Origin of the sequence: Butyricicoccus porcorum, assembly GCF_051246315.1 — a bacterium.
GTDB lineage: Bacteria > Bacillota > Clostridia > Oscillospirales > Butyricicoccaceae > Butyricicoccus_A > Butyricicoccus_A porcorum.
Genome location: NZ_CP178353.1, coordinates 402,985 through 1,325,730, shown reverse-complemented (window position 1 = coordinate 1,325,730; position 922,746 = coordinate 402,985). Strand labels below are relative to the sequence as shown.

The 922,746-nt window shown below is 54.3% G+C and carries 848 protein-coding genes, 33 tRNA genes, 6 rRNA genes, 1 other RNA gene, 13 pseudogenes, 1 CRISPR repeat array, 3 riboswitches and 1 other annotated feature (2 of these 906 cut by a window edge); of the genes and pseudogenes, 452 read left to right on the top strand and 449 right to left on the bottom strand.

All coding sequences use genetic code 11. The features are described from left to right. The 14 genes and pseudogenes from ACLM7Z_RS06370 to ACLM7Z_RS06305 form a co-directional block, all read right to left on the bottom strand. A protein-coding gene (locus ACLM7Z_RS06370) for a zf-HC2 domain-containing protein (protein WP_087018759.1) crosses the window boundary here: on the bottom strand, nucleotides 1–918 show its 5' portion. Its footprint begins 6 nt before the window's first position; 918 of the gene's 924 nt are visible here — the first part of the coding sequence; the start codon lies at nucleotides 916–918; the stop codon falls past the left edge of the window. Further along, on the bottom strand, nucleotides 915–1,400 hold the full coding sequence (locus ACLM7Z_RS06365) for an RNA polymerase sigma factor (protein WP_087018761.1): 486 nt from the start codon (nucleotides 1,398–1,400) through the stop codon (nucleotides 915–917). The genes ACLM7Z_RS06370 and ACLM7Z_RS06365 overlap by 4 nt, the downstream gene beginning before the upstream one ends. Nucleotides 1,401–1,503: 103 nt before the next feature. Continuing rightward, nucleotides 1,504–1,932: a hypothetical protein gene (locus tag ACLM7Z_RS06360; RefSeq protein ID WP_087018763.1), complete on the bottom strand. Its 429-nt coding sequence runs from the start codon at nucleotides 1,930–1,932 to the stop codon at nucleotides 1,504–1,506. A gap of 125 nt (nucleotides 1,933–2,057) precedes the next feature. Further along, nucleotides 2,058–2,396 (bottom strand): annotated as a pseudogene (locus ACLM7Z_RS06355) (LrgB family protein); the annotation flags it as partial. Then, nucleotides 2,386–4,035, bottom strand: coding sequence for a recombinase family protein (locus ACLM7Z_RS06350; protein ID WP_435645705.1), 1,650 nt, complete (start codon nucleotides 4,033–4,035; stop codon nucleotides 2,386–2,388). The pseudogene ACLM7Z_RS06355 and the gene ACLM7Z_RS06350, both read right to left, overlap by 11 nt. 52 nt (nucleotides 4,036–4,087) lie before the next feature. Further along, a complete protein-coding gene (locus ACLM7Z_RS06345; RefSeq protein ID WP_194150805.1) occupies nucleotides 4,088–4,240 on the bottom strand; it encodes a hypothetical protein in 153 nt (50 codons plus the stop codon). A 111-nt stretch (nucleotides 4,241–4,351) separates the two neighbouring features. Further along, entirely contained in the window at nucleotides 4,352–4,708 is a 357-nt protein-coding gene (locus ACLM7Z_RS06340; RefSeq protein WP_435645704.1) for a type II toxin-antitoxin system PemK/MazF family toxin, read from the bottom strand. A gap of 589 nt (nucleotides 4,709–5,297) precedes the next feature. After that, nucleotides 5,298–5,723: an RNA polymerase sigma factor gene (locus ACLM7Z_RS06335; RefSeq protein ID WP_435645703.1), complete on the bottom strand. Its 426-nt coding sequence runs from the start codon at nucleotides 5,721–5,723 to the stop codon at nucleotides 5,298–5,300. Nucleotides 5,724–6,212: 489 nt separating this feature from the next. Further along, complete coding sequence (locus ACLM7Z_RS06330; RefSeq protein ID WP_435645702.1) at nucleotides 6,213–6,374, bottom strand: cysteine-rich KTR domain-containing protein; 162 nt, start codon at nucleotides 6,372–6,374, stop codon at nucleotides 6,213–6,215. A 17-nt stretch (nucleotides 6,375–6,391) separates the two neighbouring features. Further along, nucleotides 6,392–7,096, bottom strand: a complete 705-nt coding sequence (locus tag ACLM7Z_RS06325) for a M15 family metallopeptidase (protein WP_117688266.1) — start codon at nucleotides 7,094–7,096, stop codon at nucleotides 6,392–6,394. Continuing rightward, on the bottom strand, nucleotides 7,097–8,302 hold the full coding sequence (locus tag ACLM7Z_RS06320) for an ABC transporter permease (RefSeq protein WP_117688271.1): 1,206 nt from the start codon (nucleotides 8,300–8,302) through the stop codon (nucleotides 7,097–7,099). It abuts the gene before it with no gap. Further along, entirely contained in the window at nucleotides 8,289–9,176 is an 888-nt protein-coding gene (locus ACLM7Z_RS06315; RefSeq protein ID WP_117688265.1) for an ABC transporter ATP-binding protein, read from the bottom strand. The genes ACLM7Z_RS06320 and ACLM7Z_RS06315 overlap by 14 nt, the downstream gene beginning before the upstream one ends. Continuing rightward, nucleotides 9,160–9,921 (bottom strand): hypothetical protein, encoded by a 762-nt coding sequence (locus ACLM7Z_RS06310; RefSeq protein WP_117688264.1) that lies wholly within the window; start codon nucleotides 9,919–9,921, stop codon nucleotides 9,160–9,162. The genes ACLM7Z_RS06315 and ACLM7Z_RS06310 overlap by 17 nt, the downstream gene beginning before the upstream one ends. Then, nucleotides 9,890–10,435 (bottom strand): RNA polymerase sigma factor, encoded by a 546-nt coding sequence (locus tag ACLM7Z_RS06305; RefSeq protein WP_117688263.1) that lies wholly within the window; start codon nucleotides 10,433–10,435, stop codon nucleotides 9,890–9,892. Before ACLM7Z_RS06305 ends, ACLM7Z_RS06310 begins: the two co-directional genes overlap by 32 nt. 305 nt (nucleotides 10,436–10,740) lie before the next feature. Here ACLM7Z_RS06305 and ACLM7Z_RS06300 point away from each other — a divergent pair, with 305 nt between their 5' ends. Continuing rightward, nucleotides 10,741–11,100 carry a helix-turn-helix transcriptional regulator gene (locus ACLM7Z_RS06300; RefSeq protein WP_015522543.1) on the top strand — a complete coding sequence of 120 codons (360 nt, stop codon included), beginning with the start codon at nucleotides 10,741–10,743 and terminating at the stop codon, nucleotides 11,098–11,100. A 28-nt stretch (nucleotides 11,101–11,128) separates the two neighbouring features. On the opposite strand, the gene ACLM7Z_RS06295 is transcribed toward ACLM7Z_RS06300, so the two are convergent. The 51 genes from ACLM7Z_RS06295 to ACLM7Z_RS06045 all read right to left on the bottom strand — a co-directional run bounded on the left by ACLM7Z_RS06295 (nucleotide 11,129) and on the right by ACLM7Z_RS06045 (nucleotide 66,838). Then, nucleotides 11,129–12,904 carry a lysozyme family protein gene (locus tag ACLM7Z_RS06295; RefSeq protein ID WP_015522542.1) on the bottom strand — a complete coding sequence of 592 codons (1,776 nt, stop codon included), beginning with the start codon at nucleotides 12,902–12,904 and terminating at the stop codon, nucleotides 11,129–11,131. A gap of 33 nt (nucleotides 12,905–12,937) precedes the next feature. Next, nucleotides 12,938–13,711, bottom strand: a complete 774-nt coding sequence (gene srtB / locus ACLM7Z_RS06290) for a class B sortase (RefSeq protein ID WP_015522541.1) — start codon at nucleotides 13,709–13,711, stop codon at nucleotides 12,938–12,940. 65 nt (nucleotides 13,712–13,776) lie between these two features. Beyond that, the gene (locus tag ACLM7Z_RS06285; RefSeq protein WP_015522539.1) at nucleotides 13,777–14,181 is read right to left on the bottom strand and encodes a DUF6075 family protein; all 405 of its coding nucleotides are present in this window, start codon (nucleotides 14,179–14,181) and stop codon (nucleotides 13,777–13,779) included. Between the two features lie 4 nt (nucleotides 14,182–14,185). Further along, the gene (locus ACLM7Z_RS06280; RefSeq protein WP_015522538.1) at nucleotides 14,186–16,519 is read right to left on the bottom strand and encodes a VirB4-like conjugal transfer ATPase, CD1110 family; all 2,334 of its coding nucleotides are present in this window, start codon (nucleotides 16,517–16,519) and stop codon (nucleotides 14,186–14,188) included. Further along, complete coding sequence (locus ACLM7Z_RS06275) at nucleotides 16,503–16,943, bottom strand: PrgI family protein (RefSeq protein WP_117688261.1); 441 nt, start codon at nucleotides 16,941–16,943, stop codon at nucleotides 16,503–16,505. The genes ACLM7Z_RS06280 and ACLM7Z_RS06275 overlap by 17 nt, the downstream gene beginning before the upstream one ends. A gap of 13 nt (nucleotides 16,944–16,956) precedes the next feature. Next, complete coding sequence (locus ACLM7Z_RS06270) at nucleotides 16,957–17,793, bottom strand: hypothetical protein (RefSeq protein ID WP_015522537.1); 837 nt, start codon at nucleotides 17,791–17,793, stop codon at nucleotides 16,957–16,959. Nucleotides 17,794–17,886: 93 nt separating this feature from the next. Then, nucleotides 17,887–18,249, bottom strand: a complete 363-nt coding sequence (locus ACLM7Z_RS06265; RefSeq protein ID WP_435645701.1) for a glutamyl-tRNA amidotransferase — start codon at nucleotides 18,247–18,249, stop codon at nucleotides 17,887–17,889. Between the two features lie 14 nt (nucleotides 18,250–18,263). Next, a complete protein-coding gene (locus tag ACLM7Z_RS06260) occupies nucleotides 18,264–20,057 on the bottom strand; it encodes a VirD4-like conjugal transfer protein, CD1115 family (protein WP_015522535.1) in 1,794 nt (597 codons plus the stop codon). Beyond that, complete coding sequence (locus tag ACLM7Z_RS06255) at nucleotides 20,044–20,241, bottom strand: hypothetical protein (protein WP_015522534.1); 198 nt, start codon at nucleotides 20,239–20,241, stop codon at nucleotides 20,044–20,046. Before ACLM7Z_RS06255 ends, ACLM7Z_RS06260 begins: the two co-directional genes overlap by 14 nt. Before the next feature lie 15 nt (nucleotides 20,242–20,256). Next, nucleotides 20,257–21,120 carry a hypothetical protein gene (locus ACLM7Z_RS06250; RefSeq protein ID WP_015522533.1) on the bottom strand — a complete coding sequence of 288 codons (864 nt, stop codon included), beginning with the start codon at nucleotides 21,118–21,120 and terminating at the stop codon, nucleotides 20,257–20,259. Nucleotides 21,121–21,125: 5 nt separating this feature from the next. Then, nucleotides 21,126–21,938, bottom strand: coding sequence for a PcfB family protein (locus ACLM7Z_RS06245; RefSeq protein ID WP_117733817.1), 813 nt, complete (start codon nucleotides 21,936–21,938; stop codon nucleotides 21,126–21,128). Then, a complete protein-coding gene (locus ACLM7Z_RS06240; protein ID WP_015522531.1) occupies nucleotides 21,880–23,286 on the bottom strand; it encodes a relaxase/mobilization nuclease domain-containing protein in 1,407 nt (468 codons plus the stop codon). The genes ACLM7Z_RS06245 and ACLM7Z_RS06240 overlap by 59 nt, the downstream gene beginning before the upstream one ends. After that, a complete protein-coding gene (locus tag ACLM7Z_RS06235) occupies nucleotides 23,286–23,615 on the bottom strand; it encodes a plasmid mobilization protein (RefSeq protein WP_435645700.1) in 330 nt (109 codons plus the stop codon). Before ACLM7Z_RS06235 ends, ACLM7Z_RS06240 begins: the two co-directional genes overlap by 1 nt. Continuing rightward, entirely contained in the window at nucleotides 23,578–23,727 is a 150-nt protein-coding gene (locus ACLM7Z_RS06230) for a DUF3789 domain-containing protein (RefSeq protein ID WP_117688258.1), read from the bottom strand. Before ACLM7Z_RS06230 ends, ACLM7Z_RS06235 begins: the two co-directional genes overlap by 38 nt. A 108-nt stretch (nucleotides 23,728–23,835) precedes the next feature. Next, nucleotides 23,836–24,129 (bottom strand): hypothetical protein, encoded by a 294-nt coding sequence (locus tag ACLM7Z_RS06225; RefSeq protein ID WP_435645699.1) that lies wholly within the window; start codon nucleotides 24,127–24,129, stop codon nucleotides 23,836–23,838. Nucleotides 24,130–24,203: 74 nt separating this feature from the next. Continuing rightward, on the bottom strand, nucleotides 24,204–25,193 hold the full coding sequence (locus ACLM7Z_RS06220) for a DUF3991 domain-containing protein (protein WP_435645698.1): 990 nt from the start codon (nucleotides 25,191–25,193) through the stop codon (nucleotides 24,204–24,206). An 81-nt stretch (nucleotides 25,194–25,274) separates the two neighbouring features. Further along, a complete protein-coding gene (locus tag ACLM7Z_RS06215; RefSeq protein WP_435645697.1) occupies nucleotides 25,275–26,282 on the bottom strand; it encodes a hypothetical protein in 1,008 nt (335 codons plus the stop codon). A gap of 142 nt (nucleotides 26,283–26,424) precedes the next feature. Beyond that, entirely contained in the window at nucleotides 26,425–27,630 is a 1,206-nt protein-coding gene (locus tag ACLM7Z_RS06210) for a TRADD-N-associated membrane domain-containing protein (RefSeq protein WP_435645696.1), read from the bottom strand. Nucleotides 27,631–27,748: 118 nt separating this feature from the next. Then, nucleotides 27,749–28,078 carry a DUF6664 family protein gene (locus ACLM7Z_RS06205; RefSeq protein ID WP_435645695.1) on the bottom strand — a complete coding sequence of 110 codons (330 nt, stop codon included), beginning with the start codon at nucleotides 28,076–28,078 and terminating at the stop codon, nucleotides 27,749–27,751. A gap of 77 nt (nucleotides 28,079–28,155) precedes the next feature. After that, on the bottom strand, nucleotides 28,156–34,080 hold the full coding sequence (locus tag ACLM7Z_RS06200) for an LPD25 domain-containing protein (protein ID WP_435645761.1): 5,925 nt from the start codon (nucleotides 34,078–34,080) through the stop codon (nucleotides 28,156–28,158). A 656-nt stretch (nucleotides 34,081–34,736) separates the two neighbouring features. Further along, complete coding sequence (locus ACLM7Z_RS06195; protein WP_250797839.1) at nucleotides 34,737–35,090, bottom strand: TnpV protein; 354 nt, start codon at nucleotides 35,088–35,090, stop codon at nucleotides 34,737–34,739. A gap of 885 nt (nucleotides 35,091–35,975) precedes the next feature. Beyond that, nucleotides 35,976–36,182: a hypothetical protein gene (locus tag ACLM7Z_RS06190; protein WP_006857236.1), complete on the bottom strand. Its 207-nt coding sequence runs from the start codon at nucleotides 36,180–36,182 to the stop codon at nucleotides 35,976–35,978. A 14-nt stretch (nucleotides 36,183–36,196) separates the two neighbouring features. Then, nucleotides 36,197–36,892: a hypothetical protein gene (locus tag ACLM7Z_RS06185; RefSeq protein WP_435645694.1), complete on the bottom strand. Its 696-nt coding sequence runs from the start codon at nucleotides 36,890–36,892 to the stop codon at nucleotides 36,197–36,199. Nucleotide 36,893: 1 nt separating this feature from the next. Beyond that, on the bottom strand, nucleotides 36,894–37,496 hold the full coding sequence (locus ACLM7Z_RS06180; RefSeq protein ID WP_435645693.1) for a hypothetical protein: 603 nt from the start codon (nucleotides 37,494–37,496) through the stop codon (nucleotides 36,894–36,896). Nucleotides 37,497–37,624: 128 nt separating this feature from the next. Further along, nucleotides 37,625–37,897, bottom strand: a complete 273-nt coding sequence (locus ACLM7Z_RS06175; RefSeq protein ID WP_435645692.1) for a hypothetical protein — start codon at nucleotides 37,895–37,897, stop codon at nucleotides 37,625–37,627. Nucleotides 37,898–37,907: 10 nt separating this feature from the next. After that, a complete protein-coding gene (locus ACLM7Z_RS06170) occupies nucleotides 37,908–38,210 on the bottom strand; it encodes a hypothetical protein (RefSeq protein ID WP_015522621.1) in 303 nt (100 codons plus the stop codon). Nucleotides 38,211–38,354: 144 nt separating this feature from the next. Beyond that, nucleotides 38,355–42,497, bottom strand: coding sequence for a SpaA isopeptide-forming pilin-related protein (locus ACLM7Z_RS06165; RefSeq protein WP_435645691.1), 4,143 nt, complete (start codon nucleotides 42,495–42,497; stop codon nucleotides 38,355–38,357). A gap of 188 nt (nucleotides 42,498–42,685) precedes the next feature. Continuing rightward, nucleotides 42,686–43,633, bottom strand: a complete 948-nt coding sequence (locus ACLM7Z_RS06160; RefSeq protein ID WP_435645690.1) for a ParB/RepB/Spo0J family partition protein — start codon at nucleotides 43,631–43,633, stop codon at nucleotides 42,686–42,688. Further along, nucleotides 43,587–44,414 (bottom strand): ParA family protein, encoded by an 828-nt coding sequence (locus ACLM7Z_RS06155; protein ID WP_435645689.1) that lies wholly within the window; start codon nucleotides 44,412–44,414, stop codon nucleotides 43,587–43,589. Before ACLM7Z_RS06155 ends, ACLM7Z_RS06160 begins: the two co-directional genes overlap by 47 nt. A 610-nt stretch (nucleotides 44,415–45,024) precedes the next feature. After that, entirely contained in the window at nucleotides 45,025–46,524 is a 1,500-nt protein-coding gene (locus ACLM7Z_RS06150; RefSeq protein WP_435645688.1) for a UvrD-helicase domain-containing protein, read from the bottom strand. Further along, complete coding sequence (locus ACLM7Z_RS06145; protein ID WP_435645687.1) at nucleotides 46,521–48,200, bottom strand: ATP-dependent nuclease; 1,680 nt, start codon at nucleotides 48,198–48,200, stop codon at nucleotides 46,521–46,523. Before ACLM7Z_RS06145 ends, ACLM7Z_RS06150 begins: the two co-directional genes overlap by 4 nt. A 65-nt stretch (nucleotides 48,201–48,265) precedes the next feature. After that, nucleotides 48,266–49,150, bottom strand: a complete 885-nt coding sequence (locus tag ACLM7Z_RS06140; RefSeq protein WP_025580485.1) for a DUF2971 domain-containing protein — start codon at nucleotides 49,148–49,150, stop codon at nucleotides 48,266–48,268. Between the two features lie 98 nt (nucleotides 49,151–49,248). After that, nucleotides 49,249–49,446 (bottom strand): hypothetical protein, encoded by a 198-nt coding sequence (locus ACLM7Z_RS06135; protein WP_243125788.1) that lies wholly within the window; start codon nucleotides 49,444–49,446, stop codon nucleotides 49,249–49,251. Nucleotides 49,447–49,583: 137 nt separating this feature from the next. Then, nucleotides 49,584–49,949: an LrgB family protein gene (locus ACLM7Z_RS06130; RefSeq protein ID WP_435645686.1), complete on the bottom strand. Its 366-nt coding sequence runs from the start codon at nucleotides 49,947–49,949 to the stop codon at nucleotides 49,584–49,586. Next, on the bottom strand, nucleotides 49,942–50,352 hold the full coding sequence (locus ACLM7Z_RS06125; RefSeq protein WP_273350360.1) for a CidA/LrgA family protein: 411 nt from the start codon (nucleotides 50,350–50,352) through the stop codon (nucleotides 49,942–49,944). Before ACLM7Z_RS06125 ends, ACLM7Z_RS06130 begins: the two co-directional genes overlap by 8 nt. Nucleotides 50,353–50,487: 135 nt before the next feature. After that, on the bottom strand, nucleotides 50,488–51,102 hold the full coding sequence (locus ACLM7Z_RS06120) for a YitT family protein (RefSeq protein WP_435645685.1): 615 nt from the start codon (nucleotides 51,100–51,102) through the stop codon (nucleotides 50,488–50,490). Between the two features lie 76 nt (nucleotides 51,103–51,178). Further along, nucleotides 51,179–51,265: transfer RNA gene (locus ACLM7Z_RS06115), tRNA-Leu, on the bottom strand. Between the two features lie 148 nt (nucleotides 51,266–51,413). Next, complete coding sequence (locus ACLM7Z_RS06110) at nucleotides 51,414–52,016, bottom strand: DUF4393 domain-containing protein (RefSeq protein ID WP_165761083.1); 603 nt, start codon at nucleotides 52,014–52,016, stop codon at nucleotides 51,414–51,416. Between the two features lie 239 nt (nucleotides 52,017–52,255). Continuing rightward, nucleotides 52,256–53,638 (bottom strand): TrpB-like pyridoxal phosphate-dependent enzyme, encoded by a 1,383-nt coding sequence (locus ACLM7Z_RS06105; protein ID WP_435645684.1) that lies wholly within the window; start codon nucleotides 53,636–53,638, stop codon nucleotides 52,256–52,258. A 139-nt stretch (nucleotides 53,639–53,777) separates the two neighbouring features. After that, nucleotides 53,778–54,227, bottom strand: coding sequence for a hypothetical protein (locus ACLM7Z_RS06100; RefSeq protein ID WP_133058272.1), 450 nt, complete (start codon nucleotides 54,225–54,227; stop codon nucleotides 53,778–53,780). A gap of 123 nt (nucleotides 54,228–54,350) precedes the next feature. Continuing rightward, nucleotides 54,351–55,862: an IMP dehydrogenase gene (locus ACLM7Z_RS06095; protein ID WP_087018777.1), complete on the bottom strand. Its 1,512-nt coding sequence runs from the start codon at nucleotides 55,860–55,862 to the stop codon at nucleotides 54,351–54,353. Nucleotides 55,863–56,164: 302 nt separating this feature from the next. Beyond that, nucleotides 56,165–57,574, bottom strand: coding sequence for a cysteine--tRNA ligase (cysS, locus tag ACLM7Z_RS06090; protein WP_087018779.1), 1,410 nt, complete (start codon nucleotides 57,572–57,574; stop codon nucleotides 56,165–56,167). Between the two features lie 42 nt (nucleotides 57,575–57,616). Beyond that, complete coding sequence (gene pgsA, locus ACLM7Z_RS06085) at nucleotides 57,617–58,183, bottom strand: CDP-diacylglycerol--glycerol-3-phosphate 3-phosphatidyltransferase (RefSeq protein WP_087018781.1); 567 nt, start codon at nucleotides 58,181–58,183, stop codon at nucleotides 57,617–57,619. Between the two features lie 87 nt (nucleotides 58,184–58,270). Then, the gene (gene rimO, locus ACLM7Z_RS06080) at nucleotides 58,271–59,608 is read right to left on the bottom strand and encodes a 30S ribosomal protein S12 methylthiotransferase RimO (RefSeq protein WP_273349070.1); all 1,338 of its coding nucleotides are present in this window, start codon (nucleotides 59,606–59,608) and stop codon (nucleotides 58,271–58,273) included. A 39-nt stretch (nucleotides 59,609–59,647) separates the two neighbouring features. Continuing rightward, nucleotides 59,648–60,127, bottom strand: a complete 480-nt coding sequence (locus ACLM7Z_RS06075; RefSeq protein WP_087018783.1) for a regulatory protein RecX — start codon at nucleotides 60,125–60,127, stop codon at nucleotides 59,648–59,650. Then, nucleotides 60,127–61,329, bottom strand: coding sequence for a recombinase RecA (recA, locus tag ACLM7Z_RS06070; RefSeq protein ID WP_087018786.1), 1,203 nt, complete (start codon nucleotides 61,327–61,329; stop codon nucleotides 60,127–60,129). The genes ACLM7Z_RS06075 and recA overlap by 1 nt, the downstream gene beginning before the upstream one ends. A gap of 29 nt (nucleotides 61,330–61,358) precedes the next feature. Next, entirely contained in the window at nucleotides 61,359–62,246 is an 888-nt protein-coding gene (gene prmC, locus ACLM7Z_RS06065) for a peptide chain release factor N(5)-glutamine methyltransferase (protein WP_087018789.1), read from the bottom strand. Continuing rightward, nucleotides 62,243–63,193: a DUF1385 domain-containing protein gene (locus tag ACLM7Z_RS06060; protein WP_242969813.1), complete on the bottom strand. Its 951-nt coding sequence runs from the start codon at nucleotides 63,191–63,193 to the stop codon at nucleotides 62,243–62,245. The genes prmC and ACLM7Z_RS06060 overlap by 4 nt, the downstream gene beginning before the upstream one ends. Before the next feature lie 3 nt (nucleotides 63,194–63,196). Further along, nucleotides 63,197–64,765, bottom strand: a complete 1,569-nt coding sequence (locus ACLM7Z_RS06055) for a sensor histidine kinase (protein ID WP_087018791.1) — start codon at nucleotides 64,763–64,765, stop codon at nucleotides 63,197–63,199. Between the two features lie 17 nt (nucleotides 64,766–64,782). Continuing rightward, nucleotides 64,783–65,469 (bottom strand): response regulator transcription factor, encoded by a 687-nt coding sequence (locus tag ACLM7Z_RS06050; RefSeq protein ID WP_087019756.1) that lies wholly within the window; start codon nucleotides 65,467–65,469, stop codon nucleotides 64,783–64,785. A 37-nt stretch (nucleotides 65,470–65,506) separates the two neighbouring features. Then, nucleotides 65,507–66,838, bottom strand: coding sequence for a hypothetical protein (locus ACLM7Z_RS06045; RefSeq protein WP_087018793.1), 1,332 nt, complete (start codon nucleotides 66,836–66,838; stop codon nucleotides 65,507–65,509). Between the two features lie 198 nt (nucleotides 66,839–67,036). On the opposite strand from ACLM7Z_RS06045, the gene ACLM7Z_RS06040 reads away from it, so the two are divergent. Beyond that, a tRNA-Leu gene (locus tag ACLM7Z_RS06040) sits at nucleotides 67,037–67,119 on the top strand. A gap of 77 nt (nucleotides 67,120–67,196) precedes the next feature. After that, nucleotides 67,197–68,063, top strand: coding sequence for a fumarylacetoacetate hydrolase family protein (locus ACLM7Z_RS06035; protein WP_435645683.1), 867 nt, complete (start codon nucleotides 67,197–67,199; stop codon nucleotides 68,061–68,063). A 52-nt stretch (nucleotides 68,064–68,115) separates the two neighbouring features. On the opposite strand, the gene ACLM7Z_RS06030 is transcribed toward ACLM7Z_RS06035, so the two are convergent. The 5 genes from ACLM7Z_RS06030 to ACLM7Z_RS06010 form a co-directional block, all read right to left on the bottom strand. Continuing rightward, nucleotides 68,116–68,871 carry an ABC transporter ATP-binding protein gene (locus ACLM7Z_RS06030; protein WP_087018797.1) on the bottom strand — a complete coding sequence of 252 codons (756 nt, stop codon included), beginning with the start codon at nucleotides 68,869–68,871 and terminating at the stop codon, nucleotides 68,116–68,118. Then, nucleotides 68,871–69,917, bottom strand: coding sequence for an ABC transporter substrate-binding protein (locus ACLM7Z_RS06025; RefSeq protein WP_435645682.1), 1,047 nt, complete (start codon nucleotides 69,915–69,917; stop codon nucleotides 68,871–68,873). Before ACLM7Z_RS06025 ends, ACLM7Z_RS06030 begins: the two co-directional genes overlap by 1 nt. A gap of 12 nt (nucleotides 69,918–69,929) precedes the next feature. Further along, nucleotides 69,930–70,706 (bottom strand): ABC transporter permease, encoded by a 777-nt coding sequence (locus ACLM7Z_RS06020; protein WP_087018801.1) that lies wholly within the window; start codon nucleotides 70,704–70,706, stop codon nucleotides 69,930–69,932. Further along, on the bottom strand, nucleotides 70,672–70,974 hold the full coding sequence (locus tag ACLM7Z_RS06015; protein WP_087018804.1) for a thiamine-binding protein: 303 nt from the start codon (nucleotides 70,972–70,974) through the stop codon (nucleotides 70,672–70,674). The genes ACLM7Z_RS06020 and ACLM7Z_RS06015 overlap by 35 nt, the downstream gene beginning before the upstream one ends. A 72-nt stretch (nucleotides 70,975–71,046) precedes the next feature. After that, nucleotides 71,047–71,156: riboswitch (TPP riboswitch) on the bottom strand. A gap of 42 nt (nucleotides 71,157–71,198) precedes the next feature. Continuing rightward, nucleotides 71,199–71,762: a DUF3793 family protein gene (locus ACLM7Z_RS06010; protein WP_087018806.1), complete on the bottom strand. Its 564-nt coding sequence runs from the start codon at nucleotides 71,760–71,762 to the stop codon at nucleotides 71,199–71,201. 265 nt (nucleotides 71,763–72,027) lie between these two features. Between ACLM7Z_RS06010 and ACLM7Z_RS06005 the strand changes: the two genes are divergently transcribed. After that, nucleotides 72,028–73,470 carry a nicotinate phosphoribosyltransferase gene (locus ACLM7Z_RS06005; protein ID WP_087018808.1) on the top strand — a complete coding sequence of 481 codons (1,443 nt, stop codon included), beginning with the start codon at nucleotides 72,028–72,030 and terminating at the stop codon, nucleotides 73,468–73,470. Nucleotides 73,471–73,530: 60 nt separating this feature from the next. On the opposite strand, the gene ACLM7Z_RS06000 is transcribed toward ACLM7Z_RS06005, so the two are convergent. After that, nucleotides 73,531–74,118, bottom strand: a complete 588-nt coding sequence (locus ACLM7Z_RS06000; protein WP_087018809.1) for an HAD-IB family phosphatase — start codon at nucleotides 74,116–74,118, stop codon at nucleotides 73,531–73,533. 131 nt (nucleotides 74,119–74,249) lie between these two features. Here ACLM7Z_RS06000 and ACLM7Z_RS05995 point away from each other — a divergent pair, with 131 nt between their 5' ends. Beyond that, nucleotides 74,250–74,630, top strand: a complete 381-nt coding sequence (locus ACLM7Z_RS05995; RefSeq protein WP_273349072.1) for an HsmA family protein — start codon at nucleotides 74,250–74,252, stop codon at nucleotides 74,628–74,630. Nucleotides 74,631–74,675: 45 nt separating this feature from the next. Here ACLM7Z_RS05995 and ACLM7Z_RS05990 read toward each other — a convergent pair whose 3' ends face one another. The 3 genes from ACLM7Z_RS05990 to gdhA form a co-directional block, all read right to left on the bottom strand. Continuing rightward, nucleotides 74,676–75,548, bottom strand: a complete 873-nt coding sequence (locus tag ACLM7Z_RS05990; protein ID WP_165761084.1) for a DegV family protein — start codon at nucleotides 75,546–75,548, stop codon at nucleotides 74,676–74,678. Between the two features lie 17 nt (nucleotides 75,549–75,565). Continuing rightward, complete coding sequence (locus tag ACLM7Z_RS05985; protein ID WP_087018815.1) at nucleotides 75,566–75,934, bottom strand: VOC family protein; 369 nt, start codon at nucleotides 75,932–75,934, stop codon at nucleotides 75,566–75,568. Nucleotides 75,935–76,121: 187 nt separating this feature from the next. Beyond that, nucleotides 76,122–77,465, bottom strand: coding sequence for an NADP-specific glutamate dehydrogenase (gdhA, locus tag ACLM7Z_RS05980; protein ID WP_087018817.1), 1,344 nt, complete (start codon nucleotides 77,463–77,465; stop codon nucleotides 76,122–76,124). A 539-nt stretch (nucleotides 77,466–78,004) separates the two neighbouring features. Between gdhA and cls the strand changes: the two genes are divergently transcribed. Beyond that, the gene (gene cls / locus ACLM7Z_RS05975; RefSeq protein WP_165761085.1) at nucleotides 78,005–79,576 is read left to right on the top strand and encodes a cardiolipin synthase; all 1,572 of its coding nucleotides are present in this window, start codon (nucleotides 78,005–78,007) and stop codon (nucleotides 79,574–79,576) included. A 150-nt stretch (nucleotides 79,577–79,726) separates the two neighbouring features. On the opposite strand, the gene ACLM7Z_RS05970 is transcribed toward cls, so the two are convergent. The 6 genes from ACLM7Z_RS05970 to malQ all read right to left on the bottom strand — a co-directional run bounded on the left by ACLM7Z_RS05970 (nucleotide 79,727) and on the right by malQ (nucleotide 84,470). Further along, nucleotides 79,727–80,899, bottom strand: a complete 1,173-nt coding sequence (locus ACLM7Z_RS05970; RefSeq protein WP_087018821.1) for an NAD(P)-dependent malic enzyme — start codon at nucleotides 80,897–80,899, stop codon at nucleotides 79,727–79,729. Between the two features lie 174 nt (nucleotides 80,900–81,073). Further along, entirely contained in the window at nucleotides 81,074–81,331 is a 258-nt protein-coding gene (locus tag ACLM7Z_RS05965; RefSeq protein ID WP_133058273.1) for a hypothetical protein, read from the bottom strand. A gap of 112 nt (nucleotides 81,332–81,443) precedes the next feature. Beyond that, nucleotides 81,444–81,519, bottom strand: a tRNA-Gly gene (locus tag ACLM7Z_RS05960). 180 nt (nucleotides 81,520–81,699) lie between these two features. Next, entirely contained in the window at nucleotides 81,700–82,299 is a 600-nt protein-coding gene (locus ACLM7Z_RS05955; protein WP_273349074.1) for a lactate utilization protein, read from the bottom strand. Between the two features lie 13 nt (nucleotides 82,300–82,312). Then, complete coding sequence (locus ACLM7Z_RS05950) at nucleotides 82,313–82,954, bottom strand: HAD family hydrolase (RefSeq protein ID WP_435645681.1); 642 nt, start codon at nucleotides 82,952–82,954, stop codon at nucleotides 82,313–82,315. A 16-nt stretch (nucleotides 82,955–82,970) separates the two neighbouring features. Further along, nucleotides 82,971–84,470, bottom strand: a complete 1,500-nt coding sequence (gene malQ / locus ACLM7Z_RS05945; RefSeq protein ID WP_087018827.1) for a 4-alpha-glucanotransferase — start codon at nucleotides 84,468–84,470, stop codon at nucleotides 82,971–82,973. Nucleotides 84,471–84,606: 136 nt separating this feature from the next. Here malQ and trmB point away from each other — a divergent pair, with 136 nt between their 5' ends. After that, nucleotides 84,607–85,344, top strand: coding sequence for a tRNA (guanosine(46)-N7)-methyltransferase TrmB (gene trmB / locus ACLM7Z_RS05940; protein WP_087018830.1), 738 nt, complete (start codon nucleotides 84,607–84,609; stop codon nucleotides 85,342–85,344). A 183-nt stretch (nucleotides 85,345–85,527) separates the two neighbouring features. On the opposite strand, the gene ACLM7Z_RS05935 is transcribed toward trmB, so the two are convergent. From ACLM7Z_RS05935 to ACLM7Z_RS05910, 6 genes are all read right to left on the bottom strand, one after another. After that, nucleotides 85,528–85,704, bottom strand: a complete 177-nt coding sequence (locus tag ACLM7Z_RS05935) for a FeoB-associated Cys-rich membrane protein (protein WP_087018832.1) — start codon at nucleotides 85,702–85,704, stop codon at nucleotides 85,528–85,530. 15 nt (nucleotides 85,705–85,719) lie between these two features. Then, complete coding sequence (gene feoB / locus ACLM7Z_RS05930; protein WP_087018834.1) at nucleotides 85,720–87,903, bottom strand: ferrous iron transport protein B; 2,184 nt, start codon at nucleotides 87,901–87,903, stop codon at nucleotides 85,720–85,722. A 77-nt stretch (nucleotides 87,904–87,980) separates the two neighbouring features. Continuing rightward, complete coding sequence (locus ACLM7Z_RS05925; RefSeq protein WP_273349076.1) at nucleotides 87,981–88,202, bottom strand: FeoA family protein; 222 nt, start codon at nucleotides 88,200–88,202, stop codon at nucleotides 87,981–87,983. A 28-nt stretch (nucleotides 88,203–88,230) separates the two neighbouring features. Then, nucleotides 88,231–88,443 (bottom strand): FeoA family protein, encoded by a 213-nt coding sequence (locus ACLM7Z_RS05920; protein ID WP_087018838.1) that lies wholly within the window; start codon nucleotides 88,441–88,443, stop codon nucleotides 88,231–88,233. A 265-nt stretch (nucleotides 88,444–88,708) separates the two neighbouring features. Further along, nucleotides 88,709–89,275 (bottom strand): hypothetical protein, encoded by a 567-nt coding sequence (locus ACLM7Z_RS05915; protein ID WP_087018840.1) that lies wholly within the window; start codon nucleotides 89,273–89,275, stop codon nucleotides 88,709–88,711. 11 nt (nucleotides 89,276–89,286) lie between these two features. Beyond that, a complete protein-coding gene (locus ACLM7Z_RS05910) occupies nucleotides 89,287–89,844 on the bottom strand; it encodes a class I SAM-dependent methyltransferase (RefSeq protein WP_242969814.1) in 558 nt (185 codons plus the stop codon). A 165-nt stretch (nucleotides 89,845–90,009) separates the two neighbouring features. On the opposite strand from ACLM7Z_RS05910, the gene ACLM7Z_RS05905 reads away from it, so the two are divergent. Continuing rightward, nucleotides 90,010–90,630: a CpXC domain-containing protein gene (locus ACLM7Z_RS05905; RefSeq protein WP_087018844.1), complete on the top strand. Its 621-nt coding sequence runs from the start codon at nucleotides 90,010–90,012 to the stop codon at nucleotides 90,628–90,630. A gap of 51 nt (nucleotides 90,631–90,681) precedes the next feature. Here the strand turns inward: ACLM7Z_RS05905 and rplT are convergent, their stop codons facing one another. The 3 genes from rplT to infC are packed head-to-tail and all read right to left on the bottom strand — an operon-like array spanning nucleotide 90,682 to nucleotide 91,932. After that, nucleotides 90,682–91,035 (bottom strand): 50S ribosomal protein L20, encoded by a 354-nt coding sequence (gene rplT, locus ACLM7Z_RS05900; protein WP_087018846.1) that lies wholly within the window; start codon nucleotides 91,033–91,035, stop codon nucleotides 90,682–90,684. 51 nt (nucleotides 91,036–91,086) lie between these two features. Further along, the gene (gene rpmI, locus ACLM7Z_RS05895) at nucleotides 91,087–91,284 is read right to left on the bottom strand and encodes a 50S ribosomal protein L35 (protein ID WP_087018848.1); all 198 of its coding nucleotides are present in this window, start codon (nucleotides 91,282–91,284) and stop codon (nucleotides 91,087–91,089) included. 54 nt (nucleotides 91,285–91,338) lie between these two features. Next, a complete protein-coding gene (gene infC / locus ACLM7Z_RS05890; protein ID WP_087018849.1) occupies nucleotides 91,339–91,932 on the bottom strand; it encodes a translation initiation factor IF-3 in 594 nt (197 codons plus the stop codon). 427 nt (nucleotides 91,933–92,359) lie between these two features. Here infC and ACLM7Z_RS05885 point away from each other — a divergent pair, with 427 nt between their 5' ends. Together ACLM7Z_RS05885 and ssrS are read left to right on the top strand one after the other, a co-directional pair. Beyond that, entirely contained in the window at nucleotides 92,360–92,653 is a 294-nt protein-coding gene (locus ACLM7Z_RS05885; RefSeq protein ID WP_087018851.1) for a DUF1292 domain-containing protein, read from the top strand. Nucleotides 92,654–92,678: 25 nt separating this feature from the next. Continuing rightward, a non-coding RNA gene (ssrS, locus tag ACLM7Z_RS05880) (6S RNA) lies at nucleotides 92,679–92,872 on the top strand. A gap of 506 nt (nucleotides 92,873–93,378) precedes the next feature. Here the strand turns inward: ssrS and ACLM7Z_RS05875 are convergent. From ACLM7Z_RS05875 to ACLM7Z_RS05865, 3 genes are read right to left on the bottom strand one after another with little or no spacing between them, the layout of a single operon-like run. Further along, nucleotides 93,379–93,564, bottom strand: coding sequence for a TipAS antibiotic-recognition domain-containing protein (locus ACLM7Z_RS05875; RefSeq protein WP_407922954.1), 186 nt, complete (start codon nucleotides 93,562–93,564; stop codon nucleotides 93,379–93,381). A gap of 40 nt (nucleotides 93,565–93,604) precedes the next feature. Beyond that, entirely contained in the window at nucleotides 93,605–93,949 is a 345-nt protein-coding gene (locus tag ACLM7Z_RS05870) for a TIGR04076 family protein (RefSeq protein WP_435645760.1), read from the bottom strand. 50 nt (nucleotides 93,950–93,999) lie between these two features. Next, nucleotides 94,000–95,505: a YifB family Mg chelatase-like AAA ATPase gene (locus tag ACLM7Z_RS05865; RefSeq protein WP_087018855.1), complete on the bottom strand. Its 1,506-nt coding sequence runs from the start codon at nucleotides 95,503–95,505 to the stop codon at nucleotides 94,000–94,002. Between the two features lie 407 nt (nucleotides 95,506–95,912). Here ACLM7Z_RS05865 and nifJ point away from each other — a divergent pair, with 407 nt between their 5' ends. Next, nucleotides 95,913–99,461 (top strand): pyruvate:ferredoxin (flavodoxin) oxidoreductase, encoded by a 3,549-nt coding sequence (nifJ, locus tag ACLM7Z_RS05860; protein ID WP_087018857.1) that lies wholly within the window; start codon nucleotides 95,913–95,915, stop codon nucleotides 99,459–99,461. Nucleotides 99,462–99,829: 368 nt separating this feature from the next. Further along, complete coding sequence (locus tag ACLM7Z_RS05855; protein WP_087018859.1) at nucleotides 99,830–100,930, top strand: MGDG synthase family glycosyltransferase; 1,101 nt, start codon at nucleotides 99,830–99,832, stop codon at nucleotides 100,928–100,930. A gap of 96 nt (nucleotides 100,931–101,026) precedes the next feature. Here the strand turns inward: ACLM7Z_RS05855 and ACLM7Z_RS05850 are convergent, their stop codons facing one another. Next, nucleotides 101,027–102,277: an IS110 family transposase gene (locus ACLM7Z_RS05850; RefSeq protein WP_435645680.1), complete on the bottom strand. Its 1,251-nt coding sequence runs from the start codon at nucleotides 102,275–102,277 to the stop codon at nucleotides 101,027–101,029. 273 nt (nucleotides 102,278–102,550) lie between these two features. Between ACLM7Z_RS05850 and ACLM7Z_RS05845 the strand changes: the two genes are divergently transcribed. The 4 genes from ACLM7Z_RS05845 to ACLM7Z_RS05830 all read left to right on the top strand — a co-directional run bounded on the left by ACLM7Z_RS05845 (nucleotide 102,551) and on the right by ACLM7Z_RS05830 (nucleotide 105,288). Then, entirely contained in the window at nucleotides 102,551–102,985 is a 435-nt protein-coding gene (locus ACLM7Z_RS05845; protein WP_087018087.1) for a helix-turn-helix domain-containing protein, read from the top strand. Next, nucleotides 102,888–103,478 carry an IS630 family transposase gene (locus tag ACLM7Z_RS05840; protein WP_435645463.1) on the top strand — a complete coding sequence of 197 codons (591 nt, stop codon included), beginning with the start codon at nucleotides 102,888–102,890 and terminating at the stop codon, nucleotides 103,476–103,478. Before ACLM7Z_RS05845 ends, ACLM7Z_RS05840 begins: the two co-directional genes overlap by 98 nt. A 96-nt stretch (nucleotides 103,479–103,574) precedes the next feature. Further along, nucleotides 103,575–104,258, top strand: a complete 684-nt coding sequence (locus ACLM7Z_RS05835; protein WP_087018861.1) for a polysaccharide deacetylase family protein — start codon at nucleotides 103,575–103,577, stop codon at nucleotides 104,256–104,258. Further along, complete coding sequence (locus tag ACLM7Z_RS05830; RefSeq protein ID WP_435645679.1) at nucleotides 104,248–105,288, top strand: lysylphosphatidylglycerol synthase transmembrane domain-containing protein; 1,041 nt, start codon at nucleotides 104,248–104,250, stop codon at nucleotides 105,286–105,288. The genes ACLM7Z_RS05835 and ACLM7Z_RS05830 overlap by 11 nt, the downstream gene beginning before the upstream one ends. 41 nt (nucleotides 105,289–105,329) lie before the next feature. Here ACLM7Z_RS05830 and ACLM7Z_RS05825 read toward each other — a convergent pair whose 3' ends face one another. The 4 genes from ACLM7Z_RS05825 to ACLM7Z_RS05810 all read right to left on the bottom strand — a co-directional run bounded on the left by ACLM7Z_RS05825 (nucleotide 105,330) and on the right by ACLM7Z_RS05810 (nucleotide 107,949). Continuing rightward, nucleotides 105,330–106,268 carry a 1-phosphofructokinase family hexose kinase gene (locus ACLM7Z_RS05825; protein ID WP_087018865.1) on the bottom strand — a complete coding sequence of 313 codons (939 nt, stop codon included), beginning with the start codon at nucleotides 106,266–106,268 and terminating at the stop codon, nucleotides 105,330–105,332. Between the two features lie 212 nt (nucleotides 106,269–106,480). Then, nucleotides 106,481–106,921, bottom strand: a complete 441-nt coding sequence (locus ACLM7Z_RS05820) for a HEPN domain-containing protein (RefSeq protein ID WP_087018867.1) — start codon at nucleotides 106,919–106,921, stop codon at nucleotides 106,481–106,483. Next, the gene (locus ACLM7Z_RS05815; RefSeq protein ID WP_087018869.1) at nucleotides 106,893–107,204 is read right to left on the bottom strand and encodes a hypothetical protein; all 312 of its coding nucleotides are present in this window, start codon (nucleotides 107,202–107,204) and stop codon (nucleotides 106,893–106,895) included. Before ACLM7Z_RS05815 ends, ACLM7Z_RS05820 begins: the two co-directional genes overlap by 29 nt. Nucleotides 107,205–107,226: 22 nt before the next feature. Then, entirely contained in the window at nucleotides 107,227–107,949 is a 723-nt protein-coding gene (locus ACLM7Z_RS05810) for an acyl-ACP thioesterase domain-containing protein (protein WP_273349569.1), read from the bottom strand. A 157-nt stretch (nucleotides 107,950–108,106) separates the two neighbouring features. On the opposite strand from ACLM7Z_RS05810, the gene ACLM7Z_RS05805 reads away from it, so the two are divergent. Further along, nucleotides 108,107–108,598, top strand: coding sequence for a GNAT family N-acetyltransferase (locus tag ACLM7Z_RS05805; RefSeq protein WP_087018871.1), 492 nt, complete (start codon nucleotides 108,107–108,109; stop codon nucleotides 108,596–108,598). A 48-nt stretch (nucleotides 108,599–108,646) separates the two neighbouring features. Beyond that, nucleotides 108,647–109,966 (top strand): glycoside hydrolase family 10 protein, encoded by a 1,320-nt coding sequence (locus tag ACLM7Z_RS05800; protein WP_435645678.1) that lies wholly within the window; start codon nucleotides 108,647–108,649, stop codon nucleotides 109,964–109,966. A gap of 55 nt (nucleotides 109,967–110,021) precedes the next feature. Here the strand turns inward: ACLM7Z_RS05800 and arcC are convergent, their stop codons facing one another. The 8 genes from arcC to lexA form a co-directional block, all read right to left on the bottom strand. Next, nucleotides 110,022–110,966 (bottom strand): carbamate kinase, encoded by a 945-nt coding sequence (gene arcC, locus ACLM7Z_RS05795; protein ID WP_087018875.1) that lies wholly within the window; start codon nucleotides 110,964–110,966, stop codon nucleotides 110,022–110,024. A gap of 98 nt (nucleotides 110,967–111,064) precedes the next feature. Then, nucleotides 111,065–112,258: a knotted carbamoyltransferase YgeW gene (gene ygeW / locus ACLM7Z_RS05790; RefSeq protein ID WP_087018877.1), complete on the bottom strand. Its 1,194-nt coding sequence runs from the start codon at nucleotides 112,256–112,258 to the stop codon at nucleotides 111,065–111,067. A 21-nt stretch (nucleotides 112,259–112,279) separates the two neighbouring features. Beyond that, nucleotides 112,280–113,599 (bottom strand): YgeY family selenium metabolism-linked hydrolase, encoded by a 1,320-nt coding sequence (locus tag ACLM7Z_RS05785; protein ID WP_435645677.1) that lies wholly within the window; start codon nucleotides 113,597–113,599, stop codon nucleotides 112,280–112,282. A 58-nt stretch (nucleotides 113,600–113,657) separates the two neighbouring features. Beyond that, nucleotides 113,658–114,908 (bottom strand): diaminopropionate ammonia-lyase, encoded by a 1,251-nt coding sequence (gene dpaL, locus ACLM7Z_RS05780; RefSeq protein ID WP_273349576.1) that lies wholly within the window; start codon nucleotides 114,906–114,908, stop codon nucleotides 113,658–113,660. Between the two features lie 157 nt (nucleotides 114,909–115,065). Next, nucleotides 115,066–115,695 carry a helix-turn-helix transcriptional regulator gene (locus tag ACLM7Z_RS05775; RefSeq protein WP_435645676.1) on the bottom strand — a complete coding sequence of 210 codons (630 nt, stop codon included), beginning with the start codon at nucleotides 115,693–115,695 and terminating at the stop codon, nucleotides 115,066–115,068. 431 nt (nucleotides 115,696–116,126) lie between these two features. Then, a complete protein-coding gene (locus ACLM7Z_RS05770; RefSeq protein ID WP_273349321.1) occupies nucleotides 116,127–116,339 on the bottom strand; it encodes a helix-turn-helix transcriptional regulator in 213 nt (70 codons plus the stop codon). A gap of 248 nt (nucleotides 116,340–116,587) precedes the next feature. Beyond that, on the bottom strand, nucleotides 116,588–118,624 hold the full coding sequence (gene recG / locus ACLM7Z_RS05765) for an ATP-dependent DNA helicase RecG (protein ID WP_087018887.1): 2,037 nt from the start codon (nucleotides 118,622–118,624) through the stop codon (nucleotides 116,588–116,590). After that, complete coding sequence (lexA, locus tag ACLM7Z_RS05760; protein ID WP_087018889.1) at nucleotides 118,621–119,220, bottom strand: transcriptional repressor LexA; 600 nt, start codon at nucleotides 119,218–119,220, stop codon at nucleotides 118,621–118,623. Before lexA ends, recG begins: the two co-directional genes overlap by 4 nt. 271 nt (nucleotides 119,221–119,491) lie before the next feature. On the opposite strand from lexA, the gene ACLM7Z_RS05755 reads away from it, so the two are divergent. Genes ACLM7Z_RS05755 through pth form a run of 3 tightly spaced genes read left to right on the top strand, consistent with a single transcriptional unit; the run spans nucleotide 119,492 to nucleotide 122,232 of the window. Next, complete coding sequence (locus ACLM7Z_RS05755) at nucleotides 119,492–119,842, top strand: Asp23/Gls24 family envelope stress response protein (RefSeq protein WP_087018891.1); 351 nt, start codon at nucleotides 119,492–119,494, stop codon at nucleotides 119,840–119,842. Nucleotides 119,843–119,902: 60 nt separating this feature from the next. Further along, nucleotides 119,903–121,561 (top strand): DAK2 domain-containing protein, encoded by a 1,659-nt coding sequence (locus ACLM7Z_RS05750; RefSeq protein WP_330395844.1) that lies wholly within the window; start codon nucleotides 119,903–119,905, stop codon nucleotides 121,559–121,561. Between the two features lie 11 nt (nucleotides 121,562–121,572). Beyond that, nucleotides 121,573–122,232: an aminoacyl-tRNA hydrolase gene (gene pth, locus ACLM7Z_RS05745; RefSeq protein ID WP_435645675.1), complete on the top strand. Its 660-nt coding sequence runs from the start codon at nucleotides 121,573–121,575 to the stop codon at nucleotides 122,230–122,232. Between the two features lie 105 nt (nucleotides 122,233–122,337). Here the strand turns inward: pth and ACLM7Z_RS05740 are convergent, their stop codons facing one another. Together ACLM7Z_RS05740 and pgeF are read right to left on the bottom strand one after the other, a co-directional pair. After that, nucleotides 122,338–123,894: an ABC transporter substrate-binding protein gene (locus tag ACLM7Z_RS05740; RefSeq protein WP_435645674.1), complete on the bottom strand. Its 1,557-nt coding sequence runs from the start codon at nucleotides 123,892–123,894 to the stop codon at nucleotides 122,338–122,340. Beyond that, nucleotides 123,891–124,700 carry a peptidoglycan editing factor PgeF gene (gene pgeF / locus ACLM7Z_RS05735; protein WP_087018901.1) on the bottom strand — a complete coding sequence of 270 codons (810 nt, stop codon included), beginning with the start codon at nucleotides 124,698–124,700 and terminating at the stop codon, nucleotides 123,891–123,893. The genes ACLM7Z_RS05740 and pgeF overlap by 4 nt, the downstream gene beginning before the upstream one ends. 340 nt (nucleotides 124,701–125,040) lie before the next feature. Between pgeF and rny the strand changes: the two genes are divergently transcribed. The 3 genes and pseudogenes from rny to ACLM7Z_RS05720 all read left to right on the top strand — a co-directional run bounded on the left by rny (nucleotide 125,041) and on the right by ACLM7Z_RS05720 (nucleotide 128,037). Next, on the top strand, nucleotides 125,041–126,576 hold the full coding sequence (gene rny / locus ACLM7Z_RS05730) for a ribonuclease Y (RefSeq protein ID WP_087018903.1): 1,536 nt from the start codon (nucleotides 125,041–125,043) through the stop codon (nucleotides 126,574–126,576). Between the two features lie 221 nt (nucleotides 126,577–126,797). Next, nucleotides 126,798–127,415: pseudogene (locus ACLM7Z_RS05725) on the top strand (BglII/BstYI family type II restriction endonuclease); the annotation flags it as partial. Then, the gene (locus ACLM7Z_RS05720; protein ID WP_435645673.1) at nucleotides 127,390–128,037 is read left to right on the top strand and encodes an MT-A70 family methyltransferase; all 648 of its coding nucleotides are present in this window, start codon (nucleotides 127,390–127,392) and stop codon (nucleotides 128,035–128,037) included. The pseudogene ACLM7Z_RS05725 and the gene ACLM7Z_RS05720, both read left to right, overlap by 26 nt. Nucleotides 128,038–128,183: 146 nt before the next feature. Here ACLM7Z_RS05720 and ACLM7Z_RS05715 read toward each other — a convergent pair whose 3' ends face one another. Then, nucleotides 128,184–130,241 (bottom strand): ATP-binding protein, encoded by a 2,058-nt coding sequence (locus tag ACLM7Z_RS05715; protein ID WP_087018907.1) that lies wholly within the window; start codon nucleotides 130,239–130,241, stop codon nucleotides 128,184–128,186. A gap of 289 nt (nucleotides 130,242–130,530) precedes the next feature. Between ACLM7Z_RS05715 and ACLM7Z_RS05710 the strand changes: the two genes are divergently transcribed. From ACLM7Z_RS05710 to ACLM7Z_RS05665, 10 genes are all read left to right on the top strand, one after another. After that, nucleotides 130,531–131,397: an amino acid ABC transporter substrate-binding protein gene (locus ACLM7Z_RS05710; RefSeq protein WP_087018909.1), complete on the top strand. Its 867-nt coding sequence runs from the start codon at nucleotides 130,531–130,533 to the stop codon at nucleotides 131,395–131,397. Nucleotides 131,398–131,526: 129 nt separating this feature from the next. Continuing rightward, a complete protein-coding gene (locus tag ACLM7Z_RS05705; RefSeq protein ID WP_435645672.1) occupies nucleotides 131,527–132,204 on the top strand; it encodes an amino acid ABC transporter permease in 678 nt (225 codons plus the stop codon). An 18-nt stretch (nucleotides 132,205–132,222) separates the two neighbouring features. Then, the gene (locus tag ACLM7Z_RS05700) at nucleotides 132,223–132,984 is read left to right on the top strand and encodes an amino acid ABC transporter ATP-binding protein (RefSeq protein ID WP_435645671.1); all 762 of its coding nucleotides are present in this window, start codon (nucleotides 132,223–132,225) and stop codon (nucleotides 132,982–132,984) included. 292 nt (nucleotides 132,985–133,276) lie between these two features. After that, entirely contained in the window at nucleotides 133,277–134,455 is a 1,179-nt protein-coding gene (locus ACLM7Z_RS05695; protein ID WP_273349331.1) for a 4-hydroxybutyrate dehydrogenase, read from the top strand. 136 nt (nucleotides 134,456–134,591) lie between these two features. Then, on the top strand, nucleotides 134,592–136,043 hold the full coding sequence (locus tag ACLM7Z_RS05690) for a 4-hydroxyphenylacetate 3-hydroxylase family protein (protein ID WP_087018915.1): 1,452 nt from the start codon (nucleotides 134,592–134,594) through the stop codon (nucleotides 136,041–136,043). 125 nt (nucleotides 136,044–136,168) lie between these two features. Further along, a complete protein-coding gene (locus tag ACLM7Z_RS05685; RefSeq protein WP_087018917.1) occupies nucleotides 136,169–136,435 on the top strand; it encodes a hypothetical protein in 267 nt (88 codons plus the stop codon). Between the two features lie 85 nt (nucleotides 136,436–136,520). Beyond that, complete coding sequence (locus ACLM7Z_RS05680) at nucleotides 136,521–138,095, top strand: acyl CoA:acetate/3-ketoacid CoA transferase (RefSeq protein ID WP_087018919.1); 1,575 nt, start codon at nucleotides 136,521–136,523, stop codon at nucleotides 138,093–138,095. A gap of 215 nt (nucleotides 138,096–138,310) precedes the next feature. Then, nucleotides 138,311–139,498 carry an acetyl-CoA C-acetyltransferase gene (locus ACLM7Z_RS05675; RefSeq protein WP_087018921.1) on the top strand — a complete coding sequence of 396 codons (1,188 nt, stop codon included), beginning with the start codon at nucleotides 138,311–138,313 and terminating at the stop codon, nucleotides 139,496–139,498. A gap of 96 nt (nucleotides 139,499–139,594) precedes the next feature. After that, on the top strand, nucleotides 139,595–140,407 hold the full coding sequence (locus tag ACLM7Z_RS05670) for an enoyl-CoA hydratase-related protein (RefSeq protein ID WP_087018923.1): 813 nt from the start codon (nucleotides 139,595–139,597) through the stop codon (nucleotides 140,405–140,407). 48 nt (nucleotides 140,408–140,455) lie between these two features. Then, a complete protein-coding gene (locus tag ACLM7Z_RS05665; protein ID WP_087018925.1) occupies nucleotides 140,456–141,346 on the top strand; it encodes a 3-hydroxyacyl-CoA dehydrogenase family protein in 891 nt (296 codons plus the stop codon). A gap of 427 nt (nucleotides 141,347–141,773) precedes the next feature. On the opposite strand, the gene ACLM7Z_RS05660 is transcribed toward ACLM7Z_RS05665, so the two are convergent. Together ACLM7Z_RS05660 and ACLM7Z_RS05655 are read right to left on the bottom strand one after the other, a co-directional pair. Then, on the bottom strand, nucleotides 141,774–142,274 hold the full coding sequence (locus ACLM7Z_RS05660; protein ID WP_242969827.1) for a nucleoside recognition domain-containing protein: 501 nt from the start codon (nucleotides 142,272–142,274) through the stop codon (nucleotides 141,774–141,776). A 5-nt stretch (nucleotides 142,275–142,279) separates the two neighbouring features. Next, on the bottom strand, nucleotides 142,280–142,867 hold the full coding sequence (locus ACLM7Z_RS05655; RefSeq protein WP_087018929.1) for a hypothetical protein: 588 nt from the start codon (nucleotides 142,865–142,867) through the stop codon (nucleotides 142,280–142,282). Between the two features lie 78 nt (nucleotides 142,868–142,945). Here ACLM7Z_RS05655 and ACLM7Z_RS05650 point away from each other — a divergent pair, with 78 nt between their 5' ends. Beyond that, nucleotides 142,946–143,194, top strand: coding sequence for an AbrB/MazE/SpoVT family DNA-binding domain-containing protein (locus ACLM7Z_RS05650; protein WP_087018931.1), 249 nt, complete (start codon nucleotides 142,946–142,948; stop codon nucleotides 143,192–143,194). Between the two features lie 65 nt (nucleotides 143,195–143,259). Here ACLM7Z_RS05650 and ACLM7Z_RS05645 read toward each other — a convergent pair whose 3' ends face one another. Continuing rightward, nucleotides 143,260–143,523 carry a sporulation transcriptional regulator SpoIIID gene (locus ACLM7Z_RS05645; protein ID WP_087018933.1) on the bottom strand — a complete coding sequence of 88 codons (264 nt, stop codon included), beginning with the start codon at nucleotides 143,521–143,523 and terminating at the stop codon, nucleotides 143,260–143,262. A gap of 189 nt (nucleotides 143,524–143,712) precedes the next feature. Continuing rightward, the gene (locus tag ACLM7Z_RS05640; protein WP_165761090.1) at nucleotides 143,713–145,530 is read right to left on the bottom strand and encodes an S-layer homology domain-containing protein; all 1,818 of its coding nucleotides are present in this window, start codon (nucleotides 145,528–145,530) and stop codon (nucleotides 143,713–143,715) included. A 254-nt stretch (nucleotides 145,531–145,784) separates the two neighbouring features. Between ACLM7Z_RS05640 and trkA the strand changes: the two genes are divergently transcribed. Continuing rightward, complete coding sequence (trkA, locus tag ACLM7Z_RS05635) at nucleotides 145,785–147,173, top strand: Trk system potassium transporter TrkA (protein ID WP_087018937.1); 1,389 nt, start codon at nucleotides 145,785–145,787, stop codon at nucleotides 147,171–147,173. Between the two features lie 9 nt (nucleotides 147,174–147,182). Continuing rightward, nucleotides 147,183–148,655, top strand: coding sequence for a TrkH family potassium uptake protein (locus tag ACLM7Z_RS05630; RefSeq protein WP_087018939.1), 1,473 nt, complete (start codon nucleotides 147,183–147,185; stop codon nucleotides 148,653–148,655). A 59-nt stretch (nucleotides 148,656–148,714) separates the two neighbouring features. Here the strand turns inward: ACLM7Z_RS05630 and ACLM7Z_RS05625 are convergent, their stop codons facing one another. From ACLM7Z_RS05625 to ACLM7Z_RS05615, 3 genes are all read right to left on the bottom strand, one after another. Next, nucleotides 148,715–148,975, bottom strand: coding sequence for a helix-turn-helix domain-containing protein (locus ACLM7Z_RS05625; RefSeq protein WP_087018941.1), 261 nt, complete (start codon nucleotides 148,973–148,975; stop codon nucleotides 148,715–148,717). A 619-nt stretch (nucleotides 148,976–149,594) separates the two neighbouring features. Then, complete coding sequence (locus ACLM7Z_RS05620; protein WP_435645670.1) at nucleotides 149,595–150,167, bottom strand: NAD(P)H-dependent oxidoreductase; 573 nt, start codon at nucleotides 150,165–150,167, stop codon at nucleotides 149,595–149,597. 108 nt (nucleotides 150,168–150,275) lie between these two features. Beyond that, nucleotides 150,276–151,280 carry a Gfo/Idh/MocA family oxidoreductase gene (locus ACLM7Z_RS05615; RefSeq protein ID WP_435645669.1) on the bottom strand — a complete coding sequence of 335 codons (1,005 nt, stop codon included), beginning with the start codon at nucleotides 151,278–151,280 and terminating at the stop codon, nucleotides 150,276–150,278. Nucleotides 151,281–151,618: 338 nt separating this feature from the next. Between ACLM7Z_RS05615 and ACLM7Z_RS05610 the strand changes: the two genes are divergently transcribed. The 5 genes from ACLM7Z_RS05610 (at nucleotide 151,619) to ACLM7Z_RS05590 (ending at nucleotide 157,411) form a co-directional block, all read left to right on the top strand. Then, nucleotides 151,619–153,151 carry a sodium:solute symporter family protein gene (locus ACLM7Z_RS05610; RefSeq protein WP_087018947.1) on the top strand — a complete coding sequence of 511 codons (1,533 nt, stop codon included), beginning with the start codon at nucleotides 151,619–151,621 and terminating at the stop codon, nucleotides 153,149–153,151. 73 nt (nucleotides 153,152–153,224) lie between these two features. After that, nucleotides 153,225–153,467, top strand: a binding site (T-box leader). Nucleotides 153,468–153,520: 53 nt separating this feature from the next. Further along, a complete protein-coding gene (locus ACLM7Z_RS05605) occupies nucleotides 153,521–154,684 on the top strand; it encodes a YkvI family membrane protein (protein WP_242969817.1) in 1,164 nt (387 codons plus the stop codon). Beyond that, nucleotides 154,681–155,766 (top strand): iron-containing alcohol dehydrogenase family protein, encoded by a 1,086-nt coding sequence (locus ACLM7Z_RS05600; protein ID WP_205703618.1) that lies wholly within the window; start codon nucleotides 154,681–154,683, stop codon nucleotides 155,764–155,766. The genes ACLM7Z_RS05605 and ACLM7Z_RS05600 overlap by 4 nt, the downstream gene beginning before the upstream one ends. A gap of 119 nt (nucleotides 155,767–155,885) precedes the next feature. Next, nucleotides 155,886–156,566 (top strand): YczE/YyaS/YitT family protein, encoded by a 681-nt coding sequence (locus tag ACLM7Z_RS05595; RefSeq protein WP_087018951.1) that lies wholly within the window; start codon nucleotides 155,886–155,888, stop codon nucleotides 156,564–156,566. Beyond that, nucleotides 156,563–157,411 (top strand): amidohydrolase family protein, encoded by an 849-nt coding sequence (locus tag ACLM7Z_RS05590; RefSeq protein WP_242969818.1) that lies wholly within the window; start codon nucleotides 156,563–156,565, stop codon nucleotides 157,409–157,411. Before ACLM7Z_RS05595 ends, ACLM7Z_RS05590 begins: the two co-directional genes overlap by 4 nt. A gap of 122 nt (nucleotides 157,412–157,533) precedes the next feature. On the opposite strand, the gene ACLM7Z_RS05585 is transcribed toward ACLM7Z_RS05590, so the two are convergent. The 7 genes from ACLM7Z_RS05585 to spoVG form a co-directional block, all read right to left on the bottom strand. Further along, entirely contained in the window at nucleotides 157,534–158,841 is a 1,308-nt protein-coding gene (locus ACLM7Z_RS05585; protein ID WP_087018953.1) for a phenylacetate--CoA ligase family protein, read from the bottom strand. A gap of 55 nt (nucleotides 158,842–158,896) precedes the next feature. Beyond that, entirely contained in the window at nucleotides 158,897–159,472 is a 576-nt protein-coding gene (locus tag ACLM7Z_RS05580) for an indolepyruvate oxidoreductase subunit beta (RefSeq protein ID WP_205703625.1), read from the bottom strand. Nucleotides 159,473–159,484: 12 nt separating this feature from the next. Next, entirely contained in the window at nucleotides 159,485–161,212 is a 1,728-nt protein-coding gene (iorA, locus tag ACLM7Z_RS05575; protein ID WP_087018957.1) for an indolepyruvate ferredoxin oxidoreductase subunit alpha, read from the bottom strand. Between the two features lie 70 nt (nucleotides 161,213–161,282). Continuing rightward, nucleotides 161,283–161,576, bottom strand: a complete 294-nt coding sequence (locus ACLM7Z_RS05570; protein WP_087018959.1) for a YerC/YecD family TrpR-related protein — start codon at nucleotides 161,574–161,576, stop codon at nucleotides 161,283–161,285. A 210-nt stretch (nucleotides 161,577–161,786) separates the two neighbouring features. Further along, nucleotides 161,787–163,424 carry a class I adenylate-forming enzyme family protein gene (locus ACLM7Z_RS05565; protein ID WP_087018961.1) on the bottom strand — a complete coding sequence of 546 codons (1,638 nt, stop codon included), beginning with the start codon at nucleotides 163,422–163,424 and terminating at the stop codon, nucleotides 161,787–161,789. Between the two features lie 166 nt (nucleotides 163,425–163,590). Then, nucleotides 163,591–164,787 (bottom strand): MGDG synthase family glycosyltransferase, encoded by a 1,197-nt coding sequence (locus tag ACLM7Z_RS05560; RefSeq protein ID WP_087018963.1) that lies wholly within the window; start codon nucleotides 164,785–164,787, stop codon nucleotides 163,591–163,593. Nucleotides 164,788–164,894: 107 nt separating this feature from the next. After that, nucleotides 164,895–165,164, bottom strand: coding sequence for a septation regulator SpoVG (gene spoVG / locus ACLM7Z_RS05555; RefSeq protein ID WP_087018965.1), 270 nt, complete (start codon nucleotides 165,162–165,164; stop codon nucleotides 164,895–164,897). A 167-nt stretch (nucleotides 165,165–165,331) separates the two neighbouring features. On the opposite strand from spoVG, the gene murC reads away from it, so the two are divergent. Together murC and ACLM7Z_RS05545 are read left to right on the top strand one after the other, a co-directional pair. Next, nucleotides 165,332–166,711, top strand: a complete 1,380-nt coding sequence (murC, locus tag ACLM7Z_RS05550; protein ID WP_087018967.1) for a UDP-N-acetylmuramate--L-alanine ligase — start codon at nucleotides 165,332–165,334, stop codon at nucleotides 166,709–166,711. Between the two features lie 135 nt (nucleotides 166,712–166,846). Beyond that, entirely contained in the window at nucleotides 166,847–167,452 is a 606-nt protein-coding gene (locus tag ACLM7Z_RS05545) for an AAA family ATPase (protein WP_087018969.1), read from the top strand. A gap of 87 nt (nucleotides 167,453–167,539) precedes the next feature. On the opposite strand, the gene ACLM7Z_RS05540 is transcribed toward ACLM7Z_RS05545, so the two are convergent. The 32 genes from ACLM7Z_RS05540 to rpiA all read right to left on the bottom strand — a co-directional run bounded on the left by ACLM7Z_RS05540 (nucleotide 167,540) and on the right by rpiA (nucleotide 203,237). Further along, nucleotides 167,540–168,559, bottom strand: a complete 1,020-nt coding sequence (locus ACLM7Z_RS05540) for a rod shape-determining protein (protein WP_435645668.1) — start codon at nucleotides 168,557–168,559, stop codon at nucleotides 167,540–167,542. Between the two features lie 127 nt (nucleotides 168,560–168,686). Further along, nucleotides 168,687–169,328: a ComF family protein gene (locus tag ACLM7Z_RS05535; RefSeq protein ID WP_087018973.1), complete on the bottom strand. Its 642-nt coding sequence runs from the start codon at nucleotides 169,326–169,328 to the stop codon at nucleotides 168,687–168,689. After that, entirely contained in the window at nucleotides 169,325–171,607 is a 2,283-nt protein-coding gene (gene recD2 / locus ACLM7Z_RS05530; RefSeq protein WP_242969819.1) for an SF1B family DNA helicase RecD2, read from the bottom strand. The genes ACLM7Z_RS05535 and recD2 overlap by 4 nt, the downstream gene beginning before the upstream one ends. 100 nt (nucleotides 171,608–171,707) lie before the next feature. After that, on the bottom strand, nucleotides 171,708–172,910 hold the full coding sequence (gene tuf, locus ACLM7Z_RS05525) for an elongation factor Tu (RefSeq protein ID WP_087018977.1): 1,203 nt from the start codon (nucleotides 172,908–172,910) through the stop codon (nucleotides 171,708–171,710). A 91-nt stretch (nucleotides 172,911–173,001) separates the two neighbouring features. Further along, complete coding sequence (gene fusA, locus ACLM7Z_RS05520) at nucleotides 173,002–175,083, bottom strand: elongation factor G (protein ID WP_087018979.1); 2,082 nt, start codon at nucleotides 175,081–175,083, stop codon at nucleotides 173,002–173,004. Between the two features lie 39 nt (nucleotides 175,084–175,122). Then, complete coding sequence (rpsG, locus tag ACLM7Z_RS05515; RefSeq protein ID WP_205703619.1) at nucleotides 175,123–175,593, bottom strand: 30S ribosomal protein S7; 471 nt, start codon at nucleotides 175,591–175,593, stop codon at nucleotides 175,123–175,125. Nucleotides 175,594–175,790: 197 nt separating this feature from the next. Then, nucleotides 175,791–176,210 carry a 30S ribosomal protein S12 gene (gene rpsL, locus ACLM7Z_RS05510; protein ID WP_087018983.1) on the bottom strand — a complete coding sequence of 140 codons (420 nt, stop codon included), beginning with the start codon at nucleotides 176,208–176,210 and terminating at the stop codon, nucleotides 175,791–175,793. A gap of 71 nt (nucleotides 176,211–176,281) precedes the next feature. Continuing rightward, nucleotides 176,282–176,524: a L7Ae/L30e/S12e/Gadd45 family ribosomal protein gene (locus ACLM7Z_RS05505; RefSeq protein ID WP_087018985.1), complete on the bottom strand. Its 243-nt coding sequence runs from the start codon at nucleotides 176,522–176,524 to the stop codon at nucleotides 176,282–176,284. A 214-nt stretch (nucleotides 176,525–176,738) separates the two neighbouring features. Then, nucleotides 176,739–177,134, bottom strand: a complete 396-nt coding sequence (locus tag ACLM7Z_RS05500; RefSeq protein ID WP_087018987.1) for a hypothetical protein — start codon at nucleotides 177,132–177,134, stop codon at nucleotides 176,739–176,741. Between the two features lie 11 nt (nucleotides 177,135–177,145). Continuing rightward, nucleotides 177,146–177,799 (bottom strand): CatA-like O-acetyltransferase, encoded by a 654-nt coding sequence (locus ACLM7Z_RS05495; protein WP_087018989.1) that lies wholly within the window; start codon nucleotides 177,797–177,799, stop codon nucleotides 177,146–177,148. 367 nt (nucleotides 177,800–178,166) lie between these two features. Next, on the bottom strand, nucleotides 178,167–181,697 hold the full coding sequence (rpoC, locus tag ACLM7Z_RS05490) for a DNA-directed RNA polymerase subunit beta' (RefSeq protein WP_087018991.1): 3,531 nt from the start codon (nucleotides 181,695–181,697) through the stop codon (nucleotides 178,167–178,169). 2 nt (nucleotides 181,698–181,699) lie between these two features. After that, complete coding sequence (gene rpoB, locus ACLM7Z_RS05485; RefSeq protein WP_435645667.1) at nucleotides 181,700–185,434, bottom strand: DNA-directed RNA polymerase subunit beta; 3,735 nt, start codon at nucleotides 185,432–185,434, stop codon at nucleotides 181,700–181,702. Between the two features lie 273 nt (nucleotides 185,435–185,707). Next, complete coding sequence (locus ACLM7Z_RS05480; RefSeq protein WP_435645666.1) at nucleotides 185,708–186,382, bottom strand: histidine phosphatase family protein; 675 nt, start codon at nucleotides 186,380–186,382, stop codon at nucleotides 185,708–185,710. A gap of 55 nt (nucleotides 186,383–186,437) precedes the next feature. Further along, a complete protein-coding gene (gene rfbA, locus ACLM7Z_RS05475) occupies nucleotides 186,438–187,295 on the bottom strand; it encodes a glucose-1-phosphate thymidylyltransferase RfbA (RefSeq protein ID WP_087018997.1) in 858 nt (285 codons plus the stop codon). Nucleotides 187,296–187,438: 143 nt separating this feature from the next. Then, nucleotides 187,439–188,383: an AEC family transporter gene (locus tag ACLM7Z_RS05470; protein ID WP_087018999.1), complete on the bottom strand. Its 945-nt coding sequence runs from the start codon at nucleotides 188,381–188,383 to the stop codon at nucleotides 187,439–187,441. Further along, nucleotides 188,376–189,281 carry a DMT family transporter gene (locus ACLM7Z_RS05465; protein ID WP_087019001.1) on the bottom strand — a complete coding sequence of 302 codons (906 nt, stop codon included), beginning with the start codon at nucleotides 189,279–189,281 and terminating at the stop codon, nucleotides 188,376–188,378. Before ACLM7Z_RS05465 ends, ACLM7Z_RS05470 begins: the two co-directional genes overlap by 8 nt. A 425-nt stretch (nucleotides 189,282–189,706) precedes the next feature. Further along, entirely contained in the window at nucleotides 189,707–191,713 is a 2,007-nt protein-coding gene (locus ACLM7Z_RS05460) for a TMEM198/TM7SF3 family protein (protein WP_435645665.1), read from the bottom strand. Between the two features lie 22 nt (nucleotides 191,714–191,735). After that, nucleotides 191,736–192,593 (bottom strand): N-acetylmuramoyl-L-alanine amidase family protein, encoded by an 858-nt coding sequence (locus ACLM7Z_RS05455; protein ID WP_087019005.1) that lies wholly within the window; start codon nucleotides 192,591–192,593, stop codon nucleotides 191,736–191,738. Beyond that, nucleotides 192,584–193,300, bottom strand: coding sequence for a YARHG domain-containing protein (locus ACLM7Z_RS05450; protein ID WP_435645664.1), 717 nt, complete (start codon nucleotides 193,298–193,300; stop codon nucleotides 192,584–192,586). Before ACLM7Z_RS05450 ends, ACLM7Z_RS05455 begins: the two co-directional genes overlap by 10 nt. A gap of 153 nt (nucleotides 193,301–193,453) precedes the next feature. Further along, entirely contained in the window at nucleotides 193,454–193,852 is a 399-nt protein-coding gene (gene atpC / locus ACLM7Z_RS05445; protein ID WP_087019009.1) for an ATP synthase F1 subunit epsilon, read from the bottom strand. Between the two features lie 3 nt (nucleotides 193,853–193,855). Beyond that, complete coding sequence (gene atpD / locus ACLM7Z_RS05440; RefSeq protein ID WP_087019011.1) at nucleotides 193,856–195,253, bottom strand: F0F1 ATP synthase subunit beta; 1,398 nt, start codon at nucleotides 195,251–195,253, stop codon at nucleotides 193,856–193,858. 42 nt (nucleotides 195,254–195,295) lie between these two features. Beyond that, nucleotides 195,296–196,153, bottom strand: coding sequence for an ATP synthase F1 subunit gamma (gene atpG, locus ACLM7Z_RS05435; protein WP_087019013.1), 858 nt, complete (start codon nucleotides 196,151–196,153; stop codon nucleotides 195,296–195,298). 12 nt (nucleotides 196,154–196,165) lie between these two features. Continuing rightward, entirely contained in the window at nucleotides 196,166–197,677 is a 1,512-nt protein-coding gene (gene atpA / locus ACLM7Z_RS05430; protein ID WP_087019015.1) for a F0F1 ATP synthase subunit alpha, read from the bottom strand. Nucleotides 197,678–197,697: 20 nt separating this feature from the next. Further along, nucleotides 197,698–198,237, bottom strand: coding sequence for an ATP synthase F1 subunit delta (gene atpH, locus ACLM7Z_RS05425; RefSeq protein ID WP_087019017.1), 540 nt, complete (start codon nucleotides 198,235–198,237; stop codon nucleotides 197,698–197,700). Beyond that, nucleotides 198,234–198,737, bottom strand: a complete 504-nt coding sequence (gene atpF, locus ACLM7Z_RS05420) for a F0F1 ATP synthase subunit B (protein WP_087019019.1) — start codon at nucleotides 198,735–198,737, stop codon at nucleotides 198,234–198,236. Before atpF ends, atpH begins: the two co-directional genes overlap by 4 nt. A 52-nt stretch (nucleotides 198,738–198,789) precedes the next feature. Further along, on the bottom strand, nucleotides 198,790–199,044 hold the full coding sequence (gene atpE, locus ACLM7Z_RS05415) for an ATP synthase F0 subunit C (protein ID WP_087019021.1): 255 nt from the start codon (nucleotides 199,042–199,044) through the stop codon (nucleotides 198,790–198,792). 127 nt (nucleotides 199,045–199,171) lie between these two features. Beyond that, nucleotides 199,172–199,909, bottom strand: a complete 738-nt coding sequence (locus ACLM7Z_RS05410) for a F0F1 ATP synthase subunit A (RefSeq protein WP_087019023.1) — start codon at nucleotides 199,907–199,909, stop codon at nucleotides 199,172–199,174. Between the two features lie 3 nt (nucleotides 199,910–199,912). Continuing rightward, nucleotides 199,913–200,317 carry an ATP synthase subunit I gene (locus tag ACLM7Z_RS05405; RefSeq protein ID WP_133058274.1) on the bottom strand — a complete coding sequence of 135 codons (405 nt, stop codon included), beginning with the start codon at nucleotides 200,315–200,317 and terminating at the stop codon, nucleotides 199,913–199,915. A 33-nt stretch (nucleotides 200,318–200,350) separates the two neighbouring features. Continuing rightward, entirely contained in the window at nucleotides 200,351–200,596 is a 246-nt protein-coding gene (locus ACLM7Z_RS05400; RefSeq protein WP_435645663.1) for an AtpZ/AtpI family protein, read from the bottom strand. A gap of 311 nt (nucleotides 200,597–200,907) precedes the next feature. Continuing rightward, nucleotides 200,908–201,570, bottom strand: coding sequence for an orotate phosphoribosyltransferase (gene pyrE, locus ACLM7Z_RS05395; protein WP_087019029.1), 663 nt, complete (start codon nucleotides 201,568–201,570; stop codon nucleotides 200,908–200,910). A 79-nt stretch (nucleotides 201,571–201,649) separates the two neighbouring features. Further along, nucleotides 201,650–202,420 carry a MerR family transcriptional regulator gene (locus ACLM7Z_RS05390; protein WP_087019031.1) on the bottom strand — a complete coding sequence of 257 codons (771 nt, stop codon included), beginning with the start codon at nucleotides 202,418–202,420 and terminating at the stop codon, nucleotides 201,650–201,652. 127 nt (nucleotides 202,421–202,547) lie between these two features. Beyond that, a complete protein-coding gene (rpiA, locus tag ACLM7Z_RS05385; RefSeq protein WP_435645662.1) occupies nucleotides 202,548–203,237 on the bottom strand; it encodes a ribose 5-phosphate isomerase A in 690 nt (229 codons plus the stop codon). 193 nt (nucleotides 203,238–203,430) lie between these two features. Here rpiA and ACLM7Z_RS05380 point away from each other — a divergent pair, with 193 nt between their 5' ends. Then, nucleotides 203,431–204,237, top strand: coding sequence for a diacylglycerol/lipid kinase family protein (locus tag ACLM7Z_RS05380; RefSeq protein WP_087019036.1), 807 nt, complete (start codon nucleotides 203,431–203,433; stop codon nucleotides 204,235–204,237). Here the strand turns inward: ACLM7Z_RS05380 and ACLM7Z_RS05375 are convergent. Together ACLM7Z_RS05375 and trxA (ACLM7Z_RS05370) are read right to left on the bottom strand one after the other, a co-directional pair. Further along, nucleotides 204,225–204,410 carry a ferredoxin gene (locus ACLM7Z_RS05375; protein WP_087019038.1) on the bottom strand — a complete coding sequence of 62 codons (186 nt, stop codon included), beginning with the start codon at nucleotides 204,408–204,410 and terminating at the stop codon, nucleotides 204,225–204,227. The two genes, ACLM7Z_RS05380 and ACLM7Z_RS05375, sit on opposite strands and share 13 nt — an antisense overlap. Nucleotides 204,411–204,429: 19 nt before the next feature. Further along, a complete protein-coding gene (gene trxA, locus ACLM7Z_RS05370; RefSeq protein WP_087019041.1) occupies nucleotides 204,430–204,747 on the bottom strand; it encodes a thioredoxin in 318 nt (105 codons plus the stop codon). A 258-nt stretch (nucleotides 204,748–205,005) separates the two neighbouring features. Between trxA (ACLM7Z_RS05370) and ACLM7Z_RS05365 the strand changes: the two genes are divergently transcribed. After that, nucleotides 205,006–206,361: a sodium-dependent transporter gene (locus ACLM7Z_RS05365; protein WP_087019043.1), complete on the top strand. Its 1,356-nt coding sequence runs from the start codon at nucleotides 205,006–205,008 to the stop codon at nucleotides 206,359–206,361. A 731-nt stretch (nucleotides 206,362–207,092) separates the two neighbouring features. Here the strand turns inward: ACLM7Z_RS05365 and ACLM7Z_RS05360 are convergent. Genes ACLM7Z_RS05360 through ACLM7Z_RS05350 form a run of 3 tightly spaced genes read right to left on the bottom strand, consistent with a single transcriptional unit; the run spans nucleotide 207,093 to nucleotide 210,525 of the window. After that, nucleotides 207,093–208,241 carry a CDP-glycerol glycerophosphotransferase family protein gene (locus ACLM7Z_RS05360; RefSeq protein WP_087019046.1) on the bottom strand — a complete coding sequence of 383 codons (1,149 nt, stop codon included), beginning with the start codon at nucleotides 208,239–208,241 and terminating at the stop codon, nucleotides 207,093–207,095. 4 nt (nucleotides 208,242–208,245) lie between these two features. Next, complete coding sequence (locus tag ACLM7Z_RS05355; protein WP_087019048.1) at nucleotides 208,246–209,517, bottom strand: oligosaccharide flippase family protein; 1,272 nt, start codon at nucleotides 209,515–209,517, stop codon at nucleotides 208,246–208,248. A gap of 24 nt (nucleotides 209,518–209,541) precedes the next feature. Continuing rightward, nucleotides 209,542–210,525, bottom strand: a complete 984-nt coding sequence (locus ACLM7Z_RS05350; protein WP_087019050.1) for a glycosyltransferase — start codon at nucleotides 210,523–210,525, stop codon at nucleotides 209,542–209,544. A gap of 162 nt (nucleotides 210,526–210,687) precedes the next feature. Here ACLM7Z_RS05350 and ACLM7Z_RS05345 point away from each other — a divergent pair, with 162 nt between their 5' ends. Continuing rightward, nucleotides 210,688–211,317: a helix-turn-helix domain-containing protein gene (locus ACLM7Z_RS05345; RefSeq protein WP_242969820.1), complete on the top strand. Its 630-nt coding sequence runs from the start codon at nucleotides 210,688–210,690 to the stop codon at nucleotides 211,315–211,317. 319 nt (nucleotides 211,318–211,636) lie between these two features. Here ACLM7Z_RS05345 and ACLM7Z_RS05340 read toward each other — a convergent pair whose 3' ends face one another. Then, nucleotides 211,637–213,997 carry a hypothetical protein gene (locus tag ACLM7Z_RS05340; RefSeq protein WP_273349426.1) on the bottom strand — a complete coding sequence of 787 codons (2,361 nt, stop codon included), beginning with the start codon at nucleotides 213,995–213,997 and terminating at the stop codon, nucleotides 211,637–211,639. Then, nucleotides 213,981–216,095 (bottom strand): efflux RND transporter permease subunit, encoded by a 2,115-nt coding sequence (locus ACLM7Z_RS05335; protein WP_330395845.1) that lies wholly within the window; start codon nucleotides 216,093–216,095, stop codon nucleotides 213,981–213,983. Before ACLM7Z_RS05335 ends, ACLM7Z_RS05340 begins: the two co-directional genes overlap by 17 nt. A 274-nt stretch (nucleotides 216,096–216,369) precedes the next feature. Here ACLM7Z_RS05335 and ACLM7Z_RS05330 point away from each other — a divergent pair, with 274 nt between their 5' ends. The 3 genes from ACLM7Z_RS05330 (at nucleotide 216,370) to ACLM7Z_RS05320 (ending at nucleotide 218,498) form a co-directional block, all read left to right on the top strand. Then, a complete protein-coding gene (locus ACLM7Z_RS05330; protein ID WP_087019058.1) occupies nucleotides 216,370–216,963 on the top strand; it encodes a TetR/AcrR family transcriptional regulator in 594 nt (197 codons plus the stop codon). Next, nucleotides 216,960–217,643 carry an HAD family hydrolase gene (locus ACLM7Z_RS05325; protein WP_087019060.1) on the top strand — a complete coding sequence of 228 codons (684 nt, stop codon included), beginning with the start codon at nucleotides 216,960–216,962 and terminating at the stop codon, nucleotides 217,641–217,643. Before ACLM7Z_RS05330 ends, ACLM7Z_RS05325 begins: the two co-directional genes overlap by 4 nt. A gap of 651 nt (nucleotides 217,644–218,294) precedes the next feature. After that, on the top strand, nucleotides 218,295–218,498 hold the full coding sequence (locus ACLM7Z_RS05320; protein WP_087019064.1) for a hypothetical protein: 204 nt from the start codon (nucleotides 218,295–218,297) through the stop codon (nucleotides 218,496–218,498). 177 nt (nucleotides 218,499–218,675) lie between these two features. Here ACLM7Z_RS05320 and ACLM7Z_RS05315 read toward each other — a convergent pair whose 3' ends face one another. Together ACLM7Z_RS05315 and licT are read right to left on the bottom strand one after the other, a co-directional pair. Beyond that, nucleotides 218,676–220,781 (bottom strand): PTS transporter subunit IIABC, encoded by a 2,106-nt coding sequence (locus ACLM7Z_RS05315; RefSeq protein WP_087019066.1) that lies wholly within the window; start codon nucleotides 220,779–220,781, stop codon nucleotides 218,676–218,678. 171 nt (nucleotides 220,782–220,952) lie between these two features. Further along, nucleotides 220,953–221,792, bottom strand: a complete 840-nt coding sequence (gene licT, locus ACLM7Z_RS05310; protein ID WP_087019068.1) for a BglG family transcription antiterminator LicT — start codon at nucleotides 221,790–221,792, stop codon at nucleotides 220,953–220,955. Nucleotides 221,793–222,163: 371 nt separating this feature from the next. Between licT and ACLM7Z_RS05305 the strand changes: the two genes are divergently transcribed. Continuing rightward, on the top strand, nucleotides 222,164–222,880 hold the full coding sequence (locus ACLM7Z_RS05305; protein WP_087019070.1) for a response regulator transcription factor: 717 nt from the start codon (nucleotides 222,164–222,166) through the stop codon (nucleotides 222,878–222,880). Continuing rightward, the gene (locus tag ACLM7Z_RS05300; protein ID WP_435645661.1) at nucleotides 222,837–225,122 is read left to right on the top strand and encodes a sensor histidine kinase; all 2,286 of its coding nucleotides are present in this window, start codon (nucleotides 222,837–222,839) and stop codon (nucleotides 225,120–225,122) included. The genes ACLM7Z_RS05305 and ACLM7Z_RS05300 overlap by 44 nt, the downstream gene beginning before the upstream one ends. Before the next feature lie 422 nt (nucleotides 225,123–225,544). On the opposite strand, the gene ACLM7Z_RS05295 is transcribed toward ACLM7Z_RS05300, so the two are convergent. Next, complete coding sequence (locus tag ACLM7Z_RS05295; RefSeq protein WP_087019075.1) at nucleotides 225,545–226,309, bottom strand: inositol monophosphatase family protein; 765 nt, start codon at nucleotides 226,307–226,309, stop codon at nucleotides 225,545–225,547. A 178-nt stretch (nucleotides 226,310–226,487) separates the two neighbouring features. Here ACLM7Z_RS05295 and ACLM7Z_RS05290 point away from each other — a divergent pair, with 178 nt between their 5' ends. Next, complete coding sequence (locus ACLM7Z_RS05290) at nucleotides 226,488–227,141, top strand: YczE/YyaS/YitT family protein (protein WP_133058277.1); 654 nt, start codon at nucleotides 226,488–226,490, stop codon at nucleotides 227,139–227,141. A 75-nt stretch (nucleotides 227,142–227,216) separates the two neighbouring features. On the opposite strand, the gene ACLM7Z_RS05285 is transcribed toward ACLM7Z_RS05290, so the two are convergent. The 3 genes from ACLM7Z_RS05285 to argF (ACLM7Z_RS05275) form a co-directional block, all read right to left on the bottom strand. Next, on the bottom strand, nucleotides 227,217–228,059 hold the full coding sequence (locus ACLM7Z_RS05285) for an S-layer homology domain-containing protein (RefSeq protein WP_435645660.1): 843 nt from the start codon (nucleotides 228,057–228,059) through the stop codon (nucleotides 227,217–227,219). Nucleotides 228,060–228,198: 139 nt separating this feature from the next. Beyond that, complete coding sequence (locus ACLM7Z_RS05280) at nucleotides 228,199–228,504, bottom strand: hypothetical protein (protein WP_087019081.1); 306 nt, start codon at nucleotides 228,502–228,504, stop codon at nucleotides 228,199–228,201. A gap of 135 nt (nucleotides 228,505–228,639) precedes the next feature. Continuing rightward, on the bottom strand, nucleotides 228,640–229,623 hold the full coding sequence (argF, locus tag ACLM7Z_RS05275; RefSeq protein WP_087019083.1) for an ornithine carbamoyltransferase: 984 nt from the start codon (nucleotides 229,621–229,623) through the stop codon (nucleotides 228,640–228,642). Between the two features lie 291 nt (nucleotides 229,624–229,914). Here argF (ACLM7Z_RS05275) and ACLM7Z_RS05270 point away from each other — a divergent pair, with 291 nt between their 5' ends. Next, the gene (locus ACLM7Z_RS05270; RefSeq protein ID WP_435645659.1) at nucleotides 229,915–232,497 is read left to right on the top strand and encodes a PEP/pyruvate-binding domain-containing protein; all 2,583 of its coding nucleotides are present in this window, start codon (nucleotides 229,915–229,917) and stop codon (nucleotides 232,495–232,497) included. Nucleotides 232,498–232,596: 99 nt separating this feature from the next. Here the strand turns inward: ACLM7Z_RS05270 and ACLM7Z_RS05265 are convergent, their stop codons facing one another. Both ACLM7Z_RS05265 and ACLM7Z_RS05260 read right to left on the bottom strand, forming a co-directional pair. Continuing rightward, a complete protein-coding gene (locus tag ACLM7Z_RS05265; RefSeq protein ID WP_087019088.1) occupies nucleotides 232,597–233,838 on the bottom strand; it encodes an MFS transporter in 1,242 nt (413 codons plus the stop codon). Continuing rightward, complete coding sequence (locus ACLM7Z_RS05260) at nucleotides 233,831–234,646, bottom strand: zinc dependent phospholipase C family protein (RefSeq protein WP_087019090.1); 816 nt, start codon at nucleotides 234,644–234,646, stop codon at nucleotides 233,831–233,833. Before ACLM7Z_RS05260 ends, ACLM7Z_RS05265 begins: the two co-directional genes overlap by 8 nt. A 230-nt stretch (nucleotides 234,647–234,876) precedes the next feature. Here ACLM7Z_RS05260 and ACLM7Z_RS05255 point away from each other — a divergent pair, with 230 nt between their 5' ends. Then, nucleotides 234,877–235,692, top strand: a complete 816-nt coding sequence (locus ACLM7Z_RS05255; RefSeq protein WP_087019092.1) for a MerR family transcriptional regulator — start codon at nucleotides 234,877–234,879, stop codon at nucleotides 235,690–235,692. Nucleotides 235,693–235,743: 51 nt separating this feature from the next. Here the strand turns inward: ACLM7Z_RS05255 and ACLM7Z_RS05250 are convergent, their stop codons facing one another. Together ACLM7Z_RS05250 and ACLM7Z_RS05245 are read right to left on the bottom strand one after the other, a co-directional pair. Next, a complete protein-coding gene (locus tag ACLM7Z_RS05250) occupies nucleotides 235,744–237,057 on the bottom strand; it encodes an FAD-dependent oxidoreductase (protein ID WP_273349412.1) in 1,314 nt (437 codons plus the stop codon). A gap of 216 nt (nucleotides 237,058–237,273) precedes the next feature. Further along, nucleotides 237,274–237,349: transfer RNA gene (locus ACLM7Z_RS05245), tRNA-Pro, on the bottom strand. A gap of 163 nt (nucleotides 237,350–237,512) precedes the next feature. Between ACLM7Z_RS05245 and ACLM7Z_RS05240 the strand changes: the two genes are divergently transcribed. Then, complete coding sequence (locus ACLM7Z_RS05240; RefSeq protein WP_087019096.1) at nucleotides 237,513–238,904, top strand: glycine--tRNA ligase; 1,392 nt, start codon at nucleotides 237,513–237,515, stop codon at nucleotides 238,902–238,904. 277 nt (nucleotides 238,905–239,181) lie between these two features. Here the strand turns inward: ACLM7Z_RS05240 and ACLM7Z_RS05235 are convergent, their stop codons facing one another. From ACLM7Z_RS05235 to ACLM7Z_RS05225, 3 genes are all read right to left on the bottom strand, one after another. Then, nucleotides 239,182–239,433: a hypothetical protein gene (locus ACLM7Z_RS05235; RefSeq protein ID WP_087019098.1), complete on the bottom strand. Its 252-nt coding sequence runs from the start codon at nucleotides 239,431–239,433 to the stop codon at nucleotides 239,182–239,184. A gap of 98 nt (nucleotides 239,434–239,531) precedes the next feature. Beyond that, entirely contained in the window at nucleotides 239,532–241,232 is a 1,701-nt protein-coding gene (locus tag ACLM7Z_RS05230; protein WP_087019100.1) for a Na/Pi cotransporter family protein, read from the bottom strand. Nucleotides 241,233–241,247: 15 nt separating this feature from the next. Further along, nucleotides 241,248–242,126 carry a substrate-binding domain-containing protein gene (locus ACLM7Z_RS05225; protein WP_435645658.1) on the bottom strand — a complete coding sequence of 293 codons (879 nt, stop codon included), beginning with the start codon at nucleotides 242,124–242,126 and terminating at the stop codon, nucleotides 241,248–241,250. 283 nt (nucleotides 242,127–242,409) lie between these two features. Here ACLM7Z_RS05225 and pepF point away from each other — a divergent pair, with 283 nt between their 5' ends. Beyond that, complete coding sequence (pepF, locus tag ACLM7Z_RS05220; protein ID WP_435645657.1) at nucleotides 242,410–244,209, top strand: oligoendopeptidase F; 1,800 nt, start codon at nucleotides 242,410–242,412, stop codon at nucleotides 244,207–244,209. A 122-nt stretch (nucleotides 244,210–244,331) separates the two neighbouring features. On the opposite strand, the gene ACLM7Z_RS05215 is transcribed toward pepF, so the two are convergent. From ACLM7Z_RS05215 to ACLM7Z_RS05180, 8 genes are all read right to left on the bottom strand, one after another. Further along, nucleotides 244,332–246,122: an S-layer homology domain-containing protein gene (locus ACLM7Z_RS05215; protein WP_435645656.1), complete on the bottom strand. Its 1,791-nt coding sequence runs from the start codon at nucleotides 246,120–246,122 to the stop codon at nucleotides 244,332–244,334. Nucleotides 246,123–246,273: 151 nt separating this feature from the next. Continuing rightward, entirely contained in the window at nucleotides 246,274–247,200 is a 927-nt protein-coding gene (gene argF, locus ACLM7Z_RS05210) for an ornithine carbamoyltransferase (RefSeq protein WP_087019105.1), read from the bottom strand. Nucleotides 247,201–247,294: 94 nt separating this feature from the next. Then, nucleotides 247,295–248,479 (bottom strand): aspartate aminotransferase family protein, encoded by a 1,185-nt coding sequence (locus tag ACLM7Z_RS05205; protein ID WP_087019107.1) that lies wholly within the window; start codon nucleotides 248,477–248,479, stop codon nucleotides 247,295–247,297. Nucleotides 248,480–248,508: 29 nt separating this feature from the next. Continuing rightward, nucleotides 248,509–249,378 (bottom strand): acetylglutamate kinase, encoded by an 870-nt coding sequence (gene argB / locus ACLM7Z_RS05200; protein WP_242969822.1) that lies wholly within the window; start codon nucleotides 249,376–249,378, stop codon nucleotides 248,509–248,511. Between the two features lie 16 nt (nucleotides 249,379–249,394). Beyond that, the gene (argJ, locus tag ACLM7Z_RS05195) at nucleotides 249,395–250,621 is read right to left on the bottom strand and encodes a bifunctional glutamate N-acetyltransferase/amino-acid acetyltransferase ArgJ (protein WP_087019109.1); all 1,227 of its coding nucleotides are present in this window, start codon (nucleotides 250,619–250,621) and stop codon (nucleotides 249,395–249,397) included. A gap of 40 nt (nucleotides 250,622–250,661) precedes the next feature. After that, nucleotides 250,662–251,600, bottom strand: coding sequence for an N-acetyl-gamma-glutamyl-phosphate reductase (gene argC / locus ACLM7Z_RS05190; RefSeq protein WP_087019111.1), 939 nt, complete (start codon nucleotides 251,598–251,600; stop codon nucleotides 250,662–250,664). Nucleotides 251,601–251,615: 15 nt separating this feature from the next. Then, nucleotides 251,616–253,034 (bottom strand): argininosuccinate lyase, encoded by a 1,419-nt coding sequence (gene argH, locus ACLM7Z_RS05185; protein WP_087019113.1) that lies wholly within the window; start codon nucleotides 253,032–253,034, stop codon nucleotides 251,616–251,618. A 154-nt stretch (nucleotides 253,035–253,188) separates the two neighbouring features. Continuing rightward, on the bottom strand, nucleotides 253,189–254,442 hold the full coding sequence (locus ACLM7Z_RS05180) for an argininosuccinate synthase (protein WP_273349310.1): 1,254 nt from the start codon (nucleotides 254,440–254,442) through the stop codon (nucleotides 253,189–253,191). A gap of 432 nt (nucleotides 254,443–254,874) precedes the next feature. Here ACLM7Z_RS05180 and ACLM7Z_RS05175 point away from each other — a divergent pair, with 432 nt between their 5' ends. The 3 genes from ACLM7Z_RS05175 (at nucleotide 254,875) to ACLM7Z_RS05165 (ending at nucleotide 256,479) form a co-directional block, all read left to right on the top strand. Continuing rightward, nucleotides 254,875–255,402: a hypothetical protein gene (locus tag ACLM7Z_RS05175; RefSeq protein ID WP_087019117.1), complete on the top strand. Its 528-nt coding sequence runs from the start codon at nucleotides 254,875–254,877 to the stop codon at nucleotides 255,400–255,402. Between the two features lie 157 nt (nucleotides 255,403–255,559). Further along, nucleotides 255,560–255,832 carry an autorepressor SdpR family transcription factor gene (locus ACLM7Z_RS05170; RefSeq protein WP_087019119.1) on the top strand — a complete coding sequence of 91 codons (273 nt, stop codon included), beginning with the start codon at nucleotides 255,560–255,562 and terminating at the stop codon, nucleotides 255,830–255,832. Continuing rightward, nucleotides 255,829–256,479, top strand: a complete 651-nt coding sequence (locus ACLM7Z_RS05165) for an SdpI family protein (protein ID WP_435645655.1) — start codon at nucleotides 255,829–255,831, stop codon at nucleotides 256,477–256,479. The genes ACLM7Z_RS05170 and ACLM7Z_RS05165 overlap by 4 nt, the downstream gene beginning before the upstream one ends. A 114-nt stretch (nucleotides 256,480–256,593) precedes the next feature. On the opposite strand, the gene ACLM7Z_RS05160 is transcribed toward ACLM7Z_RS05165, so the two are convergent. The 5 genes from ACLM7Z_RS05160 to ACLM7Z_RS05140 form a co-directional block, all read right to left on the bottom strand. Then, a complete protein-coding gene (locus ACLM7Z_RS05160) occupies nucleotides 256,594–257,937 on the bottom strand; it encodes a glucose-6-phosphate isomerase (RefSeq protein WP_087019123.1) in 1,344 nt (447 codons plus the stop codon). Nucleotides 257,938–258,282: 345 nt separating this feature from the next. Next, nucleotides 258,283–259,506, bottom strand: a complete 1,224-nt coding sequence (locus tag ACLM7Z_RS05155) for a M20 metallopeptidase family protein (protein WP_087019125.1) — start codon at nucleotides 259,504–259,506, stop codon at nucleotides 258,283–258,285. A 220-nt stretch (nucleotides 259,507–259,726) separates the two neighbouring features. Next, nucleotides 259,727–259,803: transfer RNA gene (locus tag ACLM7Z_RS05150), tRNA-Arg, on the bottom strand. A 129-nt stretch (nucleotides 259,804–259,932) separates the two neighbouring features. Continuing rightward, nucleotides 259,933–261,429, bottom strand: coding sequence for a glycerol kinase GlpK (gene glpK, locus ACLM7Z_RS05145; protein WP_087019127.1), 1,497 nt, complete (start codon nucleotides 261,427–261,429; stop codon nucleotides 259,933–259,935). 69 nt (nucleotides 261,430–261,498) lie between these two features. Continuing rightward, complete coding sequence (locus tag ACLM7Z_RS05140; protein WP_087019129.1) at nucleotides 261,499–262,749, bottom strand: M16 family metallopeptidase; 1,251 nt, start codon at nucleotides 262,747–262,749, stop codon at nucleotides 261,499–261,501. A gap of 203 nt (nucleotides 262,750–262,952) precedes the next feature. Here ACLM7Z_RS05140 and ACLM7Z_RS05135 point away from each other — a divergent pair, with 203 nt between their 5' ends. Next, nucleotides 262,953–263,336, top strand: coding sequence for a hypothetical protein (locus tag ACLM7Z_RS05135; protein ID WP_087019131.1), 384 nt, complete (start codon nucleotides 262,953–262,955; stop codon nucleotides 263,334–263,336). A 73-nt stretch (nucleotides 263,337–263,409) separates the two neighbouring features. Here ACLM7Z_RS05135 and ACLM7Z_RS05130 read toward each other — a convergent pair whose 3' ends face one another. From ACLM7Z_RS05130 to ACLM7Z_RS05120, 3 genes are all read right to left on the bottom strand, one after another. Then, nucleotides 263,410–265,533, bottom strand: a complete 2,124-nt coding sequence (locus ACLM7Z_RS05130; protein WP_273349304.1) for a polyribonucleotide nucleotidyltransferase — start codon at nucleotides 265,531–265,533, stop codon at nucleotides 263,410–263,412. A gap of 179 nt (nucleotides 265,534–265,712) precedes the next feature. Then, complete coding sequence (rpsO, locus tag ACLM7Z_RS05125; RefSeq protein WP_087019135.1) at nucleotides 265,713–265,979, bottom strand: 30S ribosomal protein S15; 267 nt, start codon at nucleotides 265,977–265,979, stop codon at nucleotides 265,713–265,715. Between the two features lie 464 nt (nucleotides 265,980–266,443). Continuing rightward, the gene (locus tag ACLM7Z_RS05120) at nucleotides 266,444–266,668 is read right to left on the bottom strand and encodes a hypothetical protein (RefSeq protein WP_087019137.1); all 225 of its coding nucleotides are present in this window, start codon (nucleotides 266,666–266,668) and stop codon (nucleotides 266,444–266,446) included. Nucleotides 266,669–266,699: 31 nt separating this feature from the next. Next, a riboswitch (TPP riboswitch) is annotated at nucleotides 266,700–266,817 on the top strand. Between the two features lie 85 nt (nucleotides 266,818–266,902). Between ACLM7Z_RS05120 and thiC the strand changes: the two genes are divergently transcribed. Further along, nucleotides 266,903–268,213 carry a phosphomethylpyrimidine synthase ThiC gene (thiC, locus tag ACLM7Z_RS05115; protein WP_435645654.1) on the top strand — a complete coding sequence of 437 codons (1,311 nt, stop codon included), beginning with the start codon at nucleotides 266,903–266,905 and terminating at the stop codon, nucleotides 268,211–268,213. 64 nt (nucleotides 268,214–268,277) lie between these two features. Here the strand turns inward: thiC and ACLM7Z_RS05110 are convergent, their stop codons facing one another. The 5 genes from ACLM7Z_RS05110 to ACLM7Z_RS05090 all read right to left on the bottom strand — a co-directional run bounded on the left by ACLM7Z_RS05110 (nucleotide 268,278) and on the right by ACLM7Z_RS05090 (nucleotide 273,317). Next, a complete protein-coding gene (locus ACLM7Z_RS05110; protein WP_435645653.1) occupies nucleotides 268,278–268,925 on the bottom strand; it encodes a DUF3267 domain-containing protein in 648 nt (215 codons plus the stop codon). A 355-nt stretch (nucleotides 268,926–269,280) separates the two neighbouring features. Then, entirely contained in the window at nucleotides 269,281–271,008 is a 1,728-nt protein-coding gene (locus tag ACLM7Z_RS05105; protein WP_087019143.1) for a phospho-sugar mutase, read from the bottom strand. Nucleotides 271,009–271,336: 328 nt separating this feature from the next. Then, entirely contained in the window at nucleotides 271,337–271,780 is a 444-nt protein-coding gene (locus ACLM7Z_RS05100) for a Gfo/Idh/MocA family oxidoreductase (RefSeq protein ID WP_435645652.1), read from the bottom strand. Further along, on the bottom strand, nucleotides 271,696–272,361 hold the full coding sequence (locus ACLM7Z_RS05095; RefSeq protein WP_435645651.1) for a Gfo/Idh/MocA family protein: 666 nt from the start codon (nucleotides 272,359–272,361) through the stop codon (nucleotides 271,696–271,698). The genes ACLM7Z_RS05100 and ACLM7Z_RS05095 overlap by 85 nt, the downstream gene beginning before the upstream one ends. Before the next feature lie 113 nt (nucleotides 272,362–272,474). Further along, entirely contained in the window at nucleotides 272,475–273,317 is an 843-nt protein-coding gene (locus ACLM7Z_RS05090) for an AraC family transcriptional regulator (protein WP_087019149.1), read from the bottom strand. A gap of 215 nt (nucleotides 273,318–273,532) precedes the next feature. On the opposite strand from ACLM7Z_RS05090, the gene ACLM7Z_RS05085 reads away from it, so the two are divergent. Continuing rightward, nucleotides 273,533–274,531 carry a Gfo/Idh/MocA family protein gene (locus tag ACLM7Z_RS05085; RefSeq protein ID WP_435645650.1) on the top strand — a complete coding sequence of 333 codons (999 nt, stop codon included), beginning with the start codon at nucleotides 273,533–273,535 and terminating at the stop codon, nucleotides 274,529–274,531. A gap of 112 nt (nucleotides 274,532–274,643) precedes the next feature. On the opposite strand, the gene ACLM7Z_RS05080 is transcribed toward ACLM7Z_RS05085, so the two are convergent. The 9 genes and pseudogenes from ACLM7Z_RS05080 to ACLM7Z_RS05040 all read right to left on the bottom strand — a co-directional run bounded on the left by ACLM7Z_RS05080 (nucleotide 274,644) and on the right by ACLM7Z_RS05040 (nucleotide 284,700). After that, entirely contained in the window at nucleotides 274,644–275,855 is a 1,212-nt protein-coding gene (locus tag ACLM7Z_RS05080; protein ID WP_087019153.1) for a GTP-binding protein, read from the bottom strand. Between the two features lie 216 nt (nucleotides 275,856–276,071). Further along, the gene (locus tag ACLM7Z_RS05075; protein ID WP_273349292.1) at nucleotides 276,072–276,935 is read right to left on the bottom strand and encodes a DegV family protein; all 864 of its coding nucleotides are present in this window, start codon (nucleotides 276,933–276,935) and stop codon (nucleotides 276,072–276,074) included. A 35-nt stretch (nucleotides 276,936–276,970) separates the two neighbouring features. Next, a complete protein-coding gene (locus tag ACLM7Z_RS05070; protein WP_087019158.1) occupies nucleotides 276,971–277,405 on the bottom strand; it encodes a MarR family winged helix-turn-helix transcriptional regulator in 435 nt (144 codons plus the stop codon). A 679-nt stretch (nucleotides 277,406–278,084) separates the two neighbouring features. After that, nucleotides 278,085–278,912, bottom strand: a pseudogene (locus ACLM7Z_RS05065) (PSP1 domain-containing protein); the annotation flags it as partial. 65 nt (nucleotides 278,913–278,977) lie between these two features. Then, nucleotides 278,978–279,964, bottom strand: a complete 987-nt coding sequence (locus ACLM7Z_RS05060) for an ATP-binding protein (RefSeq protein WP_087019163.1) — start codon at nucleotides 279,962–279,964, stop codon at nucleotides 278,978–278,980. Continuing rightward, on the bottom strand, nucleotides 279,951–281,354 hold the full coding sequence (locus ACLM7Z_RS05055; RefSeq protein ID WP_435645649.1) for an aminotransferase class I/II-fold pyridoxal phosphate-dependent enzyme: 1,404 nt from the start codon (nucleotides 281,352–281,354) through the stop codon (nucleotides 279,951–279,953). The genes ACLM7Z_RS05060 and ACLM7Z_RS05055 overlap by 14 nt, the downstream gene beginning before the upstream one ends. Further along, nucleotides 281,347–282,438 carry an alanine racemase gene (gene alr / locus ACLM7Z_RS05050; RefSeq protein ID WP_087019167.1) on the bottom strand — a complete coding sequence of 364 codons (1,092 nt, stop codon included), beginning with the start codon at nucleotides 282,436–282,438 and terminating at the stop codon, nucleotides 281,347–281,349. The genes ACLM7Z_RS05055 and alr overlap by 8 nt, the downstream gene beginning before the upstream one ends. 13 nt (nucleotides 282,439–282,451) lie before the next feature. Then, nucleotides 282,452–283,696, bottom strand: coding sequence for a lipid II:glycine glycyltransferase FemX (locus ACLM7Z_RS05045; protein ID WP_435645648.1), 1,245 nt, complete (start codon nucleotides 283,694–283,696; stop codon nucleotides 282,452–282,454). A 182-nt stretch (nucleotides 283,697–283,878) separates the two neighbouring features. Next, complete coding sequence (locus tag ACLM7Z_RS05040) at nucleotides 283,879–284,700, bottom strand: epoxyqueuosine reductase (RefSeq protein WP_087019171.1); 822 nt, start codon at nucleotides 284,698–284,700, stop codon at nucleotides 283,879–283,881. A gap of 298 nt (nucleotides 284,701–284,998) precedes the next feature. On the opposite strand from ACLM7Z_RS05040, the gene serC reads away from it, so the two are divergent. After that, nucleotides 284,999–286,084, top strand: coding sequence for a 3-phosphoserine/phosphohydroxythreonine transaminase (serC, locus tag ACLM7Z_RS05035; RefSeq protein WP_435645647.1), 1,086 nt, complete (start codon nucleotides 284,999–285,001; stop codon nucleotides 286,082–286,084). Between the two features lie 64 nt (nucleotides 286,085–286,148). Beyond that, complete coding sequence (locus ACLM7Z_RS05030) at nucleotides 286,149–287,315, top strand: phosphoglycerate dehydrogenase (protein WP_087019175.1); 1,167 nt, start codon at nucleotides 286,149–286,151, stop codon at nucleotides 287,313–287,315. A 138-nt stretch (nucleotides 287,316–287,453) separates the two neighbouring features. Here ACLM7Z_RS05030 and ACLM7Z_RS05025 read toward each other — a convergent pair whose 3' ends face one another. After that, nucleotides 287,454–288,179: a GntR family transcriptional regulator gene (locus ACLM7Z_RS05025; RefSeq protein ID WP_273349280.1), complete on the bottom strand. Its 726-nt coding sequence runs from the start codon at nucleotides 288,177–288,179 to the stop codon at nucleotides 287,454–287,456. A 360-nt stretch (nucleotides 288,180–288,539) separates the two neighbouring features. On the opposite strand from ACLM7Z_RS05025, the gene ybaK reads away from it, so the two are divergent. Beyond that, nucleotides 288,540–289,025, top strand: a complete 486-nt coding sequence (ybaK, locus tag ACLM7Z_RS05020; protein WP_273349278.1) for a Cys-tRNA(Pro) deacylase — start codon at nucleotides 288,540–288,542, stop codon at nucleotides 289,023–289,025. A 66-nt stretch (nucleotides 289,026–289,091) separates the two neighbouring features. Here the strand turns inward: ybaK and ACLM7Z_RS05015 are convergent, their stop codons facing one another. Then, nucleotides 289,092–290,387 (bottom strand): D-alanyl-D-alanine carboxypeptidase family protein, encoded by a 1,296-nt coding sequence (locus tag ACLM7Z_RS05015; protein ID WP_435645646.1) that lies wholly within the window; start codon nucleotides 290,385–290,387, stop codon nucleotides 289,092–289,094. A gap of 146 nt (nucleotides 290,388–290,533) precedes the next feature. Between ACLM7Z_RS05015 and ACLM7Z_RS05010 the strand changes: the two genes are divergently transcribed. From ACLM7Z_RS05010 to ACLM7Z_RS04995, 4 genes are all read left to right on the top strand, one after another. Next, the gene (locus ACLM7Z_RS05010; protein ID WP_087019184.1) at nucleotides 290,534–290,800 is read left to right on the top strand and encodes a DUF1294 domain-containing protein; all 267 of its coding nucleotides are present in this window, start codon (nucleotides 290,534–290,536) and stop codon (nucleotides 290,798–290,800) included. Between the two features lie 158 nt (nucleotides 290,801–290,958). Further along, nucleotides 290,959–292,116: a cation diffusion facilitator family transporter gene (locus ACLM7Z_RS05005; RefSeq protein ID WP_435645645.1), complete on the top strand. Its 1,158-nt coding sequence runs from the start codon at nucleotides 290,959–290,961 to the stop codon at nucleotides 292,114–292,116. 74 nt (nucleotides 292,117–292,190) lie between these two features. Further along, on the top strand, nucleotides 292,191–293,459 hold the full coding sequence (locus tag ACLM7Z_RS05000) for a dihydroorotase (protein ID WP_205703620.1): 1,269 nt from the start codon (nucleotides 292,191–292,193) through the stop codon (nucleotides 293,457–293,459). 365 nt (nucleotides 293,460–293,824) lie between these two features. Continuing rightward, a complete protein-coding gene (locus ACLM7Z_RS04995; RefSeq protein ID WP_087019188.1) occupies nucleotides 293,825–295,483 on the top strand; it encodes a solute:sodium symporter family transporter in 1,659 nt (552 codons plus the stop codon). A 152-nt stretch (nucleotides 295,484–295,635) separates the two neighbouring features. On the opposite strand, the gene rlmH is transcribed toward ACLM7Z_RS04995, so the two are convergent. The 17 genes from rlmH to ACLM7Z_RS04910 all read right to left on the bottom strand — a co-directional run bounded on the left by rlmH (nucleotide 295,636) and on the right by ACLM7Z_RS04910 (nucleotide 315,843). After that, nucleotides 295,636–296,118: a 23S rRNA (pseudouridine(1915)-N(3))-methyltransferase RlmH gene (gene rlmH / locus ACLM7Z_RS04990; protein WP_087019190.1), complete on the bottom strand. Its 483-nt coding sequence runs from the start codon at nucleotides 296,116–296,118 to the stop codon at nucleotides 295,636–295,638. Beyond that, nucleotides 296,100–296,906, bottom strand: a complete 807-nt coding sequence (locus tag ACLM7Z_RS04985; RefSeq protein ID WP_165761098.1) for an MBL fold metallo-hydrolase — start codon at nucleotides 296,904–296,906, stop codon at nucleotides 296,100–296,102. The genes rlmH and ACLM7Z_RS04985 overlap by 19 nt, the downstream gene beginning before the upstream one ends. 61 nt (nucleotides 296,907–296,967) lie before the next feature. Further along, nucleotides 296,968–298,236: a UDP-N-acetylglucosamine 1-carboxyvinyltransferase gene (gene murA / locus ACLM7Z_RS04980; RefSeq protein WP_087019196.1), complete on the bottom strand. Its 1,269-nt coding sequence runs from the start codon at nucleotides 298,234–298,236 to the stop codon at nucleotides 296,968–296,970. Nucleotides 298,237–298,466: 230 nt separating this feature from the next. Beyond that, nucleotides 298,467–299,582 carry a hypothetical protein gene (locus ACLM7Z_RS04975; protein ID WP_435645644.1) on the bottom strand — a complete coding sequence of 372 codons (1,116 nt, stop codon included), beginning with the start codon at nucleotides 299,580–299,582 and terminating at the stop codon, nucleotides 298,467–298,469. After that, entirely contained in the window at nucleotides 299,579–301,192 is a 1,614-nt protein-coding gene (locus ACLM7Z_RS04970) for a hypothetical protein (protein WP_087019201.1), read from the bottom strand. Before ACLM7Z_RS04970 ends, ACLM7Z_RS04975 begins: the two co-directional genes overlap by 4 nt. Then, nucleotides 301,189–302,199 carry a hypothetical protein gene (locus ACLM7Z_RS04965; protein ID WP_435645643.1) on the bottom strand — a complete coding sequence of 337 codons (1,011 nt, stop codon included), beginning with the start codon at nucleotides 302,197–302,199 and terminating at the stop codon, nucleotides 301,189–301,191. The genes ACLM7Z_RS04970 and ACLM7Z_RS04965 overlap by 4 nt, the downstream gene beginning before the upstream one ends. Before the next feature lie 49 nt (nucleotides 302,200–302,248). Further along, nucleotides 302,249–302,785 carry an NUDIX hydrolase gene (locus tag ACLM7Z_RS04960; RefSeq protein WP_087019207.1) on the bottom strand — a complete coding sequence of 179 codons (537 nt, stop codon included), beginning with the start codon at nucleotides 302,783–302,785 and terminating at the stop codon, nucleotides 302,249–302,251. A gap of 312 nt (nucleotides 302,786–303,097) precedes the next feature. Then, nucleotides 303,098–304,537, bottom strand: a complete 1,440-nt coding sequence (glgA, locus tag ACLM7Z_RS04955) for a glycogen synthase GlgA (RefSeq protein ID WP_087019210.1) — start codon at nucleotides 304,535–304,537, stop codon at nucleotides 303,098–303,100. A gap of 207 nt (nucleotides 304,538–304,744) precedes the next feature. After that, entirely contained in the window at nucleotides 304,745–305,875 is a 1,131-nt protein-coding gene (glgD, locus tag ACLM7Z_RS04950) for a glucose-1-phosphate adenylyltransferase subunit GlgD (RefSeq protein ID WP_087019212.1), read from the bottom strand. A gap of 11 nt (nucleotides 305,876–305,886) precedes the next feature. Continuing rightward, complete coding sequence (locus ACLM7Z_RS04945) at nucleotides 305,887–307,098, bottom strand: glucose-1-phosphate adenylyltransferase (RefSeq protein ID WP_087019215.1); 1,212 nt, start codon at nucleotides 307,096–307,098, stop codon at nucleotides 305,887–305,889. Nucleotides 307,099–307,237: 139 nt separating this feature from the next. Continuing rightward, nucleotides 307,238–309,118 (bottom strand): 1,4-alpha-glucan branching protein GlgB, encoded by a 1,881-nt coding sequence (glgB, locus tag ACLM7Z_RS04940; RefSeq protein ID WP_435645642.1) that lies wholly within the window; start codon nucleotides 309,116–309,118, stop codon nucleotides 307,238–307,240. A 201-nt stretch (nucleotides 309,119–309,319) separates the two neighbouring features. Next, the gene (locus tag ACLM7Z_RS04935; protein ID WP_435645641.1) at nucleotides 309,320–310,564 is read right to left on the bottom strand and encodes a competence/damage-inducible protein A; all 1,245 of its coding nucleotides are present in this window, start codon (nucleotides 310,562–310,564) and stop codon (nucleotides 309,320–309,322) included. A gap of 198 nt (nucleotides 310,565–310,762) precedes the next feature. Further along, on the bottom strand, nucleotides 310,763–311,341 hold the full coding sequence (locus tag ACLM7Z_RS04930; RefSeq protein ID WP_087019224.1) for a hypothetical protein: 579 nt from the start codon (nucleotides 311,339–311,341) through the stop codon (nucleotides 310,763–310,765). Nucleotides 311,342–311,354: 13 nt separating this feature from the next. Beyond that, nucleotides 311,355–312,257 carry a hypothetical protein gene (locus tag ACLM7Z_RS04925; RefSeq protein ID WP_087019227.1) on the bottom strand — a complete coding sequence of 301 codons (903 nt, stop codon included), beginning with the start codon at nucleotides 312,255–312,257 and terminating at the stop codon, nucleotides 311,355–311,357. Nucleotides 312,258–312,582: 325 nt separating this feature from the next. Next, nucleotides 312,583–313,746 (bottom strand): tRNA uracil 4-sulfurtransferase ThiI, encoded by a 1,164-nt coding sequence (gene thiI, locus ACLM7Z_RS04920; protein WP_087019231.1) that lies wholly within the window; start codon nucleotides 313,744–313,746, stop codon nucleotides 312,583–312,585. Between the two features lie 118 nt (nucleotides 313,747–313,864). Further along, on the bottom strand, nucleotides 313,865–314,173 hold the full coding sequence (locus ACLM7Z_RS04915; RefSeq protein ID WP_435645640.1) for a hypothetical protein: 309 nt from the start codon (nucleotides 314,171–314,173) through the stop codon (nucleotides 313,865–313,867). 542 nt (nucleotides 314,174–314,715) lie between these two features. Next, the gene (locus ACLM7Z_RS04910; protein WP_087019237.1) at nucleotides 314,716–315,843 is read right to left on the bottom strand and encodes a cysteine desulfurase family protein; all 1,128 of its coding nucleotides are present in this window, start codon (nucleotides 315,841–315,843) and stop codon (nucleotides 314,716–314,718) included. A 515-nt stretch (nucleotides 315,844–316,358) separates the two neighbouring features. Here ACLM7Z_RS04910 and ACLM7Z_RS04905 point away from each other — a divergent pair. Then, on the top strand, nucleotides 316,359–316,472 hold the full coding sequence (locus ACLM7Z_RS04905; protein WP_407922957.1) for a hypothetical protein: 114 nt from the start codon (nucleotides 316,359–316,361) through the stop codon (nucleotides 316,470–316,472). Nucleotides 316,473–316,694: 222 nt separating this feature from the next. Here the strand turns inward: ACLM7Z_RS04905 and rpsT are convergent, their stop codons facing one another. After that, nucleotides 316,695–316,958: a 30S ribosomal protein S20 gene (gene rpsT, locus ACLM7Z_RS04900; RefSeq protein WP_087019240.1), complete on the bottom strand. Its 264-nt coding sequence runs from the start codon at nucleotides 316,956–316,958 to the stop codon at nucleotides 316,695–316,697. 155 nt (nucleotides 316,959–317,113) lie between these two features. Here rpsT and gpr point away from each other — a divergent pair, with 155 nt between their 5' ends. The 5 genes from gpr (at nucleotide 317,114) to ACLM7Z_RS04875 (ending at nucleotide 322,992) form a co-directional block, all read left to right on the top strand. Beyond that, a complete protein-coding gene (gpr, locus tag ACLM7Z_RS04895; protein WP_273349256.1) occupies nucleotides 317,114–317,986 on the top strand; it encodes a GPR endopeptidase in 873 nt (290 codons plus the stop codon). A gap of 70 nt (nucleotides 317,987–318,056) precedes the next feature. Next, entirely contained in the window at nucleotides 318,057–319,220 is a 1,164-nt protein-coding gene (gene spoIIP, locus ACLM7Z_RS04890; protein WP_087019246.1) for a stage II sporulation protein P, read from the top strand. Between the two features lie 255 nt (nucleotides 319,221–319,475). Further along, nucleotides 319,476–320,936, top strand: coding sequence for a spore germination protein (locus tag ACLM7Z_RS04885; RefSeq protein ID WP_273349254.1), 1,461 nt, complete (start codon nucleotides 319,476–319,478; stop codon nucleotides 320,934–320,936). Next, entirely contained in the window at nucleotides 320,933–321,934 is a 1,002-nt protein-coding gene (locus ACLM7Z_RS04880; RefSeq protein ID WP_273349252.1) for a Ger(x)C family spore germination C-terminal domain-containing protein, read from the top strand. Before ACLM7Z_RS04885 ends, ACLM7Z_RS04880 begins: the two co-directional genes overlap by 4 nt. Further along, nucleotides 321,931–322,992, top strand: a complete 1,062-nt coding sequence (locus tag ACLM7Z_RS04875; RefSeq protein ID WP_273349250.1) for a GerAB/ArcD/ProY family transporter — start codon at nucleotides 321,931–321,933, stop codon at nucleotides 322,990–322,992. The genes ACLM7Z_RS04880 and ACLM7Z_RS04875 overlap by 4 nt, the downstream gene beginning before the upstream one ends. Before the next feature lie 209 nt (nucleotides 322,993–323,201). On the opposite strand, the gene ACLM7Z_RS04870 is transcribed toward ACLM7Z_RS04875, so the two are convergent. The 3 genes from ACLM7Z_RS04870 to ACLM7Z_RS04860 form a co-directional block, all read right to left on the bottom strand. After that, nucleotides 323,202–323,287: transfer RNA gene (locus tag ACLM7Z_RS04870), tRNA-Leu, on the bottom strand. Between the two features lie 124 nt (nucleotides 323,288–323,411). Next, a tRNA-Leu gene (locus tag ACLM7Z_RS04865) sits at nucleotides 323,412–323,497 on the bottom strand. A gap of 4 nt (nucleotides 323,498–323,501) precedes the next feature. Next, nucleotides 323,502–323,584 (bottom strand) — tRNA-Leu (locus tag ACLM7Z_RS04860). Nucleotides 323,585–323,826: 242 nt separating this feature from the next. Here ACLM7Z_RS04860 and ACLM7Z_RS04855 point away from each other — a divergent pair. Both ACLM7Z_RS04855 and ACLM7Z_RS04850 read left to right on the top strand, forming a co-directional pair. Continuing rightward, nucleotides 323,827–324,252, top strand: coding sequence for an RrF2 family transcriptional regulator (locus ACLM7Z_RS04855; protein ID WP_087019259.1), 426 nt, complete (start codon nucleotides 323,827–323,829; stop codon nucleotides 324,250–324,252). 21 nt (nucleotides 324,253–324,273) lie between these two features. Continuing rightward, complete coding sequence (locus ACLM7Z_RS04850) at nucleotides 324,274–324,816, top strand: NADH peroxidase (RefSeq protein ID WP_087019262.1); 543 nt, start codon at nucleotides 324,274–324,276, stop codon at nucleotides 324,814–324,816. Between the two features lie 765 nt (nucleotides 324,817–325,581). On the opposite strand, the gene ACLM7Z_RS04845 is transcribed toward ACLM7Z_RS04850, so the two are convergent. The 6 genes from ACLM7Z_RS04845 to ACLM7Z_RS04820 all read right to left on the bottom strand — a co-directional run bounded on the left by ACLM7Z_RS04845 (nucleotide 325,582) and on the right by ACLM7Z_RS04820 (nucleotide 331,081). Continuing rightward, a complete protein-coding gene (locus tag ACLM7Z_RS04845; protein ID WP_087019267.1) occupies nucleotides 325,582–326,829 on the bottom strand; it encodes an RCC1 domain-containing protein in 1,248 nt (415 codons plus the stop codon). A 165-nt stretch (nucleotides 326,830–326,994) separates the two neighbouring features. Then, nucleotides 326,995–327,396: a VOC family protein gene (locus ACLM7Z_RS04840; RefSeq protein WP_087019270.1), complete on the bottom strand. Its 402-nt coding sequence runs from the start codon at nucleotides 327,394–327,396 to the stop codon at nucleotides 326,995–326,997. Nucleotides 327,397–327,428: 32 nt separating this feature from the next. Next, the gene (gene gluQRS, locus ACLM7Z_RS04835) at nucleotides 327,429–328,373 is read right to left on the bottom strand and encodes a tRNA glutamyl-Q(34) synthetase GluQRS (protein ID WP_435645639.1); all 945 of its coding nucleotides are present in this window, start codon (nucleotides 328,371–328,373) and stop codon (nucleotides 327,429–327,431) included. Nucleotides 328,374–328,455: 82 nt separating this feature from the next. Then, nucleotides 328,456–328,881, bottom strand: a complete 426-nt coding sequence (locus ACLM7Z_RS04830; protein ID WP_087019276.1) for a NifB/NifX family molybdenum-iron cluster-binding protein — start codon at nucleotides 328,879–328,881, stop codon at nucleotides 328,456–328,458. Nucleotides 328,882–329,044: 163 nt separating this feature from the next. Then, nucleotides 329,045–330,712, bottom strand: a complete 1,668-nt coding sequence (gene ptsP, locus ACLM7Z_RS04825; RefSeq protein WP_273349242.1) for a phosphoenolpyruvate--protein phosphotransferase — start codon at nucleotides 330,710–330,712, stop codon at nucleotides 329,045–329,047. A 111-nt stretch (nucleotides 330,713–330,823) separates the two neighbouring features. After that, on the bottom strand, nucleotides 330,824–331,081 hold the full coding sequence (locus ACLM7Z_RS04820) for an HPr family phosphocarrier protein (protein ID WP_087019281.1): 258 nt from the start codon (nucleotides 331,079–331,081) through the stop codon (nucleotides 330,824–330,826). Between the two features lie 599 nt (nucleotides 331,082–331,680). Here ACLM7Z_RS04820 and ACLM7Z_RS04815 point away from each other — a divergent pair. After that, complete coding sequence (locus ACLM7Z_RS04815) at nucleotides 331,681–332,625, top strand: 4Fe-4S dicluster domain-containing protein (protein ID WP_273349238.1); 945 nt, start codon at nucleotides 331,681–331,683, stop codon at nucleotides 332,623–332,625. 57 nt (nucleotides 332,626–332,682) lie between these two features. Here ACLM7Z_RS04815 and ACLM7Z_RS04810 read toward each other — a convergent pair whose 3' ends face one another. Further along, nucleotides 332,683–333,933, bottom strand: a complete 1,251-nt coding sequence (locus tag ACLM7Z_RS04810; protein ID WP_435645638.1) for a glycoside hydrolase family 3 protein — start codon at nucleotides 333,931–333,933, stop codon at nucleotides 332,683–332,685. 194 nt (nucleotides 333,934–334,127) lie between these two features. Here ACLM7Z_RS04810 and ACLM7Z_RS04805 point away from each other — a divergent pair, with 194 nt between their 5' ends. Next, nucleotides 334,128–334,976, top strand: coding sequence for a Cof-type HAD-IIB family hydrolase (locus ACLM7Z_RS04805; RefSeq protein WP_435645637.1), 849 nt, complete (start codon nucleotides 334,128–334,130; stop codon nucleotides 334,974–334,976). 103 nt (nucleotides 334,977–335,079) lie between these two features. Here ACLM7Z_RS04805 and ACLM7Z_RS04800 read toward each other — a convergent pair whose 3' ends face one another. The 3 genes from ACLM7Z_RS04800 to ACLM7Z_RS04790 all read right to left on the bottom strand — a co-directional run bounded on the left by ACLM7Z_RS04800 (nucleotide 335,080) and on the right by ACLM7Z_RS04790 (nucleotide 336,925). Continuing rightward, the gene (locus ACLM7Z_RS04800) at nucleotides 335,080–335,568 is read right to left on the bottom strand and encodes a DUF5662 family protein (RefSeq protein WP_087019801.1); all 489 of its coding nucleotides are present in this window, start codon (nucleotides 335,566–335,568) and stop codon (nucleotides 335,080–335,082) included. A 106-nt stretch (nucleotides 335,569–335,674) separates the two neighbouring features. Further along, complete coding sequence (locus tag ACLM7Z_RS04795) at nucleotides 335,675–336,004, bottom strand: hypothetical protein (RefSeq protein WP_087019292.1); 330 nt, start codon at nucleotides 336,002–336,004, stop codon at nucleotides 335,675–335,677. A gap of 27 nt (nucleotides 336,005–336,031) precedes the next feature. Further along, nucleotides 336,032–336,925, bottom strand: coding sequence for a DUF445 domain-containing protein (locus ACLM7Z_RS04790; protein ID WP_087019295.1), 894 nt, complete (start codon nucleotides 336,923–336,925; stop codon nucleotides 336,032–336,034). A gap of 479 nt (nucleotides 336,926–337,404) precedes the next feature. On the opposite strand from ACLM7Z_RS04790, the gene glmS reads away from it, so the two are divergent. Further along, the gene (gene glmS / locus ACLM7Z_RS04785) at nucleotides 337,405–339,228 is read left to right on the top strand and encodes a glutamine--fructose-6-phosphate transaminase (isomerizing) (RefSeq protein WP_087019297.1); all 1,824 of its coding nucleotides are present in this window, start codon (nucleotides 337,405–337,407) and stop codon (nucleotides 339,226–339,228) included. A gap of 113 nt (nucleotides 339,229–339,341) precedes the next feature. On the opposite strand, the gene rpe is transcribed toward glmS, so the two are convergent. The 14 genes from rpe to ACLM7Z_RS04715 all read right to left on the bottom strand — a co-directional run bounded on the left by rpe (nucleotide 339,342) and on the right by ACLM7Z_RS04715 (nucleotide 357,221). Then, nucleotides 339,342–340,019 (bottom strand): ribulose-phosphate 3-epimerase, encoded by a 678-nt coding sequence (gene rpe, locus ACLM7Z_RS04780; RefSeq protein ID WP_087019300.1) that lies wholly within the window; start codon nucleotides 340,017–340,019, stop codon nucleotides 339,342–339,344. Nucleotides 340,020–340,378: 359 nt separating this feature from the next. Continuing rightward, complete coding sequence (locus tag ACLM7Z_RS04775) at nucleotides 340,379–344,110, bottom strand: phosphoribosylformylglycinamidine synthase (RefSeq protein WP_087019303.1); 3,732 nt, start codon at nucleotides 344,108–344,110, stop codon at nucleotides 340,379–340,381. 247 nt (nucleotides 344,111–344,357) lie between these two features. Then, nucleotides 344,358–345,830: a S1C family serine protease gene (locus ACLM7Z_RS04770; RefSeq protein WP_435645636.1), complete on the bottom strand. Its 1,473-nt coding sequence runs from the start codon at nucleotides 345,828–345,830 to the stop codon at nucleotides 344,358–344,360. 138 nt (nucleotides 345,831–345,968) lie between these two features. Continuing rightward, complete coding sequence (locus ACLM7Z_RS04765; protein WP_435645635.1) at nucleotides 345,969–347,438, bottom strand: ATP-binding protein; 1,470 nt, start codon at nucleotides 347,436–347,438, stop codon at nucleotides 345,969–345,971. Between the two features lie 3 nt (nucleotides 347,439–347,441). Beyond that, nucleotides 347,442–348,119 (bottom strand): response regulator transcription factor, encoded by a 678-nt coding sequence (locus tag ACLM7Z_RS04760; protein WP_087019311.1) that lies wholly within the window; start codon nucleotides 348,117–348,119, stop codon nucleotides 347,442–347,444. Nucleotides 348,120–348,535: 416 nt separating this feature from the next. Further along, nucleotides 348,536–349,291 (bottom strand): phage minor capsid protein, encoded by a 756-nt coding sequence (locus ACLM7Z_RS04755; RefSeq protein WP_205703621.1) that lies wholly within the window; start codon nucleotides 349,289–349,291, stop codon nucleotides 348,536–348,538. Continuing rightward, complete coding sequence (locus ACLM7Z_RS04750) at nucleotides 349,257–350,540, bottom strand: putative glycoside hydrolase (RefSeq protein ID WP_273350075.1); 1,284 nt, start codon at nucleotides 350,538–350,540, stop codon at nucleotides 349,257–349,259. The genes ACLM7Z_RS04755 and ACLM7Z_RS04750 overlap by 35 nt, the downstream gene beginning before the upstream one ends. Nucleotides 350,541–350,587: 47 nt before the next feature. After that, the gene (locus ACLM7Z_RS04745) at nucleotides 350,588–351,505 is read right to left on the bottom strand and encodes an RnfABCDGE type electron transport complex subunit B (protein ID WP_087019320.1); all 918 of its coding nucleotides are present in this window, start codon (nucleotides 351,503–351,505) and stop codon (nucleotides 350,588–350,590) included. A gap of 34 nt (nucleotides 351,506–351,539) precedes the next feature. Further along, a complete protein-coding gene (gene rsxA, locus ACLM7Z_RS04740) occupies nucleotides 351,540–352,124 on the bottom strand; it encodes an electron transport complex subunit RsxA (RefSeq protein ID WP_087019323.1) in 585 nt (194 codons plus the stop codon). Nucleotides 352,125–352,130: 6 nt separating this feature from the next. Further along, nucleotides 352,131–352,721 carry an RnfABCDGE type electron transport complex subunit E gene (locus ACLM7Z_RS04735; protein ID WP_087019326.1) on the bottom strand — a complete coding sequence of 197 codons (591 nt, stop codon included), beginning with the start codon at nucleotides 352,719–352,721 and terminating at the stop codon, nucleotides 352,131–352,133. A 13-nt stretch (nucleotides 352,722–352,734) separates the two neighbouring features. Next, the gene (locus ACLM7Z_RS04730) at nucleotides 352,735–353,316 is read right to left on the bottom strand and encodes an RnfABCDGE type electron transport complex subunit G (RefSeq protein WP_087019329.1); all 582 of its coding nucleotides are present in this window, start codon (nucleotides 353,314–353,316) and stop codon (nucleotides 352,735–352,737) included. A 3-nt stretch (nucleotides 353,317–353,319) separates the two neighbouring features. Further along, nucleotides 353,320–354,324, bottom strand: coding sequence for an RnfABCDGE type electron transport complex subunit D (locus tag ACLM7Z_RS04725; protein WP_087019331.1), 1,005 nt, complete (start codon nucleotides 354,322–354,324; stop codon nucleotides 353,320–353,322). A gap of 15 nt (nucleotides 354,325–354,339) precedes the next feature. Beyond that, complete coding sequence (gene rsxC, locus ACLM7Z_RS04720) at nucleotides 354,340–355,686, bottom strand: electron transport complex subunit RsxC (protein WP_087019334.1); 1,347 nt, start codon at nucleotides 355,684–355,686, stop codon at nucleotides 354,340–354,342. Between the two features lie 413 nt (nucleotides 355,687–356,099). Beyond that, nucleotides 356,100–357,221 (bottom strand): sensor histidine kinase, encoded by a 1,122-nt coding sequence (locus tag ACLM7Z_RS04715; protein WP_435645634.1) that lies wholly within the window; start codon nucleotides 357,219–357,221, stop codon nucleotides 356,100–356,102. Nucleotides 357,222–357,433: 212 nt separating this feature from the next. Here ACLM7Z_RS04715 and gap point away from each other — a divergent pair, with 212 nt between their 5' ends. Together gap and ACLM7Z_RS04705 are read left to right on the top strand one after the other, a co-directional pair. Further along, entirely contained in the window at nucleotides 357,434–358,462 is a 1,029-nt protein-coding gene (gap, locus tag ACLM7Z_RS04710) for a type I glyceraldehyde-3-phosphate dehydrogenase (protein WP_087019340.1), read from the top strand. Between the two features lie 224 nt (nucleotides 358,463–358,686). Further along, nucleotides 358,687–359,694, top strand: a complete 1,008-nt coding sequence (locus ACLM7Z_RS04705; protein ID WP_435645633.1) for a hypothetical protein — start codon at nucleotides 358,687–358,689, stop codon at nucleotides 359,692–359,694. Nucleotides 359,695–359,797: 103 nt separating this feature from the next. Here the strand turns inward: ACLM7Z_RS04705 and ACLM7Z_RS04700 are convergent. Next, nucleotides 359,798–359,887, bottom strand: a tRNA-Ser gene (locus ACLM7Z_RS04700). 31 nt (nucleotides 359,888–359,918) lie between these two features. Continuing rightward, nucleotides 359,919–360,007: transfer RNA gene (locus tag ACLM7Z_RS04695), tRNA-Ser, on the bottom strand. A 258-nt stretch (nucleotides 360,008–360,265) separates the two neighbouring features. On the opposite strand from ACLM7Z_RS04695, the gene pfkB reads away from it, so the two are divergent. After that, nucleotides 360,266–361,186: a 1-phosphofructokinase gene (gene pfkB / locus ACLM7Z_RS04690; protein ID WP_087019346.1), complete on the top strand. Its 921-nt coding sequence runs from the start codon at nucleotides 360,266–360,268 to the stop codon at nucleotides 361,184–361,186. A gap of 84 nt (nucleotides 361,187–361,270) precedes the next feature. Here pfkB and ACLM7Z_RS04685 read toward each other — a convergent pair whose 3' ends face one another. Genes ACLM7Z_RS04685 through ACLM7Z_RS04675 form a run of 3 tightly spaced genes read right to left on the bottom strand, consistent with a single transcriptional unit; the run spans nucleotide 361,271 to nucleotide 362,363 of the window. Further along, nucleotides 361,271–361,894: a manganese catalase family protein gene (locus tag ACLM7Z_RS04685; RefSeq protein WP_087019349.1), complete on the bottom strand. Its 624-nt coding sequence runs from the start codon at nucleotides 361,892–361,894 to the stop codon at nucleotides 361,271–361,273. A gap of 3 nt (nucleotides 361,895–361,897) precedes the next feature. Beyond that, nucleotides 361,898–362,146 (bottom strand): spore coat protein CotJB, encoded by a 249-nt coding sequence (locus ACLM7Z_RS04680; protein ID WP_165761100.1) that lies wholly within the window; start codon nucleotides 362,144–362,146, stop codon nucleotides 361,898–361,900. Beyond that, complete coding sequence (locus ACLM7Z_RS04675) at nucleotides 362,139–362,363, bottom strand: spore coat associated protein CotJA (protein WP_087019355.1); 225 nt, start codon at nucleotides 362,361–362,363, stop codon at nucleotides 362,139–362,141. Before ACLM7Z_RS04675 ends, ACLM7Z_RS04680 begins: the two co-directional genes overlap by 8 nt. 163 nt (nucleotides 362,364–362,526) lie before the next feature. On the opposite strand from ACLM7Z_RS04675, the gene ACLM7Z_RS04670 reads away from it, so the two are divergent. From ACLM7Z_RS04670 to ACLM7Z_RS04655, 4 genes are all read left to right on the top strand, one after another. Next, nucleotides 362,527–363,534: an SPFH domain-containing protein gene (locus tag ACLM7Z_RS04670; protein ID WP_087019358.1), complete on the top strand. Its 1,008-nt coding sequence runs from the start codon at nucleotides 362,527–362,529 to the stop codon at nucleotides 363,532–363,534. A gap of 9 nt (nucleotides 363,535–363,543) precedes the next feature. After that, nucleotides 363,544–363,744, top strand: coding sequence for a PTS ascorbate transporter subunit IIC (locus tag ACLM7Z_RS04665; protein WP_087019361.1), 201 nt, complete (start codon nucleotides 363,544–363,546; stop codon nucleotides 363,742–363,744). 93 nt (nucleotides 363,745–363,837) lie between these two features. Continuing rightward, nucleotides 363,838–364,149, top strand: coding sequence for a YbjQ family protein (locus ACLM7Z_RS04660; protein WP_087019366.1), 312 nt, complete (start codon nucleotides 363,838–363,840; stop codon nucleotides 364,147–364,149). A 126-nt stretch (nucleotides 364,150–364,275) separates the two neighbouring features. Further along, nucleotides 364,276–364,779 (top strand): HD domain-containing protein, encoded by a 504-nt coding sequence (locus tag ACLM7Z_RS04655; RefSeq protein ID WP_435645632.1) that lies wholly within the window; start codon nucleotides 364,276–364,278, stop codon nucleotides 364,777–364,779. A 4-nt stretch (nucleotides 364,780–364,783) separates the two neighbouring features. Here ACLM7Z_RS04655 and ACLM7Z_RS04650 read toward each other — a convergent pair whose 3' ends face one another. Beyond that, nucleotides 364,784–365,083 (bottom strand): cupin domain-containing protein, encoded by a 300-nt coding sequence (locus ACLM7Z_RS04650; protein ID WP_087019371.1) that lies wholly within the window; start codon nucleotides 365,081–365,083, stop codon nucleotides 364,784–364,786. 44 nt (nucleotides 365,084–365,127) lie between these two features. Between ACLM7Z_RS04650 and ACLM7Z_RS04645 the strand changes: the two genes are divergently transcribed. Next, nucleotides 365,128–365,754 carry a CpXC domain-containing protein gene (locus ACLM7Z_RS04645; RefSeq protein ID WP_087019374.1) on the top strand — a complete coding sequence of 209 codons (627 nt, stop codon included), beginning with the start codon at nucleotides 365,128–365,130 and terminating at the stop codon, nucleotides 365,752–365,754. Between the two features lie 90 nt (nucleotides 365,755–365,844). On the opposite strand, the gene iolG is transcribed toward ACLM7Z_RS04645, so the two are convergent. The 6 genes from iolG to ACLM7Z_RS04615 all read right to left on the bottom strand — a co-directional run bounded on the left by iolG (nucleotide 365,845) and on the right by ACLM7Z_RS04615 (nucleotide 371,727). Then, nucleotides 365,845–366,870 (bottom strand): inositol 2-dehydrogenase, encoded by a 1,026-nt coding sequence (gene iolG / locus ACLM7Z_RS04640; RefSeq protein WP_087019376.1) that lies wholly within the window; start codon nucleotides 366,868–366,870, stop codon nucleotides 365,845–365,847. Nucleotides 366,871–366,980: 110 nt separating this feature from the next. Beyond that, the gene (iolE, locus tag ACLM7Z_RS04635) at nucleotides 366,981–367,880 is read right to left on the bottom strand and encodes a myo-inosose-2 dehydratase (RefSeq protein WP_087019380.1); all 900 of its coding nucleotides are present in this window, start codon (nucleotides 367,878–367,880) and stop codon (nucleotides 366,981–366,983) included. A 321-nt stretch (nucleotides 367,881–368,201) separates the two neighbouring features. Beyond that, complete coding sequence (locus tag ACLM7Z_RS04630) at nucleotides 368,202–369,086, bottom strand: hypothetical protein (protein ID WP_087019383.1); 885 nt, start codon at nucleotides 369,084–369,086, stop codon at nucleotides 368,202–368,204. A gap of 12 nt (nucleotides 369,087–369,098) precedes the next feature. Then, nucleotides 369,099–369,638 carry a papain-like cysteine protease family protein gene (locus ACLM7Z_RS04625; RefSeq protein WP_087019386.1) on the bottom strand — a complete coding sequence of 180 codons (540 nt, stop codon included), beginning with the start codon at nucleotides 369,636–369,638 and terminating at the stop codon, nucleotides 369,099–369,101. A gap of 245 nt (nucleotides 369,639–369,883) precedes the next feature. Then, nucleotides 369,884–370,858 (bottom strand): transketolase family protein, encoded by a 975-nt coding sequence (locus tag ACLM7Z_RS04620; protein ID WP_087019389.1) that lies wholly within the window; start codon nucleotides 370,856–370,858, stop codon nucleotides 369,884–369,886. Between the two features lie 14 nt (nucleotides 370,859–370,872). After that, on the bottom strand, nucleotides 370,873–371,727 hold the full coding sequence (locus ACLM7Z_RS04615) for a transketolase (protein ID WP_087019391.1): 855 nt from the start codon (nucleotides 371,725–371,727) through the stop codon (nucleotides 370,873–370,875). A 491-nt stretch (nucleotides 371,728–372,218) separates the two neighbouring features. Between ACLM7Z_RS04615 and ACLM7Z_RS04610 the strand changes: the two genes are divergently transcribed. Beyond that, nucleotides 372,219–372,974: a DeoR/GlpR family DNA-binding transcription regulator gene (locus tag ACLM7Z_RS04610; RefSeq protein ID WP_087019394.1), complete on the top strand. Its 756-nt coding sequence runs from the start codon at nucleotides 372,219–372,221 to the stop codon at nucleotides 372,972–372,974. Between the two features lie 226 nt (nucleotides 372,975–373,200). Continuing rightward, on the top strand, nucleotides 373,201–373,710 hold the full coding sequence (locus ACLM7Z_RS04605) for a hypothetical protein (protein WP_273350047.1): 510 nt from the start codon (nucleotides 373,201–373,203) through the stop codon (nucleotides 373,708–373,710). Nucleotides 373,711–373,793: 83 nt separating this feature from the next. On the opposite strand, the gene ACLM7Z_RS04600 is transcribed toward ACLM7Z_RS04605, so the two are convergent. Then, nucleotides 373,794–374,165, bottom strand: a complete 372-nt coding sequence (locus ACLM7Z_RS04600) for a winged helix-turn-helix transcriptional regulator (protein WP_087019400.1) — start codon at nucleotides 374,163–374,165, stop codon at nucleotides 373,794–373,796. Between the two features lie 405 nt (nucleotides 374,166–374,570). Between ACLM7Z_RS04600 and ACLM7Z_RS04595 the strand changes: the two genes are divergently transcribed. The 3 genes from ACLM7Z_RS04595 (at nucleotide 374,571) to ACLM7Z_RS04585 (ending at nucleotide 378,575) form a co-directional block, all read left to right on the top strand. Beyond that, nucleotides 374,571–375,386: a 5-deoxy-glucuronate isomerase gene (locus ACLM7Z_RS04595; protein ID WP_087019403.1), complete on the top strand. Its 816-nt coding sequence runs from the start codon at nucleotides 374,571–374,573 to the stop codon at nucleotides 375,384–375,386. Between the two features lie 92 nt (nucleotides 375,387–375,478). After that, nucleotides 375,479–377,446, top strand: coding sequence for a 3D-(3,5/4)-trihydroxycyclohexane-1,2-dione acylhydrolase (decyclizing) (gene iolD, locus ACLM7Z_RS04590; protein WP_087019804.1), 1,968 nt, complete (start codon nucleotides 375,479–375,481; stop codon nucleotides 377,444–377,446). Between the two features lie 208 nt (nucleotides 377,447–377,654). After that, entirely contained in the window at nucleotides 377,655–378,575 is a 921-nt protein-coding gene (locus ACLM7Z_RS04585; RefSeq protein WP_435645631.1) for a polysaccharide deacetylase family protein, read from the top strand. Nucleotides 378,576–378,669: 94 nt separating this feature from the next. Here ACLM7Z_RS04585 and ACLM7Z_RS04580 read toward each other — a convergent pair whose 3' ends face one another. Together ACLM7Z_RS04580 and ACLM7Z_RS04575 are read right to left on the bottom strand one after the other, a co-directional pair. Continuing rightward, entirely contained in the window at nucleotides 378,670–380,331 is a 1,662-nt protein-coding gene (locus ACLM7Z_RS04580) for a solute:sodium symporter family transporter (RefSeq protein WP_435645630.1), read from the bottom strand. 581 nt (nucleotides 380,332–380,912) lie between these two features. Further along, complete coding sequence (locus ACLM7Z_RS04575) at nucleotides 380,913–381,833, bottom strand: sugar phosphate isomerase/epimerase family protein (RefSeq protein WP_087019412.1); 921 nt, start codon at nucleotides 381,831–381,833, stop codon at nucleotides 380,913–380,915. A gap of 189 nt (nucleotides 381,834–382,022) precedes the next feature. On the opposite strand from ACLM7Z_RS04575, the gene ACLM7Z_RS04570 reads away from it, so the two are divergent. Further along, complete coding sequence (locus tag ACLM7Z_RS04570) at nucleotides 382,023–382,892, top strand: helix-turn-helix domain-containing protein (RefSeq protein ID WP_435645629.1); 870 nt, start codon at nucleotides 382,023–382,025, stop codon at nucleotides 382,890–382,892. 83 nt (nucleotides 382,893–382,975) lie between these two features. On the opposite strand, the gene ACLM7Z_RS04565 is transcribed toward ACLM7Z_RS04570, so the two are convergent. Further along, nucleotides 382,976–383,986, bottom strand: a complete 1,011-nt coding sequence (locus tag ACLM7Z_RS04565; RefSeq protein WP_165761101.1) for a Gfo/Idh/MocA family protein — start codon at nucleotides 383,984–383,986, stop codon at nucleotides 382,976–382,978. Between the two features lie 158 nt (nucleotides 383,987–384,144). Then, the gene (locus ACLM7Z_RS04560) at nucleotides 384,145–385,008 is read right to left on the bottom strand and encodes an AraC family transcriptional regulator (RefSeq protein ID WP_087019419.1); all 864 of its coding nucleotides are present in this window, start codon (nucleotides 385,006–385,008) and stop codon (nucleotides 384,145–384,147) included. A 182-nt stretch (nucleotides 385,009–385,190) separates the two neighbouring features. Here ACLM7Z_RS04560 and ACLM7Z_RS04555 point away from each other — a divergent pair, with 182 nt between their 5' ends. Genes ACLM7Z_RS04555 through ACLM7Z_RS04540 form a run of 4 tightly spaced genes read left to right on the top strand, consistent with a single transcriptional unit; the run spans nucleotide 385,191 to nucleotide 389,825 of the window. After that, the gene (locus ACLM7Z_RS04555) at nucleotides 385,191–386,207 is read left to right on the top strand and encodes an ABC transporter ATP-binding protein (RefSeq protein WP_087019422.1); all 1,017 of its coding nucleotides are present in this window, start codon (nucleotides 385,191–385,193) and stop codon (nucleotides 386,205–386,207) included. Then, nucleotides 386,204–386,908 (top strand): ABC transporter permease, encoded by a 705-nt coding sequence (locus ACLM7Z_RS04550; RefSeq protein ID WP_087019425.1) that lies wholly within the window; start codon nucleotides 386,204–386,206, stop codon nucleotides 386,906–386,908. Before ACLM7Z_RS04555 ends, ACLM7Z_RS04550 begins: the two co-directional genes overlap by 4 nt. Before the next feature lie 14 nt (nucleotides 386,909–386,922). Further along, nucleotides 386,923–388,425, top strand: a complete 1,503-nt coding sequence (locus tag ACLM7Z_RS04545; protein WP_087019428.1) for a GldG family protein — start codon at nucleotides 386,923–386,925, stop codon at nucleotides 388,423–388,425. Beyond that, a complete protein-coding gene (locus tag ACLM7Z_RS04540; protein ID WP_087019431.1) occupies nucleotides 388,422–389,825 on the top strand; it encodes a DUF4340 domain-containing protein in 1,404 nt (467 codons plus the stop codon). The genes ACLM7Z_RS04545 and ACLM7Z_RS04540 overlap by 4 nt, the downstream gene beginning before the upstream one ends. Nucleotides 389,826–389,912: 87 nt before the next feature. On the opposite strand, the gene ACLM7Z_RS04535 is transcribed toward ACLM7Z_RS04540, so the two are convergent. From ACLM7Z_RS04535 to ACLM7Z_RS04490, 10 genes are all read right to left on the bottom strand, one after another. After that, complete coding sequence (locus ACLM7Z_RS04535) at nucleotides 389,913–390,875, bottom strand: carbohydrate kinase family protein (RefSeq protein WP_087019433.1); 963 nt, start codon at nucleotides 390,873–390,875, stop codon at nucleotides 389,913–389,915. Between the two features lie 13 nt (nucleotides 390,876–390,888). After that, entirely contained in the window at nucleotides 390,889–392,322 is a 1,434-nt protein-coding gene (locus ACLM7Z_RS04530; RefSeq protein WP_087019436.1) for a glycoside hydrolase family 32 protein, read from the bottom strand. A gap of 22 nt (nucleotides 392,323–392,344) precedes the next feature. Continuing rightward, on the bottom strand, nucleotides 392,345–394,249 hold the full coding sequence (locus tag ACLM7Z_RS04525) for a PTS beta-glucoside transporter subunit IIBCA (RefSeq protein ID WP_087019439.1): 1,905 nt from the start codon (nucleotides 394,247–394,249) through the stop codon (nucleotides 392,345–392,347). 207 nt (nucleotides 394,250–394,456) lie between these two features. Then, nucleotides 394,457–395,437 carry a LacI family DNA-binding transcriptional regulator gene (locus ACLM7Z_RS04520; protein ID WP_087019442.1) on the bottom strand — a complete coding sequence of 327 codons (981 nt, stop codon included), beginning with the start codon at nucleotides 395,435–395,437 and terminating at the stop codon, nucleotides 394,457–394,459. Between the two features lie 33 nt (nucleotides 395,438–395,470). Next, nucleotides 395,471–395,785 carry a hypothetical protein gene (locus ACLM7Z_RS04515; RefSeq protein ID WP_087019446.1) on the bottom strand — a complete coding sequence of 105 codons (315 nt, stop codon included), beginning with the start codon at nucleotides 395,783–395,785 and terminating at the stop codon, nucleotides 395,471–395,473. A gap of 153 nt (nucleotides 395,786–395,938) precedes the next feature. Beyond that, a complete protein-coding gene (locus tag ACLM7Z_RS04510; protein WP_087019449.1) occupies nucleotides 395,939–396,355 on the bottom strand; it encodes a YbjN domain-containing protein in 417 nt (138 codons plus the stop codon). A 39-nt stretch (nucleotides 396,356–396,394) separates the two neighbouring features. Continuing rightward, nucleotides 396,395–397,783, bottom strand: a complete 1,389-nt coding sequence (locus ACLM7Z_RS04505) for an RsmB/NOP family class I SAM-dependent RNA methyltransferase (RefSeq protein ID WP_435645628.1) — start codon at nucleotides 397,781–397,783, stop codon at nucleotides 396,395–396,397. A gap of 7 nt (nucleotides 397,784–397,790) precedes the next feature. Continuing rightward, nucleotides 397,791–397,988: a hypothetical protein gene (locus tag ACLM7Z_RS04500; RefSeq protein ID WP_087019455.1), complete on the bottom strand. Its 198-nt coding sequence runs from the start codon at nucleotides 397,986–397,988 to the stop codon at nucleotides 397,791–397,793. A 4-nt stretch (nucleotides 397,989–397,992) separates the two neighbouring features. Further along, the gene (locus tag ACLM7Z_RS04495) at nucleotides 397,993–399,039 is read right to left on the bottom strand and encodes a phosphodiester glycosidase family protein (protein WP_435645627.1); all 1,047 of its coding nucleotides are present in this window, start codon (nucleotides 399,037–399,039) and stop codon (nucleotides 397,993–397,995) included. Then, a complete protein-coding gene (locus tag ACLM7Z_RS04490) occupies nucleotides 399,036–399,392 on the bottom strand; it encodes a winged helix-turn-helix domain-containing protein (protein ID WP_087019462.1) in 357 nt (118 codons plus the stop codon). Before ACLM7Z_RS04490 ends, ACLM7Z_RS04495 begins: the two co-directional genes overlap by 4 nt. Nucleotides 399,393–399,636: 244 nt before the next feature. Here ACLM7Z_RS04490 and ACLM7Z_RS04485 point away from each other — a divergent pair, with 244 nt between their 5' ends. Further along, nucleotides 399,637–400,443 carry a Cof-type HAD-IIB family hydrolase gene (locus ACLM7Z_RS04485; RefSeq protein ID WP_435645626.1) on the top strand — a complete coding sequence of 269 codons (807 nt, stop codon included), beginning with the start codon at nucleotides 399,637–399,639 and terminating at the stop codon, nucleotides 400,441–400,443. 167 nt (nucleotides 400,444–400,610) lie between these two features. Here ACLM7Z_RS04485 and spoIID read toward each other — a convergent pair whose 3' ends face one another. Next, the gene (gene spoIID, locus ACLM7Z_RS04480) at nucleotides 400,611–401,666 is read right to left on the bottom strand and encodes a stage II sporulation protein D (RefSeq protein ID WP_435645625.1); all 1,056 of its coding nucleotides are present in this window, start codon (nucleotides 401,664–401,666) and stop codon (nucleotides 400,611–400,613) included. Between the two features lie 155 nt (nucleotides 401,667–401,821). Here spoIID and ACLM7Z_RS04475 point away from each other — a divergent pair, with 155 nt between their 5' ends. Beyond that, nucleotides 401,822–403,186 carry a citrate/2-methylcitrate synthase gene (locus ACLM7Z_RS04475; protein ID WP_087019513.1) on the top strand — a complete coding sequence of 455 codons (1,365 nt, stop codon included), beginning with the start codon at nucleotides 401,822–401,824 and terminating at the stop codon, nucleotides 403,184–403,186. Between the two features lie 359 nt (nucleotides 403,187–403,545). Here the strand turns inward: ACLM7Z_RS04475 and ACLM7Z_RS04470 are convergent, their stop codons facing one another. From ACLM7Z_RS04470 to ACLM7Z_RS04415, 12 genes are all read right to left on the bottom strand, one after another. Further along, nucleotides 403,546–404,937 (bottom strand): aminopeptidase, encoded by a 1,392-nt coding sequence (locus ACLM7Z_RS04470; protein ID WP_273349549.1) that lies wholly within the window; start codon nucleotides 404,935–404,937, stop codon nucleotides 403,546–403,548. Between the two features lie 33 nt (nucleotides 404,938–404,970). Further along, on the bottom strand, nucleotides 404,971–405,561 hold the full coding sequence (gene coaE, locus ACLM7Z_RS04465) for a dephospho-CoA kinase (RefSeq protein ID WP_087019522.1): 591 nt from the start codon (nucleotides 405,559–405,561) through the stop codon (nucleotides 404,971–404,973). Continuing rightward, on the bottom strand, nucleotides 405,558–406,601 hold the full coding sequence (locus ACLM7Z_RS04460; protein WP_435645624.1) for an L-threonylcarbamoyladenylate synthase: 1,044 nt from the start codon (nucleotides 406,599–406,601) through the stop codon (nucleotides 405,558–405,560). The genes coaE and ACLM7Z_RS04460 overlap by 4 nt, the downstream gene beginning before the upstream one ends. 177 nt (nucleotides 406,602–406,778) lie before the next feature. Further along, nucleotides 406,779–407,891 carry a peptide chain release factor 1 gene (gene prfA / locus ACLM7Z_RS04455; protein ID WP_087019527.1) on the bottom strand — a complete coding sequence of 371 codons (1,113 nt, stop codon included), beginning with the start codon at nucleotides 407,889–407,891 and terminating at the stop codon, nucleotides 406,779–406,781. Nucleotides 407,892–407,965: 74 nt separating this feature from the next. Continuing rightward, nucleotides 407,966–408,355, bottom strand: coding sequence for a hypothetical protein (locus tag ACLM7Z_RS04450; RefSeq protein WP_087019529.1), 390 nt, complete (start codon nucleotides 408,353–408,355; stop codon nucleotides 407,966–407,968). A 31-nt stretch (nucleotides 408,356–408,386) separates the two neighbouring features. After that, complete coding sequence (locus ACLM7Z_RS04445; protein ID WP_087019532.1) at nucleotides 408,387–409,151, bottom strand: YdcF family protein; 765 nt, start codon at nucleotides 409,149–409,151, stop codon at nucleotides 408,387–408,389. Further along, the gene (locus ACLM7Z_RS04440; protein WP_435645623.1) at nucleotides 409,151–411,037 is read right to left on the bottom strand and encodes an ABC-F family ATP-binding cassette domain-containing protein; all 1,887 of its coding nucleotides are present in this window, start codon (nucleotides 411,035–411,037) and stop codon (nucleotides 409,151–409,153) included. Before ACLM7Z_RS04440 ends, ACLM7Z_RS04445 begins: the two co-directional genes overlap by 1 nt. A 383-nt stretch (nucleotides 411,038–411,420) precedes the next feature. Further along, a complete protein-coding gene (locus tag ACLM7Z_RS04435) occupies nucleotides 411,421–411,939 on the bottom strand; it encodes a peptidylprolyl isomerase (RefSeq protein WP_087019535.1) in 519 nt (172 codons plus the stop codon). Between the two features lie 175 nt (nucleotides 411,940–412,114). After that, nucleotides 412,115–412,306 carry a PspC domain-containing protein gene (locus tag ACLM7Z_RS04430; RefSeq protein ID WP_087019538.1) on the bottom strand — a complete coding sequence of 64 codons (192 nt, stop codon included), beginning with the start codon at nucleotides 412,304–412,306 and terminating at the stop codon, nucleotides 412,115–412,117. Nucleotides 412,307–412,323: 17 nt separating this feature from the next. Then, complete coding sequence (locus tag ACLM7Z_RS04425; RefSeq protein ID WP_435645622.1) at nucleotides 412,324–413,154, bottom strand: DUF4097 family beta strand repeat-containing protein; 831 nt, start codon at nucleotides 413,152–413,154, stop codon at nucleotides 412,324–412,326. Nucleotides 413,155–413,169: 15 nt separating this feature from the next. Beyond that, entirely contained in the window at nucleotides 413,170–413,838 is a 669-nt protein-coding gene (locus ACLM7Z_RS04420; protein ID WP_435645621.1) for a DUF1700 domain-containing protein, read from the bottom strand. Next, nucleotides 413,835–414,152, bottom strand: a complete 318-nt coding sequence (locus ACLM7Z_RS04415; protein ID WP_087019546.1) for a PadR family transcriptional regulator — start codon at nucleotides 414,150–414,152, stop codon at nucleotides 413,835–413,837. Before ACLM7Z_RS04415 ends, ACLM7Z_RS04420 begins: the two co-directional genes overlap by 4 nt. A gap of 590 nt (nucleotides 414,153–414,742) precedes the next feature. Here ACLM7Z_RS04415 and ACLM7Z_RS04410 point away from each other — a divergent pair. Beyond that, a complete protein-coding gene (locus ACLM7Z_RS04410) occupies nucleotides 414,743–415,447 on the top strand; it encodes a ClpP family protease (protein ID WP_087019549.1) in 705 nt (234 codons plus the stop codon). 297 nt (nucleotides 415,448–415,744) lie between these two features. Here the strand turns inward: ACLM7Z_RS04410 and acrA (ACLM7Z_RS04405) are convergent, their stop codons facing one another. The 9 genes from acrA (ACLM7Z_RS04405) to ACLM7Z_RS04365 form a co-directional block, all read right to left on the bottom strand. After that, on the bottom strand, nucleotides 415,745–416,863 hold the full coding sequence (gene acrA / locus ACLM7Z_RS04405) for an acryloyl-CoA reductase electron transfer subunit beta (RefSeq protein WP_087019552.1): 1,119 nt from the start codon (nucleotides 416,861–416,863) through the stop codon (nucleotides 415,745–415,747). 19 nt (nucleotides 416,864–416,882) lie between these two features. Then, nucleotides 416,883–417,683 carry an acryloyl-CoA reductase electron transfer subunit gamma gene (gene acrB / locus ACLM7Z_RS04400; RefSeq protein WP_087019554.1) on the bottom strand — a complete coding sequence of 267 codons (801 nt, stop codon included), beginning with the start codon at nucleotides 417,681–417,683 and terminating at the stop codon, nucleotides 416,883–416,885. Nucleotides 417,684–417,705: 22 nt separating this feature from the next. Continuing rightward, nucleotides 417,706–418,845, bottom strand: coding sequence for an acyl-CoA dehydrogenase (locus ACLM7Z_RS04395; RefSeq protein WP_087019556.1), 1,140 nt, complete (start codon nucleotides 418,843–418,845; stop codon nucleotides 417,706–417,708). Nucleotides 418,846–419,497: 652 nt separating this feature from the next. Then, a complete protein-coding gene (gene acrA, locus ACLM7Z_RS04390) occupies nucleotides 419,498–420,616 on the bottom strand; it encodes an acryloyl-CoA reductase electron transfer subunit beta (protein ID WP_087019552.1) in 1,119 nt (372 codons plus the stop codon). Nucleotides 420,617–420,635: 19 nt separating this feature from the next. Continuing rightward, on the bottom strand, nucleotides 420,636–421,436 hold the full coding sequence (gene acrB, locus ACLM7Z_RS04385; RefSeq protein WP_087019554.1) for an acryloyl-CoA reductase electron transfer subunit gamma: 801 nt from the start codon (nucleotides 421,434–421,436) through the stop codon (nucleotides 420,636–420,638). Nucleotides 421,437–421,458: 22 nt separating this feature from the next. Beyond that, nucleotides 421,459–422,604: an acyl-CoA dehydrogenase gene (locus ACLM7Z_RS04380; protein ID WP_087019559.1), complete on the bottom strand. Its 1,146-nt coding sequence runs from the start codon at nucleotides 422,602–422,604 to the stop codon at nucleotides 421,459–421,461. A gap of 363 nt (nucleotides 422,605–422,967) precedes the next feature. Then, complete coding sequence (locus tag ACLM7Z_RS04375; RefSeq protein ID WP_087019562.1) at nucleotides 422,968–424,869, bottom strand: NAD(+) synthase; 1,902 nt, start codon at nucleotides 424,867–424,869, stop codon at nucleotides 422,968–422,970. 142 nt (nucleotides 424,870–425,011) lie between these two features. Then, nucleotides 425,012–425,284 carry a hypothetical protein gene (locus tag ACLM7Z_RS04370; protein ID WP_087019565.1) on the bottom strand — a complete coding sequence of 91 codons (273 nt, stop codon included), beginning with the start codon at nucleotides 425,282–425,284 and terminating at the stop codon, nucleotides 425,012–425,014. A gap of 152 nt (nucleotides 425,285–425,436) precedes the next feature. Beyond that, nucleotides 425,437–426,885 carry a polysaccharide deacetylase family protein gene (locus ACLM7Z_RS04365; RefSeq protein WP_435645620.1) on the bottom strand — a complete coding sequence of 483 codons (1,449 nt, stop codon included), beginning with the start codon at nucleotides 426,883–426,885 and terminating at the stop codon, nucleotides 425,437–425,439. 381 nt (nucleotides 426,886–427,266) lie between these two features. Here ACLM7Z_RS04365 and ACLM7Z_RS04360 point away from each other — a divergent pair, with 381 nt between their 5' ends. Both ACLM7Z_RS04360 and ACLM7Z_RS04355 read left to right on the top strand, forming a co-directional pair. Next, on the top strand, nucleotides 427,267–427,734 hold the full coding sequence (locus ACLM7Z_RS04360; RefSeq protein ID WP_435645619.1) for a heme-binding protein: 468 nt from the start codon (nucleotides 427,267–427,269) through the stop codon (nucleotides 427,732–427,734). A gap of 188 nt (nucleotides 427,735–427,922) precedes the next feature. Next, nucleotides 427,923–428,594: a hypothetical protein gene (locus tag ACLM7Z_RS04355; RefSeq protein ID WP_273350376.1), complete on the top strand. Its 672-nt coding sequence runs from the start codon at nucleotides 427,923–427,925 to the stop codon at nucleotides 428,592–428,594. Between the two features lie 214 nt (nucleotides 428,595–428,808). Here the strand turns inward: ACLM7Z_RS04355 and ACLM7Z_RS04350 are convergent, their stop codons facing one another. After that, nucleotides 428,809–429,060, bottom strand: a complete 252-nt coding sequence (locus tag ACLM7Z_RS04350; protein WP_242969824.1) for a helix-turn-helix domain-containing protein — start codon at nucleotides 429,058–429,060, stop codon at nucleotides 428,809–428,811. A gap of 198 nt (nucleotides 429,061–429,258) precedes the next feature. Here ACLM7Z_RS04350 and ACLM7Z_RS04345 point away from each other — a divergent pair, with 198 nt between their 5' ends. The 4 genes from ACLM7Z_RS04345 (at nucleotide 429,259) to ACLM7Z_RS04330 (ending at nucleotide 432,949) form a co-directional block, all read left to right on the top strand. Continuing rightward, nucleotides 429,259–430,326, top strand: coding sequence for a hypothetical protein (locus ACLM7Z_RS04345; RefSeq protein WP_273350375.1), 1,068 nt, complete (start codon nucleotides 429,259–429,261; stop codon nucleotides 430,324–430,326). A 15-nt stretch (nucleotides 430,327–430,341) separates the two neighbouring features. Then, on the top strand, nucleotides 430,342–431,076 hold the full coding sequence (locus tag ACLM7Z_RS04340) for a hypothetical protein (protein WP_087019586.1): 735 nt from the start codon (nucleotides 430,342–430,344) through the stop codon (nucleotides 431,074–431,076). A gap of 124 nt (nucleotides 431,077–431,200) precedes the next feature. Further along, nucleotides 431,201–431,599 (top strand): hypothetical protein, encoded by a 399-nt coding sequence (locus ACLM7Z_RS04335; protein ID WP_087019589.1) that lies wholly within the window; start codon nucleotides 431,201–431,203, stop codon nucleotides 431,597–431,599. Next, nucleotides 431,600–432,949 (top strand): peptidoglycan-binding protein, encoded by a 1,350-nt coding sequence (locus tag ACLM7Z_RS04330; RefSeq protein WP_435645618.1) that lies wholly within the window; start codon nucleotides 431,600–431,602, stop codon nucleotides 432,947–432,949. A gap of 54 nt (nucleotides 432,950–433,003) precedes the next feature. Here ACLM7Z_RS04330 and serS read toward each other — a convergent pair whose 3' ends face one another. From serS to rpmH, 12 genes are all read right to left on the bottom strand, one after another. Further along, entirely contained in the window at nucleotides 433,004–434,275 is a 1,272-nt protein-coding gene (gene serS, locus ACLM7Z_RS04325; protein ID WP_087019596.1) for a serine--tRNA ligase, read from the bottom strand. 62 nt (nucleotides 434,276–434,337) lie between these two features. After that, nucleotides 434,338–434,898 carry a hypothetical protein gene (locus tag ACLM7Z_RS04320; protein WP_087019599.1) on the bottom strand — a complete coding sequence of 187 codons (561 nt, stop codon included), beginning with the start codon at nucleotides 434,896–434,898 and terminating at the stop codon, nucleotides 434,338–434,340. A 12-nt stretch (nucleotides 434,899–434,910) separates the two neighbouring features. After that, nucleotides 434,911–435,810: a ParB/RepB/Spo0J family partition protein gene (locus ACLM7Z_RS04315; protein ID WP_087019600.1), complete on the bottom strand. Its 900-nt coding sequence runs from the start codon at nucleotides 435,808–435,810 to the stop codon at nucleotides 434,911–434,913. Between the two features lie 14 nt (nucleotides 435,811–435,824). Further along, nucleotides 435,825–436,586: a ParA family protein gene (locus ACLM7Z_RS04310; protein ID WP_435645617.1), complete on the bottom strand. Its 762-nt coding sequence runs from the start codon at nucleotides 436,584–436,586 to the stop codon at nucleotides 435,825–435,827. A 338-nt stretch (nucleotides 436,587–436,924) separates the two neighbouring features. Further along, a complete protein-coding gene (gene rsmG, locus ACLM7Z_RS04305; RefSeq protein WP_087019606.1) occupies nucleotides 436,925–437,626 on the bottom strand; it encodes a 16S rRNA (guanine(527)-N(7))-methyltransferase RsmG in 702 nt (233 codons plus the stop codon). Next, nucleotides 437,619–439,508: a tRNA uridine-5-carboxymethylaminomethyl(34) synthesis enzyme MnmG gene (gene mnmG, locus ACLM7Z_RS04300; protein WP_435645616.1), complete on the bottom strand. Its 1,890-nt coding sequence runs from the start codon at nucleotides 439,506–439,508 to the stop codon at nucleotides 437,619–437,621. Before mnmG ends, rsmG begins: the two co-directional genes overlap by 8 nt. A 543-nt stretch (nucleotides 439,509–440,051) precedes the next feature. Continuing rightward, nucleotides 440,052–441,419 carry a tRNA uridine-5-carboxymethylaminomethyl(34) synthesis GTPase MnmE gene (mnmE, locus tag ACLM7Z_RS04295; RefSeq protein WP_087019815.1) on the bottom strand — a complete coding sequence of 456 codons (1,368 nt, stop codon included), beginning with the start codon at nucleotides 441,417–441,419 and terminating at the stop codon, nucleotides 440,052–440,054. 65 nt (nucleotides 441,420–441,484) lie between these two features. Continuing rightward, nucleotides 441,485–442,183 carry an RNA-binding cell elongation regulator Jag/EloR gene (gene jag, locus ACLM7Z_RS04290; protein ID WP_087019612.1) on the bottom strand — a complete coding sequence of 233 codons (699 nt, stop codon included), beginning with the start codon at nucleotides 442,181–442,183 and terminating at the stop codon, nucleotides 441,485–441,487. 26 nt (nucleotides 442,184–442,209) lie between these two features. After that, complete coding sequence (gene yidC / locus ACLM7Z_RS04285) at nucleotides 442,210–443,325, bottom strand: membrane protein insertase YidC (protein WP_435645615.1); 1,116 nt, start codon at nucleotides 443,323–443,325, stop codon at nucleotides 442,210–442,212. Between the two features lie 38 nt (nucleotides 443,326–443,363). Next, the gene (yidD, locus tag ACLM7Z_RS04280; protein ID WP_087019618.1) at nucleotides 443,364–443,576 is read right to left on the bottom strand and encodes a membrane protein insertion efficiency factor YidD; all 213 of its coding nucleotides are present in this window, start codon (nucleotides 443,574–443,576) and stop codon (nucleotides 443,364–443,366) included. Then, nucleotides 443,576–443,926 (bottom strand): ribonuclease P protein component, encoded by a 351-nt coding sequence (gene rnpA / locus ACLM7Z_RS04275; RefSeq protein WP_087019621.1) that lies wholly within the window; start codon nucleotides 443,924–443,926, stop codon nucleotides 443,576–443,578. The genes yidD and rnpA overlap by 1 nt, the downstream gene beginning before the upstream one ends. Before the next feature lie 517 nt (nucleotides 443,927–444,443). Then, nucleotides 444,444–444,578 (bottom strand): 50S ribosomal protein L34, encoded by a 135-nt coding sequence (gene rpmH / locus ACLM7Z_RS04270; RefSeq protein WP_087019624.1) that lies wholly within the window; start codon nucleotides 444,576–444,578, stop codon nucleotides 444,444–444,446. 279 nt (nucleotides 444,579–444,857) lie between these two features. Here rpmH and dnaA point away from each other — a divergent pair, with 279 nt between their 5' ends. The 11 genes from dnaA (at nucleotide 444,858) to rsmI (ending at nucleotide 457,225) form a co-directional block, all read left to right on the top strand. Then, nucleotides 444,858–446,144, top strand: a complete 1,287-nt coding sequence (gene dnaA / locus ACLM7Z_RS04265; protein ID WP_087019627.1) for a chromosomal replication initiator protein DnaA — start codon at nucleotides 444,858–444,860, stop codon at nucleotides 446,142–446,144. 376 nt (nucleotides 446,145–446,520) lie between these two features. Then, nucleotides 446,521–447,636: a DNA polymerase III subunit beta gene (dnaN, locus tag ACLM7Z_RS04260; protein WP_435645614.1), complete on the top strand. Its 1,116-nt coding sequence runs from the start codon at nucleotides 446,521–446,523 to the stop codon at nucleotides 447,634–447,636. 462 nt (nucleotides 447,637–448,098) lie between these two features. Continuing rightward, the gene (gene yaaA / locus ACLM7Z_RS04255; protein WP_087019633.1) at nucleotides 448,099–448,308 is read left to right on the top strand and encodes a S4 domain-containing protein YaaA; all 210 of its coding nucleotides are present in this window, start codon (nucleotides 448,099–448,101) and stop codon (nucleotides 448,306–448,308) included. Then, complete coding sequence (gene recF, locus ACLM7Z_RS04250) at nucleotides 448,305–449,417, top strand: DNA replication/repair protein RecF (RefSeq protein WP_087019636.1); 1,113 nt, start codon at nucleotides 448,305–448,307, stop codon at nucleotides 449,415–449,417. The genes yaaA and recF overlap by 4 nt, the downstream gene beginning before the upstream one ends. Nucleotides 449,418–449,721: 304 nt before the next feature. Next, a complete protein-coding gene (gene remB / locus ACLM7Z_RS04245; protein WP_087019639.1) occupies nucleotides 449,722–449,982 on the top strand; it encodes an extracellular matrix regulator RemB in 261 nt (86 codons plus the stop codon). A 153-nt stretch (nucleotides 449,983–450,135) separates the two neighbouring features. Next, nucleotides 450,136–452,088 carry a DNA topoisomerase (ATP-hydrolyzing) subunit B gene (gyrB, locus tag ACLM7Z_RS04240; RefSeq protein ID WP_330395846.1) on the top strand — a complete coding sequence of 651 codons (1,953 nt, stop codon included), beginning with the start codon at nucleotides 450,136–450,138 and terminating at the stop codon, nucleotides 452,086–452,088. 232 nt (nucleotides 452,089–452,320) lie between these two features. Beyond that, complete coding sequence (locus tag ACLM7Z_RS04235; protein WP_087019645.1) at nucleotides 452,321–452,512, top strand: hypothetical protein; 192 nt, start codon at nucleotides 452,321–452,323, stop codon at nucleotides 452,510–452,512. A gap of 4 nt (nucleotides 452,513–452,516) precedes the next feature. Then, the gene (gene gyrA, locus ACLM7Z_RS04230; RefSeq protein ID WP_087019650.1) at nucleotides 452,517–455,084 is read left to right on the top strand and encodes a DNA gyrase subunit A; all 2,568 of its coding nucleotides are present in this window, start codon (nucleotides 452,517–452,519) and stop codon (nucleotides 455,082–455,084) included. Beyond that, nucleotides 455,065–455,517 carry a ribonuclease HI gene (rnhA, locus tag ACLM7Z_RS04225; protein WP_087019653.1) on the top strand — a complete coding sequence of 151 codons (453 nt, stop codon included), beginning with the start codon at nucleotides 455,065–455,067 and terminating at the stop codon, nucleotides 455,515–455,517. The genes gyrA and rnhA overlap by 20 nt, the downstream gene beginning before the upstream one ends. A 135-nt stretch (nucleotides 455,518–455,652) precedes the next feature. Further along, complete coding sequence (locus ACLM7Z_RS04220; protein WP_087019656.1) at nucleotides 455,653–456,375, top strand: tRNA1(Val) (adenine(37)-N6)-methyltransferase; 723 nt, start codon at nucleotides 455,653–455,655, stop codon at nucleotides 456,373–456,375. Nucleotide 456,376: 1 nt separating this feature from the next. Continuing rightward, on the top strand, nucleotides 456,377–457,225 hold the full coding sequence (gene rsmI / locus ACLM7Z_RS04215) for a 16S rRNA (cytidine(1402)-2'-O)-methyltransferase (RefSeq protein ID WP_087019659.1): 849 nt from the start codon (nucleotides 456,377–456,379) through the stop codon (nucleotides 457,223–457,225). Nucleotides 457,226–457,305: 80 nt separating this feature from the next. Here the strand turns inward: rsmI and ACLM7Z_RS04210 are convergent, their stop codons facing one another. The 3 genes from ACLM7Z_RS04210 to ACLM7Z_RS04200 form a co-directional block, all read right to left on the bottom strand. Beyond that, nucleotides 457,306–457,686: a desulfoferrodoxin family protein gene (locus tag ACLM7Z_RS04210; protein WP_087019662.1), complete on the bottom strand. Its 381-nt coding sequence runs from the start codon at nucleotides 457,684–457,686 to the stop codon at nucleotides 457,306–457,308. Between the two features lie 9 nt (nucleotides 457,687–457,695). Then, on the bottom strand, nucleotides 457,696–457,851 hold the full coding sequence (rd, locus tag ACLM7Z_RS04205) for a rubredoxin (protein WP_087019665.1): 156 nt from the start codon (nucleotides 457,849–457,851) through the stop codon (nucleotides 457,696–457,698). Nucleotides 457,852–458,278: 427 nt separating this feature from the next. Beyond that, nucleotides 458,279–458,803, bottom strand: a complete 525-nt coding sequence (locus tag ACLM7Z_RS04200; RefSeq protein WP_165761103.1) for a PaaI family thioesterase — start codon at nucleotides 458,801–458,803, stop codon at nucleotides 458,279–458,281. 171 nt (nucleotides 458,804–458,974) lie between these two features. On the opposite strand from ACLM7Z_RS04200, the gene ACLM7Z_RS04195 reads away from it, so the two are divergent. The 6 genes from ACLM7Z_RS04195 to ACLM7Z_RS04170 all read left to right on the top strand — a co-directional run bounded on the left by ACLM7Z_RS04195 (nucleotide 458,975) and on the right by ACLM7Z_RS04170 (nucleotide 467,080). Further along, on the top strand, nucleotides 458,975–459,103 hold the full coding sequence (locus ACLM7Z_RS04195) for a hypothetical protein (RefSeq protein WP_273349738.1): 129 nt from the start codon (nucleotides 458,975–458,977) through the stop codon (nucleotides 459,101–459,103). A gap of 40 nt (nucleotides 459,104–459,143) precedes the next feature. Further along, nucleotides 459,144–460,349: a cysteine desulfurase NifS gene (gene nifS, locus ACLM7Z_RS04190; RefSeq protein ID WP_087019670.1), complete on the top strand. Its 1,206-nt coding sequence runs from the start codon at nucleotides 459,144–459,146 to the stop codon at nucleotides 460,347–460,349. Nucleotides 460,350–460,393: 44 nt separating this feature from the next. Further along, nucleotides 460,394–460,828 (top strand): Fe-S cluster assembly scaffold protein NifU, encoded by a 435-nt coding sequence (gene nifU, locus ACLM7Z_RS04185; protein WP_087019673.1) that lies wholly within the window; start codon nucleotides 460,394–460,396, stop codon nucleotides 460,826–460,828. Nucleotides 460,829–461,091: 263 nt separating this feature from the next. Next, nucleotides 461,092–464,586: a transcription-repair coupling factor gene (gene mfd, locus ACLM7Z_RS04180; RefSeq protein WP_087019677.1), complete on the top strand. Its 3,495-nt coding sequence runs from the start codon at nucleotides 461,092–461,094 to the stop codon at nucleotides 464,584–464,586. A gap of 196 nt (nucleotides 464,587–464,782) precedes the next feature. Beyond that, the gene (locus tag ACLM7Z_RS04175; protein ID WP_087019680.1) at nucleotides 464,783–466,156 is read left to right on the top strand and encodes a DEAD/DEAH box helicase; all 1,374 of its coding nucleotides are present in this window, start codon (nucleotides 464,783–464,785) and stop codon (nucleotides 466,154–466,156) included. A 192-nt stretch (nucleotides 466,157–466,348) separates the two neighbouring features. Further along, a complete protein-coding gene (locus ACLM7Z_RS04170; RefSeq protein WP_087019683.1) occupies nucleotides 466,349–467,080 on the top strand; it encodes a hypothetical protein in 732 nt (243 codons plus the stop codon). A 63-nt stretch (nucleotides 467,081–467,143) separates the two neighbouring features. Here ACLM7Z_RS04170 and ACLM7Z_RS04165 read toward each other — a convergent pair whose 3' ends face one another. Next, entirely contained in the window at nucleotides 467,144–467,725 is a 582-nt protein-coding gene (locus ACLM7Z_RS04165) for a DUF1836 domain-containing protein (protein WP_087019686.1), read from the bottom strand. A gap of 170 nt (nucleotides 467,726–467,895) precedes the next feature. Here ACLM7Z_RS04165 and trhA point away from each other — a divergent pair, with 170 nt between their 5' ends. Then, nucleotides 467,896–468,579 carry a PAQR family membrane homeostasis protein TrhA gene (trhA, locus tag ACLM7Z_RS04160; RefSeq protein WP_087019689.1) on the top strand — a complete coding sequence of 228 codons (684 nt, stop codon included), beginning with the start codon at nucleotides 467,896–467,898 and terminating at the stop codon, nucleotides 468,577–468,579. A 140-nt stretch (nucleotides 468,580–468,719) separates the two neighbouring features. Here trhA and ACLM7Z_RS04155 read toward each other — a convergent pair whose 3' ends face one another. The 3 genes from ACLM7Z_RS04155 to ACLM7Z_RS04145 form a co-directional block, all read right to left on the bottom strand. Beyond that, nucleotides 468,720–470,222 carry a sensor histidine kinase gene (locus ACLM7Z_RS04155; protein ID WP_087019692.1) on the bottom strand — a complete coding sequence of 501 codons (1,503 nt, stop codon included), beginning with the start codon at nucleotides 470,220–470,222 and terminating at the stop codon, nucleotides 468,720–468,722. Further along, nucleotides 470,219–470,899, bottom strand: a complete 681-nt coding sequence (locus ACLM7Z_RS04150) for a response regulator transcription factor (RefSeq protein ID WP_087019695.1) — start codon at nucleotides 470,897–470,899, stop codon at nucleotides 470,219–470,221. The genes ACLM7Z_RS04155 and ACLM7Z_RS04150 overlap by 4 nt, the downstream gene beginning before the upstream one ends. Before the next feature lie 95 nt (nucleotides 470,900–470,994). Further along, the gene (locus tag ACLM7Z_RS04145; protein WP_273349680.1) at nucleotides 470,995–471,909 is read right to left on the bottom strand and encodes a LysR family transcriptional regulator; all 915 of its coding nucleotides are present in this window, start codon (nucleotides 471,907–471,909) and stop codon (nucleotides 470,995–470,997) included. Between the two features lie 116 nt (nucleotides 471,910–472,025). On the opposite strand from ACLM7Z_RS04145, the gene ACLM7Z_RS04140 reads away from it, so the two are divergent. After that, nucleotides 472,026–472,703, top strand: a complete 678-nt coding sequence (locus ACLM7Z_RS04140; protein ID WP_087019702.1) for a YoaK family protein — start codon at nucleotides 472,026–472,028, stop codon at nucleotides 472,701–472,703. A 56-nt stretch (nucleotides 472,704–472,759) separates the two neighbouring features. On the opposite strand, the gene ACLM7Z_RS04135 is transcribed toward ACLM7Z_RS04140, so the two are convergent. The 3 genes from ACLM7Z_RS04135 to ACLM7Z_RS04125 form a co-directional block, all read right to left on the bottom strand. After that, nucleotides 472,760–474,049, bottom strand: a complete 1,290-nt coding sequence (locus tag ACLM7Z_RS04135) for a glycosyltransferase family 2 protein (protein ID WP_242969825.1) — start codon at nucleotides 474,047–474,049, stop codon at nucleotides 472,760–472,762. A gap of 252 nt (nucleotides 474,050–474,301) precedes the next feature. Then, nucleotides 474,302–475,441, bottom strand: coding sequence for a peptidylprolyl isomerase (locus ACLM7Z_RS04130; RefSeq protein ID WP_165761104.1), 1,140 nt, complete (start codon nucleotides 475,439–475,441; stop codon nucleotides 474,302–474,304). Between the two features lie 212 nt (nucleotides 475,442–475,653). Then, a complete protein-coding gene (locus tag ACLM7Z_RS04125; RefSeq protein WP_273349676.1) occupies nucleotides 475,654–476,502 on the bottom strand; it encodes an AraC family transcriptional regulator in 849 nt (282 codons plus the stop codon). A gap of 288 nt (nucleotides 476,503–476,790) precedes the next feature. Here ACLM7Z_RS04125 and ACLM7Z_RS04120 point away from each other — a divergent pair, with 288 nt between their 5' ends. Continuing rightward, complete coding sequence (locus ACLM7Z_RS04120) at nucleotides 476,791–477,969, top strand: Gfo/Idh/MocA family protein (RefSeq protein WP_087019711.1); 1,179 nt, start codon at nucleotides 476,791–476,793, stop codon at nucleotides 477,967–477,969. 108 nt (nucleotides 477,970–478,077) lie between these two features. On the opposite strand, the gene ACLM7Z_RS04115 is transcribed toward ACLM7Z_RS04120, so the two are convergent. Next, a complete protein-coding gene (locus tag ACLM7Z_RS04115; protein ID WP_273350562.1) occupies nucleotides 478,078–478,281 on the bottom strand; it encodes a hypothetical protein in 204 nt (67 codons plus the stop codon). A gap of 128 nt (nucleotides 478,282–478,409) precedes the next feature. Here ACLM7Z_RS04115 and ACLM7Z_RS04110 point away from each other — a divergent pair, with 128 nt between their 5' ends. From ACLM7Z_RS04110 to ACLM7Z_RS04095, 4 genes are all read left to right on the top strand, one after another. After that, entirely contained in the window at nucleotides 478,410–478,580 is a 171-nt protein-coding gene (locus tag ACLM7Z_RS04110) for an Arc family DNA-binding protein (RefSeq protein WP_108721052.1), read from the top strand. A 380-nt stretch (nucleotides 478,581–478,960) separates the two neighbouring features. Next, nucleotides 478,961–481,576 carry an ATP-dependent chaperone ClpB gene (gene clpB, locus ACLM7Z_RS04105; RefSeq protein ID WP_435645613.1) on the top strand — a complete coding sequence of 872 codons (2,616 nt, stop codon included), beginning with the start codon at nucleotides 478,961–478,963 and terminating at the stop codon, nucleotides 481,574–481,576. Between the two features lie 208 nt (nucleotides 481,577–481,784). Further along, a complete protein-coding gene (locus ACLM7Z_RS04100; protein ID WP_087019720.1) occupies nucleotides 481,785–482,186 on the top strand; it encodes a tetratricopeptide repeat protein in 402 nt (133 codons plus the stop codon). A 111-nt stretch (nucleotides 482,187–482,297) separates the two neighbouring features. Then, nucleotides 482,298–482,543: a hypothetical protein gene (locus tag ACLM7Z_RS04095; protein ID WP_435645612.1), complete on the top strand. Its 246-nt coding sequence runs from the start codon at nucleotides 482,298–482,300 to the stop codon at nucleotides 482,541–482,543. Here ACLM7Z_RS04095 and feoB (ACLM7Z_RS04090) read toward each other — a convergent pair. Together feoB (ACLM7Z_RS04090) and ACLM7Z_RS04085 are read right to left on the bottom strand one after the other, a co-directional pair. Next, the gene (gene feoB / locus ACLM7Z_RS04090) at nucleotides 482,519–484,501 is read right to left on the bottom strand and encodes a ferrous iron transport protein B (protein ID WP_087019723.1); all 1,983 of its coding nucleotides are present in this window, start codon (nucleotides 484,499–484,501) and stop codon (nucleotides 482,519–482,521) included. The genes ACLM7Z_RS04095 and feoB (ACLM7Z_RS04090) overlap by 25 nt on opposite strands. After that, nucleotides 484,498–484,734 (bottom strand): FeoA family protein, encoded by a 237-nt coding sequence (locus tag ACLM7Z_RS04085; RefSeq protein ID WP_087019726.1) that lies wholly within the window; start codon nucleotides 484,732–484,734, stop codon nucleotides 484,498–484,500. Before ACLM7Z_RS04085 ends, feoB (ACLM7Z_RS04090) begins: the two co-directional genes overlap by 4 nt. A 252-nt stretch (nucleotides 484,735–484,986) precedes the next feature. Here ACLM7Z_RS04085 and ACLM7Z_RS04080 point away from each other — a divergent pair, with 252 nt between their 5' ends. Further along, nucleotides 484,987–485,835 (top strand): patatin-like phospholipase family protein, encoded by an 849-nt coding sequence (locus tag ACLM7Z_RS04080; protein WP_087019730.1) that lies wholly within the window; start codon nucleotides 484,987–484,989, stop codon nucleotides 485,833–485,835. Nucleotides 485,836–485,979: 144 nt separating this feature from the next. On the opposite strand, the gene glgB (ACLM7Z_RS04075) is transcribed toward ACLM7Z_RS04080, so the two are convergent. After that, on the bottom strand, nucleotides 485,980–487,815 hold the full coding sequence (gene glgB, locus ACLM7Z_RS04075) for a 1,4-alpha-glucan branching protein GlgB (protein ID WP_273350559.1): 1,836 nt from the start codon (nucleotides 487,813–487,815) through the stop codon (nucleotides 485,980–485,982). 382 nt (nucleotides 487,816–488,197) lie between these two features. Here glgB (ACLM7Z_RS04075) and ACLM7Z_RS04070 point away from each other — a divergent pair, with 382 nt between their 5' ends. The 8 genes from ACLM7Z_RS04070 to rrf (ACLM7Z_RS04035) all read left to right on the top strand — a co-directional run bounded on the left by ACLM7Z_RS04070 (nucleotide 488,198) and on the right by rrf (ACLM7Z_RS04035) (nucleotide 497,452). After that, nucleotides 488,198–490,114, top strand: coding sequence for an Ig-like domain-containing protein (locus ACLM7Z_RS04070; protein WP_435645611.1), 1,917 nt, complete (start codon nucleotides 488,198–488,200; stop codon nucleotides 490,112–490,114). A 182-nt stretch (nucleotides 490,115–490,296) separates the two neighbouring features. Beyond that, nucleotides 490,297–490,977 (top strand): FadR/GntR family transcriptional regulator, encoded by a 681-nt coding sequence (locus ACLM7Z_RS04065; protein WP_087019738.1) that lies wholly within the window; start codon nucleotides 490,297–490,299, stop codon nucleotides 490,975–490,977. A 60-nt stretch (nucleotides 490,978–491,037) separates the two neighbouring features. Then, the gene (locus ACLM7Z_RS04060; protein WP_087019741.1) at nucleotides 491,038–491,592 is read left to right on the top strand and encodes a TIGR01440 family protein; all 555 of its coding nucleotides are present in this window, start codon (nucleotides 491,038–491,040) and stop codon (nucleotides 491,590–491,592) included. Between the two features lie 680 nt (nucleotides 491,593–492,272). Continuing rightward, a 16S ribosomal RNA gene (locus ACLM7Z_RS04055) occupies nucleotides 492,273–493,793 on the top strand. 343 nt (nucleotides 493,794–494,136) lie between these two features. Further along, nucleotides 494,137–496,975: ribosomal RNA gene (locus ACLM7Z_RS04050) — 23S ribosomal RNA — on the top strand. Nucleotides 496,976–497,079: 104 nt separating this feature from the next. Further along, nucleotides 497,080–497,155 (top strand) — tRNA-Lys (locus tag ACLM7Z_RS04045). A 38-nt stretch (nucleotides 497,156–497,193) separates the two neighbouring features. Then, nucleotides 497,194–497,268 (top strand) — tRNA-Glu (locus ACLM7Z_RS04040). A gap of 67 nt (nucleotides 497,269–497,335) precedes the next feature. Continuing rightward, nucleotides 497,336–497,452 (top strand): 5S ribosomal RNA (rrf, locus tag ACLM7Z_RS04035). Together the 16S, 23S and 5S rRNA genes with 2 tRNA genes alongside form the textbook arrangement of a ribosomal RNA operon. Before the next feature lie 375 nt (nucleotides 497,453–497,827). Here the strand turns inward: rrf (ACLM7Z_RS04035) and ACLM7Z_RS04030 are convergent. Continuing rightward, nucleotides 497,828–498,070, bottom strand: coding sequence for a helix-turn-helix domain-containing protein (locus ACLM7Z_RS04030; RefSeq protein ID WP_087016977.1), 243 nt, complete (start codon nucleotides 498,068–498,070; stop codon nucleotides 497,828–497,830). 114 nt (nucleotides 498,071–498,184) lie between these two features. Here ACLM7Z_RS04030 and ACLM7Z_RS04025 point away from each other — a divergent pair, with 114 nt between their 5' ends. Both ACLM7Z_RS04025 and ACLM7Z_RS04020 read left to right on the top strand, forming a co-directional pair. Then, entirely contained in the window at nucleotides 498,185–498,601 is a 417-nt protein-coding gene (locus tag ACLM7Z_RS04025; RefSeq protein WP_435645610.1) for a hypothetical protein, read from the top strand. 238 nt (nucleotides 498,602–498,839) lie between these two features. Further along, nucleotides 498,840–499,679 (top strand): prephenate dehydrogenase, encoded by an 840-nt coding sequence (locus tag ACLM7Z_RS04020; RefSeq protein WP_087016973.1) that lies wholly within the window; start codon nucleotides 498,840–498,842, stop codon nucleotides 499,677–499,679. A 450-nt stretch (nucleotides 499,680–500,129) separates the two neighbouring features. Here ACLM7Z_RS04020 and ACLM7Z_RS04015 read toward each other — a convergent pair whose 3' ends face one another. From ACLM7Z_RS04015 to ACLM7Z_RS04000, 4 genes are all read right to left on the bottom strand, one after another. Continuing rightward, entirely contained in the window at nucleotides 500,130–500,345 is a 216-nt protein-coding gene (locus ACLM7Z_RS04015) for a sigma-70 family RNA polymerase sigma factor (RefSeq protein ID WP_242969757.1), read from the bottom strand. Beyond that, entirely contained in the window at nucleotides 500,260–500,655 is a 396-nt protein-coding gene (locus ACLM7Z_RS04010; protein ID WP_273349635.1) for a hypothetical protein, read from the bottom strand. The genes ACLM7Z_RS04015 and ACLM7Z_RS04010 overlap by 86 nt, the downstream gene beginning before the upstream one ends. Before the next feature lie 315 nt (nucleotides 500,656–500,970). Then, nucleotides 500,971–501,915, bottom strand: coding sequence for a TIGR03943 family putative permease subunit (locus ACLM7Z_RS04005; RefSeq protein WP_087016968.1), 945 nt, complete (start codon nucleotides 501,913–501,915; stop codon nucleotides 500,971–500,973). Between the two features lie 9 nt (nucleotides 501,916–501,924). Beyond that, on the bottom strand, nucleotides 501,925–503,061 hold the full coding sequence (locus tag ACLM7Z_RS04000) for a GTP-binding protein (protein WP_087016965.1): 1,137 nt from the start codon (nucleotides 503,059–503,061) through the stop codon (nucleotides 501,925–501,927). 245 nt (nucleotides 503,062–503,306) lie between these two features. Between ACLM7Z_RS04000 and ACLM7Z_RS03995 the strand changes: the two genes are divergently transcribed. From ACLM7Z_RS03995 to ACLM7Z_RS03975, 5 genes are all read left to right on the top strand, one after another. Then, the gene (locus tag ACLM7Z_RS03995) at nucleotides 503,307–503,906 is read left to right on the top strand and encodes an HdeD family acid-resistance protein (protein ID WP_165761001.1); all 600 of its coding nucleotides are present in this window, start codon (nucleotides 503,307–503,309) and stop codon (nucleotides 503,904–503,906) included. Between the two features lie 26 nt (nucleotides 503,907–503,932). Next, nucleotides 503,933–504,256, top strand: a complete 324-nt coding sequence (locus tag ACLM7Z_RS03990) for an ArsR/SmtB family transcription factor (RefSeq protein ID WP_087017004.1) — start codon at nucleotides 503,933–503,935, stop codon at nucleotides 504,254–504,256. A gap of 100 nt (nucleotides 504,257–504,356) precedes the next feature. Continuing rightward, nucleotides 504,357–504,992, top strand: coding sequence for a hypothetical protein (locus ACLM7Z_RS03985; RefSeq protein WP_087016961.1), 636 nt, complete (start codon nucleotides 504,357–504,359; stop codon nucleotides 504,990–504,992). A gap of 25 nt (nucleotides 504,993–505,017) precedes the next feature. Beyond that, the gene (locus ACLM7Z_RS03980) at nucleotides 505,018–505,224 is read left to right on the top strand and encodes an S-layer homology domain-containing protein (protein WP_407922946.1); all 207 of its coding nucleotides are present in this window, start codon (nucleotides 505,018–505,020) and stop codon (nucleotides 505,222–505,224) included. Between the two features lie 31 nt (nucleotides 505,225–505,255). Further along, nucleotides 505,256–505,708: a S24/S26 family peptidase gene (locus tag ACLM7Z_RS03975; protein WP_242969756.1), complete on the top strand. Its 453-nt coding sequence runs from the start codon at nucleotides 505,256–505,258 to the stop codon at nucleotides 505,706–505,708. A gap of 51 nt (nucleotides 505,709–505,759) precedes the next feature. Here ACLM7Z_RS03975 and ACLM7Z_RS03970 read toward each other — a convergent pair whose 3' ends face one another. The 8 genes from ACLM7Z_RS03970 to ACLM7Z_RS03935 form a co-directional block, all read right to left on the bottom strand. Further along, nucleotides 505,760–506,212: a YjbQ family protein gene (locus ACLM7Z_RS03970; protein WP_087016957.1), complete on the bottom strand. Its 453-nt coding sequence runs from the start codon at nucleotides 506,210–506,212 to the stop codon at nucleotides 505,760–505,762. 26 nt (nucleotides 506,213–506,238) lie between these two features. Continuing rightward, a complete protein-coding gene (locus tag ACLM7Z_RS03965; protein WP_435645609.1) occupies nucleotides 506,239–507,246 on the bottom strand; it encodes an ion transporter in 1,008 nt (335 codons plus the stop codon). Between the two features lie 78 nt (nucleotides 507,247–507,324). Beyond that, nucleotides 507,325–508,299, bottom strand: coding sequence for a phosphate acetyltransferase (pta, locus tag ACLM7Z_RS03960; protein ID WP_087016953.1), 975 nt, complete (start codon nucleotides 508,297–508,299; stop codon nucleotides 507,325–507,327). 250 nt (nucleotides 508,300–508,549) lie between these two features. After that, nucleotides 508,550–509,188, bottom strand: a complete 639-nt coding sequence (locus tag ACLM7Z_RS03955; RefSeq protein WP_165760999.1) for a VanZ family protein — start codon at nucleotides 509,186–509,188, stop codon at nucleotides 508,550–508,552. An 88-nt stretch (nucleotides 509,189–509,276) separates the two neighbouring features. Then, on the bottom strand, nucleotides 509,277–509,837 hold the full coding sequence (locus ACLM7Z_RS03950; RefSeq protein WP_087016949.1) for an RNA 2'-phosphotransferase: 561 nt from the start codon (nucleotides 509,835–509,837) through the stop codon (nucleotides 509,277–509,279). A gap of 24 nt (nucleotides 509,838–509,861) precedes the next feature. After that, a complete protein-coding gene (locus tag ACLM7Z_RS03945) occupies nucleotides 509,862–511,673 on the bottom strand; it encodes an ABC transporter ATP-binding protein (protein WP_435645608.1) in 1,812 nt (603 codons plus the stop codon). A gap of 75 nt (nucleotides 511,674–511,748) precedes the next feature. Next, on the bottom strand, nucleotides 511,749–512,057 hold the full coding sequence (locus ACLM7Z_RS03940; RefSeq protein ID WP_087016947.1) for an AzlD domain-containing protein: 309 nt from the start codon (nucleotides 512,055–512,057) through the stop codon (nucleotides 511,749–511,751). Continuing rightward, nucleotides 512,047–512,772, bottom strand: a complete 726-nt coding sequence (locus tag ACLM7Z_RS03935) for an AzlC family ABC transporter permease (protein WP_087016945.1) — start codon at nucleotides 512,770–512,772, stop codon at nucleotides 512,047–512,049. The genes ACLM7Z_RS03940 and ACLM7Z_RS03935 overlap by 11 nt, the downstream gene beginning before the upstream one ends. 154 nt (nucleotides 512,773–512,926) lie before the next feature. Between ACLM7Z_RS03935 and ACLM7Z_RS03930 the strand changes: the two genes are divergently transcribed. Next, nucleotides 512,927–514,255, top strand: coding sequence for an MATE family efflux transporter (locus ACLM7Z_RS03930; RefSeq protein ID WP_087016943.1), 1,329 nt, complete (start codon nucleotides 512,927–512,929; stop codon nucleotides 514,253–514,255). A gap of 79 nt (nucleotides 514,256–514,334) precedes the next feature. Here ACLM7Z_RS03930 and ACLM7Z_RS03925 read toward each other — a convergent pair whose 3' ends face one another. Both ACLM7Z_RS03925 and ACLM7Z_RS03920 read right to left on the bottom strand, forming a co-directional pair. Further along, the gene (locus ACLM7Z_RS03925; RefSeq protein ID WP_273349617.1) at nucleotides 514,335–515,492 is read right to left on the bottom strand and encodes an MBL fold metallo-hydrolase; all 1,158 of its coding nucleotides are present in this window, start codon (nucleotides 515,490–515,492) and stop codon (nucleotides 514,335–514,337) included. A gap of 134 nt (nucleotides 515,493–515,626) precedes the next feature. After that, nucleotides 515,627–516,112 carry a helix-turn-helix domain-containing protein gene (locus ACLM7Z_RS03920; protein WP_087016939.1) on the bottom strand — a complete coding sequence of 162 codons (486 nt, stop codon included), beginning with the start codon at nucleotides 516,110–516,112 and terminating at the stop codon, nucleotides 515,627–515,629. A gap of 223 nt (nucleotides 516,113–516,335) precedes the next feature. Here ACLM7Z_RS03920 and ACLM7Z_RS03915 point away from each other — a divergent pair, with 223 nt between their 5' ends. The 4 genes from ACLM7Z_RS03915 to ACLM7Z_RS03900 all read left to right on the top strand — a co-directional run bounded on the left by ACLM7Z_RS03915 (nucleotide 516,336) and on the right by ACLM7Z_RS03900 (nucleotide 518,269). Next, a complete protein-coding gene (locus ACLM7Z_RS03915) occupies nucleotides 516,336–517,220 on the top strand; it encodes a ComEC/Rec2 family competence protein (RefSeq protein WP_087016937.1) in 885 nt (294 codons plus the stop codon). After that, nucleotides 517,217–517,432 carry a DUF3006 family protein gene (locus ACLM7Z_RS03910; RefSeq protein ID WP_087016935.1) on the top strand — a complete coding sequence of 72 codons (216 nt, stop codon included), beginning with the start codon at nucleotides 517,217–517,219 and terminating at the stop codon, nucleotides 517,430–517,432. Before ACLM7Z_RS03915 ends, ACLM7Z_RS03910 begins: the two co-directional genes overlap by 4 nt. A gap of 166 nt (nucleotides 517,433–517,598) precedes the next feature. Further along, nucleotides 517,599–517,802 (top strand): helix-turn-helix transcriptional regulator, encoded by a 204-nt coding sequence (locus tag ACLM7Z_RS03905; protein ID WP_087016933.1) that lies wholly within the window; start codon nucleotides 517,599–517,601, stop codon nucleotides 517,800–517,802. Then, nucleotides 517,799–518,269, top strand: coding sequence for a DUF6773 family protein (locus tag ACLM7Z_RS03900; protein ID WP_242969754.1), 471 nt, complete (start codon nucleotides 517,799–517,801; stop codon nucleotides 518,267–518,269). Before ACLM7Z_RS03905 ends, ACLM7Z_RS03900 begins: the two co-directional genes overlap by 4 nt. A 253-nt stretch (nucleotides 518,270–518,522) precedes the next feature. Here the strand turns inward: ACLM7Z_RS03900 and ACLM7Z_RS03895 are convergent, their stop codons facing one another. From ACLM7Z_RS03895 to ACLM7Z_RS03870, 6 genes are all read right to left on the bottom strand, one after another. Then, nucleotides 518,523–519,236 carry a hypothetical protein gene (locus ACLM7Z_RS03895; protein ID WP_087016932.1) on the bottom strand — a complete coding sequence of 238 codons (714 nt, stop codon included), beginning with the start codon at nucleotides 519,234–519,236 and terminating at the stop codon, nucleotides 518,523–518,525. Continuing rightward, a complete protein-coding gene (locus ACLM7Z_RS03890; RefSeq protein WP_087016930.1) occupies nucleotides 519,233–520,009 on the bottom strand; it encodes a hypothetical protein in 777 nt (258 codons plus the stop codon). The genes ACLM7Z_RS03895 and ACLM7Z_RS03890 overlap by 4 nt, the downstream gene beginning before the upstream one ends. A gap of 20 nt (nucleotides 520,010–520,029) precedes the next feature. Continuing rightward, entirely contained in the window at nucleotides 520,030–521,058 is a 1,029-nt protein-coding gene (locus ACLM7Z_RS03885; protein ID WP_087016929.1) for a hypothetical protein, read from the bottom strand. Between the two features lie 18 nt (nucleotides 521,059–521,076). Next, nucleotides 521,077–522,123 (bottom strand): YARHG domain-containing protein, encoded by a 1,047-nt coding sequence (locus tag ACLM7Z_RS03880; RefSeq protein WP_087016927.1) that lies wholly within the window; start codon nucleotides 522,121–522,123, stop codon nucleotides 521,077–521,079. 247 nt (nucleotides 522,124–522,370) lie between these two features. Continuing rightward, nucleotides 522,371–523,405 (bottom strand): sugar ABC transporter substrate-binding protein, encoded by a 1,035-nt coding sequence (locus tag ACLM7Z_RS03875; protein ID WP_435645607.1) that lies wholly within the window; start codon nucleotides 523,403–523,405, stop codon nucleotides 522,371–522,373. Between the two features lie 190 nt (nucleotides 523,406–523,595). Next, entirely contained in the window at nucleotides 523,596–524,339 is a 744-nt protein-coding gene (locus tag ACLM7Z_RS03870) for a tyrosine-protein phosphatase (RefSeq protein ID WP_087016923.1), read from the bottom strand. A 229-nt stretch (nucleotides 524,340–524,568) separates the two neighbouring features. Here ACLM7Z_RS03870 and ACLM7Z_RS03865 point away from each other — a divergent pair, with 229 nt between their 5' ends. From ACLM7Z_RS03865 to ACLM7Z_RS03855, 3 genes are read left to right on the top strand one after another with little or no spacing between them, the layout of a single operon-like run. After that, on the top strand, nucleotides 524,569–526,506 hold the full coding sequence (locus ACLM7Z_RS03865; protein ID WP_273350348.1) for a nucleoside-diphosphate sugar epimerase/dehydratase: 1,938 nt from the start codon (nucleotides 524,569–524,571) through the stop codon (nucleotides 526,504–526,506). 7 nt (nucleotides 526,507–526,513) lie between these two features. Further along, on the top strand, nucleotides 526,514–527,527 hold the full coding sequence (gene galE, locus ACLM7Z_RS03860) for a UDP-glucose 4-epimerase GalE (RefSeq protein WP_087016921.1): 1,014 nt from the start codon (nucleotides 526,514–526,516) through the stop codon (nucleotides 527,525–527,527). Beyond that, entirely contained in the window at nucleotides 527,524–528,429 is a 906-nt protein-coding gene (locus tag ACLM7Z_RS03855; protein ID WP_087016919.1) for an LCP family protein, read from the top strand. Before galE ends, ACLM7Z_RS03855 begins: the two co-directional genes overlap by 4 nt. A gap of 40 nt (nucleotides 528,430–528,469) precedes the next feature. On the opposite strand, the gene ACLM7Z_RS03850 is transcribed toward ACLM7Z_RS03855, so the two are convergent. The 5 genes from ACLM7Z_RS03850 to lepA all read right to left on the bottom strand — a co-directional run bounded on the left by ACLM7Z_RS03850 (nucleotide 528,470) and on the right by lepA (nucleotide 533,969). Further along, entirely contained in the window at nucleotides 528,470–528,829 is a 360-nt protein-coding gene (locus tag ACLM7Z_RS03850; protein ID WP_273350350.1) for a helix-turn-helix transcriptional regulator, read from the bottom strand. Between the two features lie 559 nt (nucleotides 528,830–529,388). Continuing rightward, nucleotides 529,389–530,747, bottom strand: a complete 1,359-nt coding sequence (locus ACLM7Z_RS03845) for a PFL family protein (protein WP_087016914.1) — start codon at nucleotides 530,745–530,747, stop codon at nucleotides 529,389–529,391. A gap of 14 nt (nucleotides 530,748–530,761) precedes the next feature. After that, entirely contained in the window at nucleotides 530,762–531,034 is a 273-nt protein-coding gene (locus tag ACLM7Z_RS03840; RefSeq protein WP_435645606.1) for an ACT domain-containing protein, read from the bottom strand. A gap of 12 nt (nucleotides 531,035–531,046) precedes the next feature. Next, complete coding sequence (gene hemW / locus ACLM7Z_RS03835) at nucleotides 531,047–532,168, bottom strand: radical SAM family heme chaperone HemW (protein ID WP_435645605.1); 1,122 nt, start codon at nucleotides 532,166–532,168, stop codon at nucleotides 531,047–531,049. After that, nucleotides 532,158–533,969, bottom strand: a complete 1,812-nt coding sequence (gene lepA / locus ACLM7Z_RS03830; protein WP_087016908.1) for a translation elongation factor 4 — start codon at nucleotides 533,967–533,969, stop codon at nucleotides 532,158–532,160. Before lepA ends, hemW begins: the two co-directional genes overlap by 11 nt. Before the next feature lie 483 nt (nucleotides 533,970–534,452). Here lepA and hrcA point away from each other — a divergent pair, with 483 nt between their 5' ends. From hrcA to ACLM7Z_RS03805, 5 genes are all read left to right on the top strand, one after another. Then, on the top strand, nucleotides 534,453–535,493 hold the full coding sequence (hrcA, locus tag ACLM7Z_RS03825; RefSeq protein WP_165760998.1) for a heat-inducible transcriptional repressor HrcA: 1,041 nt from the start codon (nucleotides 534,453–534,455) through the stop codon (nucleotides 535,491–535,493). A gap of 37 nt (nucleotides 535,494–535,530) precedes the next feature. Further along, entirely contained in the window at nucleotides 535,531–536,127 is a 597-nt protein-coding gene (grpE, locus tag ACLM7Z_RS03820) for a nucleotide exchange factor GrpE (protein ID WP_087016904.1), read from the top strand. A gap of 44 nt (nucleotides 536,128–536,171) precedes the next feature. Then, entirely contained in the window at nucleotides 536,172–538,022 is a 1,851-nt protein-coding gene (gene dnaK, locus ACLM7Z_RS03815; RefSeq protein WP_087016902.1) for a molecular chaperone DnaK, read from the top strand. A 164-nt stretch (nucleotides 538,023–538,186) separates the two neighbouring features. Beyond that, nucleotides 538,187–539,341, top strand: coding sequence for a molecular chaperone DnaJ (gene dnaJ / locus ACLM7Z_RS03810; RefSeq protein WP_087016901.1), 1,155 nt, complete (start codon nucleotides 538,187–538,189; stop codon nucleotides 539,339–539,341). A gap of 150 nt (nucleotides 539,342–539,491) precedes the next feature. Beyond that, nucleotides 539,492–541,327 carry a CvpA family protein gene (locus tag ACLM7Z_RS03805; RefSeq protein WP_133058239.1) on the top strand — a complete coding sequence of 612 codons (1,836 nt, stop codon included), beginning with the start codon at nucleotides 539,492–539,494 and terminating at the stop codon, nucleotides 541,325–541,327. Nucleotides 541,328–541,390: 63 nt separating this feature from the next. On the opposite strand, the gene ACLM7Z_RS03800 is transcribed toward ACLM7Z_RS03805, so the two are convergent. The 5 genes and pseudogenes from ACLM7Z_RS03800 to ACLM7Z_RS03780 all read right to left on the bottom strand — a co-directional run bounded on the left by ACLM7Z_RS03800 (nucleotide 541,391) and on the right by ACLM7Z_RS03780 (nucleotide 546,256). Further along, nucleotides 541,391–542,482 (bottom strand): ABC transporter substrate-binding protein, encoded by a 1,092-nt coding sequence (locus ACLM7Z_RS03800; RefSeq protein WP_165760996.1) that lies wholly within the window; start codon nucleotides 542,480–542,482, stop codon nucleotides 541,391–541,393. After that, nucleotides 542,479–543,288, bottom strand: coding sequence for an ABC transporter permease (locus ACLM7Z_RS03795; RefSeq protein WP_165760995.1), 810 nt, complete (start codon nucleotides 543,286–543,288; stop codon nucleotides 542,479–542,481). Before ACLM7Z_RS03795 ends, ACLM7Z_RS03800 begins: the two co-directional genes overlap by 4 nt. After that, a complete protein-coding gene (locus ACLM7Z_RS03790; RefSeq protein ID WP_087016897.1) occupies nucleotides 543,285–544,112 on the bottom strand; it encodes an ABC transporter permease in 828 nt (275 codons plus the stop codon). Before ACLM7Z_RS03790 ends, ACLM7Z_RS03795 begins: the two co-directional genes overlap by 4 nt. A 631-nt stretch (nucleotides 544,113–544,743) precedes the next feature. Beyond that, nucleotides 544,744–545,691: pseudogene (locus ACLM7Z_RS03785) on the bottom strand (ABC transporter ATP-binding protein); the annotation flags it as partial. A gap of 31 nt (nucleotides 545,692–545,722) precedes the next feature. Continuing rightward, complete coding sequence (locus ACLM7Z_RS03780; RefSeq protein ID WP_087016893.1) at nucleotides 545,723–546,256, bottom strand: helix-turn-helix domain-containing protein; 534 nt, start codon at nucleotides 546,254–546,256, stop codon at nucleotides 545,723–545,725. A gap of 220 nt (nucleotides 546,257–546,476) precedes the next feature. On the opposite strand from ACLM7Z_RS03780, the gene ACLM7Z_RS03775 reads away from it, so the two are divergent. Beyond that, nucleotides 546,477–547,196: a peptidoglycan DD-metalloendopeptidase family protein gene (locus ACLM7Z_RS03775; RefSeq protein ID WP_435645604.1), complete on the top strand. Its 720-nt coding sequence runs from the start codon at nucleotides 546,477–546,479 to the stop codon at nucleotides 547,194–547,196. 323 nt (nucleotides 547,197–547,519) lie between these two features. Here the strand turns inward: ACLM7Z_RS03775 and ACLM7Z_RS03770 are convergent, their stop codons facing one another. After that, nucleotides 547,520–548,251: an NAD-dependent protein deacylase gene (locus ACLM7Z_RS03770; RefSeq protein ID WP_435645603.1), complete on the bottom strand. Its 732-nt coding sequence runs from the start codon at nucleotides 548,249–548,251 to the stop codon at nucleotides 547,520–547,522. A gap of 32 nt (nucleotides 548,252–548,283) precedes the next feature. After that, nucleotides 548,284–548,805 (bottom strand): nitroreductase family protein, encoded by a 522-nt coding sequence (locus ACLM7Z_RS03765; protein WP_435645602.1) that lies wholly within the window; start codon nucleotides 548,803–548,805, stop codon nucleotides 548,284–548,286. Nucleotides 548,806–549,174: 369 nt separating this feature from the next. Between ACLM7Z_RS03765 and ACLM7Z_RS03760 the strand changes: the two genes are divergently transcribed. The 5 genes from ACLM7Z_RS03760 to ACLM7Z_RS03740 all read left to right on the top strand — a co-directional run bounded on the left by ACLM7Z_RS03760 (nucleotide 549,175) and on the right by ACLM7Z_RS03740 (nucleotide 554,736). Then, nucleotides 549,175–549,792, top strand: coding sequence for a sugar transferase (locus tag ACLM7Z_RS03760; protein ID WP_087016885.1), 618 nt, complete (start codon nucleotides 549,175–549,177; stop codon nucleotides 549,790–549,792). After that, nucleotides 549,789–550,889 carry a glycosyltransferase family 4 protein gene (locus ACLM7Z_RS03755; RefSeq protein ID WP_435645601.1) on the top strand — a complete coding sequence of 367 codons (1,101 nt, stop codon included), beginning with the start codon at nucleotides 549,789–549,791 and terminating at the stop codon, nucleotides 550,887–550,889. The genes ACLM7Z_RS03760 and ACLM7Z_RS03755 overlap by 4 nt, the downstream gene beginning before the upstream one ends. Then, on the top strand, nucleotides 550,886–551,767 hold the full coding sequence (locus ACLM7Z_RS03750) for a metallophosphoesterase (protein WP_087016881.1): 882 nt from the start codon (nucleotides 550,886–550,888) through the stop codon (nucleotides 551,765–551,767). Before ACLM7Z_RS03755 ends, ACLM7Z_RS03750 begins: the two co-directional genes overlap by 4 nt. Before the next feature lie 7 nt (nucleotides 551,768–551,774). After that, nucleotides 551,775–553,022 carry a nucleotidyltransferase domain-containing protein gene (locus tag ACLM7Z_RS03745; protein WP_087016879.1) on the top strand — a complete coding sequence of 416 codons (1,248 nt, stop codon included), beginning with the start codon at nucleotides 551,775–551,777 and terminating at the stop codon, nucleotides 553,020–553,022. Nucleotides 553,023–553,143: 121 nt separating this feature from the next. Beyond that, nucleotides 553,144–554,736 (top strand): glucosyltransferase domain-containing protein, encoded by a 1,593-nt coding sequence (locus ACLM7Z_RS03740; RefSeq protein ID WP_435645600.1) that lies wholly within the window; start codon nucleotides 553,144–553,146, stop codon nucleotides 554,734–554,736. Between the two features lie 93 nt (nucleotides 554,737–554,829). Here the strand turns inward: ACLM7Z_RS03740 and ACLM7Z_RS03735 are convergent. The 10 genes from ACLM7Z_RS03735 to truA all read right to left on the bottom strand — a co-directional run bounded on the left by ACLM7Z_RS03735 (nucleotide 554,830) and on the right by truA (nucleotide 560,994). Continuing rightward, nucleotides 554,830–554,905 (bottom strand) — tRNA-Lys (locus ACLM7Z_RS03735). 3 nt (nucleotides 554,906–554,908) lie between these two features. Continuing rightward, nucleotides 554,909–554,983, bottom strand: a tRNA-Gln gene (locus ACLM7Z_RS03730). A 75-nt stretch (nucleotides 554,984–555,058) separates the two neighbouring features. Beyond that, nucleotides 555,059–555,135: transfer RNA gene (locus ACLM7Z_RS03725), tRNA-His, on the bottom strand. 39 nt (nucleotides 555,136–555,174) lie between these two features. Continuing rightward, nucleotides 555,175–555,251, bottom strand: a tRNA-Arg gene (locus ACLM7Z_RS03720). Between the two features lie 33 nt (nucleotides 555,252–555,284). Further along, nucleotides 555,285–555,358: transfer RNA gene (locus ACLM7Z_RS03715), tRNA-Gly, on the bottom strand. Nucleotides 555,359–555,460: 102 nt separating this feature from the next. Continuing rightward, nucleotides 555,461–555,682, bottom strand: a complete 222-nt coding sequence (locus tag ACLM7Z_RS03710; RefSeq protein ID WP_087016875.1) for a hypothetical protein — start codon at nucleotides 555,680–555,682, stop codon at nucleotides 555,461–555,463. A 90-nt stretch (nucleotides 555,683–555,772) separates the two neighbouring features. Continuing rightward, on the bottom strand, nucleotides 555,773–558,127 hold the full coding sequence (locus tag ACLM7Z_RS03705; protein ID WP_087016873.1) for an ATP-dependent Clp protease ATP-binding subunit: 2,355 nt from the start codon (nucleotides 558,125–558,127) through the stop codon (nucleotides 555,773–555,775). 75 nt (nucleotides 558,128–558,202) lie between these two features. Next, nucleotides 558,203–558,895, bottom strand: a complete 693-nt coding sequence (locus tag ACLM7Z_RS03700) for a CvpA family protein (RefSeq protein ID WP_435645599.1) — start codon at nucleotides 558,893–558,895, stop codon at nucleotides 558,203–558,205. A 45-nt stretch (nucleotides 558,896–558,940) separates the two neighbouring features. After that, complete coding sequence (locus tag ACLM7Z_RS03695) at nucleotides 558,941–560,200, bottom strand: DUF5711 family protein (protein ID WP_273349031.1); 1,260 nt, start codon at nucleotides 560,198–560,200, stop codon at nucleotides 558,941–558,943. Next, the gene (truA, locus tag ACLM7Z_RS03690) at nucleotides 560,197–560,994 is read right to left on the bottom strand and encodes a tRNA pseudouridine(38-40) synthase TruA (protein ID WP_087016867.1); all 798 of its coding nucleotides are present in this window, start codon (nucleotides 560,992–560,994) and stop codon (nucleotides 560,197–560,199) included. Before truA ends, ACLM7Z_RS03695 begins: the two co-directional genes overlap by 4 nt. A gap of 287 nt (nucleotides 560,995–561,281) precedes the next feature. On the opposite strand from truA, the gene ACLM7Z_RS03685 reads away from it, so the two are divergent. Together ACLM7Z_RS03685 and ACLM7Z_RS03680 are read left to right on the top strand one after the other, a co-directional pair. After that, nucleotides 561,282–563,954, top strand: a complete 2,673-nt coding sequence (locus tag ACLM7Z_RS03685) for a DNA translocase FtsK (RefSeq protein WP_108721034.1) — start codon at nucleotides 561,282–561,284, stop codon at nucleotides 563,952–563,954. Between the two features lie 155 nt (nucleotides 563,955–564,109). Beyond that, on the top strand, nucleotides 564,110–564,616 hold the full coding sequence (locus ACLM7Z_RS03680) for a flavin reductase family protein (protein ID WP_087016865.1): 507 nt from the start codon (nucleotides 564,110–564,112) through the stop codon (nucleotides 564,614–564,616). An 89-nt stretch (nucleotides 564,617–564,705) separates the two neighbouring features. Here ACLM7Z_RS03680 and ACLM7Z_RS03675 read toward each other — a convergent pair whose 3' ends face one another. Beyond that, entirely contained in the window at nucleotides 564,706–564,834 is a 129-nt protein-coding gene (locus tag ACLM7Z_RS03675; RefSeq protein ID WP_273349032.1) for a hypothetical protein, read from the bottom strand. Between the two features lie 359 nt (nucleotides 564,835–565,193). Between ACLM7Z_RS03675 and ACLM7Z_RS03670 the strand changes: the two genes are divergently transcribed. The 6 genes from ACLM7Z_RS03670 to ACLM7Z_RS03645 are packed head-to-tail and all read left to right on the top strand — an operon-like array spanning nucleotide 565,194 to nucleotide 571,479. After that, nucleotides 565,194–567,164, top strand: coding sequence for a YgiQ family radical SAM protein (locus tag ACLM7Z_RS03670; protein ID WP_087016863.1), 1,971 nt, complete (start codon nucleotides 565,194–565,196; stop codon nucleotides 567,162–567,164). Between the two features lie 18 nt (nucleotides 567,165–567,182). Beyond that, nucleotides 567,183–568,052, top strand: coding sequence for a class I SAM-dependent methyltransferase (locus ACLM7Z_RS03665; RefSeq protein WP_087016861.1), 870 nt, complete (start codon nucleotides 567,183–567,185; stop codon nucleotides 568,050–568,052). Between the two features lie 58 nt (nucleotides 568,053–568,110). Next, nucleotides 568,111–568,968, top strand: coding sequence for an energy-coupling factor transporter ATPase (locus tag ACLM7Z_RS03660; protein ID WP_087016859.1), 858 nt, complete (start codon nucleotides 568,111–568,113; stop codon nucleotides 568,966–568,968). Further along, nucleotides 568,965–569,849, top strand: coding sequence for an energy-coupling factor transporter ATPase (locus ACLM7Z_RS03655; RefSeq protein ID WP_087016857.1), 885 nt, complete (start codon nucleotides 568,965–568,967; stop codon nucleotides 569,847–569,849). Before ACLM7Z_RS03660 ends, ACLM7Z_RS03655 begins: the two co-directional genes overlap by 4 nt. Further along, nucleotides 569,843–570,646: an energy-coupling factor transporter transmembrane component T family protein gene (locus tag ACLM7Z_RS03650; RefSeq protein WP_087016855.1), complete on the top strand. Its 804-nt coding sequence runs from the start codon at nucleotides 569,843–569,845 to the stop codon at nucleotides 570,644–570,646. Before ACLM7Z_RS03655 ends, ACLM7Z_RS03650 begins: the two co-directional genes overlap by 7 nt. 32 nt (nucleotides 570,647–570,678) lie before the next feature. Then, nucleotides 570,679–571,479: a Cof-type HAD-IIB family hydrolase gene (locus ACLM7Z_RS03645; RefSeq protein WP_087016853.1), complete on the top strand. Its 801-nt coding sequence runs from the start codon at nucleotides 570,679–570,681 to the stop codon at nucleotides 571,477–571,479. Nucleotides 571,480–571,559: 80 nt separating this feature from the next. Here ACLM7Z_RS03645 and ACLM7Z_RS03640 read toward each other — a convergent pair whose 3' ends face one another. Both ACLM7Z_RS03640 and ACLM7Z_RS03635 read right to left on the bottom strand, forming a co-directional pair. Further along, nucleotides 571,560–572,363 carry a hypothetical protein gene (locus tag ACLM7Z_RS03640; RefSeq protein WP_435645598.1) on the bottom strand — a complete coding sequence of 268 codons (804 nt, stop codon included), beginning with the start codon at nucleotides 572,361–572,363 and terminating at the stop codon, nucleotides 571,560–571,562. Between the two features lie 263 nt (nucleotides 572,364–572,626). Continuing rightward, a complete protein-coding gene (locus ACLM7Z_RS03635) occupies nucleotides 572,627–573,463 on the bottom strand; it encodes a helix-turn-helix domain-containing protein (RefSeq protein WP_435645597.1) in 837 nt (278 codons plus the stop codon). A gap of 323 nt (nucleotides 573,464–573,786) precedes the next feature. Between ACLM7Z_RS03635 and ACLM7Z_RS03630 the strand changes: the two genes are divergently transcribed. The 10 genes and pseudogenes from ACLM7Z_RS03630 (at nucleotide 573,787) to ACLM7Z_RS03585 (ending at nucleotide 580,419) form a co-directional block, all read left to right on the top strand. Beyond that, the gene (locus tag ACLM7Z_RS03630) at nucleotides 573,787–575,025 is read left to right on the top strand and encodes a Rossmann-like and DUF2520 domain-containing protein (RefSeq protein ID WP_330395830.1); all 1,239 of its coding nucleotides are present in this window, start codon (nucleotides 573,787–573,789) and stop codon (nucleotides 575,023–575,025) included. Then, nucleotides 575,022–575,849, top strand: a complete 828-nt coding sequence (gene panB, locus ACLM7Z_RS03625) for a 3-methyl-2-oxobutanoate hydroxymethyltransferase (protein WP_087016843.1) — start codon at nucleotides 575,022–575,024, stop codon at nucleotides 575,847–575,849. The genes ACLM7Z_RS03630 and panB overlap by 4 nt, the downstream gene beginning before the upstream one ends. Before the next feature lie 23 nt (nucleotides 575,850–575,872). Further along, complete coding sequence (gene panC, locus ACLM7Z_RS03620) at nucleotides 575,873–576,718, top strand: pantoate--beta-alanine ligase (protein WP_087016841.1); 846 nt, start codon at nucleotides 575,873–575,875, stop codon at nucleotides 576,716–576,718. Nucleotides 576,719–576,734: 16 nt separating this feature from the next. Next, complete coding sequence (gene panD / locus ACLM7Z_RS03615; RefSeq protein ID WP_087016839.1) at nucleotides 576,735–577,133, top strand: aspartate 1-decarboxylase; 399 nt, start codon at nucleotides 576,735–576,737, stop codon at nucleotides 577,131–577,133. A gap of 190 nt (nucleotides 577,134–577,323) precedes the next feature. Continuing rightward, nucleotides 577,324–578,259, top strand: coding sequence for a glycosyltransferase family 2 protein (locus ACLM7Z_RS03610; protein ID WP_087016837.1), 936 nt, complete (start codon nucleotides 577,324–577,326; stop codon nucleotides 578,257–578,259). Further along, a complete protein-coding gene (locus tag ACLM7Z_RS03605; protein ID WP_242969752.1) occupies nucleotides 578,256–578,684 on the top strand; it encodes a GtrA family protein in 429 nt (142 codons plus the stop codon). The genes ACLM7Z_RS03610 and ACLM7Z_RS03605 overlap by 4 nt, the downstream gene beginning before the upstream one ends. Before the next feature lie 181 nt (nucleotides 578,685–578,865). After that, the gene (locus tag ACLM7Z_RS03600; protein WP_087016991.1) at nucleotides 578,866–579,261 is read left to right on the top strand and encodes a pyridoxamine 5'-phosphate oxidase family protein; all 396 of its coding nucleotides are present in this window, start codon (nucleotides 578,866–578,868) and stop codon (nucleotides 579,259–579,261) included. A gap of 90 nt (nucleotides 579,262–579,351) precedes the next feature. Then, nucleotides 579,352–579,492: pseudogene (locus ACLM7Z_RS03595) on the top strand (4Fe-4S binding protein); the annotation flags it as partial. A gap of 124 nt (nucleotides 579,493–579,616) precedes the next feature. Continuing rightward, complete coding sequence (locus ACLM7Z_RS03590) at nucleotides 579,617–580,009, top strand: winged helix-turn-helix transcriptional regulator (protein ID WP_087016835.1); 393 nt, start codon at nucleotides 579,617–579,619, stop codon at nucleotides 580,007–580,009. Next, nucleotides 580,006–580,419 (top strand): GNAT family N-acetyltransferase, encoded by a 414-nt coding sequence (locus ACLM7Z_RS03585; RefSeq protein WP_087016833.1) that lies wholly within the window; start codon nucleotides 580,006–580,008, stop codon nucleotides 580,417–580,419. The genes ACLM7Z_RS03590 and ACLM7Z_RS03585 overlap by 4 nt, the downstream gene beginning before the upstream one ends. A gap of 411 nt (nucleotides 580,420–580,830) precedes the next feature. Here ACLM7Z_RS03585 and ACLM7Z_RS03580 read toward each other — a convergent pair whose 3' ends face one another. Beyond that, nucleotides 580,831–581,583, bottom strand: coding sequence for an SDR family oxidoreductase (locus tag ACLM7Z_RS03580; protein ID WP_273349038.1), 753 nt, complete (start codon nucleotides 581,581–581,583; stop codon nucleotides 580,831–580,833). A 122-nt stretch (nucleotides 581,584–581,705) separates the two neighbouring features. Here ACLM7Z_RS03580 and ACLM7Z_RS03575 point away from each other — a divergent pair, with 122 nt between their 5' ends. Beyond that, nucleotides 581,706–582,539 carry a putative ABC transporter permease gene (locus ACLM7Z_RS03575; RefSeq protein ID WP_087016829.1) on the top strand — a complete coding sequence of 278 codons (834 nt, stop codon included), beginning with the start codon at nucleotides 581,706–581,708 and terminating at the stop codon, nucleotides 582,537–582,539. Nucleotides 582,540–582,602: 63 nt separating this feature from the next. Here the strand turns inward: ACLM7Z_RS03575 and ACLM7Z_RS03570 are convergent, their stop codons facing one another. Together ACLM7Z_RS03570 and ACLM7Z_RS03565 are read right to left on the bottom strand one after the other, a co-directional pair. Then, entirely contained in the window at nucleotides 582,603–584,042 is a 1,440-nt protein-coding gene (locus ACLM7Z_RS03570) for an MATE family efflux transporter (RefSeq protein ID WP_435645596.1), read from the bottom strand. Nucleotides 584,043–584,312: 270 nt separating this feature from the next. After that, on the bottom strand, nucleotides 584,313–586,082 hold the full coding sequence (locus ACLM7Z_RS03565) for an ABC transporter ATP-binding protein (protein ID WP_242969750.1): 1,770 nt from the start codon (nucleotides 586,080–586,082) through the stop codon (nucleotides 584,313–584,315). A 350-nt stretch (nucleotides 586,083–586,432) separates the two neighbouring features. Between ACLM7Z_RS03565 and tenpIN the strand changes: the two genes are divergently transcribed. The 9 genes from tenpIN to ACLM7Z_RS03520 all read left to right on the top strand — a co-directional run bounded on the left by tenpIN (nucleotide 586,433) and on the right by ACLM7Z_RS03520 (nucleotide 600,268). After that, the gene (gene tenpIN / locus ACLM7Z_RS03560; RefSeq protein WP_087016825.1) at nucleotides 586,433–586,921 is read left to right on the top strand and encodes a type III toxin-antitoxin system TenpIN family toxin; all 489 of its coding nucleotides are present in this window, start codon (nucleotides 586,433–586,435) and stop codon (nucleotides 586,919–586,921) included. Nucleotides 586,922–587,163: 242 nt separating this feature from the next. After that, nucleotides 587,164–587,976 (top strand): Mrp/NBP35 family ATP-binding protein, encoded by an 813-nt coding sequence (locus ACLM7Z_RS03555; RefSeq protein ID WP_087016823.1) that lies wholly within the window; start codon nucleotides 587,164–587,166, stop codon nucleotides 587,974–587,976. A 377-nt stretch (nucleotides 587,977–588,353) separates the two neighbouring features. Beyond that, entirely contained in the window at nucleotides 588,354–588,797 is a 444-nt protein-coding gene (locus tag ACLM7Z_RS03550; protein ID WP_087016821.1) for an ACT domain-containing protein, read from the top strand. A gap of 32 nt (nucleotides 588,798–588,829) precedes the next feature. Continuing rightward, nucleotides 588,830–590,044, top strand: coding sequence for a homoserine dehydrogenase (locus tag ACLM7Z_RS03545; RefSeq protein ID WP_435645595.1), 1,215 nt, complete (start codon nucleotides 588,830–588,832; stop codon nucleotides 590,042–590,044). A 7-nt stretch (nucleotides 590,045–590,051) separates the two neighbouring features. Further along, complete coding sequence (thrB, locus tag ACLM7Z_RS03540; RefSeq protein ID WP_273349040.1) at nucleotides 590,052–590,945, top strand: homoserine kinase; 894 nt, start codon at nucleotides 590,052–590,054, stop codon at nucleotides 590,943–590,945. A 112-nt stretch (nucleotides 590,946–591,057) separates the two neighbouring features. Next, on the top strand, nucleotides 591,058–592,263 hold the full coding sequence (locus ACLM7Z_RS03535) for an aspartate kinase (protein WP_087016815.1): 1,206 nt from the start codon (nucleotides 591,058–591,060) through the stop codon (nucleotides 592,261–592,263). A gap of 339 nt (nucleotides 592,264–592,602) precedes the next feature. After that, complete coding sequence (gene rlmB / locus ACLM7Z_RS03530; protein WP_087016811.1) at nucleotides 592,603–593,406, top strand: 23S rRNA (guanosine(2251)-2'-O)-methyltransferase RlmB; 804 nt, start codon at nucleotides 592,603–592,605, stop codon at nucleotides 593,404–593,406. Continuing rightward, nucleotides 593,399–597,922 carry a hypothetical protein gene (locus ACLM7Z_RS03525; protein ID WP_435645594.1) on the top strand — a complete coding sequence of 1,508 codons (4,524 nt, stop codon included), beginning with the start codon at nucleotides 593,399–593,401 and terminating at the stop codon, nucleotides 597,920–597,922. Before rlmB ends, ACLM7Z_RS03525 begins: the two co-directional genes overlap by 8 nt. Before the next feature lie 285 nt (nucleotides 597,923–598,207). After that, nucleotides 598,208–600,268 (top strand): elongation factor G, encoded by a 2,061-nt coding sequence (locus tag ACLM7Z_RS03520; protein ID WP_087016807.1) that lies wholly within the window; start codon nucleotides 598,208–598,210, stop codon nucleotides 600,266–600,268. Between the two features lie 153 nt (nucleotides 600,269–600,421). On the opposite strand, the gene ribH is transcribed toward ACLM7Z_RS03520, so the two are convergent. The 9 genes from ribH to ACLM7Z_RS03475 all read right to left on the bottom strand — a co-directional run bounded on the left by ribH (nucleotide 600,422) and on the right by ACLM7Z_RS03475 (nucleotide 612,085). Continuing rightward, the gene (gene ribH / locus ACLM7Z_RS03515; RefSeq protein WP_087016805.1) at nucleotides 600,422–600,883 is read right to left on the bottom strand and encodes a 6,7-dimethyl-8-ribityllumazine synthase; all 462 of its coding nucleotides are present in this window, start codon (nucleotides 600,881–600,883) and stop codon (nucleotides 600,422–600,424) included. A gap of 35 nt (nucleotides 600,884–600,918) precedes the next feature. Next, on the bottom strand, nucleotides 600,919–602,127 hold the full coding sequence (locus tag ACLM7Z_RS03510) for a bifunctional 3,4-dihydroxy-2-butanone-4-phosphate synthase/GTP cyclohydrolase II (protein WP_087016803.1): 1,209 nt from the start codon (nucleotides 602,125–602,127) through the stop codon (nucleotides 600,919–600,921). A 17-nt stretch (nucleotides 602,128–602,144) separates the two neighbouring features. After that, nucleotides 602,145–602,801 (bottom strand): riboflavin synthase, encoded by a 657-nt coding sequence (locus tag ACLM7Z_RS03505; protein WP_087016801.1) that lies wholly within the window; start codon nucleotides 602,799–602,801, stop codon nucleotides 602,145–602,147. A 4-nt stretch (nucleotides 602,802–602,805) separates the two neighbouring features. Continuing rightward, the gene (gene ribD / locus ACLM7Z_RS03500) at nucleotides 602,806–603,915 is read right to left on the bottom strand and encodes a bifunctional diaminohydroxyphosphoribosylaminopyrimidine deaminase/5-amino-6-(5-phosphoribosylamino)uracil reductase RibD (RefSeq protein ID WP_242969748.1); all 1,110 of its coding nucleotides are present in this window, start codon (nucleotides 603,913–603,915) and stop codon (nucleotides 602,806–602,808) included. Nucleotides 603,916–604,045: 130 nt separating this feature from the next. Further along, nucleotides 604,046–604,174, bottom strand: a riboswitch (FMN riboswitch). A 285-nt stretch (nucleotides 604,175–604,459) separates the two neighbouring features. After that, nucleotides 604,460–607,069, bottom strand: a complete 2,610-nt coding sequence (locus ACLM7Z_RS03495; protein ID WP_435645593.1) for a calcium-translocating P-type ATPase, PMCA-type — start codon at nucleotides 607,067–607,069, stop codon at nucleotides 604,460–604,462. 97 nt (nucleotides 607,070–607,166) lie between these two features. Beyond that, complete coding sequence (locus ACLM7Z_RS03490; protein WP_087016797.1) at nucleotides 607,167–608,318, bottom strand: MFS transporter; 1,152 nt, start codon at nucleotides 608,316–608,318, stop codon at nucleotides 607,167–607,169. Between the two features lie 168 nt (nucleotides 608,319–608,486). Then, a complete protein-coding gene (locus ACLM7Z_RS03485) occupies nucleotides 608,487–610,079 on the bottom strand; it encodes an ABC-F family ATP-binding cassette domain-containing protein (RefSeq protein ID WP_087016795.1) in 1,593 nt (530 codons plus the stop codon). Between the two features lie 205 nt (nucleotides 610,080–610,284). Further along, nucleotides 610,285–611,139, bottom strand: coding sequence for a putative manganese transporter (locus ACLM7Z_RS03480; protein ID WP_273349044.1), 855 nt, complete (start codon nucleotides 611,137–611,139; stop codon nucleotides 610,285–610,287). 301 nt (nucleotides 611,140–611,440) lie between these two features. Further along, entirely contained in the window at nucleotides 611,441–612,085 is a 645-nt protein-coding gene (locus ACLM7Z_RS03475) for an AAA family ATPase (protein ID WP_087016791.1), read from the bottom strand. 380 nt (nucleotides 612,086–612,465) lie between these two features. Here ACLM7Z_RS03475 and ACLM7Z_RS03470 point away from each other — a divergent pair, with 380 nt between their 5' ends. Both ACLM7Z_RS03470 and ACLM7Z_RS03465 read left to right on the top strand, forming a co-directional pair. After that, nucleotides 612,466–613,242, top strand: a complete 777-nt coding sequence (locus ACLM7Z_RS03470; protein WP_435645592.1) for an RICIN domain-containing protein — start codon at nucleotides 612,466–612,468, stop codon at nucleotides 613,240–613,242. A gap of 144 nt (nucleotides 613,243–613,386) precedes the next feature. Then, nucleotides 613,387–614,181: a DUF975 family protein gene (locus ACLM7Z_RS03465; protein WP_435645591.1), complete on the top strand. Its 795-nt coding sequence runs from the start codon at nucleotides 613,387–613,389 to the stop codon at nucleotides 614,179–614,181. 51 nt (nucleotides 614,182–614,232) lie between these two features. On the opposite strand, the gene ACLM7Z_RS03460 is transcribed toward ACLM7Z_RS03465, so the two are convergent. Beyond that, on the bottom strand, nucleotides 614,233–615,144 hold the full coding sequence (locus tag ACLM7Z_RS03460) for an AEC family transporter (RefSeq protein ID WP_435645590.1): 912 nt from the start codon (nucleotides 615,142–615,144) through the stop codon (nucleotides 614,233–614,235). A gap of 215 nt (nucleotides 615,145–615,359) precedes the next feature. On the opposite strand from ACLM7Z_RS03460, the gene ACLM7Z_RS03455 reads away from it, so the two are divergent. The 19 genes and pseudogenes from ACLM7Z_RS03455 to ACLM7Z_RS03365 form a co-directional block, all read left to right on the top strand. Next, the gene (locus ACLM7Z_RS03455; RefSeq protein ID WP_002584990.1) at nucleotides 615,360–615,722 is read left to right on the top strand and encodes a hypothetical protein; all 363 of its coding nucleotides are present in this window, start codon (nucleotides 615,360–615,362) and stop codon (nucleotides 615,720–615,722) included. A 210-nt stretch (nucleotides 615,723–615,932) separates the two neighbouring features. Then, nucleotides 615,933–616,853, top strand: coding sequence for a DUF6017 domain-containing protein (locus ACLM7Z_RS03450; RefSeq protein ID WP_173719132.1), 921 nt, complete (start codon nucleotides 615,933–615,935; stop codon nucleotides 616,851–616,853). Between the two features lie 14 nt (nucleotides 616,854–616,867). Continuing rightward, on the top strand, nucleotides 616,868–617,092 hold the full coding sequence (locus ACLM7Z_RS03445) for a DUF5348 domain-containing protein (protein WP_002584988.1): 225 nt from the start codon (nucleotides 616,868–616,870) through the stop codon (nucleotides 617,090–617,092). A gap of 71 nt (nucleotides 617,093–617,163) precedes the next feature. After that, entirely contained in the window at nucleotides 617,164–617,640 is a 477-nt protein-coding gene (locus ACLM7Z_RS03440; RefSeq protein WP_058351589.1) for a PcfB family protein, read from the top strand. Next, nucleotides 617,637–618,617 (top strand): annotated as a pseudogene (locus ACLM7Z_RS03435) (type IV secretory system conjugative DNA transfer family protein); the annotation flags it as partial. The gene ACLM7Z_RS03440 and the pseudogene ACLM7Z_RS03435, both read left to right, overlap by 4 nt. Before the next feature lie 60 nt (nucleotides 618,618–618,677). Continuing rightward, complete coding sequence (locus ACLM7Z_RS03430) at nucleotides 618,678–620,564, top strand: recombinase family protein (protein WP_340043075.1); 1,887 nt, start codon at nucleotides 618,678–618,680, stop codon at nucleotides 620,562–620,564. Further along, nucleotides 620,561–620,905: a TnpV protein gene (locus tag ACLM7Z_RS03425; protein ID WP_118481866.1), complete on the top strand. Its 345-nt coding sequence runs from the start codon at nucleotides 620,561–620,563 to the stop codon at nucleotides 620,903–620,905. Before ACLM7Z_RS03430 ends, ACLM7Z_RS03425 begins: the two co-directional genes overlap by 4 nt. A gap of 586 nt (nucleotides 620,906–621,491) precedes the next feature. Further along, nucleotides 621,492–622,952 (top strand): Lsa family ABC-F type ribosomal protection protein, encoded by a 1,461-nt coding sequence (locus tag ACLM7Z_RS03420; RefSeq protein ID WP_435645589.1) that lies wholly within the window; start codon nucleotides 621,492–621,494, stop codon nucleotides 622,950–622,952. 437 nt (nucleotides 622,953–623,389) lie between these two features. Then, nucleotides 623,390–623,746: a hypothetical protein gene (locus tag ACLM7Z_RS03415; protein WP_435645788.1), complete on the top strand. Its 357-nt coding sequence runs from the start codon at nucleotides 623,390–623,392 to the stop codon at nucleotides 623,744–623,746. Further along, on the top strand, nucleotides 623,743–624,777 hold the full coding sequence (cfr(E), locus tag ACLM7Z_RS03410; RefSeq protein ID WP_105119688.1) for a 23S rRNA (adenine(2503)-C(8))-methyltransferase Cfr(E): 1,035 nt from the start codon (nucleotides 623,743–623,745) through the stop codon (nucleotides 624,775–624,777). Before ACLM7Z_RS03415 ends, cfr(E) begins: the two co-directional genes overlap by 4 nt. 315 nt (nucleotides 624,778–625,092) lie before the next feature. Then, nucleotides 625,093–625,452 (top strand): DUF3847 domain-containing protein, encoded by a 360-nt coding sequence (locus tag ACLM7Z_RS03405; protein ID WP_118481865.1) that lies wholly within the window; start codon nucleotides 625,093–625,095, stop codon nucleotides 625,450–625,452. Continuing rightward, nucleotides 625,418–626,914, top strand: a complete 1,497-nt coding sequence (mobQ, locus tag ACLM7Z_RS03400; RefSeq protein ID WP_118481864.1) for a MobQ family relaxase — start codon at nucleotides 625,418–625,420, stop codon at nucleotides 626,912–626,914. The genes ACLM7Z_RS03405 and mobQ overlap by 35 nt, the downstream gene beginning before the upstream one ends. Continuing rightward, nucleotides 626,911–628,782: an AAA family ATPase gene (locus tag ACLM7Z_RS03395; RefSeq protein ID WP_194611886.1), complete on the top strand. Its 1,872-nt coding sequence runs from the start codon at nucleotides 626,911–626,913 to the stop codon at nucleotides 628,780–628,782. Before mobQ ends, ACLM7Z_RS03395 begins: the two co-directional genes overlap by 4 nt. 143 nt (nucleotides 628,783–628,925) lie before the next feature. Further along, on the top strand, nucleotides 628,926–629,084 hold the full coding sequence (locus ACLM7Z_RS03390) for a transposon-encoded TnpW family protein (protein ID WP_002596227.1): 159 nt from the start codon (nucleotides 628,926–628,928) through the stop codon (nucleotides 629,082–629,084). A 41-nt stretch (nucleotides 629,085–629,125) separates the two neighbouring features. Next, nucleotides 629,126–629,482: pseudogene (locus ACLM7Z_RS03385) on the top strand (type IV secretory system conjugative DNA transfer family protein); the annotation flags it as partial. Nucleotides 629,483–629,558: 76 nt separating this feature from the next. Further along, nucleotides 629,559–629,897: a transposase gene (locus tag ACLM7Z_RS03380; protein WP_087021933.1), complete on the top strand. Its 339-nt coding sequence runs from the start codon at nucleotides 629,559–629,561 to the stop codon at nucleotides 629,895–629,897. Continuing rightward, on the top strand, nucleotides 629,894–630,802 hold the full coding sequence (locus tag ACLM7Z_RS03375; RefSeq protein WP_435644794.1) for an IS3 family transposase: 909 nt from the start codon (nucleotides 629,894–629,896) through the stop codon (nucleotides 630,800–630,802). Before ACLM7Z_RS03380 ends, ACLM7Z_RS03375 begins: the two co-directional genes overlap by 4 nt. Nucleotides 630,803–630,846: 44 nt before the next feature. After that, nucleotides 630,847–631,320, top strand: a pseudogene (locus tag ACLM7Z_RS03370) (type IV secretory system conjugative DNA transfer family protein); the annotation flags it as partial. A 241-nt stretch (nucleotides 631,321–631,561) separates the two neighbouring features. After that, nucleotides 631,562–631,690, top strand: a pseudogene (locus ACLM7Z_RS03365) (Maff2 family mobile element protein); the annotation flags it as partial. Between the two features lie 154 nt (nucleotides 631,691–631,844). Here ACLM7Z_RS03365 and tet(40) read toward each other — a convergent pair. Further along, a complete protein-coding gene (gene tet(40) / locus ACLM7Z_RS03360) occupies nucleotides 631,845–633,065 on the bottom strand; it encodes a tetracycline efflux MFS transporter Tet(40) (RefSeq protein ID WP_435645588.1) in 1,221 nt (406 codons plus the stop codon). 287 nt (nucleotides 633,066–633,352) lie between these two features. Between tet(40) and ACLM7Z_RS03355 the strand changes: the two are divergent. The 5 genes and pseudogenes from ACLM7Z_RS03355 to ACLM7Z_RS03335 form a co-directional block, all read left to right on the top strand. Then, nucleotides 633,353–633,661: pseudogene (locus ACLM7Z_RS03355) on the top strand (DNA topoisomerase III); the annotation flags it as partial. Between the two features lie 214 nt (nucleotides 633,662–633,875). Then, on the top strand, nucleotides 633,876–636,869 hold the full coding sequence (locus ACLM7Z_RS03350; RefSeq protein ID WP_435645587.1) for an antirestriction protein ArdA: 2,994 nt from the start codon (nucleotides 633,876–633,878) through the stop codon (nucleotides 636,867–636,869). A gap of 4 nt (nucleotides 636,870–636,873) precedes the next feature. After that, complete coding sequence (locus ACLM7Z_RS03345) at nucleotides 636,874–637,827, top strand: hypothetical protein (protein ID WP_070470208.1); 954 nt, start codon at nucleotides 636,874–636,876, stop codon at nucleotides 637,825–637,827. A 2-nt stretch (nucleotides 637,828–637,829) separates the two neighbouring features. Then, nucleotides 637,830–638,036, top strand: coding sequence for a transposon-transfer assisting family protein (locus ACLM7Z_RS03340; protein ID WP_033120026.1), 207 nt, complete (start codon nucleotides 637,830–637,832; stop codon nucleotides 638,034–638,036). Beyond that, nucleotides 638,033–638,398 carry a cysteine-rich VLP domain-containing protein gene (locus ACLM7Z_RS03335; protein ID WP_033120025.1) on the top strand — a complete coding sequence of 122 codons (366 nt, stop codon included), beginning with the start codon at nucleotides 638,033–638,035 and terminating at the stop codon, nucleotides 638,396–638,398. The genes ACLM7Z_RS03340 and ACLM7Z_RS03335 overlap by 4 nt, the downstream gene beginning before the upstream one ends. A gap of 185 nt (nucleotides 638,399–638,583) precedes the next feature. Here ACLM7Z_RS03335 and ACLM7Z_RS03330 read toward each other — a convergent pair whose 3' ends face one another. The 8 genes and pseudogenes from ACLM7Z_RS03330 to ACLM7Z_RS03295 all read right to left on the bottom strand — a co-directional run bounded on the left by ACLM7Z_RS03330 (nucleotide 638,584) and on the right by ACLM7Z_RS03295 (nucleotide 643,387). Further along, the gene (locus tag ACLM7Z_RS03330) at nucleotides 638,584–638,766 is read right to left on the bottom strand and encodes a hypothetical protein (protein WP_033120024.1); all 183 of its coding nucleotides are present in this window, start codon (nucleotides 638,764–638,766) and stop codon (nucleotides 638,584–638,586) included. Between the two features lie 16 nt (nucleotides 638,767–638,782). Beyond that, nucleotides 638,783–639,496, bottom strand: a complete 714-nt coding sequence (locus tag ACLM7Z_RS03325) for a geobacillin-26 family protein (RefSeq protein WP_070470201.1) — start codon at nucleotides 639,494–639,496, stop codon at nucleotides 638,783–638,785. A 300-nt stretch (nucleotides 639,497–639,796) separates the two neighbouring features. Beyond that, nucleotides 639,797–640,711 (bottom strand): annotated as a pseudogene (locus ACLM7Z_RS03320) (relaxase/mobilization nuclease domain-containing protein); the annotation flags it as partial. 40 nt (nucleotides 640,712–640,751) lie between these two features. After that, a complete protein-coding gene (locus ACLM7Z_RS03315; RefSeq protein WP_435644970.1) occupies nucleotides 640,752–641,660 on the bottom strand; it encodes an IS3 family transposase in 909 nt (302 codons plus the stop codon). Then, a complete protein-coding gene (locus ACLM7Z_RS03310) occupies nucleotides 641,657–641,995 on the bottom strand; it encodes a transposase (RefSeq protein WP_087021933.1) in 339 nt (112 codons plus the stop codon). Before ACLM7Z_RS03310 ends, ACLM7Z_RS03315 begins: the two co-directional genes overlap by 4 nt. A gap of 77 nt (nucleotides 641,996–642,072) precedes the next feature. Next, nucleotides 642,073–642,513, bottom strand: a pseudogene (locus ACLM7Z_RS03305) (relaxase/mobilization nuclease domain-containing protein); the annotation flags it as partial. Further along, nucleotides 642,474–642,803: a plasmid mobilization protein gene (locus ACLM7Z_RS03300; protein ID WP_435645586.1), complete on the bottom strand. Its 330-nt coding sequence runs from the start codon at nucleotides 642,801–642,803 to the stop codon at nucleotides 642,474–642,476. The pseudogene ACLM7Z_RS03305 and the gene ACLM7Z_RS03300, both read right to left, overlap by 40 nt. 230 nt (nucleotides 642,804–643,033) lie before the next feature. Next, the gene (locus ACLM7Z_RS03295) at nucleotides 643,034–643,387 is read right to left on the bottom strand and encodes a helix-turn-helix transcriptional regulator (protein WP_070470197.1); all 354 of its coding nucleotides are present in this window, start codon (nucleotides 643,385–643,387) and stop codon (nucleotides 643,034–643,036) included. 238 nt (nucleotides 643,388–643,625) lie between these two features. Between ACLM7Z_RS03295 and rlmN the strand changes: the two genes are divergently transcribed. The 20 genes from rlmN to spoVAE all read left to right on the top strand — a co-directional run bounded on the left by rlmN (nucleotide 643,626) and on the right by spoVAE (nucleotide 663,111). Continuing rightward, nucleotides 643,626–644,609 carry a 23S rRNA (adenine(2503)-C(2))-methyltransferase RlmN gene (gene rlmN / locus ACLM7Z_RS03290; RefSeq protein ID WP_435645585.1) on the top strand — a complete coding sequence of 328 codons (984 nt, stop codon included), beginning with the start codon at nucleotides 643,626–643,628 and terminating at the stop codon, nucleotides 644,607–644,609. Between the two features lie 539 nt (nucleotides 644,610–645,148). Then, nucleotides 645,149–646,072, top strand: a complete 924-nt coding sequence (locus tag ACLM7Z_RS03285; RefSeq protein ID WP_435644858.1) for a transposase — start codon at nucleotides 645,149–645,151, stop codon at nucleotides 646,070–646,072. Further along, nucleotides 646,014–646,559: an IS3 family transposase gene (locus ACLM7Z_RS03280; RefSeq protein WP_435645759.1), complete on the top strand. Its 546-nt coding sequence runs from the start codon at nucleotides 646,014–646,016 to the stop codon at nucleotides 646,557–646,559. Before ACLM7Z_RS03285 ends, ACLM7Z_RS03280 begins: the two co-directional genes overlap by 59 nt. After that, complete coding sequence (locus ACLM7Z_RS03275) at nucleotides 646,556–646,993, top strand: RNA polymerase sigma factor (protein ID WP_435645758.1); 438 nt, start codon at nucleotides 646,556–646,558, stop codon at nucleotides 646,991–646,993. The genes ACLM7Z_RS03280 and ACLM7Z_RS03275 overlap by 4 nt, the downstream gene beginning before the upstream one ends. Further along, nucleotides 646,974–647,231: a helix-turn-helix domain-containing protein gene (locus tag ACLM7Z_RS03270; protein ID WP_033120016.1), complete on the top strand. Its 258-nt coding sequence runs from the start codon at nucleotides 646,974–646,976 to the stop codon at nucleotides 647,229–647,231. Before ACLM7Z_RS03275 ends, ACLM7Z_RS03270 begins: the two co-directional genes overlap by 20 nt. A 427-nt stretch (nucleotides 647,232–647,658) precedes the next feature. Then, nucleotides 647,659–647,895, top strand: a complete 237-nt coding sequence (locus ACLM7Z_RS03265; RefSeq protein ID WP_033120015.1) for a helix-turn-helix domain-containing protein — start codon at nucleotides 647,659–647,661, stop codon at nucleotides 647,893–647,895. A gap of 3 nt (nucleotides 647,896–647,898) precedes the next feature. Continuing rightward, complete coding sequence (locus ACLM7Z_RS03260) at nucleotides 647,899–649,203, top strand: tyrosine-type recombinase/integrase (protein ID WP_033120014.1); 1,305 nt, start codon at nucleotides 647,899–647,901, stop codon at nucleotides 649,201–649,203. Between the two features lie 385 nt (nucleotides 649,204–649,588). After that, nucleotides 649,589–650,230, top strand: a complete 642-nt coding sequence (locus tag ACLM7Z_RS03255) for a DUF1287 domain-containing protein (protein ID WP_242969747.1) — start codon at nucleotides 649,589–649,591, stop codon at nucleotides 650,228–650,230. Between the two features lie 144 nt (nucleotides 650,231–650,374). Continuing rightward, nucleotides 650,375–651,652 (top strand): adenylosuccinate synthase, encoded by a 1,278-nt coding sequence (locus ACLM7Z_RS03250; RefSeq protein ID WP_087016781.1) that lies wholly within the window; start codon nucleotides 650,375–650,377, stop codon nucleotides 651,650–651,652. Nucleotides 651,653–652,344: 692 nt separating this feature from the next. Then, complete coding sequence (locus ACLM7Z_RS03245) at nucleotides 652,345–653,730, top strand: MATE family efflux transporter (protein ID WP_330395829.1); 1,386 nt, start codon at nucleotides 652,345–652,347, stop codon at nucleotides 653,728–653,730. 23 nt (nucleotides 653,731–653,753) lie between these two features. Next, nucleotides 653,754–654,212, top strand: coding sequence for a VanZ family protein (locus ACLM7Z_RS03240; protein ID WP_087016779.1), 459 nt, complete (start codon nucleotides 653,754–653,756; stop codon nucleotides 654,210–654,212). A 61-nt stretch (nucleotides 654,213–654,273) separates the two neighbouring features. Beyond that, a complete protein-coding gene (locus ACLM7Z_RS03235; protein ID WP_165760990.1) occupies nucleotides 654,274–654,438 on the top strand; it encodes a G-protein coupled receptor in 165 nt (54 codons plus the stop codon). A 95-nt stretch (nucleotides 654,439–654,533) separates the two neighbouring features. Further along, the gene (mscL, locus tag ACLM7Z_RS03230; RefSeq protein ID WP_087016985.1) at nucleotides 654,534–654,953 is read left to right on the top strand and encodes a large conductance mechanosensitive channel protein MscL; all 420 of its coding nucleotides are present in this window, start codon (nucleotides 654,534–654,536) and stop codon (nucleotides 654,951–654,953) included. 231 nt (nucleotides 654,954–655,184) lie between these two features. After that, the gene (gene htpG / locus ACLM7Z_RS03225) at nucleotides 655,185–657,107 is read left to right on the top strand and encodes a molecular chaperone HtpG (RefSeq protein ID WP_087016777.1); all 1,923 of its coding nucleotides are present in this window, start codon (nucleotides 655,185–655,187) and stop codon (nucleotides 657,105–657,107) included. A gap of 170 nt (nucleotides 657,108–657,277) precedes the next feature. Continuing rightward, nucleotides 657,278–657,709, top strand: a complete 432-nt coding sequence (locus ACLM7Z_RS03220) for a hypothetical protein (protein WP_273349047.1) — start codon at nucleotides 657,278–657,280, stop codon at nucleotides 657,707–657,709. A gap of 422 nt (nucleotides 657,710–658,131) precedes the next feature. After that, nucleotides 658,132–659,415 (top strand): zinc ribbon domain-containing protein, encoded by a 1,284-nt coding sequence (locus ACLM7Z_RS03215; protein WP_435645584.1) that lies wholly within the window; start codon nucleotides 658,132–658,134, stop codon nucleotides 659,413–659,415. A gap of 291 nt (nucleotides 659,416–659,706) precedes the next feature. Further along, nucleotides 659,707–661,146, top strand: a complete 1,440-nt coding sequence (gene glgA / locus ACLM7Z_RS03210; RefSeq protein WP_087016770.1) for a glycogen synthase GlgA — start codon at nucleotides 659,707–659,709, stop codon at nucleotides 661,144–661,146. 118 nt (nucleotides 661,147–661,264) lie between these two features. Further along, on the top strand, nucleotides 661,265–661,705 hold the full coding sequence (gene spoVAC / locus ACLM7Z_RS03205) for a stage V sporulation protein AC (protein WP_087016768.1): 441 nt from the start codon (nucleotides 661,265–661,267) through the stop codon (nucleotides 661,703–661,705). Nucleotides 661,706–661,718: 13 nt separating this feature from the next. Further along, nucleotides 661,719–662,747: a stage V sporulation protein AD gene (gene spoVAD, locus ACLM7Z_RS03200; protein ID WP_087016766.1), complete on the top strand. Its 1,029-nt coding sequence runs from the start codon at nucleotides 661,719–661,721 to the stop codon at nucleotides 662,745–662,747. 7 nt (nucleotides 662,748–662,754) lie between these two features. Beyond that, entirely contained in the window at nucleotides 662,755–663,111 is a 357-nt protein-coding gene (gene spoVAE / locus ACLM7Z_RS03195; protein ID WP_087016764.1) for a stage V sporulation protein AE, read from the top strand. 304 nt (nucleotides 663,112–663,415) lie between these two features. On the opposite strand, the gene ACLM7Z_RS03190 is transcribed toward spoVAE, so the two are convergent. Continuing rightward, nucleotides 663,416–663,502 (bottom strand): putative holin-like toxin, encoded by an 87-nt coding sequence (locus ACLM7Z_RS03190; protein ID WP_330395832.1) that lies wholly within the window; start codon nucleotides 663,500–663,502, stop codon nucleotides 663,416–663,418. 206 nt (nucleotides 663,503–663,708) lie between these two features. Then, nucleotides 663,709–664,989 (bottom strand): homoserine dehydrogenase, encoded by a 1,281-nt coding sequence (locus ACLM7Z_RS03185; protein WP_087016762.1) that lies wholly within the window; start codon nucleotides 664,987–664,989, stop codon nucleotides 663,709–663,711. Nucleotides 664,990–665,134: 145 nt separating this feature from the next. Between ACLM7Z_RS03185 and ACLM7Z_RS03180 the strand changes: the two genes are divergently transcribed. The 3 genes from ACLM7Z_RS03180 to ACLM7Z_RS03170 all read left to right on the top strand — a co-directional run bounded on the left by ACLM7Z_RS03180 (nucleotide 665,135) and on the right by ACLM7Z_RS03170 (nucleotide 669,969). Then, nucleotides 665,135–665,791: an SGNH/GDSL hydrolase family protein gene (locus ACLM7Z_RS03180; protein WP_165760989.1), complete on the top strand. Its 657-nt coding sequence runs from the start codon at nucleotides 665,135–665,137 to the stop codon at nucleotides 665,789–665,791. A 78-nt stretch (nucleotides 665,792–665,869) separates the two neighbouring features. Next, nucleotides 665,870–666,571, top strand: coding sequence for an ABC transporter ATP-binding protein (locus ACLM7Z_RS03175; protein WP_273349049.1), 702 nt, complete (start codon nucleotides 665,870–665,872; stop codon nucleotides 666,569–666,571). A gap of 5 nt (nucleotides 666,572–666,576) precedes the next feature. Beyond that, nucleotides 666,577–669,969, top strand: coding sequence for an FtsX-like permease family protein (locus tag ACLM7Z_RS03170; RefSeq protein ID WP_435645757.1), 3,393 nt, complete (start codon nucleotides 666,577–666,579; stop codon nucleotides 669,967–669,969). A 225-nt stretch (nucleotides 669,970–670,194) separates the two neighbouring features. Here the strand turns inward: ACLM7Z_RS03170 and ACLM7Z_RS03165 are convergent, their stop codons facing one another. The 4 genes from ACLM7Z_RS03165 to ACLM7Z_RS03150 are packed head-to-tail and all read right to left on the bottom strand — an operon-like array spanning nucleotide 670,195 to nucleotide 673,194. After that, complete coding sequence (locus tag ACLM7Z_RS03165) at nucleotides 670,195–671,124, bottom strand: thiamine pyrophosphate-dependent enzyme (protein WP_087016753.1); 930 nt, start codon at nucleotides 671,122–671,124, stop codon at nucleotides 670,195–670,197. Nucleotides 671,125–671,131: 7 nt separating this feature from the next. Beyond that, complete coding sequence (gene porA, locus ACLM7Z_RS03160; RefSeq protein WP_087016751.1) at nucleotides 671,132–672,313, bottom strand: pyruvate ferredoxin oxidoreductase; 1,182 nt, start codon at nucleotides 672,311–672,313, stop codon at nucleotides 671,132–671,134. Nucleotides 672,314–672,316: 3 nt separating this feature from the next. Next, nucleotides 672,317–672,619, bottom strand: coding sequence for a 4Fe-4S binding protein (locus tag ACLM7Z_RS03155; RefSeq protein ID WP_087016749.1), 303 nt, complete (start codon nucleotides 672,617–672,619; stop codon nucleotides 672,317–672,319). Further along, nucleotides 672,616–673,194 carry a 2-oxoacid:acceptor oxidoreductase family protein gene (locus ACLM7Z_RS03150; protein WP_087016747.1) on the bottom strand — a complete coding sequence of 193 codons (579 nt, stop codon included), beginning with the start codon at nucleotides 673,192–673,194 and terminating at the stop codon, nucleotides 672,616–672,618. Before ACLM7Z_RS03150 ends, ACLM7Z_RS03155 begins: the two co-directional genes overlap by 4 nt. A 554-nt stretch (nucleotides 673,195–673,748) precedes the next feature. Between ACLM7Z_RS03150 and ACLM7Z_RS03145 the strand changes: the two genes are divergently transcribed. The 8 genes from ACLM7Z_RS03145 (at nucleotide 673,749) to ftsH (ending at nucleotide 684,103) form a co-directional block, all read left to right on the top strand. After that, a complete protein-coding gene (locus tag ACLM7Z_RS03145) occupies nucleotides 673,749–675,041 on the top strand; it encodes an AI-2E family transporter (protein ID WP_435645583.1) in 1,293 nt (430 codons plus the stop codon). 9 nt (nucleotides 675,042–675,050) lie between these two features. Then, nucleotides 675,051–676,127 (top strand): acyltransferase family protein, encoded by a 1,077-nt coding sequence (locus ACLM7Z_RS03140; protein ID WP_273349669.1) that lies wholly within the window; start codon nucleotides 675,051–675,053, stop codon nucleotides 676,125–676,127. A 167-nt stretch (nucleotides 676,128–676,294) separates the two neighbouring features. Then, nucleotides 676,295–678,307: a DHH family phosphoesterase gene (locus ACLM7Z_RS03135; protein WP_165760988.1), complete on the top strand. Its 2,013-nt coding sequence runs from the start codon at nucleotides 676,295–676,297 to the stop codon at nucleotides 678,305–678,307. A 28-nt stretch (nucleotides 678,308–678,335) separates the two neighbouring features. Next, nucleotides 678,336–678,785, top strand: coding sequence for a 50S ribosomal protein L9 (rplI, locus tag ACLM7Z_RS03130; RefSeq protein ID WP_435645582.1), 450 nt, complete (start codon nucleotides 678,336–678,338; stop codon nucleotides 678,783–678,785). Nucleotides 678,786–678,812: 27 nt separating this feature from the next. Continuing rightward, entirely contained in the window at nucleotides 678,813–680,147 is a 1,335-nt protein-coding gene (dnaB, locus tag ACLM7Z_RS03125; RefSeq protein ID WP_087016738.1) for a replicative DNA helicase, read from the top strand. Then, nucleotides 680,144–681,469, top strand: coding sequence for a tRNA lysidine(34) synthetase TilS (tilS, locus tag ACLM7Z_RS03120; RefSeq protein ID WP_087016736.1), 1,326 nt, complete (start codon nucleotides 680,144–680,146; stop codon nucleotides 681,467–681,469). The genes dnaB and tilS overlap by 4 nt, the downstream gene beginning before the upstream one ends. Continuing rightward, a complete protein-coding gene (gene hpt, locus ACLM7Z_RS03115) occupies nucleotides 681,466–682,005 on the top strand; it encodes a hypoxanthine phosphoribosyltransferase (RefSeq protein WP_087016734.1) in 540 nt (179 codons plus the stop codon). The genes tilS and hpt overlap by 4 nt, the downstream gene beginning before the upstream one ends. A gap of 55 nt (nucleotides 682,006–682,060) precedes the next feature. Then, nucleotides 682,061–684,103, top strand: coding sequence for an ATP-dependent zinc metalloprotease FtsH (gene ftsH, locus ACLM7Z_RS03110; protein ID WP_087016983.1), 2,043 nt, complete (start codon nucleotides 682,061–682,063; stop codon nucleotides 684,101–684,103). 89 nt (nucleotides 684,104–684,192) lie between these two features. Here ftsH and ACLM7Z_RS03105 read toward each other — a convergent pair whose 3' ends face one another. Beyond that, a complete protein-coding gene (locus ACLM7Z_RS03105; RefSeq protein ID WP_087016732.1) occupies nucleotides 684,193–685,203 on the bottom strand; it encodes a diacylglycerol/lipid kinase family protein in 1,011 nt (336 codons plus the stop codon). Between the two features lie 313 nt (nucleotides 685,204–685,516). On the opposite strand from ACLM7Z_RS03105, the gene ACLM7Z_RS03100 reads away from it, so the two are divergent. The 6 genes and pseudogenes from ACLM7Z_RS03100 (at nucleotide 685,517) to ACLM7Z_RS03075 (ending at nucleotide 689,544) form a co-directional block, all read left to right on the top strand. Then, nucleotides 685,517–685,593, top strand: a tRNA-Arg gene (locus ACLM7Z_RS03100). Between the two features lie 467 nt (nucleotides 685,594–686,060). Beyond that, nucleotides 686,061–686,357, top strand: coding sequence for a transposase (locus ACLM7Z_RS03095; RefSeq protein ID WP_087017840.1), 297 nt, complete (start codon nucleotides 686,061–686,063; stop codon nucleotides 686,355–686,357). An 11-nt stretch (nucleotides 686,358–686,368) separates the two neighbouring features. After that, nucleotides 686,369–687,265, top strand: a pseudogene (locus ACLM7Z_RS03090) (IS3 family transposase); the annotation flags it as partial. 29 nt (nucleotides 687,266–687,294) lie between these two features. After that, nucleotides 687,295–687,519 (top strand): transposase, encoded by a 225-nt coding sequence (locus ACLM7Z_RS03085; protein ID WP_435645581.1) that lies wholly within the window; start codon nucleotides 687,295–687,297, stop codon nucleotides 687,517–687,519. A gap of 867 nt (nucleotides 687,520–688,386) precedes the next feature. Then, nucleotides 688,387–689,124: a hypothetical protein gene (locus tag ACLM7Z_RS03080; protein WP_435645580.1), complete on the top strand. Its 738-nt coding sequence runs from the start codon at nucleotides 688,387–688,389 to the stop codon at nucleotides 689,122–689,124. A gap of 153 nt (nucleotides 689,125–689,277) precedes the next feature. Then, nucleotides 689,278–689,544 (top strand): hypothetical protein, encoded by a 267-nt coding sequence (locus ACLM7Z_RS03075; RefSeq protein WP_435645579.1) that lies wholly within the window; start codon nucleotides 689,278–689,280, stop codon nucleotides 689,542–689,544. A gap of 77 nt (nucleotides 689,545–689,621) precedes the next feature. Here ACLM7Z_RS03075 and ACLM7Z_RS03070 read toward each other — a convergent pair whose 3' ends face one another. From ACLM7Z_RS03070 to ACLM7Z_RS03055, 4 genes are all read right to left on the bottom strand, one after another. Next, nucleotides 689,622–690,770, bottom strand: a complete 1,149-nt coding sequence (locus ACLM7Z_RS03070; protein WP_435645578.1) for a double-cubane-cluster-containing anaerobic reductase — start codon at nucleotides 690,768–690,770, stop codon at nucleotides 689,622–689,624. A gap of 5 nt (nucleotides 690,771–690,775) precedes the next feature. Then, on the bottom strand, nucleotides 690,776–691,543 hold the full coding sequence (locus ACLM7Z_RS03065; RefSeq protein WP_087016701.1) for an acyl-CoA dehydratase activase: 768 nt from the start codon (nucleotides 691,541–691,543) through the stop codon (nucleotides 690,776–690,778). Nucleotides 691,544–692,072: 529 nt separating this feature from the next. Next, a complete protein-coding gene (locus tag ACLM7Z_RS03060; protein ID WP_273350531.1) occupies nucleotides 692,073–693,140 on the bottom strand; it encodes a macro domain-containing protein in 1,068 nt (355 codons plus the stop codon). A 160-nt stretch (nucleotides 693,141–693,300) separates the two neighbouring features. Next, nucleotides 693,301–694,038: a YebC/PmpR family DNA-binding transcriptional regulator gene (locus ACLM7Z_RS03055; protein WP_087016698.1), complete on the bottom strand. Its 738-nt coding sequence runs from the start codon at nucleotides 694,036–694,038 to the stop codon at nucleotides 693,301–693,303. 174 nt (nucleotides 694,039–694,212) lie between these two features. On the opposite strand from ACLM7Z_RS03055, the gene ACLM7Z_RS03050 reads away from it, so the two are divergent. Then, nucleotides 694,213–694,347 (top strand): hypothetical protein, encoded by a 135-nt coding sequence (locus ACLM7Z_RS03050; protein ID WP_435645577.1) that lies wholly within the window; start codon nucleotides 694,213–694,215, stop codon nucleotides 694,345–694,347. Nucleotides 694,348–694,396: 49 nt separating this feature from the next. Here ACLM7Z_RS03050 and ACLM7Z_RS03045 read toward each other — a convergent pair whose 3' ends face one another. Continuing rightward, nucleotides 694,397–694,822, bottom strand: coding sequence for a Mini-ribonuclease 3 (locus ACLM7Z_RS03045; RefSeq protein ID WP_087016696.1), 426 nt, complete (start codon nucleotides 694,820–694,822; stop codon nucleotides 694,397–694,399). Between the two features lie 185 nt (nucleotides 694,823–695,007). Between ACLM7Z_RS03045 and trxA (ACLM7Z_RS03040) the strand changes: the two genes are divergently transcribed. From trxA (ACLM7Z_RS03040) to ACLM7Z_RS03025, 4 genes are all read left to right on the top strand, one after another. Next, nucleotides 695,008–695,337: a thioredoxin gene (gene trxA, locus ACLM7Z_RS03040; RefSeq protein WP_087016694.1), complete on the top strand. Its 330-nt coding sequence runs from the start codon at nucleotides 695,008–695,010 to the stop codon at nucleotides 695,335–695,337. 78 nt (nucleotides 695,338–695,415) lie between these two features. Continuing rightward, on the top strand, nucleotides 695,416–695,940 hold the full coding sequence (locus tag ACLM7Z_RS03035; RefSeq protein ID WP_087016981.1) for a ribonuclease domain-containing protein: 525 nt from the start codon (nucleotides 695,416–695,418) through the stop codon (nucleotides 695,938–695,940). Beyond that, nucleotides 695,937–696,191 (top strand): barstar family protein, encoded by a 255-nt coding sequence (locus tag ACLM7Z_RS03030; protein ID WP_087016692.1) that lies wholly within the window; start codon nucleotides 695,937–695,939, stop codon nucleotides 696,189–696,191. The genes ACLM7Z_RS03035 and ACLM7Z_RS03030 overlap by 4 nt, the downstream gene beginning before the upstream one ends. A gap of 246 nt (nucleotides 696,192–696,437) precedes the next feature. After that, on the top strand, nucleotides 696,438–696,959 hold the full coding sequence (locus tag ACLM7Z_RS03025; protein ID WP_087016690.1) for a CarD family transcriptional regulator: 522 nt from the start codon (nucleotides 696,438–696,440) through the stop codon (nucleotides 696,957–696,959). A gap of 188 nt (nucleotides 696,960–697,147) precedes the next feature. Here ACLM7Z_RS03025 and ACLM7Z_RS03020 read toward each other — a convergent pair whose 3' ends face one another. From ACLM7Z_RS03020 to proB, 3 genes are read right to left on the bottom strand one after another with little or no spacing between them, the layout of a single operon-like run. Further along, nucleotides 697,148–697,750, bottom strand: coding sequence for an inorganic triphosphatase (locus ACLM7Z_RS03020; protein WP_087016688.1), 603 nt, complete (start codon nucleotides 697,748–697,750; stop codon nucleotides 697,148–697,150). Nucleotides 697,751–697,783: 33 nt separating this feature from the next. Next, complete coding sequence (locus tag ACLM7Z_RS03015) at nucleotides 697,784–699,028, bottom strand: glutamate-5-semialdehyde dehydrogenase (RefSeq protein WP_087016686.1); 1,245 nt, start codon at nucleotides 699,026–699,028, stop codon at nucleotides 697,784–697,786. 14 nt (nucleotides 699,029–699,042) lie between these two features. Beyond that, entirely contained in the window at nucleotides 699,043–699,846 is an 804-nt protein-coding gene (gene proB, locus ACLM7Z_RS03010; protein ID WP_087016979.1) for a glutamate 5-kinase, read from the bottom strand. A 287-nt stretch (nucleotides 699,847–700,133) separates the two neighbouring features. Here proB and zapA point away from each other — a divergent pair, with 287 nt between their 5' ends. From zapA to ACLM7Z_RS02790, 44 genes are all read left to right on the top strand, one after another. Further along, on the top strand, nucleotides 700,134–700,844 hold the full coding sequence (gene zapA, locus ACLM7Z_RS03005) for a cell division protein ZapA (RefSeq protein WP_087016684.1): 711 nt from the start codon (nucleotides 700,134–700,136) through the stop codon (nucleotides 700,842–700,844). 14 nt (nucleotides 700,845–700,858) lie between these two features. Next, on the top strand, nucleotides 700,859–702,955 hold the full coding sequence (locus ACLM7Z_RS03000) for a DUF3656 domain-containing U32 family peptidase (protein ID WP_435645576.1): 2,097 nt from the start codon (nucleotides 700,859–700,861) through the stop codon (nucleotides 702,953–702,955). A 5-nt stretch (nucleotides 702,956–702,960) separates the two neighbouring features. Further along, entirely contained in the window at nucleotides 702,961–703,413 is a 453-nt protein-coding gene (dut, locus tag ACLM7Z_RS02995; RefSeq protein ID WP_435645575.1) for a dUTP diphosphatase, read from the top strand. A 16-nt stretch (nucleotides 703,414–703,429) separates the two neighbouring features. Next, on the top strand, nucleotides 703,430–704,032 hold the full coding sequence (locus tag ACLM7Z_RS02990; RefSeq protein WP_435645574.1) for a Maf family protein: 603 nt from the start codon (nucleotides 703,430–703,432) through the stop codon (nucleotides 704,030–704,032). Beyond that, nucleotides 704,033–704,890, top strand: coding sequence for a rod shape-determining protein MreC (gene mreC, locus ACLM7Z_RS02985; protein WP_273350528.1), 858 nt, complete (start codon nucleotides 704,033–704,035; stop codon nucleotides 704,888–704,890). A 12-nt stretch (nucleotides 704,891–704,902) separates the two neighbouring features. Then, nucleotides 704,903–705,433 (top strand): rod shape-determining protein MreD, encoded by a 531-nt coding sequence (gene mreD / locus ACLM7Z_RS02980; RefSeq protein ID WP_087016674.1) that lies wholly within the window; start codon nucleotides 704,903–704,905, stop codon nucleotides 705,431–705,433. A 15-nt stretch (nucleotides 705,434–705,448) separates the two neighbouring features. Next, the gene (locus ACLM7Z_RS02975; RefSeq protein WP_435645573.1) at nucleotides 705,449–707,518 is read left to right on the top strand and encodes a penicillin-binding transpeptidase domain-containing protein; all 2,070 of its coding nucleotides are present in this window, start codon (nucleotides 705,449–705,451) and stop codon (nucleotides 707,516–707,518) included. 142 nt (nucleotides 707,519–707,660) lie between these two features. Continuing rightward, nucleotides 707,661–708,410 (top strand): septum site-determining protein MinD, encoded by a 750-nt coding sequence (minD, locus tag ACLM7Z_RS02970; RefSeq protein ID WP_435645572.1) that lies wholly within the window; start codon nucleotides 707,661–707,663, stop codon nucleotides 708,408–708,410. Between the two features lie 76 nt (nucleotides 708,411–708,486). Then, nucleotides 708,487–708,897, top strand: a complete 411-nt coding sequence (gene mgsA / locus ACLM7Z_RS02965; RefSeq protein ID WP_087016668.1) for a methylglyoxal synthase — start codon at nucleotides 708,487–708,489, stop codon at nucleotides 708,895–708,897. 107 nt (nucleotides 708,898–709,004) lie between these two features. Next, nucleotides 709,005–710,270, top strand: a complete 1,266-nt coding sequence (gene hisS / locus ACLM7Z_RS02960; RefSeq protein ID WP_087016666.1) for a histidine--tRNA ligase — start codon at nucleotides 709,005–709,007, stop codon at nucleotides 710,268–710,270. A gap of 135 nt (nucleotides 710,271–710,405) precedes the next feature. After that, nucleotides 710,406–712,202 carry an aspartate--tRNA ligase gene (aspS, locus tag ACLM7Z_RS02955; protein ID WP_087016664.1) on the top strand — a complete coding sequence of 599 codons (1,797 nt, stop codon included), beginning with the start codon at nucleotides 710,406–710,408 and terminating at the stop codon, nucleotides 712,200–712,202. A gap of 412 nt (nucleotides 712,203–712,614) precedes the next feature. Next, nucleotides 712,615–713,289 (top strand): alpha/beta hydrolase, encoded by a 675-nt coding sequence (locus ACLM7Z_RS02950; protein WP_087016662.1) that lies wholly within the window; start codon nucleotides 712,615–712,617, stop codon nucleotides 713,287–713,289. A gap of 243 nt (nucleotides 713,290–713,532) precedes the next feature. Then, complete coding sequence (locus ACLM7Z_RS02945) at nucleotides 713,533–714,093, top strand: DUF4830 domain-containing protein (RefSeq protein WP_273350421.1); 561 nt, start codon at nucleotides 713,533–713,535, stop codon at nucleotides 714,091–714,093. Between the two features lie 142 nt (nucleotides 714,094–714,235). After that, nucleotides 714,236–714,964 (top strand): pseudouridine synthase, encoded by a 729-nt coding sequence (locus ACLM7Z_RS02940; RefSeq protein WP_087016658.1) that lies wholly within the window; start codon nucleotides 714,236–714,238, stop codon nucleotides 714,962–714,964. 204 nt (nucleotides 714,965–715,168) lie between these two features. Next, entirely contained in the window at nucleotides 715,169–716,266 is a 1,098-nt protein-coding gene (locus tag ACLM7Z_RS02935) for a PucR family transcriptional regulator (protein WP_087016657.1), read from the top strand. Nucleotides 716,267–716,503: 237 nt separating this feature from the next. Beyond that, on the top strand, nucleotides 716,504–717,697 hold the full coding sequence (locus ACLM7Z_RS02930; protein WP_273350420.1) for a S41 family peptidase: 1,194 nt from the start codon (nucleotides 716,504–716,506) through the stop codon (nucleotides 717,695–717,697). A 114-nt stretch (nucleotides 717,698–717,811) separates the two neighbouring features. Beyond that, nucleotides 717,812–718,288 (top strand): transcription elongation factor GreA, encoded by a 477-nt coding sequence (gene greA / locus ACLM7Z_RS02925; protein WP_087016653.1) that lies wholly within the window; start codon nucleotides 717,812–717,814, stop codon nucleotides 718,286–718,288. A gap of 83 nt (nucleotides 718,289–718,371) precedes the next feature. After that, nucleotides 718,372–719,898 (top strand): lysine--tRNA ligase, encoded by a 1,527-nt coding sequence (lysS, locus tag ACLM7Z_RS02920; protein WP_087016651.1) that lies wholly within the window; start codon nucleotides 718,372–718,374, stop codon nucleotides 719,896–719,898. 78 nt (nucleotides 719,899–719,976) lie between these two features. Beyond that, entirely contained in the window at nucleotides 719,977–721,368 is a 1,392-nt protein-coding gene (locus ACLM7Z_RS02915) for a TrkH family potassium uptake protein (RefSeq protein WP_087016649.1), read from the top strand. A gap of 8 nt (nucleotides 721,369–721,376) precedes the next feature. Continuing rightward, on the top strand, nucleotides 721,377–722,027 hold the full coding sequence (locus tag ACLM7Z_RS02910; RefSeq protein WP_087016647.1) for a potassium channel family protein: 651 nt from the start codon (nucleotides 721,377–721,379) through the stop codon (nucleotides 722,025–722,027). After that, nucleotides 722,024–722,818 (top strand): TrmH family RNA methyltransferase, encoded by a 795-nt coding sequence (locus tag ACLM7Z_RS02905; RefSeq protein WP_087016645.1) that lies wholly within the window; start codon nucleotides 722,024–722,026, stop codon nucleotides 722,816–722,818. The genes ACLM7Z_RS02910 and ACLM7Z_RS02905 overlap by 4 nt, the downstream gene beginning before the upstream one ends. After that, on the top strand, nucleotides 722,815–723,993 hold the full coding sequence (dprA, locus tag ACLM7Z_RS02900) for a DNA-processing protein DprA (protein WP_087016643.1): 1,179 nt from the start codon (nucleotides 722,815–722,817) through the stop codon (nucleotides 723,991–723,993). The genes ACLM7Z_RS02905 and dprA overlap by 4 nt, the downstream gene beginning before the upstream one ends. Before the next feature lie 104 nt (nucleotides 723,994–724,097). Next, nucleotides 724,098–726,542 carry a type I DNA topoisomerase gene (gene topA / locus ACLM7Z_RS02895; protein WP_435645571.1) on the top strand — a complete coding sequence of 815 codons (2,445 nt, stop codon included), beginning with the start codon at nucleotides 724,098–724,100 and terminating at the stop codon, nucleotides 726,540–726,542. After that, on the top strand, nucleotides 726,532–727,857 hold the full coding sequence (gene trmFO / locus ACLM7Z_RS02890) for a methylenetetrahydrofolate--tRNA-(uracil(54)-C(5))-methyltransferase (FADH(2)-oxidizing) TrmFO (RefSeq protein ID WP_087016639.1): 1,326 nt from the start codon (nucleotides 726,532–726,534) through the stop codon (nucleotides 727,855–727,857). The genes topA and trmFO overlap by 11 nt, the downstream gene beginning before the upstream one ends. Next, entirely contained in the window at nucleotides 727,854–728,861 is a 1,008-nt protein-coding gene (gene plsX, locus ACLM7Z_RS02885; RefSeq protein WP_087016637.1) for a phosphate acyltransferase PlsX, read from the top strand. Before trmFO ends, plsX begins: the two co-directional genes overlap by 4 nt. A 75-nt stretch (nucleotides 728,862–728,936) precedes the next feature. Next, a complete protein-coding gene (gene acpP / locus ACLM7Z_RS02880) occupies nucleotides 728,937–729,167 on the top strand; it encodes an acyl carrier protein (RefSeq protein WP_087016635.1) in 231 nt (76 codons plus the stop codon). 105 nt (nucleotides 729,168–729,272) lie between these two features. Next, nucleotides 729,273–729,950, top strand: coding sequence for a ribonuclease III (gene rnc / locus ACLM7Z_RS02875; RefSeq protein WP_087016634.1), 678 nt, complete (start codon nucleotides 729,273–729,275; stop codon nucleotides 729,948–729,950). Nucleotide 729,951: 1 nt separating this feature from the next. Next, nucleotides 729,952–730,911: an elongator complex protein 3 gene (locus ACLM7Z_RS02870; RefSeq protein ID WP_087016632.1), complete on the top strand. Its 960-nt coding sequence runs from the start codon at nucleotides 729,952–729,954 to the stop codon at nucleotides 730,909–730,911. A 223-nt stretch (nucleotides 730,912–731,134) separates the two neighbouring features. Next, the gene (gene smc / locus ACLM7Z_RS02865) at nucleotides 731,135–734,710 is read left to right on the top strand and encodes a chromosome segregation protein SMC (RefSeq protein ID WP_435645570.1); all 3,576 of its coding nucleotides are present in this window, start codon (nucleotides 731,135–731,137) and stop codon (nucleotides 734,708–734,710) included. Nucleotides 734,711–735,149: 439 nt separating this feature from the next. Continuing rightward, entirely contained in the window at nucleotides 735,150–736,070 is a 921-nt protein-coding gene (ftsY, locus tag ACLM7Z_RS02860) for a signal recognition particle-docking protein FtsY (protein ID WP_435645569.1), read from the top strand. A 3-nt stretch (nucleotides 736,071–736,073) separates the two neighbouring features. Next, nucleotides 736,074–736,799 (top strand): ribonuclease PH, encoded by a 726-nt coding sequence (gene rph / locus ACLM7Z_RS02855; protein WP_087016625.1) that lies wholly within the window; start codon nucleotides 736,074–736,076, stop codon nucleotides 736,797–736,799. Next, nucleotides 736,796–737,398: an RdgB/HAM1 family non-canonical purine NTP pyrophosphatase gene (gene rdgB, locus ACLM7Z_RS02850; RefSeq protein WP_087016623.1), complete on the top strand. Its 603-nt coding sequence runs from the start codon at nucleotides 736,796–736,798 to the stop codon at nucleotides 737,396–737,398. The genes rph and rdgB overlap by 4 nt, the downstream gene beginning before the upstream one ends. Further along, the gene (locus ACLM7Z_RS02845; RefSeq protein ID WP_087016621.1) at nucleotides 737,399–737,698 is read left to right on the top strand and encodes a YhbY family RNA-binding protein; all 300 of its coding nucleotides are present in this window, start codon (nucleotides 737,399–737,401) and stop codon (nucleotides 737,696–737,698) included. It begins immediately after the preceding gene. A 14-nt stretch (nucleotides 737,699–737,712) separates the two neighbouring features. After that, on the top strand, nucleotides 737,713–738,291 hold the full coding sequence (gene nadD, locus ACLM7Z_RS02840; RefSeq protein ID WP_435645568.1) for a nicotinate (nicotinamide) nucleotide adenylyltransferase: 579 nt from the start codon (nucleotides 737,713–737,715) through the stop codon (nucleotides 738,289–738,291). Between the two features lie 61 nt (nucleotides 738,292–738,352). Next, nucleotides 738,353–738,916, top strand: a complete 564-nt coding sequence (gene yqeK, locus ACLM7Z_RS02835; protein WP_165760984.1) for a bis(5'-nucleosyl)-tetraphosphatase (symmetrical) YqeK — start codon at nucleotides 738,353–738,355, stop codon at nucleotides 738,914–738,916. Between the two features lie 26 nt (nucleotides 738,917–738,942). Continuing rightward, nucleotides 738,943–740,055 (top strand): LCP family protein, encoded by a 1,113-nt coding sequence (locus ACLM7Z_RS02830; protein WP_087016614.1) that lies wholly within the window; start codon nucleotides 738,943–738,945, stop codon nucleotides 740,053–740,055. 43 nt (nucleotides 740,056–740,098) lie between these two features. Next, the gene (gene rsfS / locus ACLM7Z_RS02825) at nucleotides 740,099–740,458 is read left to right on the top strand and encodes a ribosome silencing factor (RefSeq protein ID WP_087016612.1); all 360 of its coding nucleotides are present in this window, start codon (nucleotides 740,099–740,101) and stop codon (nucleotides 740,456–740,458) included. 44 nt (nucleotides 740,459–740,502) lie between these two features. Next, nucleotides 740,503–743,028, top strand: coding sequence for a leucine--tRNA ligase (gene leuS / locus ACLM7Z_RS02820; RefSeq protein WP_087016610.1), 2,526 nt, complete (start codon nucleotides 740,503–740,505; stop codon nucleotides 743,026–743,028). 138 nt (nucleotides 743,029–743,166) lie between these two features. Further along, nucleotides 743,167–743,346 (top strand): 30S ribosomal protein S21, encoded by a 180-nt coding sequence (rpsU, locus tag ACLM7Z_RS02815; RefSeq protein ID WP_087016608.1) that lies wholly within the window; start codon nucleotides 743,167–743,169, stop codon nucleotides 743,344–743,346. Nucleotides 743,347–743,697: 351 nt separating this feature from the next. Then, a complete protein-coding gene (locus tag ACLM7Z_RS02810; RefSeq protein WP_087016604.1) occupies nucleotides 743,698–743,883 on the top strand; it encodes a hypothetical protein in 186 nt (61 codons plus the stop codon). Between the two features lie 126 nt (nucleotides 743,884–744,009). Then, the gene (locus ACLM7Z_RS02805; protein WP_435645567.1) at nucleotides 744,010–744,357 is read left to right on the top strand and encodes a hypothetical protein; all 348 of its coding nucleotides are present in this window, start codon (nucleotides 744,010–744,012) and stop codon (nucleotides 744,355–744,357) included. Between the two features lie 163 nt (nucleotides 744,358–744,520). After that, the gene (locus tag ACLM7Z_RS02800; RefSeq protein WP_087016600.1) at nucleotides 744,521–746,512 is read left to right on the top strand and encodes a DNA gyrase/topoisomerase IV subunit B; all 1,992 of its coding nucleotides are present in this window, start codon (nucleotides 744,521–744,523) and stop codon (nucleotides 746,510–746,512) included. Nucleotides 746,513–747,068: 556 nt separating this feature from the next. Beyond that, a complete protein-coding gene (locus tag ACLM7Z_RS02795) occupies nucleotides 747,069–749,282 on the top strand; it encodes a DNA gyrase subunit A (RefSeq protein ID WP_273350570.1) in 2,214 nt (737 codons plus the stop codon). Between the two features lie 63 nt (nucleotides 749,283–749,345). Beyond that, on the top strand, nucleotides 749,346–749,741 hold the full coding sequence (locus ACLM7Z_RS02790; RefSeq protein WP_273350571.1) for a hypothetical protein: 396 nt from the start codon (nucleotides 749,346–749,348) through the stop codon (nucleotides 749,739–749,741). A 76-nt stretch (nucleotides 749,742–749,817) separates the two neighbouring features. Here ACLM7Z_RS02790 and mnmA read toward each other — a convergent pair whose 3' ends face one another. Next, nucleotides 749,818–750,891, bottom strand: coding sequence for a tRNA 2-thiouridine(34) synthase MnmA (gene mnmA, locus ACLM7Z_RS02785; RefSeq protein WP_273350572.1), 1,074 nt, complete (start codon nucleotides 750,889–750,891; stop codon nucleotides 749,818–749,820). A gap of 139 nt (nucleotides 750,892–751,030) precedes the next feature. Between mnmA and ACLM7Z_RS02780 the strand changes: the two genes are divergently transcribed. From ACLM7Z_RS02780 to ACLM7Z_RS02765, 4 genes are all read left to right on the top strand, one after another. Continuing rightward, nucleotides 751,031–751,897 carry a dipicolinate synthase subunit DpsA gene (locus tag ACLM7Z_RS02780; protein WP_273350573.1) on the top strand — a complete coding sequence of 289 codons (867 nt, stop codon included), beginning with the start codon at nucleotides 751,031–751,033 and terminating at the stop codon, nucleotides 751,895–751,897. Then, nucleotides 751,894–752,463 carry a dipicolinate synthase subunit B gene (locus ACLM7Z_RS02775; protein ID WP_242969745.1) on the top strand — a complete coding sequence of 190 codons (570 nt, stop codon included), beginning with the start codon at nucleotides 751,894–751,896 and terminating at the stop codon, nucleotides 752,461–752,463. Before ACLM7Z_RS02780 ends, ACLM7Z_RS02775 begins: the two co-directional genes overlap by 4 nt. Nucleotides 752,464–752,641: 178 nt before the next feature. Next, complete coding sequence (locus ACLM7Z_RS02770; RefSeq protein ID WP_435645566.1) at nucleotides 752,642–753,367, top strand: MgtC/SapB family protein; 726 nt, start codon at nucleotides 752,642–752,644, stop codon at nucleotides 753,365–753,367. 14 nt (nucleotides 753,368–753,381) lie between these two features. Beyond that, nucleotides 753,382–754,074 (top strand): MgtC/SapB family protein, encoded by a 693-nt coding sequence (locus ACLM7Z_RS02765; RefSeq protein ID WP_087016586.1) that lies wholly within the window; start codon nucleotides 753,382–753,384, stop codon nucleotides 754,072–754,074. A 158-nt stretch (nucleotides 754,075–754,232) separates the two neighbouring features. On the opposite strand, the gene ACLM7Z_RS02760 is transcribed toward ACLM7Z_RS02765, so the two are convergent. Together ACLM7Z_RS02760 and ACLM7Z_RS02755 are read right to left on the bottom strand one after the other, a co-directional pair. Beyond that, nucleotides 754,233–754,309, bottom strand: a tRNA-Met gene (locus tag ACLM7Z_RS02760). 196 nt (nucleotides 754,310–754,505) lie between these two features. After that, entirely contained in the window at nucleotides 754,506–755,039 is a 534-nt protein-coding gene (locus ACLM7Z_RS02755) for a stage V sporulation T C-terminal domain-containing protein (protein ID WP_087016553.1), read from the bottom strand. A 182-nt stretch (nucleotides 755,040–755,221) separates the two neighbouring features. Between ACLM7Z_RS02755 and ACLM7Z_RS02750 the strand changes: the two genes are divergently transcribed. Genes ACLM7Z_RS02750 through ACLM7Z_RS02740 form a run of 3 tightly spaced genes read left to right on the top strand, consistent with a single transcriptional unit; the run spans nucleotide 755,222 to nucleotide 758,243 of the window. Then, nucleotides 755,222–756,604: a glycerophosphodiester phosphodiesterase family protein gene (locus tag ACLM7Z_RS02750; RefSeq protein ID WP_165760981.1), complete on the top strand. Its 1,383-nt coding sequence runs from the start codon at nucleotides 755,222–755,224 to the stop codon at nucleotides 756,602–756,604. Between the two features lie 38 nt (nucleotides 756,605–756,642). Continuing rightward, complete coding sequence (locus tag ACLM7Z_RS02745; protein ID WP_087016549.1) at nucleotides 756,643–758,031, top strand: S-layer homology domain-containing protein; 1,389 nt, start codon at nucleotides 756,643–756,645, stop codon at nucleotides 758,029–758,031. Nucleotides 758,032–758,090: 59 nt separating this feature from the next. Next, complete coding sequence (locus ACLM7Z_RS02740; protein WP_165760980.1) at nucleotides 758,091–758,243, top strand: hypothetical protein; 153 nt, start codon at nucleotides 758,091–758,093, stop codon at nucleotides 758,241–758,243. A gap of 21 nt (nucleotides 758,244–758,264) precedes the next feature. On the opposite strand, the gene ACLM7Z_RS02735 is transcribed toward ACLM7Z_RS02740, so the two are convergent. Both ACLM7Z_RS02735 and ACLM7Z_RS02730 read right to left on the bottom strand, forming a co-directional pair. Next, nucleotides 758,265–758,612, bottom strand: coding sequence for an arsenate reductase family protein (locus ACLM7Z_RS02735; RefSeq protein WP_165761003.1), 348 nt, complete (start codon nucleotides 758,610–758,612; stop codon nucleotides 758,265–758,267). 27 nt (nucleotides 758,613–758,639) lie between these two features. After that, nucleotides 758,640–758,927, bottom strand: a complete 288-nt coding sequence (locus ACLM7Z_RS02730) for a GIY-YIG nuclease family protein (RefSeq protein WP_435645565.1) — start codon at nucleotides 758,925–758,927, stop codon at nucleotides 758,640–758,642. Between the two features lie 380 nt (nucleotides 758,928–759,307). On the opposite strand from ACLM7Z_RS02730, the gene ACLM7Z_RS02725 reads away from it, so the two are divergent. The 5 genes from ACLM7Z_RS02725 to ACLM7Z_RS02705 all read left to right on the top strand — a co-directional run bounded on the left by ACLM7Z_RS02725 (nucleotide 759,308) and on the right by ACLM7Z_RS02705 (nucleotide 764,222). Continuing rightward, nucleotides 759,308–760,702, top strand: a complete 1,395-nt coding sequence (locus tag ACLM7Z_RS02725) for an NCS2 family permease (RefSeq protein WP_435645564.1) — start codon at nucleotides 759,308–759,310, stop codon at nucleotides 760,700–760,702. A gap of 522 nt (nucleotides 760,703–761,224) precedes the next feature. Beyond that, complete coding sequence (locus ACLM7Z_RS02720) at nucleotides 761,225–762,259, top strand: substrate-binding domain-containing protein (protein ID WP_087016543.1); 1,035 nt, start codon at nucleotides 761,225–761,227, stop codon at nucleotides 762,257–762,259. 376 nt (nucleotides 762,260–762,635) lie between these two features. Next, nucleotides 762,636–763,667 (top strand): substrate-binding domain-containing protein, encoded by a 1,032-nt coding sequence (locus tag ACLM7Z_RS02715; protein ID WP_435645563.1) that lies wholly within the window; start codon nucleotides 762,636–762,638, stop codon nucleotides 763,665–763,667. A gap of 126 nt (nucleotides 763,668–763,793) precedes the next feature. Continuing rightward, nucleotides 763,794–763,940, top strand: a complete 147-nt coding sequence (locus tag ACLM7Z_RS02710) for a DUF2812 domain-containing protein (RefSeq protein WP_108721033.1) — start codon at nucleotides 763,794–763,796, stop codon at nucleotides 763,938–763,940. A gap of 12 nt (nucleotides 763,941–763,952) precedes the next feature. Further along, nucleotides 763,953–764,222 carry a hypothetical protein gene (locus ACLM7Z_RS02705; protein ID WP_087016539.1) on the top strand — a complete coding sequence of 90 codons (270 nt, stop codon included), beginning with the start codon at nucleotides 763,953–763,955 and terminating at the stop codon, nucleotides 764,220–764,222. Between the two features lie 14 nt (nucleotides 764,223–764,236). On the opposite strand, the gene ACLM7Z_RS02700 is transcribed toward ACLM7Z_RS02705, so the two are convergent. The 4 genes from ACLM7Z_RS02700 to ACLM7Z_RS02685 form a co-directional block, all read right to left on the bottom strand. Continuing rightward, a complete protein-coding gene (locus ACLM7Z_RS02700; protein ID WP_087016537.1) occupies nucleotides 764,237–764,980 on the bottom strand; it encodes a YwaF family protein in 744 nt (247 codons plus the stop codon). Nucleotides 764,981–765,045: 65 nt separating this feature from the next. Next, a complete protein-coding gene (locus tag ACLM7Z_RS02695; protein ID WP_435645562.1) occupies nucleotides 765,046–765,411 on the bottom strand; it encodes a hypothetical protein in 366 nt (121 codons plus the stop codon). 15 nt (nucleotides 765,412–765,426) lie between these two features. Beyond that, a complete protein-coding gene (locus ACLM7Z_RS02690; protein WP_087016533.1) occupies nucleotides 765,427–765,720 on the bottom strand; it encodes a hypothetical protein in 294 nt (97 codons plus the stop codon). 63 nt (nucleotides 765,721–765,783) lie between these two features. Further along, entirely contained in the window at nucleotides 765,784–766,491 is a 708-nt protein-coding gene (locus tag ACLM7Z_RS02685) for a 5'-methylthioadenosine/adenosylhomocysteine nucleosidase (RefSeq protein ID WP_087016531.1), read from the bottom strand. A gap of 119 nt (nucleotides 766,492–766,610) precedes the next feature. Here ACLM7Z_RS02685 and ACLM7Z_RS02680 point away from each other — a divergent pair, with 119 nt between their 5' ends. The 13 genes from ACLM7Z_RS02680 (at nucleotide 766,611) to ACLM7Z_RS02620 (ending at nucleotide 773,688) form a co-directional block, all read left to right on the top strand. Continuing rightward, nucleotides 766,611–767,072 (top strand): S-ribosylhomocysteine lyase, encoded by a 462-nt coding sequence (locus tag ACLM7Z_RS02680; protein WP_087016529.1) that lies wholly within the window; start codon nucleotides 766,611–766,613, stop codon nucleotides 767,070–767,072. Between the two features lie 588 nt (nucleotides 767,073–767,660). Continuing rightward, a 16S ribosomal RNA gene (locus ACLM7Z_RS02675) occupies nucleotides 767,661–769,183 on the top strand. A gap of 129 nt (nucleotides 769,184–769,312) precedes the next feature. After that, nucleotides 769,313–769,388: transfer RNA gene (locus ACLM7Z_RS02670), tRNA-Ala, on the top strand. Between the two features lie 79 nt (nucleotides 769,389–769,467). Continuing rightward, nucleotides 769,468–769,544, top strand: a tRNA-Ile gene (locus ACLM7Z_RS02665). 258 nt (nucleotides 769,545–769,802) lie between these two features. Continuing rightward, a 23S ribosomal RNA gene (locus tag ACLM7Z_RS02660) occupies nucleotides 769,803–772,642 on the top strand. 104 nt (nucleotides 772,643–772,746) lie between these two features. After that, a tRNA-Lys gene (locus ACLM7Z_RS02655) sits at nucleotides 772,747–772,822 on the top strand. Between the two features lie 38 nt (nucleotides 772,823–772,860). Continuing rightward, nucleotides 772,861–772,935: transfer RNA gene (locus ACLM7Z_RS02650), tRNA-Glu, on the top strand. A 68-nt stretch (nucleotides 772,936–773,003) separates the two neighbouring features. Beyond that, nucleotides 773,004–773,120 (top strand): 5S ribosomal RNA (rrf, locus tag ACLM7Z_RS02645). Nucleotides 773,121–773,155: 35 nt separating this feature from the next. Then, nucleotides 773,156–773,231 (top strand) — tRNA-Asn (locus ACLM7Z_RS02640). Between the two features lie 70 nt (nucleotides 773,232–773,301). Beyond that, nucleotides 773,302–773,378 (top strand) — tRNA-Ile (locus ACLM7Z_RS02635). A gap of 75 nt (nucleotides 773,379–773,453) precedes the next feature. Continuing rightward, a tRNA-Trp gene (locus tag ACLM7Z_RS02630) sits at nucleotides 773,454–773,529 on the top strand. A 4-nt stretch (nucleotides 773,530–773,533) separates the two neighbouring features. Beyond that, nucleotides 773,534–773,610, top strand: a tRNA-Asp gene (locus tag ACLM7Z_RS02625). A 2-nt stretch (nucleotides 773,611–773,612) separates the two neighbouring features. Beyond that, nucleotides 773,613–773,688: transfer RNA gene (locus tag ACLM7Z_RS02620), tRNA-Thr, on the top strand. Between the two features lie 161 nt (nucleotides 773,689–773,849). On the opposite strand, the gene ACLM7Z_RS02615 is transcribed toward ACLM7Z_RS02620, so the two are convergent. After that, on the bottom strand, nucleotides 773,850–774,260 hold the full coding sequence (locus tag ACLM7Z_RS02615) for a hypothetical protein (RefSeq protein WP_435645561.1): 411 nt from the start codon (nucleotides 774,258–774,260) through the stop codon (nucleotides 773,850–773,852). 256 nt (nucleotides 774,261–774,516) lie between these two features. Between ACLM7Z_RS02615 and ACLM7Z_RS02610 the strand changes: the two genes are divergently transcribed. From ACLM7Z_RS02610 to ACLM7Z_RS02530, 17 genes are all read left to right on the top strand, one after another. Next, nucleotides 774,517–774,592: transfer RNA gene (locus ACLM7Z_RS02610), tRNA-Phe, on the top strand. 6 nt (nucleotides 774,593–774,598) lie between these two features. After that, nucleotides 774,599–774,674 (top strand) — tRNA-Gly (locus ACLM7Z_RS02605). A 122-nt stretch (nucleotides 774,675–774,796) separates the two neighbouring features. Further along, nucleotides 774,797–778,159, top strand: coding sequence for a PD-(D/E)XK nuclease family protein (locus tag ACLM7Z_RS02600; protein ID WP_435645560.1), 3,363 nt, complete (start codon nucleotides 774,797–774,799; stop codon nucleotides 778,157–778,159). Then, complete coding sequence (gene addA / locus ACLM7Z_RS02595; RefSeq protein ID WP_435645559.1) at nucleotides 778,149–781,724, top strand: helicase-exonuclease AddAB subunit AddA; 3,576 nt, start codon at nucleotides 778,149–778,151, stop codon at nucleotides 781,722–781,724. Before ACLM7Z_RS02600 ends, addA begins: the two co-directional genes overlap by 11 nt. Before the next feature lie 204 nt (nucleotides 781,725–781,928). Continuing rightward, the gene (gene rpmE, locus ACLM7Z_RS02590; RefSeq protein WP_087022289.1) at nucleotides 781,929–782,132 is read left to right on the top strand and encodes a 50S ribosomal protein L31; all 204 of its coding nucleotides are present in this window, start codon (nucleotides 781,929–781,931) and stop codon (nucleotides 782,130–782,132) included. An 82-nt stretch (nucleotides 782,133–782,214) separates the two neighbouring features. Beyond that, on the top strand, nucleotides 782,215–782,598 hold the full coding sequence (locus ACLM7Z_RS02585; RefSeq protein ID WP_087022286.1) for a C-GCAxxG-C-C family (seleno)protein: 384 nt from the start codon (nucleotides 782,215–782,217) through the stop codon (nucleotides 782,596–782,598). A 166-nt stretch (nucleotides 782,599–782,764) separates the two neighbouring features. Further along, nucleotides 782,765–783,415 carry a YoaK family protein gene (locus tag ACLM7Z_RS02580; protein ID WP_435645558.1) on the top strand — a complete coding sequence of 217 codons (651 nt, stop codon included), beginning with the start codon at nucleotides 782,765–782,767 and terminating at the stop codon, nucleotides 783,413–783,415. 19 nt (nucleotides 783,416–783,434) lie between these two features. Continuing rightward, nucleotides 783,435–784,709 (top strand): GTPase HflX, encoded by a 1,275-nt coding sequence (gene hflX / locus ACLM7Z_RS02575; protein WP_435645557.1) that lies wholly within the window; start codon nucleotides 783,435–783,437, stop codon nucleotides 784,707–784,709. Then, nucleotides 784,702–785,334 carry a YigZ family protein gene (locus ACLM7Z_RS02570; RefSeq protein ID WP_435645556.1) on the top strand — a complete coding sequence of 211 codons (633 nt, stop codon included), beginning with the start codon at nucleotides 784,702–784,704 and terminating at the stop codon, nucleotides 785,332–785,334. The genes hflX and ACLM7Z_RS02570 overlap by 8 nt, the downstream gene beginning before the upstream one ends. Before the next feature lie 126 nt (nucleotides 785,335–785,460). After that, a complete protein-coding gene (locus ACLM7Z_RS02565) occupies nucleotides 785,461–786,462 on the top strand; it encodes a deoxyguanosinetriphosphate triphosphohydrolase (protein ID WP_435645555.1) in 1,002 nt (333 codons plus the stop codon). A gap of 27 nt (nucleotides 786,463–786,489) precedes the next feature. Then, nucleotides 786,490–787,437 (top strand): DNA primase, encoded by a 948-nt coding sequence (dnaG, locus tag ACLM7Z_RS02560; protein ID WP_435645554.1) that lies wholly within the window; start codon nucleotides 786,490–786,492, stop codon nucleotides 787,435–787,437. A gap of 191 nt (nucleotides 787,438–787,628) precedes the next feature. Beyond that, nucleotides 787,629–788,261, top strand: a complete 633-nt coding sequence (locus ACLM7Z_RS02555) for a DnaB-like helicase N-terminal domain-containing protein (protein ID WP_435645553.1) — start codon at nucleotides 787,629–787,631, stop codon at nucleotides 788,259–788,261. A gap of 63 nt (nucleotides 788,262–788,324) precedes the next feature. Then, on the top strand, nucleotides 788,325–789,545 hold the full coding sequence (rpoD, locus tag ACLM7Z_RS02550) for an RNA polymerase sigma factor RpoD (protein WP_242969885.1): 1,221 nt from the start codon (nucleotides 788,325–788,327) through the stop codon (nucleotides 789,543–789,545). A gap of 36 nt (nucleotides 789,546–789,581) precedes the next feature. Next, nucleotides 789,582–790,070, top strand: coding sequence for a deoxycytidylate deaminase (locus ACLM7Z_RS02545; RefSeq protein ID WP_087022626.1), 489 nt, complete (start codon nucleotides 789,582–789,584; stop codon nucleotides 790,068–790,070). Between the two features lie 179 nt (nucleotides 790,071–790,249). Further along, nucleotides 790,250–790,750: a MarR family winged helix-turn-helix transcriptional regulator gene (locus ACLM7Z_RS02540; protein WP_165761197.1), complete on the top strand. Its 501-nt coding sequence runs from the start codon at nucleotides 790,250–790,252 to the stop codon at nucleotides 790,748–790,750. Beyond that, complete coding sequence (locus ACLM7Z_RS02535) at nucleotides 790,750–792,930, top strand: ABC transporter ATP-binding protein (RefSeq protein ID WP_087022259.1); 2,181 nt, start codon at nucleotides 790,750–790,752, stop codon at nucleotides 792,928–792,930. Before ACLM7Z_RS02540 ends, ACLM7Z_RS02535 begins: the two co-directional genes overlap by 1 nt. 17 nt (nucleotides 792,931–792,947) lie before the next feature. Beyond that, a complete protein-coding gene (locus ACLM7Z_RS02530) occupies nucleotides 792,948–794,756 on the top strand; it encodes an ABC transporter ATP-binding protein (RefSeq protein ID WP_087022632.1) in 1,809 nt (602 codons plus the stop codon). Between the two features lie 231 nt (nucleotides 794,757–794,987). Here the strand turns inward: ACLM7Z_RS02530 and folK are convergent, their stop codons facing one another. The 4 genes from folK to ACLM7Z_RS02510 are packed head-to-tail and all read right to left on the bottom strand — an operon-like array spanning nucleotide 794,988 to nucleotide 798,870. Further along, complete coding sequence (gene folK / locus ACLM7Z_RS02525) at nucleotides 794,988–795,803, bottom strand: 2-amino-4-hydroxy-6-hydroxymethyldihydropteridine diphosphokinase (RefSeq protein ID WP_435645552.1); 816 nt, start codon at nucleotides 795,801–795,803, stop codon at nucleotides 794,988–794,990. Further along, nucleotides 795,804–796,622 carry a dihydropteroate synthase gene (folP, locus tag ACLM7Z_RS02520; RefSeq protein ID WP_087022639.1) on the bottom strand — a complete coding sequence of 273 codons (819 nt, stop codon included), beginning with the start codon at nucleotides 796,620–796,622 and terminating at the stop codon, nucleotides 795,804–795,806. Nucleotides 796,623–796,636: 14 nt separating this feature from the next. Then, nucleotides 796,637–797,125, bottom strand: coding sequence for an HD domain-containing protein (locus ACLM7Z_RS02515; RefSeq protein ID WP_435645551.1), 489 nt, complete (start codon nucleotides 797,123–797,125; stop codon nucleotides 796,637–796,639). Continuing rightward, the gene (locus tag ACLM7Z_RS02510) at nucleotides 797,122–798,870 is read right to left on the bottom strand and encodes a dihydrofolate reductase (RefSeq protein ID WP_087022642.1); all 1,749 of its coding nucleotides are present in this window, start codon (nucleotides 798,868–798,870) and stop codon (nucleotides 797,122–797,124) included. The genes ACLM7Z_RS02515 and ACLM7Z_RS02510 overlap by 4 nt, the downstream gene beginning before the upstream one ends. A gap of 229 nt (nucleotides 798,871–799,099) precedes the next feature. On the opposite strand from ACLM7Z_RS02510, the gene ACLM7Z_RS02505 reads away from it, so the two are divergent. The 4 genes from ACLM7Z_RS02505 (at nucleotide 799,100) to ACLM7Z_RS02490 (ending at nucleotide 805,408) form a co-directional block, all read left to right on the top strand. Beyond that, nucleotides 799,100–800,947, top strand: coding sequence for a heavy metal translocating P-type ATPase (locus ACLM7Z_RS02505; protein WP_435645550.1), 1,848 nt, complete (start codon nucleotides 799,100–799,102; stop codon nucleotides 800,945–800,947). Between the two features lie 123 nt (nucleotides 800,948–801,070). Next, nucleotides 801,071–801,943 carry a helix-turn-helix domain-containing protein gene (locus ACLM7Z_RS02500; RefSeq protein WP_273348998.1) on the top strand — a complete coding sequence of 291 codons (873 nt, stop codon included), beginning with the start codon at nucleotides 801,071–801,073 and terminating at the stop codon, nucleotides 801,941–801,943. Between the two features lie 77 nt (nucleotides 801,944–802,020). Then, complete coding sequence (locus ACLM7Z_RS02495) at nucleotides 802,021–802,557, top strand: nitroreductase family protein (RefSeq protein ID WP_087022650.1); 537 nt, start codon at nucleotides 802,021–802,023, stop codon at nucleotides 802,555–802,557. Nucleotides 802,558–802,708: 151 nt separating this feature from the next. Further along, nucleotides 802,709–805,408, top strand: a complete 2,700-nt coding sequence (locus tag ACLM7Z_RS02490; protein ID WP_273348999.1) for an S-layer homology domain-containing protein — start codon at nucleotides 802,709–802,711, stop codon at nucleotides 805,406–805,408. A 46-nt stretch (nucleotides 805,409–805,454) separates the two neighbouring features. Here ACLM7Z_RS02490 and ACLM7Z_RS02485 read toward each other — a convergent pair whose 3' ends face one another. From ACLM7Z_RS02485 to ACLM7Z_RS02470, 4 genes are all read right to left on the bottom strand, one after another. Further along, on the bottom strand, nucleotides 805,455–806,309 hold the full coding sequence (locus ACLM7Z_RS02485; protein ID WP_242969892.1) for a hypothetical protein: 855 nt from the start codon (nucleotides 806,307–806,309) through the stop codon (nucleotides 805,455–805,457). A 15-nt stretch (nucleotides 806,310–806,324) separates the two neighbouring features. Then, complete coding sequence (locus ACLM7Z_RS02480) at nucleotides 806,325–807,419, bottom strand: metallophosphoesterase family protein (protein WP_165761199.1); 1,095 nt, start codon at nucleotides 807,417–807,419, stop codon at nucleotides 806,325–806,327. A 392-nt stretch (nucleotides 807,420–807,811) separates the two neighbouring features. Beyond that, nucleotides 807,812–808,807 carry an ATP-binding protein gene (locus tag ACLM7Z_RS02475; protein ID WP_087022658.1) on the bottom strand — a complete coding sequence of 332 codons (996 nt, stop codon included), beginning with the start codon at nucleotides 808,805–808,807 and terminating at the stop codon, nucleotides 807,812–807,814. Next, complete coding sequence (locus ACLM7Z_RS02470; RefSeq protein WP_435645549.1) at nucleotides 808,797–809,750, bottom strand: DnaD domain protein; 954 nt, start codon at nucleotides 809,748–809,750, stop codon at nucleotides 808,797–808,799. The genes ACLM7Z_RS02475 and ACLM7Z_RS02470 overlap by 11 nt, the downstream gene beginning before the upstream one ends. 279 nt (nucleotides 809,751–810,029) lie before the next feature. Here ACLM7Z_RS02470 and ACLM7Z_RS02465 point away from each other — a divergent pair, with 279 nt between their 5' ends. From ACLM7Z_RS02465 to ACLM7Z_RS02455, 3 genes are all read left to right on the top strand, one after another. Further along, nucleotides 810,030–811,253: a DapH/DapD/GlmU-related protein gene (locus tag ACLM7Z_RS02465; RefSeq protein ID WP_273349001.1), complete on the top strand. Its 1,224-nt coding sequence runs from the start codon at nucleotides 810,030–810,032 to the stop codon at nucleotides 811,251–811,253. A gap of 97 nt (nucleotides 811,254–811,350) precedes the next feature. After that, entirely contained in the window at nucleotides 811,351–812,310 is a 960-nt protein-coding gene (locus ACLM7Z_RS02460) for a ribose-phosphate pyrophosphokinase (RefSeq protein ID WP_273349002.1), read from the top strand. A 69-nt stretch (nucleotides 812,311–812,379) separates the two neighbouring features. Next, nucleotides 812,380–813,171, top strand: a complete 792-nt coding sequence (locus ACLM7Z_RS02455) for a TIGR00282 family metallophosphoesterase (RefSeq protein WP_273349003.1) — start codon at nucleotides 812,380–812,382, stop codon at nucleotides 813,169–813,171. A 57-nt stretch (nucleotides 813,172–813,228) separates the two neighbouring features. Here ACLM7Z_RS02455 and ACLM7Z_RS02450 read toward each other — a convergent pair whose 3' ends face one another. The 4 genes from ACLM7Z_RS02450 to ACLM7Z_RS02435 all read right to left on the bottom strand — a co-directional run bounded on the left by ACLM7Z_RS02450 (nucleotide 813,229) and on the right by ACLM7Z_RS02435 (nucleotide 816,049). After that, a complete protein-coding gene (locus ACLM7Z_RS02450) occupies nucleotides 813,229–814,044 on the bottom strand; it encodes a hypothetical protein (RefSeq protein ID WP_435645548.1) in 816 nt (271 codons plus the stop codon). 128 nt (nucleotides 814,045–814,172) lie between these two features. Next, nucleotides 814,173–814,982: a hypothetical protein gene (locus tag ACLM7Z_RS02445; RefSeq protein WP_087022323.1), complete on the bottom strand. Its 810-nt coding sequence runs from the start codon at nucleotides 814,980–814,982 to the stop codon at nucleotides 814,173–814,175. Further along, nucleotides 814,976–815,680 (bottom strand): ABC transporter ATP-binding protein, encoded by a 705-nt coding sequence (locus tag ACLM7Z_RS02440; protein ID WP_087022669.1) that lies wholly within the window; start codon nucleotides 815,678–815,680, stop codon nucleotides 814,976–814,978. The genes ACLM7Z_RS02445 and ACLM7Z_RS02440 overlap by 7 nt, the downstream gene beginning before the upstream one ends. Nucleotides 815,681–815,683: 3 nt before the next feature. Next, nucleotides 815,684–816,049, bottom strand: a complete 366-nt coding sequence (locus tag ACLM7Z_RS02435; RefSeq protein ID WP_273349006.1) for a GntR family transcriptional regulator — start codon at nucleotides 816,047–816,049, stop codon at nucleotides 815,684–815,686. A 220-nt stretch (nucleotides 816,050–816,269) separates the two neighbouring features. Here ACLM7Z_RS02435 and ACLM7Z_RS02430 point away from each other — a divergent pair, with 220 nt between their 5' ends. The 9 genes from ACLM7Z_RS02430 (at nucleotide 816,270) to ACLM7Z_RS02390 (ending at nucleotide 824,067) form a co-directional block, all read left to right on the top strand. Then, nucleotides 816,270–816,524: a hypothetical protein gene (locus tag ACLM7Z_RS02430; RefSeq protein WP_087022326.1), complete on the top strand. Its 255-nt coding sequence runs from the start codon at nucleotides 816,270–816,272 to the stop codon at nucleotides 816,522–816,524. Further along, on the top strand, nucleotides 816,524–817,828 hold the full coding sequence (locus tag ACLM7Z_RS02425; protein ID WP_087022674.1) for a terminase large subunit domain-containing protein: 1,305 nt from the start codon (nucleotides 816,524–816,526) through the stop codon (nucleotides 817,826–817,828). The genes ACLM7Z_RS02430 and ACLM7Z_RS02425 overlap by 1 nt, the downstream gene beginning before the upstream one ends. Before the next feature lie 18 nt (nucleotides 817,829–817,846). Beyond that, a complete protein-coding gene (locus tag ACLM7Z_RS02420; protein WP_087022336.1) occupies nucleotides 817,847–818,050 on the top strand; it encodes a hypothetical protein in 204 nt (67 codons plus the stop codon). Beyond that, nucleotides 818,037–819,608, top strand: coding sequence for a hypothetical protein (locus ACLM7Z_RS02415; RefSeq protein WP_273349007.1), 1,572 nt, complete (start codon nucleotides 818,037–818,039; stop codon nucleotides 819,606–819,608). Before ACLM7Z_RS02420 ends, ACLM7Z_RS02415 begins: the two co-directional genes overlap by 14 nt. Before the next feature lie 15 nt (nucleotides 819,609–819,623). Beyond that, entirely contained in the window at nucleotides 819,624–820,121 is a 498-nt protein-coding gene (locus tag ACLM7Z_RS02410; protein ID WP_087022342.1) for a hypothetical protein, read from the top strand. Nucleotides 820,122–820,133: 12 nt separating this feature from the next. After that, the gene (locus ACLM7Z_RS02405) at nucleotides 820,134–821,186 is read left to right on the top strand and encodes an FN3 associated domain-containing protein (protein WP_087022345.1); all 1,053 of its coding nucleotides are present in this window, start codon (nucleotides 820,134–820,136) and stop codon (nucleotides 821,184–821,186) included. An 83-nt stretch (nucleotides 821,187–821,269) separates the two neighbouring features. Further along, nucleotides 821,270–821,641, top strand: a complete 372-nt coding sequence (locus ACLM7Z_RS02400; RefSeq protein ID WP_435645547.1) for a hypothetical protein — start codon at nucleotides 821,270–821,272, stop codon at nucleotides 821,639–821,641. Further along, nucleotides 821,638–823,419, top strand: a complete 1,782-nt coding sequence (locus tag ACLM7Z_RS02395; protein WP_273349008.1) for a hypothetical protein — start codon at nucleotides 821,638–821,640, stop codon at nucleotides 823,417–823,419. Before ACLM7Z_RS02400 ends, ACLM7Z_RS02395 begins: the two co-directional genes overlap by 4 nt. A gap of 15 nt (nucleotides 823,420–823,434) precedes the next feature. Beyond that, complete coding sequence (locus ACLM7Z_RS02390; RefSeq protein WP_087022353.1) at nucleotides 823,435–824,067, top strand: hypothetical protein; 633 nt, start codon at nucleotides 823,435–823,437, stop codon at nucleotides 824,065–824,067. A 64-nt stretch (nucleotides 824,068–824,131) separates the two neighbouring features. Here ACLM7Z_RS02390 and ACLM7Z_RS02385 read toward each other — a convergent pair whose 3' ends face one another. From ACLM7Z_RS02385 to ACLM7Z_RS02375, 3 genes are all read right to left on the bottom strand, one after another. Then, nucleotides 824,132–825,337 carry a cation:proton antiporter gene (locus ACLM7Z_RS02385; RefSeq protein ID WP_087022356.1) on the bottom strand — a complete coding sequence of 402 codons (1,206 nt, stop codon included), beginning with the start codon at nucleotides 825,335–825,337 and terminating at the stop codon, nucleotides 824,132–824,134. 67 nt (nucleotides 825,338–825,404) lie between these two features. Continuing rightward, the gene (locus ACLM7Z_RS02380) at nucleotides 825,405–825,821 is read right to left on the bottom strand and encodes a hypothetical protein (RefSeq protein ID WP_435645546.1); all 417 of its coding nucleotides are present in this window, start codon (nucleotides 825,819–825,821) and stop codon (nucleotides 825,405–825,407) included. Further along, nucleotides 825,770–825,940, bottom strand: coding sequence for a DUF362 domain-containing protein (locus ACLM7Z_RS02375; protein WP_087022359.1), 171 nt, complete (start codon nucleotides 825,938–825,940; stop codon nucleotides 825,770–825,772). Before ACLM7Z_RS02375 ends, ACLM7Z_RS02380 begins: the two co-directional genes overlap by 52 nt. A 166-nt stretch (nucleotides 825,941–826,106) precedes the next feature. Between ACLM7Z_RS02375 and ACLM7Z_RS02370 the strand changes: the two genes are divergently transcribed. The 4 genes from ACLM7Z_RS02370 (at nucleotide 826,107) to thrS (ending at nucleotide 833,658) form a co-directional block, all read left to right on the top strand. Next, entirely contained in the window at nucleotides 826,107–828,323 is a 2,217-nt protein-coding gene (locus ACLM7Z_RS02370) for an AAA family ATPase (RefSeq protein WP_435645545.1), read from the top strand. Nucleotides 828,324–828,474: 151 nt separating this feature from the next. Beyond that, complete coding sequence (locus tag ACLM7Z_RS02365; RefSeq protein WP_435645544.1) at nucleotides 828,475–829,812, top strand: sensor histidine kinase; 1,338 nt, start codon at nucleotides 828,475–828,477, stop codon at nucleotides 829,810–829,812. Nucleotides 829,813–829,914: 102 nt separating this feature from the next. Next, nucleotides 829,915–831,282 carry a sodium-dependent transporter gene (locus ACLM7Z_RS02360; protein WP_435645756.1) on the top strand — a complete coding sequence of 456 codons (1,368 nt, stop codon included), beginning with the start codon at nucleotides 829,915–829,917 and terminating at the stop codon, nucleotides 831,280–831,282. A gap of 621 nt (nucleotides 831,283–831,903) precedes the next feature. Continuing rightward, nucleotides 831,904–833,658 (top strand): threonine--tRNA ligase, encoded by a 1,755-nt coding sequence (thrS, locus tag ACLM7Z_RS02355; RefSeq protein ID WP_087022369.1) that lies wholly within the window; start codon nucleotides 831,904–831,906, stop codon nucleotides 833,656–833,658. Nucleotides 833,659–833,660: 2 nt separating this feature from the next. Here thrS and ACLM7Z_RS02350 read toward each other — a convergent pair whose 3' ends face one another. Then, on the bottom strand, nucleotides 833,661–833,969 hold the full coding sequence (locus ACLM7Z_RS02350) for a carboxypeptidase-like regulatory domain-containing protein (protein WP_133058323.1): 309 nt from the start codon (nucleotides 833,967–833,969) through the stop codon (nucleotides 833,661–833,663). Nucleotides 833,970–834,089: 120 nt separating this feature from the next. Here ACLM7Z_RS02350 and ACLM7Z_RS02345 point away from each other — a divergent pair, with 120 nt between their 5' ends. The 7 genes from ACLM7Z_RS02345 (at nucleotide 834,090) to ACLM7Z_RS02315 (ending at nucleotide 840,762) form a co-directional block, all read left to right on the top strand. Then, on the top strand, nucleotides 834,090–835,805 hold the full coding sequence (locus tag ACLM7Z_RS02345) for a proline--tRNA ligase (protein ID WP_087022375.1): 1,716 nt from the start codon (nucleotides 834,090–834,092) through the stop codon (nucleotides 835,803–835,805). 79 nt (nucleotides 835,806–835,884) lie between these two features. After that, the gene (locus tag ACLM7Z_RS02340; RefSeq protein WP_165761189.1) at nucleotides 835,885–836,838 is read left to right on the top strand and encodes a mechanosensitive ion channel family protein; all 954 of its coding nucleotides are present in this window, start codon (nucleotides 835,885–835,887) and stop codon (nucleotides 836,836–836,838) included. Nucleotides 836,839–838,167: 1,329 nt separating this feature from the next. After that, complete coding sequence (locus tag ACLM7Z_RS02335) at nucleotides 838,168–838,305, top strand: hypothetical protein (protein ID WP_165761190.1); 138 nt, start codon at nucleotides 838,168–838,170, stop codon at nucleotides 838,303–838,305. Between the two features lie 44 nt (nucleotides 838,306–838,349). Further along, nucleotides 838,350–838,475 carry a hypothetical protein gene (locus ACLM7Z_RS02330; RefSeq protein WP_273350481.1) on the top strand — a complete coding sequence of 42 codons (126 nt, stop codon included), beginning with the start codon at nucleotides 838,350–838,352 and terminating at the stop codon, nucleotides 838,473–838,475. A gap of 400 nt (nucleotides 838,476–838,875) precedes the next feature. Next, nucleotides 838,876–839,877: a lysostaphin resistance A-like protein gene (locus ACLM7Z_RS02325; protein ID WP_435645543.1), complete on the top strand. Its 1,002-nt coding sequence runs from the start codon at nucleotides 838,876–838,878 to the stop codon at nucleotides 839,875–839,877. A gap of 4 nt (nucleotides 839,878–839,881) precedes the next feature. Next, on the top strand, nucleotides 839,882–840,409 hold the full coding sequence (gene tadA / locus ACLM7Z_RS02320; protein ID WP_087022384.1) for a tRNA adenosine(34) deaminase TadA: 528 nt from the start codon (nucleotides 839,882–839,884) through the stop codon (nucleotides 840,407–840,409). Continuing rightward, the gene (locus tag ACLM7Z_RS02315; RefSeq protein ID WP_435645542.1) at nucleotides 840,406–840,762 is read left to right on the top strand and encodes a DUF6054 family protein; all 357 of its coding nucleotides are present in this window, start codon (nucleotides 840,406–840,408) and stop codon (nucleotides 840,760–840,762) included. Before tadA ends, ACLM7Z_RS02315 begins: the two co-directional genes overlap by 4 nt. A gap of 91 nt (nucleotides 840,763–840,853) precedes the next feature. Here the strand turns inward: ACLM7Z_RS02315 and ACLM7Z_RS02310 are convergent, their stop codons facing one another. From ACLM7Z_RS02310 to ACLM7Z_RS02295, 4 genes are all read right to left on the bottom strand, one after another. Beyond that, nucleotides 840,854–841,156 carry a hypothetical protein gene (locus tag ACLM7Z_RS02310; RefSeq protein WP_087022391.1) on the bottom strand — a complete coding sequence of 101 codons (303 nt, stop codon included), beginning with the start codon at nucleotides 841,154–841,156 and terminating at the stop codon, nucleotides 840,854–840,856. Nucleotides 841,157–841,228: 72 nt separating this feature from the next. Next, nucleotides 841,229–841,462 carry a preprotein translocase subunit SecG gene (gene secG, locus ACLM7Z_RS02305; RefSeq protein WP_087022408.1) on the bottom strand — a complete coding sequence of 78 codons (234 nt, stop codon included), beginning with the start codon at nucleotides 841,460–841,462 and terminating at the stop codon, nucleotides 841,229–841,231. Nucleotides 841,463–841,615: 153 nt separating this feature from the next. Beyond that, nucleotides 841,616–842,143, bottom strand: coding sequence for a hypothetical protein (locus ACLM7Z_RS02300; RefSeq protein WP_087022393.1), 528 nt, complete (start codon nucleotides 842,141–842,143; stop codon nucleotides 841,616–841,618). A gap of 10 nt (nucleotides 842,144–842,153) precedes the next feature. Further along, entirely contained in the window at nucleotides 842,154–843,053 is a 900-nt protein-coding gene (locus ACLM7Z_RS02295; RefSeq protein ID WP_087022396.1) for a nucleotidyltransferase family protein, read from the bottom strand. A gap of 224 nt (nucleotides 843,054–843,277) precedes the next feature. On the opposite strand from ACLM7Z_RS02295, the gene ACLM7Z_RS02290 reads away from it, so the two are divergent. Next, a complete protein-coding gene (locus ACLM7Z_RS02290) occupies nucleotides 843,278–844,504 on the top strand; it encodes an LCP family protein (RefSeq protein ID WP_165761192.1) in 1,227 nt (408 codons plus the stop codon). 73 nt (nucleotides 844,505–844,577) lie between these two features. Here ACLM7Z_RS02290 and rnr read toward each other — a convergent pair whose 3' ends face one another. Continuing rightward, a complete protein-coding gene (gene rnr, locus ACLM7Z_RS02285; RefSeq protein ID WP_087022402.1) occupies nucleotides 844,578–846,728 on the bottom strand; it encodes a ribonuclease R in 2,151 nt (716 codons plus the stop codon). A 1,119-nt stretch (nucleotides 846,729–847,847) separates the two neighbouring features. On the opposite strand from rnr, the gene ACLM7Z_RS02280 reads away from it, so the two are divergent. The 64 genes from ACLM7Z_RS02280 to eno all read left to right on the top strand — a co-directional run bounded on the left by ACLM7Z_RS02280 (nucleotide 847,848) and on the right by eno (nucleotide 896,798). Then, nucleotides 847,848–848,753, top strand: a complete 906-nt coding sequence (locus ACLM7Z_RS02280) for an asparaginase (RefSeq protein ID WP_087022405.1) — start codon at nucleotides 847,848–847,850, stop codon at nucleotides 848,751–848,753. Nucleotides 848,754–848,967: 214 nt separating this feature from the next. Beyond that, the gene (locus tag ACLM7Z_RS02275; protein WP_435645541.1) at nucleotides 848,968–850,047 is read left to right on the top strand and encodes a D-alanine--D-alanine ligase family protein; all 1,080 of its coding nucleotides are present in this window, start codon (nucleotides 848,968–848,970) and stop codon (nucleotides 850,045–850,047) included. Beyond that, entirely contained in the window at nucleotides 850,040–850,858 is an 819-nt protein-coding gene (gene murI / locus ACLM7Z_RS02270) for a glutamate racemase (protein ID WP_087022608.1), read from the top strand. Before ACLM7Z_RS02275 ends, murI begins: the two co-directional genes overlap by 8 nt. Nucleotides 850,859–850,864: 6 nt before the next feature. Beyond that, a complete protein-coding gene (locus ACLM7Z_RS02265; protein WP_087022606.1) occupies nucleotides 850,865–851,326 on the top strand; it encodes a DUF1934 domain-containing protein in 462 nt (153 codons plus the stop codon). 90 nt (nucleotides 851,327–851,416) lie between these two features. Next, the gene (gene argS, locus ACLM7Z_RS02260) at nucleotides 851,417–853,105 is read left to right on the top strand and encodes an arginine--tRNA ligase (protein WP_087022604.1); all 1,689 of its coding nucleotides are present in this window, start codon (nucleotides 851,417–851,419) and stop codon (nucleotides 853,103–853,105) included. A 76-nt stretch (nucleotides 853,106–853,181) separates the two neighbouring features. Beyond that, complete coding sequence (locus ACLM7Z_RS02255; protein ID WP_087022601.1) at nucleotides 853,182–854,174, top strand: hypothetical protein; 993 nt, start codon at nucleotides 853,182–853,184, stop codon at nucleotides 854,172–854,174. 76 nt (nucleotides 854,175–854,250) lie between these two features. Then, nucleotides 854,251–855,216, top strand: a complete 966-nt coding sequence (prmA, locus tag ACLM7Z_RS02250; protein WP_273350484.1) for a 50S ribosomal protein L11 methyltransferase — start codon at nucleotides 854,251–854,253, stop codon at nucleotides 855,214–855,216. A gap of 27 nt (nucleotides 855,217–855,243) precedes the next feature. Then, nucleotides 855,244–856,311, top strand: a complete 1,068-nt coding sequence (locus ACLM7Z_RS02245) for a transglutaminase domain-containing protein (protein WP_435645540.1) — start codon at nucleotides 855,244–855,246, stop codon at nucleotides 856,309–856,311. Nucleotides 856,312–856,461: 150 nt separating this feature from the next. Continuing rightward, nucleotides 856,462–856,538, top strand: a tRNA-Met gene (locus ACLM7Z_RS02240). Nucleotides 856,539–856,542: 4 nt separating this feature from the next. Beyond that, a tRNA-Glu gene (locus ACLM7Z_RS02235) sits at nucleotides 856,543–856,617 on the top strand. Between the two features lie 2 nt (nucleotides 856,618–856,619). Beyond that, nucleotides 856,620–856,695, top strand: a tRNA-Val gene (locus tag ACLM7Z_RS02230). An 89-nt stretch (nucleotides 856,696–856,784) separates the two neighbouring features. Then, nucleotides 856,785–858,107 (top strand): replication-associated recombination protein A, encoded by a 1,323-nt coding sequence (locus ACLM7Z_RS02225; RefSeq protein ID WP_087022592.1) that lies wholly within the window; start codon nucleotides 856,785–856,787, stop codon nucleotides 858,105–858,107. A 154-nt stretch (nucleotides 858,108–858,261) separates the two neighbouring features. Further along, nucleotides 858,262–860,580: a SpoIIE family protein phosphatase gene (locus ACLM7Z_RS02220; RefSeq protein ID WP_165761195.1), complete on the top strand. Its 2,319-nt coding sequence runs from the start codon at nucleotides 858,262–858,264 to the stop codon at nucleotides 860,578–860,580. Between the two features lie 188 nt (nucleotides 860,581–860,768). Next, a complete protein-coding gene (locus tag ACLM7Z_RS02215; RefSeq protein WP_087022586.1) occupies nucleotides 860,769–861,068 on the top strand; it encodes a hypothetical protein in 300 nt (99 codons plus the stop codon). A gap of 12 nt (nucleotides 861,069–861,080) precedes the next feature. Next, nucleotides 861,081–861,578 carry a DedA family protein gene (locus ACLM7Z_RS02210; protein ID WP_087022583.1) on the top strand — a complete coding sequence of 166 codons (498 nt, stop codon included), beginning with the start codon at nucleotides 861,081–861,083 and terminating at the stop codon, nucleotides 861,576–861,578. A 139-nt stretch (nucleotides 861,579–861,717) separates the two neighbouring features. Continuing rightward, nucleotides 861,718–862,695, top strand: a complete 978-nt coding sequence (gene dusB, locus ACLM7Z_RS02205; protein WP_435645539.1) for a tRNA dihydrouridine synthase DusB — start codon at nucleotides 861,718–861,720, stop codon at nucleotides 862,693–862,695. A 1-nt stretch (nucleotide 862,696) separates the two neighbouring features. Then, entirely contained in the window at nucleotides 862,697–863,962 is a 1,266-nt protein-coding gene (locus tag ACLM7Z_RS02200) for a sigma-70 family RNA polymerase sigma factor (RefSeq protein WP_273350564.1), read from the top strand. A 492-nt stretch (nucleotides 863,963–864,454) separates the two neighbouring features. Then, nucleotides 864,455–864,766, top strand: coding sequence for a 30S ribosomal protein S10 (gene rpsJ / locus ACLM7Z_RS02195; RefSeq protein WP_087022573.1), 312 nt, complete (start codon nucleotides 864,455–864,457; stop codon nucleotides 864,764–864,766). An 84-nt stretch (nucleotides 864,767–864,850) separates the two neighbouring features. Next, the gene (gene rplC, locus ACLM7Z_RS02190; RefSeq protein ID WP_087022568.1) at nucleotides 864,851–865,486 is read left to right on the top strand and encodes a 50S ribosomal protein L3; all 636 of its coding nucleotides are present in this window, start codon (nucleotides 864,851–864,853) and stop codon (nucleotides 865,484–865,486) included. 23 nt (nucleotides 865,487–865,509) lie between these two features. Next, on the top strand, nucleotides 865,510–866,133 hold the full coding sequence (rplD, locus tag ACLM7Z_RS02185; RefSeq protein ID WP_087022565.1) for a 50S ribosomal protein L4: 624 nt from the start codon (nucleotides 865,510–865,512) through the stop codon (nucleotides 866,131–866,133). After that, a complete protein-coding gene (rplW, locus tag ACLM7Z_RS02180; RefSeq protein ID WP_435645538.1) occupies nucleotides 866,133–866,426 on the top strand; it encodes a 50S ribosomal protein L23 in 294 nt (97 codons plus the stop codon). The genes rplD and rplW overlap by 1 nt, the downstream gene beginning before the upstream one ends. A gap of 73 nt (nucleotides 866,427–866,499) precedes the next feature. Next, entirely contained in the window at nucleotides 866,500–867,333 is an 834-nt protein-coding gene (gene rplB, locus ACLM7Z_RS02175) for a 50S ribosomal protein L2 (RefSeq protein ID WP_087022559.1), read from the top strand. An 18-nt stretch (nucleotides 867,334–867,351) separates the two neighbouring features. Beyond that, nucleotides 867,352–867,633, top strand: coding sequence for a 30S ribosomal protein S19 (gene rpsS / locus ACLM7Z_RS02170; RefSeq protein WP_087022556.1), 282 nt, complete (start codon nucleotides 867,352–867,354; stop codon nucleotides 867,631–867,633). A gap of 24 nt (nucleotides 867,634–867,657) precedes the next feature. Continuing rightward, a complete protein-coding gene (gene rplV, locus ACLM7Z_RS02165; RefSeq protein ID WP_435645537.1) occupies nucleotides 867,658–867,993 on the top strand; it encodes a 50S ribosomal protein L22 in 336 nt (111 codons plus the stop codon). A gap of 13 nt (nucleotides 867,994–868,006) precedes the next feature. Then, nucleotides 868,007–868,771: a 30S ribosomal protein S3 gene (gene rpsC, locus ACLM7Z_RS02160; RefSeq protein WP_273350248.1), complete on the top strand. Its 765-nt coding sequence runs from the start codon at nucleotides 868,007–868,009 to the stop codon at nucleotides 868,769–868,771. Further along, entirely contained in the window at nucleotides 868,771–869,196 is a 426-nt protein-coding gene (gene rplP / locus ACLM7Z_RS02155) for a 50S ribosomal protein L16 (protein WP_087022547.1), read from the top strand. Before rpsC ends, rplP begins: the two co-directional genes overlap by 1 nt. Then, on the top strand, nucleotides 869,196–869,396 hold the full coding sequence (gene rpmC, locus ACLM7Z_RS02150) for a 50S ribosomal protein L29 (protein WP_087022544.1): 201 nt from the start codon (nucleotides 869,196–869,198) through the stop codon (nucleotides 869,394–869,396). The genes rplP and rpmC overlap by 1 nt, the downstream gene beginning before the upstream one ends. A 15-nt stretch (nucleotides 869,397–869,411) precedes the next feature. Further along, on the top strand, nucleotides 869,412–869,669 hold the full coding sequence (gene rpsQ, locus ACLM7Z_RS02145) for a 30S ribosomal protein S17 (RefSeq protein ID WP_087022541.1): 258 nt from the start codon (nucleotides 869,412–869,414) through the stop codon (nucleotides 869,667–869,669). 12 nt (nucleotides 869,670–869,681) lie between these two features. Continuing rightward, nucleotides 869,682–870,050, top strand: coding sequence for a 50S ribosomal protein L14 (gene rplN / locus ACLM7Z_RS02140; RefSeq protein WP_087022538.1), 369 nt, complete (start codon nucleotides 869,682–869,684; stop codon nucleotides 870,048–870,050). A 15-nt stretch (nucleotides 870,051–870,065) separates the two neighbouring features. Beyond that, nucleotides 870,066–870,383, top strand: coding sequence for a 50S ribosomal protein L24 (rplX, locus tag ACLM7Z_RS02135; protein WP_087022536.1), 318 nt, complete (start codon nucleotides 870,066–870,068; stop codon nucleotides 870,381–870,383). Nucleotides 870,384–870,399: 16 nt separating this feature from the next. Further along, nucleotides 870,400–870,942, top strand: a complete 543-nt coding sequence (gene rplE / locus ACLM7Z_RS02130) for a 50S ribosomal protein L5 (RefSeq protein ID WP_087022533.1) — start codon at nucleotides 870,400–870,402, stop codon at nucleotides 870,940–870,942. A 13-nt stretch (nucleotides 870,943–870,955) separates the two neighbouring features. Further along, on the top strand, nucleotides 870,956–871,141 hold the full coding sequence (locus tag ACLM7Z_RS02125; protein WP_087022530.1) for a type Z 30S ribosomal protein S14: 186 nt from the start codon (nucleotides 870,956–870,958) through the stop codon (nucleotides 871,139–871,141). 172 nt (nucleotides 871,142–871,313) lie between these two features. Then, nucleotides 871,314–871,709 (top strand): 30S ribosomal protein S8, encoded by a 396-nt coding sequence (rpsH, locus tag ACLM7Z_RS02120; RefSeq protein WP_087022524.1) that lies wholly within the window; start codon nucleotides 871,314–871,316, stop codon nucleotides 871,707–871,709. A 13-nt stretch (nucleotides 871,710–871,722) separates the two neighbouring features. Next, a complete protein-coding gene (gene rplF, locus ACLM7Z_RS02115; RefSeq protein ID WP_087022520.1) occupies nucleotides 871,723–872,268 on the top strand; it encodes a 50S ribosomal protein L6 in 546 nt (181 codons plus the stop codon). Between the two features lie 16 nt (nucleotides 872,269–872,284). Continuing rightward, the gene (rplR, locus tag ACLM7Z_RS02110; protein ID WP_087022516.1) at nucleotides 872,285–872,644 is read left to right on the top strand and encodes a 50S ribosomal protein L18; all 360 of its coding nucleotides are present in this window, start codon (nucleotides 872,285–872,287) and stop codon (nucleotides 872,642–872,644) included. Between the two features lie 18 nt (nucleotides 872,645–872,662). Beyond that, a complete protein-coding gene (gene rpsE, locus ACLM7Z_RS02105) occupies nucleotides 872,663–873,160 on the top strand; it encodes a 30S ribosomal protein S5 (protein WP_087022513.1) in 498 nt (165 codons plus the stop codon). Nucleotides 873,161–873,179: 19 nt separating this feature from the next. Further along, entirely contained in the window at nucleotides 873,180–873,362 is a 183-nt protein-coding gene (gene rpmD / locus ACLM7Z_RS02100; protein WP_087022510.1) for a 50S ribosomal protein L30, read from the top strand. 13 nt (nucleotides 873,363–873,375) lie between these two features. Continuing rightward, nucleotides 873,376–873,816: a 50S ribosomal protein L15 gene (rplO, locus tag ACLM7Z_RS02095; RefSeq protein WP_087022507.1), complete on the top strand. Its 441-nt coding sequence runs from the start codon at nucleotides 873,376–873,378 to the stop codon at nucleotides 873,814–873,816. 1 nt (nucleotide 873,817) lies between these two features. Continuing rightward, complete coding sequence (secY, locus tag ACLM7Z_RS02090; RefSeq protein WP_087022504.1) at nucleotides 873,818–875,098, top strand: preprotein translocase subunit SecY; 1,281 nt, start codon at nucleotides 873,818–873,820, stop codon at nucleotides 875,096–875,098. Nucleotides 875,099–875,148: 50 nt separating this feature from the next. After that, nucleotides 875,149–875,784, top strand: coding sequence for an adenylate kinase (locus ACLM7Z_RS02085; protein WP_087022501.1), 636 nt, complete (start codon nucleotides 875,149–875,151; stop codon nucleotides 875,782–875,784). A 5-nt stretch (nucleotides 875,785–875,789) separates the two neighbouring features. Next, complete coding sequence (map, locus tag ACLM7Z_RS02080) at nucleotides 875,790–876,557, top strand: type I methionyl aminopeptidase (protein ID WP_087022499.1); 768 nt, start codon at nucleotides 875,790–875,792, stop codon at nucleotides 876,555–876,557. 139 nt (nucleotides 876,558–876,696) lie between these two features. Then, entirely contained in the window at nucleotides 876,697–876,921 is a 225-nt protein-coding gene (gene infA, locus ACLM7Z_RS02075; protein WP_087022496.1) for a translation initiation factor IF-1, read from the top strand. 79 nt (nucleotides 876,922–877,000) lie between these two features. Then, nucleotides 877,001–877,114 carry a 50S ribosomal protein L36 gene (rpmJ, locus tag ACLM7Z_RS02070; RefSeq protein ID WP_087022493.1) on the top strand — a complete coding sequence of 38 codons (114 nt, stop codon included), beginning with the start codon at nucleotides 877,001–877,003 and terminating at the stop codon, nucleotides 877,112–877,114. A gap of 35 nt (nucleotides 877,115–877,149) precedes the next feature. Next, a complete protein-coding gene (rpsM, locus tag ACLM7Z_RS02065; RefSeq protein ID WP_087022490.1) occupies nucleotides 877,150–877,515 on the top strand; it encodes a 30S ribosomal protein S13 in 366 nt (121 codons plus the stop codon). A gap of 16 nt (nucleotides 877,516–877,531) precedes the next feature. Further along, a complete protein-coding gene (rpsK, locus tag ACLM7Z_RS02060; RefSeq protein WP_087022487.1) occupies nucleotides 877,532–877,933 on the top strand; it encodes a 30S ribosomal protein S11 in 402 nt (133 codons plus the stop codon). An 18-nt stretch (nucleotides 877,934–877,951) separates the two neighbouring features. After that, entirely contained in the window at nucleotides 877,952–878,545 is a 594-nt protein-coding gene (gene rpsD / locus ACLM7Z_RS02055) for a 30S ribosomal protein S4 (protein WP_087022483.1), read from the top strand. A gap of 59 nt (nucleotides 878,546–878,604) precedes the next feature. Next, the gene (locus ACLM7Z_RS02050) at nucleotides 878,605–879,552 is read left to right on the top strand and encodes a DNA-directed RNA polymerase subunit alpha (RefSeq protein WP_087022478.1); all 948 of its coding nucleotides are present in this window, start codon (nucleotides 878,605–878,607) and stop codon (nucleotides 879,550–879,552) included. A gap of 94 nt (nucleotides 879,553–879,646) precedes the next feature. Further along, on the top strand, nucleotides 879,647–879,988 hold the full coding sequence (rplQ, locus tag ACLM7Z_RS02045) for a 50S ribosomal protein L17 (protein ID WP_087022475.1): 342 nt from the start codon (nucleotides 879,647–879,649) through the stop codon (nucleotides 879,986–879,988). 220 nt (nucleotides 879,989–880,208) lie between these two features. Then, nucleotides 880,209–881,633, top strand: a complete 1,425-nt coding sequence (locus ACLM7Z_RS02040) for a lipopolysaccharide biosynthesis protein (RefSeq protein ID WP_087022472.1) — start codon at nucleotides 880,209–880,211, stop codon at nucleotides 881,631–881,633. A 143-nt stretch (nucleotides 881,634–881,776) separates the two neighbouring features. Next, complete coding sequence (gene rimP, locus ACLM7Z_RS02035; protein ID WP_435645536.1) at nucleotides 881,777–882,241, top strand: ribosome maturation factor RimP; 465 nt, start codon at nucleotides 881,777–881,779, stop codon at nucleotides 882,239–882,241. Nucleotides 882,242–882,306: 65 nt separating this feature from the next. Further along, nucleotides 882,307–883,410, top strand: coding sequence for a transcription termination factor NusA (gene nusA / locus ACLM7Z_RS02030; protein WP_087022465.1), 1,104 nt, complete (start codon nucleotides 882,307–882,309; stop codon nucleotides 883,408–883,410). A 16-nt stretch (nucleotides 883,411–883,426) separates the two neighbouring features. After that, nucleotides 883,427–883,702: an RNase P modulator RnpM gene (gene rnpM / locus ACLM7Z_RS02025; RefSeq protein ID WP_273350271.1), complete on the top strand. Its 276-nt coding sequence runs from the start codon at nucleotides 883,427–883,429 to the stop codon at nucleotides 883,700–883,702. Further along, complete coding sequence (locus tag ACLM7Z_RS02020; RefSeq protein ID WP_087022459.1) at nucleotides 883,695–884,159, top strand: L7Ae/L30e/S12e/Gadd45 family ribosomal protein; 465 nt, start codon at nucleotides 883,695–883,697, stop codon at nucleotides 884,157–884,159. Before rnpM ends, ACLM7Z_RS02020 begins: the two co-directional genes overlap by 8 nt. Then, nucleotides 884,156–886,645 carry a translation initiation factor IF-2 gene (infB, locus tag ACLM7Z_RS02015; RefSeq protein WP_087022457.1) on the top strand — a complete coding sequence of 830 codons (2,490 nt, stop codon included), beginning with the start codon at nucleotides 884,156–884,158 and terminating at the stop codon, nucleotides 886,643–886,645. The genes ACLM7Z_RS02020 and infB overlap by 4 nt, the downstream gene beginning before the upstream one ends. A gap of 80 nt (nucleotides 886,646–886,725) precedes the next feature. Further along, entirely contained in the window at nucleotides 886,726–887,079 is a 354-nt protein-coding gene (gene rbfA, locus ACLM7Z_RS02010; RefSeq protein WP_087022454.1) for a 30S ribosome-binding factor RbfA, read from the top strand. Then, the gene (locus ACLM7Z_RS02005) at nucleotides 887,076–888,038 is read left to right on the top strand and encodes a DHH family phosphoesterase (RefSeq protein WP_087022451.1); all 963 of its coding nucleotides are present in this window, start codon (nucleotides 887,076–887,078) and stop codon (nucleotides 888,036–888,038) included. The genes rbfA and ACLM7Z_RS02005 overlap by 4 nt, the downstream gene beginning before the upstream one ends. Continuing rightward, nucleotides 888,019–888,948 carry a tRNA pseudouridine(55) synthase TruB gene (truB, locus tag ACLM7Z_RS02000; protein ID WP_087022448.1) on the top strand — a complete coding sequence of 310 codons (930 nt, stop codon included), beginning with the start codon at nucleotides 888,019–888,021 and terminating at the stop codon, nucleotides 888,946–888,948. Before ACLM7Z_RS02005 ends, truB begins: the two co-directional genes overlap by 20 nt. 37 nt (nucleotides 888,949–888,985) lie before the next feature. Beyond that, nucleotides 888,986–889,897, top strand: a complete 912-nt coding sequence (ribF, locus tag ACLM7Z_RS01995; RefSeq protein ID WP_087022445.1) for a riboflavin biosynthesis protein RibF — start codon at nucleotides 888,986–888,988, stop codon at nucleotides 889,895–889,897. 210 nt (nucleotides 889,898–890,107) lie between these two features. Beyond that, nucleotides 890,108–890,593, top strand: coding sequence for a tRNA (uridine(34)/cytosine(34)/5-carboxymethylaminomethyluridine(34)-2'-O)-methyltransferase TrmL (trmL, locus tag ACLM7Z_RS01990; protein WP_087022442.1), 486 nt, complete (start codon nucleotides 890,108–890,110; stop codon nucleotides 890,591–890,593). A 13-nt stretch (nucleotides 890,594–890,606) separates the two neighbouring features. Beyond that, nucleotides 890,607–891,479 (top strand): DegV family protein, encoded by an 873-nt coding sequence (locus ACLM7Z_RS01985; RefSeq protein ID WP_087022439.1) that lies wholly within the window; start codon nucleotides 890,607–890,609, stop codon nucleotides 891,477–891,479. Nucleotides 891,480–891,640: 161 nt separating this feature from the next. Beyond that, nucleotides 891,641–892,846 (top strand): phosphoglycerate kinase, encoded by a 1,206-nt coding sequence (locus ACLM7Z_RS01980; protein ID WP_087022436.1) that lies wholly within the window; start codon nucleotides 891,641–891,643, stop codon nucleotides 892,844–892,846. 113 nt (nucleotides 892,847–892,959) lie between these two features. Next, entirely contained in the window at nucleotides 892,960–893,730 is a 771-nt protein-coding gene (gene tpiA / locus ACLM7Z_RS01975; protein WP_087022433.1) for a triose-phosphate isomerase, read from the top strand. Between the two features lie 126 nt (nucleotides 893,731–893,856). After that, the gene (gpmI, locus tag ACLM7Z_RS01970; RefSeq protein ID WP_087022429.1) at nucleotides 893,857–895,371 is read left to right on the top strand and encodes a 2,3-bisphosphoglycerate-independent phosphoglycerate mutase; all 1,515 of its coding nucleotides are present in this window, start codon (nucleotides 893,857–893,859) and stop codon (nucleotides 895,369–895,371) included. A gap of 113 nt (nucleotides 895,372–895,484) precedes the next feature. Beyond that, the gene (eno, locus tag ACLM7Z_RS01965) at nucleotides 895,485–896,798 is read left to right on the top strand and encodes a phosphopyruvate hydratase (RefSeq protein WP_273350282.1); all 1,314 of its coding nucleotides are present in this window, start codon (nucleotides 895,485–895,487) and stop codon (nucleotides 896,796–896,798) included. Nucleotides 896,799–896,839: 41 nt separating this feature from the next. On the opposite strand, the gene ACLM7Z_RS01960 is transcribed toward eno, so the two are convergent. Continuing rightward, nucleotides 896,840–897,760 (bottom strand): FUSC family protein, encoded by a 921-nt coding sequence (locus tag ACLM7Z_RS01960; protein WP_435645535.1) that lies wholly within the window; start codon nucleotides 897,758–897,760, stop codon nucleotides 896,840–896,842. Between the two features lie 307 nt (nucleotides 897,761–898,067). On the opposite strand from ACLM7Z_RS01960, the gene ACLM7Z_RS01955 reads away from it, so the two are divergent. From ACLM7Z_RS01955 to ACLM7Z_RS01940, 4 genes are all read left to right on the top strand, one after another. Then, nucleotides 898,068–898,460: a hypothetical protein gene (locus tag ACLM7Z_RS01955; protein WP_087022420.1), complete on the top strand. Its 393-nt coding sequence runs from the start codon at nucleotides 898,068–898,070 to the stop codon at nucleotides 898,458–898,460. A gap of 93 nt (nucleotides 898,461–898,553) precedes the next feature. Next, on the top strand, nucleotides 898,554–899,423 hold the full coding sequence (locus ACLM7Z_RS01950; RefSeq protein ID WP_087022417.1) for a radical SAM protein: 870 nt from the start codon (nucleotides 898,554–898,556) through the stop codon (nucleotides 899,421–899,423). 194 nt (nucleotides 899,424–899,617) lie between these two features. Beyond that, nucleotides 899,618–900,241 carry a zinc dependent phospholipase C family protein gene (locus ACLM7Z_RS01945; protein WP_435645534.1) on the top strand — a complete coding sequence of 208 codons (624 nt, stop codon included), beginning with the start codon at nucleotides 899,618–899,620 and terminating at the stop codon, nucleotides 900,239–900,241. 137 nt (nucleotides 900,242–900,378) lie between these two features. Further along, nucleotides 900,379–901,158: a DUF134 domain-containing protein gene (locus ACLM7Z_RS01940; RefSeq protein ID WP_087022614.1), complete on the top strand. Its 780-nt coding sequence runs from the start codon at nucleotides 900,379–900,381 to the stop codon at nucleotides 901,156–901,158. Nucleotides 901,159–901,204: 46 nt separating this feature from the next. Here ACLM7Z_RS01940 and ACLM7Z_RS01935 read toward each other — a convergent pair whose 3' ends face one another. From ACLM7Z_RS01935 to ssnA, 7 genes are all read right to left on the bottom strand, one after another. Further along, on the bottom strand, nucleotides 901,205–902,845 hold the full coding sequence (locus ACLM7Z_RS01935) for a hypothetical protein (RefSeq protein WP_087022131.1): 1,641 nt from the start codon (nucleotides 902,843–902,845) through the stop codon (nucleotides 901,205–901,207). 25 nt (nucleotides 902,846–902,870) lie between these two features. Then, nucleotides 902,871–905,663, bottom strand: a complete 2,793-nt coding sequence (xdh, locus tag ACLM7Z_RS01930) for a selenium-dependent xanthine dehydrogenase (protein WP_273350140.1) — start codon at nucleotides 905,661–905,663, stop codon at nucleotides 902,871–902,873. Nucleotides 905,664–905,856: 193 nt separating this feature from the next. Beyond that, entirely contained in the window at nucleotides 905,857–907,098 is a 1,242-nt protein-coding gene (thrC, locus tag ACLM7Z_RS01925) for a threonine synthase (RefSeq protein WP_087022125.1), read from the bottom strand. 15 nt (nucleotides 907,099–907,113) lie between these two features. Then, complete coding sequence (locus tag ACLM7Z_RS01920) at nucleotides 907,114–908,589, bottom strand: pyridoxal-phosphate dependent enzyme (protein WP_273350142.1); 1,476 nt, start codon at nucleotides 908,587–908,589, stop codon at nucleotides 907,114–907,116. Nucleotides 908,590–908,728: 139 nt separating this feature from the next. Next, the gene (gene hydA / locus ACLM7Z_RS01915) at nucleotides 908,729–910,105 is read right to left on the bottom strand and encodes a dihydropyrimidinase (protein ID WP_435645533.1); all 1,377 of its coding nucleotides are present in this window, start codon (nucleotides 910,103–910,105) and stop codon (nucleotides 908,729–908,731) included. Nucleotides 910,106–910,202: 97 nt separating this feature from the next. Further along, nucleotides 910,203–911,645 carry a uracil-xanthine permease family protein gene (locus tag ACLM7Z_RS01910; RefSeq protein WP_087022116.1) on the bottom strand — a complete coding sequence of 481 codons (1,443 nt, stop codon included), beginning with the start codon at nucleotides 911,643–911,645 and terminating at the stop codon, nucleotides 910,203–910,205. 397 nt (nucleotides 911,646–912,042) lie between these two features. Beyond that, a complete protein-coding gene (gene ssnA, locus ACLM7Z_RS01905) occupies nucleotides 912,043–913,380 on the bottom strand; it encodes a putative aminohydrolase SsnA (RefSeq protein WP_435645532.1) in 1,338 nt (445 codons plus the stop codon). 330 nt (nucleotides 913,381–913,710) lie between these two features. On the opposite strand from ssnA, the gene ACLM7Z_RS01900 reads away from it, so the two are divergent. The 7 genes from ACLM7Z_RS01900 to csm5 form a co-directional block, all read left to right on the top strand. Next, entirely contained in the window at nucleotides 913,711–914,523 is an 813-nt protein-coding gene (locus ACLM7Z_RS01900; RefSeq protein ID WP_087022110.1) for a helix-turn-helix domain-containing protein, read from the top strand. Nucleotides 914,524–915,491: 968 nt separating this feature from the next. Next, complete coding sequence (csm6, locus tag ACLM7Z_RS01895) at nucleotides 915,492–916,826, top strand: type III-A CRISPR-associated CARF protein Csm6 (RefSeq protein WP_435645531.1); 1,335 nt, start codon at nucleotides 915,492–915,494, stop codon at nucleotides 916,824–916,826. 59 nt (nucleotides 916,827–916,885) lie between these two features. Beyond that, nucleotides 916,886–917,652: a CRISPR direct-repeat array (repeat unit 32 nt; unit sequence TTTTCGTCCCCCGCAGGGGTGTGAGTTGGTTC). A gap of 248 nt (nucleotides 917,653–917,900) precedes the next feature. Next, on the top strand, nucleotides 917,901–920,243 hold the full coding sequence (cas10, locus tag ACLM7Z_RS01890) for a type III-A CRISPR-associated protein Cas10/Csm1 (protein ID WP_435645530.1): 2,343 nt from the start codon (nucleotides 917,901–917,903) through the stop codon (nucleotides 920,241–920,243). Then, nucleotides 920,240–920,743, top strand: a complete 504-nt coding sequence (gene csm2 / locus ACLM7Z_RS01885; RefSeq protein WP_435645529.1) for a type III-A CRISPR-associated protein Csm2 — start codon at nucleotides 920,240–920,242, stop codon at nucleotides 920,741–920,743. Before cas10 ends, csm2 begins: the two co-directional genes overlap by 4 nt. Nucleotides 920,744–920,758: 15 nt before the next feature. Further along, entirely contained in the window at nucleotides 920,759–921,427 is a 669-nt protein-coding gene (csm3, locus tag ACLM7Z_RS01880) for a type III-A CRISPR-associated RAMP protein Csm3 (protein ID WP_435645528.1), read from the top strand. Beyond that, nucleotides 921,408–922,397 (top strand): type III-A CRISPR-associated RAMP protein Csm4, encoded by a 990-nt coding sequence (csm4, locus tag ACLM7Z_RS01875; RefSeq protein WP_087022098.1) that lies wholly within the window; start codon nucleotides 921,408–921,410, stop codon nucleotides 922,395–922,397. Before csm3 ends, csm4 begins: the two co-directional genes overlap by 20 nt. Continuing rightward, nucleotides 922,394–922,746, top strand: the 5' portion of a protein-coding gene (gene csm5 / locus ACLM7Z_RS01870; protein ID WP_087022094.1) for a type III-A CRISPR-associated RAMP protein Csm5. The gene runs 727 nt beyond the window's last position; the window shows 353 of its 1,080 coding nt (coding positions 1–353); it begins with the start codon at nucleotides 922,394–922,396; its stop codon lies off the right edge, out of view. Before csm4 ends, csm5 begins: the two co-directional genes overlap by 4 nt.

The following is a 922,746-nucleotide window of genomic DNA, read 5'->3' as shown; positions in this document are numbered from 1 at the left end:
TTTTTTGCGGGACCGGTACAAAATCAGCCCGATCACCAGACCGAGCAGTGCAGGGACTGTAATAAATAGCACCAGGTACATGCCGCCGAACCACGATCGGAGCGGTGTACACAGCACAGCGGCGGGAAATACCAGCGGAACGAGGTATTTATACCTACTATCCGACCGCCCCGCTGCCAATGAGCTGACCAGTGCGACAACCGGCAGAAGCAGCATCGACAGCACCACCGTGAGCATACCATCGTCGTGCATCGCGGCAAGCAGACAAATCAGCACAATTGTGGTGACGCCTGCCACCCGGATGAGACCTGCTGCCTGTCTGTGCCGCTGTGCCCATGCTGTCCATGTGCTCGCACGCCGTTCACCCTCCGACAATTCTGATCTTCTGATGGCAATGCCGATACCAATCCCAATCAGCGCCGGAACAAGTGCAAAAGCCGTGACATAAAACAGTTCAAAAGAATGAAATATAAAATATATCCCCCCAGCGGTGCCAACAGCAAACAACAGCGGCACAATCCATTTCAACCTGCTGCCCGATCTGCCTGCAAATATGCAGCAGACACAGCTCGCCAGAGGGAGAACCAAATACATAGCAAGCAAGCTATATCCAAATGCATCTGAACCGTCTATGCAGAGGCTCCAGATCAGAAGACCGATACAAATCATTACAAATACTGTTACAGATACAGCAACTGCGGTGTGTCGGTGCAGTTTCCTCCGCAGCTCACGCAGCGGTTCCGCACTGTACACCGGCTTCTTCTCTGCGTCTCCGGCGCGCATTTCCTCCAACTCACGGCGGCAGTCCTCGCACTCTTCCAGATGGTCCTCAACCAGCCTGCGGCTCGCTTCGCTCGCCATATCCTCCACATACAGTGGGAGCAGGTCGCGGATGACCTCACAATCGATGCGTTTCATGATATCCCTCCTGTCTGCTTCTGAATCTTCTGCCGGGCGCGGTGGTAGGTCACACATGCCCAGTGGTCTGTCTTGCCGAACAGTGCGCCGATCTGTGAAAACGACAGCTCGCCGAACACGCGGAGCGTGAATACCTCGCGATACGGTTCGGGAAGCGCATGCAGTGCCTGATGCACGGCAAAGGCACAGTCTTTATCCACCAGCTGCTGTTCGATATCTGTGACATCCGGCATCAAGTCAAAATCCGTTTCATTTCCAGTCACATGCTTCTGTTTTTTCAGGTAGGTAAAGTAACAGTTGCGGGCGATGCGGCACAGCCATACCCGCACATCACAGTCTCCGCGGAAGCTGTCCAGCGACCGCATGGCGCGAAAAAAGGTTTCCTGTGTGATCTCCTCGGCAACCATGTCGCTCGCCGACAGGCCGCGCACATATTTATAGACATCCAGAAAATAGTCCTCATAGATTTGCCCGATGTTCATGCCGCTTCACCTCCCTCTTTGTCTAACAGACTGTCTGGGCAGAAAAATATCACAGAAAAATTTTTCTTTTTTCACAAAAAAAGCAAACCGCAGGGTTTGCCTTTTACTTATAATTCACGAGAATCAGCCCTGCCACACACAGTGCCGCGCCGAACAATTGACGCACACTCATGCCCTCATGGTAACACAGCACGCCGATTACCAGCAGCAGAACGGCAACGGCCAGATTGGCGGTCAGGGATGCGACGCTGATGGCCCAGCCGGTGCGGTACATGTACAGGAAGCCGGCTTCCAGACCGACAACCGCCAGACCGAGCGCGGCACTCGTCCAGTTGAGGCGGGAAAGTCCCTGGGCGAGGCCGCTTCCGCCCGCTGTCGCCAGATACAGCGCAAGCGCCACCGCCGCACTCACCAGATAAGTCACGACCAGCGACAAAAACGGATTGACCTGCGCAGGCGTGCGGTTGGAAATCAAATGATAGGTCGTATTGGACGCGATGACCAGAAGCAGCGGCCAGACTGTCTGCCACATAAACGCCCTCCTTCCGAAAAAAAAGATCTCCCCAGCCTGTGGAGAGATCACATATTCTGTCACAGCTGTTTATCGGGATTCCGCTATCCAGTATACCCGATCAGCCGTCCGTTTGCAAACAGGTTTTACCACAGCATGGCAAACAGCGATGCCGTGCATGCGGTCAGCGTGCCGGAAACCGCAATGGCAAGCGAGCTCATCGCGCCCTCAATCTCGCCCATCTCCATCGCGCGCGCCGTACCGATGGCATGCGCTGCCGTGCCGACGGCAAGCCCCTTTGCCACCGGCTCCTCAATGCGGAACAGGCGGCACACACCGGACACAATCATATTTCCCAAAATGCCGGTCAGAATGATGACAGCGACAGTGATCGTCACAATGCCGCCCAGCTCCTCTGAAATGCCCATGCCGATCGCAGTCGTGATGGACTTCGGCAGCAGTGTCACATACTGCTCATGTGTCAACGGTATTACCTTTTTCCCACAAGAGCCGCCTTACCTCTTGTCCATCACGATATATCGGAAAATTAAACTCTATCGACTTTAAAGGCATCTCTGACTCTCCATTAGGATATATCTGAACTTCTTTTATCAGATAAGTGATAAGGCTTTTCTTTTCCTCGTCACTTATTATATCATAGAGCTTTCCGAAATTCAGCATAAGCTTGTAAATATTGTCCAGAGTGATTGCTTCCATTTCGATAGAACTTCTTCTCAGCTTTGCATCTTCAATCCGTTCTTCCAACTCGACAATCGTATCATACAATCCATCAAGCCTTAATGTCATGTCGTGGATTTTTCTTTCTCTGAAACGAGCATCAATAGGCAGATTATCAATCTCTCGTTCCAGACGGGCTTTATTCAAATCTACTTCTTTCAGCTTGTTCTCATAATTGGCAAGTTCCTTATCAATAGCAGAGGTATCGGTCTGTACGCCAATACGCTTTTCTATCTCTTTTGCAAAATATTTATCACTTACCAGTTCTTTAACAGCTTCAATTACAAGTGGTTCAATGTCTGTTTTTCTAAGCGATGCCTTGTAATCACAATGATGCCCTCGCTCCTGCTTGTTCCTACCGCAGATATAATAGTAAACTTCTTTGTATGTGCCATCTTTATTCGTCCACGCGTGTTTATTCGTATACATTGAGCTTCCACAAATAGGACACTTTAATATTCCCGTCAACAGATGCGACCTGTCCTTACCAATTTTGGACGGCTGCTTAATTCCTGTTGCCATTCGTTTTGTGTGAGCTTTTTGCCATAATTCTTCGCTAACTATTCCTTCGTGTTGTCCATCTTCCAGAATATAATCATCTGTATGAACCTGCTTATATTCATTTTTTGTGCCTTTTACCTTTTCTCGTGTTCTTCTGCCATAAGCAATCTTACCACAATAAACAGGATTATCTAATATCAGCCTTATGAAATGGCTGCTCCATGTTTCTAACGTTCCATTCTGACGAGGTATCTTTTTTATTCCTTGCAGATTAAGATATTTTGCTACTCCGCCAAGCCCTACGTCTGAATTGGCAAACTTATCAAATATAATTCGGATTGCTTCAGCTTCTGTTTCTTCTATTAAGAGCTGATTGTCTTTCAGATAATATCCATACGGAGCAAAACCGCCGTTCCAACCTCCCTGTCTTGCTTTTTCTCTGCGTCCGTTCATTGTCTGTTCAATGATATTTTCTCTTTCAATTTCTGCAACCGCAGATAATACAGAAATTAAAAGTTTTCCGCTTGTCTGTGATGAGTCAATACCTTCCTCAATACAAATAAGATTTATTCCATACGACTGCACAAACTCCAATGAATTTAGAATATCTGCTGCGTTTCTTCCAAATCGTGAAAGTTTATAGACCAGAATATAATCTATCTCCAATCCGTTCTTTATATCGGAAAGCATTTTCTTAAAAGCAGGTCTCCCCTCAATAGTTTTTCCCGATTTACCTGCATCTTCATATATACCAACAATCTCCATTTCCTCTCTGTCAGCAAATCGCTTCAGGCTATTCTTCTGCCCTTCAAGGCTATATCCGTCCACCTGCATTTCAGTACTTACTCTCGGATATAGGACACATTTCTTTCCTTCTCTGTTCATCGTACCACCTCCATAAATTTATAGGGAAATGTGATATGTAAGGCTGCGTAACCTACGCAGCACAATCCAATTCCTGCAAAACAGTCTTTCCGTATTTTTCAACTATCTGCACCATAACATTGATAAAAGAATTGAATGTTTCGGTTTCATCTTTCAACTGTTCGTCTTGCAGTTCTGTATTTTGAATTAACTTTTCATTTCCCATAAACGAATACCTCCGCTAAAGCTAAAACGGCTGTACCTCTAAATTATAGAAATACAGCCGCCATTTTACCAATGTGCAAATCTATCCCTCATACCTGCTTTACACATTTTTTCATATTTTTTTAAGTGCAACACTAATGGCAAGAGCCTTATCAACTCTTGCCATTATGTTATTGGGCATCATTCCCATATACTGTTTTAACCTCTGCTTATCAATCGTCCGTATCTGCTCAAGTAGGATAACAGAGTCCTTGTCAAGCCCTTCATAATTACTTACTGTGGTATGTGTGGGCAACTTTGTTTTTGTGTGTACTCGGCTCGTAATCGCTGCAATAATTACCGTCGGACTGTGCTTGTTTCCTATATCATTGGAAATGATAAGTACAGGTCTTGTGCCGCCTTGTTCTGAACCGATAACTGGATTAAGCTCCGCATAGTAAATGTCGCCACGCTTAATAATTCTTTCCATTGTGTTTGACCTCCCAATATGATTTAGACAGGTGCTTCCTGCCTATGTAGGCAGCCAAACGCAAGGAAGTATTTAAGGTCGGAAGTATCTTAACAATATCTCTGTTCTTATGACCGCCTTTCGTTTGGCTGATATGATAGAAGCATTTCAACTTGTCCTCGACACCCCGAAATGCTATGGGAAGTCGCCAAACGGTCAGCAGCGAACTGACGCCACGGGAGTTCCACCCCAACTGTCGTTCTGACAGAGCCGCCCTCATTGCCTGCGACGGTTTTTTCACGCTCGGACTGTGACTGGACGGGAGTATCATTATCCTCTTTGTGGGTTATGGCGAAATCGGGAGCTGCCCGATATTTTGAGTCGGTAAAGATAGGCTCACCACCTTTCAATCGCTCGCTGCCGCTCGGCAGGTCGTGGCGTACCGCTGCACACGCTTATGCTCATCGCAATCACAAAGAGAAAGTATTTGGCGAATGGGTATTCGGTTGTCAAGGAGCTATCCCGTTTTCGCCACACAAAGGAAAACAGGGTAAGAGGTTTTTGTCCTCTCACCCTGTAGCCCGTGGGAATATTCAATTTTCCCCTCTACTCAAAAAACTTTTTTTAATTTTTCTTTGAGCCTATCCATTCTTCTGTAAACAGCTTTTTCAGTAATATTCAGATACACCGCAATTTCACGTGTTGAATATCCTTGTATCTTCATCAAAGTAATCTGCAATGTAAGCCTGTCCACCTTAATCAAAACTTGATAGAGCTGCTGATTTTCGATGTTATCCAGAAAGTCCTCAACCGTTTTTATTTCGGGTGGTGTTGTATCCTCTGCGATTTCCTCAAGGTATGTACCTGCTTCCTGCATACGCTGATAGTACCGCCTATCAGAATTAAAAATAGCCCAATCGTGAACACGGAGCTGCTCTATGGTGTCCTCGCTGACCCCTAAACTCCGCAACTGTTTTTCCTCGGCTTCTTTCCAGAGCCGCCATTTCTTTTCTTCTCTGGCTTTGTTGTAAGCCATAATGTGTACCTCCAATCTGAATTTTTTTGAGAAAATTCAGATTGAGGTGGGCTACGACATCCAACTCCAGAAGCAGACTTCTCCTGTGTTACGATAAAAAACGACAAACAAAAAGCCGCAAAGGTGCTAAGACCTCTACGGCAATACGCATAATTATCTCTATGATATGGATATGTGACTTCTACTTGGAAAGTAGAAAAGTGCCACGAGCAAGCAAGGCTTTTTTTAATAAGTTATCCTCACTTCTGCGTGACACTATGTAAATAACTGCTGCTTCTGATAAGCAGCGTGGTGGTCGTGCTTGACCAACACATAAAAATCCCTCCAAACCTTAAAACGGGCTTAGAGGGCAGGTAATATATTGTCTGGGCGTGACAAAGTCGCCCACCAAAGCACCGTTTTTTTTATTTGGTGGGCTTGTCCTATCTATGGTTATAAAGAACAGAGCCGATAAACTGTGATTACTCACTTGTTCATCGGCTCTGCGTCTTATGCGTCTGGCTCTACAACTGTTATTTTTTGTTTTGTCACATTGATTACACTTTCTTGTTTACACTTCGGACAGAACAAAGGAAAGTTTATCAACTCTGTATCTTTTCGTATTTTAGTTCGAGTTTTATTTTTGCAAATAGGGCAATACACCCATTCCATATACCTCAACCTCCATTCTATTCCAGCGTATCTATATATTCCTCTAAACACATTCCCTGAGAATATATTTCCAAAGCGGCTTCTTTTCCAACATATCTATAATGCCAAGGTTCGTTTATGACACCAGTTATATCTGTTTTATCTGAGGGGTAACGCTTTATAAAGCCATATTTATGAGCATTTTCCGCAAGCCAGCTATATACATCATCACTTGAACTTTTTGTAGTGTCAGCATTTATATCAACCGCAATTCCTAACTGATGTTCACTGGTTCCAGGAATTGCCACCCATTGCTCTGCAAGTTTTTTCGCTTCGGACTTCGATTTTCCTTCATTTTCATACGCTTCTATCTTTTCGTCCAATAGCTGCTGTTGTTCTTCCTGCGTCCTATATCCCTCTCTGACAAATAAACCATACCCTTGCGCCCTTGCGTCATTAAACATTTCCTGCAATTCTGGATAAATTCTGGAATCTACTTTTTCCCCATTTGATAATTCTGTAAGTTCTACTTTATAATCATCAGGAATATAACTATTGCGATTTACAAGAATCAGATTCCAACCATTATCCTCACTGGCAACATGATGTGTTATGTTATCAAGAGGGAGTAATGTAAAATCTGAATTAAGTACCTTGCCTGCCATCATACACAAGATTATTAAAAACAGCAGGCTAAATAATATTTTCACTTTATAGCTTTTTCGTCTTGTATATCGCTTCATTTATTTTATCTCCGTTTTTTTGTAGACCTTATACAGTATAGGTAGAAGAATCAAGCATATCACGGCATATACAGGAACAATAACGGTTGCTATTGTTGTTACTTTACCTCCCAGTGTTACAAGTCCAGCTTCTTTAATATCCAAATAAATTTCTAATAACTGGTCAGGGAAGAAAGAGCATAATCCCGGTAAAGTAATAATTCTGCTTAAAAACGGAAATGCACATAATATAATAAAGGGTACAATGATTGCAGTTGGTGTAGAACGTGTCAGAGCCGAAGCCAGCATTGCTAACATGGAAGCGAACAATGTGCCAATATAACCACCTGCCACAATCAGCAAATATGCCTGTAAAAATGTCACATTATATGCACTTCTCCATAAATCTAACTGAATCGGACAGTTTGCTCCATCTGTTCCCAACACCGAAAGGACAATAAACGTATATAAAAATACAAAAGCTGCATAGAAAGCTGAAACAATCGTAAGACCCGCCCCTATTTTTGATAGAACACCTTTATTTCTTCCTAATCTGGTTGAAAAGAAAATGGAATCCGCTTTTGTCTGAAATTCGTCTGAAAATATTCCAGACACAAAAAAACCTATCACTAATGCCAAAATCAGTATAAATGTTGATATGTTTTGCAGTAATGCTGACCAACCGTCCATATATTCATAATAAAAAGGTGTATCTAAATTTTCATATTGCTGAATCAGAAAACTTTTTTCTTTTTCTGTAAATGTTTCTTCTCCAGAATCAAGATATTCTTTTAAAGTAGAAATTCTTCTTTCATAGACAGTGCTGGCTTCATCATCAGAAATGTTATCAATGGCAAAATCATTATAATCTCTGTATTCGCTAAACGCATAATTGATAACATCTCTGATTGTTGAAATCCCCTGTTTCTTTGCAAATCTCTTATTTTCTTCCTCAATGCTATCTGATGATGCTTCATTGTTAATACTTCTGTTTTCTTCAAGAACGTTTTGGAAAACGTCCTCCGTCAGGTAGCCTGACCATTCGTTTTTGGCTTCTCTAAGGTTTTTTGCTGCCGAAATACCTGTTAAATGATTCCCGCTTTCGTCAACATACTCAACTCTGTTAATCGTTAAAATACTGGTCGCAATAAGTATCACAAGCAAAACTATAATTGTTATCCTGTTTTTAGTTTTAGAAAACACCTTTTTTATTTCAAATCGCAGCATTTTCATCACCTGCCTTCTCTCCAAAATAATATAAGAATACATCTTCTAACGAAGCTTCTACGCTTTGGGCATTTACAAATGGTTTTTCATGGGAAATAATTCTTAAGATAACACCGTCTGCTTCTGATTTCATATTTGAAATTTTATACTTTTTCATAAAATCAGATACCATGTTCTTTTCCACAAAACATTCCCAGACTGTTTCCGTCATAGAATTTATTATTTCGTCTGCGGTTCCTTTGTGCATAAGTTTTCCGTCTTTCATCAACAAAATTTCATTGGCTATATATTCAATATCAGAAACAATATGTGTGGATAATAATACTAATCTGTCCTCTGAAAGTTCGCTAATCAAATTTCGGAATCTAATTCTTTCATTCGGGTCAAGCCCTGCCGTCGGTTCGTCAAGTATCAGAATCTTCGGGTTGTTCAACATAGCCTGTGCAATTCCTGCCCTGCGCTTCATACCGCCAGATAATTTTTTCATTTTTTTATTTGCTACCTTTGAAAGACCAACCTTAGCAATTAACTCTTTTACACGTTTTTTTGCGACAACAGGACGGATTCCTTTCAAGGCTGCAATATAAAGTAAATAGTCCTCTACGGTAAATTCGGGGTAGAATCCAAATTCCTGCGGCAAATATCCCAACAGTTTACGGTATTCGCTATCCATACTAAAAATATCTTTCCCATTACAATATATGGTTCCGCTCGTAGGCTTTAGTAAGGTACACAGCATTCTCATCAAGGTTGTTTTTCCTGCTCCGTTTACGCCTAAAAGACCATATACACCGTTTGTCATAGTAAGGTCTATATGATTTACAGCCGTAAAATCACCAAATTCTTTTGTTAAACCATCAAGTTCTAATTTCATCAAGTGACACCTCCAAATATTGATTACAGTTCTTTAAAATACGGCATACAGTAAGAATAAGAAAAAGTATTGTTGCTCCCAGTAAAGCTAACCAAACAGGAATAGTTACCATTGTATATACATTTTCATTCAAAACAACAAAAAGCCATACTGCACTCCATATAACGCACAGAATAATAGCAACTGTTTCACTGAATGAATATTTACTGCATAAGATTCCAAAACAGATACCAGAAGTAACACAAAGCGGAAAAAGAAATTGAACAACTAATTCTGACAACCCAATGTTCAACCCTGCCGAAGCGGTTCCTAAAAACAGAGTAATCAAAAAAACATCTGTAACGCCAAATAATAACATGCGCGCTGCATATACTTGTTTAAGCGAATAATATGAGGCTGCTTCGATTTCCATGCACTCACATGACCTGTTTTTCCACAATTCGGGAATAATAAGGATTACAAACAGTGCCGCTGCTACACCCATGCTTCTTTTAATATATATTTCATCATGGATAGAACTTAAGGCAATCCATAACGCTACCAGAAGCATAAATTGAAGAACCCACCATCTTTTTTGTATCACACGAAGCTGTGTCCATAAAAATTCGTGGTAAGAAAGCGTTCGTTCTTGTTCTGCCATAAAAAAGGCATTTTTTGATTTACAGATTGTTTCCTGTATTTTTTCTTCTTTAGATTTGACTTGTACAGATTCCTTATACATTTTCATTCTTTCTTCCAAATTCATCATATTCCTCCTTTCTCAAAACTTCCTCCAACTGAATTTTCGCCTTTCGTAAACGATATTTTACCAGAGGAAGTCCTATTTGTAATGTGTCGGAAATCTCTGTAAGTTTTAACTCTTGAAAATAATAAAGTGTAAGTACTTCACATAATTCAACTGGTAATTGCTTTAAAGCCTGCTCTACCAAAATTTTATTCAGAATATTTTCCATTTGGTTTTCTTCCACTATTTCATTTTCTTCCAGAGGTATCTCCTTTATTTTCTTCAAATAATCTTTACACAGATTGCTGGCTATCGTATATAAGTAATTCAAGGTTTTTCCCCTATAATGATAATCAGATAATTTTGAGAAAAAATGTACAAAGGTTTCCTGTGCCAAATCTTCTGCATACGTTTTATCAGAGCAATGATAATGACAATAGTTTAAAATGTCTTGATAATATTTGTGGACAAATAAATCAAGTGCATCATCATCACCTTGTTTCATTTTTCTGATTAGTAGAAAATCATTTTGCACAAAATCCTCCTTTCCCATTATTAGAAGTTCAAAATCTTTATCCCGTTCTATAATGTATAACGATTGAAACACATAAAAGGATAGTCCAAATCAAAATTTTTATTCTCGAATTATGTGAATGAATTCAAACACGTTTTATTATTATAACTATCTGAGCCCATGTCCTCAACTATATAAATATGAATTTTTATCTCTTGCAATAGGATATTTTATCTCTCATTACAAGAGATTTCGCATCGTTTAATCAGAAGCCGCATCTCTGTAAAATATAAAGGTAAGATTTTCAGAGGATAGGTGGTGAGCTAATGGACGAAAGGAACAATCATTTTGACTTTGATTTCACGCCGATTGGGCAGGCAATTAAAAAAGCCCGTGAAGCCAAAGGGATGACAAGGGAGCAGCTATCTGGCATAATCGGCTATGCTCCCAGACACATTCAATCTATCGAAAACGAGGGGCAGTATCCAAGTATTGAGCTGTTTATCCAGCTTATTACGATGTTCGATGTGTCTGTTGACGAGTACATATTTCCAAATAAAGAAATCGAAAAAAGTTCTGTCCGCAGACGCTTAGACGCACAGCTCAACAAATTAGACGATAAAGAGCTTTCCGTCATAGAAGCAACGGTAAACGGACTATGTAAGGCAAAAGAGCCAGAGGATTAAACCTCTGGTTTTTCTTTTGCCCCTTTTCTTAATAAGCAGGGATACCATAACCATAAATTGAGCTGCTTCCAACACTGTATTGGTTTTGTCTGCAAGCATCTCCTGAGTTACCCTCAACGGTATAAACAACACCGTTCTCACATTTCTCCACAATACCTACATGGTCGGTTTCTCCGTCGTTCTCCCAATCAAAAAAGATGATAGTACCTGCTGTCGGCTCATAGTTTCGGTCTTGCCATTGCCCATTGCCTTTAAACCAATTTGCCCCATCTACGCAGCCTGCAAATTTCGGCACAATGCCGCTGTCCAGATAGCCGCACTGGTCGGCACACCACGATACGAAGCAGGCACACCATTCCACACGCCCGTCAAAGCCGTACCACGACCAATAGGGCTGACCGCCCTCATTACCGAGCTGTGTCAGGGCGACCTCCACGATTGCCTGATTGCCGCCGCTTGTGAACGCCCGTCCATACGGGTAATAGCGTAACACATGGGCGGGATACTGTGTGTCGCCGTAACTTTCCCACCCTAACCGTTGTGCCTGCATGGTGGAAAATTCTACCGCATTTGTATAGGAATAACCGCCGTAGTTGGTTTTCGCCCACGAGATATAGCCGTTTCCAAAATTATAGCCCTGCAAGGCAAGTTTGATATGCTCCATATCAATCGGATTTTCCACTTCCGCAGAGATAAGGGCTGCCTTTAATTCCTGTACGCCGCATTGGATTGAATATTCAGGGTCTTGGATACCATTCGGCTCGTGGGGATAGCGTGTATTAAAACTTCCCTCCGCCGCCTGCATCGGGTCAAGCCCACGCCCGCCGCTTTCCTGCATCATCACCGCCTTGATAAGCTCAACATATTCAGGGATACCGTATTGCTTGGCATATTTCTGTATCAATGGCTCATAGGCTTCCACCTCCGCACTGACAGGCGTATAGGCATTGCTGCCGCCACCACCGCCGAACAGAGAAACGGCACAACCTAAGAGGACAACAATCAAAATTATCACAACAGAAACCCAACCGCCTGCTATCAAAGCAGAGATAAGAGCCTTTGTTCCTGCGATAATCACCTTGACTGCTGCAATCGTGGCTCTGACCGCTGTTTTGGTTGCTTCCGCAGTTGCCTTTGCGGTGGCTTTTGCCGCCTGTGCCGCTTTCTGGGCGGCTTTCGCAGAAGCCTTTGCCGCTTCTTTCGTTGCCTTTGCCGTCTGCTCGGCAGTTTTGATTGTTGCCTTAGAGGTAGCCTGTGCGGTTTTTACACCTCTTTCGGCTGTTTTGACCGAGCCTTTCGCCGTAGACTTTACCGCCTTTTCTGCATTTCGGGCGGTGGTCTTAATGGTTTTCCTGCTTTGCTGACGGGTCTTTATGAGCTGGCTTTTCCCACTCTGGGGCATATCGGGAGCAGCAGAACGGCTTGCAGTTCCGTGACGGATCTGCAAGCCGTGTTGTTCTGACATATTCCTTTCCATTCTCTGCTCGGCGGCTTTGGCAGCCCGCTTTTGCTTGAAATCGGCAATCTTGTCCTTTGTCTTTCCGATATTCTCCTGTGTGGTCTGAATACTTTTCTGACCCTGTTTATTGAATTGGTGTACGCCTTCCTCGGTCACACGCTCGGAAGCACAGGAAACTCTGTCGGCAGCGTACTCGGTGGCAGAGCTTTCGTCCGCATAATACCCTTGTTCCGCTTTATCCTTTGTCTTGGCATAAGCGGATTTCATTCGCTCGGAAGCAACGGCGGCTTTGTCTATGGTCTTTATCGTACCTTTGACCGCATCTCTGGTTTTTATATCTGCCATAGAAGCCCTCCTTTCTTACAAGCTCTGGAGCAGTCAGGCAATCTTTTTTGCTACCACCACAAGCCTGCCGTTCTGTGCGGAATATTCGCAGGTGGAAAGAGTAATGAGTTTGTCACCGTATTTGGCGGTCACGCCCGTATCATACAGGGCAAACTCCTTGCACTTGCTTACATACTCGTCAAAGGCTTTCTCGTCCTCGGCATCTACAAAGTCATAGTAGCGGAAGCCCTCGGAGCTGTACGCAACGGTCTTGAACACGGCTACGATTTCATACTCTGCCTGCTCGGTCAGGGTATCAAACTGAATGCTCTTGTGTTCCTCATAAAAGTCCTTGTCCTTGTAGCTCTCCAACGCCCCGAACATCTTTTGCCCTTTGATGTGGTGTCCGTAAATAATAAGATTATCGCTTGCGGCAAGGTCGCAGTCCTCTTGGATATACGGCACTCCCAAATCGCTGTACGCCTTTTCAAAGTTGTGCTTCAGATAAAAGTTGGGGTCATTGGGTGTCTGCATCACGGGATAATTGACTGTCGTGCCGGCAATAGAAATCCAACCGACCATATCCTCGTTTTGCAAATACAACTCCTTATACTTTGCAAGCACATCTTCGCCCTCGCTGACAGGGGTATCATCGGGAACGCCCTCGGTATCTGGGGTCTGCTCCACCAGCTCGGCTATCTGCTCAAAGGCTTCGGTCTGTTCGTCCACCTGTGCATAGTGGTGATACACCTGAAAGCCGCAAAAAACCGCCGCTGCGAAAAGCAGTACGGCGGCAGCTACACAAATCTGCATCTTATATTTTTTCATTGATTGCTCCTTTCTTTGTTCCTGCCCATTTTATGGGCATAATGGTATGCCCGTAGGGTATTTCGTTATCGAACATTGTCTGTCTGCTGCTTTGGTGTGGGAAGTTCCCTGCAATATTCGGGATACCTGACCTTAATGCCCTCCATAAAATACGGGGCAAACTCGCAGCAGAATAATTCCTCTGGCGTGAAAAACCGTTCCCGTCCTTCCTCCGCATATCCGTTCCAGAGATTGAAAGCAAGGTGGCAGACCTTGACCGTTCCGCTTGTCTGCCAACCGCCGTGCATACCCTCTGGCACAATACAGTCGGTCTTAAAGTCAAACATCTGGTTAATGTTTGCCCTCGTTTCCGATGCAATTCCCATTACATAGAAAAATGCCCTGTGATAGCAGTCGTTGACCCTGCTTTTCATCATATTTTCCAGAAAGAAATCACGGTGAGCCGCACTTTTGAATTTAATATCTGCCATACCTTTACACCTCCCCAAACTTGGTCGTCATCAGCCTGTAAAGCTCTGTGTTGCGTGGAAATTTATTGACAAACGGCACAAGGGAACTGCCGACCTTTAGAAGCCCCTGACCTGCACCCACATTCGTGATATAGCTCATCTGAAGGTCGGAGATATTAAGGAGCTTGGCAAGCTCGATACGGTCAGTCGATGCCTGATTGAGCATAATGATAAACTCACTATTGGCAAGCATCGTCCTTGCCGTATGGCTCTGCAAAAGGTCGTCTACATTCTGCGTGATACCCGTACAGTACGCACCGTACTTACGCACACGCTTCCAGAGGGTAAACAGGAAGTTGGCAGAGTATTCGTGCTGAAAGAGCAGATAAATCTCATCAATGAAAATGAAAGTATTTCTGCCTTTGGCTCTGTTCTGCGTGATACGGTTTAAGATGCTGTCAAGCACCACAAGCATACCGATAGGCTGTAACTGCTTGCCCAAATCCAGAATGTCATAGCAGATAAGACGGCTGTGGGTGTCCACATTGGTATGCTTGGCAAAGGTATTCAGAGAGCCGTCTGTAAACAGCTCGATGGCAAGGGCGATTTCCTTTGCTTCTGGCTCATCCTGTTTCAGAAGTTCCTCACGGAAGTCCTGTAAGGTCGGCGGCGTTCCCTGATAGTTGCCCTGCTGATAGTAGCGGTACACACTTGCCGTGCATCGGTCAATGATGGATTTCTGCTTTGCCCCCAGACTTGCCCCGCCGATGAGCTGCTCACAAAGGGATAAAATAAACTCTGATTTTAAGATGACAGGGTTTGCACCGTCACCGTAATCAGAGTTCATATCCATAGCGTTGATATGGTTTTCACTCGTTGCCGAGATGTGGACGACCTCGCCCTGCATTGCCTTTACAAGCGGCGAATACTCACGCTCTGGGTCTATAATGATAACATCGGCGTTGGGGTCGGTCAGAATGATATTCGTCATTTCCTCCTTTGCCGTAAAGGATTTACCTGCACCAGACACACCGAGGATAAAAGAATTACCATTCAGTAAATGGCGGCGGTTGGCGATAATCATATTTTTGCTGATAACATTCTGTCCATAATACACGCCGTCCTTATGGTAGATTTCCTGCACACGGAACGGAATGAACACCGCAAGGCTCTCCGTTGTCAGGGTACGCAGGGCATCAATCTTCCTTACGCCAAAAGGCAGAGCCGTGTTCAGCCCGTCCATCTGCTGATATTTCAGCACGGCGAACTGGCAGAGATGTTTTCTGGCTGTCGTGAGCAGGGCTTCCGTATCATTGTCAAGCCGCTCTTTGGTATCGGCGGTATGCACCATTGTCAGCACGGCGAACATCATTCTCTGGTCACGGGTCGTCAAATCGTCCAGAAACTCCTTGCTTTCCTTTCGCTGCTGTTCAAGGTCATAGGGAATGACCGCCGAAAAGTTGTTGTTCTGGTTTTGCTTCCTCTGCCAGTTCGTGATATTGGTTTCCACGCCGAGCAGTCGGTTTTCCACCTCACGCACGGCTTCGTCCGTGGGAACGGGTATAACATCAACCGAGAGCATCATATTACGGTTCAGCTCACAAAGCTCCGCCACCATACTGTCCTTGATATAAGCGGCGTATTCCCTGAGAAAAATCACACGCCCGTATCTGTCGCCCATACGGAAGTAGTCCTTTTCAAACTCAAAGGTATCGGGGCAGATGAAGTCCTTAAAATCGTGACCTTTCCGCATCGTCTGTGACATATCAAAACGGAACGCCGTTTCCTCTCCTGTGCGGTAGAAGTCGTGAAAGATACGGAGCTTTTCTTCCGCTTCAAGCTCCGTGCATTTCGAGCCGAGTCTGGAGAAATGGGCGATAAGGTCAGTACCCACACGGGCAAAGTAGTTCCGTGCTTCCTCAATGTTCTTTTTGCAGACCGATACCGTCACATATTTGTCCTGCACAATAGAATTAGCCCCCGTTGCCTTATCAAGCAGCATCTTGTTGTATTCCGTGCGGTACTTATCCAGACCGTCATCGGACATAGGAATAAGAATGGTCTGCTCAAAATCCGCTTTGTTGAGCCTGCGGTTATTGATTGTGATTTTCGTGGTCGCACCGCTGTCGAGAGCGTTGAGAAGCTCCGAATATTCAAGGAACATTGCTTCCTTGTCCTCACGGCTTGCCACGGTATAGTTTATATCCTCAAACTTAAAGGTCTTTGCGTACTTGTTGCTGCCGACAAGGAAAATACCGTCTGCCCAGATAGTCTTTATCGGGATAACGCTCTGCACCGATTTCGGCACAACAAATTTTTCCTTGTCCTGCTTGAACAGATTTCTAAGCGTTTTTAACATCGTCTACCTCCTTACGCTTTTTTGCTTTCTTTGGTTTCTTCTGTGCTTTTGCCCTTTGCTTCTTTGGCACGGCAGGCAAGCCCTTTTCGTGGGCTTCAATGGTCGGCTTCAACGCTTTGTAATAGAGATTGTCAGGCAAAAATACAATCTTTTTCGGCATCAGAAACTCTGACTTTATCCACGCCCAGACAAACTGCTCGGCGGTCATACCGTTGTACTTGATAAAGCCCATAGCCGCAAAGGGGAACGCACCTAAGATGCACACCCAACTGAGCGTTTCCGTTCCAAAGTGCGGGCGAAGCAGAAAGAATAAGCCAACCGCCACGCCGCAGGCAAGGACAGAAAAAATGAACTGCCTGAGTGACAGTCCGAAAAACATACTCTCCGTGTAGTTACGGATTTCTTTATTTATCTTGACTTCCAAAATAGCACCTCCCTTACAAGCCCATCATTTCACGGACAACACGGTCTGCCATTTTGACCGCACCGACCAAGACGAGCATATTGAATACAAGCTCCCCGACATAGCTCCATACCATTGTGACCGCCGCCGCATCGGGATTGACCGCAGGCGGTGTCGCTGCAAAGAGCGAAAAGATGATGCAGGCAAGCACTATGATTGCACCCTCCAAACACACGGCAGCATAAGACTTGATAAAGCTCTTGCCGACGCTCTGGCTCGGCTCTCCTGCAAAGGCAGAAAGAGGAACAGGGGCGATAGCGGTATAAAGGTAGAGTTTGAAAAATCTGCCGTACACCGACATTATCATAATGAAACTGAGTACCGTAATGAACAGACCGCCGATGAGCGTGACCGCCCACAATGGGATACTCTCGAAAAAGCCGCAGTCCTCAACGGCGGTCACGATTTCCGAGGGCAAGACGGTCTGTGTTGCCGTTCCAAAGCCTGCGGCGTTCATTATGGTAGAGATAACGCCCTGCACAATCTTAAACAGAGCCATCATCAGCTCCAGACCATAAGTGACCGCACCTTTGGCAAGGGCAAATCGGATAAAAAGCTTCAATGCGTGTTCGGGTTTCTTCACTTCTGCAAAGTTACCGCAGGTACGCATCACGCCTACGACGAAAAACAGCACGAGCAGGGCAAGCCCGATAGCCTGCAACGCACCGTGGATATTTACAATCACATTCCATATCGTACCGCCCTTGAATTGCTCTGGGGATTGGGTAACGAGCTGCCATATTTCAGCCAACTTCTCATTCCAAGTATTCAGGGCGTTCTCCAAGTTCTGTACGACCCAGTTATCAGACATTCGACCACCTCCTTGTTAAAATTGGGCATATCGGGCAGCCCACGAAGTGATCTGCCCGATATGCTCTGTCTTTTGTCCTCTGGATATGGGGAATTAGCCTGTGATGAGGGTCAAAATCTCCTTTGCAAAGGTAATGACTACGCCACCTGCAAGGGTCAGAAAGCCGTTCGCTCTCTGGGACGGGTCGTGGGATTTGAGGGATAAGCCCACCTGCACGATACCGAAGCCGAGCATAATCATACCGACAGCCCTTACCAGACCGAAGATAAAATCGGAAAGGTTGTTGACGACCTGAATGGGGTCATTGGCAGCAAAGGCGGTCATAGATGTGCCAAGCACCATCGTGAGGGCAAGCACCGCCACGCAGTAGCGGCGGAAACTCGTTCTGACCTTGCCCGTCATGGGCAGCTTTGTGGTTACTTTCTTCTGGGTGTCCTTCTTGTTAAAAAATTTCATAGATAAATCCTCCTTTAGATGTTGAATATTTCTTCTAAGTCCTCATCGGACAGAAGTTCATAGGAAGTGCTGACAGGCATAACGCTTACGGCGTTATCAGGTATTTCGCTGTCAAACACAAGGGTCGCAACCGCCTGTGTCGGCTCGCCGTGAACATAGGGCGGCTGACCTCCGTCAGCAGTCAGTTTTACATTGGGGTGCTTTAAGATGTCATACTTAAAATCCATAACGGGTCGCTCGCCACGCACAAAAAGAAGTGCGTAGCGGTTATCAAGCATACGCACTTCATCTGGGGTCATCAGCTCACGCCCTGACATCTGGTAGTTGGTCGAATAGTTCCCACTTCGTCCAGAGCTTTTCCCGTAGGTGTTGGTATCAATGGTTTCCTTACCTAAAAGCTCGGACACATACTTATGGGTGCTTTGCTCGTTGCCGCCCAGATACAAAAACTCATCGCAGTTGCCCACGATGCTTTCCCATTGCTTTTCAAACAGGGCTTTGAGCTGTGCCAGATTTTGCAGGATGATACTGACCGACACGCCACGGGAACGCATAACCGACAGTATCTTGTCAAAATCGTCTGGCAGGGAAACATTGGCAAACTCGTCCATAATAAAATGGCAATGCACGGGCAGGCTGCCGCCGTACTTGTGGTCTGCCAGATAAAATAATTGCTGAAAGAGCTGCGTGTATAAAATCGACACAAGAAAGTTAAAGCTCGTATCGTTGTCTGGTATCAGGGCGAATAAAGCGACTTTCTTTTCCCCCAGACTTGGCAGGTCAAGCTCATCGGTGGCAGTAAGCCCTGCAAGGCTCTCCAGATTGAATTTTTCAAGCCTTGCGGCAAGGGTTATCTGGATACTCTTTAAGGTCTTAGCCGAGCCTGAATGATAATCCCTGTAATACTTGAGGGCGATATGCTCTGGGTTTACCATCTCCAGACGGTCAAAGAGTTCGTCAAGAGGGCTTATATAGCTGTCATCGTCCTCACGCACTTCGCCTGCCCGTAAAAGCTCCATAACCATCGGGAAGTTTTGTTCCTCTGGCGGTGCTTCATATTTGAGATAGAATACCAATGCCAGAAGCAGCATACTCGCCGCCGTATCCCAGAACGGGTCTTGCGACTGGCTTCCTTTCGGGGTGGTCGCCTTAAAGAGATTGGTCACAAGCCTTTGCACATCGTTGTCGTTCCGAAGATACACAAAGGGGTTGTAACAATGGCTGCGGTGCATATTGATAAGGTCAAGGACACGCACCTCATAACCTTTCTTTTCGAGCAGACCGCCAATGTCACGGACGATTTCGCCCTTTGGGTCAAGCACCACGAAAGAGGTGTTGCATTGCATAGCGTTGGGCTTGCAAAAAAACCTTGTCTTACCTGCACCAGAACCGCCGCAGACCAAAATATTCAAGTTTCGGCGGTGCTTCTTTCCGTCCAAGCCGATACGCACATTTTGCGTGAGCAGTTTGTTCTCGAACGGGTTTTTATCTCGGTACTTCTTGTTGAGAGTACCTGTATTGCCCCATTTTGCCGAGCCGTGTTCCTCCCGCCTGCGGTAGTTCCTGCGTGTGGAGAAATAGATGCCGATGCCCATAGCGTAGGCAAGCAAAAAAATAAGGACAGTCTTTACGCTGTCCTCACACACCGTTATGGAAAACGGGTTATTTACTGCTACGGATAAGCCGCTGACTATCTCCACGATGCCGCCGCTGACATAGGGTGCTGTCAGCAGTGAAAGCCATACAACAGGAACGATGCCGCAGATAGAAAGGATTAAGCCCGTCTTTTGGTCGTTATCGTTCCTCATTGCACCTGCACGGAATGACCCTGACCTTTTTTGTCGGGGCGTTCGCCACCTTGTCAATCAGCTCATCAACAGGGTCGGTGGGGCGTTCCTCCTGCAACTGCCGTGTACGCAAGGTGTTCAAAGCATTGATAACGATATTCTTGTCGTACTTGTCAAGTGCGATGTGGTATCGTTCTTCTTTCATAGGCTGCACCTCCGATTAGCGTTCCTGCTCTTTGTTCTTCGGCGGCTTGTTCTTTTCAAGGCTCTTAAACATATCGCTCTGGATTTCGCCCAGAACATCACGCATCGAGCCAAGCTCGCCTTTGAATACCTGCGTGTCCATTTCCGAAAACTCCCTCGGAAGCCTGTCAAAACTGAAACCTCTGGTGTCCACGCCGTAACGGGTGCTGACCATATAGGCAACGCAGAAGGATTTGAAATCGGAAGCATCACGGCTCTCGTTATGCTTGAAATCGAAAACCGCCGCCGACACTTCCTTTGCCATACTCACAAAGAGCTGTTCCTCCGTAAGCCCTGTCTTAATGAAAATCGTCTGCTGTTTACTGTCATAGTAGGCAGGGATTTCAAGGTCGGCAACGGGAACAAAGGGAACGGGGCTTGCATCAATCATAGCCGATACAAGCTCACGCATCGTTTTCGGCTCTTGTGCCTGCTGCCTGTCCTTTGCCGATGTTTCGGAAATGTCATAGACCACCTTTGCGTTGTAGCCTACCGCTTTCGTGCCGTCATCACGGGTGTACTCCTTGCTTGGCTCAAGGATAACGATTTTCTGTGCGTCCTTGTTCACATAGACACGGCTCTGCTTCCAAGCGTTATAATCTTTGAGCTGTGTCGCATCGGGCATCTGTGCCGATACTAAAACGGCGTTCGCCACCGAGTAGCGGTCAAAACGCCCCTGCACATCAAGATACTGGCGGAAGCTCTCGCCGTCTGCCATCATCTCGGAGCAGGTGTTGTCAATCAGCTCATAGGCTTCCTGCCGCTGTGCCTGCTTCTGGGCAGCCCATTCCGCTTTATCAAAGGGCTTGCTGCCGCCGCTGAATACATCATAAATGCTCATACTGTTTACCTCGTTTCTTTGGATTTTGGTTTTCTTTTCCGCTTCTGGGGCTGTTTATGCTCCGTCTTGCCTGCGGGCGGCTTCTTCGCCCTGTCAGAAGCGGAGCTTTTGTCCAGGGCAGAAGAAGTATCTGCTTCCTGCTCTTTTCGGCTCTCCTTGATTTTCCGCAGTTCCTCTTTGACCGAAGGTTTCTCCTTAGTCATAGTAGCCCCCTCTGCGGATTTCTTTGGCTGCTCTGAGGTAGGCTCGGACAGAGGGGATTTTTCGGTCTTTGCCACCGAGGGGTTTGGGGCATTTTCCTCCTTTTGGATTGGCGTACCCATCAGGGCATCTAAGAGCTTGTCTTTCTCTGCCTTGTCCTGTACGCCGATGTCTGGCTCTGGCTGACCTGCCTTTTCGTCTTTGGCTTTCTCCACATCGGTCACAACAGAAGCCGTTGCTTCCGATGCCAGTTTGAAGCGTTCCGCAATGCGGCTGATTTTCGATGCGTCCTCCGCACGGGCAATCACATCGACCTCCGCATTGGGGTCTTTGTTTTTACGGTCTGCAAGGACACAATAAAGAACGCCGTACTTTTTTGCTTCCTGCGTAAACTTCTTCAGGTCGCTGTTCCTTACGGTAAATACCTTTAACTCCTTGCCAGAACGGAGCATATTCGTAAGCCTTGCCTTGCCCTTTGTTTTCTGTTCTTCTTTGAGAATGGAATACAAAAGGATTGCGATATTCTTCGCACCTGCACCTGTAATTTTGGCAGCGACCTCAAAGCCCTCCAAGCTCATTCGGACGATTTGTTCTGCCGCTTCGCCGCCTGTGTTCATTCGTCATCAGCTCCTTTCCTTGCTGTTCATCTGCCCGTATGGTTGTTAGCTTTTCTTTGAGGGTATCGTTACGGGCTTCGATGCCCCCGCATAGTCTGACCTCCTTCCGTAAGAATTTCATTCTCTCCGTAATTTCCGTAAGCCGAGCCTTGACCGCTTCTTTTTCTTCGCCGCCTGATTTGCGGGATTTGGAATACAGTTCCTTTCGCTGTTCGGTAAGCTCCGACATTTCCGTTTCCAGAGAGCCTTTATATGACAAGAGCTGTTCCACCGTATCAATCCGATTGCGGCAGAGCAGCCTTGTTTCCTGTGATATGGCTTCCATCTTCATCAGGTCATCTTTCAAAAGATAATGAAGCCTTGCATAATTCTGTTTTCTGCTTTTTGGCAGGATACCGAGCCTGTAACAGTAGTGGAGATACAGCCCACGCAAGCCGCCGATTTTTTTCGCATTTTTGAGTGAGCCTTTCACACGGAAAACCTGTACGGTTTTTTGCGGCTCGGCAAATCTGGAAAATTTTACGGCATAGGAATTTTCCCTGATACGCTCCGTAATCCTCTCGTTGGTGTAATCCTCTCCGAGCTTATATAATCGCTTTGGGCGTTCCCAACCTTTGCCGATTATCGTCCAGTATTTGCGGTTGGGGTCAAAGCTCACACGGTAGCCCATCTCTGCCATCTGGCGGTCAAAGTCTTTGAGCGTAAACGATTTGCTGATAGCTTCGTCCACCGCCTGCAGAGCCACATTATCCCTTGTGGGCATACCGTTCTTTTCAGCCTGATACAAAGCATAGGGTTTCTTTTTTCCGCTTGGGTGTTCAATGACAGACAAAGCATACTCCCTGCAAAGCTCATCGGAGCGTTGACGGAGCAGCCGCAGGTTGGCTTTATTATCGTGGTAGTGCTTCCCGTCCAAAAAGGAAACAGAGTTTACGACAAAGTGGTTATGCAGGCACTCGGTATTTAAGTGGGTGGCAACGATGACCTGAAACCTGTCGCCCCACATCTTTTCGGCAAGTTTTACGCCGACCTCGTGGGCAACCTCTGGCGTGACCTCGCCGTGCTTAAAGCTCTGGAAACCGTGATAGCAGACAATCTCGCTTTCATCGTTCCACTCAGCTTTGGCAATCATCATTTCATCTCTGGCGGTGGCAGTATCGCAGTTGACCCCTGTGACGAAAAACCGCTTTTCCGTCTTGTCCTTGTTGGTGGCATACTCCATTACATCGACCAACGCCTGCAAGTCGGCTTCGGTGTATTTGGGGTTGGCGGTCTTTTCTGGGTTTTCGGCATAGTCTATCGGGTGGTCGAGCCTGCCTTTTACATCCCAGATTTCACACACCGCCATTAATATACCTTTCGGGGAAGCAGATACTTTTTACGGACATCAAGCTGAAAATCGTGCCACTTCCTTGCTTCCTCACGGAGCATCGGCGTGTCGATAAAGTTCAGGGCGTTTGCTTTGGCGGCAAGCTGATTGATACGGTTGCCGATGGCAGACAGCTCACGCATTATCCTGTAAAATTCGGGGTCGGGTTTTTCGCAGAGCTGATAGCCCTTTACCATTTCTCTAAGGAACGCTTCTTTTGAGCGACCCGATTTTCGCACAAGCTCATAAAGATACTCGGCTTCTTCCTCGTTAAGACGGAAAAGTATCTGGACGCTTCGCTTTCTCATTTTCCAATCCCTCCTTTTTGGAGAGCCTGTTAATCTGCAAGCAGCACATCAGCACAACACCGACCAGACCGCCGAGCATTGTGCCGATGGTAAAAAACAGAAACTCACTCATTCTTAAAAACTCCTTTCTCATATCGGGGTATTAGGGGCAGCCCCCTAACAAGCGAATTTGGTATCCAAAGACTTTTGGATAATCAAATTCAGTGCTTGGTAAGACATCTCATTCTTCGCAGTCGTCCTCGTACATACACTCACCGCACACGGGGCAGAAGTACGGACAGTCCGAACAATCCTCATTTTCCTGTAGTGTATTCTCGCCCGCAACGTCAAGACCGTCCTCGCTCTGCTCGGTAATATAGGCTTCGCCGCAGACAAAATCATCATCAGTAAAGTCGATAAGGTCTGTGTCGAACAGGATAATTTTTGTTTTTTCCTTTGCCTGTTTGGGGCTTTCTGCATAGACGGAAACGGTCTTTTGATAATGGGCGGTAAGGGTTACATCATACTTTTTCAATGGTTCATTCCTCGCTTTCAGCACTAAATTTTGATTTGGTTTCGGTGTCTTTCTGGTGAGAATCTACTACACAATCAACGGGCATCACTCCTTTCACGCTTGGGCATAGGTCTTGCAATTTCCAGATAGGACAACAAAAAATCGTTGAAGTCCTTGCCGACAGGCGGTGGATCATCAACGATTTTGTAGTCTTTCTGCAACAGTTCTTTCAAAGTAGCGGTACAAAGCCTGCCTACCTTATCATTATCCAGATGCAGAACTATGGTCTTAATTTGTGGATTAGCACTCAAAAAAGTTGTGAGAGCTATGGGGATTTTGCTGTCCTTCATCTCTTTCTTTGGGTGATACACGCCTGAAAGAGAAAGCAGACTTTCCGATTTGTAGTCCTTGCCCTCGCATTTCAGATAAGTGGCATAGGACAGTAAATCAATGGCGGCTTCAAATAAATGCACGGTATCCGTTGGCTCTCTTGCCAGAAGTCGGAACGAATACCGCTTGTCGCTGCCCGATGCGTCCTGCTTGAAAGTGCTACCGAGAGTGCTTCGCAGAGCGGCATATTTCGGTGTTCCGCTTTCATCTTTGCCGATAAAAACAACATTGTGGTAGTTGGCACTCTCATAAAGCGTGCCGTCTGCGATACATTCCTGTATGAGCTGATAGTCAATACCACGCCCGAAAAGATACTGTATCACTCGGTTACAATCCTTATTCTTTAGCGGCAAGAGTAGGACTTTCGGTTCATTTTTCTTGGGAGCAGGGGGTGGCTTCCAGTCCGCCATCGTCTGTCCCGTGAGAATTTCCACGGCTTCCACAAAGTCATATTCCTTGACCTTGATAAGATAATCGAGGGCAGAATAGCCGCCGAAACCTCTCGACCACCAATACCATTTGCCGTTGGAAATCTTTAAGCTGTCGTGTTCTGCGGTACAGTACACATTGCTTGTGCCTTTGACCTTAACGAGATTGCTCGGCTCAAACTCACGCAGATAGGATAACAAATCAATCTGCCGCACCCGTTCAAGCACATCTGGGTCAATCTGCACGTAGGGTCGGTTTGTTCTCAATGGGTAAAATCACCTCCAGAAATAGAAAAGCCGAGGGGCTTTCGTTAAATGAAAACCTCTCGGCTATGTAAATTACCATTATTATTGAGGATTTAATTTATATATAAGATTATTTCTTATATACATTATTTCGACTCCGTTATCAGCTAAATATTGCATCATTCCTCTGACATGCCCCAATTGAAAATGAATTTTTAAAAGATTGGCATCTGCTTTTGCATTTTCAATATATGTATGAGCGGTATATTTTTCTTCGCCATCATATGCGGTATGTTCAACTGGTGCTAACAAAAACTTGTATTCTGATATAGCATTAAAATCATTTGAAAACGATTCATTGATAACGGTATAATTATCCGCCTGTTCTATAATTTGTGTATCCATTGACAGTCTGTCTTGCAGTGCTTCTAAAATCATCGTATAACCAATATATGGACTGTTTTTCCCTTTTACTCTGAAAATTCTTCTATCATTATAGTACAACTCATAAGATACCATATTTCCGTATGGTGGAAATTTAATACCTGTAGATTTTACCGTTTCATCTGTAGAATAAACACTTTTTATCCTCAACCCTTTTGGAAAGACATAGCTAATACAATCAAGCATTTCATCCAATTTAGATTTCATTAAATCAGAAATATCTATCTTTCCTTTTTTTTCTTTCAAATATTCCGCATTAAACAGCATCCAATATCCTTTAATTGAGATGGCAAAAAACAATTCCAATCCATATTTACTCGCATAATCAATTCTTTTTTGGAGATTTCCCATACTAATAGAATACCGTTCTTTGTCAGTATGCTTTATCTCCAACATGAACTTCTTTTCATTCTGTAACTCTACAAGTAAATCGGAGGTTGCCGTCTTTAATAATTGAGATACCCCCTCATCAAATGCAGTAATACTTTTACACACTTCCATAAAAAGAAGAATTAAAATAAATTCATCTTCCTTATTTTTTCCCACCAACCGTCTTTCAATTTCCTGTAACTCCATTCCAAGAGTCGTTGCTAAATTATCTTGCTGCTCTTTATTTAGATATGGCATCATTTGTTGAAATGCCATTATTTTATTAAAATCAGACATATCTTTTCCTCTCAATTGAAAAATCCCACTGAAAATCATATCACATAATTACTAATTATTCCCCATACAACCATGAGGAAACATTAGATACCAACAAATACCACTTTAATATGTTCTTTCTGCAATTAGACACTTTAAAATACTATTTTGAATTGCCTGCTTCCCTATTTTCATTTTCTTGCAATTCGGCTAAATTCATTTGTATTTCACTTCTTATTATTTCTCGTAACATATCATCTTGTACCTCAACTGAACTGAATTTTCCAAGCAAATTTACACTTGATAAAAAACGCTCGTCCTCGTGTAAGGCTTTATGATAGTGATTGAGTTGTGATAACGAATTACGATATACTACCAGTGCTGTTCCTGCAATTAACTCTGTTATAACTCCTCCAATAGCTGGGATAATTGACATCTGAAAACTCAATCTGAATACAATAGGTATCAGTATTGCAACTATCATTAAACCAAATCCAGAAATACACATTATTACAGCTAAAATGAATGATGCTTTAGCCTGCTTTTGACTCCAAGTATAAAACTCTTTAATATCCTCAAGGTTAATCATCATACGCTCTAAAGCATCAATTTCGTTTTTCTTACCTTCATTTCCAGAACTCTTTTTTTCCTCTTGTTTTATTTCTTCTGGAACTATAGCCCGTTTTAATCGTCTTGAATAAGACTCTAATTCTTCTTCATCATCTTCTTGCCATCGTCTTTTCATAATTGATAAATAGCTCGTTAAAAGAGCTACAAAAGCTAACATCACAGAGGCTATTCCGAATGTTATAGTAATAATACTCTCGTCCCCAATACTTCCCATTTGAAAAGGATTTTCCTTAAATAATAGAACAATGAAAAGCATTGCAAACATTTCAATGGCAAGAGTCATAATTATCATAGAAGATGTTCTACTGTTTTTTTCCTTTAGATTGCCCTTTCTTATAATATATTTTCTATGTGTCAACACCTTTTCTATCATCAATTGTGTTTTGCATAAATCTTGCTCAGAATCGGAAATGCAGTCGATATATAATGTTCCTTCTATACATTTAGGAACATCTGCCTTATTCAAAACAACTGGAATTAACACTTTATTTCTATTTTCTCGTACTGACATTTGTGCCAACTGCAACTCCAAATTAAGAGATACACTATCAGAGAATTTTTCATCTATTATCGCTAAAACGACATCTGCACTCTCCATTTTTCGTTTTAGAGCTACATTAATATTTGAACCAATTTCATTTATTGATGGCTTTGAAATAATCTTTGCATTTCTTATGTTGCTTAAAAGTTTTTCTGCAAATGAGATATTATCAAGCGAAGCTAAGATATAAACTTTCATATTCACAATCCTTTCGACCAAACCTTGTATTATATTATAGCATATTACGACATATTTTTCTACCTGTGGCGCTATGCAAAAGACGGCATCAGCTCAACGCCAATGCCGCCGTTCTTGGTTATAAAATTCCTGCCTTTTTGAGATACCCAACGCTGTCATAGCACCCTCTGAAATAGATTGCTTCCTGCTGCATATCGCTGAGCCTGTTCCGAAGCTCCAAAACTTCTATCAAAGCCTTACACTCCTGCTCGGATAAATCGCTCGGCTTTTCCGTATCCAGAGCCTCCATCACTTTTGGATACTCCTTGTAAAGTTCCTCAATTCTTTCCTCTGTGAAACGGTATTCTGGATTTTCTTTGGGTAGCTTTGCGATAACGGAGCTTAGATATTCAGCAAAGATGTTGCTATGCACATCAACAAAGGTTTCAAATCTGAAATTATCAAGCACACCTTTTACCTCCGACATTTACTAATCTACACCTATTATACTTCCCAGAAATCAGCAATACAAATATGCAAACCGCATTATCTCTCCCGACTTGCACATTTTCTTTCGGGCTGTTCTTCTGTCTGCTCTGGCTCGGTATCCATAACGGAAGTATCTTTTTCATTTAGATTCAGCTCAATGTTAAGAGCGTTCAGCCGTTCTGTTTTTTCTTTCAGCTCATCTTCAAAGGCAAAAGGCTTCTTGATTTCCTCCTTTGCGGTTTCAAGCTGTGCGATAGTTTCCGCCTTTTTGGTCTTGGCAGCTTCCAGTCTGGCAGGGAGCTTTGACAGCTCGTTTTCAATTCGGGTCAGATTTCCGAGGGCATCAGCACCTAAATCCACCTTATGCTTTGCCTTTCCGCAGAGGTTCATACAGTAATGGGCATTGACAGTATCATAATAAATCTCCATTCGGAAACCTCGGTAGCTGCCGATTTCGGTAGGTGCGGACATCGGATAGTCCTTGCAGATTGCAAGGAGCATTTCGCCTGCGTCTGCCTTTTCGGTGTAGGTCACGCCTTTTAGGGTCATCGGGCAGAACTTATCCTCGCCCTGCGGCTTGTGTTGCTCGGCAAGAGCTGCATCATTTTCATAGCCTGCAATACGTTCCTCATACTCCTTAATGGTCTGGGGATAGTATTTCAGCACCCTGTCCTCAAGGTCGTAATGCTCGGAAAGATAACTCTGCTTTAACACTCGGAGCTTGGAAACCTGTATATCCAAATCCATCTTTTCCTTAAAACGGGCATCGCCTGTGGCAAGCATTTTAACCTCCGCAAAGGACAGGGCAACCTCGTCCACATCTTCGGCAGAACGGACAGGGCTTTTGCTCGTCATTATCTGGCTGATAAATTTCTGTTTGCTCTCCACCAACTGATAGAGGTAGGCATCAAAAGTTTGCTCAGTCACATAGCGGTAAACCTCCACCTCTGGGAACATATTGCCCTGCCGTTCGATACGCCCCTGCCTTTGTTCAAGGTCGGAAGGACGCCACGGACAATCAAGGTTATGGATTGCAATGAGCCTGTCCTGCACATTCGTACCTGCTCCCATCTTCGGAGTAGAGCCGAACAGCACACGGACTTCGCCGCTTCTGACCTTGCCGAACAACTCTTTTTTCTGTGCATCGGTGGTCGCTTCGTGAATAAAGCGTATCTGCTCCGCAGGAATGCCACGGGCTATCAGCTTCTCCCTCATATCGTCATAAACATTGAAAGTACCGTCATTTTTCGGGGTGGACAGGTCGCAGAACACAAGCTGTGTCGCTTTGGTATCGGCGTGTTCCTCCCAGATACGGTACACATTATCCACGCAGGCATTGACTTTACTGTCTGGGTCATCTGGCAGCATCGGGTCAATCATTCTCTGGTCAAGAGCCAGTTTCCGCCCGTCATTGGTTATCTTGAGCATATTGTCGATGTTCGGTTCGACAAGCCTTGCCCTGACTTTCTCAGCCCGCTTCGCAAGGGAAGCTACCATTTCGGTCTGTATCTCGCTCGGCTTAGTCTTAATATTGTGGTAATTGACCTTTGGCACGGGGAGCTTTAGCATATCGGCGGTCTGTATATCCGCCACCTCACGAAACATCTGCATCAGCTCTGGCAGGTTATAGAACTTGGCAAACCTCGTCTTGGCTCGGTAATTCGTGCCTTCGGGTGCTAATTCCAGAGCTGTAACCGTTTCTCCGAAGGTAGAAGCCCAACTGTCAAAATGCTGCAAACCATTCTGTGCAAGGGTATCATACTGCAAGTACCTCTGAACGGAGTACAGCTCAACCATTGAATTGCTGACAGGCGTACCCGTTGCGAAAACCGTGCCTCGGTTGCCCGTGATTTCGTCCAGATAGCGGCATTTCATAAAGAGGTCGCTTGATTTCTGGGCTTCGGCCTGAGCGATACCGCCCACATTCCGCATCTTGGTGTAGAGGTACAAATTCTTATAAAAATGGCTCTCATCAATGAAAAGCCTGTCAACGCCGAGCTGTTCAAAGTCGATGACCGTATCCTTACGCTTGGTGTCGTTAAGCTTTTCGAGCTTCGTCTTGATTGCCTTTCGGGTTTTCATTAGCTGTTTGACCGTGAACTGCTCGCCTTTGGAAGCCTGCACATCGTCAATGCCACGCTCAATATCATCAAGCTGCTTTTCCAACTGCTCCCTCTGGCGTTCTATGCTCATCGGGATTTTTTCAAACTGCGAATGCCCGATAATGACTGCGTCATAGTCGCCTGTGGCAATCCTGCCGCAGAACTTTTTGCGGTTTCCTTTTTCAAAATCCTGCTTTGTTGTAACAAGGATATTTGCACTCGGATAGAGCCGCAGATACTCGGAAGCCCACTGACCGACAAGATGATTCGGCACAACAAACATAGATTTCTGGCATAAGCCGAGCCGTTTGCTTTCCTGTGCGGCGGCTACCATTTCAAAGGTTTTTCCTGCTCCCACCTTATGGGCAAGGAGCGTATTGCCGCCATAAAGGATATGGGCGATGGCGTTGACTTGATGGGGTCTTAGTGTGATTTCTGGGCTGATACCTCCAAAAGTGATATGGCTTCCGTCATACTCACGGGGTCGCACAGAGTTAAAAGTGTCGTTGTAATAACGGACAAGGCGGTTTCGCCGTTCTGGGTCTTTCCATATCCAATCCTGAAACGCCTGCTTGATGACTTCCTGCTTCGCCTGTGCCGCCGTGGTTTCCTTTGCATTGAACACCGCTTTTTTATTGCCGTGTTCGTCATACACATAATCAAAGATACGGGTGTCACGCAGGTTTAAGGTGTCCTCAATAATACGATAGGCGGAAGCCCTTTTCGTACCATAGGTGCTGTCCGCCTTTACATTCCCCATATCGGAGCTTTTATTCTCTATGAACCAGTCTCCGTTTATCGGGGTGTATCGTACCTTTAATCTGCCTGCGGCATAGCTTGACGGAGTTAAAAGCTCCATCACAAACCGCTGTATATCGTCCTGCGGTATCCAAGTCGCACCCAGACGGACAGAGATTTCCGCCGCCGAGAGGTCTTTGGGAATGACCTTTTTCAAAGCTTCCACATTAACTGCAAGCTCTGGGTCATTCTTCGCAGCAAGCTCCGCAACCGTCAGCTTATTTCGGACATTTCCCGACAGATACTCATCTGCGGCTACATAGGAAACAGGCTCGGAGTTCGGTACTTTGTAGATAACACCTTGTAAATCCTGCACAAGCTCAACCTGCGTTTTGCCTGTGAGCTGCTCCATATAAGGCAAATCAACACGGGCTTTCTCCCCGATAGAGAGGGCAAGGGCTTCACTTGCTGTTTCAACCGAAGTTACTTCTCGGTGGGGCTTGATAGTCCGCTTCGTGAACATATCTGCCTTCCGTTTGAAGTTGCCCTCATCATCAAGCACTTCCAGAGAACATAAAAGGAAGTAGCTCTCGTCTGAAGCAAAAGCAAGATAGTTTCCTCGGCTGTTGATTAGACCGTATTTTGCGGTATAGGCATCATACAGACGGTTGAGGTTTTCCTGCTCGGTGCGTATCATTTCCTCTGGGTAATCTTCGGTCTGATACTCTATGAGCTTACGCACACAGTCACGGATTTGGATAAGTCCCTTAATACGGTTTTCTGCGGTCATCGACACAGAAGCAGGGTGCATACGGTCATTCTCTCGGAAATAAACCCTGCCGTCCACCAGAGTAAAAGAGAAGTTACGCACATTCGGGTCAGCAGGAACGGAAAGCTCCTGCTCATCGGAGATTTCATCAACCCCATTATTAAGCTCTGGGATTTCGCCGTTTATCCTCTGCACTGCGTTGGACAGAAGCTCGTAAAGTGGTATATCCTTACGGGCTTTACAAACAGGCTCAAAAGTACCAAAGCGTGTGCTTTCCATCTTTATTTCGCCCAACACCATTTCGGGGTGTTCGACAAAATATCTGTTCATCGTAACACCGTTTTCGTCCGTATCAAGGTGTACCCAGTCTGGCTCTATATCCATTACTCGGTCACGCTTTTGCAGGATAAGAATATCGCTCGTGACCTCCGTGCCTGCGTTCGCCTTAAAGGTGTTGTCTGGCAGACGGATAGCACCTAAAAGCTCGGCTCTCTGGGCGATATACTTGCGTACCTCTGGGCTTGCTTTATCCATCGTACCCTTTGAGGTGATGAACATCACAACGCCGCCGGCACGGACTTTATCCAGAGCCTTTGCGAAAAAATAGTCGTGTATGAGGAACTTCTGGGCGTTGTATCGGCTGTCATTGACCCTTATCTCCCCAAAAGGCACATTGCCGAGGACTACATCAAAATGGTCGTCTGGGAGATTTGTTTTCTCAAAGCCCTCAATGGCAATGTTCGCTTTTTGGTAGAGCTGCTTTGCAAGCCTGCCTGTGAGAGAGTCGATTTCCACACCGTAGAGCTTGCTGTTTTGCATACTTTCGGGAAGCAGACCAAAGAAATTACCCGTACCGCAGGACGGCTCCAAGATATTGCCCTGTGAAAAACCCAGGCGGTCAAGTGCGTCATACATCGCCTTGATAACAACAGGCGGCGTATAAAAAGCGGTCAGCGTTGACTCCATAGCGGCACGGTATTCCTCTGGGGAAAGGCTGGCATATAGCTCCTTTAGCTCCTCCGCCCACGCCGCATTGTGTTCATCAAATGCCATAGAAAGACCGCCCCAACCGACATACCGAGATAGGACTTCCTGTTCTTCGGGTGTGGCAAGGCGGTTTTCAATTTCAAGCTCGTGCAGCAGATTGATTGCCGCCATATTGTTACGGAACTTTTCTTTTGCCCCGCCGACACCGATGGCGTCATCGGTAATACGGAAATTATGACGGTCAGTAACAGGAACGGCAGGAGCTTCCGTTTTTTCTTCGGGCGGTAATTCGGTTTTTTCCTGTTCCAATAGCTTTTGGATATAGCCGATTTTCTCCACTCGGTTTATCGGAAAACCCACATTGTTCTGGAATGTGATGTCACGCAGGGATACATCGCCGCTGATTTTCCCGATGCTCTCAATGAGATATTCACGGTTATCTATGATGATTTCCCTGCCTATGAGGTCGTCTGTGGCTTGCTCCATATCAACGGCAGGAGTTTCTGAGCCATTCACTTTATCGGCATACGCCTGTGGTTTTTCTTCGGCTTCCTCGGCTGTCCTGTACCAATCATTTTCGGTAGCCATAATCTCATCAAGCAGCCTCTCGTCCTCTGGGGTCAGCTCGGTGTGCTGTTCCAAGAATGGGATAAACTCATCTCTGCCACGGAGCAGGCTTTCTCGGTCATCTCCATATAGCTGTTCGCCCTTTGGCGATAAGGCATAATCGTAAAAATTCTTAATGTGGGCAATTAAATCGCCCTCACCATCGCCAATATCAAACCGCCCTTCATAGTTAAATTCCTCGCCTCCGATAACAGCCTTGATAACAAAATCTGTCTTGTGATACCACCCGATATTTTTATCGCCCTCACGCTCACGGTGCTGTTTCTCGTCCAAAATAGCAAGCAGCTTATTACCCAGAGCAAAGCTCAAATCCGTATAGCGGTCATCAAGCTTTCTGTCATAAAAGGCAGGGTGTTCGGAAAAACCGATAGAAAACTGTATTCCGTCCTGCTTTTTCTCGGACGGTGTTTCTGTCCTCTGTTTCTCGGTTACGACCACTTTCAGATGGTCATTTGCAGGATTTTCCTTTATCTTTTCTTCAAAGTCGGCTCGGCTGTATTCCTGCCCCAAGATAGGGAACTCGGCATTTTGCAGATAGACCTTTTCCTCGGTAATTGTTGCAATCTCATATTTATCCGCACCGATATACACCACATCGCCCTCATTGTAGAGGTAGCGGAGTGGGTGCAGCTCCCTTAATTCCTCAGTAAACTTCCACCCATTACTGCGGCTGAAAACTGAGGTAGTTTTCCATTGTACCTGTGCAAGAAAGTCTATGAGCTGTTGAACAGTTGAGGGGTCGGATAAGTGCTGTTCCATTTGCTCGGCGGTAACATCTGCAAGGTCACTTCGTTCCACAGAGGATAACAGGTCTTTTTCGTACCTGTCCAAGTCTCGGATAAAGTCAGATAGCCGCAAAGCAAGGGTATCCCGTTTATCGGCAGGCGGCAGGTCACGGTGGGTGTCGATAAAACGCTGCCTTGCTATTTTCCTCTGGGTGTCAACCTCATATTGGGGAGCTGACACGCTCTCCAGATAATCGGCATAATGGTCTTTTTCTTTCGGATTGAGATAGCGGTTATCCTTAATCAGCTCACGCAGACGCTTTTCAACCTCTGACCATTTCAACACAAGGTCGTGATTGGTATAAGTGCCGTTTCGGTCAATGGCAAGACCTTTGCTGTCATTCCAAGAGTGACCGCTGAAACCATCTGGGAAGATGTGCGTACCGCCGCCCGTTCCATACTCATTTTTAAGGAACTCGATATTTTTCTGTCTGTCCTCGCCCTTTTGGAATTGGCGGTAGATGCGGTATTTTCCGTCCGCAACGCCACTGCCTTTTTGAAGCACGGAGTCAATATCTTCTTTGGAAATAGAAAAAGCAGAGGATTTTTCGTCCTCTGCTTCGGCTATCATTTCGATTTGTTCATCTACGGTTGGAAGATTGACCCTAACCTCATCATCTTTGGCAACGCTTACTTGTAAATCAGTTCGGTCAGTATCACTTCCTCCGCTTGGCTGCGGATGTTGTTCATCAGTCCGACCCACTGCATCGGTACTTTCTCTTTCAGTTCCTCTGTCACGCCCTGCTCGGCTGATAGCTGCTTCGTCAGAAGCTCCAACCTCTGGAGTGCTGTCTGCTCTACCTCGTGCAGATGCCCGTTCAGCCTGCCCGATGTCAGCAGGTTGAGATAGGTCACTCGCTTGTGCTTCTCCAGATAATCCCTGTGCATCAAAGCGTACCTGCCAAGCGGAAGCTCTGGCTCTGTCGGTAATGTTAGGTCGGGAATAAGATAATCCCCCTGTCTGCTGTAAGTGATTTCGCTCATTGTATTCGCTCCTTTCGGGTTGTTGTCTGCCTTTATCATACTGAGCCTGCGTTCTTTGTGCAAAGGTGCGATTCTGGTCTTTTTCCGCCATTTGCACATTTCGGATAGACTGTGAGATTTCCCGTAACGCCATTTCCGCAATATCGCTTGTGGCAACACCGATGGCGTTTATCGTTGCAGGGGTATTGAAATTTACAATATCCGCAAAATCATCACGGTCAAAAAACTCATTCGTATCCAGACCGCAGCGGCTGATCAGCATAAAAGCAACGCTGTTTGCTGCCAGCCGCCTGTAAATGACTTCTATATTAAAGTCGTCCAGTTCTTCCAAAAAGCTGTCTTTCGTGCAGTCCTTTAACTGAGAAAAATAGTCTTGCAGATTGTCCTCCACGGCGTTCTTTGCCGTTTCCATTAAGGCAGAAGCAAGGTCAGTGCTTTCCACATCTCCAAACCTGTCCGATAGCCTTTCCATAACAGCCTGCTCGTATCGCTCATCCATCTGCCATATCGGAACAGGGTGGCTGCCATAATAGCCCTCGTGGGTGTCGGACACATCAAAATAGTATTTCAGCGTATTCCTGCGACCTTTAGGGTCAAATACGGCAATACCCTTGCTGTCCTTATTGACCCAACGCTTAAACTGCCTGTTCCAAGTTTTGAGCTTCGCAACGGCGACAGCATCGGGGCGTTGGGCGTATATTAAAAGCTGTTCGTCAAAACGGCATTTATAGTTGCAGCAGGCAGAGGACAGAAAGCCCTGCCACGCCTGCGGATTTTTTGCAACCGCAACGCCTGTACGCCGATACATCTCTGTGATTAGCTGATACTTCGCAGCCATTCAACCTACACCTCCTTATCGTTTCTGTTTCAAATATTCCTGTTTACTCACTCCGCACCACCGCCAAGAAAAGAAATGACCTTGTTCGATTTAATGCTCTTTTGCAGGTCATTGATGAGGGTAATATCCGCAACCGTGATGCCCTGCATAGAAAGAATATCGTCCATAGTCATAGCGGCAATCGCTTTTTCATCGGTAAAGCCTGCTTCCAAGACCTTATTCAAGACCTTGACGGCTTTCTGATTAACAGCCATATTCTAAATCCTCCTTATCGTTCTAAATCCTTGTGCTTCGGTGTTTTCTGCGGCGTTTGTTCCGCAGGTTTCGGCTCATAGGTCGCCCCGTTTTTCTGCATACGCTCGGCAAACTCGCAGATGTGGTACAGATTGCTGCCGACTTCGGTATGGTATTCATCAATGAAGCGGCAGGGATACTCCCGTTTCTCTCCCCAAGAAGTCGTGACAATGACCTTTCCGCCGTCGGGGATACGGAACAACTCTTTATATTGAGGGTCAATAAAGCGGATACCTTGTTCTGCTTTCTGGATATGCTTATCAAGCCATTCCTTCACATAACAATAGCAATAAAAATTATAGTCGCCTTTGGTGGGATTGCACCGAAGCAGAAAAGCGTGTTTCTCCGTATCCACACGGAAACCGTACTCAGTACAATAGTTGCCCTTTATCGCACTTTCTGGAAAATGCCTTGCAAACACACTCATATCATAGCGGTTGTGCAAAAGCCCTTTATCCTCCCGAAAAGCATTGATGACCGTATCAAGGTCTGCCTTAAATTCGTCAGATTTCCATTGGGGTCTGGTATCAAACCAAGTGGTGTAAAATCCATAGCCCGTCGTGGCAAAGTCACCACGCAGATGCCCGATAGTGCCTGTCTGCCCCTCAAGCTGCATACTCTGGGTATAGGTGTATTTCTGTTCTGTCGGGGTTAAAGGTCGTATATCCATATCAGCGTTCCACCCGATTTCGTTGCTTTTTCTCTTTTTCCTGCTGTTTTATTTTTGCAAGAGCTTCCTTTGCCCAATCGGGCATACATTCGGGCTTGATTTCGCCAAGCACATCATACCTTTCCCATCTGGCTCTTTCGCCTGTGGCAAGACAAGTTCCGAACACCGCCTGACCTCTGCCGCCTGTTGCTCCGTGTCCACCGTCTGCCAATATAAGCTGATAGGCGGGGTGCTGATATTCATACCGCTTCGGCTCGGAATTGATAACCACCACTTTACCCACGATGTTACGCATACCGTCATCGGGGATACAATGCTCTTTTGTAAGCACGGTCTTATCAAAGGGGAACTTGGATAATTCCTCTTTGGTGTGGTCAATCTGTGACTGCACTCGGTCAACAAAAATCTGCATTGCTTCCAGATAATCGTCCGAAGCAACACCCTCTGTCGGCCACGCTGCTGACAGAGGGTTGTGGTAGTCGCAATAGCAGACCATAAAAGGATGAGGGTCTTTTGTATCAACACCGAACACGACCTCTTTATCTCCGATATAGATGCTCTGGGTAATCTCGTAATTACCGAGCATTCTTTTTTCTTTACTCATTCGGCTGCTCCTTTCTTTCCTTTTTCTCCTTCTGTTTGTCTATAATTTTGCGGATACAGACATCGCAGAAAATAACTGACCCGTCCTTATATCGGGGATAAGGACAGGTCGTGCAGTCATATTTTATTTTATCGCTCACGGTCGTCACCGTTTTTCTGCTTCTGGGCAGGCTGATTATAGGGCATACGGCACTCTGACTGGTATCGTTCATTCAGCTTTTGCCGTGCATCATCAAGCTCATTCGTGTAATAACCCCAGAAATAATTTGAGCCGCCCTTGCAGTACCAACACACATAAGGGTTGGGTGCGTTGGGATTGTGACCGATGACAAGCTCTGTACTCCCGATAGTACAGCTCTCGATGATTTCATAGTTGTGATTGGAGCGTTTTTCTTCGTCCATAAGCACCTCTCTATTCTTTGGCATAACGCCGATAGGCTTTCTCGCCCGTGGCTCTCATTTTTTGCACAGGGCGGCTCCCTGCAAGCTCTGGATACCGTGCCTGCAGCTTGCGGCGTGTCCTGCTGACGCTCTCAAAGCTCGGCAGACCGAGATATTTGTGCTGCGTCATTATCTCTGCAAGCGGCATTGCCCCCGCATCCTTCAGACAGGCATTACAAAGTGCAAGATACAGCACCATATCGTCATTTCTGGCATCTTCATTCTTTTCCAGAACAGCCCTAACTTTCTTTTCAATGGTTTTAAGGTTTCTCATTGTTACCTCCATAAAGGAAAGGGCGGCATTTTCAGCCGCCCAAACCACTTACTTATTCTTTCTGTTACGGATATTCAGCCATACCGACGCACCCACAATGAACACGACAAGCACGATTGCGATAATGGTTTTAGCGTCCATCAATTAGTCCTCCTTTTTCTTCTTTCTGTTCTTATAGCCGACAAATCCGAGAACGCCCCCACCGACAACAGACAGAGCCGCAAGGCTTACCCATAAGCCCAGATTAAAGTCGTCGCCTGTTTTCGGGGTATCCCTGAACTCATTGTGCATCTGCACGATAGTCGTAGTGTCCACCTTGACCGTTGCCTGTTTATCGGCAGGCAGGATATATCCTGCGGAAGCCTTGTCGCTTACTTCGGATACGGTATAGTCGCCAATCCGCAAGCCCTCAATCACGATTTCTCCGTTCTTATCTGTCTTAAAGGTCTGGTCATAGTCCACGCCTGTCACACGGAAAGAGAAGCCCTCCACCTTACCGTCAGAGGAAGTCTTTACGATTTTAAGAGAGCCTTTCTGTACTACATTGATAAAGCCCACACCCGCCTTATTTTCCACGGTGTAGGTCTTGCCGTTCTCCTCGATGGATACGGCATATACATTTTCATCAAGCACAAAGCCTGTCGGAGCTTTGGTTTCCTTTACCAGATATTTGCCGTAGCGGAGTTCACTCATCTGGTATACGCCGCCGTCAAGTTCTTTCATTTCGCCAAGCAGCGTATCGTCCTTATCCAGTTTCCCATCGCCGTTTATATCGGAGTAAACCTCAAATACCGCACCAGACAGCTTGTTGTCGGGATAATCCTCATCAACCTTTGTCAAAGCGATATTGCCCTTAATGAAGTAGTTGACAAGTTCGATTTCCACAACTTCGTCTACCTTGCCGATAGTCACAGCGATTTCTTCCTCGGAGAGTACATATTCCTTCGGGCTTTCGATTTCACGGATTATCCAAGTTCCATACGGCACTTTGGCAAAAGAAAAACTACCATCATCTTTTGATGTGGTAGCTGCAATCGCATTTTCCTTTGTAAACTCGGTAGTTCCTGTCTTGAAGATACCGATAACTGCACCGCCCAGAGCCTTTCCGTCCTCATCAGATTTCTTACCGCTTACAGAGCCGTAAATAATGTCATTTGTGATAGCTTCGCTCTCATTGGCTGTGATGCGGACAGTTTCGTTATCCTGTCCTGCGTATTCAAAAATAACAGGGTATTTTACATCGCTGACAATATATGCGGAATTGGTCGAGATTTCCTGCACATAATAGCTGCCAATCGGCAGGTCGCTGATTGCTTTTCCGTGACCGCTTTCATCAAGGGAAATGACCTCAATCAGACCGTCCGCAGGAATGGTCTTTCCGTCTGCGGCTGTGAGTTCCTCTGCCGCATACAAGCCAAAGGTCACATCAAAGATTTCCCCGTTCTTGCCAATGCCGTAGGAATCATCAATGGCAAGGCTCTTGATGAGGTCGATTTCAACACGCTGTCTTTCATTATAGAAAGAAGTACCCGTTTCCGTTACATCAACATTCTGTCCTGCATACACAAGCTCAACAGTATGGACTTCCTCATTCAGCACCATTCCATACGGAGCAGTGATTTCCTTAACCTCATATTTCCCAAGATACAGTTCTTCGGATTTTGCTGTACCGTCCTTTCCTGTAGTAACGGTATCCACAACCTCGCCCTTGTTTGCTCTGACCGTTCCGTCCAGAGTGACAATATCCTCGGCTGCGGTAATCTCATAGACTGCACCCTCAAGACCGCTGACAGAGAAAATCGGCTGATACAATCCCTTATCGCCTGCCACGGAGCTGAATACTTCACCATACTTTTCTACGGTAATTGTACCTTTCTGTGCCATATTGGAGCGTACTACCTCAATAACGGTAATGCCGCTTTCTTCCTCGGAATTTTCCTGCACCACATCAAAATAAACAGGCTCGGAATTTAAGACATACCCATACGGGGCTTGCACTTCCACAAGGGAATAGCCTTTGCCGTATTCCAGCGTCTGCGGTGTGATAAGGTCGCCGTCTGCCGTAGTATAGAAGGTGTCAATGGTCGTCACTTCGGGATAAGTGAAAGTCATAGTCACAAGGTTTCCATTCGGGTCGTAAATCTGGAAGCCTGCACCTGCATACGGGATTGTATTGCCTGTTTCCGCATCTTTCTTTACGATTTTGATATAGCTCTCAAAGTTAGCGTTATTGATAAGGTAACGGTAGGTCTGACTGTCCTTGCTGATAAACACATCAAAGTCTTTCATCAGCTCACGCCCCTCCCAACCAGAGGTCTGGCGGACGGTATAAATGCCATACGGCATATCCTTTGTCTGGGCAAAACCGTTCTCGTCACAGGTCAGCACATCACGCTCGGTTTCCTTTGCATTTTCATAGCTGCCTGCGGATTTGAGAAACACTTCAAATACCGCACCTTCTTCGGGTGTTTCAATCTGGGTTTCCCCGTTATCCGTATGCTTGATGATTGCGATATTGCCTTTGATGACCTGTTCATTCACAGCGTTTGAGGTACTGTTCAGCTCTACCGTGTAAAGCTCTGGTTCTGCACCTACCTTGTGGATTGCGATATCCAGAAGATACCCCTCGGACGGACTGATTTCACGGACAGTCCAATCATTGTCACAGATATAATACTTGGTCGTAAACTGACCGTTTTCATCAGTCGTGTAGGTGTCAATCAGTTCCTCACCCTTATAGATGCCGTAAACCGCACCTGCAAGGGAAGCATCGCCCTGTGGAGAGCCTGTTTCTGCATCGGTCTTTGTCACAGTCACTTGAAATTTCTTCAATACATTATCGAAGCTGCGTTTTGTGACCTTGTTCCATTCAATCGGAGCTGTCTGGGAAGCAGGAACGACATAGCGCACTGCGGTATCCACTTCCTCAACCACATACGGGGTATCGCCGCTGATAAGGACATTTTCAAACTTAGCCAGACCGTTTTTATCAGTCACGGCATACTCGTCAACAGGCAAGCCGCTTAAAGATGTGCCGTAAAGGTGGAATTTCATTCCCTCCACCAGATTGTCCTCGGAAGTCTTGACGATTTCCAGACTGCCACGCTTCAAAGTGTTGCTGAAGGTCACAGTAGAGGTTTTTCCTCCAATAAGGGTGACGGTCTGGGTTTTCTGCGGCTCATAACGGTCAATGGACTGTTCTGTGACCGTATAAGTGCCAGGGAATAATCCCTCCACGGAAACAGCGCCGTCCTTTCCTGTCTTAACTGTTTTGTTGAAGTTATCTCCTTTGATTGTAAAAGAGATGCCCTCCACAACTCCGTCCTCAGAAGTCTTTTTGAGGGCAATCGTGCCTGTCGGCGTTTCGATATTGATATATGCTGACACAGTATCAGCATTCTCCACACCTGTTACCAAGTCCTGCAAGTTCGGGTCGCCATAGGCAATGAGCTTTGCACTGCTGCTGACCGTCGGCACATTGTTCCTCTTTGCCGTAATGCGGACAGAACCGCTGATAGCTACGGTGGAGCTGATTGTCAACTTATTTCCATACTTTGACACGCTCACATTACTGTCAGAGCTTGCAAAGCTGTAATCGGAAAGGACGCCGTTGCTGTCTGTCAATGAGATGCTGTACTTTCCGTCCTTGTAGGCAAGCTCCTTTGTGATGTCATTCTTACCACCCGACATAAAACTCGGAATGGTGTTATGCTCACGCAGCATCGCAACAATCTGGTCATACACTGCCCTTGCTCCGCTGTTGGCATAATTTGAACCGAAGTGCAGGCTGTAAACTGTAGTGCTTGTCTGGTTATATGAACCTGTGGCTTCACGGCAGCCTGTGACAAACTCCCATACGAGGGTCTGCGTGGCAAGCCATTTTTCATCATCACTTCCCGACAGATTATTTCGGTTGCCCTGATACCCATAGAGCAGGGCAAGTCCAACCGCCTTTTTCTGGTTGGCTGAAAGGGCGTTCCAAGTATCAGAGGAAGCCTTTTTCAAGGTGTTTCCTGTTTTCAGCGGTACTCCCGGCTGAATACAAAACGCATTCTCACCGTCCACAAACATACGGTACTTGTAATTTCCCGTTCCGCCTGCGGTATAGCCGCCTATATTTGCACTGGAATTGTACCTCATCGCATTACCGTTGCTGTCATAGGTGTGGGAAAAGGAAATCGTAGCGATGTCACCCGCAGCAAACGCCGTTGCGGGCATTATAGATAATGCCGTGACCGCAGCCATTACAAAAGCCGCAGCCTTTTTGAATAATTTAGGGATTTTCATAGTTACCTCCTGTAGTTTGGATTGAATATTTTGCCTTACTGACCGAAAAAGCTGCCCGTTATGGACAGCTTAAAGTATTTCTTTTCTCGGATAGTTACTGGCAGTAGTTAGGGGGTGAGGTGTGGAGAGGGGGAAGCAAAAATAATGGCTATCCACTCAAATGGGCAGACCTCGCCCTCGGTGTGTGGCTATCTCTCGTGAGCCTTGTTCCGCTGCAAGTGTCGGTTATAAAACTCCAACGCCTTGACAACAAAATCCGTTTCCTGCCCTCTGGGAACAGTCTTGGGAATGAGCTTGGTTATCCTCTCGTCACGGAAAGCAGGTTTTTCCTTCTGGTTGGGCTTTTCTTCCTCAATAATGGACTGGATAACCTCGGAAGTGAGCTTGCCGTCTTGGTTAAACTTCTTCATTTTAATAGCCTGTGCCAATGACGGGGTAGCATCGTTGTACTCCATTGCTTCAAGCAGGGTGTATTGCTGTTCCTCGGTCAGATAGGAAATCTCAACCGCAGGGCGGAAAGCAATCTGCCTTTCATCTACCATTTGCAGGATTTCGGGAACAAGCTCCGTTAGACGGATATAGCGGCGTATCTGGTCTTTGCTTTCTCCAACAAGTTCTCCTAATTCCTCATCAGAACGCCCTTTTGATAAATTAGTCGCCAATGGCGACGCATTTTCTTTCGGGGGTCTGCCTGCCTGTCGTTTCATAGCTTCCAACCGCATTTTATACGCAAACGCTTTCTCACTCGGCAAAATAACAGAGCGTTGGAGATTACTTTCCACCATAACAATAATGGCTTCGTCACGGGTAAGCTCTTTGACCTCGCATTTCAGCGTTTCAAGTCCTGCAAGTTCACAAGCCTTTTTTCGCCTGTGACCACTGATAAGCTCATACCGTCCGTCCTCTTTTAAGCGAACTGTCGCAGGGGTCATTACACCGTTTCGCTTGATGCTCTCAACAAGCTGCTCCATATCCTCGTCCATTAAAACCTTGAACGGGTGGTCTGGAAACTCGTCAATCTCCGATATGGGAATATCCCTTATCTTAGAGAGCTTTGCTTCCGCACGACTTTCGTCCGTTTGGAAAAGGTCATCGTATGCGGTCAGCTCGATTTTGGTTTCTCTGCTTCTCGCCAATCTCTGCCACCTCCTTTCCGAACTGCTCGTAGGCTGCGGCAACCTTGCCGCTTTTGTCGTAGGCAAAAATACTTTTGCCCTCTGCGGTAGCTTCCACCGCACGGATAGAATGAGGTATCTCGGTATCAAATACCTTGATTTTATGACCGTATGCACTTTTGACCGTTGCCGTAATTTCCTTAGTAATATTGGTACGGGGCATTACCATAGTCATTAAGATACCGTCTATCCGCAGCTTTGGGTTGATTTGCCGCTTGACCATTGATACGGAGCGAAGCAAAAGCTCCAGACCTTTAGCCGAGAGATAGTGGGGCTGTGTCGGGATAATCACGCTGTCAGCCGCCGCCAGAGCATTGATGGTTATCATACCTAAGCTCGGCATACAGTCAATAAGCACATAGTCGTAATTCTTTTTAACCTCATTGACATAGTTTTTCAGCACACGCTCACGGCTCATTGCATTGATTAGCCTTACCTCAAAGCCCGACAGCTCAATGTTTGACGGAAGCAGGTCAACGCCCTCGCTGTGGTAGATAATACCCTGTGAAACATCAAGCGTTTTATCGTCTATGATGTTCTGCATCGCAGTAGAGAGCGTTATGGGAATATCGTCTGGTCTGTTATAACCCAGAGCCATCGTGAGATTTGCCTGTGCATCGGCATCAATCAGCAGGACTTTTTTACCCTGCTGCACCAGACTTACACCCAGATTGACCGCTGTGGTTGTTTTTCCGACACCGCCTTTCTGGTTAGTCAGAGCAATCACTTTGCAATTTGACATAGATGCGTCCTCCTTTCGCATAGATTTAGCCACTTTGTCAAGGTGGCTATGTAAACAGTACCAGAAAACGCAAAAAAGCCGCCTATTCTTAAAATTAATAAGAATAAGCGGCTTCGTAATTTGCCTTAGACATATTCAATTTTCATTCTCTTGGACGGTGCATTTATGACCTTAAAAATAAGCTCGTCAACACAATCCGTATATCTGCCTTGCTGAATAAGCTGATTTTTTAACTCTACAAGGCTATGTATCAAAAGTTTTCTTTCGTGGCTATCCAAATACATATGATTAAATTTCTCTCTCATAAGCACACCTCCATTTCTTTAGCTTCATTATATTTGAAAGCGGGTGAAAGGACAAATCTGCAAAAAGGGGCAAAAAATAAGCGTACCACTATTTCTAATGATACGCTTATCGTATTAACTGCTAATCAAGGTCTATGAATACTCTTACATTGGTATCTCTCCACTGATTTTTTCTTACATACTGTCCGTTAACCTTTCGATAGGCTGCTGCCTGCTCGAAACTAAGCGGCAATTCAAAGGAAAGAGAACTCCTACCTATTCGTAATAGCTGCCTGTATTATTGGTTTATAAATAATCTATTCTGTTCAAAATAAAACGACATCTTCTATATTATGACCGCTTTCAGAAAATATCTTTTGTAAATTATTCTGAAAACAATTCGCATTGTAATTGTTTAACTTAACGATAATCAATTTGCTTTTTGCACGTGTAACCGCTACATAATGGTTGTATATACTCGACATATCAGACAATCGATAATCCTCTGCAAATACAATTACCTGTTCAAACTCCAATCCCTTTGAAGAGTGGAATGTAATTGCGATGTGTTTGTATTTATCCGCTTCAAATGCCACATGAAAACTGGTATCAGAAATTGTTTTGAATAATTTGTTTATGTGATCAGGGCGAGTATCATATCCAAGATATTCAGCCAATGCTGTGACACACGAGCCGAAAGACTGCTCATCATCTATAGTCTCTTCAATTCTTTTGAGTAATCTTTTTACGGTGGATACTGTTTTGCGACTTTCATTTCCTTCAACAGGTATTTCTGAAATTACATCATATGCAGAATACTTTTCAATTATAAGGTATTTAGCAATTGCTGTATAAAGCCACGCTGTATCTGTTGTAATATCAGCAATAGGAGGCTGTGGGATATAAACATACTCTAAACCGTTTGTTGTTAATTCGCTTGCTCCTATTCGTGCGTTATCATTAGAAAACCGCAATAATGCTGACTTTTTATCGGGAACAATATTAGACAATACTTCTGTTGCCCAATTTGCCTTTGTAGGAGAAAGCCACACAATATTATCTATATTTTCCGTAGGATTGTAAAGACTTCTTGTCTCATCACATAATAGATTAGAATAATTCTGTATTTGTTGACAAGAGCGAAAATTATCTCCCATAAATATCTTTTTAAAATTGGGTTTGTTCCAGATGCTTTTAAAAGCCTCTGGATAAGCACCCCTCCATATATAAATCGATTGTTTTTCATCTCCCACAACAAAGGTTTCGATATTCAATTCATCACATAAATACATAAAGAATTTATGCATTGATTTGTCGCAATCTTGATATTCATCGATATATATTTTAAAATATTTTGCTTGAAGATAAAGCCTACAAGCCGAAGAATTTTCTACAATTTCTTGAGCCAAATCAAAAATAAAGTTCCTTTTATTATCTCGATATGAGCAGAGGATACCTTCATTCCTTATTTTTTCAATAGCTTCTTGAAAAGTATCAACTTTAGCTGAATAGTCCGTACTCATGTCCAAATCGAAATCAGCACCATAGACATCCTTCATAAAAGGCTTTATAACTTCCTCAATAACGAAACTGTTATTTGTTCCAATGAAGTGTTGAACTACATCGACAGACAATCTATCCTTTATTTCTTGTGCTGCTTTTATTGTAAAAGTAATTGCAGCAATAACTTTATGTGTATGATTATCATCAATTTCCTTAGCAATTTTATTAACCATTGTATGGGTTTTTCCTGTTCCTGCACTTGCCCTTACTATTAAGTTACCGGGAGTTTCTACTATTTTCTCTTGAATTGGAGATAGTTTCATTCGGCAACCTCCTTCAAACATGCAAAGTTGTAATGATTATAGATTGTTCTGCAATCTGTATCCGAAAGTTTCTCAATCAACTCCACCATATGATAGTGCTTTGCATCTTGTAAATATTTAACAGGATTATCATTATCCAATAAAGCTGATAATCTATCATGCAAAAACTCGTCTAAATCATTTTCTAAATCCACTTTTGATAAGAAAATATGAAAGTCACTTCGTATTTTATCCAAAGTATTTATATTTGAATTATATAAACTCCTCTTGGCAGAAACAGAATTCTCTTGAATTTGTTTAGTAGGCAGACGCTTTTCCCCAATATAATTATTACAGCGTGAAAAGCCTAAAACGCTATATGTACCTTTTCCTGTTACCGCTCTCAAATCATTGTCAGTTTTTACCACATTAAAAATTTCAAGTTCATCCAGGATAGAAAAATATGTTTCAAATCCCACACCATCAACTGGTAAAATATATATTCCATCTACTTCATAAAAAGGATGCACTACTGAAAGGACTTTGCTAAATAGCATATATTCAGATGGTCCTTCAACCAAAAGTACTTTGTTAGCAAAGATTGCTTCTGACAAACAACGGTTTAACATTTTCCTGTTTTTCTCATAAGCATCAGGCACTTTATAAAATGTGCTAATACTATTGATTTTTCGCTCACTATATATTCGAACTAAATTTACATTATCCATTTCATAAAGAACAAAAGGCGAATGAGTTGTTACAAACAAGTATGTGTATTTGCTATCGGTAAAAAGTATTTGTGATAATGCAATCTGCATAGACTTATGAAGATGGTTTTCAGGCTCCTCAATTAAAAACAAATTGATTTTCTTTTCCGCATTTTCATCTGACAGTATGTCGTATATTGAATATGTCAATAACTTTTTCCTACCTTCCCCAGCAGTAGGATATAAATTATCATCATTATCTTGTTTAATATATGGGATGATATTTGAGTACAATCCCTTTACTGCGATTTCGGATTTTATTGAAACAGATATCCCTTCATCATGGAATTTTTGATATTCTGGCGTAAGTTTATCCTCAAATTCTTTAATTCCAGACAGAGAAGCAATATGACCATTCAAATCATCAACTGTATTTTGAATTTTTGCCAGAATATCTTTATCTTCGTCCTTTTCATTTCTGACAAGCTGGCTCACATTCTTTTTAAATAGGGAATACAAATCAACATAAGAGTCAATATAAATGACATTAAATACATAGTCTATTTCATATAGATATCCTCTTTGCTTCATTTCGTAAAGATGATTAATATCGCCACCCCACGATAATATCGGTAGAGCGAGCATTTCTGTTTTGCTATATTCTGCAAAAAGCTTTATATATACCTTATTATGCTCACTTAGCAATGCACCTTTTAGCTGTGCACGGAGTTTTTGACAATCGCTGTCAGCAACATCACTAATATCTATAGTAACAACAATCTCAATTGGTTTATCAAGCTGCTTATTATGAAAATCCGAATCTAAAAGGTTTTGTTTACGAATATCTTTATCAAATACATATCGTAGAGCGTACAAGAAATTTGTTTTCCCCACATCATTTAGACCAAAAAATATGTTTTTATTTGATAAGTCAAGTTCAACATTATCAAAATTTCTAAAATTTTTAATAACTACTTTTTCAAATTTCATATATGTTCTTTCACCATCCATCTTGTTTGTATAATAAGAAAATTATACCATTATTCCATAATTAATCATATGATTTTCTTTGCATTTAGCTCATATGTACTGGGTGATAAAACCATCTGATAAATATCAATACTATTCTTTTTTCCAAATTGAATTATCTCTTCTTTAAAATTCTCAGAGATTTTCGCTCCTAAATAAAACGCTTTTATATTTTCTTTCAAATCCAAGACATATTTTCCATTTGGACATTTCAATTTTTCTGGCATTACTTTATTGAAATTAGCCGTCACAATTCGCCATTCTTTCTCGTACGACCAAACATCGGATTTACGACAAGTCGTCTTATAAATCCATTCTGTATTTTCACTTAACATATCTGCTTTAGAAACAGCATATCTATCCTTTGTATATATTACTGGGTATAAATGTTTATAAAGCATATCACTTTCTTTAAAATCATACTCTATACAAAATCCAGTATGATTCTGAGCATAATGGCTCCACATAAGCATAGAGTCATACACCTCAGATAAACAGACAACTCTTACAGCATCCTTGATTGTACTCATACAATCATTTAATCCATTTTGCAAAATATTCATCCAAGAGTCAGAAAGCCTTCCTCCATGAGCCTGCAAAACTATTTGCATCGCCCTTTCAATATTGTCAGAATAAAGAATTCTATTTTTTTCTTCCTGTTTAAGTGAAAATCTTCTTTCCAAAAGATGTATATATGTTTCTCTATCAAGTACACCTTCCAATGCATCTGACTGAAAGCAAAATTCACAATCATAGGGGTCGTTGAAATAAAGTGGTGATGATGGATATACTAATCCTTCAAAAGCTTCAAACTTCCATTTTTCAATGTTAATTATCCTCTGATGAATATAGCTATAATCATTCAGTTTTTCCGTATTAAATGACCTGTACCTGAATAACGTTCTTCTCATACGTATCCTCTCCCTTTACTCTCGAACAAGCTTTATTATATTACACTAATTATAATAAAGCAGCCGCTTACCCATTCAATAAGCAAGCGGCTTTGTCATTAAATCACCTCAAAATGTTTCAATGCATCCTTTATTGCTTCAACCTTCTCTGGAGTCGGATGCTTCCTCGGCTGTTTCAATTCCTCTACCGCATTAGGAGCATCATACATTGGCAAGCCTAAATCTCTCTTTACCTCTGCGATATATGCGGTATGTACTTTGAAGCCGTATTTAGCTTCTATGTACTCCTTTATCATTTTGTAGGTCACTCGTTCTTTGGGCTTGTAGCTTTCCGCTCTTTTAGCAATATTATCAAGTGGAACTTTTCCCTCACCCTCGCCAAACTCAACTTTTACGTTGATATGTCCGTCTGGCTTTTTGTGGGAAAGCAGTACTACCGTCTCAGCCCGAACAGCACCGACAAAAGCAGAATGCCGCCCATGCTTGCCAGCACGCCCGCAATGCTGCCCAGTGCAATTGCCTTTGCGTTCTGCCTGAGCAGCTTCATCTGGCGGTACAGCGGAATGGCAAGGCAGACGGTGGATGGGGTGAGCAGATAGCTGATGTACTGTGCGCTCTCCTCATAGGCTTTGTAATCGATGCGCAGCGCAAGCAGGACGCCCATCACAACAATGACGGCAATCAGCAGCGGATTGCAGATTGCCCAGCCGAATTTCCGCTTGCACCACAGGCCGAACAGAAATGCCGCGATTGTGAGCAGCACGCCGAAATAGGTACAGCTTGTCAGTACTTCACTCATGGATGGCCTCCCGCTTGCTGTGCCGGATATGCGGCAGTGACGCACGGGCAGCTGCGGCCTTTTCCTGACGGATCACCCACTGTGTCACGATTCCGGTGACCGCCATGACCAGCACTGTCACAGCAATCGTGATAACAGAAACCGCGAACAGCATCGGCCGCAGTGCATCCCATGCATCCATCAGCCCGACTGCCGCCGGAACAAACAGGAGCGGCATAATCTCAATCAGAAAATCTCCCGCCTGCTCCACTTCCTCCAGGCGGACAATGCCGGTCATGAGCGCTGCCAGCATCAGCAGCATGCCGTAAATGCTCGCCGGGATCGGCAGCGGGAGCAGCATCCGAAGCAGCTCCCCGGCAAATGTAATCAGCAGAATCATACCAAACTGCCGCAAAAGTTTCATACTGGTTTCCTCCGTCCAAAGTTGTCCTACCAATTTATAATACTACAAAGAAACGGTAACATCAATTGTTTTGACGGATGTTCCAAAAAGAAAATCTTCCAATTTTTATCAGCTTCTGCATCGATCTTTTTGTTCCTATTTATGGATTTTCTGCAATATTCCGATGATCTGTCCGGAGAGCACTACGGTCAGCACCGAATATGCGATGCGCTGCACCGGAATATAGCTCAGCGACAGCGCGAGCACGGCGATATCAATCAGCAGAAAGACCCACTTGATATCGACATGGGTCACATATGAAACGCTCATCGCCAGCGCATCGTCACCGCTCGCCGCGCCGCCCACACGCACACACAGCCCGGTGCCGATGCCGACAAACAGTGCGCCGATGGCTGCCGCTGTCAGCGGCATATCCGCCAGCTGCGGCCAGAACGGTTCAAAGCGCTCCCAGAAATGGTATGACGCGGAAAAACCGACAGTCGCCACAAATGAATAGACCAGAAAGGTCTGTCCCAGCAGTTTCCACCCTACGGCATAGCACACCAGATTGAGCAGGCCGCCGGACAGCGACGGTGAAATGCCCCACCAGTGCTCCAGAAGCAAGGTCAATCCCAGCACGCCTCCCTCCGTCACACCGGACAGGCTGTGTACCTGATACAGCCCGAATGCAAGAAATGCACTGCTGCACAGGGCAATGACACATGACCTGACTCTGATTTGAGATAACAGAGGCAGCAGCTTTTTTCTCATATGATCTGAACTCCTTTCTGTGGATAGAAAGAAAGAACCCTGACCCGATGCCCCGCATCTGAATCAGAGTTCTATCTGGTGCCGCTGACCGGACTTGAACCGGTACGCTGTTGCCAGCGAGGGATTTTAAGTCCCTTGCGTCTGCCGATTTCGCCACAGCGGCAAATTGACTTATATAGTATACCAACCGCACCCCGTTTTGTCAAGTCGTGCCGCCGGAGAAATCCCGCGAGACTTTTAGAGAAGCGTGCAGAAAACCGCCCCGGTGCCAAACTGAACTGCCCCGGGGCGGATACCGTTTTTGAATGATCTTACGGCAGGCAAATGCGGATAAAACGACTGCCCAGCGCCGTCAACATGATATTTCCCGTACTCAGGCGAATCTGGCCGCCATGGTATTTCGGGAAGCGTTCACGGAATTCCTCAACCGTCTTGTTGATGACCTGTTCAAACAGCATGTAAATGTTTTCATATACATCACTCTGAATCTGGGTGAGTTCCTCCCGTTCCGATCGCATATGTACTTCGATCAGCTGTAATCGAATGAGGTTGTCGATTGTCGCCTGTACGCGCGCATAGTCGCCGTCCTCCGGCAGGAAATCCGTCATGCGGGAGATAACCTTGACCGCGCTCGATTTGATTTCGACCTGACGGGAAGCAAAACCGCCCTCCTTCTTGGTCTTACACAGATAGCAGTTGGCGACGCCCATTGTCACACGGTCGCGCAGCGTGCGCAGGAATGCCAGATCCAGGCTGTCCAGCTGTCCGACAATCGCGACAAACGCGGGATGTACCAGTCCGCGCTTTTTCGGGTTCATGCTCGCTGCCAGCAGATTGGCATAGCCGCTACAGGTCGCCTCATCCGCCCAGATACACTGGATCAGTACAGGTCCTGCAATACTTGGGGTCGGCATACTTGGTTCTTCCGTCATACGCTCTGCAACAAGGGCTGACATCGTCTTTAAAACGCCCTCATTGGGACTGTAGGGTTTTAAATATTCTGTAATCTGCTGCTCAAACAAAAAAACTCACACCCTTTCCTTTTTATATCATATCATCCCCGTAGGCAAATTGCAACGAAAAACGTCCTGTTTTCCGGCTTGGAAAACAGGACGTACGCTAGTTTTTACAAAAAATACACAAAAACTCGGAATTATTCCTGAATACCCGGCAGCTTCGGAATGGTGGCAAAACCGCGCGCCAGATCCTCATCGGTCGGAATATAGTCGGACATGGTCTTTTCGTTGTATGCCTTATAGGCAGCCAGATCGAAATAGCCCGTGCCGGTCAGGTTGAACAGGATGGTCTTCGCCTCGCCGGACTCGCGGCAGCGGATTGCCTCATCAATCGCCACGCGGATGGCATGGGAGGATTCCGGTGCGGGCAGGATGCCCTCGACCTTTGCAAACAGTTCAGCAGCCTCAAAGACAGCGGTCTGCTCAATCGCACGCGCCTCATCGAGGAAGCCGTCATGATACAGCTGAGACAGGATCGGGCTCATGCCGTGATAGCGCAGGCCGCCCGCATGGTTTGCCGACGGGATAAAGCCGCAACCAAGAGTATACATCTTTGCCAGCGGCGTAACCATACCGGTATCACAGAAGTCATATGCAAACTTACCGCGCGTCAGCGACGGGCAGGAGGCCGGCTCAACTGCGATAAAATACGGATTTGCCTTGCCGTTCAGCTTGTCGCCCATGAACGGCGCCATAATGCCGCCGAGGTTGGAGCCGCCGCCTGCACAGCCGATGACGATATCCGGGTATGCGTCTACCTTTTCCATCGCAGCCTTTGCCTCGATGCCGATGATGCTCTGATGAATCAGAACCTGATTGAGCACGCTGCCAAGGACATAGCGATAGCCGTCATGTGTGGTCGCATATTCCACTGCCTCGGAAATTGCCGTACCGAGCGAACCGGTGCTGCCCGGGAAGCGTTCCAGAATCTTTCTGCCGACCTCGGTTGTGTCCGACGGAGACGGGATGATGTCTGCATCATAGGTATGGATGACTTCCTTGCGGTACGGCTTCTGCTCATACGAGCATTTTACCATAAATACCTTGCAGTCGAGACCAAAATACTGGCATGCCATCGACAGCGCAGTACCCCACTGGCCTGCGCCGGTCTCCGTGGTAACGCCCTTGAGTCCCTGCTCCTTGGCATAATATGCCTGTGCAATTGAGGAGTTCAGCTTATGGCTGCCGCTGGTGTTGCCGCCTTCATACTTGTAGTAAATCTTCGCCGGGGTATCCAGCGCCTTCTCCAGATAATACGCACGCATCAGCGGAGACGGACGATACATACGGTAGCGTTCGCGCACCGGCTCCGGGATATCAATAAAGCGGTCCGTCGCATTCAGCTCCTGCTCTGCCAGCTTGGTGCAGAAAATCGGGGACATATCGTCCACTGTGACCGGCTTGAGCGTGCCCGGATGCAGAATCGGGCGATGGTCGGTCTTCATATCCGCGCGGACATTGTACCACTGCTTCGGGATTTCGTCCTCGCTCAAATAAATCTTATACGGATCTTTTGCCATACTATCTCTTCTCCATGCTTCATCTTAGTAGTGCATGAAATCATGCTTCATCTTATTATAAATTGGTGTGTATCAATTGTCAAGCAATGCAGTTGATTCTGTGCGTGCGGCAAATGCCGATGCACAATCTTGCCGCATTCTACTCCATTTCCTTCAAAACAGCGTCCCATATACGATACTGCCGCAGGCAGACCATTGCCAAAACGCCGAGCACGGCATCAAATGCCTTCATAAACAGATGCATATGCCGTACATCCAGCATAGATGCATTGTCTGTCAGGATGGCAATGTCATAGTGCAGCTGCACAGTAACTCCCACTGCGAGCAGGACGATGCCCAGCCACAGCAGCGCTGTACACAAATCAAACGGCTTTTTGAGCTGATCCAGCCAGTGGCGCGCATAGCGCATGGTAAAGGCATTGTACCAGCCCTGTTTCTGATGCAGCCCGGCGGCGTATTCTGTGCCAACCGCACAGCACAAAATCCGGTACAGTGCCGCACGCGCCGACCAGATCGCAAGCAGGCTGAACACTGCAAACAACACCAATTCCCAGAACACTTCGGAACGTATGATCTGTAAAAAATCCATGGCCTGTCCTTTCTCAGAATCCGGCGCGGTCAGCGATCCGATTGACGGGCTGCCGACTTCCCCCAAGCGAAAAAAATCCGGCAGATGCGCACATCTGCCGGATTGATTGTATCAAATTTCCGATTACTTGACAACGTTCGCGGAGGAATCCTTGAGCACAACGTCGTGTGCGCCGCCCTCGACAATGGAGGTCGCAGATACCAGCGTGATCTTTGCCTTTTCCTGCAACTCCGGAATGGTCAGCGCGCCGCAGTTGCACATGGTGGAGCGAACCTTAGACAGTGTCATGCCAACATTGTCCTTCAGCGAACCGGCATACGGAACGTAGGAATCAACGCCTTCCTCAAACGACAGCTTCTTATCGCCGCCCATGTCATAGCGCTGCCAGTTTCTCGCACGTGCAGAGCCTTCGCCCCAGTACTCCTTCATGTAGGAGCCGCCGATGACAACGCGGTTCGTCGGGGACTCGTCGAAGCGGGAGAAATAACGGCCGAGCATCAGGAAGTCTGCGCCCATTGCCAGCGCCAGCGTCATGTGGTAGTCATAAACCAGGCCGCCGTCAGAGCAAATCGGGATATAAATGCCGGTCTGTTCATAGTACTCATCACGGGCAGCAGCAACCTCAATCAGTGCGGTTGCCTGTCCACGGCCAATGCCCTTCTGCTCACGGGTGATGCAGATGGAACCGCCGCCGATGCCGACCTTGATAAAGTCCGCACCGCACTTGGCCAGATACAGGAAGCCCTCGCGGTCAACGACATTGCCCATGCCGACCTTGACGGAATCGCCGTAATTTTCACGGATCCAGTCGAGCGTCAGCTTCTGCCATTCGGTGAAGCCCTCAGAGGAGTCGATGCACAGAACATCTGCGCCCGCCTCGATCAGTGCCGGGACACGCTCTGCGTAGTCGCGGGTATTGATACCTGCGCCGACCATGTAGCGCTTGTGTGCATCCAGCAGTTCGAGTGTATTTTCCTTATGGGAATCGTAGTCCTTGCGGAATACCATGTAAACCAGGTTCTGATTTTCGTCGATAATCGGCAGGGAATTCAGCTTGTGATCCCAAATGATGTTGTTGGCTTCCTTCAGGGAAGTTTCCTTCGGCGCGGTAATCAGCTTTTCAAACGGGGTCATGAACTCGCTGACGCGGGTCGCACGGTCCATGCGGCTGATGCGGTAATCGCGTCCGGTGACAACGCCGAGCAGTTTGCCGTTCGGAGTGCCGTCCTCGGTAACTGCCATGGTGGAATGGCCGGTCTTCTCCTTGAGTGCAAGGACATCCGCCAGTGTCTGCTCCGGCTTGATGTTGGAGTCGCTTACAACAAAGCCCGCCTTGTAGCTCTTGACCTTTGCAACCATCGCTGCTTCGGATTCGATGCTCTGGGAGCCATAGATGAACGACATACCGCCTTCCTTGGCGAGTGCAATCGCCATGGTATCGTTGGATACCGCCTGCATGATAGCGGATACCATCGGGATATTAATGGAGATCGGGCATTCTTCTTCGCCCTTGCGGAATTTAACAATCGGTGTCTTCAGGCTGACATTGGTGGGAATGCATTCTTTCGAGGAATAGCCCGGTACCAGCAGGTACTCGCTGAAGGTACGGGACGGTTCAGAAAAGTAATATGCCATCGTTTTTCGACTCCTTTTCCTAATCTTCAATACTGGATTTTCTTGTAATTAAATTACATTATACTCGCTGGCTGTTCCGATGTAAACAGACTAACTGTCGAAAATTTCGGCAAAACGTCCGCGCTTCATGGTCATTTTTCCGGGTACCTGCTGTGCTTATGCATCTTGTTCCATTTTCATCGATTTTCACGCACGTTTTGGCACTTATTTTTGAATATTTAACCAATTCAGTTATACAATTGTCCTCCATACAAAGACAGCGCCATCCCGAAGGATGGCGCTGCCCAAATACAACTTGCTTGTTATTCCTTATAGCTCCACTGCGTGCCCTGACGGGTATCCTTGATGATAATGCCCTTTTCGTTCAGCAGGTAATCGCGGATGCGGTCAGCCTCTGCGAAATTCTTTGCCTTCTTGGCTGCGGTACGCTGTGCAATCAGATCCTCAATCTCACTGTCAATTGTTTTCTTTTCCAGATGATCGACCAGGCCAAGCACGCCGCACAGCTCCATCATGCGTTCAAAGCATGCCTGAACAAACGCATGGGTGCATGCCGGGTCTTTGACTGCGGTGTTGATCTCACGAACCAGCTCAAAGATTGCCGCAAGTGCATCTGCGGTGTTCAGATCGTCATCCATCGCATCGATGAACTTCTGACGGTACTGGTCAAACGAATCCGCCTTTGCCTGCTCCGCTTCGGTCATCGTGTCGCCGGTCTGATGGTCGAGCAGGAACTGGAGGTTCTCCGCCGCAGTATACAGGCGTGCCAGCGAGTTCTTCGCCATCATCAGCGACTCCTCGGAGTAGTTCAGCGGGCTGCGGTACTGGGCAGACAGCATGAACATGCGGATGGTCTCATAGCCATAGACCTCAGCTGCCTCACGAACCATGAAGAAATTGCCCTTGGACTTGGACATCTTCTCGTTGTCGATGGTCAGGAAGCCGTTGTGCAGCCAGTAGTTGGCAAACGTGCAGCCGTTCGCACACTCGGACTGTGCGATTTCATTCTCATGGTGCGGGAAGATCAGATCCTTGCCGCCGGAGTGAATGTCAATCGTCTTGCCGAGGTACTTATTGACCATGGCAGAGCACTCGATGTGCCAGCCCGGTCTGCCCTGTCCCCACGGGGACTCCCAGCTCGGCTCACCCGGCTTGGCAGCCTTCCAGACAGCGAAGTCCATCGGATCTTCCTTCAGCTCGCCGACGCTGATGCGCGCACCGGCCTGCAACTCATCGAGCGGCTGGTGCGACAGCTTGCCGTATTCCGGGAAGCTCTTGGTGCGGAAATAGACGTCACCGTTCGGTGCGGCATAGGCGTGGCCGTTGTCGACCAGCTTCTTGACGATGTCGATAATTGCATCCATGGTCTCGGTTGCACGCGGATGCACGGTCGCCGGGCGGATACCCAGCCCCTTTGCATCGGTGAAATATTCCTTGATATAACGGTCTGCAATGACATCATAGGTCACGCCTTCGGCATTTGCCTTGTTGATAACCTTGTCATCGATATCGGTAAAATTCTGGACGAACTGAACCTCATAGCCGCGGTACTCAAAGTAGCGGCGCAGGGTATCGAAAATAATAAACGGACGCGCATTGCCGATATGGAAAAAGTTATACACCGTCGGGCCGCAGGAATACATCTTGACCTTTCCCGGCTCAATCGGAACAAATTCTTCCTTTTTGCGTGTCATGGAATTATACAGCTTCATAAAAACGGTCTCCCCTTTGTCTGCCGTTCAGACAGATTTGATTTATTTGGAACGGGTTGCACCCTCCGCAACGATATCCCAGTTGCGGTGCATGTAATCATAGCCGGAATACAGCGTCATCAGCGTCATAACCCAGCCTGCAATGACAACCAGCGCATGTGCCGCGCCGGTCAGATTTCCGCCGGTCACAATGCTGCACAGGAAAATCACAATGACGCCGGCGATCTGGACACAGGTCTTCACCTTGCCCGACCACGCCGCGGCGAGCACGCGGTTTTTTCCCATGGCAACCGTGCGCAGAGAGGTGATAATAAATTCACGCGCGAGGATAATGAAAACCATCCAACCGTACATCAGGCCGCGGTCGACAAAGATCATCATCGCCGCACACACCAGCAGCTTATCCGCCAGCGGGTCGACAAATTTGCCGAAATCAGTCACCTGATTGTATTTGCGCGCGACATAGCCGTCGAGAAAATCGGTGGCACTGCACACGATGAACAGCACCAGTGCAAGGATGTCGAACGTCGTTCCGCCGAGCACCGCGAGCACAAGAAAAATCGGAATCAGCGCAATGCGCGCCAATGTAATTTTATTGGCAAGTGTCATATGTGTTCCTTCCTTACAGAGTATGTTGTGCGGAAACAGGTTCCGCACCGTTTATTATACGTTGTCACCCTTCGGGTGTCAATCGCGTCATTCCATTGTTTCGGTATTTCCGGTCAGATCTGCGCCCTGTGCACCCGTGATACGCACCGGGACAAACTGTCCTTCCTCGACGGAAAAAGCGCTGTCAAACAGCACGCGACCGTCAATATCCGGCGAATCGGCATAGCTTCTGCCATAATACAGACCGGTTTCGCCGTCCCAGCCCTCGCACAGCACTTCGATGAGCTGTCCCTTCATGCGGGCGGCAAAGCGGTCGAGTACATCCGACTGAAGTTCTTCGAGAATCATGCGGCGCTCGTTCTTGGTCTCCTCGTCGATCTGATCCGGCATCTCTGCGGCTTCACTGCCCTCCTCCGGCGAATAACAGAACACACCCGTCCGCTCGATGTTCATCTCGCGCATAAATTCGCACAGCTCCTCAAATTCCTCCTCGGTCTCACCCGGCAGGCCGACAATCAGGCTCGTGCGCAGCACAAGGCCGGGAATGCGCGAGCGCAGCTCGCCAAACAAATCGCGCAGAAATGCACTGTCGCCGCGGCGATGCATCGCTTTCAGAATACGGTTGTTCACATGCTGAATTGGGATGTCAAGATACTTGACAATCTTCGGTTCTGTTGCAATCGTTTCAATCATGTCGTCCGTAATTTCGTCCGGATAGAGATAGTGCAGGCGCACCCAGGTAAAGTCCATGGCACACAGCTCATGCAGCAGGTCGGACAGGCGACGCTCACCGTACAGGTCGGTGCCGTAGCGTGTGATGTCCTGTGCCACGACGATGATTTCACGCACACCGGCTGCTGCCATGGCGCGCGCCTCCTCCAGAATGTCCTCCATCGGGCGCGAACGGAACTTGCCGCGCAGCTTCGGAATCACGCAATAGGCACAGTGGTTGTTGCAGCCTTCCGCAATTTTCAGATAGGCGGAATAGCCCGGCGTAAGCAGGATCCGTCCGCCCTCCATCTCAGCCTCATCGATCTGGCCAAAATTGCGGTATACCGTGCCCGGTGCCTGCATAACTGCGCGCACCGCGTCGACGATGTTGGTATAGCTGCCCGTACCGAGCACCGCATCAATTTCCGGCATCTCCTCGGTAATCTCCTCCGGATAGCGCTGCACCAGACAGCCGGTGACAATCAGCGCCTTGAGCTGCCCGCTCTTTTTCAGCTCTGCGGTCTCCAGAATGGTCTGAATGGCCTCCTGCTTTGCGGATTCGATAAAGCCGCACGTATTGATGACCGCAACATCCGCCTCTGCGACATCATCGACAATGGTAACGCCGGCTTCTGCGAGCTGTGCCAGCATGTGTTCGCTGTCCACAAGATTCTTGGCACAGCCCAGTGAAATCAATCCCAATCGAATTGACATAAGTGTAAATTTCCTCCTCGGTGCGCAGCCCCGCCGCGCTTATTGATCCTCTTCGGCTTCGGTGCGGTATGCCTGCATCGCCGCGCGGATTTGGGAAAAGGTAAACCCGCGCCGCTGCAATGCCGCCATGGCCTTTTCACATTCGCGCCGGTCGGATACATCACCGCGCAGCCGCTTATCCAGCAGCTTCAGCATCGCATCCATCTCCGGCTCAAAATCGCGCAGTGCCTGCGCGATCACATCATCCGGCACGCCGCGCACACGCAGCTCCTGCCGGATGCGCAGCTCACCACACCCCCTGCGCGCATACGAGCGCACCACCAGCTCGGCAAACGCGGCGTCATCCACCGCGCCGAGCACGCGCATGCGCTCTACCGCGTAGCCTGCGGCCTGCTCACAGAACTTCTTTTCCAGCAGCTTTTTCTCCAGCATTGCCGCCGACAGCGGGCGGCGCGCAAGCATCTTTGCCGCGCATTCCGCTGCCTTGCGGTACTGCTCTTCGTCCTGCTGCCCGTCCATTAAATATCGTCCTCGCCGAAGTCATCCGCATCAATGGACACCGCTGCCGAGCGGCGCTGTGCGGGCTTTTCTTCCTCCGGTGCGGACGCGGTTTCTTCCTCTGCATGGGACGCGCCCTCGCTGCGCAGCTGCTTGCGGCGCAGCTCATTGCGCGCGTCACGCTCCTCCTGTGCCTTTTTGCGGCTCTCCTGAATCGCCTGGCGGATCTCCGCCTCCAGATTATCCGCAACCTCCTGATTTTCCGCGAGATATTTCTTCGCGTTGTCGCGGCCCTGGAAGCGCTGCTCACCGATGGTAAACCATGCGCCGCCCTTCTTAATCAGGCCATATTCGACGCCCAGATCGACCAGCTCACCCGTGCGCGAAATACCTTCGCCATACATAATGTCAAACTGCGCCTCACGGAACGGGGGCGCCATCTTATTCTTGACGATTTTCGCGCGCGTATGGCTGCCGATCAGCGTTTCGCCGTCCTTCAGGTGCTCCACGCGGCGCACGTCGATGCGCACCGAAGCATAGAACTTCAGGGCACGGCCACCCGTCGTGACCTCCGGCGAACCATAAATCACGCCGACCTTCTCACGCAGCTGGTTGATAAAGATCGCCACACACTTGGACTTGGAAATGACACCAGCCAGCTTGCGCAGCGCCTGGCTCATCAGGCGCGCATGCAAACCGACAAATGAGTCGCCCATCTCGCCCTCGATTTCGGCACGCGGAACCAGCGCGGCAACCGAGTCGATGACGATGATATCCAACGCACCCGAACGGACAAGCTGTTCCGCAATTTCCAGACCCTGGTCACCGCTGTCCGGCTGAGAGACCAGCAGGCTGTCAACATCGACACCGAGCGCTGCCGCATAGACCGGGTCGAGCGCATGCTCCGCGTCGATGAACGCCGCAATGCCGTCCTTTGCCTGTGCGGATGCAATCGCATGCAGCGCCAGCGTGGTTTTACCGGAGGATTCCGGTCCGTAAATTTCAATGATTCTGCCGCGCGGCAGGCCGCCAATGCCCAGCGCCATATCCAGACCGATGGAACCGGTGGAAATGACCTCCTTATCCAGCGGCTGGGTTTCCTGTCCGAGATACATGACAGCGTTTGCGCCATGCTGTTTTTCAATCTGTGCCAGCGCCTGATCCAGCGCCTTCTTTTTATCCGTCGCTACCACAACCGGTGGCAGCTGTTTTTTCTTTGCCATATATTCTCACTGTCCTCCTGTGAAATCTATTATAAAATCAAAGTGGATGGTGTGTTTTCTCCGTTCTTCGGCGCCGCCGCGCATACAATGCGCGGCACGCCCGCCAGATCACATTGCAGGTGCACACCTGTCCAGCCCGCCGCACGGAACAGCGCCGCGGCCTGTTCGCCCTGCTTCCAGCCGCACTCAGCAAAAAAGCATCCGCCCGGCTTCAACCGAAACGCGGGTCTCTGTGCCATCGCGCGGTAAAAATCCAGCCCATCCTCGCCGCCAAACAGCGCGAGGTGCGGTTCATAGGCATCAACGCTGTGATCCAGCTCGCGCATTTCCTGTGCTGTGATATACGGCGGATTGGTCACGACGAGGTCAAAGTCCCCGTCGATGCTGTCCGGCACAAGTGCATCCGCCTGCACTGCCTGAAAGCGCGGCGCATCCAGCCCATGCAGCGCCGCATTGCCCCGCGTCACTGCAAGTGCGGCTTCCGAGCAGTCAGCAGCGATGACCTGTGCGCGCGGCACCGCGAGCGCAAGTGAGATGCCGATGCAGCCGCTGCCACAGCACAGGTCGAGCACGCGCGGCGCGGGTATGCGCCGTGCCGCCTGCACCGCCGCGTCGCACAGCCATTCGGTATCGCCGCGCGGGATGAGCACACCCGGCGTCACGCGGAACCGATTGCCGTAAAAATCCCATTCTCCGAGCACATAGGCGAGCGGTTCGCCCTGCCTGCGGCGCGCGAGCAGCTGTTCTGCCGCCTGCTCCTCCTCCGCAGAGAGGGGGCGGCGGTTCCAGCCGAAGGTATCACGCGCATCCAGTCCGGCGGCGCGCGCCGTCAGCTCGCGCGCCTCGAGGTCAGATTCCTCCACGCCCATCGCGGTCAGCTGATCCCGCATCTGCCGAAAGCAGTCCCATGCGTTCACCACTTGTCCTCCTGCTTATTTTCCGGGATGACATGCTCGAGCGACACAATGGCGACCTCAATCATGCCGTCGTCCGGCTCAAGCACGGTGATGTGTTGGAGCATCATGCCGGGCCAGCGCAGCGCACGGGAAAGTGCACCGTCATGCCGTCCGGCAAAACGGTTGACCTCATAGCTCAATCCAATGACCACCGGCAGCAGCACGAGCCGCAGCACAAGCTGTACCACACGGCTGTCCGACGTCACGAGTGAAAACACCAGGATACTGATAATCATCACAACAAACAGGAAACTCGTGCCGCAGCGCGGATGCTCCCGCGGCTGCACGCGCACGTTTTCCGTCGTCAGCGGCAGTCCCTTTTCATAGCAGTAGATGGTCTTGTGCTCCGCGCCGTGATAACGGAATGTACGCTTCATGTCGGGAATGAACGACATCAGCCACATATAGCCGATAAAAATGGCGATACGCACAACGCCCTCCAGCAGGTTGACTGCCAGATGCGGTACGCTGTCCGGCAAAAAGCCCACCAAAAATGCGGGCAGCAGGATAAACAGACCAACTGCCAGCACAACGCCCAGTACAATGGAAAAAACGTACAGCGCGTTTTCCACTGCACCCTCGCCAACCTTGTCAATCAGCCATTTCTCAAAGCCGGACGGCTCCTCCTCGTCCTCTTCTTCGAGGAACTGCGAGGAATATTCAATCGCCCGGAATCCGTCCGCAAGCGACTGCACCATCACGAGAAAGCCACGGATGACCGGCCAGCCTGCCGGAGCAAATTTTTCGCGCAGCGGTGTGGTCTCCTCATCCCGGATGGCGAGTGTGCCATCCATCCTGCGCACGACGGTACAGCTTTTGCGCGGGCCCTTCATCATAATGCCCTCAAGAATCGACTGTCCGCCGATGGTTGTCTTATGCACAACCTCCTGTGAATGCTTGCTGTTCAATGCTTACTCCTTGTTGATCTCTGCGACGATGGTTTCGGTCGGTTCGACGCGCTTGGTATCTGTGTTTGCCAGCGGCAGGGAAATCGTGACCGTCGTTCCCTCGCCATAGGTGCTGGCGATGTTCAGCGTGCCGCCGTGCATGCGGACGATCTCATCCGTAACGGCGAGGCCGATGCCGCTGCCGCGCTGCTTGGAGCTGCCCTTATAGAACTTCTCCTTGACAAACGGCAGTTCGTCTTCCTTGATACCGACACCCCAGTCGCGCACCTCGATGCGCACGGTATAGCTGTCGCGCGACAGCTCAATCTGAATTTTGCCGCCGCTCTTGCCGTACTTCGCTGCGTTATCAATGACATTCAAAAATACCTGCTTGAGGCGGTGACGATCACCGCTGACCGGACACATCTGATCGGGAATGTCATATACCAGCTGAATATCTTCCTTTTCCAGCATATTTTCGTACATATAGACCGCTTCATACAGCTCTGCGCCGACGTCGAACAGCTCGACGTTGAGCTTCATGCGGCCGGATTCCAGCCGTGTGAAGTCCAGCAGCTCCTCGACCATCTGGGTCAGACGGCTGCTCTCCTTCTGAATGATGCGCAGACCCATGATGACCTCCTCCGGGTCGGTCGCACCGCCTGCAATCAGCGTGTCGCTCCAACCGCCGATGGCGGTGAGCGGCGTGCGCAGCTCATGGGAAACGGAGGAAATGAAGTCATTTTTCATGCGCTCGGCACGGCTGATTTCCTCCGACATATGGTTGATGGTGTCACACAGGTCGCCGATTTCATCGTCATAGACCTTGTGCAGGCGCATGCCATAGCGTCCCGCAGCAATCTCCTTGGCAATGATGTTAATTTTCATGACCGGTTCGACAATCGACTTGATGAAATACCGGTTGGAAAGCTCGACGGTCAGCGCGAAAAACAGCCCGACCAGCAGGCAGGCCAGCACGATATAGACAATCTGCCGCTGTACCAGCGCCATGGATGAGATACAGCGCACACAGCCGATCAAATTCTGGTTGGAATCGTACAGCGGCGAGGACGCAGACATAACGCGTTCGCCCGATGTCGTATCCTTGCCCATCCAGACGGTTGTCGTGTTGTTTTCCAGGCACTGCGCCACATCCTCTGTACCCGGCGCGCTGCCGGTCTGCGTAAAGGACGAGGACGATGACAGGATATATCCGCCATACGAAACAATCTGAATTTCCAGCTTGTCCTTATCCTCAAAGCCGGTGACAAACGACTGTCCTGCGGACAAAAACTGCTCATAGCTCGAGTTGAGAAAGCGGTTGAGGAATGCCGCCGACTGCGTCGTTCGCGTGACAAGATTCTGCCGCATGTTGTTGTAATAATAGCTTGCCCCTATCATGGTAATGAAAATCGAGGCAATGGCAAGCGCTGCCGTGATGATCGTCATCGAATTCATCGTCCAGCGCCCCTTGAGGCCGCCGCGCGCATGCTGCACGCGGAATTCACGCGGCCCCTCCTGTTGTTTTTTCCCCTTGAATTCCTGCGAAAGATCGGGCAGCTCCCTGGTATCCGCAGTTACCTTTTTATCCATAGATCAATCCTTCTCGGTCAGTCTTTCCACATGTAGCCAAAGCCGCGTACCGTCGTGATGTGCTTCGGGGAAGCCGGATCATCCTCTACCTTGATGCGCAGACGGCGGATGTTGACATCGACAATCTTCAGCTCGCCGGAATAATTCTTGCCCCAAACCGCGCCGAGCAGTTCCTCGCGGTCCATGGCTCGGCCGCGGTTTTCCAGAAACGTCTTCATCAGTGAAAACTCAACCTGTGTCAAATCGACGCGACGGCCATTCTTTTTGAGCTCACGTGCGCGCATATCCAGACAGAATTCACCGCTCTGAATGGTCTCCGACGAGAAGGAATGCAGACCGAGGCGGCGCACCAATGCGTCGACGCGGGCAGTCAGCTCGACGACGGAAAACGGCTTGGTTACATAGTCATCCGCGCCGGTCATCAGACCGGTGACCTTGTCGGACTCCTGTGTGCGGGCAGTCAGCATGATAATGCCGCCCTCATAGCCCTCTGCGCGCAGCGTACGGCAGACATCATAGCCATCGATACCGGGAAGCATGACATCGAGGATGCAGACTGCCACATCCGTATTGTTGTGAAATTTCTCCAGCGCTTCCTCGCCGCTGCCCGCCTGAATGACTTCATAGCCCGCACGTTTGAGGTTGATTACGACAAAGCTGCGGATATTTTCCTCGTCCTCTAAAACCAATACCTTGCGTGTCATCATAATTCTGTCCGATCTCCTTCATCCCTATATATGGTTATTTCCATTCGCCTTGTACCACGCTGAACGCCTCCACAGCTTCGTCCTCCGATATCTGATAGCTGCTGTCGCTGTGACCGAGCTTTGCGGCAAAACAGGTATCCACCGTCGAGCCGAGCGCAATCAGCCCGCCCGATCCGGCAGCGGCCTCGCGGTCCTCGCCGGTGAACACATAAATGGTCAGCAGCGGGTCATTCAGCTGCCCGGGCTGCATAAATGTTGTCTGGCTGACACCCGCCTCACTGGTGGTGGTCGCCGTGACTGCCCCGCGCCATTCCTTTGGCAAGCGGAACGTCCAGCCCTCCGAAAGGCTGTCATAGGTAGTCAGCATCCGCTGTGTCGCGCCGTTCATGCTGTAGCGGTACCAGTCCACCATCCACAATGTCTGGGTCGCATCGCTGTTCTCGTAACCGGGCATCGGCTGTAGCTGCGGCACCTCAATAATGCCGTCGCCGTCGATATCCTGACTGTAGTACAGCGAAACCGAGCGATACGTGGAGGCATTGGCGGACAGTGCCACATTGCGCAGCCTGGTTTTATCCAGCACGTAGATATCGGTCTGCATGCCGTTGTCATTTTCAAATTTGTTGTCGACAAACACCGCCTGATGGCCGTCCTCATCCAGCTTGCCCTGTGTGATATTGGCGACCGTCTGCACATCCTGTGTCGCATCGGTCTGCGAAAGAAGAATCATTTTGTTGTCGGCATAATCATAGACCTGTGCGGTCTTGCGCCCTGCGTCGTCATAGGTGACGGTAAACAGCTCCTCCGAGCCGTCGCTGTCGAGGTCGCTCATCGTATAGCTGGTATACGTCGCATCGAGCACTTCGGTGAGCTTGCCGTCCTGCACGGCGCATACGGTCATGCCCTGCTTGAGGTCGCCCGACAGCGTCCAGGTCAGCACAATGAGCTTTTCCTTCCGCTTGTCACCCGTGCCCTCATCCTTCTCATGGATCTTGAGGAATGACATCGAACCGAGTGCAGAGCCGGGAGCCTCAATGCTGCCGATGGGACGGTATTCACCGTCCTCGAGTTCAAACGCATACACATAAATTTTTCCGCCCGAGCCTTCGCGCAGGAAGGCAATGGCTTCCTTTTCGCTGTCGCCGTCAATGTCCTCGAACGTGACGGTATTGCGGTATTCACCGCCCTGCGGCGACACATACGTCATCGTGTCACCCATGATCTGTTCCAGCTGTTTTTGCAGCAGCATAAAATTTTCCGACGGCCGGGGTGTTTGCAGCAGGTCATCCCCGCTGGAAATCAGCGAACAGCCCGACAGAAGTGCCGCGCACAACACAACAGCAATACATCTTTTGACTGTTTTCATAATCCTACCCATAAGATGCGGGCTGCATCCGGCGTCACCGCCGAACCCCGCCCGCCGTTGTTTTTGCGTCTGTCCTGACAATTTTCTTTATTGTATCACACTTTACGCAGTTTGAACACCACAGACCGAACAAATTTTCACCCCATAGCCTTGACAACAATTTACTGCATATGCTACCATAACCGTATACTGTTTTACGCGGATATGGCGGAATTGGCAGACGCACTGGATTTAGGTTCCAGCGGGCAACCGTGCAGGTTCAAGTCCTGTTATCCGCACCAGGTCGGAGCAAACCGGGCTTTGCTCCGACTTTTTCCTTTTTTCAGATTCTCACATCGCACGGAAAGGAAGATAACCCATGAAGCTGTACACCTACCGAGCCGCGGATGGCGCGGAGCGCCTTGCCGCGGAACTCCACAACAGACTGTATGATCTCGAACAGTTCGGTCTGCATTATGCCGATATGAACGCACTGATTGCCGACAGCGGGGTCTTCCTGCGCACGCAGCTCGACCCCACAGGCAAGCAGCCGTTGGCAGAGCCGGTGACACTGTGCGCCCCTATCCCGCACCCGCAGCAGGATGTGCTGTGCCTCGGCATCAATTACACCGCACATGCGGAAGAGGCCAGCCGGTTCAACGGCGAGGCATTTGGCGGTGAGCGTCCAAAGGCGATTTATTTCAGCAAGCGCGTGCACACAGCCTCCGGCTACGGCGACCCCATCCCGTCCTATCCAGGTCTCGTCGACAGCCTCGACTATGAGTGTGAGCTGGGTGTTATTCTCGGCAAAGACGCCTTCTGCGTACAGCCGGAGCAGGTCGCAGACTATATTTTCGGTTATACCATCGTCAATGATGTATCTGCACGTAATTTACAGACCGCGCACAAACAGTGGTATTTTGGCAAGAGTCTCGACGGTTTTACGCCATGCGGCCCGTGCATCCTGACAGCGGATGAGGTCCCTTTCCCGCCCGCGCTGGATATCCGCTGCACGGTCAACGGCGAGCTGCGGCAGAACAGCAATACCTCATACCTGATTCACGGTATTGCGGAAATTATTTCCGAGCTGTCGCGCGGCATGACGCTATGCACCGGAACCATCATTGCCACCGGCACCCCATCCGGCGTCGGCATGGGCATGCAGCCACCCCGATTCCTCAAACCGGGCGACTCCGTTGTCTGTGAAATCGATGGCATCGGTGCCCTGCACAACACCGTGGAGTAATTTCATCTTTTTGCGCACAAAGCCCCGGCAGCGATTGCTGCCAGGGCTTCCTTTATGCCTGTGATTCGTCCAGTTTTTCCAAAATACGGCGCTTATACGCCAGAAATTCCGGTGTCAGATTAAAATCTACCGCACGCGGCTTCGGCTCTGTGATGACAATTTCCTCAGAAATACGCCCCGGCCTGCCGGTCAGCAGATAAATGCGGTCAGACAGCAGGACTGCCTCGTCGATGTCGTGTGTGATAAACAGCGTCGACAACCGGATGCGCTGCATGACATCCAGATACCAGGTATGCATGGCAGACTTGGTCAGCGTATCCAGCGCAGAAAACGGCTCATCGAGCAGCGCAACGTTGTGCGAAAACATATAGGTGCGCAACAGGGCAGCGCGCTGGCGCATGCCGCCGGACAGCTGTGCCGGATACTTTTTCTGCGTGCCGTCCAGGCCGAATGCCTCAAACAGCTCACCCGCCTGCGCCCGTGCCTCTTTTTTTCCCACGCCGCGCAGCAGCAGCGGCAGTGCCACGTTGTCCTCAATTGTGCGGTATGGCAGCAGCAAATCCTTTTGCAGCATGTAGCTGATGCGTCCCGGCTGGCCGGTAATATCTGTGCCATCCAGAAACACCTGCCCACAGTCCGGCTTCATCAGACCGGAAATGATATTGAACAGCGTTGTCTTGCCTGCACCGCTCACACCGAGAAAACAGACCAGCTCTCCCTCATGCAGCGTGACATGGATGTTGTCCAACACCTGTTTGTCGGCAAACGACTTGCTGACGCCGCGCACCTCCAGTTTGTTCTGTTCCATCAGGACTGCGGCAGGTAATCGTTGGAGAATCCGGTATTCTCCGGAATGTCCGCGGATACCAGATCGTTTTCATTCAGCCAGTTGTAGAACGCATTCCAGCGCTCCGCGTCAAAAATACCCCACTGAGATGCATCAGCAGTGTATTTATCTGCAAGATACTTCTGGCTCTCAACGACAAGCTCCCGATTGGATTTCAGCTCCGGACACTGCTCAAGCAGGATATCCGCAGCCTCCTCCGGGTTCTGCTCGGCATATTCATAGCCCTTTGCCAGCGCAGCAAGGAACGCCTTTGCTGTTTCCGGATCGTTTTTCAGGAAATCATTGTTCGCAATGATGACCGGGGTATAGTAATCAAAGACCGGATTGATGTCAGAAAATGCAAAGTAGTCGGTGTCAAGTCCTGCAACCTTGGTCGCAATGCCGGCCCAGGCATAATACACCCAAATCGCGTCGACCGACTTGCTCTGTAATGCGGACACCTCATCCGTGACGGTGGACGGGATCAGCTCAACCTTGGAGAAATCACCGCCGTCCGTCTCGACGACATTCTTCATCATAGCTTTTTCAATATCCATATCCCAGGTGGCATACTTTTTGCCTTCCAGACCCTTCGGGCGATCCATCCCCTCGCCTGCGCGAGAGATAATACCGGAGGTATTGTGCTGGATGACCGCGGCAACCGCCGTGATTGGCAGTGCGTTGTCACCGATCAATGCAGAAGCCATCGTGTCCTGAAACGACACGCCAAAATCTGCCTTACCCGAGCCGACCAGAACCTCTGCGCCGTCATCAGGCGGCTGTACAACATCGACATCCAGTCCGGCGTCTTCAAAATAACCATTCTGCAACGCGACATACAGACCGGTATGGTTGGTATTCGGCGTCCAGTCGAGCACAAAGGTGACTTTCTTGAGATCCCCAGAAGTGTCTCCGGAGCCCTGTTCCGCAGAACCGTTCTGCGGCGCGCTGCTGCTGCCGCAGGCAGCGAGTCCCAGCGCCATGGCGGACAGAACAACTGCCGCCGTTACTCTTTTCCACAGGTTCATACAAATCCTCACTTAATCGTCGCCGTCCATATTGGAATACGGCATGCATTTCTTTTGCAGCAGGTTGACCAGCGCCATCAGGATCAGACTGATGGCGGAAATCAGGAAAATGACTGCAAACATCTTGTCAAACGCAAACGCCTTTTTGACGCGCGTCATGTATACACCCAGACCGCCGAAGCCGCCCAGCCATTCCGAGATCACCGCACCGACAATCGCATAGGCCGAAGCAATGCGCAGCCCGGAAAAAAACTGCGGCAGCGCAGACGGGCATTTGATATAGCGGAAAATCTGCCATTTGCCCGCGCCCATCGAGCGCAGCAGGTTGATGGAATCCGGGTCAATGCTGCGGAAGCCGTCGAGCAGACCGACTGTCACCGGAAAAAACGTTGCAATGACAATCAAAATGATCTTTGGCGTCATCTCATAGCCAAACCAGAGCACGAGCAGCGGCGCAATTGCCACGGTCGGGATAGTCTGGGAAATAACCAACAGCGGATAAAATGCCCGGTACAGCCAGGAAAACGCATCCATCAGCACCGCAAAGGCAAAGCCGATGGCAACACCGAGTGCAAGACCAAGAAACGCCTCCTCCAGCGTAATGACAGCATTCTCACACAGCAGGCCAAATTCCCCGACAAAGGCGCGAACGACCTGCACCGGAGACGGCAGCATATAACCGGGCACAAGCCCGCTGGCCGAAACCAGCTGCCAGACCGCCAGCAGCAGGACAATCGCAAGTGCGGCAGGCCCCTTACTGCTCGTGATGCTTCGTAACCTTTTTATCAATGGTCAGAATCTCTCCTTCCGGGCGGTACACTACCTTAATGTACGCGGAAACCGACGGCGCACCTGCACGGATGGCAATGTGCTGGCATTCCTTTACAATGTCCATCAGCTGGTCATAGTCCTCACCCTCAATCGTTGTCTCAAACGGGCCGACATAATAATGCAGGCCGGTGCTTTTGATATACGCAATGACTTCATCGACAATACGTACCAGTTCGGTTTCGTTTTCTGCCTCCGGCAGAGTCTGAATTGCAACGCTTGCTTTCATGCTACTTCTTCCTTTCTTTGTTCGCAGCGGTTTACACACAGAAAAAGCGCCTTCACCGGAAACGCGGCGAAGGCGCTGGCAGTTCTGTCACTCCCGCGCTGGCATGATCCAGATCAGGTCAAAGGGTCACGGAACAGTATCCGTTTCTCAGCCCGTCTGTCCGGACTCCCCTGATAGTCATTTAATATAGCACAAATCCTGCCTGTCTGCAACCCCGTGCGCCATTATGCAGCGACAACCAGCTTCATCAGCGGCACACCACGGCGGTACATACGCTTATACACGGCTGTACAGCGCTTATAGACATCGAAAGTCCGCTGCGCCCGGTCTGCATCGCCGTAGCACTTCCAATGCCCGCAGCAGGAATAGTTTTGTCCGCGGTTTTCAATAAATCCAATCACATCATGCAGCGGATAGCCCAGAAATACACCGATTTCATGCGGGAAATCCTCCTGCAGGCACAGGCGGCGCGACAGCTGGCACAGCACGCTCTCTGTCCCCTTCGACAGATCATAGCCGTTTGTGCGTAGAAATTCCGCCGTATCCGCCTGCGCCAGTGTGCGGCAGATCCAGTCCCAGCGGCACACATAAATCAGACATGCATGGGTACGGCGGCAGCGTTTGACCACACGAATGCGGATACCGCTCGCGCGAAGGCGGTTGTCCCACTCCTGCACCGAATGGTACAGCGCCGCATGATCGGGGCAACGGAACAGATTCGCAGGCTTCACTCCTGCCAGCGTCGGCGCGCACTGCTCCACCAGCATTTCTTCCAGCGTTTTATCCATGTCCTTCCCTCCATAATTAGCAAAAGCTAACTCAATTTTCCAAAAAGAGGGGCTGCTTTGACAACCCGCTTGCAGTTAGCCCTTGCTAACTGCCATTATGATACCAAACCAGTCCAGATTTGTCAATCCTTTCTTTTGTCTTTTCCGCTGTGCCTGTAGTTTCCCCTGTCGCCTGTCTTGCTATGTATGCGGACAAATTGATTGTACTGGCAAAATAGGGTATACTGAGTACATCAAACCCAACCGGGAACAGGAAGTGACTGTAATGCAACGAGAAAATCTTTCCATGCTCTGCGATTTTTATGAGCTGACAATGAGCAACGGGTATTTCCTCAACGGCTTTTATAAGCGAAATACCTATTTTGATGTATTTTTCCGCACGGTGCCGGACGGCGGCGGCTTTGCAATTGCGGCCGGACTGGAGCAGATCGTGCACTATATCGAACAGCTGCATTTCGAGGAAGAGGACATTGAATACCTGCGCTCGAAAAAACTGTTTGACGAAAAATTTCTGACCTATCTGCGCGAGTTCAAATTTACCGGTGATATTTACGCTGTGCCGGAGGGCACGCCGGTGTTTCCGAACGAGCCTATCCTGACTGTGCGCGCCCCGGCAATTGAAGCACAGCTGATTGAAACCTTTGTCCTGCTCGCCATCAATCATCAGTCGTTGATTGCTACCAAGGCCAAGCGCATTGTGCGTGCCGCACAGGGTCGTGTTGTGCTGGAATTCGGCTCCCGCCGCGCACAGGGTGCGGACGGCGCAGTCATCGGCGCGCGCGCGGCATACATCGGCGGCTGTGCCGGAACGGCATGCACGCTGACCGACGAGCTGTACGGCGTCCCGGCGGGCGGTACCATGGCACATTCCTGGGTACAGATGTTCGACAGCGAATATGAAGCATTCAAAACATACTGTGAGCTGTATCCGGACAACACAACGCTGCTGGTCGACACCTACAACACACTGAAAAGCGGCGTACCAAACGCCATCCGTGCCTTCAAAGAGATCCTTCTGCCGAAAGGGATCACCAATTTTGCCATCCGTCTGGACTCCGGTGACATCGCCTATCTGTCCCGGCAGGCGCGAAACATGCTGGATGAGGCAGGGCTGTCCTGCTGCAAAATCACCGCGTCCAATGCTCTGGATGAGCACCTGATCCGCGACCTGCTCATGCAGGGTGCCTGTATCGATACCTTTGGTGTCGGCGAGCGCCTGATTACCGCGCGCAGCGCACCGGTCTTCGGCGGCGTGTACAAGCTGGTGGCAATTGAAGCACCAGACGGCACCATTGTGCCGAAAATCAAAGTGAGTGAAAACACCTCCAAGATCACTAACCCGCATTTCAAAAAGCTGTACCGCTTTTTCGACAACGAGAGCGGCAAGGCACTGGCAGATGAACTGTGTATCTATGATGAGGTCATCGACCCGGACACACCGCACACAATTTTCGACCCGAACGCAACCTGGAAAACCAAAACGCTGACCAACTTCACAGCAAAAGAGCTTCAGGTTCCGATTTTCAAAAACGGCAAGCGCGTCTACGAGCTGCCGTCCATCCACGACATTCAGGCGTACTGCACCGAGCAGGTCGGCCTGCTGTGGGATGAGGTGCAGCGCTTTGAAAATCCGCACACCTATTATGTCGACCTGTCCCGCAGGCTGTGGGACATCAAGCGGCTGCTGTTGCAGGACTGCAAGAGCTGATTTCTCCTCTCAACAGCATGTGCCCCGCCGGTTGCCCGGCGGGGCACTTTTTGCATACGATTATTTTTTCTTTTTGCGCTTCTCCCATTCCGCCCACGGAATCAGTTCATCGCCGCGCACAATCCACGCAGTCTGTGCTTCGCGCGCAAGCGGCGTATCCGACAGCGAATCGGAATAGAAGGTTTCAATCTGCGCGTCGCCGAATACCTCGCGGAAGCGGCGCACCTTTTCCTCGCCCCAGCAGTTGACACCGGTGTATTTTCCCGTGTGCGCATCGACGCGCGATGCCATCAGATATTTGATACCCAGCTGTTCACAGGCGGGCTTCAGCAAAAATTCCGGCGATGCGGAAATAATTACATCATCCTCCCGCCAGGTCTTCTCTATGTACCACGGCTTGATGTTGCGGATATGTGTGCGCCAGAATTCCTGCACCACCTGCTCAGAATCACCGATGGCGGTCAGAAAGCGATACATCTGCTGCTTGGCCTTTGTCTTATCCCACAGCTTTGCGCCATACAGGGCAAAGCCACCGATGGTTCCCGGCACGGTGCGCAGCATCAGCGGCTTGTGCCGCAGGCAGTAAAAATAGAAATCTACCGTGCTGTCGCCGTGGTAGATGGTTTGGTCAAAATCATATACGTTCATCCGTCCATCCTCCATGTGTCTTTCTGATTTTATGATACACTGTGCGGTTATACCACGTCAAGAGGCGGTTTGCGATTCGCCGGGAATGTGCTATACTGGAGAAAATCATATCTATTCAGGAGGAACCTGCTATGTCACCCTTGCTGCTTGCAGCTATTCTTTTTATCACGCTGGCACTGATATTCTACACTACCGGTGTCTTTGGCGAACGCCGTTCCGGTACGCTGACCGTGCGCCATGTTGTCATCTTCTGGCTTGGCCTGTGCTGCGATACGACCGGCACGCTGTTGATGTCGCGCATCGCCTCGCAGAATGCGGGCGCGGGAAATCCACTGCACGCCGTCACCGGCACGCTCGCCATTGTGCTCATGCTCATCCATGCGGTCTGGGCGGTTTACACCCTGCGCCGCGGCACAGAACATGCACGTCACATTTTCCACAAATTCAGCCTTGCTGTCTGGCTTGTCTGGCTCATCCCATATGTGCTCGGCATGGTCATCGGCATGGGATAAACGCAAAAAAACAGCCGCAAAGCCTGCGGCTGTTTTTCATCTGGTTCAGTTTCCGCGCTTATCTCCGTAGAAAAACAGCGCAACGGTTCCCGGCCCGGCATGGGCGCCGATGACCGTGTCCAGCATATGGATTTCCACATCCTTCACCTCTGTGTGGCTGAGGATATAGTTTTTCAGGTATTCAGCATCCTCCAGACAGTCACCGTGGCTGATGGTGACCGGATAGCTGCCAATGTTCCGAATATGCGCATTCAGCTGCTTGCAGAGCATGTCGAGCGCACGCCGACGCCCGCGCACCTTTTTGTCCGCGATCAGGCGTCCGTCATCCGACACATACAGAATCGGCTTGATGCCGACCAAAGAGCCCATGACGGCGGATGATTTGGACACACGGCCGCCGCGATGCAGGTACATCAGATCATCCACTGTAAACCAGTGGACAACATGGGTACGGAATTCCTCCACCCATTCGACAAGCTGCTCAGCGGTCATACCCTCCGCCCGGCGCTTCGCCGCTTCACGGACAATCAACGTCTGTCCGCCGGAGGCGGCAAAGGTGTCGACGCAGTACACCCGGTTGGGATATCTGTCCTTCAGTTCGTCGCGCGCCATACAGCCGGACTGGAAGCTGCCACTGAGTGCGGAGGAAAAGCCGATATACACAACATCACGACAGGACTGCAAAATACCTTCAAAAACGCTGGCAAATGCGCCCACAGTCGCCTGGGATGTTGTGATACTTTTTCCCTCGCGCAGCTGCTGATAAAAGGATGAAAAAGGAACGGTTCTGCCGAAATCGTCTTCTACGGTGTCACAGCCCTCCAGTGTAAAGCTGAGCGGAACCGTACAGATATCGTTCTGGAGCAGATAGGACTCTTCAATGTCCAGAACGGAATCCGTGACAATAACGTACCCCATGGTATCCTCCTTCCGCATCATTCTGCCGGAATAATCTCGACCCAGTAGCCATCTGGATCGACGATGAAATAGATGCCCATCGCTGCATTTTCAAAGCAAATGCAGCCCATTTCCTGATGCTTTTCATGTGCCTCTTCAAAATTGTCCGCGCGCAGGGCAAGGTGAATTTCATTTTCACCCAGATTGTATGCCTGCGGATGCTCACGCAGCCAGGTCAGCTCAAGCAGATGCGGCGTCACACCGTCACCCAGATAAACAATGGTAAATGCGCCGTCCGGCCCGTGGATGCGGCGCGTTTCCTTCAGTCCCAGCGCCTCCTGATAGAACGCAATCGAAGCGTCCAGATCCTTTACATTTATGTTATTATGTGCAAATGTAAACTGCATATGCATTCCCTCCCATAAACAAATATCACTGATCGTATCTATTATACGTGGATTTCCGTGCTTTCGCAATGGTCTGTCCCCATTTTTCACAATCTCTCCGCATTTTCCGTCTGTTTGCACAAAGAAAATCCCCTGCGGACGCATCCGCAGGGGACTGTGTATTCAGCTTTCTGTCGGGGGAAATAAATTACATAACACCCTGAGCCTTCATTGCCTCGGCAACCTTCAGGAAGCCTGCAATGTTAGCGCCTGCAACCAGATTGCCCTCGCAGCCATATTCCTTGGCAGCAGCAGCAATGTTGTGGTAAATATCGACCATGATCTGATGCAGCTTGCTGTCGACCTCTTCAAAGGTCCAGGACAGACGCTGGGAGTTCTGGCTCATCTCCAGAGCGGAGGTAGCTACGCCGCCTGCGTTTGCAGCCTTTGCCGGAGCGAACAGAACGTTGTTGCTCTGGAATACAGCGATTGCTTCCGGAGTGGACGGCATGTTTGCGCCTTCGCCGACAGCCTGTACGCCGTTGGCAACCAGAGCCTTTGCATCCTCTTCGTTGATCTCGTTCTGGGTTGCGCACGGCAGAGCGATGTCACACGGAACAGTCCAGATGCCCTTGCCCTCGAAGTACTTCGCAGTCGGAACAGCGTCAACATATTCCTTGATGCGGCCGCGGCGAACTTCCTTGATTTCCTGAACAACCGGCAGGTTGATGCCGTTCTCGTCTACAACGTAGCCGTTGGAGTCAGACAGTGCGATAACCTTTGCGCCCAGCTGGGTAGCCTTCTGGGTAGCGTAAATTGCAACGTTGCCGGAACCGGAGATAACAACCTTCTTGCCCTCGAAGGAAGTGCCATGATCCTTCAGCATTGCGTCAACGAGGTAGCACAGGCCGTAGCCGGTAGCCTCGGTACGAGCGAGGGAACCGCCCCACTGGAGACCCTTACCGGTCAGGACACCAACATACTCATTGCGGATGCGCTTGTACTGGCCAAACATGTAGCCGATTTCACGCGCGCCGGTGCCGATATCGCCAGCCGGTACGTCGGTGTCAGCGCCGATGTGGCGGCACAGCTCGGTCATGAATGCCTGGCAGAAACGCATAACTTCTCCATCGGACTTGCCCTTCGGGTCGAAGTCGGAACCGCCCTTGCCGCCGCCGATCGGCAGGCCGGTCAGGCTGTTCTTGAAGATCTGCTCAAAGCCCAGGAACTTGATGATGGACGCGCAGACAGACGGATGCAGACGGATGCCGCCCTTGTACGGGCCGATTGCGGAATTGAACTGATAACGGAAGCCGCGGTTAACCTGAACCTTGCCGTTGTCATCAACCCATGCAACGCGGAACTGAATGCCGCGCTCCGGCTCAACAATGCGCTCAAATACGCCAGCCTCAACGAGGTCCGGACGGCGCTCTGCGACCGGCTGGAGAGACTCCAGAACTTCATAAACTGCCTGCTGGAACTCCGGCTCACCGGGATTGCGCTTTACAACGGTGTCATAGACACCCTTCAGATAGGTGTTGGTGATTGCCATATTTCATTTTCCTCCATACAAAATGGTTTGTTCACATCTTCGGTAAAAATAATACCACAAGAATGGCAATTTGAAAATACAAAAATTGCAAAATTCATAAATTTTTCTAAATCGCTCTTCTTTTTCCCCTTGTTCTTCCCCTTTTATCGTAAATTTTGCTGAAATTTTAGGGGAACTCCGAGGTTTTGCGCTGGATTGTCCAGTTTTTGCAACGAATTATGCCTGCTATGCTGTTTTTGCACAATTTCCTGCAAAATCTATATTCTACTACTTTTTAGTTATTTAGCCAGACTTTTCGTTCAAAATATATTTCTTTTTTTGTTATGCATCGCGACGAAAAACCGTCTGATTTTGCAGGAATTCTGTTGAAGTGCTGCAAATTGTTTTTTTTATACGGACAACTGTCTTTCTCATGTGTGCACAAAAACGCGTCAAAAACGTACACATGATTGACTTTCCGTTCAAAAATAGGTATCATGTGGACAGTATACAGGCTCTCACACAGTGGAAAAAGACCATCTTTTGGAGGATTCCAATACATGCAAAACCGTAGTTTTCCAAGAAAAGCCAAAAAAGCCAGCCAGAAAGTCAGGCGGTCGGTGTTCAGCTTTCTATTCAATCGTCTGACCATCAGTGCATTGCTGATCCTGCTTCAGCTTGCCCTGGTTGTGTCCGCATTCGTATTTCTACAGGGTCGCATCAAACACCTGTACAACATTCTTCGTGTCATCAGTCTCGTGGTCATCATCTGGCTGATCCGCAAGCCGGATAACCCCGCCTATAAGATATCATGGATTATTATTATCCTCATACTCGCGCCGATTGGCTCTCTGTTCTACCTGTTCTGGGGCAATACGCCGTTTAACCGTGCGCGTCTGATTAAAATTCGTCCGATTGATGTGACACGTATCGAGCCGTCCCATCCCTCCGCGACACATGAGCTGTGTACCCGTCTGCCGCGCCACAGGCGCAACTGCCAGTATCTGCACAGCATTGCAGAAATGCCTGCCTGGAAGGATACTGCTACAGAATATTTCCCGGTCGGTGAATTTATGTTTGAATCCATGTTGTCTGAGCTGAAAAAAGCAAAGCGATTCATCTTCATGGAATTCTTTATCATTGACCGCGGACATATGTGGGATGCAATTCTGGATATTCTGCGAAAAAAAGCCGCAGAAGGCGTCGATGTCCGCGTGATGTACGACGATGTCGGCTGTATCTCCAAGCTGCCGCACAATTACAGCAAGACGCTGGAGAGCATGGGCATTCGTGTGATCCGGTTTAACCGCTTTGTTCCGATGCTCAACACATATTTCAATTATCGCGACCACCGTAAAATCTGTGTCATCGATGGAAATGTCGGATACACCGGCGGCATCAACCTTGCCGATGAATATATCAACGAAAAGGAACGCTTTGGACACTGGAAGGATACCGGCGTCAAGCTGACCGGCAGCGGTGTTGCCAATCTGACCGCGCTGTTTTTACAGCTGTGGGATTTTTCCGTCGGTTCGACCACGGAAAATCTGGAAGATTATCTCCCCACGATTACCGCACCCAGCGACGGTTATGTGCAGGCGTTTGCCGATTCCCCATTGGATGATTACAACGTCAGTGAAACCGTATTCCTGAACATCATCAACAACGCCACACGCAGTGTCTATATCACCAGCCCTTATCTGGCACTGGATAACGAGATGATTACCGCACTGTGCAACGCGGCGGAATCCGGTATCGATGTACGTATTGTCACGCCGGGCATTCCGGATAAAAAATCCGTCTATCTGATTACACGTTCCTATTATGCCCAGCTCATCCGCGCCGGCGTGCGCATCTATGAATATACGCCCGGCTTTATCCACGCAAAAATGATTGTTGCTGACAATGATGTTGCGGTTGTCGGCACCATTAACATGGATTTCCGCAGTTTTTATTTGCATTTCGAGTGCGGTACCGTATTTTATCGCGGCTCTGTTGTCGACAAAGTCCGTTCGGATATTCTGGAAACCATCGAAAAATCCGAAGAAATTGACGCGCACTGGATCAAATCCTATCCATGGATCAAATCCATCGGCGCTTCGCTGCTGTCACTGCTCATTCCGCTGATGTAATCGAAACATCTGGTGCAACAAATTAAACCAAATAAAACCGCGGGATGTACCTTTACGGCGCATCCCGCGGTTGTTCTGTCCGGTTATTCCCAATTATATTTCGTGTGCAGTCAGTTCCTTTGCCTGCTTGCCGGACAGCTGTCTGTTTGTTTAGATTCTTGCAACGCCGCTCTCGCGTGCAGCCTTGGCAACCGCAGTCGCAACCGCATCCCTGACGCGCGGGTCAAATGCCTTCGGCATGATATTCTCCGCACTCAACTCCTCGTCGGAAATCAGATTTGCAATCGCATATGCCGCTGCAATCTTCATATCCTCATTGATATCGGAAGCACGGACATCCAGTGCGCCGCGGAACACACCCGGGAATGCCAGAACATTGTTGATCTGGTTCGGATAATCCGAGCGTCCCGTACCAACGACTGCCGCGCCGCCGCGCTTTGCCTCGTCCGGCATAATCTCCGGAACCGGATTTGCCATGGCAAAGACCATCGGATCCTTTGCCATCGTGCGAACCATGTCCGCAGTCAGTACATTCGGCGCAGACATGCCAAAGAAGATATCTGCACCCGACAGGACATCCGCCAGCGTACCCTGCTTGTTTTCCGGGTTGGTGACAGTCGCCATATATGCCTGTTCCGAATTCATCTGCTCACAGCCTTCATACAGTGCGCCGAACTTATCGCACATGATGACATCCTTCAGACCCATGCTGAGCAGCAGCTTGGTGACCGCAATGGCAGCCGCACCGGCGCCATTGACAACCATCTTGATTTCCGACAGCTTGCGGCCCGTCAGACGGCATGCGTTAATCATTGCCGCTGCACAGCAAATGGCCGTGCCATGCTGGTCATCATGGAAGACCGGAATATCACAGCGTTCCTTCAGTTTGCGTTCAATTTCAAAGCAGCGCGGTGCGGAGATATCCTCCAGATTGATGCCGCCGAACGAACCTGCCAGCAGTGCAACCGTATTGACAAATTCATCGACATCCTTGGTGCGGACGCAGAGCGGGAATGCATCAACGCCACCGAACTCCTTGAACAGGGCACATTTGCCTTCCATAACCGGCATGCCTGCTTCCGGGCCGATATCACCCAGACCAAGAACCGCAGAACCGTCCGTAATAACGGCTACCAGATTGTGTCGGCGGGTATAGACATAGCTCAGATCAATATCCTTTTGGATTTCCAGACAGGGCTGTGCAACGCCGGGGGTGTATGCAATCGACAGATCATCTGCATTTTCCACCTTGCAGCGGGAAACAACTTCAATCTTGCCCTGCCAGTCGCGGTGGGCCTGTAATGCTCTTTCTTTCTGGTCCATGATGTCCTCCATTTTCCGTGTTCGTATTCTCAGATTCTTACATTCTACCACTTCACAGAGGCAAATACAAACTGTATTTTCCCGGTCTGCCCTGTACATGTTATACAAAACAAATGCGTCTGTTATTTGGCTTCTTCTTTGTTACAATTTATTCACAGGATTGTCACAAACTCTTTACCCCTGCGTGGATATTCCTTCATAATTTTTCGATAGAATAGAATTACAGAAAAGCACAGGAAGACAATGTGAAATTCCACTGTCCCGCTGCCATTGTCTTCCGTTCCGCAGTGGGCAGGCTAAAAGCATCTGCTGAAAAGCAGTCTCTATATACTCTCTCTTAACTGTTGTTTTTCCACTTATCTCTTCTTTTTTACCTCTTTTTTCATCCACCTTTTCTACCGCAAAATCTCCAGCTGAGCCGAACAGCTTCACCCTGTTCGGCTCAGCGTCTTTTTATGCAGAAATTTCGCGGCGGGCAGCGCGTTCGTTTCGCATCTCTGTTCCTGCATACGAAAAAAGCAACCGAATCTCTCGGTTGCTTTACTGGAGCGGATGACGAGGCTCGAACTCGCTACCTCCACCTTGGCAAGGTGGCGCTCTACCAGATGAGCTACATCCGCATGTTTTGTTGTTCTGTCCTGACGACGATATTTATTATATCCAATCGGGCGCCTGTTGTCAACAGTTTTTTTCGTTTTTTTCAAAAACATTTCCATTTCCCCAGAGCAAAGAAAAAAGGCCGGCACAGCCTCCCCACTCTGAGGCTGTACCGACCGGACGTAATCAAAAGAAACAGATGGTCAGTAGCCGAGCTCTTCGCCAATCAAAATCAACTCGCAGCGTTCCTGCGACAGCATCGGCCCCTGATGAATGACAATCGCACGACAAATACTGCGCGGGGCATTGCAATGATAACACTTGTCCCCACCGGCTGCCGCACAGGCTGTCATTTTATCCGGATGATCGCCGAACAGACGCATGGCATTCTTTGGCGCAGCTATATTCTGTGCGCGTTCCATGGCAGACGGCAAATCCGGCGTCAGCTTGTTGACACCGCATACAAAATAGACCTCCTTCGGCCCGTACAGCGTCGCGGAGACACGATTGCCTGCGCCGTCAATATTGACCAGCTCGCCGGTCTCCGAAACCGCATTGGCTGAGGTGAGATAAACCTCCGGCGTCTGCATATAGCCGTCGCCCTTCCAGTGCCAGTGCACGTCTGCCTGCTTTCCCAGTGCCTCGTATGCTCCCAGCGCTTCCAGCGTCTTGGAACCGCCGAACGATACTGTTTTGCCCGCAGTCTGTTTGCTTAAGTATGCCACAGCCTGTGCACCATTGTCAAAGTATTTTACACAAAAACCGTGCTGCTCAAACGCCGCCCGGATCCGTTCCAGTTCCATGCAGCATGCCTCCTCACAGCATCATCAGAATCTGAACCGGCAAGTCAGCCAGCAGATCCGCACCGTTATCAATCAGCTCTTCACGGCTTCGGAAACCCCAGGTTACACCGACTGCGGTCAGACCCGCATTGCGCGCCGTATTCATATCCACACCGGAATCACCGATATACAGTACTTCCTCCGGCTTGGCACCCAGCTGTTCCATTATCATGCGGCAGGAGGTCGGATCCGGCTTGCGCGGTATCCCGCTGTGCTCACCAAACACAACGTCTACTTTTCCACGGAAAAAGTGGCGGATCAGCGCCTGTGTCGCAGAATCCAGCTTGTTGGACAGCACACCAACTTTTATGCCGCGCTTGCGCAAAATGGAGAGCAACTCCTGAATGCCGTCATACGGCACGGTCGTGTCATACAGATGCTCCGCATAATATTTCTTGAAGTCCGCCAGCGCCGCATCAATTTCTTCGTCTGACGAGCCGGCAGGCAGACAGCGGCGCATCAGATTGCGCACACCGTTTCCAACAAAGCGCCGAACCTCCTCCGTCGTGCGCGGAGGCAGGTTCCGCAGACGCAGCGCATAATTCGCTGCACCGCGCAGATCGCCCAGTGTATTGAGCAAAGTTCCATCCAAATCAAAGATAATGGTTGTTTTCAAAATAAATTCCTTCTTTTCAGGTACGGGGATTGAGCCGCTTTCCACCGAATGCCGCACGGCGCAGGAATCCGGATACATCCGGGTTGATGGCCTCACGGCGCACACGCCAGCTCCAGTTTCCGCCCAATGTGGACGGTGTATTCATGCGCGCATCCGCGCCGAGCGACAGCACATCCTGCATGGTTGTCATCGCAATGTCCGCCTGCGACGCAAATGCTGTGCGGATTGCACTCCAGCCGAGCGGCTCACGGTCAGAGGTGCGCAGATATTCATATGCAAATTTTCGGTCTGCTTCTGTGCACTTGTCATTGATCTGCTCACAAATTGTCTCTGAGTCATGCGTAGATGTATATCCTACGCAGTTTTTCGGCCAGTTGAATGGAATATGGTCATTGGTTTCATTCGCACGCATGCCGAAAATCATGACACGCATGCCCGGATAACCGGACTTTTTGAGGAACTTGCGCACATCGTCGTCAATGTCGCCCAAATCCTCCGCAATAATCGGCACATCGCCAAGTGCATTGCGGATTGCCTTGAACAGCTTCATGCGCGGGCCCTTGATCCATTTGCCGTTGATTGCAGTTTCCTCACCCGCCGGCACTTCCCAGTAAGCCTGGAACCCACGGAAATGGTCAATGCGGGTGACATCAAACAGCGCCAGATTGCGGCGTACACGCCAGATCCACCATTTGAAGCCATCCTGTTCGATCACCTTCCAGTTGTAGGTCGGATTGCCCCAGAGCTGGCCGGTTGCGGAATAATAATCCGGCGGAACACCTGCAACACCATTTGGCTTCAGGCTGTCAGACAGCTTGAACATCTCCGGGTGCGCCCATACGTCACAGCTGTCCGGAGAAACATAAATCGGAATATCACCGATAATCTGAATGCCCTTTTCATTGGCATAGGCATGCAGCTTCATCCACTGGTCGAAGAACAGATACTGCATGAACACATAAAAATCAATCTCATGCTTGAGTTCAAAGGAATACTTCCGCATGGCTTCGGGTTCCCGATGCTTGATCGCCTCGTCATCCCAGTCCCACAGTGCCTTGTGGTCGAAATGATTCTTGAGCGACATAAACATCGCATAATCTTCCACCCAGTCGCGGTTGTCCCAGCGGAATGCCGCCATCTTGCCGAGCAGCTCCGGTGTCGCGCGGTCAAACGCACGGCGCAGAACAACAAAGCGTGTTTCTGCCAGCGCAGCAAAATCCACTGCATCCGGCGTGGTCTCCGCGTCCGCATCGCGCAGATCCTGCTCGTTCAGCAGGCCCATCTCCGCCAGCGTGTCGAGGTCGATGAAGTACGGATTGCCCGCCGCTGCCGAGAAGCACTGATACGGGCTGTCGCCGAAGCCGGTCTGACCGAGCGGCAGAACCTGCCAATAGGTCTGTCCTGCGTCGTGCAGAAAATCGACGAATCGATACGCATCTTCACCCATTGTGCCGATGCCATATGGAGACGGTAAAGAAGAAATATGCAGCACTACGCCGCTGGAACGCTGAAACATTGTAACACCCAATTCTAATTATTTATTTGCAAACGAATTGCATTTACACGGCGTTTCCGCTATAATCATGACAGATACACCGTTATTTTTCAACATAAAATCAAAAATTTCTGAACAAAAAGAGGAGAGTATCCCCATGCGCATGCGCAAAAAGAAAAATCTGGACACCCGTCTGGCGAACTGCGCCGCCGTCCTGATCTCCGACCCGGAGGCCCACAAAGGCAGCTGGCGCGCCATCTTCGGCAACGATAACCCATTGCATCTGGAAATCGGCTGCGGCAAAGGCCGCTTTATCGTCGAGACCGCCCGCCGCAATCCTGAGGTGAATTATCTCGCCATCGAACGCGAACAGGGCGCACTGGTCATGGCAACCGAAAAGGCTATGGCGCTCGAACTGCCCAACCTGCGTTTTCTCGACTTCGACGCAGCCGGTCTGACGGAAATTTTCGCAGACGGCGAAATCGACCGCATCTATCTGAATTTCTCCGACCCGTGGCCGCCGAACCGCCAGCGCAAACGCCGCCTGACACATTCCAATTTTCTCGCGCTGTACGACTGCGTGCTGTCCAAATACGGTCAGGTTCATTTTAAAACAGACAACCAGCACCTGTTTGAATTCACGCTGGAGGAAATGTGCGGCTACGGCTGGCTGATTCAGAACATCTGTCTCGACCTGCACAACAGTGATTTCGATAACATCATGACGGAATATGAGGAAAAATTCTCAAGCGAAGGCTTCCGCATTTACCGTCTGGAAGCGTGCCGCCGTGACGAGGACACGCTCACGCGCGCGCACACGCCTCCGCGCACCGCCGAACAGCTCAGCCATCCGGCACGCGGTTCCGTCGCGCCCAGTTATCACACATCCCGTTGATTATTGTATCATTTTTACCCAAATTTAGCAAGGATTTTTTGTGCTTTTTGTGTGATACGTCCAGAGCATATACTGTGATGTTGCTCAACGGATGCTTCAGCCTCTGACAGCTCCATAAAAAAGAATCGGTGCGGAGATTGTTCCGCACCGATTCTTTTTTGAAATCATTACAGTATTCAAATTTTACTTATGCACGTGATTGGTATTGGAATGGCAGGCATCTGCCATTCCGCAGCCCCCGCAGGAACCGCCGCAGGAGCAGGAGCTCCCGCCGTTTTTTCTCTTTCGTATTCCCGAAATAACAATGGCAAGGAATACCGCCGCGACCAGCGCGGCAACAAGAAATGTTGCAAGATTCATAGAAAAAACCCTTCTTTAATTCTGTGCCGCAGACGCATGAACTGCCAGCACATTGTCGTTGTACTTATTTCTGCGGAACAGCAGGTACAGCATGCCGATCAGGACAACGATTGCCGCCGCCGTCCAGATGGAGAAACCGCCGCCGGTGAACAGTGTGCCCAGCTGATAGACAACCAGCGAAACCGCATAAGCAAACGCACACATATAACCGATTGCCGCACAGGTCCACTTTGCGTTGTTCATCTCACGCTTGATTGCACCCATTGCCGCAAAGCACGGTGCACACAGAAGATTAAAGATCATGAACGAGAAGGCTGCCAGACCGCTGCCGCCAAAGAACTCCTGTCCGATGACCGTCAGTGCCGCAGAATTGCCCTCTTCGACCAGTTCCATCGCCAGATCTGCATTCGCCATGGAGGACAGGGAGCCGAATACGCCGACAACCTCTTCCTTTGCAACCAGTCCAAGGATGGTGGCAACTGCTGCCTGCCATTCGCCGAAGCCCAGCGGGACAAACAGAACGGCAAGACCCTCACCGATGACATTCAGAATAGACATTTCATCGCCGTCGCCGATATAGTGAAACCCGCCTTCAAAGGTCAGGCTGTTGAGTACCCAGATGATAATGCTCGCTGCAACAATGACCGTGCCGGCACGCTTGATAAAGCTCCAGCCGCGCTCCCAGGTCGCACGCAGAACATTGGAGGCCACCGGCGCATGATAAGCCGGAAGCTCCATGACAAACGGAGCCGGGTCGCCCGCGAACGCCTTTGTCTTTTTCAGAATGATACCGGAGACGATGACCGCAGCGACACCGATGAAATATGCCGCAGTCGCAACCCATGCACTGCCGCCAAATACCGCACCGGAAATCAGACCGACAATCGGCATCTTCGCGCCGCACGGGATAAAGCAGGTGGTCATAATAGTCATCTTACGGTCACGATCCTGCTCAATGGTACGGGATGCCATGACACCCGGCACGCCGCAGCCGGATGCAACCAGCATCGGGATAAAGCTCTTGCCGGACAGGCCAAACTTGCGGAAGATACGGTCCATGATGAAGGCGACGCGGGACATATAACCGCAGTCCTCCAGAATAGACAGCAGCAGGAACAGAATCAGCATCTGCGGTACAAAGCCCAGAACCGCACCGACGCCGCCGACAATGCCGTCCGCTACCAGGCTGGTCAGCCAGTCCGCACAGCCAATGGCTTTCAGACCGGATGTCACACCCGGCACAATCCATTCGCCGAACAACGTATCGTTCATAAATCCAACTGTCCAGTCACCGATGGTGCCGATGGAAATGGTGTAAACCGCCCACATGATAACCGCAAAAATCGGCAGCGCCAGAATGCGGTTGGTCACAATGCGGTCAATCTTGTCCGAGGTGGACAGCTGACCGGTTCTTGCCTTTTTGTAGCATCCCTTCATAAGCGATGCAATGTAAATGTATCTCTCGTTGGTGATGATGCTCTCCGCATCGTCGTCACACTCATCTTCCGCAGCTTTGATGTCCGCCTCGATATGCGCGAGGACATCGGCTGCAATATTCATCTGTTCCAGTACCTTATCGTCGCGCTCAAAAATCTTGATCGCATACCAGCGCTGCTGCTCCTCCGGCATCTCATGCACGGCAGCCTCTTCGATATGGGCAATCGCGTGCTCGACCGCACCGGAGAAAGTATGCATCGGAACTGTCTTTCCGTTTTTCGCCACATCAATGGCAGCCTCTGCTGCCTCCAGAATACCGGTGCCCTTCAGTGCGGAGATCTCAACTACCTTGCAGCCCAGCTCACGGGACAGCTCCGCAATGTTGATCTTATCACCGTTTTTCTGCACGACATCCATCATGTTGACCGCAACAACGACCGGAATGCCCAGCTCGGTCAACTGCGTAGTGAGGTAGAGATTTCGCTCCAGATTCGTGCCGTCGACAATATTCAAAATGGCATCCGGACGCTCACCGATCAGGTAATTTCTCGCAACGACTTCTTCCAACGTGTACGGAGACAGCGAATAAATACCCGGAAGGTCGGTGATGGTAATATCCGCATGTTTCTTTAATTTGCCCTCTTTTTTCTCAACCGTAACGCCCGGCCAGTTGCCGACGTACTGGTTGGAACCGGTCAGCGCATTGAACAGCGTGGTTTTGCCACAGTTCGGGTTGCCGGCTAAGGCGATTCTCAATTCCATAGGTTCATTCCTTTCTGCAAGAGATTAGCGAAAGCTAATCATCCGTCAAAAAATAAAGATCGTCTGAAAACGATCTGTTATTTTACCTCAATCATCTCGGCATCCGCCCTGCGAAGGGACAGCTCATAGCCGCGAACCGTCACTTCAATCGGATCGCCGAGCGGTGCGACCTTGCGCACATGTACCTCAACGCCCTTTGTGATGCCCATATCCATGATGCGGCGCTTGACTGCGCCTTCGCCGTGCAGCTTGACCACGGTGACGGTGTCACCAACCTTTGCCTGCTTCAACGTATTCATACGATGCTCCTTTCTCTGCCCAAAGCCGTCAGATCATGATTTTCTGTGCCATTTCCTTGCTGATGGCGACACGCGCTTCCTTTACATTCACAATGACGTTGCCGCCCATCATCGTGATGACTGTCACGCTTCCGCCTGCGACAAAGCCCAAATTTTCCAAGTGCTTTTTGACGTCCGGCCTTCCGCCTACCTTTTTGATGATATTCTCTTCGCCGACAGACGCGAGTGTCAATGGCATCATGACTCCGCCTCCCTTATGCGTTCTATTTGTTAGTGTATCCTAACACTATGTCAGATTATCTCGCAATTAGCGTTCGCTAACCAACTCGTATCATACATTCTTTCTCCGGCTTTGTCAACCATTTTTTGAAGTTGTTCCCGCCGGATCAATATTTTCGTAATATTCGCGCATTTGTTAGCCTTTGCTAATATCTGTTTTGTGCAGAATAGACAGACACGGAGCATCGCAAAATCGGATGCACCGTGTCAAATTCAAACCGATTCATTCAGTTTTCTTTTCCTGCCTCCGGCAGGACAATGCGCAAGCGCACCGGTTCCTCACTTTCCAGCTGCACGCCGGATGCGAGGTCACAGTACAGCTGGAGAACACCGGACAGCAAATTCATCAGATACAGCGCCTGCGGCATGCGCGATGCCGGGTCGGTCAGCTGCGCCTGATCCAGACAGTCTTCCACCAGCTGGCGGAGTGTCTCATCCCCGCGTGCATAAAACTGTCCAAAAGCCGCCGCACGCTTGAGCGAATACAGAATATATGGCGCTTCCGTCCCCTCCGCCGCTGTCTTCGGCAGGATACTGCGGAACACCTGTGCGCGCACCTGCGGCGCAACCCTGCTGTGCACAGACTCCGGCAGGCGGCTGTCCGGCATCAGATCGTCCAGCAGATACAGCGCCGCACACAGATACTCGACTGCAAGCCGCCGCGTCTGGTCGCTGTTCAGCCCGAGGTCGTGCCGCAGATCCGCGTTGAGAAACAGATTGTCATATTCCGCCAGTGTGACATGTTCAAACAGCCGGCAGTATTCCTCCATCGTCAGATTATTCGCTTCATCCATCTCAAGTCACCTCATGTCGCTTTTGTAATAAACACCGGGATCGGTGGATCACCTGCTCGGTTGGAAAACTGTACCGTCAGCACGGTGTACCGCTCCGGGTCAATCGTCTTCACATATTCCAGCAGCGCATCGCGCTCCTCATAGCCGCTTGCACCGCCGTAATAAATGCTGACACACATCAGCCCGCCGTCGCGCAGCAGCTCCAGCCCCGCTTCAATCGCAACAATCGTGCTGTCCGCATGGGTGAAAATGCTGTGGTCGCCGCCCGGCAGCCAGCCGAGATTGAAAACGATGCAGTCCACGCTGCCCGGTTCGGCATACTGCGCCATATTCGCATGGCTGTCCAGCACGGCGCTGCCGACTTCATCCCAGCCGCTCTCAACCAATCGCTTTGTTGTATTCTCGACTGCCTGCGGCTGGATATCAAATGCCAGCACCCTGCCTGTTTTGCCGGTCAGCCCACAGAGGAATGCCGTATCCCGTCCGTTGCCCGCCGTGGCATCTATGATAAAATCTCCGGGTCGGATAAACTGTTCGAGGTATTTATGCACCAATGTCAAAGTATTCACGATTCGCCTCCCAAATGTAACACCAATGACTGCATTATAGCATATTTTTTGAGAAAAATCCGCACTTTTCCTCCGATTTCACCTGTTTTTTCCCGAAAAGTATGTTACAATACAGATATTAACAGCTTACTCGATGGTTCCCATTGGCGAGGGGAGTGAACTGCCATGTCCAACCGTCATACCATATCCTTTACCTGTCCTGCCTGCCGGCAGGCATTTACCATGACAAAGTGGACCAACATCAGTCCGAACGATGATCCCGCTATCCGAAAACATGTCATGACCGGAGACCTGTTTCATCACACATGCCCACACTGCGGCAACCGCATGATGATCGCCTATAATTGCCTGTATCAGGATCGGCAGAAAAAATTCGCGGTTTCGTTGCAGGCCGACCGCAACCAGCCCGCCGTGACGCCGCTGCTGCCCGGCTACCAGATGCGTCTGGAACACACGCTGTTGTCCTTTGTCGAACGCATCCGTATTTTGGATGCCGGACTGGACGACATGGCGTTCGAGCTGTACCGCATAGTCGTGCTGACACAGGTCAGACGCCAGCATCCGGAGCGTTCAGTCACCTCCCTGCGGTTCGACGCGGTTGAGGGCGACATGATTTTTTTACAGGCGAGCCAGACCGAACAGGTCAAGCTGCCGCTGTCGTCTTACCAGAACATCGCGGACAAGGTAAAAAAGTCCGGCTTCCACCCGAAGGTGTCCGGCTACCTGACCATCCACGGCAAGTGGGTGCAGCAGTCCGGCATTCTGGACGTCCTGAAGAAGCAGTAAAAAATCCCCGTTCCGATCGGAACGGGGATTGCTTTTCGTGTAATCCTGAAATTACAGGGCAGCCTTTGCCTTCTCAACGAGGCCTGCGAAAGCAGCCTGATCGTTGACAGCCAGGTCAGCGAGCATCTTGCGGTTGATGTCGATGCCAGCCTTCTTCAGGCCGTTCATGAAGCGGCTGTAGTTGATGCCGTTTGCCTGAGCAGCAGCGGAGATGCGGGTGATCCACAGTCTGCGGAAATCACGCTTCTTCTGCTTGCGGCCGATGTATGCATAACGCAGGGACTTCATAACGGCTTCGTTCGCCGTGCGGAACAGCTTGGACTTCGCACCGAAGTAGCCCTTGGAAAGCTTCAGAATCTTCTTTCTTCTCTTGCGCGTCATCATTGCGCCCTTAACTCTTGCCATGTTAAAACAATGCCTCCAAATTCAAATCGTAAGTGTTTGTAATCCTGAAAATCAGTCGTACGGCAGCAGGCGCTTAACCTGTGCTACGTTGGTGGAATCAGCGAAGCCTTCCTTTCTGAGGTGTCTCAGACGCTTGGTGGACTTCTTGTTCAGGATATGGCGGCGGCCAACGTGAGCGCGCTTGATCTTGCCATTCTTTGTCATCTTAAAGCGCTTGGATGCGCCGCTGTGAGTCTTGATCTTAGGCATATTGGGTTCTCCTCTCTGGTGTTGCCGCGCCCGGTGCGGGCACGGATCTGTGATTTATGAATCGGACTCTTCCGTTTTGGGAGCCTGCTGCGGCTTGCCGGATTTTCCCTTGCGGCCGCCCTTCTTGGCGTCCTTCTTCGGATTGTCCTTTTTGGGGGCCAGGAACATAATCATCTGGCGGCCCTCCAGCTTGGGGGCTTTCTCCATACTGCCGATTTCCGAGCAGTTTTCGGCGAACCGGTGCAGCAGATCCAGACCGATGGAAGAATGCGTCACTTCACGGCCGCGGAAGCGGACGGAAACCTTGACTTTATTGCCATCCTTGAGGAAACGCTTGGCATGGTTGGCCTTTACGTTGAAATCATTCACGTCGATGCCGGGGCTCAGGCGGATTTCCTTGATCTCCACGACATGCTGGTTTTTCTTCGCTTCCTTTTCGCGCTTCGCCTGTTCAAAGCGGAACTTGCCGTAGTCCATGACGCGGCAAACCGGCGGAACGGCCTGCGGAGCGATTTTAACGAGGTCGAGATTTTTGGACGATGCGGCCTCCTGTGCCTTGGCAATCGGTACGATGCCAACCTGGTTGCCGTCCGCGTCAATCAATCTGACTTCCCTGTCGCGGATCTCCTCGTTGATCTGGTGTTCCATACTGCTAATTGTTAAGCACCTCCAAACGGTAAAAACAATAAAAAACGGACGGAAAGGCACCGTCCGACGCTGCTCCCCGCACATGCGAACAGCAGAAAGCATCTGAACCTCTCAGCCGGAGCGCGAGGTGAGGACGGTGAAGCCCTTCTTTCTTTTGCCCGTATAGTATAGCAAACTCCGGGCACACTGTCAACAGAAAAGTTTGATTCGCACCAATTTTTTGTCTTTCCGCTGTTTCGCCCGCTTTTTGCTTGACAAACCGGGGTTCCGCGTGCTATCCTGCCAGGAAGATTATCCAATATCCCAGACCGGCAGTATCATTTTTCCTGTGATTTTTTTGCGCTTACCTGTTGAAAAGCGCGGCAAAATACGCTATGATATTTATACAAGATAACCAAACCGCCGGTTCGCCAATGGAGGCTGCGCTATGAGCGACGAGTACAAAAACAACTTTGTCGTCCTCACCGATGAGGAAGGCAACGAAAAAGAATTTGAGCACATCGACACCCTGGAGGACGGCGGCACCATGTATATGGCCTTCATCCCTGCCGAGCTGAGTCTCGAGGAGGAGGCCGAAGTCGTTATCCTGAAGATCGTCGAGGAGGACGGCGAGGAGCTTCTCGCAACCGTCGATGACGACGACGAAAACCTGCGTATCTACAACCTCTTTATGGATCGCCTGGAGGACATGTACGAAGCGCCGGAATTCGACGATGACTGACCGATCTTCCTGATATCTTTGTCAACGCGCCCTGCGCGGTTCGACAGTCGCCTTTTTTTAACCCACAGTTAGTTTACGGGACCCCGAAGTATTGTTCCCCCTTCAAGTGCAGGCCTCCCGCCCTGCGGAAGTTGGAAGCACAGCGATTCGGGATAGGGGACCCACCTGCAGAGTTCGTGCAGGTTACTAATCTGGCGACATCGGCCGTGCGGGGTTTCTTTATGCCCCGGAAAAACTGGGTATCCATTCAAATCTTTCACCAATTTTCGCCCCGTTTTGTCATAAATCCCTATATATTTTTCACGAAATTGCCCTTTACATTTGCATCCGTCGGGTGTATAATGTACAAAATAAACAAAGAAAGGAGCGCTGAACCCATGGAAGGCATTCTGAAGATCCGCGACTATCAGCCGCAGCCCGACAAGCCCGATATTGACGACCTCATCTACGGTGACGATCATCATGTTTCCGAAAAGTAAGACCAACTTGTAAGAACATCAGAGATTTCCACGCAGAGAGGCGTGGTTTTTTTTCTACCCAAAACAGCGGCACAGGACAAAAAAACTCCCCGCCGTTTTTATATGATAGATGAAGATAAATCCACGTCATATCGTGGCAGCGCCGCACCTTGTTCCAAAGGTGCGGCGCCTTTTGTTATCCACAGTTTCCACAGAGTTTTGCACAAAGTAGAAACCAGCACACGTAATACTGTACGTATTGTCTGCTCACAGGCTGCGGCAATATGCTGCAATCGCCTGACGGGCAAAGGAAGCCGTCCCCTTTCCGCCCGCATGGTCGATGTTCTCCGTCATGCTCCCGCCTGCGGCATACATCTCACCGAGCGACCGCAGTATTTCCGGCGTGCAGGTGTAGTAGTGCTCTGTGATGAAGGCACGCAGCGTCAGAGTCAAGGCCTTTTTGCAAAATATTCTTGGATACCTGCGGGACAGCTTATCGAACCGGTATATAATCAATTTCTGAAATATTCTCCGTAGCTTCGAGTTTAAAGATAACCGGTCTTAATCCATCATTACAGCTGCATATCGCAACGCCGGGTTTTCTGATCCAATCCCCATAATAAAAAACATCGTTTCCTGCTCCATGTGCCAGGGCAAATACATATTGGTAAATCGCTTTCCATGCTTCGTCACAAAATCCTTCCGGTTTTGCATAATCCGCATAAAATATCTGTCCCGCTCTCATCATTGGGCAGGCAGTCAGTCCGACTGCACCGTATTCCTCCGCCAATTCCTTGTCAAATGTTGTTTTTAGCACAGTTATTTTGACTTTTTTCATCATTTTGTCTCTTTCCTCTCATTCAAATTTTCCTGTCTTCAGGGCATCACTCACCGGAACCGATACTGAATCGCCTCCGCGATGTGCGCAGCAGAGATGTGCTCTTCCCCGGCGAGGTCGGCAATGGTGCGCGCCAGGCGCAGCACGCGGTCATAGCTGCGCGCCGTCATGCCGAGCCGTTCAAATGCCGCATCCATCAGCTTCTGTCCGGCTTCATCCAGTCGGCAAAACTCTGCCAGCTGTGCCGGGCGCATGTCCGCATTGCATGTAACCCCGGTTCCCCGATAGCGCGCCAGCTGGCGCTCCCGCGCCGCGACAACGCGTGCACGGATGTCTGCCGAACACTCCGCAGGCTTGCGCTCAGACAGATCTTTGAGCGGAACCGGACGCACATCCATTTGAATATCAATGCGGTCGAGCAGCGGGCCGGATATTTTTTTGCGGTATTCACGCACCTCATGCGGCGTACAGCGGCACCGCCCGGATGGATGCCCATACCATCCGCACTTGCACGGGTTCATCGCGCAAATCAGCATAAATTTTGCCGGATAGGTCACGCGCCCCGCAGTGCGGACGATGGAAACTGTCCCGTCCTCCAGCGGCTGGCGCAGTACCTCCAGCGCATCCTTGCGGAACTCCGGCAGCTCATCGAGAAACAGTACGCCATTGTGCGCGAGGCTGAGCTCACCGGGCATGGGGAGCCCCATGCCGCCGCCTGCAATGCCTGCGGCGCTCGTCGTATGATGCGGCGACCGGATCGGGCGCAGATCGCTGCGCGCCGCCTTTGCACCTTCCCCGATGACAGAATAGATGCGCACGACATCCAGCTTCTCCTCCGGCGTCATCGGCGGCAGGATGGTGCCGATGCGCTTTGCCATCATACTCTTGCCCGAACCGGGCGTGCCGCACAACAACATGTTATGCCCGCCTGCCGCCGCGATTTCCATCGCGCGCTTGACATTTTCCTGCCCCATGACATCGGAGAAATCGGGCATACCGGCGTGTTCCTCCGGTTTCTCCGGCTTTCCGTCGTAGGGCTGCATGCGGTTTTTCCCCGACAGGTGGTCCAGAATCTCCTGTGTATGCTTTGCCGCATAGATGGTCAGAGCACCCGCAAGCGAGGCTTCTTCCGCATTTTCCTCCGGCACAAACAGGCATGTTTTGCCGGAATCACGCACCGCCATCGCCATCGAAAGCGCACCGCGCACCGGGCGCAGCGCCCCATTCAGGCTCATCTCCCCGATGAACACACAGTCCTCTGGCAGCGGCTCAATCTGTCCGAGTGCGGCCATCAGCCCAAGGAACACCGGCAGATCATATACTGCTCCCTCTTTCTTTCGGTCAGCGGGCGCAAGGTTGACTGTTTTGCGGCAGGGCGGAACCGCAAGCCCCATGCTGCGCGCCGCCGTTGTGACACGCTCCTTTGCTTCGCGTACCGCCGCACCCGGCAGTCCGACGATATCAAACGCCGGCAAACCGTTGGCAACCCCGCACTCTACTGTCACCAGATATCCTTCTATGCCATAAATCCCCGCAGAAAATGCCGTCGCAATCATCGCTGATGCTCCTTTTCTTTCCCAATTTTCCGGTACAATTTGCATCCATTTTACCGCATTCCGACCTGAATGGCAATCATTGCCTGCACTGGTTTCCTGTATTTGGTTCAAATTTATCATAATATTACCAGCACAGCACAATGAATGATATTTTCTGAGTTTTTCCAAGTTTTTTTGTGTCATTTGCGTAAATTCTTTCGGTTTTCTGTTTACAGCCGTATTTTTTTTTGTTAAAATAGACAAGGTTGAAGGGCGTTGCAAACGGCAACCCCCTCTCTGACCCCTTCTGTTTCGCCACAGTCAGCCCACTCCTGATTGTCCCGAAGCGAAAGCAACCGTCTGCGGTTTCGAGCAAAGATCGCATTACGGTTTCGCAGAAAAAAAAATATAGGAGGAACTATTGAATCATGGCAAGAAAAATGAAATCCATGGACGGCAATACCGCCGCTGCTCATGTATCCTATGCGTTTACTGAAGTAGCCGGTATCTATCCGATCACCCCGTCCAGCCCGATGGCCGACAACGTTGACCAGTGGGCTGCTGCCGGCAGAAAGAACATCTTCGGCACCACAGTTAAGGTCGTCGAGATGGAATCCGAGGCCGGTGCCTCCGGTACTGTACACGGCTCTCTGGCAGCCGGTGCACTGACCACCACTTACACCGCATCCCAGGGCCTGCTGCTGATGATCCCGAACATGTACAAGATCGCCGGCGAGCTGCTGCCCTGCGTTTTCCATGTTTCCGCACGTACCGTTGCAACCCATGCGCTGAACATCTTCGGCGACCACTCCGACGTCATGGCATGTCGTCAGACCGGCTTTGCAATGCTGTGTGAAACCAACCCGCAGGAAGTTATGGATCTCTCCGCTGTTGCTCACTGCGCAACCATCGAGAGCCGTGTTCCGTTCATCAACTTCTTCGACGGCTTCCGCACCTCCCACGAGATCCAGAAGATCGCTGTCTGGGATTACGACGACCTGGCTGATATGGTCGACATGGACGCGGTTGCTGCATTCCGCAAGCGCGCGCTGAACCCGGAGCGCCCGGTTATGCGCGGCTCCCACGAAAACGGCGACGTTTTCTTCCAGCATCGTGAGGCCTGCAACAAGTACTACGAGGCTGTTCCGGCAATTGTCGAGAAGTACATGGACAAGGTCAACGAGAAGCTGGGCACCGACTACAAGCTGTTCAACTACTACGGCGCACCGGATGCTGAGCGCATTATCATCGCAATGGGCTCCATCTGCGACGTCGCAGAAGAAGTTATCGATTACCTCACCGCACAGGGAGAGAAGGTCGGCCTCGTCAAGGTTCGCCTGTTCCGTCCGTTCCGCGCGGACAAGCTGATTGAGGCGATTCCGGCAACTGCCAAGAAGATCGCAGTCCTCGACCGCACCAAGGAGCCGGGCTCCCTGGGCGAGCCGCTCTATCAGGACGTTGTCACCGCTCTGGCAAACGCAGGCATCTCTGCTACCATCACCGGCGGCCGCTACGGCCTGGGCTCCAAGGACACGCCTCCGTCCAGCGTATTCGCAGTATACGAAGAGCTGGCAAAGGATGAGCCGAAGAAGCAGTTCACCATCGGCATCTCCGACGACGTTACCTACCTGTCCCTCGACGAGAAGCCGTCCCCGAACACCGCAGCAGAAGGCACCATCGAGTGCAAGTTCTGGGGTCTCGGCGGCGACGGTACCGTTGGTGCGAACAAGAACTCCATCAAGATCATCGGCGACAACACCGACAACTACGTACAGGCTTACTTCCAGTACGACTCCAAGAAGACCGGCGGCGTAACCGTATCTCACCTGCGCTTCGGTGCAAAGCCGATCAAGTCGCCTTACTACATCAACAAGGCTGACTTCGTCGCATGCCACAACCCGTCCTACGTTGTCAAGGGCTACAAGATGGTCAACGACGTTAAGCCGGGCGGCGTATTCCTGATTAACTGCCAGTGGACGCCGGAAGAGCTCAACGAGTACATGCCGGCTGAGGCGAAGCGCTACATCGCCAAGAACAACATCCAGCTGTACACCATCAACGCAATCGACCTGGCAATCCAGATCGGCATGGGCAAGCGCACCAACACCATCCTTCAGTCCGCATTCTTCTCTCTGGCCAAGGTAATGCCGGAAGAGACCGCAATCCAGCTGATGAAGGACGCTGCTACCCATTCCTACCTGAAGAAGGGCCAGGATATCGTAGATATGAACCACAAGGCAATCGAGCTGGGCGCTACCGCTTACGTCAAGATCGACGTACCGGCTGACTGGGCTGACGCTCCGGACGATGCTCCGGCTGCTGCTCCGGAAGGCCGTCCGGCAACCGTCAAGATGGTTACCGAGCTGCTCGATCCGATTGGCCGCATGGACGGCGACTCCCTGCCGGTATCCGCATTCAACGACTATGTTGACGGTACTTACCAGCACGGTGCTTCCGCTTACGAGAAGCGCGGCGTAGCCGTAACCGTTCCGTCCTGGGATGCAGAGAAGTGCGTACAGTGTAACCAGTGCGCATATGTCTGCCCGCATGCTACCATCCGTCCGTTCGCTCTGACCGCCGAAGAGGCTGCTGCTGCTCCGGCTGCTGCCAAGACCGCTCCGATCAAGGCTGGTAAGGGCAAGGACGTTTACACCTTTACGATGGCTGTTTCCCCGCTCGACTGCATGGGCTGTGCTGTCTGCGTCGGCGTCTGCCCGACCAAGGCTATCACCATGGTTCCGCAGCATGAGGAAGCTGCTCAGGCAGAGGTTTGGGATTACATGGTATCCAAGGTTGCTCCGAAGGCCGACATGGCAGACACCAAGACGGTCAAGGGCTCCCAGTTCAAGCAGCCGCTGCTTGAGTTCTCCGGTTCCTGCGCAGGCTGTGCAGAGACCTCGTATGCCCGCCTGATTACCCAGGTTTGCGGCGACAGAATGTATATCTCCAATGCGACCGGTTGTTCCTCCATCTGGGGCGGCCCGGCTGCTACTTCTCCGTACACCGTCAACAAGGAAGGCCACGGTCCGGCATGGGCGAACTCCCTGTTCGAGGACAACGCACAGCACGGTCTCGGCATGTACTACGGCCAGAAGGCAATCCGTGACCGCCTGATCTCCGACGTTGAGCAGATCGCTGCTGACGAGCGCTGCTCCGCTGAGCTGAAGGCTGCCATCGACGCATTCCTGGCTACCAAGGACAACGGCGCTGACAACGAGGCTCCGGCAAAGGCTCTGATCGCTGAGATCGAGAAGGCTGCTTCCTGCGGCTGCCCGCTGATGGCTGACGTTCTGGAAAACAAGGAATACCTGTCCAAGAAGTCCATCTGGATCTTCGGCGGCGACGGTTGGGCTTACGATATCGGCTTTGGCGGTCTGGATCACGTCCTCGCTTCCGGCCAGGATATCAACGTCATGGTATTCGATACCGAAGTTTACTCCAACACCGGCGGCCAGGCTTCCAAGGCTACCAACATCGGTGCTGTCGCTCAGTTCGCAGCTGCCGGTAAGGCAATCGCCAAGAAGTCCCTCGCAGAAATCGCAATGTCCTACGGCTACGTTTACGTTGCTCAGGTTGCGATGGGCGCAAACATGCAGCAGACCCTGAAGGCAATCGCTGAGGCTGAGGCATATCCGGGACCGTCTCTGGTTATCGGCTACGCTCCGTGTGAAATGCACTCCATCAAGGGCGGCATGACCAACTGCCAGTCCGAGATGAAGAAGGCTGTTGACTGCGGTTACTGGAACATGTTCCGCTTCGATCCGCAGCTGAAGGCACAGGGCAAGAACCCGTTCATCCTCGACTCCAAGGAGCCGAAGGAAGGCTATCAGAACTTCCTGATGGGCGAGGCTCGTTACTCCGCTCTGACCCGTTCCTTCCCGGAGCGCGCCAAGGAGCTGTTCGCAGAGTCCGAGAAGGAAGCTGCTGCACGCTATCAGCACCTGCTGGCTCTCCAGAAGATGTACGGCGGCGAATAATCCCGTTCATTTCATTCAATCAAATACCCGTTCCCGGCGGCATTTGCCGCCGGGAACTTTTTTGTCTGATTCTTAAAATTTTCTTACTCCCCTTGCATTTCTTCGTGTATTGTTGTATTATTGTATCAATATCTTAGTACAGTAATTCAGTCAATCTTTCCAAATTCTTTACTGCGGCCTTTCCCGTGCGCTTAACCTCTGTCTGGTATCGTTGCAATCAGATCGGGCAGAGGGTGATTCGCAACCAAGCCGCAACCGCTTCGACAGAATTTCGTAAGATATTTGCGCGGGCTGCCGCAAGAATTGTGCGGTATCCTGATACAAAACAGCGAAGGGAGGGAGTCAGGCAGCCGCGGCTGTCTGACAAAATGATGAAACACATTTTAATTTTAACCGGCCGCTTTGGCATGGGGCACTGCTGCGCAGCGGAAGCCGTTCGTCAGGAGCTTCTGACGGTCAACCCACAGGCGGAGGTGCAGATTGTCGATCTCGTGGACTACCTGTTCCCGCATCTCGGTGGAGCGATTTACCGCACGTTTGCGCACATGGTCAACCATTGCTCCGCCATGTATAATTTCCTGAACCGCGCAGCCGGGCGCTGCGGCATCCTGCCGATGAAAGCAGTCATCGCGCAAAAAATCGACCGTCTGTTGCTGGAATATCATGCGGATATCGTGGTTTCCACGCTCCCGATCTGCTCGCAGTGCATCTCCGCCTACAAGCAGTTGCGCGGCGCGGACATCCCGCTTTACACCTATATCACCGACATCGGCGCACAGGACGAATGGATTGTCCCGCACACCGACGCGTATTTTGTCGGCGCAGCGGAAACAAAGGCGGAACTGATGGAAAAAGGTGTGCCCACCGCTTGCATCCATATTTGCGGCATTCCCGTCCGGCGCGATTTCCTCCATCCATCTGAGGCTGTGCGCACTTCCGGCAGGCAAGCGGAGCTGCTGGTGATGGGTGGCGGTCTGGGGCTGCTCCCATCGTCTGACGCATTTCTGTCCGCGCTCAGCAAAGTGGAAGGTGTCCATCTGACTGTCATCACCGGCAAAAACAAGGTGCTTTACACGCGCCTGCGCGACCAGTATCCCGGCATCACGGTCGTGGGCTACACCGACCGCGTCGCGGATTATATGCGCCGCGCCGACCTGTTACTCACAAAATCCGGCGGCATCACGACGTTTGAAGCAATCCACTGCGGCACGCCGCTGTATATCATCCAGCCATTCCTCATGCAGGAAATCCGCAACGCGCAGTACATCGAACGAGAGGAGCTTGGACGCGTGCTGTGGATACAGCCGGATGACATCGCGCACGACATTCTTTCCCTGCTGCACGATGAGGTACGGCTGTCCGCGATGAAGCGAAACATGTCACAGCTGCGGGACAATCTGGAAGAAATCTGTCCTGCCGCATATTATGGAGAGCCTGCAAATAAAAAGTCAAGCCCAAATTGGACTTGACGAAAGAAAATTTTGCAGGCGGCAGGTAACTGCAAAAGGGCACGACAAAAAGGCCACCGTGAAACCGCTGGCCTGCAATGTCGGGGTGTTTGGCTGTCAGTTGGTCTGGTTTAGACCGGTGGAATCCATATCTACCGGCGGTAGATCGTCCAAGGTGGCGAGGTAATCTCTCACCTTTGCGTAGTACCGCCGCAGGAACTTGTTCGCACCGGCTGTCATGTAGACATAGAAGGGCTTGCCCTCGGCTCGCTTGCGGTCAAGGAACTGGTACACAGGCTCCTCGGCTGGCGAGCATCTGAGATAGATTCCCATGATGTTGAACAGCGTCTTGCGAAGATACGGCGAGCCGCGTTTCGAGGAACGGTTGCTGCGCACATTCTTGTCGCCGGACTGGTTCGGCATAGGGTCAACACTGGCAAACGCGATCAGAGACTTCTTCTGCTCAAAGCGGCGCACATCGCCAATCTCTGCCATCAGCTGGGGCCCCAGAGACTCGCCTACGCCGTATAGTTCCATGACGACTGGGTATTCCGGCAGCAGGGAAGCCAGACGGTTCATCTCGGCGCGGTAGGTCTCCACAGAACGAGAGATACTGGTCAGTTGGTTCGCAGCCTCCTGCACCAGCAGCTTCGTGGTTTCGGACGACGACACCAGCACCACGGCAGACTTGGCGAGGGTGTAAACTTCTTCAGCGTTGCTTTGCTTGAAAATGTAGCCGTGCCGTTTGCACCATTTCCGGTAACGCTCGGAAAAGGCGTTCAGGCTGTGTCTGCGGACGCAGTCCACGTGCCAAAAGGCGTAGGTGAAATCCACCCACTTCTGCGTACCGTCCCTGCGGACCGGGCTGTCAAAGCATTTGCGGATGCCGGGGAAGGACTGTTCCTGTAGGGCGATCAGGTTGTTGGCGGTTGCGGTTTTCTGCTTACTGGCCAGCTGAAACTGGCGGTTCAGCGTTTTCAGGTCATAACGAATCGTATCCATGGGAGTATAATCCCGCAGATCCGCCCAGTTGTCAAGGGCATAGCGGGCAATCTTCACAGCGTCTGCCTTATCGGTCTTGACCCTGCGCAGAGAATTGCCGCCGTACTCCCGGATGAGCAGCGGATTGACCGCGCTGACGTACAGGCCTGCTTCGTGCAGCACATTGGCCACCGGCTCGTAGTAGCGGCCGGTGTGCTCCATGACGACCCGCGTCTCGCCATCAAGCGTCTTGAGCTGCCGGGCAAGATCAAGCAGTGCTTCGGCGCTGTGGCCCACCTCAAACGGAACCTTTACAACCTCGCCAAACGGACGGAGCACGGCCACCGTACTTTTTCTGCTGGAAACATCAATACCTGCTGCGTTCATAAGAATCACTCCCGTTTAGAATTTGCAATGGACAAATGCCATCCTTTTCCCATTGCCGATTCCATCTGTTTGATGACGCGAACGCTCAGGCTCTACCTGCACAAATCGAACGCTGCGAATGAGAGGATGGCTGACTGACTTTCTCACGGACGTGAAAGCCCTTGGAGGCAAAGGTCAGACCATTACCTCTTCATTCTAACAGCTTATAGCAATCCAAATAAATAGTGCACTCTCTTGACAAAGGTATTATGATTAAATCAAGAGGTGATTATTATGTTGCACAACGAAGCCAGAAAATTGTTGATTGAAGCATGGAATAGAACGCATAATGCAAAAGAAGTAGCAGAATGTTTTGGTGTAAATACAAGCACAGTCTACCGTTTGGTAAAGCGGATGAGAGAGACCGGTTCTGTTGAAACGAGGACTTCCCTGCGTGGACGCAAACCTTCTCTGAGCCGGAAAGATATTCAGAATATTGACTGTTTGATCCAGCAACAGCCGGATATTACAATTAATGAGATTATTGATACACTCCAACTCCATGTAAGTGATGAAACGGTACGTAAAACAATTTTGAAGCTTGGATATGTCTATAAAAAGAAGTCTCTGCATGCTTCGGAACAGGAGCGTCCCCGATGTACAGCAAAAACGGAAAAATTGGGAGCAGCTTATACCGGAGAACGCCGCAAACAGCCTGGTATTTCTTGATGAAAGCGGAGTCAACACAAATATGACAAGGCATTATGCCCGTGCCCGGAAAGAAAGACGAGCAATTGACAGCACTCCTGTCAATACGCCGGCCAATACTACTATTTTGTCTTCTGTCCGCATTACCGGAGAGACTGCATATACAATCTATCAAGGTGGAACGACAGCAGAACGTTTTGCGGAATATCTGAGCTCTACTCTTCTGCCAACGCTGTCTGAAACAGATATCATTGTAATGGATAATATGCGTTCTCATCATGCAAAGATTGTAAAAGAGCTATTGGATAGGGCCGGCGTCCGGTATCTGTATCTGCCGCCATACAGTCCCGATCTGAATCCAATTGAGAAGATGTGGTCAAAACTCAAGGCCAATCTCAGAAAGCAGAAGATACGTATTGCAGCACAACTTCCTGAGGCAATTAAGCGGGCATTTTCTACTATTCGCCAATCCGATTGCTTTGGTTGGTTTCGTTCATGTGGCTATGTGCAGTAATTCGTTGGATTGCTATAGGCAACGAGATGTCCCATGCCTATGGCTGGCTGCCATATATCAAGGGGCAAATTTATAGTAACAGGAGGCAACGGTATCATGAAAAAATATGTTCTCGGCGCACTGGGTACGGCAGCACTGTGTTACAGCATTGTTCCGACCTATGGCGGCAAGCTGCTGCACCGATTGCGCCGCCCGGAGCCGGACGACACACTGTATCTGACCTTCGACGACGGTCCTGACCCGGTTTATACACCGCAGCTGCTCGACCTGCTCTCGGAATATGGCATCCACGCGAGCTTTTTCGTTGTCGCACAGTCCGCACAGCGTAACCCCGGCCTGATCGCCCGCATGAAACGCGAAGGACATCTGATCGGGCTGCATTCCCTTCAACACAAAAACGGGATGCTCCAGCCGCCCATCTCGGCATGCCGCGACTTTGTACATGCTGCCTGCATCATGCAGCAGCTCGGCGCACCGGCCTTTTATTACCGCGCGCCGTGGGGACACTGGAATCTCGCCTGCCTCGCAGAGCTGTACAGCTATGGTATGAAGCCGGTGCTGTGGGATGTCATGGCACAGGACTGGCGCGGCGATACAACAGCGAAGGAAATCGCACAAAAGCTGCGCCGCCGCACCTGTGGCGGCAGCATCCTCTGCCTGCACGACGGACGCGGCAAAAATGATGCGCCTGCACGCACCATTGCCGCGCTGCACGACGTCCTGCCCGACTGGCTGGATGCGGGCTTCCGCTTCGATACGGTGGATCACTATGAACACTAAACGCTCTCCCAAGCGCCTGCTGGCGCACATCGCTCTGTTCATCGGGCTGATTGCCCTGACCTTTTTCATCCTGCTGCGCGGGCAGAACCTCTCTGAACTGCTCGCTGTCCTGCGCGGTGTCCGGATGCGCTGGCTTGCGCTCGCCGCAGGCTGCATGTGCGTGTTCCTGCTGTGCGAGGCGGTAAATCTGCGCGGCTGTTTGCAGCTGTTCGGCTGCCGCTGCACGGTGCCGCAGGCAATCCGCTATGCGCTGACCGGCTTTTTTTTCAGTTCGGTCACGCCATCTGCGAGCGGCGGACAGCCCATGCAGCTGTATGCGATGCACCGCGACCGCATTCCGGTCTCACATGGCACGCTCGCACTGCTCACGCAGTTTTCCTCCTTCCAGACGATAACCGTCACCTTCGCGGCCGCCGGATTTGTCCTGCAATACGCGCTTTTGTCGGAAGAAGTGGGTCGCTTTCGCTGGCTGTTCGCACTCGGTGCCGCTGCCAACGTCGTGCTGCTGCTCATCACGCTGACGGCAATTTTTTCCCGACGGCTGTCTCATTCGCTGATCCGCGCGGCTTGCGGCATCCTGCACGCGCTGCACATCAAAAAAGCCGCTGCCATCGAGCAGCAGCTGACAAGCCAGCTCGCACTGTACCAGCGCAGCGCGGCATATCTCCGGCAAAATCGCTCCGCCCTGCTGGGCGTGCTCACAGTGACTGCCGTACAGATTGCGGCGTTTTACAGCATTCCCTATCTGGTATATTTGTCACTCGGACTGCCGCTATGTTCATTCTGGATGGTTCTCTCGCTCCAGGCAGTGCTGCATATATCCGTTTCCTCGCTGCCGCTTCCGGGTGCGGTCGGCGCGAGTGAAGGCGCGTTCCTGCTGCTGTTCCGCTCCGTATTTCCGGCAGCGGCGCTGCACGACGCGATGCTGCTCAGCCGCGGTGTGAGCTTTTACCTGTTCGTCGCGCTCAGCGGCCTGTACATTGCCGTCTGGTCGCTCTTCGGGCAAAAAAAGAACAGCGAACCCGGCTGACATGCAGCCGGTTCGCTGTTTTTTCCTCTGTTTGTTATGTGTTACATGGTATAAACCTTGATGGTTTCATATACCCCGTAGGCTTCCTTCATGGTTGCCATCTGGGTGCCGGGCAGCTTTGCGGATGCCGTGCCCATGGCGACGGCGAACTTGGCAAGCTCCTCGTTAGACATGCCCTGGTTGTACGCATGTGCAATCGCGCCGACCATTGCATCGCCGGAGCCGACCGCACTCTTATCCGCCGGGCCTGCATCTGCCACCATGTACAAAGGTGTTTCATTCGGGAAGACGAAAATCGCGCCGTTCGGGCCGAGCGATGCACAGATTGTCTGTGCGCCCTGCTCCCGCAGCGGCAGGACATGCTCCAGCGCCTCCTCCGGATCATGCGTGCGCGGCAAACCGGTCAGCTTGGCAAGCTCGGTCGTATTCGGCTTGATGAAATCCGGCTTGCACGGCAGGACGCTGCTCAGCGTTGCGCCGTCGCAGTCGACCAGCAGCGGGCAGCCCGCCTTTTTGATAATCTTGATGATTTTGAGATACTGCTTGAGCTTCATTCCGGGCGGGACACGGCCGCACAGAACGAACAGATTGTGTGGATCGAGGTACAGCTTGAGCTTCTCGATAAAGCGCAGATAATCTTCATCTGTCACAACAGTACCCGGTTCATTGAGGTCAGTATGGCTGCCGTCCGGATGAACCAGCTGGGTATTGACACGGGTCTCACCCGCAACGTCGGTGAAATCGTGATGGATGCCGAGCGAAGTCAGGCCGTTTTTCAAGGAACGGCCATTGTTTCCGCCGGTAAAGCCCATTGCCACGCTCTCGCCGCCGAGCGCACGGATCGCTCTGGAGACATTGATGCCGCGTCCGCCAACCTCGACAAAGCTCTGAGAAACGCTGTTTACCGTTCCAAACTCGATGGGTTCGTCGATAATCAGCGTCCGGTCAATCGCTGGGTTCAGCGTTATGGTTATTATCATGGATAAACCCTCCTGCTTTCAGTAAAAAATGGACGCATGGTTTATCAGTGTTGTCCTACATTATATTTTACATAATTTCTGGTGCAATGTAAATGAAAACCTCAAAGATTTTTTGTTTCTTTCTGCTAAGATTGGCAACCGTCCCACAAGAGGCGACATACTCCGGCATCATCCTCCTGAAATCGATTTCTCCCACAATAGTGGTATATTTTTCAAGAAGTGATTTCGTGTGGTTCATCCTCTGTCTGATACAGTTCCTGCCGAATCATGTTGAACATATCCTCTGCCATCGTCAGAATGTTGTACACCTGTGTCTCCGTAATTTCAAACGGGAGGTCGGTTGGATATCGTGTTTCAATATAATAGTTGTTGAGCGCGGCACTCTCATCCAGATAATGAATGAACCGATCGTCACACATTGCCGCCTGCCGGCACAGGAAGGTCAGGTTATGCCCGTCAAAATGGCGCCCGGCGCGAAACAGCAGATAGCCCTTGAGGGCTTTCTCAATCGCCTGCTGGCAATGAAACGCCACTGCCATCGCATCCCCACCCCAGGTGAGCAGGATGCGCGCGCTTTGCAGATCGCTGAGTGCCTTTTCCAGCCATTTGTAATAATACCGGCTGTCAGTGCTCCCCTTTCGTCGTCTCGCCATACAGTATCGTTCCCTTCTTCTCAATTGCAGACGCATAGCTTCCTGCGTCCTTCCGCATGCTGACCCATTCGTCCGTGTTGTACAGCAAAAACTGAACCGGGAATGGCGCATTGACCTCCAGATACAGCTTGCGCAGCAGACTCTTTTTGTCGCACATCACGTCAACGATGATGCACAGGTTTGCCGATCGCATGTCGTGGCCTGCCATCTTTTCGCCGTACAGAATCACACGGCTCGGTCGGCAGTACCGGATTACTGTGTCGAGAACTTCCTTGAAATTCATGCCTGTCTCCCCCCTGTCCGGGTTAAAGTGCGGAAAAGACCACTTCCGACTGTACATTTTCCCTTTCGCCGTCAAACGCCGCCACGCAGAGTGCGCCGTCCGCACCTGTACCGCGTGCCAGCATGAGCTTTGTGCCACAGGTTGTCTCCGAGAGATAATTGACCTGCATCTGTGAAACCCAGCGCGTCTCATCATCCTCCAGTCCGAAGGCATCCGACAGGATATCCACCGCCTTGACGTTGTTCAGATGGTGATTGATATCGATGTCACTGTATCGCACAACACGGTCAAAACACGGCTGCAAATGCTCCGTATGAATCGCCTTGAGCATCTCCGGCTCGCCGACAATCTGATCTTCAAACGAGATATCCAGCGCCTTCGGGCGCAGCAAGCGATGGGTTTCCATGTTGACAATCGCCCACATGGTCACCGCACTGCCGATTACGCCGTCCTGCGCCTCAAATGTAAAATCGCGGTACCACGACGCGCCCTTGATCTGACGCGGCCAGGTAGTCAGGCGCACGGTCTCATACGAATGCAGCGGGCGGGTTAACCGATATTTCAGGCGCGACAGCACCCAGAATCCATTGTGCGCCGCAACCTTTTCGGAAAGTCCCATCTCACCCGCATGACGTGTGGCGAGATCCTGCATAAAATCGATGACAGCGGACGGGCGTGCAATCCCCCGTCCATCAATATGCCCGATATCGAGCGCATATTCCTTAGACATCTGACACTGCGGCATCTGTCTTCTCCTCCCCGGCTGTGTTTTTTTATTACCTTTAGTATACCGCATTTGCGCCGGAAAGAAAAGATTTCTCCGCAAAATCCCCCTGTGTTCTGCGTTGTCGAACGCGGAAAATTGTGATAGACTGATAAACACAGAAAGGATGTGCATCATCATGGAACTGACCTTCCAGCAGGTTACTGACACAGAGATTGAGACACTCGCCGCACTGGCGGATGAAATCTGGCATGAATTTTTCCCCGGCATTATTTCCGACGCGCAGGTGGACTATATGGTTGAAAAATTCCAGTCCGCACCCGCTATGCGGCAGCAGATTGCGGAGGGCTACCGCTATTACCTCGTATATGCCGGCGCGGAGCTCATCGGCTACACCGGCGTACATCCAGAGGAGGAACTGCTGTTCCTGAGCAAGCTGTACCTCAAAAAACAGCACCGCGGCCATGGATATGGACGCAAAATGATCGAATTTGTCGCCGGTCTGGCGCGTGAGCTGGGAAAATCCGGTGTCTATCTGACTGTCAACCGCTACAACGAGAACACCATTGCGGTCTACCATGCAACCGGCTTTGAAACTGTGCGCACGCAGGTCGCTGACATCGGAAACGGCTATGTCATGGATGACTATGTCATGCAGCTTGCGGTATAATCCCACCCCTGTCCCGCGTAGGATAGACCGAGGACAGGAGGGTTGTCTATGAAAAAGCTGTTTGCACTGACAGTGCTGTTTCTCGTGCTCGTCGGCGGCATTGTGTGGTATTCGGACGGTTCCGCTGCACTGGAGCTGCCCAATCTGGAACAACTGACTGCAAAGCGGGAACAGGTGGAAGCGCAGGCCGGCAGTGCCGGGACAGAGGAAACCGGACAGGCTGATACCAAAACGAGTCTGCTCACTTCGCTGACCGAAACACGCGCCGTCTGGGTCGCGACAGCCTATGCCATCGACTACCCGTCCGCACCGACAACGGACGCGGACGAACTCAAAGCGCGCTGCAATGAAATCCTGGACGAAGCCGCAGCGGACGGCTGCAACACCGTGTATTTCCAGGTGCGCCCGGCAGCGGATGCGCTCTATCCATCCGAGCTGTTCCCATGGAGTCGGTATCTGACCGGTACCTGCGGCACAGCGCCGGAGGACGATTTTGACCCATTCGCTTACTGGACGGAACAGGCGCACACGCACGGTATGAAACTGGAAGCGTGGATCAATCCCTACCGCATCTGCGCCGGACAAAACGCGAAATCGGATTTTGACGCTCTGCCGGACACCCATCCCGCAAAGCAGCACCCAGACTGGGTCGTATCGTGCGATGGCGGCTATTACTTTGACCCGGGCATGTCCGAGGTGCGGCAGCTCATCTGCGACGGCGTCGAGGAAATTGTCAGACAGTACGATGTGGACGGCATCCAGTTTGACGATTACTTCTATCCCTCCACCGACTTTGCGGATGGGGAAACCTACGCCGCGAGCAACACGCAGCTGAGCCGCGCTGACTGGCGGCGTGACAACGTCAACCAGCTTGTGCAGGCGGTCGGCGAAACGGTACACAAAAAGGCGAAAAATCCCATCTGTATGTTCGGCATCAGCCCTTCGGGCATCTGGCGCAACAAGGGTGTGAACGCCTTCGGCGGCAGTGATACAAACGGCTATGAGCACTATACATCCTCTTATGCGGACTCGCTCACCTGGATTAAAAATGGCTGGATCGATTACATCTGTCCGCAGATTTACTGGGAAATCGGCGATACTGCCGCGGATTTCGACACGCTCGCGCACTGGTGGGCACAGCAGGTCGAGGGCACAGATGTCCGGCTGATCCTCGGTCTCGCGGCATACAAAATCGGCAGCACGGACTACACCGACACCTGGCGCACGGACGGCTGTGCGGAAATCGCGCGCCAACTCAGCCTTGTGCGCGAAATTGACGGTGTGGACGGCTGTGCCGTATTCAGCTACCGCAATCTGGAACAGACAGACGGGCTGTCCGAAACACTCAAACAGGCTTGGACGCAGTAAAAAACGAACCTCGCGGAGCTTCCGCGAGGTTCGTTTGCGTTTGTTTCCATTTTATCTATTCCATCCGGATTTTCGTGCCGGTGCGTCCCTCCAGCCCATCGCGCGCCTTGTCCAGCAGTGTAATCAGCGCTTCGCGGCCCGGTTTGCTGCTCGCAAACTGCACGGCTGCCTCGACCTTCGGCAGCATGGAGCCGGGAGCAAACTGTCCTTCCTCCATCAGCCGGTATGCCTCATCTACCGTGATGCGGTCGAGATTGCGCTGCTCCGGTTTGCCGAAATTGACAGCGACCTTTTCCACTGCCGTCAGGATGACGAGGGAATCCGCATCCAACTCCTTCGCCAGCAGTGCGGAAACCAGGTCTTTGTCGATAACGGCACTCGCACCGCTCAGATGGTTGCCGTTCTGGAAGACCGGAATCCCGCCGCCGCCACAGCAGATGACCAGCTCGCCGCAGTCTACCAGTGTGCGGATGGCGCCAATTTCCACAATTTCCTTCGGCATCGGGGATGCGACCACGCGTCGATACCCGCGTCCGGCATCTTCCTTTACGATATGCCCGAACCGGCGCGCCTGTTCTTCGGCGACTTCCCGGGTCATGAACTTTCCAATTGGCTTGGACGGGTTGTCAAACGCCGGATCGTCCTTGTCTACACGCACCTGTGTGACAACCGTGGAAACAGGCACACTGGTGATGTTCCGGTTGCGCAGCTCCTCGCGAATCGCATTCTGTAAATCATACCCGATGTACGCCTGGCTCATGGCAACACAAACGGAGAGCGGTGTATTCGGCTGCTCCGGGTCTTCACGCTCGAGCGCATACATCGCCTGGTTAATCATGCCGACCTGTGGGCCGTTTCCATGGGTCACAATGACCTGATAGCCCGCTTCAATCAGATCGACAATCGACTGTGAGGTGTGCTTCGCCGCCGCCATCTGTTCCGGCAGCGTATTGCCGAGGGCATTGCCGCCGAGGGCAATGACAATCTTCTTTCGATCCATGCGCAACATCCCCTTCCTGCTGTAGCATCAGCATATCGAAAGAAAAAAAGCCAATGGGAGCTGCTCCGCCCCCATTGGCACAGTTTTCCGGTAAAAACTCAGCCAAAGACGCGCTTTGTGCCGCGCTCTTCCAGCTTCTTCAGGATTTCCTGCGGGTTCTCAAACTTCGACAGGAAAATCATCGCTGCAATAATATAGGGCTTGAAGGATGCTTCCTTGTACAGCGGCGTGCGATAGCGGTCAAAGACAGACGCATCGACCTCGCCGGTCTCACAGGACACGCCGGAGATATCTGCCGGCAGGCAGTGCAGGTACAGTGCCTTGCCGTCGCGGGTGAGCTTCATCATATCCTCCGTACACGCCCAGTCCTTATGCTCGGCATTCTGCGCGAGCAACTCCTGCTCCAGTGCATCAATGCCCGCCTGATCGCCCTCGGCGTACAGTTTGGTACGCTTTTCCATTGCGGCAAACGGCGCCCAGGACTTCGGATAGACGATATCTGCATCCTTGAATGCCTCTGCCATGTCGTTGGTCTTGGTGAACGAACCGCCGGCCTTTGCAGCATTTGCCTTTGCGACCTCTTCGACCTCCGGCATGACCTCATAGCCCTCCGGATGTGCAAGGACAACGTCCATGCCGAACCGGGTCATCAGACCAATGACGCCCTGCGGGACGGACAGCGGCTTGCCATAAGACGGAGAATATGCCCAGGTCATCGCCAGCTTCTTGCCCTTCAGGTTCTCGACACCGCCGAACGCATGGATGATATGCAGCATATCTGCCATGCACTGCGTCGGGTGATCGATGTCGCACTGGAGGTTGACCAGCGTTGGGCGCTGCTCAAGAATGCCCTCGTCATGGCCTTCTTTTACGGCGTCAACAACATCATGCATGTATTTGTTGCCCTTTCCGATATACATGTCGTCACGGATGCCAATGACGTCCGCCATGAAGGAAATCATATTTGCGGTTTCGCGGACGGTCTCACCGTGTGCAATCTGCGACTTGCCCTCGTCCAGATCCTGTACCTCAAGACCCAGCAGATTGCAGGCAGAAGCAAAGGAGAACCGGGTGCGGGTGGAGTTGTCGCGGAAGAGGGAAATGCCCAGACCGGACTCAAAGACCTTGGTGGAGATGTTGTTCTCTCGCATGTAGCGCAACGCATCAGCAACGGTAAACACCGCTTCAATTTCGTCGTCCGTCTTTTCCCATGTCAGGAAAAAGTCGTTTTCATACATCTCCTTAAAGTTGAGCGCATTCAGCTTGTCGATATAGTCCTGTAACGTCTTCATCGTTCGTTTCTCCTCCGTTTTTTACTTCGTATTTTCGCAGTAAATGGTCGGAAGTGCCGCATAAACCGCTGCGCACTTGACCAGGTCTTCCTTCCAGGTGATCTCATTCGGCGCATGTGCCTGTGCCTCGGCGCCCGGGCCGAAGCCGATGCACGGAATGCCATTGCGTCCCATGATAGTGACGCCATTGGTGGAGAACGTCCACTTGTCGATCAGCGGGCGCGCCTTGCGCTCCGCGTCCACCGTACTGTCACCGCTGCGCTCCTCGCCGTACAAACCGGTGTACGCCTGCTTGAGCGACTGGGTAATCACGTCATTTTCCGGAATCGTCCAGGTCGGGAAATAGCACTCAATCGGGTAGACCAGACCGGTGTAGGACGGGCGGTCGTACTCATACATCGAAACCGTAACCGCATCTCCATACTTTTTGCAGGCCGGCAGATCGCGGATCTCCTGGAGGCAGGATTCCCATGTTTCACCCGCAGTCATGCGGCGGTCGAGCGAAACCGAGCACGAATCCGCAACTGCGCAACGGGACGGAGAGGTAAAGAAAATTTCCGATACGGTGACGGTGCCGCGGGTCAGGAAGCGCGCTTCCTCCCATTGGGGGTTGTATTTCGGATTGAGCATCTTGACCAGACCCTTGATCTCAGTCTCATCCGCATCATCGTTTTCATTGAGCGCGCGCACATCCTGTAAAATATCCGCCATCTTGTAAATCGCGTTGTCGCCGCGCTCCGGTGCGGAGCCGTGGCACGAAACACCGGTGACATCGACGCGGATTTCCATGCGTCCGCGGTGTCCGCGGTAAATGCCGCCGTCGGTCGGTTCCGTGGAGACAACAAATGCCGGACGAACGCCGTCTTCGCGGATGATGTACTGCCAGCACAGACCGTCGCAGTCCTCTTCCTGTACCGTGCCGGTGACGAGCACCGTGTACTGGTCATTCAGCATGCCGAGATCCTTCATAATCTTTGCACCGTAGACGGAGGAGACGATGCCGCCCATCTGGTCGGAGCCGCCGCGTCCGCCGATTTCGGTCTCATTTTCATAGCCTTCATACGGGTCAAATTTCCAGTTTTCCAGGTAGCCGATGCCGACGTTGTCGATATGTGCGTCAAACGCAATCAGCTTTTCGCCGCGGCCCATGTAGCCGAGCACATTGCCCTGCGGGTCAATCTCCACGCGGTCAAACCCAACCGTGCGCATTTCCTCCGCGATGCGGTCAATGTGACCCTTTTCCTGGCAGCTCTCGCCCGGGATTCGGATGAGATCGCGCAGGAACTTCGTCATGTCCTTTTCATATGCCTGTGCTGCCTGCCTGATCTTTTCAAATTCCATGATGAACCTCCCCATATAATTGTTGCATTCCCTATTGTATGTATCAAACAGCCGGTGTTTATCTCGGCTTTCTGACGTCGTCCTCTGCAAACGGTTCGCGGATGCCGTACAAGCCGTCCCAGACCACCTCACGGAAGCGAACCGGATCGGTGTTGCCCTCCGTCGAAACCAGCAGCACCTCGGAATTTTCATCCAGCTTCAGCGCCGCGCGGATGTCCGCATGATTCTCCCGCGCCATCACAACACTGAGGAAGCCCATGGTGACGGAACCGGATTCGCCGGAAATAATCTCCGGATCGCCCGCCATCGGAACGCCGTACACCCGCGTGCCGCGCGCACTCATCCAGTCCGGACAGGAGACAAATGCCGCCGCATGGTTGCGCAGGATATCCCACGCAATCGTATTGCCTTCGCCGCAGGCAAGGCCTGCCATGATGGTGACCATGTCACCGGTGACATTGACCAGCTCACCGGTCGCCTGTTCCGCACTGCGGTACAGGCAATCCGCCGCATTCGCTTCGACCACCACCATGATCGGCGGATTCTCCCGGTAACGGTTGGCAAAATAGCCAATGACCGCACCTGCCAGAGAACCGACGCCCGCCTGAATGATGACATGGGTCGGGCGCTCACAGCCGTCTGCAAGCATCTGCCGGTCTGCCTCGAGTGCGAGCGTGCCGTAGCCCTGCATGATCCACGACGGGATTTCCTCATAGCCGTCCCACGCGGTGTCCTGTACCATGACGCCGTGTTCGGTCTGCGCCGCCTCAGCTGCCGCCATGCGGACACATTCGTCATAGTTCAGTTGTTCAATCGTGACCTCCGCGCCCAGCTTGCGGATGTTCTCCAGCCGGGTCGGTGTTGTGCCCTTCGGCATGCGGACGACAGCCTTCTGCCCCAAACGGTTTGCTGCCCAGGCGACACCGCGGCCATGGTTGCCGTCGGTCGCCGTGAAGAACGTCGCATGTCCGAACTCTTTACGCAGCGCGTCTGATGTCAGCACGCTGTACGGCAGCTCGGAGACATCGCGTCCGGTCTGCTTTGCGATGTAGCGTGCGATGGCAAACGAACCGCCCAGCACCTTGAAGGCATTCAGACCAAAGCGATAGGATTCATCCTTCACGTACAGATTTTTGATTCCCAGATACTGTGCGAGATGCCGGAGGCTGTGCAGCGGCGTGACGCGGTATTCCGGGAAGCTCTTATGGAAATGATTGGCCTTGAGGACATTGTCCGGGCTCATAATCTCCAGGTATCGGTCATCCGTCCCGGGGACATGGTTTTCTGTAAATTTCATTGTTACATCCATGTGATCCAACCTCCGTTCCGCATCGGTCATTCGACCAAATTTCTTATCCCTATCATAGCACACGCACGCGCGATTGCAAGCCTTTTTTCAAAATATTTTTAGGTTTATACAAAAATTTTTAGGGTTGGTTTTTGTGCAGTTTATCCTCCAGTATGCCTTATTTACTGCTTCCGATGTAGCTGTACAGTGTAAACTTGGAAATGCCGAAATAATTCGCCACCCTGTCACCCGAATGGGTAATCAGAAATGCACCGGCGTCGTTGAGGAACTTGATGGCGGCGACTTTATCGTCCTTGTTCATCAGTGCGACCGGCTTGCCGACGAGCGCAACCGACTGCTCCAGCAGCTGGTCGAGCAGCTCGCTGACGTTATGGGAAATCTCTGTCGGGCGCTCGGTTTTTGGCGCAGAGGTCAGGTTTTCCAGCGCATTCTGTGCCGCGAGCAGGGTGGAAATATCAAAATTGATGGCAAAGATATATTCCGGCTTTCCCTCGTCATCCTTGATGTAAATGGTGGAGGATTTGAGCACCTTGCCATCGGTTGTGGTGGTCAGATAACCGGAGCGGTCTTCCGGCACCTCGCCGTCGGTCTTCATTGCCTTGAGCACGACCTCCGACGGGCCATCCCCGACCTTCCGGTTGGATACATGCCCGTTTTCGATGTGGACAATGGACTGGTTCAAATCCTTCGACCGCAGGTCATGAATGACAATCTCACAGTTCGGCCCGAACTGCTGCGCCAGACTGGCTGCGACCTGCTTTAATATCTGTAGTGTTTTCAAAACCACATTCACTCCTGTCTCTTCTCCGCGTGCCCGCCGCGGGCTGCTGCGTCAGATATATGTATTGCCTACAGTGTATCATATTTCCCATTCGATTGTCATATCTTCCGCCAAAATTCCGATGGAGGACATTGATGTTCTTCGTGGAATGTGCTACATTTATGATATTCTAATATCACAGCATTCGGTTTTGTCCAAATAAACCGGAACTACGCGCAGAGATAAAAACACGTCCCGGTAGGTAGTCCGGGAGCGGCGGCAGACCCGCCGTCAGTAACCTGCCTCCTTTGGTTGTCCGTTCTCTGCATCGCCATGCAAAAAAAGGAGGATCTGCAGCGGCAGTTTGAACTGCGGAAGGAAAAACACAGGCAGAAGCACCGCGGTCATTGACCGCACAAAAAAGCCGCCGGAGCATGTGCTCCGGCGGCTTTTTGCCATTACTTTGCTGTTTTGGGATTGTCCGTACGTCCAAGCAGGTAATCGACGGACACACCGTGAAAATCCGCCAGCCGAACCAAAACCGCTGTCGGGATGTCGATGTCTCCCCGTTCATAATTGCTGTAGACGCGCTGACTGCATGACAGGATCTTCCCCATCTCTGCCTGCGTAATATCTTTATCTTCCCTCAGATCGCGTATCCTGTGATACATACTCACGCTCCCCTTCGTGAGATGATGAAATTATTATAAATAAGTAAAATATCCTCTTTTTGGTTTTAGCGGATATTTCGCTAAAAAATAACAAATTTCACCCAACTGTATATCGACCAATGCCACTTTCCGGACAGATTCCCTGTCCAAATCCCCCTCGGCATGCTGGAACAAAATCCGAAGCCCCGTGTCCCCCGACGCCGGACTTCGGATTATTTTCATTTTTCGTTATTTATATCATTCTGCTCTCAGTTAAAGCTCCCTTCTCCGTACTGCGCAAACAGCTTTTCCACCCGTGCCCGCAGTTCAGGCTCGCGCACCAGCTCCGGGTCATCTGCCAGAAGCGCATCCGCTGCGCGCCGCGCCTGCTCCAACACGCGCGTATCTCCCGCCAGGTCTGCCAGCTTCATCGGCGGCAGACCGTGCTGCCGTGTGCCGAAAAAGTCGCCCGCACCGCGCATCTCCAGATCCTTCTGTGCGATGACAAACCCATCGTTGGTATGCACCAGCGTTTTGAGTCGTTCGCGCGCATCCGCGCCGCGGTCAGCGCCGTAAAAGACACAGTAGGACTGCCGCTTTCCGCGTCCCACGCGCCCGCGCAGCTGATGCAGCTGGGACAGGCCAAAACAGTCACCGTCTTCCACAACCATCAGCGTCGCATTCGGCACATTGACGCCGACTTCGATGACGGTTGTAGAAACAAGAATATCAATATTTCCAGCGGCAAAATCCGCCATAATCTGTTCTTTTTCCGCCGCTCTGGTGCGCCCGTGCACGAGTGCGACGCGGCGGTGCGGCAACACACCTGACAGGCGCTCTGCCGCGCTCTCCGCACTGGTGCGCCCACTCTCGCCGTCGCCGACCAGCGGACAGACAACATAGACCTGTCCGCCCTCGGCGCACTGTTTGTCGATAAACCGATCAATCCGCTGGCGCATGGTTTCACCGACGGCATACGTCTTGATTTTCTGCCGTCCGGGCGGCAGCTCATCGATGACGGACACATCCAGATCGCCATACAGAAGCAGCGCAAGCGTGCGCGGAATGGGCGTCGCAGACATGACAAGCAGGTGAACATTTTCCCCCTTCGCCGTCAGCGTCGCGCGCTGATTGACACCGAACCGGTGCTGTTCGTCCACGATTGCCACCGCAAGGTCGTGAAACTGTACCGTATCCCCCAGCACAGCATGTGTGCCGATCACGACAGAAACTTCCCCTGCTTCAATCGCCTGTACGGTTTCACGTTTTTGCTTCGCACCCATCGAGCCGACCAGCAGACCGCACGACACGCCGAGTTTTTGCAGTAGCGGCGCCAGCGTCTGCATATGCTGCTGTGCAAGCAACTCGGTCGGCGCCATCATGACTGCCTGCCGCCCGTTCTTCGCGGCGAGGTAACACAGCGCCGCCGCGACCATGGTTTTGCCGGAACCGACATCACCCTGAATGAGACGGCTGAGCGGCCGACCGGCGGCGATATCCAGCGTGCACGCCTCAATGGCGCGCATCTGTGCCCCGGTCAGTGAAAATGGCAGCGCACGGTAAAACGCATTCAGGCTCAGATCGCGCAGCTGTGCGCCGCTCTTTCCCGACCGCCGCGCGCGCAGAAATCCCATACCGCACGACAGCAGGAAAAATTCTTCAAATACCATGCGGCGGCGCGCCTGCTGTGCCTGCCGCATATCCTGTGGACGGTGGATGCCGGCGAGCGCGTCACGGATGGGCGCAAAGCCCTGTTGCTCCCGAATGGCTTTCGGCAGAAAATCCGGAAGGTCATCCGGCACGGCGGCAAGCGCCGCGTCGGTCACGCGGTACAGGTCGCGCTGGTACAGTCCCGCCGTCAGCGGATACACCGGGAGCACCCGCCCGGTGCGGTCGTCCGCGCCGACCGGCTCGAACTCCGGCGACAGCATGACAAATCCACGCCCCTCCGCCTGTACCTTTCCGTAAAAGGCATATTCTTTTCCGGTCTCCAGCGCAGCCGCCGCATATTTGTGGTTGAAAAAACGCAGTGTCAGTGCGCCGCTCTCATCATACACCGTGCAGCGCGTCACATCCATGCCGCGGCGGATGTGTGCGGTCTGGGGCGGCGTGCCCACGACGGCATGCACACATTGTTTTTCTCCGTCCAGCAGATGTCGGATGGGAGTGATGTGCGTGCGATCCTCATAGCCGCGTGGATAGCACTGTACCGCATCCTCCAGTGTCACAATGCCGAGCCTGCCGAGCAGCTCCGCTTTTTTCGGCCCGATGCCGCGCACAAAGCGCACATTGTCCTGTAGCTTCATACCGGATAACTGCGCACGACCTTGGCGACAACACCCAGAATGCGGGCATAGTCACCCGGAATGGGGTGATAGGCCGGATTTTCCGGCATGAGCCAGATGTGCCCGTCCTCCTTCTCCAGCCGCTTGCAGGTCGCTTCGTCTTCAATCAATGCGACCACAATCTGTCCACGCTGCGCATAATTCTGGCTGCGCACGACAATATAATCTCCGTCGAGAATGCCCGCGCCGATCATGGAGTCGCCCTGAATGCGCAGGGCAAAAAAGTCGCCGTGCCTGCCGTCCAGATCGACATGCAGCACGCCCTCTGCCTCCTCAACCGCGAGGATCGGCATGCCCGCGGTGACGCGTCCGAGAATCGGCACAGCATCTCCACCGGGCGCGCCGCTGCCCGCCAGCGTAATCGCACGCGTCTTATGGTCATCCTTTTCCAGATATCCCAGCTCGCGCAGGTGCTTGAGGTGTGCATGCACCGACGACGGTGAGCGCAGCCCAACCGCCGCCGCAATTTCCCGCACGGACGGGGGATAGCCCTGTTCGGCGGTATAGTCGCGGATAAATGTCAAAATCTGTCTTTGTTTTTCGGAAATTGGCCGCATGATGCCCCATCCTTTCCCATCCGTCATTCCTGAATACTTTTATTTTACCGAATTCCATGCAAAAAAGCAAACAAATGTTTGTTTTTTACGTCAGACAGAAATGCCATTACCGAACACTTCTATTTTATGTGCCGGATAACAGCAACTTCGTCTGGAGCAATCGTAAAATCCTCTTGTCGCAACTGCAAAAATATTATAAAATAAGATTGAATTATTCTGTAAACCATCCCAATCAGGAAATTGGATTCCATTGTATAGAGGAGGAATTGTGATGACGATCAAAGCCGATCTCGGATTTATCAATATCGCGCCGGAAGTGCTGGCGGATATCGCGGGCTATGCGGCGATGAGCTGCTTCGGCGTCAAAGGCATGACCATCCGTTCTGTGTCCGACGGCATTGCACACCTGCTGCGCCGCGAAAACATGTCGCGCGGCGTGCGCATTACCGAAGCGGAGGATGGCGGTGTCAACATCGACCTGCATCTCGCCGTGGAGCACGGTGTCAACATTGCAACGGTCTGCCGCTCCATTATCAGCGAGGTTCGCTATAATGTCGAGAAAATGACCGGTATTGATGTCAAAAACGTCGACGTATATGTCGATGCCATTCGGGCGGACTGAGTGAGCTGTCCATGAACGTGCGTGCATCTGCGCGCCAGCATGTAAAGGAGGGCAATTTCATTGTCGAAACTGATTGACGGACAGCTATTCTGCGCTATGGTCATCGAGGGCGCACTGTCCATTGAAGAAAAAAAAGAAGAAGCAAATGAGCTGAATGTATTCCCGGTTCCGGACGGTGATACCGGAACCAATATGTCGCTGACGATGGCGTCGGCGAAAAATGAGGTATCCAAGCTGGCCGAGCCCGACCTGCCGGCAGCGAGTGCGGCGACGGCATCCGCACTGCTGCGCGGCGCACGCGGCAATTCCGGCGTCATTCTGTCGCTGCTGTTCCGCGGCATGTCCAAGCAGCTGAAAAAGTGCAAGACTGCCAAGGGACAGGATCTTGCACTCGCTCTGCATGAGGGCGTACAGGCGGCGTACAAGGCAGTCATGAAGCCGGCGGAAGGCACCATTCTGACCGTTTCCCGCGTTGCGGCACAGCATGTACTCGAGCTGTGTCAGTCCAACCCGGACATCGACTGCGGCGAGGTTCTGCGCGCCGCCATCGACAAGGGCCATGAGGCACTGGCAGAGACCACGCACCAGAACCCGGTTCTGGAAAAGGCGGGCGTCGTCGATGCAGGCGGCTTCGGCTTCCTGACCATCCTCGAGGGCATGTACGACGCGTATAACGGCATCCACAAGGAGCGCAAAATCGCTGCTGAGCCGGAGCATGCAAAGACCGGTGCGACGTTCTCGGACATCAAGGACGAGGATATCACGTTTACCTACTGCACCGAATTTATCGCAGAGCGCCGCGATAAGTCGCGCAATGTACAGCGCCTGCGCGCGTTCCTCGACAGCATCGGCGACAGCCTTGTTGTTGTTGATGACGACGATATCATCAAGGTTCACGTACACACCGACCGCCCGAACGAGGCGCTCGAAGCAGGTCTGAAGTTCGGCCAGCTGCTCACCGTCAAGATTGAGAACATGCGCCAGCAGCACTCCGCGAAGATCGTCGAGGAAGCTGCCGGTCTGGAAAGCAAGGAGCGCAAAATTGCCGAGCCGGAGAAGAAATACGGCTTTGTCTCGGTTGCCGCAGGCGACGGACTGGTCAGCGTATTCAAGGATCTCGGTGTAGATGAGATGGTACAGGGCGGTCAGACCATGAACCCGTCGACCGACGACATCCTGCACGCCATCGACGCTGTCCCGGCGGAGATTGTCTTTGTCCTGCCGAACAACAAAAACATCATCATGGCGGCAGAGCAGGCCGTTCCGCTGTGTGAGAGCAAGACGGTCGTCATCATTCCGACCAAGAATATCCCGCAGGGCATTTCCGCAATGCTCTCGTTCGACGAATGTGCCGAGCTGGATGAAAACCGTGAGGCCATGCTGGACGCAGCAGCAAATGTCCGTTCCGGACAGGTCACCTATGCCGCACGCAATTCCGATTTCGACGGCAAGAAGATCCGCGAGGGCGAATATCTTTCGCTGTTTGAATCCAAGCTGTGCGCCAACAGCCGCAAGCTGGATGACGCGGTCAAAAAGCTCATCCGCGAAATGACACGCAAGGACTGCTCGTTTATCAACATCATCTATGGCGCCGATATGACCGAAGAAGATGCGGCACGCGTCGAGAAGATGGCACACAAGGAGGCGCCGGACGCGGAAATCACCATCATCAACGGCGGCCAGCCGGTTTATTACTTTATTCTCTCCGCAGAAGGCTGATTCACAAACCCATGTCTATTTTTGATATTTTCGCAAAACTTGAACAGGAAAAGAAATCCAAGTCCCCTGCACAGCCGGTGGAATGGCTGGTTATCGGACTGGGCAATCCCGGAAAGAAATATGAAAACACCCGCCACAACACCGGTTTCCGCGTAATAGACGCGCTGTGTGCCAAGCACGCTGTGCGCTGTGACCGCGCGAAATTCCAGGCGCTGACGGGTGAGGCAGTGCTCGGTGGGAAGCGTGTCCTGCTGGTCAAGCCGCAGACCTTTATGAATCTGTCCGGCGAGGCGGTTCGCGCTGCCGCGGATTTTTACAAAATCCCTCCGGAGCATATTCTGGTCATTTTCGACGATATTTCCCTTCCGGTCGGCACGCTTCGCATTCGTCCGAAGGGCTCTGCCGGCGGACAGAACGGCGTTAAGAACATCATCGAACAGCTTGGTTCCGACCAGTTCCCGCGCATCAAGGTCGGCATCGGTGCAAAGCCGCATCCCGACTATGACCTTGCGGACTGGGTGCTGTCCAACATCAAAGAGGACGAGCTGCCCGACATGAATGACGCGGTGAACCGCGCCGTGCTCGCAGTGTCCGAACTGATTGAAAACGGCGTCCCCTCTGCCACGCAGAAATACAACGGCAAAGCGGCGCAGCCGAAAAACTGCAAATGATTTCCCGGCACAGGCTGTCCCCAGCGGACAGCCTCAGCCTATAGCAAAACCCGGCGGGAGCAGTCCCGCCGGGTTTATTCTGTCAGTCTGTCGTTTGATATGCAATCATGATGCTGACCACGTTTCAATACCATGGAAAATCTGATCCGGCCACGGCGCAAACTGCTTCGGCAGTTCGCTCGCCGACGAAATCAACGTGCGCTCAAAGGCAATTGGAATAAGGGGAGTCTGCTCTGCGAAGCATTCCGCGTATTCTTTGCGCGCGTCTTCTTCTTCGCCCTCTTCATACGACGCGAGACCGTTGATAGCGTCCTCCATATCGCTGTCATAATAGCCGCTGAAATTGCGCTCGCCGTTGCTGGAAATCAGTGACGACAGGTCAAAATCGGCGGTCATCGTGTATTCGCCGTAATACAGCTGAAACGACTCATTGCGCAGCTTGCTCTGGCATTCTTCAAAGGTCAGCGGTTTGACTTCCGTCAGAATACCTGCTTCGGTCAGCGTTTCCGCGTATTGCTGGAGCACGGCGCCCTTTGTGCTGTATTTTTCATTATAAATAATTTCTACTTTAAACTGTCTGCTGCGGCTGATATCCAGAAAACCGTCGTCATTGCGGTCATAAATATCCGCATCCTCGAGCAGTTCAAGTGCTTTTTCCTTGTTGTACTCCGGTGCATCCACATCGTCCGGCACCGGGACAATCGGCAGGCTCGCCGCATCCGCACGTCCGGCAAAGCAGGTCTGTACAATGCTTTCGCGGTCGAGCAGCAGAGACAGTGCTGTGCGCACATCCTCATTGTCATACGGCTCCATGTCACAGTTGACACCGAGATAGTGCAGGCGTGTGGTCGGCACGCTGGCGGTATATTTTCCGCCCTGTGCCGGGGACTGCTCTGCATCCGTCTGCATCAGCATGGACAGCTCGCCGCTGCTCAGCAGGTTTGCCGCGCCGGTGGCATCGGACACCGACACCAGTGTAATCGACTCACAGAAACCGACCTTGCCGCCTGTCCGCTGTTCAAACGGAATCAGGCACTTTTTTCCGTCGCTCGTCACAAGTTGATACGGGCCGGAGCCGTCCGGACACTCGTCCTCGTCCGTACCCTTGCGGAGGATCGGAACGTCGAGCAGGGCTGCAAGATTGGAATTTTCCCGGTACAGGCGAATATGTACCTCATCTCCGCTGTATTTCACCGATGAGATGCAGGAAAGCTGATCCTGATAGATGGAATCCTCACGCAAACGCGCATTGTTGAGCGAAAAGACCACATCTGCCGGTGTAACCTCCTGACCGGAGTGGAATTTTGCGCCGGAACGGAGTTTCAGCGTATAGGCTCGGCTGCCGGTCTGCTCCAGCGAATCACACAGCACCTTTTGCGGCTGGAAATTGTCATCGAGCGCAAACAGGCTCTCAAAACACAGCTGGGCAATCAGCTGGTTTTCCGATGACGTACAGGAAAGCGGGTCAAAGCCGTCATTTTCGTTATATGCGAGGGTAAATGAATCCACTGCCTTTACATTGTCTGCCGCTTGATTGACGATCTGTCCGGCATCCGTTTCGCCGCTGCCGCTGCCCGCGCTGTCCTTGCTGCCACAGCCTGCCAGCCCGGTAAGCAGCAGCGCGCCGGCGAGTGCCGCCGCAATTCCGCGCTTTGCTTTCATGATTGTTCTCCCTCCAGCATGATAATGCCCGCCTGTACGCCGCGCCTGCCGTTGGTTGCGCGGTGTGACCAGAATTCGTCGTGCATGCATTTGGTGCACAGACCGCTGTCTGTCACCTTCTTCACGCCTGCATCCTCCAGGCGCATGCGGTTGATGCCCTGTAAATCGATAAAATATTTCGCACCGCGCCGTTCAATAAACGGCTCGACTGCCTGCCCCATTGTTTCACGCATGGCATCCGGCACATCTGCATCCGTTTCAAAACAGCACGAATGAATGGACGGCCCGATGACCGCTTCGATGTTTTCCGGCTGTGCACCATACTGCTCCTGCATGGTGTGCACGGTTTTGGCCAAAATGCCGTTTGCCGTGCCGCGCCAGCCCGAATGGCACACGCCAATGCTCCGGCTGACCGGGTCATGCAGCAATGTAACAACGCAGTCAGCATAATAGCCGCACAGCGGCACATTCGGCAGGTTCGTGACAATGGCATCCGTCTGCCAGCTCATCGGCTGTCCGAGGCCCATGCCCATCGTGTTCTCATCCACCACACGCACACAGTCGCCATGCACCTGTTTGGTCATGGTCATGCGCTCACGCGGTACGCCGAAATGATCCGCGAGAATCTGATAATTTTTCAGTACGTTTTCACGCTCATCGCCGCGGTTAAAGCCGAGATTGAGCGAAGACAGGTATCCTGTGCTCACACCGCCGAATTTGGTTGTAAACAGATGCGGCGTGGTGATGGTATCACAGGTATAGTAAATCAGGCCGTTTTCCTCACGCCTGTGTATCAACTGATCCATAAATATCCTCCTGTACAGGCAAAAATCGCGATTATCCGCCTGTCGTCCCTATTATACTATGCTTTGTTAAAAAAATATAGTGGGAATATAAAATGACGAGATTGTTAAAAATTTCGATGTTTTTTGTAAGATGTTGACAAAATTGCTTGATTCTTAGAATGCTACTGTTTCCCCTGCACAGATACCCCCTGTTGACAATATTTTGTTTTCCGATTACAATAAGTAATAATGCCTTTGTATGAAAACGTATGCGATCTATCGTTTAACCGCACAGGTATTACCTGAAACTTTCCGAAATTTTTAGAAAAAATCACAAAAACAGGAGGTGTGTATCAGAACAATGGTTGGTATTATAATTGCCGCAATCGTCGGCATACTTGTGGGTGTTATCGCCGGCATCGCCTACCGCAAGAACGTCGCCGAAAAGGAAATCGGCAGCGCGGAGGAAGAAGCCAAGCGTATCATTAACGATTCCATCAAGGCTGCGGAGAGCAAGAAGCGCGAAGCAGTACTGGAAGCGAAAGAAGAAATTCACAAAAGCCGCGCTGATCTCGAGCGTGAAATCAAAGAACGCCGCAGCGAAGTGCAGAAAACCGAACGTCGTCTGACACAGAAAGAGGAGACGCTGGACCGTAAAACGGATGCAGCGGAACAGAAAAATGAGGAACTGACCCGCCGTCTGGCCAAGGTACAGAAGAGTCAGGAGGAAGCGGAACAGTACAAGCAGCAGCAGCTGGAACGTCTGGAAAGCATTTCCGGCCTGACCCGCGAGGAAGCAAAGGATTTCCTTGTCAACTCCATCGAGCAGGAAGCCCAGCACGACGCAGCCATCAAGCTGCGCGACATCCAGCAGCGCACCAGGGACGAAGCCGAGCAGTATGCCCGTGAAATGATTTCGTCCGCCATCCAGCGCTGTGCGGCGGATCATGTGGCAGAAGCTACCGTATCTGTCGTGCCGCTGCCGAACGACGAAATGAAGGGTCGCATCATTGGCCGTGAAGGACGCAACATCCGCACGCTGGAAACGCTGACCGGTGTTGACCTGATTATCGACGATACACCGGAAGCCATTACACTTTCGTGCTTTGATCCGGTTCGCCGCGAAATTGCCCGTCTGACGCTGGAAAAGCTCATCATTGACGGCCGCATCCATCCGGCACGCATTGAAGAGATGGTTGAAAAGAGCCGCCGTGAGGTCGAACAGACCATCAAGCAGGAAGGTGAACGCGCCGTCCTCGAGACCGGTGTGCATGGACTGCATCCGGAGCTGGTCAAGCTGCTCGGCCGCATGCGCTACCGCACAAGCTATGGTCAGAATGTTCTCCAGCATTCCATCGAAGTTTCCCACATCGCCGGCATTCTCGCCGCAGAGCTGGGTGTAGACGCCACACAGGCAAAGCGCGCCGGACTGCTGCACGATATCGGCAAAGCAGTCGACCGCGAAATGGAAGGCTCACACGTTGACATCGGTGTTGACCTCTGCAAGCGATACCGCGAGCACAACGACATTATTCACGCAGTACAGGCGCATCACGGCGACATTGAGCCGAAAACCATTGTTGCTTGTCTGGTACAGGCAGCCGATGCCATTTCCGCTGCCCGTCCGGGTGCGCGCCGCGAGAACCTCGAAGCGTACATTAAGAGACTGGAAAAGCTGGAAGAGATCGCAAATACTACCTCCGGTGTGTCCAGTTCGTATGCCATTCAGGCAGGCCGCGAGATCCGTATCATCGTCAATCCGGAACAGGTTTCCGATTCCAAGATGGTTCTGCTCTCCCGTGAAATTGCCAAGAAAATTGAAACCGAGTTGGAGTACCCCGGTCAGATCAAGATCAATATGATCCGTGAGACCCGTGCCGTCGAGTACGCAAAGTAAAATGTTGAAGGAGTTCTGGAAGCACACCAGAGCTCCTTTTCTGTCCATTTGAAAATGTTGAATTGCAATTCTACTTTTGTTATAATAATTTGAACTACATTGAAGGAGCTCCAAAAATGCATCTGGAAGATTATATTGGTGATGACCTTTTTGATAAATTTGAGTTTTATAACTACAACCACGCCCATGAAATTATTACGTAGGCATTTCCCGAAGAATGGAATGAAATTGTCCACTGCCTGAATAATCTCAATATTTCCACAGAAGATCTGAGAGAATCTGGCGGAAATGAAACCAAAATCCCCAGGAAATTTGATGACATGCTATATCCTTGTGGTTGGAGAGAAATTCGCATTTCCGGTGATTTACATATTAAATTCTATCCCAGACAAGCCGAACAACGTGGTCGTTTCTCGAATATCCCTTTTGAAGAACGCACAACAGAAGGATATATCGACGGACATAATATTGATTTTCTAAAAAATCGCATTGCGTTTGATCTAGAGTGGAATAGCAAGGATCAGACCTTTGATCGTGATCTTCTGGCAATGCGGACATACTATGACTGTAATATTATCAGTGCAGGTATTATTGTAACTCGTTCACAGGATCTCAATGATGTTTTCAAAACAGTCTACGATTTTGACAAGAAATCAAATTTCTGGAAGCCAATTATGCGTAAATATGGAGCAAGTACCACTTGGATTGGCAAACTGTTATACAGGCTGGATTCACGCAGAAATGGCGGATGCCCCATTCTTGCAGTTGGAATCAAAAAAAATTGTATTTCCGATTGGAAGGAGGACTATATAGATGAGCACAATCCAAACAACGTCTGATAATCTTCTTGCTTTTTGCGGCTCAAAAAAATATTCTACAATATATGCAGATCCGCCTTGGCGATTTCAAAACCGAACAGGGAAAGTTGCCCCAGAACACAAACGACTGAACCGTTATGAAACCATGACTTTAAAAGATATCATGGAATTACCCGTTGAGCAGGTTGCAGCTGAAAAGAGCCATTTATATCTCTGGGTTCCGAACGCACTTCTTCCCGATAGTTTAGCAGTAATGCAGGCTTGGGGATTCAAATATAAAGGAAACATAATTTGGGAAAAAGTTCGTAAAGACGGGCAACCAGATGGTCGAGGTGTCGGATTTTATTTCCGAAATGTCACTGAAATTCTTTTGTTTGGGATCCGTGGAGAAAACAATCGAACTCTCGCTCCGGCTCGCTCTCAAGTTAACTTAATCCGAACACAGAAGCGCGAACATTCAAGAAAACCGGATGAAATAATCCCAATCATTGAACAATGTTCACCCGGATCATTCCTCGAGCTCTTTGCCCGCGACGATCGGGAAGGCTGGGATATGTGGGGAAATCAGGCGGATGCAAGCTATGAACCGACCTGGAATACCTACAAAAACCATACCGTAAAACAAACCAATCATCACACTTAATGCTCACTCAGAGAATCTCTGTGGACGTAAATATTCCTCCTCACAGAAATATTCTTTCGTCAGTCAAAATTGAGCTTTATAGCCAAAAAGCGCTGTACCGCGTTCGGTACAGCGCTTTTGCGTTTTGTTCACTTGTTTATTTGCTGTCAGGGTCTGCGGCAGGTCAGCAGAATGACCTGTCGTTCGCGGGCAATTTCGCGCAGCAGCTTCATGCCGCAGGCGGCGCGCTGGTCATCATAGTTGACAAATGGGTCGTCCAGCACAATCGGGACGCTCTCATCTTGATTGTCCAGCAGCACCTTGCACACGGCAAGGCGCAGCGCCAGATACAGCTGGTCGCGTGTGCCGGTGGACAGGCGGAGCTTATCCATTTCCACTGCACTGTTGTCCCGCCGGCAGGTTGCCTCAAAGTTGGTATACAGCTGCATCGCCGTATAGCGGTCGGCAGTCAGGGTTTTCATATACTCCTGTGCCAGTTTGTTGATCTGCGGAGAAACGCGCCCGGTCAGCTCGGCATTGGCACGCACCAGCGATTCCTTCGCCAGCCGGATGGCATCCAGCTGCCAGAGGATACTTTCCTTTTCCTCTTCCAGCCGCTCGCGCAGAGTGCACAGTTCTTCGCGCTTACCGATTTCCTCTGCCTTGCCGCGGCATGCCGCAATCGATTCGTGCAGCGTATTGCATGCCTGACGCGCTTCATCGACTGCGCTTTTTGTTTCGTTCATATGCATACGTGCCTCGCCCTGTGGGCCGGTCGTATCCAGGATATTCAAATAATGCTCTGCCAGGTCGTCATGCTCGCGCTTGCGTGCGAGATAAACGCGCTTTTTCTCGTCGAGCATCTTCATATGCTCCAAAGCACGGGCATCATCTTCTGCCGGAAGCTCCGGTGCGATGCGCTGCATCTGTTCGCGGAAGCTCTCGCGCATTTTTTCCAGATGCTCTGCCGTCTGTGCCTCGCGGCTGATGGCGGACTGCCTGCGGCGCTCCAGCTTGACGCGTTCCTCGTCAAAGTCCATCGGCGGGGAATCGAGAGACTCTGTGCTGCCGACAAACGTGACAATCAGGGCGATGACGGCGCATACAGAGAACAGATATGGCATATATGGTGTCAACGGGCCAAACGGGATGATTTGCAGCAGGCTGACAACCGCCAACACACCGAGTACAACAGCAAGAATCATGGACCAACCGCGGATATGGATATCCGAACGGCTGCGCGAGCTGTTGCTGTAATCGTCCTCTGTCTGGTCGATGTCATCCTTCCATTTCTGATAGTTGGTGGTGACGTCATCCAGCTCTGCTTTTGCGGCGTCATACGCTTCTTGTGCTTCCGTGAACTGCGCAGTAGCGCGCTCCGCGTCTGCCAGCACGCCGAAGGGCGGGAGCTCCGCTTTCAGCTGGGCGAGCCGCTCACGCGACTGCCGTTCCTCGCGCTCTGCCGACTCGCGCTTTGCGACAAAGAGCAGGGTGAAGTCTTCAGTCGCCTGCTGGTGCTCCGCTTCCGCTTCCGCAATGCGCTGCTCGGCCTCGGGCACCTGCGCCTCATAGTTCTGAATCTGTTCGCTCAGGTCGTCCAATCTGCCAATCGACTGGGTGAGCTGTGCGATATCCGCTTCGACCTGTGCATATCGCCCACGGTTTCCCGTGCCGCGCAGGGCATTGCGCCAGTGGTCGAGCTGTGCCACCGCGTTGGAATACATCATGGCGCTGTCACCCGTCGTGGACAGCGCCAGCATGCGGTCACCCAGCTCTCCGGCAGAAAGTGCCTGATCTTGTCCGTCGATCAGAGCGGAGGACTGATAGCCCTCCTCACTCACACCTGTCAAGATGCGTCCGCAGTCCTTTGCAGTCAGCTCAGCGCATTCTTCACCGGTATCGGCATAATGTGCGGAAAACTCCTGCATAGGAGCCGTTCCTTTTCCGGTCTGGCGGCTGATGATGATGCGGCGTCCCTTCCATTCCAGCTCCAGAATGCCGCTCATCGGGTTGCCGTCCGCCGGACGGTATTTCGTCTTGTCCGAAAGCTGGTTTTTTCCGTCACGCCGGCTGGTATTCAGGCCATACAGCATAACGCGCAGGAAATTGCATAATGTCGTTTTACCGCCCTCATTGGGCAGATAGAGCACATTCAGGCCGTCCTCAAAACGGATTTTCTGACCGTCAAGGACACCAAAATGCCCCTGTGCCTGCAAGAATTTCATATCAGTCCCCCTGTTTCCTTTTGAATTTGGGTTTGGACGTTTCTTCTATTATAGCTTCTATTATAGCATAGATTTTTGGTATGACAACCAATTGCTGCGGGCAGATTTCCGTTTTCCCGCGTTTTTTATTGTGCTCTGCTATTGATTTATCCGGTTGAAATGTTAAAATAGTATCATATTATATTCGGAGGGGGCGTATCCGCAGGCTTCGCCCCGGACAGAGGGAATGCAGTTCCTTCTGTGCCATTCCACTATTCTTATCTTATACTGAAAAGAGAGGTACATCATTATGAAATTCAAACGCTTGATGGCTATGGCTGCTGTTGCAGCAATGTCAGTCTGCATGCTCGCAGGCTGTGGCGGCAGCAAGTCTGAAGATACTGCCACCCCGGCTGGCTCCGCCGCAGGTTCCGGTGCAGAAGGCTCCGACCAGTCGCTTCAGTACATCCTCGACAAGGGCGAGCTGGTGCTCGGTCTGGATGACTCCTTCCCGCCGATGGGCTACCGCGACGACAACAACGAGATTGTCGGCTTCGACATCGATGTTGCAACCGCTGTCTGCGAGAAGCTGGGCGTCGATCTTGTTACCCAGCCGGTCGACTGGGATTCCAAGGAAATGGAACTGAATGCCAAGAACATCGACTGCATCTGGAACGGCCTGTCCGTCAGTGAAGAACGCAAGCAGTCCATGAACATGTCCATTCCGTACATGGAAAACCACATGGCGCTGGTTGTCCGTCCGGATGACTCCATCAAGAGTATCGACGATATGGAAGGCAAGGTACTGGCTGTCCAGTCCGGCTCGACCGCAGAGGAGGCTCTCGACTCCGAGGATGGTGCAGCCCTCAAGGATATGGTTGCCAGCGTCAACAGCTTCGACGACAACCTGACCGCTCTGATGGATCTGGATACCAAGGCTTCCGATGCTGTCCTGATGGATGACGTTGTTGCGAACTACCTGATTGAGCAGAACAACAAGGACTATGTCGTTCTGAGCGACTTCCTCTATGCGGAGGATTATGCAATTGCGTTCCGCAAGGGCGATGACGCGCTGACCGAAGCTGTCAACAAAGCGCTGCGCGATCTGAAGGCAGACGGCACGCTGGAAGAAATCTCCACCAAATGGTTCGGTTCCGACAAAACTACGGTAGAATAAGCTGATCGTCTGGGGCTGTCCGCGTTGGACAGCCCCTTTTTACATCCCACTTACCTATTTTTATATTCTGCTTACCTATTTTATTACTTATCTAGTACACCTATTACAATAAGGAGTGACCCCCGCCCCATGGAATTTATCGAAAGCATTACCGGGATGAATGCAGCTGCATTCCTCTCCATGATCCCCAACATGCTGATCGGCTGTTGGGAGGTCATCCAAATTTTCCTGCTGACCGTCCTGTTTGCCGTCCCGCTCGGCTTCCTCGTCGCGCTCGGCCGCACCTCGCGCTTCAAAATTCTGGGCGGCATCATCCGCATTTATCAGTTGATTGTCCGCGGCACGCCGCTCATGCTCCAGCTGATGTTCTGCATGTATGCCCCGTCCTTCCTGTTTGGCCTCACACCGCACCGCTTTGCCGCGTGTATCATCGCGTTTGTCGTCAACTATGCCGCGTATTTCGGCGAGATTTTCCGTTCCGGCATCCAGTCCATCCCACAGGGACAGTATGAAGCCGGCAAGGTGCTCGGCTATACCAAAACACAGGTATTTTTCCATATTGTCCTGCCGCAGGTCATCAAGCGCGTCATTCCGCCGACGGGAAGTGAATTTATGGTTCTGGTCAAGGACACCGCGCTTGCTCAGATCATTGCGCAGCCGCAGCTGTTTGACATTGCCATCAAGACTGCGGCGAAGAATGTTTCCATTACGCCGTACATCGCAGCCGGTATTTTCTACCTGATTATGAGTGCCGTCGTCGAATTCGCGTTCAAAAAGCTCGAGTCCAAGCTGGACTACTACCGTTGACCGCAGGAGGAATCTGTCATGAATCTGATTGAAGCAAACCACATCGAAAAGAGCTTTGGTGAGCTGCAGGTGCTGCGCGATATCTCCATGCACGTGGCACAGGGCGAAGTTGTCGCCATCATCGGCCCGTCAGGCTCCGGAAAATCCACCTTCCTGCGCTGCCTGACCCAGCTGGAGACCGCTGACCGCGGTGAAATCACCATCTGCGGCAAGCAGATGATGCGCACGGAAAATGGCAATGCCGTTTTCGCTGACCCCAAAACACTGCATGAAATCACGCTGTGTGCCGGTCTGGTGTTCCAGAATTTCAATCTGTTCCCACACCGTTCGGTTTTGCAGAACGTCACCGATGCACCGATCCGTGTGCTGGGTATCTCCAAAGCCGAAGCGGAAAAGACCGCCCGCAGCCTGCTGGAAAAGATGAATCTGTCCGATCGCGCAGATTATTATCCCTGTCAGCTGTCCGGCGGACAGCAGCAGCGCGTCGCCATCGCGCGCGCGCTCGCGCTCAATCCACGCGTACTGTTTTTTGACGAGCCGACCTCTGCGCTCGACCCGGAGTTGACCGGTGAAATTCTTCGTGTTATCCGTCAGCTCGCCGAGGAACACATGACCATGGTCGTCGTCACACATGAAATGGCATTCGCCCGCGACGTGTCCGACCGTGTTATCTTTATGGACGGCGGCGTCATCGTCGAGCAGGGCCGTCCGGAGGAAATTTTCGGCGATGCACAGAATGAACGCACCCGTGCTTTCCTCAGCAGTTTTGCACAAAACTAACAGCACATCCCCAGCTTTCTCAACATTTTCCACAATAAATTTTGAAAAAATGATTTACAAAGTTGTGACATTAGTATAAAATGTAAGCAAGTAACCCGGCTCGATTGCACTCCGTTTATTTGTGACAAAATGTCGAGATATTTTTTCTTGTAACTTCATCACTTTTTGTTGAAGTTTCGCTCAACTTTTGGTACAATCATAGGGAAGGTAACGGAATCCATCCGCCGACTTTTGGATAACCAGCCCCAAAAGGCTTCTTATGCAAGAAAATTTTTTATAGGAGATGTTAAATATGGATGCTTTTAGCAAGGCCCTGCAGGCCGACAAGAGAGAAATCATCATCGCGCCGACCATCTACAAATGTGCGAATTTCGCAGAATTCGCAGAGGAATTCAAGCTGAACGAGAGAGACTGCGTTCTGACCAACGAATTCATCTACAAGCCGTTCATGGAAGAGCTGAACCTGCCGTGCAACTTCGTATTCCAGGAGAAGTTCGGTGTTGGCGAGCCGTCTGAGGCTATGATCCAGACCATGTACGACGCTATCCCGTACGATTCCTATGACCGCGTCATTGCTGTCGGCGGCGGCGCTATCATGGACCTGTGCAAACTGCTCGGCTGCAAGCGCCCGGCTTCCATCCACGAGATGTACTTCAAACGTGAGCCGTTCATCCACGAGAAGGAAGTTATCGCAATCCCGACCACCTGCGGCACCGGTTCCGAGGTTACCAACATTTCCGTTGCAATCGTCAAGGACGAGAAGGACGGCGTTCTGACCGGCGGCGAGACCAAGCTGGGCCTGGTTTCCGATGACATGATCCCGAACAAGGTTTGCCTGGTTCCGGATATGCTGAAGACCCTGCCGTACAAGCCGTTCGCTTCTTCCGCAATCGACGCCCTGATCCATGCAACCGAGTCCTTCCTGTCGCCGCATCGTAAGACCATGACCTCTGAGATGTTCTCCATCAAGGCTATGGAGCTGATTCTGGAAGGCTTCCGCCGCATCGGCGAAGACGGCCCGGACGCTCGCTTCGGCTACCTCGAGGAGTTCTCCATCGCTTCTACTTACGCTGGCATCGCTTTCCTGAAGGCTGGCTGCGCTACCGTACACGGCATGTCCTTCCCGCTCGGCGGCACCTACCATGTACCGCATGGTGAGTCCAACTACGCTCTGTTCGGCAAGATCATGGAGATCTACGACGAGATGGACCCGAACGGCGAAATCCTCGAGTTCAAGAAGCTGGTTGCCCGTATCACCGGCTGCGAGGTCGACAACGCAATCGCATACCTCAACGAGCTGCTCGAGAAGGTTCTGCACCTGAAGCCGCTGCGCGAGTACGGCTTCAAGGAATCCGACATCAAGGACTTCCCGGTATCTGTCGAAGCAAACCAGCAGCGCCTGATCACCAACTCCTACATCCAGCCGTGGACCCGTGAGCTGATGGAGCGTGTTTACAGAGAGTGCTACTAATTGCCGGATAACGCAATATCCCAATACCGTTAGCCTGTAAAACGCAGCGGGTATCGTCCGCGGTACTCGCTGCGTTTCTACTTCAAAGGGGTTCGTTCCCCCTGACTAGAGAGACGACTGAGAGAAAGGATTTACGATCACTATGATGACCAAAGAACAGTACATTGAGTCCCTGCGCAAGCTGAATCTCAACCTGTGGATGTTCGGCAAGAAGGTTGAGAATCCGGTAGACGATCCGGTTATCCGTCCTTCCCTGAACTCCTTTGCCGCTACATACGAGGCTGCGGAGGATCCGCAGTATGAAGACCTGATGGTCGCTACCTCCCACATCACCGGCAAGAAGATCAACCGCTTCACCCACATGCATCAGTCCACCGACGACCTGATTAAGAAGGTTAAGATGCAGCGTATGCTCGGTCAGAAGACCGCTGCCTGCTTCCAGCGCTGCGTAGGCATGGACGCAATGAACGCCGTATTCTCCTCCACCTACGAAATCGACGAGGCGTGCGGCACCAAGTACCATGAAAACTTCGTCAAGTTCCTGACCCGCGTACAGGACGAGGACCTCGCAGTTGACGGCGCTATGACCGACGTCAAGGGCGACCGCGGCCTGGCTCCGTCCAAGCAGGCTGACCCGGACCTGTTCCTGCACGTTGTTGAGCGCACCGCTGACGGCGTTTATGTCACCGGCGCAAAGGCGCATCAGACCGGTTTCGTCAACTCCCACGAGGTTCTGGTTATGCCGACCATCTCCATGCGTGAGGGCGACGAGGACTATGCGATTTCCTTCGCAATCCCGACCGATTCCGAGGGCATCACCCTGATCTACGGCCGCCAGTCCTGCGACACCCGCAAGCTGGAGGAGTACAACGATATCGACGTAGGCAACAAGACCTACGGCGGCCACGAAGTCCTGGTTATTTTCGACCATGTATTCGTTCCGAACGATCGCATCTTCCTGAACGGCGAAGTGAAGTTCGCTGGCATGATCGTTGAGCGTTTCGCAGGCTATCATCGTCAGTCCTACGGCGGCTGCAAGGTCGGCGTCGGCGACGTCCTGATCGGTGCTACCGCTCTGGCTGTTGAGATGGCAGGCTGCGCAAAGGCTTCCCATGTCAAGGATAAGCTGATCGAAATGACCCACCTGAACGAGACCCTGTACGCATGTGGCATCGCATGCTCCTCCCAGGGCTCCAAGACCAAGGCAGGCAACTACCTCATCGACCTGCTTCTGGCAAACGTCTGCAAGCAGAACGTCACCCGCTTCCCGTACGACATCGCTCGTCTGGCACAGGATCTGGCAGGCGGCCTGATGGTTACCCAGCCGTCTGAGGCAGATTACCGCAACCCGCAGCTGAAGCCGTACATCGAGAAGTACCTCAAGGGTGTCGCTTCCGTTCCGACCGAGGATCGCATGCGCGTCCTTCGCCTGATCGAGAACCTGACCATGGGTACCGCAGCAGTCGGCTACCTGCCGGAGTCCATGCATGGCGCAGGCTCCCCGCAGGCTCAGCGCATCATGATTGCCCGCCAGTCCAACATGGAGCAGAAGAAGCAGCTTGCTAAGGCAATTGCACGCATCGACTAATTGATTCTGAACAAACGGTGCTGATTTTCTGGCAATAACGTGACAACAGGCACTCATAGAGCAATTCTGTGGGTGCCTGTCTGTCCGTCTGTGCTCCCCCCAAATTCCGAAAATGAGGTTATGTTATGCTTCACTGTACTGTAAAATTCTGCGGCGGCTGCAATCCGCGCTATGACCGCGGCACCGCATACCGCCAAATTTGCAGCCAGCTCGATGGTATCGCGGGCTTCTCGTACCCGGAGGACGGCGTGCATTACGATGTGCTGCTGATCCTGCGCGGCTGCACGGGCTGTTCGTACCTGTACGAGGAAATTTCAGCGGAGCACCGCATCATCTGCACCGAGCAGGCGGAAGCAGATGGTGCCGCGGCTCGCATCGCCGCACTGGCCTGAACAGCATTGTATTTTATTTTCCGCCTGACGTTTTATCACAAAATACTTTTTCTGGATATCAAAACAGAGAGAAAGGATGATACCAATGAGAAAAGTAAAGATTCTGACTCCGGAAGAGGCGGCTCTGCTCATCAACGATGGTGATACCGTCGCAACTTCCGGCTTCGTAAGCTGTGCATGCCCGGAGACTCTGTCCAAGGCTGTTGAAAAGCGTTTCGTAGAGACCGGCCATCCGAAGGACGTTACCCTGTTCTATGCAGCTGGCCAGGGCTGGCGCGGTACCCCGGGCTCCGGCGGCGACCACTTCGCACATGAAGGCATGGTCAAGCGCGTTGTCGGCGGCCACTGGGATCGTGCCCCCGGACTGGGCGCACTCGCTCTTGAGAACAAGATCGAAGCTTATAACCTGCCGCAGGGTGTTATCACCCATATGTACCGCGATATCGCTGCACATAATCTCGGCACCATCACTCATGTCGGCCTGTATACCTTCGCTGACCCGCGCAACGGCGGCGGCAAGCTGAACGACTGCACCAAGGAAGACCTCGTCAAGCTGATCGAGATCGAAGGCCAGGAGCGCCTGCTCTACAAGACCTTCCCGATCGACGTTGTCCTGCTGCGTGCTTCCTACTGCGACGAGCGCGGCAACTGCACCGTACACAGAGAAGTTGGCCCGCTGGACGTCACCGCCATGGCTCAGGCCTGCAAGAACAGCGGCGGTAAGGTTATCGTTCAGGTTGAGAAGATTGTAGCTGCCGGTTCCCTCGATCCGAAGCTGGTCAAGATTCCGGGCATCTACGTTGACGCCGTTGTCATCGGTACCGAAGAGGACAACATGCAGTGCATCGGCGTACCGTACGACGGCTCCGCTGCCGGCGAGTACACCATCCCGCTGGATTCCATCCCGACCATTCCGCTGAATCAGCGCAAGGTTGTTGCGCGCCGTGCTGCTATGGAGCTGCCGAACGATGCAATCGTCAACCTCGGCACCGGTATGCCGGAGCAGATTTCCAATGTTGCGGCTGAAGAAGGTATCGCGGATAAGATGACCCTGACCGTAGAGGCTGGCCCGATCGGCGGCATCCCGCTGGCTGGCCCGCAGTTCGGCGCGTGCTCCAACGCAGAAGCCATTCTGGAGCACAACGTACAGTTCGACTTCTATCAGGGCGGCGGCCTGGATATCGCATTCCTCGGTCTGGCTGAAACCGCTCCGAACGGTGACCTGAACGTATCCAAGTTCGGCACCCGTCTGGCAGGCTGCGGCGGCTTCATCGACATCACCCAGAACGCAAAGAAGGTCTGCTACTGTGGCACCTTCACCGCAAAGGGCCTGAAGGTCAAGGTCGGCGACGGCAAGATCGAAATCGTGCAGGAAGGCGAAAAGAAGAAGTTCGTCAAGGAAGTTGAGCACATCACCTTCTCCGGCATCTATGCGAACAAGGTTCATCAGCCGGTTCTGTACATCACCGAGCGCGCTGTCTTCGAGCTGCGTCCGGAGGGCGTTACCCTGATTGAGATCGCACCGGGCATCGACCTGCAGACCCAGATCCTCGACCAGATGGAATTTGTACCGCAGATCGCTTATCAGGAAGACGGCACCATCAAGCTGATGGACGAGCGTATCTTCCGCGATGAGCCGATGGGCCTCGCAAACGATTGATTGCTGATCAAATAACGCATAACACATGGGTATCTAATTGTTAGTTTTTTAACACTTTCAACTTTTTCACGCTTTTTTTGCGGAAAATACTTGTGAAATATGGCGTTATGATGTACAATAGCAAAGGGTTCAGGGAGAAACACCACTCTATCCTCCCTTATCCTATTGTTATATAACTATCCATTCCTGTAGTGAGAAAAAGGAGAATAGGGCAAATGAATGTGTATATTTGCAGTGCAAAGAGAACCCCGATCGGTTCCTACGGCAAGAGTCTGAAGGATGTTCCGGCTGTTACGCTCGGCGTTACCGCTGCCAAGGCTGCGATTGAGCAGTCCGGCGTTGACGTTGCTGCCATCGATGAGACCATCACCGGCTGCGTCCTCCAGGGCGGTCTGGGTCAGAACATCGGCCGTCAGATCATGGTTGGCGCAGGTCTGCCGATCACCACTCCGGCAATCACCATCAATAAGGTTTGTGCATCCTCCATGCGCGCAATGAGCCTCGCAGCTCAGATCATCAAGTCCGGCGACGACCAGTGCATCATGGCTGGCGGCGCTGAGTCCATGTCCGGTGCACCGTATTATGCAAACAAGGTTCGCTGGGGCGCTCGTATGAACGACATCCAGATGGTCGACCTGATGGTACACGACGGCGTTTGGGATATCTTCAACGGCTACCACATGGGCATCACTGCGGAAAACGTTGCAGAGCAGTACGGCATCACCCGTGAGATGCAGGACGAGCTGGCTTGCGCTTCCCAGGCAAAGGCTGTTGCAGCAATCAAGGCTGGCAAGTTCAAGGACGAGATCGTTCCGGTAGAAGTAAAGCAGAAGAAGAAGACCTTCCTGTTCGACACCGACGAGCATCCGCGTGAGGGCACGACGATGGAGACCCTCGCTGGTCTGCGCCCGGCATTCAAGAAGGACGGCACGGTAACCGCAGGCAACGCTTCCGGCATCAACGATGCAGGCGCTTGCATGATTATCGCTTCTGAGGACTTCGTAAAGGCACACGGCTTGAAGCCGATGGCGAAGATCCGTTCCTACGGTTCTGTCGGCTGCGATCCGTCCATCATGGGCATCGGCCCGATCGAGTCCACCCGTCAGGCACTGTCCCGCGCTGGCCTCACCGTTGCTGATCTCGACCTGATCGAGTCCAACGAAGCATTCGCAGCACAGGCTTGCGCAGTCAACAACACCCTTGGCTTCGACATGGACAAGGTCAATGTAAACGGCGGCGCAATCGCTCTGGGCCATCCGATCGGCGCAGCAGGCTGCCGTATCTCCACCACCCTGCTGTACGAAATGATTAAGCGCGATGCTACCATCGGCCTGGCTACCATGTGCATCGGCGGCGGCATGGGCGAAGCAATCATCCTCGAGCGCGACGAGCTCTGCAAGTAAGCATTATACATTCCACGACATTTTCGAGAGCGGGAAGGCGGAGCATCCGTCTTCCCCTCCTCCCGTGACACAGACATAAAAGGAGATCTTTTACCAATGACTGACGTAAAGGTAGAGAAAAAGGGTAACGTAGCAGTTGTTACCATCGATCATATGCAGGCAATGAACGCCCTGAGCACCGACATGTATGCACAGCTGGAGGAGGCATTCGACTCCGTTGCAGCGATGGAAGACGTTTATGCCGTTGTCCTGACCGGTTCCTCCCGTGTCAACAAGAAGGGCAAGACCGTTCAGTCCTTCGTAGCAGGCGCTGACATCTCCCAGATGTCCACCATGACCGTTGCAGAAGGCAAAGCATTCGGCAACGACTCCAACCGTGTATGCTGGAAGATCGAGAACTTCAAGCGCCCGGTTATCGCTGCAATCAACGGCTTCTGCCTCGGCGGCGGCTGCGAGCTGGCTATGTCCTGCGACATCCGTCTGGCTTCCGCAAACGCTTGCTTCGGTCAGCCTGAGGTTGGTCTGGGCATCACCCCGGGCTGCGGCGGCACCCAGAGACTTGCTCGCCTCGTAGGTCTCGGCAAGGCAAAGGAAATGCTGTACACCGCACGCGGCAACTACACAGCTCAGGACGCAAAGGACATGGGTCTGGTCAACGAAGTATACGAGACCGTTGAAGAGCTGGAAGAGGCTGCTCTCGCTCTGGCACAGGAAATCGCTGCTCAGGCTCCGATCGCAGTCGCTCTGGTCAAGGAAGCTGTCAATGTTGGCATGCAGACCGACCTGAACTCTGCTCTGAAGCTGGAGGGCAACTGCTTTGGCGAATGCTTCGCTACCGAGGATCAGAAGTATGCAATGGCTCATTTCGTAAACAAGAGCCGCGAGCCGAAGGTATTCCAGAACAAGTAATTCGATTCATCACTTGAGACTTGAGATTGAGATAGGAGATTGAGAAACATGAAGGTTACTGTATTTGGTGCCGGCAACATGGGTGCCCGCATTGCTGAAGTTTTCCTGAAGGCTGGCCATGCTGTCACCCTGATTGATATCAAAGAGCAGTTCTGCGAAGGCGGCAAGAAGCGCATCGAGGGCGACCTCGCAGGCGGCGTCAAGAGAGGTAAGATGACCCAGGAGCAGATGGATGCATGCCTGGCTAATCTGACCCTGTCCGTTGACCGCCAGGATGCCGCTGGCTCTGACTTCGTCATGGAAGTTATTCTGGAAAGAATGGATCTCAAGAAGGAGCTTCTGGAAGAGCTCGATTCCATCCTGCCGGAAGACTGCATCATCGGCACCAACACCTCCGCCCTTTCCATCACGGAGATCTCGAACGCTGTTCCGAACCGCTCTGACAAGGTTGTCGGCTGCCACTTCTTCAATCCGGCTCACATCATGAAGCTGGTTGAGGTTACCAAGGGTCTCAAGACCTCTGAGGAGACCTTCAAGAAGGCTTATGACATCATGGCTTCCCTCGGCAAGACCCCGGTACAGGTCAACGAGGGCCCGGGTTTTGTTGTCAACCGCATTCTGATCCCGATGATGAACGAAGCCATCGGCATCTATGCAGACGGCATCGCATCCCCGTCCGACATCGACCTGGCTATGCAGAATGGCGCTGGCATGAAGTCCGGCCCGCTGCACACTGCGGATCTGGTTGGCCATGACATCAACCTCGCAATCATGAACACCCTCTTCACTGAGACCGGCGACCCGAAGTATCGCCCGCATCCGCTGCTGAAGAAGATGGTTCGCGCAGGTTATCTGGGCGTCAAGACCGGCAAGGGCTTCTTCACCTATGATGGCCCGTTCGGCAAGGAAATCCCCGGCGGTGACCTGACGATCAAGTAAAAACAATCGAGTTTGTTTCTGTCCTCCGCAGCTTTTGGCTGCGGAGGATTTTTTATTTATATTTTGCTCCCTGCCGCGCAGATAGATGGCAAAATTTGCCTTTTTCGCTGTGATTCGTTAAATTTTTTAATATCAACTGTTTCATTCGAGACATTTTTTCGGATTTTTGTGCAATTTTTTCGTAATTTTTGCCGCGCAGATATCCATTTTTTTCAAATTTTTTATCCGGAAATTTGAGGTTTTTTCCGGTTTTTCCCTTGTTTTGGCAAAAAAATTGTATATTTTATACATTATTTTGAGTAAATCATTTTCTTTTCTTGTACGATAACAAAAATTTTGCTTTCGAGAGCAGGATCATACATTTTTATATTGAAAATATACCATATTTACGGCATAATATAATTAAAAAATAGGGACTTTTGTCCGATTATCCCAGCCAACGCACACAAACAACAGCAGAAATGAACGCTGTAAGGTCTGCAATAAACGCCGCAGGAATTGCATATCTTGTCCGTTTCAGCTGTAAATGACCGCAGTAAATGCCAATCGTGTACATACTGGTCTCAGAGGCGCCCAGCATGACGGCGGCAACCCGTCCGGCATAGCTGTCCACCCCGCAGGTGCGCATGATTTCCTGTCCGAGCGCCAGCCCGCCGCTGCCGCTGAGCGGCTTGAGCAGCACCAGCGCTGCACAGTCTGCCGGTATCCCGGCGAGCGAAAGCAGCGGCTGCATGGCCTGTCCTGCCAGATCGATAAAGCCCGAAGCGCGCAGCATGGTCACTGCCGTCAGCAGCGCGATCATCGTCGGCAGGATGCTCACTGCCGTGCGCAGGCCGCTCTCCACGCCGCGCAGGAAAACCGGAAACACATCGGTTCCCTTTGCCAGTGCATGCACGCCGACAAAGGCAATCAATGCCGGAACCAACATCGCGTTCACGGCTCACGCTCCTTTCTCAGACGGGCAAACAGCCGCGCCGCCGCAAGCCCCGCTGCCACCGAACAGACGGACGCCCCCCACACGGCCGGCATGATGTCGAACGGCTGCTGTGCCCCCAGCGAGGCACGCACGGCTGCCACTGTCGTTGGAATCAACTGGATGGATGTCGTATTGAGCACGACAAAGGTCAACACCTCATCCGGTGTCCCCCTGCGCCCATACAGGTCATACAGCCTGTCTGCTGCGCGCAGGCCGATCGGCGTAGCTGCATTGCTCAGTCCCAACAGGTTCGCCGTGACGTTCGCAGCGATACATTCCATGGTTTCGCGGTCACGCGACGCGCGGTGGAACAGCAATGAAAGCGGGCGACGAAGCACCGATGTGATTTTTTCACACAAACCGGACTGCTGCATCAGTTCCATGACACCGGACCACAATCCCATGAGTCCGACGATGGACAGACACAGCGTAACCGCCTGGTTTGCGCCACCGGTGACTGCGGCAGATACTTCCGCAGTGCGCCCGGTCACACAGGCCGTTATGCACGCCAGCACCATCAGGCTGACCCACAGATAATTCATCATACTAGTTTCACCCTTTCCCTGCTAACACCGCACTCGTTAGCAGCATAATTTTGTACTTATAATAAGGAAGTGATTGCAATGAAATCTACCGGAATTGTACGAAAAGTTGACGAGCTCGGCCGCATCGTTCTCCCCATTGAGCTTCGCAGGACACTTGATATCGAGGTTAAGGATTCGTTGGAAATTTATGTCGACGGCTCCCAGATTATATTGAAGAAATACGAACCTGCCTGTGTATTCTGCGGCAATGCGAAGGATGTCATAAACTTTAAAGGGAAAAACATCTGCCGCAGCTGCCTGCATGAGCTGATGCACACGGAGGGGTGATTGTGCGCACAAGCGTATGGAAAGACATACGGGAACCGGTATCCGGTTCCCGTATTTTTTTGCGTTCAGGATGCACCGTCGTCCTCTCCGCGGTATTTCCGCCGGGTTGCCATCCCGCCACGGATGTGGCGCTCCTCCTTGTTTCGCATAAGCACCTCATGTGCCTGCGTGTATAATGGTAAATTCAAGTGATACAGTCGTTCTGTGATATCCTTATGAACGGTCGACTTGCTCACGCCGAACCTTGCTGCGGTCTGCCGCACGGTCGCACCAGTCTCTATCATATACTGTGCCAGCATAACGGCCCGTTCTTCCGGCTGTCCCTTCACATATTTCCCCTCCCGACATGACTTTGTGCTTCATGTCTATGTGAGGGCACTGTGTTTTATACATTTTCTGACGCATTGCAGAAAAAAGACGCAGATTTCCATTTTGGAAAAATCTGCGTCTTTTGTGTGTCCGAACTGGAACCGACGTTCGTTCCGGTTCGGATTTTTATACAGCCTGTCTTCCCGCACTCACGTACCGAAGTAGGAAAAATGCATGTAATCCTTCGAGCTGTTGAACGTGCCGCCCCAACGGAAGCCGTATTTGTTGAAGGTCTTGACCACAATGCCATCTGACGGAATGGAATACGGGTCAACACCCGGCTTCCAATACGATCCGACCATTGCTGTTCCATCGTTTTTGCACTGGTAATTTTCATCCGGATTGATATCCAGCGCCGTGCCGAGGCAGTGCTCCGAGCTTGAATTATCTCCGCGCCACGCATAACCGCCAATCGAATAGATCGGGAATTTTTCTCCGCTGGCATAGATTTCCGCAAAAATCTGCTCGATGGTATCGACCAGTGCAATATGAATTTTGAATTTCAGTGTACGCGTATACTTTACGCCCTTGGAATTGATGTCCCATACCTTGACGGTCACCGAAGTCTGGAATTGCTCCGCCTGTGTCTTGCTGGCATATTTGCGTTCTGTTGCCCCGTCACCGAAAATGCGCGCCATACGCTCGTCATACGTTTCGTCGCTGCTGGTCAGTGCCGATCTGCCAGACGGTTCCAGATATTGCATCAGCATAGTCGCTGTTTCCGCACGGGTGGCATTGCCTTTCGGACGGAGCAACAGCTTTCCGTTTTCATTGCTGCCGCTGATAATGCCGCTGCGGATTGCCCAGAGCATCGCATCTTTCGCCCATGCAGATACATTTCCTGCATCGGAAAACCGGATTGTACCGCCGACAAACGGCGCGCCTGCGTCCCGATACAGGAACACGGCAAACTGCTCGCGTGTCACCCGTGCTTCCGGGTCAAATTTTCCATCGCCTGTGCCAGCGGTGACCCCGTTACCGCTCGCCCACTGCACCGCATCATAATACCAAGCATCCGGCGCGACATCCTCGAAGTCCTGTCCGGTTACGGCCTTGTACGTCCCGCACGCCTTTGTATTGGCATACAAGATCTGCACTGCCATCGCGCGGGTCAGCGCATTGTTCGGCATAAACAAGCCTTTATCACCTACCATCAGCTCGTTGTCATAGACGTACTGTACCTTATCGTAAAACCAGTGCTGTCGGGTGACATCGGCAAACAGCTCGTCCACCGGTGCAAGCACTCGGTCGGGATTCCAGCTGCGCCAGCGGATGGTACCGCCATATTGCGTCTTGTTCTGCAGCACAGCATCCCAACCGCTGCCTTCCGCCGGATAATGCACGGTTGCCGTCACATCCTCAAAAATATCATCGCCAAGTGCAGGCGCTGCACCGCGGAAATACAGGCGCTTCAGACTGCCGCAGCCGCTGAATGCTCCCTGTCCAACCGACTGCACGCCTGCCGGAAGGCTGAACTGCTCCAGATCGGTACAGGATGCAAACGCCCAGCTGCCGATGGTTTGCAGCCCGCTGCCGGGCTCTACCGATTTCAGGCTGTAGCACGCATAAAATGCATCTCTGCCAATTGACTTCACGCTGTCCGCAATCGTCACTTCTTCCAGATTTTCACACCAGCTGAACGCATCGTCCGCAATGCTGGTCACGCCATCTGCAACGACAAGCTGTTTGATCGAAGCACAGCTGTCCTGCCAGCCGAATGCACCGTCCGCCATCTCACCTGTGCCGGAAATGGTGAGTGTTCCGGTGTTGTCCAGCTTCCATGTCAGGTTTGTACCACACGCGCCGCCGGAAGCGCCCTTTTCCTGCGTCATCTGCTGTACAAATGCGGGAATCTGCTCGGCCACATTGTCGCTGTACACGGCACTGCTGTCCGCTGCAAACGCAGGCATCGTGCCTGCCAGCAGGAAAACAGCACTCATATACCCTGCCAGTATCCTGTTTTTCATACGATTTCCTCCCTTTTTTGTGCAAAGATACACCTTCATTATACCGGTTTTCCGATAGGCTGACAAGCATTCCCTTTGCTGCCGGCTGCCGCATAAACAGACAGATATCCCCTGTTTCCACACACCGCGGGGAGAAATTTAGCGGTGATTTTGCAGATTACTGATGCTTTTTTTGTCGCGGAGTGGTATAGTATGATTGGATATTATCCTGCATTTTCTCTGCCGAACCGGCAGACAAGGAGGTAACCGGAACCATGCTGAAAAAAAAGGGGCCTGCTGCGCAGGGCCTGAAAATAATTATTGTCGGCTGCGGCAAGGTCGGTTCGACGCTTGTCCAGCAGCTCAGCCGCGAAGGGCACGACATCACCATCATTGACAAAGATGCCGCGGCAATTACCGAGCTTGCCAATCTCTATGATATCATGGGTATCGTCGGCAACGGCGCAAGCTACAGTGTCCAGATCGAGGCCGGTATCAAAAACGCCGATCTGCTCATCGCCGTGACGGATTCGGATGAGCTGAACCTGCTCTGCTGCACGATTGCAAAGCGTGTGGGTGACTGCTCTGCCATTGCGCGCGTGCGCACACCGGATTACAGCCAGGAGGTTGGCTATCTGCGCGACCGTCTCGGCCTCGCCATGATTATCAATCCGGAGCTGGAGGCTGCCCGCGAAGCAGCACGCATTCTGTACCTGCCGACCGCGCTGGAGGTCAACTCATTTGCGCACGGACAGGCGGAGATGATTAAATTTAAAATCCCGGAAGGCAACATCCTCGACGGTATGACCATCGCCTATCTCGGTCAGCACATCACCAATGCCGTGCTGATCTGTGCAATTGAACGCGGTGGAGAGGTTTATATCCCGTCCGGTGATTTCCGTATGGCGGAGGGCGATGTCCTTTCTTTTGTCGCACCGCGCAAAATGACACGCTCCTTTCTCGAAGCAGTCGGCTTCAAGACCAACCGCGTCAAAAATGCCATGATTATCGGCGGCGGCAAGAGTGCCTATTATCTCGCGCAGCAGCTGATCCATATGGGTATTGAGGTCAAAATTATTGAGATCAACCGCGCACGCTGTGAGGAACTGAGCATCCTGCTGCCGAAAGCGATTATCATCAACGGCGACGGCACAGACGAAGAGCTGCTCAAAGAAGAGGGCATCCATTATACGGAATCCTTCGTCGCACTGACTGGCATTGACGAGGAAAATATCTTGCTGACGCTGTACGCCAAGCAGGTCTCCAAGGCAAAGGTCATCACAAAGATCAATCGCATTACATTCAAGGGTGTCATCAATCAGCTCGATCTCGGCAGTGTGGTCTATCCGCGCTTTATCACATCAGAGGCCATCATCGCCTATGTCCGCGCGAAAAAGAATTCCACCAACAGCAACATTGAAACACTGTACCACATGTTTGACTCCCGTGTGGAAGCGATTGAATTCCGTGTGGATCAGCCGTCCGCTGTAACAGACCGCGCGCTCATGAATCTTCCGCTCAAGAAAAATCTCCTTGTGGCGTGCATCAACCGCAATGGCCGCATTCTGATCCCCACCGGACAGGACTGCATCAAAGTCGGCGATACGGTCATGATTGTCACCAAGCACGAGGGGCTTGTAGACATCCGCAATATTCTGGAGTGATGCCGTGCCATGAATAAATCAATGATTCGATATATCCTCGGTTCTGTTCTGAAGATCGAGGGCACCCTTCTCCTGCTCCCCTGCCTGACGGCAGTCATTTATCAGGAGTCCGAGGGCATTTATTTTCTGCTGACCGCAGCACTGTGTGTTGCGCTCGGCATGGCAATGACCTTCCGCAAGCCAAAGACCAGTATTTTCTATCTCAAGGAGGGCTGTATTGCCACCTCGCTGAGCTGGATTTTTCTCAGTCTGTTTGGCTGCCTGCCATTTTATATCAGCGGAGAAATCCCGTCGTTTACCAATGCGCTGTTTGAAACCATTTCCGGCTTTACCACAACCGGTGCAAGCATTCTGGAGGATGTGGAGGCGCTGTCGCACTGTACGCTGCTCTGGCGCAGCTTTACACACTGGATCGGCGGCATGGGCGTGCTGGTGTTCCTGCTGGCCATTATCCCGCTGAGCGGCGGCTCCAACATCAATCTGATGCGCGCGGAAAGCCCCGGCCCGTCAGTCGGCAAGCTGGTGCCGAAAATGCGCTATACCGCCCGCCTGCTGTACGGCATCTATATCGGGCTGACTGTAATAGAAATTGTCCTGCTGCTCGCCGGACATATGCCGCTGTTTGATTCGCTGTGTACTGCCTTCGGCACAGCAGGCACCGGCGGCTTTGGTATCAAAAATGACAGCCTGATCGGCTATTCCTCTTATATTCAATGGGTGGTCACGATCTTTATGGTGCTGTTCGGTGTCAACTTCAATGCCTATTATTTCCTGCTGTTCCGCCAGTTCAAAAAAGCACTCAGCATGGAGGAAGTCCGCTATTACTTCCTGATTATCTTCACCGCAGTCGCCGTCATCGCCTTCAACATCCACAGCATGTGTGCGGGCGCATTCGATGCGATTTCCAAGGCAGCCTTTCAGGTGGCATCTATCATCACGACAACCGGCTTTTCTTCGGCGAATTTCGACCTGTGGCCGCAGACAAGCAAGACAATTCTCGTCCTGCTGATGTTTGTCGGCGCCTGTGCGGGCAGCACCGGCGGCGGCATCAAAGTATCCCGTTTCGTCATCCTGTGTAAGACGGTCGTCAAGGAACTCAGCTCCTATATCCACCCCAAAATCATTCGCAAGGTGAAGGTAGACGGCAAGCCGGTGGAACACGAGGTAGTCCGCGCAACCAATGTGTACTTTATCACGTTTATGATCCTGTTTTCCTTCTCAGTTCTCGCACTTTCGTTTGAAGGCAAGGATCTGGTCACGAACTTCACCGCTGTGGCGGCAACCATCAACAACATTGGCCCGGGTCTCGAGCTGGTCGGCCCGACGCAGAACTTCATGCACTTTACTGTATTTTCCAAATATGTGCTGATGTTCGACATGCTTGCGGGCAGACTGGAGCTGTTCCCGCTGCTCATCCTGTTGCACCCGACCGTGTGGAAGGACATGCTCTCCCAACGCAGGCCAAAAAAATTGGACAGATAAAAACAGAAATGACGTTTTCCGAAAGCATTCTTCCGGAGAACGTCATTTTTTTACTCTTTTTATTGTGCCGCGGCGTCTTTCGGCCGCACATATTCAATCAGTTCGCCCACACCAATGTCAAGATACCAGCACAGCTTACAGATCAGTCCCGCATCCAATCTCTGAAATTCGTCGCGGCAATAGCGGTTGAAATTTGCGCGCGGAATATCCAATGCCTTGCAGACCTGATTTTTAGAAATCCCACGCTCCTTCAAAATCTGCTCAATGCGGAAGGTCAGTTTGCCATAATCGGTATCCAGTGGTAATTCTTCGTGATTCATACTATGTTCCCTCTTTACTTTCCTGAGAACAGTATATATAATAAATGCATATTCCATAATTCATTATTTAACAATTCACTTTACAGTACCTTACTATATAGTGAACTTATATATATATATACGGAAGAACCACAATGAATCAAACATGTGCATTTTTTGGTCATCGGGATATCTGCACGGATATCTGCGTGCCGCTGGAAGTTCAAATTCGCCGCGTGTGACAGAGTTTGGCGTTTCTACCTTTTGGTGCGGCGGCATGGGCGCATTTGACATGTTCGCTGCAAGCGCTGTGAAGCACTTGCAAACAGAATTTCCCCATCTGCGTCTCCTGCTGGTGCTCGCCTATCTTCCTGCGCAGAGTGCAGAAATTCCCGACATATACGATGGATCCCTCTACCCGTAAGGTCTGGAAACCGTCCCCCGACGCTTCGCTATCACGAAAAGAAACCAATGGATGGTAAATCACTGTGATCTGCTTCTCACTTGTGTCAACTGCACCTGCGGAGGGGCATATACAGCCTTTCATTCTGCCATACAGAAGGGAAAACCGGTCATCAATCTCGGCAGTCTCTCCGAATAAAAACAGGCGCGCGGCGGTTCACTCCGCTGCGCGCCCCTGTTATGCCAGCAGCTCCGCTTCTGCCTGTTTCAGAATTGCTTCGGCATCCGCGCCGACAATGTCCAGCCCTTCCGCGCGGAATTCCTGTGTTTGCGCAATGCCGAACAGCCCGGCCAGTGCACGGACATAGTCATATCCGAAATTATTTTCTCCGATGAAGCCGCCTGCCGTCGTGATATAGGTGAGGCGCTTTGCGCGGCACAATCCCTCCGGCGTGCCGTCCACCTGATACCGGAAGGTCAGGCCGACAATACTGACCGCCTCCAGATAGCATTTCAGCGCCGCAGGAAAGCTCATATCCCAATACGGCGCGGCGATGACAATTTCATCCGCCTTGCGGAAATCACGCGCATAGCGGAACATATCATGCTCCAGATGCCCTTCACTGATCAGGCGGTCACGGCGGGCAAGCGAACCGGTATCCAGACCACGCAGCCCTTCTTCCTCCAGAATGGCCTCTTTCACCTCATACGGTTCCTCCCGGCACAGCCGGACAACAAACGCACGCCCCAGGCGGTTGGTACGCGAGGTCTCGCGCCGCACGCACGCATTGACAAACAACAGCTTTTTCAAAATCGTTCCCTCCGATACAGCTTCCTTCCAAATAGTATACCACAAATACGCCGTGCGATACAAAAAGCCGCAGCCTGTTTCCAGACCACGGCAATCTCTTATATTTGGTTACTTCTTTCCGTCGAGATACGCCTGATGCAGCTGCAAGCAGAATTTCAGGCCCATTGTGCCGTCGTGTGCGGTGGCTTCCGGTTTGCGCCCGGTGCGCACGCAGTCGACAAAATCATTCATCTCTGCCTCAAACGCATCGCGCCAGCGCGCAAGGAAACTCTCCTGGCATTCCTCGACATACCCTGCCTCGGTGAACGACGAGACATAGTTTTTGCGCGGCACACTGTTGACGCGAATGGTTCCCTTTGTGCCGACAATTTCACTCTCAACATGACTGCATGTTGCGGTTCTGCCGACCTGAATAAAGGCAGTCGTATTGTTGTCGAACTTTGTCAGCGAGAAGCCGTTGTCGTAGTCGTTGTAATCCGCGAGTTCCGTGCACACATAGGCATCACCGGTCGCATACGACTCCACCGGCTCGCCTTCAAGGAACCAGCGCGCGAGGTCTGCATCATGACTGCCCATCTCGATGAACCACGGAACATAAATGCCCTTTTTAACGCCCTCCAGATGTCCCGGCAGGACAGAAGCCGGGTCGAGTGAAACGCCCTTAAATGCAATCGGCGTGCCAATGACACCTGCCCGAATCTTTTGCTTTGCGTCCGCATAAGACGGGTCAAAGCGGCGCATAAAGCCAACCGTAAAGAACTTGCCTGTATTTTCTGCCGCCGCCTGTTCGATCTCCGCACAGTCTTCCAATGTCTTTGCCAGCGGCTTTTCGCAGAATACATGCTTGTTTGCATGGCAGGCAGCCAGGCATGCCTCCTTGTGTGCATCTGCGCCGGTCGCCACAACAATCGCGTCAATGTCCGGATTTGCCACCATATCTGCGACGTTCGTATAGCCGAGTGGAATATGAAATTCCTCCTGTACGGCCTTTACCTTGCTCTCCGTGCGCGCACACACCGCAAGCACCTCCGCATACGGATTGCGCACAAGGTTTGTCAGATGCATTTTTCCCATCATGCCGATGCCGACAACGCCAAATGTTACCTTTTTCATATTCTTCTTTCATATTCTTCTCTCCTGAATATCCGATTTTCCCGCCTGTTGCGGATGCCAGAAGTGATTGTTTCAATATACCACTTTCTGTAGGTATCGTACTATATTTTCATCGGAAAAGCATTACACATTTGTGCGCAGTTATTACGAAAATATGCTGTCTTTTGAGGCGCCAAAGACGCGCTGTTTTGTAGATGTTGCTGTATCTGTCTGCGTGAAATCAGCTGTTGCGCTTGACTTCATTACTTTTATGTGTTAAAGTATATTTGCTCTGTTACACTTGATAGCCTTATGGCACAGGTGGACAGGCAGTTTCAGAGAAAGAGGGAGGATTTTTTGTGAAGTTACTCGTACTTATCATCTATTTCGCCGTTCTGATCGGCATCGGCCTGTATTGCCGCCGGCATGCAACCGACGTCGATGGCTTTGTCCTCGGCGGACGTTCGGTCGGCCCGTGGCTGACCGCCTTTGCCTATGGCACATCGTATTTTTCTGCCGTCATCTTTGTCGGCTATGCAGGACAGTTTGGCTGGAAATATGGCCTTGCGTCCACCTGGATCGGCATTGGCAATGCGCTCATCGGCTCACTGCTCGCCTGGGTCATCCTCGGACGCCGCACGCGCATCATGACGCAGCACCTGGATTCTGCAACCATGCCGGCATTCTTCGGCACGCGCTTTGACAGCCCGGCACTCAAGGTCGGCGCATCCGTCATTATTTTCATTTTCCTGATTCCGTACACCGCCTCGCTGTACAACGGTCTGTCCCGTCTGTTCGGCATGGCATTCAACATCGATTATACGGTCTGTATCGTCCTCATGGCGATTCTGACTGCCATTTATGTCATTGCGGGCGGCTATATGGCGACCGCAATCAACGATTTTATTCAGGGCATCATCATGCTGGTCGGCATCGTCGCTGTCATTGCCGCAGTTCTGGCGAGCAAGGGCGGCTTTATGGAAGCTGTCCGCGGCCTTGCCGAAATCACCGATGAAACCGCATCCCCCCAGCCGGGTGTCTTCGCATCGTTCTTCGGTCCCGACCCGCTGAATCTGCTCGGTGTCATCATCCTGACCAGTCTCGGCACCTGGGGTCTGCCGCAGATGGTACAGAAATTCTATGCCATCAAGGATGAGGCTGCCATCCAGAAGGGCACCATGATTTCCACCCTGTTCGCACTGGTTGTCTCCGGCGGCTGTTATTTTCTCGGCGGTTTCGGACGGCTGTTCTCCGAACAGATCGACATCGCGGCGGACGGCTATGACGCCGTCATTCCGACCATGCTGTCCAACCTGTCCCCCCTGCTCATCGCGCTGGTTGTCATCCTCGTGCTGTCCGCATCCATGTCTACGCTGTCTTCACTTGTCATGGCATCCAGCTCTACGCTGACCATTGACTTCCTCAAGGGTACGTTCATGAAGAAGATGAACCAGAAGCAGCAGCTGATGTGGATCCGCGCATTTATCTTTGTCTTTATCGCCATTTCGGCTATTATCGCGATTATCCAGTACAAGAGCAACGTCACCTTCATCGCACAGCTGATGGGCATTTCGTGGGGCGCACTCGCAGGTGCCTTCCTCGCGCCGTTCCTGTACGGTCTGTACTGGAAACGCACCTCGAAAGCAGCATGTTGGGTCAGCTTCATCTTTGGCTGTGTCCTGATGGTAGCAAATATGCTGTTCCGTTCGAGTTTCCCGGTTCTGCTCCAGTCCCCGATCAACTGCGGCGCACTGGCCATGATCGCAGGCCTGATTCTCGTTCCGATTGTCAGCCTGTTTACCCCGGCACCCAACCAGCAACTGGTTGAGGAAACCTTCGCCTGCTACAACAAAGACACCGTTGTTCCGCAGAAAACCGCACTCGGCAAATAAAATTCCGCCTTTTCGCTGCAACGCCCTTGCCTTCCCAGCTGTTCTGTGCTAGACTAAAGCTGTTAATCAAACATCCAAACCGATGACTGAGAAGAGTACATATGGCAAAATGGATTCAGAGAACTGCCGGTTGGTGCAAGGCATTCCCGCAGCCATGTCGAATGGACTCAGGAGGGCAAACCGAACGGGAAACCCAGTAGGGGCGACGGAGGACGTCTCCGTTACCAAACGATACACGTAATCGCGTGGAATGAAGTGGGCATAGCGCGCTATGCCAAACCGGGTGGTACCGCAGGAATTCACTCCTGTCCCAGTATTTGGGACAGGAGTTTTTTTATGCCGCTTCTGCCGCGCACAGGAGGTAAGACCATGAAAAATAACCGGACACATGCCCTTGCATGGGGCATCGCCTTCGTCGGCTTCACAACGCAGTTCGGCGGCGGCTTTGCATCAGGCGCACAGATTTACCAGTACTTTATTCATTACGGTATCTGGGGGCTCGTCATGCCGTTTCTCGCACAGTTCCTGATGTCGCTGTTTTACTGGTATGGCATGCGCTATGCCTTCCGCAACAAAACCTATGATTACCGCAGCTTTTCCGACAGTTTTTACGGAAAATTCCGCGTTGTATTCTCCAACCTCTATGAGATCGAATACATTGTCATGATCTGTATGGCGCCCGCCGTCGCCTTTGCCACCGGCGGCGCAACGCTCAACAAGCTGACCGGTCTGCCCTATCTGCTGTGCACGCTGGTCATCGGTATTTTCATCTTCGTTATCACACTGTTCGGCACCGAACTGGTTCGCAAATGCTCCTCTGTGCTGTCCATCCTGATTATTGTCGGACTGCTGCTCGTGCTTGTGCCCAACATCATCGCACAGTGGGACACGATCACGGACTCTGTTCAGCGCATGGCAGCCGGCGCACTCCCGGTCGGCTCACAGCAGAGCGGCAGCTTTGGAAGCGCATTGTGGTCTGCCTGTGTCTATGGAATCTTCCAGATCACTGCCATCGGCCTGATGTATCAGCACACCAGCAAGCTGGAAGAGGAAAAGGATGTCGGCCGTTCGATGATCTACATGTTCCTCGTCGATGCATTTGTCATGGAGCTGGCAGTGGTCGGACTGCTCGCCATTGCCTTCCGTCCGGAGCTGGCGGAATATGACGTTCCAATGCTGCTGCTCGTACAGACCGGTGTTGGTGCAAAAATTCTCACGCCGATTATCTCCATCCTGATTATCCTCGGCGCGGTATCCACCGGTGTCAACATGATTGCTGGCATTGTCACGCGCACCGTCAACCAGCTGGAAAAAAAGCAGGATACCGTTTCCAGCTCGAAGCACCGGCTGTACAGCACGCTCTCCGCACTGGCATTTACACTGCTCGCCTTTGCGGTCGCGCAGTTCGGTTTAATCCCGCTGGTCAAGCGCGGCTATTCGTACATCGGCTACGCGACCATGTTTGTCATCGCCATTCCGTTCATCCTGCATTTTATTGCGGATCACTGTAAGAAGGGAGCTTCTGCCAAATGAAACTGGAGAATTATGAGCTGCATCTCCCGAGCTATTCCATCGGAGATAAAATCTACCGCAACATCGGCCCGGTCTGCTCGTCCTATGGCAAGACTGTCCTTATCATCGGCGGAGAAAAAGCCCTCGCCGCAGCAGAACAGAAAATCCGCGAAGCTGTCGCACAGACGGAACTGGAAATCATCGGCGTGGAGCTGTTCGGTGACGACTGTACCTACCGCAATGTTGAACGCCTGCGTGCACTGCCGGTCTACCGGCAGGCGGACATGGTGTTCGCTGTCGGCGGCGGCAAGGCACTGGATACCAGCAAATGCCTGTGCATTGAAGACGACAAGCCGATTTTCACCTTCCCGACCATCGCATCCAACTGTGCCGCATGTACATCTGTTTCCATCATGTACAACGACGACGGCACATTCCTAAAACCGCATTTCTTCATCCGCCCCGCGATGCACGCCTTTATTGATACGGAAATCATCGCCAAGGCGCCCGCACAGTACATGTGGGCGGGCATGGGTGACACCTATGCGAAATACTATGAAGCGACCATTTCCTCGCGTGACGAGCTTCTGGAGCACTATACGGCACTCGGCGTGAACATCAGCCGCATGTGCCGCGACCCGCTGGTTCGCTTCGGCGCAAAGGCCTTCGCTGACCACAAGCAGGGAATGGTCTCTTATGAGCTGGAGCAGGTCGTACTCGCCATTGTCGTGACGACCGGCATCGCGTCCATTTTCCTGACGCGCGACTTCACGCCGGATTACAACAGCGGCCTTGCGCATGCAGTATTCTATGCGCTCACCGCCTATCCGGTCATCGAACAGCGCCACCTGCACGGCGAAGTCGTCGGCTTTGGCATCCTGATCGCGCTGCTGTGCGATGGGCAGGAGGATGAATTCCAGACCATCTATGCGCTCAACAAAGCGGTCGGGCTGCCCGTCCGGCTGTCAGATATCGAAATTTCCCGCGAACAGTTCGCCGCAATTGAGCCTCAGATCATGCAGATGTCCGACATCCGGCACTATCCATATCCAGTGACGGTGGATATGCTGCGCGCCGCCATCGACCGTCTGGAGCAAATGTAAGCCCTCTTACGCTTTCGTACAAAAAGTGGTATACTGGAGTGTATCCGGTATGCCGCTTTTTTGCCGTATGCCTGTGTTTGATTCATTTATCACCCATCACCAAAGATTCAGGAGTATTCATGCAGAAAAAAGAACTCACCAAACGCTATGTGCTGTTTATCATCAGCCTGTTTTTCGCGGCGCTCGGCGTCGCCATTACCAAAAAGGGAGAACTCGGTGTCTCACCGATTTCCTCCGTCGCCAACGTACTCAGCCTGCGCTTTCCCTCTCTGTCGCTCGGCAACTGGCTGATTTTGTGGAACTGTGTGCTCATCATCGGGCAGATTGTCATTCTGCGCCGGAAATTCCAGTGGATTCAGCTGCTTCAGGTACCGCTGTCCTTCCTGTTCGGCTGGTTTACCGACCTCGGTATGTGGCTGATTTCATGGTTTACCGTCGACGCCTATCCGATGCGCCTGCTGATGGTTGTCATCGGCACAATTGTACTCGGCTTCGGCGTTTCTCTCGCCGTCATTGCGAATGTCATCATGAATTCCGGGGAAGCTTTTGTCAAGGCACTCTCGGATACCATCCATGTGGAATTCGGCAATGTCAAAATCGGCTTTGATATCAGCTGTGTCATTCTCGCAGTGATTTTATCCCTGCTGTTCTTCAATTTTACAATTCAGGGCACACGCGAGGGCACTATTATCGCGGCATGCTGCACCGGACTGGTGGTAAAATTCTTCAGCCGCAGGCTGAAAGCGCCGCTTGATGCCGCACTGACCGGCTGTTCCAATGAGGAGGAACCCATCTCATGATGATTGATTTTCATGCACATACCTTCCCGTCCAAAATCGCGGAGGGTGTGCTGCAAAAGCTCCAAAAGCTGTCGCGTTCCAAGCCCTATACCGACGGCACAACGGACGGGCTGCGCCGTTCGATGGATCGCGCACACATCGATGTTTCCATCCTGCTCCCGGTCATGACCAACACCGGACAGGTGCATAAGCTCAATGAAGCGGCCGCGCGCGCCAATGAGCATTGGCAGGAAACCGGCCTGCTGTCGTTCGGCGGTATGCATCCGGATACGCCGGACTATCGTGCGGAGCTGGCACACGTGCAGGACATGGGACTGCGCGGCATCAAAATCCATCCCGCTTATCAGGATACGGACTTTGATGACATCCGTTTTCTGCGCATCATCGACCGTGCTTCCGAGCTGGGGCTGATTGTCCTGACGCATGCAGGCTGGGACATCGGAATTCCACACCACAACTACTGTACGCCGCAGCAAATCCAACATGTCATGCGCGAGATCGCACCGGACAAGCTGGTACTCGCGCACATGGGCGGCTGGTCGGACTGGAATGCTGTCGAGCAGGAGCTGGCAGGTCTGCCGCTGTATTTCGATACAGCATTTTCCACCGGTGAAATTGTCGCCGCGCCGGGCACGACGCGCACGCCGGAGGAATCACACAATCTGAACCACGCAGCCTTCGCCCGTCTGGTACGCCGCCACGGCACAAAGCGCGTCCTGTTCGCGACCGACAGCCCGTGGAGCGACCAGAAGGAAACGCTGGAGTTTGTCCAAAACGCAGGCTTTTCCGAGGAGGAACTTGCCGATCTTCTGGGAAACAACGCACAAAAGCTGCTCGGCATCTGACGCCTTTCCCGCAAAATAAAAAAACAGCCGGAGCCCTCTGCAAACGAGCAGAGAGCTCCGGCTTCCCCAGAGAAAAAATTTGTCCTGCTGTACCGAGATACAGCGGGACATTTTGTGTTAAATCAGCTCTGGTACAGATTGCGCTTATCGATAACGCGAACCGCCTTGCCCTCACTGCGGGTGATGGTCTTCGGTGCGACCAGCTTGACATCGACGCCAATGCCCAGCATGGATTTCAGGCTGGCAACCAGCTTCTTCTCACGCTGTGCAATCGTGATTTCCAGATCGTCAAACATCTCCTGCGACATCTCAACCTTGACTTCAATCGTATCGCTGTTGTGAACACGGTCAACAATCAGTTCATAGTTTGCCGGATAGCCCTCATTGAGCAGAACGGTCTCAATCTGGGACGGGAATACGTTGACGCCCTTGACAACCATCATGTCATCACTGCGGCCGAGCGGCTTGGACATGCGGATGAACGTGCGTCCGCAGGAACACTGCTCGCGGGTCAGGATCGCAATGTCGCGCGTGCGGTAGCGCAGCAGCGGAAATGCTTCCTTGGTGATGCAGGTGAATACCAGCTCGCCGCGGGAGCCGTCCGGCAGAACTTCGCCCGTTTTCGGATCGATAACCTCTGCAATGAAATGGTCTTCATTGATATGCATGCCGCCCTGCTCCTCGCATTCAAACGAAACGCCCGGGCCGGAAATCTCCGTCAGGCCATAGATATCATACGCCTTAATGCCGAGGTTCTTCTCGATGTCATGGCGCATTTCCTCTGTCCAAGCCTCTGCACCGAAGATACCCGCCTTCAGCTTGATCTTGTCGCGCAGACCGCGCTCGTTGATGCTCTCAGCCAGATATGCCGCATACGACGGGGTGCAGCACAGGATAGTGGAGCCGAGGTCGGTCATAAACTGAATCTGACGATCGGTATTGCCCGAAGACATCGGCAGAGTCAGGCAGCCGACCTTGTGCGAGCCGCCGTTCAGTCCGGGACCGCCGGTGAACAGGCCATAGCCATAGGAGACATGGCAGACATCCTCCTTGGTACCGCCGGCTGCAACGATGGCGCGTGCACAGCACTCTTCCCACAGATCGAGGTCGTGCTGGGTATAGAATGCGACGACACGGCGGCCGGTCGTGCCGCTGGTCGACTGAATGCGCACACAGTCCTCCAGCGGGACTGCCAACAGTCCGTACGGATACTGGTCGCGCAGGTCGTCCTTTGTGATGAACGGCAGCTTATGCAGATCTTCCACACCGTGGATATCATCCGGCGATACGCCTGCGGCATCCATTCTGTCGCGGTAGAACTTCACGTTTTCATAGACATGGTGCACCTGCTTGACCAGGCGTTCGCTCTGCATCTTTTTGATTTCCTCGACCGGCATGGTCTCGATTTCAGGCTGGAAATATTGCTTCATGGGTATCATCCTCTCTCTATCTAAATGGAATACAGCAATTGTTTTAAATTCTATTTTATTCAGCGCGTCCCAGTGCAAAGGCCTTTCTGTTCAGCTCCAGGAACTTCGGCGGGACACAGGCGGTAATGGCATCCTGCCATGCCTGCTCCGGGATATCCTCAAAATAACGCGACAGGCGTCCCATCAGCACAAGGTTGACCGCCTTCGGAGAGCCTGCCTGAACAGCAAGGGAAAGTGCATCCATATCGTCAACCTGTGCGCCCAGTGCGCGCATCTTCTCTACCAGGTCGGCCGGATACTGCGCCGCACCGGTGATAACCGGCATCGGATCGATTTCCTGCGTATTGACGATCACGCGCCCGCCCGGCTTGAGGTATTCCATCCAGCGGGCTGCTTCAAGCTTCTCAAACGAAACGATAAAATCCGCTTCGCCGCGGTCGATAATCGGCGAATAGACAGCATCGCCGAACCGGACATATGTAACCACGCTGCCGCCGCGCTGGCTCATGCCGTGAACCTCGGATACCTTGACGTCATAGCCCTGCTCCAGCAGCAGATGGCCGAGCAGCTTGCTCGCAAGCAGCGAACCCTGACCGCCGACGCCGACAATCATTACATTCTTTGTCATAATTCAGCCACCTCCTCAGGACTTGAGCGCATCGAACGCGCACAGCTGCTGACAGACACCGCAGCCAACACACAGGGTATTGTCAATCACTGCCTTGCCGTTCTTAATGCTGATCGCCGGACAGCCCAGCTTCATGCAGCTGCGGCAGCCGCGGCAAGCATCCGTGTCGACCTTCAGCGGCGGATTGTGCTTGACATATTTGAGCAGCGCGCACGGACGGCGGCTGATGATAACGGACGGCGCGTCCACTGCCAGCTCTTCCTTCACGGCGGTATCAACAGCCTTCAGATCATACGGATCGACAACACGGACGCGGTCAAAGCCCATCGCGCGGCACAGTGCCTCGAGATCAATTTTGCCCGCCGGATCACCCTTGATGTTGTAGCCTGTCGTCGGGTTCTGCTGATGACCGGTCATGCCGGTAATCGAATTGTCCAGAATGATGACGGTGGAATTGCTCTGGTTATAGGCGATGTTGGCAAGGCCGGTCATACCGGAATGCATGAATGTGGAATCGCCGATGACAGCAACCGTCTTGCCCTCAGCTTGTTTGCCAAGTGCCTTGTTGAAGCCATGAATGGAGGAAATCGAAGCGCCCATGCAGAGCGTCATCTCCATGGCGTTCAGCGGCGCCACAGCACCCAGCGTATAACAGCCGATGTCGCCCAGTACGGTGCACTTATTTTTCGCCAGCGTGTAGAACAGGCCGCGGTGCGGACATCCTGCACACATAACCGGCGGACGCGGCGGCATTGTTTCCTCCAGCTTTTTGCTCTCCGGTACCGCAACGCCGAGCTTTTCGGCAATCAGGTTCTGGGAGAATTCGTCCTCCATCGGCAGGACATCCTTGCCGGTGACAGTCAGGCCGAGCTGCTTGCAATGATTTTCAATAATTGGATCCAGCTCCTCGATGACAACCAGCTTGTCCACCTTTGCGGCGAAGTCGAGAATCAGCTTCTCCGGCAGCGGGTTAATCATACCCAGCTTGAGGATGCAGGCGTTGTCGCCAAATACTTCCTTCGCGTACTGATAGCATGTGCTGGAGGTGATGATACCGAGCGCGGTATTCCCCATCTCGACGCGATTGAACTCACAGTCTTCTGCGAACGCGATCAGGTCGCGGGTGCGCTGCTCAACCAGCGGATGACGGCGCTTTGCGTTGCCCGGCATCATGACATACTTTGCGATGTTCTTTTCATACGGCTTTTCCGGCGGCGTCATGCGCTCGCCGGTCTCGACGATGCTCTGAGAATGCGCAACGCGCGTACACATTTTGATAATCACCGGCGTGTCGAACTGCTCGGACAGCTCAAACGCGCGCATGGTAAACGCACGCGCTTCCGCGGAGTCCGACGGTTCCAGCATCGGGATTTTGGAAGCAATCGCATGGTGGCGCGAATCCTGCTCGTTCTGCGAGGAATGCATGCCTGCGTCGTCCGCGACAACGATGACCATACCTGCATTGACGCCCGTATACGAAACGGTGAACAGCGGGTCGGCGGCAACATTCAGGCCGACATGCTTCATGCCGCAGAAGCTGCGCTTGCCTGCCAGACATGCGCCAAATGCAACCTCCATGGCAACCTTTTCATTCGGTGCCCATTCGCAGTACATTTCGTCATATTTTGCGGCCTCTTCTGTGACCTCGGTGCTCGGCGTTCCCGGATAGCTGGAAACCACACTGCATCCTGCTTCATACAGGCCGCGGGCAACCGCCTGATTGCCCAGCATGAGCTGCTTCATAAATAATTCCCTTCCTTTTTTCTATCCATGCCGACGGAAAATCTGATTCCCCGCCGGCACGGCGTTCTGTCTATTCGCTGTCGGAAACCTGCTCGGTGATGCCGCGCAGCACACCCGTCCCGGAGGACAGCATGCGGCTGACCCGGCTGATGGTCGCGCTGCTCGCGCCTGTGCATCCGACAATGTCATTGTAGATTTTGCCCTGTGAGAGCAAAACGGCTACGTCAAAGCGCTGTTCCATCGCCCGCACCTCAGTCGCGGAGCACAGGTCTTCAAAAAAACTGCGGCACTCCTCGACGGTTTTGAGCTTGAGGATATTTTCGTACAAGGCCAGACTCGGCTGTTTGTTGTCCAATTTTGCCATACGGCACTCCTTCCTGTTTACCTCCCCGCGCCGGGGGCGGCAAAATAAACGACGCTTTCAAAAAATAGTTTAACACATTGCCGCACAACAGTAAACTATTTTTTGTGATTTTTCACAAAGAATACCCTGTTTTCCGCCCCTGAATTATCAAAAGCAGCTCCTGTTCCGTACCGCCGGACACAGGAGCCGCATTCGCTTGCGAGATAAAAATTAACCCTGATTTTCCTTTGCGACGAGGTTTTCGACGCTGTACATCTGGCGCAGCTTGGGCTTTTCGATTTTGCCCGTCGGGTTGCGCGGGATATCGTTAAAAATGATCCTGACCGGACGCTTATAGCGCGGCAGCTTGTTGCAGAACTGACGGATTTCTTCCTCCGTACAGGTAAAGCCCTGCTTGATCTCGATGATGGCTGCCGTAATTTCGCCCAGACGCTGATCCGGCATACCAATCACTGCAACATCCTTGATGGACGGATATGCGCGCAGGAAGTCCTCGATCTGTACGGGATAAATATTTTCGCCGCCGCTGATGATGACATCCTTCTTGCGATCCACGAGGAAGATAAAGCCGTCCTCATCCTGCATCGCCATATCACCGGTATACAGCCAGCCGTCGCGCAACACCTCTGCGGTCGCCTTCGGGTCGCGGTAATAACATGTCATAACGCCGGGGCCGCGGACACACAGCTCGCCGACCTCGCCCTGTTTCACCGGCTGATCGTGTTCGTCGACAATCTTTGTCTCCCAGCCAAAGCCCGGTACGCCGATGGCACCGACCTTGTGGATATTCTCCACACCCAGATGAACACAGCCCGGACCGATGGATTCGCTCAGGCCATAGTTGGTATCGTACTGATGATTCGGGAAATATTGCTTCCAGCGGCGGATGAGGGACGGCGGAACCGGCTGTGCGCCGATGTGCATCAGCCGCCACTGATCCAGCTCGTAATCCTCTATTTTAAAATCACCGCGGTCGAGTGCATCCAGAATATCCTGTGCCCACGGCACAAGCAGCCAGACAATGGTACACTTTTCCTTGGACACGGCCTCGAGCACATACTTCGGCTTGGTGCCCTTGAGCAGGACTGCCTTGCCGCCGGAAATCAGACTGCCGAACCAGTGCATTTTCGCGCCCGTATGATACAGCGGCGGGATGCACAGGAAGACATCATCCTTGGTCTGGCCGTGATGCGCCTGCTCGACACGGGCGGAGTGCATCAGGCTTTCATGGTTATGTAAAATCGCCTTCGGGAAGCCGGTCGTACCGGAGGAGAAATAAATGGCAGCGTCATCGTCGTCGCGGATATCAATCAGCGGCGCCTGGCTCGAGCAGTTTGCCGCGAGGGAATTGTAATCCTCTGCGAACATCGGGCAGCCGCCCTCTCCGACATAGAACAGCAGGCGACCCGCGCCCAGCTCATCCGCAATCGGCTCAATGCGCCCGATAAAGTTGCTGCCGAAGACAATGACATCGACCTCCGCCAGCTCAGCACAGTATTTGATTTCATCCGTATCATAGCGGAAATTGAACGGCACGGCCAGCGCGCCTGTCTTGAGCACGCCGAAGTAAATCGGCAGCCACTCGAGGCAGTTCATCAGCAGAATGGCGACCTTATCGCCCTTTTTGACGCCGCGGCTGAGCAACAGATTGGCAAAACGGTTTGCCTTCTCATCGAACACGCGCCAGGTGATTTCACGGCGGTAGCTGGTCGCCGGTGTCGGCTCCATCAGGTCATATTCCTTCCACGTGACGCGGCGAATCTCCTTGATCTCCGGGTTCAGCTCGACCAGTGCAACATCGTCGCCATAGAGCTTGCTGTTTTTCTCCAGTAAATCGGTAATCGGCATGGGTAACTAACCTCTATTCTCTTTATCTGTTCTTTTCTACTTTACTGCGCAACTGTTTTACCAGTAAAAGCAACATATTAAAAGTAACACACTCCCTGTCAAAAGTCAAATGCCTTGCAGGCAGAACGCGGGCGCGCTGATTCCAGTGCGCCCGCGATTGAATTGGTTATGTAGCTGTGTTCAGTGTATCCGGAAGGCTGTCTGCGCCGTCCTGTTGCGGCAGGGCACCGGATTCCCGCTGCTTTACCAGCCCGATGACATAATTGACCAGCTGTTCGGATGCATCCGGATGCCCGATGGCGCGGATGGATTCGCGCACCGTGCGCAGGCGTACCGGATTGTGGAACAGATGGTACAGCGCGTCATCCAACGGAAAGGTCTTGGTCACCAGTGACGCCATGCCGTTGTTGAGCAGGAACTCCACATTGCGTTCCTCCTGTCCCGGAATCGGGTTGACCAGAACCATCGGCACGCCTTTGGCAATTGCCTCGGACACCGTCAGCCCGCCGGGCTTCGTAATAATGCAGTCCGCCGCACTCATGAGCACCTCGACGTTGTCCACAAATCCCATGACCTGTATGGTGCAATCGCCGTCATATTCCTGTGCAAACGCCTTCAGGCGGTTATACGCGCGCTTGTTGTTGCCGCAGACGGCGAGAATCTGACAGCCCAGCCCCAGCTTTGTGATTTGCCGCACCAGCTTGCGGCTGTTGCCATAGCCCATGCTGCCGCCCATGACCAGTACCGTGCGCCGCTCCGGGTCGAGACCCAACTGGGCACAGGCATCTTCTTTGGAAAGATAGCGGTTGAATTTCGGATGAATCGGAATGCCAAGCGGCAGGATGCGTTCCTCCGAAATGCCCCGCTTGACTGCGGTGTGTGTAATCAGCTCACTCGCCGTGACCAGCGCTTCCATGTTCACGACATCCTCCCAGTACGGATGGATACAGTAATCCGTTACGACACCGATGCACGGTGCATCCACCATGTGCCGGTTCTTCATCTCGCTGACCAGATGCGCCGCAAGCACATGCGTGCATACAATAGCATCCGGCTCGAAGTTGTCGACAAAATGCTCAAACTTAAACGCGCCGAGCGTGTTGACAATCTTCACAATGTTCATCTTGTTCAGCTTTTTCCTGTTCTTGGACGTCCTGGTATAAAACAGCCGATATATCTCCGGCGTATATTTGGACGAAAGCAGATATCCCTGTGAAATTGCGGTGCGAACCACCTTGCTGATATATTCATACACATCGACGATCTTTGTCTCTGCACCCCTCTGCTCGAACAGATCCGCCAGCGCCTTTGCCGTGGCATGATGGCCATAGCCTGCTGTAACGGTCAGCAGCAATATTTTCATTATTTCACACTCCTCATGCCCTCTATTCTACCGTATTCCGCAGAGAAGTGCAAACGCTATCTCAGCCGGAAAAAGCCAATTTGTCCGACCGGCTGTGACAGCTTTCGTCATCCATTCCGGCTTTCGACAGTCTGGCGGTACTCCTTCAGCACTGCCTGCTCCAGCTTTTCGCGCATTTCGGAACCTACCGGGTGCACAATATCCCGGTAACGCCCGTCCGGCATGCGGCGCGACGGCATGGCCAGGAACAGCCGCTCCGGCCCGTCGATCACCTTGATGTCATGTACCGCAAACGTGCGGTCAAAGGTCACCGACACCAGTGCGCGCAGGCGTCCTTCCTCATTGAGATGCCGGAACTGAATGTCTGTAATTTCCATTTGTGGTACTCCTTTTACCATATTGTAACCATTTTTCTTGTCTGAACCTATTTATATTCTGAACGATTTGTCATATAATATACGTGGTTTTTCCTAAACCGACCGAAATTTTCCAACAGCATTTGCGCTGTTGAACATCTATTGCTGATTCAGGGAGGCATGTCATTATGTCTGACTTTTCTTTGACGTCCTATGTGACTGACCATAAATCCATCCATCTCGTCGGGATCGGCGGCGTTTCCATGTCCGCACTGGCGGAGCTGCTGCTGCACCTCGGCGCAAAAATCACCGGTTCCGACCGCACCGAGTCTCCCGTTACGGACAAGCTCGAAGCACTTGGCGTGAAGATTACATACGCCCATCTGCCGGAAAATGTAGAAGGTGCTGACCTCGTCATCCGCACCGCCGCCGTCCACGACGACAACCCGGAAATTGCACGCGCACATGAGCTGGGCATCCCGGTCATCGAGCGCGCACAAGCGTGGGGCTCCATCATGCTGGCCTACCGCAACGCAATCTGTGTCTCCGGCACGCATGGCAAGACCACCACGACCTCTATGCTGACACTCATCGGCATGCAGTGCGGCATTGACCCGACTGTTATGGTCGGCAGCAACCTGCCCGCCATCGGCGGCACGCTGCGCATCGGCGCACATGACTGCTTCATTGCGGAATCGTGCGAATACACCAATTCGTTCCTCAGCTTCCACCCGACGGTTGCCGTCGTGCTCAACGTAGACGCCGACCACCTGGATTTCTTTAAGGACATCGATGACATCATCCATTCGTTCCACCGCTTCTGTGAACTCGTACCGGAAACCGGCGCACTGGTTGTCAATGCGGATTCCGCCAATGCAAGGAAGGCCGTTGAGGGCATCGACCGCACCTGCATCACGTTCGGCTCTACGCCGAATGCGGATGTCTATCCGGAAAATATCACCGACCGCCATGGCTATTACAGCTTCGATGTCATGCATAACGGCAAAAAATACACCCATGTCGACCTGTCCGTTCCGGGACGCCACAATATGCTCAATGCGCTGGCTTCCTGCGGCGTCTGTATCTTCCTCGGCCTCGACCCGGAGGCTGCCGCTGCCGGCCTGAACCAGTTCACCGGTTCCGCCCGCCGCTTCCAACTGACCGGTCGTATGGCAAACGGTGCCATGGTCGTCGACGATTATGCACATCATCCAACAGAAATGGAAGCGACACTGCGCACCGCACAGGAAATGGATTACGACCGTATTATCTGCGTCTTTCAACCGCATACCTATTCGCGCACCGTCGCCCTGCTGCCGGAGTTTATCCATGCGCTCGGCCTGTGTGATAAGGCAATTCTCGCAGACATCTATGCCGCACGTGAAAAGAACACCTTCGGCATCAGCTCGAAGGACATCGCGGACGCACTGGACGGCGCCGAATATTACGATTCGTTCGACAAAATCGAAGCGCGCCTGCGCGAAATTGCCCAGCCGGGTGACCTGATCCTGACCATGGGTGCTGGCAATGTCAACGAGATCGGCACTGCCATCGTTGAGGACAAGTAATCTGTAAAGCATTCACAAAATATTCTCATTTTACCGGTCATTTTTTGTTGACTTTCTCCACATTTTGCCGTAAAATACAGGTAATAAAGAAAATGCATCCAGCATAAAATTCCTGTAGGATCGGAGGGAGTCTACATGAAAGCCAATACCATCATCACCATCAGCCGCCAGTATGGCAGCCAGGGCCGCGAGGTCGGGCAGGAACTGGCCAACCGTCTCGGCATCCCCTATTATGACCGCGACCTGATTACCCTTGCTGCAAAGGAGAGCGGCTTCAGCGAAGATCTGTTCGATCAGCTCGACCGCCGCGCAACCAACAGCTTCTTATATTCGCTGACCATGTTCGGCTCCGCCGGCATCAACGGCCTGTCGCTGACTGACCAGCTGTATGTCACCCAGCGCAATATCATCCGCGACCTCGCCGCGAAGGGCTCGTGCGTCTTCGTCGGACGCTGTGCCGATTATATCCTGCGCAAGGAACCGGAAATCTACAATTTCTTCATCAAGGCGCCGATGGAAAAACGCCTCGAGCACGCCAAGGATGACCCCAAGGTTCCCGAAGCGACCAAGGAAACGCTGGAAAAGCTGGACAAGCAGCGCTCCGCGTACTATAATTTCTACACCGGTCAGATCTGGGGCAATGCCGCCAATTATGACATGTGCCTGGATTCCGGCGTACTCGGTGTCAGCAAGGTTGTCGATATGATTCTCGAATACATCGACATCGCGCAGAAAGAATAAGTGCAAACATATCGCAGACCGCCTGCAATCGGTTGATTGCAGGCGGTCTTTTTTGCTGCCGCGATCTCAGACAAAACAGGCAGGGAATCACACGATCCCCTGCCTGCGGCGCGCAATATTGATGGTTCCCTCTTTGCAGTTTTTCAGCCTTCCCAGCACCCGGCTTGTCCCTTCGACCACACACGCCTCCGGGTCATCAGAAGTATGCGCCTCCAGCCCCAACTCCTGCGACAGATAGCTGCCAATGCCGTACAGCCTGGACCCGCCGCCTGCCAGCACCAATCCGGTTTCCGTCAGGTCTCCGACCAGCTCCGGCGGCGTAAGCTCAATCAACCCACAGATGGCGGCGAGAATCTGTTCCGCCTGCTCATGCAGGACAGAGACCAGCTCCCCCGACTGGACGGTTACACAGGCGGGAAGCCCGTCAGAGACGCGCCGGCCGCGCACGGTGAGCCGGCTTTCTTCTTCGCGCGGCAGCACGCCGCCGATCTCACATTTGATGTATTCCGCAGTGGACAGGCCGATATCCAGATTATGTGCATCGCGCAGATAGGCCTGTACCGCATTGTCACAGCTGTCCCCCGCAATGCGGATGGAGACCGCACGCACAACCGCGCCCATGGAAATCACCGCAATATCCGTCGTCCCGCCGCCGATATCCACAACCAGCGTGCCCTTCGGGCTGTGCGGATCAATGCCCGCGCCAGCCGCCGCAGCAACCGGCTGTTCCATCAAATAGACCCGGGACGCGCCCGCCTGGATGCCGGCATCGAGTACCGCTCTCTCCTCCAATTCGGACACCAGCGGCGGGACACAGATGAGCAGATTGGGGCGGAACATGCCGCCGCAGCCCGCGCGTCGGAGCATGGTTCGCGCCATGATTCCGGCAATTTCACAGTCCGTGATGACCCCGCCGCGCACTGGGCGTACGGCAAGCAAATCCTCCGGTGTTCGTCCGAGCATATCCCGTGCCTTCTGTCCGACACTGACAACCTGTCCACTTCTACGGCGCACCGCGACCACCGATGGTTCCCGCAAGACAATTCCCTTTCCCTGCCGGTACAGCAGCACCGACGACGTTCCCAAATCCATGCCAAATGCAAACATCCTGTGTCCCTCCTGTCCATTTTTCGGGTTACACAACAGTATATGCCGGTTTGGACAGCACTGATACACAAGATGCTGCTTTTTTTGCTCGACAGGGTTCGCGCAACGCTGTCGGTATGTACTGATTTTATCGCATGGTCTTCGCCACGGCGAGTGCCCAGACGTGCACGGCACCCATTTCCCGCAAAATGCCCGCACATGTGCTGACCGTTGCCCCCGTCGTCACGATATCATCGACCAGAAGAACGGTCTTTCCGTTGACATCCGCCGAACTGCGCGGAAAAAAAGTCCGGCGGGCATTGTGCCAGCGCTCCTCTGCACGCAGGTCAACCTGCCGACGCGCAAGCACCCGCCTGCGCAGAGTTTCTTCAAATGGTATGTCCCACTGCGCTGCAATGCATTTTGCCAACTCTGCACTCTGATTAAAGCCGCGCCCATGTGCATGTGCCGCGCTGATCGGCACACAGGTCACCAGCTCCGGCCGGGGCATGTGATGCAGCTCCCACGCCTGCGCGGCCAGCTCCGCGAGTGGCTTGCCATATGCATATCGCTGATTAAATTTATAATCCAAAACCGCACGCCGGAATCGTCCCTGATACGGCGCGGCACAGACCAGTCCATCGGTATTCTGCGGCGTCGAACAGTACAGTGCTCGCATATCCTGTCCGATGCGTGCGCGGCAGTCCGGGCACAGCCCATGCTGTTCCTCTGAAATCCGTTCCCCGCACACCATACACTTCGGCGGGTACAACAGTGTCAGCGCCCTCATTCTTCATCCAGTCCCAGTTGTTCCGGCTCCTTTGCACTGCGGATGAGCCGTGCGCGCAGCGCGCTGTAGCGTCGGTTGCGCGTGTTTGTATTGACCATGGTCTCTGTCACCGCCGGGTCTCCGACAAGCACCAGCAGCTTCTTTGCGCGTGTAATCGCCGTGTACAGGATGTTGCGTGTGAGCAGCCGCCTGCCGATGCCGTTGGGCAGTGCGACAATGACCGCGTCAAATTCACTGCCCTGCGACTTGTGCACAGTCATCGCATACGCCAGCTCCAACTCGCTGAGCATGTCAAACGAATAATGCGCCAGCTTGTCGTCGAACTGGATGAGCATGCTCTCCTCCGACAGTGAAATGCCGACGATGCGCCCCACATCGCCATTGAACATGCCGGAACCGACCTCATCCGGGTCATCCTGCTTTTCCCACACGATGTCATAATTGTTGCGCACCTGCATGACGCGGTCACCGAGCCGAAACACCGTATCACCATAGCGTTTTTCCGGCTTGCCAGGCTCCTGTGGATTGAGTGCCTTCTGTAACAGGCTGTTGAGCTGGTGTGTACCCGCCGCCTGTCGGCGCGACGGCGTCAGCACCTGAATCTGATCGGGTGTAAACCCATAATAATCCGGCAGGCGTTTGCGGCACAGTTCCACCACTGTCGCCATGACATCGTCCGCACTGCGCTGCTTCATAATGAAGAAATCGCCGTCACGTCCACCGCTGACCGGCATTTCTCCGTGATTGATCGCGTGCGCATTGCGTACAATGGCGCTCTGCTGTGCCTGACGAAAAATCTCATCCAGCTCGATGGTATGAATGCGCTCCGAGCCAATACAGTCGCGCAGGAAATTGCCCGGGCCGACCGGCGGCAGCTGGTCGGCATCGCCCACCAATATCAGACGCGTTTCCGGCCGCAGCGCTTCGAGCAGCGCCTGCATCAGCACAATGTCGATCATCGACACCTCGTCCAGAATGACAACGTCGCATTCCAATGGATTTTCTTTGTTGCGTGCAAACGCCGCATGCGGGTCGGCACCACGGTAGCCTGCTTCAAGCAGGCGGTGGATGGTCTTCGCCTCGCGCCCACACAGCTCACTCAGCCGCTTTGCCGCACGCCCGGTTGGCGCGGCGAGCACAGTCTCCAGTCCGACAGCATCGAAAAATTCCAGCATACCGCGCACCGTCGTCGTCTTACCGGTGCCCGGGCCGCCGGTCAGGATGACAAGGCCATACCGCGCCGCCCATTCAATTGCCTGCCGCTGCCGCGGCGCATAGGTAATTGCACTGTTTTCCTCCAGCGAGTCCAGCAGCTCACCCACATCAAACTCATATTCATATTCCGAATCAGACAGCTCGGCGAGATAATCCGCGACAAAAACCTCTGCCTCATGCATCGGCTCCAGATAAACTGCATCGCGGCGACAGATGTGTTCACACACCAGATTCCCGGTGTCCTCCAGCTGTGCAAATGCATCGTCCAGCAGCTCTGCCTCCGGCTCAAAGCCGTCCTCATCCTGCAACAACCGGCTGGACGTCGCAAGCAGCTTGTTTTTTGGAATAAAGGTATGCCCATTGGTCAGGTTGAACCGGAGCGTATACAGGATTCCCGCCTTCAGCCGTTCCGGGCTGTCCAGCGCCATGCCCTGTGACAGTGCCAGTGTATCCGCTGCCGTGAAATCCACTTCAAATTCTTCATTGCACAGCAGATACGGGTTTTCCATGATGTGCTCGATGGCAGATTCTTTATATCGCTTATACAGCCGCGCCGCCAGCTGCGGTGGAAGCTCGTTCTCCATCAGGAATTCCATCAGGCGGCGCATGGATGTCTGATGACGGAACTGTTCACCGATCGCCTCCGCTTTGCGCGCTGTGATGCCGCTGATACAGGTCAGGCGTTCCGGTTCGTTCGCCATGACCTCAAATGTTTCCTCACCAAAACAGTCGGCAATCTTGCGCGCGAGCTTCGGGCCGATGCCTTTGACAATACCGGAGGACAGATAGTCCGCAATGCCCTTGACGGTAGCCGGCATGCGGCGTTCAAAATATTCCGTCTGGAACTGCTCGCCATAGGCGGCATGGGTGACCCAGTGCCCGGTCAGCATCAGTTCCTCGCCGAGGCAGATCTGCGGCAGTGTGCCGACCGCCGTCACCTCCTCGCCGTTGTCTGTGACCACGCGGATGACGGCGTATCCGTTGTCTTCATTCTGATAAATCACCGCATCCACCGTGCCGCTGATGCTTTGCAGCTCGTTGTCCATAGTCCTGTCCTCCGTCAAAATTTCTGCCCTCCTATTATAGCACGGAACACGCAAAAAGTCCCGCCCGGATGAACCCGGACGGGACAAAATGTGCGTTATCTCAAAGAGATACGATCAATTATTCGTAGATCTCGGTAACGACGCCGGAACCAACGGTTCTGCCGCCCTCACGGATAGCGAAACGCAGACCCTTCTCGATAGCGATCGGGGTAATCAGCGCAACGTCCATGTCGACGTTATCGCCCGGCATGCACATCTCAACGCCTTCCGGCAGGGAGATAACACCGGTAACGTCGGTGGTACGGAAGTAGAACTGCGGACGGTAGTTGTTGAAGAACGGAGTATGACGACCGCCTTCTTCCTTCTTCAGAACGTATACCTGGCCCTTGAACTTGGTATGCGGATGAATGGAGCCCGGCTTAGCGATAACCTGGCCACGCTCGACCTCGTTCTTCTGGATACCACGCAGCAGGGTGCCGATGTTGTCGCCAGCTTCAGCGTAGTCGAGCAGCTTGCGGAACATCTCGATACCGGTAACAACGGTCTTGCGCGGAGCGTCCATCAGGCCGACGATTTCAACTTCTTCGCCCATCTTGATCTGGCCACGCTCTACACGGCCGGTAGCAACGGTACCACGACCGGTGATGGAGAATACGTCCTCGACCGGCATCAGGAACGGCAGGTCAGACTTACGCTCCGGGGTCGGAATGTATTCGTCGACAGCGTCCATCAGCTCATGGATGCAAGCGTACTCCGGTGCATTCGGATCGGTGGACTCGCACTCCAGAACGCCCAGAGCGGTGCCGCGGATGATCGGAATGTCGTCGCCCGGGAACTCGTAGTCGCTCAGCAGCTCACGGATTTCCATCTCTACGAGATCCAGCAGCTCCTCGTCGTCTACCTGGTCAACCTTGTTCATGAAGACAACGATGTACGGAACGCCTACCTGGCGAGCCAGCAGGATGTGCTCACGGGTCTGCGGCATCGGGCCGTCAGCGGAAGAAACGACCAGGATTGCACCGTCCATCTGAGCAGCGCCGGTGATCATGTTCTTAACGTAGTCGGCATGGCCCGGGCAGTCAACGTGTGCGTAGTGACGATTCTTGGTCTTGTACTCGACGTGAGCGGTGTTGATGGTGATGCCACGCTCCTTCTCTTCCGGAGCCTTATCGATCTCATCATACTTCATAACCTCAGCTTCGCCTTCCAGAGCGAGAACCTTGGTGATTGCAGCGGTAAGGGTGGTCTTGCCGTGGTCGACATGGCCGATGGTGCCAATGTTAACATGAGGCAGGTCTCTTACGTACTTTTCCTTTGCCATTGTTGTTATCCTCCTTTGTATGATAGGGACATAGTCATTACAGACTTATTGTATCTTAATGCCTGCAAAAAAGCAAGCATAACCTTTGGGATTAGCCCTGCTTGTTGCGGCCTGCGATGATCTTCTCCTGAATGGACTTCGGGATCTCCGCGTAGTGGCTCGGCTGCATGACATACTGGCCGCGGCCCTGGGAGCGGGAACGAAGGTCGGTCGCGTAACCGAACATTTCGGACAGCGGAACTGCTGCGGAAATTGCCTGTACAGCACCACGCGGCTCCATGCCCTGAATCTGGCCACGGCGGGAGTTCAGGTCGCCGATAACGTCGCCCATGTATTCCTCCGGAACCATAACGTCGACCTGCATGATCGGCTCGGTCAGAACCGGGTCAGCCTTCTTCATTGCATCCTTGAATGCCATAGAACCGGCAATCTTAAACGCCATTTCAGAGGAGTCGACTTCATGATAGGAGCCATCATACAGGGTAACCTTACAGTCAACAACCGGGTAGCCTGCCAGTACGCCGTTCTGCATAGCGCCCTGGATACCCTGGTTAACCGGCTCGATGTATTCCTTCGGAATCGCACCGCCGACAACCTTGTTGATGAATTCGTAGCCCTTGCCCGGCTCGTTCGGCTCGAGGATGATCTTAACATGACCATACTGGCCCTTACCACCGGACTGACGTGCGTACTTGCACTCAACGTCAGCAGACTTGCGGATGGTCTCCTTGTAGGCTACCTGCGGCTTGCCTACGTTCGCCTCAACCTTGAACTCACGCAGCAGACGGTCGACGATGATCTCCAGATGGAGCTCGCCCATGCCTGCGATGATGGTCTGACCGGTTTCCTCGTCGGTGTAGGTCTTGAAGGTCGGGTCTTCTTCTGCCAGCTTTGCCAGCGCGATGCCCATCTTCTCCTGACCGGCCTTGGTCTTCGGCTCGATGGCAACACGGATAACCGGCTCCGGGAAGTTCATGGACTCCAGGATGATCGGGTGCTTTTCGTCGCACAGCGTGTCACCGGTGGTGGTGTTCTTGAAGCCTACAGCTGCGGCAATGTCGCCGGAGTATACCTTGGTGATATCCTCGCGGTGGTTTGCATGCATCAGCAACAGACGGCCCAGTCTCTCGCGCTTGTCCTTGGTTGCGTTGAGGACAGAGGTGCCTGCGTCAACGGTACCGGAGTATACGCGGATGAAGGACAGACGGCCAACGAACGGGTCGGTGGCAATCTTAAACGCCAGTGCAGAGAACGGAGCCTCGTCATCGGACGGACGCTCGTCCTCCTCGCCGGTATCCGGGTTGATACCCTTGATCGGCGGAATGTCGATCGGAGCCGGCATGTAATCAATAACAGCATCCAGCAGCATCTGAACGCCCTTATTGCGGTAAGCGGTACCGCAGAGTACCGGTACAAGCTCGTTGGCGATGGTTGCCTTGCGGAGTGCGGCCTTGAGCTCCTCAACGGTAATCTCTTCGCCCTCCAGGTACTTCATCATCAGATCGTCGTCGGTCTCCGTGATGGACTCAACCATGGCGTCGTGGTACTCCTGCGCCTTGTCGAGCATGTCAGCCGGGATGTCCTCATCGCGGACGTCCTTGCCGAGGTCATCATAGTAAACCTCTGCGCGCATCGTCATCAGGTCGATGATGCCGACAAAATCGCTCTCGGAACCAATCGGCAGCTGAATCGGAACCGGCTTACACTTCAGACGATCCTTCATCATTTCAACTACGTTGTAGAAGTTTGCGCCCATGATATCCATCTTGTTGACGAATGCCATACGCGGAACCTTGTAGTCGTCAGCCTGATGCCAAACGGTCTCAGACTGCGGCTCGACGCCGCCCTTTGCGCAGAATACGCAAACAGAGCCGTCGAGGACACGCAGGGAACGCTGTACTTCTACGGTAAAGTCAACGTGACCCGGGGTGTCGATGATATTGATACGATGGCCCTTCCAGTGGCAGGTGGTAGCAGCGGACGTAATGGTGATACCGCGCTCCTGCTCCTGAGCCATCCAGTCCATGACAGCGGCGCCTTCGTGCGTCTCACCGATCTTATGCGTACGGCCCGTATAGAACAGGATACGCTCGGTGGTCGTCGTCTTGCCGGCGTCGATATGCGCCATGATACCAATATTTCTGGTTTTTTCCAGTGTAAACTCTCTGGGCATAGTGTTCTCCTTTCGTAAAGCTACCCAATACAGACCAGATTAGAATCTGTAATGTGCAAACGCCTTGTTAGCCTCTGCCATCTTATGGGTGTCTTCACGCTTCTTAACGGCACCGCCCAGGTTGTTCACTGCGTCCATGATTTCGCCTGCGAGTCTCTCAGCCATCGTTCTCTCAGAACGGGCACGGGAGTATTTGGTGATCCAGCGCAGACCCAGGGTCTGGCGTCTCTCCGGGCGAACTTCCATCGGAACCTGGTACGTAGCACCGCCGACACGGCGAGCCTTAACTTCCAGAGACGGCATAATGTTATCCATTGCCTCAGTAAATACTTCTAACGGATCGCGGCCAGTCTTCTCCTTCACGATGTCAAAAGCACCGTAAACAACCTTCTGGGCTACGCCCTTCTTACCGTCGAGCATGATCGAGTTGATCAGCTTGGTAACGAGCTGGGAGCCGTAGAGCGGATCCGGAAGAACTTCTCTCTTGGGAACAAATCCTCTTCTTGGCACGATACTTCCCTCCTTCACAAAAAAATGATTTCATAGGTACTTCAAAAGCCACCCCTGGCTTTTGTCATCGCCTGTCCGAGGAGTCTGAAACAAATCTATTCAAACACGCTCAGGACAAAGCTTGTTCTGCTTTGCTGAACCAAAAGTGTTCAAGTCAAACGCACGGGTTAAGTGTGGGTTTTGATTTGGGCTTTTGTTTACTTGCCCGGCTTCGGACGCTTCGCGCCGTACTTGGAGCGGGCCTGATGGCGGTTTGCAACGCCCTGGGTATCGAGGGAACCGCGGATGATGTGGTAACGAACACCCGGAAGGTCCTTGACACGGCCGCCGCGAACCATAACGACGGAGTGCTCCTGCAGGTTGTGGCCGATGCCCGGGATATAAGCGGAAACTTCCATACCGTTGGTCAGCTTAACACGAGCGACCTTACGCAGTGCGGAGTTCGGCTTTTTCGGGGTCATGGTCTTGACAGTAGTGCAGACGCCTCTCTTCTGCGGGGACGGCTGGCTGGTTGCCTTCTTCTTCAGGGAGTTCAGACCTACCTGAAGAGCCGGAGCGGTAGACTTGTACGCTACTTCCTGTCTGCCCTTGCGAACGAGCTGGTTAAAGGTTGGCATTTAACTGGCACCTCCTTAAATAAGAATGAATAGATTTATTTCAGCGGGAGTTTGTCCCGTTAAAATCGGACTTATTCTGTGACCGCGACAACGGCAGCGCCGACGGCGATGCCGACCGCCTCGCCCAGCTGTTTCATGGACGAAACCCCGGTCACTTCGACATTGTGCTGCTCACACAACGCCCGGATAGGGTCGGTAATCCGCCGCTCTGCGTCCGCGGCAATGAATACCTGCTTTGCGCCGCCGTCACGGATGACTTTCTTAGACTGCTTGACACCGACGACTTTTGCCGCCGAAGACAGCTCTGAGAGCATAACGATACCTCCTTATCGCATACCCGTTTATTTTACCCCATGAACCCCCTGTTGTCAATCTTTTTTTCTTCGATTTTACAAAGCAGAAAACAGCATTCCCTCTCAGCCGGGTTTTATTCATACATTTGCACAAACCGGTAAAATTTTTTTGAAAAGCCGGGGAAACCCGGGCAAAAAAACGCATGCAGGAGGCGTCCTGCATTCCTGCAATGTGTCACCGGAACAGGCCTTTGAGATCGTATAGCAGCCCCTTATCCCACGCCTTGTCATACTTCGCCTGCTTTTCACTCGCCTGATACACTGCATTGTGATATCGCAGATATCCGCCGGACAGAAAGCCGAACGAAAACACGGCCGCCAGCGTAACGGAGATCAGCTGCCTGCGCGCGGCAGGGCGGTCGGCAATCCATTGCCACAGGGCAAAGACTGCATATGCCCCCACCAGTACGATCAGCAGCGGCAGCGCCAGTTCCCCGAAAAACGAGTCGAGTTCCACATCCTTACAGTATTTGCGCAGCATCAGATCGCGGCGCGCAACGGAAACACAAATGACAAGCATAGCTGCGGTCACAGCGGAACAGCCGTATTTCCAGTATTTGTCGTTCTTCATGGTTTTATCCCTCATACCAGCCAGTTTTCCGGATTTTCTGCCAGATTCTCAATATCCCGGAAGGCCTTTGCCGCATGCCAGCCGTCTGCCGCCGCGTGGTTGAGCGAAAGCGAGACCGGCAAAAGCAGTCTCCCATCGCGCGCGTGCCACTTCCCCATCAGGAAAATCGGAAACAGCATTTGTGGCGCAGTATAGGTATCGCAGCCGTGCCCGGTAAAGCTGAGCCATGGCAGCATGGACAGCGATGTAAAATTGTCCGGCCTGCCCGCCTTTGCTTTGACACCCTTCACCCCGGCATATTTTCCCATGTCTTCCGCAGCCTGTGCATAAAACACGCGAAAATCATCGTTCCATTCCGTCCAGATATCGGAAAACGTATGGTCATCCTCATGAAAAATTGTGTACGACGGCACACAGTACTCCCAATAGCCCGGATTGCCGTCAGCATCTGTCGCCATGCGCAGCTCCATTGTGTCATTGACCACGCGCATGACCATCCAAAGCGCCACAGGATAAAATCTGAGCTTTTTCTGTTTCACATGTTGATGCAGTGCGGTGATATCAATCTCATAATTCAGGTTGTAGCGCGTGCGCACAACGTCGGTATAATACCGGAAATGCTCCGCACGCGGCCAGGTTTTACAGTCCAGCGGATGAAACAGCATCGTTCTTCGCCTCCTGCTGACAGTATACCATACCCGCAGGAGATTCGCACGCACTTGTTCGGCCACTGTCTGCGCCAAATCAATCGCACTTGCAGAAATATAAAAGAAATTGAAAAGAAGTTAGGGCGTATCTGAAAAGAAGCATAACAGAAGCATAACAGAAGCATAAAAAAGTATAGGTATAAACAGAAAAACAGACGCTGTGCGCGTTTGCACAGCGTCTGCCTGTATCTCGTTGTACCACAAACCGGAAATCCTCGCCAGCCGGCGGACCGGTATGTCCGCCGGCACGGGTTCGCGCGGGAGCGCGCGGAAAGGTTTTCTTTTGCCTACTTTTCTTTTCCTCAAAAAGAAAAGTACGGTACGGTTAATCCAGATTGTGGATTTCTTCGTAATGGCCGTCGCGGTATTCCTTCAGACCGGAGCCTGCCGGAATCAGCTTACCGATCAGGACGTTCTCCTTCAGGCCGGTCAGCGGGTCAACCTTGCCCTTGATGGCTGCATCGGTCAGGACACGGGTGGTCTCCTGGAAGGATGCGGCAGACAGGAACGAATCGGTTGCCAGTGCCGCCTTAGTGATACCCATCAGTACCGGCGAGTAGGTTGCCAGCTTGAGCTCGGTCTCACCTGCGTCAATGCGCTCCTGAATCTTGTTGTTCTCATCCTCGAACTCGATCAGGCTCATCATTGCGCCCGGCAGCATATCGGTGTCGCCTGCGTCCTCAACCTTGATCTTGTGCATCATCTGGCGGACAATAACCTCAATGTGCTTGTCGTTCAGATCAACGCCCTGCTGACGGTAAACCTTCTGAACTTCCTTAATCAGGTAATCCTGTACCGCGCGCGGGTCGAGAATGCGCAGGATGTCATGCGGGTTGAGCGCACCTTCGTTCAGCTGCTGACCCTGTACAACCTCTTCGCCATCGGAAACACGGATGCCGGAGGACGATGCGAGCTGATAGCTTCTGGTCTCGCCGGTCTTGCTGTTGACAATATTGACCGTCTTGACAGTGGTACGCTTGCTTTCCTCGATGGTGACAATACCGCCGATTTCTGCCAGCGTTGCAACCTTCTTCGGCTTTCTTGCCTCGAACAGTTCTTCAACTCGCGGAAGACCCTGGGTAATATCGGAACCTGCGATACCGCCGGAATGGAAGGTACGCATGGTCAGCTGGGTGCCCGGCTCGCCGATGGACTGTGCCGCAATAATACCGACGGCCTCGCCCATTGCACACGGCGCATCGAACGCCAGGTTGGAACCATAGCAGTGTGCGCAGACGCCCTTGCGTGCGCGGCACTGCAAAACGGTACGAATCTGCACCTTTTTGATGCCTGCATCGACAATGCGCTTTGCATCGTCTTCCGTCATCATGTCGTCCTTGCTCTGGAGCAGCTCGCCCGTTGCCGGATTATACAGGTCTTCGACCAGATAACGGCCTGCCAGACGCTCTGCAAACGGCTCAATGACAGAGTTGCCATCCATAATGTCCTCAACCCAGATGCCGCTGGTCGCGCCGCAGTCTTGCTCACGGATGATGACTTCCTGCGATACGTCAACCATTCGACGGGTCAGGTAACCGGAGTCCGCGGTACGCAGTGCGGTATCCGCCAGACCCTTACGTGCGCCTCGTGCGGAGGTGAAGTACTCCAGTACGGACAGACCCTCACGGAAGTTCGACTTGATCGGAATCTCGATGGTCTTACCGGCTGCGTTCGCCATCAGGCCACGCATGCCTGCCAGCTGACGAATCTGATTGATCGAACCACGGGCACCGGACTGTGCCATCATCGTGATCGGGTTGAAGCGGTCCATGTTGGAGGTCAGCGCCTCGGTAACGTCATTGGTGGTCTTCTCCCACTCGCGGACAACCAGACGGTAACGCTCTTCATCGGTGATAAAGCCGCGCTTATATTTCTTATCGATCATGGCAACCTTCTTCTCGGATGCCGCAATCAGCTCCGGCTTCTCCTTCGGAACGAAGATATCGGAGAACGAAACGGTCAGTGCGCCCTTGGTGGAGTATTTATAACCCATCGACTTGATGGAGTCCAGAACCTCAGCGGTCTTGTTGAAGCCATGGATGCGGATGCAGCGGTCGACAATCTTGCCGAGCTCCTTCTTGCCGCAGGTCTGCATGATCTCCAGCTTGAGCATATCCTGCTTGGTCTTTCTCTCAACAAAGCCCAGATCCTGCGGAATCTTCTGGTTGAAGATCAGGCGGCCGGCGGTCGCATCGACCAGACCGCTGACGATCTCACCGTCGATTTCCTTGGTCATGCGCACCTTGATCGGCGCATGAATTTCAATGACGCCCTCATCATATGCCATGAGTGCCTCATCGGTATTGCGGAATACCTTGCCTGCGCCGCGCTCGGTGTCGCGGTCGATGGTCAGGTAGTACGAACCGAGTACCATATCCTGCGACGGAATGGTGACCGGCTTGCCGTCCTGCGGCTTGAGCAGGTTATTGGCGGACAGCATCAGCAGGCGTGCCTCTGCCTGTGCCTCGACGGACAGCGGCAGATGCACTGCCATCTGGTCGCCGTCGAAGTCCGCGTTAAACGCGGTACAAACCAGCGGATGCAGCTTAATCGCACGACCCTCGACCAGAATGGGCTCGAATGCCTCGATGCCCAGACGGTGCAGCGTCGGTGCACGGTTCAGCATAACCGGATGGCCCTTGATGACGGTTTCCAGTGCGTCCCAAACCTCCGGCTTGCCGCGCTCAACCATCTTCTTGGCCGATTTGATATTGGAAGCCAGACCATCCTGAACCAGACGCTTCATGATAAACGGCTTGAACAGCTCGATTGCCATTTCCTTCGGCAGACCGCACTGATAAATCTTCAGATCCGGGCCTACGACGATAACCGAACGGCCGGAGTAGTCGACACGCTTGCCGAGCAGGTTCTGACGGAAACGTCCCTGCTTTCCCTTCAGCATGTCAGACAGCGACTTGAGCGGGCGGTTGTTCGGGCCGGTGACCGGGCGGCCGCGGCGGCCGTTGTCAATCAGCGCATCGACTGCTTCCTGAAGCATGCGCTTCTCGTTGCGGACGATGATATCCGGCGCACCCAGCTCAAGCAGACGCTTGAGTCGGTTGTTTCGGTTGATGACACGGCGGTACAGATCGTTCAGGTCGGAGGTCGCAAAGCGGCCGCCATCCAGCTGTACCATCGGGCGGATTTCCGGCGGGATGACCGGGACAACATCCATAATCATCCATTCCGGGCGGTTGCCCGACTTGCGGAACGACTCGACAACCTCGAGGCGCTTGATGATGCGCACGCGCTTCTGACCGGTTGCATCGCGCAGCTCGTTCTTCAGCTCCACGCTCAGCTGCTCCAGATCCAGCTCTGCCAGCAGCTTTTTGATTGCTTCCGCGCCCATTCCGGCCTCGAAGTCATCCTCGAACTTCTCCTTCATGTCGCGGTATTCTTTTTCTGTCAGAATCTGCTTCTTAATCAGGCCAGTGCCTTCGCCCGGATCGGTGACGATATAAGCGGCGAAGTACAGAACCTTCTCAAGCAGACGCGGGGACATATCCAGAATCAGACCCATACGGGACGGAATGCCCTTAAAGTACCAGATATGGGAAACCGGAGCGGCCAGCTCGATGTGGCCCATGCGCTCACGGCGTACCTTGGACTTGGTGACCTCGACGCCGCAGCGCTCACAGATCTTGCCCTTATAGCGAACCTTTTTATAGCGTCCGCAGTGGCATTCCCAGTCCTTCTGCGGTCCAAAGATGCGCTCGCAGAACAGGCCGTCGCGCTCCGGCTTGAGGGTGCGGTAGTTGATGGTTTCCGGCTTCTTGACCTCGCCGTAAGACCATTCGCGGATGAGCTCCGGCGAAGCAAGGCCGATTTTGATTGCATTAAACGTATTGTATCCCATGCTTACTCCTCCGTCTCGCTGTAATCATCGTCGCTGCCAAACAGATCGTCGGATACGTCAGATTCCTCGTCCATGAGCGGATGATCGCCGTCCTCGACGTCGGAAATGCCGAAGCCGGAAGCCTCGAACTCCGAATCGCTCGCGGTTGCGCGCTCATGCTGCTCGTAGCTGGTGGTATCGTCGTCGTCGTCCGACAGGATAATTTCCTCGCCGTTCTCGTCGAGAACGCGGATGTCCAGACACAGCGACTGAAGCTCCTTGACCAGAACCTTGAACGATTCCGGTACGCCCGGCTGCGGGATGTTGTGACCCTTGACGATTGCTTCGTAGGTCTTGACACGGCCGACGATATCGTCCGACTTGACGGTCAGAATTTCCTGGAGCGTATAGGCTGCGCCATATGCTTCGAGAGCCCAGACTTCCATCTCGCCGAAGCGCTGGCCGCCGAACTGTGCCTTGCCGCCGAGCGGCTGCTGGGTAACCAGCGAGTACGGGCCGGTGGAACGTGCGTGAATCTTATCGTCGACCAGATGATGCAGCTTGAGGTAATACATATAGCCGACGGTTACTTCGTTGTCAAACTTCTCGCCGGTACGGCCGTCATACAGAACCGACTTGCCGTTCGGGTTCTTGCCGGCTGCGGTCAGCGCGTCTGCAATGTCCTGCTCGTTCGCACCGTCGAATACCGGCGTTGCGATCTTCCAGCCCATGCTCATCGCTGCGTAGCCCAGATGAACCTCCAGTACCTGTCCGATGTTCATTCGGGACGGTACGCCCAGCGGATTGAGGACGATGTCCAGCGGTGTGCCGTCTTCGAGGAACGGCATGTCCTCCTGCGGCAGGATGCGCGAAACGACACCCTTGTTACCATGGCGGCCTGCCATCTTATCGCCGACAGAAATCTTTCTCTTCTGCGCGATGTAGACGCGGACAGTCATGTTGACGCCAGGCGACAGGTCGTCGCCGGCTTCTCTCGTAAATACCTTGACATCGACGACAATGCCTGCCTCGCCGTGCGGTGCACGCAGGGAGGTATCGCGTACCTCGCGCGCCTTCTCGCCGAAGATCGCACGCAGCAGGCGCTCCTCTGCGGTCAGCTCGGTCTCGCCCTTCGGCGTTACCTTGCCGACGAGGATATCGCCGGAATGAATCTCGGCGCCGACGCGGATGATGCCGCGCTCGTCGAGGTCGCGCAGCGCGTCCTCACCGACATTCGGGATATCACGGGTAATTTCTTCCGGTCCCAGCTTGGTGTCGCGGGATTCGGATTCGTATTCTTCAATGTGGATGGAGGTGTATACATCATCACGAACCAGACGCTCGTTCAGCAGGACGGCGTCCTCGTAGTTGTAACCTTCCCAGGTCATGAAGCCGATGAGTGCGTTCTTGCCCAGCGCAACCTCGCCGTTGCAGGTAGACGGGCCGTCCGCCAGCACATCACCCTTCTTGACGCGCTCGCCGAGGTTGACGATCGGGCGCTGGTTGATGCAGGTGGACTGGTTGGAACGCAGGAACTTGGTCAGGTGATAGGTCTTCTCGCCCATCGTGTCATAGTTGACAGTAACATCGCGCGCAGTAACGCGGGTGACGGTGCCGTCGCCCTCCGCCAGCGGAACAATACCGGAGTCAACACATGCCTTGTACTCCATACCGGTGCCGACAGCCGGGGATTCGGTCTTCAGCAGCGGAACGGCCTGGCGCTGCATGTTCGCACCCATCAGAGCACGGTTTGCGTCATCGTGCTCGAGGAACGGGATCATTGCGGTCGCAACGGATACCATCATGCGCGGCGAAACGTCCATCAGATCGACATCCTGACGGTCAACTTCGACGATTTCTTCGCGGCAGCGGCAGGTAATACGCGGATTTGCCAGACGGCCTTCCTCGTCCAGCGGCTCATACGCCTGGCAGACGGTGTACTCGTCCTCAATGTCCGCGGTCATATAGTGAACCTCATCGGTGACACGGCCGGTCTCCTTGTCGATAACACGGTACGGCGCCTCGATAAAGCCAAATTCATTGATGCGTGCATAAGTTGCGAGGTAGGAAATCAGACCGATGTTCGGACCTTCCGGCGTCTCAATCGGGCACATACGACCATAATGGCTGTAGTGTACGTCTCGAACCTCGAACGATGCGCGGTCACGCGACAGACCGCCAGGGCCCAGTGCGGACATACGGCGCTTGTGCGTCAGCTCTGCCAGCGGGTTGGTCTGATCCATGAACTGGGACAGCGGGGAGGAACCGAAGAATTCCTTGATCGCTGCGGTGACCGGGCGAATATTGATGAGCGACTGCGGGGTGACGATGTCAAGATCCTGAATCGTCATGCGCTCACGGATGACGCGCTCCATGCGGGAGAAGCCGATGCGGAACTGGTTCTGCAGCAGCTCGCCGACACAGCGCAGACGGCGGTTGCCCAGATGGTCGATGTCATCGGTCGTGCCGATGTCATGACCGAGGCCCAGCAGGTAGCAGATGGAAGCCAGCATGTCGTCGACGATGATGTGCTTCGGAATCAGATCGTCCTTTGCCGCACGGATGTCGTCAATCAGCTCGTCCTCGGTCTTGCCCTCGGCCTCTGCGTCGTCCAGCAGTTCCTTCAGGACGACAAAGCGAACCTTTTCCTTGATGCCGCACTTTTCCAGCGGGTCGAACGAAACGAAGTCCTTCATATCGACCATGCCATTGCCGAACACCTTGACCTTCGTGCCGTCGTTGGCCTCGATAATCGTACCGTGTACGCCGCGGCGCGCGATGAGCGTTGCCTGCTCGCGGGTGAGGATCGTGCCCTCTTCCGCCAGGATCTCACCGGTCATCGGGTCGGTGACGGTCTCGCACAGCTTGTGGCCGACCAGACGGCGTGCAATGTTCAGCTTCTTGTTGTACTTATAGCGGCCGACCGCAGAAATATCATAGCGGCGGGTGTCAAAGAACAGCGCGTTGAGCAGGCTGCGGGAGGAATCAACCGTGGGAGGCTCGCCCGGACGCAGCTTTTTATAGATTTCGATGAGGGCGTCCTCGACCGTCTTGGACGGATCCTTGTCGAGGGTTGCCAGAATGCGCTCGTCCTCGCCGAACATCTCGATGATCTCCGCGTCGGTCTCAACGCCGATGGCACGGATAAACGAAGTGATCGGGATTTTTCTGTTTTTATCGATGCGGACGTAGAAGACATCATTGCTGTCGGTCTCGTACTCCAGCCAAGCGCCGCGGTACGGGATGACGGTTGCGGACAGCAGCGGCTTGTCGGTCTTATCCAGCGTCATGCCGTAGTAGACGCCCGGAGAACGGACGATCTGGGAGACAATAACGCGCTCCGCGCCGTTGATGATGAACGTGCCGGAATCGGTCATGCGCGGGAAATCGCCCATGAACAGCTCCTGCTCCTTGATCTCGCCGGTTTCCTTGTAGCGCAGGCGCATGCGCACGCGTAGCGGGCAGGCATACGTGGCGTCGCGCGCCTTGCATTCCTCCACGCTGTACTTCGGTTCATCGTCCAGCTTGTAGTCGATGAACGACAGCTCCAGATTGCCGGTGTAGTCGCTGATGGACGCAACGTCGTCGAATACCTCGCGCAGTCCGTCCGTCAGGAACCATTCATACGATTTTTTCTGAACCTCGATGAGGTTCGGCATGTCCAGGATTTCCGGAATCCTGGCAAAGCTCTTTCGGGTGGTACGTCCGTACTTTACGTCATGGACATGGACACCGTTGATTGTTGCCTCGTTTGCCATATTGTACCCATCACTCCGTTTCTCAAGTATTCGATACGCCTGGCCGCGTAGTGATTATTGCTATGCTCTTTCTTGCATCTTGACTGAAAAAATGCTAGAATGTATTTGGACAAAGTTCCATATACTTATGTGGAAACTATTAAATGATAGCATACTTATGCAAATTTGTCAAGCTGACCAAGATTGTAAAACCTCTCCAAATCGGAGAGGTTTTGTTGTTTTTGTTTGTGTTTTTCGACCAAAGAAACGCAATTTGTGCACTTTTCCGTGCGTTTATTCCGCGCGCTTCGCGCCCGGCGCACGCCCCTGCTTCAAAAACGCGGAGCGGAAGCGCAGATCCTCCGGCAGATGCGACTGGTCGTCATAAAATTTTGTTTCAAAATCGTCGTTTTCCCCGTACACTATGCAGGAAATTGAGGCATTGCCCACAATATTCGGCTCCATCTCGTCGAACGGGGTATCGAGGCACGCGAGATACGATTGCAGCGCAAAGCCATGCGACACGATGACGATGGATTTGCCCGCGTTTTCGCGGATCAGCCGATTGACGGTCTCCGTCATGCGCGTGTGAATCTGTCTGGCGCTCTCGCCGCCCGGCGGACAGAACCTTGCCGGATGGTTGCGGAAATTGTCCATCACTTCGGGATACGCCCGCCGGTTTTCCTCATTGGTATGCCCTTCGAGCAGACCACCGTCGATCTCGCGCAAACCGTCCACCAGCACCGGCTGTACCGACAGATGGCGGCACACGCCCTCCGCCGTCTGTCGTGCGCGCGTCAGCGGGCTGCTGTATACCGCATCCACCGGCATGCCGGCAAACCGCTCGCCCAGATAGTACGCCTGCCGCAGACCGGTCTGTCCCAGCGGAATATCCGAGCTGCCTTGAAACCGCCCGCCGACGTTGTTGTCCGTCGTGCCATGGCGGATGAAATAAACCGTTGTTTTCACAAAAAATTCCCTTCTTCCAAAAACAGAGCGGCCAGGCGGCCGCTCTGTATGTGTTTTACAGGCACTGTAAGTACTGTCCGTACAGCGTTTTTCCCAGCTGGATTCCAACTTCGTGCACCTGCTCTGCGGTAATCAGGCCCTTGTTGTAGGCACATTCCTCCGGACAGGCGATGTAGCGCCCGGTGCGCTCCTGTACCTCTCGCACACAGTTTGCCGCTTCGAGCAGGTTCTCCGCCGTGCCCGCATCCTTCCACACAAAGCTGTCGTTCAGCGGAACGACCTTCAGCTGGCCGCGGCGCAGGTATTCCAGATTGACATCGGTAATTTCCAGCTCGCCGCGCGCGGACGGCTTGAGATTCTTCGCAATATCCAGCACATCTGCGTTGTAGAAATACAGCCCCGGAATGATGTAATTGGACTTCGGAAAGCGCGGCTTTTCCTCAATGCTGATGGCATTGCCGTTCTCGTCGAACTCTACCACGCCGAAGGCGCGCGGGTCATCGACATAATAGCCGAACACGGTCGCGCCGTCGTTGTCGTCCACCGCCTGCATGAACTGATATTTCTTGGTTTCATCATAAAAAATATTGTCACCCAGAACCAGGCAGACCGATTCGCCCCGGATGAAATCCTCCGCGACAAGGAAAGCATCCGCAATGCCGCGCGGCACCTTCTGCACCGCATAGGATATATGAATGCCCCACGCACTGCCATCACCGAGCAGGCGCTCAAACGTCTCCTCCTCTCCATCCGGGATAATCACCATAATATCAGTAATCCCCGACTGGATGAGCACAGAAAGCGGATAATAAATCAGCGGTTTATCATAAACCGGAAGCAACGGCTTGCATACGGGCTTTGTCATCGGATACAGCCGCGTCCCCTTGCCTGCCGCAAGAATCAATCCTTTCATATTATCTGTCCCTCCATCACATCAGCTCTGCCCGTCCCCATTTTTCAGGCGCAGAAAGGTCTATTCCTCTATCTTATTCTTATTATACCGATACCGGCGTTGCCCTGTCAAGGAATCCCCTGCCATTTCCGCATAAAACCGCATCAAATCAGCTGCATGACGCGCAAAAGGAAAATCCATCCGGTCAGCGTGACTGAGGAAAGCAGGGTTGTCAGCACGATGATACTGGACGACAGTTCTCCGTCGTTGTCCATATTTTTTGCCATAATATAAGATGTGACGGTTGTCGGCGAACCGAGCATGATGAGCACGGCTACCATCTCTGTGCCGGAAAAGCCGAGGTGCACCGCCAGCGGCAAAAACAGCGCCGGCAGTGCGAGCAGCTTAATCACTGTCGCAGCAATCGTCGGACGAATCTTTGCGAGCGCCTGCGCGCCCTCAAAACCCGCGCCGACCACGAGCAGCGCAATCGGCGTCGCCGTAGACGCCACGCTGTCGATCATCTTGAGCGGAATGGTTGGAATCTCAATGCGCAGCAGCGAGAACGGCAGACCCGCAAAAATGCCGAGGATAATCGGGTTTTTGAGCACATTGATGCACGCGCGCTTGACCGCAGCCCGCCCATGTGCCCCGCCGCCCGCAGAAAATGTCAGGATGACAACGGAGAACACATTAAACAGCGGCACAGCAGAGACAATCATCAGTGGGGTCAGTCCCGCGTCGCCGTAAATATTCTGAACAAACGCGATGCCGAGCACGGCCACACTGCTGCGCGCAGCACCCTGTACAAACGCGCCGACCATCGTCTTGTCCGGCATGAGCTTTGCTGTCAGCAGCCACAGCCCGAGGAACATCACGATGGTCACACCTGCGCAATACAGCACAAAGCTCAGATTGAAATCCTGATACAGGTCGGTCTGTGCAATGTCACGGAACAGCAGCACCGGCAGTGCAACTTTGAACACATATTTGTTGGCAACGGCACAGAATTCCTCCGTGAACATGCCGATCTGTTTTAAAATATAGCCGAGCACCATGACGAGGAAGATCGGCACGGTGGCGTTCAGGCTGAATACAAAACTATCCATTTGCTTCCTCCACAGCCGGACGCCTGCGCGGCGGCAGCTGCAACACCAGAATCGAACTGAGGATCAGTGCCATGCCAAGCACGGTCCAGATGGTAAACGGGTCGCCAAACACAACGACTCCCAGCAGGCTGCCTACCAGCGGTTCAACCGTCGCCAGCACAGCTGCCTGCGACGCGGGCACACCGTCCAGCCCGCCGGTATACAGCAGGAACGGCACAACCGTGCACACCACTGCCAAGCCGAGCCCGACCAGCAGCGTATGTGGCTGAGCCAGCACCTTTTGCGTGCAGTGTGCCGCACTGAACGGCGCAGTTGCAAGTGCCGCAAACACAAACGTATAAAACGAAACGGTCATCGCGCTGTAACGCCGCAGCGCAAATTTTCCAAAGATACTGTACAGCGCGTAAAACAACCCCGAGCCGAGGCCGCACAGCACCGTCATCGGTGCAACTGCCTGCGCCTGTGAAAACACGCCTGTGATGCACGCGCAGCCCGCAATTGTGATGACAATTGCGGCAAGCCGATGTGCCGTCAGACGTTCGCGGAACAGCAGGATGGACAGCAGCAGGACAAACACCGGCGAGGTGTACAGCAGCAATGCCGCCACCGCTACGCTGCTGCGCGAGAGCGTATAAAAATAACACAAATTAAACAGCGCAATGCTGACCATGCCTGTGCCGACAAACATCCAGACATCGCGCAGGCGGATGCGCAGCGCTGACCGGTCGCGCACGGCTACCACAACGCCGAGCGCCGCGGCCGCAAGCAGGTTGCGAAAAAAGACGATCTCCAACGCGGACAGCCCCGCCGCGTTCAGCGCGCGCACAAACAGGGCAATCATGCCCCACAACGCGCCCGCGCCTGCGATCATCCACGCTGATTTTGCTTTCGTATGCATGTCGTTCCTCCTCTGCGGAAACCGCTAAAATTTCCGCCTGTCCAGTATAGCACCGTTGCGCGCCGAATGGGAAGTAAAATCGATTGTTTTCCCAAAAAACTCCTGCCCTTTTGCCAGATACGCCGGAAATCCTGCATTTTCGCGGTTCATTTTACACTTTCCCGGAAACGCACCGAACTTTTTGCACAAAAAATTGCAGTTTTTTTTGGGAGGTTTGCCACTACTCTTTCTCTATCCAGTGTGGTATATTTATAACTGTACTTTTTAGCAGGAGTACCGCATCATCCGCCCTATACAGAGGGCGTGAGTAATATGCCATACAGAGAAGAGAGAAGAAACGAGACGGTTGGGTGAACCGTCTCGTTTCGTTTTTCCGCTATTTTTGCACAAAAAAGCTGTTTCGGATACTGAAACAGCTTTTTTCTTTATTCTTCGGTTTCCTCCGCATCCGCATGGCGGAGCGCAGTATATGCGCGCATTGCGGCATACGTAAGCGCGAGGAATGCGGCCGCACAAAGCGCGTCCAGCACGATTTCCAGCCAGCTGCCGCCCCGCACGATAAGCTGAACTACATCCAATACGCGGCGCACACACAGTACGGCACAGGCAAATGCCGCCGCACGGTAATACCGCAACACATAGCACACAAAGCACAGTGCAAGCGCAAGCTCAACATATCGAATTCCAATTCCGGCGAGTACAAGTACGACAACCGTCAGCAGCGCCGGCCACAACAGGCGTACGGAAAATTCCTTCCGGGGTTTCTCCGGCTCAGACATGTCCGCCGATTCCGTCTGCTCGGTATCGTCAGATACTTCCATCAGCTCATCCGCTGCTTCTGCGGCGATTTCGGGTTCTTCTTCCGGTTCCGCGTCAAAATCCTCTTCCGGTGGTTCCTCTTTGAACATCGGCGGGAACAGCTGCTCCCATATCGCGTCCTCCTCCGAATCCACATCCGAATCCACATCCGATTCCACATCCGATTCCACACGGTTCGCCTGTTCTTCCGATTCCCCGACAGATCCCTCTGCTGTCCGTCCCGTGTGAGCAGGTGCCTCCGGCCGATCTTCCTCAGACGGGAACAGCTGCTCCCACATCATATCCACATCCGGCTCCGCATCGGTTTTTTCCGGCTTTTCCAGCGCACCCAGCGCCTGTTCCAGCGCACGGGTCAGGTCTGCTGTGCTGCTGAGCATCTGCTCTATATCCGCCGCAGCTTCCGGCTCCACGCTGTCTGACTCCGATGCCTGCGGCAGGTCTTCGGTTGATTCCACTGCTACCGGTTCGGTTTCTTCCACTGGCTCGGCTTCTTCTCCCGGCTCGGCTCCCGGACGGAAGATATCGTTCCACATGCCGCGCAGCGGCATCGTGCCCTCCGGCTCCGCATCGGAAGCAGGTGTCTCTACCGGCTGTTCGGACATCCAGGCAAACTGTGCCTGCTGTTCCAGCGGCACATCCTGCTGTTGGTTCAGCACATCCTCCAGGGAGAGCAGTATCGTGCGGTCTTCTGCCATTTCCGGATCATCTGAACTGGACAGCTCTCGCACGGGTTCTTCTTCCCGCGCAATCTCCGGATACAACGGCTCGGTCCCCCTCGCCTGCTCCGGTGTCATCGGCTCCGTCAGGCCGATATGTGCCGCCACGGTCTGAGAAATCGAATCAATTTCATCCGGTTCCTCCTGCGGCAGCTGGCTGAGATCCAGCCCATGTGTGTCGTCGTCCACTCCGTCTTCTTCGGGCGCAGGCGCACGCAAATGAGCATCTCCGCTGTCCTTTGGTTCTGCTGCAACCGTGCGTCCATTCCTCTCGCCGAACGGGAGCACATCCGCACCGCGACCCGTCACAGCCTGCACAGCACAGCCGGCAAGCGTCAGCGCCAGCCCGAGCACAACGGTTGTGAGCCCCTGCGGTCTGGCAAACAGGTCTACCAACACGAATGCGGCAAAAAAGCCGAACACACCGGTGGACAGAATACCCGCCGGGCGCAGGAACAGCACGCCCGTCACGCCGAACAGCACGGCACCGCCTGCCAACACCAGCCAAAATGCCGCCTGTGCATGCTGCGCCACAAATAAGCCGGGCAGATACACGACCGCCGCACCGGCACAGGCACATACTGTAAACACACCGAGCGGATACCAGCAGAAAAATACGACACCGAGCGCAACGCCGAGCACCACGATCGCCAGCACGGTCAGCGTCAGCCCGAGCAGCTCGTTCATCGACGCGCTGAACAGGCTGGTGACACAGATGCCGAGCACCACGCCCAGTGCAACACCGCTCAGCGCGCTGACCGCGCGCAGCAGCCGGTACCCGGCAAAGCAGAACAGCAGGGACAGCAGCAGCAATACGATTTTCACCGGCATGGCGGCATACAATGCCGCCAGCGTCTGTCCCGCAATTCCGATTGCACTGTTAAGGGTAAGATCCATCTCGTTTCAACCTTCTTTTCTGTTATCGTCCGCTTTCCATCCAGCGGCACACGCCGGAAACAATACCCGACGCAATCTGCTGTCGATATTCGTCCGTCGCCAGCAGGGCATCCTCCTGTGCGTTGCTCAGGAACCCCATCTCCAGCAGCACACACGGCACCTCTGACCAGTTAAAGCCGGTCAGGTCGCTGCGCTGCACCAGTCCACGGCTGCGCGCGCCAGTCGCCGCGGTCACCTCTTCGAGAATGATCTCGGCCACCCGCGCACTCGGCTGCTCGATCTCCGGTGTCCCCAGCAGGCTGCCCGCAGGCACCTGCATCGACATGCCGGAAACCGAGGAATCCTCTGAGCCATCCGCATGAATGCGGATGCACAAGTCTGCACCCGCATTGTTTGCAATCTGTGCGCGTTCGATGTTGCTGACCGTTGCTTCATTGGTCTGCCGTGTCATGACAACCTGTGCCCCGCGCTCTTCCAATCCCGCGCGCACCAGCTGTGCAACGGCGAGATTGAGTTCTTCTTCGGTCTGACTGTTGCCCGCAGCACCGCTGACATAGGCCGCCTTGGTCTCCTGCGAAAGCGGAGAAACCCGCTCCTGCCCGGTGGCGTCCGTCACGCCGTGACCGGGGTCAAGACAGATGACAATGCCCGCAAGCGGCTGCGCCTGTTCGCTGGTGTCGGATGCTTCCTCCTCCAGCGGCGGGTCAATCAGCTCACCGGTATCCTCCGCAGCTCCTGCCGCGCTGCCGGAATCCACAGTCTGTCCCGCAGAACCGGAATCCGCACTCCCTGCCGGACTCACGGCGGCTTTGCCGCAGCCATACAGACACCACAGCAGCCCTGCAAGCAGCACAGTCAGAACCCATCGTTTCAGCGCCATCCCTTGCTCTCCTCATACGCAACTATGGTGCTGATATTCGCGCGTTCTATCGAGGACAGACGTGCACGGATCGTCGATTCGGTGCAGGTGCTGTCGCGGTCATACCATGTCTTGGATGCAAAATAGGTCTGCCAGCGCGCCGTGGTAAATGCATAGCCGTGGCGCGCATAAATTTCATTGCGGATGGCCGCAACCGTGTCCTGACTCAGACCACGCAGGTCAGAGGTGGAAATATATTGTGTATCCGTCGGCCACAGGTAGCCCGAGCTGGTCACGCGCGTGTAGTAATCGTTGTCACTCGCTGCGCCGTCACCGTAATAATAATAGTTGGTGGTGACTGTTGTCGCGGCTTGCGTGCTCTCGCCGCTGCTGTCTCCGGTCTCCGTTTTCTCCTGTTCGGAAGCCGTGCTGTCCAAATTGCCGTCTGCCTTGTCCGCATCCGCTGTCTGGGTGTTGCTCTGCCCGCTCTGCTGCTGTGTCTCCCCCACCGCTGCAAGCTGTGCCTCCTGGCTGCTCCGGTTTATCAGCGTAAAGCAGATGATACATGCCACCAACACGACAGTCACGGCTGCAATTGCCGCAATGACAATCGAATTTTTTCCGTGTGCCTGACGCACCGGCTGTGCCTGTCTGGGCGTGGGGGCGCCGCAGGTCGGACAGAAATCTGCATTGTCCGGCAACAATGTGCCGCATTTATTACAGTACATACTCTCTCTCCTTTTTCCGATGTGAAGGTATAGCTATTGGTATTATAGCATGGCATGTCGTATCTGTCACGGATTTCCCGCCATATATCCGCTTTTCCGGCACAAAAACCGGCCGATATCGCGTGGATACCGACCGGTTCTGTCTGACTTTATTTACTTGCCGACATTGATTCTGGTCAATGCACGCTTGAGCTTGGCCTGCGCCAGCTCATATTCACGCTGATCCAGATGCTTCTGCATCAGTTCCTCCGCGCGCTGGCGTGCACGCTCGGCGCGGCTGATGTCAATGTCTTCCGCCCATTCAAACGTAGTCGCAACGAGATTTACCTCGTTGTTCATCACGGACAGCATGCCGCCGATGCAGGCGGCGCGGCGGGTCTCGCCATTGCTGCCGGTCACGCGGCACTCGCCCATGCCGAGCGCAGTCAGGTACGGCGTATGATGTGCCAGAATGCAGACATCGCCGTCAATCGTGCGCGCGATGACGCGCTGCGCCTCGCCGTCAAAATACAGGCCGTCAGCCGTGACAATCCTCAGATGGAATACACTCATGCGTTATTCCCCCTTCTGGGCTTTTTCAACGGCCTCCTCAATGGTACCGACAAACAGGAAAGCGGACTCCGGAATATCGTCGTGCTTGCCCTCAATGATCTCCTTAAAGCCGCGGATGGTCTCCTTCAGCGGGACATATTTGCCCTGCATGCCGGTGAACTGCTCTGCGACGGAGAACGGCTGGGACAGGAAACGCTGAATCTTACGCGCACGCGATACGGTCAGCTTGTCCTCCTCGGACAGCTCGTCCATACCCATGATGGCGATGATATCCTGAAGCTCCTTATAGCGCTGCAAAATCTTCTGTACGTCGCGCGCGACCTGATAGTGCTCCATGCCGACGACTTCCGGCGACAGGATACGGCTGGTGGAATCCAGCGGATCGACTGCCGGGAAAATGCCCTGGGACGAAATGCTTCGATCGAGGACCGTCGTCGCATCCAGATGGGTAAACGTGGTTGCCGGCGCCGGGTCGGTCAGGTCGTCCGCCGGGACATAAACCGCCTGTACCGACGTGATCGAGCCGCGCTTGGTGGATGTAATGCGCTCCTGGAGCGCGCCCATCTCGGTTGCCAGCGTCGGCTGGTAGCCAACGGCGGACGGCATACGGCCGAGCAGCGCGGATACCTCCGAGCCGGCCTGCGTGAAGCGGAAGATGTTGTCGATAAACAGAAGTACGTCCTGACCCTCGCGGTCACGGAAATATTCTGCCATCGTCAGGCCGGACAGGGCGACACGCATACGTGCTCCGGGCGGCTCGTTCATCTGGCCATAAACCAGCGCGGTCTTGTTCAGAACGCCGGACTCGGTCATTTCTCCGTACAGATCGTTGCCCTCACGGGTACGCTCGCCGACGCCTGCGAATACCGAAATACCGCCGTGCTGCTTGGCGACGTTGTTAATCAGTTCCATGATAAGGACGGTCTTGCCGACACCGGCACCGCCGAACAGGCCGATCTTACCACCCTTTGCGTACGGGCAGATCAGGTCGATGACCTTGATGCCGGTTTCGAGGATGGTGGTTGCGCCCTCCTGATCTTCATAGGACGGCGCCGGACGATGAATTTCCCAATACTCTTCTGCCTTGACCGGCTCGCCGTTGTCGATCGGCTCGCCGAGCAGGTTGAACATGCGGCCGAGCGTCACATCGCCGACCGGAACGGAAATGCTCTTGCCGGTGTCGAGCGCCTTCTCGCCGCGGACAAGGCCGTCGGTGGAGCTCATGGCGATGCAGCGCGCGGTGTTGTCGCCGATGTGCTGCGCAACCTCGGCAATCAGCTTGGTACCGTTGTGGTCAATTTCAAGTGCATTGAGAAGATTGGGAAGCTTTCCGTCTGCAAATTTTACATCCAGTACAGGGCCGATAACCTGAGCCACTGTACCAAAATTTTGCTCGTTCATGCACATATCTCCTTCTTGGTTTGGGTAAGGCAGGCGGGGAACTTAGTGCTCCGCACCGGCCACAATTTCGGTAATTTCCTGCGTAATCGCACCCTGACGGGCACGGTTATACTTCAGGCTCAGATCGTCAATCATATCGCTGGCGTTCTGGCTGGCCGCGTCCATCGCCGTGCGGCGGGCCGCCAGTTCAGATGCCCAGGACTGGCTGAGCGCACCGTAGAAAATACCGGAAATATATTCCGGAACGACCGCGTTGAACACGGCTTCCGGGTTCGGTTCATACAGCACCAGGCTCTTCAGGTCATCCTTTGCCTCGCTCTTCTCATACGGAATCGGAAGAATCCGCATCGCCGTCGCGTTCTGCGACAGCATGGAGACAAAGTTTGTATAGACAATATACAGCTCGTCAAACGCGCCCTTACAGAATTCATCTGCGAGGAAGTGTGCCGCCTCAAAGCAATTGCCGACGGTGACATCTTCGACAATGTTGTATTGCTCGGTCAGAATTTCCAGCTTCTTGCGCTGGCAGTACTCCACGGCCTTCTTGCCTACCGGCACAACACACACCGGCTTGCCGTGCGAGGCGATATGCGCCTCAAGCGCTTTGTTGATGTTGCTGTTATAGCCTCCCGCAAGGCCTCTGTCGCCCGCGATTACGATATAGCAGACCTTTTTGATCTCCTCACGCGGCTCGACGAACGGCGAGCGGAAATCGCGCTTGCCGTATGCAATGGTGCTCAGCGTCTCGTGCACGATGTTGAAATACGGCTCCGTGCGCTCAATGCGCTCCTTGGCGCGGTTGAGCTTGGAGGACGCGACGAGCTCCATCGCCTTGGTGATCTGCATGGTGCTCTGCACACTTTTGATGCGCAGCTTAATTTCCTTCATCGAGGCTCCCATGTCTCAGCCCCCTTATCTGGTCTTCAGAAAAGCGGCTTTGACTGTACCGATGGCCTCTTCCAGCTTGGATGTCGTTTCGTCACCCATGGTTCCCTTTTCGCGGATTTCTGCCAAAATATCCGGGTTTGCGTCCAGATATTCGTACAGCTCGCCTTCAAACTCGCTGATGTCGCTGACTGCGATGTCATCGAGGAAATTCTTCGTAACGGCGTAAATGATTGCGACCTGATTTTCAACGGCAATCGGGCAGCTGCGATTCTGCTTGAGCACCTCTACGATGCGTTCGCCCTGTGCCAGACGGCGCTTGGTGTCGGCGTCCAGATCGGAGCCGAACTGTGCGAACGACTGCAGCTCGCGGTACTGCGAATATGCCAGCTTCAGCGTGCCGGCAACCTTCTTCATCGCCTTGATCTGTGCGTCGCCACCGACTCGGCTGACCGAAATACCCGGGTTTACTGCCGGCATGATGCCGGAATGGAACAGCTCGGTCTCAAGGAAGATCTGGCCGTCGGTGATAGAAATGACGTTGGTCGGAATGTAGGCCGAAACGTCGCCCGCCTGCGTCTCGATGATCGGCAGCGCGGTCAGAGAGCCGCCGCCGTATTCCGGAGCCAGACGCGCTGCGCGTTCGAGCAGTCTGGAGTGCAGATAGAATACGTCGCCCGGATACGCCTCACGTCCTGGCGGTCTGCGGATCAGCAGAGACAGTGCGCGGTAAGCGACTGCGTGCTTGGACAGATCGTCATATACGACCAGGACATCCTTACCCTTATTCATGAAATATTCGCCCATAGCGCAGCCGGAATACGGCGCGATATACTGGAGCGGAGACAGCTCGCTGGCTGTCGCGGTGACGACGATGGTGTAATCCATCGCGCCTGCCTTGGTCAGCTCTTCTACCAGCGTTGCAACGGTAGAGTTCTTCTGGCCGATGGCGACATAGATGCAGATGACATCTTTGCCCTTCTGGTTGATGATGGTATCGGTTGCCAGGACGGTTTTACCGGTCTGGCGGTCGCCGATGATAAGCTCACGCTGACCGCGACCGATCGGGATCATGGAGTCGATTGCCTTGATGCCCGTCTGGAGCGGCACGTTTACCTTCTGGCGCTCGATGATGCCCGGAGCCGGAGATTCGATCGGGCGGTTTTCGGTCGCCTCGATCGGGCCCTTGCCGTCGACCGGCTGGCCCAGTGCATTGACAACGCGTCCGATCAGTGCCTCACCGACCGGGACGGAAACTACTTTGCCGGTACGCTTTACGATATCGCCCTCACGAACCCCTTTGTCGGAACCCAGCATTACGATGGATACCGAATTTTCTTCCAGGTTCAGAGCCATGCCGTATTCGCCGTTGGCAAACTCAACCAGTTCGTTTGCCATACATTTTTCCAGACCGGATGCACGCGCGATGCCGTCGCCGATCAGGATGATGCGGCCGGTTTCGCTCTGCTCGATCTTGGTATCATAATTCTTTATCTGTGCCTTAATGACACTGCTGATTTCTTCAGGACGTAACTGCATAGTCTCACCAACTTTCTGCTTTATGCGATCGTGTGCAGCAGACGGCTGCGGATCGCATCCAGTTTATTCTTAACGGTGCCGTCCATCTGAAGCCCCTCCATTTGCAGGCGGATGCCGCCGATGACAGCCGGATCGACCTTTTTCTCCAGATGGATGGTCTTACCGGTCACCTGGCTGAGCTTTTCCACCAGCTGAGCTTCCTGTTTTGCACCGAGCGCGACGGCGGAAACCACCGTCACGGTTTCAATCCCGTTTTCCCAGTTATATTCATTGCGGAACTGTCTGGCCGTGTCGATAAACTCGTGTGCCGTGCCGTTTTCCGCGATGATCTTGAGGAAATTGAGCAGATAAATATGGATCTTCCCGCCGAAGGTCTCATCGACGATGGAAACGCGCTCTTCCTTCGTGAGGTTGGGCGTGTTCATCAGTGTCAGAAACTGCGGGTTCTCCTCGAAAGCCTGCCGAAGGGTGGTTATTTCGTCGAGCATCTGCTCTACGCTTTCACATTCGACTGCCAGATCGTACAGCGTTTTGCCGTATGCTTTTGCAATCTCTGTCATGAAGCCTCACCTACACCCTTGATAAACTCCGAGATCAGCGCTTCGTGATCCTTTGCATCGATCTCACGCTCGACGACCTTGGAGGCAATATCGACGGCAATGCCCGAAATCTCATTTTTGAGCTCGTTCATGGCTTTCTTCTTTTCCTGCTCGATCTGTGCGTCCGCCTTCTCCATCAGGCGGGAAGCCTGGGACTGGGCATCACGGACAATTTCCTCACCGTGAAGCTGCGCCTTGCGGGTCGCGCTCTTGACGATATCGGAAGCCTCCGCCTTTGCGTCGGCGATACGCTTCTCATATTCGTCGCGCAGCGCCTCAGCCTGGGTCTGTGCGGCCTCGGCATCGGCGTAGCTCTTGTCGATCTCCGCCTGGCGGGCGTTCAGGACATTCTGCACGGGCTTGAAAAGAAAGTGTTTGAGCAGCAGGAACAACAGCAGAAGGTTAATCAGCTGTGTAATGATTTCCCACGGGACAATGGAAACTAGATCTAATGTACCCAAATTCGTTCTCCTTTCTCAAAAAATGATTCCGCCTGCGCGGAAATCCCGGCAATTACAGCTTGCCGAGGAAAGGATTGACGAACATCAGGATCAGCGCAACAATCAGGCCATACAGACCGGTGGTCTCTGCCAGTGCACAGCCGAGGATCAGGGTGCTGGTAACCGGGCCCTTTGCTTCCGGCTGACGTCCGATTGCTTCACAGGCCTTGCCTGCTGCATAGCCTTCACCAATACCAGGGCCAACGCCCGCGATCATTGCAAGACCGGCGCCGATTGCAGATGCTGCAAGTACGATTGCTCTTTCCATAATATTTTCCTCCTGAAATTATCTGAATGTTGAATCTCCAAGAAACGGTTTGCCGTCATGCGGCATATGGTTCTCTCCACACATTGCCGCATGCCGCAAAAGCATGTTGAAACGGTGTGTGTGCTCCTCATTCGTCCGATGCAGCGGATGCAACGAACTGCATAGTCAGCATACAGAAGATGTATGGCTGAACGCAGCCGGAGAAGCAGGTAAAATAAACGTTGAGCACAGCGGGAATACCGATTTGCAGAATCGGTATTGCGCTCAGGGATCCTGGCAGCCAGAACAGGACTGCCTTGCTCACCGCGCCGAGTGCCGCATACAGCAGCAGGCCGATGACGTAGCCGGATACGATGTTTGCGAAGTGACGCAGAGCCATGGACACCGGCGTTGCAATCTCACTGATGATGTTCATCGGTGTCATGACAAAAATCGGTTCCGTAAAGCTCTTCAGGTAGCCGCCAAACCCCTTTGTCTTGATTTTGTAGTATGTGATGAGGACAAAGACCACAATACTCCATGCGAGAAACGTGTTCAGGTCATTGGTCGGCGAATATGCACCGGTCAGGCTCATGAACGAGCTGACAACCGACATACTCAGGATTGCGGCAATGAACGGAACAAAATCGTCCCAGCCTTCACCCATGCTGCCTCTGACCAGATTCTGCGCCATCTGAACAGCCATCTCGGCGACCGTCTGGCGTTTGGTCGTTGCATGAACCTTCAGCCCGCGGGTCAGCCAGATACACACGCCCACGATGATAATCATTGCAATCCAGGCATTGACGACAGTCTGCGTCACCGGATAGTTGATCCCGGGAATCGTATAGTATATTTTGGCACCAGCGATGGATATATTATCCATGAATCATTCTTCCTCCTTTCTGCGAAAGATAGGCAGGGTTTTGGCGTAAATGATGAGTTTTGGAAAAAACAGCGGAAGCACAACCGCAACCCAGTTGAAATAGGGCAGCTTGATGCCCACAATCACGACTACCGCCAGCAGGAGCAGCCGTCTGGTATGCGAATTCTGAATGACCAGCTTGGCTTCCTCCGGGGTATCCCGCTGCACCGACTTCTGGACTGCAAGCGCCATCAGGAAAAACTCCAGAATAGCAAACCCGCCGCCCAGCAGGGTTCCAAGCAAAACTGTGTAGTCAAACTTGCCGATAACCGCAAAAAAAATCACCATGATGACGCTCATGACGGTAACACCGATGGCGATATCCCTGCTCTCGTGTTTGACTGCCGGTTCAATCTTGATATTCCTCACCACCAATCACGTTAAAATTCACCTGCGCCGGGCTCATTCCCTGTGCTGTTTCTCTCCGCGCCGTTCAATCATCTTCCACGTCCGCCAGACGTTGACTGCCGCGCCGCCCATGCCGAGCAGCAGCGCAATGACCATGATCCACAGTCCGAGATTCAGCCGGTTCCGAAGCCAGTCCGCCGCATACAGGCAAAGCAGAGGCGGCACAACCACAGAGAGTCCGAGCTGTGTCAGAAGCGCAAGATTCTCCGCACATTCCCGCAGGATCTGATGCTTATCCACCCTGTCCTCACAATCCTTTCCGAAACATGCGCAAAATTTACTCTTCTTCAGGCTGCCTTCATTATATCAACTCATAACCAAAAGTTCAACCGTCTTTTGTACATTTTAGTGTGCACGCGCCCGTCCGTCTGTGAAATTTTTACCAATCTGTACAACTTTCTCCGGCGTTTTGTGCCAGAGAGTGACACATTCTGATGTATTTGATTTTCTGTCTCCTCCCCAATTGTACCCCTCCCCCCGGAAAAGTATGCAAAAGATTACCAAAAAGCGCCGCTCCGGCGGAAACCCGGAGCGGCGCAGGCGCTTGTGAATTAGAAAACACAGTATTTTTCCATATAAGATTCCATCAGCGGGAGGATGGAGGCGTATTCTGCCTGTCCCTGTAAATATTCGTGGATGTCGCGGACATCGATGAGGGAATGCACACGGATGCCAAATTCCTCGCCGACCTCCATGACAGCGGTCTTGCCCGGGGTCTGTCCGACCTCACAACGGTTGACCGAAATAAACATATCCGTCACCTTGACATCGGCCGCGCCGTACAGCACCGGAAGCGTCTCACGGATTGCCGTGCCCGCCGTAATGACGTCCTCAATGATGACAATGCGGTCGCCGTCCGCCGGCTTGTAGCCGACCAGGCTGCCGCCCTCGCCGTGGTCCTTCGCTTCCTTGCGGTTGAAGAAGAACGGCTTGTCAATGCCATAGGTGCGCGCCAGCGCGCCTGCAACCGAGGTCGCCAGCGGGATACCCTTGTATGCCGGGCCGAACATCGCGTCAAAATCTTCCCCGATGGTCTCCTTTACCATAGCGGCATAGAACTCGCCCAGTTTGGACGACTGCAAACCGGTCTTGTAGTTGCCCGTGTTCACAAAATACGGCGTGTTGCGTCCGCTTTTGGTGACAAAGTCGCCGAAACGCAGCACATCCGCGCTCATCATAAATTCAATAAATTCCTTTTTTGCCGGTGTCAGCATGGAAATCAGTCCTTCCTGATTGATGTTGCTTCCAGTATATCAGAAATCCATGGGCAGGACAAGAAAAACCGGCTTACAGTCACTCAAATGCCCCGATTTGATACAGCATGCCCCCTACTGCTACGGCAATGACAGCCAACAGTACCGCACCAAAGGCAAGCAGGCCGCCGATCCTCGCCGGTCTTCTTTCACGTGAGAACAGGATTTTCACCAGGCTGTACAGCATATAGCCCGCGGAAACAATCGCAAATGCTTCCAGCATCAGAAGTGCATTCTTGAACCCGCCCCGAAGCCCGTCTTTCGGCAGGATATAAAATGTATACAAAAACCAGTTCAGCAGCACGTAAAAACCAAACGACACAATCGCGCCCTTGGTATAGGAGCCTTGAATGGAAAATATGCCCCATGTCTTTTCAAAATAATTCTTCTGGTAGTCCTCCAGAATATCCCCCATCACATCACGGAACTTCTTGCCTTGCTGTTCGCGCTGCCGGATCAGTTCATCATATGTATCCACGGAAAGTGTCTCTATGCTTTCCTCCCGCTCCTGCATGATATCACACAGCTCCAGTGAGCCCTGCAATTGTTCCAGCCGTTCCTGTAACGCCTGTTTTGTCTGCTGTACCGCATCCTGTAAAGCCAGTTCACCATTCAATATCGCCTGAATATCCTCGATGGACATATCCAGCCGCCGGAGCAGGATAATCTTCCGCAGGGTCTCCACATCCTCCTCGGAATAATCGCGGTAGTTGTTGCCCTGCCGTTCCGGATGTACAAGGCCCTTGCTCTCATAAAACCGGATATTCGCACGGGCAAGCCCGGTTCTTTCCTCAATCTCCTTGATTTTCATGGCTGTCTCCCTCCTTCCTTTCCCTATCTTACACGTTCAAGCTGGTTTACAGTCAAGCCTTTTCTCCAAATTCCCGGTAAAAAACAGCCGGCAGGGAATCCCACCGGCTGTCAAACGCAATATAGACTTATCTGTTCGGGTTCTGGATGGTCTGGATGCCGTCCGGGCCTGCGGAAATGATGATATCCGTGCGGTTCAGGAAGAAGCCGGTCTCCAGTACGCCGAGGGTACCCTTGAGGAATGCTTCCATTGCGGCATAATCCTTGCCGAACTTGGAGTTGGTGTACTTGGTGTCGAGGATGTAGTTGTGGTTGTTGGTCTCGTAGATCGAGCCATCCTTGTTCATGCGGAGCACCGGCTCAAAGCCTGCCTCCTCCATCTTCTTGACAACATGCTTGTAGCCGAACGGCAGAACCTCTACCGGCAGGCCGAAGTCGCCGATCTCGTCAACCAGCTTGGCGCTGTGGCAGACCCAGATGTTGTACTTTGCGCTGGATGCGACAATCTTCTCACGGAACAGCGCGCCGCCGCCGCCCTTGATGCCGTTGAACTGCGGGTCAACTTCGTCAACACCGTCGATGCAGATATCCAGCACCGGTGCGTCGTTGGTGTCCAGCAGCTCGATGCCGAGGCTCTTTGCCTGCTCCGTGGATGCATCAGACGTGGAAACGCACTTGATGTTCAAGCCTTCCTCTTTGACGCGCTGACCGAGCTTTTCAATCAGATAATATGCCGTAGAACCGGTGCCGATGCCGACCAGCATGCCGTCCTTGACATATTTTGCAGCTTCGTAGCCTGCCATCTGCTTTTCATTCATTTCGCTCACCTCATAAACATTCAATAATTTGTCAAACCAATTCCTGCTTGATTTCTCTTTTCCTATTGTAATACACGCGGCTGCCGGAGTGCAATAGATTTCCTGCTTTTTCTTACACAGAAAAACAACACACTTACCCATTTTTGTGTTATACTGTAACCACAGAGGAGCGCATGAGAGGGGAGGTATCCGCATGGAGCATATTTTTCTGTTATGTGCGGCAAAGCCGCACAGGCAGGCAGACAGCCGACTGGTTGCGCGCATCCGCACAGCAGCCGCGCAAACCGGTGCGCTGTGTCTGATCCGCGAATGCCGCAGGCCGGGCGACATTGCATCCGTCATCTGCCGCGATGCGGCGCGCGGCGGCGCCATGCGGTTTTATGTATGCGGCAGCGACGCAGACCTGTGCGCCGCTGCGCGTGTTGCCTCCGGCTTTTCCAACGCGGAAATCGGCATTATTCCGGATGCACGGGGCTGTGACTTCGCGCACAGCTATCCACATGCCGATTTTTCCAGCCCGCTGGCACAGCTGCGTGCCACGCCGCGGGCTGTCGATATGATCGACTGCAACGGGCAGCGCTTCCTCAGCTCAGTGCGCATCTGTTCGCCCGGCACCCTCAGCCGTGCCGGAGGGCAGCTCTCCCCGCCGGTATCGCTCGCCGCCGCCTGTGATGACGGGTCCTTGCTGACCGGAGCCTTTGTGGTTGCCGCAGTCGGCAACAGCGCCCATTCCGGCAGGAAAACCCTCTTCCGGTACGCCGACCCATCTGACGGACAGCTTGACCTCACGTTGCAGCGCAGCCTTCCGCCGCGCGGTACGGCGGCATTCATCCGCAAGCAATTCCGCCGCCTCACACTGATTCCACATCAACCGCTGTATGTCTGCGGCGACGGACAAAACTTCCGTGCGCTGCGCCTGTCGTTTACCGCAGTGCCCGGCTGTGTGCGTTTCCTGATCCCGGCGGCGCGGACGCATCACCTTCCGATTCAGCTCACATGAATGACCAGAACCGGACAGCCTTCTGCGGCTGCCTGTACGTCCTGCTCTTCCGCCGCATCCGGCTGGCGGATGACCTGTGCCAGTCCGTCTGACGCCATTTCAAACACCGACGGACAGGTTCCGGCACACTGGCCGCAGGCAATACAGCCCGCTCTGTCAATTTCTACCTTCATAACCAGACCCCTCCTCTCATCAAATCTGATCCAGCATGCGCAGGATGGCTTCCTTGCTGTGCACGCCGGTCACGGACGCCGCAGGTTTTCCGCTGCGGAACAGCATCACGGTCGGAATTGAGCTGATGTGGTACAGGCTCGCCAGCTGCGGGTCATGATCAACATTGATTTTACACACCCGCACCGCGTCGGTTTCCGCTGCAATTTCCTCCACAACCGGCTCCAGCTTGCGGCATGGGCCGCACCAGTCCGCCCAGAAATCCACCAGTACCGGTTTTTCGGCGCGCAGCACCTGCTCCTGAAAGCTGTCTGTTGTCACGGCAATCGGCTGATTCATCGCCATTCCTCCTCCGCCCGCCATCCGGCGGGCGGTTTTAGTTTTCCCGTTTTTGCACATGCTATCCATTCGCCCGCCGCAGCACAGGCTTTTTTTCGTTTTTCGCACATTTTCTGTTCCACAAACGCACACCTGTGGTATAATAGACCAAACCCATGCCCAATGCGCCCAGATCTGAGGCAAACCCTGGGGCATGTGAGGAATTTTTACCGCATGGCACACGCCATGCGTACATGAAATTTAGGAGGGAATTTTTTCATGAGTAAAAAACGCAGCAGCTTTTCCAGCCGCATCGGCTTTGTCCTGGCCGCGGCGGGATCTGCCGTCGGTCTCGGCAACCTGTGGCGGTTTCCGTATCTGGCAGCCAAATATGGCGGCGGTACGTTCCTCGTCATTTATCTGATTCTCGTGCTCACCTTCGGCTATTCGCTGATGACGGCAGAGATCACTCTGGGACGCAAAACCCGTCTGAGCGCAGTCGGCGCCTATGGCAAAATCGACAAGCGGTTTAATTTCATCGGCCTGTTGTCCTGCCTCGTGCCGATTATCATCATTCCGTATTACTGCGTCATCGGCGGCTGGATTCTCAAATACCTCGGCGTATTTGTGACAGACGGTGCGAAAACCACAGCGGCAGACAGCTATTTTACCGATTTTATCACCAGCCCGCTTCAGCCTTACGTGCTGATGGTCATCTTCCTGACCATTACGGCAGTGATTGTCTCGTTCGGCGTCAAGCGCGGCGTTGAAAACGCCAGCCGCATCATGATGCCGCTGCTGATCGCGCTCTCTATCGCCATCTCGATTTATTCCATGACCCGTCCGGGCGCATGGGAAGGTGTAAAATATTACCTCACCCCGCATTTCTCCGATGTTTCGCTGAACACACTGCTCGGCGCACTCGGCCAGATGTTTTTCTCCATGTCGCTCGCCATGGGCATTATGATTACCTATGGCTCGTACATGATGGATGATACCGACATTGAAAAGTCGGTCTCTCAGATTGAAATTTTTGACACCGGCATTGCATTCCTTGCCGGCCTGATGATCGTCCCGTCTGTCTTCGCCTTTTCCGGCGGCGACGAGGAGGCACTCAACGCAGGTTCCGGCCTGATGTTCGTCACCATGCCGAAGGTATTCGCAAGCATGGGCTTCGGCACTGTCATCGGCATTGCGTTTTTCGTGCTGGTCTTCTTCGCAGCACTGACGTCGAGCATCTCGCTGTATGAAACCGTCGTCTCGATTTTCTGCGACAAGTTCCATATTTCGCGCAAGCTGTCCTGTGTCGTCACCTATGTCATCTGCCTTGTGCTGGGATTCTTCAGCGCACTGGGCTACGGCACACTGTCGGGCATTGCACCGCTCGGCATGAGCTTCCTCGATTTCTTCGATTTCATTTCCAACAGCATTTTGATGCCGACTGTCGCCTTGCTGACCTGCCTCTTCCTCGGCTGGATTGTGGGACTGGACACGATTTTGGATGAGGTCAAGAAAAATTCGTCCTTCAAGCGCGAGAAGATGTTCCGCGTCATGATGCGCTGGATTGCGCCGATTTTCCTCATTGCAATCCTCATCAGCTCGGTACTCAGCGCGCTCGGCATCATCAGTATCTGACCCCATTTCAGACAGTACAAAAGCCGCTCCGGAAAACCCGAAGCGGCTTTTTGCATATCCTGCCGTGTGTACCCGTTTTGCTCACACGGCGCAGCACCGGACGAATGACGGGGATGGATCCTACGATCCGCATCCGCCCGGCGCGCCCGTGCGAGGAAAACAAAAAAACTGCCGTGCAGGGCTGTGAATGCACGGGGAGCACGCTTCACAGAAACACCCATAAGCAGTAGTCTATGCAGACGGCAGTCTGTATATTCCAAATGCATTGCGGAGCCGTCGCACTGCGCAAAGCGCTACAGGTTTTGCTGTCGGTACAGGCGGTCAGCTTTTCGATAAAAGGGGAGAATGCCCCTAAAAACGCTTGTATCCGGCAGAAAAAAGAGCTACAGGTTTTCCGGCGGCACAAGCGGTCAGCTTTTCGATCAAGGGGAGAGTGCCCCTAAAAATGCTTGTATCCGGCGGGAAAATAGCCTATAATAAGTGTGCGGTGCGGATGATCCGCTGTGTATGGTGTCGTAGTCACCTGCGCAGGCTGTGGGAAGGTTCCAGCTTTCCACAGCTGCCGCATCTTTTTGTTTCCTCATGCCTATTATACATAATCCGGCAGGGAAATGCAAATCTTTTTCACAGCCGCACAAAAGCCGCTTCGGAAAACCCGAAGCGGCTTTTTTCTGTCATTGCCGGAGCGCCAATGCCTCCCTCCGATGAGGCAGGCTGTCTGTCTGTATGATTTACGGGTTTCCCTTCACCCGCTCCAGAATCCAGTCGGCACAGCGGGCAGATGCCTTTCCGTCCACACAGAAGCCCATCTTTTCAAAAAATGCCGCGCAGTCGCGCTGATACTCTGCCTCATCAAATGCCGCAATGTGCTGCATCATTTCCTCATTGGATTTCGCCAGCGGGAACGGTGTGTCATCAATCGGAAAATAGAAATTCCGGTCGTTTTTATAGGCGTCAATATCGGTCGCAAACTGGAAGCACGGACGGCGTGTCAGCGCAAAGTCGAACATCAGCGACGAATAGTCCGTAATCACCGCGTCGCAGGCGGACAACAGAAGCTGCATGTCGTCAAATGCCGTCGCGTCAAAGGTCGTCTTATTATCAAAATGAAGGTCTTTTGCACGCTGCATCACATGCGGGTGCAGGCGCACAAGCGCAATCCATTTTCCGCCGAACCGTTTTTCACAGGCGGCACAGACCGCATGATAATCCAGACTGTATGCATCCAGCGAGCCGTCCGCACGAAAGGTCGGTGCATACATGACCAGATTGCTGCCCTCCGGCAGGTGCAGCGCACGACAGACCTTCTCCTTTGCATCCTTCGGCGGATGCACGAGGATGTCATTGCGCGGTGAGCCGTACTGCTCAACCGGGCCGTCATACCAGAACGATTGCTGATAAATTTTCGTCATGAAGGTACTGTCGGAAATAATCGCATCAATCTGCCGGGAATCACGCTGCGCATAAGCCGCATAGGTCGCATCTTCCTTGCTCAGCGTGTCCGCTACATCGCGCTCAATGCGCTTGAGCGCAAAGCCATGCCAGGTCTGCATATAATACTGCCCGGCTTTCTTGTGACGCGCACCCTTGCGGCAGTTATCCACCCAGACACGCGCCGTGCACAGCTCCCGGATCGCCGCCATGGTGTCATATCTGACCACGCGCACGCCGGACGGCGTGCCTGCTTTTTCCGGGTCATTTGCCAGCCAGACGAGGTCGAGGTCTTCATCCCGCTTGAGCAGCTCATCGGCAACTGCCTTCGGATTGTCCGAATAGCCGCGGCCATAATAGCTGGTGAATACAATTTTATTTTTCTTTACCGGCAGGACGCTGCCCAGCGTCCATGCCAACCCCTTTTGGAGCTTCTTTCCTATGGACATGTGCTCAGTCCTCCTGTTCCACGTGCAGCAGCGCACGGTTTTTCCAGATTACGATAATACGGAACAGCAGGATGGCAATTTCCGCAATCGATACCAGTGCGCCGAGCGTGACCATATTCATATTGTCGGTGAAATACAGCACCAACAGGTTGAACACATGCAGCGCTGAACCAAAGACAACCGAATAATTCGCATATTTTGACAGTCCCATTGCGCTCAGCGTCGGGAAACCGAGGATATAGCTCGGCAGGATGACAATGACAACCGGCAGCATCGCGCGCAGTACCGGTGCCGCATCGCCATAACCCGCGCCAAACACGATTTCACACAGCGGGCGCGCAAATACAAAGACAACCGCACAGCCGCCGATGATAATCGGCATGAAAATCTTCAAAATCTTCCAGACCAGCTTGAAATCCTTGTTTTTGGTCATATACGGATACATACTGTCGGAAATTGGCGACAGACCGTTTTTTGCAGTCGTCACCAGCTTGTCCGCCAGCGTATAATAACCGATGGACGAGCCCGCGGAAATAATACTCAAAATAACCGTATTGCTCGCGGTGTATACGGAGGTTGCAATGCGCGAATAGAAAAATGTGCTCGATCTGCGGAAGCTGTCCCAGATCTCCCGTGCCCGGCATTTGACAAACCGGATATTCATCTGGCGGTACAGATGCAGATATACGCCGAGAAGCGCGGCTGTATTGCCGATAATATTTAAAATCGGGATAATACAATACTGCTCCGGCTGCTTGAGCAGCAGCACAATCATGACAGTGAAAAACGTCTTGATCGCAACCGTCCGCACCGTAATCGCAGTCATCTGCTCCAGTCCACGGTACAGGTAATCCGGAATCATGGAATTGACTGCGGTGGCAATCAAAAACAGCAGATAAAATGTGCGGTCTTCGCGCCACGACGGCAAAATCTGACACAACACAAGCAGCACAATGACCGAACCAATGGTCAGGAAAATTTTGTCGATTGTAACTGCGGTCAAAATCCTGGATACCTTTCCCCTGTCCTCGCGGTTGCGGGAAACATCTTCTGTTGCGCTGAGCAGAAAGCCGAAATCAATGACCAGCTGGAAATATACCATGATTGCCGTCGCAACACCCAGCTTGCCGTAATAGGTCGGGCCGAGCACACGGGTCTCATATGGAACGACAATAAAGCTGAGCAGATACGTCGAAAACTGCATGATATACAGCATGACCGTATTTTTTAACAGCACGCCCTTTTTGGAGCTGAGGGCATTTTTATTGAGCTTCAAAACAGGAAATCCTTTCTTTTTTTCTCAACCGCCAACTCTGTTCTTTGCGCGGAACAGGGTGGCGAGCAGACGGTACCGGCGATGCAGCAGCAGATTGAATGCCAGCTTTTTGGAGCGCGGCAGCTGTGCCACATAGCGGTTTTTTTCAAACCCCGGGAAATATTTGCGCATGTACTGATAAAACTCCTGAAGCAATGGATGCTTCGGGTCGGTCATCAGCACACGGACAGAAGCCGCGAGGAAAATATGATCGATTGCCAAACGGCACAGTTCATCGCGGTAGCGTTCAAACAGCCCGTTCTCGCGGTACCAGCCCAGCAGGTCGTCAAACGCATCCATAATCTCATGGTTGCGGTCGACATTCTTGTTGCGCGTGATGGAATTTTCCCGCACGACATAGTAGTAATACGGCCGATGGACAGAAGCGACACTCTTTGCCTTTGCAAACAGCTTAGTGGTCGTGCGGATGTCCTCATACCACACGCGGCCCGGATACCGAATCCCGGTTTCCAAAAACAGCCGGCGCGCATAAATGCGTGTCCATGCATTCGGCAGGGCAAGCAGCAGCTCCGGCGTATCCGCCAACGTAAACACCCGGTCTTCCGGCAGCGGGTCAATGAACACCTGCGAAGTATCTCCGCCATTGTCCACGCGGAAACCAAAGCTGATGATTTCAGCATGTGTCTCGTCTACTTTTTCAGACAGCTCTGCGAGCATTGTCTCGTCGATATAATCGTCGCTGTCCAGAAAAACCAGATAATCGCCCAGTGCATGTTCCAGGCCGACATTGCGCGCATCACCCAGTCCGCCGTTCGGCTTATGGATGACACGGATTTTTTCCGGCGCCTGCGCCGCAAGCTCATCGCACAGCGCACCGCTGCCATCTGTCGAGCCGTCATCTACCAGAATCATTTCATACTCGTTATTGTTCTGTGCCAGAACCGACCGGACACACTTTTCCAGATAGTCTTTTACATTGTATACGGGGATTACTACACTGAATTTCATACCATTCTCCTCATTTCCCGATATGGGGTTATTATAATCCCTTTATACAGCGTATGCAAGGGAAAGTGCATCGTGCAACCGCCGGTTGCGGATAAATCACCCGCAAATGGTAGCCATGCAACCGTTATTTCTGGTATGATAGAAACAGAAAGAGAGGTGTTGATGATGACGATCTCCGACCGAATCCGTGAGCTGCGCCGCACCCGGGGCATTTCACAGGAAGAGCTCGCCGCACAGATCGGCGTATCCCGCCAGGCGGTGTCCAAATGGGAGAGCGGACAGAGCGTGCCCGACCTCGACCGGGTGATTGCGCTCAGCGATTATTTTGATGTCACAACCGATTATCTGTTAAAGGGCATTCAGCCGTCTGCGCCGCAGGCGGGCAGACAGGCGCCCAACGCATCGGTATTTGCCATCGCCGGGACGGCATTCAATGTCATCGGGCTTGCCGCCGCCTGCGGCATCTGGTACGAGCAGCAGACAGCAACCGCCATTCTTATCGGGCTGATTCTCATGGCAATGGGCTGCATGATTTTTGGCATCGGCATCGTCTGCTCCGCAGAAGCCACCAGACCGGCAGCAAACCACTTGTTCTGGAAGGTCAATATCTGGGTGCTGGCATTCTTGCCGCTGGCTGTCGTATACAACCTCCTGACATACGGGATTCCGGCACCTTATCCGCTGCTGTTCCGGCCAATCTTCCTCTTTTTCCTCTTCTGGCTGGTGTATTTCGCCATCTGCCTGCTGGCGCGGCGGCAGCTCTTGCGAAGTGACCGCACAAACGACGAATAACGTACAAAAAGGAGACATCCGCGGATGTCTCCTTTTTCTTTGTCCATTGTATCCGGCTCGTATATCCAAGCGGCGTTGGGGGGCGGACTGGCGGACGCGTTCGTCCGACATGTCCGCAGTGCGCGGGAGCGCATCGGAACGATTTTCTTTTGCTTCTCCCCGAACTGCTTCCAGCCCGCTTCAAAATCCACTTCTGCGGCGTTGGGGCGGACTGGCGGACGCATTTGTCCGACATGTCCGCGGTGCGCGGGAGCGCACCGGAAAGGTTTTCTTTTGCTTACTTTTCTTTTCCTCAAAAAGAAAAGTAAGAGAGAGAGAGTTAGAATAGACCCTTAATGCGATCCCACAGGGTTTCCTTTTCCGGCTCCTGCTTTGTCGTGTCGTCCTCGTCCTCTGTATTCTGCACTTCTTCGGTACGCATGACATACTTGGTCGTGGTCTCCGTGGCCGACTCCGGTGCGCCGGAATAGCAGGACGCAGACTGTGCAAATTCGCGCTGTTCATCCAGCACCTTGGCTGCCGTGCGCAGGTTGGTCAGCATCTCGTTATCCGTAATCTTGCTGATACCCTCTTCATTGTATTCTACAATGCCGTCATACAGCTCGCCGGAACCGTCCGAAAGCTGGGTACCCGCTTCGTCAAACTGCCGGATGGCATCCTGTACCGTCGCACTTGCGGAGGAAAGCTGCTTCATGCCTGCTGACAGGTCATCTGCGCCGGAGGTCAGCGAATCCGCACCATCTGCCAGCTGGTTCACACCGCCAGTCAGCGTCGGAACCTGACTGTTCAGCTCACCAATGCCGCCAGACAGCTGATTTGCACCGGAAACCAGTGTGCCGGTACCGTCTGCCAACGCCGACGCACCGCCATACAGCGTCTTTGCACCGGAAGCCGCCTGACTGACGCCCTTTGTGTACTGCGCAATCCCGCTGTCAAGCTGAACTGCGCCCTCCTGCAACTGTGCAACCGAGGTTCCGAGCGTCTTTGCCAGCTGTTGCAGACCTGCATCCATCGTGCTATAGCTGGATGCCGCTGTTTCCAGGCCGCTGTTAATTGTACCCAAATTCTCGCTGAGACTGGACATCGAAGAAGAAATCCCACTCTTTACGCTGCCCGCACCGGAGGCAATCTGTCCCGCCGCGCCAGCAAGCTGACCGCAGGCCTGCGCCATCGCGTCGACGGCCTGACGGTTGGTCTCAAACTTGCGCAGAATCTCCGCGCCGCCCTCCATACTCTGGAGTGCGGCAATTTCACTCTCACTCAGCGATTCGCCCGACTTGGCCGACAGTGCGGACAGATTGCTCTCCAACTCGGAGGCACAGGAAGCAATGCTGTCCAAACCATCCATTGCTTCCTGTAATTTACCGGAATTCAGCGCCTGCATGACCTGATTCATGCCGCCGGACAGCTGGTTCAGGCTGCTCTTCATTTTGGACGAACCAGAGAACAACGCCTGTACATCGTCACTTTCCAGCGCCGCACCCAGCTGGTTCAGGCCGTCCGCCAGATCGGACGCACCGGCGGACAGCTTGCCGGAATTGCCGTCAATCGTGCTCAGGCCCCCGGACAGGTCACCCGCACCCGATTTCAGCGACTGTGCACCGCTGTCGACCTGTGCCGCACCGCTTGCCAGCGACTGTGCGCCGTCCGCAAGCTGTCCGACACCATCTGCCAGATCGCCTGCCCCCAGCTTCAGCGTGCGCATGCCGGAAGACAGCTGCTTTGCGCCGTCGGTCAGCAAGCCCGCACCAGAAGTCGCGTCGATAATGCCGTCATGAAATGCGACATAATTGGAGGATAGTTCACCCAGCTTTTCATCCAGCGTATGGCATCCGTCTGCCAGCTGCTCTGCGCCGTCAATCAGCTGCTGTGTTGCGTCCTTCAGGTCATCCAACTGGTCAAACGTATCATCCAGATCAAGGTCTTCTGCATCCAGATCATCCAGATCAGACGCACAGGCGAAATAGATGGACGGCAGTTCGCCGTCAGTCATATCGCATTCAATCTCAACATCGTCCAGCAGCATGTCGGCAACATCGCTCAGGTCATCGGTCAGCAGATCGCCATAGGTCTCCTTCATGCCCGGCATGGCGAGAAATGCAACAATCTGGTTGCTGCTGTCCGTCTGTACCGTGCCGTTTTCCGCCTTGATATTTTTGAAGTGATCCACCGACATGTCCGTGCCGATAACTGTAAAATACGGCATGCAGACGGTATACTTCTTCCCGTCTACCGTGACCGTTTTGGTCTGTTTGTTTTCCAGCGCGATATGAATGACAAGATGCCCGTCCGCACCCTCCAGCTGGGACGGCTCCACCTGCTTGCCATCCAGCGTGTAGGTGATCTTCGCCTGTACCGGCAGCTCTGCTGTGGAGGTACCCTGATAATAGACATCATTGCCCTCGATGTTCCAGGTCAGCTTACTGCCATTCTGCTTCGGCTGTTCCTTGCCTTTGAGATTTACAATATCGTCCAGATTACTGACATCCGCAAAGTTACTCAGCCCCTTATCCGAATGCAGCCAGTCACTCACCGTCTGATGTGCAACCGTGCCGTCCGGCTCGAGCGTTGCAAATACCGTTTCATCCTTGCTGACAGATGCCGCCAGTGCGGGCGATACCATGCCGCACACCATCAGGGCGCTCAGCGCGCCCGCCGTTACTTTATATGCCTTTTTCAATTGGAACACGCTCCTTATTTTGCTTTGCTTTCGCACCGGACGCATTGTCTTCAATCCAGTGCCATGAGGTTTTGCGGATGACCGGCGCAAACAGGACGAGCAGCGCCGGAAGAACAAACAGGATGACGAGCATGGAAATAATCGCGCCGCGGCTGATGAGCAGGCACAGACTGCGGATCAGGTCGATTTTGGAGACAAACGACAGTCCGACGGTCGCGGCAAAAAAGGTCAGGCCGCTTGTGATAATGCTCGGTGCACAGGTCTGCACCGAAATCGCCGCCGCCTCGCGCGGGGCAAGGCCGTTGTTGCGCTCCTCACGATAGCGCGTCGTCATCAGGATCGCATAGTCCACTGTTGCGCCGAGCTGGATCGTACCGAGGACAATGCTTGCGATAAACGGGATGGTGGAACCGGTGAAATATGGCAGGCCGAGGTTTATCATAATTGCGCCCTCAATGGCGAATACCAGAAGCACCGGAACAGAAATCGATTTGAAGGTCAGCAGGATGATAAGGAACACCGCGAGAATCGAGGTGACCGAAGTGGCGCTGAAGTCGTGGTCACTGACAGTAATCAGATCCTTTGTCATGGCTCCCTCACCGGTGATAATGCCATTTTTGTCATAGCGCTTGACAATCTGATCGATGGTATCGACCTGTGCGTTCATCTCATCGTGTCCCGGTTTGTATTCCGTTGTAATCATCATCAGCCGGTGCCCGCCTGCATGGAACAGAGACGCCACATCCTCCGGCACGACGCTCTGCGGGATGCCGCCGCCGATGTATTTTTCATAGCACAGCGTATTCTTGACGCCGTCCACATGGTCGATCTCATCCGCGAGATTCTTCATATCCGCCGAATCCAGCGACTCATCCACAATGACAAAATGGAAGCTCGGCATGCCGAAATCCTCCGACAACCTGTTGGTACCGGCAATGCCGGTCAGTGTCTGCGGCAGACTGTCGGTCAGCGTGTAATAGACATTGGTTAGGCTCTGCGCCCGCCCGAATACGACAAACAGGACAAGAAATATCGCCAGAATCGATTTCGGATGTCCGGTGATAAACTGTCCGGTGCGTTTCAAATTCGGCCAGATAACCGGATGTTTGCTCTTTTCAATGACGCGGTCGAAATAGATGATGAGCGCCGGAAGGATGGTCAGCGTGCTCAGTACGCCGAGCGCGACACCCTTCGCCATAACGATGCCGATATCTGCGCCGAGCGTCAGCGACATCGTACACATCGCGAGGAATCCAGCAATCGTCGTCAACGAGGACGACATGATCGCTGTGCTCGTTTTACAGATGGCAGAGATCATCGCCTCCTCATTCGGCTTCTCCGCTTTCTCATCCTGATACCGGTTCAACAGAAAAATACTGAAGTCCATCGTGACGCCCAGCTGCAAAACGGCCGCAAGCGCCTGTGTGATGTACGAAATCTGCCCGAGAAAGACATTGCTGCCGAAGTTATAGACAATCGGGAAGATCAGACCGAGCAGGAAGATGAACGGCACCACCGTGTTCTCCAGGAACAGAAACAGCACCAGCAGGCTGAACACGACCGCACACAGCACATATTTCGGCAGCTCCTGATTGACCAGCTCCTTGGTGTCCTCCAGAATGGCGGACATGCCGCCGAGGAAACAGCCCTTGCGCATCGTGGATTTGATTTCCGCAATCGCATTCATCGTGCTGTCGGACGCGCTCGATTCATCGAACCGCACCAGCAGCATGGTCGAGTCATTTTTGCCATAAAGGAAATCCTTCGCGTCAGACGGCAGCATTTCCTTCGGAACCGAAACATCCAGGACATCACTCGTCCAGAACACGCTGGAAACGCCATCGATCTGCTCCAGCTCTTCCTTCATGTCCAACAGATCCGCGGTCGGCATACCCTCTACCGTAACCATCGCTGTGGAGGCAATCTGGAAGTCATTCTCAAGATATTGCTCGCCCTCCATCGATTGCAGATCAGACGGCAGATAACTCAGAATATCATAATTGACCCGTGTGTTGATGTATCCGAAAGCGGACAGCACGAGCAGTATACATGCCGTCGCGAGCACAAAGCCGCGGCGTTTTACTACAAAACGAGCCATACGCTCCATACAGAATACGCCCCTTTCTTTGGGAGTTTTCCGGCAGATTTCACCGGTTTTTAACAAAGTGACCATTCGTCACTTTTACAGTACACCCAGTATAGTCCAAAACTGACCAGTGGTCAATATCTATATTGCCGACTTTGCTACCCTTTTCCAACATCGCGTTGTTCATTTCGCAGAATATCAGTTTTCCCACTCGCGTTTCTTGCCAAATCCCGGCGAATGGGCTATACTTGTGGCAATCCGATTGGATACAAAGGGGTGAGACAGCATGAGCGAAAGCATGGAACAGAAAAAGGAAACAAAAAAGAAAAATCTGCTGCACGCCGCGCAGACGCTGTTTCTGGAAAAGGGCGTGTCAAAAACCAGCATCAGCGAGATCGCAGAGCGCGCACAGGTCGCCAAGGGCACCTTCTATCTCTATTTTGCAGACAAGGATGACCTGCTCCAGCAGCTGCTTTACCAGATCAGCTATGACATCATCCGGCAGGCCTATATCTACGCCGAGCAGCGCCGTACCGACGACTTCGCGGAAAATATTATCATCTTCGCGGACTGGATCATCGATTATCTGACAGAGCACACGGATATCCTGCGTCTGATTGAGCGCAACTTCTCATGGCCGATGATCCAGCGCAGCCTGACCGGGCATACGGATGACCCGCTCTGGCGCGCCATCGTCATGCGCCTGCACGACACGCCGCTCGCCGATATCCACAACTCACAGGAGCTGTATGACGTTATCTTTATTATCGTAGAAATGTGCGGCACGGTCTGTTATTCCAGCATCATCGAGGGCCGCCCCGACACGATTGACAACATGAAACCGCTGCTGTACCGCATGATACGGAGATTACTGCGATGAATTCCACAAACCTGCAACACCCGGCACTGGTTTTCGATATGGACGGTGTCATTCTCGATACAGAATCGCTTGTCCGCCGCTGCTGGCACCTGCTGGCGCCGGAATACGGTCTGGATGCAGGCGACCTCGACCAGGTCTTTCTTTCGACCGTAGGCACGACCCGCATGTATACCGGAGAAATCCTGCGCACACATTACGGCGCAGACTTCCCTTCCGAACAATTTAACAGCCATGTCAGCCGCACCTTCCATGCCATCGCGGACACAGATGGCATCCCGGTCAAGCCGGGTGTTCGTGCGCTGCTGGACTGGGCAAAGAACGCCGGCTTCCGCATTGGTCTGGCCTCCTCCACGCGTGAGGTGACCATTCGGCGCGAGCTGGAGCATGCGCAGCTGTACCACTGCTTTGACCACGTGATCGGCGGCGACCGCATCGCACGCAGCAAGCCCTATCCCGACATCTATGAGGCCGCCTGCCGCGCACTCGCTGTCCTGCCTGCGGATGCCTTCGCCATTGAGGACTCCTACAACGGCATCCGTGCCGCAGCCGCGGCAGGCATGCGCCCGGTCATGGTTCCCGACCTGTTGCCTCCGACGGACGAAATGCGCACGCTGTGCCACAGCATTTTCCCCGACCTCGCTGCCTTCCGCAGCTTCCTCGCCCAACAGTTCTCTGCCTGATTTCACATCTTCATCCCGCCGGTTGTTCCGGCGGGATTTTTTATCCGCACCTTCGTTTATATAGCTATTTCTCTATTGTTATACTCTGTTTCAATTTGCACGTTTGTTCAAATTTGCGTTTTCATTCTCTTCCATCCCTTCAAAAAACTCCCATATTATCTGCATGTCCAGCCTGTCGTTTTCCGCACGGAAACACGTGCGTTTTGTCCGCGAGACATGGAGCTTTGTTCGCACCTGTATGAAACAAACATATGAAACATCTTGTTTTTTCATTCCATCGATTTTTCCATCTTTTTTGCAGTAAAATTTCGAGTTTATCTTGAATTTTTATTGATTTTGAAATTTTAAGAAACAATATGCATGATTTATCTGAGAAATTTTTTTAAATTTCTTGCGAAAATTATGAAAAACTTGCACAAAATCACAGATTTTATAAACAAACTTTATCACGCTAAATCGTTTTCGGTTATTTCTGTATAAGATAGTAAAAAACACATGTTTTTCATAGCAATAATTCGGTGAATTTGCGCCGTGACAAACGTAACGAAATGGGATATTATATTAGCGAAGACAGAAAGCCTGGTGCAATGCACCGGTCGACCGTTTTCGGCAAAATATCGGGCCATATGGCTCAGAAAGGAAGCGAGCACGATGGGCATCTTAGGCGAACTCAATCAGATGGTGAAAGCAGGAAGCATGGAACAGTTCCACACATATCTGACCAACGAAAGCAATCTTTCCCGTACAGACGCAGGCACTTCGGCAAACATCGACCTGAATGACCCCCGCACAGCAGGCGCACACAGACGTTCGATGCATCACGACGCGGAAATTTCCATCGCTTCTCACCGTTAATCCGATTCCCCCAATTTTTTTCATACCTATTTCTCTTATCTCTTTTCTCTGTAAAAGCACCACCGCAGTCAGACCGACTGCGGTGGTGCTTTTTGCATGCCAAAAACAGCGAGAGACCGGCAGGTTGCCGGTCTCCCGCTTATAGGGGTTGGGAAAAAAGGGGGGGGCTGTTTTTTATCAGCGAACCGTCAGGATGCGGTCCCCGGTCTTGACATCGCCGGACGGCTGCATCGCAATCTCTGCGAAATCATCCGAGTTGGTGACAATGACCGGTGTAGTCAGCGGATAGCCCGCCTTCTTGATGGCTTCCATGTCAAAGGTACCGATGAGGTCGCCCTTCTTCAGCGTATCGCCCGCCTTGACCTTGATGTCATAGCCCTCACCGTTCAGGCGCACGGTGTCGATGCCGATGTGGATCAACAGCTCGAGATCGCCTGCAACCAGACCGATGGCGTGTTTGGTATCAAAGACATTGGCAACCTCACAGTCGCACGGTGCGACAACCTTGCCCTCTGTCGGTTCAATCGCTGCGCCATCGCCCAGCATGCCTTCCGAGAATACCTCATCCTTGACCTCGCTCAGCGGGATCAGCTTGCCGGTAATCGGCGCACAAAGCGTAACGGCCGGGCCTGCCTTCTTTTCTGCCGGAACGGGTGCTTCCGGAGCCGGTGCCGGTGCCGGAGCTGCCTGCGGGGCAGCGTCGCCGCCATGCTCCAGGAAGTCCTCCAGATTGGATTTGATTACCGTGACGCGCGGTCCATAAATGACCTGTACGCCCTGGCCCTTATGAATGACGCCGGATGCGCCGGTGGATTTCAGAATACCATCGTCAACCTTTGCGGAGTCATGCACCGTCATGCGCAGACGGGTTGCGCAGCAATCGATATCCGAGATGTTTGCACGGCCGCCGAGGCCTGCAACGATCTGTGCAGAAAGCGCATCCGCGCCGCCTGCGCTGTTCTGTGCATCCTTTGCCGCATTGACATCGGCACGGGTGTACAGCTTGTTCTCCGCGTCGCCGCGGCCTGGGGTCTGATAATCAAACTTGGTAATCATGAAGCGGAACAAGAAGTAGTATACGGCGAAGTAAACAACACCGACAACAATAACCCAGATCCAGCTGGTCTTTGCATTGCCCTGCATGATGCCAAACAGCGTCAGGTCGATGATGCCGCCGGAGAACGTCATACCAACTGTGCAGTTGAGGATATGCATCAGCATATAGGAGAGGCCTGCCAGCACACAATGTACGACATACAGCGGCAGTGCGACGAACAGGAACGTAAATTCAATCGGTTCTGTAATACCGGTCAGCATGCCGGTCAGCGCTGCGGACAGCAGCAGGCCGCCGACTTCCTTGCGGTTTTCCGGATTTGCGCAGTGGTACATTGCCAGCGCGCCGCCCGGCAGACCGAAGATCATGAACGGGAACTTGCCGGTCATGAAGCGGCAAGCCTGAGAGGCATAGTGAGTGACGGTCGGATCAGCCAGCTGTGCGAAGAAGATGTTCTGTGCACCCTCTACGACAACGCCGCCGACTTCCATCGTGCCGCCGAGTGCGGTCTGCCAGAACGGCAGATAGAAGACATGGTGCAGGCCGAACGGAATGAGCGCACGCTCAATGAAGCCGTACAGCCAGGTGCCCGCGTAACCGGAGCTGAGTACCAGTGCGCCCAGCGCATAGATGCCGCTCTGGACAATCGGCCAGATGAAATACATAACGATACCGACAACCAGATAGACAACTGCGGAAATAATCGGGACAAAGCGCGTGCCGCCGAAGAAGGACAGCACCTGCGGCAGTTCAATCTTATAGAACTTATTGTGCAGCGCCGCAACACCGAGGCCGACGATAATGCCGCCGAATACGCCCATCTGGAGCGAATTGATGCCGCAGACGGTCGCCGTCGCACCATCCATATTCGGTGCACCGAAGTTTTCGATCATCGCGCTGATGGAGGCATGCATGATGAAGAATGCAATCGCGCCGGCGAGCGCCGCGACTTCCTTCTCCTTTTTCGCCATGCCGATCGCAACGCCGATCGCAAAGATCAACGCCAGATTGTCGAACACGATGGACCCCGCCGCATTCATGACGTTGAGTATGGAATTGGCCACCGTACCCGGGCCAAGGATTCCCATCAGCCCATAGGTTTCCAACATGGTCTCGTTGGTAAACGAGCTGCCGATGCCAAGAAACAGACCGGCTACCGGGAGCAGCGCAATCGGAAGCATGAATGATCTGCCGACACGCTGTAAGACGCCGAAAATCTTGTCTTTCATTTCTTTCTCCTCCTGATAAATTTAATATTGCCAAGCGGATGCCCGCTTTATGCACAAAAAAGACCTTACGCAGGGCAAACAACCCGCCGGATTTCCGGCAGGAGCAAAACGCCCCATCAGCGCAAGGTCTTGCCCAAGCATTTCTGACCGGTCACAAGCTTCCATATTCTGTTATTCTTTGCTTCCGGAAACCCGGCGCAGGTGCACCGTGAGGAACACCATTTCCTCCTCCGAAAGATTGCAGTGAAATTGTTTTTCCAGATACGTCCGGATCCGCTGTGCGCAGATATAATCGCGCGGATAGCGGTCACGGATCATGCGCTGAAACTGCTCATCGTCACCCTCCATGGTCTCCCGCCGCGCGATGCGCTGGCCGAGGAACTTGAGGTGCGTGATAAACCGCCCGTAATCGAGCGAATTTTCATTCAGCGTAATGCCGTAATAGTTGCGGACGGTCTTCAGGATAACCTGAATCATCTCGGTGATCTTGACCATATCCGACATATCGGTGTCCAGCTCAGCGTTGACGATATGCAGCGCCACAAATCCGGCTTCGTCCTCACTCAGCTGTACGTCGAGCCGGTCGTGCACCATTTCAATTGCGTGCTGACCGATTGAAAATTCATTTGGATAGAAATTTTTGATCTCCCACAGCAGGCCGTTTTTGTATTCCAGCCCTTTCGCCTTGCGCTCAATGGCAAAGCTGATATGGTCGGTCAATGTGATGTAGATATTTTCGCTCAGCTTTTTCCCGAGGCGTTGCTGGGCGCATTCGATAATCTCCGTGCAGACGGCGACATGCTCGGTCGGCACATCCTTCACCAGCTCCATGAGCTTGCTCTTGGCTCGTTCATCCCGAAGCGCATAAACCTTCTCAATGGTCGCAGGCGGCACAATGTCGCCCTTTTTCTTGCGGAATCCGATGCCCAGACCGCGCAGAATGACCTCTTGTCCATCCTCCCCGACCGAGCACACAAAATTATTTCCTATGACACGCGCAATGCGATACATGGTATGCTCTCTTTCCCTGTGTTCCCATTTCCCTGTTTTCCAGCTTTCCCTCTGGAATAAAAAAAGACTAGTTGCAAACTTTTCCGCGAGTCTTGCGCAAAGTATGTAATCTAGTCCTGCCTGCTTTACCAGTCACAGCTGTGTTCGTTTATCGTATCTTCAGTATAGCCTGCCCCGCGAGATTTGTCAACGCGGTTTTCAGCGTCTCTCGAGATTTTGTCTGATCTTCCAAATTCATATAAAACAAGTTATGCATTTTTACCATACCATGGTATTTTTTGTTTTCTTCAGAAATTATTAAGATTTCTATGATATCCTTTGAAAGGAAGCTTTTTTATCCTATACCCATAGACAGCAAGGAGGACACACAGATGCTGTACCGTATTCTCGTCTGCGACGACGATCCCGCAATTGCGCGGGCGATTGGCATTTACCTGCGCGCCGCCGGTTACGAGGCGGTCGAAGCACATGATGGTCTGGAGGCGCTGGACATCTGCGCAAAGCAAACCATCCATCTGGTCATCATGGATATCATGATGCCGGGCATGGACGGCATGCGGGCGACCGAGGTGCTGCGTGAAACGCAGAACATCCCGGTTATCATGCTTTCCGCCAAGAGCGAGGATGTCGACAAAATTGACGGCCTGACGGTCGGTGCGGATGACTATGTAACCAAGCCGTTCAACCCGGCGGAGCTGATGGCACGCGTCCGCTCCCAGCTGCGGCGCTATACAGCACTTGGCGGCATGATGGTGCAGGAGCAAAGCCGTGTATATCGCACCGGTGGACTTGTGATCGATGACGCGGCGAAATCTGTCACGGTCGACGGTGAGCCGGTCAGTCTGACGCCGCGCGAATACGGCATTCTCGCTTTCCTGACCAAACATGCCGGGCAGGTGTTCTCCATCTCGCAGATCTATGAGGCGGTGTGGAACGAGACTGCATACAGTCCGGAAAACACCGTTGCTGTTCACATCCGGCGCATCCGGGAAAAAATCGAAATCAACCCAAAAGAGCCGAAATACTTAAAGGTGGTGTGGGGAATTGGCTACAAAATGGAGAAACTTCACCCGAAACTGCTGGGTTAAGGCAGTTGCGGTCATCCTCGTGGTGGCCTCCGCAGGCGTCGCCGCATGGCAGGCGGCTGCTTTCGCAGACTATGTGTACAACGCGCAGGACAACTATCTCGATTCCATGCTCGACGGTCGCATGCTGTTCACGCGGGAGATGCCCGCCAATTATCTGATAGAAAATCAGGATTCCCTGATCTATCAGCTGTACAGCCAGGTACAGCAGGGAAACGAGAGCTATGTCGCCTCCGGGCAGAGTATCGACGAAGTTGAGCTTTGTGAGCAAATTTATAATTTCTACTATGATCTGTATTACAACGAATATGAGGACGAATCGCTTGAGATGCAAACCATACGGCGCACCGTATATCCGGCAGAGGAAGGTTCGTCCAATGCACTGTCCGACGAAAAGATCAACGAACTGGTCACGCTGGCAATGAACTATGAAATCACGCAGGACGGCGGCGATGCAGCAAACTTTCGCGGCTGGCTGGAAATGAATCGCGGAGTTTATGCTGTCTTTCGTCAGAAAATGATTGCCGAACAATTGGACAATGTCCGCGATACCGCCCGGCTGACATCGCTCCTTGAGGGCTACGACTACTATGCGTACTGCAAGGAAACCGATACAACCCTGACCAATCTGGATGTCACAAATGCTGCCGCTGCAAAGAAGCAGCTGACCGCATCCGACTATCCGCTTGTCTGTTCTCTGAACGCAAACGGATTCTTCGACTGGCAGGGACAGCTGTGGGATGACACCGCGCAGCCAATTGAGGATATTTCCAGCTATTACGACCAACCCTTTGGTTCTGGCGATGTGCTGCTCCTCGCGCTCAGGCCGACCACATATGACAGCATGGCTGCACAGTGGGCGACCGCCAGCCGCGTCGTACAGCGCTTCGCAGGCATCATCTGCATCGTTGTACTCGCCGCGCTGCTGGGTTTTGTCCTCCTGTGCTGCGGCGCAGGCCGCAAAACCACAGCCGATGGCATTCATCTGATCGGCTTCGACCGCGTCTGGACAGAAGCGCAGATTGTCCTCGGCACTGCCGCATGGCTCACATGGGTCGGTATCATCTGCGTCCTCATCGACCAGTATGACTCCATTCCGCAGAACATACTGTATCCCATTGTCATTGTCTCGTCCATGCTGCTGGCAGCTGTCACGCTCGGTCTGGTGCTCGCGCAGATCCGCCGCATCAAAGCGCGCAAATGGCTCAACGGATTTCTGTTCTGGCGGTTGTTCAAGAAGTATATCGTGCATGGCGTGCGCTGGCTGGCGCAGCAGTTCGGCAAATCATCCCTGCGTCAGAAAATCGTAATCCTTTCCATTCTGCTCCCGCTGCTCTGTATATTCTGGTTCACTGTCCCGTTTATTATTGCCGGCCTGCTGTACTTCGGCATGCGCGAGGCGGATAGTTTTGAAGCGGTCACAAACGGTGCTCGTGACATCCGCGCCGGAAAGACGGAAACGCACATCAAGCTGGAGTATGGCAGCAGGGAGCTGCATGCGCTCGCCGACGATCTCAATGGCATTTCGGACGGCTTCGGCGACGCAGTCAACACCGCGGTCAAGTCGGAACGGCTCAAAGCCGAGTTGATCTCCAACGTATCGCACGACATCAAAACCCCGCTGACCAGCATCATCACCTACATCGACCTGCTGAAAAAATGCAATCTGACCGATCCGACCGCCCGCGAATATGTGGATGTCCTCGACCAGAAGGCACAGCGCCTGCGCATCCTGACCGGCGACCTGTTCGACGCGTCCAAGGCCTCCAGCGGCGCGATGAAGGTCGAGCTGATGCAGGCTGACTTTGATGCCCTGCTGCGGCAGGCACTCGGCGAACGCTCGGAGCATCTGACAAAGGCAAATCTCGATGTCCGCATCGATTCCAATCCGCCGGTCTATGTCAACGCAGACGGACGGCTGCTATGGCGTATTCTTGACAACCTGCTTTCCAACTGTGCGCGCTATGCGCTGCCCGGAAGCCGCGTTTATATCGCCATCCAGCCGGGTACGGAATTTGCAACCCTGACGATAAAGAACATCAGCGCATCCGAGCTGAACATCTCCTCTGACGAGCTGATGGAACGCTTTACGCGCGGCGACCGTTCGCGTCACACCGAAGGCAGTGGACTGGGCTTGTCAATTGCCAGAAGTCTCGCCGAACTGATGGGTGGCACCTGCCGTGTCGAAATCGACGGCGACCTGTTCAAGGCAATGGTTACCATCCCTGTATGGAAAGAAACATAACGTCATACGGACATGCAAAAAAAGCCGCCGCGGCTGCGCCAAAAGCGCCCGCGGCGGCTTGCCTGTCCCCGATTGACAGGTTTTGTCCAATCTGCTAGAATCGTGCACAGAGACATACCAAAACGGTGGCGGCTGTCCCCTGATTTTTCGATGGGGACAAACTTCTTTCCCCCAAATCTGTAAAGGATCGGGGGTGGATGATGTGAAAAACGTTACGTATTCAGAGCTGTTTCAGTTCTGTACGCTGATTGTATCGATCATCAATCTGGTCATTTTACTTTCCAGATAAAAAAGAAGCAACCGCCTAACCCTTCCAAAGATGGCGATTGCTTCAATCACTTTCTATAAGGGACAGCCGTTGCCGGTATGTCTCTCTTGTTATATTCAGAATAGCACGGATTACCAAACCTGTCAAGCAGACGTTATACACGCAGGAACGACGGATCTGCACCGGTTCCGGTGGCAAGCACAGAGCATGCCTTTGTGAGGTCGATCTCCCCGCCCTCCACACGTGTGACAGAGCCTCCCGCCTCGCGGACAATGAGAGAGCCTGCTGCATAATCCCACGGCTGCAAGCGGAGTTCAAAATACAGCTCCGCGCGTCCCGCTGCAATCGTACACAGATCAATCGCCGCTGACCCGCTGCGGCGAATATCCATGGAACGGTCAAAGCACAGGCGCAGCAGGCGGAATGAATCATCCACCAGTTCTTTGTAATAGGAAGCGGAGCCGAACAGCGTGAGTCCCTGCTGTAACGGTTTCTCGGAGACATGAATCGGCTTTCCGTTGCAGAACGCACCCTTACCGCGCTGTGCATAAAACATCTCATCAAGATATGGGTTATACACCACGCCGATTTCCTGCGTCCCATCGTGCGTCATTGCAACAGAAATCGCACTGCACTTGTAATCCTTGACGAAATTTGTCGTACCGTCAATCGGATCGACAACAAAGGCATCGCCGCGTGCGATCGATTCGTGCACATCTTCTTCTTCCCCGACAAAATGTGCCTGTGGTGCAATCTCCAGCAGCTTGTCACGCAATGCCTCCTGCACAGCTCTGTCATATTTCGTGACCAGATTATTCGACTGTCCATCTTTTATTTCGGCCGCCGCCTGCGTGCGGTCGGCCTGCAAAATCATTTCACCGCACTCACGCACGGCCTGAATGATCTGTTCGAGAATCATATCTGTTCCTTCTTTCGCTTTGATATTTGTATCATACCACGCGGATGGATCGGCTGCAAACCCTTTCCAATTTGGAACATTTCGCAAGATTATTCTATTCTCCACGCGTCCTTTCTGCTACAATGACAACAAAGGGGCAAACATGCCTCTTGTAAAAAGAGAGAGAGGAATGAACTCCATGACAAAAACTGTTTCCTGGGTGCGCCGGATTCCGGTGTATCTTGTCGGCCTGTTTCTGATGACAGTCGGCGTCAATTTATCCGTCCTGTCCGGGCTTGGTGTTTCCCCGATTGACACCATTCCTTATGTTGTCAGCCTGATTTCCGGAAAAAGCCTCGGGCTATGTACTACGCTGGTGTTTTCCGTGTATATCGTATTGCAGATTCTGATTCTGCGCCGCGATTTCCAATGGTTTAACCTGCTCCAGCTCGTTATTTCCACAATTTTCGGTTGGTTTGTCACACTGTCCGGTATGCTGACCAACCTGCTGCCCGCCAATCCGGGCTATCTCATCCAGTTTATCTATATGCTGTGCAGCATTGTTTTTCTCGGCACAGGAATTTTCCTCTATGTCGCAGCTGATATCCTGAATATGCCGGCTGATGCAGTCGCACTGGCACTGGCATTTAAAACCGGCAAGCCGATGTCCACAACAAAAATCTGGTTCGACTGGACAGTTGTAGCACTGACCGTGATCCTGTCGCTTTTCTTCCTGCACAACATCAGCGGTATCCGGGAAGGAACCTTTATCGCCGCATTCGGCGTTGGCATGTGCATCCGATTCTGGGAACGGCATCTGACCGAACCGCTGCATCGATTCTTATTTCCGTAAAGACAGAAAAAATGCTCCCTCCGCAAAGCGGAAGGAGCATCTTTTTTACATCATTGCATCTTGATGCAGTTTGACTTAGTCAGCCCAGTCCTTCAGAGACAGGTACTTAGACAGCATGGTAGCAGCCTCTGCACGGGTTGCATTGCCCTGCGGGTTGAGGTACAGCTCGCCGTTGTCAGCGGAACCGTAGATGATGCCGACCTGGTTTGCCCAGACAATTGCATCCTTAGCCCAGCCCTGAACCTTGTCTGCATCAGCAAATGCCTTCAGCGACCAGTCAGAAACCTTCGGCTTGCCCTCACGAGCGTACAGCATCATAGCGAGCTCTTCGCGGGTAACATTGCCCTTCGGCTGGAAGGTGCCGTCCGGATAGCCTGCAACAACCTTGTTCTGGCTTGCCCAGATAACAGCATCATAGTACCAGGAATCGCTGTTGGTTACGTCGCTGAATACGGATTCACCGGTTACTTCCGGCTTGTACGCCTGTGCATACAGGATCTGTGCAACCATCGCACGGGTCAGCGGGGACTTCGGAGCGAAGGTGGTTGCGCTGGTGCCGTCCATCAGGCCGTAGGAATATACGTACTGTACGTACGGAACGTACCAGGAAACAGCCGGGACATCAGTGAAAATCTCGCTGACCGGCTTGGTGGTCAGCTTCGGCAGTCTTACGGTCTTGGTCTCACCGCAAATTTTGCAGGTATAAACCTTGATGCCGGTGGTCGTCTCAGTCGGCTCAACCGTCACCTTGCCAGCATCCCATGCATGTGCGCCTGCCGCACAGTCAACCGCAGTCTCTACCGTTGTTCCCTGCCCGTCCTGTGCCGGCACGTCTGCCGCCATAGCAGCCGTTGCCAGTACGGAAACCGACATGCAGCCTGCGAGCACAAGGCTCATCAATCTTTTCTGCCATTTCATATTTGCCATTCCTTTCTGCGTGTCGCAAATAATTCCCCATGGGCTTTCCACGGATTGTTCTTGGAATATTATATCATCTTATGATACGAATTGCAATAGCCTTCCTTATTTATCTCTACCCAATATGCTCGCATTTGTGTCATTTTTCCGCATGCTCCGTCTCATATTGCCGCAATGAACCCTCCGTCATGTGTGACAGCGCAGCAATGCGTTCATTCACCATATCCCACAGGCACATCGGCAGATGGTCGCGGTGTCCGCGGTGGATGGTCACACACTCGAAACAGTTTCCATGATGCGGACAGGCCTCCGTACATGGGCAGTGGTCGCCGCTCTCGCGCACCTGCTTCAAAAACTCCATCTTCATCTCATACGCTTCTTGTTTGAAGCCCTGCTGATCCAGCTCATTCTGGCGGATTGCCAGCTCATTTCCGTCAATTTTCATGCTCTCGTCCTCCCGGCATTCTGTTTCTATTTATATCATAGCATTGTGCGCAACTGCCGTCAATCCTTGCTCCTCCCACAGCGCAAAAAAGAGGAGCAGGCATTTGCTCCTGCTCCCCTGTATGTATCACATCATTTACAGCGTTGCCGCCATAACTGCCTTGATGGTGTGCATGCGGTTTTCCGCCTCGTCGAACACAATGGACTGCGGGCCCTCGAAGACCTCATCCGAGACTTCCATTGCATCGCGGCCGAAGCGCTCGCCCATCTCCTTGCCGATGGTGGTTTTGTGGTCGTGGAATGCCGGCAGACAGTGCATGAAGACCGCCTGTTCGCCTGCGTTTTCCATCAACTTGCTGTTAACCTGATACGGTGCCAGCGCGTCAATGCGCTCCTGCCATACCTCAACCGGCTCGCCCATGGATACCCATACATCGGTATACAGGACATCTGCACCGCGCGTTGCTTCCATCGGATCCTCACAGAAGCGCAGCGTCGCGCCGGTTTCAGCGGCAATCGCCTCGCACTGTGCAATCAGCTCAGCATTCGGGAAATATTCCTTCGGCGCACAAGCAGTGAAATTCAGTCCCATCTTTGCACAGCCGACCATCAGTGAATTGCCCATGTTATAGCGCGCATCACCCAGATAGACAAAATTGATGCCTTTCAGACGGCCGAAATGTTCCCGGATGGTGAGGAAGTCCGCCAGAATCTGAGTTGGATGGAATTCATTGGTCAGTCCGTTCCAAACCGGGACTCCTGCATACTTTGCCAGCTCCTCGACAATGTCCTGACCGAAGCCGCGGTATTCAATGCCGTCAAACATGCGGCCGAGCACGCGCGCCGTATCCGCGATGCTCTCCTTCTTGCCGATCTGCGAACCGGACGGGTCGAGATAGGTCACCTGCATGCCGAGGTCATGCGCTGCGACCTCGAAGCTGCACCGCGTGCGGGTGCTGGTCTTTTCAAAAATCAGCGCGATATTTTTTCCGCGCAGCGTGTCATGCGGTACGCCCGCCTTTTTCTTTGCCTTGAGGTCAGCCGCGAGGTCGAGCATTCCCTCGATTTCCTCCGGTGTGAAGTCCAGCAGCTTGAGAAAATTTCTGCCCTTGAGATTCATGTGCGTTCCTCCTGTTATCGTCAGCCGTCCCATGGGACAGCATAGGTATTCTGCAAAACAGTATGGCTCTATTATACCAGAGAAACAGCGGATTGCAAAGCATATGCCATTTGCATAATTTATCCCGCGCATACTTCTTTTTACCCGTATTTTTACCACTTTATCAGCATATTTTGCCTGTTTTTGAAATTTCTTCGTGATAAAATTGCAAGTTTTGCGTATTTCGCTGTTGTCCCGCGCACAGATATGGTACAATTACCGTATCAAATCCCACTGAAATGAGGTGTCAGCATGGCAGCATTTGACCGCATCCTGTCCGGTCTGCCCGGTCTGGACAAAGCGCTCGACAATATCCGTCTGGGCGACAATGTCGTCTGGCGTGTTTCATCGGTCGACGATTTCCGTTTTTTTGTAGAGCCATATGTCAGGCAGGCGCTTGCCGATAAGCGCAACCTGATCTATATCCGTTTTGCCAGCCACGACGAATTGGTGCCCGAACAGGAGGGTGTCACGCGGTACACGCTCGACCCGTCTGAGGGCTTTGAGCCGTTTACTGTCGCCGTGCACAACATCGTGGAGCAGGAAGGCTTTGATGCATTTTATGTGTTTGACTGCCTGTCTGATTTACAGGTCGTATGGGCAGCGGATCTGATGATGGGCAACTTCTTCCGTGTCACCTGCCCATTCCTGTTCCAGCTGGATACGGTTGCATTCTTCCCACTCATCCGCGGACGGCATTCGTTTGACGCGGTTGCGCGCATTCGAGATACAACCCAGCTGCTGCTCGATGCCTATTCCGATGGCGAAACGCGCTATGTCCAGCCGCTCAAGGTGTGGAACCGGTTTTCGTCTACCATGTTCCTGCCGCATCGGTTTGAACCGGACGGCACGCTCATCCCGCTGACCGATGGTGTTGGCATTGGGCGCTTTTATGCCCTGCATGACGAGGAAGAGGAACGCGCTGCCGATCAGAATCTGGACAGCTGGGAGCGGTTTTTCTCACTCGCACGCTTACAGCACGACCAGGGTGTGCTGGATGACGAGGGCTACCGCAACATGTGCCGTTACATGATGACGCGCGACGAGCGCATGGGTGCGCTCATCGGCAAGCATTTCCGCGCACAGGATTACTTCCGCGTGCGCGGGCGCATGATTGGCACGGGCACCATCGGCGGCAAGGCATGCGGCATGCTGCTCGCGCGCCGTCTGGTACGCGCTGCCATGCCGGAGCTGGGCGATACACTCGAACCACACGATTCCTATTACATCGGTTCGGATGTCTTTTATACCTATATCGTCGCCAACGACTGCTGGGATCTGCGTGTGCGGCAGAAAACCGAGCCGGGATACTTTACACTCGCCGCCGAGTTGAAAGAAAAGCTGCTGTCCGGCAGCTTCCCGCCCAAAATCCGTGAACAGTTCCGTGCTATGCTGGAATATTTCGGTCAAAGCCCGATTATTGCACGCTCTTCCAGCCTGCTGGAGGACAGCTTTGGCAATGCGTTTGCCGGAAAGTATGAATCCGTGTTCTGTGTCAACAGCGGCACACCGGAGGAACGGCTGGAACAATTCGAGCAGGCAGTACGCACTGTCTATGCGAGCACGATGGATCCCTCTGCACTGGAATATCGCCGCCGCCGCGGACTGGACACCAAGGACGAACAGATGGCAATTCTTGTCCAGCGTGTTTCCGGCACCAATTACAACGGAAAATTCTTCATGCCGGGGGCAGCCGGTGTCGGTTATTCGCACAGTGCCTATCGCTGGCGCCCGGATATGGACCCGTCCGCAGGCATGCTGCGCATTGTCATGGGTCTCGGCACACGCGCCGTCGACCGCACGGAGGGTGACTATCCCCGCCTCGTCAGTCTCGACCGCCCGGATACGACGACACACACAACCATGGCGCAGAAGCATCGGTTTTCCCAGCACTGTATCGATGTGTTGGATTTCGCAAGCAATTCCCTTGTCACGCGCAAGCTGGAAGAACTGCTTCCCGATCTGCCCGACTGGTACAAATACATTGTATTGGAACACGATTACGAGGCCGAAAGCCGCCTGCGTGAGCGCGGTGCATGGCGCGAGGTATGCTTTGCCACCTGCCAGCACCTGCTTGCCAAAAAAGAGTTCCCTCGGCTGATGCGCCGCATCATGGAAATTTTACAGGCAGAATACGGTGTGCCGGTCGACATCGAGTTCACAGTCAACTGCGACAAAGACGGTGATTTTTCTGTCAACCTGCTGCAATGCCGCCCATTGACCTCCCGCAATGGCAGCCGTACAGTCACTGTCCCACAGCTCCCGCCGGAACGCACTCTGTTCGCGCTGCATGACGCGACCATGGGCCAGTCAACCGAGCTGACCTTTGACTATGTCGTACAGGTCGATCCAAAGGGCTACTACAATTATCCATATGTACAAAAACCTGCTGTTGCACGCGCCGTCGGTGCAGTCAACCGTGCATTCAATGAAACCGATGCAACCCTCATGCTGCTCGCACCGGGGCGCATCGGTACCTCCTCACCGGAGCTCGGTGTGCCGGTTGTCTTCGCGGATATTGCCAATTTTTCTGTCATCTGCGAGGTATCCGACAGTTCAGCGGGCTATATGCCGGAACTGTCCTATGGCAGCCATATGTTCCAGGATCTGGTCGAGGCGGATATCTTCTATGCCGCAGTCTTTGAATCAGAAAAGACCAAACTGTATCAGCCCGGTCTTCTGGCAGACTGTCCGGACATATTCGCAGAATTGTGTCCTGACGCACCCGAAGACCTGCGCGGTCTTGTGCGCGTATACGACGTGCGCGGACGCCATCTGACTCTGTGGTCGGAGATGATGACCGGACAGACCGTATGCGGCGAGAAACCCGAATAACACGTAAAAAAAGCCTCCGGCAGCCGCCGGAGGCTCAGTCTGTCGAAAAAGCCCAGGCTGATAGCCGGGCTTTTGTTATCGTAAAACCATACTTGTATTTTATGCTTCTGTTTCATACGCCACCGCCTTGCGGAACAGTATAATCCCGAGCAGGAACAGCACGACAATCGCGCCGACACCGAGGTTCATGCTGCCGGTCACCTGGGAAATGATGCTGACAACCGCGGTTCCCATAAAGGCCGCACCCTTGCCGCAGATGTCCAGCAGGCCGAAATATTCGCCCGATTTTTCCTGCGGAATGATTTTGGCGAAATACGAGCGGGACAGCGCCTGAATGCCGCCCTGGAACATGCCGACACACACCGCAAGAATCCAGAACTGCACCTGTGAATGCAGAAACATGGCAAACACGGCGATGCCGACATAGGCACAGATGCACACGGTAATCAATTGCTGCGGTTCAATCCGTCCCGACAGCCTGCCAAACAGCAGCGAAAATGGGCAGGCGACAATCTGTGTGACCAGCAATGCGAGCAGCAGGCCGGTCGAATCCAGCCCGAGCGCCGAACCATAAGCCGTTGCCATGTCGATGATTGTATACACGCCATCGATATAAAAAAAGAACGCAAGCAGGAAAAAGAGTACCTGCTTTTCCTGCCGCATGCCGCACAGTGTATGCCACAGACGGGAAAAGCTCATGCGGACGGCATGCGGGCGGCGTTCAACATAATACCGCTGGTGAAAGCTGCGCAGCAGTGGCAGCGTCATACACAGCCACCACACAGCTGTGAGCAGGAATGCCAGTGTCATCGCCATTTCCATCGAAATGCCAAGGCTGTCTGAACCGAGCACTATGCCGAGACAGGCGACAAACGGAATACAGCTGCCGATATAGCCCCATGCATAGCCGCTGGACGATACACGATCCATGCGCTCCGGCTCTGTGATATCAGTGAGCATGGAATCATAGAAAATCAGGCTGACAGCGTAACCGAATTTGGCAACCACAAAAACCACCAGAAACAGCAGCCACTGTTTCATAAAGCCGAGTGCGGCACAGCCCAGCGCGCCCACCGCCATTGCCGCCGCGAACAGCGGTTTTTTCATGCCTTTGATATCAGAAAACGTGCCAAACACCGGGCCGCTCAATGCAACCAGCAGCGTCGCAATCGAGGACGCATACCCCCAATAAGCAAGATATTGTACCGACGACAGCCCACCCTGATCTGCGAGATAATTAAAATAAATCGGCATGATGGTGGAGACCAGCATGACAAATGCCGAATTGCCGACGTCATACATCACCCACTGTTTTTCCAGCCGGGTCAGCGCTTTATCCATCTGTTTTCTCCTCCGGTGACGGGTCAAAGGTGCGGTCAAACAGACTGTCATATGTCCCACGCCCGTGTATGATATCAAAATAGGAGGAAATTGCTTCGACTGCCTTTGGCTGAGCCTGTACATAACGGCGTGCCAGTTCCTCTGTGCTGTCAAAACAAGCGGGATTGGCCCTGTAATTCACGACGAGGTCACACATGCCTCGGTTGCCTGACAACGTGAGGGCAGCATACAGCGCGCCGCGCCCCAGATGGGACGGCTGCGTAAGCAGGTTCAACTCCTGTACCATCGAACGCATGGCCTCATATGCCTGCCTCTGTGTTATACCGGAAAAAAATCGGCTGAGTACGGCGGCATGCGCTTTTGTCGGCTGAAGATGTCCGGTGACACAGTGGCGCACCGGATTATATCCATCGTGTACCATCAGTGCGCGGTCAAATTCCGCTTCAATTTCCGAATGGGAAATGCCGCTGTCCAAAATCTTCCGTGCCACATAGCCATGACACATGGCATCCAACACAAAATGGCACAAAAAACCATACGTATACACAAGCAACGGTCGGAAATCAAATTCCCGTAAAATCCGTTCCCCCGCCTGCGCAAATACTTCCTGTCCGGTCTGATTGTGCATGCTGTTGCCCAGCGCCTTCACTTCATTGGACAAAAACGGACGGTAATAAAACAGCACATCCGGCCCATGCAGCCCGATGTCATACAGCGGGCGATAGGTGTCAATCAGATGCTGCTGCTTCTCTGGCAAACGGTTGTATACGGTACAGCCAAAGCGATAATGTGCATATGTCGTTGGCATACCAGTCTCTCCCCTTTCTCTTCGATTGTCTATAAAGTCTAAAGTCTGTTGTTTCTTTTATTCTATACCTATAGCATAGGGGAAGGCAAACAAATTTACCACCATAGTTATGTTATTTTTTCTTAAAATCTATGTCAGCTTTTTTCAAATCCCTCTTGACTCTGACACTGTGGCAGGCTCTACAATAAAGCTGAGCTCAAACGAATCCGGACATATGTGAGGTACCGACCATGTTAAAAATCGGAGAATTTTCAAAGCTGTCCAGAGTCAGCATTCGCATGCTGCGCCATTACGATGAAATCGACTTGCTCGCGCCTGCCGCCATTGATCCGCATACCGGCTATCGTTACTACAGTGAGGATCAGCTGCCCATTGTCTGTCGAATCACTGCCCTGAAGGATCTTGGCTTCGGTCTGTCCCTGATTGGCGAAATCCTTGCCTGTGGCGAAAACCGGGAACAGATTGACCACTATCTCGCCATCCGGCAAATCGAGCTGGAGCAGCAAGCTGCGGATACCGCACGACGGCTGCGACTTCTGGACACCGCCCGCAGGCGGCTGCAAAAGGAGGAAGCTACTATGTATGATGTCACATTAAAATCCCTGCCTGAACGGCAGGTTGCCTCTGTCCGTATGACAATCCCTTCCTACGATCAGGAAGGCATGCTGTGGAGCATTCTGGTCAGTGAGACTGCATCGCTGCACATTCAGCCGGATGATCCATGCTATTGCAGTGTCATCTTCCATGACGGAGAATACCGTGAATCTGATGTAGATGTTGAAGCACAAAAAACGGTAAAGGGTTCATATCACGACACAGAACATGTCAAATTCAAGATCATGCCGCCCGTGACCTTCGCTTCTGCAACCTATCAAGGGCCGTACAGTGAAATCAATGCGGTCAACGCAGCTGTTGCTGCTTGGGTGCGTGACAACGGCTATATTTACGACGCTCCGGCATTTAATATTTATCATATCAGCCCACACGAAACGCAGAACCCTGAAGAATTTGTCACCGAGATCTGTTATCCGGTCAGAAAACCATAAATCTGCGAGCAGCGGCGGAATCCATCTTCCGCCGCTGCTTTTTATGTGCCGCTATTTTTTTGCCTGTGTTTTCAAATTTCCTGTCGCGGGATTGTCCAGCAAAGTTCCGTCCTCCGCAAAGCGTGATCCATGGCACGGGCAATCCCATGAATGTTCCTGTGCATTCCATTTCAATGCACAACCCATATGCGGACAACGCGGTTTGGAAAGAGTCAGCAGGTTGGCTGTGGCTTCCAGTGCATTGCTCACCAACTGTGGGCGCAGCATGGTTCGTGACGGAGAAAATACCCGCGCATGATCCGACTGCTTTCCCTGTACCATATCGCACAGTAGCATGGCAGCAGTCATAGAGGATGTCATTCCCCATTTGTGAAAGCCAGTTGCCACATACAACCCCGGTGTCGTCCTGCTGTATTGCCCAATATAAGGAATATCGTCCAGCGACATGCAGTCCTGTGCCACCCAGCGGCAGTGTTCCTGTGCATCCGGATAGTGCTTTTGTACAAACCGTTCCAGCTCTGCCCAACCGCCACCCGGTTTTCCGGTACGGTGTCCGCCGCCGCCAAGCAGCAACAACCCGTCCGCATTGCGGAAGGACATTCCACCCTTCGCTTCATCCACATACATGCCATGCACATCCGGTGCTCGTTCCAGTCCCAGTACATAGGAACGGTGCTGATACAGCTTGAGAAAATATGCACCATGCTTATTCAGCATTGGAAAATGTGTCGTTACAATAATGTTTGACGCGGCAATCCCGCCCCGGTTGGTCACAACGGTATGCCCGTCAAACGCACGGGCTGTAGTTTGTTCCCGAATCGGCAGACCGCGTGCAATCTCTGCGGCAAACTTCAGCGGATGGAACTGTGCCTGACCATGCACGCGCACTGCGCCCGCCGTGTCAAACGGCAGCGGCAGCTGATCGGCATATTCCGCACGAAAGCCGATGCGGTGCAGTGCTTCCAGCTCCTGCTCCAGTTTTTTTGGCTGATCTATGGAATATACAAAAGAATCTTTTTCCTCAAAATCACAGTCAATTGTCTGGCACAGCCTGCGGTACTGTGCGAGTGCTGCTTCATTCGCTTCCAGATACATGCGGGTTTTTTCCGAACCAAATCGACGGAGCATTTTGTCATAGATCAGGCCGTGCTGTACGGTCAGCTTTGCCGTTGTATTTCTCGTCACACCACAGCAAATCCGGTCTGCTTCAATGAGCAAACAGTCCACGCCCGCCTGTTTCAGCAAATACGTGCACAACAATCCCGCCATTCCGCCGCCGATAATCAAAACATCGGTTTTGCAGTCGCCGTCAAGCGATTCAAACGGCGGAAGCGCAGCTGTATCTGCCCATATGGAATTTATCATGCCATCACCCCGGCTTAGTATGTGCCGTTATCCAAAAAATGATGTACGAAACGTGGTAGGCGGTTCGCTCGCCTTTCATTTCCGGACAAAGGGCAGACTTCTTTACCCTCCGAGGTTTCCAGGCGCTATCCGAATCGGCATGATTCCCGTGGTAATTGCGGTAAAGAAAAAGAAGTAACCTGCCTGACTTCCCAATCAGACGGGTTACTTCTTGTTTGGTCCGAGTGACAGGATTTGAACCTGCGGCATCCTGCTCCCAAAGCAGGCGCGCTACCATCTGCGCTACACCCGGATGTATGATATTCTGCTGTTTTCCGGCACTGTTTTTCCGGTCTCCCGAACAGTTTCAAATGTCTTGACATTTAATTAGTATACGCTATAATAGGAGCATAGTCAAGTTTTTTTGACTAAATTTCGCGTGCATAAGCCATATGCGCCAGAAGGAGAAATAAAACATGAAAAACACCGAAAAAACGATGGAGAAAATTGTTGCCCTGTGCAAAGGACGCGGTTTTGTCTACAGCGGCTCCGAAATCTACGGAGGTCTTGCCAACACCTGGGATTACGGTCCGCTTGGTGTAGAGTTCAAGAATAATGTCAAAAACGCCTGGAGAAAGAAGTTTATTCAGGAGTCCCCGTGGAATGTCGGTCTGGATTCTGCGATTCTGATGAATCCGATGACCTGGGTTGCTTCCGGTCATGTCGGCGGCTTTTCTGATCCGCTGATGGATTGTAAGGATTGCCATACCCGTCACCGTGCTGACCAGCTGATTGAAGATGCCACTGGTGTAAATCCGGCTGGTTGGAGCAATCAGCAGATGATGGATTTCATCAAAGAAAAGAACATTGCCTGCCCGGACTGCGGTGGACATAACTTTACTGATATCCGTCAGTTCAATCTGATGTTCAAGACCTTCCAGGGTGTTACGGAGAATGCAAAGAGTGAGCTGTTCCTGCGTCCGGAAACCGCGCAGGGTATCTTTGTCAATTTCCAGAACATCCAGCGTACAACCCGCCGCAAGATTCCGTTTGGCGTTGGCCAGGTTGGCAAGTCCTTCCGTAACGAAATCACCCCGGGCAACTTCACGTTCCGTACCCGTGAGTTCGAGCAGATGGAGCTGGAATTCTTCTGCAAGCCGGGCACAGATCTGGAATGGTTTGCATACTGGAAGGATGCCTGCAAGAACTTCCTGCTGTCCCTCGGCATGAAGGAAGAAAACATGCGCCTGCGCGACCATGAGCAGGAAGAGCTGTCGCATTATTCCAATGCAACGACTGATATTGAATTCCTGTTCCCGTTCGGCTGGGGCGAGCTGTGGGGCATTGCTGACCGCACCGACTTCGACCTGACCCAGCATCAGAAGACCTCCGGTGTTTCGATGGAATATTTCGATCAGGAAGACAATACGAAGTATATTCCATATGTCATTGAGCCGTCCCTCGGCGCTGACCGTGTTGCACTGGCATTCCTGTGTGATGCATATGACGAAGAGGTTGTTGGTCAGGACAAGAAGGGCAATGATGATGTTCGTGTTGTCCTGCGCCTGCATCCGGCTCTGGCTCCGTACAAAGCTGCTGTCCTGCCGCTTTCCAAGAAGCTGCATGACCAGGCAATGCCGATCTATCAGGAGCTGGCAAAGTCCTTTAATATTGATTATGATGAAGCTGGTTCTATCGGCAAGCGCTATCGCCGTGAGGATGAAATCGGCACTCCGATGTGCATCACGGTTGACTTTGAGACCGAAACGGACGGCTGTGTCACTATCCGCGACCGCGACACCATGGAGCAGGTTCGTATCCCTGTTGCAGAGGTCAAGGATTACATCGCCAAGAAGTGTGAGTTCTAACTTTCTTTTCTTTTTGAGGAAAAGAAAAGAAAGCAAAAGAAAACCTTTCCCCGCGCTCCCGCGCGAACCCAAGAGCCCGGACAAACACGTCCGGGCTCTGGCTTTGTTTTTCTGTAACACTTACATCCGCTGCTGCTGCGCGAACCTAAAGCCCGGACAAACACGTCCGGGCTCTGGCTTTGTTTTTCTGTAACACTTACATCCGCTGCTGCTGCGCGAACCTAAAGCCCGGACAAACGCGTCCGGGCTCTGGCTTTATCTTCTGTCTCTGTACTGCTTAATCCAGTTTTTCTCCGCAATACGAACAATACTCGGTTCCAAAGCCATGCAAATCCAGTGAATGCCCGCAAAACGGGCAGCGAACTGTAATGACACCAAACACAACACCGCCCAGTGCAAGCACCGCCCCGAGTACAAACATCGGATGAATCGGTTCCGCGCCAGACACTATGCCGGATAACCCAGCGAGAGCGATTCCTGCAATAATGGTTGCCATCATAACCCATCTGCAACGATTCGGATGCTTCATTTTTACCTCCAGATACTGCAAAACCCGGACAAACCATGTCCGGGCTTTGTTCTTTCTGTTTTAATCTGTGTTAATCCGTTTTTAAGTGTCAACGGCTGTTATGCCTTGGCAGGCTCCTTCTCGTGGATAAAGTATTCAATATTCATCTCGCCCGCTACTGCGTCTGCAATGTTCATACAGCTGTTACCCATACGGTTGATACAGTGCATAATATCATTAAACGGCGCAGTGAGGCTTGCCGAACATTCGCCCTTGCTGACACGATCCATATGTGCCTTGCGCATACTGATATCCAGACCGAGCACGGTACCTCTCTCTGCACGCACACGGTTTGCATACTGCGGATCATTTAATTTCAGGCTCTCCAGTACATTGGTATACATGTTTTGAATCATGGATACGCTGTTTTCGATATCCTTTGTGAAGTCTTCAGAATATTGGTAATTCTTTTCCCGTTCATCCTTCAGCGCCTGTACAAGATCGGTAGACAGGGAACTGATACGGCTGACATCGCTGAGGACATACATCAGTCCGGCGGTTTGGGTGGCCTGTTCTTCTGTCAGGACACCGGCAGAGAACATATCTGCCAGATACTCATTGATCTTTGCATCCAGCTTTTCCACAACGGCGGTCTGTTCAAAGACGTGATTCAACTGTTCTTCATTTTCTGTACGGACACATTTCGTCAGCTCGTCCAGTACACCCTTTACCAGATCACTGCACCGCAGGCATTCTCTGGCTACCATTTGCAGCGCGGCAGCCGGCTGGTTAATCAGCTTCTGATCGAGGAAGCGCGGCGCAGCGGCATCCTGTACTTTATCCTTTCCATCCGGAATGATACGGGTGACGATTTTAACCAGCAGCCAGATCAGTGGAATCCAGATAATGGTCATTGTGATGTTAAATGCCGTATGCGCGTTCGCAATCTGACGGGAAATCACTTCAATCTCCGGACCCTTTGGAGAGATCATCTGAATGAGATAGGCGAACGGTTTAATCAGCCAGATAAAGAGCAGGCAGCCGGAAATATTAAATGTACAATGTGCCAGTGCGGTGCGCTTTGCGTCCTTGGACTGGCCGATGCTGGCGAGCAGCGCAGTAATGGTTGTGCCGATGTTGTCACCTAACAGAATCGGGATTGCACCGGTCAGGCCGATGATGCTGGTTACACCGTCCGGCCCCGCCTGCGATGCAAAATTCTGCAATACGGCAATCGTTGCAGAGCTGGACTGAACGACCAAAGTCATCAGTGTACCAACAGCAACGCCCAGAATCGGGATATCTGCTACTCTGCCAATCAGGTCGGTGAAAATCGGGCTGGAAGCCAACGGCTTCATGACATCGCCCATGGTCTCAATGCCGAGGAACAGCAGACCGAAGGCAAAAATAGTCTGACCGATGTTTTTTACCTTCTCTGACTTGCTGACAAAGGAGATAATAAAGCCGATAAAAACGATAACCAGGATATAATCGCTGATTTTAAATGCCAGCAGCTGTGCGGTCATTGTTGTACCGATATTTGCGCCGAGGATAATAGAAATAGCCTGTGGCAGCGTCATCAGCCCTGCACTGACAAAGCCAATTGCCATGACGGTTGTCGCACTGCTGCTCTGAAGGACTGCTGTCGTCAGCGCGCCGGCCAGCACACCCATGACCGGATTTCTGGTCAGCATGGCAAGAATACTCTTCATCTTTTCGCCTGCGGCCTTTTGCAGACATTCACTCATCATGTTCATGCCGAAAATGAAGATCGCAAGTCCGCCCAGCAGTCCGAAAATGATTTCTACTTTTTCGTTCATTTCTGTCTCCTTTTGTTATGAGTTCAGTTCATTCCATACATTGATTTTTCCTGTATAAATCTGTCTGAGCGTGTCCAGCCCGATATCCTGTAACGGATTTTCTGCATTCACAATGACAGCAATTTCATCCTGTGCAATCACCTGATAGTCCAGCAGTTCCTGTTCATAATCCTTCAGGTCTCGCGAAGACATACCCAGATCGCATTGACCCGACATAGCCTGCGTCAGGCCGTCAGTCGAATCGGTCTCCGTAATGGTAATATCCGCATGGGGATTGATCTGTTCATATGCTTCTGCCAGCTCACGCATGAGCGGGGCAACAGAAGTAGAACCGGCAATCGAGATCGTACCTTCCGCCTGATTGGACAGGAATGTATTGGTCTTTGCAACCTGCGTATAGGATTTACCCACAATATCCTGTCCTGCGCTGCGGATGTACGTGAGGAAATCCTCTTCCAGCTCGTTCAGTCCGCCGCAATATGTCAGATAAAAGGAACGGCGGAGTGGATAACTTTTGGCATCCACAGAAGTGCCGTTGACGGTCAGTGCCTTTACCTTGGATGCCCCTGACATAGAGCCACGGGAAATATATCCGATTGCGGCGGCATCGTCCTCAACGGCCTGGATCACTTCCTCTGTATCCTGTGCAATCTGTGCATCTTTTCTTGTCTGATCCGATTGCTGTGCATCTGCGGCATCGCCCTCAAAATCCACAAGCTGTGCAAACGCAGCACGTGTACCCGAGCCGTCCTCTCTGGCAATCACCCGGATGTCGCCCAGCTGATCCAGACCTTCCACCGGCTCACTGTTCTGTGCCGTACCGCTGCCGCATCCGGCAAGTCCGAGCACGGTGCAGACCGCCAGCGCCGCGGCCCACCTGCTTCTTCTTTTCAAGTAGATTCCTCCCACTGTTGTTCCGATTGGTTCAACTTCGTTTCTATTCTTAGTTTATCGCGCGTTTTCCCTACTCTCTACCATGTTTCGGTAAAGCTCATGTTAATTCTTTGTATGGTGCAAGAATCTGTGTTGCTGTTTTCCCTGCACAGTACAGGCACGAAAAAATTTCTGCGGCCGTTCAAAACTGCGGGATTTTTTACATCGTGTTGCTTTTTTCCTGTATCCTGCCGTGGTATACTAATAGCATATTGAATTTATGACACAGGAGGCTGCCTGTCAAATGGAAAAGAAAATCCCTGTCCGCAGCGAAGCGGACCCGAAATACACCTGGGCAATTCATGATGTCTACGCAACGGATGAGCTCTGGACTGCCGATCTGGAAAAGGCGCGCACCTTCCCCCAGCAGATTGCCGCCTATAAGGGCAGGCTGGGCGAGAGCGCACACACGCTGTATGAATTTCTCAGACTGGGCGATGACATGAATGTACTGTTCGATGGTCTGTATGGCTACGCACAGCGCCGGAGCGATGAGGACACCACCAACCCCACCTATCAGGGCATGGCGTCGCAGGCGATGAGTGCCATGGTTGCTGTCGATGCCGCCGGTTCGTTTGAGACGCCAGAACTACTTGCCATCCCGGATGAAACTCTGGATCAGTTTTACCGCGATGAGCCCGGGCTGGAAACCTATCGACTGTATCTGACCCGTGTGCGTGAAAAGCGCGCGCATATCCTGTCCGACGCAGAGGAAAAGCTGCTCGCGGCAGCAGGTGAAATCAGTCAGTCCCCCGACACGATTTACTCGATGTTTGGGGATGCCGACTTAAAGTTCCCGCCCGCTGTGGACAGCGAGGGCAAACCGCATCCCGTCACGCATGGCACCTATATTCCCCTCATGCACAGTCAGGATCGTGTGCTGCGCAAGTCTGCGTTTGAATCGATTTATGGCGTATACAGCTCGTTCCGCAATACAGCAGCGGCAATCCTGACCGCACAGGTCAAACAGCTGAAATTCCACGCTGACGCGCGCAAATATGACTCGACATTACAGGCATCGCTCGACGGCAACCATGTCCCGGTCGAAGTCTATCACAACCTCATCGACGCCGTACACCAGAACATGCAGCCGATGTACCGGTATGTCGCGCTGCGCAAAAAGCTGCTCGGTGTGAATGAACTGCACATGTATGACCTGTACACACCGATTGTCTCCGATGTCGATGTGAACATTCCATATGAAGAGGCGAAGCAGACCGTCTATGACGCGCTTGCGCCGATGGGCGATGCATACCGTGCCATCCTCAAGGAAGGCTATGACAACGGCTGGATTGATGTCTATGAAAATGTCGGCAAGTGCTCCGGTGCGTATTCGGCCGGCCTGCGCGTGCATCCATATGTCCTGCTCAATTATTCGGGCACACTGGACAGCATGTTTACGCTCGCACATGAGATGGGGCATGCCATCCATTCCTATCTGTCCAACCGAACCCAGCCGGTGGTCTACTCCAACTATTCGATTTTTGTCGCAGAGGTTGCTTCCACCTGCAATGAAGCACTGCTCATGCAGCACCTGCTCAAGACAACAACAGACAAACGCCGCCGCGCATATCTCATCAATTACTTCCTCGAACAGTTCCGCACAACACTATACCGTCAGACAATGTTTGCGGAATTTGAGCTGGAAATCAACCGCCGCAACGAACGCGGTGAAAGCCTGACAGCGGCCTCGCTCAACGAACTGTATCATGAGCTGAACTGCCGCTATTTTGGCGACGGCATTGTGATTGATCCGGAAATCGATGTGGAATGGGCGCGCATCCCGCATTTTTACTATGACTACTATGTCTATCAGTATGCAACCGGCTATTCTGCGGCCATCGCGCTCTCGCGCCGTATCCTCAAAGAGGGCGATCCGGCAGTCAAAGACTATATCAACTTCCTGTCCGGCGGCTGCTCCGCTGACCCAATCACGCTGCTGCGCGGTGCAGGTGTCGACATGGCGACTGCTCAGCCGATCAACGAAGCGCTCCAGTTATTTGACGAGCTGATCGACGAGATGGAACAGCTCATGCAGGACTGACAACAGCAATCTCACGATACAACACATGCCGTAACGCATTGTATGAAAAAAGCCCTTCCGGGAAAATTCCCGAAAGGGCTTTTGCATGGAATCGGTTGATTTGTTGTCGTCCGGTTGAGCGGTCAGGCAACCTTGGAAATCATAACCGCAGTTGCGGTGCGGGTTGCCTTGCCGGTCGGCTGCAATTCGTTCTTATTGGTGCCATTCATGACGCCGTCTCTGACAGCCCAGTTCATCGCGGTGAGTGCCCAATCCGAAACTTCGTCGGCATCGGCAAACGAATCGATGTAACCCTCTTCGACATACGGTGCACCCATGTACTTATACAGCATCAGTGCCAGCTGTTCGCGGGTGATGGCATCATTGACGCCGAAACGGGTGTCGGAAACGCCGTGCGCAATATCATTGCTGTCCGCCCACACTACCGCATTGGTGTACCACTGACCTGCCGGGACATCGCTGAAGTGGTTGATGTAGGTCACCTCCGGCTTGCCGGCAATGCTGTACAGAATCTGTGCAAACTGTGCACGTGTCAGCGACGTATTGATTCCGAAGTTGACACAGGTCAGACCGGACATGTAATTCTGCTCATAGACGTACTGAATATACGGCTTGCCCCAGAACTCAGAGCTGGAGGAAGCGGCATCTGCAACGTCATAGAACGGGAGGATCTTCCAGTCGGAAACAACGGACAGCTCCGGGTATTCCAGCCAGTCCACAAAATTCTGGTCATCCATCACATGACCGGACATATTATTCACTCTCTGGAAAAAGTAATCGTAATTGTAGCTGTTCTCGCTGCCGTCGTCCCAGGTGACGTCAACGCCGGTCCAGTACTTGCCATAGCGAAGATTGTTCCACATATGGTTGCCGCTGTCGCTGGTTACAACAGTCGCGGTGATGCCTGCGCGCTGGCAGAGCAGCTGGAACGCGCGGGAATATCCCTCGCAGACCGGACCCTTCACGCTGCTGTTCGAGCTGCTGAGCAGGGCACCGACACACGACCACGGTGCACCGGATACGCTGGTCACATAATTGTTGCTGGAAACCGCATCATGGTTGTAGCTGTTGTTCTCGCACAGCCAGTCGTGGAAGAACATCATCTTGTCATAGGCGCGCGGATAATCTGCCGCCGCATTGACAAGTTCCTTGACCTTGTTTTCCATCTGGGTATTCAGCGTGGTGCGGTCCGACTTCGTCGTGAAGCCCGCCGAATACATTGGGCGGAAATAGATCGTCACAGAAGTTTTGCTGTAGGTGCCACTGATGCCCATATATCCGTTGGAATAGAACATCTCCGGGGTATCATAATCGAGACTCAGATACGTGAGCCATTCCATGTCTCCCATCAGATCTTCATAATTGGACGAATTGATGCCGCTCAGATTGATCGTCACGGCAAATCTCTTCATATTGCTGTCGCTGTTGTCCTTCAGACACTGGCTGTTTGCGCCCTTGCGGACATCCGCTCTGTAGGCATCATACAGCTTTTTCATCGCCTTGCCAACGGCATAGGTCTTGCTGCTGGTCTGAACCACGAGGTTCGACAGCTGCGCGCCATACGAAGAAAACTTCGTTGTCGTGTACTCTGCCTTTTCGGCACGCTCGGTCTGCTCCGGGAGCTCCGCAGAATAGGTCTTGATGCGTTCGGTCGGCTCGATCTCCTGTGTCGGCTCAGACATCTTGTTGCCGGTGCCAATTGTAATTTCAGGCTCAATGATTTCCGTTCCCTCCGGGAGCTGATCCCGCGTCGTAAACGTATATCCCTCGCCGGAAACCTCGTTCAGCAAAGCGGTGATATCCGAACCACCCGCTGCCGTATCATCATCCGGTCCACTGGTTGCAGCTGCCATCGGCATCAGCGAGCACAGCATTGCCGCCGTCAGAAGGAAGGCTGTCAATTTTTTCTTCATGGAATCCCTCTTTTCATAAATATGGTGTTTTCATTGTAACACATGAACAAAGGAAAATCTATGTATCTTTTCAGATTCATGCAATTTTATATATAAAATCCCGGAGCCGGCTGCTGCCTGTCCCGGGATTCTGTCATCCAAACCGGTCAGTTTATTCTCCTGTGTGCCCCATCAGTGCGACCATGACCGCCTTCTGTGCATGCAGACGGTTCTCCGATTCTTCAAAGATTTCATCTGCGTGTTCTTCCAGCACCTCATCCGTGATCTCCTCGCCGCGGTGCGCCGGCATGCAGTGCTGTACCATGACGCCCTCCTTGCAGCAGGCAAGCAGGTCACGGTTGATCTGGAAACCGGCGAAATCAATGCGGCGCTGGGCAGCCTGCCCTTCCTGTCCCATCGACGCCCAGACATCGGTGAACAGAACATCCGCATTTTCCGCCGCCTGATGTACATCGTGCGTTAGCAGGAACTTTGCACCCTTTGCCTTTTCTGCCTCGGTAAATGCCAGCACCTCCGGATGCGGCTCATACCCCTCCGGCGTCGCAATGCTGACATCCATACCCGCTTTCAGGCAGCCGACGATCAGCGAATTGGCCATGTTAAAGCCGTCACCGATGAAGCCCATTTTCAGCCCTTCCAGCTGTGCGAAGTGCTCCCGCACGGTCATCAGATCTGCCAGCACCTGACACGGATGTGCAAAGTCAGTCATGCCGTTGATGACCGGGATGGAACCGTATTCCGCAAGCGATTCCGCTTCGTTCTGCGCGAAGGTACGGATCATGATGCCGTCCAGATAGCGCGACAACACGCGCGCCGTGTCCTGCACCGGCTCACCGCGTCCGATCTGCAAATCGCGATTGGACAGGAACATTGCCTGTCCGCCCAGCTGATACATGCCCGCCTCAAACGAAACGCGCGTGCGCGTCGACGATTTCTGGAAGATCATGCCGAGGCTTTTTCCCTCCAGATGGCGGTGCGGGATGTTGTGCTTTTTTTCGTATTTGAGCTGGTCGGCGAGGTCAAGGATGGATACGATATCCTCCTTCGAGCAGTCGAGCAGCTTGAGAAGATTCTTCATCTGCGTTCACTCCTGTCTGTATTGTTTCAAAAATCTCCCCGAAGAGGGAGCTTTCTGTGACAGAAGCAGCAGCGCCCTCTCGTATATCCGGGGTTTACTTGCAGAATACCTTCTGCATGACAGCCAGCGCCTCGTCCATTTCCTCATAGGAAATCGACAGCGGCGGCAGCAGGCGGATGGCATTGGTTCCGGCAGTCAGCACAAGAACACCTGCATCCATGATTTCCTTAACCAGTGCTGCGCGCGCGTCTGCGTCGACAACGATGCCGAGCATCAGACCCATGCCGCGGACATCCTTTACCTTGTCCGAGCCGAAGCCGAGGATTTTTGCCTTGAGGTATTCGCCCTTTTCCGTGACGGATTTCAGGAATTCCGGCTGCGTGACCTCGGACAGCACCGCATTGGCTGCGGCGCAGATCATCGGCGTGCCGCCGAAGGTCGTCGCGTGCGTGCCCGGGCCGAGCACCGTATCGCAGGTATCTGCCGCCATGACCGCGCCGATCGGTACGCCGCCGCCAAGACCCTTTGCCATCGAAACGACATCCGGCTTGATGCCGTACTGCTGGAAGCAGAACAGCGAGCCGGTGCGGCCGATGCCGGTCTGTACCTCGTCGATGAGCAGCAGCAGGTCGTTCTCACGGCACAGTGCTTCGACCTGATGAACAAAGTCCGGATCGAGCGGCAGCACGCCGCCCTCGCCCTGAATCAGCTCCATCATAATGGCACAGGTGTGACCGTTGACCGCTGCCTTGACCGAGTCGATGTCATTGGCATTTGCATATGCAAAGCCCTCGGTAAACGGGAAGAAATACTGGTGAAATTTGTCCTGTCCGGTCGCCTTCAGCGTTGTAATCGTGCGGCCATGGAACGAATTGTACAGCGTGACGATTTCCGCGCGTCCCTCGCCGTATTTGTCATACGAATATTTGCGGGCGAGCTTAATCATGCCCTCATTGGACTCCGCGCCGGAGTTGGAAAAGAACACCTTGCTCATGCCGGTCTGCGTGCACAGCGTCTTTGCAGCCTGTACCATCGGTTCGGTGGTGAACAGGTTGGAGACATGCATCAGCTTATGTGCCTGCGTGGTGATTGCATCGATGATTTTCTCATTGTTATAGCCAAGGCAGCACACGCCGATGCCGCTGGTCAGGTCGATATAGCGCTTGCCCTCGACATCCCACAGCTGTGCACCGTTGCCGTGGTCGAGTGCAATGTCAAACCGGCCGTAGGTATTCATTACATACTGGTTTTCCTGCTCCTTGAGCTCGTGATATGTCATTGGATTGTTTTCCCCTTTTTTCTTTTGGATCAGTAGAACATCGTGCCGACACCCTGATTGCTGAACAGCTCGATCAGGATCGAATGCTCGACGCGGCCGTCCTGAATATTGGCCTGACGGACACCCTCGCGCACTGCTTCAACACAGCAGTCGACCTTCGGGATCATGCCGCCCGCAATAATGCCATCCTTGATGAGCTTGGGCACAGCGGAGACCTTGACCTCCGGCAGCAGAGTATTCTCATCGTGGCGATCCATCAGCAGACCGCGCACATCGGTCAGCAGGATGAGCTTTTCCGCCTGCAAGGCAACTGCCAGCTTGGCAGCCGCAAGGTCAGCATTGATGTTGTAGTTGGTGTCGTCATCCACACCGAGCGCAACGGTGGAGACAACCGGGATATAGCCGTGCTCAAGCATATCGACAACCGGCTCCGGATTGACCTTGACAATGTTGCCGACATAGCCGTAATCTGTGCCATCGGCATCGATCTTGCGCACAGCCTGGAACAGTCCGCCGTCCATGCCGCTCAGGCCGACGCCCGCGCCGCCCGCATTGCCGAGCAGCGATACAAGATCTTTGTTGACCTTGCCGCACAGCACCATCTGGACAATGTCCATGGTTTCACGGTCTGTATAGCGCAGACCGTTGACAAATTCAGACTGCTTGCCGATTTTCTTGAGCATACCGCTGATCTCCGGGCCGCCGCCGTGTACGACAACGACGCGGACACCGACCAGACTCAGCAGGACAATGTCATGAATAACGGCATCCTTGAGTGTTTCGTTAATCATAGCGTTGCCGCCGTACTTGACAACGACGGTTTTGCCATAATATTTCTGGATATGCGGCAGTGCTTCAATCAGCACCTGCGCGCGCTGGTTTTCCATTTCTTCTGCCATGTGATTTCCTCCGAACTCAGGTACGGTAATCGCCGTTGATCCTGACGTAATCATAGGTCAGATCACAGCCGAATGCAGTGGCCTGATCGTCGCCCTCGTGGATGTCGATATCGATGGAAATTTCCTTCTCCGACAGAACCTTCTTTGCGAGATCTTCATCAAAATCAAGGCCTTCGCCGTGCTCACAGACAGTGACCGCACCTGCTGCGCTGGAAAAGCCGATGGTGACATATTCCGGGCGGAACGGCGCCTTGGAATAGCCCATCGCGCACAGCACACGGCCCCAGTTTGCGTCCTCGCCGAACATGGCAGCCTTGACCAGGCTGGAAGCGATGACAGCCTTCGCCAGGCGTTCCGCATATTCCTCCGCACGGGAGTTTTTGACGGTGCAGCAGATCAGCTTGCTCGCGCCCTCACCGTCCGCTGCCATCTTCTTCGCCAGCGTCAGGCAGACTTCCTCGAGTGCGGCATAAAACGTATGATATGCCTCATCCTTCCAGTCGATCAGCTGATTGCCCGCCATGCCGTTTGCCATGACGACACAGGTATCGTTGGTCGAGGTATCGCCGTCGACCGAAATGCGATTGAACGTGCGTTCCACAACGTCCTGTAACGCGGTGCGCAGCAGCGACGGGTCGATGGCACAGTCCGTCGTGACAAAGCACAGCATGGTGCCCATATTCGGATGAATCATGCCGGAGCCCTTGGCAATGCCGCCCATATGGCAGGTCTTTCCGCCGCAGTCAAACTCAACCGCAGCCGTCTTCTCGACAAGGTCAGTGGTCATGATGGCTCGGTTTGCCTCCACGGACGCCTCCGCGCTGTCAGACAGCTTCGCCGCGAGTGCTTCCATGCTGCCCTCAATGGCTTCGATGTTGAGGCGCTGGCCGATGACGCCGGTCGAGCCGACGAGTACACGGTCTTCCTCAATGCCGGTGACCTTCGCCGCAGCTGCCGCCATGCGGCGTGCATTTTCCATGCCCTCCGGCGCACATGCATTCGCGTTGCCGGAATTGGCGACAATCGCCTGTGCCACACCGTTTTCCAGATGCTCCATGCAGACATAAATCGGAGCTGCCTTGACGCGGTTGTTGGTGAACGTCGCCGCAGTTGCCGCGGGGCATGCGCTGACGATCAGCGCGAGATCATTTTTCTCCTGTGGGCTGCCTGTCTTGACGCCGCAATGTAGTGCGGCTGCCCGGAAGCCCGTTGCGGCGCAAACGCCGCCTTCTATCTTTTTCATATATTCGTTCCTTTCAAACCAATCGAAAAAAGCGTGAATTTCACTTTGTCAGTCCGGTGGTTTCGTCAAACCCGAGCATGAGGTTCATATTCTGAACCGCCGCGCCGGATGCGCCCTTACCGAGATTGTCAAACAGCGCAGTGACAATGGTCTGTTCCTCATGGCCGCAGACGATCAGCTCCAGGCTGTCGCGTCCCGCCATCGTGTCGGAATAAATCACCGGTTCTTCGCCGCCGAACGGCATGACATTGACCATGGTCTGATCCGCATAATAGTCTGCCAGCTTCGCATGAATGTCCTGCGCCGTCGGCGCGCCGGGCAGCAGCCGGTTGTGCAGCATGACGGTGGACGCCATGCCCTTATAAAAGTCGCCGAGAATCGGGACAAACACCGGCGCTGCCGCCAGACCGCATACATGCGTCATCTCCGGCAGATGCTTGTGTTTGAGTGTCAGTCCATAAATGCGATGCGACTCATGGCGCGGGTCGCGGTTCACATCCTCATATTCCGCAATCAGCTTTTTGCCGCCGCCGGAATAGCCGGTCAGCGAAGAGCAGGTCAGCGGATAATCCGGCGGAACGATGCCCAACTTGACCAGCGGATACACCGAGGAGATAAACCCGGAGGCATGGCAGCCGGGATTTGCGACACGCTTTGACGTTGCAATTGCCGCGCGGTGCGCTGCGGACAGCTCCGGGAAACCATAATCCCAGTCGGGATGGGTGCGGTGCGCGGTGGACGCGTCAATAAACCGCGTGTTCGGGTTTTCGCACAGTGCAACCGCCTCGCGTGCCGCCGCATCCGGCAGACACAGAAACACGATATCCGCCGCATTGATGAACTTTTTGCGCTCCTGCGTGTCCTTGCGCTTGTCCTCATCGATGAGGATCAGCTCGATATCCTCACGGGATCCCAGCCGCTCAAAAATCTGCAATCCGGTGGTTCCCTCTTTGCCGTCAATATATACTACAGGTTTCATATCGCAGTCCCCCGATTACGTGCGCAGACGGGTGCGCATTTCCGCCAGCTGTTCCTCGGAATCCGCGAGGAAGGTCTCGATCTTGTTGATCTGGCGGGTCACTTCCTTCGGTGCCGGGCCGCCAATGACCGAACGTCCTTCGACACAGGTCTTGAGGTCGAGCGCGTCGTAGACATCCGGGCCGAACTTGTTGGAAATCGAAGCGAAGTCCTTGAGTGTCATGGTTTCCAGCGTCTCATCCGCACGGATGCAGGTGTTGACGAGGCGTCCGACGATCATGTAGGCATCGCGGAACGGTACGCCCTTCTTAACCAGATAGTCCGCGCAGTCGGTCGCATTGATGAAGCCCTGGCTTGCTGCCTTGCGCATGTTCTTCTTGCGCAGGGTCATCGTGCGGAACATCGGCGCAAATACCTCCAGGCACTGCTTGACGGTATCGATTGCGTCGAATACGCACTCCTTGTCCTCCTGCATATCCTTGTTATAGGCCAGCGGCAGTGCCTTCATCGTGGTCATCAGCGTCATCAGGTCGCCATAGACACGGCCGGTCTTGCCGCGGATCAGCTCACAGACATCCGGGTTTTTCTTCTGCGGCATAATGGACGAACCGGTGGAATAAGCGTCATCCAGCTCGGCAAAACGCCACTCCCACGAGCACCACGAGATGACCTCTTCGGACAGTCTCGACATGTGCATCATCATCATGGACAGGCAGCTCATCAGCTCAATGCAGTAATCGCGGTCGGAAACGCCGTCCAGCGAGTTCTCCGTCACACGTGCAAAGCCCAGCTGGTCGCGGACAAATTCACGGTCAATCGGATAGGTGGTGGAAGCCAGTGCACCGGAGCCGAGCGGCAGCTCATCCATGCGCTCAAAGCAGTCCTCCAGACGGGAAATATCACGGCGCAGCATCTGCGCATACGCCATCATATAATGGCCGAACGTGGTCGGCTGTGCGCGCTGCAAATGCGTATAGCCCGGCATGACGGTGTCGAGGTTTTCCTTTGCCTTTTCGACGAGTACCTTCTCGAAGTCAATGGCAAGCTGCATGATCTCGCAGATTTCCTTCTTGACATACAGGCGCATGTCGAGTGCAACCTGGTCGTTTCTCGAGCGCGCCGTATGCAGGCGCTTGCCGGTATCGCCGATGCGCTGCGTCAGCGCAACCTCGATGTTCATATGAATATCTTCGTATTCCGGATTGAATACGTCAAGATCGTTGTTTTCAATGTCATACAGGATTTCTTTCAGTCCTGCAACAATTTTTTCTGCTTCATGCTCCTCGATAATCCCCTGTCTGCCCAGCATCGTGGCGTGTGCGATGGAGCCTGTGATATCCTCGCGGTACAGGCGTCCGTCAAACTGGATGGAGGAGTTAAAGTCATTTACTACATTGTCGGTTTCCTTCTGGAAACGTCCGGCCCAGAGTTTCATAAGGCGGTCTCCTTTTATCCGGGAATCGGGTTTTCCCGGTCATTTGCTTGCGTATCGAAAAAATGGGCAATGCCCTGAAAAACACACAATGGGCGGACGCGCACGCCCGCCCGATTGTGACAATCGTTCCGATTTTATGGTTGTTTTTTTCGGATTACTCCACGGTCGGGAATTCACGGCCGGTGGTCTTCTTCAGGTTTGCGTCGTTGAGCGCACGCACCTTCAGCGGCAGGCCGAACAGGTTGATGAAGCCCTCGGAATCTGCCTGATTGTATGCATCATCCGCATCGAAGGTTGCCATCGCCTCGGAATGCAGGCTGTACGGAGAGGTGACGGAAGCCGGGATGATGTTGCCCTTGTACAGCTTCAGCTTGACGTCGCCGGTAACCGTCTTCTGGGTCTCGTCGACGAATGCGCTCATCGCCTTGCGCAGCGGGGTGTACCACTGACCGTTGTATACCAGCTCGCCGAACTTCATCGCCAGCTGAGCCTTATAATGTGCGGTCTCCTTGTCGAGGGTGATCTCCTCGAGCTTCTTGTGTGCCGCATACATGATTGCGCCGCCCGGGGTCTCATAGACGCCACGGCTCTTCATGCCGACCAGACGGTTCTCGACCAGGTCGAGCAGACCGATGCCGTTTGCGCCGCCCAGCTCGTTGAGCTTCTTCAGCAGTGCAACAGACTCCATCTCCTCGCCGTCGATTGCGGTCGGAACGCCCTGCTCAAAGTGGATGGTGACATAGGTCGGCTTGTCCGGAGCAGCCTCCGGGGAAACGCCCATCTCAAGGATCTCATCGTACTTCGGCTCGTTTGCCGGGTCCTCCAGGTCGAGGCCCTCGTGGGACAGATGCCAGATATTCTTATCCTTGGAGTAGTTGGTCTCACGGTTGATTTTCAGCGGGATGTTGTGTGCTTCCGCGTAATCGATTTCCTTATCACGGCTGTCCAGCTCCCAGAAGCGCCACGGAGCGAGTACCTGCATCTCCGGTGCGAATGCCTTGATTGCCAGCTCAAAACGTACCTGGTCATTGCCCTTACCGGTGCAGCCGTGTACGATGGTGTCCGCGCCTTCCGCCTTTGCGATTTCGACGAGGCGGCGTGCGATGATCGGACGTGCGAAGGAGGTGCCCAGCAGGTAGCCTTCGTAATCCGCGCCGGCCTTCATGGTCGGGATAATATAATCGTCAACGAATTCCTTGGTCAGATCCATGACATACAGCTTGGAAGCGCCGGTCTTGAGTGCCTTTTCCTCCAGGCCGTCCAGCTCGGTGCCCTGTCCGACGTCACCGGAAACCGCGATGACCTCACAGCCGTAGTTTTCCTTCAGCCACGGGATGAGGACGGAAGTATCCAGACCGCCGGAATATGCCAAAACTGCTTTTTTAATCTTCATATCTTTCGTTGCCATGTTGTATAAGCCTCCATTGAAAAGGGCGGTTTGTTTTGTTAAATCCGCAAAAACCGTGTTTTCGCGTCCCAATCGCCCCTGTTTTTGTCATGTCCCTATTATAATCCCCCTATGCACGGAATGCAAGGAAAATTTGTAATTATTTCTTAAATTGTATATTTATTCATACGATCTATTACTCTTGCGGGACAAATTTCCCATTTTTCTTCCTGCAATGTTTGATTTTGTTTGCAAAGCCGTTACAATATCATGTCAATTCCGTATTTTTTCGCGTTTTCTCTTGCAAATGTGTCGTCTTTGCCGTATGATAACCATAATGCGCGGAGTGATAATTTATTTAAAAATTCCGTGTGATTTTTACAAAATTCCCGTGCATACGCATGCACATTGCATCGCTGTGCTGCGGTTTCCGCACGGCAGAGGAGGCTTGTCATGAAACGATTCCTGTGTATCCTGCTGTCCGCATCGCTGCTGCTGTGCCCAGTTCTGACCGGCTGCGGCGATAAAAAAGAAGACACATCTGAGTCCGCCGGAGCAGAGGCGCTTACTCCGCAGGACAGCGACACCATGCACCTGAACATGCTGTTTACTCTGATCGGCACACCGGATGTCGGTGTCACTGAGCTGCTGGGCGATGGCATCGATCAGAAATACCGCGCGGACGGTTCGCTGAAAATGCGCACATTTGACGGCACCGCCTGCGGCGTCGATATCACCTTTGATGTCTGTTATGATGAACTGGGCGATGTCTCCTCTGTCGATGTGGATTTCCCCTCATCGGTCTCGGAGGAGCAGCTCTCCGCGACAGTCACCGAGCTGACCGGACGCAAGCCGTCCAAGGACGGCAAATGGCAGGCGGAAACCGCCATCATCTCGCTCGCAAAAGCCGACGGGTACATGTGCATGACGCTGGAGCCGTTCTCCGCCGAACCGGACAGCGATGACCCGGTGCAATACTGACCGTTCCTTTGCCGCTTTCCCTTCCGGGAAGCGGCTTCTTTTTTGCCCAAATATTCATTTAGAAATTTGTCTAATTGTCTATTGACACAATCCCGTGCGCATGCTATCTTATATTTAGACAACAATCTAAATATAAGACACACAGGAGGGATGCCGTATGTCCTTTCAACAGACGTTCAAGGCGCTGTCCGACCCGACGCGCCGCGAAATTCTGACGCTATTAAAAGGCGGCCCGATGACAGCGGGTGAGGTCGTCGCACACTTCGACAGCACCGGCGCGACGATCTCCCATCACCTGTCCATCCTGAAGGATGCGGGGCTGGTCGATGCGAGCCGCCGCGGAAAATTCATCTATTACGAGTTAAACCTGTCCGTGCTGGAGGAAATCATGGCATGGATTGCGGAGTTACAGGGAGGAGACCCATCATGAAACGATCCGATTCTGTCAGACTGATTCCGATCTGCCTTCTGGCTCTTGCGCCGCTGCTCGCCGCGCTCATCGCCTACCAATATCTGCCCGCGCGCATTCCGACACACTGGGATGCATCCGGTGTCATCACATACAGTGACCGCTGGTTTATTCTGCCGCTGTCCGCCATCAGCGCAGTTGTCACCGGTCTGATGTTTGTGACGCGACGCATTGATCCGAAACGGGAAAATTACACCCGGTTTTCCGATGCGTACCAGACCTTTATCCTGATCTTCGATGTGTTCATGCTTGCGATCACGCTGTTTGTCATCACCGAATCGGTGCGCCCCGGCACACTGGACGCACAGGTCTTTGTCACGATCCTTGTGGGCATTCTGATTGTCGTCTGCGGCAACCTCATGCCGAAGTTCAAGCACAATTATTTCATCGGCATCCGCACGCCATGGACGCTGGCGAATGAGACCGTCTGGTACCGCACGCATCGTCTGTGCGGTGTGGTATGGGTCATCGGCGGGCTGGTCATTGTGCTGAGTGCATTTCTTCCGGCCAGGGTCTCTCTCCCCGTGCTGCTGACCGCCATTGCCGTTCTTGTCCTCGTCCCGTATATCATGAGCTACGTCTTTTTCCGCCGGGAACAGGGAACCTAACTCACACCAGAAGCAGCAGGGCAATTCGCCCTGCTGCTTTTTCAATCTCGGCACACGCAAAAGCGGCCCACCGGAAATTCCGGTGAGCCGCTCTGTTTGTTCCATTTCAAACGTTTAGCCGTTCATTCTCGCCTCAAGGATCTTCTTCTCCTCTTCAAAGCCCGGCTTGCCGAGCAGAGCGAACATGTTCTTCTTATAGCTCTCAACGCCCGGCTGGTTGAACGGATTGACACCCAGCAGATAGCCGCTCAGGCCGCATGCCTTCTCGAAGAAGTAGCACAGGTAGCCGAAGTGGTATGCATCAGCCTTGTCGACCTCGATGAGGACATTCGGTGCGCCGCCGTCGACATGTGCCAGCAGAGTGCCTGCATATGCCTTGGAGTTGACGAACTGCATGGTCTTGCCTTCCAGATAGTTCAGGCCGTCCAAGTCGCCGTCCATATGGCCGATGGTGACATCAGAGCGCTGCTCCTTGACCCAGACAACCGTCTCAAACAGGTTGCGGGTACCGTCCTGGATAAACTGGCCGATGGAGTGCAGGTCCGTGGAGAATGCTGCGGATACCGGGAAAATGCCCTTCAGATCCTTGCCTTCCGACTCTGCGAACAGCTGCTTGTACCACTCGCCGAACATAACCAGTGCCGGGTCATAGTTGACCAGAATCTCCGTGCCCTTGCCCTTGCGGTACAGGATGTTGCGGATTGCCGCATAGCGGAAGCAGTCGTTGTCCAGCGTGGTGCCGTCAGTAAACGCCTCGCGTGCCTCAGCAGCGCCGCGCATCATCTCAGCGATATCAATGCCGGCAGCGGCGATCGGCAGCAGGCCGACTGCGGACAGAACGGAGAAACGGCCGCCAACGTCGTCCGGTACTACGAAGGTCTCATAGCCCTCTGCATTTGCCAGTTCCTTAAGTGCGCCGCGCGCCTTATCGGTGGTAGCGAAGATGCGATCCTTTGCGCCTTCCTTGCCGTACTTCTTCTCGCACATATCCTTGAAGATGCGGAATGCAATGGCAGGCTCGGTGGTTCTGCCGGACTTGGAAATGACATTGATGCAGAAGTCACGGTCACCGATGATCTTAATAATATCATTCAGCGCGCCGGAGCTGATGTTGTTGCCAAGGAAATATACCTCCGGGATGCCTTCCGGACGGACACTGTTGTACATCTGGCCGAGGCAGAACTCAATTGCCGCACGTGCGCCCAGATACGAGCCGCCGATGCCGATGACGACCAGCACATCACAGGTCTTCTGAATCTTCTTTGCTGCTTCCTGAATGCGTGCGAATTCTTCCTTATCGTAATCGACCGGAAGATTCACCCATCCGAGGAAATCATTGCCCTGCGCAGACTTTTCCAGCAGCATCTTGTTGCAGGTCTGCACCAGCGGGTTCATATACTTCAGCTCGTCTTCGTTCATAAAAGAAGTCAGACCGGTCATTTTCAGTTCCATTGCCATTGTAAACTCCACCTTTTAACGTAAATTTTCTCATATTCTCTTACATGCCGAACCCCTGCATTTCCAAATCCATGCAGGGATTGTTTATAGTATAACACGCCTCTCTTCAAGTTTCCAGTAAAAATTGTGCAAAATTATAATTTTATCCAGTATAACTTATCTGTTTTTGTCATCTTTCCCAACACTTGTGTATACTTCGCCAAAACACACCAAAATTTTACTTATTTCAGTGTATAGTTTCACAATATCTTCCATTTTATATCATATGTAAATTGACTGTCTGCGCGCTGTACAGCAAAAGAGCCTGCCGGAACGGCAGGCTCAAAATCGCTTTCACGCTGAATTTTATCTGTGCTCCTCCAGCCAGCGCAGTGCGGTATAGGCATAAACGGCACTGCCGGCGGAAAGTGCATCTTCGTCAAAACGCACCATCGGGTGATGCTGCGGATAACCGTACCCCTTTTCCGGCTGGCCGGCAGCCAGTGCCAGCATAATAGACGGCACCTCCTGACTGACATAGGCAAAGTCCTCGGAACCTGCGGCACCGGAGGATTTCCCGCCGCCCATCGCACTCAGCTCTGCTGACGAGAACGCCCTGCCCTCGCCCAGCAGTTCCTTGACATAGGTTCCGGCACAGGCCGCAAGGTCTGCATCATTGACCAGCGTCGGGCAGCCGCTGCCAAATACAACCTCCGCCTGTGCGCGGAATGCCGTGGCAACGCCCTGCGTGATCTCCGTCATGCGTTTCTTAATCTTTGTACGCGTCTCCTCGTCAAACGTGCGCAGACTGCCGCCCATGACGACAGCATCCGGGATGACATTCGCAGCCGTACCGGCGTTCATCGTGCCGATGGTCAGCACAGCGCGGTCATCCATCGCCAGCTCCCGCGCCTGAATTTCCTGAAGGGCGATCAGGATATGTGCTGCCGCAGTCAGCGGGTCAACACCCGTGTTCGGCATAGAGCCATGACAGCCCTTGCCCTGTACCTTAATTTCAAAATAATCGGCAGCCGGGGCGCTCACGCCGGGTGGCGAAACGATCACCGTTCCGGCGGCAAACGGCATGCCCGCCATGACATGAATCATCAACGCGGCATCGACATCCGGATTTTTCAGCAGACCCGCTTCGATCATGTCACTGGAGCCCTCGAAGATTTCCTCTGCAGGCTGGAACATCAGCTTGATGGTTCCCTGAATTTCATCCTCATGCTGTTTGAGCAGCCGCGCTGCGCCGAGCAGCATGGCAGTGTGCAAGTCATGCCCACAGGCATGCATCTTTCCGTTGGGGCAGGCAAAATCGACTCCCGACTGCTCCGCAATCGGCAGCGCGTCCATATCGCTGCGCAGCAGGAACACCTTTCCCGGTTTTTTGCCGCCTGCCAATGCGACAAGTCCCGCCTTTCCGCAATCCACAGGCTGATACCCCATATCAGTCAGCTGTTTCCGGACAAATGCAAGCGTATCATGCAGGGCAAAGCCTGTTTCGGCATGCGCATGCAGGTACTGTCTGTCGGACACAATTGTCTGGCGGAGTGCTTCCGCTTCCTGTTTGATCTGTTCTGACGTCATTGTATCTCCTCCATGTATACCAATGCTGTGCCGGCTGGTTTCCTCTTCGCTGCGCACGGCGGCGCAATCCCTTTGTCCTGTATTATACCATAGTTTTTCGGAAAAGAAACGATATCCGGCTTTTTTGCCGTCCAATCTCCGGTTTCTGCGCATCGCAGCCAACATCGTCCAAAACAAAAAAGGAAAAACCGTTGATCTCATTTGAAATCAACGGTTTTTCTGGTACGCCAGAAGGGATTCGAACCCCCGACCTTTTGGTTCGTAGCCAAACACTCTATCCAACTGAGCTACTGGCGCATGTGCAATCTCTTGAGTTTTTCTTGCCATCTCTCGACTGCTTGATTAGTATACCAAGATTTTGCACCCATGTCAACAGTTTTTTCAGGTTTTTTAAAAAAACATTTTCAAAGCCTGTTTTGCGGCTGTTTATTCGGTTTTTGCCCAGCCCAGTGCACGCGAAACTGCCTTATGCCAGCCGGCAAGCAATTCTTCCCGCCGTGCTGTCTCCATCTGCGGTCGGAACGTCCGGTCGGGCACAATCGTGCGGCGAATCTCGTCGCGGTCTGCCCAGCAGCCGACTGCCAGCCCTGCCAGGCAGGCAGCTCCCAATGCCGTTGTCTCCACACAGGCCGGGCGTTCTACCGGCACACCGATGAGGTCTGCCTGAAATTCCATCAGGAAATTGTTGGCACTCGCACCGCCGTCTGCCTTCAGGCTCTGCAATACCAGTCCGGCATCCTTCTGCATGACATCCAGCACATCGGCCGTCTGATACGCCAACGATTCCAGTGCGGCGCGGACGATATGCGCCCGGCTGGTCGCACGTGTCAGGCCGATCAGTGTGCCGCGCGCATAGGGATCCCAATAGGGTGCTCCAAGACCGGTGAATGCCGGGACGAGATACACGCCGCCTGTATCCGCCACACTGCGCGCAATGTCCTCTGATTCAGACGAATGCTCCAGCAGACCGACTTCATCGCGCAGCCATTGAATCGCCGCACCTGCGACAAATACAGAGCCCTCCAGCGCATATTCTACCGTGCCGCCGATGTTCCATGCAATTGTCGTGAGCAGGCCATTGCTGCTGCTGACGGATGTTGTGCCCGTATTCATCAGCAGGAAGCAACCCGTGCCGTAGGTATTTTTTGCCTCGCCCGGCTGCCAGCATGCCTGTCCGAACAGCGCCGCCTGCTGGTCGCCTGCAATGCCTGCAATCGGAATCTCCCGGCCGAGCATGGATGCATCCGCATACGCCACAATGCCGCTCGACGGCACAACCTCCGGCAGCATACACGCCGGAATGTCCAGCTCGCGCAAAATATCTTCATCCCATTGCAGCGTATGAATGTTGTACAGCATCGTGCGCGCCGCGTTGGACGCGTCCGTCACATGCCGTTTCCCGCCCGTCAGGTTCCAGATCAACCAGCTGTCCACTGTGCCGAACAGCAATTCGCCGTTTTCCGCCCGCTGACGCGCGCCGGGAACCGTATCCAGAATCCAGCGCAGTTTGGTCGCAGAGAAATACGCATCGACCACAAGACCGGTTTTATCGCGCAGCATGTCCGTCAGGCCGCGGCTGCGCAGGTCATCCGCCTGCTCTGCCGTGCGGCGGCATTGCCACACAATGGCAGGCGCAATCGGCTTACCTGTCGCCTTATCCCAGACAATGGTTGTCTCGCGCTGGTTGGTAATACCGATGGCGACAATCTGCTCGGGCTGTATTAGGTGTACAGACATGGCACTGCGGCACACCTGTAGCTGTGTTTTCCAGATTTCCATGGCATCCTGTTCCACCCAGCCGTCATGCGGATAATTCAGATGCAACTCCTTCTGTGCCACAGCACACATCTGTCCTGCGCGGTCAAACAGGATACAACGCGCACTTGTCGTACCCGCATCAATCGCAAGAATATATTGTTCCATTTCATCACTCTCCCATGAGAAAAAATGCGGCGTACCCACACAGCACAGGCACGCCGCTCCTCTGTCTGCTTACTTACCGAGCAGCTTTTTATAATAGTCCTCATCGCCGACCTGTCCGACTGCACAGATTGACGCCTGATCGAAATCAAAGATCTGGCGAGCCAGCCGTGCGATATCATCCGCCGTAACGGCGTCATACATCGCCATGACCTCATCCAGCTCCGGTGCGCGATCAAAGAACATCTCGCCGCGTCCGAGCTGATTCATGCGGGCAGAGGTGCTCTCCATACCGAGCAGCATATTGGTTTTCGCCTGTTCCCGGCAGCGACTCAGCTCCGCACGATCCGGGCCATCGGCTGCCAGACGCAGGCATTCTTCCCGAATCAGCTCAATGGCCTTTGCCTCAGTCTCCTTGCCGAGCGCGGTGTAAATACTGAATACACCGGTATCTTCATGCGAAGTATTGAACGAATACACCGAATAACACAGGCCGTTCTGTTCACGGACGGTCTGGAACAGGCGCGATGCCATGCCGCCGCCCAAAATGGCACCCAACAGAGCATTGACATACCGCTCCTCTGAGCACATGGAAATGCCCGGGAAGCCGATGCAGATATGATTCTGTTCAATTTCCTTGGGGCGCACGACGATACTCGGCTGATAGGTTGCCGGCTCGATGACATTGTGCCCTGTGCCCTTCATGCCGGAGAACATCTCGCAGATATAATCCACATCCTCCTGTGTATAGGAGCCTGCCAGCGCAATGACGGTGTCTTCCGGATGGTAATACTCCGCCATATACCGACGCAGCGTGTCACCATTCATCGTTTGCAGTGTGTCCTCGCGGCCGAGAATGGGACGGCCAAGCGATGAGCCTGCAAAACATGATTCAAAAATCTTTTCGGTTGCAACATCTTCCGGCGAATCCTCATACATGTCGATTTCTTCCAGCACGACACCGCGTTCCAGATCGATATCACGCTGCGAAAACTTCGGATTCATGCACATATCCGCCAAAATTTCGACGCCGGTCTGCAAATGCCTGTCCAGCGTCTTTAAGTAAAAGCACGTGCATTCTTTGGTTGTGAATGCATTGACCTGTCCGCCTATGGCATCCATTGCAATGGCAATATGCTGTGCGGAGCGTTTTTCCGTCCCCTTGAACACCATGTGTTCAATAAAATGGGAAATACCACTCAGTTCATCCGGCTCATACCGCGAGCCATTGAGCACCCAGATACCGACCGCCGCGGAGCGCACACCGACAATGGGTTCGGTGACGACACGCACGCCGTTCGGCAATACAATGCGATCATACATATTCTATCTTCTCCATCTATTCGGCAAATTGCCGCTATCCTTCCCTCAAGTATATCACATTCTACCGATAAGTCGAACGGTTTTGAAAAGTTTTTTATGAGAACATATCGATTTTTCGTTTTCCCGTCGATTCCTTGCTTTTTCCGGCGGACAACGGTATACTGAGACAAAACAATTTTTGACCCGGAAAGGAGTCTTTTCCCATGCAGCGATTCCTTCGCTTACTCATATGGGACGCGCTGTTCTGCGTTGTCCCCACAGTCGGCTATGCCGCATCCTCCATGCTCACCTCATCCACCGCGAATTATGTTGTCACCCTGCTGACCTTTGCGGTTTGCGGCGCGTTCCTTGCCCAGCTGTCACGCTGGGGCTCCACCTGGATGGAGGTCGTGTTCGTCGCCCTGCCGGGGCTGTATCTGGCGCTGGCACCGTTTCTCGCGCCGCTGCTCAACGGCCTGCCGCTGTCGTTTGACCTCGTGCCCGCGTTGCTGCTGACGGCACAGACCACCTCCCTGCGCACCGCAGGCGCACTCGCGGCAGGGTTCGTACTGTGGCAGCATGTGTTTATCAGCATTCCGCACAGATGACAAACCGAACCGTACATAAAAAAGGCTGTATCCGAAATCGGATACAGCCTTTGCTTTTTCTATAGAAGGAAACTTACAGAACCTTTTCCTCTTCCTTGACGTCCTTGCAGGACAGGTTGATGCGACCCTTGTCGTCGATCTCGATGACCTTGACCCAAACCATATCGCCGACCTTGACAACGTCCTCGACGCGCTCAACGCGGCGCTTTTCCAGCTTGGAGATGTGAACCAGACCGTCCTTGCCCGGTGCAATCTGAACGAATGCGCCGAAGCCCATCAGGCGGACAACTTTGCCATAGAATACATCGCCGACCTCCGGGTCCTTGACGATGGTCTCAATCATCTTCTTGGCCTTCTCGCCGTCGGAGCCATTGATAGAGGAAATGCTGACGGTGCCGTCCTCGGCAATGTCAACCTTTGCGCCGGACTCAGCGGTGATCTTCTGAATGACAGAACCGCCCTTGCCGATGACATCGCGGATCTTGTCCGGATTGATGTGGATGGTGATCGTCTTCGGTGCCCACGGGGAAACCTCATGACGCGGCTCAGCGATTGCCTTGAGCATAACCTCATCCAGAATCTTATACCGCGCATCGCGGCACTTGCGGAATGCTTCCTTGATGATGGACGGGGTCAGGCCGTCAACCTTGATGTCGACCTGAATGCCGGTGATGCCCTTCTTGGTACCGGCTACCTTGAAGTCCATGTCGCCGTAGAAGTCCTCGACGCCCTGAATATCGGTAAAGGTGGTCTCCTGGCCATCATCCGTAATCAGGCCGCAGGAAATACCTGCAACCGGTGCGGTAATCGGAACACCTGCATCCATCAGAGCCAGCGTAGAACCGCAGACAGAGCCCTGCGAGGTGGAACCGTTGGAGGACAGAACCTCAGATACGACGCGGATTGCATACGGGAATTCCTCCGCAGACGGCAGAACCGGTACGAGGGAACGCTCTGCGAGTGCGCCATGACCGATTTCACGGCGTCCCGGGCCGCGGGACGGGCGGGTTTCACCGACCGAGAAGGACGGGAAGTTGTAATGATGGATATAACGCTTTTCCTTCTGCTCGAAGATGGTATCCAGCTGCTGTGCATCTGCCAGCGTGCCCAGCGTGCAGACAGACAGAACCTGCGTCTGACCACGGGTGAACAGGCCGGTACCATGTGCGCGCGGCAGGACGCCTACCTGTGCAGCCAGCGGACGGACTTCCTCCATGCCGCGGCCATCGACGCGCTTGCCCTCGGTCAGCCACTTGCGGACAACCTTCTTGCACAGCTTGTCTACGATTTCGGTGATCTCACCTGCGCGCTCGGTTGCAACCTCTTCGCCGAGGAATTCGTCGATCTCAGCGCGGACAACCTGCATACGTGCATCGCGAACGGTCTTGTCATCGGTATCGAAAGCAACCTCGACCTTTGCACGTGCAAAGTCCTCGATCTTGTCGAACAGCTCGTGGTCGACATCGTGGTGCTCATACTCAAACTTCGGCTTGCCGATCTCCGCCTTGATGGAGTCGATGAATGCACACATCTTCTTGATTTCCTCATGTGCAAACAGCAGACCCTCGAGCATCTGATCCTCCGGGACTTCCTTTGCGCCAGCCTCGATCATGACGATCTTCTCCGCGGTGCCGCAAACGGTGACATCCATCAGGCTCTTCTGGCGCTGCTCAACCGTCGGGTTGAGGACGAACTCGCCGTCAACCAGGCCGACGTCAACACCAGCTACGGTGTAGTTGAACGGGATATCGGAAATTGCTACCGCAATGGATGCACCGTTGAGTGCAGTGACCTGCGGGGAATTGTCATAATCGTTGCCCATAACCGTGCAGACGATGGAAACATCGTTGCGCAGATCCTTCGGGAACAGCGGACGCATCGGGCGGTCGATCTGGCGGGAAGCAATGGTTGCCTGCTCGCTTGCCTTGCCCTCACGGCGCATAAACGAACCCGGGATACGGCCGACTGCATACAGCTTTTCTTCAAAATCTACCGAAAGCGGGAAGAAATCTACGCCTTCACGCGGCTTCGGGGATGCCGTTGCAGTAACCAGCACGACGGTATCGCCATAGCGAACCAGTGCGGAGCCGTTGGCCAGCTGTGCAACCTTGCCGGTCTCGACGGTCAGCTTGCGGCCGGCAAACGTGGTTTCAAATACACGCTCTTCATCAAATGACTTGTGTGTAATAGTAGTCATAACTCAGACTGTCTCCTTTTCTCAAAAGAATGATGCGGAACCTCCGACAGTCCTTCAAGCACTTGAAGCGCGGGCTTAACCGGATAAGCCAGTCCTTCAACTGCTCAAGGAATTGCCGTACTGTTCCAAAAAACTGGTAAAGAGGAGACCGCATGCAGCCTCCTCTTCCGTCGGAACTCTTACTTTCTCAGGCCGAGCTTCTTAACGATTGCTCTGTAACGCTCGATATCCTTCTTCTTCAGGTAAGCGAGCATGCTGCGGCGCTGGCCGACCATCTTGAGCAGGCCGCGACGGGAATGGTTGTCGTGCTTGTGCTCCTTCAGATGCTCGGTGAGCTGAGCGATGCGCTCGGTCAGGATTGCGATCTGTACTTCCGGAGAACCGGTATCGGTCTCATGCATGCGGTTTGCTTCAATAACTGCTGCCTTCTGTTCTTTGCGGATCATTTTAACACCTCATGAAAAAAATAATATTTGTTATCTCCCTTGCGCTGGGCAGCGGCCTAAGGTGATGGGCACGGTCAAACATGTCCGGTATCCAGACTGCTAAGCACAGGGAGCGCACTAACTCTTGCATCATATCATACCCAAAGTTGTTTGTAAAGTATAATATGGGTAAAAAATACGGATTTTATACTGCGCAGGGATTGGCAGGGATTGGAGATTTATTCAACCATGCGTGTCGCGCGACGCACCGGCGACATCGACAGAATGACAAATTCCGAAAAAAACCTCTGCAATTCAACTGTTTTTTCCTATCCATCGAAAAATTTTTCGCAGGTTTTACATTCCCATCCTGCGATTTTACCGGTTGTTTTCCAATTGTTTTCATTTTTTTTGCATTTTTTCATCTCTCAACTTTCTTATATATTGAAACTGCACAGTTTTCTTCGCCGTTTCTTGTCGATAATTCATGAATTTTGCTTCTTTTCATCTTTGCCGGCGGGTGATATAATTTCAGCACAATCGAAAGAGAGAATAACCGGAAAGTTCCCCCACTTTCCACCCAAAAGAGCGTCCGCAGCAGGCGGCGCTTCCTCCTCTTTTTTGCCAAGAAACACATGACGGTGGCTGTGCAATAGTGCGGCCTGGATGTCGTGTGTTTTTCTTTTTTGTGGATTTTGTCCAAACCGCATTGACAGATGCCCGCCGTGTTGTTATAATGATATCAATTTACAGGGGAACTGATGTGCGTTCCGCCCGGAACGCCGAGTTGAGAAGGTTAAAACCTGACCCTTTGAACCTGTCGGTTAACACCGTTGTAGGAAGTAAAGGTACAATCCGGTTACGATTTCCAGATATGCGCTGAATTCCTATGAATCCAGCGCATTTTTTGTTCCCTAAGTTTTTTCAGCAGGAGGAAAACCAGCATGCATATGACACAGATCGAAGCGGCAAAAAAGGGCATTGTTACCCCGCAGATGGAAATTGTCGCAAAGAAAGAAAACATTGATGTCGAAGTGCTGCGCGAGCGCATCGCCCGCGGCACGGTCGTCATCCCGGCAAACAAAAATCACACCGCGCTGTCCCCGGAGGGCATCGGCGAAGGTCTGAAAACCAAAATCAACGTCAACCTCGGCATTTCCGGCGACTGCCACAACTATGAAGAGGAGTTCGAGAAGGTTCGCATGTCCATCGATTTCGGCGCCGAAGCCATCATGGATCTGTCCAACTACGGCAAGACCCACACCTTCCGTCAGGAACTGATCGACATGTCCCCTGCCATGATCGGCACTGTTCCGATGTATGATGCCGTCGGTTATCTCGAAAAGGACCTCAAGAGCATCACCGCAAAGGACTTCCTGCGCGTCGTCGAAGCACATGCCAAGACCGGTGTTGATTTCGTCACTATCCACGCAGGCATCAACCGCAAGACCATCGATACGTTCAAGCAGACCAAGCGCCTGACCAACATTGTTTCGCGCGGCGGTTCTCTGCTGTTCGCCTGGATGGAAATGACCGGAAACGAAAACCCGTTCTATGAATACTACGACGAGCTGTGCGACATCCTGCATGAGTACGATGTCACCATCAGTCTCGGCGACGCAATGCGTCCCGGCTCCACCCATGACTCGACCGATGCCAGCCAGATCACCGAGCTGATCGAACTCGGTATCCTGACTCAGCGCGCATGGGACAAAAACGTACAGGTCATGATCGAAGGCCCGGGTCACATGGCACTCAACGAGATCAAGGCCAACATGGAGATTGAAAAGCGCCTGTGCCATGGCGCACCGTTCTATGTCCTTGGCCCGCTGGTCACCGACATCGCACCGGGCTATGACCACATCACCTCTGCCATCGGCGGTGCCATTGCAGCCACCTACGGTGCAGATTTCCTGTGCTATGTCACCCCGGCTGAGCACCTGCGCCTGCCGGACGTCAACGACGTAAAGGAAGGCATCATTGCGTCCAAGATTGCTGCCCATGCCGCTGACATGGCAAAGGGTATCCCGGGTGCACGCGAAATCGACGACAAGATGAGCGACGCACGCCGCCGCCTCGACTGGGATGAGATGTTCTCCCTCGCCATCGACGGCAAGAAGGCACGCGAATACTTCGAGTCCAAGCCGCCTCAGGATCGCCACACCTGTTCGATGTGCGGCAAGATGTGTGCCATGCGCACCACCAACTACATTCTCGAAGGCAAGGACGTCAGCCTGCTGTCCGACGAGAAGTAAATTCCGAACACACCTTACCTATGCAAAATCCCCGACCGGAAAAAGACCGGCCGGGGATCTGTTTTTATGCCCGTTCAAACGCGACCACCCCCGCCGCATATGGGTGGTCAATATACAGAACCTCGCGCGCCGCACTGTGGTGCCGCAACAGCTTCAGCACAACCGCCATGTCTCCACCACCGCCAAAAATCAGCGCAATCCCCAGAATCAGCAGCAGCCAGGAGCCTGCAAACACTGCGACAAGTGCCGGCAGAATTCCCAGCAGAAGGGTCGGCATCAGCCCGCCTGCAATATATTGATACCGTTCCAGCGGCTCGCTGCACGTGCAGTAAGGCGTCAGATATTCTTTTATCAATCCGAACTCCACTGCTTTCCAGTGCGACGGCGCAAAGATTGCCCACGTAATGCCGTGGATCAGCTCATGCACACAAATCCATACAAAGAACAGCACGAAAACCAGCACCAGACCCGCAAGTCCAATCGACCCTTCCGCTGCTCCATTGTGCCACAAAAACACAATGATAAAAAGAACGCTGAGCGGCAGCGCCAGCACAAATGCCATCATGTTCGCATAGACCAGCCCGATGGTCAGATCATGTTCCACATAGCCCTGTGCCTCCAGCTTTGCTTTCAGCTGTTCAAATTGTGCCTTGCGGCGCTCCTCTGCCTTCGACAGCTTCCGTTCATTCTCTTTTTCCCTGTATTTGTCCATATACTCCCTTTCAAGCCGTAAAAAACTCCCTCCACCGACCCGCCTCCCGCAGGAGACGAGCCGGACAGAGAGAGCTGATTGATCGAAATACCTCAAATGCATCCCGCAAATTTTATTCATAAGAGGCGGACTGGCGGACGTGTTTGTCCGACATGTCCGCTGTGCGCGGGAGCGCACCGGAAAGGTTTTCTTTTGCTTTTCCTCTCCGAATTGCTCTCAGCCCGCTTCAGAATTCATCTCTGCGGCGTTGGGGCGGACTGGCGGACGTGTTTGTCCGACATGTCCGCTGTGCGCGGGAGCGCACCGGAAAGGTTTTCTTTTGCCTACTTTTCTTTTCCTTAAAAAGAAAAGTAGGTTACTTGACGATTTCCTTTGCAGCAGCAGCGTACTTCTCGACCTTTGCGTCGACCTCTTCCTTGCTCGCGCCGTTTGCCATGATATAAACCTTGACCTTCGGCTCGGTGCCGGACGGACGGATGATGAAGCTGGTACCGTCAGACAGATCATAATACAGAACGTTCTGACCCTTGAGTTCGACCTCAGTGGTCTCGCCGGTTGCCAGCTCGGTCTGGATACCGGTCTGGAGATCGCGCACGTCCTTAACAGCGGTGCCGCCGACTTCCTTGAGCGGAGATTCACGCAGCTCCTTCATCAGCTCTGCCATGCGGGTCAGACCGGAAACACCCGGCATAACGATAGACAGGGTTTCCTCTGCATAGTAGCCGTAACGCTTATACATATCCTGCATTGCATCGTACAGAGTCATACCCTTGGTGCGGTAATATGCAGCCATCTCCGCAATCAGCATAGATGCAATTACAGCGTCCTTGTCGCGTGCATGGTCGCCGCACAGATAGCCATACGACTCCTCAAAGGCGAACAGATACTGATGCGAACCGGTTTCCTCAAACTGCTTGATCTTCTCCGCAAGGAACTTGAAGCCGGTGAAGGTGTCGAAGCACTCAACGCCGTTGTCATTGGCAACCTTGCGCGCCATCTCGGTCGATACAACAGACTTGAGTACAGCCGGATGCGGCGGCATGGTGTTGGTCAGCTTCTTCGCCGTAATAATATAGTCAATCAGCAGGACGCCCATCTGGTTGCCGCTCAGGGTGACGTATTCACCTGTGCTGCTCTTCAGTACGGTGCCGCAGCGGTCGGAGTCCGGGTCGGTGCCGATAATCAGGTCAACACCCATTTCCTTCGCCATCTCGATCGCAATGTTAAAGCCTTCCTTGTTCTCCGGGTTCGGGCTCTTGACCGTCGGGAAATTGCCGTCAATAACCATCTGCTCCGGTACACAAATCACGTTCTTATAGCCAATACGCTTCAGAATTTCCGGTACCAGCTTATAGCCTGCGCCGTGGAACGGAGTGTAAATAATCTTAAAGTCATCCGCAACCTGCGCAATGCAGTCCGGATTGATGCACATCTTCTGAATCTGGCGCAGATAAATCTCGTCGGATTCCGGGCCGATGATCTTAATCAGACCCTTGTCGACTGCTTCCTGATGATCCATGGTCTTGACCTCGGTAAACATGTCGAGCGCGCCCATTTCCTTTGCAACGACATCCGCTTCCTTCGGCGGCAGCTGTGCGCCATCCTCCCAGTAAACTTTATAGCCGTTGTATTCCTTCGGGTTGTGGGAAGCGGTAATCATGACGCCTGCCAGCGTACCGTAGGTGCGGACGGTGAACGACAGTACCGGAACCGGGCGCAGGGATTCCCATTCAATGACATTGATGCCGTTTGCCGCCAGAATGCTTGCTGCCAGATGGGAGAACTCATCCGACTGAATACGGCTGTCGCAGGCAATGGCAACACCGCGCTGCATGGCGCGCGGGCCGTACTGCTTAATCAGATTTGCAAGACCCTGCGTCGCTGCACCGACAGTAAAGCGGTTCATCTTATACAGGCCGACACCCAGCGTACCGCGCAGGCCTGCGGTGCCAAAGGAAAGCGGCGCAAAAAAGCGTTCCTGAATTTCCTTTTCATCTCCTTCCAGCGCTGCCAGCTCGGCGTGCTCCGCCTCAGTCAGTGCCGGGGATTCCATCCACTTGCGATATTCTTCCATATAGCCCATTTCAAACACCTCATATTTCTTGATTTTATTGGAGTGGGTTTTGATCCATCCAATGATGGATATCAATTTTCTCTAGGAAAATTATACAGCATTTCCCCGCAGATTTGAAGGACAATTTGTGGAAATGATGAAGTAATTTTTCCACAAATCGCAAGATGCACAAATTTTGCACTGTCTTTTTCACACTTCCGGCAAATTTGTCAGCAATTTATCGGCTGTCATGTGTCCATATATATCGAAAAATCGGGAATCCCGCCGACAGGAATACACACATCAAAAAAAGCAGCGGCGCAGCCATTCGGCCCGCCGCTGCTTTGACAGCTTCCTGTTATTCCTGTGGAACGTCGACCCAGGCATTCCCCTTCCGGTTGCTTTCCACGCAGGCATCTACAAACTGCATGCTGTGGATTCCATCTGCAATGGTGGGATGCGGCAGCACCGGTGCATCGCTCTCCCCCATGCGGCGCAGTACTTCCGTACAGAAGCCGCGATAATAATTTCCGAATGTCTCAAAGAAACCCTCCGGATGTCCCGCTGCAATGCGTGACATAGATTTTGCACGGTCACACAGGAACGAGCGCCCATTAGTCAGATAGATCTCCGGCCCGTTGGCACGTGTAAATTTCAGACGGGTCGGCTGGTCATGTGTCCATTCCAGTGAGCCCTTGTCGCCGAACACACGCAGCGCTACACTGCACTCATGTCCAATCGCAACCTGCGATGCCCACAGCAGTCCGGGCAGGACAGATGTGTGCCGATATCGGCCGCACATGCCGACTCACCTGCCTGCGCCGGATCAAACCGCCACTTGTGTGCCACATCGACACCGGCGTTCAGGTCATTGGCCACCCAATCCTGTGGATATTCCGCCGTAACCGTTAGGATTCGTCCGATTTCTCCCTGTTCGATTATCTCACGCATCTGGTGTATCATCGGATAATTGACATATGTGTAGCTGACGCCAAAATGCAGCCCCTTCTGCTCTGCGAGTGCCTGAAGCTGCTTTGCCTCTTCGACATTCATCGCCACCGGCTTGTCACAGGATACATGAATGCCATACTCCAAAAAGCATTTCGCAATGGAAAAATGTGTCTTGTTCGGCGTGGCAATGACGACAAAATCAATGCCGTCCTCCCGTGCGCTCTCCGCTTCCGCCATGGTCTGATAATCTGCATACAGTCGGTCATGCGGAATATGCCAGCTGTCCCCGGTCGCGCGGCTCTTTTCCGGGCTGCGCGAAAAGCAGCCGGCCGTCATTACCGCCAGATCATCCATCTGCGCGCCGCGCCGATGGACATCACCGATAAACGAACCCGCAGCACCGCCTACCATGCCAAATCGAAGTAATTTCATAAAATTCCCCTCCTGTCGCTGTCTGACAATACCAGTCTCTTACGCTATCTGTATTGTAAAACGACAGAGAAAAAAGTTCCTGCGGAATTCATGCACAAACCGATGAAACCCAGTCATACCGGCATGCTGCGGAACTGACGCGGCGACATACCGGTTTTGGTGCGGAAGGCGGCGGCAAAGCTCGTATCATAGCCATAGCCGACCTCCTCGGCGATCTGCGTAATGGACAGCCGCGTTTCCTTGAGCAGGGTCTTCGCCCGATTGATCCGCAGATTGACCAGATATTCATGCGGTGACTGTCCGGTATGTGCCCGAAACAGCCGGTTGAACTGCGACGCGCTCAGATGGAATGCCGCCGCGAGCGACGGCACAGACAGCTCCTCTTTCAGATGCTCCCGCAGATAGCGCTGTGCCTCCGCAATCAGCGGGTCACGGGCTTCAATCTGGTCGGGTGTATACAGCAGACCGCACAGCAGCGCATGAATGCGCTGGGATGCCGTTACATCCTCCACGCTGCCAACGGTACTCAGCTGCCCGAGCAGCTGCTGCATCTGGTCAAACACGCGGCGCGGATTGTCCAGACGAAGTACCGGCCCATGTGTGCGCAGCACCTCCCGGTAAAAGTCCATCGTGTTCGCTCCGTCAAAATGCAGCCAGATATATTCCAACGGCTCCACGGCACGGTATAAATGCGGCTCATGGCTGTTGAGAAATGCCAGCTCCTCCGCACTGACCTGCACAGTACCGTGATCCGCTGTCTGGATCTCCAGCTTTCCACTGCATACATACAACATCAAAAAACTCGGAAAGCTCTCGCGCTCTACCCGGTACGATGTATCACAGAAAAAATGTCCGGCACGGTGCAGATAGTACAACACTGCCTGCGCCTGCCGCGATGGCGTCGCATCATACAGCTCCGATTGCGGCGCAACGCCCCGTTCATACGGCAAAATCATACGTTCCTCCTCTTGCAGCCGACCGGCCGCCCGCTCTCTCAATCTTTGTTTCAGTATAACATGTGCACCGCCCTCTGCACAGAGGTTGACTGAAAACCTTTCTTTTTTGCCTGCTTCTCCAAGTTTTTCCGGCAGCACATTCCGTATACTTGAGACAGATCGCAACACAACTATACCGAAACGCCCACACCCTTTCCGCAAAGGAGGAACCCTACATGAAACATCCGAAGATTGTCACCGTCGGCGTTGTCGGCGCAGGCGGCTTCATCGGTCAGTATCATCTCAAGCGCCTGTCCACCGTCATCGAGGGCGTCCGCATCGGCGCGGTTTATGACATCAACCGTGAAAAGTGCGATGCCATCGCCGCACAGTATGGCGCAGTCAGCGCGGCAACCGCCGAGGAGCTGATCGAGTCCCCGGACATCGATGCCGTTGTTGTCACCGCATGGAATGCAGCTCATGCCGACCTGACCCGCAAATGCATCGCCGCACACAAACCGGTATTCTGTGAAAAACCGCTCGCAACCACACTGGAAGACTGCGCTGCCGTCGTCCAGGCGGAAAAAGAAGCGGGAGAATCGCTGGTACAGGTGGGCTTTATGCGCCGCTTTGACCCGGATTACCGCAAAATCAAGGAAATTCTGAAGTCCGGCGAACTGGGCGCACCGCTGATGGCGCACTGTGTCAGCCGCACCCCGCGCATCGCGCCGAGCCATACGACTGCCATGCATGTCATCAATATTGTCATCCATGAGATCGATCTGTTCCGCTGGCTTCTCGACGAGGAGCTTGTCAAGGGACAGATGCTGTTCCCGCGCTCGACCAGCCTGGCGGCAGAAGGTCTTGCAGACCCGCAGCTCGCCCTGATGTGGTCGGAAAGCGGCGTCCTGATCGATGTGGAAGCCGCGGCAAACAGCTACTACGGCTACGACATCCAGTGTGAGCTGGTCTGTGAAAAGGGCACCATCCGCCTGCCGGATCCGGCGGCACCGATTGTGCGTTCCCGCCTGCAATGCGGCTTTGCCATTCTGGACGACTGGTCGCAGCGCTTCCCCACCGCGTATCAGATGGAACTCCAGCACTGGGTCGACTATGTCCGTGGACGTGTGTCCCAGCCGGGCCCGGGCTGCCAGGACGGCTGTGCCGCCTGTGCTGTCGCGGAGGCGCTCATCCGTTCGCAGACAACCGGCCAGGTGGAATCCGTCACGCTGTAATCTTCGCGTTCTCACTTTTTTCTTTTTCTCAATCTCTTTTATGTCTCAAGGAAAAAGCATCGGCAGATCCGAAATACGGGTCTGCCGATGCTTTATTATGATATCGTGATATTTATTCTTCGACCTGTTCTTTTTCCGGCTCCAGAACAGACGCACAGCGTCCGAGCATGCCGGACAGCGCTGCCAGCACCGTGCCGTAATTGGCAATCGGCACGCCCGCCTCGCGGCAGATGGCCACGCGCGCCTGCACCGAGCGCTGGGTCATCGAGCAGCCGGAGCAGTGAATGACGAGATCATACTTCTCGATCTCATCCGGCAGATCAAGACCAAAGGAATAGTCGATACGCAGTTCCTCGCCTGCCAGCCTGCGCAGCGCGCGCGGGATTTTGACGCGGCCGATATCGCGGTGCATGCTGCTGTGCATGCAGCCCTCCGCGATGAGAACGCGGCTGTCCTTATTCAGTGAAGCAATCGCCTGCGTGCCCTCGATAAAGGTATCCAGCTCACCGGTTTGCAGACCGTACAGAAGCGAATACGAGGTCAGCGGAATGTTCTCCGGCACGAGGTCGCGCACCATGCTGAACGAACGCGCATAGGCAATGACGAGGTCGATGTGCGGCATCTCCTGAATCGTCGCCTCCAGATGCTCCTCCTCGACAGCGACAACGCGCGCGCCGTGGTGAACCAGCTGGGTGAGCATCTGATGCTCGTTGCGGATCGGGCCGCCGCCGGACGGCGCCATCAGCAGCAGGACATAATCGCCCGGCTTGACCAGTCCCTCCGGAATGAGCGGAGCTTCCTGCACATTGATAGCACGCACCATCTGCGACAGGCGTGCGCGCAGCAGGGAGATGGAGCCCGGTGTCTGTGTGGAAATAAAAATGGCATCCGGGAATTCGGTTTTCAGCTGTGCGATGGTGCCCGCATATGCCTCATCGCAGTGGTTGAACACCAGCAGATACGGGATCATGTTGCGCTCCAGCCATTCATGGTCGCGCGTATATGCCTCGCGGTCGAATTCCTGCATGTTGATGACATAAATCGCAATATCCGCGCGGCGGATGATGTTCAGCGTGCGGCGCACCTGCTCGTCGCCCAGCTCGGATGTATCATTCAGACCCGCCGTGTCGATCAGTGTCGCATTGCCCGCACGACCGAGCTTGCACAGGCCGACCACCGGGTTGTATTTGGATGTGCCGGTGCTGACTGCCATCTCGCCGGTCAGCTGCTTAAAAATACTGGTTTTACCGCTGCCGGTCTTGCCGAACAGCACAATATGCCGATTATTGCCGTCTAAAACGGCGGAGTTCTTGTTCTGCTTCATTGCTGCCTATCCTCCCGCCCGGGGGAGCGCCTCCTTCTGAAAGCTGGACTGTCCATACAGCTTTATTGTACTAAAGATACTTCTCATTATAGCATGAAAATCTGAAATGTACAGCATGCCGCGACGGTTTTCAGACAAAAAAGACTGTCATTTTCCCGCACTGCTACACGGAAGGAGAACGCGACTTCATCCGCGGGAGTAAGCCTTCGGAAACCTTTACCAGCGCGCCTGCTTTTCTTCATAGGCGAGCGCAATGCCGCCCGGTCCGATATAGGTGCCGATAACCGCACCGATTTCCACGGATGTGATTTCGATATCACTGATATGCGTCTGAAGCATGCGGGTGATGGTCTGCACGCGCTCCGGCGCACAGGAGGAAATCACCGTCACGCGGTGCAAGTCGGCGGCATTTTTCAAAAAGCCGTCCACGAGCTTTTTACAGCCCGCCTGTATGCCGCGCACCTTGTCGATGCTGGTTGCCTCGCCCTCAGACAACGTCATCAGCGGCTTGATGCCCATCAGCTTGCCCGCGAGCATGGTCACGCTGCCGATCCGTCCGCCCTTCCGCAGATAGTCCAGGGTATCGATGATAAAATAAATGCCGACATGGCTTTGCAGATACGTCATGCGCACCAGAATTTCCTGCACGAACTTTCCCATCTTCGCCATGCGCGCCGCTTCGACGGCGAACAGTGCGACGGCTGCGGATGCATTCAGCGAATCAATCAGGTGGATATGCGGCTGGAATCCGTCCTCACGCAGCAGGCGCCGCGCCATGGAAGCGCCTCCGATGGAACCGGACAGCTTAGAGGACACCGTAATGCAGATGATATCGTCGCAGTCCTCATGCCTGCGGAATTCCTCCATCCAGTCATCCAGTGTCGGCTGGCTGGTTTTGGGCAGCGTCTTGCTCGCCGCGAGCTTTTGGAAAAACTGCTCGCCGCTCAGGTCGACGCCGTCGCGGTAGGTCGTGCCGTCTTCAAAGGTTACGCCCAGCGGGATGACGGAAAAACCCGCCTGCTTTGCGCGCTCCGGCGTGTAATCACAGCTGGAATCCGCAATGACTGCTATTTTGCCCATAGTGCACTCCTCTTTTCTTTCTCGTCCCGCGCACTTCAGAATGTGCCGAGGAAATCCTCAATTTTTTGCAGCGCGCTGCCCAGCACGCGCTGTTCGTCATCAGTCAGCCCGGACAGCGCGGAATCGATCAGGTTATTATGAAACTGCTGATGATAGTGATACGCCGCCCACCCCTTCGGTGTCAGCGAAACGAGCACGACGCGCCGGTCATGCTTGGCGCGCACCCGCTCGATCATTTCCTTTTTCTCCAGCCGTTCACACGCGATAGTCAGCGTCGCCAGCGTGATATCCAGCGCACGCGCAATGTCCGACATGCGGGCACATTCCATATCTCCGATTTTCTCGAGAATGTGGATCTCCGCAATCGTTACCTCATCGTTCAGTCCAGCGGCAAGGGCGCGCTGCTCAATCTTGTTGATTCGTCCGAAAATTTCCACCAGAAACGTATTGACCTGCTCATGCACAGACATGCCCTGTCACCTCCTTCGGATAATTAAGTAAACTAATTAAATTACCTTCAGTGTACCACGCTCCGCGGCGAATAGCAAGCAAAACCGGCGGTTTCGCGCACATTTTTTTGCAGAACGGAGGTGTACTGTAAAATGTATGCAAAAAAACTCCCTGTATCCGGTCAGATACAGGGAGTCGGGCTCAATCCTTCTTTTCAGCTGTGCCGGACGGCTTTCCGTCCCCGCTCTGCGGGCGGCGGCGCGGGCGGCGGCGGCGCGGCTGGCGATGCGCGTCGACAAATTCACCGCCGGTACTGTCTGTCGGGCGGCGCTCCTGACGCGGTCGCTCCGTTTTGTCGCCGTTTTTCTCACCGTTCTTCTCATGGCTGCTGCGGCGGGGTTCGCGACGCGACGGCTTGTTCTCCCCCTCGTGCTTCTGCTCGCCGTTCTGCGGACGGCGGCGTCTGCGCGGACGGTCAGAGCGGCGGTGTTCGCGCTGCGCCTTGTCGCCGGACGGCTCACGGTTTTCCATTTCCTGTTCCGGCGCATCCGCCTGTGCATCCTGCACCGGCTTTGTGGCCTGCGGTACCGCAGGCTGTTCGGATACCGGCTTTTCCACAGTTTTTTCTGCGGCGAGTTTTTCCGCAACCGGCTTTGCCGCCTTTTCTGTCGGCTCTGCCGGCTTTGCAGCCGCGTGCGACGGGCGACGCTGCTTGCGCGCTGCCTGCAAAATCTGGCACTCCTGACACTTATAGCAGTGCGGCGTGCCGGGGTCATCATCCAGCACGACGGTGCACGTGCCGCGCAGCAGTGAGGCATCGGTGACAACACCCGGTCCGTCCGGCGTCTGCACGGTGGAATCCGGTCGCGGCGTGACGCGTCCCAGCTCCTCATATGCCTCCTGCTCGTACTTGAGGCAGCACATCAGGCGGCCGCACGTGCCGGAAATCTTAGTCGGGTTGAGTGACAGGTTCTGCTGCTTCGCCATGTTGATGGACACCGGCTGGAAATCGTCGAGGAACGACGCACAGCACAGCGGCCGGCCGCAAATGCCCAGGCCGCCGAGCACCTTTGCTTCATCGCGCACGCCGATCTGGCGCAGCTCGATGCGGGTGCGGAACACGGACGCGAGGTCTTTGACCAGCTCGCGGAAATCCACACGCCCGTCGGCGGTGAAATAAAACAGCACCTTGTTGAGGTCAAACGTGTATTCGACCGAGACCAGCTTCATATCCAGCTTGTGCTCGGCAATTTTCTGTTCGCAGATGCGGAAGGCTTCCTTCGCACGCTTCTGATTGGTTTCGACGACCTTGGCATCCGACGGGGTTGCCACACGGATGAGCTTTTTGAGCGGCTTGACCACCTCGCCCTCGGCGACATCGCGGTTTGCCAGCGCAACCTCGCCGTATTCGACACCGCGCGCGGTCTCTACAATGACATTCTGCCCGACCTCGACCTGTATGCCGCACGGGTCAAAATAATATACTTTTCCGACTTTTTTGAATCGGACTCCGATAATCTGAGCCAAAATTGTTCCTCCTGTTTATGAGAAAAAACGCATATGCGTTTGCAAGATGAGAATCCCCGTTCCCATTACTTTTGAATGCGCTCATAGCTCCCCGCCGCAAGACAGCCGGTGAGCAGCGCCATACCGGGGTTGCGGCTGATGCGGGAATCCAGCTCGCCCATCCAGTCATACAGCGCGAGCAGCTGCCGCACGGTCAGTGCGCGCGCCAGCGCGTGCGACTGTTCCCACAGTGCGGGAAGCAGCGGTGTCTGCATGCCGTTCGCATCAAAAATCGCGTCGCGCAGCGCCGTGCGCAGCGCGGCGAGCACATGCGAAAACTGCTGACGGGAGAGCGATGCACACTGCTCCGCCGCGCGGAACAGTTCCAGCTCCTCGCGCGATGCCAGCGCGTCCGCAAACGCGCCTGCGTACGGCACCAGCTCACCGGTGTCATCCGACAGCGCCGCGACCGCGTCGCCCGCGATGCCCTGACAGCCTGCGGCGGCAGCCTGAAGCTCCGCCGCACTTTTGTCCGGATATCTGCGCCGCAGCAGCTCCATCACCGATGCCGTATCCAGCGGCGCCAGCGCAAAGCGCGTGCAGCGCGAAAGAATGGTCGGCAGAATCGCGCCCGCATTTTCCGTCATCAGGATGAAAAACGCATAGGACGGCGGTTCCTCCAGTAGCTTGAGCAGTGCATTCTGCGCGGAGGCATTCATATTGTGCGCATGGCGGATGAGAAAAACACGCCGTTCGCCGTCGCCCGGCAGTACGGCGCAATCCGAGCGGATGGTGCGCGCGGTTTCGACCTTGATCTCTGCGTCGCCCATGTCGATGAGCGACACATCGGAATGCAGGCTGTCCGCGACCTTGCGGCAGGCGGTGCACACGCCGCACGGGCGCACGCCGGTGCTCTCGCACAGCAGTGCCGCCGCGAGAATGCGCGCAAGCGTCAGCTTGCCGATGCCCGACGGGCCGGTCAGCAGGATCGCCTGCGGGAAGCGTCCGTCGAGCGCATGCCGCAGCGCGTTTTTCAGATCGGTATTTCCAAGCAGGCTGTCAAATGTCAGCATAATGTGCCTTTCTTTCGGGGATTCCTGTTTCGTCCATCACGCAGATGGGCGCAGTATCAGTATACCATCCGGCACGCAGGAATTCAATGTGAACTTGCCCGATGCGCTCGCCCGGATACAGCAGCGGCACGCCGGGCGGATATGGCGTCAGTGGGCGCGCACAGATCCGACCGGCTGCCTGTGCCAGCGGCACCTCCCGCCGTGCGGCAAACCACGCCTGCCGCACGGAACACGCGCGCTGCGGCGCGGGAAACGGCAGCAGGGGAATCGGTTCCTGCGGCCCGCGGCAAAACCGGCTGTCGCGCAGCGCGCCCATCAGCCGGGCATATGCGCGCTCTGTGTCCGCTCCGGTACAGATGCACACGATGTGGTCGCGGTCGGACATCTCGACGTCGATGCCGAAATCGGCGTGCAGAATTTCGTTTAATTCGTGTCCGGTCACGTTCGTGCCGCGGCAGCGCACGGTCAGCCGGCACGGATCGAGCGGTACAATCTCATCTGTCAGCGCGGAAAACACCGTGGTTCGATCAATCTCCCGCCGCAGCGCCGCGACGCGCTGCGCGCACCGTGCATAAGCCGCCGCGCCCTCGCCTTCCAGCCACGCGCGCGCGAGGTCAATGGAGGCGAGCAGGACATACGACGGGCTGGAGGTGCCAAACATCGGCGCGGTCTCCAACAGCGTATCAAACGGGATACGCCCCGACGACAACAAAATAGCGCTCTGACCGAGTGCGGGCAGCGTCTTGTGCGTGCTGACCGCCGCGAGGTCTGCGCCCTGTTCGATGGCGGACGGCACGCCGACCGCCGGAAAATGCGCGCCGTGTGCCGCATCCACGAGCAGCGGTACGCCGTGCGCATGGCAGAGCTCCGCGAGCGCAGGAATCTCCTGCATCACGCCGTAATAATTCGGCGAGGTGACGAGCAGCGCAGCGGCCTGCGGCGCGCGCGCAAACACATCCTCCACCTCCTGCGCGTCAATCCGACCGGGCAGGCCGGTCTCATCCAGCGGATGCGGCACGATAAACTCCGGCGTCAGATCGAGCAATGCCATGGCATGCGTCACAGCTTTGTGGCAGTTGCGGTCAACGAGCAGCGTGCCCCCCGCCGGGACTGCTGCGGCAATCGCAGTCATCAGTGCCTGTGTCGAGCCGCCGGTCAGGAACAGGCAGTCCGCCGCGCCATAATAACGCGCCGCCGCGCGTTCTGCCGACAGAATCGGCTCATCGCCGGCATATAAATTTCCTGTGCCCTCGATTTCCGTATAATCGATGGCAAACGGATGGTTGAGCTCCGGCAGCACAGGTTTCCCCTTGTGCCCCGGCATATGAAAACGGGCGGCCTTTTGAGCCGCCTGTTTCCGTAATTGCTGGTATAAAAATGCGTCAGACATATTCCTTTGGTACGAGTGGGCTGAGGTACAGCGGGTTGACGTCCAGAATGGCGGTATCGCCGTTATGGACATCCAGTCCGGTCACATCGACCGACACATGGCACAGGCCAACATGTCCCAGCACGCGCGCGCGCTGGCCGTTGACTGTGATATAAATCGCGCCTTTTCCCAGCCCGTTTTTGATTTCTCCGATGATATAACGGATGACGTCGCGGAAGCGGTACAGGTCTTTTTTCTTCTCCACAGAGAAGCCGTCGGTATAGCCGACCGGAACGACCGCAATGCGCGTCGCATCCTTCGTGACATAACCCGCGCCGTAGCCGACGGTGTGCCCCTTCGGGACAGTGCGCAGCTCGATGACGCGGCTCTCCAGATAGCCCAGGCGGTTCAGTCCCGTCGGAGTTTTCGCCGGAATGCGCCCGGTGAACGCCGAACCGACGCGAACCGCATCGAGCATCAGGTCGTCGTAGCAGAACAGGCCGGAGGAATTGGCTGCATGCCGCAGGCCGCAGTCCACACCGTCCGCCTTCAGCCGCTCCGTAATATTGCACAGCTGTTTGTACTGCGCGCGCGTCGCCGCTTCATCCGCAAAGGCGGAATGGAAATGCGTATAAATACCGGTGACCTGAATGCCCGCGCAGTGGGTATACACCGCCTTGATCTCTGCGTACTGATCGGGCAGGAAGCCATACCGTCCCATGCCGGTGTCAATTTTGACATGTGCGCGCGCCTGTGTGCCGCAGCCCTCTGCGACCTCGTTCAGGCAGTATGCCGCCTCCGGCGAACCGACGGTGGCGATGGCATTCGCCTGCACCGCCTGATACGCCTCATCTGCCATGGCGGTTGAGCGCATGACCAGAATTTCCTGCTGTGTGAAGCCCAGCTCACGCAGCTTGACTGCGTCCTCCGGCTCGGTGACGGCGAACATCGTGATGCCGGTCTCCGCCAGCACCTGTGCCATCTGTGCCATGCCGAAGCCATAGCCGTCCGCCTTGAGCACCGCGATGACCGGTACCCCTGCCCGTTCCTGAATCCGGCGGGAATTTTCCGCCAGCTTGTCTCTCTCTATGACGAATTTCTTCATCCCTCGCCGTCCTTTACTTGCTTTCCGGCTTTGCGTCGGTTTTTTTCTCCGCTTTCGGCTCTTCCTTCTTTTCGCCGCGGTGGTCGCCGGTCAGGTTCTTCGGCTTGGAGGTATCGAGCGCCGCATTCTTCTTCAGGAAGCGCTTGCGGCGCAGGTTGCGGTAAGTAGACTGTCCATGGACAACAGCAAAGTGAACCGGCTTGTTGAATACCAGATCGTATTCGCCGACGAACTGTACAAGATCGCCGTTGAAATCCTTCTTAAAACGGTACAGGCCGTACAGCGGGTTATCCGGTGTCAGGTCGCCCGATACACCGCGGAAGTCGTAAATGCGGCAGCCCTTCGCCAGTGCCCACTGGATCATCATCCACTGGAGCAGGTAGTTCGGCATCAGCTTGCGCACATCGAATTCCTTCGTGCCGTTGGCGGATGCGCCGTAGAGATACCAGACCTTGTCGCCGTAATAAATCGCAAGTGTGCCTGCAATCGGCTTGTCTTCATAAAATGCCATGTACAGGCGGGCATTGTCCCCCATTGCGTCGAGCATCTTGTTAAAGTAGCTCGCCGGACGGGTCACGAAGCCGTCGCGCAGGCCGGTCTCCATCATCATCTTGGAGAAGAACGGCATCATTTCCTTGCCGCACAGCTTGATCTTGACGCCGCGCTTGATCGCCTTGCGGACTTTGGTGCGCGTATCGGTCTTGAAGTGCATGATTGCGGCTTCGCCCTGCGTGTCATCGACCGAGATATCAAACGCCTCGCCCGGTGCGGGTGCCGAAAAGACCTTCTCATTCTTCATCCCGGATACATCCAGTCGGAAGACGAAGTTCGGCTGGATGCCTTCAAAGTTCTTGCCGTCGCCGGTGGCGTTGCGGAAGCCGAGATGCTCCAGCTCCTCGATGAACTGCTTGTCCTCAATGGATACGTCCGGGTCGAGCTTGAGCACATAGGCATGGTACTTCTTGGCGAGCACGCGCGCACCTGCAATCAGCTGCTCCATCGTTTCGCGGTCATGCGGGTCGCAGACCGGGCCGCGGCAGCCGTACATCAGTGTCCACGGCAGATGCGGCAGATTGCGGATGAGCACTGCCAGCGAGCCGACAATCTTGCCATCCTCGCCGCGCACGACAATGGCTTCCCACTTCCAGTTATCCTTGAGGTTTGCCCACTTTTTGGACTGCATAAAGTGGCCGTACGGATGACCCTCGTTAAAGGCTTCGTATTCGGCCAGCGTTTTGTCATTTACAAATTCAAACATCAAATCCATCCTCCTGATAAAAAATGGAACCGTTTTTTCTGTTTCTCTTTTCCGTCTATTATACCACCGGATTGCGCGCGGGTCTATGCGCGTCCGGCGCGTTCTTTTTATTATATGCCTTTTTTCTGCGTGCGACAATGCACAATGGGCAGAAAAACCGTGAAAAACCGCAGCGGCTTCCGTCACTTTTGCCGTTTGAGCGACAGATTCCGTGCAAGCGGCGCAGGTCCGCGCCATGTAAACGCGCGTTCCGGGAACGCAGCAAGGAATTGCTTCCGCGTCAGCCCGTCCACATTGTCTGCTTCCAGCGAGCAGATGCGGTTTCCCCGGAATGCCGGATTGGTGGTCTCGGCGGCATCCCGATTGAGTGGACAGGCAAGAGAGCAGATGTCACAGCCCCAGACCAGCGGATGATGTGCGAGCTGCCGCAGCTGTTCCTCCGTCATCGGCTGTTTGCTTTGCGTCAGTGCCGACAGACAGCTCGCTTCATCCACACAGCCATGCTGCAGTGCCTGCGCCGGGCAGGCGCGTGTGCACGCCCCGCAGCCCGGGCAGATTTCGCGTGCCGACGGCGTCGGCGGCAGCTCCAGATCGGTCAGCACCGTGCCGATAAACACAAAGCTGCCATAGGTGCGGTCAAAGATCAGCCCGTTTTGCCCCAGAATGCCCGCGCCACTCACCCATGCCGCGCGCACCTCCGGCAGCGGTGATGCATCCACAAGCGGTACAAAGCGGTTCTGCGAAAATTCCTGCCGCAGCCGTGCGCACACCGGCTCCAGTGCGCGCATGATCACGGCGTGATAATCCAGCCCGCGCGCATACAGCGACACGTTGCCTGCATCGCGCACCAGATATGGAAACAGCACGACAATGACGCGCGCCGCGCCCGGACAGCGCACCTGCACCGTGCGCACTGTCTCCTCGTCCAATTCCAGCGCCGACAGGCGGCAGATGCCTTTCCCACCCGTATGCGGAATATCGAAAAATCTGGAAAGAAAATCCATATCGGTACCTCTTTGGTATGTGTTGGATGCATCCAGTATACCACCTTTACACTACATCCTGCAAGAATACGTCCGCCAACCTGCAAAACAGACAAAAAAATACCAAATCCCCCTCAGAATTCCGGCAGACAGACGAAAACACGCCCTGCATCTTGACAACGCCGCCTCAAATGCGATTTAATAGGAACATAACACATTTTAGTAATGTGAATCGTAATAATATTTATGAGGGCTTCTCTTAAAATTTCAGTCATTCTGTGAAGCCTTCATGCACGTTTGAAAGGCAGGTACCTCTCTCATGTCCGATGGAAGAATTTATAACTTTTCGGCAGGTCCGTCCATGATGCCGCTGCCGGTTCTTGAAAAAGCCGCAGCACAGATGCTCAACTACGAGGGCTCCGGCATGTCCGTCATGGAGATGAGTCACCGATCTAAATACTACGACGATATCATTAATGGCGCACAGGACGTACTGCGCCGCGTACTGAATATCCCGGACAATTATAAAATCCTGTTCATGCAGGGCGGCGCAACCATGCAGTTCTCCGCCATCCCGCTGAACCTGATGGTCACCGGCAAGGCAGACTACGCCATCACCGGCAACTTTGCCCGCAACGCGGCAAAGGAAGCGCGCAAGTTCGGCACCGTCCAGATTGCCGCTACCTCTGAGGCCGACAACTTCACCTGGATCCCGACGCAGGATCAGCTGAACCTCGACCCGACCGCAGATTACTTCTATTTCTGCGCAAACAACACCATCTTCGGCACCGAATGGCATTATGACCCGGAGACCGGCAATGTACCGCTGGTTGCCGACATGTCGTCCAACATCCTGTCCAAGCCGGTTGATGTTTCCAAGTACGGCCTGATCTATGCAGGCGCACAGAAGAACATGGGCCCGGCAGGTATGGCAGTTGTCATCATCCGTGAAGACCTGATGGGCCACTACCGCGAGAACATGCCGGTACTGCTCGACTTCGCGCTGACCGCTGACAAGAACAGCATGTACAACACGCCTCCCACATACACCATCTACATGATGAAGCTGGTTGCTGAGTGGGTTGAACGGATGGGCGGCGTCGAAGCAATGGCAATGCTCGCTGACAAGCGCAGCTCCATGCTGTACGAATTCCTCGATTCCTCCGAACTGTTCAAGGGCGCTGCACAGAAGGCTTCCCGTTCCCGCATGAACGTCACCTTCCGCACCGGCGACGACGAGCTGGATAAGAAGTTCATCAAGGAATCCATTGAAGCCGGCATGACCAACCTGAAGGGTCACCGCCTGGTCGGCGGCATGCGCGCTTCCATTTACAATGCAATGCCGGTTGAGGGTGTCGAGTACCTCATCGACTTCATGCAGAAGTTCGAGAAAAACAACAAGTAATTTTCCCCGTTTCTGCCATGCCCGCACAGCCGCGGGCATGGCGGTCGTTTTGAAGGAGTAGAACATGTATCAGGTAAAGCTGTTTAACAAGATTTCCAAGGCAGGCACCGGCCTGCTCACCCCGGAGAAGTACACCTGCGCGGATGATTTTGAGGATTATGATGCAATCCTCGTCCGTTCCGCAAAGCTGCACGACCTGGACTTCCCGAAGAGCCTGAAGTGCATCGCACGTGCAGGCGCAGGCGTCAACAACATCCCGCTGGACAAATGCACCGAAAACGGCATCGTTGTCTTCAATACCCCGGGTGCAAATGCAAATGCCGTCAAGGAGCTGGTCATCTGTGCTCTGCTGCTGTCCTCCCGTGATATCGTCGGCGGTGCAAACTGGGCAAAGACCCTCGCAGGCAACGGCGACGCCATTGGCACAATGGCAGAAAAAGGCAAGTCCAACTTCGCAGGCTGTGAAATCGCAGGCAAGACACTGGGTGTCATCGGCCTCGGCGCCATCGGCATCAAGGTTGCAAATGCTGCCCTCGCACTCGGCATGGAAGTCATCGGCTATGACCCGTACCTGTCCGTCGATGCAGCTCTGAAGTTGCAGCGCGGCGTCCGCTACACCACCGAGATCAACGACCTCTTCACCGAATCGGATTACGTCACGGTACACGTCCCGCTGATGGACGCGACGCGCGGCATTGTCGGCGCCGACGCAGTTGCTATGATGAAGGACGGCGTCCGCATCCTGAACTTCGCACGTGACGGCCTGTGTGACCAGAAGGCCATCATCGACGGTTTGGAATCCGGCAAGATCGCAGCATACTGCTGTGACTTCGCTTCCGAGGAAATGCTCGCGCAGCCGCACGCACTGTGCCTGCCGCATCTGGGCGCTTCTACCGCAGAGAGCGAGGACAACTGCGCAGTCATGGCGGCGCAGGAGATCATGGATTACCTCGAGAACGGCACCATCCGCAACTCGGTCAACTTCCCGAACCTGAAGGTTCCGCGCGAGGCAAAGACCCGTATCTGCATCATGCACCGCAACATGCCGAACCTGATCGCAGAGCTGTCCTCCACGCTGGCACAGCACGGCATCAACATCGAAAACATGGGCAGCCGTCCGCGCGGCGAGATCGCCTATACCATCATGGATACCAACAGCGAGCTGACCGAAGAAATCAAGGCAGCACTCAAGGCGGTAAATGGCGTCATCAAGTTCCGCATCATCCTGTAATTTCATTCATTGCAAACGTCCGCCCCGGTCAAATGATCGGGGCGGTTTTTCTGTATGTGCACATCCGTGCGGACACGCAAAGGGGGCAGCCGGAAAATCCGGCTGCCCCTTTTTATGAAATCATGGCAGATCGGTTGTTTATTTTTCGCGGATTCTCGTAACAGAGAAATTGAACAGCTCACTGTCGAGATAATCCACCGTGAACAGCACTGGATTGCCGCGCGAATCAAAGTGCTGCTGTACCAGACCGAGAATCTGTACATCCCGGTCACCGCGCACCTGTACCGCCAACGGATCTCCCGGCTTCGGGATGGTCAGGCTGGAATTGGAGCGGCTGACGAAGATACCCTTGCGGCGCTCAAAATAGGAAAACAGTGAATCCGGCATGTGCATCGGGTCGAGCTCATCCGCCAGATAAACCGGCATATAATGCAGGCTCGCACAGATCGGCATGCCTGTCTTGGTGCAGCGCGTGCGGTTGATATAGAAGACATTGACACCCGGCTTGACACCCAGCGCGGAAGCGATGTCACGGCTCGGAATGGTCAGCCCGGTGGTATACGAGCTCTGTCCCTCGGAGATTCCCGCCTGACGGATCATGTCGCTGACGGAGCACAGGCGCGTCAGATCGTTCTCGTTCTTTGCAGAGACTTCCATCAGGAATGTGCCGACGCCGTGTTTGGAATAGATGACACCCTCGCGGCGCAGCAGCTCGAGCGAAGCACGCCAGGTCTCGCGGCTGATGCCAAAGCGCTCCGCCATCTTCATTTCAGACGGCAGGCGGTCTCCTGCCTGAAACACGCCCTCACGGCACAGCATCATAAACTCTTCCTTCGCACGAAGCGATGACGACATTCGTTTCATTTCAAAGCCTCCAACTCATCCAGACCTGTCTCTCAGGTGGTCTGCACCTCATCTCCAAAAATGTATGATGTGATTTCCAACTTGTCTGCTTCTCTTTTTGTTGTATTCAGTATACCACGATTCCGAAAAAATAAAATTCGCAAAACAACCAAAATGCGGGCGCGCGCACACAGCAATTTGTACATTTACGTGCTCGTGCACGCACTTTGCTTGCGTGCGTTTTCCGGCGTGCTTCGCGTGCAGTCTGCGTGCAGGGTTCTGCAATCCCCGGTCTGGTTTTCTCAGACAACTGCCCGGCTGGTACAGCACCGTGTTTTGGTGTATAATACCGTATGCAAGCAACATCAGGAGGTCTGTATTATGGCAGAAATCAAAACGAACGCAATGCGCATACTCGATCGCGCGAAAATCCCCTATCAGCACTATTCCTACGAAACCGACGGTGAGCATGTCGACGGCATCTCAGTCGCCACGAAGATGGGACAGCCGCTCGAGCATGTATATAAGACGCTGGTCACAGCGGGCAAATCCGGCGGACACTATGTGTTCGTCATCCCGGTCGCCGCCGAGCTCGACCTCAAAAAGGCGGCAAAGGCAGTGGGAGAAAAGTCCGTGCAGATGATCCACGTGAAGGACATCAACAAGCTGACCGGCTATATCCGGGGCGGATGCAGCCCCATCGGCATGAAAAAACAATTTCCGACCGTGCTGAGCGAGTCGGCGCGCGCGCTGGATACCGTGATTGTCTCAGGCGGAAAAATCGGCTTTCAGGTCGAACTGAAGCCGGATGCTCTGCTGGGTCTGATCGGCGGCAAATACGGCGATATTGAGGTATCCGAAGCATAAAAAAGGCCTCCCTCAAAACGGGGAGGCCTGAGGCGGGGAAAGCGGTACAGCTCCCGCCTGTCTTTTTTATTTTCTTCTGCGCCTGCGTATACGACGATACAGCCCGAGCAGGAACGGCAGCACAAACATGAGTGCCACAGCGCCGATGACAACGATGACGATTGTCACCGCACTGTGCACCAGGCCGGCCGTGCCGCTCTGCGTATCTGCACTGCCCTGCGCGCTGCCTGCGGAAGAACCGGCGGGCTCCGCATTTTTCAGCGGCAGCGGCACGCGCAGCAGCGGTTGTGTGCCATCCATATTGGTCACAGCAGCATATTCCTTCCGGCTGTCCTCCGCAATCGTGACGGCGAGCTGTGCGCCTGTCTCCGCAGCTTCACAGGTATATTCCAGATCGTCTGCATCCATGCCTGTCGGCAGGCGCAGTGTGAAATCAGCCAGTGCATCGGTGTCAATCTTGCAGCCTGCTTTTTTTGCGGCTTTTTTCGCCGCTTTTTTATAATCATCTACCGTCACGGTCAGCTTCTGATATGCCTGCTCCCCATAATTGAACAGCGCAGTCGTATCGGTAAAAATCCCGTTTTTTACCGCGCAGCCCAGAACACTGACAACGAAGTCTCCCTGCTCCGACTTTCCGCAGGCAACAAAGGTATTGTGCGCGTTGGTTGTCCAGCCGGTTTTCGCCGCATACACACGCGCGTCATATGTGGGGTCATCCTTCTTTATCATATTGACCTTTGTCCAGATCTGCCAGCCGGCTGAAATGACGTTGTCCGCCGGCAGCTCATAGTACACAGTGCCGGAATACTTTGCAAATTCCGGATACTGGTTGGCGGCACGCGTGATACGCGCCATATCCTCTGCACACGAGTAATGCCCCTCGGTATCCAGTCCGTTCGGGTTGACAAAGTGCGTATGCGTACAGCCCAGCTCTGCCGCTTTTGCGTTCATCCGATCCACAAACGCCGGCACACTCCCATCGAGATAGCAGGCGAGGATATTCGCGGCGTCATTGGCGGAATACACCAGCATACAATACATCAGCTCATCAATCGTCAACTGCTCTCCCGCTTCAAAGCCGACGCGGGTGGAATCCAGCTCTACGGAATTGATTGCGCCCGCAGATGCCACAGTTGATGCATTCAAATCGCCGTTTTCCATGATGAGCAGCGCCGTCATGGTCTTTGTAATCGATGCCATCGGGCGTTCGGTCTGTGCATCCAGTTCATACAGGAGCTGACCTGTTTCCGCGTCCATCAGGCACGCAGACGGAGATTCCAGCTTCGGAGGCGCCGCCAGCGCGCTCACACTGCCGCACAGCATGAAGGCGGCGAGCAGGCACGCGATGATTTTCTTACCCATTTTTGTTTTCCCACCTTAATTTCTCATAATTTGTATTCTTTTTTCAGTGTATTGGAAAAGCATACGTTTTCACTATACACGATTCGACTCCAAATAACAACCACAGCGGCAAATTTTACCTATTTTTTCATCATCAGGAGGCTTTTATGCTGTATTTCTGGCTGATTGCCATCAATCTTGCGGGCATCGCGGTGACGGCGCATGACAAATCCGCTGCACGCCGCGGCGCATGGCGCGTATCTGAACGCACGCTGTTCGCCCTGTGTATCCTCGGTGCATGCCCCGGCGTCTATCTGACCATGCGCATCATCCATCACAAAACCCGCCACAAGCGGTTTATGCTCGGTATCCCGCTTATTTTGCTTGTACAGTGTACAATCGCAGGTATTTTGTGGTATTATAGTATTTTGTAGCCACCCGGCACATTCCAACTGATTTCCCACCCTGACTTCAGAGGGGGCAAACAGCCGGACCATCCGTCCGGCTGTTTGCTGTGCGCGGGAGCGCACCCGACATTTCTTTTGCCAAGCTTTTCTTTCTGTAAAGAAAAGCGGAAGAGGAGGTTTGTATTTTGACTAATTTACTGATCCGGCTGTTTGTTCCGCGTGCGGAGCGCGCTTCGGAACAGACCATCCGCCTGCGGTACGGCCAGCTCGCAGGCATTGTCGGCATTGCAGCCAATGTGCTGCTCTGCCTCGTCAAGCTGCTGGCAGGCATCGTGACACACAGCATTTCCGTCATGGCGGATGCCGTCAACAACCTGACGGACGCACTGTCTTCCGTCATCTCGCTCATCAGCTTCCACCTGTCCGGCAAGGAGCCTGACAAGGAACATCCCTTCGGCTATGGCCGCACAGAATACATCGCCGGGCTGTTTGTCTCCATGCTGATTATCTTCGTCGGCTTCCAGTTCATCAAAAGCTCGGCAGACCGCATCCTGCATCCGTCTGCTGTCCTGTTCTCGTGGAGCAGCATTCTGTTGCTTGTCGTGTCCATGCTCGTCAAGCTGTGGCTCGGCCTGTTTAACCGCCGCATCGGCAAAGCCATTGATTCCCCTGTACTGATGGCAGCCATGCAGGACAGCCTGAACGATGTCATCACCACCGGTGTCGTTATCCTCGGCATGATTGCATCCCGCTTTACGACGCTGCCAATAGATGGCTATGTCGGCATTGTCGTCGCCGCCTTCATCCTGTACGCGGGCTATGGCCTAGCCAAGGATGCCCTTTCCCCGCTCATCGGCGAAAAGGCTGACCCGGAGCTGGTACAGGAAATTCAGGAGCTTGTCACATCTTATGACAGCATCCTCGGTGTTCATGACCTGATTGCCCACAATTACGGTGCAGGACGCTGGTTTGCATCTGTACACGCTGAAGTGCCGTCGGACGGTGACATGATCGCCATCCATGAAACCATCGATGCCATCGAACAGCAGGCACTCAAATCGCTGCATGTATTCCTCGTCATCCATATGGACCCCATTGAAATCAACAACGAGCGCGTACAGACGGTGCGCTGCCAGACGGAACAAGTCCTGCATGACATCGATCCCTCTCTGTCCATGCATGACTTCCGCATGGTCGACGGAGAACATCAGATCAATCTGATTTTCGATGTCGTTGTCGACCGCGATTTCGTGCCGGAAGAGCTGCACACACGCATCCGCACGGAGCTGCACGCCATCGACCCGCGTTTCAATCCGGTCATTGTATTCGACCATACCATGTGACCGTGTTTCATGGTATACTAAACCTATCATGTATTCTCTGTAACCCTGACGACTTGTAACAAGGAGGATTTGCCATGCTGCTTATTCAAAACGGAACCCTGCTCGACCCGTATACCGATACCAACGCCCCATCTGACATTCTGATCGGCGACGACGGTATCATTCACCGCATCGCGCCGCATATTGAGGCTTTTGACGGCGTACAGGTTGTCGATGCATCCGGCTGCACCGTATCGCCCGGACTGGTCGATGTCCATGTCCATTTCCGTGATCCCGGTCAGACGGAAAAGGAGGATATCCACACCGGCGCCGCCGCCGCTGCCGCAGGCGGCTATACCACCGTGGTCTGCATGGCAAATACCCTCCCGACCTGCGACAATCTGTCCACGCTGGAATATGTACAGGACAAAACCGCAAAAGAACCAATTAACGTGCTTCAGGCCTGTGCCATCACGCGCGGGCTCGGCGGCAAGGAACTGACCGACTTTGAGACGCTGCACGCCGCAGGCGCGCCCGGCTTCACGGATGACGGCGTCAATCTGACCAGCGGAAGGCTGTGCATGGAAGCCATGCAGCGCGCCAAAGCACTCGGCGTGCCGCTGTCGTTCCATGAGGAAGACCCCGCCTTTGTCCTCTCTCCCGGCGTCAACTACGGCAGTGAAGCTGCCAGAAAATTCGGCGTACTGGGCGCCATGCGCACCTCAGAGGAAGCCATGATCGCACGCGACATTGAACTCGCATTGCAGACCGGCGCACGCGTCGCATTCCAGCACATCAGCTCCGGCCGTTCGGTCGCACTCATCCGCGAGGGCAAGGCGCGCGGCGCAGACATCCATGCGGAAGCCACACCGCACCATCTCGGCATGACCGAGGACGATGTGCTCACCTTCGGCGTCAATGCGCGCATGAACCCGCCGCTGCGCACCGAATCCGACCGTCAGGCACTGATTGCCGGACTGGTAGACGGCACAATTGACATGATCGCCACCGACCACGCGCCGCACACAGCGGAGCAGAAAAACCGCCCATTCGGGCAGTCAATGTCCGGCATCACCGGTCTGGAAACCGCCTTTTCCGTCTGCAATTCTGCACTCGTTCAGACGGGCCGTGTCACGCCGATGCAGCTGATTCGCGCAATGAGCCAGAATCCGGCACAATTCTATGGTCTGACCGGCAAGGCGGTTGCAGAGGGCAACCGTGCCGAGCTGATGATTGCCGACTGGAATGCCGAAGCCGTCTATACTCAATATAAATCAAAATCGAGCAATACGCCGTTCACCGGCCTGCCGCTGTGCGGCAAAGTTTGCGGAATTGTCTGCGGCACGTACTGTACAGTGAACTGACATTCTTTTCTTCCCAAAGCGCTGTCCGATACCGGGCGGCGCTTTTCTTTTGTCCCCGAAGCACACTTTTCTTTCCGTTTTCCAGCACCGCAGCATATCGTTTTTGCTATTTTATTGCGCGATTTTGCTGTGTGATTTTTTTCACATTTGGCGATTTCTTTACAAAGCAAATTCGCGCAATTATGTGACAACCGCAGACATTGTCCCAGCACCTGCCGATTGTTATAATAGGCACACAAGGAGGAGAGAGCGGAAGGTACGGACAGATTGTATTAAGCTATAAAAATATTATAATTTTGCAATCCGTATGTTGTATCTTAAAAAAGAAACGCAAAAAGAGATAAAGAAGGAAGAGTGAGAAAATTATGCTTTGGACGTTAATCACATTCGTCGGCTTCACCATTCTGGTTGCTGTCATCTCTTACCTGAAAACTTCGGGTGATGACCAGACAACAGCTGACGGCTATTTTCTGGCAGGCCGTGGCCTTCCGGGTTTCGTAATTGCAGGATCCTTGCTGCTGACTAACCTGTCGGCAGAGCAGCTGGTCGGCACAAATGGTCAGACCTGGCTGGTCGGCATGAGCCCGATGGCGTTTGAAATCGTCGCAGCTCCGTGCTGCATCATCCTTGCGCTGTATGCGGCGCCGCGCTACCTGAAGAGCGGTATCACCACGATCCCGCAGCTGATCGGTATGCGTTTTGGACGCAGCACCAAGCTGTGGTTCAGCATCGCGTACATCATCCTGTACCTCGTTGTACAGATTCCGGTTATCCTGTATTCCGGCTCTCTTGTATTTGAAAACATCTTCGGTGTTTCCTCCCTGTTCGGCATCACCAAGTTCCAGGCTGTTGTCGTTCTCTGTATCATCATCAGCGTCGTCGGTTCGATCTATGCGATCTTCGGCGGTCTGAAGGCAGTTGCCGTATCGGATACCGTAAACGGTGTCGGTCTGTTAATCGGCGGCTTCATGATCCCGTTCTTTGCCCTGAATGCACTGGGTCATGCATCCGGCGCTGACGGCCTCGCAATTGTCGACGGCTTCAAATACCTCATGCAGAACTATCCGGACAAGCTGAATTCCATTGGTTCCGCAACCGCATCCGCACCGGAAGTTCCGTGGCCGACCGTATTCACCGGCCTGCTGTTCCTCGGACTCCAGTCCTGGTGCACCCATCAGTCGTTCATTCAGCGCGTACTCGCTGCTGAAAACCTGAAGGAAGCACAGAAGGGCGCGCTGTATTGCGCATTCCTGAAGATCATCGGCTTCATGTATCTGGCTCTGCCGGGCGTCATCGCTTACGCACTGTTCGAGCTCCAGGGCGACCAGGTAACCATGATGGACGAAGCATATCCGCAGCTGGTATCTCAGGTCATCCCGGCTCCGCTCATGGGCTTCTTCGCAGCCGTTATGTTCGGCGCAATCCTGTCCTCGTTCAACTCCGTCCTGAACTCGGTTGACACCATGTTCACCATGGATATCTACAAGGAATTCATCAACAAGGACGCTTCGGAAGAGAAGCTGGTCAAGGTCGGCAAGAACATCGGCATCGTGTTCGCTGTCTGCACCACGATTGTCGGCCCGATGGTTTACTTCTTCCCGGCTGGCCTGAAGACCTTCCTCGATTCGTTTGTCATGCTGATCGGCCTGCCGGTTCTGTCCGCTGTTTTCGGTGGTTTCTTCTTCAAGTACCTGCCGAAATATGCCGCAAAGGTCATCATGATTTTCCACATCATCGCTTACGGTTCATTCCTGCTGATCGCTCCGCATTACTCTATCTTGGGCGGTCCGGATTCCGAAATCCATTACCTGTATGCCATCCTCATCCTGTGGCCGATTGAGCTGCTCATCATGGGCATCATGAACCACCTGAACAAGAAGAAGGGTGAAACTGCCTGGGAGCAGCCGGATGTCAAGGCTGTCGACCTGACGCCGTGGAAATACCGCTGGGTTGCCGCTGCTTTCATCATTGTCTGTGTTATCGTCGTTTACGCAGCATTCTCTCCGCTGGGTCTCGGCGCATAAAGCAGATAAGTTCAACATAAATCCGAACGAAGCCGCCGAACGGCGCTTCGCTCAACTCTCTCCCACAACACTCCAAGAAACGCCCGCCGGAATCAGGAACCGGCGGGCGTTTCGCATGCATACAAAAACGTCTCCCGACCGGGAGACGTTTGTTATTTATGATATTTTCCGCCCGCAGCAATGTTGAGGGCGCGATACAGCTGTTCCAGCACCATGACGCGCGCCAGATGATGTGGGAACGTCATGGGGGACATGGACAGCCGCAGCTGTGCGGCGCGCTTGAGCGCTTCATCCAGCCCACAGGAGCCGCCGATGAGCACACTGATGTGCGAAGTACCGCTGCCCATCCAGCCGCTGAGCTTTTGGGCAAACTGCTCGCTCGACAGTTCCCCGCCCTCGATGCACATTGCGATCACCGTGCTGCCCTGCGGGATTTTCGCACGAATCGCATCTGCTTCCTTTGTCAGCGCGACATCTATCTGCGCCTGGGACGGGCGTTCCGGCAGGCGCTGTTCTGCCAGCTCGATGATCTCCAGCCTGCAATAGCCTTTCAGACGCTTCTCATATTCCGCACACGCCTCACGGTAAAATTTCTCCTTGAGCTTGCCCACACAAATCAATCGAACAGAGAGCATTGTGTATCCTCCCCTGCCGCCAGCATGAGCGGCTGCTCCATCGCGCCGCGCGGCGCGACATATAATTCACACTCCGTGCCGTCCAGCACGCGCTGGGTGCAGCGCAGGGCGGTCAGCGGGTTGTTGTTCTTGTCACTCAGATGCGCGAGCACCAGCCGCTTTGCACCCGCCTGCGCGAGCGCTGCCGCGCCGCGCGCACAGTCCTCATTGGACAGGTGGCCGTATTTGCCGCGGATGCGCTGCTTGAGGTACATCGGGTACGGCCCGGTGCGCAGCATGTCCACATCGTGGTTGGATTCCAGCACGACGGTATCACAGCCGGAAATCGTGCTGCGGATGTGATCCGGCAGAAAGCCGACATCGGTCACATATCCCAGCCGGTGTCCGCCGCCGTCGATGCGATACGCGACCGGCTCCGCCGCGTCATGCGGGATGGGCATGGAACGCACCTGCAGCCCGTCTATCTCGAACTGTTCGCCGCCCGCAAAGGTGTGCAGGTTTTTCTCTGCCTGCGGCAGCTTTTGCAGGATGGCAGCTGCGGTGCCAAAGGTCGCATAGACCGGCAAATCATATTTTTTTGTAAATGTCGCCAGTCCCTTGATATGGTCGGTGTGCTCGTGCGTCAGCAGCACGGCGGACAAATCCTCAATCTCCATGTCGATGTCATGCAGCGCCTTTCCCAGCGCACGAACAGACACGCCCAGATCGATGAGTACCGACGTATCGCCCGCCTGCCATACCGCACAGTTGCCGGATGAACCGGATGCAACAGAATAATAAAAGCTCATAGTCTTCCCTCGATAAAAAAGGGAACTGCACATGCAGTCCCCTCTGGTGAATCGTGTGTTATCAATCCTCGACGCGCTCAATCTCGCCGCCGATGCCGCGCAGCTTGCCGACCAGGTCTTCATAGCCGCGCTCGACATAACCGATCTGTGAAACCGTCGTCGTGCCGTGTGCCGCAAGACCTGCGATGACCATCGCCGCGCCTGCGCGCAGGTCATGCGCAACAACATCCGTACCGTTCAGGTCGGGCACGCCGTCGATGACTGCCGTCTCCTTGAACACATTGATGTGCGCGCCCATCTTAATCATTTCCTCCGTATAACGGAAGCGGTTTGCCCACACGCCCTCGGTGACATGGCTCGAACCGTCCGCCAGACACATGACTGCCGCCATCTGCGGCTGCATGTCGGTCGGAAAGCCCGGATACGGCAGGGTCTTGAGATTGGTATGGCGCAGCGGACCCGTGCGTCTGACGCGGACAGAATCGTCATACATATCGATTTTCACGCCCATGTCTTCCAGCTTGCTGCTGATGCATTCCAGATGCTTCGGGATGACATTCTTAATGAGCACATCGCCGCCGCACGCCGCAACAGCCGCCATATATGTACCCGCCTCAATCTGATCCGGGATGATGGAATACGTGCCGCCATGCAGGCGCTCAACGCCATTTACAATAATTTTATCCGTGCCGGCGCCCTTGATATCCGCACCCATCTGGTTGAGGAAGTTCGCCAGATCGACAATATGCGGCTCCTTGGCGACATTTTCCATGACAGTCTGTCCCTTGGCAAAGACTGCCGCCAGCATGACGTTCATCGTTGCGCCGACGGTGACAACATCGAAATAAATATGATTTCCGACCAGACCTTCCGGCGCAATGGCAGAAATAAAGCCCTCGCTCTCCACACGGACAAAGCTGTTGAGCTTTTCAAAGCCCTTGACATGCTGGTCAACCGGGCGAATTCCGCCAAAGTTGCAGCCGCCCGGCATCGCCACACGGGCGCGGCCATAGCGTCCCAGCTCCGCGCCGATGAAATAATACGACGCGCGCAGCTTGGTCATATGCTCAAAGGTCTCCTCGCTTTCGAGGTTGACACCAGTGTTTTCCGTGCGGAAGGTGGTCGCATCGAGCTGCTCGATGTTGACGCCCATCTTTTCCAGAATCTCGAATTGCAGCATGACATCTACAATATTCGGTACATTTTCAATGATACACGGTCCATCGACCATCAGCGCTGCGGGCACAATCGCAACCGCCGCATTTTTCGCGCCGCTGATGGTGACCTCGCCTTCCAGCGGGTGACCTCCGTGGATGATATATTTCTCCAACGAAACCTTCTCCTTAAATACAAATACACATCAGGCTGAACGGTCGTTTCCAGCACTTCTCTGCTGCAAAACGGGTAAACCCGTCCAATATACATGTTTATTATGTTATCACAACTGTGCGCAGAACGCAAACGATTTTTCCCGGTCGGCGGATTTTCGCCCTTGCCGCCAGTTTTCCAGTCCTAGGCAAATGTGATTTGGTACGGATGCACAAACCCTGACACATAAAATCACTCCCGTTCATCCCAGGAAATATCCAAATCGCTGTCGGCGTCCGCACCGGTGCCGACCGTTTCGGTGGTTTCGGGAAGCGAGTCCGTTCCGGTTGCGCCGGTATCCGTACTTTGCTGTCCATCGTCGATAATTCCGTCGTCATAATCGACGTCATCCCAATTGACCGGCTCTGTGGTGTCCGTGCTGCCCGCGTCAATGTCCGCCGATGCGACGACGTCGCCTGTCAGGATATTGAGCACATAATCGCCGTTTTCCGTCGAAAACCGCCAGCACGGAACGGTTGTAAACCGCCCGCCGCTCTTGTCTGACAGCACATAAACCGGCTGTGCGCTGATGATCTGGGCAAACGATATATCTGACCCGAGCAGCTGGAACAGCGCCTGCTCCGCCGAATAGGTCTCAAGTGCGCGCACATTCATGCGCTGCGGGTCTCCGGTGCACCAGATCCCGGTGAGTGTCAGCTCATTGCCCGGCTCCAGCACCGCCGTCAACCCGCAGCCGAGCAGCTGTGTGCCCTCCAGCTCCTGCCGGATGGTGATCGAATAGCCGTTGTTACCGGAGCCTTCCCCGAGCGGTGTGCTCTCCATCCATTTTTCCGGAACGTCAATGCCCGCCTTCGCGAGCACGCGGCGCAGCAGCTTCTGTGCCTGTTCCGCGCTGGCGGGCTCCGGCTCACTGTACAGCCCGACCTGCGCGTCCAGTTCTCCCGACGACGCCCAGCTGACCGAACCGTTTTCGCCTGTCCACACCATGGTGTTGCCCTTTTCCGCACCGGAGGTGACCGTTCCGGTCAGCAGTGCGCGCGCCAGCGCCTCCTGTACTGCGCTGTCCGCATACATCGTGTATACCTCCGGACAGTCATCCAGCACATGGTACACACTGGAGCCGCACAGGATGCCGCGTTCCGCGAGCATCGCGTCCATATGCGTGCGCGTCCGGTGCGACAGATATGCATCATAGCCCTTCACGCAGCCCAGCACCGCCAGCAGCACCACATTGCACACCAGCAGGATGGCGATACACGTCGTTCGGACGCGGCTCCATACGGGCACCCGTGTCTGCTCCTGTCTTCGTTTGAGGCGGTTCATCTTCGACAGATGGAACTGTTTCATGCTGCACCGCCTCCCTGAATCATGCGGTCAAAATCCGCTTGTACCACAACGATTTCCTCCGGTGAGAGGGTCGGCCCGAAATCAGGCAGATCATCCGCGTCGCCATAACGCAGCACATACCACTGCGGCGACACAGGCGTGCCTGTCGTATCATACCATGCCGTTCCCAGCCCGTCACCGGTCTGGTCGCCCGCAGGCACATCGTTCCAGCCGTCCTCACCGGCCGGGGTATCCTGCCAGCCGTCCGTCTGTTCGTCCTCTGCATTCCAGAGATCATCTGTTGCATCGTCGTACAGCTGCTCCCATGAGCTGTTGGTACCGACCGCCTGGTCGATATACCGCAGGCTGAGCACGGCGTCCTGCGCGGACGACAGGGATGCTGCCGCCTGCCTTTCCGGCATAACTGCAACCGTTTCCCCGGTCGACTGACAGGTGCGCAGCGCAAGATTTGCGTGCACCATCGCGTCGCCTTCAAATTCATAGCGCGCAAAATAGCCCGTGATGGCATTGTCCACCGGAACACCGCCGATCTGCATGCCATAGACCACGATATATCGTCCGGAATCCGGGTCAGTGTACGCCTTAATCAAGGCAGGCGACGCGCCGCAGTCAATCGCTTCCAACGCCGCGCCGGTCAGTTCATAGCCGGTCTGTATGCACTGCATCAGGCGGTCATGCCCGCGCGTGACGGGCAGGCGCACACCCGTGCCGTCATACCGCATCGAACCATCCTCCGCCATGCGCACCGTACTGCCGCCGGAGACATAAACCATCACGCCATCCGTGCCGTAGGCGTGTTCGAGCGCAACCTGTGCGTCCAACCCGAACGCCGTCAGCAGCTCCTCCATGCCGTCTCCGCCGCTGTACGGCTGGAACGACATAACATCAAAGGTCTCACCGCCCGGGAAATACAGCAGATCGGGAGAAACCACGGAGTCTTCCTGATCGGCTGCGAGCGCGCAGTCATTCGACTCGAACCGGCCGAGTGCCGCGGCAAACAGGCTGTCATCAACCGTTGTCTGTGCACACAGCAGCGTGCCGCTTTCGCTGTCGCGCAGCCAGAGTGTGTATCCATCCTCACCGAGGCAAAGCGCCGCTGTGCCCAGCGTACTGTCCGCCAGTGCGCCATTTACTTCACTGCCGAGCCATCCCGCCGCAATGTGCAGCGGGATGCTCCCGTTGTATTCCATCATCAGCAGCTGTCCGTGCAGCGCAGCGCGATACTGTGCGGAAGCCGCTATGACCGGCTCTCCCGCGTGTTCATACGCCTGCGCCCACACATCCGCTGTCTGTTCATATGCCGTTTTCAGGCCCTCTGTGTTGTACTGAATTCCATATAGGCCGTCTGTTCCGCGCGCGGCAAAGCGTACCGGCAGCGCACAGGCGCTGTTGTCGGTATCCCGTCCGCTGTGTGCGGAGGTGGACAGCCGCGTGCGCAGGCTGTCCCATGGGATGCTGTCGCGCGTCAGCACACAGGCCCACAGCGCACCTGCCTGCACCAGCACGCCCGTCGCGAGCAGCACCAGCACGATGCGCTGTAATCCCACATGATGCGCGTGCAGTGCACCGCGCATGCGGCGCACTGCGTTCCGAAGTCCGCGCCGGATCATAGGGCACGCTCCCTGTCTACCGGGCGCAGCACAGCTGCAAACGTGCCGTCACCCAGCGCGGTAAAGACGACATCCAGACGGCGTCCGGCGCGCGTAAACTGCCCATGCACCATGCTCTGGGTTTCATCCGGCATAGGCACGCCCGGAAAGGCGTCCGCAAACGCCAGCCCGTTTTTCGTGTCCATTGTCACGCCAAGCAGATGCTCCGCCACGGTGTTGATCTCTGTAATGATCCCGTCCTCTGCTGTAAATCTCAGATATCCCTCGCGCAGATACGGCATAACGGCATCCAGCATATCGACCATTTCCGCCTTCCTGCGGCGCTTTGACGAGCCGGGCTGGTACAGTGCCAACGCCATTGCTTCCCAGTCGCCCGCAGGCCGGCTGCTGTCGTTTGCATGCTCCCGAATCCCGCGTGCCGTCTCTACCGCAGACGCGGCAAAGGCGCCCGCCAGCGTATGGCTGAGCACCAGACAGGCAACCAGACTGAGAACACACGCCGCGAGCAGCAGCAGCAGGATATTCCAAAGCAGCGTGCGCATGCTGCTGCCGTCGTCCATAATATCCACAACGAGCATGACATCACCGTTTATCGGGATGGCAATATCCATGCGCGACGCGAGCAGCGGGATGGACTGCCCCACCTCGCCGTTCATCGCCGCAACGATGTTATCCGTCACAGCGGCATTTTCCTGCGAGCCGCCAATCCAATCGCCTGTTTCAGCATCCCAGACACTGTATTCGCGTCCCGCGCCGATGCGCAGCACACCGGCATTCGCGTCTATCGCCTGTCCCACGGCTGCCGCGGCGCTCTCGGCAGAGCCGGTTGCCGCCGCATTCATTTCCGTCAGCACATCGGTGGTAAACACCTCTGCGATCTCGTGCGAAAACTGTGCAGCACTGTACCGCACCACCCCCAAAAGCAGGCAGACGGAGACAATCACCAGCGCGGCGGCGACGGTCAGCAGCATACTGCCTGTCAATTTTCTTTTCAGCGTTTTCCGCATTCCGTTCTCCTTTCGCAGGGCTGCACTTCCCCGGTGCCGCCCCGCCGGGTCAGAGACCCATAATCAGTGCTTTGCCGATTGCCGCGACCGTCTTTGCGTCATGGATTTCGCCCGACGCAATGCGCTGGCACAGCTCATCGAACGGCATGCGCACAATTTCGACAAACTCATCGTCATCCGGGTGGGTTTCGCCCTGCGTCAGATCCTTTGCGCAGTACAGGTGCAGGCGCTCGGTCATAAAGCCGGGGGACGGCCAAAGCTCACCCATCGGGATCATCTGTCCTGCACGCAGGCCGGTTTCCTCCGCCAGCTCCCGGCGGCCGCATTCCAGTGCTTCCTCCGGGCCCTGATCCATCTTGCCCGCCGGGATTTCCAGCGTTGTAGTTTCATACGGATAGCGGTATTGCCGTACCAGCGTTACGATGCGGTTTTCATCAATCGGCAGGATGCCGACACCGCCGACATGTTCACATACCTCGCGCTTGCACGGCTTGCCATTTGGCAGCAGTGCATCATCGACGCGGACAGACATAATTTTTCCGTGAAATTTATAATCGCTCTTCACTTTCTTTTCTGTAAAATCCATGAGAAACTCCTTTCGTTGAAAGGCGGCCAAAAATCGCCGCACGCACGGATATATTTCATTCCTTTTTAGTATAAAATCAACCGTGCGCTTTGTCAAACCGGATTGTGTGATTTCCGGTGCCCGCGCAGACTTTTTGCAGATACAGCCCACATCCTTTGACTGTGTCCGGATGCAAAAACAGGGTTTGGCGCATGCCGAACCCTGTCGATTGTGAAATTGTACACCCTGCTGATTTTCGCCCTCGCTGTGCGCGGGAGCGCACCACATGGGTTTTCTTTTGTTTCCTTTTCTTTTTCCCAAAAGAAAAGGAAATTACCAGTTCTTTACAGTATCTTCGTAGACATTCATATAATCCTGTGCGGAATGATCCCAGCTGAAGTCCGAAGTCATGCCCTTGACCTGCATTGCCTTCCATGCTTCCTTGTTATGGCGGAACAAGTAGCAGGCCTTTCCGATGACACCCAGCATCTCATGCGCGTTGTAATTGGTGAACGAGAAGCCGGTGCCCTCGCCGGTGTACTGATTATACGGCTTGACCGTGTCCTTCAGACCGCCGGTCTCACGCACAAGCGGCAGCGTGCCATAGCGCATTGCAATCATCTGCGCCAAGCCACACGGCTCGAACAGCGACGGCATCAGGAACAGATCACAGCCCGCGTAAATCTTGTTCGCCAGATCTGCGGAGAACATAATATTCGTGGAAATCTTGTCCGGGTACTGCCACTTGGCATTGATAAACATCTGCTCATATTCGTAATCGCCGGTTCCCAATACAATCATGCGGACATCCTGCTCCAGAATATCAGACAGTACGCACTGTACCAGATCGAGACCCTTCTGGCTGGTCAGACGGCCAACCATACCGATGACAACGGTATCGTCATCCGCCTGCAAGCCGCACATTTCAAGCAGCTGTCTGCGGTTGACCTTCTTGTCCTCCAGCGTGTCGACCGTATAATTCTTGAACAGATGCGGGTCGGTCTCCGGATTGAACGAATCGGTATCAATGCCGTTGACAATGCCGCATACCTTGCCCTGATTCCAGCGCAGGACTGCGTCCAGATGGAACCCATAGAACGGAGTCTGAATTTCGCCCGCATAGGTCGAGGAAACCGTGGTGACACGGTCTGCACAGACAATGGCTGCCTTCATCAGGTTGACGTCACCGTCCTGCTGCATGAAGCCGTTGTCAAAGTGATAATCGTCGATGCCCAGAACATAGGACAGAATCTCACGGCCATACTGTCCCTGGAATTGGATGTTGTGGATGGTGAACACCGTTTTGATGCCCTCATACCACGGACGATAATTGTAATTCAGGTTATAATAAACCGGTACCAGCGCGGACTGCCAGTCGTTGCAGTTGATGACATCCGGACGGAAATTGATGGCTGGCAGCATCTCGAGCACTGCACGGGAGAAGAACGCAAAGCGCTCTGCATCGTCATACTCGCCGTATACCTGATTGCGTGCAAAATAATATTCATTGTCGAGGAAATAGTACTTAACACCGTCCGCCTCATAGACAAAAATGCCGCAGTACTGGTTGCGCCAGGCGAGCTGCACATACATGCTCTTGACAAACGTCATCTTGCTGCGCCAGTCATGGCTGATCTTGCTGTACAACGGGCAAACAACCGCAACCTCTGCACCCTTCGCAGCGAGTGCCTTCGGCAGGGAGCCTGCGACATCGCCCAAACCGCCGGTCTTGATAAACGGCGCGCATTCACTGCTGACATATAAAACCTTCATTGGGAACCCCTCCATACTTTTTTCCGCTGCGGACTGCGCGCCGGGGCGGAAAAGATGCTCTGAATCCATGGCAGATCGGGAACCGCATTGCCGGGTCTCCGATTCCGCCTAAAAGAAAACCGGGAGAGCGAATTGCAGGCAATCCGTCCTCCCGGCTGATTCCGGATTTATGATTCGTCCTTGAATCGTTTCGGAATATAATATCTCTTATACAATCGTGTTCTTTGCGATAGCAATCGGATAGGTTGCATGACCCATCATCTTGCGATCCTCACGGATGGTAACGCCCTTGTCGGTGACGACATAGGACAGCTCAACACCTTCGGAGATAACGCCGCTCTGCATGATGATGGAATCCTTGACAACTGCGCCCTTGGCAATCTTGCAGCCACGGAAGATAATGGAATTTTCAACCGTGCCCTCAATGCGGGAGCCGTCAGCAATCAGGCTGTCGCTGACAACGGCATCTTCACCGTAATAGGTCGGTGCGGAATCGTGAATCTTGGTCAGGATCGGACGGCTCTTCAGGAAGACCTGATCGCGGATATCCTTGTCCAGCATGTCCATCGAAGCGGAGAAGTAGCTCTTGACGTCTTCAATCTTCGCAACATACTTGTCGAATACATAGCCCTGAATCGCATCGCCGCGATTGAATACATGCTGCATCGCATCGCGCTCGAAGGAGGTCAGGTTATGGGTGACACAATCGGACAGCAGATTGATGAGGTACTTGCGCTTCATGATATAGATGCCCAGACCCTTGTACTTGCACTTGCCGCCCATGTTGTCGCCGTTGCGGATGTCGTTGACCTCATGGCGGGGCGAAAGGTTGACAAACATATCCAGCGGGCCGCCCTCGGAGTCCTTGGTGCAGACGATGGTCATGTCAGCGCCGGTCTTCTTGTGCTCGCGCATTGCCTCATCCAGCGGGATGTTTGCAACGATGTCGGCATTCGAGATGACAACATGCTCGCACTTGCTCTTCTGAAGCATGTCGCTGATGGAGCCGAGTGCCTCCAGAGAGGTGTGATAGTTCTCGGTTACCAGCGGGGAAGACTTCGGTGCGAATGCATTCGGCGGGAACAGCATCATGCCGCCGCGCTTGCGGGACAGATCCCAATCCTTGCCGGAGCCCAGATGATCCATCAGGGACTGATACTTATCTCTCATGACAACGCCGACGTTGTAGCAGCCGGAGTTGACAAAGTTGGACAGCATAAAATCTACGACACGATAGCGGCCGCCGAACGGAACCGATGCCACCGGGCGGTGCTCCGTCAGCTCGCGCAGATCGTTGTTGTTATCAAAACCAATGATAATACCAAGTGTGTTTTTCATTTATTTCCACCTCATTCTACGTCCGGAATATTTTCCGCGATCATCTGCTTCGCCGCAACGACAGCCTTCTTGCCGACGACGGTCTTGGAAGCGATAACCGCAACGCCCCACTGGTCTGCCTCGACTTCGCTCGGAGCGTTGCCGACCGTGGCGCCTGCGCAGATATGAGCGTCCTCTGCTACAATGGAATACTTGACAGTTGCACCCTTTTCAACCGTTGCGCCCGGCATAATGATGGAATACTCGATGTTCGCGCCTTCCTCAACCGTGACGTTCGGGAACAGGACAGAATTGTTGACATGGCCTTCTACCTCACAGCCCTCGCTGACGAGCGAATGCTTGACGTCTGCATTGCGGCCGGTGAAGTGCGGAGGAGCACCGGTGGTACGGCCGTAAATGCGCCAGTTCTCGTCGTCGAGGTTCAGGCCGGAATCTGGCGACAGCAGATCCATATTTGCCTCCCACAGAGACTCGATGGTTCCGACATCCTTCCAGTAGCCGTCGAAGCGGTAGGTCTGGAGGTTTTCACCGCGCGCCAGCATAGCCGGGATGATGTTCTTGCCGAAATCGTTGGAAGATTCCGGATTGTTCTCGTCCTCGATGAGGTACTTGCGCAGCTTGGACCAGGTAAAGATGTAGATACCCATGGATGCGAGGGTGCTCTTCGGCTGAGCCGGCTTTTCCTCGAATTCATAGATCGAACCGTCCGGGTTGCAGTTCATGATGCCGAAGCGCTTTGCTTCCTCCAGCGTGACATTGAGAACTGCGATGGTAGCCGCCGCATTCTTTTCCTTGTGCTGGTCGAGCATCTTGTCATAGTCCATCTTATAGATATGGTCGCCGGACAGGATCAGGACATATTCCGGATCATATTCATCGATAAAGCTGATGTTCTGATAGATCGCGTTTGCAGTACCCTTGTACCACTCCGAGCCCTTGCCGCCCTCATACGGAGGCAGGGCATAGACGCCGCCATTCAGGCGGTCAAGATCCCAAGTCTGGCCGTTTGCCAGATACACGTTCAGGACATGCGGCTCATACTGCGTCAGAACACCGACGGTGTCGATGCCGGAATTGACACAGTTGGACAGCGGGAAGTCGATGATACGGTATTTGCCGCCAAACGGCACTGCCGGCTTCGCTACGTCCTGGGTCAGTACATACAATCTGCTGCCACGGCCGCCGGCCAGCAGCATTGCAACGCATTCTTTTTTCCTAGACATTCTTTCTGCTCCAATCTTTCGTTAGATTAAGGAAAGGCTCCCCTCTCCAAACTAAACTTATTTCTCTTGACTTCTCTTGTGTATTCACTTGTGTATGAAAACAATGTCCCTGTGGACAATGCCTTCTGAAAAAAATAGGTTATCCGGACACAGGTTCAAAGAACTGCACGCTGTGTGCCGGAATCGGTATGGTCAGACGGTGTTTTCCGTCTGCGGACTGCGCGGTGCGCCGCACGCCGCCGGTTCGACCGTCGCCGCCGTAGCACACGCATTCAGAGGAAAAGACTTCCTCCCATGCGCCCGGCGCATCCATTCGGAGCGAATAGCCGGAAATGCGCTGTCCGGTGAAATTGACCACTGCCAGAAGCTGCTCTCCCGCCGGGCCGCAGCGCGCAAAGGCGAGCAGTCCGGGCCGAACATCGCCCCGGTCGAGCCAGTGGAAGGCATCGGTGCTTCCGTTCCACTCCCACAGCGCGGGACTGCTTTTGTAGAACAGATTGAGCCCCCGCACATATTCGCGCATCTGCCGGTGTGTCTCATAATCCAGCAGCATCCAGTCCAGCCCGTGGTGGCATGCCCACTCGGTAAACTGTGCGAATTCGCCGCCCATAAACAGCAGCTTTTCGCCCGGATGTGCCATCACAAAGCCGTACAGCGTGCGCAGGCGCGCGAACTTTTCGTTGTATCCGCCGGGCATGCGTGCCAGCAGTGAGCCGTCGCCATGTGACACCGCATCGTGCGACAGCGGCAGAACGTAATGCTCTCCCATGCTGTTCATCAGCGAGACGGTCAGCCAGTCGGAGAACGCCTCCTCGCCATCAGGCAGTCCCTCGGTGTGCTCCAGCAGCTGACGCACCCAGTCGTCATGCCACATGCGCGCGAAGCCCAGACCGCCGAGCGTGGTCGGCTTGGTGACCGAAGGCCACAGGCCGGTGCTGCTCGCAATCAGCATCGCGTGCGGATACTGCTCCTTTACGCTGTCGGTCAGCGTGCGCAGGAATGCCGCGCCCTCAAGGTTGACATTTTCGCCGTACCGGTTGGCTGTCCACTGTCCGTCCCCGCGCTCGTAGTCGAGGAACAGCATCGGCTGTACCGAGCTGACGCGCAGGCCGTCCGCATGGAATTCGGAGAGCCAGAACATGGCGGACGACAGCAAAAACGATACGACCTCGCCCCGGCTGAAATCAAACCGCCGCATACCGAACGGCATCTCGTCATCCGGCGGGGCGCATTCATAGCACGGTGCGCCGTCAAAGCACAGCATGCCGTGTGCATCGCCCGGGAATCCCGCCGCCGTCCAGTCGAGAATGACGCCGAGACCTGCCTGATGGCACCGGTCGATGAAGTACATCAGGTCGTGCGGCGTGCCGTACCGGCTGGTTGCCGCGAACCATCCAAGTGCCTGATAGCCCCAGGAACCGTCAAACGGGTGTTCCATCAGCGGCAGCAGCTCGAGATGGGTATATCCCATGTCGCAGACATATGGAATGAGCCTGTCCGCCATTTCCCGATAGGAATAAAACGAACTGTCCTCCCGCACCTGCCACGAACCGAAATGCACCTCATAGATGTTCATGGGCGCGCTGTCAGGCCTTTTCCGCCGCATCCACTCGCGGTCGTGCCATTCGTAGCCCTTTAGGTCGTACACCTTGGAGGCGGTGTGCGGCCGGGTCTCCGCATGGAACGCAAACGGGTCGGACTTGTCAAACACCTGACCCTCCGGCGTGCGGATGCTGTATTTGTAACTTTCAAACCGGCTTGCTTCCGGCAGGAAGCATGTCCAGACGGACGGGTCTTCCTCCGTCCGCGTCATGGGCGCGAGATCGCGCAGCCATCCGTTTCCCTCACAGATGACAGACACGTCGGCGGCATGCGGCGCCCACAGGCGGAAGACCGTACCCTCACAGTCCCCGCGCTTTTCAATATGTGCGCCAAACCAATCCCAGGCGCGGAACTCTGTCCCGTCGTGAAAACGTCGCAGATGCTCTCTGTCGGAAGGCGCAAGGCGTTCCTTCTCCATCGGCGTCATCTCCTCTCCCCCAGAAAACCGGCTGAACATGAGAAATACCGAAAAAGCCACTGCTTTTTCGGGAATTTTTGTTTTATCCGTACACAGAGCACGAAAAACTTTTCTCATTTGTAGGAATATTATACAACATCCGTCCGAACAAGTCCAGAAAAAATGTTGATTTTTACACGAATTTCACGAAGCCAATTTTCCTCAGCCATTCGCTCCCTTTTTCGCTGCCCGCAGGATCATGTCAAGTGCATGGTTTGCGGCGTCGCGGCGCGCATTTTCCCTGCCGCGCGGAGAGCAAATGGTGCGCACCTGCGCTTTTCCCTGGAAACATATACCAATATGAATGGTTCCAACCGGTGTGCCATCCTCACCGCCGTCCGGCCCGGCATAGCCTGTAATGCCGATGCCGATATCCGTGCCATACACCTGCGCGATGCCGCGCGCCATTTCCTCCGCCGTCTGCACAGACACTGCCGTATATCTGTCCAGTGTTTCTTTGCTGACACCGAGGATTTTCCTCTTGATCTCATTGCAGTACGTGCAGGCGCCGCCCTTGTAAAATTTCGATGCACCCGCAACATCGGTGATGCGTTTGGACAGCAGCCCCCCTGTGCAGCTCTCTGCGACAGAAAGGGTCAGTCCGCGTGCGGTCAGCTCTCTGGCCGCCGCCTGCTCCAGACTGCCCACATCAACGCCATATACCACATCGCCGAGCCGGTCGCACACCTGCTGCACGGCCGGGGCAAGCAGCTGTTCTGCTTTTTCGGCAGATTCTGCCTTTGCCGTCACGCGCACCAGACATTCGCCGTCCTTCGCATAGGGAGCAAGTGTCGGATTGCGTCCCGCCTCCATCAGGTCGTGCAGCTGATCCTCCATCTGCGACTCACCCATGCCAAAAATATGGATGTTGTGTGACACAATCACACCGCCCGCCAATCTGGCCAGATATGCCATGCCTGCCGTGCGGAACATCGGTGTACACTCGCGCGGAGGGCCGGGCAGCATCAGCACATGTACCCCGTCCGCCTCAAACGCGCAGCCCGGTGCCGTGCCCCAGTCGTTCGGCAATACGGTGCAGCCCGCGGGCAGCATGGCCTGCTTGATGTTGTTCGGCGTCATCTCACGCCCGATGCGGTCAAAAAACGCCGTGATGCGGCGCAATGACGGCTGGTGCAGCACGAGCTCTTTCCCAAATGCATCCGCAATGGTCTCGCGCGTCAGATCATCCAGCGTCGGCCCCAGACCGCCTGTCGTGATAATGAGGTCAGACCTCTCCCGCGCAATCTCCAATACACCACGCAGACGCTCCGGATTGTCCCCGACCACCGTCTGGTAATAGACATCAATCCCCAGCTCATCCAAGCCCAGCGAAATGACCTGTGCGTCCGTGTTCACAATATCGCCCAGCAGAATCTCAGTTCCCACGGCAATGATTTCCGCTTTCATTCCAAACATTCCCTCCTATCGGCAAACAAAACATCTGCGGCGCACGGCATGATTGTACCGCCCCTGCGCCGCGTGTCCTGTCGATTTATGCGTTTTCCTATCGTTTTCAAATAATTGCTATATTTTTATCTTAGCACAGCGCTTCTGCAAGCACAAGAAAAAGCGTGCACATGGCTTTCCCATATGCACGCTCTGCTATTATTTCTGTTTTTGTCTCCTGCGGTACAGCAGCCATATCCCGATGCAGAACACCCATAGGCATACAAGCTGTACTATCCGCGCAGTCCAGCCGTGATTCCGCGCCACGATGGTATTGGTATCCGAAGCGACGGTATACCGATAATGCCGGGCAAAGGTCGACCCGGTGTATCCTATCCCACCCTCCGGGTACACATCCATGTGCAGCTCCCGGTCTTCAATCGATCGGTATGCCAGCTGGTACTTGCCGGTAAACGCCTGTCTGTGCAATGCGCGACGCGAAATAAGTGCTTCCCCATCTTGTTTCGCGGTGACCTCTACCAATGCTGCATCCTCCTCCAATAGGACGACACGGCAGGTGATTTCCTCCGCCTGCTCTCCGACAAAAGTCTCTTCGCCGTCACGCATGCATTCTGTCAAAAAAGCCGGAACCCCGCGCTCAATTTCATCTGCGTCAAAGGCGGCAAGATTGTTCTGTGACCATAGAACATCAACCAGCACAGACACAATGGCGAGCAGGAAACCGATGCATCCCAGCTGCACGACAAATGGCTGTAGGCGTTTTGTTCGATGCTTCATTATCCTCTTCCAATTACCAAACTACGCTAAACGACGAATCAACCCAAAAATCCTGATAAAACCAAGAGGCAACAGAGTTATCCTTTCGGGAGATAAATTCTGGATAATAATTTGCATAAACCGTTTGCCCGCTCTTCCAAACTCCATTCTTTTTAATTTTACCATAATAAGTCTCTCCGCCATGTGTATCGCTCCTGCCATCTGTTGTCTTGGCTGTAACATTATATTCATAACAAGTGCCATTGATAGAAGTTACAAACGCTGACGAAGTCACAGTTCCAACAATATTTCCAGCAACCGCTACTGCTATAGCTTTTGCCATTGTTACTCCTATCCCATAAGAAAAACCTGCGCAAATCGCAGAAAAAATAACTGTCCACGCAGTTCCTGCCCCTTTGTTTACGTCAAAAGAACCAGAAGTCGTACCTACCAAACTAGATGTAAATGAAAGAGTCCGATAAACAGTTCCACTTGTACCTGTCGTTTTATACCGAACGCTTCCCAGCGAACCTTTCTTCGGTGTATATCCTGCACGAGCGCTGCCTGTTACTGCATTACTCGGAATGATAATATCAGAAATTTTATAGATTTCCCTCATTTCTGACTCAGAATCCAAACTGCAATTCTCTTCGTCATTCTGTTCATCTGTTACAAATTTTTCGTAGAGCATTTCATCTTCGCCCATCTGAATGGTTACTCTATCGTAAAGATTACCGTTCACATATGATGACAGCATAAATATTCCATCATCCGTTCGTTCTTCCACATATTCTATATTATCTACACAAAAACTTTGGACAATATCATCAGAGTTTTTGCCTACAATTTCCTCCTTTCCGTCAATAGCTAATGCAGGAGCATACATTGTCATACTAATCGCTCCACAAAGAACAAACGATAAAAATTTTTTCAACATAATCCTCACCTCTCGTTCAATTAAATGTTTGCATGTCTTCCATTTTTAAATATAGTTTCACCTCCATTTATCATAATAAGTCTCTATGATTTATTCATTGTTAATTGTGTTCTCAATTATAACACGGTCATGAACATCTATCAACATGAAATATATACAATTTTGAAAAATATTTTTCTCACAAGTAAACTGTCCATTTTCTACAACTTTCGGACATATAACATTAAGGAAGTATTGCTCTACACAAAAAAGCACACATATCTGCTAAGCGAATATGTGTGCTTCTGATTTTATCTCGTCATCTGATACAAATTTTATTCTGTTTTTACAGCACGACGCTCTCCACGTTTGCCAGTGCACGTTCCACCAGCGCATTGACATCCAGTGCGCGCTCCGCTTCCTCGACCTTGAACTTCTTGGGGCGGGTCAGCGGATGCTTCGGTGTGAATACCGTACAGCAGTCCTCATACGGCAGAATTGACGTCTCAAATGTGCCGATTTTGCGGGAAATCTGTACGATTTCTTCTTTATCCATGCCGATAACCGGACGGAAGACCGGAATGGAGCAGACCGCGCCCGTGACATTCATCGCCTCCATCGTCTGCGAAGCGACCTGTCCCAGGCTTTCACCGGTAATCAGTGCACCCGCTTCATGCTCCAATGCGACCTTTTCCGCAAGGCGCATCATAAACCGACGCATAATCAGCGTGAACATATCTTCCGGGCAGTTGTCGCGGATGGCTTCCTGAATCTCCGTGAACGGGACAACAAAGACCTCCATGCGACCCGCGTAATGCGTCAGCTGCTCCGCCAGCTCCATCACTTTTTCTTTTGCACGCTCAGAGGTATACGGATAGCTGAAGAAATGCACGGCACACAGCTCCAGTCCGCGCTTCGCCATCATATAGCCCGCGACCGGCGAGTCGATGCCGCCGGACAGCAGCAGTGCCGCCTTGCCGTTCGTACCCACCGGCATGCCGCCCGGGCCGGGCATTTTTCCGGCATGAACATACGCCGCCTTGTCGCGGATTTCAATTGTCACGCGCAGGTTGGGATTGTGCATGTCCGGAATCAGGTTGTCATATTTGTCATCCAGATCGCCGCCGATTTTCTGGCAAATCTGAATCGAATTGAGCGGGAATTTTTTATCCGAGCGCTTTGCTTCGACCTTGAAGCGCTCTGCGCTCTCCAGCTCATCCGCGAGATAGGTGTTGACGGTCTCCCAGATGGCGTCCATATCCTTTTCACATACGGCCGCACGGCAGATGGCGACAATGCCAAACACATTGTGCACCGCCTCGAGCACCTCGTCCATGTCCACGCCATCCGCAGGCTCGACATAAATGGTCGACTGCATGGTGTACACGCTGCACTTGCCGACCTTCTCCAGACGGCGGCGCAGGTTGGCAATCAGACGGCTTTCAAACCGGCGGCGGTTCAGACCCTTGAGCACGACCTCGCCGAGCTTTAACAGCAAAACTTCTTTCATATGCAAAACCTCATTCAAGTGATAGATTTTCCGATGATTCATCTGCTATCTTAGCACAGCGCGTGCAGGTTTTCAAGAAAAAGCGCACACCGTACCAGTGTGCGCCGCGCGATTCTGTTTATTTCCGCCCCGGTGGAGTGGAAAACACAAAGCACAGGAGGATCGCCGCAAGCAGGACAACTGCGATGACCGAAAGCGGGATCGGAAAGACCCACGTCGCCTGTGGATTCCACAGGGCAAACCAAACAAAAGAAACTGCAATGTCAATCAGTACAAAGCCTGCTGCCCGCAGGCAGCCATTCCGCCGAATCGGATTGCTACGCAGAGCGCCAATGACCAGACAGACAACAGATGACTGATAGAGCAGCAGCGGAGCCAGAAAACCTGCAACTGGGGTGATGCGGATAAAATCTTTCAGGTAAATCAACAAAAGGTAACAAACTATCGGGGAAAATATCAAAATAATGCCCCACGTTGTCCAGTTAAAAGAGCGTTGCCTATTCGCTTTCACGGAAATCCTCTCCTCTGTACACCGGGCCCGGGAGAAGCCGGCAGATATCCCTCACGACTTCTGCAATTTTTATTGTTTTGAAAAAGGGATAGGGCGTATCTGAAAAAGTTAAAAATTTTGACTTTTTCTACAAATACGGACTGCTTCTCCGTTAAAAACACTTGAAATCCGAAAGAATTTCAGCGTGCTTTTGACTTGAACCAATCTCGCCTTTGCGAAATATTCGTTATTTTCTTGGTTTTCAGATAGCGCCTAGTTTTTCTTATACCCTAATTATAGATTTTTCCCTAAAATTTATAAACAGATATAATATACAAAACTTTCCTTAAAAATTTTTTATCCGTTTTTTAAAAAGTGTCCCAAATCGCCCCGCTCGTTCGTTACTATATATAGATTACTTTGCGCAAAAAAAGCGTGCACCCATCCCATCAGACAGATGCACGCTCGAAAGCCATAGTTTATTCCCGTCTCAGCCGTTTTGTGCCCTCTTCCAGTGCGTTCAGCAGCGCTTCGACATCCTCCGGTGTATTGGACGGCGCAAAGCTGATGCGCAGCGCGCTGTCGATACGCGCGTGATCCAGCTTCATCGCGGCGAGCACATGGCTTGCCTTGCCCTTAGCACATGCCGAACCGGACGAAACATAGACATCATGCATCTCGAGTACGCGCAGCAGCACCTCGCTCTTACAGCCCGGGAACGAGAGATTGACCACATGCGGGATATCGCTTTTTCCGTTATATACCGCCCACGGAAACCGCGCCGCAATCCCTGCTTTGAGCTGTGCACAAAGTGCTGCAACCTTTGCATCATTTTCATCCATCTGCGCCAGACGCAGGCGGCAGGCCTCTCCGAATGCTGCGATATTGGGCAGCGCTTCTGTTCCCGGACGCATGCCGCGTTCCTGTCCGCCGCCGAGCATCAGCGGCTGAATGCGCACGCCCTTTTTAATATACAGTGCGCCGATCCCCTTGGGCGCGCCGATTTTATGCCCGCTGACGCTGATGAAATCCGCATTCCACAGCTTCGGCTTGATCGGCACGCGCGCCAGTCCCTGCACCGCATCGATGTGAAACAGCGCATTTGGCGCTTTTTTCTTCAGGATTTTGCCGAATTCCTTCACCGGCAGCAATGTGCCGACCTCATTGTTCGCCAGCATGCAGGTCAGCAGCACGGTATCCGGCCGAATGGCGGCGCGCAGGTCATCGACAGAAATATGCCCATCGGCATCCGGCTGGAGGTATGTCACCTCGAAGCCCTCCTGCTCCAGACGTCTGACGGTGTTCAACGTCGCAGAATGCTCAATAGCAGTCGTAATGATATGCTTTCCCCGCCCCTTCCGGCGGCAGGCACCGAAGATTGCAGTATTGGTTGCCTCCGTGCCGCAGGAGGTAAACGTAATCTCTGACGGGTCAGCGTTCAGAATTGCGGCGACCTGTTTGCGCGCATGTTCCAAAATGCCGGATGCTTCAATGCCCATTTTATGTACGCTTGACGGATTGCCGAACTGCTCAGTCATCACCTTGCAGGCAATTTCCGCAGCCTCCGGCAGCACGGCGGTCGTCGCCGCATGATCCAGATAATGCATGTATTTGAACTCCTTTGATTGACGGTTTCTGTCGGTTCTGATATGATAGCCATGAGACATACCTTAACGGTGGCGGCTGTCCCCACAGAATTCCTCTGGGGACATTCTCTGCCCCCAAATCTTTTGCAGATCGGGGGTGGATGATATGAGACATGTTACATATTCTGAATTATTTCAGCTTTGCACACTCATTGTATCTATCATCAATCTGGTCATTCTAATCACCAGATAAAAGAGAAGCAACCGCCTGACTTCTCACATAAGGCGATTGCTTCTTAGCGAAAACCATATGGGAGGACAGCCGCTATCGGTATGTCTCCCTTTTTGTTGTATTCAGAATAGCACGAAAGCATATCGCTGTCAAGTATGCGCGGGTTCTGCTATGATCCTGCGCGTTGAATTGACGGTTTCTGTATGTTCTGGTATGATAGCCATGAGACATACCATAACGGTGGCGGCTGTCCCCCTGACTCAAGTTCGGGAGGACACTTCTTGATGTCACTCCCTATTTTTTAATGAAGGGGGTGATATTGGTGAATTATGTTACTTATACCGATCTCTTTGCAATCGGTACATTTATTCTTTCACTGATTAGTCTGATACTTCAGATTCTAAAAGACAAGAAGTAACCGCCTCACTCCTACATAAGGCGGTTACTTCTTTGGTAATCTAAAACTTACGCAGGGGACAGCCGCTATCGGTATGTCTCCCTTTTGTCGTATTCAGAATAGCACGAAAGCATATCGCTGTCAAGTACGCGCGGGTTAGACCTTCCGGCACCACCTTGACACAATGCAAACAAAAAACGCATCCATCCGGATGCGTTTTCTTTTCACAACTGAAGTAAGAACTTACTTGGACGCGTTCAGCTTGAGGGTCAGTGCGCTCTTCTTGTTCGCAGCCTTGTTCTTATGAATCAGATGACCAGCGGCAGCTTTGTCAAGAGCCTTGACCGCAGTCTTATATGCAGACTCTGCGGCAGCCTTATCTTCACCAGCAACAGCAGTGTCAAACTTCTTCAGAATAGTTCTCAGCTGAGAACGTGCAGCCTGATTGCGTGCATCCTTGACCTTCGTGACCTTTACACGCTTCTTGGCAGACTTGATATTCGGCATTTGTGTCCACCTCCTTACTCCATCTATTAGTCAGTGACTATGATTTTATCATGCCCCGCAATAAAAATCAAGCGTATTTTCCGTTTTTCGTCTGATTTTTTCTGCACATAGAATCTGCTCCCACGGAACATACTGGATAAAAGAGGAGGGAAACCATGGCAATCCGAACAGATTTAGCAATAGAAGTGCTGGAAAACAGTGGTCAGACGACGCAAAACGCCGTACAAACGGAGAAAAATCTGGAGGGCTTCCGTCTGACGCAGGTGGAAATCCATCGGGAGGATGAACGCATTGGCAAGCCGCCGGGCAGTTATTATACCCTGTCTGTTGACGCACTGCTGCGTCGAGAGGAAGATGCCTTTCCGCGCGCCTGCCGGGCAGTGGCACATTCACTGGGACAGCTCACGCGGCAGCTCGACCCCCGCACACCGGTTCTGGTCATCGGCTTGGGCAACCGCGCCGTGACGCCGGACGCCATCGGTCCGCTGTGCTGTCAAAGCGTGCTTGCCACACGGCATCTGGTCGAGCGTTCCCCTGCACAGTTCCGTGCTTTCCGGCCGGTCGCCGTACTGGCGCCGGGCGTGCTCGGCACAACCGGTGTGGAGACAGGCGAAATTGTCATGGGTGTAATGGACCGCATCCGTCCCGGCCTGGTCATTGCGGTTGATGCGCTGGCAGCGCGGCGGCTGTCCCGCCTGATGTGTACCATCCAGATGACGGATACCGGGATTGTTCCCGGTTCCGGTGTCGGCAATGCGCGTGCAGCTTTGACCAGACAGGAGCTCGGCGTACCGGTACTGGCGGTCGGTGTGCCGACCGTGGTGGACGGTGCGACACTTGCAGCTGATATTGCAGAGCAGTCAGGGGCGTCCTGTGAAGCGCTGGACGACCTGCACACGCCGGTACTGGTCACGACACGGGATGTCGACCAGCAGGTCGCCGATGCGGCGCGCGTCATCGGCTACGGCATCAATTTATTCCTGCATCCGACATTGGACATCACAGACATCGACCTGTTCCTGTCCTGAGCGCGCATATCTGTCCGCACCGCCGAATAGGATGTCTTAAACACTTTTTCGGGAAAGCGGCGGAAGAATTATGGCACAAAAACGGGCAAAAAAACGAAAAAGCAGGGGCATTCCGCTGTGGTGTATCCCCTGCCTGCTGATGGCAGGCGGACTGCTGGTAATTGACCGACTGGGCGGAAGTGACACACTCACGGCTGCTCTGTCCCAGCTGGCAGGCAATGCCGATTTTGTACAGGCGGCGCTGTCATCGGAAATCGGCGCGCTCGGCTGGGAATCGGTCTCAACGCATGACCCCGGCGAGGTCAGCATTTCCGAGGTTGTATCCGCACAGCAGCTGCCGGACAATCTGACTGATTCTGACATGAGCTGTGACACAGATGCACAGTCTGCCCTGGTGTATGAAAGCCGGTTCACGCCGCCTGCCAATGTCCAGAAGGCAGTAGATACGTCAGATGCACCCACAGAAACCGCAGACGGTGCACCCATCAAGCAGCTGACCATCACGGGCAAAAGCGGCGGCTATCCCGGGCAGGATGGCGTATATGTCCAAAATGCTTCCGGGCTGTCTTATGACCTTGCCTCCATGCTCGCCGATCCGGTAAAAATCACGAAGAACAAATCCACAGAAGAACCGACCGTGATGATCCTGCACACCCACGCGAGTGAAGCATATGTCGACCAGAAAGGCGGACGTTCCGAAGACCCGGCACACAATGTCGTATATATCGGCGATGTGCTGACAGAGGTGCTCACAGCAAAGGGCATTGGTGTGGTGCACTGCCGTACCATCATTGATTCTCCGAGCTATAACCAATCCTATAACCGGGCGATGGATATTATTGAAAAACAGTTGGAAAAAACGCCGTCAATCAAAGTAATCATCGACCTGCATCGCGATTCTATGATTACCTCTTCAGGGACGGAGTACAAAGTTGTTTCAGAAATTGACGGTGAAACCTGTGCTCAGCTGATGTTTGTCATGGGCACAAATGCGGGCGGCCTGAGCCATCCAAACTGGAAACAGAATTTGAATTTTGCGGTCAACCTGCAAAAGAGCATTCTTTCGGAATATCCGACCCTGATGCGCCCGATCAATCTGCGCAAGCAGCGCTTCAACGAACAGGCAACCACCGGCAGTATGATTCTGGAATGCGGCACGAGCGCCAATACGATACAGGAAGCGGAAGCGGCGATCCGGGCCTTTGGCAAAAAGCTGGCAGAGGAGCTGGCATAAGGGCTTTGCCGCCCGAAGCAGGTTATATTGCGAACAACACGCAGTATACCGGCGCAAAGGAGGGCCCTTGGGCGGGTCCTCCCTTGCATCTCTCCCGCCCTGTCAGATGGAGGGGGGGCGTCCAAAATCCCTTTGACACCAAACAGTTTGGACGCCCGTTTCCCTCTGTGGACTGAGATTGCGGGCCGCAGCGGTCAGTCCGGGCAGCTGGATGGACAGGGCGCAGCAGCCGAGAAAAAAAGAGATGGGAAGTGTATGATGAATCTTTCTGATTTTTCCTTTACCACGGATTTAGACGAAAATGTTGCGCGCATGAAGCAGCTTTTTGCGCATGACAATACCTTTATCTGCCGCGTCGTACAGGGACGCGGCTCACCTGCCCTGCGGGCAGCGCTGTTCTTTTTTGACGGCATGGTGAACAGTGAATCGATCAATGAGAGCATTCTCCGACCGATCAGCCTGTGGGATGGCACGCCGCTGCCGATGGATGCCGTTATACACGAAGTGCTTCACATTGATGACTGCCCGTTTGATCCCGGCATGGACAAGCTGTTTGCGGCATTCCTCTATGGGGATACCATTCTTTTGGTCGATGGCGACAGCCGCCCGGCAGTGGTCAACACCAAGGGCTTCGCCAAGCGCGGACCGGAAGAACCGGACAATGAAAAAGTGCTGCGCGGACCGCGTGAGGGCTTTACCGAGGCATTTATGGGCAATCTGGCACTCATCCGACGCCGTTTGCGCACGCCGCAGCTGTGCTTTGAATTTATGCAGGTCGGTTCGGTATCCCATACGACTGTCTGTGTATGCTATCTGGATGGAATTGCCGACCAGACGATTCTGAAGGTCGTCAAACAGCGGGTACAGGACATTGATCTGGATGCTGTGCTCGATGCGAATTATCTCAATGAAATGATCCGTGACAACCGCACCTCTCCATTCCCCACGGCAGGCTTTACGGAACGGCCGGACATCGTCGCGGCAAAGCTGTTGGAAGGCCGCATTGCGCTCGTCGTGGACGGCACGCCGGTTGTCCTCACGATCCCGCATATTTTACAGGAAACCTTCCAGGCGAATGACGACTACTATATTTCCTATTTGTACACCAATCTGACGCGTTGGCTGCGCATGCTGGGTTTTGTTCTCACGTTGACACTGCCTGCGGTATATGTCTCCCTGCTGACCTGGCATCAGGAGATGATCCCGACCCGCCTGCTGTTTTCCATTGCCGCCTCGCGGCAGGGCGTACCGTTTACAACCTTTACCGAAGCGGTTGGAACGCTGATTGTATTTGAAATTTTGAAAGAAGCCGGAACGCGCACACCGGATACCATCGGGCAGGCGCTGTCCATTGTCGGCGGTCTCGTGCTCGGACAGGCCGCCGTTGAAGCGCGTTTTGTGTCCGCGCCGATGGTGATTGTCATTGCATTTTCCGGTGTGACCGCACTCATCGTGCCCAAGCTGCGCACGGCAACGCTGATTTACCGGTTTTTCCTGCTGGTCTGTGCGGCTGTGCTCGGACTATATGGTGTCCTGCTCGGGTTGGGAATCATCCTTGCGCATGTGTGCCGTCTGACCTCATTCGGCGTGCCGTATTTGACAAATCTCTTGTCTGCGGAAACGCGCAGCCATGACGATGTACTGCTGCGTTTTCCGTGGTTCGCCATGAAGCCCGACCGCCGCTTTCTGGCGGGCTGGAACAGGGTGAACCGATGAAGCGCGCAGGAATTGCCATTTTGCTGTGCCTGTCGCTGTGTGGATGCAGCTGGCGCGATGCAGGCGATCTGTCCCCGGTCACGGCGGGAGCCATCACACGGGATAATGGTGCATATCTGCTGACGGCGGAACTGGCCGTTCCCAATCCGGACAGTGCCGTTCCGCAGTCCATCACTGTAACCGGGGCGGCAGACAGCATTGCGCAGGCGATTGACAACGCGGGCGCAGGGCGCGATGCCCAGCTGTACTGGAGTCATGCGCGCGTTCTCCTGCTCGGCACAGATATTCTGCGGAGCGGCATGCGCGAGACAATTCGCGCGCTGACTGTATCCAGCGAGGTGCGCCCATCCGTGCGGCTGTGCGCGGTAAAAAATGCGCAGGCAGATACCGTGCTCACCACCTGCGCCTCCGTGAGCGGCGATCCGCCGGGCTTTGCGCTGGGCGACAGCATTGATCTTGCAGTGAAGCAGTCACAAGCGCCGGACATGCCGCTGTACCGCGTGCTCGACCGCGTGGAATCCGATGGCATTGACCCGGTGCTGCCTGCGGTGTCCATCGAGGGCGAACAGGCTGTGCTGGACGGCGCAGCACTGTTTTCCGGCGATGTGCTGTGCGGCTGGCTGGACAAGGCACAGACCGGTGTGCTCTGTCTGCTGATGCAGACGGGTGACCGGGCAGCGGTCTACGATACCAGCACACGCTATCCACTGACCGGTATCGATCCTGTGGTGCGTGCGGACGCATCGGCGTTTACCGTAACGATCACAGCGTCGCTCTCGTGTGAGGACAGAACACAGGCGGAACAGGCAGCCGAAGCGCTGCGGGTTCAGTGCGTCCAGGTCATCCGGACTTTGCAGGAGACCGGCTGTGATGCACTCGGCTTCGGACGCACCTGGGCAGAGCAGCACAGCTCCTCCGAAATCGACTGGCGCACCGCACCGGTTACCGTGCGCGTGACGCTGCGCGGCACGCAGAGCGCGGAAGGAGGGAGCCGATGAAGCGAATCAACGGGCGGCAGGCAACCTGCCTGCTGCTGGTCGTACTGAGCGGCTGGTCGCTGACCATGACGGCGGAAAACGGGCGCAACGGCTGGATTGCACTCGCGCTCGCCTGTGCATGCAGCCTGCCGCTTGCGGCGCTGTGCTGCCTGCCGTCGGAGCGCATGCCGCAGGCGCAGTGGTTTGATCTGCCTGCAGCGGCGTTTGGCTCTGTCTTTGGCGGGCTGTATCTGACCGTGCTCACCGCACTGGCATTCTGGTCGCTGTGTATGTCCGTGCTGGGTGGTGTGATTTTCCTGCGCACGGTATCCGGCGGGCAGTGGCCGGTCTGGCTGCTGACGGTGGCAGTGCTTTTGTGCGCGGCAGCGGCGGCACAGAGCGGGATCGAACGGCTGGTGCTGTGGACGGAACCGGTCGTCTGGGTGGTTGTGATTGCACTTGCGGTGTCGCTGCTGCTCAGCGTGCGCCAGCTCGACTGGAACCAGCTCTGGCCAATGCTGTCCGGCGGCTGGCAAACCGTACTGCCGCGCGCGTATCTATTGCTGTCTGTGCCGTTTGGCGAGGTATTTTATGCGGCAGCGGCGCTTGGCGGGACAGGAAGCCAGACGCGCACCGGGCTGCTGCGCGCCTGTGTGCTGGCAGGCGTGCTGCTCTGCCTGCTGTATGTGCGCAATATCTGCCTGCTCGGCGAAGCAGGTGCACAGGCGGTATTTTATCCGTCCTATACGGCGGCAAGCGTGCTGGAATTTGGAAAGTCCTTTCAACGCGGTGAGGTTCTGATTTCCGGCAGCCTGATTGTCTGCACGGTTGCGCGTGCGGCGCTGCTGCTCGACTTCCTCTCGGGCAGCGTGCAGGCAGTCGCACGGCACGGCTCCGGGCAGCAGATCGTATGGGGCGCGGCAATACTGACCGGAGTTGTCTGTACAATGGCCGCCGGGACAAACCGTTCGTTTGCAGATGCGCTGCATTTGTACCAGCTGGTGCTGTTTCCAGTTGTACTCGCTGCGGCGGTCTTGCTGGCAATCGGCGTGTGTATCCGGACGAAAAAACAGGGTTAGACGCTATCTGAAAACCTAGAAAATGACGAATATTTCGCAAAGACGAGATCGATTCGAGGCAACAGCATGCGGGAATCCTTCCGGATTTCAAGTGTTGTTCATGATGAAGCGACCCGTATTTGCAGAAATAGTCAAAATGTTCGACTTTTCAGATACGCCCTGGAAACAAAAAAAAAGAACTTCGACCGTTGATCGAAGTTCTTTTTTCATGGTGCAGATGGGGGGACTTGAACCCCCATGTCCTTGCGAACACTAGTACCTGAAACTAGCGCGTCTGCCATTCCGCCACATCTGCATGCTATATTTGATTGGTGTCCCCTATTTTACACGGTGGAGACAGCCGGGCGGGGCATATCGCCTGATCCGCATAACATAAAAAGAAAAGAATATCGGAGCAAAGCGCTTGCCTCGCTCCGATGTGGTGCAGATGGGGGGACTTGAACCCCCATGTCCTTGCGAACACTAGTACCTGAAACTAGCGCGTCTGCCATTCCGCCACATCTGCATATTGGTGCGACTGACCGGACTTGAACCGGTACGGTTGCCCACACGCCCCTCAAACGTGCGCGTCTGCCTATTCCGCCACAGTCGCATGTTGAGTTGTATGAGCAAATCGAGGGGAAAAACCGAATTTACATTCGATTTTGCTGTCGCATCTCTCAGCGACGAATTATATTATAATTGAACATGTTCAAAATGTCAACTGTTTTTTTGCATTTTTTCAAGGTTTTTTCCGCGCAAAAAATTCAAAAATAGTAATGATTATCACTTGACATTCGCGGAGCGCAATTGTATACTATATCCATAGACAAAGGAAAGGTTCGGAGGTTCACCATGCGTATCACGCACGAAGCGGATTATGCAATCCGCATCATGTATTGTCTCGCTGAACATGGCTGCAAAACCAGCGCCAAACAAATATCAGACGAGAGCGGTGTCCCCATCCGGTTCGCGCTGAAAATCCTGCGCCGGCTGACACAGGCCGGGCTGACCGCATCCTATAAAGGCGTCAGCGGCGGATATGAGCTCGCGCGTCCCGCCGGACAGATTTCCCTGGGTGAAATCATCGAGGAAATCGACGGCCCCATCGAAATCAACCATTGTCTCAGCACGGAATTCGACTGCAGCCGCGTGGCTCAGAAGAAGGAGTGCACCTTTCACCGGATATTCGGTACAATCAACCAGGATATCCGCACAAAGTTGTACGAGCTGTCCCTGGAACAGTTTATTCCCGAGACTCAACATTCATCAAAACAATAAGAATTCAGGAGGAACACAATTATGGCAAAGTTTGTATGTTCTGTATGTGGTTATGTTCACGAAGGCGACGCAGCTCCGGCTGAATGCCCGATCTGCCATGCTCCGGCTGAGAAGTTCACCGAGCAGTCCGGCGAGAAGACCTGGGCAGCTGAGCATGTTGTCGGCGTTGCACAGGGCGTAAGCGAAGACATTCTCGCTGACCTGCGCGCAAACTTCGAGGGCGAGTGCTCTGAAGTCGGCATGTACCTGGCTATGGCTCGCGTTGCTCATAGAGAAGGCTATCCGGAAATCGGCCTGTACTGGGAGAAGGCTGCTTACGAAGAGGCAGAGCACGCTGCAAAGTTCGCAGAGCTGCTGGGCGAAGTCGTAACCGACTCCACCAAGAAGAACCTCGAGATGCGTGTTGACGCTGAGAACGGCGCAACCGCTGGCAAGTTCGATCTGGCAAAGCGCGCTAAGGCTGCTAACCTCGACGCAATCCATGACACCGTTCATGAGATGGCACGCGACGAGGCTCGCCATGGCAAGGCTTTCGAGGGCCTGCTGAAGCGTTACTTCGGCTGAGTTTCACTCACATCTGAAAACTGACCTCCCGAGGGGACAGGCATACGCCTGTCCCCTCTTTTTTCTGTCCGGAAAACGCAAAAACCGCAGGTTCCCTTCAGCCTGCGGTTTTCACGGAGAAACTATGTGTATATTCAGAAAAGGTGGTGTTAGCGGTAATCATAGCTGGTGGACTCTGCCGGAATCGCAGGTACCAGGCTGTTGTGTTCTTCAACCATGCCGACAAGCGGCAGAACAATCAGCAGTGCAGTCATCAGAACGGTCATTTTCTTTTCCCTCTTTCTATCAAAATACCAGATAATCGAATTCTTCCTCACAACTCGGAAAACGGGCGGACATATGTGCCGGAATCATGCCGACACACGGTAAAATCATAAGAAGCAGTGTCATAACAGCAGTCATCAGAATCCCTCTTTTCGCATCGGTTCGCTATCGCGGTTTGAGAACTCTTTTTTTGTTCTCTCTTTGTTTGTGGCTTTATTATAGTGCGAAAATCCGATTTTGAATATAAATTTGTTGCGAAAGAATCGGCGTTTTTTCCGGCAATTTTCCGCTGCGGCGTTTCATTCTTTCACTTTCTTGCGATTCTGTTTCGGAACAGTTCCGGGCAGCCTGTTTCCTTCGGTTTCATGCTTTTTTTGAGCAGTTTTTATATGTTTATATGCGCGTTTTTATCCTGAGTACGTTCTGAGCAGATTATGAAAAAAGCCTCCGGCACGCTGCTGCGTGCCGGAGGCCTGCGGATCGGTTCGATTGGTTCTGTCTTTACTTGAGATAAACGGCATGTGCGGTGGAAATCGAGCTTTCCTCCGACCCAATGCCCAGCTGTCCGTACAGATTACAGCCGACGCTGCGCAGGACGCCATCCGCAGAGCGGTACAGACTCATAAATCCGCCCGCCGCAATCGCTTCGACATTCTTTGCAAGCTCCACCGGTGTTGCCTGGCAGTAAATCATTTCCTCGCCGATGGCATACTGGAATTCACCCTTCTTGATGCCGATCTGTCCATAGTTGTTGACACCCCAGGTGTACAGTGTGCCGTCGTTCTTGAGCGCAAGGCTGTGCGCGCTGCCCGCCGAAATTTCCTTGACATCGCTCATGATTTTCAGCGGCTGCGTTTGGATATTATTTTCTGTGTCGTCGACTTGACGCGTGCCGACCGAGCCGACTGTATTTTTACCCCAGCAGTACAGATCGCCGTTTGTCGTCAGTGCAAGCGCCTGATAGCGCACGCCGCACGCGACCTTGCTCACATCGTCCATGACCTTTGCCGGTACGGACTGATACGGCTGACCGTCGGCATTGGTGCTGTCCGTCTTCGCCAGTCCAAGCTGACCTTCGATATTGCTGCCCCATGCATACAGTGTGCCATCGGAGGTGACAGCCATGGAATAATCCAGTCCGGCGGAAAGTTCCGTGACATCGTCCATCAGCTTAACCGCCGTAGACTGGCAGGCATAGCCGTTTTCGTCTTTTTGGTCACAATCGCTCTCGGCAATGCCGAGTGCACCGTCCTTGTTTCTGCCCCAGACATACAGGGCGTTGTCCTCCTTGATTGCCAGCGCATGGTTGCTGCCTGCGGCAATCGCCTTGACATCCTCCATGATCTTTTCCGGTTCCATGCGGCTGATGTTCATGCCGTCACCCATCTGGTAACTCTCGTTGTTGCCCCATGCGTACAGGTCGCCGTTTTTGCACAGCGCAAATGACAGCTCATTGCCCGCCGCAACCTGAATCACCTTGCCCGGCACTTCAATCTTTACCGGCTCGGACTTGTTGTCACAGGTCACATCACCCAGTTCGCCCTTGAGGTTGTGACCCCATGCATAGACATCGCCTGCATCATCGACAACCAGTACATGATCCTCACCGCATGCCATCTCAGCCGATGTCATTTTATCCGTAGCGCCGCTCTTGCTCATACCGATGAACATTGCGACTGCGATGACCGCGACAACCACGACAGCGCCACACAGCACCGCAATTTTCCTGTTTCTTTCTCTTCCTGTCATTGGTTCTCCTCACTTTTCAGAGGGCCAGTTTGGGGGCAGCCCTCTGTGTTATTCGCTTTATTATATCATTGATTGTGCAGAACTGCAAAATATTTGGTCAAATTCACAAAAAAATCACAAGAAAAGCGGCGGCTATCTGGTCAGACAACCGCCGCTTTGGGTTTTTTATGAAAAATGTTCGATCAATTCGATCTGTTCACCGCTCGGTCCGGTAAAGAACCAGTTGCGCAGACCGCCGAACAGCTCCGGCAGCACAACCGGCTCCGGTGTCAGGAACGTATCAATGCCCTGTGCCTTCAGCTCTGCTGCAACCGCAGGCAGATCGGTCACTTCAATCGCAATGTGCGGCAGGACACCGCCCTGCGCAGTCACCGGCGTGCCGTCGCCCGGTTGGATGGCCTCCATCCAGAAGCCGCCCATGTCGATCATCGCCAGCTGGTTGACTCCGGTCGGCTTCTGTACCGACGCGCGCTCCGTGCACGTGCCGCCCAGCAGCTCGTAAAATGCAATCGTCTTCTCCATGTCTTCTGTCAGCACGGCAATATGTGCCAGTCCCTGATGCTTCATGTCCAGTTCCTCCCTGTTTCCTGATGGTATTGCTATCTTTGTAAAATCTCCGATGGAAGTGCGACATCCATCCGGGAGACCTTATCCCATGAAAAATCCGCCGCCAGCTCCGCCAGTGCCACCGGCTCCGCCGTCGGACGCAGCCCGACAGCCGCTGCCAGCATGCCGACAATCGGCTCCGGTCTGCCAAATCTCGCGCGCAGCACGCCCAGATCGAGATCGCCGTCGCGCTTGGACAGCCGTCTGCCGTCCGGTGCGGTCAGCAGCGGGATGTGATAAAATTCCGGAGCAGGCAGCCCCAGTCTTTCATATAAATACAGCTGACGCGGGGTGGATTCCAGCAGGTCGCGCCCGCGCACGACCTCCGTGACGCCCATCTCCGCGTCATCGACGACGACGGCGAGCTGGTAGCCATACACGCCGTCCGACCGCCGGATGATAAAATCCCCGCAGTCGCGTGCGAGGTTCTCGGTATACACACCCTGACAGCCGTCGGAAAACGAAACCGTCCGATCGGGCACACGCATCCGCATGGCAGGCGGACGATGTTTGCGTTTTTCCGCAATCTGCTCCGGTGTCAGCCCGCGGCAGGTGCCCGCATAGACATAGGTTCCGTCCGAGCGGTGCGGTGCCTGTGCAGCATGCAGTTCCGCCCGGCTGCAAAAGCATGGGTACAGCAGCCCCTGCTGCTCCAGCTTTTCAAAATAGCGGTCATAAATCGGGGATCGGGTGCTCTGATACCACGATTCCCCGCCCGCACTGCCGCCGTCATCCCAATCAATACCGAACCACTGCAAATCGTCCTCAATCTGATCTGCCAGTGACCGTGGACAGCGCATGGCATCGAGGTCTTCGATGCGCAGCAGATAGCGTCCGCCCTTCGCGCGCACGGACAGCCACGACAGCATGGCACACAGGATATTGCCCAGATGGATGCGCCCGCTCGGCGTAGGGGCAAACCTCCCGCATACTGCCATCGCTTTCCACTCCCTTTCCTGTCTGAATTCCGAAAAGCAGCCCTCCCTGTCCAGACAGAGAGGGCTGTCGTTTGCTTTGATTTTATGCTTCCGTGCGCTGCACCGGGCGGTCATGGCAGCCCGCCATGCACTTGGCACAGTCGTGCAGGCAGCCCAGCGGGTCGTCCTCATCCTCTTCCGGGACGATGATTTTGGACGGATCTCCGATTTCCTCATGGGTCATGTACGCTGCAATATTCTCCACGGCATCGCCCTCACAGCCGGGCAGCATCTCCACGCCCAGCATGCGCAGCGTGCTTTGCAGCGCCGTGCCGATTTCGCCTGCCAGCAGGATATCAATATTCTGCATCGCCAGCTTGAACAGAACGCTGGTGATCTCATCGTCGCCAATCTGTACCAGTTCCTTGGCTGTCGGAATGCCGTTTTCCTCTGTCACAATCAAAATTTCCGTGCTCTCCGCAATCGTATGGGCAATCTTGCCGTCACGTGTCACCGCTGCAATTTTCATATCTATCTCCTTTCGCAAAATGTATACCACATTTTGCTCATTTTTTTGTCATTATTATACCGCATTTCCCAATCATTATCAATCAATAATCTTGCGAAAAGACACAACTGCAAACAGAGGCCTCCGCTGCAACGCGGAAGCCCCTGCAAAATTGGGTTCAGATTCAGTCAGACAGCAGATCGTCGAGAATCTTCTGGCTGTTCTTGGTCGTGTCAATCGAACGGATGGCCGAGCGCAGCGGCAGAACAGATGCCGGAGAAACACTCAGCTCGTCGATGCCAATTGCCAGGAAGGTCTCCGTCAGGCTGACATCTGCGCCGAGCTCGCCGCAGATACCGATCCAGATCCCCGCCTTGTGCGCGTTGTCCGCCGCCATTTTGAGCATGCGGAGTACCGCCGGATGGTGGGAATCGAAGAACTTGTCGAGATTGTTGCCCTGACGGTCGACCGCCAGTGTATACTGGGTCAGGTCGTTCGTGCCGACGGAGAAGAAATCGACTTCCTTCGCCAGACGGTCGGACATCATAACGGCGGACGGGGTCTCGATCATGATACCCAGCTCGACGTTTTCATTGAACGGGATTTCCTCCGCGCGCAGTTCAGCCTTGACGCCGTCACAGATGCGCTTGATTTCCTGAACCTCCCAGACGGATGTAATCATCGGGAACATGATTGCAATCTTGCCATAGGCGGATGCACGGTACAGGGCACGCAGCTGGGTCTTGAAGACCTCCGGGCGCGTCAGGCAGATACGGATGGCACGCAGACCCATTGCCGGATTTTCTTCCTTGTCCAGCTGGAAATAGTCTGCCTGCTTGTCCGCGCCGATGTCCAGCGTGCGGATGATGACGCGCTTGCCGCCCATGCGCTCCGCAACCGTTTTATATGCCTGGAACTGCTGCTCCTCGGTCGGATAATCGTCATTCTGGAGGTACAGGAACTCAGAGCGGAACAGGCCGATGCCGCCGCCGTCGTTCGCCAGAACCGGGTCAACATCATCCGGGGAACCGATGTTGCAGTATACCATGACCTTGCGGCCGTCGAGCGTGACATTTTCCTTGCCCTTGAGCTGGTCAAGCAGCGCCTTGAGCGCGCGCTCCTCGGCCTGCTTCTTGAGCAGGCGCTGGCTGGTGATCTGATCCGGGTCAATCGCGACCTCGCCGGTCGAGCCGTCGATAATGGCGCTCTTGCCCTCCAGACCTTCCGTCAGCGCATCGCCGACGCCGATGATGGCCGGAATGCCCATGGTGCGTGCGAGAATGGCGGTATGGCTGTTGCCCGAGCCGCCGGAGGTGACAAAGCCCAAAATCTTGGACTTGTCCAGCTGTACAGTCTCAGACGGTGCAAGATCGTCGGACGCCAGGATAACCGGCACATCGGAATCAATACCGCCTGCGACAACACCGCTCAGGATACCGATCACGCGGGTGGAAATGTCCTTGACGTCCGCCGCACGCGCCTGCATATAGGCATCGTCCATGGATGCGAACATTTCTGCGAACTGCTCGGCAATCTGCGAAACGGCATATTCCGCGTTGATGCTCTCGCCTTCAATCATATCATTGATGCCGTCGATGTAATCCAGATCATCCAGCATCATCTGATGCGCCTCGAACAGCGCAGCGCCTTCCTCGCCGACCTCAGCAACTGCCTTGTCATACAGTTCGGCGAGCTGCTGCATCGCGGTCTGGCGCGCGTCCCCAAAGCGCTTCTTTTCCGCTTCCACATCGGAAACTGCGGTCTTTACGACTTCTCCGCCGCCGCGACGGTAGAAATAGATGGGGCCGTCAGCAACGCCCTTGGACACGCCTTTTCCCTGAATGGTGTACATAAGTGTTTTCCTCCCTTACACATCCTGCAAGCGCGCCCTGCACCCCTGCCGGCACGCCTGTCTTTCGGGCGGCGGGATCTCCTGCCTCCCCGCACGCTCTCCTCCTGTTGTTTATAAATGCTCTGCGAAGAAGGCCTTCATCGCCTCAATGGCCTGCGCCTCGTCTTCGCCTTCTGCCTTTACGGTAATTGCCTCGCCACACTTGACGCCGAGACCCATCACGCCCATCATACGGCGGACATCGGCGGACTTTCCGTCCTTCTCGACCTCAATTTTGCTCGAAAACTTCTTTGCTTCCTTCGCCAGCATACCTGCCGGGCGGGCATGGATTCCGATTTCGTCCTTAATGGTGTAAACAAACGACTGCATAACCTGTAACTCCTTTATTTCCCGTTCTGCCCCCTGAGCCACCTGAACGGGGAACCGGGATGGGGTGTCCCCGGTTGTCGCCTGCCTGCGTCCGACCGGGCAAATGTTCCCTAAAAATAAAAACACCAAATAAGCACAGCCGGATTTGATACATTCCCTGTGTTATTTGGTTTTGCCTGATCGAACAGTAACAAGCCACTCTATTCTCTTGTATTTTATCTATTCCATATAAATCTTATCCGCTTTTTACAGAGTTGTCAAGAAATTCCCGTGCCCAGATGTATATTTCTACCAATATACACAAATACACCCGAGTTTTTTTATGCAAATTGCGCGCAATCGGAGATATTTTGCGCGATGCCTTCCAAATATATGCAAACCCGCACGCAATATATACATTTTATCCGATACTATACTACGAAATCATAAAATTTACCCCATTTATTTTGTGAGTAATACACGAAAATATTTCATCTTATTCAGTTATAATTGCTAATCGATGATACCTGTGCTACAATACATACAGCAAAAGACTCCGCACGCGGCGGCTGCCAGTCGCCTATATTTTCTGTACGACTGAGAAAGAAGGTTATGAAAAAATGAACATCACCCCGACTCCTCTGGGTCCCGCATCCATTCCGATGGACGAAGTAAAGCGCGTCAAGGCGCTCGGCTTCCTGCACCGCAAGGGGACGGACCTGTTCAACTGCCGCGTCATCACCCGCAACGGCAAGGTGACAGCAGATGAGCTTGCACGCATCACTGAGGCTGCCGCTAAATTCGGCAGCGGCGAGGTCTCCATGACCACCCGCCTGACGCTGGAAATCCAGGGCGTTCCGTATGAAAACATCGACGCCATCCGCGCATTTCTGGCAGAAGCCGGGCTGGAAACCGGCGGCACGGGCGCAAAGGTTCGTCCGGTTGTCTCCTGCAAGGGTACCACCTGCCAGTACGGCCTGCTGGATTCCTATGGCATTGCCGATGAGATCCACGAGCGCTTTTTCAAGGGCTACAGCGATGTAACGCTGCCGCACAAGTTTAAGATTGCAGTCGGCGGCTGCCCGAACAACTGCGTCAAGCCGAACCTGAACGACCTCGGCATTGTCGGTCAGCGCGTGCCGGGCTTTGACGCGGATAAGTGCCGCGGCTGTGGCAAATGCCAAGTCGAAAAGGCCTGTCCGGTCGACGCGGCACATGTCGTCGACGGCAAGCTGTCGGTCGATCCAGAGGTCTGTACCCGCTGCGGACGCTGTGTCGGCAAGTGCCCGTTCCATGCACGTGATAACTCCGTCTACGGCTACCGCGTATACATCGGCGGACGCTGGGGCAAGAAGAGCGCACACGGCATCCCGCTGAAGAAGATCTTCACCTCGAAGGAGGAAGTTCTGGATATCGTGGAGAAGGCAATCCTGTTGTTCCGCGACCAGGGCATCAAGGGCGAGCGCTTCTCGGACACCATTCAGCGCATCGGCTTTGAAAACGTACAGGCGCAGCTGCTCGGCAACGAGCTGCTCGAGCGCAAGGCAGAAATCATCGCGGACTGAGTCCATTTGTGTACAAAAGTCCAGCATTTGGAAATCCAAATGCTGGGATTTGCTTTGTCAGTTCATCAGGCCGTATTTGAGCTTTGCCGTCAGAATGCGCATTACGCTCTCATCGATGCGCGCCTCCGTGAGCTCACCGTCCGCGACCGCCTGCGACAGCGCCTCATAGGCGTCATCGATGCTCGGCGGACAGAGCAGCATGTCCACGCCCGCCTGCACCGCCTTCACTGCGGCATCTCCGTTGCTGTAATGCTCCGTGATTGCGCCCATGTCCATGCCGTCAGTGATAACAATGCCGTCATAGCCCATCTCATCGCGCAGCAGGTCCGTGATGACCTTTGAGGACAGCGAGCACGGCACGCTGTCCAGCTCGGTCGCGGTCATATGCGACACCAGTACAAATGCCGCGTCCTGATCGATGCCCGCCTCAAACGGCTTGAGGTCGCATTCCTTCAGTTCGTCCAGCGTGCGGTCGGTCTCAGAAGTGCCTTCATGCGAGTTGGTCTCGGTGCTGCCGTGACCCGGAAAATGCTTGAGTGCCGCCATGACGCCGCTTTCCTGCAAGCCCATGACCTCATTCTCCACCATGATAGAAACCGTGCTCGGATCGCTGCCGAACGAACGCGCACCGATTTCCGTATTGTTTTCATTGCTCAGCACATCAGCGACCGGCGCAAAATCTACATTGAAGCCGAAGCCGCTGATATCCGTGGCGAGCGTTTTGCCGATGTCATAGGCTTCCTGTGCATCGCCCCGCGCGCCATAGTCCGCCATATCGTCAAACTTTGTCGTACCGAGCACATCAGCAACCCGCGCTACCGTGCCGCCCTCTTCATCGACTCCCATAAACAACGGGATATTCGCACCGACTGTTCGGGCATATTCCTGCGTGTTGGCGAGCATGGTCGTGGTCTGACTTTTGCTGCGGAAATTCTGTGAAAAATAGATGATGCCGCCGACCGGCATGGTTTCCATCGCCTTGCGTGTCGCATCGCCCGCGCGCACCGCCTTGCCGACGCCTGTCAGCGATTCCGGGCGCACAAACATCATCTGATACAGCTTCTGACCGAGTGTCATGTCGCTCAGAATTTCCTGCGCACGTTTCTGGTCAGCAGTCAGCTCCGCCTGTTCTTCCTGCTGTTCCGGCTGCTCCTGCTGCGCCGCAGATTCCTGCTGTTCCGTCCTGACCAGCACGGACGGTGTGCCTGCCGGCGCCTGTTCCGGGTGGAACTGGACGTATCCCACCGCGGCGGCACAGGCAATCACACAGGCCGCCACCGGGATCAGCAGCAGATATCGTTTCTTCATACGGATATTCCCCTCCTGTCACAGCGTATCGCTTCTCTCCCAGTATACCGCATAAACCGGCAAATTTCTACCAGATTTCACAAAAGACCGTCGGTTTTCGCCCGATTTCTCTGCTTTACACGTTGGAAAGCCCCATGCTATAATGAAGCCGGAACATCCACCCATGATTTCATAAAAAAAGGTGACAGTGAAACATGATCTCTTCTCCCATCAAGCTCATCGGGCTGGATCTGGACGGCACACTGCTCGGCACAGACAGTCAGGTACACGAACCCGAACGCACTGCGCTCCAGCAGGCACGACAGGCCGGCGTTGCCGCCGCCCTGTGCACCGGACGCTCTCCGCTCGACTCCGCCGCACATGCGAAGGCGGCAGGCGGCGTCGACTGGATTATCACAGAAAATGGCGCGCGCATTACCTCTGCGGCCGGTGAAACCATCTATCGCCATACCATGACACCGCAGCACATTGATATCCTGCTGACACTATGTGAAACGCACGGTGTAGAGCCGAGCTTTTACGGCGAACACACGGTCTGGTATGGTGCAAAATGCAAGGCATTTTTTGACGAAATTGCCCGCATCCGCGGCAGTGTCGCCGTTGACCTGAACCATTTTTGCTATGTAGACACCCCAGAGCAGTGGCGCGCCCTGTCCGGCGAGACCATCTTCAAGGCGATTGTATACGGCGATGCGCGCGATCTCGATGCATGGCTGGCTGACATACAGCAGGCTGATATCTTTGAAGCGGAGGCATCTGTATTCTGCGGCCTGAAAAATATCGAAATCAACGCCAAAGGCACGGACAAGGGCACCGCGCTGCTGCATCTGGCAAAGCATCTCGGCCTGACCGCCGGACAGATTATGGCGTGCGGTGACAGTGACAATGACCGCACCATGCTACACGCCGCCGGGCTGGGCGTCGCCATGGCAAACGCACCGGCACACATCCGCGCAATTGCAGACAGTACAACGGAGACCAACGACAACCACGGCGTCAGCCGGGCAATTGAACGGTATATCTTACAGCAGCCCGGCGCATAAGCGCGCTATACGGTTTGTCCTGTCTCTGCTGTTGCAACGCAAAATCCTCCGATTTTTTCACGAAGAAAGGCACAGGAAATCCCGTGCCTTTCGTTTTTTTCTCTCACTTTTTCAGAATGTGATAGCGGATATAATGGAACGTCCGATTCTCGCCCTGTTCCGCGAGCATCGTGAGCATTTGCTCCAGCAGCGCGCGTGTCTCCGGATGCATGAGGTAATGCGTCTTGGATTTTTCATAATAGGCCAACGGGGCGCCATCGGTATATTGGTCGCCCAGATAGGTCTTGCTCGCCGCGACGCGGTCGCAAAACATCTCTGCGACATATTCCACCGGCATCTTCATGCCGGCAAGCGGGCTTTCCTCACCAAGGGAATAGTCAATCCAGTATTCCAGATGGTGCTTGTTGCGTCCCTTATGGTGCAGCCATGCACTGCTGTAGCCGCGGTCCATGCGCTCGGCATTGTTCGGGCTCTGGAACCCCTGATAATATTTCGCGCCGACAAGAAATTCCACCGGGTTGTATTTGGACAGGTCATGCATCAGCCCCTGCCGGTATAATCCCAGACGGAAGCAGTGGCGGCAGACCAGCATGCGATGATGGTGGACCGTTCCCAGATGTCGCAGCCATTTGGGCTGATTTTCCGGCTCCGCCAGTGCGGGGATATGCAGTTCAACAGATTTCATGGCCGTTCCCCTTTCACGCCCTGCATTCCGCCAGCGCATGGCACTGCTTCTGCATGTCCTCATCATCGACCAGTGCCAGCGTCAGCGGCAGGCGCAGCTCGCCGAGCATCTGTGCATCGGAAATCGGATGCGTCTGTGCGCCCTCCTTCCCGAAGGAACAACGGCACAGTGTCCAGTGCGTACCGGTCAGACCAAACTGCCGTGCGACCGACTGCGCAGTCTGTGCCAGTGTCGCCTGTGGTGCCTGCATCATCATTTCTTCCAGATAATCGGTCTTGAGCACCGGTGCGTTGTCATCCAGCCAGATGAGCACCGCCCGTCCGCGCAGTTCTTCTTCAAACATTTCTCCGTTCCTCCCGTGTCAGAATTTTCAGAAAATCAGGTTGAGCAGTCCGAGAATAAAGCCGACCAGTGCGCCGAGACTGACAACTGCATTCAGCTCCTTTTTCATGACGGACAGTACCAGCCGTTCCAGCTCCTCCGGCTGCATCGCATTCACCTTCTGCTCCGCAATGCCGCCAAGATCGAGGGAATGCAGGATACTTGCCGCCTTTTCTGAAACAGCTGCTTCATATATATGAAGCACAACATCCGTCAGCGAAACACCTGCATCTGTCAACAGTGCATTCACATCACCGATGTTTTTCTGTTCCGCTTCACCCCACAGCTTTGTAACCTGCGGATACAGCAGCGCATATGCATTGCCCTGCAAATAATTGTCCACCCCATCGCGGATCGGGCCTGCAAAGCTGTCCAGCATGTCACCACTGAGCATCATGCCGATGAGCGAACCGGATACCTTCTGTCGGACTGCCTCCAGCACCTGCTGCGCAATGGTGTCGCCCAGCTGCATGTCATTCACATGCTCCGCAAGTGTTTCCGCGAGTTTTTCCTGCATGACTGCGCTGCCCGCATCATATTGTGTCTCATCGACCGCCTTACAGCAGACCTCCCGCAGGGTGGTCTCCGACTTGCTCTCCAGCACGCCGTCAATGCTGCGCCGCAGGCTTTCGGTCACGCTGTCACTCATCAGCGTTTGTTTCAGGTCATCCTCTGTCAGCAGCTGTGTGCCGACAACGCCGCCGATGGCACGCGCCAGCCGCGCCTTCCCCTTGGGGATAATACCCGGCGTAAACGGCAGCTGTCTGCCGAACAGCTTCACCGGACGCAGTGGTCGGAACAGCATCTTTACCGCAATGTAATTGGTACAATAGCCGATGATCGCACCGATAATCGGGCCGGATAAAAGTTTAAGTACTGTCAAAAAAATGTTCCTTCTTTCCGTTTGATTTTATTTGTATCCACAATATACCGCCGCGGGCAAAATGTCAATAGATGTTGAATGTTTGTGGTTCATGTTGGTGGTTTCGATTCGCGTATGGATATATTTTACAAGACTCATACCTGCGCCTGTGGGAAATTGGCAATCATTGCCCTTCCTATTTTTGATATTACATGGTATAATATTGCGGTATAAGAGGGTGGATATTCCCCATCCGGCGCCGCTGCACACGGCGAAATCATTGCGGCAGAGTTGCTTCTGTCCGCCCGGAACCAAGCGCCAGAGCTGCCGTGCAGGGCATGCTGACGAGGTGGAAGTGATCGAAAATTCGGCGGATGCTTCCCGCCCGGCCAGACACGCGGGCGATGGCGTTTCTACAAATCCTGTGGGAAACCACAGGCACAGAAGGAAACGCAACCGTGTCTCAACAAAATCTTAATATACCTCGGAGGTAATGAACTATGTGTGGAATCGTAGGTTATGCAGGCTACAATGAAGCGGCGCCCTTCCTGCTGGAAGGTCTTCAGAAGCTGGAATACCGCGGCTATGACTCTGCCGGAATTGCAGTCTTTTCTGACAAGGTGCGCACCATGAAGTCGCAGGGCCGTCTGGCAACGCTGCGTGAGAAGGTCGATGCGGCAGGCGGCATCCCCGGCACGCTGGGCATCGGCCATACCCGCTGGGCAACCCACGGCGCACCGAATGACATCAATTCGCATCCGCATACCAGCATGAGCGGACGCATCACCGTTGTACACAACGGCATCATTGAAAACTACATCCCGCTGAAGGAAGAGCTGGAATCCCAAGGCGTTGTCTTCCGTTCGGAGACAGACACGGAGGTTGTCGCACAGCTGTTCGATAAGCTGTATGACGGCGACCTGGTCGGCACACTCATCAAGGTTATCGGCCGCATCCGCGGTTCGTATGCACTCGGCATTCTGTGCACCGACTACCCGGACACTCTGCTTGCCGTCCGCAAGGACAGCCCGATGATTATCGGCCTCGGCGAGCATGAGAATTATATCGCATCGGATATCCCTGCGGTACTCGACCATACCCGCAACTATTACCTGCTCAACGATAATGAAATCGCCATCATCAAGGCAGATTCCGTCGAACTGCTGGATACCGACCGCAATCCGATTCACCGCGATATTTATACCGTCGATTACGATATTTCCGCAGCGGAAAAGGGCGGCTATGATTACTTCATGATGAAGGAAATCAAGGAACAGCCGGCTGCTCTGCGCACCTGCATCGGTTCGCGCATTCACGACGGCGATATCCGTCTGGATAAAATCCGCCTGACCGACGATCAGATCCGGAACATTGGCCGCATTCATATTGTTGCCTGCGGTTCCGCCTGGCATGCAGGCATTGTCGGCAAATATGTCATCGAAGAGCTGACCCGCATCCCGGTTGAGGTCGACCTGGCATCCGAATTCCGGTACCGCCGTCCGATTCTCAGACGCAACGATCTGTGCATCACCATCAGCCAGTCGGGTGAAACCGCTGACACGCTGGCGGCACTGCGCGAAGCAAAGGCAAACGATGTCCATGTTCTGTCCATCGTCAATGCGGTTGGCAGCTCGATTGCCCGTGAGAGTGATGACGTCCTGTATACCATGGCAGGCCCGGAAATTGCCGTCGCGACCACCAAGGGCTACAGCACGCAGCTGGCTGTGCTGTATCTGATTGCCCTCAAATTCGGCGAAATCCGTCAGACCATCGCGCCGGCGACCGCTGCAAAGCTGCTCACTGCACTGGAAGCACTGCCGGATCAGTTGGAAAGCCTGTTCGCCGACGAGGATGCGCTCAAGGCTCTGGCCAAGCAGCATGCGGACAAGAACAATGTCTTTGTCATCGGCCGCGGCATCGACTACGGTGCATCGCTGGAAAGCTCCCTGAAGCTGAAGGAAATCTCCTATGTCCATTCCGAAGCCTATGCAGCAGGCGAGCTGAAGCACGGCACCATCTCCCTGATCGAAGAGGGTACGCTGGTTGTCGCCGTTGCAACGCAGGATCAGCTGTATGAAAAGCTGGTCAGCAACGTCAAGGAAGTCAAGGCGCGCGGCGCTTATGTTGTCGCCATTGTCAAGGAAGGCTGCACAGATGTCGAAGGTGTCGCAGACAAGGTCTTCTATATCCCGCAGACAGAGGATATCTTCACCTCTACACTGACGGTCGTTCCGATGCAGCTGTTCGCATACTACACAGCCATTGAGCGCGGATGTGATGTCGACAAGCCGAGAAACCTCGCAAAGTCTGTCACCGTCGAGTAATTATACTACACAATCGCAAAGCGCTGCCTCATCTGGGGCAGCGCTTTTTTGTCAAATACAAAATTCCGCCGCGGGCGCATCCCGCGGCGGAATTGCATTTTATCTGTCAAAAATCAGAACGCAAAGTAATTGTTCTCGAACTCGTCGAAAATCTTCTTGAAGCCCTTTACATTGCCTGCGATATCGCCGCCAAAGACCGCAGAACCTGCGACGATGACATTTGCACCTGCTGCAACGATGTCCGGCGTATTGGTCAGCTTTGCGCCGCCATCAATTTCCAGCTCACACTGGTAACCGTTCTCATCAATCGCCTTGCGGATTGCACGGATTTTATCGGTGCAGGCATCGATGTAGCCCTGACCGCCGAAGCCCGGCTCAACCGTCATAATCAGTACCATATCCAGCTCCGGCAGCAGCGGCAGCAGGACATCTGCCGGTGTGCCCGGCTTGATGGAAACACAGGCGCGAACACCGGCCTCCTTGATCTTGCGCACCTGCGCGAGTGTATCACCGTTGGACTCATAATGTACCGTGATGATATCCGAACCTGCCTTGATGAAATCATCGAGGTATTGATCCGGATTTGCAATCATCAGATGGACATCGAGAACGGCATCCGTTGCCTTGCGCAGCGCCTTGACAACCGGCGCACCGATGGTCAGATTCGGTACAAAATGACCGTCCATGCAGTCGACATGGACATACTCTGCACCGGCATCGACAGCGACAGCGATATCACGCTGCAAATTCGCAAAATCAGCGGACAGAATCGAAGGAGATAACTTAATCATAACAAACTCTTTCCTTTCCCTTGTTGCGGGCGCACGCAATCGCCCTTCTTTTCATATGCTGGAACAGGCGGGAAACCTCTGCGCTGGCCAGTTCCAGCACCCGTTTGTCGGCGCCGACACCGCCTTTCGCATACGGGAACCGTCCTGCCTTTCCTGTCGGGGCGGTTCCTCCCTGTATGTCCCGCGTTTTCTATCATTATACAACAAACTCAGGAAATATCCAATTGTTTGGCGACAAGTTGAGCGAAAGTTTTCGCAATCTCCCTCCTTCTCCCCCGTCTTGCGCCGGACACCATGGAAAACGCAAACGAGCGCACCGCAGCTGCCCGCGGTGCGCTCTTCTTATATCCGGCTAAACCTTACTTGAAGTACTTTACGCCGTTTTCAAACAGCGGCTGATACTTTTCGCCAAAAATGTTCTGACCGACATATCTGGTATAGCGCTCGGTGTGACCCATCTTGCCGAGCACACGACCGTCCGGAGAGGTAATGCCCTCAATTGCGCACATCGAACCGTTCGGGTTGAACGCGATGTCCATCGACGGCTCACCGTTAAAGTCTACATACTGGAATGCGACCTGACCGTTTGCAATCAGGCGGTCAATTTCCGCCTGCGGCGCAACGAAGCGGCCTTCGCCGTGGGAAACCGCGATCGAATGCACATCGCCCACCTCACAGGAGGACAGCCACGGGGATTTGACGGACGCAACGCGCGTCTGTACATAGCGCGACTGATGGCGGCCGATCAGGTTGTAGGTCAGCGTCGGGCAGGTGTCATCCAGATCACGGATTTCGCCATACGGCACCAGACCCAGCTTGATGAGTGCCTGGAAGCCGTTGCAGATGCCGAGCATCAGGCCGTCACGGTTGCCCAGCAGATCATGAACTGCATCCTTGATTGCCGGTGCGCGCAGGAACGAAGCGATGAACTTACCGGATCCGTCCGGCTCGTCGCCGCCGGAGAAACCGCCCGGAAGAATCATCATCTGGGACGAGCGGATTGCTGCCTCCAGCTCTTCCGCAGATGCCATCAGTGCATCCTGCGACAGGTTGCGGACAACGACAATCTTTGCCTCGCCGCCTGCGGTTTCGACAGCCTTTGCGGTGTCATATTCGCAGTTGGTGCCCGGGAATACCGGGATGACAGCAGCCGGACGTGCGGTCTTGACTGCCGGTGCCTTGGTGTTGCGCTCGGTGAAGGACGGCTTGACCATCTTGTCGTCAGAAGCAGCGGCACGGGTCGGGAATACCTTCTCCAGCGTGCCTTCGAGTGCATTCTTGACATCATCCAGCGCAATGATTTCGCCGAATGCGTCGATTTCCGGCTTGTCGGTGGTCATACCGACCAGCCACAGCGGCATGTTGTACAGCTCTTCGGTGGCTTCGATCAGGATGCCGCCGTAATTCTTGAGGAACAGCGCATCCGGTGTGAACTCCGGCCCAAAGGTGAAACCGATGTCGTTGCCGATTGCCATCTTCATAATGCCTTCCGCGATGCCGCCGGAAGCCAGTGCCCACGATGCAGCAACCTTCCCCTCGTCGATCAGGCGCTGTACAACCTCCCACGTCGCGCGGATCGCCTGATAATCCGGCGAACCGTCCATATTATACGTCGCGTCGAAGAAGTAAACCGGATGACCTGCCGCCTTGAATTCCGGCGAAACCAGATGGTCTGCCTCCTGCGGTGCAATGGCAAACGAAACCAGCGTGGGCGGTACATGCATATCATCATAGGTACCGGACATGGAATCCTTGCCGCCGATGGCTGCACGACCCAGCGATTCCTGTGCATCATATGCGCCGAGCAGAGCTGCAAGCGGCGTGCCGAACTTCTCCGGATCGCGGTTGAGGTGTTCAAAATATTCCTGGAAGGTCAGGTAAGCGGTGCGGTAATCACAGCCTGCGGCAACCAGACGCGCCATCGATTCGATGACTGCGCAAGATGCGCCGAGGAACGGATTCTGCTCCATGAAATACGGATCAAAACCGAAGCCCATGACAGACGCAGTAGAGCACTGGCCTGCGGTCGGCAATGTTGCTGCCATGACCTGTGTCGGGGTCAGCTGATTCTTGCCGCCATACGGCATGAAGACAGAGCTTGCACCGATGGAGCCGTCAAAGCGCTCCGTCAGGCCGCGCTCGAGGCAGATATTCAGCGTGGATGCCAGATTCAGCATCTTTTCCTTCAGCGTTGCACCCTCTGCCGGGCATTCAATGCTCGGAACAGGCAGCTGGGAAACGTGTGCATCCGCATGCTTGGAAGCGCCATTGGTATTGAGGAAATCGCGGGAAACATCGACAATCGTTTTGCCGTTCCACGTCATGCGCAGGCGGTTGGTGTCGGTGACCGTCGCAACGACAGTCGCCTCGATGTTTTCCTCATTTGCCATTTTGATGAATTTTTCGACATTTTCCGGCGCAACGACAACTGCCATACGCTCCTGAGACTCGGAAATTGCCAGCTCGGTGCCATCCAGGCCGTCATACTTCTTCGGTACGGCGTTCAGGTCGATATCCAGACCATCTGCCAGTTCGCCGATGGCGACGGATACGCCGCCCGCGCCGAAGTCGTTGCAACGGCGGATCATGCGGGTGACCTCCGGATTGCGGAACAGGCGCTGAATCTTGCGCTCCTCCGGCGGATTGCCCTTCTGGACCTCTGCGCCGCAGGTTTCCAGCGACTCTGTGGTGTGGCTCTTGGAGGAACCGGTTGCGCCGCCACAGCCGTCGCGGCCGGTGCGTCCGCCGAGCAGGATGACGATATCGCCCGGATCCGGAACCTCACGGATGACGTTATCAATTGGAGCCGCGCCGACAACTGCGCCGATTTCCATGCGCTTTGCAACGTAGCCCGGATGGTAAATTTCATGGACAAGGCCGGTGGAAAGGCCGATCTGGTTGCCGTAAGACGAATAACCGCCCGCCGCTGTCGTACACAGCTTGCGCTGCGGCAGCTTGTGCTCCAGCGTCTCGTTCAGCGGGACAGTCGGATCGCCTGCACCGGTGACGCGCATCGCCTGATAGACGTAGCTTCTGCCGGACAGCGGGTCACGGATGGCACCGCCAAGGCAGGTTGCCGCGCCGCCGAACGGTTCGATTTCGGTCGGATGGTTGTGCGTCTCATTCTTGAACATCAGCAGCCACGGCTCCTTCTTGCCGTCTACGGTTGCCTGAATGCGGATGGAGCACGCATTGATCTCCTCGCTCTCATCGAGGTTTGCCAGATTGCCGCGCTTCTTGAGCACCTTGCCGGCAGCGGTGCCGACATCCATCAGCGTAATCGGACGCTTTGCCGCCTTCTCCTCGCCATAGACCTCGCGGCGGCCCGCCAGATAGCGGTCAAACGCATCCTTGACCATCTGGTCATCGATGATGCTGTTGTCGATCTCCGTCAGGAAGGTAGTGTGGCGGCAGTGATCCGACCAATAGGTATCGATCATGCGCACCTCAGTGATGGTCGGGTCGCGCTTTTCCTCGCCTGCAAAATAGCTCTGGAGGAACTGCAGGTCGTCCAGCTCCATTGCCAGACCCAGGCTGGTGCGCATCTCTTCCAGCGCTGCGGTATCCATCGAGATAAAGCCCTCAACGGTGTCAACCGCGGTCGGAATCGCATACTTTGCCTCGAGCGTTTCCGGCTTTTCTGCGGAAGCCTCGCGGGAATCCACCGGGTTGATGAGATAGCCGCGGATTTTGTCCAGCTCTGCGTCCGTCAGCTTGCCGCCGAGCACATAGATATGTGCCGCCGCGACCTTCGGGCGCTCGCCCTGCGTCATCAGCTGAATGCACTGCGCGCACGAATCCGAACGCTGGTCATACTGACCCGGCAGCGGCTCGACCGCGAGAATGCGGTAATCACCCTCCGGCATCGGGAACTGCTCGTCATAGCAGTCATCCACCATCGGCTCGGAGAACACAATATTCTTTGCCTTCGCATAGACCTCCGCGTCAATGCCCTCGACATCATAGCGGCACAGCTCGCGCACATAGGTGAGCGCCGGAATCTCCAGCAGCTCACGCATGCTGCTGCACAGCGACTGCGATGCGCTGTCAAATCCGCTGCGTTTTTCAGTATAGCATCTTAATACTGCCATGTTGCACCTCGAAAAAACATAGTATAGTCGTCAAATTTTTACGAATCGCATATTTAATACTATCATACCGTTTTTCCCATCCCTTTGCAAGGGCAGGGCGGCAGAAAAACGGCATTTTGCGCGAAATTTGCGGAACTTTCCCGTTTGTTTGGGTATTTGACCAACACTTTTGTTACAAAAAACATACGAACGCAGAAGCGCTCCCCCTGCGTCGTGCGTGCCGGGAGAGCGCTGTTGTGTATCAAATTTACGGAATGGTATAGCCGTAACCGCCATATGGGCTGGTCTGTCCGTCCTGAGACGAGGAGGACGAATCATTCTGTGTCGCAGAGGTACCTGCCAGATCCGCCTGGTCAACCAACGTGATGCTGACGGTGAGCGTCTTGCCGGAGCGATAGACCGTCAACTCCATTGTGTCGCCCGCCTTCATGTTGTTCTTAACCGAATTGATGTCGCTCATGCAGGTGATTTCCTGCCCGTTGACGCCGGTGATGATATCGCCTTCCTTAATGCCCTTCTGGTAGGCATCGGATGCCGTATCGACACTGGTGACCATGACACCCTGCGGGATTTTGTAATAGGCCGCGCGCATCTCATCGATGTCATAGCCGCTGATTCCAATCGCCGGACGGCCGGTGACATGACCGTAGGCAATCAGCTGGTCGACAACCTCCTTGACCGTGTTGGTCGGGATGGCGAAGCCCATGCCCTCAATAGAAGCGCTGTCCGAGCTGGTCGCGCTCAGCTTGGAAGAGGTGATTCCGATGACCTGGCCGCTCGTATTGATGAGCGCGCCGCCGGAGTTGCCCGGATTGATCGCAGTGTCCGTCTGAATCAGTGTCATCTCACGGTCATTGATGGTCACATTGCGGTTGATGGCGGAGATAAAGCCGCCGGTAAAGCTGTTCTGGAATTCCACACCGCCGGGCGAACCGATGGCAAATGCACGGTCGCCGACCTTCACGTCGTCCGAATTGCCAAATTCCGCGGCCGTCAGCCCGTCTGCGTCAATCTTGAGCACAGCGAGATCGGTCTGTTCATCCGTGCCGATCAGTTCCGCCTCATAGGTGGTTGAATCGTTCATTACAACGGTGATTTTGTCGCCGTCCTCCACAACATGGTTGTTCGTGATGATATAACCGTCTTCACTCATGATGACGCCCGAGCCGGACGACTCACTGCCCATCTGAATGTCATCGACGACAATGGACACGATAGATGGGGTCACCTTTTCATACACGCCGGAATAGCTCGCCGCGTCATCGCTGCCCGCGCTGGATGTACCGCTGACCTGCATCTTTGTAGAATCGTCCGGCAGGCCGCTGCCGCTGTCCACCGCACTGCTCGAGCTGTCCGCCGTCAGGCCGGACAGGTCAATGCCGCCGCCTGCGAGCATGCCGCCACCAAACGCCACTGCCGCGATGATAACGCCTGCAATAACCGGTTTCCACGGGAATTTCCCGTTTTTGCGCGGTTTTTTATTTCGATTCGGTTTCTGTCCGCCGCTCCACTGCTCATAGGCAGAGGGGCCGCTGGGAGGCGGTGTACTGCCGCCGCCCGTACTTCCGGCAGAAGTATTCTGACTGCCATAGGTATACGACTGATTGCTGCCTGTATTCTGATATGCACTTCCCGGCCGCTCATCTGCGCCGCGCACCGGCGTCTGGAACGGTGTAGTTTGGGGATCTTCGTGCTCGGTATTCCGATTCAACTCGTCCATAAGCGTAGCCTCCCTTGTTATGCTTCTATTGTACGCGCAAAATATGGTTTTTCGTTGTCGCCAATGTTAAGATTTTGTGAATGTCACCCGCTGTGCAAAACAAACGCCTCTGCGCAACTTGCAGAGGCGTTTTCTGTGTTATTTCTGTGTCAGCTGGCGGTCTTCCTTCCCGCCGGAGGATTTCTGCGCAAGCGGAACAGTGAATGCGAACTCGGTTTCGCCGTTCGCTGAGCGCACCGAAATATCACCGCCGTGCAGATTGACGATGGATTTGACGATATACAGGCCGAGACCCGCGCCCGTGCGGTCACGGCTGCGGCTGCGGTCAACCTTGTAAAAGCGGTCGAATACATGCGGCAGATCCTCCGCCGGAATTTCCGAGCCGGTGTTTCGGATAGAGAACAGGCTCATTGTGCCCTCCACCTCCGCGCGGATGGTCAGCGTGCCGCCCTCATTCACGAACTTGACTGCATTGTCCACAAGATTGTAAACCACACGGTAAATATGGTCACTGTCGCCGTTGACAATCAGGCTGTCCTGCAAATCGACATCCATTTCCAGCTTTTTGTCGTTGATCTGCTTTTCAAAGCTGATGAGCACACGCGCTGCCATTTCCGTCAGATCAAACGGCGCAGGTGTGATAATCAGCTCGCCTGCCTGAATTTTCGCCGCATCCAGCATGCGCATGACGAGGCGTGACAGGCGGTCGACCTCCTCCGAAATAATTCGCAGGTACTGCGGATGGCGTTCCTGCGGAATCGTGCCGTCCAGCATGCCGTCGACAAAGCCGCGGATGGAGGTCATCGGAGTCTTGAGCTCATGCGAAACATTTGCGACAAAGCCGCGGCTGAGCTCCTCCTGCTGTTGCAGCGATGTCGCCATGTTGTTGAAGCTGACTGCCAGCTCGTCGATTTCATCGCAGTTGTTGTTCTCCGAAACGCGCACGTCAAATTCGCCATGCCCGAACTTTTTCGCCGCGGAAACCAGTCCCTTGAGCGGCCGCGTCAGCATATCCGACAGGAACCAGCTGATAATCAGTGTCAGCACCAGCGTAATCGCAATAATGAACAGATAGCTGCGCATGATGGTATGCATCAGTCCGGTGGTCGAGGCAGACGGGATTGCCGCAATGACCAGCGCGACCGTCTCAGCGGCGTCATCTGTACAGTTTGCGCCCGCAATGAAATAGTTTTCTGAAAACAGACCGCTGACATTGCCGAGTCCAAAGTACGAACCCTTGTCCCGGATGGACTGCACCAGCTTACCGCTGACCGTGCCTTGAATCTGATCCTTTTCGATGCCGTCATCCTTTGGCAGCGAGCAGATCAGCACCTTGCCCTGCGCGTCGGTCAGCAGGATGGTACAGCCGCTGACCGCTGCCTGCTGGTCCAGATAGGTCTTGAGGAATGTATTGTCCTGCGTCTGCAACAGGATGGTGTTGTTTTCGACAATCGCATCGACATAGCTGACGGTTGTTTCCAGCTGCTCCTGCTTTTCCTGCACGGAATAGCGGCTGACCTGCGCCATGAACACGCCGCCCGCAAAGGTAAAGCTGACGAGAATCAGCAGCGCGAACGCCATATAGTTCTTGACAAAAATATTTCTCATGGATCAATCCCTGGTTTCAAATTTATAGCCGACGCCCCAGACGGTTTTCAGCTCCCATTTATCGCTGACGCCCTCCAGCTTTTCGCGCAGGCGCTTGACATGGACATCGACGGTACGGGTATCGCCGAAATAGTCAAAGCCCCAGACATCATCCAACAGCTGTGCGCGCGTGAACACGCGGTTCGGGCTGGACGCCAGAAAATACAGCAGTTCGATTTCCTTCGGCGGCGCATCGACGCGCTTGCCGTCGATAATCAGGTCATACGCCTGCTTGTCTATCGTCAGCTTGTCAAACGAGATTTTGCCGCTGTCCTCCGGCGCAAAGCGGCGGAACACCGCACGCACACGCGCGACAACCTCGCGCATCTCCAGCGGCTTGACGATGTAGTCATCGGCGCCCATCTCCAGACCGTTGACCTTGTCGAAGGTTTCGCCCTTGGCGGTGAGGATAATAATCGGCACCTTACTCTCGGCACGGATGATCTTACAGACCTCCCAGCCGTCCATAACCGGCATCATGACATCCAGCAGGATCATGTCCGGATTGACCTTGCGCCACTGCGCAACGCCCTCCTCACCGTTTTCCGCCTCGGTAATTTCATATCCCTCGCGTTCGAGGTACAAACGCAGAAGCTCACGGATATTGCCGTCGTCTTCCACGATCAAAATTTTCTTACTCATGCCCGCTCCTCCTCTTCGTAACTGCATACTTCGCCTTCTATTATACGGCATTTTATGGCGTAATTCATCACTTTTTTTGTAAACGAGGGAAAATTGGCGCAAAAAATCCGGCCTGCACCCGTGTATCAGCCGGAAATCTGTGTATTCTGTGCACAAAAAACCTCCCGTTTGGGGGAGGTTTCCATATTATTCTTCGTTATCCTAAAAATGGGCATAAGGAAACCGCCTTGCTCGCGCTTGGCGGCTTACAATGCAGAAGCCGCTCGAAAGCGGCTCCGCACGATTTCTTGGTTATCTGGCAGGCGTCCGGTTCTCCTGCATCTCTCGGGTTTCCCCTGTCAAGCCATCGGCGTGTGGATCGGACGAAATTTTCCACCTCAGATAACCATTCTTATTGTACTATTATTATATCATTTCTATTCCTTTTTGTAAAGAATTCTTTTGTTTCGAAGTAAGCGATTCCACTCCTTTCTGTCAATTTTCATAAATGTAATGATCGAGTTCTTATACTTAGGATCATCTTGTGATGTTGCAAGTCTAACAACCATTTTAAAGACTTCCCCATGAATCATGATTTCTTTCAAAACCAAGGCTGAATTAGGTTTGTTTGCCTCAATGATATAATCTGGATTCGATACAATTTCTCTAAAATAAGAACAATATCTCTCAAAATCATTGGGATGCCGGTCTTTAATATGCTGAATCTGTTTATCCGTTATGATAACTTCGTCGGTGACAATATCGTTCGTTACACAGCGATAAATACTTCGATTCAACCTACCTATATGGTGCACATCTGCACCTCCGTTCCCAGTAATATTCGACTTAATTATATCAGGCTCCTTGTTATTTTCAATATCTTTCTTTCGTCCCCTCGTTGTCCTGCGCATAGCAGTCTGTTCCTGGTCAGCCTGTCGTTTGAAGCCGGTCTGCCGAATGAAATCATTCTGCCGTTCGTTCCAGCTGCGTATCTTGACCGCCGCTTCTGTGGTATCCAGTCCTGCTGCATCCATTGCAGCATACTCACGCTTCCAGCGCCTGATTTGCCGTTCGTGGTATCGTTGAATCTGGCTTGCTTCGTACTCCGTCAGTTTATTCTGTGCACAAAAAACCTCCCGTTTGGGGGAGGTTTCCACATTATTCTTCGTCGTCGTACCCATCATCTGAGTCATCTGTGTCATCTGTGTCGTCGGAATCGTCGTACCCGTCCGAATCGTCCTCCTGACTGTATTCGTCCGAATCGTTGTATTCCTCGGAATCATCGGAATGGTCAGAATGGTCATAAGAACCGGTCAGGCGGTTTTCCGCCGCATCCAGCGCGCCCTCACTGTCAGCAACACCATTCAGCGCCGCCGTGCCGTCATATGCGATCCATGCATCCCCACTGTAGAACACCGGGACAACAACCGCGTTTTCCGCCAGCTCGTGGATGGCATCCGTCAGGCTGTCCGCCTCGTCCGTGCCGTCCACCGGGACAAACAGCCGGTCTGCCGCATCCAGCAGCGCACCGACGTCGCCGACCGGAATGCCGTCCTCCGCGCCGTTTGCCGAGAGGTCGGTCAGATCGGACAGCGAATCCGCCGTCAGGCTGACGGCTGCATCGCCTGCCGCATGCCGGATCTCCTCCAGCGCGTCCAGCAGGACAGCAGCCTGATCGTCCGGATCGCGGTCAAACTCTGCGCGGTCGAGATGTCCGCGCGGCGGGAAGGTGAAATCGGCGAGCATCAGCTCATCACAGCCCGCCTCTGCCGCGCTCTTTGCGATGTCACACAGATAGCTTACCGTGTCATCATTCGTCGGATCGAGCCAGCGGGTGTTGTCATAATCCAGCCATGTGCCGCCGTTCTCGAACTGAATCGCAAGGTCGGAATTATAATCGGTCGCCTGTGCATCGTGCAGGCAGTAAATGCGCCCGATGACGTGCACGCCCGCCTCCTTCAGCGCGCCGATGGCTTCTTTCAGCGCATCCGCGTCACTGTCGACCAGATATTCCACCTCATCGATCTCATTGGTGTCGACAGAGAGATTCAGATTGCCCTCATCGTCCTTGATGTTGACCACGACGGTATCAAGTGCGCCGCTCTCCGCCAGCTCCAGAATACGATCCTGTTCGTCCGCGACGGCACTCGCCGCCAGCATGACAATGCGGTCTGTGCCTTCCGGTTCCGGCTCAGGCTGCTCCACAGGGGTCTCCTCCTGCGGCTGCTCCTCCACCGGCTGCGCACTGCCTGTGCTTTCCAGCTGCTGCGCCTCCTGCGCCAGCACACCGTAGCGGTCGATGACATGTGCGCCGTCCCCGTCGAACGACAGGCACTGTGCAACAAGAAAGACGCCCACGGCAACAACCAGCACCGCCACAATCAAGACAGCGGCCACCGTGCGGCGGATGCGGGATTGATTGGGGGTATGATTGCTGTTCATGGGCGTCTCCTCTTTACATACTTAAAATTTTGTTGGACCGACAGAACTTACTTATCTGCCGGAGCGGAAGCAGCTTCCTGTGCCTTCTTGGCAGCGGCAGCCTTTTCCATGGCAGCCTTCTTGGCAGCTGCCTGCTTTGCCTTGAGCTCCTGAAGCTCCTTGACCTTCTCCGGGGTGTTCCACGGCTCGATGATGTGGCGCGGGCAAGCCTTTGCACACATCTGGCAGCCCTTACACTTATCGTAATCGATAACCGGGAGGTTGCCTTCCATATGGATGGCGTCGAACTTACAGGTCTTCTCACACAGACCGCAGCCGATACAGCCGACCGCGCATGCATCCATAACGTCCTTGCCCTTTGCCTTGGAAGAACAGTCGACGCGGACTGCATTCTTCTCCGGAACGAGGGAGATGATGTGCTTCGGGCATGCGGCAATACACTTGGAGCATGCGGTACACTTGGAAGTGTCAACCTTGGCAACACCGTCGACAACATGGATTGCGCCGAACGGGCATGCCTTCTCACAGGTGCCGAGACCGAGGCAGGCAAATGCACATTCCTTATAGCCGTTTGCAACGCGGATTGCGCCCAGGCAATCCTCAATGCCTTCATACTTTGCACGGTTCTTTGCGTTTTCGCAGGTACCGGAGCAGTGTACGTGTGCAACCATCTTTTCCGATTCGGTGACCTCAACGCCCAGGACAGCAGCGATCTTCTCTGCTGCTGCTGCGCCGCCGACCGGGCAGCCGTTGACCGGTGCCTTGCCCTCGACGATGGCGGTTGCCAGGCCGTTACAGCCTGCGTAGCCACAGCCGCCGCAGTTTGCACCCGGCAGGCACTCCTGTACAGCCGGAATGCGCTCGTCTACCTCGACGGCAAAGATTTTGGATGCGAATGCAAGGATCAGGCCGAACAGCAAGCCCATGACGCCCAGAACCAGCACCGCAGAAACAATACTCATCATTTGTGATTCAACTCCTATTCTCTGACCGTCGGGTTTACCAGATCTTCATGCCGCTGAAGCCCAGGAACGCCATCGCCATCAGAGAAGCGGAAATCAGGGCAATCGGGAAGCCCTCAAAGCACTTCGGGCAATCTGCCGATGCAGCCAGACGCTCACGGATGGATGCGAACAGTACGATAGCCAGCGTAAAGCCGAGGCCACCGGTGATGCCGTAAACGATGGATTCGAGGAAATTATAGCTGTTCTGTACGTTCTGCAGCGCAACGCCCAGAACCGCACAGTTGGTGGTAATCAGCGGAAGGAAAATACCCAGCGCCTGATACAGCGACGGCATCGCCTTCATCAGGAACATCTCTACGAACTGTACGAGCGTTGCGATGACCAGAATAAATGCGACCGTCTGCATATAGTTCAGACCCAGCGGAACCAGAACGAAGGTGTTAATCAGCCACGTAACGGCGGATGCCAGACCCATAACGAAGGTTACCGCCATGCCCATGCCGACTGCGGTGTCGATCTTCTTGGATACGCCGAAGAACGGGCAGCAGCCGAGGAACTGGGACATGATAAAGTTGTTAATCAGAATGGCGCTGAGAGAAATCGATAAAATAGATGTCATTGTACATTACTCTCCTTTCTTCAGCAGCTTCTGCATGACAGCAATGACGAAGCCGAGCGTCAGGAAGCCGCCTGCCGGCAGGATCATAATGGTGGCCGGCTGGCTGAATACCGTAATCAGGCCGCCGCCGATGGTTCCTGCACCCAGCAGCTCACGGACAACAGACATGATAACCAGCGCGAACGTAAAGCCGAGACCCATAACCAGACCGTCGACTGCGGATGCGCCGACCGAATTCTTGGAAGCGAACGCCTCGGCACGGCCGAGGATGATGCAGTTTACGACGATCAGCGGGATGAACAGACCCAGCGACGCGGACAGCGATGGGATAAACGCCTGAAGCAGCAGGTCGATCATCGTAACGAAGCCTGCGATAACGGTGATGTATGCCGCGATACGAACCTTATTCGGGATAAACTTACGCAGCAGGGAAATAACGATGTTGGAGCAGATCAGTACCGCTGTAGCGGACAGACCCATGCCCACGCCGTTGACGACTGAGGTCGTGGTTGCCAGTGTCGGGCACATGCCGATCAGCTGAACAAGTACCGGGTTATTGGTAAACAGACCCTCTTTCAGATTTTTTCCAAAGCTCATGATATGGTCCTCCTTAACCCTGTTCCGCAGCGAACTTCACGGCAGCGTTGACGCCTTCCGATACTGCGCGGGAGGTGATGGTCGCGCCGGTCAGTGCGACGATGGAGCCGCCATCCTTCTCAACGGCAACCGTGCCGTCGGCAGGCTGGCCTGCGAACTGCTCCTGGAACTCCGGCTTGGTGCTGTTTGCGCCCAGGCCCGGGGTCTCAGACGATGCGGAAATAATGGAAATACCGGTGATCGTGCCGTCAACGCCGATGCCAACCATGGTATCTACGCCGCCGCCGAAGCCGGTCGGTGCGACTTCAACGCAGTAGCCTGCGTCCTGGCCGTCCTTGGTCATCTTATAAGCGGAAACGATTTCAACAACCGTGCCCTTGTCGGTGGTTGCCGTAGTGCCTTCCGCAACCTCAATCGGCTCGGAATCCGCATCCATGACCTGTGCCAGCGCATTTTCCGTCTTAATCTGGTTCTGCTTGGCAATCGGGTCAACGGTGATTGCGTTTACTGCACCGAGGCACAGTGCAACGACCAGCGTGATTGCACAAAGGACGCCGCCGAGCTGTACAAATTCATTCTTCTGCTTGCCAGCCATTGATTAGCCCTCCTTCTTCTGCTTTGCCGGTGCGCCGAACTTGGTCGGGCGGGTGTACTTATCAATCAGCCATACGGTGGTATTCATCAGCAGGATGGAGTAGCAGACGCCTTCCGGATAGCCGCCGAAGAAGCGGATCATGACGGTCAGCAGGCCGCAGCCGATGCCGAAGATAACCTGACCCTTGCGGGATACCGGGGAAGTCGAGTAGTCGGTCGCCATGAAGAACGCGCCGAGCATCAGGCCGCCGCCGAACAGGCTGTACAGCATGGAATCCAGATGGCCCAGGCCGCCCTGCGGGAACAGGAAGGTCAGAACTGCAACCGTCAGGATGTAAGCTGCCGGGATGTGGATGGTGATAACCTTGCGAACCAGCAGGTAAACGCCGCCGATAATCAGGGCAATCGCGGAAACCTCACCCATGGAGCCGCCACACATGCCGAGGAACATATTGGCAATGCTCGGCAGTTCGCCATCCGCCGTGCCCTTGATGATCGCGAGCGGGGTTGCGCTTGCCATCGCATCGAGCGCCTCGGTGGAATTGGAAATCAGGCCGACGCCGGACTTTGCTCTGACCCAGGTGGTCATGGCAACCGGCCAGGAAGCCAGCAGGAATGCACGACCGGCCAGTGCCGGGTTGATGAAGTTCTTGCCGAGGCCGCCAAACAGGCACTTGGCAACGATGATTGCGACGCCGTCGCCGATAATCAGCATCCAGTACGGAAGCGTAACCGGGCAGACAAACGCCAGCAGCACGCCGGTAACAGCAGCGGACAGATCCGTGATCGTGTTCGGCTTGCCGACAATCTTGTCGTAGATTGCCTCAAATACCATGCAGGCTGCAACGGAAACCACGGTCATCAGAATCGCGCGGAAACCGAAAACATAGGTCGAAACTGCCAGCGACGGGATCAGTGCGAACAGCACGTCGAGCATAATCGACTGGGTATCCTCTTTGCTCTTAATGTGCGGGGAGGATGTAATTACTACTTTACTGAAATCATACATTTCGTTCCACCCTCCTTACTTCTGCGCCGCAGCGGCTGCTGCCTTGCGCTTTTCCTGGACGCGCATCTTCGCAACGCGGAACTGCTGTACCAGCGGGATGCGTGCCGGACATACGTATGCGCACGAGCCGCACTCGATGCAGTCGAGTACGTCGTACTCCTCGCAGCCCTCGAGGTCGTTCTTAGCTGCGAACATGTTCATGTAAACCGGGGTCAGGTGCATCGGGCAGACTCCGACGCAGCGGCCGCAGCGGATGCAGGTCGGATGCGCAACGCGCTTATCCTCATCCTCACAGAACGCGAGGAATGCGTTGGTGCCCTTGAGTACCGGGACATCGGTGGTAAACTGCGCGACGCCCATCATCGGGCCGCCGGCCAGCAGCTTGTTCGGCGCGCTCTTGAAGCCGCCGCATGCATCGATCAGCTCAGTCACACAGGTGCCGGTGCGAACCTCAAGGTTCTTCGGCTCGTTGACCGCGGAGCCGGAAACCGTGACAACGCGGCGGATAACCGGCATGCCCTTGGCAAAGCAGCGGTAAACCGCACCTGCGGTGTCTACATTAAATACTGCGCAGCCTGCGTCTGCCGGCAGCTTGCCGGACGGAACCTCACGGCCGGTAACGGCATTGATGAGCTGCTTTTCTGCGCCCTGCGGGTAGCGGCACTCCAGCGGAGCCAGCTTGATAACCGGGTCGCCGGCGAGCAGCTGCTCGATCTTTGCAAATGTGTCTTCCTTGTTCAGCTCGATGCCGATGAAGGCCTGCTTGACGCCCATGATCTTGACCAGATAGCGGACGCCCTCGACAATCTCCTCCGGGCGCTCGAGCAGCAGGCGGTGGTCGGACGTGATGTACGGCTCACACTCCGCGCCGTTAATCAGGATGGTATCGCACTTGCCGATACCGGACTTGATCTTGACATGCGTCGGGAAGGTTGCGCCGCCGTGGCCGACAATACCCGCATCCCAGATTGCCTGGATGCGCTCGTCGTTGGACATCGATTCAAAGTCCTTCGGCTTGACCGACTCGTGCAGTCTGTCTTCATGGTCGTTCTCAATGACGATGGACAGAACCTTGGAGCCATTCTGGTGCAGCATCGGGATGACGTCGACAACCTTTCCGGAAACCGACGCATGTACCGGAGCGCTGACAAAACCGCCGGCCTCTGCGATCATCTGACCCATGTCGACGATGTCACCCTTCTTCACCAGCGGCTTTGCCGGTGCACCAATGTGCATCGAAACGGGAAGGACAACCTTGTCCGGTGCCTTCAGGACTTCGATCGGCTTTTTGTTTGTTGCGGATTTGAATCCCGGATCATTTTTGGTTCCAGGATGGATACCGCCACGAAACGTGTACGCCATTATGGATTCACCTCTCTGTTCATTCTGTGCGGCAGGATGCCGCACCGCAGACGATAATTAACCTGCGGAACAGCCGTCCCCCCGCAAATCAGGCACGGCTGTCACGCGTGCGCTGCACCCCGTCAACGGGCACAACACTATACCCTAGATTATACCGTCATACCGACCAGAAACGCAAGGAATTTTGCAAAAAAAATAACAGAAATCAACAAATATTTTTGCGGTTTTTCTGTATACGTTGTTATTTCTGTGGACAATTTCTGGTTTTTTTTGGTTCCAGGCCGAAAAACACGCTTATATTCCTTGGTTTTCCGGGCATACTACGGCTGTTCCCGTCCGGGCAGGCACGGCTGTACGGACAGGAAAAAAGCCCCTCCGCACAGCGGGAGGGACCTTCGCCGGCCGGTTTTCCGTTATTCCGTGCGAAATACTGCTGCATCCAGCACATCAGACAATTCGATATCCGCCGCGTTCACGCCCGCGGCGAGATTGGGCTGGTAGCTGCTCGCAGTTTCCAGTCCCGCCTCCTGTCGCAGCGGGATGGAAATACGCGCGGTACAGCCGCCCGCCGCGCCCGGTGCGAACAGCAGTGCGCCGCCGTGCAGTTCGGCAATGCGGCGGGCATACGGGATGCCCAGCCCCCAGCCGCCGACGGATGCATCCGCCTGCCGCCAGGTGTCGTTCATGCGCGCGAGCGCCTCCTGACTCAGCCCCACGCCGTCGTCGTCAACGACAAACACGACGCTGCCGCCCTGCGTGCCGGCATACAGCCGGATATGAACCTGGTCCCCGCCATGGCGCAGGCTGTTGGAAATCAGTGTCATCAGCGCGGACAGCAGCAGACCCTGATCCGCCCACAGGCTGACATCCTGCACCGGGTTCTGTATGTCAACCGTCACTCCCCGGCGCGCAAGCTGCCGTCCGGCATCTGTGAGAAGCTCCGTCGCCGAGCACAGCTCACGCCGCATCGGCCCCAGTGCACCGTTCAGCAGCTCCGCATGGTTTGCCTGCCGGAGAATGCGCAGCGCCTCCCGCCGGATGGCGCAGGCATCTTCCCCCAATCCGTCGGATTCCAGCACATCCGCCCGCATCAACAGCCGTGCCGCGCTCCCGCGCAGACCCGCTGCCGTCATCGACACGCCGACCTGATGCTGCACATCGCACTGGAATACCAGCAGCGCCTGCCCTTCTGCCGGGACAATGCGCATGCTCCAGCGTTCGCCGGACAACGACAGTAATATGGTATGCGCCGTCCCGGTGCGCACGCTGTTCTGTATGGCATCACATGCCGCCGGATCCAACACCTCCCGCAGCGAGTAAAATCCACCGTATGCCAGCAGTGCAGCACAGGAATGCGTCTGCCGCAGCACCATCAGCTGCTCCGAAACAAGCGCCATCGCATGCATCGGCGCATCCAGACCCTGACAGACCGCAGCCAGCTGCTCCGGTGAAAGCCCCGCAAAAAAGGCATCATTCCCTGATGCACCGGCATCCGTCGGACTGCCTTCCTGCGGTTCTGTGACAATTTTCATCATATTTCATCTCCATTCGAGCATGAGTTGCATAAATCGACAAGAAATTGACTATATTATAACAGAAATTAAGAGCTTCTGAACATGGAATATGAAAAAACTTCAGAATTGCTACCGCAATTTATACAAATCTGTTATTGCGAAACAACTTTTTTCCGTGTATAATAAAGTCGTTCCAGTAAAACAGGATATTTAATAAGGAGGATATTACTACAATGGGTATCAAAGTAGGTATCAATGGCTTTGGCCGTATCGGCCGTATGGTTTTCCGCGCTGGTCTTTCTAATCCGAACATCGACTTCGTTGCTGTCAACGATCCGTTCATGACTCCGGATTACATGGCTTACATGCTGCGTTACGACACCATGCATGGTCAGTACCAGGGCACCATCGAGTACACCGACAACTCCATCATCGTCGACGGCAAGGAAGTTAAGTTCTTCGCTTGCATGAACCCGGCTGAGATTCCGTGGGGCGAGGCTGGCGTTGATTACGTTGTTGAGTCCACCGGCGTATTCCTGACCAAGGAAAAGGCTCAGGCTCACATCGACGGCGGCGCAAAGAAGGTTATCATGTCTGCTCCGTCCAAGGACGACACCCCGATGTTCGTTATGGGCGTTAACCAGAACACCTACACCAAGGATATGACCTTCGTTTCCAACGCTTCCTGCACCACCAACTGCCTGGCTCCGATTGCCAAGGTTCTGGACGAAGCATTCGGCATCACCGAAGGCCTGATGACCACCGTTCATTCCACCACCGGCACCCAGAAGACCGTTGACGGTCCGTCCAAGAAGGACTGGCGCGGCGGCCGTGCTGCTTCCGGCAACATCATTCCGTCTTCCACTGGCGCTGCTAAGGCAGTAGGCAAGGTTTACCCGAAGCTGAACGGCAAGCTGACCGGTATCTCCATGCGTGTACCGACCCTCGACGTTTCTGTTGTTGACCTGACCTGCAACCTGGCTACCCCGGCTACCAAGGACGACATCTGTGCAGCAATGAAGAAGGCTTCTGAGACCCCGCTTGAAGAAGGCGGCCTGAAGGGCATTCTGGGCTACACCGAGGACGCAGTTGTTTCTTCTGACTTCCTGGGCGATGCTCGCACCTCTATCTTCGACGCAACCGCAGGCGTTTATCTGACCGACACCTTCGTAAAGGTTGTTTCCTGGTACGATAACGAATGGGGCTACTCCAACAAGCTGCTGATGCTCATCGAGCACATGGCTAAGGTTGACGCTGAATAATTGATATCTTCCTTATTTGCGATTCAGGAAATGGGCTTTCCCTTCTGGGAAAGCCCATTTTTTCTATTCCCAGCATGCCCGCCGCGCCCACATACGATACTGCCAAATCTGTCCGTCTCCGGCAGAACCCGCACCCGCTTCCAGCCTTGCGCCAAATGTCATAATATGGTACAATACTTTCGCCGGCATGTCCGGCAGTACAAAATGGAAGGGACGAAAAACACATGAAAAAACGATTTCTGAGCCTGTGTCTGGCAGCATGTATGCTGACCGGTCTGGCAGGCTGCGGCGGAACCGCCGACGATCTGATGAACTCTGTACTCAAGGAAGAAGATGAAACCTTCGTCACCGGACAGCAGTACAAGGATAAAGCTGCCGCCATCACGATGGAATATGCCGCGCTGTCCGACTGCACCATGGCGCCGCTGACGCTCGAGGATGACGGCAGCGTCAACGCCTATTATGCATCTGACGACGAAAATTCGGATGAAGAGGGCGATTACCTCTATCTCGACTGTGTGAGCACAGTCAAAAATGTGGGCAGTGAAGAGCTGGATCTCGAAGATGACCTGTATTTCTACTGCGCAGATGAGAACGACATGTATGACGACTACATGGTGTTCGTTGAATCCGCAGACGGCACGACGCTGGACGATGCCGGTGAACTGCAAAAGGGAAAGACGGCGCGCGTGCACTATACGCTGGTGCTGCCGGAGGACATTTCGTGGACACAGCTCAAGGTATATTTTATCATGCCGGAATCCTCGACAACCTATGCCGCGCCGCTGAGCGACTGCAAACCGAATGCTCAGGCATTTTCTGCTGATACCCCGGTCAAAACCGCAGGCGGCGCCGTGCTGACGATGAAATCATGCACCGTTGCCGATGAAGCTGCCTCGCTGACCGATGCCGGCGGCAATACGTCCATCCAGCCCATCACCGACGGCGACAAGCTGGTTGATATCGCCATCGAAGTCACAAACAACGGCAGCGAAGCGCTCACGCTCGGCACGCTGTATGGCGGTCAGATGCTTGAGGACGGCTTCAACTCGCTCGGTACGGTCGTTCTGGAGGCAGGCAACGACATGGTCTATTCCGGTTCGATTGCCTCAGGCAGCACCGTTATGACGCACCTGCTGTTCGAGCTTGCGGAAGACCCGACCGAAGACCAGTCGTTCTATCTGTACGCAGACGGCATGTTTTACTCCATCGCCGTCAACGCCGCAAAATAACATAGCAAACAATGAAAATCCCGGAGGCAACTCCGGGATTTTTGCGTGTGGCGTATCTGAGAAAAGAAAAAGCACCGGAACAAAAATTCCGATGCTTTTCTTCTGGCGGAGAAAGAGGGATTTGAACCCTCGCGACACTTTCGCGCCCTACTCCCTTAGCAGGGGAGCCCCTTCACCACTTGGGTATTTCTCCAAAGGCTGACGGCTTAATCAAAAAGAGAATGTGGCGGAGAGGGTGGGATTCGAACCCACGCGCCCTTTCGGACAAACGGTTTTCAAGACCGCCTCGTTATGACCACTTCGATACCTCTCCGGATCGAATCTCTCGTGCTAAGCAAGAAATATTATAGCATATCCAACCCAGTGTGTCAACAGATTTTATCTGCGATTTTGTTACATTACAATTTGGAAAATAGTTTATGAATAGTTGATTAACTTTCCGGAAAATAGATGCATTTTTTTAGACAATATGTTATACTAAAACACACAGGAATGCACTCCTTTTGTGCATCTTGCAAAACCCAAATCCGCTGGATTTCCAGTGGCAGTTCCCGTCAGGAGGTCGTTTTTTATGATCTATACCGTGACATTAAATCCCTGCCTTGACTATCTGGTTGCTGTCCCCGGATTTCAGTCAGGCCGTGTCAACCGCGCCCGTTATGAGCGCATTGTACCCGGCGGAAAGGGAATCAATGTCTCTTATGCATTACATATTTTAAATCAGGACAGTCTGGCACTCGGACTGGTCGGCGGTTTTACCGGCGCTGAAATCGAACGGCTGATGGATCGGGATGGCATCCGTCATGACTTCGTCCAGCTCCAACGCGGCAGCAGCCGCATTGACGTCCAGATGGTGGATGGCATTGAAAGCTCCATCAACGGCGTCGGCCCGGAAATTTCTCCGGAAGACATTGTCGCACTGTGCGGCAAGCTCCAGCAGCTGAAAGACGGCGATACGCTTGTCCTCTCCGGCTCCATCCCACGCGGTGCACGCGATACCGTCTACAGCGATATCCTCGGCACTGTCGCAGACAAAGACCTGTATGTCGTGGTCGATGCAAAGGGTCCGCTGCTGCTCAATACCTTTAAGTACAAACCGTTCCTCATCAAGCCAAACCGGCAGGAGCTGATTGATATTTTCTACCGCAATCCGGACAGCATTGACGATATCATTCACTATGCCCGCTCCATGCAGAGCATGGGTGCACGCAATGTCCTGGTTTCGCTGGATGCAGAGGGTGCTGTCCTCGTCACAGAGGACGGCAATGTATACCGCCACAGCGCCATGGAAGGCACGGTACGCAATACGGTCGGCTGCGGCGATTCCATGCTGGCCGGCTTCCTCAGCGGCTATCATCAGAATCAGAACATGGTAGAGGCGTTCCAGCTGTCGCTGGCGGCAGCATCTGCCAATGCATTCCATGAAGGCCGCGGCACCTATGATGATATCATGGAGCTGTACCAGACCCTGCAAAATGAAATCGAAGAATAACCCTGTTGATATCTGAACCTCTGATATAAAACACGGCTCTGCCTCCTGCCCGGCGTTCCGGCAGGAGGCAGTTTTTTGTGCCCGTCAGGCCTTGTTTTTCCGTCTGGTACAGGTGATGTCAAACGACGGGTTGTAGGCATAATAGTTTTTCGCATCCAGATTTTCCTGTACATCGCGCAGGGCTTCACCGAAGCGCTGGAAGTGCACGATTTCACGCTCACGCAGGAATTTAATCGGATCGCGCACATCCGGATCATCCAGCAAACGAAGCAGGTTGTCATAAGTCAGGCGTGCCTTTTGCTCCGCCGCCATATCCTCGAACAGGTCGGCGAGCGCATCGCCGGTCGATTGCAGCGTTGCCGCAGAGAACGGCGTACCGCTGGCAGCCTGTGGATAGATGCCCGTTGTATGATCGACAAAATAGGCGTCAAATCCGCTGCTGCGGATTTCCTCCGGTGTCAGGTTGCGCGTCAGCTGATGAACAATTGCACCGATCATCTCACAGTGTGCCAGCTCCTCTGTGCCGATGTCGGTCAAAATCGCCTTACCCTGTGCATACGGCTGTGCATAACGCTGGTTCAGATAGCGCATGGCCGCACCCAGCTCCCCGTCCGGGCCGCCCAGCTGTGTCAGGATCAGCTTTGCCATCGCCGGGTCAGGCTTGGAAATGCGCACCGGATAGATGAGCTTCTTGTCATAATCCCACATGACTTACACTCCTTCCCACGGCCACGGCTCGTCGATCCAGTCCCAGCGTTTTCCGGTTCCCGCATTGGACAGGTACAGCGGGCCGAAATGCTTCTGATACATCTCCTCTGCCTGTTGATGCTTTTTGGACATCGCACGGAAATACTGCAATGCGGTTTCGTCCTCCGGGTGTCCGTCCAAATACATACCCGCATCAATCATCGCAAATTCCCGGCGGCGCAGCTCCTGCATGGCCTGTTGCTGTTCAGTCACAGCGCACCGCCTCCTCTCCAATAAACGGCTTATCCAGATCGGCAAAGATGGTCCCGCGTGCCAACGCCACATCGTCGTTGTAAATATTCTGCCAGATCTGGTCGGGCACAAAGCCCATCGCCAGCGCAAGCAGATTGTAATTCATGACAAAGCCCGGGCCGGACTGCGTATGCTGTGTCGTGACGGCGGGTTTGGCATTCATTTTTTCCTCAGCCATATGCTGCCTTCCTTTCTGAAAAAAATTTGAGCCTGTCAGCTCTCACCTTATCCTATGCGCCACGGGAAGTCCGGGTGAAAGCGGAGAAATCTTCCAGCCATCTATTGACAGTTTGATATCATTGTGATATCATTCAAATATCAAAGCAAGGGAGGGATTTCCTGTGAAAGAAAAAATCCGCAACAATCGAAAAAATGGCATGCCTATGCTCATCCTGACCGTTGCACTGTATGCCGCTGCCATTGCCGCCTGTGTCTACAGCGCCATGGCGCATCAGACGCCGCTGCTGGTCACCAGCATTATTTGGCTGTGCATCGGCTGGTTCCCGCTGTGCGGCCTGAAGGTACTCAAGCCACAGGAGGCGCTTGTTCTCACACTGTTCGGCAAATATGTCGGCACGTTGCGCGGCGAGGGCTTCTATTTTGTCAACCCATTCTGCGCCAGCGTCAATCCGGCGGCAAAAACCCGTCTGAACCAGAGTGGCGATGTGGACGGCGGCTCGGCAAAGGGCCTGTCTCTTGCCATGGGCAGAACAGCCGCTCCCGCAGAAACCGCGAGCAATAAAATTTCCCTCAAGGTCATGACGCTCAACAACAGCCGCCAGAAGATCAATGACTGTCTGGGCAATCCGGTAGAAATCGGCATCGCCGTCATGTGGCGCGTGACAGACACAGCAAAGGCTGTGTTCAACGTCGACAACTACAAAGAATACCTCTCACTCCAGTGCGACAGTGCGCTGCGCAACATTGTCCGGCTGTACCCGTATGATGTCGCACCGAATGTCGACACGACGGGCGACGGACAGGCAGATGAAGGCAGCCTGCGCGGGTCGAGCGAGGTTGTCGCTTCGCGTATCCGCGACGAGATCCAGCAGCGTGTTTCCGACGCAGGGCTGGAAATCATCGAAGCGCGCATCACCTATCTCGCCTATGCGCCGGAAATTGCCGCCGTCATGCTCCAGCGTCAGCAGGCATCCGCCATCATTGATGCGCGGAAAATGATTGTCGACGGCGCAGTCGGCATGGTGGAAATGGCACTCGAACGGCTGAATGAAAATCAGGTCGTCGAACTGGATGAAGAGCGCAAGGCTGCCATGGTCTCCAATCTGCTGGTCGTCCTGTGTGGAAATCATGACACACAGCCTATTGTCAACACGGGAAGTTTGTATTAAAATACTCCCATGAGCAGCAAGAAGAAACAAATCCCACTCCGACTGTCTGAGAATCTGTACAACGCCATTGCGGCATGGGCGGAAGATGATTTCCGCTCGGTCAACGGACAGATCGAATATCTGCTGACCGAATGTGTCCGGCAGAGAAAGAAAAACGGAAAATATGTTTCGGAGCACTTGGATGAGCCGATCGAACTGGACATCGAGTGACACCGGAACAGAACTCACTCCCCGATCCCGCAGCAGGACAGACCGGTTTGTTTGCTCTGCATGCAGACGGCCCAATACAAAGGAGCTGCTACTATGATTTTAGTCAACACCGATTACATCGCAGGCAAAGAGCTGGAAATGCTCGGACTGGTCAAGGGAAGCACCATTCAGTCCAAAAATGTCGGCAGGGATATCACACAGGGCTTTAAGACGCTGGTCGGCGGCGAGCTGAAAGCGTATACGGAAATGATGAACGATGCGCGCAAAATTGCCACTGACCGCATGATTCAGGAAGCGGAAGCGCTCGGCGCGGATGCAATTGTCAATGTCCGCTATGCCTCCGCCGCCGTCATGCAGGGTGCTGCCGAGGTCATGTCCTACGGCACCGCTGTGCGGTTTGTGTAATTTCAGACCGCAATTGACAAAGTCCCCCTGTCAATGCTATACTTTTTGCATACAAATACAGATCGCTCTCCCCATCCCGTGGGGAGAGCGATTTTTCCATTCTGTTTTGCCAAAGGAGGCCCCGCGATGCATGACACCGCAGCGAACATCTTGCTGGCGGCATGCGCCTACAACGGCGCAGACCCGAAGCGAAACCATCACCTGCTCAAGGTTCACAATTACTGCCGCATGATTGCCGAGGGGGAACAGCTGGACGCGCACACCCGGTTTGTACTGGAGGCCGCCGCCGCACTGCACGACATCGGCATTCATGAAGCGGAGCGCGTGCACGGCTCGACCTCCGGTGCCTACCAGCAGCTGGAGGGCCCGCTCATTGCGCGGCAGCTGCTCGCGCCGTTTGCGCTTCCCGCAGAAGATGTAGAACGCATCTGCTGGCTGATTGCGCACCACCACACCTACAGCCCAATCGACGGCATCGACCACCAGATTTTACTGGAAGCGGATTTTCTCGTCAACGCATGGGAAGAACCGTTTTCCGACCAGCAGATCCGGCATTTTTACACGCATATCGCCGCGACGGAAACCGGAAAGGCACTGCTGCGCGCGCACTACCTGCCGGATATTACGTAATCGTTTACTCTGCCGGGCGAAACACGCACAGCCAGATGCACGGCGCACTGGTATAGCTGACGCGGTGGCGCAGATGCGCGGGCAAACAGGCCGTATCGCCCGCCCGCAGGCGCTGCCTGCTGCCGTCCGCATATTCCAGCTCGCCCTCCCCTTCGAGGACACATACCCACTCATCCTCCGTCTGGTCATACCAGTCCGAGGTCTGCCCACTGGAGACAATGCGTTCAATGCGTGTCGTTCCATTCAGCAGCAGTTCGGTCTGTTCTTCCTCCGGCAGAATATCCGGTACATCAAACAGATTCATTTGTATCAGCCTCCCGATTTTTTTACGAAGAAAGGATTGTTTTTATGTCCGAAACCCGTCAGGATACCTTTACCTGCCCACAGTGCGGCGAGGACGGCCCGATTGACCTCTGGACCAGCATCAATGTCAGTCAGGACCCCGATGCCAGACGCCGTGTCGAAGACCTGTCCATCTTTGAATGGACCTGCCCCAACTGCGGCAAGACCTGCCTTGTCCTGCATCCGTGCCTGTATCACGACATGACCAACGAATTCATGGTCTGGTTCGCACCGGACGGCGAGGTACAGGAGGGTGCAGAGTTCTCCCAGCTCGAGCGCTACACGCTGCGCACAACGAGCACACCCAACGAATTCCGTGAGAAGGTCAACATCTTAGAGCGCCATCTGGATGACCGCGCACTCGAGCTGACCAAGCTCATTCTTATTATGCAGCTTTCGCGCGACAATGTCGATGTTGTCGATGTAATTTTTCACAGCATTGACCAAAACGGGCAGTTTGTCTTTGTGCTCGTCCACCCGGACGGCGTGGAGCAATATGTGCGCCTGCCTGCGGCGACCTATCAGAAGCTGGCACACGATGTACGCGAATATCTGTTCACGCCGGCGCATGGCTTCCAGACCATCGACCTGAAATGGGCGAAGGAATCGCTGGAGCTGCTCAAGGATATGTGACGCGCCCCCCAAATATCCCCAACGCAAAAAGCCGCCCCGCTTTCGCGGGACGGCTTTTGGTTTCTATCTTTTGGTAAGTGTATCGTCGATTTATTCGGCAACCTTGACCCAGACACCGCCGTTGCGGCAGGACTCGGTTGCAGCAGCAGCCATCAGAACCGGACGCAGGCCATCGTATGCGCCAACAACGGTCGGCTTGTCATTGACGATGGAATCGATGAAGAACTTGATCTGCTCGATGAATGCGTCGTTGTAGCGCTCGAGGAAGAACCACTTCGGCTTCTCGGACAGTGCGCCGTCAACGGTAGTGATGGTTGCGGTGGAATTCAGGTCGTTCTGATCAGCAGCCATGCCCTTGGAGCCGAATACTTCAACTCTCTGGTCGTAGCCGTAAACTGCCTGACGGGAATTGTTGATGGTAGCGATTGCGCCGTTTGCCAGCTTCATGGTGACAACTGCGGTGTCGACATCCGGAATGCCGGACTCTTCCTGGAGATTCGGGTTAACCAGGCAGGAGCCAACAGCGGAAATCTCAACAGCCTCAGAACCGGACAGATAACGAACCATGTCAAAGTCATGGATCATCATATCATAGAAGATACCGCCGGAAACTGCAACATAGGATGCCGGGGGCGGCTCCGGGTCGCGGGAGGAAACATTGATGTAATGCGGGTTGCCGATCTTGCCAGCCTTCACTGCATCAGCAACAGCCTTGTGGTTGTGGTCGAAGCGGCGGTTGAAGCCAACCTGGAACTTGACACCCTTCTCCTCTACCAGAGCGAGTAGAGCCTTGATCTTTGCGATATCATAGTCAATCGGCTTCTCGCAGAAGACATGCTTGCCAGCCTTGACTGCTTCCATCGAAACCTCACAATGGGTGTCGGTGGAAGAACAAACCATAACAACGTCGACATCCGGGTTGTTGATGACGTCCATATAATTGGTGGAAGCGTTGGTGATGCCTCTCTGTGCCAGCCACTCGCGTGCGCCGGACTTGTCCAGCATCGGATCAGCTGCTGCGATAACCTCAGCGCCTTCGATGTTATTGAGCAGGTTGTTGATGTGGAGCTTGCCGATACGGCCGCATCCGACTACGCCAAAACGTAAATTTGCCATGACCTTTTCTCTCCTTGTCTATACAAATCATGTATGCCAGAAAATTGGATACCCGCGGCAAAACCGCCGCAGGGTATCCTTTTTTAGCTCAAATCGTGATTATGTTCGAATTACTTTGCCATTTCTGCGGTGATGTACTCATATGCCATCTTCGCATATTTGAACGGATTTGCCTTAGCCGGGTCCTGCTCAGCCTCGACCATGATCCAGCCTTCGTAGCCGATCTCGTCGAGCTTTCTCAGAACCGGCTCGAAGTCTACGCAGCCTTCCGGATCGCCCGGAACGGTGAATGCGCCGTTACGAACCGACTTCAGGAAGGACCAGCTCTCCTTGATAGCCTGATCGCGAACGTCCTTACGCATGTTCTTCAGATGTACATGACCGATTCTGTTCGGGAACTCGTTCAGAATTGCCATCGGATCTACTTCAGAGAAGGTCCAGTGACCGGTATCGTAGCACAGCAGCAGGTCGTCGCTGGTGTTGTTCAGCATACGCTCGGTCTCTTCCAGAGTCTGTACGCAGGTACCCATGTGATGATGGAAGCAAGCGCGAATGCCGTTGCTCTTTGCGTACTCAGCCAGCTTGTTCAGGCCGTCGCACATCTGAGCGAACTCAGCATCGGTAAAGCGAGCCTTGTTCTCGAAGATGGACAGATCCTGATTGCCCTGAATAGAATAGGACTGCTCAGAAATGTTGATAGCAGTTGCGCCTGCGTAGCACAGGTACTCAATTTCCTTCTTGAACTCCTCGAAGGTCTCCTCGAACGGCTTGGTTCCGAGGAAAGAAGAGAACCACTTGGATGCAACGGTCATGCCGCGCAGATCCAGAGCTTCCTTGAGTTCCTTCACGTCAGACGGATACTTATGACCGATTTCACATCCGGTGAAACCTGCCAGACGCATCTCGGAAATGCACTGCTGGAATGTATTCTCATCGCCGAGATCCCACATATCATCGTTGGTCCAGCCGATCGGGCAGATACCAAGTTTGATATCCTTGTTTGTGAACATAATCACAACACCTCCATGATTTTATACTCCCGCCTGCGCGCCTTTCATCCGCGTGAAATCTCTCCAAATTTCCACGCTGCGCACGGGCAGGCAATAGGCTTTTCTCCTACATTATTATGATATAGGATACAGGGGTGTTTGTCAAATGTTTTGTGCAACTTGGTCAACTATTTTTTATTTCCTGCACGTTCTAATTCATGTTGCACAACAGAACCTTGTTTTTGCCTGCAAACCTGACAATATTTGCCCTCAAATGACCAAAATTTGCACACAAAAAAGCCGCCCCTGCACAAGACAGGGACGGCTCGGTATGCACAAATTTCATTTGCATCTTGCATGTTTCCACGCCCAGCAGCCAATTCCTATTCCGGCAGCTCCCAGTATGATCCAAATGATAGCCGTATGGCCTGCTCCGCTTTCAGCGCCGGTACCAGTGTGCTCATCGGTCGTATCCACCGTGTACTCGCTCATCCTGTCCGCCATGTCCTCCATTGCATAGGCCTGACCGGATTGCAGCGGCTGTTTGGCTGTCCGCGCGCCTTCAGAGCTTTGTACGCCAGTCAGCCGCGGTTCTTCCAGCACAACAATCTGTATGTTGTGATTGATTGTTTCAACAACAGCAACCGCCGAACGCAGCTTGGGCGAACCTCCCATAACAAACGCTCGATGGATGTTCTCTTTTCCCACTGCATCTGCGATTTGCCGGTCTATCTGTTCTGCTGTCTTGTCCTCATCCAATTGTTCCGTCACAACCGGAATCCATTTGCCTGTTTCTTCCCGAATCTGTTCTTTCTGTTCCTCTGTCAGTACCGCCAGCACGGATTCATCCTCCGTGAGCGGCATTCCCTGTGAAATCGTAACGTGAAAATATGCATTTTTTACCTGTACCGGAAGCACCCAGACATAATATTCCATGTGTTGTTTGATTTCATCGTATGTCATTTGTTGTTCTTTATAAGAACTATAGACATCCGATTCATCCGCGTAGACTTTATATGCCCGGCTCCAGTCAATGTCTGCCGCCGTCACATCTGCGCACATCCCGCTCATCGCATCTAAAACACGATTTGTGAGCGTCGATATTTCCGCATAGTCCGCAGAATCTGGCGTAAGCTGCTCCACATATTCCGATGCTGCAAACGCTGTACCGCCCAGAGCAAATGTTCCCAGCAAAACCAAAAGAAGGATTGTATATACTTTTTTCATCTTTTTCCTCCTTTAATTCACCCATACTGAATGCGTCCATGAGCCATATCCAGATTGAAAGCGGACACCACTTGTCATACTAGTATACGTAAAGTCCTTCGTTCCACACCCCGATGCAGGATCAATAACTCTAACATTAGAATTATTGTAACCACCAATAACAACAGCGTGACCACCTCCGCTAGACCATCCCAATCTGGCAATAAATGGTCGGCTTGCATTAATTTTTGATTTTGTAGTAGCAAGGCTCAAAGGAGAATTACTACTATATGCAGTTCTTTCAGTAGTATAAAATAGAGCCGTTTTCATTTGAGAAATATCCGCAGGTATATTGGACGTTTCTCCCATTACATATCTGCAAACTAGTGACTGCGAACGAAGCGTTCCGGTTATGTATTTTCCTACCATTTGTGCAGATGCTGCCCAGCACCAATTACTCTTTTCTTGCTGATACCTTGTTACCGAAAGATTTCCTGCTAACCCTGTTGAAAAAGTAGACAGTAAAAGAATAATCGTACATAACGATATAAATAGTTTACTACGTCTCTTCATAATTCTCCTTTCCGCGTAAAAACTAAAAACACTCCTTTGTCAACAACCAGCTTTGATGTTCCAAACTAAAACTGTAAGTATATTATACATACTATTTCCAAAAGACAAAGTCTATAGTATTTCTTAATCGTAACCATATTGTCGCCATATTGTAACATTTCGATTGTTTCTCATTTTTTTAAATTCAAGTTGCAAAAAAGCCGCCCCTGCACAAAACAGGGACGGCTCGGTATGCATAACGAAATTTACTTTCTTGCAATTACCTTCTTGACGTTGGCAACGATCTCCTCTGCGGTCAGCTTGTAAGCTTCCTGCAGGAAGGACTGAGCGCCAACCTGACCAAACTGGTCATGTACGCCAACCATCTCAACCGGAGTCGGGCACTTCTCGGACAGTACGCGAGCAACAGCAGAGCCCAGACCGCAGGTGCAGTTGTGGTTCTCAGCAGTTACGATAGCGCCGGTCTCCTTTGCGGACTTGACGATCAGCTCCTCGTCGATCGGCTTCCAGGTAAACATGTCGATGACACGAACCTTGATGCCCTCAGCTTCCAGCATCTCGTAAGCCTTCAGGGATTCGTCTACCATGATGCCGGAGGCAATGATGGTAGCCTGGTCATCAGCGCTCTCCTTCAGCGTTACGCCCTTGCCGATCTCGAAATCGGAACCGTCAGCGTAAACGGTGGTGAAGCCCTTACGGATCATGCGCATGTAGGACAGGCGGCCCTCAACAGCGGTCAGCTTCTTGGTCAGAGCGTAAACCTGTGCGTAGTCGACCGGATCGATCACGATGGCATCCGGAACGGACATGTACAGTGCGCAGTCCTCGAACGGCATATGGGTGCCGCCGTTGTATGCAGCGCATACGCCAGGGTCAGAGCCCAGGACATGAACGCCCAGCTTTGCATAAGCGGCAGACATAAATGCCTGGTCGAATGCGCGGCGGGAAGCGAAGCAGCCGAAGGAATGAATCCAGGTCTTCTTGCCGGTAGCGGTCAGGCCGGCAGCGATGCCCATTGCGTTTGCCTCTGCGATGCCTGCGTTGATGGTGCGCTCCGGGAATGCAGCGAGCAGCTTCTTGGTGTTGATGCAGCCCATCAGGTCACAGTCGACATGAACGACGGACTTGTCCGCCTCCATGAGCTCGAGCATAGCCTGAACGTAGCCGTCACGGCAGCTGCGCTTATCTTTTTCGTGCTTTCCAATCAAAGTGAAACTCATTTTGCATGCCCTCCTTACTTTGCAGCCTTGACAGCAGCGAGCTCTGCTTCTGCTGCAGCGATTGCTTCTTCCCACTGCTCCGGAGACGGCTGCGAACTGTGTGCACCGGAAGGCTCAGCGAAGGTAGCGCCCTTGCCCTTGATGGTGTTCAGAACGATGCAGGTCGGAACGCCCTTTACGGTCAGCGCTTCCTGAACTGCGTCATAAATCTGCTCTACGTCATTGCCGTCAGCAACGTCGATGACATTCCAGCCAAACGCATCGAACTTTGCGCCGATGCCCTTGCCATGGCTCATGACGGTGTCAACCGGGCCGTCGAGCTGATTCTTGTTGTTGTCTACAAAGCAGGTCAGGTTGTCCAGCTTGTAATGAGCTGCGAACTGAGCAGCCTCCCAAACCTGGCCTTCATCGCACTCGCCGTCGCCGACGAATACATAAACGTGGTTGTCACGGCCGTCGATCTTGTTGCCAAGAGCGGCGCCGGTTGCGGTGGACATGCCCTGGCCGAGGGAACCGGTGGTCAGGTCGACGCCCGGCGTCTTGGTGCGGTCGGTATGGGACGGGAAGTTTGTGCTCGGCTTGTTCAGCGTGCGGGTCTCTTCCAGCGGGTAGAAGCCCTTCAGCGCGAGAGTTGCGTATGCGCACGGACCAGCGTGGCCCTTGGACAGGACGCACCAGTCACGGTCTTCCCAACGCGGATTTTTCGGATCAACCTTCATGACATCGCCATACAGGACAGCCATCGCCTCGACGATCGACATCGAGCCGCCGACGTGTCCAAAACCAAGCGAACCGATGGTCTTCAGGGTCTCAACACGGATTTCTGCTGCGAATTCACGGAGAGCCTGCATCTTTTCTGCTTTCTGCATTGAATACACCTACCTATTCCTAATTCATAAATTGTAGCACGACGTTGCGGCGCAGGAATCTGCGCCTGAAACAGAGGTCGTACAGCAGTTTCTTTGATTTTATCATTTCTGCCCACAGATTGCAATGCTCGCCCAAGTAATTTTATAGATTTTTTCAACACCTCCCAAAATTTTGAGGAAGTTATCGTAATATTTTCACCAACTGTTGCATTGCATCGCGCCATTTCTTCCCCAAAAGACACAAATTTTTTCGGATATATGGTTCCATTTTGTTCAACTTTCTGTTATACTAGTAACATAGGTATCGGAAAGTGTTCCGCATGCCCGGTTCTTTTGATCTTGCAGAACGAAGCAGACGCCCATGCAGATCCTTCCCGGATGTCTGGACGCCCCCTGCGTCGGCTTGCAGTCAAATGTGTTCCGGGGCGCACAGCAGAGGGGTTTTGATGCGCCCTTGTAAATGTTCCATTGTTCCAAGAAAGCAGGGGCTTATGAAAATCAGCAGATTGAATTCCATCGAAGAATACGTACTGTCGCAGAAAACCGTCTCCATCGACGAGCTCTGCGAGGTCTTTAACGTCTCCAAAAACACCATCCGCCGCGACCTGAACGAGCTCGAGGCGCGTGGGCATATCGCAAAGGTCTATGGCGGCGTCACCGCAATCACGCCGGAGGATGTCATGCCGCTGCCGGTTCGTTCCGGTCTCAACCCAACCGCAAAGGACTACATCGGCCAGCTCGCCGTGCGTGAGATTTCCGACGGCGATACCGTCTTCATCGACTCCGGTTCGACCGCTGTCTGTGTGCTGCGCCATCTGCCGCCGCGCACCAAGCTCACCATCGTGACACACTCGCTGCCCGCCATGGTCGAGGCTTCCAAATTCGACAACGTCAACCTGATCTCGCTCGGCGGCGTCTACAACGCCTCCACCAGCTCCTTTGTCGGCATCTCGGCACAGCAGGCGCTGTCCGACCTGCGCATCTCCAAGGCGTTCCTCAGTGCGACCGGCGTCACCGTCGAATCCGGCATGAGCAACACGACCTTCCTCGAAGCGGAGATCAAGCGCGGCGTTGTCGCACATGCATCGCATGTCATCCTCATCGCAGACAACTCCAAGCTGGGGCACGATGCGACCGTGACCTTCTGCCGTTTGCAGGATATCTCTACCTTTATTACAGACCAGCAGCCCGCGCCGAAATTCGTGGAGTTCTGCCGCGCGCACAACGTGCGCATCCTCTGGGAATAACGCAGCAACACATCTGCGCCCTCCGGGAAATCCCGGAGGACTTTACATCTGCGCCCTCCGGGAAATCCCGGAGGACTTTTTTTCCGGCTCGCACAGAAACTCCGCTTTTCCGAAGGAATTTTCTGATTTTTTCTTTTTTACTGTTTCTTTTCCCTTTTTCGGGTATGCTAAACACACAGACAGCAAACCATTTTGCCACACAGAGAAAAGACTGGAGGTAATTTTCATGAAAAAACGGATGTTCTCGCTGCTTTCCGTCACCGCGCTGGCAGCACTCCTGCTGGCAGGCTGCGGAACCGCCACAACCGGAACAAATCAGCAAAATGCAACCACATCGTCCACCGTGACCGGCGCGCAGACCACCGACGGCAGTGCCGCAGGCACCGCGCAGAACAACACCACTGCACAGACCGGTACAGCGCAGGCGAACACAGCGGAAACAGCAGACATCAGCGCGCTGTCGAAAAAGGTATCCGAGGCTGTCGCAGCTGCGGACGCGGCGAAGCCGTCCGGCACGACAGACGCCGACCGAACGCTGTTCATGGAACACAAAACCGCACTCGACGCGCTCGACCGCGAGGTTGACGCATACAGTGACGCGCTGGAAGCGCAGTACCGCAACGGTTCCCTGCGCTATGAGGACTTCCGCAGCAAGGATGCGGAAACGGAAAAGCTGGAGGACAGTCTGGATGACGCCGAGGACCGGCTCGAAGACCGGTTTGGCATGGACGACTGACCGCCAGAAAACGCATAAAAAAAAGAGGATGCCCCGGCATCCTCTTTCTCTTTCCTCTGTGATCTACTGTGTGTCCTGCGCGCTTACTCACACGCACAGCCGGCTGCTTTCGTCCCCTCCTGTTCCCGTACATTGTCCAGATAGACGCGCCCCCAGGCGCACATTGCATCGAGAATCGGCAGGACGGTCTGTCCAAAGTCCGTCAACTCATACTCCACCTTTGGCGGCACGACCGGATAGACATGGCGGAGAATCAGTCCGTCATTTTCCAGCTCGCGCAGCTGCTGCGTCAGCATCTTCGGCGTAATTTTCGGCATCATCTTTTGCAGTGCACCGAAGCGCAGCGCGCCTCCCGTCAGATGGTCCAGTATCAGCGCCTTCCACTTGCCGCCAATCAGCCCCAGCGTTGCCTCAATCGGACAGTCGTAGGGGATTTTGCTGCAATCCCGTTTCATCAGGCTCCCTCCTTATGCTTGCCCCTATCAGATAGTTTCCATTCCCATAGTCGCTACCCTAAAAGTGCATTCTTGTTTTTCCGGATTTTTCTGTTACTATGTATTATAACATCAACCGGTGAATTGCACAAGGATGACAACCCCTTGCATACCAAAAAAAGCTCCGTTTCCGGCACTGTTTGGGAGAATCCTCCGATTTGACTACGATCGTGCCCTTTTAGGCCGAAATTATTGTAGACCTGCACAACTTTATGTTCGCTTTTTATCATGCGTCTTCTTGAAAACGACAACATGTCATGATATAATAACAATAAATTATGCAAACGGGGACATCATATGCCCTTTTTGCAGCATTGTACTTCAAGGTTCTGCCGGGTTCCGGCACAGAGAAAGGTGTGTTTTACAATGTACATGGATAAGGAAGTCAAGCGCGGCTACAACGAGTATCTGCGCCTTGATGAAGGAGAAGGCAAAGACGGCATGATGGACGTCGCGCTTCTGGTTATGGAAGCCGGCGATACCTACACCATCGAAGAGGCCGACAAGGAAGTTGCATGCCTGCTGTTCGACGGCGACGTCAACATGGCATGGGATGACCAGAGCGTCGACATGGTTCGCCCGAACCCGTTCGACTACAACCCGTGGTGCCTGCATGTTTGCAAGCAGACCAAGATTGTCATCACCGCGAAGGGTCCGTCCAATATTTACGTCCAGAAAACCCTGAACGACAAGGTCGCTCCGGAATTCAAGAACAGACTGTTCACCCCGGACGACACCGACACCTGGGCACGCGGTACCGACGGCGTTTTGCAGAACTGTATCAAGCGCGATGTCCGTACCTGCTTCGATCTCGACATCGCCCCGTACTCCAACATGGTTCTGGGCGAGGTTATCAACCTGCCGGGCAAGTGGTCCTCTTACCCGCCGCACTCCCATCCGCAGCCGGAGGTTTATTTCTACCGCTACGACAAGCCGATGGGCTATGGCGCAGGCTGGGGCAACGGCGAGCTGTATGAAACCCATCACAACGGCTGCGCACTGATTACCAAGGACTGCCACTCCCAGGTAACTGCACCGGGCTATGCCTGCTGCTATGCATGGGGCATCCGTCATCTGCCGGGCGATCCGTGGGATAAGACCCGTATCGATGATCCGACCCACGAATGGCTGGTCAAGGATGATGCCGATGAGCACATCTGGAAATGCCCGACCGGCTATTGATTCATTCGCTTATTGTAACAATAAGGATATATATCTGAAACAATGTGAGAATTGTGTAAGAATTGCATGAGGAGGAAATTCCAATGAAACACATGGAAACCGTCCGTCTGACGACCAGCCAGGCTTGCATCCGCTTCCTGGAGAACCAGTACGTCAGCTACATCGATATGGACGGCAATGAAGTTGAGCAGAAGTTCATCCGCGGTATCTTCATGATCCCGGGCCACGGCAACTGTGTCGGCTACTGCAACGGTATTGAGCAGGAGATCAAGGATCTGGAAGTTTACCAGGGCAAGAACGAGCAGGGCATGGCTCTGGCCGCTGTTGCATTCTCCCGTCAGCTGCGCCGCAAGCAGGCATTCGTCTGCACCTCTTCCGTAGGCCCCGGCGCCTGCAACATGATTACCGCAGCCGCTACCGCTACTGCAAACAACATTCCGGTTCTGCTGATGCCGGGTGATGTTTATGCATCCCGTCAGCCGGACCCGGTACTCCAGCAGATGGAGCAGCCGCAGAACCTGACCATCTCCGCACACGACTCCTTCCAGGCTGTTGTCAAGTACTGGGGCCGTGTCAACCGTCCGGAGCAGATCATGACCGACATGATCTCTGCATTCCGCGTTATGACCGATCCGGGCAACTGCGGCGCTGTTGCAGTTTCCATCCCGCAGGACGTTCAGGGCGAAGCATACGATTATCCGGTTGACTTCTTCAAGAAGCGCGTATGGAACATCGAGCGCCGTCCGGCTACCAAGAAGGCTGCCAAGAAGGCTGCTGAAATCATCAAGAGCGCAAAGAAGCCGCTCCTGATCTGCGGCGGCGGCGTTCGCTACGCAGAAGCACACAAGGTATTCCGTGCATTCGCTGAAAAGTATGGCATTGCGTTCGGCGAGACCCAGGCGGGTAAATCCGCAATCGAGTGGACCCATCCGCTGAGCCTCGGCGGCCTCGGCATCACCGGTACCGAGTGTGCAAACGCATTTGCACATGACTGTGACGTTGTCATCGGCGTCGGCACCCGTTACACCGACTTCACCACCGCTTCCAAGTGGCTGTACGATGTAAACGCAAAGTTCGTCAACATCAACCCGTCCGAGTTCCAGTGCCTGAAGATGGATGCTTACCCGGTCGTTGCTGACGCAAACGAAGCACTGACCGCAATCAGCGCTGAGATCGACGCTCTGGGCGGCTACCACACCTCCGACGAGTACGCTGCTGAGGTCAAGAGACTTCAGGATGCATGGTGGGCTGACGTTGACCGCATGGATCACACCGAGTACATCGACGCGGAGTCCTATGTTCCGGAAATCCAGGACGACAACCGCCGCGCTGTTGAGCACTTCATCGAGTCCATCGGCTCCAAGCTCACCCAGACCGCTGCTCTGGGCTACATCAACACCCACATCGCACCGGATTCCATCGTTGTCGGCGCCGCAGGCTCCCTGCCGGGCGACCTCCAGGCACTGTGGAGAGCTCCGGTTCCGAACACCTACCATTGCGAGTACGGCTACTCCTGCATGGGCTACGAGGTTGCCGGTGCTTACGGCTGTAAGATCGCATGCCCGGATCAGGAAGTTTACGCAATGTGCGGCGACGGCTCGTTCGACATGCTGCATTCCGAGCTGATTGCTTCCATCCAGTACGGCTACAAGATCAATGTCTGCCTGTTCGACAACGCAGCTTACGGCTGCATCAACAACCTCCAGGTTGGTCAGGGCAACAAGTCCCGTACCACCGAGAAGAACATGCACATTCCGGGCACTCCGTACGACGGCTGCGACCTGGGCCCGGCAATGAACATCGACTACGCCGGTGTTGCTGAGGCATATGGCTGCAAGGTTTACCGCGTAAAGACCATTGATGAACTGGCTGCTGCACTGGAGGATTCCAAGAAGCAGACCGTTTCCACCCTGATCGACATGAAGGTTCTGCCGAAGTCTATGTCCAAGGAGTGGGAGGCTTGGTGGCGTGTAGGCGTTGCCTCTGTTTCCGACAAGCCGGAAGTTCAGGAAGCCTACAAGAGACTCCAGGATCATCTGTACGAAGCTCGTCACTATTGATCCCACGCGTCCCAAACGCAAAATCAAACATTCCGCAGGAGCCTGCTTTTTGCAGGCTCCTGTTTTTTTGCGTTTTTCGTTCCAATTCTTACTATTTGCTTACAGTTTCGTAACGAAATGGTACACGCTCTGTTATCCTGCTTCTTTTGTGGTATAATAAAAAAACGCCGGGAAACCGGCGCGATACAGACGAAAAGAGGGGTGCGATATGAAATTCAAACAGACACTCGCCGCACTGCTGTGCGGCATCATCCTGCTGGGCACTGCCGGCTGCGGCCCCAGCCCCGCAACCGGCTCCAAAAAAGACAGTGGCTCCGGCAGCGCAGGCGCACCGGGCAGCGCACAAACCGCAGGAAGCACAGACGGCTCTGCCGTCCCGACAGGTGGGCTGGAGGAGGAGAAAAATCCCATCCCGCAGGGGGACAAATATATGGCAATCACCTTTGATGACGGGCCAACCGGCAATGAGGGCGGCCGCACCGAGCGCCTGCTCGACGGCCTGAAGGCGCGCGGCGTGCACGCGACGTTCTTCCTCTGCGGTTACCGCATCAAAGACTTCCATTCCATGGCAAAGCGTTATCTGGAGGAAGGACATGAACTGGGCAACCATACGATGGATCATCTGCTGCTCGACCGCGAGGTCAGCGACGGCGGCCTCCAGCAGGTCGGCAGCAACAGCGAGCTGATCGCCTCCTATACCGGCGAAAAGCCGACCGTCATGCGTCCGACCGGCGGCGCATACAACGACACCGTTCGGGCATCCATGAAGCAGCTCGGCCTGCCGATCATCCTCTGGAGCGTTGACACGCTCGACTGGAAATACCGCGATGCCTCCAACGTCAAGACCCGCATCGTTGAAAACGCGCAGGACGGTGCCATCGTTCTGTCACACGACCTGTATGAGACCACCGTCGAGGGCGTGCTCACCGCGATTGACGAGCTTCAGGCACAGGGCTATGCGTTTGTCACAGTCTCTGAGCTGGCACAGCTCAAGGATGTGACGCTCGAACCGGGCGGGGTATACACCGATTTTACCTATGAAACGCTGCACCCGGCGGACGCGGAGCCCGCGTCCCAGCCGGAAAGCGACGGCACAGAACCGACAGAAGCCGAACCGCCCGCAGCCTGAATGGACACATGAAAACAGCCGCCCGCGCGGTTGCGCGGGCGGCTTTCTATTGGTATGGAATGTTTCCTGTTCCGGAATTTCACAGGATGCGGCGTTACATTACTGTGTAAGTAACAAAGCCCTTTGCTGCTACGCCGATCGGCGAGAAGATGATGTAGGCAATTACCATGACAATCAGGGAAATTGCTGCAACAATCTTGCCATACTTCCACGGCGTCAGGTCAACCGCGCTGTGGTTCTCGAGAACGAAGTCGGTCTCACGCGGATGAACCTTGATGACGATGGCAACGATAATCATATCGATGACAAACAGAACTGCGGTGAAATACAGGTAATGTACATTTGCCAGTGCCGCAATGTGGTTGCGTGCCCAGAACTGCAGGAAGCAGTACAGGACAACATGAATCGGAATGATGACCTTCGGCAGAAGTGCGTCCGCCTTCTTGGACAGGAAGCCGACAGCCAGGCAGACGAAAATCGGCGTATTAAACGCTGCGAATGCAGAGTTTACGAAGGACGTGATGCCGCCCATGTACAGCATGAACGGAGACAGGACAATTGCAAATACGGTCAGAACCGTACCGAATCTCTGGCCAACCTTGACGCAGTGTGCATCCGAGCAGGTCGGGTTGAAGATCGGGCGATGGATATCCAGCGCATAGATCGTGGATGCGGAGTTCAGAACCGAGTTGAAGGACGACAGAATCGCACCGAACATAACCGCTGCGAAGAAGCCGAGCAGCCAAGTCGGCATGACGTCGTTGACAATCATTGCATACGCAACATCGCCGTTATTGGTCCAGACCTTCTCGCCGTACAGGAAGTACGCGATGATGCCCGGGAATACGATAATCAGCGGGGTGCAGATCTTCATGAAGGATGCAAAGATTGCGCCCTTCTGCGCTTCCTTCAGGTTCTTCGCACCGAAGGTACGCTGAATGATCGACTGGTTGGTAGACCAGTAATACAGGTTATTGATAACCATGCCAGTGAACAGAAGCGGCCACGGCAGGTACGGTTCGTTCAGGTTTGCCGGGTTCCATACGTTCAGGCGAACCGGGTCAAGGGTCAGGAACTGATGCAGGCCTTCGGAAAAACCGCCGCCATACATGTTGCCCAGCTTGATCAGGCCGAAGACCGGAACCATCAGGCCGCCAATAATCAGGCCGATGCCGTTGATCGAGTCAGACAGTGCAACCGCGTGCAGGCCGCCGAACAGGGCATAGCATGCGCCGACAACTGCGATGATTGCGCCGAGGATTGCCAGGCACCAGAACTTGTTCAGTCCGGTGAGCCCCTCAACGTTAAAGATTTCCACGAATACCTGTGCACCAGCGTACAGGATATTCGGCAGCATGATAACGACATACGAAAACAATACGATGAGCGAAACCAGACGGCGTGCGAACTTGTCGTAGCGGGTCTCGAAGAACTCCGGAACGGTCGTCAGACCGGTCTTCAGGTAACGCGGCATCAGTACGAATGCAAGGAAGGCCAGTGCGATTGCAGAGGTAACCTCCCAGCCCATGGTGGACATGCCAACACGTGCGGACTGTCCGTTGTTGCCAACAAGCTGTTCTGCCGACAGGTTTGTCATCAGCAGTGAGCCGGCAATAACAATGCCAATCAGACTGTGGCCTGCCAGATAATAGCCATCCTGCGTGTCCAGCTTATCGCCTCTCGTCTTCCACCACGAGATAACGGCAACCAGAACAGTAAACGCAAGGAATTCCACGGCAGTGATAAGTAAATCCATTGCTCAACTTCTCCTTTTTTCACTTGTGTGCTCTCTCCAAGACAAACTGCCTCCCATGATGTTCCGGATCATCACATTTGGCAATGCCGACCAGGGCTCCAACAATTCCCCAGCCAATGTCCATCCTGTATTATAACAGACGTCTTTACTTGTTTTCAAGATTGGAAAAGCCCTATAGATTGAGAAAAATTTCACCAACAGTTGTGCAATATTTACAAAAAATTCGCCACATTTATGAATTGTAAATATTTTGTTAGTAACTAAAACCAGGTTAAAAACGAAAAAAGTGCCGCATTCTCCTGAAAATGCAGCACTTTCTCCATCATACAACAACAAAAGGGATAGTATAATTTTTAACAAGAATGAACGCCGAACGGCGGCTCCTGAATTCCGCCGGGATCAGACATGGCAGCCTGCCATGTGTGTCCAATCACCTCGTCGTCTATACATCCTGCCAAACATAAGGATATCACATTTGTTACAGAAACGCAAGTGCAAGTTTGATTTTCGCCCGGATGCGAGAAAAAGCCGCCGGTCAAATGACCGGCGACCTGTGCAGTTTCTTCTCTTCTTTTCGGGGATTACTTGCCCAGCAGCTCTCTCTCGAGGATTTCACGAGCTTCCGGAGCCTGCTTGTCCATCTTCTCCGGGAAACCGAAGTAAGATACACATGCGATGTTGTCGCCGCCTACCTTCGGAGCGTCCGGCTTCAGCTGCTTGTTTGCGAAGTCCATCTCGCGCAGGGTCTCGAAGATGCCCTGGAAGTCGACCTCGCCTTCGCCCATAGCGGTGTGCTGATGGATGGTAACGTCAGCTGCGCCGCGCTGGTTCAGCCAAGGCGGATTGAGGATGTAACGGCAGTCCTTGGTCTGGTTGTAGGTATCCGCAAACAGAACGTGGGTCAGCTCGTCGCCAGCGTACTTCAGCATATGGCGGACATCGCCCTTGCCCTGATCGTAGAAGAAGCCATGGGATGCGGAGTAAACGTAGCCCAGGTTCTTGGAACGGAAGGACTTAACCAGATCGCAAGCCTCGTCGTTCAGCTCACAGAAGTCATACGGATGGGACTGAACCTCAACACGCAGGCCTTCGCGCTCGATGATCGGAAGGAGTTCTTCCATGGAGCGGAACCACATGCCGTTGCAGATCTCCTGCTGGTTCGGGTCGCCGGAGAACTCGGTATTGATAACCGGAACGCCCATGTTGACAGCGATCTCGATGATCTTCTTCCAGTTTGCAACAGCGTGCTGGCGCTGCTCCTCGGTCGGGCCGCTCCAGCGATATACGACGATGAACGAAGAAATCTCAACGCCAGTTTCCTTGAGTGCCTGACGGTACTCAGCCTCTGCCTCCTTGGAGAACAGCGGGTGCTTGTAGAACGGGTTGATGCGCGGATGCGGGGACTGCTCGATGTACTTGTAGCCCCAGTCTGCTACCTTGTGCACCATGTCATTGATGCTCATCTGCTTGGCGAGTACGTCAACGTCAAATGCAATTTTCATTGATAGTATCCTCCTTACTTGTCGTGTTGTCCGCCTTTCGGCGGTCTCCCTTGATGCTTCTATTATATCTGCCTGTGCAGCATCTGCCAATGATAGTATTTGCCGAATAACTGCGATATTCTGCTGTCTTACCTCTTGCAATTGCGGCGCATGCCTGCTACGATAAATAACAGAAAGGATGTGAACAAAATGCTGATTCCGGAAGCCGGCGTACACCAGACCTCCGAGCGATACTATTTTACGCCGTCCGCGCTGGCACATGAGCTGTTTTATTATCCGACGCGCTGCGGGCATTATTTCTGCAACAGCGCATACTCCTTCGGGTGCCAGTCGGAAATCGCACTCCAGGGCGACCACAATCTGAATATCATGCTGTTTGCCGTGCAGGACGGCGCGATGGAGTTGGATCTGGGCGGGAAGCCCACGCTCGCCGCGTCCGGGCAGATCGTGCTGTTCGACTGCCGCGAGCCGTACCGCTACCACGGTACAGACGGACTGGAATTTATATGGCTGCTGTTTAACGGGCTGAATGCGCACGATTTTTACCGCCGCATTCTTCAGGTGCACGGCGACCGGCACGTGTTTGCGCCGACGTCATACTCAGAAATCCTGCTTGCGCTGGATTCCCTGCTCAGCGGGTGCGCCTCCGGCGACCGCCTGAGCGAAGCCGCCTGTTCCCAGCTGCTGCACCGCATCCTGTGCCAGCTGCTGCTGGAGGACACGGGCACCGTGCGCGATACGGACAGCTGCATCACGCAGGCGATCCGCTACATGAACGAACACCTGTTTGAACAGCTGAGCGTGGCGATGGTCGCAGAGGCGGTCAGCCTCAGCCCCTCGCACTTCTCCCGCCAGTTCAAGCGGCACACCGGCTACTCGCCGTATGAATACATCGTACTGCGCCGACTGGACAAGGCAAAATACATGCTGACCTCCACGACGCTGACCGTCAAGGAAATCGCCTACCACATCGGCTACAACAGCGAGGAAAATTTTATCCACAGCTTCCAGAAAAACGTGGGGATTTCCCCCAGCCTGTTCCGAAAATACCCGATTTAATACCCCAAACGCAAAAAGCCGCCGGCGAACAGCCGACGGCTTTTGATCTGCTTAAGGGAAAAATCTGTTTTCGCTGTGGCAAATTATTTTTTATAAAATTCCGGGACAACGCCGATGTCAATCGGAACGACCTCGCCGGTCTGCTGGCTGGCAACCAGTGCGTCGGCGGTCAGGTTGGCGACAAAGCCATCCCATGCGCTCGGCCCGTTCATCTCGCCCTTGCGGGTGGAATTGATCCATTCCTGAATTTCGGTGTCATACGCCTCGATGAAGCGCTTCTTCCAGTCGTGACCGATCGGGGTGGTCAGGCCGCCCGACTTGCGGTAGGTCGGCACTGCGGGGGACGGCAGGTCGATGACGCCTTCCTCGCAGACGATCTGACAGTTGATGTCATAACCGAAGCGGCAGTTGACGAAGACCTCGACCATGGCGATCAGGCCGGAACGGCACTTGAGGAACATCAGCTGCGGATCCTTCAGATCCGGATGCGTATGCTTGGTCTGGCGCGGCATCATGATCTGTGCAGACTCGTATTCATCGCCGACGAGCCAGTGCAGCACGTCGATTTCATGGATAGCAGTGTCATAGACTGCCATCGGGGTGTCGTAATTGGTGCCGACCTCCGGGTTCCAGTGGGTGCACTTGAGGTACAGCGGTGCGCCGAACTCGCCGGATTCCAGCATTTCCTTTACCTGACGGTAGCCCTTGTCATAGCGGCGCATAAAGCCGACCTGAATGAGGTGCTTTCCGCCCGCGATCTCCGCCTCGACGATGTCCATCGAGTCCTCCGCGGTGGTGGTCAGCGGCTTCTCACAGAAAACCGGCTTGCCGATCTCAATCGCCTGCATGACAGTTTCCTTATGGGCAAATCCCGGGGTGGTGCAGATGATCGCATCTACATCGGGGTCATTGACCAGATCCGCGCTGTTGTTGTACACAGTTGCACCGATGGGATCACCCACCTTATGTGCGCCTTCGACAAAAACGTCGGATACAGCAACGACCTTACCGCCGGAAAGCTTATTGGTAATGCGGTCAATGTGTTCACGGCCGATCGCGCCGCATCCCACAACGCCGATTCGTAACAGTTCCATTGGTTTAGCCTCCATGTCTCTTCAGTGTCCTTTGCCGGGTGTTATCTGATAGAACCCAACATTCTCCGATAGTATGATTATACGGATTTTGCAGGCACTTTGCAATACAGAATCCCACGATTTCCAAAATTCTCCGTCATATTACACAAATTTACCCATCAATTCCTATGTCCGGTGCGTCCCTGTACAACTTTTCGGTAGTCTCTTGGGGTCATTCCAACGGTTCTGCGGAACAACTCTGTGAAATAATTATAGTTGCTGTAGCCGCACTGTGCCGCCACATGCCGGATGGTCTGGTCGGTGGAGGCGAGCAGTGTCTGTGCGCGCGCCATGCGGCGGCGGATGATGTACTGCACGGGCGAACAGCCCGCGCTCTCCGCAAACACGCGGTCGAGATGGTACTTGCTCACGCCCATCACCTGTGCGATCCCGTCGAGCGTCAGCGGTTCGAGATAATGGCGGTCGAGGTACATGCGTGTGCGCACGCCCAGCTCATAATGTGCCTGCTCCGCCTGCTCGGCGGCGGTGCGGTGAATGCGCAGCGCGACGGTCACGACCGCCGCAGACAGATAGCTGCAAACCTCCTCACTCGCCGTGCTCGGGTCGAGTGCCGCCTTTTCCAGCACGGAGAGCAGCGTATCCAGCGCCGCACTGCCTCCGCCCGCGTGCACAACCGGCTGGTCAGAGTGCGCGATAAAGCTGTTTTCCTCCATACCGCGGCACATCAGCCGCGCAAATCCACAGGAAACGCCGGTCATCGGCTCCTCTCCGACCGAGTGGTAGCTGTGCGGCTCGCCTGCGCCGCACAGGACAAAATCCCCGGCGGAAAGGGTCTCCTGCCGTCCGTCCACGTTGACGACTCCCTTTCCGGTGCGCACCAGCATCAGCTCCGCGTAGCCCGGATGGGAATGCATCTCCTGCCCCGCCGCATTCAGCTCCAGCGGGCAGATATAAATGAGTACCGGCAGGCGGTTGTCCTCAAAACTGCCGCCCGTCATGCCCTGTGCAATAAAATCCTGCATGGCTGCCTTCCCCTTTCTGCGACATTCTGACAGTATTATACTATATTTCCTGCACCGGACACAACAAACGCCGAATACTGTTCACAAAACAATCACACAGCAATGATAAAATGAGGACAATATAGGGCGACAGCTTCTGCTCTTCCCTGTTTTTTATCTATTATCCCCTCAGGAGGCCTTTTATGATACAAGTGAACGGGCTCACCCGCCGGTACGGCGATATCGCCGCGGTTTCCGATCTCTCGTTCTCCGTCGCGGAGGGCGAAATCATCGGATTCCTCGGTCCGAACGGCGCGGGAAAAACCACAACCATGAACATGATAACCGGCTGCCTGCGCGCAACAGCCGGTACCGTGACGGTAGACGGCGCGGACATCGAGACCGATGCCGACCGCGCGCGCAAAATTATCGGCTACCTGCCGGAAAATCCGCCGTTGTATCCCGACATGACGGTGGACGAATATCTCGAATTTGTCTACAGGCTGAAAAAATGCCGGCTGCCGCAAAAGGAGCATCTGGACAGCGTTTATGATATGGCAGGACTGTCCGATGTGCGCGGGCGGCTGATCCGCAACCTGTCCAAGGGCTACCGCCAGCGCGTCGGACTGGCACAGGCGCTCATCGGTGACCCAAAGGTGCTGATCCTCGACGAACCGACCGTCGGCCTTGACCCGCGCCAGATTATCGAGATCCGCGAGGTCATCCGCAGTCTCGGACAAAAACACACCGTCATTCTGTCCAGTCATATCCTGCCGGAGGTGCAGGAAGTGTGCGACCGCATCCTCGTCATCGACCACGGCAGAATTGTCGCGGACGGCACGCCCGCCGAGCTGAGTGAGCGCGTCGAGGGCGCGGAACAGCTGAACATGACCATCGAGGGCGAGCCCGCCACCGTGCTCGGCGTGCTGCGCGCAGTACCGGGCGTTTCCGAAGCCGTTGTCACGGCGGAGGACGGCATGAAATCCATTTACCGCATCACGGCAGAGCCGGGTGCGGACATCCGCCGTGCCGTGTTTGACGCGCTCAGCCAGCATCAGCTCGCCATCCTGTCCATGCAGCAGGTCGAGCTGAGCCTGGAAGACATCTTCCTCGAGCTGACCGGCGCGGAGCCCGCGCCGGAGGAAGCGCCGGCACCTGCGGACGAAGCACCGAAGAAAAAACGCCGTCTGTTCGGCAGAAAGCGGGGTGAGGACAAGTGAATGCCATCCGTAAGCGCGATTTACAGGGATTTTTCCGTTCCCCGCTGGGATATGTCTACATCGGCGCGTTCCTTGCGATTATGAACCTGTACTTTTTCGCCATCTGTGTGCTGTCCTCCTCAAGCGATATGGGCAGCGTCTTTTCCAACATGCTCATCGTATTTCTGTTCCTCATGCCGATCCTGACCATGCGGCTGTTCAGCGAGGAATACAAGCAGGGGACTGACCGCCTGCTGCTGACCGCGCCGGTCAGCGTGTGGGAAATTGTCTTCGGCAAATTCCTCGCCGCTGTCAGTGTCCTGCTCGTCGCACTCGCGTGCACACTGCCGTGGATTGTCATCGTCGCAATCTTCGGAACACCCGCCTGGGCGAGCATCCTCGGCTGCTATATCGCCGTGCTGTGCGCCGCAGCCGTCTTTGTCGCCATGGGCATGTTCCTCTCCAGCCTGACCGAGAGCCAGCTGATTGCCGCTGTGCTGTCATTTGCGCTGTTCCTCGGGCTGTATGTCGCGGATATGCTGAGCTATTCGCTGGACAGCAGCAGCCTGCCCGGCATGCTGCTCAGCTGGCTGTCCATTTTCACCCGCTATGATTCCTTTATGTCCGGTCAGTTCTCGTTTGGAAACCTGATCTACTTCCTCTCGCTCACCGGGCTATTCCTGTACCTGACCGCCCGCGTGCTTGAGCGGCGCAGGCTTTGAGGAGGTGTGACCCGATGAAACGATTTCACAAAAAAAATAAGGCGCCCAAGGCGCCGGTATCGCCCGAGCAGAAGGCACAGAAGCGCAAACGGCTGCGCCGCGTGTCGGTTTCCGCCGCAGGACTCGCATTTGCACTCGCAGCCGTCATCCTGCTCAACCTCGTGTGCACCAATCTGACCGACCGCTTCGACCTGACGCTCGACCTGACGGCAAACCAGCTGTATGAAATCACCGATGACACCAAAACCATGCTCGAGAGCATGGAGGACACCGTGGATATCACCATTCTGGCCGCAGAAGACGATTTCCGCAACGACAGCTATTATGGCAAGGTATACACGCTGCTGAACAAATACGTCAATCTGGCAGGCGATAACATAACCGTCGAATATATTGACCCATACACCAACCCGAATGTGGTCAGCCGCTACAGCGACCTCGCCGCGACCATTCAGGCGGGCAGCGTCATTGTCTCCTGCGGTGACCACACGCGCGTCCTCAACGACTCGGATTTTTATACGACCGAATCCAGCTCATCGTACAGCGGCTATTCCACCGTCACCGGTTTCCAGGGTGAGCAGGCGCTGACCTCCGCCATCACCGCCGTGACGAGCGACCAGACGCCGGTTGCCTATCTTTTACAGGGGCACAACGAGAGCGTTTCCACAGCCTTTACTTCCATGCTGACAAATGCAGGCTTTACGGTAAGCCTGCTCAACCTGACCGAGGAGAAAGAAATCCCGGATGATGCGTCCATTGTGGTCATCAGCCTGCCACAGGCCGACCTGACCGAGACAGAGGCCGATCTCATCGACGCCTTTGTCAAGGGCGGCGGCGATTTGATGGTATTTGACGGCACATTGTCCCCGACCTCTCTGCCGGTGCTGTATTCCTACCTGAAGGAATGGGGCGCAGATGTCCAGGCGGACATGGTGCTCGACGCGGATTACAACATCAATGAAGAACCGGATATCCTCGCGCAGCTGACCGATTCCGACGTCAACAGCGCGCTGGACAGCAAGACCGACATGGTACTCGTCACACCGAACGCAAAGTCGATCACGGCGAAGCTGGACAGCTCCGTGACCGACCGCACGATTGAAACACTGATGGAGAGCCGTGACACCGCATATGCCAAGGTTCTCACCGACGAGACCGAATATGACAGTTATGCCAAGGCGGACGGCGATACCGACGGCCCGTTTGCGCTCGCAACGCTGTCCACCTATACCGGCAACGACGACGGCGGACAGGTGTTTGTCTGCTCCGCCGCACTGATGATGACGGATGACCTGATGAGTGCCTCCAGCCTGCTCAACCGGTCGTTCCTGAGCAATGTTGTCAGTGAAATGCAGCCGGATCTCGATGTCGTCACCATCGCTGCCAAAAGCCTGAGCGCAGAGCCGCTGATTGCCGGCACGACGGCACAGTTTGTCATTTTCCTGCTGCTCGCCCTGTTCCCGCTCGCCCTGTTCGGCGCGGGCATCGCGGTCTTTTTCCGCCGGAGGAAGCTATGACAAAGAATACCAAACGCCTTTTGTTCGGCGTCATCGCAGTCGCCGTGCTCGGCGGCACCTATGCCGCGCTGCTGCTCCATCCCGCGGAGGAAGAGGCAGACAGCGTCCCGTCGGAAGAGCTGGTGTCGATGGACACCGCCGATCTCGCCAGCGTGCAGGTCACGCTGCGCGACGGCAGCAGCTTTACCATGACAACCTCCTCTGACGACAGCGGCACCTCCTATACGATGTCCGGTGCGTCGGAGGATGACTACAGCGAATCGCTCATGCAGGGACTGATGGATGCCGCCTGTGATATCTCCGCCCGCCCGATCGAAGAAACCTGTTCTGATCCGGAAAAATACGGCTTGTCGGCAGAAGATGACACCAATACGCTCGTCATCACGGACACGGATGGCACGGCGGTCACGCTGACCATCGGCCTGTCCGGTGAATTGGGCACCTATTGCTCCACAAACGGCGGAACGGCGGTCTACCTGCTGGACAGCGATACCGCGGAGACGCTCACACAGGCACAGTCCTATTACCGCAATCTGACCGTGCTCGGCGGCTATTACAGCCTGTCGGACGAGCTGAAATCGCTGACCATCGATCATATGGACGACGGCACGACGGTCACGCTCTCCGCCCGCGATACCTCTGATATGGACAGCGATGTGGCACAGGCATATTCCAAATATGTGTTCACCGCGCCGCTGTCCTGTGACGCGGATGACGACGAACTGAGCACCGGGCTGCTGTCCGGTTTGCAGTCCGGTCTCACAGCACAGTCGATTGTGGAGGACAATCCGTCTGATCTCAGCAGATACGGTCTGGATGACCCCACTCGCATTGAACTTGCCGCAAGCAGTCTTGACGCGGCAATCCTCATCGGCGATGAAACCGATGACGGGGGCATCTATGTCATGAAGGAAGGCGGCAAGACCGTCTATCTGTGTACCGCGTCGGATTATTCCTTCCTCGAGGAGGACTGGAACGACTGGCGCTCCACCAATCTGCTGCCGTGCGCGCTGTCCGAGGTGGACAAAATCACCGTCACGCAGGGCGATGAAACACACACCGTCGACATCACGCATGTGGAAGCCGACGAAAATGAATCCGATGACGCGGATGATGATACCGCGACGCTGGACGGTGCGGATATGACGGACGATGCGCTCGAACAATTCTTCCTCGCCATCACCTCGGTCAACTACACCCGCCTGATCGATGACCCGCAGGATGCAGCTGCATCCGCAACAGTCACGCTGACCATGAACGACGGTTCTACGCGTTCGCTCGCTTTTACCAAGGGCGGCTCACGCGAATACCTCGTCAGCGTGGACGGCGGCGCCTATGCCTATGGCGTGCCGCAGGACGATCTGACCAGTATTCTCGACGCATTGACCACCGGCGCATAAACCTCTCTCACAACACAGCAAAAGCCGCACAGGACGTTGCCCGTCCTGTGCGGCTTGGTTTTTTTAGAGAGAGAATGAATCGTTGTTTTACTTGGCGTACCGGCGTTCAAATTCGTCCATCGACGCCATGACAGCGCCCTTGTGCGCGACAGTCATCGCGGCATATTTTGCGGAAAAGTCGAGGTATTCGCCCAGCGTTTCCTCAGACAGTGCGGTGAGGTCATTCAGCTCGACCTTGTCGCGCACCAGCTGGAACAGGAACGAGCCGGCGAACGAATCGCCCGCGCCGGTTGTATCCACCACCTGCGCCTCCAGCGCCGGGCGGTGTGCCTCGGCGTGCGGCGTATAGACCGATGAGCCGTCCCCGCCCTTTGTGATGAGCAGCAGGCGGCAGCTGCCTGCGAACAGCTGCTCTGCCGCTTCGCGTTCATCGCGGCAGCCGGTGACAAATTCCAGCTCATCATCCGACAGCTTGACAATGTTTGCATACGGCAGAAAGGCACGGATTGCCTCACGACACGCCGCCGGGGAATCCCACAGCGGCAGGCGCACATTCGGGTCAAAGCTGACAATCATACCCGCCTGTTGTGCCAGCTCAATCGCACGGCGGTGCGCTTCGCGCACCGGCCAGTCGACCAGGTCAACCGAGCAGAAATGCAGCACGGCACAGTCCGCCATCATTTCCGGCACAATCTGCTCCGGAGAGAGGAACAGGTCTGCGCTCGGATTGCGGAAAAAGGAAAATTCACGGTTGCCTGTCGCATCGAGCGACACAAATGCCAGACCGGTGTTGGCGCGCTTTGTCTTGTAAACATAGTGCGTATCCACGCCGTTTGCGCGCAGCACATCGATGATATGCTCGCCAAATGCGTCCTCGCCGACCTGTGAGATCATCACACCGCTGCCGCCCAGGCGGCTCACCGCCGTCACCACATTGGCAGGCGCGCCGCCCGCCACACGTTCAAAATGCGTGACCTCCCGCAAGGCACAGCCCTTCTGCTGCGGGACAAAATCAATCAGCAGTTCCCCGATTGCCGCCACTCGTCTCATCGTAACGTCCTCCTTATTCCGCCATATATGCCAGCTCCATGGCATCCATATCGTAAAGCTCCGCTTCACCCTGTCCGCCGATGCGCAGGGAAACTGGGCCGGACGGGTAATAGCGTGTTGTCATGACCTGCTCGCCGCCGCCCACAAACAGCTCCAGCGAGGAGGTATCCGCGAGAATGCGCAGCTCGGAGAGGTGGTCCACCTCTGCCACGCGCTGTGTCCGCCCGCTGCCGCTTGTTTCGGTCAGCGTCAGTGTCAGCAGCCCATGGCCGTATTCCACCGCCGCCGCATCCCCCAGCATCAGGTGCAGGCTCTCCCCGCGGTTGTGAATGCGGATATCCGCACCCGCCGCCAGCTCACACTGTGCCACGCCGTCAAACGACAGCGTGCGGCGGCTGCGATGCAGGGCATCCAGTTCGCGCACCGGATTTGCGGTCAGGCAGGTGCCTGTCCAGTGCAGCTCACGCGGCACGCTCATGCCGTGCTGCCAGCCGTTTTCCGCCGCCGTCGGATTGGTGTAATCCGCGTCCGGCATGCCCATCCAGCCGATGGCAATGCGGCGGCCATCCGGCGCTTCAAACGTCTGCGGCGCGTAATAATCAAAGCCGGTGTCCCATTCGATGTATTCGCCGAGCGTGTATTCGCCGCGAAAATCGCCGTACAGTGGGAAATAGCCGCAGGAATAGACGTTCTGGTATTTGTTGCCCTCGCGGGTCACGCCCTGCGGTGACATCGCAACAATATACTGCCCGTCCACGCAGAACAGGTCGGGGCATTCCCACATGTAGCCGAACACCTCCGGCGTCGTGATGGTGTTGATATGCTTCCAGTGCAGCCTGTCCGCCGATTCATATACAAGGATTTCGCCGCGGTCGCACTTTGTCCGCGCGCCGAGCACCATATAATACATCCCGTCCTGCTTCCACACCTTCGGGTCGCGCACATGACAGGTCAGGTCATCCGGATAATCCTTATTTTCCATCAAAAGCTGTTTGGTGTCAACCTGTACGCCGTCCCGCGAGATCGCGAGCGCGAGATTGTGCCCGCGACCCGTGTTGATATAGTCGTAATCGCCTGCGTACTTGACGTTGCCGGTGTAGTACAAATACAGTGCGTCATCCTCTGCCAGCGCGGAGCCGGAATAGACACCGTGAATGTCCCAGGTCTGGTCAGGGCACATCGCGACCGGCTGCTGCGTCCAATGCAACAGATCCGGGCTGCTCCAGTGACCCCAGAACTTGACGCCGCCGTTCGGGTCAAACGGGCCGTACTGATAGAATACATGATAGCTGCCGCGATACCAGCACAGACCGTTCGGATCATTCATCCAGCCGGTGGGCGGCATGAGGTGAAAGCGCAGGCGGCGCGGGTCAGCGTCCACCTTTGCCCGGTCCTCCGCTTCGATGCGGGGAACCAGGCGGGTCAGATCTCGATGCAGTGCATTCATAGAAACTCCTCAGACTCCTCACTTATCGTTTGACCGTCATCAGGCAATCCATTGCGCGGATATCGCCCAGATTGCCGGTGACATCGGCATACTCCTCCGAATTGGTGACGATTACCGGTGTAACCGTCCGGTAACCCGCCTTGCGGATTGCCGGAATGTCAAATTCCATCAGCAGGTCGCCGGCGTTTACATGCTGGCCCTCCTGCACATGCGGGGTGTAGTGCTGACCGTTCAGCTGAACGGTGTCGATGCCGATGTGGATGAGCAGCTCCAGGCCGTTGTCGCATTCCAGACCGACCGCATGACCCATCAGTGTGGACACAGTGCCGGCGCACGGTGCGACTGCTCTGCCCTCCGCCGGGTCTACGGCGAAGCCCCTGCCGAGCACTTCGGCGGCAAAGGTCTCGTCTCCGGTGTCCGCGAGAGAGACCGCTTTGCCGGTCAGCGGGGAAGCAACCGTGATGTCACCGGTCTGCGGGGCAGCCTTGCTCTCTGCTGCTTTGATTTCCGGCTGTGTCTGCGGTTCCGGTGCGCCGTTTGCGGTCTCCGGCTCCGTGTCCTTGTAGCCGAACAGCCAGGTCAGGACGAACGCAACACCTGCCGAAATGAGGAACATCAGGATATACTTGACCGGTGCGTTGAGGCACAGCAGGATGCCGAAGATGCCGGTGACGCCGGTGCCGGTCGCACCCAGTCCGGTGATAGAGGCAAACATGGCGCCGCAGCCGCCGCCGATGCAGGCGCAGACAAACGGACGGAAAAACCGCATGTTGACGCCGAAGATTGCCGGTTCCGTGATTCCCATAAAGGCGGACAGCGAGGACGGCAGTGCCATCGACTTCAGCTTGCCGTTGCGCGTCTTGAGTGCAACAGCCAGTGCGGCAGCGCCCTGTGCGATGTTCGCGGCGGAAGCCAGCGGCAGCCAGTAGGTATAGCCGAACTCCTGAAGCTGTCCGAGGTCGATGATGGTGTACATGTGATGAATGCCGGTGACAACGGTCGGCGCATACAGTGCGCCCATGACCAGAGAGCCAATACCGAACGGAAGGGAAATCAGTGCCTGAATGCCGGAGATAATGCCGGTTTCAACGACGTTGAAGACCGGGCCGATGATCGTGAGGGTGAGGAAGCCGGTGACAAAAACAGAAACCAGCGGGGTGATGAACAGGTCGAGCATCGCCGGCACACGCTTGTGCAGCCACGTTTCAATTTTTGCCATGACAAAGACCGCGATGATGACCGAAATGACATGACCCTGGTAGCCGACCATCGGCACCTGCCACAGGCCAAAGACATCGAGATAATTTTCCACGCCGCCGCTCATCGTCCATGCGTTTTGCAGGTTCGGATGCACCATAATCATACCGATGACCGCACCGAGGAACGGATTTCCGCCAAACACCTTTGCGCCGGAGAAGCCGATGAGCACCGGCAGGAAGACATAGGCGGTATTGGAGAACAGATTGGCGAGCACAAACAGCGTGCTCTCGTTGGACAGGTTGAGGTAGCCGTTGTTGATGAGGAAGTTGAGCGACTCCATGATACCCATCAGGAAGCCGGATGCGACGATCGCCGGAATGATCGGTACAAAGATATCGCCGAGTGTCTTGACGAAGCGCTGAAGCGGATTGCCCTTCTGTGCGGCGGCCGCCTTGACATCCTCCTTGCTGGCGGCCTGTACGCCCGCCTGTGCGATGAATTCATCATAGACCTTGTTGACGACGCCGGTGCCGAAGATGATCTGCAACTGACCGGACGCTTCAAATACGCCCTTGACGCCCTCTACATCCTCCAGTGCTTTTTTGCTGCACTTGCTGTTGTCCGCAATGACGAGGCGCAGGCGCGTCGCGCAGTGCGCTGCGGATACCAGATTCTCTTTTCCGCCGATTTGTGCCAATACGCCGGCGGCCGCTTTTCCGTAATTCATACGATTCTCCTTCTGATTTACCCGTGATGTCTGTGATTCTTTTATGAAATCGATTTCATTTGATGTTTCATATTATAAACTCGTCCGCCCGAAAAAGAAAGGGCAATATGTTACAAAAAAATTGCATTTTTTGCAGCATATTGCCCGGTTGTCTCGGATTTATTCTATGCTCTTTGTGTTTTCACTATGAAATTGATTTCATATATATTACAGTGAATCCTGCCGGATGATTTCATATCCCAGCTTGAGCTGTTTTTTCATGTCGATGCCGCTTTCCAGAATTTGCAGCAGCATCTTTGCCGCTTCCGCACCGCCGTCCTCATAGAACAGGTGCACCGTGGTCAGGCGGGGTGAAACGATTTCCGTCATGCGCGAATGACCGACGCCGACAATCGCCACATCCTCCGGGATGCGCTTGCCGACGCCCTTGATGTACTGCATTGCGCCGACCGCGAGCGTATCCGTCGCGCAGAACACCGCGTCCACCTTCGGCGCGCGTTCAAACAGCTGCTGTGCGGCGGCGTTGCCGTCCTCCAGCGTGAAGCCGGTGACAATCATGTGCTCGTCCGCAATTTCAATGCCGCGCTCTCTGAGTGCCTCCAGAAACCCTGCACGCCGCGCCGCGCCGACCGCGCGGTCGCGGTTGGTCACGCCGATGTAGCCGACATGCTTCCGACCGGAATCGAGCAGCTCGCGCGTAATCTCCCGCGCCGCATCGTGGTCGTTGTTGTACACGCACGACAGATAATCCACCTGCTGGCTGAGTACAACGACCGGAACCGGATAATTCTGCAAAATCTGGCGATGGCGCGGGGTCAGCAATGTGCCGAGAAAAATAACGCCCTCGACCTGTCCCTGCTGGAACAGCTCCAGATAGCGCAGTTCTTTTTCCACATTGTTTTCCGTGTTGGCGAGCAGAATGCCGAACCCCCGGTCACCCAGCGCGGAGGAAATGCCCGCGACCATCCCGCCAATGCTCTCCGAATTGATTTTTGGCAGGATGACACCGACCAGCCTGCTCTTCCCGGTGCGCAGAATCTGCGCCTGCCGGGAGGGAACATAGCCGGTTGCATCAATCACCGTCTGAATTTTCCGTTTTTTCTCCTCACTCACATAGCCGTGGTTGAGATATCTGGACACGCATGCCTTGGATACGCCCGCCAGCTTTGCAATTTCCGCAATGGTCATAATCTTTGTTATCCTCTTCTGTTTCCGGGGCTGTCACAGTCCTGCCAGCCACATAAGCTCGGCTTCATTCGGCTGGTACACCGTTTGCCTGTCGCGCCCGACAAATACCGTCGTGCCGCCCAGCATACCGTACCACATGCCGTCGTTCATCTGCCCGGAAAACAGGATGCTCTCTTCTATCTTCACTGTGCGCTGTCCGGTTTTGTCCTCCAGCACAACACTGCCATATACGGGGCCTTTCTCCGGTGCGCCCTCGCAGCCGAAGTCCGGCTCTTCAATATATAACAGCCGTCCCTTCGGGCGGAAGATCGATCCATTTACATCAAACGGTTCCCATTTGTTTGCCATATCCTTATCCTCCTCCTGCGTCTCTGGTTGATATGTTTATTATACCAAGATTAGATGCGGTTTCAAAGTGCAAATTTTGCGGCAAAAGACCCTTCTTGTCATGTACACCGGATACATCCACCGAAACATTTCTCCCGGACTTCGCCGCGTTTCTTACTTCAGCACGCCGTCAATTTTTGCCTGCACTTCATCCAGCACGCTGAATGCGCGGCGCAGCATCTCCCAGCACACGCGCGCAGCGGTGCCGGGTGTAATCACGGCATCCATGGCGGCGGCAACCTCGCTGTCACTGTCGATATAAAACCGCAGCCATGCGTATGCCTCATTGATCTCGTTGAGTGTGCGCAGCATCGGGCGCACCCGATCCTTCGGCACCTTGCCGAGCTGGAAAATACGGATGCGAAATTCTGTTCCGTCCGCGCCGAACACCATGACGACATTGTACAGGCTGCCGTCATTGCCTGCCAGCTCGACCGCGACATAATGGCTGCCGTCCGGCTGTGGGTTTTCCATATATTTGATATCATGGCGCTGTAAGCGCTCGATAAATGCTTCTGCCGACTGATTCATGCCTGTATTTCCTCCTGTTTTCCGTTGCAATGATACGGTTTATCTGCCCACCCAGCGCAGTCCTCTGGGATAATGGTTTTTCATGATGCCGCCCGCGCATTTGCCCCATCCCAGGACAAATCCGTCTGCGGCAACTGCTGTCCAGCCCTTTTCCCCGTCCCACGGGAAGGTTTCTCCCCGCAGGTATTGTTCCACGCGCGGGTCATCCGCGGGCAGGTCGCATACGCGGTAAAATGCCGCCGGCGGCAGCGCATGGGCGAGTGCGTGCGACGGCTCAAAGCGATTTTTGCGCAGCGTACCCAGTTCCACGCCGCACGCGCGGACGCGCAACTCATCCACTTCCTGCATGCGCGGGTCGGTCAGCAAATACAGCCGGTCTTTCCGCTGCCGGACACAGCCGTTCGGCAGCTCTCTGACATGCTCCAGCACAGGCTGTATCATGCGTTCATATGCCTCCTGCTCCTTTTTCGTGCGCGCAGCCGGGAAAGTAACTTCCGGTTGTTCCGCAGGCGCGCCGGTTTTGCGCAAAACAGCGGCAAAATGCCCTTCGCCATCCAGCTGATGCGGCCAGAGCCGGAATGCCGCCGCGACCGATGGATTGCCGTTTTCTGCCCAGTCCGGGCGCGCGGGTGCGAACAGTATCGGCGGGTCGGCCACCTGCACCATTTCAAAATCGGGATGCCGTTCGAGGAACCGCGACAGCGTGCCTTCGTCCTCCTCCGGCGCGAACGTACAGGTCGAATAGACCAGTATCCCACCGCCGCGCAGCATGTCCGCCGCACAGTCGAGAATCCCCGCCTGTCGTTCCGCACAGAAAGCCGGAAGCTCCGGCGTCCATTCGTCCTGCGCCGGGTTGCCATCCTTGCGGAACATGCCCTCACCGGAGCACGGCGCATCTACGACAATTTTATCAAAAAATCCGGGAAAGTACTGCGCGAGCCGTTTCGGAGTCTCATTGAGCACCACACAATTGGGAATCCCCATGCGCTCGACGCTCTGCGCGAGCACCGCCGCGCGCGAGGTATTGATTTCATTTGCCACGAGCAGACCCGCGCCGCGCATGCGTCCCGCCAGATGAGTGGTTTTCCCGCCCGGTGCGGCACACAGATCGAGCACGGTTTCTCCCGGCTGTGCATCCGCCAGCGCGCCGACCGCCATTGCGGACGGCTCCTGAATATAATATGCCCCCGCTTCATAATACGGATGCCGTCCGGGGCGTTCGGTCTCCGGATAGAAAAATCCTTCTTCTGCCCACGGCACCGGTGTAAGAGAAAACGGTGCATGTCCGGCAAACGCCGCCGGAGAAATTTTTAAGGAATTGACGCGCAGTCCGCGCGCCTGCGGGCGCGCCAGCGCATCCTGAAAGGCGGGGTATTCATCCCCTAGCAGGCGCTGCATGCGCTGTTCAAATTCGATTGGCAGTGCCATAGATGTGTTACTCCTTCCGCTGGTAATAGATGGTCAACATTCCCGTCGCAATCGCGCACAGCAGCAGCACCAGCATCAGTACCTTGGGCACGCTGCCGGTCAGAAACTGCATCATGGGGTTAAAATAATCCAGAATCCACAGCACGACAAACGCGATGGACAGCACAATCGTCGCGTGCGGGAGCAGAGCTTTGATGTATTTCATCCGTTCATTCCTCCTCTGCGGCGAGATAAATGCAGTCACTGATTTCACGGCCCATGCCAATCGGATGGTTGATCCAGTCGCCGTCATAATACATGACCGCCGATTTGCCGCCATCCAGATTATAGGCGGTCTGGCAGCCCTCCTCCTGCATGAGAGCGGCGAGCTGCGACATGGTCACGCCGGCGGAATAGCCGTCCTGTCTGCCGTCCACCAGCACAAACAGGTAATGCCCGGGTGCGATATAGCCGATGGCACAGCGCGGGTTTACCTTATTTAGATATTCTGTCGAGTGAAACGAGTCGAGAATTTCGCCGCTGTCCAGCAGCGCGGGGCCGAATGTCCACGTCTGCCAGGCGCCGTCCTGCATCGCCTGTTCTGCATCGAACTGTGATGCGCTGTAGGTTTTCATCGTGCCATCGAGATACAGCACGCAGACATCCGAGGTTCCCGGATCACTGTTATACAGCGTGCCGTTGCGGATGACACAGGTGCGGCTGCTCTCGCCGTAGGAATCACCGGAAATCGCAAGCAGGGCGTTGTTGTCGCGCGCCATTTTGTCCACATAATCGCGGATATTGCGCCCATAGGTGGACTGGGCAAAGGCAGTTTGGATGCAGCGCGTGGAGGTCACATAGAGATCCGCCGTAAAATACACCAGCGGCTCGCCGTTGATCGTACACGAAACCTGTTCGATTGTGAATTCAGCGGTTTTTCCCGCATATTCCTGCACGGTTTTACGCGTTTTCTCCGCCGCGTGGAACGCGTCAATTTCACTCTGGTCTGCCGCCAGTGACGAGGTATCCGCATGGCTCCAGTCATTGGTGCTGGCCGGTGGAATGCCGAGTGCGCCGTCCGCGGACTCGCCGCTGCCCTCCTGTGACGGCAGCGTGAATTGCTGCTGTGATGCAATGTCCGTGCTGCTGTCCTCATCCTGTATGACGGCGCTGCCCTGCGGCAGAATATACGTCACCAGCAGCACAGCGCCCACGCAGACAGCCGCCGCCGCGAGGTCGAGCAGTGCCAGCGCCCAGACCGGAAGTTTTTTCTTCATTCGTCCCGCTCCTCCATATCGCCAAAAAATTCGTCATACAACCGGTCAGACTGTTGCTGGACCGCATGTACAAAGGCATCATACCGCTGTAAGAAAGCTTTTCCCTCCGGTGTCAGTGCTGCATTGCCGCCGCCGCTGCCGCCCGCCTCTCGGCTGAGCAGCGCAAAACCCAGATCGTCCTCCGCGCGGTTGAGGATTTTCCACGCCTTGGAATATGCCATGCCCATATCGCGGCAGGCGGCGCGGATCGAGCCGCGGTTTTCGACGCCGTGCAGCAGCTCCGCCACGCCGGGGCCGAAAAATTTCTGGTCACGGAACAACCGCAGGCGCAGGTCATATCGCAATGGTTCCATTGCCCATCTCTCCTTTGCATGATACGTGTGGGTTTTATTATACCATGCCTGCATGCAAAATGTCTGTACTTTTGGTGAACAGAATCGGGCAGCAAAAAGCCTCCCTCCATTGGAGAGAGGTAGATTTTTCTCCGGCAGCGCAGGACTGCCGGTTGAGCTGTTCCGCATTTCGTGCTACAATGGGGCTGTCATTGCAATCATATGCTGTGTTTTATAACAAAATCAGCCCGGAAAGGACGTTTTTATGTTAGATATCGATGTAATTGTTTCTGATTTTGACGGCACGCTGCTGGATGACCGCAAGCGCCTGCCGGAGCAGTTCCCCGCTCTGCTGGATGAACTGGACCGGCGCGGCATCCGGTTTGTCGCCGCCAGTGGACGGCAGTATTACAACATCCGCGAACAGCTGCCGGACGGCATGGCCGACCGCGTGGATTATATTGCGGAAAATGGTGCGCTGACCGTGCGCAACGGTGAACTCTTCTCGGTAGATGAACTCTCTCCGGAGGATGTGCGCGCTGTTGTCGAGGTCACGCGCCGCACGCCCGGCTGCTATCCCATTCTGTGCGGCGCGCAGTGTGCCTATCTCGAAGATATGGTCGATGCACTCCGTGTGCACAGCACCATGTACTATGCGCGGCTGGAGCGTGTGGACGATGTGCTGACCTGTCTGGAACGCGACCGCATCTGTAAAATCGCCGTGTTCCACGACCACGATGCGGAGCATGTATCCTATCCTGCATTGCTCCCGTTTGCCGATCACATGCAGGTCGCACTGTCGGGCGACTGCTGGGTGGATATCATGAATGCATCGGTCAACAAGGGCGCTGCGCTTCGCGCTATGCTGGAACAGATGCATCTCTCTGCTGCGCGCTGCATGGCATTCGGCGATTATCTCAACGACATCGAGCTGTTGCAGGCCGCCGGACATCCCTATGCCATGGAAAATTCCCATCCCCAGCTGCGTGCGCTGTTCCCCCACACAGGCGGGCACAACAACGACGCTGGCGTTGTGCGCACCATCTGCCGCGAACTGGATATTGCGCTATGACTATTCGGGCGTATCTGAAAAGTCGAAAATTTTGACTATTTCTACAAATACGAGACCGCTTCTTCGTGAAAAACACTTGAAATCCGAACGGATTCCAGCGTGCTTTTGCTTTGAACCAGTCTCGCCTTTGCGAAACATTCGTTATTTTCTTGGTTTTTCGATAGCGCCTAGTCGATATCGGAAATTTCGGTACCGGTATAATAGTGCAGCAGGATCTCCTCATAGCTCTTCCCATCCTCCGCCATGCGTTTGGCGCCGTACTGGCTCATGCCGACGCCGTGCCCATAGCCCTCGGTGTGAAACGTAATGGAGGTATCTGTTGTACTGATGGTGAAATGAGTGGAGTTCAGTTCAAACAATTCGCGCACTTCTGTGCCCTTGAGCGCTTTTCCACCGATTTTGCACGACGTCACGCCGCCTGCTTCAGATGACTGAATTTCGGTAAACCAGGTCTTGGGCAGTCCGGTCAGGTTGATATCCGGATATTTGCCCAGCATAATCTGGCGGAATTCCTCTGCGCCCAGCGTCACAGAGGCATCATATTTCGGACAGGCATCGTCACCGGTGCTTTCCACGCTGGACAGATAGGGGATGTCCGAGCCCCACACACTGACCGCCGCTTCGGTGTGTTCTGCGGATGCCGCATGAAAGACGGCGGCAATGGCCTTGCCGTCATACGTCACAATCTTTCCGGCAGTATCTTCGGCGGCTTTTCGGACTTTTTCACTCCATTCCTCCGCATTTTTACCCCAGAGCGCCTCTGCACCGCTGTCCAGATCGACAAAGGCGGCACAGTGGGTATAATCATCGCACACGACGGCATCCGGATGGGTGTCATCTGTCCCGAGGGACTGTTTGTACACAGCATACGTACGGGCTGCCACCGCCTGCGCCCGGAGCGCTTCCTCAGGGAATGACGCGGGCATTTCTGCCGCCACGGCACCCGCTACATAGTCCTCCAGCTCCATTTCACGCACCGTTCCGCCAACCGATACGGTCAGCATCGTGCTCTGTGCCGATTTTTCCCCTCCGGAAGACTCTTCCTGCGCGGTATTTCCTGCATTTTGACCATCCGAAGCCTGCGGTTCCTGTGTAATTTCTACATTTTTAACGGTATGAATGGTTTCTTCGGCAGCCTGATTATTTTGGTAAAATTGAAACCCGAGAGGGGCGACATACACCAGAAATATGATAAGAATACCCAATAAAAAGAAGCGTTTCACGATTTATCTCCTTCCTGTCCGCCAAAGGACTATATTTGACATATTTGCAGGATTGATGTAATATATAATTCATATAAAAAACTCCCCCTCCGCCTTTGTACAGGATCATCCCTGCTTGTGCAACAGCGGATGCCCGAACAATGAGGTGATCCCTAATGGTTGACATGATGAAAAATATGGATTCTCAGGTCATAGACAGTCTATGCGGCGAATTTCAGGATAATAACCTGATCCAGCCCAAGATGTTCAGCAAGTACGGCGTCAAGCGCGGCCTGCGCAATGCAGACGGCACAGGCGTACTCGCCGGTATTACCTGTGTTTCCAATGTACATGGTTATATGGTAAACGAGGGCGAAGTAGAACCGATTGAAGGCCGCCTGACCTATCGCGGACATAATCTGTATGACCTGCTTGACGGCTTTGATTCCGAGGATCGCTTTGGCTTTGCTGAGACTTCGTATCTGCTGCTCTCCGGCAGCCTGCCGAATCAGGAGGAGCTGGATGCGTTTACCGACCTGCTGGCAGATGCCTGTGCCCTGCCGGACGGCTTTACTGAGGACGTCATCATGCGTGCCCCGAGCCGCGATATTATGAATAAACTGGCCGTTTCCACTCTGGCACTGTATTCGTATGATCCCAATCCGGACGACACCAGCCTGGAGAACATTGTGCGGCAGTCGGTCAATCTGATTGCAAAGTTCCCCGTTATTATTTCACATGCCTATCAGGCCAAGCGGCGCTATTTTGACAATGCGTCAATGTTCCTGCACATGCCGGATCGCAATTACACCACGGCGGAAAATATCCTGAGTCTGATCCGCCCGGACGGCATGTTTACCCGTGAGGAAGCCATGCTGCTCGACCGCTGTCTGATTATCCATGCAGAGCACGGCGGCGGCAACAACTCCGCGTTTACAACCCGTGTTGTCTCTTCCTCTGCAACGGATACCTATTCTGCCATCGCCGCTGCCATCGGCTCACTCAAGGGCCCGCGTCACGGCGGCGCAAACCTGCGCGTCTGCAAGCAGTTCGATGAGATGAAGGAGAATATCTCCAACTGGGAGGACGAAGACGAGGTTCTGGATTATCTGTGCAAAATTCTGCGCAAGGAAGCCGGTGACGGCTCCGGCCTGATTTATGGTATGGGTCATGCGGTTTACACGCTGTCCGACCCGCGTGCCGTTGCACTGAAGAATACGGCTCGTCCGCTCGCCGCACAGAAGGGCTTCGAGCGTGAGTTCAATCTGATTGAGCTGACCGAGCGCCTTGCACCGGAAGCATTTTACCGTGTCCGCGGTGAGCACAAGATTATGTGTGCCAACGTCGATATGTATTCCGGTCTGGTTTACCAGATGCTCGGTATTCCGTCTGAGATGTTTACCCCGCTGTTCGCCACCGCCCGCATTGTCGGCTGGCTGGCACATCGCATCGAGGAAACCGTCACCGGCGGCAAGATCATCCGCCCGGCTTACAAGCCGATCATCTCCCGCGCCAAGTACACCTCGATTTCTGACCGCTGACCCTACTTTTCTTTTTTGGGACCTACTTTTCTTTTTTGGGAAAAGAAAAGTAGGCAAAAGAAAACCCAGTGTTGCGCTCCCGCGCACCGCAGACATGCCGGACGGAAAGTCCGTCAGTCTGCCCCAACGGTCGTTTCATTGAGGATACTGCAAACCCGCCGGACAAACGCGTCCGGCGGGTTTTTGTATGCGCTTTCTCTGTCGGATGGAAAGCTAAATCCGAAAAAGGCGATTACCCGTGCAGAGGCTGCACAGATCATCGTCACGTACGACAACAATGCAAGCCCGTTCTAACCATCTATAAACAGAATAAGTCCCCCAAAATGGTGCAAATACGCAGTTTTGGGGGACTTTTTTCTTTATTTCATGCCGTAAAACGCCCGGAAGCCATTATACGCCGCGAACAGGTCGAGCTTTGCGATGACCTCAAACGGCGCATGCATGCACAGCACCGGCACGCCGCAGTCAACGGTATCAATATTGCGGTTCGCCATGAACATAGCCACCGTGCCGCCGCCGCCCTGATCGACCTTGCCGAGTTGGCCGGTCTGCCAGATGACGCCGTTTTTGTTGAAGCAATGGCGCATTTTTGCCATCAGCTCCGCCGTTGCATCCGAAGAACCGGACTTGCCGCGTGAACCGGTATACTTGACCAGTGCGACACCGCAGTTTGCGCGCGCATCGTTGCGCTTCTCGGAAACCGACGGATAATTCGGGTCGAATGCATTGCACACATCGGCGGACAGGCAGGTGGAGCGCTCGATGCATTCCTCAAACAGCACGCCGTCCGCACGGCACAGGTCGGCAACCAGTGTGTCGAAGAATTTCGACTGCATGCCGGTCACGCCGTCCGAACCGATTTCCTCCTTATCCACAAGGATGGTCATTGCGGTCTTATCCGGGATTTCCTCCAGATCGAGCAGTGCAGTTGCTGCCGGATACGAGCACACGCGGTCATCATGTCCATATGCACCGACGAACGACCGGTCGAAGCCGATATCACACGCCTTAAAGGCCGGAACACAGCACAACTCCGCCGACAGGAAATCCTCTTCCGTGATGCCATACTCTTGATTCAGGAATTCCATGACCCACAGCTTGATTTTATCCGAGGTATCAACATCTGATTTGGACGGCTTGGAACCAACCAGTACGTTCATGTCCTCTGCGGCAATGCCCTTCTGGAGCGTCTTGCCCATCTGGTCGGTTGCCAGATGAATGAGCAGGTCAGAAATGACAAACAGCGGATCGCCCGGCCTGTCGCCGATGCGTACATCAATCGATTCCACGCCGTCATCGGTCACACGGCACACCACGCCGCGCAGCTCCAGCGGGATCGTTGTCCACTGATACTTTTTAATGCCGCCGTAATAGTGCGTCTTGAACAGCGCCATGCCGTTGTCCTCATACAGCGGGATGGTGCGGATATCGATGCGCGGTGCATCCAGATGTGCCGCCGACAGGTTGATGCCGTTCTTCAGGCCGTCACGCCCAATTACAAATAGTATAATACCTTTATTTCTATTTATTTTATAATATTTATCACCGGCATGCAGCTCCATACCGCGCTCATATGCGGAAAAGCCCTTTGCCTCAGCCATCGCAGCCAGACGGCGCACCGCGTCGCGCTCGGTCTTTGCTTCATCCAGAAATGCCTTGTAGCCCTCGGCATAATCCTGCATAGCGGCCTCGTCTGCCTCGCTCATGCGGTCCCAGCCGGTCTTTTTGTCATAAAACAGTGTGTTTTCCATTGGAAACCATTCCTTTCAGGGAAATTTGCGGTATTACCGCAGGATATCGTCATAAATCCGGCGCACCTGTGCATACAGGGTGTCCAGATCGGCGTCATTTTGTATAAAATAATTGCAGCGCGCGCGGTAAAAAGCATCATCCGGCTGTGCATCGATGCGCAGTGCGGCATACTCCCGTGTAATGCTGTCGCGCCCCATGATGCGGGCAATGCGTGTCTCACGGTTGGCGAGCACGGCACAGGTCTTGTCGCACAGGGTTTCCATCCCTCCCTCAAACAGCACGGGCGCGTCATAGATGCACAGTGCATACCCCTCCTGTTCGTATGCGGCAAAGGCTTCGCGTGCCGCCTGACGGATATACGGATGTGTGATCGCGTTTAACTGTAATAGCTTATCCGGATCAGCGAACACAATTGCGCCCAGTTTTTTGCGGTCGAGTTTACCGTCAGACGATAATACATCAAAAAATACAGATTGTATTTCTTCCAACATCGGGGTACAGGTATCGCACAGCGCCCGATACGATGCATCTGCATCGATAACCGCACAGCCGAGCGAAGCAAATGCTGTGCTCGCCGCACTTTTTCCCGTACCGGAACCGCCGGTCAGTCCGAGAATTTTCATGCTTCTTCCTCCGTCAGGTCGATGATGTGGAAACCGGCAGCTTTTTTGATGCGGTTTGCCACGGCAAGCCCGATGCCATCAGACGGCGGACACTGCGCATAAATCTCCGTACAGTCGGTCTCATCGAAGCGGCGCAGCGCATCGAAGACCTCGCGCGCCTGCTCTTCCGGGTCGTCCGAAGGGCCAAAGGTTTCTACAACCGCAGCATTTTGAAAACGCGCCGCGCAGTCATCGAAGCACAGTACCCCAGAGTTTTCCCCAAGCTGTGCATAAATATAGTCGGCACTCGTTTTTGGCGTGCCGAAAACGACAGTAACCGGTGCTTTCGGCGCATAGTGGCGGTATTTCATCCCGGGTGCGGAGACTTTTTCCGAGTCATCAATTTTTTCGCGCAGAGCGCGGTCAACATCTACCTCGCCGAGCACGGCGCGCAGCTGTTCGAGCGAGATGCCGCCCGGACGCAGCAGGCGCGGACGTTCGCCGCACAGCGAAACGACCGTGGATTCCACACCGACGGAGCACGCACCGCCGTCAACGACAGCGGCAATTTTCCCGTTCAGATCCTCCATGACATGCTGTGCCGTTGTGGTGGACGGGCGGCCGGAGGTATTGGCCGATGGCGCTGCCAGCGGTGTACCCGCTGCGCGGATGATTGCCTGCGCCATCGGGTGTGACGGAAATCGAATACCAACTGTATTTAATCCACCCGAAGTTACCATAGGTATTCTATCCAACTTCGGCAGGATGATAGTCATCGGGCCAGGCCAATAGGCTTCCGCCAGTGCCTGCGCTTCCGGCGGAAATTCCGCCGCGATTTCGTGCACGGTTTCAATCTCTGCAATATGTACAATGAGTGGATTGTCCTGCGGGCGGCCCTTTGCTTCAAAAATACGCGCAACCGCCTGCGGATTGAGTGCATCGGCGGCAAGGCCGTATACGGTTTCGGTGGGAATACCCACCACTTCCCCGGCGCGCAGCAGCGCGCCAGCCTGTTCGATTGCCGTCGGATCCCCCGACGGACGCAGCAGCTTGGTTTGCATGAATGTACCTTCTTTGATAACTTTTAGTATAATTATAATTTATTATATAATTTGCAATAGATTGTACATGTTTCCTCTTGAAGGGAGCTGGTTGGTGTACGCGATTGGTCTTTCCAGCCCTCGTTGGGGCAACTGCCGGACCGTCCGTCCGGCATGTTCGCGGCGCGCGGGAGCGCGTCAAACATTTCTTTTGCCCAGCTTTTCTTTCTGTAAAGAAAAGCGGTCCACCTTCGCCAGATTCTCCGCCTGGTCGGTTGTAATCAGCGCGTCGAGCACCTCATCCAGATTGCCGTCAAGAAAGCTGTCCAGCTTGTATAGTGTGAGCTTGATGCGGTGCTCAGATACGCGGTTTTCCGGGAAATTATACGTGCGGATGCGCTCCGAACGGTCGCCTGTGCCGACCTGACTGCGCCGCTCGGCGGCGATTGCATCGTCGCGCTTGCGCTGTTCTATCTCAAACAACCGCGAACGCAGCACGCGCAATGCCTTGTCCTTATTTTTGAACTGGCTGCGCTCGTCCTGGCATTCCACGACCATGCCGGTCGGCAGGTGCGTGACACGAATGGCAGAGGATGTCTTGTTGATGTGCTGTCCGCCTGCGCCGGACGAGCGGAACGTATCAATGCGCAGATCCTTCGGATCAATCGTCAGCTCGACATCATCGACCTCCGGCAGCACGGCAACCGTCACGGTGGACGTATGCACACGCCCCTGTGATTCGGTTTCCGGCACGCGCTGGACTCGATGCACGCCGCTCTCATATTTCAGCCGCGAAAATGCGCCGTCACCATCAATACTGAACGTAATTTCCTTAAAACCGCCTAGCTCGGTTTCTGACTGCCCGATGCGCTCGGTTTTCCAGCCGCGGGAATCCGCATACATCGTATACATGCGGTACAGCGATGCGGCAAACAATGCCGCTTCTTCGCCGCCTGCTCCCGCGCGAATTTCCATAATAACACTGCGGCTGTCGTTCTCATCGCGCGGCAGCAGTAAAATTTTCAGTTCCTCTTCCAACTGTTCGATTTCTGCGCGGCTCGTCGCCAGCGTTTCCTGTGCCAGCGCGCGCAGCTCCGCGTCACTGCCTGCTTCCTCCAACAGCTCACGCGCGTCCTGTTCCTCCTGGCACGCTGCGCTGTACCGGCGGTATGCCGTCACAATCGGCTGCAACTCGCTCTGTTCCTTCGCCAGCGCTGCCGCCCGTGACGGGTCTTCATACAACTCCGGGCTGGCAAGCAGACCCTCCAGCTCGTCATATCGATCTGCCAGTCCCTCCAGTTTATCTAACACGACAATTCAACTCCATGTAATATTTATTCTGTAATATACTATATAGAATATTTTACTTTTTGTATAATATATTTTTAATTATACTTTTTATCTCCAACCCACAGGCCGAGGCTGAGTTGTAAATCGTCCTCGCCGTTTAGCTGTAAGGTCAGGCAGGTGCCCGGTTTTTTGTTCTCAAACATGCGTGCAAGGGCAAAGCCCTCCATTTCATAGAGGTTTTCCTCACACAGATACGCGCTGCTGCCGTTTTCAAACAGCAGTGTGAAGGTCGTTCCACCGCTGCCGCGGATGACCGCCATCTGTTTGGCATCGCACAGGCGCAATACCTCAATGTCACCTGTCAGCAGTGCGCGCAGTCCTGTGATAAACTGTGGAATATATGCATCCGATACGCGCAGCTCTGCCAGCTTAAAATGGTCGTTGTCTGTGGCATGCACGCCGCAGGGCACAGAATAGCCTGTCATATGAATCCCTCCAATCGCTTTATCGACAGATTTACCAGTATCCGCTGACAACCAGCTTGACAATGGAAAAATACTCACGGATACAAAACAATATACGCATCGCCGGATTGCCGGACGGCGCTGCGATCACACACGACTCCAATCCACAGTTTTCCATGATACGCCGTGTGCGGAACAGATGGAACCCGCTCGACAGCGCCGCGACGCGGTCCGTGCTCCAGCCGTTTTTTTCACACAGCTCCAAAGCATTTTCAATATTTTGAATGGTATTGCGTGATTTGGATTCCTTTGCAACACGTTCGGGGTCTGCGCCATGCGATACCATCCAGTTGTACATAACGGAGGCTTCGGTGTAATCCTCGTCATCCCCCTGCCCGCCGCATACGATAATCTGTACATCCGGGTTCTGCTCCATCACATCGAGCGCAACGGCAAGACGATTGCGCAGTGTTTCGGTCGGCTGGTCGCCCTTGATGCCGCCGCCGAGCACAAACACACAATCCGCCTCCAATGCCTGCGCATCCGTATGCGCGCCGGATAAAATCAATCCTTCGACTGCGGCGACCGAGATCAGCCACAGCACAAACACAACATTTCCGGCACGCACGAACCAAGTTGCCACAGCTGACCATTTGCCTGTGCGCGTATCGCGCACACGAATGAACAGCCACATGACACCGGTACAGGCGCACAGCGTTGTGAAAAACGCCAGACCAAACCACAGCGGGCGAAACGGAATGCAAATGACAGCCAGAACTGCGCATATCATGCACAATATCTGATAAAACCGCTTCATTATGTGTTCTCCTGCATCTCTTCGAGCTGGGCGGACAGCTCTTCCCACTGCTCCATGCGTTCCATCAGCTCTGTTTCAATTTCATCCTTCTGTTCGGACAGCTCAATCAGCTTGCCCGGATCGCTGGCGGCCGCCGACATTTGTTCGTCAATAGCAGCACTCTTCTCCTCCAGATCGGAGATTTCGCGTTCGAGCTTCGCAATTTTCTTTTCCAACGGCTTGGTGCCGCCCTTCGGCTTCGGCTTTTCCTTTTTCTGCTTAGGTTGTACGCTTGCCGCCTTTTCCGCCGCTTTTCGCGCGCGGAATGCGAGATATTCCTCATAATTTCCGGTGAAATCGATCATTTCACCGTCCATCAGTACGATAATGCGATTGGCAAAGCGCGAGACAAAATAGCGGTCATGCGAAACAAACAGCAGTGTGCCTGCGAAGCCCTCCACAGCTTCCTCAATCCATTCGCGCGACAGGATATCCAGATGGTTGGTCGGCTCATCGAGTACCAGCATATTGAGCTTGTCATACATCAGCTCGCACAGGCGCAGGCGGCTTTTCTCGCCGCCGGACAGCTTGGACACCGGTTTAAGCTGATCTTCCCCGGAAAACTGAAAGCGGCCCAGCCGATTGCGTGCGGTCTGCGGCGTGACATTTTTTTCATAAATCAGCGTATCGACCAACGTGCGGTTTTCATTTTCAAAATGTACAACCTGTGGCAGATAGGCGGGCTTCAACCCGTCGCCTTTTTTGATTGTGCCGCTGTCGGCTTCTTCCAGCCCCAGAATAATATTGAGCAGGGTTGTTTTTCCCGTGCCGTTATCGCCCAGAATGGCGATGCGTTCGCCATTGCGCACGTTGAATGTAATATTGTGCAGAACCTGTCTGCCGTCAAAGCTCTTATTGATACCGCGCACCTTGAGCACGTTTTCTGTTTCATAATTGGGATCGCCGAAGGTCATGGACATTTTTTTCTGCTGCTTCGGGCGGTCAGCAACTGTCATGCGCGCAATGCGTTTATCGATGGAAAACGCGCGCTTATGCATTTTTTCCGTGCCCCACTGATGCATTTTACGCGACTGATCCTGCAAGCGTTTGAGTTCTTCCATCTGGTTTTCATGCTCCGCCATGCGCTGGGCAAAGCGCAGCTTACGCTCCTCGGCGTAATAGCTGTATGAACCGGCATAAAAATCCGCATGCCCGTCAAACAGCTCAATGATACGGTCACAGCACTGGTCAAGGAAATAACGGTCATGCGAGATGGTCACAACCGTACCCTTATAGTCATTCAGGAAATTGCCGAGCCATTCAACGGCGTCCAGATCGAGATGGTTGGTTGGCTCGTCGAGCAGCAAAATGTCGGTGTCCTCTAAAATAATTCGTGCCAGATTGACACGTGTTTTTTCACCGCCGGACAGCACATCAAATGGCTTTTCGCGCATTTCCTTCGGGATTTCCAAGCCATTGCACACCTTATCCACCTCGAAATCGAGGGCATAGCCACCCATGGCTTCAAATTCCGCCTGCAATGCGCCGTACTGCTTTAACAGATTGGAATCATCGTTTTGTTCCATGCGCGCTTCCAGCTGCTTCATGCGTTCACGCACCTCATCGATGCGATGGAATGCCGAGCGCAGGATCATCTCCACGGTATCGCCCGGTTCATACACCGGAATCTGGTCGATCATGCCGACCGTGCGATCCTTTGCAATGGAAATCGTGCCGCTTTCATATGGCAGCTCACCGGTCAGAACGCGGAACAGCGTGGTTTTTCCTGCACCGTTCGGGCCGACAATTGCTACCTTTTCGCCCGGAAAAATATCAAATGTGATGTCGTATAGTATCTGATTTTCACCAAAGTATTTATTCAGTCCGGAAATACTGATATCTGCCAAATAGATTTCCTCCTTCTCCGCTTTTCTTTGCAAAAAGAAAAGCTTGGCAAAAGAAACGTCTGCCGCGCTCCCGCGCGCCGCGAACATGCCGGACGGACGGTCCGGCAGTTGCCCCAACGAGGGCCGGTATTGCGAGCTATATTAACTGCCCCCCTCCGCTTTTCTTTGCAAAAAGAAAAGCTTGGCAAAAGAAACGTCTACCGCGCTCCCGCGCGCCGCGAACATGCCGGACGGACGGTCCGGCAGTTGCCCCAACGAGGGCTGGTATTATGCTCACACATTCCAAAGGCGCCCCCCATGAGAGAGTCTCTGGTGCGCACCGTTTTATAACTTCAAAGCTCTGTCGAAAAAAGAAAAGACCGCGCACGGCGCGGTCTTTCAGCTCAGGCTTTTTCCGGCTCGTCAAAGGTTTCGCCGAAGGTTTCAACCGTTACGCTCTTCATGCGCTGCGGCTTGAGCGGCTTGTCATTGAAGTTCCTGCGTGCGGAAACAATGCGGTCACAGACATCCATGCCCGTAATGACGCGGCCGAACGATGCATACTGTCCGTCCAGATGCGGTGCATCCTCTACCATAATGAAGAACTGCGAACCTGCGGAATCCGGGTTCATGGCACGCGCCATGGACAGCACGCCGCGCGTGTGCTTCAGGTCGTTGTCAAAGCCGTTCATTGCGAATTCACCGCGAATGCAGTAACCCGGGCCGCCCATGCCGGTGCCCTCCGGGTCGCCGCCCTGAATCATAAAGCCGGGAATAACGCGATGGAACGTCGTGCCGTCATAGAAGCCCTTGGATACCAGGCTGACAAAATTGCGTACGGTGTTCGGTGCGGTCTCGGCGAACAGCTCAATCTGTATCTCGCCGCCGTCTTCCATCGTAATGGTGACAATCGGGTTGGTCATTGAAATGATAATCTCCTTTTTTTCAGTGCAGGGAGGGTCAGTTTTTTCGCCCTTTGCTGTTGTTGTTTCGGATACGGAAACAGGTGCCGACAGAAGCCGACACCCGCATTCCAGTCTATTGTTATTGTAGCAAATCCCTGCGCATGTGACAAGGGCTTCGCGTTAATTTCGTGCGTTATACCGGTTTGACCGGCATAATAATTGCTGTTACAGCATACAGCAGAATGCCAGTTCCCGCGCTGCATACCGTCAGTGCTGCCAGAATCAGGCGGATCACTGTGACATCCATGTTCAGATAATCGGCAATGCCCATGCACACGCCGCACAGCATTTTGCCCTGTTCGATGCGGTATAGTTTTTTCTCCATATCAAATCCTCCCTGTGTTATGCCGCGTCTGCTTCAGCTGATGCTTGAATAGACACTTCAATGCTGCCAATATTGCAGTCGAGCTTCATCAGGCCATCACCGGTTGTGCCCGGGATACGGCACGACAACTCATGTGATATCCCCGCGTCGCGTGTCAGCACGCGTTCACCGTTCACCGAAATCGTAAGATCGCCCATATCCACTTCACCGGACACGCGCCCGATGCATGAGCCTTCCGCCAGCTTCAAGATGATTTCTCCCGCATCACAGCTCAGCTGTACCGGTGCGCCGCTCGCGCCGATACCGCGAACGCACGCGGAAATATCTATTGCTCCGGCGTTGACCTCTGCTTCCAGCTGCTGTGTGTCAATATCCCGCATGGTCACGCTTCCCGCGTCCACACTGCACGTAATGTCACGCGTTGTCACAATGCCGGAAACGACTGCACTTCCTGCATCCACGTCAATATCAAGCGAGTATAAGGGGCAGTCCGAGGGCACTGTCAGTGTGACCGGTGCGGGGTGGTTTTTATACCACCAACCGCGTTCATTTTCCTGTTCAATCACCAGCTTGTCGCCTTCTGTCCTCCATGTCGTGCTTTTACCACCGGACAGCTGCCAGCTCTCGCCTTCCTGTACGGTCAGCTCGGCGCTGTCGAGATCGATTTCGAGCCGCTCAACGCTGTTCACCTGAAGCTGTTTGTCCTCTGCTTTTTCCTGATACTGGAACATGCGCAGAGAACTTCCCGCTCCGAGAAGAGCTGTCCGGACGCCCATGCCCGCCGCCACAAAACAGCAGACCAATCCGGCGGCCAGCAGAACGAGTGCAGCAATTGTCGATTTCTTCATGAGAGTCAGCCCCTTTCAGCTCCGATGGAACACTCGCCGGAACAATCCGACGATGCCGTTCAGCAGGCCGGGAAACAGCGTGCGGAACAGATAAGCCGTCAGCTTCCACAGCAGGATACCGAATGCCGCGCTGACCAGTGCCAGTCCGAGAAACAGCAGCAGTTCCGCTCCCGTTCCGGCTGCTGCCGTATAGCCTGCCGCAATGACAAAGCCAATCGCACAGCCCCACGCGGCGAGATCGAGCGCCGGAACAATGAGAAACACAGCGGCAACCGCACAGACCAGCCCGATCAGGATACCGCCGACGCCGCCAACCACACCGACACAGACAGGAAACACACAGACCACTGCTACTGCCGCCAGTACGAGGGCAAGTGCCTTCTGTCCGTTGTCCATTTCCTGAAAACGATTTTTGGCACGTGCCTCATAGCTTTCTGTCCCTGTTTGCCCGGTTTTTTCGGTATTTTGTGCAGCATCTGCCGGATTGCCTACATCACGGAATTCCCGCAGGATATCTGCCGCAACCTTTTCCGGTGCGCCCAGCGTATGAAGAACCTCCGCTTCGTTTTCCGGCCCTGCCTCATCCAAATAGTTTTCATAATATTCGACTGCGCGGCGGCGTTCCTCCTCCGGCATGCCGGCGAGCGCCTGTTCCAAACGCAGAATAAAATCATTTCGATTCATTGTCTACCTCCGGAAAATAACAGCGATTCAATCCCGTTGCGATACACGTGCCAGTCCCGACGGTAATCCTCCAGCTGCTTGCGCCCAGCAGGTGTGATTGCATAATATCTGCGGTTGCGCCCATCAATCGCACGGTCATACACCGTCAGGAAATCATTCTTTTCCAGCCGCCGGAGCACAGGATACAGGGTAGATTCGGAAATATCCAACCGGCTGCGCACCAGATTGGTAATGCGGTAGCCATAGGCGTCCTCCTGTTCCAGCACGGACAGCACAACGGCATCCAGCAGCCCGGATGAGATCGGGAAGGACATGCGTTTCACCTCTCTGTTCTTCTATATCTAATATTATATGTCATATAATATTATGTGTCAAGCTACAATCCGGTAACACCGGCGTTGCATACCTCATGTATATGTACGGCGTGGAAATCCATGCGGCACAGGTAATTTCTGTCTGCTTCCCCTCTGTTTTGCACAGGTTTCCCCCGCTTTTGCACAAACCCGGTAGATTTCTTCAAAAATCTTCCATATGCTTGTGTATAACTTCCGGTTCTGCGGGCAGAATATTCCTGTAAGCTGATTACAACATGGTGAATTTTCACGGATTATCACAATTTTTTGTGTATTTTTTGATTACTCACCGTACACTGTCATTTTGACAATAATTTTAAGAGCGAAAAACCCCGGGGTTTTTCCCTGAAATCTCCATTTTTTTCAGAGCTGCCCCGCTATTTTGTGTACAAATCCGCTGTTATCCACAAATGCACAGGGTTATCCACCGCTTTTCACACAAATCTGGGGATAACTCTGTGGAAATGTGGATAACTATTCGTATAACACAGACTTGTCAACCGGAAAAAAACGAAAAATTTGAATTAAATTTTACATGGGAGGGGTATTTCATGGCGGAAACCAGAGCAGATACCAACAAAGAACCGGATACCGGTGCAGTAACCACGCATTCCGCGCGCGGCAACCTGCACTGTATTACCATCATCGGCACGATTGAAGGGCATCAGGAAGCGCCGGAGAGCACCAAAACGACAAAATATGAGCATGTCCTGCCTCAGCTGGCGGCGATTGAGGAGAGCGATGACATTGACGGCCTGCTGATCCTGCTCAACACAGCAGGCGGCGATGTGGAAGCCGGGCTCGCCATTGCCGAGCTGATTGCCGGAATGCACAAGCCCACGCTGTCACTTGTGCTTGGCGGCGGACATTCCATCGGCATTCCTCTGGCAGTCGCAGCACAGCGCACCCTGATTGCACCATCCGCGTCCATGATGCTGCATCCGGTGCGCATCAGCGGGACGGTCATCGGCGCACCGCAGACCTATGAATATTTCCGTCAAATCCAATCGCGTATCACGCGGTTTATTGTCGCCAATTCCTCTGTCGAGGAGCACGAGCTGAGTCGACGGATGATGGCAACCGACGAGCTTGCAACCGATGTCGGGACGGTACTCGGCGCACAGGAAGCAGTTGATCTGGGTCTGTGCGATGCCATCGGCACGCTGCACGACGCACTCGCCTGGCTGCATGACGCGGCAGATAAGCGCAAGGCGGAACGGGCTGAGCAACAGGAAACCAGCGAAAAATCCGAATAAATCAAACAGAATTCCCCTGAGCCGACAAACGCAAACAAATTCCCCCCTTTGCGGGAAACCCCGGTCTATGCAAATCAAGAAGCGCCCCTTTTGAACGCGCCAATCACTTGCAAAAGCGCGAAAAAATCCCCCGGCGGAAATCCGCCGGGGGATGGAATGGCTTTTCGTGTCAACGGGGCAAACAGACAGACCTGTTTGTCTGGCTGTTTGCGCTCGCGGGAGCGAGCCGGACATTTCTTTTGCCAAGCTTTTCTTTCTGTAAAGAAAAGCGGGGAAAAGCGGGGAAAAGCGGGAGACTTACTTCGCAGCCTTTGCAGCCTTGATGGTCTCGATCATCATCGGTACAACCTTGAACAGGTCGCCGCAGATGCCGTAATCCGCTACGTCGAAGATCGGAGCGCCTTCGGTCTTGTTGACCGCGATGATGCACTCGGAATCCTGCATACCAGCCTTGTGCTGGATTGCACCGGAGATACCCAGTGCGATGTACAGCTTCGGATGTACGGTCTTACCGGTCTGGCCTACCTGATGGTCAGCAGTCAGCCAGCCGCTGTCGATTGCTACACGGGAGCCGCCAACTACGCCGCCCAGAACTTCTGCCAGCTCTTCTGCCAGCTTGATGCCCTTCTCGACGTCCTTGGAGATACCACGGCCGACAGATACAACTACGTCTGCGCCGATCAGATCTACCAGCTGCTTTGCTTCCTTGACAACTTCAACTACCTGCGTCTTGATGTCGCCGGTCTTGACAGCTACCTTCTCTACGACAACTGCATTTGCCTTTGCTTCGTCGTACTCGCCCTTCTTCAGAACGCCCGGACGAACGGTAGACATCTGCGGACGGAAACGCGGGCAGATGATGGTTGCCATCAGATGGCCGCCGAATGCCGGACGGGTCATCTTCAGGTTGCGGTCGTCCATCTTGATGCGGCCTGCTGCTACCATCTGATCTACGTCCAGCGTGGAGTTTGCCTTCAGGAACTCTACATACTTGTTGGTGTCAACATCCAGATGCGTGCAGTCTGCGGTCAGACCGGTGTGCAGGCGAGCTGCGCAGCGCGGACCCAGGTCACGGCCGATGTTGGTTGCGCCGATCAGTACGATTTCCGGCTTCTTCTCCATGACTACATCACAGATAACATCTGCATATGCGTCGGTCGTGTAATCCTTCAGGGACGGATCGTCGCACAGGATTACCTTGTCTGCGCCATATGCGCCGATTTCCTTTGCCAGGCCTTCTACATTGTCGCCCAGCAGCAGGCCTGCCAGCTCTACGCCCAGGTCGTCTGCCAGCTTGCGGCCTTCCGATACCAGTTCAAGAACAGTGCTCTGAAGCTCGCCCTGACGCTGCTCACAGAATACCCAAACGCCCTTGAAATTCTTCATTTCCTCTCCGGAATTCTTAAATTCAGCCATTTGTCGTTTCTCCTTTCAATTAGATGATGTGCTTGGCAAGGAGCTTGTCAACCAGTACGTCGACAGTCTTCTGGTCAGCGCCTTCGAGCATTTCGCCCTGGCCCTTCTGCGGGGGCGTAAAGGAAGCGAAGATGTTCGTCGGAGAACCCTTCAGGCCGATGGTGTCCAGCTCAATCAGCGGATCATCCTTCAGTGCGTTGAAATCAAATACGGTCATCGGCTTGCTGTAGCAATCGAAGATGCCGCCTACGCTCATGTAGCGCGGGGTGTTCAGTTCCTTGATTGCGGTCAGCAGGCACGGGGTCTGGGTCTTGATGGTCATGTAGCCATCTTCCAGCATTCTCTTGCAGGTTACCTCGGTGCCCTCTACCTTCAGGTCTGCAACGTAGGTGATCTGCGGGATGCCCAGCTTCTCTGCGATCTGCGGGCCTACCTGTGCGGTATCGCCGTCGATTGCCTGACGGCCGCACATTACGATGTCATCGGACTCTACGCCGATCTTGTTCACTGCTGCTGCCAGGATCTGGGAGGTAGCGAAGGTGTCGGAACCGCCGAATTCACGGCCGGATACCAGAACTGCCTCGTCTGCGCCCATTGCCAGGATTTCACGCAGCATGCCTTCTGCCGGGGGAGGACCCATGGTGACAACAATAACCTTGCAGCCGGTCTGATCCTTCAGGGTCAGAGCTGCTTCGATTGCGTTCTTATCGTCCGGGTTGATGATAGCAGCCATAGAAGCGCGATCCAGGGTGCCGTCCGGCTTGACAGCAACCTTACCAGAGGTATCCGGAACCTGCTTTACGCATACGATAACTTTCATAATACTGTAATCCTCCCTATTCTTACTTGCCGAGTACGTTGCCCGAAATGACAACTCTCTGGATTTCAGAGGTACCCTCGTAGATCTCGGTGATCTTAGCGTCACGCATCATGCGCTCAACCGGGTAATCACGGGTGTAGCCGTAGCCGCCGAACAGCTGAACCGCCTCAGTGGTGATCTTCATAGCAGCCTCAGAAGCGAACAGCTTAGCCATAGCAGCGTCCTTAGTGAAGCGCTTGCCTTCGCCCTTTGCAGCAGCTGCGGAGTAGGTCAGCAGGCGAGCTGCATTGATTGCAACTTCCATATCAGCGAACTTGAACTGGGTGTTCTGGAACTTGGAAATCGGTCTGCCGAACTGAACACGGCCCTTGGTGTACTCAACCGCCTCGTTCATAGCGCCCTCTGCAATGCCCAGAGCCTGTGCAGCGATGCCGATACGGCCGCCGTCGAGGGTGTTCATAGCAATGTTGAAGCCCTTGCCCAGCTTGCCGAGCAGGTTTTCCTTCGGGATGATGCAGTCCTCAAATACGATTTCAGACGTCGGGGAACCATGCAGGCCCAGCTTTTCCTCATGACGGCCAACAGAGAAGCCCGGGAAATCCTTCTCTACGATGAATGCAGAGATGCCCTTGGTGCCCTTGGACGGGTCAGTCATAGCAAATACAACAAAAATGTCAGCAACATAGCCGTTGGTGATGAAGATCTTGGAACCGTTCATTACCCAGTGGTCGCCAGCGTCTTCGCAAACGGTGGTGCCCTTGGATGCATCGGAACCGGCGTTCGGCTCGGTCAGAGCGAATGCGCCTACCTTACCGTTGCACAGCATCGGCAGGTACTTCTTCTTCTGCTCCTCGGTACCGAAGTTGATGATCGGGCCGCAGCACAGGCCGTTGTGAGTAGCAACGATGTCGCCGGTGGAAGCGCACTGCTTGGACAGCTCTTCTACTACGATAGCAGCAGAGATGTCGTCAGCACCAGGTCCGCCGTACTCCTTCGGTACGCACATGCCCATTACACCGTAACGGAACAGCTGGTCGATGGTGTCAGCCGGATACTGCTCAAGGCGGTCAGTCTCCGCAGCGATCGGCGCGACTTCTGCTTCGGTGAACTCACGAAGAGACTTCCGAATCAGTTCTTGCTCTTTGGTCAAGTTGAAGTCCATGTTATATTCCTCCAATTTCACTATAGTATGTTTGAATAACACCCAAAGAAACTAAAAAGTTAACATATATCTTATTAAAAGTAGTATATCATATTTACAAAAGTTGTGCAATAATTTTTCTTTTGCTTCAACTTGCACCATAAGTTTATTTGGATTTAACAAGAAATCACCCAAAACACAACTTTTCTGAAAAAAACAGGGGTTTTTCCGTCCATTCCATTGCCAAACTACGGATTTTCAATTTTCTTCCATGCCTCTGTTTGCGAAAAAAACATTTACAGATTTTTTCGCCTGCTTTTGTCGGGGTCGTCTGACGTATAGGTGTTCGGCGTGTGCGGTTCGCATAAGCGGGAGCGGATGGTCTGCAACGGGCAGCCCTTGAAAAACCACGTGCACACACAAAATTCCCCCCTTTGCGGGAAACCCCGGTCTATGCAAATCAAGAAGCGCCCCTTTTGAACGCGCCAATCACTTGCAAAAGCGCGAAAAAATCCCCCGGCGGAAATCCGCCGGGGGATGGAATGGCTTTTCGTGTCAACGGGGCAAACAGACAGACCTGTTTGTCTGGCTGTTTGCGCTCGCGGGAGCGAGCCGGACATTTCTTTTGCCAAGCTTTTCTTTCTGTAAAGAAAAGCGGGGAAAAGCGGGAGACTTACTTCGCAGCCTTTGCAGCCTTGATGGTCTCGATCATCATCGGTACAACCTTGAACAGGTCGCCGCAGATGCCGTAATCCGCTACGTCGAAGATCGGAGCGCCTTCGGTCTTGTTGACCGCGATGATGCACTCGGAATCCTGCATACCAGCCTTGTGCTGGATTGCACCGGAGATACCCAGTGCGATGTACAGCTTCGGATGTACGGTCTTACCGGTCTGGCCTACCTGATGGTCGGCAGTCAGCCAGCCGCTGTCGATTGCTACACGGGAGCCGCCAACTACGCCGCCCAGAACTTCTGCCAGCTCTTCTGCCAGCTTGATGCCCTTCTCGACGTCCTTGGAGATACCACGGCCGACAGATACAACTACGTCTGCGCCGATCAGATCTACCAGCTGCTTTGCTTCCTTGACAACTTCAACTACCTGCGTCTTGATGTCGCCGGTCTTGACAGCTACCTTCTCTACGACAACTGCATTTGCCTTTGCTTCGTCGTACTCGCCCTTCTTCAGAACGCCCGGACGAACGGTAGACATCTGCGGACGGAAACGCGGGCAGATGATGGTTGCCATCAGATGGCCGCCGAATGCCGGGCGGGTCATCTTCAGGTTGCGGTCGTCCATCTTGATGCGGCCTGCTGCTACCATCTGATCTACGTCCAGCGTGGAGTTTGCCTTCAGGAACTCTACATACTTGTTGGTGTCAACATCCAGATGCGTGCAGTCTGCGGTCAGACCGGTGTGCAGGCGAGCTGCGCAGCGCGGACCCAGGTCACGGCCGATGTTGGTTGCGCCGATCAGTACGATTTCCGGCTTCTTCTCCATGACTACATCACAGATAACATCTGCATATGCGTCGGTCGTGTAATCCTTCAGGGACGGATCGTCGCACAGGATTACCTTGTCTGCGCCATATGCGCCGATTTCCTTTGCCAGGCCTTCTACATTGTCGCCCAGCAGCAGGCCTGCCAGCTCTACGCCCAGGTCATCTGCCAGCTTGCGGCCTTCCGATACCAGTTCAAGAACAGTGCTCTGAAGCTCGCCCTGACGCTGCTCACAGAATACCCAAACGCCCTTGAAATTCTTCATTTCCTCTCCGGAATTCTTAAATTCAGCCATTTGTCGTTTCTCCTTTCAATTAGATGATGTGCTTGGCAAGGAGCTTGTCAACCAGTACGTCGACAGTCTTCTGGTCAGCGCCTTCGAGCATTTCGCCCTGGCCCTTCTGCGGGGGCGTAAAGGAAGCGAAGATGTTCGTCGGAGAACCCTTCAGGCCGATGGTGTCCAGCTCAATCAGCGGATCATCCTTCAGTGCGTTGAAATCAAATACGGTCATCGGCTTGCTGTAGCAATCGAAGATGCCGCCTACGCTCATGTAGCGCGGGGTGTTCAGTTCCTTGATTGCGGTCAGCAGGCACGGGGTCTGGGTCTTGATGGTCATGTAGCCATCTTCCAGCATTCTCTTGCAGGTTACCTCGGTGCCCTCTACCTTCAGGTCTGCAACGTAGGTGATCTGCGGGATGCCCAGCTTCTCTGCGATCTGCGGGCCTACCTGTGCGGTATCGCCGTCGATTGCCTGACGGCCGCACATTACGATGTCATCGGACTCTACGCCGATCTTGTTCACTGCTGCTGCCAGGATCTGGGAGGTAGCGAAGGTGTCGGAACCGCCGAATTCACGGCCGGATACCAGAACTGCTTCGTCTGCGCCCATTGCCAGGATTTCACGCAGCATGCCTTCTGCCGGGGGAGGACCCATGGTGACAACAATAACCTTGCAGCCGGTCTGATCCTTCAGGGTCAGAGCTGCTTCGATTGCGTTCTTATCGTCCGGGTTGATGATAGCAGCCATAGAAGCGCGGTCCAGGGTGCCGTCCGGCTTGACAGCAACCTTACCAGAGGTATCCGGAACCTGCTTTACGCATACGATAACTTTCATAATACTGTAATCCTCCCTATTCTTACTTGCCGAGTACGTTGTTTGCGATTACCATGCGCTGTACCTGGGAAGTGCCCTCGTAGATCTCGGTGATCTTGGCATCGCGCATCATGCGCTCCAGCGGGTACTCACGGATGTAACCGTAACCGCCGAAGATCTGAAGTGCCTTGGTGGTAACGTCCATAGCGGTCTCAGCAGCGAACAGCTTAGCCATAGCAGCTTCCTTGTTATACGGCAGGCCATGATCCTCGTTGAATGCAGCGCGGCGAACCAGCAGGCGGGCAGCCTCAACCTGGGTCTCCATGTCAGCGATCATCCACTGCAGGCCCTGGAACTTGGACAGGGTTTTGCCGAACTGAACGCGCTCCTTCATGTACTGAACAGCCTGATCCAGTGCGCCCTGCGCAATGCCGAGTGCCTGGGAAGCGATGCCGATACGGCCGCCGTCGAGGGTGGTCATAGCGATCTTGAAGCCCTGGCCTTCCTTGCCCAGCAGACGGTCTGCCGGCAGGTGCATGTCTTCAAATACCAGCTCAGCGGTCTGGGAACCGCGGATGCCCATCTTATGCTCGATCTTGCCGATGGAGAAGCCCGGGTCGTCCTTATCAACGATGAATGCGGAAATGCCGCGGGTGCCCTTGCTCTTATCGGTCATCGCGAAGATAACGTAGGTGCTTGCAACGCCGCCGCCGGTGATGAATACCTTGGAGCCGTTGACGATGTAGGAGCCGTCCTCCTGCTTCTCAGCAACAGTCTGCTGGCCCGCAGCGTCGGTACCTGCGTTCGGCTCGGTCAGGCCGAATGCACCGGTCTTGGTGCTGCTGATGAGCGGGCGGAGCCACTTTTCCTTCTGCTCCGGCGTGCCGTACTTATAAATCGGCCATGCGCACAGGGTAGCGTGCGAGGAAATGATACAGCCAGTGGTGCCGCAGAAGCGGGATGCTTCTTCGATTGCAATCGTGTAGCAGATGGTGTCGCCGCCGGAGCCGCCGAGCTCCTTCGGGAACTGAATGCCCATCAGGCCATATTTGCGCATCTTCTCGACGGTCTCATGCGGATAACGCTCCTGCTCGTCGATTTCTGCGGCAATCGGCTCAATTTCGTTGACCGCGAATTCACGGCACATCTTCTGAACCATTGCCTGCTCTTTTGTAAGCCTAAAATCCATACCAGTAAACCTCCCAAAAAAATGAATTCCAAAATATGAATACATGCGAGCATCCGGGCGATCTGGCTTTACGCCAAAATGCACGCTGCATTTCATGGAATGTGGGTTAATACATATACACACACACATGTATACGATAAATATTATATTCATTCGCAAGGGTTTGTCAAGAATTTCACCCATTTATTTTGTATAAAAGAATCAATTTAACAAGAACTTACCCATCTTTTTTCATACTTATTGACAATTTGTTAATGATTTAACAAATCTTTCGTGCAAAATATACAAATAGTGTTCAAAGCGTGAAAAAAGCGGCGGAATGTGTCAGTGGCACATCCCGCCGCAAATCGCGCATTTTTCTGTTTACAGCTGCTCACACTGTTCCATCCACAGCGCGCTGACGGCATCTGACGGCATACGCCAGTCGCCGCGCGGCGACAGTGTGACCGTACCGACCTTCGGGCCATCCGGCAGGCAGGAACGCTTGAACTGCTGGATAAAGAAGCGGCGGACAAATGTCGTCAGCCATTTTTTGATGGTGGCATCGTCGTACACGCCCGCAAACGCCTGCTTTGCCATGCGGAAAATCTTCTTCGGCTCCATGCCAAAGCGCAGCAGATAATACAGGAAAAAATCATGCAGCTCGTAGGGGCCGACCAGCTCCTCGGTCTTCTGCGAGATTTCGCCGTCCTTCGGCGGCAGCAGCTCCGGGGAAACCGGTGTTGCGAGCACATCGCGCAGCACGCGCCCGGTCTCACCGCCCGCCCGGTCCGCTTCATACGCGGTCAGATAACGCACCAGCGTCTTCGGAATCGAGCTGTTGACGCCGTACATCGACATGTGATCGCCGTTGTAGGTTGCCCAGCCGAGTGCCAGCTCGGACAGGTCGCCCGTACCAATGACCATGCCGCCGGTCTTGTTCGCCAGATCCATCAGCACCTGGGTGCGCTCACGCGCCTGGCCGTTTTCAAACGTGACGCTGTGGTCTTCCATATCGTGGCCGATGTCGATGAAGTGCTGCGTGACCGATGCACCGATTTCAATCGTCTTGCAGGTTGTGCCATACGCTGCGGCCAGGGTCAGCGCATTGTTCTTCGTGCGGCTGGTCGTGCCGAAGCACGGCATCGTAACGGCAATGATGTCCCTGCGGTCGCGTCCGAGCAGATCAAATGCATGAACCGTGACGATGAGCGCAAGTGCGGAATCCAATCCGCCGGATAGTCCGACGACTGCCGTCTTCGCATGCGCATGGCGCACGCGTGTCGCAAGGCCGGTTGCCTGAAGCGTCAGAATTTCTTCGCAGCGTGCAGCGAGGTCGCCCTTGTCTGACGGCACGAACGGTGTCTGTGCAATCGGACGGGTCAGCTCGGTCTCGCGCAGCTCCATATCAAACCAGACACGGGAAACATAGCCTTCCCGGAAGGTATTCTGACGGCGGCGCTCATAAGTCAGACGTGTGACATCGATTTCCGAAATCGTCAGACCGGTGGCAAACCGCGGCGACTGTGCCAGCAGCGTGCCATTTTCCGCAATGATATTGTGTGCGGCAAACACCAGGTCCGTGGATGACTCGCCCTGGCCTGCATCGCAGTAAATATAACCGCACAGGCCGCGGCCGGACTGCATGCAAACCAGATTGCGGCGGTATGCCGCTTTGCCGATGATTTCATCCGAAGCGGACAGATTGAAGAGAATGGTCGCACCGGCGCAGGCCAGATCACTGGACGGCGGATTGGGTACCCACAGATCCTCACAAATCTCCGCGGAAACCGCAAAATCCGGCAGATCGGTACAGCAGAAAATCTGATTGGGATCAATGCAGAATTCCTGACCATCCCATTCGAGATATTCCTCGGTATCGTCATCTGCTTCGGTAAAATGACGCAGCTCATAAAATTCTGTATAATTCGGGATGTTTCGCTTCGGAATCATGCCGAGAATGTTACCCTTGTGCAGAAACGCCGCACAGTTGTACAGCGTGCCGCCCACGCGTACCGGCAGACCCACAACAATCAGCATGTCCATTTCCGCAGTCTCTCCGGCAATGCGCAGCAGCTGCTGCTTTGCGCCGTCGAGCAGGATATTGTGTAAAAACAGGTCGGAACAGGTATAGCCGGTCAGACACAGCTCCGGGAAGCAGACTGCCTGCACGCCTTTTTCATTTGCCTCACGGCACAGCGCGAGGATGTTGTCCGCATTAAATGCGCAGTCTGCCACATGGATTTCCGGCGTGGCTGCCGCGACTTTGATAAATCCGTCTTTCATGATAGTCAGCACCTCAGGGTTTTTGTGATTCTTTTATTATACCCCAGACGCGCACAATTGAAAATATCCAATTACACGGAATCATTGCGCCAATCGGCTGCCGGCGCACAGCGCCGAAGACGGAAACAATAAAGCGGAGATGTCACGCATACATCACTTCCACCTCGCCCTCTGCTTCGGCATACACCTGGATCAGCCGCGAGGTGCGGCGCGTAGCGGTCTGTGGATCGCGGTCGATCAGGATATCATATGCTCCCGGCGCAATGCGCACATTGTTGACCTCATCATATGCGCCGAGCGAAACATAGATCTCTCCGCCGGTGAAATTTTTTACCTTCCATTTCAGCCCGCTGAGCTGCATATTGAATTCCGTGACCTGTCGCGCCGGACAGCTTCTTCTCTTGCAAAAAATCATGGTATCACCTTTCATAAAATTATTATTTCAGTATACTAAATGTAATATTAACAGCTGGATATCATTTGTACAGGTTGATTTCTTTCCGCGCTGTGGACAAATAAAAAAACCTGCCGCATGGCATCGCATGCGGCAGGCTCCGTGCATATAGATCAGTTTTCGGATGTATCATTGTCCTCCGAATCGGAGGTGTCCCCGCTGTCTGAGCTGTCAGAGCTGCTGTCCTCTTCCGGCATATCCGACGGAGTGGTTTCATCCACCTCAAAATGTACCGGACGGGTGGAGTTGGTAATTGGAAGCATATCAATGCCCGAGTCCTTCAGTTTATCAATGATTGACGGAAGTGCTTCTACCGTCTTTTCCTTTCCATAGGTGTCATGCATGAGCAGGATGACGTCATTGCGCGAGCTGCCGCTGACCTCACTGACCGCATAATCCACCATCTGTGCAACGGTATAATTGCCGTTTTCCGCATCATGTGCATAGGAATTCCAATCGTAATATTCAAAGCCGCGGCGCGTCATTTCACTGACAATGGCATCATAGGTGCCATGGCGCTGCATCACCGAGTTGTTGCTGCCGCCCGGGAAACGGAAGCCCTGAACACGGTAGCCGGTCAAATCATAAATTTTATCATATGCAGCGGCAAAATCGTTGAGATATCCCTCTGTCGAAGCATACAGTTGACCGTAGTCGTGATCGTTCGCATGAATGCACAGCGTGTGACCCTCATCGACAATGCGCTTGATGATATCCTCATTGCCGTCAATCTCACTGGTGACAATGAAGAAGGTAGCTTTGACACCCTTCTCCTTGAGTACATCGAGAATGCCCGGTGTATTGGTCGAGGACGGGCCGTCGTCAAAGGTCATATAGCAGACCTTTTCCTCGCTCTCCTTGTTCGGCTTGCTCACAGCATCGGAATACAGGCCCGGATATTCGAGCGCATACGCCGGCAGCGATGTGTCGTCCTTAATCTTTTGATACTGTTCGGATTCCTGCTGGCTTGCGGGACGGTCATCCTTCTTCTCCGGTGCTTCGGTGGAAATACCCGAACCTTGCGCTGTGGAATTTCCCCTGCCTGTCACCGCTTTGACTGCGGAAACAACCAGAACAATGGCAACGAGCAGCACAACAACGATCGTGCCAAGGCGCATCAGGCGCTTTTTGCGGCGGCGTGCCGCACGTGCCTTGCTGTTTTTTCCCTTCTTCGCGGCTGCGGGCTTTTGGCCAGCCTGCTTTGTGCCTGCTTTCTTTGTCGCATGCTTCTTGTCCAGATGTACGGTAGCGGCAGGCTGATCCGGATGGCGGCGTTTGGCCTGTCCGTCGAGAATCGCTTCCCGCTGCATCTGTTCGACATCTGCCTGCTCCGGCTGCTCCGGTTGCTCCGCAGCAGCTTCTGCCGAAGCCTCCTCCGGTTCTGCTTCCTCCTGCGGCTGTACAGGCTCATCCTGTGCAGTCGGTTCTTCCGGCGCCGGCTCATTGTCCGGCTGTTTCGTCTCATCCGTTTTTATCTGTTCCAGCACGCGCTGCAGGTCATTCAGACTGTCCTGTGCCTGCTGATGCTTTTTATCCTTGTCCGGTTCAAACTCATGTTCCATGATCGTGTAAACTCCTCTCTGTCGATTTTCTATATCAGACAAACGATTCTGATTCCCCAAAGGTGTCAGTTTTCCTGCTCCAATCGTTGTCTATTATAGCCAACTCTGTCATAAAAAGCAATGAATTTCGACAAATTTCCCATATTTCTTTCCCTTTTTCCATCCCAATGGTTTTCCTGTCGCCTATAGTACAAAAAGCCTCGCTTCTGTCTGTGTATCTTATTGTGATTTTCTGCTCAAATTGCGCATAAATTCAGCCTTTACAATCGTCCGGACACATGATACCATGGCGATACAAGGTGGAACGTCCTTCTCCCGGATGTTTTATATTGTATTATCAATATACTTTTATACTATTTGTATTGAAAGGCGGTACTGATTATGTCCATCACCAATGAATCCCTTCTGGCTCTGGAACAGGAACTTACCTTTTCCTCTTTTTCCCGTGCGGATGCCTTCCGTCTGGGCGAGCTGATTAACGAAGAATCCGCAAAGTATCCCGCACCGCTTGCGACAGAAATTGTCATCAATGGCCTTGTCGTTTATCGGTATTTCCAGGACGGCGCCCTGCCGGACAGTGAGCTGTGGCTGGAGCGCAAGCGCAATGCAGTGGAGCTGATGCAGATGGCTTCCCTGCGTTTCGGCTGCTGGCTGGAAGAAAACGGCGAGACACTGGAGAGCCGCAAGCTGAATCCGGATGATTTCGCACCGGGCGGCGGCGGCATGCCGATTATCCTCAAGGGAACCGGTATCATTGGTTCCGTCTGTGTTTCCGGTGAGCCGAATCATCTGGATGACCATGCCATTGTCACAACCGCTATGAAACGTCTGCTGGCAGAAAAGCAGTAATGATATGCCCATTCCATCGGGTGCATCGAATTCGATGCACCCCTTTTTCTGTAATGTATCCGGCGGAAACAGTTGAATCCCGCCCGCCTGTCCGTTATAATGAAGCAGGCAATGTGCACCGGCTCTCCTGACCCCTGCCGCTGTACTGCCGTCCTGAATTATCCCATACAACAAAAGAAGGAGATCACATGAAAAAACGAATTGTTTCTGTCCTGGCTGTCTGTGCCATGGCCATGGGCATGCTGTGCGGCTGTATGTCGGTCGCTCCCGAACCGGAGAAACCGGAATCCGTCACGCCGGATACACCGGTTACCGGCACGTGGGTTTCCCCCGCCGGTTCGCCTCTCGACTTCAACGAAGACGGCACCTATGTTGACCACACAAAGAACAACCGCACCGGTACCTTTGCTTATGTCGCAGAAAATGCCGACTTCAGCCTTGCCCAGCTGTTTGACAACGTGGAATATGTCACCTGTACCGCAGACAACGGCGATGAGGCAATTACGGCCGCTGTCCTGCAGGATGTCATGATTGCCTATTCCGCAAAGGATCACGCAGAACTGTATTACGTGCGCGATGGCCGCGATGCAGTCGATGCGGAATCCATTCAGGGCGAATGGATTGATGTCTATGACAAAGATTCCACAATGAGTTTTTCCGCTGACGGCAAGCTGCACGCCTTCGATGAGACATCTGACTACACGATAGAGCAGGGCGATTGCGGCACATGCGTTACAGTCAAAAGTGGCGACAGCGAAACCACCTATGCCATCGCCTCTTATGAGGACTACCTGTTCATGATATGCTGTGATTCACAAAAATTATACCTGCTCGCGCGCGAATCCGCGGCAGATCAATAAGACCGCATACCTCACGCTGTTTCAGAAAAAGAATCGCCTACCGTTATGGTGTGCCCATCATCAGATACCAGATCTCACAGAGCGCGCCAACAATGACTCGATTTTCCGCTGCGATTCAAAACATAGACTGTTGGCGGAAATGAGCCGCCCGGATTTCTCTGATAAAACAAACATGCGCCCAGAACCGGCTTTGTGCTGATTCAGAGCGCATGTTTTATTTTTCTTCTTCATTCGGCACATAGCGGATCAGATCGCCGGGCGTGCAGCCCATGACAAAGCAAATCCGCGCGAGTACATCCGCGTCAATCTTCTCGACATGCCCCTGATACCATTTGTCAATCACTTCAAAGCGGGTGTTCACCGCACGGGCAAGCGCATTGCGGGTGATGTGCCTGGCATCCATATATTCTCTCAAACGGATTTGGATTGTACCATAACAATGTACGACATAAACAACCGGTTTCATAGCTTCCCTCCCCAACTATATAATATAATAGCAAAAAAAAATACCGCGCGGGGATTCCGGAAAAAATCAAGCTGATAAATGTAATAATCAGATGTTACGACGTTACTATGTACAGAGTAATGTGGTATATAGAAATTTACCTTCCCCAAAAATATGATAAAATTAGATCCGTAAGATAATTACAGGGAGGATTTGGGAATGAAAGGAAAATGGAAAACAGATTTTACCGCCGGATTGCTTGCTGTGCTCGGCCTTCTGTGGCTGACTGCCTGCGGCTCATCCGTGCCTTCTAAAAAGCAGATGGCAGAGGATCTGTCGGAAGATGTCCGGACGATTTATATCTATGACAACTATGAAGAAACTCCTCTTGTTCTGGATGTGACCGATATAACCATAGAAAAGCGCCAGACCAATGAAAAAGATGATACAGTATATTGTACCGTAACAATGGAAAACGAAAATTATCGATATATCGCTGATTATATTTTGTTTTACAACTATTATGACGAGGGTGGTTGGATTCTGGACAACTGCTGTACCGACCCGGAAGGCACAGCCGGTATGGAGATTATCCCGTTGAACGGACTGCCGGAGAAAACCGCAAATGCAGAAATGGACTGTTATTATTTTGACTCCTGTTCTTTAACCGATCAGTCATTCGATGCGTATGAAGACGGTTCCGCAGAAATCTGCGGTTCCAGCTTTACCTATGATGTATCGTACACAAACACATATGGTTCGTATAATGGAACAGTTTCGCTGAATTATTATTTTTACAGTGAAGGGACTTATGGCTACTGGACATATGACGCGCTCACGTATAACGATTCGTTCCAATGGGATGTGACAGGTACATGGGAAACGGAATCAACTAATGAACTCAACAACCATACAAGTTACTTAAACAATGACACCGTGTCGATGGAACTTGACTCGATTGACTTGGAAAATTATATGGTAACTGCATCAGTTTCCAATTCCTACGAAGATTCCATCGTATGGTTTGCAGATGAAGGCCCCAAAATGGTAGAACACGGTACGGACGGCATGGTTTCGGAAAGTTTTTATTTCGATTATGGATATAATCCCAGCTACACCAGCGAAGACGACTTCGATGATTATTTCGATCACACCACACAATACGAACCGCCTTGCCTGAAATTCAGCATCCGTGTCCCAAACTGGACAACCTACCATATCAGCATGCGCCCCGACCACGCCGTTTGTCAGAGCGCATTCACGCAGTATATCATGCAACGAACATAAAGGAGCGATAACGTAATGAAAAACCACTTTTTGCTGCCCTGTATTCTGCTGTGCGGCATACTCTGCGGATGCACCGGACAGGATATCAACGTAACTGTCGACCAAACAAACAACAACAATACCGCCGACACATCCGGCAGTGCGAAAGCAGTCTGTGACCATGACTATCACCGCTCAGATTATGCAGCCGCAACAACAGATGAAAATGGATATGAGGAATTTACCTGTTCCAAATGCGGTGATTCGTATCGGGAAGTCATTCCTGCGCTTGATGGTGTTTCCGGTTCCGACAGTTCTTCAGAGGAGAATACCGGATCAACGGGCAATCAACTGGTGCTGTTCGACCTTCCGGAATACAGCAGCAGCTCCAATGAAATGATCAGTGTATCATATTACGAATCGGATATCGTAGATGTGGAAGGCTGGCATCATAAGGATTGCTATACACTATGCTGTGGGGAAAAAGATAAAGAAAAGAGTTACATACGCTGGGAATTGGATCAGAAGTATGAATCAGTCTCCGGAAGTATCTATCTGGAAAAAGAACCACGCGACGGCCGATGCTGGCTTGTATTCTGCGATGAAGACAATACCCCTATCTTTACAACAGACAATCTGAATAACAATGCCGCATCGGTAAAATTTGAATTTGATGTCAGCGAGGTAAAATTCCTGACAATGTACGCGTATTGTCAGGACATTTCTAATCCCTGGATCATTGTAGATAATATCTATATTACCCAAAAATAAACGAATGCTCCGGCTGAAAAGCACGTTCTACATGCGGAACGTGCTTTTTTCTGTTCTCCCCCTATGCCCGCCTGCATACAATGTCCTGTTCCCCCTGCGGAACAGGAAAGGAGCGGATTTGATTATGCCAACCGGCACCCTGATTGTACAGACGCGCGCGGCACGCGGTGCTCTCCCCGTCGTCGGCGCGACCGTCACGGTTTACTGCCCGGATGCAAACGGCGTATTGCAGCCATGCATCACAGAACGCACCGACATGAGCGGCTCCACACCGCCCATCCAGCTGGAAACGCCATCGCTGGAAAATGCCTCCCCTGAAGCTGTGCCGCCGTTTGCCACCTACCGTGTCGATATCGACCATCCCGATTACCGTCCGGTAACGGTGCTCGATGTCGCAATGTTTTCCGATATCCCCACGACGCTTCCCGTGGTCATGGTACCGCCGCGCTCGGTCGACGAACAGCGCAAAAAGCTCATCATCAACAGCGCCGAGCTCGGGCCCACCGGATCGGGGGTAAGATAAATGCCGGATTTTCCCTATATCCCTGAAACCATCACGGTACACCTCGGGCGGCCGGATGACCCGGCACCCAATGTCACGGTGCCCTTTCTGGAATACATTCAGAACGTAGCCTCCAGTGAGCTGTATCCGACCTGGCCGGAAAATGCCCTGCGCGCCAACATCTATGCGGAGATTTCATTTGCACTCAACCGCATCTATACCGAATGGTACCGCTCACGCGGCTATGATTTTGACATTACCAATTCCACCGCCTATGACCAGGCATTTGTCAACAACCGCGATATTTTCGGCAATGTCGCAAACATTGTCAATGAAATCTTTGACCAGTATCTGGCACGCCCCGGCTATGTTCAGCCGCTGTTTGCTGCCTATTGTGACGGCAGACGTGTCCAGTGCGAGGGGTTGAGCCAATGGGGTACCGTTGACCTGGCGGAACAGGGTATGACGCCATATGAAATCCTCACGCACTATTACGGGGATAATCTGGATATCCGGACTGCACCCATCCGCCCGCTGGTTCAGTCCTATCCCGGCCATCCGCTGCGGCTGGGCGATGTCGAGGTCAGCGTAGAAATCATGCAACAGCGCCTCAATCGCATCTCCAACAACTATCCCGCCATCCCGAAAATTTATCCGGTCAACGGCGTGTTTGACCTAAGCACGGAAAATGCCGTCAAAGAATTCCAACGCATTTTTAACCTCACACCGGACGGCATTGTCGGACCTGCCACCTGGTATCAGATCACCTCAGTCTACAATGCCGTGCTCCGGCTGGCAGAGTTGAATGCCGAAGGTGTCACACTTCAGGATGTTTCACGTGAACTGCCCTATGTGCTCAGTGAGGGCATGCGCGGCGATGCCGTCCGCCTGCTCCAGTTCTTTCTGTCAGTCGTCGGCACATATAATGACCAGTTGCCCGTGATTCCCGTCGACGGCATATTCGGGCCGAACACAAAGGACGCCGTGATTGCCTTCCAGAACTATGCCGGGCTGACACCGGACGGCATTGTGGGCGCCAACACCTGGGCAGCCCTGCTGTCCGCCTATGAGGAAATTGAACTCACTCAGCCCGCAAACGTCAGCACAGTTGTGCTCCCGCCCACCCAGACGCTTGTCCTCGGTTCGCGCTCGGAGGATGTCTCCCGTTTGCAGGGCTGGCTCAACCGCATTGCGCAGGAATATCCCCAAATCACTCCGATCCCGCAGACCGGCTATTACGGGGAAATGACACGCGATGCAGTGATGACCTTTCAGCAGTTGTTTGGCCTGCCGGTAACCGGCAACGTCAACCCGCTGGTGTTTTATTATATCGAGTTGACTGCCAACAGCATAAATCAGGCCGGACAGTAAAAAAGGCAGCATCCCGCGGGATGCTGCCTTCTGTTTTGTTCTGAATGATACGGTTTACTTGCCGATGACATCGGTGCCCATGAAGCCGCGCAGCGCCTCCGGGATGGTAACCGAACCGTCCGCATTCTGGTAGTTTTCCAGAATCGCAGCAACTGTACGTCCAACCGCAACGCCGGAACCGTTCAGGGTGTGCGCATACTGCGGCTTGCCCTTCTCGTTGCGGCAACGGATATTTGCACGGCGTGCCTGGTAATCGAGGAAGTTCGAGCAGGAAGAAATCTCGACATAACGGCCATAGGACGGCATCCATACCTCGATGTCATAGGTGCAGGCAGAGCTGAAGCCGACATCGCCGGTGCACAGCATGACAACACGGTACGGCAGGCCGAGACCCTGCAAGACAAGCTCTGCCTCATGGGTCAGGTTTTCCAGCTGATTCCACGAATCCTCCGGTGCGGTGAAGTTGACCAACTCAACCTTGTTGAACTGATGCTGACGGATCAGGCCGCGCGCATCGCGTCCGGCTGCACCCGCCTCGCCGCGGAAGCAGGCGGAATAGGCTGCATAGCGAACCGGCAGTGCCTCCGCCGGAATAATGTCATCGCGGTACATATTGGTAACCGGTACCTCTGCCGTCGGGATGAGGTACTGATCGGTATTCTCCAGATGGTACATATCCTCTGCAAACTTCGGCAGCTGGCCGGTGCCGGTCATCGAAGCGGCATTTGCAATAAACGGCGGCAGAATCTCCGTATAGCCGTTCTCGGTATGCGTGTTGAGGAAGTAGTTGATGACCGCGCGCTCCAGGCGTGCGCCCATGCCCTTGTAGAAATGGAAGCGGCTGCCGGTGACCTTTGCAGCGGTCTCCGGGTCAAGAATGCCCAGATCCTTGCCGATATCCCAATGTGCCTTCGGCTCAAAATCGAACTGTCTCGGCTCGCTCCAGCGGCGCAGCTCCGGATTGAAGGTATCATCTGCACCTTCCGGTACCTGGTCAGCCGGTACATTCGGAATGGTCAGCAGCGTATCATGCAGCTTTTCCTCTACCTCCGTGCGCTGTGCATCCAGTTCCTTGATGCCCTGGCTCAGTTCCTTCATCTCCGCCAGAACCGCGGTGACATCCTCGCCTGCCTTCTTCAGCTTCGGGATAGATTTGGATACTTTATTCTGCTCCGCCTTCATCGTCTCAACCTTGCCGATGATGTCGCGGCGCTGCTGGTCAAGCGCCAGAACCGCGTCGATCTCCTCGTCGTAGCTCTTGCCGCGCATGGCAAGGCGCGTCTTACATTTTTCCACGTTTTCACGGATAAATTTTACATCTAACACGTTTCATGTTCCTTTCTATCAAATCGGAGGCGCACAGGCGTCCCGATGGAATTGACTTGCTATCACATGCCCAGGTCGGTACAGATTTCGGCATATTCCGCTGCCGCCTCGCCGATGAGCGGTTCCTTTGTCTGATCGGTCAGGACAGCGCGTGTATATGCCTTGTCCATCTGCTTAATGATGGTTACGGCTGCCGCGCTGTCATCCTCCTGCCAGGCGCGCTCCAGCTGCCACAGTTGGTTCAGCGCATCGATCGACTTTTTCTGTTCGTCGATGGTCTGATTCAGCGTATCGGATTCCTTCTGGCTCTCGTCCAGCTGCTTCTGCATCGCGTCAATGGTCGCCTGCATCTGATCCGCCTTTGCCTTTGCGCCGGCGGCGGCATCGGTCTGTTCGGTCAGCTGTGCGCCCAGATCCTCGAGCTGCTGGTTGGCATGTGCCTGCATGACATAGCTGAGCAGAATCAGCGCCAGTGCCACGCAGAACAGGCCGATGATATAAAAGACAAATACCTTGCGGCTCTTCTGTCTGCTGCGGTCAATGGACACCGCTTCCTCATATATCGTTACATCATCCTCTGCCTTGTCCGGTTCGGGATTCTGCTTTTTTGTTTCTTCACTCATGGCAATCCTCCGTCAAAGGATCACAGCGGCCAGCGCACTGACCAGCCGTTCCAGATCGTCATCGCCGTAATATTCCAGCTCAATCCGTCCCTTGTTCTTTTTGTTTTCGATGTGCACGCGACGACCGAGTGCGCCCTCCAGCTTGCGTTGTAATTCGGCGTAATAATCCGGCTGGAACTCCTTCGGCACGGGTACAGGCTTATCCTCCTGTGCAGGCTTATTCAGCTTTTTTGCATACGCTTCTGCCTGCCGCACGGACATGCCGGTATCTGCCATTGTCTTCGCCGCGGCGAGCCGTTTGGATTCCTCCTGTATCGAGAGCACGGCCCGCGCATGTCCGCTGGACAGCTTGCCGTCGATGACCATGCTGCGCACCTCATCGCTGAGCGACAACAGGCGCAGACTGTTGGCGACCGCGGAACGCGAACGCCCGACGCGCTCTGCAACCGTGTCCTGCTTGAGACCGAACTGGTCGATCAGGGCGCGGTAGCCCTCCGCCTCTTCCAGCGGATTGAGGTCTTCACGCTGCAAGTTTTCGATCAGCGCAAGCTCCATCATCGTGCGGTCGTCGGCATCGATGACCATAGCCGGAATGGTGTCCAGCCCGGCGCGTCTGGCAGCGCGCCAGCGGCGCTCCCCTGCGACAATCTGGTAATACCCGTTGTCGCCCTGACGGACGGTAATGGGCGCGAGCACGCCATGAATGCGGATGCTGTTTTCCAGCTCCTGCAATGATTTCTCATCGAACTCACGGCGCGGCTGTGCGCGGTTCGGTTCAATGCGCCGCAGCGGGATATTGCGGAAGCCGTTCTTCGGCTTCACCGGCTCCGCGCTCGTCGGCGGAATTGCCGGGTCGAGGTTTTCCTCACCGAACAGGGCGGAAAGCCCGCGTCCCAAACTTTTATTTGCCATGCGCCTCTCCCTCCTTACGCTTCATTTCTGCGCATAAATTCCTGTGCCAGCGCCATATAGGCCTCTGCCCCGCGGCAATAGCGGTCATAAGCGGTAATCGGTTCGCCGTGGCTCGGCGCCTCAGACAGGCGCACATTGCGCGGCACGACCGTAGCGAATACCTTTTTGCCGAAGTGACGCTTGACCTCCTCGACCACCTGAATGGACAGGTTGGTACGGCCGTCAAACATGGTCAGCAGGACGCCCTCCATCTTGATGCCCTGATTCAGCCCGCGCTGGACAGCGCGCACGGTCGTCATCAGCTGAGTCAGACCCTCGAGTGCATAATACTCGCATTGCAGCGGCACGAGGAATGAATCCGCGGCGCACAGCGAATTGAGTGTCAGCAATCCGAGTGACGGGGGACAGTCGATAAAAATATAATCGTAATCATCACGGATCTGGTCGAGCACCATTTTCAAACGGTATTCCCGGCGGTCAAGCTCAATCAAATCGATTTCCGCACCGGCGAGATTGACATTTGCGCCGATGACGTCCACCCATTTGGTCTTGATGATGCCTTCCTCCACCGGCGCGTCACAGACCGTGAGTTCATACACGCTGGTTTTGAGAGAACGGGGATCGATGCCAAATCCGGAAGTCGCATTGCCCTGCGGATCGAAGTCGCACACAAGAACCTTTTTCCCCTGTTCCGCGAGCGAAGCTGCAAGATTGACGGCTGTGGTGGTCTTGCCGACGCCGCCCTTTTGATTTGCAAACGCAATGATTTTTCCCATACGTGGCTTTCCTTTCCGGATAACAAGAACTGCGAAACCGATACAAACGGGACAAATACCGGAGAAACCGGCGCAGCGTCCCATCATTTCGCCTCTCTATTATAGCACGATGTTTCACGTGAAACAACCTCGCAGCGTGGTTTATTTGTGTGTATTTTGTGATATGTTGTGATGTTTCACGTGAAACATCGGCGGACTGTCTATATAAATGCCCGTTTCCTCTTCGGGGTGCCGTGCGCACCGGGAAATGTTTCACGTGAAACGCATAATTTCCAGTTATTTCCATAAGATGTAAATCCCCGTCCATGTTTCACGTGAAACATGGACGGGGAACGGTGTTATAACGGGTTCGCGGAAATCTTGCGGAACGGGCGCGGATATTGCTTCGGTGTGGGCTTTTTCTTGCGAATCAACACCAGACGGTGCGTAATATCCGTGTGTGGAATGGTATAATCCACAACGCGCGGCGCTTCGCCGCCCAATGCGGCAATCGCCTTTTTCGCCGCAGCAAGCTCTTCGTCGCTGTCCCTGCCCTTCATGGCGATAAACATGCCGCCGGGCTTGACCAGCGGGAGCGACAGCTCTGCCAGCACATTCAGCTGCGCGACCGCGCGGGAAACCGCAAAATCATAATGCTCGCGGTGCGCTGCGGCAAATTCCTCCGCACGCGCATGCACAGCTTCGATGTGGGTGAGACCCATGCCGTCGATGCACGACTGGAGAAAAAGAATGCGTTTGCGCAGGGAATCGAGCAGCGTCAGCTCACAGTCCGGGCACAGGATATGCAGCGGCATACCGGGAAATCCCGCGCCACAGCCGACATCCACGACGGATTTTTTGGAAAAATCCGCAGCGGTGAGCAGGGAAGCGCAGTCGAGCAGGTGCTTGGTTGCGATTTCCTCCGGTTCGGTGATGCCGGTCAGGTTCATCACTTTATTGGTCTCCAGCATGCGCGCCGTGAAATCGTTCAGCTGTGCCAGCTGCGCGTCGGAAACCGACAGCCCCATCTCGGAAAAGCCGGTTTTCAGCAGTTCATTCATGGTTGCGTTTCTCCTTTTCCATCGCTTCGGTGACAATCATCAGGGCGGTGATATCCGCCGGACTGACGCCGGAAATGCGTGATGCCTGTCCAAAGTTCAGCGGACGGATTTTTTGCAGCTTCTGCCGCGCCTCCAGGCGCAGAGATGTGATCTCATTGTAATCGATGTCCTGCGGGAGAGGTCTGCCCTCCAGCTTGCGGAACTGCTCGACGTCATGCAGCTGACGTCGGATGTAGCCCTCATATTTAATGCGGATCTCGACCTGCTCCCGTATGACGTCCGGCAGCGCCGGGCGCTCCAGGTCAAACGGCGCGAGCATGTCATAGCCCAGTTCGGGACGTCGGATGAGATCCGCCAGCTTGCAGCCGGACTTGAGCGGCGTGCTGTTGTGTGCCTGTAAAAATGCCTGCATGTCGTCAGACGGCGACAGATTGACTGCGCTCACGCGGTCGATTTCCCGCTGAACACATGCATATTTTTTGCGCACCGCTTCCAGCCGCTCCGGGGGATTAAGCCCGACACGTGCGCCAATACCAACCAAGCGCTCATCCGCGTTGTCCTGCCGCAGAATCAACCGGTATTCACTGCGCGAGGTCATCATGCGGTACGGCTCGTTCGTGCCGCGCGTGACCAGATCATCGACCAATGTGCCGATGTAGCCGTCCGCGCGGTCGAGGATCATCGGCGGCTCACCCTTGAGCTTGAGCGCGGCATTGATGCCTGCGACGAGACCCTGTGCGCCCGCTTCTTCATAGCCGGAGGAGCCGTTGAACTGTCCCGCACCGTACAGACCGGAAATCTTCTTGGTCTCCAGCGTCGGCTTGAGCTCCAGCGGGTCGATGCAGTCATATTCAATGGCATAGGCCGGGCGCATGACCTCGGCATGCTCCAGACCCTTGATGGTGTGGATCATTTCGAGCTGAACATCCTCCGGCATGGAGGAGGAAAAGCCCTGAATGTACATCTCCTCTGTATCCAGCCCCATCGGCTCGATAAACAGCTGGTGGCGCGGCTTGTCGGCAAATCGAACCACCTTGTCCTCAATCGACGGGCAGTAACGCGGGCCGATGCCCTCGACCTTGCCGGAATACAGGGGAGAGCGGTCAAGATTTTTTCGGATGACCTCGTGTGTCTGTGCGTTGGTATACGTCAGGTGGCATACCGCACGGTTTTCCGGTGCATGCTCCGTTTCAAACGAAAATGGAATGCAGTTTTTTTCGCCCTGCTGCACCTCAAGGCCGGTAAAATCAATGCTGCGGCGGTTGACGCGCGGCGGCGTACCGGTTTTGAAGCGCATGAGATTGAGACCCATGCCGCGCAGGGAATCGGTCAGTCCGAGTGCGGCGAACATGCCGTCCGGGCCGCCGTCATAGAACATATCTCCGATGATGATGCGTCCCTGTAAATAGGTACCGGTCGCACAGATCACCGCCCTTGCACTGTAATGCGCACCGGTTCGCGTGGTGACACCGGTGACGGCGTTATTTTCATGCGTAATTTCGACAATTTCCGCCTGCTTGAGCATCAAATTCGGCTGCTGCTCGAGCACATGCTTCATATACTGGCGGTACGCCGAACGGTCGGCCTGCGCGCGCAGGGAATGCACAGCCGGGCCCTTGCCGCGGTTGAGCAGGCGGTACTGAATGCATGCGGCATCTGCCGCGCGCGCCATCTCACCGCCCAGCGCATCGATTTCACGCACCAGATGACCCTTTGCCGTGCCGCCGATGGCGGGATTGCACGGCATATTGCCGACCGCATCCAGATTGATGGAAAAAATTACGGTCTGTAATCCCAGCCGGGCACAGGCGAGGGCAGCTTCAATGCCCGCATGACCCGCGCCGATCACGGCGACGTCAAAATTTCCTGCCTGAAATAGCATCTGAACACGCTCCTTTCTATCATAATTTGTATATTTATATTTTAATTATACTTTTTGTAAAACCCCATCTGAGAGATTCGTTCCATCGCCGCCCCCAAAAGTCTCCCAGCGGGAGGGAAGTGTCTTCGGCGCAGCGCGTCGAAGACGGAAAGCGTTTGTGTGGCTGGCGACATCCATTATCTCTCTGTACAGACGTTATATTGGGACAGAGCCTCACTCTCGCTGCGCTCGCATGCCACCGGCATCGCTCACCTCTGAAAAATCCCTTGGACTGCGTGAACCATTGCGGAGCAATCGATTATCCACAGCTGTGGATAAATCTGTGGATAGTTTTCGTCAAATTGACGGAAATCCAATCCAATTTTTTTGCACATTCCCCAAATGCCGAAGCCGTATCAGCGGGTTATCCTGTTGATAACTCTGTGTAAAATGTGCAAAACCCATAACCATACGCAAAGGGGAGTGCGGTCGGTCTTTGTCAAAAAGCTCGGAAAAAACGCCATTCCGGACAGATCGCTCCATCCGGAATGGCGGCAGGTTCGGTTATTTTCCCACACAGAATTTGTCAAAAATTGTCGCAACAATGTCGTCGCGCACCGCCTGTCCGGTGATTTCCCCGAGTGCGGCAATCGCGCCCTCGGCATCCATGACAACCGCATCCGGTGTCATGCCGAGCTGCGCCGCGACAAACGCGGCTTCACAGCGCTCGGCTGCGCGCACCAGTGCTGCTGCCTGACGGGCATTCGTGATAATGCTGCCATCATAGGACATGCCATCCATGCCGACAACCCGAGGAATCAGGTCGTACAGCTCCTTGAGGCCCTCGCCGGTCTTGGCGCTGACCGCAATGACATGCTCAAAATGGCGGCGGATGGTCGCCACATCCAGCGCGGACGGCAGGTCGCTCTTGTTGAGCACCGCAATCGTGCGCTTGCCGTGTGTGCGGGCGATGACCATCAGGTCATCGTCCGAAATATCATCGCTGGAATCGAACACCGCCAGAATGAGCGCAGATGCCTGCGCCTGCTTCATCGCGCGGTCGATGCCAATTTTCTCGACCGGGTCCTGTGTATCGCGCAGACCCGCCGTATCAAACAGATGCAGCACAACCACGCCGATGCGGATGGTTTCCTCAATCACATCGCGCGTCGTGCCCGGCACGCTGGTGACAATCGCGCGGTCAAAGCCCGCAAGGGCATTGAGCAGCGATGATTTTCCGGCGTTCGGGCGGCCGAGAATCGCACAGGGGATGCCTTCGCGCAGGATGCGCCCGCGTTCATAGGTCTCCGCCAGGTCATAGAGTGCACGGGTTGCGTTGTGCAGAATTTCGCACGCATGGTCAAACAGATTGGAATCGATTTCCTCATCCGGATAATCGACCACGGCGAGAAATTCCGCGACCAGATCAACCAGACACTGCCGGATCTCGCGGATGCGCGAGCCGACTGCGCCGTCCATCTGTGCCGCCGCATTTTCTGCCGCCTGTGCGGTCGCTGCCGTGACAAGGTCATGGACGGCTTCCGCACCGGACAGATCCATTTTGCCCGCGAGAAAAGCGCGCTGCGTAAACTCGCCCGGCCCTGCCTGCTGTGCGCCGTTGGCAAACAGCGCGGCAAGTGTCTCCGACAGGATAGCAGGGGAGCCATGGCACTGGATTTCCGCCATGTCCTCACCGGTATACGAGTTGGGCGCATGCATGACACAGCACAGGCAATGGTCGATGACTTTTCCATCGCGCGCATGCAGCGCGCCATAGGTGAGCAGGCGGCTCGGGCGCTCAGACAGCGCACCGCCGCCCTGCGGGGTAAAAATCCGGTCTGCAATCGCAAGGGTTTGAGGTCCGGACACGCGGATAATGCCAATCGGTCCGGCAGCAGGCCCTGTCGCGATTGCGGCAATGGTCGTGCTCATATCATACCTCATTTCCATTCATGATATGTAATCCCTCCCGCCAGCGGGGGAATTACTGGATATTTTTACTCCGCGGTATTGCGTCTGTTGTCGCGGTCACGGGGCGCTCTGCGATAGCCGCCGCGCTGCGGTCTGGCACCGCGCTCGAGCGCAACAACGACACGGCGATTGGGCTCTGTGCCGGTGGAATACGTGGTTACGCCCTTATAATCCTGCAAGGTCGAATGGATAATGCGGCGCTCATACGGGTTCATCGGCTCTAACGTCATATTTTTATGGTACTTGAGTACCTTGCCAGCCATTTTGCGTGCAAGACGCTGGAGCGATTCCTCACGCTTTGCGCGGTAGCCCTCGGTATCGATGGCAATGCGGATATGCTCCTCCTTGCCGCGGTTGATGGTCAGGGAGGTGAGGTACTGGATTGCGTCGAGCGTATCGCCTCGGCGGCCGATGACCGCACCCATATCCTCTCCGCGGATATCGAGAATGATCTGGCCATCCTCGCCTTCCATCGGGAATGCCTCGCCATTGATGCCCATGCGGGAGAGCAGGCCATCGACGAACGCCTTTGCCTCGCCCGCGGGGGTTGCTTCCTCATACGAAACACGGACGCGCGCCGGTACCGCGCCGATGCCGAAGAAGCCGGTTTTGCCCTTTTCCAGAACTTCTACACTGACGCTGTCGCGGTCCATGCCCAGCTCATCCAGCGCCTGCTGAACAGCCTCTTCAATGGTAGAGGCCTGTTTTTCAATAAACTTTGTCATAAACTTTGCTTACTCCCGTCCTTAGATTATTCGTCGTTATCGACCTGTCGGCCGGCTCTGTGGGCGGCTTCTTTTTCCGCCTTGATCTGAGCGGCACGGGCAGCAGTTTCCTTTTCCTTCAGCCGTTTCTGCTCGGCTTCTCTCGCTTTGAGCTTCTTTTTGGAAACATTCTCCGACTTTGCGCCGAGATATTCGGTCTGTACGCCGGATTTCTTTGCTTCCTCCTGCTCTGCGAGCTTCGCCTGATGCGCAGCCTCACGGCGTTTGCGCTCCTTAGTTTCCTCGTCGTCAACTGCCTTGTCAAACTTGACGATATACCAGGTGAGTCCAACTTCCTGAACAATAGAGAATACATTGTTGACAACCCAGTAAACGCCCATGGATGCCGGCAGAGTGAACGCAATCCAGACAGACATGAGCGGCATCATGATGAGCATCGCATTCATGGTCGAATTCATCTGGGTATTGCTGTTCTGCGCATTCGGGTTCTGGAGCTTCTGCATCTTCTGCATGACCAGTGAGGACAGCAGTGCGGTGAGACCGGAAAGAACCGGGATCAGCCACAGCACATTGAGCTGTGTGAACTGCGGAATCGCAGAAAGGTCAATGCCGAAGAAATCAAAATCAATGCGGCACAGACCGTCAGAAGCGAACTGAGAAACCTTGTCCCAGTTGTCATTGACCGCCTTTGCGAGCTGAATCTGCGCGGTAATCGAAGAGGTGTCGAAGGTCTGTCCAAGCGCATTTGCGATCTTTTCGATGGTGCTGTCCGCCAGACCCATCATGTAGGTCATCGGCTCACGCACGGCGTAATACAGCGCCATCATGATCGGCAGCGTGATAAACGAGAGCAGGCAGCTGCCGGTCGGGTTTACGCCCTCACGCTCATACAGCTTGGTAATCTCTTCATTCATCTTCTCCTTGTTTTTGGCGTAGCGCTTCTGAATTGCCATAGATTCCGCCTGCACCAGGTTCATCTTCTTCATGTTCTTCTTCTGCTTATACATAAACGGCAGAAGAATCAGCTTGACAAGCAGGGTGAACAGGATCAGTGCGACACCGTAATTCTTAACAAGTGAAAAGATCCCCATCAGGATCAGACCAAGCGGCCTGATTAGAATAATTCCAAAAAAATCTCCCATTTGATCCTCCAAATTGGGTTTAAAAGTGCATTTTTCCGTCAGGGCACCGGGTCATACGGACTATGGTGCGAAAACGGATGGCAGCGCAGCAGTCGTTTCACTGCGAGCCAGCCCCCGCGAAGCGCGCCGTATTTTTCAATTGCCTCCATTGCATAGGCGGAGCAGGTCGGATTATAACGGCAGCATGGCCTCGTGTAAGGCGAAATTGCGGAACGGTAAAAACGAATACAGGCAAGCATGATGCGCTTCATCATGATGGTTTTCCTTCTTTCGTCCGGTTCAGCCCCAGCTGTGCGATACAGCGCAGGAATGCGCGTTCCATCTGTGCATACGACGCGGTGACGGCGCGGTGGCGCGCGACAACCACGAGGTCTGTATTGGGGCGGAGTTCATCCTTGTGCAGGCGGTAAATTTCGCGGATGACGCGCTTGACCCGGTTGCGCCGGACTGCGCTTCCAAGTTTCACGCCCACCGTAATGCCCAGCCGTCCTTCGCCGTACTTATTGCGCAGCGCATAAACCACCAGGCAGTCGGAGGACGCGGAGCGCCCTCTGGCATACAGCCTGCGAAAATCGCGGTTTTCCTTTAAGGTGTTTTTCATCGCCCGACTTCCTTTATGTTGTTCCGTACTGCGGAACGCCCGCCCTGTTTCCCAAAACTGTACCCGCACGCATGGAAACAAGGGCGTACACGTTCCTCTCCGGCTCATCCTTTTTCTGCCGGAGCTAACAGGCCGTTTTACATCATTTCCGGCGCACGACCCATCCGAATTGTAATTACGCCGTTCTGTTATACTCAAAGGATAATCCTGTGTATAACAGAAATGGACCGCAAAGCGGTCCATGATCTGTTCGTGTCAGGCTTTTCCGGAAGCATAGAGAATCTTCCCTCTGTTTTCGCGCTTCGCGGCAAAAACATCTCCCTCATGAGAGAGACTAACCGGAATATCTATAAATCCCCGGAAAAGCAAAACCTTTCCAATCTCACCACAAACTCTACTTGTGCGGCATTGGGGCGGACAGACGGACGCGTTTGTCCGGCTCGTCCGCGGCGCGCGGGAGCGCGCCGGAAAGGTTTTCTTTTGCCTACTTTTCTTTTCCTCAAAAAGAAAAGTACGGTTAGTGGGTCAGACGCTTACGGCCGCGGGAACGGCGACGGGCGAGAACCTTTCTGCCGTTAGCAGTTGCCATTCTCTTGCGGAAGCCATGCACCTTGCTGCGCTGGCGCTTCTTCGGCTGATACGTTCTTAACATGTGGCTGCACCTCCATTTGCAATCAAAGTCTTAAGCGTGCGTGTACAACCTACATTATAAGCAAATAATCGGGACATTGTCAATCATTATTTCCAGAAACCGGGCGTTTTTTCCGTCGTCTGCCGACATTTTCGCGGTTATACCTGTGGATGTTGTGGAAAACTCTGTGGACACGGTGGAAATTTGGTGGTATTATATAGTTTGTATCGGTGTCCGCACATGCGGGACGCCGTTTCCCACCCACATTATAAACGATTCCTGGAGGGGGATTGCAACGATATGAACACACCTGCCGATATCTGGAAGGTCGTGCTGACGCTGCTGGAAAAACGGCTCCAGCCTGTCACCATCGACGCCTGGTTCGACGACCTGACCGCCGTTGAATTCAAAGACGACACTCTGCTCCTGCATACGCCGGACAAATTCAAAAAAGAAATCATCGACCAGCGCTACCTGAGCATCATCAAAGACGCACTACGCGATCTGTTTTCCGCTGACATCGATGTCATCATCACGACGGGCGAAGCACCTGCACCGATTGCACACAGCAATTATCCGGAGGACGAGTATACCTTTGAACAATTCATCGTCGGCTCATCCAACAAATTCGCACACGCCGCTGCGACCGCCGTCGCCAATAATCCGGCCAAAAACTACAACCCACTGTTTATTTACGGCCAGTCCGGTCTGGGAAAAACCCACCTTCTGTACGCCATCGCCTCCGTCGTGCGCCGCGACCATCCGTCGTTCCGCATCGTCTATATCAAAGGCGAAGACTTCACCAACGAATTGATTAACGCCATCGGCGAAGGTCAGGTACAGGAATTCCGTGACAAATACCGCCTCGCAGATCTGTTCCTCGTCGACGATATCCAGTTCGTCGCAGGCAAAGACCGCACACAGGAGGAATTTTTCCACACCTTCAACGCATTATATGAAGCACACAAACAAATTGTCCTGACCTCAGACCGTCCGCCTAAGGAAATCCATACACTCGAAGACCGCCTGAAAACCCGCTTTGAATGGGGTCTTCTGGCAGACATCCAACCGCCGGACTACGAAACACGCATGGCCATCATCCATGTCAAGGCCGATTCGCTCGGCGTACACCTGCCGGATGAAGTCGTCGATTACATCGCAAAAACCATCACCTCCAACGTGCGGCAGCTGGAAGGCACCGTCAAAAAAATCAAGGCACTGCACGACCTGATGGAACGCGATATCGATCTCAGCCTCGCAAAAGAAGCCGTCACCGACATCTTCAAAGAAAATCCCGGCCTGAATCCAACACCGGAAATGATTATCCGCGAAGTCTCCCGCTATTACTGCATCCCGGTCGAAAAGCTACAGGGCAGCGGCCGCTCCAAAGATATGGTCCTCCCGCGACAGGTCGCCATGTACCTCGTGCGCGAAATGACCGACTACTCGCTGCCGGAAATCGGCAAGGTCTTCTCGCGCGACCACACGACTGTACTGCATTCCATCAACAAAATCGAAAATTACCTCAAGGAAACCAGCGAGATGGACAACATCATCAAAACGCTGAAGGCAAACATCCGCGGGTAACTGCATATCATCTGCATACTGCCTGCATAATTATTCAAATAAACATGCAGCTCAACCGGCGGAAATCCGTCATTTTCATCCACAAGTTCCTGTGTACTGTGGATGCACGACCTGTGGAAAACTTTTTATCCCCATCGTTTTCCAAAATTGCGCCCGAGTTTTCCACAGCTGGCTGAGGACGCCAAAATCCCCATCAGACGGGCATTTCAGCGGGTTTTCCACAGTTTCCCCGCCCCTACTACTATTACTAAAATATACTATTCTATTTTGTTAGATAGATCGATATAACTCATCAGACGTCCGATGTCCTTCCGTCATCCCAAGGTCATCAGATGTCATGTAAAAAAATTCGTTTGTTTTTCAAGGAGGCATTCCCATGCAATTCTCATGTGAAAAGTCCATTCTTCAGGAAGCCATCACAACAGCATCGCGCGCAGTCAGCAGCAAAAGCTCCATCGCGCTGCTGGAAGGCCTGCTCATCACCGCCGAAGGCGACGGTCATCTGACGCTGTGCGGCTACAATATGTCTATGGGAATCCGAGCCAACATCAGCGCCATGGTTGCCAAACCGGGCTCTGCCGTGCTCAACGCGCGCCTGTTCGGCGATATGATCCGCAAGCTGCCGGACGATGTTGTCTTCGTCGAAACCAATGACAACCTGCTCACCACCGTCCGGTGCGGCAAAGCGGTCTTCAATCTTGTGGCGTCTGACGCCAAAGAATTTCCGCAGCTGCCGGAGGTGGAAACCAGCAAAACACCGATCACATTGCCGCAGCATATGCTGAAATCCATGATCTCCCAGACCATTTTTGCGGTGTCTGACAACGAGACCAAGCCGGTACTCACCGGCTGCCTGTTTGAGCTGGAAGGCCAGCAGCTGAATGTCGCCGCTGTCGACGGCTACCGCCTGAGCGTACGCCGTGAAACGCTGGACAGCCCGGCAGAAGAAAACACCAAATTTGTCGTACCGGGCACGGCTCTGCGCGAAGTCGAGCGCATTCTCACTGAAACCGATGAAACAGCAGAAATTTATCCCGATGCGCGCCATATCCTGTTCCGTATCGGTGATACCGTCCTGATTACGCGCCTGCTGGAGGGCGAATTCCTCAATTACCGCGCGGCAATTCCGGCGGATGCCTCCGCAGTCATCACAGCTGATGTCCGGCAGCTGATTACCAGCATTGAACGCGTTTCGCTGATTGTCTCGGAAAAGCTCAAAAATCCGGTTCGTATGGAATTTGACGGCGATCTGCTCAAGCTGAGCTGTATCACTGCCATCGGCAAGTCCTATGATGAATACCAGTACAGCGGCGAAGTCGAGCATCTGGAAATCGGCTTCAACAACCGCTATCTGCTGGATGCGCTGCGCGCCTGCCCGAGCGATACGGTCAGAATTTCGCTCAAGGGCAGCCTGAACCCGATTGTCTTCACACCGGAAGAGGGCGATGCGTTCACATATCTCGTCCTGCCGGTTCGCCTGAAGGCAGAATAAGTTCCCATTGGCACCCGTTTGGGCTGCTTTTGACTGAATTTTTTCACTGGAAAGCCCAAAGGGAAAGACCCCGCGCCGGGTCTCTCCCTTTGGAATCCCTCTCTGGCGCCAAAGACCCAAAGGTTCTTTGGAATCTCCTTTTGTGAGCCGCGCCAAAATGAGCAGACACCACATATTTTGACGCGGCTGCGCTGCATGTCCCAACGGGATGGGGGACGGTGCATGCCGTTTCGACTGCTTTCCCGGTGGGCATATGCGGAATGATTTGCGCACGCCAACGGCTGTTTCGGACGATTGTATCCGTCGGGGCGGAGGGCGTCCGCACAATCTGGCTGCTTCTCGCAGGGATGCAATTCCTGTATCAAGTTGGCAGAGTTTCTGCTTCAGAGCGGGAAGCGCCGGTGTACGTCCCCACGCAAACGCGCTGTATCTATCATATGGAAAAAAGGAAACACGATAAATATGGAAGAAATTGAAATTACAACGGAATATATCAAGGCGGATGCCTTTCTGAAATTCGCGGGCGTGTGCGCGACAGGCGGACAGGCCAAGTGGATGATTGAAGAGGGGCAGGTTTCGGTCAATGGCGAAGTGTGCACCCAGCGCGGCAAAAAGCTGCACCGCGGCGACACGATTTCCATCGTCGGCGGCCCGACGTTCCGTATTGTATGAACATCGAACATCTGACCCTGCGCGATTTTCGCAACTATGCATCGGCGGAGCTGCCGCTCGCGCCCGGTGTCAATGTCTTCTGCGGAGAAAATGCACAGGGGAAAACCAACATTCTGGAGGCGGTCGGCCTGCTGTCCACGATGCGGCTGTTCCGTTCGGGGCAGAAACGCGATGCCATCCGTTTCGGCGCGCCGCAGGCGGAAGCAGAAGCGCAGTTTTTCGCGGAAAAGCGGGATATGACCATCCGCGCGGTCATTCCGTCCAGCGGGCGCGTCCAGCTGACGGTCAACGGTGTGCGGCAGAAACGGTTGTCTGACGGCGCGGGCATTCTGCGCTCCGTCCTGTTTTGTCCGGAGGATCTGATGCTGATCCGTGAAGGTGCCGCCGCCCGGCGGCGGTTTATGGACATCGCCCTCAGCCAGCTGCGGCCGAATTACGCACGCTACCTGGCGGAGTACGCGCGCCTGCACGAAAACAAAATCCGCATTCTGAAGGATTCCGAAGAGAAGCCTTCACTGCTTGACACGCTGGACGATTTTTCTTTCAGAATGTCCATGATAGGCGGACATATTGTGCGGTACCGCGCGTATTATCTGCGCGCGTTGATGCAGAAGGCGCGCGGCATCCACGCCTCGATTTCCGGCAGGGACGAACAGCTGGACTATGTCTACCGCACGGTTTCCACTGTGACCGACCCGTTTGCGTCTGCGAAAGACATCGGCACACAGCTGTGGGAGCATGCCTGCACGCACCGCGCCGCGGAAATTGCGGCAAAAAGCTGCCTGTCCGGCCCGCACAAAGACGATCTGGAGCTGACCATCGGCGGGAAAAGTGCAAAAGCCTTTGGGTCACAGGGACAGGTGCGCACCTGTGCATTGTCGCTCAAGCTGGCAGAGCGCGACATGTTTTTTGACGACAGCGGGGAATACCCGGTGCTGCTGCTCGACGATGTGCTCAGCGAGCTGGACGCAAAGCGGCAGGATTTCGTGCTCAACCGCATTGAAAACGGGCAGGTGCTCATCACGTGCTGTGAGCCGGAAAAGCTCGCACAGGTGGAGGGCGGCCGGCTGTTTGCTGTCGAAAATGGGACGGTGCGCGAAACGGGATAAGCACTGCCGGCGGGACAGCACAAGACACACCCCGACAAAACACAACAGATTTCGGCGAAACCGGCGGGAAAATCCGCGGTTTCGCCGTTTGTTTTTCCACGGGCGCGGGCGGTTTCGCAGAACTGCCGGTTTTGACGCAAAAAAGTAAGGAAAAAACGGCAAATGATTCAAAAATATTTGCAGAAATACGTGCAAAACTTCGCAAAAAGTGCTATAATAAATATCAGGACGCGGGTCTGATTCCCGCGGCAGAAACGGCTGCGCGGAGACGGTATGATTCCGCGCAGCGGGAAGGCGGCTTTGCATGTATCTTCATCTCGGACAGGACGTGATCGTCCATACCGATTCCATTCTGGGGATTTACGACATGGATACCGCTACCTGGTCAAAGCACACCCGTGCCTTTATGTCCGCCATGGAGCGGTCCGGCAATGTGGTGCCGCTGTTTGAAGACCTCCCCAAGTCGTGCATTCTGTGCGAGGAGGGCGGCGTGCCGACGCTGTACCTCTCCCAGCTTTCCACCGCCACGCTGCTCAAGCGCAGCGGGCAGACCATACCGGAATAGACCGTTTTTTCATTCTTTTTGGAAGCAGGCAATCCCGTCGGACAAGCGGGATTGTTTCTTTCCGACTGAATTTTTTCCGACAGCAGCCGAAACCGGCGGCCGGCGCTGTCCAGACCTTCCACATCTGTGGCTTTTAACCGGCCCGCCGGAGAAATGGAACGATACTATATGAGCATGAGCGAAGAGATTCTCGACCTGACCGTCAAGGAAGCGTATGACGAAAACCAGATTCAGGTACTCGAAGGTCTGGAGGCCGTGCGCAAGCGCCCGGGCATGTATATCGGCTCGACGTCCGCACGCGGCCTGCATCATCTGGTGTATGAAATCGTCGATAACTCCATCGACGAGGCGCTGGCAGGCTACTGTACCCATATTGAGGTCACGCTTGAGCCGGACAGCGTGGTTTCCGTGCGCGACAACGGACGCGGCATCCCGGTCGGCATTCATCCGCAGATGGGCATTCCGACGCTGGAGGTTGTCCTGACCGTGCTGCATGCGGGCGGCAAGTTCGGCGGCGACGGCTACAAGGTCTCCGGCGGCCTGCATGGCGTCGGCTCGTCTGTCGTCAATGCGCTGTCCGAATGGCTGGAAGCGACGGTCTATGACGGCGAAAACAAATATTCCATGAAGTTTGCGCGCGGCAAGACGATTTCCCCGATGCGTTCCACGCCGTGCAGGCATGAGACCGGCACGACCATCCGCTTCAAGGCGGATGACCAGATTTTTGAAACGCTGGATTACGACTACGAAATTCTGGAAAACCGGTTGCAGGAGCAGGCGTTCCTCAATGGCGGCATCCGGATCACGCTGCGCGATGAGCGCGACCCGGACGACGATGTGCGCGAGGAGGTCATGCATTACGAGGGCGGCATCAAGCAGTTCGTCACATACTTAAACCGCAACAAGACGCCGCTGCATGCTGAACCGATCTATGTCGAGGGTTCGCGCGACGATTCCATGGCAGAAGTTGCCATGCAGTATACCGACGGCTACAATGAAAACCTGCTGTCGTTTGCCAACAACATCAACACGACGGAGGGCGGCACACATGAAACCGGCTTCAAGTCGGCGCTCACCAAGGTCATCAACGACTATGCCCGCAAGTTTGGCTTCCTCAAGGACAACGACAAGAATTTCTCCGGCGACGATGTGCGCGAGGGCCTGACCGCTGTCATTTCGGTCAAGCTACGCGAGGCACAATTTGAGGGTCAGACCAAGACCAAGCTGGGCAATTCCGACATGCGCAATCTCGTCGAGACCATGCTGAGCGAAAAGCTGACAATTTTCTTTGAGGAAAACCCGTCGGTTGCAAAATCCATCATCGACAAGGCACAGACTGCGTCGCGCGCACGCGAGGCGGCGCGCAAGGCGCGTGAGCTGACGCGCCGCAAGAGCGCACTGGAATCCGGTTCGCTGCCGGGCAAGCTGGCGGACTGTCAGGAGCGCGACCCGCGCCTGACGGAAATTTATATCGTCGAGGGCGATTCCGCAGGCGGCTCCGCAAAGGAAGGCCGTGACCGCCGCTATCAGGCGATCCTGCCGCTGTGGGGCAAAATGCTGAACGTCGAAAAGGCGCGTCTGGATAAGGTTTACGGCAACGACAAGCTGACCCCGATGATTACCGCCTTCGGCGCGGGCTTCGGCGAGGATTTTGATCCGTCCAAGCTGCGCTACGGCAAAATCATTCTGATGGCGGATGCCGATGTCGATGGCAGCCATATCCGTACGCTGCTGCTGACGTTCTTCTTCCGGTATATGCGCCCGCTGATCGAACAGGGGCATGTCTATATCGCACAGCCGCCGCTGTTCAAGAACACCAAGGGCAAGACCGTGCGCTATACCTACACCGAGCAGGAACAGACTGCCGTGCTCGCGGAGATGGGACAGGGCGTCGATATCCAGCGCTACAAAGGTCTGGGCGAGATGGACCCGGAACAGCTGTGGGAGACCACGATGAACCCGGAAAACCGCACATTGCTTCAGGTCACGCTGGAGGATGCGTCGATGGCGGACGAAATCTTCACGCTGCTGATGGGCGAGAAGGTTGAGCCGCGCCGTGAATTCATCCAGAAAAACGCGAAATATGTGACCAATCTGGATATCTGATCGGTTAAAACGATAAAAGCAACTGATTCCGTTTTGCACTCTCAGCCCGCAAAATGAAATGGGCGTCAAAACGTTTGGCGTCAATTGGTTTTTGGCGCCCCCTCACGCTGGCGCAGGGCGGGAGAGATGCAAGGGAGGGTGCGCCCAAGCACCCTCCTTTGCGCCCTCCTATGAAGGGATACCGGAAAGGGAAGATGCTTCGGGCGGAAACAGAACAGCGCGGAGGAACGCTATGGATGATATCAAAAGACAACGCGTAAAGGCAGCCATGGAAACGCTGATGGCTGCGCATGATGAGCTGGTTGACCTGATGCCGGCAAAGAAGAAAAAAGCCTCAGAGGAGGATGCCATGCTGGGCGATGCAATGGATTCACTGGAGGAATCGATTTCCTGCCTGATGGAGCTGCTGGAAGAAGAGGTATAAAACTGTGAGTATTAGCTTTGAAAATCAGAAGATTATCCCGGTCGATCTCGAACGGGAAATGAAAAAATCGTACATCGATTATGCGATGTCCGTTATTGTCGGCCGTGCGCTGCCGGATGCGCGCGACGGTCTCAAGCCGGTACACCGCCGCATTCTGTACGCGATGTACGAAGACCACCTGACCTGTGACCGCCCCTATCGAAAGTCGGCGACTACTGTCGGTAACGTGCTCGGCCGGTATCATCCGCACGGCGATGCATCGGTTTACGATGCTCTTGTGCGCATGGCACAGCCGTTTTCCCTGCGCTATCCGATGATCGACGGTCACGGCAACTTCGGTTCCATCGACGGCGACCCTCCGGCAGCATATCGTTACACGGAGGCGCGCATGAGCAAGATGGCGGCCTATATGATGACCGACATCGAGAAGGAAACGGTCGATTTCATGCCGAACTTCGACGACAACCGCAAGGAGCCGAAGGTTCTGCCGTCCCGTTTCCCGGGCATGCTGGTCAATGGCTCGTCCGGTATCGCCGTCGGCATGGCAACCAATATGCCGCCCCACAACCTGACGGAGGTCATCAACGGCATCTGCTATGTCATCGACAACCCGGATGCACAGATGGAGGATATCTGTCAGTACATCAAGGGCCCGGATTTCCCGACCGGCGGCATTATCATGGGCCGCAGCGGGATCCGCGCGGCATATGCAACCGGACGCGGCAAAATCAAGGTGCGTGCCCGCACGGAAATTGAGGAGATGCACAACGGCCGTCAGCGCATTGTTGTCACGGAAATTCCGTATATGGTCAACAAGGCGCGTCTGGTGGAATCCATCGCCGACCTCGTCAAAAACAAGCGTGTGGAGGGCATTTCCGACCTGCGCGACGAATCCGACCGCGAGGGCATGCGCATTGTCGTCGAGCTCAAGCGGGAAGCAAATGCACAGGTCGTGCTCAACCAGCTGTTTAATTATACGCAGCTACAGGACACATTTTCGGTCAACAATCTGGCGCTGGTCAACAACCAGCCGCGCACGCTCAATCTGCGCGAGCTGATTGACCAGTATATCGAATTCCAGCGCGAGGTCATTGAGCGCCGCACGCGCTTTGACCTGAACAAGGCGGAGGGTCGTGCTCATATCCTCGAAGGCCTCAAGGTCGCAACCGACAACATTGACCGCATTATCGAAATTATCCGCGCATCGGCCAACGAGAGCGAAGCAAAAACCAACCTGATGGCAGAGCCTTTTATCATCAATCAGATTGCCCTGCTCGGCATTGTGGGCGGCAAGGAGAACTTTGAATTCCATCTGGATGAGCCGCAGGCACAGGCGATTGTCAACATGCGCCTCGGCCGCCTGTCCGGTCTGGAGCGTCAGAAGATCAACGACGAATACGACGAAATCGAATCGAAAATTCGCGGCTTAATGGAAGTTCTTGCGAGCCGCCATAACATGCTGGAAATCGTCAAAAAGGAACTGGTTGAGATCCGTGACAAATTCGGCGATGAACGCCGCACGCAGATCGAAGCAGTGGACAACGAAATCGATATCGAAGACCTGATTGAACGCGAGGACTGCACGTATACACTGACCCATTGCGGCTATATCAAGCGCACCACGACGGATACCTATCGTTCGCAGCGCCGCGGCGGGCGCGGTGTCAGCGCCATGGCGACGCGCGAGGAGGATTTTGCGGAAATTCTGTTCACTGCCTCGTCGCATGACAACATTCTGTTCTTCAGCAGTCTTGGAAAGGTCTACCGTCTGAAGGGCTATCAGATTCCGGAGACCAGCCGCACGGCAAAGGGAACCAATGTCGTCAATCTGCTCGCACTGGAAAACGGCGAGACCGTTTCCGCGATGTTCGCCATCAGCGACTATGACGAATCGCATTATCTGTTCTTCACGACGGAACAGGGTACCGTCAAGCGCGTCGCGCTGTCCGAACTGAAAAATATCCGCAAGGCGGGTCTGCGCGCGCTGTCGCTCAATGAGGGCGATCGTCTGGTTGACGTCCGCCTGACTGACGGCACACAGAATATGCTGATTGTCACGGCAAAGGGTCATGCGATCTGCTTCGATGAGAATGAAGTGCGTGCAATGGGACGTTCGGCAGTCGGTGTGCGCGGCATTACGCTGGAGGAAGGCGACCGCGTTATCGGCGGCGTCCGTGCACGTCCGGAGGGGGAAGTGCTCACCGTCACGGAAAACGGCTATGGCAAGCGCACCCCGGTCGGCGATTTCAGCATTCATCACCGCGGCGGCCGCGGCATTCTCGCGCATGCACTGAATGATAAGACCGGCAACATTGCGGGCACCGCAGTGGTTGACCTCGACAACGATGTCATGATTATCACCGATGACGGCGTACTCATCCGCACGGCAGTGGAGGATATCCGTCAGTGCGGCAGAAATACGCAGGGGGTCATTGTCATGCGTACCGGCGACGATGTTCATGTCAACGCCATCACACGGATTCAGAAGGAAGAGGACGAAGATCCCGCAGACATCGAAAATCCGGAAGAAACATCCGAAGCAGAGGTTGAACATGGCGGAGAACAAGAATAAACATGTCATAATTTACACCGATGGCGCCTGTTCCGGGAATCCCGGGCCAGGCGGCTTCGGTATTATCCTGCAATACGGTGAGCACCGCAAGGAAATCAGCAAGGGCTTTCCGGAGACAACAAACAACCGCATGGAGCTGCTCGGTGTGATTACCGCATTGGAGGCGCTGAAAACCCCGTGCACGGTCGATCTGTATTCCGACAGCAAATATGTCATCGATGCAATTCAGAAGGGCTGGGCGGTCAAATGGCGGAGCAAAAACTGGATGCGCACGCCAAAGGAGCCTGCCAAAAACCCGGATCTGTGGGAGCGCCTGCTGAACCTGCTGGAGGTGCACGACGTCACGTTCCACTGGGTCAAGGGACATGCGCAGAACGAGAACAACAACCGTTGTGACGAGCTTGCTGTCAACGCCTGGAAGCAATTTAAGTAATAACATTTCGTATATCTAAAAATATATATACGAATAGAAATATATTTATGTATAAATATATTTTAATTATACAGATAGTATAAATTTTAAGCGCCGGTTCACCGGCAGAATTTTCCCCGAAACGAGGAACACCACATGCGCCACACGGACAAATTATGGGACGGTTTTTCCCTGATTCAGGACGACCGCTTTTTTAAGCTGGGACAGGACAGTATGCTGCTGTCCGCGTTTGCGTCCCCACCGCCGCGGGCGAAGGTGCTCGATCTGGGCTGCGGCAACGGTGCGCTCGGCGTGCTGTTGTGCGCACGCTATCCGGGTCTCGATGTGACCGGATTGGAAATCCAGCCGGAGGTGGCGGAGCTGGCACAGGAAAATGTTGTATGGAATCGGTTGGATGCACGCATGCGCATTGTCTGCGGCGACCTGAAGCAGTATAAGCAGCTGTTTCCGACCGGTGCGTTTGAATATATCATCTGTAACCCGCCGTATTTTTCACAGGACAGCGGCTATGCGGCGAAAGGGAAAAACCGGCATACCGCGCGGCAGGAAACCGAATGCAGCGCGGCGGATGCCGTGCGGGCAGCGGCATATTTTGTCAAATACGGCGGGCGCGTCGCTTTTGTCTACCGTCCGGAACGCGTCTGTGAACTGATTTTTGACATGAAACAGTGCGGTCTGGAGCCGAAACGCCTGCGATTTGTGCACCAGCATGCCAAAGCTGTTCCATCGGCTGTCTTGGTGGAGGCGCGGCGCGGCAGTGCGCCGGGCGTGCAGGTACTGCCCCCGCTGCTTGTCTGCGGCGAGGATGGCACACAGACAGAGGAATACCGCATGATTTACCACAGGGAGGAATTTTGATATGGGCACCGGAACGCTCTATCTGGTCGGCACACCGATCGGAAATCTGGAAGATCTGACATACCGCGCCGTGCGCATATTGAAAGAGGCGGATTTTGTCGCGGCGGAGGATACGCGCGTCAGCGGAAAACTGCTGCATTATCTGGAAATCAGCAAGCCGCTGGTCAGCTATCATGAGCACAACCGCAAACAGCGCGGGCCGGAGCTGGTACAGCGCATGCTGGCCGGTGAAACCTGTGCACTTGTAACCGATGCGGGCATGCCTGCGGTCAGCGATCCGGGCGAAGACCTTGCAAATCTGTGCCATGAAGCGGGCATTCCGGTCATTCCGGTACCGGGTGCATGTGCGGCGGTCTGTGCCCTTGCGCAGAGCGGTCTTCCGTCAGGGAAATGGTGCTTTGAGGGCTTTTTGCCGCCGACAGGCAAGCAGCGCCGCGAACGGCTCGAGGTTTTGAAAACTGAGCCGCGCACCTGTATTGTCTATGAAGCGCCGCATCGCCTGCGCATGACGCTGCGCGACCTCGCTGAGACATTGGGTGACCGCCGCGTGAGCCTGGCGCGTGAGCTGACCAAGCTGCATGAGGAATGCCTGCGCATGACACTGCCGGAGGCAGCGGCATATTACGAGGAACAGGAACCGCGCGGCGAGTATGTTCTCGTCATCGAAGGAGCGCAGGACAATCCAGAACAGTCCGCTGCCAACCAGATGGCACAGGCGATTCAGCTGACAGAGGAGCTGACCGCTGCCGGACTGACCCTGCGCGACGCGGTCAAGCAGGCCGCAAAGCAGACCGGCGCGCGCAAAAACCAGCTGTATCAGACCATGTTGGCGCGCGAAAAGGGCGAGTAACGCAAAATACCTGCAAAAAACGCAGAAAAAAGCACTCCGAATGTTCGGAGTGCTTTTTGGTTTGTCAGAATATTGATTGCTCAGGCATCTGCCTTCCACAGGCCGTGCAGATTGCAGTAAGCGTAAGCAGAAACGACAGAATCACCGTCAGCCAGAGCAAAAACAGCCTTCGGCTCGCTGCCCGGCTGGAGGGTCTTGCGCTGGTTGCCCTGCGTGGTATGGATGGAAATCCACTCGATGAAGTGTTCCGGCAGCATCGGATGATCGACAGAGCCGACGGAAACGGTCACAGTATTGCCGTCAATGGCGATAACCGGTACATGCTTCTCCTGTGCGGCGTCAACCGAACCCGGTACGAGCTCCGTCATTTTCTGACCGCAGCACATAACCGGAACACCTTTATCTTCTACCATTGCGATCATGTTGCCGCAATGCTCACAGACAAAATAACGCTGTTCCATATGTCCTCCTTACTGTGCAGTGAAGTTGTCCTTATCCAGGCCGCAGATCGGGCAGACCCAATCAGCCGGAAGATCTTCAAATGCGGTGCCCGGAGCTACACCGTTATCCGGATCGCCCTTGGCCGGGTCATATTCGTAGCCACATACACACTTATAGATTGCCATAATCATTTTCTCCTTTCCCAAATGGGGAATGTGTTTTTCAACAACCCCAGTATATCATAAAAAAATGAAAATGAAACCCGTTTTCAGAAAAAAATTTCAGCTGGGCGGCATGACCGGGCAAAAACCGGTGCATGCTAACAGGAGCGAGGGATCTGACGGTGAAAATAAATTACAATTCGGATATTAAAAATATTATTATACTATTTTTAATCAATGTTTTGTTGATTGCCGCAGCACAGGCCTGAGTACCGGCTGAAAAAGGGCAAGAGAAAAGCCGGATGTTGGGGGCATCCGGCTTTCCCTGTACAAAACTTAAAGGGGGGTAAAAAAGAGAGATAAAAGAAAAAATCTTTTATATAGCCATTCCTGACTACAATATATAGTATAGCGGGAGTTCGTGTAGATTCTGTGAACGAATCATTAAAAATTAGATTTTTTTGCGCTCTGCCGGTTCTGTCTGTTTGGAATCGGAAGCATCCTTCTGTATGGCGGGATCGGAACCGGGCGGAAGGGAACGGATATAGCTTGCGGTTGCGGTGGCAACGAGGCGGTCGGGATCATCCTCCATCCATGCCTGTGCGGAGGTGTGGAAAATTTTCCGACCCTGGAACACGATTTCCGAACGGACAATGAGCGAACCGCCAATGCGTCCGGGACGCAGATAATTCACCGTCATGGAGGCAGTCGGGCAGAGGGCAAAGCCGGCATTGTAATAGACCAGCAGACCCATGCCCATATCAAACATGGCACTGGTCACGCCGCCATGCAGCCAGCCCATTGGATTGCGCATTTCCGGTTTGAGTGCATAGCTGACCGTGCAGATTTTGCCATCATCGCTGCACGAAATGAACTGAGGCGGAATGCGGTCGTTGACCGAGCCCGGCTCGGCATGGGTACGGCGGTAAATGGCAGCGCGCAGACGCTGCTCATGGTAATCCTTTGGCTGTGACATTGTGCGATCATCCTCTTTTTTTCTCTTTTTTTTTCGTGTTGGCATCAGTGTAGCACATCTTTGAAATCGATGTCAAATCGGTGACAGGGAAAAAACTTCCGGTATGGTTTCTGTATTTTGCCGCAGAATGGAAGTTCTGCTGCATTTGACAGGGAGAAACCGTAACATTCCGTGCCGCTGGGAAGCGACGGAAAAACAGAAAATATTTTACCTATTTTAATTGGAATGGTTGAAATGCATACCGGTTTGGTGTATATTATGGATGGACAAGATAAGACAGGCGGCTTTGAAGCGGCCTGATCCGGAATATATTACTCTCTTTTTCAGGAGGATCAATCATATGGAACGTGTTGTTTATTCGGATAATGCGGCAACTACACCGATTTCCAAGAATGTATACAATGCTATGCTGCCATACCTGACCACAGGCTATGGCAACCCGTCCAGCCTGTATTCGCTGGCGCGTGAGGAGAAGAAGGCGGTCGATCAGGCACGCACCTATGCGGCGGAATGCCTGAATTGCGAGCCGGATGAAATCATCTTCACCTCCGGCGGCTCGGAGGCGGACAACCTCGCACTCAAGGGACTGCTGTTCGGCAAGAATTTCCCGAAGAACAAGCACCACATCATCACCAGTACGATTGAGCATCACGCCATTCTGCATACCTGTGAATTCCTTGAGCGCATCGGCTATGAGGTCACCTATGTCGGCGTCGATGAGCAGGGTCACATCAAGATGGACGAGCTGGAGCAGGCGATTACGGAAAACACCGCACTGGTTTCCATCATGGCGGCGAACAATGAAATTGGCACGATTCAGGATCTGAAGGCAATTGCAGAGCTGTGCCACAGCAAGGGCACGCTGTTTCACACCGATGCTGTACAGGCAGTCGGTCATATGAAAATTGACGTAAAGGAAATGGGCATTGATATGCTGTCGCTGTCCGGTCACAAGATCCGCGGCCCGAAGGGTACCGGCGCATTGTACTGCCGCAAGGGGATTGTACTTGAGCCGTTGATTCACGGCGGCGGACAGGAGCGCGGAAAGCGCAGCGGCACGGAAAATGTCGCAGGCATTGTCGGTCTCGGCGAAGCCATGCATTATGCACATGAGCATATGGATGAATATCTGCCGTATGTCGCATCCCTGCGTGACCGCCTGATTGAAGGCGTGCTCAAGATTCCGTACACGCAGCTGACCGGTGACCCGGTCAATCGTCTGCCGGGCACGGCGAGCTTCGTCATCGAGTGCATCGAAGGTGAGAGCCTGGTTCTGCGCCTCGACCTCGCAGGCATTGCGACGTCCACCGGTTCGGCATGCTCGACCGGTTCGCTCGACCCGTCGCATGTTCTGATGGCAATCGGCCTGCCGCATGAGATTGCGCATGGTTCCCTGCGTGTCACGCTCGGCGAGCAGAACACGGTTGAAGATGTAGATTATCTCATCGAAAAGATCACCTATGTCGTCAAGACCCTGCGCGACATGTCGCCGGTATGGGATGAAAAGATGAGCGGTCAGCCGATGCTGAAATTATTCGACAAGTAAAAATCATCACAGTGTGATAAAATATAAAAGGAGTTTTAATTACCATGGAATACAGCGAAAAGGTAATGGATCATTTCGCCAACCCGCGCAACGTCGGCGTCATTGAGGATGCGGACGCAGTCGGTGAGGTAGGCAACGCCAAGTGCGGCGATATCATGAAGATGTACCTCAAGATCAGCGATGACGGTGTTATCACCGACATCAAGTTCAAGACCTTCGGCTGCGGCGCAGCGGTTGCAACCAGCTCGATGGCAACCGAGATGGTCAAGGGCAAGACGATCAACGAGGCACTCCAGTTGACCAACAAGGCAGTTGCAGAGGCTCTGGACGGACTGCCCCCGGTCAAGATGCATTGCTCTGTTCTCGCAGAGGAGGCCATTCATGCAGCTATTGCGGATTATTACAAGCGCAAGGGTCTGAATCCGGAAGAATTCATGGGCACCTGTGACATGAACTGCGAGAGCTGCGGCAAACACTGACTTTTCTTTCTCGGGGAAAGAAAAGTCAGCAAAAGAAAGCCCAAGCGGTGCGCTCCCGCGCACAGCAAACAGGTCGGACGGAAGGTCCGCCCGTTTGCCCCAACGCCGCGAAGATGGGATTTTGCAGTTTATTTTGTTCATTCCACGACCAAAAAATCAAAAAATTTGCCGAAACAAGCCGCATGCGTTGAGCATGCGGCCTTTCGGCGTGTTACGGTTTGTATGTATTCTTATTCCACCAGACAGGAGGAGCATCTTTCCATATGGAACGAATTACGCAGCTTATCACCGATTTAACTGAATATGATGCGATTGCAGAGGGCATCCGCGGCGGCAAAACGCCGGTGGAGGTCACCGGCCTGTCGCCCATCCACAAGGCAAATCTTGCCGCAGCACTGGCGGGTCAGCTGCACCGTCAGGCAGTTATCATCTGTGCCGATGACCTCGCCTGTGACCGCATGGCGCGCGATCTGGAGGCATTTTCCGACCGCCCGGCTGTTGTCCTGCCCTCGCGCGAGTTTGTGTTCCACAACATCGAATCCTCCTCGCGTGAATATGAGCACAGACGCATTTCCGTCCTGCGCGATCTGGCAGCGGGAAAAAAGACGGTCATTGTCTCTGTACCTGCCCTGCTGATGGCAACCATGCCGCCGGACAGCATGCAGAAGGCGACCTTTCCCATCAATTTCAGCGGCGAATATGACACGGATGAGCTTGTTTTGAAGCTGATACAGGCGGGTTATCGCCGCTGTATGCAGGTCGAAGGCGAGGGACAGTTTTCCCTGCGCGGTGGTATTCTGGATATCTTTGCGCCGGGTGAACCAAATCCGGTGCGCATTGAATTTTTCGGCACGGAGGTCGACACGATGTCCTATTTTGACATCGGTTCCCAGCGCCGCACGCGCTCACTCGAACAGCTTGTCTGTCTGCCGAATATGGAAGCCCTGCCGACCCTCGCGCCCGGCGGAACGGAAGGACTGCTCAAACAGATTGAAAAAATTATCGCATCCAAGGCGAAAAAGCATCCGGATCTCAACAAAAACCTGCGCCGCGATGCAGAACGCCTGAGCAATGACGGCATTTTCCCGGCGGCAGACAAATATCTTCCGTTTATTTATCCGGAGCTGGCGACGGCGGCGGATTATATCCCGACGGACGCGATGGTCTTTGTCGATGATTTCCGCGCGGTGCGCGAGGCGGCGCGCGTCTTCCAGGTGCGCATGAAGGAGGATGTCGAGGCGCTGCTCGAGCGCGGCCTGCTGTATGGCAAAAATGCGGTCTATCTGGACACCCTGGAGCAGACGGTTTCCAAGCTGGCGGCGCATCCGATGGTGTATCTGGAGACCTTTTTGAGCTCTGTTCCGGAATGTCCGCCCAGAACACTAACGGATATTACGGCAAAACAGCTGCCGCCGTATTCTGGCAATGTCACCGCAGCGGCCGCAGATATCCGGTCGTATCAGGACATGAATTACCGCGTGATTGTGCTGTGCTCCGGCGAGATGCGCCGCACCACGATGAAGGAAATGCTGGAGGGCGAGGGCGTGACGGCAAAGGTCACAGACCGATTGCCCGGCCCGGGGCGTGTTCATATTCTGGATGGCAGCCTGTCTGCCGGCATGGAATATCCGTCGCTCAAAACAGCCGTGCTCACCGAGGGACAGATGCTCGCCGCGCGCAAAAAATCTGCGTCAAAAAAGAAAAAATCCAGCCGCGACCATGTCAAGAGCTATACCGACCTGACACCGGGCGATCTGGTCGTGCATGAGCACCATGGCATCGGCCGTTTTATCGGCATGGAGCGCATGCGCGTCGAGGGTACGTATCAGGATTTTGTCAAAATCGCGTTTGCGGGCACGGATTTTCTGTATGTCCCGGCGACCAGTCTCGATTTGATTTCCAAATACATCGGCGCGGGCAGCGAAGCAGCCGGCGGGCATGTCCGGCTGAACAAGCTGGGCGGCACGGAATGGCAGAAAACGCGCTACAAGGCGAAAGCGGCGGCGAAGGAGCTGGCGGGCGAGCTGATCCAGCTGTATGCCGAGCGCGAGCGCAAAAAAGGGTTTGCCTTCCCGAAGGATGACAGCTGGCAGAAGGAATTTGAAGCCGCGTTTGAATATGAGGAAACAGAAGATCAGCTACGCTGTGTCGGAGAAATTAAGGCGGATATGGAATCTGATCGGCCGATGGATCGTTTGCTGTGCGGCGATGTCGGCTTCGGCAAGACGGAAGTCGCGCTGCGCGCCGTCATGAAATGCGTCCTCGGCGGCAAGCAGGCCGCCATTCTTGTGCCGACGACCGTGCTCGCGCGGCAGCACTATTTAACCTGTCTGACGCGCTTTTCCGGCTGGCCGGTGCGCATTGAAATGCTCAGCCGCTTCAAAACCGCAAAAGAGCAGAAGATGATACTGGAAAAGGTGAAACAGGGACAGATTGACCTGCTGATCGGCACACATAAGCTGTTCAACAAGGGCATGAAGTTCAAAGATCTGGGTCTGCTGGTCGTGGATGAGGAACAGCGCTTTGGTGTCACGCACAAGGAAAAATTAAAAGAGCTGTCGCGGCAGGTGGATGTGCTGACGCTGTCCGCGACGCCGATTCCGCGCACGCTCAATATGGCATTGTCCGGTATCCGCGATATGTCCGTTCTGGAGGAACCGCCGCAGGACAGGCACCCGGTACAGACCTATGTCATGGAATATGACGAAGGTGTTGTGGCAGAAGCGATGCGGCGTGAATTTTACCGCGGCGGACAGACCTATTATTTGCACAATGCGGTGGAGTCCATTGATACCTGTGCGGCACGGCTCAAACAGCTGCTGCCCGATGCGGAAATCGGTGTGGCGCACGGCAAGATGAGCCAGCGTGAGCTGTCGCGCATTATGACGCGCATGAGTGACGGAGACATTGATATTCTGGTCTGTACGACCATTATTGAGACCGGCATTGACATTCCGAACGTCAACACATTGATTATCGAGGACGCTGACCGCATGGGTCTGTCCCAGCTGCACCAGCTGCGCGGGCGTGTCGGGCGTTCGGCGCGTCATGCGTTCGCCTATTTCACATTCCGGCGCGGCAAAACGCTGTCGGATATCTCACAGAAGCGGCTGAATGCGGTGCGCGAATTCGCAGAATTCGGTTCGGGCTTTAAAATCGCCATGCGTGATTTGGAAATCCGCGGTGCGGGAAACGTGCTCGGCGCGGAGCAGTCGGGCCACATGATGAACGTCGGCTATGACCTGTATCTCAAGCTGCTGGAAGAAGCTGTGCTGGAGGAGAAGGGTGAGAAGCCGCGTCAGCGCACGGAATGTGCGGCAGAGCTTGCGGTTTCTGCAAATCTGCCGGAAAAATATGTCGAGGACGCGGGGCAGCGTGTGGATTTGTACCGCCGCATTGCCGCCATTCGCACGCCGGATGACCGCGCCGACCTGCTCGACGAGATGATTGACCGCTTTGGTGAGCCGCCGGCTTCTGCCGTCGCATTGTGTGACATTGCACTGCTGCGCGCGAAGGCGGCGGAACAGGGCATTCTGGAAATCAAACAGAGCGATGGCCGCTTGCTTGTGACCTGGGCAGATGACTGCACCGACCTGCGCCGGCTGGCGGCGCTGTGCGGCGCGCCGCAGTTCAAAGGGCGTCTGCTGCTCAATGCCGGCTCACCGCCATATGTCTCGCTGCGCATGAAGCCGAGGGAAAAGGCACTTGAGCTGGCAAACCAGCTGGTTGCGGCATATGCCGAAACAGAGAAGCAATGACAGGAGAGAGGGGCGCGCCGGATGGCCTTCCCCCTCTGTTTTTCTCCCCGATTTGAAAAAAATTCACGTGATTCCGTGTTTTTCTGTCAAAAATCAGCACATTGCTACTTGGTACACACGGAACAGTATGCTATACTGATACTGTATAAGAAGAAAAACTGATTTGAAAGAAGATAAAGGAGCAACCTTAAAAACTATGGAATTTCGTGATTTGGGCATTGATGCCGAGCTGCTGCATGCGCTCGACGACGCCGGCTATACTGTCCCGACGCCGATTCAGGAGCAGGCAATTCCTGCCGCTGTCAGCGGGCGCGATGTGCTCGGCCTGGCGCAGACCGGTACCGGCAAGACCTGTGCCTTTGCCATTCCGATTTTACAGAAGCTGAAAAATGAGGAACGCCTGCCCGGTTTCCCGCCCATCCGTTCCCTCATCCTCACGCCGACGCGTGAGCTGGCCATTCAGATTTATGACAGCTTTGTTGCCTATGCAAAATATACCGATATCCGCTGTGCGCTCGTCTATGGCGGCGTATCGCAGTACAACCAGACGGAGGCGCTGAGTGCGGGTGTCGATGTCCTGATTGCCACGCCGGGCCGCCTGAATGACCTGTGCGGACAGGGGTACATCGATCTGGAGGACATTGAGCTGTTTGTGCTCGATGAGGCTGACCGCATGCTGGATATGGGCTTTATCGACGATGTCGAGCGCATTCTCAAGCGCATGGGTGACCGCAAGATGCAGACATTGCTGTTTTCCGCGACCATGCCGCAGTCGGTGCAGAAGTTGGTCAAGCGCCTGCTGAATGAAGATTTTGAAAAGGTTGAGGTCACACCGGTGTCCACAACGGTGGAAGCCATCGACCAGTCGGTCTATTTTGTCGACCGCGAAAATAAAAAGAAGCTGCTGCTGTATACGCTGCGCGATCCGGCACTCGACCGCGCGCTGGTGTTTGTGCGCACCAAATCGGGCGCGGACAAGGTGGCACATGATCTCGCCCGTGCCCATGTCGGCGCGAGTGCGATTCACGGCGATAAGTCCCAGATTGACCGTCAGAATGCACTCAATCGCTTCAAAGAGGGCAAAATCCGCGTACTGGTTGCGACGGATATTGCGGCGCGCGGTCTGGATATCAGCGAGCTGTCGCATGTCATCAATTATGATGTGCCCAATGAGCCGGAAAACTATGTGCACCGCATCGGCCGTACCGGCAGAGCCGGACACGGCGGTATCGCCATTACCTTCTGTCAGGCGGATGAGGTGCCCTACCTGCGCCGCATTGAAAAGCTGATTGACAAAGAGGTTCCGGTGCGTGAGGACAACCCGTACCCGATGCAGGAGAAGCCGCACGAAGGCCATTCCTCCGGCGGGCGCTCCCGTTCGCGCCGCGGTGGGCGCGGCAGACGCGGCCTGAACAACAACAAGCCGCAGGGCGAACAGACTGCACCGGTGCAGAACAGTACATCAGCAGCCGGCAGTGAGGAGAAGCGTGCAAACACCTCCCGCCGTCCGCGCAGACGCCGCCGCAGACCGTCCGGCAACACGGGAAATGCGCCGGCAAACGAAGGATGAACCGCTTTTGCCCGCAAAAATCCACTTTGTATGAATTTGCAGAAATCCCACGGGAAAACACCTGTTTCCCGTGGGATTCTGTTGCTTTTCGGACAAAAACAGCACAAAACTGCGGTTGACAATGTGCGCCGCGGCTCCTATTATATCAGGCAGACAGCTCATAGATTCTGATACAAAGGGGGCTTTTTTGCCTTGTCCAACCCCACGATTGCGAGCGCGGCGATTTCTGCGCTCGAGCACCCCATTTCTGCACTGGACGACCGCCCGGCACTGGCGGCGGATGACCTCAAGGCGTATTTTGATGCCGATCCGCAGCAGCTGTGCGAGGCACACAACACCCTTGTCAGCGCGCTGACCGCACCGGAGGGTGCCTCCGGGGTCGGCTTTCTCGCCTCGGATACCATTTCCGCCAATACTGTGCAGGATGCGCTGGAAAATGTACACAAGCAGATGACCGGACTGACGCTCGGCTCCGTCCCGGATGGCTCCATCAATTCCGACAAGCTGGACAGCTCGCTCAAGAACCAGCTGAACAAAATTGATACGCTGGAGAGCGCTGTCACCGAATTACAGCAGGCAGTGAATTCGCTGCACCCATCCGGTGCACAATATCCGCTGATGGTGCTCGCCCTGTCGGAAAACTGCCCGAGCACGCTGACCGACGAGATGGCGACTGCCGCACTCGGCGCACATTTCGAGTCGGAGGTCTATGACCTCGGCATCCAGCTCGCATGGCTGTGCCGCTGGAAAAACAGCACGCTGCCGTCCACAACCTTCCGTTCCAAGCAGACCATCGACGAGATTTTTGCCGATGTGAACACGCTTTCCGAAATTGAACAGCTCACCCCGGTGCGCAGTCTGATTTCCCTCTCTGCAGAAATCTCGCGCGCCTATCGCACGGCGATGGACGAAGCCGGTCTGTAAACCATGCCGCCAAAAAGGGCGCGTGCCATGTGCACGCGCCCTTTGTTTCTGTATCACAGCGAGTTAGTCTTTCTTTTCCTTTCGTTTTTCCTTCTTTTTGGGCACTTCCGGGTCGGGGAAGCACTGCTCGGTGATCGCAGCGGCAAAGTTGGACAGTGTATCCGTGATATCGGTCAGCGTCAGGAGGAATGACAGCGCATCTTCCGGCGTGTCCAGTTTCATGTCGGTCTCCTGTATGATTTGCAGCATGCAGGTGGTCAGCTGCTGCCCGATGGTATCGCGGCGGGAGAGCTGGGTGTCGAAGCACTGTGCCAGCTCTTTTTCATGCACGCCGCAGGCGGATGCGCCGTTGAGCACGCGCTTGACCTGTGCAATCGACAGCGTATTTTTGAGCGAATAAATCGCCAGCATCTGCAAAATATGTTCCTTTGTATATTTTTTGCCTTTGACGGGCGCAATCAGCCCCGCCTTGCTGTAGTTGTGGATCATCGTGCGCGTCAGCGGCTCGCGCTCGCCTTCTCCGCCGAGATGAGCGCTCATCAGCGCAATGATCTGATCCATATATAAATCCAGCGCTGGGATGTCATCCGGGTGCAGCGCCTTGTTTTTTTCGCTGTTTTCCAGCAGCTTCTGCGCGTCTATCATCGTTTCTTCCTCTTTTTCATAGGAATGCAAGTATAGTATAAGCCCTTTTTTCAAAAAAATCAAGAAATTTAGTTGCAAAAAATGTTTTATGTGCTATACTATATGCATAACATGGTTTTGAAAACCAGATATAAAACTTTTTGATACGATTTTGGAATGAGGTGTTATATATGAAACAGTATGAACATCATGGGCTGTACGGTATCTTTACCCGCCGCGCCCGCGACCCGATGAGCAGCTTTACTCATCTGCTGGCAGCCATCGGCTCGGTTTGTGTTGCGCTGGCACTCGCCATCTATTCCCACCGGATCGGCGGAACGCTGCTGCAAACGATATCGGTCATCGTATTCGGCCTGTCGCTGACGGCATTATATACGGCAAGCTCGGTCTTTCATTTTTATAACAGAGGCAATTCCGGCATCCAGCTGCGCCTGCGCAAGCTCGACCATTCGATGATTTATGTGCTCATCGCGGGATCGTATACGCCGTTCCTCATCTGTGCGCTCGGCGCAGCCGCGTGGAAGAGCCTTGCGGTGATCTGGGGCATTGCGCTCGCGGGCATTGTCATCAAGCTGGTCTGGATGGATGCGCCGCGCTGGCTGTCCACAGCGTTTTACCTCGCGCTCGGCTGGTGCATTGTCGCCATCCCGGAGGCCATCCACAGCATGCCGCTGCCGGTTCTGGTGCTGACGGCGCTGGGCGGCGTGGCATATTCCGCAGGCGCGGTCATCTACGCGACCAAAAAGCCGAATTTCGGTTCGGTCTGGGGATTTCATGAAATCTTCCATCTGTTTACCATGCTCGGTTCGATTTTGCAGGTCATTGCGGTGTTCCTGTTCCTCGCCGTGCGCTGATTTTTTTGCCTGAACCAATCTAAATAAAATCAACACCGGAGGGTCAGCTCAAAACAGGGCTGACCCTCCGGTGTTTTTCCGGTAGTTCGGACGCCTTTATCCGGAGAGAGCCGTCCGGACTGCGTGAACCGACGGTTTGTTTACTCTGTCTCCTTCGGCAGCGACAGGTAAAATTCCACGCCGTCCTCTGTATTTCGCACGCCGCAGCCGCCGGCATGTGCCGTCAGGATGGCGCGGACAATCGACAGGCCGATGCCGGAACCGCCGCCGCTGACGCGCGTGCGCGATTTGTCCAGCTTGTAAAACTTGTCCCAGATTTTGTCCATTTCCTCCTGCGCGAGCTGGCAGCCCTGGTTGCGCACGCTCATGACAATGTGGCGCGTGTCCTCCGAGGTGGAGATGTGAATCTGTCCGCCCTCCGGCGTGTGATCGATGGCATTGGTCATGTAGTTGAGCAGGGCGCGCTCCATCATGTCGTAATCGGCGTGCAGCACCTGGGCACCGACACCGGACAGGTCGACATGCAGATGCTTTTCCTGCCACATGACTTGTGTCTTGCCGGCAACCGCCTCTGCCAGCTCATAGGCGTCAAAATCCGTCTTGTTCGGCACGGTGTTGCCCAGCTCAAGGCGCGACAGATCGAGCAGCTGGCGCACCAGATGGTTCATACGCTTTGCTTCGTCGATGATAATGTCACAGTAGTAATTTTTGTCTTCTTCCGATTCGTTGATGCCGACACGCAGACCTTCGGCATAGCCCTGAATCAGCGCAATCGGCGTTTTCAGGTCGTGCGAGACATTGATGATGAATTCTTTTCGCATGTCGTCGATGCGCTGTTTTTCCTCGATTTCCTTATGCAGCTGTTCGTTCATCTGCTGCATGTCGCGGATCGCGGATTCCAGATACTCCGACATCTGGTTGATGCTTTGTCCCAGCTCACCCAGTTCGTCGGGGTCTGTTCCGGTGTATTTTTTGGAGAAATCCAGCCGGGCAACGGAGTTAGCTACCTCCGTCATCTGGATTACCGGGCGGGTGAAGTGCCCGCCGATGAAAAAGCCCGCAATCAGGCAGGCGAGCAGCGCGAGCAGGCCGGAAATCATCAGGAAGATAAAGTTGACCGACTGATTTTCCCGCAGCGCCGCAGTCGGCACGCGCAGCAGAATGGTATCGCCGGTGCGCAGAATGCCGATGAGCGCAACATAGGCGGTACTGCCGTCTGCATCATTCAGCGTGGAAAACGTATAGCCTTTGCGCTCCAGCTCCCGGCTGTCGTACACATACAGCATTTCCCCGAATGGGTTTTGCATCATAGAGTCCAGGAATGCTGTCGAGCGGTCATGCGCAAAGATGGTATCATAAATATACGTTCCGTAATTATTTAAGATGCTGATTCGGATGTTGTTATTATTCTCCATCTGTTTTAAGTTATCTTGCAGTATAGAAATATCTCCATTATACTGTTCGTTGATGGAGTTGTAGGCGTGTACCAGGCTGTTCTTTTTTTGCAGCAGATAAAAGCTGTGGAAGAACAGCACGTTGAGCACAAGCATGACGCCGATAAACACCGCGGCCGCGAATGCGACAGCGGAAAAAAAGCGAAAGCGCAGCGACTGCCGTCCGCGGCGCTTGGGGCGCGCGTTCATGTCTTGTCACCTTCAAACCGGTAGCCAAAGCCGCGTACCGTTTCAATCATGGTGCCGCAGGGGCCGAGCTTGGCGCGCAGCTTTTTGACATGCGTGTCTACGGTGCGCAGGTCGCCGAAGTAGTCATAGCCCCATACGGCGTTGAGGATGTTCTCACGCGAGGCGGCAATGTTCTGGTTGTTTTTAAAATAAATCAGAAGCTCATATTCCTTCGGCGTCAGGTCGACGGTTTTGCCGTCCACACAGACCTCCCGGCGCACCTCGTTGATGGACAGCGCACCCGACTGGAATATGCCCTCATCGCGCTGATGGCGGCGCTTTTCAATCGCGCGCACGCGCGCGGAAAGCACGATCGGAGAAAATGGCTTGGTAATATAGTCATCTGCCCCCAGATCAAAGCCAAAGACTTCGTCATTTTCCTCCGTGCGTGCGGTCAGCATCATGACGGGTACTTCTTTGTTTTTGGAGCGGATATGGCGCAGGACGCTCCAGCCGTCATAGACCGGCATCATGACATCGAGGATAATCAGGTCGATGGTGTTCAGGCGCTGGTCGATCAGCTCCATTGCCTGTCCGCCGTCGGCTGCCTGTAGGACGGTATAGCCATCCCGGCGCAGGAAATCGGACACCAGTCGGCGGATGCGTTCCTCATCGTCTGCGATCAATATGGTGAACATAGCAGTAGCTCCTCTCTGATTCCGTTTGATTGTTTTTATTTTACGATAATTATGTGAACAAGATGTGACCAAATAGCAACGGAATGGTTTCTTTGTCAGTCGAGCGGGAATGCCTGCGGGGACAGCACGGAAATTTCCGGGAATGTCGCAGCTGTGCGTTGGAATTCACGGATGAAGCCGGTGAGCACAGGCCCGGTGTGGCGCTGGTCTGTCAGGATGGCGTAGCAGGTGCGCGGTTCCGGCGCATCGCGCAGCGGGACGGTGCGGCAGCCGCCTTTGCCGGACAGCGTCTGCGCGACGGTAGCGGGCACAATGGCCCAGGCATCCGGCAGCCGGAGCAGCTGCTCGAGCAGTGACATGTTGTCCAGTGCGACGCGGAGCTGCGGGCTGCTGCCGAACCAATAGTCATGCCACATCAGGAAGGGATTGCTCCAAGGGATATAGATTTCATCGGCGCTGTCCAGTGCGGATGGATCGATCGAATCGTGATAGTTTGCATCTGTTCCACAGATAAATGCCATATTTTCCCGAAACAGTGGAATTGTCTGCACTTTTTTAAAGAAATGTGGGTTGGTAATGAAACCGAGGTCGATTTCGCGGTTTTCCACTGCGCTGTAGGAGACATTGGAGCGCATGGTGACAAGGCTCAGCCGACAGGATGGATTTTTTTTCAGAAAGCCGGAGACCACCTGCGGCATGAAAAACAGGTTCAAGCTGTCCACATTGGACATGCGGAACGGTGCTGCGGGCTGCTCCTCACTGAGTTTCTGTGTTTCCTGCCACAGCTGTTCCCATTTTTTCGCAATCGGAACAAATCGCTGTCCCGCGTCGGTCAGTTCAATGGCACGAATGCCCCGGTGCCGTACAACCAGCTCCGCGCCGACCTCGTGTTCCAGTGCGGACAGGCGGTGGCTGAGCGCAGGCTGGGATACGTACAGCGCTTCCGCCGCTTTGGACAGCGACGGGCTGGAAACAATCGTGAGAAAGGTCTGAATGTCGAGATGGTTCATGCGCTGTCCTCCATAATAGAAATATTATTTATATTATATAGATGAAATATCAAATTTACAATATAATTCAAACGGAGTATAATGGCAGGCAGAATACAAAATGGATGGAATGGAATATGAAACAATGCAATGACAGAGAACGGTGGATCCATCAGAATATGGCGGTGATTGGCGGCTTTATGGGCGGCTATGCGATTTTGAATCATCACGAGCTGTTTGGCTCGGCGCAGACCGCGAACATGATTTCGATTGCCATGGATGCCGCCGGGCGGCTGGATGCGGATTTTGCGGTGCGTGTCCTCGGCCTGCTGGTTTATATGGCGGGACTGGCGAGCACAGTCATCCTGCCAAAGCTCAATTTGAACCTGAAGCTGTTCAGCGTCTGTCTGGACGCGGCGGCACTGGTACTCGTCGGGTTGTTGCCCGATGATCTGAATGACTTTATCGCACTGTACCCGCTGTTTTTTGCCTCGTCGGTGCAGTGGTGCTCGTTTAAGGGCGCGGATGGCTTTGTCAGCGCGAGCATTTTTTCGACCAACAATCTGCGTCAGTTTACGACTTCGTTTACAGAGTATATTTGCAGCCGCGACAGGGAAGCGCTGCGCAAGGGAAAATTTTACGGCAAGGTGCTCCTTTTCTTCCATTCCGGCGTGGCGGCGGCATTCCTGTCCTGTCAGGCGTTCGGATTAAAAGGCGCATGGGTCGGCATTGTCCCGGTCTGCACGGCATTTGCTCAGGTGTGCATCGACTGCTATGGCGGCGCCTGTGAGACAGAGGAGCTGGCAGCGCAATAAAAACGAACAAAAGAAAAACCGGCAAAAGCCGGTTTTTTTGTGTCGTTTTTGCGGATTTATCGCACTTCGTCGAGCGATTTTGAGACATCATGGCGGATCGGCTTCCATTCCACCTTCTTGAATACCGATGCGACAGCGATCGGGAAATAGGTGAGCTGGAAGAACGGGAAGGTAAATGTGTACAGGATGCGCTTGTGCAGCGGGCAGTTGATCTTTTTGCGCTCCGTAATCATTGTCAGCGCACCCATGAGGAACAGGGAGCCGTAATACCCGCTGAGCCAGAACGTAAGCGAGCTGAACATGGTTTCCATCAGGTGCGGCATGTATGTATTGCCGAGCAGTGCAAACAGCAGCAATGCCAGATCACTGATGAGCACGCAGACCGTCAGCAGCATGCACGGCATGACCGTCATAAACAGGTCATAGCAGGCAAACGGATTTTTGCGGCGGTTTTTGATAATGCCGCCGCCCAGACGGGTGCCATAGTTGCCCGCAACCTGATAAAAGCCCTTGCTCCAGCGCATGCGCTGGTTCCACGACTGGTCGAAGCGGGTCGGCTGTTCGTCATACAGCATGGCGCCGGCACAGTAGCCGATGGTCTCGCCGCGGATGACGGTATCAACCGTGAACTCAATGTCCTCGGTCAGCAGGTGGTAATTCCAGCCGCCGCGCTCGCGGATGACCTCACTGGAAACCAGAAAGCCGGTGCCGGAAACCGCACAGCTCGTGCCGAGCATCATGCGGGCATTGTTGAGGAATTTTGCCTCACGCAGGAACCACAGCGAATAGCCAGCGGAAATCCAGTTGGTGCCGAAGTTTTTGGAATTGCGGTAGCTGGTGATAATGCGGTAGCCCTTTGAGAACGTCTTGTTCATCTCGGCGAAATAGTTTTCATCGAGCAGGTTGTCCGCGTCAATGATGACATAGGCGTCATAATAGCTGTCGCCAAAATCCTCCGCGATATGCTGGAAGGCATAATTCAGGGCAAAGCCCTTGCCGACCTTTTCCTGATTGAAGCGTTCATAAACAATGGCGCCATGGTCGCGGGCGACCTGCGCGGTATCGTCGGTGCAGTTGTCCGCGATAATAATCGCGTCGAGCATTTCCGACGGGTAATTCTGTTGTTTGATGGTGTCGACAAGCTGGCCGATGACGGCAGATTCATTGCGCGCCGAAATAATTGCCGCAAACCGGTGCAGCGTCACCGGAGGCTCGGCATGCTTTTTGGCTTTGCGCTTCTGCCGCCACTCCCCGACGAAGACGACGACAATATAAAACATCTGATAGACATATAAAGCCGATATGACCGTAATGACAACTGCATTGATATTGACAAGCAAATTCACGGCATGAGCCTCCTTATATAAATCTCTTCCATCGCTGTCTTTTTCAAAAGATATCACTTTTTGCGGCTTATTTCAAGGAATTTTTCAACAGTTTACAGGATGTTCTTAATTTTCTACAGTGTATACAAATTGTGACGGAAGCCCTGTCGGATTTCTGCACACTTTTCTCGCGCACATTTGACCGCGTACAAAAGACAAGCCGCCTGCACAAACTGTGCAGGCGGCGGATGGTTTGCAGTTAAAAAGGCGGAATCAGGCAGCGGAGCCATTCGCGGAGATTGAAGCAGAACCCGAACCGGATACCAGTGCGTCCGATGCAAACGGCAGATAGGTATTGACGTTATATGCCGTGATCTTGTCGTACTCGTCGGTGGTTTCGACCTCCAGCGACTCAATGATTTCATCCAGCTTGTCGCTGACAATGGTCTCGCCGATGGCAGTCTTGATGGTGCTGTCGTCGCCGTCGCCGGTGTTGTTCAGATAGGCAGAGGTGTCAGTCAGTGCATCTTCCTTCAGTTCCATCTTCTTGATGATGAACCAGCCGTAGCCTTCGTGATAGACCAGCTCGTCGTTGATGGAATCGACGTCCATGTCCTTGATGGCGTTGTAGTATTCATCGACCATGTCGCCTTCGGTGAAGTAATAGCCGTCATCGCTCTGTGCGGTATCGGCGTTGTTTTCTTCCCACAGCGTGTCGAAATCATCCGGATTTGCCTTTGCCTTGTCCAGAATATCCTGAGCCTTCTTCTTGGCAGCTTCCAGTGCGTCGCCGGTCAGGGCATTGCCGTCATCGTCGGTATCTGCAATCAGGATGGACTTGGCGTGCAGATAGGTGTTGTTGAACTTTTCGGTAATCACACCGTCATCATAATACTTGTCGATGATATCCTGCTCGAGCTGCATGGTCTCACAGTTTTTGTCGTACAGCGCTTCGGTGTAGCCATAGCTGTTGAGGTAGGTGACAAACGGATCTTCATCGCCCTTGACCGAATATTTCAGCCAGCGGGTAAAGCTGCCGGTCTTGGAGCCGAGGGACTCACGGTTGGTGTTCTTGTTTTCCTCCAGCTTTTCCTTGGATTCCTTGCTGAGGGTGACACCTTCCTGCTCGGCGAGCTTGTCAATTGCGCGGTACTGGATGACCTGGTTTTTGCAGCCTTCCTTGATGCTGTCGAAAATGGTCTCTTCGGCCAGCTGGCTGACATCCATGCCGAAATAGTTTTCATAGTACATCATATTATAGACAATGTACGCCGCCAACTCACTGGACTGTACATCCTCACCGTCGACGGTCATGACAACCGGGGTCGAGTCCTTGGACGAGCCGCAGCCCGCCAGCATGCCGACGCACAGGACACTGGCCATCAGCATGGATAAAAATCGCTTCAGCTTCATATACATTCGTTCTCCTGTTCTGGTAATACATATAATACATAAGTCCGTCCATGCCGCAGATTCTCTTTGATGCATCCCCGCTGCGGCATCTGGTCTCACCTGTTCATTATATCACCAACGGACAGGCAGTACAACGGATAAAACCGTAAATTTTGTGTGTACATCGTGTGAATTTCACCGGGGTTTTGGACGTTTTTACCAGCTGCGATCTGTCATTTTACAGAAAGACCGCTGTTTTTCCGGTATTCGCGCGGGGAACAGCCGACTTTTTTGAGGAACAGGTTGCTCAGGCTGCTGCCGCTCTCGTATCCGACGGCATAGGCGATGTCGGCGACCGGCATGGTTGTTTGCAGAAGCAGCATTTTGGCTTTTTCCAGGCGGGTATTGATGATGTATTCCGTCGGAGAAAAGCCAGTCTGCCGTTTGAATTCATGCGAATAGTGGAATGCGCTCAGATGTGCCATGTCCGCCAGTTCCTGCAACGAGATGGCCTCGCCGACATGCGCGCGGATATAGAGGACAGTCTGGGTGATCGGGTTGTCGCGCTGTACGAGGCTGCGCGGCGGCATGGCGAGCTGCATGAGCATCTGATAAATGCGGAGCGAATCCAGCGCTTCGGTTTCAATGCCGCGGCGGCGGTACGCCTGTACCAGCTCGAACAACTGCTCTCCGATGGAAATATTCTCCTCACGCCGCAGCAGCGGGCCTTGTTCCGCAATGGCATGCGCCAGCGCATGGGCACCTGTGCCGTCGAAATGCAGGTAGAGAAATTCCACACCGGTTTTCTCCGCAGTATAACGATGCGGCTGGTCGCAGTCGAGCAGGACAATGTCACCCTTTTCCGCACGGTATTCCTGCCCGCCGTACTGCACGCGCAGTACGCCGCTGCGGAGAAACAGCAGCAGTGGGTTGTCATAGTGGTCACGGACGACCTGATAGGCTCCGTCACAGAAATAATGCCCGCACAGGACGGGGTAAAAATACAGCGCCTGTGCGTGTGCTGTCGGTGTCAGCGGAACGCACAGGGAATTGGGCAGGATGCCCGGGCCGAGTTCATACACAGGTTTTTCTCCTTTTCGCAAAATCGATTAAGTTCTTCGCAGATTCAATTATTTACGTCCTGACACTGGTAGTATATAATACAGACAACGAAACGGAAAGGCGGGAAATAAACAAAAATATTCGCAATTTTTTGTCGATTTTAGCCAATTTCAATGCGAAAAAGTTCAAAAATAAAATCGCAGAAAAATATCTTCCGTGTCGCAAATCCAAGCATGTTGTTGTAAAAGAAAACAAAATTATTCAGTCAAAAACCAAAGAGAAGTTACTGAGAGAAAGGAAGTACTAGTATGCAGATTGGTGAAAAGAAAATTGAGCGCCCCTTCCGTTGGGGCATCGTAGGCGGCGGCAAGACCTCTCAGGTCGGCTACAAGCATCGTCTGGGCGCAATGCGCGACAACACTTCGTTCGTTCTGACTGCTGCGGCATTCGACGTTGACTTCGATCGCTGCAAGGAGTTCGGCAAGAACCTGTGCATGGATGAGGATCGTCTGTATCCGGATTATCAGACCATGTTCGCAGAAGAGGCAAAGCGCGAGGACGGCATTGAGGCTGTTGACATTGCTACCCCGAACTTCCTGCATTACGAAGCAACCAAGGCAGCTCTGGAAGCTGGCCTGCACGTCATCTGCGAGAAGCCGCTGTTTTTCGAGGTTGAGCAGGGCGAGGAGATCAAGAGACTGGCAGAAGAGAAGGGCAAGATCGTTTGTGTTACCTATGGCTTCTCCGGCTTCGAGCTGCTCCAGCAGATGCGTTCGATGGTTACCTCCGGCATGCTGGGCAAGATCAACATGATCGACCTGCGCTATGCACATGGCTTCGGCTGTGATCCGGAAGGCGACGTCAAGTCCGAAGGCCAGAAGTGGCGTGTTGACCCGTCCAAGGTAGGACGCGCATTCGTTCTGGGCGATCTGTCCACCCATACCTACTACATGTCCCAGATGATCTGCCCGGATCAGAAGCTGAAGCAGGTTCTGTGTGACCGTCAGGCATTTGTCGGCTCCCGTTATCCGCTGGAGGACAATGCATATGTCCTGATGCGTTATGAAGACGGTGCGGTTGGCCGTATGTGGTGCTCCTGCGTCAACGCCGGCGACATGAGCTCCCAGCACATCCGCATCGTTGGCTCCAAGGCTTCCCTGGAGTGGAACGATATGCATCCGGACGAACTGCACTATCAGCCGCAGGGCCAGCCGGAGCAGATTCTGTACCGTGGCATGGGTTACCTCTCTCCGGAGGCACAGGAAGACGAGCGTCTGGGTGCGCTGCACTACACCGGCCTCATCGAGTCCTGGTCCAACCTGTACGGCCGCTTCGCTGTTGCAATGGACGCAAAGAACCGCGGCGACGAAGAGACGCTCAAGAACCTGGTTTACCCGGATCTGGAGCACGGCATCGACGGCATCAAGTGGATCAATGCATGCGCAGAGTCCGCTGACAAGGGTGCTGTCTGGGTTGACGTAAAGTAAGATAAACACCTTACATTTCTCAAACTCAATATATTCCAAAAGGGAAACCGCCGGTCTCATAAGAGATCGGCGGTTTTCTGTGTTTATGGGGAAATCGGGGGGATATTTCTATTTATCTGTTGGGTTGCAGTCCTCAGAGCTGCCGCCGGCACGGTAGCCTTCTTGAATCCACCCATCTTCCTGCATACAGCGGTCAATATAGAGCTGCTGGCAGCTCAGTTGTACTTCACGGATCAGGCGCATGGCGGCTTCGGTTTGCTGAATCATAGTGTGGTACATCTTTCTGTAATCCAACGGTTCATCGTCACGCATGGCGGCAGCCTCCTTTGTGATAAACATATTTTAGATATATTTTGCATCTATTTCCAACAATATAACACAGTCAGCTCATACAATAGACAGAAATAGACATAAAATATGTTTATTCGGGGGGTGAAAATATGGCTGTGAAAAGTCTTTCTGTCAGAATTGAAGAAAAGATGCTGAATAAGCTGCACGTGGTCGCGGGTTACGAAGGGCGTTCCGCCAACAGCCAGATTCTGATTCTCATCCGCGACTGCATCGAACAGTACGAAGCCGCGCATGGGAAAATCGAACTGGAGACAAAATAAAACGCGCCGCTTGACAGGCAAGGGACGCGATGGTAAAATGAAGATAACGAAAAGGCACACTGGTAGACGGTGCGCCCGCTATGAAGACGTAACCGCCTGATAGTTTTGGGAGACTCAGGCGGTTACTTTCGTTTTTGCTGGCAGGTTCTCTTTTTGTCCAACTGACAGAAAGGGACTTTTTTTCTGCCTGCATTTCCCGAGCAGTGCGTTTCATTGCGATCGATTTTAGCACTCTCGAACTTAGAGTGCTAAAATTAACATTTTCTTAACAACTATCCCCTTGTATTTCCTTCCAGCCGGAATTATAATGCAATCGTTAGGAAATCCTGGACGGATGTATCAATACACAGACCGTCCACGCCAAGGGAGGTAGTTATTCTATGAACGCTCAGAAATTTACACAAAAGTCACTGGAAGCCATTCAGAGCGCCCAGTCATTGTACAATGAATACGGCAATGCCGAGATGGGACAGGAGCACCTGCTGCTCGCACTGTTACAGCAGGATGGCGGCCTGATTTCCCAGCTGATGACCAAGATGGGCATTGATGCAGCTGCCATGCAGACGCAGACCATGCGTGCACTGGAAAAGCTGCCGCGCATCTCCGGCGGGCGCGATGCCAGCCGCCTGTATGTCACGGCGGATATGCAGAAAACGCTCAATCAGGCCGAGCAGGTCGCAGATCAGATGAAGGATGATTTTGTTTCCGTCGAGCATCTGTTCCTCGCTCTGATTGATACCGCAGGCGGCGCAGTCCGGGAACTGTTCCGTACCTTCGGTATCGAGAAAAATAAATTTTTACAGGCGCTGTCCACCGTGCGCGGCAATCAGCGTGTCACCACCGATTCCCCGGAGGATACCTATGACGCACTGAAAAAATACGGCACGGATTTGGTCGAGCGCGCGAGACAGAAAAAAATGGACCCGGTCATCGGCCGTGATGATGAGATCAGAAATGTGATTCGGATTCTGTCGCGCAAAACCAAGAACAATCCGGTTCTGATCGGTGAGCCGGGTGTCGGCAAGACTGCCATCGCCGAGGGACTTGCACAGCGCATTGTGCGCGGCGATGTCCCGGGTACGCTGAAAGACAAGACGATTTTCTCGCTGGATATGGGCTCGCTCGTCGCAGGTGCAAAATACCGCGGCGAATTTGAGGAACGCCTGAAGGCTGTCCTCAATGAGGTCAAAAAGAGCGAGGGCAATATTATTCTGTTCATCGATGAGCTGCATACCATTGTCGGCGCGGGCAAAACCGACGGCGCTATGGATGCAGGCAATCTGCTCAAGCCAATGCTGGCGCGCGGTGAGCTGCACTGCATCGGTGCAACCACGCTGAACGAGTACCGCCAGTATATTGAAAAAGATCCGGCACTGGAACGCCGTTTCCAACCGGTCATGGTCGGTGAACCGACTGTGGAGGACACCATCGCCATTCTCCGCGGCCTGAAGGAACGCTATGAAGTTTATCACGGCGTAAAAATTCAGGATTCTGCACTGATTGCAGCAGCAACCCTGTCCAATCGATATATTTCCGACCGTTTCTTGCCTGACAAAGCAATTGACCTCGTCGATGAAGCGTGCGCGATGATCCGCACGGAAATCGATTCCATGCCGACCGAACTGGATGTCATCCAGCGCAAAATCATTCAGCATGAGATCGAAGAGGCTGCCCTCAAGAAGGAAGATGACCAGCTGTCCAAAGAGCATCTGGCGGAAATCCAGAAGGAACTCGCGGAAATGCGCGAGCAGTTCAACTCTATGAAAGCGCGCTGGGACAATGAAAAGAATGCCATCGGCAAGGTACAGAAGCTGCGTGCGGATATCGAACAGATGAATGCCGATATTGAACGCGCGGAAGACAGCTATGACCTAAATAAGGCAGCTGAGCTGAAATATGGCCGCCTGCCTGAGCTGAAAAAGCAGCTGGAAGAGGAAGAAGCACGTGCCGAAGAAACCGAAGGCAAGCATACTCTGCTGCGTGATAAGGTTACAGATGAGGAAATTGCACGCATCATTGAGCGTTGGACCGGTATTCCGGTTGCCCGCCTGATGGAGGGTGAGCGCGAAAAGCTGCTGCATCTGGAGGATACGCTGCATGAGCGCGTCATCGGACAGGATGAAGCAGTCAAGCGTGTCTCCGAAGCCATCCTGCGTTCGCGTGCAGGCATTCAGGACCCGAACCGTCCCATCGGTTCGTTCCTGTTCCTCGGCCCGACCGGTGTCGGCAAAACCGAGCTGGCAAAGACACTGGCAGCGACCTTGTTTGATGACGAGAAAAATCTGATCCGCATCGATATGTCGGAATATATGGAAAAATATTCGGTATCTCGCCTGATCGGTGCGCCTCCCGGATATGTCGGATATGAAGAAGGCGGTCAGCTGACCGAAGCTGTCCGCAGACAGCCATATTCTGTTGTCCTGTTCGATGAAATCGAAAAGGCACACCCGGATGTCTTCAATGTCCTGTTGCAGGTACTCGATGACGGCCGAATTACCGACTCGCAGGGACGTACCGTCGATTTCAAAAATACCATTATTATCCTGACATCCAACCTCGGCTCGTCTGCTCTGCTTGAGGGCATTGACGAGAACGGTGAAATCCGTGAGGAGGCAAAGGCGCAGGTCAATGACCTGCTGCGCCATTCGTTCCGTCCGGAATTCCTCAACCGTCTGGATGAAATTGTATTCTATAAGCCGCTCACCAAGGAAAATATTACCGGTATCATCGACCTGCTGATCGAGGCACTCGGCAAGCGCCTGGAAGACAAGCAGCTGTCTGTCAAGCTGACCGATGCCGCAAAGCAGTATGTCATTGACAACGGCTATGATCCGGTTTACGGTGCACGCCCGCTCAAGCGCTTCTTGCAGCGCAATGTCGAGACCTTGCTCGGACGTGAGATCATTGCCGGAGACCTGTCCGCCGGAACAACACTTCAGGTCGACGTACAGGACGGCCGGCTGGTGGTCATACCGATTTCCATACAGAACGCATAATATGCTCATTTACAGCCCCTGTTTGACAGGGGCTGTTTGTGATATATAGAGAAAAAGCGAGAATAACTTGACATCTGCTTAGAGGTGATTTATCATAAAGCAATGAAGTTGCAGAAATGTGTCCGGTGCAGGATTTGCCTGTATTGGGGAACATCTGCGGCCTCATACTTATCTATATCATATATATCATAAAATGGGGATACGGATTATGCAATGGGGGAACAAACCATTTGACTTTGTGGATATCCGCATGGAGGATATCGAGCAGGAGCTTCAGGAAACCGGGGATGAACCGTTGATACAGATGATGCAGCGGCTTTCGGAGGGTGATGATGAGGCGCTGGAATTTGTCGGCACGGCTTATCTGCGCGGCAGCAATGGACTGCACGCGGATTTTGATAAAGCGGTGCTTTTCCTCCAGCTCGCCGCGGAATGTGGCAGCACGACGGCACAGCTGTATATTGCCGACTGCTATGCATATGGCATCGGCATGACGCCCGATCTGGATGCAGCGCGCAATTATTACCGTCTCGCTGCACAGAGCCAGACACCGTCCGTCCGGGATGCCGCATGCGGGCAGCTGGAGCGGCTGAAAAACGCGGAACAATGAAAAAAGCACCAGTCGTTTGAGACTGGTGCTTTTTTTGCGCCCGAAATGCCCCTCATACCGTCCATTTGACGGCTTTTCAACCGTTTTCCCGGCGGAAGGGAGCACCGGTTTGTGCCAGTTCCATGGCTCGCGCATCGGGAACACCATGCGGCGGTTTCCCGCTGCTGTACGGTTGATACAAATCCGTGGTTTTATTTCTTTTTCCCCACAGGTCCCGCAGTTGCGGCAGGCGGAGCAGTCCCCACAGCATTTGCCGCGGTTTTTCCAGCAGTGCCGCACGGCCAGCACAAACAGAACTGCCAGGACGGCGAGAATCAGGAGATCTGCGGCGCTCATACCAGCAGCACCGCGATGTGATAGACAACAAACGAGAACACCCATGCCATAATGCACTGGAGTGCGGCGATGCCTGCGGCGGCGCGCGCACTGCGCAGTTCATTTTTCACTGCCGTGACTGCTGCGATACACGGCGTATACAGCAGAATAAAGGTCAGGAAGGAGGCTGCCGAAGCGGTGGTCAGCATGCTGGACAGGCTGCCGCCGGTCAGAACGGTGAGGGTGGAAACAACTGCTTCCTTTGCAGAGAAGCCCGCAATCAGTGCGGTAGCGGCGCGCCAGTCGCCGAAGCCGAGCGGTGTGAAGATCGGCGCGAGGAACGAGCCGAGCACAGCGAGAATGCTGTCCGACGTGTTTGCCGCGACATTCAGGCGCGGGTCAAAGGTTTGCAGGAACCAGATAATGACGGTTGCAACAAAGATAATCGTAAATGCACGTTCCAGAAAATCGCGTGCCTTATCCCACAGCAGCATGCCGACATTGCGCGGGCTGGGCATGCGGTAATTTGGCAGCTCCATGACGAACGGCACCGGCTGACCCTGGAAGGAGGTATTCTTGAGCACGAGCGCAGTCAGAATGCCGACTGCCATGCCGCCGATGTACAGCAGGATCATCGCAACAGCGGCATAATGCGGGAAAAATGCCATGGAAATGACCGAATAGACCGGCAGCTTGGCCGAGCACGACATAAACGGTGTCAGCATGATGGTCATGCGGCGGTCGCGCTCACTCGACAGCGTGCGCGTCGCCATGATGGCGGGCACAGAGCAGCCGAAGCCGATGAGCATCGGGACAAAGGAACGGCCGGACAGACCGATTTTGCGCAGCAGCTTGTCCATGACAAACGCGACACGCGCCATATAACCGCTGTCTTCCAGAATGGAGAGGAAGAAGAACAGCACGACAATGGTCGGCAGGAATGACAGAACGGCACCGACACCGTTGCAAATGCCGTCGATGACGAGCGAATGCACAACCGGATTGATGCCATAGGCAGTCAGGCCGCGGTCAATCAGGTTTGTGGCGGCTTCGATGACAGATTCAAACGCACCGCTGAGCGTTGCGCCGACAACACCAAAGGTCAGCCAGAAAATCAGCATCATGATGCCGAGGAAAATCGGAATACCAAAGTATTTGTGCGTCAGTACGCTGTCGATGCGCACCGAGCGCAGATAGCCCTTGCTCTCGCCGCGTCGTGTGACAGCGGTTTTGCAGGCGCCTTCAATAAAGGTGTACCGCATGTCTGCGAGCGCCGCCTCGCGGTCGGTATCACATTCATGCTCCATCTCGATGACGAAATGTTCAATTGTGTCAATTTCATTCTGCGACAGGCGCAGCTTTTGCAGCATCGGCTCATCGCCTTCGATCAGCTTGGCAGCAGCAAAATGCGGCGGGATGCCGGCGGCTTCCGCGTGATCTTCGACCATGTGGCTGACCGCATGGATGGCGCGGTGCACCGGGCCGGTACAGAAATCCTGTCGGCGCGGTTTCTGCTTACTGGATGCGACATCCAGCAGGACATGCACCAGTTCGCTGATGCCTTCGCCCTTGCTCGCGGAAATCGGGACGACAGGGACGCCGAGCGCTTCCGACAGCGCAGGCAGATCGATGCTCATGCCGTTGGCGCGCACCTCATCCATCATATTGACCGCGATGACGGTCGGTGTGCCCAGCTCAAGCAGCTGGAGCGTTAAGTACAGATTGCGTTCGATGTTGGTGCCGTCGATGATGTTGATGATGCCATCCGGATGGTTTTCGAGGATAAAGTCACGCGTGACAATTTCCTCCGAAGTATAAGGGGAGAGGGAATAGATGCCCGGCAGATCGACGACCGTATCGTTTTCCGTGCCGCGGATTTTGCCCTCCTTGCGTTCAACGGTGACGCCGGGGAAATTGCCGACGTGCTGATTGGAACCGGTCAGCTGGTTGAACAGCGTGGTTTTGCCACAGTTTTGATTTCCCGCAAGTGCAAATATCATGAATTGACCTCCAGCGGTTCGACCTCAATATTTTTTGCGTCATCCAGACGGATGGTGAGCTGATAGCCGCGCAGGAACAGCTCAATGGGGTCGCCCATCGGGGCTGTTTTGCGGATGCATACCGTGGTGTGCGGTGTCAGGCCCATGTCCAGCAGATGACGGCGCAGCGCTCCCTGTCCGCCGACAGCGGTAATGCGTGCGTTTTTTCCAATCGGAAGCTGATCGAGTGTCATACAGTTTCCTCCTTCTGAAAAATGTTAGTTTCTGCTGACTTTTAGTATAAATACATTGGCGCATCCTGTCAATGCCATTGGTGGGAAAAAACGGAAATCATACAGAAAAAATACAGACGCACGGCAACCCGTCCAAAAGATTTGTTACAATCCGATAACTTTGGGGGAGGGGAACGGTGCCCCTGCCGCTTGCCGCGGGACAAAAAGGCTGGTATACTGGATATACTGGAATAAACAGAAAGGATGATTGGCATGAAAACCGGACTGGTGCTCGAAGGCGGCGGCATGCGCGGCCTGTATACCATCGGCGTGCTCGACGCCATGATGGAATATGATATCTGGACGGATTATGTAATTGGTGTCTCGGCGGGCGCCTGCAACGGAGCTTCTTATGTATCCAGACAGCAGTACCGCAATTACCGCATCGATGAACAATACTTGAAGGATAAAAGATATATAAGTATACAGAATTTTATCAAAACTCGATCGCTGTTCGGTATGGATTTTATTTTTTCTGAGATTCCGAACCAGTTGGATGTATTCGACCAGCAGGCATTTTTGGACAATCCGGTGGAATTTGTCGTCGGCGTGACCGATATGGAAACCGGAAAGCCGGTGTATTTCGGCAAGCAGGAGAGCTGTGAAGACGAGTGCATGGTGATCCGCGCCTCCTCGTCCATCCCGATGTTTTCCCCTCCGGTTGCATTCCACGGCAGAAAGTATCTGGACGGCGGCACCTCTGACCCCATTCCGTTTAAAAAGGCGCTGCTGGATGGCTGTGAAAAGCTGGTGATTGTGCGCACACGTGACCGCACCTATACCAAATCGCCGGAGGGCGGGCGCGCCGTTTACAGCCGCAGCTTCCGCAGTACGCCCGGCATGATCGACTGCATTGACCGCCGTCATGAGGTCTATAACCAGCAGGTGCGCTGCTGTGCGCGCATGGAACAGGCGGGACAGGCGATGATCCTCGCGCCGGAAAAGCCGATCACCATCAGCCGCTTTGAAAATGATATCAGAAAGCTGGATGTGCTGTACCGCGAAGGCTGGCAGGCGGTTGAGACACAGCTGGATGAACTGCGGTCATTTATCGGCAAATGAATGCCCGAAATGATTGCTGTATATCATTGACAGATATACCGGAGACAACGATGATAGAGGCAATCATCCATACAGACACAGCGAACCCCCAAAAGTTGCAGCTTCTGGGGGTTCTTTTCGTCTATCATACGATTTTGCGTTTTCTCATCCATTGCACAGCAGGCAGCCGGAGAGCGGTGCGAGCTTCACATGCCCGCTGACATTGCCCTCATTGACAATGCCGCTGCCGGAATACTGCTGGTCGTCCGTGTTGATGAGCTCATGCCACTGTCCGGTCACAGCCGGGAGATTGACCTGCGCGGGATTCAGGCCGAAATTCATGACACAGGCGATGGTCTGCTGTCCGTCGGCAGAGCGGCGGGCAAAGGCAAATACCGTCTGCTGGCTGCCCGGTGTGTCCAGCCAGCGGAACGCGCGCGGGTCATATTCCGTGTCATACAGTGCGCGCTGCTCCAGCCCGATTTTGTGCAGGCGGCGGCAATAGCGGTTGAATGCATCGTGCACCGGATAGGTCATGAGGTTCCAGCCGAGTTCCTTGTTTTCATCCCATTCGCGGAATTCTGCCAGCTCGTTGCCCATGAAGTTGAGCACCTTGCCCGGATGTGCACACATATATAAATATAACAGGCGGGTCTGGCTGAATTTCTGCTCATAGTTGCCCCACATCTTGTCCACAATGGTGTGCTTGCCGTGGACAACCTCATCGTGCGACAGCGGCAGGATAAAAATATCGTTGTAAAAATACGCCATGGAGAACATCAGCAGGTGACGGGAATAATTGCGGTCATTCGGATGCAGTGACAGGTATTCCAGCGTGTCGTTCATCCAGCCGAGATCCCATTTGTAGTCGAAGCCGAGTCCGCCGTACTGTGGCGCGGCAGTGACCTTGATGTAATTGGAGGAATCCTCGGCAATCAGCATGACGTCGGGATAGGTCTGCTGTAAATAGTAGTTGGTATTTTTGAGGAACCAGATACCGGGGTCATTTTCCGCCGCATTGGGATCTCCGTGCTGGAAAATCAGCTGCGAGACCGCGTCATAGCGCAGGCCATCCACATGATAATAATTGATCCAGAAATCAAACGACGATTTCATAAACGAGATGACATGCGGCTTGGTGTAGTCGAACAGCACCGTGCCCCATTCGGTACAGCGTTCCGCTTCATTGGCGGATTCATAGACAAAGCCGCCGTCAAACTGGTGCAGACCGAAGAAATCGGTGACGAAGTGCAGCGGCACGACATCGAGAATGACACCGATGTGTGCCTGGTGGCAGCGGTCAATCAGCTCCATCAGCCCATAGGGATCCCCATAGCGGCTGGTTGCGGAGAAATAACCGGTTGCCTGATAGCCCCAGGAGCCGTCAAACGGGTGCTCAGTCAGCGGCATCAGTTCAATATGGGAAAAGCCCTGTTCCTTAATATAGGGGATCAGCCGGTCTGCCAGCTCGCGGTAGGTGAGCATGCGGCCGTTTTCGCGCTCCTCCGGTGTGGGCGCGGTTTCCTTGTTCTCGAAATCGCGCTGCCAGGAGCCGGCATGCAGCTCATAGATGCTCATCGGGCTGTTGTATCTTTTATAATCCCTGCCGCGTTCCGCCATCCATGCGCCGTCGTTCCAATGATAATGGTCGATGTCATACACGACCGATGCAGTAGACGGGCGCAGCTCGGAATAAAACGCAAACGGGTCGGCGCGGTCAATGACGCGCCCTTCCTGTGTGGTGGTGCGGTATTTATACAATGCGCCCTGTGGGATGTCCTTACAGAAAATGGTCCATACACCGTCATCCCGGCGGTCCATCTGCCAGCCTTCCCAGCCGGTGAAGTCACCGATGAGCTGCATGTTTGCGGCATAGGGCGCATAAACCCGGAATTCTGTGCCGTCCTGTCCGAATTTATGCGCTGAATGTGCGCCAAAGACATGGTATGCCTTGGCACTCTGTCCGGTGAGATACTGGCGAATCTGCGTGTCCAGATTCATAAAAAGCGCCTCCTCTGTCGATGTGGAAAATCTTTGCTTCTCATTATAACATTGTTGCAATTTGCAGGCAAGCATTAAAAGACAGATGGCACTATATTGAACCTATTCGCCTGAAAATGTCTAAAAATATATGCAACAGATTGGAGTGACAAACCCATATCAATACGGTATAATAAGGCTGAACAGAACTAAGGCGTATCGGAAAAGTCGAAAATTTTGACTATTTCTACAAATGCGGGTCGCTTCCTCGTTAAAAACACTTGAAATCCAAACGGATTCCTGTGTGCTTTTGTCTGGAATCGACTTCGCCTTTGCGAACTGTTCGTCATTTTCGTGGTTTTCCGATAGCGCCCAGACCATCCTCGAAAAGGAGGAGGATACAATGAAACGATACAAACGGGTCATATGTGCGCTGCTGGCAGGTGTGCTGCTGTGCGGCGCGCTGTCGCTTGCTGCGCCGCAGGAGGGCGGCAGCCCGGAAACACAGGCAGAAATTCCGCAGCTCCTGTTGAACCCGGAGGAGGCCGTGGAATACGGCATGAAGGTGAATGACCGGGTTCAGCTGCGCGCGCCGGACAGCACAGAGACAACGGAAGAACCGGACAATCCGGCTGAACCGGGCAGCGGCTCGAGCGAGCAGCCCGAAGCGGATGAAATTCTCTGGCGGTCGGACAATCCGGATGCAGTATCCGTGACGGAAGACGGACTTGTGACAGCACTCGCGCAGACAGAAACGCCGGTCGAGGTCGCAGGACGGCGGGAAAACGGCGAGGTGCTGGTGTGCCGGATTACCGTATCCGGATACGCCGTCACAGGCCTGACGCTGAAGCCGGAACGCAGTACGATGCAGGTCGGCGAAACCCAGACGATTTCGGCGGACATTGAGCCGGAGCAGGCGGCAGATGCCGCGCTGACCTGGCGTTCGGCTGACGAAGACATTCTGACCGTCACACAGGACGGCACCGTGACGGCGGTCGGCGAGGGAACCACCGATCTGTTCGCCGAGGCGGAAAACGGCCTGTCGGCCAAATGTACCATCACCGTATCCGGCTGGCTGCTGACCGGGTTTTCGCTGGAGCCGTCTGCGGTACAGCTGAAGGTCGGTGAGACAAAACAGCTGGCGGCAAAGCCGCAGCCGGAGGGCGCGGCGCTCGGAACTCTGCGTTGGACATCCGGCTCACCGTCAGTCGCATCGGTCGCGCAGGACGGCACCGTGACGGCAAAGGCTGCCGGCACGGCGGTCATCACAGCCGCGAATGCGGACGGCAAAACGGCAGCCAGCACCGTCACCGTCACCGGAACAGGAACCGGGGAAGACAAAGTGACGGCGATTACACTGAACCGCAAAACGCTGACCTTGACGGTCGGCGGCGCGGAAACCCTCAAGGCGACCATTACTCCCAAACAGCTGCAAAACACGCCGATTACGTGGAAATCGAGCAATGCAGCGGTGGCACGTGTCGATAAAAACGGCAAGGTGACCGCACTCAAGGCAGGCTCAGCTGTGGTAACGGCCTCGGCGGGCGGCGTCAGCGCACAGTGTACGGTCACGGTAAAGAAGAAAACCGTTTCGGGCGGAATTCCTTCGGGCGGTACAACAACACCGACGGTACCGGGCAATCCCGGCAGCATATCCGTGCCGACCGGCGTGACGGGTGTGACCGGCGTGACGGGCGGCGCAGGCATTCTGTACCTGCCGGGGACATTGATTCCGGCGGATTCCGTGCGTCAGTACACCATGCCGCAGTACATCCCGGATACGGTTTTTCTGACGATTGACAGCGACATGAGTTCCAATATCGTGTCCATTCTGAGCGTGCTGGAGAGCGCGGGCGTGCGCGCCACCTTCTTTGTACCGGTGGAAAATCTGTATGCTTCGGACGACCTGCTGCGCCATATTGCGGGCGATGGACACAGCATCGGCCTGCTGCTGACGCGCACACAGGCGGAGGCAAATCCGGTGGAGCTGTTGAACAGCGCAAATGAAACGCTTTCCGTCATCACAGGTACGCCGACGCGGCTGGTGCGCATCGCGGGCGGCAGTGCGGGCAATCTGAACAGCGCTGCGGCGCAGGCCATCCGGGCGGGCGGTTACCGCCTGTGGGATTGGAGCACGGCACCGCGCTCGTATGAGGCGGCAGTCAGCGCAATCAACCGCACGGGCAGCGTGACGGTGCGCTTTGACAGCAGTGCAAACACCGCTTCGGTGCTCCAGCAGCTCATGCCATACATGAAATACTGCGGCATTCCGGCGCGCGGCATTGGCGCGGGCGATACGCCGATCTGCCAGACGCCGTAACTGCGTCCCGCGATGTAATTGGGCGCACCGCAGCCGGAGATAAATGCATATGCATCGATTGCCAACGGAGGCACCTGCGGGTGCCTCCTGTTTTTTTCACAGCATCTTTCCGCGCGGCGAAAAACCTGCTATACTATATAATAATGTAAGGACAGGGAAAAACCACTGGGAGGTATCGCGATATGGACACCGGAAAATTGCTGACCGAGAAGGTCGCAGATGATATTGTACGCACGATCATCGGCAAGGAACTGAAGCCGGGCGACAAGCTGCCGAATGAATTTGAACTGGCGGCGAAGCTGGGCGTCGGGCGCAGCACGGTGCGTGAAGCGATCAAGGCACTGGTCAGCCGCAACGTGGTTGAGATCCGGCGCGGCGCAGGTACGTTTGTCTCGGATCGCAGCGGCGTGAGCGAGGATCCGCTGGGCTTGCAGTTCCTGGGGGATACGGCGCGTGTGGCGACCGACCTGCTCGAGCTGCGGTTTATGATGGAGCCGCGGCTGGCTTCGCTTGCGGCGGGCAACAGCACGCCCGAGCAGATTGCGGAGATGATGCAGCTGTGCGATGCCTGTGAGCGCAAAATGCTGGATGGCGAGGATTTTTCTGAGGAAAATACCCGGTTTCATGCGGCAATTGCACGCGCGTCGGGCAATGTAGTTGTGCCCAATCTTGCGGTCATCCTGTGCGGCCCGCCGTCGATGATGCCGGGTACCCCGTCCGGACAGGCACGGGAAGAGCTGGTGCGCACGCACCGGGAAATCCTGTCGGCGATTGCCGCGCGCGACGGCATGGCCGCGTATGATGCGATGCTGCTGCATCTGGCACAGTGCCGCCGCAGCGTTGCGGAGCAGTCGCTCAAATAATAAGCCAACAACAGACTGAAACAGCCTGTGGAAGATCATATATATTAGGAGGGATTCCACATGGAACTCAAGGACATTGAATTACAGACGAAAGAAGCGGTTCTGGAGGTGCTGGAACAGGCAAAGCTCCAGATGGGTGATGTTTTTGTCATCGGCTGCTCGACCAGCGAGGTCGGCGGAGAAAAAATCGGTTCGGCGTCTTCGATGGATATCGCGGACGCGATTTACCGCGGCGCGCATGCGGCGCTTCAGCCGCGCGGCATTTTCCTCGCAGCACAGTGCTGTGAACATCTGAACCGTGCCATTATTCTGGAGCGCGAAGCGGCGGAGGCGTATGGCTGGGAGCCGGTTAACGTGCTGCCGCAGCCGAAGGCAGGCGGCTCGTTTGCCACAACCTGCTGGCAAAATTTTGCTGAGCCGGTCGCGGTGGAGCACATCCGCGCCCATGCGGGCATGGATATCGGCGGCACGCTCATCGGTATGCATCTGCGCGAGGTAGCCGTTCCGGTGCGCATCGCACAGAAGACCATCGGCGAAGCCATTGTCCTGTGCGCGAGAACACGCCTGAAATTCATCGGCGGTGTACGTGCACATTATCAGGAGGACAAGTTGTAAGCACGGCAAAAGAAAGGGCGGCGGAAATTTTCGCAGGAAAATTTTCCGCCGCCCTTTGTATAGTTTGACGGAAAATAAGCCAGAATAAGGGAGGACAAAAGGAAGCAGACGGCAGTTTAGTACGGTGAAATGGTGAAAATACTGTGGAACATTGCCGTCAAAGCACCGGGAGACCCCGGTGAGTACCTGTGCACTTTGCTGAAGCGGAAAGAAATTTCAAATTTTCTGAAAGTTTTTGTTGACATCGCGTGCTCAGGGTGGTATTATATACAGGCACTCAACGAGAGCGACACGAAAAACCGAAGAATTTGTTGAGATTACTGGCCGGGAGGCAAAAAAGTGCTTGACAAAGTGGTTTGAATGTGTTAAACTAAATGAGTTGCCGCTGAGAGATCGGCGAAACAATCGAATCAAGTTTGAAAAAAGAAATGAAAAAAGTTCTTGACAAACCTCTGGTGAGATGATATAATAATTAAGCTGCTACGCTGAAAGGCGAACAGCGAAAAGCATTGTACCTTGTAAATTAAACAACGCAAGTTTGAACGAATTACAAACCTGAAATTCTTTTGAAGTTTATACTCAGAAGACCACCGGAAGCTGTAACTTCGGTATAAAAAACAACAGCAAGCCAGCTTAAAGCTGAAATTTGATTATAACGGGCTTTGCTCGTGATAATACAATTTTTAGAGAGTTTGATCCTGGCTCAGGATGAACGCTGGCGGCGTGCCTAACACATGCAAGTCGAACGGAGCACTGAGACTTCGGTTTTTGTGCTTAGTGGCGGACGGGTGAGTAACGCGTGAGCAATCTGCCTTTCAGAGGGGGATAACGACTGGAAACGGTCGCTAATACCGCATAACGTATTTTGCAGGCATCTGCGAGATACCAAAGGAGCAATCCGCTGAAAGATGAGCTCGCGTCTGATTAGATAGTTGGTGAGGTAACGGCCCACCAAGTCGACGATCAGTAGCCGGACTGAGAGGTTGAACGGCCACATTGGGACTGAGACACGGCCCAGACTCCTACGGGAGGCAGCAGTGGGGAATATTGCGCAATGGGGGAAACCCTGACGCAGCAACGCCGCGTGATCGAAGAAGGTCTTCGGATTGTAAAGATCTTTATCAGGGACGAAGAAAGTGACGGTACCTGATGAATAAGCTCCGGCTAACTACGTGCCAGCAGCCGCGGTAATACGTAGGGAGCGAGCGTTATCCGGATTTACTGGGTGTAAAGGGCGAGTAGGCGGGCTGGTAAGTTGGAAGTGAAATGTCGGGGCTTAACCCCGGAACTGCTTTCAAAACTGCTGGTCTTGAGTGATGGAGAGGCAGGCGGAATTCCTAGTGTAGCGGTGAAATGCGTAGATATTAGGAGGAACACCAGTGGCGAAGGCGGCCTGCTGGACATTAACTGACGCTGAGGAGCGAAAGCGTGGGGAGCAAACAGGATTAGATACCCTGGTAGTCCACGCCGTAAACGATGGATACTAGGTGTGGGAGGTATTGACCCCTTCCGTGCCGCAGTTAACACAATAAGTATCCCACCTGGGGAGTACGACCGCAAGGTTGAAACTCAAAGGAATTGACGGGGCCCGCACAAGCAGTGGAGTATGTGGTTTAATTCGAAGCAACGCGAAGAACCTTACCTGGTCTTGACATCCCGGTGACCGGCATAGAGATATGCCTTTCCCTTCGGGGACAGCGGTGACAGGTGGTGCATGGTTGTCGTCAGCTCGTGTCGTGAGATGTTGGGTTAAGTCCCGCAACGAGCGCAACCCTTATTGTTAGTTGATACATTTAGTTGATCACTCTAGCGAGACTGCCGTTGACAAAACGGAGGAAGGTGGGGACGACGTCAAATCATCATGCCCCTTATGACCAGGGCTACACACGTACTACAATGGCAGACATACAGAGGGAAGCAAAGCTGTGAGGCAGAGCAAATCCCTAAAAGCTGTCCCAGTTCAGATTGCAGGCTGCAACCCGCCTGCATGAAGTCGGAATTGCTAGTAATCGCGGATCAGCATGCCGCGGTGAATACGTTCCCGGGCCTTGTACACACCGCCCGTCACACCATGAGAGCCGGTAATGCCCGAAGTCCGTAGTCTAACCGCAAGGAGGACGCGGCCGAAGGCAGGACTGGTAATTAGGGTGAAGTCGTAACAAGGTAGCCGTATCGGAAGGTGCGGCTGGATCACCTCCTTTCTAAGGAGACCATGAAGCTTGAAACAGAGCTTTGTAAATTCCTAGGTCAATTCAGGAATGAGTCATTCAAACGAACGTTGTTTAATTTAGAGGGCATAATGCCTTCTACTCTGCACCTTGAAAACTGAACAGCGAGAAAACGACAAAGCAACAATAGGAAATTAAAATTGTTATTCTGGGAAATTGCGAAAAGCAAACTGAAATAAAAGGTTTTAACGATCCAATTGTGGCGAAAGTACGAAAGTACTACTACAAATTAGCTATAACAAAAGATAACCGAGATTACTCACAATCTTAAGTTACTAAAATAATTCCTGATCTGACCGGATCAGGTCTTACAGCTGGTCAAGCTGTAAAGGGCGCAAGGGGAATGCCTTGGCACCAGGAGCCGACGAAGGACGTGACAAGCTGCGATAAGCTTGGGGGAGCTGCAAATAAGCATTGATCCCAAGATTTCCGAATGGGGAAACCCGCATGAGAGAAGCTCATGCAGCTCATACTGAATCAAATAGGTATGAGTGGGGAACCGCCTGAACTGAAACATCTAAGTAGGGCGAGGAAGAGACATCAACAGAGATTCCGCTAGTAGTGGCGAGCGAACGCGGAAGAGGCCAAACCTGAGGTAGCAATATCTCAGGGGTTCGGACTGCAATATGTAGTGTGAAAGATAGCTGAACGCTTTGGGAAGAGCGGCGAAACAGGGTGACAGCCCCGTAAGCGACATCGGAAGCACGCTAGCAGTATCCAGAGTACCACAGGACACGAGGAACCCTGTGGGAAGACGGGTGGACCATCATCCAAGCCTAAATACTACCTGGTGACCGATAGCGAAGCAGTACCGTGAGGGAAAGGTGAAAAGGACCCCGGGAGGGGAGTGAAAGAGAACCTGAAACCTTGTGCCTACAAGCACCGAGAGCACGTTCATGTGTGATCGGGTACTTTTTGTAGAACGGTCCGGCGAGTTAATGTATGTAGCAAGGTTAAGTGACTGGAGTCACGGAGCCGCAGCGAGAGCGAGTCTGAACAGGGCGAATTAGTTACATGTATTAGACCCGAAACCGGGTGACCTATCCATGAGCAGGCTGAAGTTGCGGTAAGACGCAATGGAGGGCCGCACCCACGTCCGTTGAAAAGGCCGGGGATGACTTGTGGATAGCGGAGAAATTCCAATCGAACTCGGATATAGCTGGTTCTCCCCGAAATAGCTTTAGGGCTAGCGTTATGATAGATTACCGGAGGTAGAGCACTGAATGGGCTAGGGGCCGCGAGGTTACTGAACCCTATCAAACTTCGAATGCCGGATAATTGGTTCATGGCAGTCAGACCATGTGAGATAAGTCGCATGGTCAAAAGGGAAACAGCCCAGATCCGCAGCTAAGGTCCCAAATGAATACTAAGTGGAAAATGATGTGAAATTGCTAAGACAACCAGGATGTTGGCTTAGAAGCAGCCACTCATTCAAAGAGTGCGTAATAGCTCACTGGTCGAGTGATTTTGCGCAGAAAATTTAACGGGGCTAAGTATTCAACCGAAGCTCGGGCAATGTTTGAAACATTGGGTAGGGGAGCGTCGTATGCGGGGTGAAGCATGATCGGAAGGACATGTGGACTTCATACGAGTGAGAATGCCGGAATAAGTAGCGAGAATTATGTGAGAATCATAATGGCCGAAAATCTAAGGTTTCTTGGGGAAGGTTCGTCCGCCCAAGGTTAGTCGGGAGCTAAGGCGAGGCCTAACGGCGTAGTCGATGCACATACGGTTGATATTCCGTAACCACCGAAGATGTTAAGCTGAGGGACACTTTCATTAAGTCTGACCCGGGCGATGGTTGCCCCGGGCGTAAGGGACCGAAATATAGTAGGGAAGCAGATGGCGTGAGAGGCGAGAAAAGCTCAGTGTATTGTCCAGGTGCCCGTACCGCAAACCGACACAGGTAGATGGGATGAGTATTCTAAGGCCAACGGGAGAATGGTTGTTAAGGAACTCGGCAAATTGGCCCCGTAACTTCGGAATAAGGGGCGCCTCTGAGAAGAGGCCGCAGTGAAAAGGCCCAAGCGACTGTTTAGCAAAAACACAGCTCTCTGCTAAATCGAAAGATGACGTATAGGGGGTGACGCCTGCCCGGTGCTGGAAGGTTAAGAGGAGATGTTAGAGCAATCGAAGCATTGAATTTAAGCCCCAGTAAACGGCGGCCGTAACTATAACGGTCCTAAGGTAGCGAAATTCCTTGTCAGGTAAGTTCTGACCCGCACGAATGGCGTAACGATTTGGGCACTGTCTCAACAGCCAGCCCGGCGAAATTGTAGTACCGGTGAAGATGCCGGTTTCCCGCAACTAGACGGAAAGACCCCATGGAGCTTCACTGTAGCTTGATATTGGATTTCGATATTTCATGTACAGGATAGGTGGGAGGCTTGGAAGCAAGTGCGCCAGCATTTGTGGAGCCAACCTTGGGATACCACTCTTGGAATATTGGAATTCTAACCTGCGGCCATGAATCTGGTCGGGGACACTGTCAGGTGGGCAGTTTGACTGGGGCGGTCGCCTCCTAAAGAGTAACGGAGGCGCTCAAAGGTTCGTTCAGCACGGATGGAAATCGTGCAGTGAGTGTAAACGCAAAAACGAGCCTGACTGCGAGACTGACGGGTCGAGCAGGAACGAAAGTTGGAGTTAGTGATCCGGCGGTATGTGAATGGAAATGCCGTCGCTCAACGGATAAAAGCTACCCTGGGGATAACAGGCTGATCTCCCCAAGAGTCCACATCGACGGGGAGGTTTGGCACCTCGATGTCGGCTCATCGCATCCTGGGGCTGAATTCGGTCCCAAGGGTTTGGCTGTTCGCCAATTAAAGCGGTACGCGAGCTGGGTTCAGAACGTCGTGAGACAGTTCGGTCCCTATCTGTTGCGGGCGTAGGAAATTTGAACGGAGCTGTCCTTAGTACGAGAGGACCGGGATGGACATACCTCTGGTGCACCAGTTGTTCTGCCAAGGGCATAGCTGGGTAGCTAAGTATGGACGAGATAAACGCTGAAGGCATCTAAGCGTGAAACTCCCCGTAAGATAAGATTTCCCATTCTTCGGAAGTAAGACCCCACGTAGACGATGTGGTTGATAGGTCAGGAGTGGAAGTACAGTAATGTATGCAGCGGACTGATACTAATAGGTCGAGGGCTTGACCTGAATTATGATTTGGGTAAACTCGGAAAAAGCTTCTGTCACGAGTATTGCTGTTCAGTTTTGAGGGCGCAGATAATGCAAAACTCACGAGAAAAAGTTGACGAAATGCACCATTAGCTCAGATGGTAGAGCAACTGACTCTTAATCAGTGGGTCCTGGGTTCGAGTCCCCGATGGTGTACCACTTCTTTCTGGACACCGATAAATACGGTGTGTGGAAATGGCCCGTTGGTCAAGCGGCTAAGACGACGGCCTCTCACGCCGTAAACGGGAGTTCGATTCTCCCACGGGTCACCAATTTTTTCTTGACATAACGCAGATAATGTGTTATAGTAACAAAGGTCTTTTCTGAAAAGAAAAGGTAGTAGGTGTTTTTTGTGATGAGGGTACACCCGTTCCCATTCCGAACACGGTAGTTAAGCTCATTTACGCCGACAATACTTGGCTGGCGACGGCCCGGGAAGATAGGTCGATGCCTACACAAACGAAAGACAGATCCAGTTTGGATCTGTCTTTTTTTCTATCTTTATGAAAGACTGGGCTGTTCCCGGAATATATGCTCTATCTGAAAAGTTCCGGAGAAATGAAAAGTTCCGGAGAAATTTTCCATGGCAGCATTGTGATAAGGGCATCGGGGAATCTATATCGTTCGGATTACGCAACCAGATCTGATATTGAGCAGTTGGTTTTTCAGTTGTCTATTGCTACAATTTTCAACGTATCAACATGAAAAACGGTCTCACTCCCTTTGAAATCAGGAGCAAGACCGCGTAAATTCTCGCTATTCTACGATAGTGTTTTGTTTTTCTGTCTGTTCAACGGGGAACAGTCCAAAACACTCCAATGGGAGTTTTTTCTACTTAATCTCTACATCTAAATGATTGAATTCCTCAGTATCAAAAAACTCTGCCAGTGTCATCCCCAAACCATCGCAAATGAGCTTGATTGTCACAACCTTCGGGCTCTGGCTTTTTCCGTATAAAATATTTTTGATACTGGACTGCGGCATGGCGCAAATTGCAGAAAGTTTATAAATTGACATATTATACTCATCCAAAAGTTGTAAAATACGATTTTTTATTGCAGAATTTAGACTCAAATGATCACGCTCCTTTTACCTATTGTAAAAAGAACTGCTTGACAAATAGGGCTAAGTTTGGTACTGTAGGGCTAAAAATAGCCTATCTTAAAATTAAAAATGGAGGATGATAGCATGAAAAAGATCATGGCGATGATGTTAGTGCTGACAATGATGGTAACTGCTCTGGTGGTTCCAGCAAGTGCAGCCAGTGGCGCTTCCAACGTATTTAATGTGAGGCTGAGCAGTGACTACTCGAAGGTGAATACAGGCAACAACAATGGGGCTAAAATGATTTCCCATCGGTGGGATGATAAATACGGCGTCATTAAGTTGTACACCAGATTTGACTTGCCCTTTATTTCTTTGGGAAATGGGGATGAGCTCACGTATAAAATTACAGGTTCGATCAAAGAGGGAGCGACAATTCAGTTGGCATATGCGGGTAGAACTGTGAATGCGAAGATTCACACGTATAATGGGGGAACACATTTCGGAAATATCACAAAAATTGACGGCATTGGCGGCGGGTATTATCTCAGATATAATTGATTTGCGATAGTTTCCGTGAAATTTGGGGGTATAAACACAGATCTTGACATCGGTCGGAGTTCTTCGGCCGGTGTTTTTCTATATAATTCATTGTTATTCTCTGCGGCGTTCGCTTTTGTTATTACAGAAATACAGGTAAATTTCATGCTTTAAACAGTAAAAGTATCCCGCGGCATTGACTTTGCATTTTCCCCTTGCTACAATAAAGTGAGCATAAAAAATACGAAGGAACGATGATATGAAACAGAAAACCATAGCCATTGTCGGTCTCGGACTGATCGGCGGATCATTTGCCCGTGCATTTAAAAAGTACACGGATTACATAGTGATTGGCTTTAATCGCACGCGGAGCACCGCAGAGCTTGCGCTGGAACAGGGTGCAATTGATGCCATTGGCACAGAAGAAAATCTGAAGGAAGCAGATGTTGTCCTGTTGTCTATGTATCCGAAGGTTTCATGTGATTTTGTTGAGCAGCATATTGACTGCTTTAAGCCGGGCTGTATTATTACGGATGACTGCGGGATCAAAAGCTATCTGGTGGAACGGTTGACAGGGTTGTGTAAGGCACATGGACTGTATTATGTTGGCGGACATCCGATGGCAGGACGTGAGGTTTCCGGCTATAAAGCATCCAGTGCGGATCTGTATAAGGGTGCAAGCATGTTGATTGTGCCGACGGAGGCGTCCACACCGGATATTGTCCATGAGGTCAAGCATATGTTTGCGGCAATCGGTTTCAGCCAGCTGGTGATTACGACACCGGAACATCATGACCGTATGATTGCCTATACCTCGCAGCTGTGCCATATTGTTTCAAGTGCATATATTAAGAGCCCATCTGAGATGGAACACAAGGGATATTCCGGTGGCAGCTATCGGGATTTGACGCGTGTGGCATATCTGAATGAGACTATGTGGACAGAGCTGTTTATTGAGAACAAAAAGCCGCTGGTGGCGGAAATTGATGAAATGATTCGGCACCTGACGGAGTACCGCGACGCCATCGATCAGGAGGACGCCGACACGCTGTTTTCACTCCTGCGCGACGGTCGCCTGCGCAAGGAACAATTCGGCTAATCTTTTCTTTGCGAAAAGAAAAGATTAGAACAAAAGAAACGTCTGGCGCGCTTCCGCGCGCAGCGAACATGCCGGACGGATGGTCCGGCAGTTGCCCCACCGAGAGTTGAATTGAGAAAAACAGTTTATTTTTGAAAGTATGCAGCGCTTGATGGCTTTTCTATTAGAACAAAAGAAACGTCTGGCGCGCTTCCGCGCGCAGCGAACATGCCGGACGGATGGTCCGGCAGTTGCCCTGCCGAGAGTTGACTGAAAGGGCTGTACAAAATTGTTATTCCCAGATAGAGCGCAAAAGTCCGGACAAGCTGTCCGGACTTTTTTATATGATCCGCCCGGCTGCATATATTCTGGGCAGGAAATAGAGAGAAAACAGGGAGAATATAAATGAATCAGGAGTACGTTGGATGTGTGCTTTGGGGGGACGCAGCCGGACGGGATCATGCAAACAGGTCAATCCACTTCGGTTTCATAGAAATCCTCATCGGGATCAGGCGGTTCAAAGGTATAGCCCAACGCAAGACGCAGGCGGTATTTTGCTGCCGCAACGGTTTTACATACGGCTGAACGGGACAGGCCGAATTCAGCCGCGATTTCCTTTTGCGGCATTCCTTCGAGAAAGTTCAGAACGAATACCTGATACTGTTGGCTTGTCAGCGTTTCTGCCATGCATGACAAGAGCCGGCGTCGCAGTTCCATATCCGTAGCGACTGAATTTCTTTTTTGGCCTGCCGCGCTGTGGCTTTGGTTTGACATAGACAGCTCCTTCCTCCGGCTTGTCATAATAGTGTTCAAGATGAAATGCAGTCTGTCGGCTTTCACATACCATAATGTGCAGGGTATTGATCCGTCTGCGCAGTTTTCGGCGCACTTCGAGGGAAATCGTGCGGGAAGCCTGAGCCTCCAGCTGTTGGATGCGTGCTTCCATTACAGCTGCGTTATGCAAATATTCTTCTGAAAGTTCTTTTAACGAACACATACCCAACACCCTTCATTTGAGAATATTGTCGGAAAATGGCAGAAAATTGTTTTGACGAAAATTATGTCGAAATATCTCGTTTTTGCGTGATATATTCTGCTTAAATTCTTTTATAATTAAATAATAGTCTGAGAACAATGCAAAGTCAATGTTGTATTCCGTCAAATATAATGATATAATGACAGAAAAATTCGGTCTGGAAATCAATAGATATTTTTTTGTGGAACGCGCTGTCATCCTGCCCGGATCGGGCGAAATCAAAAAAATTCCCCTCAATCCTTCAGAAAGATCGAGGGGAAAGTATGCGGGACAATTTTATTTGATATAGCAGATATCATCCTGCGGCTTTTCTGCCGGGACAAGGGACTTGACATAAAGCACCGGGCCTTTTCCCTGATATTCCGGGAAAAATTCATCGCGGACTTCCGCTGTCACCATGTACCAATCGCGGTCAACCAGTGTATCTGCGGATGGATGTTTGCATACCATGGCGAGGAAGGTAATATCCTCTGCACAGCACAGCATGGTAAACCGTCCGGCAGCAAAGCAGTTTTTCTGCATGCCCTTCGGACGATATACCTGGCACAGATAACGCACGGTATGTCCGGCATATTTTTCGGTGTGCTCCATCGCGTCGAAATACCACTGACCATAAACCGATTCCGAGATATCGACGATATCGGCGGAGAGGTCGAGATTTGCGCTCAGATCCTCCTGATAGACTTCACTTTCACCGTTTGGATAGTCGAGGAAAATGTCTGCACGGCGGTTAATCAGGCGCACACGGCGGTTTTTGACGATTTCCTTTGTCTTTTCATCTGAACGGTTGAACACAATCATATCGGTCTGCTGGAGCATTTCAAACATATAGCCGCCCATATTCTGGAAATAGACGTCAAAGGTCTGCGCATTCACGGTTGTGACGGTCTGATAGAGCGTCCAGCTCTTCGGGAAGGTGCCGGGCTTGATATCCGACAGCTTCCACATGCCGTTCCACTCGACAATGACACGTTCCGGCTTGTATTTGCGGTTGCATTCGTGCAGCAGCAGACGGTTGAAATCCTCCTGGTTTTCCACCAGCTTGAGCACACAGTTGGTATCGCGCAGAAGCTCGTAATCATATTCGACTTCGCCATCTTCGCACATCAACAGCAGGGTGCGCTCGCCTTCGGCAAAATTCGGGTCCTTCAGGATGGATTCAATGAATGAGGTTTTGCCGCTTTCCAGAAAGCCGGTAAAGAAATATACAGGTATTTCCATACAGGTACCTCAGGCGAACAGCTCTGCGAGTGCGTCTTCCTTGATGCCGGAGCCGATGACGCACAGGCGACCGGTGTAATCCGCACTGCCGCGGCGCAGTTCGATTTCTTCCGGAACCATGTCGAAGTGCAGCCAGCCGCCATCCTGTGCCGGGACAATGCCCTTGGCGCGCAGAACCATACCGAACAGTTCGGTATCCCCCAGCTGTTCCAGGCGGGCGCGCAGGTCGTCCTCCGTGTATTTGTGTGCGGTTTCCATACCCCAGCTTGTGAAGACTTCATCCGCGTCGTGGTCGTGATGGTGATGGCCGCAGGAGCAGACGCCGTTTTCATCATAATGATGCTCATGATGGTGCTCGTGCTCGTCATGGTCGTGATGATGGTGTTCGTGGTCATGCTCGTGGTCGTGACCGCAGCCGCAGTGCTCGTCATGCGCATGATGGTGCTCATGTTCCTCATGGTCATGATGATGATGCTCGTGGTCATGGTGATGGTGGTGATGCTCCTCATGCGCATACAGCTCGGCGGCATCCAGCAGGGCCTGGTGGCCGTCGGCGCACATGACGTCATAAATCTGCTCGCCGGTCAGCTCATCCCACGGCGTGGTGATGATGCTGGTGTGCTCACCCGCGTGCTCACGGATCAGCTTCAATGCTTCATCCAGGCGCTTTTCACTGATGTTCTGCGTGCGGCTCAGGACAATTGTGCCTGCGCTCTCCAGCTGATTGTTGTAGAACTCACCGAAGTTCTTGATATACATGCGGCACTTGGAGGCATCGCAGACGGTAGTCAGGCAGCCCATCTCGACCTCACCCTCTTTGAGTACCGGCTGGACAGCAGCGGCGACATCGGACAGCTTACCGACGCCGGACGGCTCGATGATGATGCGGTCCGGGGTGAACTGCTCGAGGACATCGTGCAGCGCCTTGCCGAAATCGCCGACCAGCGTGCAGCAGATGCAGCCGGAATTCATCTCAGTGATTTCAATGCCGGCATCCTTGAGGAAGCCGCCGTCAATGCCGATCTCACCGAATTCGTTTTCGATGAGGACGACTTTTTTGCCCTTCAGCGGGCCTTCCAGCAGCTTGCGGATCAGCGTGGTTTTGCCTGCGCCGAGAAAGCCGGAAATAATGTCAATTTTCGTCATATCAAACACCTTCTGTTAGATTTTATAAACGATTTTGTGATGGGGAAAAGTTCCCAATGATGATAGTACACCAAATAAGGAGAAATTGCAAGCAGCCGCGCACAACTGTCAGAGTTTATTCATTTTTTCACTCCGGAGGCAGAGGGACATGGCAGCACAGCTGGTCATTGACACAGCGAGTGGGATGCCGTACAATCAAAGTAAACCATGCGGTACATTTGCCGCATTTGAGGAGGGATTTTATTATGTTTGAAACATTCCGCAGTATCCGCAGCAGTATGATTCTTACGGCTGTCGGCTGCCTTGCACTGGGCATCGCACTGCTGCTGTTCCCCGATATGTTTTTGAAGATTGCATGTTATGTCATCGGTGCGCTGTTGATTGCCTGGGGCGTGTTGGGCGTGCTCGGCTGTCTGCGCGACCATGTCGCCCGCGTGGGCACGATTCTCATCAGTGTCATTGCGGCGGGGACTGGTATTTTTGTCATCAGCCAGCCCAAAACCATCAGCTCGATCCTGCCGATTGTGGTCGGCCTGATTTTGTTGATCGATGGCATTGTCAATGTGCGGCACGGCATTGGCCTGCGCCGCTTCGGTGATCCGTCCGGCACCTCGGTGCTGGTTCTGGGCATCATTACGGTTGTTTTTGGTGCGGTGATCCTGATGAACCCCTATTCGACTGCGGAGCTGACCTTCCGCCTGATCGGTATTGCGCTGGTATACAGCGGCCTGTCCGATCTGATTATTATTTTCCGCATGAACCGCGCAAATAAAACCTATGAAAACCAGAAAATTATCGATGTGGAAGCGCGTCCGGTCGATGACGATGAGGAGGAAGAACCGTGAGTGTAGACAAAAAAGAACTGGAAAACATGCCGGCGGGCACGGATTTCTTTTCTCTCAGCGATCAGGTGCCGACGGAGGAGGAGCTGTATGATCTCGCAGAGCTGTTCAAAGTGTTCGGCGATTCCACGCGCATTAAAATCCTGTATGTACTGGTCGAGAGCGATATGAGCGTAGGCGATATTGCACAGGCGCTCAACATGACGCAGAGCTCAATTTCCCACCAGCTGCGTGTGCTCAAGCAGAGCCGTTTGGTGCGGTTCCGCCGTGAAGGGAAAAATATCGTGTATTCCCTGGCGGATGACCATGTGCATACGATCATGAGCCAAGGTCTGGAACATCTGGAGGAGTAAGCCTGCCGGCGGCTTGACGGTGCACAGCGTACATGGTACAATAGTATGACAGAGATACGGAATGTAACAATATGCGCGTCAGGCAGGAGGAGGGATTTCCATGACAGCGAAGACGATAATAACCAGTGCCGACAGCCTGTATGCAGGCGAGCTGCACCGTTCGAGTGAAAACTTTTCGCTGGAAGCGTATGGACGCTATGCGGATTTGTTTTTCCGCGCCTATTATGACTATGGCACGGCTGCACAGCGCGAGGCAGAGGATGTCATGTTTGATATCTGGATTGATGAGCCGATGCGCCGTGATCCGGTTTACCTGCGCGATATCCGTTCCGGACATGCCGCGCCGGGCATGCGGTGTGACCGGCTGTATCTTGCCAATCCGCGCGGGGCGCAGAAGGATTTTACCGTTGTTGTGGAGTCTGCTGTCCGTGTCGACAGCCAGGCGACCACCCTGTCCGATCACAAGCATCGTTCGAGTGACAATTTCTCCGTCGACGGCCTGCCGGAAGGAGAGATCAGCTTCCATTTGTTCTATCATTACGGCACGCCGATACAGGCGCGCGCGTCCGGCATTTCGTTTGCTGTCCGGCAGAACCGGCTGATGCACCATCCGCCGGTCATCTGGGAGCAGGTGACGGATGGCGCATGTGTCCGCAGCTACGGCTATGAACGGCTGTATATCGCTGACCCGCAGGGCGCGTCGGAACCGTTCACGGTGATTATTACAGAAGCATAGGGTGTCCGGCCGAGCGCAGAATGCCATGCAGTGGGCTGCTTCAGAAGGCGTGATGAGCGGCATAAATACGGGAAACCTCAACCCGAAGGGTACGCTGACGCGTGCAGAGGCTGCGTTCTTTGGTTCGCGCGACTGTATCGAAGGCATAACAAAATCTATGTCATATTGTGCGCCGTCCGCCGGAGAATCCGGCGGACGGCGTTGTTTGTGCCTGCGTTTTGTGCTATCATAGGGAAGTCAAAAACAAGAAGGGAGAGCCTGCCGTGAAGGTTGTCGATACAACAGAATATGTCTCCATGCTGCGCGGTCTGGTCGAAGAGGGCCGAGAGGTCAGCATGGTGGTTGCGGGCAACAGCATGGCTCCGTTTCTCGTGCATCGGCGGGACAGCATCTGCTTCCGGGCACCTGACCGTGCGCTGCGTGCGGGCGATATGGTGTTTTACCAGCGCGCCACAGGACAATATGTCATGCACCGCATCTGCCGCGTTCGGCGGGAGGGCTATGACATCGTCGGCGATGCACAGACACAAATCGAAGGCCCGGTGCGCCGCGAGCAGATTTTTGCGTTGGTCACGAAGGTACAGCGCAAGGGAAAGTGGATTGGGCCGGGCAGTTTCTGGTGGGAATTTTTTGCCCGCGTGTGGATTCATGTCATTCCGCTGCGTCCGGCTCTTCTGCGTGCATATCAGCGTTTGTTCCGGCACAGGGCTGTATAAACAAAAAAACATGCCTGCGCCGTCCGGTTTGGACAGTACAGGCATGTTTGCTTATTCTCCCATAACCTGGAATACGATTTCGCGGTGGCGGTCGCGGGTGTCACACTCGACGAGCGTGAGGTTCTGCCACGGGCCGACCGTGATCCGGCCGTCGATGAACGGCACGGTGATAAACGGGCTGAGCAGTGCAGATTTGATGTGGCTCGAGCCGTTGTCATCATGCCAGGTGTTGTGGTGCTCATACGGGATGACGCGGCCACGCTCATCGGTATACGGCGAAAAGATATCCATTGCCGCCTTGAGGTCATGGTTTACCATGCCCGGCTCAAATTCAAGCGTCGTCAGAGCGGCAACGCCGCCGGTGGTAAAGCCGGTGACAATGCCGCTCTTGATGCCGCATTCCCGGCAGGCGTCGGTGACAGCCTGCTGGAAGTCGCCGGTTACGTCAATCATACCCATGTGTGCACGGGTGTGGTATTCCTTTACAGAACTGTGAACTGCCATTTCTTTTGTTCCTCCAGTTACAAGTGTCAGTGGTTATTGTTCTCGGTTATTTTACCATGATACAGGGCATTTTTCAAATCCTCGGACAGATCCTGCAACAATACCGCATCGGTTTCGCGGTCATCCTGTACCTGCTGCACCTGCGCGGCAATCTGTTCGATTTTTTCCTCCAGCCCGCGCTCTCGCTGCTCCTGCCGCAGCTGGCGAATTTCATCCAACAGTTCTGCCACTTCGGCCTCCAGCTTGCGTTCATTGCGGTAGCGTGTGCGGTTGACCTCTTCGATAAAGCTGGCGGTGATGATGCCGGACGGCAGGGCGACGATGGCAATGCCAAAAATGGCGGAGATCATACTCACGCCGCGCCCAATGGCTGTCATCGGATGGATATCGCCATAGCCCACCGTAGTCAATGTTGCCGTTGCCCAATACAGCGCATCGAAAAATGAGCTGAAGGTATTCGGTTCAACAGAGAACATCACCGCTGCGGAGACAAAGATATACAGTGCCGCGACAATCAACACCATGGCGAGAATTTTGCGTTCACGCATCAGCGCGCGGTACATGTATATGCAGCTTTTGGAATACCGTATGGTCTTCAGCAGACGCATGCAGCGGAACACGCGCATCAGCCGCAGCAGCTGCAAAAAGGTTGTCAGCGAAATCTTCATTCCGCGGAGCAGCCGGAAGGTGGTGATGACAGGCAGGATGGAGAGCAGGTCAATGATTGCCATCGGTGTGAGCGGGTAGCGCAAAAATGCTTCCTTGTTCGGCAGGCCACGGAAGCGCGGGTCAAAATCTGCCGTAATCCACCGCAGCAGGTAATCCAGAATAAACAGGCCGGTTACAATGCGGTCGAGCAGGACAATGCCCTGCGTCCAGATTTTGAATACCAGCGGCACCACGCTCAGGCAGACCAGTACAAGGATATAGCGGTCATACCACCGACTGAATTTGTCCTGTCCCTGGTCTTTGGCGATGATTTCATACAGGCGTTCCCGCCTGCTGACAGGCTTTTGGCTCCCCATTGTTCTCATTCCCCACATTTTCATATCAGGATGCAGACAGCCGCTGTCCAGAGGGACAGCGGCTGTACCGATTTCATGGTAATGCTTTTACTTCAGACCAGCGGTGATAATCGCCATCTTGTAAACTTCCTCAGCATTGCAGCCGCGGGACAGGTCGTTGATCGGTGCATTCAGACCCTGAAGAATCGGGCCAAATGCCTCGAAGCCGCCCAGACGCTGTGCAATCTTGTAGCCGATGTTGCCGGCATTGATGTCCGGGAAGATGAAGGTATTTGCCTGGCCTGCAACCGGGGAATCCTTTGCCTTGGTCTTTGCGACAACCGGGGAGAATGCCGCGTCGAACTGCAGTTCGCCGTCAACAGCGAAGTCCGGATTGGTTGCCTTGACCTTGTCGGTTGCATTGCGCATCATGGTAACGGTGTCGCCCTTGCCGGAGCCCATGGTGGAATAGGACAGCATAGCAACCTTCGGGTCGATGCCGAATGCCTTTGCGGTGCGTGCGGTTTCAACAGCAATTTCTACCAGGTCGTCTTCGCCCGGATTGATGTTGATTGCGCAGTCGCCCATTGCATACAGCTCATCGCTGCCGTCCGCTGCCGGGCGGCACAGAATGAAGCAGGAGGATACGATCTTGTTGCCCGGCTTGGTCTTGATCAGCTGGAGTGCCGGACGAACGGTGTCAGCGGTGGAATATGTAGCACCGCCCAGAAGAGCGTCAGCCTTGCCCATCTTGACGAGCATGGTGCCGAAGTAGTTGCCCTTGGACAGAGCAGCGCGGCATGCGTCTGCATCCATCTTGCCCTTGCGGAGCTCAACCATCTTCTCAACCATAGCGTCCATTTCGCCATAGGTTGCCGGATCAATGATCTCAGCGCCTTCGATATTGAAGTTGCCGACAGCGGCAGCGCCCTTGACTTCATCCTCGGAGCCGATCAGGATAACATCCATCAGGCCTTCCTTCAGCAGGCGTGCGGTTGCTTCCAGAATACGCGGGTCGGGACCCTCGGTGAAAACAATCGTTCTGCGATCTGCCTTCAATACGGAAATCAGATTCTCAAACATTGGTGTTCCCTCCAAAAATAAATATTTACACGTTACTGACACCGCTTCTGCACGGGGTGCAGGTGGTATTTTCATTATACAACCATTTGATAAAAATGTTCAAGTGATATCACCAATTTTGTGAATTTTCGCGTAAAAAAACCGCACCGCCATGGGAACATCACCAACAGGGCGGCGCGGAGGGCTATTGCTTTCGGGCATTTGATACACGAATGGCTGTACGGGTGCCGCGGACAGGGAAAGTGTGCAGTCAGTATCCGTACAGCGAAAGAGCGATATGGGAAACCAGAGGGCCTGCAAGGATAAACTGTATGGCAAACATCGTGCACAGGCTACCGACAGCAGCGCAGGCAGTTTTTCCCGCAGCATTCGCCTCGAACTGGGGGATTCTGCGGGCGAGCAGCTGCCAGACACCGTACCCAGCGAGTGTGCCGAGCGTGTTCATGAGCAAATCGTCAATATCCGTCGCCCGGAAATTGAACAGCTGGCTCAGCTCGATGAGCAATGACAGTAGGAAGCCTGCGCCTGCGGTGCGATACCAGCGGCGGCAGTCCTTCCACAGCAGCGGCAACAGCATGCCGAGTGGGACAAACAGCAGCGCATTGAGTGCCATGCCCATCGCGCCGCCGCCGTCGTGCAATGGCAGGAGGTTGACTGAACCGCTGCTGAGCTGGGACAGCCCGAACCGTTGGATGTCATCCAGCCCTCCGGTGCCTGTGAAATAAAACACGGCGCATACATAGACCGCCAGCACCTGCCAGCCTATGATGAAGCCCGTTTCATAGGCAATGCCACGTTTGCGGTATAACCGGCACAGCAGCCAGCCGAGTAGCAGATATACCGGGAGCACGACGAGATAATTTTCAAATATCGATACAATTGACAGCACAGGTATTCCCTTCCTTCTGATCTTTGACACCTATGCTATCATGCGGATTTGAATGCCAGATTGCGGGTTTCTTTCAAAATTCTTACGGTTATCCATCAATTGGGTGTAAATACCGCGCCGGAACATGCTCCGTCAGCCATACATGGTTGACCGATTCATAAAACAGCAAGCCGTCGCGCGCCATCTGCGCGGCATCCACGCGATAGACAAAGCAGGTGCCGTGCCGCTGGCCGACAGCCACGGCGGTGTCGATGTCGCGTGACAGGTGGACATACAGCCGCCGCATGTGCAGCAGGCCCTGCCGTTCAATCGATGGGACATATTTCAGCCCTGTGCCGTGGTACAGTACGGCAGGCGGCATTTTGGGGGACAGCTCGAGATCGACCGGAATGGAATGCCCCTGATTGGCGCGGATTTTGCGCCTGTCTTCGCTGAAGCTGTAGCGCTGCTTGCTGTCCGTGCGCACGATTTCCTCCAGAACCGGAAGGGAAATGCGGTGCTTTCCGGTCGCATTGATGCCGTCCAGCAGCTCCTGCGTGTCCGCCCAGCCGTGTTCATCGATCACAATGCCGATGGCCTCCGGATGGTGGCGCAGAATCAGGCTGATGAATTTGCTCAGCCGGGTGAGCGGGTCCTGTGAGCGGGACATGCAGTGTGCTCCTTTCCCAGATGGTTACCAGTCCTGTACCAGACGGGCGGATTCCGCTTCGTCCAGCTCAGTGACGCGGGTGTTTTTGACACGGTAGACGCGACGGCACATGCCGAGCACGCTCGGACGGTGCGTCGTGACAATGCAGGTTTTGTTCGGACGCTGTTGGATGATATTTTTCAGCACGCGGCGTTCGGTTTCGACATCCAGCGCACTGGTCGCTTCATCCAGCAGCAGAATCGGACAGTCGCGCAGAACAGCACGTGCAATGGCAATGCGCTGTGCCTGTCCCTCGGAGACACGCCGCCCGCGTTCGCCGAGCGGGCTGTGGATGCCGTCCGGCAGGTTGCGGACAAAATCCCAGGCACAGGCAATTTTGAGCGCATCAATTATTTGCTCATCTGTCGCATCCTCGCGCACCATGCGCAGGTTTTCTGCAATGGTACCGGATACAATCGTATTGCCCTGTGGGACATACGAGAAAAACCGGCGGAGGTCGGCATTCATCGGGATTTCATTTCCCGTGCTGTCAATGAGCACTGCCGTGCCGCCGTCCGGATGAATCAGGCCGAGAATCATGCGCAGCATGGTGGTTTTTCCTTCACCGCTCGGGCCGACGAGCGCGACAATTTCATTCGGACAGGCGAGAAAATCGCTGTCCGTCAGCACAGAAGAGCCTTCGGTATAAGAAAAGTATACGCCGCGCATGCAGACGGTAAAGCCGTCATCTGCCAGTTCCTCCAGCTGGTGCGTGGTTTCCAGGGCGTGTTCTTCCTTCGGCAGCTCAAGCAGCTCGCGCACACGCTGTGCGGATACGGCACTGTTGAGCATGCTGGGGAAAATCCCGATGAGGGAATTGAAGTCGCTGCTCAGCTTGGCGCGCTGCTGCAAAAACAGTGTCATCGTGCCGTAGCTGATGGATTTTGTCCACAGCAGGAACAGACAATAGGCAAATGCAATAAAACTGACTGCGGCACCGAGCAGTGACATCCAGATATTCATCTTGATGCTGAACAGATTGTAATCCAGATTGCAGTCTTTGTATTTTTTCTGCCAGCTGCGCAATTTTTCGCCATAAAAGCCCATGATACCGAAGCTCTTGATGGTATCGATATTATAAAATGCTTCGGATTCAAAGCTCATCATTTCACTGTTCAATTCGAGCACATGCCTGCGGTATTCCCGATTTTTCCGCATGAGAAACCGGCTGCTGACCAGCAGCACAGGCGCGCTGAGAAAGGCAATCCATGCCATTGTCGTGTTGTAATGCAGGATGACGGCAAAGCTGGCAAAAAACGAATACAGGCTGATGATGACATTGGGTATCCATGAAACCGCATTGGTTGCAATGGTGTTGACATCGCTGTTAAAGCGGTTGAGCAGGTCACCGCTGGCATAACCGTTGAGCTTCAGCCAGTCGGCATCCATAATTTTGTCAAAAATTTCGGCCTGAATATCGTTGCCCACGGAAATGCTCAGGCGGGCGGAATAGCGGCTGACCAGGCTGGAAAAGACAAGGCTGAATACTGTGCTGCCGATCATCGCGGCAACGAGTACCCACAACCGGTTGATCTGATAGCCGGTGATGATGTCGATGAGGTATTTGCTCACGACAGAGGATACCAGACCCATTGAGGTGCTGAATATGCCCATCAGCGTATAAATAAGAATGGAGCGCTTATAGTTTGCAGAAAACGAAAAAATCCATCGCCAGTCGGCGAGGAATTCCCGATATGTGCCGTCATCCATGCGGTCGAGCAGCAGCTGCACCGCCCGGGATTTCAATATTCGATTGAACCGGGTGTAATGCTCCCCGTCCTGCTTCTGCCGGCTCACACAGTTTCCCCCTTACAATGCTTAGATTTGTATTTTATATAAAAATTTATACAGTTCGTATTCAAAAACTCCCTGTCAGCACAGGAACAGCTCCAACACGAATACCACTGCACAGGCAGTGACGGCGACCTGAAACAGGCTGCCGCCGCACCAGGCGAGCACAATGCCGACGAGCAATGCTGCCGCACCTGACCACACACTGCCCGTCGCATCGAGAATGGCGGGGAAGGTCATGACCGCGAGTGTGACATACGGCACGTAATATAAAAACGAACGGATGGTTTTGTTTTTGATTTCCTTTCGGATGAGCGTCAGCGGCAGCACTCGGATGAGATAGGTCACGCCTGCCATGACGGCGATGTACAGATAGGGATTATGCTGCATGGGTTTCCTCCTCCTCATGAATCGGGAACAGGACAGCGGCAATGCCTGCAATGACGACGGTGAGAATAATGGTGCGCATGCCGGAGGAAATACCGGACAGCATCGGCAGCTTGGCCATGGCAAAGCTCGCCGCCATCGAAACGGCAACCAGTCCCGCAATGACACGATTCTGTCGTGCGGGCGGGATGATAATGGCCAGAAACATGCCATATAAACCGACGCCGAGCGCACTGACAACATTGGCAGGCAGAATGTTGCCGACGACAATGCCCAGCACAGTGCCGAGCGTCCAGCCCGGGATAGAAAGCGCCATCATGCCGTAATGATAAAATGGATTGAGCCTGTCCGGTACACAGCTTGACACACCGAACATTTCGTCCGTAATACCCCAGCCGATGAGCAGGCGGTGGAAAAGCGGCAGATCGGGATCGAGCTTCTGGCTGAGCGAGCAGGACATCAACAGATAACGCGCATTGATGACGAGCATCATAACTGCCATTTCGACATAGGTCGCACCGGCGGCAATGACGTTGAAGCCTGCAAACTGTCCGGCACTGGCGAGCGTTGTCGCACTGGCAAGTGCACCCTGTATGGCGTTGAGCCCGGCATTTTTTGCGGCAATGCCCAGCGTAAAGGAGACTGCAAAATAACCCAGTGCAATCGGCACGCCATTTTTCATGCCGCGACGGAACCATGCGGCATTTTCATTGTTCATTCAAAATTCCTCCGATTTGTGTCATCTTCCCGTCTATTGTACCGTGAACCGGCGCTTCCGTCAAATGCTTTGATGCCCGTCTTGACAAGGGTGACAGTGGGCGCTATAGTAGAGAGACTTACCCAAAAGAATCAGAAGGAAAAAAGGAGGATGTATGAATTCGTTTGAGCGCCCGATTACACCGGGCTTTGTGCTGCGGTTTACATTGCCGGGCATGCTGATGATGTTATTCAATTCGTTTTATACCATGGTAGACGGCGGGTTTGTGTCCAATTTTGTCAGTACAGATGCACTTTCCGCCATCAATATTGTTTTCCCGCTCATCAATTTTGTACTTGCAGTGGGTATTATGCTGGCTTCCGGCGGCAGTGCGGTCACAGCGCGGCAGATGGGGGAAAAGGAACCGGAGCTGGCGCGCCAGAGCTTTTCTCTGCTGGTTGCCTTTTCTGCCGGACTGGGAATTGTGATTGCCATACTGTCGATTGTATTTGTCGATCCGATTGTGTGGGCACTCGGCTCGACCGATGCACTGTATGGCTATTGCCGCGATTATCTGGTTTTTATGAGCCTGTTCACACCGTGCTGTATGCTGCAAATCCTGTTTCAGTTCTTTTTCACGACGGCAGGCAGGCCACATCTCGGTCTGGCCTCGACACTGCTCGGCGGCATTGCCAATATGGTGCTCGACTATGTGCTGATTGTCCCGCTGCATATGGGCATCCGCGGTGCGGCGATTGCCACCGGCATCGGGCAGGCAATTCCAACTGTCATCGGGCTGGTGTACTTTTTCAGCCGGCACAATGATCTGTTGTATTTTGTGCGTCCGGTGATGCGCGGCTGGGTGCTGGGGCGCGCCTGTCTCAACGGCTCATCCGAAATGGTGTCCAATCTCGCCGTTGCCGTTACAACCTATCTGTTCAATATTATCATGCTGTCCTATCTCGGCGAGGACGGCGTTGCGGCAATTACAATTGTTCTGTATGCACAGTTTTTCTTCACCGCGATTTTCTTCGGCTATACCTCCGGCGTCGCGCCGCTCATCAGTTTTCATTTCGGTGCGCACAACCAGAACCGGCTGAAACAACTGGTACGGCTCAGCCTGTTGTTTGTTGTCGTGTGTTCGCTGCTGGCGTATGGCGGATCGGTCGTGCTGTCGCAGACGGTTGTCGGCATGTTCGCGCAGCGCGGGACAGCAGTGTTTTCCATCGCGTCGGACGGCATGGAGCTGTTTGCCATCGGTTTTCTGTTCATGGGATTCAATATTTTTGCGTCCGGACTGTTTACAGCGCTGTCCAACGGCATGGTTTCCGCGGTTTTGTCTTTTCTGCGCACATTTGTGTTTCTTATCGCGGCCATTGAACTGCTGCCAAAGCTGTGCGGCGTATCCGGCGTATGGCTTGCGATCCCGGCGGCAGAGCTGCTTGCGCTGGTGGTGGCGCTCTTCTGCATTCTCCGGTACCGGAAACAGTATCAATACCTGTAACATGGCTGTATTGCAAAAGCAAAGGCTGGCAGAGTTGCTCTGCCAGCCTGTTTTTCTATGCTGTTTGAAATTTGAGAGCTTACAGCAGGGCGTCTGCCATGGCATCCAGCTGTGCCTCGTTTTCCGCGGTGAGGGCGGACTTGATGGTAACGGTGTCCAGCCAGGTGAGGTTCTTGCTGTTCTCAAGCAGACCGGTCATAACCTTTGCCGCCATCGGTGCCCACGAACCGTTTTCGATGATGCCAACCGTGCGGTTCTGATAGTTGCGCTCGGTCAGGTGCTCGATAAAGGTGCGCATGAACGGGAAGACCTCGCCGTTGTATGTCGTGCTCGCGAGTACCAGCTTGCCGTAACGGAACGCATCCTCGACAGCCTCGGCCATATCGGAGCGCGCCAGATCGGTCAGGACAACCTTCGGGCAGCCCTTTGCGGTGAGCTTGTCCGCCAGCAGCTTGGCAGCCTTTCTGGTGTTGCCGTAAACAGAGGTATACGCGATCATGACGCCCTCGGACTCGACGCCATAGGACGACCAGATGTCGTACAGATTGATGTAATACCCGAGATCCTCGGTCAGGATCGGGCCATGCAGCGGGCAGATTTTTGCGATATCCAGTGCAGCGGCCTTCTTGAGCAACGCCTGAACCGGTGCGCCATATTTGCCGACAATGCCGATGTAATAGCGGCGAGCTTCGCATGCCCAGCTCTCCTCGACATCCAGTGCGCCGAACTTGCCGAAGCCGTCCGCGGAGAACAGAACCTTGTCCTGTGCGTCATAGGTCACCATGACTTCCGGCCAGTGAACCATCGGTGCGAAGACAAAGGTCAGTGTGCGGTTGCCCAGCGACAGCGTGCCGTTGTTTGCGACAACCTCACGGTTCGGTGCGACATCTGCGCCGAAGAACTGCTGCATCATCGTGAAGGTCTTTGCGTTGCCGACGACGATGGCATCCGGATAAACCTTCAGAAATTCTGCGATGCTCGAAGAGTGATCCGGTTCCATATGCTGGATAATCAGATAATCCGGCTTTTTGCCATTGAGAGCGGCGGCGATATTGTCCAGCCACTCCTGTACGAAGCGGATGTCGACCGTGTCCATAACGGCGTTTTTTTCGTCCAGAATAACATAGGAATTGTATGCCATGCCGTTCGGAACAACATACTGTCCCTCAAACAGATCGATTTCATGGTCATTGACACCGACATACAGGATGGAATCGGTTACTTTGCTGAAGCCCATTGCATTTCCTCCATTTCATGTGCGAGTCTGTGCGGCGGAACAGACTCGGAATCATTCTCATTTCAACTGCTTTTATTGTACCTGTTCTGTAGGTTTTTGTCAATGACAGCACGCTTGCCATATGGCAGCAAGGATTATTTTCTGTTTTGCCGATTTGGCAGGATAAGCAGGAAGATTCCCGTCAGCAGGCAGACAGCAGCGACCGCGATAACCGCTATGACCGGGAAATGCCAGAGGTATTCCGTCACATCGGTATACCAGGAGCCGGTTTGCATGTCGATACTCCGCATCCAGACGGCTGCGAACCCTGCGAGGATCAGACACACCACGCCCGCGAGGACGAGCACAGCGCCCACAATCAGCCGGGTTCGTTTTCCACTGGTTGCTTCCACAGGCTGTGGAAAACTGCGCGCATTCCGGAACGGTTCACCGGTCAGCAATTCGTCGATGGAAACATCGAACAGCCGGCTGATCTGAATGACATTGTCAATATCCGGCTTTGCCGCATCCAGTTCCCATTTGGAAACCGCCTGCCGCGATACGCCGAGCTGTTCCGCCAGCTGCTGCTGGGACAGGCCGTTCTGTCGGCGCAGCGTTTGAAGATTTTGTCCGAATGTCATGGGGAATCCCTCCTTTGCTGCCCTGATTGTATCATATCCGGCGGGGGCAATCTACCGTTTCCACCTGTCAAATGCGCAACCGGGCGTTGCGCACGCGTTCTGCGGTTACAAATGTGCCTGAAATCATACACTTTCTGTAAAAGAGTGAAATTTTTTGTGAAGTTTGTTTGCATCCATGATTGCATACTGGTATACTTAAAATAACAGTATGGGAGGATAAGATATGAAAAAGAGATCCAATCTGACGCTGGTGCTTGCCGTCTTCCTGATCGCGGCAATTATGCTCAGCAAGCAGTTTCTGCCATCTGCTGCGCCGGACACCGTTGCGGACACAGGGACAGAAACCACCATTCATTTTATTGACGTCGGACAGGGCGATGCATCGCTGATTGTCAGCGGTGACAGTGCCGTGCTGATTGACGGCGGCAAACAGTCCGCCGGGGATGCGGTTGTCGATTACCTGAGCCGCCATGGAATTGCGGATCTGGACGCAGTGATTGCCACTCATCCGCATGAAGACCATATCGGCGGCCTGGTGGATGTTTTCGAGGCATTTGATGTCAAATCGGTGTATCTGTCGGATGAAGCGATGGACACGCGCATTTATGAAAAGCTGCTCGATGCCATCGATGAAGAAGGCATTGAGCCGGAATTTCCGGATATCGGCGATACCATTCCGCTGGGCGAATCCGGCGGTGTATTCACGGTGCTTGCACCCGGGCCGAACAGCCGGGATACCTATGGAAATGACCCGAATACCTGGTCGCTTGTCCTGCGGCTGGATGCAAGCGGGTGCAGCGCCCTGTTTACGGGTGATACGACGACGCGCGTCGAACAGGATATGATAAAAAATACTCTCTCTCTGCTCGACTGCAATGTGCTCAAGGTTGCACATCACGGCTCGCGCACTGCTTCCAGTGCAGAATTTCTCGAAGCAGTTTCCCCGGAATTTGCAGTCATTTCCTATGAAAAGGGCAATTCCTACGGCTTGCCGGATGAGGAAGTGTTTGAACGGCTGGAGCCCATCGGAACGGAAATTTTTGAAACCGCAAAACACGGTTCGGTCGTGTTGACCATGGCAAATGGTGAGGTGGGTGTTGCATCATGAGGGGAACGGTTGACCGGATTGAAAACGGCATTGCCGTTGTGGAAACGGATGACGGCATGCAGGAATTTGCCGCTGTCGACGGCCTGTGCGACGGTGATGTCGTCGAGATTGCGGATGGCGTGATTGTGGCGATTGACCGCGCGGAAGCAGAGGCGCGCCGCGCGCGCATGCAGGCGCGGCTCGACCGTATGCTGAAAAAGAAAAAAACGTGATTTTAAATTGACACACCGACGAGTGTGTCAATTTTATTTTATAATTTGTAAAATATAATTGACATATCGTCGTATATATTGTATGATACAGATACGGAAGACAGAAAGCATACAGCGAAGGAGGGACTGCCATGAACGATGCAGCAAGCCGTTGGCGGGGTGCGCCATGAAGAACCGGAATATGAAACTGGCCCGTGTGGAAAAGGACCTGTCGCAGGAGGCGCTGGCGAAGCGCGTCGGCGTGACGCGGCAGACAATCAGCATGATTGAAGCGGGCAAATTCAACCCATCCCTGCGCCTGTGCCTGGATATCTGCCACGCGCTGGGAAAAACACTGGATGATCTGTTCTGGGAGGAGGATTCGCAATGAAACGCATGAAAAACAATCTGGATGAACGGCAGGAGCAGGAGCTGCTGCACATAGAACATATCGGCGTGTGGTTCTGCTTCTGGGCACTGCTGGCGGCGCTGGTGATCCAGTCGCTGATGGGCGCGCCGTGGTCGCAGATCGCAGGCGAATGGATGATCTTTATGGTGCTGGCGCTCGGCATGGCAGTTGCATGCATCCGCCGCGGCATTTGGGATCGCTATCTGAAGCCGGATCTCAAAACCAATGTGGCTGCGAGCGCTGTCGGCGGTCTGGCGATTGCTGTCTTTGTGTTCGGCATGATATTGCGCAACACCGGCGGGGAATTTTGGGGCGTCAGCATTGTGCTGGCAGTCGGTACCGGGCTGTTCACCTTTGCGCTGTGCCTTGTCGCGCTGACGGTCTCCGCGCGGCTGACAAAAAAGCGACAGCAGAATCTGGAAAACATGGACTGTGACGACGACGAATAGACCCGATATGATAGAATAGGGCGTATCTGAAAAGTCGAAAATTTTGACTATGCTGCAAGTACAGACTGCTTCTTCGTGAAAAACACTTGAAATCCGAAGGGATTCCGGCGAACTTTTGCCTTGAACCAGTCTCGCCCTTTGCGAAATATTCGTCATTTTGTTGGTTTTCAGATAGCGCCTGAAAAAAATGTACCGACTTCAAAAAGTTAGATCAAAAAATCTAACGATTGGAGGTCGGTACATTTTTCTATCGTCACGTGTCTGTCATCGCGCTGCGCATGCGGTCGGCGAATACATACCAGTCGGAGGTTTCGTCCACTGCGCCGAGCTTATATTTTTCCTCTCCGCGCACGACGCGCCAGGTTTTGGTGATGCGCGGCGGGACAATGCGAATTTCATCCGCAGGCATGCTGTCAGCGGGCTCCGGTTCTCTGGCGGGCGGCTGCGGCAGCAGGATGGTATGTTCCTCCGCCGATTTGGACGGCTCAAGCGCATACCAGTGAATGCCGTCGTCGGCGTACACAGCCGGGTCGAGATGGGTAAAGCCGACGGAATGCGGATGCATCTGCCGGGCCGTGTCGCGTGCGAGCTGCCGCGCACCGTGTGACAGCGACGGGTCATGCCGTTCCAGCCAGACATCTGCCGTGTCTGCACGTTCCGCGTGGAACAGCAGCTTGCCGGACGGCGGGGCGAGCAGTGTGCCAGGCAGAGAGGGCAGATAGGCCCATACCCACGGCTCCTGTGCCTTCTGGAAGGCATAGCCGCACACTGTCCATGTGCCGGTTTTCTCCGGCGCAAAGCGCACGAGCAGGGAACAGGTGGACATACAGAGAAAGGCGATATCTCCCGCGCCGCCATAATGCCGCGCGCGGTCGAGCAGACAGCACAGCCCTTCGTGCTCCTCCAGAGTGAGCAGACGGTGTTTGTCTGCGGGGTCAAGTGCAAACGGGAAACCGGTCAGCGTCATGGGTTGCCTCCTTTGTCCGGTGCATACTGCCAGCCGTGTTTGTCCAGCTCGGCTTCCAGTGCGGCGGCAGCGGCTTCCAGTGCGGAAAAGCTCCAGCCGTCTGCCTCGCGCGCAATGTCCGCGCTGCAGGCAATGGGATACGGCATATTGCCGCGGCTGACCGCTTCCAGCCGGGCGGCTTTTGTTTTGCGGTCGAGCGTCAGGCGGATGTCACAGCGGCGCGGTTCCTGCGGATGCCAGCGTGTGCGTCCCTGTGTGGGGGGCTGTTCGGAGAAATGCAGTCCGTCCGCATCAAAGGTGAACGAAACCGGTGCATCTGCGGCAAAAATGGCGCGCTGCATCGCTTTTGTATGCGGATTTTTCGGGCTGTATTGTGCACAGGCATCCATCAGCCGCGCGGGCGGCAGCGGGACGGTCTTGCCGTCCCGGACAATCAGGGCATAGATGGAAGAGGCAGACCAGAAACCGGGGACAAGGTGCGGCAGGCACAGCCAGAACGGGCGCACATCTGCCGCGGGGCAGTACAGCCCTTCGAGCGACAGGATGGGGCGCGCATACAGATCACGGGTGCCGCTGTCAACCGCGCGCACCAGCACGGCATCGGTGTCGCTGAGGAAAAAATGTACCGTGCCGTCTGCCTGTCCGCGCTGCATGTCGGCGAGGCGCTGCTGTAAAAACGCGCCGACGGCATCGGATTTTTGCGGCGGGAGCGGAACCAGATAGCGGTAATCCGCTTCGGGCGTGCGGCTGAATAAAAAGAGTTCCGGTTTCATGGTGTCACCTCCTTTGTCTGTCAGACTTCGATGATCTGCGATCCGCAGAGCGGGTCGAGAATGGAATGCAGGTTGCCGGCATACTGGCGATACAGGGAAATCTGTTCATTTTCCTGTCCGGCAAGGCGCTGTAAAATATGCCGCCACTGGAAACCGGAGACAAAGCCGGGCTTGCGCTCTACTTGTTCCGGGATCTCTTCGCTGTCATCATAGCCGAGGCGCACACGGTTTTCCAGCTCATTCATGACGCCGTATAAAATCGCAAGATCGAAGCCATAGGGCTGCGGCGGTGCGGTCATTTCGGAGTGATAGATGCCGCCTTCGTCGCGCCAGGAGTTGGAATTGCCGTCGCCGCAGGTCGAAGTGGGGACAACGGCGATTTTCCAGCCCGGCTGGTTGATGCAGAAACGCACGGTCGGGTCGAAGACCTGTAATGCGCGGTTGACCAGACCGTGGAAATGGTTGTCCTTGAGCTCCTGCGGGATTAAACCGGAATCGCATTTGGTCAGCAGGAGCAGGACGGTGCGCGGCTTGCTGACAAAGGCGGTGTCGCGCTCCGTGCTCAGGATTTCAAAAATTGTGTTGATTTCCAGTGCAATTTTCTGGCGGGCGGGCTCTACGCCGCCTTCTTCCGACAGGATATTCGCATCTGCAAACAGCAGCAGCACATCGGTATCCATAATGCGGTGCAGCAGACGGCTGGATTCCTCCGAGCCTTTGCCCAGCATGGTTTTGAGCACGCCGCCCGGATAGTCGATCAGCGGCATATCCAGCAGCGGATAGGTGGGTACATCCGGGCGGAAATGTCCGCCGAATGCAAACGGGAATTCCGTGGTAATCATGGTACCGGTGCTGACAAAGCCCTGATTGATGTCCGCATAACGGTTGATGATGCCGGAATTGCGGATGCGCTCCTCCGGCGTCGCGCCGCAGGCGGTGAGATAATAGCTGTCACGGCGGCGCACCTTGAGCAGCTCCATGATTGCGCCATAGGCATTGCTCTTGCCGCTGCCGCTGACGCCGACGGCGGTCACAATAATCTTACTCATATGATTTTAACCCCTTTGTTATGACCTGAGTCTGCTGCGGCAGGAAATCAGGAAGTCCAGGTTTGTGTTTTCTGTGTCATTGAATTCCGCGCGGACTTCATCCTGTGATTTGTCCGGGTCGGGCTTGTACCAGCTTTGTTCGGCGAAATAGGCCGCATCGACCGAGTTGGACAGATCGTAGCCGTGGCGGGCATACATTTCATTGATGGCGCGCTGGATTTGTGCAGCGTCCATGCCTGCTACATCGCTGTCAGTCAGTATGCGGCGGTGGGACGGCAAAATATAATTGCCGCCGAACAGGCCGGAAAACCAGTCACTGACACCGCCTGCCCAGCTGCTGATGGTATCACCGATGCCGCCGGAGGAGGTTTCTTCCTGTGTGTCAGGTTCCGTGGTCTGCGTGCTGTCAGCCGGCGTGGCAGTTGCCGGCTCATCTTCCAGGTTTGTAGCTTCCGGCTCCGTGTTCGTGTCCGACGGGTGGTTTGCTTCACCGGACAGCAGCTGCGGCAGCTCGACCGGTTTGACATCGAGATAGGACATACCGTTCGGATGTACCGTCAGCCCGACACCGGCGAGCAGCGTGCCGATGCTGCGGTTTGCCGCATTGACATAGGACAGCGCGGACAGCGGGCCGAGCAGGATGACCGCTACAAGGGCAGCCGCAATCAGGCGTTTCGGCAGCAGCAGCTTTTGATGCTGGCGCACAGTGAACAGCAGGGAGCCGTCCTCTGCGCGGTAGGTGCGCACGCCCTCCAGCCAGCCGCCGGGCAGGCGTTCCAGCTTGCCGTATTTGGTTTTGTCGAATGCACCGCCGATGCGCCCATAGGCGCCGGGTGCGATGGTGACGAGGTATTCCTTCCGGTCAATGGGTGCGGCAGAGGCTTTTTTCCCCTTGCGGATGAACGTCAGATACAGGCACAACAGCAGCACAACTGCGGCGGTCGGGACGGGGAATGATCCGACCAGAACGCCCAGAATGCTGAGTTTCGTGCCCAGCCAGATGAGCGCCTCAAATACCACCAGTGCGAGCAGAATGCCGCGCACAACTTGAAAAAATTGCTTCATAGAAATAAGTACCCCCTGCCCGTCCCAATACGTCTGTGCAGGGGACAGGGCAAACAGAAAATGGAGTGGAGCGGCGCGCCGACAGTCGGCGCGCCGCGACAAACTGCGACAGTTTACGCTTCTCACTATACGGAAAAAAATCCTGTGTGTCAATAGCAGACGGGAACAAGACAGGCACAAAAAACGCCCAAACAGGCTGGTTTTGCCCGTTTGAGCGCATATTCACAGAAAATTTACCGGATTGTTATCATTTTGTCTTTTTGTGGCGCAGGCGGCGGTTGACCTCGTCCATATGCTCCTGTGCATTGCCCTGTGTAATCAGCTCCACATCGGTGTGAATGGTTTCCGGCACTTCCTCGCCCTGATACAGCCTGACGGCAGTGCGGACGCATTCCCGTCCAATTTCATAGGCATCCTGTGCGAATACCGCGTCGATTTCTCCCACGCGAACCAGCTCGGAAACTTCCTGCATGCCGTCGAACGAGACAATATGAATGCTGTCACTGCGTCCGGCCTGTGCAATGGCGCGCTGTGCGCCGACCGCCATGCTGTCCGAGGTGGTGCACACCAGATGAAGTGTTTGCTGTGTCTCGAGCAGTTCCGCCATGGCTTGCTCTGCTTCTTTCTCAGAGGAGTTGCAGATCTTCGTATCCAGTACCTGTACGCCGCCGTCATGCAGTGCGTCTTCCAGTCCGTATTCGCGCAGGGTGTGTGCCTTGTCCTCTGCCTGCCCGCGCAGGATGACGGCGCAGGCACCTTCATCGACCAGTCCGGCCGCATATTGTCCCTGCTGATAGGCGGCGTTGTAATTGTCCGTGCCGATATAGCAGGCGCAGCCGTCGTAGTCCAGTGCGGTGTCGACGGACAGAATGATTTTGCCGTTTTTTTCGGCGCGCGCAAGCCCGTCTGCCAGCGCAGACTCATCAATCGGCGCAATGGCGATGACGTCTACTGCCATGTTCGCCATGGTCAGCAGCATATCCGCCTGATCGTCTGTGTCATCCTCGTCATCGGGGGAAAAGACCATCACTTCGACACCGAGCGCATCCGCCTCATCCTCCGCACCTGCCTTGATGAGATCGAAATACGGATTGTCCAGCGACTTGAGCAGGATTCCGATATACGGCATATCCAGTACAGACGGCTGAGTCGCGGCACCGGAACCGGTGTCGGTGGGGTCTTCCGTGTGGTCGCGTTTTGCGGAGCCGCCCCCGCATGCACAGCACAGCAGCGAGCACAGGGTCAGCAGCCCGACCAGACAAAATTTGCGTATGTTTTTCATGCGGATGCCCTCCTTTCGCGCGTGTAGGGTAAATCATTATATCATTTCTGCCTATCTGTCGGCAACTGCATTTGTGTACAAAAAAAGAATCCGGTTTTGTACCGGGCTCCCCCTCCGGGAGGGTGGCGGATTCGATGCTTTGCCGGGAAAACGGAAGGAGCTTTTGTTCAGCGGCGGCGTTCGGGCCGGATTAAGAATCAAACACCGACTCGACCGGTTCATCGCGCAGGATATGCGCGGGATTGCGCTCGAGCAGCAGCTCCGGGCAGCCGTCGCCATAGGTATCGCGCAGAAATGCGCGGATATCCGCCAGCCATGGCGTGCGCGCTGTGTCGCTGTGTGCATCGCTTGCAACCAGATGCACCAGCCCGATCTCCAGCATCCGGCGGGATACGCGCAGAGCACCTTCGCCGAACCGTCCGAGTGGACTGCCCCGGTTGATTTGCAGGACACAGCCCATGTCCGCGAAGACAGGCAGCAGCCCGCCGGGGTCGCGCTGCACAAACCGGTAGCGTTCGGGATGGGCAATGATCGGCGTATAGCCCGCATCCAGCAGCGATTCCAGCCCGTCCAGCACGCGGGACGGGCGGTCGTGAAACGAAAATTCCACCAATGGATACCGTGTGCCGCCCAGCGTCGGCACGGTGCCGCGCCGCAGCATGTCGGCCACATCGCCGTCAAAATAAATTTCCGCACCGGTGACAATTTCCAGCGGGATATTTTGCTGCTTCAGCAGGGTGCGCAGCGCTGTAAAGCGTGCGTCCAACTCGTCTGAGGCGTAATTTTCAAACATGCGGGCGATGTTGGTGTGCGGTGTGGCGGCGATGGTTGCCACACCCGCATCCACGGCGAGCCGCGCCATGTCCAGTGCCTGTTCCGGTGTCTGTGCGCCGTCATCTACGCCCGGCAGGATATGGCAGTGCAGGTCGATCATGTCGACATATCTCCTTTTCCAAATGATACAGAGTACGTATAGTATACCACAGAATGGCAGGCGTGCGGCTGTTTTGGGCGATATCTTTGCCGAAATCATACAGAAAAAGCGATATACTGTGTGCTGTATGCAAAACTGTCGATTGACAGTGAGGAAAAAGCGGGTTAATATGATAGAAGAATGTCTGTATATGCAAATTTGTAATAGAATGAGGGGATGAGACAGGACAATGAAATCAATGGGGGATAAACAGAAAACAGGAAGACATCGGTGGCGGCAGCAGCTGGTGCTGCTGCTTGATGTCTGCATTTTGCTGGCAGTCAGCATGGTTATTTTCCGCCTGACACCGGATACCAACGGTACCGGCTCGACCGACTGGAACAATCTCTGGCCGGGGCTTGTGCAGATGAGCGTGTGCATCCTGCTGTTCCAGCTGCTGATGCGCACCTATGATACCCTGTGGCGCTATGCGGAGACACGGGAATACCTGACCCTGCTCGTCGGCATGGCGGGCGGTACATTGCTCAACCTGTTGTCGATGTATGTCTTCGGGCAGCGGCTGTCCCGTATGTTTGTCTGCACGGCGGCGGCATTTTCCCTGCTCGTGATGCTTGCGGTGCGCATGCTGTACCGTCGGTATCGGGAGCTTGTCACACGGCATACGCCGAGGGGCGGCGTGTATACCGGTATCATCGGCGCGGGGGATGCGGGGATATCCCTGCTGCGCGAGATGCGGCGGAGCCCGGAGGGACGGTATCAGCCGCACTGCTTCTTTGACGACGATCCGGAAAAAATCGGCACGCGCATTCACGGCTTGCCGGTCTATGGCCCAATCAGCGCATTGCCGGAGCGCATTGGCAATCTGCCGGTGTCCGAGTTGGTGGTGGCTATGCCGACTGTATCGGCGGAACGCCGCCGCGAAATTCTGGGGATTTGTACCCAGACCAGCTGTCATGTCAGTGTATTGCCTGACCGGCTGGATCTGCTGGAGCATCCGAACAATGCCTCCCCGCTGCGCACCTCCATGCGTGAGGTACGCATTGAGGATCTGCTTGGCCGCGCGCCGGTTCAGCTGGATTCCGCGCGCACAAAGACATTCTTACAGGGCAAGACTGTTATGGTCACAGGCGGCGGCGGTTCCATCGGTTCCGAGCTGTGCCGCCAGATTGCCCGCTGTCAGCCCAGTCGGCTGGTTATTCTGGATATCTATGAAAACGGCGCATATGATGTCCAGCAGGAGCTGGTGCGCCGGTATGGTGATGCGCTCGACCTTCGGGTGGAAATTGCATCAGTGCGTGACCGCAGGCGGCTGTATCAGGTGTTCTCCATGCACCGCCCACAGGTGGTATTTCATGCCGCAGCACACAAGCATGTGCCGCTGATGGAGGAAAGCCCGACCGAAGCGGTCAAAAACAATGTCTTCGGCACATGGAATACCATTTGTGCCTGTGAGACATTCAGCGTGGAAAAATTCGTGTTGATTTCGACCGACAAGGCAGTGAATCCAACCAATGTCATGGGCGCGACCAAGCGCATGTGTGAGCAGCTGATGCAAAGCCGCAAGGGGATTTCACGCACGGAATTTGCGGCAGTGCGTTTCGGCAATGTGCTCGGCTCCAATGGTTCGGTTGTGCCGCTGTTCCGGCGGCAGATTGCCGCGGGCGGCCCGGTCACGATTACAGATAAGCGCATTATCCGGTATTTTATGACCATTCCCGAAGCGGCACAGCTCGTGCTGGAGGCCGGGGCAATGGCACATGGCGGCGAGGTCTATGTACTCGACATGGGTGAGCCGGTCAGGATTCTGGATCTCGCGGAAAAACTGATCCGGCTGTCCGGGTATATCCCGTACAGCGATATTGATATCGTGGAAATCGGTTTGCGTCCGGGCGAAAAGCTGTATGAAGAGCTGCTGATGAAGAGCGAAGAACTGAGCAAGACCGAAAACCAGAAAATCTTTATCGAACGGCAGGAGGAAATTTCGCCGCATGTGATGGGGCGCATGCTTGAGCAATTGAAGCAGGCTGCGGATTCCGGCAGTGCCGATGAGGTGCGCCGGGCATTGCATGCCTGTGTGCAGACCTATCACAGCGCGGAAGAGGTCAACCGTGAGGCAATCGAACAAATGGAGCTGCAAACGCAGCAGGCAGCAATGGCGGAGGGATAAAACAAATATGAAAACAATTCTTGTCACCGGCGGCACCGGCTATATCGGCAGCCATGTATGTGTACAGCTGCTCGAAGCGGGCTATCAGGTGGTTATTGCAGATAATTTAATCAATTCCAAGCGCGATGTCGTCGACCGCATCGCGCGCATCACCGGCAAAACGCCGGCGTTTTATCAGACGGATTTGCTTGATCTGGACGGCATGCGCGCGATTTTTCGCGCACATCACATCGATGGCGTCATTCATTTTGCCGGGCTCAAGGCAGTCGGCGAATCGGTGGCACAGCCGCTGCGCTATTATTCCAACAACCTGACCGGCACGCTGAATCTGCTCACTGCGATGCAGGAAGCTGGCTGTCCGGTGATTGTCTTTTCGTCCTCTGCGACGGTATACGGCGAAAACAATCCCGTGCCGTTTGACGAGAGCATGCCGACTTCGGCAACCAATCCATATGGCTATACCAAAGTGGCACAGGAGCGCATCCTGTCGGATATCGCGGCGGCACAGCCGGACATGAGCGTGCTGCTGCTGCGCTATTTCAATCCGGTCGGTGCACATCCGAGCGGACTGATCGGGGAAAATCCGAATGGCATTCCGAACAACCTGATGCCGTTTGTCGCAAAGGTTGCCACAGGCGAGCTGCCGCGCATCAATGTGTTCGGCGATGATTACGATACGCCGGACGGCACAGGCGTGCGCGATTATATCCATGTCTGTGATCTGGCGCATGGACATGTGCTCGCGCTGGAATATGCCTTCGGGCGCACGGGTACAGATATTATCAATCTCGGCACAGGCCATGGCAGCTCGGTACTCGAGCTGATTCATGCCTTTTCCGAAGCGTGCGGACAGGAACTGCCGTATGTCATTACGCCACGCCGTCCGGGTGATATCGCGGAATGCTGGGCAGATACCAAAAAAGCAAAGGAAGTGCTCGGCTTTACCGCGAAAGCGACTCTGGCAGATATGTGCCGTGACAGCTGGAACTTTATCTGCCACCAGCGAGAGGAAGCGGAATGATCGGAAAAAAAGGAATTGTCCTCTATATCATTGCGCTGGCTGCTGCGCTTGCGGGCATTCTGTTCGGAGCATATCACTTCTTTTTCGGCGGCGTACAATCGGATGACACCATGAAAAATATGGTGAACAATCAGACAAGCAGTGAAGCCGAACCGCTTGACCCATTCGATTGTGTCGCGCTGTTCGGCATCGATACAGCGGAGGGCGAAAGTGGCCGCTCGGACGCAATCATGCTGGCATCCATTGACAGCCACAACAACCGCATCCGTCTGTGTTCCATTGCGCGTGACACGCGTGTTGATATCGAAGGACATGGCAAATGCAAGCTGAATGCGGCATATGCGTATGGCGGCGGGGAGCTTGCCCTGCAAACCATCAATGAAAATTTCGGACTGAATGTGGGCAGCTATATTGCGGTGAATTTTTCCGGCATGGCGGATATCGTCGACCAGCTGGGCGGCGTAGAGGTCGATCTGTCGGACGGTGAGCTGGAATATATGGGCAAACACGGCGAAGGGTTGGAAAGCGGGAAAGATGTTCAGCTGAACGGCGAACAGGCGGTGGCATACAGCCGCATTCGTTATCTGGACAACGACGATGTGCGCACCTCGCGCCAGCGCGAGGTATTGCAGAGCCTGCTCGACCGGGTGCGCGGTCTGGACAGCGCGCAGTATCCGCAGCTGATAGATCAGCTGCTGGAGCAGTGTACAACCAACCTGTCACAGGCACAGCTGCTTGCGCTGCTCGCGCAGCTCACGCCGGAGGAGACAGAGATTCGGCAGCATGCTGTACCGTCAGAACAGACGCAGGCGGAAGGGCAGACCATCGGCGGCGCATGGTTCTATGTGTATGACACACAGAAGGCCGGAGAGGAAATCCGGGACTTTCTTGCAATTGAATAAAACAACAGCCTGTACATCGCATGGTACAGGCTGTTTTGTGTTATGGTGTTGCAAATTCCTTTAGCAGGGAATCCAGCAGGAAAATTTGCCGGTCAGACAGACCTGCGTATTTGGGAGAGGTGTCCTGAAATTCTGCAACCAGTGTGCGCAGGATTTTCTTTTGCTGTTCAGACAACGCCCGGATAGACAGCATTTCTTCTTTATCAATACCGACGAGATAATCAAGTGATACATGAAAGACGAGAGCCATATCCGTCAGCACATCGAGCGGAGGCAGTTTGATGTTGTTTTCATAGCTGCTGATGACTGATTTGCTGCGTCCCACGCGGAGCCCCAGTTCTTCCTGGGACAGGTGATGCTGTTCACGCAATTCGCGTATGCGCAGACCAAAGTCAAACATAGGTACAGTCCTCCAAAAGAAGTTTTCATTTCATAATCATCTTACTGCACTTGAGTTTTGAAATCAGAAACTATATAATAATGTTGTTTCTAAAACAGAAACATTATACTGAAAAAATTTGCTGTTAGAGTACGTGAAGAAACAATGGTGATGAAATGCGAAAAAGGACTGTAGTTTTTATCGGACACAGGGAATGCGCTGCCCTGATGGTTACATACGAAGCGCTGTTTGCGTATACAATGGTACTCATCGGCATTGTCAGTCTGGTCATCCAGATTATAAAAAAGTAACCCGCCTGATCTCCCAATAAGGCGGGTTACTTAAACTCAGTCACGGAGGGCGAACCGTCTGTCGGTGTGCCTCGTTTTTCTGTTTACAGAATACAATGTTTTTGACCAATTGTCAAGCAGGCGCACGGGCAGAAGATTTCCGCAGCCGTGCGCCTGTATTTTTTACTTTTTTCGTCCGAGCAGCCCGAGCAGAGCGGTCATGCCGAACATGCCGGCGGCATACCATGTGCGGAACCGCCGCCAGAGCTGTTTGACCCGTTTCATATCGGTCAGTTCTTGAGCGAATGCATCGGCGCGGGGATACGTCCGCCGCGGTGGATGAACTTCGCAGAGGAGAACGGATGGACATCCATAACCGGAGCCGAACCCAGCAGACCGCCGAATTCAAGCTCGTCGCCCACCTTGTGACCGATGGCCGGGATGACACGGACAGCCGTGGTCTTGCAGTTGACAACACCGATGGCAGCTTCATCCGCGATAATAGCGGAGATGGTTTCTGCCGGAGTGTCACCCGGAATGGCGATCATATCCAGACCGACCGAGCAGACCGCAGTCATGGCTTCCAGCTTGTCCAGATGCAGCGCACCTTCCTGTACGGCATGAATCATGCCCTCGTCTTCCGAAACCGGGATAAATGCACCGGACAGACCGCCGACCGAAGCGGAGGCCATGACGCCGCCCTTCTTGACCGCGTCATTCAGCATGGCGAGAATTGCCGTTGTACCATGTGTGCCGCAGCATTCCAGGCCGACTTCCTCCAGAATGCGTGCGACTGAGTCGCCAACTGCCGGGGTCGGTGCGAGCGACAGATCGACAATGCCAAACGGTACGCCGAGGCGTTCGGATGCAATCGAACCAACCAGCTGACCCATACGGGTGATCTTGAATGCAGTCTTTTTGATGATATCTGCGACTTCGTTAATCGAACAGTCACCTGCACGGCGGATGGCCGAATGAACAACGCCCGGGCCGGATACACCGATATTCAGCACACAGTCCGCTTCACCGACACCGTGAAATGCACCTGCCATGAACGGATTGTCCTCAACGGCATTGGCAAAGACAACCAGCTTGCCTGCGCCGATGCACTGCTGATCGGCGGTCAGTTCGGCGGTCTCACGGATGACCTCACCCATCATGCGGACAGCGTCAAGGTTGATGCCTGCTTTGGTGGATGCGACATTGACCGAAGAGCATACCAGATCGGTCGTAGCCAGTGCTTCCGGAATAGAGCGGATCAGAATTTCATCGCCCTTGGCAAAGCCCTTCTGAACGAGGGCAGAAAAGCCGCCGACAAAGTTGACACCACAGGTCTCTGCCGCGCGGTTGAGTGCCTGTGCCAGCGGGACATATGAGGTTGCATCAGTCGCCGCACCGATCATGGAAATCGGGGTGACAGAAATGCGCTTGTGGATAATCGGAATGCCAAGCTCAGCTTCAATCTGCTCGCCGGTTTTGACAAGATTTTCCGCCTTGCGTGTAATCTTCTCATAGATTTTGTCGGAAACCGCATTGATGTCATCGGAGATACAGTCGAGCAGGGAGATACCCATGGTAATGGTACGGATATCCAGATGCTCATCCTCGATCATCTTGATGGTTTCCATGATGTCAAAGCTGTTAATCATAATGCGGACTCCTCTCAGATGCGGTGCATGGCGTTGAAGATATCCTCATGCATCAGGTGCACCTTCATGCCCAGATCTACGCCGTCCGCTTCCAGCTGTGCGGTCAGTGCCGGGAAGCTGATATCACAGTTTTCCAGCTCGACGAGCATAATCATGGCGAACAGGTCGCCGCCCATGATGTTCTGACGGACATCAACGATGTTGATGGAATGACTGCTCAGGGTGTTGGAAATCCGGGCGATGACGCCGGTACGGTCCTTACCTGCTACGGTTAACATTGCACGCATGTTTGTTTCCTCCTAGTGCGTTTCAGCCGCGTCGAGCGCGGCGAGAATAATGGGATTGGAAATCAGGAATCCGGCGTCAGTGAGATGCCAGTGGCTTCCTGTATGACTGATATGGGTTGGTGGCAGGACGGAAAATGCCTGCTCAATAGGGGTGGGATCGCGTCCGAATGTGGCGCGGTAGTATGCTGCATCCCAGCCGTCCGAGGTGCGGAGGGAGAGCATGATATATTCCAGTGCGCGGTCAATGTGCTCGTCTTCTATGACCGGGCGGGCAGTCCCTGCCAGCCATGTGCTGAGGTCACGCGGCCATTCGATGCGTTGTCCGCCGAAATCGGCGTGTGCACCGGGGCCGAAGCCGAGATAGGGCGACTGTGCCCAATACCGGCTGTTGTGGCGGCTGCGGAAGTGGCTTTCGCGCGCAAAATTGGAAATTTCGTAGTGTTCAAAGCCTGCCTGTGCCATTTTTTCACATAGCAGCAGATACATATCTGCCTGTGTGTCTTCCTCCGGCAGGATGGGATTCTGTTGTCCAAGCGGCGTGTGCGGCTCGACAGTCAGCCCGTAGCACGACAGGTGTTCCGGCTCCAGTGCGAGCAGCGCGTCAATCGACTGTTCCAGCTGTGGGACAGTCTGTCCCGGCAGAGCATACATCAGATCGACACTGAGGTTATCAAAGCCCGCACGCCGGGCACGGAAAAAGGCATCCTGTGCCTGAGCGAATGTATGGATACGCCCAAGGGCGCGCAGCTCTTCGTCGTGCGCCGACTGAATGCCCATCGACAGGCGGGTTACACCTGCTTCGCGCGAGATTGACAGAAATTCGTCTGTCATGGAGTCCGGATTGGCTTCGACGGTGATTTCCGCATTTGGCTCGACAGCATACCGCCGCCGCAGCTCGTCCAGCGTGCGCGCGATGCGCGCACCGCCCAGCAGGCTGGGCGTGCCGCCGCCGAAGTAAATTGTATCGATGGTATAATCGGTACAGTCCGGCGCGGCCTGGACGAGCTGCGCCAGCAGGCGGTGCACATAGGCATCCCACTGCTGCGGCTGTCCCGCAACGGAATAGAAATCACAGTAGGCACATTTTGCCGCGCAGAACGGCACATGGATATAGATACCCAGCTTATTCTTCATCCAGCTTAAGCACCGCCATAAAGGCTTCCTGCGGCACCTGGACGGAACCGAGGGCACGCATACGCTTTTTGCCTTCCTTCTGCTTTTCCAGCAGCTTTTTCTTTCGGGTGATGTCGCCGCCATAGCACTTGGCAAGGACATCCTTGCGCATTGCCTTGATGGTTTCACGCGCAATGATCTTGTTGCCGATGGCGGCCTGAACCGGGATTTCGAACAGCTGACGCGGGATATTATCCTTCAGCTTTTCGACAATTTTACGTGCGCGTCCATATGCTTTGTCCGTATGGACAATGAATGACAGCGCATCGACCGGGTCGCCGTTGAGCAGGACATCCAGCTTGACCAGATCGGACTTGCGGTAGCCAATCAGCTCGTAATCGAGCGAAGCATAGCCGCGCGTACGCGATTTGAGTGCGTCAAAGAAATCATAAATAATTTCACCCAGTGGCAGCTCATAATGCAGCTCGACACGGTCGGTGTCGATGTACTGCATGTCCTTATAAATGCCGCGTCGTTCCTGACACAGATCCATGATATTGCCGACATATTCACTCGGCGTCATGATGCTCGCTTTGACATACGGCTCTTCAGCGTAATCCAGCGTAGTCGGGTCAGGATAATTGAGCGGGTTGTCGATATATTCCTCCTCGCCGTCCGTGCGTTTGATTTTGTAGATAACGCTCGGTGCGGTGGTGATGAGGTCGAGATCATATTCGCGTTCGAGGCGTTCCTGAATGATCTCCATATGGAGCAGGCCGAGGAAGCCGCAGCGGAAGCCAAAGCCGAGGGCAATGGAGCTTTCCGGCTCGAAGGTCAGAGAGGCATCATTTAACTGGAGCTTTTCCAGTGCGTCGCGCAGATCGGGATAGCGTGCGCTGTCCGCCGGATAGACACCGGAAAAGACCATCGGCTGTACCTTGCGGTAGCCGGGCAGCGGCTCGGCGGCACGGTTTTCGGTACCGGTGACGGTATCACCGACGCGCGTATCAGATACATTTTTAATGGAAGCGGTAAAATAGCCGACCTCACCGGCACACAGGCCGTCTGCGGACGGTTCGAGCGACAGCGGGCGCATATAACCGGCTTCGACAACCTGGAACTGTGCACCGGTCGCCATCATGGAAACCTTCATGCCGGGCTTGATGCAGCCTTCCATAACGCGGACATAGACAATGACGCCGCGATAGGTATCATACTGGCTGTCGAAGATGAGGGCGCGCAGCGGTGCATCCGGATCGCCATCCGGCGCAGGGATATCGCTGACAATGCGTTCGAGCACTTCTTCAATATTGATACCCATTTTGGCAGAGACCTCCGGCGCATCCTCTGCGGGTATGCCGATGATATCCTCGATTTCATGCTTGGCGCGCGCCGGGTCAGCGGACGGCAGATCGATTTTATTGACGACCGGCAGAACCTCCAGACCGTGCTCGATGGCGAGATAGGTGTTGGCGAGTGTCTGTGCCTCAATGCCCTGCGTGGCATCGACGACGAGTACAGCGCCTTCACATGCAGCGAGTGAGCGCGATACCTCATAATTGAAGTCGACATGGCCGGGCGTGTCGATCAGGTTCATCTGATATGTTTTCCCGTCCTGCGCTTCATAGTCCATGCGCACGGCACGGGCTTTGATCGTAATGCCGCGCTCACGTTCCAGATCCATATTGTCCAGCAGCTGGCTTTCCATTTCGCGCTGGGTAACGGTATGGCATTGTTCCAGCAGGCGGTCAGCCAGCGTGGATTTGCCGTGGTCGATGTGCGCCACAATCGAAAAATTGCGGATGAGAGATTGGTCTTTCATGATTGCTCCTTTTGCGCCGCACAGCAGGAGAAGCTGCTCTGCGGCAGGCGTTCACGGCGGCAGGTATGCCCGCCGTTTTATCGTAAATACTAGTATATCATAGCATTTCGTGCTGGACAACGGAAATTGCGCATAAAAACAACGGAAAAAGTAGTGCCGACGCGCACAGAGGAGAGACGGAACCGGTTCGTGCAATCCAAGCGGCTCCTTCTGCGGGTCTGGCTCGCGCCGTGAAACCGGCGCGCGCAGGGAACAGACACCTGATTTGAAAAACTGCCCAAATCCCGCCGGGAAATTCTGCCCCAAACGGTCAATTTTACAGCAATTTTCAACATTCACAAATTATTCACAGAATTTCCCCGGCTTTTCCTTGACATTGCGGGGGACGGGTGGTATCTTGTATTTAGCACTCAGAGAGGTTGAGTGCTAACACTCAAAGCAAGACAGTGCTAAAGCACCCGGAATCATCAGGAGGTGAACACCGTGGAGCTGTCCGCACGAAAAAAACTGATCTTAAAGACAATCATCGGCGATTATATTCGCACGGCAGAGCCGGTTGGCTCCAAGGCGATTGCGAGCCGTCCGGAGCTTGGATTTTCTTCCGCTACCATCCGCAATGAGATGAGCGAGCTGGAGGAAATGGGCTATCTGGAAAAACCGCACACCTCTGCCGGACGCATTCCGTCGCCCGCAGGCTATCGCCTGTATGTCGATGAGCTGATGGGTCAGCCAAATCTGACCGCCGCTGACGTCGACCGCATCAATTCGGTTATGAAGCTCAAGGTCAAGGAGCTTGACCGCATGGTGTCTGAGGCCGGCAAGCTGATTTCCAATCTGACCGATTATACGACGCTCGCCGTCACGCCGGTGATGCAGCGCGTCACCATCCGGAAATTCCAGATTATCTCAGTCAGCCCGGTGGATTTTGTCATCGTTGCCGTCACCGACAGCGGCGTTGTCAAAAACAAGATGTTGCGCACTGCGGCTCCGGTGACAGCGGATGAGGCGGAGCTGCTGACTTATGTGCTCAACCAGACGCTGACCGGCATCCCGATCGATGCCATCACGCCGGAACGGTTCGACATCGTCCGCCGCGCCGCAGGTGTCACCGCACTGCTGACACTGGTTGCAGAATTTCTCAATGAGTTCATCGAGGAGATGAGCGAACAGAAGGTATTTTTGCAGGGTGCCTCCAAGCTGCTGGCATATCCGGAATATAGGGATGTGCACAAGGCACAGGAGCTGCTGGATTTCATCTCGGATGAAAGCAACATGCCTGCCCTGCGGGCGTTTACCCGCGACATCGACGGCGTGCGCATCACCATCGGGCCGGAAAACGGCAAGGGACCGATGCAGAACGCGAGCATGGTCTATGCGACCTATAACATCGGCTCAGTCGGACGCGGCCTGATCGGGATCGTCGGCCCGACCCGAATGGATTACGCGAAGCTGTCCGCACGGCTGGCGCTGTTCTCCAAAGGGCTCAATCGTTTGATTGCCGAGACCTTTTTCGACGAAGACTAGCATGCAGTTGCATAGCATATGATTACCCCGCCGCGGCATGGCGGCGATGGAGGAGGAACGACCACACATGGAAACCAAAGACAGCGTAGAGCAGGAAACCGTTCAGCAGGAAGCGGAAACCGCAGCGGCTGCGCAGGCGGAAAAGGCTGCCGGAGCTGCTGAGGCGGAATCGGCCGAAGAAAAAAAAGAGCTGACCGCAGAGGAAAAACTGCAAAAGCAGTTTGATGAGCTGAATGACCGCTATATGCGCATGGCTGCCGAATACGACAACTTCCGCAAGCGCGTCGTAAAGGAACGCGATATGATCCGCTCGGAGGCAACCGGAAAGGCCCTGTCCGCCATCCTTCCGATTTATGACAATCTGGAGCGTGCGCTGGCGCAGGAAACCGCCGATACCGAATATAAAAAGGGCGTCGAAATGACAGCACGGCAGTTTGAGTCTGCGCTCGAATCGCTCGGCGTCGAAATCATCACCGCGGAGCCCGGCTCCGCATTCGATCCGACCGTACACAACGCGGTCATGCATATCGAAGACGAAGACCTCGAGGAGAACAGCATTGTAGAATGCTTCCAGAAGGGCTTCCGTCACGGCGACAAGATCATCCGCACGGCGATGGTCAAGGTCGCAAACTGAATTCTTTGTAAAATAACATCTTTTCTAAATAGGAGGAACTTATCATGGGCAAGATTATCGGCATTGACTTAGGTACTACAAACTCTTGTGTCGCTGTCATGGAAGGCGGCGAGGCTGTCGTCATCCCGAACAGCGAAGGTGCAAGAACCACCCCGTCTGTCGTAGCATTCAATAAGCAGGGCGAGCGCATTGTCGGCCAGACCGCAAAGAACCAGGCTGTCACCAATGCAGACCGCACCATCATTTCCATCAAGCGTCACATGGGCTCGGATTACCGTGTTGCCATCGACGACAAGAAGTATTCCCCGCAGGAAGTTTCTGCAATGATCCTGCAAAAGCTGAAGGCGGATGCGGAAGCCTACATCGGCTCTCCGGTTACCGAGGCAGTTATCACGGTTCCGGCATACTTCACTGACGCACAGCGTCAGGCAACCAAGGACGCAGGCAGAATTGCAGGCCTGGACGTCAAGCGTATCATCAACGAGCCGACCGCAGCTGCACTGGCTTACGGTGTAGATAAGGAATCGGAGCAGAAGATCATGGTCTATGACCTCGGCGGCGGTACGTTCGATGTCTCCATTCTGGAAATCGGCGACGGCGTTCTGGAAGTTCTGGCAACCGCAGGCAACAACCACCTCGGCGGCGATGACTTCGACCAGCGCATCATCGACTGGATGGCTTCTGAGTTCCAGAAATCCAACGGCATCGACCTGCGCGGCGACAAGATGGCAATGCAGCGCCTGAAGGAAGCTGCTGAGAAGGCAAAGATCGAGCTGTCCGGTGTCGCAACCACCACCATTTCCCAGCCGTATATCACCGCGGACGCAACCGGCCCGAAGCATCTGGAGCTGACACTGTCCCGCGCAAAGTTCAATGAACTGACCCATGACCTTGTTGAAGCAACCATGGGCCCGGTTAACCAGGCAATGAGCGACGCAGGCCTGTCCGCTGGCGACCTGTCCAAGATCCTGCTGGTCGGCGGTTCCACCCGTATCCCGGCGGTTCAGGAAGCCGTTAAGAAGATCACCGGCAAGGATGCATTCAAGGGCATCAACCCGGATGAATGTGTCGCAGTTGGCGCAGCTATTCAGGGCGGCGTACTCGGCGGCGATGTCAAGGACGTCCTGCTGCTGGATGTCACCCCGCTGTCCCTCGGCATTGAGACCCTTGGCGGCGTATGCACCAAGCTGATCGACCGCAACACCACCATCCCGACCAAGAAGAGCCAGATCTTCTCCACCGCAGCTGACAACCAGCCGTCCGTTGAGATTCATGTCCTCCAGGGCGAGCGTGAGATGGCAGCTGACAACAAGACCCTTGGCCGCTTCAATCTGGATGGCATTGCTCCGGCACGCCGCGGCGTGCCGCAGATCGAGGTTACGTTCGACATCGATGCAAACGGCATCGTAAACGTATCCGCAAAGGATCTGGGCACCGGCAAGGAGCAGAAGATCACCATCACCGCATCGACCAACCTGTCGGATGACGAGATCAACAAGGCAGTTGAGGAAGCGGAGAAGTTCGCAGAAGAGGATAAGAAGCGCAAGGAGCAGGTTGAAATCCGCAACAATGCGGAGCAGCTGGTCTTCCAGTGCGAGAACACGCTGAGCGAGCTGGGCGATAAGGTCGACGCGGCGGATAAGTCCGCTGTTGAGGCTGAGATCACCAAGGTCAAGGATGCACTCAAGGGCACCGACACCGATGCGATCAAGGCAGCATCTGACAGCCTGATGGGCAAGTTCCAGGAAATCTCCGCAAAGATGTACCAGCAGGCAAATCCGCAGGGTGCTGACCCGAACGACTTTGCAGGCGGCGCACAGGGCGGTGCACAGACCGGTGCAAACGGCGAGCAATATTATGATGCAGATTTCAAGGATGTTTCTGACGACAAGTAATCCAATAGAAACAAGACGGCAGGCAGGTTGGGATTCAACCTGCCTTGTCGGCTGTTCGGATGAGAAAAACATGTGCATTCCGGCAGCCGCAAGATAACCTCATTTATTCCGGCGACACGGTTCATCCCGGTTCGCCCCTTACATTTGCAGGAGGGTCATAGCATATGGCTGATAAAAGAGACTATTACGAGGTGCTTGGCGTCAGCAAGGGTGCGACCGATGACGAGATCAAAAAGGCGTACCGCAAGCTGGCAAAAAAATATCACCCCGATCTGAATAAAGATAACCCGGAAGCCGCAGACAAGTTCAAGGAAGCCGGAGAGGCATATGAAATCCTCTCCGACAAGGAGAAGCGCGCGCGTTACGACCAGTTTGGTTTCGCGGGTGTCGATCCGAACTATGGCGCAGGACAGGGCGCAGGCGGCTTCGGCGGCTTTGAAGACGTCGACCTCGGCGACATTTTCGGCAGCTTTTTCGGCGGCGGTTTCGGTGGTTCTTCGCGCCAGAGCCGCGCGAATGCACCGCGTCAGGGTGAGTCCATCCGCCGATCTGTCGTACTGAGCTTTGAGGAAGCGGTATTCGGCTGTGAAAAGGAAATCACGATTGACCGCGTCGAGAAGTGCACCGAATGCGGCGGCACGGGCGCGGAAAAGGGCTATACTCCGGAAACCTGTCCGACCTGTCACGGCACCGGCACGGTACAGCAGACCCAGAGAACGCCGTTCGGCGCATTCTCCAGCTCTTCGCCGTGCTCCAACTGCCGCGGCACGGGCAAGATCATCAAGAAGCCGTGTAAGAAGTGCCACGGTACCGGTACGGAGCGCCGTTCGCGCACGCTGAAGGTCTCCATCCCGGCGGGCATCGATGACGGTCAGAGTGTCGCACTGCGCGGTCAGGGCGGCGCAGGCACCAACGGCGGCCCGGCAGGCGATGTCATTGTCACCGTATCCATTCGTCCGCATCCGCTGTTCCAGCGCGATGGGTATGACGTATGGTGTGAGGTTCCGATTTCGTATGCACAGGCATGCCTCGGTGAAAAGCTGATTGTTCCGACGATTGACGGCAAGGTGGAATACAGCATGCCGGCAGGCACCCAGCCGGGTACCGTCTTCCGCATGCGCGGCAAGGGCATCCAGATGGTCAACGGGCGCGGCCGCGGCGACCAGTATGTCAAGGTCACGCTCGAGATACCGAAGAACCTGAACGACAAACAAAAGGAACTGCTGCGTGAGCTGGAGGACAGCGATACGCCGCAGAACCATCCGGGCCGCAAGTCGTTCCGCGACAAGATGAAGGATCTGTTCGGCAAAAAGGACTGATGACACAGCAAAAGCCGCCCACGACGGGCGGCTTTTTCGCGCGGCGAACCCCCGCTTTTTCCTACACAAAATTGACTTGTTTGTCCAAATATAGTACCATAGGGGTAAACTTACCCGGAGGAACATTCCCCGGGGAGAGAGGGAGGAAACATGATGAACAACAACGATTTCTTTGGGCAACAAAGCCCGTTTGGGGAAAATCCGTTTGGGCAGGGCCCGTTTGGGAATCAGCCGCCAAAGAAAAACTGGAAGGAACAGCTCCGCCAGTTCCGCGACAAAAAGAAGAATCACAAAAAACCGCAGGAGAAGACCAAAGCCAGCCGCATTGTGCTGACAGCCGTGCTGTTTGTCCTCCAGTTGCTGGTGCAGTTCTATGTCTCGCTGCCTGCGATCAATATTCAGAGCACAGGCTTCTGGGCGTTCGCAGGGGAAAACCTGCTTATCCTGATGGTGCTGACCAGTGCGCTGTGTAGGGGTTCGTTTGCGTCCAACCTGCGCCGGGTGTGCACGGCAGTGATCGGCGTTGGCGTTGTGGCCTTTTTTGCGCTGGCCCTGCTGTCCAGCCCGATTTTGCAGTCACATCAGTATGCATCGCTGATGCAGGATTCGATTGAACAGAAGCAAATCGAGGAATATACGCCGACGATTGACAATGTGCCGCTGCTGGACAAGGACAGCGCATCGCGTCTGGCAAACCGTGCGCTCGGTAATCTGGTCGATGAGGTCTCGCAGTTCGAGCTGTATGATACCTATCAGGTGACGGTTGCGGGTGCGCCGGTGCGCGTCCAGCCGCTGGATTATGTCGGCTTTGTCAAATGGTTTATGAACCGCAGCACCGGCATTCCGGCCTATATTACCGTCGATATGAAAACACAGAATACCAAAATTGTCCGGCTGGAAGACGGCAAGGGCATCAAATATTCCCAGCAGGCATATTTCAATGACAACCTGCTGCGGCATGTCCGGTTCAACTATCCATGTGACATGCTGGGCGACCCGCATTTTGAGCTGGATGAATCGGGCAATCCATATTGGGTTTACCCGGTGCTGGAGCATAAAATCATGCTGTTCAGCGGAACGGATGTCAAGGGTGTCATTACGGTCGACCCGGTGACGGGTGAATGCACGCGCTATGAACGGGGCGATATCCCCGACTGGATTGACAACGTATACAGCCCGCAAATTATCATGCAGCAGTATGACTGGTATGGCAGCTATCAGAACGGCTGGATCAACTCGGTGGTCGGTCAGAAGGGCGTTGTGCGCACGACAGAGGGTTATAACTACATCCCGAAGGGCAATGACCTGTATATTTACACCGGCGTGACTTCGGTTGTGAGCGATGAATCCAATATCGGCTTTATCTTTACCAATTTGCGCACGCGCGAAACGGAATTTTATGAAATCGCAGGCGCGGAGGAATTTTCCGCAATGGAGAGCGCAGAGGGCGTCGTACAGCACCTCAATTATGACGCGACCTTCCCGATTCTGCTGATGATCGAAGGCCAGCCGACGTATACCGTCGCGCTCAAGGACAATGCGGGACTGGTCAAGCAGTACGGCATGGTCAACATGGCACAGTATCAGATTGTCGCCACCGGTTCCACCATCAAGGACTGTCAGGCGAATTACCGCAAGCTGTTGGAGAGCAATGGCGCAGAGGTTACACAGTCCGCAACGGAGGAAATGACCGGCGTGATTGACGATGTCCGCACCGCGGTTATCAGCGGCACGACATATTATTATATCCGCTTGCAGGGTGGGGATGTGTATTATATCCTCAGCGCGGCGGACAACGAGCAGGCTGTCCTGCTGGGTACGGGCGATACCGTTACACTGAATGTTGAAACGGCAGACGAGGGCAAGCAGCTGCAAAAGGCAGGGCTGAAGGGTGCGACAGCGTCCGAGGCCGCACAGCCCGACCCGGAAGAAGAGAGTTCCGCCGAGCCGGACGAAACCGCAGGCGAAGCACAGCCGGAGGCATAACAGACGCGAAAAAAGCAGAGAATGGAGCGCTCCATTCTCTGCTTTTTGTATGTGCGGGCAAAATTATTTTGCCTTGACTTTAATCCACAGCTCGGAGAGCTTTTTCCGCAGCACTTCATTGTCGCGGAATACTTCATCCTTGTCGTAGCCGGAGCGCGGGATATACGCCTCATTGCCTTCATAAATGCCGCCTTCGCCGTAGGCATCCGCCATGACTTCCGCATTGGAGGACGTATAGCCGACCGTTTCCGTGTTGTCCATCGACGCGTCATACGTCAGGACATAGTTGATAAACAGGTTGGCAAGCTCGGGATTGGAGGCATTTTTCGGAATAACCATCGCATCACTCCAGATGTTTGTGCCCTGGTCGGGACAGTAATACCCCATATCCGGATTTTCCGACAGGATATAGGCTGCATCGCCGCTGTAGACAATGCCGATGTCCTTGATGCCGTTAATCATGTTGTCGATGATTTCATCGGTGACATAAACCGGCTTCATCGTGTTGTTGACGTTGCACAGCCATTCATATGCCGCATTGATCTCATCCTCGTTGTCGGTATTCATCGAATAGCCGAGCGCCTTGAGCGCCATCATGAAGGAATCGCGCTCGGAATCATAGAGATACAGTCTGCCGGCATATTTGGTGTCCGCGAGGATGTTCCAGCCTTCGCGCTCGAGGTCATCGCGGGAGACTGTGTTTTTGTTGTAGACGATGCCGACCGAGCCCCAGAAATACGGGATGGAATAGGTGTTGTCCGGGTCGTAATCCAGCCCGCGGCAGTCATCCGCCAGCAGATCGATGTTGGTGATAATCTCTTTGTCGAGCGGCTGGAGATAGTTTTCCTTTATCAGGCGTTCGATCATATAGTCGGACGGAATGAGTACGTCATAGCTGTCGCCCGCGCTGATCTTGGTGTACATCATCTCATTGGAATCGAAATATTCCATGATAACATGGCAGTCATATTCGTCCTCGAAATTATCAATGAGGTTTTCTCCGGTGTATTCGCCCCAGTTGTAAATTTTAAGCGTGTCGGAGCTGCCGGAGGTCTGGTTGGTGCCGTCAAATTCCGTGCCCGGGCCGCCGCAGCCGGTCAGCAGGCCGAGCAGCAGTGTACCGCTCAGGGCGGCGGAAAGCCATCTGTGTTTCATGCGGTTTCCTCCTTTTTGCGGCGCCCCATGGCGCGGTCGCGGATGATCGGAATCAGGTTGAACAGGATGAGCACCGCCGTGATGATGACGATAACCAGCGTGGAAATCGCATTGATGGACGGATTGATGCGCTTGGACATCGTGTAGACGAGAATCGAGATGTTCTGCACGCCGTTGCCCGTGACGAAATAGGAAATGACGAAGTCATCGAATGACATGGTGAAGGCAATCAGTGCACCGGAGACAATGCCCGGCATCAGCTGCGGGATAATCGCATGCCACAGCGCCTGCCAGGGATTTGCACCGAGATCGAGTGCCGCATCCGCGAGATTTGGATCGAGTGTGCGCAGCCGCGGCGTGATGGACAGCATGACATAGGGCGTACAGAATGCAACATGTGCGAGCAGCAGTGTGACGAAGCCCTTGCTGATTTCCATCGTTGCGAAGAACATCAGCAGACCGATGGCCGTGACGATATCCGGGTTCATAATCGGCAGGTCGTTAATCATACTGACAGCTGAGCGCAGCGGGCGGCTGCATTTGGACAGGCCGATGACTGTAATCGTGCCGATGATCGTCGAAAGAATGGTCGCCAGAATTGCGATGACAAATGTCATCCAGATTGCGTTCATGGTCGTGGACGAGGCGAACATCTTTTCATACCAGCGCAGGGAAAAGCCGGAAAAATGGGTCAGCGAACGCGATGAGTTGAACGAAAAGACGACGGTATACACAATCGGGATATAAAAGAACGCGATCACAGCTGCCAGAATGACGCGCGTCAGCGGAAATTTTTTCTTTTTCATACTTCAATCCCCCTGTTGCGGTCAAGTCGGCGGGTCAGGAACATGGACAGCATGATGATAATCGCCATGATGAGCGACAGTGCACTGCCGAAGCTCCAGTTGCCCGAGGTGAGAAACTGTGATTCAATGACATTGCCGATGAGGACATATTGTCCGCCGCCCAGCAGCTTCGGGATAAAGAAGGAGGATACAGCGGGCAGGAATACCAGCGTGATGCCGGAGACAATGCCCGGCACACTCATCGGCAGCGTGACCTTGAGAAATGCCTGTGTGCGGTTTGCACCGAGATCGCTTGCCGCCTCTAAAAATGACGGGTCCATTTTGGACAGCGAGGTGTGGATTTCCAGAATCATGAACGGAAGGAAGTTGTAAACCATGCCGAGTACAACGGCGAAATCGGTGTACATCATCTGGAGCGGGCCGATGCCGAACAGCCCGAGCAGATGGTTCAGCAGACCGTCATCCTGCAAAATGCCGACCCATGCATACGTGCGCACGAGCATGTTGATCCAGGTCGGCAGTGTGATGACGAGGATGAGGAAGGTGCTGCGTTTGCCCGCGCGCGCAATCGCATACGCCGCGGGATAGCCCAGAAGCAGACAGACAATGGTGGTCAGGATGGCGACGCGCAGCGAACGCAGCAGTACCTGGATGAACACCGCGTCGCTGAAAAAGCGCGCGAAATTTGCCAGCGTGAACTGTCCCTGAAAGAATGCCGTGCCCTCGACGGTGAACGCATATGCGATAATCAGCAGCATTGGGACGACGATGAGGACGGAAATCCAGGCGACATAGGGATAGGCCATCGAACGGAATTGTTTCATATGCTCACCCCTTCTTCATGATGTGCAGATCATCCGGTGTAAATTGCAGGCCGACGATGTCACCCGGCTCGGTGCGGTCGGTGGTGTCCACCTTGTATTCCATGCCCTGCGTGGCGAAGGTGATGTCATAGACGCCCGGCGTGATGGTTTCCCAGTCGAATGTGTAGATGACGTCGGTGATGCGGATGCGCGCGCCGTCGTCCTCCGGGGCGAGGCTCCATGCCGAAGCGTCCGCCCATACCATCAGGTCGTTGTCCAGCGTCATCGATTCCTTGATGTCATCGACCGATTTGGAGAAGTTTACGGCGTAAATTTCCTCCTGATATTCCTCCGACTGCACGCGGTTTGCATCCTCGACGATCATATCAACCGTGATGGAGGTGCCCGCCGCCGTGCGGAATGTCACCGGATAGCGGCCGTTTTCCGGGCGGATGGAGTAGGAAATCTTGCTGATGGACACGCCCCCTTCGGTGTCCTTTTTCCACGCCTGTGCATTTGCACGGGCGATGATTTTTGCGTCCGTCAGTTCCTCGACGTCCTCCGCGTCCAGATAGAAGCTGTCCGCATCGATCAGTTCGCCGGCTTCTTCGTTGACAACCGGCTGGTCGGTCGAGACATTCATCTTGACGGTGATCGATGTGCCGCGGCGTGTTTCAACGATGGTCTCATAGTGCACGCCCTTGAACAGGACGGATTTGACCGTGCCGCGCAGCTTGCCCTGTTCCGGCGGGACGATGTCGAGATCCTCCGGACGGATGACAACCTCGACCTCTTCGTTCGGCGCAAAGCCGGCGTCGACGCATTCAAATGGATGCCCGTCGAAAATGACGCGGCGGTCACACGGCATGACGCCGTCGACAATGTTGCTCTCGCCGATGAAGTTTGCGACATAGCGGTTGATCGGTTCGTTGTAAATATCGACCGGTGAGCCGATCTGCTGAATCGAGCCTTCCTTCATGACAACGATTTTGTCCGACATGGTCAGCGCCTCTTCCTGGTCATGCGTGACAAAGATGAACGTGATGCCGACCTCCTGCTGGATTTTTTTCAGCTCGCGCTGCATGTCCTTGCGCAGCTTGAGGTCGAGCGCGCCGAGCGGCTCGTCGAGCAGCAGCACCTTCGGCTCGTTGACCAGTGCGCGCGCAATGGCGACGCGCTGCTGCTGTCCGCCGGACATCTGGTTGATGCGGCGCTGTTCAAAGCCCGCAAGACCCACGAGGCGCAGCATACGGCTGACCTTCTGCTCGATGATATCCTTCGGTTCCTTTTTGAGATTCAGGCCGAAGGCGACGTTGTCATATACGTTGAGGTGCGGGAACAGCGCATATTTCTGGAATACGGTGTTGACCTCGCGCTTGTACGGCGGCAGGCCTGAAATGTCCTGGCCGTCAAAAATAACCTGCCCGTCATCGGCGTCCAGAAAGCCTGCAATGATGCGCAGCAGTGTGGTTTTGCCGCAGCCGGACGGGCCGAGCAGCGTGACAAATTCGTTTTCATAAATGTCCAGCGAGATGCCGTCGAGCACGCGCTGGCCGTCGAATTCCTTGACGATGTTTTTGATTTCAATCAGTTTGTTCATATCCCTCTCCTAACCCGGGCAGAAGGCTGCCCTAGAATAGCGGCGGGGTGCTGACCCACAGCACCTGTGCCGTTGTTTTTCTGTCGTTGCGAAGATAATGACCGCGTTTCCCGTCCAGATAGAAGGTTTCCCCCTTGTGGACGGTATAGGCGGCGGTATCGGTGACCAGTGTGACCGTGCCGGCGATCACATAGCCGAATTCCTCGCCGCCGTGCGGGCCGGACGGGAACGATTGTCCGCCCTGCGGCAGTTCGACGAGGATGGGCTCCATTTTATTTTTCTGGGTATTGGGCACGATCCAGCGGATGGTGCAGGCGTCGCGCGCGTCTTCAAAAAAATCCGCCTGCCCGAACACAATCTGTTCCTCCGGCGTGTCACTGAAAAATTCCGACAGCGATGAACCGAGCGCTTCGAGAATATCTGCGAGCGTCGCGATGGACGGACTGGTCAGGTCGCGCTCCAGCTGGGACAGGAAGCCTTTGGTCAGCTCGCAGCGGGAGGCAAGCTCTTCCAGCGTCAGCCCCTGCTGTGCACGCAGCCGCTTGATTTTTGAACCGATTTCCATTTTTTTGCCGGCATGCCGCCGGCGCGCCTCCTTTGCCTGTTCTTTACAAATACTAAACTTTTTATGCTTGTTTATCAAACTCGCAATACCTATTATACACATCCTGTGCGGGAGCGCAACAGTTTTTTACACCGAAACAGAAAAATTTCGGAATGGACTGCAAAAAATTGGTATAGCTCCGCGCATTTTGGGCCATACTGGGGGTACTGGAGGTGCTGAGATGAAAAAAACGAACGAAGCTGCGCGGTGGTGGAGTGAGGACAGGGGCTTTTACATGATTCTCCTGCTGTGTGTGCTGGCGGTTGCAGTGGCGGCCTATGTGCTGTTTGCGTCGCCGCAGACGGTGGAGGCAGATCCGATGGACGGATACCTGTATGAAGCGGATGACAGCGTGAGCGCATCCGAGCCGCTCGACCGCGTCCCGGCGATGGAAACCGAACCCGCAGAGGATACAGACGACAGTGCCGACGCGCAAGCTGCGGAAGCAGCTGCCGACACGGAGCAGGAGAAGGACGAGCCTGCGGAGCAGACCGCTGCCGCACCGACCTTCACGCCGCCGATGGATGCGGATGTATCGCATGCCTTTTCCGGCGATACACTGGAATACAATGAGACCACGCGCGACTGGCGCACACATGAGGGTGCAGATTATGCGGGCGAGGAGGGCGATGCCGTGCGCGCGATCGCCGACGGCACAGTGCTCCGCGTCGGTGACGACACCATTTATGGAAAATATGTCATCCTCAGCCATACGCAGGATATGAATAGCCTGTACGCGGGGCTGGATCACATCACGGTCTCCGAGGGCGACAGCGTGAAGGGCGGCGATCAACTCGCGGAGCTGGGCAGCCCGATGCCATTGGAGCAGGCGCTCGGCGTGCATTTGCATCTGGCTGTCACAAAGGAAGGCAACGCCGTTGATCCCGCAGGCCTGTTTTAATCGCCGCTTGTGCGCTGATACGTGTCAAATGAAAAATCTTTTGTGGATGTATTGACTTCTTCCGATACAATGCGTTATAATAATACCAGAATCGTTCAGAGATGGGCGATTTCAACAAAATCCAATTTTGTTTAAAGCACGGTCACATCCCCCAGATAGTGCTTTATATCATCCCCAATTTGCATGTTGTGTTTATCATCCCCCAAAACTTCCACGACATGCGGAAACGCCGAATGCCTCCCCGCATTCGGCGTTTCTTCTTTTTCCTCACCTGGGGAAAAGAGCAGAAAACAGCCCTTCCCGCACGGGAAGGGCTGTTGCGTTTATTGGACGATTATCTGCTCCATGACCGCGCCGATGGGCGCGTCAATCGTCAGGTTTGCACCGGTTGAGCGCTGGGTCTGTCCCTTATTGATGACGACGAGATTTTTGCCGTTGAAATAGTGGATCAGCCCCGCGGCGGGATAGACGGCAAGCGAGGTGCCGCCGATGATGAGCATATCCGCTTTGGCGAGATGACGCACGCTGTCGTTGAGTGTCTGTTCGTCGAGCGATTCCTCATACAGCACGACATCCGGCTTGAGTGTGCCGCCGCATTCGCATTTGGGCACGCCGCCGCACTGTTTGACATAGTGTGCATCGTAGAACTTACCGCAGCGCTGACAGTAGTTGCGGTGTACCGAACCGTGCAGCTCAAGCACGGTTTTGCTTCCGGCTGCCTGATGCAGCCCGTCGATGTTTTGGGTGATGACGGCGGTCAGCTTGCCGGCCTGTTCCAGTTCCGCCAGCTTGCGGTGCGCGGCGTTCGGCTTCGCGTCCAGCGCGAGCATCTTATCCTGATAGAACCGGTAAAATTCCTCCGGCTGCGACACGAAAAAGGAGTGGCTGAGGATGGTTTCCGGCGGGAATTTGTATTTCTGGTTGTACAGGCCGTCAACACTGCGGAAATCCGGGATTCCGCTTTCCGTGGAAACACCTGCGCCGCCGAAAAAGACGATGCGCTTTGATTCGTCAATCATCTGCTGTAAGGCAGCAATTTGCTTTTGAAGATCCATAAATAGCCTCCTTTTCCGAAACATGTGTTGGTTTACTTGACGATGGAAACGGTATTTTCCGCGCGCTCGTGCACATTGGCCGGTGCGGCAGCATAGCCGAGCGAAGCGGCGGCGTTGACAATATGTGTTTCCGGCACGCCGAACTCCGTCAGCAGTGCACGAACCTCGGGCGCGTCACAGGTGTCGCGCACCTGATTGATCCAGCAGCTGCCCAGGCCGAGCGAGGTGGCAGCCAGCAGGACATTTTCCTGTGCGGCCGCGCCGTCGAGCATGCTGTTGCGGTTGTCGCGCTCGCCGGAAACAATAAAGAATGCAGTCGGCGCGTAGAAATTGTAATTCGCCGGACGGTTGTCCGCCTTGCGGATGGCAGCAGCGAGCTGCTGAATTTTTTCGGTATCGGTAATCAGTGTGAAATGCCAGGTCTGTTTGTTCATGCCGGACGGCGCCCAGACAGCGGCAGTAATCAGATCGTCCAGCTTTTCCTGTTCAATCGGCTGGTCGGTAAAGCTGCGGCAGGAATGGCGGTCGAGCATATTCTGAATGATAGCGTTCATGGAAACAACACTCCTTTGGGAAAAGTTAATTCTGCTTTCAGTATAATGCACTGCGCCGCCGGATGCAAGGGCTCAGACCGGCATCGCCCTCCGCACGCTAAAATTGCGGGCGCAACCATGCGGAAAGCCATTGCCCGCCGATGTGCCGCGTGATATAATAAAATACTGATATGGCGGCACGGATTGTCCACCGTGTTCCGGTCGGACAGGCGCGCGGCAGCCGCAAAATCGGACAAAATTTCCGAAATATGACGGATTTTTTTGATTCGGCCAGGTGTCCGCCATATTTCCGGATATGTAAATTTATGAGATCATGCGGCAGGCAGCCCACCCTGGACTGCCGGGCGCGGAAAACGAGGGGATTTCACGATGTATCAAAAGGTGTTCAAACGGCTGCTCGATATCGTGCTGTCGCTTTGCGGGTTGGTCTGCCTGTCGTGGCTGTATCTGATTTTAATCGTTGCGGTCAAAATCGACGATCCCGGCCCGGCTTTTTTTTCACAGAAGCGCGTCGGCAAAGACGGGACATATTTTCAATTACATAAATTCCGCAGCATGAAGATGAGCACGCCGCACGATGTACCGACCCATCTGCTGGAAAACCCGGAGAGCTACATCACCCGGGTGGGCGCATTTCTGCGCAAGTCCAGCCTGGATGAGCTGCCGCAGATTTGGGATATCTTTGTCGGGCATATGTCAATCATCGGCCCGCGCCCGGCGCTGTGGAACCAGTATGACCTGATTGCGGAGCGCGACCGGTACGGCGCAAATGCCGTCCGCCCGGGTCTGACCGGCTGGGCACAGATTCACGGCCGCGATGAACTGGCGATTGACGAAAAGGCGCGGCTGGACGGCTATTATGTCGAGCATCTGAGCTTTGGCATGGATGTGAAATGCTTCTTTGGCACGATTTTCTCCGTCCTCCGACAGGATGGCGTTGTGGAGGGCGGCACGGGTGCCATCGGGGACAGGGAGAATGGAAAATGAAAAAAATTCTGATCCTGACCAACCATTCGTATATGCTGTGGCGGTTCCGCCGCGAGCTGATTCAGGAGCTGGCAAAGGAGCATGAGGTCGTCCTCAGCATGCCGTTTGTCGGGCATGAGGACGACTTTCAGGCGCTGGGCCTGCGCTGTATCGACACCAAAATCGACCGGCGCGGCATCAATCCCGCGACCGACAGCCGGCTGATTGCGGCATACTGCAGGCTGCTGCGGCGCGAGAAGCCCGATCTGGTCATCACCTATTCCATCAAGCCGAATATCTATGGCGGGCTGCTGTGCGGCGCGATGGGTATCCCGTTCTGCGCAAACGTACAGGGATTGGGTACCGCTTTTCAGAAGCCGGGACTGGCGCAGTTCGTGACGCTGCTCTATCGGCTGGCATTCAAAAAAGTCCGCACGGTATTTTTTGAAAACACGGGTAACGCGGCGGAATTTCAGGCGCGCCGCATTATTCCGCAGGAAAAACAAACTATTTTGCACGGCGCGGGCATCAATCTGGAGCAATACGCTGCACAGCCGTATCCTGCACAGGAAATGGTTCATTTCCTGTATCTGGGTCGCATCATGAAGGAAAAGGGCATGGATGAGCTGTTCGCGGCGGCGCAGAAGCTGCATGCGGAGCAGCCGGGGTTTGTACTCGATCTGGTCGGCTTTTTTGAAGACGAATACAAGCAGCAGGTGACACAGTTGGAGCAGGAAGGCGTCGTGGTTTTCCACGGCTTTCAGCGGGAGCCGCGCCCGTTTTATGCGGCGGCAGACTGCGTTGTCCTGCCGAGCTGGCATGAGGGCATGAGCAACGTCCTGCTGGAGGCGGCAGCCACCGGCAGACCGGTGATTACCAGTGATATTCCGGGCTGCCGCGAAGCGGTGGATGACGGGGTATCCGGCATTCTGGTGCCGGTGCGCGACAGAGAAGCGCTGTATCAGGCGATGAAGCGCATGCTCGGCATGTCCGCAGATGCGCGTGCCCGGATGGGGCGCGCGGGACACCGGAAGATGGAACAGGAATTCCGCAAGGAAGCTGTCGTTGCGGAGACCATCCGCGCGCTGGGACTGGGGATCCGGGAGGAAGTGCGATGAGGACGTACAGGAAACTCTGGATTGCCGCAGCGGTGGTGCTGGTGTTTGCCGCACTGGCTGTCGCCTGCGCGGCGGAGCTGAACCGGTCGGCGCACAGCCTGACGGTGACGAATTACCGGATCCCGACCCGGAAGCTGGACACGCCGGTGCGCATTGTCCAGCTGACCGACCTGCACAACAGTGTGTTTGGAGAACACAACGCGGAGCTGGTGGACACCGTAAACGCGCAAAACCCGGATCTGATTGTCATTACGGGCGATTTACTCGATGCCGGCAGTGCGGATACGGACATTGCCACGGATCTGATCGCACAGCTGTCTGTCATCGCTCCGGTCTATGTCTCACTGGGCAATCATGAACTGGAACACGAACAGACTTACGGGACGGATGTGACGGCGTTGTATGAAAACGCCGGTGCGATTGTGCTCGACCTTTCATATGCCGATATCACGGTCAACGAACAGTCCTTTCGACTGGGCGGTATCTATGGCTACTGCCTGCCGGAGCAATATCTCGACACCGGGGAGGCGGACGAAGAGGAATGCGCGTTCCTGCGCGATTTTCAGGACACGGATTTGTACACCGTCCTGCTGTGCCATATGCCCGCCTGCTGGATTGTCAACGACGGCATCAACGCATGGGAGATCGATTGTGTGTTTGCGGGGCATGCACATGGCGGACAGATTCGCCTGCCATTGATTGGCGGCCTGTGGGCACCGGATCAGGGCTGGTTCCCCGGACAGGAAGCCGGTTTATATTACGCTGACGATCAGCAAAAGGTCATGGTGCTGTCCCGCGGACTGGGCAGCACGGAAAAAATCCCCCGGTTCAACAACATCCCGGAGGTCGTCACGACAGAATGCATTCCCGCGGAATAGGAGCTGTATGAATACAAATGAAACACGCTTTCTGCACGCACTGAAGGCGTCCCTTGAAAATCAGACCGTCGAATGGACGGATGAACTGTCGCCGCAGGACTGGGCTGCCCTGTTCCGGCTGGCAGATGCGCACCGCGTCCTGCCAATGGTCTATGAGGCGGTATACCGCAGCCCAACGGCACAGCAGGCCGATCCGCAGCAGTTCCGGGCGATAAAACGGCGTACCGTGCAGGCAGTTATGCTGCAAACCATTCGGACAAGTGAATTCCTGCGGCTGTCTGTGCATCTCGCGCAGGCAGGGGTTACGCCGTGTGTAGTCAAGGGGATTGTATGCCGCAGCCTGTACCCGAAACCGGACTGCCGTATGTCCGGCGATGAGGATGTACTCATTCCGGCAGAGCAGTTTCAGCTGTGCCATGAGGCGCTGCTGGCATATGGCATGACACCCTGTCAGCCGGAGCAGGTGCCGGACGATGCATATGAGGTGTCGTATGCAAAGCCGGGCAGCCCGCTGTATCTTGAAGTGCACAAAAGTCTGTTCCCACCGGATTCTGAGGCATATGGCACGCTCAATCAGCTGTTTGCCGGTGCGTCAGAGCGGATGACGGAGTTGACCGTACAGGACACAGTACTCACCACCATGGGGCATACAGACCATCTGTTGTATCTCATCTGCCATGCCTTCAAGCATTTTTTACACAGTGGCTTCGGCGTGCGGCAGGTGTGTGATATCGCGCTGTTTGCCAATGCCTATGGCGCGGACATCGACTGGCAGCGGCTGCTGCACAGTTGTGAGCAGATCCATGCGGTACCGTTTGCCGCAGCACTGTTCCGCATCGGGCAAATGTACCTGACGTTTGACCCGGAACAGGCATGTTACCCGGCGGCATGGCAGGCTATTTCCGTCGATGAGACCGCCATGCTGGAGGATATGCTGGCGAGCGGCATTTATGGTGATGCCAGCATGAGCCGCAAGCACAGCAGCAATATGACGCTCGATGCAGTTTCTGCCGACCAGCGCGGCAAAAAAGCCGGTCAGACGGTGCTCAAATCGCTGTTTCCCGCGCCGGGCAAGCTGGAACGGCGCTATCCATATCTGAAAAAACACCCGTATCTTGTGCCTGCCGCGTGGGCAGACCGTCTTCTGCATTACCGAAAGGAGATCAAAACAGGTGCGGACAATCAGGCGATGGAGGCGGTGCGCATCGGCAACCGGCGCATCGCGCTGCTCCGACAATACGGCATTATCAAATAGGCAAAAACAGATACTCCCGGCGTGCAGCGCCGGGAGCTTTTTGTGTGCGCTTGTCATGTCCGCGCACATGCACTATAATACTATCATATGATACTTGAATCAGACGACAGGAGGAACGGAAATGAGCATGGATCAGCAGGCGCGTGCGCTGTGGCAGCGGGTGAAAGCGCCGCAAAAGGCCGCGTTTTTCAGCTGCTTTGTGACAGGCTATCTTGTGCATCTCTATGCATTTACCAATACCATTCCCAATTCGGACGGGCTTGACCGCGTCTATGACACCCAGCAGATGACGATTTCCGGCAGGTGGTTCCTGCATTTCGTATCGGCACTCAATGATTACACACAGATGCCGGCGGCAATCGGATTGCTGTCCCTGTTGTTCCTGAGCCTGGCGGCGGTGTTGGTGACGGCGCTTCTGTCGTTCAGAAGCAGCGTACTCGCCGGGCTGGCGGGCGCACTGATGGCGGCATTCCCGTGCACCGGGTACATGTTCCTGTATATGTTCACAGCATCCGCGTACAGCGTTGCGATTTTCCTCGCAGTGTTGTCAGTCTGGCTCGCCGCACGGCGGGGAAGGGGCGGCTGGCTGCTCGGTATTCTGTGCCTTGCCTGCTCGATGGGTATTTATCAGGCATATGTCACGGTTGCGATTTCGCTGTCGCTGCTGCTTGTGCTGCGGGAAACGCTGCGGCCAAAGGCGCAGCGTCAGAAGACAATCGCCTTCGGCGTGCGCATGGCGGCCTATCTTGCTGCGGGTGCGGTGCTGTATTACGCCATCCTGATGATCTTTCTCAAGGTCAAGCATCTCACCCTGCTGTCCTATCTGGGCATGGATGCGGCCAGCTCCGGGTATCCGTTTGCACAGCTTCCCCGGCTGCTGCTGTCGACGTATGCACAGGTTGTTCAGTTCTTTTTCTGTGCGGGTGCGGATAACACCTTTGCCAATGGCTTTCTCGTCGCGGTGGACATTCTGGCACTGTTGGCCGGTGTGTATTTCCTCGTGCGGTATGTGACAGACCGAACGCTGCACCGGGACGGCTGGCGCATTGCCATTGCCGCCGCGATGCTCGCGCTGCTGCCGCTCGGCATGAATTTTGGGCAGCTGCTCAGCCCGTTTTCCACACCGACACCGCTGATGAAATATTCCTTTGTCACGGTGTACCTGCTGGTATTATTTGCCGCCGATCTGTGCGACAGCAGACAGCCGGGCTGGCATGCGGGCGCGCTGGCGGCGGGCACAGCGGCCTTGCTACTGTTGTTCTGCCTCAATACAGACAACCTGCTGTACACCGCTTCCGCGCAGGCACACCGCGCAACGGAGAGCTATGCGACGCGGCTTCTGGCGCGCATTGAGAGCTGTCCGGGCTATGAAACCGGCATGGAAATCGTCATCATCGGCACGATACCGGAGGAACAGCTCTGCGCAGATATTCCGAGCTATGCGCAGGTGCGGCATTACAGCGTGCCGGAAAACTCCGCGCTGCTGCGCAACAAGCACCTCTATTATTACCTGAACAACTGGCTCAATTTCCCGGCGGAGGAGCCGGACGAGGAAACCATGATTTCCGTTTCCGCGTCGGAGGAATTTGCCGACATGCCGCTGTATCCGGCGCAGGGCAGCGTGCAGGTGGTGGACGGGCGCGTTGTCGTCAAGCTGCGCGACAGCTACACGCCCAAGGAAGACTATGAAATTGCCTACGAACAGCGCAGATAAACGAACAAAACCGGGTGCGTGAAAAAACGCACCCGGTTGATTTTTGGGGCAAAAAACAAAGAAACAGCCGCATTCCGAAAGGAATACGGCTGTTGGTGGCTCATCGGGGGTTCGAACCCCGGACCCTCTGCTTAAAAGGCAGATGCTCTACCTACTGAGCTAATGAACCGGATGGCAGGGGCGGCAGGAGTTGAACCTGCGATACTAGAGTCAAAGTCTGGTGCCTTAACCACTTGGCCACGCCCCCGTAACGCAGGAAAAAACGAATAGCCCCTGTATAAAAATGTTCTTCACAACGCGGCAGCACTGTGAAGAAGAAAAATGGGGTGAGTGAAGGGAGTCGAACCCTCGGCCTCCAGAGCCACAATCTGGCGCTCTAACCAACTGAGCTACACCCACCATATTCAACTTTGCTGTGCACAGTGAGACTCGTTTGAATGGTACGCCAGGAGGGATTCGAACCCCCGGCCTACTGCTTAGAAGGCAGTTGCTCTATCCAACTGAGCTACTGGCGCATAGGAATCTGTGCCTGCATGTGACCGATCAAATGGAGCGGGTGATGGGAATCGAACCCACGTGTTCAGCTTGGAAGGCTGACATTCTACCATTGAACTACACCCGCAGGTTTTTCACAATGCTTATATAGTATACCAACCGACCGGGCGGTTGTCAATACTTTTTTCGATATTTTTTTGTGAAAACCTGCGGAAGAAGCTCAGGGGCATCAGGCATTGAGAAGTGCGCCGTAATGCTGGTACATACTGATTGCGAGCGTGACGAGAAAAATGGCGATGAGCAGGCGGGTGCACCACTTGAGCATCTTCTGTTTTTTCTGCCGTTCTGCGCTGTCGCTCTTGCCGCCCTTCTCGACCTGATTCATCAGGATGACTGTCGGGATAAGGACGATGATGAGCGCAATGATTAAAATAAGTCTCCAGGACTGCATGTTTGATACCTCTGTTGATGAAATGGATCGGGAAATTCCAAACAGCGGGCTGAGAGGGCATATGGTTTGCCCTCTCAGCAATGCTGCAATTTAAATCGTGTCAATCTTCACGCCGGATGCATCCGCCGTGACATGCGCGCCGGAGAGCGGGCGCTCCCATGCGGCAATGATGCGGTTTGCCAGCTCGTCCTCGACCTGCTTTTCAATCGTGCGGCGCAGGTTGCGCGCACCGAATTTGACAGAGAACGACTGCTCGACCAGATAATCGACCAGAGCATCGTCCCATGTCAGGCGGATGCCGGTATCCGCGAGGGAATCACGCAGTTGACTCAGCATGATCGCTGCAATGGCGCGGAAATCGTCCTTTGTCAGATGGTCGAACGAAATAATATCATCAATGCGGTTGAGGAACTCCGGCCGCATGATTTCCTCCAGTGCCTTGAGCGCGCGGTCTTGATTCTGCTCGGAGAGCGACTTGCCGAAGCCCACCGAACCGCCGGAGCGGTCAGAGCCCGCATTGGACGTCATGACAATGATGGTGTTTTCAAACGATACGGTGCGGCCCTGTGCATCGGTAATGCGTCCGTCGTCCAGTACCTGGAGCAGGATATTGAGTACATCCGGGTGCGCCTTTTCGATTTCATCGAACAGCACGACGGAATACGGGCGGCGCCGGATTTTCTCCGTCAGCTGACCTGCCTCATCAAAGCCGACATAGCCGGGAGGTGAACCGATCAGACGGGAAACCGTGTGCTTTTCCATGTATTCCGACATGTCCAGACGGATGAGCGATTCCGGCGTGTCGAACAAGTCTTCCGCCAGTGCCTTGACCAGCTCGGTCTTGCCGACACCGGTTGGGCCGACAAACAGGAAGGAAACCGGCTTGTGCTTCGGGCTGATGCCCGCACGCGAACGGCGCACGGCATGTGCCACGGCAGAGACTGCCTTTTCCTGTCCGACAACGCGCCGGTGCAGGCGCTCCTCCAGACCGGTCAGGCGGGAAAATTCCTGTTCGCAGACCTTGGAGGCGGGCACACCCGTCCAAAGCTCGATGACAGAAGCGAGATGTTCGCCTGTCAGCTCCGGCGCCGGGATTTTGCGCAGTTCTACCAGCTTGTTCTCTGTCTGGAGCTCCAGGCTCTTCAGCTCCGCCATGTGCTCATAAACTTCGTTGTTCTGCTCCTGCTGTAACAGATCCTCCTGCTCGCGATGGATGGATTCCAGCTTGTCCGTGAGTGCAGGAATTTCTGCCGTCGCCGGGCTGTCCAGATTCAGGCGGGAGCATGCCTCATCGATGAGGTCAATCGCCTTGTCCGGCAGATAGCGGTCGGTGATATAGCGCTCGGACAGGGCAGCTGCCTGCTGGCAGATTGCGTCCGAAATGTGTACGCCATGGAAGTCTTCATAGTAGCCGCGCACACCCATCAGGATTTTTGCGGTGTCTGCAACCGACGGTTCGTTGATGGAAACCGGCTGGAAGCGGCGCTCGAGTGCGGCGTCCTTTTCGATATATTTGCGGTATTCCGCGAAGGTTGTCGCGCCGATCACCTGAATCTCGCCGCGCGAGAGTGCCGGCTTGAGGATGTTTGCGGCGTTCATCGAGCCTTCGGCATCGCCTGCGCCGACGATGTTGTGCACTTCGTCGATGACAAGGATGATGTTGCCGAGCGCCTTGACCTCGTTGATGAGGCCCTTCATGCGGCCTTCAAACTGTCCGCGGAACTGCGTGCCCGCGACAAGTGCCGTCAGGTCGAGCAGATGGACTTCCTTGTTTTTCAGCTTATATGGCACCTCACCCTTCGCAATGCGAATGGCAAGCCCCTCTGCGACCGCCGTCTTGCCGACGCCCGGCTCGCCGATGAGGCACGGATTGTTCTTCTGTCTGCGGTTGAGAATCTGGATGACACGTTCGGTCTCGCTTTCGCGTCCGATGATGGCATCCAGCTGACCCAGCCGTGCGCGCGCCGTCAGATCGGTGCAGTACGCGGACAGGTTCTTGCGTTTTTTCGCCTCTTTTTTCTTGCGGCGGCGGTCTTCTTCCGTTTCCGCAGCACTGCCGTTCTGGGCAGCGCTGCCGGTAGACGGGTCGCCGTTCTGCGAGAACATCTTTTCGAGGAACGGGAAGGTATGGGTGCGCCCGAAATCAAAGGCGTCATCCGCTTCCTGCTGTGCGCTGACCTCGTCATCGTATTCGGGTTCGTCGTCGTATTCGTCGTCCGAATCGGTGTTGGCGAGCGCGTGCATGTTGGTCATTTCACTGGTAATCTGGTCGAGGTCGTCATCTGTAATGCCCATCTGGCGCATCAGGCCGTCAATCGGCTTGAGACCCAGCTCACGGGCACATTTCAGGCAGTAGCCTTCATTGGATGCGGAACCATCCTCCATCTTGGAAATAAACACGACTGCCACGTTTTTGTGGCAGCGGGAGCAAAGTGGCATATGCATAGGGATATTTTTCCTTTCCGGAGCGTGTGCGGAATATAGAATAGCGGCACGCTCACATAAAAACGGCAGGGCGTGTTAGGCTTCTGTCGGATTGGCTTCAAACAGGGAAACACCGTCATTCCAGCCCACCAGATAACCGGCAATGGAGGAATTTTCCATCACAGACGGTGAGAGAAAACCGACGTCGGAATAGACGGCGGGAACAAACAGCTTGAGTGCCCACATGACGCAGGTACACAGCACAAGACCGGTCGCCGCGCCGAGCACACCGCCCAGCAGTGCGTTGCAGGAATGCAGCACCGGGAGATTGGTGAGCACGCCGAGTGCGGATACAATCACATGAATCAGCAGCTTGGCGAGGAAAAATGCGACGATGAACACGAGAAGATACGCGATGGTCTCACTCACGGAGCGGGAGATGGCGTTGGTCAGTGTCTGCTGGGGATCGCTGCTCGACTGGAGCACATCGAGGGAGACACCATGCGAGGTGAGAATGCCCTGCAAATAACCGGAGATGCCGTTCCAGGTATCCTCCACGGAGCCCACAATCTGTGTCAGCTCAGGCATGCGCTCCACCACGGAGCCGGAGGCGTAAGGCAGGAGCAGTTCACCCACGGGCTGCTTGAAATGCGAGGCGGCGATGAGCGCTGCAACCAGAGAAATCAGGGAGCCAAAGGTGTACGCAACCGTGGCCACAAAGCCTCGCCGCACGCCGAAAAAGGCATACAGGGCGATGATGAGCAGGATAATCCAGTCAATTGTGGTCATAACAGATTCCGTCCTTTCTGAAAATTCCCGGCGGTCAGCTGCGGCTCAGCCGCCGTCGGAATTGAGATCTTTGAGGGGATTGCCAATATTCAGCACGCGTGCCTGGCTGCCAAACAGTGCAATGGCGGAGCCGCCGGAACGCATGTAAACGCGGGATACGCCCGCGAGATTGGTCTGCTGGTCAATTTCGCGCAGGCTCTTGGAATAGAACGTCACCGTGTCGCCCGTCAGCACGGCGAGCCGCCCGTCACAATAGCTGATGGAATCCGGCTCCGTAGAGAGGCTGAGCGGTTGGCGCGAGGCCGTGCCGCGCGCGTTAATCAGCACGATATCCGCGCGGCTGGACTGGGAATACGATTCGGTTGCCAGCGCGACACAGTCATCCGACAGGTCAAACGCAATGAGTGCATCCGCCTGATATTCGGTGTGGTAGCGGATCTGACCGCCGCGCGAGACAACATAGGTCGCGTTGTCACAGACGACGCAGACGGTGTTGTTGCCGAGGTATTTCATGCCGAGCACAAGGCTGCCGTTCATATCCACATTGGTGATGGTTTCGCTTTCGCTCGGTTTTTCGGTCGAATCGATGTCGGTGAAAAACAGTTTCGAGCTGAGTGTCAGCCCTTCCTGTCGGAAACAGAACAGCGCGAGGCGTTTGCCGTCGGGCGAGAGCACCGCCGACATAATATAATAGTCAGGAGACGACCATTTATACAGCTGTTCGTTGTCGATGTTGTATACGGTGACGGCGCTTTTGTAGCCCGCCTCGTCGGTCACAATGGCAACGCTGCCGTTGGAGGAAATGTCTGCGTTGGTCACGGGGGACTGCATGGTTTGTGAATACAGCTCGGACAGCGTATTGGTCACGGTAAAACGATAGGCGCCGCGGTCAAATACCAACAGGTATTGATTGGAGGCGCGCATGACCGGGTTGGCATAGGAGAGATTCATCTCCATCTGTGAATAATTGCTCGGCAGCTCGAAGGTCAGCGTCTTGTCGTTGCAGATTGCGAGCCCGTTGCCGAACGGCAGCATGCATTTGTTTGTACCGGACGGATAGGAGATCACCGTTGTGTCGCCTGCGGAAACATGCGACGCCGCTTTGAGCGACGAGCGGATGTTTCTCAGGCTGGTCGGTGTGAACAGCTGTAAATTGAGCACGAGGAACAGCGCGGAAACGAAGACGAGCAGCCAGCCGGTATAGTGGCGGACGCGGTAGATCATCCGGAGATGGGGGTCTGCGCTGGTCGACAGCAGATAATCGCGCCGGGATTTGCGGCGCGGGAAATTGCGTTTGTTTGTCATAACAGACCTCCCGGTGCGCCCCATTCCTCCGCCAGATGGAAGGCATCCAGCTCCGGCGTGCTGTCATACCACAGCCGGCTCATGTACAGTCCCTGCGGCGGCAGGGTTGGCCCGGCCTGTTCGCGGTCACAGCTGTCGAGAATGCGCCGGACGTCGTCCGGCGGGAATTTGCCCTGGCCCGCATACAGCAGCGTGCCGGAGATGGCGCGCACCATATTGTACAGGAAGCCGTCCGCCGAGACGCGGATGCGCACAAACCGCCCGACAGAATCCACCGAACAGGTAAAAATTTCGCGCACGGTCGATTTGACCGGCGTACCCATCGAGCGCACGGCGGCAAAGTCCTGCCTGCCGATGAAGTGCGCGGCCGCCTGCTGCATGGCGGAGACATCCAGCGGATAGGGGTAAAAATAACTGCGGCTGATCGCGAACGGGTCACGAATCCTGCCCGGGCAAATCAAATAGGTATATTCCTTGCGCGTGCACGAAAAGCGCGCGTCGAACGAATCCGGGACGACGGCAGCACCGGACACCGCGATATCCATCGGAAGATGGGAATTGATGGCGAGCGGGAGCCGGTCCATGGGAATCGTGCAGTCGGCGTGGAAGTTGGCCACATACCGTCGGGCATGTACCCCCGCATCGGTGCGCCCGACGCCGGAAACGGAAACGTCCTGCCCCAGGACAGACGCGACCGCGTCGGTCACCGTCTGCTGGACAGTGGCGGCGTTTTTCTGGGTCTGCCAGCCGTGGTAGGCCGTGCCGTCATAGCTGAGAATGATGGCAATATTCAAAGGACTGTTTTCCTTTCTCGAAAAGTATAACAGGCGGCTATTACAAAAGTATGAACAATTGTAAACGCCTTAAAAATTCTTTTGCCATATCGGTAAAAAATACAGAATTTTTGGGCTTTTGCTCCCTGTCTATTATAGAATACAGACCTCGGGGCAAAAATGCAACGGGCAATATGGCAATTTTTCCGGTTTTATGATACGATAGCAGTGCATTGTTCAGAAAGAGCGCCGTGCAATGGCGCTCTCAGAGGATGCTTTTGATTTAGGAAAAGTAGGTGTAATCTTTTTTGGCAGCAACAAAGAAAACTTCAACAAAGAAAAAGAGCACATCCACCCGCAAAAAAACAGGCAGCGGCACGGGCACGCGAAAGCGGACGTCCTCCGGCAGCACCGCGCGCAAAAAAAACGGGACAGCATCGTCACGGGCGCGTTCGACAGGCCGGACGCCTGCTGCAAAGCAGCAGACCGGTTCGGTCTGGAACCATATGACGGTCGGCTTCGGCCTGCTGCTGCTGGCGGTTTTGCTCGCACTGGCACTGTGCCGCATGGACGGTGTGCTGCTCGACGGACTGCTGCGGCTGTGCGGCGGTTTGATTGGCTGGGGCACACAGGTGTTCTGGGTTGCGCTGTGTCTGGCGGGCGTGTTTGTGCTGTGTGATATGCAGCCGGTGCGTCTGCGCGTGCTGTGTATCCTGACGTTCCCGGTTTTGTGGGGGGCACTGGCGCAGTGCATCCTGCTCGAACCGATGTCCATTTCGTTTACCACCATCCTTCATCTGTGGCAGGAGGGCATGGCACTGCGCACCGGCGGTGTGCTCGGCGGCATGATTGCCGTGATTCTGTCCTTCCTGCTGAGCGCGACCGGCGCAAAAATCCTGCTGGTGCTCGTCATGCTGGTTTATGTGTTCATCGTATGCAATACGACGCCCGCACGCCTGTATCACTGGCTGGTGCGCATGATTGCGGAGGATACGGAGGAGCTGCGCGAGCAGGATATGACGGTCACGCCCGCAAAGCGCGCGAAAAAAGCCGCACAGAAACCGAAACCGGAGAAAAAACGCGGCAATCTGTTTGCCTTCCTGCGCGACCAGCGCGCAAAGCGCAAGGCGGCAAAGCTGATGGCGGAGCAGCAGGCAGCGGAGGAGGAAGACATTCCCGTACAGGAAACAGACACTGCACCGCAGCCATCACCGGCGGAATCGGCGGCCGCAGCCAATGCGCGCGAGCGCTATCAGCGCCGCATGGAGCAGCGCCGCCGTCTGGCGGATGTTCTGCCGGAGGAGCCGGGCGATGCGGAGGATACGCCGCCATGGGATGACGACACACCGCCCTGGCATACCGACAGTGAGGTGCCGCCCGCGCCGCCGGAGGAGGACGAGCCAAACAAGCCGTCCGACCACGAGGTACAGGCACAGGTGCACCGCGAAATTGCCGATGCCATGGAGACCCCGGTGCAGGAATACAGCTTCCCACCGCTGGAACTGCTCAAAGCGGCTCCGCGAACCTCCACGGCGGGCGTGCGCAGCGAGCTGAAGGACAGCTCGGAACGTCTGGTGGATACCCTCGCTTCGTTTGGCATCGAGATGCAGATTATCAACATCGTGCGCGGCCCGTCGGTCACGCGCTTTGAAATGCAGATGGAGCGCGGCATCAAGTTTTCGCGCATCACGGCGCTGTCGGATGACATTGCGCTGGCGCTCGGCGCGGATTCCGTGCGCATTGCGCCCATCCCGGACAAGCTCGCCATCGGCATCGAGGTGCCGAATAAACATGTGCAGACGGTTGCCCTGCGCGATGTTATTTCCTCGCGCGGCTTTGAGCAGTCGCCCGCAAAGCTCGCCGTTGCACTCGGCAAGGACATCACGGGCAGTGCACAGGTCATTGACCTGGCAAAAATGCCGCATCTGCTCATTGCCGGTACGACCGGCTCGGGCAAATCGGTCTGCATCAATTCGATTTTGATTTCCCTGCTGTACAAATCCTCACCGGAGGATGTGCGGCTGATTATGATCGACCCGAAAATGGTCGAGCTGGGCAATTACAACGGCATCCCGCACCTGCTCATCCCGGTGGTCACCGACCCGAAAAAGGCATCCGGTGCACTCAGCTGGGCAGTGGGTGAGATGGAACGGCGGTATGCGCTGTTTGCCGCCGCAGGCGTGCGTGATCTGGGCGATTACAACCGGCAGGTGCGCATGCAGGCAGAACAGGCAGCTGCCGCACCGGAGGACAGCGAAGCGACGCCGTCCGGACGCAGGCTGGAGGCACTGCCGCAGATTGTCATTGTCATCGACGAGCTGGCAGACCTGATGATGGTCGCCGCGAAGGAAGTGGAAACCTCCATCTGCCGCATTGCGCAGAAGGCGCGTGCCGCAGGCATGCACCTCGTCGTCGCAACACAGCGTCCGTCTGCTGACGTCATCACGGGCATCATGAAATCGAATATTCCGTCGCGCATCGCGTTCGCGGTCGCGTCACAGGTGGAATCGCGCATCATTCTGGATACAACCGGTGCGGAAAAGCTGATCGGCAAGGGCGATATGCTGTACTCTCCGATTGGAATGAGCAAGCCGGTGCGCATCCAGGGCTGCTTTGTCAGTTCGGAGGAAATTGAGCGTGTCATTGCACATGTGAAATCCACCTCTGCCGTGGAATATTCGCAGGAGGTCATGGAGCACATCGAACGGCAGGCGGATGCAGACAGCTCATCCGGCGGCTACAATGCCGCAGAGGATGAAGATGAGCTGCTTCCACAGGCCATTACGATTGTCGTCGAATCGGGGCAGGCCTCTGTGTCCATGCTCCAGCGCCGACTGAAGCTGGGCTATGCGCGCGCGGCGCGCCTGGTTGACCAGATGGAGCAGCGCGGCATTGTCGGCCCGTTTGAAGGCTCCAAGCCGCGGCAGGTACTCATCACAAAGGATGACTGGATGCAGATTCAGCTGCGGCAAAAAATATGACAGCGGCAAAACGGGCGAATCAAGGACATGTCCTCGCATCGTTCTGTTCGGACGGGGCCTCGCTCTCGCTGCGCTCGCATGCCACGATCTCTTGCATATTCATGTAGTTTTGTAGTACTATAATAAAAATAACAAAATGTGGAGGTATTTTTCTTATGTCTTTCCGTAAAATCGAGCCGACCGAGCTGCCGGGCAATATTATCGACGAAGTATGCAACAAGTGGATGCTGCTTTCCGCAGGCACGGAGTCGGATTTCAATTTCATGACCGTCAACTGGGGCATGATGGGTGAGCTGTGGTTCAAGCCGGCTGTCACCGTTTATGTCCGCCATTCGCGCCATACCATGAATTACATGGAGAGCAGCGACACGTTTACGCTGACCGCACTCAAGCCGGGTCATGAGGATGCACTCAAGCTGGCAGGCTCCAAGTCCGGCCGCGATATCGACAAGCTGAAGGAATCCGGTCTGACTGCTGCGGTTGTCGACGGCTGCCCGACCTTTGAGGAAGCCGCTTACACCATCGTCTGCAAGAAGATGTATGCCGACGAGATGCCGCCGGAAAACTTCCTCGACAAGGAAGTCTTTGACAAGGCATACACGGATGAAGATTATCATAAGATGTACATCGGACAGATCGTTGCCGCTTACGTCAACGACTGAGTTTTGCACGGAATTTTCCACAGGCTGTGGAAAACAGTGAGCAAAAGCCTCCCGCAAGGGAGGCTTTTGTGCTGTCTGGACGGATTTGCTCACAGTGTAATCGTGACATGCGTGCCGTCGGCGGCATGCACCTCGACCATCCGCAGACCGCGGTGCTGTGCAAAAATATCACAGCACTGTGCCAGCAGGGCGGTGATGTGCTTGCCCAGTTGATTCATACCGGATTCCTCCTTTTTTTGTGTGCCCTTATTGTACCGTCCCGGCGGACGGAACACAAGCGAACAGCAGTTGGTTTCGGCTCAACCATTTGGCGGAAATACAACCGATTGCTTCAACCGGCGGTTGAGACAGATGGGGAAATATTACAAAAAGTATATCTGTTAGATAATTATACAAATATTTGCGCCGCGTGGGATGCGCACCGGGCGGTGGCTGCGCAGATTTCACCGGTCTGTCACAGGCGTGGGAAAAATTTCGGAAAACTATGGTAAATTCGTGATAAAATCCCGTATCATCTTGCGCCCGGCTGTGGTATGATAAATACTGTATCAGAATGTTTACCGGAAATGAGGATTGTATGGCAACAACGCATGACGGCTTTCTGCCGATTTCAAAAGAGGATATGGTGGAGCGCGGCTGGTATTACTGTGACTTCCTGCTCGTGACGGGCGATGCCTATGTCGATCACCCGTCGTTCGGCACGGCGGTCATCTCGCGCGTGCTGGAGGACGCGGGCTATCGCGTGGCGATTTTGTCCCAGCCGGATTTCCGTTCGGAAGCGGATTTTGTGGCGATGGGACGCCCGCGCTATGCCGTGCTGATTAACAGCGGCAACATCGATTCGATGGTTGCGCATTATACCGCCGCGAAAAAACGCCGCCACGATGATTCCTATTCCCCCGGCGGAAAGGCCGGACGGCGGCCTGACCGCGCAGTGACCGTGTATGCCAAGCTGGCGCGCCGTGCATTCCCGGATGTGCCGGTTTATCTGGGCGGACTGGAGGCGAGCCTGCGGCGCTTTGCGCATTACGACTACTGGGCAGACCGCATTTTGCCGACGGTATTGCAGGACGCGGGCGCCGACGGCCTGATGTTCGGTATGGGTGAGCGCTCCGTGCTGGAGATTGCGGCGAACCTCAAGGCGGGTAAGCGCGGTGCGGATGTTGTCCGGCACGTGCGCGGCACAGCATACCTGACGCAGGACAAGGAGGATATTTCCTTTCCGGCAGTGTGGTGCCCGTCGCTCGACGAGGTGCTGGCAGACAAGGTAAAATATGCCGAGTCGGTCAAAATCCAGTATGACCAGCAGGATCACATCACCGGCAAAGCGGTGGTGCAGAAGCATGGACACCGCCTGCTCGTACAGAATCCGCCCGCACTGCCGTTGACCACGGAGGAGATGGACAAGGTCTATGGCCTGCCGTACCAGCGCACCTATCACCCGTCCTATGAGGCGGAGGGTGGTGTGCCTGCGATTGCGGAGGTACAGTTCTCGATTATTCACAACCGCGGTTGCTTCGGCGGCTGCAATTTCTGTTCGCTGGCGTTCCATCAGGGGCGGTTTATTTCCTCCCGTTCGCATGAATCGGTCATCGAAGAGGCAAAGCGCATCGCACAGCACCCCGATTTCAAGGGATATATCCACGACGTCGGCGGCCCGACGGCGAATTTCCGCTTCCCGGCCTGCAAAAAGCAGGAGAAGCATGGGCTGTGCCGTGACAAACGCTGCCTGTTCCCAAAGGCATGCGCCAATCTGGAGGCCGACCACACGGATTATCTGACGCTGCTGCGCAAGCTGCGCGAAATTCCGGGCGTCAAAAAGGTATTTGTGCGTTCCGGCCTGCGGTATGATTATATGATGGCGGATCACAACGACGAATTTTTCCTCGAGCTGGTGAAATACCACATCAGCGGACAGCTCAAGGTTGCTCCGGAGCATATGAGCGACCATGCATTGTATTATATGGGCAAGCCGTCGTTTGATGTATATGAACGGTTCAAAAAGCGCTATGAGCGGATCAATGAAAAGCTGGGCAAAAAGCAGTATCTTGTGCCCTATCTGATGTCCTCGCATCCGGGTGCGGAGCTGAGTGACGCGGTGCATCTGGCAGAGTACCTCAATTCCATCGGCTATATGCCGCAGCAGGTACAGGATTTTTATCCGACACCGGGCACGCTGTCGACCGCGATGTATTATTCCGAAATCGACCCGCGCACCATGAAGCCGGTTTATGTCGCAAAGACCCCGGAGGAAAAGGCGATGCAGCGCGCATTGCTGCAATGGCGCAGACCGGACAAGCGTGCACTCGTCATCAAGGCGCTGATGCAGGCGGGACGGGAGGATTTGATCGGTTACGGCAAGGAATGCCTGATTCATCCGCGTCCGGATGAACATTTCCCGCACCTGCATGACAGGAAAAAACAGGCGGGCTCCGCGCGGCATGGCGGTGCGAAGCCGCGCAAAACGGTCAGCCCGTCCGCGCGCGAACAGAAGCGTCCGGCACCCCGCCGCAAGGCAGGTTGGGCAAAGCCGAAGAAAAAACGGTAAAACAGATGGAGATTTACTATGTGGATTGCAGATAAATGGAAGGAATTTGAAGTGCTCGACTGCGGCCAGGGCGAGAAAGTCGAGCGCTGGGGAAAACAGGTGCTGGTGCGCCCCGACCCGCAGGCCATCTGGCCGAAGCAGAAGGGCGTTTCCGCATGGACACATGCCGATGCGACCTATCACCGTTCGTCATCCGGCGGCGGAAAATGGAACATCAAAAAGCTGCCGCCGCAGTGGGATATCCATTACCGCGAGCTGACGTTCCACATCAAGCCGATGAGCTTCAAGCACACCGGTCTGTTCCCGGAGCAGGCGGCAAACTGGGATTTTATCGACGGGCTGATCCGCCAGTCGGATAAGCCGGTGCGTGTGCTCAACCTGTTTGCCTATACCGGCGGCGCGACGCTCGCAGCTGCTGCCGCCGGTGCGAGCGTGTGTCATGTCGATGCGTCCAAGGGCATGACCCAGTGGGCGCGGGAAAATGCGGCGGCATCCGGTCTGGCAGACCGTCCGATCCGCTGGATTGTCGACGACTGTAAGAAATTTGTCGAGCGCGAAATCCGCCGCGGCAGACGGTATGACGGCATCATCATGGACCCACCGAGCTATGGCAGAGGGCCGACGGGTGAGGTCTGGAAGATTGAAAACGACATTGCGGATTTTATTTCCCTGGTCGCCTGTGTGTTGTCGGATGACCCGCTGTTCTTCCTGGTCAACAGCTATTCCACCGGTCTGTCGCCATCGGTCATGGGCTATCTGCTCGGCACGACGATTGTCCCGCGCTTCGGCGGGCACATTGATTGCCAGGAGCTTGGTCTGCCGGTCAAATCGACGGGGCTTGTCCTGCCGTGCGGCAATACGGCGCGCTGGGTCAACCCGAACCGGTAAACACCTCCCCCTTTCATGGGAACCATCACGATGTTATAGATTCAGAGGTATTAGTATCATGTCGGAAATGATTCAGGCGGAGAATCTGACCTTCCGCTATACGGATTTTTCCCATACGACGCATCTGGCGCTGGATGGGGTGAATCTGACCATCCCATACGGGCAGTTTGCCGCGATTCTCGGACGCAATGGTTCGGGAAAATCGACGTTTGCCAAAAACTGCAATGCCATTGCCCTGCCGTCCGGCGGGCGCGTGCTGGTGGACGGCATCGATACCATGCAGCCCGACCGCATATGGGACATCCGCCGCGCGTGCAGCATGGTGTTTCAGAACCCGGATAATCAGATTGTCGCAACCGTTGTCGAGGAGGATGTGGCATTCGGTCTGGAAAATATGGGCGTTCCGCCGAAGGAGATCCGCCGCCGTGTCAATGAGGCGCTGCGCATGGTAGGTATGTATGAATACCGCATGCATGCGCCGCATCTGCTGTCCGGCGGACAGAAGCAGCGCGTTGCCATTGCAGGAGTGCTTGCCATGGAGCCGAAATGCATCGTGCTCGATGAGCCGACCGCGATGCTCGACCCGCGCGGGCGCGCAGATGTCATGCATGTGCTGCACCGCCTGCATGAGGAAAAGGGCATCACGATTGTATTGATTACCCATCACATGGATGAAGCGGTACAGGCACAGCGCGTTGCCGTGCTCGACAGTGGGCATCTGATTCTCGACGGCACGCCGCGTGAAATCTTCGTGCAGACGGAAAAGCTGCATTCGCTCGGACTGACTGCGCCGCAGAGCGTCCAGCTGCTCGAAGCGCTCAACCGGCAGGCACATGCCGGACTGGAGACCGATGCGCTGACAGTGGAGGAATGTGCCGACCGTCTGGAGGCATGGCTGAAGGGAGGACGCACATGAACGAAAGCAAGCGGGAAGCCCCGATTCTGGAAGTGCGCGGCCTGAGCCATGTGTACAGCGCAGGCACGCCGTTTGAACAGAAGGCACTGGATGATGTCAGTCTTTCGGTGCGCAGGGGCGAGTTTATCGCCATCATCGGGCACACCGGTTCGGGAAAATCGACACTGATTCAGCATCTCAACGGCCTGCTGCGCCCGACGGCCGGACAGGTGCTGTTCCATGGGAAGGATATCTTTTCAAAATCCGCTGACCTGCGCGGTGTGCGGTTCCGCATAGGTCTGCTGTTTCAATATCCGGAATACCAGCTGTTTGAGGAAACCGTCGGACAGGATATTGCGTTTGGCCCGGCGAATATGGGGCTGGGAAATCATGAGATTACCCGGCGCGTCGCGGATGCGCTGGAGGCAGTCGGATTGCCGCAGTCCATCGCGGAAAAATCGCCGTTTGAGCTGTCCGGCGGACAGAAGCGCCGTGTGGCGCTGGCGGGCGTGCTTGCCATGCAGCCGGAAATCCTTGTGCTCGATGAGCCGACGGCAGGGCTTGATCCCGCAGGACGCGAAGAAATGTTTGACCTGATCCGCGGCCTGCACGACAGGCGCGGCACAACGGTTATCCTGGTCACGCATTCGATGGAGGACGCCGCCCGCGTGGCGTCCCGGCTGGTGGTCATGCGCGCGGGGCGCATTTTCCTGACCGGTGCGCCGTCTGAGGTGTTTGCACAGGCGGATGCACTGGAGCGCTCCGGGCTGACCGTGCCGCAGGTCACGAAGATTTTGCTGGAGCTGCGCAGGCGCGGCATACCGGTGGATACCGGATGTTATACCGTTGAGCAGGCGGTGCAGAAGCTGCTCGCCTGCCGGAAGGAGGTGCGCGGATGCTGAAGGATATCACACTGGGACAATATTTCCCGGGCAATACGCTGATGCACCGCATTGACCCGCGCACGAAAATCCTGCTGGTCATGGCGATCATTGTCGCATTGTTTGTATGCAGCAGTGCGCCGGCATATCTTGTTCTTGCCGTGTATATTTTCGGCTTGATTGCAGTTTCCAAACTGAGTCTGCGCATGGTGCTGCGCGGATTGAAGCCGCTGCTGGTGATTATCGTGTTCACAGGCGTGCTCAATCTGTTCCTGACGCCGGGGGATGATATCCTGTGGCGTGCGGGCTTTGTGAGCATTACAATGGCAGGTGTCCGGAAAGCAGCGCTGATTGTGGCGCGGCTGGTGCTGCTGATTGCAGGCGCATCGCTGCTGACCTATACGACCTCGCCCATCCAGCTGACAGATGGTCTGGAACGCCTGCTTGCACCGCTCAAAAGGCTGCATCTGCCGATTCATGAGCTGGCAATGATGATGTCACTTGCCCTGCGGTTTATTCCCACACTGGTGGAGGAAACGGATAAAATCATGAGCGCCCAGCGCGCACGCGGTGCGGACTTTGATTCCGGCAATCTGCTGCACCGGGCAAAGGCGCTCATTCCAATTCTTGTCCCGCTGTTTGTCTCGGCATTCCGGCGGGCAGATGAGCTGGCGACGGCAATGGAATGCCGCCTGTACCGGGGAGATATCGGGCGTACCCGCCTGCGTCAGCTGAAATTTGGCCGCGATGATGTGATTTGTGCGGCATCTGCCGTCCTGTTTCTGGGCGGTGCGATTGTACTTCAGGTGCTGCCCTGACCGAAGTACGACAGGTTGAAAGGAGAGGAATTATGTATCGTTTGATTGCACTCGATCTGGATGGCACTGTACTGACGAGTAATGTGGACATTCTGCCGTCTACGGTGGAAGCGGTGGCATATGCCCGCAGCAAGGGCGTCAAGGTCATCGTCTGTACCGGACGTATTGTGGGGGAAGCGGCTGTTTTTTCCAAAGAAATCGGTGCATCCTCCCTGCTTATTTCTGCGGGCGGCGCAGCGATTTCTGATGTGCGCAATGCGCGCAATGTGAAGGAATGGGCGATGCCGTGGGATATCGGGGCAAGGGTTGTGGAGGCGGTGCAGAACCGTCCGGTGACTGTCATGATTTATGTCGGTGACCGCCTGTATTTAAATCCCTATTCGGATGAGATTCTGTGCAATACCAAGCGCACAGAGGGCTTTTGGGCGAGCAAAGTTGTGCTGCCGGATGTGGCGGCGGCCATCCGTGAGCACAGGTTCCCGGTTTCCAAGGTATTCGCGCGCGGAGATCAGAAGATACTTGCTGAGGCGCTCAGTGAGATCAATCAGCTGCCCGGCATACATATCACACGCTCAGCGGAAAACAATTTTGAAGTCATGCCGGAGGGCGTCAACAAAGGTCTGGCGCTGCGTGAGCTGACGCATGTCATGGGTATTTCCATGGATGAGGTCATGGCCATCGGCGACAGTGACAATGATTCTGATATGCTGAAAATTGTCGGCATGCCGGTTGTCATGGGCAACGGAGATGAAGCGGTCAAGCAGCTGGCGAAATATGTCACCGACACCAATGACAATGACGGTGTCGCCAAGGCGATTTATGAATTTATATAACGATTTCGGGCAAAGCGAAACCGCCGTCCGCAGGGTGCGGAACGGCGGTATTTTTGTGCTGTTTGGCGGTTCATGCCGGTTCATTTCTGCTTTCGGTACTCCGACAGCCGCAGGTATTCATACTGGTACAGCGGCATGTCCGAACCGGTCACATCCACTTGTAAGACATCTCCGGAATTTTTTACGCAGGTATACCGCCAGGTGCATTCCTCCATGCCGTCGGCACTGTACTGCGTGTCTGAGGATTTGCGGTTGTCGTCATCATAAGTCAATTCATGCCAGCCGGTGCAGATATCGCCTGTATAGCTGGTTATTTTTGTGTTGTTGCCATTCCCATCGTACTCAAATTCAGTCACAAGATCGGGCGAGCCGTCGGCAAAATGGAAGGTCCGCCTGGTTTCATTTCCGTTTTCGTCGCGGGTGATGTCACACCATGCGGTCAGCTTGTTGTCTGCGTCATAGGTGCATTCTTTCACCGACCAGTCGTTCTCTCCGTAATCAGTTTTGACTGCCTGCGTCTGTGTTCCGTCCGCGCCATAGGTTGTCCGGCTGATGCACATGCCTCCGTTGTATTCCAGTTCGGCACGCCATTCAAGGGTATCGTCGGCCGCATAGCGGCTTTCTTCCACCATCCAGCCGCTGTCGTGACTGTATTTGTACTCCGTGCGGTACTGTACCGTGCCGTCTGCGGTGTATGCGGTTTCCTGTGTGCGGTTCCCCTCGCCGTCATAGTCATAGGTCAGATAGCTGCCGTCCGCATTGGCCTGTCTGACACAGACATATGGGTTTGGCCTGTCAATCCACCGCGACACAGGCGTTTCACAGCCGCACAGCACGATGCAGGCGACTAACAGGACAAAAAGCAGCAAAAAACGTTTTTTCATTTCCATCCCCTCCGTTTTGTACCATCTGGAATGTATGCATAGTATACCATAGAATGACATGACATGCGGTTACAATATGGAAAATATTGGTTGCAGGATGGAAACAAGAAGAAAGTTTGATTTAATACAGCCAATCGCTTTCAATGCGGTGAATTTCTGTGAAGCATACGATGCGATATGGAATATGGAAATGCAGGAATCCATTTATCTGAAAGCAAAAAACAACCCCTGACAATGGGTCAGGGGTTTGGGCGCATTGGAAGTTATCCCTTGCGGTTGCGCTTCTGCCATTCGCGCGGCGGAATGCCGAATACCTTGTGGAAGGCGCGGGAGAAATGCAGCTGGTTCGGATAGCCGACCGAACGTGCGATGGTTGCAATCGGTGCGGCAGCGCGCTCCAGATAGCTGCATGCGATGCTCATGCGATGGCGGATGAGATATTCCTGTGTGGTCATGCCAGTCGCATCGCGGAACAGCTTGCCGAGATAGCTGCGGTTCAGGCCGCAGTATTCTGCGACGTCCTCAACCGAGATATCCTGCGGGTATTTTGCCTTGATGAAGCGGATGGATTTGTCAACATAGTAGCGCTGGAGGTTGGCAATCTTCGGCTGGCACGGGCGCGGGGTCTCGCGCAGCAGGCAGTCGAGCAGCTCCAGAGCCAGACCGGTCGCACGCAGCGGGCCATACTGTGCCTCCGGATCGGTCAGCCGGGTGAAGGCTGCGACCAGCTCGGACTGGTCAGCCGGAACGGTAGGCGTCAGAATCGGCTTTTGCGGCGTCAGGCCGGCGCGCATCAGGACGGACGACAGCGCTTCGCCGCTCAGCTCTGCCCACATGGCAGAAATCTGCGTGCCTTCCATGGCGGTGCAGTTGACACACTGACCCGGGAACAGCACAACGATCATACCTGCCTCGACGGAGTGAACCGACGAGCCGAGCTTGATGGAGCCGGAATCTCCGGTGAAATATGTGAGAACCGTCTTCTCATTCAGGAAGGGCAGCAGGGGCTTGTCAGCATCGCCGGTATACCGTCCGTACTGACTGAGGGTGACCTCTGCGAATCCTGTCGATTCGCAGAACTGGTTTGTAAGTTCAGCCATAAAAATCTCTCCTTGTTTTCGCGTATCGGCAGTGGGGGGGATCGTGCCGATATATGCAGTTATTCGATCATAATTCTCTCAATTGTATTCATTATACGGAAAAATGGTACATATTTCAAGAGGAAACCTGTAAAATTATTTTGACCATATAAAATTTGCATAAGGGAATAATTTTCGCGTGATATCAGGATGAATGCGAGATTGGGGCAGGGCGGTGGGAGGTTCGCTGAATGTAAAAAAACGGGAGAGAAAAGGAAAAAGAGAAATATCGAATTAATGTGAGTGAAAGTGTATATTTGCGCAAAAAGCGTGGAAAAAAGCCGATGCATGAGACAAAAAGGAACATGAAGAAGGGGGACGCGGGTGCGAATATTTTTTTCTGCTGTTCTATATGGTCTGCACGTGCACGCAATGCGCACGGGAAAGACAAAGGGATATATTTTTACGAAAATCGAGAAAGATTTGCCGGAATTTTTGTTAAAAAAACAGCGGAAAAACACGGAACTTTTGCGCGGAAAGGCTTGTCTCATGGGGATGGTTGTGATAAAGTAAACGGGACGGGTGGTATTGATACGGAAAGCAAAATGTTATGCGGCTCCGACAAACTGCACCGGATGTTTTTTCTTCTTACTTTTTTCGGCACGGTTCATATCGCAGGCAGGCGAGTGAAACCGGTGCACAGGGAATCGCCGACGGGAACTTTCACGGAGGTGGTTCGCATGAAAATTGGATTTATCGGCGCGGGAAAGGTCGGTACATCGCTCGGAAAGCTGTTTGTACAGCACGGCATGACCGTAACCGGCTATTTTAGCAAAACCCCGCAGCACGCCGAACAGGCAGCAGCATTCACACAGTCCCAGTGTTTTTCTTCATTGGATGATGTTATGAACGCGAGCGATACCCTGTTTGTGACCACGCCGGATGGCGTGATCGGACGCATGTGGAACGACATGGCGGCGCTGCCGATCAAAAGTAAATGTATTTGCCATTGCAGCGGCGCGCTGCCCAGCTCGGTTTTCGCTTCGGCGGAGGAGCTCGGCGCGCGGGTATGCTCCGTGCATCCGCTGCTGGCAGTCAGCGACAGGTTCTCGTCCTGGGAGCAGCTGGAAGGCGCGTTTTTTACGCTGGAAGGCAGTGGCTCCGCAGAGATGGCGGCACTGCTGCACGCCTGCGGCGCGCAGACCGCGACCATCGGCGCCGCGGACAAGGCGCGCTACCATCTGGCGGCATGTGTCGTGAGCAATCTGGCAGTCGGGCTGTCCCATTGGGGCATGCAGCTGCTGGAGCAGTGCGGCTTCACAGCGGAGCAGGCACAGCAGGCGCTCACCCCGCTCATCCTGGGCAATGCACAGGCTGTCTGTGCAAAGGGCCCGCGCGATGCGCTCACCGGCCCCGCCGAACGCGGCGATCTGGGAACCATCCGGTCGCATATGGCATGCCTGAACCGGGAGGATCAGGCGCTTTATGCCCTGCTGACACGCAAGCTGTGCGATCTGGCACAGGAAAAGCATCCTGACAGAGATGATACCGCCCTCAGAACATATTTGGAGGGATTGTCATGAAAAACACAGTACTCACGTTTGGACAGGCAAAAAAGGAACATAAGAAGCAGACCATGCTCACGGCCTACGACTATTCGACCGCCAAGCTGATTGACGAAGCGGGCGTGAATTCTATCCTAGTCGGCGATTCCCTGGGCATGGTCTGTTTGGGCTATGAGGACACGCTGTCCGTCACGATGGAAGACATGATCCATCACACCAGAGCGGTCACCCGAGGTGCAAAAAATGCGCTGGTTGTCGCGGACATGCCGTTTATGTCCTATCAGACCTCGACCTATGATGCAGTCGTCAATGCCGGCCGCCTGATTAAGGAAGGCCATGCACAGGCCGTTAAGCTGGAGGGCGGTGCAACCGTCTGTGAACAGATTCGCGCCATCGTCAATGCATCCATTCCGGTCTGCGCGCACATCGGAATGACCCCGCAGTCGGTCAACGCCTTCGGCGGCTTCAAGGTACAGGGCAAGGGCGAGGAAGCAGCGCAGAAGATTCTGGACGATGCGCGCCGCGTGCAGGAAGCGGGCGCATATGCGGTCGTTCTGGAATGCGTTCCGGCAGCACTGGCGAAGAAGATCACCGAAACGCTGGATATCCCGACCATCGGCATCGGCGCGGGCGCGGACTGCGATGCGCAGGTACTGGTGTATCAGGACATGATTGCAATGTTCTCCGATTTCACGCCGAAGTTTGCAAAGACATTTGCCAATGCGGGCGCTGTGATGATGGAGGGCTTCAAGGCATATATCAAGGAAGTCGAGGAGGGCACCTTCCCGGCAAAGGAACATACGTTTAAGATGGATGAAACCATCATCGACAAGCTGTATTAAGAGCAAAAGGGGAGCGAATACAAATGACTATCGTAAAAACCATAGAAGAAGTGCGCGCACAGGTCAAGGCATGGCGTGCACAGGGTCTGACGGTCGGACTGGTACCGACCATGGGCTATCTGCATGAAGGTCATCAGAGCCTGATTGCGCGCTCGGTCGCAGAGAATGACCGCACGGTTGTCTCTGATTTTGTCAATCCGATTCAGTTCGGCCCGACGGAAGACCTGGCAACCTATCCGCGCGACATTGACCGCGACGCAGCATTGTGTGAATCGACCGGCGCCGATCTGATCTTCCATCCGGAAGCAGAGGAAATGTATGCACCGGATTTCTGCACCTATGTTGACATGGATCATCTGACCAAGGGACTGTGCGGCAAAACCCGCCCGATTCATTTCCGCGGCGTGTGCACCGTTGTCAGCAAGCTGTTCCATATTGTCCAGCCGGATCGCGCGTACTTCGGTCAGAAGGATGCCCAGCAGCTGGCTGTCATCCGCCGCATGGTGCGTGACCTGAACATGCCGCTCGAGATTGTCGGCTGCCCAATCATCCGTGAGGAAGACGGTCTGGCAAAGAGCTCCCGCAACACGTACCTGAGCGCGGAAGAGCGCCAGGCGGCACTGTGCCTGTCCCGCGGCCTGAATAAGGGCAGAGCAGCCATTGAAGCAGGGGAAACCGACGCGGCAAAGGTGCGCCAGATTATTACAGAGGAAATCGAAGCAGAGCCGATGAGCCGCATCGATTATGTCGAAATTGTCGACTGGAACAACCTCGAGCCGGTAGACAGCACCGAAGGCTCGATTCTCGCTGCGGTCGCAGTCTATATCGGCAAGACCCGCCTGATTGATAATTTCATTATTGAACGCTGATTTACGGAGGACGTACATGACTATCCAGATGCTCAAAAGCAAAATTCACCGCGCGGTTGTCAAGCAGGCGGAGCTGAACTATGTCGGCTCCATCACGGTTGACAGCGAGCTGCTGGATGCAGCCGGCATTTACGAGTACGAAAAGGTACAGATTGTAGATGTCAACAACGGCAGCCGCTTTGAAACTTATACCATCGCAGGCGAGCCGGGCAGCGGCATGATCTGCCTGAACGGCGCGGCAGCGCGCTGTGTCTCCGAAGGCGACCGCATCATCCTCATGGCATATGCGGATGTAACACCGGAGGAAGCGAAGACGCACAAGCCGAAGGTTGTCTTTGTCGATGACAACAACGGCATTTCCCGCGTCACGCATTACGAAAAAGCCGGCGCCCTGTACGACGACGAACGGCTGTAAGGCTTTGATACAGTTGCAAAAGGCATGGCCCTGTGGTCATGCCTTTTTCGCGACGGTTTGATGTACAGGGTGTGGAAAAAACGGGGGATTTGTGGTACTCTACTGGATATGGGGCGAACATGCCCGAAATCCATCGAAAAGACGAAAAAAAGTCCTGCGGCAGTGCAGGACTGTGGAGGAGGCTGAAACGGTGCAAGGATTGCTGTCTGTCGTTATCCCTGCGTACAATGAAGAACAGATGATAGAAAAAGCCGCAGCTGTCATCGGCTCTGTGTTGCAGGGCGCGGACATTCCGTATGAGCTGATTTTTGTGGACGATGGCTCGTCCGACAGCACATGGCGCAGGCTTTCCGAGGCGGCACAGCACGGCAGCCATGTGCGCGGCGTACATTTTTCGCGCAATTTCGGCAAGGAAGCGGCCATTATGGCGGGACTGGCACAGGCACGCGGCGATTGTTGTGTTGTCATCGACTGTGATTTGCAGCATCCGCCGGAGAAAATACTCGAGATGTATGCGCTGTGGCAGCAGGGCTACGAGGTCGTCGAGGGTCAGAAGAGCAGCCGCGGCACGGAAAGTGCGGCACATGCCTGGGCAGCAAAGTGGTTTTATGCGCTCATCAGCCGGGCGACCGGGTTCGATATGTCGAGCGCATCCGATTTCAAGCTGCTCGACCGCAAGGCGGTCAATGTGCTCATCAATATGCAGGAACGCAATGCGTTTTTCCGCGCGCTGTCGTCATGGATCGGCTTCAAAACCACGAGTATTTCATTCGATGTACAGGAGCGTGAGGCGGGGGAATCCAAATGGTCGACCAAAGCGCTGGTCAAATATGCGGTGAGCAATATTTCCTCCTTTTCCACCGCGCCGATGCAGCTGATTACTGCGCTGGGCGTTGTGATGCTGGTGATCTCCGTCGTGCTCGGCGGTATTGCACTGGTACAGAAATTTATGGGACAGGCCCTCGAGGGCTTCACGACGGTGATCCTGATCCAGCTGTTTTCCAGCAGCATTATCATGATAAGCCTCGGCATCATCGGCTATTATATTGCCCGCATTTATGACGAAATCAAGGGCAGGCCGCGGTATATCATTGCGGACACCTGCGGGGAGGATCCCGAGTCATGAGACAGGAGACCGCCATGCTTCAGAAATTTTTTGATAAAACATTCTGGAAATTCATTCTGGTGGGCATTGTCAACACGCTGTTTGGAACTGCGATTATGTTTGTCTTTTACAATGTCCTTCACCTGAGCTACTGGATTTCCTCCGCGTCCAATTACTTTTTTGGCAGCATCCTGAGCTATTTCCTCAATCGGACAGTTACGTTCCGCAGCCAGGGCAGCCATTTGAAGGAAATTGCACGGTTTGCCGCGAATATCACGGTCTGTTATCTGTGTGCCTATGGCGTTGCCAGACCGCTGGTGCGCTGGGTGCTGTCCGGTGCGACACAGAGCATACAGGAAAATGTCGCCATGCTGGCAGGCATGTGCTTCTTTGTGGCGCTCAACTACATTGGACAGCGGTTCTTTGTGTTCAAAAAAGCCGACTAACGCAGCAAAGCTCCTCTCCATTGACGGCTGTGCAATGAGATCGCCAGGTATTTTTGCTGTTTGTCCCTTACTATGGAATGAATAAGTAACTCATAAACTTGCTAATATCTTGTCCGCTATGAGTCAATTCCCTATAATGAGTATGCTGAAGCAAGCAAATACTGTTATGGATGAATTGTCAATGCTGAATGTTCATGTTGTAAAGCTGCTGAAGTCCGGCATGTGGGATCTGGCTACCTGCGCCAATGGAGAACCCAACGTGGTGCCCGTTGCTTTCAAGGATGTGACCGATGACGGCAAGCTGGTAGTGGGCGATGTGTTTTTAGAGACTACTCTGAAAAATCTTGAGGCAAACGGCGGAAGGATTGCTATTTCCGTCTACGACGCCCAGAATCTGGAGGGATATCAGATCAAGGGCACTGCCCGGTATGTCACCGAAGGCGAGGTCGTGGAAACTTTCAAGACTATGGTGGAGCAGATGTTCAACGGCGCTGCCACTGCCAAGGGTGCACTAATCATCACCCCCGAAAAGGTAATCGTCACCACTCCCGGCGCAGATAACAAGAAAGTCCTGTGAGCCTTTTGCCGCGGATGCGGGAATCACCGCATCCGCGACTGCATTTTTAGGGGGCCTCAATCAAACTGAAAAAAATACCCGAAAGCTCCAATACATTTCACAAAATATATTGGCTGCGGCGCCTGTATTGCAGTCTGTCCCGTTCGGGCAATCTATATGCTGTCGGGATGGGTCCGTACCGTGGATCCTACCAAGTGTAGCGGTTGTGGGAAATGCGTATCGCTTTGCCACAGGCAGGCTCCCTCTGGGAAACGCCTTTGGAACATCACCACTATTAAATTCCATAGTAACTTGCGGCTGCGTAGTTTTTACGGTAAAATGATACGGAATTCCATCAAGAAAGGGCGAAAGATGCATGGCGTATCAAAGAAAACGGGACAAAGACATCCGCTGTCCTCTGGAATATGGCATGGAGCTGTTTGGCGGAAAGTGGAACTCCCGAATCATCTGCGTGCTGGCAACTTTGGGGACACTGCGCTACAGCGAGCTGCGGAAGGAAATGGGAAATATTACGGATGCAGTGCTGGCTTCCACGCTGAAGGGGTTGATTGCCAACGGGATCGTTCTGAGGAAGTCCTACGATGAGATTCCTCCCAGGGTGGAATACTCCCTCTCAGAAAAGGGGCAGTCTGTGGTTCCGATTTTGCAGAGCATCTGCCAGTGGGCAGGACTCTTTTATAAAGAAGATACCGGCACGACTATGGTGCAGTGTCAGAAATGCGATCACCGGGGGAAAACGACGGAATGAAAATCACATATACAGAGGAAAAGAAATTCACGCAGGATGCCATTCAACGGCTGTTTCTGTCCGTGGGATGGGTGTCTGGTCAATACCCTTCTCGGCTCTATAAGGCCCTGATGCATTCATCTACGGTTATCACAGCCTGGGATGGAGATCGGCTCATTGGACTGGCAAGGCTGCTTGATGACAGCGAACTGGTTGCTTATATGCACTATGTTCTGGTTGACCCAGCCTACCACGGGCAGGGTGTCGCCAGTGCCATGATGGAAATGGTTAAGGAAAAATATAAAGATTATCTCTACATTGAGATCATGCCGGAGGAAAGCAAAAATGCCGCATTTTATGAGCGGTTTGGTTTCCAAATCATGTCAGACGGCGTGGCAATGCAGCTGTGTAATTTTGGAAACCAGCGATAATGCCTGACATGGTCCGGACTTATCACGAATCATGGGGATTTCCTGCAAATAACGATTGCCCTCCAAAGGGGGCGTAGCAGCTTTGCTGCACAAGCCCGAAGGGCGCTTTTCCATACGCTCCTGTCGGAAGTATCGTGCATTCTGCGGAGCGGAATTCTCTGTCAGCGGAAGAAAATTGACAGACCAGAAATGTTGTATCACGAGCTTCTGCCTGGGTGGCTGCACCCCGTTGCACCGCTAAAGCGGATATCGCCCTTGAGGGGTTACCGCCGGCAAATTTTCAAACCAAGCATAACAAAATCCTCCGTATGATTGCGTTCATATGGAGGATTTGCTGTTTTATGAGTACCTGCCATTGGAAGGGAGCTCTTTTCATGGGCGCATCTCTATTTGTTTTTCAGGGGGCGGGAATCACCCCTTTTTCTCCTGAAAGCTGCGCACAATGCGCAGGAGTGGCTTGTCCGGGACAAGGCGTGATGCGGCGGCGCCCAGACGAACCATTTTGCCGGGGAAAATCAGCAGCTTTCCGGCGAGCGTCTGCTCGACCGCCTGCTTTGCCACCTGTTCGCAGGAGATGCCCTTTGCGGCACTGTTTGCCCCTGCAACCTGATTGAACTCGGTCTCTACCGGGCCGGGACACAGGCAGCTGATGGTGACCGGGCTGCCCGCTTCGCGCAGCTCTTCATAAATTGCCTCGCTCAGGCGTACCACATAATTCTTGGTCGCATAGTATGTGGACAGCAGCGGGCCGGGCAGGAATCCGGCAGAGGATGCGATGTTCAGGATACGGCCTTCGTTTTTCTGCATGAAATCGCGCAGGAACAGCTTGGTCAGGATATGCACCGCCTTGATGTTGACGTCGATCATTTCCAGTTCCCGGTCGAGATCTGTCTCCGCGAATTTGCCATATAAGCCGAAGCCTGCGCCGTTCACCAGCAGCGTGACGTCCTGCTCCTTGGCGCGTTCATGCAGCCAGTAACAGTTTTCTTCGCGGGAAATATCACAGACATACAGGCGGCAGGGCGTGCCCAGCTGTTTTGCAAGCTCTTCCAGGCGGTCGCGGCGGCGCGCAACCAGCAGCAGCCGCCAGCCGCGGCGGCTCAGCTCACGGGCAATTTCACGCCCGATTCCGGACGATGCACCGGTAACCAGTGCAGTTTTCATAGCAAATTCCTCCTATGCATACATCGAAATATATCTTATCTTTTAGTATAGCATATTTCCCGGCAGTTGTTGCATCATTCGACAAAATCCGCTATACTGTGTCAATATAAAGGAGGTGTGATATGCACATCTATTCATTGGAGCAGTGGATGCTGCTGTTTTATATCTACTGCTTTTTTGGCTGGTGCTTTGAATCCGCCTATGTTTCCCTGCTGGAGCACCATTGGGTCAACCGTGGCTTCCTGCGCGCGCCGCTGCTGCCGATTTACGGTTCCGGTGCGCTCTGCATTCTGCTTGTCTGTCTGCCGGTGAAGGAGAATTCATTTGCCGTATTTGTACTCGGCGTTGTCTTCCCCACTCTGCTGGAATATATTACCGGATATGTCATGGAACTGCTGTTTAAAATGCGATACTGGGATTATACCGGCAAAAAGGGCAATATCAATGGGTATATCTGCCTGCAATCGTCGATTGCATGGGGCTTTCTCTCCCTGCTGCTCATCCATTTCATTCATCCGCCGATCGGGCGCTGGGTGGAACGCCTGCCGCACCTTGCCTTGCTCATCGTGGTCATTGTCATCAGCTGTGTCTTTGTCAGCGATGTCATTGTTTCGTTCCGTGCTGCATTTAACCTGCGTCATGTGCTCGAGGAAATGGAACGCGTGCGCATGCAGCTGGAGGAAGCGCGTGTTCAGCTTGAGCTGGCCCGTGCAGAAGCGCGTGACCGGCTGGAGGAGCTGGGCGAGGATATCCGTGAGGACAATCGCCGCCGTCAGAAGGCACAGGAGGAGCGCGCAGAACTGCTGCGCCTGGAATTTATGCGCCGACTGGAGCATCAGAACCGTTACTTTAACCGCGCCATCCTGAAGGCACATCCGTCCGCGAGCAGCCGCCGTTTTGCCGAATCGATGCGCCAGCTGCGTGCGGAACTGGAAAAGAAAAACTGGAAAAAGTGAAGCATTCTCTGTTTTGGGGCAGAAAAATCCGCAGGCACATTGCCTGCGGATTTATATTTGAAATCAGTGCCGGACTGCGAAGGGCAGATGCAGACGATGTGTCTGCTGCTTCTGTTCCTCCTCCGCACGGCAGATCGGATGGAGGACAAAGCCCTGCTGTTTGGCCTGACGCATATATTTCGGAATCCAGATGTTGGAAATGTAAAAGATAATGGAAATAGAAGTGCCGATGATCCAGCCGAGCGGATAGGCATAACAGATGCCAGCGAAGCCGCAGATCGGCATCAGTGCATAGGCGAGTACGACGCGCAGTACGAGGTCAGCCAGCGTGGTGACCATAAACGGCCCCATGGCACCGCCGCCGCGCAGGACGCTGTCACAGCAGTTTTTGACGCCGATCAGCGGATAGAACGGTGCGACAATCAGCAGATATTGTACGCCGATGTTGATGACGGAGCCGTTGGCATCGCTGCCCATAAACAGACCGAGAATCTGATCTCCGGCGAAGAAGAACAGCGCGATGATACTGCAAATAATGATCTCAGACATGAGGACGCAGGCGCGGATACCCTGACGCACGCGCGGGATATCCTGTGCGCCGATGTTCTGTGCCGCATAGCTGGACAGTGCATTCGGCAGCGAGTTCATCACCATCAGCGCAAAGGTGCTGACCTTGAGCGCGGCAGAAAAGCCTGCGACGGTAAACGGCCCGAGCGAATTGACGAGGCCCTGTACAAAAAATACGCCGATTGAGACAAACGACTGCTGGCAGATGGACGGAATGGCAATCAGACTCATGCGGCGCAGCAGATGCGTGTCAAAGCGCGCCGGCTTGCGCTCGGTCTTGATGCGGGACAGGCGGCGCACCAGTGTGAGGATTGCCAGAATGGAGGACAGACCCTGTGCGATCAGGGTTGCCCAGCCGACACCTGCAATGCCCATATCAAATGTAGTGACAAACAGAACATCGAGAATGACATTGAATGTCGTGGAAAAAGCGAGGAAATACAGCGGCGTGCGGCTGTCGCCGAGGCCGTTGAAAATGGCCGTCGCCGTATTATAGAGGAACAGGAACAGCAGGCCTGCGATATAAATGCGCAGGTAAACCATGGTCGGCTCAAAGATATCCTTCGGCGTGTTGATGAAGGACATCAGTGCCGGGCAGGCGATCTGTCCGGCAACTGTCAGCACCAGCGACAGTGTAATGAGCGTGATGACTGCGGTGTTGACTGCTGCGCGCATGCGCACATGGTCATGTGCGCCAAACAGCTGAGAAATGACAACCGAGCTGCCGAGACTGGCGCCGGTGGCAACGGCGAGAAACAGTACGGTAATCGGGTACGCCGCACCGGTTGCCGCCAGTGCATCGACACCCAGATACCGTCCGGCAATGACACTGTCTGCCAGATTGTACATCTGCTGAAATACCATGCTCAACAGCATCGGAAGGACAAATTTCAGCAGAATTTTGAATGGTGACCCCTTGGTCATATCTGTCATCATGATGGTATATCTCCCTTAGTTTGTGTGAAAAATGTATGCGATTGCATGACCCTTTTTTATGCATTGAGATTGTAGCACACCGTACTGCATTTGGATAGCGCAAAGTTGAACAGGTTTTGAATGAATTTTGTTCGCCGTTTTATACAAAATTCTTTGTGATTTTTTGGACAAAATAACGAATAAAATCATGCAGAAATTTCCAGATGTGCAGGAAACTGGGCGCAATCAAAAACACCCTTCGCCGAAGCGAAGGGTGCAGTGCGGGAATGTTCACCGCATATCAGAATACATGCTATATAGTTCTTTGTAGATACCACCTTTTGCAATCAGTTCGTCATGGGTACCCTGTTCGGCGATGCCGTCGGCAGTCAGCACAAGAATACGGTCTGCGCCGCGGATGGTGGTCAGGCGGTGCGCAATGGTGAACACAGTGCGCCCGCGTGCGAGTGTATCAAGTGATTGCTGAACAATGCGTTCGCTCTCGTTGTCGAGCGCGCTGGTGGCTTCGTCGAGGATGAGAACCGGAGGATCCTTGAGGAATACGCGCGCGATGGAGATGCGCTGCTTCTGTCCGCCGGAGAGCTTGACGCCGCGCTCACCGATAAATGTGTCATAGCCATTCGGCAGGGCGGAGATAAATTCATGTGCGCCCGCGAGCTTTGCCGCGCGGATGATATCCTCACGCGAGGCGCCCGGACGGCCATATTCGATGTTGTGCAGTACTGTACCGGAGAACAGATAGTTGTCCTGCTGTACAACGCCGATGTGGGAACGCAGGGAATGCAGCTGGAGGTCGCGCACATCCGTGCCGTCCAGACGGACGGAACCACTTGTCACATCGTAAAATCTTGGGATTAAATTACAAAGAGTAGTTTTTCCGCCGCCGGATGGACCGACAATTGCGATGTTCTGTCCGGCATCGACATGCAGGTTGATGTGTCCGAGCACTTCGCCTGCATCGTCTTCATAGGAGAACGATACATCGTCGAAGTCGATTTCACCGCGCACGTGCTCGCATGGGATGGCATGGGGGGAATCGGTGATATCCGGCTGTTCGTCCATGATTTCGAGAAAGCGGTCAATGCCGGTCATGCCGCGCTGGAACTGCTCGGCAAATTCGACAATGCGGCGGATGGAGGTCAGCAGTGTCTGAACATACAGCAGATAAGCGACAAAGTCGCCGGGGACAATCGCACCGCGCAGCAGGAACAGACTGCCGCAGACCAGCACGACGAGGTTCATCAGGCCGTCAAAACCGCGGGTTGTCGCCTGAAAACCGCCCATCCAGAAATAATTAAGTTTTTTCAATGCCAGCCAGCGGCGGTTGCCCTCGTCAAATTTCTGCTGCTCGGTTTCCTCCTGCGCGAACGATTTGACGACGCGGATGCCGAGCAGGGAATCCTCAACCTGTGCATTGATTTCACCGACCTGCCAGCGCGATTCCTTAAAGGTTTCGCGCATTCTGCGGTTGAATTTGTAGCAGCACAGCAGCATAATCGGCAGCACGGCAAAGGTAACCAGCGTCAGCGGGACGTTGACCGACAGCAGGATGACAAAGGATACGGCGATTTTGACGCCCGCAATGAAAAATTCCTCCGGGCAGTGATGGGCAAATTCCGTGACATCAAACAGGTCAGAGGTGATGCGCGCCATCAGCTGTCCGACCTTTGCGTTGGCATAGTACCGGAAGGAAAGCGTTTGCAGGTGTGCAAATAATTCACGGCGCATGTCGGTTTCAATGCGCGCGCCCATGACATGGCCGATGTTCGCCATGAAATAAGCACCTGCGGTGTCGATGATGCGCAGCACGAGATACAGCAGGCCGATGCGCACGATGACAGAAACTGTGAGTGCGGACAGGTTGTACTGCGCGAGGTTGGTGACATAGCGGACAATGACCGGCAGTGCGAGCTCACAGATGGTCGTGAGGGCGGCGCAGAACAGGTCAAAAATCAGAACCGGCAGATACGGCCGGAAATACGGGACAAAGCGGCGCAGCAGCTCGCGGGTGGAGCGGGTGCGTCCGTGGGAATCGGTCAAGGGATATCGCGTCCTTTCGATCAGATTTTTTTTGGCAGCTTTTAGCATACCCCAAAACCGGGCGGTTTGGCAAGTGAGAATGCGTGCAATCAAATGGAAAAACTTTTAAAGCTATTGATTTTTTTGAGAATTCATCATATAATAATAATACAAAAGAGGTTGAAAAACTTCCTTCGCCAGAAGATGACGAGTGACGGTTCTGACTCGTCGGTAAAATAAAAACTGACCGCGCGAAGATGACGAGTGACGGTTCTGACTCGTCGGTAAAATAAAAATTGACCGGGCGAAGACAAGTGCGAGAGAGCTGATTTCTCGGCTCTCTCGTTTTTTGTATCAGGAAGTGTCAAAAAATGGAATTTGATGTAGATGTTCGTTTATTATCCCAACAATTTGTGGATGATTACCCTTCGTCTTTATATCCGGAGTTTATGCACAAACATGCGAGGCCATATGCATGCCTCTTAATCGATACGCACGAAGATTATATCATCAGCATTCCATTTCGTTCTTCTATTCATCATAATCATGCATTTTTGTTTTCTGGTACGCAGCGTTCAAAATCAACGCGGTCGGGGCTGGATTATACAAAACTTGTTTTGATACAAAAGCTGGAATACATAGATAACTCGGCGGCTCTGGTTGATAATGACGAATATAAGGAAACACGAACCAACATTGTGAAGATTGTCAATCAGATGAGTAAGTATATAGATGATTATGTCAATCACATGAAAGGAACACAACTCCTGCATCCGAGAGAGTTTTCCAGACGGTATCGATATCCAACACTGAAATATTTTCATGATATTTTAGGCATAGAATCCTCCGCAGAACCATAGAGGATGAAATGAAAAGGCGACCGGATATAAGGTGACCCCTCAAAGTTAGACTTTTTTCGAGACGGCTTTGGCCGTCTCGTTTTTTATGCAGCTAAAAGATGGAGCCTATATTGGACAGGATTCCTGCACGCCGTCTTGCAAATGCGGACGAATGTGGTATAATATTACGGCACATAGTATTATGGAAGTTCACAGCCGCTTTTTTGAACAAACGGCGGCATAACGAAAAGGAGTTGACTATTATGGGCTGTAATCATGACTGCGAGAGCTGCGGCGGAAGCTGCGGCGAGCCGGAGTCCCTGCTCAAGGCTCCGCATCCGCTGTCCAGCATCCGCAAGGTGATCGGCGTTGTCAGCGGCAAGGGCGGTGTCGGCAAGAGCTTGTGTACGTCCATGCTGGCGATTGCCATGCAGCGCCGCGGCGCACACTGCGCGATTCTTGACGCGGATATCACTGGACCGTCCATCCCGAAGGGCTTTGGCCTGACCGGTACGCTGGGTGCGACCGAAGAGGGCGTGTTCCCGATGGCGACCAAAACCGGTATTGATGTCTGTTCGATCAACCTGCTGATGGAAAACGCGAGCGACCCGGTCATCTGGCGCGGGCCGATCATCGCCGGTGCAGTACAGCAGTTCTGGACGGATATCATCTGGAAGGACATTGACTATATGTTTGTCGATATGCCTCCCGGAACGGGCGATGTTCCGCTGACGGTGTTCCAGTCCCTGCCGGTCGATGGCATTGTTGTCATGACTTCCCCACAGGAGCTGGTTTCTCAGGTTGTCACCAAGGCGGTCAAGATGGCGGAAATGATGGAGATCCCGATTCTCGGCATCATTGAAAACTACAGCTATATTCAGTGCCCGGACTGTGGCAAAAAGATTTCTGTCTTCGGCGAGAGCCATGTGGAAGAAATCGCACAGGAGCACAAGCTGGATGTCCTGGCAAAGCTGCCGATTGACCCGGCACTGGCTGCCGCCTGCGATGCCGGTACGCTGGAGGACGCACAGCTGCCTGATCTGTCGAAGGCATGCGATAAGATTGCAAAGCTGTAAGTCAATAAAAAACGGACAGGAACGCGCTGCGGGAGGGAACTTCTGCGGCGCGTTTTTTTGCGCCGAGGGGGGGAGGTGCGGACTTTTCCGCGGCCCCTGCGGTATGTGGAATGGAAAAAGAAATAACAGCATAAAAACAGACGGCTCCTTCCGCTCCGGCGTAGGGAGCCGGTTTCATACCGTGTACGGGAAATCAGAAATTGTTCCCGGAAAGTACATTCTGTCGTGATTTCTCCAAAAAACATCGACTTTTTACGGGAAAAAGGGTTGCAATGCCTTCGTCTTTTGTGGTATGATATCGTTGCTGCACAAAAACAAATGTTTTTCAGAGAAAGACACGGCGGAGTGAAACCCGTCACGAAAGGAGCCGCAGGCAATTGGAACAGCAGCCGAAATATTATATTGTGGAAGCATCCCTGCTGCCGGAGGTATTTCTCAAGGTCGCGCAGGCAAACCGCTGTCTGCAAAGCGGGGAGATCCGCACCGTCGGCGAAGCCACCCAGAAGGTCGGACTCAGCCGCAGCGCATATTATAAATATAAGGACGGCATCAAGCCGCTGTTTGAAGCGGCAACACAGAGCATCATCACGTTCAGTCTGATGGTTTCTGACCGGGCAGGCGTGCTGTCCGGCATTCTGTCGGTATTTGCCCGTTCGGGGGCGAATATCCTGACCATCAACCAGTCCATCCCCGTCAACGGGCAGGCTGCCGTGACCATCGCCGCGCGCACCGGCGGCATGGATCGTTCGGTCGAACAGCTGATGGCAGAAATTATGTCGATTTCCGGTGTCGCCCGCATGGAGATTCTGGCAAGAGAGTGACCGTCTGTTGACAAAAAAGGAGGAAAACCACGATGTTTAAGGCCGCAATTATGGGATTCGGCACAGTGGGTTCCGGCGTATATGAGGTGCTCGACCGCAATGCGGACGTAGTTGCCAAAAATGCGCGGGATGCCATTGAAGTAAAATATATCCTCGATCTGAGGGATTTCCCGGATGCACCGCATCAGGAGAAATTTATCAAGGATTTTTCTATCATTGAAAATGACCCGGAGGTCAGCATTGTCGCGGAGACAATGGGCGGCAAGGGCGCAGCATATGAATTTACCAAGCGCTGCCTGCTTGCCGGAAAGCATGTTGTCACCTCCAACAAGGAGCTCGTCGCCACGCATGGCGCGGAGCTGCTCAATATTGCAAAGGAGAGCGGCGTCAATTATATGTTTGAGGCATCTGTCGGCGGCGGTATCCCGATCATCCGCCCGATGCTGCAATGCCTGACGGCAAACCATATGACGCATATCACCGGCATTCTCAACGGCACAACCAACTACATCCTGACCCGTATGATTGACGCGGGCCTGACCTTTGAAACCGCGCTGAAGGAAGCGCAGGAGAAGGGCTATGCCGAGGCAAATCCGGCAGCGGATGTAGACGGCATTGACGCCTGCCGCAAAATCTGCATTCTGTCCGACATCGCCTATGGCGACCACATCCATCCGGAATATGTCGAGACCGAAGGCATTTCCAAAATTACGCTGGAGGATGTCAGCTATGCCGCACAGGCGGATTGCGTGGTCAAGCTGCTCGGCCGTGCCGTACTCAATGAGGACGGCAGCATTTATGCCTTTGTCGCACCGCATCTGGTCTCCAAAAAGAGCCCGCTGGCGGATGTCGATGACGTATTCAATGCGATTCTCATCACCGGCGACATGCTGGGTGATGCCATGTTCTATGGACAGGGTGCCGGTAAGCTGGCAACCGCTTCCGCTGTTGTCGCGGATATCATCGACTGTGCCCGCCACAATGAGCACCGCCGCATGGGCAGCTGGGGCGATGGCAGCAAAAACCTGGTGCGCCCGCTGGACAGCTTTGCATCCCGCTGGTATGTCCGCCTGGAGGGTGCAGATGCGGCAAAGCGCCTGATTGATACCTTCCCGGGCTGCGATATGCTCAAGGCCGCAAAGACCGGCGAAGAGGCTGCCTGCATCACGGCAGAATGCACAACGGCAGAAATGAAGGAGAAGGCTGCGGCACTCGGTTCGGTAACCGGCTGCATGCGCCTGCTGTAACCTGCTGATGATTACTGTAACTGTCCCCGCAACGAGCGCAAATATGGGCCCGGGCTTCGATTCGATTGGCATTGCGCTCAATCTCTATAACCGCTTTTCTATGGAGGAATGCGACTGCATCGACATTTCCGCCACGGGAGGCGAACGCATTCCGAATGATGAGACCAATCTGGTTTACCAGTGCGCCAAGCGCGTTTATGACATCTGCGGCAAGCCGATGCCCGGCCTGCGGCTGATTGAGGATTGCAGCATTCCGCAGACACGCGGACTCGGTTCCTCCTCTGCCTGCACGGTTGCCGGATTGCTGGGTGCCAATGCACTGCTCGGCGGCCCGCTGCATCAGGAAAACATCATTGATCTCGCGGCAGCCATCGAAGGACATCCGGACAACTCTACGCCGGCCATTCTCGGCGGCTTTTGTACCGCATTGCTGGAATATGGCAAGGTGTGGAGCGTGCGCGTCCCGATTGCGGACAAAGTGGATTTTGTCGCATTCATCCCGAACTTTGAGCTGTCCACCGAAAAGGCGCGCGGCGCGCTGCCCAAAACCATCCCGCATCACGACGCCGTCTTCAATCTGTCGCGTGCGGCACTGCTGACCGGCTCGCTGGTCACAGGTGACCTGCATAACCTGCGTGTTGCGGTCGGCGACTGCCTGCATCAGCCGTATCGCTTCGGCCTGATTCCGAACGGCGAAGAGGTTGTGCGCAGTGCAAAGGGACTGGGCGCCCTCGGCGCATTCCTGTCCGGTGCAGGCCCGACCATCATTGCGATGGTCGACAAGGAGGATAAAACCTATTACAGCCGTGCCTGCATGTATTTTGCCGACCGTTTCCCTGACTGGACACCGGTGCTGCTGGCATGTGATGAGGTCGGCGCAACCGTCACACAGACGGAATAATTTCATTTGTCAGAAACCCTGTGTGTATGGCAGAGGTATGCAACGCACACAGCGTTCTATAGAATCCCGACCCGCGCGCGGCGCGGGAAAACCGATAGGAGGAACACAGCACATGGCTTTAATTGTGCAGAAATTCGGCGGTACGTCGGTTGCGAACACCGAGCGTATTTTCAATGTTGCCGATATTGTAACCAAGACGGCACAGGCTGGAAATCAGGTTGTTGTTGTCGTATCCGCACAGGGCGACACCACCGATGATTTCATTGAAAAGGCCGCAGAAATCACAGATAACCCGCCGGCACGTGAAATGGATGTCCTGCTGAGCGCAGGCGAACAGATTTCCATGGCTCTGCTGGCAATGGCGATCAATAAGCTCGGCTTCCATGCAACCAGCCTGACCGGCTGGCAGGCTGGCATCAAGACCGACCTGAACTATGGCTCGTCCCGCATCCGCACCGTCAGACCGGAGCGTATCCAGAGCCTGCTCGACAGAAACCGCATTGTTATCGTCGCAGGTTTCCAGGGCATCAACAGCCACGACAGCATTACGACGCTCGGCCGCGGCGGTTCGGACACGACAGCTGTTGCGATTGCGGCAGCACTGCATGCAGATCTGTGCCAGATTTATACCGACGTTGACGGCGTATATACCGCTGACCCGCGTGTTGTTCCGGGCGCAAAGAAGCTCGATGAAATCACATACGACGAAATGCTGGAGCTTGCGACGCTGGGCGCACAGGTTCTGCACAACCGTTCGGTTGAAATGGCGAAGAAATACAACATTGACCTTGAGGTTGTCTCCAGCCTCACGAGAAATCCCGGAACCAAAGTCAAGGAGGTTACTTCTGTGGAAAAGATGATTATCAGCGGTGTTGCCTGCGATAAGGACGTAGCCCGCATTGCCGTTATGGGCCTGCCGGATGAGCCGGGGAAGGCATTCCGTCTGTTCTCCCTGCTGGCAAAGAACAAGATCAACATTGACATTATCCTTCAGTCCATCGGACGCAACAACACCAAGGATATCAGCTTCACTGTATCCAGAGGCCAGCTGGATGAGACTGTCCGTCTGCTCGAGGAGAACAAGGACAAGCTGCATTGCGACAGCATCACCTATGAGTCCAAGATTGCAAAGGTCTCCATCGTCGGCGCAGGTATGGCATCCAACTCCGGCGTTGCTGCGAAGATGTTCGAGGCACTGTCCAATGCACAGATCAACATCCGCATGATTTCCACCTCTGAAATCAAGATTTCCGTCCTGATTGATGAGGAGGACGCACAGCGCGCTGTCCGTGCCGTACACGACAAGTTCTTCGATTGATTTTTTCTACATCGCTTGATCCGGCTTCCCAGCAAACGGGAAGCCGGTTTTTTGTGCGGAAAAATATGGTACACTGTCGGGGCGGATGAAAAATGAGCACAATCTTCAAACAGATTGCAAAGAGCGCATGCGCGAGGGCGAAATCCATCGAATCTACGAATATGACAGCTGAACCGGCGGACAGGCAGGCGCATGGATTGCACCCGCTTTTTTTGTGCCCGTTCGACATTCCCGCGGAAAATACCGGAAACCGCAAGGAACTTTGTTTTTTTGCTGTCAGGCACAGCGGATTTGTGTTATACTGATATCATCTGAAATTGACGGTATGGAGAAGATCGCATGAGCCAAAAAAACAAGAAAACTTATCAGAAACGCCCGGCGCGTGAGGAAGAACGTGAAACCACGCTGTATGAGGGCAGAAATGCGGTCATGGAGCTGCTTCGCGCAGGCAGGACCGTGGATAAATTGTTCGTCGCACCTGACCAGAATGGGCGCATGGCGGATATCATTGCCCTGGCAAAAAAGTCCGGTGCAGTTGTCACACAGGTTGACCGGCGCAAACTGGACGCGATGAGCGAAACCGGCGTGCATCAGGGCGTCATCGCACAGGCGGCGGCACATGAATATGTATCGATAGATGATATTTTGCAGGTCGCACGCGACCGCGGGGAACAGCCGCTGATTTTGGTGTGTGACGGCCTGACTGACCCACATAATCTGGGTGCAGTCATCCGCTCAGCCGAAACCGCAGGTGCCCACGGTGTGGTTATTCCGAAACGCCGTTCGGTCGGCCTGACGGCAACTGCTGCAAAGGCATCTGCCGGAGCAATTGAACACATCGGTGTGGCGCGTGTTACCAATCTTGCCGCTGCCATTGATGAACTCAAGGAAAATGGCGTGTGGGTGTTCGGTGCAGATGCAGGCGGTGACAAGCAGCTGTATGAAGCGGATTTTGCAGGTGCAGCGGCAATTGTCATCGGTTCGGAGGGCAATGGTCTGAGCCGCATTGTACATGATAAATGTGATTTTATCGTGAGCATCCCGATGAAGGGCAAGGTAAATTCACTCAATGCATCCGCCGCCGCCGCGGTGCTGCTGTATGAGGCAGTCCGGCAGCGGCTTGGGGAGGAACGTCATGGATGATCTGGATCTGGAAAAATTAAAACAGGAACTGGATGATGTTTCCGGCGGCAGCCGGTATGATGTTGAAGATATCATGCGGGAAGCCGGTGCATCTGAGCCGGAACAGGATAAGGAATCACTGGAACAGCTGATGCAGCGCTTTGGCATTCGTGTGGATGAACCGCAGCCCGCTGCCCCAGTACAGACAAAAGCAACCGGACATGCTGCCCCTGTTACAGAGGATGAGATGCCGAAGCTGCCGGAAACAGAAGACCTTTCTGCCCTGTTTCGTGCGGCGGAGCAGACACAGGATGTCATTGACCAGCAGAATGAGCTTGCAGCCGATGCGCAGGGTGAACCGGAACAGCCTGACCCGCTGGAGGAACAGGAGGATGTTTTTGCCCGGCTGTTTAACCAGCTCGGACAGATTGAACAGGATCCGGTCGATATGGTATTTTCCAAACCGGAAGGACATACACAGACAGAATTTATTGACCCGCGCACGGAAATGCTGGAAGAACCGGAGGAGGAGCCGGATTTGATGGCGCGTCTGTTTGACAATCCTCCGGTATCGCAGACGGAACCGGACGAAGCACCGTCCTATGAATCGGAGACGACGGAACCGGAGGAGGAACAGACGGTACATATCGATGCGGAATCCACCGTGCATTGGGAAATGCCGGAAACGATAGCAAACGATGCGGAGTTGTTTACCTCTGCGGTTGGACGCACGCAGGTACTGGAAGACGTCGAGCCGGAACCGGTTGAAGAAGCCGAGCCGGACGAAGAACCGGAGGAAAAGCCGGAAAAGAAGGGCTTCTGGTCGAAGTGGTTCGGCGCGGACGACGAAGACGATGAAACCGACGCGGACGAAGGTGCAGAAGAACAACCTTCTGATGCGGAACCGACCGAGGTGTTCGAGCCGGTAGACGAACAGGAAACGCAGGTGCTGGAAGACGTCGAGCCGGAACCGGTTGAAGAAGCTCAGCCGGACGAACAACCGGAAGCGCCCAAAACAGAACCGGAGGAAAAGCCGGAAAAGAAAGGCTTCTGGTCGAAGTGGTTCGGCGCGGACGATGATGACGCGGACGACGAAGACGATGAAACCGACGCGGACGAAGATGCAGAAGAACAACCTTCTGATGCAGAACCGACCAAGGTGTTCGAACCGGTAGACGAACAGGAAACGCAGGTGCTGGAAGACGTCGAGCCGGAACCGGTTGAAGAAGCCGAGCCGGACGAAGAACCGGAGGAAAAGCCGGAAAAGAAAGGCTTCTGGTCGAAGTGGTTCGGCGCGGACGATGATGACGCGGACGACGAAGACGATGAAACCGACGCGGACGAAGATGCAGAAGAACAACCTTCTGATGCAGAACCGACCGAGGTGTTCGAACCGGTAGACGAACAGGAAACGCAGGTGCTGGAAGACGTCGAGCCGGAACCGGTTGAAGAAGCTCAGCCGGACGAACAACCGGAAGCGCCCAAAACAGAACCGGAGGAAAAGCCGGAAAAGAAAGGCTTCTGGTCGAAGTGGTTCGGCGCGGACGATGATGACGCGGACGACGAAGACGATGAAACCGACGCGGACGAAGGTGCAGAAGAACAACCTTCTGATGCGGAACCGACCGAGGTGTTCGAGCCGGTAGACGAACAGGCAACACAGGTGCTGGAAGACGTCGCGCCGGAACCGGTTGAAGAAGCCGAGCCGGACGAACAACCGGAAACGCCAAAAACAGAACCGGAAGATGCCGAGACGGTTGAACTTCCGGAGGAAGAGGCTGCACTGGACAACTGGAAAGCAGAGGAGCCGGAGAACATCACCGCACCGGAGGAAGTTTATTTCGAGCCGGAACCGGATGAAATCGAGGACGAACCGCAACAAGAGCCGCAGGAGGAACCGGAAGATGCCGGTGTGGCGGCCTTTGCAGAGGCAATGGCACAGGAAGAAGCCGTCGGTGCGACGGAGGAAACACCGGAGCCGCCGCGGCGCCCGCAGCCGGAGGATATTCCGGTTATCAGCGAAGAGGAGCTGGCGGAATTCCTGTCCGGCGTAGAGCAGGAACCGGAAGAGCCGATTACCAGCTTTGAACAGATTCTGCGCGAGGGCGGCATGCCGCCGGAGCCGTCTGAATCGAAACCGCAGAAGCTCTCATTGGAAGAATTCCCGGAAGAGGAAACCACCGTATATGTTGATATTCCCGTGAGGGGAAAAAGGGAACCGCAGGCACATGAGCCGGAGCTGTTTGATGCGGAAGCGGAGCTGGAAACGAAAGCCACAGATACAGAAGCAAAAACGGAGAAACCGGCATCCGCAGCAAAGGCTGCTGTGAAACCGGCATCGAAGGTGAAAAAACGCCCGAAGCCGGAGCCTGATCCCGAATGGCTGGGGCTGCCGCTGGAAGAACTGTGCAAAACAGCCCCCGCACTCGAAGAGCTGCGGCGGGAAGGCCCGGTTATGCAGCGTGAGGTTGCGCGACAGCGCGAATGGATTATGGAACGCCATCGCGCTTATATGGAAGCACGGCATCCTGCTCCGAAGCAGGAGGAACCGGAAGAGGAAGAAGCCCCGGAGGACACGGAACCGTCTGCCATTGATGCGGCAGGCGAGCTGCGTGCCCTGCTGGAGCAGGAACAGAGCGAAGAAGGAAGCGGCGCGGTTTTTAACGATGGGTCGGACGGTACACCGGAAACGGAGCCGGCCGACCGGGAAGAAGAACGGACAGAGCCGGAAGAAACAGCGGAGCCGGAACCGGTGGAGCAGCCACAGGAGCCTCTGCCGGAAATTCCGGATATGCCCGAGCAGGCAGAACCGGCAGAGCAGCCGGAACCACAGGTGCGCCGCAAAGCGGCACAGGTGTCTGCAAGTCGGAAGCCTGCGAACAAGCGGGCTGTTTGGCCGAAGGAAGAGGTACCACGTGATTTGCGCAAGGCGGCGGGCAGCTGGAAGCAGCGCGCCCGGGTACAGGCACAACGCTCCATCGTGGTGGCTGTGCTCACCGTCATCGCAGTTTATCTCTCCTGCGCGGCGGATTTTTCACTGCCGCTGCCCGCTTCGATGGATTATGTGGACAGCCCCAGAGTGGTGCTGATTTCGCTTATTGTATTGCAGCTGGTTGCCATGGTGGCGGCGTTTGACGTCATCAAAGACGGCATATTGTCTGTCGTACATCTCAGCCCGAATTTTTCCACACTGGTGGATTTGGCACTGGTGCTCAATTTGGTACACTGTATTGTCCGCCTGATCTGGGATGGAGAGGAAATGCCGTATACCTGTGCGGCCATGCTGGCACTGTTTGCCCAGATGCGCGCGCGTGTGTCCGATGCGCGCACACGGCATTATGTCTATAAGGTCGCGGTAAGTACCCCGCAGCCGGTCGGCATTTACTGCCGGGATGGAGACCTGAAGCACATTGTCAAAACGCGGATGGCGGATACGGCGCCGTTTGTCCGACAAACCGTGCAGCCTGACCGCGGCAGGCAGCTGGAGAGCATTCTGATGGTTCTGGCAGTTGTGATATCGATTGTGCTGTCCGGAATTGTCTGTGTGTCCACCGGAGATGCCGGACGCCTGATCTATGTGCTGGCGGCGACGATGACCGGTGCATGCCAGGTCGCGCTGCTGTCGGCGGTGTCGATGGGGCGCTGCAATGCGGCACGCCATATGATGAAGGGCGGCACGGCACTGGATGGGATGCGCGGTGCGTCGGCACTGTCCGCTGCGGAGGCGGTCGTGCTGACAGATGATGACCTGTTCCCGGCGGGCTCAGTCGCACTGGAGCGGCTGGAGCTGCGCAGCCAGCTGAATGACGCGACTGCACTGGCGTATGCGGCAGCGCTTGCAGGCGATTCCTCCCTCGGGCATATGCTCGCAGAGGAGGTGCGCGCCCGCTATGGCGCACCGCTCGTGGCACACCATGTCGTGCGCTATACCGGCGGCGGGATCAGCGGCCAGATCGGCGGTCTGGAGATCCTGCTCGGCGGCGTGGACTTTATGGCGGAGCGCGGCATTCTGGCGGGCGAGGTGCCGGAAAATGGTCTGGTTCTCGCCGTGGAGGGCGAGGTCGCCGCAGTGCTGGCTGTGGACTATCAGGTTCCGGCGGTGCTGTTCAATGCCATGCAGGTGCTGACCGAACGCCATATCCGCATTCTGCTGCATACGCGCAACCATCAGGTTACGCCGCAGCTGGTGGAACGACTGTATGGTCTGCATGAGGGCACAGTCCTGCTGCCGGAGCTGGAGACCGACCGTGCGCTGCGCAGCCCGCGCTATGTGGCGGGCGGCACGCTGTGCGGCATCATGCTGCGCGACGGTCTGGTACCGTTTGCCGACTGCGTTTCGACCGCGCAGGGACAGAACCGGCTGTCGGCTGTCGGCGCAGTCATCGGCATCGGCGCGGCGCTCATCTGCATGCTGCTGATGGCGTATCTGTGCTATGTCTTTGTTCCGACTGATGCGCGTCCGATTCGCGTGCTGCTGTATACGATTTTGTGCTTTGTGCCCATTTTCTTCCTGGAAAGCGGCGTCGGGCGCGACTGAAAACGACACAGGGAGCGGAATTCCGGCAGGAATCTCCGCTCCCTGTTTTTTTGCCGTTTTTGATAGAAATGTGCAAAAAAAGCACAAATATATGATATAAAGAGAAACAATGTGAGAAAAATGCAGAAAATACGCACATAAACTGGGCAAAATATCCCATGCTCAGCGGCACGTTTAGAAAGATTTCACAATTTTTTGTTTGCAATAGCGGATAGAATAGTATATAATTACGAACAGAGGCGGTCGGATGGCCGCTGGAAAACCCTTGTAAGGAGAGTGGAATCGTTGAACGTATATTCTGTAGATAAAATCCGCAATGTCTGCGTGATGGGGCATGGTGGAGATGGCAAGACCTCTCTGATTGAGAGCATGCTTTATATGACGAAGGCAACCGATCGCATGGGAAAGATTGCAGACGGAAACACTGTTTGTGATTACGATCCGGAGGAGATCCGCAGAAAATTCTCGATTTCCACCACCGTTGCGCCGGTTGAATATGGCGGCTGTAAGATCAACATGCTGGACACCCCGGGCTTCTTCGATTTCGAGGGCGAGGTGCTGAGCGCACTGCGCGTGTGTGAATCCGGTCTGATTGTTGTCCCGGGCAAATCCGGTCCGAGCGTCGGAACGGAAAAGGCATGGAAGCGTCTGGCGGACGCGGGCAAGCCGTGCATGTTCTACATTTCCAAGATTGATGAGGAGCATTCCGATTATTATACCTCGCTGCACAAGCTGCAAAAGGCGTTCGGCCCGAGTGTCTGCCCGATCGTTGTACCGATTTTTGAGGGCAACCGCGAGACCGTCGGCGTTGTCGACTGCGTTGTCCGCAAGGCATACCGCATGGAAGGCAATGAGCGCGTTGAAATTCCGATTCCGGAGAACATGGTTGAGCGCGTTGACCAGCACCGCGCCGCGCTGTGCGAGAACGTTGCAGAGCTGTCCGAGGATCTGATGGAGCGCTATTTCGCAGGCGAGGAATTCTCTGACGAAGAGCTGATTGCAGGCCTGCGTCAGGGCGTGCTGGAGCGCGTTATCATTCCGACCTTCTGCGGCACCGTTGCCACTGGCATCGGTACGATTGCACTGCTCAAGGGCATCTGTGATTATATGCCGTCGCCTGACCAGGGCGCCGTTGAGGTCTGCGAGGAGGGCGACGATCTGGTAGAGATTGCCTGCAATCCGAACGGCACGCCGTGTGCCTTTGTATTTAAGACCACTGCGGATCAGTATGGCCGCTTCAGTTATTTCAAGGTCGTTGCCGGCTCGGTCAAGCAGGATATGACCCTGCTCAACCACCGCATGGACGGCATCGAGAAAATCGGTCATATCTATTCCATCTGCGGCAAGAAGAGCACAGAGGTCAAGGAAATCACCTGCGGCGATATCGGCGCGGTTTCCAAGCTCGCAACCACCAAGACGGGCGATACGCTCTCCATGAGCGTCCGCGCGGTCAATCTGGACGGCATTCCGTTTGCTCCGGCATGCTATTCGCAGGCCATTTCGCCGAAGACCAAGGGCGGCGAGGAAAAAATTGCCGCAGGTCTGGCCAGACTGGCGGATGAAGACCCGACCTTTACGTTTACCGTCAATAAGGAAACCCATCAGAGCATCCTGAGCGGTTCGGGCGATATCCATCTGGATGTCATCTGCTCCAAGCTCAAGAGCCGCTTCGGCGCGGAGGCAGTGCTGTCCGCACCGATCGTGCCGTACCGCGAGAAGATTCGCAAGAAGGTCACCGTCGAAGGCAAACATAAGAAACAGTCCGGCGGCCATGGTCAGTATGGACATGTCAAGATGGAGTTCTCCCCGTATCCGGACGGCGATTTCCTGTTTGAAGAGCATATCTTCGGCGGTTCCGTCCCGAAGAACTTCCATCCGGCCGTGGAAAAGGGCATCCGTGAAGCCATGGAGCACGGCGTTCTCGCCGGTTACCCGATGGTCGGCCTGAAGGCAGACCTGCTCGACGGTTCGTATCATGACGTCGATTCCAACGAGCTTTCGTTTAAGATGGCGGCAAAGCTGGCCTATAAGGCAGGCATCCCGCAGGCAAACCCGGTTATCATGGAGCCGATCTGCTCGATGAAGGTTTACATCCCGGATTCCTACATGGGCGATGTCATTGGCGATATCAACAAGCGCCGCGGCCGCATCATGGGCATGAACCCGACCGATGACGGTCAGGAAATTGTCGCAGAAGTGCCGATGGCGGAAATCAGCGATTACGCGATTACGCTGCGTTCCATGACGCAGGGCAGAGGCTCGTTTGTCTCCCAGTTTGAGCGCTACGAGGACGCACCTCCGGCGGTTCAGGAGAAGGTTATTGCCGCTGCGCAGGCAGACGCATAAAAAACATACAGACAGAGCAAGCCCCGCCGCAGACGGATTCTGCGGCGGGGCTTCTGGTTCGCGCGGGTTTTTACTTGGAAAATGGGAAAAGGCACCTCAGACCGGCTGAGGTGCCTTTTCGCTGTATTTGGAATGGTATGGAATAATGGAACCTTACAGACCCTTGATGAGATTTGCCATCTCGATGCCGGAGCAGGCGACGTCATAACCCTTGTTGCCCGCCTTGGTGCCTGCGCGCTCGATAGCCTGCTCGATGGTGTCGGTGGTGACGACGCCGAACAGAACCGGAATGCCGGATGCGAGGGAAACCTGTGCTACGCCCTTGGCGCACTCGTTGCAGACGAGATCATAGTGGGACGTGGAGCCGCGGATGACAGCGCCGAGGCACAGAACCATGTCATATTTGCCGGACTGTGCCATCTTCTGTGCGATCAGCGGGATTTCAAATGCGCCCGGAACCCATGCGATCTCGATGTCGTCGGTGTCGACGCCATGGCGTACCAGTGCGTCCTGTGCGCCGGAAACCAGCTTGCCGACGATGAACTCATTAAAACGTGCCGCAACAATGCCGACCTTGAGGCCGGTGCCGATTACATTTCCTTCTAACAGCTTCATAGTAGTTTTTCCTCCTGTATCCTGTAAACCTGAAGTTACTTGTATTCTGTCATGTGATCCATGCGCTCCTGCTTGGTCTTGAGATAGAACGCATCGACCGGATTGGCAGCGATCTGAATCGGGACACGCTCTACAATTTCCAGACCGTAGCCGGACAGACCGTGGATCTTGGTCGGGTTGTTGGTCATCAGACGCAGCTTCTGTACGCCGAGGGCAACCAGCATCTGTGCACCCATGCCGTATTCGCGCATATCCGCCGGGAAACCGAGCTTGATGTTCGCGTCTACGGTGTCGTAGCCCTGCTCCTGAAGCTCATAGGCACGCAGCTTGTTAATCAGGCCGATGCCGCGTCCTTCCTGACGCAGATACAGCAGCAGGCCGCGGCCTTCTTTGTTGATGGCCTTGAGTGCTGCGGCCAGCTGTTCGCCGCAGTCACAGCGCGCCGAACCGAAGGTATCACCGGTCAGGCACTCAGAGTGTACACGGCAGAGCACCGGCTCACCATTTGCGATATCACCCATGGTCAGGGCGACATGGTGCTCACCGGACAGCTTATTGACAAAGCCGTGAATCTTAAAATGTCCGTATTTGGTCGGCATATCGGCGCAGGCAACTTCCTCAACCAGAGATTCTTCCTTGTCGCGCATGCGATAGGCGATCAGGTCAGCGATGGAAATCATGACCAGGTCGTGCTTTTTCGCAAACTGGATGAGTTCAGTGGTGCGCATCATGGTGCCGTCTTCGCGCATAATCTCACAGCACAGGCCAACCGGTGCCAGACCTGCCAGACGGCACAGATCAACCGTTGCTTCGGTGTGGCCTGAACGGATCAGGACACCGCCTTCCCGCGCGCGCAGCGGGAACATATGTCCCGGACGGCGGAAGTCGGTCGGCTTTGCCTCCGGATTGACGGTCATCATTGCGGTCAGCGAGCGCTCCACGGCGGAGATACCGGTGGTTGTCTTGACATGGTCGATGGAAACCGTAAATGCGGTTTCATGGTTGTCTGTATTTTTCTCGACCATCTGCGGCAGGCCGAGCTTGTCGCAGTAATCGCCGCTCATCGGCATGCAGATCAGGCCCTTGGCATGCGTTGCCATGAAATTGACATTTTCCGTGGTTGCGAACTGTGCGGCGCAGACAATATCGCCTTCGTTTTCACGGTCGGGGTCATCGATGACCAGAATATTCTTTCCGGCACGGAGCGCATCCAGTGCCTGTTCAATGGTTGCAAAATCAGCCATGTGTGTGTCCTCCTCTGTTATAGAAACCCGTTTCCGGCGAGAAAATCCACCGTGATGCCGCCGGACGGCGCTTCCTCCGCCGCCGGTGCGGGCTGCATGAGCTTTTCAATATATTTGCCGACAATGTCACATTCCAGATTGACGACATAGCCGGGCTTGCGGGTGAGCAGTGTGGTTTCCTGTCCCGTATGCGGGATGATAGAGACCTTGAAACAGGTGTTGTCGACATAAGCAACCGTCAGGCTGATGCCGTCAATGGTAATCGAACCCTTTTCAACGATATAGCGCAGGATATTCGGTGCGGCAGCGACGGTAACCCAGACCGCATTGCCCTCCGGCGACAGATCGGTAATTGTGCCGGTGCCGTCGACATGTCCGGCGACGATGTGCCCGCCGAAGCGCCCATCCGCTGCCATGGCGCGCTCCAGATTGACGCGCGATTTGGGACGCAGTGCGCCGAGATTGGTGCGGCGCATGGTCTCCGGCATGACATCACCTTCAAAGCCGTCGGCAGTCAGCCGCACGACAGTCAGGCATACACCGTTGACTGCGATGGAATCGCCCAGCTGGGTGCCGCCGAGCACGGTTTTGGCACGCACGCCGAGCACAGTGCTGGTTGCCGACTGGCGCAGGCCGGTGATTTCACCGACTTCTTCGACAATTCCGGTAAACATACGTTCAGTCCTTTCGGATACGGCCTTCGATGAGGATGTCGTCATCCAGCCGTGTAATGGTGAGATCGTCCAGCGTCAGCGCATCTGCCATGCGCGCAATGCCGGGACCTTCAACCGGACCGCGCGCTGTGGCGCCTCCGATCAGTTTGGGCGCAATATACGCCTGCACGCGGTCGACCAGACCGAGGCGCAGCGCTTCGCCGTTGAGAGTGCCGCCGCCCTCAAGGAGCACGCTGTCCACCTGCTCCTGTCCGAGATAATCCATTGCCGCCGCCAGATCGACGTGTGTGCCGCTTTCATCCGGCAGGGGGATGACTTTTACGCCTGCATCCTCCAGCGCTGTCTTGCGGCGCACATCGGCGTTTGCACAGAAGACCCACGTGGGGATGTCCTTTGCCGTGCGCACCAGCTGGCTGTCCAGAGGGATGCGCAGTGTACTGTCACAGACAAGGCGGATCGGATCGACGCCGGGTTCGATGCGGCAGTTGAGCATCGGGTCATCCGCGAGCACGGTACCGATGCCGACCATGATCGAGCTGAGCCATTTGCGCGTCTGCTGTACCTGTGCGCGAGCTGTTTCACCGGTGATCCATTTGGAATCGCCGGTATAGGCGGCAATGTGCCCATCCAATGTCATTGCATATTTCATGACGACATACGGCTTTTTTGTTGTAATATAGTGGAAAAACACCTCATTGATGGCGTGGCATTCGTCCTCCAGCACGCCGGAGTCACATTCGATGCCGGCACCGCGCAGAATCTCCAGGCCCTTGCCCGCGACCAGTGGATTCGGGTCGAGACAGCCGACGACAACGCGCGCGATTTTATGCTCCAGAATCGCATCGGTGCACGGCGGGGTGCGTCCCCAGTGGCAGCACGGCTCCAGCGTCACATAGATAGTCGCTCCGGTACAGTCCTCCGTACAGTGTTTGAAGGCATTGCGTTCGGCATGCAGGCCGCCGATGTGCTCGTGCCAGCCCTCGCCGATGATGCGGCCATCCTTGACAATGACGGCGCCGACCATCGGATTGGGGGAGACATGTCCCATGCCGCGTTGCGCCAGCTCCAGTGCGCGGCGCATGCAGCGAATATCGGTTGTTGTAATTTCTGCCATTTGTATCAGCTCCAAAGCAGCAAAAAAGCCCCGTTTGTGCAGGCAAACAGGGCGCGGAAATAAAAATGCCTGCTTCACAATCCATGCGAAACAGGGCGACGAAAACAGGAGACATGAACCATGTCTCAAATAGTTTCTTCTTCCATCCAGACTGTAACTGTCGGCTCCGGAATCAAACCGGATCAGCCGCGGGGAAAGCTCCCAGCGGGTCGCGGGCTGTACCGCCGGTAGGGGGTTGCACCCTGCCCTGAAGAACTACATCTTTTGTTGACGAAAACAGTATACTACGGCGCGCGGGAAATTGCAAGAGTTTCGTCAAATGTTACAAAAAAATATGCGCACCGGGCGCGCGGTTTGACACCGTGTGGAAAATGTGGAAAAATATCACGGAATATACTATGAGTTCCGTGTTGTCACACCGAATCCGGCAACGGAGAGGGGGTGCGTACATATGGAATGCGTGAGGCCGTTTGTTCCGTAATCAGCATAACACAAACGGTACACAGGCTGTGTGAACATACAAGCACGCTTTGGCGGAGCAGCGCTAGAAATTCCGCTCTGCACCACGCACACGCAGCAGCAGCTTGCGCGAAAAATCCACCGGAATGACAGTCAGCGCGAGCAGTGCCGCCGCACCCAATTCATACAGCGAAAGCGGTGTCGTGCGGAACAGAGCGCCGCCAAAATAAATCAGTGCGAGCTGCACGACCGTAACCGCGCCCATGATGAGCACAAACAGCGGATTTTTGCCGATGTGTGCAAACAGGTTGAGCCGATGTGTGCGCGCGTTAAACGCATGGAAAATGCCGCAGAAAATAAACAGCGCAAAAAATGCGGTCAGGAAACGCAGTGGATCATAACCATAGCGGAAAAACTGCCGCACCGGCTGTGACCACAGGAACAGCGTGCACAGCGCAATCGTGTAAGCACCGGTCGTGACGATTTGTCCGTTCATATAGTGGTTGAGCACCGGCTCGTCGCGCCGCTTGGGCGGCTCACGCATGTACTCCACGAGCGGCGGTTCACCGGAAAATGCCAGTCCCGCGAGGGTATCCATGATGAGATTGATCCACAACATCTGCATGACAGTCACCGGTGTGTCAATACCGATGAGCGGCCCGATGATGGATACACCAACGGCACACACATTCATGGTCAGCTGGAATACAAGGAACTTGCGGATGCTTTTGAAAATGGTGCGTCCATACAGCACGGCGCGCGCAATCGATGCGAGATTGTCGTCGGTAATGACGATATCACCCGCTTCGCGGGCGACTGCCGTGCCGCTGCCCATCGCAAAGCCGACATCCGCCAGCTTGAGCGCGGGCGCGTCATTGACGCCGTCGCCGGTCATACCGGCGACCATGCCGGCGCGTTGGGCTGCCTGTACGAGCCGGACTTTATCTGCCGGCATGGCCCGCGCGATCACGGCGAGCTGCGGCAGACGCTGCGTCAGTTCGGCATCACTCCATGCGGCAAGCTGTGCGCTGTCGATGACAAGGTCGGTGTCAGACGCCAGCAGCCCACACCGCCGGGCAACGGCCTTCGCCGTATCCGGATGGTCACCGGTCAGCATGACGGTGCGGATGCCTGCTGTGTGCAGCTGGCAGACGGCTTCCGGCGTTTCCGGCCGCACCGGGTCGCGCAGGACAATGAGTGCGGTCAGCGTCAGACCGGACGGAATGTGGTCGGCGGTCACTGTGCGGTCTGTTGCCGCCATGGCAATGACACGCCCACCTTCTGCGGCCTGTTCGCGCAGGATGCGCAGTGGAATGTCGCGCGACAGGCTGTGTACCCTGCCATCCGGGGAGAGGTACTGCGCGCAGCGGGGCAGCAAAATCTCCGGCGCACCGCGCACCAGTGTCAGCGCCCGCGCAGGCAGGCGGACAGCCGCATATTTGCGGCGGGAATCAAACGGGACTTTATCTCCGACCTGTTCCGGCGGCTCGACAGCTGCCATTGACAGCACTGCGCGCAGCAGGGCGCGGTCAGTTGTGTTGCCGCCGGAGACCGTACCTGCGGAAAGCGCCGCGCCGGTGTTGCAGCGGCAATCGGCAAAAATTCGGCTGTACAACGCGGGTGCACCTGCGCGCACAGCGGGAATGCCGTCAAATCGTGTCCCATCCCCTGCAAACACCATGTCAGCTGTCATGCGGCCACAGGTCAGTGTGCCGGTTTTGTCCGTGAACAGGATGTTCATACTGCCTGCGGTTTCAATACCGGTCAGACGGCGCACGAGCACATGGTCGCGCAGCATACGAACCATATTGGACGACAGCACGACGGTAATCATCATCGGCAGACCTTCCGGCACGGCGACAACCAGCACAGTGACCGCCAGCGTGACCGCATGCAAAATGTGCTGGAAAATTGCCGCCGGGCCCTGCATCAGTCCGCCCTGCACGAACAGAGACAGCGAGAGGTCGGATGCCGCGACGAGAATGGCGGCACCCATGCCGAGTCTGCTGATGGTGCTCGCAAGTGCCTCCAGCCGCACATGCAGTGGGCTTTCACGCGTGTCTTCCTGCATCTGCCGCGCCATGCTGCCATACATCGTCTTGCTGCCGACAGCGGTGACCTCCATCATGCCCTCACCGGACACGACGACACTGCCGCGAAACAACAATCCGGTCTGATCGGCTGCGGAATTTTCCGCCTGCGGACGCTTGCGGATTTCATGGCTCTCGCCGGTCAGTGCCGACTGGTCGACCTCGAGACTGCCTTCGCGCAGAAAACCATCTGCCGGGATGCGCTCACCTGCCTGCAATAACACCAGATCACCGCACACGATATCATCGGCCGGTATGGTGTACAGCTGTCCGCCGTCGCGGCGTACACGACAGGTGACAGCGGCGGCTTCCGCCTGCATGCGCCGAAAGGCCGCATCACTGCCGTATTCCGACAGCGCGGAGACAAAGGTCGCCAGAAAGACCGCAATGGCAATGCCTGCTGTTTCAAACCACGGCGCGCCGCGCAGCATAAAAATCACATTGATGGCAAGTGCGATCAGCAGAATACGAATAATCGGATCGGCAAACCCTTCCAGAAAACGCGACAGCAGGCTGCTGCCCGCCTGTTTTTCCAGACTGTTTGCGCCGTGCTGCTGCCGCGACAGGCGAACCTCGCCTGCACTCAGCCCGCCGCTTCCGGTCATAGACATCCCTCCCTTTGTCCCTACCATATGCGGACAACAGTCGGGAAAGACGCCGAAATAGGAAAAGAATGCAGGTGTGGAAAAAATGTCCGGACAGTCAGGTTCTGCATTCCTTTTCCGTTTTTGAAATCATTATAAAAAGCAGAATCATAAAAAAAGCAAGATATACGGGCATGAGTTTCAGGCTGATATGAGTTGCAATCAGGCCAAAAAGCGGAGGCATACATGTTGAGCCGACATAGGCGCTTGCCATCTGAATACCGATAATACCTTGAGAATTTTCCGCTCCGAAGTTGTTTGGAGTGGAATGGATAATGCACGGATAGACAGGCGCACAGCCAAGCCCGATGATTACAAAGCCTGCTACAGATATGATATTGACTGGAATTGCAATCAGCAGCACACCGAATAGTGCGATCCCGACTCCGAGACGGATCATGGTATGATCCCCCAGCTTATCCGAAAGAAAGCCGGACAGGAATCTTCCTGCCGTAATACCGATAAAGAACAGAGCGCCGAATGCTGCGGCTTCGTCTTTGGCAGCGCCTCTTACGCCTTCGAGATAACTGCTTGCCCAAAGCATGGTTGTCGCTTCCGCTGCACAGTATGACATAAATCCGATCAGAAGATAAGGCACGCCTTTGATCTGCAATGCACCTGTTATCCCAAGCAGTTTGCCATTGTTTTCTCCGGAGGTCGATGGCTTATTGATTTTCCATAACGGCAGCGTCATCAACAGCACGGCGGCAATACCGAACTGGAGATACGAAACGATTCGATATCCATTGGTCCATACACTGTGCGTCAGTGCATAACTCATAATATATGGACTGATGATCGTTCCTACGCCCCAGAAACAATGAAGCCAATTCATATGTCTGGAATTATAATGCAGCGCAACATAGTTGTTCAATGCAGCGTCAATGGCGCCCGCACCTAATCCATAGGGGATTGCCCACAAACACATCTGATAAAATGCTGTTGATGTAGAAAAACCAAATAAGGCAATCGCGGTAAGAAAAACACTGATTACAGTGACCGCTTTGGTTTCGATTTTTTTTGTAAGCCGTTCCGACATCAGACTGGATAGAATGGTGCCTCCTGAAATAATCATGGATATCAAGCCCATGTACGATAATGGCACTTCAAAGGCAGTTCGTATCGTAGGCCAGGCTGCGCCCAGCAGAGAATCAGGAAGTCCAAGGCTTATAAAAGCGAGATAGATAACAGCCAATAAGAATAAATACATGTTGCCGCTCCAGTCAATCCGAAATTTTCATGTGTTTTTTATAGAATATAAGAATATCAAAAACAGAGGAGAAAATCTACTGCTTTAAAAGAAGAAACACCCGAAAAATCAGTAGATCTTTCGGGTGCCTTAGTCATTTGAGCGCGCGATTGGATTGCGCGAACCGGGTTATCCTCGGATTTCCAGATATTCGTCGTAAGTGCACTGCTTGTCCCAGACGCCGGTTTCATTGATTTCAATGATGCGGTTGGCAATGGTCTGGGTAAATTCATGGTCGTGCGATGCAAACAGGACATTGCCCTTAAAGTCAATCAGACCGTTGTTGACTGCGGTAATGGATTCCAGATCGAGGTGGTTGGTCGGCTGGTCGACAACGAGGACATTTGAGCCGAACAGCATCATGCGCGCGAGCATGCAGCGCACCTTTTCGCCGCCGGACAGGACGTTGACCGGCTTGTATACATCATTGCCGGAGAACAGCATCTTGCCGAGGAACGAACGCAGTGTGGTTTCCAGCGTATCGGTCTGGGAATATGGTGCGAGCCAGTCGAGCATGCTCTCCGTATGGTCGTTGAAGAAAGCGGAATTGTCCTTCGGGAAATACGACTGGCTGGTGGATACGCCCCACTTGAACGAGCCTTCATCCGGCTCCAGTTCGCCCATGAGAATCTGGAACAGCGTGGTAGCTGCCTGTTCGGTCTTGCCAACGAAAGCGATTTTGTCGCCGCGTGCGACGCGGAATGACACGTTATTCAGAATTTTCTCGCCGTCGATGGTCTTGGAAATGCCCTTGACCTCAAGAATATCCTTGCCCGGCTCACGATCCATTGTGAAACCGACGAACGGATAGCGGCGGGAGGAAGCAGGCAGCTCGTCAACCGTCAGCTTGTCAATCAGCTTTTTGCGGCTGGTTGCCTGCTTGGACTTGGATTTGTTCGCAGAGAACCGGCGGATAAATTCCTGTAATTCCCTGATCTTTTCGTCCGCCTTTTTCTTCTGGTCGTTCAGCGTGCGCTGGACGAGCTGAGAAGACTCATACCAGAATTCATAGTTGCCGACATACAGCTTGACCTTGCCGTAATCGATGTCGACAATATGCGTGCAGACATTGTTGAGGAAATGACGGTCATGCGATACAACGATGACCGTGCCTTCATAATCTGCAAGGAAATCCTCCAGCCAGCTGATGGAATGAATGTCCAGATGGTTGGTCGGCTCATCGAGCAGCAGGATATCTGGATGGCCGAACAGCGCCTGTGCCAGCAGGATCTTGACCTTTTCCGCGTCGGTGCGGTAACGCATGCCGCTGTACAGGATGTCATCCGCCTTCAGGCCGAGACCCTGAAGCAGGCGGCCTGCTTCGGTATCGGAATTCCAGCCGTCCAGCTCGGCAAATTCTGCTTCCAGCTCAGCGGCACGATTGCCGTCTTCTTCCGTAAACGGGTCTTTGGCATACAGTGCGTCCTTTTCCTGCATGATCTCATACAGGCGCGGATTGCCCTGAATGATCGTGTCCAGAACAGTGAATTCATCAAAGGCAAAGTGATCCTGACGCAGAACAGACATGCGCAGGTTCGGGTTCATTTCAACGGTACCGGTGGACGGCTCAAGGTCACCGGACAGCATGCGCAGGAACGTCGATTTGCCTGCGCCGTTTGCACCGATGACACCATAGCAGTTGCCTTCGGTGAATTTCAGATTGACGTCGGAAAACAGGTTTTCGCCGTCGAAATTGATACTCAGATGGTTGACAGTAAGCATGAATCCTCCAGAAAATAAATGCGCGGGGTGGATAAGTGCGGATTAGGCGCTATCTGAAAACCAAGAAAATGACGAATATTTCGCAAAGGCGAGACTGGTTCAGGGCAAAAGCACGCTGGAATCCGTTCGGATTTCAAGTGTTTTTAACAAAGAAACAGTCCGTATTTGTAGAAATAGTCAAAATTTTCGACTTTTCAGATAGGCTCTAGAAAATCAAATCGATGACAATGCCTGCGGCAACGGCAGCGAGATAGGTGCAGCCGATGATTTTCAGGGCATCGCGGCGGCGCGGCGATTCGCGCACCAGCAGGACAAAGCCAAAGCCTGCGCCTGCGGACAGGCCTGCAATGGCAGCGCCAAAGCTGATCGTACCCGACAGGAACAGCTGCGTCAGCAGGACGGACACGGCACAGCCGGGGAACAGACCGATCAACGCGCACAGCGCGGGCTGAAGAATGGTACCGCCGAGCAGCAGGGAGGACACGGTATCCTCACCGATGAGATAGATAATCGTGTTCAAAATCAGCATGGTGGCAAGCAGGAATACCGTCGTGCTCACGGTGCGCGAGACAGCTGCACCAAAGATGGTCTGTCCGTTGCAGCAGGAGCAGCCCATATTGACCTCATCCATATCGACCTCATCATCCGGCAGCTCGTCCGGATTCCATTTTTTGCGGAACAGTGTAAAATAAAACAGATAGCCTGCGAGGATAGCGACAATCAGCTTGACGCTGATGAGCTCCAGCACGGTTTTCCAGTTCCCGCCGCCTGCGAGCAGCACCGGGATTGCCTCATCCGAGGTGGACAGGTAAACGGCAATCAGTGTCGCGGGGGGCAGGAAGCCGCGGCAGTACAGCGCCGAGCAGCCGACGGAAAAACCGCACTGCGGGATTGCGCCGACCAGCGCACCGATAATCGGTCCGGCGGGCTCCGTACTCGTGACGATACGTGTCACGGTGTCCATGCGCGTTTCCATCCAGCCAATGGCGAGATAGACGACAAATAAAATCGGTATGGTTTTGACCATATCCAGAATACAATCGAGCCATACTTCCAGCACAACAGGTCACTCCTTTCCTGTATGGATCCGACGTGCGGCAGCAGCCGCACGGATTGATTGTTAGTTGACAGTAAAAATCAGTATACCATAACCAAAAATAAAAAAACAGATGCAGGATACATAAGAAATCGCAAGTTTTCCGGCGGTTCTTTCATCTTTGCTGCAATGGGTGGTAATCTATGGCAGAACAGGGGCGGAAAAGAGGGTGAGAGGCGCGGCGGACAGACCGTCCCCACAGTTTGTGCAAGACACAAAAAGAGAGCCGCCGGAACCTGTCCGGCGGCTGCCTGCTGTGAAAAAATTACTGGTTGGCTGCCTGGCGCTGGCGCTCCATCAGCTCGCCAAACGCAAGCACGGTTTCCACTGCACCGTCAATGCCGATCGAGCTGGTGGAAACACACAGATCATAGCTGGATGCATCGCTCCAGCGCTTGCCCGTATAGTAGTTGAAATAGCTGGCACGCTTTTTGTCGCGCTTGAGGATGGCATCCTCAATGCGGCGTTCCTCCATGCCGAGGTCATTGACCGCGTGATGAATGCGGAAATCGATATCTGCCGTGCAGAACACACGGACGACATCCTTGCGCTCGCGCAGGACATAGCTGCCGCAGCGTCCGACCACAACGCACGGGCCTTTATCCGCTGCTTCGCGGATAATTTTTGCCTCTTCCATAAACAGCTTATCGCTCATGTTGAGGTCGGATGAATGGGTCAGCGAACCGGCAGCGGTATAGCTGCCCATGACGAGGGAATACAGGAAGCTGTTGGTCGGCTTCTCGTCGAAGCCTTCAAAAATCTTCCGGCTGACGCCTGCGTTTTTCGCCGCCATGTCGACGATCTGGGAGTCATAAAATGGAATGTTCAACAGCTGTGCGAGCTTTTCTCCGACGATGTGTCCGCCGGAGCCGAATTCACGTTCAATCGTGTAAATGGTAGAAGTTGTCATGGGAGTATCAGCCCTTTCTCCATTTCCGCCGGAACAAACCAGCCGGCGGAAGTTTTCTCTGTAACATTATAATATCGTATTATAACACATTTTTTTGGCTGTGAAAAGAACGGAAAACCGCACAGAACGTGCGGGAACGGTTTTGGATGTATTCGCGTGCATTCGTTCGACAGAAAAAACCACCAAATTATTGAACAAATGCATGGATAAAAAGTATCACGTTTCACGAAATGGGCGGAAAAACACACCGGTTCCCCGTTTTTTTATGCCGGAAATATTGAACAAAACAGGGCGTTGTGGTATAATGAAACCCGTCATAAAGCGTATATTATAGTTGCAGAAATTTACATATTTTCTGCTGCGAGACAAGGAGTGTCATGATGAAGCAGACATTTGATGAAGCCGCATGGTATACCATCGCGGCAAAAGTCGGAGGAAAGGTGATCGAGGTTGAGAACGCCTCCGCCGACAACGGCGCGCTTGTTTGCCTGGCAGATGCTACCGGCGCAGACCAGCAGCTGTGGTCGATCCGCCATATCGACGGCAAGTATTACAAGATCATCAACAAGAATTCCGGCAAGGCGCTCGACATCATCAGCATGGGTGTTGTCAACGGCGCAAACCTGCATCAGTGGGAGTTCGTTGACGGCGACAGCCAGATGTGGTTCTTCGAGGAGAAGGAAGACGGCGCGGTTGCAATCAAGTCCGCACTGTCCGCCAAGTGCATTGATGTTGTCGGCATGAATGCAGAGATCGCCGGCGCACGCCTGCAAATCTGGGTTGACGTCAACGGCGAGAACCAGAGCTGGATTCTGACGGCTGTCGAAGCACCGAAGGCAGAGGAACCGGCAGCTCCGGCCTCTGAGGAAGCGCCGAAGGCGGAAGAGGCTGCTCCGGCTGCTGAGGAGGCGCCGAAGGCAGAGGAAGCTGCTCCGGCAAAGAAGACCACCCGCAAGAGAACCACTTCCACCACGAAGAAGACCACGACCACCCGCAAGAAGGCAACGTCTGCTGCAAAGAAGACGACCACCAGAAAGACCGCTGCCAAGAAGACAGCTGCCGCTGCGGACGGCGCGGAAAAGCCGAAGCGCACCCGCAAGACCAAGGCACAGCGCGAGGCTGAGGTTGCTGCAAAGGCGGCAGAAGAGACCAAGTAAGCTTGGGTATCTGACAGATTCCCCGATGCACCCTGCGGGGCGTGCCGGGGAATTTTTTTGTCAGAAAGCTTGTAACCGCACTGTCATTGTATTGCACCATGCGCTATGGTACAATACTATCATCAGGGAAAGGAGTGCTGTAAGATGATTTACAATGCATCTGCACGAAAACAGTATAAAGCACAGGCGCGGGAGGATATCCGTGCGCGGTTCTGGCCCACCATGCTGACCGTCGTGCTCGAAGTGGTTCCTGTTGTGCTCATTTCGATGATTTATGAAGTCGGAACACAGGCGATAAACGGGGACATCAATTCGGCAAATATGGGGCTGTATTTCAACTGCATGCTGATTTATCTGCTTGCAACGGTATTGATTGCGGTACCGCTCGAGTTCGGCGCAAAGCATTATTTCGTCGCGCAGGCGCGCGGGCAGGAGGCATCGCCGATGCTGGTGGTGTCCTGCTTCATGAGCGGTAAAAAATATCTGACTTCTATCAAACTGGCACTGGGCATTCTGCTGTATTCACTCGGCTGGGTCGTACTGCTGAGTGTTGCCATTGTTCTGATTGCTCTGTTTGCATTGATCGGTTCCGCACCGTTGGTCATGATCGGAGTTGTACTGCTTATCCCGCTCTCGATGCTCATCACGGTCAAGGTACGCCGCTATGACGGCGCGTATATCTGCATGATTGATACGCCGGATGCGAGCGTGATGCAGGCCATCCGTTCGTGCGCACCGATTTTCAAAAACCACAACTGGGAGCTGATGGTGTTTGACCTCAGTTTTATTCTGTGGCTGCTGTTCGGCGCCGTTACCTGCGGCATCGGCATGATCTATGTGGATGCGTACACTGAAATTGCCTTTGTGCACTATTTCGATGCGCTGTGCGGCAGAACAGCACAGCCGAATCCGCCGGATCTTTCACAGCTGACCGAATGAAAATAAAAGGAAAGGGCAGTCTGAACAAAATCGTTCAGACTGCCCGTTTTATTATGCCCAGAGAATCAACAGTCCAAGGGAGAGTACAAAGCTCACGGCCATACTCATCGAGCTGAGTGCGGCAATCATCGAGTGCCGGCATCCGCAGGCGAGACCATAGGCGACCGAAAGTGTCGTGACCGGTGCGACCAGGCACAGACACAGGGTTTGGCGTGTAATGAGGTCGAACGGCGTCAGCAGGTATACTGCCGCTGCCGCCAGCAGGCAGAGCACATAGCGGATGCTGAGAATGCGGGACACCTCGCGGATATCCTCACGCGGCAGATGCCATTCAAAAATCAGGCCGAGTGTGAACATGGCCAGGAAGGTATTGCCCTGTCCGAACAGCGCGCACATGTCGAAAAATGCATCTGGCAGGCGGATGCCGGGCAGATAGAGCACAAGCATGATGAAGTATGCCAGAAATGGCGGCGAATGGAACAGCTTGCGCAGGATATCGCGCAGGGATAAATGACCGTCACCGCCGGTCAGGGAAGCTGCGGCGGAATAGGTAATGCCTGCGCCCATCGGATTGTTGCCCGCATCGAACATGCACAGGCACAGCGTCGCGGAAGCGGGCAGAAAGCCCTGTACAAACGGCAGCGCAAAATTGCCGATATTGTATGACGGGACATTGAGCACATACAGGGCACGCGTGTCGCCGTCACGGCGGGCGGACAGCAGCCAGCCCGCAGCGAGCAGAAGCAGATTAAAGCCGAAGCCGATGAGAAGTGCAAATAACAGCGATGTGTCAAAGGAAAATGTGCGGAAGCCGGAGATCAGTGCCATCGGCATGGTGATATTGATGATAATTTTCATCAGAATCTGGCTGTCTTCCTGCTGCAACAGATGACTGGCCTTTGCAAAATAGCCGAGCGCAATCATCAGCACGAACGCCAGAACCTTAAACAACACGGTTGACATGGGGAGCGTCCCTCCCTAGGAGAAAAAGTATATTTTTTATTGATTTGATAGACGGAAATCTTCTTATAAGCCCGCGCAAGTGTTTATAAAACCTCGCGAAAATGGCTTAAAATCAAGGTTTTCTGCATATCGTCATTTATCTTGCCATATCTCCGTATAAGATGATTTTGTAAGACCGGGCACCATTTTGGCACCACAAATTATAGGAGGACGACATGAAAAACGTACTTTTAGACAAGGGTATTATACTCCCGTCCGGCGAAATCAGCAAGGATAAGGTAAACCTTGTAACCGGAGCAATCACGCAGCCATTCGCAGAAATGGTATGGGTAACGACAGGCGGCGACATGGAAACCGTAAACCGCTTGACCGACGTACTTGTTACCATGAACACCCCCGCCGACCGGGGGAAGCTGTTCAAAATCATAAAAATGCTCTATGGGCTTATGGGCTTGCCCTTTTCCGAGGAAGCCGAGCCTATGGACGCAGACCCCGCCGTTTTGGAATACTTCATTTTTTCCTTTACGGCAGACTTTGGCGAAGTCATACAAGACCTCATAGCCGAAGAAGCAGAATAACGCACCGCACAGGCGGCGTTTCTCACTTCCCACAAGGAAGAACAGGAACGCCGCTTTTTTCATGCCCTTTGTTACGCAGTAGGCATGGAAAAGCCCTTGATTTACGCGGCTTTGCGGACGCGGTTTTCAGCGGATAAGGGATTGATACCTAAACCCTCAAAATCGCGTTTCTATTGCGTAACAGGTATGCAGCAAAGGAGTGATGAAGCTATGGCAGTTTTCAGAGTGGAGCGCAACAAGGGCTATACGGTTATGAGCAACCACCACTTACGCAATAAGGAGCTATCCCTAAAGGCAAAAGGGCTGTTATCGCAAATGCTGTCCTTGCCAGAGGATTGGGACTACACCCTTGCGGGGCTGTCCTTTATCAACCGGGAGAAAATCGACGCTATCCGGGAAGCCGTTAAGGAACTGGAACGCGCCGGGTATATCGTGCGTTCAAGGGAACGCGACGAGAAAGGACGCTTGCGCGGCGCAGATTATGTGATTTTTGAGCAGCCGCAGACCCCGCCTGTATCGGATTTACCTACATTGGAAAATCCAACATTGGATAATCCAACGTTGGAAAAACCTACGCAGGAAAAACCTACGTTGGAAAATCCAACGCAATTAAATAAAGATATACAAAAGACTAACTTACCCAAAAAAGAAAAATCAAATATAGATTTATCAAGTACCGATTCCATTCCTATCCATTCCCTAAATCCCTTGCCTTACGACGGGGAAGCGGCAGAGCCGCCGGAACGGAAACGAAAGGAAGCGACAGACGCATACAGCGTTTATGAGGAAATCATCAAGGACAATATCGAGTACGACCATTTTGTACGCTACGGGCAGGTAGACAAAGACCGTCTGGACGAAATTGTTTCGATTATCCTTGAAACGGTATGCAGCAAGAGAAAGACAATCCGTATCGCCGGGGACGATTACCCGGCAGAGCTTGTCAAGGCAAAGTTTATGAAGCTCAACAGCAGCCACATTGAATTTGTCTTTGACTGCATGAAAGAGAATACCACCAAAATCCGCAACATCAAACAGTACCTTAAAGCGGTGCTGTTCAATGCGCCGAATACCATTGACAGCTACTATACCGCTCTTGTCGCTCACGACATGGCGACAGGCAAAATCTAAAGGAGGATTACCACATGGCACAGAAAACAGGAGCTTTGATTTTTGACGAACAGACCGACCGCTACGACATTCGCTTTGACATTGCCGACTATTACGGCGGCTTGCATTGCGGAGAGTGTTTCGACGTATTCACAGGCGGCAAATGGAAGCCGACCCGCATTGAAATGAGCGCGGCGCAGGAATGGTACCTTGTGGGTATCCGCGCCGAGGATTTGAACGGCTTGCGCGTCCGTATCTAAAGCCTATGGGCGGCTACCGCAGCGGCGTACCACCCTAACACTATCAGACTACCGCGAAAGGAGGACGGTAAATGCAAGATGAAATCAACGAAAAGACCATAGCCCTTTACATCAAGACCGGGAAGCTGACCGCGCAGACACTTCAAAAGGCTATGAAAACGCTGCTTGCACAGATGAAGAAGCAGAAAGACAAAACGCCGCAGGGCAAGCAGACCTTAAAGCAGCTTATGAAGCAGAACGCGGGCGTTTCCAACATTGAGATTACCGAGGGCAATATCAAAGCCTTTGAGAGTACGGCGAAAAAGTACGGTATCGACTTTGCGCTGAAAAAGGACACGACGGAAAACCCGCCCCGCTACCTTGTGTTTTTCAAAGGCCGCGACGCTGACGTGCTGACCGCAGCCTTTAAGGAGTTTTCCGCAAAGAAGCTGACACAGGAGAAAAAGCCCTCTATCCGCAAGCTGCTTTCCTCTCTGAAAGAAAAGGCGGCGGGCTTGAACGCGCAGCGGGACAAGGTAAAGAACAAGGACAGGGAGGTATCGCTATGAAGCAGGAAGTCAAAAAGCTGCTTATCCTCAACCTGCCCTATCTGCTCTTTGTCTATCTGTTTGACAAGATAGGCGCAGCAATACGCCTTACCCCCGGCGCAGACGCAAGCGAAAAGCTCTTGCAGCTTGGGACGGGCTTTGCCGCCGCCTTTTCCAGTATCGCGCCGAGCCTGCACCCCGCCGATCTGCTTATCGGCATTGCGGGGGCGGTCATTATCCGGCTTGCCGTTTACATGAAAGGCAAGAACGCGAAGAAGTACCGAAAAGGCATGGAATACGGTTCTGCACGTTGGGGCGGCGCGGAGGATATAAAGCCGTATATCGACCCTGTATTTGAAAATAATGTGCTGCTGACGCAGACCGAAAGGCTGATGATGAGCAGCCGCCCGAAGCAGCCGAAGTATGCAAGAAACAAAAACATTCTTGTTATCGGCGGTTCCGGCAGCGGCAAGACCCGCTTTTTCGTAAAGCCCAACCTTATGCAAATGCACAGTTCTTATGTTGTTACCGACCCGAAAGGCACCGTCTTAATCGAGTGCGGGAAGCTCTTACAGCGGGGCGGGTACAAAATCAAAGTGCTGAATACGATTAACTTCAAAAAATCCATGAAATACAATCCCTTTGCCTATCTGCGGAGCGAAAAGGATATTTTGAAGTTAGTCAATACCATTATCGCCAACACCAAAGGCGACGGGGAGAAATCCGGCGAGGATTTTTGGGTAAAAGCTGAAAAGCTCTACTATACCGCGCTTATCGGCTATATCTGGTACGAAGCCCCCGACGAGGAAAAGAACTTTACGACGCTGCTTGAAATGATAAATGCGTCGGAAGCCCGCGAGGACGACGAGGACTTTAAGAACCCGGTAGACCTCATGTTTGAACGTCTGGAAGAAAAAGACCCGGAACATTTTGCGGTCAAGCAGTACAAGAAGTACAAACTTGCGGCAGGTGTTGTATGCTCTAAAAGACTTCTTAATCAAGCGGTTGGGAAGTCTCTTAGAACACACAACCTAAAACCGAAGAAAGGAGCGCAAGTTATGAGAAAAAACGAGAAAATCACAGCTCTGTACGAACGATTGAGCCGTGATGACTTTGGCAAAGATGATGACCAGCAGCGTGAGAGCAATTCCATTTCCAATCAAAAAGCTATGTTGGAGGAGTTCGCCGCACGACAGGGCTTTACAAACATTGTCCATTTCACGGACGATGGCATTAGCGGCACTTGCTTTGACCGTCCCGGATTTTTGGCAATGATGAAAGAGGTTGAAGCCGGGAATGTGGAGTACCTGTGTATCAAGGACATGAGCCGCATGGGTCGTGACTATCTGAAAGTCGGTCAGATTATGGAAATCCTGCGTCAGCGTGGCGTTCGCCTTATCGCCATCAATGACGGCGTGGACAGTGCCAGAGGGGACGATGATTTTACCCCTTTCCGCAACATCATGAACGAGTATTACGCCAGAGACACCAGCCGTAAAATCCGTTCCACTTTTCAATCCAAAGGCAAGTCCGGCAAGCACCTCACAGGCACGGTCATTTACGGCTATCTCTGGAACGAAGCCAGGGACCAATGGTTGGTTGACCCCGAAGCCGCTGATGTGGTCAAGCGCATCTTTGCCATGACGATTGACGGCTACGGTCCGTATCAGATCGCCAGCAAACTGAAATCGGAAAAGGTGCTTATTCCGTCTGCTTACCTTGCCCAACACGGCGAGGGCGTGAACAAAAACAAGACTTTCAAAGATGTGTACGGCTGGGGTTCTTCCACCATCTGCAACATTCTTGAAAAGCGTGAGTATCTGGGACACACCATCAACTTCAAGACTCGAAAGCACTTCAAGGACAAGAAAAGCCATTATGTCCCGGAGGACGAATGGACGATTTTCGAGAATACCCATGAAGCTATCATTGACCAGCAGACCTTTGACCTTGTGCAGAAAATCCGTGGGAATGTCAGACGCTACCCGGACGGCTGGGGCGAAGCAGCTCCCCTCACAGGCTTGCTTTATTGTGCCGATTGCGGCGGCAAGATGTATGTCCACCGTACCAACAACGGCAAGCGTATTTCTCAATATACCTGTTCCCAATACAGCAAAGTCCCAGTTGGAAAGCTCTGCACGACACAGCACCGTATCAATGAAGATGTGGTACTGTCCCTTGTTTCCGAAATGCTCAAAGCTATTGCCGAGTATGCCAAGCATGACCGAGCTGAGTTTGTCCGTGTGGTGCAGGAAGCGCAGTCCAGCCAGCAGACGGCAGAGGTCAGAAAACAGCGCACACGCCTTGCCACAGCAAAGCAGAGAGTTTCCGAGCTGGAAGTCCTGCTCTGCAAAATCTATGAGGACAACATTTTAGGCAAGCTGTCCGACAGCAGATACGCCACTCTGGACGCTCAATACGAAAAGGAACAGTCCGAGCTTACCGCCGAAATCTCTGCTCTGGAAAAGGCTGTCAAGAGCTATGAGAAGCACGAAAAGGACGCTGATCGTTTTATCGCTCTGATTGACAAGTATGAGAACTTCGACAAGTTGACCATTGCCATGCTCAACGAGTTTATCGAGAAAATCCTTGTGCATGAGCGTGACCGTAAAGGCAGTATACAGACCACACAGGAGGTCGAGATTTACTTCAATTTTGTTGGGCGATTCGTTCCCCCGGCGTTTGGAGAAGTGGAGCTGACCCCGGAAGAATTAGAGGAAATCCGCAAGCGTGAGGAACGCAAGGACAGGCTTCATCAGAACTACTTGAAGCGGAAAGCCAGCGGAGCGCAGAAGCGATACGAGGACAAAATCAAGGGGAGAAAAAAGGCAGAAATCGAAGCCAAGAAAGCCGCCATTCGTGCGGAGGACATTGCAAAGGGAGTGTTCGTCCCTGTCAGCAGTTTACCGCAGAGAGAGCCGATGAAAGGAGTACAAACAGCATGAATATCACTTATACACAGAACGGCGATTATCTTATCCCGAACATCGTTATCCGCAAGACCAAGCCCCTCGGACACTACGGCAGACTTCGCAAGGCGTATCTGGAAATGCACCGTCCGATACTGTTCAATGAGCTGGTACTATCCGACAAGCTCTTTGAGCATTGCGCCGAGATTGACGAAGCGGCACGAAACCGCATGGAGCTGATCGTGCGGTCACTGGCAGAGCAAAACGGCGTGACCGAGCAACTGAAAGCTGAAAACCAAATGGAATGGGTGCGGCAGATGAACGCTTGCAAGGCGCAGGCAGAGGAAGTTGTGAAAGCAGAGTTGATTTATAATTGAGCGAGGAAGTCCGGGCAGAAAACTGTTCGGACTTTTCTCATATAGTCCAAAGTTGCGGTAGAATTGTTCACAAGTTTTATGGTATAATTTGAATACGAAAATTAAGCAACAAATCGGAATTTTACGGTCAGTAAGGAATGCGTAAAGTTATATGATTGTATTATAAGCGATTTGTTAAATTTTTATAACCACTTGTATTTGCCTGCGATTTATGGTATAATATTTTAAAATTTAGAAAGAGGTGGGAAGATGATTAACTTTTCTTGCAAATAAAATCAAAATATGCGGTAGTGCTATACTTTGGCATTATTGTGTCTATTGCAAGAAAGTTATATGTCTATCTTACTCAATATAGTGCTGTTGCCACTTTTGCTTAGTGGTGTTATTTTATGCTATGACGAGCTGCAAGGATAAACTTTCTTGCGGCTCTTATTTTGTTTTGGAGGTGCTTTATGAATAGTGCAGAACAGATAGTTACACATGATTCACTCCGTATAGTGTCGGTTCCTTTTGGTGAAATCTATACGGAGTAAACATTCACCGAACCGATTTTGTATCGTATGACACGCAAAGGAGGATAATATTTATGTCAATGATTAAAATTGAAAACCTTACGTTTTCATATCCGACAAGTTATGATAATGTTTTTGAAAATGTCAGTTTCCAGATTGATACCGATTGGAAGCTTGGTTTTGTGGGCAGAAACGGACGAGGTAAAACAACCTTTCTGAATCTTCTGCTTGGGAAATATGAGTATAGCGGAAAAATCCTATCATCCGTACAGTTTGATTATTTTCCTTATCCCGTTTCAGATAAGAATCGTATTACAGAGGATATATTGCAGGAGGTTTGCCCACTTGCGGAAGAATGGGAACTTATGCGAGAACTTTCTTATCTTGATGTTGATGTCGATGTGCTTTGGCGACCTTTTGAAACACTTTCCAACGGAGAGCAGACAAAGGTTTTGCTTGCCGCTCTTTTTCTTAATGAAGGGCATTTCCTACTGATTGATGAACCTACCAACCATTTGGATGCCAAAGCGAGAAAAAGTGTGGCGGCATATCTGAAAAAGAAAAAGGGATTCATCTTAGTTTCTCACGATCGTCGCTTTCTTGACGATTGTGTTGACCATATTCTATCGATTAACCGAGCGAATATCGAAGTGCAAAGAGGAAACTTTTCATCATGGATGTCAAATTTTGAGCGACAGCAAGAATTTGAACTGGCTCAGAACGAACGTTTGCAAAAGGACATCAGACGATTACAGCAGTCGGCAAAACGCTCTGCAGTATGGTCTGAACGTGTAGAAGCTTCCAAAATTGGGGCAGCAGATAAAGGTTATGTCGGTCATAAAGCCGCCAAAATGATGAAGCGTTCAAAATCTATAGAAGCGAGACAACAACAGACAATCGAACAAAAATCAGCATTGCTGAAAAATGTGGAAACCGCAGAAGCACTCAAGATACAACCGCTTAATTACCATACAGATTTGCTTGCATCATTATCGAATGTAGTAGTTTATTATGATGGCATTTCAGTTTGTGAACCCGTTTCGTTTGAAATAAGACAGGGAGAACGCATTGTGCTTGACGGGAAGAACGGCAGTGGCAAAAGTAGCCTGTTAAAGTTGGTAGTCGGGCAGTCCATAGATTATACGGGTACAGTAACACTTGGCTCTGGGCTTGTAATTTCTTATGTGCCACAGGATACATCGTATTTATGTGGAACCCTTTCCGAGTTTGCAGAAGAAAACAACCTTGATGAAAGTCTGTTCAAGGCACTTCTTAGGAAAATGGACTTTGAGCGTGTACAGTTTGAAAAGGATATTAAAGACTTTTCTGGCGGGCAAAAGAAGAAAGTCCTAATTGCGAAAAGCCTTTGTGAAAAGGCACACTTGTATGTATGGGATGAACCGCTCAACTTTATTGATGTGTACTCACGTATGCAGATTGAACAACTCATAACGGAGTTTGCCCCGACCATGCTCCTGGTAGAACATGACAGTGTTTTTCGAGATACTGTGGCAAGTAAAATTGTGAATATCTAAATTGGTTCTTCCGCAATTTTACGTTTTTCGCTTTAATAAAAATGGAGAATGCTGATTTACACTGGCATTCCAGTATTGAAAAATTACAAAATACGGATAATTGCGTAAGAACCTCTAAATTAAAATAATTGTATGGGTTAATTCCAGCTTTACAGAGACTCAAATTCCAGTTTGTCGCACTGATAAAAACCCTTTAGGAACTAAAGGGCGCACTTCTATACTCTCCTATCGGGAGTATGTGCGTCCTGCGGAGCTTCATTCCCAGTCAGCAGAAGAAAACTGCCCGACCGAGAATGTTTCGTCACTTCGTTCCGTCAAGGGAGCTACACTCCCTTGCGCCGCTTATGCGGCTATCCCTTGTGGACTTGCCGTCTGCAAACAGCATAAAATGCTGTTCGCCGCCAGCAAGTTTGATATCAATAAATTTGGAGGAATTTATGATAAAAAGAATGATGATGGCATTATGTATATTCGTTTGTACCTTTACTTTAGTTGCGTGTTCTGGACAGCAAACAAACGAACCACTTACTTTAGGTGTCAATGCGATAATAACAGAAATTGATAAAGAAAATAAAATCATAACCACAAAAGATAGCGAAGAAAAAGGTGTTTTAGGGAATGATTGTCTTATTGACTGTTCCAAAATTCCAATGATTTATTCAAAATATGAGGTTATGAAGCGATGTATATCGGGAATGAATTTTCCGGATTATCGCTATGAGCAATTGATAAAGATGATTTTTGCACAGCATATTCCTGACTTTCATTATTCAAGAGGAGAAAAGCCTACATGATTTATTCAAAATATGAGGTTATGAAGCGATGTATATCGGGAATGAATTTTCCGGATTATCGCTATGAGCAATTGATAAAGATGATTTTTGCACAGCATATTCCTGACTTTCATTCCATGTATATGCTGCCGGAAAGACTAAGATCAAATTTGGCGGAAACTTTTGGGACCTCTGTCTGCGGCCTTGTTCCAGTTACACATCGGGCATCGGGCCAGGCAGATAAGGTGCTTTTTCAATTAAAGGATGGAAACTGCGTCGAAACGGTGAACCTGCATTACAAAAAAGGATGGGAATCTTTTTGCGTCTCATCTCAATGCGGCTGTGGGTTTGGCTGCAAATTCTGCGCAACAGGTGCTATCGGACACAAACGCAATATGACCGCTGATGAAATAACAGATCAAATTCTGTATTTTTATCTTGCAGGGCATCAAATCAATAGTGTTTCTTTTATGGGAATGGGCGAGCCGTTTGCGAATCCCAATTTATTTGACGCATTAAAAATCCTGACAAACCCGTCTTTGTTCGGATTAAGCCAGCGACGCATTACCATATCGACGATTGGAATGATTCCCGGGATAAAACGGCTGACCCGTGATTTTCCGCAGGTGAATTTAGCTTTTTCGCTGCACTCGCCTTTTGAAAAGCAACGTTCGGAATTGATGCCGATCAATCAAACTTATCCGCTCCATAAAGTAATGGATGCGTTGGATGCGCACGTTGCAAATACCAAAAGGCGCTTGTTCCTGGCTTATATTATGCTGGGCGGAATAAATGATTCGGCAGAGCATGCGAAAGCGTTAGCGCACCTTATTTTGAGCCGGGGAGCGTTGTCCTATCTATATCATGTTGATCTTATCCCATATAACGCAACAGATAAGACGGCGCGAAAATTTACCGCTTCAAATCACGAAGCCATTAAAAACTTCAGTGATATTTTACATTCCAACCGTATCAGCGTGGCTATCAGAATGCAGTTCGGTTCTGATATCGGCGCCGGGTGCGGGCAGTTGTATGCTGATGAAAGGGATTGAGCGCTTCAAGACGTTTTTATGTACACAGAGATTTCCAAGCAGCATTGGCGTTTGAAAGGAAAGGCACCCGGCATAAATTTAATGCTGGGTGCCTTATTGTTACATCAAAGGTTTTATTTTCAACGAGGTTTATGCCGGGGATATGAAACGGCAGAAATGTTGTGGAATATCTTCGCCAACAACTTTGACCAACTTCAATTTACCGAACTGAACACAACAACTGAATACCGAAAAACTGACCGTTGACTGGTCGCACTATGCGAAAAGTTGACGGTCTTTTTTTATCCCCAAAATCAAAAAAGGAGGTCAATTACAATGACAAAACCGAAAACCCTCGACCAGCTCCAAGCCGAAAAGGAACGAGCCGAGACGCAGCTTGCACAGGAACAGCACAAGCTCAACCGTCTTGAGAACAGAAAGAAATATCTGGAGAAAGGCGAAAGGCAGAAACGCACCCATCGTCTTTGCAATCTGGGCGGCACGATTGAGAGCCTTGCCCCGGAGGTCAAAGATCTCACACGCACCGAAATGACAGAGCTGATGGAGTACATCTTTTCTCTGTCCGAAGTCCAGCGAGCCGTCCGTCACATGGCGATTACTCACACCAACCAAGCGAACAGAGAAAAGGAGTTGAAAGCCGATGGCACTATTTCATCTGAGCGTCACGCAGACTAAGCGAAGCGCAGGACAGTCCGCTATTGCTTCTGCCGCCTACCGTGCCGGGGAGCGATTGTATAGCGAGTATTACGGCGAATACAGCGACTACACCCGCAAGGGCGGCGTGATCTGCTCTGACATTCTCTTGCCGTCCCATGCACCGCCAGAATACGCAGACCGCCAGACCCTATGGAACGCCGTGGAAAAAGCCGAGCGTGGAAAGAACGCCCAGCTTGCATACAGCTTTGACATTGCCTTGCAGAATGAATTTTCCCTTGAGGAAAACATCGCTCTTGCAAGGCAATTTTTGTTGGAGAACTTTGTGAGCCGTGGCATGGTGGTTGACTTCGCCGTACACCAGCCAGACCGGGAGGACGGCGGCATACCAAACCCGCATTTTCATGTGCTTTGCCCCATCCGCCCCATCGAGCAGAACGGCAAATGGGGACTAAAGCAACGCCGGGTGTATGAGCTGGACGAGGACGGCAACCGTATCCGAGACGCAGACGGAAAGTTTGTGTTCAACGCCGTTCCCACTACCGACTGGGGCAGTCCCGAAACGCTGGAACATTGGCGGCAGACATGGGCGGAACTATGCAACGCCAAGTTTGCGGAGAAAGGGCTTGATGTTCGTATCGACCACCGAAGCTATGAGCGTCAGGGCGTGGAGCTTCTTCCCACCGTCCATGAGGGCGCAACCGTCCGGGCAATGGAGAAGAAAGGCATACGCACCGAGAAAGGCGAGTTCAACCGCTGGATCAGAGCAACCAATGCCGTTATCCGGGACATCAAGAAGAAAATCGCTCTCCTGTTTGATTGGATTGCCGAAGCAAAAGCGGAGCTTGCCAAGCCGCAGGCACCCGACCTTGTTTCTCTGCTGAACGCCTATTACACCCAGCGCAGAGCCGGGGCATATTCGCAGAAAGGCAAGGTCAGCAATCTAAAGGAGATGAACGAGACTTTCAATTATCTCCGGGCAAACGGCATTTACACTCTTGAAGATTTGGAAAGCCGTGTCAGCGAACACAGTGCTGCCACAGAGAGCTTGAAGAAAACGCTGGACGAACAGACCGCCCGAATGAAAGCAATCAAGCAGCTCTATGACAGCTCTGCTGCTTTCCAGAGCTTGAAGCCTGTCTATGACGGCTTGCAGAAAATCAAGTTTGAGAAGCCCAGAGCCAAGTACAAGGCAGAGCATGAAGCGGAACTGAAACAGTTCTACGCCGCCAGACGCAAGCTGACCGGAGAGTTCCCGGACGGCAAGGTGGATATGAAAAAGCTGACCGAAGAGTATGACGAGCTGGAACAGGCGCACAACACCACCTATGGCGAGTTTAAGACCGTCAGAGACGATTTACACCGTCTTTGGAAGGTCAAGTCATGTATAGATACTGCCGCCCGATTTAACGAGCGCACAGAGGAACAAATGCTCCAAAATCGACCCCAAACACGACACAAAAAGGAGGAACTATCCCGATGAATTATACCCAAGCACAGATTGACCGGGCAAACGCCGTCAGTCTGGAAGATTTTCTCCGTACACAGGGAGAGACGCTTATCAAAAGCGGACGAGAATACCGCTGGAAAGAACATGACAGCCTGACCATTCGTGGAAACAAATGGTTTCGCCACAGCCAGAGCAAGGGCGGCTATCCCATTGATTTTGTCATGGAGTTTTACGGAAAATCCTTTCCCGAAGCCGTCCAGCTCCTGACCGGCGAAAGCGGCGAGGGACAGAGCGAAGCCAGCACAGCACCGCACACAGCGTTCCACTTGCCCTTGCACAACAGAACAGCCGACAGAGCAATTCAATATCTTTGCGAAAGCCGAGGTCTCAACAAAACGCTTGTTGAGGCTTTTCTTCTTTCCGGGGATATTTACGAGGACGCAAAGCGGCACAATGTTGTCTTTGTCGGCAGAGACCGAAACGGCACACCGAGATACGCCCATGTGCGAGGAACGGCAGACCCATTCAGACAGGATATTGCCGGGTCTGACAAGTCCTATCCGTTCCGCTATGAGGGAAACGGCAACCAGCTCTTTGTCTTTGAAGCACCGATTGACCTGTTATCGTTTATCTGCCTTTATCCGCAGGACTGGCAGACAAGGAGCTATCTTGCCCTGGGCGGTGTTTCGGGCAAAGCCCTTGACCGTTTCCTTTCTGAACGCAAGGACACCCGAAAAGTGTTCCTCTGCCTTGACAGCGACACCGCAGGAAGCGAAGCCTGTACCCGACTGGCACAGTCCATTCCCGGCGAGATCGCCGTCATTCGCCTTGTCCCGGCAAGGAAAGACTGGAACGATGTTCTCCGTCAGCAAGGGGACATTCCCAGCCGCAAATTCATAGCCGAGACAATCACGCTGCGAGAGCTGCCCACCGCCCAGCCTGTTCCCATGCTCCGCATGGCAGATGTGGAGCTGACGAGCGTGGATTGGCTATGGTTTCCCTATATTCCCTTTGGAAAGCTGACGATTATACAGGGCAACCCCGGCGAGGGCAAGACCTACTTTGCCATGCGTCTTGCGGCGGCTTGCACCAACCGAAAGCCTTTACCTGGTATGGAGACCCTTGAGCCTTTCAACATCATCTATCAGACCGCCGAGGACGGTTTGGGCGATACCGTTAAGCCCCGGCTGATGGAAGCTGACGCAGACCTTGAACGAGTGCTTGTCATTGACGATAGGGACACACCGCTGACCCTTGCCGATGAGCGCATAGCAAGGGCAATCCGGGAAAACAGCGCAAGGCTGGTTATTATTGACCCGGTACAGGCGTTTTTGGGCACAGATGTGGACATGAACAGGGCAAACGAGGTGCGCCCGATATTCCGCAGTCTGGGAGACATTGCACAGGCTACCGGGTGCGCTATCGTGCTGATTGGACACCTGAACAAAGCCGCAGGAACGCAAAGCACCTACCGGGGATTGGGGTCTATCGACATTACGGCGGCAGTCCGCAGTCTGCTGTTTATTGGCAAGCTGAAGGACAGTCCCACAACGAGGGTGCTTATCCATGAGAAAAGCTCCCTTGCGCCGCCCGGTCAGTCTCTTGCCTTTTCTCTGGGAGACGAGAAAGGTTTTGAATGGATAGGGGCTTATGACATTACCGCTGACGAGCTTCTTGCCGGGACGGACACCGCTAAGACCGAGAGCAAGACCGCACAGGCGCAAATGCTCATTCTGGAACTGCTTGCGGACGGAAAGCGTATGCCGAGCGCAGAGCTGGAAAAGGCAGTCAATGAGCGTGGGATTTCCTCACGCACCATGAGAACGGCAAAGAGCCGTATCGGGGACAGACTTGTGACCGAGAAAGACGGCACAGCATGGGTCTGCTATCTCCGAGACTGACAACAGGAACACGGCAAGCGTGGCAAAGACGGCAAGGTTTTTATAGATACCTTAATGTTGCCGCCTTGCCTTGTTCCCTCATACCGACACCGCCCGATGATGAATAGTCACCGGGCACTTTTTCATTTACAGGAGGATTTTGAATGAACAATACCGCAACCAACACCGCCACTTGCCCGACTGTCAGAAAGCAGATCGGCAAGACCACCTATATCGTCCGTGTCCATTTCAGCGAGACCGCCAAGGAGACGATGGAGGACAAAATCAAGCGTATGCTCCGTGAAGAAGTCCGCAAAATGTGACTTCTTTTTGAATTTGATGAAAAAGTCCTTGACTTTTCGTCTCTGGCAAAACGGCAAAGTCAATCCTTATTTCCTGCGGCGCAAGGTTAGCCCCCTTTGACATACGGGAACTGCGCGAACTCATGGAAACCGACGAAATGGAGCTTGACACTTTGGGAGATAGAAAAACGGCATTGTTCGTTATCATCTCCGACACCGACGACACTTTCAATTTTGTTGTTTCCATTCTCTACACGCAGCTTTTCAACTTGTTATGCGACAAAGCCGACGATGTTTACGGCGGGCGGCTGCCTGTTCATGTGCGCTGCCTGTTAGATGAATTTGCGAATATCGGTCAAATCCCGAAGTTTGAAAAGCTCATAGCGACCATACGAAGCCGCGAAATATCGGCTTCTATTGATGTTGTATAATTTTAGTTGACAACTGATTCTCAAGGATTAAAAATATAATCAAGAGAAAAAGGAGACAACAACGATGCCACAAAACAGAACCTATGATATGGAATATAAAGTACAAGCAGTTAAACTGGCGTTGGAAATTGGTACAACGAAGGCAGCCAAAGAACTTGGTATTCCAGCGAACACCCTGCATACATGGATGCGTCAGTACCGTCTGGGCAACTTGAGCCTGGGAGCCGGCACACAGACACCGCAAAGAGCCATGACTCTGAGTGAAGAAATTCAGCTGCTTCGCAAACAGGTTAAAGAGCAGAACAAGGAAATCAAACGGCTCAGAGAAGAAAATGAATTTCTGGAGGAAGCCAGCGCTTTTTTCGCCGCGAGCCGTCGGAGGTCTGCAAGAACGAAAGAATGAAATTCATTGCCTTGAAAACCAACGATGGCCAGAACACGGGGAAAATTGCATTCTACTGTAAGTTGCTCCATGTCAGCAGGCAGGGGTTCTACAAATATCTGAAGGCCCAGACTCGCCCATGGAAGTATCAGGATTTGGCTGATGCCATGCTGGAGATCCTTGCAGAAGACGAATGCAACGATACTTACGGTCGAATCCGCATGTATCAGGCTTTACGTCTGAAACAGCCACAGGGCGTGCAAATTCCAAGTGAACGGACGGTATACCGGATCATGGAGGAACTGGGTATCAGCCACACACCAAGGCGCAAGCCCAATGGCATTACCAGAGCAGATAAGGAAACTCGTAAATCCGATGATCTGCTAAGACGCAATTTTGACGCAGACAAACCACTAACGAAGTGCGTTACGGATATTACTGAAGTCAAAGGAAAAGATGGAAAGCTATATGTATCCGCTGTCTTTGACTGCTACGATTCCTGTGTTCTGGGGCTTGCAATGGATACCAACATGAGAGCATCCCTGTGTGTTCAGACGCTGAAGAATGCCCATGATGCCTGCCACGATCTGCGTGGCGTTATCATTCACAGTGACAGAGGAGCACAATATACCAGTCAGGAGTATCGGGCAGCCATCGGCCGATATGGAATCCTTCAGAGTATGAACAGTGCTGGTGGAAGATGCCATGATAATGCACGCTGCGAAAGCATGTGGGCCAGAATGAAGGTTGAACTACTTTATGGACGTTACAACACCGAAAAGATGACCATTGATGAACTCAAGACGCTGATTTGGAGATTCTTTATCGGGTATTGGAATAACCGCCGTATCTGTTCCAGAAATGGCGGGCTGCCTCCGATGGTAAAACGCCAGAGATACTATCATTCCCTAAAGAAAGCTGCTTAGCAAATCCTTGAGCAAAATGTGTCAACTGATCTTGACAACTTCATATTATTTTGCAATCACAGTCGCAGCTAAAGGCAATCTACAAGGACAACGCCGATACCATAGTCGGCAACTGCGACACGACCCTTTTCTTGGGCGGCAAGGAAAAAACGACGCTCAAAGAAATATCGGAAATCTTAGGCAAAGAAACGATTGACAGCTTCAACACTTCCGAAACCAGAGGGCGGGAGCTTTCGCATGGGCTGAACTATCAGAAGTTAGGCAAAGAGCTTATGACGCAGGACGAAATCGCGGTCATGGACGGCGGGAAATGTATCTTGCAGCTTAGAGGTGTGCGCCCGTTCTTCTCTGATAAGTACGACATCACGAAGCACCCGAAATACAAGTACCTGTCCGACGCAGACCCGAAAAACGCCTTTGACATGGAAAAGCATATCAAACGCCGCCCCGCTATCGTAAAGCCGGACGAAGTATTTGACTACTACGAAATCGACGTACAGGAGGACGCAGCACCGTAAAGGGAGGTGGTAATCTATCCGAACTGTAAACACGGGCTATATGGTACGCGCCCCTACTTGGAGCGTGGCAGGAAGCCGCAGCGTATCAACCCTTACAAAAATGACAACTGAATACCGCCGCGCCGCAGCAGTTTAAGCAGCGCGAGGACGCAGCCGCCGAACACAGGCGGCTTTTTTCATACCCAAAACCAAAAACAAACAATTTTTATCGCCGCAAAGCGGCAGAAAGTGAGGATATTATATGGCATTTTTCAACAGCGCAGTAAACGTATTGCAGACCCTTGTTATCGCTCTTGGAGCAGGCTTAGGCATTTGGGGCGTTATCAATCTTCTGGAGGGATATGGTAACGACAATCCGGGTGCGAATGCTCATGTACGGTAAAGTATCACAAGAAAATTATGTCGAATTGACAGCCGCCTCCGCTATACCGAATAAGGAAATAAAGAGTCCTCAAATTTTGCGCTACTAAATGAAGACGAGCGGAAGTAATCTCCCGCTCGTCAGTAAACTTAACTATGCCATATCAATCCCGCTTCTTTCCCGCCACCGGCACTAAGAACAGCGCGGGCAACAGCAGGAAAGCGGTACAGACCAGCCCCCAGGGTATGGACACCTGCTGGGCTACCAGCCCCACAATAGGCCCGCCGATGATCTGCCCGAAAGAGTCCAGCTGTCCGCTGGTGGAAAAGACTGTGGCGCGCATTTTCTCATCCACATGGTCGTTCATCCAGGCGGCCAGCACAGGCTCCTTGATGGTGCGCATAAGCCCCGCCAGCAGGAACATCAACAACATGAACCAAAAGCTCCGCCCCACCGCGAAGAGAACCAGGCACAGGATATACCCGGCGCTGGTGGACATGACCACACTGGTTCGGCTGACAGTCCCTTTTTTCTCCATGCGGGCGATGAGCAACTGAGAAGCCAGAATACCTAAGCCGCTGCCGATAAGACTGATAACACCGAACCAAGTGACGCTGTTCAGCGGCCCGATAACGGGTATTACCGTGTCATCCAGAAAATGAGCGGTGGAGAGCCGGTCAAAGCCTTCACTGGCAAGTCCCCCGCATAGTGTGATTGCTAAGAGCGCCAGCAACACAGGTGCGCCTTTCACAAAGCCCAGGTTGAGCTTGAACAGGCAGACAAAGTCTTTAAGCAAGCCCTGCCGTTCCTCAATAGCAGGGGAGAAGTTGGTTTCTGGCATGATGCGAACCAACACCAGCCCCAACAACAAGCACAAACTGCCCCCCAAGATGACAGGCATTTGCAGGTTTATGTTTCCCAGCAGTGTGCCCAGCACCACGCCCAGAACGCCGCCGATTTGCCCCATTTGACTGCCCCGCAGGAACACCTTGTCTATGGGTTTGTCCTCTTCCTCCGAGGCAATCCACGCCTCCAGAGCGCCGGTGATGAAGGTATCACCGCAACCCCAGACAACCTGGGCCAGCAGAACCGGCGCGAACCACGGTAGCGCACCCTCCATCAGAAAGCCCAGGCCGTAGAGGAACATTCCAATCAGCACCGAGCGCCGACGGCTATACAAATCCGCCACCACACCGGTGGGTATCTCGAACAGAAAGCAGGAGGTCTCCAGAACCGTCCCTACCAGGACAAGCTGGAAAGCATCCAGCTGCACCACCTCCAGGTGGTACACGATGGAAAGCACTGTGGACATAGAAACCGCCAGGGAAAAGACAAATCGGATCAGCAGGTAGACAGAATATGCCTTTGAATTTTTAGCAAACATGAAGTTACATTCTCCTTTACGAATTAGTGGGTTGTTTTGTGAAACAAGCCCGACTGCCGCGCAGGAAGGGCAAACTTCTCAGCCCTTTCTAACAGTGATTTTAGAAAAGGCCTCCTAAAGTGCCCAAAGCGCCGTTAAAAGACTTGTTTCTGTTTTTGCAGTTTGCCATATGAATACCTCCGATACTGAAATTAGAACAACATGGCTGTTCTTCTTCGCGATATTATAGCAAATGGGCTTTGTGTTGTCAATCCTATCCATTCCTTTCCGACAGCGACAAGGAGCGTTTCAAAACGGAAAAGCCGGAAATCGGCAAATGCCCCCGCTGCGGTTCCCCCGTCCATGAGGGCAAGAAAAACTACTACTGCTCTAACCGGAACTGCGCTTTTGTCATGTGGAAAAATGACCGTTTTTTTGAGGACAGGAAAGTAGCCTTTTCCCCGAAGATTGCCGCCGCACTTCTGAAATCCGGCAAAGTGAAAGTCAAAGGGCTGTACTCTCCCAAAACAGGTAAAACCTACGACGGAACGGTTATTTTAGCCGATACGGGCGGGAAGTATGTCAACTATAAGATTGAGCTACCGAAGAAGAAATAACTTGAATAGCAAGCATAGGAAGCGGGTACCCACTTCCGTAAATCCCTGTCCTGCCGCTTCACGCGCCGGACGGGGATTTTGCTTGTTGGGAAGTTTCCCAAACCCTCTAAAAATCTTCAAAAATCTTTGGCAAAATGCGCGAGCGCACCGTAGTAGGACTATGTAACCATTACCGCAGCGTCCGCGCTGCCATACGCGAAAGGAGGTTTTACACATGGCAAGTTTACGCGACACCGTAAAGGAATATCAAGAGGAACTTAGGGACGGTATCGCATGGGTGGCGTTCTGGAAAGAGGGGCATTCTTGGAACGCCGAGCATTTTCATCTTGAAGTGGACGGCACCTTAGACCCGTTTGACAGGAGCCGGTTAGAGGAAATCAAAACGGCTGACCCCGCCGCCGTTATCTTGAACGGCTACTACTGCGGGCAGTTGGGCGAGGACGTGAGCCTTGACGAGCTGACCGCCGGAGTGCGCTATCACTATGAAAACAGCAGGAACGATATTGACGGTTTTATCGGGGCGCACGACGACAGGCTTCCCCCGGAGGTTATTGATGAGGCGCGGGCTGCTGCTCATGCCGCCGGGCTTCCCTTTTCCGAAAAGCCCTACCGGGACGGGGAAGAATTTGACCCTTATGTATTTGACGGGAGTATGAGCATTGAAGATTACGAGCTTATGCACCGCATGATTGAACAGGAAAGGAGCGAACAAATGGCAGAACCGATTTTAAGCGGCTATCTTTCCAATCTTGGGAAGTACACCGAGGGCAGACCCGCGGGCGAATGGGTGACATTCCCCACGACTGCCGAACATCTGAAAGAAGTCTTTGACCGTATCGGGATTGACTTCAAGAACTATGAGGAATGGCATTTCACAGAATATCAATCTTCCGTTCCCGGCTTGACGGAACATTTAAGCGAGTATTCCCACCCCGACGAACTGAACTATTTAGGGAAGCTCTTGGAAATGCAGTTTGACGACGACCGGGAGAAATTTATTGCAGCCATTGAATACGGCGACCATACGGACAGCTTGCAGGACATCATCAACCTTGCACAGAACCTTGACTGCTACTGGGGCTATCCGTCCGTCCATAATGAAGAAGAATACGGGCATTATCTGGTTGATGAACTGGAAGAACCCGAATTGCCCGAAGAAGCAAAAAAGTATTTTATGTATGAGGAATACGGGCGGGACGCTTCCATTAACGACGGAGGTATGTTTACCGAACAGGGATATATCTACAATAACCGCAACACCTTTACAGAATGGTATGACGGGCGCGACGTACCGGAGGAATACCGGATAACGCCACAGCCCCCGCAGCCGGAAAGACCCGACCCGTCAAAAGTGGAAATGGACGCAGCCGCGCCGGGAGTGAAAACAGTACAGGCCACAGAGCAGCCGCAGGAGCCGCGCCCGGTTATCCCGATTGTGCTTACCTCTGAAAAGCCCGCCGAGAAATTGAAAGAGATAACCGACCGACTGGAACAGGGCATTGCGGAGCTGTTCGACAGCGAGCGATACAAGGAATATCTGCGCGTCATGTCAAAGTTTCATAATTACAGTTTCAACAATACGCTGCTTATCGCCATGCAGAAGCCGGACGCTTCCCTTGTGGCGGGCTTTTCCGCTTGGAAAAATAACTTTGGGCGAAACGTGATGAAAGGACAAAAGGGTATCAAAATCATTGCCCCATCGCCGTTCAAAATCAAACAGGAAATGGAGAAAATCGACCCGCATACCCAAAAGCCCGTTATCGGCAAAGACGGGAAGCCCGTCACCGAGGAAAAGGAAATCACGATACCCGCCTACAAGGTGGTATCTGTCTTTGACGTTTCCCAGACCGAGGGGCGCGAACTGCCCGACATTGCAGTAGACGAGCTGACGGGTGACGTTGACCGCTACAAGGATTTTTTCGCCGCCCTTGAAAAGACTTCCCCCGTTCCTATCGGCTTTGAGAAAATCGAGGGCGGCGCACATGGCTACTACCACTTGGAGAACAAGCGCATAGCCATTGACGAGGGCATGAGCCAGCTCCAAACCTTAAAGACCGCTATCCACGAAATCGCACACGCAAAGCTGCACGACATTGACCTTAACGCCCCAAAGGACGAGCAGCCCCGCGTTGACAGGCGCACCCGCGAAGTCGAAGCGGAAAGCGTCGCTTATACCGTCTGCCAACACTACGGGCTTGACACGTCGGACTATTCCTTTGGGTACGTCGCCGGGTGGAGCAGCGGGCGCGAGCTTGCCGAACTGAAAAGCTCCCTTGAAACGATCCGCAGCGCAGCCGCCGAGATTATCAATTCCATTGACGCTAATATCGCAGAATTGCAAAAGGCGCAGGATAAGGAGCAGACCGCCGGACAGGAGCAGCCGGAACAGGAAGCAGAAAAAGCCGCCGAGCCGGACAAAGACACCTTTTCCATTTATCAGCTAAAGCGTGGGGACGAAACGCGGGACTTCCGCTTTGAGCCTTACGACCGCCTGCAGGCGGCGGGGCTTAGTGTGGAAGCGGCGAACTATGACCTTATCTACACCGCACCCCTCACGCCGGATATGACCCTTGAAAGCATTTGGGAGAAATTCAATATCGACCACCCCAAAGACTTTAAGGGACACAGCCTTTCCGTTTCCGACGTGGTAGTGCTTCATCAGAACGGACAGGACACCGCCCACTATGTAGACAGCTTCGGCTATAAGAATGTGCCGGAGTTTTTACAGGAGCAAAAACAGCTTACCCCCGACGAGTTGGAAACAGGCGAAACAATCAAAACGCCGCGAGGTACTTTCTATGTAACCGATATGAGCCACGAACAAATGGAAGCCGCCGGATATGGCTTTCATCATCAATCCGATGACGGAAAATATTTCATCATGGGGAATGGAACGCGGGCGTTTGCCATTGCCGCAGAGCCGCCGGAAAACTACTTAAAAACAGCCGAGCAGACCACAGAACAGAATTACAACATGATTGACGGACAGATAAATAACACCCCGACGGTTGACGAACTGGAAGCAAAGGTTAAAGCAGGAGAAACTATTTCCCTTGTTGACCTGGCTAACGCGGTCAAAGCCGATAAGGAGCGTGGCAAGGCAAAGCCGGAAAAGAAGCCCCCTATCCGGGCGCAGCTTCTGGCAGATAAGGAAAAGGCACAGAAGAAACCCGCAAAGCAGAAGTCACAGGACTTGGAAAGGAGCTGAACGATTGGAGAAATTGAAAAAATTTGAAGATGTGGACGTTATCGCTTCCCTTGAAGCGATTATGAAGCAAAACACCGCTTTTTATCAGAGCGACTTTGATATAGATAAACGGATTTTACTGGAAGCGGCGGCAAGACCCGTCGCCGAGGATAAACGGCTCTTGTGGTTCTCCCGCCCGTCCGGGACTTGCTGCGTCCGGGAACGCGACGTTTTCCTAAAGGACACAAGGCAGCACAATACATGGAGATTCTACGGCGAACAGACCCGTGACAAAATCCTTGCCTATGCGGTGGAACTGACAGGCACAGAGCGCGGAAAGCTCAAAGGCAACCTCTATGAACTTGACTACCCGCAGCATTTCCGGGATGTAGCCGAAAAATCCATACTCGCCGACAACTATACTTTGATTTATGAGCATGGGGAACGCTCACAGCCCGCCGGACAGTATTTTGACGGGAACCCAGACCCGCAGCTTGGGAAGTTTGAACGCTTTGAAGCACAGCCCAACGACCTGGAAGCACTGAAAGCCTTGTTGCGGGAGCAGCAGCACAGCCGCAAGCAGCACAGGCCGGGGGACTTCAAGGAGCATATCGCCGCGTTGCATGACTGCCGGATTGAAACGGAAGCCCACCGCGTGGTGGAGGAAATGAAGAAATTCGATAAGCCGAACAGCCCGGACAAAAGCCATTTTTCCGCAGAGCTTTCCCCGTATTTTCTCCGGCTTGCAACGGATAAGGACATGGATCGCCTGTTTTCCATGCTGCCGTATAAGAGCCTTTCGTTCTCCGCTATGGAGGGCAAGCATGGCGTGTATGCGCTGATAAGCAAAGACGAGAACAGGGACAGGAGCATAAAGAAGCCCCGCCCCTCTCTTCGGGCGCAGCTTGAAGCAGACAAAGCAAAGACCACCCCGAAAAAGGCGGCGGCAAAATCGAAAAATCATGAAATGGAGGTATGAGCATGAATAGATTTACCGTTGAGGAAACAAACCTTATGAGCATTTACAGCGAGGGCGGCAAGCGTGAGGTTATGGAAAACATCAACGCCGCCATGCCGTATATGGACGGAGATATGCGGGAATTGGCAAAGCGCACCCTTTCCAAAGTGGACGGGCTGACGGAAAACGAGTATGCGGAGCTTGCTATTTTCGCCGCTGATGAAGTATGACCGGGCTAAAGCGGCTTTCGCCGCCCCAAAGCCGGAAAGTCAACAGCCTTGTAAAACGGGAATGCTGCAACTGCGATAGCGGAAACTGCATTTTGCTTGACGACGGAGAGGAATGTGTCTGCCCGCAGCTTATTTCCTATTCGCTTCTTTGCAAATGGTTTCTGACTGCTGTACTTCCCATTGATAAGCTGCTCTACGCGGAGCTTTTCAAGACCGAGGATAAAAAGCGTTGTACCGAGTGCGGCGCGTTCTTTGCTTCAAAGTCGAACAGCGTCAAATACTGCCCGGACTGCCGGAAACGCATTACCCGTAGACAGGCAGCCGAGCGCATGAGAAAAAAGCGTACTCTTGTTACGCAGTAAGGGCAAAAACAGCCTGGATTTATATGGTTTTCCGAGCGTGAAAACCACTTAGGCGATACTTGATACCTTTTCCCCTTAAAATGGCGTTCTATTGCGTAACATTTCAAAACAGCACCCATAAGAAAACCGGGGCGCAGATAGTCTTTACCGACTGTCTGCGTCCCGGCTTTTTGTTGTTATAGGAGTTAAGTATTATAGTGTTTGTCAATCACTCTAAACAGTTTATATGCGCCATGTCCAATTAGATAACAAGCAATACCAAAAATAAGGACTTTCCACCAAACAAATCCTATAAGCAATGGTGGACCCAAAAGCAAACCAATGGTAATAAGTACTATCCAAACAATTCCTTTTACCATGTACTTCATTATTTCCCTCCTGTATTTAGAAATGCATATTATCTGTAGCATTATACACATTCCAATATGCTCTTAAACAAACATTACATTGTGTACCAACTTGGGTAAGCAATACTGCCGCTGTACCTGTAGCGCCTGTCGCTGCTACGATTGCTGTAATCGCTCCCGGTGTTAAAATTCCACCACTTGCAACTGCCATACCAGAAATAAAGCCTGCTGCGGCACTTGTGACTAAAGCGACACCGTAGCTTGAAACTGCTTGCCATTCCTTGTCATTTAATGAGTTGACAGCATTAAACCAGCTATCTAACTGACTGCTATTCGAGGAATTTTCGTACACCATAAAATAATTTTGTCCAGAGCCAGTTTCTTTAGGGCGTTCTAAATTCCATTCATTTGGACTTCCAGTATAAATATCATACTCGTAATTACAAAAAGTATCTTGATGAATTTTTGAACGAGCACTTACGAGTGAATTTTCAGTTATCTCCGTAGATTCTACAGTGCCATACTCAACAAGACCAGTATTATTATCTTTTTGAGCAACACAAATTGTATTGTTTACTGTATCATATGTAACAATATATGTCAATTCACCATCATTAAGAGAAACTGTTCTTGTTCCATTTTCTTCAACAATTTGCAGTTCATCTGTTGTACCGCTTTCTGCTGCAAAAGCTACTGTATTTAACGAGAAAAGCATAGAGAGTGCCAAAAGAATACTTATAATTTTTTTCATAGTAATACGTCCTTTCTTTAACTGTCCATAAATTTGTTCCCAAAAAATAAAGCGCATAATCCAATAATAATTTCTCTGGATTATGCGCTATACTTACGGTTTTAATTCTTTGCCTCTAAAACTGAAAGTGGCGGCAACTCGATTTGCGCATAAAATCACATGACGGATATAATACTTTAATCATCGTTTACCACCTCTCTCAATTCGTTTTCTAAATCTTATTTGTATGTACTCACAGTATACACTATATGAACTAATAAATCAATATCAGAAATATCTTATGATTGTGCAAAACATAATTTATCCGCGCTCTGTTTCCTTGCCCCGTTCCGGCTCTCTGTCCTGTCTTAAAATACTGTCAATGTTCTGCTTGATAACGTCGTATTCCCGGACTTGCTTTTTGAGCTTGCCATAGTCGGCGTAAAGGGCTTCTTTCTGCGCTTGGAGGGCTTCATACTCTGATTGCAGCGCAGCGAGGTTGGGGAACTTGGTAACGCCCGCCGCTTTCATAGCCCTTGCAGCGGCTTCATGGAGGATAATATCGCGCTCATGTGCGGCGCGGTATTTCTCTTTATTCTTTGCCTTACGGTATGCGTCATAAACAGGTTTTGTCTTTTGGTAGGTGGAAATATTCTTGATAAAGACCGCCATATCCGTAAGACGCTTTTCGACGTTCTTCAATGCGTCTGCGGCCTGTTCGCTCTCTGTCTGGATTTCCGCTATCCTTGCCGTTAAATCCGCATACTGTTCAATCTTATGTTCCGTCAAGAAATTCATGGTCTTAGCTGCCTGTTTCAGATTATGGATTTTCGCCCATTGTTCATAACCTTTGCTCTGCGCTGCTTTGATACTGTTCTCAATATCAATAAGCAGACTGACGCCGCCCCGATCTGCGCGTGGAGCTTTCCCGGCGCGGGCGCGTTTGCCGCTTATCCGTTCCCTTATGGCTTCCTCTGTATAATCTGCGCCGAGGGTTTTAAGGCGGGTAAACCGTTCCTGCCCCGGAGCGCGGCACGATACATATTTCCCCGGTTTTATCTCATAGCCCGCTGCTTGCAGCCGTTGTAGTAGTTCCTCAAAACTTGATACTTGGGGAATGAGTGCGTCAACGGCGATTTTCAGCTTGCCTTTCCAACTGGTTCCCGTTTTCTCTGCCTGATACTCTGCATAGCTCTTTCCCTTACTCCCTTTGCCGGGAACGACAACAGACAATGAAGTTGTCAAGATCAGTTGACACATTTTGCTCAAGGATTTGCTAAGCAGCTTTCTTTAGGGAATGATAGTATCTCTGGCGCTTTACCATCGGAGGCAGCCCGCCATTTCTGGAACAGATACGGCGGTTATTCCAATACCCGATAAAGAATCTCCAAATCATCGTCTTGAGTTCATCAATGGTCATCTTTTCGGTGTTGTAACGTCCATAAAGTAGTTCAACCTTCATTCTGGCCCACATGCTTTCGCAGCGTGCATTATCATGGCATCTTCCACCAGCACTGTTCATACTCTGAAGGATTCCATATCGGCCGATGGCTGCCCGATACTCCTGACTGGTATATTGTGCTCCTCTGTCACTGTGAATGATAACGCCACGCAGATCGTGGCAGGCATCATGGGCATTCTTCAGCGTCTGAACACACAGGGATGCTCTCATGTTGGTATCCATTGCAAGCCCCAGAACACAGGAATCGTAGCAGTCAAAGACAGCGGATACATATAGCTTTCCATCTTTTCCTTTGACTTCAGTAATATCCGTAACGCACTTCGTTAGTGGTTTGTCTGCGTCAAAATTGCGTCTTAGCAGATCATCGGATTTACGAGTTTCCTTATCTGCTCTGGTAATGCCATTGGGCTTGCGCCTTGGTGTGTGGCTGATACCCAGTTCCTCCATGATCCGGTATACCGTCCGTTCACTTGGAATTTGCACGCCCTGTGGCTGTTTCAGACGTAAAGCCTGATACATGCGGATTCGACCGTAAGTATCGTTGCATTCGTCTTCTGCAAGGATCTCCAGCATGGCATCAGCCAAATCCTGATACTTCCATGGGCGAGTCTGGGCCTTCAGATATTTGTAGAACCCCTGCCTGCTGACATGGAGCGACTTACAGTAGAATGCGATTTTCCCCGTGTTCTGGCCATCGTTGGTTTTCAAGGCAATGAATTTCATTCTTTCGTTCTTGCAGACCTCCGACGGCTCGCGGCGAAAAAAGCGCTGGCTTCCTCCAGAAATTCATTTTCTTCTCTGAGGCGTTTGATTTCCTTGTTCTGCTCTTTCACCTGTTTGCGAAGCAGCTGAATTTCTTCACTCAGAGTCATGGCTCTTTGCGGTGTCTGTGTGCCGGCTCCCAGGCTCAAGTTGCCCAGACGGTACTGACGCATCCATGTATGCAGGGTGTTCGCTGGAATACCAAGTTCTTTGGCTGCCTTCGTTGTACCAATTTCCAACGCCAGTTTAACTGCTTGTACTTTATATTCCATATCATAGGTTCTGTTTTGTGGCATCGTTGTTGTCTCCTTTTTCTCTTGATTATATTTTTAATCCTTGAGAATCAGTTGTCAACTAAAATTATACAACATCACAATCCATTTTCCCGGCACAGCTTGTCGCTCATGTTCCGTATGCCGTAATAGCTGCGCTTATTGGAATTGTATTTGTGGTGGTCTACGAAATTGACCGCGCAGAAAATAATGTGGTTATGAACGTGTCCTTTGTCAATGTGCGTCGTCAAGACATATTCATGCTGCCCTTTGGTTACTGCGTCGGCAAGCTGCCGCCCGATTTTGTGGGCGGTTTCATAATCCACTTCCCCCGGCTCAAAGGACTGTATCAAATGAAAGGCTAAATTGTTGCCCTTTTGGAGAGCTTGCGACAGGGTATATTCAAACTCAATGTCTGCCGTTTCATAGGCGCAGCCGAAAGTGGACACAAGCATTTTCCCGTCCGTCTTATCTGGATTTTGGATATAGTCAAGGGCTTTGCTCAACGTGCTTTTAACAGGCTTAATCTTTGTAACCGCCATATCTCCGCAAGCACCCCCTTTATTTCCTCTATGTCCTCTTGGTAGACGCTGCCCGTCGCGTTGACACGCTTTGCAATCTGATTGACGTTGACACCGATTTTCTGTATTTCCGCTGTCATTGCATTAATGTCGCTATGGTCTACTTGAATGATGTACCCGTCAATGGCAATCTTCCTAAGATATGCCGCCATGTTCCGGGTGGGTATGAGCTTCATTTTTTCAAGAATTAAATCCCGTTCTGCTTCCGTTACTCTGAATTTGATTTGTACCGTCCTTTTGCGCCCGTCCATGCTTTCGCTCCTTTCCGTTCCGAGGGTTTGGGACACTTCCCAACAAGCAATTTTCAACCGACGCGCCGCAGCGCAGGAGGGCGAAAATACGGAAGTGGGTACCCGCTTCCTATGCTTGCTATGAAAGTTTTTCCTTATTCCCTACTACAACGGAAAGCCCCGTTTTGCCAAACTTACGCAAAAGAAAAACGCTGCAATCTCAAAAAGATTACAACGCTTCCTAAGCCTATTCAGTTTTCGTTTTCGACTTCTGCAATTTCTTTCGCTGTTGCGGTAACAATCCGTATGCCCTTATCGCTCATGCTGTCAAGCAGCGTGTCGAGCTGCCGCCTTTGCGTCGATTTTTCCGCTGTCTTATCCGGGAAAAAGAATTGGTCTACGGATATGTCATAACGGGTTACAAGCTCATAAAAGATTTGCAGGCTTGGCTGTTGCCCTTTGTTTTCAATATTCGCAAGGTAGCGAGGGGAAATGTTCATTTCGTCGCTTACTTTCTTGCGGCTTTCATTTCTGCCTGTCCGCGCTGCTTTTATGGCTTGCCCGAAAGCTGCAAAGTCATACAAAGGTACTGGTCTTTTTGCCATAATAATTCATCCAACTACATTTTACTGTTCACCTTTCTTCTTGGATATGTCTACACTGTTCTATTAGTTAGCCAAAATAATTCATATGTATATGTTGACAACTATCCGCTTTTTTTGTATAGTATTATTAAAAGGGGGAAATGTAAATTAACACATATCGTTGATGTTGAAAAATTAGAAATCATAATCAAAAACTCTGAAAAACAAACTTTTTAATTTTGAAAAGGAAGGATATTAAATGAAACACTTACCTAAAAGTACACCTACGGAAATATTGAATGACCCATACGGATTTACTTACAAAGAAATGTCGGAAGTAATTGGAGAGGATAAAGCAAGAGCCTTATATACGGAATTATATAAACAGCCATTTCACAAAAAAAATCTATCAATATCAACAAAAAAAGTCTATAAAAGTAGCGATACTGAAAAGTATGTTTATGAATTGAAAGACAACAGGTATATCGAAACGGTTTTTATTAAACGGCGAGATGGTGGGACTGTTTGCGTGAGCACACAAGTCGGTTGTCCTGTTGGTTGTATTTTTTGTGAGTCCGGGCGAAATGGCTTTGTTCGTAATCTAACATCGTCAGAAATCGTACAACAGATTATATTGTTGCGTCGAAAAGTAAACCGTATCGTTTTTATGGGTATGGGAGAGCCTTTATTCAATTATGACAACTTGATAAAAGCAATCCATATTCTCCGAGATAGATATGGGCTCAACTTTCCAACCGACGGCATTACCATATCAACAGTTGGTCCGGTCGATCAATTAAAAAAATTGCGCGAGGAACATCTTAAAATTCAGTTGACAATATCTTTACACGCAGCAACACAATCTGCAAGAAATCGTATTATTCCTCACATGCGCATATATGCTATTGAAGATGTTGTTAAGCAAGCCTTATCCTATTCTGAAAGGCATAATCGCAAAATTGTCTTTGCGTATTTGCTTTTACCGGGTATAAATGACCGGCCCTCAGATGTAAGACAACTTGCAAAATGGTTTCGGGGCAAAAAAGTTATGATTAACGTGTTACAATACAACCCAACAAGCAATTCAAGAATTAAAGCACCACAGAAACGGGAAATAGTTGCATTCAAACATCAATTAGAGCAAGCAGGACTTGAAGTTACTATGAGAGTTTCTCATGGCAGAGAGATTAACGCGGCTTGTGGACAGTTAGCTAACACATATAATAAATTCAAAAAAAAATGATTAAAAGTGCCAGACGCATAGACGCAGAGCCGATAACGCATTAGGTCAAAAAACCTATGTGTTATCGGCTTTTTTATTTAATATTGCGCAAAAGCCGCTGTTCCCTATTATAGAATGGATTGCGGGTAGTGTATTAAAGTCGCCCTTTTTTAAGGATACGGCGGTATCGGGGAGGTATCGCCATGTCCTTTTTCTATATCGCCATATCTTTTAGCTTATCAAAAAAAGCCCGACCGCCGCCGGGAACACTTCTACCCTCATATATGAACTGTCAAATCATCTAAATACCGCTTACAATTCCTTTGCGCTTGTCTGCATCTTGCAGACAGGCGCATTTTGCATTTTCGGGAGGTTTTTTCAAAAAAGTTTCGCTTTCATTCGGCGTTTGAAAAAATCACCTGTATTATCCCGCGAAAAGGGGAGGTACCGCCACCTTTCAACACGAAAGGAGGTGAGAACATGGAACCTAATCGCGTGGAATTTCAGAAGCAATGTAGGGGGTGCGGACAAAAAGTTGGACTCCAAAAGGAGGGAACTGAATGTATACAAAAGAGCAGGAAGAAATCGCACTAAGAGAATACGAGCGGCTGGGATCAATAGCTGCTGTAATCCGTCGGTTAGGATACCCGAGCGAGTCTACGCTTTACCGCTGGTATGAGCGCAAAAAAGCCGGGTTAGAGAACAGACATGGCCACACAGAAGAGTCTCCCACAGAGATGGATCATCACTGCAACACATCGGGGCATCCAAGGCATCCCTCAGCAGAATTCAAATATGAGGTAATTCACCGTTGCTTTGAATTAGGCGAAGATGTAGAATATGTATCAAGGGAAATCGGATACAGCCGTATGAGCATATACGTCTGGCGCAGGAAATATCTGAAGTATGGGATGGTGGGTCTGATGGCGAAGAGAAAAAGCATACCAAGGGAGCCGTTGCCTCAGGATCATGCATTGCCTGAATCTGAGGAACTGGAGAATCTTCGAACGCAACTCCAGGAACTGCAGTTTGAAGTAGATGTGCTGAAGGAGACCATCTCAGTTTTAAAAAAAGACCCCGGCATCGATCTAACGGTACTCAGAAACCGTGAAAAGGCAGTGATCATCGATGCCTTGAAGGGGAAATATGCACTGCCAGCGCTGCTGTCCCGTTTTAAGATGGCCAAAAGCAGTTACTATTACCAGCAAGCTGTTATGAACAAACCCGACAAATATCTATCCCAACGGGCACAAATCACCTCGATTTTTCACGAAAACAGGGGCATATATGGTTACCGTCGCATTTATCTGGCGCTGAAGCGCAAAGGGATTATGCTCTCCGAGAAGATCATCCGCCGGATCATGAAGAAGAAAAACTGGTGGTTTTGCGCTCGAAGAAACGAAAATATAGTTCGTATTTGGGGAAATCACACCCGAAGTAGAGAACATCATTTTACGCGATTTCCATGCAAATCAGCCGTATGAGAAGTTGCTGACGGATATCACAGAATTTGCCCTTTCGAACGGCAAGCTATATCTCTCCGCCATGATCGATTGTTTTGATGGAATGGTTGTGGGCTGGACGATCGGAACCCGCCCCAATGCCGATCTGGTCAACACCATGTTGGATCAAGTGATTGCCGATCTGCCAGAGGGCTGTCATCCGATTGTCCATTCTGACAGGGGCTGCCATTATCGATGGCCCGGATGGATTGAACGGATGAATGGGGCTGGTCTCATTCGCTCTATGTCTAAGAAGGGCTGCTCCCCCGATAACGCAGCCTGCGAAGGTTTCTTTGGAAGGCTCAAAAACGAAATGTTCTATGGCCGCTCTTGGACAGGAGTCTCGCTTGACGATTTTAGCCGGGAGATTGACCGCTATATCAATTGGTATAACCATAAACGCATCAAGTTATCTTTAGGCGGGCTGAGCCCGATTGAGTATAGACATCATCTTGGTTTTGCTGCATAATCAGTCCAAGATTTTGTCCGCACCCCCGTATCTTTCAAAGTTTCTGTAAACGGGTGCTGCACAACGAAGCCTGCAACGCCCACGAGGAAATCCGGCGTCGCAGAGCAAAGGAAGTGTCGTTTTCCGACCTTGCCTTGCATGAGGAACGACAGCTTTATACGCTTGATAAGTATTTTCAAGACGAAGAAGCCGAGCCGAGCTATCAGCAGGCAGGAAAGAAAATCACGCCGAAGCTGCTGCTTGAAGCAATCCGCACTTTGCCGGAAGAAAAAAGGAAAGCTATCATGCTGTACTATTTCGAGGGCATGACCGACGTGGAGATTGGAAAGTTATTCAATACGTCGCGCAGCACGATACAGTACAGACGGACAAGCTCTTTTGAAATCTTGAAGAAATATTTGGAGGAACACGCTGATGAATGGGACGAATGGTAAACAATCTGACTTCCCGGACGTTGCCCTTGTTCCCTATCCTGTCATTGTGGCAGCGACAAAGGGCGACCCGGACGCTATGAAAATTGTCTTGCAGCATTTTAGTGGTTACATAGCGAGCCTTTCCATGCGGAAGCTCTGCGACGAGCGCGGAAACGTCTATTTTGGCGTTGACGAGGATATTCGCCAACGGCTGCAAGCAAGACTAATGAGGGCAATCCTCACATTTAGGGTTGAATAACTGCACCGATACCGAAACGTCTTAACCCCTTTTCCGTTTCGTATCAATCCGCAGCAGCCCCGTATGTTCCTTGACAAAGAAAGCGACGCAAGATAACGGCGACGCAGTATAGGGCAAACCGGGTACGTCCTTTTTGCGCCGAGCCATACGGAGGGTGCGCCATGACGCTATTCCTCTATCGGGAAAAGCCGAGCGAGAAACACCGCGACGGGAAGCAAGTTAGCAGCTTGCGGGCGACAACACGCATTGAGGGGAGATAAGCCTTTACAGCCACAGTCCGAGCGTTCAGAGCGTCGCAGGCAATGGGTAAAGCTGCCTTAAATGAGCAGGGGTGCAATTCCCGCGAGGTTGTGCTAACAGCCGCCCGGTTAAAGCCCACTTTTTGTAACTTGACTTTTTAGCCATTTATGAAAGGGGGTATTTTCCTATGGCAAAAAAGGAAACAGCAAGCCCCGCTATCCCTGTATTCCCTATGTTAAAGACCGTTGAGCAAATGAGCAAGATTAGCGGTATCGGGGAAAATAAACTGCGCGAGCTTATGGATAGTGGCGAGCTTGAATATATACAAAATGGAAACCGTCGTTTGATAGCTGACGCTGCAATCTGGGACTGGTACCACAGGGCAAAGACGACAGCGAAGCCCCCGGCACGACAGGGAGGTTAAGCTATGGCTATATCAACAAGGCAGGTTAAGAATAAACGCGACAGCAACGGCGTACTGACCGGGCGGCCGGGTACAGTTTACGACGTGAATATAAAGTACACCGCCCCGAATGGGGAAAAGAAAACCTATTCAAAAAAGGGCTTTCCAACAAAAAAGGAAGCAACGCAGCATGAAGCAGAGATGAAAGCAAAGCTCCATAATCCGGGACAGATTGCGTCTATCGCTTCACAGCGGAAACAGACCGTTGCAAGCTATCTGAATGAATGGGTAGAAAGCTATGCAAGAGTGAACTTGCGCCCCTCTACTTACGACGGGTACAAAAGAACGATTGCAAACTACATCACGCCATATATCGGCGGCGTTGCCCTTAATCAGCTTACCCCCGCTATGGTAGACAAAATGTTTCAGCAGATTATTGACAAAGGCTTGAAACCGTCCACCGCAGCCGGGGCAAAGCGTGTTTTGAGCGTGGCGTTGAGCCATGCCCGGAAATACCGCTATATCGAAACAAACGCAGCAAAGGACACGCTTACGAAGTTTGGAAAGAGCGACAAGACCCCCGACCCGTACACGCCGGAACAGGTAAAAGCCCTTATGCAGCGCGTCGAGGGTACCGTTTGGGAAATGCCCGTTATCTTAGGCGGGCTTTACGGTATGCGCCGTTCTGAAATCCTGGGCTTGCGTTGGCGCAATGTGGATTTGGAAAACAACACCTTTGACGTTTCCGAGCAGCTACCCTTTAAGGTACCGCCAAAAACAAAAGTCATTGAGGAAATGGCACCGCCGAAATCCAACGGGCGAAAGCTGCCTATCACAGAGCTTGCCCGCCCGTTCTTTCTCAAACAGTTTGCTATGCAGGAAGCGCAGCGCGAACAGGCAGAAAAGGACGGAAAGCCTTACTATGACAATGACCTTGTTGTAGCGAAGCCGGACGGTTCCCCTATCTCCGCGTCGTGGGTATCTTCCCAGTTTGGAAAGCTGCTTGAAGATTTGGATATGCCGCATATCCGCTTTCACGATTTGCGCCATACAGCAGCTACAAATATGCACCAACTGACAGGCGACTTCTACACCGTAGGCGAAGTGTTAGGACATACACTTGCGGGTATCGGCGTATCGCTTGGGCTGTCTATGAACTTTGAAGCTGTTACCGCCCGTTATGTGGACGTGCGGCTTGAACGCAAAAAAGAAGTCTTAGACGCTTATCATGGGGCGGTCAAACAGGCAGACCCGGCAAAGGCAGAGAAAGCCGAGCCGAAGAAAGCAAAGAGCGCGGCAAAGAAAAAGAGCAGCGATTTAGAGCTTTAACCGCTGTATCTCTTTACCGCTTCTTATACCGTTTTATAGCCCCGCGTGGGATTTGGGCACCATTTGGGCACCATTTACCGAAAAAGCACCACTAACACAGGCGATAAAAGAAACGCCGAGAACGCGCAAAAACATAGAGTTTATGCGGGTTTCCGGCGTTTTCTAATCCCTCAACCGACCTAAAATCATCTTGCGGCAGAGAGAAAAATTCTACTATTTTTTATTGTACTGCGCAAATGCACAGTCGGCAAGGGGGATTTGCAAAAGTTCGGGCAGTATTGGCAGCTGACTTTGTAAAGGGATTGTGACATTTGCGTGCGCAGGCTGTTCGTCTGCCGCCGGATGTGGTACGATGGAGAAAATACAGCAGGGAGGCGGCGTGCATTTGAACAGAAAGAAAATGCGGTGGATTGCCGCAGCAGTGCTTGCCGTGCTGGCAGTGGGCGTGCTGTACCGCTGCTGTGCAAAGCCGGGCTATACCGCGGAGCACTTCAATATTCCGACATACCGCAGTGAACATGACGAGGACGGTGACGGCGTGGACGATCAGACCGATGTGTTACAGGGCGCAAAGGATTATGTCAAAACAAAGCCGAAATACAAAAGCGAATATTATGAGGGCGGCTACCCGGATGATGGCTATGGCGTGTGCACGGATGTGGTCGGGCAGGCAATGCGCGCGGCAGGCTATGACCTGCGTGAGCTGGTGGATGCAGATATTCGGAAAAATCCGGCGGCATATGGCATTGACCGCCCGGATGACAACATCGATTTCCGGCGCGTGCCCAATCTGAATGTCTATTTTCAGCACACAGCCATTTCCCTGACGACGGATGTGTCCGACATTGCACAGTGGCAGGGCGGGGATATTGTTGTATTTCCCCGGCACATCGGCATTGTGTCCGACCGGCGCAATGCCGATGGCGTGCCATATGTCATCCATCATGCAAGTCCGGCACAGCGGCGGTATGAAGAAGATATCCTGTCGAACTGGGATACCGTCACCGGGCATTATCGGGTCAGCTGACCAGAAAAAACTTCCGGATATACTGTTTTCCGCTTTCTCTCGATTTTTTATTGTGTTAAATCGGCAGAAATGATATAATAGCATCAGAAAAAGCTCACGGGGCAGAAAAACAGCCCCGAAATCATCTGAAAGGGGCAATTTTTTATGCCGGGCAAAATTGTATTGGGCGCGCAGTGGGGCGACGAAGGAAAGGGAAAGTATATTGACATCTTTGCTTCACAGGCTGATCTTGTCGTGCGTTCTCAGGGCGGCAACAATGCTGGCCATACCGTCGTAGTCGGCGACGAATCATATAAATTACAGCTCATTCCGTCGGGCATCCTGTATCCGAACTGTGTCAACATCATCGGACCGGGTGTCGTTGTCAATCCGAAGTCCATTCTGGGTGAGATGGATGGCCTGAATGAGCGCGGGATTTCTACCGATAAGCTGTATATCGATGCTCGTGCACACTGCATCCTGCCGTGGCATCTGGAGCTGGACGCGCTGAGCGAAAAGGCGCGCGGCGGCGATGACATCGGCACCACTAAGAAGGGCATCGGCCCGACCTATATGGACAAGTCGGAGCGCATCGGCGTGCGCATGCACGACTTTGTCGATCCGGAGCGCTTTGAAGCGGTTATGACTGAGGCGTGCGAGCGCAAGAACAAGGTCATCACCGGCGTATACGGCGGCGAGCCGATTGACATCAAGGCAGTTCTCGAAGAGTACAAGGTCTATGCAGACCGCCTGAGAAGCCATGTCTGCGACACCTCTGTTCTGACCTACAATGCCATCAAGGAGGGCAAGGAGGTTCTGTTCGAGGGCGCACAGGGCACGCTGCTTGACCTTGATATGGGCACCTATCCGTATGTCACCTCGTCCCATCCGGTTTCCGGCGGCTGCTGTGTTGGCTCCGGCGTCGGCCCGACTGCAATTGACGAGATTGTGGGTATCTGCAAGAGCTATACCACTCGCGTCGGCAAGGGTCCGTTCCCGACCGAGCTGTTCGACGAGACCGGCGATTATATCCGCAATGCCGGCGGCGAATTCGGCACTGTTACCGGCCGTCCGAGACGTACCGGCTGGTTCGACGCAGTCATCGCGCGCTATGCGGTTCGCGTCAACGGCCTGACCGAGATGGTCATCAACAAGATTGACCCGCTGTGCGGCCTGCCGAAGCTGAAGGTCTGCGTTGCCTATGATTTCAAGGGCGAGCGCATCACCGAGTTCCCGGCAAACTTTGCAGATCTGGAGCACTGCACTCCGATCTATGAGGAGTTCGACGGCTTCACCGAGGACATCACCAAGTGCAAGACGTTTGACGAGCTTCCGGTCAATGTAAAGAACTATATCAAGGAGCTGGAGAAAATCATCGGCTGTCCGGTTCGCCTGCTCGGCGTAGGCCCCGGCCGCGATCAGGTCATTTCCATCGACAAGTAATTTTGCAGAATATGCAGGCAGATGCAGTTGCATCTGCCTGTTTTTTATACCTGTAACGGATGGCCTGAACTTGTGTCTGCACAGCGCAGACCCAACGTATATCCATGCCGGAGCATACCGCACGCTTCCTCCATCGATCCGTTTTGCCTATATGTGCAAGTAATGACACAAGACTTCTTGCAACTTAGAAAATCATGCTAAAAAGTTACACGATCCTTGTCTATTTATTTGCAAATGAGATGGTGAATTTTGGAAAGATACGGCAAGATAAAAATCAAACTGACAGAGTAGATTGAGAAAAACGGCATCAGCCAGAACAAGCTCAGCCACCGGGAGGAAAAACAGCGGACACAGATGAACCATAGGATTCTTCTTTCGGCAAGACCATGCTGATTTTGTGTTGTATAATAACATATAGGGCTGGGAGAATAAAGTGGCAAAACAGACAATTCGATATTCACAAAATGTGCAGAATTACCTGGCGAATCGCCTGAATGATATGCAAAATACGTCTTTTTGGATGAAAGTTCGCGGCAGAGGGGGGAAATGGTTCATCAGGGCATACGATGTGAGAAATGAAAAAACAGAAAAGCTTTGTCATTTATGCCTGATTTATGGTATACTAAACCGAGAGCTGAGCTGGAGCGTACCGGCTTTGCTCTCTTTTGTTTTTGTGAAAGGATGGAATTTCTGTGAATCAACATACCTCGGAAGGCGCTTCGGCGCAGTACCGGCGCATGACGGAAACCCCGGTGTCGCGCCTGATTTTAAAGCTCGGCATTCCGACAACCATCAGCATGCTGGCAACCAGCATCTACAATATGGCGGATACCTATTTTGTCGGCACACTCGGCACAAGCGCGAGCGGTGCAGTCGGTGTTGTCTTTGGCCTGATGGCGATTTTACAGGCCGTTGGCTTTATGTTCGGCCACGGTGCGGGAAGTATCCTCTCGCGCAAGCTGGGTGCACAGGACAGGGAGAGCGCAACGCAGGCAGCTTCTACCGGCTTTTTCTGGTCCCTGCTCTCCGGCGTTGCCATTACGGTGTTCGGTCTGCTGTTTCTGACCCCGCTCATGCGGCTGCTCGGCAGTACGGAAACCATTCTGCCGTATGCGCGCACGTATTCGACGTTTATCTTGTTGGCGGCTCCGGTCATGACCAGCAGCTTTGTGTTCAACAATATCCTGCGCTATGAGGGCCGCGCGATGTTTTCCATGATCGGCATGACCACCGGCGGTCTGCTCAACATTTTCGGAGACTGGCTGCTGATCCGGAAATTTCATATGGGCATAGAAGGTGCCGGCATCTCGACAGCGGTTTCCCAGTGCATCGGCTTCTGTATTCTGCTCAGCCCATTCCTGCGCGGCAAGACACAGAGCAAGCTGTCTTTGCATGCAGCAAGGGACGGCATCCGGATGCTTCCGGATGTCTGTGCGACTGGATTTCCCAGCCTGATGCGGCAGGGACTGTCGAGTATTTCCACCATGGTGCTCAACGGGCAGGCAGGCGTCTACGGCGACGCAGCGGTCTCCGCGATGACGATTGTCGCGCGGATCTGTTTCTTTGTGTTTGCCGTCGGTCTCGGCATCGGACAGGGCTTCCAGCCGGTCAGCGGCTTCAATTACGGCGCAAAAAAATATTCCCGTGTGCGGCATGGCTTCCTGTTTACACTGGGCGTGGGGGAATTCTTCCTCGGCACACTTGCCGTGGTCGGTATGCTGCTGTCATCACATCTGATCGGCTTTTTCCGCGATGATCCGGCGGTCATTGAAATCGGCACGTTTGCCCTGCGCGTGCAGCTGATTGCGCTGTTTTTCCAGCCGTTGGCGCTGTGTGCAAACATGCTGTTCCAGAGCATCGGTGCGAATAAACAGGCGACATTTCTGGCAATTCTGCGCAGCGGTGTGTATTTTATCCCGCTCGTTGTGATCCTGCCGCATTTTATAGGGCTGACCGGCGTACAGATTGCACAGACGATTTCAGATGTCCTGACGTTTCTCACAGCGGTTCCGTTTGTCTTCCGATTTTTCCGCAGACTGCCGGAGGACGGTGAGCCGCCGGCTGTCGGGCGGACATAATATGGACAAAAAGGAGGCTGGATATGCCACAGAAAAGCAGACAGGTCTGGGGGACAGTTGGAAATCTTCTGCTGATTGCCGCACTGTTGGTTTTTATTTTTGGAAATTCCCTGCAAAATCGCGCGCAGTCCACCGAACAGAGCGTGGGCATGCTCAGCGTGCTGTCGGGATTGTTTCAATGGGTGTTTGGCTACAATGGCCTGACGGAACATGTGGTGCGCAAGCTGGCACATTTCTGTGAATTTGCCGCACTTGGATTTTTTACCCAACATCTCTGGGCAGTGCGCCGCCGGGTCAACCTGCATTATGTGCTGCATGGACTGTTTTTCGGTCTGCTGTGCGCGGTGACGGATGAAATGCTGCAAACACTGTCCGACCGCAGTGCACAGGTTTCGGATGTGGTGTTGGATTTTTCCGGTGTCGTATGCGGCAGTGCGGTTTTTCTGCTGTTGTATCTGCTGATTCGCAGGCACAGGCGTTGACATTTCACGGGAAATTTGTTACTCTGATTTCGTAATAGTAACAAAAACGGAGGAGGATAACGTGGGAAGACCTGTTAAAAAAGTACACAAAAGCCAGCAGCAGCGCTTGCAGGAAGCCAAGGTGCGCCGTGAGGAGCAGCAGAAGAAGGAAGACCGCAATACCTATATCATGCTCGGCGTGATTGCTGCGATTTTTGTTGTCGCTGCATTGGTGCTGATTTTCTGATGCACCACATCAATACTGACACGGCAAAAGGGGAAAACGGTTCTCTGTGCGGTGTCGATTTGCGTAAAACAGAAAAAGGGAGTGTGACGCATCACATGAAGAAGCTCATCGAAGAATTCAAAGAGTTTGCCCTGCGGGGTAACGTCATTGACCTGGCTGTCGGTGTCATCATCGGCGCCGCTTTCCAGAACATAGTCACATCACTGACTGACGACATCATTTCGCCGCTCATCGGTCTGGTTGCCAAGACGGATTTTAAGGATATGGCGGCGACGGTCTTTGGCGTATCCATCCGCTATGGCTCGTTTATCACCGCTGTCATCAATTTCTTTATCATGGCGGTTGTGCTGTTCGCCATCATCAAGCTGATGAACAAGGCCGCAAGCCTCGGCAAAAAGCCGGAGGAGCCCGCAGCGCCAACCACCAAAATCTGTCCGTTCTGTAAGTCGGAAATCGCCATCGAGGCGACCCGCTGCCCACACTGCACTTCTGAACTCCCGGAGGCCGCAGAGTAAAATAATAAAGCTGTTCGCCCGGACTTCGCGCACATATCGCCGTGTCCGGGCGCTTTTTTTGCATTTTTTCGGCGGAAACCTTTCATTCAATGTTTGTTTACAAATTTCCTCTTGCATTTTTCTGCCATATGGTTTATGCTATATTAGCACTCGATAGTTGAGAGTGCTAACACCCGCGCGGGATTCGCGCGCTGACCGTGTATTTTTAATTACCGAAAGGATTGACATACTATGGCTAAACAGCAGTTCAAGGCAGAGTCCAAGCGCCTGCTCGACATGATGATTAACTCGATCTATACGCACAAGGAAATTTTCCTGCGTGAGCTGATTTCCAATGCGAGTGACGCCATCGACAAACGCCATTTCCGTTCGCTGACCGATGCATCGCTTGTTCCGGAAAACGGCTATGAAATTCGCCTGACCGCAGACACCGATGCGCGCACGCTGACCATCTCGGACAACGGCATCGGCATGACGAAGGATGAGCTGGAAAACAATCTGGGCGTCATTGCACAGAGCGGTTCGCTGGCCTTCAAAAAGGAAAATCAGACCGAAGATACCGACATCATCGGTCAGTTTGGTGTCGGCTTCTATGCGTCGTTCATGGTTGCATCCAATGTCCGCGTCATTTCCAAGGCGTGCGGTGAAACGCAGGCCTATGTCTGGGAGTCGGACGGTGCGGACGGCTATACCATTGAGCCGGGCGAGAAGGACAGCTTCGGCACCGATATCATCCTGACCATCAAGCCGAATCAGGAGAATGAAAATGGCGACGTTGAGGAAGGCTATGACGAATTTCTCGAGACCTACCGCCTGGCAGGTCTGGTTCGCAAGTATTCCGATTATATCCGTTACCCGATTAAGATGCTGATGCCGCATTCCAAGGAGAAGCCGAAGCCGGAGGATGCACCGGAGGATTATCAGCCGGAGTATGAAACCGTCTATGAGGATGAAACCCTCAACTCCATGGTTCCGCTTTGGAAAAAGGACAAGAAGGACATCACGGAGGATGAGTACAACGAGTTCTATCGCTCCAAGTTCATGGACTATATGAAGCCGCTGCGCGTCATTCATTCGCATTCCGAGGGCCTGACTGCATCGTACACCTCCATGCTGTACATTCCGGCACAGGCACCGTATGACTATTATTCCAAGGACTATCAGAAGGGTCTCCAGCTGTATGCGTCCGGCGTGCTGATTATGGATAAATGCGCTGACCTGCTGCCGGATTACTTCGGCTTTGTCCGCGGCCTTGTCGATTCGTCCGACCTGTCGCTGAACATCTCCCGTGAGATGCTGCAGCATGACCGCCAGCTCAAGGCGATTGCCATCAGCCTCGAGAAGAAGATCAAGTCCGAACTGCTCAAGATGCAGAAGGATGACCGCGAGAATTATGAGAAGTTCTGGGAGGCATTCGGCTATACCATCAAGGCAGGTGCTTATGCAAATTATGGCGCAGACAAGGAAAAGCTGCGTGATCTGCTGATGTTCTACTCCGCAAAGGAGAAGAAGATGATTTCGCTGAAGGAATACCGCGAGGCTATGCCGGAAGGCCAGGAGGAAATCTATTACGCTGCGGGCACAAATGTCGATCTGCTGGATAAGCTGCCGCAGGCCGAGATGGTGCGCAAGCACGACTATGACATCCTGTACCTCACCGCAGACATCGATGAATTCGTCATCAACCTGCTGGCAGAGCAGGATGAAAAGAAGTTCCGTTCGATTACGGCAGGCGATCTGAATCTGTCTTCCGATGAGGAGAAGAAGGAAGCGGAAGAAAAGTCCACTGCTAACCGTGCGATGTTCGACCTCATGAAGGAATCGCTGGATGGCAAGGTCAAGGATGTCCGTGTTTCCTCCCGTCTGGTCAGCGATCCGGTCTGCCTGACCTCTGAGGGCAGCCTGTCCATCGAGATGGAGCGTGTGCTCAACGCGATGCCGAACGGACAGGGCCATGTCAACGCGGAGAAGATTCTGGAGATCAATGCGTCGCATCCGGTCTTCGAGACGCTGTGCAAGCTGTACAACGACGATCAGGATAAGCTGAAGCAGTATACCGAACTGCTGTACAATCAGGCACTGCTGATTGCAGGGATTCCGATTGCAGATCCGGCAGCATTCTCCAATGCAATCTGTGACCTGATGGCAAAATAATTTATCATACAACAGTCACTCATCATATTTTTACAGGGCTTCCCTGCTGCGGGCCGGATCTGTCCGGCTATGCGGCGGGAGGCCCGATTTTTTAGACGGGAACGCACTGCCTTTGCGTATTCCGGCAAAATATGCTATGATATCAGAAAAAATGGGCAGGAGGCAACCGGATGGCACAGGACAGAGAGCAGAAAAACTATCGCATTACATGCATTGAGGACGAAAACGGAAACCGACCCGGAGACATGCACGAACCGACGGAGCCGGAACAGAATCAGCTGGAGCATGATCCGCTCGACGAGCTGCCGGATCTCTCGGAACAGACCGGAGGCTTGCCGATTGTCACATTTGTGCTGATCTGTCTGGCGGCCAGCTCGGTCATGCTGATTGGCCGCATGCTGACGGCAGGCTCGGCACTGGTTGTGGCAGGCTGTGTGGGTCTTGAAGTCATCGTTGCATTCGGTGTGGTTGTTCTCATCCGCGGCATGTTTCAGAAGCTGCGCCGACAGGGAGAGGACGAAAAATGGTATCCCATCAGTACGGCAGTCATGGCGATTGGCATTGCCGTCGGGTTGGTGATCGGTGTTTTCTATTGCCTCTGACTGCGGAGTTTGTAACAAACCCGAAACAAATTCGTCAAAAAGAATTTATAAATTTGTCAAAGGAACGTCATATTCGGACGATATACTAAATACAATCAGAAAAACAGGTTTCGACTCTGTTTTTGTTGATTCATCTCCCTATTACCAGTTTGGATCTCTTCCCATCGATGCGTCAGGTACGAGACGCAGGGAAGCGGATCCGCTCTTTTCCAACTCAGCCCCCCTTTTTCATGTTTTAATACCAGAACCCCGGACAGCAGGCATGCCGTCCGGGGTTCTTTGATTGTGCGGACATACATAAAATGAGTGTGTGTATGCCAGTTTGTGTGCAGAAGCACGAATTGATGCCGCCAAACTTGTCATATTTTGAAGTATGGGGTATAATCGAAGAAAACCAGGAAGGCAAAAAGGGAGGAGACAGCATGTATTGTATCCGATGCGGAAGCCAGCTGAAAGACGGAACCCAATACTGTATTTTCTGCGGCGCGCCGACGGCAGCTGTGAAAAAAGAGCGCCCACGCCCGATAGAAGATGACACCGTTTCGATTCCGGTTGACTTTTTTTCCAGCCGCATGGCACAGGATGGGGAAGATGACTTTACCATTGCAATTCCGGATGATTTTGTCCGCACGGATACAATCCCGCAGGCGGAGAAACCGGATGACATAGGGGATATGGATTTCACGCGCATGGTGACAAAGGAGGATATCCGCGAGGCCATTGAAGAACAAATGCGTGGGAGTATGGAACTGCCGGACGAGGCGGGGGATGACGATTTCACACGCATGGTAGCGAAGGAACACATCCGCGAAGCGATGCAGGAACAGGCGAAGCCGGACGGCGCGGCGGATATGGAAACCACGCGCACAGTTGAGAAACAGGATATCCGCGCGGCGATGCAGGAGCAGGCGAAGCACGACGGCGCGGCGGATATGGAAACCACGCGCACAGTTGAGAAACAGGATATTCGCGCGGCGATGCAGGAGCAGGCGAAGCACGACGGCGCGGCGGATATGGAAACCACGCGCACAGTTGAGAAACAGGATATCCGCGCGGCGATGCAGGAACAGGCGAAGCACGACGGCGCGGCGGATATGGAAACCACGCGCACAGTTGAGAAGCAGGATATTCGCGCGGCGATGCAGGAACAGGCGAAGCACGACGGCGCGGCGGATATGGAAACCACGCGCACAGTTGAGAAACAGGATATCCGCGCGGCGATGCAGGAGCAGGCGAAGCACGACGGCGCGGCGGATATGGAAACCACGCGCACAGTTGAGAAGCAGGATATTCGCGCGGCGATGCAGGAGCAGGCGAAGCCGGACAGTGCAGGCGCTCTGGACTACACGCGCGCTGTGGCAAAGGAGGAGATCCGCGCGGCGATGCAGGAGCAGCAGGAAGAGGAGCTGCCGCAGGTCGATGTTGCGGACATCCCGGATATTCCAATTCCATCGGACTTTATCGCGGATGCACCGGAATCCTTTACCGAAGCAGAACGGCAGGCTGCTGATGAAGACGAGGACGATGCGCCGGAGCAGCTGATGAGCAAGCGCGGCATGCTGTTTGTCATCCTTGTCGTTGTACTGCTGTTTGCGATTGCAGTTGGCGCTTGTGTGACTGTGCTGCGCGGCGATACTGCCCCGGCAGAGGACACCGGTTCCGGCTCGGCTGAGGTTGGATTCTGGTCGCCGGCGGACGGTGAATAAGCCGGATAAAACCGTATGCCATTGCGGTTCACAGGATAGGTAAATATAACACAAAACGATGAATATCATGCACTGCGACGTATATTTCCGGACAGAACCGCGAAAATGGGAGAAAAAAGAAGACACATTGCATCAAACTGGGGCAGGCGAGCCGGTTGACAAGCATGCGGACATGTTCTATAATTAGTCTGAATACAACGATGCAATTTTTGTACAAAGTTGCTATATTCTGGACGGCGGATTCCGCCGCAGGCTCACAGAGTGAGGACATAAGATGGAGGAGCTTAAAATATGAAGAACATATTGTTTGCCGCATCGGAATGCGTACCGTTTGTCAAGACCGGAGGTTTGGCGGATGTTGTCGGCGCGCTTCCTAAATCCCTGGATAAGGAAAAATACGATGTGCGTGTCGTCATTCCGGACTATACCTGTATCCCGCAGAAGTATCGCAGTCGCTTTTCTTATATCGGAAATTTCTATATGGATCTGGGCGGGCTGGGCAATTTCTATGTCGGCATTATGACATGCGAGCTGGACGGTATCCGCTATTATTATATCGACAACGAGCATTTCTTCCACGGCGAAAAGCTGTACAGCGATATCCTGTGGGATATCCAGAAGTTCAGCTTCTTCTCCAAGGCTGTGCTGTCTATGCTGCCGTTCATCGGCTTCCGTCCGGATATCATCCACTGCCATGACTGGCAGGCCGCACTGATCCCGGTTTATCTGCACGAGATGTTCCAGAACAACCCGTTCTATCGCGGCATCCGCACAGTCATGACCATCCATAACCTGAAGTTCCAGGGCGTCTGGGATATCAAGACCATGCGCCGTTTTACCGGCCTGCCGGGACATGTCTTCGTCCTCGGCCGCATGGAATACAAGAAGGATGCCAACATGCTCAAGGGCGGACTGGTTTACGCCGACCGCATTACGACAGTCAGTGAGTCGTATGCCAACGAGATTCGCATGCCGTATTACGGCGAGGGTCTGGACGGCCTGCTCAACGCGAAGGCGGACACCCTCAGCGGTATCCTGAACGGCATCGATTATGACGCTTACAACCCGGCAACCGATCCGCTGATTGCGAAGAATTACGATGTTGCAAGCTTTAAGGAAGGCAAAAAGGCATGTAAGCTGGCCATCCAGCGCGAGCTGGGCATGCCGGAGGATCCGGATGTCATGATGCTCGCTATGATTACCCGCCTGACCGATCAGAAGGGTCTGGATCTGGTCGAGTGGGTTATGGAGCGCCTGGTTGCATCCCATATCCAGCTGGTTATCATCGGCACAGGCGATCCGCGCTATGAAAACCTGTTCCGCCATTACGAGTGGACGCATAAGGGACAGGTTTCTGCGAACATTCTCTTTAACGAGGAGCGTGCGCACCACCTGTATGCGGCAGCGGACGCAATGCTGATGCCGTCCCGCTTTGAGCCGTGCGGCCTGACGCAGCTGATTTCCCTGCGCTATGGCACGGTGCCGATTGTCCGTGAGACCGGCGGTCTGCGTGACACCGTTCAGCCGTACAACTGGTATGAGCAGACGGGCACCGGCTTCTCGTTCGCAAATTACAATGCGGATGAAATGCTCAACACCATCTTCTATGCGGAGCAGATTTTCTATGATGAGCCGGATGCATGGGCAGATATGGTGGAGCGCGGCATGAAGAAGGACTTTTCGTGGAATGCTTCCGCGAAGAAGTACGAAGCGCTGTACGATTCCCTCTGAGAAACAGAATAGCACGAAGCGGCAGACCGGACGGTCTGCCGCTTTTTTGCGCGAAACAATGGATAAACAATGCCATATCTGCACATACTACCCTCCAAACGAACGGAGGGAACGCAAAATGGATGTTACACCGCAGGAATATGAACAGATGGTGCGTGAACAGTCCAGGCCATCACCGCTGCTGCGCGATATGGTGTGGGCATTTGCCATTGGCGGGGCCATCTGCACGCTCGGACAGGCAATTCTGGAGTTTTGGAAAAAGACCGGGCTGAATGAGAAGGATGCCGCAGCCGCGACCTCCATCACGCTGATTGGTCTTGCTGCCCTGCTGACAGGACTGCATCTGTACGAAAAAATTGCAAAGCATGCCGGGGCAGGCACGCTGGTGCCGATTACCGGATTCAGCAATTCGGTTGCCTCTCCGGCGCTGGAATTTAAGAGTGAAGGGCTGATTCTGGGCACAGCGGCCAAGATGTTTACCATTGCGGGCCCGGTGCTGGTATATGGCATCGGTGCATCCATCGTGTACGGCATCATCCTCGTGTTCCTCGGTGTGTGAGGGAGGTGCGGAGATGAACGGAAAACGGATGGGCATGGCAACAATTCGGCTGGAACGCCCACCGCGCGTGCGCGCCTGGGCGGCGGTCGGCGGCAAAAAGGAAAAGGATGGCCCGCTCGGCGCGGAATTTGACCATGTATTTTCGGATACCATGTGCGGGGAAAAGACATGGGAACAGGCGGAGGTGCATTTGCAGAAGGTCGCTGTCGGCATGGCGGCCAATAAATGCAAGCTGCCGGTTTCTGCCCTGGATATGATCCTGGCGGGCGACCTGCTGGGGCAGTGCGTTGCGTCAAGCTATGCCGCGCGCGGCACACAGGTGCCGTATCTCGGATTATACGGCGCATGCTCGACGATGGCGGAGAGCCTTGCAATCGGAGCATGTATGGTGGACGGCGGCTTTGCCCAGCGCGTCTGTGCCGTGGCCTCCTCCCATTTCTGCACGGCGGAGCGGCAGTATCGATTCCCGCTCGCCTATGGCGGACAACGCACGCCGACCGCACAGTGGACGGCAACTGCGGCAGGTGCCTGCATCCTGACTGCGGCGGCAGATGACTGCGCACCGGTGCGCATCACGCATGTCTGCTTTGGCAAGGTGTGTGATCTCGGTATTACCGATGCGAACAACATGGGCGCGGCAATGGCACCTGCGGCCTATGACACGCTGCGCACGCTGTTCAGCGATACGGGCACATATCCGGAGGATTACGACGGCATTTTTACCGGTGATCTCGGACAGGTCGGCTCGCGCCTGCTGTGCGAGCTGTTTTCCCGCGATCATATCGATATCAGCCCGGTGCACGATGACTGCGGCAAGCTGCTGTTCGACAGCAAACAGGATGTGCATGCGGGCGGCTCAGGATGCGGCTGTGCGGCATCTGTATTGTGTGCGCATCTGCTGCCCCGGCTTGCCGATGGGCGCATGAAGCGCATGATTCTCGCCGCAACCGGCGCGCTGATGAGTCCGACCAGCGTGCAGCAGGGCGAGAGCATTCCGGCGGTGTGCCATGCTGTGGTGCTGGAATCCGGCGGGAAGAGGTGATTGGAAGATGCAATATATCAATGCGTTTGTCGTGGGCGGCATCATCTGCGCACTCAGCCAGATTCTGATTGACAAGACAAAGCTGACGCCGGCGCGCATTCTGACGGCATATGTCGTGCTCGGTGTCATCCTGACTGCCATCGGCATGTATAAGCCACTGGTCGATTTTGCGGGAGCAGGTGCAACGGTTCCGCTGCTCGGCTTTGGTTATACGCTTGCGGAAGGTGTCAAAACCGCAGTGGCGGAGAGCGGGCTGCTCGGCGCCTTTACCGGCGGTGCAAAGGCGGCGGCAGGCGGCATTTCTGCGGCAGTATTTTTTGGGCTGTTGACGGCGCTGCTGTTCCGCCCGGCGGACAAGAGCTGAGGGCTGTTCCGCCCGCGGCGTACTGTTTGGATCGTACTGCCCGGTGTATGGCGCAGGTGTCCTGCTGTTTCTGCTGTGCTTCGGCAGGCTGATGCGCAGCCGCTGTTTGAACGTCTGGTGGGAAAGCTCAGCCCGAAGGTGCGCGATGTGCTCGCGACTGTGTGCACATACATCGCCGGACAGCGAACCGCTTGACAGATCGCCGGGATGATGCTATTCTGAGAATAGAAAAAGAGAGACAGACCGGTAACGGTTCGTCCCTAGACTACTGTTACAGTAACCCGTCTGAGGCGAAGCAGGCGGGTTACTTCTTTATCTGAATCATCAGAGCAATCACAGCTACAACGAACAAACCGAACTGAAAGAGGTCGGAGTATGTAACGTAAGCCATGCAATCACCCCCTATTCATCGGGAATTGGGAGCGAAAGAAGAAGTGCCGCTCCCGAAAAAGAGGAGCGAACCGCCACCGTTATGGTATGTCTCTCTCAGGTGTCATTGTAACAGACCCGACAGAATGCGTCAATTGCAGGCAATAGAGAATCCATCCACAAAAAAAGCCGCGAAGTGTTTTGCTTCGCGGCTTTTGCTGACAGGGATCAATATACGCGGATGACCGATGCAATATCGCGCACCATGCTCATGCTGCGCAGGATGGTCAGTGCATCGCGGATGTGGCGCTCACGCACGGTGTCCGTGATAACAACCAGGTCGGACGAGCCGCCCTTGGATGCTTTCTGGATGACCTGTGAGATGCTGACACCGTTGTTGCCGAGCACACCGGAAACACCGGCGAGTACGCCCGGGCGGTCTTCCACACGCAGGCGGATGAAATATTTGCTCTTGATGTCGTCAATTGCCTTGACCGGCAGTTCTTTATAACAGGTACAGCCAATGCGTCCGGTGCAGCCCATCAGGAGATTGCGCGCAGTGTCGATGATATCACCGGTGACGGCGGAAGCGGTCGGCATTTCACCCGCGCCGCGCCCCATGAACATCGCATCGTCCAGTGCATCGCCGTGGACAAAGACCGCGTTAAATGCATCGTTGACTGTCGCGAGCGGATGGGAATCCGGGATGAGCATCGGATGTACGCGGACTTCAATGCCTTCCGGCGTGTTGCAGGCGACGCCGAGCAGCTTGATTGCTTTGCCCATTTCTTTGGCATACCGGATGTCTGTTGCGTGGATATTGGTGATGCCTTCGGTATAGACCTGCTCAAAGGTCACGCGCGAATGGAAGGCAATCGATGCCATGATTGCCATTTTGCGCCCTGCGTCATAGCCCTCAATGTCGGCGGTCGGATCGGCTTCGGCATAACCCAGTTCCGTCGCCATGGCGAGCGCATCATCAAATTCCATGCCGTCCTGTGTCATACGGGTCAGGATATAGTTGGTTGTGCCGTTGACAATACCCATGATTTCGGAAATTTCATTTCCGGCGAGACACTGCTTGAGCGGGCGGATGATCGGGATAGCACCCGCAACTGCGGCTTCAAACTGCAAATCGCAGTGGTGCTGTTCCGCAAGATCGAGCAGCTCGCCGCCATGTACCGCCATCAGGTCTTTGTTGGCTGTGACGACGTTTTTGCCTGCGGCAAGTGCTTCGGAAATATACGTATGTGCCGGTTCCATGCCGCCCATCAGCTCGACGACAATGGAAACCTCCGGGTCAGACACAATGTCCTGCCAGTTGTCGGTGAGCAGTGCGGCATCCACACCGGGACGCTCTTTGTTGGCATTGCGCACAAGGATATGGGAAATTTCAATCGGTGCGCCTGCAATCTGCGGCATTTCCTGTGCGCGCATGGAGAGTAATTTGTATACGCCGCCGCCGACCGTGCCGAGGCCGAGCAGCGCGATGCGAATGGGTTTGTTCATATGCTTCCATCCCTGCTTTCACGGTTCTGTATGGTACTATTTATGTGCCTCTTTATCATATCGTATTTTTTGTCGCTTTGCAACGGATTTGCTTTGCATCGTGTAGATTCCTGCGGTATCATATCGGTATAGGATGGTGAGAACAGTGAAAACAATTGTTTGTTATGGAGATTCCAATACGTATGGCTATGACCCGACGGACAGCGGACGGTATGCGTATGCTGTGCGTTGGCCGGGCAGGCTGCAACTGCTGCTCGGACGCGAAGCATATTATGTCGTAGAGGAAGGTCTGAATTGCCGCACGACCGTGCACAGTGACCCGTGTTACGATGATGACAAAAGCGGTGTGGCACTGCTGCCCGCGATTATTAAGACACATATGCCGATTGACCTGCTCGTTGTCATGCTCGGATCGAATGACATGAAGCTGCGGTTTCATATGCAGGCGGCGGATATCGCGCGCGGCGCGGCATTGCTCATACAGACAGCAAAGCAGGTGTCTGCTGCCAAGAGCCCCGATGGTATGCCGTGTGAAATCCTGCTGGTTGCACCGCCGCTGATTACCGAAGACCTGCGGGACGGCGCATGTTATGATGAATTTGGAGACCGTGCGATCAGCCTTTCGCGGGAGCTTTCCAATTGGTATGCCACAGTCGCACAGAACAGCGGCGTACATTTCCTCGATGCCGCAAAGCTCGTCACGCCATCTCCTGTCGATGGCCTGCATCTGACACCGGATGGACATGAAGTGCTCGCACAGGCGATGGCGCAAACGTGCCGCGCTATCCTTACGCATTGTTAACAGCCCCTTTCTTGACAGTATCCGGACAAACAGATACAATAAAGAACATATAGGGGGGATCATGCGCGAGGTGATTGGATGGCATATATTTCGTTTGAAAACGTGACGAAAAACTACAAAATGGGTGAAGTGACGATACCGGCATTGTCCGGCGCCAGCTTTGCGGTTGAAAAGGGACAGCTTGCTGTCATCCTCGGCGCCAGCGGTGCAGGCAAGACCACTGCGCTCAATATTTTGGGTGGTATGGAAACCGCCACAGACGGTGCGGTGTATGTCGATGGACGCGATATCACACGGCTGCGCGGGAAACAGCTCATCCGATATCGCCGCGAGGAGATTGGGTTTGTGTTCCAGTTTTACAACCTTGTTCCCAATCTGACCGCACAGGAAAATGTCGAGCTGGCGGCACAAATCTGTCCGGACAGCCTGTCCGCATCGGAAATGCTTGACCGCGTCGGTCTGTCCGACCGCAAGAACAATTTCCCGGCACAGTTGTCCGGCGGTGAACAGCAGCGCGTGGCGATTGCGCGTGCCATTGCGAAAAATCCCAAGCTGCTGCTGTGCGATGAACCGACCGGTGCGCTGGATTACCGCACAGGCAAACAGATTTTGCAGTTATTACAGGATACCTGCCGCCGGGACGGCATGACAGTGCTCGTCATCACGCACAACTCTGCGCTTGCGCCGATGGCGGATGTCGTCATCCGCATGGCGAGCGGCCGCGTGACCGAGATCACACACAATCCCAGCCCGACGCCGATTGCGGAGATTGAGTGGTGAGATTCATGACAAAATCCCTGCGCAAAAATATCGTGCGTGAGATTCGCGGCACGTGGAAGCGGTTTGTTTCGATTGCATTGATGGCATTTCTCGGTGCAGGCTTTTTTGCGGGCATCAATGCAGCGAGCCTTGATATGCAGCTGTCGTGTGACCGGTATCTCGACGAGCAGAACTGCTTTGATCTCGAAGTGCTGTCCACAATGGGACTGACGGAAGACGATGTGGATGCTGTACAGGAGGTGCGCGGTATCCGGGATGCGGTCGGCGTATATTCGGAAAACGTCCTCGTCAGCATCCGGGACGGCGACGAAAAGGTAAAGCTGTTGTCCATCCCTTCGGGGAGCGGGATCAATGCTTTGCGCGTGGTTGACGGCGAGATGGCGGAGCAGGCGGATGAATGCGTCGTCCCCCAGTCACTGCTGGATATCACGGGCAAACAGATCGGCGACACGCTGACCATTACCGAAACACGGGAAAAAGATGAGGGTTCATCGTTTTATCACACCGAACTGACGATCACAGGTGTAATTGAAAGTCCGCTGTATATTTATGGCAGCTCGGGGACAAATGAACGCAGTACCGGTGCGGTGGCGGATTATATGTACGTCCCGCAGTCGAATATTACAGAAGACTACTATACCGAGCTGTACCTGACCGTGGACGGCGCGGCGAAGCTGGATGCGTTCGGCGATGAATATGAATCGCTCATGGAAGCGGAAGAGGTACTCGTCAAGGCAATCGCAGACGAACGCGAGGCGGCGCGGTATGACCAGCTGACCGGTGAGGCGAATGCGGAAATTGATGACGCACAGGCAGAGCTGGATGAAGAAGCTGCCGATGCGCGCAAAAAGCTCGATGACGCGCAAAAGGAACTGGATGATGCGCAGAAGGAACTGGATGACGGCCGTCGTGAGCTGGATGTATCGCGTGCGAAAGCAGAGCGCGAATTTGCAGCTGCACAGAAAAAGATCGACAGTGCCGAGCAGCAGCTCCGCGAAGGCCGCCTTGCGTTCGAGCAGCAATCCAAAGCGGCACAGCGGCAGCGCGCCACACTGGTGGACAAACAGAAGGAAGTCGCTGCACAGCTGGAAGAGCTGCGCAAAACGCGCACAGAGACCGCACAGACAATAGCGGAACTGGAGACCCAGCGCACCCAGCTGGCAGATGCAATCACCCAGCTGAAAGCGGGAATCGAAGCGCTGACCGCGCAGCTGGAGCAGGCAAAGGCGATACGCGAACAAATGATTGCGGCGGGCATGGATATCACAGAGCTGGACGCACAGATTGACCAGATGGAGGTCAGGCTGAATGAGCTTGCGGAATCGTGTTCCGGCTATGAATTACAGCTGGAACAGCTGGATATGGGTCTTGCACAGGCAAAGGACGGCCTTGCACAGATTGACAGCGGCATTCAGCAGGCAGAGGACGGTCTGGCACAGATCAAAAGCGGCATTCAGCAGATCGATGATGCGCTGGCTGCCGGGCGCGCACAGCTCGCCTCCGCACAGGCACAGCTGACGGCAGCCAAACGCCAGCTTGCCAATGCGAAAAAGGAAGCGTATGCGCAAATGAACGAAGCGGCGCGCAAGCTGGTGGACGGACAGGCGGAAATCGATGATGGCAAAATCGAGCTGGCAGCACAGAAGGCGGATTTTGACCGCGAGATTGCCGATGCACAGAAGGAAATTGACGAAGCGCGCGAAAAGGTCGGGGACATCAACAAGCCGACGTGGTATGTGCTGACGCGCGACGGCAATGCCGGATTGTCCGGCTTCGATCAGGATTCCAGCAATCTCAAGCGCATTGGATTTACCTTCCCGCTGATTTTCTTCCTCGTCGCCGTCCTCATCAGCCTCAGCTCGATGACGCGCATGGTTGAGGAACAGCGCGGCCTGATCGGTACACTGGGTGCACTCGGCTACAGCACCGGGCAGATTGCGGCAAAATATTTGCTGTACGCAGCGGCTGCATCGATTTCCGGCGCAATTCTCGGCGAACTGGTGTGCTTCCGTGTCCTGCCGGTCATTGTCTGGGCGATTTATGACACATTCTATACGCTCCCGGCATTTTATACGCCGATTGACCCGCTGTATGCAGCCATTGGCATTATAGTCTGTGCAGGCAGCATTGTCGCGGCGACAGCGGCGGCATGCTGGAAGGAGGTTCGCCAGACACCGGCACACCTCATGCGCCCCAAAGCGCCCAATCCGGGCAAGCGTGTGCTGCTCGAACGCATCACACCGCTCTGGAGTCGACTGACTTTCTCACACAAGGTCACGCTGCGCAATCTGTTCCGCTATAAGAAGCGGTTTATTATGACCATCTGCGGCATTGCAGGCTGTTCCATGCTGGTCACAGCGGGATTGGGTCTGCGCGATTCCATTGAACAGCTGTTGCCGCTGCAATATGGACAGGTCATGCATTATGACCTGATTGCCGTGGCAGGCGATGTGGCACCGGACGAATTTTCCGAAATGGCAGACGATATGCAGACGGACAATGCGGTCAGGGACAGCATTGCCGTGCATGCGGAGAGCGTCAAGCTGGTCGCGGACAGTGGAAAGTCATATGAGCTTGAGCTGTTTGCCCCGTCAGACGCCGGAAAATTCCAGCAGTATATCTCACTCATCGACACGCAGAGCGGGGAAACGCTTTCCTGCGGCAATGATATTATGCTGACCGAGCAGATTGCGGAAACGCTGGGTGTCGAGGCGGGCGATACGGTTTCTGTCCGCCGCGAGGATGGTACCAAGGCAGACATTCGGGTGGGTGCTGTCGTGCACAACTATCTGAGTCATTACGCCTTTCTCTCGGCAGAGGGGTACGCGGCGGCCTATGGTGAGACACCGGAGGACAACGCATTTCTCGTCCATACAGCTGAGCTGGACGAGACAGAAACCGATGCTTTTGTCAAAAAGCTGAACAGCGACACGCGCTATACTGCGGTGTCGTCCACAGCGGACGCGCGCAGCGCGACAGATGACAGGCTCGGGCTGATTAACGAGGTCGTCATCATTCTTGTGGGCGCGGCGGCGGCATTGGCAATTGTCGTGCTGTACAACCTGTCCAATATCAACATCAGCGAGCGCATCCGCGAGCTGGCAACCATCAAGGTACTCGGCTTCTATGATCGTGAGGTATACCAGTACAATACGCGCGAAACAGTGATTTTGACACTCCTCGGCACACTGATCGGGCTTTTCGGCGGGCGATGGTTGGTATCGTTTATCCTGCTGACGATGGAAATGCGCGGTATTGTGATTGTGCCGACGGTCGCGCCGCTCAGCTATGCGGCGGCCGCCGTGCTCACGATTCTATTTGCAACGATTGTCAATTTTTCCACCTATTTTTCGCTGAAGAAAATCAACATGGTCGAAGCGCTCAAGAGCGTGGAATAACCCGCTTTTCTTTCCAGAAAGAAAAGCTTGGCAAAAGAAATGTCTGGTGCGCTTCCGCGCACAGCGAACAGCCGAACTCTCCGTCCGGCTGTTCGCCCCGACGAGGGTGAAAAGGGAGGACGCTTGCCGATGTACAGTTCAGGATGTGTGGACTGCAAAAAAGCGCCGTACCCGAAAGGGCACGGCGCTTTGCTGTATTTGTAGATCGTTCGGATAAGCGGGCGCTTACTTGCACTTTGCGAGCAGCTTTTCCCACTGTTCATCGACGTACTTCTGAGCTTCTTCGATCATCCATTCGTTGCCCGGCTTGAAGCAGTGCTTGAAACGGCCCTGCTTGACCATGAATTCTTCAACCGGGAGCTTCTTGCTCGGCATGTAGGTCAGGTGCCATTCGCCTTCCATGACCTCGTAGAGCGGCCAGACACAGGTCTCGACTGCCAGACGGCAGATCTGAGCCATATCCTGCGCCTGGAACCGCCAGCCGCGCGGGCACGGCGCCATGACATTCAGGAAGCAGGCACCCGGGGTGTAAATCGCCTTGTGTGCCTTTTCATGCAGGTCGCGGAAGTTGCCGAGGAAGGTCGTCTGCGCCGCATACGGAATGTTGTGCGCCGCCATAATCTCCGTCAGGTTCTTCTTATTCTGCTTTTTGCCGTAGGATGCCGTGCCGACCGGAGTCGTCGTCGCGTCGGCAAAACGCGGGGTGGAAGAGGAACGCTGGATGCCGGTGTTCATGTATGCTTCGTTGTCGTAGCAGACATAAACCATGTCATGGCCGCGCTCCATCGCGCCGGACAGGGACTGGAAGCCGATATCATAGGTGCCACCGTCGCCGCCGAACGTGATAAACTTGTAATTGTCCTGAATCTTGCCCTTCTTTTTCAGGACATTGTATGCGGCTTCTACGCCGCCGCAGGTGGCTGCCGCGTTTTCAAATGCACAGTGAATATAGCTGTCCTGCCATGCGGTATACGGATACAGGAAGGAGGAAACCTCCAGACAGCCGGTTGCGTTGGTGATAACAGCCTTGTCCTCCGGCTCGAGCGCGCGCAGTACGCCGCGCACGGCAATGCCTGCGCCGCAGCCTGCGCACAGGCGATGGCCTGCGACAAAGCGTTCTTCTTTCGATAACTGTTCTTTCAAACTATATGCCATGGTGTTCTTACTCCCTCTGTCCGATGTGGCGGTAAACCTCGCCGGTCTTGCCGGTCTTTACGATTTCGTCCAGCTCGTCGAAGATTTCGGTGCAGTCCTCTACGCGGAAGTCACGGCCGCCCAGACCATAGACAAAGTTGACTGCCTTCGGACGGTTGTCCAGATCGTACATTGCACTGCGGGTCTCCGCGAACAGCGGGCCGCCTGCTGCGGAGAAGCTCTCCGCCTTGTCGAGGATGGCAACTGCCTTGCAGCCGGACAGTGCCTGTGCGATTTCGTCAAACGGGAACGGACGGAATACACGAACCTTTACCATGCCGACCTTGCGGCCTTCGGCACGCAGTTTGTCAACGGTTGCGCGTGCGGTACCGGCGGACGAACCGATGAGGACAACTGCGGTGTCAGCATCCTCCATGCGGTATGCTTCAAAGAAGCCGTAATAGCGTCCGGTTTTGTCGCCGAACTTCTTGCCGACCTCAAGAATGACCTTTTTGGCACGCTTCATTGCTTCGGCCTGTGCCTTCTTGGCCTCCATGTAGTACGGGGAAACGCCATAAGGGCCGACTGCCAGCGGATTTTCATGCTTCAGCAGATAGTTCTCCGGGTTGTATTCGCCGACAAATTCCTTGACCATGGCATCTTCTTCCAACTCGATGTTCTCGACGGCATGGGAGGTGATGAAGCCGTCCTGGCAGACCATGATCGGCAGGCGGACTTCCGGATTTTCACTGATCGGCATCGCCTGAATATAGTTGTCATAGGCTTCCTGGTTGTTTTCGGCAAAAATCTGAATCCAGCCTGCATCGCGTGCGCCCATTGCATCCGAATGGTCGTTGTTGATGTTGATCGGGCCGGTCAGGGCACGGGTGACCAGTGCCAGCGTGATCGGCAGGCGGGAGGACGATGCGACATACAGCAGCTCCCACATCAGTGCGAGACCGCAGGAAGAGGTCGCGGTGATCGCGCGCGCGCCGGCAGCGGCAGCGCCAATACAGGTGGACATCGAGGAGTGCTCGGACTCAACGGTAACAAATTCGGTGTCAACCTCGCCGTTTGCAACATACTGTGCAAAATACTGCGGGATCTCTGTGGACGGGGTGATCGGGAACGCACCCATGACGTCCGGGTTGATCTGCTTCATTGCATAGGCAACCGCCTCGTTGCCGGAAAGTCTTTCACGGATCGACATGGCTTATTCGTCCTCCTTTCCGAACGAAATGGCATGGAACGGGCATACTTTATAGCAGATGCCGCAGCCCTTGCAGTGGTCGAAATCAAAATCAGAGCGCTTGCCATCCTTGACCGGAATGGACGAATCCGGACAGTACGGTGCGCACAGCAGGCACTGCTTGCACTTTGCCGGATCCCAGTGCGGGGTCATGGTGCGCCATTCGCCGGTCTTGGTCAGGACCGCCGTACCCGGCTCATAAATTTCACAGCCCGGAGTCAGATCCTGCCACTTGGACTGTTCGTTGATATCTTTTGCGTGAATCATCCTACTTGTACCTCTTGCATAGACTTGGTCAGAACGGTCATGTTGCCCGCGATGACCTGCGGCTTGGTTGCGAACTTGTGCTTGAACGATGCTTCCATGTTGGAGACGAACTGGTCGGCATCGACAACGCCGGAGACCTTGACGGCAGCGGCGAGCATCGGAGTGTTCGGGAAGTTCTTGCCCAGGATCTCCTCGGAGATCCGGCGCGCATCGATGGTACATACGCGGCCGGGATAGTTGCCCAGCTCCTTGCGTACCTCAGCCGGAGATTTCGGGGTGTTGACAATAATGGCACCCTCCGGGTTCAGACCCTTGGTGACGTCGACGGTTTCAATCAGGCTCTCATCGACGACAACGACATAATCCGGGTCATAAATGTTGGAATGCACTGTGCAGCGCTCATCACTGATGCGGTTATAGGCGGTGATCGGTGCGCCCATGCGTTCCGGGCCGTATTCCGGGAAGCCCTGTACATACTTGCCCGAGCTGAAGGCTGCGTCCGCGAGCAGCAGGCAGGCGGTCTTTGCGCCCTGTCCGCCGCGGCCGTGCCAGCGGATTTCCACTGTGTTCTGCATGAAAAATCTCCTCCATCCAATTCTATTCAATCTTCAATCAAAAAACAAACGTCGAAAAAACAAATAAAAAAAAAGCTCCCATCCGTAAAAGGACGAGAGCATAATTGCTTCGTTTCACCACCTGTTACTGCATACCATCATATGAGCTTCCGATAACGGGGAAAACCGGCACGACCTACTTGCCGGGAAATCGGTTTCGGCCTGCGACTCAGGAGTGATTTTCGGACTGTATGTACTGCTGCCGGGCTTGCACTGTCCCCGGTTCGCTGGGAGGTTCCACACAGACGTACTGTCTCCGTCGCTGTCTTTTCAGCGGGATGTTCAGTTGATTGCTTCTAAGTATAAGCGCATTTTGTGTCGAATGCAATGGGGATTCTGCACAAAAAGCAGTTGGAAATTATGGCTAAGGTGTGGGAATGTTTTTGGCAGATTCTGGACTGGGGAAATTTTTTGTTAAATTAGCGTTTTTTCCTCACCGTCCTGTAAGAAATCTGTTACAATAGAATTCAATGTAATGCAATTGACGAAAGGGGAGCCTTCCCGTGAAAGAGAGTATGAAAAAATATTTCGGCTGGGGTGCGACGGTTGTCGTTGTCGGCGCGCTGACGCTGTTGATATTTTTTTGCATTTATAAGTTTGAGGAGCTGGCAGAGGGCATCTCCCGGCTGATTTCCATTCTGATGCCGGTCATCCTCGGCATTGGCATCGCCTATGTGCTTTCGCCCGCCTATAACTGGCTGCGGGGAAAGCTGCGCCGTCTGTTGCATCGGACGTTTCGCTGGCGCGGGCGCCGGGCGCTGTATTGTGCGGATATCCTTGCGATGGCAGGAACCTTCCTCGGCGCGGGCGCACTGATTGTCGGTCTGCTGGCGCTGCTGATCCCGCAGATTATCACCAGCGTCACGAGCTTTGCCTCCTCTTTGCCGACCAATCTCATGCAGGTCTCCCAGACGCTCCAGTCGCTGCTGGCGAGCAATCCGACCCTGGAGCAGAATGCGATGTCGCTGTACGCGCAGGCGGTCAGCTACGTCGAAGAATGGATTCAGACATCGCTTGCGCCGTCCATGCAGGAGGCTCTGAGCTATGTGTCCGTCGGCGTCATGAGTACGGTCACCTTTGTAAAAAACCTGTTTATCGGTATTATTGTCGCCATTTACCTGATGGCGGGCAAGGAAAAATTTCTGCGCCAGCTGACGCGCTGCCTGTATGCCGTGCTTGGTGCGCATTGGGGCAATATCGTCATGGATTATGCGCGCTATGCACATCAGATGTTCAGCGGATTTATCGGCGGCAAGCTGATCGATTCGTTCCTCATTTTCCTGATCTGCTGTGTGGCGCTGCCGATCATGAATATGCCGTATGCGATGCTCGTCAGTGTGATTATCGGTGTAACCAATATTATCCCGTTTTTCGGGCCGTTTATCGGCGCGATTCCGTCTTTTGTCATCATCCTGATCGACAACCCGATCAAATCGCTTTATTTTCTCATCTATGTACTCGTATTGCAGCAGTTTGACGGCAACATTCTGGGGCCGAAGATTCTGGGCAACTCCACCGGACTGTCCAGCTTCTGGGTGCTGTTTTCCATCCTGCTGTTCGGCGGCCTGTTCGGTTTTGTCGGCATGATTGTTGGTGTGCCGCTGTTTGCCATTTTGTACCGCATTCTGACGGACATCATTTCCCGCCTGCTGGCGCGCAAGCATTTGCCGCTCGCCACGGCGGAATATGCGGGCGTGGATCATATCGATGAGCAGACCGGCCAGCCCGTGCGGCGTGTCCGCGTCCGCACAGACGGTATGGGAGATACCGTCGGCGGGGAAGACGATTCCGGCGGCGGAGAGGAGTAAACGACAGCTGTGAATCCATCGATCCAGGGAACGCGGGATGCTGCGCTGGACAATCTCAAAGGCCTGCTCATCATCAGCGTGGTGTATGTGCATATGTACGACATGCTGGGGCAGAAGACGCCGCTGCTGTACACAATCCGGCTGGTGGTTCTGTCGGTACAGATGCCGCTGTTCCTGTTTTTGTCCGGTTATTTCGGAAAGCATGCGGAAAAACGCCGGCGCGCTGCGCTGGGAGAGTATCTGGTTCCGTTCCTGCTGTTCAATACATTGTATTATATGGTACGTGTCGGGCAGTCGCCGGAGCTGAACTATGGCCTGCTCCGGCCGCTCAACATGTATTGGTTTCTGCTGACGCTGCTGCTCATCCGGCTGCTGCTGCCCGAGCTGCTGCGCATCCGCAGGCTGCTGCCGCTCTCCATCGTGCTGGCGCTGCTCGCGGGCGGGGATCGTTATTTCGGACGCACACTGTCGCTTTCGCGCACTGTGTGCTTTTTCCCGTTTTACCTGCTCGGCTACTATTGTACAGAGGCGCATATGAAGCGCATTCGGCGTTTGCCGATACCCGTCGCGCTGCTGTGCGGCGGAACAGGCGCGTTTCTGGCGCTGTGGCTGACCGACACGCTGCATCCGGACGGTTCCGCGAGCCATCCGTTCCAGCTGGTCAATTCCTATGAGACACAGGGGCTGGAGCCGCTGGAGGGCGTTGTATTCCGCCTGTCCATTTATCTGATTGCGCCGCTGCTCGGCGTGATGCTGCTGCGGCTGATTCCGGCGGGCAGAGGCGTGCTCACGCGCATAGGGCGCGGCAGCATGACGGTGTATCTGCTGCACGCCTTCCCGATGCTGTGGGTTGTCGGGCACTGGGAGTGGCTGTGTGGGCTGCTGGTACGGCTGGTTCCGGCGCTGGAGGGATACAAATACCCGGGGCGGCTGGATTACGGCATCCCGCAGCTCGCCCTGCTGCTGGCATATGCGCTTGTCGTGTCACTGGTGCTGAGCAGTCCGATTGTCACGCGCGCCTATAACCGGATGATGGATGCGGTGCAGCGCATGCTGTTTCGACCGGTACATAGCGCGGAAAAGTGAAAGAATGGTCAAAAGATGCAGGAAATCGCGCAGATTTCCTGCATTTGTGCGCAAAAATGCTTGTCAGCCGCGCATGGGTTTGCTATAATGCATAATGTATCGGTGGCCGTATGTGCCGCCGCGGTTTCCCGGCTGGATGCGGAAACCGGAGAGGGGGCAATTTCGCTTTGGATAAGCGGTTGAGCAAAATTTTGGAACCGGGCTTCGGTATGTATTTTGTTATTTTCCTGCTGTTCGCCTGCGTCAGCGCCTTTTTTTCGCTGTATCTGGCGGTGTTTGAACTGATCGTATGCGGTGTGCTGTACGGCTATTATAATGTCACCATGCGCCGCCGCAAGCGGGAAATGCTGCAATATCTGGAAACGGTATCCGGCAACATCGATGCGGAATCGCAGCAGACGATGAGTACCTTTCCGCTGCCGATTACGGTGTGCATGATCGGAACCAGCCAGATTGTCTGGTGCAATGACCGGTTCAACGAGGTCTATGATATGACCGACAGCCTGTTTGAACAGACGGTGGGCGACATCGTCCCGGGCTTCGATACCACATGGCTACTGGAGAAAAAGACGCGGTATCCGTCCGAGGTCAAGGTCGGAGACCGGTATTATACCGTGCTCGGCTCGCTGGTACAGCCGGCGGACGGCAGCACGAGCGTGCTGATGACGCTGTACTGGATTGATTCCACAGAGCTGGTTTCCCTGCGCAGGGAGTTTGAGGAGAGCCGCCCGGTGGTGTCCATCATTTCCATTGACAATTACGAGGAGCTGGTCAAAAATGTCAGCGACTCGGAGAAGGCGACGCTGCTCGCCGCGATTGACAACCGCATCGGCGAATGGGCGAAGGATGTACACGGTGTGCTGCGCAAATTCGACCGCGACCGGTATATTTTCATCATTGAGGAGCGCGATCTCGCCGCGATTGCGCAGGACAAATTCTCCGTGCTCGATTCGGTGCGCTCCATTATCTCGCGCGAGGGCATCAACGCGACGCTGTCCATCGGCATCGGCCGCGACGGGCGCACGCTGGAGGAGAAATACGAATTTGCCGCGCTTGCGCTGGAAATGGCGCTCTCGCGCGGCGGCGATCAGACGGTTATCAAAAACCGGTTTGCCTTCGAGTTCTTTGGCGGCGTGACCAAGGAAGTGGAAAAGCGCACAAAGGTCAAATCGCGCGTCATGGCGAACGCGCTCGGCCAGCTGATGCGCGACTCGTCGCAGGTATTTGTCATGGGTCACCGCAATTCGGATATTGACGCTGTCGGCGCCGCTGTCGGCGTCGTATGTGCCGCGCGCAGCCGCGGCAAGCAGGTGCATATTGTCCTGCGCCGTGCGCAGACGCTGGCACAGCCGCTGCTGGATAAAATCGACGCAAGCGGCGAATACAACGGTATCTTTATCGAGCCGGAGCAGGCAGAGGAGATGATCGACGCGGGCAGCCTGATGGTTGTCGTCGATACCAACCGCCCGGACTTTGTCGAAGCGCCGGAGCTGCTCCAGCGCTGCCGCCGTGTGGCGGTCATTGACCACCACCGCCGTGCCGCGGATTATATCGAAAACTGTGCGGTCAACATGCACGAGCCGTCGGCATCGTCTGCCAGCGAGCTGGTGAGCGAGCTGTTGCAGTACATGGTGCCCAACCAGACCATCAGCCGCCTGGAGGCGGAGGCGCTTCTGGCGGGCATCCATCTGGACACCAAGGGCTTTTCCATCAAGGCCGGTGTGCGCACGTTCGAGGCGGCAGCTTATCTGCGCCGCGCCGGTGCGGACATGACGTCAGTCAAGCGTATGTTCCAGAATTCGTTTGACGAATACATGCAGCGCGAGCGCGTGATCTCGTGCGCGCGTTCGACCGCAGGCGGCATTGTCATTGCTGTCGCGGATTTTCAGACCTCCCGCCCGATCGCGGCACAGGCTGCGGACGAGCTTTTGAATATCATCGGTGTGCGTGCGAGCATCGTCGCGTTCCCGCTCGGGGACGATATCGTGGTTTCCGCGCGCTCGATGGGCAGCGTCAATGTACAGATCATTACGGAGATGCTGGGCGGCGGCGGCAGCCTGACGGCTGCGGGCGCACAGATGAAGAACACCGACAGCCGCACGGCGACGGAGCGCATTTATCACGCCGTCGAAACGTATCTGGAATGCCAGAGTGCGCAGGAGGACGAGGAGACACAATAAGATTTCAGCTACCCAGGAGGGATTCGTTATGAAGGTAATTTTACAGCAGGACGTCAAGGGCAAGGGCAAGAAGGGCCAGCTCGTCGAGGTATCTGAGGGCTATGGCAGAAACTACCTGCTGCCCAGAGGTTTGGCAGTTGCCGCAACCGCGGACAACATGAACCAGATGAAGCAGGCGGAGGAGGCACGCGCACACCGTGAGGCTGTGGAGCGCGCAGAGGCCGAGGCCAACGCAAAGAAGTTTGAATCCATCATCGTGCATATGACCGCCAAGGGCGGCACGAGCGGACGCATCTTCGGCTCGGTCACGAGCAAGGAGATTGCGGCGCAGCTCAAGAAGGAGCATGGCATCGAGATCAACAAACAGAAGATTGTTCTGGATGAGGCAATTAAGTCGTTCGGCACGTTCGAGCTGAAGGTCAAGCTGTATCCGGAGGTTGTCGGCAAGCTGAAGGTTCAGGTAACGGAGGCGGAGTAATTCCGCGCGGTCAGGAGGGAAATCAGCATGGCAATGGATGAACTGCTGGCGCGGCAGATGCCGCAGGCGCTGGAAGCGGAACAGGCAGTGATCGGCTCCATGCTGATCGATCCGTCCTGTATTCCGGAGGTCATTGAGCTGCTGCGCCCGGAGGACTTTTATGCGGAGGAAAACCGCCGCATTTTTGAGACCATTTTTGAGATGTTCACCGGCTCGGTGCGCATCGATGCCGTGACCGTGCTCAATGAGCTGAAGATCAACGGCACATATGACGACGCGGGCGGCCGCGCCTACCTGTCCCAGCTGATGGATGTCACGCCGACCGCAGCGGGCGTGCGCGAATATGCACGCATCATCCGCGACAAAAGCATGCTGCGCGAAATCGCGTCGGCCGGCGCGGATATCCAGGCAATGGCGTATGAGGGCGCCGGTGAGGCGGGCGATATCGCGGAGTCGGCGGAGCAGAAAATTTATGCGGTGCGCCATGGGCGTGAGGTACAGGGACTGACTCCGATCAAGAGCGTCATTCTGGACGTCTACAACCGCCTGGATGAGCTGGCGCAGAGCGAGAGCGGGCTGCCCGGCCTGCCGACCGGCTTCCATGAGCTAGACCGAAGGCTGACCGGTTTGAACAAATCCGACCTCATTCTCATTGCGGCGCGTCCGGGTATGGGCAAGACCGCCTTTGCCCTCAATGTCGCGCTGTATGCCGCCAAGCATACGTCCAAGGACGTCGTCCTGTTCCAGCTCGAGATGAGCAAGGATCAGCTGGCGTCCCGTCTGCTGGCACAGGAGGCGGTCATCGATTCACAGAAGCTCAAGACCGGTGAGCTCGACCCGGATGACTGGGCGAAAATCGCGCGTGCGTCCAACACGCTTGCAAAGACGCATATTTATGTCGATGACAACCCCGCGATTACCGTTGCCGAAATCAAGGCGAAATGCCGCCGCCTCGGCGACAATCTCGGCCTGATCGTCATTGACTATTTGCAGCTGATGCAGTCGGGCAAGCGCACAGAAAGCCGTGTCAACGAGATCGGCGAGATCTCCCGCGCCATGAAAATCATGGCAAAGGAGCTGAATGTACCGGTCATCTGCCTGTCACAGCTGTCGCGTGCGGTCGAAAAGCGCGAGGACAAAAAGCCGATGCTGTCTGACCTGCGTGAATCCGGCGCCATCGAGCAGGACGCCGATATCGTCCTGTTTATCTACCGCGACGATTATTACGACAGCGACAGCGATGAAAAAAACAACGCGGAAATTATTATCGCAAAAAACCGCCATGGTGCGACCGGTTCGGTCATGCTCCAGTGGCTCGGTCAGTATACAACCTTTTATAATCAGGATCGGATGCACGAATGAAGCAGCTGGTACACCGTACAATTGAACAGTACGCTATGATTCCGGACGGCGCGCGCGTGCTGTGCGGCCTGTCGGGTGGTGCGGATTCGGTCAGCCTGCTGCTGTGCCTGCACGAGCTGGGCTATGATGTGTGCGCCTGCCACTTAAACCACGGGCTGCGCGGCGCGCAGGCGGATGCGGACGAAGCCTTTTGCCGCGCACTGTGCGAACGCCTTGCCATCCCGTTTTACGCGGAAGTATGCGATGCGGGTGCCGCCGCCGCGCAGCAAAAGCAGTCGGTGGAGACCGCGGCGCGTGCGCTGCGGTATGCGTTTTTTGACCGCTGTGCGCAGAAATGCGGCGCGGCGCGCATTGCGACGGCACACACGGCGGATGACAATCTGGAAACCATGCTGTTTCACCTCATCCGCGGGACAGGCAGCGCCGGGCTGGCGGGCATTCCGCCGGTGCGGGGCACTATCATCCGTCCGTTGATCGCGGTCGAGCGGCGGCAGGTGGAGGAGTATCTCGTGCAGCGCGGGCAGGACTGGCGCACGGATGCGACCAATCTGGATAACAGCTGTACGCGCAACCGCATCCGGCACACCGTCATTCCCGCCCTGCGGGATATTGAACCGGCTGCCGCGCGCCATGCGGCGCAGGCGGCGGCGCTGCTGCGGCAGGACAACGACTGCCTCGATGCGCTGGTACAGGTCGGCGGGACCTCAGTTTCGGCAGCACGGCTGCGTGACATGCCGGAGGCGCTGGCATCGCGCGCGGTGCGCGACATGCTCGTGCATGCGGGCACGCCGATGGGCGAGGTTGGGCAGCGGCAGATTGCCGCCGTGCTGGCACTCGCACGGAAAAAGTCCGGCACGGCAAGCCTGCCGGGACGGCGGCGCGCCTTGCGGCGCGGCAATGAAATCCGCATTGAACCGATGCCGCCCGAGACCGGTCAGGTCGAACTGGTTCCGGAGAAGCCGGTGCGGTTTGGTGCATATCTCGTGTGTATCACGAGAAAAATACAGGATATTCACAGTTCGTTCAAATTTTATCCGATTGCATATGATACAATCAACACAGTCTGCCTGTCTGTACGGCGCTGGAGGCCGGACGATCGCATGACCCTGCCGGGTGCGCGCGGTGCCCGCTCGCTCAAACGGCTGTATGCCGAGCGCGGGATTGCGCCGGAGCAGCGCGATGCGCTGCCGGTGCTGTGCTGCGGCGGGGAGATTGTGGCGGCTGCCGGAATCGGTGTCGACAGCAGGTATTGCGGTACGACCGGGGCGTTTGCTGTCGCGCACGATGCGGACGGCAGAAAAAAGAGAGGAGCAAAGGTATGAATCAGGATATCGAGAGAGTACTTCTGTCTGAAGAAGAAATTGCAGCCAAGGTAAAGGAGATCGGCGCAAAAATTTCGGAGGATTATGCGGGCAGAGATCCGATTATTATCAGCGTGCTCAAGGGTTCGTTTATGTTTATGGCGGATCTGGTGCGCGCGATCACCATTCCATGTACGGTCGACTTTATGTCGGTATCCAGCTATGGTTCCGGCACAAGTTCCTCCGGTGAGGTGAAAATTGTCAAGGATTTTGACAACAGCATTGAGAACCGCCACGTTATCATTGTCGAGGACATTCTCGACAGCGGGCGCACGCTCAGCTATCTGATGAAGACACTAAAGGCGCGCGGCGCGGCATCGATTGCGCTGTGCACGTTTTTAGATAAACCGGAGCGCCGGGTTGTACCGGTGGAGGTTGCCTACAGCGGCTTCCGTGTTCCGGATTCGTTTATTGTGGGCTATGGTCTGGATTATGACCAGCAGTACCGCAACCTGCCGTATGTCGGCGTGCTCAAGCCGTCGGTATATGGAGAATAACACTTCCGGCAACGGAGAGGAGTGACATATACTTTTGAATCGAAACACCAACAAAATGAAGGGCCTGGGGTTCTATGCCATCATCCTTGTCCTTCTCGTCATTACAGTTTCCGTGCTGTTGCAGCAGGATACGACGCCGGCGGTGACTTATGCGCAGGTGATTGAATCGTTTGAAGACGAACAGGTCACGAGCTTCGTCATTGACGGCAGCACGCTCAAGGCGACACTCAAGGACGATACGACACTGGAATACCGTCTGCCCAGCGTTGAGCTGTTCTTCAATGACCTCGGTGACACCATCCGCCAGCAGAAGGCGGACGGCATCCTCAAGGACTACGACTGGAAGACACAGGAAATCCCATGGTGGGCGAGCATCGTGCCGTATATTATCCTGTTCGCCATCTTCGGCCTGTTCTGGTATTTTATGTTCAGCAAACAGGATGGTGGCGGACGCGGCGCCATGCAGTTCGGCAAGGCGCGCGCCAAGCTCGCAACCGATGACAAGCGCCATGTGACGTTCCAGGATGTCGCGGGTGCGGATGAGGAAAAGACGGAGTTGGAGGAAATTGTCGAATTCCTCAAGAACCCGCAGAAATTTACCACCATCGGCGCGCGCATCCCAAAGGGTGTGCTGCTTGTCGGCCCTCCGGGTACCGGCAAGACGCTGCTCGCACGTGCGGTTGCAGGTGAGGCAGGTGTACCGTTTCTGTCGATTTCCGGCTCAGATTTCGTCGAGCTGTATGTCGGTGTCGGTGCATCGCGTGTCCGCGACCTGTTTGAACAGGCAAAGAAAAATTCCCCGGCGATTGTCTTTATCGATGAGATTGATGCCGTTGGCCGACACAGAGGCGCGGGTCTCGGCGGCGGACATGATGAGCGCGAGCAGACGCTCAATCAGCTGCTCGTCGAGATGGACGGCTTCGGCGCAAATGAAGGCGTTATTGTCATCGCTGCGACCAACCGTCAGGATATTCTTGACCCGGCACTGCTGCGTCCGGGACGCTTTGACCGTCAGGTCTATGTGGGCGCACCGGATATGAAGGGTCGCGAGGACATCCTCAAGGTACACGCGCGCGGCAAACAGTTCGATCCGGATGTCCGGTTTGACTCGATTGCAAAATCCACCGCAGGCTTCACCGGCGCTGATCTGGAAAACCTGCTGAACGAAGCTGCTCTGCTGGCGGCACGCCGCAACAAGCGCCTCATCAGCATGGAGGATATCGAGGATTCGTTCCTCAAGGTCATCATGGGCACCGAGAAGAAGAGCCGTGTCATGAGCGAAAAGGAGAAGCGCCTGACTGCCTATCATGAGGCAGGTCATGCAGTTGTCACACGCCTGCTTCCGACACAGGATCCGGTGCATCAGATTTCCATCGTGCCGCGCGGACGCGCGGGCGGCTTTACCATGAGCCTGCCGCAGGAGGATAAGTTCTATGCCTCCAAAAACGAAATGCTGGAACAGATCGTGACGCTGCTCGGCGGCCGTGTCGCGGAAAAGCTGACGATGGATGACATTTCCACCGGCGCCTCCAACGACATCGAGCGCGCAACCCAGATGGCACGCAGTATGGTTACCAAGTATGGTATGAGTGACCGCATTGGCCCGATCAATTATGGCGCAGGTCAGGAAGAGGTGTTCCTCGGTCGTGACTTTGCCACCTCCAAAAACTTCTCCGAGGAAATCGCTTCGGAAATTGATGCGGAAATCCGCCGCATCATCACGGAAGCATATGAGAAGTGCGAAGAAATGCTGAAGAGCCATATGGAGCAGCTGACCAGGGTTGCTGAGTATCTGATCCGCAATGAGACCATGGACGGCGAGGCATTCGAGAAGCTGTTCAACGGCGAGGATGTACCGGATCATCAGCGCGGCGAGCAGATGTTCCATCTCGAGCGCGGCGCAGCACATACGGCGGCAGACGACAAAAAGTCTGAAAAATCGGAGGATGACGCGGCGACACAGGTCTTTGAGACAAAGGATGCCGCAGACGATGCCGACCAGACGCAGAAGCTGCTGGATGACGCAGTTACGCAGGTGTTCGGCGCGAATGCTGCGGAACAGCCAGAGGATTCCGACAGCGAAAAGCCGGAGGAATAATCCACCACAGAAACAGAAAATGACGTTCTCGACCGACGCAGCTGCGCCGGGAGAACGTCATTTTTTTATGCGGTTGTCAGGGAGCGGCATCAGGCCTTTGGGGATTGCGTATCCTCCTGCACCTCCGGCCGTGCATCCGGTTCGGCTTCGGGGAGTGTCTGCTGGGCGGGGATGTTCTTTTCATTCGGCAGAGAAGCCAGATTGAATGTGACAGCACCCGGCATGATATCCGCCTGAGAATAGCAGAAGCTGCCGCCCGCTTCGCCGTCCAGCGTCCATGGCAACGGTATTTCCGAAATAACCGTGACCGATTTGGCACGGCGGAAATAAATATACGGGGACTCTTCTACCTTCTGGAACATCAGGCTGGAAATAATGGCATTGAGTTCGATGACATTGGACGGCATGCGGACAACAAGCACCTCAAACAGACCGTCATCCAGCTGGACACCTGTGCGGCTGATATCCATGATGCCTGCAATTGAGGTGGAATTGGAAATTTGTCCATAGATATAATCGCCCTCGACTTCCTCGCCGTCACAGGTGATTTTCAGGTGATAGCTCTGGATTGAGGCAAGCGATTTGACACCTTCCAGAATATAGGCGGCATGGCCGAGTGCATTTTTGAGCGGCTGTGGTGTCTCGTAGGATACTTCGGTAAACAGGCCGAATGCCGCGACATACGTGAAGTATTTGCCGTTAAACCGCCCGATGTCACAGCGGAAAGCATCGCCGTTGCAGAATTGTTCGGCGGACTGCGCCATTTCACCGCTGATACCGAGTGTATTGGCAAAATCGTTGGTGGTTCCGGCGGGGATATAGCCAAGGCGCGGACGGTCTTCCGGATCGCAGAACATCAGGCCGGTGACCGCTTCGTTCAGTGTGCCGTCGCCGCCGACACAGACCAGTGCGTCATACTGCGGCGCAAATTCCGCGACATACCGGCAGGCATCACCCTTCGCCTGTGTGGGGAAGACCGTGACCTGGTAGCCGTGGGTAAAGAAATAATCGATGAGCATAAAAACATTATCCCGTGCGCGATTTTTGCCCGCAGTCGGGTTGATGACCAGCATCAGGCTCTGCTTGCGTCCGCTGAGCATGACGACGCCTCCTTAACAGCAAAAAATGTAACCTTACTTATAATAATGCTTTTTTTCGCACATTGCAATGATATATTTGTAACAGAAATGTAACGAAATAAAGCGTGCTCTTTGAGCAGAAGGGCGGGACAGGCGGCGTATATCGATGCTTGCAATTCCCTGCGCAATCGGGTATACTATATTTGTTGTCTGCGGCGCAAAAATCCGCAGGCAAAACCTGTCTCTGTAGCTCAGTTGGATAGAGCGACCGCCTCCTAAGAGAACGAGGAGCGGACACCTTTTGGGGAGGACCCCACCTTAAAACTTCATATACGTCTCCGTAGCTCAGCAGGATAGAGCATCCGCCTCCTAAGCGGAAGGCCGCGCGTTCGAATCGCGCCGGGGACGCCAGAAATCACGCCGAAAGCCTTGATTTATCAGGGTTTTCGGCTTTCTTTTTCTTTTCCGGTTCGTTCACCTTTGCGGATTTGCTAATAAAACCTGCTAATAAACGACCGGAAATTTGCTGCCGCTAATAGAAAGCGCATGGTCTGCATCAGCGGCCGGAAGAATTCTTTCTGCTAATAGAAGCCGGATTTTCTGACCCGAAAAGCCGGTTTTGGGAGGCCCTTTGCTAACAGGCGTTTTTGACCTCCCAGCGTGACTGCTAATAAAATTATCCGTTATTAGCCGTCTGGATAGACTGAAGAACTTTTGTTAGCAGTTCCGGGTTGCTGGTCAACAGCGCAGCCAAGGCATTTGCGTCCATCGCGGGCGCTTTTTCTGTTGATGCTGGCTGTTGGAGTGGTATCATTTAAGTAGAGTCGGAAAACTCACCAAACTATGATAGAATAAGAACAAAGGAACGGTGAGAAATCATGGCAAGAAGCTACGATAAAGATTTTAAAGAAGAAGCATTGAAGCTCTCAGATGAAATCGGAGCAAAGAAGGCGGCTGACCAGCTTGGAATCCCCTACAATACAGTCACAACCTGGCGAGGTAAGCGAAAGAAATACGGAGATCAGGCATTTGTAGGAAGTGGTCATAAACAACTGCCGGCAAGCGAGCAGGAACGAAGAATGCTTGAGCTGGAGAAGGAAGTCAAAGAGCTCCAACGAGCTAACGATATACTTCAGGAGGCTCTTGGTTTTTTCGCAGCGCGCCGAAAGAAGTAAAAGCACATGAGCGATACCGCTTTATCCACTCTATACAGACAGATTCAGATAAGGAGTGGAGTGTGGAACTATTATGCAGAATTCTTCATATAAGCGAATCTGGATATTATCGATATCTGAAGAATCTCAGTAAGCCGTCTAAGGACGCGCTTCTTTCGGCGGCAATAGACAGGATTATGAATGAATCCGATTATAATGACAATTACGGCGTGGAACGAATGCAGCTTGCCTTGGAGCAGAACGGATTCCACACAGGAAAACGTAGAATCAGGCGAATTATGCACGAAAAAGGTCTGATTCACGGCAGACCCAGACGTCCGCATGGTTTAACACGCGCTGCCACCGAAATTCAAGAGGAGGAAAATCTGATCAAGCAGGATTTTCGGGCTGATACCCCGTATCAAAAACTGCTGACAGATATCACGCAGATCGGCTGCCTGGACGGAAAACTCTATATTTCCCCGATTATGGATTGCTTTAACGGTGAGATTCTTTCTCTTCAGATGGATGACAATATGCGAAAAGAACTTTGTATCAATACACTCAAGGCAGTTGCCTGCCGGTATCCGGTTCGAGGCGCGACACTTCATAGCGATCGCGGAAGCCAGTATACCAGCGAGGCGTTCAAGAAAAAACTTTCTGAATATGGTATGCTGCAGAGCTTAAGCGGTGTGGCACACTGCTACGATAACGCCCGAATGGAGAGCTTCTTCGCAACTTTGAAGAAGGAACTGCTCTATAGAATTCCTACTTACCGAATGCCAATGGCGGAGGTTAAATCTATTATCTTTCGATATGTGTTTATCTACTATAATCGGAAGCGAGTATATACGTCGAATCCCTTAGGGCTTCCACCCGCTGTTTATAAGACACATTACCACAATATGTATCATTCATCTGCTGCTTAAAATTTGTGAGTTTTTAGACTGCACTTTTCTTGACAATTCCATTGGATGAAGCCGGTATCGCTTACTGTTATTTGCCTCCATATAGCCCTGATTTGAATCCGATAGAAAAAATGTGGTCTAAAATCAAAGCTTTCTTGAGAAAGAAAAAAATTCGTATAGTAGCAAAATTGCCAGAAGCAATTGAGAAAGCATTTTCGACTATACAGCAGTCAGACTGTTTGGGATGGTTTCGTTCGTGTAATTATGTGCAATAATTTATTGTTTTGCTATAGAACAACAGTTAAATTCCGATGCGGGCCAAGAGGTTTATACGGAAAAGCGGGAAACCTACTATAAAAAATCCAACTATACTTGGGTAAAAGACTTTTGTAATGAACATCCAACGTGGGACCACACAATGATAAATGGTCGTGCTGTGAGTTTGGCCGTACTTTATTATAGTAAAATATTAGAAAAGCAAGTCCCTGAAGATTATGAATAACATGATATCTATAAAGTTAATGTTTGATCACCAATCTTAGTTGTTTTGCTTTCCACTTATAATAATGGCAGGGTAATATAATTAATGACGCAATTAACTTGCGTCCGCGACTGAATAAAAAGTAGTCAAGAGAAATAGTGTAGTCATCATTTGTTATTTCCATAAAATAAGGACACTTCACACCATGCGAAATGTCCTTATAGGGTCTTGTATTCAGTTGTGTTTTGAATTAAAATAGAGACAGCGTAGTTAATGTGAACGCAGAGCGTTCCCCGACTGCTAACGCTAATAACCGTGCTAAGAACGTAGGTTTTTTGAGGTAATACGGGGTGTCCTTACGAGAAATTCCAGGATACTCGGATTGTTCAATTCCCTTGATTTTACGGTGCTTTTTAGCATGACATGACATTGTGATGAACCCTGGGATATTGAATTTTCCAGACTCCTAAGCGGTAGGCCGGGGGTTCGAATCCCTTCAGGGACGCCAGCAGGAAAAGCCGCTGTCAGGCGGCTTTTCTTTTTTTGCGCGCAGGAAGGGAAGCACGCCGTCCGCATTGCGGAGACAGGCAATTTATGCTATACTGGTTACAACACAGAACAGAAGAATACCCCTCGATTTACCGGAAGGAGGCGAGCCGGTATGAACAGAAAATCTGCATTGTATGCCATGCTGCTGTTGGGAGCACTGCTGCTGACCGGATGCACGAAGACGATATACGAAACGGATCATCTGCGGGCAGTGCGCAGCACAGCCGATGGTGTGATGACGCTGGATATCTATTGCAGTTTCCCGGGCACGGAGCTGAGCGAAGCGGCGCGTGACAATCTGAAGGCACTTCCCACGGTCACAGAAGAAGAAGTCACCCTGTCTGACGGGCAGACCTATGGCGTGCAGACGATGGAACAGAAGAGCAGCTGGCACACCGGCTTGTTCCAATCCTGGGAACAGCTCGAAGAGCTGCTCGGACGGTCCCTGTTACAGAGCACCGTCGTACAGTATCCGGCCGACGGGAATCATTTTTATGTGCAGTACAGCGAGAGCGAAGGCTCAGTTTCCATCGCCTGCGCACAGGTCGAGCAGAATGGTACAGCGATACGGCCTTCTGTGTTTTTCTATCTGGATACGCAGGGAAAGCAGTACATCGCGGGAGGCTCGCAGGTCAGCAAACAGGTTGTTCATGAGACCTATGAGCCGGTCGAAGGCAAACAGGTAGAAATTTTTGCGGATGACAGCACACAGGCGGCGAAGATTCTTGTGCAGGAAAACAATATCGTGTATGCTTGGGATCTGACCTGCGGTATGCAGGAGGCAAAACAGTTTGCCGATACGCTGGAATGGTCTGCATCTGAAACGACGCGAAGCATCACACGGGGGTAAAAATCGTGTTTTTTCCCCGAAATCCGCCCCATTGGGATTGGACTTTCCACATCTTCTTGGTATAATAAAGATAGAAAGGAAGTATCCGAAACGATGCAGAGCACCTGCGTTGCGGACAGGCCTTGTCAGAGCAACAGGCGGGCGTCGCAGCATGTGGTTCAGATACATTTGGAAGAGTGGGAGGGGTCTGGTATAAAGGATAGAAAATGGCATCTGAAGGAAGCCATCGCGTTTTACCAAAGTCAGGGGGCGCCGCACGATCAGCAGGCTCTTCAGGAGCTTTTGACGGAGGTGCAGAAGGAAAAAGGCGGCGTGATTCCAAAAAAAGCATTGGGAAAAATCGCCGATGCCTATGATGTAAAGAAATTCTATCTGCGCGTTGTCATCCGGCAGTCGCCTGAACTGCATCTGGAGGATTGACTGCTTAAAAAATCAGTGAGGGGACAGCGTTTTCCGCTGTCCCCCTTTTTTGCACGGTTCGGATTTTGTTTTCTGTGTCACAGCATCTCAATAAACGCCGCCATGCGGGTGTTCAACTGTTCGATATCCGCCTGCGAATAGTCGGTCTCAACAGCTGTGTACGGGATGCCCTTTTGTTCCTTTACCAGCTTGCGCACCATGCCGGTCTCGACGTTGTAGGTATGACAGGCCTGTAGAACGAGGTCAACCACACCGTCAACCTGGAAATCGTCAATCAGACGGTCAAGCAAAGCCATCCGGTTTTTGTTGGGCGACATGCAGGAGCAGCCGATGTTCAGGTATTTTTCTGCCAATGCACCGTATACATCCGGATTGGTCTCATCGACCGGGTCGAGCGGCTTCATACCGGTACAGTTCTCAAAGCAGACGACGACACCGCCATTTGCTTCAATGGCACGGACAACCTTGAGCGCTGCGCCGCCGGATGGCGAGCCGGTCAGCAGAATACGCTTTTTGTCACCGACGTTGCTGCCCGATGCATATTCCTGTTCAATTTTCGCCGTAATGTCGTCAATTTCTTCTGCCAGTCCCTCTGTGCTGACGCGGAAGCCGATGTTGTACACAGTGTTGATAATATCCAGTCCGCTGACCGGTGCGGGATTGTGTGCCATTGTATATTGCAGACGCACCAGTGCCGCGTTGATTTCATTGCGGATATGAATCTGTTCGCGCACAGCATCGTCCGGGATGGCGGTTTCAAAGGTTTCCTCCAGCAGATTTTTGAAATCAATCAGTTCCTGACGGTACATCTGCATGCCTGCTTCGGTCTGGCTGTTCGGGAGCTGGACGACATGCACCGGCTTAAATTCCGACATCATTTCATACATTTTCTTTTTGCCGTCACAGGTGGTCTCACCGACCACGAGATCGGAGAAATAGAAGAATGGACATTTGTCCGTCTTGGCGAAGCCATAGCTCGACTTAATCAGCGGACACAGGTTGCGCGGCAAATCCTTTTCTGCCTCCGGGATGGTTTCATCGGATACCGAGCACAGTCCGACCACTGCGGCACCCATCGCGTTGGGGATTTCGCGCGGCAGGTAGGTGCAGTAGATGCCGATAACCGGTACGCCTGCATCCTTCAGCTCTTTGATTTTCAGGAATGAATTTTTTCGGGTTTCTGCAAATTCCTCAAAGATTTCCGGCAGCTCTTTTTTTAATTCCATGGGGATTATCTCCTTCTCTGGTATTTTTGCCAACCCAGTACGGCGGCGCCGACGGCGCCGGTAAACTGTGCGAGCGGGTGCGTGGTGATGTCTGCGGGCTTCAGGTATTCGCCCAGAACTGTGCGCATGATGTCTGACTGAGCCAGCCCTCCCGAGAAAAATACCGACGCATGCGCGGCGGCGAGCCTCTGCGCAAAGATTGCTGTACGGCGGCAGATGGAATGCACACAGCCGAGGACAATATCACCGGGCGCGGTTTCCCGCGCCATAAGGCCGACAATTTCGCTCTCCGCAAATACTGTACACATACTGTTGATGGCGACCGGCGTGCAGCCGTGTACAAACGCATCCAGATGGTCGATATCACTGCCGACACGCGCCATGGTCATCTGCATAAACCGCCCGGTTCCGGCGGCACATTTGTCGTTCATCAGGAAATCAGTCACACAGCCATCGCGGTCAAGCGTGATCACCTTGCAATCCTGCCCGCCGATGTCAATGACGGTGCCACAGCCCGGTGCGAGAAATGCGGCACCTGCGCCGTGGCAGGTGATCTCCGTAATTTTGTAATCCGCTTCGCGCAGCAGGTTCCTGCCGTAGCCGGTCGTGGTGACAACGGCGGCTTTTTCCCCGCACAGCTCTGTATACATCTCGCGCAGTGCGGCAGCCGGATTCATGGAAGTCGGGCGCATGGTGCAGGCAGTAATCTCTGTGCCATCGAACAGGACACCCTTGGTTGCCGTTGAACCGGAATCAATTCCAAGGCTGAGCATAGCATCCTCCATTTTCGTTATATTTTTGAAAGAATAACGATTGCTTGAAAAAAGCCGCATGTTTGCGGATTGATGCAGCTCTTGGTGGAAAAATATGCTGAATTGGTATAAAACTCCACAATAGTATCGTTATTTTTTATTATTATAGCATATCTCATACCTCTTGTAAATACAAAACGCCAAAAAGGGCGCCTACACCGTCGTCCTGCCATCCCCGTTATCGCATTCCGACGGCGCAGTGCGCCCCAAAGACCCCGTGCCCACCCTGCCTGCTGACGCTCCCCCGTCCGGCAGGCCATCCATACCTGTCAACGCTCGTGCGCAGTGTGCAGTCAGGAAACAAAACCGCGCCGGTTTCGCATCTTGCTGGATCATGGCTACAGTATATCACAGCGGCGCATGCACAAGGTCGCTTTGCGGGCGACATCGGCAGAATGGGGCGTTTTCCGCGCGCAGAAAAAGCTCCCTCGGCCGGGGCGAAGGGAGCAGGCGCGTCTGTTATTCAGGCAAATACGTGGTCAAATCCTGGTCAGGCGCCCAGCAGCTTCTGGTCAAATGCGAACAGCGCTTCATTGATTGCATAGATGTCGTAGATACCCTCTTCGATGAAATATTCAATAATCACATCGAATTTGCTGCTGTGTGACAGTGCATAGCCTGCCTTGCCAAGCAGGTCGCGTGTCTCATCCAGATCGAGCCGCAGTGCAATGGCGAGCGCAAGCGCAGTCGGCTTGCTCGGATTGTAGCCGTTGTCCTTGCGGATTTTGGAAAACAGCTTGCGGTCAATGTTTGCGCGCTTATAGGTTTCGACATCCGTCATGCCTTTTTCATCAATCAGCCGCAGCAGCATGCGTGAAAATGATTCGTCCAGATTGTAGACAACATCCTCCAGCGACCGCGTGGCGGGAATCGAGCGGAAGGAACAGTTGGACATCAGGGTGTTTTCCTGTGTTTCACTGGTGTCGGGCGGCATCCGGAAATCCGGTACCCACATGTCTGCCTGCTCACGCAGCCGGTTCCGATCGGAGCGAAATTCGGCTCGTCCCCGGCGGGGAACTCTCCGCGTGCCGATATAGTGGTCATCGAGGTACGACTGGACACGTGTAAACTGCTTTTCGCTGCGAAGCGCCGCGCCGGAATCATGGACGACGAGATAAATGTCCATGTCGTGCGTCAACAGGAAGCTGCTGATCGCCAAAACAGCGACATGCATCGTCTCCGCAGGCGGATAGCCGTGTGCACCGGTGGAAATCAGTGGGGACGCCAACGAGCGGCAGTCGCACTGCTGTGCGCGGATGAGCGCATTGTGGTAGCAGCGTTCCAGCAGCTGTGATTCTCCCGGCCTGCCGCCATGCCAGACCGGCGCGGCAGTGTGGATGACATAGTCCGCCGGAAGCGCAAAGCCCGGTGTCATTACGACATCGCCTGTGTCACAGTGCCCGATGGCGCGGCAGGCCTGCTGCATGCGGTCAAAGCCTGCCGCCGCAAAAATCGCGCCGGAGACGCCGTCGCCCGGCGTAAGGTTGCTGTTCGATGGGCACACAACCGCATCGACCGGCATGGCTGTAATATCATTTCTGACGATGGAAAGCGGCATCGTTTCATCCTCCCGCAAAATGGCATAATAACAACAGGATACACCTGTATTTTACAGGAAAACAGCAGGTGTGTCCATGGACAAAACAGACACAGAGAGAAAACTCCCCTGACCGCATGCGGTCAGAGGAGCCGGTTCTATGCGAGGGAACGACGGCAGATCAGCCCTCGTATTCGTCCTCGTTTTCCCAGTTGTGCCAGACATGCTGGACATCATCGTTGTCTTCCAGTGCATCGAGCAGCTTGCGCATGCTCGCCATGTCGTCCGGATTTTCCAGCGTGATGCTGTTGGACGGAACCATCTGGATTTCCGCCTGTGCAAATTCCATACCGGCGGCCTCCAATGCCTCGCGGACAGCGGAGAAGTCCTCCGGGGAGGTGTAAATCTGGAAGCAGTCTTCGTCTGCCTGGAAGTCATCCGCACCTGCGTCCAGTGCGGTCATCATGGTTTCATCCTCGTCGAGGTCGCCGCGCTCGATGATGAGCACGCCCTTCTGTTCAAACTGCCAGGAGACACAGCCGGCATTGCCGAGGCCTGCGCCGAACTTGTCAAAATAGTGGCGGACGTCTGCAACGGTGCGGTTGCGGTTGTCGGTCAGGGTCTCGCAGATGACAGCGATGCCGCCGACGCCGTAGCCCTCGTAGGTATTGGCTTCGTAGTTTACGTTGCTGGTGTTGCCGCGGTCAAGCATGCGCTTGATGTTGTCGTTCGGGACGTTGTTTGCCTTTGCTTCTGCGATGCAGTCGCGCAGCTTTGCGTTGTTATCCGGATTGGCGGAACCGCCTTCTTTGATGGCGACAGCCATTTTACGGCCGATTTTGGTGAAAATAGCCGCCTTTTTGGCATCATTTGCGCCTTTTCTCTTGGCGATATTGTTCCATTTTGAATGTCCAGACATTGGGTCGTACCTCCATATGATATCAGATCATTAAATTTTTTATTAAAAAAACAGGGTTTCAACATCTAATTATATCAAACCTGCGGATGGTTTGCAACAGCGGATTTTCTGCACGGGCGCGGTATAAAATGCGCATGCCGGGTTCATACTAAGCTGCGAAAAGAGGTGATTGTAATGTCCCGCAACCAGAACAGAAACCAGAACCAGAACAGAAACCAGAATCAGCAGCAGAACAATCAGAAGCAGGATCAGAACCAGAACAGAAATCAGCAGAACAGCCGCAACCGGAACAACAGCTCCGAGGGTTAAGCGGACAGCGAACGGGGAATGCCGTCCGGCAGGACAGCATTCCCCGATTTTATTTCTGCTGTGCCCACTGCTGTGCGGCAGGGAGAATGACCTCGAACAGCTCGTTGAGCCGGTCATACTGCCCGCGCAGATACAGCCAGCCGAACAGCGATTCGACTGCGGTGGCGAGTGCATATTCCGTCGGAGAGGATGATTTGGGAACCGATTTCGGCTTGGCATTGCGCCCGTGGCGGAATACCGCCTGTTCCTCCTCTGTCAGCATCGGCTGGATGACATGTGCGCCTGCTGCCTGCGCGCCCGCACAGACCAGTCGGATGGTTTCCCGGTGCAGGTTTCGGCTCGTGACCAGACCGGAGGCGATCAGCCAGCCGCGCGTCATCAGCTCATAGACACTGTCGCCCATGTGCGCGAGCGCAAGCGCGCTGCATTGCCGCAGTGCGTGCTCATCCATCATCGGATGCAAAAAATCAGTCATAGATCTGTCTGCCTTTCATCCGGCGCGGCGGCCGGAAAGTTTTTCTGTTTTTCACAAAAAAAGAATTCCCTTCGGGTGAAAAACAGGGTATAATATCTATGTACTATTATAACGTATTTGCCGCGGCTTTCCAATGTGCAGAACTGCCGAGACACATGCGTTTTTCAGGAAGGAAGATTGGTAGAATGTCTATCATACATATTACAGAGGAAACCTTTGACAAGGAGGTTCTGGAGTCGCCCGTGCCGGTGCTCATTGATTTCTGGGCGGACTGGTGCGGCCCGTGCCGTATGCTTGCGCCGACCATCGACGAGCTGGAGCAGCAGTACCGCGGCAAACTCCATGTTGGCAAAATCGACATTGATCAGCAGCCCAAGCTCGCGCTTGTGCATAAGGTCATGTCCATCCCTACCGTCAGCATTTATGCGCACGGCAAGGAGGTCAAGAGGCTGATCGGTCTGCGTGACAAGCCGGAGCTGGATGCAGTCATTCAGGAAGTGCTTGCAGCGAAATAAAAGAACAAAAGAATGTCCCCGCGGTGCGGTTTGGAAGAGCCGTTCTGCGGGGCATTTTTTGCCGGGAAAGGAGATCAGATGAAACGATATGCAAAAACCATAGGGGCGTTGCTGCTGTCCCTGCTCTTACTGCTGTGCGGCTGTACAGTCCGTGTGGAGATGGCGGACACCGGTTCTGCCGCCAGCGGGCAGACCGTCGAGGTGGACGGCGCGGAGGCTGAGGGCACGGCGCCAGAGGAATCCCCGCTGGACGAGGACGGGACATATACCTCCAAAGAGGAGGTCGCCGCGTACCTCAATACATACGGCCATCTGCCGGGCAATTTCATCACCAAGAAGGAGGCACAGGCGCTCGGCTGGGACAGCAAAGAGGGCAATCTCGGTGCCGTTGCGCCCGGCAAGAGCATCGGCGGCGACTATTTTGGCAACTATGAGGGCAGGCTTCCCGAAGCGGACGGGCGTGAATACCACGAATGCGACATCGACAGCACCGGGAGCTACCGCGGCGCCAAACGTCTGGTGTATTCCAATGATGGCCTGATTTACTACACCGAAGACCATTATGAGACCTTTGAGCTGATGTATGGGGAGGAATCGCCGTGACTGTCGTGCTGGATGCCCGCCGCATGGGGCGGGACGGAGTGTATGCCTATCTGAAGGACATGCTGGAGCTGCCGGACTACTGCGGCAGCAATCTCGATGCACTGTATGACTGCCTGACCGCCCTGCCGGAGACAGAGCTGCTGCTGACGCATGTGCCGGAGGCTGCGGATGGCTTTGAACGCGTCTGCCGCGTGCTGTGTGCAGCGGGACGCGAAAACCCTGCGCTGAAGATTACGATACAAGAAGCATAAATGCATACAGACAGACGCCTGCGATGGGATGAAATCGCAGGCGTTTTTGCTTTCTGGTATCAAATTTCGGCGTTAAGCGCATGGAAAAACGGCGGATTCGGGAGAAATTCGGCACTATTTCAAAAAAATCCGCTTACATGAGGCGATAAAAAGGTGTTACAATAAATATAACGGAAGGATGTACAATGAGGCAAATATACGCATTTGCCGGACAGAACGGAAATCCGGCGGAGGAGGAATTCAGATATGTATCAGGCGGGAGATTTGATTATGTACGGGAGCACAGGTGTGTGCCGTGTGGAGAGCGTCGGAAAGCTCGACGGCAATCCCAGGGACAACACACAGTATTATAAGCTCGCCCCGGTTTTTGATACGGAGACCATTTATACACCCATTGATACCAAGGCGTTCATGCGCCCGGTCATGACCAGAGAACAGGCAGAGGAGCTGATTGCACGCATTCCGGATATCCCGGAGGACGTATGCGGCGGCTGTGACATCAAGATGCTGAGTGAGCGCTATCGTGCCTGCCTGAATACGCATGAAAACGACGACCTGATTCGATTGATTAAAAGCGTCTACCTGAAAAATGAGCGCTCCATCAAGGCGGGGCGCCATATGGGACAGATCGACCAGCAGTATATGAAGCGTGCGGAAAAGCTGCTGTATGGCGAGCTGGCTGTGGCACTGGACATGGAATTTGACCAGATTCAGCCCTATATCAAAAAGCGCATGGGGCATGCGAAAAAGAAAACCGCTGAGTCGTAACGCATCCACTCGCTGCCTGTGGTATACTGGGGCAGAGGTGGACTCCTATGAAAGCATTTTTTATCTGACCTGGATGCTGGATACGGACGGACATCCGCAACCATCCATTACAACAGTTAGACCTATAGAAAAAACCTCCCGCGGGCGTTTCATCCTGCGGGAGGTTTCGCTGTTTTCAGATTGTTTTTTTACAGCCTCAGCATGCGCGCCAGTTTGGACAGCGGCTGCGGCCGGAGGGAAAATTTGGCCTGCAAAGCGAGGGCAAGCGTGTTAAAATCGTCCGTACTGCCGTCCTTGAGCTCCAGCTCCATCTCACAGATCGGGCTGATACGGCCACGGTGTGTGATCTTGCCGGTGTCAAACGCCAGCTCACAGGTGCAGCCCTGATAGGCGAGCTGATAGGTGCGGCGCGTAAAAATCGTGCGTCCCAGCTCCATCAGGTCAGACTTGAGAATTTCATCGCAGAACTCCTGCGGTGCACCGACCGAGGGCAGGTTGAGCATGCCGCTGCGGACATCCGGCGCATAGCATTCGTATTCTTCACGTGCCTTGAATGCGCCGTCAAAGTCCTCCTGTGGGGCGAGCTTGAGACAGACGACACACTCGCCGTCCTCGCGGCGCAGGCGCAGACCGCCGCGTACCTTCGCAAGCTGTCCGTCAAAGGTGTCGTAATAGATGGCTTCCATTTCGGTTGTACCGCTGGACTGTACCAGCGGCTGGACTGCATCACTCTCCGCAATGCGGTCGAAGTCGGCAGGGTTAGCAATCTGCCATTTGAATTCGCGTTCCATGACAAGGCTCCTTTCTGTGTGCAGGAATGCGCGTCAGCGAATTTGTCCTTCTCCATAGATGATATATTTGCTGGAGGTCAGCTCCTTCAAACCCATCGGGCCGCGTGCATGCAGCTTCTGGGTGGAAATACCGATTTCTGCGCCGAAGCCGAATTCTCCGCCGTCGGTAAACCGGGTGGAGGCGTTGACATAGACCGCCGCCGCATCGACGCGGTCGAGGAATTTCTGTGCCGCAAAATAGTCGTGCGTCACAATGCTCTCGGAATGACCGGTGTTGTAGTGGTTGATGTGGTCGATGGCTTCCTCGACCGAATCGACAATTTTGCAGGAAATCTCATAGTCGAGATATTCCGTGCCATAATCTTCGTCGGTTGCGGGGACAATGCCGGGCAGGATGGCACAGGTATCCGGACAGCCGTGCCAGACGACATGGTGTGCGTCCAGGCGCTGCTTTGCCAGCGGCAGGAAGGCGTCTGCGATATCGCGGTGCACAAGCAGGCTTTCTGCCGCATTGCAGACAGAAACGCGCTGACATTTGGCATTCTCCAAAATATTCGCCGCCATGTCGAGGTCGGCGCTGGCATCGACATAGATATGGCAGTTGCCGACGCCGGTTTCGATGACCGGGACAGTGGCGTTGTGCACGACTGCCTGAATCAGGCGCGCACCGCCGCGCGGGATGAGCACATCGATCAGGCCGTTTGCCTGCATCATGACGTTGGCGCCCTCGTGTGTCGTATCTTCGACGAGATTCAGGATATCCGGCGACAGGCCGCAGGAGGCGACTGCGTCGCGCATGATGTTCATCAGGCACTGGTTGGAACGGAAGGCTTCTTTTCCGCCGCGCAGTACGCAGGCGGAGCCGGCCTTGAAGCACAGCGCCGCCGCATCGACCGTGACATTCGGGCGCGATTCATAGATGATGCCGATGACGCCCATCGGCACGCGCTTTTTGCCGATTTTCAGACCGCCGGGCGTGACCTTCATTTCGGTCACCTCGCCCACCGGGTCAGGCAGTGCAGCAACCTGGCGGCAGCCCTCTGCGACGCCGTCAATGCGGTCATCGCCCAGCGTGAGACGGTCAATCAGGCCTTCGTTCAGGCCGTTTTTGCGTCCGGCTTCGATATCCAGCGCATTGGCGGCCTTGATGTCCGCACGGTGCGCCTGCAATGCGTCCGCAATGGTGAGCAGAACGCGGTTTTTTTCTTTGGTTCCAAGCGCGCCGATCTCATGCTTGACAGCAGCGGCACGGCGGCAGGTATCGAGTACAGAGGTCATGGTACCATCCTTTCTCAGTCCTTGTCAGGGGCTTCGGGCGGCAGGAACAGTGTTCCGGCGAGCCGTCCCTGGGTGATTTCGTACAGTGTTTCCGGCTTTGCACCGTTGATGACGAACATCGGAATGCCGCGCTCCATGCACAGCTCAGCGGCGCCCAGCTTGGTCGCCATGCCGCCGGTGCCGTTTTCCGTTCCGGCGCCGCCCGCGATGCCGCGCAGGTCATCGGTGATTTTGTGGACAACCGGGATGAGGCGTGCCTCTGGATTTTCACGCGGGTTATCGTCGAACAGACCGTCCATATCGGTCAGGATGACCAGCAGATCGGCGTGCGATACGCGCGCGACGACGGCGGCAAGGCGGTCGTTGTCGCCAAATTCGATTTCTTCGACGGCGACGGTGTCGTTTTCATTGACAATCGGCAGTGCGCCGGTTTCAAGCAGCGCGTCAAATGTATTGTGCACGTTGAGGCGGCGGCGTTCGTCTTCTGTATCGTCGGTGGTGAGCAGAATCTGGGCGGTAGAGATGCCGTATTCTGCAAAGATTTTATCGTACACATGCATCAGCTCGCACTGGCCGACCGCAGCGGCAGCCTGCTTCATGCGCAGCGTGGTGGGGCGCTCCGGCAGGCGGAGCTTGGATGCGCCGACGCCGATGGCACCGGACGAAACGAGCATCATATCGTAACCGCGGTTGTGCAGGTCAGCAATGCAGCGGACGAGGCGTTCAATGCCGCGGATATTCAGCTTTCCAGTCGGATAGGTGAGCGTCGAGGTGCCGACTTTGACCACGATGCGGCGCACCTGGCTCAGATTCATCATAATATATGGGTCTCCTTTTTGCGCCGCGGCTGCGGCGAAGCGTTTGTTTGTGTTTTTCATTTTAGCATGAAAAAGCGCCGGATACAATTTCTTTTCTGTTTGTTTTTCTGTGCAGGATGCACACAGCGGCGGCGCGGCACGCAATTGTTACGCATTCCGTGCAAAAAAAGCACAGTTTCTGCAACAAACTGTTAACAAAATAGCGGGGACTGTGATATAATACCCGTGTATGAAGAAATCCGCCCGCGGCAGCGGCTGTGAGAGCGGACAACTGGAGGCAGGGATTCATGAAAAACAGAGTCGAAGTCGTCATTGCAGGCAACCGGTTCACGATGACCGGTGAGCAGGATGAGGAATATATGACTAAGATTGCCGCGCTGGTCGACAACCGCGTGTGCAAGATTCGGGAGAACGGTGCGAACATGATGCAGGCGCTCATGCTGGCAGCCTGTGACATGGCGGACAACTATGTACAGGCCGTGCAGGGCGCGGAAAACCTGCGCACGCAGATTTCCGGTTATCTGACGGAAAACAAAAGCCTGACACAGGAGCTGGCGGATGCGCACGAGGAAATCAGCAGCCTTGAGAAGAGCGCGGCGGAGCGCGCAGAAGAAATGGCATCGGTCAACCAGTTCAAGGACCGCATTGCCGAACTGGAAGCGCAGGTCGAAGCGGCGGAAAAGAACAAGGTGCGCATTGCCGAGCTGGAGGATAAGCTGGGCGAGACACAGAAGCGCATGCAGGCCGCACTGGGTGAGGCGGAAGCGCGCACCCGCCGCGTCAACGAGCTGGAGCAGCAGCTGAATGACGCGGACACGCGCCATCAGACCGACCTCGAGCAGGCGGAGCGCATCGAGCGCGAGCTGCGTGAGGTGCGTGAAAAGGCGGCGGAATGCGACAAGATGCAGCGCCGCATTGAGGAGCTGGAGAAGGAACTGGCGTCTACGGAGCGCCAGCTCAATGACCTGCGCTCCCGCCTGTCGCGCTTGCTCAAGTGACGCAGCAGACCCATTTGCCGGAGCTGCTTGCCCCGGCGGGCTCCATGGACGCGGTGCGCGCCGCCGTACAGAACGGCGCAACGGCAGTCTATCTGGGCTTTGGAACTTTTAACGCGCGGCGCGGTGCGAAAAATTTTACCGCGGACGAGATGCGGCAGGCGCTGTCGTACTGCCGCCTGCACGGCGTCAAGACCAATGTCACGGTCAATACGCTGATTTCCGACCGTGAAATCCCTGCGCTGCTGCGCGATGTCCGCCTGCTGCTGGAGGCGGGCGCAGATGCGCTGATTGTACAGGACCTGGGTGCGGCGCGCTGCATCTGGGAACATTTCCCTGACGCAGTGCTGCACGCTTCGACGCAGCTGACCGTGCATTCGCTCGCGGGCGCACGGGCGGCGAAGGCGCTGGGCTTTTCGCGCGTAGTGCTGTCGCGCGAGCTTCCGCTGGAGGAAATCCGGTATATCACGGCGCATGCCGGTGTGGAAACCGAGGTGTTTGTGCACGGCGCGCTGTGCATGTGCTATTCCGGGCAGTGCGAGTTGTCCGCCGTCATCGGACGGCGCAGCGGCAATCGCGGCATGTGTGCCCAGCCGTGCCGTCTGCCTTATGGCGGCAAAAACCGCTATCCGATGAGCCTGAAGGATTTGTGCCTGCTGCCGCGCCTGCGCGCGCTGTGCGAAGCAGGTGTGTCCTCGCTCAAAATCGAGGGACGCATGAAGCGCCCGGAATATGTCGCCATTGTCACAAAAATTTATGCGGCGGTGCTGAATGAAGGCCGTGCCCCGACACGGGACGAGCTGGACACACTGGAAAAGGTGTTTTCCCGCGACGGCTTCACACAGGGCTATCTGGATGACCATATCGGTCCGTCGATGTTCGGTATGCGCGCGCCGACACCGGAAAAGGGGCTTGCGCCGCTGTATGATGCGGCGGCGCGCACCTTTGCAGAAGGGCAGGAGCGTCCCTGTGCCGCAGTGTCGTTTGCCTTTTCGGCACACGAGGGCGCGCCGGTCACGCTGCGTGCGGACGACAGCGCGAATACCGTGACGGTGACATCCGGGATTCCGGAACGCGCACAGAAACGCGAGACGACAACAGAAGATATTGAAAAATCCCTGCGCAAGACAGGCGGCACAATATTCAGCGTAAAGCAGATTGATATGCAGCTGGACGGTGGCCTGCGCATCGCGGCGAAGACGGTCAACGACCTGCGCCGACAGGCGCTCGCTGCGCTGGAGGAAATGCGCACGACGGTACCGCCGGTGCGCGAAAATACAGAGACCGTTGAAATTGAAACCCTGGATACCGGCTTTTCCGGCTATACCGTGCAGGTGCGTGAGCTGGAACAGCTCACAGACGCACTCGCACAGCTGCCGGTACAGACGTACTATGTGCCCGTGCATGAACTCGCAGCGCACAAAGCGCGTGCAGCGCAGCTGCTGGCGCGCGGCTGTATGCTGGTTCCCGTTTTGCCGCGCATCATATGGGACAGAGAGCAGAAACAGGTGCTCGAACAGCTGGAGGAATGCAAGGCGATCGGCTGCACGGCGGCGCTGTGCGGCACCATCGGGCAGATTGTCCCGGTGCGCGCACTCGGCATGCAGGCGTTCGGCGATTTCGGGTTGAATGCGTTCAATTCGGGTGCGCTGGAGGTGCTGCGCGGCATGGGTGTTGCACGGCAGACGCTGTCGTTTGAGCTGCGGCTGCCGCAGGTGCGCGACCTGCACAAGCCGCTGGAAACCGAGCTGATTGTCTGCGGCAGGCTGCCGCTCATGCTGACGGAAAATTGCATGATTGCAGGGCGCGAGGGCGGCTGCAAGCGCGACGGTACGGGCAAATGCGCGGACGGCGCATATTACCTGACCGACCGGCGCGGCGCAAAATTTCCTGTGTTCCGCGAGGAGCACTGCCGCACCAGCCTGTATAATTCGCAGCCGCTGTATCTGGAACCCGATGAATACCGGCAGACCGGCATCACATATGCCCGGCTGTTGTTTACCGATGAATCCCCGGCGCAGGCGGCGCGCATCGCGCGCGCAGTGCTGGCAGGTGAAACGCCGGACTTCGGCGTGCAGCTCACACGGGGATTATATCGCAGAGGAGTGGAATAATACTGATGATAACCGTGAAGTTCCGGCGCATCGCGTCGCCGCAGGGACGCCTGCCCGCGCTGCCGCGCCGGGCAACCGAAGGCGCGGCAGGCGCAGACCTGTGTGCCAATATGGATGAGGCGGTGACTGTACCGCCGATGGGGCGCACGGTCATTCCGACCGGGCTTGCCATCGAGCTGCCGGATGCAGGCTATGGCGCGTTTGTATTTGCGCGCAGCGGGCTGGGAATCCGGCATGGGCTGACACTGTCCAACGGCGTCGGCGTGATTGACAGCGATTACCGCGGCGAACTGTGCGTCGGGCTGGTCAATCTGTCCGACACGGAATATACCATAGAGCCGGGCGAACGCATTGCACAGCTGTGCATCCTGCCTGTTGTGCCGTTTGCGGCGGAAGAAGTGCAGGAGTTGGGCGAAACTGCGCGCGGTGCGGGCGGCTTCGGTTCAACCGGACGATAAAGGAGGAACAGCATTGATGATACCACAGTATCATCCGATTATACTGGCGTCGCAGTCGCCGCGCAGGCGCGAGCTGTTGGCGCGCATCACGCCGGACTTTATTGTCTGCCCGGCGGATGTGGATGAAAGGCTGTCGCCCGACAGTACGCCGGAGGAAAACGTGCGGCAGCTGGCACAGCGCAAGGCGCGTGCGGTGTCCGCGCAGGCGGAACCCGGCGCGCTGGTCATTGCGGCGGACACCATCGTCGTATGCGACGGCACCATACTGGGCAAGCCGCAGGACGAAGCGGACGCGGTGCGCATGCTGCGGATGCTGTCCGGGCGGACGCATCAGGTGATGACGGCGGTCTGTGTCAAAACCGCAGACGCCGAATGTGCGGAGGTATCTGTGACCGATGTGACCTTCCGCACGCTGCATGACGGAGAGGCGGAGGCCTATGCCGCCTCGGGCGAACCGCTGGACAAGGCGGGGGCCTATGGCATTCAGGGCGCGGGCGGCCTGTTTATTTCCGGCATCCGCGGGGACTATTACGGCGTGATGGGGCTTCCCATCTGCCTGTTGAGCGAAATGCTGCGACAGGTGTGCGGCGGTACAAACGTAAATACGCAGAAAGGTTGAGTGGACTTGCGAAAAATCTGGAATAAAATCGTCCATGCCAGATGCTTTCCCGCGGCAGTGATCGCGGCGGTCGTCTGTGTGGTGCTGTCGGTCTATACCGGCGTGTCCGGAGAGGGTAGCATCGTGACGCGCGCAGTCGGCACGGCACTGCTGCCGGCACAGCGCGCCATTACGCACACCGCCGTGCATGTGGCGGATACATACAATAAATATTTTAAATATGACGAGCTGGTGGCGGAAAATGAATCGCTCAAACAGCAGGTCGCGGAGCTGACCGGACAGCTGGAGGACGCACAGGCGGCAGTCAATGAAAACAAAGACCTGCGCGAGATGCTGGGCGTTGCGGAGCGCAACACCGAGTTCACCTATGCCGCAGCGGAGGTCATCGGCCGCACGCTGGACGAGTGGTCGAGCGTGCTCACCATCGATGCGGGCAGTGCGGACGGACTGGAGAAAAATGACAGCGTTGTGACCGCACAGGGCATGGTCGGCTATGTCAGCAGCCTGACCGAGCATTCCGCTCAGGTCACAACCATCCTCGACAGCAATATGTCCGCAGGTGCGCGCCTTGTGCGCACGGGTGAGATTGCGGTCGCACAGGGCGATTACCAGCTGATGACCGACGGCAAGCTGAAGGTCAGCTATCTCAGCCGCGATGCGGATGTCGTCGTCGGCGATACGGTGCAGACCTCCGGTTCGGGCGGTCTGTTCCCCAAGGGGCTGGGCATCGGCACGGTCGAGAGCATCCAGACCGAGAGCGACGGCATGTCCAATTATGCAATTATTCAGCCGCTGGTCGATATCTCCTCGCTCACACGCGTGTATATCATCACCGAGACAACCGTCACCGGTGAATAAGGAGGGCGCGGCATGAATCAGAAACTGTCTGTCGGCTTGCGCACGGCACTGTGCATTGTGTTGCTCGCGCTGGCCTATGTCGTGCAGACCAGTCTTGGACTGCGCATTTCGATTTTCGGTGTGCACATTGATCTGCTGCCGTTGATTGTCGCAGCGGCTGGCATTGTGATGGGTCCGGGCGCAGGACTGGCGTGCGGGCTTGCCGCCGGCGTGCTCTATGACGTTTCCGGTGCGGGCATTGAGGGCATGTACCCGCTGTATTATATGATCTGCGGCATTGCCTGCGGCTTTTTCCGCGGGCAGTTCCGCGGGCGCGAGATCCGCGGCACCATGCTGTGCTCGGTGTGCACCATTACGCTGCTCGCTGTGCTGCGCTATCTGTTTGATTTTCAGTTCGGCAGCACCGGCATCTTGGCATTTGCGCGCGATATGGTATTGCAGGCACTGCTCGCAGTGGTGTTCAGCCCGCTCGTGCTGGTCGTCGTGCGCGCAGTCAGCGGCAGAAAGAAGCCGAAGGCGGCTGTGCTGCCGCCGGATGCCTGATGGAAGGAGAGAGCAATGGATCTTCACAAAAAACAGCAGATGCACCGCCTGGCCGTGCTGGTGGGCGGTTGTGTCGTCTGCGGACTGATCGTTGTGGCGAACCTGTTTTCCCTCCAGATCATCCACGGCGATGAATACGCGGATCAGGCAAACCACCTGTTTACTTATACCAGTACCTCTGCCGCCTCGCGCGGCGATATCCTCGACCGCAACGGCGAGACGCTGGTCACAAACACGACGGTTTACGGCCTGCGCATTACGTATGCATTCTGGGAAAAGGACGGGCAGAACGATAAAATTCTGCAGCTGGTGAACATGATTGAAGCAGATGAGGACGCGGAGCTGAACGATACGCTGCCGATTTCCTCCGGGCGCTATGGCGCATATACGTATACCAAGGACACCGATTCGTCCGATTACACCAGCATGCAGAAATTCTGCGCAAATGAAGGCTGGGATACCGATATGAGTGCGGATGCCGTGATGACGGCACTGCGCGAAAGATATGAAATTCCCGCAGAGACCGGCATGACGGACGCACGCAAAATTGTCGGCGTGCGCTATCAGATGGATCAGGAGCAGTTCTCCATGTACAACGCCTTCAGCCTCGCGAGCAACATCTCGATGGATCTGGTCGCAAAGATCAGCGAACAGCATGAGGATTATCCCGGTGTCGAGGTCGATACACGCGCGGAGCGCGATGTCCAGACGGAATATGCCGCAAACATCCTCGGCTATGTCGGCCCGATTTTTGCGGAGGACTGGGACAAATACAAAGAAGAAGGATACTCGATGAACGCAAAGGTCGGCAAGACCGGTGCGGAGCAGGCGTTTGAGGAATATCTGCGCGGTACGGACGGTGAGCGGACGATTGAGACCGACTCGCGCGGCAATGTCGTCAGCGAGAATGAAACCGTGGAGGCACAGTCGGGCAACAACGTCGTGCTGACACTGGATATCAACCTGCAAAAGGTGGCGGAGGAGTCGCTGGCCAGCCAGTGCCGCAGCATCAGCGGCGCACGCGGCGGTGCAGCGGTTGCCATCGACGTCACCAACGGCGAAATTCTCGCGCTGGCGAACTATCCAACCTACAATCTGGAGACCTTCAACGAGGATTACAACGAGCTGAGTCAGGACGAGCTGACACCGCTGCTCAACCGCTCGATTGCAGGCACGTATGCGCCCGGCTCGACTTATAAAATCTGCACGGCGGTCGCCGGCCTGGAGGAAGGCGTCATTGACGCGGATACCAGGATCTATGACGAGGGCGTGTACACCTATTTCAAGGGCTACCAGCCGCGTTGCTGGATTTATTCTTCGACCGGCCATGGACATGGCTGGGAGGATGTCACCGGAGCCATTCAGGATTCGTGTAACTATTTCTTCTTTGAGACCGGACGGCTGCTCGGCGGCGACAAGCTGGAGAGCTATGCAAAGCAGTTCGGCTTCGGCGATTACACCGGCCTGGAGCTTTCGGGCGAAAAGAAGGGCCGCGTTGCGGGACCGACCGCACGCGCTGCCGCACAGGAAAACGATCCGTCGCTGCGCGACTGGTCGGGCGGCGACACGATTCAGGCAGCCATCGGACAGGGCGACAATGCATTTACGCCGTTGCAGCTGGCGAACTATTGCGCGGCCATTGCGACCAGCGGCACGCAGTATGAGGCACATCTGCTGCGCTCGGTCAAGGCATATGACTATTCCGAAACCGTCTACACCAAGGAGAGCCGTGTGCGCAGCAAGATTGAGGCGAAGGACAGCACCTGGGAGCTGGTACACGAAGGCATGGCGAAGGTAACCGGCGAAGACGGCACCGCCGCGAGCGTGTTCCAGAATTACCCGATCAAGGTCGCGGGCAAGTCGGGTACCGCCCAGGTCACCGGCACCGAGCGCGACAACGGTATCTTTATTTCGTATGCACCATATGACGACCCGCAGATTGCGATCTGCGTCGTCATTGAGGGCGGCGATTCGGGCAACAATGTCGCACCTGTCGTGCGCGATATCTACAATGCGTATTTCTATTCGCGCAGCGGTTCGGATTCCGTCAGCGACGATACCGGCAATTACGATGTCATCGCCTGACAGGTGTGCAGCTTTGGGGCACTCTGACGGATTTTTTCCGTTTCGCCCCGCCGCATTTGTAACGAATGTGAAAAAAGATAACAGAAACACTTGTGTAAAACTGGGAATTGGTATATAATTTTTTTAATTGGCAGGAGGAGTTATGACGAAGATCATTATCATTGCATCCGGCAAAGGAGGAACGGGCAAAACCTCGCTGGCAGCCGGCCTCGGCGCGGCGCTGGCGGCGCGGGAACATCAGGTTCTCGTGATTGACGGGGATTCCGGCCTCCGCAATCTGGATATCGTGCTCGGCATGAGTGACCGCGTGGTATTCAGCTTTGCTGATGTGGCGTCCGGCATGATCCCGCTCATGGAAGCGGCGGCACGCCACCCCTCGCTGGAACGGCTTTTCCTGCTGACCGCACCGGCGGAACCGCTTTCGTCCGGCGCGCTCACCGCAGACGGCATGCGCAGGCTCGCAGAGCAGGCGCAGGATGTCGGCTTTGACTACATTCTGATCGACGGCCCCGCCGGACTGGCGGAGGAGTTTCATGCGTTCGCCGCAGTCGCGAGTGAGGCGATTGTCATCACCTGCGGCGGCGAGGGCAGTCTGCGCGGCGCCGAACGCATGGCGCGCGTGCTGGAGGATGACGGCGTGCCCAATGTGCGCCTTGTCGTCAACCGCATCCGCCGCCGTCTGATCCGCCGCGGCGCCATCGGCACGGTCGATGACGCGATGGATGCCACCGGGCTGTGCCTGCTGGGCATCGTGCCGGAGGACGAAGAGGTATCGGTGAGCGCCGGGAAGGGCGTGCCGATTGCGTCGGAAAAGGCGCGCAGTGCGGCGCATGCATACCGCAATATCGCGCGGCGTCTGGACGGAGAGGACACTCCGCTCATGCGCCTGTAATGCGGGAAAAAACGATAAGAACCATTTTATGTATAGACTAGGAATCGCATTGTTTAGGAAAGAAGGTGTCTGAGTCGTGAACATCGCATTGATCGCTCATGACAAGAAGAAGGAACTGATGGTTCAGTTTTGTATGGCATACTGTGGCATTTTATCCAAGCACCGGCTGTGTGCTACCGGTACAACAGGCAAGCTGGTTGCGGACGCCACCGGGCTGAACATTGAGAAGTATCTGGCAGGTATGCAGGGCGGCGAGCAGCAGATCAGTGCCCGTGTATCGTACAACGAAATCGACATGGTGCTGTTTTTCCGCGACCCGAACTCCAATACCGAATACGAGCCTGATCTCCACTCGCTCGTGCGGCTGTGCGATATGCATAACATCCCGATTGCGACGAACGTGGCAACCGCGGAGATGCTGGTTCTCGGTTTGGATCGCGGCGACCTCGACTGGCGCGATATTGTCAACCCCAAGCCGAAGCGATAACCATCACAGATAATCAGGCGGTTTCCAACCGCCTGTTTTTCGTCGCGTCCGTTTTGTTCGCGGCAGAAACATAGAGAGTACTACTGACGAAAGGAACTACCGATTTTATGGCAGAGCTTATCAAGGCCCCCAAGGGCACGAAGGATATCGTGCCGTCCGAGGTATATAAATGGCATTATGTGGAGGGTGTGCTGCGCACGATTGCGATGCAGTACGGCTTCGAGGAGATCCGTTTCCCGAATTTTGAGCACACCGAGCTGTTCAACCGCGGCATTGGCGACACGACCGACGTCGTACAGAAGGAAATGTATACCTTCAACGACAAGGGCGGCCGTTCGGTCACGCTGCGCCCGGAGGGCACGGCATCCACTGTCCGCGCGTATCTGGAAAATTCCCTGTACGCAAAGGGACTGCCGTTCAAGGGCTATTACATCGTCCCGAATTACCGATATGAGAACGTCCAGAAGGGACGCCTGCGCGAGCACCATCAGTTTGGCGTGGAGGTATTCGGCGCACCGACGCCGGCGACCGATGCCGAGATCATCTCGCTCGCGGATACCGCACTCAAGCGCCTCGGCATCACAGAGGTCGTCGCGCACATCAACTCCATTGGATGTCCGGAGTGCCGCCCGAAGTATTATGCGGCGCTGAAGGAATATCTCGAAGCGCGCAAGGATCAGCTGTGTGAGGACTGCCTCGACCGCCTGGACCGCAACCCGATGCGCATTCTCGACTGCAAGCATGAATCGTGCAAGAAGGTTGCCGAGGGCGCACCGGTCGCACTGGATTACCTGTGTGACGATTGCCGCGAACACTTCGAGAAGGTCAAGGCTTATCTCGACGATATGGGCATTCAGTATGAAATCGACACCGGCATTGTCCGCGGTCTGGATTACTATACCAAGACGGTCTTTGAGTTTGTTTCCAGCAACATCGGCGCACAGGGCACGATCTGCGGCGGCGGACGATATGACGGCCTGATTTCCCAGTTGGGCGGCCAGCCGACTCCGGGCATGGGCTTCGGCTGCGGTCTGGAACGCCTGATTATGGTCATGGAAGCCGTCGGCGCACCGTTCCCGGAGCCGCCGAAGGTGGATATCTATCTGGCACCGCTCGGCGACGCGGCAGACCGTCCGGTCGAAAAGCTGGTCTACGACCTGCGTCAGCTCGGCGTTTCGACGGAGCGTGACCTGGTCGGACGCGGTCTGCGCGCACAGATGAAGCATGCAGATCGCATCGGCGCGCGCTTCTCCGCTGTCATCGGCGACGGCGAGCTGGAAGCGGGCATGCTGAAGGTCAAGAACATGGAGACCGGCGAGCAGACGGAGACTGCACTTGATGCGGAAGCCATCGCCGCCGTCGTCATGGCGTAAACAAACGCCCGCTTTCCGCCTGCTGCGCAGACAGCTCTCTCAGAGGAGAGAGTCTTTGGCGCTGCGCGAACCACAATGAATTTAAGATATGGAGCATGGGCAGTCGCAGAGCGCCGGTGCTCCGGGGAGGTTATTATGAATACATCCATTCACGGCATGAAGCGCACCGCATGGTGCGGCGAACTGCGTGCAGCTGACGACGGCAGGGAAGTCATCGTCAACGGCTGGTGCGACCGCACCCGCGACAACGGCGGTGTCCTGTTTCTGCTGCTGCGTGACCGCACCGGCATTGTGCAGTGTACGTTTGACAAATCGGTCAATGCAGACCTGTTTGATATCGCCTTCGGCGTGCGCACCGAGTACGTGCTCGCCATCAAGGGCAAGGTTGTCCGCCGCGACGAACGCGCCGTCAACAAAAAGATGCCGACCGGCGAGATTGAAATCGTTGTCACGGATATCCGCGTGCTGTCCAAATCCGAGACAACGCCGTTTGAGATTTCCGATGACAAAGAGGTCAACGATCAGCTGCGCCTGAAGTACCGGTATCTCGACCTGCGCCGTCCGTCCATGCAGAACAATCTCGCGCTGCGCCACCGCGTCACGCAGATTGCCCGCAATTACTTCGATGAGCAGGGCTTCCTCGAAATCGAAACCCCGATGCTTCAGAAGTCCACGCCGGAGGGCGCGCGCGATTACCTCGTACCATCCCGCGTGCATCCGGGCAAGTTCTATGCGCTGCCGCAGTCTCCGCAGCAGTACAAGCAGCTGCTCATGCTGTCCGGTGTTGACCGCTATATGCAGATTACCCGCTGCTTCCGCGATGAAGACCTTCGCGCCGACCGTCAGCCGGAGTTCACCCAGATCGACCTCGAAATGTCGTTCGTCGAGCAGGACGATGTCATTGCAGTCAACGAGGGCTTCCTCCAGCGCGTGTTCAAGGAAGTTTTGGATGTCGATATCCAGCTCCCGCTGCCGCGCATGAAGTGGAAGGATGCCATGGACAAATACGGTTCGGACAAGCCGGATCTGCGCTTTGGCTACGAAATTCAGGATATTTCCGACATTGCAAAGGATTGCTCGTTCAAGGTATTCAGCGGTGCAGTAGAAGCGGGCGGCACAGTTCGCCTGATTAACATCAACGGCGCCGCGGACAAGTTCCCGCGCAAGGAAATCGACAAATTACAGGACTTCGTCAAGACCTACCGCGCAAAGGGTCTGGCCTGGATGAAGCTCGCAGGTGACGGCAAGATGACTTCCTCGTTTGCCAAGTTCCTCTCTGAGGACGAGGTAGAGGCAATCAAGCAGCGCGCCGGCGCAAAGGATGGCGACATCCTGTTTGTCGTCGCAGACAGCGACTGGCAGACCGCAGTGACCGCACTGGGTGCGCTGCGCTGTGAGCTGGCAAAACGCCTTGGTGTCATCGATCCGCACGATTACAAGCTGCTGTGGGTTGTTGAATTCCCGCAGTTCGAGTACAGCGAGGAAGAAAACCGCTATGTCGCCATGCATCATCCGTTCACCGCGCCGATGGACGAGGATCTGGACATCCTCGAGAGCGATCCGGCAAAGGTTCGTGCAAAAGCATATGATATCATCCTGAACGGCTGTGAGCTGGGCGGCGGCTCGATCCGTATCCATTCGACCGAGACACAGGCGCGCATGTTCCGTGCACTCGGCTTCACGGATGAGGATGCAGAGGCGCGCTTCGGTCATCTGCTGACTGCGTTCAAGTACGGTGCACCTCCGCACGGCGGCCTTGCGTATGGCCTCGACCGCCTGTGCATGCTGCTGGCAGGTCTGGATTCCATCCGCGACGTCATCGCGTTCCCGAAGGTACAGAACGCTTCTGAGCTGATGACGGCATGCCCGTCCGAGGTCGACCAGAAGCAGCTGGATGAGCTGCACCTGGCTGTTACCGAAGTTGAAAAGTAAAACCTTCAATTGAACAAATGTGATAAAAAAAGCCTCTGTTTCTGCGGAAACAGAGGCTTTCTGCCTATTCTGTAACCGAACTGTTGCTGAATTGTTCACGCTTTGTTCATTCCAATTGACAGATGAATATGATAAAATAAAAAACGTGGGATGATACGCTCCGATGCGTTGCACCGGGCATATCTCGTTTTTTTTGCGCAGGATTGCGCATGTGGATTAGGGCGTATCTGAAAAGTCGAAACGTTTGACTCTTTCTACAAATGCGGATCGCTTCCTCGTTCAAAACACTTGAAATCCGAACGGATTCCAGCGTGCTTTTGTCTTGAATCGACCTCGCCTTTGCGAAATATTCGTCATTTTCTTGGTTTTCAGATAGCGCCTGGATTTCAATTTTTTGTGGAGGAAACCAAAAGTGCCGAAGGAAACAAAACGAGACTTTTGCTGTCTGATTATCAGCGGCTTTGGTGCAGGCTATCAGTCCGGCATCATTCTGCGCGATCATCTGTGTGACAGCGGCATTGATGCATTCCTGACCACGCCTTCCGGAACAGAAACGCTACGGATGGATCAGGAACATTGGATTCATGGCATCCGCATGGAATATCTCGCTCTGCGCAAGCAGTACCGGCGCATTGCGCTGATCGGTCTGTCGCTGGGCGGAATGCTGCTGATTCATCTGCTTGATCTCAGCCCGGCTGCGATTGTGTTTGTCAATACACCGGTTGCGCGTCCGCGCAACGGAAAGGAATTGAACCGCATTTTTGATGCGGATCTGAAATCCCGCATGCACGGCGTATTGCAGCAGCCGCGCGGACGGTATCAGCTGCATCGGCTGGCGGAGGACACGCGGGAGCGCGGCATACAGGGCGTAATCTGTCCGGCGCTGGTATTGCAGACGCTGGATGACTGCGTTTGCAACTCATCCAACGCAGATGAGCTGTTTAAGCTGCTGCATATGCCGGACAAAAACATTCGGTTTTATCCCGAGGGCGGGCATGATGTGCTCACCAGCCGCGCCGTACTTGCGGTGTGCAGCGATATTTTCCAGTTCTGCTCGCGTGTGCGTGCAGAGGGACATAAGGTATAACGAAGGAATCTCTCACGCCGGCGCCGGCAGGAGGGATTTTTTTGTGCGCAAAGCAGTTTCTGCAAGGTCTGCGGCGGAGGGGCAAACGGACGGACCTGTTTTGTCCGTTCGTTTGCGGTGCGCGGGAGCGCACGAGACGTTTCTTTTGCCGAGCTTTTCTTTCCGCAAAGAAAAGCGGGGAATACCGCAGAGGAAAGCCGCATAGGTTGTACCAGATACATCAGACGGCGAGGAGCGGGACATATGTTTATCATAACGGCAAAACTTTCCAAACAGAAGCTGGTGCTGGGCGCGGCGGCGCTTGCGGCAGTTCTGCTTGCGGTCGGCACGGCGGCAGGGCTGGCGGGTGATGTGGCGGCGTTGGGCACACAGGGCGAAGCAGCAGAGGGCTCGGCGGAACAGGCGGAAGAAACAGTATCCACCCTTGCGCTGACCAATGAGGAGCGTGTGGCATATCTCAGCGCGTGCGGCTGGGAGGTAGATGCATCCTCCTGCACCATCCGCGAGGTCATTATCCCAGAGGAATTTGACGAAACATATCAGAAGTATGCCGATTTGCAGGCCAGACAAGGCTTTGATCTGGAACGGCTTAAGGGCAAGCGCGTCAAACAGGTCACCTATACCGTCACCAATTACCCGGACGGAACGGATGTGGTTGCGGACCTGCTGGTATACCGCGGCAACGTCGTCGCAGGCGACATTTCTTCGATGAAAACCGACGGCGGTTTTACACGCGGGCTGATGGATCATCCGGAAACAGGTACAGATTCCACAAATACGACGAACAAATCCGACGGGAGTTGACGGCAGAATTACCTCATATTTGCTACTTTTTACTACAAAGCAGGCGAAAATTATCGCCTGCTTTTGTAATTTTGCAAATGGCTCTTGTACAAATGTCACAAAAGTGTTACAATGATGAAAAACTGTGATGGGAGGCGCTGACATGCCGGTTCAACGCATTGACAGGCTTCTGACCAATATGGGACTGTGCTCCCGGAAGGAGGCTGCGGCCGCAGCCAAAAGCGGTGCGGTCACTGTGGACGGCGAGATATGCCGCGATGCGTCGCGTAAAATCGATCCGGAGAAATGCCGCCTTACCTTTCGCGGCGAACCGGTCAGCTATGAAGGAAACGTCTACCTCATGCTGCACAAGCCGCTCGGCGTGCTGTCTGCAACCGAAGACCGGGAGCAGAAAACCGTTCTCGATTTGCTGCCGCAGCCCTACCGCGCGCGAGGGGTGTTCCCTGTGGGGCGGCTGGATAAGGATACCTCCGGGCTGCTGCTGCTGACCGATGACGGCGCACTCGGACATGCGCTCACCTCGCCGCGCCGGCAGGTAGAGAAGGTCTATGAGGCCGAGGCGGACGGCGTGCTCGGACAGGCGGATATCGACGCGTTTGCGGCCGGACTTGCGCTGCGCGACGGTACGGTCTGCCGGCCGGCAAAGCTGGAGATCCGCGCGGTGCGCGAAGGGCATTCCTATGTCACCGTCACCGTCTGTGAAGGAAAGTATCATCAGGTGCGGCGCATGCTCGCCGCGCGGGGCGCACCGGTGCTGGCGCTCAAGCGCGTTGCGGAAGGGCCGCTTCCGCTTGATCCCGCGCTCGAGCCGGGACAGTGGAGACCGCTCAGATCGGACGAGATCGGCTTGCTGCGTGCCGGTTTCGGCTGAAAAACAGGAAAATTTTTCCCTACAGGTTACATAGGGGAAAATTCACAAAGAAACATAAAAAAATTTGTACAAATTTCTGTCGATTTGTGTTATAATGGAAGAAATGAACAGCATGACGACAGAGTGATTGGTAATGTTTCTGTTCCGTGTGCGGACTGAAATGCGCGGGCAGATGATTGATAAGTAAAGAAGGGTGAAGGAAAGATGGCATCAAGAATGTTTCAATCGATTATTTTGCAGATGAAGGAAGCGGTGGACCGTACCATCGGCATCATCAACGCCAGCGGCGCAGTTGTTGCCTGTACCGATCTCAAGCGCATCGGCGAAATGCGGGAGGACGCAGCGGCAGAGCTGTCCTATGTGGGCGACATGATCCGCTTTGGCGGCTATACCTACCGCCCGGTTGCTGACCGCACCACCCGTTTTGAATATGCGGTTTTTGTACACGGTGAGGACGAAAATGCCCGCAGCATCTGCGCAATGGCAACCATCGCAATCAGCAACATCAAGACGCTGTACGATGAAAAGCATGACAAGGCAACCTTCGTCAAGAATATCATCATGGACAACATCCTGCCGGGTGATATTTATATCAAATCGCGAGAGCTGCATTTTGAAGGCGACACCCCGCGCGCTGTCTTCCTGATCCGCCAGGAGGAGCACGCAGATGTAGCCGCACTCGACGTCATCCAGGGGCTGTTCCCGGACAAGCAGAAGGACTTTGTGCTGCACATCAATGAAACCGACATCGTCCTCGTCAAGGAAGTCAAGGCGACAACCGATGTCAAGGAGCTGTACAAAATTGCAAAGGGCGTAGAAGAAACTCTGGAAAATGAAATTCAGATCAAATGCCTCATCGGTATCGGTACCGTATCCACACAGCTCAAGGACATCGCCAAGTCGTACAAGGAAGCACAGGTCGCGCTGGAGGTCGGCATGGTCTTTGAAGACGAAAAGACCATCGTCAATTATGAAAACCTCGGTCTCGGCCGTCTGATTTATCAGCTGCCGACGACGCTGTGCGAGATGTTCCTCAGCGAAATCTTTAAGAAGGGATCGATTGATGCCCTCGATCAGGAAACCCTGTTTACCATCCAGAAATTCTTTGAAAACAACCTGAATGTGTCCGAGACATCGCGCAAGCTGTTCGTGCACAGAAATACGCTGGTCTACCGCCTGGAGAAAATCAAGAAGCTGACCGGCCTCGATCTGCGCGAATTCGACCATGCCATCGTCTTTAAGGTCGCTCTCATGGTGCGCAAGTATCTGGCTTCGCGCGAGGCGGGACGCATTCAGCTGTAACCACAGGAGTTGGTCGTATTGATGAAACCCACAACCGCAAAACGAATCGTCGCCATTGTCGCACTGGTGCTGGCGCTGCTGATGCTGCTCAGCTCTCTGTCCGTGCTTCTGTGACGGAATTCCGATCTTTTTGTGAACATGGAAAAAAACAGTTGCCGCAGGCTTTGTCCTGCGGTATTCTTTTTATAGTGCGTGCGGCAATGCAGATACGGATTGCCGCACAGAAAGGAGCAGGCTATGAAACATACGGTATCCCTGCGGCGCGCGGTCGCCGTGGGTGCGATGGCGGCTGCGACATGCAGCCTTGTAACTGGAATGGCAGTATACGGTGTCGCGCATCCGAGCGGTGAACTCGCGGAAATTTATGACGCGCTGGAGGAAGTACAGGCCATTGTCGACAGCCGGTTTGTCGGCGATTATGATATGGATGAGGTGCGTGATTACGTGCTCACCGGCTATGCGGAAGGACTGGGCGATCGCTGGACAAGCTATATGACAGAGGAATATTATCAGAACTATCTGGACTCGGCGGCGGAGAGCACGGTCGGCATCGGTGTGACGGTCAGCGCGAAGACGGAGGATGACGGCAGCACGGTGCTGCGTGTGGAATCCGTTGCGCATGGCTCGCCTGCGGAACAAGCGGGCATCGGTGCGTATGACGAGATCACTGCGGTAGACGGCACAACCATCGATGAGCTCGGCGGCTATGAGGACGCTGTGGATGCCATCCTCGGCGAGGAGGGCAAGCGCGTCACACTGACTGTACACGGTTATGCAACCGGCAAAAGTACGGACATCACCGTGACGCGGCAGGAATATGAACAGATTCATGTCACCGCGCGCATGCTGGAGGACAACATTGGGCATATCTGTATCGAACGCTTTACCGATCAGACCGATGAACAGTTCCTTGACGCGCTGGAGCAGATGCAGGAGGAGGGTGCAACCAGCCTGATCTTTGATCTGCGCAACAATCCGGGCGGTCAGCTGACAGCGCTGGTCAATTCGCTCGATCCGCTGCTGCCGGAGGGCGATATCATTTCGCTCAAAGATAAAGAGGGCAAAACCGAGACCTATACCTCCGATGCCGATGAGCTGAAGCTGCCGATGGCGGTCATTGTGAATGAGGATTCATACAGCGCGGCGGAGTTTTTCGCAGCGGCATTGCAGGAATACGGCAAGGCAACTGTGATCGGTGAAAAAACCTGCGGCAAAGGCTATTCGCAGCAGGGCTTCCCGCTTTCGGGCGGCGGCTGCCTGAATATTTCGACCAACTGCTATTACACACCGAAGGGCGAGAGCCTGATCGGAAAGGGCGTCACACCGGATGTCACCGTCAGCCTGAGCGACGACAAAACCGAACGGTTTTATGTGCTCGAGGACAGCGAAGATGACCAGCTTCAGGCGGCAATTGACGCAGTCAAATCGTGAGAAAATTCACGAGGTGCACAAAACCCGTGCTTGACATCACAGAAACGGGTTTATATAATGGGATGTAACATAGCTTAGGTGCTAAAATTTGTAATATATTGTGAGGAATCGGCCATGAAGCAAGAGTTCAAGCTGACACAGGAGAATCTGGATAAGCTCAAGGACGAGCTGGAATATTTAAAAACCGTCCGTATGCAGGAAGTTGCGGAGCAGATCAAGGAAGCACGTTCCTTCGGCGACCTGTCGGAGAACGCCGAATACGATGAGGCGAAAAACGAGCAGGGCAAGGTAGCCTCCCGCATCGCGGAGCTGGAAACCATTATTGCCAATGCCGTCATCATTTCCGAGGACATGTATGCAAAGGACGAGGTTTCCCCGGGCTGCCGCTTCAAGGTGCTCGATCTGGAATTTGACGAGGAAGAGGAATATCATTTCGTCGGCTCGCAGGAGGCTGACCCGATGGACGGCAAGATTTCCGATGAATCCCCGTTCGGCAAGGCGGTTCTCGGCCACAAGGTCGGCGATATTGTCGATGTCGTTGCGCCGAACGAGACCACCGTTCAGTTCAAGATTACCGAAATCATCAAGTAACACTGACACGAAGAAAGGCTGTTCGCCTGTCCGGAACCGGAGGGCGGACAGTCCTTTTGCACTGCAAACAGAGGAGGAAAAACATGGAACAGAACCTGACCGCTGAACAGCAGGCACCGGAGCAGGGCAAGAAGTTCAACAAGCCGGTTCGCTCGGAATCGGAGGAGCATGACATCCGTACGGCAAAGCTGGCGGCCATGCAGGAGGCGGGAGAAGACCCGTTCCAGCGCGTCCGTTTTGACCGCACCAACTATACCACCGACATCATCGAAAATTTCGATGAGATGGAGGGCAAAATTGTCCGTCTGGCAGGCCGCATGATGAGCAAGCGCATCATGGGCAAGCTGACCTTCTCGGATATCACAGACCGGTATGGCCGCATCCAGCTCTGCGTCAAGCGCGATCTGCTGGGTACGGAGGAATACAAGCAGTTTAAAAAATATGACATCGGCGACATCATCGGCATCGAGGGCGAGGTGTTCCGCACGCAGAAGGGCGAAATTTCTGTCCGCGTCAGCAGTCTTGAGCTGCTGTCCAAGTCGCTGCGCCCGCTGCCGGAGAAGTGGCACGGCCTGAAGGATACCGACATCCGGTATCGCCGCCGCTATGTCGATCTGATCGTCAATCCGGAGGTGCGCCGCACATTTGAAAACCGCTCGAAGATCGTGCGCGAGATCCGCAATTTCTTCGACAACCGCGGTTTTATGGAAGTTGAGACACCGTGCCTGAACACGATTCCGGGCGGCGCTGCGGCGCGTCCGTTCATCACGCACCACAATGCACTGGATATCGACATGTACATGCGCATTGCGACCGAGCTGCACCTCAAGCGCCTGATTGTCGGCGGCATGGAAAATGTCTATGAGATCGGCCGTATTTTCCGCAACGAGGGTATGGACACCAAGCACAACCCGGAATTCACCACCATCGAGGTATATCAGGCGTATACCGATTACAAGGGCATGATGGATCTGACCGAGGATATGGTCATCCACTGCTGTGAAAAGGTGCTCGGCACGACGAAGGTCATGTATCAGGGCACGGAGCTGGACTTCTCCAAGGGCTGGAAGCGCCTGACCATGGCGGAGGCTGTCAAGCAGTATTCCGGTCTGGACTTCATGGCGATGGACGGCGAGCAGGCACTTGCTGCTGTCAAGGCGGCAGGCTTTGAGCCGGAGAAGGGCAAGGAGAGCTGGGGTGACCTGATGGCGATGGTCTATGACGAGACCGTCGAGGAAAACCTCATTCAGCCGACCTTTATCACCGATTATCCGGTTGAGATTTCCCCGCTTGCCAAGCGCAAGCCGTCTGATCCGCGCCTGACGGAGCGCTTCGAGTGCTTTGTCTATGGCCGCGAGCTGTGCAATGCGTTCTCCGAGCTGAACGACCCGGTCGACCAGCGCGGACGCTTCGAGCGCCAGGTCGAGCTGCGCAACGCAGGCGACGACGAGGCGAACATGATGGACGAGGATTTCCTGTGCGCGCTGGAATACGGCATGCCGCCCACAGGCGGTATGGGCATGGGCATCGACCGTTTGGTTATGTTCCTGACCGACAGCGCGTCCATTCGAGACGTACTGCTGTTCCCGACCATGAAGCCGCTTGACTAACTGAAATCAAGCAAAGCCTGAGCGGCATCTTCCTGCTGTTCAGGCTTTTCCCCTTGCAGGAAGGCGAAGGAGGGAACAATGGCAAAAGAGTATGATTCGCCATACCGGCACATCGCGCATGCGCGCAGCGCGCACCGCCGTGCCGTGCGTCCCGGCCGCGTGATTATGCTGGGATTCCTGGCAGTCATCGTGCTCGGCACATTGCTGCTGCACCTGCCGGTTTCGGCGCGCAGCGGGCAGATGACGCCGCTGGTGGACTGTCTGTTTACGGCGACCTCGGCGACCTGTGTCACCGGATTGGTTGTCGTGGATACCTATCAGCACTGGACGATATTTGGTCAAACAGTCATTTTGTGTCTGATCCAGATCGGCGGTCTGGGTATTATGTCGGTCGCGGCGATGGTATCCTTTTTTACGCGCCGTACCATTACCGTGCGCGAACGGCTGGAAATGTCCGCCTCGCTCAGTGTGGATGATATTGCAGGCATCGTGCGCCTGACAAAAGGCGTCATCCTGTTCACCTTTGCGGTTGAGGGAGTGGGTGCGGCACTGCTGTCGCTCCGGTTTATCCCGCAGTTCGGACTGTGGAAGGGCATTGGAAAGAGCGCGTTCCATTCGGTATCCGCGTTCTGCAACGCAGGTTTTGACCTGATGGGTGAGCAGCAGGAATTTGCCAATCTGTCCGGCTATGCGACCGATCTGCTGGTCAACGTGGTCGTTGTTGCGCTGGTTGTTATGGGCGGTCTGGGATTTCTGGTCTGGAATGATCTGGCGCATCACCGCCGGTGGCATCAGCTGTCCGTGCACACCCGCCTCGTGCTGGTCACGACGGCGATTCTGCTGGCGGGCGGCAGTGTGCTGCTTTTCTGTCTGGAAGGGACGAACCCGGAGACCATGGGTGGCATGACGGTGGGACAGCGCGCGGTGGCATCGCTGTTTCAGGCAACCACATGCCGCACGGCGGGCTTTAACACCATTGACCAGCAGGCGATGACCGATTCGTCTGTTATGGTCAGCATGCTGCTGATGTTCATCGGCGGCTCGCCCGGTTCAACGGCGGGCGGCATCAAGACGACCTCAGCGGCGATGCTTGTGCTGGCGGCGGTAAACGTCCTGCGCGGCAGGCGGGATATTGCGGTATTCCGCCGCAGGATTGACAGCCGCACGGTGCTGCATGCTCTGACCGTGTGTATGGTTGCTGTCATGCTGGTTTTCATCGGCACGCTGCTGCTGTGCGCATGCGACGGCATCGCGGTGGAACGTGCGCTGTATGAAACCGTGTCTGCATTCAGCACGACCGGACTTTCACAGAATCTCACGCCGACACTGGGTACAGCTTCCAAGCTGTGGCTGGTTCTGGAAATGTATCTCGGCCGCATCGGCATCCTGACGCTCGGCGTCGCCGTGTTCTCACGGCGCGTGATGGAGCCGAAAATCCGGTATCCGGAAGGCCGCGTGATGATAGGATAGGAGATAACATGAAATCATTTATTGTGATCGGGCTGGGCCGCTTTGGCACGGCGGTTGCGGAGGAGCTGTATTCGCTCGGGCATGAGGTGCTTGCGATTGACAGCAGCGAGAGTGCAGCACAGGCGGTCGCGGAGACCGTGACGCACACCATCATTGCAGATGCCAAAGATGAGGCCGTGCTGGAGTCCATCGGCGTGCGCAATTTTGACAGCATCATCGTCTGCATGACCAACATTGAGGACAGCATGATGATTACGCTGATGCTCAAGGAGCTGGGCGCGAAGTATATCATTGCAAAGGCGCGCTCCAGCCAGCACAGCAAGATGCTCAAGCTGATCGGAGCGGATCGCATCATCTTCCCGGAGCACGACATGGGCTGCCGTCTGGCGCACACGCTGTCCTCCCGCCGGGCGCTCGACTTCATCGAGCTGGCACCGGATTTTGCGATTGTGGAGCTGACGCTGCCGCAGTCGTGGGTCGGCAAAACGCTGGCAGGCGTCGGCGTGCGCCAGCAGTTCGGCGTCAACGTGCTCGCGGTGCGCCGCAGCAGCACAGAGGTTGTAGTTTCCCCACAGGCGGACTATGTATTCCGTCAGAACGAAATTCTCATTGTTGCGGGTGAAAATAAAAAAATTCAGAAGCTGGAGCGTCAGTCATGAGTACACGGATTGAGAGCCGCGAGAATGCGCTGGTCAAGCGGCTGGCAAAGCTGTCTGCTGACCGGAAATTCCGCCGGGAAACCGGGGAAATGGTCTGCGAGGGCGGCAAAATGCTGGGGGAAGCACTGGCCAGCGGCGTCACCGTGCATGCGGTGCTGGTAGCGGATGACGCACTGGTGTCCACTGCCGTGCTGCACAGCGCGGAACAGGCAGGGGCAAAGCTGTACAGCTGTCCGCCTGCGCTGCTGGCAAAGGTATCCAACGTCAAGACGCCGCAGGGCGTGGTGTTTTCCTGTACGCGCCCGATGGCGGAGCTGGAATCGTTCGCCGGTGCGCGCCGCCTGATGGTGCTCGAAGGGCTGCAGGATCCCGGCAATCTGGGCACGATCATGCGCACAGCGGATGCATTTGCACTGGATGGCATAATTTTATGCGAGGGCTGCGTCGATCCGACGTCGCCCAAGGTTGTGCGCGCGACAATGGGGGCGGCGTTCCGCCTGCCGATTGCCGCCGCAGGCATTGAGGAGACCGCCGCATTCCTGCACAGGCAGGGTCTGCCGCTGTATGCGGCGGCGCTGGGTGCGGACAGCGTGCCGGTCACACAGGTCGATCTGCACCGCGCGGCGGTGCTCATCGGCAACGAGGGACGCGGCGTGTCCAAAAAAGCCGCCGCACTCAGCGACAGACAGATTATTATCCCGATGGAGGGCCGCGCGGAGTCGCTCAACGCTTCGGTGGCGGCGTCCATCCTGATGTATGAAATGAGCAGAGGCGGAGGCGAAGCGATATGACACGGGAGGTCTGCTGGATCTGGCTCGCGGAGCGTCTGGGCGCAGGTTCCCGGCTCTGCCGCAGGCTGCTGGAAGCGTTTGGTTCACCGGAGGAAATCTGGCGCGCACCGCGCGAACAGCTCGCTGCGGTTTCCATGACGAGGCGCCGGCTGGACTATCTGGCAGACAAAGACCTGTCGTATGCGCAGCACATCTGGGACAGCTGTGTGCGCAAACACATCGCGGTCATTCCACTGACCGATACCGCATATCCGCCGCTGCTGCGTGAAATCGCAGATCCGCCCACCGTGTTGTATGTGCGCGGCACCCTGCCCGACATGCGTGACCGGCTGGCGGTTTCGGTCGTCGGCACGCGCAGGGCGACACGGTATGGCAGACATGCCGCGCGGTATTTTGCCGGGACGCTGGCACAGAACGGCTGTCTGATTGTCTCCGGCATGGCGGCGGGCATTGACAGCGAAGCAAACCGAGCCGCACTCGACGCGGGCAGAGAGACGATTGCCGTGCTCGGCTGCGGCGTCGATGTCTGTTATCCGAGAGGCAGCGAGAGGCTGATGGCTGATATTATCGCGCACGGTGCAGTCATCAGCGAATATCCGCCCGGGGCAGACCCGGACGGCAGCCATTTCCCGGTGCGCAACCGTATCATAACCGGCCTGAGCCGGGGCACACTGGTGGTGGAGGCACCGAAGAAATCCGGCGCGCTCATCTCCGCCGATCTCGCACTCGAACAGGGACGCGAGGTGTTCGCCGTTCCGGGTGATATCAACCGGCCGAACAGCGCGGGCTGCAATGTACTCATCCGACAGGGCGGTGCCGAGTTGGTACAGTCCCCGTCGGACATTCTGTCGTATTATGAGCACGGGGACAGCCGCCGCGTACAGTCGGTTCCGCCCGGCTTTGTGCAGGCGGAGGAACCGCCGGAACGCAAACTGGCAGCAGCTGTTCCGCCAGCGGTTTCCGCGCCGCGCGAAATGCGTGCGCTGGAGGCCTCGGAGCAGGAACGCACCGTCTGGTGCGCCGTGCGGGACGGCAGGCACACGGTGGACGGCGTGGTTGAACAGACCGGCCTGTCCGCTTCCGAGGTGCTGACCGCGCTGACGATGCTCGAGGTCGGCACCTATGTCATCCGCACCGCCGACGGCTACCGCGTGGCGGATGATGTGCAGCTGTAACAATCGAAAGCAATTCCATTTGATCGAATAGATTTTTTTTGAAACATGGTGTGCACCGCAGTGCAGGACAGACCTGCGCGGGAAGCACCCAACAGGAGGAAGACATGTCAAAACTTGTCATTGTGGAGTCCCCGGCCAAGGCGAAGACCATCGGGAAATATCTCGGGTCGGATTATGTGGTCAAGGCATCGATGGGACATCTGCGCGACCTGCCGGCAAAGACGATGGGCGTGGATATCGAACACGATTTCCGCCCGGAATATATCCCGATTGAAGGCAAGGATAAAATCATCAACGAGCTGCGAGAAGCGGCGGAGGAGAGCGACTTTGTCTATCTCGCAACCGACCCCGACCGCGAAGGAGAAGCCATTTCCTGGCATCTGAAGGAGATGCTGTATCTGGGCGACCAGCGCTCCAAGCGCGTGACGTTCAACGAGATTACCAAACGTGCAGTACAGGACGGCATTGCGCATCCGCGTGATATCGACCTCGACCTGGTCGACGCGCAGCAGGCGCGCCGCATCCTCGACCGCATTGTCGGCTATGAGTTGTCGCCGTTCCTGTGGCGCAAGGTCAAGCGCGGCCTGTCCGCCGGTCGTGTCCAGTCGGTCGCAACGCGCATGGTCGTCGACCGCGAGAAGGAAATCCGTGCGTTTGTACCGGAGGAATACTGGTCTCTGGAGGCGGAGCTCGCCACACAGACGGGCGGTGCATTCACCGCGTCGTTTTATGGCGATGCTTCCGGCAAGGTTGAGCTGAAGACCGAAGCACAGACCAATGCCATTGTCGAGGCAGTCACCGGAAAGCCGTTTACGGTCAGCAAGGTGCGCCGCGGCAAGAAACGCAAAAATCCGGCCCCCCCGTTTATCACCTCGACCTTGCAGCAGGAAGCCAGCCGCAAGCTCGGCATGACGCCGCGCCGCACGATGGCAGTGGCACAGCAGCTGTATGAAGGCATTGAAATCGGTGAGCAGGGGCTGACCGGTTTGATTACCTACATGCGTACCGACTCGCTGCGCCTGTCCGACGAGGCGACGGATGCCGCAAAGCAGTTTATTCTGGAGCGCTATGGCGAACAGTATTATCCGGACAAAAAGCGCGTGTTCCGCACCAAGAACGGCGCGCAGGATGCGCATGAGGCCATCCGTCCGACCAACGTCACGCTGACGCCGGACGACCTGCATCCGTATCTGACAGAGGAGCAGTATAAGCTGTATAAGCTGGTGTGGAGCCGCTTTGTCGCCTGCCAGATGTCGGAGGCAATTCTGGATACCGTTTCCGCCGATATCGTTTCCCAGGGCTATGTGTTCCGCGCGAGCGGCTATAAGGTCGCATTCCCGGGCTTTACTGCCGTCTATGAGGAATCCACCGATGACGCGAAGCAGAGTGACACCACCTCCGGCAAGCCGCTGCCTGATTTCGGCGAGGGCGACACGCTGGACTGCAAAAAGCTCACGCCTGCCCAGCATTTCACCCAGCCGCCGGCACGCTATACCGAGGCATCGCTCATCAAGGCGATGGAAGAAAAGGGCATCGGACGCCCGTCCACCTATGCGCCGACCATTTCCACTATTCTGGCGCGCGATTATGTCGTCAAGGAGGGACGCAGCCTGCGCCCGACACCGCTCGGTGAGGGCGTAACCGAGCTGCTCGTAGACAAATTTACGTCGGTCGCGGACCTCACGTTCACCGCACACATGGAGGATGAGCTGGACGAGGTCGAAAAAGGCAAGATGAGCTATGTCGAGGTTCTGCGCCGCTTCTACGGCGACTTTGAAGCCGCTTTGCAGCAGGCGGAGAAGGATCTCGAGGGTCAGCGCATTAAAATCAAAGACGAGGAAACCGATGTCATCTGTGAGCAGTGCGGCCGCAAGATGGTCATCAAGTCCGGTCGGTTCGGCAAGTTCCTCGCCTGCCCGGGCTATCCGGAATGCAAGTTCACCAAGCCGATTGTCGAGGAAACCGGCATCGCCTGCCCGAAGTGCGGCGGGCAGATTGTCGGGCGCAAGTCCAAGCGCGGCTTCCCGTATCTGGGGTGCAGCAACTACCCGGACTGCACGTTTATGACCTGGGATAAGACGACCAAGGAGGAATGCCCGGAGTGCGGCTCTGCGCTGTTCCGCCATTATGACCGCGAGACCGGTGAGACCCATCTGGTCTGCTATAAGGACGGCTGCGAGTACAAGAAGTTTATCAGCAAGCGCACCCCGCGCAAGACCAAGGCGCAGAAGGAAGCGGAGGCTGCCGCAGCGGCAGCAGCGGCGGGTGAGACCGGTGCAGAGACGACGGAGACCGCAGAGGAAGCGCCGAAGAAAAAGACGACCCGCAAGACGACTGCAAAGAAAACGACCGCGAAGAAAACAACGGCGAAAAAGACCACCACCCGCAAGACGGCAAAAAAGGCAGAGGCGGCTGAGGGCGAGGAAGCGCCGAAGAAGCGCACGACGCGCAAAAAGGCAGCTGCTGCCGACGGGGAGGAGGCGCCGAAAAAGCGCACCACCCGCAAAAAGACTGCCGTGACAGAGGAGGAACCTGCCAATGCTGAATAAAGCAACCGTCATCGGAGCCGGACTCGCGGGCAGCGAGGCGGCGTGGCAGCTCGCGCAGCGCGGCATTGCCGTCGATCTGTACGAGATGAAGCCGGTGCGCATGACACCGGCGCATCACTCCAATGATTTCGCCGAGCTGTGCTGCTCCAATTCGCTGCGCGGCGCGGAAATCTGCACCGCGCCCGGCCTGCTCAAGGAGGAACTGCGCCGTGCAGGCAGCCTGTTGATTGCCTGCGCGGACGCAACGCGCGTGGAGGCGGGCGGTGCGCTCGCCGTTGACCGCGTCGCCTTTGCCGCGATGGTCACGGAGAAAATCAAGTCGCATCCGAATATCACGGTGCATGCGGGCGAGATCACGCACATCCCCGACGAGGGGCATGTGATTGTTGCGACCGGCCCGCTGACCTCCGACGCGCTGTTTGACGATATCAAAAACAAAATCGGACAGCATGAATATCTGCATTTCTATGATGCAGCCGCGCCGATTGTCAGCTTTGACTCGGTTGACATGGAGAGCGCTTATTTCGCTTCCCGCTATGACAAGGGCACGGCGGATTATATCAACTGCCCGATGGACCGCGAACAGTACGACGCGTTCTGGCAGGCGCTGTGCGATGCCGAGCAGGCACCCGTGCACGGCTTTGAGGACAAGAAAGTGTTTGAAGGCTGCATGCCGGTCGAGGTGATGGGCCGCCGTGGGCACGATACGCTGCTGTATGGCCCGCTCAAGCCGGTTGGTCTGCGCGACCCACGCACCGGCAAAGACCCGTATGCTGTCGTACAGCTGCGCCGCGACAATGCAGCGGGCTCGCTGTACAATCTCGTCGGCTTCCAGACCCATTTGAAATTCCCCGAGCAGAAGCGCGTGTTCTCGATGATCCCCGCGCTGCGCAACGCGGAGTTTGTGCGCTATGGTGTCATGCACCGCAACACATTCATGGATTCGCCGCGTCTGCTCGACCGGCATTTCCGCCTGCGGGAGCAGCCGCGCATCCGCTTCGCCGGACAGATGACCGGCGTAGAGGGCTATATTGAATCGGCGGCGTCCGGCTTTGAGGCGGGACTGAACCTTGCGCGTGAGCTGAAGGGACTGCCGCTCATTGAGTTCCCCGACACGACTGCCATCGGTGCGCTCGGACTGTATGTCTCAAATGAAGCCAATGTGAAATTCCAGCCGATGAACATCAATTTCGGCATTATCCAGCCGCTCGGCTACCGCGTGAAGGGCAAGCGGGAGAAGAATACGCAGATCGCCCTGCGCGCGCTGGAACAGCTGGACGAACTGCTGGATACCGTAAAGGAGGATGTCTTGTGAAACTGATTATCGACGCGATGAGCGGCGACAACGCGCCGGAGGCGATTGTATCCGGCTGTGTGATGGCCGCACGCGAATTTGGACAGGAATATATTCTGGTCGGCAAGGAGGACACCATCCGCGGCCTGCTCGAACAGGAGAAGGCCGCAGATCTGCCGATTTCCGTATATCATGCAGATGACGTCATCGATATGCATGACGACCCGGCAACGGCTGTCCGCCGCAAGAAAAATGCGTCCATGTCGGTTGCGCTGCGCCTGCTGCGCGATGGCGAAGGTGACGCCATGGTATCCGCGGGCAACACGGGCGCGATGCTCTCCGGCGCGACGCTGGTCGTCAAGCGCGTGAAGGGAATCCGCCGTGCGGCACTGCCGCCGATGCTGCCGTGCAAAAACGGCCATGTGCTGCTGGTGGACGCGGGCGCGAACACCGAATGTACGCCGGAATACTTATTGCAGTTTGCCTATATGGGCAGCTTTTACATGGAGAAGGTCATGGGCATCAAGTCCCCGCGTGTCGGACTGGTCAACAACGGTGCGGAGGACACCAAGGGCGATCCGCTGCGCAAGGAGGCCTATCAGCTGCTGAAGGAAGCAGGCGATGCCGGACGCATCCACTTCGTCGGCAACGTCGAGGGCAGCGATGTGCCCAAGGGTGTGTGTGATGTCGCTGTCACCGATGGCTTTACGGGCAATGTCATGCTCAAGACGGTCGAGGGTGTTGCGAGCTTCCTGATGGGGGAGATCAAAAACCTGTTCCTCACAAACACGCGCACCAAGCTGGCATATCTGCTGGTTAAGCCTGCGATGGGCGGTCTGAAAAAGCTGCTGTCCACCAGTGAGGTCGGCGGTGCGCCGTTCCTCGGCATTTCCAAACCGGTCTTCAAGGCACACGGTTCGTCTGACGCCAGAGCCATTCGTTCCGCTGTGAAGCAGGCGATGGACTTCGTAAATGCGGATGTCGTCGGGGAAATCGAACGCAATATTGACCACATGACGCTTTGACGCACATTTCCTATTGACATGGCCGTTAACGGCGCATATTATTTGAATATAAGATGGGAAAAGGGAGGTGAGCGTGTGGTATTCGAGAAGGTATGTAATATCCTCTCCGAGCAGTTCGGCGTAGATGCCGGCTCTCTGAATATGGACACGGCGTTCATAGAGGATCTCGGCGCGGATTCACTCGATGTGGTCGAGCTGATGATGAGCATTGAGGAAGAATTCGATGTCGGAGAAATTTCCGAGGAAGAAGCAGCAAGCATGAAGACCATCGGCGATCTGGTTCGCCGCATCGGCGATGACGATTGAGTTGAGACACAGCGGTGCGCCGGGGAACAGGGGCACATTTTTCCCTCGCTTCCCGGCGCATCTTTTGAGTAAAAATAAGTAAAAACAGAAAGGAGAGAATTTTTTATGGAAAAGGACGAGCTGATTTACCAGTTTCATGACACCGGCCTGCTGACCACTGCGATGACGCATTCGTCGTATGCGAATGAGCACCGTGACCAGCATATTCAGAACAATGAACGGCTGGAGTTTCTTGGCGATTCCATACTGGGACTTGTATCCGCCGATTATGTCTTCCACCGCTATCCCAACGTACCGGAGGGACAGCTGACCAAGATGCGTGCGGCGGTTGTCTGTGAGCAGACACTGTATGAGGTCGCCAAGGAACTTGGGCTGGATCACCTGCTCCTGCTCGGCAGGGGCGAGGAGAACGGCGGCGGGCGCAAGCGCCCGTCTATTCTGGCGGATTCAGTGGAAGCGCTGATCGGTGCGATTTATCTGGACGGAGGTCTGGAATCCGCGCGCACGTTTATCCTGTCATTTCTGCCCGCAAAGGTTGACCTGGCGGAGCAGGGCGGCGCATTCCGCGACTACAAGACCGCATTGCAGGAGATTGTGCAGAAAAACCGGCAGGAGACGCTGTGTTACCGTCTGAGCGGCGAGAGCGGTCCGGATCACGACAAGCGCTTCACCGTGCAGGTGCTGCTCAACCGCAATATCTTTGCGGAAGGTACCGGACGCAGCAAGAAAGAAGCCGAGCAGATGGCGGCAAAGGCCGCGCTCGAGCTGATGGGCAAGGAATAACATGGCATCGATTGTGCCGGTGTTTGTGCCGCACGCCGGCTGCCCGTGCCGCTGTGTGTTCTGCAATCAGCGCGCGATTGCCGGACAGTCCGCGCGCATGACACCCGAACGGACGCGGGAGATTCTCACGCAGGCGCTGTCCGTCCTGCCGGACGGGAGCACGCCGCAGGCGGCGTTTTATGGCGGCAGCTTTACGGCGATTCCGGTCGAAGAGCAGGAGGCACTGCTCGCCGTGACAGATGAATTTCTGGCGCAGGGCAAGCTGTCCGCTGTGCGGCTGTCCACGCGTCCGGATGCGATTGACGAAGACACACTCAGCCGTCTGCGCCGCCACGGTGTGGCGACGATTGAGCTGGGCGCGCAGTCGATGGACGACGAGGTGCTGCGGCTGTCCCGGCGCGGGCACACAGCAGCGGACACCGTGCGGGCATCCCGGCTCATTCGGCAGGAGGGGGTCTCGCTGATTTTACAGACCATGGCGGGACTGCCGGGCGATACGCGTGAAACCGTGCGGCAGACTGCGGAGCGCGTCGCCGCACTGGAGCCGGACGGCGTGCGCATCTATCCGGTGGCGGTGCTGCCGGATACCGAGCTGCACGACCTGTGGCAGGCGGGCAACTATACGCCGCTGGATAACGAAACCGCAGCGGTGTGGTGTGCTGACATGCTGGAAGTGTTCCAGCGTGCGGACATCCCGGTCATCCGCATCGGGCTTAACCCGACGGAGGAATTAAACCGCACGGTCGAAGCGGGTGCATATCATCCCGCACTCGGCGAGCTGTCATGGAACGAGCTGTGGTACCGCAGACTGCGCGCACAGCTGGAAGCACAGGCGGGCGGCACGCTGTATGTCCCAGCCCGCGCGCTTTCGCGCGCCATTGGGCAGAACCGCCGCAATGTGCAGCGGCTGAAACGGGACTTTCCCGGACGGGATATCCGGATCAAAGCGCAGGACACGTAAGGCAGGACCCTCTCGCCGGAGCAGGATGGAGAGGGTCTTTCCTCATGCCGGAAAACCGACAAAGGCGTCGAATTTGTGCGGCGCGCACCGGAAAAAAGGTATGAATGTGGCGACTTTCTGCATGGATTGATTGCAACGAAGCAAAAAACATGATATCCTGTATCATAGAATCGGTATCGGCAATTGCGCCGCTGCCGCCAATAACAGAAGCTGAGGGATCCGCGTGTATCTGAAATCACTCGAATTACAGGGGTTTAAATCGTTCCCCGACCGGACGACCATCCGGTTTTCTGACGGTATGACTGCAATTGTCGGCCCGAACGGAAGCGGAAAATCGAATATTTCGGACGCCATCCGCTGGGTGCTGGGTGAGCAGTCGACCAAAAGCCTGCGCGGCGCAAAGATGGAGGATGTCGTCTTTGCCGGAACAGCGCGGCGCAGTCCGATGGGGGCAGCACAGGTCACGCTGATTCTGGACAATTCCGCCGGACAATTCCCGGTCGAGGCGACAGAGGTCATGGTGACGCGCAAATATTACCGCAGCGGAGAGAGTGAATATTACCTCAACCGCAAGCGCGTGCGCCTGCGTGATGTCCGGGAAGTGTTCATGGACACCGGTCTGGGACATGACGGTTATTCCATCATCGGACAGGGCCGCATTGATGAAATCCTTGCGGTCAAGAGTGCCGACCGGCGCGAGGTGTTCGAGGAAGCAGCAGGCGTCACGCGCTTCCGCACGCGCAAGGAAGAAGCCGAACGCAAGCTGGAGCAGACGGCGGACAATCTTGTGCGCATCCGCGACATCTGGAACGAACTGAACGCGCGCTCCGGCCCGCTGGCAAAGCAGGCGGAGGACGCGAAGAAATATATCGGTCTGCGCGATGAGCTGCGCGTGCATGAGGTGTCTCTGTGGATGGACACACTGGACGGCATGAAGGATGCGCGCGACACCAGTGAGCGCGAACGCCGTGAGGCCGAGCAGAAGCTGGAAGCGGTGCGCGAAGCGCAGCGGAAGCAGTACATGCGCGCGGAGCAGCTGGCGGAGGAAATGCGCCAGTCGGATATCCGTGCCGAGCAGTTGCAGGCACAGCTTTCCGCAGCGGAAGAAGCTGCGGCAGGTGTGACACGCCGCATGGCGGTGCTCGATGAAAGCCGCCGCAACGCAGCGGAAAACATCGGGCTGGCAAAAGGTCAGCTGGAAGCGCAACGCGAGCAGACCGATGCCCTGCGCGGGCAGATGCAGGCGAGACAGACGCGGCTGGAGGAACTGGAACAGCAGATTGCGGAGCAGTCTGCTGCACTGGAGCAAAAGCAGAAGGCGGTTGCGGCGTTGTCGGCGCAGGTGGAGGACAGCCAGAAGCAGGCCGACCGTCTGCGCGAACAGGCGGAAGAACTGGGCGAGCGCATGTTTGCCGTGCAGGCCGACCGCCGCGCGGCGGAGGCACGGCTGGAAGCGCTGGAGGGGCGCAGCAAAAGTGTAGGCGACGATGTGCGTTCTGCAAAGACGCGCACCGAACGCGAACAGGAAGCCCAGCAGGAGATGCAGCATGCGCTGGATGAAATGCGCGGTAAAATCGCGCAGGAAGAACGCGCATTGCAGCGTGCACAGGAGGATGCGCAGGAAGCGGCGCGCATGGTAAATGACGCCCGCCGGGAACATGCGGAGCTGACGGCGGCACTGACGGACAGCCGCAACCGCGTGCGCATGCTGACCGAATTGCAGCGCGAATATGAGGGCTTTTCCCGTGCGGTCAAGCTGGTCATGGGGCAGGCATCGTCCGGCGCGCTGAAGGGCGTGCGCGGGCCGCTCTCATCCCTCATTCATGTGTCCGGGCAGTATGTCACGGCGATTGAAACCGCGCTCGGCGCGGCGGCATCCAACCTTGTGGTCGAAACCGCACAGCACGGCAAGCTGGCCATTCAGATGCTCAAAAAGCGCGACGGCGGGCGTGCAACCTTCCTGCCGATGGATACCATCCGCCCGCAGTCGCTGCGCGAGAGCGGGCTGGAACAGAACAAGGGCTTTTGCGGTGTTGCAGCCGATCTTGTGGACTGTGATGCGGATTATCGTGATATTGTGGACAATGCACTCGGCCGCACGGTCGTGGCGCAGGATATGGACTGTGCGCTTGCAATTGCGCGCAGCTACCGCAACCGCTTCCGCATTGTGACGCTGGATGGTCAGATCATCAATGCGGGCGGTTCGATGACCGGCGGCTCTGCCGGACGGTCATCCGGCATTCTTTCGCGCGCCAACCAGCTCGAACAGATGCAGGAGCGCGCGCGCGTTCAGCAGGAAAAACTCGACCGGCTGACGGCGCGCGGCAAACAGCTTGCAGAGGATGCGAAGCAGCATGAGCAGGACGCGGCGCGCATGGGCACTGCCCTTGCAGAGCAGCGGCAGAAGCTGGCGGCGCTGTCCGCACAGGCAAAGCAGCATCAGATTTTGCTGGACAGCGTGCGTGAGGCAGAACAGCAGTTTCGTGCCGAGCAGAGCGATGCCGAGCAGCACCGCAAACAGCTGCGCACGGACATTGCCAGACTGGAACAGCAGGCGGCGGAGCTGGGGCGTGAGCGCCAGCGGGCGCTCACCGCGCTGAACGCGGCAGCGGGCAGTGCACAGAAGGCCGCCGGAGAGCTGACCATACAGAACGACAGGGCGGCGGAGCTGCGCACAGCACTTGTACAGGCGCAGACCGAGCGCGACAGCGCACAGCAGGGTCTGGACGATCTGAAACAGATGGCAGAGAGCGCACAGCGTACCGCCGAAGACCATCGCCGCCGCATGGGTGAATATGAACAGGTCATCCGGCAGGCAGATGCGGAGCGCACTCAGCTGGAAACGCGCGGCGAGGAAAACCGTCAGCGCACCGAAGACCTGCGCACGCAGCTGCGCGAATGCGGGCAGAGCCGCATGCGGCTGGAACAGAACAAAACCGAAGCGGAGAAAACTGCGCGTGAGACCGGCAACGACATGGTAACGCTGGAGCGCCGCCATGCGGAGGCGGAAGCCGCGGCACAGCAGCTGCGCCGTGAGGAACAGCAGATTCTCGACAAAATGTGGGAGAGCTATGAGCTGACGCCGACGGCGGCACGCCCGCTGGCGCATGTGGTCCAAGACCGGCAGGCGGAAGAAAAACAGGCGTCTGACCTGCGCCGTGCGATCCGTTCACTAGGTGCGGTCAATCTGTCGGCAGTCGACGAGTATGCCGAACTGAGCGAACGTCTGATATTCCTGACCGGGCAGAAAAATGATCTCGAGCAGGCAGAAGGCGAGCTGCGCGGCATTATCGGCAAGCTCACGGAACAAATGAAGGACACGTTTGCCCAGTCATTTGCCCAGCTCAACCAGTATTTTGGGGAGACCTTCCGGGAAATTTTCGGCGGCGGCAGTGCCGAGCTGATTCTGGAGGATGAGACCGATATTCTCGGCTGCGGCATTGAAATTCGCGTCACGCCGCCCGGTAAGACGGTTAAGAGCCTGTCGCTGCTGTCCGGCGGCGAGAAGGCATTTGTCGCCATCGCACTGTATTTTGCCATTCTCAAGGTGCGCCCGACGCCGTTCTGCGTGCTTGACGAAATCGAAGCCGCACTGGATGACGTCAATGTGACGCGCTTTGCGCAGTATTTGCAGCGGCTGTCGGATAAGACGCAGTTCATTGTCATCACACACCGCCGCGGCACGATGGAGGAAGCCGATATGCTGTATGGCGTGACTATGCAGGAGCGCGGCGTGTCCAAGCTGCTGATGCTCAACATCGCGGACGTCGAGCGCGAAATGAAGATGGAGCTGACGTGACTTTTCTTTTTGAGAAAAAGAAAAGTCACCAAAAGAAAACCTTTGTGGCGCGCTCCCGCGCGCGCAGACATGCCGGACAAACGCGTCCGTCAGTCTGCCCCCAACGGCACAAAACAAGCAGGGAGCTTATAGAGTTCTCTTTTTGAGAAAAAGAAAAGTCACCAAAAGAAAACCTTTGTGGCGCGCTCCCGCGCGCGCAGACATGCCGGACAAACGCGTCTGCCAGTCTGCTCCCAACGGCACAAAACAAGCAGGGAGCTTATAGAGTTCTCTTTTTGAGAAAAAGAAAAGTCACCAAAAGAAAACCTTTGTGGCGCGCTCCCGCGCGCGCAGACATGCCGGACAAACGCGTCCGTCAGTCTGCCCCACCCAATGATATAAAACAGGGTAAATTCATTCCAATCTGAATGTTGACAATAGAGAAAAGGAGGATTCCACAATGGGATTTTTCGATAAGATCAAACAAGGTCTGAAAAAGACGACAGCGGCGGTCAGTGAATCGCTCGGCGATGTTATGGCGGCCTTTGTCAAAGTGGACGAAGACCTGCTGGAGGAATTGGAAGAGGCAATGATTCTTGCGGATCTCGGTGCGGCGACGGCATCCAAAGCGGTTGACCAGCTGCGCGACCGCGCCAAGCACGAACGCATTGAGACCAGGGAAGAATTGCGCACTGCGCTGTGCGATATTCTCGCGGGCATGATGCAGGAGGATTCCGGGCTGGATGTATCCAGTGAACCGGCAGTCATTCTGGTCATCGGTGTCAATGGCGTGGGCAAGACCACGACCATCGGCAAGCTCGCCGCATCGTATGCGGCACAGGGCAAGCGTGTTATGCTGGCGGCAGCGGACACCTTCCGCGCGGCGGCAGCAGACCAGCTGACCATCTGGGCGAAGCGTGCCGATGCGGATATCGTCCGCCATGGCGAAGGCGCAGACCCGGCGGCAGTCGTATTCGATTCGATTGCTGCGGCAAAGGCACGCGGCTGTGATATCATCATTGTCGATACGGCGGGCCGTTTGCACAACAAGGCAAACCTCATGAACGAGCTGAATAAGATCGACCGCGTCATTGCGCGCGAATTGCCCGATTCCAGCCGGGAGACCCTGCTGGTGCTCGATGCGACAACCGGACAGAATGCCGTTTCACAGGCAGAGCAGTTTAACAAGGCGGCGAAACTCACCGGCATTGTTCTGACCAAGCTGGACGGCACTGCAAAGGGCGGCATTGTGGTCGCAATTTCTGCGGGGCTCGGGGTTCCGGTCAAATATGTCGGCGTCGGCGAAGGCATTGATGATTTAATGCCGTTTGAGCGCAGGGCGTTTGTCGAGGCGTTGCTGCCGGTGGAAGGAGACGAGTAAACAATGGCAAGACCTGATTTACGGCGCAACGATGAGATGCGCAAAATGAAGATTGTACCCAATTTTACGATGCATGCGGAGGGCTCCGTGCTCATTTCCGTGGGCAACACCAAGGTGATCTGCAATGCAACGGTAGAGGAAAATGTCCCGCCGCATGTCAAGGGCACCGGGCGCGGCTGGGTCACGGCGGAATACAGCATGCTGCCGCGCGCGACCAATACCAGAAACCGCCGTGATATTTCCAAGCTCAAGCTTAACGGCCGCAGCGCGGAGATTCAGCGTCTGATCGGCCGCGCGCTGCGCGCAGTCACTGATATGGAGGCGTTGGGCGAGCGCCAGATTATCATCGACTGTGATGTCATTCAGGCGGACGGCGGCACGCGCTGTGCATCCATTACGGGCGGCTATGTCGCGCTGTGGCTGGCGTGCAAAAAGCTCGTGGATGACGGCGTGCTCAAAAAAATTCCGCTGACCGGACAGGTTGCAGCGGTATCCGCAGGTATCTGGAACGACGAGCCGATTCTCGATCTCGCGTATGAGGAGGATTCGCACGCCATTGTCGATGCGAACTTTGTCATGACCGAGAAGGGCGAATTCGTAGAGATTCAGGGCACCGGTGAGGGCCGCCCGTTTACCAAGGAAGAATACACCCGTCTGATGTCACTGGCACGCCGCGGCACAGCAAAGCTGTGTCGGGAACAGAGAAAGATCACGGGTGAAGTCGGATGAAATTCGTACTTGCATCACACAATAAGGGTAAGATACAGGAAGTAAAGCAGATTTGGGAGCCGATGGGCTTCGAGGTCGTGCCGATGCCGAAGGATTTTCCGGAAATCGAGGAAAACGGCGAGAGCTTTGAGGAAAACGCGATGATGAAAGCGCGTGCCGTCAGCAAGGCGCTGGGGCTGCCGGCGGTTGCGGACGATTCCGGCCTGGTTGTCGATGCGCTGGATGGGTTCCCCGGCATTTATTCCGCCCGCTGGGCAGGGCCGGACGCGACGGCACATGACAGAAATCTGTTGCTGCTGGAAAAGCTGATGGCAGTGCCGGAGGATCAGCGCGGCGCGGAATTTGTCTGTGTGGCGGCGTGTGTATTCCCGGACGGCAAGGAGCTGACCGTGCGCGGGCAGTGCCGCGGCACGATTCTCAACGAGGAACACGGCAACGGCGGCTTTGGCTATGACCCGATTTTCTGCGTGCCGAAATACGGCTGCACGTTCGGTGAGCTCGACCCGGAGGTTAAAAATTCAATTTCACACCGCGCCCGCGCGTTTACCGCACTCGGCAGCGCGCTGCGGGTATACATGGAAGAAAAAGGAGAAAACTAAATGCTGACAAGCAAACAGCGCGCCCGTCTGCGCGCCATGGCAAATACGCTCAGTGACACCGTCCTCATCGGCAAGGAAGGGCTGACCGATGCAGTGATTGCACAGGTCGAAGAGGTGCTGGAAAAGCACGAGCTGATGAAGATTAAGATTTTGGAGACCGCGATGTTGACGCCGCGCGAGGCACAGCAGGTGCTGTGTGAGGAGCTGGACGCCGAGCCGGTACAGTGCATCGGCACCAAGGTTGTCATCTTCCGCGTTGCGCGCCAGCCGGAAAACCGCCATATCGACCTGAACGCATGAGCCGCGTCGGGATTATGGGCGGTACGTTCAACCCGCCGCACAACGGGCATGTGCACGCCGCGCGGCAGGCGATGGCAGCGATGCAGTTTGACCGCCTGCTGCTCATCCCCGACAACATGCCGCCGCACAAAACGATGCCGCACGGCTCGGCGGACGGGGAACAGCGCCTCGAAATGACGCGGCTGATGGCGCGGGAAATTCCCGGGGCGGAGGCATGCGACATGGAGCTGCGGCGCGGTGGGCGGAGCTATACCGCTGATACGCTGCGCGCGCTCCAGCGCGCGCTCCCGGAGGCAGAGCTGTTCCTCATCATCGGAACAGACATGCTGCTGACGCTGGACAAATGGCGCGAGCCGGAGACATTGTGCGCGCTGGCCGGGCTGGTCACGGTCGCACGCGATGACGACGACCATGCCGCGCTCGAACAGAAGGCCGCATGGCTGAAAGAGAAATGGAACGCGCGTGTCTGGCTTGTCGACTGTCCGGCACTGCCGGTTTCGTCGACCGATGTGCGCGCGGACCGCGCACTGTGCCGTGCGATGGTGCCGCCGGCAATTTATCAGTATATCGAACAGCAGGGGCTGTATTTCTAATTTTTTTTCAGGGGACAGACCGGCGCTGCGGCGCACGGCCGGAAATGAACGGAGGATCACCATGCGTTATGATGATGAAACCAGAAGAGATATCCTTTCCCGCCTGTCGGGGTTCCGTCTCAAGCACACGCTGGGCTGTGAGAAGGCCGCGCGCATGCTCGCACAGCAATATGGCGAGGATGAAGACAAGTGTGCCTTCGCCATGCTGCTGCACGACATCACGAAGACATTTTCTCAGGAAGAGCAGTTGAACTTGTGCGAAAAATACGGTATAATACCCAATGATGTCGAAAAAACAGAATGGAAAATGCTGCACGGGAAAACGGCAGCTGCCATTGCCGCAGACGTGTACGGCGCGCCCCCTGATGTGGTGCATGCAATCTCGTACCACACCACCGGCTGCGCAGATATGACCCTGCTGGATAAAATCGTCTATATGGCCGATTACATAGAAGAAAATCGCAGTTTTGACGGCGTGAAAACCGCACGAAAGCTGGCTGCACGAAATCTGGACAAGGCCCTGCTCTATGGCCTGAATTCCTCCTTGCGCGACCTCATTCACCGTGGAAAACAGATTCATGTGGATACAGTTTTGGCGAGAAACTGGCTGCTGGAGCATATGTAACAGACAGCGGATGGGACGAAGAGTGCATGGATAAGAAAGAGAACAGATGGCTGCGCCGGGTGCTGATTGTCCTGGCGGCGGCTGCGGTGGTATGCGTGGTAGGATATTTTGCGTTCTGCTACTGGGTCAATGCGTCCGGCTCCCTGCTGGGCGGAAACGAGCTCAATCCGGACGATATGGATCAGGGCTCGGCGATCGTCGTAGACGGCGAAGGGCGGCGCGATGGCGTGTTTACATTGTTTATCGCCGTGACAGATGAGGATGAAACACGAACCGATTCCATGATGGTTTTGGTGTTTGACACCAAAAACCATACGGCAAAGCTGCTCAATATCCCGCGCGATTCGCTCGTGGATACCGAGCGCCATGGCGCGGGCAAAAAGCTCAACGCCTCGTATGCCAGCGGCATTGAGCAGCAGCTGGATGAGATTTCCGGCGTCATCGGCTTCCGCCCGGACAAGTACATCGTCGCCAATTTTGACGGTGTTGCGGACATTGTGGACGCCATCGGCGGCATCGATTACGATGTGCCGTTTGACATGAACTACCATGATGCATCGCAGGATCTTTCCATCGAATTTAAAAAGGGCTGGCAGCATCTGGACGGCAAGGCGGTTGTCGAGTTTCTGCGCTGGCGCCATAACGACGACGGCACGGGCTATGACGACGGCGACATCGGCCGCGTGGAAAAGCTCCAGACCTTTCTGACCGCACTCGGCAAGGAGGTTCTCTCTCCGACCAACCTCATCAATATCCCGTCGATTGCAGCGGCGGTTTCCGAAAATGTGGAAACCGATCTGACGACCTCTCAGGTTCTCTGGCTCGGCATGCAGGCCATGAAGCTGGACATGGAGGAGGGCGTGGAGATGCAGACGCTGGTGGGCGACAACGCCATGGTCGGCGACCTGTGGTTCTTCATCCTCGACGAGGACATGATTCTTGACCAGATCAACGAGTCGTTCAATCCGTACACGCGCGAGCTGACGGAGGACGATTTTAACATCATCACGCCGGATGACCTCGGCATCTACAGCAGAAGCTGGGAGGAAGAGCGTGCCGTGCGCTATGCCGGCTATAAAAAGGCGCAGCAGAGCGACACCGGCAGCGGAGAGCTTTCGGATGACGACGATGATGAATAAACAGCTGTCATTTCCCTCAGGCAGGGAATAAGGAGAATATATTATGGCAAACAATACCACGGAAACGTATATCAAGGCCGCAGTACAGGCCCTGGACAGCAAGCGCGGACAGGATATTCAGGTGCTCAAGGTAGCTGACCTGACCACGATTGCCGAATATTTTGTCATCTGCACCGCGTCCAGCACGACGCAGGTTAAGACACTCGCTGACGAGGTGGAATTCCGCCTGAAGACGGATTACGGCATCCTGCCGCACCATGTTGAGGGACATGATTCTGCGAGCTGGATTCTGCTCGATTACGGCTTTGCCCTCGTACATGTATTCCTGGAATCCGCACGCAGCTTCTACAGCCTGGAAAAGCTGTGGAAGGATGCCGTACAGATTCCGGTCGACGAGCTGTAACGCATTGTTCGCATATACTTCAAAATAGATGGGAGTCACAAACATTGGAAAAATACGATTTCAAAGCCATTGAAGCCAAATGGCAGAAGGCTTGGGATGACCAGCAGGCATTTGCTGCAACCAACGACTATTCCAAGCCCAAATATTATGCACTGGTCGAGTTCCCGTATCCGTCGGGCGCCGGCCTGCACGTAGGCCATCCGCGTTCCTACACCGCACTGGACATCGTTGCCAGAAAGCGCCGCATGCAGGGCTATAACGTCCTGTATCCGATGGGCTGGGATGCATTCGGCCTGCCGACTGAAAACTTCGCCATCAAGAACCATGTGCATCCGGCGGAGGTCACCAAGCAGAATGTCGCACGTTTCAAGAGCCAGCTGAAGGCGCTCGGCCTGTCGTTTGACTGGAACCGCGAGATCAACACCACCGATCCGGAATACTACAAGTGGACACAGTGGATTTTCCTCCAGCTGTTCAAGAAGGGTCTGGCATACAAAAAGGAAATGGCAGTCAACTGGTGCACCAGCTGTAAGTGCGTGCTTGCGAACGAGGAGGTTGTCAACGGCGTCTGTGAGCGCTGCGGCAGCGAGGTCATCCGCAAGAACAAGAGCCAGTGGATGCTCAAGATTACCGAGTATGCACAGCGCCTGATCGATGATCTGGACGATGTCGATTACATCGACCGCGTCAAGAGCCAGCAGCGCCATTGGATCGGTCGCTCGACTGGTGCCGAGGTCGATTTCAAGACCACGGAAGGCGATGTGCTGACCGTCTACACCACCCGCCCGGACACCCTGTTCGGCGCAACCTATATGGTTATTTCGCCGGAGCACCCGATGGTTGAGAAGTGGGCGGACAAGCTGACAAATATCGATGCAATCCGCGCCTATCGTGAGGAGGCTGCACACAAGTCCGATTTTGAGCGCACCGAGCTAGTCAAGGACAAGACCGGTGTCAAGCTGGACGGCGTGCGCGCCATCAACCCGGTCAACGGTACGGAAATTCCGATCTTTGTCTCTGACTATGTCCTGATGAGCTACGGCACCGGTGCCATCATGGCAGTACCGGCGCACGATGACCGCGACTGGGCATTTGCAAAGAAGTTTGATCTGCCGATCATCGAGGTCGTCAAGGGCGGCAACGTACAGGAGGCTGCCTTCACCGACTGCGCAACCGGCATTATGGTCAACTCCGGTTTCCTGGACGGCATGACCGTAGAGGAAGCTAAGAAGGCAATCACTGAATTCCTGACCGAAAAGGGCGTCGGTCATGCGAAGGTCAACTACAAGCTGCGCGACTGGGTCTTCTCCCGCCAGCGCTACTGGGGCGAGCCGATTCCGCTGGTCAAGTGTGAAAAGTGCGGTTGGGTTCCGATTCCGGAGTCTGAGCTGCCGCTGCGCCTGCCGGATGTCGATTCCTATGAGCCGACCGATGACGGCGAATCCCCGCTTGCATCGATGACCGATTGGGTCAATACCACCTGTCCGTGCTGCGGCGGCCCGGCCAAGCGCGAGACCGATACCATGCCGCAGTGGGCCGGTTCTTCGTGGTACTTCCTGCGCTATATGGACCCGCACAACGACAAGGAGCTGGCTTCCAAGGAAGCACTGGAATACTGGGGCCCGGTTGACTGGTATAACGGCGGCATGGAGCACACCACGCTGCATCTGCTGTACTCCCGTTTCTGGCATAAGTTCCTGTATGATATCGGCGTTGTTCCGTACAAGGAGCCGTATAAGAAGCGCACAAGCCACGGCATGATCCTGGGTCAGAATCCGCACAGCTTCGTCAACCTGCCGGAAGACGAAAAGAAAAAGCTGCTGGAAGAGTTTGGCGATGAAAAGGGCGCGAGAAAGCATCTTGTTGAGAAGTATGGCGAGATGGCAGAGCATCCGGTTGTCAAAATGTCCAAGTCGCTGGGCAATGTCGTCAACCCGGATGAGACCATCGACGAGTACGGCGCGGATACCATGCGCCTGTATGAGATGTTCATCGGCGACTTTGAGAAGTCCGCTGCCTGGTCGCAGAAGGCAATCAAGGGCTGCCGCCGCTTTGTCGAGCGTGTCTGGGCTCTGTTTGACAAGGTACAGCCGGGCGATGAATACAGCAAGGAAAATGAGGTTGCGATGCACCGCACGATCCAGAAGGTCAGCGAGGACATTGAAAACCTGAAGATGAACACCGCTATCGCGCAGATGATGACGCTGCTCAACCAGCTGTACGACAACGGCGTCAACCGCGCTGAATACAAGACCCTGCTGACACTGCTCAACCCGTTCGCACCGCATGTGACCGAGGAGTTGTGGCACATGCTGGGCGAGACCGACCTGCTGAGCCTGCACACCTGGCCGGAGTTCGATGAGAAGAAGACGGTTGAGTCCTCCATCGAGATCGCTGTACAGGTCAATGGCAAGGTCAAGGGCAAGATTACCCTGCCGATGGACTGCCCGAAGGACGAGGCACTTGCCATTGCTATGGCAGATGCCAAGGTACAGAATGCCATCGCGGGCAAAAATGTGGTTAAATCCATCGTTGTGCCCAATAAAATTATCAATCTCGTTGTCAAGTAAACCGTCCCGCATGCTTTTTTGGACAAACAGAAAAGTAGTGCTTGACAGTACACTGGGAAAACGATATAATATATTCACGGCATTTTTGCCGGATTGTGCAAAAGCGTTTATTGGCAACGCGCGGAGGGAGGGAAAACAATGTCGGAAATCCGCGTAAAGGAAAACGAGTCTCTCGACAGCGCACTGAGAAGATTTAAGAGATCGTGCGCAAAGGCGGGTGTGCTTTCCGAGCTTCGCAAGCGTGAGCATTATGAGAGCCCGAGCGTTAAGCGCCGCAAGAAGTCCGAAGCGGCTCGCGCAAAGAGAAGAAAGTATTGATTTACTACTTGCTCAATCAACACCGGAACGGGAAACCGTTTCCGGTGTTTTTTGCTGTCCGGGCGCATAATGCGCCGTTCGGCTGCACATACTACCTGCGGAGCAGAAATCCCCGGCGCGTGTCATAGGTCATGTGCTGGTGCACCCGGCCGGCGCTGGAGAGATAAACCAACCCGATCCGGACTCTGTAACGCAGGTATCCGCCGGACGGATGCGGAATGCGGTTTCCCCGTTTGTGATGGGAGACCGCATTCTTTTGCATAGCAGCGCGGAATGTGATATACTGAATATAATATTCTGTGGGGCACATGGCCCGGTGTATATTCCCATGCATTTCAGGAGGACAGGCTTATGAGTAAAACAGAAAAGTTCTTCCGCGCGCTGGCGTGGTTTGGTCTGGGCGCAATGGTCGGTTTCCTGCTGGCGCCGATTAAGAAGGGTGTGGACATCAGCATTTGCAGCAACAATGTCGGCACGGATGGCTTTCCATTCTTTGACGATGACGATGAGGATGCATTCGACGATCTGGAAGACTGAGCTTTGTGAACAATGTGGAAAGAACACCCGCCGCCGGGTGTTCTTTTTTGTACAGATGTGGTATACTTAGTTCGTCGCGGGGAGACTGACCCTGCGCAGACTGACAGGAAGAGAGACTGAATGACTATGGGCAGCAAACAGAATACGAAAAAGAAAAAGGCAGACGGTATGTGGATCAGCGACGAACGGCGTATTACAGAGGAATGCCGCAAGGTGTATCCGGCGCTGTATCGGCTTCAGCGCATTGCGCTCATCATTGCATCTGTTGCACTGGTTATCACGCTGGTGACGCCGACCATTTTTTCAAAATCCATTGCAGGCTATGAATCATGGGGGAATACCTATGAGATTGCGACGATTGTTCTTACACTTGTGTTACTTGTGCTGTATGGCGTCGCCAATTACTTCTGGCAGGAAAAGATGAAGCTCTTCCGCGCCGAGTCGGAAAAGAAAAAGCTGAAGAAAAAGAAATGAAATGGAATTCTGGCCTCGAATGGGGTCAGAATTTTTTTATGCATGGAGAAACCGGCCGCAGGATTTCAAAACGCAATGATTTGACGCGCGCGGAGAATTGCGATATAATACCGAGTATTCGGGAATTTATGATTCAGAAGTATGATTTGGAGTTAATAATAGCATGAAAAAAGCAAATCAATACGGCAATGAGAGCATTTCCGCGCTCAAGGGCGCAGACCGTGTGCGCAAGCGCCCGGGCGTTATTTTTGGCTCGGACGGTTTGGATGGCTGTCAGCATGCAGTATTTGAAATTTTATCCAACTCAATTGATGAGGCGCGCGAAGGGTATGGCAGTGAAATCACAGTCACGCGCTTTGCCGATTATTCTATTGAGGTAGAGGATCATGGCCGCGGTATTCCGGTTGATTTCAATCCGAATGAAAAGCGGTATAACTGGGAGCTGGTATTCTGTGAGCTGTATGCCGGCGGCAAATATAAGACCAATGACGGTGAGAACTATGAGTTTTCGCTTGGCCTGAATGGTCTCGGTACCTGTGCGACACAGTATTCATCGGAATATATGGATGTCATGGTTCGCCGTGACGGTACGGAATATACCCTGCACTTTGAAAAGGGCGAAAATCAGACCGGAACCAAAACCGGTTTCAAAAAGAAGAAATATGATGGGAAGGATACGGGTACCATGATCCGTTGGCGTCCCGATCTTGAGGTGTTTACCGATATTTCCATTCCGGAGTCGTATTATCTGGATGTGCTCAAGCGGCAGGCTGTGGTCAATCCGCATCTGAAATTTATTTTCCGCAATCAGACGGAAACCGGTTTTACAACGACGGAATTTTGTTATGAAAACGGCATCACTGACTATGTTGCAGAGATTGCGGAGGACAGAGCACTGACCTCCATCCAGTCGCTCAGCGGAGAACGCCGTGGACGCGACCGTGCGGATAAGCCGGAATATAAAGTACGGCTGAACTGTGCGTTCTGCTTTTCTTCCAGTGTGTCTCGTTTGGAATATTATCACAACTCGTCATGGCTGGAATACGGCGGCGCGCCGGATAAGGCAGTGCGTTCCGCGTTTGTCTATGCGATTGACGCTTATCTCAAGCAGAACGGCAAATATAACAAGAATGAGAGCCGCATTTCGTTTCAGGATGTCTCGGACAGTCTGATTCTGGTTACGAGCTGTTTTTCAACGTATACCTCGTATGAAAACCAGACGAAAAAGGCGATTACCAATAAGTTTATACAGGAAGCCATGACGGAATTCCTGCGCTCCGGCCTGGAGATTTATTTTATTGAGAACAAGGCAGAAGCGGACAAAATTGCGGAGCAGATTTTGATTAACAAGCGTTCGCGTGAGCAGGCGGAAAAAGCCCGCTTGAATATTCGCAAAAAGCTGTCCGGCTCGATTGATGTTGCCAACCGCGTACAGAAATTTGTCGATTGCCGCACGCGCGATGTCTCGCGCCGCGAGCTGTACATCGTGGAGGGCGATTCCGCACTCGGTTCCTGTAAGCAGGGACGCGATTCGGAATTTCAGGCGATCATGCCCATCCGCGGCAAAATCCTCAATTGTCTCAAGGCGGATTATGATAAGATTTTTAAGAATGATATTATCACAGATTTGTTGAAGGTACTCGGCTGTGGTGTTGAGGTCAAATCCAAGGCGTCCAAAGACCTGTCTACGTTTGACTTGAACAATCTGCGCTGGAACAAGGTCATCATCTGCACCGATGCTGATGTCGATGGCTTTCAGATTCGCACGCTGGTGCTCACGATGCTGTACCGCCTTGTCCCGACGCTGATTGAAGAGGGATATGTGTATATTGCAGAGTCGCCGCTGTACGAAATCACTTGCAAAAACAAGAGTTATTTTGCGTTCGACGAGAGTGAAAAGGCGGATATTCTCAAGGAACTGGCGGGCAAAAAATACACCATCCAGCGATCCAAGGGTCTCGGTGAAAATGAAGCGGATATGATGTGGGAGACCACGATGAATCCGGAGAGTCGTCGTCTGATCCGTGTTCTGCCGGAGGATGCCGCTGCGACCAGCGAGATGTTTGATCTGCTGCTCGGAGAGAATCTGTCCGGTCGAAAGGAATATATCGCGGAAAACGGCTGGCAGTATCTGGAGTTTGCAGATATCTCCTAACCCCCCTCTCTTACTTCTCTTTTTGAGGAAAAGAGAAGTAAGCAAGAGAAAACCTCTCTCCGCGCTCCCGCGCGCGACCCCGTCCCGCCGGTCAAACGACGACCGGCGGTTGGCAGAAGTTGAGGGGAACGTGCTTTGCGCTCCCGCGCGTGGCCCCGTCCCGCCGGTCAAACGACGACCGGCGGTTGGCAGAAGTTGAGGGGAACGTGCTTTGCGCTCCCGCGCGTGGCCCCGTCCCGCCGGTCAAACGACGACCGGCGGTTGGCAGAAGTTGAGGGGAACGTGCTTTGCGCTCCCGCGCGTGGCCCCGTCCCGCCGGTCAAACGACGACCGGCGGTTGGCAGAAGTTGAGGGGAACGTGCTTTGCGCTCCCGCGCGTGGCCCCGTCCCGCCGGTCAAACGACGACTGGCGGTTGGCTGAAGTTGAGGGGGCAGAACAGTTCCAAAAGCCTTCTTTTTGAGAGAGGTATCGAAGACGGAGCGAGATGTTAGCTGAAAAGCGCGTATATAACAAACTGGTTTATCAAATAGAGAAGGAAAGGTAGTTTTTTCCTAAATGGCAAAGAAAAAAAGCAAACAGCAGCCCGTGCGCGAATATCATCCGCTCGAGCCGGCCACGCAGCGCATTACAGAAACGCTGCGGGAAAATTATATGCCGTACGCAATGAGCGTCATTGTCTCGCGTGCGATCCCCGAATTGGATGGCTTTAAGCCGTCACACCGCAAGCTGCTGTATACAATGTATAAAATGGGTCTGATGGGTGCGACACGCACCAAATCGGCAAATATTGTCGGTCAGACTATGAAGCTCAACCCGCACGGCGACGCCGCCATTTATGAGACTATGGTGCGCCTGACGCGCGGCAATGAAGCCCTTTTGACTCCGTTTGTCGATTCCAAGGGCAACTTTGGCAAGGTTTATTCGCGCGACATGGCATATGCTGCTTCGCGTTATACCGAGGCCAAGCTGGATAAGATCTGTGCGGAGCTGTTCCGCGACATTGACGCGGATGCAGTGGATTTTGTCGACAACTATGACGGCGAGCTCAAGGAGCCGACCCTGCTGCCGACGACGTTCCCCAATATTCTGGTTTCTGCCAATACCGGCATTGCTGTCGGCATGGCAAGCGCTTTCTGTGGATTCAATTTGGAGGAGGTCTGCCGCACCACCATCGCGTACATTCAGGACAGCGGCTGTGACCTGATGGAGACACTCCCGGCACCGGATTTCCCGACCGGCGGCGAGATCATTCTCGACCGTGCGGCGATGCGCAAAATTTATGACACCGGCCGCGGTTCCTTTAAAGTCCGCGCAAAGTGGGAGTATGTCAAAAAGGAAAATCTGATTGAGATCAAGGAAATTCCGTATACCACCACCATTGAGGCGATTATTGACAAGATTGCCGATCTGGTCAAGAGCGGCAAGCTGCGTGAAATCTCTGATATTCGAGATGAGAGCGATCTGTCCGGTTTGAAAATTGCAATTGATCTCAAGCGCGGCGTCGATCCGGATAAGCTCATGGATCGTTTGATGCAGCTGACGCCGTTGATGGACAGTTGTTCGTGCAACTTCAATGTGCTCATCGGCGGCATGCCGAAGGTGCTCGGCGTGCGCGGCATTCTCGAAGAGTGGGTCAAGTGGCGAACCGAATGCAAGCGCCGCACGATCCGCTTTGACCTGAATAAAAAGAAGGAAAAGCTGCACCTGCTGCACGGACTGAAGGTCATCCTGCTGGACATCGACAAGGCAATCCGCATCATCCGCGAGACCGAAACCGATGCGATGGTTGTCCCGAACCTGATGGAAGGCTTCGGCATCGATCAGGTGCAGGCGGAATATATTGCAGAGATCCGTCTGCGCCATATCAATCAGGAATATATCCTCAAGCGCATTGAGGAGACCGACGGACTGGAAAAGGAAATTGCCCGGCTCGAGGGCATTCTGGGCAGTGACACAAAGGTACGCCGTCTGATTGTCAAAGAGCTGGAGAATATCATCAAAAAGTATCCGTCGCCGCGCCGCTCGGTCATTCTCGACGCCGATGCCGTCGGGCAGTTCGACGCGGAGGATCATATTGAGGATTATCCGGTGCATCTGTTCCTGTCAAACGAGGGCTATTTTAAGAAAATTACGGCGCAGTCGCTGCGCGGTGCGTCCGATCAGAAATTTAAGGACGGCGATGACCTGCATCAGACACTCGATGCGACCAACAAGCAGGAAATTATGTTCTTCACCGACAAACAGCAGGTTTACAAGGCACATCTGTACGATTTTGACGACACCAAGGCAAGTGTCCTGGGCGAATACCTGCCGTCTAAGCTGTCGATGGATGAGGATGAAAAGGTTGTGTTCATGCTGCTGCCGGGTGAATATACCGGCAGCCTGGTTGTGGTCTTTGAAAACGGTAAGGCGGCGCGCTTTGAGCTGTCCGGCTTTGCGACAAAGACCAATCGTCGCCGTCTGACGGGTGCATATTCTGACCGTTCACCCGCAAAGGCATTCTTCCACATCACCGAAGAACGCGACATCACAATTTTTGCAAGCAATGGGCGCGCTCTGACGGTCAATACCTCGATTATCCCGGAAAAGACGACGCGCACCACGGTCGGCGTACAGGTGATGGTGCTGCGCGGCAGCCATACCGTCACGCGCGCCAGCGATGCGGCAGAGGTATCGTTTGTCCAGCCGCGCCGCTATGTCTCGCATTCCATTCCATCCATCGGTGCACTGCTCAAAGATGAGGACAAGGGCCAGCTGAGTCTGCTGTAAAAAGCGGTTGTGCGGCGTATCCCTTTGGTATTATAATAAGAATCAGAGGGAAGAGGGTTGGATATGGACGAATTATTAACGCTGATTCATCAGAAATACGATAATATGCAGGATTTCTATGATGAAAGCGGTTTGACATCGGCGGAGCTTTTGGATATTTTACAGCTGGGAGCTGACGGTGTGGATGAGATCGGCTGCTTTCAGCTGTGTCATACGCTGCATATCAGTATGGATAAATTTTCGATCGGCATCATTGAACCGGAGGAAATGACCAAGAACATCGAAACAGTTGTGCTGGAGGATGTCATCGGTGAGTTGATTTTTCGTCTGCATGACCACCCGGTTACGCTGGGCGGCAGCCGCATTCATCCCGACGTACTGGATGCCTTTCAGTACGATTTGGAGCAGGCGCTTATCGTTGCCCGTCGCAGGCAGAAGGGAAACGACTGTCTGGATTGAATACAGGTTGATAGAGTGAGAAATCCCCCGGACGCATTTTATTGCGTCCGGGGGATTTTTGACAAATGTCTGGTTTTTATTCACAGATGGTGCCGCCGCCGAGAACGATATCGCCGTCATAGAACACTGCCGCCTGTCCGGGGGATACTGCGCGCTGTGGTGCGTCTAGCCGAACGCGGACGATGTCGTTGTCCGGTGTGAGCGTCGCGGGCGTTTCCGCGCCGTGATAGCGTGTGCGCACACAGCAGCGCACCGGTTCAGTCACGTGTTCCCAGGCGATCCAGTTGACGTCGCGCACACAGAATTCCGTGCACAGCAGGTCTTCTTCATAGCCGACCGTGACGGTGTTGCGTGCGGCGTTTTTGTCGATGACATACAGCCTGCGGTCGGCGCTGATGCCCAGCCCGCGGCGCTGTCCGACGGTGTAGTAAATCACGCCGCGGTGCTGTCCGATGACCTTTCCGGTCTGATCGATAAAATCACCCGGCACGGCGGACAGTCCGCAGTGCTCGCACAGGAATTTGCCGTGGTCACCGTCCGGGATAAAGCAGATATCCTGGCTGTCTTTTTTGCGGGCATTGACCAGACCGCGCGCCTCGGCGATTGCACGGATGTCGTCCTTTTCATAGCCGCCGAGCGGCAGCAGCGTGTGTGCCAGTTCGTCCTGTGTCATGGAATACAGCACATAGGACTGGTCTTTGGACGGTGCGGCGCCTTTTTTGAGCACCCAGCGGCCGAAGGTATCGCTGTATTCAATGCGGGCATAATGTCCGGTTGCAATCGCGTCAAAGCCCTCGGCACGCGCCTGCTCAAGCAGTCGGCCGAATTTCAGATGGCGGTTGCAGTCCACACACGGATTGGGTGTCAGCCCGCAGGCATATCCGTCCGCAAAGCGCTGGATGACCTCGGTGTGAAAAAGATCTGTGAAATCGAACTGATAAAATTTGATGCCGAGCGCGTCGCACACACGGCGCGCGTCTGCGATATTGTCCTCTGTGCCGCACGGGCGGTCGCTTGTGCCGGATTCCGGCGCATATAGCTTCATGGTTGCGCCCGCGATGGAATAGCCCTGCTCGAGCAGCAGGACGGCGGTCACGGAACTGTCAACACCACCGGACATGGCGGTGAGAATACGATTGTGCTGGTTCATGGCGGAGCCTCCTTCGGTTCTGTCTTTGATTATACGGAACGGCGGCGGTGTTGGCAAGAGTGGATTGCACGGCACGAGAAAAGCTGTGTCAGCGGCGCGCCGGACGCATAGGATGGAGGCATGGAAGGGGGAGGGGTTCATGAAACACACGCTGACCTTTGCGCTGGCAGGCGGCGACGTGCGGCAGGCCTATCTGGGCGGGCTGCTGGCGGCAGACGGCGCACAGGTGCGCACCATTGGACTGGAGCGCAGCGGCACGGAGCTGGAAGCCGGCGGCGCTCCCCGCACGCTGTTTGCTGAGGCGGATGTCATTTTGCTGCCCATGCCGGTGATGGGCACGCGCGGGAGGCTGAATGCACCGCTCGCCAATGCGCCGTATAAGCTGACCGATGTGCTCGATGCCATTCCGGCAGGCAAGCCGGTATATGGCGGCTCTGTGCCGCGCATGGTACGCGATATGGCGGCGCGCCGCGGCATTGAGGTACAGGATTATCTGGAACGGGAGGAACTGGCGCTGCTCAACGCGATTCCGACGGCAGAGGGTGCCATTCAGATCGCCATGGAAGAGCTTCCGGTTACGCTGCACGGTCTTCCGGTTCTGGTGATCGGCGCCGGGCGTATCGGCACGGCACTGGCACCGCGTCTGCGTGGACTAGGGGCACATGTCACAGTTTCCGCACGCCGATATGATGACTTTGCACGTATTCGCAGTGGGGGATACCATTATCTGGATACACGCAGACTTGCCGGACAGCTGCATGCGTTCCCATTGGTCATCAACACCGTGCCATCGCCTGTGCTGACGCGGCGCGTGCTGGCGGATTGTGCGCCGGATACACTTGTGATTGATCTCGCATCGGGAAAGGGCGGCGTCGCTGACGATGCAGGTGATCTGTGCCGTGTCATTCATGCGCTGTCATTGCCGGGGCGCGTTGCGCCGCGCAGTGCAGCTGCTGCGATTTATGATACGGTATGCCATATGCTGGAAGAGGAGGGATTGCTGTGAGTCTGACGGCAGGCTTTGCGTTGTGCGGCTCCTTCTGCACGATAGATCGTGTGCTGGGCGTGATGGAACGCATGGCGAAGGATGGCTGGAATATGATCCCCATTGTCTCCGAGACAGTCGGGACGCTGGATACACGCTTTGGTTCGGCACACGATACGCTGGATGAAATCACACATATCTGCGGCAGGGAGCCGATGCGCACGTTACAGGATGTCGAACCCATCGGGCCGAAGGCCATGATGGATGTGTTGATTATCGCGCCGTGCACGGGCAGCACACTCGCGCGGTTGGCGCATGGGCTGAGTGATACGCCGGTATCACTGGCGGCGAAATCCCAGCTGCGCGTGGAACGCCCGGTAGTGCTCGCCGTGTCCAGCAACGATGCACTCGCCGCGTCCGCACCCAATATCGCAGCGCTGCTCAACCGCAAGCATTATTATTTCGTTCCGATGCGGCAGGATGCCCCACATGCCAAGCCGCGTTCGCTTGTCGCCGTGATGGAGAGCATCCCGGAAACCGCACAGGCTGCGGCAGAGGGGAAGCAGCTCCAGCCGATTTTCCTGTGAGACGCAAAATGCCCTGATTCCACGCGGAACCGGGGCATTTTTCCCTGCCTGAACCGGTGGGACAGGACGGCGCAGGTGCTCCTGGTTCCGGCTTGTCATCCGTGCGGTTGTGTGCTATAGTGAAACCAATAAAATGAGGGCATTTTTGTAAAAATTCCAGGGGAAAGGAGGATGTAGCATGGGCGAAGCATTGGCTTATCTGCACGAATTCAACATTGTCTCCGTCACACTGCGCCTTGTGCTGGCGATGGTCAGCGGCGGCATGATCGGCATGGAACGCGGGCGCAAACGCCGCGCTGCCGGCTTCCGCACCTACATACTTGTCTGCCTTGGTGCCGCGCTGACCATGCTGCTCAGTCAGTATGAGTTGACCATGCTCTCTACGCGCTGGTCGGCGCTGGCGGAACAAATCGGTTTGCGGACAGATGTCTCGCGTTTTGGCGCACAGGTCATCAACGGCATTGGTTTCCTCGGCGCAGGCACCATCCTTGTCACAGGACATCAGCAGGTCACAGGCCTGACAACCGCAGCCGGACTGTGGGCATCTGCCTGTATGGGGCTTGCCATCGGTGCAGGCTTTTACGAATGCATCCTTCCGGCATTTGTGCTGATTTTTCTGTGCATCCGGGTCTTTCCGATTGTCGACGGGCTGATTCAGGAAAATTCCAGAATGATGCATATTTATGTTGAATTTGAATCGCTGGACAATGTGGGCGCGATTATCAGCCGCATCAAATCACAGAATATGCAGGTTCTCGATATCGATATTGAACGGGGCCGGGAAAAGCGCGGGCAGTATCCCAGCATTGTATTTTCCATCCGTCTGAACCAGCGAAAAGCGCATGAGCAGGTGCTGTCCTCCATTGCGGATCTGGACTGCATCCGTGTCATCCGGGAAATCTGAAGGGAGGTGCAGCCATGCTGCCCATATTTGACGGCCTGCGGGACGTTACATTGCTGTCAGTGACACTGCGGTTGCTGCTTGCCGTGCTGTGCGGCGGTGCAATCGGCATTGAGCGCGCATTCAAGCGTCGCCCGGCTGGTTTTCGCACGCACATTCTGATTTGTCTGGGCGCGGCAATGACAACACTGACCAGCCAGTATCTGTATCTGAATATGCATTATTATACTGATATGGCGCGGTTGGGCGCACAGGTGGTCGCGGGAATCGGTTTCCTCGGCGCGGGCACGATCATCGTCACACGCCGCCAGCGCGTCAAAGGCCTGACGACAGCCGCAGGTCTGTGGGCATCCGCCATCATTGGCCTCGCTCTTGGCGGTGGGTTCTATGAAGGCGGTATTCTTACAACGATCATGATCCTGCTCACGGAACTGCTGTTCTCCAGGCTGGAACGCCGTGTACTGGACAATGCGCCGGAGATCAATTTGTACATGGAATATACCGATAAGCGCTGTCTGGAACAGGTTTTGAAGCTGTATCACGACCGCAATCTCAAGATTCTGAACATGGAAATCACCAGAGCTACAGGAAGTAAAAAGCACAATGCCTGTGCGATCTTTACGCTGCGGCTGCATAAAAACTGCAAAGTCGGACAGCTGGTGGACAGTGTCGCCGCAGTCAGGGGCGTGATTTCGGTTGAAGAGCTGTGAACCGGAGGGAGACTGTCGATGACCTTGGATGCCGGCTGTCCTGCGGGCTGCGTGGCATGTCGCTGAAGCTGTGACAGCCGAACTGGCACATGCTGTCCGGAAAACAGTGAAAACAGTATAGAAAAAAGCCTGAATCAAAATGATTCAGGCTTGCATAATGGTTGCGGAGGCAGGATTTGAACCTACGACCTTCGGGTTATGAGCCCGACGAGCTACCGAACTGCTCCACTCCGCGATATTGTGTTTTATTTGCCTCTCTCGTTGAGTGCTTAATTAGAATACCACACAGAATACGGCATGTCAAGACTTTTTTGAAAATTTTTTTCATGTAGAGGGCGACTGGAGAGCGGATCGCCCGGAGCAGCAGCCGGAATCATACGAATCATGCCGGAAATGCGGGAACATCCGGCCATTTCCCGCGGCAGGAAGGATTACATGGTCATTTGCTGGCTGAGAAAGGTAGCAGCTGTTTGCAGCAGCTTGCTTTCTACCTCACCGACAGTGGGATGCTGTTCATCGCGCAGCAGTGCTACGCAGCCGGATACATCACCGCCTGCAATGACCGGAGCTGCGATGGAAACACGGTAGCGGTCATCATCGGTCAGGCAAATCGGTGTGTCTGTGGGGCGGATGATCTGCCGCTGCTCCATGGCACGTTCCAGCTCCGCGCTGATGCTGCGTTCATATACATCTTTTTTTGCAGTGCCGGATACGGCAATGACGGAATCGCGGTCACAGATGACACAGCTTGTTCCGATGGTCTTGCTCACGGAATCGCACAGCTGACTGACGAACGTGTTCAGGTCTCCCATGGGAGAATATTTTTTGAAAATGACCTCACCATTGCGGTCGGTGTAAATCTCCAGCGGATCGCCTTCGCGGATGCGCATGGTTCTTCGGATTTCCTTTGGAATGACCACCCGCCCGAGATCATCGATGCGGCGGACAATGCCCGTTGCTTTCATATACATGCCTCCATGTTATTTTTTTATTAAAAATTAGCCGGCTATCTGGTTGCTTCCAATATGGATAGTATTTATATATTGCAGAAATTTATACCGCAGAAGGGCAAAATCCCGCATAAAGCTGTGGATATATGGAACAGCTGTATGATATGCGTATTTTGACAAAGAAATGGATATGCGGTATGATAACAAAACAGGGGGTGAAGACCATGCGGCAGTCAAAACGAAAAGCGGCAATCTGCTTTGTGCTGGCAGGATTGTTGCTGTGCTGTGCGCCTGCGTTCGCCTTCACGGATACAGAGGGACATCCGGCGGAGGCGGATATTGACCGTGCCGTGCGGCAGGGCTGGCTGTCCTGCGGGGCAGGCGACCGGTTCTCACCCGATGCCGCGTTGACGCGCGGGGTATTTGTCACGGCACTTGCAAAATTAGACGGCGCTGACCTTCCGCCTGCCGGACATATCTTTTCCGATGTTCCGGCGGGACGATCCTGCGCGCGCGCTGTGCAGTGGGCTGTGGTCAACGGCATTGCCTCCGGTACGGAATCGGGCAAATTTTCCCCTGACCAGCCGGTGACGCGTGAACAGGCTGCTGTCATGCTCATTCGGCATGCCAATTACAGCGGTGTTGTCCTGCCGCGCAGGCGGAGCAGAACCGTGCAGTTTTCCGATCTGGATGCCTGCTCAGACAGCGGGCTGGATGCGCTGTATACCCTGTACCGAGCAGGGATTTTTGATGCGGTGGACGGGGAGATTCGCCCGGCAGACGTCATGACACGCGCAGATTGTGCCGTGCTGCTGCGCCGGTATCAGGGGGTCTGTGAGGGAACCTGCCCGGACGATCAGCGGGCCATGGTCATCAGCCACATGGGCTATTCGGTGGAGGCTCCGGAAAACACACTGGAGGCATATGAGCTGTCGGATAGCAGAAACTATATTTATGTGGAAACCGATGTGCGGTTCACCCGGGACAATGTGCCGGTGCTGCTGCACGACGAGACCATTGACCGCACAAGCAATGGCACCGGAAAGGTAGCGCAGATGACATATCAGCAGCTACAGAGCTTCTGTTTTGATGCGGGAAAAGACGGCTATGCAGGTACAGCACTGCCAACCTTCCGCCAGTTCATCCAGCTGTGTGCCGAGCGCTATCTGCACCCATATATCGAACTCAAATCCACGGTGTCCGGCAAGCAGCTCGAACAGATGTCTGATATTGTCGCCGAATATGGCATGGCACAGCATGTCACATGGATCAGCTTTGATTATTCCAATCTCAGGAGTATCTGCCGCAGGTATCCGCAGGCAGAAGTGGGATATGTGCGTTCTTATGCGGACGTTCGGACAGTGGAACAGACCGAACAGCTCAAAACAGGAAAAAACAATGTATATCTCTGTGCGAAGTACACCACACTGACCAGTTCGGTGCGCGCACAGTGTCTGCGTGCAGGGATTTACCTTGAGGCGTGGACAATAGACGAACGGCGGACCGCCGTGCAGCAGCTCAATACCAGCATCCAGGGGATTACGGTGGACAGGCTGACGCCGGCAGACATATACCGTTGATGACATGATTTGAACCAAGGAATCCGGGGGCGATTATATTGAAAAAAATACTGTCTTTTGTGCTCGCTGCGTCGCTGCTGCTTTGTGGGCTGCCGACGCAGTCGCTTGCTGCGGGGTTTACGGATATCCAGGGACACTGGGCAGAGAAGAGCATTAACCGTGTCGTGGAAAAAGGACTGTTTTCCGGCGTTTCCGCGACAGAATTCCAGCCGGACGGCACCATGACGCGCGCGATGTTTGTCACCGTGATGGCAAAATACAGCGGCTACACGCCGTCTGACTATCATACAAAAAAGTTTAAGGATGTGCCGGCGGATGCCTGGTATGCATCGGCAGTTGCGTGGGCGGTGCAGAACGGTGTTGTCAGCGGAACCTCGGACAATACCTTTTCCCCGAATGCACCGGTCAGCCGCCAGCAGGCGGCCGTCATTTTGGTTGCCTATTCCAATGCGGCCGGTGTGCTGCTGCCGCGCACGCGATCATGCTCGGGCTTTCCCGACAACGCACAGTGCGCCGATTATGCGCTGGACGCTGTGTATACGCTGTACCGCGCCGGGCTGGTTGACGGCATGCCGAATGGGAACTTCGGACCGAAGAATGGGATGACCCGTGCGCAGTGCGCGGTAATTTTGTGCGGCTATTTAGATATCTGTGCCCGCAGCTGTACGGACACGGAGAAGATCAGCATGGTCAATCATCGCGGCTACAGCTGTACCGCACCGGAAAATACCCTGCCTGCCTATCAGGTGTCCGCTCAGATGGGGTATACATATGTGGAAGCGGATATCCAGTTCACGGAGGACGGAGAGCCGGTGCTGCTGCACGATGCGACAATCAACCGCACCAGCAATGTCGAAGAGGTCACCGGCAGCGATCAGAAGGTATATCTGTCTCACTGTACGCTGACACAGCTGCAAACCTATGATTTTGGCTCGTGGAAGGCGGAAAAATATGCCGGGACAAAAATTCCGACGTTTCGGGAGTTTATCTCTCTGTGTGCACAGAACGGTCTGCACCCGTACATCGAGCTTAAACAAAAGATGACACAGCAGCAAGTCGGGCAGCTGGTGGACATTGTCAGAGAATATGACATGTATGACAACGTCACATGGATCAGCTTCTATTCGGACAACCTGACGAAGCTGTGCGCTGTATGTCCGGCGGCAGAGCTTATGCTGCTGGCAACGACAATGGATACAGACAACATTGAGGCGGCAAAGAGCCTCCAAAACGGAAAAAACTGTGTTCTGCTCAGCGTGCGCTACAACAAGCTGACGGCTGCACAGCGGGCGGACTGCCTGCGTGCCGGACTGGATTTCGGCGTGTGGACGGTTAACAGCAAAGAAGATGCCATTCGGCAGACGAATACAAGTGCCATGTTCCTCACGACGGATGAACTGACTTGGGATACGCTGTATTCTGGCTGACAGAGGTTCTTTTATGCGAGAGCAGCGCATAAGATTCCTTCAGAAACGGAGGGACAAACATGACGCTGACCCCGCAGCAGGAACAGGAGCTGCACCGCTGCATGCTGCTCGGGCTGATCCAGGCCCTGCACCGCACGCAGCACCTGACGGAGGCGCAGTTCCGCGAACTGATGGACATTTGGAAACCACATGCGAAAGCGCCGCCCGGCTAGCCGGACGGCGCTTGTTGCGGATTACAGCAGTTCTTCCCATTCCTTCTGTTTGAAGCCAAAGAGGGCAAACCCGTCTGCGACGAGGACGGGACGGCGCACGAGCATACCGTCGCTCGCGAGCAGCGCGAACTGCTCGTCTTCGCTCATATCCGGCAGCTTTTTGGACAGCTCCAGTGAACGGTACAGCTGTCCGCTTGTGTTGAACAGGCGCTTGAGCGGCAGACCGCTTTTGGCATGCCAGTCACGCAGCTCCTGCTCGGTGGGGTTTTGCTCTTTGATGTCGCGCACTTCTACAGGAATGTCGCGCGCATCGAGGAAGGCACGCGCCTTTTTGCACGTGCTGCATTTGGGATAACAGACAAACAGCATGGGGATTCTCCTTCCGTCCGGTTCGGTTTATATTCTGGAAAATGATGTAAGGGACAGCCTGTCCGGCACATGGCCGCGGATGAGCTGTTCCTTTTCCGTCTTTGTCAGTGTTTTGATGCGGGCTTCGAGCTGAGCCGCGGCGGTATGGCCGGGGGCGCGCCAGATCGCCTCCATACATACCGGACGGCGGGAGGCGGTATATTTTGCCCCGCCCCGCAGTTTCCCGGTATGTTGAGCAAACCGGCGCGCCGGGTCGGTTGTGATGCCGGTATACAGCGAACCGTCCGCACAGCGCAGCATATAAGTGTAATACATAGGTGCTCCGTTTCTGTTTTTTTCAGTATAGCATACCGACACGCGGAAATACAGGCCAGAATGCCTGCGCAATGTATCCAAAAGGTGCCATTGACGGCAGGGGTACGGCTGTGGTACGGTATAGGTGAACGGATTGACGGGATATTAGGGCGTATCTGAACAGTCGAAATTTTGACTCTTTTTGCAAATGCGGGCAGCTTTATCGTGAAAAACACTTGAAATCCGAAAGGATTCCTGCGAGTCTTTTTGTTGAAACAGCCGCCCCTTTGCGAAAGTTTCGTCATTTTTCTGGTTCTCAGATAGCGTCTGGCACGGCGATTTTCGTGCTGTGTGCCGCAATCTGCTCGAAAAAAGGAAAAACAGGAAAAGGAGTGAAAGGAATGGAAAACTTTTTCCATATCAGGGAACGCGGCTCGAATGTGAAAACGGAGGTCCTGGCAGGTATTACGACCTTCATGACAATGGCGTATATCCTCATGGTCAATCCGGGCATTTTCAGCGATCTCGGCGACGGCTATTACAATGCCGTTTATATTGCGACAGCGCTCTCTGCCGTCATCGGTACGGTACTCATCGGCCTGCTGGCCAATCTGCCGCTCGCGCAGGCGCCGGGCATGGGACTCAATGCGTTCTTTGTCTATACTGTCTGCTTCGGCATGGGCTTCACCTATGCCAATGCGCTGGTGTTTGTCCTGATTGACGGCGTTATTTTTCTGCTTCTGACGGTCACCGGTCTGCGAAGAATGATTTTTGAGGCGATTCCGAAGACAATCCGAATTGCAATTCCGGCAGGCATCGGTCTGTTTATCGCGTTCCTCGGCTTCCAGGACGCGGGTATTGTTCAGCCGAATGAAAGCACGGGTGTATCTCTGGCATCGTTCAACCTGCTCGGAGGACAGACATGGGGCGATATCATGCCGATGGTTATCACGGTAATCGGTATCTTCCTCATCGCAATTCTGACCAAGCGCGGCGTCAAGGGTGCGATTTTCTGGGGCATTCTGGGCTGCACGGTGCTGTATTATGTATGCGGCATCCTCGTCCCGGGCTTCTATGACGGCTTCGGCGCGAATTTCAGCTTTGCGCCGTTTGCGGCATTCAGCGATTTCACAAAACTGTCGTTCGGCAAGGTGTTCACAGAGGGCTTTGATTTCAGCATCTATTTGGCGAGCCATTCCACGGCGGATCTGGTCATTACCTTTATTTCCACCTCGCTCGCATTCTGCATGGTCGATATGTTCGACACGCTGGGCACGCTGTATGGCGCGTGCGCGCGCGGCAACCTGTTGGATGAAACCGGCGACGTGCCGAATATGGAAAAGGCAATGCTGTCCGACGCCATTGCAACCACCTGCGGCTCGATCTGCGGCACCTCTACGGTAACTACGTTCGTCGAATCGTCGGCAGGCGTTGCAGAAGGCGGGCGCACCGGGCTGTCAGCACTCGTCACAGCGGGTCTGTTCTTTGTCTCTCTGTTCCTGACCCCGATCGCTTCCCTGATCCCGTCTGCGGCGACGGCAGCGGCACTGATTTATGTCGGCATTCTGATGATGAACGGTGTAAAGGAAATCGAATGGACTGACCCTGCGGTTGCCGTTCCGGCATTCCTTGCAATCGCCATGATGCCGTTTACCTATAACATCAGTTATGGCATTGCATTCGGCGTGCTGTCGTATATCGTCATTCATGCGTTTACTGGCAAGCTCCGCGAGGTCAATGTAGGTACCTGGATCATCGGCGTACTGTTTGTCGCCATGTTCCTGCTGACGCACTGAGTTTGCGGCAGAATCAACCCGATATACACCGCCCGGCGCACGGCGCGCCGGGCGGTTTTTTTATCTCGCGGCGGTGTGTCAGGCTGCGGCGGCTGCGTATGGACGCAATTTTTATAAATTGCGACAACAGGCGGAACTACCTGCAATTTGGTGCAGAATGGCATGAGGATCATTCACATCGGTAACACCAGGGAGGATGGCAGGAGAGCAGAAAATATGTAGTAGAATGACATCAGAAAATGCACAATGCACAGGAAAAATGCAGCATACGATTATTTTTGGATAAAAAGCAGAATTTATTTGTTGAAATAATCGAAAACATTAAGGTGTTACATGCGAAATTTGTGTAGCTTATAAAGACAAGAGAATAGAACTATTTGGGAAAATACACAGCAGAATTTTGTTAAAAAGCAGGAAATGCATATTTTAGGGCAGGAAAAGTGATTGCAACAAATCTTGCATGTGTCATAATAGTACCACGGAATGCGATTTGCGCATGACGGGAAAGAGAGGAAGCAGAAAATGAAAATGAAAAAATGGATGGCGATGCTTGTTGCAGGCGCACTGTGCGCAGGCATGATGGCAGGCTGCGGGTCTTCGTCGGATTCGACGGATCAATCCGCGGCACAGGCAAGTGACAAGACATTTGACGGCAGCATTTCCTTCATCATCTCTCACAAGGATGAGTATCTGGGAACGCTGGATCAGGCGGCAAAGGCGTCTGCTGAGTCCAAGGGCTGCACGCTGACATCCACCGACTGCGCGGATGACATGGACAAGCAGATTGACTATGTGCGTGCGGCTGCCGAGAACAAGACGGATGCAATCATCATCGTTCTCGCGGACGATACGCGCGCAGATGAGGTCGTTGAGGCGGCCGGCGACACAAAGGTCGTATTCCTCAACCGCATCCCGCAGGATGAATCGGTACTCGACGAAAACCATGTGTATGTCGGTTCAAATGAGGACGACTCCGGTACCTATCAGGGTGAAATGCTCGCGGATGCACTCAAGAAGGAAGGGAAGGAAAGCGTTGCTTATCTGATGTTCGAGGGCACGGAGGGGCTGGTTCACACCACCAAGCGTACCGAGGGCGTGCTCAAGGCACTCGACGCGGCGGGCATCACCGCGACGGCGGCAGCAGAGACGGTTGACTGCGGCTATGACCGTACAAAGGCAATGGATCAGATGAGCATCATGCTGGCAGAGGGTCTGGATATGTCCAAGGTCGACTGCATCATTGCAAACAACGACGCAATGGCACTGGGCGTACTCGAATCGCTCCGCCAGAACAAGGTTGATACCTCCAACCTCAAGGTTGTTGGTGTCGATGGCACCAACGCAGGCTTGCAGGCCATTTCCGACGGCATCATGCTGGCAACGGTCTACCAGAATGCGGTCGGACAGGCAACCGCGGGCGTACAGGCGGCAATCAATCTCGCCAGCGGCGCAGATCTGTCGACCGACATCTCCTATGAAACGGATCAGGACAATGAAAACATCATCTGGGTTCCGTTTGAGAAGATCACAGCTGACAACGTTGCAGAATACTTCTGAGTTGTAATGCTATCAATACGAAACACAGGGCGCGTACCTTCGGGTGCGCGCCCCCTTTTTTATGCCGTGAATGGCAGGCTTTGGGGAAAACCGGCGCGGACGGTTCGGAAACCACCACATTCCGACGCATTGCGCGCCGGAGCCTGCGTGGGTCTGCGTGCAAATCAGAGGGCTTTTTGGCGCAGCGCGGCGGATTCGACAGCAATCGGACAAAACGGAGAATTTTAACACAGATGATACATGAATAGCAGGAAATGTATATTTTAGGGCAGGAAATGTGATTGCATCCCAAAAACGCTGTGCCATAATGTTTATGTTTGGATTACTGAATTCTATGGAAACGATTCACAAAGGGAAGAAAGTGAGGAAACTCATCATGAAATTCAAAAAGTGGATGGCAGCTTTGCTGACCGGTACCCTGTGCATGGGTATGATGGCAGGCTGCGGATTTACACCGCTCAATGCGGAAGAGGAAACGGCAGAGGAAAGCACTGCCTTTGCGGGCGAGCTGGAGCTGATTCTTTCGCAGAAGGATGAATACCTGAGCTATCTGGATCAGGCGGCAAAGGCATCTGCGGAAGCGCATGGCTGCACGCTGGCCTCGCTCGACTGCGGCGGGGATATGGATCGGCAGCTGGAATATGTCAAGGCTGCGGCACAGGGCGATGCGGGTGCGATTCTCGTCGTACTGGCGGATGACACACGTGCAGATGAGGTCATAGAAGCGGCAGGCGGCAAGCCGGTTGTCTTTGTCAACCGCATTCCGCAGGATGAGTCGGTGCTGGATGAAACGCATGTCTATGTCGGCTCGGACGAGGATAAGTCCGGTACCTATCAGGGCGAGGCGTTGGTTTCATACTTTGAGAAACAGGGCAAGGACAGCGTCAATTACCTGCTGTTCAAGGGCAATGAGGGCCTGATTCACACCACCAAGCGCTCGGAAGGTGCAATTCAGGCGCTTGAGGACGCCGGCATTTCCACCAATGCGGCAGAAGAACCGGTCGATTGCGGCTATGACCGCGCAAAGGCGATGGAACAGATGACACTCATGCTGGCAAATGGACTGGAAGTGTCCGGAATTGACTGCATCATTGCAAATAACGATGCAATGGCGCTGGGTGTCATTGAAGCACTCAAGCAGAATGGGGTCGATCCGAGTGGCATTGCCATTGTCGGCGTTGACGGCACGAATGCAGGCCTTCAGGCGATTCGTGACGGCGAGATGCTGGCAACCGTACATCAGGACGCAGTCGGTCAGGCTTCCGGAGCAGTACAGGTTGCCATCAATCTGGCGGGCGGCGCAGACCTCATGGAGGGCGTCAGCTATGAACAGGACAAGGACAACGGTTCGCTGATTTGGGTTCCGTTTGAGCTGGTCACCGCTGAAAACGTGGACGATTTCAACTGATACAAAATCGGATTCAACTCCCGTCCGTATGGGCGGGAGTTTTTTGCGCACGGCGGTGCGGACAGAAATCGCGCGCCTGCGCGAGCTGCTGGCCAACGGGGAAGCGGTTACGAAGGAGTGGACGACATGAGGAAAGTAATCCACAGAACATTTTTTGCATGGGAGCACGAAAAGGAAGAGGACTGGCTCAACGGAATGGCGGCGCAGGGCTGGAACTTTGTGGACACGACACCGTTCCGTCGGCTCAAACAGGAACGGGAGATACACGAATAAGGAGGCGTTACAGTGGAACAGATTTCATCGATTTTTACCGCAGTGGTCTGTGTAGTCGGCGTCATATGCGTGGCACTGTTGCTGTACAAGCTGCGCCAGCAGGGAAAGGAGCAGCCGAATGAGGAAAAGCAGGAACGCGTCTCACGCCGCGGGACAACCGGAATGTGTCTCGGTGTCTGCATTGGCGCGCTGCTCAGCGTGACAGGGCTGATTTCCACCGCATACGGCGTTTGCTTCGGCATGCTGATCGGACTTACCGTCGGGACATATCTTGCGAAATAATGCGAAACAGCCGGTCAAATCGACCGGCTGTTCCTATATCTGTGCGCAAGCGCAAACGGTGCGTCCATGAGAACCATCACGCAGAAAATCACAACGGCGAACAGCAACAGATATCCTGCGCGGCTTCCGCCCGCGAGCTGTGCGAGCCATACGAGTGGAGAGCCGGGGGACGGCAGCTGTAAAAACATATAATTCGCGTGGAAACAGGAATCAAACCATGCAATTGGCGGAACAACGGCGCACAGAAACAGGACCGGCTTCCACACGGCGGACAGGCACGGACGGATAGCACCGCTTGCAGTTTGCACAACGATATACAGTACAATCAGCCCGTGAGCGGCGAAGCTGTGCAGCGATACAAAGCTGAAAAACGGGTATATCGTCCAGTCGGGAAACAGCAACGCTGCACAGGCACCCGGCAGGCACAGTGCATACAGCACCTGCCCGAGCCAGTCGGGTTTCCACAGGCTGTGAATGGCACAGAGATACACCGCCATGCCACACAGGTGCAGCGGAAGCTCATAAAGATTCATACAGCCCATACAGTGGTATACGATGGTACGCACAATATCCAGCAGGACAATGGAAAGGCCGAGGGCCTGCGTCAGGTGTCGGCGCGCCGATGCCTGTGCCGCGCGGAACCGGCAGGCGCACACAAGACAGAGCAGGGCAATGGCCATGAGCGCGCCGAGATGCGGCGCGGAAAACAGCGCAAAGCCCACACCCGGCGGGAGGTCGGCGGCATAGGTAAAGAACAACGGAACATTCCTCCTTGGAAGGAAAAAATATCCGCCCCACGGCGCTGTGCGGGACGGATTGCGGGTCACGATTTGCGGTTTTTGGACTTGACGGTATCATCTGTGCGCGGGCGCAGCGGCCACGGGCGATCCTCCCCCATCTTGCGGCGCGTGCGGTAATATACCACATAGACCAGCAGTGTGGGCAGGTTGATGATGACAAACGACAGCACCAGCGTCAGGATGGCACCGCCGATTCCGCCGGTTTTCGCCATCTGAGAAAAGACAGACGGTGCGGATTGAATGATTGCCACAACCGAGATGATAAAGAATGCAACCGGCATGACAAGTCCGGCCGTGCGGCTCGGCTTGCGTGCGAAATAGCGTTCAAAATACCACAGTCCGAACGCGATGACCGCGATGAGGACGAGGGAAAATACAATAGCAGTCATGATGAATGCCTCCTGTCAGACAGAACGGTGATAGAAAAAGCCGAAAATCGCACTGACACCTGCGCAGAGCGCAAAAAATGCGAAATCACCGAGACAGGCTTGTGTAAAACCGGCGACAATCAGCTCACGGATGCAGACAATCAGGAATGCAGCCGCAGCAATGGCACAGAAAATACACAGCCATTTCCACAGCGGGCGGTTTTCCGGGTGCTGTGGGATGGTAAAATCCTCCTGAATCGGACGATGGCAGACTGGACATTCCGTCTCGCCGTCTTCGATGCGATTTCCGCAGTACTGGCAGATTTTCATGATTGCAGAGTCTCCTTCACTGTTTCTGGAATGGTATCAGTGTAACACACTTTGCGGAGCGGTTCAACCGCGGAATGGTGCTGTTTCCGCGTCGGACAGCTCCAGCATCTTCAGAATCAGTGTGGCAGAGGTGCGTGCGGCATCCCCGATAAAGTTGTCATAGCTCTCATCGGCATTGTCATCGGCGGCATCCGACATGGTGCGGATGACCAGATACGGCTTATCGAACATGAAGGCCGCATGTCCGATTGCGGCGCCCTCCATCTCGACACAGGCGGGCGCAAAGCGTTCGTTGATCGCCTGCTTGGTCTGTGCATCGCTGATGAATTTGTCGCCGGAGACAATGCGGCCACGGCGGTAACGGCCTTCCATTTCCGGAAGCGCCTCACAGGCGCGCACGCACAGTGCGGCAAGCGCCTCATCCGCCGGGAAAAACGCGCGCTGCGGATAGTATTTCAGCATGACTTCATCCTGATCGTGGAAGCCTGTCTCACTGCTGATGACGACATCGAGGATGTGCAGGCCGTGTGCCATGGCGCCCGCAATGCCGACATTGACGATGCAGTCCGCGCCGAATTTGTCACAGACGGTCGCAGCGCAGACGGCGGCATTGACCTTGCCGACGCCGCAGCAGACGAGCACAACTTCGTGCCCGGACACCGTTCCCTCATAGAAGACTGTGCCGAACAGCGGCGTTTCGTTTTTGATATCCATGTGCTTGCGGATCAGTTCGATTTCGGCGTCCAGTGCGCCGAGAATTCCCCATTTCATAGGTAGTGTTCCTTTCTTTGCGGTAAATTTTGCTGCTGTACCTATTATAAAAAGCGGGGTTGCATTCGTCAATGCGAATCCGTATAATGAAGAAAAAACCAAACGTCAGGAGCAGAAATATGAAACGAATTGCGAGCTTTTGCATCAACCATGATACCCTCACTGAGGGAATGTATACATCCCGCGTGGACGGCGATGTCATCACCTATGATATCCGCATGGTAAAGCCGAACCACGGTGAATACCTTGATCCGCCTGCGCTGCACACATTTGAACACCTGTTTGCGACCTATGTGCGCAACACGAAATACAGCGATGCCATTGTATACTGCGGTCCGATGGGCTGTCGAACCGGTTTTTATTTCCTCGTGCGCGACACGATGACGCAGGAAACAGCGATTGCACTGGTGCGCGAGACGATGCAGTTCGTCTGCGAGTTTGAAGGCACCATTCCAGGTTCCGCAAAGGAAGAATGCGGCAATTATCTGTCGCACGATCTCGAGGGCGCAAAGCGCATGGCTGAGAAAATGCGCAGTGTGCTCGCCGACTGGACACCGGAAAAGCTGGTGTATCCGGAATAAAAAAGGGCTCCCTCCAACAAAGGAGCCTTTGCGCATCAACGTGCGGTTTCCGTGCGCCATTCGAACGTGACTTCCTTTATCCACAGGTATTCAAACGGGTGATGGGTTACCCGTCGAAGTATTTCAAGAAAATTTGAAAATAGTTGTTGACAACGGTCGAAAAAAATGGTATCCTATTCAGGCACTCAACGAGAGCGACACGAAAAACCGAAGAATTTGTTGAGATTACTGGCCGGGAGGCAAAAAAGTGCTTGACAAAGTGGTTTGAATGTGTTAAACTAAATGAGTTGCCGCTGAGAGATCGGCGAAACAATCGAATCAAGTTTGAAAAAAGAAATGAAAAAAGTTCTTGACAAACCTCTGGTGAGATGATATAATAAATAAGCTGCTACGCTGAAAGGCGAACAGCGGAAAGCATTGTACCTTGTAAATTAAACAACGCAAGTTTGAACGAATTACAAACCTGAAATTCTTTTGAAGTTTATACTCAGAAGACCACCGGAAGCTGTAACTCCGGTATAAAAAACAACAGCAAGCCAGCTTAAAGCTGAAATTTGATTATAACGGGCTTTGCTCGTGATAATACAATTTTTAGAGAGTTTGATCCTGGCTCAGGATGAACGCTGGCGGCGTGCCTAACACATGCAAGTCGAACGGAGCACTGAGACTTCGGTTTTTGTGCTTAGTGGCGGACGGGTGAGTAACGCGTGAGCAATCTGCCTTTCAGAGGGGGATAACGACTGGAAACGGTCGCTAATACCGCATAACGTATTTTGCAGGCATCTGCGAGATACCAAAGGAGCAATCCGCTGAAAGATGAGCTCGCGTCTGATTAGATAGTTGGTGAGGTAACGGCCCACCAAGTCGACGATCAGTAGCCGGACTGAGAGGTTGAACGGCCACATTGGGACTGAGACACGGCCCAGACTCCTACGGGAGGCAGCAGTGGGGAATATTGCGCAATGGGGGAAACCCTGACGCAGCAACGCCGCGTGATCGAAGAAGGTCTTCGGATTGTAAAGATCTTTTATCAGGGACGAAGAAAGTGACGGTACCTGATGAATAAGCTCCGGCTAACTACGTGCCAGCAGCCGCGGTAATACGTAGGGAGCGAGCGTTATCCGGATTTACTGGGTGTAAAGGGCGAGTAGGCGGGCTGGTAAGTTGGAAGTGAAATGTCGGGGCTTAACCCCGGAACTGCTTTCAAAACTGCTGGTCTTGAGTGATGGAGAGGCAGGCGGAATTCCTAGTGTAGCGGTGAAATGCGTAGATATTAGGAGGAACACCAGTGGCGAAGGCGGCCTGCTGGACATTAACTGACGCTGAGGAGCGAAAGCGTGGGGAGCAAACAGGATTAGATACCCTGGTAGTCCACGCCGTAAACGATGGATACTAGGTGTGGGAGGTATTGACCCCTTCCGTGCCGCAGTTAACACAATAAGTATCCCACCTGGGGAGTACGACCGCAAGGTTGAAACTCAAAGGAATTGACGGGGGCCCGCACAAGCAGTGGAGTATGTGGTTTAATTCGAAGCAACGCGAAGAACCTTACCTGGTCTTGACATCCCGGTGACCGGCATAGAGATATGCCTTTCCCTTCGGGGACAGCGGTGACAGGTGGTGCATGGTTGTCGTCAGCTCGTGTCGTGAGATGTTGGGTTAAGTCCCGCAACGAGCGCAACCCTTATTGTTAGTTGATACATTTAGTTGATCACTCTAGCGAGACTGCCGTTGACAAAACGGAGGAAGGTGGGGACGACGTCAAATCATCATGCCCCTTATGACCAGGGCTACACACGTACTACAATGGCAGACATACAGAGGGAAGCAAAGCTGTGAGGCAGAGCAAATCCCTAAAAGCTGTCCCAGTTCAGATTGCAGGCTGCAACCCGCCTGCATGAAGTCGGAATTGCTAGTAATCGCGGATCAGCATGCCGCGGTGAATACGTTCCCGGGCCTTGTACACACCGCCCGTCACACCATGAGAGCCGGTAATGCCCGAAGTCCGTAGTCTAACCGCAAGGAGGACGCGGCCGAAGGCAGGACTGGTAATTAGGGTGAAGTCGTAACAAGGTAGCCGTATCGGAAGGTGCGGCTGGATCACCTCCTTTCTAAGGAGACCATGAAGCTTGAAACAGAGCTTTGTAAATTCCTAGGTCAATTCAGGAATGAGTTATTCAAACGAACGTTGTTTAATTTAGAGGGCATAATGCCCTTACAAAAGGAAATCAATTTCATATGGGGGTGTAGCTCAGCTGGGAGAGCACCTGCCTTGCAAGCAGGGGGTCAGGAGTTCGATTCTCCTCATCTCCACCACTTACTTTTCTTTTTATAGAAGAAGAAAGGTAAGCAAAAGAAGAACAATTCTTTTGCTGATATTGATTTCCTTTCATATGGGCTTATAGCTCAGGTGGTTAGAGCGCACGCCTGATAAGCGTGAGGTCGATGGTTCGAGTCCATTTAAGCCCACCACTAACATCCCAAAGGATGTTAAACTCTGCACCTTGAAAACTGAACAGCGAGAAAACGACAAAGCAACAATAGGAAATTAAAATTGTTATTCTGGGAAATTGCGAAAAGCAAACTGAAATAAAAGGTTTTAACGATCCAATTGTGGCGAAAGTACGAAAGTACTACTACAAATTAGCTATAACAAAAGATAACCGAGATTACTCACAATCTTAAGTTACTAAAATAATTCCTGATCTGACCGGATCAGGTCTTACAGCTGGTCAAGCTGTAAAGGGCGCAAGGGGAATGCCTTGGCACCAGGAGCCGATGAAGGACGTGACAAGCTGCGATAAGCTTGGGGGAGCTGCAAATAAGCATTGATCCCAAGATTTCCGAATGGGGAAACCCGCATGAGAGAAGCTCATGCAGCTCATACTGAATCAAATAGGTATGAGTGGGGAACCGCCTGAACTGAAACATCTAAGTAGGGCGAGGAAGAGACATCAACAGAGATTCCGCTAGTAGTGGCGAGCGAACGCGGAAGAGGCCAAACCTGAGGTAGCAATATCTCAGGGGTTCGGACTGCAATATGTAGTGTGAAAGATAGCTGAACGCTTTGGGAAGAGCGGCGAAACAGGGTGACAGCCCCGTAAGCGACATCGGAAGCACGCTAGCAGTATCCAGAGTACCACAGGACACGAGGAACCCTGTGGGAAGACGGGTGGACCATCATCCAAGCCTAAATACTACCTGGTGACCGATAGCGAAGCAGTACCGTGAGGGAAAGGTGAAAAGGACCCCGGGAGGGGAGTGAAAGAGAACCTGAAACCTTGTGCCTACAAGCACCGAGAGCACGTTCATGTGTGATCGGGTACTTTTTGTAGAACGGTCCGGCGAGTTAATGTATGTAGCAAGGTTAAGTGACTGGAGTCACGGAGCCGCAGCGAGAGCGAGTCTGAACAGGGCGAATTAGTTACATGTATTAGACCCGAAACCGGGTGACCTATCCATGAGCAGGCTGAAGTTGCGGTAAGACGCAATGGAGGGCCGCACCCACGTCCGTTGAAAAGGCCGGGGATGACTTGTGGATAGCGGAGAAATTCCAATCGAACTCGGATATAGCTGGTTCTCCCCGAAATAGCTTTAGGGCTAGCGTTATGATAGATTACCGGAGGTAGAGCACTGAATGGGCTAGGGGCCGCGAGGTTACTGAACCCTATCAAACTTCGAATGCCGGATAATTGGTTCATGGCAGTCAGACCATGTGAGATAAGTCGCATGGTCAAAAGGGAAACAGCCCAGATCCGCAGCTAAGGTCCCAAATGAATACTAAGTGGAAAATGATGTGAAATTGCTAAGACAACCAGGATGTTGGCTTAGAAGCAGCCACTCATTCAAAGAGTGCGTAATAGCTCACTGGTCGAGTGATTTTGCGCAGAAAATTTAACGGGGCTAAGTATTCAACCGAAGCTCGGGCAATGTTTGAAACATTGGGTAGGGGAGCGTCGTATGCGGGGTGAAGCGTGATCGGAAGGACACGTGGACTTCATACGAGTGAGAATGCCGGAATAAGTAGCGAGAATTATGTGAGAATCATAATGGCCGAAAATCTAAGGTTTCTTGGGGAAGGTTCGTCCGCCCAAGGTTAGTCGGGAGCTAAGGCGAGGCCTAACGGCGTAGTCGATGCACATACGGTTGATATTCCGTAACCACCGAAGATGTTAAGCTGAGGGACACTTTCATTAAGTCTGACCCGGGCGATGGTTGCCCGGGCGTAAGGGACCGAAATATAGTAGGGAAGCAGACGGCGTGAGAGGCGAGAAAAGCTCAGTGTATTGTCCAGGTGCCCGTACCGCAAACCGACACAGGTAGATGGGATGAGTATTCTAAGGCCAACGGGAGAATGGTTGTTAAGGAACTCGGCAAATTGGCCCCGTAACTTCGGAATAAGGGGCGCCTCTGAGAAGAGGCCGCAGTGAAAAGGCCCAAGCGACTGTTTAGCAAAAACACAGCTCTCTGCTAAATCGAAAGATGACGTATAGGGGGTGACGCCTGCCCGGTGCTGGAAGGTTAAGAGGAGATGTTAGAGCAATCGAAGCATTGAATTTAAGCCCCAGTAAACGGCGGCCGTAACTATAACGGTCCTAAGGTAGCGAAATTCCTTGTCAGGTAAGTTCTGACCCGCACGAATGGCGTAACGATTTGGGCACTGTCTCAACAGCCAGCCCGGCGAAATTGTAGTACCGGTGAAGATGCCGGTTTCCCGCAACTAGACGGAAAGACCCCATGGAGCTTCACTGTAGCTTGATATTGGATTTCGATATTTCATGTACAGGATAGGTGGGAGGCTTGGAAGCAAGTGCGCCAGCATTTGTGGAGCCAACCTTGGGATACCACTCTTGGAATATTGGAATTCTAACCTGCGGCCATGAATCTGGTCGGGGGACACTGTCAGGTGGGCAGTTTGACTGGGGCGGTCGCCTCCTAAAGAGTAACGGAGGCGCTCAAAGGTTCGTTCAGCACGGATGGAAATCGTGCAGTGAGTGTAAACGCAAAAACGAGCCTGACTGCGAGACTGACGGGTCGAGCAGGAACGAAAGTTGGAGTTAGTGATCCGGCGGTATGTGAATGGAAATGCCGTCGCTCAACGGATAAAAGCTACCCTGGGGATAACAGGCTGATCTCCCCCAAGAGTCCACATCGACGGGGAGGTTTGGCACCTCGATGTCGGCTCATCGCATCCTGGGGCTGAATTCGGTCCCAAGGGTTTGGCTGTTCGCCAATTAAAGCGGTACGCGAGCTGGGTTCAGAACGTCGTGAGACAGTTCGGTCCCTATCTGTTGCGGGCGTAGGAAATTTGAACGGAGCTGTCCTTAGTACGAGAGGACCGGGATGGACATACCTCTGGTGCACCAGTTGTTCTGCCAAGGGCATAGCTGGGTAGCTAAGTATGGACGAGATAAACGCTGAAGGCATCTAAGCGTGAAACTCCCCGTAAGATAAGATTTCCCATTCTTCGGAAGTAAGACCCCACGTAGACGATGTGGTTGATAGGTCAGGAGTGGAAGTACAGTAATGTATGCAGCGGACTGATACTAATAGGTCGAGGGCTTGACCTGAATTATGATTTGGGTAAACTCGGAAAAAGCTTCTGTCACGAGTATTGCTGTTCAGTTTTGAGGGCGCAGATAATGCAAAACTCACGAGAAAAAGTTGACGAAATGCACCATTAGCTCAGATGGTAGAGCAACTGACTCTTAATCAGTGGGTCCTGGGTTCGAGTCCCCGATGGTGTACCACTTCTTTCTGGACACCGATAAATACGGTGTGTGGAAATGGCCCGTTGGTCAAGCGGCTAAGACGACGGCCTCTCACGCCGTAAACGGGAGTTCGATTCTCCCACGGGTCACCAATTTTTTCTTGACATAACGCAGATAATGTGTTATAGTAACAAAGGTCTTTTCTTTAAAGGAAAAGATAGTAGGTGTTTTTTGTGATGAGGGTACACCCGTTCCCATTCCGAACACGGTAGTTAAGCTCATTTACGCCGACAATACTTGGCTGGCGACGGCCTGGGAAGATAGGTCGATGCCTACACAAAAGCGATCTGAGAAATCAGATCGCTTCGATATTCCTCAATAGCTCAGTTGGTAGAGCATGCGGCTGTTAACCGCAGGGTCGTTGGTTCGAGTCCAACTTGAGGAGCCATTAAGATTGTTCGCCGTCATATAATAGAGTTATGTGACGGCGAAAATCATATACAGACCATTTTGATTATGGGCCTTTAGCTCAGTTGGTTAGAGCAACCGGCTCATAACCGGTCGGTCCCGGGTTCGAGTCCCCGAAGGCCCACCACTTATTTTTCTTTTATTGCAAAAGGGAAAGAGAGCAAAAGGAAGCGGTTGGCTGCAAAACTCGGCTTGCTTATACAGGGGTATAGCTCAGCTGGTAGAGCAGCGGTCTCCAAAACCGCGTGCCGAGGGTTCGATCCCTTCTGCCCCTGCCATTTTGGCCCAGTAGTTCAGTTGGTTAGAACGCTAGCCTGTCACGCTAGAGGTCGACGGTTCGAGCCCGTTCTGGGTCGCCAATGCTGCTATAGCTCAGTCGGTAGAGCGCATCCTTGGTAAGGATGAGGTCAGCAGTTCAAATCTGCTTAGCAGCTCCATTAAGAGCCTGATTTCGTGTGAAATCAGGCTCTTTTCATACGTTTGGGCGCTTAAATCGGAAGAAAATGTTGATTTAAGACGTTTTTAAAACCAGCAGCATTGATGCGACTTTTCGGACTTTATATAACAAAAAGTCCGCTGAAAAGCGGACTTTGGTGGTTTATTTGCACTGAGATAGTTCTTCTTTTTCAGATTGCTCTTGAGGAGCTGTGTTCAGGAACCTGCGGATGAAAAACAGCAATGCCACGCCAACTACGGTCAGCAGATTTTCCAGCGGTGTGGTTTCGTGGACAATCATTTCACGCGACAGGGCAAAGGCGATGATATCCAGAACGGATTCAACCTTGTGGCTGGCGATCATCTTGATGAATTCGACGCCGATGATGATGTAACTGGCATTGCCCAGCCCGGCCTGGAAGGTTGTAGCATTGCCCAGACTGTGCAAAGGCTCGAACGGCACGATCATACCCAGTCCGCAAACAATACACAGCATAAGGACACAAATGCCAATGAACAATTCGAGGATGGATGCTGCTTTGTACAAATGCTCGGAAACAGAGAATGCTTTCATGGATGCCTCCTGCTTGTTATTTATTGTGATATGTTGCTATGATACCATGTTTCGGGTAGGATGACAAGGGGCTGGATATCAGACATATTTCCAGAAATACAAAAAATTGAAAAAAGTCGAAAAAAGTTCTTGACTTTTCCGCGACCATGTTTTATACTATACAAGCACTGCAAAAGTGCGGTGTTCTTCACGCCACACATCAAAAATGGCGTTTTCGATACTCTTTTTGTTGCGATGAGCAGCAGAAAGACCCTTTGCCTCTGTAGCTCAGTTGGTAGAGCAGGGGACTGAAAATCCCCGTGTCGGTGGTTCGATTCCGCCCGGAGGCACCAATATTTGCGGATGTAGCTCATCTGGTAGAGCGCCACCTTGCCAAGGTGGAGGTAGCGAGTTCGAGCCTCGTCATCCGCTCCAGCAAAGCAACCGAGAGATTCGGTTGCTTTTTTTGTGTTTGCATAGTTTGGGAATTTTCTTCACCTTCTTTTTTGTGTGTGGTTCTGGTATACTGTGTACAGCAAAGAAATGGCGGTGAATTGATGATGGAACTGTTGATGGGACGCGCGGGAAGCGGAAAAACGACTGCAATCCTGCGGCGCATTGCGTCGAGGGAATCCAGCGGAAAACGGCAGATTTTGATTGTGCCGGAGCTGGCGTCGCATGAATATGAGCGCATGCTGGCGGAGCAAACCGGAAATACCGGCTCGCGGTTTGCTGAAGTGTTGACCTTTCGGCGGATTGCCAACCGCGTGTTTTCTGAAGCGGGCGGACTGGCGGATACGGTACTCACACCGGCGGGTCGGCTGCTGGTGCTATATGAAGCGGCACGGCGCGCTTCTGACGCACTGACAGTGTATGGCGGGGCCACGCGCAAGCCAGATATTCTGCGCGATCTGCTGCGCGTGCTGGATGAGATGAAATGCAGCTGTGTTTCAGCAGAGGATATGCTGCGGGCAGCAGAGGAAGCGGAGGGACATTTGTCCGACAAGCTGCGTGATCTGGGCGAGATTGCCATGGTATATGATACAATGACAGAAGAGCAGTTGCCTGATCCGCGCGATCAGTTGACGCGTGTGGCGGAACGCCTGCCGGACAGCACGCTGTTTGAACATACAGAGGTCTACCTCGACCGCTTTGACAGCTTTAACAAGCAGGAGCTGGAAATTCTGGCGTATTTGCTCCGTCAAAAGATACCTGTGACGGTTGCGCTGACCGGTGATCCAAAGCAGCCGGAGCTGTTTCCGGAGGCACATGCAGCGACGGCACGGCTGCGCGCATTTGCCGGACGATGTGGCGATTCATTTGAGCTGACCATACAGGAGGACAGCGGCATGCCGCGCCCGTCTGATCTGGCGGTACTGGAGCGGTATGCGTTGGAAGCGCCTGCCCGACAGTTTGAGAGTGATGGTGAAAGCGTACAACTGCATGCAGCGGGAGATTTATTTTCCGAGTGTGAATTTGCCGCGGCGTATATCCGGCAGCTGCTGCGCGAAACAGACGCCAGACGGCGTGATATTGTTGTGACGGCGCGCAATTTTGAGCAATATGCGCCCATTCTGGAGCTGGTATTTGACCGCTATGATATTCCGGTGTTTTTGAGCGAAAAGCATGATATTTTGCAAAAACCGGTGCTCGCGCTGGTCGGCGCGGCACTGCGTACCGTTACAGGCGGCTGGCGATATGAGGATATGTTTGCCTATTTGAAGACCGGTTTTGCCGGGCTGACAGCAGATGAATGCGATGAGCTGGAAAATTATGTGCTGTTCTGGCGCATTCGCGGCACGGCATGGCAGCAGCCGTTTACCGGTAATCCGGACGGCTTTGGCGGCGTGATGGATGACAAAGCACAGCAGGTGCTTGTGCATCTCAATGAGCTGCGCGAACGCGCAGTTCAGCCGTTAATCACATTAAAAGATGGACTGAATCAGGCGGAGACTGCGACGCAGTATGTACAGGCACTGTATACGTTTCTGGAACAGCTGGGCGCGGCGGACAGCATTGCGGCGCGCGCACAACTGCATGAGGATGCCGGACGCTTGCAGACGGCGGAGGAATATCGCCAGCTGTGGGAAATTCTGATCCAGGCAATGGAGCAGTTTGCCTGGGTGCAGGGAGAGGGACAGATGGAAACCGATACGTTTGTTTCGCTGTTCACATTGGTGCTCGCAGAGTATGACGTCGGGACAATTCCGGTCGCACTCGACCGTGTGACCTGTGGCTCGATTGACCGCGTGTGTCACACCGGTATTCCGCATCTGATTGTGCTCGGCGTGAACGACGGTGTGCTGCCGGATGCGGGCGAGAGCGGCGGTATTCTGTCCGACAGCGACCGCGAGATGCTGCTCGGCCTGTCGGTCGAGCTGGAAACCGGAGAAGATCGCATGGTGCGCGAACAGGCGGCGGTGTATCGTGTGTTTGCATCGGCGTCCAAAACATTGCTGCTGTCGTGGTGCACAGTCGGCGGGGATGGCGATATGCGCCCGTCGTATCTGATCGGCACCGTGCGGCATTTGCTGCACGGCGTGCCGGAGACCAATGAGAGCGGGCTGGAACAGCGTTACCGGCTGGAAGCGGAGCGCCCGCGCTTTGATCTGGCGTGCCGCGGTGCGGCGCGCGATGTCTCCCCGGCGGCACAGGCTGCGCTTGCGGCCTCTCCGGTTCCGATTATCCCACAGGAAAAATCCGTGCGCGGCCCGCTGACACAATCCGATACCATCCATGCGCTGTATGGAAACCGGCTGCGCGTTACCGCATCGCGTGTCGATGCGTTTTATCGCTGTGAATACGCCTATTTCCTGCGGTATGGTCTGCGGGCGAAGGAGCGCCGCCGCGCGGCATTCGACGCGCCGGAAACCGGTACCTTCTTGCACTATGTTCTGGAGCATACACTGCATGACCTGCATGAGCAGGGCGGCACAGGTGCGCCTGCGCGTGATGATGTGCATGCCATGGCAAAGAAATGGACACAGGTATATGTCGAGACCGCGCTGGGTGGTCTGGAACAGCATTCCGCACGGTTCCGCCACCTGTTCCGGCGGTTGGTGCGCATGCTGGATGAAATTCTCGACAATCTGCTGGATGAAATGGAGCGTTCGGATTTCGAGCCGATTGACTTCGAGCTGGACTTTTCACGCGGCGGAGATCTGCCGCCGATTGCCATTGACAGCCCGGATGGCAGGCTGGAGCTGAACGGCAAGGTTGACCGCGTTGACGGCTATATCAAGGACGGCACGCTGTATGTGCGCGTCATGGACTATAAGAGCGGACAGAAAAAATTTGAGCTGTCCGATCTGTGGTATGGGCTGAATGTTCAGCTGCTGCTGTATCTGTTTGCCATCCAGAAGCATGGGACGGAGCGCTACCGCGCAAAGCTGGCACAGCAAATCGATGAAATCGTTCCGGCGGGCGCATTGTATATCCCGACGCGCAGTGCACTGGTCAATGCACCGCGCGGCACGGATGAGGAAACCATCGAGCAGCTGCGGCGCAAACAGCTGCGGCGTTCCGGCCTGTTGTTGGATGACCCCGAAGTGATCGAGGCGATGGAACACGGCATCACAAAGGACGGCGAATTTCTGCCGATTGGCTACCTGAAAAAGGGAGGCATGTCGGCGGCGAGCCAGAACAGTCTTGCGAGCATGGAGCAGCTGGGCAAGCTGAGCAAGCATATTCGGCACATCCTGCGCAGCATGGGGCATGAGCTGATGGAAGGCAAAATGGATGCACGCCCGGTGCGGCGCGGCCCGACGGAGGACGCCTGTACCTGGTGTCCGTACCGCGCTGTGTGCCGCTTTGACGCAAAGCTGGGCGATAAGCCACACAACATCGCCAAGATCAAGCCGGAGGACTTCTGGCAGGAGATTGACCGCGAATTGGAAGGAGAGGATGGACATGGGCGTTAACTGGACAGCGGAACAGCAGGCGGCGATTTCCAACCGCGGCGGTACACTGCTGGTTTCGGCGGCAGCCGGTTCGGGCAAGACCGCCGTGCTGGTTGAACGCGTTTTGCAGCGTGTGACCGACCCGGACAACCCGTGTGACATCGATTCATTTCTCATTGTCACATTTACCAAAGCCGCGGCGAGCGAGATGCGCGGCAAAATTGCCGATGCATTGACTGCGCTCGCGGCACAGCATCCGCGCGATGTGCGCCTGCGGCGCCAGCTGATGCTGGTGCACCGTGCGAAAATCACGACAGTGCATGCGTTCTGCATGAGCCTGCTGCGCGAGCATTTCCACGAACTGGGCCTGCCGCCGGATTTCCGCACGGCGGATGAGAGTGAACAGGCGGCGATGCAGGCAGATGTGCTGGAGGATGTACTCGAAGCGCAGTATGCGCGCGAAGAGGACGGCTTTGCCGCACTGGTCGACATTCTCAGCGCGGGGCGCGATGATAAGCGGCTGAGCGATATTGTGCTGGAGACCTTCCGCAATTTGCAGGCATCGCCGCATCCGGCGCGCGTACTGGCGGGCTATCGGGAACAGTTTGTGCGCCCGTTTGACCGGTTGGCAGATACCGACTGGGGACGCGAGCTGCTGGATACCGCAAAAGGGCGCATTCAATATGCGATTGCCGCGTTGGAAAATGCGCTGGATGAAATGCAGGGTGCGGAAGATGTGCGTGTCAAATATGAACCGGCCTTTCAGGACGATGTAAACGCCGCGCGCACGCTGCTCACGCTGGTTGAGGACGGTGCATGGAATGCAGCGGTGCAGCAGTGCCGTGAGGTGCGGCGCAGCCGTGCCCGGCTGGGCGCCGTGCGCGGCTATGAGGACAAGGCATTTCTCGATCGGCTCAAGCAGGCACGCGAAACCTGGAAGGAAATTTCATTTGAGCTGATGGACAGTGTGCTGTGCATGACGGAGGAAGAAGTCCGGCTGGATATGGACATGATGGCACCCGCCGTGTGCGCGCTGTGCGATACGGTACAGGCGTTCATGGATGCCTACCAGCAGGAGAAGCTGCGGCGCGGTGTCGTGGATTTCAACGACCTCGAGCACTTCGCGGTCGAACTGCTGACCGATGCGGACGGTGCGCCGACCCAACTGGCCAACGACATGCATTTTTCCGAAATCATGGTCGACGAATACCAGGATACCAATGCGGTGCAGGACGCGATTTTTCGCGCAGTCAGCGATGAGGAAAAAAACATCTTTATGGTCGGCGATGTCAAACAGAGCATTTACCGCTTCCGTCTCGCCAATCCAGCGATTTTTCTGCAAAAATATCTGGCGTACCGCGATGCGGAGGATGTCACCGATGCCGCGCCGCGCCGTGTCGTGCTCTCCAAAAACTTCCGTTCGCGCCCACAGGTGCTTGACAGCGTCAATTTCCTGTTTTCTGCCCTGATGAGCGAACAGCTGGGCGATCTGGATTACACTGACCGCGAAGCGCTGCATGTCGGCGCGTCGTTCCCGGAAGGCACGGATGATTACCGCACGGAGGTCTGCCTGCTCGAGACACAGACGGACGATGAGGACGCGCCGGAGGCCATCCGACAGGAGGCGGACTACTGTGCCGGGCGCATCCGGGAGATGCTGGAGGGCGGCTTCCGCGTGACCGACAAACAGACGGGAGAACTGCGCCCCTGCCGCCCGGAGGACTTTGTCATCCTGCTGCGCTCTGCAAAAAACAAGGCGCCTGTTTTCCAGAAGGCGCTGAGTGAATGCGGCATTCCGGCGGGCGCGGATGCGCCGGACGACATGCTGGACACACCGGAGGTGCATACGCTGGTGTCGTGGTTGGAAATTGTGGACAACCCGCGGCAGGATGTGCCGCTGCTGGCGGCGCTGACTTCGCCGCTGGCGGGCTTTACCGAGCAGGAACTGGCAGAGATTCGGCTGGCTGACCGCGACAGTGATTTTTATACTGCGATGCGCGCGTCGGCGGAGACAAACGAAAAGGCGCGCGCGTTTCTGGAACAGCTGGAAGAGCTGCGCCTGTTTGCGGCGGATGTGCCGGTGCGCCAGCTGCTGTGGCATATTGTGGACAGCACAGGTGCAATGGGTATTTTTGGCGCGATGCCGGGCGGACGCGCACGACAGCACCACATCACGGCGCTGACTGAGCTGGCGGGCTCGTTTGAGCGCGGCGGCAGCCGCGGCCTGTTTGCCTTTGTGCGTTTTTTGCGGGAGCTGCGCGAGACCGGCGGCACGCTGACTGTGCCGGACAGCGAGGAAGCCGCAGGCATGGTGCGCATCATGACGATTCACAAATCCAAGGGACTGGAATTCCCGATTGTCATTCTGGCAAACTGTGCAAAAAAGTTTAACGAGCTCGACCTGCACAAGCCTGTGCTGCTGCACGAGCGCATGGGGATCAGCATGCGCTGCCGCGACATGGCGCGCGGCATCCAGTACGACGGGCTCGACCGGCGGGCGATGGCGTGTGCGCTGCGCCGCGAAATGGTGAGCGAGGAGCTGCGCGTGCTGTATGTCGCACTGACGCGCGCAAAGGAAAAGCTCATCTGTACGTGCGCAGTGCGTGATACGGCGAAGCAGGCGGAAAAATGGGCGGCGATTGCGTCGCTCGACCCGATTCCGCCGTATGCGCTGGCGGGCGCAAATCAGTATGCGCTGTGGCTGTGCGTGCCGCTGATGCGCCATCCAAATGCCACGCAGCTGCGCGCACTGTGTTCCCAGCCGCCGGAGCTGGATGTGTACGCACCTGACTGCTTTGCCGTGCGCCTGGTGCCGTATCGACGGCAGGAAGGCGTCGAGCTGGCAGAGGTACACGGGACATTTGCGGAGAGCGAACGGTTGGAGGCGCCTGTGCTGCGCCCATATGCCGCCGATGTACTCAGCGATCTGCCGTCCAAGCTGACGGCGACCGCCATCACCGACTCCTTTCGCGCGCAGGAGGCGCAGGAGGATACCCAGCCGCCAAAGTACAGTACCGAATTGCGGCGTCCGTTCTTTGACCGCGACGCGCGCGGGTTGACGCCGTCGGAAATCGGGACGGCGCACCATCTGTTTTTGCAGTTCTGTGATTTTGCCCGCTGCGAGAGTGCGGAAGGGCGTGCCGCCGAGCGCGAACGCCTGCGGGAACGGCATATTCTGAGCGACGCGCAGGCAGATGCCATTCGGATGGACAACATCGCCGCTTTTTTTGAATCTGACCTCTACCGGGAGCTGAAGGGCGCGCAGGCGGTGCACCGCGAGTTTAAATTTTCCGTGCTCGTCCCGGCGGGAGACTACTATCCACAGGCTGTGGATTTCCCGGAGGAGCGCGTGCTCATGCAGGGCGTTATCGACTGCTTGATTGAAACCAAAGACGGTCTTCTGGTGCTCGATTTCAAGACCGACCGCGTGCCGAAGAGCCGGGTGCGTGAACGTGCGGAGCAATACCGTGCCCAGCTGTCCGCCTACCGACGCGCGGCGGAGGAGGTGTTCGGCAGGCCGGTGCAGGCGTGTGCGCTGTTTTTCCTGCACAGTGGGCAGACGGTCTGGCTGCGCGGGACAGAATAAGCCATACGGCGGAAAATCAGAAAAAAACCGCGAAAAAGACCGCGAAAAAGACCGGGTTTTCGGTATAGCCCGCCGATTTCCGAGGAAAACCGCCTCCGTTCAACAAAATATGCTCGAAACAAAAAAAGTTCTTGCATTTCAAAGGCCGTTGTGATATCATAATTTTACGACTGTAAGGCTTATGCGGAAAGAGGTGAATCAAAAATGAAGGAAGGAATCCATCCGGACTACAAGCCGACTACCATTCGTTGTGCTTGTGGCGCTGTATATGAGACCGCTTCCACCAAGGAGAATATCTCGGTAGAAATCTGCTCCAAGTGCCACCCGTTCTTTACCGGTAAGCAGAAGCTCGTTGATACCGGCGGACGTGTTGACCGCTTCAAGAGAAGATTCAATCTTGACAAGTGATTTTATGAACCCGTCCCTCTCTGGGGCGGGTTTTTGCTTGCCGGATTTGTTACAAAATACGAGGATTATGGAGGAATGACAGATGTTAAAGGAACGCGCAACGGAATATTACAACAACGGCTACAACTGTGCGGAGACCATCATCCGTGCGGCAAATGACGAATACCGGCTCGGCCTGACTGAGGAGGCCATGAAGCTGTGCGGCGGCTTCGGCGGCGGCATGGGCTGCGGCAAGGCGTGCGGCGCGCTGTGCGGCGGCATCAGTGCCATCAGCGCAAAGCTGATCGATACCAAGGCGCATGAAACACCGGAGCTGCGTGCGGACTGCACCAGGCTGGTCGCGGCATTCAACCGCATTCTCGGCGACACCGAATGTAAGAATCTGAAGGCGAAATATTATTCAGGCTCCGGCTGCCTGGAGACCGTCCTGCTCGGCTGCGAGGCGCTTGAGAGCGTCATGGAGTGAGAACAGTCTGAAATTCGCACGGAAAGGAGTCGCTTTTTGTCAGCGGCTTCTTTTTTTGCCCATTTTGATTGAAAAAGCGGGAAAATCATAGTATGATATAAAATTGATCTGATATACTATTTTTTGACGAAAGAGGGTGTGTCCTGTGGCCGGGAAACACGGGCAGATGTCCGAATCGCTGCTGGTCGGAACGCTGCTGGCGCTCGCCGGCGGATTCATGGATGCCTATACCTATCTGATCCGCGACCAGGTATTTGCCAACGCACAGACCGGCAACATTGTCCTGTTCGGTGTTCACCTGATGAACGGGGAATGGCGGCAGGCTCTGCATTATTTTATCCCGATTGTGTCCTTTTCCGTGGGCGTGCTGCTCGTGCTGGCGATTCGGGCACGTATGCAGGAAAACCGCACGCTGCACTGGCGGCAGCTGGTGCTTGTGCTGGAAATTGTCCTGCTGTTTGTAGTGGCATTTTTGCCGCAGCAGATGAATATGCTGGCAAATGTGCTGGTGTCGTTTACCTGTGCGATGCAGGTCGAGTGCTTTCGCAAGATTCGCGGCGTGACCTGCGCCACGACGATGTGTACGGGCAACCTGCGCTCCGGCACCGAGCTGCTGTGGAATTACCGCAGGTCGGGCGATCCCGACCAGAAGCGGCGCGGAATGCATTATATTATTGTAGACCTCGTGTTTGTCGCCGGGGCAATGCTCGGCGCACTGGTCACGCGGTTTACAGCGGAAAAGGCCATTCTGACGGCATGTGTACTGCTGGGTGCAGCCTTTGCCGCCATGTTTTTGGAAGAAGATATCTTTACCTGACCGGAAGGAGGGACAGGCTGTGGAAGAATGGATGGAAGAGATGGAGCCGGACCGGGCAGTGCTCGTTGGCCTGCATGCGTCGGTGTTCACGGCGGAGGAGGACGCGTCCTGGGAGACACTGGACGAGCTGGAGGCGCTGCTGGAGACCGCGGGCGGCGAATGCGTCGCAAAGATGCTCCAGAGCAGGAATGCACCGGAGGCGCGCACCTTTATCGGCGAGGGCAAGCTGCAGGAGCTGACCGAGCTGGCGCGCGACAACGATGCGACACTGATTATCTTTGACAACGAGCTGTCGCCGTCGCAGATGCGCGTGTTGGAGGAGGCGACCGGGCGGCCGGTGCTCGACCGCAGTGCGCTGATTCTGGACATTTTCGCCCAGCGCGCCCGCACGGGCGAGGGCAAGCTACAGGTCGAGCTGGCACAGTATCAGTACATCCTGCCGCGCCTGTCCGGCATGGGCAAGACGATGTCCCGTCTGGGCGGTGGCATCGGCACGCGCGGCCCGGGCGAGAGCAAGCTCGAAAGCGACCGGCGCCATATCCGCCGCCGCATTGACCGCCTGCGCCGTGACCTGGAGGATGTGCGCCGTGTGCGCGCTGTCCAGCGCCGCCAGCGAAAAAAGGCGGAGCTGCCGTTGGTTGCCATTGTCGGCTACACCAATGCGGGCAAATCGACGCTGCTCAACACGCTGACCGATGCGGGCATTGAGGCGAATGACCGCCTGTTTGACACGCTCGACCCCACAACGCGCAAGCTGCGCATTTCCGACACACAGGAGATCCTGCTGTCCGATACCGTTGGATTTATCCGCAAGCTGCCGCATCATCTGGTGTCCGCTTTCAAGGCGACGCTGGAGGAGGTCGCATATGCCGACCTGCTGCTGCATGTCGTGGATGTTTCGCGCGAGGACTGGCGCGAACAGGCGGAGACAGTCGATAAGGTCATCACACAGCTCGGCGCACAGCAGATCCCGCAGATTCTCGTGTGCAACAAGGCCGACCTGTGTGAAAATCCCGATCTCATTCCGTCCGGAGAGGACATTGTGGCGATTTCCGCCAGGCAGGGACGCGGCATGGACACATTGCTGGCGGCGATCGAAAAGGCGCTCGGACGCGGCAAGCATCGCGTGACCGTCTGCATCCCGTATGCCGACGGCTATCTGCTCGACGTCATCCATAAGGAAGCAGCGGTGTTTGCCACCGAGTATACCGGCGAGGGCACAAAGCTGGAGATCGAATGCGATGACAAGCTGTATGGTCAGCTGCGCGGATATGAGGTTGCGGCGGATGAATGACAGCTATCTGGTTCCCGCAGGGTACGGCGAGGGGCTGTATGAAGACCGGCGTTCCAAATTCATCGGCGAGATTTTTCCGGTGGAAACGCCGGAGGAGGCCATTGCCAGAATCGGGGAAGTAAAAGCCAAATACCGCGATGCGCGCCACCACTGCTATGCATATATCATCCGCGAGGGCAATTATATGCGCTATTCGGATGACGGCGAGCCGCAGGGCACGGCGGGCATGCCGATTCTGGATGTGCTGCGGCGCGAGAACATCACCAACGTCTGCTGTGTGGTCACGCGCTATTTCGGCGGCGTGCTGCTCGGCACAGGCGGGTTGGTCCGCGCGTATACCAAAAGCGCACAGCTCGGGCTGGAGGCGGCAGGCATCAATCAAATGAGCAGCTATTCCGTCCTGCTCATCACCTGCCCGTATTCACTGCTCGGCGTGGTGCAGAACATCCTGCCGGAGCACGATTGCATGACAGATGACATCGAATATGCCGCCGATGTCACGTTGACCGTCACGCTGCCGGAGGGCGGGGAAGAAGCACTCGCGGCGGCGCTGCGCGACGCGACCAGCGCTGCGGTCGATGTCGAAGTGATGGAAAGCCGCTTCATGGGGCGGCGTCTGCGCTGATCCAACTGTCTACATAAAAATTTTTCAGAAAAATTTGCGAAAAAAAGAGGAGTTTGCGGGAGCAGTACGGTATTTATTTATGTACGGGATTTTTCGCAGACGAAGCAGCGAAAGGGGGGCACGCCGATGCGCGAGGATCAGGAACGGCTGGAACGGCTGACGCTGGCAGATTGGGCGACGTTTGCGGACGAAAGCCGCGGACGGGAAAGCGATACCCCGCCGTGCCCGCGCCGCACCTGCTTTCAGCGCGACCGCGACCGCATTGTGCACTGCAAGGCGTTTCGGCGGCTGGGACACAAAACCCAGGTCTTTATTTCCCCCGAAGGAGACCATTACCGCGATCGGCTGACGCATACGCTGGAGGTCGCGCAGATTGCGCGGACGATTGCGCGCAGCCTGCGGCTCAATGAGGATCTGACCGAGGCAGTGGCGCTGGGGCATGACCTGGGGCACACGCCGTTTGGACATGTCGGCGAGCGCACGCTGGACAGCCTGTGCAGCGAAATCGGCGGCTTTCACCACAACAGGCAGAGTCTGCGCGTGGTGGACTGTCTGGAGCGCGACGGCGATGGGCTGAATCTGACATATGAAGTGCGCAATGGCATCGTCTGTCACACCGGCACGGCGCATGCGGAGACACCGGAGGGGCGCATTGTCCACTTCGCCGACCGCATTGCCTATGTCAACCACGACATCGATGACGCCGTGCGCGCCGGACTGATTGTCCCGGCAGACTTGCCGCGGGAGGCGGTGCGCGTGCTCGGCGCGACGCACGGCGACCGCATTGACACGATGGTGGCAGATATGGTGCGCTATGGCGAGACTGAGCATGACATCGGCATGTCTGCCGAGGTGCACGACGCCATGATGGAGCTGCGCGCTTACCTGTTCCGCGAGGTTTATGCCGGGCAGGCACAGGAAGAAGCACACAAGGTCGACGGATTGCTGCGCACGATGCATGCGTATTTTACGGGGCACACCGATGAGCTGCCCGAATTTTATAAAAAACACATCGAACGTGACGGCGCAGAGCGCGTTGCCTGCGACTATATCGCGGGGATGACCGACCGCTTTGCCGTTGCAAAATACACCGAATTATTTATTCCAAGGAGCTGGAACATTAAGTGATTCCCGCACGGGAGAAGGGAAACGCACATGGCAATTGATGATCGTTTTATTGACGAGCTGTCCGCACGGTGCGACATTGTCGACATTGTTTCCCGCTATGTGGCGCTCAAAAAGAGCGGTAACAACTATTTTGGGCTGTGTCCGTTCCACAACGAAAAAACCGCATCGTTTTCCGTTGCGCCTGACAAGCAGATTTTTCATTGCTTTGGCTGCGGCGCGGGCGGCGGGCCGATCCGGTTTATCATGAACATCGAAGGGCTGGATTTTCCGGATGCTGTCCGGTTTCTGGCCAGACAGTACAATATGGAGGTGCCCGAAACCGGGGAAAATCCCCGGCACCGGCAGGAGCGCAAGCGTGTGCTCGCGGCGCTCAAAGATGCGGCGCGGTTTTTCTATGCACAGCTGCACGGTCCGGCGGGCACGCAGGCACTGCGGTATTTCCAGCAGCGCAGGCTGAGCCGACGCACGATGGGCAATTTCGGGCTGGGCTATGCGCCCGATTCGTTCCACGCGCTGCTCGACGCGATGACCGCACAGGGCTATACAAAGGAAGAACTGGCGGCGGCCGGTCTGATTGCGCGCAGTCAGAACGGTACATATTACGACAAGTTCCGCAACCGTGTCATGTTCCCGATCATCGATGTGCGCGGCGATGTCATCGGCTTCGGCGGGCGCGTCATGGATGACAGCAAACCGAAATACCTCAATTCGCCCGAGACCATGGTCTTTAACAAGCGGCGCAACCTGTTTGCAATGAACCTTGCCAAAAAGACCAGGAGCGAGTATTTCCTGCTCGCCGAGGGCTACATGGATGTCATTGCACTGCATCAGGCGGGCTTTGACAGTGCGGTTGCCTCGCTCGGCACGGCACTGACCGACGAGCAGGCGCGCCTGCTCACACGGTATACCAAGACCGTCATTGTCTGCTATGACGCAGACACGGCGGGGACAGACCGCTTCCCAGCGCGCGATTGATATTTTGAAAAAAGCCGGGCTGCGTGTGAAAAATCCTGCGCATTCCGGGTGCGAAGGACCCGGATGAGTTCATCAAGGCGAAGGGCGCGGAGGCATTCCGCAAGCTCATTGAGCGCTCGGACAACGACATCCGCTACCGCATTGAGTCCGCACGCGACAAATATGACTTCACGGAGGATGACCAGCGCATTTTGTTCCTGCGCGAGGCGGCGGGGATCATCGCGGCACTGGAAAACCCGGTCGAACGCGATGTCTATACCGCTTCGACCGCGAAGCTCGCGGGTGTGACGCAGGCTGCGTTCCAGCAGGAGGTCAAAAACGCGCAGACACGGCTTCAATATCAACAGAAGCAGCAGTATCATCGGCAGGTGCGCGCACCCGCACAGGCAGCACAGCCAAAGGAGCGCACCATTCATTACGACAACATGCGTTCTGCGCGCGCGGAAGAAGGGCTGCTCGCACTGCTGTTCTCCGACGCATCTCTTTTGCCGGATATGCGGGAAAAAGTTCGCCCGGAGGATTTTTCTTCTCCTGTGCTGGGCAAAATTTATGGACACGCCATTGCGCTGTTCGACAGCGGGCGCGGTATTACCGTTTCGGCGCTGGAGCCTGTGCTCCAGCCGGAGGAAACCGAACTGCTGGTCGCCGCATTGGGCACGGAAATTTCTGCGGATCGGCGGCAGAAAGCAATGGAGGATTATATTGATATTATCGCGGAGCAGAAAGCTGCGCGTGATATACCCGGACAGGATGGCGAGGATCCGCTGCTGCGCAAGGCACAGCTCCAGCGGAAAACCAAGCGGTTCGACGGGACAGAGGGGTAAGGCGTATCGGCATAACATATTGCTGGTATTGCATTTTCAGTTACATTTTTGGAGGCTTAAAGAATGACACAGGACATGGACATGGATGTAAAGAAGCAGGCCGTTATTAAGGATCTGTTGGCGCTGGGTAAGAAAAAGGGCAAGCTCACGCTGAAGGAAATGTCCGATGCGCTGGACTCGATCAGCATGGAGTCGGATGAGCTGGATAAGCTGTATGAGGATTTGGATAAGGCCGGCGTAGAAATCAAGGGCGCCGAGGCGCTGGTCGTTCCGTTGGATAATGAAGAGGAATTCTCCGAAGACGCAGTTGAAGAGGTTCCGAAGGAGGAGCTCGAGGACACCGAGTCGCTCGCAGAGGGCTTTGCGATTGATGACCCGGTGCGCATGTACCTCAAGGAGATCGGTAAGGTTGACCTGTTGACGCCGGAGGAAGAGGTTCAGCTGGCGGAAAAGATGCAGGCGGGCAATGAGGCAAAGGCCCGTCTGGAAGAAATCGAGAAAAATCATGAAAAGGTGGATGAGACCGAGATGCAGGCCATCCGCAAGGCGATCCGCGGCGGTGAAAACGCCAAGAAACGCCTGTCGGAAGCCAACCTGCGACTGGTTGTCTCCATTGCAAAGCGATATGTCGGCCGCGGCATGCTGTTCCTCGACCTGATTCAGGAGGGCAATCTCGGCCTGCTCAAGGCGGTTGAAAAGTTCGACTGCACCAAGGGCTTCAAGTTCTCCACCTATGCGACCTGGTGGATTCGCCAGGCGATTACACGTGCGATTGCCGACCAGGCACGCACCATCCGTATCCCGGTGCATATGGTCGAGACCATCAACAAGGTCATCCGCGTTTCCCGCCAGCTGTTGCAGGAGCTGGGTCATGACCCGCAGCCGGAGGAAATCGCAGAGGAAATGAATATGCCGGTCGAGCGCGTGCGTGAGATCCTCAAGATTGCACAGGAGCCGGTTTCGCTCGAAACCCCGATCGGCGAGGAGGAAGACAGCCATCTGGGCGATTTCATCCCGGATGATGACGCACTGGAGCCGGCAGAGGCCGCTTCGTTTACCCTGCTCAAGGAGCAGCTGGTTGAGGTGCTCAAGACGCTGACGCCGCGTGAAGAAAAGGTTCTGCGCCTGCGCTTCGGCATTGAGGACGGCCGCACCCGCACCCTCGAAGAGGTCGGCAAGGAGTTCAACGTAACCCGTGAGCGCATCCGCCAGATCGAGGCAAAGGCACTGCGCAAGCTGCGCCATCCGAGCCGCTCCAAAAAGCTGAAGGACTTTTTGAACTGAGGCACAGTAATTTATTCCCAGAGAGGAGAACCCAACATGGTTCGGCGCGATAAAGACAACTATTATCTGGATATGGCGGAGGTCGCGCTGGAGCGCGGCACCTGCCTGCGCCGCAATTTCGGCGCGGTCATTGTCAAAAATGACGTCATTATTTCTACCGGCTACAACGGTGCACCCCGCGGGCGCGCCAACTGTATCGACCTGAATGTCTGCATCCGTGAACAGCGCAACATCCCGCGCGGCACGCATTATGAGTTCTGTCGTTCGGTACACGCGGAGGCCAATGCCATCATTGCCGCCTCGCGCGAGGAAATGCTCGGCTCGACGCTGTATCTCGTCGGACGCGATGCACAGACCGGAGAAATCATGCCGGATGCCAATTCCTGCCCTATGTGCAAGCGGCAGATCATCAATGCCGGTATCAGCCGCGTTGTCATCCGCCGCGACCACGACCATTATGACGTCGTGGACGTGCAGGAATGGGTCGATCATGACGAGCTGCTTGACGGCCAGATCGGCTATTGATTCATATAATTTCATTGTTTTGCAGAACAGGAATCTCATCCCCCTGAGGGAAACGGGATTCCTGTTTTTTTATCGATGGATCAAGAACACAAAAAGTTCACATATTCAACTGTTGATTTGGTCAACCATTTGTGTTAGACTTATGTCTGTTCATCAATATGGGCGAAAGGAGGTTACACATGAACCAACGGGATAAAGAACGGGAAAACCAGCTGATTGTGGAATATTTCCAGACAATGGATACCTACCGGCGTCTGAACTGGGACAGCTTGCTGAAAGGTGTTTCCGGAAGGGAAGTCCAGTTTCTCAAGACAATCGAGCGGTTTCACTGGACACATCCGGAGGTCCCGGGGGTGTATGTCAACGATCTTGCAGAGAAGCTGGGGGTTACCAAATCCGCAGTTTCCAAAATGCTGCGGCATTTGGAGGAGCGCGGGCTGATTGAGCGGCGCGTTGATCCGGATAACCGCCGCAATACGTTTGTCTGTCTGACAGAAGAGGGCTTTGCCATGGGTGAGCGCCAGCGGGAAAACTATGATGCATTTCTGATGCGCGTTGTGGACTCGCTCGGGGAAACACGGTATCTGGACATTGTCGCCGGAATGCGCGAAATGGCACAGTGCATGGCACGTGAGCTTGAATGGGCAAACGAAAATAAAAAAACAGAGGAGGAAACCTGATGCGAGCAATATTTGGCTATTTAAAGGGATCATGGCGGACCGTCTGCGTGGCTTTTGCGCTGCTGATCGTGCAGGCATATTGTGATCTGACGCTGCCGACCTACATGAGCAATATTGTCGACGTCGGTATCCAGCAGAACGGCATTGAAAGCGCCGTGCCGGAACAGATCCGGGCACAGACGCTGTCCGATCTCGAGCTATTTATGACCGACGATGAGATTGAACGGATCAAAACCGGCTATTGGGAAGGCGAAGACGGAATCTGGACGCGCAAGACCTATCTGGATGACGAACAGATGGATGCGCTGGCAGATGCGTTTTCCGTTCCGATGGCGATGCTTTATCAGATGGAAAACAGTGATACGCAGGCGGACAGCACACAGGCGGTACACAGCATGGACGAACTGCGGCAAGCGCTGGATATGGGCCTGGTGACCAAAGACCAGCTGCTGCAAATGCGTGAGCAGGCACTGGACCAGATGGACGGAATATCAGACAGCACGATACAGCAGATCGCCGTCATGTACATTCAGCAGGAATATGAAGCGATGGGCATTGACATGGGCGAGTACCGCAACCACTATCTGTGGAGCATAGGCGGAAAAATGCTCGGCCTCGCCGCACTCAGTGTCTGTGCGGCAATGATTGTCGGACTGCTTGCCAGCCGCACCGGTGCAGGCATCGGACGCGACCTGCGAAACAACGTGTTCGGCAGGGTGCTGAAATTTTCCAATGCCGAGATGAATCAGTTCTCTACGGCATCGCTCATCACGCGCTGTACCAATGATATTCAACAGGTACAGATGGTCTGTGTTATGCTGCTGCGCATGGTGCTGTATGCACCGATCTGTGCGGTTGGCGGCGTTCTCAAGGTCGCACACACCAAAACCGGTATGGGATGGATTATTGTCGTCGCTGTGGCCGCAGTATTTGCAGTGATTGGCACACTGATGTCACTTTCTCTGCCGAAGTTTAAGAAAATGCAGTCACTGGTTGACCGGCTGAACCTGATTAGCCGTGAGATTCTGACCGGCGTTATGCCGATCCGTGCATTCAGCCGGGAAAAGCATGAGGAGGAGCGCTTTGCGGGCGCGAATACCGATCTGATGCGCACACAGCTGTTTACCAACCGCGTTATGACCTTTATGATGCCGGCGATGATGCTGGTTATGAACGGCATTACTGTCATGATTGTCTGGTTCGGCAGCAAGGGCGTCGATCTGGGCAATTTGCAGGTCGGCGATATGATGGCATTTATCAATTATACGATGATGATTGTCATGTCGTTTATGATGCTGACCATGATTTCTATTATGCTTCCGCGCGCCGGCGTTGCAGCGGAGCGCATCAATGAGGTACTGCACACCGAGCCGACTATTATCGACCAGCCGAAGCTCACCGGAGAAGAAGAACAGCGCGATTGGCAGGGACGCATTTGCTTTGATGACGTTTCGTTCCGGTATCCGGGTGCAGATAACGATGCATTGGAGCACATCAGCTTTACCGCAGAGCCGGGCAAAACAACTGCGATCATCGGCTCGACCGGCTGTGGCAAGACGACATTGCTCAATCTGATTCCACGTCTGTACGATGTCACAGAAGGTCGGGTCACGCTGGACGGCGTGGATGTGCGCGATATTACGCAGAAGACGCTGCGCGACCAGCTGGGCTATGTGCCGCAGAAGGGCATTCTGTTTTCCGGCGACATTGCGTCCAACCTGAAATTTGCCGAAGGCGTCACGGATGACGACATGAAACAGGCTGCGGAGATTGCGCAGGCGACCGAGTTTATCGAAGGCAAGCTCGACCGCTATCACAGCCCCATTGCACAGGGCGGCAGCAACGTATCCGGCGGACAGAAGCAGCGTCTGTCAATTGCGCGTGCCGTCGCCAGACATCCAAAGGTGTTCCTGTTCGATGATTCGTTCTCCGCATTGGACTATAAGACTGACGCCGCGCTGCGCCATGCGCTCAGCGAAAATGTCGGCGATGCAACGGTCATTATCGTTGCACAGAGAATTTCTACCATTCTGCATGCCGATCAGATCATTGTACTCAATGAGGGTAGAATTGACGGCATCGGCACACATGCAGAGCTGCTGCGCTCGTGCCAGACCTACCGGGAGATTGCGGAAAGCCAGCTGAGTGCAAAGGAACTGGAAGGAGGCGCTACCAAGTGAGTGAACCGAGAAGACCGATGCACCGGGGACCGGGCGGCCCTCCGGGAGCAGCCGTAGAAAAGGCAAAGAATTTCCGGGGTACCCTGCGCAAGCTGCTGTCCTATATCGGCAGCTACCGCTTTGGCGTACTTGCCGTTCTGATTTTTGCCGTTGGCAGCACGATTTTCAACATTTCTGGCCCGAAAATTTTGAGTAAATCCATTACCATCCTGTATGAAGGATTGGTGGCAAAGCTGTCCGGCACCGGCGCGATTGACTTTGCTCGGATTGGCAAAATCCTGCTGTTGTTGCTTGGCATCTATCTGCTGAGCGCAGGTTTTGCCTTTATTCAGGGCTGGATTATGACCGGCATCACGCAGAAGGTCTGCTTCCGGATGCGCCGGGAAATCAGTGAGAAAATCAATCGCCTGCCGCTGGGCTATTTTGAGAGCCGCACGGTCGGTGAAGTACTCTCCCGTATTACAAACGATGTCGATACGCTCGGACAGAGCCTGAACCAGAGCGTGACGCAGTTGATTACATCGGTGACAACAATTGTCGGTGTTCTGATTATGATGCTGACCATCAGCCCGCTGATGACACTGATTGCGCTTGTCATCCTGCCTGTTTCGCTGCTGTTTGTCATGCTGGTCGTGCGCATCAGCCAGAAATATTTCCGCGCACAGCAGAAATATCTGGGCGATATCAATGGTCAGATTGAGGAGACCTTTTCCGGTCACAATGTCGTGCGTGTGTTCAATCAGGAGGAACGCACGGAGAACAGCTTCAACAAGACAAATGATAAGCTGTATGAATCCGCATGGAAATCGCAGTTCCTGTCCGGCCTGATGCATCCGCTGATGCAGTTTGTCGGCAATCTGGGCTATGTCGGTGTCGCCGTTGCAGGTTCAATGCTGGCAGTAACCGGTGCGATTACAGTCGGTGACATTCAGGCATTTATCCAGTATGTCCGCAACTTCACGCAGCCAATTACCCAGCTGGCACAGGTTTCCAATATGCTCCAGTCGATGGCGGCGGCAGCGGAGCGCGTGTTTGAATTCCTGGACGAGAAGGAAGAGGATCAGACGGTCGAACATCCGGCATCGATTACAGACATTCAGGGCGCGGTACAGTTCGATCATGTTAAATTCGGTTATGATCCGCGCAAGCCGGTTATTCATGACTTTACGTGTGATGTCAAGCCGGGGCAGATGGTTGCGATTGTCGGTCCGACCGGTGCGGGCAAAACCACGATGGTTAAGCTGCTGATGCGGTTTTATGATGTGGACAGCGGCGCGATCCGGCTGGATGGGCACGATGTGCGCGAATTCAATCGCTCCAATCTGCGCGAAGGCTTCGGCATGGTCTTACAGGATACATGGCTGTTTAAGGGCACCATTATGGAAAATATTCGCTATGGACGTCTGGACGCGACGGATGAAGAAGTTATTGCAGCGGCAAAGGCGGCACATGCCGATCACTTTATTCAGACGCTGCCGGGTGGATATCAGATGGAGCTGAATGAGGAAATCAGCAATGTTTCACAGGGACAGAAGCAGCTGCTGACAATTGCACGCGCCATTCTCGCAGACAATCCGGTGTTGATTCTGGACGAAGCGACATCTTCTGTCGATACCCGAACCGAGGCGTTGATTCAGTCCGCGATGAACCGCCTGATGGAAGGACGCACGAGCTTTGTCATCGCGCACCGCCTGTCCACCATCCGCGAAGCAGACATGATTCTTGTCATGCGCGACGGCGACATCGTCGAGCAGGGCACGCATCACGAGCTGCTTGACCGCGGCGGCTTCTACGCCGAACTGTACAACAGCCAGTTCGCCTCCTGACCGTACTTTTCTTTCTGCATAGAAAGAAAAGTAGGCAAAAGAAAGATGTCTGGCTCGCTCCCGCGAGCGCGAATCTGTCGGACGGACGGTCCGCCAGTTCGCCCCCAACGGGGGAAAGGATATTTTGGACAGTTCGCGTGGCTTTGGCACGCGCAAACAGGTGAATAAAAATAAGCCAGGGCTGGTGATTCCAGTCCTGGCTTTTGCATGCTTCAAAAAGGTTTGGAGAGATCAGGCGTGCAGTGTGTCCAGAAGTTCCGATATTGTGCGGTGATATACCGGATGCACGAGGTATGGCGCAATCTGCGCGAGTGGTTTCAGCACAAAATCGCGTTTTGGGATTTCCGGGTGCGGCACGTGAAGTGTTTCATCCGCGATAATTTCGTCATCATAAAACAGGATGTCCAGATCGAGGGTGCGCGGACCCCAGTGCACAAGGCGTTCGCGTCCTGCTGCCTGTTCGATTTCATGCAGCCGATCGAGCAGCTCATGCGGCGGCAGCAGTGTATCAACACGCAGCACTGCGTTCAGAAAATCATCCTGCTCCACGCCGCCATACGGTGCGGTCACGAGATAATCCGATACCGCGCCCATGCGCATGTCTTCATCTTCACGCAACGCCTGCACAGCGCCGTCGAGATACGCTTTTTTGTCGCCCAGATTGGAACCGAGCGCGAGATATGCTGTGTGCCAGCCGCGCGTGATGCACACCGATGCGGTGTTCAGCGGCAGGCCGATGGGTGCCCATGGCTTTTCAATTTCCAGCCGGATGCGCCGCAGCAGCGGCAATGTGCGCAGCAGATGCATGCACAACCGTTCCGCTGCCGTTTCCAGCAGCTGGAAGGTGTGGGCAGTCAAATAGTGCTGGATTTCCGCGCATACCGCACCGTAGTCCATCGAGTGATTCAAATCATCGGTCAGCCCGGCGCGGCGCAGGTCGGTATACAGCACGGCACTGACAACAAATTTCTGTCCCAGCCGATTTTCCTCCGGAAATACGCCGTGGTGTGCGAATACCTCCAGCTGCTTGATGCGGATTTCGTCCATTTATGCTTCCTTTCCGGCGCGCAGAATCGCCTCCGTCATATCGACTGCGCGGCGGTTCGCCTTTACGTTGTGTACGCGCACAAACGAACAGCCCTTCATCATGCCGATGACGGTTGTGGCAAGTGTACCCTCTTCGCGCTGGTCGGCGGGCAGGTCGAGCGTTTTGCCGATCATCGACTTGCGCGAAGTGCCCAGCAGAACCGGATAACCCAGCTCATTCAGAAGCTCCAGATGGTTCATCAGAATCAGGTTGTGTTCGAGCGTCTTGCCAAAGCCGATGCCCGGATCCAGGATGATGGCATCGTCGGCAATGCCTGCGTCCTTTGCGAGCTGGACACAGCCGCGCAGGTCGTCCAGCACGTTCGGCAGATAATTCGTATAAATGGCTTCCTTGCGGTTGTGCATCAGGCAGCACGGCACACCGGCCTGTGCAATGACACCCGCCATCTCCGGGTCATATTTCAGACCCCAGATGTCGTTGATGAGATCGGCACCTGCGTCCAATGCCGCGCGCGCGACCGCACTTTTATACGTATCGACCGATACCGGAATGTCAAATTCGCGCTTGACTGCCTCGATAACCGGTACGACACGGGAAATTTCCTCCTCGTCCGGCAGCAGCGTATAGCCCGGGCGGGTGGATTCGCCGCCGATATCCAGAAGATCTGCACCGTCCGCAATCATTTCCTCCGCATGGCGCAGGGCTGCGTCCATACTGTTCCATTTTCCGCCGTCGGAAAACGAGTCCGGCGTCACGTTCAAAATACCCATCACATAGGTGTGATGTGCAGTATCAAAATTTTTTTCGCCAATAATCATAAAAATACCTTCTTTCAAAACAGAACGGTTGTGTTGCGCCGTTCCTCCGGCCAGTAGCAGGTATCCGCCGCCTTGCATGCAAAGCACATGCGGCTGGCGTGATCTGCCTCAAAAATGATCTGTGCCAGGCTGTCCGGTGCATCACCTGTGCGGTGGCGGCTGACAGCCCGCAGGATTTCCTCCTGTTCCTGTGCGGTAAATGCCGTCTCGTGCAGCAGCTCCTGTGCCATCGGCACACCTGCCTGTGCGTGCGGCGCGCCGGTTGTATACTGTGCCAGTCGACCCAGATCATGCAGCAGTGCTGCCGCATAGATCATATCGCGTGGGTAGGGCGCATGCCGTTCCGCTGCCAGCAGTGCGGCAATGCGTGCCACATCCAGCAGGTGCGGCAGCCCGTGCTGGCAGTAAATGCGTCCGGCTTCCAGCTCATCCATCTGCCGCAGCCAGTCTTGATAGCGCGGGCTGTGTAAAATCGGCTGGATGCGTTCCATTGCCTGTATCATGTCAAGTCCTCCACCGCCTGCCGCAGCGCATGCAGCCACGAGAGTGAGCCGAATGCGACAATGGCGCCGTCGTTCCCCGCCGCATCGAATGCGGCCTTCAGTGCCTGCGGCACGCTGTCCGCGGGCGTCACACTGTCACAGAACTGACGCAGGCAGTCCGCGAGTGCATCCGCCGCGAGTGCGCGCGGGTTATCCGGCGTCACTGTGATGATATGCCGCGCGAGCGGCGCCATCAGCCGTCCGACTTCGGAAAAATCCTTGTCGGCGAGCACACCAACGATTTCCACCACGTTGCCCTCCGGCCAGCGATGCAGCACCTCTTCGCGCAGGCGCGCCGCTGCGTTCGGGTTGTGTGCGCCGTCGATCAGGAGCACCGGGTGGTCACACAGCTGCTGCATGCGCCCGTTCCACTGTACGGCCCGCAGGCCGCGCCGGATGGCGTCCTCCGAAACGGGGAATTGCTCCAGCTGCCGCACGGCGGTGATGGCAGTCGCCGCGTTGCGCGCCTGAACCAGTCCGGGCAGGGAAAGCGCAATGCGTTTGTCAGCCAGATAGTCGAACACAATGCCGTGCGCGTCTGTGTGTGTGACAATACAGTCCTCCGGGTGAACGACGGTCAACGGGCAGTCGGTTTCCCGGCAGAGCACTTCGATTTCATGCATAACCTGCGCATCCTGTCCCTGGAGGACGACGGGGATGCCAGGCTTGCAGATGCCGCCTTTGGCGCGCGCGATTTCTTCGATGGTTGTGCCGAGGAATTTCATGTGATCCATGCCGATGGAGGTCAGCACGCTGACGGCGGTCGTTCGTATGACGTTGGTCGCGTCGTCGCGCCCACCCATGCCGCACTCGATGACAGCGATGTCACAGCCCTGCTGTGCCAGCCAGCAGAAGGCAAGCACGGTTTCCAGTTCAAAGGCGGTCGGCGTTGCCTGTCCGTCCGCCTGCATCGCGTCACACAGCGCGCACAGGCGCGTCATCCACGCGGCATAGTCCGCTTCGGAGATCATTTCACCGTTTACCTGCCAGCATTCGCGTTCATGGAACACGGCTGGGGAGGCATAGGTTCCAACGCGATAGCCCGCTGCGCGCAGCATGGCGGCAGTCATGGCGAGCGTCGATCCCTTGCCGTTGGTGCCCGCAATGTGGACAAATGGAAGTCTGTCCTGTGGATTGCCCAGCCGCGCCAGCAGGGTGCGCATCGGCCCGAGACCGGGGACAATGCCCTTCTGCGCGGTCAGCCGGGCGATAGAATCCCGCGCCTGTGCGTAATTCATCGCGCGGCGCCGACAGGTCACGAAGGTATAAGGGATGTCTCCAGCCACATCCGTGCGTTCGGTCTCCACAAACGCGGCGCGGTCGAACGGTGGGAACTGGGTATCCCCGTCGAAGTGCGCGTGGATTTCAGTCAGATACAGGATATCCGCCAGCGGCAGTGCCTCGCGGTACAGCTGTGCGCCGCCGCAGATAAAGACATCCTGTGCGCCCGCCAGCGCCAACGCCTGCGGCAGATTGGACACGGTGGTACAGTGCGGCTCATTGAACTTTTTGGTGCGGGAAACGACGATGGTCTCCCGTCCGGGCAGCGGCCGGCCGATTTCCTCATAGGTTTTCCGTCCCATCACCATGACATGCCCCATGGTCAGGTCGCGGAACCGGTGCTTTTCCGCCGGGATATCCCACGGAATGCGGCCATCTTTTCCGATGACCCGGTTTTCCGCATACGCGGCGATCAGTGCAATCATAGTGTTCCTCCACAGACGTTTTTTCTCGCATAATAGGATACCACATTTTGCACGGCGTGACAAATGCCATCATATCACCAGAATGCGCCAATTTTCACCAAATGTTCACGGGTGAAGTATAGACCTTTCTGTCCGGTTGAGCTATAATAGAACATGTTTCCGCAAAACTGTACGGTTTTGCGGGTATTTGGAGTTGTTGGAGTATCAAATTGAAGGAGAAGTGAAACAAATGAAAAGCAAACGCAACAGCAGTGCGGAGCTGACCGCACTCTGCGTGCTGTCTGCCGCAGGTCTGCTGCTCTCTCTCATGGGGATTTCCGCGGTGGGCATCGATGCGGCCTGGATTGCCATCCTGCTGTCCGGTGTGCCGTTTACAGTGGAAACAATCCGCAGTATGGCGGAGCAGAAACGGCTGCGCTCCGGCTTCCTCGTCCCGGTGACGATGGTGCTGGCGATTGTGCTCGGCGAATATTTTGCCGCAGGCATGGTTGCATTTATCATGCTGGTGGCACACCGCGTCGAGCTGATGACAGAACGCCATGCGCATGAGGGCGTTGCGCGTCTGACTTCGCTGACACCGCAGACCGCGCATGTCCTACGCGGCGGAAAAACCGTCGATATCCCGATTGAGGAGATTACAGTCGGCGATACGCTTTCTGTTCTTGCGGGAGAAACCATTCCGGTGGACGGCGTGATTCTGGAGGGTCAGACTTCGGTCGACCAGTCGGTTATGACCGGTGAATCCATGCCGGTGGACAAAAAGGAGGGCGATGCGGTCATCAGCGGCACGCTCAACCAGTTCGCTGTGTTTACCATGCGCGCCGAGCATGTCGGACAGGACAGCGCCATGCAGCGCATGGTGCAGCTCGCCGAACAGATCGACGCGGAAAAGGCGCCGATCATTGGACAGGCAGACCGCTGGGCGACCTGGCTTTCGATTGCAGCGCTTGTGGTTGCAGTGGCTGTGTATGCGATCACCGGTGACCCGTCACGCGCCGTAACGGTACTCGTTGTATTCTGCCCATGTGCATTTACGATGGCGACGCCGACCGCGATTCTTGCGGGCATGGCAAATGCGTCGAAATATGGCATTATCATCCGCTCCGGGGACGCACTGGAGCGCCTGTCGCATGTCACAAAAGCCGCGTTCGACAAAACCGGCACGCTGACCTATGGCAAGCCGGAGCTGATTGATGTACGCTGTGAAGGGGCATATTCCCGTGAGCAGCTGATCGCACTCGCGGCGTCTGCCGAGCAGAGCTCGGAGCATCCACTCGGGAAAGCGCTGCTGCGCCACGCGCAGGAGAAAAATATTCCGTTGTCCGATTGTACCGATTTTGTCGTTTCTGCGGGTTTGGGTGTTTCTGCGACGGTGGACGGGCATGCCGTTCGCCTCGGTAAGCCGGAACTGATGGAGGGCGTGGACATTCCCGACGCCGCGCGCCGGGAGAGCGATGCCTTTGGCACAGAAAAGGGTGCCAGCTGTATCTTTGTGCTGGTTGACGGCACTTATGCGGGCTTCCTCGTGTTTGCAGATACACTGCGCGTGCATGCACGCCAGATGATTATCCGCCTGAAGGAGCTGCACGTGCATTCTGTCCTGCTGACCGGTGACCGTGCATCTACAGCTAACACCATTGCCGGACAGCTGACGATCCCGGAGGTCTATGCCGACCTGCTGCCGGAGGACAAAATGAACCGTCTGGCACAGCTGGAAACCGGAAAAGACCATGTCTGCATGGTCGGCGACGGCGTGAACGATTCACTCGCGCTGAAATCCGCCTATGTCAGCATGGCGATGGGCGGCATCGGCAGCGATATCGCAACCAATTCCGCCGATATCGTTCTGGTCGACGACGAGGTGCGCAAGGTGTCCTATCTGTTCCAGCTGTCCCAGAAGGTCATGAAAAAGATAAAATCCAATGTCTTTATCACCATGTCCATCAATTTCTGGTTTATTCTGCTGGCGGCGTTCGGACTGCTCAGCGCCGCAGAGGGTTCCATTGTCCACATCATTTCCGCTCTGTTTGTCGTCTTGAATTCTTCCGCGCTTTCCACTGCGTGGGGGTTGGACTGACCGGAACAGATACATGCAAAATGCCGCGGGACGTGCAGTTCGGCGGCATTGTTTGCTTTTTTGCGTGCAGCTATGATATACTGCTGTCAGAAAACATGTTTGCTTTGCGCAGGAGTTGATTGGATGTATCAGAATTTTATCCCCGGGCAGTATCCCAGCTGCTTTCGCGGCGATCCACCCGTGCTTTCCTATATCTGGAAAAAGAGAGTTGGGGAATCCTTTTCCCCGCCGCGCATCATGCACAGTCATGATGAGATCTCTGAGCTGCTGCTCGTCATCGAGGGCTCTGCCAATTATACCGTCGGCGAGTCGCAGTATATCATTCAGGAAGGCGATATCGTCGCAATTGGCGCGGGCGTTCTGCATGATGAGGATGCACGGCTCACCGCAGATACGACCATGGCCGCCGTCGGGCTCCGGCAGGTGCGGCTGATTGGGCTGCCGGATGGCGCGCTCGTCGATGCGGCTACCTGTCCGGTGCTGTCGCTGGGGGATTCCTTCCCTGTGTTCCGCAGCGTGCTGGATACAATCCACAGTCTGTTGAATGACAACGGGGAGCAGTATGCCGAAACCTGCCAGTTCCTGATGGCCGGGTTGGTCTCGCTGCTTGTCCGCCTGTATCAGCACAATGCGGAGAGTGATGCGCCGTCCGGCAAAGGCGAGCAGTTTGTCGGGCGGATCCGTCAGTATATCGAGGCGCATTACAGCGAAACTATCTCACTTCCGTCCGTCAGCCGCGCCCTGCACATCAATCCCTATTATCTCGCGCATATCTTTAAGGAGCATACCGGGTATTCCCCGATGCAGTATGTCATTCGGCTGCGCATCGGCAAGGCGCAGGGGCTGCTCATGTATACCGATTATCCCATTACCCAGATTGCCGGAATGGTCGGCTACGACAATTCCAGCCATTTTAATGCGATGTTTACCAAATATATCGGCATGTCACCCGGAAAATACCGCAAAAAATTTCGATCATCCAAGGGTGGAAAATAAATCTGTTTTCTGTTGCATTTTCCCAAATGATGGAGTACACTGGGAAAAGATCAAAAATTCATCAGGGAGGAACCAAAATGAATACAACAGAATGTATCATGACCCGTCGCAGCGTCCGCAAGTTCACCGAACAGCCGGTGCCGCACGGGGTTCTGGAGGATATCATTGCGGCGGCTGCCTATGCTCCGTCGTGGAAAAACACGCAGATTTCCCGCTATATTGCCATTGAGGGCCGCGAAGCCATTGCGGAGATTGCAGACAACTATGCGGCGTTCAACAGGCACACGCTGTCCACTGCGCCGATGCTCATCGCACAGTGCTGTGTCAAAAAGCGCAGCGGCTATGAACGCGACGGTTCGTTCACAACCGACCGCGGCGATGGCTGGCAGATGTATGACTGCGGCATCGCAGCGCAGACATTCTGTCTGTCCGCACATGAGCACGGTCTCGGCACCGTCATTATGGGCATCTTCGACCGCCCGGCGCTGGAAAAGCACTTAAACGTGCCGGAGGATCAGGAGTTGGTCGCACTGATTGCAGTCGGCTATCCGGACGAAACCCCGAATGCGCCGAGACGCAAGGGTGTCGCCGACCTGCTGACTTACGCGGAATAATCACATACTGTAAAGACCTGCCCGACCCGGCAGGTCTTTTTTGTCAGAGATATGTGACATAATGATGGTTTTGGTTGCCGAGCAGAGCAAAGCAGGGTATAATAAAAATAAGGGGAACCATTGGGGATGATAGAACTTTGGAGGTAATGGGATGAAACAAAAACTTGTGTCGCTGCTGCTTCTGCTGGCACTTCTGGCAGGACAGCTTCCGGCGGCTGCTACATATACCGGGTCGGATAAGACCATACCGCTCACCGGATCTGTGACTGTTGTCAATCCCCTGTACGGCGGGACAGCGGACGAGGAATCACCGTCGGATTCGACAGATTCCATCATAGAAAACCCGCCGAACTTTCGCAAAAAACAGGCGGAGCGCGGCGAACACGGCGCGTCTGCGACGGCGTATTATACAGACATTGCCGATGCAGCGGGGTTCGTGCGCAGCCAGATGGCAAACCGTCAGCATGTGATTACGCTTGCCTACCGCACAACGGTGCGCTCGAACAGTGAAGACCCCAAGGTCAGCATTGTCAAGAGCATTGTCGCAAATGCGCTGGGGGAAACCGGGAACGAAAATGAAGGCGATTACCTGCGCTGGCAGTATGGACGCTATGTCTGCAACATTCAGGGTGAGTCGGTCGTAAACGGCGACGGCACGAGCACCTATTCGTATAAATTTATTTATTCAGTTGTCTATTACACAACGGCGGAACAGGAACGCGAGCTGAATGACAAACTGACGGAAGTACTGCGGTCATTACATCTTGAGCAGGCGACCGATTACCAGAAGATCGAACGGATTTATTCGTATATCTGTGACCATGTGAGCTATGACAGCGACGACACCACCACGCAGAAATATACCGCCTACAGTGCGCTGACGCGCGGCACCGCTGTCTGTCAGGGCTATGCGCTGCTGCTGTACCGCATGCTGCGCGAAGCGGGCTTTTCCACACGCATCATTGCCGGAACTGCAACCGCGAGCGGTGAAAACCATGCCTGGAACATCGTAAAGCTCGGAGAGCAGTATTATTATCTGGACAGTACGTGGGATGCAGGGGCGTCCTGGCGCGACTATTTTTTGCGCGGCAAGGACAGCTTCCTCGGACATGAGGCGTGGTCGGATTATACAAGCGATGAATTTATTGCCGCGTATCCGATTGCCGAGACCAGCTATGAGCCGGGTCCCGCGGACGATCCGCAGAGCAGTTTGCTCGGACAGGGTACCTGTGGAAATGATATCACGTGGAGTCTGGCAGAGGACGGCGTGCTGACGCTGCGCGGCAGCGGCAGGATGAACGATTATGAGGAAGGCAAGGCGCCGTGGGCGGAGCTGGCTGAGCGGATTACGGCGCTGGATATCGGCTGCGGCATCACCTCGGTGGGTAGCTATGCGTTCAGCGGTTGTACCGCCCTGAACACGGCGGTTGTGCTGCCGGACGGCATCAAACGCATTGGAAGCGGTGCGTTTTCGGGCTGTACAGCGCTGCTGTCCATCGATATTCTTCCGTCGGTGGCAGACATCCAGACGAATAGCATTCCGTCGGGCACTGTGATCCGCGGCTGTACAGGAAGTACAGCGGAAACGGTCGCGTCCCTGCGGGGGCTTACCTTTGAGACCATCCAGAGCATTGCGGATGCGGAAATTCAGCTGTCCCAGACGGTGTATTCATTTACCGGGGAAGCCTGTACGCCGACGGTGACGGCGACAACGGCAGACGGAGCTGAGGTGCCGTGCACGGTGGTCTATAGTAACAACATTGGCGCAGGAACAGCACAGGTGATGGTATCCGGTACGGACACATACGGCGGAAAGACCGAGGTGCAGTTTACCATTGAAAAAGCTGTGCCCCAGGTCGAAGTGCCACAGGGACTGTCGGCGCTCTGCGGACAGTCCCTGCGCGATGTGCTGCACAGCAGCTGCTTTGCATGGCAGGAGCCAGAGCAGTCGGTCGGCATGGAGAAGGGCGAAAAAACCTTCTATCTGACCTATACACCGATTGATACGCAGAATTATACGGCTGTGACCGATATTCCGGTAACGGTTTCCGTGCACGATACCATCGGGCTGAGCAGTACGGCTGCGACAACCCATGTGGGCGCAGAGCTACGCCTGATCCCGTCTGCGATTCCGAACAATGCCCCGGAGGATATCCTGTTCTGGAACAGCGATACCCCGGAGGTGGCGTCGGTTTCCAGCGAGGGCATTGTAACGGCGAACGCCGAGGGCACGGCGGTTATTTCTGTCCACAGTGTCAACGGCGAGTATGCGCAGTGCACTGTGACAGTGGAAACCCTGCCGTTCACGGATGTGGCGCAGAAGGCATGGTATTACAATGCCGTGTCGTATGCCCGCGGCAACGGTCTGTTTGCCGGCATTACGCCGACAACATTCGGACCCAACAAAACCATGACACGTGCTATGCTGGTACAGGTACTGTACAGCATGTCCGGCTTACCCACAGTGACTGGGAAATCCCCGTTCAGCGATGTTGAGGAGGGGAAATGGTATACCAGTGCGGTTATCTGGGCAGCGGAAAACGGTGTTGCCGCAGGTACGGGAAATGGGACATTTTCCCCCAATAAGCATGTTACCCGCGAACAGACAGCCACGATTCTGTACAAATACGCCGATCTCAACGGCCATTCAACGACATCGTATGTCAGCATCAGCAGCTATGACGACGATCAGGATGTATCCAACTGGGCGATTCATGCGATGCAGTGGGCAGTCGGCAACGGTCTGATTTCGGGCACGGACGGCAACCTGCTACAGCCGCGCGGCAACGCAACACGCGCGCAGCTCGCACAGATTATGATGAAGTTCCGATACAATATTGTATATGGGTAAACAAAACCCGGCACGCCTGCGCGTGCCGGGTTTGCTGTATTTTGCGCTATTCGCGGCGCTTTTCTGAACCGGATTTTTGGTCCTTTTTCTGCGGCTTTTCCGGAATCGGATTGCCGAAGTTATCGACGCCATAGCCGTCACCGTGGTTGATGATCGGGATGAATTTGGGGGCAAAGCGCCCGCGCCCGCGGTGCTTGACGTAGAAATAGCCGATGACCGAAAAGACCACCGCACCGATGAAGTTGACAAATAAATCTTTCATCGTGTCAATCAGGCCGATGTCGAGATAACCGCCATATTTAGCGATCCAGTCCTCGCCGTTGACCAGCAGAGAATCCACCTGGAGATGGATTGGCACATTTGCACCGGTGGGATTGAGTGCCACAGAGTTGATGCTGGTCACAAAAAAGTCCTTCTGCATGTCCATGGCGAATGTTCTGTCCATGAAAAATTCAAAAAATTCCCACAGAACACCGATGGTCATGGAAAAGCAGAATGCGACAATGGCGACAAATACAGGCGACAGCTTGACCAGAAAGCGTTCGCTGCGGTTGAAAATATCGACGAGCGAAAAACCGATGGCAGCCATCAGAAAACCGTTGATGGTATGCAGCATCGTGTCCCACATCGGGATTTTCTCGTAATATGCGTTGATTTCGCCCATGATTTCCGCTGAAAAGATGAACAGCATGATGATGACCTCCAGAAACGGCGGGAGATCCAGATCGAGCTTCTTTTCAATAAAGCGGGGCAGACCGAGCAGAAACAGTGACAGAAAACAGATGAATACGTTTTGATAATCGTCGTTGATGAACTGGCGCACCGCACAGATGACGATGAGAATCGTCAAAATGGTGCGTACGCGGAGTTCATTGCTGGTTTTTGGTTTTTCCTTTTGCATGCAGCAATCCTTTCCTCAGTCCAGCTCGCGCCCGTCGAGCGCGGCAAGGGCATATTCCAGTGCAAGCGTCAGCTTGGCGCAGGATTTTTCATCTTGACTGCATTTTTCCATGCGGGACAGGAAATCACGCGTCACCGTCCCGCGCAGGCCGTCGTCCTTCTGGTAGCGGTACAGATCCTGCATGGCGGAGGATTCGTCGATGACCTGTGCATGGAAAAACGAATGGCGCAGCGATCGTGACAGGGCAGTGAGATTCGGCTCATACATGCGCGTGCCGGTCAGATGGACGATGCAGCAGATGCGTGCGGGCGGCTGCGGCAGCAGCGGCAGCAGTGCTTCCGCGAGCATGGCGTCGCTTTGCAGACCGGTCATGGGCAGGGAGACTGTCGCAAATTCCAACGCACCGGACGGGCGCAGAGTCAGGGAGACATCCCCTTTTTCAATGCGTCCGGTGAGATAGCCCTTGACACCGGTTTCATCCGATGCTGTGGCGGAGAAGCAGCCCGGGCAGCTGAGTGCGGTCTGGCCGATGCGGAATACACCGCTGAACCGGTGGTTGTGGCCGAGCGCGATATAGTCGAAGCGGCTGCCGATGACGGCGCTCTCAGAAATCGAGTTGTAGCCGCCTGTGCCGCCCAGCTCGCCGTGCATCAGGCAGATATTGCATTTGGACGGGTCGAGCGGTGCTTCCAGCGAGATGACCGCCTTGTTGTCCTGAAAGGCGGCGCCCCAGATGACGGTTTTTCCGTCGTTCAATGCGACCGGCTCCAGTGTGCGCCCGGTGAAAACATGCAGGTTCTGCGGCAGCGGCTGTGTGGCATATGGGCTGCCCGCATGATAATAATCGTGGTTGCCGGGCGAAAGGAACACGGGACACGGGCACTTGGCGAGCAGCGCGAACACGGCAGAGGAAATCTGCGGGCGCACATCCGGTGTATCGAACAGGTCTCCCGCGATGAGCACGGCATCCGCCGCGGATGCGCCGGCATATGTCACAAACGACTGAAGTGCGGACAGCTGTAGGCTGACGGCTTCTGCGGCGCGGTCGGGCGGAAGAAAATCAAATTTTGCACCGATGTGGAAATCGGCGGCATGGATAATATTTGGCATAAAGAAAAACCTCCTCCGAAACATCGGGCGGGATATATTCTGATGCTTTCTATTATAGCAGTTTTGACGCGGCTTGCAAAGCGCCGCGCGCGCCGTTCGGTGCAGAAAAAGAGAAAAAACACGACAAAGCGGCCGCCCTGACGGGCGGCCGCTTCGTTCGCATACGTTTCACAAAATAAAAAGGGGGGTAAGAGAAATTCAAAGATACCGGCATATCTTTTAGGAAGAGGTTTCGTCGTTCCCTCGTTCCATGCTCATAGTATAACGCATTTATCCGAGGAAGTTGTGAACAAATCGTAAAACGACTGTTACAATTCTATGTTGTTTTTGAAGATAGACAGTAAAGACGCAGATATTTGCGAAAACGGCGGAAAAAGTACCCGATTATCAGGTCAAAAACGCTGTTTTTTCCGGATTTTGCGAATGTCATCGCCGATAAAACGCAGCTGGGTAAACTCGCCGAGGATGCGCGAGGCAATCGCCGCGGAGTACCGACCCTCCAGCTCACCCGGCAGCAGATTGGTGCTGAGGATGGTCGGCAGCCGTGCCATCAGGCGGCGACTGAGCAGGTCATACAGGCAGGAGGTGTGGAAGGCGCCGGGCAGTTCCGTGCCGAGATCGTCGACAATCAGCAAATCGGCATTGCGAAAACGCGCAAGTGCCTGCGAGGCGGCAGAAAAATCGCCGCTTTTGAATTTTGCGTTGTTGTACTGGTCAAAAATAGAAATGGCAGTATCATATGTCACGGAAAAGCCCCGCTCGGTGACGCGCCGCGCGATGCACGACGACAGGAAGGTTTTGCCGAGGCCTGCTGCGCCGTACAGCAGCAGGTTTTCATAGGATGCACCGAAGGTTTCGGCAAAGCTGCTGCACTTCTGGTAGTTGAATTTCGCCATTTCGCGCGGGGAAATACCGGAACGGCTGTCGGGCTGGGTGCTGTAGTAGTCCAACCGGAATGTGTCAAAGGTCTCCCGGTCGACCGGGAGCAGGGAGGACAGATCCTTTTTCTGCTCGGCGGCGGCGCGGCGGCGCACACAGTCGCACAGCCCGCTCTCGACATAGCCGGTGTCCCGGCAGGCGGGACAGTCGCAGGCGACGGCGAGATAATCCGCCGGATAGCCGTTTTCCAGCAGGATGTGGCGTTTTTCGTCCTGTAAAGCCAGATTTCGGTCGCGCAGCGCAGCAATGGCGCTGTCGGTATTGTTTGATTCAAACGCAATCCGCATGGCTTTCGCCGATGTCGCGCGCAGCTCGCGGTCAATTTCACCCAGACGCGGGATGGTATGCGTCAGGCGGTAACGGCGTTCCTCTGCTTCGGCTTCATGCTGCTGTCGCTGCTGTTCCATCTGCCGGAGAATCCGGGAGATCAGTGCCCTGTCATACGCCATGGCTGTTGCCCTCCTTTCGGTTCATTGCGTTGAATTCCTCCAGCCAGTCGCGCTCCCAGTCGGAGAGATTGGCACCATCGGACGGCGGTGTGAGTTTGGCCTGCGGTGCGGGCTGCGGCTGGCGCAGACCCGGCTCCACCGCGGTGATTTCCGCTGCCGTGTGGACACCCTTCTGATGCCAGCTGTCCAGAATCCCCTTGAGATATTTCCAGCTGAATTTGCCCAGACGGGCGTACATGCGCTCCTTCGCCAGCTCGACTGCCTCCGCATCGAAGCCCTGTCGGATAAAGCCGGACAGGTAACGGTATTCCTCCGGTGCAGGGTCGCGTCCCGCCATGTCCAGCGCGCGCAGCATGCTGTCCATCAGCGGCTTTTCCGCCTCGCGCCGCGCGAGAAATTCCGATGCGGCTTCTGCGGTAAAAATGCCCATATCTGCCCAGAGGTACGCCTGTTCCTCGATATCGCGGCGGCTGACGACGCCTTTTTCCCGGTGCAGCCAGGTCAGCAGGTCGATGAGCACATCGGCGGGCAGGCCGAGATGCTCATAGGCGTTCATCAGCGTGCGCAGCTGGGCTTCGGTCAGCGTGCGGCCGAGCACCATCTCTGCCGTCTGGCAGACCGATGCAAAGCGATGATCGCCTTCGCGGCGCGCGCGCATTTCCGCCGCCGTGTAGCGCGGCGGGTGTGGATGCTTCTGCTGTGTTTCGGTCGGCGTGGAGACCAGGTGCAGGCTGGTCAGCGTGTGCACGGCGCGGTCATACCGGTCGCGCGTCATGCCGAGCGCGCGCAGCGCTTCGCGCTCGTCGAACGACGAGCCCTTTCGCACAAGATACAGGTACAGCAGTGCACTGTCGCCGTCACAGCAGGCGAGCAGGCTGTCCACAACCTGTGCGCGCAGCACGCAGAACTCCCCGCCGGTCGGAATGAGTGATGTGAGTGACATGAATATGCCTCCGGGAAAACGGGTTTTCCGTCGCAAAACGGAAAATATCGGTTACATTTGTGCAAAATTACGGGAAGTCATCCGGTACTTTGTGCCAGATGACGGTTATTTTATTATATCGTGACAAAAGTAATAGTGCAAGCGAAAAGGAGCGCGTAAAATTTTATATATTTACTGATGTTTTTTTGCGAAAAAAATAGTATAATAAATTTACGTATTTTTCCTGAGGGCAGTTTGCGCCTTTTTGCAGCTGCTCCAGTGGCGGAAAGGATATCTTAAATGTCTTGTAATAAGTTGAATACGATTTTGCTCGGCGGTAAGAAGGGCGCGGACGGAAAATATCCGGTACAGCGCGAGATTCTGTTCACCCCGACCGGACGTCTGGTTGCGGATGCACTGCCGGAACAGTGCCGGCTGTTCTATGCGCGCCAGCAGAGCGAGCCGGAGCTGGAAGGGATTGAATCCATTGTCTGTCCGGATGACGCGGATTTCACGGAAATGGTATCGACAGCAATCGAAGGCATGGAGGGCGATGTTATGCTGCTCTCCACTCCGATGCCGGAGGTTGTTTCAGAGGAATACCAGATGGTAATGGATCAGCATGTCGAGGCGCAGACCGCTGTCACAACGCTGACCTGCGGCGCGCTGGATGATACCTGGCACATTGCCGTGTACAACGTCGATGTGCTGCGCGACATTCTGACCTGCCACCCGCTGTCGCTGACGCATTCCATTCAGATTGCGGGCGAAATCAGCGCAAAGACCGGTGCCTGCCGCACGCATTCGCACATCGATGTGCGCTCCGCCTGCGATGCCTACCACGCACAGAAGACGCTCCAGCACCGCGTCAACAGCGCACTGATGGAGCGCGGCGTCAGCATCCTCGACCCCGAATACACGTATATTTCCCCGTACTGTGAAATCGGAAGTGGTACTACCATCCTGCCGGGCACGATGATCCGCCCGGGCAGCAAGATCGGCTGCGGCTGCACCATCGGCCCGAACACGATCCTTGACCGCGCGGAAATCGGAGACCGGACAAGCGTCAATTCCTCGCAGGTTTATGAGAGCTGTGTGGGAGCCGACGCGACCGTCGGCCCGTTTGCGTACATCCGTCCGGGCTGCCGGGTCGGTGATGAGACCAGAATCGGCGACTTCGTCGAGCTGAAAAAGGCATCCATCGGCAACGGCACGAAGGTTTCCCATCTGACCTACATCGGCGATGCCACGGTCGGCGAGCGCGTCAACTTCGGCTGCGGCACGGTTGTCGTCAATTATGACGGCTATGTCAAGAGCCAGACCGTGATCGGCGACGACTGCTTTATCGGCTGCAATACCAACCTCGTCGCGCCGGTTGAGCTGGGGGATCGTGTCCTCACAGCGGCCGGTACCACCGTCACGAAAAACGTGCCGGAAGGCGCGCTGGCAGTTGCCCGCGCACGGCAGGAGAACAAGGAAGGCTGGAATGATCGCCGCCGCCGCATGCACGGACAGGATAAATAATCCGCGAAATTTGAATAGAATATATCGTTTCGGAACATGATTAGGGAAACGCCTGGCGTTTCACGGACTGAAAAAGATGCAGGAGGACCTAAAAATTATGATATCTCACGGCAAGAATATTAAAATCCTCGCGGGCAATTCGCATCCCGCGCTGGCGATGCAGATTGCATCCGCTCTTGGCCTGCCGCTCGGCAAATGTACCGTCGGCCACTTTTCTGACGGCGAAGTTTCGGTTTCCATCGGCGAGACTGTCCGCGGCTCGGATGTATTTCTCGTACAGTCTACCTGTGAGCCGGTCAACGACAACGTGATGGAACTGCTCATTATGATCGACGCATGCAAGCGCGCGTCCGCAGGCCGCATCACTGCCGTTATCCCGTACTTTGGCTATGCCCGCCAGGACAGAAAGTCCAAGGCGCGCGATCCGATTTCCGCCAAGCTGGTTGCGGATATCCTCACGACCGCAGGCGCAAACCGCGTGCTCACCATGGATCTGCATGCACATCAGTTGCAGGGCTTCTTCAACATCCCGGTGGACAACCTGATGGGTGCGTCTGTACTCATCCCGCACATTGCAGGCAAGTTTGGCCGCAGCCGCGACGACATGATGATCGTTTCTCCGGATCTTGGCTCGGTTACCCGTGCAAGAAAGTTCTGTGAGAAGCTGGATTACCGTCTGGCGATCATTGACAAGCGCCGCCCACGCGCCAATGTCTCCGAAGTCATGAACATCATCGGCGACGTAAAGGGCAAGACCTGCATCCTGTGCGACGACCTGATTGACACCGCCGGTACGCTGTGCCATGCGGCGGAAGCGCTCATCGAGGTCGGCGGCGCAAAGGAAGTGTATGCCTGCGCAACACATGGCGTACTGTCCGGCCCGGCGATTGAGCGTCTCGAAAACAGCCCGATCAAGAACCTTGCGCTGCTCGACACCATCCCGCTGCCGACCAGCAAGCAAAGCGACAAGATTGAGCTGTTGCAGGTCGCTCCGGTCTTTACCGAGGCAATTGCACGCATCTACGAGGAATCTTCGGTTTCCCCGCTGTTTGACTGAGTTTGACAGGATACATAAGCGGCACGGTCAGCTGTGCCGCTTTTTGTACTTTTTTGAGGAGGGGTCTGTATGAAAATACTGGCAATCGGTGACGTTGTGTCCAATCCGGGGTTGAAAACCGTGTCCCATCTGCTGCGCTGCGTGAAAAAGGAAACCGGCGCGGCGTTTACCATCGTCAACGGCGAAAACGCCAGCGGCGTCGGCATCACGCCCAAACAGGCGGACAGCATTTTTGCCGCCGGGGCAGACCTCATCACGCTCGGCAACCATTCTTACCGCAAACAGAACATTGTCCCGTATCTCGAGGACAACCGCTATATCATCCGTCCGGCAAACCTCGCGCCGCAGTCGCCCGGCGAAGGCTTCGGCATCTACGAGACCAGTGCAGGCTGGCGCGTACTGGTGTTCGAGCTGATCGGCCGGTGTGACATGCAGTACGGCCCGGACAATCCGTTTCTGCGCGCTGACCGCATCCTGCGTGAGCAGGAGGGACGGTATGACGTCGCGCTGTGCGAAATGCACGCGTCGGCAACGTCGGAAAAGCTCGCGATGGGCTATTACCTCGACGGACGGGTGTCCGCAGTCTATGGTACGCATACTCATGTGCCGACAGCAGATGCGCGCGTCAATCCCAAAGGAACAGGCTATATCACGGACATCGGCATGACCGGACCGAAGTGGTCGGTGCTCGGCGTCCGCGCGGAGCAGTCGATTGCGATGTTCCGCGGCGATCTGACCAGCCGGTTCGAGCCGGCGGAAGGCGTCTGCGTCATGCAGGGCGTGCTGTTCGACATTGACGAGAGCACCGGACGGTGCCGGAGCGTCGAACGAATCGAAAAAGAACATACACCGGAAGCATAACACGAAAGACAGACAAAAGCGCTCGAACCGCGTGGTACGGGCGCTTTTTTTGTGCATTCAGGTGGATTGGGAAACCGGCATGGCGGGCACTTCACTCTGGTCAATCCGTGTCAGCGTGAAAAATTCATCGCTCTCCCAGTCGAAGCAGCCGAAGGAGGTGACGTCCTCCGGGGCGGTGTCGTTTGGCACATAGATGTACAGGTCATAGTCCGGCAGATTGCTGGAGGAATCGGAAAAATAGAGTGTGTAGTGCGTGTAATCTTCGACCGGGTATTGCTCCAGTTCTTCGCGGGAACAGGATTCCGATGCGGTATCCTCTGTGAGGAGCATCCGCTCGAAAGACGGCGCTGGATCTTGCGCGGTGCGGATGCCGTCTGTCCATGCAATCGAGCCATCATCATAGACGGTAATGCGCAGGCTGCCGTCATCGTTTGTCCAGGTGCCGGCGGACAGTACCTCATCCAGCGCACACGGTTCGTAGAGCTCGGAATCGTCGTCCACAAAGGTGACTGCGCCGGAGAAATCGGAGAAGGTCACATACGACATCACCGCAGGAACGATGGTCAGCAGGATCAGAATGATTGCGACAATCAGGCAGCCGGGCGCACAGCCGGATGTTCGGGCTTCGCCGGGCTGCTTTGGAGAAGCACCGCTATTCTGCGCGGCAGCCCGCTGCCAGGCCGCATCCGATGACGCCGGCTGATGGAGTATTTTCTTCGCGGAAGAATTTTTCTCCCGTGCCGGCTGGTCGGAGCTGTCCTGTGCGGTGAATTTGGATTTCTTTTTCGGCGCGCCGATGCCGGGACGATTGCCGCAGACCGGGCATTCGTGTTCGCTGTCCAGATAGTGTACGCCGCAGTACGGGCATTTCATATCCATTCCCTCCCTTGTTGCTTTGCTGTCTTTATCTTACCATATGCGGCGGGGAGATGTACAGCAATCCGACAAAGTTCAACACAAAAGCGCACCGCTTTCCAGCGGTGCGCTCTGCGTTTGCGGGTTTATTGCAGGTTCAGGTGCTTGCTCAGAATGTAGTTTGTGATGACAAAGTTGACGGCGATGCATACCGCGATGAACAGCAGACAGCCCAGCAGGACAATGTGCATCTGCGCCGCTGTGTTCAGTGTCAGGTTGAAATCCAGATTCAGACCGGTCAGATCGAAAATCCACGAGGAGATAAACTGCAGGATTTCCTTTGCCACGCCAAAGCCCAGATATGCGAGAAACGCGAAGCCGAGGCGGTGCTTGTTGGCCAGAGAACCGAGCGACAGGCAGGCATAGATATGCATGCAGAAATTGATGACGCCGGCGATGCTGATGACAGTAAATTCGATCGGGACAAGGAACAGATTTGCGCCGAACTCGTGCAGCAGCTCGGAGAACCCGTACTGTATCAGATGCCAGAAGTCCGAAAAGGCGATCTCAGGCTCAAAGCTGGCAGAAAGGAGCGCAGGTGTGGCGAGGAGGAACAGCGAGATGCAGCACAGGATGACCGTGACTACCATCCAGATGGTAGAGGTGATGCATTTCGCCCAGATCAGCTGCGACGGACGCGCGGGCAGTGTGAACATCAGATAGCCTTCGTCGCCCAGCAGGTTTTTGTAAAATCGGTTAATCATGTACGCGAATGCCAGCACACAGACCGCGAACATCGCAAGGACATAGACGGTCATCAGTACGCCGAACGGGGCGGAGACCGGCAGGGCAATAAAAATCGAATTTGCCAGCGAGAGCAGCAGGAGGACGCCGAATGCCGGAAGGAAAATCCGACGGGTGGATTTGAATTCATAGCCAATCAGCTTGCTCAGCATGCGAACACCTCCCGGAACAGTGCGTCGACGGATTTTCCGTATTCCGAACGGATGTCATCGACCGATTTGTGCAGCGTGATCTGACCTCTATTGAGGAAAATCACATCGTCCAGCACCTTCTCAATGTCGGAAATCAGGTGAGTCGAAATGACCACCGTGCTGTTTTCATTGTAATTGGTGAGAATTGTGTTCAGGATATAGTCGCGGGCAGCCGGGTCGACGCCGCCAATCGGCTCGTCGAGCAGGTACAGGTCGGCTTCGCGGCTCATGACGACGACAAGCTGGATTTTTTCCTTGGTACCCTTGGACATCGTCTTGAGGGAATCCTTCGGCTGGATGCCGAGATGCGTCAGCATCTGCGCTGCCTTGTCGAGGTTGAAGTCCTCATAGAACGTCGCAAAAAATTTCAGCAGATCATCTGCCGTCATCCAGTCACTCAGATAGGTGCGTTCCGGCAGATACGATACCTTTGCGTGCGTTTCCGCGCCCGGCAGGTTTCCGGCGATGCGGATTTCTCCGGCAGTCGGTGTCAGCAGGCCGTTTGCCAGCTTGATGAGTGTGGATTTGCCGCTGCCATTCGGCCCCAGCAGGCCCACGATGCGGCCGCGCTCCAGCGCGAGTGTGACGTTGTCCAGTGCTGTTTTATTGCCGTAGCGTTTGCACAGCCCGGTGCACTGTAAAATAGGCTCGTTTGCCATCTGTTACCCCTCCTTGATTGCCTGGCGAATCAGTTCCACGGTCTCTTCCGCGGTATAACCCATGTCTTTCATTGAAGACAGAAAGATGTGTATCTGTTCCATAGCCAGTTCCTTTCTCTTTTTCGTGATCTGTTCCGTGCGGTCGGTGACAAACCGTCCGGCGGTGCGCTGCGAATACAGCAGGCCGGTGCGTTCCAGCTCGGCAAGCGCGCGCTGCATGGTGTTTGGATTGACGCCCGCTTCCGCTGCGAGATCGCGCACCGACGGCAGGCGGCTGCCCGCGGGGAGCGCGCCGGATGCGATGGCCAGAGTAATGGTCTCCATCAGCTGCAAATAGATCGGGCGGTCATCGGAAAGATTCCATTGCATGTACATCCTCCCTTTCAGTGTTATTGTACTAATTGATTGATACAATCATACAACGGGCGCACAAAAATTGCAAGAGGTTTTTGAAAAAAATCCGAATTTTTTTTCTGTGCGCACAGGTTATGCACAAAAACGAAACAAATTGCCGTAGACAATGGGAAAAAGCGACGTATTATGGAGACCGTGAGCTGTTAAAATAATCCATTTGAGAGGAGGAATGCCGTTGGCGCAAACAAAAAGCAGCCGCAGCCGGAAGAAAAAAACGCATGGGGATCAGGTACGCGACATCCTGTGCGATCATTCGCCGGAGGCGGCACAGTGCCTGTGCGACATGCTGGAGGACGATTCACTCACCGGGACGGCGCGTGTCGGCGTTGCCAAGGAAATTCTGGAACGCACGGTGGGCAAGGGCCAGCTGCCCGATTCCCGGCAGGACACACAGGAGAAATTTGAGCTGGTACTCAAGGTGGTGGAATAATGGAGCTTTCCGTCACCCGGCGTCAGCTGGAATTCATCCGCTCAACTGCGTTTGAAACGCTGTTCGGCGGCGCAGCGGGCGGCGGCAAGAGCTATGCGCAGCTGATTGACGCGCTGATTTTTGCTCTCCAATATCCCGGCTCCAAACAGCTGGTGCTGCGGCGCACATTCCCGGAGCTCAAGCGTTCGCTCATTCAGGTTTCGCTGTCGCTGTATCCGACAAGCATTGCCACGTATGGCGAGACCAGTCACAGGTGGAAATTTGTCAACGGGTCAGTCATTGAGTTTGGCTCGTGCGACAGTGAAAACGACGTCACCAAGTACCAGAGCGCCGAATATGACGTCATCCGGTTCGACGAGCTGACGCATTTCACAAAATTCCAGTTTACTTATCTGCTCTCGCGCGTGCGCGGCGTCAACGGGTATCCCAAACAGGTCAAATCGTCGACCAATCCGGGCGGCGTCGGACACGGCTGGGTCAAGGCGCGCTATATCGACTGCCTGGTTCCGGGCGAGGAGAAGGACGGCAGGCTGTTCCTGCCTGCCCGCGTGCAGGACAATGCCTTCCTGATGAAAAACGACCCGGATTATGTGCACCGCCTGGAGCTGCTCGACGAGCGCAGCCGCAAGGCACTGCTCTACGGGCGATGGGATTTGTTCGAGGGGCAGTATTTTGGCGAGTTTTCCACGGAACTGCATGTCTGTGTGCCGCCGGATCCGCTTCCCAGCTGGTGGAAACGGTATCTTGCGATCGACTACGGACTGGATATGCTGGCGGCGCTCTGGATTGCGCTCGCACCGGACGGCACGGCATGGGTCTACCGGGAGGTATACCGCTCCGGGTTGATTATCTCCGAGGCAGCGGAGGCCATCCGCACTGCCGAGGTGGGCGAACACATCGACCAGCGGCTTGCACCGCCCGATCTGTTTAACCGCAGGCAGGAAACCGGTCGCTCCGCCATCGATATTTTCGCAGATGCCGGGCTGTATTTTGACCGGGCAATGGGGGAACGCGTGGCGGGCTGGTATGCCGTCAAGGAATACCTGCGCCCGTTCGACGATGAGCAGGGGATCTGCACCGCAAAGCTGAAAATCAGCCCGGTGTGCAAAAACCTCATCCGCACGCTGCCGCTGCTGACCACCGATCCCGCCAACCCGAACGACACGGCGAATACGCCGCACGAATACACGCATGCGCCGGATGCGCTGCGCTATTTCGCCGCGACCGTGCAGCCGGACGGGGATGCATGGCGGCCTGACCGCTATGACGGCGATGTTGGCGCATTTCTCGCCTACGAAGGGTGAATCTGCAAGGAGGAAGTTATGGAATATATCATTTGCTGCCTGTGCAGCCTGCTTTGCTTTGCCTGCGGCGTGTGGGCGGCGCGCGGCCTGCCGCAGCTGCCGCGGCGCAAACAGCCGCAGGAGGACTGGAGCGAGGCGGACGATGCGCTGAGCCGCGATATCGCTGCGCTGCTCGCCTATACCGGCCCGAAAAAGGAGGAGGATGCCGATGAGGACACCTGAGTCGGTCTGGCAGGAATATCAGCGCGGCGTGGATTACAACAACCGCATTGACCTGTATGACCGCGTCAAGACCAATGAAAATTTTTTTGTCGGACGGCAGTGGGAGGGGCTGAACGTCACGACGCTCGACCCGCTGATTTTTAACGTGCTGCGCCGTGTCGTCAACCTGTTCATTTCCATGCTGGTTTCGGACGACATTGCGGTGACTGCACAGCCGTACCAGAACGCGCCGGATGCGGATACGATGCAGAAGGTCATCGACCGCGCGGTGTCATCCGTCATCGAACGCGCAGGCGTCAAGAGCAAAAACCGCTACATGCTGCGCAATGCCTGCGTTGACGGCGACGGCTGCTTTTACATCCGGTTCGATCCGGATAAGGACAGCGGACAGGGCGTTCAGGGCGATATTGAAGTCGATGTCATTGAAAATACCGATGTCTTCTTTGGCAATCCCGCTGTGGACGATGTGCAGCGGCAGCCTTATCTCATCCTGTCCATGCGGCGTTCGGTGGAAGATGTGCGCCGTGAGGCGATGCAGCGCGGCATGAGCCGCAGCGATGCGAAAGGCATCCAGCCGGACAGCGTGCTCGAACCGCAGTATGATCCACAAACCGAGGACACCGACAATATGGTGACTGTGCTGCTGCGCATGCAGCGCACAGAGGACGGCATTGCCTTTTTCAAATGCACCCAGCATGCTGTTATCATGCCGGAAATCATCACGCCATACCGCCGGTATCCGGTCGCCTATATGAGCTGGGAGCGTGTCAAGCATTGCTATCACGGCGCGTCCCCTGTCACTGAGGCCATCCCCAACCAGATTGCCATCAACAAGCTGTATTCGATGTATGTCCAGTGTATCAAGCATGTCGCCTTCCCGAAAATCATTTACGACATGACGCGCTTTCCAAATGGGTATTCCTCGGATGTCGGCAAGGCAATCGGCATGCGGGGCAACCCGAATGAAGCGATCCTCAGTGCCTTCCGCGCGCCGGATATTTCCACGCAGGTCATGGCACTGCTGTCACAGATGATGAAGGACACAATGGAGCTGATGGGTGCGTCAGATGCGACCCTCGGCAATGTCAAGCCGGACAACACCTCCGCTATCGTCACCGTGCAGCAGGCGACCATTGCGCCGTTGGAGCTGGTGCGCATGGAGTTTTATCGCTTTGTCGAGGATACCGTGCGCATTTTTGTCGACCTGATGCGTGTGCATTACGGCTGCCGGAATGTATATCTTGTCGATGACGGAGGCGAGGAGACAACGCTGCGCTTTGATTTTGACACACTCGAAACGACAGCGCTCGAGCTCAACGTGGAAGTCGGTTCGAGTGCCTACTGGTCGGAAACCATGCAGACGACGACAAATGACAACCTGCTGGAGCGCGGCATTATCACCGACCCGGTGCTGTATGTCGAGAATATCCCGGACAGCCAGATCCGCGGCAAATCCCGCCTGCTTCGCGCTCTGCGCGAACAGCGGGAAAACGGACAGATGCAGGCTGTATCAAACCAGACTACACAGTCAGGTGCGGCGCAGACCGCACCGCAATAAAAGGAGGCTGATTGTATGCAGAACAAAAGAAAAAATATGGTGCCGGCCGGTGTACCAGAGCAGGCCGGCACACCGGAGCAGACCGCCGCAGATCTGCCGCTGACTGACAGCGATGAGCAGCTGTATACGGTGACCGTTGACGGGCAGACCGTTGAGCTGACGCTGGAACAGTTGATTGCCGCCGCCGAACAGGGGCTTTCCAAAGCCAACCGTGCGGCGCGCCGCGAACAGGTCGCCGGGGAACAGCCGGGCGGCAATGCCTATCAGGCATTTCTGGATGAATATCCCGACATCCGCCCGAATGAAATTCCGCCGGAGGTGTGGGACAGCGCAAACCAGTCCGGCGACCTGCTGGGCGCGTACCGCGTGTATGAAATCCGGAAGCTGCGCGAGGAGCTGGAAGACCTGCGGAAAAATGCGGACAATCGCCGCATGGACGTCGGTTCTGCGCGCTCGGACGGCGAAGCTACCATCACAGACCCCATCATCCTCGCGCTGATGGGAAAAGGCTAAGGAGGAAACACCATGGCAGTAAATTTAGCGACCAAATATTCCAGCCAGATTGCGGAGGTTTTTACCGCAGGCTCATTCATCAAGGGAAAGACATCCAGCTCGTTTGACCTGACCGGCGTCAAGACGCTCAAGGTCTATACCCCGGTGACCGTGCCGGAGGTGGATTATACTCGCGACGGCCTCAACCGCTACGGCACTGTGACCGAAATGCAGGATATCGTGCAGGAGCTCAAGATGACGCAGGACAAGGCATTCACGCTGACCATCGATAAGGGCAATAACCTCGACCAGAACATGACCAAGAAGGCCGCCGATATGCTGCGTTTACAGATCAATGAACAGTCGACTCCGGCAGCAGACAAATATGCGTTGAGCCGCTTTGCCATGATGGCGGGCACCATTGATACCGTCAGCGAGGCGCCGACCAAGGACACGATTGTCGAACTGATTTCTACCGGTGCACAGACGCTGGACGACAATCTGGTTCCGGATGGCGACCGCTATGTCTATGTCACCAGCGAGGTGTACAAGATGATCCGCCTGTCACCGGAGTTCACCGGCCTGGAGGGTCTCGGCGTCAAGGCGGTCGGCAAGGGCGTCTGCGGTGAGATCTCCGGTCTGACTATTGTGCGCGTGCCCAAGAGCTATATGCCGGACGGCTGCTATTTCCTGATTACGCACAAAAACGCCGTGCTGATGCCGTATAAAATTTCCGACGCAAAGGTACACAACGATCCAGTCGGCGTGTCCGGTGCGCTGATTGAAGGCCGTCATTATTATGACGCCTTTGTGCTGGGGGCAAAGTCCGCAGGCGTCTATGCGCTTGTGCTTGCGGCGAATAAGCTGACCCTGCCGACGATTTCCGTTTCCAGCGGCAGTGCAACCATCAGCAAGCCGTCAGGTGCTTCGGAAGTGCGCTATACCATCGACGGCACCGATCCGCGCTACTCTGACAGCGCAAAGGTATACTCGTCCGCCGTGACGGTTTCCTCCGGGACCGTTGTTCGCGCGGCGGCATTCGCGGACGACAAATTTACCTCTTCGGTTGCAGAAAAGACCGCATAATACGATGGAACGTGGCAGCCGGGTACGGATGTGCCCGGCTGTCCGGCGGACGGACAGGAAGGAGACAGAAAGGAGGATACCGATTGACCGGCAGACAAGTATATGAACAGGCACTCGTGCTGCTCGGCATGGAGCACGACGATGTGCCATGGCTGGAGAGTATGGCGGCGGGCTGTCTCAATCAGATGTTGGCAGACCGGCTGTATGAGCAGGGGGCATTGTGCCGCGCGCAGGGCAGAAATGCACCGGATGCTGCGCCAGTGATAGAGAATATGGATGAGGAAGTTCCCTATGACGAGCTGTTTGTGCGCGAATGCTTCCCGTATGGGCTCGCGGCACTGCTCGTCGCCGAGGATGACCGCACCATGTTCAACTGGCTGATGAGCGAATATGAACGGCGTGCCGCTTATTATGCGCCGTGCACGCTGACAGATTTGCAGGAGGCGGACGAATGAGCGCGCCATACCAGTTTTCCGCAGCGGATACCGTACAGGAGGTCGTGGTCGAACGGTTTGCAGGTGTGGATTTTGCATCCCACCAGACCAAGGTGGACTGGGCACGTTCCCCCGATGCCTGCAACATGATCGCAAACGACACTTTTTTTCCGGTCAAGCGAACGGGCTACCGCAAAGTCGCCCAATTTGACGGCGAAATTTTTGGACTGCACCGGTTTGAAGCCGATACGCTGTGTCATGAAGGAAAAAACCTGTGGCGGCTGAATGCTGCCGGCACGCATACACAGCTGTACGATGACATGAATGAGGGCAAATCCACCTCTTTCCTGATGGGCGGAAAGCTGTGGCTGCTCGACGGGAAGACGTATCTCGTCTATGACGGCGAAACCGTGCAGCCGGTGCGCGATATCGCCTATGTGCCCACGACAACCATCGGCAGTGCACCGGCGGGCGGCGGAACCAGCCTTGAGGCGGTCAATCTGCTCACGCCCAAACGCATCAATACCTTCGTCGGTGACGGCACCAGCAAGGTATTCCAGCTGGATTGTACCGATATCGATGTGGACAGTACGGAGTGTACGGAATTTTCCATCAAAATGGTAAATGCGGTCACCGGAAAGGTCACGTTTGAAGAAGCACCGCCGGATGCGGGAGGACTTGCCAATGTCATCATTTCCTTTTCCAAAACAACCGAGCACCCCAGCATCGACCGATGCCGTATTTGCGGGTTGTATGGCGGCAAAAATGACACACGTGTCTTCCTTTCCGGCAATCCCGATGAGCCAAACTGTGACTGGCAGTCCGGGTTGTATGATCCAACCTATTTCCCGGATACCGGATATACACGCATTGGCTCGGATGCATCCGAAATCATGGGATATGCCAGACAGTATGACACACAGGTTGTGCTCAAATCCGATGGACAGGACGCAAAGCAGTATCTGCGGACATTCGCACTGGATGAAAACGACAGACCGAGCTATCCGCTCCGGCAGGGCGCAGAGGCGGCGGGTGCTGTCAGCCGGTATGCTATTGATGTGCTCGAAGGCACGCCAATTTATCTCTCACCGCAGGGCGTAATGGGAATCTTCGGCACAAATGTAACCGAGTACCGTGCCGTTGCGGGCATATCCCAGCGCGTTGATCCGCGCCTGGGACGCGAACCGATGTGCGATGCCGTGGCATGTGTCTGGGAGGGGAAATATTATCTCGCCGTCGGCGGGCACTGCTATGTCGCGGACAGCAGACAGGTGGAAAACAGCATACCGGAATGGTATTACTGGGACAACATCCCGGCGGTGTGTTTTCTTGCAGACAGCGTCGACGGGCGGCTGTGGTTTGGCACGGCGGATGGGCGTGTCTGTGCATTCTGCCGGGAAACCGATGCGAATGCATATTTTGATGACGGCACACCGACCTGTGCGCGTTGGACGACGCCGTTTTCTGCGCTGGGGGTATGGAACCGCACCAAAACCATTTTGTCCTGCCGCCCACTGCTTATGCCGTATGGCTATTCGGGCGCAGACATCTGGTACCGCACAGAGCATCTGTGTGCGTGCGTCCATTCGGTGGCATTTTCTCAGTTTTCCTTTGCACATATGGATTTTTCCCGCTTTTCATTTTATTCCGCAGCGGCCTCCGTGCCCGTTCCGGTGCGGCGGCGCGTGCGGCGCGCCTATCTGTTCCAGGTAGTTGTGCGCAATGACAGCGCAGAGCCGTTTGGCCTGCTCGGAATGACACTGCGTTATCAGGTACGCACGCCTGTGCGTGACCTGTAGGAAAGGAGATGGAATATGGAATCTTTGGATATTGAAGAGCTGTACCGTGCAGCAGAACGAAGCCGCCTGAATGCCTTTGAATCTGCGCGGCAGGACAGCCTGAAGCGCCTGCAAAACAGTCTGGATGAAATTGGAACCTCTTACCGCGGCAGTGTGACACAGGCACAGACTGCCGCACGCATCTCTGCGTTAGGTCAGGAGGAAAAGCTCGCCGCATCCGGTCTGAGCAGCGGCGGAAGCTATACCGCGCCGACCTCCGGGTATACGGAGACCGCCCGCGTGGCATCAGATAACAACCTGCGCAGTAACCTGAATACCCTGTCCGCAGCGCGTCTGCAACAGGAACAGGAGGCACGCAATGCAAGCAACACGGAAATTGCACAGGCAAGACAGAGCTATGAGAACAGCGCCGCAGAGATCCGCATGCAGCAGGCACAGGCGCAGATCAACCAGTACAACACAGACCGTGAATACAATTACAATGTGCGTGTGACGGCCTATCAGCAGGCGATGCAGCGCTGGCAGACCTATGGCATCGTGCTTCCGGCGGACGCATCCATTCTGGGTGTACCTGCCGGAACGCGCACGGCATCCAGTGCATATGACAACGCAAAGCTGGCACTTGAACGCTGGAAGGCGCTGCTCTGAGTGCAAAAAAATCCCGCAGAAGGAAAATTCCTTTTGCGGGATTTGCTATGCCAGGATGACAGAATCAGGTGTTGGCAGTTGCGTCCGGCTGCTTGGGCTGTTTGTCACTCATGACCATTTTTAGCAGGATTGGAGTAATCAGCGTGGTGACAATGACGACCAGAATGACCGGTGCGAACAGCGTGTCGGATACCAGACCGACAGCAGCACCCTTCTGTGCGACGATCAGCGCGACCTCGCCGCGGGATACCATGCCCACGCCGACGCTCAGTGCTTCATGATTCGTAAACTTGCAGAACTTTGCACCCAGACCACAGCCGACGATCTTGGAGAGAATCGCGATAACCAGCAGCAGCAGTGCGAACAGCAGCAGTGCCGGAGTCAGACCGGCCAGGTTGGTCTTGATGCCGACGCTGGCGAAGAAGACCGGCGCGAACAGCATATACGAGCAGATATCGATTTTGCGCGCAACATAGTCGCGGATGTTGGACAGGTTGCACAGCAGCAGGCCGGCAAAGTATGCGCCGGTGATGTCGGCGACACCGAAGAACTGCTCTGCACAGTAGGACAGCACGAAGCAGAACGCCAGTGCATAAATGGCAACGCGGCGGTGCATCTTCTTGGCAAACGAGGTGCTCAGATGCTTGAAATACTTATAAACCAGGAAACCGACGATTGCAATGAAGACAAAGAACAGTACAATCTTGAGCAGTACCATGCCGATTTGTACATCCGGATCGGTGAAGCTGGAGACAACGGTCAGGACGATGATACCGAGGATATCGTCAATGACGGCCGCACCCAGGATGGCGGTGCCGACTCTGCCCTTCAGCTTGCCCAGCTCACGCAGAGTCTCAACGGTGATGCTGACTGAGGTTGCAGTCAGGATGACGCCGACGAAAATTGCCTTCAGCATGTGCTGCGCATCGCCCTCTCCGTTAAAGAAGACGAGATACAGCGCGGTGCCGCCGAGCAGCGGGACGACTACGCCGGCACAGGCAATTACGAACGATGCAAGGCCGGTTTTCTTCAGCTCCTGAAGGTCGGTTTCCAGACCGGCGGCGAACATCAGCATGATGACGCCGATTTCACTGATGACGGAAATAAAGCTGTCCTCGACGACCAGATTCAGAACGGACGGGCCAAGGATCAGACCGGCGACCAGCGCGCCGACAACCTGCGGCATTTTAACCTTGCCGGAGGCCAGGCCAAGCACCTTCGTGGACAGAAGGATGATGGCAAGTACGAGAAGAAATGTATAGGATGTCATAAATACAGCCCCTTCTTTTGATTGGATTTGTGTAAAGCGAATAAAGGTTTTGTGTTTTTCCCTACAGTCATAACATTATATCCGGTTTAAGTTCCAAAAGCAAGGAAACGATTTTGACAAAAATATGTAGATAACGGGCGGAAAAAATTGCAAATTTGTGTGAAAAAAAGCAGAACAGAGCCTTTAGAGCGGAGCTGTGTACGCCAAACAACAAATAATGTTTTTTATAGTCACGGATGTTAAAAAGTCGCAAAAAGTTGCGGGCTGTGATCGCCCCTTGCGGCACGTCCCCGCCGTGCGGATGGAACTGACGCAGCTGGATGCAGTCAGATAGGCCGACATTGAGATGACAGGTGTTTGCAATCGCAACATTGGCAAAAGAGAAAGACCCGGCGATAAACACCAGGTCTTTCATACGTGCATAAGTAAGAATTACGCCTGAGAAATAGCGCCAACCGGGCAGTTGCCAGCGCAGGAACCACAATCGATGCAAGCGCCTGCGTCGATTACGTAGCTGCTGTCGCCCTGAGAGATAGCGCCAACCGGGCACTCGCCTGCGCAAGAACCACAGCTGATGCAAGCATCACCAATCTGATAAGCCATTGTGTAGCACCTCCTGTAATGATTTCATTTATATTGTACCACAAAGCCAGAAAAAAACAACTCCATTTTTGGAACTTACAGAAAAAAGAAATTGGAAAAGATACGTCTAAAAGCGGAAAAAGTGGGTAAAGATAAATCAGGAAGCAAAGGAAAGTGAGGGAAAGCGATGGAATTTCAGGGTTCATTTGATGCCGGGGCAAGGCTGGCGCTGACGATTTCCGCCAGAAGAGCGGGGCTTTTGGGCAAAAATACGGTCGGAACGGAACATTTGCTGCTGGGATTGGCTGCACGCCGCAGTACGCCTGCGGGCAGGCTGCTGGCACAGGCCGGCGTGGGCAGCTGGCGCAGCCTGTATTATACCGCACGGCTGACTGGCAGTGGATTTCCTGTGCGCCATCCGGAGCGGGTCAGCAAAAATCTGCACAGTGTACTGCGGCAGGCGGCACAGTCCGCCGGGCGCGGACAGGTCGGGGACGGGCATCTGCTCTGTGCACTGCTCGGCTGCCGTGACTGTACGGCGCGGCGCGTCATGGAGAAAATGGATGCGGATATCCCTGCATTGGAGCGGCAGACCGGGATTTCTATTGCACAGGAGCCTGCGGGCTGGCGTGCGGTCGGACGGCTGGCATCGACCTCTGCGCTCGACCGCTATGCAACCGATCTGACCGAGATGGCGCGCAGCGGCAGACTCGACCCGGTCATCGGACGGGAGGATGAGTTGTTCCGCCTGATGACCATTTTACAGCGGCGCACGAAAAACAATCCGGTGCTGCTGGGCGATCCGGGTGTCGGCAAAACGGCAGTGGCAGAAGCGCTTGCACTCGCCATCGTAAATGGCGATGTGCCGGAGGAGCTCAAAGGCGCGCGGCTGGTGTCGATTGACATGGCGAGTCTGATTTCCGGCACAAAATACCGCGGTGAATTTGAAGAACGGCTCAAGACAATTGTTCGTGAACTGAGCGCGTCGCGCAATATTATCGCCTTTATCGACGAGGTGCATACGCTGGTGGGGGCAGGCTCAGCGGAGGGTGCCATTGATGCCTCCAACCTGCTCAAACCGGCACTCGCACGCGGTGAGATCCGGCTGATCGGCACGACGACGGTGGAGGAATACCACAAGACAATTGAGAAAGATGCGGCGCTGGAGCGGCGGTTTCAGCGCATTGATGTCGCCGAGCCGGATGAGGACGGTGCGGAGAAGATCCTGCGCGGGCTGGCGCCGCGCTATGAGCAGCACCATGGCGTACACATCACGGAGGATGCACTGTGTGCTGCTGTGCGCATTTCCGTCCGCACGCGTCCGGAACGCCATCTGCCCGACAAGGCGATTGACCTGCTGGATGAGACCTGTGCGGCGGTTCACCTTGAGGGCGGAACGCAGGTGACACAGCGGGAGATTGCACGCACAGCACAGCGCGTTGACGGCTTTACCGACGCGGCAGAGGGCGATGACGCAAAGCGCCTGCTGCGGCTGGAGGACGAGCTGCGGCGCACCGTGATCGGGCAGGACGACGCGGTACGGGCTATTTGTCGGGCGGTGCGGCGCGGCGGTGCAGGCCTGCGGGATGAAGCGCGTCCGGTGGCGGCACTGCTGTTGACCGGGCCGACCGGTGTGGGAAAAACCTCGGTCTGTACGGCACTTGCCCGCACGCTGTTTGGCCGTGACGGGCTCATTCGCATCGATTTGTCGGAATATCAGCAGCCGCACGATGTCTCCCGCCTGATCGGTGCACCTCCCGGCTACAAGGGCTACGGCGAAGGCGGGCAGCTGACCGAACCGATCCGCCGCCGCCCGCGGTCTGTCGTACTGTTTGATGAAGTAGAAAAGGCACATCCCGATGTGCTGCGTCTGCTGCTCCGCCTGTTGGAGGACGGACGGCTGACCGATGCAGAGGGGCGCAGTGCAGATTTCCGGCATGCGGTGGTTGTGCTGACCTCCAATCTGGGCAGCGGCAGCCGGGGACGAACGGTTGGCTTTGCTGCGGACAGCGCAGACCGGCAGACCGGGCATGTCCGGGAGGAAGCACAGCGTGTGCTCCAGCCGGAGCTTGCGGCGCGGCTGGATGATATTATTGTCTTTTCTGCACTGGAGCGCGCAGATTGTGCGGCGATTGCGGCACGGGAACTGTCTCTGCTGGCAAAACGGTGCCTTGCGTGCGGCACACGGCTGACCTGGGATGAAACAGCAGAGCAGACACTGGGCATTGTTGACCGGGCGCGCGGTGCGCGCGCCGTGCGTGATGAAGTGGCACGCAAGGTGACCGATCCGCTTGCCGGCCTGCTGCTGTCCGGCAAGGCGGGGCATTGGGTGGAAATCCAGGCGGCAGACGGCGATGTGCTGCTGTCGGTGCGTGAAAACAGCACAATGCTGTCCGGCGCGTAACGCTGTCATAAATTGTCATTTGGGACAGGGGCATATTCCTGCGAGGAATTGCCCCTGTTCTTTTTGCTTGGAGGACAATTCCTGTATTGTTCGGATAGAATGAATATGATAAGATACAAACGGATCGAAACAGCAGGGAGATAAGTGGATTATGGATACACATATGAGCGCGGCGATCGTCGCATTTCAGGGATTGACAGTGTGCTTATATTGGATTATGGTGCCGCGCAAGCGCAAATGGGACAATCGCAAGACATATATGGTTGCTGTCATGCTGTATCTGTTGTGGTGGGCATTCTGTTTGCCGACAATTATACAAAACGACAGTATGGGAAAGGCTTTGGAAGAACATGACTTCTGGAATGTTGTGAAACTGATTGGGGGGATCGGCATAGAGGTGGCGACCAGCTGGATTGTCAGCGCGGATTCCGCCCACAACCGACTTCTGGTAGCTGGTGTCAATGTATTTCTGCTCGTTGGCTTTGAAGTGGTGGGAGATATCATTACATATTGCCTGATGTCCGGTGAGATCTGGCAATCCAATGCATCATATCACATTGGACAGACACTGTTTTCCGTGTTTTTTCTGTTGGGCACGACTATTTTTGCGGTGTATTGGAATCGCATGGAAAAACAGATGCGGCGCAAAATTATCCTGCTTTCCGTACTGTTCTGCGGTTGTCAGTGCTTTTTCATGTATAGCCTATGGCATCTGAATCGGACAGCCATGGAGGCTTTTATACAGTATTATATTGTTTTGGGCGGTGTGGTCACTGTCATTGCGGATTATCTCATTTTTGATATTCTGACATCGACCATGGAAGCACAGCGCCGAGAGATGGAGCTGGAACAGCTCAGGCAGCAGCAGGAAACGCAGTACCAGTATTATCAGCTGGTGCAGGAAAACGCACAGGAAATGTCGAAACTCCGGCACGATTTCAAAAATCAGTTGCAGGTGGTATATTCCCTGCTGGACACAAACAAAGAGCAAACGATACATATGCTGGATGAAATGAACCGACGGATCAGCAGCACGCATCCGGTGTTGTACTGTGTCGCACCGGTGGTCAATGCCGTTATTACAGTGAAGGCCGACGCCGCGCGTCAGCGCGGCATTGCGTTTGATGCAGCCGTCGATCTGGATGACTGGGAAATTGAGGAAATCGACCAGAGCAATCTGTTTTCCAACCTGCTGGACAACGCGTTGGAGGGCTGCCTGCCCGGTCAGCCGAATCAGTTTATCTCACTCGGGGCGGGTGAGAAAAAGGGGATTTATGCCGTCAAAGTACAAAACAGCTGTGACCCGGCAAAGACGCTCAGGCCCGGTCAGACGCCGGGCACGGCGAAGCAGAACAGGACACATCATGGCTTCGGACTGAAAATTTTGCAGTCGATTGCGGAAAAATATGGCGGTGAGCTGAGAATACACTGCGAAAACGGCGTGTTCACGGCGGAGGTTTTTCTGGAAAACAGGCGGCTGTTTCCTTGATTTTTGCAAATCGCTTGACACAGCACAGGGTAACTTTATATACTGAAAACAAAAGAGAGTACGAGCGAACAAATTATGGAAAAACTGAGGGAGGCGAACACGATGGAGCGCGAACAGTTGGGTTCCAGACTGGGATTTATTCTGCTGTCAGCAGGCTGTGCCATTGGTATCGGAAATGTATGGAAATTCCCGTATATGGTCGGACAGCATGGCGGCGGAATCTTTGTATTGTTATATATCTTCTTTTTGATTATACTCGGCCTGCCGATTATGACGATGGAATTTTCCGTCGGACGTGCGAGCCGGAAAAGCCCGATCCGGTCGTTTCAGGTGTTGGAACGGCCGGGGCAGAAATGGCATTTTCACGGCATAGTGGCAATGGCGGGCAATTATCTGCTGATGATGTTTTATTCCGTTGTTGCAGGCTGGATGCTGTATTATTTTTATCTGACCGCAACCGGCGCATTTGACGGCGCTTCGACGGAAGAGGTTCAGGCGATTTTCGATCAGATGCTGGGACAGCCGGGGATTCTGGTGGGCTGCATGGCAATCGTTGTGATTGTCGGTATGTTTATCAATTCCATGGGCCTGCAAAACGGATTGGAACGCATTACCAAGGTGATGATGCTCATTCTGCTGGCGCTGATGCTGGTGCTGGCAGTGCACAGTGTCCTGTTGGAAGGCGGACGTGAGGGGTTGATTTTTTACCTCAAGCCGGATATTGGGCAGACGCGTGAAAGCGGACTGGGAAATACGATTGTGGGTGCAATGAATCAGGCGTTCTTCACGCTGAGTCTGGGCATCGGTTCGATGGCGATTTTCGGCAGCTATATTGGCAAGGAGCACACCCTGTTTGGGGAATCCATCCATGTCACCGTGCTGGATACATTTGTTGCACTGATTGCCGGCCTGATTATTTTCCCGGCCTGCTCTGCATTCGGCGTAGAGGCAGGCAGCGGCCCGAAGCTGATTTTCCTGACACTGCCGAATATCTTCAATCATCTGCCGCTCGGACGGCTGTGGGGCAGCCTGTTCTTTGTATTTCTGACCTTTGCAGCCTTTTCCACTGTACTTGCGGTGTTTGAAAATATTATTTCATGCGGTATGGATCTGACCGGATGCAGCCGCAAAAAGTCATGTGCTGTCAATCTGGTGCTGCTGTTTGTGCTGTCCCTGCCGTGTGCACTGGGCTTTAATCTGTGGTCGGGCATTCAGCCGTTCGGCACCGGCTCCACCATTATGGATGTGGAAGATTTTATTGTCAGCAATGTCCTGCTGCCGCTCGGCTCGCTGGTTTATCTGCTGTTCTGCACAAGCAGACATGGCTGGGGCTGGGAGTCTTTCCGGGAAGAGGCAAATACCGGAACAGGTGCAAAAATTCCGAATGCCATCCGTGGCTACTGCACCTATATCCTGCCGATTATCGTACTCATTATTTTTGCAATCGGCGTTCACGACAAATTCTTCTGAGAAGACAGCAAAAGCCGTCCTGCGGGACGGCTTTTGCATTGCGCTTGTATGGAATTTTCTGTTAAAAATGAAATGAAAAGCACGGATTTGAGCCATTGCATCTTTGATGGTTGCAGTCGGCAGGTTTGTTATCGCGCAGCTTGCCTTTCTCGACCGGAGAAACGAGCATAAATAAAATGCCTGTCCTGTCGGCAAACAGGATAGGCGGTGCCTGCGAAGAAAGCAAGGGTTTGCATGAAATACTCTTTGGCAGAAGTTACCGGTTTTTGTCCAAACTGTCGGTTGACAAGCAAAAAGGTGTGTTGTACAATAAAAGGCACCAATAGATAAAAGGCGTTGAAGGGAACGCACAGACCGCGCAGATCGCGCCCGCAGAGAGCGGATGCACCAGCTGAGAGCATCCGTGGCCGATGTGGTTTGCAGCAACCATCCCGGAGCTTCGCAGGGGAAACCCAAAGTATCCTGCGACGGATGTCCGCACGTTACAGCGGCAATGAGCGGGTGCAGTTGTGTAGCTGCGCCAAGCAGGGTGGAACCGTGAGATGAATTGTCATCCCACCCCTGATTTGAGTCAGGGGTGGGATTTTTTTCTGCCCCCGTGAAAATAAGGAGGAATTTTTCATGGCAGACAATCAGTATACGTTTGAAAATGAGCAGTACCGCAAAACCTACTGGCATACCTGCTCGCATATTCTGGCACAGGCAGTCAAGCGCCTGTACCCGGAGGTAAAGCTGGCAATCGGCCCGTCGATTGACAACGGTTTCTATTATGACCTCGATTCCCCGTTTGCGTTCACACCGGAAATCATGGAAAAGATCGAGGCAGAGATGCGCAAGATCTGCAAGGAAAAGCTCAAGCTGGAGCGCTTTGAACTGCCGCGTGCGGAAGCGCTGGAATTTATGAAGGACGAGCCGTACAAGGTCGAGCTCATCAATGACCTGCCGGAGGACGCTGTCATTTCGTTCTACAAGCAGGGCGAATTTACCGACCTGTGCGCCGGTCCGCATCTGGATTCCACCGGCCGCGTCAAGGGCAATGGCATCAAGCTGACTGCCTGCAATGCGGCATATTGGCGCGGTGATTCCAACCGCGAGACCCTCCAGCGCATTTACGGCATTGCGTTCCCGAAGAAGGCGGAGCTGGACGAGTATCTTGCAAAGATCGAAGAGGCAAAGCGCCGCGACCACCGCAAGCTGGGCAAGGAGCTTGGCCTGTTTACCCTGATGGAGGAAGGCCCCGGCTTCCCGTTCTTCCTGCCGAAGGGCATGGTACTGCGCAACACGCTGATCGATTACTGGCGCGAGGTGCATAAGCGCTATGGCTATGTGGAAATTTCCACCCCGATGATGCTGAACCGCGGCCTGTGGGAGCGTTCCGGCCATTGGGATCATTATAAGGAAAACATGTACACGACCGTCATCGATGATGTCGATTTCGCCATCAAGCCGATGAACTGCCCGGGCGGCATGCTGGTCTACAAGTCCGAACCGCATTCCTACCGTGACCTGCCGCTGCGTGTCGGCGAGCTGGGTCTGGTTCACCGCCATGAGCTGTCCGGCGCGCTGCACGGCCTGTTCCGTGTCCGCTGTTTCACGCAGGACGATGCCCATATCTTTATGACCTGGGATCAGATGAAGGACGAGATCAAGAATGTCGTCAAGCTGTTTGATGAGGTCTATTCTGTCTTTGGCCTGGAATATGAGATCGAGGTTTCCACCATGCCGGAAGACCACATGGGCGATGAGAAGGACTGGGATTTCGCCACGGAGACACTGAAGGCTGCTGTCTCTGAGATGGGCAAGAGCTATGTCATCAATGAGGGCGACGGCGCGTTCTATGGCCCGAAGTTGGACTTCCATCTGGCGGATTCGCTGGGACGTACCTGGCAGTGCGGCACGATCCAGCTGGATATGCAGCTGCCGGAGCGCTTTGAGCTGGAATACACCGGTGCAGACGGCGAGAAGCACCGCCCGGTTATGATTCACCGCGTTGTCCTCGGCTCCATTGAACGCTTCATCGGCGTCATCACCGAGCATTTTGCCGGTGCATTCCCGACCTGGCTGGCTCCGGTTCAGGTCAAGGCCCTGCCGGTTACCGACCGCACCGCAGCGTATGCGGATGAGGTTGAAAAGGCACTGACCGCCGCAGGCTTCCGCGCCGAGGTCGATCACCGCAGCGAGAAGCTGGGCTACAAGATCCGCGAGGCACAGTCGCAGAAGGTTCCGTATATGCTGGTTCTCGGCGACAAGGAACAGGAAAACGGCACAGTTTCCGTCCGTGACCGCAAGGGCAAGACGACTGCCATGCCGCTGGACGAGTTCATCTCCACGCTGCGCGAAGAGGTCAGCACCAAGAGCCGCGAAGAACTGATCTGATTTTACTCCTCCGGCTGCTCGAGCGAGCGGCGCAGCATCGCGTCGGCATGCAGGCTGACCTGATACAATGCGCCCGGCTCGAGCGGTCCGAAGGCAAACCGTCCAAGCTCATCGGTATAGGTCACATGGACGACGCGATCCGGTTCGGTCTTTCCGGAAATGGTCAGGACTGCGAGCGCCCCGGCGACAGGCTTGCCGCTCTGGTCGACGGCAGTGCCGAGCAGCGCCGGACGCGTGTCCGGGCGCAGGGCTACGGTGGTTTCTACCTGTTCCCCGGCTGACGGGCGCACATAAAAACTGGTATACATCATCAGCACCTCCTGTGGCAGCGGATCAACTCTGTTTTCAGCGTATGACTGCGGCCGCAAAAGGTGCAGGAAAAAATCCCGCAGGTTTTTCTGTAGCTGCGGGGCAGAAAGGAACGTAACACTATGAAAATGAGCAGTATGCTCGGCAGCCGCTTTAAAGAGACTCCGGCGGACTGTCAGCTGGACAGCCATAAGCTCATGGTGCGCGGCGGCTATATCAAGCAGATGACAACGGGTATTTACTCGCTGTATATGCCGACCAAGCGCATCACCAAAAAAATTGAGAATATCATTCGCGAGGAAATGGATAAGATTGACGGCCAGGAGGTCATGTTCCCGGTTGTTATGCCGGCATCGCTGTGGCAGGAATCCGGCCGGTATGACTCCATCGGCAGCGAGATGGCGCGCTTCAAGGACAGAAGCGGCCAGCCGGTTGTTCTGGGCATGACGCATGAGGAGGCCGCTGTGCATCTGGCGCGCGGCGCGGCACAGTCGTACACCAACTATCCGTTCATGATCTATCAGATTCAGACCAAGTTCCGCGATGAGCCGCGCGCACGTGGCGGTCTGATCCGTGTCCGCGAGTTTACGATGAAGGATGCCTATTCTTTCCACACCTCGCAGGAGGATCTGGAGCAGTATTATGAGAAGTGCTACACGGCGTATGAGAATATCTTCCGCCGCGCAGGTATTCCGGAGGTTGTCGCGGTCAAGTCGGATTCCGGCATGATGGGCGGCAGCGTGTCGCATGAATTTATGCTGCTGACCGACTGCGGCGAAGATACCATTGTCCTGTGTGACTGCGGGTACCGCTCCAATATGGAGGCAGCGGACTGCATCGTCGAGGCACCGGAGACCGAGGAAGCACCGCTCACCAAGGTGCTCACCCCGGAGACCAAGACCATTGAGGCAGTTTGTGAATACCTGCATGCACCGGCAAACGCTTCGTGCAAGGCGGTTGTCTATCAGAAGAATCTGACCGATGAATATGTCATTGCATTTATCCGCGGCGATCTGGAGGTCAACGAGACCAAGCTTCGCAATTTCCTGGGCGAGGAGATCCATCCGGCAGAGATCACGCAGGAGAGCGGCATTGTTGCGGGCTTTATCGGCCCGGTTGGCCTGCCGGAAGGCGTGACCTATGTCATCGACAAGTCGGTTGCCGCACTCAACAGTTCGGTCTGCGGCGCAAACGAAGAAAATTACCATTACACCGGCTATAACGTCAAGCGCGACACGCCGGACGCGCAGATTGCGGATTTCGCAAAGACCTATGAAGGCGCAATCTGCCCGGTTTGCGGCAAGCCGCATATCCGCATCAGCCGCGGCATTGAGGTTGGCAATATCTTCCAGCTCGGCACCAAGTATACCAAGTCGATGGAGATGACCTACATCGGACAGGATGGCAAGCCGCACTATCCGATTATGGGCTGTTACGGCATCGGTGTCGGCCGTCTTGCCGCTTCAGTCTGCGAGGTCAAGCACGACGATTACGGCCCGATCTGGCCGATGTCCATCGCACCGTGGCAGGTTCACATCTGCGCGATCAAGGCAACAGACCCGGAGGTTCGTGCGGTTGCCGACGAGCTGTATCAGAAGCTCCAGGATGCAGGTGTTGAGGTCATTTACGATGACCGCAAGGTCAGCGCGGGAAATATGTTCTCCGATGCAGATCTGCTGGGTGTACCGGTTCGTGTCATCGTCAGCCCGAAGACGGTCAAGCGCGGCGCTGTCGAGGTATCCAAGCGCGACAAGTCGCTGCGCGAGGATGTCGCACCGGAAAATGCAGTGGAGTACGTCGAAAAGCTGGTTCAGACGATGCTGGACGAGTTTAAATAAACAGAATAATGAAAATGGACGGCAGGCCGGGGGAGCCTTTCCCTCAGCCTGCCGTATTTTATTTGGAAAGGAGCTGCCAATGGGAACAATGATCTGGAGCCTGACCAAAACCGCCGCAGGCTCGGCAGATGTCCCTGTGAGCGCGGAGGACGCGGCACAGGCGACAAATACCGCAATTGAGGGCGTACAGTCGATTACCAGCCTGTTTCATCTGCCGACCTGGGTGGGGCGGGCGATCTTTATTGTGCTGGTTGTTGTCGTCATGCTGTGGCTGGTTAAGCTGATCAATAAGGGCTTCCGGCGCACCATGGATGCGATGCAGGACAACAATCAGGATGCCACGCTGCTGTCATTCGTACGATACGTCGTGCTGGCAATTGTTTACTTTGCGGGCGGCGTGGTCATCGTGTCCAGCATTCCGGGCGCGAGCGATTCACTTAATGCGCTGCTGGCATCCGGCGGTATAGTCGCAGTCATTCTCGGCTTTGCCTCACAGGATGCGCTGAGTAATATCGCCGGCGGCATTATGATCCTGACGTTCAAGCCGTTTGTCATCGGTGATTTTGTGCGTTATATCGATGTTGGCGTGTCCGGCACGGTGGAAGACATCTCGCTGCGGCATACGGCAATCCGTACGCCGGAAAACAAGAGGCTCATCATTCCAAACGGGAAAATCAATCAGGGCGTCATTGAAAACGCGAACTATGCAGACAGCCGAGTTTGTGAATTCTTTAACGTCAGCATTACCTATGAGAGCAATCTGGAGAAGGCAATTGGCATCCTGCGGGCGGAGGTAATGAAGCAGCCCCTGCATTTGGATGTACGCGACCCAGAGACACAGGACGATGAGCCGGAAGTGCAAGTTGAAGTTGTGGAACTTGCAGATTCTGCTGTTGTGCTGCGCGCATGGCTGTGGGCGGCTGACCTGAGCAGCGCCATGAAATTAAAATTTTCGCTCAATCGCGCAGTAAAAGCCCGCTTTGACGCGGAAGGAATTGAATTTGCCTATCCGCATATCACGATAACAAAATAAGAAACTGCGGTATCTCTCCCTGTCCGGCGCATGTGCGCGGGACGGGGATTTTTTGTATGTTTGGGACTCTGACAGGCGAGATTGTTACGATTTTCACATTCGTCAACCTATACAAAAACTTTACGTTTGAATTGTAGGGAATAAATAGCGTGAAAAGGTGAAATGAAGCAACATGCACAAAAAGTTTCTGAATAAACTGTGAAACATTATGGATGATTGCGCTTGCAGAAAAAGTTGGAAGTGTGTATGATATAGCCAAGCTGAGGGAAGGAAAACCAAGGCGGCAGACAACAAAAAGTTGTCTGAAGCAGTTCCGAAGGAAAAGCCAAAGCTCCGGCTTTCGGAACTTCGATTGAAACGGAATCCGTGCTGTGAAGCGCAGAGCAGAGGCTCCGGGCACACAGAAATCGAAAATCCGCTTCATGAAATTTTTGGAGGTGAGACTATCATGAATCGTTTATTCGATCAGATGGTTAGCAGGTATCATAAGACGCTGTGCAGCCGGAAAATAGAAGAGACGATAACTGCTTATTCCGGCAAGTAAGTCGCCTGCAAAAAAAGATAAAGGAGTTGAACCAATTATGATTCGATGGTTTGATGAGTTGACAAGAGCACGCGTCATGGAACTGGCCAGGGAACACATGGTGGAGCTGCAAGGCGAAAACATTTCCGACGTGACCCGCGCAAAGAAGCACTGAGCTTCGATCACACAGAAATAACCCGATGGATAACATATAGGAGTGACAAACATGAAGTTCTTCTCTGAACTGGCAAGAGCACGCATGATGGAACTGGAAAACGAAAAGGTTTCCTACCTGGTTCATGCAAAGAAGCACTGAGCTTCGATCACACAGAAACAACCCAATGGATAACATATAGGAGTGACAAACATGAAGTTCTTCTCTGAACTGGCAAGAGCACGCATGATGGAACTGGAAAACGAAAAGGTTTCCTGCATGGTTCATGCAAAGAAGCATTGAGCTTCGATCACACAGAAATAACCCGATGGATAACATATAGGAGTGACAAAAATGAAGTTCTTCTCTGAACTGATCCGCGCACGCATGATGGCAATGGAAAATGAAAGAGTTTCCTGCATGGCTCATGTCCGCGCAAACAAGCACTGACAATTACAACAACTGACATCTGAGGTGAAACTGCCCTGTGGTTTGACAAAATGAGCAAGAGCGCAATTCTCGGTATGAGAATGCTGACTGATGGATACGTATCGCGTCAGGAATTCGATGATATGATTCACGAACATCGCGCTCAGTACAAGATCTGATCTTATTCACACACAAGTGATTGATAACAAAGGAACGATGACGTATGAAGTTTTTTGATAACGTTGACAAAACAATGATGCTCAGCGTGATGCTCGGCACAAGAATGATGAATGGTGAATATGTATCGCGTCAGGAATTCGGCGATATGGTTCGCGCACATCGCACACAGAATCACATTTGATTCCATTCACACCCAACTGATTGACAACGAAGGAGCAATGACGTATGAAGTTTTTTGATAACGTTGACAGAACGATGATGCTTGGCATGCGTATGATGTACGGCGGAAGCGTTACCCGCGCTGAGTTCAACGATATGATGAACGAGCGCCGCGCACACAGCGAGCACTGATTGCATTTGCCGGTCATCCATCCGGCAGACAAACCGCCTGTAAGACGTATAAAGACCCGGAAGAAGGGAATGCTATGAAACGAACTGCAATGACCCGAATCCGATTCGCAGACCGGCACATTCCTGTGACCATTCGTTCTCAGGAATTCCCCGGAGCAAAAGGTCTGTAATCGTCCGAGAGGAGGACTGCCTGTATGAAGGGCAGAGGATTTTTCAGCGAACTTGTCCGTGCAAGAATGCTGGGACTGGAGTGGGACCGGGTAGAAAGCCGGATCCGCCTTGAACGGAACGCACGGAAAAAATCAGATAAGTGACCGCAAACACAAATGGACGAAGCGGCGTTCCCAACCCCGGACAGGGGCGGCGGAACGCCGCTTTTGTGATATATTCGGGAAAAACCATGACAGAATACGCTTCCTGTGGTATGATGGTAGAAATGCAGGAAACGGAGGCGGCGAATATCAGCTGGAAAAAGGAAGAAATACGGCAGGTGCGCCGCAGTGCGGACCTCATCGGCATCGTGGAAATTGCCAGCATATTGATCAATTTGCTGCTGTATCCGATTGTCCGGCTGCTGCCGGTGTTGGAAGAGGGCAGTCTGGGCGCAGAGGTGTATGACCTGCTGCTGTACCTGATTGTATTTGCCATTCCGGTGACTGTGGCAGCGCGGTGGACCGGTATGGATGTGGATGATCTCATGGGACGTGGGAGACCGTCCCCGACAGTCTACCTGATGACCATCGGGCTGACGCTTGGCTGGTCGTATACGGCGAGTTGGCTGGCTGGCGGCATGGAAGTGCTGCTGAATGGATTTGGACTCACTGAAGCGCAGGATGTTTTTGTCATGCCCGCAGGCGGTGCGGCGATGGCGGTGCGGTTTCTCTCGGTCGCCATCATCCCGCCCATTGTGGAGGAGCTGTGTTATCGCGGCTTTTATCTGAGTACAGCGGTGCGTTCGATGGGCACCTGGGGTGCCATTGTACTGACATCATTTGCGTTTTGGCTGGCTCATTACAGCGTGGAAATCCTGCCGCTGGCATTCGGCTTCGGTCTCATCGGGGGTTATATTCGGCGGCGCTATGGCTCGCTGCTGCCGTCCATGTGCGGGCATTTTGCGGTGAACAGCATTTATCTGCTTGTCAATGCCGGCTGGGAGATCGGAACGCGCGCCGGCACGGGAATTTCGCTTGTGGTTTCACTGGCCGAAATTTTGTTTGGCGCAATCGGTGTGACGCTGTTTGTACGCGAAGGATGCCTGAAGGAGATCTGGGACGGCACATTTGGGCACCGTTCGGCGCTGACACCGCGTGAACAGGCACGGGCTGTGCTGACCAGCCTGCCTGCGCTGCTGGTGCTGCTGACAGCGGTTTATTTTATGGCAAAAAATCTGGAGGCACTGTGACAGCATGACAGAACAGGAAAAATATATGAAGGCAGCACTCCGGCTGGCGAAAAAATCCGCAGAAGAGGGCGAGGTGCCGGTCGGCTGCGTCGTTGTCTGTGACGGAAAGATTGTCGGGCGCGGGCGCAACCGCCGGGAAACCAAAAAAACCGCGCTGTCCCATGCGGAAATCGAAGCCATTGGCAAGGCATGCAAAAAGCTGGGTGGCTGGCGGCTGCACCGCTGTGACCTGTATGTGACGCTGGAACCATGCCCGATGTGTGCGGGTGCAATCATCAATGCGCGCATCAAAACGGTCTATTACGGCGCAGATGACCCGAAGGCGGGTTCGTGCGGCAGTCTCATCAATCTGTTTGATGTGGCTTACAACCACAAGCCGGATATTGTGCGCGGACTGATGAAGGATGAATGCGCGGGTGTACTGACGGACTTTTTCCGCGCGCTGCGCAAAAAACGCAAGGAAGAGCGCAGACTGCTGCGCGAGCAGAGTGGAGACGCGCTGCAAAATCCGGAGACGGAAGAGGTGAAATGATGAGCAGTGTCAGCATCAGACTACGCGGCAGCCATGCGGCTGGGATTGAGGCATTGGCCAATGCGTTGAAGGAGGAAATCAATGCCGAGCTGATTGCGGAAAGCTGGAGAAGCCTGCATGATGTGCGTGTGGTTTTGCTTTCATTTGAGCGGTATTTTTTTCGCAACGGAAGCTATGCGAGCCTTACGGTGTTGCTGACAGAGAGCCAAGACATGCAGACTGCGGATATTGTCGGCTCCGGCGGAGGGGAAGGCCTGTTCAATATCAGCTGGGGAGCCAATTCGGATTTCGCTGAGATGGCCGCAGAGTTGCTGCGCAAATATGGCTTTTGTGAAGAAAGTCAGTGGCCGTGACGGAGAAAATCTGTCCATCGGCGCGCACAGAATAAACCGCAATAAAAAAAGTCATGACCGGTCAGATCATGACTTTTTTTGTCTGTATGGATTACTGCATGACTGCGCCGCAGACGATTGCGCCCACCAGGCAGACGACCGACAGAACGGAAAACAGCAGCTGATGGTGGAATTTCCGATCAGCCTTTTGCTTTGCCGCCGCGACATCGACAGCGTGTTTTTCGCCGTGGTTGAACAGCTGCATGGCGCGTCCGTCGCGCTTGGCAATAGAATCATCGGACAGCTTGTCTGATTCGACGGCGAGCTGGTTCCAGTCGTGCGTCAGGCGGAAATACATGCCGATGGCGCCGAATACCAGAAATCCGATGAGGAACAGAATCATGAGAGTTTTCATTGCAATACCTCCGGTTTGGCACAAAAGACAAAGCGGATGGAAGGCATTCCATCCGCTTTCTGCCGCTGTTCCTCAGCCCAGCAGGACGAGGAACAGCGAATCAACTACAAATACAATTGCGAAAATCTTGGTCAGGTTCGCCAGAACCGCTTCAATACCGGTTGCCTTGTTGGAGCCAAAGAAGGTCTCCTGTCCGCCGCCGATTGCACCGGACATACCCTGACTCGGCGCCTTCTGCAACAGAATCGTGACGATCAGGAACAGGCAGGCAATAACCTGAATAATAGATAAAACAGTAACGACCATGAAAGAATCAACCTCCGAAAAAATGAAAACAGCGGCGTATTTCACGCCGAAATTCCCGATAAAATCAAACAGTGAGATTATCATAGCATACGCCGGACAGATTTTCAAGGGAGGATTGTCCATCCGGGACATACTTTTTGGAAAACAGGCGGATTATTTTACCTTTCCAACGGTCAGCTTCACACGGTTGGCGAGTGCACGCCCATGCGCATTGACCCAGCAAGTGCCGTCGGACAGGTCGACCACGCACAACCGACCGCTGCACCAGCCATAGCCGTCCTCCGGACGCTTGCGTTTTTCCTCGTGCTTGTATTTTTTGATGGCTTTCTGTGTCGCGCGGTCAGGTGCGCCGGCAGTCAGCACCACCATGCTCAGCATGGAAAATCCATGGGAAGGTTCCGACCACGGCACATATCGCGCTGCCATGTCGTCGAGCACCGCACAGTAGTCGCGCACAGTGGTCTCGTCCAGTGCTTCGCACACATCGAAATAGCAGAATTCATAGGAACGCACCGACTTGCCGTTTTTTAGAATCAGCGTGGAAGTGTCTTCGCAGACATACGACCCGAACAGCGGAAACCGGCGCGCACCGAATTCCGCGTTGGAGATCAGATGAAAATCGCGATTCATATCCGCCTGAAAGGCATCGAGATATGCTGCGGCGCGGGTATAGAGATCCATTGACCCTTCCTCACTCTGCCGGGTACAATCCGGCCTCGGTCATGCGGCGCAGCGCTTCGACGACGACCGGCTTGTCCTCCTGATAGGTGACGCCGTACCATTGTGCGGCAGTCTGTAAAACCTGTGCGGTCGCGCGTCCTGCCTGAATTAGGCTGTCAACCGCAAACGGGAGATAATATTCTCCCTTCATCGGGTTGTTCGGCAGCTCATTCTGTATAAAGGTCTTCAGGCCGGCATCCAGTTCGTCGAGGAACGACGGGGTAAAGCCCCACATGTTCATGGAAACCAGCGTGCCCTCTGCGATTTCACCCGCCTCAGGGTCGGAAATGACGCCGTCCGCGCCGCGGGAGATGGCAGTGCGTTCGACGATGTCGGTCAGATATCCGTTTTCATCCGCCTCACAGATGCCGCGCGATACCGTGCCGTTTTCGGTCAGCGTGTTTTCAACGCGGTAGCCGACCATACAGTACCGGTATTTGTCGTCGTCCTTTGCGTCCTTTAAGTAGTCATACATGCACTGGAATGCCTCTGCACCGTAGAAATCGTCCGCGTTGATGACGGCGAACGGCTCATTTACCACACCGCGGATGCAGTATACCGCGTGGCCGGTGCCCAGCGGCTTGATGCGGCCTTCCGGCATGGTGCAGCCCTCCGGCAGCTTGTCCGGGCTTTGGAATACATAGTCTACCTGCATGAGTGCTTCGGCGGCGTTGCCGATGCGCTCGCGGAAGGCATCCAGCAGTTCTTCCTTTATGATAAACACAACGCGGCGGAAGCCGGCCTTCCAGGCGTCATAAATAGAATAATTCATAATGATCTGACCGTTCGGGCCGACCGGATCGATCTGCTTGAGACCGCCGTAACGGGAGCCCATGCCAGCAGCCATAACGACGAGTACCGGATTTGCCATGGTAAATGTCCTCCTTGCATGCCTGTGCAGCAGGCATTTTTTCTGCGTCTATTATACGGGATTTTCGGCATTATTACAATAGTTGTCGGTTGTCGTTTACAAAAATGCGTCAAAATTGTGAAATTTTCTCGAAAATCGCCGTGTGCCGGTTGCATCCGGGCGCACAGGCGTGTATGATTAAACTATATTATGATTTCCCGGAGCGGAAGAAAGGGAGTTCACCTGTGAACCGCGATTCAAATAACAGCAGAAAAAACGGAAAAAATAAATATTATGACCAGTATGGCCAGCCGGTGGATGAGTATGGCAGACCGGTTGACCGCCATGGCATCCCATATGCCGAATATGACAAAGATGGAAATCCGCCGCGAAAGGGTGCGTCCGCACAGCGGAAGCAAACCCGTCCGCAGGCAAAACAGACCGATGGAACCTCGGGCAGGCGGGTGTCGCCAAATGCAAACTCCCAGAAGCCGGGGGCACAGAAGAAAAAAAAGCGCCGCCTGCCGGTTGTCCGTATCATTCTCATCGCACTCGTCGCCGTACTTGCGCTGGTGGTGTGGGACATCAACCACCTGTTGAACCAATACACCTATGACGACACCAATGAGAGCAGCCTGTCGGCCAATACAGAGGACGGCATTATGACGCTTGCGCTGTTCGGCGTGGACACGCGCGAAAACTGCGACAGCGGCACACGTGCCGATGCCATTATGATTATGAGCGTCGACCCGGCGCGCAGCTCTGTCAAGCTGGTGTCGCTCATGCGCGACAGCTATGTCGAGGTTCCGGAACACGGCAAGACCAAGCTCTGCCATGCCTACGGCTATGAGGACGGCGGGCCGCAGCTGATGCTCGAGACGCTGAACAATGCGTTTGATATGAACATCACCGAGTATATGACGGTCGATTTTGCACAGATGGCGTCGATTATCGACGCAGTCGGCGGTGTTACCGTCACGCTGACCGAAGATGAGCTGGCGGAGACAAATAAATTTATCGATGAATACTGCTGGGAAAATAATATGCCAACCCAACGCATTGAAGCCGCCGGCGAGCAGGAGCTCAACGGCATTCAGGCGATGACCTATGGCCGCATCCGAAAGGGCAATACCGGCGGCGACTGGCAGCGCACCGAGCGCCAGTCCGTCGTGCTCAATCAGGTATTCTCCAAGGCAACGGGCAACCCGATTACACTGCTCAAATTCCTGCACGGACTGATGCCGAATATCACCTCGTCCATGAGTAAGGCGGACTTCTGGTATATGGGTCTGCGCACGATTGTGCACGGAATGCCGTCGATGGGTCATATCCGCCTGCCGCTCGAAGGCGAATGGCAATATGGCACGACAAGTGACGGCATGTCGGTCATCCAGTTTAATGACAATGTGCTGGCGCACCACCTGCACGACTATATCTTCAATGATATCACTCCACAGGCCATTGAAGACTGAACAAATATAAAAAGATGCATCGCGGAATCCAGTTCTGCGGTGCATCTTTTTCGTGTAGGAACAGTTCGGCGGATCAGCCGACCGTGCCTTCATCCGGCGTGAAGATGAAATCAATCAAGCCGGTGGTGGCAGAGGCGTTGACAAGGGTGACGTTGACCGGCATGCCGAGATGGTAATTTTGCCCGGTGTGCTTGCCGAACAGCGTGATGCGCTCGGGATTGAACTCGAACCAGTCATTTTTCATCGTATCCAGCCGCACCATGCCTTCAATCATGTTGTCCAGCTGGACATATACGCCGAAGTTGGTGATGTTGGAAATATATCCGTCAAACGTATGGCCGATATACTGTGAGATATAATCCGCCATATACAGCTTTTCGATCTCGCGCTCGGCAGCGTCGGCGGCAAGCTCGCGCTCGGTCGATTGCAGTGCCGCCTGTTCGCACAGGGCAGTCAGTTCGCGGCTGCCCTGATCGCCCGCAAGCATGCGGGTCAGCATGCGGTGCACGACGAGGTCGGGATAGCGCCGGATCGGTGAGGTGAAATGCAGATAATATTTGGCTGCCAGACCGTAATGTCCGAGGCATTCGGGCGAATACCGCGCGCGGGCAAGCGAGCGCAGCAGCATGGTCGGCAGCGCCTGCTGCTCCGGATTGCCTGCGGTCTGGTCAAGGATGCGCTGGAGCTGATGGGTATCTGTCAGATCCTTTTCGCGCAGACGGTAGCCGAACAGGCGCGCCTGTGTCGCAAAGGCGCGCAGCTTATCCAGATCGGGATCTTCGTGCACGCGGTAGACGGCAGGCATCTGATGGCGGAACAGCGCTTCTGCGACCGCTTCGTTTGCGATCAACATAAATTCTTCAATCAGGCGCTCGGCATCGCCGCGGCCGCGCTTTTCCACACCGGTCGGGTCGCCGTTGCGGTCACACAGGATGACCGGCTCCGGGATGTTCAGCTCGAGCGCGCCGCGCTGCATGCGGCGATCGTGCAGGGTTTTGGCAAGTGCATTCATCTCGTCGAGCACCGGTGCGATATCCTGCCGCAAATTGCGCTCCTTCCAGTCGCCCGCGAGCATGCGGTTGACCTGTGCATAGGTCAGGCGTGCATAGGAGCAGATGACCGAACGATGGAAATCGGCAGAATAGCGCGTGCCGTCCTTGCCGAGCTCGATAAATGCGGAAAATGCAAGGCGGTTGACGCCGGGATTGAGCGAACAAATGCCGTTGGACAGCGGCAGCGGCAGCATCGGGATGACCTGATCGGCATAATAGACCGAGGTGCCGCGCTTGAATGCTTCCTTATCCAGCGGGGAATCCGGCGTGACATAATATGATACATCCGCGATGTGCACGCCGAGGCGGTAATGTCCATTGGGCAGTGTTTCGAGGGAGACGGCATCGTCAAAATCCTTTGCGGTATCGCCATCGATGGTGAACAGCTTCTGACTGCGCAGATCGAGTCTGCCGACCCAGTCCTTTTCCTGCACGAACAGGGGGATGTGTTCCGCCTGTTCCATCGCGTCCTGTGGGAACGGCGCGGAGATATCGTGCTCATACAGGATGGCGGCGGCAGCGGCATCGCGCGTCAGGCCGGAGCCGAATACGCGCGTGACAACGCCCTGCGGCAGGAATTTCTCGTTGCCGCGGAACAGCACCTTGACGGCGACGCGGTCGCCCGGATGAGCGTCTCCAATGTGTTTTTTGCTGATGACGATTTCCGGCAGCTTGCCGCTGTCGTCGCGGAACATCGTCATTTTGCCACGCATGACGATGCAGCCGGTGACGTCATCGCGTGTCTGCGACAGAATGCGCAGCACTTCTCCCTCGCAGCGGTTCGGCTTGTCGCTCTGTCCACCGCGGTGTGCATCCTGCCGGACGCGGACGAGCACGCGGTCGCCGTGCCAGGCATCTTTGCCGCGGTGCGGCGGGATGAAAATGTCTTCTCCCTTGCCCGATTCCGGGCGGACAAACGCGTAGCCGCGCCCGGTCGCACAGTAGGTGCCTGCAAGGCAGCCGAACGCTTCCGGCCTGCCGTAACGGTTGCTGCGCGCGCGCATCAGGCTGCCTTCGTCGACGAGCTCGGCGAGCACACGCACGAGGTCACTGTGTTTCGGGTGTGCGCCGCGCCCGTCCAGCGCGCGGATGATATCATCCTGCGTGCAGACGCCCTGAGCGGCTTCTATAATCAATTGCTTCAGTACTGTATCTTTGCATTCAGCGGTCATTGCCGTCACGCCTCCGTTCCTCGAAAAGCTCTCTTTCCTGTTATTATACCAGATTTACCGCGGAAAGCATACCGTATGTGCAGAAAAAACGGGAAGCGGCACTGATTTGCGCGCAAAAAAACGGCTCCGTAATCACGAAGCCGTAGCCAACACTTTGCATTTGAATTCTATGCAATAAATTTAAGAATGATTTGGAATAACAGGATCGCAGCAGATATATCATACCGTTTTGATTCAGCTGCCGTTTGGCTGATCTGCACGTTCGCACGATTCGGAGAGGAAACACAACTCCCGATGCGGAACAAAAAGAGGAAAACCAGATCGCTGATCGATGGTTTATCATATCCCTCCACTACAGATTCGGAACTGTTCGGTGCCATACAGGTTCGGTTGTTTTGACGATACGGAGGCACATCCGGTAGCATGTTGCTGATGAGCGATAGCTCAGTGCCCGGTTATCTGTCGTTCAAGCGAAATGTAATTCAGGTATCCGGAAGGGGGTTCTCCTGCTCGGAAACCGGAACGATCAATCCGACCCACCTCGATGCGTTTTGCCGGGGATTGGGGATACGTGCTACATCGGAATGTCTGTCATGATCCACCATCGGTCTTGCCGTCAGGCACCCAACGGGATAAAAGCTGAACACCGGATTTTGGAGGACGCAACCGGAAAAACCGGAGCGTGAATCTGTCAATGGCTACGAATTGGAAGTGTACCCGGAGGCTGTTCGGATCGGTTATCCGGCCAGTCTGCTGCGAGTCCTGCCGTTCCAATGCTGTTCATCTACCATCGGACTCACCCGCTTTCGATAGACTTCTACTTTCAAAAGGAGCCATCAGAATGTCTGATATGTCTTGGCTCTCTTTTAATGTGAATATATATTACCACAACGGAGTGTTTTTGTCAATAACATTTTTGAAAAATGTAACGATTTTTTTGAAAAATACGGCGGGAAGAAAGAAAAAATTGTTAAATTCGTAACTTTTGTTGCTTTTTAGGGCATTGTGTGCTATACTAAAAATATTAGGGGATATACAGAATTATACAAATAGTAAATTTGATAAAATATATTTCGAGTTGTATTATTTCGCAGCCGAGGGAAAGGCGGGAAACGTGCAATGAAACACATTCTGCTGCTGTCCACCGGGGGCACCATTTCGTGCCGCGCGGGCGCGGACGGCCTTGCACCGCAGGCGGACGGGACACAGCTGCTGGGCGAGGTGCGCGTGCCGGAGGGCGTGCGCGTCGAGGTGCGCGACCTGATGTGCGTGGACTCCACCGATGTCACGGATACGCAGCGCCTTGCGATGGCGCGTGCCCTGTGGGAAAACCGCAAAACGTATGACGGCTTTGTACTGACACATGGAACGGATACCATGGCGTACACTGCCGCTTTTTTATGCCGCGTGCTGCCGGGCTTTGACCGGCCTGTGATCCTGACGGGATCACAGCTGCCAATGGAAGAGGATGGCTCGGATGCGCCGGAAAATCTGTCTGACGCGCTCGTCTGCGCTGCATCGGACTACCGCGGCGCGGCGGTGTGCTTTGCCGGAAAACTGCGGCGCGGCACGTGTGTGACCAAGGCGGATACGCAGGCGTTTGACGCCTTTTCCGGCGGGAATACGGGCTGTCCGCCGGACGGCGTGATCGACGACGGGGTGCTCACTCTTCTGGATATGCCGCAGCCGGAGGCACCTGCGCTGCGCCTGCCTGTGCCGGTGCGCGCGGCTGTGCTGCCCGTGACGCCGCTGCTGGATGCGGAAACGGTGCTCACCTGCTGCGGGCGCGATGTGCTGCTGCTGTACGGCTATGGTGTGGGCGGCGTGCCGGAAGCACTCGCGGACGCGGTCGCGCAGGTCGTCCGCTCGGGCACGCGTGTCTATCTCGGGACGCAGTGCGCCTGCGGGCCTGCGGACTGCTCGGTTTATGCGGTCGGACGGCGCATGCAGGCGCTCGGTGTGCGCTGTCTCGGCGCGCAGACGGTGGAGGACGCCATCGCGTGCATTCAGTGCGGGCTTTTGTAGCCAGTCGGCGGGATGTGCGCGGGGATATCGGCAAATTGTGAAAAACAACTGAGCGAATCGCCAAAAATTTGTTCTCTTTTTGTCTCGCATATGAGGCAGGTTTGCCGTATAATAGAAGATATATAAGTATCGGGCGATGCAGCAGGCAGTTGCCTTATCTGCCCGCCCGGGACATGGCACGACCATCCCTGAAAATAGCGAGGTATCTTATTTTATGGATAAAATGAATCTGGTTGTCGTGTTCGGCGGCGTTTCCTCCGAGCACGACATCTCCTGCATCTCAGCGGCCTCCATTCTGCGCAATGCGGATGCAGATAAATATGAGATTTATCCGGTCGGCATCACAAAATCCGGCAGCTGGAAGCTGTTCGAGTCGACGGATTATGACAGCGTGGAAAACGGAAGCTGGGAGACAAGCGAACAGGCTGTCCCGGCGATGCTGTCGCCCGACCGCGGGACGCACGGCCTGCTTGTGCTGCGCGAGAGCGGTACGGAGGTCATCCATGCGGACTGCGTCTTCCCGGTGCTGCACGGCATCGGCGGCGAGGACGGTACGTTGCAGGGTCTGCTTGAGCTGGCGCATATCCCGTATGTCGGCCCGGGTGTTGCGGCTTCCGCGTGCAGCATGGACAAGAGCCTGACCAAGATCATCGTCGAGCAGGAAGGCGTGCGCCAGGCGGCCTTTTATCTGGCGCGCCGCAGCGCATTTCGCGCGGACGCCGAGGCGGTCTGCGCCGAGGCAGAGCAGAAGCTGGGCGCTTATCCGGTCTTTGTCAAGCCGTGCAGTGAGGGCTCGTCCGTCGGTGTCTCTAAGGCGACCGACCGCGCATCCTTGAAAAAGGGTCTGGAGGAAGCCTTTCGCTATGACGCGAAGGTACTGGTCGAGGAATTCATCGACGGCCATGAGATTGAGGTCGCTGTGTTGGGCAACGACGCGCCGACCGCATCCGTTGCAGGCGAAATCGCGCCGAGCCAGGAGTTTTACACCTTCGAGGCAAAATATGTCGACGGTACATCCGGCCTGTACATCCCGGCGCACATCAGCGACAGCGCCATGGCAAATGTCCGCGAAGCGGCTGTCCGCGTCTATACGGCGCTCGGCTGCAAGGTACTGTCCCGCGTCGATTTCTTCTGTACCTATGCCGATGATGAAATCGTGTTCAACGAGATCAACACGCTGCCGGGCTTCACGAGCATCAGCATGTATCCGAAGCTACAGGAGCACATGGGTCTGAGCTATTCCGCACTCATCGACGCGCTGGTTTCGCTGGCAATGGAGCGGTACGATGGATAACAGGGCGATTGGCGTTTTTGATTCCGGACTCGGCGGCCTGACCGCCGTGCGGCAGCTGCACCGCATCATGCCGGACGAGCATATCATCTATTTTGGCGACACGGGGCGTGTACCCTATGGCACGCGCAGCCGCCAGACCATCATCAATTACACCAGACAGGACACCGCATTTTTGTGCAGCCACGACATCAAGGCGATTGTTGTCGCCTGCGGCACGGTCAGCTCGGTTGCGCTGGGAACGGTCAAGACGGAAAACACCATCCCGATGGTCGGTGTTGTCAAGCCCTCCTGTTATACGGCGATGAAGCTGACAAAGAGCAACCGCGTCGGCATCATCGGCACGAAGGGCACGATCCACAGTGGCTCGTATGAGGCGATGCTGCACACGCTTGACCCGTCGGTGCACACCATCGCGCGTGCCTGCCCGCTGTTTGTCCCGCTGGTGGAAAACGGACGGTTTTCGCCGGACGATCCGGTCGTACAGCTCGTGGTAGAGGAGTATCTGGCAGAGATCCGCGACTTCGGTGTGGACACGCTTATTATGGGCTGTACGCATTATCCGCTGCTGCGCGCGGCGATCCGCGCGTATCTCGGCGACGAGGTTGCACTCATTGATCCGGGCGCGGAGGCGGCTGATTATGTGCGCACCTTCCTGGAGCCCGCAGAGCCGGGCAACGGGCGCACGGAATATTTTGTCTCGGACGACCCGGACAGCTTTGATACCTATGCGGAAATGTTCCTCGGGGAACCGGCCGGCGTACATGCCAACCTGGTGGAGGACATCGCATCCTACGGAAAGGAAAGAGGGTGACCGCCAATGGAGCAGGAAACACCACTGAAGAAGGACGTTATCATCACCATTGCGAGCAGTCAGGATTTTGAGGGCTGCGAGCCCGACCATATCAACCTGATTACAGCAGGGCGGCTGTACCGCCGCGGCGGCAAATATTTTGTCTCGTATGAAGAGAGTGAACTGACCGGTATGGAGGGCACACGCACCACACTCAAGCTGGAGGATCAGCAGGTGACGATGACGCGCACAGGAACACATCCGACACAGATGCTGTTCGCCAAGAACAAGCGGCATGTCGGGCTGTACCAGACCGACGTCGGTTCGATGGCGATTTCCACCCATACCTCCCATCTGGTCAATACGATCGGGGAAAACGGCGGCAGCCTTGCCATCGACTATACCGTGGAAATCGATTCCACGCTTGCGGGCACGCATCGGTTTGAGATGGCGGTCACGCCGTCGAACGACGCACCGCATCTGTCATAAATACGGAACCATGCGGGCGGAAGTTTTTCCGCCCGTTTCGGGCGCTTATACAGCGCCATACGAATGAGGAAAAAAGAAAGGCTAGATAACATGAATTTAATCGAACAGGCGAAGAAGCAGGCGGCAGAGGCAGTCCTAGGCGCATACCACGCTGCGGTTGCCGCAGGAGAGCTGCCGGAGGGCGATGTACCGGCGGTTGCCGTTGAAATCCCGAAGGACACGAAAAACGGCGACTATGCTTCGTCGTTTGCGATGCAGTGCGCACGTGCGCTTCACATGGCGCCGCGCAAGATTGCCGAGGCGCTGGTGGCGCATATTGCGCTGGACGGCACGTATTTTGAGGAAATCTCCATCGCCGGCCCCGGCTTCCTGAATTTCCGTCTGGGCAAAAAATGGTATGCCGATGCGGTTCAGCTGGTATCGGACATGGGTGCGGATTACGGACGCATCAAGGCGGAGCATCCGGAAAAGATCATGGTTGAATTTGTCTCCGCAAATCCGACCGGCCCGATGCATATGGGCAACGCGCGCGGCGGCGTGCTGGGCGACTGCCTGTCCGAGGTGCTCGACTGGGCGGGACACGATGTCACCCGTGAGTTTTATATCAACGATGCGGGCAACCAGGTTGATAAGTTCGCACACTCGGTCGAGGGCCGCTATATCCAGCAGCTGAAGGGCGAGGACGCGATTGTATTTGACGAGAGCTGGTATCAGGGTGCGGACATCCGCGAGCTGGCAGCTGATCTGGTCAAGATCCACGGTGACAAGCTGCTCGACATGGACGGCGAGGAGCGCCGCAAAATCATCGTCGAATACGGCCTGCCGACCAACATCGCGCGCATGCAGCGCGATCTGGAGCGCTATAAAATTCACTATGATGTGTGGTTCCGTGAGAGCGGCCTGCATGACTCCGGCTTCGTCAAGGAGACTGTTGATATGCTGACCGCAAAGGGCGCGACCTACGAAAAGGAGGGCGCGCTGTGGCTGCGCTCGACCGACTTCGGTTGCGACAAGGATGACGTCCTGCGCCGCGCAAACGGCTTCTACACCTACTTTGCGGCAGATATCGCGTATCACCGCAACAAGTTCGAGGTGCGCGGCTTTGACCGTGTCATCAATATCTGGGGCGCCGACCACCATGGCCACGTGCTGCGCCTCAAGAGCGCGCTGGACGCGCTCGGTCTGGACGGCTCGAACCGCCTGGAAATCGTGCTCATGCAGCTGGTCCGCATGATGCAGGGCGGCGAGGTTGTCCGCATGTCCAAGCGCACCGGCAAGTCGCTGACACTGTCCGATCTGCTGGACGAGATTCCGGTCGATGCAGCGCGTTATTTCTTCAATTCGCGCGCGGCAGAAACGCAGATGGAATTTGATCTCGACCTTGCGGTCAAGCAGGACAGCGAGAACCCGCTGTATTACTGCCAGTATGCGCATGCGCGTATTTGCAGCCTGCTGCGCAAGATGGAGGAGGAAGGCATCCGCGTGCCGGAGAGCGCCGATCTGACCGTCCTGGGCGAGGCAGAAGAGCTGGCACTGGTCAAGCAGATCAGCCTGCTGCCGGAGGAAATCAGCATGGCAGCGGCAGAGCGCGACCCGTCTCGCCTGAACAAGTATGCAGTTGCACTGTGTGCACAGTTCCACCGTTTCTACAATGCGTGCCGCATCAAGGAGGCGGAGGATGCCGTGCGCGATGCACGCCTTGTCCTGTGCTGCGCGGCGCGTCAGACCATCTATAATGTACTGACCATTATCGGTGTGGAAGCACCCGAACATATGTAAGATTGAACAGCCTGTCGAAGGCGGAAGGAGAGCTATGGAACCCGTTCCTTTATGCAGAGGGGAAGTTATTTTGACAATGGAACGGCCGCAGCAGATGATGTCGGTGGACTGGAAAAGCTGCCGGGCATCTGCGGTCGTCGTGCCGGACGCGATGAGCATTGAAACGGCAAAGAGCTGTGTCGGAGACCGGCTGGTCGGCATGCTGGTCAATGCGGACGGCTGGAATGCAGAGGAGGACATCGGCGCAAAATGGCCGTCGGAACGCCTGATCGGGCGGTTCCGCAACATTGCACGCCGCGCGATGCATGAAGAGGCAGACTTTGTCTACATCCGCATGCGGCAAAACCTGCACGTCCTGCGCGCCGCCGTGCTGGCGGCGACGGAGCTGGATGGGCTGGGTGTTTTCGTAGAAATGCCGGTGGATGAGGACGGACGCACAGTGGACGGTTCGTCTGCGATGGCGGTCATGGGTATTTTACAGCGCATAGGCGTTGCGGGCATTATCCTGACCGGTGAGCCGGAGGACCTCGACGACACGATTGAGGAGCTGGCGCCGCACGCGAGCATTGCGCTCGGTGTTTCGGTTGAGCCGGGCGAGCTGGGCGGCATGCGTGAGCTGGAGAGCGTGGAATTTTACCACACGACGGAACCGGATGATGCGCGCCGCCTGCTGAAGCTGGCACCGCCGAGCAGCAGCAAAAATGAGCCGGATGCAGACGACGATTACATCCTTGCACCGGTTGGCATGCATGCGCATTTTGTGGATGTCACCATTGATATTTCCGATCCGATTGATCTGGAGGATCATTTTGGCGAGACACTGCTCGAGCTGGAAGACCAGTGGTCGGGCGCACTCAAGCTGGAGATCAACACGCCGGAGGATGTGCACCTTCTTGCGGAAGGGCAGTATATGATTAACCGCCCGGTCTGTCTTGCGGCGGAAAATCCCGACCTGCTGGAGGAGGCACTGTGCGTGTTTGACGGCATAGCACTATATGACGGGACATGGGAGCTGGACGAAGATACAATTGATTATTTCCGCCGCCATTATGGCATGGTGGCGTTGTAATCGCGATAGAAGGAAAAGCGCAGGCGGGGGAGGGCTTGTCTCCTGTCTGCGCTCTTTTTTGCAAAGGAGGACGTTTGTGAACAACTGGACAGAAGTGACCATCTGGACATCGACCACAGGCATCGATGCCGTAACCGGTATGCTGATGGATCTCGGCATTGATGGCTTTGTCATTGAGGATGCGCAGGATTTTGCGGATTTTTTACAGGACACGGAGATATACTGGGATTATGTGGACGAGAGTTTGGCGAAGGAGAAGAAGGACACGGAGACCAACGTGAAAATCTATGTCGAGGACAGCCCGGCGGGAGCGGAGCTGCTCGCGCAGGTCAATGCGGGTTTGGCAGGGCTGCGCGCACGCGATGAGGCACATGCCTTTGGCCGTTGTGTGACCGAGCTGGCATCCATTCGGCAGGAGGACTGGGAAAACAACTGGAAGCAGTATTTTAAGCCGTTCCGCGTCGGTCAGACGTTCCTCATCAAGCCGTCATGGGAGACCTGTGAACCGGAGGAGGGCCGCCGCATTCTGGAAATCGACCCGTCGTCCAGCTTTGGCACGGGCACGCACAACACCACCCAGCTGTGCATCTGTGAGCTGGAGCGGCTGGTGCGTCCGGGCGACCGCCTGCTCGACATGGGCTGCGGCAGCGGTATTTTGTCTGTCGCGGCACATATGCTGGGCGCGTCGGACATCGCGGCAGTGGATATCGACCCCAATGCGGTCAAAATCGCGGCGGAAAATGCGGAGAAAAACGGATTTTCGCTGCGCACCCATGTCGGCGATGTCATCGGTGACGCGGCGCTGTCCGAGGAAATCGGCGGCAGCTATGACATCATTGTGGCGAACATCGTCGCGGACGTCATCATGGGCATGCGGTATATTTTAAAGGACAAGCTGAAGCCGGAAGGCACGCTGATTGTATCCGGCATTATCGCGCCGCGCGCTGACGAGGTACAGCAATCGCTGCTGGATGCGGGCTTTGTGCTCGACCGTCGCGACCAGTCGGGCGACTGGGTGGCGATGACGCTGCATCAGGCGTAAGCGGGTCAACAGAAGAAAGGGGCGGCAATGAAGGCGATAGACAAAAAGATTATACTGGTTGTCCTGATTGTCGCGGCCTTTTTGGGTATGTGGAAGCTCAAGGCGCCGGAACAGGAGGATGTTTCCCTGGCGAAGACAAGCGTGGAAGCAGCGGACGAGCTGGCGGCGGCCTATGCCGACGGGCGCGATACGCTGCTGTTCCATAGCCAGGACATCCAGGAAAAACAGGTGTACCATTTGCTTCAGGCGCAGAATCCGTATCTGTCCACGCTGTCCACAGCGGTGTATGAAAACGGCAGCCTGTCGCTGACCTATGAAATCGAGAAAAAGGACGAACAGGATGCGGGGCTGGCAGCCGCGCGCGCCGCAGGTGCGGAGGCTGCCGCCGGAGAAAAGAGCATTACAGGCAAGCTCAAAGCGATTCACGATGCGCTCATTCGCAGCTGCGTCTATGCGGAAGATGACAGCGACCGCGTGCAGATGGCAGCGGGTGTGGCGGAGGATGGGCGTGCCGTGTGCGCGGGCTATGCGCGCGCGTTTCAGGCGATGTGCGACGGTGCAGGTATCGATGTATATTATGTCGAAGATGACGACATGACACATGCCTGGAACGCTGTCCGCCTGTACGGGGAGACCTATTTTATCGACTGTACCTATGATGACCCGGTGCCCGACCAGGGGCAGCGCGTCGGCCGGGAGTATTTTATGTTGACAGCAGACGAAATGCGTGCGGAACGCAGCTGGGATGAAGCGCTGTATGAGCAATTCCTTGACAGCCGCTATCCGGAGGATTTTGCATACATTCAGCGCATGCAGGATCTCATGCTGGCAGACCCTGCGCTGCGCGCGGCGGATACCGACAGCCCTGCGGAACAGGAGGAGCTGGATGCGCTGAATGAGAAGCTGGGCACGACGCTGGCCAAATCGGTCACGAGCGAGGATGAGGACGGGAATGTCATCACGATGACGCGCGGGGAGCTGTATCGTCGCGGCTATGAAGCGCTCTGGGACGAAGTCGACGGCCGCCGCCGCATTGAAGGTCTGATCGACGCGTATGTGGTTCCGCCGTTTCCGGCACGGAAGATGGGGTTTTGAGCCGCAATTCGTGCAAAAAGATGATACGGAAAAAAACAAAAAAGTTTTTTGAAAAAAGTGTTGACATTTGGCGCTTTAGAAGATATAATAATCATCGTCATCTGACGAGGGACGAAAAACGGAAGCCTCGTGAGAGGGCGGCGATGATATGGCGGTATAGCTTAGTTGGCTAGAGCGTCCGGTTCATACCCGGAAGGTCATTGGTTCAAGTCCAATTACCGCTACCATTTTGGCCCGTTGGTCAAGCGGTTAAGACACCGCCCTTTCACGGCGGTAACACGAGTTCGATTCTCGTACGGGTCACCAATGGAAGTTTAGCTCAGCTGGGAGAGCATCTGCCTTACAAGCAGAGGGTCACAGGTTCGAGCCCTGTAACTTCCACCAGAAAAAAGCTGTGGGTTTTCCACAGCTTTTTTGTTTTTCATGCAGCTGTTTTTCCACAGCCGGGATTTCAGAGAACGGAGGAGAGTGCCATGGAGCAGCAGACGTTATTCGGCGGGGACGATTTGCAGCCGCTGGCGGCGCGTCTGCGCCCGCGCACGCTGGAGGAATTTGTTGGGCAGACACATTTGCTCGGCGAAGGCAAGGTGCTGCGCCGCCTGATTGAAAGCGACCGCATTTCCTCTATGATTTTCTGGGGACCGCCGGGTGTGGGCAAAACGACGCTCGCGCGCATTATCGCACAGCGCACGCGCGCCGCATTCATTGACTTTTCCGCCGTGACCAGCGGAATCAAAGAGATTCGGCAGGTTATGCAGCGTGCGGAGGACAACCGCCGTTTTGGTGACCGCACGATTGTTTTTGTGGACGAGATTCACCGCTTCAATAAGGCGCAGCAGGATGCCTTTCTGCCGTTTGTGGAGAAGGGCAGCATTGTGCTCATCGGTGCGACGACGGAAAATCCATCGTTTGAGGTCAACGGTGCACTGTTGTCCCGCTGCAAGGTATTTGTCTTGCAGGCATTGACGGCAGAAGACCTGATGTCACTGCTGTCGCGTGCGCTGCGCGACCCGCGCGGTTTCGGCGGGCAGAAGATTGCCATTTCCACCGATATGCTGGAGCTGATTGCAAATTTTGCGAATGGAGATGCGCGCAGCGCGCTGTCCACGCTGGAGATGGTCGTGCTCAACGGCGATACGGACGGCGATACAGTCACGGTGACAGAGGACACGTTGGCGCAGTGCCTGTCCAAAAAGTCGCTGTTGTATGACAAAAAGGGCGAGGAGCATTACAATTTGATTTCTGCTCTGCACAAGTCCATGCGCAATTCCGACCCGGACGCGGCGGTGTACTGGCTGGCACGCATGCTGGAGGCGGGCGAAGATCCGCTGTATGTCGCGCGGCGTGTGATTCGGTTTGCCAGCGAAGACATCGGCATGGCGGATCCGCGCGCACTGGAAATTGCGGTGGCGGCATATCAGGCGTGCCATTTTATCGGCATGCCGGAGTGCTCGGTCAATCTGACACAGGCCGTGGTATACATGTCCATGGCGCCCAAGTCCAATGCGCTGTATCTGGCGTATGAAACGGCCAAAAGGGATGCGCTGACCCAACTGGCGGAGCCGGTACCGCTGGTCATTCGCAATGCGCCCACGAAGCTGATGAAAGAACTGGAATATGGCAAGGGCTATCAGTATGCCCACAATGCCGCGGACAGGCTGACCGATATGCAGTGCCTGCCGGATTCGCTGTTGGGCCGGGAATATTACCGCCCGACGGAGCAGGGCGTGGAGGCGAAATACAAGGCACGGCTGCAGCAGATCAAGGCGTGGAAAGACGAACACGGCAGGAAATAACAGGGGGATGGGATTCCGTCAAAACGCACAGCAGGCGTTTTGGCGGAATTCTTTTTTACGTCAGGAAATCCCCTTTTCTGCCCTTACGGTTTCGGCAAATTTTTTATCTGCGGTTCTCTATACTATAGGTATGGAACAGGAGGCGCAGAGATATATGTTGGAAAAGCGGAACATACAGCGGCAGAAAACGGCGGGAGGTGCGCGTGCGCGCCGAGCCGGACTGCCCTTTCTATATTTTGCGGCGGCAGGTGTACTGTCGTGTGCGGAGGCGGCAGGCGTCGGCTCGCCCTTTGGTGTGGCATTTGCAGCGGCGGCCTGCCGCACGGGGAACGGCTTTGCTGCCGTGCTCGGTACATTTGCAGGATATCTGCTGTCACATCCTGGCGCGGAGGGCGTGCAGTATGCGGGTGCAGCGCTCATTGTGCTGACAGCGGCGACGGTGTTTTCCGGCGTCGGCGTGGCGGCGAGCCGATGGTTTTTCCCGGCGTGTGCGGCGGGCGCGGTGGGTGTGACCGGCTGTATCTTCCTCATCGGTGAGGCATGGGACTGGCAGGCGGTTGTTCTGTTTGCCTGCCGCATTGCACTGGCGGCAGGAGCGGCGTATTTTTACGAGGCGGCACTGGACACCGTGCGCGGGCGGCCGCAGGTTATCCGATTCGGCGGTATGCTGGTCCTTGCGGCAACGGTGCTCATGGCGGCCTATCCGTTTCAGGTGGTCGACCTGATCTGTCCGGCACGCATCGCGGCGCTGCTGTCCGTCATGGCGGTCGGCTATATGGGCGGCTTTTCGTATGGTGCGGCGTGCGGCGTCGGCATCGGCATTGCGATGGACGCGGCTGGCGGCGCAGGGCTGTATTACGCGGGAATTTATGCGATTGCCGGCATGATTGCGGGCTTTTTTCAGCGCTCCGGGCGTGTGGTGTATGCGATTGTGTTTGTGCTGACCCATGCGGCAGTCAATCTGTTTGGCGGGCAGGAGGCCTATCTGTCCGGCCTGTATGAATGCTTTGTCGCATCGGTCTGCTTTGTGCTTGTGCCTGACCGGACCTGGCGCACCGTGCAGGACAGGCTGCTGCCGCCCAATCCGGAACCGACCGATTATGCAGCACGCGTATGCCGCATTGCCAACCATTATGCATCGGTGGTATCCGATGCCTTTTCCGAGATGTACCAGGCGTTGGCAGGCGGGAGCCGCCACAAGGAGGAAAATGATCTCGGCGCGGTATTTGATCGTGCAGCAGACCGTGTATGCCGCCGGTGCAGCGCGCGGCAGTCGTGCTGGGAACGGGACAAGCTGGCGACACTGCGTACATTGGATTCCATTTCCGGGCCGCTTCTTCGCAGCGGGCATGTCGTGGCGAGCGATTTCCCGGGGCATTTTGCCGCACAGTGCCTGCGGTTTTCCGATTTTGTCGTGGCGGTCAATGAGGGGATGGACGCGCTCTATCAGCGGCGGCAGGCGCAGCGCCGGAATGAAGCCGGGCGCAGGCTGATCGCCCAGCAGTATGCGGGTGTGACCGGGATTCTGAAGCAGGTGGGAGAGAGCATGGGCGCGGGGCCGGAGGCGCTGCCGTCACGGGAGCGCGAGCTGCGCACCTATGCGGAGGCATTTGGCCGTGTACGCACAGCGGCAGCGTGGAAAGACCGGCGTGGACGGTTGCATTTTGAGCTGTCCGGCGAATGTGTGACGCGCATCATACGCAACCGGGAGGGGTTTCTGTCCGGGCTGAGTGCGCTGATGAATGTCCGGTTGGTCGGGCCGGAGAGCGTACACGGGCCGGGCGGACTGAGCCTGCTGTTCCGCGAGCGCGAACCGTATTGCATTACAGTCGGCGTCGGGACGCGCACGCGCGAGGGGCAGAAGGTGTCCGGCGACTGCATCCGCTATTTTACGACAGAGGAGGGCATCGCGTGTGTGCTGTTGTCCGACGGCATGGGTTCGGGGGAACAGGCGCGTGAGGATGCAGAGAGCACGGTTCGCATGGCAGAGCAATTCCTGCGCGCAGGCATTTCCGCAGCGGACAGCGTGCGTACCATCGGGCCTGCGCTCAAGCTGCGCACACAGGGCAGGCAGTTCGTGACGCTGGATGTCAGCACCATCGATCTGTTCACCGGCGCAGCGGATTCGGTCAAGTGCGGCGCGGCACCGAGCTTTGTGCGCGCGGTGGATGGCGACGGCACGGTGCGCGTGCGGCGAATTCTGTCCTCGACATTACCTGCCGGGCTGGAGGAATCCGGCGAGATGGATGTCACACAGTTCCGCATGGGAGACGGCGACGCGCTGCTGCTGCTCAGCGACGGCATTGTCGATGCAGACGGTTCCAATGCCGGCTGGGTGGAGGAGCTGCTTGCTGGCAGCATGCACCTGAGTGCGCGTGAGCTTGCGGCGCGCATCGTGCTCGAGGGTTCCGCGCGCGGGGCACCGGACGACATGAGTGCGGCGGTGGTGTATCTGACCCGCCGGGACAGCTGAATCCGGGCGGTTTACATAGCGGAAGGCATGCCGGGGCGGAGCGTCCGCCTGCGGTATGCCTTCTTTTGTGCTGAAATTTGAATGCAACATGAATAGAATGTAAAATGTTAAGATTTCGCTTGAAACACAGAGGGAAAGGCGATATGATAAACAAAAGAGGGAAACCATAACAGGGAGACACAAAACCGATGAAGCTGCTGACCGCGACTCTGCTCCCGCTGGAGTTGAGCGCACAGATCAAAGATGAGATTTTGCCGATTGTGCTGTTCTTTGGCATGTTTTTCGTTGTATTCAGCCTGGGCGGGGGTATCATCCGGCATATGCCGCGCAAGCCTGGCTCCATGCTCGATGAGATCCTGAACGAAACCTGGGATGACAACGAAGATCAGAAGGACGAAGAACGGAACGCCGATGCATCGGAACAGGCTGCGGCGGAGCCGGTGCAGGGCGAACAGACCGACGCCGCAGACGGATACGACAGGAAGTGAGGAAAAAGAAGCATGGAATTAGGCACTGTTCTGGGGCTGCTGTCTCAATATGGCGTGCTGGTTCTGCTGGTTGTCACCTTTCTGGAGGCGCTGAACTGTCCGGGCATGCCGGCGGGCATTATTTTGCCTGCGGCGGGCATATACGCTGCGCACAACAGCGTGTCGATAGTTGAAATTATCGGCCTGACCGTGCTGGGCGGTATGGTTGGCAGCGTCGTTCTGTATATCATCGGACGGATTGGCGGACAGCCGTTGCTGGACTGGCTGAAAAAACACAGCAAGCACGCGCAGCGTGCCTCCGAACGCTGTGAAGAGTTTTTGGAAAAGGGTGGATTTCTGACCGTATTTGTCGGACGCATTGTGCCGGTGGTGCGCACGATTTTCCCCCTGCCGGCGGGCGCATTCCGCGTGGCGGTCTGTCCGTTCCTGACGGCCAGCGCACTCGGCATCGCGTGCTATAATATTGTGTGCGTAGGTGCGGGGTATTACTTCGGACATGCGTTCCTGTAAGATATCGTTCAAATGGAAATTGCGGCGGAGCAGACAGCTCCGCCGCTTTTTGTTTGGGCGGAGAAAACCGCATGATCTTGCAACTTGCGCCAAACAATGCTACACTAACAGTGATTTTATCTTTCACAGGAGTGACTTTATGTCTGGCTTTACAATTGGAAATGTGAATATAGCGGGGCGCTTTATCATGGCGCCGATGGCAGGCGTAACCGATCGTGCATTCCGGCAGATCTGCCGTGAGTGCGGCGCGGCGATGACCGTCAGCGAGATGATCTCGACACAGGCGCTGCTGTTCCAGGATAAAAAGACGCGGGAGCTGCTGTCGCTCGCGCCCAATGAAAAGCCGGGCTGGATTCAGATTTTCGGCAGCAATCCGGCGTATATGGCGGCGGGCGCACAGAAGGCGCTGGACATTTCCGGCGCGGCGCTGGTCGATATCAATATGGGCTGTCCCGCGCCCAAGATCGTCAAAGGCGGCGACGGCAGTGCGCTGATGAACAATCCGAAGCTGGCGGCGCAGATCATCCGCGCGGTGGTCGATGCGGTTGACGTGCCGGTGACGGTCAAGTTCCGCAAGGGCTGGGATGAGGAACATCAGAACTATCTCGATTTTGCAAAGATGGCGGAGGAATGCGGCGCGGCGGCGGTTACCCTGCATGGGCGCACCCGCACGCAGATGTACGCCGGAAAGGCAGACTGGGAGGCGATTGCGGCAGTGAAACGCGCGGTGTCTATCCCGGTTATTGCAAATGGCGATGTGGCCAGCGCGCAGGATGCACAGGATATTTTACAGGCGACGGGTGCGGACGCAGTTATGATCGGACGCGGCGCACTCGGCAACCCGTGGCTGTTTGCACAGTGCGCGGCGCTGGATGAGGAGTGCGAGATTCCGCCGCTGCCGCCGCTGGCAGAGCGCATGCAGACCGTGCGCCGCCAGATCACGCTGGCAGCGGAGCACAAGGGCGAGCGCATCGCCCTGCTGGAGGCGCGCAAGCACTTCGCATGGTATCTCAAGGGTGTGCGCGGCACGAAGAAGCTCAAGGCGCGTATTTCCTCGCTGACGTCGTTTGCGGAGCTGGACGCACTGCTCGCAGAGGCGTCCGGACTGGAGGCGTGACATGTTTGACGAAAACAGCATTGTCGACCGCATCCTGAGTGGTGACGACTCGGCATTTGAACGCCTGATTGACCGGTATGAGCACCGGGTTTATCAGTATGCCCTGCGCTTTCTCGGTCGGCAGGAGGACGCCTGCATTGCGACGGAGGAGATTTTTTACCAGATCTACCGCAAGATCCAGACGTGTACGGATACCAAGCTGTCAACCTGGGTGTTCCGCATCGCGGCGAATGTATGTGCGGAATACCCGCACCGCAGGCGTGGTTCCAAAAACTCGGTTCTGTCAGATATGTTCCACCTGCGTGACAGCTCCGAGCGGGGAGAACAGGACCTCAATGAAGGCATTCAGGTCATTCTGCTCCGGCTGACCCGGCAGCAGCGCGAGGTACTGCTGCTGCGCGATCTGTGCGGGCTGAACGATGAGGAGACCGGGCAGGTGCTCGGTCTGGATGAAAACGGCGTACGGCAACGCCTGTCACGCGCGCGCAAGAATCTGCGCGAGCTGCTGCTGCGGCAGGGAATTCTCGAGCAGCCGGAAGAGAACAGCGCACCCAAAGCCGAGTGTCTGGATTACCGCGAGCTGTGCAGCCAGTATGTCGATGAATATATTTCCGATTCGGACAAGGCGGCACTGCTCGACCATATTCAGGAGTGTCCCGCATGCGCGGCGTATCTGGCAGACCTCACGCGGATCGGCCGTTCGCTGACCCATATGGAAGAGGAGGCACCGCCGCAGGAGCTGCGGGAAAAGATCATCACTGCGGCGCGCAGACAGGCTGAGCACGTGCAGCAGCGCCGCAGGCGCGCAGCACACTGGCCGCTGATCCTCGTTTTTTCCGTTACAGCGATCATGCTTGTGCTGCTCAGCAGCGGTGCGCTCGGCGGGCTGTTTGTCAATTCCTACCGCGGAGCAACTGTCCCGCAGGAGGGAGCCGATGGAGAAGACCGGAGCGACCAGCTTGCCCCTGTGCTTCAGGAGGAGATTATGATTCCGGATTTGGTGGCGTCTAACAGCTATGCGTTTGTCATTGCCGCAGAGGGCAACACCGATCTGCCGGAGCTGTCTGCCTCGGCGACACTGCTTTCGGGCGATGTGGGCGACGGCGTGGAGTATTATATGGTGGACAACGACCTGAATCTGGTGCAGAAGCTGACCGATGGCATGGAATCGGTCGGGTATGAAATGGAGACAGTGAACAACAACCAGCTGGTCATTTCGTCCGGCGCCACACAGGGGCTGGTTATCGTCATCCACAGGGATTCGTGACAGGTGGAACAGGGCGCTTTGGCGCCCTGTTTTGTGCGCCTTTGAGGAGGATTCTTGCGTGCTCGCGCCCGTTGTGCTGAAATCACAAAAGAACCGCGTAAATTTCGTAAAAATCAGCAAATATTTTCTTGACATCACAGAGAAACTAGTATAGAATATAGAAGCACTCGCGAGAGCGGGTGAGCGATGATGCCGGAGATTGCTGCCAGGCGCAGGTAACTTCGGCGGAGTAAGTCCGACAATCGGGCGGTTGAGACAACTGCTAACCTATCACTGGAATGTTCCCACGTAAGCTCGGGACTGCCAGCGCGTGCGCTGGAAAGCCGACAGCCGGAACCACTGCGGTGCAAAACAAGCCGGATCGCTGAACAACACTATCGTTTTGCCCGGTTTTTCTTATGCCCTGACGTGATACACACGGACGGGTTGCAGTATCTCTCCGAACGCAAGGACACATTTTAATAATGTAGTGTTCGAGGAGGAAAACACACAATGGCTAATGCAGAGAAAATCAGAATCAGACTGAAAGCTTATGACCATTCGCTGATCGATCAGGCATCTGAGAAGATCGTAGAGGCTGCCAAGCGCACCGGCGCAAAGGTATCCGGCCCGATCCCGCTGCCGACCGAGCGCGAGGTTGTTACCATTCTTCGTGCGGTACACAAGTATAAGGACAGCCGCGAGCAGTTCGAGCGCCGTACCCACAAGAGACTCATCGACATCATGAACGCAGGCAAGAACACGGTTGAGACCCTCATGACCCTCGACCTGCCGGCTGGCGTTGAGATCGAGATTAAGCTTTAATGCCTGCGCCGCATCAGAGCGGCAAGGTCAAGTTGGTGGGCGGAAACCGCGCATCAACCAATAACCTACAAGGAGGAAAAACAAATGCAAAAGGCAATCATCGGCAAGAAAATTGGCATGACCCAGATTTTCGACGCTGACGGCAAGGTAATTCCGGTTACCGTAATCGAAGCTGGCCCGTGCTCCGTCACCCAGATCAAGACGGAGGAGAAGGAAGGCTACAACGCAGTACAGCTCGGTTTCGCCGACGTTCAGGAGCGCAAGCTCAACAAGCCGCAGCTCGGCCACCTGAAGAAGGCCGGCGAGGCGGTTAAGAAGTACCTCAAGGAATTCCGTCTTGACGACATGTCGTCCTACAAGCTGGGCGATGTACTCAAGGCTGACGTATTCGCCGAGGGCGACAGCGTAGACATCACCGGCATCAGCAAGGGTAAGGGCTACGCAGGCGTCATCAAGCGCTATGGCGCACATCGTTCCCCGATGAGCCACGGTGCCGGCCCGATGCACAGACATCAGGGCTCCATGGGTTCCTGCTCCGATCCGTCCCGTATCTTCAAGGGCAAAATGATGCCTGGCCAGATGGGCAACGAGCAGGTTACCGTACAGAATCTGGACGTTGTTAAGGTTGACGCTGAGATGAACATGATCGCAGTCCGCGGCGCCGTTCCGGGCCCGAAGGGCGGAATCGTGTTCCTCAAGAATACCGTTAAGAACGCCTGAGGAAAGGGAAAGGAGGATACATCATGCCTAATGTAGCAGTATATGATATGACCGGTGCAAAGACCGGCGAGATGGAGCTGAGCGCTTCCGTATTCGGCATTGAGCCGAACGAAGTTGTCCTTCATGCTGCTGTCAAGAATTATCTTGCAAACCAGAGACAGGGCACCCAGTCCACCCTGACCCGTACCGAGGTTCGCGGCGGCGGCATCAAGCCGTGGCGCCAGAAGGGCACCGGCCGTGCCCGTCAGGGTTCCATCCGCGCTCCGCAGTGGACGCACGGTGGCATCGCACTCGGCCCGAAGCCGAGATCCTACAACTACTCGCTGAATAAGAAGACCCGCCGCCTGGCGCTGATCTCCGCACTGTCCGCTAAGGCAGCTGCCGGCGAAATCATCGTTGTCGACGGTCTGGACATGAGCGAGATCAAGACCAAGACGTTCGCAGCTTTCCTGAAGGCTGTTGACAGCACCGGCAAGAGCCTGGTTGTCACCCCGGAGGTTCGCAAGAACGTTGTCAAGTCCGCAGCGAACATCCCGGGCGTACGCACGACCCCGGTTGCAACGCTGAATGTATACGACATCCTGAACGCTGACAAGTTCATCATCGACAAGGCAGCGGTTGCAAAGCTTGAGGAGGTGTACGCATAATGAAGACGGCTTACGACATCATTAAGAAGCCGGTCATCACCGAGCGTTCCATGTCCGGCATCGGCGAGAACAAGTACGTTTTTGAAGTGCTGGTGAGCGCAAACAAGGTTGAGATCAAGAAGGCGATCGAAGAGATCTTCGGCGTCCAGGTCGCTTCCGTCAACACCGTCAAGCTTCCGGAAAAGTGGAAGAGAATGGGTGTTCACACCGGTAAGACTCCGGCAATGAAAAAGGCCATCGTAACCCTGAAGGCCGATTCCAAGCCGATCGAGATCTTCGAGGGTATGCTCTAAGTCCCGGTCAGCGGGAACCCGAACCGTGCCGAAACCGGCACACGTTTGATATCACTTAAAGGAGTTGAATAACATGCCGATAAAGACCTATACTGCGTCCACTCCGTCGAGACGCAACATGACCGTCGTCGATTACAGCGGTCTTTCCAAGGTCAAGCCTGAAAAGAGCCTTCTCGCACCGAAGAAGAAGAACGCAGGCCGAAACAGCTATGGCAGAATCACCGTACGCCACCAGGGCGGCGGCAACAAGCAGAAGTACAGAATCATTGACTTCAAGCGCGACAAGATGGACATGAACGCTACCGTCCTGACCATCGAGTACGATCCGAACCGCTCCGCAAACATTGCGCTGGTTCAGTATGAAGACGGCGAGAAGAGATATATCATCGCGCCGCAGGGCCTGTCCGTAGGCGACACCGTCACATCTTCCGCAGAGGCTGACATCAAGCCGGGCAACTGCCTGCCGATCGAGAACATCCCGGTTGGTACCATCATCCACAACATCGAGCTGTACCCGGGCAAGGGTGCGCAGCTGGTTCGCTCCGCAGGCGGCGCTGCACAGCTGATGGCAAAGGAGAACGGCGTTGCTCAGGTACGTCTGCCGTCCGGCGAGTACCGCTATATCCGCCTGAACTGCAAGGCAACCATCGGCCAGGTCGGCAACGTCGACTACAGCAACAGAAAGCTGGGCAAGGCCGGCAAGACCCGTCACCTGGGCATCCGCCCGACCGTCCGTGGTTCCGTCATGAACCCGTGTGACCATCCGCACGGCGGCGGCGAAGGCAAGAGCCCGGTAGGTCGTCCGGGACCGGTAACTCCGTGGGGCAAGCCGGCTCTGGGCTACAAGACCAGAAAGACCAAGAATCGTACTGACAAGCAGATTGTCAGACGCCGCAACGGTAAGTGAGAAAGGAGAACATAAAGAATGGGCAGAAGCATTAAGAAGGGCCCTTTTGTGGCTCCTGAGCTTATCAAAAGGGTTATCGCACTCAATGAGGCCGGCGAGAAGAAGGTTCTGAAGACCTGGTCCCGTGCATCGACAATTTTCCCGGAATTCGTTGGTCACACGATTGCTGTGCATGACGGACGCAAGCACGTTCCGGTATATATCACCGAGGACATGGTTGGTCATAAGCTGGGCGAGTTTGTCCCGACCCGCACCTACAAGGGTCATGCCGGCAGCAAGACCTCCAATAACGGCAAGTAAGGCTGAAGGAGGATAATTAGAAAAATGGAAGCAAGAGCAATTTTGAGAAATGTTCGCATCGCTCCGCGCAAGGTAAAGGTTGTATGTGACCTGATCCGCGGCAAGAGCGCAGCAGAAGCAAATGCGATCATGATGAATACTCCCAAGGCTGCATCCGAAATCTTAGTCAAGCTCTTAAAGAGTGCTGTAGCTAACGCAGAGAACAACCACAACATGGATCCGGAAAAGCTCTACGTTGCTGAAGTATCCGTTTCTCCTGGACCGATCATGAAGCGCATCCGTCCGATGTCTCACGGCCGCGCATTCCGCATCCTGAAGAGAACATCTCACATCACTCTGGTACTCAAAGAGAAGGAATAAGAGGAGGTAGACTATGGGTCAGAAAGTTAATCCGCACGGTCTTCGTGTCGGCGTAATTAAAGATTGGGATTCCCGTTGGTTTGCCAAGGACAACGAGTTCGGCGACCTCCTCGTGGAAGACTACAACATTCGTAAGTATCTGAAGAAGACCCTGCAGGCTGCAGGCGTTCCGACCATCGAGATCGAGCGCAGCAACGGCAGAGTGAAGATCTTCATCTCCTGCGCTCGCCCGGGCATCGTTATCGGCAAGGGCGGCGAGGATATCGAAAAGCTCCGCAAGGAAATGGAGAAGATGCTGGGCAAGCCGGTATCTCTCAACATCATCGAAATCAAGAACCCGGACACCAACGCACAGCTGGTTGCCGAGAACATTGCTTCCCAGCTGGAAAAGCGCATCGCATTCCGCCGCGCAATGAAGCAGTGCATGGGCCGTGCAATGCGCATGGGCGCCAAGGGCATCAAGATCAAGTGCGGCGGCCGTCTGAACGGCGCCGAAATCGCACGCAGCGAGTCCTACCATGAGGGCACCATCCCGCTGCAGACCCTGCGCGCAGACATCGACTACGGCTTTGCCGAGGCAAACACCACCTACGGCAGAATCGGCGTCAAGGTTTGGATCTACAAGGGCGAAGTCCTCCAGGGCGGCCCGCGTCTGAACCGCAACATCGAGGCACCGAAGCCGGCATTTGATCGCCGCGACCGCCGTGATCGCCGTGATCGCCGCGACCGCCGCGGCGGTGGTTTCCGTCGCCAGAGACAGGAAGGAGGCAACCGCTAATGCTTCTCCCGAAGAGAGTTAAGTACCGCAGAGTACACAGAGGCCGCATGAAGGGCAAGGCTCAGCGCGGCAATTTCGTATCCCATGGCGAGTACGGCCTTCAGGCAACTGAGCCGGCATGGGTAACCTCGAACCAGATCGAGGCAGCCCGTATCGCAATGACCCGTTACACCAAGCGTGGCGGTCAGGTTTGGATCAAGATTTTCCCGGATAAGCCGGTATCGAAGAAGCCGGCCGGCACTCGAATGGGTTCCGGTAAGGGCGCACCGGAGTACTGGGTAGCAGTTGTTAAGCCGGGCCGCGTCATGTTTGAGATCGCAGGCGTATCGGAAGAGCAGGCCCGCGAGGCACTCCGTCTGGCATCCCACAAGCTGCCGCTGAAGACGAAGTTCGTCAAGCGTGAAGAAAAGGTTGGTGAAGAATAATGAAGGCGAAAGAGATCAGAGAGCTGAGCGCAGAAGAGCTCGAAGTCAAGCTCGTAGAGCTGAAGAAGGACCTCTTCAACCTGCGTCTCCAGCACGCAACCAACCAGCTCGACAATCCGACGAGAATTGCAGATGTCAAGCGCGATATTGCCAGAGTCAACACTATTCTCCGTGAGCGTCAGCTTGCGGAAAAGGCGTAAGGGAGGTAACTACTAATGTCTGATAGAGCTTTCCGCAAGACAAGAGTCGGCAAGGTCGTTTCTGACAAAATGGACAAGACGATTGTCGTTGCGATCGCGGACAGCGTTCAGCATCCGCTGTACAAGAAGATCATCAAGAGAACCTACAAGCTCAAGGCTCATGACGAGAACAATGAGTGCCGCGTAGGCGACACCGTTCGCGTTATGGAGACCCGCCCGCTGTCCAAGGACAAGCGCTGGAGACTTGTAGAAGTCATCGAAAAGGCGAAGTAAGGAGGAGCGCACATGATTCAGCAGGAAACATTTCTCCGCGCAGCCGATAACTCCGGCGCCAAGGAGCTGAAGTGCATCCGTGTTCTGGGCGGCTCCGCACGCAAATATGGCAACATCGGCGATGTTGTCGTCTGCTCGGTTCGCAAGTGCACCCCGGGCGGAGGCGTAAAGAAGGGACAGGTCGTCAAGGCCGTTATCGTCCGCTCCCGCAAGGGCGTACGCCGTGCTGACGGCAGCTACATCCGTTTCGACGAGAACGCGGCTGTCATCATCAGAGAAGACAAAAACCCGCAGGGTACCCGTATTTTCGGGCCTGTTGCAAGAGAGCTGCGCGATAAGGACTACATGAAGATCCTGTCGCTGGCTCCGGAAGTACTGTAAGGAGGTCGTCCGGTAATGAATACTCTGCATGTAAAGAAGGGCGACACCGCAGTCGTTCTTTCCGGTAAGGAAAAGGGCAAGAGTGGCAAGATCATCGCTGTTTCCCCGAAGAAGGCACAGGTTGTCATCGAGGGCGTTAACATGCTGACCACCCACGTCAAGCCGCGCCGCCAGGGCGAGACCGGCGGCATCGTAAAGCGCGAGGGTGCCATCCGTGCCTGCAAGGTAATGGCTGTCTGCCCGAAGTGCAACAAGCCGACCCGTCCGGCTCACAAGTTCCTGGAGGACGGCACCAAGGTTCGCGTCTGCAAGCATTGCGGCGAAGTATACTAAGAGGAGGTTGTAACAAATGCCAGTATTAAAGGATAAATATCAGGCAGAGGTTGCTCCTGCTCTGATGAAGAAGTTCGAGTACAAGAGCCCGATGCAGATCCCGACCCTCGACAAGATCGTCATCAACGTCGGCTGCGGCACCGAGGCAAACGGCAACGCCAAGGTACTCGACGCAATCGTTCGCGACATCACCGCGATCACCGGCCAGAAGGCTATCGTAACCTACGCAAAGAAGTCCATCGCAAACTTCAAGCTGCGTGAGGGCATGCCGGTTGGCGTAAAGGTTACCCTGCGCGGCAACCGTATGTGGGAGTTCCTCGATCGTTTCTTCAACATCGCACTTCCGCGTGTCCGCGACTTCCGCGGCATCAACCCGAATTCCTTCGACGGCCGCGGCAACTACGCAATCGGCCTGAAGGAACAGCTGATCTTCCCGGAAATCGAGTACGATAAGATCGACAAGATCCGCGGCATGGACATCGTAATGTGCACCACCGCAAAGACCGATGAAGAAGCTCGTGAGCTGCTCGCAGCTCTGGGCGCACCGTTTGCGAAGTAAGGAGGCGTAGAAAATGGCTAAGAAGGCAATGGTTCTCAAGCAGCAGGCAAAGCCGAAGTTCTCTACCCGTGCGTACAACCGCTGCAAGATCTGCGGCCGCCCGCACGCTTACCTGCGCAACTACGGTATCTGCCGTATCTGCTTCCGTGAGCTGGCTTACAAGGGCCAGATCCCGGGCGTAAAGAAGGCATCCTGGTAATTTAACCCGTGAAAAACAGCTGACAGAAGGCGTCTGACGCCGTCTGTTGACTGTTTCTCTATATCATTCATTTCTGTAAGTATCATCCCGCAGCCGGTCAGGCAGGTTTTGCCGAACCGGTTCGGAAAAGTGGAGAGAGACTCTCTCTAACTTCTGTAAGGAGGACAAAGTAATGCAGATCACAGACCCGATTGCGGATATGTTAACCCGCATCAGAAATGCGGGCACTGCGCGCCACGCGACTGTTGACGTCCCGGCTTCCGGCATGAAGAAGTCTATTGCTCAGATTCTTCTGGACGAAGGCTACATCAAGGACTTCAAGGTTATCGAAGGCGGCCAGGGCACCATCCGCATCACCCTGAAGTACACCGCAAACAATGAGAAGGCAATCACCGGCCTCAAGCGCGTTTCCAAGCCGGGCCTCCGCGTCTACGCTGGCGCACAGGAGCTGCCGAAGGTACTGCGCGGCCTCGGTATTGCCATCATTTCCACGTCTAAGGGCGTCATGACCGACAAGAAGGCTCGCGAGCTGAACGTCGGCGGCGAAGTCCTGGCGTTCGTATGGTAAGGAGGTACTGACTATGTCTAGAATTGGTAGAATGCCGATCACAGTACCGGAAGGCGTCGACGTAAAGCTCGACGGCAATACCATCACCGTCAAGGGCAAGAACGGCACCCTGACCCGTGATATCCATCCGGCTATGACTGTTGCTGTTGAGGGCAACACCATCACCGTAACCCGTCCGAACGACGAAAAGCAGAACCGTGCGCTGCACGGCCTGTCCCGCACCCTGATTAACAACATGGTGATCGGCGTAACCGAGGGCTTCAAGAAGGTTCTGGAAGTCAACGGCGTCGGCTACCGTGTACAGAAGCAGGGCAAGACGCTGACCATGAACCTGGGCTACTCCCATCCGGTCATCGTCGAAGAGATTGATGGTATCAAGATTGATGTCGAGGGCACCAACAAGATCATCATCTCCGGTCCGGACAAGCAGAAGGTCGGCCAGTTTGCAGCAGAAGTCCGCGAGAAGAGACCGCCGGAGCCGTACAAGGGCAAGGGCATCAAGTACGCAGACGAAGTTATCCGCCGCAAGGAAGGCAAGACCGGCGCGAAGAAGAAGTAAAGGAAGGTGTGCCTAAATGGTTTCAAAGAAAGACTCTAACAAGCAGCGTCTTAGACGCCATAAGAGAGTACGCGGCGCAGTTTCCGGTACTGCTCAGCGCCCGCGTCTCAATGTATTCAGAAGCTCCAAGAACATTTTCGCTCAGGTGATCGACGATGTTCAGGGCGTAACGCTTGCAGCTGCATCCTCCACCGAGAAGGACTTCAGCGAGTACGGCGGCAACAAGGAAGCTGCACGCAAGGTCGGCATGATGATCGCTGAGCGTGCAAAGGCTAAGGGTATCGAAGAAGTCGTGTTTGACCGCGGCGGCTACGTTTACCATGGCCGTGTCAAGGAACTCGCAGAAGGCGCCCGCGAGGGCGGCCTGAAGTTTTAATCGGAAGGAGGTTATTACATGGCTGGTAAGTATGATCGCGGCGAATCCGAATTTCAGGAAAGAGTCGTCGCATTAAATCGAGTATCGAAGACCGTCAAGGGCGGCCGTATCTTCAAGTTCGCGGCTCTCGTAGTAGTCGGCGACCAGAAGGGTACTGTCGGTTTCGGCCTTGGTAAGGCTTCCGAAGTTCCGGACGCTATCCGCAAGGGCATCGAGGACGCAAAGAAGAACCTGGTTAAGGTCAGCCTGAAGGGCACCACCATCCCGCACGAGGTAATCGGCGAGTTTGGCGCGGGCCGCGTCCTGCTGAAGCCGGCTGCTCCCGGTACCGGCGTTATCGCCGGCGGCGCAGTCCGTGCAGTCGTAGAAATGGCAGGCATCCAGGACATCCGTACCAAGTGCCTGCGTTCCAACAACCCGCAGAACGTTGTTTCGGCAACCATCGAGGGTCTGAAGGAACTGCGCGACGCATCCCAGGTTGCTGCTGTTCGCGGCAAGTCGGTTGACGAACTTTAATAAGGAGGGGTAGTTCATCATGGAAAACCTGAAGATTACCCTGGTTAAGAGCCTGTCCGGCAGAAAGCAGAAGCATATTGCCACGGCTCATTCCCTGGGACTCAAGACGATTAACGATGTAACCATTCAGCCCGACAATGCGCAGACCCGTGGCAAGATCGCTCAGATCAGCTACCTGCTCAAGGTCGAGGCTAACGCATAAGGAGGTGTAGAACATGAAGTTACAGGATCTCAAGCCGGCGGAAGGTTCTACCCAGCCTGCATACCGCAAGGGCCGCGGCGCTGGTTCCGGCAACGGCAAGACTGCCGGCCGTGGACACAAGGGTCAGTGGGCTCGTTCCGGCGGCGGTGTCCGTCCGGGATTTGAAGGCGGCCAGATGCCGCTCGCACGCCGCCTGCCGAAGCGCGGTTTCCACAACATTTTCGGCACTGAGAATGCAGTGGTCAATGTTTCCGATCTGAATAAGTTCGAAGACGGTGCAGTTGTCACTGTCGCTGACATGGTCGAAGCAGGTCTTGTCAAGAAGACGCTCGATGGTGTCAAGGTTCTGGGCAATGGTGAAATCACCAAGAAGCTGACTGTCCAGGCAGCTGCTTTCTCTGCTTCCGCAAAGGAGAAAATCGAGGCAGCAGGAGGAAAGGCCGAGGTGGTATAAGGTGTTTGAGACCTTAAAATCCGCCTGGCATGTGCCGGAACTGAGAAAGAAGCTGATTTACACAGCTTTCATTATCCTCCTGTTCCGCATAGGCTCCTCTATCCCCGTACCTTATATTGATATTACGGCACTGGCACAGTACTTTGATTCCGTATCAAACACCATGCTCGGCTTCATGAACGTATTTGCCGGCGGCGGCCTGTCGAATGCGACGATTTTCGCCATGTCCGTCACGCCGTATATCAACGCCTCCATCATCATCCAGCTGCTCACGGTTGCCATTCCGGCACTGGAGCGCATGGTCCGCGATGGCGGCGAGGAAGGCCGCAAGAAGCTCTCAGCGATCACCCGTTACCTCGGCGTGGCGCTGGGTCTTCTCCAGGGCTATTCCTATTATGTTCTGCTCAGAAGCAACAGCCTCATTGAGTACACCGACTTCTGGCATGGACTGGTCATTGTTCTGACTTTCACCGCCGGCACCGCGCTGATTATGTGGATGGGCGAGCTCATCACCAAGAACGGCGTCGGCAACGGCATCAGCATCCTGCTGTTCGCGGGCATTGTTTCCAGAGGACCGGCAATGGTTTCCTCCCTGGTTGAAATGATCCGCGGTGGCCTGAGCTGGGTTGTCGCAGCGCTGGTTGTTCTGGTTTCGCTTGCAATCATTGTGTTTGTCGTCTTCATTTCGGACGCCGAGCGCCGCATTCCGATCCAGTATGCAAAGCGCGTCGTCGGACGCAAGATGTACGGCGGCCAGTCGACACACCTGCCGATCAAGGTCAATGCCTCCGGCGTTATGCCGATCATCTTTGCCGCTTCGATCATGTCGCTGCCGGCAACCATCAAGATGATGGTCAATCCGCAGGCGGGCTCGCTGAGCGATACCATCTTCAACTGGTTTTCGTCCAATCATCCGGTTTACATTGTGCTGTATATCCTGCTGATCTTTATGTTCAGCTACTTCTATGCAGCGATTCAGTTTAATCCGATTGAAATTGCGAACAACCTCAAGAAGAACGGCGGATTTATTCCGGGCTTCCGTCCGGGCCGCCCGACCTCCGACTTCATCACCAAGGCACTTGGCAAGGTGACGTTCCTCGGAGCCATTTTCCTGAGCATCGTCGCGGGTATTCCGCTGATCGTCGGTGCACTCAATTCCAGCCTGAGCAGCGTCGCGCTGGGTGGTACTTCGGTACTGATCGTCGTCGGCGTCGCACTGGAAACCGTCCGTCAGCTGGAGAGCCAGCTCATGATGAGAAATTATAAGGGATTCCTTGAATAAAAATGTTGCAATTCCAGGAATAAGCGGCTATAATAGAGGAGATCGAGAAAATGAAACTCGTTTTATTAGGCGCTCCGGGCGCCGGTAAGGGCACACTGGCGGCTTACCTCATCGAGAAGATGGGCATTCCGTCGATCTCTACCGGCAACATGCTCAGAGAAGCAATCAAAAATCAGACCGAGCTCGGTCTGAGCGCGAAGAAGTACATGGATGCCGGCGATCTCGTTCCGGATGAGGTTGTCATCGGCATGATTAAGGAGCGCCTTGCAAAGGACGACTGCGCAAACGGCTGTATCCTTGACGGCTTCCCGCGCAACATCCCCCAGGCGGAAGCTCTGGAGAAGGTTGTACCGATGGACTGCGCACTGTCCATCGAAATCCCGGATGAGACCATTGTAGCTCGCATGAGCGGCAGACGCGTATGCCTCAAGTGCGGCGCAACCTACAATGTCAACAGCGAAGCGATGGCTCCGAAGCAGGAGGGGATCTGCGACGTATGCGGCGATGCGCTCGTTATCCGCAAGGACGACGCGCCGGAAACCGTACTCGCTCGCCTGGATACCTACCACAAGCAGACCGAGCCGGTCAAGGGCTTCTATGCTGATCTCGGCAAGCTGAAGAGCATTGAAATCGACAACGATTTCGAGCGCACCAAGAAGCTGGCCTGCGAAGCACTGGGGATTTAAACGAGATGATCAGATTAAAATCCAGCAAAGAGCTGGAATTTATGCGTCAGGCAGGACGAATCACCGCAGCGGCACGCGCCGCTGCGGCTCGTGCTGTCCGGCCAGGGGTCACCACAGGTGAAATCGATAAAATCGTACGGAGAACCATTGAGCAGGCAGGGGCAACCCCGTCTTTCCTCGGTTATGGGGGGTTCCCGGGAAGCGCCTGTGTTTCGATCAACGATGAAGTAATCCATGGCATCCCCTCGCGTTCCCGTGTCATTCACGAGGGTGATATTGTCAAGGTGGACGTCGGCGCGTATATCAACGGCTTCCACGGCGACTGTGCCGCCACCATCCCCTGCGGAGAGGTGTCGGAAGAGGCAAGAAAGCTCATCGAAGTGACCCGACAGAGTTTCTATGAGGGCATCAAGTTTGCCCGCAAGGGCAATCGAATATCAGACATTTCCCATGCCATTCAGACATATGTTGAGGCGCATGGCTTTTCGCTGGTGCGCGATTATGTCGGACATGGTGTAGGTGCAAAGCTGCATGAAGATCCCGAAGTACCGAACTTCGGGCAGCCCGGACACGGCGTGCGGCTTCTGCCGGGAATGACCCTCGCCATTGAGCCTATGGTAAATGTAGGAACGTATGCAGTCAAATGCCTGTCTGACGGCTGGACCGTCAAGACGAAGGATGGAAAGCTGTCTGCGCACTACGAAAATTCGGTTGCGATCACCGAAGGGGAGCCGTATATTCTGACTCTCCTGGAAAACGGAGAAGAATGGTGACACAGAGCACCGAACCCACATGATTTGAGAATTCCCGCGTGCGGCTGCGGACAGGAGATGCTGAATCCTGTCTTTTTTGCGCGGGGCCCAGGCAAATAATGCAGGGCTGTAGACTTCATTGACAAAGGGAGGAATTGAGATGCCGAAAGAGGACTTAATTGAACTGGAAGGTACCGTCATAGAGGCGCTGCCAAACGCTACCTTTAAGGTAGAACTGAACAATCCGGCCAAGCCGGTCATTCAGGCTCACATCTCCGGTAAGCTTAGAATGAACTATATCCGCATCCTGCCCGGCGATAAAGTAACCGTTCAGGTCTCCCCGTATGACCTGACAAAGGGCAGAATCACCTGGAGATCCAAATAAATTCCAGATTATTCACTCCCGGACAAGGGGTTTTCCTGCGTCCGGGCTTCGACACAACCTTACTATGGAGGTTATTCTAATGAAAGTAAGACCGTCGGTAAAACCGATTTGCGAAAAGTGCAAGATCATTCGCCGCAAGGGTCGTGTCATGGTAATCTGCACGAACCCGAAGCATAAGCAGAAGCAGGGCTAATTCCCAGTCAACCACACAGGAGGTGCGTTAATAATATGGCAAGAATTGCCGGTGTAGACCTTCCGAGAGAAAAGCGCGTAGAAATTGGCCTGACCTATGTCTACGGCATCGGACGGAAGCTGTCCAACGAAATTTTAGCAAAGGCCGGAATCAATCCGGATACCCGTGTTAAGGATCTGACCGAAGCAGACGAAATCAAGCTGCGTGAGATCATTCATGATTATACTGTAGAGGGCGACCTGCGCCGTGAAGTTGCGCTGAACATCAAGCGCCTGGTAGAAATCGGCTCGTACCGTGGCGTTCGCCACAGACGTGGCCTGCCGGTTCGCGGTCAGCGCACCAAGACCAACGCTCGTACGCGCAAGGGTCCGAAGAAGACCATTGCGAACAAGAAGAAGTAAGGAGGCGTACTGAAAAATGGCAAAGGCACAGAAGAAGGGCGCCGTTTCTCGTAAGCGCCGCGTAAGCAAGAACATCGAAAAGGGTGCGGCTCATATCCGTTCCTCCTTTAACAATACCATTGTCACCATCAGCGACCTGAACGGCAACGCGATTTCGTGGGCATCCGCCGGCGAAATGGGCTTCCGCGGTTCCAGAAAGTCCACCCCGTTTGCGGCTCAGACCGCTGCGGAGACCGCTGCAAAGGCTGCAATGGAGCACGGCCTGAAGACTGTTGAAGTCTACGTAAAGGGCCCGGGTTCCGGCCGTGAGGCTGCAATCCGCGCACTTCAGGCAACCGGTCTGGAAGTAACCATGATTAAGGATGTTACCCCCATCCCGCACAATGGCTGCCGCCCGCCGAAGAGAAGAAGAGTTTAATAAGGAGGACACAGACCTATGGCAAAGAACACACAGCCGATTCTCAAGAGATGCAAGACCCTGGGCATTTCTCCGGCCGTTCTGGGCGTTTCCAAGGAAACCAAGAGAAACCCGAAGCAGTCGAGAAGAAAGCAGTCTGAATACGCTCTGCAGCTGAATGAGAAGCAGAAGGTTAAGTTCATTTACGGCGTCCTGGAGACCCCGTTCAGAAGATATTACGAAAAGGCTGAGAAGATGGAAGGCAAGACCGGCGAAATGCTGCTCCAGCAGCTGGAGCGCCGCCTGGACAACGTCGTATTCCGTCTGGGCTTCGCTAAGACCCGCCGTGAGGCTCGTCAGCTGACCTCCCATGGCCATTTTACTGTAAACGGCCAGAAGGTAAACATCCCATCTTACCTCGTCAAGCCGGGCGACGTTGTCGCTGTCTGCGAGAAGAGCCGCTCTTCCGCTAAGTTCAAGGCTCTGATCGAGGAGCTGGGCTCTGCTTCCACCCCGAAGTGGCTGGAGCGCGAGAAGGACAGCTTCGAAGGTAAGGTTGTTGCACTGCCGCAGCGCGACGACATCGACTACGAAGTTGCTGAACACCTCATCGTCGAGCTGTATTCCAAGTAAGAATTGCCCTCATTTGTTTGTTTCATTATTTCGCCGACTGATAAGGAGGGTATCATTAAATGATCGAAATTGAAAAGCCCCGTATAGACTGCGAAAACCTTGCAGAAGATGGGTCCTACGGCAAGTTTGTCGTTGAACCGCTGGAACGCGGCTACGGAACCACTCTCGGCAACTCCCTTCGCCGCATCCTGCTGTCGTCCCTGCCTGGCACGGCGGCCAGCAGCATCAAGATCGCCGGCGTACAGCATGAGTTCTCCACCATTCCCGGCGTAAAGGAAGACGTTACGGAAATCGTGCTGAATGTCAAGGGCATTATTGCAAAGCTCTACTGTGACGGCCCGAAGACCGTCTATATTGAGGCAAGCGGGGAAGGCACTGTCACCGCTGGCGACATCCATTCCGATGGTGAGGTCGAGATCCTCAACCCGGACCTGCACATTGCGACGCTCATGAGCGACGCGCGCCTGTCCATGGAGATCACTCTGACCAATGGCCGCGGCTATGTCTCCGCAGAGCGCAACAAGCAGTATCAGACCGCTATCGGCGTGATCCCGGTAGACTCGATCTATACGCCGGTCTATAAGGTAAACTACACAGTTGAAAATACTCGTGTCGGCAACATGACCGATTACGACAAGCTGACGCTGGAGGTCTGGACCGACCGCACGATCACCGCAAAGGATGCAGTATCGCTCGGCGCAAAGGTACTGACTGACCACCTGTCTCTGTTTGTCGACCTCTCTGAGGAAATCGGTTCCCATTCCACCGTTGTTGAGAAGGCGGAGACACAGCATGATAAGGTGCTTGAGATGACCATCGAAGAGCTGGACCTGTCCGTCCGTTCGTTCAACTGCCTCAAGCGCGCCGGCATCAACACGGTAGAAGACCTCATCAACACTTCCGAAGACGACATGATGAAGGTGCGCAACCTCGGCAAGAAGTCGCTGGAGGAAGTTATCTTCAAGCTGGAGGCAATGGGTCTGTCCCTTGCCAAGAGCGAAGACTGATTTTTCACTTAAACCACATCCGCGGAACCCGGCGTTTTTTGCCGGGCGCCCCGCAGGGAATAGACAGACCTGAACCCAAAGGAGGTATTTTCTCATGGCCGGAAACCGTAAACTCGGCAGAACCACTGACCATAGAATGGCAATGCTCAGAGCAATGGTAACCTACCTGCTGGAAAACGGCAGCATTGAGACCACTGTTGCAAGAGCCAGAGAAGTTCGTCCTCTCGCTGAGAAGATGATCACGCTCGGTAAGAAGAACACCCTCGCATCCCGCCGTCAGGCAGCTGCTTTCATCACCAAGAAGGAAGTTGTTGCAAAGACCTTCGGCGAGCTGTCCGAGAAGTACGCTGACCGCAACGGCGGCTACACCCGTATCGTAAAGATCGGCCCGCGCCGCGGCGACGCAGCTGAAATGGCTATCATTGAGCTTGTCTGATTGAACTGATCTGACATCCAAAAGGGATTGTTTCGAGCGCATGCTATCGGAACAATCCCTTTTTTCTGTGTCGGTTTGCGCAGGCTTTTGTGTACGTTATGTAAAAAACAGAAAATCAGGGGGAATACCGGCTCATTTGTGCGATATCGCGTATTGAAACGGCAAAATGTCAGTGCTATAATCAATACATCATCAATTTATACAGTAAGGAAGTAGCTTCATGGCACAAAATCGTTATAAAAAGCTGCTGTCGAATACACTGGTATTCGCCATCGGCACATTTTCCTCCAAGGTGCTCGTGTTCCTTATGCTGCCGTATTATACAAACATCCTCAGTACGGGTGAATACGGCACGGTGGACGCGCTCATCAACGTCGGACAGCTGATGATCCCGATCGCATCGGTCGGCATTAACAACGCTGTCATCCGCTTCGGACTGGAAAACGAATCGGATAAGAAAACCGTGTTCAGCAATGGATTGTATACTATTCTGGCAGGCTTTGCGGTGTTGGCGGTCATCTCGCCGATTTTGCCACATCTGATGGACTTCATGTCGGGGTATACCATTGCGGTGCTCGCGTTCGTGCTCGCGTCCAGTCTGCGCACGCTGTGTATTCAGTTTGCGCTCAGCCTTGGCTACAGCAAGATGTATGCGGCCAACGGTATTTTGAACACGTTCCTGAATATTACGCTCAACATTCTGCTGCTGCCGCGCCTGCGCGTCATGGGCTATGTCCTGGCGAATATTATCTCTGATTTGGTTATGGGTCTGCTGTGCTTCTTTATGGCAAAAGAGTACCGCTATCTGCGTTCGCCGCTGAGCAAAACATATGACCGGCCGCTCGCAAAGCGCATGCGCCAGTATGCGCTGCCGCTTGTGCCGCAGACCGTATGCCAGTGGATCATCAACATGTCTGACCGGTATATGATTATTTTCTTCATCAATACCGAGGCGAACGGTCTGTATGCTGCGGCGAACAAAATCCCGAATATTTTGCTGATTGTTGCGAACCTGTTCGCGGACGCCTGGCAGATTTCTGCCGTCAAGGAGAGCGATCCAAAGGAACAGGTGAATTTCTTCAGCAAGGTACTCGGCGCGTATTCATCGATTGCCTTCATCGGCAGCTCCGGCCTGATTATGGTATCCAAATTTGTCATGACCTTCATGGTCGGCGATGACTTCTTTATTTCATGGCGCTTCATCCCGATCCTGACGCTGGCGACGACCTTCGGCCTGCTGTCCACCTTCCTCGCCAGTGTTTACATGCTCAAGCTGCGGAGCAAGAATTCGATGATTACAACTGTCATCTGCGCTGTCGTCAACCTGTCGCTCAATGCCATCCTGATTCCGCTGCTCGGCGGCATCGATCCGTTTTACGGCGCGCTCGGCGCAGGCATTGCGACGTTCATCAGCTATTTTGTGCTGTTCCTCATCCGCGCCATCAACACACAGCGTTATCTGAAAATCCGTTGGAATATCGGCAAAACCGTTACCAGTGTGCTGATCCTGTTCGTTCAGGCGCTGTATATGTCGCTCCAGGCACCGCTCTGGGTTGTCATTGTTCCGGCACTGTTTGTCCTGCTGTTTGTCATCAACGCAAGAGAAATTCTGCTGTCAGTCAACAAGCTGCTGCGCCGCGGATAACTTCGCAAATTTATGCGCCAATGGCAAAGTTTTGCTTGCATATGCGGCGTTGGCGTGCTATACTATTTAATAGTGTAAGAATTTCGATCCAAGGAGAGTGGGGCAACCCACTCTTTCTTATTGCTTTTGTTACGGAGGTAAAAATGACGGCAAAAGAAGTCTGCAAACGCGTTTGGGAAATCAGCGAGCCGTTTGCGCGCGAGATGGGCGTGACGCTGTGGGATGTCACCTTTGAAAAAGAGGGCGGACAGTATATGCTGACCATCACAATTGACCGCGACGGGCATACCGATATCGATGACTGCGAAAAGCTGTCGCGCGCGGTGGATCCGCTGCTCGACGAAAAGGAATTTGCGTCGCTTCCGCCATATACGCTGTGCGTATCCTCGGCAGGCCTGACGCGCAGGCTCAAGCGTCCGGAGCACTTTGCCGCCTTCCTCGGCAGCGAGGTGGAGGTAAAATTCTACCGCCCAATCGATGGCAGCAAAATTGCCGTCGGCACGCTGCGCGCCTATGAAGACGGCTTTGTTACGCTCGAGGCGGATGGCCGCGTGACGGTCTATGAGCCAAAGGATATCGCAGCGGTGCGCCTGTCTGTAACCATTTAAATTTGTCCTCAATCGGGTATGGCGCCGCGCCATGCCGCACACAATAAGGAGTGAATACCAAAAACATGAACGCAGAATTTTTTGCAGCTCTGGAGCAGCTGGAAAAGGAAAAGGGGATTCCGGTAGATTACATGCTGGATCGCGTATGTCAGGCCCTGCTGACCGCGTATAAAAAGGACAACGACGGTCTGAAGTGCGATAATGTCTATGTCGAGCCGGATATGGACGAAAAAACCATTCATATGTATGTGGCCAAAGAGGTAGTCGATGAGGCGGAGGATCCGTTGACTGAGATTTCCCTCGAGGATGCAAAGAAAATCAGCCCGCGTGTATCGCTGGGCGACACCGTGCGCGTCGATGTGCAGACCCGCAAGTTTGGCCGTATCGCTGCACAGGCAGCCAAGCAGGTCATCATTCAGGGTATCCGCGAATCTGAGCGCGGCATGGTATACAACGAGTACAGCTCGCGTGAGCACGAGATTCTGAGCGCTGTTGTCAGCCGCATCGATCCGCGCAACGGCAACATCATTCTGGAAATGATCAGCGACGGCGAGAAGACGGAGGCTGTTCTGGCACAGAATGAGCAGGTTCCGGGCGAGGAGCTGCATGAGGGTCAGCGCATCAAGGTCTTTGTCGTAGAGGTACGCCGCGGCAACCACGGCCCGCAGGTTCTGATTTCCCGCACCCATCCGGGTCTGGTCAAGCGCCTGTTTGAGCTGGAGGTTCCGGAAATCCACGACGGCATCGTTGAGATCAAATCGATTGCGCGCGAAGCGGGAAACCGCACCAAGATTGCTGTCATGACGCATGACGAAAAGGTTGATCCGATTGGTGCCTGTGTCGGCCCGCGCGGCTCGCGTGTCGGCAGCATTGTCAATGAGCTGTCCGGCGAGAAGATTGACATCATCAAGTATTCTGAGGACACCGCGACGTTTGTCTCCGAGGCACTCAGCCCGGCAGATGTCATCAGTGCTGTTATGCTGCCGGATGGCAAGAGCTGCCGTGTCACCGTGCCGGATGACCAGCTTTCGCTCGCCATCGGCAAGGAAGGCCAGAATGCACGCCTTGCTGCCAAGCTGACCGGCTGTAAGATCGATATCGGCTCTGAGAGCGCTGCAAAGCAGCAGGAAGCCGAGGAAGATGATGACCTGATCGCAGACGAGGGCTAAAAAGGAGGCCGGCACAGTGCAGAAAAAGAAAATTCCGATGCGCCAGTGCGTCGGCTGCCGGGAAATGAAGCCCAAGCGCGAGCTGCTGCGCGTGGTTCGCTCGCCAGAGGGCGAAATTGCCCTGGATTTCCGCGGCAGGACCCCCGGGCGCGGCGCGTATGTCTGCCCGGACGCGGCCTGCCTTGCGCGCGCAAAGAAAAGCCGTGCGCTGGAGCGTGCCTTCGGCATCTCTGTGCCGGATGAGGTGTATGACCAGCTGTCCCGGCAGCTGGAGGAGCATGCCGATGAATGACGTGCTGAGCCTGCTGGGATTGTGCCTGCGGGCGGGCAAGCTCGTGTACGGCGATGACGCGGTGGCGGATACCGTCGCCGCAGGGGATGCCCGGTTGCTCGTGCTCGCGGCTGATGCGGGCGCGAACATCAGCCGCCGTGCCGCCCGCCATACCGAAACGGCAGGCGTGCCCGTTCTCCGCATCACGGAGGACGCGGCGCAGATGGGCTGGGCAATCGGCCGCAGGGCAACTGCTATCTGCTGCATTACGGATATCGGTTTTGCAGCCTCCGCCGCGCAGAAGGCGGCGGAAGCGGACGCGCAGTATGCCGCACTCGCACAGCAGCTGAGTGAAAAGAAAACGCGCATCCAGTCGCGGCGCGGCAGGAAAAAGCCGCGCAGAAAGTCCGCCGGAGGACAGTCCACCGGCGGTGTGAACCAGTCAACCCATACGAAACGTGGAGGTGAACGCGCATGAGTATTGACAATAAATACCGTGTACATGAAGTAGCCAAGGATTTTGGCGCGAGCACAAAGGAAATCACCGATGTGCTGACAGAATACTCCCAGACCCCGAAAAACCATATGCAGGTTCTGGAACCGCAGGAACTGAACCTGATATTTGATTATATGACCAAGCACCATCCGGTGGACAATATGGAAGAGGTCCTGAGCAAGCAGGCAGCTGAGCGCAAGGCACCGACGACGCAGGTCGTCCGCCAGCAGCCGGCAAAGAAGGCCGCGAAGGGCGAGGGAAAAAAGGCAGAGGCAAAGAAGGCCGAGCCGCAGAAAAAGGCTGCGCCGCAGCCCGCAAAGGAAGAGGCAAAGCAGGCATCTGCCGAGCCGCAGAAGAAGCGCGACAACAACAAGAAGCGCCATCAGCCGGCAAAGCCGCATGAACAGCGCCAGATCCTGCGCCCGCAGGGCTCCAATGAGGAAGCGACCTCTACGGTCACGACCGACGAGAACAAGCAGCAGGGCAAGGGCAAGCAGATTCACCGCGTCGATACACGCGGCAGCGGCAATGTCAACCTTGCGCGCTACGATGAGCGCATCGATGCGCTCGTGCCGCAGAAGGCGGACCGCATGAAGCAGGGTAAGCAGAAGATCACCCGCAAGGCGGACTCCCGCAAGCAGTTCTCCAGCAAACGCCGTCAAGAGGAGCAGGAGAAGTTCAAGCGCTTACAGCGCCAGCAGCAGCAGATCAAGAAGGTTCAGCTCAAGGTCATGATCCCGGATGAGATCAATGTCGGCGAGCTGGCTTCCCGCCTGAAGCGCACGGCAGCAGACGTCATCAAGGAGCTGCTCAAGCTGGGTGTTATGGCGAACATTTCCCAGACCATCGACTTCGACACCGCTGCCATCGTCGCAGAAGAGATGGGCGCGAAGGTTGAGAAGGAAGTCTTCGTCACCATCGAAGAAAAGCTGTTTGACGAGAGTGAGGACAAGGAAGAGAACCTCGAGCCGAGAAGCCCGGTTGTCGTTGTCATGGGTCATGTCGACCACGGCAAGACCTCCCTGCTCGACTCCATCCGTAAGACCGACGTCGCCGCAGGAGAAGCCGGCGGCATTACGCAGCACATCGGTGCATACCGCGTCAAGGTCGACGGCCGTCCGATTACTTTCCTCGACACCCCGGGCCATGCGGCATTTACGTCCATGCGTGCCCGCGGCGCACAGGTCACCGATATTGCGATTCTGGTTGTCGCGGCCGATGACGGCATCATGCCGCAGACCATCGAGGCGATCAACCACGCCAAGGCAGCAGGCATTCCGATTATTGTCGCTGTCAACAAGATCGATAAGGAAAACGCAGATCCCGACCGCGTGCTCCAGCAGCTGACAGAGTACGAACTGGTTCCGGAGGACTGGGGCGGTGATACCATTGTCTGCAAGATTTCTGCAAAGTATGGCAAGGGCATCGACAACCTGCTGGAAATGGTACTGCTGACTGCGGATATGCAGGAGCTGCGCGCGAACCCGAATCGTCAGGCAAAGGGCACCGTCATCGAGGCCAAGCTGGATCGCGGCCGCGGCCCGGTTGCAACCGTCCTCGTACAGAACGGTACGCTGCATTCCGGTGATACCGTCATCGCGGGCAAGGCAGTCGGCCGTGTCCGTGTCATGACCGACGAGCGCGGACGTAAGCTGGAGAATGCAGGTCCGTCCGTGCCGGTTGAGATCATCGGCCTCGGCGAGGTACCGGATGCAGGTGATGTCTTCTACGCCGTCGACAACGAGCGCATGGCGCGTGAGCTGGTCGAGCAGCGCAAGGAGAAGGAAAAGGAAGAGCGCAACAAGGCAATGCAGAAGGTCACGCTGGAGAATCTGTTCGATACCATCCAGCAGGGCAACATGAAGGAGCTCAACATCATCATCAAGGCGGATGTTCAGGGTTCTGTCGAAGCGGTTCGCTCTTCGCTGCTCAAGCTGTCCAACGAAGAGGTTCGCGTCAATGTCATCCATGGCGCAGTTGGCGCGATCAACGAATCGGATGTCATGCTGGCAGCGGCATCCAATGCGATTATTGTCGGCTTCAATGTCCGCCCGGATCGCGTTGCGACCGATTCCGCACATCAGCAGGATGTCGAAATCCGCCTGTACCGCGTCATCTACGACTGCATCGAGGAGATGGAGCAGGCGATGAAGGGCATGCTCGATCCGAAGTTCAAGGAAGTCGTCGTCGGCCATGCCGAGATCCGTCAGACCTTCAAGGTCTCCGGTGTCGGCACCATCGCGGGCGCATACGTTCTGGACGGCAAGATTGTTCGTTCCTGCGAGGTGCGCATTGTCCGCGACGGTATTGTCATCCACGAGGGCCATTTGAATTCGCTCAAGCGCTTTAAGGACGATGTCAAGGAAGTTGCACACGGCTTTGAATGCGGCATGGGCATTGAAAATTACAACGATCTGAAGGAGGGCGACATCATCGAGTCGTTCGTCATGGAGCAGATCAAGCAGTAAGCAATCCGAACCGCGGGTGGGGTGCGCCGCATGTCGCCGCCCGCCCGCGGTTTTTTCGATTCAAAAAAGGAGAAGAATTTATGTCTCAGAGGAGCGAACGCATCAGCGAAGAGTTCCAGAAAGCACTGTCAGAGTGCATTCGTACCCTGAAGGACCCGCGCGTCCATGAGGCGATGGTTTCTGTCACCCGCTGCGAGGTGACCGGAGATCTGCGCTATGCCAAGGCATATATCAGCGTATATGGTTCCGACCAGCAGAAAAAGGACGTTATGCGCGGTCTGAAGTCGGCATCCGGCTTCCTGCGCCGCAATGTGGCGGCAAAGATCCAGCTGCGTTATGCGCCGGAAATCCTGTTCACGCTGGACGAGTCGATTACGCATGGCGCGCACATCAACGCCGTCCTGCATGAGCTGGAGGAGGAGGGGAAGCTGTGATCGGAACAGTATCCCGCGCCGCCGAGGTGCTGAAGGCGGCGGATAACATCATCATCCTGACCCACCGCCGTCCGGATGGCGATACAGCGGGCAGTGCGGGCGCGCTGTGCCTGGCACTGCGTAAGCTGGGCAAAAAGGCATTTGTCGCGCCCAACCGTGAGATCACGCGCCGTTATGCCGGTCTGATTGTGCCGTATGCGCCGTATGACGGCTTTGAGCCGGCGTTTGTCGTGTCGGTCGACTGCGCTGACCGGGGCATGATCCCGGCAGAAATGGCACAGTACGCACAGCGCGTCGATCTGGTCATCGATCACCACCGTTCCAATGACGGCTTCGGCACGGACAACCTCGTCATGGGTCACTGCGCCGCGTGCGCAGAGATTGTCTGCGCCGTCATCGAGGAGATGGGAATCTCGCTCGACAGCAGCATTGCCGAGGGTATTTATGTCGGTGCATCCACCGACACCGGCTGTTTTAAGTTTTCTAATACGACGTCCAACACCCATCGGGTCGCAGCGAAGTGCCTCGACGCGGGTGTGGACGGCGGAGAAATCAACCGCGCGCTGTTTGAGACCAAATCGCGCGCACGCTATGAAATCGAAGGTATGCTGTTTTCCGGCATGCGTTTTTACCACGACGGGAAGATTGCCGTCGCACTGATTACGCGCGAGGCAAAGCAGAAAACCGGCGCGGACTGGGATGACCTGGATGCAATTGCGGGGATCCCGCGCCAGATTGAGGGCGTAGAGGTCGGACTGACGCTGACCGAGCTGGACAATGGCGACACGAAGGTGTCTGTCCGCACGACAAAGGAGGTCGATGCCTCTGCCATCTGCACGCAGGTCGGCGGCGGCGGGCACATCCGTGCGGCGGGCGCAACACTGCACTGCGGTTCGGAGGAAGCCATCCGGCGCATGCTCGAGGTGACAGAAAGGGTGTATGCCGGTGAAACGGCGTGAATCGCGCTACAACGGCGTGCTGATTGTCAACAAGCCGCAGGATTTTACGTCGTTTGACGTCGTCGCCAAGCTGCGCGGCATGCTGCATGAACGCCGCATCGGGCACGGCGGCACGCTCGACCCGATGGCGACCGGTGTACTGCCGGTGTTTGTCGGCGGTGCGACCAAAGCGGCTGATATGGCGGCGGCGCAGGCAAAGGAATATGTTGCGGGCTTCGCGCTGGGCTATGCGACCGATACGCAGGACAGCACGGGCACAGAGACCGCGCGTTCGGACAGGCGCGCATCACTGCCTGCGGTACAGGCGGCAGTAGACGCCATGCGCGGCGAACAGATGCAGCTGCCGCCGATGTATTCGGCGGTCAAGGTGGACGGCAAGCGGCTGTATGATCTTGCGCGCAAAGGCGTGGAGGTCGAGCGCACGCCGCGTCCGATCACTGTGCACGAGGCGGAGCTGCTGGAATTTGACGAACAGGCGCAGGCCGGACGGCTGCGCTTTGTGTGCTCCAAGGGCACCTATGTGCGCACGCTGATCCACGATCTCGGCGAAGGGCTGGGGACTTGTGCAGTCATGACTGCCTTGCAGCGCACGACCTCCGGACGGTATACGCTGGAGCAGAGCCATACGCTGGAGGAAATTCAGCGCGCTGCGGATGCGGATGCCATCGAAACGCTGCTGCTGCCGACCGACAGCCTGTTTGCCGTTTATCCGGCGGTGCAGATCGATGATTACGGCTATGAGCGCGCACAGAATGGCGCGTTTATTGCGCCGCCGCATGTCACCGATCTGCCGATGCAGGCGGGCACACTGTGCCGCGTGTATTATCAGGGCGAATTCTGGATGCTCGGCCGGGTGGACAGACTGGAGCGCGGCGGTCTCGCGCTGTTTTATGAAAAAAGATTCCGGTAATGCCTGAGCAGAGCCGGGGGAAGAGGATCAACCAATCATGATAGAGAAAGACGCAAAGCGCGCCATTGCGCTGGGATATTTTGACGGGGTACACTGCGGGCATCAGGCATTGATGCGCCTCGCCGTGCAGCGCGCACAGGAAAACGGCGCGGTTTCCTCGGTGTTCACGTTCGACGTGCATCCCGATACCGTGATTACCGGTCAGCCTGTGCCGCTCATCACGTCGGAGGCGCGCCGCAGGGATGAAATCCGTGAGCTGGGCGGTGTAGATGAGGTCATCTTCGGGCATTTCAATGACGAGATGCGCAACATGGACTGGCGCCGCTTTGTCGACGATGTGCTGGTCGGCCAGTTCCACGCCTGCTGGATTATCACAGGCGAGAACAATCGGTTTGGCTATCGCGGGCAGGGCACGCCGGAGCGCCTGCGTGAGGAGTGCGTGCGCCTCGGCATCGGCTGCGACATTGTGGAGAGCGTGAAGATCGACAACATCGTTGTCAGCTCGACATACATCCGCCAGCAGATTGCAGCGGGCAATCTGGAACGCGCCGCACAATTCCTCGGCCATCCGTATACCATTGCGGGCGCCGTGCAGCACGGCCGCCGCGTCGGGCGCACGCTTGGCTTCCGCACAGTCAATCTTGCGCTGCCGAAGGAGATGCAGGCGCCGCCGTTCGGCGTATATGTCTCGCGCGTCATCGCGGGCGGGCAATCACACATCGCCGTGACCAACATCGGCGTGCATCCGACCTTCGGAGAGGGAGATGCCGCATGCGTCGAGCCGCACATTCTGGACTTTGACGGTGATCTGTACGGGGCGTTTGTCCAGGTACAGCTGCTGCATTTCCTGCGCCCGGAGCGCCGCTTTGATGACAGTGAACAGCTCAAAGCTGCCATTTCGGACGATGTTGCGCAGACCCGCGCATGGTTTGAAACTGCCAGAAAATGATACAAATGTTATCGCAATGTATGCTCTGCGGCCGGATGGCTGCGGGGCATTTTGCGTTTTTCGATAAAAAAACGCAAAAAAGGCGGGCGAATGCGCAGATTTTTCGCGTTTTGCCGCAAAACTTGCTTGAAATAGATGCGAAAATAGCCTATTATTATTATATGGCAGCCGCGCAACCAGTGCGCTGCATCAGACAGAAGGGGAATGGATATGCTTGGCATTGTTTTGGTAGAGCCGGAGATCCCACAGAATACCGGCAATATTGCGCGTACCTGTGCCGTCACCGGCTGCACACTGCATCTGGTTGGGCCGCTCGGCTTTGAAATTACGGACAGACAGCTCAAACGCGCCGGTCTGGATTACTGGCATCTGCTCGATGTGCGATATTACGATTCACTGGACGAATTCTGGGAGAAAAACCCCGACGGCACGTATTTTTATGCCACCAGCAAGGGAACCCAGCGTTATACTGACGTCACATATCCGCCGGACGCCTATCTGCTGTTCGGAAAGGAGACGAAGGGTCTGCCGGAGGCCATGCTGGCGGAGCACCCGGAGCGCTGTGTGCGCATTCCGATGCGCGAGGGTGCGCGGTGCCTCAATCTGTCCAACAGCGCGGCTGTGTTGGTCTATGAGGCGTTGCGGCAGAATGACTTTGAAGGGCTGGTCAGCGCAGGACCGTTTCCGGAGATTTGAGAGGTAGCACAAAATGGAAAAAATTTGCATTTTCACAGATTCGACGTCCGATCTGCCGCACGAGCAGGCGGAACGCTGGAATATTGATATCGTCCCAATTCAGATTCAGGCGAACGGGAAGACCTACCGCGAGTATTATGACATCACGCCGGAGGAATATTGGAAGCTCCTGCTGGAGAGCGACGAGATACCGCAGACGTCGCAGATCAAAATGGAGGATCTGATGGCGCAGTACAAAAAGGCGAAGGCGGAGGGCTGCACGCACTGTGTCGGCGTCATCATCAACGGTGCAGGCTCCGGCTCCTATCAGACCGCGAACATTGTCCGCGACATGTTTTATGAGGAATGCGGGCAAGATATGGTGATCGAGCTGATCGATTCCGAGAGCTACACCTATATGTACGGCAATGTCGTTATCGAGGGCGCAAAGCTGCGCGAGGCGGGCGCATCGTTTGACGAGATTGTGCGCACCATGCGCCACAGCATCAAGTGCATGGAGGCATATCTCGGCGTGTACAGCCTGCGCCACCTCAAGAAGAGCGGACGCATTTCCGGCGGCACGGCGTTCGTCGGCGAAGCGCTCGGTCTGCGCCCGATTTCGCTCGTGCGCGCAGGCTCGGTTGATGTGTGCACGAAGGTGCGCGGCGACAAAAATGTCGTGCCGAAGCTGGTCGAGCTGGCGAAGAAGGAGGCGGTCGATCCCGCAGGACAGACGGCCTATGTGGTCTATGCGGCTGTGCCGGAGGAGCAGATTGCGCTTGCCGAGAAGCTGATGCTGGAGGCAGGCTTCGGCTCTGTCGAGCGCTATCCGATTGGTATGGCGGTTACGACAAATGCCGGCCCGCAGTCGATTGCAGTCATTTTTCGCGGAAAACCGCGCGACTGACCCGCAGCTCAGCTGAAAAAATCGCCGGATTGGGCATTTTTTAACAAAAGCATCTTGAAAACTACGCCGCAAGACGGTATAATTTTTGGGTGGAAACGCGCATATTTGCTGCTTTCCACGTATGACAGTACGTTGTTCCAGTTAATAAGGAGTGTTATACAATGGACTACAATAAGAAGAGTGTCGTAGACATCGACGTAAATGGCAAGAAGGTACTTCTGCGCTGTGACTTTAATGTTCCGATGGCAAAGGACGGAAGCGGCGTCATCACCGATGACAAGCGCATCCGTGCAGCCCTGCCGACCATCCAGTATCTGCTGGATAACAATGCGGCAGTTATCGCATGCTCGCACATGGGCAAGCCGAAGGGCGAGTGGAAGCCTGAGCTGTCCATGGCTCCCGTCGCAGCACGCCTGAGCGAGCTGCTGGGCAAGGAAGTCATCCTGGCGAAGGACATCGTCGGCGAGGACGCAAAGGCAAAGGCTGCAGCTCTCCAGCCGGGACAGATCCTGCTGCTCGAAAACCTGCGCTATGACAACGGCGAGACCAAGAACGATCCGGCATTTGCAAAGGCACTGGCTGACCTGGCCGGTGAGGGCGGCGTTTACGTTTCCGACGCGTTCGGCACCGTACACCGCGCACATGCTTCCACCGCAGGCGTTGCCGCTTACCTGCCGGCAGTTTCCGGCTTCCTGATCCAGAAGGAGCTGGAGATCATCGGCGGCGCACTGGCAGCTCCGAAGCGTCCGCTGGTCGCAATCCTGGGTGGCTCCAAGGTTTCGTCCAAGATCGGCGTCATCAACAACCTGCTTGAAATCGCTGATACCATTATCATCGGCGGCGGCATGGCATACACCTTCTCCGCAGCACAGGGCGGCAAGATCGGCGATTCCCTGCTCGAGGAAGACTGGAAGGGCTATGCGCTCGAGATGATCGAGAAGGCAAACGCAAAGGGCGTCAAGCTCCTGCTGCCGGTTGACACCGTGATTGCGGACAAGTTCGCAGCAGACGCAGACAGCAAGGTTGTCGCTGCCGGCGAAATCCCGGACGGCTGGCAGGGCCTGGACATCGGCCCGAAGACCGTTGAGGCATACTGCGATGCAGTTGCTGACGCAGGCACCGTCATCTGGAATGGCCCGATGGGCGTATTTGAGTTCGAGAAGTTCGCAGTCGGCACCAAGGCAGTTGCAGAGGCTCTGAGCAAGACCGATGCGATCACCATCATCGGCGGCGGCGATTCCGCAGCAGCCGTTCAGCAGCTGGGCTACGCGGACAAGATGACCCATATCTCCACCGGCGGCGGCGCTTCGCTGGAGTTCATGGAAGGCAAGGTTCTCCCGGGCATCGCATGCCTCGAGGACAAGTAAGTTTTCGTTCAGTCCGTCCCTGCAGCTGCGCGCCGCAGGGACGCTGAGATATAAAACGTTTCGGCACCTGTTGCCGATCAAAAAAGGATTTTTCTAGGAAGGGGAAAACCAATATGAATCGCAGATATCGCAAGACTATTATCGCTGGTAACTGGAAGATGAACATGACCCCGAGCCAGGCAAAGGCTCTGATCGAAGAGCTCAAGCCGCTGGTCAGCAAGGTCAAGTGGTGTGAGATGGTACTGTGCGTACCGTACGTAGACATCCCGACCGCTGTCAAGGCTGCAAAGGGCTCCAAGATTGCCATCGGCGCTGAGAACATGCACTTTGAGCCGAAGGGCGCTTACACCGGCGAGGTTTCCGCTGACATGCTGAAGGAATGCGGTGTCAAGTACGTTATCATCGGCCATTCCGAGCGCCGTCAGTACTTCGCAGAGACCGACGAGACCGTCAACAAGAAGGTCAAGGTCGCTCTGGAGAACGGCTTCCGCCCGATCGTCTGTGTCGGCGAGTCCCTGGACGAGCGCGAGCAGGACATCTGGTCTGAAATCGTCCGCAAGCAGGTTAAGTGCGCAATGCAGGGCGTATCCGTTGACGACGTCAAGAAGGTTGTCATCGCTTACGAGCCGATCTGGGCGATCGGCACCGGCAAGACCGCTACCGCTGACCAGGCAAACGAAGTTTGCGGCGCAATCCGCGACTGCCTGAGAGAGCTGTACGGCGCGCGCGCTGCACGTGCAATCACCATTCAGTACGGCGGCTCCATGAACGCTAAGAACGCAGCGGAGCTGCTTTCCAAGCCGGACGTTGACGGCGGCCTGATTGGCGGCGCTTCCCTGAAGCCGAACGATTTCTTCGCAATCATCGAAGCAGCAAACCAGTAATTTAACTGCACATTCCATCGGCGGGCTGTTTCATCTGTTTGAGCGGTCCGCCGATGTGCTTTTGCGCGCGGCACAGTGTCCCCCTTCCCACGCCGCGCACCGGAATTTTCAGAAACGAGGTTAATTATGAAAAAACCGTTAATACTCATTATTATGGACGGCTTTGGCCTGCGCACGAGCGACATGGGCAACGCAATCCATGCTGCAAATCATCCGAACCTGACCCGCCTGTTTGCGGAAAATCCGACCACGCAGCTCGGAGCCTCCGGCCTGGATGTCGGTCTGCCGGACGGCCAGATGGGCAACAGTGAGGTCGGCCATACCAACATCGGCGCGGGCCGTGTCGTCTATCAGGAGCTGACCCGCATCTCTAAGGCGATCAAGGAGGGCACGTTCTTCGAGAACGAGGCATTCCTCGGTGCCGTTGAGAACTGCAAGAAGCACGACAGTGCACTGCACATCTATGGCCTGATGAGCGATGGCGGCGTACACTCTCACATCGAGCACATCTGTGGCCTGGTCGACCTGGCAAAGAAGAGCGGCCTGACCAAGGTATTTGTCCATTGCTTCATGGACGGCCGTGATGTACCGCCGACCTCCGGCATCGATTTTGTCCGCCAGATGAAGGCAAAGCTGGACGAGGTTGGTGTTGGCAAGATCGCTACCATCGAGGGTCGTTACTATGCGATGGACCGTGACAACCGCTTTGAGCGCGTTTCCAAGGCATATGCTGCAATGGTATACGGCGAGGGCGAGTACAATCCGGATCCGGTTGCTGCAATGCAGGCATCGTATGACGCAGGCGTGACCGATGAGTTTGTTGTTCCGGTTGTCACCGCAAAGGATGCACAGATCAGGGAGAATGACTCCATTATCTTCGCAAACTTCCGCCCGGACCGCGCGCGTGAAATCACCCGCACCTTTGTCGATCCGGAGTTCTCCGGCTTTGAGCGCCGCAACGGCTGTTTCCCGGTTTACTACGTCTGCATGACGCAGTATGACGCGACGATGCCGAATGTCCATGTTGCGTTCAAGCCGCAGTCGCTGACCAACACGTTCGGCGAATATATCGCCGACAATGGCCTGACCCAGCTGCGCATCGCCGAGACCGAAAAGTACGCACATGTCACGTTCTTCTTCAACGGCGGCATCGAGACACCGTACAAGAACGAGGAGCGCGACCTGATCGCTTCCCCGAAGGTTGCCACCTATGATCTCCAGCCGGAGATGAGCGCATATAAAGTATGCGACAAGGTGGTTGAGGAGATCAAGAGCGGTAAGTTCGATGTCATCATCCTGAACTATGCGAACTGCGACATGGTCGGTCACACCGGTGTATTTGACGCGGCAGTCAAGGCAGTTGAGGCTGTTGATACCTGTGTCGGCAGAACGGTAGACGCTATCCTTGAGATGGGCGGCGTTGCAATGATTACCGCTGACCACGGCAATGCGGATCAGATGCTGGAGGAGGACGGTGTTTCCCCGTTCACCGCGCATTCGTGCAATCCGGTTCCGTTCTGTGTTGTCGGCCATCCGTGCACCCTGCATGAGGGTCGTCTGGCGGATATCGCACCGACGATGCTTCAGGTTCTCGGCCTGCCCCAGCCGGCTGAGATGGACGGCAAGTCTCTGATGGATTGATTCCCGTTTGAATTGACGATTTGCGGCAGATTGCGATTGCCTTCGGGCAAATTCGCGGTCTGCCGCTTTTTTTTGCGCGCCGGGCTGTCTGAAAACACGAAAAGGAGAACAGCATGAAACAGGCGATTGAAATTGTGGATGTAAACGGGCGCGAAATTCTGGATTCGCGCGGCAATCCGACTGTGGAGGTCGAGGTGTGCGTATGCGGCGACAACGGCATGTTTGTAGGGCGTGCCTCCGTGCCGTCCGGCGCGTCTACCGGGCAGTATGAGGCATGTGAGCTGCGCGATGGAGAGGAAACGCGTTATGGCGGCAAAGGCGTGCTGCATGCCGTGCATGCGGTCAACGGCGAAATTGCCGATGCCGTCATCGGCATGGATGCGGGAAACCAGCCCGAGCTTGACCGTGCCATGCGGGAGCTGGACGGCACGGAGAACAAGTCGCGACTCGGCGCGAATGCCATTCTCGGCGTCAGCCTTGCGGCCGCGCGCGCGGCCGCACAGGCATACGGCCTGCCGCTGTATGCATATCTCGGCGGTGTAAACGCGAAGACGCTGCCCGTGCCGATGATGAACATTCTGAACGGCGGCGCACATGCGTCCAACAATGTGGACATCCAGGAGTTTATGATTATGCCCGTGGGGGCGTCAGATTTCCGCGAGGCGCTTCGCCAGTGTGCGGAGGTATTTCATGCCCTGCGCGGCGTTTTGAAGCAAAATGGAACGCCTGCGGCGGGCGTGGGCGATGAAGGCGGCTTTGCTCCCAATCTGAAGAGTGATGAACAGGCACTTGAAGTGATTCTGCGCGCCATCGAACAGGCGGGCTACACGCCGGGCGCAGATTTCCTGATTGCAATGGATGCCGCATCGTCCGAATGGTATCATCCGGAGGACGGCGGGTATTATCAGCTGCCCAAGGCGGGTACGCACATGAGCCGTGCACAGCTTGTGGAATACTGGGCGCAGCTGGTGGAAAAGTATCCGATTATCTCGCTGGAGGACGGTCTCGCAGAGGAGGACTGGGAGGGCTGGAAGCAGCTCACCGACCTGGTCGGCAGCCGCGTGCAGCTGGTCGGCGACGACCTGTTTGTGACCAATACCAGCCGCCTGCACCACGGCATTGAAACCGGTGTGGCAAACTCCATCCTGATTAAGGTCAATCAGATCGGCACGCTGACGGAGACCATCGACGCGGTGACCATGGCAAACCGCGCGGGGTATACGGCGGTCATCTCGCACCGTTCGGGCGAAACCGAGGACACGACAATCGCAGACCTCGCGGTGGCGCTGAATGCCGGACAGATCAAGACGGGCGCACCGTCGCGCACCGACCGCGTAGCAAAATACAATCGCCTGCTGCGCATCGAGGAGGAACTGGACGGGCAGGGCCTGTATGCCGGGCGCAATGCATGGTTTAATCTGCACTGAGCTAAAAAAAGCAGGCAGGCCGTTCGGCCTGCCTGCACTGCTCACAGCTCGAGCAGCATGGTCAGATATTCGTTGGAATCGAGGAACACCTTGAGGTAGTAATTCAAAACCACGGTGTCCTCCGGCGCGCAGGCGCCGTCCAGAATGCATTCGGTTTTGCCGTTCTCGCGCGTCAGCCCGAGTGCTTCGATGCGCGCAAGATTTTCCGGCGACGGGCTCGGCATGGTGTCGATACAGCAGATGCCGATGAGCGCGTCGCGCATTTTCCACAGCAGCTGCTGGCAGCCGCGCAGGTGGGCAACCTCGGATTTTTTGAGTGATTTGTTCATGCGCTCATCGAGCAGCACACTGACATTGCGGTCGAGCTCACTGATGCTCGCGCGCAGGTCGCGCAGGTCAGGGATGCGTCCGCGCAGCACGCGTTGTTTCAGCAGCGGAAGCATCGCCTTCTGCGCCTTGATAATGCTGTCCTTTGTGTGCGCCGCACCGCTGTACGGGCGGATGAGCATGTTGACGGCGAGCGCGATGGCGGTGCCGACGACGGTGTCGCGGAAGCGCAGCAGGCCGTAAAACAGGTTGCCTGTCGCAAGCAGGTCGGTCAGGCAGCAGCAGAATACGACACAGGCCAAACTGGTGGTGGAAGCCCGCATATGCAGCATATTGCACACGACAATCATAATGATGACGCCCAGTGCACAGCCGATTGCCATATGTCCGGAAAAGACAAGGGAAAATCCCATGGCCAGCAGTGCGCCGACGAGGTTGCCGACCGTCAGGTCGCGCGCGCCTTTGAACGACGCGGTGATGGAGGATTCCATTGCGCCGAGTGCGCCGATGGCGAGAAACGGCGGATATTCGCTTTTGATGGCATAACCGGTCAGCAGCGAAAGGCCGACGGCAAGTGCGGTCTTAACTGTCCGCATGCCGATGTGGAAGGGCAGTTTTTTCTTGGTTGCAATCATCTTTTGTCACCTGTTATTCTCATGAAGCATACTCCAAACTTGGCTCATTATAGCACATTCGCGGCGTTCGTCAATCGGCAAATGTACCATTCGGATAAATCTTGGTGTATTTGCTGTGAAAATAGGAGAAAATGCAAGATGAATTGGGAATATTTCATGGAAAGATTGACAGATTGAAAGAATCTGTGGTAACATATAACTATTATAGAACAAAGATATGTTCGCAACCTTGCCGTGCTTTGACGGCGGGGAAAGTATCATATGACTACCCGCGGAGTACCGCGGCGACGAGAGGGAGTTTTTCGCAATGAAAGCCAAGAAGACTGATAACAAGAAAAAGATTGGCATCGGCGTTGCCGCTGCCGGTGCCGTCGCCGGTGCCGTTGTAGCAGGCGTTGCAGCATACCGTCACAGCAAGAGCGAGCAGGTTTATCATGAGGCGGAACTCAAGGCAATGAGCGAGCTGGATGATATGAACGCAGAGAACGAGAATGCATGCGAAGCCTGTGAGTGCGCAGATGCGTGTGCGGCAAGCGAAGAGACCTGCGAGGCTGCCGAGGAGCAGATGACCATGGAAGAGCCGGAGGCTGTCGAGGAGCCGGAAGAAGCTGCCGACGAGACGGCAGAGGAAGCTCCGGCAGAAGAAGCTGCTGAGGAAGCAGAGGAAGAGATTGAGGCTTCCGATTCTGACGAGGACTGATTCCCGTAAACCAATCCGGGCGGGGCACGCGTGCGCGGCGCTCCGCCTGCTTTTTGTGCAAAAATATATTTTTCCTGAGGAGCAAGAATACCTATGAGATATGAAGGCCGCGTATTTCGTCCGCCGAGTGAAGCCTACAGCCTGATCGTACAGGTCACCATCGGGTGCAGCCACAACGGCTGTACGTTCTGTGATATGTACAAGGAAAAGCAGTTCCATCTGCGCAAGCTGGAGGATGTGCTGGAGGATTTCATTCTGGCGCGCCGCGCGTACAGCCACATTGAACGCATTTTCCTCGCCGATGGCGACGCACTGATGCGCCGCACGGAGGATCTTGCAATTATTTTGCAGCATATCCGCGACACCATCCCGGAGTGCACGCGCGTAACCAGCTATGGCTCGCCTAAGAGTATCCTGACCAAGACGCCGGAGCAGCTCGCGCTGCTGCGCTCGCTCGGCCTGAAGATGATTTATCTCGGCCTGGAATCCGGCTGTGATGATGTGCTGACGCATGTCAACAAGGGTGTGACGGTGGATGAAATTGTCCGCGCCGGACAGATGGTCAAGGACGCAGGCATGAAGCTGTCGGTTACGGCAATCAATGGACTCGGCGGCACGGAGCTGTGGCGCGAGCATGCGCTGGGCACGGCAGATGCCTTTTCCCGCATGAAGCCGGACTATATCGGCCTGCTGACGCTCATGTTCGAGGGCGGCACGCCATTGCAGAAGGAGTGGGAGGCAGGCAAATTCCAGCTGCTGACCGCGCCGCAGGTAGCGCAGGAAACGCTGCTGATGCTCGAGCACATCGACAGCGAGGGCAGTATTTTCCGCTCCAACCATGCGTCCAATTACCTCTCGCTCAAGGGCACGCTCAACCGTGACCGCGATGCGCTGTGCAATACGCTGCGCCGCGCGCTGGACGGTGAGCTCGGCTACAAGAGCGAATATTACCGCGCACTGTGACGCCTGGTTTGTGTACAGAACAGTAATATTTTCAAAAGTCTCAGATTTTATCCATAAAAATGGAGATCTGAGACTTTTTTGGTGAAAAAATGAAGAACGTGGCAAAAAACTTTACAAACAATTCACTGTTTTGCCGTTTTCATTGTGCGCCGAGTGTGTTACACTGAAGACAACAAAAGAGAGGAGTGATGCCGATGGATTCAGTGTCCCATACGACGGTAGCGCATTACCTGCTGGACTACGTGGAAAAGACTGACGGCATTTCGTTCGATAGAAAAGCATTCGTTTTTGGCAACCTGAAACCCGACCTGAAGGGCGAATATCTGACCAAACGGCACTATCCGTCCCTCATGTTTGAAGAAGTGATGCAGCGCATCCGCGATTTTGCATCCAAATTTTGCATCAGTGAAACCAACGGCGCCAAGCTCAGCGAGGAGCTCGGTGTAATCTGCCATTATATTACAGATTTCTTTAGCTTTCCGCACAACGACGATATTTACGAACATGGACTGTTCGCACATTATGTATACGAAAAACGCACGAGCCTGACGATTTCCAAACGAATCGATGAGACCAAGTTTGACGGCTGGGTCAAGCCCCTGTTGGCGGACATCCCGCAGACACCGGAAGCCCTGATCGCTTCCATCTCTGAACAGCATCGGAGCTATGTCGCACAGCCGGAACACAGCATCAGCGATGATGTCTTCCACATCTGCCGCATTCTCACCACTGTAGTGATGTCGATGATCCGTATTACTTGCAATGTCTTTGCAGACCTTCCCTTTGGAGCATCGGCGCCGATTGCACAGCCGGCGTAACAAGCCTGTATCCGCCCTTCCAGCAGTGGGGCGGATTTTTTTGCGCTTTTTGCGGCGAAAATGCATTGACATCCCCCACAAAAAGGCGTATGCTGAAAGAGAAATAAATGACATATGTCAGAAACGGAGGCGCAACCATGCCGCGACCAACAAAATGCCGCCGCGTGTGCGGCCTGCCGGAGCATACGGTGTTCGGCCCTGCGGGGCAGGCACATACACCGGCGGTCACGATGACGGTGGACGAATATGAGACCATTCGCCTGATCGACCTCGAAGGGCTGACGCAGGAGGAATGCGCTGCGCAGATGGGCATTGCCCGCGCGACGGTCGCAGGCATCTGGACGCGCGCGCGCCGCAAGACGGCGGATGCTCTGGTCAATGGCAGGCAGCTTGTGGTTGCGGGCGGAAATTATGCCCTCTGCCGCCGCAGTGAACCGGGCTGCTGCGGTCACAATGCCGCGTGCCGCGGGCGCGTTGACCACATGGCGGTATTCCGCACTGACGAAGGAGAGAACAGCATGAAGATTGCAGCAACTTATGAAAACGGACAGATTTTCCAGCATTTCGGTCACACTGAGCAGTTTAAGATTTACACGGTGGAGAACGACCACATCACCAACATGGAGGTCGTCAGCACGGACGGCAGCGGCCACGGCGCGCTGGCGGAGTTCCTGAAAAAGCAGGGCGTCGGCATCCTGGTATGCGGCGGCATCGGCGGCGGTGCGCGCACCGCGCTGATGGATGCGGGCATTGCGGTATTCGCAGGCGCCAGCGGCGAGGCAGATCTTCAGGTCGGCGCATTGCTGGCGGGTATGCTTGCACCAAACCCGGATGTGACCTGTGACCACCACGACCACGGCGAAGGTCATTCCTGTGGCTCGTGCGGCAGCCGGGGAACCTGCGGCGGCCACTGCTGAGAATAAAAAGCAGACGCTTTTTTGGGCGTCTGCTTTTTTGCGCGGATTACGTGGCGAGGTGCATCGTGCGGACGGCGTCCATCAGTTCGATCACCTCGGCAGGCAGGCTGCTGGTATCGGTGCCCAGCGTGCCCGAATAGCGGACAAAATAGCCGCTGTCGGTGATGGCAAAGCCATCGCGCTCGCTCTGTTTCAGTGTTTCTACGTCGGGATACAGCACGAATTTATCGGCATACGGCGTGAAGCCGAAGGGGCACAGGCTTGCACAATTGCCGCAGTCGTTGCACGGGCCGTCCAGATGGATGACCTTTTTCTGCAAACCGTCGATGAAATAATTTGCGCGGTTCGGGCAGACATCAACGCAGGTCGTACAGCACCCGCAGGCGAACGGCGGTGTCTGTCCGGCGGCAATTTTGCGCGGCTTGCGGCGGAGATGGTCGTCGGCCGTGCTGCGCTCTGCCAGCTCGCGGACACGCGCCGTGTCAATGCCGTAAAAATCCGGTTTGATGTTTGCGCACTTTTCCACCAGCTTGCGCAGGTTCTGATAGCCGTGCGGCTTGAGCAGGACAGTGGCGACGGTAATCGGATAAATACCGGTCGAATAGATTTTGTCGATGTTGTCGATGTCTGCGCCGCCGGAATATGAAATCGGCAGACAGCCTTCAAACGCCTCAGACAGCAGCGCCGCCGTGTGCATGGACAGCGGGAACAGCGCCTTGCCGGACATGTACATGTCCGTGCCCGGCAGTTCACCGTGCGTAATTTTGACAGGGAAGGTGTTGGTCAGCTTGACACCGAAGCGCAGGTCGAGCGATTCCGCGACCTCCAGCAGGCGGCCAATCATGGTGATTGCGTCCGGCAGCTGCATGTCGTGCTCAAAGTGCTCGCGGCCAAATTCCACGTCGGTATAACCCAGATTGTCCAGCAGTTCGCGCGCCTTGTCGTAGCCGATCAGTGTCGGATTGCATTTGACATAGGTGTGCAGCCCCTTTTCCCGCAGCATGTATTCGGCAATTGCCTGAATCTGCTCCGGCGGACAGCCGTGCATTGTGGAAATCGTGACATTGTTGCTGATGTGCGGCGAGATGGAATCGATATAGTCGTCATCTACCACATCGAAGATCATATCCTTCGCCTCCGCAATGCATGCCTTCCAGACCGGGGAGGAGGAGGCGTCCTTCATGGTTTCGATGAATGCATCGACCGATGGGCTTTTGATGCCCTCGAGGTCATAGCCGACCGACATGTTGAACACAAAGGCATCCGGTTCACCGAGCCGGAATTCCTTCAGCAGAATCTTGATGGCAATCCATGCCTTGATGTATTCCGCTGCGGCCTGCTCCGGACTGAGCTCCGTCGACCATTCCGTGTTGTAGGCTTCGTCGCGTACATAGATGCACGGGCGCTGGATGCCGAGCTGGTCGCCCCACAGCTTTTGTACCGTCTTGAGCTCGAAAAATCGTCCGCCTGCGGCATAGGCCGCAATCAGGTTTTGTGCGAGCTGGGTGTGCGGGCCTGCCGCCGGGCCGACCGGGCTGTTCAGCGTCTTGCCAAACAGCGGTGCATAATTGCGGAATACGATGATAGAAGTGGCAGGCACGCCGAACATTGTTCCCTTGAACCGGTATTCCTTCCATGCCTGGTCGAGCAGCGCTCGAAACGGGATTGGCTTCATTTCAATGCTCATATGGATACGCCTCCTTTGGACGTGGCTATTTGTGGAAAAAAGAAAGGGAGTGCTTCGGGCAGTGAGAGATGCACATGCCGCAGTGCAGGCAGGCATCCGGATCCATTGCCCACGATTTGTCCGACCGGCTGACGCAAATTGCTTCTGCCGGGCAGCCGCGCATGCACATGCCGCAGAAGATACAGGTTTCCGGGTCGAATAGGATATCACCATTCTGCAGGACAAGTGCGGTATATGGCAGCTTTTCCTTCGGCGCATACGGCGTGTTTTCCAGCGGCAGTGCGGTGCGCAGCTGTTTGTCGAGCGCATAATAGGCGCCTGCAATGGCCGGGGCAGTCGGAATGGATGTGATTTCGCCGCAGCCGACGGCGCCGAGCGCGAGTTTTTCTTTGTTCTGTTCGACGATGATCGGAATGATTTCCGGCGCTTCAAGCGCACGCGGTACGCGCAGCGAACCGTATTTGACCTTCGGAATGCCGTTTTCCAGCGGAAAGCGCTCTTGTATGGCGTAGCCCATGCCCATCAAAACACCGCCTTCAATCTGCCCCTCGACGTTGAGCGGGTTGATGGCGCGCCCGACATCGTGTGCGGCATAAATCTGGGAAATACGGCGCGTTTCCGGGTCGACGACAGCGAGCTGGGTCGCGTAGCCGTAACCGACATGCGAAACCGGGTTTTTCTTGATTGACCCCATCTTGTCGGTCTTGGCGAGATACGTGCCGAGGTATTCCTTGCCGTTCAGTGCTTTCAGCGAGCGGTAATTTTTGAGATCACGATTGAGCAGTTCACAGGCGCGGCGCAGCGCTTCGCCGGTGACGAGTGTCTGGCGCGAGCCGGAGGTCACACCGGAGTCGGGAGCGTTGATGGTCTCCGCCGGGACATAAACAATCTGACTTTCGTCCAGCTGTGTGCACTCGATGGCGACCATGGTCAGAATCGTGCCGAGTCCCTGCCCGATGCAGCTGGCGCCCGAACGGATGTAGACTTTGCCGTCCTCGACTGTCAGGCGGCAGCGGCCCCAGTCGGCCAGACCGACGCCCGTGCCCGCGTTTTTCATGCAGCAGGCGATGCCGACGTGCCCGCGGTTTGCGTCGAAAACGTCCTTGACCGCGAGCAGCGTTTCTGCGAGCGCAGTGCCGGGAAAGGCCACCTGGTTGTTCGGCAGCACCTGTCCGGGGCGAATGGCGTTGCGGAACCGGATTTCCCACGGGGTAATGCCGACCATCTCCGCCAGCAGATTGAGGTTGCTTTCGGATGCAAAACAGGTCTGCGTGACACCGAAGCCGCGGAACGCACCGGCGGGCGGGTTGTTGGTATAGACGGCGATGCCGTCGATGTCGATATTCTGGAAGTTGTACGGCCCGGCGGCATGGGTGCAGGCGCGCTGCAAAACCGGTGCGCCCAGCGACGCATAGGCGCCGGTGTCTGAAATGACGGTTGCCTTGACTGCCTTGATATAGCCGTTGTCGTCACAGGCGGTCGTCATGTCGATTTCCATCGAATGGCGCTTCGGATGGATCATCAGCGATTCCTGGCGGGACAGACGCATTTTGACCGGCTTACCGGTGTGCCATGCCATAATGCAGGCGTAATGCTGTACCGTCAGATCCTCCTTGCCGCCGAAGCCGCCGCCGACCAGCATGTTGACCACGTGCATCTGGTCGGGTTTCACGCCCATGATATTGCAGCATTCGTGCTGGGTCGCGTAAACGCCCTGGTCGGTCGAGTAAATGGTGCATTCGCCGGTAGTTTTATCTGCAATGGCGACCGCACATTCCGGCTCGAGGAAGGCATGCTCTGTCCACGGCGTGGAGTAGTGGCGGGTGACGACGTGCGGCGCGCGGGCAATTTCCAGTTCGACATCACCGCGCACGAGATGCTGGTGCGACAGGATGTTGTCCGCATGCCCTTCGTGGACAATGGGCGCGCCGTCTGCCATTGCCTCCACCGGGCTGAATACACCGGGAAGCTCTTCGGCCGTGACACGAACCAGCTTTTTCGCTTTTTGCAGCGTTTCGTCGTCGTCCGCTGCAATCAGGCAGACCGCGTCACCGATGGTGTGGCTGATGCCGCCGCGCGGGACGAGTACCGTCCAGTCCTGCATGATGTGGCCGGTGACATTGGAGCCGGGGATGTCCTCGGCAAAGTAAATGCCGCGCACACCCGGCAACGCCTGTGCCTTGGATACGTCGATATCGAGGATACGGCAGCGGGCATAGGGGACGCGCACAGCGCCGCCCATCAGCATGCCGTCGAGATACAGATCATCGGGATATTTGCCCGTACCGAGCACTTTTTCACGCGCGTCAATGCGCTGGGTGCGTGTGCCGATACCGGTGCACGCTGTCCGCTCCGGAACCGGCAGGTTTTCGCGAATGAGCTTTGCCGCGAGCCGGATGGCGGCTTTGATTTTCACATAGCCGGTACAGCGGCAATAATTGTCGCGGATGGCGTAGGCAATCTGTTCATCGGTCGGGTCGGGGATGCGGTCGATGAGTGCTTTGCCGCACAGTGTCATGCCCGGAATACAGAATCCGCACTGGACAGCGCCCGCCTCTGCGAATGCATAGGCATAGACCTCCTGTTCGCGCGGGGTCAGTCCCTCAATGGTTGTGATAGCTTTGCCTGTGAGCTGTGACAGCTTCCAGACGCAGGCACGTGCGGTTTCGCCGTCTATGATTACGGTGCAGGCGCCGCAGGCGCCCTCACTGCACCCGTCCTTTGCAGCGGTCAGGTGCAGGTCGTCGCGCAGAAAACGGAGCAGGGATTTGTCCGCTGTGGACTGGTATGTCTGCCCGTTTATGGTTACGGTAAACATGCAGCAGCCTCCTTTTCTGAATAAAGCCATGAAGTTACAGATTGTAATAACAGTATACCATGCTCCCGTCGGATATTCCAGACGGGGAGCGAAAACAAGGGTGCGGACCGCGCACGGCAGCGCCAATGGAATCCATCGCACCGCATGCAGGCCAACACCCTTGTCGGAATTGCTGTAAAGTTTTTGTGGGAATTTACTGCGGGCCGCCGGTTTTGCGGAATGCCTCAAGCAGCAGATCCATATCCGGTGCGATGGCGATGGGTTCTCCCGCAGCTGCAATGGCATTTGCGGTGTCCTTCAGCCCATTGCCGGTAACAACGCTGGTCACTGTCGCGTCAGACGGGATCAGGCCGAGCTCCACGGCTTTTTTTACACCCGCTGTGCCGGTGACACCGGCAGGTTCACCGAACACGCCGCATGTCCTGCCGAGCAGGCGCATCGCGGCGAGAATTTCCTCGTCGGAGACATTGACGCAGATGCCGTTGGATTCACGAATGGCACGCAGCGCCTTGTCGGGGTTGCGCGGCACGCCGACGGCGATGGAATCCGCAATTGTGTTCTCCTCCATCGGCTCCCATGCGGTGTCTGTCTGGATGGCGCGGTTGAGCGGGCAGCAGCCCTCCGCCTGTACAGAGATCAGCCGCGGCAGTTTGTCGATCAAGCCCGCCGCATACAGATCGGTAAAGCCCTTCCAGACACCGGAAATGGTACAGCCGTCGCCGACGGAAATGGCGACATAATCCGTCATGTTCCAGTTCAGCTGTTCTGCGATTTCCAGCGCGACGGTTTTTTTCCCCTCCATCAGATAGGGATTGATCGCCGCATTGCGGTTATACCAGCCCCAGCGGTCGATGGCCTCCGCTGACAGGCGGAAGGTGTCCTCATAGGAGCCTTTGACCGAAATGACATTTGCGCCGAAAATCATCAGTTGGCTGACTTTGCCCTTCGGCGCGCGCGACGGCACGAATATATAGGTGCGGAAGCCTGCGGCGGCGGCATTGCCCGCGAGCGAGGAGGCCGCATTGCCGGTGGACGAGCACGCGATGGTGTCCGCTCTTGCTTCTTCCGCCTTGACGACCGCCATAGCAGAGGCACGGTCCTTGAGTGATGCGGTCGGATTGACGCCGTCATCCTTGACGTATAACTTGCGGATACCGAGCCGGTCGGCGAGGTTCTGACAGTCATACAGCGGGGAACCGCCGACGCGCAGCCGCGGGCGGCGAGCCGTCCCTTCCACCGGAAGGAACTCGCGGAAGCGCCACATGGTGCGGTCAGAACGGCGTTCCAGCGTTTCCCGCGTTACATGCGCGGAAATCCATTTGTAGTCGTATTTGATATCCAGAATGCCGCCGCACTTCGGACAGGTTGTGATCGTAGGTGTTGCCTCGACCTCATGCCCGCAGTGGATGCAGACGGCGGAAATCACCTGTTTCATCCAAAGCTCCTCCGCTTACAGTTCTTTGAGCAGACCGGTGCGCTCGTTGAATTCATTGATGAGGTCATCGAGGTCGGCGGCCTGTGCGTGTACGGTGTCCCAGGTGCCCTCAGTGTCGTACCACAGTGCATCCAGCTCTTCGGCGGTCTTGCCCTGCTGTTCGACCCAGGTGTAGTACTTGAGGTTGTGCACGCGCTTGCGATCGCGGTAGGTCAGCTCCTGCATGTTGTCGGTCTTGAGACCGAGCATGTGCAGGTTGTGGTCGAGCAGCGCGTCGTTGCAGCTGTATGCGCCGTATTCTCTGTTCAGCTCGGCAATGCGGCTGCCGTACATGACGGCGGAGTCGGTCAGGACGGTGCCGACGATGTCGCGCTCGGTGAACTCATAGTATTTTGCCATCTTGATGCAGCACAGGACGTTGGCGATGCCGGAGATGCCGAGCCAGGTCAGCTGTTCGATCAGCGTGTCGTCCAGCTTCAGTTCCTCGCGCAGGTATTGCTGTCCCTCCGGCGTGTTGAACAGGCGCAGCAGGCGCTGGGAATCCTCATCGTCGATGGCAATTGCCATGTCGGTATTTTTGACGTTGTGAATCCATGGAATGTGCTTGTCGCCGATGCCCTCGATGCGATGGCCGCCGAAGCCGTTATTCAGAATGGTCGGGCACTGGAGTGCCTCGCCGACGCCCAGCTTCAGCCGTGGATACAGCTCCTTGAGGCGGTCACCGGTGGACATCGTTCCGGCAGAGCCGGAGGTGAAGCATGCGCCCGCAAAGCGGTCGCCCGGCCGTTTGACGGCTTCAAAGACATCTGCCAGCGCGTTGCCCGTGACGTTGTAATGCCACAGCGGGTTGCCCATTTCCTCGAACTGGTTGAAGATCATATAGCTCGGATCCTGCTTCAGCTCATTGGTCTTGTCAAAAATCTCCTTGACATTGGATTCACAGCCCGGCGTTGCGATCACTTCGGCACCGATGGAGTGCAGCCAGTCAAAGCGCTCCTGACTCATCTCCGCCGGCAGGATGGCAACGCCCTGCGCACCGAGCAGCTTGGAGTTGAATGCACCGCCGCGGCAGTAGTTGCCGGTGGACGGCCAGACCGCCTTGTGCTTTTTGACGTTAAACTGTCCAGTGACCAGGCGCGGCGCCAGACAACCAAACGATGCGCCGACTTTGTGGCAGCCGGTTGGGAACCACTTGCCGACCATCGCAATGATGCGGCACGGCACGCCGGTCAGTTCACTCGGAAGCTCAATATAATTCGGCACACTGCGGAACAGACCGCCGGATTCTTTCGGTTCATTTTTCCACGTGATGCGGAACAGATTGAGCGGGTTGACGTCCCACAGGCCGACCGTCTTGAGCTTTTGCTGAATCGCTTCCGGCACGGTCTCCGGGTTCTTCATCTGTGCAATGGTCGGAATGATGATGTGGTTTTCCCTTGCCGTCTGGATGTTGCAGGCAAGGGCGTCTTCCTCGCGGGTCAAATCTATCATGCGGGTAATTCCTCCAAAAATATTCCAGAAAACAGTGGGTTTCTTGTGCGACTTTGCGGTAAGTTGTTCCTATTGTAGCACGGTGTGGGGGATTATGCAATGAAAAATCAAATTAAATTTAAGGTTATCTAAAAAATTTTTATCGAATTTCCCCGAATGCCGGAAGACGGCGCGGGAGATACCGGCCGATGCATCCGGCTGTCAGCGCACCGTCCTGTGCGGTGGGCGTACCGCGCAGATAAACGCGGTCAATCGAGCAGGTGAGCGGCGTACCTTCCAGCGGCTCGTAGTCCGATGCACTGTGGTGCGCGGCGGCGGAGATGACCGACGGGCGGTTCGGGTCGAGGACGACAATATCCGCGTCCGAACCGGGTGCGAGCACACCCTTCTTTGGATACAGGCCGAACAGCTTTGCCGGATTTTCGCTCAGCAGACGGCACAGATCGGCAGGGGTCAGCCGTCCTTCGGAAACGCCGAATGTGTACAGCAGCACGCCGCGCGTCTCGACGCCGGGCAGGCCGCCCGGAATTTTGCGGAAATCATCTGCGCCGAGTTTTTTCTGTTCGGTCGTGAAGGAACAGTGATCTGTGGAGATAATCTGGATTTCGCCGGCTTTGAGTGCGTCCCACAGCGCGTCCTGGTCTTCCTTCGTGCGCAGAGGAGGCGCGCAGATGAATTTGTCTCCGTCTGGGCGGGAGAGCATGCCCTCGTCCATCAGCAGATACTGCGGGCAGGTTTCCGCAATGACGGTCTGTCCGCGCCTGCGCGCACGGCGGATTTCCTCCAGCCCTTCCTTTGTCGAGAGATGTACAATCCATATCGGGGCATGTGCGACCTGTGCAAGGCGCAGCAGGCGGGAAATCGCCTCCGCCTCCAGTGCAGCGGGGCGGCTGGCGGCATGGGAGTGCGGACCGGGAGCCGGTTTGCGCAACTCCTCCTCCTGCAATTCTTTGATGACCTCGTTGTGCTCGCAATGAACACCGCAGATACCGCCCATCGGGGCGAGCTCCCGGAGGATTTCATATACCGCGCGGTCGCCCACCATCATGTTGTCATAGGTCAGGTACAGCTTAAAGGTGCTCACGCCCTGCGCGAACATTGCGGGCAGCTCACTGCGCACACCGGCATTCCAGTCCGCGATGGACATGTGAAAGCCGTAATCGCAGCTGCACTTGCCATCTGCCATCGCATGCCAGTTGTCCAGTCCCTGCTGGAGCGTTTCGCCTTTGTACTGTGTGCCGAAATCGACAATGGTTGTCGTGCCGCCCGCAATGGCGGCCTGTGTGCCGGTGGCGAAATCATCCGCTGTCACCGTGCCTGCAACAGCGAGATTCATATGGGTGTGCCCGTCGATGAAGCCGGGGAACAGCAGCCGACCGGAGACATCGACGGTCTGCGCACCGTCTGCACACAGCCCGGTGCCGATAGCTGCAATTTTTTCTCCGTCGATCAGCAGGTCGGCGCGGGTGACGCCGGACGCGGTGACAATGCTTCCGCCCTGTAACAGTGTTTTCATAACCAATCTCTCCTCTGTACACAGCTCTCAGATATGCAAACAGGGGCGCACATGCTGTGCGCCCCTGTCGAAACACATATGGATTCTGAAGTGCAGGTTACGCAGCTTCGTCTTTTTTCTTGTCCTTTGGAAGGATGATGTTCAGCAGAATTGCTGCAAAGGCAGCCGGGACAATACCGGAGCCGCCGAAGATCAGCTGGACGTAATAGGGCAGCTGACCGGTTGCGCCCGCAGTGGAGCCGAGGCCATAGCCGAGGCCGAGGGCAACCGAAATGATGGTAATTTCGCGGGTACCGATCGGATCGCGGGTGACCAGCTGAATGCCGGAAACGAGAATGGATGCGAACATGATGACAGCGGCACCGCCGAGCACCGGCTGCGGCATGATGGAAACACATGCACCGATCTTCGGGCACAGGCCGCAGAGAATCAGGAAGATGGCGCCGCAGGTCAGTGCGACACGGTTGACAACCTTGGTCATGGTGACCAGACCGACGTTCTGGGAGAACGAGGTGTTCGGCAGCACGCCGAACAGAGCTGCCAGCGAGGAGCCGAGGCCGTCACACACAACGCCGCCGGATAGCTCGGAATCGGTCGCCTCCCGCCCCATGCCGCCTTCGATGCAGCCGGAGATATCGCCGACTGTTTCGACAGCCGTTACAATGAACATGATAGCAATCGGGAGAATGGCCTGCATGCTGAACGACAGATGGATATCTGCCAGCTTGCCGAAGCCGATGAAGCTCGGAAGCGCAAACCAGGACGCATTTTTCACCTGATCGAAATTGACGACCCATGCATAGGTATATTCCACGCCGTCGGCATTGACACCGGTGTGCGGCAGGGTCAGCGTCATGATGATGGCGACGACATAACCGACCAGAATGCCGATCAGGATGGATGAGGTGCTGAGCATGCTCTTCGGGTTGGTGAAATGCTTGAGCACCAGAATGACAACGAGCACCAGCAGGCCGAGGCCGATATTATACAGGGAGCCGTAGTCGTTGACGCCGTTGCCGCCGCACAGGTAATTGATGCCGACCGGAACGAGCGAAAGACCGATGGACATGACCACACAGCCGGTGACAACAGCCGGGAAGAACCGGCGCAGCGGTTTGAGGAACAGACCGAGTATGCCTTCAAAAATGCCGCCGACCACGCATGCACCCATGATTGCGCCATAGGTCAGTATGCCCGTTCCCAGAGTGGCCGCAAGGCTCTGGAATACACCGAGGAAACCGGATGAGGTGCCCATGACAATCGGAACCTTGCCGCCGCACGGGCCGATGGAAAACAGCTGAACCAGCGTGACAATGCCGGCGAGGGTCATGGCATTTTGCAGCAGCGCCGTGCGCAGGTCACCGAAGCCGGAATCTGTGGTCAGACCGCAGGCACCCATGACAATAATCAGCGGGGTGAGGTTGCCGACAAACATCGCCATGACATGCTGAAGACCCAGCGGGATTGCCTGCTTCAGCGGGATTTTGCCATAAAAGGTATACGGCGTTCCGGCTTCCGCAGGCCTGGTGTTTTTACTCATTTGAATCGCTCCTTATGATGAATTTCCCCTCCGGCGGAGGCGGAGAAAACAGACCGGAAAGAGATCCCTGACCGCCGGGAAAAGGAGAAGCTGCTGAGAAACTGCAAGAGAGTAGACAACCGCAGTAATGGCACTGCGTGCTACTCTCCATCGAACAGTCCTCTTTGTTTACTTTCTGTTAACAGAGTAACATAGCACCTGACGGAAGTCAACAAGTTTTTTCAAGCCCGCTGCGGGTATGATTGGATAAAATATACAAAAACGGATCGGTGGAATATCGGAAAAAGTGACGAAAAAGAAGAGGATTGGGGCGAAAAAAGAGAACAAATAGCGGCTCGATGCAGTACAACTGTTCAAAAAAATTTTTAGGATTCACAAAAAATTTTGCCTTTCGGCATTACCGCCCGCTGTTGATGCGATTCCACAGCTTTTGCGCACACTGGCGGGAATCGGACAGGATTTTTTCCTCATCCAGTCCGGTGAGCACGCGGTCACGCATAAGGACTTTTCCGGCGGCGATGGTGGTCGTGACGCTCCGGCCGGTCATGCCGAACAGAATATGTCCGTTGCAGTTGGTTTCGTCCATCGGCGTGATCGGATTGTAGTCGAGGACGATGACATCTGCTGCCGCGCCCGCGCGCAGCACACCCAGTTCCTGCTTAAAATATCGGTTCGCCATGACTGCGTTGTTGTGGAACAGCATATCCGGCACTTCGCTCCATGCTGCCTGTGCGTTGTGCAGATGGTGCTTGTGCAGGATGTTCGCAACTTTATAGGATTCGGTCATGTCGTGCGTATAGCCGTCGGTGCCGAGTCCGGTCAGAATACCCTTGTGGTACAGCTCCATCGTGGGCGGACAGCCGCAGGCGTTGCCCATATTGGATTCCGGATTGTGGACAACCATCGTATCGGTGTGCTTCAGCACCTCCATCTCGTGGTCATTGATGTAGATACAGTGCGCGCATATTGTCTGTCTGCCGAGCATGTCAAAATCCATCAGGCGGTCGATGATGCGTTTGCCGTGCTGTTCGAGACAGTCGTACAGGTCTTCGATGCCCTCCGCAACATGGATGTGATAGCCGGTGTCCGGCGGGAGAACGGAGGCACAGGTCTCCAGCGTGCGGTCGCTCAGCGTAAAGCTGGCATGCATGCCCATCATACCGGCGATCATGTCGCTGTCGTCTGCGCGGGCGTGGTTGATGAAATCGACGTTTTCCTGAATGGCGGCATCACATTTGTCCTGTCCGTCGCGATCCGAGATTTCATAGCACAGGCACGAACGGATGCCCGCCTGCTTCGCAGCGTCTTCGATGCGGAACAGACTGCCGCGGATCTTACCGAAGCTCGCATGGTGGTCGAAAATTGTTGTCACGCCATTTTTGATGCAGTCGATATAGGTGACCATTGCGCTCAGCCAGGTGCTCTCATGGTCGAGATTGCGGTCGAGGGTCCACCACATGCCGTCCAGAATGTCCAGAAAGCCGTGCGGGTTATAGCCTTTGACGCTCATGCCGCGCGCCATTGCGCTGTAGATGTGCTCGTGCATGTTGATGAAGGCGGGCATGATGACACCGCCCTTCGCGTCGATGAACTCTGCCTGCGGGTAGGCGGCACGCAGGTCGTCCAGCGCGCCGACTGCGGCGATGGTGCGGCCATCGATGGCGACCGCGCCGTCTGCATAAAACGGTGCGTCCGCGTTGCGTGTGATGAGTGTTCCGTTGCCGACTAGAAGCATAGCGATACCTCCCAAACTGTTTTTTTTATTGTAAAACAAATCTTGAGGGATTGCAATGCAGCGGACAGGATTTAGAAAAGGCGGGGATGCGCGGGGAAAGAAAAAACGCTGACCGAACAAACATGTTCCGTCAGCGTCTGCTGTTTGGTGGAGACGAGGGGAGTCGAAATTTACTCCTGTTAAAAAGTTAAAAAAATATTTTTTATTACTCCATCTGAAAACAAACAAATGACGGTTTTACAGCGTCTCGTTGAAAGCAAATCAAAGTAATACACATGGCTATGTGGTCAAATTTGTGGTCAGATAGCAAAGGACGAAAGGAAATGAACAATGCCAGTCATCCGCGTTGAGAAGAATAAGAACTATACTGCAATGAGCAATTATCACCTAAAAGACAAGCGCCTCTCTTTGAAAGCAAAGGGACTGCTCTCTATGATTTTGTCTTTGCCGGATAAATGGGATTACTCCGTTCGTGGCCTTGCAAGCATCTGTAAGGAGGGAAAAGATAGTATCGCACGCACATTGCGTGAATTGGAAGAATTTGGATATGTGTGCCGGGAACAGGCGCGTGCGCAAGGACGTTTCGCCAAGATTGAATATGTCGTATTTGAGCATCCCGACTTTAACACGTACCTCAACTGTGGTGAAGCAGATACATCGTGTTCTGCTGATTCGTATACTGCTGATCCGGGTACTGAATCACCGTGTACCGAAAATCCGAATACGGTGAATGAGGACGGTAATAAAGTAAAGAAAGAATCAAAAACTAAGAGAAAAAGTACTAAAACAATCAAGTACTTTCTCAATCAAGAAGCAGACGGACAGACGGATACAAGATTAAAAGACCTCGTGAATTATTTTTCACAGGTGTTTCATGCATCACCATCTAAGCAGCTAGCGGCGGCTATGAAGGACGCTCTCAAAGCGGGACTGACATATGGCGCGGTACAGCAGGCAATCGACGATGCTGCTGCACGACAGCCAGACCACCCATCGGCATACACTGCAACACTGGTGAAGGACTACATACAGCGTGGCGGCGCACCTACACTATCTCCAGCAAACCAACAGTCACACCTAGATGACCCGTTAGCAGACTGGGAGCGAGACTGGCTGGAGGAATTTAATGCAACAAGACAGTGAACAGTAACAGGAGGACTAAACCCATGACGAATTACGGCGCGTACACGCCTTCAGGGGAAGTTTTCTCTCAACGTGTAAAATTCCGTTCGCAATCGAAAATATGCCATTACAGACCGCCTCATCGCGTGGGCGGGCATATGGAGCAGATGATCAAGATAGGGGTGAGACTCCGCACCCCATATGGAGCGGAATCATGACCTGGGACTTCCATCGACAGGAAACTAGATAACGATTTGTTAGCGGGTTTTTGAAAGGGTGAGGCGGGGAACGAATTGTTCCCCGTCGAGCGCCAGACCTCCGCTGGCCAATTCACCTCAAAGCCATTCGGTACTACTGAAATGAAATAACACATGGGGTTAGCACTATGGAAAAATACATCTTATAGTCGTATTCCATCATCGGTATTGATGGAATGAATTTACCTTCATTTTTTTCGTTTCTTTTGGTCCTCCACATGAACACACAGAGATAGACAAATAATAGTTTCTCGCACAATATGCATCAATTCCAGTGTTAATGCAGAAAGGTCACATACAGAGCAAGATCATCTATCTCTCCATTGGTTACTTTCACATATTTGTGCTCGAATGTATTGCGTATATCACTTGTTCGCTTTAGTCGAGGATTCGGAGAGTTTTCAAACTTATCATAAAACTCTGCTAATCCAATACAGAGATAGAGATGCCAACGCAAAATTCTCGTTGTGGTTAAACATATTTTTAGAGGCGTAATGATTTTTTCCAAATCCAGTCAACCATATGCGACTCAAACTTACATCTGTTTCATGTATTTCAAGAAAGATAGATTTAGCATATATTGAAACAATCATGCTTGGAAGCTGCAATACATCAGTAGCAAAGCACATTTCTGCTACACGTACTATTCACTATGCAGCTATATGAACCACTTGAAGAACGACCTTCTGCGGTGTAAGATTATTGAAAACGGGTAAGAGAGGAGAAGAATGGATGAAAGTATTGTTTTCCTGTGTCGGTACCACCGACCCCATCCGCGGCATGCATGACGGAGCGATGCTGCATATTATGCGGCATTACCGTCCGGATGCTGTTGTCATGTATGTATCCCCGGAAATGAAGGCTCATGATGCAAAAGATAACCGATATGCGCTGGCTTTTGAGAGTATCCAGCAGCGTTATCCGGACTATCATCCCGAAATTCATCGCATTGATGGAGATGCCGTTGATGTATCGGAATTTGACAGCTTTTATGAGCCGTTTCAGAAAATCGTAAAAGACTGGAGTGCACAGTATCCTGACGCAGAAATTCTGTTAAATCTCAGTTCCGGCTCGACACAGATGAAAATGACAATGGCATTGCTGGCTATGGATCTGCGTTATCGAACAAAAGGTATACAGGTGAAAAATTTTGAACAACGTTCGGGAACCTCTGAACGAAGTTCTGAGGATAACTATGATATTCATGCTGAAATTGAATTAAATGAAGATGATGACGATGCTTCGCCCAACCGCTGCAGTGAACCTGATTTATTTTTGATCCGCAGAAATGAAGAACGGCAGCGAGTCAAAGCCATGCTTGACCAATACGATTACAAAGCATTGGAAGCCATGCGGGATGCGATTCCGGCGGACTGCCGGAAACTGGTCAGACATCTGGCACACCGGTCAGATTATGATTTCGCTCAAGCAGAACAACTTGCAGAAAACCTTCCGGTTCCCTTTTGCCTGTTTCCAATGCGTCCGTGCAAAAGCTGGGCAACAAAGCGGGCATACCGGGAAGAATCAGAGTATCTTCTCTGTCTCGAACTGATGCAGAAAACTGGTGCACTGACAAATTTTGTTTTGCGATTAAATCCACTGGTTTTACGTCTGCAGCAGGCATATTTAAAGCAAATCTGTTCCTTTGACTGTGGACAAATTACCATACGCAAAGGGAGCCATGTCCTGATCAGCCGGGACAAAATACGCGCATTGGATCCTGCGCTGGAAACATATCTGGATCAGCACTTTAATATTTTCCGTGATAATACTGATATCAGCATTGTGTTCTGTAACGCACTGCTGGCTTATCTCGGAAAGGCTGACACAGAAGAAGGAAGGCTGTTTACTGCATTGGAAAAGCTCAACCAGAGCCAGCGAAATGCCGCAGCGCATACCCTCAACAATACTACAGAGCAAGATATTTATGACCTCATTGGCTTCGGCAGCAAAAAGCTGGTGGAAAAGCTGGAGGCTCTGATACAGGAAATTTATGCAGACCTGTGCGATCCAAAGTTGTTCCGCATTTATGACACCTGCAACGAGTATATTTATCAAAGACTGTAATACAAGTCCATAAAAAGAGCAAAGCAGTGATCTGTCAAACAAGGCAGACCACTGCTTTTTTGTTGTCCCCCGCAGGGGTGTGAGTTGGTTCAAAAGGCCGAAGAAAAGTATTTCGAGAAATTTTTATTTTCGTCCCCCGCAGGGGTGTGAGTTGGTTCGGATAAGATCATGAAGAAGCTTCGCCGTATGGCTTTTCGTCCCCCGCAGGGGTGTGAGTTGGTTCGACGGTGAACTTTGACAAGTGAACATTTTTCTCATTTTTCGTCCCCCGCAGGGGTGTGAGTTGGTTCTTTGAGGAGATGATAAGCGAACACGGAAAAGGGTTTTCGTCCCCCGCAGGGGTGTGAGTTGGTTCGGATCATCAATCCATTTAATTACCCTGCCACACCAGTTTTCGTCCCCCGCAGGGGTGTGAGTTGGTTCCAGCAGGCCCCGGCTTCCCACCCGGATCCGAGCTGTTTTCGTCCCCCGCAGGGGTGTGAGTTGGTTCCTGCCTGTCAGATTTATTCGGCGGTACATGGGTCGTTTTCGTCCCCCGCAGGGGTGTGAGTTGGTTCACCGCATCATTGCCAAGCTGCGCCGCCAGATGGCCGTTTTCGTCCCCCGCAGGGGTGTGAGTTGGTTCTGGAAAAGAAATTCATCTTGTGTCCTGCTCGGCACGTTTTCGTCCCCCGCAGGGGTGTGAGTTGGTTCAGGAACAATGTGTTGCCAAAAGTACGTAATACTTTTTCGTCCCCCGCAGGGGTGTGAGTTGGTTCGCGTTCAGGAGGTGAGAACAATGAACAGACCAGAAGTTTTCGTCCCCCGCAGGGGTGTGAGTTGGTTCAGCAGAAATCGCCAAAAAAGAATGAAACTCTCCGGCAGTTTCTTGCCTTTTATTATAATCAGTTTGAAAGTCAAACACAAGTTTTTCTGTCAATCCTCCTGAAAACGCGTTAAAAATCAGTGCGAACCGCGCTGATGGCAGAAAAATTTCAGGAAATTTTTACTATATTCGCACATTTTGTTGAAAAACTGCATAAATCCTGCTATAATATACCCGTTGATTTTTGTGCAAAAGAGAGGTGATTGCCTGTGCATTTCAATCATCAAACAGTAAAGATTACCTTCAGCAGTCTGTTGCATGATATCGGTAAAGTGGCATATCGCGCCGGAGAAACCGGGTCACACAGTGAAAGCGGCTATCGCCTGCTGAAAGATATCGTAACCGATTCGGATATTTTGGACGGTGTCCGATATCATCATTCCAGAGATTTGAAGCAGGCTTCTGTACCGCTGGATTCACTGGCATATATTGTCTATCTTGCAGACAATATTGCAGCAGCGACAGACCGCAGAAAAAAAGAAGAGAACAACGATTCTCAGCAATTCCGCAGGGATTTACCTCTGACCGCTGTGTTCAGCCATATGAATGGAAATTCACGGAACTATGAACTTCCTTTGACGCGGCTGGATGAAACCTGCACCATGCCGAAGCCGTTCGGTACCTTCCACCTCACGAGCGTGGAATATCAGGCTTTTCTGCGTGAACTGCTTCATGGTCTGGAAGGTATTGTGATCGAGGCTCCGTGGATGAATTCCGCGCTCTCCCTTTTGGAAGCATATACAAGCTCCATGCCCTCCAGTACCAATACAGAGGAAAGTGCGGATATTTCTCTGTTTGACCATGTAAAAATAACCGCCGCAGTTGGCGCCTGCATCAGCGAATATCTGCTGGAGCAGAACGAAACTGATTACAAAAAGCGATTATTTACACATCAGGATGTATTTTGGCAGGAACAAGCATTTTTGCTCTATTCCGCTGATTTCTCCGGCATTCAGAGCTTTATCTATACCATTGCTTCATCCAAAGCATTAAAGGCTCTGCGAAGCCGTTCCTTTTTCCTGGAACTGCTGATGGAGCATTATATTGATGAGGTTCTGGAGGGCTGTGGTCTGTCCCGTGCCAATTTGCTGTACAGCGGCGGCGGACACTGTTATCTGCTCCTGCCCAACACGTCAAAAACCATTGACGCATTGCACAACACAAAACAGGTGCTGAATACTTGGCTCCGGCAAAATTTTGGAACCCGATTGTATCTGGCAGATGGTTTTACAGCATGTACTGCAAATGAGCTGACCAACCAGCCTGCCGAACAGGCGCCTTATAAAGAGATTTTCGCACGGGTTTCCCATGCGATTTCCATGAATAAAATGCACCGCTATTCAGCAGATGATCTGCGTGAACTTAACGACGGGAAAATTCCCACAGATGGAAGGGAATGCAAAATCTGTGGCATAACCTCACATTTAACCGGCAGTGGCGATGCCTGCAAGTGCAGATGGTGCACCCGGTTCGAGGCTCTGTCTACCCGGATTCAAGATGCAAACCGGGATATTTATGTAATATCCCGCGGTTTCTCTGAACAGGCTGACCTTATTCTTCCTTCGATTGACGGGGCGGTATCCGTTACATTAACAGACGAAGTCTGCGCAAGAAAGCTGCTTGCGGAATCTGCGAATATTGTCCGGGTTTATACAAAAAACAAGCTGTATACCGGCTTAACCTACAGCACAAAGTTGTACATCGGTGATTATCATGACAGCAATCTCATGGACGAACTTGCAGAAAAAGCAACTGGTATTTCCCGGAATGCTGTCTGCCGTATGGATGTGGATAATCTGGGTATGGCACTGGTCGCAGGCTTTGAACAGGAGCATCCGTCACCGGAGAAACGATATCAATACGTGACGCTGTCGCGCACGGCAGCTTTTTCCAGACAGATGTCATTGTTCTTTAAATATCATATCAATTCGATTCTGCATGGACTTGCGGTTACGATTGTTTATTCCGGCGGTGACGATGTCTTTTTGGTCGGTGCTTGGAATGATATTCTGGAAGCAGCACAGATAATACAAAGCAAATTTGCGGAATTTACCTGCGGCACGTTGACACTGTCAGCTGGTATTTTGATCCACGATGTCAAATATCCCATTCGCCGCGCAGCGGCGAAGTCGCAGGAGTTGGAGGCTTTTTCCAAACAGCAGCCGGGCAAAAATGCAGTGACTGTTTTTGATGCTTCTCCGGATTTCTGCTATACCTGGACGGATTTTTCCGAAAAGGTAATGGGAGAAAAGTTTGAGCTGCTCCGAGCCTTCTTTGATGCACAGAAAAAACAGGAAAATGGTAGAGGAAAGGCATTCCTATACCGCCTGCTTGACCTGCTGCGAAACAGCAACGAGCAGATCAATCTGGCCCGTTTCGCCTATCTGCTCGCTCGTATGGAACCGACAAAAGATAAAAATGCACAACGGCTCTATAAAAATTTTTCAGAAAACATGTACCGTTGGTATATGCAGCCAGAGGATCGAAAGCAACTGATTACTGCAATTTATATTTATGTTTACCTGACAAGAACGGGGGAGAAAAACGAATGACATACAACAGTTACGGAAACCGTTCCTCCCGCCCGCAGAAAAATGATCGCAGCGGGCCGCGGTATGACAGGAAGGAAAAGTCGTCCGCTGTTCCGGAAATCAAACCGCTGGATGTCCCGGAAGACTATGTAGATGCTGCGGAACAAGTTATGAAGCATCTCGGGCAGCCAGATCGCCAAAATCCATCCCGGCTGCGTTTTTCCATCACGACAAGCAAAATTAGAAATATTTTGACGCTTGTGAGTGATATTTATAACGTTGAGAGTCGCCGGACTGCAGAAACTATGCTTCCAGAGAGCAATGCAAAGCTGCAAATGCTTCGTATTCGCATTTTATATGAGGCAGGACGTGATGAGCGCGATGTGAAACCGTTTGTTGAAAAAAGCAAACTGCTCGAATATATCAAGGGCATTCAGATGAATCGTGAAAAATTCATCCAATTTGCTCATTATATGGAAGCACTGGTTGCCTATCACCGGTATTACGGCGGTCGAGATTAAAGGAGGAACTTTTGCATGTATGGTAAATTGATTCTGGAATGCGAGCTGCTGGTTCGCACGGGTATGCACATCGGCGGAAGTTCTGTATTCTCTGCAATCGGTACAGTGGATAGCCCGGTTATCAGTGATCCCTATTCCGGCAAGCCAATCGTTCCAGGCAGCTCGTTAAAAGGCAAGCTTCGTACGCTTCTGTCGCGCAGCATTCATCAGGATATTGAACATATGCCGGATTTTGATGAGGATGCAGAAGAAATCTGCAAATTATTCGGTTCCAGCAAGCCTGTCCGCACTGCACGGCTTCAGTTTGCAGATGCCTTTGTCTGTAACGAAGAGGAGTTGTCTTCCATTGGGCTGACGGAGATTAAATTTGAAAATACAATCAACCGCAAAAATTGCGTCGCAAATCCCCGGCAGATTGAGCGTGTTGTTCCGGGCGTAAAATTTGCTGTCCGCATCGTTTATGATGTACAGGGCTCACAGGAGGATGCTGAAAAGGATATGCGTCTGCTGGCAAAGGGCATGAAGTTGTTGCAAATGGATTATCTCGGCGGACATGGCACACGCGGCAGCGGCCGTGTCAGCTTTCAAAATTTCCATCTGAAAAATTTTGAAGCAGTCCTGGACACCTCTGCATTGGAGGATATCTTTAAGGAAGTTGAAACGTATGAATTACTGCCTGTTTAATTTATCCTTTACCTCTCCGGTGCATTTCGGCGACAGCGAACTGGCGCACAGTCTGGATACCAGCGGAATGACCTGTCATGCAGACACTTTATTTTCTGCACTGTGTCATGCGGCCTATTCTATCGGTGGGACACAGAAAGTAGAATGGCTGATCAATGCAGCCAAACAGGATCGGCTTCGCCTTTCCGATTGCATGCCCTTTGACCGGAAGCATTTTTATCTGCCCCGTCCGTATTGGCTTCCGAAAAAGAAGCTTGAGCTACAGTCCGGTGACAGAAAAGCATTGAAAAAAGCGGAATGGATTCCTGCTTCTGAAATGGAATGCTGTCTGGCTGCCCTGCGCGGAGAACGGGCATATGACTGGCTGAATGCGAAAAACAAGAGCAGCTTTGGTAAAGATATTACTACAGAACGCGCGGCTGTGATTGAAAGTGAAGATGCCAACCCCTATGCTGTTGGAGCGTATTGCTTTGCGGAAAACACCGGTCTCTATTTCATCCTGCAGTATCAGTCAAGCGAGGAAAAAGATACAATCGAAACTCTGGCAGAAGCTCTCGGTTACAGTGGGATCGGAGGAAAAAGCAGTTCAGGTTACGGCAAGTTTACGTTGGATGATCCTATTTTGTTAAACGATCCGGAAGATCCATACGATGACGACACCGTTTGGCTGTACACGGCACTCCACAACGAAGCCGCAAATCACTGTCTTCTTGTATCCACAGCACTGCCTGCTGCCGGAGAATTGGATCATGCCCTGGAAAACAGCAATTTTCAGCTTTTGCGCAGAGGTGGTTTTTCACATCCGATTTCTTCCAATAGCTCGCTACGTAAAAAGAAAACGCAATATCTTTTCTCCCCTGGTTCCGTCTTTACGTATCGCTTTTCCGGCGACATCTTTGAAGTCGGACAAACGGAATTACATAAAATCTACCGTTATGGAAGACCGATTTTTCTGGGGGTGACGCTATGAAAACGCTCGCACATTTGCAGGAATATACGCTGACACTCACTGCACTTTCACCAGTTTTTGTCGGCTCCGGTGACAGCTACCAAAAGACCGAATATCTGTTTGATCCCTCCCGGAAGCTGGTGTCCTTTGTCGATAAAAACCGGTTTTTCCGTTTTTTGTTAGAAAACGATCTGACCGATCGGTATGAAGCTTTTATTTTAGGTCCGGGAAATAAAAATCTCAGTGCATTTCTGAAGCATACATGTAGATTATCTGAAGAGCAGATTGGCAGCTTTACCGGAAAATCCGTATCTGCCGCGGATGCAATCGATGAATCGCATTCTTTGAAAGAAATCCAAGCATTTGCCAA

Coding starts and splice junctions, on each gene's coding strand:
- ACLM7Z_RS04925 (WP_087019227.1), bottom strand. CDS start 312,257: ATGTTGAAAAAATTTTTATCGTTTGTTCTTTGTGGAGCGATTAGTATG.
- ACLM7Z_RS02570 (WP_435645556.1), top strand. CDS start 784,702: ATGAATGACAGCTATCTGGTTCCCGCAGGGTACGGCGAGGGGCTGTAT.
- ACLM7Z_RS04110 (WP_108721052.1), top strand. CDS start 478,410: ATGGCTGTGAAAAGTCTTTCTGTCAGAATTGAAGAAAAGATGCTGAAT.
- ACLM7Z_RS02310 (WP_087022391.1), bottom strand. CDS start 841,156: ATGAAAACTCTCATGATTCTGTTCCTCATCGGATTTCTGGTATTCGGC.
- rimP (WP_435645536.1), top strand. CDS start 881,777: ATGACGGCAAAAGAAGTCTGCAAACGCGTTTGGGAAATCAGCGAGCCG.
- ACLM7Z_RS05825 (WP_087018865.1), bottom strand. CDS start 106,268: ATGATAATAACCATAACGCTGAACCCAGCGATTGACCGGACGCTGATT.
- ACLM7Z_RS04820 (WP_087019281.1), bottom strand. CDS start 331,081: ATGCAGTCGTTTGTTTACACCATTAAGGACGAAATCGGAATCCATGCC.
- rplQ (WP_087022475.1), top strand. CDS start 879,647: ATGGCCGGAAACCGTAAACTCGGCAGAACCACTGACCATAGAATGGCA.
- trmFO (WP_087016639.1), top strand. CDS start 726,532: ATGCTGAATAAAGCAACCGTCATCGGAGCCGGACTCGCGGGCAGCGAG.
- ACLM7Z_RS03060 (WP_273350531.1), bottom strand. CDS start 693,140: ATGCCGCTTTCCATCGTCAGAAATGATATTACAGCCATGCCGGTCGAT.
- ACLM7Z_RS04775 (WP_087019303.1), bottom strand. CDS start 344,110: ATGGCAGTATTAAGATGCTATACTGAAAAACGCAGCGGATTTGACAGC.
- iolG (WP_087019376.1), bottom strand. CDS start 366,870: ATGGCAAATTTACGTTTTGGCGTAGTCGGATGCGGCCGTATCGGCAAG.
- ptsP (WP_273349242.1), bottom strand. CDS start 330,712: ATGTACACCATTCAGGGAAAAGGCGTGTCCAAGGGCGTTGCTGACGGC.
- ACLM7Z_RS05255 (WP_087019092.1), top strand. CDS start 234,877: ATGTTAAAAATCGGAGAATTTTCAAAGCTGTCCAGAGTCAGCATTCGC.
- ACLM7Z_RS05085 (WP_435645650.1), top strand. CDS start 273,533: ATGAAACATCCGAAGATTGTCACCGTCGGCGTTGTCGGCGCAGGCGGC.
- ACLM7Z_RS06300 (WP_015522543.1), top strand. CDS start 10,741: ATGGACGAAAGGAACAATCATTTTGACTTTGATTTCACGCCGATTGGG.
- aspS (WP_087016664.1), top strand. CDS start 710,406: ATGAATACATCCATTCACGGCATGAAGCGCACCGCATGGTGCGGCGAA.
- ACLM7Z_RS03655 (WP_087016857.1), top strand. CDS start 568,965: ATGAACGAAAGCAAGCGGGAAGCCCCGATTCTGGAAGTGCGCGGCCTG.
- ACLM7Z_RS02435 (WP_273349006.1), bottom strand. CDS start 816,049: ATGCAATGGAATCTTTCCGATGACCGCCCGATCTATTTGCAGCTGATG.
- rpoC (WP_087018991.1), bottom strand. CDS start 181,697: ATGGGATACAATACGTTTAATGCAATCAAAATCGGCCTTGCTTCGCCG.
- iolE (WP_087019380.1), bottom strand. CDS start 367,880: ATGTTCACAAACAAGGATATCAAACTTGGTATCTGCCCGATCGGCTGG.
- ACLM7Z_RS02790 (WP_273350571.1), top strand. CDS start 749,346: ATGGACGAATTATTAACGCTGATTCATCAGAAATACGATAATATGCAG.
- gyrB (WP_330395846.1), top strand. CDS start 450,136: ATGGAACGATACTATATGAGCATGAGCGAAGAGATTCTCGACCTGACC.
- mfd (WP_087019677.1), top strand. CDS start 461,092: ATGGAACGAATTACGCAGCTTATCACCGATTTAACTGAATATGATGCG.
- ACLM7Z_RS05390 (WP_087019031.1), bottom strand. CDS start 202,420: ATGAAAATCAAGGAGATTGAGGAAAGAACCGGGCTTGCCCGTGCGAAT.
- ACLM7Z_RS04535 (WP_087019433.1), bottom strand. CDS start 390,875: ATGAGACGAGTGGCGGCAATCGGGGAACTGCTGATTGATTTTGTCCCG.
- ACLM7Z_RS06240 (WP_015522531.1), bottom strand. CDS start 23,286: ATGGCGGTGTGTGAAATCTGGGATGTAAAAGGCAGGCTCGACCACCCG.
- ACLM7Z_RS05970 (WP_087018821.1), bottom strand. CDS start 80,899: ATGGACCAGAAAGAAAGAGCATTACAGGCCCACCGCGACTGGCAGGGC.
- ACLM7Z_RS02300 (WP_087022393.1), bottom strand. CDS start 842,143: ATGGATCTCTATACCCGCGCCGCAGCATATCTCGATGCCTTTCAGGCG.
- ACLM7Z_RS03265 (WP_033120015.1), top strand. CDS start 647,659: ATGGCAAAAAAGGAAACAGCAAGCCCCGCTATCCCTGTATTCCCTATG.
- ACLM7Z_RS06110 (WP_165761083.1), bottom strand. CDS start 52,016: ATGCCGACCCCAAGTATTGCAGGACCTGTACTGATCCAGTGTATCTGG.
- rplC (WP_087022568.1), top strand. CDS start 864,851: ATGCAAAAGGCAATCATCGGCAAGAAAATTGGCATGACCCAGATTTTC.
- ACLM7Z_RS05280 (WP_087019081.1), bottom strand. CDS start 228,504: ATGAAAATTGACGGAAATGAGCTGGCAATCCGCCAGAATGAGCTGGAT.
- ACLM7Z_RS04315 (WP_087019600.1), bottom strand. CDS start 435,810: ATGGCAAATAAAAGTTTGGGACGCGGGCTTTCCGCCCTGTTCGGTGAG.
- rny (WP_087018903.1), top strand. CDS start 125,041: ATGGTTGGTATTATAATTGCCGCAATCGTCGGCATACTTGTGGGTGTT.
- coaE (WP_087019522.1), bottom strand. CDS start 405,561: ATGAAAATTCTCGGACTGACCGGCGGTTCCGGTACGGGAAAAAGTGCG.
- folP (WP_087022639.1), bottom strand. CDS start 796,622: ATGATTATTGGCGAAAAAAATTTTGATACTGCACATCACACCTATGTG.
- ACLM7Z_RS04760 (WP_087019311.1), bottom strand. CDS start 348,119: ATGAGTAAGAAAATTTTGATCGTGGAAGACGACGGCAATATCCGTGAG.
- ACLM7Z_RS04880 (WP_273349252.1), top strand. CDS start 320,933: ATGAAGCGCGCAGGAATTGCCATTTTGCTGTGCCTGTCGCTGTGTGGA.
- ACLM7Z_RS05450 (WP_435645664.1), bottom strand. CDS start 193,300: ATGTACTGTAATAAATGCGGCACATTGTTGCCGGACAATGCAGATTTC.
- ACLM7Z_RS02280 (WP_087022405.1), top strand. CDS start 847,848: ATGAAACACATTCTGCTGCTGTCCACCGGGGGCACCATTTCGTGCCGC.
- ACLM7Z_RS04490 (WP_087019462.1), bottom strand. CDS start 399,392: ATGGAACCATTGCGATATGACCTGCGCCTGCGGTTGTTCCGTGACCAG.
- ACLM7Z_RS04380 (WP_087019559.1), bottom strand. CDS start 422,604: ATGGATTTTAGGCTTACAAAAGAGCAGGCAATGGTTCAGAAGATGTGC.
- ACLM7Z_RS06310 (WP_117688264.1), bottom strand. CDS start 9,921: ATGAATTTGGAAGAAAGAATGAAAATGTATAAGGAATCTGTACAAGTC.
- ACLM7Z_RS06195 (WP_250797839.1), bottom strand. CDS start 35,090: ATGAGCGAAATCACTTACAGCAGACAGGGGGATTATCTTATTCCCGAC.
- ACLM7Z_RS03680 (WP_087016865.1), top strand. CDS start 564,110: ATGTCTTTCCGTAAAATCGAGCCGACCGAGCTGCCGGGCAATATTATC.
- ACLM7Z_RS05165 (WP_435645655.1), top strand. CDS start 255,829: ATGAAACGATCCGATTCTGTCAGACTGATTCCGATCTGCCTTCTGGCT.
- rplR (WP_087022516.1), top strand. CDS start 872,285: ATGGTTTCAAAGAAAGACTCTAACAAGCAGCGTCTTAGACGCCATAAG.
- glgA (WP_087019210.1), bottom strand. CDS start 304,537: ATGAAGGTTTTATATGTCAGCAGTGAATGCGCGCCGTTTATCAAGACC.
- recF (WP_087019636.1), top strand. CDS start 448,305: ATGAACATCGAACATCTGACCCTGCGCGATTTTCGCAACTATGCATCG.
- ACLM7Z_RS04555 (WP_087019422.1), top strand. CDS start 385,191: ATGATACAAGTGAACGGGCTCACCCGCCGGTACGGCGATATCGCCGCG.
- ACLM7Z_RS05325 (WP_087019060.1), top strand. CDS start 216,960: ATGAATTCCACAAACCTGCAACACCCGGCACTGGTTTTCGATATGGAC.
- ACLM7Z_RS06035 (WP_435645683.1), top strand. CDS start 67,197: ATGAAGCTGTACACCTACCGAGCCGCGGATGGCGCGGAGCGCCTTGCC.
- ACLM7Z_RS03145 (WP_435645583.1), top strand. CDS start 673,749: ATGAAAAAATATTTCGGCTGGGGTGCGACGGTTGTCGTTGTCGGCGCG.
- lepA (WP_087016908.1), bottom strand. CDS start 533,969: ATGAAAGACCAATCTCTCATCCGCAATTTTTCGATTGTGGCGCACATC.
- ACLM7Z_RS05905 (WP_087018844.1), top strand. CDS start 90,010: ATGTCCAACCGTCATACCATATCCTTTACCTGTCCTGCCTGCCGGCAG.
- ACLM7Z_RS02390 (WP_087022353.1), top strand. CDS start 823,435: ATGGAATCTTTGGATATTGAAGAGCTGTACCGTGCAGCAGAACGAAGC.
- ACLM7Z_RS03970 (WP_087016957.1), bottom strand. CDS start 506,212: ATGGCAGTTCACAGTTCTGTAAAGGAATACCACACCCGTGCACACATG.
- ACLM7Z_RS05365 (WP_087019043.1), top strand. CDS start 205,006: ATGAGTAAAAAACGCAGCAGCTTTTCCAGCCGCATCGGCTTTGTCCTG.
- pfkB (WP_087019346.1), top strand. CDS start 360,266: ATGATCTATACCGTGACATTAAATCCCTGCCTTGACTATCTGGTTGCT.
- ACLM7Z_RS06105 (WP_435645684.1), bottom strand. CDS start 53,638: ATGGCAAAAGATCCGTATAAGATTTATTTGAGCGAGGACGAAATCCCG.
- ACLM7Z_RS02220 (WP_165761195.1), top strand. CDS start 858,262: ATGTTGGAAAAGCGGAACATACAGCGGCAGAAAACGGCGGGAGGTGCG.
- ACLM7Z_RS06050 (WP_087019756.1), bottom strand. CDS start 65,469: ATGACACGCAAGGTATTGGTTTTAGAGGACGAGGAAAATATCCGCAGC.
- ACLM7Z_RS03650 (WP_087016855.1), top strand. CDS start 569,843: ATGCTGAAGGATATCACACTGGGACAATATTTCCCGGGCAATACGCTG.
- ACLM7Z_RS03710 (WP_087016875.1), bottom strand. CDS start 555,682: ATGCAGTCCTGGAGACTTATTTTAATCATTGCGCTCATCATCGTCCTT.
- rpsK (WP_087022487.1), top strand. CDS start 877,532: ATGGCAAAGGCACAGAAGAAGGGCGCCGTTTCTCGTAAGCGCCGCGTA.
- gluQRS (WP_435645639.1), bottom strand. CDS start 328,373: ATGGCAGTATGCGGGAGGTTTGCCCCTACGCCGAGCGGGCGCATCCAT.
- rnpA (WP_087019621.1), bottom strand. CDS start 443,926: ATGAAAAACACCTTAAAGGAAAACCGCGATTTTCGCAGGCTGTATGCC.
- nusA (WP_087022465.1), top strand. CDS start 882,307: ATGAACGCAGAATTTTTTGCAGCTCTGGAGCAGCTGGAAAAGGAAAAG.
- ACLM7Z_RS04935 (WP_435645641.1), bottom strand. CDS start 310,564: ATGAAAGCGGAAATCATTGCCGTGGGAACTGAGATTCTGCTGGGCGAT.
- ACLM7Z_RS04615 (WP_087019391.1), bottom strand. CDS start 371,727: ATGCAGAAAGCAGAAAAGATGCAGGCTCTCCGTGAATTCGCAGCAGAA.
- gpmI (WP_087022429.1), top strand. CDS start 893,857: ATGAAAAAACCGTTAATACTCATTATTATGGACGGCTTTGGCCTGCGC.
- tenpIN (WP_087016825.1), top strand. CDS start 586,433: ATGGAATTTGATGTAGATGTTCGTTTATTATCCCAACAATTTGTGGAT.
- ACLM7Z_RS04995 (WP_087019188.1), top strand. CDS start 293,825: ATGCTTTGGACGTTAATCACATTCGTCGGCTTCACCATTCTGGTTGCT.
- ACLM7Z_RS02910 (WP_087016647.1), top strand. CDS start 721,377: ATGAAATCATTTATTGTGATCGGGCTGGGCCGCTTTGGCACGGCGGTT.
- ACLM7Z_RS02480 (WP_165761199.1), bottom strand. CDS start 807,419: ATGCCAAATATTATCCATGCCGCCGATTTCCACATCGGTGCAAAATTT.
- ACLM7Z_RS04810 (WP_435645638.1), bottom strand. CDS start 333,933: ATGAAGAAACGATATCTGCTGCTGATCCCGGTGGCGGCCTGTGTGATT.
- glgB (WP_435645642.1), bottom strand. CDS start 309,118: ATGGAGAAGGAACGCCTTGCGCCTTCCGACAGAGAGCATCTGCGACGT.
- ACLM7Z_RS05030 (WP_087019175.1), top strand. CDS start 286,149: ATGTATCAGGTAAAGCTGTTTAACAAGATTTCCAAGGCAGGCACCGGC.
- rlmB (WP_087016811.1), top strand. CDS start 592,603: ATGAGCCAAAAAAACAAGAAAACTTATCAGAAACGCCCGGCGCGTGAG.
- ACLM7Z_RS03065 (WP_087016701.1), bottom strand. CDS start 691,543: ATGCTCAGCCTTGGAATTGATTCCGGTTCAACGGCAACCAAGGGTGTC.
- rnhA (WP_087019653.1), top strand. CDS start 455,065: ATGGCGGAGAACAAGAATAAACATGTCATAATTTACACCGATGGCGCC.
- ACLM7Z_RS06155 (WP_435645689.1), bottom strand. CDS start 44,414: ATGTCAAATTGCAAAGTGATTGCTCTGACTAACCAGAAAGGCGGTGTC.
- ACLM7Z_RS04970 (WP_087019201.1), bottom strand. CDS start 301,192: ATGATCCGGCGCGGACTTCGGAACGCAGTGCGCCGCATGCGCGGTGCA.
- rsmI (WP_087019659.1), top strand. CDS start 456,377: ATGGGCACCGGAACGCTCTATCTGGTCGGCACACCGATCGGAAATCTG.
- ACLM7Z_RS03380 (WP_087021933.1), top strand. CDS start 629,559: ATGCCACAAAACAGAACCTATGATATGGAATATAAAGTACAAGCAGTT.
- ACLM7Z_RS05140 (WP_087019129.1), bottom strand. CDS start 262,749: ATGTATGATCGCATTGTATTGCCGAACGGCGTGCGTGTCGTCACCGAA.
- ACLM7Z_RS06120 (WP_435645685.1), bottom strand. CDS start 51,102: ATGAGAAAAAAGCTGCTGCCTCTGTTATCTCAAATCAGAGTCAGGTCA.
- ACLM7Z_RS03700 (WP_435645599.1), bottom strand. CDS start 558,895: ATGACCACAATTGACTGGATTATCCTGCTCATCATCGCCCTGTATGCC.
- ACLM7Z_RS03760 (WP_087016885.1), top strand. CDS start 549,175: ATGTATCAAAAGGTGTTCAAACGGCTGCTCGATATCGTGCTGTCGCTT.
- ACLM7Z_RS05985 (WP_087018815.1), bottom strand. CDS start 75,934: ATGCAGTTTACATTTGCACATAATAACATAAATGTAAAGGATCTGGAC.
- ACLM7Z_RS04350 (WP_242969824.1), bottom strand. CDS start 429,060: ATGAAACCGGTTGTTTATGTCGTACATTGTTATGGTACAATCCAAATC.
- ACLM7Z_RS04665 (WP_087019361.1), top strand. CDS start 363,544: ATGAGCAGCAAGAAGAAACAAATCCCACTCCGACTGTCTGAGAATCTG.
- ACLM7Z_RS02710 (WP_108721033.1), top strand. CDS start 763,794: ATGAGGAAAGTAATCCACAGAACATTTTTTGCATGGGAGCACGAAAAG.
- ACLM7Z_RS03475 (WP_087016791.1), bottom strand. CDS start 612,085: ATGACAACTTCTACCATTTACACGATTGAACGTGAATTCGGCTCCGGC.
- ACLM7Z_RS03095 (WP_087017840.1), top strand. CDS start 686,061: ATGGCAAGAAGCTACGATAAAGATTTTAAAGAAGAAGCATTGAAGCTC.
- rpmH (WP_087019624.1), bottom strand. CDS start 444,578: ATGTTAAGAACGTATCAGCCGAAGAAGCGCCAGCGCAGCAAGGTGCAT.
- dprA (WP_087016643.1), top strand. CDS start 722,815: ATGACACGGGAGGTCTGCTGGATCTGGCTCGCGGAGCGTCTGGGCGCA.
- ACLM7Z_RS04310 (WP_435645617.1), bottom strand. CDS start 436,586: ATGGGAAAAATCATTGCGTTTGCAAATCAAAAGGGCGGCGTCGGCAAG.
- mobQ (WP_118481864.1), top strand. CDS start 625,418: ATGGCACTATTTCATCTGAGCGTCACGCAGACTAAGCGAAGCGCAGGA.
- ACLM7Z_RS03980 (WP_407922946.1), top strand. CDS start 505,018: ATGCAGTGGGCTGCTTCAGAAGGCGTGATGAGCGGCATAAATACGGGA.
- ACLM7Z_RS04025 (WP_435645610.1), top strand. CDS start 498,185: ATGAAAAAGATCATGGCGATGATGTTAGTGCTGACAATGATGGTAACT.
- ACLM7Z_RS02425 (WP_087022674.1), top strand. CDS start 816,524: ATGGAGCTTTCCGTCACCCGGCGTCAGCTGGAATTCATCCGCTCAACT.
- ACLM7Z_RS02495 (WP_087022650.1), top strand. CDS start 802,021: ATGAATACAACAGAATGTATCATGACCCGTCGCAGCGTCCGCAAGTTC.
- ACLM7Z_RS01960 (WP_435645535.1), bottom strand. CDS start 897,760: ATGATTGCAACCAAGAAAAAACTGCCCTTCCACATCGGCATGCGGACA.
- ACLM7Z_RS04210 (WP_087019662.1), bottom strand. CDS start 457,686: ATGGAACAGCGTTATTTTGTCTGTGAGCATTGCGGCAACATGATCGCA.
- ACLM7Z_RS03250 (WP_087016781.1), top strand. CDS start 650,375: ATGCCGGGCAAAATTGTATTGGGCGCGCAGTGGGGCGACGAAGGAAAG.
- ACLM7Z_RS05955 (WP_273349074.1), bottom strand. CDS start 82,299: ATGGAACTGGAACGGATCCGGGCGGCGTTTGAGCAGCACGGTTTTTGT.
- infB (WP_087022457.1), top strand. CDS start 884,156: ATGAGTATTGACAATAAATACCGTGTACATGAAGTAGCCAAGGATTTT.
- ACLM7Z_RS05855 (WP_087018859.1), top strand. CDS start 99,830: ATGATGAAACACATTTTAATTTTAACCGGCCGCTTTGGCATGGGGCAC.
- ACLM7Z_RS02295 (WP_087022396.1), bottom strand. CDS start 843,053: ATGGCAAATCCGGTACTCGTCGTTATGGCTGCTGGCATGGGCTCCCGT.
- ACLM7Z_RS02695 (WP_435645562.1), bottom strand. CDS start 765,411: ATGACTGCTATTGTATTTTCCCTCGTCCTCATCGCGGTCATCGCGTTC.
- ACLM7Z_RS06190 (WP_006857236.1), bottom strand. CDS start 36,182: ATGGCTGTTAATCAGAAAGCCGTCAAGGTCTTGAATAAGGTCTTGGAA.
- ACLM7Z_RS02245 (WP_435645540.1), top strand. CDS start 855,244: ATGAAGGCGATAGACAAAAAGATTATACTGGTTGTCCTGATTGTCGCG.
- nifU (WP_087019673.1), top strand. CDS start 460,394: ATGGAATACAGCGAAAAGGTAATGGATCATTTCGCCAACCCGCGCAAC.
- ACLM7Z_RS05815 (WP_087018869.1), bottom strand. CDS start 107,204: ATGAATTTCAAGGAAGTTCTCGACACAGTAATCCGGTACTGCCGACCG.
- ACLM7Z_RS03105 (WP_087016732.1), bottom strand. CDS start 685,203: ATGCTCAGCGGACGCAAGCAGAGCCTGATGCTGGTCATCAACCCGACT.
- ACLM7Z_RS06200 (WP_435645761.1), bottom strand. CDS start 34,080: ATGGAACAGCACTTATCCGACCCCTCAACTGTTCAACAGCTCATAGAC.
- xdh (WP_273350140.1), bottom strand. CDS start 905,663: ATGTTTACCGTAACCATAAACGGGCAGACATACCAGTCCACAGCGGAC.
- ACLM7Z_RS02415 (WP_273349007.1), top strand. CDS start 818,037: ATGAGGACACCTGAGTCGGTCTGGCAGGAATATCAGCGCGGCGTGGAT.
- ACLM7Z_RS03755 (WP_435645601.1), top strand. CDS start 549,789: ATGAAAAAAATTCTGATCCTGACCAACCATTCGTATATGCTGTGGCGG.
- ACLM7Z_RS04460 (WP_435645624.1), bottom strand. CDS start 406,601: ATGCAAACCAAGCTGCTGCGTCCGTCGGGGGATCCGACGGCAATCGAA.
- rpsC (WP_273350248.1), top strand. CDS start 868,007: ATGGGTCAGAAAGTTAATCCGCACGGTCTTCGTGTCGGCGTAATTAAA.
- ACLM7Z_RS02940 (WP_087016658.1), top strand. CDS start 714,236: ATGCCGGTTCAACGCATTGACAGGCTTCTGACCAATATGGGACTGTGC.
- ACLM7Z_RS05040 (WP_087019171.1), bottom strand. CDS start 284,700: ATGGATTTTCTTTCCAGATTTTTCGATATTCCGCATACGGGTGGGAAA.
- ACLM7Z_RS05920 (WP_087018838.1), bottom strand. CDS start 88,443: ATGATGCCATTGACACTCGCGTCTGTCGGCGAAGAGAATATCATCAAA.
- ACLM7Z_RS05070 (WP_087019158.1), bottom strand. CDS start 277,405: ATGTCTGTGCATGAGCAGGTCAATACGTTTCTGGTGGAAATTTTCGGA.
- ACLM7Z_RS05240 (WP_087019096.1), top strand. CDS start 237,513: ATGAAAAACACCGAAAAAACGATGGAGAAAATTGTTGCCCTGTGCAAA.
- ACLM7Z_RS02460 (WP_273349002.1), top strand. CDS start 811,351: ATGATATCTCACGGCAAGAATATTAAAATCCTCGCGGGCAATTCGCAT.
- ACLM7Z_RS03885 (WP_087016929.1), bottom strand. CDS start 521,058: ATGAGTAAGATTATTGTGACCGCCGTCGGCGTCAGCGGCAGCGGCAAG.
- ACLM7Z_RS03795 (WP_165760995.1), bottom strand. CDS start 543,288: ATGAAAAAGAAAAAATTTCCGCTGACGCGCGTCATTCTGGCAGCTGTG.
- ACLM7Z_RS04610 (WP_087019394.1), top strand. CDS start 372,219: ATGAAAATCAGCAGATTGAATTCCATCGAAGAATACGTACTGTCGCAG.
- tpiA (WP_087022433.1), top strand. CDS start 892,960: ATGAATCGCAGATATCGCAAGACTATTATCGCTGGTAACTGGAAGATG.
- feoB (WP_087019723.1), bottom strand. CDS start 484,501: ATGATATTTGCACTTGCGGGAAATCAAAACTGTGGCAAAACCACGCTG.
- ACLM7Z_RS05625 (WP_087018941.1), bottom strand. CDS start 148,975: ATGAATCACGAAGAATTACCACTGGATACCGATTATGGCAAACTGACC.
- ACLM7Z_RS05350 (WP_087019050.1), bottom strand. CDS start 210,525: ATGAAATTCAGTGTAGTAATCCCCGTATACAATGTAAAAGACTATCTG.
- ACLM7Z_RS03295 (WP_070470197.1), bottom strand. CDS start 643,387: ATGGCAAAAAGACCAGTACCTTTGTATGACTTTGCAGCTTTCGGGCAA.
- ACLM7Z_RS01935 (WP_087022131.1), bottom strand. CDS start 902,845: ATGAGCATTGAAATGAAGCCAATCCCGTTTCGAGCGCTGCTCGACCAG.
- rplV (WP_435645537.1), top strand. CDS start 867,658: ATGGAAGCAAGAGCAATTTTGAGAAATGTTCGCATCGCTCCGCGCAAG.
- ACLM7Z_RS04660 (WP_087019366.1), top strand. CDS start 363,838: ATGATTTTAGTCAACACCGATTACATCGCAGGCAAAGAGCTGGAAATG.
- ACLM7Z_RS03895 (WP_087016932.1), bottom strand. CDS start 519,236: ATGACGCTGACCGGTTTCCCGTTTGCACTTGACCCCGCAGACAAACAC.
- ACLM7Z_RS05675 (WP_087018921.1), top strand. CDS start 138,311: ATGAATGTGTATATTTGCAGTGCAAAGAGAACCCCGATCGGTTCCTAC.
- ACLM7Z_RS03905 (WP_087016933.1), top strand. CDS start 517,599: ATGAAGAACCGGAATATGAAACTGGCCCGTGTGGAAAAGGACCTGTCG.
- trxA (WP_087016694.1), top strand. CDS start 695,008: ATGTCTATCATACATATTACAGAGGAAACCTTTGACAAGGAGGTTCTG.
- ACLM7Z_RS03025 (WP_087016690.1), top strand. CDS start 696,438: ATGTATCAGGCGGGAGATTTGATTATGTACGGGAGCACAGGTGTGTGC.
- ACLM7Z_RS04875 (WP_273349250.1), top strand. CDS start 321,931: ATGAAGCGAATCAACGGGCGGCAGGCAACCTGCCTGCTGCTGGTCGTA.
- rpoD (WP_242969885.1), top strand. CDS start 788,325: ATGACACAGGACATGGACATGGATGTAAAGAAGCAGGCCGTTATTAAG.
- ACLM7Z_RS02125 (WP_087022530.1), top strand. CDS start 870,956: ATGGCTAAGAAGGCAATGGTTCTCAAGCAGCAGGCAAAGCCGAAGTTC.
- ACLM7Z_RS05465 (WP_087019001.1), bottom strand. CDS start 189,281: ATGCATACGAAAGCAAAATCAGCGTGGATGATCGCAGGCGCGGGCGCG.
- ACLM7Z_RS06095 (WP_087018777.1), bottom strand. CDS start 55,862: ATGGCATATTACTTTTCTGAACCGTCCCGTACCTTCAGCGAGTACCTG.
- ACLM7Z_RS03605 (WP_242969752.1), top strand. CDS start 578,256: ATGAGACAGGAGACCGCCATGCTTCAGAAATTTTTTGATAAAACATTC.
- ACLM7Z_RS02930 (WP_273350420.1), top strand. CDS start 716,504: ATGAAACATACGGTATCCCTGCGGCGCGCGGTCGCCGTGGGTGCGATG.
- ACLM7Z_RS03070 (WP_435645578.1), bottom strand. CDS start 690,770: ATGGAATTAAAAAAAGAGCTGCCGGAAATCTTTGAGGAATTTGCAGAA.
- rpmE (WP_087022289.1), top strand. CDS start 781,929: ATGAAGGAAGGAATCCATCCGGACTACAAGCCGACTACCATTCGTTGT.
- licT (WP_087019068.1), bottom strand. CDS start 221,792: ATGTATCGCATTGCGCGTGTCATAGGAAATAATTTTGTGTGCTCGGTC.
- ACLM7Z_RS06015 (WP_087018804.1), bottom strand. CDS start 70,974: ATGAAAGCAAGCGTTGCAATTCAGACTCTGCCGGAGGCAGAAAACGAA.
- tadA (WP_087022384.1), top strand. CDS start 839,882: ATGACAGAACAGGAAAAATATATGAAGGCAGCACTCCGGCTGGCGAAA.
- ACLM7Z_RS04420 (WP_435645621.1), bottom strand. CDS start 413,838: ATGAATCGAAATGATTTTATTCTGCGTTTGGAACAGGCGCTCGCCGGC.
- ACLM7Z_RS06335 (WP_435645703.1), bottom strand. CDS start 5,723: ATGGCTTACAACAAAGCCAGAGAAGAAAAGAAATGGCGGCTCTGGAAA.
- ACLM7Z_RS03505 (WP_087016801.1), bottom strand. CDS start 602,801: ATGTTTACCGGAATTGTCGAAGAAGTCGGTGAAATCACCGGCCTGCGC.
- lysS (WP_087016651.1), top strand. CDS start 718,372: ATGGAACAGAACCTGACCGCTGAACAGCAGGCACCGGAGCAGGGCAAG.
- ACLM7Z_RS05835 (WP_087018861.1), top strand. CDS start 103,575: ATGAAAAAATATGTTCTCGGCGCACTGGGTACGGCAGCACTGTGTTAC.
- ACLM7Z_RS05710 (WP_087018909.1), top strand. CDS start 130,531: ATGAAATTCAAACGCTTGATGGCTATGGCTGCTGTTGCAGCAATGTCA.
- ACLM7Z_RS06130 (WP_435645686.1), bottom strand. CDS start 49,949: ATGAGTGAAGTACTGACAAGCTGTACCTATTTCGGCGTGCTGCTCACA.
- murC (WP_087018967.1), top strand. CDS start 165,332: ATGTCTGACTTTTCTTTGACGTCCTATGTGACTGACCATAAATCCATC.
- ACLM7Z_RS04975 (WP_435645644.1), bottom strand. CDS start 299,582: ATGAAACAGTTCCATCTGTCGAAGATGAACCGCCTCAAACGAAGACAG.
- ACLM7Z_RS06360 (WP_087018763.1), bottom strand. CDS start 1,932: ATGTGGCAGACAGTCTGGCCGCTGCTTCTGGTCATCGCGTCCAATACG.
- ACLM7Z_RS04005 (WP_087016968.1), bottom strand. CDS start 501,915: ATGGAAATACCTGTATATTTCTTTACCGGCTTTCTGGAAAGCGGCAAA.
- rbfA (WP_087022454.1), top strand. CDS start 886,726: ATGTCTCAGAGGAGCGAACGCATCAGCGAAGAGTTCCAGAAAGCACTG.
- dnaN (WP_435645614.1), top strand. CDS start 446,521: ATGCAATTCTCATGTGAAAAGTCCATTCTTCAGGAAGCCATCACAACA.
- ACLM7Z_RS01980 (WP_087022436.1), top strand. CDS start 891,641: ATGGACTACAATAAGAAGAGTGTCGTAGACATCGACGTAAATGGCAAG.
- ACLM7Z_RS04115 (WP_273350562.1), bottom strand. CDS start 478,281: ATGCGTGACGATGAACCGTTGGATTACAGAAAGATGTACCACACTATG.
- ACLM7Z_RS04355 (WP_273350376.1), top strand. CDS start 427,923: ATGAAAAAACGAATTGTTTCTGTCCTGGCTGTCTGTGCCATGGCCATG.
- ACLM7Z_RS06075 (WP_087018783.1), bottom strand. CDS start 60,127: ATGGACGGGCAGCAGGACGAAGAGCAGTACCGCAAGGCAGCGGAATGC.
- spoVAC (WP_087016768.1), top strand. CDS start 661,265: ATGGATGTTACACCGCAGGAATATGAACAGATGGTGCGTGAACAGTCC.
- ACLM7Z_RS03890 (WP_087016930.1), bottom strand. CDS start 520,009: ATGAAACCGGAACTCTTTTTATTCAGCCGCACGCCCGAAGCGGATTAC.
- ACLM7Z_RS05865 (WP_087018855.1), bottom strand. CDS start 95,505: ATGATTGCGACGGCATTTTCTGCGGGGATTTATGGCATAGAAGGATAT.
- trmB (WP_087018830.1), top strand. CDS start 84,607: ATGCGCATGCGCAAAAAGAAAAATCTGGACACCCGTCTGGCGAACTGC.
- ACLM7Z_RS01955 (WP_087022420.1), top strand. CDS start 898,068: ATGAAAGCCAAGAAGACTGATAACAAGAAAAAGATTGGCATCGGCGTT.
- ACLM7Z_RS02450 (WP_435645548.1), bottom strand. CDS start 814,044: ATGAAATGCCCGTACTGCGGCGTACACTATCTGGACAGCGAACACGAA.
- ACLM7Z_RS05540 (WP_435645668.1), bottom strand. CDS start 168,559: ATGTTTGCATTTGGCATGGATTTGGGAACGTCGTCGGTGCTGCTGTAC.
- ACLM7Z_RS02725 (WP_435645564.1), top strand. CDS start 759,308: ATGGAAAACTTTTTCCATATCAGGGAACGCGGCTCGAATGTGAAAACG.
- ACLM7Z_RS03350 (WP_435645587.1), top strand. CDS start 633,876: ATGGCAAGTTTACGCGACACCGTAAAGGAATATCAAGAGGAACTTAGG.
- ACLM7Z_RS04010 (WP_273349635.1), bottom strand. CDS start 500,655: ATGTGTTCGTTAAAAGAACTTTCAGAAGAATATTTGCATAACGCAGCT.
- truB (WP_087022448.1), top strand. CDS start 888,019: ATGCCGGTGAAACGGCGTGAATCGCGCTACAACGGCGTGCTGATTGTC.
- ACLM7Z_RS02615 (WP_435645561.1), bottom strand. CDS start 774,260: ATGAAAGCATTCTCTGTTTCCGAGCATTTGTACAAAGCAGCATCCATC.
- ACLM7Z_RS01940 (WP_087022614.1), top strand. CDS start 900,379: ATGCCGCGACCAACAAAATGCCGCCGCGTGTGCGGCCTGCCGGAGCAT.
- glgA (WP_087016770.1), top strand. CDS start 659,707: ATGAAGAACATATTGTTTGCCGCATCGGAATGCGTACCGTTTGTCAAG.
- ACLM7Z_RS04730 (WP_087019329.1), bottom strand. CDS start 353,316: ATGGCTGGCAAGCAGAAGAATGAATTTGTACAGCTCGGCGGCGTCCTT.
- ACLM7Z_RS05720 (WP_435645673.1), top strand. CDS start 127,390: ATGAGCACAATCCAAACAACGTCTGATAATCTTCTTGCTTTTTGCGGC.
- thiI (WP_087019231.1), bottom strand. CDS start 313,746: ATGAAAGAAGTTTTGCTGTTAAAGCTCGGCGAGGTCGTGCTCAAGGGT.
- ACLM7Z_RS02500 (WP_273348998.1), top strand. CDS start 801,071: ATGTATCAGAATTTTATCCCCGGGCAGTATCCCAGCTGCTTTCGCGGC.
- ACLM7Z_RS02845 (WP_087016621.1), top strand. CDS start 737,399: ATGCTGACAAGCAAACAGCGCGCCCGTCTGCGCGCCATGGCAAATACG.
- ACLM7Z_RS04345 (WP_273350375.1), top strand. CDS start 429,259: ATGAAAGGAAAATGGAAAACAGATTTTACCGCCGGATTGCTTGCTGTG.
- rplO (WP_087022507.1), top strand. CDS start 873,376: ATGAAGTTACAGGATCTCAAGCCGGCGGAAGGTTCTACCCAGCCTGCA.
- ACLM7Z_RS02485 (WP_242969892.1), bottom strand. CDS start 806,309: ATGCAAAAGGAAAAACCAAAAACCAGCAATGAACTCCGCGTACGCACC.
- ACLM7Z_RS06000 (WP_087018809.1), bottom strand. CDS start 74,118: ATGAACGTATATGATTTTGACCAAACCATCTACCACGGCGACAGCACG.
- ACLM7Z_RS04855 (WP_087019259.1), top strand. CDS start 323,827: ATGCGTATCACGCACGAAGCGGATTATGCAATCCGCATCATGTATTGT.
- ACLM7Z_RS03745 (WP_087016879.1), top strand. CDS start 551,775: ATGAATACAAATGAAACACGCTTTCTGCACGCACTGAAGGCGTCCCTT.
- rpsD (WP_087022483.1), top strand. CDS start 877,952: ATGGCAAAGAACACACAGCCGATTCTCAAGAGATGCAAGACCCTGGGC.
- dpaL (WP_273349576.1), bottom strand. CDS start 114,908: ATGGATGTAACAATGAAATTTACAGAAAACCATGTCCCCGGGACGGAT.
- ACLM7Z_RS04905 (WP_407922957.1), top strand. CDS start 316,359: ATGAAGGGGGTGATATTGGTGAATTATGTTACTTATACCGATCTCTTT.
- ACLM7Z_RS02810 (WP_087016604.1), top strand. CDS start 743,698: ATGAGTAAAACAGAAAAGTTCTTCCGCGCGCTGGCGTGGTTTGGTCTG.
- ACLM7Z_RS02990 (WP_435645574.1), top strand. CDS start 703,430: ATGATACCACAGTATCATCCGATTATACTGGCGTCGCAGTCGCCGCGC.
- ACLM7Z_RS03460 (WP_435645590.1), bottom strand. CDS start 615,144: ATGTCAACCGTGTTGTTTAAGGTTCTGGCGTTCGTGCTGATGATTGCG.
- porA (WP_087016751.1), bottom strand. CDS start 672,313: ATGTCGATCCGTGAAAGACTTTCCGGCAACGAGGCGGTTGCCTATGCA.
- ACLM7Z_RS04845 (WP_087019267.1), bottom strand. CDS start 326,829: ATGACAGGAAGAGAAAGAAACAGGAAAATTGCGGTGCTGTGTGGCGCT.
- gdhA (WP_087018817.1), bottom strand. CDS start 77,465: ATGGCAATCACCAACACCTATCTGAAGGGTGTCTATGACACCGTTGTA.
- ACLM7Z_RS02040 (WP_087022472.1), top strand. CDS start 880,209: ATGGCACAAAATCGTTATAAAAAGCTGCTGTCGAATACACTGGTATTC.
- ACLM7Z_RS04120 (WP_087019711.1), top strand. CDS start 476,791: ATGCAGATTGGTGAAAAGAAAATTGAGCGCCCCTTCCGTTGGGGCATC.
- ACLM7Z_RS04805 (WP_435645637.1), top strand. CDS start 334,128: ATGATCTCTTCTCCCATCAAGCTCATCGGGCTGGATCTGGACGGCACA.
- glmS (WP_087019297.1), top strand. CDS start 337,405: ATGTGTGGAATCGTAGGTTATGCAGGCTACAATGAAGCGGCGCCCTTC.
- ACLM7Z_RS04500 (WP_087019455.1), bottom strand. CDS start 397,988: ATGAAATACATCAAAGCTCTGCTCCCGCACGCGACGATTGTGCTGTCC.
- rpmC (WP_087022544.1), top strand. CDS start 869,196: ATGAAGGCGAAAGAGATCAGAGAGCTGAGCGCAGAAGAGCTCGAAGTC.
- rplW (WP_435645538.1), top strand. CDS start 866,133: ATGAAGACGGCTTACGACATCATTAAGAAGCCGGTCATCACCGAGCGT.
- ACLM7Z_RS06030 (WP_087018797.1), bottom strand. CDS start 68,871: ATGGAACAGAACAAACTGGAGGTGCGCGGCGTCAGCAAGTCGTTTGCC.
- ACLM7Z_RS04235 (WP_087019645.1), top strand. CDS start 452,321: ATGGATGATATCAAAAGACAACGCGTAAAGGCAGCCATGGAAACGCTG.
- ACLM7Z_RS05885 (WP_087018851.1), top strand. CDS start 92,360: ATGAGCGACGAGTACAAAAACAACTTTGTCGTCCTCACCGATGAGGAA.
- ACLM7Z_RS05010 (WP_087019184.1), top strand. CDS start 290,534: ATGCTGTATTTCTGGCTGATTGCCATCAATCTTGCGGGCATCGCGGTG.
- ACLM7Z_RS05105 (WP_087019143.1), bottom strand. CDS start 271,008: ATGGGCTATATGGAAGAATATCGCAAGTGGATGGAATCCCCGGCACTG.
- ACLM7Z_RS05570 (WP_087018959.1), bottom strand. CDS start 161,576: ATGGCAAAATTGGACAACAAACAGCCGAGTCTGGCCTTGTACGAAAAT.
- ACLM7Z_RS03220 (WP_273349047.1), top strand. CDS start 657,278: ATGGCACAGGACAGAGAGCAGAAAAACTATCGCATTACATGCATTGAG.
- ACLM7Z_RS04575 (WP_087019412.1), bottom strand. CDS start 381,833: ATGAAAATTGCATTTGACGTTGACGTACTCGCCAAGCAGATGAGCATC.
- ACLM7Z_RS04745 (WP_087019320.1), bottom strand. CDS start 351,505: ATGATGAGTATTGTTTCTGCGGTGCTGGTTCTGGGCGTCATGGGCTTG.
- ACLM7Z_RS04475 (WP_087019513.1), top strand. CDS start 401,822: ATGGTTGACATGATGAAAAATATGGATTCTCAGGTCATAGACAGTCTA.
- ACLM7Z_RS04130 (WP_165761104.1), bottom strand. CDS start 475,441: ATGAAGCTGAAGCGATTTTTATCCATGCTGATGGCCAGTGTCCTGTGC.
- ACLM7Z_RS03415 (WP_435645788.1), top strand. CDS start 623,390: ATGATAAAAAGAATGATGATGGCATTATGTATATTCGTTTGTACCTTT.
- thrC (WP_087022125.1), bottom strand. CDS start 907,098: ATGAAACAGGTGATTTCCGCCGTCTGCATCCACTGCGGGCATGAGGTC.
- ACLM7Z_RS03675 (WP_273349032.1), bottom strand. CDS start 564,834: ATGAATCAACTGGGCAAGCACATCACCGCCCTGCTGGCACAGTGCTGT.
- ACLM7Z_RS03575 (WP_087016829.1), top strand. CDS start 581,706: ATGCACATCTATTCATTGGAGCAGTGGATGCTGCTGTTTTATATCTAC.
- ACLM7Z_RS05470 (WP_087018999.1), bottom strand. CDS start 188,383: ATGGATAGTTTTGTATTCAGCCTGAACGCCACCGTGCCGATCTTCCTC.
- ACLM7Z_RS02370 (WP_435645545.1), top strand. CDS start 826,107: ATGGAATTTCAGGGTTCATTTGATGCCGGGGCAAGGCTGGCGCTGACG.
- ACLM7Z_RS02545 (WP_087022626.1), top strand. CDS start 789,582: ATGGTTCGGCGCGATAAAGACAACTATTATCTGGATATGGCGGAGGTC.
- ACLM7Z_RS04450 (WP_087019529.1), bottom strand. CDS start 408,355: ATGACAGGCTATTCTGTGCCCTGCGGCGTGCATGCCACAGACAACGAC.
- ACLM7Z_RS03445 (WP_002584988.1), top strand. CDS start 616,868: ATGGCACAGAAAACAGGAGCTTTGATTTTTGACGAACAGACCGACCGC.
- ACLM7Z_RS03440 (WP_058351589.1), top strand. CDS start 617,164: ATGCAAGATGAAATCAACGAAAAGACCATAGCCCTTTACATCAAGACC.
- ACLM7Z_RS02720 (WP_087016543.1), top strand. CDS start 761,225: ATGAAAATGAAAAAATGGATGGCGATGCTTGTTGCAGGCGCACTGTGC.
- ACLM7Z_RS03910 (WP_087016935.1), top strand. CDS start 517,217: ATGAGGGGAACGGTTGACCGGATTGAAAACGGCATTGCCGTTGTGGAA.
- ACLM7Z_RS05500 (WP_087018987.1), bottom strand. CDS start 177,134: ATGAAGAACGACAAATACTGGAAATACGGCTGTTCCGCTGTGACCGCA.
- dnaK (WP_087016902.1), top strand. CDS start 536,172: ATGGGCAAGATTATCGGCATTGACTTAGGTACTACAAACTCTTGTGTC.
- ACLM7Z_RS05660 (WP_242969827.1), bottom strand. CDS start 142,274: ATGTTGGTTCCGGCATTGATTGCCTTTGTCGGCGTGCATGCACTGGCA.
- ACLM7Z_RS03015 (WP_087016686.1), bottom strand. CDS start 699,028: ATGACCTCTGTACTCGATACCTGCCGCCGTGCCGCTGCTGTCAAGCAT.
- ACLM7Z_RS05600 (WP_205703618.1), top strand. CDS start 154,681: ATGAAACTGGAGAATTATGAGCTGCATCTCCCGAGCTATTCCATCGGA.
- ACLM7Z_RS04370 (WP_087019565.1), bottom strand. CDS start 425,284: ATGATTTTTTGCAAGAGAAGAAGCTGTCCGGCGCGACAGGTCACGGAA.
- ACLM7Z_RS03080 (WP_435645580.1), top strand. CDS start 688,387: ATGAACAGAAAATCTGCATTGTATGCCATGCTGCTGTTGGGAGCACTG.
- rplE (WP_087022533.1), top strand. CDS start 870,400: ATGCCAGTATTAAAGGATAAATATCAGGCAGAGGTTGCTCCTGCTCTG.
- ACLM7Z_RS02225 (WP_087022592.1), top strand. CDS start 856,785: ATGGAGCAGCAGACGTTATTCGGCGGGGACGATTTGCAGCCGCTGGCG.
- ACLM7Z_RS03765 (WP_435645602.1), bottom strand. CDS start 548,805: ATGAACGCTATCATTCAGAATATGCTCGACCGCCATTCCTGCCGCAGC.
- ACLM7Z_RS04570 (WP_435645629.1), top strand. CDS start 382,023: ATGCTGATTCCGGAAGCCGGCGTACACCAGACCTCCGAGCGATACTAT.
- ACLM7Z_RS02915 (WP_087016649.1), top strand. CDS start 719,977: ATGGCAAAAGAGTATGATTCGCCATACCGGCACATCGCGCATGCGCGC.
- ACLM7Z_RS03050 (WP_435645577.1), top strand. CDS start 694,213: ATGTCCCGCAACCAGAACAGAAACCAGAACCAGAACAGAAACCAGAAT.
- ACLM7Z_RS05630 (WP_087018939.1), top strand. CDS start 147,183: ATGAATAAATCAATGATTCGATATATCCTCGGTTCTGTTCTGAAGATC.
- ACLM7Z_RS05015 (WP_435645646.1), bottom strand. CDS start 290,387: ATGGGTAAGAAAATCATCGCGTGCCTGCTCGCCGCCTTCATGCTGTGC.
- ACLM7Z_RS03165 (WP_087016753.1), bottom strand. CDS start 671,124: ATGGCATATAGTTTGAAAGAACAGTTATCGAAAGAAGAACGCTTTGTC.
- trxA (WP_087019041.1), bottom strand. CDS start 204,747: ATGAATCAGCCGATTGCCGTGACAACAGACAGCTTTCAGGAGCAGGTG.
- grpE (WP_087016904.1), top strand. CDS start 535,531: ATGGCGGCGATGGAGGAGGAACGACCACACATGGAAACCAAAGACAGC.
- ACLM7Z_RS05230 (WP_087019100.1), bottom strand. CDS start 241,232: ATGAACGAAAAAGTAGAAATCATTTTCGGACTGCTGGGCGGACTTGCG.
- dnaA (WP_087019627.1), top strand. CDS start 444,858: ATGAACACACCTGCCGATATCTGGAAGGTCGTGCTGACGCTGCTGGAA.
- atpG (WP_087019013.1), bottom strand. CDS start 196,153: ATGGGAGCCTCGATGAAGGAAATTAAGCTGCGCATCAAAAGTGTGCAG.
- ACLM7Z_RS04755 (WP_205703621.1), bottom strand. CDS start 349,291: ATGACTCAGATGATGGGTACGACGACGAAGAATAATGTGGAAACCTCC.
- ACLM7Z_RS02375 (WP_087022359.1), bottom strand. CDS start 825,940: ATGGCTTATCAGATTGGTGATGCTTGCATCAGCTGTGGTTCTTGCGCA.
- folK (WP_435645552.1), bottom strand. CDS start 795,803: ATGGACGAAATCCGCATCAAGCAGCTGGAGGTATTCGCACACCACGGC.
- ACLM7Z_RS06175 (WP_435645692.1), bottom strand. CDS start 37,897: ATGGACGAAGAAAAACGCTCCAATCACAACTATGAAATCATCGAGAGC.
- ACLM7Z_RS04770 (WP_435645636.1), bottom strand. CDS start 345,830: ATGGACGAGTTGAATCGGAATACCGAGCACGAAGATCCCCAAACTACA.
- ACLM7Z_RS03390 (WP_002596227.1), top strand. CDS start 628,926: ATGAACAATACCGCAACCAACACCGCCACTTGCCCGACTGTCAGAAAG.
- ACLM7Z_RS02690 (WP_087016533.1), bottom strand. CDS start 765,720: ATGAAAATCTGCCAGTACTGCGGAAATCGCATCGAAGACGGCGAGACG.
- ACLM7Z_RS03555 (WP_087016823.1), top strand. CDS start 587,164: ATGGGCTGTAATCATGACTGCGAGAGCTGCGGCGGAAGCTGCGGCGAG.
- ACLM7Z_RS05345 (WP_242969820.1), top strand. CDS start 210,688: ATGATGACGATCTCCGACCGAATCCGTGAGCTGCGCCGCACCCGGGGC.
- ACLM7Z_RS05770 (WP_273349321.1), bottom strand. CDS start 116,339: ATGTATCACAGGATACGCGATCTGAGGGAAGATAAAGATATTACGCAG.
- ACLM7Z_RS04960 (WP_087019207.1), bottom strand. CDS start 302,785: ATGGATTTTACAGAAAAGAAAGTGAAGAGCGATTATAAATTTCACGGA.
- ACLM7Z_RS03780 (WP_087016893.1), bottom strand. CDS start 546,256: ATGGAAATCGGTTCAAAAATCAAGCGGCTGCGTGCACAGCAGGGGCTG.
- rplX (WP_087022536.1), top strand. CDS start 870,066: ATGAATACTCTGCATGTAAAGAAGGGCGACACCGCAGTCGTTCTTTCC.
- ACLM7Z_RS02515 (WP_435645551.1), bottom strand. CDS start 797,125: ATGATACAGGCAATGGAACGCATCCAGCCGATTTTACACAGCCCGCGC.
- acrA (WP_087019552.1), bottom strand. CDS start 416,863: ATGGCTGAATTTAAGAATTCCGGAGAGGAAATGAAGAATTTCAAGGGC.
- argH (WP_087019113.1), bottom strand. CDS start 253,034: ATGAAACTCTGGGCCGGACGTTTCCAGAAGGAAACCGACAATGTAGTA.
- ACLM7Z_RS04430 (WP_087019538.1), bottom strand. CDS start 412,306: ATGGAGAAAAAACTATACCGCATCGAACAGGGCAAAATGCTGTGCGGC.
- ACLM7Z_RS05840 (WP_435645463.1), top strand. CDS start 102,888: ATGCTTCGGAACAGGAGCGTCCCCGATGTACAGCAAAAACGGAAAAAT.
- ACLM7Z_RS03850 (WP_273350350.1), bottom strand. CDS start 528,829: ATGTTTGACTTTGGTCTGCGCATACGCGAATTGCGTGAACAGCATCAC.
- ACLM7Z_RS06285 (WP_015522539.1), bottom strand. CDS start 14,181: ATGGCAGATATTAAATTCAAAAGTGCGGCTCACCGTGATTTCTTTCTG.
- rpiA (WP_435645662.1), bottom strand. CDS start 203,237: ATGAATGAAAAGCAGATGGCAGGCTACGAAGCTGCAAAATATGTCAAG.
- ACLM7Z_RS05330 (WP_087019058.1), top strand. CDS start 216,370: ATGAGCGAAAGCATGGAACAGAAAAAGGAAACAAAAAAGAAAAATCTG.
- dnaB (WP_087016738.1), top strand. CDS start 678,813: ATGGCAATGGATGAACTGCTGGCGCGGCAGATGCCGCAGGCGCTGGAA.
- ssnA (WP_435645532.1), bottom strand. CDS start 913,380: ATGCTTCTAGTCGGCAACGGAACACTCATCACACGCAACGCGGACGCA.
- ACLM7Z_RS05305 (WP_087019070.1), top strand. CDS start 222,164: ATGCTGTACCGTATTCTCGTCTGCGACGACGATCCCGCAATTGCGCGG.
- rph (WP_087016625.1), top strand. CDS start 736,074: ATGGCAAGACCTGATTTACGGCGCAACGATGAGATGCGCAAAATGAAG.
- ACLM7Z_RS03750 (WP_087016881.1), top strand. CDS start 550,886: ATGAGGACGTACAGGAAACTCTGGATTGCCGCAGCGGTGGTGCTGGTG.
- ACLM7Z_RS06215 (WP_435645697.1), bottom strand. CDS start 26,282: ATGTCTGATTTTAATAAAATAATGGCATTTCAACAAATGATGCCATAT.
- ACLM7Z_RS06170 (WP_015522621.1), bottom strand. CDS start 38,210: ATGAGAAACCTTAAAACCATTGAAAAGAAAGTTAGGGCTGTTCTGGAA.
- ACLM7Z_RS03510 (WP_087016803.1), bottom strand. CDS start 602,127: ATGGCTGATTTTGCAACCATTGAACAGGCACTGGATGCGCTCCGTGCC.
- rpsU (WP_087016608.1), top strand. CDS start 743,167: ATGTCGGAAATCCGCGTAAAGGAAAACGAGTCTCTCGACAGCGCACTG.
- iorA (WP_087018957.1), bottom strand. CDS start 161,212: ATGAAGCAGCTCATGCTGGGCAATCAGGCGGTTGCCCGCGGCCTGTAT.
- feoB (WP_087018834.1), bottom strand. CDS start 87,903: ATGGAATTGAGAATCGCCTTAGCCGGCAACCCGAACTGTGGCAAAACC.
- ACLM7Z_RS04655 (WP_435645632.1), top strand. CDS start 364,276: ATGCATGACACCGCAGCGAACATCTTGCTGGCGGCATGCGCCTACAAC.
- thrS (WP_087022369.1), top strand. CDS start 831,904: ATGGCAGACAATCAGTATACGTTTGAAAATGAGCAGTACCGCAAAACC.
- argF (WP_087019105.1), bottom strand. CDS start 247,200: ATGAAGAATCTTCTCAAGCTGCTCGACTGCTCGAAGGAGGATATCGTA.
- ACLM7Z_RS04580 (WP_435645630.1), bottom strand. CDS start 380,331: ATGGATTTACTTATCACTGCCGTGGAATTCCTTGCGTTTACTGTTCTG.
- nadD (WP_435645568.1), top strand. CDS start 737,713: ATGGGCGGTACGTTCAACCCGCCGCACAACGGGCATGTGCACGCCGCG.
- ACLM7Z_RS03695 (WP_273349031.1), bottom strand. CDS start 560,200: ATGACAAACAAACGCAATTTCCCGCGCCGCAAATCCCGGCGCGATTAT.
- ACLM7Z_RS04565 (WP_165761101.1), bottom strand. CDS start 383,986: ATGGAACTGTTACGAATCGGCGTTGTGGGATGCGGCGCGATCGGCCGT.
- ACLM7Z_RS05360 (WP_087019046.1), bottom strand. CDS start 208,241: ATGTCCATAGGAAAGAAGCTCCAAAAGGGGTTGGCATGGACGCTGGGC.
- ACLM7Z_RS02715 (WP_435645563.1), top strand. CDS start 762,636: ATGAAATTCAAAAAGTGGATGGCAGCTTTGCTGACCGGTACCCTGTGC.
- ACLM7Z_RS03425 (WP_118481866.1), top strand. CDS start 620,561: ATGAATATCACTTATACACAGAACGGCGATTATCTTATCCCGAACATC.
- ACLM7Z_RS03705 (WP_087016873.1), bottom strand. CDS start 558,127: ATGCATATGCCACTTTGCTCCCGCTGCCACAAAAACGTGGCAGTCGTG.
- rpsT (WP_087019240.1), bottom strand. CDS start 316,958: ATGCCGAATATCAAGTCTGCCAAGAAGCGTGTAAAGGTCACGAAGGTC.
- malQ (WP_087018827.1), bottom strand. CDS start 84,470: ATGTTTCAGCGTTCCAGCGGCGTAGTGCTGCATATTTCTTCTTTACCG.
- ACLM7Z_RS05740 (WP_435645674.1), bottom strand. CDS start 123,894: ATGAAAGCAAAGCGCGGAATTGCGGCGGCACTCGCCGGCGCGCTGCTG.
- atpC (WP_087019009.1), bottom strand. CDS start 193,852: ATGAGTGTATTCCATCTGAGGATTGTCACGGCTGACGGCCTGTATTTT.
- ACLM7Z_RS06185 (WP_435645694.1), bottom strand. CDS start 36,892: ATGGATATACGACCTTTAACCCCGACAGAACAGAAATACACCTATACC.
- ACLM7Z_RS02340 (WP_165761189.1), top strand. CDS start 835,885: ATGGGAACAATGATCTGGAGCCTGACCAAAACCGCCGCAGGCTCGGCA.
- ACLM7Z_RS06250 (WP_015522533.1), bottom strand. CDS start 21,120: ATGAGCATTTATGATGTATTCAGCGGCGGCAGCAAGCCCTTTGATAAA.
- thiC (WP_435645654.1), top strand. CDS start 266,903: ATGCATATGACACAGATCGAAGCGGCAAAAAAGGGCATTGTTACCCCG.
- ACLM7Z_RS05110 (WP_435645653.1), bottom strand. CDS start 268,925: ATGGACAAATACAGGGAAAAAGAGAATGAACGGAAGCTGTCGAAGGCA.
- ACLM7Z_RS02365 (WP_435645544.1), top strand. CDS start 828,475: ATGGATACACATATGAGCGCGGCGATCGTCGCATTTCAGGGATTGACA.
- ACLM7Z_RS04220 (WP_087019656.1), top strand. CDS start 455,653: ATGCGCCACACGGACAAATTATGGGACGGTTTTTCCCTGATTCAGGAC.
- ACLM7Z_RS05700 (WP_435645671.1), top strand. CDS start 132,223: ATGAATCTGATTGAAGCAAACCACATCGAAAAGAGCTTTGGTGAGCTG.
- ACLM7Z_RS06230 (WP_117688258.1), bottom strand. CDS start 23,727: ATGAGTGAGTTTCTGTTTTTTACCATCGGCACAATGCTCGGCGGTCTG.
- ACLM7Z_RS05995 (WP_273349072.1), top strand. CDS start 74,250: ATGTCACCCTTGCTGCTTGCAGCTATTCTTTTTATCACGCTGGCACTG.
- ACLM7Z_RS04705 (WP_435645633.1), top strand. CDS start 358,687: ATGAAAAAACGATTTCTGAGCCTGTGTCTGGCAGCATGTATGCTGACC.
- ACLM7Z_RS03325 (WP_070470201.1), bottom strand. CDS start 639,496: ATGAAAAAAATTATAAGTATTCTTTTGGCACTCTCTATGCTTTTCTCG.
- tilS (WP_087016736.1), top strand. CDS start 680,144: ATGAAGCAGCTGGTACACCGTACAATTGAACAGTACGCTATGATTCCG.
- ACLM7Z_RS02360 (WP_435645756.1), top strand. CDS start 829,915: ATGGAGCGCGAACAGTTGGGTTCCAGACTGGGATTTATTCTGCTGTCA.
- ACLM7Z_RS05495 (WP_087018989.1), bottom strand. CDS start 177,799: ATGCTGTTTCATCCGCTGGACTGTAAAACCTGGCCGCGTGCGGAGCAT.
- recA (WP_087018786.1), bottom strand. CDS start 61,329: ATGGCAAAGAAAAAACAGCTGCCACCGGTTGTGGTAGCGACGGATAAA.
- ACLM7Z_RS04395 (WP_087019556.1), bottom strand. CDS start 418,845: ATGGACTTCAACTTGACCAAAGAGCAAGAACTGATTCGGAAGTCTCTT.
- ACLM7Z_RS03660 (WP_087016859.1), top strand. CDS start 568,111: ATGTCGGAAATGATTCAGGCGGAGAATCTGACCTTCCGCTATACGGAT.
- gap (WP_087019340.1), top strand. CDS start 357,434: ATGGGTATCAAAGTAGGTATCAATGGCTTTGGCCGTATCGGCCGTATG.
- rnc (WP_087016634.1), top strand. CDS start 729,273: ATGGAAAAGGACGAGCTGATTTACCAGTTTCATGACACCGGCCTGCTG.
- dut (WP_435645575.1), top strand. CDS start 702,961: ATGATAACCGTGAAGTTCCGGCGCATCGCGTCGCCGCAGGGACGCCTG.
- ACLM7Z_RS04200 (WP_165761103.1), bottom strand. CDS start 458,803: ATGTCACAGCCAAAGGATTACCATGAGCAGCGTCTGCGCGCTGCCATT.
- rpe (WP_087019300.1), bottom strand. CDS start 340,019: ATGATTAAGTTATCTCCTTCGATTCTGTCCGCTGATTTTGCGAATTTG.
- ACLM7Z_RS04650 (WP_087019371.1), bottom strand. CDS start 365,083: ATGAATCTGTTTGATGTACCGGATATTCTGCCGGAGGAAGAACAGACC.
- ACLM7Z_RS02255 (WP_087022601.1), top strand. CDS start 853,182: ATGGAACGGCCGCAGCAGATGATGTCGGTGGACTGGAAAAGCTGCCGG.
- ACLM7Z_RS01945 (WP_435645534.1), top strand. CDS start 899,618: ATGGATTCAGTGTCCCATACGACGGTAGCGCATTACCTGCTGGACTAC.
- ACLM7Z_RS01900 (WP_087022110.1), top strand. CDS start 913,711: ATGCCAGTCATCCGCGTTGAGAAGAATAAGAACTATACTGCAATGAGC.
- glpK (WP_087019127.1), bottom strand. CDS start 261,429: ATGGAACAATATATTCTTGCGATTGATGCGGGTACGACAAGTGCGCGT.
- ACLM7Z_RS02830 (WP_087016614.1), top strand. CDS start 738,943: ATGGATAAGAAAGAGAACAGATGGCTGCGCCGGGTGCTGATTGTCCTG.
- trhA (WP_087019689.1), top strand. CDS start 467,896: ATGAAACAGTATGAACATCATGGGCTGTACGGTATCTTTACCCGCCGC.
- ACLM7Z_RS06125 (WP_273350360.1), bottom strand. CDS start 50,352: ATGAAACTTTTGCGGCAGTTTGGTATGATTCTGCTGATTACATTTGCC.
- rplT (WP_087018846.1), bottom strand. CDS start 91,035: ATGGCAAGAGTTAAGGGCGCAATGATGACGCGCAAGAGAAGAAAGAAG.
- ACLM7Z_RS03190 (WP_330395832.1), bottom strand. CDS start 663,502: ATGGCTTACGTTACATACTCCGACCTCTTTCAGTTCGGTTTGTTCGTT.
- ACLM7Z_RS05785 (WP_435645677.1), bottom strand. CDS start 113,599: ATGGAATTTGAAAAGATCAGGCAGGCAGCACAGGCATATGAAAAGGAC.
- ACLM7Z_RS03580 (WP_273349038.1), bottom strand. CDS start 581,583: ATGAAAACTGCACTGGTTACCGGTGCATCGTCCGGAATCGGGCGTGAA.
- ACLM7Z_RS04445 (WP_087019532.1), bottom strand. CDS start 409,151: ATGAAGCGGTTTTATCAGATATTGTGCATGATATGCGCAGTTCTGGCT.
- ACLM7Z_RS05935 (WP_087018832.1), bottom strand. CDS start 85,704: ATGAATCTTGCAACATTTCTTGTTGCCGCGCTGGTCGCGGCGGTATTC.
- rimO (WP_273349070.1), bottom strand. CDS start 59,608: ATGTCAATTCGATTGGGATTGATTTCACTGGGCTGTGCCAAGAATCTT.
- ACLM7Z_RS06365 (WP_087018761.1), bottom strand. CDS start 1,400: ATGAACATCGGGCAAATCTATGAGGACTATTTTCTGGATGTCTATAAA.
- ACLM7Z_RS04625 (WP_087019386.1), bottom strand. CDS start 369,638: ATGAAGAGACGTAGTAAACTATTTATATCGTTATGTACGATTATTCTT.
- ACLM7Z_RS05270 (WP_435645659.1), top strand. CDS start 229,915: ATGGCAGCATTTGACCGCATCCTGTCCGGTCTGCCCGGTCTGGACAAA.
- ACLM7Z_RS03340 (WP_033120026.1), top strand. CDS start 637,830: ATGAATAGATTTACCGTTGAGGAAACAAACCTTATGAGCATTTACAGC.
- ACLM7Z_RS05585 (WP_087018953.1), bottom strand. CDS start 158,841: ATGAAGCAATATTTCCAGCCTGAAATCGAGACCATGCCGGTCGAGGAA.
- ACLM7Z_RS05265 (WP_087019088.1), bottom strand. CDS start 233,838: ATGGATAAAGCGCTGACCCGGCTGGAAAAACAGTGGGTGATGTATGAC.
- ACLM7Z_RS03585 (WP_087016833.1), top strand. CDS start 580,006: ATGAAAATCACATATACAGAGGAAAAGAAATTCACGCAGGATGCCATT.
- ACLM7Z_RS06150 (WP_435645688.1), bottom strand. CDS start 46,524: ATGAAACTATCTCCAATTCAAGAGAAAATAGTAGAAACTCCCGGTAAC.
- dusB (WP_435645539.1), top strand. CDS start 861,718: ATGTCTGGCTTTACAATTGGAAATGTGAATATAGCGGGGCGCTTTATC.
- ACLM7Z_RS04595 (WP_087019403.1), top strand. CDS start 374,571: ATGTACATGGATAAGGAAGTCAAGCGCGGCTACAACGAGTATCTGCGC.
- rlmH (WP_087019190.1), bottom strand. CDS start 296,118: ATGCTCTCTGTTCGATTGATTTGTGTGGGCAAGCTCAAGGAGAAATTT.
- ACLM7Z_RS05715 (WP_087018907.1), bottom strand. CDS start 130,241: ATGAAATTCTTGCAGGCACAGGGGCATTTTGGTGTCCTTGACGGTCAG.
- ACLM7Z_RS04735 (WP_087019326.1), bottom strand. CDS start 352,721: ATGAGCTTTGGAAAAAATCTGAAAGAGGGTCTGTTTACCAATAACCCG.
- rdgB (WP_087016623.1), top strand. CDS start 736,796: ATGAAATTCGTACTTGCATCACACAATAAGGGTAAGATACAGGAAGTA.
- ACLM7Z_RS05800 (WP_435645678.1), top strand. CDS start 108,647: ATGAAAAAGCTGTTTGCACTGACAGTGCTGTTTCTCGTGCTCGTCGGC.
- ACLM7Z_RS05990 (WP_165761084.1), bottom strand. CDS start 75,548: ATGGGGTACGTTATTGTCACGGATTCCGTTCTGGACATTGAAGAGTCC.
- ACLM7Z_RS05845 (WP_087018087.1), top strand. CDS start 102,551: ATGTTGCACAACGAAGCCAGAAAATTGTTGATTGAAGCATGGAATAGA.
- ACLM7Z_RS02350 (WP_133058323.1), bottom strand. CDS start 833,969: ATGATGTATACCAGTTTTTATGTGCGCCCGTCAGCCGGGGAACAGGTA.
- csm2 (WP_435645529.1), top strand. CDS start 920,240: ATGACATACAACAGTTACGGAAACCGTTCCTCCCGCCCGCAGAAAAAT.
- ACLM7Z_RS04765 (WP_435645635.1), bottom strand. CDS start 347,438: ATGAGAAATATTTTTGTCAAGAACTATATGGCGTTCGCGCTGCTGATT.
- ACLM7Z_RS02935 (WP_087016657.1), top strand. CDS start 715,169: ATGGCATCAAGAATGTTTCAATCGATTATTTTGCAGATGAAGGAAGCG.
- ACLM7Z_RS02750 (WP_165760981.1), top strand. CDS start 755,222: ATGATAACAAAACAGGGGGTGAAGACCATGCGGCAGTCAAAACGAAAA.
- ACLM7Z_RS02470 (WP_435645549.1), bottom strand. CDS start 809,750: ATGTCACTCACATCACTCATTCCGACCGGCGGGGAGTTCTGCGTGCTG.
- ACLM7Z_RS01985 (WP_087022439.1), top strand. CDS start 890,607: ATGGAAAAAATTTGCATTTTCACAGATTCGACGTCCGATCTGCCGCAC.
- lexA (WP_087018889.1), bottom strand. CDS start 119,220: ATGCGGCCAATTTCCGAAAAACAAAGACAGATTTTGACATTTATCCGC.
- ACLM7Z_RS04070 (WP_435645611.1), top strand. CDS start 488,198: ATGAAACGATACAAACGGGTCATATGTGCGCTGCTGGCAGGTGTGCTG.
- ACLM7Z_RS05250 (WP_273349412.1), bottom strand. CDS start 237,057: ATGATAAATTCCATATGGGCAGATACAGCTGCGCTTCCGCCGTTTGAA.
- spoIIP (WP_087019246.1), top strand. CDS start 318,057: ATGGCACAAAAACGGGCAAAAAAACGAAAAAGCAGGGGCATTCCGCTG.
- mreD (WP_087016674.1), top strand. CDS start 704,903: ATGAATCAGAAACTGTCTGTCGGCTTGCGCACGGCACTGTGCATTGTG.
- rpoB (WP_435645667.1), bottom strand. CDS start 185,434: ATGGCAAACGAGGCAACAATCAACGGTGTCCATGTCCATGACGTAAAG.
- secG (WP_087022408.1), bottom strand. CDS start 841,462: ATGGTCGTTACTGTTTTATCTATTATTCAGGTTATTGCCTGCCTGTTC.
- ACLM7Z_RS02410 (WP_087022342.1), top strand. CDS start 819,624: ATGCAGAACAAAAGAAAAAATATGGTGCCGGCCGGTGTACCAGAGCAG.
- ACLM7Z_RS03335 (WP_033120025.1), top strand. CDS start 638,033: ATGACCGGGCTAAAGCGGCTTTCGCCGCCCCAAAGCCGGAAAGTCAAC.
- ACLM7Z_RS03525 (WP_435645594.1), top strand. CDS start 593,399: ATGGATGATCTGGATCTGGAAAAATTAAAACAGGAACTGGATGATGTT.
- ACLM7Z_RS02050 (WP_087022478.1), top strand. CDS start 878,605: ATGATCGAAATTGAAAAGCCCCGTATAGACTGCGAAAACCTTGCAGAA.
- ACLM7Z_RS02330 (WP_273350481.1), top strand. CDS start 838,350: ATGAAGTTTTTTGATAACGTTGACAGAACGATGATGCTTGGCATGCGT.
- ACLM7Z_RS03935 (WP_087016945.1), bottom strand. CDS start 512,772: ATGAACAATGAAAATGCCGCATGGTTCCGTCGCGGCATGAAAAATGGC.
- ACLM7Z_RS04485 (WP_435645626.1), top strand. CDS start 399,637: ATGTTAGATATCGATGTAATTGTTTCTGATTTTGACGGCACGCTGCTG.
- infC (WP_087018849.1), bottom strand. CDS start 91,932: ATGGAACACCAGATCAACGAGGAGATCCGCGACAGGGAAGTCAGATTG.
- ACLM7Z_RS02535 (WP_087022259.1), top strand. CDS start 790,750: ATGCGAGCAATATTTGGCTATTTAAAGGGATCATGGCGGACCGTCTGC.
- ACLM7Z_RS02475 (WP_087022658.1), bottom strand. CDS start 808,807: ATGGCGTATGACAGGGCACTGATCTCCCGGATTCTCCGGCAGATGGAA.
- ACLM7Z_RS02020 (WP_087022459.1), top strand. CDS start 883,695: ATGAATGACGTGCTGAGCCTGCTGGGATTGTGCCTGCGGGCGGGCAAG.
- ACLM7Z_RS03150 (WP_087016747.1), bottom strand. CDS start 673,194: ATGCAGAACACAGTGGAAATCCGCTGGCACGGCCGCGGCGGACAGGGC.
- ACLM7Z_RS05000 (WP_205703620.1), top strand. CDS start 292,191: ATGCTGCTTATTCAAAACGGAACCCTGCTCGACCCGTATACCGATACC.
- rplF (WP_087022520.1), top strand. CDS start 871,723: ATGTCTAGAATTGGTAGAATGCCGATCACAGTACCGGAAGGCGTCGAC.
- rsxA (WP_087019323.1), bottom strand. CDS start 352,124: ATGACATCTATTTTATCGATTTCTCTCAGCGCCATTCTGATTAACAAC.
- ACLM7Z_RS05615 (WP_435645669.1), bottom strand. CDS start 151,280: ATGAAAAAGGTAACATTTGGCGTTGTCGGCATCGGCATGATGGGAAAA.
- ACLM7Z_RS01910 (WP_087022116.1), bottom strand. CDS start 911,645: ATGAGTAAAAACACCAGGCCTGCGGAAGCCGGAACGCCGTATACCTTT.
- topA (WP_435645571.1), top strand. CDS start 724,098: ATGTCAAAACTTGTCATTGTGGAGTCCCCGGCCAAGGCGAAGACCATC.
- ACLM7Z_RS02870 (WP_087016632.1), top strand. CDS start 729,952: ATGGCATCGATTGTGCCGGTGTTTGTGCCGCACGCCGGCTGCCCGTGC.
- ACLM7Z_RS03925 (WP_273349617.1), bottom strand. CDS start 515,492: ATGGGCTTCAGCAAAGTAACCGATTCCATCCTGTATGTCGGTGTCAAT.
- panC (WP_087016841.1), top strand. CDS start 575,873: ATGACTATCGTAAAAACCATAGAAGAAGTGCGCGCACAGGTCAAGGCA.
- ACLM7Z_RS03285 (WP_435644858.1), top strand. CDS start 645,149: ATGTATACAAAAGAGCAGGAAGAAATCGCACTAAGAGAATACGAGCGG.
- ACLM7Z_RS05375 (WP_087019038.1), bottom strand. CDS start 204,410: ATGAAGGTAGAAATTGACAGAGCGGGCTGTATTGCCTGCGGCCAGTGT.
- ACLM7Z_RS03880 (WP_087016927.1), bottom strand. CDS start 522,123: ATGAAGCAATTTTTTCAAGTTGTGCGCGGCATTCTGCTCGCACTGGTG.
- srtB (WP_015522541.1), bottom strand. CDS start 13,711: ATGAAAAAATATAAGATGCAGATTTGTGTAGCTGCCGCCGTACTGCTT.
- glgD (WP_087019212.1), bottom strand. CDS start 305,875: ATGAAAAACACACTTGGTATTATCATTGGTTTTGATAACAACAACGAT.
- ACLM7Z_RS04620 (WP_087019389.1), bottom strand. CDS start 370,858: ATGAGTTTCACTTTGATTGGAAAGCACGAAAAAGATAAGCGCAGCTGC.
- ACLM7Z_RS04505 (WP_435645628.1), bottom strand. CDS start 397,783: ATGGCACTGCCAATCGAATTTGAACAGCGCATGCAGCGCCTGCTAGGG.
- dnaJ (WP_087016901.1), top strand. CDS start 538,187: ATGGCTGATAAAAGAGACTATTACGAGGTGCTTGGCGTCAGCAAGGGT.
- ACLM7Z_RS06005 (WP_087018808.1), top strand. CDS start 72,028: ATGCAACGAGAAAATCTTTCCATGCTCTGCGATTTTTATGAGCTGACA.
- ACLM7Z_RS06295 (WP_015522542.1), bottom strand. CDS start 12,904: ATGGCAGATATAAAAACCAGAGATGCGGTCAAAGGTACGATAAAGACC.
- ACLM7Z_RS06140 (WP_025580485.1), bottom strand. CDS start 49,150: ATGAGAAGAACGTTATTCAGGTACAGGTCATTTAATACGGAAAAACTG.
- dnaG (WP_435645554.1), top strand. CDS start 786,490: ATGGCAATTGATGATCGTTTTATTGACGAGCTGTCCGCACGGTGCGAC.
- ACLM7Z_RS06235 (WP_435645700.1), bottom strand. CDS start 23,615: ATGAGAAAGCGAAGCGTCCAGATACTTTTCCGTCTTAACGAGGAAGAA.
- rsxC (WP_087019334.1), bottom strand. CDS start 355,686: ATGGCGTACACGTTTCGTGGCGGTATCCATCCTGGAACCAAAAATGAT.
- ACLM7Z_RS04850 (WP_087019262.1), top strand. CDS start 324,274: ATGGCAAAGTTTGTATGTTCTGTATGTGGTTATGTTCACGAAGGCGAC.
- ACLM7Z_RS04155 (WP_087019692.1), bottom strand. CDS start 470,222: ATGAACGCGCGCCCCAAGCGCCGCGGACGGCAGTCGCTGCGCTTTCGC.
- acrB (WP_087019554.1), bottom strand. CDS start 417,683: ATGAAAGTTATCGTATGCGTAAAGCAGGTTCCGGATACCTCTGGTAAG.
- cysS (WP_087018779.1), bottom strand. CDS start 57,574: ATGAAGCTGTATAATTCCATGACACGCAAAAAGGAAGAATTTGTTCCG.
- ACLM7Z_RS04100 (WP_087019720.1), top strand. CDS start 481,785: ATGCAATGGGGGAACAAACCATTTGACTTTGTGGATATCCGCATGGAG.
- ACLM7Z_RS04885 (WP_273349254.1), top strand. CDS start 319,476: ATGATGAATCTTTCTGATTTTTCCTTTACCACGGATTTAGACGAAAAT.
- ACLM7Z_RS02680 (WP_087016529.1), top strand. CDS start 766,611: ATGAAACGAATTGCGAGCTTTTGCATCAACCATGATACCCTCACTGAG.
- ACLM7Z_RS04525 (WP_087019439.1), bottom strand. CDS start 394,249: ATGAATTACGGAAAAGCGGCCGCCGGCGTATTGGCACAAATCGGCGGA.
- pgeF (WP_087018901.1), bottom strand. CDS start 124,700: ATGGATCAGTTGATACACAGGCGTGAGGAAAACGGCCTGATTTACTAT.
- ACLM7Z_RS04675 (WP_087019355.1), bottom strand. CDS start 362,363: ATGGCTGAGGAAAAAATGAATGCCAAACCCGCCGTCACGACACAGCAT.
- ACLM7Z_RS04495 (WP_435645627.1), bottom strand. CDS start 399,039: ATGAAGAAAAAACTTCCGGTCTGGGCGCTGGCACTGCTCGACCTCGCG.
- pgsA (WP_087018781.1), bottom strand. CDS start 58,183: ATGACACTTGCCAATAAAATTACATTGGCGCGCATTGCGCTGATTCCG.
- ACLM7Z_RS06260 (WP_015522535.1), bottom strand. CDS start 20,057: ATGAGGAACGATAACGACCAAAAGACGGGCTTAATCCTTTCTATCTGC.
- hpt (WP_087016734.1), top strand. CDS start 681,466: ATGAATCAGGATATCGAGAGAGTACTTCTGTCTGAAGAAGAAATTGCA.
- rplN (WP_087022538.1), top strand. CDS start 869,682: ATGATTCAGCAGGAAACATTTCTCCGCGCAGCCGATAACTCCGGCGCC.
- galE (WP_087016921.1), top strand. CDS start 526,514: ATGAAAACAATTCTTGTCACCGGCGGCACCGGCTATATCGGCAGCCAT.
- ACLM7Z_RS05170 (WP_087019119.1), top strand. CDS start 255,560: ATGTCCTTTCAACAGACGTTCAAGGCGCTGTCCGACCCGACGCGCCGC.
- ACLM7Z_RS04020 (WP_087016973.1), top strand. CDS start 498,840: ATGAAACAGAAAACCATAGCCATTGTCGGTCTCGGACTGATCGGCGGA.
- ACLM7Z_RS03035 (WP_087016981.1), top strand. CDS start 695,416: ATGAAACGATATGCAAAAACCATAGGGGCGTTGCTGCTGTCCCTGCTC.
- ACLM7Z_RS04910 (WP_087019237.1), bottom strand. CDS start 315,843: ATGCATTATCTGGATCATGCGGCGACGACCGCCGTGCTGCCGGAGGCT.
- ACLM7Z_RS02490 (WP_273348999.1), top strand. CDS start 802,709: ATGAAACAAAAACTTGTGTCGCTGCTGCTTCTGCTGGCACTTCTGGCA.
- clpB (WP_435645613.1), top strand. CDS start 478,961: ATGAACGCTCAGAAATTTACACAAAAGTCACTGGAAGCCATTCAGAGC.
- arcC (WP_087018875.1), bottom strand. CDS start 110,966: ATGGATCGAAAGAAGATTGTCATTGCCCTCGGCGGCAATGCCCTCGGC.
- ACLM7Z_RS05605 (WP_242969817.1), top strand. CDS start 153,521: ATGAAAAATAACCGGACACATGCCCTTGCATGGGGCATCGCCTTCGTC.
- ACLM7Z_RS02440 (WP_087022669.1), bottom strand. CDS start 815,680: ATGGCAAACGAGCCTATTTTACAGTGCACCGGGCTGTGCAAACGCTAC.
- ACLM7Z_RS05925 (WP_273349076.1), bottom strand. CDS start 88,202: ATGAATACGTTGAAGCAGGCAAAGGTTGGTGACACCGTCACCGTGGTC.
- ACLM7Z_RS04600 (WP_087019400.1), bottom strand. CDS start 374,165: ATGAAACGGGATTGCAGCAAAATCCCCTACGACTGTCCGATTGAGGCA.
- ACLM7Z_RS02755 (WP_087016553.1), bottom strand. CDS start 755,039: ATGAAAGCAACGGGCATTGTCCGCCGCATCGATGATCTCGGGCGGGTG.
- ACLM7Z_RS05505 (WP_087018985.1), bottom strand. CDS start 176,524: ATGCTCTCAGAGCTGTCTTCGGCGGCAAAAGTCGTCGGTGTCAAGCAG.
- ACLM7Z_RS02600 (WP_435645560.1), top strand. CDS start 774,797: ATGATGGAACTGTTGATGGGACGCGCGGGAAGCGGAAAAACGACTGCA.
- ACLM7Z_RS06330 (WP_435645702.1), bottom strand. CDS start 6,374: ATGGAATGGGTGTATTGCCCTATTTGCAAAAATAAAACTCGAACTAAA.
- ACLM7Z_RS03995 (WP_165761001.1), top strand. CDS start 503,307: ATGTTTGAAACATTCCGCAGTATCCGCAGCAGTATGATTCTTACGGCT.
- ACLM7Z_RS02730 (WP_435645565.1), bottom strand. CDS start 758,927: ATGTATTACACTTATATGCTGCGCTGTGCGGACGGTTCGCTGTATACC.
- ACLM7Z_RS03045 (WP_087016696.1), bottom strand. CDS start 694,822: ATGACTGATTTTTTGCATCCGATGATGGATGAGCACGCACTGCGGCAA.
- cls (WP_165761085.1), top strand. CDS start 78,005: ATGCAAAACCGTAGTTTTCCAAGAAAAGCCAAAAAAGCCAGCCAGAAA.
- ACLM7Z_RS03430 (WP_340043075.1), top strand. CDS start 618,678: ATGAGAAAAAACGAGAAAATCACAGCTCTGTACGAACGATTGAGCCGT.
- ACLM7Z_RS05410 (WP_087019023.1), bottom strand. CDS start 199,909: ATGGATAATATATCCATCGCTGGTGCCAAAATATACTATACGATTCCC.
- ACLM7Z_RS02945 (WP_273350421.1), top strand. CDS start 713,533: ATGTTTATCATAACGGCAAAACTTTCCAAACAGAAGCTGGTGCTGGGC.
- spoVAD (WP_087016766.1), top strand. CDS start 661,719: ATGAACGGAAAACGGATGGGCATGGCAACAATTCGGCTGGAACGCCCA.
- ACLM7Z_RS06340 (WP_435645704.1), bottom strand. CDS start 4,708: ATGGAAAGAATTATTAAGCGTGGCGACATTTACTATGCGGAGCTTAAT.
- ACLM7Z_RS02765 (WP_087016586.1), top strand. CDS start 753,382: ATGCTGCCCATATTTGACGGCCTGCGGGACGTTACATTGCTGTCAGTG.
- ACLM7Z_RS03990 (WP_087017004.1), top strand. CDS start 503,933: ATGCCGGCGGGCACGGATTTCTTTTCTCTCAGCGATCAGGTGCCGACG.
- rplD (WP_087022565.1), top strand. CDS start 865,510: ATGCCTAATGTAGCAGTATATGATATGACCGGTGCAAAGACCGGCGAG.
- ACLM7Z_RS03770 (WP_435645603.1), bottom strand. CDS start 548,251: ATGGATCTTCAAAAGCAAATTGCTGCCTTACAGCAGATGATTGACGAA.
- ACLM7Z_RS03395 (WP_194611886.1), top strand. CDS start 626,911: ATGAATTATACCCAAGCACAGATTGACCGGGCAAACGCCGTCAGTCTG.
- ACLM7Z_RS03020 (WP_087016688.1), bottom strand. CDS start 697,750: ATGGAACGCGAATTCAAATGGCAGATTGCTAACCCTGCCGACTTCGAC.
- ACLM7Z_RS02405 (WP_087022345.1), top strand. CDS start 820,134: ATGGCAGTAAATTTAGCGACCAAATATTCCAGCCAGATTGCGGAGGTT.
- ACLM7Z_RS05545 (WP_087018969.1), top strand. CDS start 166,847: ATGAAAGCCAATACCATCATCACCATCAGCCGCCAGTATGGCAGCCAG.
- ACLM7Z_RS03865 (WP_273350348.1), top strand. CDS start 524,569: ATGAAATCAATGGGGGATAAACAGAAAACAGGAAGACATCGGTGGCGG.
- ACLM7Z_RS02510 (WP_087022642.1), bottom strand. CDS start 798,870: ATGATTGCACTGATCGCCGCGTATGCGGAAAACCGGGTCATCGGAAAA.
- ACLM7Z_RS03270 (WP_033120016.1), top strand. CDS start 646,974: ATGAATGGGACGAATGGTAAACAATCTGACTTCCCGGACGTTGCCCTT.
- atpE (WP_087019021.1), bottom strand. CDS start 199,044: ATGGAAAGAGCAATCGTACTTGCAGCATCTGCAATCGGCGCCGGTCTT.
- ACLM7Z_RS05095 (WP_435645651.1), bottom strand. CDS start 272,361: ATGAAATTACTTCGATTTGGCATGGTAGGCGGTGCTGCGGGTTCGTTT.
- ACLM7Z_RS05830 (WP_435645679.1), top strand. CDS start 104,248: ATGAACACTAAACGCTCTCCCAAGCGCCTGCTGGCGCACATCGCTCTG.
- spoVG (WP_087018965.1), bottom strand. CDS start 165,164: ATGGAAATTACAGACATTCAGTTCCGGCATCTCAATGAGGAAGGACGC.
- rnr (WP_087022402.1), bottom strand. CDS start 846,728: ATGACCGCTGAATGCAAAGATACAGTACTGAAGCAATTGATTATAGAA.
- rpsM (WP_087022490.1), top strand. CDS start 877,150: ATGGCAAGAATTGCCGGTGTAGACCTTCCGAGAGAAAAGCGCGTAGAA.
- mscL (WP_087016985.1), top strand. CDS start 654,534: ATGAAGAAGCTCATCGAAGAATTCAAAGAGTTTGCCCTGCGGGGTAAC.
- argS (WP_087022604.1), top strand. CDS start 851,417: ATGAATTTAATCGAACAGGCGAAGAAGCAGGCGGCAGAGGCAGTCCTA.
- trmL (WP_087022442.1), top strand. CDS start 890,108: ATGCTTGGCATTGTTTTGGTAGAGCCGGAGATCCCACAGAATACCGGC.
- ACLM7Z_RS05090 (WP_087019149.1), bottom strand. CDS start 273,317: ATGATTTTGCCGTATGAACGGGGCGTTGCGCCGCAATCGGAGCTGTAT.
- ACLM7Z_RS04545 (WP_087019428.1), top strand. CDS start 386,923: ATGAAACGATTTCACAAAAAAAATAAGGCGCCCAAGGCGCCGGTATCG.
- ACLM7Z_RS03420 (WP_435645589.1), top strand. CDS start 621,492: ATGTCAATGATTAAAATTGAAAACCTTACGTTTTCATATCCGACAAGT.
- ACLM7Z_RS05640 (WP_165761090.1), bottom strand. CDS start 145,530: ATGAAAAACAGGATACTGGCAGGGTATATGAGTGCTGTTTTCCTGCTG.
- argF (WP_087019083.1), bottom strand. CDS start 229,623: ATGAATCTCAAGGGCAGAAATTTTCTCAAGCTGCTGGACTTCACACCG.
- ACLM7Z_RS04140 (WP_087019702.1), top strand. CDS start 472,026: ATGAAACAATGCAATGACAGAGAACGGTGGATCCATCAGAATATGGCG.
- ribD (WP_242969748.1), bottom strand. CDS start 603,915: ATGGCAGAAATTACAACAACCGATATTCGCTGCATGCGCCGCGCACTG.
- ACLM7Z_RS04965 (WP_435645643.1), bottom strand. CDS start 302,199: ATGCGGAAAACGCTGAAAAGAAAATTGACAGGCAGTATGCTGCTGACC.
- ACLM7Z_RS03240 (WP_087016779.1), top strand. CDS start 653,754: ATGCCACAGAAAAGCAGACAGGTCTGGGGGACAGTTGGAAATCTTCTG.
- rsmG (WP_087019606.1), bottom strand. CDS start 437,626: ATGAATGAACTGCTGAAAACCGGCTTTTCCGAGATGGGGCTGTCGGTT.
- ACLM7Z_RS04015 (WP_242969757.1), bottom strand. CDS start 500,345: ATGGCAGAAACGCTGACAAGCCAACAGTATCAGGTATTCGTTCTGAAC.
- ACLM7Z_RS04510 (WP_087019449.1), bottom strand. CDS start 396,355: ATGAATCAGTCGGCAGAAGCATTTATCGAGCGCTTACAGCGCCATGAT.
- ACLM7Z_RS02780 (WP_273350573.1), top strand. CDS start 751,031: ATGAAACACACGCTGACCTTTGCGCTGGCAGGCGGCGACGTGCGGCAG.
- ACLM7Z_RS03465 (WP_435645591.1), top strand. CDS start 613,387: ATGATTTACAATGCATCTGCACGAAAACAGTATAAAGCACAGGCGCGG.
- recG (WP_087018887.1), bottom strand. CDS start 118,624: ATGAAGCTACAGGACAATGTGCGCTTTGTGCGCGGCATCGGGCCGAAA.
- ACLM7Z_RS04410 (WP_087019549.1), top strand. CDS start 414,743: ATGGCGGAAACCAGAGCAGATACCAACAAAGAACCGGATACCGGTGCA.
- ACLM7Z_RS05180 (WP_273349310.1), bottom strand. CDS start 254,442: ATGGCAACGAAAGATATGAAGATTAAAAAAGCAGTTTTGGCATATTCC.
- ACLM7Z_RS05560 (WP_087018963.1), bottom strand. CDS start 164,787: ATGAAAATATTGCTGCTGACCGTTACAGCAGGCTATGGCCATCATGCC.
- ACLM7Z_RS04795 (WP_087019292.1), bottom strand. CDS start 336,004: ATGTTTGAAGAAGAACTGCGCGGACGGGCGGTGCTCATCTGGCTGGAT.
- ybaK (WP_273349278.1), top strand. CDS start 288,540: ATGGCAGAAATCAAAACGAACGCAATGCGCATACTCGATCGCGCGAAA.
- ACLM7Z_RS03635 (WP_435645597.1), bottom strand. CDS start 573,463: ATGGCTGAACTTACAAACCAGTTCTGCGAATCGACAGGATTCGCAGAG.
- ACLM7Z_RS03775 (WP_435645604.1), top strand. CDS start 546,477: ATGAAAAAAACGAACGAAGCTGCGCGGTGGTGGAGTGAGGACAGGGGC.
- ACLM7Z_RS03185 (WP_087016762.1), bottom strand. CDS start 664,989: ATGAACAAACCCATTCGCATCGCGCTGCTCGGCCTCGGCACGGTCGGC.
- ACLM7Z_RS04145 (WP_273349680.1), bottom strand. CDS start 471,909: ATGAACCATCTCGACATTCAGACCTTTCTCACGATTGTTTCCAGCCCG.
- ACLM7Z_RS05455 (WP_087019005.1), bottom strand. CDS start 192,593: ATGGCGCTGAAACGATGGGTTCTGACTGTGCTGCTTGCAGGGCTGCTG.
- ACLM7Z_RS03940 (WP_087016947.1), bottom strand. CDS start 512,057: ATGCAGCATAATCCCTATCTGTACATCGCCGTCATGGCAGGCGTGACC.
- pyrE (WP_087019029.1), bottom strand. CDS start 201,570: ATGCTGACACCGGCAAAAAAGGAATTTATTGAATTTATGATGAGCGCG.
- ACLM7Z_RS05315 (WP_087019066.1), bottom strand. CDS start 220,781: ATGAAAGACAAGATTTTCGGCGTCTTACAGCGTGTCGGCAGATCATTC.
- ACLM7Z_RS02275 (WP_435645541.1), top strand. CDS start 848,968: ATGGATAAAATGAATCTGGTTGTCGTGTTCGGCGGCGTTTCCTCCGAG.
- ACLM7Z_RS05285 (WP_435645660.1), bottom strand. CDS start 228,059: ATGAAATGGCAGAAAAGATTGATGAGCCTTGTGCTCGCAGGCTGCATG.
- proB (WP_087016979.1), bottom strand. CDS start 699,846: ATGATGAATCTGAGCCAGGTGCGCCGCATCGTGGTCAAAGTCGGCACC.
- ACLM7Z_RS04715 (WP_435645634.1), bottom strand. CDS start 357,221: ATGATGAAAATTGTCACAGAACCGCAGGAAGGCAGTCCGACGGATGCC.
- ACLM7Z_RS04515 (WP_087019446.1), bottom strand. CDS start 395,785: ATGGCAAACAAATGGGAACCGTTTGATGTAAATGGATCGATCTTCCGC.
- ACLM7Z_RS05650 (WP_087018931.1), top strand. CDS start 142,946: ATGAAATCTACCGGAATTGTACGAAAAGTTGACGAGCTCGGCCGCATC.
- ACLM7Z_RS03985 (WP_087016961.1), top strand. CDS start 504,357: ATGACAGCGAAGACGATAATAACCAGTGCCGACAGCCTGTATGCAGGC.
- rpsQ (WP_087022541.1), top strand. CDS start 869,412: ATGTCTGATAGAGCTTTCCGCAAGACAAGAGTCGGCAAGGTCGTTTCT.
- ACLM7Z_RS05100 (WP_435645652.1), bottom strand. CDS start 271,780: ATGTGCGGCCGATATCGGCACACATCTGTCCTGCCCGGACTGCTGTGG.
- ACLM7Z_RS03535 (WP_087016815.1), top strand. CDS start 591,058: ATGGCTTTAATTGTGCAGAAATTCGGCGGTACGTCGGTTGCGAACACC.
- ACLM7Z_RS02795 (WP_273350570.1), top strand. CDS start 747,069: ATGGCAAAGAAAAAAAGCAAACAGCAGCCCGTGCGCGAATATCATCCG.
- tuf (WP_087018977.1), bottom strand. CDS start 172,910: ATGGCAAAGGAAAAGTACGTAAGAGACCTGCCTCATGTTAACATTGGC.
- ACLM7Z_RS03315 (WP_435644970.1), bottom strand. CDS start 641,660: ATGAAATTCATTGCCTTGAAAACCAACGATGGCCAGAACACGGGGAAA.
- ACLM7Z_RS03870 (WP_087016923.1), bottom strand. CDS start 524,339: ATGATCGACCTGCACTGCCATATCCTGCCGGGCGTAGATGACGGCGCA.
- ACLM7Z_RS05155 (WP_087019125.1), bottom strand. CDS start 259,506: ATGACGTCAGAACAGATCAAACAGGAAGCGGAAGCACTCCGCCAGACA.
- ACLM7Z_RS03645 (WP_087016853.1), top strand. CDS start 570,679: ATGTATCGTTTGATTGCACTCGATCTGGATGGCACTGTACTGACGAGT.
- csm4 (WP_087022098.1), top strand. CDS start 921,408: ATGAATTACTGCCTGTTTAATTTATCCTTTACCTCTCCGGTGCATTTC.
- ACLM7Z_RS05915 (WP_087018840.1), bottom strand. CDS start 89,275: ATGGATGAAGCGAATAATCTGACGATGGAGGAATACTGCCGGCTGTTT.
- mnmE (WP_087019815.1), bottom strand. CDS start 441,419: ATGAGCACGACCATTGCCGCAATCGCGACAGGGCCTGCTGCCGGACCG.
- rpsE (WP_087022513.1), top strand. CDS start 872,663: ATGGCTGGTAAGTATGATCGCGGCGAATCCGAATTTCAGGAAAGAGTC.
- ACLM7Z_RS06265 (WP_435645701.1), bottom strand. CDS start 18,249: ATGAAATTTTTTAACAAGAAGGACACCCAGAAGAAAGTAACCACAAAG.
- ACLM7Z_RS05655 (WP_087018929.1), bottom strand. CDS start 142,867: ATGATGAATTATCTGTGGGTCAGCCTGATGGTGCTGGCGTGCATAACG.
- ACLM7Z_RS05460 (WP_435645665.1), bottom strand. CDS start 191,713: ATGGATCTTACCCTTAACAGTGCAATCGGAATTGCGGGACAGACGCTG.
- ACLM7Z_RS05045 (WP_435645648.1), bottom strand. CDS start 283,696: ATGTTTGAATTTGTAAATGACAAAACGCTGGCCGAATACGAAGCCTTT.
- ACLM7Z_RS05135 (WP_087019131.1), top strand. CDS start 262,953: ATGCAGCGATTCCTTCGCTTACTCATATGGGACGCGCTGTTCTGCGTT.
- ACLM7Z_RS03455 (WP_002584990.1), top strand. CDS start 615,360: ATGAAAAACGTACTTTTAGACAAGGGTATTATACTCCCGTCCGGCGAA.
- map (WP_087022499.1), top strand. CDS start 875,790: ATGATCAGATTAAAATCCAGCAAAGAGCTGGAATTTATGCGTCAGGCA.
- ACLM7Z_RS06100 (WP_133058272.1), bottom strand. CDS start 54,227: ATGGATTTTTTACAGATCATACGTTCCGAAGTGTTCTGGGAATTGGTG.
- ACLM7Z_RS05080 (WP_087019153.1), bottom strand. CDS start 275,855: ATGAAGCAGAACAAGAACTCCGCCGTTTTAGACGGCAATAATCGGCAT.
- glgB (WP_273350559.1), bottom strand. CDS start 487,815: ATGAATCTGGACACGCAGATTCGCCAGTATCTCACCGGACAGAGTGCC.
- ACLM7Z_RS04360 (WP_435645619.1), top strand. CDS start 427,267: ATGTCCATCACCAATGAATCCCTTCTGGCTCTGGAACAGGAACTTACC.
- ACLM7Z_RS03665 (WP_087016861.1), top strand. CDS start 567,183: ATGTGGATTGCAGATAAATGGAAGGAATTTGAAGTGCTCGACTGCGGC.
- ACLM7Z_RS03670 (WP_087016863.1), top strand. CDS start 565,194: ATGGCAACAACGCATGACGGCTTTCTGCCGATTTCAAAAGAGGATATG.
- ACLM7Z_RS04000 (WP_087016965.1), bottom strand. CDS start 503,061: ATGACGAAAATTGACATTATTTCCGGCTTTCTCGGCGCAGGCAAAACC.
- trkA (WP_087018937.1), top strand. CDS start 145,785: ATGCTGAAAAAAAAGGGGCCTGCTGCGCAGGGCCTGAAAATAATTATT.
- ACLM7Z_RS02215 (WP_087022586.1), top strand. CDS start 860,769: ATGAAGCTGCTGACCGCGACTCTGCTCCCGCTGGAGTTGAGCGCACAG.
- rpsH (WP_087022524.1), top strand. CDS start 871,314: ATGCAGATCACAGACCCGATTGCGGATATGTTAACCCGCATCAGAAAT.
- ftsY (WP_435645569.1), top strand. CDS start 735,150: ATGGGATTTTTCGATAAGATCAAACAAGGTCTGAAAAAGACGACAGCG.
- ACLM7Z_RS04320 (WP_087019599.1), bottom strand. CDS start 434,898: ATGAGTGAAGAAACAAAAAAGCAGAATCCCGAACCGGACAAGGCAGAG.
- ACLM7Z_RS02085 (WP_087022501.1), top strand. CDS start 875,149: ATGAAACTCGTTTTATTAGGCGCTCCGGGCGCCGGTAAGGGCACACTG.
- ribF (WP_087022445.1), top strand. CDS start 888,986: ATGATAGAGAAAGACGCAAAGCGCGCCATTGCGCTGGGATATTTTGAC.
- ACLM7Z_RS05565 (WP_087018961.1), bottom strand. CDS start 163,424: ATGCCGATTACCGATTTACTGGAGAAAAACAGCAAGCTCTATGGCGAC.
- ACLM7Z_RS03375 (WP_435644794.1), top strand. CDS start 629,894: ATGAAATTCATTGCCTTGAAAACCAACGATGGCCAGAACACGGGGAAA.
- ACLM7Z_RS02265 (WP_087022606.1), top strand. CDS start 850,865: ATGGAGCAGGAAACACCACTGAAGAAGGACGTTATCATCACCATTGCG.
- murI (WP_087022608.1), top strand. CDS start 850,040: ATGGATAACAGGGCGATTGGCGTTTTTGATTCCGGACTCGGCGGCCTG.
- ACLM7Z_RS05870 (WP_435645760.1), bottom strand. CDS start 93,949: ATGAAAAAAGTCAAAATAACTGTGCTAAAAACAACATTTGACAAGGAA.
- ACLM7Z_RS05535 (WP_087018973.1), bottom strand. CDS start 169,328: ATGAGGGCGCTGACACTGTTGTACCCGCCGAAGTGTATGGTGTGCGGG.
- ACLM7Z_RS06010 (WP_087018806.1), bottom strand. CDS start 71,762: ATGGATAAAACGCTGGAAGAAATGCTGGTGGAGCAGTGCGCGCCGACG.
- ACLM7Z_RS03495 (WP_435645593.1), bottom strand. CDS start 607,069: ATGACCGGAAGCGGCGGGCTGAGTGCAGGCGAGGTTCGCCTGTCGCGG.
- ACLM7Z_RS06320 (WP_117688271.1), bottom strand. CDS start 8,302: ATGCTGCGATTTGAAATAAAAAAGGTGTTTTCTAAAACTAAAAACAGG.
- ACLM7Z_RS03800 (WP_165760996.1), bottom strand. CDS start 542,482: ATGAAACACAGATGGCTTTCCGCCGCCCTGAGCGGTACACTGCTGCTC.
- ACLM7Z_RS04530 (WP_087019436.1), bottom strand. CDS start 392,322: ATGAATGCACTGCATCGAGATCTGACCCGCCTGGTTCCCCGCATCGAA.
- ACLM7Z_RS05060 (WP_087019163.1), bottom strand. CDS start 279,964: ATGCTGACATTTGACAGCCTGCTTGGAAATACCGATCTGAAAAACGCG.
- ACLM7Z_RS03570 (WP_435645596.1), bottom strand. CDS start 584,042: ATGATGACAGATATGACCAAGGGGTCACCATTCAAAATTCTGCTGAAA.
- ACLM7Z_RS02735 (WP_165761003.1), bottom strand. CDS start 758,612: ATGCTGTTTGTCTGTTATCCCAAATGCAGCACGTGCAAAAAGGCGCGT.
- ACLM7Z_RS03805 (WP_133058239.1), top strand. CDS start 539,492: ATGATGAACAACAACGATTTCTTTGGGCAACAAAGCCCGTTTGGGGAA.
- ACLM7Z_RS06255 (WP_015522534.1), bottom strand. CDS start 20,241: ATGAAAGAAGAACGATACCACATCGCACTTGACAAGTACGACAAGAAT.
- ACLM7Z_RS02580 (WP_435645558.1), top strand. CDS start 782,765: ATGTCCGAATCGCTGCTGGTCGGAACGCTGCTGGCGCTCGCCGGCGGA.
- ACLM7Z_RS04750 (WP_273350075.1), bottom strand. CDS start 350,540: ATGAACAGCAATCATACCCCCAATCAATCCCGCATCCGCCGCACGGTG.
- rplP (WP_087022547.1), top strand. CDS start 868,771: ATGCTTCTCCCGAAGAGAGTTAAGTACCGCAGAGTACACAGAGGCCGC.
- ACLM7Z_RS05130 (WP_273349304.1), bottom strand. CDS start 265,533: ATGACTACTATTACACACAAGTCATTTGATGAAGAGCGTGTATTTGAA.
- rpsJ (WP_087022573.1), top strand. CDS start 864,455: ATGGCTAATGCAGAGAAAATCAGAATCAGACTGAAAGCTTATGACCAT.
- ACLM7Z_RS03640 (WP_435645598.1), bottom strand. CDS start 572,363: ATGAAAAAACGTTTTTTGCTGCTTTTTGTCCTGTTAGTCGCCTGCATC.
- ACLM7Z_RS05595 (WP_087018951.1), top strand. CDS start 155,886: ATGCAGAAAAAAGAACTCACCAAACGCTATGTGCTGTTTATCATCAGC.
- ACLM7Z_RS05175 (WP_087019117.1), top strand. CDS start 254,875: ATGAAACGATTCCTGTGTATCCTGCTGTCCGCATCGCTGCTGCTGTGC.
- ACLM7Z_RS03470 (WP_435645592.1), top strand. CDS start 612,466: ATGAAGCAGACATTTGATGAAGCCGCATGGTATACCATCGCGGCAAAA.
- ACLM7Z_RS02385 (WP_087022356.1), bottom strand. CDS start 825,337: ATGACATCCTATACATTTCTTCTCGTACTTGCCATCATCCTTCTGTCC.
- atpH (WP_087019017.1), bottom strand. CDS start 198,237: ATGACAGAGATTGCAAAAGCATACGGCAAAACGCTGTACGATCTGGCA.
- ACLM7Z_RS04080 (WP_087019730.1), top strand. CDS start 484,987: ATGAAAACCGGACTGGTGCTCGAAGGCGGCGGCATGCGCGGCCTGTAT.
- ACLM7Z_RS05705 (WP_435645672.1), top strand. CDS start 131,527: ATGGAATTTATCGAAAGCATTACCGGGATGAATGCAGCTGCATTCCTC.
- pepF (WP_435645657.1), top strand. CDS start 242,410: ATGGAAAAGAAAATCCCTGTCCGCAGCGAAGCGGACCCGAAATACACC.
- pth (WP_435645675.1), top strand. CDS start 121,573: ATGTCTATTTTTGATATTTTCGCAAAACTTGAACAGGAAAAGAAATCC.
- ACLM7Z_RS05695 (WP_273349331.1), top strand. CDS start 133,277: ATGGATGCTTTTAGCAAGGCCCTGCAGGCCGACAAGAGAGAAATCATC.
- ACLM7Z_RS03300 (WP_435645586.1), bottom strand. CDS start 642,803: ATGGACGGGCGCAAAAGGACGGTACAAATCAAATTCAGAGTAACGGAA.
- hemW (WP_435645605.1), bottom strand. CDS start 532,168: ATGAAGAATAAGCTGGGTATCTATATCCATGTGCCGTTCTGCGCGGCA.
- ACLM7Z_RS03450 (WP_173719132.1), top strand. CDS start 615,933: ATGGCAGTTTTCAGAGTGGAGCGCAACAAGGGCTATACGGTTATGAGC.
- pta (WP_087016953.1), bottom strand. CDS start 508,299: ATGTTTGAGAATCTGATTTCCGTATTGAAGGCAGATCGCAGAACGATT.
- ACLM7Z_RS04335 (WP_087019589.1), top strand. CDS start 431,201: ATGCCAACCGGCACCCTGATTGTACAGACGCGCGCGGCACGCGGTGCT.
- rsfS (WP_087016612.1), top strand. CDS start 740,099: ATGGCAAACAATACCACGGAAACGTATATCAAGGCCGCAGTACAGGCC.
- argJ (WP_087019109.1), bottom strand. CDS start 250,621: ATGAAAAAGATAGAAGGCGGCGTTTGCGCCGCAACGGGCTTCCGGGCA.
- ACLM7Z_RS03310 (WP_087021933.1), bottom strand. CDS start 641,995: ATGCCACAAAACAGAACCTATGATATGGAATATAAAGTACAAGCAGTT.
- ACLM7Z_RS05235 (WP_087019098.1), bottom strand. CDS start 239,433: ATGAAGCATCCGAATCGTTGCAGATGGGTTATGATGGCAACCATTATT.
- ACLM7Z_RS05215 (WP_435645656.1), bottom strand. CDS start 246,122: ATGAAGAAAAAATTGACAGCCTTCCTTCTGACGGCGGCAATGCTGTGC.
- argB (WP_242969822.1), bottom strand. CDS start 249,378: ATGGCAGAAGAAATGGAAAACCAGCGCGCGCAGGTGCTGATTGAAGCA.
- ACLM7Z_RS04945 (WP_087019215.1), bottom strand. CDS start 307,098: ATGTCTAGGAAAAAAGAATGCGTTGCAATGCTGCTGGCCGGCGGCCGT.
- ACLM7Z_RS04985 (WP_165761098.1), bottom strand. CDS start 296,906: ATGAGCTTTTATTATTCTGTTGCATCCGGTTCATCCGGCAACTGTGCG.
- ACLM7Z_RS03915 (WP_087016937.1), top strand. CDS start 516,336: ATGAAAAAGAGATCCAATCTGACGCTGGTGCTTGCCGTCTTCCTGATC.
- ACLM7Z_RS03330 (WP_033120024.1), bottom strand. CDS start 638,766: ATGAAGTACATGGTAAAAGGAATTGTTTGGATAGTACTTATTACCATT.
- ACLM7Z_RS05025 (WP_273349280.1), bottom strand. CDS start 288,179: ATGAAACGAATGTCGTCATCGCTTCGTGCGAAGGAAGAGTTTATGATG.
- ACLM7Z_RS02685 (WP_087016531.1), bottom strand. CDS start 766,491: ATGAAATGGGGAATTCTCGGCGCACTGGACGCCGAAATCGAACTGATC.
- ACLM7Z_RS04520 (WP_087019442.1), bottom strand. CDS start 395,437: ATGACCATTGCGGAAATTGCAAAGCTGGCGGGCGTATCCAAGGCATGC.
- ACLM7Z_RS05850 (WP_435645680.1), bottom strand. CDS start 102,277: ATGAACGCAGCAGGTATTGATGTTTCCAGCAGAAAAAGTACGGTGGCC.
- rd (WP_087019665.1), bottom strand. CDS start 457,851: ATGGCAATCTATAAGTGTGTATGTGGCTACGAATATGACCCGGCCAAG.
- ACLM7Z_RS06210 (WP_435645696.1), bottom strand. CDS start 27,630: ATGAAAGTTTATATCTTAGCTTCGCTTGATAATATCTCATTTGCAGAA.
- thrB (WP_273349040.1), top strand. CDS start 590,052: ATGATTACTGTAACTGTCCCCGCAACGAGCGCAAATATGGGCCCGGGC.
- ACLM7Z_RS03600 (WP_087016991.1), top strand. CDS start 578,866: ATGCTGAATGTTCATGTTGTAAAGCTGCTGAAGTCCGGCATGTGGGAT.
- ACLM7Z_RS04150 (WP_087019695.1), bottom strand. CDS start 470,899: ATGTTCACCATATTGATCGCAGACGATGAGGAACGCATCCGCCGACTG.
- ACLM7Z_RS04085 (WP_087019726.1), bottom strand. CDS start 484,734: ATGACACTCGATCAGCTTCCGATTGGAAAAAACGCACGCATTACCGCT.
- ACLM7Z_RS04685 (WP_087019349.1), bottom strand. CDS start 361,894: ATGTGGGATTATGACAAGAAGCTCATCTATCCGGTGCGCATTTCCAAG.
- ACLM7Z_RS04365 (WP_435645620.1), bottom strand. CDS start 426,885: ATGGAACATGAGTTTGAACCGGACAAGGATAAAAAGCATCAGCAGGCA.
- ACLM7Z_RS03175 (WP_273349049.1), top strand. CDS start 665,870: ATGGCATATATTTCGTTTGAAAACGTGACGAAAAACTACAAAATGGGT.
- ACLM7Z_RS05320 (WP_087019064.1), top strand. CDS start 218,295: ATGGGCATCTTAGGCGAACTCAATCAGATGGTGAAAGCAGGAAGCATG.
- infA (WP_087022496.1), top strand. CDS start 876,697: ATGCCGAAAGAGGACTTAATTGAACTGGAAGGTACCGTCATAGAGGCG.
- ACLM7Z_RS02565 (WP_435645555.1), top strand. CDS start 785,461: ATGCGCGAGGATCAGGAACGGCTGGAACGGCTGACGCTGGCAGATTGG.
- ACLM7Z_RS04415 (WP_087019546.1), bottom strand. CDS start 414,152: ATGTCCTTCCCGATCTCATCCGGGCTGCTGGATGCCGTTGTGCTGTCC.
- ACLM7Z_RS05120 (WP_087019137.1), bottom strand. CDS start 266,668: ATGCGGTTTGGACAAAATCCACAAAAAAGAAAAACACACGACATCCAG.
- ACLM7Z_RS05075 (WP_273349292.1), bottom strand. CDS start 276,935: ATGGGCAAAATAGCAGTCATTGCGGATTCCAGCTGTGATTACACGCCG.
- ACLM7Z_RS02335 (WP_165761190.1), top strand. CDS start 838,168: ATGAAGTTTTTTGATAACGTTGACAAAACAATGATGCTCAGCGTGATG.
- csm6 (WP_435645531.1), top strand. CDS start 915,492: ATGAAAGTATTGTTTTCCTGTGTCGGTACCACCGACCCCATCCGCGGC.
- ACLM7Z_RS02465 (WP_273349001.1), top strand. CDS start 810,030: ATGTCTTGTAATAAGTTGAATACGATTTTGCTCGGCGGTAAGAAGGGC.
- ACLM7Z_RS04065 (WP_087019738.1), top strand. CDS start 490,297: ATGGACACCGGAAAATTGCTGACCGAGAAGGTCGCAGATGATATTGTA.
- ACLM7Z_RS02325 (WP_435645543.1), top strand. CDS start 838,876: ATGACAGAATACGCTTCCTGTGGTATGATGGTAGAAATGCAGGAAACG.
- ACLM7Z_RS02315 (WP_435645542.1), top strand. CDS start 840,406: ATGATGAGCAGTGTCAGCATCAGACTACGCGGCAGCCATGCGGCTGGG.
- ACLM7Z_RS06025 (WP_435645682.1), bottom strand. CDS start 69,917: ATGAACCTGTGGAAAAGAGTAACGGCGGCAGTTGTTCTGTCCGCCATG.
- ACLM7Z_RS03920 (WP_087016939.1), bottom strand. CDS start 516,112: ATGACATTCGGACAAAATCTTCAAACGCTGCGCCGACAGAACGGCCTG.
- ACLM7Z_RS05290 (WP_133058277.1), top strand. CDS start 226,488: ATGACAAAAACTGTTTCCTGGGTGCGCCGGATTCCGGTGTATCTTGTC.
- yidD (WP_087019618.1), bottom strand. CDS start 443,576: ATGAAGCGCATCATGCTTGCCTGTATTCGTTTTTACCGTTCCGCAATT.
- ACLM7Z_RS05755 (WP_087018891.1), top strand. CDS start 119,492: ATGACGATCAAAGCCGATCTCGGATTTATCAATATCGCGCCGGAAGTG.
- ACLM7Z_RS06145 (WP_435645687.1), bottom strand. CDS start 48,200: ATGAAATTTGAAAAAGTAGTTATTAAAAATTTTAGAAATTTTGATAAT.
- ACLM7Z_RS03260 (WP_033120014.1), top strand. CDS start 647,899: ATGGCTATATCAACAAGGCAGGTTAAGAATAAACGCGACAGCAACGGC.
- ACLM7Z_RS03490 (WP_087016797.1), bottom strand. CDS start 608,318: ATGTATTTATTCTTATTGGCTGTTATCTATCTCGCTTTTATAAGCCTT.
- rpsS (WP_087022556.1), top strand. CDS start 867,352: ATGGGCAGAAGCATTAAGAAGGGCCCTTTTGTGGCTCCTGAGCTTATC.
- serC (WP_435645647.1), top strand. CDS start 284,999: ATGTCCGATGGAAGAATTTATAACTTTTCGGCAGGTCCGTCCATGATG.
- ACLM7Z_RS03965 (WP_435645609.1), bottom strand. CDS start 507,246: ATGAGAACAATGGGGAGCCAAAAGCCTGTCAGCAGGCGGGAACGCCTG.
- ACLM7Z_RS01950 (WP_087022417.1), top strand. CDS start 898,554: ATGAGATATGAAGGCCGCGTATTTCGTCCGCCGAGTGAAGCCTACAGC.
- ACLM7Z_RS04435 (WP_087019535.1), bottom strand. CDS start 411,939: ATGACCAACCCGATTGTCACCATTACGATGGAAGACGGCGGCGAGATA.
- ACLM7Z_RS02210 (WP_087022583.1), top strand. CDS start 861,081: ATGGAATTAGGCACTGTTCTGGGGCTGCTGTCTCAATATGGCGTGCTG.
- ACLM7Z_RS04645 (WP_087019374.1), top strand. CDS start 365,128: ATGTCCGAAACCCGTCAGGATACCTTTACCTGCCCACAGTGCGGCGAG.
- argC (WP_087019111.1), bottom strand. CDS start 251,600: ATGAAACCTGTAGTATATATTGACGGCAAAGAGGGAACCACCGGATTG.
- ACLM7Z_RS05260 (WP_087019090.1), bottom strand. CDS start 234,646: ATGCCAACGACATATGCACATTATCGCTTTGGCTGTACCGTATACAAC.
- gpr (WP_273349256.1), top strand. CDS start 317,114: ATGGCAATCCGAACAGATTTAGCAATAGAAGTGCTGGAAAACAGTGGT.
- ACLM7Z_RS06350 (WP_435645705.1), bottom strand. CDS start 4,035: ATGAACAGAGAAGGAAAGAAATGTGTCCTATATCCGAGAGTAAGTACT.
- ACLM7Z_RS02540 (WP_165761197.1), top strand. CDS start 790,250: ATGAACCAACGGGATAAAGAACGGGAAAACCAGCTGATTGTGGAATAT.
- nifJ (WP_087018857.1), top strand. CDS start 95,913: ATGGCAAGAAAAATGAAATCCATGGACGGCAATACCGCCGCTGCTCAT.
- ACLM7Z_RS03930 (WP_087016943.1), top strand. CDS start 512,927: ATGAATTCGTTTGAGCGCCCGATTACACCGGGCTTTGTGCTGCGGTTT.
- ACLM7Z_RS03630 (WP_330395830.1), top strand. CDS start 573,787: ATGCATGAGACAAAAAGGAACATGAAGAAGGGGGACGCGGGTGCGAAT.
- ACLM7Z_RS05590 (WP_242969818.1), top strand. CDS start 156,563: ATGATGATTGATTTTCATGCACATACCTTCCCGTCCAAAATCGCGGAG.
- ACLM7Z_RS03155 (WP_087016749.1), bottom strand. CDS start 672,619: ATGATTCACGCAAAAGATATCAACGAACAGTCCAAGTGGCAGGATCTG.
- ACLM7Z_RS02445 (WP_087022323.1), bottom strand. CDS start 814,982: ATGCTGAGCAAGCTGATTGGCTATGAATTCAAATCCACCCGTCGGATT.
- hisS (WP_087016666.1), top strand. CDS start 709,005: ATGGCAGAGCTTATCAAGGCCCCCAAGGGCACGAAGGATATCGTGCCG.
- acrB (WP_087019554.1), bottom strand. CDS start 421,436: ATGAAAGTTATCGTATGCGTAAAGCAGGTTCCGGATACCTCTGGTAAG.
- ACLM7Z_RS03840 (WP_435645606.1), bottom strand. CDS start 531,034: ATGCGTGCAATGTTAACCGTAGCAGGTAAGGACCGTACCGGCGTCATC.
- alr (WP_087019167.1), bottom strand. CDS start 282,438: ATGAAGAAATTCGTCATAGAGAGAGACAAGCTGGCGGAAAATTCCCGC.
- ACLM7Z_RS06270 (WP_015522537.1), bottom strand. CDS start 17,793: ATGTCTGATAACTGGGTCGTACAGAACTTGGAGAACGCCCTGAATACT.
- yqeK (WP_165760984.1), top strand. CDS start 738,353: ATGCGTTATGATGATGAAACCAGAAGAGATATCCTTTCCCGCCTGTCG.
- rfbA (WP_087018997.1), bottom strand. CDS start 187,295: ATGAAAGGATTGATTCTTGCGGCAGGCAAGGGGACGCGGCTGTATCCG.
- ACLM7Z_RS02770 (WP_435645566.1), top strand. CDS start 752,642: ATGGGCGAAGCATTGGCTTATCTGCACGAATTCAACATTGTCTCCGTC.
- atpA (WP_087019015.1), bottom strand. CDS start 197,677: ATGCAGTTACGTCCTGAAGAAATCAGCAGTGTCATTAAGGCACAGATA.
- ACLM7Z_RS02345 (WP_087022375.1), top strand. CDS start 834,090: ATGAAAATGAGCAGTATGCTCGGCAGCCGCTTTAAAGAGACTCCGGCG.
- csm3 (WP_435645528.1), top strand. CDS start 920,759: ATGTATGGTAAATTGATTCTGGAATGCGAGCTGCTGGTTCGCACGGGT.
- ACLM7Z_RS05055 (WP_435645649.1), bottom strand. CDS start 281,354: ATGTCTGACGCATTTTTATACCAGCAATTACGGAAACAGGCGGCTCAA.
- htpG (WP_087016777.1), top strand. CDS start 655,185: ATGGCTAAACAGCAGTTCAAGGCAGAGTCCAAGCGCCTGCTCGACATG.
- ACLM7Z_RS03485 (WP_087016795.1), bottom strand. CDS start 610,079: ATGCTTACTGTCAACCATCTGAGTATCAATTTCGACGGCGAAAACCTG.
- ACLM7Z_RS06165 (WP_435645691.1), bottom strand. CDS start 42,497: ATGAAAATCCCTAAATTATTCAAAAAGGCTGCGGCTTTTGTAATGGCT.
- ACLM7Z_RS02455 (WP_273349003.1), top strand. CDS start 812,380: ATGAAAATACTGGCAATCGGTGACGTTGTGTCCAATCCGGGGTTGAAA.
- yaaA (WP_087019633.1), top strand. CDS start 448,099: ATGGAAGAAATTGAAATTACAACGGAATATATCAAGGCGGATGCCTTT.
- ACLM7Z_RS05685 (WP_087018917.1), top strand. CDS start 136,169: ATGCTTCACTGTACTGTAAAATTCTGCGGCGGCTGCAATCCGCGCTAT.
- ACLM7Z_RS01920 (WP_273350142.1), bottom strand. CDS start 908,589: ATGATAGATTTGACCCGCGAGGAAGACGCCCTTGCCTGCAACATCCAG.
- ACLM7Z_RS02740 (WP_165760980.1), top strand. CDS start 758,091: ATGACGCTGACCCCGCAGCAGGAACAGGAGCTGCACCGCTGCATGCTG.
- fusA (WP_087018979.1), bottom strand. CDS start 175,083: ATGCCCAGAGAGTTTACACTGGAAAAAACCAGAAATATTGGTATCATG.
- ACLM7Z_RS04800 (WP_087019801.1), bottom strand. CDS start 335,568: ATGCTGGTCTGCCGCCACTGCTTCCGTCTGGGATTATACCGGCAGGGG.
- eno (WP_273350282.1), top strand. CDS start 895,485: ATGAAACAGGCGATTGAAATTGTGGATGTAAACGGGCGCGAAATTCTG.
- ACLM7Z_RS06280 (WP_015522538.1), bottom strand. CDS start 16,519: ATGTTAAAAACGCTTAGAAATCTGTTCAAGCAGGACAAGGAAAAATTT.
- mnmA (WP_273350572.1), bottom strand. CDS start 750,891: ATGAACCAGCACAATCGTATTCTCACCGCCATGTCCGGTGGTGTTGAC.
- ACLM7Z_RS06055 (WP_087018791.1), bottom strand. CDS start 64,765: ATGGATAAAAAGGTAACTGCGGATACCAGGGAGCTGCCCGATCTTTCG.
- ribH (WP_087016805.1), bottom strand. CDS start 600,883: ATGAAGCTGTTAGAAGGAAATGTAATCGGCACCGGCCTCAAGGTCGGC.
- ACLM7Z_RS04630 (WP_087019383.1), bottom strand. CDS start 369,086: ATGAAAAAAGTATATACAATCCTTCTTTTGGTTTTGCTGGGAACATTT.
- spoVAE (WP_087016764.1), top strand. CDS start 662,755: ATGCAATATATCAATGCGTTTGTCGTGGGCGGCATCATCTGCGCACTC.
- ACLM7Z_RS05665 (WP_087018925.1), top strand. CDS start 140,456: ATGAAGGTTACTGTATTTGGTGCCGGCAACATGGGTGCCCGCATTGCT.
- ACLM7Z_RS06180 (WP_435645693.1), bottom strand. CDS start 37,496: ATGAGTAAAGAAAAAAGAATGCTCGGTAATTACGAGATTACCCAGAGC.
- ACLM7Z_RS02420 (WP_087022336.1), top strand. CDS start 817,847: ATGGAATATATCATTTGCTGCCTGTGCAGCCTGCTTTGCTTTGCCTGC.
- ACLM7Z_RS04830 (WP_087019276.1), bottom strand. CDS start 328,881: ATGAAAATTGCAGCGGTGACACGTGACGGCAAGATTGCCCATACGATT.
- ygeW (WP_087018877.1), bottom strand. CDS start 112,258: ATGAAGACGTTACAGGACTATATCGACAAGCTGAATGCGCTCAACTTT.
- ACLM7Z_RS04540 (WP_087019431.1), top strand. CDS start 388,422: ATGACAAAGAATACCAAACGCCTTTTGTTCGGCGTCATCGCAGTCGCC.
- ACLM7Z_RS04175 (WP_087019680.1), top strand. CDS start 464,783: ATGGAATTTCGTGATTTGGGCATTGATGCCGAGCTGCTGCATGCGCTC.
- panB (WP_087016843.1), top strand. CDS start 575,022: ATGAAAAACACAGTACTCACGTTTGGACAGGCAAAAAAGGAACATAAG.
- ACLM7Z_RS04725 (WP_087019331.1), bottom strand. CDS start 354,324: ATGTATGATTTCAGTAAAGTAGTAATTACATCCTCCCCGCACATTAAG.
- ACLM7Z_RS04840 (WP_087019270.1), bottom strand. CDS start 327,396: ATGAAGCATCAGGGACTGGCACATATTGCCGTGCTGACAGAAGACATG.
- ACLM7Z_RS03875 (WP_435645607.1), bottom strand. CDS start 523,405: ATGAAAAACATACGCAAATTTTGTCTGGTCGGGCTGCTGACCCTGTGC.
- ACLM7Z_RS04425 (WP_435645622.1), bottom strand. CDS start 413,154: ATGAAGAAATCGACAATTGCTGCACTCGTTCTGCTGGCCGCCGGATTG.
- ACLM7Z_RS05680 (WP_087018919.1), top strand. CDS start 136,521: ATGAGAAAAGTAAAGATTCTGACTCCGGAAGAGGCGGCTCTGCTCATC.
- ACLM7Z_RS04585 (WP_435645631.1), top strand. CDS start 377,655: ATGAAATTCAAACAGACACTCGCCGCACTGCTGTGCGGCATCATCCTG.
- ACLM7Z_RS06245 (WP_117733817.1), bottom strand. CDS start 21,938: ATGAACACAGGCGGCGAAGCGGCAGAACAAATCGTCCGAATGAGCTTG.
- rplB (WP_087022559.1), top strand. CDS start 866,500: ATGCCGATAAAGACCTATACTGCGTCCACTCCGTCGAGACGCAACATG.
- rpmI (WP_087018848.1), bottom strand. CDS start 91,284: ATGCCTAAGATCAAGACTCACAGCGGCGCATCCAAGCGCTTTAAGATG.
- ACLM7Z_RS05205 (WP_087019107.1), bottom strand. CDS start 248,479: ATGACATATCACGAGCTCAAGGAGCAGGAAAACCAGTATGTAATGAAT.
- ACLM7Z_RS03855 (WP_087016919.1), top strand. CDS start 527,524: ATGATCGGAAAAAAAGGAATTGTCCTCTATATCATTGCGCTGGCTGCT.
- rpsO (WP_087019135.1), bottom strand. CDS start 265,979: ATGATCCGCAAAGAACAGAAGGCAGCAGTTATTGAAGCAAACCGCATG.
- ACLM7Z_RS06135 (WP_243125788.1), bottom strand. CDS start 49,446: ATGATAAAGGAGTACATAGAAGCTAAATACGGCTTCAAAGTACATACC.
- ACLM7Z_RS04470 (WP_273349549.1), bottom strand. CDS start 404,937: ATGGAAAACACACTGTTTTATGACAAAAAGACCGGCTGGGACCGCATG.
- ACLM7Z_RS03405 (WP_118481865.1), top strand. CDS start 625,093: ATGACAAAACCGAAAACCCTCGACCAGCTCCAAGCCGAAAAGGAACGA.
- zapA (WP_087016684.1), top strand. CDS start 700,134: ATGAAAAACAGAGTCGAAGTCGTCATTGCAGGCAACCGGTTCACGATG.
- rpsL (WP_087018983.1), bottom strand. CDS start 176,210: ATGCCAACCTTTAACCAGCTCGTTCGCAAGGGCAGACAGGAAGTAGCG.
- yidC (WP_435645615.1), bottom strand. CDS start 443,325: ATGGGAGATTTTTTTGGAATTATTCTAATCAGGCCGCTTGGTCTGATC.
- ACLM7Z_RS04560 (WP_087019419.1), bottom strand. CDS start 385,008: ATGCAGGATTTTATTGCACAGGGCATGACGGGCGGCAGTTTTGAGGAC.
- ACLM7Z_RS04330 (WP_435645618.1), top strand. CDS start 431,600: ATGCCGGATTTTCCCTATATCCCTGAAACCATCACGGTACACCTCGGG.
- greA (WP_087016653.1), top strand. CDS start 717,812: ATGAAGCAAGAGTTCAAGCTGACACAGGAGAATCTGGATAAGCTCAAG.
- ACLM7Z_RS03170 (WP_435645757.1), top strand. CDS start 666,577: ATGACAAAATCCCTGCGCAAAAATATCGTGCGTGAGATTCGCGGCACG.
- ACLM7Z_RS04060 (WP_087019741.1), top strand. CDS start 491,038: ATGGAACTCAAGGACATTGAATTACAGACGAAAGAAGCGGTTCTGGAG.
- ACLM7Z_RS03545 (WP_435645595.1), top strand. CDS start 588,830: ATGTTTAAGGCCGCAATTATGGGATTCGGCACAGTGGGTTCCGGCGTA.
- ACLM7Z_RS04375 (WP_087019562.1), bottom strand. CDS start 424,869: ATGAAAGACGGATTTATCAAAGTCGCGGCAGCCACGCCGGAAATCCAT.
- ftsH (WP_087016983.1), top strand. CDS start 682,061: ATGAAGGGCCTGGGGTTCTATGCCATCATCCTTGTCCTTCTCGTCATT.
- ACLM7Z_RS05160 (WP_087019123.1), bottom strand. CDS start 257,937: ATGGCAATGGAACTGAAAATGACCGGTCTGACTTCTTTTATGAACGAA.
- ACLM7Z_RS03590 (WP_087016835.1), top strand. CDS start 579,617: ATGGCGTATCAAAGAAAACGGGACAAAGACATCCGCTGTCCTCTGGAA.
- ACLM7Z_RS02505 (WP_435645550.1), top strand. CDS start 799,100: ATGAAAAGCAAACGCAACAGCAGTGCGGAGCTGACCGCACTCTGCGTG.
- ACLM7Z_RS02800 (WP_087016600.1), top strand. CDS start 744,521: ATGAAAAAAGCAAATCAATACGGCAATGAGAGCATTTCCGCGCTCAAG.
- ACLM7Z_RS03845 (WP_087016914.1), bottom strand. CDS start 530,747: ATGATTAACAGCTTTGACATCATGGAAACCATCAAGATGATCGAGGAT.
- ACLM7Z_RS02395 (WP_273349008.1), top strand. CDS start 821,638: ATGAGCGCGCCATACCAGTTTTCCGCAGCGGATACCGTACAGGAGGTC.
- ACLM7Z_RS02905 (WP_087016645.1), top strand. CDS start 722,024: ATGAGTACACGGATTGAGAGCCGCGAGAATGCGCTGGTCAAGCGGCTG.
- panD (WP_087016839.1), top strand. CDS start 576,735: ATGACTATCCAGATGCTCAAAAGCAAAATTCACCGCGCGGTTGTCAAG.
- ACLM7Z_RS05295 (WP_087019075.1), bottom strand. CDS start 226,309: ATGATTCTCGAACAGATCATTCAGGCCGTGCGTGAGTGCGGTGAAATG.
- ACLM7Z_RS02530 (WP_087022632.1), top strand. CDS start 792,948: ATGCACCGGGGACCGGGCGGCCCTCCGGGAGCAGCCGTAGAAAAGGCA.
- addA (WP_435645559.1), top strand. CDS start 778,149: ATGGGCGTTAACTGGACAGCGGAACAGCAGGCGGCGATTTCCAACCGC.
- ACLM7Z_RS03790 (WP_087016897.1), bottom strand. CDS start 544,112: ATGAAACAATTCCGTTCGATGGCCTATCCCTATGTCGCCTGGATTTCC.
- ACLM7Z_RS02200 (WP_273350564.1), top strand. CDS start 862,697: ATGTTTGACGAAAACAGCATTGTCGACCGCATCCTGAGTGGTGACGAC.
- ACLM7Z_RS05810 (WP_273349569.1), bottom strand. CDS start 107,949: ATGCCGCAGTGTCAGATGTCTAAGGAATATGCGCTCGATATCGGGCAT.
- ACLM7Z_RS03900 (WP_242969754.1), top strand. CDS start 517,799: ATGAAACGCATGAAAAACAATCTGGATGAACGGCAGGAGCAGGAGCTG.
- ACLM7Z_RS06315 (WP_117688265.1), bottom strand. CDS start 9,176: ATGAAATTAGAACTTGATGGTTTAACAAAAGAATTTGGTGATTTTACG.
- ACLM7Z_RS04340 (WP_087019586.1), top strand. CDS start 430,342: ATGAAAAACCACTTTTTGCTGCCCTGTATTCTGCTGTGCGGCATACTC.
- ACLM7Z_RS04165 (WP_087019686.1), bottom strand. CDS start 467,725: ATGATAGACGCGCAGAAGCTGCTGGAAAACAGCGAAAAAAACAAGGCG.
- ACLM7Z_RS05820 (WP_087018867.1), bottom strand. CDS start 106,921: ATGGCGAGACGACGAAAGGGGAGCACTGACAGCCGGTATTATTACAAA.
- ACLM7Z_RS04605 (WP_273350047.1), top strand. CDS start 373,201: ATGAAAAAACGGATGTTCTCGCTGCTTTCCGTCACCGCGCTGGCAGCA.
- ACLM7Z_RS02805 (WP_435645567.1), top strand. CDS start 744,010: ATGGGCAGCAAACAGAATACGAAAAAGAAAAAGGCAGACGGTATGTGG.
- ACLM7Z_RS03740 (WP_435645600.1), top strand. CDS start 553,144: ATGAGCATGGATCAGCAGGCGCGTGCGCTGTGGCAGCGGGTGAAAGCG.
- ACLM7Z_RS05805 (WP_087018871.1), top strand. CDS start 108,107: ATGGAACTGACCTTCCAGCAGGTTACTGACACAGAGATTGAGACACTC.
- ACLM7Z_RS06045 (WP_087018793.1), bottom strand. CDS start 66,838: ATGAAAACAGTCAAAAGATGTATTGCTGTTGTGTTGTGCGCGGCACTT.
- ACLM7Z_RS02585 (WP_087022286.1), top strand. CDS start 782,215: ATGTTAAAGGAACGCGCAACGGAATATTACAACAACGGCTACAACTGT.
- ACLM7Z_RS04815 (WP_273349238.1), top strand. CDS start 331,681: ATGAACATCACCCCGACTCCTCTGGGTCCCGCATCCATTCCGATGGAC.
- ACLM7Z_RS05380 (WP_087019036.1), top strand. CDS start 203,431: ATGGAGCATATTTTTCTGTTATGTGCGGCAAAGCCGCACAGGCAGGCA.
- ACLM7Z_RS02975 (WP_435645573.1), top strand. CDS start 705,449: ATGGATCTTCACAAAAAACAGCAGATGCACCGCCTGGCCGTGCTGGTG.
- ACLM7Z_RS06325 (WP_117688266.1), bottom strand. CDS start 7,096: ATGAAGCGATATACAAGACGAAAAAGCTATAAAGTGAAAATATTATTT.
- rpmJ (WP_087022493.1), top strand. CDS start 877,001: ATGAAAGTAAGACCGTCGGTAAAACCGATTTGCGAAAAGTGCAAGATC.
- remB (WP_087019639.1), top strand. CDS start 449,722: ATGTATCTTCATCTCGGACAGGACGTGATCGTCCATACCGATTCCATT.
- nifS (WP_087019670.1), top strand. CDS start 459,144: ATGGAACGTGTTGTTTATTCGGATAATGCGGCAACTACACCGATTTCC.
- ACLM7Z_RS05670 (WP_087018923.1), top strand. CDS start 139,595: ATGACTGACGTAAAGGTAGAGAAAAAGGGTAACGTAGCAGTTGTTACC.
- ACLM7Z_RS03055 (WP_087016698.1), bottom strand. CDS start 694,038: ATGTCTGGACATTCAAAATGGAACAATATCGCCAAGAGAAAAGGCGCA.
- jag (WP_087019612.1), bottom strand. CDS start 442,183: ATGACAAAGTTTATTGAAAAACAGGCCTCTACCATTGAAGAGGCTGTT.
- rlmN (WP_435645585.1), top strand. CDS start 643,626: ATGAAACACTTACCTAAAAGTACACCTACGGAAATATTGAATGACCCA.
- acrA (WP_087019552.1), bottom strand. CDS start 420,616: ATGGCTGAATTTAAGAATTCCGGAGAGGAAATGAAGAATTTCAAGGGC.
- hydA (WP_435645533.1), bottom strand. CDS start 910,105: ATGAAAACACTGTTACAGGGCGGAAGCATTGTCACCGCGTCCGGCGTC.
- mnmG (WP_435645616.1), bottom strand. CDS start 439,508: ATGCTATTTCAGGCAGGAAATTTTGACGTCGCCGTGATCGGCGCGGGT.
- ACLM7Z_RS04930 (WP_087019224.1), bottom strand. CDS start 311,341: ATGAAGCATCGAACAAAACGCCTACAGCCATTTGTCGTGCAGCTGGGA.
- ACLM7Z_RS06345 (WP_194150805.1), bottom strand. CDS start 4,240: ATGGGAAATGAAAAGTTAATTCAAAATACAGAACTGCAAGACGAACAG.
- rplI (WP_435645582.1), top strand. CDS start 678,336: ATGAAGGTAATTTTACAGCAGGACGTCAAGGGCAAGGGCAAGAAGGGC.
- ACLM7Z_RS05335 (WP_330395845.1), bottom strand. CDS start 216,095: ATGGCTCGTTTTGTAGTAAAACGCCGCGGCTTTGTGCTCGCGACGGCA.
- minD (WP_435645572.1), top strand. CDS start 707,661: ATGACGAAGATCATTATCATTGCATCCGGCAAAGGAGGAACGGGCAAA.
- ACLM7Z_RS03215 (WP_435645584.1), top strand. CDS start 658,132: ATGTATTGTATCCGATGCGGAAGCCAGCTGAAAGACGGAACCCAATAC.
- iolD (WP_087019804.1), top strand. CDS start 375,479: ATGGAAACCGTCCGTCTGACGACCAGCCAGGCTTGCATCCGCTTCCTG.
- atpD (WP_087019011.1), bottom strand. CDS start 195,253: ATGAACGAGCAAAATTTTGGTACAGTGGCTCAGGTTATCGGCCCTGTA.
- ACLM7Z_RS03950 (WP_087016949.1), bottom strand. CDS start 509,837: ATGTCCCGCTCACAGGACCCGCTCACCCGGCTGAGCAAATTCATCAGC.
- rpmD (WP_087022510.1), top strand. CDS start 873,180: ATGGAAAACCTGAAGATTACCCTGGTTAAGAGCCTGTCCGGCAGAAAG.